Source organism: Lactococcus petauri (assembly GCF_023499275.1).
Classification (GTDB): Bacteria; Bacillota; Bacilli; order Lactobacillales; family Streptococcaceae; genus Lactococcus; species Lactococcus petauri.
Window position 1 is genome coordinate 1,383,103 of the sequence record NZ_CP094882.1, and the last position, 723,157, is coordinate 2,106,259.

At 38.3% G+C, this 723,157-nt stretch carries 648 protein-coding genes, 41 tRNA genes, 15 rRNA genes, 1 other RNA gene, 6 pseudogenes, 4 riboswitches and 2 other annotated features (1 of these 717 cut by a window edge); of the genes and pseudogenes, 148 read left to right on the forward strand and 563 right to left on the reverse strand.

Annotated elements, in window-relative coordinates; genetic code table 11:
- The 7 genes from lgb_RS06720 to rimP form a co-directional block, all read right to left on the reverse strand.
- Positions 1 to 49 carry the beginning of a cation diffusion facilitator family transporter gene (locus tag lgb_RS06720; RefSeq protein ID WP_019293690.1) on the reverse strand. 884 nt of this gene lie to the left of the window's left edge, so only the first 49 of its 933 coding nucleotides appear in the window; its start codon is at positions 47 to 49; its stop codon lies beyond the left edge, outside the window.
- Positions 50 to 215: 166 nt separating this feature from the next.
- Positions 216 to 572: a 30S ribosome-binding factor RbfA gene (rbfA, locus tag lgb_RS06725; protein WP_003135548.1), complete on the reverse strand. Its 357-nt coding sequence runs from the start codon at positions 570 to 572 to the stop codon at positions 216 to 218.
- Positions 573 to 614: 42 nt separating this feature from the next.
- Positions 615 to 3,332, reverse strand: coding sequence for a translation initiation factor IF-2 (gene infB / locus lgb_RS06730; RefSeq protein ID WP_019293691.1), 2,718 nt, complete (start codon positions 3,330 to 3,332; stop codon positions 615 to 617).
- An 18-nt stretch (positions 3,333 to 3,350) separates the two neighbouring features.
- Positions 3,351 to 3,656, reverse strand: coding sequence for a YlxQ-related RNA-binding protein (locus tag lgb_RS06735; protein ID WP_004256177.1), 306 nt, complete (start codon positions 3,654 to 3,656; stop codon positions 3,351 to 3,353).
- Between the two features lie 7 nt (positions 3,657 to 3,663).
- The gene (gene rnpM, locus lgb_RS06740; protein ID WP_004256176.1) at positions 3,664 to 3,984 is read right to left on the reverse strand and encodes an RNase P modulator RnpM; all 321 of its coding nucleotides are present in this window, start codon (positions 3,982 to 3,984) and stop codon (positions 3,664 to 3,666) included.
- 4 nt (positions 3,985 to 3,988) lie between these two features.
- Complete coding sequence (nusA, locus tag lgb_RS06745) at positions 3,989 to 5,116, reverse strand: transcription termination factor NusA (protein WP_004256172.1); 1,128 nt, start codon at positions 5,114 to 5,116, stop codon at positions 3,989 to 3,991.
- 91 nt (positions 5,117 to 5,207) lie between these two features.
- Positions 5,208 to 5,684, reverse strand: a complete 477-nt coding sequence (rimP, locus tag lgb_RS06750; protein ID WP_019293047.1) for a ribosome maturation factor RimP — start codon at positions 5,682 to 5,684, stop codon at positions 5,208 to 5,210.
- A gap of 231 nt (positions 5,685 to 5,915) precedes the next feature.
- Here rimP and lgb_RS06755 point away from each other — a divergent pair, with 231 nt between their 5' ends.
- Complete coding sequence (locus tag lgb_RS06755; protein ID WP_019291799.1) at positions 5,916 to 6,311, forward strand: CidA/LrgA family protein; 396 nt, start codon at positions 5,916 to 5,918, stop codon at positions 6,309 to 6,311.
- The gene (locus lgb_RS06760; protein WP_004256157.1) at positions 6,311 to 7,009 is read left to right on the forward strand and encodes an LrgB family protein; all 699 of its coding nucleotides are present in this window, start codon (positions 6,311 to 6,313) and stop codon (positions 7,007 to 7,009) included. Before lgb_RS06755 ends, lgb_RS06760 begins: the two co-directional genes overlap by 1 nt.
- Before the next feature lie 65 nt (positions 7,010 to 7,074).
- Here lgb_RS06760 and der read toward each other — a convergent pair whose 3' ends face one another.
- From der to lgb_RS06845, 17 genes are all read right to left on the reverse strand, one after another.
- Complete coding sequence (gene der / locus lgb_RS06765; protein WP_004256153.1) at positions 7,075 to 8,385, reverse strand: ribosome biogenesis GTPase Der; 1,311 nt, start codon at positions 8,383 to 8,385, stop codon at positions 7,075 to 7,077.
- A gap of 182 nt (positions 8,386 to 8,567) precedes the next feature.
- Positions 8,568 to 9,593 (reverse strand): AI-2E family transporter, encoded by a 1,026-nt coding sequence (locus lgb_RS06770; protein ID WP_019293354.1) that lies wholly within the window; start codon positions 9,591 to 9,593, stop codon positions 8,568 to 8,570.
- Positions 9,594 to 9,711: 118 nt separating this feature from the next.
- A complete protein-coding gene (ffh, locus tag lgb_RS06775) occupies positions 9,712 to 11,268 on the reverse strand; it encodes a signal recognition particle protein (RefSeq protein ID WP_046400953.1) in 1,557 nt (518 codons plus the stop codon).
- Positions 11,269 to 11,357: 89 nt separating this feature from the next.
- Positions 11,358 to 12,011, reverse strand: a complete 654-nt coding sequence (locus tag lgb_RS06780) for a potassium channel family protein (RefSeq protein WP_017369238.1) — start codon at positions 12,009 to 12,011, stop codon at positions 11,358 to 11,360.
- Between the two features lies 1 nt (position 12,012).
- Entirely contained in the window at positions 12,013 to 13,335 is a 1,323-nt protein-coding gene (locus lgb_RS06785; protein ID WP_003134230.1) for a TrkH family potassium uptake protein, read from the reverse strand.
- A 131-nt stretch (positions 13,336 to 13,466) separates the two neighbouring features.
- A complete protein-coding gene (locus tag lgb_RS06790) occupies positions 13,467 to 15,203 on the reverse strand; it encodes a ribonuclease J (protein WP_019293356.1) in 1,737 nt (578 codons plus the stop codon).
- Positions 15,204 to 15,322: 119 nt separating this feature from the next.
- On the reverse strand, positions 15,323 to 15,724 hold the full coding sequence (locus tag lgb_RS06795) for a DUF1801 domain-containing protein (protein ID WP_019293357.1): 402 nt from the start codon (positions 15,722 to 15,724) through the stop codon (positions 15,323 to 15,325).
- 24 nt (positions 15,725 to 15,748) lie between these two features.
- Complete coding sequence (locus lgb_RS06800; protein WP_227671641.1) at positions 15,749 to 16,651, reverse strand: alpha/beta hydrolase; 903 nt, start codon at positions 16,649 to 16,651, stop codon at positions 15,749 to 15,751.
- 85 nt (positions 16,652 to 16,736) lie between these two features.
- Positions 16,737 to 17,828 carry a WxL domain-containing protein gene (locus lgb_RS06805; protein WP_019293359.1) on the reverse strand — a complete coding sequence of 364 codons (1,092 nt, stop codon included), beginning with the start codon at positions 17,826 to 17,828 and terminating at the stop codon, positions 16,737 to 16,739.
- A gap of 33 nt (positions 17,829 to 17,861) precedes the next feature.
- Positions 17,862 to 19,889, reverse strand: coding sequence for an autotransporter outer membrane beta-barrel domain-containing protein (locus lgb_RS06810; protein WP_019293360.1), 2,028 nt, complete (start codon positions 19,887 to 19,889; stop codon positions 17,862 to 17,864).
- 12 nt (positions 19,890 to 19,901) lie between these two features.
- Positions 19,902 to 20,471 carry a hypothetical protein gene (locus lgb_RS06815; protein ID WP_019293361.1) on the reverse strand — a complete coding sequence of 190 codons (570 nt, stop codon included), beginning with the start codon at positions 20,469 to 20,471 and terminating at the stop codon, positions 19,902 to 19,904.
- Positions 20,468 to 21,496: a WxL protein peptidoglycan domain-containing protein gene (locus lgb_RS06820; RefSeq protein WP_019293362.1), complete on the reverse strand. Its 1,029-nt coding sequence runs from the start codon at positions 21,494 to 21,496 to the stop codon at positions 20,468 to 20,470. The genes lgb_RS06815 and lgb_RS06820 overlap by 4 nt, the downstream gene beginning before the upstream one ends.
- A gap of 63 nt (positions 21,497 to 21,559) precedes the next feature.
- Positions 21,560 to 22,690 (reverse strand): WxLIP family cell surface protein, encoded by a 1,131-nt coding sequence (locus lgb_RS06825; protein ID WP_064305322.1) that lies wholly within the window; start codon positions 22,688 to 22,690, stop codon positions 21,560 to 21,562.
- A 189-nt stretch (positions 22,691 to 22,879) separates the two neighbouring features.
- Complete coding sequence (locus lgb_RS06830; RefSeq protein ID WP_019293365.1) at positions 22,880 to 23,593, reverse strand: WxL domain-containing protein; 714 nt, start codon at positions 23,591 to 23,593, stop codon at positions 22,880 to 22,882.
- A gap of 36 nt (positions 23,594 to 23,629) precedes the next feature.
- Entirely contained in the window at positions 23,630 to 24,415 is a 786-nt protein-coding gene (locus lgb_RS06835) for a WxL domain-containing protein (protein WP_019293366.1), read from the reverse strand.
- 26 nt (positions 24,416 to 24,441) lie between these two features.
- Complete coding sequence (locus lgb_RS06840; RefSeq protein WP_019293367.1) at positions 24,442 to 25,263, reverse strand: WxL domain-containing protein; 822 nt, start codon at positions 25,261 to 25,263, stop codon at positions 24,442 to 24,444.
- A gap of 25 nt (positions 25,264 to 25,288) precedes the next feature.
- A complete protein-coding gene (locus tag lgb_RS06845; protein WP_019293368.1) occupies positions 25,289 to 25,624 on the reverse strand; it encodes a hypothetical protein in 336 nt (111 codons plus the stop codon).
- Between the two features lie 302 nt (positions 25,625 to 25,926).
- On the opposite strand from lgb_RS06845, the gene lgb_RS06850 reads away from it, so the two are divergent.
- A complete protein-coding gene (locus lgb_RS06850) occupies positions 25,927 to 26,691 on the forward strand; it encodes a class A sortase (protein WP_019293369.1) in 765 nt (254 codons plus the stop codon).
- A 46-nt stretch (positions 26,692 to 26,737) separates the two neighbouring features.
- Here the strand turns inward: lgb_RS06850 and lgb_RS06855 are convergent, their stop codons facing one another.
- From lgb_RS06855 to lgb_RS06960, 22 genes are all read right to left on the reverse strand, one after another.
- Positions 26,738 to 27,163 carry a hypothetical protein gene (locus tag lgb_RS06855; RefSeq protein WP_019293190.1) on the reverse strand — a complete coding sequence of 142 codons (426 nt, stop codon included), beginning with the start codon at positions 27,161 to 27,163 and terminating at the stop codon, positions 26,738 to 26,740.
- Positions 27,164 to 27,184: 21 nt separating this feature from the next.
- A complete protein-coding gene (locus lgb_RS06860) occupies positions 27,185 to 27,859 on the reverse strand; it encodes a WxL domain-containing protein (RefSeq protein ID WP_019293191.1) in 675 nt (224 codons plus the stop codon).
- Positions 27,860 to 28,080: 221 nt separating this feature from the next.
- The gene (locus lgb_RS06865; RefSeq protein WP_019293192.1) at positions 28,081 to 29,532 is read right to left on the reverse strand and encodes a helix-turn-helix domain-containing protein; all 1,452 of its coding nucleotides are present in this window, start codon (positions 29,530 to 29,532) and stop codon (positions 28,081 to 28,083) included.
- 155 nt (positions 29,533 to 29,687) lie between these two features.
- Positions 29,688 to 31,025, reverse strand: coding sequence for a H2O-forming NADH oxidase (nox, locus tag lgb_RS06870; protein WP_019293193.1), 1,338 nt, complete (start codon positions 31,023 to 31,025; stop codon positions 29,688 to 29,690).
- Between the two features lie 230 nt (positions 31,026 to 31,255).
- Positions 31,256 to 31,471, reverse strand: a complete 216-nt coding sequence (locus tag lgb_RS06875; RefSeq protein ID WP_019293194.1) for a hypothetical protein — start codon at positions 31,469 to 31,471, stop codon at positions 31,256 to 31,258.
- Between the two features lie 335 nt (positions 31,472 to 31,806).
- Positions 31,807 to 33,807, reverse strand: coding sequence for a transketolase (gene tkt, locus lgb_RS06880; RefSeq protein WP_249663184.1), 2,001 nt, complete (start codon positions 33,805 to 33,807; stop codon positions 31,807 to 31,809).
- A gap of 129 nt (positions 33,808 to 33,936) precedes the next feature.
- Positions 33,937 to 35,304 carry a PTS ascorbate transporter subunit IIC gene (locus lgb_RS06885; RefSeq protein ID WP_019293196.1) on the reverse strand — a complete coding sequence of 456 codons (1,368 nt, stop codon included), beginning with the start codon at positions 35,302 to 35,304 and terminating at the stop codon, positions 33,937 to 33,939.
- A 51-nt stretch (positions 35,305 to 35,355) separates the two neighbouring features.
- On the reverse strand, positions 35,356 to 35,655 hold the full coding sequence (locus lgb_RS06890) for a PTS sugar transporter subunit IIB (protein ID WP_019293197.1): 300 nt from the start codon (positions 35,653 to 35,655) through the stop codon (positions 35,356 to 35,358).
- 1 nt (position 35,656) lies between these two features.
- Entirely contained in the window at positions 35,657 to 37,594 is a 1,938-nt protein-coding gene (locus lgb_RS06895) for a BglG family transcription antiterminator (protein WP_019293198.1), read from the reverse strand.
- 209 nt (positions 37,595 to 37,803) lie between these two features.
- Entirely contained in the window at positions 37,804 to 38,424 is a 621-nt protein-coding gene (locus tag lgb_RS06900; RefSeq protein WP_019293199.1) for a pentapeptide repeat-containing protein, read from the reverse strand.
- Positions 38,421 to 39,137: an NADPH-dependent oxidoreductase gene (locus tag lgb_RS06905; protein WP_019293200.1), complete on the reverse strand. Its 717-nt coding sequence runs from the start codon at positions 39,135 to 39,137 to the stop codon at positions 38,421 to 38,423. The genes lgb_RS06900 and lgb_RS06905 overlap by 4 nt, the downstream gene beginning before the upstream one ends.
- The gene (gene dnaI, locus lgb_RS06910; RefSeq protein ID WP_019293201.1) at positions 39,130 to 40,014 is read right to left on the reverse strand and encodes a primosomal protein DnaI; all 885 of its coding nucleotides are present in this window, start codon (positions 40,012 to 40,014) and stop codon (positions 39,130 to 39,132) included. Before dnaI ends, lgb_RS06905 begins: the two co-directional genes overlap by 8 nt.
- Positions 40,015 to 40,016: 2 nt before the next feature.
- Positions 40,017 to 41,180, reverse strand: coding sequence for a DnaD domain protein (locus tag lgb_RS06915; protein WP_019293202.1), 1,164 nt, complete (start codon positions 41,178 to 41,180; stop codon positions 40,017 to 40,019).
- 33 nt (positions 41,181 to 41,213) lie between these two features.
- On the reverse strand, positions 41,214 to 41,663 hold the full coding sequence (gene nrdR / locus lgb_RS06920; protein ID WP_003134132.1) for a transcriptional regulator NrdR: 450 nt from the start codon (positions 41,661 to 41,663) through the stop codon (positions 41,214 to 41,216).
- 3 nt (positions 41,664 to 41,666) lie between these two features.
- Positions 41,667 to 42,320 carry a tRNA (guanosine(46)-N7)-methyltransferase TrmB gene (trmB, locus tag lgb_RS06925; protein WP_019293203.1) on the reverse strand — a complete coding sequence of 218 codons (654 nt, stop codon included), beginning with the start codon at positions 42,318 to 42,320 and terminating at the stop codon, positions 41,667 to 41,669.
- A 60-nt stretch (positions 42,321 to 42,380) separates the two neighbouring features.
- The gene (locus lgb_RS06930) at positions 42,381 to 43,154 is read right to left on the reverse strand and encodes a phosphotransferase family protein (RefSeq protein ID WP_019293204.1); all 774 of its coding nucleotides are present in this window, start codon (positions 43,152 to 43,154) and stop codon (positions 42,381 to 42,383) included.
- A 164-nt stretch (positions 43,155 to 43,318) separates the two neighbouring features.
- Positions 43,319 to 43,582 carry a Veg family protein gene (locus lgb_RS06935; protein ID WP_003134126.1) on the reverse strand — a complete coding sequence of 88 codons (264 nt, stop codon included), beginning with the start codon at positions 43,580 to 43,582 and terminating at the stop codon, positions 43,319 to 43,321.
- 108 nt (positions 43,583 to 43,690) lie between these two features.
- Positions 43,691 to 45,067, reverse strand: coding sequence for a replicative DNA helicase (gene dnaB / locus lgb_RS06940; RefSeq protein ID WP_019293205.1), 1,377 nt, complete (start codon positions 45,065 to 45,067; stop codon positions 43,691 to 43,693).
- A 1-nt stretch (position 45,068) separates the two neighbouring features.
- Positions 45,069 to 45,521 carry a 50S ribosomal protein L9 gene (gene rplI / locus lgb_RS06945; protein WP_014024508.1) on the reverse strand — a complete coding sequence of 151 codons (453 nt, stop codon included), beginning with the start codon at positions 45,519 to 45,521 and terminating at the stop codon, positions 45,069 to 45,071.
- A complete protein-coding gene (locus lgb_RS06950; RefSeq protein WP_019293206.1) occupies positions 45,518 to 47,485 on the reverse strand; it encodes a GGDEF domain-containing protein in 1,968 nt (655 codons plus the stop codon). Before lgb_RS06950 ends, rplI begins: the two co-directional genes overlap by 4 nt.
- Before the next feature lie 60 nt (positions 47,486 to 47,545).
- Positions 47,546 to 48,205, reverse strand: coding sequence for an HAD family hydrolase (locus lgb_RS06955; protein ID WP_019293207.1), 660 nt, complete (start codon positions 48,203 to 48,205; stop codon positions 47,546 to 47,548).
- A gap of 117 nt (positions 48,206 to 48,322) precedes the next feature.
- Positions 48,323 to 49,729 carry a Cof-type HAD-IIB family hydrolase gene (locus tag lgb_RS06960; RefSeq protein ID WP_029343385.1) on the reverse strand — a complete coding sequence of 469 codons (1,407 nt, stop codon included), beginning with the start codon at positions 49,727 to 49,729 and terminating at the stop codon, positions 48,323 to 48,325.
- Positions 49,730 to 49,990: 261 nt separating this feature from the next.
- Between lgb_RS06960 and lgb_RS06965 the strand changes: the two genes are divergently transcribed.
- Positions 49,991 to 50,956, forward strand: coding sequence for an asparaginase (locus tag lgb_RS06965; protein WP_019293209.1), 966 nt, complete (start codon positions 49,991 to 49,993; stop codon positions 50,954 to 50,956).
- Between the two features lie 61 nt (positions 50,957 to 51,017).
- Here the strand turns inward: lgb_RS06965 and lgb_RS06970 are convergent, their stop codons facing one another.
- The 4 genes from lgb_RS06970 to lgb_RS06985 all read right to left on the reverse strand — a co-directional run bounded on the left by lgb_RS06970 (position 51,018) and on the right by lgb_RS06985 (position 55,546).
- Positions 51,018 to 52,589, reverse strand: coding sequence for a zinc ABC transporter substrate-binding protein AdcA (locus lgb_RS06970; protein WP_019293210.1), 1,572 nt, complete (start codon positions 52,587 to 52,589; stop codon positions 51,018 to 51,020).
- Positions 52,590 to 52,762: 173 nt separating this feature from the next.
- The gene (locus lgb_RS06975; RefSeq protein WP_019293211.1) at positions 52,763 to 53,692 is read right to left on the reverse strand and encodes a DHH family phosphoesterase; all 930 of its coding nucleotides are present in this window, start codon (positions 53,690 to 53,692) and stop codon (positions 52,763 to 52,765) included.
- Between the two features lie 11 nt (positions 53,693 to 53,703).
- Entirely contained in the window at positions 53,704 to 54,984 is a 1,281-nt protein-coding gene (locus tag lgb_RS06980; RefSeq protein WP_249663185.1) for a DRTGG domain-containing protein, read from the reverse strand.
- Positions 54,977 to 55,546: a GNAT family N-acetyltransferase gene (locus lgb_RS06985; RefSeq protein ID WP_019293213.1), complete on the reverse strand. Its 570-nt coding sequence runs from the start codon at positions 55,544 to 55,546 to the stop codon at positions 54,977 to 54,979. The genes lgb_RS06980 and lgb_RS06985 overlap by 8 nt, the downstream gene beginning before the upstream one ends.
- 80 nt (positions 55,547 to 55,626) lie before the next feature.
- Here lgb_RS06985 and lgb_RS06990 point away from each other — a divergent pair, with 80 nt between their 5' ends.
- The 9 genes from lgb_RS06990 to lgb_RS07030 all read left to right on the forward strand — a co-directional run bounded on the left by lgb_RS06990 (position 55,627) and on the right by lgb_RS07030 (position 63,976).
- The gene (locus lgb_RS06990; protein WP_019293214.1) at positions 55,627 to 56,763 is read left to right on the forward strand and encodes an isochorismate synthase; all 1,137 of its coding nucleotides are present in this window, start codon (positions 55,627 to 55,629) and stop codon (positions 56,761 to 56,763) included.
- 2 nt (positions 56,764 to 56,765) lie between these two features.
- Entirely contained in the window at positions 56,766 to 58,412 is a 1,647-nt protein-coding gene (menD, locus tag lgb_RS06995; RefSeq protein WP_019293215.1) for a 2-succinyl-5-enolpyruvyl-6-hydroxy-3-cyclohexene-1-carboxylic-acid synthase, read from the forward strand.
- Positions 58,402 to 59,229: a 2-succinyl-6-hydroxy-2,4-cyclohexadiene-1-carboxylate synthase gene (gene menH, locus lgb_RS07000; RefSeq protein ID WP_019293216.1), complete on the forward strand. Its 828-nt coding sequence runs from the start codon at positions 58,402 to 58,404 to the stop codon at positions 59,227 to 59,229. The genes menD and menH overlap by 11 nt, the downstream gene beginning before the upstream one ends.
- A 30-nt stretch (positions 59,230 to 59,259) precedes the next feature.
- Positions 59,260 to 60,102, forward strand: coding sequence for a 1,4-dihydroxy-2-naphthoyl-CoA synthase (gene menB / locus lgb_RS07005; RefSeq protein WP_003134096.1), 843 nt, complete (start codon positions 59,260 to 59,262; stop codon positions 60,100 to 60,102).
- A gap of 3 nt (positions 60,103 to 60,105) precedes the next feature.
- On the forward strand, positions 60,106 to 61,458 hold the full coding sequence (gene menE / locus lgb_RS07010; RefSeq protein WP_019293217.1) for an o-succinylbenzoate--CoA ligase: 1,353 nt from the start codon (positions 60,106 to 60,108) through the stop codon (positions 61,456 to 61,458).
- Positions 61,448 to 62,551, forward strand: coding sequence for an o-succinylbenzoate synthase (menC, locus tag lgb_RS07015; protein ID WP_019293218.1), 1,104 nt, complete (start codon positions 61,448 to 61,450; stop codon positions 62,549 to 62,551). The genes menE and menC overlap by 11 nt, the downstream gene beginning before the upstream one ends.
- The gene (locus tag lgb_RS07020; RefSeq protein WP_019293219.1) at positions 62,548 to 62,925 is read left to right on the forward strand and encodes a PaaI family thioesterase; all 378 of its coding nucleotides are present in this window, start codon (positions 62,548 to 62,550) and stop codon (positions 62,923 to 62,925) included. The genes menC and lgb_RS07020 overlap by 4 nt, the downstream gene beginning before the upstream one ends.
- Complete coding sequence (locus lgb_RS07025) at positions 62,918 to 63,568, forward strand: GNAT family N-acetyltransferase (protein WP_064305323.1); 651 nt, start codon at positions 62,918 to 62,920, stop codon at positions 63,566 to 63,568. Before lgb_RS07020 ends, lgb_RS07025 begins: the two co-directional genes overlap by 8 nt.
- A 270-nt stretch (positions 63,569 to 63,838) precedes the next feature.
- Positions 63,839 to 63,976, forward strand: a complete 138-nt coding sequence (locus tag lgb_RS07030) for a hypothetical protein (protein WP_019294124.1) — start codon at positions 63,839 to 63,841, stop codon at positions 63,974 to 63,976.
- A 39-nt stretch (positions 63,977 to 64,015) separates the two neighbouring features.
- On the opposite strand, the gene lgb_RS07035 is transcribed toward lgb_RS07030, so the two are convergent.
- The 11 genes from lgb_RS07035 to lgb_RS07085 form a co-directional block, all read right to left on the reverse strand.
- Positions 64,016 to 64,657, reverse strand: coding sequence for a bifunctional 4-hydroxy-2-oxoglutarate aldolase/2-dehydro-3-deoxy-phosphogluconate aldolase (locus tag lgb_RS07035; RefSeq protein WP_019294123.1), 642 nt, complete (start codon positions 64,655 to 64,657; stop codon positions 64,016 to 64,018).
- Complete coding sequence (locus lgb_RS07040; protein WP_019294122.1) at positions 64,657 to 65,625, reverse strand: sugar kinase; 969 nt, start codon at positions 65,623 to 65,625, stop codon at positions 64,657 to 64,659. The genes lgb_RS07035 and lgb_RS07040 overlap by 1 nt, the downstream gene beginning before the upstream one ends.
- A 30-nt stretch (positions 65,626 to 65,655) precedes the next feature.
- Entirely contained in the window at positions 65,656 to 66,462 is an 807-nt protein-coding gene (locus lgb_RS07045) for a gluconate 5-dehydrogenase (RefSeq protein WP_019294121.1), read from the reverse strand.
- Between the two features lie 31 nt (positions 66,463 to 66,493).
- Positions 66,494 to 67,339: a 5-dehydro-4-deoxy-D-glucuronate isomerase gene (gene kduI / locus lgb_RS07050; RefSeq protein ID WP_019294120.1), complete on the reverse strand. Its 846-nt coding sequence runs from the start codon at positions 67,337 to 67,339 to the stop codon at positions 66,494 to 66,496.
- 147 nt (positions 67,340 to 67,486) lie between these two features.
- Positions 67,487 to 68,494, reverse strand: coding sequence for a LacI family DNA-binding transcriptional regulator (locus lgb_RS07055; RefSeq protein WP_019294119.1), 1,008 nt, complete (start codon positions 68,492 to 68,494; stop codon positions 67,487 to 67,489).
- A 45-nt stretch (positions 68,495 to 68,539) separates the two neighbouring features.
- Entirely contained in the window at positions 68,540 to 70,300 is a 1,761-nt protein-coding gene (locus tag lgb_RS07060) for a DUF2264 domain-containing protein (protein WP_019294118.1), read from the reverse strand.
- A 55-nt stretch (positions 70,301 to 70,355) separates the two neighbouring features.
- On the reverse strand, positions 70,356 to 71,192 hold the full coding sequence (locus tag lgb_RS07065) for a hypothetical protein (protein ID WP_019294117.1): 837 nt from the start codon (positions 71,190 to 71,192) through the stop codon (positions 70,356 to 70,358).
- Between the two features lie 20 nt (positions 71,193 to 71,212).
- Positions 71,213 to 72,022, reverse strand: a complete 810-nt coding sequence (locus lgb_RS07070; RefSeq protein WP_019294116.1) for a gluconate 5-dehydrogenase — start codon at positions 72,020 to 72,022, stop codon at positions 71,213 to 71,215.
- 173 nt (positions 72,023 to 72,195) lie between these two features.
- Complete coding sequence (locus lgb_RS07075) at positions 72,196 to 73,020, reverse strand: PTS system mannose/fructose/sorbose family transporter subunit IID (protein ID WP_019294115.1); 825 nt, start codon at positions 73,018 to 73,020, stop codon at positions 72,196 to 72,198.
- Positions 73,013 to 73,810: a PTS mannose/fructose/sorbose/N-acetylgalactosamine transporter subunit IIC gene (locus lgb_RS07080; protein WP_019294114.1), complete on the reverse strand. Its 798-nt coding sequence runs from the start codon at positions 73,808 to 73,810 to the stop codon at positions 73,013 to 73,015. Before lgb_RS07080 ends, lgb_RS07075 begins: the two co-directional genes overlap by 8 nt.
- A gap of 1 nt (position 73,811) precedes the next feature.
- A complete protein-coding gene (locus tag lgb_RS07085; RefSeq protein ID WP_080567269.1) occupies positions 73,812 to 74,741 on the reverse strand; it encodes a PTS sugar transporter subunit IIAB in 930 nt (309 codons plus the stop codon).
- Positions 74,742 to 74,969: 228 nt separating this feature from the next.
- On the opposite strand from lgb_RS07085, the gene lgb_RS07090 reads away from it, so the two are divergent.
- A complete protein-coding gene (locus lgb_RS07090; RefSeq protein WP_019294112.1) occupies positions 74,970 to 75,677 on the forward strand; it encodes a GntR family transcriptional regulator in 708 nt (235 codons plus the stop codon).
- Positions 75,678 to 75,702: 25 nt separating this feature from the next.
- On the opposite strand, the gene lgb_RS07095 is transcribed toward lgb_RS07090, so the two are convergent.
- Positions 75,703 to 77,490 carry a glycoside hydrolase family 35 protein gene (locus lgb_RS07095; protein ID WP_019294111.1) on the reverse strand — a complete coding sequence of 596 codons (1,788 nt, stop codon included), beginning with the start codon at positions 77,488 to 77,490 and terminating at the stop codon, positions 75,703 to 75,705.
- A gap of 9 nt (positions 77,491 to 77,499) precedes the next feature.
- Positions 77,500 to 78,654 carry a glycoside hydrolase family 88 protein gene (locus lgb_RS07100; RefSeq protein ID WP_019294110.1) on the reverse strand — a complete coding sequence of 385 codons (1,155 nt, stop codon included), beginning with the start codon at positions 78,652 to 78,654 and terminating at the stop codon, positions 77,500 to 77,502.
- A gap of 353 nt (positions 78,655 to 79,007) precedes the next feature.
- On the opposite strand from lgb_RS07100, the gene lgb_RS07105 reads away from it, so the two are divergent.
- Complete coding sequence (locus tag lgb_RS07105; RefSeq protein ID WP_249663186.1) at positions 79,008 to 81,986, forward strand: hyaluronate lyase HylB; 2,979 nt, start codon at positions 79,008 to 79,010, stop codon at positions 81,984 to 81,986.
- 99 nt (positions 81,987 to 82,085) lie between these two features.
- Here the strand turns inward: lgb_RS07105 and lgb_RS07110 are convergent, their stop codons facing one another.
- The 8 genes from lgb_RS07110 to lgb_RS07145 all read right to left on the reverse strand — a co-directional run bounded on the left by lgb_RS07110 (position 82,086) and on the right by lgb_RS07145 (position 89,334).
- Positions 82,086 to 84,005, reverse strand: a complete 1,920-nt coding sequence (locus lgb_RS07110; RefSeq protein WP_249663187.1) for a VWA domain-containing protein — start codon at positions 84,003 to 84,005, stop codon at positions 82,086 to 82,088.
- 681 nt (positions 84,006 to 84,686) lie between these two features.
- An RNA gene (ffs, locus tag lgb_RS07115) (signal recognition particle sRNA small type) lies at positions 84,687 to 84,782 on the reverse strand.
- 53 nt (positions 84,783 to 84,835) lie between these two features.
- A complete protein-coding gene (locus lgb_RS07120) occupies positions 84,836 to 85,297 on the reverse strand; it encodes a hypothetical protein (RefSeq protein ID WP_019294270.1) in 462 nt (153 codons plus the stop codon).
- Positions 85,298 to 85,375: 78 nt separating this feature from the next.
- Entirely contained in the window at positions 85,376 to 85,867 is a 492-nt protein-coding gene (gene tadA / locus lgb_RS07125; protein WP_019291856.1) for a tRNA adenosine(34) deaminase TadA, read from the reverse strand.
- The gene (locus lgb_RS07130) at positions 85,867 to 86,601 is read right to left on the reverse strand and encodes an MBL fold metallo-hydrolase (protein WP_019294272.1); all 735 of its coding nucleotides are present in this window, start codon (positions 86,599 to 86,601) and stop codon (positions 85,867 to 85,869) included. The genes tadA and lgb_RS07130 overlap by 1 nt, the downstream gene beginning before the upstream one ends.
- On the reverse strand, positions 86,598 to 87,269 hold the full coding sequence (locus lgb_RS07135) for a YoaK family protein (protein WP_019294273.1): 672 nt from the start codon (positions 87,267 to 87,269) through the stop codon (positions 86,598 to 86,600). The genes lgb_RS07130 and lgb_RS07135 overlap by 4 nt, the downstream gene beginning before the upstream one ends.
- Before the next feature lie 597 nt (positions 87,270 to 87,866).
- Complete coding sequence (locus lgb_RS07140; RefSeq protein WP_242810682.1) at positions 87,867 to 88,316, reverse strand: hypothetical protein; 450 nt, start codon at positions 88,314 to 88,316, stop codon at positions 87,867 to 87,869.
- Positions 88,273 to 89,334, reverse strand: coding sequence for a helix-turn-helix domain-containing protein (locus tag lgb_RS07145; RefSeq protein ID WP_242810683.1), 1,062 nt, complete (start codon positions 89,332 to 89,334; stop codon positions 88,273 to 88,275). Before lgb_RS07145 ends, lgb_RS07140 begins: the two co-directional genes overlap by 44 nt.
- Before the next feature lie 543 nt (positions 89,335 to 89,877).
- On the opposite strand from lgb_RS07145, the gene lgb_RS07150 reads away from it, so the two are divergent.
- Positions 89,878 to 90,228, forward strand: coding sequence for an ArsC/Spx/MgsR family protein (locus lgb_RS07150; RefSeq protein WP_019294275.1), 351 nt, complete (start codon positions 89,878 to 89,880; stop codon positions 90,226 to 90,228).
- Positions 90,229 to 90,423: 195 nt separating this feature from the next.
- Here the strand turns inward: lgb_RS07150 and lgb_RS07155 are convergent, their stop codons facing one another.
- The 28 genes from lgb_RS07155 to pfkB form a co-directional block, all read right to left on the reverse strand.
- Positions 90,424 to 91,926, reverse strand: a complete 1,503-nt coding sequence (locus lgb_RS07155) for a helix-turn-helix domain-containing protein (protein WP_249663188.1) — start codon at positions 91,924 to 91,926, stop codon at positions 90,424 to 90,426.
- Between the two features lie 115 nt (positions 91,927 to 92,041).
- Positions 92,042 to 94,306 (reverse strand): WxL domain-containing protein, encoded by a 2,265-nt coding sequence (locus tag lgb_RS07160; RefSeq protein ID WP_019294277.1) that lies wholly within the window; start codon positions 94,304 to 94,306, stop codon positions 92,042 to 92,044.
- A 132-nt stretch (positions 94,307 to 94,438) separates the two neighbouring features.
- The gene (locus tag lgb_RS07165; protein ID WP_242810685.1) at positions 94,439 to 95,155 is read right to left on the reverse strand and encodes a WxL domain-containing protein; all 717 of its coding nucleotides are present in this window, start codon (positions 95,153 to 95,155) and stop codon (positions 94,439 to 94,441) included.
- A 36-nt stretch (positions 95,156 to 95,191) separates the two neighbouring features.
- On the reverse strand, positions 95,192 to 95,479 hold the full coding sequence (locus lgb_RS07170; protein ID WP_019294279.1) for an LPXTG cell wall anchor domain-containing protein: 288 nt from the start codon (positions 95,477 to 95,479) through the stop codon (positions 95,192 to 95,194).
- Positions 95,480 to 95,965: 486 nt separating this feature from the next.
- Positions 95,966 to 96,451, reverse strand: a complete 486-nt coding sequence (locus lgb_RS07175) for a hypothetical protein (RefSeq protein WP_019294280.1) — start codon at positions 96,449 to 96,451, stop codon at positions 95,966 to 95,968.
- 105 nt (positions 96,452 to 96,556) lie between these two features.
- Complete coding sequence (locus lgb_RS07180) at positions 96,557 to 98,212, reverse strand: hypothetical protein (RefSeq protein WP_249663189.1); 1,656 nt, start codon at positions 98,210 to 98,212, stop codon at positions 96,557 to 96,559.
- Positions 98,213 to 98,586: 374 nt separating this feature from the next.
- Entirely contained in the window at positions 98,587 to 100,572 is a 1,986-nt protein-coding gene (locus lgb_RS07185; protein ID WP_019294283.1) for an ABC transporter ATP-binding protein/permease, read from the reverse strand.
- 88 nt (positions 100,573 to 100,660) lie between these two features.
- Positions 100,661 to 101,302, reverse strand: coding sequence for a MarR family winged helix-turn-helix transcriptional regulator (locus tag lgb_RS07190; protein ID WP_019294284.1), 642 nt, complete (start codon positions 101,300 to 101,302; stop codon positions 100,661 to 100,663).
- A 98-nt stretch (positions 101,303 to 101,400) separates the two neighbouring features.
- Positions 101,401 to 103,119 (reverse strand): thiol reductant ABC exporter subunit CydC, encoded by a 1,719-nt coding sequence (gene cydC / locus lgb_RS07195; protein WP_019294285.1) that lies wholly within the window; start codon positions 103,117 to 103,119, stop codon positions 101,401 to 101,403.
- 31 nt (positions 103,120 to 103,150) lie between these two features.
- Entirely contained in the window at positions 103,151 to 104,857 is a 1,707-nt protein-coding gene (gene cydD / locus lgb_RS07200; protein ID WP_019294286.1) for a thiol reductant ABC exporter subunit CydD, read from the reverse strand.
- 145 nt (positions 104,858 to 105,002) lie between these two features.
- Positions 105,003 to 105,998, reverse strand: a complete 996-nt coding sequence (cydB, locus tag lgb_RS07205) for a cytochrome d ubiquinol oxidase subunit II (RefSeq protein ID WP_019294287.1) — start codon at positions 105,996 to 105,998, stop codon at positions 105,003 to 105,005.
- The gene (locus tag lgb_RS07210; protein WP_019291587.1) at positions 105,995 to 107,443 is read right to left on the reverse strand and encodes a cytochrome ubiquinol oxidase subunit I; all 1,449 of its coding nucleotides are present in this window, start codon (positions 107,441 to 107,443) and stop codon (positions 105,995 to 105,997) included. Before lgb_RS07210 ends, cydB begins: the two co-directional genes overlap by 4 nt.
- Positions 107,444 to 107,650: 207 nt before the next feature.
- Positions 107,651 to 109,468 (reverse strand): glycoside hydrolase family 13 protein, encoded by a 1,818-nt coding sequence (locus tag lgb_RS07215; RefSeq protein ID WP_019294289.1) that lies wholly within the window; start codon positions 109,466 to 109,468, stop codon positions 107,651 to 107,653.
- A 100-nt stretch (positions 109,469 to 109,568) separates the two neighbouring features.
- On the reverse strand, positions 109,569 to 111,971 hold the full coding sequence (locus lgb_RS07220) for a glycogen/starch/alpha-glucan phosphorylase (protein WP_019294290.1): 2,403 nt from the start codon (positions 111,969 to 111,971) through the stop codon (positions 109,569 to 109,571).
- 72 nt (positions 111,972 to 112,043) lie between these two features.
- Positions 112,044 to 113,480, reverse strand: a complete 1,437-nt coding sequence (gene glgA / locus lgb_RS07225) for a glycogen synthase GlgA (RefSeq protein WP_249663190.1) — start codon at positions 113,478 to 113,480, stop codon at positions 112,044 to 112,046.
- A 50-nt stretch (positions 113,481 to 113,530) separates the two neighbouring features.
- A complete protein-coding gene (gene glgD, locus lgb_RS07230; RefSeq protein ID WP_019294292.1) occupies positions 113,531 to 114,676 on the reverse strand; it encodes a glucose-1-phosphate adenylyltransferase subunit GlgD in 1,146 nt (381 codons plus the stop codon).
- Complete coding sequence (locus lgb_RS07235; RefSeq protein ID WP_019294293.1) at positions 114,666 to 115,808, reverse strand: glucose-1-phosphate adenylyltransferase; 1,143 nt, start codon at positions 115,806 to 115,808, stop codon at positions 114,666 to 114,668. The genes glgD and lgb_RS07235 overlap by 11 nt, the downstream gene beginning before the upstream one ends.
- A 483-nt stretch (positions 115,809 to 116,291) precedes the next feature.
- Positions 116,292 to 117,266, reverse strand: coding sequence for a transcription antitermination factor NusB (gene nusB / locus lgb_RS07240; protein ID WP_019294294.1), 975 nt, complete (start codon positions 117,264 to 117,266; stop codon positions 116,292 to 116,294).
- Complete coding sequence (locus tag lgb_RS07245) at positions 117,259 to 117,660, reverse strand: Asp23/Gls24 family envelope stress response protein (protein ID WP_019294295.1); 402 nt, start codon at positions 117,658 to 117,660, stop codon at positions 117,259 to 117,261. Before lgb_RS07245 ends, nusB begins: the two co-directional genes overlap by 8 nt.
- Before the next feature lie 87 nt (positions 117,661 to 117,747).
- Entirely contained in the window at positions 117,748 to 118,305 is a 558-nt protein-coding gene (gene efp, locus lgb_RS07250; RefSeq protein ID WP_003132984.1) for an elongation factor P, read from the reverse strand.
- Positions 118,306 to 118,461: 156 nt separating this feature from the next.
- Entirely contained in the window at positions 118,462 to 119,511 is a 1,050-nt protein-coding gene (locus tag lgb_RS07255) for a M24 family metallopeptidase (RefSeq protein ID WP_249663191.1), read from the reverse strand.
- 112 nt (positions 119,512 to 119,623) lie between these two features.
- Positions 119,624 to 120,277: an HAD family hydrolase gene (locus lgb_RS07260; RefSeq protein WP_019294297.1), complete on the reverse strand. Its 654-nt coding sequence runs from the start codon at positions 120,275 to 120,277 to the stop codon at positions 119,624 to 119,626.
- Between the two features lie 692 nt (positions 120,278 to 120,969).
- Positions 120,970 to 121,827, reverse strand: a complete 858-nt coding sequence (gene fba / locus lgb_RS07265) for a class II fructose-1,6-bisphosphate aldolase (RefSeq protein ID WP_019294298.1) — start codon at positions 121,825 to 121,827, stop codon at positions 120,970 to 120,972.
- Between the two features lie 24 nt (positions 121,828 to 121,851).
- Positions 121,852 to 122,781 carry a tagatose-6-phosphate kinase gene (gene lacC, locus lgb_RS07270; protein ID WP_242810688.1) on the reverse strand — a complete coding sequence of 310 codons (930 nt, stop codon included), beginning with the start codon at positions 122,779 to 122,781 and terminating at the stop codon, positions 121,852 to 121,854.
- 14 nt (positions 122,782 to 122,795) lie between these two features.
- Positions 122,796 to 123,947 (reverse strand): SIS domain-containing protein, encoded by a 1,152-nt coding sequence (locus lgb_RS07275; RefSeq protein WP_019294300.1) that lies wholly within the window; start codon positions 123,945 to 123,947, stop codon positions 122,796 to 122,798.
- Positions 123,948 to 124,101: 154 nt separating this feature from the next.
- Positions 124,102 to 124,749 carry an HAD family hydrolase gene (locus lgb_RS07280; RefSeq protein ID WP_019294301.1) on the reverse strand — a complete coding sequence of 216 codons (648 nt, stop codon included), beginning with the start codon at positions 124,747 to 124,749 and terminating at the stop codon, positions 124,102 to 124,104.
- A gap of 1 nt (position 124,750) precedes the next feature.
- Positions 124,751 to 126,679: a fructose-specific PTS transporter subunit EIIC gene (locus tag lgb_RS07285; protein WP_019294302.1), complete on the reverse strand. Its 1,929-nt coding sequence runs from the start codon at positions 126,677 to 126,679 to the stop codon at positions 124,751 to 124,753.
- A gap of 9 nt (positions 126,680 to 126,688) precedes the next feature.
- Positions 126,689 to 127,621 carry a 1-phosphofructokinase gene (gene pfkB / locus lgb_RS07290; RefSeq protein ID WP_019294303.1) on the reverse strand — a complete coding sequence of 311 codons (933 nt, stop codon included), beginning with the start codon at positions 127,619 to 127,621 and terminating at the stop codon, positions 126,689 to 126,691.
- Positions 127,622 to 127,774: 153 nt separating this feature from the next.
- Between pfkB and lgb_RS07295 the strand changes: the two genes are divergently transcribed.
- On the forward strand, positions 127,775 to 128,524 hold the full coding sequence (locus lgb_RS07295; RefSeq protein WP_019294304.1) for a MurR/RpiR family transcriptional regulator: 750 nt from the start codon (positions 127,775 to 127,777) through the stop codon (positions 128,522 to 128,524).
- 39 nt (positions 128,525 to 128,563) lie between these two features.
- Here lgb_RS07295 and lgb_RS07300 read toward each other — a convergent pair whose 3' ends face one another.
- The 9 genes from lgb_RS07300 to uvrA all read right to left on the reverse strand — a co-directional run bounded on the left by lgb_RS07300 (position 128,564) and on the right by uvrA (position 138,737).
- Positions 128,564 to 129,403: a PTS system mannose/fructose/sorbose family transporter subunit IID gene (locus lgb_RS07300; protein ID WP_014025198.1), complete on the reverse strand. Its 840-nt coding sequence runs from the start codon at positions 129,401 to 129,403 to the stop codon at positions 128,564 to 128,566.
- On the reverse strand, positions 129,393 to 130,202 hold the full coding sequence (locus lgb_RS07305) for a PTS mannose/fructose/sorbose/N-acetylgalactosamine transporter subunit IIC (protein WP_019294305.1): 810 nt from the start codon (positions 130,200 to 130,202) through the stop codon (positions 129,393 to 129,395). The genes lgb_RS07300 and lgb_RS07305 overlap by 11 nt, the downstream gene beginning before the upstream one ends.
- 152 nt (positions 130,203 to 130,354) lie before the next feature.
- Positions 130,355 to 130,831: a PTS N-acetylgalactosamine transporter subunit IIB gene (gene agaV / locus lgb_RS07310; RefSeq protein WP_019294306.1), complete on the reverse strand. Its 477-nt coding sequence runs from the start codon at positions 130,829 to 130,831 to the stop codon at positions 130,355 to 130,357.
- 89 nt (positions 130,832 to 130,920) lie between these two features.
- Positions 130,921 to 131,196 (reverse strand): preprotein translocase subunit YajC, encoded by a 276-nt coding sequence (gene yajC, locus lgb_RS07315; protein WP_019294307.1) that lies wholly within the window; start codon positions 131,194 to 131,196, stop codon positions 130,921 to 130,923.
- Positions 131,197 to 131,619 carry a PTS sugar transporter subunit IIA gene (locus tag lgb_RS07320; protein ID WP_019294308.1) on the reverse strand — a complete coding sequence of 141 codons (423 nt, stop codon included), beginning with the start codon at positions 131,617 to 131,619 and terminating at the stop codon, positions 131,197 to 131,199. It lies immediately after the preceding gene.
- 141 nt (positions 131,620 to 131,760) lie between these two features.
- Complete coding sequence (nagA, locus tag lgb_RS07325) at positions 131,761 to 132,909, reverse strand: N-acetylglucosamine-6-phosphate deacetylase (protein ID WP_019294309.1); 1,149 nt, start codon at positions 132,907 to 132,909, stop codon at positions 131,761 to 131,763.
- A gap of 130 nt (positions 132,910 to 133,039) precedes the next feature.
- Positions 133,040 to 133,792 (reverse strand): MurR/RpiR family transcriptional regulator, encoded by a 753-nt coding sequence (locus tag lgb_RS07330; protein ID WP_019291601.1) that lies wholly within the window; start codon positions 133,790 to 133,792, stop codon positions 133,040 to 133,042.
- A gap of 46 nt (positions 133,793 to 133,838) precedes the next feature.
- Positions 133,839 to 135,761, reverse strand: coding sequence for a fructose-bisphosphatase class III (locus lgb_RS07335; protein WP_019294310.1), 1,923 nt, complete (start codon positions 135,759 to 135,761; stop codon positions 133,839 to 133,841).
- A gap of 156 nt (positions 135,762 to 135,917) precedes the next feature.
- Complete coding sequence (gene uvrA / locus lgb_RS07340; RefSeq protein ID WP_019294311.1) at positions 135,918 to 138,737, reverse strand: excinuclease ABC subunit UvrA; 2,820 nt, start codon at positions 138,735 to 138,737, stop codon at positions 135,918 to 135,920.
- 104 nt (positions 138,738 to 138,841) lie between these two features.
- On the opposite strand from uvrA, the gene lgb_RS07345 reads away from it, so the two are divergent.
- On the forward strand, positions 138,842 to 139,141 hold the full coding sequence (locus lgb_RS07345; protein WP_019294312.1) for a GIY-YIG nuclease family protein: 300 nt from the start codon (positions 138,842 to 138,844) through the stop codon (positions 139,139 to 139,141).
- 50 nt (positions 139,142 to 139,191) lie between these two features.
- On the opposite strand, the gene lgb_RS07350 is transcribed toward lgb_RS07345, so the two are convergent.
- From lgb_RS07350 to lgb_RS07390, 9 genes are all read right to left on the reverse strand, one after another.
- Positions 139,192 to 139,518: a heavy metal-binding domain-containing protein gene (locus lgb_RS07350; protein WP_019294313.1), complete on the reverse strand. Its 327-nt coding sequence runs from the start codon at positions 139,516 to 139,518 to the stop codon at positions 139,192 to 139,194.
- A 19-nt stretch (positions 139,519 to 139,537) separates the two neighbouring features.
- Positions 139,538 to 140,458 carry a Gfo/Idh/MocA family protein gene (locus tag lgb_RS07355; protein ID WP_019294314.1) on the reverse strand — a complete coding sequence of 307 codons (921 nt, stop codon included), beginning with the start codon at positions 140,456 to 140,458 and terminating at the stop codon, positions 139,538 to 139,540.
- A 9-nt stretch (positions 140,459 to 140,467) separates the two neighbouring features.
- Positions 140,468 to 141,085 carry a thiamine diphosphokinase gene (locus lgb_RS07360; RefSeq protein WP_019294315.1) on the reverse strand — a complete coding sequence of 206 codons (618 nt, stop codon included), beginning with the start codon at positions 141,083 to 141,085 and terminating at the stop codon, positions 140,468 to 140,470.
- On the reverse strand, positions 141,082 to 141,429 hold the full coding sequence (locus tag lgb_RS07365) for a nucleoside triphosphate pyrophosphohydrolase family protein (protein ID WP_003133010.1): 348 nt from the start codon (positions 141,427 to 141,429) through the stop codon (positions 141,082 to 141,084). The genes lgb_RS07360 and lgb_RS07365 overlap by 4 nt, the downstream gene beginning before the upstream one ends.
- A gap of 123 nt (positions 141,430 to 141,552) precedes the next feature.
- Positions 141,553 to 142,890, reverse strand: coding sequence for an asparagine--tRNA ligase (gene asnS / locus lgb_RS07370; protein ID WP_019294316.1), 1,338 nt, complete (start codon positions 142,888 to 142,890; stop codon positions 141,553 to 141,555).
- A 20-nt stretch (positions 142,891 to 142,910) separates the two neighbouring features.
- Positions 142,911 to 143,240 carry a GIY-YIG nuclease family protein gene (locus lgb_RS07375; RefSeq protein ID WP_003133012.1) on the reverse strand — a complete coding sequence of 110 codons (330 nt, stop codon included), beginning with the start codon at positions 143,238 to 143,240 and terminating at the stop codon, positions 142,911 to 142,913.
- A complete protein-coding gene (locus lgb_RS07380; RefSeq protein WP_019294317.1) occupies positions 143,230 to 144,423 on the reverse strand; it encodes a pyridoxal phosphate-dependent aminotransferase in 1,194 nt (397 codons plus the stop codon). Before lgb_RS07380 ends, lgb_RS07375 begins: the two co-directional genes overlap by 11 nt.
- Positions 144,424 to 144,426: 3 nt before the next feature.
- Positions 144,427 to 144,870, reverse strand: coding sequence for a cell wall elongation regulator TseB-like domain-containing protein (locus lgb_RS07385; protein WP_019294318.1), 444 nt, complete (start codon positions 144,868 to 144,870; stop codon positions 144,427 to 144,429).
- A 182-nt stretch (positions 144,871 to 145,052) separates the two neighbouring features.
- Positions 145,053 to 147,407: a helicase C-terminal domain-containing protein gene (locus lgb_RS07390; protein ID WP_019294319.1), complete on the reverse strand. Its 2,355-nt coding sequence runs from the start codon at positions 147,405 to 147,407 to the stop codon at positions 145,053 to 145,055.
- Positions 147,408 to 147,760: 353 nt separating this feature from the next.
- Here lgb_RS07390 and lgb_RS07395 point away from each other — a divergent pair, with 353 nt between their 5' ends.
- On the forward strand, positions 147,761 to 148,198 hold the full coding sequence (locus lgb_RS07395; RefSeq protein WP_003133021.1) for a universal stress protein: 438 nt from the start codon (positions 147,761 to 147,763) through the stop codon (positions 148,196 to 148,198).
- 69 nt (positions 148,199 to 148,267) lie between these two features.
- Here lgb_RS07395 and lgb_RS07400 read toward each other — a convergent pair whose 3' ends face one another.
- Together lgb_RS07400 and lgb_RS07405 are read right to left on the reverse strand one after the other, a co-directional pair.
- Positions 148,268 to 149,959, reverse strand: a complete 1,692-nt coding sequence (locus lgb_RS07400; protein WP_242810690.1) for a bifunctional lysylphosphatidylglycerol flippase/synthetase MprF — start codon at positions 149,957 to 149,959, stop codon at positions 148,268 to 148,270.
- A 41-nt stretch (positions 149,960 to 150,000) separates the two neighbouring features.
- Entirely contained in the window at positions 150,001 to 150,918 is a 918-nt protein-coding gene (locus tag lgb_RS07405; protein WP_003133025.1) for a magnesium transporter CorA family protein, read from the reverse strand.
- Positions 150,919 to 151,103: 185 nt separating this feature from the next.
- Here lgb_RS07405 and lgb_RS07410 point away from each other — a divergent pair, with 185 nt between their 5' ends.
- Entirely contained in the window at positions 151,104 to 151,502 is a 399-nt protein-coding gene (locus lgb_RS07410; protein WP_019294321.1) for a VOC family protein, read from the forward strand.
- Positions 151,503 to 151,722: 220 nt separating this feature from the next.
- Here the strand turns inward: lgb_RS07410 and lgb_RS07415 are convergent, their stop codons facing one another.
- The 5 genes from lgb_RS07415 to lgb_RS07435 all read right to left on the reverse strand — a co-directional run bounded on the left by lgb_RS07415 (position 151,723) and on the right by lgb_RS07435 (position 161,153).
- Positions 151,723 to 153,405, reverse strand: coding sequence for an LTA synthase family protein (locus lgb_RS07415; RefSeq protein ID WP_081252683.1), 1,683 nt, complete (start codon positions 153,403 to 153,405; stop codon positions 151,723 to 151,725).
- Between the two features lie 148 nt (positions 153,406 to 153,553).
- Positions 153,554 to 154,672 (reverse strand): non-hydrolyzing UDP-N-acetylglucosamine 2-epimerase, encoded by a 1,119-nt coding sequence (gene wecB, locus lgb_RS07420; protein ID WP_019293234.1) that lies wholly within the window; start codon positions 154,670 to 154,672, stop codon positions 153,554 to 153,556.
- Positions 154,673 to 154,880: 208 nt separating this feature from the next.
- The gene (locus lgb_RS07425; RefSeq protein WP_249663192.1) at positions 154,881 to 156,146 is read right to left on the reverse strand and encodes a glycosyltransferase family 2 protein; all 1,266 of its coding nucleotides are present in this window, start codon (positions 156,144 to 156,146) and stop codon (positions 154,881 to 154,883) included.
- Between the two features lie 101 nt (positions 156,147 to 156,247).
- Positions 156,248 to 159,991: a hypothetical protein gene (locus lgb_RS07430; protein WP_019293232.1), complete on the reverse strand. Its 3,744-nt coding sequence runs from the start codon at positions 159,989 to 159,991 to the stop codon at positions 156,248 to 156,250.
- A gap of 631 nt (positions 159,992 to 160,622) precedes the next feature.
- On the reverse strand, positions 160,623 to 161,153 hold the full coding sequence (locus lgb_RS07435; protein WP_019294235.1) for a hypothetical protein: 531 nt from the start codon (positions 161,151 to 161,153) through the stop codon (positions 160,623 to 160,625).
- A gap of 224 nt (positions 161,154 to 161,377) precedes the next feature.
- On the opposite strand from lgb_RS07435, the gene lgb_RS07440 reads away from it, so the two are divergent.
- Positions 161,378 to 162,358, forward strand: a complete 981-nt coding sequence (locus lgb_RS07440) for an aromatic acid exporter family protein (RefSeq protein WP_019294236.1) — start codon at positions 161,378 to 161,380, stop codon at positions 162,356 to 162,358.
- Between the two features lie 48 nt (positions 162,359 to 162,406).
- On the opposite strand, the gene lgb_RS07445 is transcribed toward lgb_RS07440, so the two are convergent.
- The 8 genes and pseudogenes from lgb_RS07445 to lgb_RS07475 all read right to left on the reverse strand — a co-directional run bounded on the left by lgb_RS07445 (position 162,407) and on the right by lgb_RS07475 (position 171,124).
- On the reverse strand, positions 162,407 to 163,243 hold the full coding sequence (locus lgb_RS07445) for a VOC family protein (RefSeq protein ID WP_019294237.1): 837 nt from the start codon (positions 163,241 to 163,243) through the stop codon (positions 162,407 to 162,409).
- Positions 163,244 to 163,365: 122 nt separating this feature from the next.
- A complete protein-coding gene (locus lgb_RS07450; RefSeq protein WP_019294238.1) occupies positions 163,366 to 164,097 on the reverse strand; it encodes a demethylmenaquinone methyltransferase in 732 nt (243 codons plus the stop codon).
- Positions 164,098 to 164,234: 137 nt separating this feature from the next.
- Positions 164,235 to 164,366, reverse strand: a pseudogene (locus lgb_RS10330) (hypothetical protein); the annotation flags it as partial.
- A gap of 192 nt (positions 164,367 to 164,558) precedes the next feature.
- Positions 164,559 to 165,527: a putative phage abortive infection protein gene (locus lgb_RS07455; RefSeq protein WP_051994473.1), complete on the reverse strand. Its 969-nt coding sequence runs from the start codon at positions 165,525 to 165,527 to the stop codon at positions 164,559 to 164,561.
- Positions 165,528 to 165,914: 387 nt separating this feature from the next.
- Positions 165,915 to 167,681, reverse strand: coding sequence for a UvrD-helicase domain-containing protein (locus tag lgb_RS07460; protein ID WP_249663193.1), 1,767 nt, complete (start codon positions 167,679 to 167,681; stop codon positions 165,915 to 165,917).
- Between the two features lies 1 nt (position 167,682).
- A complete protein-coding gene (locus tag lgb_RS07465; RefSeq protein WP_003133039.1) occupies positions 167,683 to 169,824 on the reverse strand; it encodes an AAA family ATPase in 2,142 nt (713 codons plus the stop codon).
- Between the two features lie 306 nt (positions 169,825 to 170,130).
- Positions 170,131 to 170,745 carry a hypothetical protein gene (locus lgb_RS07470; protein WP_249663194.1) on the reverse strand — a complete coding sequence of 205 codons (615 nt, stop codon included), beginning with the start codon at positions 170,743 to 170,745 and terminating at the stop codon, positions 170,131 to 170,133.
- A 34-nt stretch (positions 170,746 to 170,779) separates the two neighbouring features.
- Positions 170,780 to 171,124 (reverse strand): hypothetical protein, encoded by a 345-nt coding sequence (locus tag lgb_RS07475; protein ID WP_249663195.1) that lies wholly within the window; start codon positions 171,122 to 171,124, stop codon positions 170,780 to 170,782.
- Positions 171,125 to 171,260: 136 nt separating this feature from the next.
- Here lgb_RS07475 and lgb_RS07480 point away from each other — a divergent pair, with 136 nt between their 5' ends.
- Positions 171,261 to 171,584: a helix-turn-helix domain-containing protein gene (locus tag lgb_RS07480; protein ID WP_249663196.1), complete on the forward strand. Its 324-nt coding sequence runs from the start codon at positions 171,261 to 171,263 to the stop codon at positions 171,582 to 171,584.
- A 165-nt stretch (positions 171,585 to 171,749) separates the two neighbouring features.
- Here the strand turns inward: lgb_RS07480 and lgb_RS07485 are convergent, their stop codons facing one another.
- Entirely contained in the window at positions 171,750 to 172,775 is a 1,026-nt protein-coding gene (locus lgb_RS07485) for a hypothetical protein (protein ID WP_035001824.1), read from the reverse strand.
- 517 nt (positions 172,776 to 173,292) lie between these two features.
- Between lgb_RS07485 and lgb_RS10335 the strand changes: the two genes are divergently transcribed.
- Positions 173,293 to 173,427: a putative holin-like toxin gene (locus lgb_RS10335; RefSeq protein ID WP_368819573.1), complete on the forward strand. Its 135-nt coding sequence runs from the start codon at positions 173,293 to 173,295 to the stop codon at positions 173,425 to 173,427.
- Positions 173,428 to 173,618: 191 nt separating this feature from the next.
- Here the strand turns inward: lgb_RS10335 and lgb_RS07490 are convergent, their stop codons facing one another.
- Together lgb_RS07490 and lgb_RS07495 are read right to left on the reverse strand one after the other, a co-directional pair.
- Positions 173,619 to 174,476: a DUF5677 domain-containing protein gene (locus tag lgb_RS07490; protein ID WP_213439498.1), complete on the reverse strand. Its 858-nt coding sequence runs from the start codon at positions 174,474 to 174,476 to the stop codon at positions 173,619 to 173,621.
- A 32-nt stretch (positions 174,477 to 174,508) separates the two neighbouring features.
- Complete coding sequence (locus lgb_RS07495; protein WP_003133045.1) at positions 174,509 to 175,126, reverse strand: recombinase family protein; 618 nt, start codon at positions 175,124 to 175,126, stop codon at positions 174,509 to 174,511.
- 321 nt (positions 175,127 to 175,447) lie between these two features.
- Here lgb_RS07495 and garQ point away from each other — a divergent pair, with 321 nt between their 5' ends.
- The 4 genes from garQ to lgb_RS07515 all read left to right on the forward strand — a co-directional run bounded on the left by garQ (position 175,448) and on the right by lgb_RS07515 (position 179,709).
- Complete coding sequence (gene garQ / locus lgb_RS07500; RefSeq protein WP_003133047.1) at positions 175,448 to 175,660, forward strand: class II bacteriocin garvicin Q; 213 nt, start codon at positions 175,448 to 175,450, stop codon at positions 175,658 to 175,660.
- 23 nt (positions 175,661 to 175,683) lie between these two features.
- Positions 175,684 to 175,998, forward strand: a complete 315-nt coding sequence (locus lgb_RS07505) for a bacteriocin immunity family protein (RefSeq protein ID WP_003133049.1) — start codon at positions 175,684 to 175,686, stop codon at positions 175,996 to 175,998.
- A 126-nt stretch (positions 175,999 to 176,124) separates the two neighbouring features.
- On the forward strand, positions 176,125 to 178,272 hold the full coding sequence (locus lgb_RS07510) for a peptide cleavage/export ABC transporter (protein WP_249663197.1): 2,148 nt from the start codon (positions 176,125 to 176,127) through the stop codon (positions 178,270 to 178,272).
- Positions 178,273 to 178,281: 9 nt separating this feature from the next.
- Positions 178,282 to 179,709: a bacteriocin secretion accessory protein gene (locus lgb_RS07515; protein ID WP_249663198.1), complete on the forward strand. Its 1,428-nt coding sequence runs from the start codon at positions 178,282 to 178,284 to the stop codon at positions 179,707 to 179,709.
- Positions 179,710 to 180,164: 455 nt separating this feature from the next.
- Here the strand turns inward: lgb_RS07515 and lgb_RS07525 are convergent, their stop codons facing one another.
- The 12 genes from lgb_RS07525 to lgb_RS07580 all read right to left on the reverse strand — a co-directional run bounded on the left by lgb_RS07525 (position 180,165) and on the right by lgb_RS07580 (position 190,602).
- Entirely contained in the window at positions 180,165 to 180,614 is a 450-nt protein-coding gene (locus lgb_RS07525; RefSeq protein ID WP_233239240.1) for a hypothetical protein, read from the reverse strand.
- Positions 180,615 to 180,688: 74 nt separating this feature from the next.
- Positions 180,689 to 181,624: a tyrosine-type recombinase/integrase gene (locus lgb_RS07530; RefSeq protein ID WP_003133055.1), complete on the reverse strand. Its 936-nt coding sequence runs from the start codon at positions 181,622 to 181,624 to the stop codon at positions 180,689 to 180,691.
- A gap of 86 nt (positions 181,625 to 181,710) precedes the next feature.
- On the reverse strand, positions 181,711 to 183,012 hold the full coding sequence (eno, locus tag lgb_RS07535) for a surface-displayed alpha-enolase (protein WP_003133057.1): 1,302 nt from the start codon (positions 183,010 to 183,012) through the stop codon (positions 181,711 to 181,713).
- Positions 183,013 to 183,140: 128 nt separating this feature from the next.
- Entirely contained in the window at positions 183,141 to 183,626 is a 486-nt protein-coding gene (locus tag lgb_RS07540) for a GNAT family N-acetyltransferase (RefSeq protein WP_029345890.1), read from the reverse strand.
- A 61-nt stretch (positions 183,627 to 183,687) separates the two neighbouring features.
- Positions 183,688 to 184,047 (reverse strand): 50S ribosomal protein L20, encoded by a 360-nt coding sequence (gene rplT / locus lgb_RS07545; RefSeq protein ID WP_003133061.1) that lies wholly within the window; start codon positions 184,045 to 184,047, stop codon positions 183,688 to 183,690.
- A 254-nt stretch (positions 184,048 to 184,301) separates the two neighbouring features.
- Positions 184,302 to 184,502 carry a 50S ribosomal protein L35 gene (rpmI, locus tag lgb_RS07550; protein WP_003133063.1) on the reverse strand — a complete coding sequence of 67 codons (201 nt, stop codon included), beginning with the start codon at positions 184,500 to 184,502 and terminating at the stop codon, positions 184,302 to 184,304.
- A gap of 29 nt (positions 184,503 to 184,531) precedes the next feature.
- On the reverse strand, positions 184,532 to 185,029 hold the full coding sequence (infC, locus tag lgb_RS07555; RefSeq protein ID WP_003133065.1) for a translation initiation factor IF-3: 498 nt from the start codon (positions 185,027 to 185,029) through the stop codon (positions 184,532 to 184,534).
- A 52-nt stretch (positions 185,030 to 185,081) separates the two neighbouring features.
- Positions 185,082 to 185,208, reverse strand: a sequence feature (ribosomal protein L20 leader region).
- Positions 185,209 to 185,298: 90 nt separating this feature from the next.
- The gene (locus lgb_RS07560; protein WP_019294240.1) at positions 185,299 to 186,459 is read right to left on the reverse strand and encodes a family 20 glycosylhydrolase; all 1,161 of its coding nucleotides are present in this window, start codon (positions 186,457 to 186,459) and stop codon (positions 185,299 to 185,301) included.
- 94 nt (positions 186,460 to 186,553) lie between these two features.
- Positions 186,554 to 187,447 carry an SPFH domain-containing protein gene (locus lgb_RS07565; RefSeq protein WP_017368540.1) on the reverse strand — a complete coding sequence of 298 codons (894 nt, stop codon included), beginning with the start codon at positions 187,445 to 187,447 and terminating at the stop codon, positions 186,554 to 186,556.
- Positions 187,448 to 187,495: 48 nt separating this feature from the next.
- The gene (locus lgb_RS07570; protein ID WP_019294241.1) at positions 187,496 to 188,164 is read right to left on the reverse strand and encodes a hypothetical protein; all 669 of its coding nucleotides are present in this window, start codon (positions 188,162 to 188,164) and stop codon (positions 187,496 to 187,498) included.
- The gene (gene miaA / locus lgb_RS07575) at positions 188,154 to 189,047 is read right to left on the reverse strand and encodes a tRNA (adenosine(37)-N6)-dimethylallyltransferase MiaA (RefSeq protein WP_019294242.1); all 894 of its coding nucleotides are present in this window, start codon (positions 189,045 to 189,047) and stop codon (positions 188,154 to 188,156) included. The genes lgb_RS07570 and miaA overlap by 11 nt, the downstream gene beginning before the upstream one ends.
- A gap of 133 nt (positions 189,048 to 189,180) precedes the next feature.
- Complete coding sequence (locus lgb_RS07580; RefSeq protein WP_019294243.1) at positions 189,181 to 190,602, reverse strand: polysaccharide deacetylase family protein; 1,422 nt, start codon at positions 190,600 to 190,602, stop codon at positions 189,181 to 189,183.
- 187 nt (positions 190,603 to 190,789) lie between these two features.
- Here lgb_RS07580 and lgb_RS07585 point away from each other — a divergent pair, with 187 nt between their 5' ends.
- Together lgb_RS07585 and lgb_RS07590 are read left to right on the forward strand one after the other, a co-directional pair.
- Positions 190,790 to 190,969, forward strand: coding sequence for a DUF3042 family protein (locus lgb_RS07585; RefSeq protein ID WP_029345891.1), 180 nt, complete (start codon positions 190,790 to 190,792; stop codon positions 190,967 to 190,969).
- 32 nt (positions 190,970 to 191,001) lie between these two features.
- Positions 191,002 to 191,172, forward strand: a complete 171-nt coding sequence (locus tag lgb_RS07590; protein ID WP_014025228.1) for a DUF3042 family protein — start codon at positions 191,002 to 191,004, stop codon at positions 191,170 to 191,172.
- A gap of 40 nt (positions 191,173 to 191,212) precedes the next feature.
- On the opposite strand, the gene lgb_RS07595 is transcribed toward lgb_RS07590, so the two are convergent.
- The 3 genes from lgb_RS07595 to lgb_RS07605 are packed head-to-tail and all read right to left on the reverse strand — an operon-like array spanning position 191,213 to position 192,172.
- A complete protein-coding gene (locus lgb_RS07595) occupies positions 191,213 to 191,485 on the reverse strand; it encodes a DUF1048 domain-containing protein (RefSeq protein WP_019294245.1) in 273 nt (90 codons plus the stop codon).
- 1 nt (position 191,486) lies between these two features.
- Positions 191,487 to 191,846: a DUF1048 domain-containing protein gene (locus lgb_RS07600; protein ID WP_019294246.1), complete on the reverse strand. Its 360-nt coding sequence runs from the start codon at positions 191,844 to 191,846 to the stop codon at positions 191,487 to 191,489.
- The gene (locus lgb_RS07605; protein ID WP_019294247.1) at positions 191,846 to 192,172 is read right to left on the reverse strand and encodes a PadR family transcriptional regulator; all 327 of its coding nucleotides are present in this window, start codon (positions 192,170 to 192,172) and stop codon (positions 191,846 to 191,848) included. The genes lgb_RS07600 and lgb_RS07605 overlap by 1 nt, the downstream gene beginning before the upstream one ends.
- Positions 192,173 to 192,331: 159 nt before the next feature.
- Between lgb_RS07605 and lgb_RS07610 the strand changes: the two genes are divergently transcribed.
- The 4 genes from lgb_RS07610 to lgb_RS07625 all read left to right on the forward strand — a co-directional run bounded on the left by lgb_RS07610 (position 192,332) and on the right by lgb_RS07625 (position 196,142).
- A complete protein-coding gene (locus lgb_RS07610; protein WP_019294248.1) occupies positions 192,332 to 193,264 on the forward strand; it encodes a dihydroorotate oxidase in 933 nt (310 codons plus the stop codon).
- A gap of 356 nt (positions 193,265 to 193,620) precedes the next feature.
- On the forward strand, positions 193,621 to 194,355 hold the full coding sequence (locus tag lgb_RS07615; RefSeq protein WP_019294249.1) for a metal ABC transporter ATP-binding protein: 735 nt from the start codon (positions 193,621 to 193,623) through the stop codon (positions 194,353 to 194,355).
- Positions 194,356 to 194,361: 6 nt separating this feature from the next.
- Complete coding sequence (locus tag lgb_RS07620; RefSeq protein ID WP_019294250.1) at positions 194,362 to 195,216, forward strand: metal ABC transporter permease; 855 nt, start codon at positions 194,362 to 194,364, stop codon at positions 195,214 to 195,216.
- Entirely contained in the window at positions 195,213 to 196,142 is a 930-nt protein-coding gene (locus lgb_RS07625) for a metal ABC transporter substrate-binding protein (RefSeq protein ID WP_019294251.1), read from the forward strand. The genes lgb_RS07620 and lgb_RS07625 overlap by 4 nt, the downstream gene beginning before the upstream one ends.
- 439 nt (positions 196,143 to 196,581) lie before the next feature.
- Here lgb_RS07625 and gndA read toward each other — a convergent pair whose 3' ends face one another.
- From gndA to lgb_RS07660, 7 genes are all read right to left on the reverse strand, one after another.
- On the reverse strand, positions 196,582 to 198,003 hold the full coding sequence (gene gndA / locus lgb_RS07630; RefSeq protein ID WP_019335285.1) for an NADP-dependent phosphogluconate dehydrogenase: 1,422 nt from the start codon (positions 198,001 to 198,003) through the stop codon (positions 196,582 to 196,584).
- 121 nt (positions 198,004 to 198,124) lie between these two features.
- On the reverse strand, positions 198,125 to 198,724 hold the full coding sequence (locus tag lgb_RS07635) for a YtxH domain-containing protein (RefSeq protein WP_019293389.1): 600 nt from the start codon (positions 198,722 to 198,724) through the stop codon (positions 198,125 to 198,127).
- Between the two features lies 1 nt (position 198,725).
- Positions 198,726 to 199,151: a DUF948 domain-containing protein gene (locus lgb_RS07640; protein ID WP_003134326.1), complete on the reverse strand. Its 426-nt coding sequence runs from the start codon at positions 199,149 to 199,151 to the stop codon at positions 198,726 to 198,728.
- A 183-nt stretch (positions 199,152 to 199,334) separates the two neighbouring features.
- Positions 199,335 to 199,688, reverse strand: coding sequence for a hypothetical protein (locus tag lgb_RS07645; RefSeq protein ID WP_019293390.1), 354 nt, complete (start codon positions 199,686 to 199,688; stop codon positions 199,335 to 199,337).
- A 133-nt stretch (positions 199,689 to 199,821) separates the two neighbouring features.
- On the reverse strand, positions 199,822 to 200,583 hold the full coding sequence (gene lgt / locus lgb_RS07650) for a prolipoprotein diacylglyceryl transferase (RefSeq protein ID WP_207781790.1): 762 nt from the start codon (positions 200,581 to 200,583) through the stop codon (positions 199,822 to 199,824).
- A gap of 33 nt (positions 200,584 to 200,616) precedes the next feature.
- Positions 200,617 to 201,540, reverse strand: a complete 924-nt coding sequence (hprK, locus tag lgb_RS07655) for an HPr(Ser) kinase/phosphatase (RefSeq protein WP_019293392.1) — start codon at positions 201,538 to 201,540, stop codon at positions 200,617 to 200,619.
- Positions 201,541 to 201,715: 175 nt separating this feature from the next.
- Positions 201,716 to 201,895, reverse strand: coding sequence for a hypothetical protein (locus lgb_RS07660; RefSeq protein WP_014025241.1), 180 nt, complete (start codon positions 201,893 to 201,895; stop codon positions 201,716 to 201,718).
- A 190-nt stretch (positions 201,896 to 202,085) separates the two neighbouring features.
- Between lgb_RS07660 and arr the strand changes: the two genes are divergently transcribed.
- Both arr and lgb_RS07670 read left to right on the forward strand, forming a co-directional pair.
- Positions 202,086 to 202,499: an NAD(+)--rifampin ADP-ribosyltransferase gene (gene arr, locus lgb_RS07665; RefSeq protein ID WP_019293393.1), complete on the forward strand. Its 414-nt coding sequence runs from the start codon at positions 202,086 to 202,088 to the stop codon at positions 202,497 to 202,499.
- A gap of 293 nt (positions 202,500 to 202,792) precedes the next feature.
- Positions 202,793 to 203,248: a GtrA family protein gene (locus lgb_RS07670; protein ID WP_003134318.1), complete on the forward strand. Its 456-nt coding sequence runs from the start codon at positions 202,793 to 202,795 to the stop codon at positions 203,246 to 203,248.
- A 40-nt stretch (positions 203,249 to 203,288) separates the two neighbouring features.
- Here lgb_RS07670 and lgb_RS07675 read toward each other — a convergent pair whose 3' ends face one another.
- Together lgb_RS07675 and lgb_RS07680 are read right to left on the reverse strand one after the other, a co-directional pair.
- Positions 203,289 to 204,191 (reverse strand): YihY/virulence factor BrkB family protein, encoded by a 903-nt coding sequence (locus lgb_RS07675; RefSeq protein WP_003134316.1) that lies wholly within the window; start codon positions 204,189 to 204,191, stop codon positions 203,289 to 203,291.
- A 51-nt stretch (positions 204,192 to 204,242) separates the two neighbouring features.
- Positions 204,243 to 205,100, reverse strand: coding sequence for a methionyl aminopeptidase (locus tag lgb_RS07680; protein WP_019293395.1), 858 nt, complete (start codon positions 205,098 to 205,100; stop codon positions 204,243 to 204,245).
- A gap of 159 nt (positions 205,101 to 205,259) precedes the next feature.
- On the opposite strand from lgb_RS07680, the gene lgb_RS07685 reads away from it, so the two are divergent.
- On the forward strand, positions 205,260 to 205,703 hold the full coding sequence (locus lgb_RS07685; protein WP_019293396.1) for a flavodoxin: 444 nt from the start codon (positions 205,260 to 205,262) through the stop codon (positions 205,701 to 205,703).
- 28 nt (positions 205,704 to 205,731) lie between these two features.
- On the opposite strand, the gene lgb_RS07690 is transcribed toward lgb_RS07685, so the two are convergent.
- Positions 205,732 to 206,460, reverse strand: coding sequence for a TrmH family RNA methyltransferase (locus tag lgb_RS07690; protein WP_019293397.1), 729 nt, complete (start codon positions 206,458 to 206,460; stop codon positions 205,732 to 205,734).
- Positions 206,461 to 206,521: 61 nt separating this feature from the next.
- On the opposite strand from lgb_RS07690, the gene lgb_RS07695 reads away from it, so the two are divergent.
- Positions 206,522 to 206,797: an acylphosphatase gene (locus lgb_RS07695; protein ID WP_019293398.1), complete on the forward strand. Its 276-nt coding sequence runs from the start codon at positions 206,522 to 206,524 to the stop codon at positions 206,795 to 206,797.
- Positions 206,798 to 206,840: 43 nt separating this feature from the next.
- On the opposite strand, the gene lgb_RS07700 is transcribed toward lgb_RS07695, so the two are convergent.
- From lgb_RS07700 to lgb_RS07880, 37 genes are all read right to left on the reverse strand, one after another.
- The gene (locus lgb_RS07700; RefSeq protein ID WP_019293399.1) at positions 206,841 to 207,452 is read right to left on the reverse strand and encodes a lysozyme family protein; all 612 of its coding nucleotides are present in this window, start codon (positions 207,450 to 207,452) and stop codon (positions 206,841 to 206,843) included.
- Between the two features lie 165 nt (positions 207,453 to 207,617).
- Positions 207,618 to 208,859, reverse strand: coding sequence for a serine hydroxymethyltransferase (gene glyA, locus lgb_RS07705; RefSeq protein ID WP_019293400.1), 1,242 nt, complete (start codon positions 208,857 to 208,859; stop codon positions 207,618 to 207,620).
- Positions 208,860 to 208,973: 114 nt separating this feature from the next.
- Entirely contained in the window at positions 208,974 to 209,576 is a 603-nt protein-coding gene (locus tag lgb_RS07710) for an L-threonylcarbamoyladenylate synthase (protein WP_019293401.1), read from the reverse strand.
- 1 nt (position 209,577) lies between these two features.
- Positions 209,578 to 210,006 carry a GNAT family N-acetyltransferase gene (locus lgb_RS07715; protein ID WP_019293402.1) on the reverse strand — a complete coding sequence of 143 codons (429 nt, stop codon included), beginning with the start codon at positions 210,004 to 210,006 and terminating at the stop codon, positions 209,578 to 209,580.
- Positions 210,007 to 210,819, reverse strand: a complete 813-nt coding sequence (gene prmC / locus lgb_RS07720; RefSeq protein ID WP_019293403.1) for a peptide chain release factor N(5)-glutamine methyltransferase — start codon at positions 210,817 to 210,819, stop codon at positions 210,007 to 210,009.
- A 27-nt stretch (positions 210,820 to 210,846) separates the two neighbouring features.
- Positions 210,847 to 211,383, reverse strand: a complete 537-nt coding sequence (locus tag lgb_RS07725) for a hypothetical protein (protein ID WP_019293404.1) — start codon at positions 211,381 to 211,383, stop codon at positions 210,847 to 210,849.
- Entirely contained in the window at positions 211,383 to 212,456 is a 1,074-nt protein-coding gene (prfA, locus tag lgb_RS07730) for a peptide chain release factor 1 (RefSeq protein WP_019293405.1), read from the reverse strand. Before prfA ends, lgb_RS07725 begins: the two co-directional genes overlap by 1 nt.
- A gap of 24 nt (positions 212,457 to 212,480) precedes the next feature.
- Positions 212,481 to 213,083, reverse strand: coding sequence for a thymidine kinase (locus lgb_RS07735; protein WP_019293406.1), 603 nt, complete (start codon positions 213,081 to 213,083; stop codon positions 212,481 to 212,483).
- Positions 213,084 to 213,229: 146 nt separating this feature from the next.
- Positions 213,230 to 214,429, reverse strand: a complete 1,200-nt coding sequence (locus lgb_RS07740) for a tyrosine-type recombinase/integrase (RefSeq protein ID WP_019293407.1) — start codon at positions 214,427 to 214,429, stop codon at positions 213,230 to 213,232.
- A 60-nt stretch (positions 214,430 to 214,489) separates the two neighbouring features.
- Complete coding sequence (locus tag lgb_RS07745) at positions 214,490 to 214,708, reverse strand: hypothetical protein (protein WP_019293408.1); 219 nt, start codon at positions 214,706 to 214,708, stop codon at positions 214,490 to 214,492.
- A gap of 78 nt (positions 214,709 to 214,786) precedes the next feature.
- Positions 214,787 to 215,005, reverse strand: coding sequence for a hypothetical protein (locus tag lgb_RS07750; protein WP_172796627.1), 219 nt, complete (start codon positions 215,003 to 215,005; stop codon positions 214,787 to 214,789).
- Positions 215,006 to 215,019: 14 nt separating this feature from the next.
- On the reverse strand, positions 215,020 to 215,268 hold the full coding sequence (locus lgb_RS07755) for a hypothetical protein (protein WP_019293410.1): 249 nt from the start codon (positions 215,266 to 215,268) through the stop codon (positions 215,020 to 215,022).
- An 11-nt stretch (positions 215,269 to 215,279) separates the two neighbouring features.
- Positions 215,280 to 215,789, reverse strand: a complete 510-nt coding sequence (locus lgb_RS07760) for a hypothetical protein (RefSeq protein ID WP_019293411.1) — start codon at positions 215,787 to 215,789, stop codon at positions 215,280 to 215,282.
- 16 nt (positions 215,790 to 215,805) lie between these two features.
- Complete coding sequence (locus lgb_RS07765; protein WP_019293412.1) at positions 215,806 to 216,054, reverse strand: hypothetical protein; 249 nt, start codon at positions 216,052 to 216,054, stop codon at positions 215,806 to 215,808.
- 92 nt (positions 216,055 to 216,146) lie between these two features.
- On the reverse strand, positions 216,147 to 218,366 hold the full coding sequence (locus tag lgb_RS07770; protein ID WP_249663199.1) for a BspA family leucine-rich repeat surface protein: 2,220 nt from the start codon (positions 218,364 to 218,366) through the stop codon (positions 216,147 to 216,149).
- 202 nt (positions 218,367 to 218,568) lie between these two features.
- Positions 218,569 to 219,069, reverse strand: coding sequence for an EF0163 family protein (locus lgb_RS07775; protein ID WP_019293414.1), 501 nt, complete (start codon positions 219,067 to 219,069; stop codon positions 218,569 to 218,571).
- Positions 219,066 to 220,118, reverse strand: coding sequence for a phage tail tip lysozyme (locus lgb_RS07780; RefSeq protein ID WP_064305328.1), 1,053 nt, complete (start codon positions 220,116 to 220,118; stop codon positions 219,066 to 219,068). The genes lgb_RS07775 and lgb_RS07780 overlap by 4 nt, the downstream gene beginning before the upstream one ends.
- A complete protein-coding gene (locus lgb_RS07785) occupies positions 220,093 to 221,886 on the reverse strand; it encodes a hypothetical protein (protein WP_064305329.1) in 1,794 nt (597 codons plus the stop codon). The genes lgb_RS07780 and lgb_RS07785 overlap by 26 nt, the downstream gene beginning before the upstream one ends.
- An 11-nt stretch (positions 221,887 to 221,897) precedes the next feature.
- Positions 221,898 to 224,393 carry an ATP-binding protein gene (locus lgb_RS07790; protein ID WP_019293385.1) on the reverse strand — a complete coding sequence of 832 codons (2,496 nt, stop codon included), beginning with the start codon at positions 224,391 to 224,393 and terminating at the stop codon, positions 221,898 to 221,900.
- Positions 224,377 to 224,769, reverse strand: a complete 393-nt coding sequence (locus tag lgb_RS07795) for a TcpE family conjugal transfer membrane protein (RefSeq protein ID WP_019291536.1) — start codon at positions 224,767 to 224,769, stop codon at positions 224,377 to 224,379. The genes lgb_RS07790 and lgb_RS07795 overlap by 17 nt, the downstream gene beginning before the upstream one ends.
- Before the next feature lie 3 nt (positions 224,770 to 224,772).
- The gene (locus tag lgb_RS07800) at positions 224,773 to 224,994 is read right to left on the reverse strand and encodes a TcpD family membrane protein (RefSeq protein WP_019291537.1); all 222 of its coding nucleotides are present in this window, start codon (positions 224,992 to 224,994) and stop codon (positions 224,773 to 224,775) included.
- A 38-nt stretch (positions 224,995 to 225,032) separates the two neighbouring features.
- Positions 225,033 to 226,268, reverse strand: coding sequence for a conjugal transfer protein (locus tag lgb_RS07805; RefSeq protein WP_019293386.1), 1,236 nt, complete (start codon positions 226,266 to 226,268; stop codon positions 225,033 to 225,035).
- Between the two features lie 199 nt (positions 226,269 to 226,467).
- Positions 226,468 to 228,603: a MucBP domain-containing protein gene (locus lgb_RS07810; RefSeq protein ID WP_249663200.1), complete on the reverse strand. Its 2,136-nt coding sequence runs from the start codon at positions 228,601 to 228,603 to the stop codon at positions 226,468 to 226,470.
- A 463-nt stretch (positions 228,604 to 229,066) separates the two neighbouring features.
- The gene (locus tag lgb_RS07815) at positions 229,067 to 231,862 is read right to left on the reverse strand and encodes a VaFE repeat-containing surface-anchored protein (protein ID WP_019293437.1); all 2,796 of its coding nucleotides are present in this window, start codon (positions 231,860 to 231,862) and stop codon (positions 229,067 to 229,069) included.
- A 180-nt stretch (positions 231,863 to 232,042) separates the two neighbouring features.
- On the reverse strand, positions 232,043 to 233,056 hold the full coding sequence (locus lgb_RS07820; protein ID WP_019293438.1) for a hypothetical protein: 1,014 nt from the start codon (positions 233,054 to 233,056) through the stop codon (positions 232,043 to 232,045).
- 213 nt (positions 233,057 to 233,269) lie between these two features.
- Complete coding sequence (locus lgb_RS07825; protein WP_019293439.1) at positions 233,270 to 233,581, reverse strand: hypothetical protein; 312 nt, start codon at positions 233,579 to 233,581, stop codon at positions 233,270 to 233,272.
- Between the two features lie 78 nt (positions 233,582 to 233,659).
- Positions 233,660 to 233,812: a hypothetical protein gene (locus lgb_RS07830; protein WP_019293440.1), complete on the reverse strand. Its 153-nt coding sequence runs from the start codon at positions 233,810 to 233,812 to the stop codon at positions 233,660 to 233,662.
- A 197-nt stretch (positions 233,813 to 234,009) separates the two neighbouring features.
- Entirely contained in the window at positions 234,010 to 235,290 is a 1,281-nt protein-coding gene (locus lgb_RS07835; RefSeq protein ID WP_019293441.1) for a MucBP domain-containing protein, read from the reverse strand.
- 77 nt (positions 235,291 to 235,367) lie between these two features.
- Positions 235,368 to 235,670, reverse strand: coding sequence for a hypothetical protein (locus tag lgb_RS07840; protein WP_035005056.1), 303 nt, complete (start codon positions 235,668 to 235,670; stop codon positions 235,368 to 235,370).
- Positions 235,671 to 235,702: 32 nt separating this feature from the next.
- Entirely contained in the window at positions 235,703 to 236,929 is a 1,227-nt protein-coding gene (locus tag lgb_RS07845) for a replication initiation factor domain-containing protein (protein ID WP_308339612.1), read from the reverse strand.
- A gap of 7 nt (positions 236,930 to 236,936) precedes the next feature.
- Positions 236,937 to 237,434, reverse strand: coding sequence for a helix-turn-helix domain-containing protein (locus lgb_RS07850; protein WP_064305331.1), 498 nt, complete (start codon positions 237,432 to 237,434; stop codon positions 236,937 to 236,939).
- A gap of 381 nt (positions 237,435 to 237,815) precedes the next feature.
- Positions 237,816 to 239,498: an FtsK/SpoIIIE domain-containing protein gene (locus tag lgb_RS07855; protein ID WP_064305332.1), complete on the reverse strand. Its 1,683-nt coding sequence runs from the start codon at positions 239,496 to 239,498 to the stop codon at positions 237,816 to 237,818.
- Positions 239,499 to 239,504: 6 nt separating this feature from the next.
- The gene (locus lgb_RS07860) at positions 239,505 to 239,984 is read right to left on the reverse strand and encodes a DUF961 family protein (protein ID WP_019293435.1); all 480 of its coding nucleotides are present in this window, start codon (positions 239,982 to 239,984) and stop codon (positions 239,505 to 239,507) included.
- 15 nt (positions 239,985 to 239,999) lie between these two features.
- Positions 240,000 to 240,299, reverse strand: a complete 300-nt coding sequence (locus tag lgb_RS07865; protein WP_019293434.1) for a hypothetical protein — start codon at positions 240,297 to 240,299, stop codon at positions 240,000 to 240,002.
- A 206-nt stretch (positions 240,300 to 240,505) separates the two neighbouring features.
- Positions 240,506 to 240,673 (reverse strand): hypothetical protein, encoded by a 168-nt coding sequence (locus lgb_RS07870; protein WP_227671660.1) that lies wholly within the window; start codon positions 240,671 to 240,673, stop codon positions 240,506 to 240,508.
- 61 nt (positions 240,674 to 240,734) lie between these two features.
- Positions 240,735 to 241,025 (reverse strand): type II toxin-antitoxin system RelE/ParE family toxin, encoded by a 291-nt coding sequence (locus lgb_RS07875; protein WP_019293432.1) that lies wholly within the window; start codon positions 241,023 to 241,025, stop codon positions 240,735 to 240,737.
- Positions 240,997 to 241,221 (reverse strand): hypothetical protein, encoded by a 225-nt coding sequence (locus lgb_RS07880; RefSeq protein WP_019293431.1) that lies wholly within the window; start codon positions 241,219 to 241,221, stop codon positions 240,997 to 240,999. Before lgb_RS07880 ends, lgb_RS07875 begins: the two co-directional genes overlap by 29 nt.
- 1,274 nt (positions 241,222 to 242,495) lie before the next feature.
- Between lgb_RS07880 and lgb_RS07885 the strand changes: the two genes are divergently transcribed.
- On the forward strand, positions 242,496 to 242,861 hold the full coding sequence (locus lgb_RS07885) for a helix-turn-helix domain-containing protein (protein WP_019293429.1): 366 nt from the start codon (positions 242,496 to 242,498) through the stop codon (positions 242,859 to 242,861).
- Between the two features lie 14 nt (positions 242,862 to 242,875).
- Positions 242,876 to 243,826 carry an ImmA/IrrE family metallo-endopeptidase gene (locus lgb_RS07890; protein WP_029345860.1) on the forward strand — a complete coding sequence of 317 codons (951 nt, stop codon included), beginning with the start codon at positions 242,876 to 242,878 and terminating at the stop codon, positions 243,824 to 243,826.
- 189 nt (positions 243,827 to 244,015) lie between these two features.
- On the opposite strand, the gene lgb_RS07895 is transcribed toward lgb_RS07890, so the two are convergent.
- The 6 genes from lgb_RS07895 to lgb_RS07920 all read right to left on the reverse strand — a co-directional run bounded on the left by lgb_RS07895 (position 244,016) and on the right by lgb_RS07920 (position 251,578).
- On the reverse strand, positions 244,016 to 244,369 hold the full coding sequence (locus lgb_RS07895; protein ID WP_019294096.1) for a YxeA family protein: 354 nt from the start codon (positions 244,367 to 244,369) through the stop codon (positions 244,016 to 244,018).
- A gap of 176 nt (positions 244,370 to 244,545) precedes the next feature.
- Complete coding sequence (locus tag lgb_RS07900) at positions 244,546 to 246,543, reverse strand: ABC transporter ATP-binding protein/permease (protein WP_019294097.1); 1,998 nt, start codon at positions 246,541 to 246,543, stop codon at positions 244,546 to 244,548.
- 669 nt (positions 246,544 to 247,212) lie between these two features.
- Positions 247,213 to 248,079 (reverse strand): aldo/keto reductase, encoded by an 867-nt coding sequence (locus tag lgb_RS07905; protein WP_019294098.1) that lies wholly within the window; start codon positions 248,077 to 248,079, stop codon positions 247,213 to 247,215.
- Between the two features lie 78 nt (positions 248,080 to 248,157).
- Entirely contained in the window at positions 248,158 to 248,577 is a 420-nt protein-coding gene (locus lgb_RS07910) for a MerR family transcriptional regulator (protein WP_019294099.1), read from the reverse strand.
- A gap of 566 nt (positions 248,578 to 249,143) precedes the next feature.
- A complete protein-coding gene (locus lgb_RS07915; protein WP_019294100.1) occupies positions 249,144 to 250,190 on the reverse strand; it encodes a DUF389 domain-containing protein in 1,047 nt (348 codons plus the stop codon).
- Between the two features lie 50 nt (positions 250,191 to 250,240).
- Positions 250,241 to 251,578 carry a TrkH family potassium uptake protein gene (locus tag lgb_RS07920; RefSeq protein WP_019294101.1) on the reverse strand — a complete coding sequence of 446 codons (1,338 nt, stop codon included), beginning with the start codon at positions 251,576 to 251,578 and terminating at the stop codon, positions 250,241 to 250,243.
- A gap of 226 nt (positions 251,579 to 251,804) precedes the next feature.
- Between lgb_RS07920 and lgb_RS07925 the strand changes: the two genes are divergently transcribed.
- Positions 251,805 to 252,182, forward strand: a complete 378-nt coding sequence (locus lgb_RS07925) for an ArsC/Spx/MgsR family protein (protein ID WP_019294102.1) — start codon at positions 251,805 to 251,807, stop codon at positions 252,180 to 252,182.
- Positions 252,183 to 252,335: 153 nt separating this feature from the next.
- Here the strand turns inward: lgb_RS07925 and lgb_RS07930 are convergent, their stop codons facing one another.
- The 5 genes from lgb_RS07930 to lgb_RS07950 all read right to left on the reverse strand — a co-directional run bounded on the left by lgb_RS07930 (position 252,336) and on the right by lgb_RS07950 (position 254,775).
- Positions 252,336 to 252,530 carry a hypothetical protein gene (locus tag lgb_RS07930; protein ID WP_003134280.1) on the reverse strand — a complete coding sequence of 65 codons (195 nt, stop codon included), beginning with the start codon at positions 252,528 to 252,530 and terminating at the stop codon, positions 252,336 to 252,338.
- Positions 252,531 to 252,982: 452 nt separating this feature from the next.
- A tRNA-Met gene (locus tag lgb_RS07935) sits at positions 252,983 to 253,056 on the reverse strand.
- Positions 253,057 to 253,377: 321 nt separating this feature from the next.
- Positions 253,378 to 253,770: an ArsC/Spx/MgsR family protein gene (locus tag lgb_RS07940; protein WP_308203557.1), complete on the reverse strand. Its 393-nt coding sequence runs from the start codon at positions 253,768 to 253,770 to the stop codon at positions 253,378 to 253,380.
- A gap of 54 nt (positions 253,771 to 253,824) precedes the next feature.
- Positions 253,825 to 254,025, reverse strand: a complete 201-nt coding sequence (locus lgb_RS07945) for a cold-shock protein (protein ID WP_014025159.1) — start codon at positions 254,023 to 254,025, stop codon at positions 253,825 to 253,827.
- 447 nt (positions 254,026 to 254,472) lie between these two features.
- Complete coding sequence (locus tag lgb_RS07950) at positions 254,473 to 254,775, reverse strand: hypothetical protein (protein ID WP_019294103.1); 303 nt, start codon at positions 254,773 to 254,775, stop codon at positions 254,473 to 254,475.
- 800 nt (positions 254,776 to 255,575) lie between these two features.
- Between lgb_RS07950 and lgb_RS07955 the strand changes: the two genes are divergently transcribed.
- The gene (locus tag lgb_RS07955) at positions 255,576 to 255,914 is read left to right on the forward strand and encodes an MmcQ/YjbR family DNA-binding protein (RefSeq protein ID WP_019294104.1); all 339 of its coding nucleotides are present in this window, start codon (positions 255,576 to 255,578) and stop codon (positions 255,912 to 255,914) included.
- A 32-nt stretch (positions 255,915 to 255,946) separates the two neighbouring features.
- Here lgb_RS07955 and lgb_RS07960 read toward each other — a convergent pair.
- The 3 genes from lgb_RS07960 to lgb_RS07970 form a co-directional block, all read right to left on the reverse strand.
- Positions 255,947 to 256,020, reverse strand: a tRNA-Met gene (locus tag lgb_RS07960).
- 172 nt (positions 256,021 to 256,192) lie between these two features.
- A complete protein-coding gene (locus lgb_RS07965) occupies positions 256,193 to 256,393 on the reverse strand; it encodes a cold-shock protein (protein ID WP_019294105.1) in 201 nt (66 codons plus the stop codon).
- A gap of 707 nt (positions 256,394 to 257,100) precedes the next feature.
- Complete coding sequence (locus lgb_RS07970; protein WP_019294106.1) at positions 257,101 to 257,937, reverse strand: Rgg/GadR/MutR family transcriptional regulator; 837 nt, start codon at positions 257,935 to 257,937, stop codon at positions 257,101 to 257,103.
- 440 nt (positions 257,938 to 258,377) lie between these two features.
- On the opposite strand from lgb_RS07970, the gene lgb_RS07975 reads away from it, so the two are divergent.
- From lgb_RS07975 to lgb_RS07985, 3 genes are all read left to right on the forward strand, one after another.
- Complete coding sequence (locus lgb_RS07975; protein ID WP_019294356.1) at positions 258,378 to 260,321, forward strand: MucBP domain-containing protein; 1,944 nt, start codon at positions 258,378 to 258,380, stop codon at positions 260,319 to 260,321.
- Between the two features lie 72 nt (positions 260,322 to 260,393).
- On the forward strand, positions 260,394 to 260,777 hold the full coding sequence (locus lgb_RS07980; protein ID WP_029345911.1) for an ArsC/Spx/MgsR family protein: 384 nt from the start codon (positions 260,394 to 260,396) through the stop codon (positions 260,775 to 260,777).
- A 130-nt stretch (positions 260,778 to 260,907) separates the two neighbouring features.
- Complete coding sequence (locus tag lgb_RS07985; protein WP_019299612.1) at positions 260,908 to 261,078, forward strand: DUF3042 family protein; 171 nt, start codon at positions 260,908 to 260,910, stop codon at positions 261,076 to 261,078.
- Between the two features lie 714 nt (positions 261,079 to 261,792).
- On the opposite strand, the pseudogene lgb_RS07990 reads toward lgb_RS07985, so the two are convergent.
- The 8 genes and pseudogenes from lgb_RS07990 to lgb_RS08025 form a co-directional block, all read right to left on the reverse strand.
- Positions 261,793 to 261,975, reverse strand: a pseudogene (locus lgb_RS07990) (tyrosine-type recombinase/integrase); the annotation flags it as partial.
- Positions 261,976 to 262,432: 457 nt separating this feature from the next.
- Positions 262,433 to 263,566, reverse strand: a complete 1,134-nt coding sequence (locus lgb_RS07995; protein WP_019294323.1) for an N-acetyldiaminopimelate deacetylase — start codon at positions 263,564 to 263,566, stop codon at positions 262,433 to 262,435.
- A gap of 23 nt (positions 263,567 to 263,589) precedes the next feature.
- The gene (locus tag lgb_RS08000) at positions 263,590 to 264,903 is read right to left on the reverse strand and encodes an aspartate kinase (RefSeq protein ID WP_019294324.1); all 1,314 of its coding nucleotides are present in this window, start codon (positions 264,901 to 264,903) and stop codon (positions 263,590 to 263,592) included.
- Positions 264,900 to 265,892: an aspartate-semialdehyde dehydrogenase gene (locus tag lgb_RS08005; protein WP_019294325.1), complete on the reverse strand. Its 993-nt coding sequence runs from the start codon at positions 265,890 to 265,892 to the stop codon at positions 264,900 to 264,902. Before lgb_RS08005 ends, lgb_RS08000 begins: the two co-directional genes overlap by 4 nt.
- A gap of 165 nt (positions 265,893 to 266,057) precedes the next feature.
- Entirely contained in the window at positions 266,058 to 266,756 is a 699-nt protein-coding gene (dapD, locus tag lgb_RS08010) for a 2,3,4,5-tetrahydropyridine-2,6-dicarboxylate N-acetyltransferase (RefSeq protein ID WP_019294326.1), read from the reverse strand.
- A 93-nt stretch (positions 266,757 to 266,849) separates the two neighbouring features.
- On the reverse strand, positions 266,850 to 267,560 hold the full coding sequence (dapB, locus tag lgb_RS08015; protein ID WP_019294327.1) for a 4-hydroxy-tetrahydrodipicolinate reductase: 711 nt from the start codon (positions 267,558 to 267,560) through the stop codon (positions 266,850 to 266,852).
- Positions 267,560 to 268,423 (reverse strand): 4-hydroxy-tetrahydrodipicolinate synthase, encoded by an 864-nt coding sequence (gene dapA / locus lgb_RS08020; protein ID WP_003134262.1) that lies wholly within the window; start codon positions 268,421 to 268,423, stop codon positions 267,560 to 267,562. The genes dapB and dapA overlap by 1 nt, the downstream gene beginning before the upstream one ends.
- A 215-nt stretch (positions 268,424 to 268,638) precedes the next feature.
- On the reverse strand, positions 268,639 to 269,898 hold the full coding sequence (locus lgb_RS08025; protein ID WP_019294328.1) for a diaminopimelate decarboxylase: 1,260 nt from the start codon (positions 269,896 to 269,898) through the stop codon (positions 268,639 to 268,641).
- A 366-nt stretch (positions 269,899 to 270,264) separates the two neighbouring features.
- Positions 270,265 to 270,437, reverse strand: a riboswitch (Lysine riboswitch).
- A 265-nt stretch (positions 270,438 to 270,702) separates the two neighbouring features.
- Between lgb_RS08025 and lgb_RS08030 the strand changes: the two genes are divergently transcribed.
- On the forward strand, positions 270,703 to 271,866 hold the full coding sequence (locus tag lgb_RS08030; RefSeq protein WP_019294329.1) for a pyridoxal phosphate-dependent aminotransferase: 1,164 nt from the start codon (positions 270,703 to 270,705) through the stop codon (positions 271,864 to 271,866).
- 153 nt (positions 271,867 to 272,019) lie between these two features.
- On the opposite strand, the gene gad is transcribed toward lgb_RS08030, so the two are convergent.
- The 3 genes from gad to lgb_RS08045 form a co-directional block, all read right to left on the reverse strand.
- Positions 272,020 to 273,420: a glutamate decarboxylase gene (gene gad, locus lgb_RS08035; protein ID WP_019294330.1), complete on the reverse strand. Its 1,401-nt coding sequence runs from the start codon at positions 273,418 to 273,420 to the stop codon at positions 272,020 to 272,022.
- Positions 273,421 to 273,440: 20 nt separating this feature from the next.
- Positions 273,441 to 274,952 (reverse strand): glutamate/gamma-aminobutyrate antiporter, encoded by a 1,512-nt coding sequence (gadC, locus tag lgb_RS08040; protein ID WP_249663201.1) that lies wholly within the window; start codon positions 274,950 to 274,952, stop codon positions 273,441 to 273,443.
- Between the two features lie 144 nt (positions 274,953 to 275,096).
- Positions 275,097 to 275,921 (reverse strand): Rgg/GadR/MutR family transcriptional regulator, encoded by an 825-nt coding sequence (locus lgb_RS08045; RefSeq protein WP_019294331.1) that lies wholly within the window; start codon positions 275,919 to 275,921, stop codon positions 275,097 to 275,099.
- A 493-nt stretch (positions 275,922 to 276,414) separates the two neighbouring features.
- On the opposite strand from lgb_RS08045, the gene lgb_RS08050 reads away from it, so the two are divergent.
- The 5 genes and pseudogenes from lgb_RS08050 (at position 276,415) to lgb_RS08070 (ending at position 279,522) form a co-directional block, all read left to right on the forward strand.
- Positions 276,415 to 276,981, forward strand: a complete 567-nt coding sequence (locus lgb_RS08050) for a tryptophan transporter (RefSeq protein WP_019294332.1) — start codon at positions 276,415 to 276,417, stop codon at positions 276,979 to 276,981.
- A gap of 117 nt (positions 276,982 to 277,098) precedes the next feature.
- Positions 277,099 to 277,755 (forward strand): CPBP family intramembrane glutamic endopeptidase, encoded by a 657-nt coding sequence (locus lgb_RS08055; protein ID WP_017370982.1) that lies wholly within the window; start codon positions 277,099 to 277,101, stop codon positions 277,753 to 277,755.
- Between the two features lie 88 nt (positions 277,756 to 277,843).
- Positions 277,844 to 278,299, forward strand: a complete 456-nt coding sequence (locus lgb_RS08060; RefSeq protein ID WP_034999696.1) for a MarR family winged helix-turn-helix transcriptional regulator — start codon at positions 277,844 to 277,846, stop codon at positions 278,297 to 278,299.
- Positions 278,300 to 278,337: 38 nt separating this feature from the next.
- Positions 278,338 to 278,763 (forward strand): annotated as a pseudogene (locus tag lgb_RS08065) (GNAT family N-acetyltransferase); the annotation flags it as partial.
- A gap of 72 nt (positions 278,764 to 278,835) precedes the next feature.
- The gene (locus tag lgb_RS08070; protein WP_029345903.1) at positions 278,836 to 279,522 is read left to right on the forward strand and encodes a B3/B4 domain-containing protein; all 687 of its coding nucleotides are present in this window, start codon (positions 278,836 to 278,838) and stop codon (positions 279,520 to 279,522) included.
- A 53-nt stretch (positions 279,523 to 279,575) separates the two neighbouring features.
- Here the strand turns inward: lgb_RS08070 and lgb_RS08075 are convergent, their stop codons facing one another.
- Positions 279,576 to 280,214 carry a nitroreductase family protein gene (locus tag lgb_RS08075; RefSeq protein ID WP_019294334.1) on the reverse strand — a complete coding sequence of 213 codons (639 nt, stop codon included), beginning with the start codon at positions 280,212 to 280,214 and terminating at the stop codon, positions 279,576 to 279,578.
- Position 280,215: 1 nt separating this feature from the next.
- The gene (locus tag lgb_RS08080) at positions 280,216 to 280,638 is read right to left on the reverse strand and encodes a MarR family winged helix-turn-helix transcriptional regulator (protein ID WP_019294335.1); all 423 of its coding nucleotides are present in this window, start codon (positions 280,636 to 280,638) and stop codon (positions 280,216 to 280,218) included.
- Between the two features lie 147 nt (positions 280,639 to 280,785).
- Here lgb_RS08080 and lgb_RS08085 point away from each other — a divergent pair, with 147 nt between their 5' ends.
- Entirely contained in the window at positions 280,786 to 281,301 is a 516-nt protein-coding gene (locus lgb_RS08085; RefSeq protein WP_019294336.1) for a MepB family protein, read from the forward strand.
- A gap of 25 nt (positions 281,302 to 281,326) precedes the next feature.
- Here lgb_RS08085 and lgb_RS08090 read toward each other — a convergent pair whose 3' ends face one another.
- The 10 genes from lgb_RS08090 to lgb_RS08135 all read right to left on the reverse strand — a co-directional run bounded on the left by lgb_RS08090 (position 281,327) and on the right by lgb_RS08135 (position 291,797).
- On the reverse strand, positions 281,327 to 281,947 hold the full coding sequence (locus lgb_RS08090; protein ID WP_019294337.1) for a GNAT family N-acetyltransferase: 621 nt from the start codon (positions 281,945 to 281,947) through the stop codon (positions 281,327 to 281,329).
- Complete coding sequence (locus tag lgb_RS08095) at positions 281,937 to 282,392, reverse strand: MarR family winged helix-turn-helix transcriptional regulator (protein ID WP_019294338.1); 456 nt, start codon at positions 282,390 to 282,392, stop codon at positions 281,937 to 281,939. Before lgb_RS08095 ends, lgb_RS08090 begins: the two co-directional genes overlap by 11 nt.
- A gap of 126 nt (positions 282,393 to 282,518) precedes the next feature.
- Positions 282,519 to 282,986, reverse strand: coding sequence for a zinc-binding dehydrogenase (locus lgb_RS08100; protein WP_267134668.1), 468 nt, complete (start codon positions 282,984 to 282,986; stop codon positions 282,519 to 282,521).
- Positions 282,987 to 282,998: 12 nt separating this feature from the next.
- The gene (locus lgb_RS08105) at positions 282,999 to 283,499 is read right to left on the reverse strand and encodes an alcohol dehydrogenase catalytic domain-containing protein (RefSeq protein WP_249663203.1); all 501 of its coding nucleotides are present in this window, start codon (positions 283,497 to 283,499) and stop codon (positions 282,999 to 283,001) included.
- 173 nt (positions 283,500 to 283,672) lie between these two features.
- Complete coding sequence (locus tag lgb_RS08110) at positions 283,673 to 285,691, reverse strand: KUP/HAK/KT family potassium transporter (RefSeq protein WP_019294340.1); 2,019 nt, start codon at positions 285,689 to 285,691, stop codon at positions 283,673 to 283,675.
- Positions 285,692 to 285,934: 243 nt separating this feature from the next.
- Positions 285,935 to 287,017: a non-hydrolyzing UDP-N-acetylglucosamine 2-epimerase gene (gene wecB, locus lgb_RS08115; RefSeq protein ID WP_019294341.1), complete on the reverse strand. Its 1,083-nt coding sequence runs from the start codon at positions 287,015 to 287,017 to the stop codon at positions 285,935 to 285,937.
- 23 nt (positions 287,018 to 287,040) lie between these two features.
- A complete protein-coding gene (locus lgb_RS08120; protein ID WP_086583051.1) occupies positions 287,041 to 288,180 on the reverse strand; it encodes a GGDEF domain-containing protein in 1,140 nt (379 codons plus the stop codon).
- A 15-nt stretch (positions 288,181 to 288,195) separates the two neighbouring features.
- Entirely contained in the window at positions 288,196 to 288,876 is a 681-nt protein-coding gene (locus lgb_RS08125; protein WP_017370988.1) for an EAL domain-containing protein, read from the reverse strand.
- A gap of 64 nt (positions 288,877 to 288,940) precedes the next feature.
- Positions 288,941 to 289,627, reverse strand: a complete 687-nt coding sequence (locus tag lgb_RS08130; RefSeq protein WP_029345872.1) for an EAL domain-containing protein — start codon at positions 289,625 to 289,627, stop codon at positions 288,941 to 288,943.
- Between the two features lie 37 nt (positions 289,628 to 289,664).
- Positions 289,665 to 291,797 (reverse strand): glycosyltransferase family 2 protein, encoded by a 2,133-nt coding sequence (locus lgb_RS08135; RefSeq protein ID WP_019294141.1) that lies wholly within the window; start codon positions 291,795 to 291,797, stop codon positions 289,665 to 289,667.
- 315 nt (positions 291,798 to 292,112) lie between these two features.
- On the opposite strand from lgb_RS08135, the gene lgb_RS08140 reads away from it, so the two are divergent.
- Positions 292,113 to 293,459: a hypothetical protein gene (locus lgb_RS08140; RefSeq protein WP_019294142.1), complete on the forward strand. Its 1,347-nt coding sequence runs from the start codon at positions 292,113 to 292,115 to the stop codon at positions 293,457 to 293,459.
- A gap of 47 nt (positions 293,460 to 293,506) precedes the next feature.
- Here the strand turns inward: lgb_RS08140 and lgb_RS08145 are convergent, their stop codons facing one another.
- The 3 genes from lgb_RS08145 to lgb_RS08155 are packed head-to-tail and all read right to left on the reverse strand — an operon-like array spanning position 293,507 to position 295,862.
- Entirely contained in the window at positions 293,507 to 294,187 is a 681-nt protein-coding gene (locus lgb_RS08145) for an ABC transporter ATP-binding protein (RefSeq protein WP_003134240.1), read from the reverse strand.
- Between the two features lie 2 nt (positions 294,188 to 294,189).
- Complete coding sequence (locus tag lgb_RS08150) at positions 294,190 to 295,263, reverse strand: ABC transporter permease (protein WP_019294143.1); 1,074 nt, start codon at positions 295,261 to 295,263, stop codon at positions 294,190 to 294,192.
- 35 nt (positions 295,264 to 295,298) lie between these two features.
- Positions 295,299 to 295,862 carry a TetR/AcrR family transcriptional regulator gene (locus lgb_RS08155; protein WP_206887878.1) on the reverse strand — a complete coding sequence of 188 codons (564 nt, stop codon included), beginning with the start codon at positions 295,860 to 295,862 and terminating at the stop codon, positions 295,299 to 295,301.
- A 224-nt stretch (positions 295,863 to 296,086) separates the two neighbouring features.
- Between lgb_RS08155 and lgb_RS08160 the strand changes: the two genes are divergently transcribed.
- Positions 296,087 to 296,290: a CsbD family protein gene (locus lgb_RS08160; protein WP_003134237.1), complete on the forward strand. Its 204-nt coding sequence runs from the start codon at positions 296,087 to 296,089 to the stop codon at positions 296,288 to 296,290.
- 38 nt (positions 296,291 to 296,328) lie between these two features.
- Here the strand turns inward: lgb_RS08160 and lgb_RS08165 are convergent, their stop codons facing one another.
- The 3 genes from lgb_RS08165 to lgb_RS08175 all read right to left on the reverse strand — a co-directional run bounded on the left by lgb_RS08165 (position 296,329) and on the right by lgb_RS08175 (position 300,020).
- Positions 296,329 to 298,416, reverse strand: coding sequence for a sensor histidine kinase (locus tag lgb_RS08165; protein ID WP_242810710.1), 2,088 nt, complete (start codon positions 298,414 to 298,416; stop codon positions 296,329 to 296,331).
- The gene (locus lgb_RS08170; protein ID WP_019293417.1) at positions 298,394 to 299,083 is read right to left on the reverse strand and encodes a response regulator transcription factor; all 690 of its coding nucleotides are present in this window, start codon (positions 299,081 to 299,083) and stop codon (positions 298,394 to 298,396) included. The genes lgb_RS08165 and lgb_RS08170 overlap by 23 nt, the downstream gene beginning before the upstream one ends.
- Positions 299,084 to 299,231: 148 nt before the next feature.
- Positions 299,232 to 300,020, reverse strand: coding sequence for a Cof-type HAD-IIB family hydrolase (locus lgb_RS08175; RefSeq protein WP_019293418.1), 789 nt, complete (start codon positions 300,018 to 300,020; stop codon positions 299,232 to 299,234).
- A 180-nt stretch (positions 300,021 to 300,200) separates the two neighbouring features.
- Here lgb_RS08175 and lgb_RS08180 point away from each other — a divergent pair, with 180 nt between their 5' ends.
- The gene (locus lgb_RS08180; protein WP_242810711.1) at positions 300,201 to 302,054 is read left to right on the forward strand and encodes a collagen binding domain-containing protein; all 1,854 of its coding nucleotides are present in this window, start codon (positions 300,201 to 300,203) and stop codon (positions 302,052 to 302,054) included.
- A 114-nt stretch (positions 302,055 to 302,168) separates the two neighbouring features.
- Here the strand turns inward: lgb_RS08180 and lgb_RS08185 are convergent, their stop codons facing one another.
- Positions 302,169 to 302,834: an MIP/aquaporin family protein gene (locus lgb_RS08185; RefSeq protein WP_019293817.1), complete on the reverse strand. Its 666-nt coding sequence runs from the start codon at positions 302,832 to 302,834 to the stop codon at positions 302,169 to 302,171.
- 251 nt (positions 302,835 to 303,085) lie between these two features.
- The gene (locus lgb_RS08190; protein ID WP_249663204.1) at positions 303,086 to 308,170 is read right to left on the reverse strand and encodes an Ig-like domain-containing protein; all 5,085 of its coding nucleotides are present in this window, start codon (positions 308,168 to 308,170) and stop codon (positions 303,086 to 303,088) included.
- 315 nt (positions 308,171 to 308,485) lie between these two features.
- On the opposite strand from lgb_RS08190, the gene lgb_RS08195 reads away from it, so the two are divergent.
- Entirely contained in the window at positions 308,486 to 308,665 is a 180-nt protein-coding gene (locus lgb_RS08195; RefSeq protein WP_014025285.1) for a 2-hydroxymuconate tautomerase, read from the forward strand.
- Positions 308,666 to 308,714: 49 nt separating this feature from the next.
- On the opposite strand, the gene lgb_RS08200 is transcribed toward lgb_RS08195, so the two are convergent.
- Positions 308,715 to 310,004, reverse strand: a complete 1,290-nt coding sequence (locus tag lgb_RS08200; protein ID WP_019292963.1) for an L-cysteine desulfidase family protein — start codon at positions 310,002 to 310,004, stop codon at positions 308,715 to 308,717.
- 139 nt (positions 310,005 to 310,143) lie between these two features.
- Here lgb_RS08200 and lgb_RS08205 point away from each other — a divergent pair, with 139 nt between their 5' ends.
- From lgb_RS08205 to yidC, 5 genes are all read left to right on the forward strand, one after another.
- Positions 310,144 to 310,842, forward strand: coding sequence for a phosphopantothenate--cysteine ligase (locus tag lgb_RS08205; protein WP_019292962.1), 699 nt, complete (start codon positions 310,144 to 310,146; stop codon positions 310,840 to 310,842).
- Positions 310,835 to 311,386 (forward strand): phosphopantothenoylcysteine decarboxylase, encoded by a 552-nt coding sequence (gene coaC, locus lgb_RS08210; RefSeq protein ID WP_019292961.1) that lies wholly within the window; start codon positions 310,835 to 310,837, stop codon positions 311,384 to 311,386. The genes lgb_RS08205 and coaC overlap by 8 nt, the downstream gene beginning before the upstream one ends.
- 4 nt (positions 311,387 to 311,390) lie before the next feature.
- Positions 311,391 to 311,972, forward strand: a complete 582-nt coding sequence (locus tag lgb_RS08215; protein WP_003134176.1) for an ECF transporter S component — start codon at positions 311,391 to 311,393, stop codon at positions 311,970 to 311,972.
- A gap of 158 nt (positions 311,973 to 312,130) precedes the next feature.
- Positions 312,131 to 313,843 carry a phospho-sugar mutase gene (locus lgb_RS08220; protein ID WP_242810714.1) on the forward strand — a complete coding sequence of 571 codons (1,713 nt, stop codon included), beginning with the start codon at positions 312,131 to 312,133 and terminating at the stop codon, positions 313,841 to 313,843.
- A 207-nt stretch (positions 313,844 to 314,050) separates the two neighbouring features.
- Positions 314,051 to 315,004, forward strand: a complete 954-nt coding sequence (yidC, locus tag lgb_RS08225; RefSeq protein ID WP_003134180.1) for a membrane protein insertase YidC — start codon at positions 314,051 to 314,053, stop codon at positions 315,002 to 315,004.
- A 99-nt stretch (positions 315,005 to 315,103) separates the two neighbouring features.
- On the opposite strand, the gene lgb_RS08230 is transcribed toward yidC, so the two are convergent.
- From lgb_RS08230 to fabI, 4 genes are all read right to left on the reverse strand, one after another.
- Complete coding sequence (locus lgb_RS08230) at positions 315,104 to 315,760, reverse strand: Crp/Fnr family transcriptional regulator (protein ID WP_003134181.1); 657 nt, start codon at positions 315,758 to 315,760, stop codon at positions 315,104 to 315,106.
- Positions 315,761 to 315,768: 8 nt separating this feature from the next.
- The gene (locus lgb_RS08235) at positions 315,769 to 316,992 is read right to left on the reverse strand and encodes an MFS transporter (protein ID WP_019292959.1); all 1,224 of its coding nucleotides are present in this window, start codon (positions 316,990 to 316,992) and stop codon (positions 315,769 to 315,771) included.
- Between the two features lie 54 nt (positions 316,993 to 317,046).
- Complete coding sequence (locus lgb_RS08240) at positions 317,047 to 317,250, reverse strand: hypothetical protein (protein WP_003134184.1); 204 nt, start codon at positions 317,248 to 317,250, stop codon at positions 317,047 to 317,049.
- Between the two features lie 217 nt (positions 317,251 to 317,467).
- Entirely contained in the window at positions 317,468 to 318,220 is a 753-nt protein-coding gene (gene fabI / locus lgb_RS08245) for an enoyl-ACP reductase FabI (protein ID WP_003134186.1), read from the reverse strand.
- Positions 318,221 to 318,434: 214 nt separating this feature from the next.
- Here fabI and lgb_RS08250 point away from each other — a divergent pair, with 214 nt between their 5' ends.
- Entirely contained in the window at positions 318,435 to 319,133 is a 699-nt protein-coding gene (locus tag lgb_RS08250) for an N-acetylmannosamine-6-phosphate 2-epimerase (protein WP_019292958.1), read from the forward strand.
- A gap of 277 nt (positions 319,134 to 319,410) precedes the next feature.
- The gene (fabZ, locus tag lgb_RS08255; protein WP_003134189.1) at positions 319,411 to 319,869 is read left to right on the forward strand and encodes a 3-hydroxyacyl-ACP dehydratase FabZ; all 459 of its coding nucleotides are present in this window, start codon (positions 319,411 to 319,413) and stop codon (positions 319,867 to 319,869) included.
- 26 nt (positions 319,870 to 319,895) lie between these two features.
- Here fabZ and uvrB read toward each other — a convergent pair whose 3' ends face one another.
- Together uvrB and lgb_RS08265 are read right to left on the reverse strand one after the other, a co-directional pair.
- Positions 319,896 to 321,884, reverse strand: coding sequence for an excinuclease ABC subunit UvrB (gene uvrB / locus lgb_RS08260; protein ID WP_249663205.1), 1,989 nt, complete (start codon positions 321,882 to 321,884; stop codon positions 319,896 to 319,898).
- Positions 321,881 to 322,336 carry an RNA pyrophosphohydrolase gene (locus lgb_RS08265; RefSeq protein WP_019292956.1) on the reverse strand — a complete coding sequence of 152 codons (456 nt, stop codon included), beginning with the start codon at positions 322,334 to 322,336 and terminating at the stop codon, positions 321,881 to 321,883. The genes uvrB and lgb_RS08265 overlap by 4 nt, the downstream gene beginning before the upstream one ends.
- 104 nt (positions 322,337 to 322,440) lie before the next feature.
- Between lgb_RS08265 and def the strand changes: the two genes are divergently transcribed.
- On the forward strand, positions 322,441 to 323,067 hold the full coding sequence (gene def / locus lgb_RS08270; RefSeq protein WP_017370260.1) for a peptide deformylase: 627 nt from the start codon (positions 322,441 to 322,443) through the stop codon (positions 323,065 to 323,067).
- Between the two features lie 44 nt (positions 323,068 to 323,111).
- Here the strand turns inward: def and lgb_RS08275 are convergent, their stop codons facing one another.
- From lgb_RS08275 to lgb_RS08440, 34 genes and pseudogenes are all read right to left on the reverse strand, one after another.
- Positions 323,112 to 323,357, reverse strand: coding sequence for a hypothetical protein (locus tag lgb_RS08275; protein ID WP_019292955.1), 246 nt, complete (start codon positions 323,355 to 323,357; stop codon positions 323,112 to 323,114).
- Between the two features lie 82 nt (positions 323,358 to 323,439).
- Positions 323,440 to 324,027, reverse strand: a pseudogene (gene yqeK, locus lgb_RS08280) (bis(5'-nucleosyl)-tetraphosphatase (symmetrical) YqeK).
- Positions 324,028 to 324,082: 55 nt separating this feature from the next.
- Positions 324,083 to 326,329, reverse strand: coding sequence for an ATP-dependent Clp protease ATP-binding subunit (locus lgb_RS08285; protein WP_019292953.1), 2,247 nt, complete (start codon positions 326,327 to 326,329; stop codon positions 324,083 to 324,085).
- Positions 326,330 to 326,547: 218 nt separating this feature from the next.
- The gene (rpoD, locus tag lgb_RS08290) at positions 326,548 to 327,930 is read right to left on the reverse strand and encodes an RNA polymerase sigma factor RpoD (protein ID WP_017370526.1); all 1,383 of its coding nucleotides are present in this window, start codon (positions 327,928 to 327,930) and stop codon (positions 326,548 to 326,550) included.
- Between the two features lie 35 nt (positions 327,931 to 327,965).
- Entirely contained in the window at positions 327,966 to 329,852 is a 1,887-nt protein-coding gene (gene dnaG, locus lgb_RS08295; RefSeq protein ID WP_019292952.1) for a DNA primase, read from the reverse strand.
- Positions 329,853 to 329,925: 73 nt separating this feature from the next.
- Positions 329,926 to 330,013, reverse strand: a tRNA-Ser gene (locus lgb_RS08300).
- A gap of 38 nt (positions 330,014 to 330,051) precedes the next feature.
- Positions 330,052 to 330,125 (reverse strand) — tRNA-Ile (locus lgb_RS08305).
- Positions 330,126 to 330,164: 39 nt separating this feature from the next.
- Positions 330,165 to 330,235, reverse strand: a tRNA-Gly gene (locus tag lgb_RS08310).
- Positions 330,236 to 330,238: 3 nt separating this feature from the next.
- A tRNA-Phe gene (locus tag lgb_RS08315) sits at positions 330,239 to 330,311 on the reverse strand.
- Between the two features lie 7 nt (positions 330,312 to 330,318).
- A tRNA-Ser gene (locus lgb_RS08320) sits at positions 330,319 to 330,408 on the reverse strand.
- A gap of 6 nt (positions 330,409 to 330,414) precedes the next feature.
- A tRNA-Ile gene (locus lgb_RS08325) sits at positions 330,415 to 330,488 on the reverse strand.
- Positions 330,489 to 330,503: 15 nt separating this feature from the next.
- Positions 330,504 to 330,577, reverse strand: a tRNA-Met gene (locus tag lgb_RS08330).
- A 28-nt stretch (positions 330,578 to 330,605) separates the two neighbouring features.
- Positions 330,606 to 330,679, reverse strand: a tRNA-Pro gene (locus lgb_RS08335).
- A 41-nt stretch (positions 330,680 to 330,720) separates the two neighbouring features.
- Positions 330,721 to 330,794 (reverse strand) — tRNA-Arg (locus lgb_RS08340).
- 17 nt (positions 330,795 to 330,811) lie between these two features.
- Positions 330,812 to 330,883 (reverse strand) — tRNA-Gly (locus tag lgb_RS08345).
- A gap of 70 nt (positions 330,884 to 330,953) precedes the next feature.
- Positions 330,954 to 331,026, reverse strand: a tRNA-Thr gene (locus tag lgb_RS08350).
- 11 nt (positions 331,027 to 331,037) lie between these two features.
- A tRNA-Leu gene (locus lgb_RS08355) sits at positions 331,038 to 331,119 on the reverse strand.
- 46 nt (positions 331,120 to 331,165) lie between these two features.
- Positions 331,166 to 331,238, reverse strand: a tRNA-Lys gene (locus lgb_RS08360).
- Between the two features lie 38 nt (positions 331,239 to 331,276).
- Positions 331,277 to 331,349: transfer RNA gene (locus tag lgb_RS08365), tRNA-Asp, on the reverse strand.
- A 2-nt stretch (positions 331,350 to 331,351) separates the two neighbouring features.
- Positions 331,352 to 331,424 (reverse strand) — tRNA-Val (locus tag lgb_RS08370).
- Positions 331,425 to 331,428: 4 nt separating this feature from the next.
- Positions 331,429 to 331,544: ribosomal RNA gene (rrf, locus tag lgb_RS08375) — 5S ribosomal RNA — on the reverse strand.
- Between the two features lie 198 nt (positions 331,545 to 331,742).
- Positions 331,743 to 334,642: ribosomal RNA gene (locus tag lgb_RS08380) — 23S ribosomal RNA — on the reverse strand.
- A 166-nt stretch (positions 334,643 to 334,808) separates the two neighbouring features.
- Positions 334,809 to 334,881 (reverse strand) — tRNA-Ala (locus tag lgb_RS08385).
- A 110-nt stretch (positions 334,882 to 334,991) separates the two neighbouring features.
- Positions 334,992 to 336,540 (reverse strand): 16S ribosomal RNA (locus lgb_RS08390).
- The 16S, 23S and 5S rRNA genes sit together here with 16 tRNA genes alongside, the layout of an rRNA operon.
- Positions 336,541 to 336,844: 304 nt before the next feature.
- Positions 336,845 to 338,719 (reverse strand): tRNA uridine-5-carboxymethylaminomethyl(34) synthesis enzyme MnmG, encoded by a 1,875-nt coding sequence (mnmG, locus tag lgb_RS08395; RefSeq protein ID WP_019294347.1) that lies wholly within the window; start codon positions 338,717 to 338,719, stop codon positions 336,845 to 336,847.
- 154 nt (positions 338,720 to 338,873) lie between these two features.
- Positions 338,874 to 339,422: a hypothetical protein gene (locus lgb_RS08400; RefSeq protein WP_019294348.1), complete on the reverse strand. Its 549-nt coding sequence runs from the start codon at positions 339,420 to 339,422 to the stop codon at positions 338,874 to 338,876.
- A 142-nt stretch (positions 339,423 to 339,564) separates the two neighbouring features.
- Positions 339,565 to 339,936, reverse strand: a complete 372-nt coding sequence (locus lgb_RS08405; RefSeq protein WP_017370585.1) for a DUF1033 family protein — start codon at positions 339,934 to 339,936, stop codon at positions 339,565 to 339,567.
- 85 nt (positions 339,937 to 340,021) lie between these two features.
- Positions 340,022 to 340,423: a Mini-ribonuclease 3 gene (locus lgb_RS08410; RefSeq protein WP_017370584.1), complete on the reverse strand. Its 402-nt coding sequence runs from the start codon at positions 340,421 to 340,423 to the stop codon at positions 340,022 to 340,024.
- Positions 340,416 to 341,768 carry a cysteine--tRNA ligase gene (gene cysS / locus lgb_RS08415; protein WP_017370583.1) on the reverse strand — a complete coding sequence of 451 codons (1,353 nt, stop codon included), beginning with the start codon at positions 341,766 to 341,768 and terminating at the stop codon, positions 340,416 to 340,418. Before cysS ends, lgb_RS08410 begins: the two co-directional genes overlap by 8 nt.
- On the reverse strand, positions 341,752 to 342,351 hold the full coding sequence (cysE, locus tag lgb_RS08420) for a serine O-acetyltransferase (RefSeq protein ID WP_017370582.1): 600 nt from the start codon (positions 342,349 to 342,351) through the stop codon (positions 341,752 to 341,754). The genes cysS and cysE overlap by 17 nt, the downstream gene beginning before the upstream one ends.
- A 63-nt stretch (positions 342,352 to 342,414) precedes the next feature.
- On the reverse strand, positions 342,415 to 344,694 hold the full coding sequence (gene pnp, locus lgb_RS08425) for a polyribonucleotide nucleotidyltransferase (protein WP_195917277.1): 2,280 nt from the start codon (positions 344,692 to 344,694) through the stop codon (positions 342,415 to 342,417).
- A 353-nt stretch (positions 344,695 to 345,047) separates the two neighbouring features.
- A complete protein-coding gene (locus tag lgb_RS08430; RefSeq protein ID WP_019294350.1) occupies positions 345,048 to 345,824 on the reverse strand; it encodes an ABC transporter ATP-binding protein in 777 nt (258 codons plus the stop codon).
- Between the two features lies 1 nt (position 345,825).
- On the reverse strand, positions 345,826 to 346,845 hold the full coding sequence (locus tag lgb_RS08435) for a FecCD family ABC transporter permease (RefSeq protein ID WP_029345909.1): 1,020 nt from the start codon (positions 346,843 to 346,845) through the stop codon (positions 345,826 to 345,828).
- Positions 346,823 to 347,764, reverse strand: a complete 942-nt coding sequence (locus lgb_RS08440) for an ABC transporter substrate-binding protein (protein ID WP_017370578.1) — start codon at positions 347,762 to 347,764, stop codon at positions 346,823 to 346,825. Before lgb_RS08440 ends, lgb_RS08435 begins: the two co-directional genes overlap by 23 nt.
- A gap of 430 nt (positions 347,765 to 348,194) precedes the next feature.
- Here lgb_RS08440 and lgb_RS08445 point away from each other — a divergent pair, with 430 nt between their 5' ends.
- The gene (locus lgb_RS08445) at positions 348,195 to 349,160 is read left to right on the forward strand and encodes a ribose-phosphate diphosphokinase (RefSeq protein WP_017370577.1); all 966 of its coding nucleotides are present in this window, start codon (positions 348,195 to 348,197) and stop codon (positions 349,158 to 349,160) included.
- Between the two features lie 205 nt (positions 349,161 to 349,365).
- On the opposite strand, the gene lgb_RS08450 is transcribed toward lgb_RS08445, so the two are convergent.
- On the reverse strand, positions 349,366 to 349,716 hold the full coding sequence (locus tag lgb_RS08450; protein WP_019294352.1) for a hypothetical protein: 351 nt from the start codon (positions 349,714 to 349,716) through the stop codon (positions 349,366 to 349,368).
- Between the two features lie 453 nt (positions 349,717 to 350,169).
- On the opposite strand from lgb_RS08450, the gene lgb_RS08455 reads away from it, so the two are divergent.
- Positions 350,170 to 351,288 (forward strand): cysteine desulfurase family protein, encoded by a 1,119-nt coding sequence (locus tag lgb_RS08455; protein WP_029345910.1) that lies wholly within the window; start codon positions 350,170 to 350,172, stop codon positions 351,286 to 351,288.
- Between the two features lie 3 nt (positions 351,289 to 351,291).
- Positions 351,292 to 351,636 carry a DUF1831 domain-containing protein gene (locus lgb_RS08460; protein ID WP_019294354.1) on the forward strand — a complete coding sequence of 115 codons (345 nt, stop codon included), beginning with the start codon at positions 351,292 to 351,294 and terminating at the stop codon, positions 351,634 to 351,636.
- A gap of 117 nt (positions 351,637 to 351,753) precedes the next feature.
- Here the strand turns inward: lgb_RS08460 and tuf are convergent, their stop codons facing one another.
- Entirely contained in the window at positions 351,754 to 352,941 is a 1,188-nt protein-coding gene (gene tuf / locus lgb_RS08465; RefSeq protein WP_003133474.1) for an elongation factor Tu, read from the reverse strand.
- Between the two features lie 181 nt (positions 352,942 to 353,122).
- Between tuf and lgb_RS08470 the strand changes: the two genes are divergently transcribed.
- The gene (locus tag lgb_RS08470; protein ID WP_017370573.1) at positions 353,123 to 353,305 is read left to right on the forward strand and encodes an SPJ_0845 family protein; all 183 of its coding nucleotides are present in this window, start codon (positions 353,123 to 353,125) and stop codon (positions 353,303 to 353,305) included.
- A 61-nt stretch (positions 353,306 to 353,366) separates the two neighbouring features.
- Positions 353,367 to 353,483, forward strand: coding sequence for a DUF4044 domain-containing protein (locus tag lgb_RS08475; protein WP_004259413.1), 117 nt, complete (start codon positions 353,367 to 353,369; stop codon positions 353,481 to 353,483).
- 58 nt (positions 353,484 to 353,541) lie between these two features.
- Here the strand turns inward: lgb_RS08475 and ileS are convergent, their stop codons facing one another.
- The 15 genes from ileS to glmU form a co-directional block, all read right to left on the reverse strand.
- Positions 353,542 to 356,328, reverse strand: coding sequence for an isoleucine--tRNA ligase (gene ileS, locus lgb_RS08480; protein ID WP_019294355.1), 2,787 nt, complete (start codon positions 356,326 to 356,328; stop codon positions 353,542 to 353,544).
- Between the two features lie 460 nt (positions 356,329 to 356,788).
- Complete coding sequence (locus lgb_RS08485; RefSeq protein WP_019294094.1) at positions 356,789 to 357,640, reverse strand: DivIVA domain-containing protein; 852 nt, start codon at positions 357,638 to 357,640, stop codon at positions 356,789 to 356,791.
- A gap of 26 nt (positions 357,641 to 357,666) precedes the next feature.
- Positions 357,667 to 358,464, reverse strand: a complete 798-nt coding sequence (locus tag lgb_RS08490; RefSeq protein WP_019294093.1) for a YlmH family RNA-binding protein — start codon at positions 358,462 to 358,464, stop codon at positions 357,667 to 357,669.
- On the reverse strand, positions 358,461 to 358,706 hold the full coding sequence (locus lgb_RS08495; RefSeq protein WP_003133468.1) for a YggT family protein: 246 nt from the start codon (positions 358,704 to 358,706) through the stop codon (positions 358,461 to 358,463). The genes lgb_RS08490 and lgb_RS08495 overlap by 4 nt, the downstream gene beginning before the upstream one ends.
- Before the next feature lie 6 nt (positions 358,707 to 358,712).
- Positions 358,713 to 359,285 carry a cell division protein SepF gene (locus tag lgb_RS08500; RefSeq protein WP_019294092.1) on the reverse strand — a complete coding sequence of 191 codons (573 nt, stop codon included), beginning with the start codon at positions 359,283 to 359,285 and terminating at the stop codon, positions 358,713 to 358,715.
- Between the two features lie 40 nt (positions 359,286 to 359,325).
- Positions 359,326 to 359,997, reverse strand: a complete 672-nt coding sequence (locus lgb_RS08505; protein WP_017370568.1) for a YggS family pyridoxal phosphate-dependent enzyme — start codon at positions 359,995 to 359,997, stop codon at positions 359,326 to 359,328.
- Positions 359,997 to 361,271 (reverse strand): cell division protein FtsZ, encoded by a 1,275-nt coding sequence (gene ftsZ, locus lgb_RS08510; protein ID WP_019294090.1) that lies wholly within the window; start codon positions 361,269 to 361,271, stop codon positions 359,997 to 359,999. Before ftsZ ends, lgb_RS08505 begins: the two co-directional genes overlap by 1 nt.
- Before the next feature lie 27 nt (positions 361,272 to 361,298).
- Positions 361,299 to 362,660, reverse strand: a complete 1,362-nt coding sequence (ftsA, locus tag lgb_RS08515; protein WP_017370566.1) for a cell division protein FtsA — start codon at positions 362,658 to 362,660, stop codon at positions 361,299 to 361,301.
- Positions 362,661 to 362,779: 119 nt separating this feature from the next.
- The gene (locus lgb_RS08520; protein WP_019294089.1) at positions 362,780 to 363,652 is read right to left on the reverse strand and encodes a DegV family protein; all 873 of its coding nucleotides are present in this window, start codon (positions 363,650 to 363,652) and stop codon (positions 362,780 to 362,782) included.
- 10 nt (positions 363,653 to 363,662) lie between these two features.
- Positions 363,663 to 364,391, reverse strand: coding sequence for a 23S rRNA (guanosine(2251)-2'-O)-methyltransferase RlmB (gene rlmB, locus lgb_RS08525; RefSeq protein WP_017370564.1), 729 nt, complete (start codon positions 364,389 to 364,391; stop codon positions 363,663 to 363,665).
- Positions 364,392 to 364,440: 49 nt separating this feature from the next.
- The gene (gene pepC / locus lgb_RS08530; protein ID WP_019294088.1) at positions 364,441 to 365,751 is read right to left on the reverse strand and encodes an aminopeptidase C; all 1,311 of its coding nucleotides are present in this window, start codon (positions 365,749 to 365,751) and stop codon (positions 364,441 to 364,443) included.
- A 75-nt stretch (positions 365,752 to 365,826) separates the two neighbouring features.
- Positions 365,827 to 366,507 carry a 5'-methylthioadenosine/adenosylhomocysteine nucleosidase gene (locus tag lgb_RS08535; RefSeq protein ID WP_061414501.1) on the reverse strand — a complete coding sequence of 227 codons (681 nt, stop codon included), beginning with the start codon at positions 366,505 to 366,507 and terminating at the stop codon, positions 365,827 to 365,829.
- Positions 366,508 to 366,601: 94 nt separating this feature from the next.
- A complete protein-coding gene (gene macP, locus lgb_RS08540) occupies positions 366,602 to 366,880 on the reverse strand; it encodes a cell wall synthase accessory phosphoprotein MacP (RefSeq protein WP_003133453.1) in 279 nt (92 codons plus the stop codon).
- The gene (locus lgb_RS08545) at positions 366,873 to 367,457 is read right to left on the reverse strand and encodes an NUDIX hydrolase (protein WP_019294057.1); all 585 of its coding nucleotides are present in this window, start codon (positions 367,455 to 367,457) and stop codon (positions 366,873 to 366,875) included. Before lgb_RS08545 ends, macP begins: the two co-directional genes overlap by 8 nt.
- Positions 367,458 to 367,489: 32 nt before the next feature.
- A complete protein-coding gene (gene glmU / locus lgb_RS08550; RefSeq protein WP_017370560.1) occupies positions 367,490 to 368,866 on the reverse strand; it encodes a bifunctional UDP-N-acetylglucosamine diphosphorylase/glucosamine-1-phosphate N-acetyltransferase GlmU in 1,377 nt (458 codons plus the stop codon).
- Between the two features lie 157 nt (positions 368,867 to 369,023).
- Between glmU and proC the strand changes: the two genes are divergently transcribed.
- Both proC and rpsO read left to right on the forward strand, forming a co-directional pair.
- Complete coding sequence (proC, locus tag lgb_RS08555) at positions 369,024 to 369,815, forward strand: pyrroline-5-carboxylate reductase (protein WP_017370559.1); 792 nt, start codon at positions 369,024 to 369,026, stop codon at positions 369,813 to 369,815.
- Positions 369,816 to 369,958: 143 nt separating this feature from the next.
- Positions 369,959 to 370,228, forward strand: a complete 270-nt coding sequence (gene rpsO / locus lgb_RS08560; protein ID WP_017369110.1) for a 30S ribosomal protein S15 — start codon at positions 369,959 to 369,961, stop codon at positions 370,226 to 370,228.
- 81 nt (positions 370,229 to 370,309) lie between these two features.
- Here rpsO and pknB read toward each other — a convergent pair whose 3' ends face one another.
- The 12 genes from pknB to metK form a co-directional block, all read right to left on the reverse strand.
- Positions 370,310 to 372,268, reverse strand: coding sequence for a Stk1 family PASTA domain-containing Ser/Thr kinase (gene pknB, locus lgb_RS08565; protein ID WP_019294058.1), 1,959 nt, complete (start codon positions 372,266 to 372,268; stop codon positions 370,310 to 370,312).
- Positions 372,268 to 373,041: a Stp1/IreP family PP2C-type Ser/Thr phosphatase gene (locus lgb_RS08570; protein ID WP_017370557.1), complete on the reverse strand. Its 774-nt coding sequence runs from the start codon at positions 373,039 to 373,041 to the stop codon at positions 372,268 to 372,270. Before lgb_RS08570 ends, pknB begins: the two co-directional genes overlap by 1 nt.
- 20 nt (positions 373,042 to 373,061) lie before the next feature.
- A complete protein-coding gene (gene rsmB / locus lgb_RS08575; RefSeq protein WP_017370556.1) occupies positions 373,062 to 374,333 on the reverse strand; it encodes a 16S rRNA (cytosine(967)-C(5))-methyltransferase RsmB in 1,272 nt (423 codons plus the stop codon).
- Positions 374,323 to 375,276, reverse strand: coding sequence for a methionyl-tRNA formyltransferase (gene fmt, locus lgb_RS08580; RefSeq protein WP_019294059.1), 954 nt, complete (start codon positions 375,274 to 375,276; stop codon positions 374,323 to 374,325). The genes rsmB and fmt overlap by 11 nt, the downstream gene beginning before the upstream one ends.
- 308 nt (positions 375,277 to 375,584) lie before the next feature.
- Positions 375,585 to 376,064, reverse strand: coding sequence for a nucleoside 2-deoxyribosyltransferase (locus tag lgb_RS08585; RefSeq protein WP_019294060.1), 480 nt, complete (start codon positions 376,062 to 376,064; stop codon positions 375,585 to 375,587).
- Positions 376,048 to 376,602: an LOG family protein gene (locus tag lgb_RS08590; protein ID WP_019294061.1), complete on the reverse strand. Its 555-nt coding sequence runs from the start codon at positions 376,600 to 376,602 to the stop codon at positions 376,048 to 376,050. The genes lgb_RS08585 and lgb_RS08590 overlap by 17 nt, the downstream gene beginning before the upstream one ends.
- Positions 376,599 to 377,255, reverse strand: coding sequence for a deoxynucleoside kinase (locus lgb_RS08595; RefSeq protein ID WP_019292455.1), 657 nt, complete (start codon positions 377,253 to 377,255; stop codon positions 376,599 to 376,601). Before lgb_RS08595 ends, lgb_RS08590 begins: the two co-directional genes overlap by 4 nt.
- A gap of 246 nt (positions 377,256 to 377,501) precedes the next feature.
- Complete coding sequence (locus tag lgb_RS08600; protein ID WP_019294062.1) at positions 377,502 to 379,829, reverse strand: primosomal protein N'; 2,328 nt, start codon at positions 379,827 to 379,829, stop codon at positions 377,502 to 377,504.
- Positions 379,830 to 379,980: 151 nt separating this feature from the next.
- Positions 379,981 to 380,340 (reverse strand): DNA-directed RNA polymerase subunit omega, encoded by a 360-nt coding sequence (gene rpoZ, locus lgb_RS08605; protein WP_003133436.1) that lies wholly within the window; start codon positions 380,338 to 380,340, stop codon positions 379,981 to 379,983.
- A gap of 116 nt (positions 380,341 to 380,456) precedes the next feature.
- A complete protein-coding gene (gene gmk / locus lgb_RS08610; RefSeq protein WP_017369120.1) occupies positions 380,457 to 381,086 on the reverse strand; it encodes a guanylate kinase in 630 nt (209 codons plus the stop codon).
- A 152-nt stretch (positions 381,087 to 381,238) separates the two neighbouring features.
- Complete coding sequence (rny, locus tag lgb_RS08615) at positions 381,239 to 382,855, reverse strand: ribonuclease Y (protein ID WP_019294063.1); 1,617 nt, start codon at positions 382,853 to 382,855, stop codon at positions 381,239 to 381,241.
- A 299-nt stretch (positions 382,856 to 383,154) separates the two neighbouring features.
- The gene (metK, locus tag lgb_RS08620) at positions 383,155 to 384,348 is read right to left on the reverse strand and encodes a methionine adenosyltransferase (protein ID WP_017370549.1); all 1,194 of its coding nucleotides are present in this window, start codon (positions 384,346 to 384,348) and stop codon (positions 383,155 to 383,157) included.
- Between the two features lie 145 nt (positions 384,349 to 384,493).
- Here metK and lgb_RS08625 point away from each other — a divergent pair, with 145 nt between their 5' ends.
- Entirely contained in the window at positions 384,494 to 385,243 is a 750-nt protein-coding gene (locus lgb_RS08625; protein WP_019294064.1) for a biotin--[acetyl-CoA-carboxylase] ligase, read from the forward strand.
- 67 nt (positions 385,244 to 385,310) lie between these two features.
- On the opposite strand, the gene lgb_RS08630 is transcribed toward lgb_RS08625, so the two are convergent.
- From lgb_RS08630 to lgb_RS08645, 4 genes are all read right to left on the reverse strand, one after another.
- On the reverse strand, positions 385,311 to 385,670 hold the full coding sequence (locus lgb_RS08630; RefSeq protein ID WP_017370547.1) for a PspC domain-containing protein: 360 nt from the start codon (positions 385,668 to 385,670) through the stop codon (positions 385,311 to 385,313).
- 34 nt (positions 385,671 to 385,704) lie between these two features.
- A complete protein-coding gene (locus lgb_RS08635) occupies positions 385,705 to 385,905 on the reverse strand; it encodes a PspC domain-containing protein (protein ID WP_017369124.1) in 201 nt (66 codons plus the stop codon).
- Between the two features lie 37 nt (positions 385,906 to 385,942).
- Positions 385,943 to 387,031 (reverse strand): DUF4097 family beta strand repeat-containing protein, encoded by a 1,089-nt coding sequence (locus lgb_RS08640; protein ID WP_017370546.1) that lies wholly within the window; start codon positions 387,029 to 387,031, stop codon positions 385,943 to 385,945.
- Between the two features lie 150 nt (positions 387,032 to 387,181).
- Positions 387,182 to 388,777 (reverse strand): glucosaminidase domain-containing protein, encoded by a 1,596-nt coding sequence (locus lgb_RS08645; RefSeq protein WP_019294065.1) that lies wholly within the window; start codon positions 388,775 to 388,777, stop codon positions 387,182 to 387,184.
- 199 nt (positions 388,778 to 388,976) lie between these two features.
- On the opposite strand from lgb_RS08645, the gene lgb_RS08650 reads away from it, so the two are divergent.
- Positions 388,977 to 389,708 (forward strand): alpha/beta fold hydrolase, encoded by a 732-nt coding sequence (locus lgb_RS08650; protein WP_019294066.1) that lies wholly within the window; start codon positions 388,977 to 388,979, stop codon positions 389,706 to 389,708.
- 14 nt (positions 389,709 to 389,722) lie between these two features.
- Here the strand turns inward: lgb_RS08650 and lgb_RS08655 are convergent, their stop codons facing one another.
- The 20 genes from lgb_RS08655 to rsgA form a co-directional block, all read right to left on the reverse strand.
- The gene (locus lgb_RS08655) at positions 389,723 to 391,159 is read right to left on the reverse strand and encodes a glycoside hydrolase family 1 protein (protein ID WP_019294067.1); all 1,437 of its coding nucleotides are present in this window, start codon (positions 391,157 to 391,159) and stop codon (positions 389,723 to 389,725) included.
- Position 391,160: 1 nt separating this feature from the next.
- The gene (locus tag lgb_RS08660; RefSeq protein ID WP_019294068.1) at positions 391,161 to 392,606 is read right to left on the reverse strand and encodes a glycoside hydrolase family 1 protein; all 1,446 of its coding nucleotides are present in this window, start codon (positions 392,604 to 392,606) and stop codon (positions 391,161 to 391,163) included.
- Between the two features lie 14 nt (positions 392,607 to 392,620).
- The gene (locus lgb_RS08665; protein WP_019294069.1) at positions 392,621 to 394,546 is read right to left on the reverse strand and encodes a beta-glucoside-specific PTS transporter subunit IIABC; all 1,926 of its coding nucleotides are present in this window, start codon (positions 394,544 to 394,546) and stop codon (positions 392,621 to 392,623) included.
- Positions 394,547 to 394,626: 80 nt separating this feature from the next.
- Positions 394,627 to 395,466 carry a BglG family transcription antiterminator LicT gene (gene licT / locus lgb_RS08670; protein ID WP_019294070.1) on the reverse strand — a complete coding sequence of 280 codons (840 nt, stop codon included), beginning with the start codon at positions 395,464 to 395,466 and terminating at the stop codon, positions 394,627 to 394,629.
- 190 nt (positions 395,467 to 395,656) lie between these two features.
- Positions 395,657 to 396,148: a YcjF family protein gene (locus tag lgb_RS08675; protein ID WP_019292181.1), complete on the reverse strand. Its 492-nt coding sequence runs from the start codon at positions 396,146 to 396,148 to the stop codon at positions 395,657 to 395,659.
- Positions 396,149 to 396,415: 267 nt separating this feature from the next.
- A complete protein-coding gene (locus tag lgb_RS08680) occupies positions 396,416 to 397,312 on the reverse strand; it encodes a class II fructose-bisphosphate aldolase (RefSeq protein ID WP_017370538.1) in 897 nt (298 codons plus the stop codon).
- Positions 397,313 to 397,468: 156 nt separating this feature from the next.
- Complete coding sequence (thrS, locus tag lgb_RS08685) at positions 397,469 to 399,409, reverse strand: threonine--tRNA ligase (RefSeq protein ID WP_017369132.1); 1,941 nt, start codon at positions 399,407 to 399,409, stop codon at positions 397,469 to 397,471.
- Positions 399,410 to 399,859: 450 nt separating this feature from the next.
- Complete coding sequence (locus lgb_RS08690) at positions 399,860 to 410,368, reverse strand: YDG domain-containing protein (protein ID WP_249663206.1); 10,509 nt, start codon at positions 410,366 to 410,368, stop codon at positions 399,860 to 399,862.
- A gap of 181 nt (positions 410,369 to 410,549) precedes the next feature.
- Positions 410,550 to 411,497 carry a ferrochelatase gene (gene hemH, locus lgb_RS08695; RefSeq protein WP_019293875.1) on the reverse strand — a complete coding sequence of 316 codons (948 nt, stop codon included), beginning with the start codon at positions 411,495 to 411,497 and terminating at the stop codon, positions 410,550 to 410,552.
- Positions 411,498 to 411,689: 192 nt separating this feature from the next.
- Positions 411,690 to 419,465, reverse strand: a complete 7,776-nt coding sequence (locus lgb_RS08700; protein ID WP_064305339.1) for an LPXTG cell wall anchor domain-containing protein — start codon at positions 419,463 to 419,465, stop codon at positions 411,690 to 411,692.
- Positions 419,466 to 419,657: 192 nt separating this feature from the next.
- Complete coding sequence (locus lgb_RS08705) at positions 419,658 to 419,975, reverse strand: ATP cone domain-containing protein (RefSeq protein WP_003133409.1); 318 nt, start codon at positions 419,973 to 419,975, stop codon at positions 419,658 to 419,660.
- A gap of 205 nt (positions 419,976 to 420,180) precedes the next feature.
- Positions 420,181 to 420,789, reverse strand: a complete 609-nt coding sequence (locus lgb_RS08710) for a nitroreductase family protein (protein ID WP_019292184.1) — start codon at positions 420,787 to 420,789, stop codon at positions 420,181 to 420,183.
- A gap of 149 nt (positions 420,790 to 420,938) precedes the next feature.
- Positions 420,939 to 421,568 (reverse strand): uracil phosphoribosyltransferase, encoded by a 630-nt coding sequence (gene upp, locus lgb_RS08715; RefSeq protein WP_003133406.1) that lies wholly within the window; start codon positions 421,566 to 421,568, stop codon positions 420,939 to 420,941.
- 74 nt (positions 421,569 to 421,642) lie between these two features.
- Positions 421,643 to 422,770, reverse strand: coding sequence for a cation:proton antiporter (locus lgb_RS08720; protein WP_019293877.1), 1,128 nt, complete (start codon positions 422,768 to 422,770; stop codon positions 421,643 to 421,645).
- Between the two features lie 90 nt (positions 422,771 to 422,860).
- On the reverse strand, positions 422,861 to 423,730 hold the full coding sequence (locus lgb_RS08725; protein ID WP_019293878.1) for an aldose 1-epimerase family protein: 870 nt from the start codon (positions 423,728 to 423,730) through the stop codon (positions 422,861 to 422,863).
- Between the two features lie 15 nt (positions 423,731 to 423,745).
- Positions 423,746 to 424,690, reverse strand: coding sequence for a 3'-5' exoribonuclease YhaM family protein (locus tag lgb_RS08730; RefSeq protein ID WP_003133400.1), 945 nt, complete (start codon positions 424,688 to 424,690; stop codon positions 423,746 to 423,748).
- 1 nt (position 424,691) lies between these two features.
- The gene (locus lgb_RS08735) at positions 424,692 to 425,978 is read right to left on the reverse strand and encodes a DNA recombination protein RmuC (protein WP_019293879.1); all 1,287 of its coding nucleotides are present in this window, start codon (positions 425,976 to 425,978) and stop codon (positions 424,692 to 424,694) included.
- A complete protein-coding gene (gene rpe / locus lgb_RS08740; protein ID WP_019293880.1) occupies positions 425,975 to 426,634 on the reverse strand; it encodes a ribulose-phosphate 3-epimerase in 660 nt (219 codons plus the stop codon). Before rpe ends, lgb_RS08735 begins: the two co-directional genes overlap by 4 nt.
- Positions 426,635 to 426,642: 8 nt before the next feature.
- The gene (locus lgb_RS08745; RefSeq protein ID WP_019292188.1) at positions 426,643 to 426,849 is read right to left on the reverse strand and encodes a hypothetical protein; all 207 of its coding nucleotides are present in this window, start codon (positions 426,847 to 426,849) and stop codon (positions 426,643 to 426,645) included.
- Complete coding sequence (gene rsgA, locus lgb_RS08750; protein WP_019292189.1) at positions 426,821 to 427,702, reverse strand: ribosome small subunit-dependent GTPase A; 882 nt, start codon at positions 427,700 to 427,702, stop codon at positions 426,821 to 426,823. Before rsgA ends, lgb_RS08745 begins: the two co-directional genes overlap by 29 nt.
- A 92-nt stretch (positions 427,703 to 427,794) precedes the next feature.
- On the opposite strand from rsgA, the gene lgb_RS08755 reads away from it, so the two are divergent.
- From lgb_RS08755 to lgb_RS08770, 4 genes are all read left to right on the forward strand, one after another.
- Positions 427,795 to 428,376 carry a DUF2975 domain-containing protein gene (locus lgb_RS08755; protein WP_231863414.1) on the forward strand — a complete coding sequence of 194 codons (582 nt, stop codon included), beginning with the start codon at positions 427,795 to 427,797 and terminating at the stop codon, positions 428,374 to 428,376.
- A gap of 14 nt (positions 428,377 to 428,390) precedes the next feature.
- Complete coding sequence (locus tag lgb_RS08760; protein WP_019292191.1) at positions 428,391 to 428,597, forward strand: helix-turn-helix domain-containing protein; 207 nt, start codon at positions 428,391 to 428,393, stop codon at positions 428,595 to 428,597.
- A gap of 114 nt (positions 428,598 to 428,711) precedes the next feature.
- Complete coding sequence (locus tag lgb_RS08765; protein ID WP_019293883.1) at positions 428,712 to 429,485, forward strand: S24 family peptidase; 774 nt, start codon at positions 428,712 to 428,714, stop codon at positions 429,483 to 429,485.
- A 23-nt stretch (positions 429,486 to 429,508) separates the two neighbouring features.
- Entirely contained in the window at positions 429,509 to 429,703 is a 195-nt protein-coding gene (locus lgb_RS08770; RefSeq protein WP_019293884.1) for a hypothetical protein, read from the forward strand.
- 151 nt (positions 429,704 to 429,854) lie between these two features.
- On the opposite strand, the gene lgb_RS08775 is transcribed toward lgb_RS08770, so the two are convergent.
- The 5 genes from lgb_RS08775 to lgb_RS08795 all read right to left on the reverse strand — a co-directional run bounded on the left by lgb_RS08775 (position 429,855) and on the right by lgb_RS08795 (position 436,521).
- Complete coding sequence (locus lgb_RS08775) at positions 429,855 to 430,886, reverse strand: 3D domain-containing protein (RefSeq protein ID WP_019293885.1); 1,032 nt, start codon at positions 430,884 to 430,886, stop codon at positions 429,855 to 429,857.
- Positions 430,887 to 431,045: 159 nt separating this feature from the next.
- Positions 431,046 to 433,454 carry a phenylalanine--tRNA ligase subunit beta gene (gene pheT / locus lgb_RS08780; protein ID WP_019293886.1) on the reverse strand — a complete coding sequence of 803 codons (2,409 nt, stop codon included), beginning with the start codon at positions 433,452 to 433,454 and terminating at the stop codon, positions 431,046 to 431,048.
- Between the two features lie 48 nt (positions 433,455 to 433,502).
- Entirely contained in the window at positions 433,503 to 434,543 is a 1,041-nt protein-coding gene (gene pheS / locus lgb_RS08785) for a phenylalanine--tRNA ligase subunit alpha (protein ID WP_019292196.1), read from the reverse strand.
- 364 nt (positions 434,544 to 434,907) lie between these two features.
- Positions 434,908 to 435,048 carry a hypothetical protein gene (locus lgb_RS08790; protein ID WP_227671637.1) on the reverse strand — a complete coding sequence of 47 codons (141 nt, stop codon included), beginning with the start codon at positions 435,046 to 435,048 and terminating at the stop codon, positions 434,908 to 434,910.
- 183 nt (positions 435,049 to 435,231) lie between these two features.
- Positions 435,232 to 436,521, reverse strand: a complete 1,290-nt coding sequence (locus tag lgb_RS08795) for an adenylosuccinate synthase (protein ID WP_249663207.1) — start codon at positions 436,519 to 436,521, stop codon at positions 435,232 to 435,234.
- 307 nt (positions 436,522 to 436,828) lie between these two features.
- On the opposite strand from lgb_RS08795, the gene hslO reads away from it, so the two are divergent.
- From hslO to lgb_RS08815, 4 genes are all read left to right on the forward strand, one after another.
- The gene (hslO, locus tag lgb_RS08800) at positions 436,829 to 437,713 is read left to right on the forward strand and encodes an Hsp33 family molecular chaperone HslO (protein WP_019293888.1); all 885 of its coding nucleotides are present in this window, start codon (positions 436,829 to 436,831) and stop codon (positions 437,711 to 437,713) included.
- Positions 437,710 to 439,254 carry a ClC family H(+)/Cl(-) exchange transporter gene (locus tag lgb_RS08805; RefSeq protein WP_019293889.1) on the forward strand — a complete coding sequence of 515 codons (1,545 nt, stop codon included), beginning with the start codon at positions 437,710 to 437,712 and terminating at the stop codon, positions 439,252 to 439,254. Before hslO ends, lgb_RS08805 begins: the two co-directional genes overlap by 4 nt.
- 87 nt (positions 439,255 to 439,341) lie before the next feature.
- Positions 439,342 to 440,337, forward strand: coding sequence for a tRNA dihydrouridine synthase DusB (gene dusB / locus lgb_RS08810; RefSeq protein WP_003133380.1), 996 nt, complete (start codon positions 439,342 to 439,344; stop codon positions 440,335 to 440,337).
- A gap of 66 nt (positions 440,338 to 440,403) precedes the next feature.
- Complete coding sequence (locus lgb_RS08815) at positions 440,404 to 440,646, forward strand: hypothetical protein (RefSeq protein ID WP_019292200.1); 243 nt, start codon at positions 440,404 to 440,406, stop codon at positions 440,644 to 440,646.
- A gap of 39 nt (positions 440,647 to 440,685) precedes the next feature.
- Here lgb_RS08815 and lgb_RS08820 read toward each other — a convergent pair whose 3' ends face one another.
- From lgb_RS08820 to yfmF, 8 genes are all read right to left on the reverse strand, one after another.
- The gene (locus lgb_RS08820; protein ID WP_017368602.1) at positions 440,686 to 441,567 is read right to left on the reverse strand and encodes a YitT family protein; all 882 of its coding nucleotides are present in this window, start codon (positions 441,565 to 441,567) and stop codon (positions 440,686 to 440,688) included.
- A 122-nt stretch (positions 441,568 to 441,689) separates the two neighbouring features.
- Entirely contained in the window at positions 441,690 to 442,553 is an 864-nt protein-coding gene (locus tag lgb_RS08825; RefSeq protein ID WP_029343371.1) for a YitT family protein, read from the reverse strand.
- Between the two features lie 10 nt (positions 442,554 to 442,563).
- Positions 442,564 to 444,312, reverse strand: a complete 1,749-nt coding sequence (aspS, locus tag lgb_RS08830) for an aspartate--tRNA ligase (protein WP_019293890.1) — start codon at positions 444,310 to 444,312, stop codon at positions 442,564 to 442,566.
- A gap of 55 nt (positions 444,313 to 444,367) precedes the next feature.
- Positions 444,368 to 445,651, reverse strand: a complete 1,284-nt coding sequence (gene hisS / locus lgb_RS08835) for a histidine--tRNA ligase (RefSeq protein WP_019292203.1) — start codon at positions 445,649 to 445,651, stop codon at positions 444,368 to 444,370.
- A gap of 321 nt (positions 445,652 to 445,972) precedes the next feature.
- Positions 445,973 to 446,524, reverse strand: a complete 552-nt coding sequence (gene pgsA, locus lgb_RS08840) for a CDP-diacylglycerol--glycerol-3-phosphate 3-phosphatidyltransferase (RefSeq protein WP_019292204.1) — start codon at positions 446,522 to 446,524, stop codon at positions 445,973 to 445,975.
- Between the two features lie 48 nt (positions 446,525 to 446,572).
- Entirely contained in the window at positions 446,573 to 447,481 is a 909-nt protein-coding gene (locus tag lgb_RS08845) for a helix-turn-helix domain-containing protein (RefSeq protein ID WP_019293891.1), read from the reverse strand.
- A 51-nt stretch (positions 447,482 to 447,532) separates the two neighbouring features.
- The gene (gene yfmH, locus lgb_RS08850) at positions 447,533 to 448,816 is read right to left on the reverse strand and encodes an EF-P 5-aminopentanol modification-associated protein YfmH (protein WP_249663208.1); all 1,284 of its coding nucleotides are present in this window, start codon (positions 448,814 to 448,816) and stop codon (positions 447,533 to 447,535) included.
- Entirely contained in the window at positions 448,797 to 450,041 is a 1,245-nt protein-coding gene (gene yfmF / locus lgb_RS08855; protein ID WP_019293893.1) for an EF-P 5-aminopentanol modification-associated protein YfmF, read from the reverse strand. Before yfmF ends, yfmH begins: the two co-directional genes overlap by 20 nt.
- A 133-nt stretch (positions 450,042 to 450,174) precedes the next feature.
- Between yfmF and lgb_RS08860 the strand changes: the two genes are divergently transcribed.
- The 3 genes from lgb_RS08860 to lgb_RS08870 are packed head-to-tail and all read left to right on the forward strand — an operon-like array spanning position 450,175 to position 451,827.
- Positions 450,175 to 450,537 carry an RNA-binding S4 domain-containing protein gene (locus tag lgb_RS08860; RefSeq protein WP_019292208.1) on the forward strand — a complete coding sequence of 121 codons (363 nt, stop codon included), beginning with the start codon at positions 450,175 to 450,177 and terminating at the stop codon, positions 450,535 to 450,537.
- 2 nt (positions 450,538 to 450,539) lie between these two features.
- Complete coding sequence (gene recF / locus lgb_RS08865; protein WP_019293894.1) at positions 450,540 to 451,634, forward strand: DNA replication/repair protein RecF; 1,095 nt, start codon at positions 450,540 to 450,542, stop codon at positions 451,632 to 451,634.
- A complete protein-coding gene (locus lgb_RS08870) occupies positions 451,606 to 451,827 on the forward strand; it encodes a hypothetical protein (protein ID WP_064305340.1) in 222 nt (73 codons plus the stop codon). The genes recF and lgb_RS08870 overlap by 29 nt, the downstream gene beginning before the upstream one ends.
- Before the next feature lie 21 nt (positions 451,828 to 451,848).
- On the opposite strand, the gene lgb_RS08875 is transcribed toward lgb_RS08870, so the two are convergent.
- The 11 genes from lgb_RS08875 to lgb_RS08925 all read right to left on the reverse strand — a co-directional run bounded on the left by lgb_RS08875 (position 451,849) and on the right by lgb_RS08925 (position 464,840).
- Complete coding sequence (locus lgb_RS08875; RefSeq protein ID WP_019294177.1) at positions 451,849 to 453,309, reverse strand: basic amino acid/polyamine antiporter; 1,461 nt, start codon at positions 453,307 to 453,309, stop codon at positions 451,849 to 451,851.
- A 186-nt stretch (positions 453,310 to 453,495) separates the two neighbouring features.
- Positions 453,496 to 454,479, reverse strand: a complete 984-nt coding sequence (galE, locus tag lgb_RS08880) for a UDP-glucose 4-epimerase GalE (RefSeq protein ID WP_019294178.1) — start codon at positions 454,477 to 454,479, stop codon at positions 453,496 to 453,498.
- Positions 454,480 to 454,550: 71 nt separating this feature from the next.
- Positions 454,551 to 456,029 (reverse strand): UDP-glucose--hexose-1-phosphate uridylyltransferase, encoded by a 1,479-nt coding sequence (gene galT / locus lgb_RS08885; protein WP_064305341.1) that lies wholly within the window; start codon positions 456,027 to 456,029, stop codon positions 454,551 to 454,553.
- A gap of 11 nt (positions 456,030 to 456,040) precedes the next feature.
- Positions 456,041 to 457,240: a galactokinase gene (locus tag lgb_RS08890; RefSeq protein ID WP_019294180.1), complete on the reverse strand. Its 1,200-nt coding sequence runs from the start codon at positions 457,238 to 457,240 to the stop codon at positions 456,041 to 456,043.
- A 10-nt stretch (positions 457,241 to 457,250) separates the two neighbouring features.
- Positions 457,251 to 458,279 (reverse strand): aldose epimerase family protein, encoded by a 1,029-nt coding sequence (locus lgb_RS08895; RefSeq protein WP_019294181.1) that lies wholly within the window; start codon positions 458,277 to 458,279, stop codon positions 457,251 to 457,253.
- A 52-nt stretch (positions 458,280 to 458,331) separates the two neighbouring features.
- A complete protein-coding gene (locus tag lgb_RS08900; protein ID WP_019292216.1) occupies positions 458,332 to 459,729 on the reverse strand; it encodes a glycoside-pentoside-hexuronide (GPH):cation symporter in 1,398 nt (465 codons plus the stop codon).
- 253 nt (positions 459,730 to 459,982) lie between these two features.
- A complete protein-coding gene (locus lgb_RS08905) occupies positions 459,983 to 460,720 on the reverse strand; it encodes a MurR/RpiR family transcriptional regulator (protein WP_019292217.1) in 738 nt (245 codons plus the stop codon).
- Positions 460,721 to 460,730: 10 nt separating this feature from the next.
- The gene (locus lgb_RS08910) at positions 460,731 to 461,603 is read right to left on the reverse strand and encodes an adenylyltransferase/cytidyltransferase family protein (RefSeq protein ID WP_019294183.1); all 873 of its coding nucleotides are present in this window, start codon (positions 461,601 to 461,603) and stop codon (positions 460,731 to 460,733) included.
- A 22-nt stretch (positions 461,604 to 461,625) separates the two neighbouring features.
- Complete coding sequence (locus lgb_RS08915) at positions 461,626 to 462,915, reverse strand: peptidase U32 family protein (RefSeq protein ID WP_003133356.1); 1,290 nt, start codon at positions 462,913 to 462,915, stop codon at positions 461,626 to 461,628.
- 66 nt (positions 462,916 to 462,981) lie between these two features.
- A complete protein-coding gene (locus tag lgb_RS08920; RefSeq protein ID WP_019294184.1) occupies positions 462,982 to 463,920 on the reverse strand; it encodes a zinc-binding dehydrogenase in 939 nt (312 codons plus the stop codon).
- Positions 463,917 to 464,840 carry a peptidase U32 family protein gene (locus lgb_RS08925; protein ID WP_019294185.1) on the reverse strand — a complete coding sequence of 308 codons (924 nt, stop codon included), beginning with the start codon at positions 464,838 to 464,840 and terminating at the stop codon, positions 463,917 to 463,919. Before lgb_RS08925 ends, lgb_RS08920 begins: the two co-directional genes overlap by 4 nt.
- 172 nt (positions 464,841 to 465,012) lie before the next feature.
- On the opposite strand from lgb_RS08925, the gene lgb_RS08930 reads away from it, so the two are divergent.
- A complete protein-coding gene (locus lgb_RS08930) occupies positions 465,013 to 465,291 on the forward strand; it encodes a DUF3270 domain-containing protein (protein ID WP_019294186.1) in 279 nt (92 codons plus the stop codon).
- Between the two features lie 43 nt (positions 465,292 to 465,334).
- On the opposite strand, the gene lgb_RS08935 is transcribed toward lgb_RS08930, so the two are convergent.
- Positions 465,335 to 466,156, reverse strand: a complete 822-nt coding sequence (locus lgb_RS08935) for a putative RNA methyltransferase (RefSeq protein WP_019294187.1) — start codon at positions 466,154 to 466,156, stop codon at positions 465,335 to 465,337.
- Positions 466,157 to 466,385: 229 nt separating this feature from the next.
- Between lgb_RS08935 and lgb_RS08940 the strand changes: the two genes are divergently transcribed.
- A complete protein-coding gene (locus tag lgb_RS08940) occupies positions 466,386 to 467,012 on the forward strand; it encodes a copper homeostasis protein CutC (protein WP_019294188.1) in 627 nt (208 codons plus the stop codon).
- Positions 467,013 to 467,035: 23 nt separating this feature from the next.
- Here the strand turns inward: lgb_RS08940 and lgb_RS08945 are convergent, their stop codons facing one another.
- The 4 genes from lgb_RS08945 to lgb_RS08960 all read right to left on the reverse strand — a co-directional run bounded on the left by lgb_RS08945 (position 467,036) and on the right by lgb_RS08960 (position 471,555).
- Positions 467,036 to 468,055 carry an ABC transporter permease gene (locus lgb_RS08945; RefSeq protein ID WP_019292224.1) on the reverse strand — a complete coding sequence of 340 codons (1,020 nt, stop codon included), beginning with the start codon at positions 468,053 to 468,055 and terminating at the stop codon, positions 467,036 to 467,038.
- Positions 468,048 to 468,788 carry an ABC transporter ATP-binding protein gene (locus lgb_RS08950; protein WP_029345882.1) on the reverse strand — a complete coding sequence of 247 codons (741 nt, stop codon included), beginning with the start codon at positions 468,786 to 468,788 and terminating at the stop codon, positions 468,048 to 468,050. Before lgb_RS08950 ends, lgb_RS08945 begins: the two co-directional genes overlap by 8 nt.
- 143 nt (positions 468,789 to 468,931) lie before the next feature.
- Positions 468,932 to 469,696 carry an Rgg family transcriptional regulator gene (locus lgb_RS08955; RefSeq protein WP_249663209.1) on the reverse strand — a complete coding sequence of 255 codons (765 nt, stop codon included), beginning with the start codon at positions 469,694 to 469,696 and terminating at the stop codon, positions 468,932 to 468,934.
- 110 nt (positions 469,697 to 469,806) lie between these two features.
- A complete protein-coding gene (locus lgb_RS08960) occupies positions 469,807 to 471,555 on the reverse strand; it encodes a MucBP domain-containing protein (protein ID WP_064305343.1) in 1,749 nt (582 codons plus the stop codon).
- A gap of 199 nt (positions 471,556 to 471,754) precedes the next feature.
- On the opposite strand from lgb_RS08960, the gene lgb_RS08965 reads away from it, so the two are divergent.
- Together lgb_RS08965 and lgb_RS08970 are read left to right on the forward strand one after the other, a co-directional pair.
- Positions 471,755 to 472,150, forward strand: coding sequence for an HIT family protein (locus lgb_RS08965; protein ID WP_019294226.1), 396 nt, complete (start codon positions 471,755 to 471,757; stop codon positions 472,148 to 472,150).
- Entirely contained in the window at positions 472,147 to 472,374 is a 228-nt protein-coding gene (locus tag lgb_RS08970; protein ID WP_019292230.1) for a hypothetical protein, read from the forward strand. Before lgb_RS08965 ends, lgb_RS08970 begins: the two co-directional genes overlap by 4 nt.
- 4 nt (positions 472,375 to 472,378) lie before the next feature.
- On the opposite strand, the gene lgb_RS08975 is transcribed toward lgb_RS08970, so the two are convergent.
- The 17 genes from lgb_RS08975 to typA all read right to left on the reverse strand — a co-directional run bounded on the left by lgb_RS08975 (position 472,379) and on the right by typA (position 486,864).
- Positions 472,379 to 472,735 carry a hypothetical protein gene (locus lgb_RS08975; RefSeq protein WP_029345887.1) on the reverse strand — a complete coding sequence of 119 codons (357 nt, stop codon included), beginning with the start codon at positions 472,733 to 472,735 and terminating at the stop codon, positions 472,379 to 472,381.
- A 113-nt stretch (positions 472,736 to 472,848) separates the two neighbouring features.
- The gene (gene rplA / locus lgb_RS08980) at positions 472,849 to 473,538 is read right to left on the reverse strand and encodes a 50S ribosomal protein L1 (RefSeq protein ID WP_003133341.1); all 690 of its coding nucleotides are present in this window, start codon (positions 473,536 to 473,538) and stop codon (positions 472,849 to 472,851) included.
- A gap of 89 nt (positions 473,539 to 473,627) precedes the next feature.
- Positions 473,628 to 474,053, reverse strand: a complete 426-nt coding sequence (gene rplK / locus lgb_RS08985; RefSeq protein ID WP_003133340.1) for a 50S ribosomal protein L11 — start codon at positions 474,051 to 474,053, stop codon at positions 473,628 to 473,630.
- 126 nt (positions 474,054 to 474,179) lie between these two features.
- Positions 474,180 to 474,809, reverse strand: coding sequence for an ABC transporter ATP-binding protein (locus lgb_RS08990; RefSeq protein WP_019292232.1), 630 nt, complete (start codon positions 474,807 to 474,809; stop codon positions 474,180 to 474,182).
- 6 nt (positions 474,810 to 474,815) lie between these two features.
- Positions 474,816 to 476,888 carry a DUF1430 domain-containing protein gene (locus lgb_RS08995; RefSeq protein WP_249663210.1) on the reverse strand — a complete coding sequence of 691 codons (2,073 nt, stop codon included), beginning with the start codon at positions 476,886 to 476,888 and terminating at the stop codon, positions 474,816 to 474,818.
- A 6-nt stretch (positions 476,889 to 476,894) separates the two neighbouring features.
- Positions 476,895 to 477,293, reverse strand: coding sequence for a hypothetical protein (locus lgb_RS09000; protein ID WP_019292234.1), 399 nt, complete (start codon positions 477,291 to 477,293; stop codon positions 476,895 to 476,897).
- A gap of 233 nt (positions 477,294 to 477,526) precedes the next feature.
- Complete coding sequence (gene gloA / locus lgb_RS09005; RefSeq protein ID WP_019294229.1) at positions 477,527 to 477,898, reverse strand: lactoylglutathione lyase; 372 nt, start codon at positions 477,896 to 477,898, stop codon at positions 477,527 to 477,529.
- Between the two features lie 17 nt (positions 477,899 to 477,915).
- A complete protein-coding gene (locus lgb_RS09010) occupies positions 477,916 to 478,131 on the reverse strand; it encodes a YozE family protein (protein WP_003133330.1) in 216 nt (71 codons plus the stop codon).
- Positions 478,128 to 478,643: a peptide-methionine (S)-S-oxide reductase MsrA gene (gene msrA / locus lgb_RS09015; protein ID WP_019292236.1), complete on the reverse strand. Its 516-nt coding sequence runs from the start codon at positions 478,641 to 478,643 to the stop codon at positions 478,128 to 478,130. The genes lgb_RS09010 and msrA overlap by 4 nt, the downstream gene beginning before the upstream one ends.
- Positions 478,644 to 478,782: 139 nt before the next feature.
- A complete protein-coding gene (locus tag lgb_RS09020) occupies positions 478,783 to 479,643 on the reverse strand; it encodes a CvfB family protein (RefSeq protein ID WP_019294230.1) in 861 nt (286 codons plus the stop codon).
- A gap of 110 nt (positions 479,644 to 479,753) precedes the next feature.
- Positions 479,754 to 480,311 carry a ribosome recycling factor gene (gene frr / locus lgb_RS09025; RefSeq protein WP_017368646.1) on the reverse strand — a complete coding sequence of 186 codons (558 nt, stop codon included), beginning with the start codon at positions 480,309 to 480,311 and terminating at the stop codon, positions 479,754 to 479,756.
- Positions 480,312 to 480,339: 28 nt separating this feature from the next.
- On the reverse strand, positions 480,340 to 481,056 hold the full coding sequence (pyrH, locus tag lgb_RS09030) for a UMP kinase (RefSeq protein WP_019292238.1): 717 nt from the start codon (positions 481,054 to 481,056) through the stop codon (positions 480,340 to 480,342).
- Between the two features lie 90 nt (positions 481,057 to 481,146).
- Positions 481,147 to 482,340, reverse strand: coding sequence for an acetate kinase (locus lgb_RS09035; RefSeq protein WP_019294231.1), 1,194 nt, complete (start codon positions 482,338 to 482,340; stop codon positions 481,147 to 481,149).
- A 118-nt stretch (positions 482,341 to 482,458) separates the two neighbouring features.
- Positions 482,459 to 483,652: an acetate kinase gene (locus lgb_RS09040; RefSeq protein WP_019294232.1), complete on the reverse strand. Its 1,194-nt coding sequence runs from the start codon at positions 483,650 to 483,652 to the stop codon at positions 482,459 to 482,461.
- Between the two features lie 84 nt (positions 483,653 to 483,736).
- Positions 483,737 to 484,672 carry a class I SAM-dependent methyltransferase gene (locus tag lgb_RS09045; protein ID WP_019292241.1) on the reverse strand — a complete coding sequence of 312 codons (936 nt, stop codon included), beginning with the start codon at positions 484,670 to 484,672 and terminating at the stop codon, positions 483,737 to 483,739.
- Positions 484,673 to 484,717: 45 nt separating this feature from the next.
- Positions 484,718 to 484,948, reverse strand: a complete 231-nt coding sequence (locus tag lgb_RS09050; RefSeq protein WP_019292242.1) for a DUF3165 family protein — start codon at positions 484,946 to 484,948, stop codon at positions 484,718 to 484,720.
- Positions 484,949 to 485,022: 74 nt separating this feature from the next.
- Positions 485,023 to 486,864 (reverse strand): translational GTPase TypA, encoded by a 1,842-nt coding sequence (typA, locus tag lgb_RS09055; protein WP_019294233.1) that lies wholly within the window; start codon positions 486,862 to 486,864, stop codon positions 485,023 to 485,025.
- A 319-nt stretch (positions 486,865 to 487,183) separates the two neighbouring features.
- Here typA and lgb_RS09060 point away from each other — a divergent pair, with 319 nt between their 5' ends.
- From lgb_RS09060 to lgb_RS09070, 3 genes are read left to right on the forward strand one after another with little or no spacing between them, the layout of a single operon-like run.
- Complete coding sequence (locus lgb_RS09060; protein WP_003133311.1) at positions 487,184 to 487,396, forward strand: YqgQ family protein; 213 nt, start codon at positions 487,184 to 487,186, stop codon at positions 487,394 to 487,396.
- Entirely contained in the window at positions 487,389 to 488,354 is a 966-nt protein-coding gene (locus lgb_RS09065) for an ROK family glucokinase (protein WP_019292244.1), read from the forward strand. Before lgb_RS09060 ends, lgb_RS09065 begins: the two co-directional genes overlap by 8 nt.
- A 19-nt stretch (positions 488,355 to 488,373) precedes the next feature.
- Positions 488,374 to 488,754: a rhodanese-like domain-containing protein gene (locus lgb_RS09070; RefSeq protein ID WP_019292245.1), complete on the forward strand. Its 381-nt coding sequence runs from the start codon at positions 488,374 to 488,376 to the stop codon at positions 488,752 to 488,754.
- A 38-nt stretch (positions 488,755 to 488,792) separates the two neighbouring features.
- On the opposite strand, the gene lgb_RS09075 is transcribed toward lgb_RS09070, so the two are convergent.
- Entirely contained in the window at positions 488,793 to 489,239 is a 447-nt protein-coding gene (locus lgb_RS09075; protein WP_003133306.1) for a Dps family protein, read from the reverse strand.
- A gap of 110 nt (positions 489,240 to 489,349) precedes the next feature.
- Here lgb_RS09075 and lgb_RS09080 point away from each other — a divergent pair, with 110 nt between their 5' ends.
- Positions 489,350 to 490,000: a prepilin peptidase gene (locus tag lgb_RS09080; RefSeq protein ID WP_064305345.1), complete on the forward strand. Its 651-nt coding sequence runs from the start codon at positions 489,350 to 489,352 to the stop codon at positions 489,998 to 490,000.
- On the opposite strand, the gene dinB is transcribed toward lgb_RS09080, so the two are convergent.
- The 4 genes from dinB to lgb_RS09100 form a co-directional block, all read right to left on the reverse strand.
- The gene (gene dinB / locus lgb_RS09085) at positions 489,954 to 491,051 is read right to left on the reverse strand and encodes a DNA polymerase IV (protein WP_019293632.1); all 1,098 of its coding nucleotides are present in this window, start codon (positions 491,049 to 491,051) and stop codon (positions 489,954 to 489,956) included. The genes lgb_RS09080 and dinB overlap by 47 nt on opposite strands.
- Before the next feature lie 162 nt (positions 491,052 to 491,213).
- The gene (gene murC / locus lgb_RS09090) at positions 491,214 to 492,545 is read right to left on the reverse strand and encodes a UDP-N-acetylmuramate--L-alanine ligase (protein ID WP_019293633.1); all 1,332 of its coding nucleotides are present in this window, start codon (positions 492,543 to 492,545) and stop codon (positions 491,214 to 491,216) included.
- 50 nt (positions 492,546 to 492,595) lie between these two features.
- Positions 492,596 to 493,225, reverse strand: coding sequence for a hypothetical protein (locus lgb_RS09095; RefSeq protein ID WP_019292249.1), 630 nt, complete (start codon positions 493,223 to 493,225; stop codon positions 492,596 to 492,598).
- 134 nt (positions 493,226 to 493,359) lie between these two features.
- On the reverse strand, positions 493,360 to 496,470 hold the full coding sequence (locus lgb_RS09100) for a DEAD/DEAH box helicase (protein WP_019293634.1): 3,111 nt from the start codon (positions 496,468 to 496,470) through the stop codon (positions 493,360 to 493,362).
- A 561-nt stretch (positions 496,471 to 497,031) separates the two neighbouring features.
- Between lgb_RS09100 and lgb_RS09105 the strand changes: the two genes are divergently transcribed.
- A complete protein-coding gene (locus lgb_RS09105; RefSeq protein WP_019293635.1) occupies positions 497,032 to 498,372 on the forward strand; it encodes an amino acid permease in 1,341 nt (446 codons plus the stop codon).
- Positions 498,373 to 498,445: 73 nt separating this feature from the next.
- Here the strand turns inward: lgb_RS09105 and lgb_RS09110 are convergent, their stop codons facing one another.
- Positions 498,446 to 499,390, reverse strand: coding sequence for a serine hydrolase domain-containing protein (locus lgb_RS09110; RefSeq protein WP_019293636.1), 945 nt, complete (start codon positions 499,388 to 499,390; stop codon positions 498,446 to 498,448).
- Complete coding sequence (locus tag lgb_RS09115) at positions 499,387 to 500,163, reverse strand: CppA family protein (protein ID WP_019293637.1); 777 nt, start codon at positions 500,161 to 500,163, stop codon at positions 499,387 to 499,389. The genes lgb_RS09110 and lgb_RS09115 overlap by 4 nt, the downstream gene beginning before the upstream one ends.
- 77 nt (positions 500,164 to 500,240) lie before the next feature.
- On the opposite strand from lgb_RS09115, the gene lgb_RS09120 reads away from it, so the two are divergent.
- The 4 genes from lgb_RS09120 (at position 500,241) to lgb_RS09135 (ending at position 502,711) form a co-directional block, all read left to right on the forward strand.
- On the forward strand, positions 500,241 to 501,029 hold the full coding sequence (locus lgb_RS09120; protein ID WP_019292254.1) for a CPBP family intramembrane glutamic endopeptidase: 789 nt from the start codon (positions 500,241 to 500,243) through the stop codon (positions 501,027 to 501,029).
- A 34-nt stretch (positions 501,030 to 501,063) separates the two neighbouring features.
- A riboswitch (TPP riboswitch) is annotated at positions 501,064 to 501,162 on the forward strand.
- 55 nt (positions 501,163 to 501,217) lie between these two features.
- A complete protein-coding gene (gene thiT / locus lgb_RS09125; protein WP_019293638.1) occupies positions 501,218 to 501,754 on the forward strand; it encodes an energy-coupled thiamine transporter ThiT in 537 nt (178 codons plus the stop codon).
- A 12-nt stretch (positions 501,755 to 501,766) separates the two neighbouring features.
- Positions 501,767 to 502,246, forward strand: coding sequence for an aminoacyl-tRNA deacylase (locus lgb_RS09130; RefSeq protein ID WP_019292256.1), 480 nt, complete (start codon positions 501,767 to 501,769; stop codon positions 502,244 to 502,246).
- Between the two features lie 108 nt (positions 502,247 to 502,354).
- Positions 502,355 to 502,711, forward strand: coding sequence for a DUF3397 domain-containing protein (locus lgb_RS09135; protein ID WP_019292257.1), 357 nt, complete (start codon positions 502,355 to 502,357; stop codon positions 502,709 to 502,711).
- 70 nt (positions 502,712 to 502,781) lie between these two features.
- Here lgb_RS09135 and lgb_RS09140 read toward each other — a convergent pair whose 3' ends face one another.
- Positions 502,782 to 502,997, reverse strand: coding sequence for a YdbC family protein (locus tag lgb_RS09140; protein ID WP_003133281.1), 216 nt, complete (start codon positions 502,995 to 502,997; stop codon positions 502,782 to 502,784).
- Positions 502,998 to 503,045: 48 nt separating this feature from the next.
- The gene (locus tag lgb_RS09145; protein ID WP_019292258.1) at positions 503,046 to 504,311 is read right to left on the reverse strand and encodes a UDP-N-acetylglucosamine 1-carboxyvinyltransferase; all 1,266 of its coding nucleotides are present in this window, start codon (positions 504,309 to 504,311) and stop codon (positions 503,046 to 503,048) included.
- Between the two features lie 232 nt (positions 504,312 to 504,543).
- Between lgb_RS09145 and lgb_RS09150 the strand changes: the two genes are divergently transcribed.
- Entirely contained in the window at positions 504,544 to 505,263 is a 720-nt protein-coding gene (locus tag lgb_RS09150; RefSeq protein WP_019293639.1) for a hypothetical protein, read from the forward strand.
- A 103-nt stretch (positions 505,264 to 505,366) separates the two neighbouring features.
- Here lgb_RS09150 and lgb_RS09155 read toward each other — a convergent pair whose 3' ends face one another.
- Together lgb_RS09155 and lgb_RS09160 are read right to left on the reverse strand one after the other, a co-directional pair.
- Entirely contained in the window at positions 505,367 to 507,460 is a 2,094-nt protein-coding gene (locus lgb_RS09155; RefSeq protein ID WP_019293640.1) for an ABC transporter ATP-binding protein, read from the reverse strand.
- 52 nt (positions 507,461 to 507,512) lie between these two features.
- Positions 507,513 to 509,246 (reverse strand): ABC transporter ATP-binding protein, encoded by a 1,734-nt coding sequence (locus tag lgb_RS09160; protein ID WP_019292261.1) that lies wholly within the window; start codon positions 509,244 to 509,246, stop codon positions 507,513 to 507,515.
- A 317-nt stretch (positions 509,247 to 509,563) separates the two neighbouring features.
- Here lgb_RS09160 and lgb_RS09165 point away from each other — a divergent pair, with 317 nt between their 5' ends.
- From lgb_RS09165 to lgb_RS09175, 3 genes are all read left to right on the forward strand, one after another.
- Positions 509,564 to 510,778, forward strand: a complete 1,215-nt coding sequence (locus tag lgb_RS09165) for a cation diffusion facilitator family transporter (RefSeq protein WP_249663211.1) — start codon at positions 509,564 to 509,566, stop codon at positions 510,776 to 510,778.
- Between the two features lies 1 nt (position 510,779).
- Positions 510,780 to 511,238 (forward strand): helix-turn-helix domain-containing protein, encoded by a 459-nt coding sequence (locus tag lgb_RS09170; protein WP_019292263.1) that lies wholly within the window; start codon positions 510,780 to 510,782, stop codon positions 511,236 to 511,238.
- Positions 511,239 to 511,334: 96 nt separating this feature from the next.
- Complete coding sequence (locus tag lgb_RS09175; protein WP_019293642.1) at positions 511,335 to 512,528, forward strand: MFS transporter; 1,194 nt, start codon at positions 511,335 to 511,337, stop codon at positions 512,526 to 512,528.
- A gap of 10 nt (positions 512,529 to 512,538) precedes the next feature.
- On the opposite strand, the gene lgb_RS09180 is transcribed toward lgb_RS09175, so the two are convergent.
- Together lgb_RS09180 and lgb_RS09185 are read right to left on the reverse strand one after the other, a co-directional pair.
- Positions 512,539 to 513,078, reverse strand: coding sequence for a folate family ECF transporter S component (locus lgb_RS09180; protein ID WP_019293643.1), 540 nt, complete (start codon positions 513,076 to 513,078; stop codon positions 512,539 to 512,541).
- Between the two features lie 43 nt (positions 513,079 to 513,121).
- Positions 513,122 to 513,220: riboswitch (THF riboswitch) on the reverse strand.
- A 156-nt stretch (positions 513,221 to 513,376) separates the two neighbouring features.
- Positions 513,377 to 515,917, reverse strand: coding sequence for a M1 family metallopeptidase (locus lgb_RS09185; RefSeq protein WP_019293644.1), 2,541 nt, complete (start codon positions 515,915 to 515,917; stop codon positions 513,377 to 513,379).
- Positions 515,918 to 516,151: 234 nt separating this feature from the next.
- Between lgb_RS09185 and lgb_RS09190 the strand changes: the two genes are divergently transcribed.
- Together lgb_RS09190 and lgb_RS09195 are read left to right on the forward strand one after the other, a co-directional pair.
- A complete protein-coding gene (locus tag lgb_RS09190; RefSeq protein WP_061414290.1) occupies positions 516,152 to 516,952 on the forward strand; it encodes a hypothetical protein in 801 nt (266 codons plus the stop codon).
- A gap of 9 nt (positions 516,953 to 516,961) precedes the next feature.
- On the forward strand, positions 516,962 to 517,438 hold the full coding sequence (locus lgb_RS09195; RefSeq protein ID WP_019293646.1) for an effector binding domain-containing protein: 477 nt from the start codon (positions 516,962 to 516,964) through the stop codon (positions 517,436 to 517,438).
- A gap of 33 nt (positions 517,439 to 517,471) precedes the next feature.
- Here the strand turns inward: lgb_RS09195 and tsaD are convergent, their stop codons facing one another.
- Genes tsaD through tsaB form a run of 4 tightly spaced genes read right to left on the reverse strand, consistent with a single transcriptional unit; the run spans position 517,472 to position 520,147 of the window.
- Positions 517,472 to 518,491, reverse strand: a complete 1,020-nt coding sequence (gene tsaD, locus lgb_RS09200; RefSeq protein ID WP_019291803.1) for a tRNA (adenosine(37)-N6)-threonylcarbamoyltransferase complex transferase subunit TsaD — start codon at positions 518,489 to 518,491, stop codon at positions 517,472 to 517,474.
- Position 518,492: 1 nt separating this feature from the next.
- Positions 518,493 to 518,927: a ribosomal protein S18-alanine N-acetyltransferase gene (gene rimI, locus lgb_RS09205; RefSeq protein ID WP_019291804.1), complete on the reverse strand. Its 435-nt coding sequence runs from the start codon at positions 518,925 to 518,927 to the stop codon at positions 518,493 to 518,495.
- Positions 518,917 to 519,453 (reverse strand): ribosomal protein S18-alanine N-acetyltransferase, encoded by a 537-nt coding sequence (gene rimI / locus lgb_RS09210; RefSeq protein WP_019293648.1) that lies wholly within the window; start codon positions 519,451 to 519,453, stop codon positions 518,917 to 518,919. Before rimI (lgb_RS09210) ends, rimI (lgb_RS09205) begins: the two co-directional genes overlap by 11 nt.
- Complete coding sequence (tsaB, locus tag lgb_RS09215) at positions 519,437 to 520,147, reverse strand: tRNA (adenosine(37)-N6)-threonylcarbamoyltransferase complex dimerization subunit type 1 TsaB (RefSeq protein WP_019293649.1); 711 nt, start codon at positions 520,145 to 520,147, stop codon at positions 519,437 to 519,439. Before tsaB ends, rimI (lgb_RS09210) begins: the two co-directional genes overlap by 17 nt.
- A gap of 408 nt (positions 520,148 to 520,555) precedes the next feature.
- Here tsaB and lgb_RS09220 point away from each other — a divergent pair, with 408 nt between their 5' ends.
- The 3 genes from lgb_RS09220 to lgb_RS09230 all read left to right on the forward strand — a co-directional run bounded on the left by lgb_RS09220 (position 520,556) and on the right by lgb_RS09230 (position 523,175).
- Positions 520,556 to 520,786 carry a DNA-directed RNA polymerase subunit epsilon gene (locus lgb_RS09220; protein WP_017369648.1) on the forward strand — a complete coding sequence of 77 codons (231 nt, stop codon included), beginning with the start codon at positions 520,556 to 520,558 and terminating at the stop codon, positions 520,784 to 520,786.
- A gap of 120 nt (positions 520,787 to 520,906) precedes the next feature.
- A complete protein-coding gene (gene rnjA / locus lgb_RS09225) occupies positions 520,907 to 522,595 on the forward strand; it encodes a ribonuclease J1 (RefSeq protein WP_019291807.1) in 1,689 nt (562 codons plus the stop codon).
- Positions 522,596 to 522,713: 118 nt separating this feature from the next.
- A complete protein-coding gene (locus tag lgb_RS09230; protein ID WP_019293650.1) occupies positions 522,714 to 523,175 on the forward strand; it encodes a VanZ family protein in 462 nt (153 codons plus the stop codon).
- Here the strand turns inward: lgb_RS09230 and add are convergent.
- The 7 genes from add to lgb_RS09265 all read right to left on the reverse strand — a co-directional run bounded on the left by add (position 523,172) and on the right by lgb_RS09265 (position 532,259).
- The gene (gene add, locus lgb_RS09235) at positions 523,172 to 524,221 is read right to left on the reverse strand and encodes an adenosine deaminase (protein WP_019293651.1); all 1,050 of its coding nucleotides are present in this window, start codon (positions 524,219 to 524,221) and stop codon (positions 523,172 to 523,174) included. The two genes, lgb_RS09230 and add, sit on opposite strands and share 4 nt — an antisense overlap.
- A gap of 181 nt (positions 524,222 to 524,402) precedes the next feature.
- Positions 524,403 to 525,200: a DUF6273 domain-containing protein gene (locus lgb_RS09240; protein WP_064305354.1), complete on the reverse strand. Its 798-nt coding sequence runs from the start codon at positions 525,198 to 525,200 to the stop codon at positions 524,403 to 524,405.
- Complete coding sequence (locus lgb_RS09245; protein WP_242810703.1) at positions 525,190 to 527,985, reverse strand: vWA domain-containing protein; 2,796 nt, start codon at positions 527,983 to 527,985, stop codon at positions 525,190 to 525,192. Before lgb_RS09245 ends, lgb_RS09240 begins: the two co-directional genes overlap by 11 nt.
- A gap of 11 nt (positions 527,986 to 527,996) precedes the next feature.
- Positions 527,997 to 528,794 (reverse strand): DUF6273 domain-containing protein, encoded by a 798-nt coding sequence (locus lgb_RS09250; RefSeq protein ID WP_019293654.1) that lies wholly within the window; start codon positions 528,792 to 528,794, stop codon positions 527,997 to 527,999.
- A gap of 14 nt (positions 528,795 to 528,808) precedes the next feature.
- Positions 528,809 to 529,612: a DUF6273 domain-containing protein gene (locus lgb_RS09255; protein WP_019293655.1), complete on the reverse strand. Its 804-nt coding sequence runs from the start codon at positions 529,610 to 529,612 to the stop codon at positions 528,809 to 528,811.
- 99 nt (positions 529,613 to 529,711) lie between these two features.
- Positions 529,712 to 530,146, reverse strand: coding sequence for a SprT family protein (locus tag lgb_RS09260; RefSeq protein WP_019293656.1), 435 nt, complete (start codon positions 530,144 to 530,146; stop codon positions 529,712 to 529,714).
- The gene (locus tag lgb_RS09265; RefSeq protein WP_019293657.1) at positions 530,127 to 532,259 is read right to left on the reverse strand and encodes a Tex family protein; all 2,133 of its coding nucleotides are present in this window, start codon (positions 532,257 to 532,259) and stop codon (positions 530,127 to 530,129) included. Before lgb_RS09265 ends, lgb_RS09260 begins: the two co-directional genes overlap by 20 nt.
- Positions 532,260 to 532,355: 96 nt before the next feature.
- On the opposite strand from lgb_RS09265, the gene lgb_RS09270 reads away from it, so the two are divergent.
- Positions 532,356 to 532,967 (forward strand): nitroreductase family protein, encoded by a 612-nt coding sequence (locus tag lgb_RS09270; protein ID WP_019293658.1) that lies wholly within the window; start codon positions 532,356 to 532,358, stop codon positions 532,965 to 532,967.
- A 119-nt stretch (positions 532,968 to 533,086) separates the two neighbouring features.
- Here lgb_RS09270 and rpsD read toward each other — a convergent pair whose 3' ends face one another.
- From rpsD to lgb_RS09375, 21 genes are all read right to left on the reverse strand, one after another.
- Positions 533,087 to 533,698, reverse strand: coding sequence for a 30S ribosomal protein S4 (gene rpsD, locus lgb_RS09275; RefSeq protein WP_003133217.1), 612 nt, complete (start codon positions 533,696 to 533,698; stop codon positions 533,087 to 533,089).
- Between the two features lie 202 nt (positions 533,699 to 533,900).
- Positions 533,901 to 535,256, reverse strand: a complete 1,356-nt coding sequence (locus lgb_RS09280; protein ID WP_019293659.1) for an APC family permease — start codon at positions 535,254 to 535,256, stop codon at positions 533,901 to 533,903.
- Positions 535,257 to 535,526: 270 nt separating this feature from the next.
- The gene (locus lgb_RS09285; protein WP_019293660.1) at positions 535,527 to 535,976 is read right to left on the reverse strand and encodes a hypothetical protein; all 450 of its coding nucleotides are present in this window, start codon (positions 535,974 to 535,976) and stop codon (positions 535,527 to 535,529) included.
- Positions 535,977 to 536,089: 113 nt separating this feature from the next.
- Entirely contained in the window at positions 536,090 to 536,689 is a 600-nt protein-coding gene (locus lgb_RS09290; protein WP_029345764.1) for an ATP-binding cassette domain-containing protein, read from the reverse strand.
- 63 nt (positions 536,690 to 536,752) lie between these two features.
- Complete coding sequence (locus lgb_RS09295) at positions 536,753 to 538,789, reverse strand: DUF1430 domain-containing protein (RefSeq protein WP_019293661.1); 2,037 nt, start codon at positions 538,787 to 538,789, stop codon at positions 536,753 to 536,755.
- A 405-nt stretch (positions 538,790 to 539,194) separates the two neighbouring features.
- Positions 539,195 to 539,268 (reverse strand) — tRNA-Pro (locus tag lgb_RS09300).
- 54 nt (positions 539,269 to 539,322) lie between these two features.
- Positions 539,323 to 539,396, reverse strand: a tRNA-Arg gene (locus lgb_RS09305).
- A 119-nt stretch (positions 539,397 to 539,515) separates the two neighbouring features.
- A complete protein-coding gene (locus lgb_RS09310; protein WP_019292582.1) occupies positions 539,516 to 540,319 on the reverse strand; it encodes an energy-coupling factor transporter transmembrane component T family protein in 804 nt (267 codons plus the stop codon).
- Position 540,320: 1 nt separating this feature from the next.
- On the reverse strand, positions 540,321 to 541,166 hold the full coding sequence (locus lgb_RS09315) for an energy-coupling factor ABC transporter ATP-binding protein (protein WP_019292583.1): 846 nt from the start codon (positions 541,164 to 541,166) through the stop codon (positions 540,321 to 540,323).
- Positions 541,163 to 541,996, reverse strand: coding sequence for an energy-coupling factor ABC transporter ATP-binding protein (locus lgb_RS09320; RefSeq protein WP_249663212.1), 834 nt, complete (start codon positions 541,994 to 541,996; stop codon positions 541,163 to 541,165). The genes lgb_RS09315 and lgb_RS09320 overlap by 4 nt, the downstream gene beginning before the upstream one ends.
- Before the next feature lie 65 nt (positions 541,997 to 542,061).
- The gene (locus lgb_RS09325; RefSeq protein ID WP_019293662.1) at positions 542,062 to 542,556 is read right to left on the reverse strand and encodes a DUF2325 domain-containing protein; all 495 of its coding nucleotides are present in this window, start codon (positions 542,554 to 542,556) and stop codon (positions 542,062 to 542,064) included.
- Positions 542,553 to 543,152, reverse strand: coding sequence for an anaerobic ribonucleoside-triphosphate reductase activating protein (gene nrdG / locus lgb_RS09330; RefSeq protein WP_019293663.1), 600 nt, complete (start codon positions 543,150 to 543,152; stop codon positions 542,553 to 542,555). Before nrdG ends, lgb_RS09325 begins: the two co-directional genes overlap by 4 nt.
- A 191-nt stretch (positions 543,153 to 543,343) precedes the next feature.
- Positions 543,344 to 544,789, reverse strand: a complete 1,446-nt coding sequence (locus tag lgb_RS09335; protein ID WP_019293665.1) for an APC family permease — start codon at positions 544,787 to 544,789, stop codon at positions 543,344 to 543,346.
- Positions 544,790 to 545,000: 211 nt separating this feature from the next.
- Complete coding sequence (gene nrdD / locus lgb_RS09340; protein ID WP_019293666.1) at positions 545,001 to 547,241, reverse strand: anaerobic ribonucleoside-triphosphate reductase; 2,241 nt, start codon at positions 547,239 to 547,241, stop codon at positions 545,001 to 545,003.
- Between the two features lie 160 nt (positions 547,242 to 547,401).
- Complete coding sequence (locus lgb_RS09345) at positions 547,402 to 547,914, reverse strand: cysteine hydrolase family protein (protein ID WP_019292590.1); 513 nt, start codon at positions 547,912 to 547,914, stop codon at positions 547,402 to 547,404.
- A gap of 104 nt (positions 547,915 to 548,018) precedes the next feature.
- Positions 548,019 to 549,380, reverse strand: coding sequence for an APC family permease (locus tag lgb_RS09350; RefSeq protein ID WP_019291515.1), 1,362 nt, complete (start codon positions 549,378 to 549,380; stop codon positions 548,019 to 548,021).
- A gap of 147 nt (positions 549,381 to 549,527) precedes the next feature.
- Positions 549,528 to 550,481, reverse strand: coding sequence for an L-threonine 3-dehydrogenase (locus lgb_RS09355; protein ID WP_019291514.1), 954 nt, complete (start codon positions 550,479 to 550,481; stop codon positions 549,528 to 549,530).
- Positions 550,482 to 550,547: 66 nt separating this feature from the next.
- Complete coding sequence (locus lgb_RS09360; protein WP_064305356.1) at positions 550,548 to 551,738, reverse strand: glycine C-acetyltransferase; 1,191 nt, start codon at positions 551,736 to 551,738, stop codon at positions 550,548 to 550,550.
- 227 nt (positions 551,739 to 551,965) lie between these two features.
- Complete coding sequence (gene tdcB / locus lgb_RS09365; RefSeq protein ID WP_003133199.1) at positions 551,966 to 552,973, reverse strand: bifunctional threonine ammonia-lyase/L-serine ammonia-lyase TdcB; 1,008 nt, start codon at positions 552,971 to 552,973, stop codon at positions 551,966 to 551,968.
- Positions 552,974 to 552,997: 24 nt separating this feature from the next.
- On the reverse strand, positions 552,998 to 554,092 hold the full coding sequence (locus lgb_RS09370; protein WP_019292975.1) for an alanine dehydrogenase: 1,095 nt from the start codon (positions 554,090 to 554,092) through the stop codon (positions 552,998 to 553,000).
- A 178-nt stretch (positions 554,093 to 554,270) separates the two neighbouring features.
- Positions 554,271 to 555,116: an aldo/keto reductase gene (locus lgb_RS09375; protein WP_019292974.1), complete on the reverse strand. Its 846-nt coding sequence runs from the start codon at positions 555,114 to 555,116 to the stop codon at positions 554,271 to 554,273.
- A gap of 119 nt (positions 555,117 to 555,235) precedes the next feature.
- On the opposite strand from lgb_RS09375, the gene lgb_RS09380 reads away from it, so the two are divergent.
- From lgb_RS09380 to lgb_RS09410, 7 genes are all read left to right on the forward strand, one after another.
- A complete protein-coding gene (locus lgb_RS09380) occupies positions 555,236 to 555,715 on the forward strand; it encodes an S-ribosylhomocysteine lyase (protein WP_019292973.1) in 480 nt (159 codons plus the stop codon).
- A gap of 14 nt (positions 555,716 to 555,729) precedes the next feature.
- Positions 555,730 to 555,879, forward strand: coding sequence for a hypothetical protein (locus lgb_RS09385; RefSeq protein ID WP_014025452.1), 150 nt, complete (start codon positions 555,730 to 555,732; stop codon positions 555,877 to 555,879).
- Positions 555,876 to 556,889 (forward strand): Gfo/Idh/MocA family oxidoreductase, encoded by a 1,014-nt coding sequence (locus tag lgb_RS09390; RefSeq protein ID WP_019292972.1) that lies wholly within the window; start codon positions 555,876 to 555,878, stop codon positions 556,887 to 556,889. The genes lgb_RS09385 and lgb_RS09390 overlap by 4 nt, the downstream gene beginning before the upstream one ends.
- 98 nt (positions 556,890 to 556,987) lie before the next feature.
- Positions 556,988 to 557,830, forward strand: coding sequence for an ABC transporter ATP-binding protein (locus lgb_RS09395; protein WP_019292970.1), 843 nt, complete (start codon positions 556,988 to 556,990; stop codon positions 557,828 to 557,830).
- On the forward strand, positions 557,823 to 559,325 hold the full coding sequence (locus tag lgb_RS09400; protein ID WP_019291508.1) for an ABC transporter permease/substrate-binding protein: 1,503 nt from the start codon (positions 557,823 to 557,825) through the stop codon (positions 559,323 to 559,325). Before lgb_RS09395 ends, lgb_RS09400 begins: the two co-directional genes overlap by 8 nt.
- A 96-nt stretch (positions 559,326 to 559,421) precedes the next feature.
- Positions 559,422 to 560,690, forward strand: a complete 1,269-nt coding sequence (locus lgb_RS09405; RefSeq protein WP_019292969.1) for a BaiN/RdsA family NAD(P)/FAD-dependent oxidoreductase — start codon at positions 559,422 to 559,424, stop codon at positions 560,688 to 560,690.
- Positions 560,691 to 560,773: 83 nt separating this feature from the next.
- Positions 560,774 to 560,859, forward strand: a tRNA-Leu gene (locus tag lgb_RS09410).
- Between the two features lie 271 nt (positions 560,860 to 561,130).
- On the opposite strand, the gene lgb_RS09415 is transcribed toward lgb_RS09410, so the two are convergent.
- Positions 561,131 to 561,334 carry a hypothetical protein gene (locus lgb_RS09415; RefSeq protein ID WP_019291506.1) on the reverse strand — a complete coding sequence of 68 codons (204 nt, stop codon included), beginning with the start codon at positions 561,332 to 561,334 and terminating at the stop codon, positions 561,131 to 561,133.
- 213 nt (positions 561,335 to 561,547) lie between these two features.
- Positions 561,548 to 562,645 carry a glycosyltransferase family 2 protein gene (locus lgb_RS09420; protein ID WP_227671636.1) on the reverse strand — a complete coding sequence of 366 codons (1,098 nt, stop codon included), beginning with the start codon at positions 562,643 to 562,645 and terminating at the stop codon, positions 561,548 to 561,550.
- Positions 562,646 to 562,902: 257 nt separating this feature from the next.
- Here lgb_RS09420 and lgb_RS09425 point away from each other — a divergent pair, with 257 nt between their 5' ends.
- On the forward strand, positions 562,903 to 563,937 hold the full coding sequence (locus lgb_RS09425; protein ID WP_029345650.1) for a YdcF family protein: 1,035 nt from the start codon (positions 562,903 to 562,905) through the stop codon (positions 563,935 to 563,937).
- A 34-nt stretch (positions 563,938 to 563,971) separates the two neighbouring features.
- Here the strand turns inward: lgb_RS09425 and lgb_RS09430 are convergent, their stop codons facing one another.
- The 25 genes and pseudogenes from lgb_RS09430 to rlmH form a co-directional block, all read right to left on the reverse strand.
- Entirely contained in the window at positions 563,972 to 564,766 is a 795-nt protein-coding gene (locus tag lgb_RS09430; protein WP_019292967.1) for a TraX family protein, read from the reverse strand.
- A gap of 215 nt (positions 564,767 to 564,981) precedes the next feature.
- A complete protein-coding gene (locus tag lgb_RS09435; protein ID WP_019292966.1) occupies positions 564,982 to 566,151 on the reverse strand; it encodes a class I SAM-dependent rRNA methyltransferase in 1,170 nt (389 codons plus the stop codon).
- A 47-nt stretch (positions 566,152 to 566,198) separates the two neighbouring features.
- The gene (locus lgb_RS09440; protein WP_014025460.1) at positions 566,199 to 567,395 is read right to left on the reverse strand and encodes a phosphoglycerate kinase; all 1,197 of its coding nucleotides are present in this window, start codon (positions 567,393 to 567,395) and stop codon (positions 566,199 to 566,201) included.
- A 92-nt stretch (positions 567,396 to 567,487) separates the two neighbouring features.
- Positions 567,488 to 567,973: a hypothetical protein gene (locus lgb_RS09445; RefSeq protein WP_019292965.1), complete on the reverse strand. Its 486-nt coding sequence runs from the start codon at positions 567,971 to 567,973 to the stop codon at positions 567,488 to 567,490.
- Between the two features lie 387 nt (positions 567,974 to 568,360).
- Positions 568,361 to 568,446 (reverse strand) — tRNA-Leu (locus lgb_RS09450).
- Positions 568,447 to 568,484: 38 nt separating this feature from the next.
- Positions 568,485 to 568,556, reverse strand: a tRNA-Gly gene (locus lgb_RS09455).
- Positions 568,557 to 568,626: 70 nt separating this feature from the next.
- A tRNA-Thr gene (locus lgb_RS09460) sits at positions 568,627 to 568,699 on the reverse strand.
- Positions 568,700 to 568,710: 11 nt separating this feature from the next.
- Positions 568,711 to 568,792, reverse strand: a tRNA-Leu gene (locus lgb_RS09465).
- A gap of 46 nt (positions 568,793 to 568,838) precedes the next feature.
- Positions 568,839 to 568,911, reverse strand: a tRNA-Lys gene (locus tag lgb_RS09470).
- Positions 568,912 to 568,949: 38 nt separating this feature from the next.
- Positions 568,950 to 569,022 (reverse strand) — tRNA-Asp (locus tag lgb_RS09475).
- A 2-nt stretch (positions 569,023 to 569,024) separates the two neighbouring features.
- A tRNA-Val gene (locus lgb_RS09480) sits at positions 569,025 to 569,097 on the reverse strand.
- A 4-nt stretch (positions 569,098 to 569,101) separates the two neighbouring features.
- Positions 569,102 to 569,217 (reverse strand): 5S ribosomal RNA (rrf, locus tag lgb_RS09485).
- Positions 569,218 to 569,415: 198 nt separating this feature from the next.
- Positions 569,416 to 572,315 (reverse strand): 23S ribosomal RNA (locus lgb_RS09490).
- Between the two features lie 166 nt (positions 572,316 to 572,481).
- Positions 572,482 to 572,554: transfer RNA gene (locus tag lgb_RS09495), tRNA-Ala, on the reverse strand.
- 110 nt (positions 572,555 to 572,664) lie between these two features.
- A 16S ribosomal RNA gene (locus tag lgb_RS09500) occupies positions 572,665 to 574,213 on the reverse strand.
- A gap of 306 nt (positions 574,214 to 574,519) precedes the next feature.
- Positions 574,520 to 578,356: pseudogene (locus lgb_RS09505) on the reverse strand (PolC-type DNA polymerase III); the annotation flags it as partial.
- A 441-nt stretch (positions 578,357 to 578,797) separates the two neighbouring features.
- Positions 578,798 to 579,442 (reverse strand): annotated as a pseudogene (locus tag lgb_RS10300) (PolC-type DNA polymerase III N-terminal domain-containing protein); the annotation flags it as partial.
- Positions 579,443 to 579,547: 105 nt separating this feature from the next.
- The gene (locus lgb_RS09510) at positions 579,548 to 579,922 is read right to left on the reverse strand and encodes a hypothetical protein (RefSeq protein ID WP_019292978.1); all 375 of its coding nucleotides are present in this window, start codon (positions 579,920 to 579,922) and stop codon (positions 579,548 to 579,550) included.
- 467 nt (positions 579,923 to 580,389) lie between these two features.
- Entirely contained in the window at positions 580,390 to 582,240 is a 1,851-nt protein-coding gene (locus lgb_RS09515; protein WP_019292979.1) for a proline--tRNA ligase, read from the reverse strand.
- A 26-nt stretch (positions 582,241 to 582,266) separates the two neighbouring features.
- Positions 582,267 to 583,514, reverse strand: coding sequence for an RIP metalloprotease RseP (gene rseP, locus lgb_RS09520; protein WP_019292980.1), 1,248 nt, complete (start codon positions 583,512 to 583,514; stop codon positions 582,267 to 582,269).
- 176 nt (positions 583,515 to 583,690) lie between these two features.
- The gene (locus lgb_RS09525) at positions 583,691 to 584,485 is read right to left on the reverse strand and encodes a phosphatidate cytidylyltransferase (protein WP_019291563.1); all 795 of its coding nucleotides are present in this window, start codon (positions 584,483 to 584,485) and stop codon (positions 583,691 to 583,693) included.
- Entirely contained in the window at positions 584,482 to 585,219 is a 738-nt protein-coding gene (locus lgb_RS09530) for an isoprenyl transferase (RefSeq protein ID WP_019292981.1), read from the reverse strand. Before lgb_RS09530 ends, lgb_RS09525 begins: the two co-directional genes overlap by 4 nt.
- A gap of 199 nt (positions 585,220 to 585,418) precedes the next feature.
- A complete protein-coding gene (gene yajC / locus lgb_RS09535; RefSeq protein WP_019292982.1) occupies positions 585,419 to 585,754 on the reverse strand; it encodes a preprotein translocase subunit YajC in 336 nt (111 codons plus the stop codon).
- A gap of 74 nt (positions 585,755 to 585,828) precedes the next feature.
- Positions 585,829 to 586,476 (reverse strand): DNA alkylation repair protein, encoded by a 648-nt coding sequence (locus lgb_RS09540; protein ID WP_019292983.1) that lies wholly within the window; start codon positions 586,474 to 586,476, stop codon positions 585,829 to 585,831.
- The gene (rlmH, locus tag lgb_RS09545) at positions 586,473 to 586,952 is read right to left on the reverse strand and encodes a 23S rRNA (pseudouridine(1915)-N(3))-methyltransferase RlmH (RefSeq protein ID WP_019291566.1); all 480 of its coding nucleotides are present in this window, start codon (positions 586,950 to 586,952) and stop codon (positions 586,473 to 586,475) included. The genes lgb_RS09540 and rlmH overlap by 4 nt, the downstream gene beginning before the upstream one ends.
- Before the next feature lie 303 nt (positions 586,953 to 587,255).
- Here rlmH and lgb_RS09550 point away from each other — a divergent pair, with 303 nt between their 5' ends.
- From lgb_RS09550 to lgb_RS09565, 4 genes are all read left to right on the forward strand, one after another.
- On the forward strand, positions 587,256 to 588,473 hold the full coding sequence (locus lgb_RS09550) for a S1C family serine protease (protein ID WP_019291567.1): 1,218 nt from the start codon (positions 587,256 to 587,258) through the stop codon (positions 588,471 to 588,473).
- 96 nt (positions 588,474 to 588,569) lie between these two features.
- On the forward strand, positions 588,570 to 589,568 hold the full coding sequence (locus lgb_RS09555) for an LTA glycolipid anchor biosynthesis glycosyltransferase, IagA/BgsA family (protein WP_019292984.1): 999 nt from the start codon (positions 588,570 to 588,572) through the stop codon (positions 589,566 to 589,568).
- A 12-nt stretch (positions 589,569 to 589,580) separates the two neighbouring features.
- Positions 589,581 to 590,915, forward strand: a complete 1,335-nt coding sequence (locus tag lgb_RS09560) for a glycosyltransferase family 4 protein (protein WP_019292985.1) — start codon at positions 589,581 to 589,583, stop codon at positions 590,913 to 590,915.
- 50 nt (positions 590,916 to 590,965) lie between these two features.
- Entirely contained in the window at positions 590,966 to 591,190 is a 225-nt protein-coding gene (locus lgb_RS09565; protein WP_003133519.1) for a DUF1797 family protein, read from the forward strand.
- Positions 591,191 to 591,218: 28 nt separating this feature from the next.
- On the opposite strand, the gene lgb_RS09570 is transcribed toward lgb_RS09565, so the two are convergent.
- The 4 genes from lgb_RS09570 to tgt form a co-directional block, all read right to left on the reverse strand.
- Positions 591,219 to 592,268: a BMP family lipoprotein gene (locus tag lgb_RS09570; RefSeq protein WP_019292986.1), complete on the reverse strand. Its 1,050-nt coding sequence runs from the start codon at positions 592,266 to 592,268 to the stop codon at positions 591,219 to 591,221.
- Between the two features lie 158 nt (positions 592,269 to 592,426).
- Entirely contained in the window at positions 592,427 to 593,176 is a 750-nt protein-coding gene (locus tag lgb_RS09575; protein WP_019291572.1) for a tRNA1(Val) (adenine(37)-N6)-methyltransferase, read from the reverse strand.
- Between the two features lie 84 nt (positions 593,177 to 593,260).
- Positions 593,261 to 595,228: an alpha-amylase family glycosyl hydrolase gene (locus lgb_RS09580; RefSeq protein ID WP_019292987.1), complete on the reverse strand. Its 1,968-nt coding sequence runs from the start codon at positions 595,226 to 595,228 to the stop codon at positions 593,261 to 593,263.
- A gap of 106 nt (positions 595,229 to 595,334) precedes the next feature.
- The gene (gene tgt, locus lgb_RS09585) at positions 595,335 to 596,483 is read right to left on the reverse strand and encodes a tRNA guanosine(34) transglycosylase Tgt (protein ID WP_003133524.1); all 1,149 of its coding nucleotides are present in this window, start codon (positions 596,481 to 596,483) and stop codon (positions 595,335 to 595,337) included.
- Positions 596,484 to 596,617: 134 nt separating this feature from the next.
- Here tgt and lgb_RS09590 point away from each other — a divergent pair, with 134 nt between their 5' ends.
- Positions 596,618 to 597,352, forward strand: a complete 735-nt coding sequence (locus lgb_RS09590) for a DUF975 family protein (RefSeq protein ID WP_019292988.1) — start codon at positions 596,618 to 596,620, stop codon at positions 597,350 to 597,352.
- Positions 597,353 to 597,362: 10 nt separating this feature from the next.
- Here the strand turns inward: lgb_RS09590 and lgb_RS09595 are convergent, their stop codons facing one another.
- The 18 genes from lgb_RS09595 to rpsB form a co-directional block, all read right to left on the reverse strand.
- Positions 597,363 to 598,541 (reverse strand): MFS transporter, encoded by a 1,179-nt coding sequence (locus lgb_RS09595; protein ID WP_019292989.1) that lies wholly within the window; start codon positions 598,539 to 598,541, stop codon positions 597,363 to 597,365.
- A 550-nt stretch (positions 598,542 to 599,091) separates the two neighbouring features.
- Positions 599,092 to 601,707, reverse strand: a complete 2,616-nt coding sequence (polA, locus tag lgb_RS09600; protein WP_019292990.1) for a DNA polymerase I — start codon at positions 601,705 to 601,707, stop codon at positions 599,092 to 599,094.
- A gap of 56 nt (positions 601,708 to 601,763) precedes the next feature.
- Positions 601,764 to 601,879, reverse strand: a 5S ribosomal RNA gene (rrf, locus tag lgb_RS09605).
- 198 nt (positions 601,880 to 602,077) lie between these two features.
- Positions 602,078 to 604,977 (reverse strand): 23S ribosomal RNA (locus tag lgb_RS09610).
- Between the two features lie 166 nt (positions 604,978 to 605,143).
- A tRNA-Ala gene (locus tag lgb_RS09615) sits at positions 605,144 to 605,216 on the reverse strand.
- A 110-nt stretch (positions 605,217 to 605,326) separates the two neighbouring features.
- Positions 605,327 to 606,875, reverse strand: a 16S ribosomal RNA gene (locus tag lgb_RS09620).
- Positions 606,876 to 607,221: 346 nt separating this feature from the next.
- The gene (locus tag lgb_RS09625) at positions 607,222 to 607,935 is read right to left on the reverse strand and encodes a YebC/PmpR family DNA-binding transcriptional regulator (RefSeq protein ID WP_019293672.1); all 714 of its coding nucleotides are present in this window, start codon (positions 607,933 to 607,935) and stop codon (positions 607,222 to 607,224) included.
- Positions 607,936 to 607,974: 39 nt separating this feature from the next.
- Complete coding sequence (locus lgb_RS09630; RefSeq protein ID WP_019293673.1) at positions 607,975 to 609,060, reverse strand: nucleotidyltransferase; 1,086 nt, start codon at positions 609,058 to 609,060, stop codon at positions 607,975 to 607,977.
- Positions 609,048 to 609,779, reverse strand: coding sequence for a class I SAM-dependent DNA methyltransferase (locus tag lgb_RS09635; protein ID WP_019291521.1), 732 nt, complete (start codon positions 609,777 to 609,779; stop codon positions 609,048 to 609,050). Before lgb_RS09635 ends, lgb_RS09630 begins: the two co-directional genes overlap by 13 nt.
- A complete protein-coding gene (rsfS, locus tag lgb_RS09640) occupies positions 609,780 to 610,139 on the reverse strand; it encodes a ribosome silencing factor (RefSeq protein WP_003133173.1) in 360 nt (119 codons plus the stop codon).
- Between the two features lie 26 nt (positions 610,140 to 610,165).
- Positions 610,166 to 610,759, reverse strand: coding sequence for a bis(5'-nucleosyl)-tetraphosphatase (symmetrical) YqeK (gene yqeK, locus lgb_RS09645; protein ID WP_019293674.1), 594 nt, complete (start codon positions 610,757 to 610,759; stop codon positions 610,166 to 610,168).
- Positions 610,752 to 611,345, reverse strand: coding sequence for a nicotinate-nicotinamide nucleotide adenylyltransferase (locus lgb_RS09650; RefSeq protein WP_003133170.1), 594 nt, complete (start codon positions 611,343 to 611,345; stop codon positions 610,752 to 610,754). Before lgb_RS09650 ends, yqeK (lgb_RS09645) begins: the two co-directional genes overlap by 8 nt.
- Positions 611,346 to 611,348: 3 nt before the next feature.
- The gene (yhbY, locus tag lgb_RS09655) at positions 611,349 to 611,657 is read right to left on the reverse strand and encodes a ribosome assembly RNA-binding protein YhbY (protein ID WP_017369498.1); all 309 of its coding nucleotides are present in this window, start codon (positions 611,655 to 611,657) and stop codon (positions 611,349 to 611,351) included.
- Between the two features lie 14 nt (positions 611,658 to 611,671).
- Positions 611,672 to 612,907, reverse strand: coding sequence for a GTPase HflX (gene hflX, locus lgb_RS09660; protein WP_019293675.1), 1,236 nt, complete (start codon positions 612,905 to 612,907; stop codon positions 611,672 to 611,674).
- Positions 612,908 to 612,909: 2 nt separating this feature from the next.
- A complete protein-coding gene (gene yqeH / locus lgb_RS09665; RefSeq protein ID WP_029343497.1) occupies positions 612,910 to 614,016 on the reverse strand; it encodes a ribosome biogenesis GTPase YqeH in 1,107 nt (368 codons plus the stop codon).
- A gap of 146 nt (positions 614,017 to 614,162) precedes the next feature.
- Entirely contained in the window at positions 614,163 to 615,893 is a 1,731-nt protein-coding gene (gene ezrA, locus lgb_RS09670) for a septation ring formation regulator EzrA (protein WP_017369501.1), read from the reverse strand.
- A 214-nt stretch (positions 615,894 to 616,107) separates the two neighbouring features.
- Entirely contained in the window at positions 616,108 to 617,136 is a 1,029-nt protein-coding gene (tsf, locus tag lgb_RS09675; protein WP_003133160.1) for a translation elongation factor Ts, read from the reverse strand.
- Positions 617,137 to 617,212: 76 nt separating this feature from the next.
- On the reverse strand, positions 617,213 to 617,986 hold the full coding sequence (gene rpsB, locus lgb_RS09680; RefSeq protein WP_003133158.1) for a 30S ribosomal protein S2: 774 nt from the start codon (positions 617,984 to 617,986) through the stop codon (positions 617,213 to 617,215).
- 272 nt (positions 617,987 to 618,258) lie between these two features.
- Between rpsB and lgb_RS09685 the strand changes: the two genes are divergently transcribed.
- Both lgb_RS09685 and adhE read left to right on the forward strand, forming a co-directional pair.
- Complete coding sequence (locus lgb_RS09685; protein ID WP_064305359.1) at positions 618,259 to 619,299, forward strand: lactonase family protein; 1,041 nt, start codon at positions 618,259 to 618,261, stop codon at positions 619,297 to 619,299.
- A gap of 154 nt (positions 619,300 to 619,453) precedes the next feature.
- Positions 619,454 to 622,147 (forward strand): bifunctional acetaldehyde-CoA/alcohol dehydrogenase, encoded by a 2,694-nt coding sequence (gene adhE / locus lgb_RS09690; protein ID WP_019291939.1) that lies wholly within the window; start codon positions 619,454 to 619,456, stop codon positions 622,145 to 622,147.
- A 31-nt stretch (positions 622,148 to 622,178) separates the two neighbouring features.
- Here the strand turns inward: adhE and lgb_RS09695 are convergent, their stop codons facing one another.
- The 12 genes from lgb_RS09695 to lgb_RS09750 all read right to left on the reverse strand — a co-directional run bounded on the left by lgb_RS09695 (position 622,179) and on the right by lgb_RS09750 (position 633,105).
- Positions 622,179 to 623,222: a SepM family pheromone-processing serine protease gene (locus tag lgb_RS09695; protein WP_019293303.1), complete on the reverse strand. Its 1,044-nt coding sequence runs from the start codon at positions 623,220 to 623,222 to the stop codon at positions 622,179 to 622,181.
- On the reverse strand, positions 623,212 to 623,709 hold the full coding sequence (coaD, locus tag lgb_RS09700; protein ID WP_019291941.1) for a pantetheine-phosphate adenylyltransferase: 498 nt from the start codon (positions 623,707 to 623,709) through the stop codon (positions 623,212 to 623,214). Before coaD ends, lgb_RS09695 begins: the two co-directional genes overlap by 11 nt.
- Positions 623,699 to 624,238, reverse strand: a complete 540-nt coding sequence (gene rsmD, locus lgb_RS09705; protein WP_019293304.1) for a 16S rRNA (guanine(966)-N(2))-methyltransferase RsmD — start codon at positions 624,236 to 624,238, stop codon at positions 623,699 to 623,701. The genes coaD and rsmD overlap by 11 nt, the downstream gene beginning before the upstream one ends.
- A gap of 97 nt (positions 624,239 to 624,335) precedes the next feature.
- On the reverse strand, positions 624,336 to 625,682 hold the full coding sequence (locus lgb_RS09710) for a glucose-6-phosphate isomerase (RefSeq protein ID WP_003133148.1): 1,347 nt from the start codon (positions 625,680 to 625,682) through the stop codon (positions 624,336 to 624,338).
- A 148-nt stretch (positions 625,683 to 625,830) separates the two neighbouring features.
- Positions 625,831 to 628,473 (reverse strand): valine--tRNA ligase, encoded by a 2,643-nt coding sequence (locus lgb_RS09715; protein ID WP_019293305.1) that lies wholly within the window; start codon positions 628,471 to 628,473, stop codon positions 625,831 to 625,833.
- Between the two features lie 91 nt (positions 628,474 to 628,564).
- Positions 628,565 to 628,735, reverse strand: a binding site (T-box leader).
- A gap of 33 nt (positions 628,736 to 628,768) precedes the next feature.
- Complete coding sequence (locus lgb_RS09720; RefSeq protein ID WP_019293306.1) at positions 628,769 to 629,383, reverse strand: FusB/FusC family EF-G-binding protein; 615 nt, start codon at positions 629,381 to 629,383, stop codon at positions 628,769 to 628,771.
- 124 nt (positions 629,384 to 629,507) lie between these two features.
- Complete coding sequence (locus lgb_RS09725) at positions 629,508 to 629,756, reverse strand: DUF1912 family protein (protein WP_003133144.1); 249 nt, start codon at positions 629,754 to 629,756, stop codon at positions 629,508 to 629,510.
- Between the two features lie 152 nt (positions 629,757 to 629,908).
- A complete protein-coding gene (locus lgb_RS09730) occupies positions 629,909 to 630,163 on the reverse strand; it encodes an MmcQ/YjbR family DNA-binding protein (RefSeq protein ID WP_227671659.1) in 255 nt (84 codons plus the stop codon).
- A gap of 1 nt (position 630,164) precedes the next feature.
- A complete protein-coding gene (locus tag lgb_RS09735; protein WP_019293307.1) occupies positions 630,165 to 630,674 on the reverse strand; it encodes a GNAT family N-acetyltransferase in 510 nt (169 codons plus the stop codon).
- Positions 630,675 to 630,713: 39 nt separating this feature from the next.
- Positions 630,714 to 632,219, reverse strand: coding sequence for a 23S rRNA (uracil(1939)-C(5))-methyltransferase RlmD (rlmD, locus tag lgb_RS09740; RefSeq protein ID WP_019293308.1), 1,506 nt, complete (start codon positions 632,217 to 632,219; stop codon positions 630,714 to 630,716).
- A 100-nt stretch (positions 632,220 to 632,319) separates the two neighbouring features.
- Positions 632,320 to 632,712 (reverse strand): SMU1112c/YaeR family gloxylase I-like metalloprotein, encoded by a 393-nt coding sequence (gene gloA2, locus lgb_RS09745; protein WP_019293309.1) that lies wholly within the window; start codon positions 632,710 to 632,712, stop codon positions 632,320 to 632,322.
- Positions 632,713 to 632,739: 27 nt separating this feature from the next.
- Positions 632,740 to 633,105 (reverse strand): winged helix-turn-helix transcriptional regulator, encoded by a 366-nt coding sequence (locus tag lgb_RS09750; RefSeq protein WP_019293310.1) that lies wholly within the window; start codon positions 633,103 to 633,105, stop codon positions 632,740 to 632,742.
- Positions 633,106 to 633,245: 140 nt separating this feature from the next.
- On the opposite strand from lgb_RS09750, the gene lgb_RS09755 reads away from it, so the two are divergent.
- The 5 genes from lgb_RS09755 (at position 633,246) to lgb_RS09775 (ending at position 637,489) form a co-directional block, all read left to right on the forward strand.
- Entirely contained in the window at positions 633,246 to 634,064 is an 819-nt protein-coding gene (locus lgb_RS09755; protein WP_019293311.1) for an aldo/keto reductase, read from the forward strand.
- Positions 634,065 to 634,080: 16 nt separating this feature from the next.
- Complete coding sequence (locus lgb_RS09760) at positions 634,081 to 635,262, forward strand: MFS transporter (protein WP_019293312.1); 1,182 nt, start codon at positions 634,081 to 634,083, stop codon at positions 635,260 to 635,262.
- A 122-nt stretch (positions 635,263 to 635,384) separates the two neighbouring features.
- Positions 635,385 to 636,218, forward strand: coding sequence for a recombination regulator RecX (gene recX, locus lgb_RS09765; protein WP_019293313.1), 834 nt, complete (start codon positions 635,385 to 635,387; stop codon positions 636,216 to 636,218).
- A gap of 82 nt (positions 636,219 to 636,300) precedes the next feature.
- Positions 636,301 to 637,149: a MurR/RpiR family transcriptional regulator gene (locus tag lgb_RS09770; protein WP_019291952.1), complete on the forward strand. Its 849-nt coding sequence runs from the start codon at positions 636,301 to 636,303 to the stop codon at positions 637,147 to 637,149.
- 31 nt (positions 637,150 to 637,180) lie between these two features.
- Positions 637,181 to 637,489 (forward strand): DUF960 domain-containing protein, encoded by a 309-nt coding sequence (locus tag lgb_RS09775; protein ID WP_019291953.1) that lies wholly within the window; start codon positions 637,181 to 637,183, stop codon positions 637,487 to 637,489.
- A 33-nt stretch (positions 637,490 to 637,522) separates the two neighbouring features.
- On the opposite strand, the gene lgb_RS09780 is transcribed toward lgb_RS09775, so the two are convergent.
- The 5 genes from lgb_RS09780 to lgb_RS09800 all read right to left on the reverse strand — a co-directional run bounded on the left by lgb_RS09780 (position 637,523) and on the right by lgb_RS09800 (position 639,987).
- Entirely contained in the window at positions 637,523 to 638,290 is a 768-nt protein-coding gene (locus tag lgb_RS09780; RefSeq protein WP_019293314.1) for a metallophosphoesterase, read from the reverse strand.
- A gap of 108 nt (positions 638,291 to 638,398) precedes the next feature.
- Positions 638,399 to 638,644: a 30S ribosomal protein S18 gene (gene rpsR / locus lgb_RS09785; protein ID WP_003133134.1), complete on the reverse strand. Its 246-nt coding sequence runs from the start codon at positions 638,642 to 638,644 to the stop codon at positions 638,399 to 638,401.
- A gap of 119 nt (positions 638,645 to 638,763) precedes the next feature.
- Complete coding sequence (gene ssb, locus lgb_RS09790; protein WP_019293315.1) at positions 638,764 to 639,258, reverse strand: single-stranded DNA-binding protein; 495 nt, start codon at positions 639,256 to 639,258, stop codon at positions 638,764 to 638,766.
- A 37-nt stretch (positions 639,259 to 639,295) separates the two neighbouring features.
- Positions 639,296 to 639,589, reverse strand: coding sequence for a 30S ribosomal protein S6 (gene rpsF / locus lgb_RS09795; protein WP_003133129.1), 294 nt, complete (start codon positions 639,587 to 639,589; stop codon positions 639,296 to 639,298).
- A 185-nt stretch (positions 639,590 to 639,774) separates the two neighbouring features.
- Positions 639,775 to 639,987 carry a hypothetical protein gene (locus lgb_RS09800; protein ID WP_019291955.1) on the reverse strand — a complete coding sequence of 71 codons (213 nt, stop codon included), beginning with the start codon at positions 639,985 to 639,987 and terminating at the stop codon, positions 639,775 to 639,777.
- Between the two features lie 214 nt (positions 639,988 to 640,201).
- Positions 640,202 to 640,378: riboswitch (Lysine riboswitch) on the forward strand.
- 75 nt (positions 640,379 to 640,453) lie between these two features.
- Between lgb_RS09800 and lgb_RS09805 the strand changes: the two genes are divergently transcribed.
- Complete coding sequence (locus lgb_RS09805) at positions 640,454 to 641,917, forward strand: amino acid permease (protein ID WP_019291956.1); 1,464 nt, start codon at positions 640,454 to 640,456, stop codon at positions 641,915 to 641,917.
- A 33-nt stretch (positions 641,918 to 641,950) separates the two neighbouring features.
- Here lgb_RS09805 and dnaX read toward each other — a convergent pair whose 3' ends face one another.
- From dnaX to lgb_RS09830, 5 genes are read right to left on the reverse strand one after another with little or no spacing between them, the layout of a single operon-like run.
- Positions 641,951 to 643,609, reverse strand: a complete 1,659-nt coding sequence (gene dnaX, locus lgb_RS09810; RefSeq protein WP_019293316.1) for a DNA polymerase III subunit gamma/tau — start codon at positions 643,607 to 643,609, stop codon at positions 641,951 to 641,953.
- 12 nt (positions 643,610 to 643,621) lie between these two features.
- Positions 643,622 to 644,242, reverse strand: a complete 621-nt coding sequence (locus lgb_RS09815) for a protein kinase family protein (RefSeq protein WP_003133126.1) — start codon at positions 644,240 to 644,242, stop codon at positions 643,622 to 643,624.
- Positions 644,243 to 644,254: 12 nt separating this feature from the next.
- Positions 644,255 to 644,734: a GAF domain-containing protein gene (locus lgb_RS09820; RefSeq protein ID WP_003133125.1), complete on the reverse strand. Its 480-nt coding sequence runs from the start codon at positions 644,732 to 644,734 to the stop codon at positions 644,255 to 644,257.
- A gap of 56 nt (positions 644,735 to 644,790) precedes the next feature.
- Positions 644,791 to 645,084 carry a hypothetical protein gene (locus lgb_RS09825; protein ID WP_019293317.1) on the reverse strand — a complete coding sequence of 98 codons (294 nt, stop codon included), beginning with the start codon at positions 645,082 to 645,084 and terminating at the stop codon, positions 644,791 to 644,793.
- Position 645,085: 1 nt separating this feature from the next.
- Positions 645,086 to 645,352: a DUF2089 family protein gene (locus lgb_RS09830; RefSeq protein WP_019293318.1), complete on the reverse strand. Its 267-nt coding sequence runs from the start codon at positions 645,350 to 645,352 to the stop codon at positions 645,086 to 645,088.
- 139 nt (positions 645,353 to 645,491) lie between these two features.
- Between lgb_RS09830 and lgb_RS09835 the strand changes: the two genes are divergently transcribed.
- Entirely contained in the window at positions 645,492 to 645,761 is a 270-nt protein-coding gene (locus lgb_RS09835; RefSeq protein WP_019293319.1) for a chorismate mutase, read from the forward strand.
- Here lgb_RS09835 and lgb_RS09840 read toward each other — a convergent pair.
- From lgb_RS09840 to argR, 12 genes are all read right to left on the reverse strand, one after another.
- Complete coding sequence (locus lgb_RS09840; protein ID WP_019293320.1) at positions 645,754 to 646,185, reverse strand: hypothetical protein; 432 nt, start codon at positions 646,183 to 646,185, stop codon at positions 645,754 to 645,756. The two genes, lgb_RS09835 and lgb_RS09840, sit on opposite strands and share 8 nt — an antisense overlap.
- Before the next feature lie 64 nt (positions 646,186 to 646,249).
- On the reverse strand, positions 646,250 to 647,590 hold the full coding sequence (gene glnA / locus lgb_RS09845; RefSeq protein WP_019291962.1) for a type I glutamate--ammonia ligase: 1,341 nt from the start codon (positions 647,588 to 647,590) through the stop codon (positions 646,250 to 646,252).
- 56 nt (positions 647,591 to 647,646) lie between these two features.
- Positions 647,647 to 648,012 (reverse strand): MerR family transcriptional regulator, encoded by a 366-nt coding sequence (locus lgb_RS09850; RefSeq protein ID WP_003133119.1) that lies wholly within the window; start codon positions 648,010 to 648,012, stop codon positions 647,647 to 647,649.
- Between the two features lie 86 nt (positions 648,013 to 648,098).
- The gene (locus tag lgb_RS09855) at positions 648,099 to 648,533 is read right to left on the reverse strand and encodes a low molecular weight protein-tyrosine-phosphatase (RefSeq protein WP_019293321.1); all 435 of its coding nucleotides are present in this window, start codon (positions 648,531 to 648,533) and stop codon (positions 648,099 to 648,101) included.
- Between the two features lie 96 nt (positions 648,534 to 648,629).
- Positions 648,630 to 649,628, reverse strand: coding sequence for a Holliday junction branch migration DNA helicase RuvB (gene ruvB, locus lgb_RS09860; protein WP_019291964.1), 999 nt, complete (start codon positions 649,626 to 649,628; stop codon positions 648,630 to 648,632).
- Between the two features lie 37 nt (positions 649,629 to 649,665).
- Entirely contained in the window at positions 649,666 to 650,256 is a 591-nt protein-coding gene (gene ruvA / locus lgb_RS09865; RefSeq protein WP_019291965.1) for a Holliday junction branch migration protein RuvA, read from the reverse strand.
- On the reverse strand, positions 650,256 to 651,218 hold the full coding sequence (locus lgb_RS09870; RefSeq protein WP_019291966.1) for a glycosyltransferase: 963 nt from the start codon (positions 651,216 to 651,218) through the stop codon (positions 650,256 to 650,258). Before lgb_RS09870 ends, ruvA begins: the two co-directional genes overlap by 1 nt.
- A gap of 19 nt (positions 651,219 to 651,237) precedes the next feature.
- Complete coding sequence (gene mutL / locus lgb_RS09875; protein WP_019291967.1) at positions 651,238 to 653,124, reverse strand: DNA mismatch repair endonuclease MutL; 1,887 nt, start codon at positions 653,122 to 653,124, stop codon at positions 651,238 to 651,240.
- 170 nt (positions 653,125 to 653,294) lie between these two features.
- Entirely contained in the window at positions 653,295 to 653,960 is a 666-nt protein-coding gene (locus tag lgb_RS09880) for a hypothetical protein (protein ID WP_019293300.1), read from the reverse strand.
- A 69-nt stretch (positions 653,961 to 654,029) separates the two neighbouring features.
- Positions 654,030 to 656,537: a DNA mismatch repair protein MutS gene (mutS, locus tag lgb_RS09885; RefSeq protein WP_064305360.1), complete on the reverse strand. Its 2,508-nt coding sequence runs from the start codon at positions 656,535 to 656,537 to the stop codon at positions 654,030 to 654,032.
- Between the two features lie 109 nt (positions 656,538 to 656,646).
- On the reverse strand, positions 656,647 to 656,988 hold the full coding sequence (locus lgb_RS09890) for a YlbF family regulator (RefSeq protein WP_019293298.1): 342 nt from the start codon (positions 656,986 to 656,988) through the stop codon (positions 656,647 to 656,649).
- On the reverse strand, positions 656,978 to 657,424 hold the full coding sequence (argR, locus tag lgb_RS09895; RefSeq protein WP_019291971.1) for an arginine repressor: 447 nt from the start codon (positions 657,422 to 657,424) through the stop codon (positions 656,978 to 656,980). The genes lgb_RS09890 and argR overlap by 11 nt, the downstream gene beginning before the upstream one ends.
- Before the next feature lie 374 nt (positions 657,425 to 657,798).
- Here argR and argS point away from each other — a divergent pair, with 374 nt between their 5' ends.
- A complete protein-coding gene (argS, locus tag lgb_RS09900; protein WP_019291972.1) occupies positions 657,799 to 659,487 on the forward strand; it encodes an arginine--tRNA ligase in 1,689 nt (562 codons plus the stop codon).
- Between the two features lie 40 nt (positions 659,488 to 659,527).
- On the opposite strand, the gene lgb_RS09905 is transcribed toward argS, so the two are convergent.
- The 5 genes from lgb_RS09905 to lgb_RS09925 form a co-directional block, all read right to left on the reverse strand.
- Positions 659,528 to 660,412: an NAD(P)-dependent oxidoreductase gene (locus tag lgb_RS09905; protein WP_019294269.1), complete on the reverse strand. Its 885-nt coding sequence runs from the start codon at positions 660,410 to 660,412 to the stop codon at positions 659,528 to 659,530.
- A gap of 10 nt (positions 660,413 to 660,422) precedes the next feature.
- Positions 660,423 to 660,629: a hypothetical protein gene (locus lgb_RS09910; protein WP_019291485.1), complete on the reverse strand. Its 207-nt coding sequence runs from the start codon at positions 660,627 to 660,629 to the stop codon at positions 660,423 to 660,425.
- A 52-nt stretch (positions 660,630 to 660,681) separates the two neighbouring features.
- Positions 660,682 to 660,764 (reverse strand) — tRNA-Leu (locus lgb_RS09915).
- A gap of 47 nt (positions 660,765 to 660,811) precedes the next feature.
- Positions 660,812 to 661,180: a DUF1634 domain-containing protein gene (locus tag lgb_RS09920; protein ID WP_019294268.1), complete on the reverse strand. Its 369-nt coding sequence runs from the start codon at positions 661,178 to 661,180 to the stop codon at positions 660,812 to 660,814.
- A complete protein-coding gene (locus lgb_RS09925) occupies positions 661,177 to 662,022 on the reverse strand; it encodes a sulfite exporter TauE/SafE family protein (RefSeq protein WP_019291483.1) in 846 nt (281 codons plus the stop codon). The genes lgb_RS09920 and lgb_RS09925 overlap by 4 nt, the downstream gene beginning before the upstream one ends.
- 109 nt (positions 662,023 to 662,131) lie before the next feature.
- Here lgb_RS09925 and lgb_RS09930 point away from each other — a divergent pair, with 109 nt between their 5' ends.
- Complete coding sequence (locus tag lgb_RS09930; protein WP_019291482.1) at positions 662,132 to 662,311, forward strand: hypothetical protein; 180 nt, start codon at positions 662,132 to 662,134, stop codon at positions 662,309 to 662,311.
- Between the two features lie 23 nt (positions 662,312 to 662,334).
- Entirely contained in the window at positions 662,335 to 663,822 is a 1,488-nt protein-coding gene (gene zwf / locus lgb_RS09935; RefSeq protein WP_019294267.1) for a glucose-6-phosphate dehydrogenase, read from the forward strand.
- Positions 663,823 to 663,998: 176 nt separating this feature from the next.
- On the opposite strand, the gene lgb_RS09940 is transcribed toward zwf, so the two are convergent.
- From lgb_RS09940 to mreC, 6 genes are all read right to left on the reverse strand, one after another.
- Positions 663,999 to 664,526 carry a YqeG family HAD IIIA-type phosphatase gene (locus lgb_RS09940; protein WP_019291480.1) on the reverse strand — a complete coding sequence of 176 codons (528 nt, stop codon included), beginning with the start codon at positions 664,524 to 664,526 and terminating at the stop codon, positions 663,999 to 664,001.
- A gap of 71 nt (positions 664,527 to 664,597) precedes the next feature.
- The gene (gene dnaJ / locus lgb_RS09945; protein WP_019294266.1) at positions 664,598 to 665,728 is read right to left on the reverse strand and encodes a molecular chaperone DnaJ; all 1,131 of its coding nucleotides are present in this window, start codon (positions 665,726 to 665,728) and stop codon (positions 664,598 to 664,600) included.
- A gap of 209 nt (positions 665,729 to 665,937) precedes the next feature.
- Positions 665,938 to 667,179: a coiled-coil domain-containing protein gene (locus tag lgb_RS09950; RefSeq protein WP_249663213.1), complete on the reverse strand. Its 1,242-nt coding sequence runs from the start codon at positions 667,177 to 667,179 to the stop codon at positions 665,938 to 665,940.
- A gap of 180 nt (positions 667,180 to 667,359) precedes the next feature.
- Positions 667,360 to 668,730, reverse strand: coding sequence for a CHAP domain-containing protein (locus tag lgb_RS09955; protein ID WP_019294264.1), 1,371 nt, complete (start codon positions 668,728 to 668,730; stop codon positions 667,360 to 667,362).
- Between the two features lie 144 nt (positions 668,731 to 668,874).
- Complete coding sequence (gene mreD, locus lgb_RS09960) at positions 668,875 to 669,381, reverse strand: rod shape-determining protein MreD (RefSeq protein ID WP_019291476.1); 507 nt, start codon at positions 669,379 to 669,381, stop codon at positions 668,875 to 668,877.
- Positions 669,382 to 669,383: 2 nt separating this feature from the next.
- The gene (mreC, locus tag lgb_RS09965) at positions 669,384 to 670,241 is read right to left on the reverse strand and encodes a rod shape-determining protein MreC (RefSeq protein WP_019291475.1); all 858 of its coding nucleotides are present in this window, start codon (positions 670,239 to 670,241) and stop codon (positions 669,384 to 669,386) included.
- Between the two features lie 119 nt (positions 670,242 to 670,360).
- On the opposite strand from mreC, the gene lgb_RS09970 reads away from it, so the two are divergent.
- Entirely contained in the window at positions 670,361 to 670,813 is a 453-nt protein-coding gene (locus lgb_RS09970; RefSeq protein ID WP_019291474.1) for an NUDIX domain-containing protein, read from the forward strand.
- A gap of 24 nt (positions 670,814 to 670,837) precedes the next feature.
- Here the strand turns inward: lgb_RS09970 and rpiA are convergent, their stop codons facing one another.
- From rpiA to lgb_RS09990, 4 genes are all read right to left on the reverse strand, one after another.
- A complete protein-coding gene (gene rpiA / locus lgb_RS09975; RefSeq protein ID WP_019294263.1) occupies positions 670,838 to 671,509 on the reverse strand; it encodes a ribose-5-phosphate isomerase RpiA in 672 nt (223 codons plus the stop codon).
- Between the two features lie 76 nt (positions 671,510 to 671,585).
- On the reverse strand, positions 671,586 to 672,677 hold the full coding sequence (locus lgb_RS09980; RefSeq protein WP_019294262.1) for an ABC transporter permease: 1,092 nt from the start codon (positions 672,675 to 672,677) through the stop codon (positions 671,586 to 671,588).
- Positions 672,667 to 673,383, reverse strand: a complete 717-nt coding sequence (locus lgb_RS09985; RefSeq protein ID WP_019291471.1) for an ABC transporter ATP-binding protein — start codon at positions 673,381 to 673,383, stop codon at positions 672,667 to 672,669. The genes lgb_RS09980 and lgb_RS09985 overlap by 11 nt, the downstream gene beginning before the upstream one ends.
- A gap of 2 nt (positions 673,384 to 673,385) precedes the next feature.
- Positions 673,386 to 674,096, reverse strand: a complete 711-nt coding sequence (locus tag lgb_RS09990; protein ID WP_019294261.1) for a pseudouridine synthase — start codon at positions 674,094 to 674,096, stop codon at positions 673,386 to 673,388.
- 130 nt (positions 674,097 to 674,226) lie between these two features.
- Between lgb_RS09990 and mnmE the strand changes: the two genes are divergently transcribed.
- Positions 674,227 to 675,591, forward strand: coding sequence for a tRNA uridine-5-carboxymethylaminomethyl(34) synthesis GTPase MnmE (gene mnmE / locus lgb_RS09995; RefSeq protein WP_019294260.1), 1,365 nt, complete (start codon positions 674,227 to 674,229; stop codon positions 675,589 to 675,591).
- A gap of 41 nt (positions 675,592 to 675,632) precedes the next feature.
- Here the strand turns inward: mnmE and lgb_RS10000 are convergent, their stop codons facing one another.
- The 6 genes from lgb_RS10000 to lgb_RS10025 form a co-directional block, all read right to left on the reverse strand.
- Positions 675,633 to 675,887 carry a hypothetical protein gene (locus lgb_RS10000; RefSeq protein ID WP_019294259.1) on the reverse strand — a complete coding sequence of 85 codons (255 nt, stop codon included), beginning with the start codon at positions 675,885 to 675,887 and terminating at the stop codon, positions 675,633 to 675,635.
- 35 nt (positions 675,888 to 675,922) lie between these two features.
- On the reverse strand, positions 675,923 to 677,929 hold the full coding sequence (recG, locus tag lgb_RS10005; RefSeq protein ID WP_019294258.1) for an ATP-dependent DNA helicase RecG: 2,007 nt from the start codon (positions 677,927 to 677,929) through the stop codon (positions 675,923 to 675,925).
- Between the two features lie 86 nt (positions 677,930 to 678,015).
- Entirely contained in the window at positions 678,016 to 678,357 is a 342-nt protein-coding gene (locus tag lgb_RS10010; protein WP_019294257.1) for a zinc ribbon domain-containing protein YjdM, read from the reverse strand.
- A 42-nt stretch (positions 678,358 to 678,399) separates the two neighbouring features.
- Entirely contained in the window at positions 678,400 to 679,353 is a 954-nt protein-coding gene (locus tag lgb_RS10015) for a DUF6287 domain-containing protein (RefSeq protein WP_019294256.1), read from the reverse strand.
- A gap of 140 nt (positions 679,354 to 679,493) precedes the next feature.
- The gene (gap, locus tag lgb_RS10020) at positions 679,494 to 680,504 is read right to left on the reverse strand and encodes a type I glyceraldehyde-3-phosphate dehydrogenase (RefSeq protein WP_003133076.1); all 1,011 of its coding nucleotides are present in this window, start codon (positions 680,502 to 680,504) and stop codon (positions 679,494 to 679,496) included.
- 217 nt (positions 680,505 to 680,721) lie between these two features.
- Positions 680,722 to 681,198, reverse strand: a complete 477-nt coding sequence (locus lgb_RS10025; protein ID WP_019291465.1) for a DUF536 domain-containing protein — start codon at positions 681,196 to 681,198, stop codon at positions 680,722 to 680,724.
- Positions 681,199 to 681,326: 128 nt separating this feature from the next.
- On the opposite strand from lgb_RS10025, the gene lgb_RS10030 reads away from it, so the two are divergent.
- The gene (locus lgb_RS10030; protein WP_019294255.1) at positions 681,327 to 683,933 is read left to right on the forward strand and encodes a cation-translocating P-type ATPase; all 2,607 of its coding nucleotides are present in this window, start codon (positions 681,327 to 681,329) and stop codon (positions 683,931 to 683,933) included.
- Between the two features lie 92 nt (positions 683,934 to 684,025).
- On the opposite strand, the gene lgb_RS10035 is transcribed toward lgb_RS10030, so the two are convergent.
- From lgb_RS10035 to cls, 11 genes are all read right to left on the reverse strand, one after another.
- A tRNA-Leu gene (locus lgb_RS10035) sits at positions 684,026 to 684,109 on the reverse strand.
- Between the two features lie 30 nt (positions 684,110 to 684,139).
- A tRNA-Gln gene (locus lgb_RS10040) sits at positions 684,140 to 684,211 on the reverse strand.
- Between the two features lie 7 nt (positions 684,212 to 684,218).
- Positions 684,219 to 684,291, reverse strand: a tRNA-His gene (locus tag lgb_RS10045).
- An 11-nt stretch (positions 684,292 to 684,302) separates the two neighbouring features.
- A tRNA-Trp gene (locus lgb_RS10050) sits at positions 684,303 to 684,373 on the reverse strand.
- A 7-nt stretch (positions 684,374 to 684,380) separates the two neighbouring features.
- Positions 684,381 to 684,461, reverse strand: a tRNA-Tyr gene (locus lgb_RS10055).
- A 39-nt stretch (positions 684,462 to 684,500) separates the two neighbouring features.
- Positions 684,501 to 684,573 (reverse strand) — tRNA-Val (locus lgb_RS10060).
- A gap of 4 nt (positions 684,574 to 684,577) precedes the next feature.
- A 5S ribosomal RNA gene (rrf, locus tag lgb_RS10065) occupies positions 684,578 to 684,693 on the reverse strand.
- A gap of 198 nt (positions 684,694 to 684,891) precedes the next feature.
- Positions 684,892 to 687,791: ribosomal RNA gene (locus lgb_RS10070) — 23S ribosomal RNA — on the reverse strand.
- 166 nt (positions 687,792 to 687,957) lie between these two features.
- Positions 687,958 to 688,030 (reverse strand) — tRNA-Ala (locus tag lgb_RS10075).
- Between the two features lie 110 nt (positions 688,031 to 688,140).
- A 16S ribosomal RNA gene (locus tag lgb_RS10080) occupies positions 688,141 to 689,689 on the reverse strand.
- Positions 689,690 to 689,991: 302 nt separating this feature from the next.
- A complete protein-coding gene (gene cls, locus lgb_RS10085) occupies positions 689,992 to 691,440 on the reverse strand; it encodes a cardiolipin synthase (protein WP_019294129.1) in 1,449 nt (482 codons plus the stop codon).
- A 263-nt stretch (positions 691,441 to 691,703) separates the two neighbouring features.
- Here cls and lgb_RS10090 point away from each other — a divergent pair, with 263 nt between their 5' ends.
- Entirely contained in the window at positions 691,704 to 692,375 is a 672-nt protein-coding gene (locus lgb_RS10090) for an MgtC/SapB family protein (RefSeq protein ID WP_019294130.1), read from the forward strand.
- 462 nt (positions 692,376 to 692,837) lie between these two features.
- Here lgb_RS10090 and lgb_RS10095 read toward each other — a convergent pair whose 3' ends face one another.
- On the reverse strand, positions 692,838 to 693,326 hold the full coding sequence (locus lgb_RS10095) for a hypothetical protein (protein ID WP_249663214.1): 489 nt from the start codon (positions 693,324 to 693,326) through the stop codon (positions 692,838 to 692,840).
- Between the two features lie 197 nt (positions 693,327 to 693,523).
- Between lgb_RS10095 and lgb_RS10100 the strand changes: the two genes are divergently transcribed.
- The 9 genes from lgb_RS10100 to lgb_RS10140 all read left to right on the forward strand — a co-directional run bounded on the left by lgb_RS10100 (position 693,524) and on the right by lgb_RS10140 (position 699,869).
- Entirely contained in the window at positions 693,524 to 693,787 is a 264-nt protein-coding gene (locus tag lgb_RS10100) for a hypothetical protein (protein ID WP_249663215.1), read from the forward strand.
- The gene (locus lgb_RS10105) at positions 693,784 to 694,239 is read left to right on the forward strand and encodes a hypothetical protein (protein ID WP_249663216.1); all 456 of its coding nucleotides are present in this window, start codon (positions 693,784 to 693,786) and stop codon (positions 694,237 to 694,239) included. Before lgb_RS10100 ends, lgb_RS10105 begins: the two co-directional genes overlap by 4 nt.
- Positions 694,240 to 694,247: 8 nt before the next feature.
- Positions 694,248 to 694,673: a hypothetical protein gene (locus lgb_RS10110; protein WP_249663217.1), complete on the forward strand. Its 426-nt coding sequence runs from the start codon at positions 694,248 to 694,250 to the stop codon at positions 694,671 to 694,673.
- Positions 694,674 to 695,031: 358 nt separating this feature from the next.
- On the forward strand, positions 695,032 to 696,378 hold the full coding sequence (locus lgb_RS10115; RefSeq protein ID WP_249663218.1) for a Rep family protein: 1,347 nt from the start codon (positions 695,032 to 695,034) through the stop codon (positions 696,376 to 696,378).
- Between the two features lie 17 nt (positions 696,379 to 696,395).
- Entirely contained in the window at positions 696,396 to 696,602 is a 207-nt protein-coding gene (locus tag lgb_RS10120) for a hypothetical protein (protein ID WP_249663219.1), read from the forward strand.
- 14 nt (positions 696,603 to 696,616) lie between these two features.
- The gene (locus lgb_RS10125; protein WP_249663220.1) at positions 696,617 to 696,820 is read left to right on the forward strand and encodes a DNA-binding protein; all 204 of its coding nucleotides are present in this window, start codon (positions 696,617 to 696,619) and stop codon (positions 696,818 to 696,820) included.
- Between the two features lie 10 nt (positions 696,821 to 696,830).
- Positions 696,831 to 697,874 (forward strand): tyrosine-type recombinase/integrase, encoded by a 1,044-nt coding sequence (locus tag lgb_RS10130; RefSeq protein ID WP_249663221.1) that lies wholly within the window; start codon positions 696,831 to 696,833, stop codon positions 697,872 to 697,874.
- A 101-nt stretch (positions 697,875 to 697,975) separates the two neighbouring features.
- Positions 697,976 to 698,560, forward strand: a complete 585-nt coding sequence (locus lgb_RS10135) for an SLATT domain-containing protein (RefSeq protein ID WP_249663222.1) — start codon at positions 697,976 to 697,978, stop codon at positions 698,558 to 698,560.
- Entirely contained in the window at positions 698,547 to 699,869 is a 1,323-nt protein-coding gene (locus lgb_RS10140; protein ID WP_249663223.1) for an SMODS domain-containing nucleotidyltransferase, read from the forward strand. The genes lgb_RS10135 and lgb_RS10140 overlap by 14 nt, the downstream gene beginning before the upstream one ends.
- Before the next feature lie 156 nt (positions 699,870 to 700,025).
- Here the strand turns inward: lgb_RS10140 and rpsI are convergent, their stop codons facing one another.
- Together rpsI and rplM are read right to left on the reverse strand one after the other, a co-directional pair.
- Complete coding sequence (rpsI, locus tag lgb_RS10145) at positions 700,026 to 700,418, reverse strand: 30S ribosomal protein S9 (protein ID WP_003133537.1); 393 nt, start codon at positions 700,416 to 700,418, stop codon at positions 700,026 to 700,028.
- 16 nt (positions 700,419 to 700,434) lie between these two features.
- Positions 700,435 to 700,881, reverse strand: coding sequence for a 50S ribosomal protein L13 (rplM, locus tag lgb_RS10150; protein WP_003133539.1), 447 nt, complete (start codon positions 700,879 to 700,881; stop codon positions 700,435 to 700,437).
- Positions 700,882 to 701,061: 180 nt separating this feature from the next.
- Here rplM and rnhC point away from each other — a divergent pair, with 180 nt between their 5' ends.
- Positions 701,062 to 701,940, forward strand: a complete 879-nt coding sequence (gene rnhC, locus lgb_RS10155) for a ribonuclease HIII (RefSeq protein WP_019294131.1) — start codon at positions 701,062 to 701,064, stop codon at positions 701,938 to 701,940.
- A 10-nt stretch (positions 701,941 to 701,950) separates the two neighbouring features.
- Positions 701,951 to 702,625 (forward strand): signal peptidase I, encoded by a 675-nt coding sequence (gene lepB / locus lgb_RS10160; protein ID WP_019294132.1) that lies wholly within the window; start codon positions 701,951 to 701,953, stop codon positions 702,623 to 702,625.
- A gap of 18 nt (positions 702,626 to 702,643) precedes the next feature.
- On the opposite strand, the gene lgb_RS10165 is transcribed toward lepB, so the two are convergent.
- From lgb_RS10165 to lgb_RS10200, 8 genes are all read right to left on the reverse strand, one after another.
- The gene (locus lgb_RS10165) at positions 702,644 to 703,132 is read right to left on the reverse strand and encodes a DUF2127 domain-containing protein (protein WP_064305368.1); all 489 of its coding nucleotides are present in this window, start codon (positions 703,130 to 703,132) and stop codon (positions 702,644 to 702,646) included.
- Positions 703,119 to 703,934 carry a pur operon repressor gene (gene purR / locus lgb_RS10170; RefSeq protein WP_019292793.1) on the reverse strand — a complete coding sequence of 272 codons (816 nt, stop codon included), beginning with the start codon at positions 703,932 to 703,934 and terminating at the stop codon, positions 703,119 to 703,121. Before purR ends, lgb_RS10165 begins: the two co-directional genes overlap by 14 nt.
- A gap of 180 nt (positions 703,935 to 704,114) precedes the next feature.
- Positions 704,115 to 706,205 carry an elongation factor G gene (fusA, locus tag lgb_RS10175; RefSeq protein ID WP_019294137.1) on the reverse strand — a complete coding sequence of 697 codons (2,091 nt, stop codon included), beginning with the start codon at positions 706,203 to 706,205 and terminating at the stop codon, positions 704,115 to 704,117.
- A gap of 169 nt (positions 706,206 to 706,374) precedes the next feature.
- On the reverse strand, positions 706,375 to 706,746 hold the full coding sequence (locus lgb_RS10180) for a PqqD family protein (RefSeq protein WP_003133546.1): 372 nt from the start codon (positions 706,744 to 706,746) through the stop codon (positions 706,375 to 706,377).
- A complete protein-coding gene (locus lgb_RS10185) occupies positions 706,739 to 708,679 on the reverse strand; it encodes an OPT/YSL family transporter (RefSeq protein WP_019294136.1) in 1,941 nt (646 codons plus the stop codon). Before lgb_RS10185 ends, lgb_RS10180 begins: the two co-directional genes overlap by 8 nt.
- Positions 708,680 to 708,893: 214 nt before the next feature.
- Complete coding sequence (gene rpsG, locus lgb_RS10190) at positions 708,894 to 709,361, reverse strand: 30S ribosomal protein S7 (protein ID WP_003133550.1); 468 nt, start codon at positions 709,359 to 709,361, stop codon at positions 708,894 to 708,896.
- A gap of 19 nt (positions 709,362 to 709,380) precedes the next feature.
- The gene (gene rpsL, locus lgb_RS10195; RefSeq protein WP_003133552.1) at positions 709,381 to 709,794 is read right to left on the reverse strand and encodes a 30S ribosomal protein S12; all 414 of its coding nucleotides are present in this window, start codon (positions 709,792 to 709,794) and stop codon (positions 709,381 to 709,383) included.
- Positions 709,795 to 710,106: 312 nt separating this feature from the next.
- A complete protein-coding gene (locus lgb_RS10200; protein WP_003133553.1) occupies positions 710,107 to 710,727 on the reverse strand; it encodes a helix-turn-helix domain-containing protein in 621 nt (206 codons plus the stop codon).
- A gap of 297 nt (positions 710,728 to 711,024) precedes the next feature.
- On the opposite strand from lgb_RS10200, the gene lgb_RS10205 reads away from it, so the two are divergent.
- Positions 711,025 to 712,311 (forward strand): serine hydrolase, encoded by a 1,287-nt coding sequence (locus lgb_RS10205; protein ID WP_019294135.1) that lies wholly within the window; start codon positions 711,025 to 711,027, stop codon positions 712,309 to 712,311.
- A gap of 29 nt (positions 712,312 to 712,340) precedes the next feature.
- Here lgb_RS10205 and lgb_RS10210 read toward each other — a convergent pair whose 3' ends face one another.
- From lgb_RS10210 to lgb_RS10255, 10 genes are all read right to left on the reverse strand, one after another.
- Positions 712,341 to 713,729 (reverse strand): APC family permease, encoded by a 1,389-nt coding sequence (locus lgb_RS10210; RefSeq protein WP_019292789.1) that lies wholly within the window; start codon positions 713,727 to 713,729, stop codon positions 712,341 to 712,343.
- A gap of 41 nt (positions 713,730 to 713,770) precedes the next feature.
- On the reverse strand, positions 713,771 to 714,667 hold the full coding sequence (locus lgb_RS10215; protein ID WP_019294134.1) for a GRP family sugar transporter: 897 nt from the start codon (positions 714,665 to 714,667) through the stop codon (positions 713,771 to 713,773).
- A gap of 281 nt (positions 714,668 to 714,948) precedes the next feature.
- Positions 714,949 to 715,488 (reverse strand): tRNA 5-(aminomethyl)-2-thiouridylate-methyltransferase MnmM, encoded by a 540-nt coding sequence (gene mnmM, locus lgb_RS10220; RefSeq protein WP_019292787.1) that lies wholly within the window; start codon positions 715,486 to 715,488, stop codon positions 714,949 to 714,951.
- Positions 715,481 to 716,425 (reverse strand): tRNA modification radical SAM protein MnmL/YtqA, encoded by a 945-nt coding sequence (mnmL, locus tag lgb_RS10225; RefSeq protein ID WP_064305369.1) that lies wholly within the window; start codon positions 716,423 to 716,425, stop codon positions 715,481 to 715,483. Before mnmL ends, mnmM begins: the two co-directional genes overlap by 8 nt.
- Positions 716,426 to 716,496: 71 nt before the next feature.
- Positions 716,497 to 716,569, reverse strand: a tRNA-Asn gene (locus lgb_RS10230).
- 38 nt (positions 716,570 to 716,607) lie between these two features.
- A tRNA-Glu gene (locus tag lgb_RS10235) sits at positions 716,608 to 716,679 on the reverse strand.
- 6 nt (positions 716,680 to 716,685) lie between these two features.
- A 5S ribosomal RNA gene (gene rrf, locus lgb_RS10240) occupies positions 716,686 to 716,801 on the reverse strand.
- A gap of 198 nt (positions 716,802 to 716,999) precedes the next feature.
- Positions 717,000 to 719,899: ribosomal RNA gene (locus lgb_RS10245) — 23S ribosomal RNA — on the reverse strand.
- Positions 719,900 to 720,065: 166 nt separating this feature from the next.
- Positions 720,066 to 720,138, reverse strand: a tRNA-Ala gene (locus lgb_RS10250).
- Positions 720,139 to 720,248: 110 nt separating this feature from the next.
- Positions 720,249 to 721,797: ribosomal RNA gene (locus tag lgb_RS10255) — 16S ribosomal RNA — on the reverse strand.
- A gap of 317 nt (positions 721,798 to 722,114) precedes the next feature.
- Here lgb_RS10255 and lgb_RS10260 point away from each other — a divergent pair.
- On the forward strand, positions 722,115 to 722,903 hold the full coding sequence (locus lgb_RS10260) for a ParB/RepB/Spo0J family partition protein (protein ID WP_019293616.1): 789 nt from the start codon (positions 722,115 to 722,117) through the stop codon (positions 722,901 to 722,903).
- The last annotated feature ends 254 nt before the right edge of the window (positions 722,904 to 723,157 follow it).

Sequence of the window (723,157 nt, forward strand, 5' to 3'; positions counted from 1 at the left end):
CAAGGGCTGCAATCACGGATCCCATGCCAGTATGTTCTTTTTCTGCCATAATATTTTTCCTCATTATACTTTTTAATTTGATTTTAACACAATAACCTGCTTTGCACATACAAGTGTGACTTTTAGCATTTTGCCATGAGTATTATAGCACAGTCCCCTCATTTTTGCAGACTATATAAAAAAATAAGCCTCAATGATGAGTGCTTATTTTTTTATTAATATTCTGGTTTATCCAAATTACGGAGAAGTTCATCGATTTTTGATCCATATTCGACAGATTCATCTTTGGCAAACTTCAAATCCGGGATACGATACATGGTCATACGTTGTGCTAACTCACGTTTAACAAGACCTGTAGCTTTTTCCAGACCTTTTTTAGCTTTTTCATTGTCACTGGCAAGGTTAGACAGCAAGCTGTAATAAACTGTTGCTTGACTCAAATCACCTGTCACTTGAACATCTGTAATATTCACATCTTGAACGCGGGGATCTCGAATCTTATGACGCAAAATATCATTGATTTCACGTTGGATTTCGACAGCCACACGGTCACTGCGGAAGGAAGTGCCCATAATCATTCTCCTTTTTTATTTTTTCCTCAAACATTTTAAATTTTAACGCTTGATTTCAACCATTTTATAAACTTCAAATGTATCGTCAACAAGAATGTCGTTGTAGTTTTCTACCATCAAACCACCTTCTTGGGCATTACCGACTTCTTTAACATCATCTTTGTAATGTTTCAAGCTAGCGATAGCTCCATCATGGATAACTACACCGTCACGAATAACTCGAACGCTGGCATCACGTTGAACTTTACCACGGATAACCATAAATCCGGCAATTGTACCAACTTTAGAAACGTTGAATGTTTCACGGACAATCGCTTCACCGATAATTTCTTCTTTGTATTCTGGATCCAGCATACCACGCATGGCTGTTTCGATTTCTTCGATAACTTTATAGATGATGCTGTGAAGACGAATATCTACATCTTCATGCTCCGCTTGCTCACGTGCAAGTCCCGTTGGACGAACATTGAAACCGATGATAATCGCATTTGAAGCTGCTGCTAATGAAACGTCTGATTCACTAATCGCACCAACTGCCGCGTGAACGATATCAACTTTTACACCTTCAACATCAATTTTTTGTAAGGAAGCAGCCATCGCTTCAGCTGTACCTTGTACATCAGCCTTGATGATGATGTTAACTGTTTTAACTTGACCTTCTTTAAGTGTATCAAAGAGGTTATCAAGACTTACACGACGTGTGCTTTGACGTTTAATCAATTGGGCACGTTTGGCACGTTCTTCACCAGCTGCACGTGCAGATTTTTCATCTTCAAAGACGGCGAAATGATCACCAGCTTGAGGCACATCAGAGAGACCTGTCAATTCGACTGGTGTTGATGGCAAAGCTTCTTTAATACGACGACCCAAGTCATTTGTCATCGTACGTACACGACCATATGTGTTACCAACAACGATTGGATCTTGAACGTGAAGTGTACCTTGTTGTACCAAGAGTGTTGCAATAGCACCACGTCCTTGGTCAAGACGTGCTTCAACAACTGTACCAATAGCACGGACAGTTGGGTCTGCTTTAAGTTCTTGCATTTCAGCAACCAGCAAAACAGTTTCCAAAAGAGCATCAAGATTTTGATTGAATTTAGCTGAGATTTCAACAAATTCAGATTCACCGCCCCAAGCTTGTGACATAACACCGTGTTCAGCTAATTCTTGAATTACACGTTGTGGGTTTGCACCTGGTTTATCAATTTTGTTAATGGCAACGATGATTGGTACACCAGCAGCTTTTGAGTGATTGATAGCTTCAATCGTTTGTGGCATAACACCATCATCAGCAGCAACAACCAAGATTGTAATATCGGTTACTGAGGCACCACGTGCACGCATGCTTGTGAATGCTTCGTGTCCTGGTGTGTCCAAGAAAGTGATTTTCTTATCTCCAGTTTTGATTTGATAAGCACCGATATGTTGTGTGATACCACCAGCTTCACCTTCAGTGACACGAGATTCACGGAAACGGTCAAGCAAGGTTGTTTTACCATGGTCAACGTGACCCATGATTGTAACAACAGCTGGACGTTCTACCATGTTTTCTTCGTTAAGGTAACCTTCTTCAACGAAAAGACGTTCAATATCAGATTGGTCTTCTTCCACTTTTTTAACTGGAGTAATACCATAATCCATAAGGATTAATTCCAAAGTATCTTCATCAAGAGATTGGTTTTGATTAACCATTGTTCCCATCATGAAAAGTTTTTTGATGATCTCAGCTGGTTCACGTTTGATTGCTTTTGCAATATCTTGAACGTTCATTCCTTCAGCATATTCCACTGATTCTGGTAATTCATGATATTTACGAGTAGATACTGGTGCGGCAGATTGTTGGTTTTTACCTCCACGGCGACCTTTTTGATTCCAGTTTGAGTTACGTGCATTACGTACTTGATTACGGTTATCATTTACACGCAATGGTCCGCCTGGGCGACGACCATCTGAAGATTTGTCGTGTTCGTTTTTCTTGCGGTCACGATCACGGCGGTTATTGTTTTTACCGGAAGTAGCAGGTGCTGTAAATACTTCTGTTGAGGGTTTACTCTCAAATTTATTGCCGCCACGATTTTGGTTATCATTATTGCGACGATTGTCATTTTGATTGCGACCTTGTCCACCGCGACGATTGTCATTGTTACGGCGATCATTTTGACGACGTTCTTGACGAGCAGCATCTTTTTTCGCTGCTTCTTTTTTGATATCTTCTGCGCGTTTTACGACTTTGATTTGAATCCTTGGTTTTTTATCCAATGCTTTTTTAGGTTCTTCTTTCACTGGCTCAGTAGTTTTTTCTTCTTGCTTTTTCGCTGCTGGAGCTGGAGCTTCTGATTTCTTCTCTACTTTTGGCGCTGTTTTTTCTTGTTTTACTGTTTTAACTTCTTCCACTTTTGGTTCAGCCTTTACTTCAGCTTCAACCTTTGCGGCTTTTTCTGCTTCTTCTTTAGCTTTAATACGTGCCAAGATGGCAGGATCTTCAACCACTGCTTTTCCTGCAAAGGTACGTGGCGCGTCATCTTTTTTCTTTGATGTTTTCGCTTTTGACTGGGTATCTTTTGCTGGAGTAGCTGTTTTTTCTGTTGCAGTAGTTCCTGATTTCACACGTGCAATGATTTTTTCTGCTTCAGCATCTGTGACTGAACTTGAGTGAGCTTTAACAGCCAAGCCCAATTCTTGTGCAGCTGACACAAGATCAGCATTTTTCAATCCTGTTTCTTTTGCGATTTGATTAATTCGTTTTTTATCAGACAATGTTGTCCTCCTTATTTTTTAGTTAGTCATAAGGCTCTCCATTTTCTTTGCAAATCCATCATCAGCAATGGCTAACACTTTTCGATTAGCACCAATTGCTACTGAAAGTTCATTTACTGAGAACGTTTGTAAGACGCTTACCTCATAGTAACTCGATTTATCGGTGATTTTTTTGATCAAATTCTCTGACGCATCATGGGCAACAAAAACTAAACTGGCTTTGCCATTTTGAATGGCTTTAACCACAAGTTCTTCACCTGTGATGACTTTTCCTGCACGTTTAGCAAGACCGAGTAAATTCAATACTTTTTTTGTATTATTCATATTAGTCTTAGTCCGGTGCCAAGTCTGCCGAATAAGTAGCTTCTGCTAATTCACGGCGTGCAACTTGGTGTTCAACATAACTGATCAGTTCGTCATAAAATTCGTCTGAGATTTTTGTACTGAAAGTACGATCAAAGACATGTCTCTTCTTAGCGAGCTGTGCTTCTTCATTTGATAAGGCAATATAAGCACCACGGCCATGTGCCTTACCTGTTGGGTCAATGGAGATTTGCCCCTCTTTGTTAAAAGCAATACGTAAAAGATCACGTTTAGCGATTTGCTCACCAGAAACTACAGACTTTCTCATGGGAGTCTTTTTTTGTTTCATAGGCCTATTCTTCAGTTGTTGCTTCTTCTGAAACAGTTTCAGCAACTTCTTCTACAATTTCATCTACTTCTTCAACAAGTGCATCAAGCTCCGCCATTTCCTTTTGGAAATCTTCTTCGGACTTGATATCAATCTTACAGTTTGTAACGTGTGCAGCAAGACGTACATTTTGTCCACGTTTACCGATTGCTAAGGATAATTGATCTTGAGCAACAACTGCAATTGCTGAACCGTCTTCACGGATAGCTACTTGCTCGATACGAGCTGGTTTAAGTGCGTTGGCAATCAAGGTTGCTTTGTCGGCATTATATTCGATGATATCCATCTTTTCACCAGCAAGCTCACGGATAATACCTTGAATACGTGCACCTTTTGCACCAACCATTGTACCGATAGCATCGACGTTTTCATCATGACTTTCGACAATGACTTTCGCACGATCACCTGCATCACGCGCAACAGATTTGATTTCTACTGTTCCATCGTAAACTTCAGGGATTTCTTTTTCAAACATACGTTTAAGCATATCTGGCGCTGTACGGCTGATGAAGACACGTGTCCCTTTTGGTGTCAAAAGTACGTCAGTCACATAAACTTTCACTTTGTCACCAACGTGATAATTTTCTTGACTGATACGATCTTTGGCTGTCAAAAGTGCATCCACACGGCCCAAGTTAACGTAAACTGCACGCGCATCAACTTTTTCAACGGTACCCATGATGATTTCATCTTTATAACGGCTGTATTCATTGTAAATGATTGTACGTTCTTCTTCACGCATTTTTTGCATGATAACTTGTTTAGCTGCTCCCGCTGCTGTACGTGCAAAATCTTTTGGTTTTTCTTCAAACATGATTTTGTCGCCAATTTCATAATGCGGGTTTAATTCTTGGGCATCTTCAAGTGAGATTTCAAGACGGCTATCAAAGACTTCATCCACAATTTCACGTGTTGAGTAAACATTGAAGTTTCCTTTTTTCTCATCGAAAATAACTTTCACATTTTGTGCTTGACCATATTGGCGCTTGTAAGCAGCTGTGATTGCTTGCTCAATTGCTTCGATAACAATCTCTTGTTTAATGCCTTTTTCTTCTTCTAGCATTGTAAAGGCGTTAAGCATTTCCTTGCTCATTTTGTTTTTTCCTCTTTCTTGAGTTTTTTGGAAAATATTTTCTTTTTATTATTTCGGTTGAGAGACTTACTCTCAGAGCATTTAGAATTTCTTACAACTTCACTAAAGTTGTTGCTTTTGAAATCTTATCTGCTGGAATTTCAACTGTTTTCTTACGGGCTTTATCCATATATTCTACAGTTAAGGTGTTGTCCTCAAACTTCACCAAATCTCCAACAAATTCTTTTTCGCCTTCAATTTTTTGATAAAGTTTTACAAGAATGTACTCACCAATGGCACTTTGAAAATGTTCAGCTTTTTTAAGCGGACGTTCTGCACCAGGGCTTGCAACTTCAAGCATATAACCTTCCGTTGGAAATGGATCTGGCGAAATTGTGTCTAGCAAAGGTGAAAGAATTTCACTTAAATCGGCTGTGTCTTGAATCGTAATGCCATCTGCCTTATCCACCAAAAGTCGCAAAACCATATCTCCGCCAAGTTTTTCCCACTCAACATCAATCAATTCAAACTCTTCTGGTAGGTGAGGCAAGATGAAATCTTCTACTGTTTTTACAAGTGTTTCTGACATCTCTTCTCCTTTCAGAAAACAACACAGAAGGAGCGTCCTCACGAACGCTCCTTTCTAGTAGTTTTTTATTTAAGACTATTATAGCACATTTTTGCGGTTTGTCAAGTGGCATGATTACGCAGGGTGTACCGTTTAAACTTCCTAACTCGCACATAAAATTTCTTTGAAAATTCTTGAAAATCTAGCATTAAAGGGCTATGATAAAAAGAGTGTAATTTATAGGAGATGTTTATGAAAATTTATTTTCAGTTACTTATTATTTTTGGTTTTTCTTTCGTGGGAGATACGCTGTCAAACAGTTTGCATCTTCCTGTTCCCGGGAGTATTTTAGGAATGATTTTTTTATTCCTTGCGTTGCAATTTAAAGTTTTAAAATTCACTGATGTAGATGAGGTTGGGAGTTTCTTAATCAATAACATGACGATTTTATTTTTACCTGCTGGTGTGGGAATCATGGCCAAATGGTCCTTGATTTCCGATTTTTGGTGGCAAATAGCTTTGATTGTTCTTCTTGCTCTTATTGTGAATGTCTTTGTTTTAGGTCATTTGGTTCAATTTATCAAAGTCAAATATGAAGGAGATTACCTCGAACCAGAATTGTTAAAAAATAAAAGAGAGGTAAACTGATGGATGCCATTACTTCTAGCCCGTTATTTGGTTTAACACTTACTATTTTAATATTTATTATTGGTGTACGTATCAATGAAAATATACGTAAGCCTTGGACGAATCCCTTACTTTTTGCAACCCTCGTTATTATTTTGATTTTGGTTGTAGCTAAAATACCTTATGAGAATTATTACAAAGGAGGCGCGATACTAAACGACTTGATTGGTCCTTCAACTGTTGCCTTAGGTATTCCTTTGTATAAAACCTTCCAGCTCATGAAGCATCATGCAAGATCAATTTTAATCAGTATCGCTGCTGCTGCTCTTATTAATACAGTTATTACGGCCTTATTGTTAAAATTTTTCGGTTTATCAAAATTAGCTTCATTGTCCCTTTTCCCAAAATCTGTAACTACTGCGATGGCTATTGGTATCACAGAAAAAATGCAAGGTGTGACAACGATTACGGTTGTCGTGGTCGTGGCTACCGGAATCTTGACCAGTGTCCTTGGCGTGCCATTGATGAAACTTTTTAAAATTAAAGACCCTGTGGCCCAAGGTGTGGTGCTCGGCGGCACTGGACATGCCGTTGGTACAGGAACTGCTATTGAACTAGGAAAAGTTCAAGGCGCCATGGGAGCTTTAGCGATTGGTGTAACCGGGATTATGTACGTGATTTTTGCACCTTTAGTGGCACATATTATTCTGGGTTATTGAGCCTAACTGTCTGAAATTCTAACCAGTTATAATAAAAAGCTTGAAGATTAACTTCAAGCTTTTTATTATTTACGTTTACGTGCAATCAAATGAATTGGTGTACCTTCAAAGACAAAGGCTTTACGGATTTGATTTTCTAAGAAGCGCATATAAGAGAAATGCATCAGTTCCTCTTCATTAACGAAGACCACAAATGTTGGTGGTTTAACAGCAACTTGGGTTGCATAGAAAATCTTCAAACGTTTCCCTTTATCTGTCGGTGTTGGATTAATTGCTACTGCATCCATAATAACATCATTCAAGACAGAACTTGAAATACGAAGGTTTTGTGAATGATGAATTTCCTTAATCATATCTGGAAGCTTATGAAGACGTTGACCTGTTTTAGCCGAAACATAAACAATCGGTGCATAATCAAGGAATTTAAATTTCCAACGAATATCGTCTTCGAATTTTTTCATAGTGTAATTGTCTTTTTCAAGTGTATCCCACTTGTTTACTACGAGAAGAATTCCCTTACCTGCATCATGAGCGAAGCCAGCAATCCGCATATCGTATTCACGAATTCCCTCTTCTGCATTGATGACCATAAGCACAATATCGCTCCGATCAATAGCACGCATAGCGCGCATTACAGAATATTTTTCTGTATTTTCGTAGATTTTCCCAGATTTACGCATCCCTGCTGTATCAATCATGAGGAACTCTTGGCCTTCTGCATCAGTAAAGCTTGTATCAATCGCATCACGTGTCGTACCTGCGACAGGGCTGGCAATGACACGATCTTCTCCGAGAATAGCGTTAATCAAACTTGATTTACCAACGTTTGGACGACCAATCAAACTAAATTTGATGACATCTGGATTTTCTTCTTCTGTTTCTGTTGGCAGGTTTTCAATGATTGCATCAAGAACGTCCCCTGTCCCTAAGCCGTGTACAGCAGATACAGGATAAGGTTCTCCCAGACCAAGTGAATAGAAGTCGAAGATTTCCATTCGGCGCTCAGGGTTATCTACTTTATTGACAACGAGGATAACTGGTTTATCTGTACGGTAGAGAATTTGTGCTACATGTTCATCAGCATCAGTAATTCCTGTTTCTCCATCCACAACAGCTACGATAACATCCGCTTCTTCCATCGCTATCTCTGCTTGGGCACGGATTTGTGTCATGAAGGGCTCATCCGAAAGTTCAATCCCTCCGGTATCAATAAGCGAGAATTTTTTGTTCAACCATTCGCCTGTGGCATAAATACGGTCACGTGTTACTCCAGGAATATCTTCAACAATCGAGATACGTTCTCCAGCAATACGGTTAAAAATCGTCGATTTTCCGACATTTGGTCGGCCGACAATGGCTACTGTAGGTAGTGTCATTTATTTTTTATCCTTTTCTTATCAGTAATATCAGTAATAAGTTTACTTCTCTTATTCCTCATCTTCTTCTTTTCATCTAAAAGAGAAAAAGTATGCATTGTAATTATAACATTTTACTGGCTATTTTTATAGCTCTGCCTTTTCAGATTAAAAGTGAGCCCGGAATTCTTGCTCACTTTTGATTATTTTTTAAGTTTTTTAAAGGGAATCTCCTTCACACCGAGAATATCTAGGGCAAAGTTAAAGATTGGAATTCCCACAATAAGGCCCCAAACACCGAAGAAATGTTCTCCTAAGAAAAGAATCACGAAAGTGTAAAACATAGGCAGTTTTGTCTTATGGGCCATCAGATGCGGGTTGAGGACATAAGACTCAAGAGCATGGATTAAAGCAACCATCAGTAACACAAAGATGACATCCCTAATCCCGCCGATAGAATAACCGATGATGGATAAAGGAATACAAGAGACAAGTACACCAGCAACGGGAACAAGGCTCAGTAAGAAAATCATTACGCCCAAACTCAATAACTCTGGAAAGCCCATGAAGCTTAACGCAATAAGTGTCAAAGCGGTATTAACGAGAGCAATAATAAATTGCGTTTCCAAGACAACACCAAAGCCTGTAAAGAATTTGCTTGCCAGATAATAGACGTCTTCAAAGAACCAAGCAAAGTCACTTTCCAAGAAAAGAGCTGAGAATTTATTGGTTTCTTTACGATCAATAGTGAAGAAGAAACTCATTAAGAAGGCGAAAACGACAATGAGTAACCCTTTCCCAAAGCTGGTTACATAATCAACCAAAGTCCCCAAACTGCTTTGCAGTTTATCTGCCAAGTTGTATTCTTTAAAAAGATTATATATCGAATCCATCAGCGCACTCTCGCCATTGCTGTTGTTCTGGTAAAACTTACTTACTGCATTGATGAGGTGCGTGAGCTGATTGACCAATACGGGAATATATTCCGTAATGCCTAAGTAGATTAAAAAAAGAATGACACCATATAGGATAAAACCACTTATTTTACCAGGAAGTTTAATTTTTCGCTCGATAAAGCTGACAAAACGATAGGCGAGGTAGCTGAAGACGAAAGTCAAGAGCATCAGTGGGAGAATGCTTCGTACAAAATAGAGTACAGCAATGAGAAACGCCAAAACGACCCATCTTCTAAGTTTTTCATTTTTTATAAAATTTTGGTAGTATTCCATTAATTCCCATCCTTCAATTTTTATAGATTAAAAAATTGTATTTTCACATTTTCAAGCTTCTAAATTATATCATGTTTAGCATGCAAAAAGATACATCTTAAGATGTATCTTTTATATTTTATTTCTTTTTGCCTTTTTTCATTTTTTTCTGCGCCCGTTTCATGGCTTGTTTCATGGCAAATTGTGTAGCTTTACCTTTGAGCCCACCACCGAACATAGAGCTCATATCAGGTGTTCCGGAAGATGCTCCTCCTCCCATAAGACCTTGCAAGTCTCCTAGAGAGGACATATCTGGCATGCCTCCAGGCATATTTTTCATGTTTGGCATTTTACCGCCAGCGCCGCCCATCATTTGCTGCATCATTGAATTCATGTCGCCATTCATAATGCCTTGCATCATGTCTTTAGACTGATTGAATTGCTTGATGAACTTGTTAACCTCGATAAAACTATTTCCTGAACCAGCAGCAATACGTCGACGACGAGCGGGTGAAAGTTCGACTTCCAATTGACGCTCAGCTGGTGTCATAGATAGCACAATAGCACGTTTACGTGCAATGTCTTTCGGATCAACCTTAACATTTTCAATTCCTGGCATTTGTGACATGCCTGGAATCATCTTCATAATGTCTTCCATTGGTCCCATGTTTGTCACTTGGTCAAGCTGTTCCACAAAGTCGCTGTAATCAAAACGGTTTTCCGCCATCTTTTCAGCCATCTTCATCGATTGTTCTTCATCAAACTGTGCTTGAGCCTTTTCAATCAAGGTCAACATGTCCCCCATACCGAGGATACGAGAGCTCATACGATCAGGATAGAAAGTTTCCAAGTCGGTCAGTTTCTCACCTGTACCAGTAAATTTGATGGGTTTTCCTGTAATTTCTCGAATAGATAAAGCCGCACCACCACGGGTATCACCATCAAGTTTGGTAATAATAACACCACTGATATCTAATTTTTCATCAAAAGTTTTCGCTACTTGAGCAGCAACTTGACCTGTCATGGCATCAACAACCAACAGAATTTCGGTTGGTTGTGCGAGGTCTTTAATCTCTTGCAACTCGTTCATGAGCTTATCGTCAATTTCGAGACGACCTGCCGTATCAATCAAGACATAGTCTTTACGCTCCTCACGTGCTTGAGCAAGACCATTTTTAACAATATTTACCGGACTTTCGGCTGTTCCCTCATCATAGACAGGAATATCAAGCTGTTCACCTAATGTTTTTAATTGATCAATGGCTGCTGGACGATAAACGTCAGCCGCAATCATCATTGGGCGTGCATTTTGTTCTTCTTTAAGTTTTTTAGCAAGTTTACCAGCAAAGGTTGTTTTACCTGCCCCTTGCAAACCAACCATCATGATGATTGTTGGAATTTTAGGTGATTTGAGCAGCTCAGCTTCGCCGCCACCCAAAATCGCAGTTAATTCTTCGTTAACAATCGAAATAATTTGTTGCGCAGGATTCAGTGCTTCTGAGACTTCCGTCCCAATCGCACGTTCGCGAATTGCTTTGATAAACTTTTTCACTACAGGAAGAGCAACGTCGGCTTCAAGAAGGGCCACACGTATTTCTTTCGTAATTTCTGTTACATCTTGTTCTGTAATTTTCTTTTTGCCACGCAAATTTTTAAAGACATTTTGCAAACGTTCAGTTAAATTTTCAAAAGCCATATTTATATTCCAGTTCTATTATTTTATTCAGATAGTTTTATTATACCATATTCTGTCGAGGCTTAAATCCACCAGAAGTTGGAAAAATTCTAATTTTGTTCAGAAAGTTTTTGGATATCTTCAGGACGACCAATGACAAAGAGTGAATCCCCAATCATGAGTCGAGTGTCTCCTGAGGCTATTTCAACTTTTCCATTAATATGCTTAACATAGCTGATGTTTAAGTCGTAATGATTAAAATCATCAATTTCAGAAATAACCCGATTATTCATTTTACGTGAACATACTTTTACTTCTGCGAACTCAATATTCTCAGCAATGTCCACGACATTACTGATATTCTCAAAGATTAAACTTTCGGCAATCTTACGTCCCATTTCTACCTCAGGAAGAACCACACGATCAGCGCCAATTTTTTCCAAAAGACGATAATGATTTTTATCTACAGCCTTGGTTATTACTTGAGGCACTCCAGCATCTTTTGCCAGCATAGTAACTAGCACAGAAGACTGGATGTCTTCACCTATTGCTACAATAGCAACGTCAAAATCTTGAATGCCTATCTCGTCCAAGACACGTTCATCTTTTGCATCGGCAATGATGGCATTAGGAACCATATCCTTAAAAAGATTGACACGATCTTCGTTCTGGTCAATCACGAGCAAATCTGCTTCCGTTTCGGCGATCGTTTTCGCAACCGCTGAGCCAAAACGTCCCAGACCTATAACAACAAATGATTTCATATTAACCTACCATTACCTTTTCTTCAGGGTATTTATAAAGCGACTCATGACTGTCTTTGGCATTCAGAGAATAAATAATCGTAAAGACACCAACGCGTCCGATAAACATAAGAATTCCTACGATAATTTTACCTGGGATATTGAGTCCTGGAGTTACTCCCATACTTAAACCCACGGTCGATAGTGCAGAAATAACTTCGAACAAGAGCTGATCCACACGGAATTTTGGATTGGTTAAGAGCAAGGCAAAAGTTGCAATAACCATCATAAAGAAATAAAGAAAAACAGACTCATAAGCTTGTTTGACAACACTTTGAGGAATAGTTCTATTTTTAAAACTTGTATGTTTGTCACGTTTAATGATTGAACGAACATTGAGTGCTAGAACACCGATTGTTGTCGTCTTCAAACCGCCTGCTGTAGACCCAGATGTACCACCGATAATCATCAACATAATTGTCAAAAAGATACTGGCCTGACTAAACAGAGTGTATTCTTGAATAGAAAAGCCCGCGGTTCTCTGAGAAATCGATAAGAATAAACTCTGCATGGTAAAAATTGCTGGGTTATTACTTACACTTTCAAAATCAGAGATTAAAAAGAGTATCATGCCACCAAAGATGAGAAAAGTTGTTGTTGTCAATGCCAAACGTGTATGTAAAGACAATTTTCTTTGCTTTTTGTAGTTAAGCAGGTCCATCATAACGATAAAACCTAAACTGCCGCATACAATCATCGAGGCGATGACCATTAAGACATAAGGAGAATGTTCATAAAGCATGAGCGAATTACCAAACAAATCAAAGCCGGCATTACAATAAGCCGAAATAGCATGGAACACACTGTACCATAAACCTTTAACCAATCCAAACTTTGGCACAAAAGCAAAGGACAAGAGAACACTTCCGCAAAATTGAATAAGAAAAGAAATGATTAAAACATTGATAACAACACGAACACCCGAGCTAATATCAGATAGGCTGTATGATTCTTGAATAATCAAGCGGGACTTAAGCGACATCTTCTGGTTGAGCAATAAAAAGATACTGACAACCAAAGTCATAAATCCTAATCCACCAATTTCAATCAATAAAAGTAAGATAACTTGACCAAAAAGCGACCAGTGAGCGCTTGTATCAATAACGGTTAAACCTGTAACACAGGTTGCTGATACAGCTGTAAAGAGCGCATCGACAGGATGAGTAAATTGTCCTGTTTTGGAGGAAATCGGTAAACTCAACAGTGTCCCGCCCACAATGACAAGAGTCAAAAAGGCGATAAAAATAATCTGCAAAGCTGTTAATTTTTTTAAATTTTTCTGCATAAGTCGCTTGCTTACTCTCCTCTAGTTCTGTGCCCTGGGAACTTGCCATTATCAAAAAAATATAGCAAAAGACAGGCCTTTACTATATGATAATTTTTCAACGTTCTTGAACAAACCCTGTCCTAGAAGTCTTATTCAGACTTTTCAGTGGGTTTATTTGCTTTCTTTTTGTTGCTCTTGTAACGACGTGTTAATTCTTGTGGGGCACGCGCTTCCATCACGACAGGAAGAACAACTGGTTTACGACGTGTTTGGTTGTAGAGGAATTTACCAAGAGCATCACGAATAGCGCCCTTAAGTTCTGACCAATCGAAAGTTGTTCCTGCAAGATATTTTTCAACGGTTTCATTAACCAAATTTCCTGCATCTTTCATCAAATCACGTGATGTTTTGACATAGACAAAGCCACGCGTATGTACACGTGTTTGACTGATAATTTTACGGTCGCTCTTACTGATAGTGATAACAGCAATGAAAATACCGTCTTCTGACAAAACTTTACGGTCTCGTAAAACGACAGAACCAATGTCCCCAATACCTGAACCATCAATCATTACGTTTTCTGCTGGTACAACACCTGCAGGAATCATTTCGTCTTTTTTGTTGAATGAAACAGATTCCCCTTTTTTCGCGATAAAGATGTGCTCTGGAAGCATGCCCATTTCCATGGCTAATTCAGCATGTGCACGTAACTCACGGTATTCACCTTGAATAGGGATAAGATTTTTAGGTCGTAAGATATCAATCATAAATTGCAAATCACGCGCATTGGCATGACCTGAAACTTTTAAATCTCCACCCAACATCTTCATCACACCACCTGCACGATAAACGTCATTTTCAATGCGTGCCACTAATGTTTCATAAGCTACTGAAGGAGTTGTTACAGCAAACGCCACATCGCCTTCTTTGATTTTCACCCATTTGTGACGTTTGTGCGCCATGTCACCGAGAACTTTTAAGGGTTCACCCATACGTCCTGTTTCAATGATAACAAGCTCATCATCAGCATATTTACTGATTTCATTTGGTTTAATGATTGCTTTTTTATCTTCAATTTGCAACTTCTTCAAACGTGTTGCTGTTTCGACGATTTGGTCCATATCTTGACCAGTAAAGACGATATGGCGTCCGAGCTTGATTGCTGCATCAACGACTTGTTGGATGCGCCCGAGATTCCCTGCGTTACAAGCAATGATCACACGACCTTGTGCTTCATCAATTGTGTCAAATATTTTTTCGTAGATTTCATGTTCACTTGCAGATTGAGCCGTTGACAAAGCATTTGGTGAGCTTGAAAGTAAAGCAAGGACTTTACTGCTTCCAATTTCAGCAAGGCGTCGCATGTTTGTACGATAGCCAGGCGCAACTGCTGGATCAAAACGGAAATCTCCTGTATAAACAATATTTCCGGAGTCAGTTCCAATGACAATCCCCATTGATTCTGGAATTGTATGTGTTGTTGAAAAGAAGGAAATTACAGCTTGACCAAAATCAATTTCTGTTTCTTCGTTGACCACGTGGAAATCCTTAAACTTCTTGCTGCCATCATAATTGCGCACATTAATCTTCGCAAGTTCAATCGTCAACTCACTCCCAAATACAGGAACACGTAATTCAGAAACGATATAAGGTAATGCGCCAATCGAATCGGCATGACCATGCGTCAAGAAAATCCCTGCAACACGATCAGCATTTTCAACTAAATAGTCAATGTCTGGAATAACAAAGTCAATTCCTAACATGTCACTGTCCGCATATTTTAGACCAGCATCGAGAACGAATATTTGTTCGTTCACCTCTGCTAAGTACATATTTTTACCAAATTCGCGTACACCGCCTAAGGGTGTAATTTTTATATCTGCCATTTATTTATTAATTAAAACCTTTCTTATTTCGTAATAAAAGGGATTGGCATTCCAATCCCTACCGAGAATACTTACTATAAGTATAACTCAAAGCAAGCAAAAAATCAATCAAATATTCGTCAATCCCTCATATCATGCGGTTTATCGTTACTTAACATTTTTAAGCTTTCCCGTATATCCTCTTCGTATTTTACGAAAAACTTTTGATTTTTAATCCGCAAACAACCTCGTCCAATAACTGACTTTGGGAATCGCTCCTGTAAAGCCACATTACTTCCATAAAAATAGAGCGCAACATAATTTTTTTGAGCAGAAATATTAAGTATACCAGCTTCTTCGTATCCTGGACTTGGATGAGGATTTGCTCCCAAAGCGAGAGCGGAAAAAGTTCTTCCATTATCAAAATAACGCAAGTTTTCATCTGGAAACACTGTCTTAACCAACTGCGTAACTTGTCTTAAAAGTTGTGGATTAGGCGACTGTGATACGTAGTCCTCTATTTCCTCTGCGCTTATGTACATCGCACCTCCTTGATTTTCTTTCACTTAAAAATAAGTCTTTAAAAAGTTTGCTACTACTTCGCGATATTTTTCTTTATCTATTTCGTAAGACCGCACATGTCGACCTCCTTTTGCAATATAGATTTCCTTTGGCCCTTTTGTTGCTTCATAGTTTCGATGCACCATTTCCATGGGAACAAAAGTATCCTGATCTCCATGGATAAAGAGGAACGGCTTCGTATTTTTATTTAATTGCGTAATTGACGAGGCTTCCTTCCAACCGTACCCCGCAAAAAGTTTAGACCAAAAAGAAAGGAGGTGAATCAGCGGAAATTGTGGCAAATGATAATCATGCTTTGCTTTATGAGCCAACTCGTTCCAAACCGTATCATAACCACAGTCTTCAATAAAACACTTAACATGTTCAGGTAAGTTTTCCCCCGAAAGCATCATTGTTGCAGAGGCACCCATCGAAATACCAAACATTGCGATTTCACTTTTAGGATTTTTCTCAATAATCTGTTTAATCCAGCCTAGGTTATCTTTACGGTCTAACCAACCAAAACCAATGAATTTTCCTGGACTTTTTGCACCTGCACGATAATCCGGCATGAGGACATTGTAGCCCAGTTCATGAAAGAGCCAACCAAAAGCACCATATCTGTCTCGAACAGATTTATACCCGTTAGCCAACAAGATAGTCTTATCTGTCGGCTTTGTCGCTGGTAAATACCAGGCCTTAAGCGTTAAATTATCGTGTGTCTGTAAACACCATTCTTCTTTTTTGGCTTGCATAAAAGCGTACCATTCGGGATAAAGAGGATCATTGCTTTGGGGTTGTTGAATCCAAATGCTACGATTTTTATTTTCAATAAATATAAACAGACCAAAGCTAACAATAAGAACTAAAAAAATGAGAGCCAACACTAGTATTAAAAAAGTTAACATGAGCCTATTATAACACGACTTGTGTAACAACTTTACTTGTTTTCTTCTCCATAAAAAAAAGAGAGTTAAAATCTCCTTTTTCCTTCTATTTATTACCTGGAACATCAGACAATGTCCATGTCAGTTCTCCTTGATATTTTGCTGCATATTGTTGGGTCACAGGTACATCAAGATAGAGCCCTTTTTTCGTTGTACTTCCCCAATTTTGGCTGAGATTAAAGGTTCCACCATTCGTGCCACTTGGCTGACTTTGTACTTGAGCATTACTTGATGAAAGTACGGTATGGTTGCTGCCATCAGCACTAAAGAATAAAGTCCCAGCTAGTGAATGACCACCAGTAATTGGTGTACCCGTAGCATCAACTTCGACTAAGGGCTGACTTTCTTTTACAAACATTGTCCATCCTGTATTCTTGCTGCTTTGTCTTGTATCGGTAACTACAAGATCCTGATCATAGGCAGGAAAATCAACCACATTATTATTTTTAACTTTTAGCTGTCCAAAATCCATTGTAGATGGTGCACTAGTAAAATTTAGACTCCCTGTAAAGATAGATATGGCAATAGTTTTGGAAATGCTTTTATCTGAGCTCGAAAAATTGTAAGTCACATCAATATTGTCATTAGATTGAGCATTCTTCAAGGCCGTAAAATATGCAGCAGAATCCTCTAAAGCTGCTGAACTAACTGTTCCGTCAGAATGATAAGCTTTTGCTTGCGTATAATAATCAAGTGTTGTCTGATCACTGTTAGCTCCAATCGTATTAGCGATATCCTGCCCTAAAGTTACCGGGTATGCATTGATCGCTTTCTGACGATCAGAGGAGATGATTGCATCATCAGAAACAACGACAAGATGCGCTTGTGCTGTTTCATTTGTCGTTGACCACGTAACTGGAATGTCAATATAATCTTTACCATTTAGCCCGCCATTGGCAGTCGCTAAAGTATTTCCGTCAAGCTTTAGGCCTGTTAAGTCTTGCCCCTTTACTTCCATCAAAGATTGAAGTTGACTTTCAGTGAGCGTTTTTGCCATATTTTCTGAGAGAATAATATTTCCTGCTGTAAGCTTTTGAGTAATCGTTATTGTTGCCTTAGGTGCAATAACTGGCACTGCTGCTGATACCCTATTAACTGCAAGCATACTTGGAAGAGCAACAGACAGAACTGCGCCCATTATAAAAAATCGTTTCATTTTTCTCCTCTCCTCCTATGCTGGTCCATCTGCGATGGTATATTTAAAGATACCAGATGGTGTTCCTGTTTGTGTCAGTAGTGTATTTTTAGCTTTAATTTTTATTCCCGAAGTTTGTGGAGCAGTCAATGTGTAATTTTGCCCTGCATTCGCCATTGAAATAAAAGAAGGTAAACTTGTATCTGAAGTTACTGAGGCGATAGACACAGCCAAGCCCGTACCTAAAGTTTTGTTATCAGCTGGATTGGCAGGATTACTCCAATAATAATCGATATTATCTGCAAAATTATTTTGCATCATTGTTACCGAAAGATTAAAGTTTGGCGCTTGTCCTCGATCGTCCCCTACTACCAATGTTTGTGTCTCATTTCCATTGATTAGATTTGACCAAGAGCTATCAGCTGGTGTACCATTGCTATCATTTGGATTTAAAGAGATATTAAAACTTCTTGCCATGGATGATTTAGCTGCAACCATCCAATAACCGGTGGGTTGGTACCATGATATATATTTGGCATTTTTTAAAGCATTCAAATCTGCCGCAGTATAGTTATTTGGGGTTAAGGCTGAGCTTGCCGTCGCTCCCAGTCCAGTTATTGTTCCTGTGTTTTGTCTGTACCAGATATCATTACTTGCTAGGTTATTCTGATTGGACGTTATTAAGTCCAATTGATTTGGGTCTAATGGTGCCGTTACTGTTGAAGCGTGTGTTCTTAATCCATTCCCTGATATTGTAAGCGGAAAATTGTTATTCCTATTAACAGTCGAATCAAATACCACACCTCCTTGCGTATTCAAAACAAAAGCTTTAGGATCATTAAGCGTGATGCCACTTCCGGCACCTGGTTCCCCTGTAACAAGGCTGCCAGATGTTCTTAGATTATTCAAAAGTACCGTTGCATCTTGTCCAATATTCCACCGAATAACTTTCGTACCTTGAAACTCGTTAAGATTGATACTCCCTCCTCCTGTTGAGACAGCAAGCCTTGCATTATTTCCCACATTTACAGTCCACGAATTATTTGCAATCCACATAAACCAACCACCACTGTATCGTGAAGCTGTAGCCGCCGTTCCTCGAATATCAAAGGAAGCATCATTGCCAATATCCCAAACCATTGGCCCACTATTTCCATCATCATAATACATGGTATAGGTGTCATTCAGATTCCAAACCATATGCGCCCCATCTGCTACCTTCATTGTATGAGAATTATTATTATATGTATAGAAAGGCTGATCATAGCCCCAGGTTTGATTAAGTGTTGTTGTTCCTGTAACAACTTCAACCCATTTTCCACCTTGTATCCATTCGCCTTGGTTATCAGCACCTAAAAGTCCAACACTGTTCATACTATGATCTTGCTGTATATTAAACTCATTTGTACCATAAAATAATATTCTTCCATTATCATTACGAATCGGTTGAGCAGCATAACGTGCTGTTCCATTACTTACTTTTACATCCTCATAGATAAAAGTTGGTGCTGAACCGCCTGTGCCAACGGATTGAAAGATGCCACCAGTTATATTATTTGTAATCGATGCATTTTTGATTTGTAGAACTGTTGCTTCACTTACCCCTGCATTGGGGACACGAAATGGGCCGCGGATAGTTCCTCCACCAGCACCACTTCCTGAACCAGGAGTTGTATAGTTCGTATCAGAATCCAAATAAAGTGTGTGACCATTACCATTTATGGATAAGCTTTTCCCATTTACAATGGAAACTCCGTTATTGGTATTGCCAGTATTTGAATAGCCGTATCCACCAATAGAGGATTCACCTTGAACATCGCCAACAATGTTAAAGAAGACCGTATTATTGGAAGCAGCTGTTGGAGTGACAGACTGATAGGTATCCAGCATGTCCTTCCAGCTATTCGTACTGTAATATGTTGCACCGGCCGTCCCTGTAACTGCACCAGAAGTATCCACATTGCCCGTCAATACTGCCGCATCTGCCTTTTCTCCTACTACTGTTAAGGTCAAAATCGTACCCGCTATCAAGAGTGGAGTGATATATTTTTTATTTATTTTCATAAAATTATTTCCTTATAAACCTTGTACGAGTGTATTAGTAAGCGTAGCTTGGTAAGCGCCGGGTTTTATGGTTTGAGTTGTATCCAACTGAATTTCAGCAGTTGCAGCTCCACTGCTTTGATTTCCTTGAGCATTTGTTTGCCCTGTCAAAATACGCCCTGCTTGCCCCAAAATGTTGACCGCATTACTCCCTTTTATCGTACCCGAAGAATTGTCAGCAACAGTAATTTTGAAGAATTTTAGTGGTAACGTTGTTGCTTGACCATCAATAGTTCCTGTGAAATCACTAATTTTCTGTTGCAAATTATATCCGTTTGCATTCCCCGTGATATTAACTATACTATAAGGAACTGTACCTCCTGTCGTTATAGAACCTTTTGTAGAAGCTTCCGTATTTGCAAAGTTAAAGTCTGGAGCTTGTGTAAGGTAGAGATTATCAGTTGTGGGTGCAGTAACAGTAATATAGGTATTTGCAGTGCCACTATCCTTGTCTATCTCTGTATCTGCCTGAGTACTGTGTTGTTGCCAAATAGCACTAGTCATCAAGAACATTAGGATGAGGATTCTCATTTTCCCTTTCATTTTTTTACCTTTCTTTTCTTTGTTACATAAATTATTATTCCTGCTCCACCTATTACTAAAGCAGCTAGACTAAGCATTATTAATGGAAAGCTTTTATTTTTTTGCGGTGTAAGCTCTGATGTAACCTGGACCTTTCCTTTATCGTCAACTTTGAGAAGATAGGTCTCCTTTAAAGTTTTATCTTCTTTGGTCGCCCTAATACTCAGTTCATACTCATTCCCTTTTTTTAATTCTTTTTTTACATTTAGCGGTAAGTCAATTTTGGCATAGGGAACAATTGTTCCTGAGCTATAATCTAAACTTGAGTATAATATGCCTTTTTGATCTTTTATCGTTGCCTGAAGTTTTGTTTTTTCTTGCAGAGTATCTTTGTAATTTTGAAGCCGAATAGACTGTTCATCCGTTTTCAAATCAGCTGCAGATAAGGAAACTGAAAAGGAATCGTCTTGCCTGCCCGATTGAAGAATCAACGCAAAAGCTGAGCTATAAATATTCACTAAACTTTGCCCTTTCTCTTCCTCTGTGGCCCGGCGGGTAACATTGATTCCTCCTATCGAAATATTGTTCTTCCAAGAATCAGGGATCTTAATTTTGATTGGTATTTTCTTAGATTCTCCCGCTTGTAAAACAATGGTTTTACTGCCAGGTTTCTTACTATCACCAATGAATACATTATTATAAAAATCGAACAGTTTCGTACTAGAGAGATACTTATGAGCTTCCTCTTTTTTTAAACTATAGTCTATCACGAAGTTCGGATTGGTAACAGCTTGATTTGAAGTAATGTCAAAAGTATTTTTCTGCTTGCCATTATTTATCTGAATTTCTAAATTAATTTCTTCGCCAGGTTGGACATCAAGCCACCAGTAGCCTGTCTTATCATTTGTCTGGTGTTTTTCAAGTATCGGGCGGGCAGAAAAATCTGCACCACCAATATCTTGAGCAAGGACATTTTTTCCACTTGTTATCATGCACAGAAATGTTACAAAAAACAAAAGTGAATGTGTGATGATTTTTTTTTGCATTTATTTCACCTCTCTTCTTACATCCCAGCTAGACTATCAAGCATCAAAAACTGCCAATATTTTTTAGTTATTATTTTCTTTTTCATTTAATTTTTGCTCAAGCTCAGCAATACGAGCCGCTTTTTCGTCTTCTTCTTTCTTACGACGTTTCCAAAGGATAAAGAAAAGAATAAAGATCAAAAGTAAGAGAATCAAGGCAAGGATTAACCATTTCATCCAAGAATTATCTTCTTTTATGGTCACATCTTTTTTATTAAGCTCACGCGCTTTGTCCGCTGCGATTTCGAAATCTTTTGTGAAAGTCCATTCATATCTATATCTTGTTTCATTTCCTTTATCGTCTTTAACAAGATATTTGCCGTTCTCGTCTTTTTGACCATGTACCAGCATTTTGATTTGATATTTTCCTGCTTGTAATTTCTCACCATTTAGAGAAATAGGATAGTCAAAGTTAGAATTTGGCGCCATCTGCATCATTTCTTTGCTTGATTTATACTCAATCTTCGGATTATCCAGTCCCTTAACAGTTGCGGATAACTGCATTTGATTGAGATAGCCCATTGTTGGGTTTTGCAAGTTAGCATTGATGACATTACGATAGTTGACTTGATCAGGAGAAACTTTTGTCAGTTTCAAATCTGGTTTTACTTTATCTTGAGATTGACTCATTAAAAGTGCAACTACATAAGCATATTCATTTTGAATACTAATTCCCTTAGTGTCTGTTGTTTTGTCCTCACTCGACTTTTCCTTATAAGTCAATCCGCCAGCCATATAGCCTTTAAAAACTGAATTGGGCATCTTCGCATTGATTTTTACAGTTTTTGTCGTTTTGGGAGCTAGGACAATTTCTTGATCAAGTTTGACATAGTCCTTCATATTATATTTTAATGAAGCATCGGGCTTGATTTTATTTGGCGAATATTCTACGACCCCGTTTAGATTGGTAGTTGCACTTGCTAAACCTTGCTCAACAGTAACTGTTTTGTCCGTTGAATTGCTCAATTCTACAGAAAGTGTCTGTTCTTGCCCTGGTGCCATAAGAATATCGAAATATGATGCCTTACTTGCCTGATTTTCCGGAAGAATTGCTTTCACGCTAAAGTTAAACTGATTGGCAAAAGCTGGTTTCCCAAAGGCAACCATTCCTGTTAGTGCAACTGTAAGAGCGACCCATTTTTTTAAGTTTTTCATTTTTGTATAACCTCGATTATGATATTTTGAAGATAAATAATAATTTTATAAATAATGCCTTATTTCCCTCTCTTGCGAGAGGGAAATATAATTCTTTGAAAAATTTACAATGCTGTGAGTTTCGCCTTTACTTGATATGTATCTTCCTTTTGTGCTTTCACATAAAAGCTGCTCATAAAGTTAAAGAACTTAATTTGCTGGAGTATCTGTCAATGTCCACGTTAGGGTTGATTTATAAGTATCAGCTAATTTTGTTGTTTTACCTGGGACTGCTAATGAAACAGAAGAAGCCTTAGTTGTATCATCTCCCCACACAAGTAAGTTTGTACCTGCCCCTTTACCGGCAGTAGCGCCAAGGATTGTCCCTGATGAAGTTCCAGGTGTTAAGGTTACAGAAGCTACCGATTGGTCTGCTGCTGCATCGGAAGCTGAAACAATATGACCATTTTCAAGTTTCAAAGTAGCACCACTCAATACAGAACCTGTACCTGTTTTTCCGTTTGTGAATTCTGAGGCTTGAAGAGAAAGGGACCAACCAGCAAGTGTTCCACGATTATCTGTAACTTGGACCCAGTTTGGACGTGTTGTTTTATCCGTGAGTGTTGTTGCTGCTGCAAAATATGTTTTATCAGCAGAAGTGATTTCTTGCGTACCAAAATTAAAATTCGACGCATAATCAATTGAGAGAGGACCATCGGTACCAGGGTTTTTTGGGCCTTCAGGATCAACTGTAATTCCTGGGTTACCTGGATCAACTGGATCAGTTGGGCCACTTGCCGGAGTATAAGTAATTGTACTGTCAGAGCTATATACTCCGCCGTCAGCCGCAAAGACTGTTGATGCTCCAGTAGATGAAGCAATTAGAGCAAGTGCTGCGAGAGAAATAATCTTTTTAGTTTTCATTTTTATTTTTCCTTATTCTTTATTTTTGTATGATTTTCATCCATTCTGAGGAAGTTCAGAAAGAATCCAATTCAGTTGTGTGGTGTAAGAAGCCGCATCCTTAACCGTTTTTCCCGGAACAAAAAGCTGAACATCCTTACTAAAGTTCTCTTTTACACGTTGTTCCGCTTGGTTCAGTGTATCTTGCGCTACAAGTTCACTGCCCCATCGTATAATCCATGTACCGGCACCAGCACCTTTTACGGCTGTTGCCACTACTGTTTCTTTTTCAGGAACAAGATCAAGCACTTCTTGTGCAGTTGGCGGTGTATCCTCGTTCAAGGAAACTGTTTTGGGATTCACTAAAGAAAGCATTGCGCCTTCTAAAACTGGATGTTTTGCAGCTGTATTTTCTTGGTGAAATTGGGCTACTTCTCGAACTTTTAAAGTCCATCCCGCTGTCGTTCCGCGATTATCGGTAATTTGGATATAATTTGGTGTTTCCAATATCGAATCTGCATACTTTTGCGACTTTGCATAGTAGATTTTATCTTGAGTGGAAATATTATTAATTCCAAAATCAAACGATGAAGCATAATCTATGGATAGAGGCCCCGGTGTTCCGGGTGGAGGCGTAACTCCTCCAGGCCATACAGGAGAAACGGGCTTTCCTGGTTCTTCTGGTCCTGGACTGACAGGAGGCGTTATCTCGTTTCCAGCAACAAAACCAACTTGACCAAACGATGAGTAATTTACAGATTCAGCTGTAATACTTTCTGAAGAAATAGCGCAAACTATTGCAGCCAGAATCAAGCTTGTACTATATACGAGTTCTTTTTTCATTCTACCTGCCTTTCATCAACCAGTTTTTAGTTTCCTGGTGTATCCGAAAGTTTCCAGATAAGGTTTGTTGTATAGCCTGAAGCTTTTTTAGCTGTACTTCCCGGAACAGTTAGTGTGATTGGTGATTGAGTAGCAACGGCATCTTTTGCTGTTGCAGATGCATCGTAATCCGCTGTAGCTCCTAATGCATAGGTCCAAGTTCCCATACCTTCATTAGCCTTAGCTGACATGATTACTTGATCTGAAGTACTTAAAGCGAATGTTGAAGCATTAACATTTGAAGGCTTTGCCCCAGTAACTGTTCCGTTTGATACACCTTTACTGAACTTAAGTTGTGCACCAGTCAAGTATGTTCCAAGAGGAGCGCCCGCTTCAGGTGTTGCAGTCATATCTGTACCTTTTTCTCTGAATTGTCCATCTGTCGCTACAGAGAGTGTCCATCCTGCAAAAGTTCCCCGTACATCAGTTACTTGAGCGTAGTTCGGAACAATACCACTGACCGTACCGCTTCCATCAAGAACTTTCTGTCCATGTGCATAGTAAATTTCATCTGTTGAACTAATTTTTTGTTGTCCAAATGAAAGACTTGATGCAAAGTCCAAGCTCAAACCTTTTGTTACTTCTACAGGTGGCAATACTGGAATATTTGGATCTGGGTTTTCTGGATCTACTGTTGCTCCTGGATTTTCGGGGTCCACAGGTTTTGTGCCTGTATCGCCTGTGACAAATTCTACATCTCCTGGAGTAGAATAGTTTGCATCTGCCGCAAATACTGATGTGGCAGCGATTGGAGCAATAGCCATCAAAGTAGCTAATGTGGCTGTTGATTTCAATATAATTTTGTTCATAATGTGTACGCCTACTAAAATCTTTCTAGATCTTTTTTTCTAAGTTATGTTGGTAATTATTTTTGATTATACTTCTTGTACTAAGTATGATGAGCAGTCCTCCTAGAGCAGAGAACACGAGATAGGGCAAAGAGTTTGAATCCCCAGCATTGGGAATTGTATTTCCAATTTGTCTATTTTCAGATGAAGTTAAACCGTTATTTTTATCTTGGTTATCTTTCTGTTGATCCTTAAAATCATATTCCCCGACAAAGCCGATACTGTCACGATTGCTGTATGTCACATCTTCTGCTTGAGCTTGAGCCCCCAGAGAACCTGTAACCGTCAGGAGAATAATAACACATAAAATTTTCTTTAACATTTCACCTCCAACTCTTTTAGCTTTGTTTAATTTGAGGTCATGAAGTTAGACGTCACTCACTTCAAACCACACTCTTATTTAATCACATGGCTTGTTCTTAAGTCAATCTTATTTTACTGTCTTTTTTCTTTTATATTTTTTCAACAAAAAAAAATAAAAAATAATGCTCTAATCCCTTATAAATCAAAGGATTACAACTTCTATATCTTTGAAAAAATACTGCATTCAAATTCAAAATAAAAGAGGATATTTACAAAAGATTTTCATTTTGCTATGATTAAAAAAATATGAAAGGAACAAAAATGAAGAAAAAACGTTTAAAAATATTGATTACTCTGCTCTTAATTCTAATGCTGGGCATACTTTCTATTCCTTTCTCAAAATATTTTAGTATAGCTACCCATTCTCAACTTATGAAAACAGAAACCATAAGAACAGATTTGCCAAAAGATGTAGCTGATCCTGAGCCAATTCAGGCTCCTCGCTTAAAAGATGTACTTAAAGCTTCAGTGAATCAAAACAAAAGTGCTCTCGGACAAATTGTTGCACCAAGCGTAGCCGTTAGTCAACCCATCTTTGTAGGACTGACACAAGAAAATATGGCTCAGGGAACTGTAAGCCTCTTTCCAGATCGTAACCCTGAATCCCATAGCTTGACGATTATTGGCCATCATGTACAGTACGACTCCAGTCTTCTTTTCGGAGGCATTCAAGAGCTAGAAAACGGTGCCGATGTATATGTTCGCTACTTCGATAATTATTATGCTTATAAAGTTGAGTCCAACCGTATCATTAGAGAAACTGATCTTTCAGAACTGCAAGATAAAGGCCCGAATTACCTCTACTTAATCACTTGTAACAGCGCCACCGAAACACCTTATCGTGTACTTGTTACTGCTAAAAAAGTAACTGAGTCTCCCGTAAAAAAAGCCCAATCTGCCTTCCACGAGAAGCAAAACGCTATTCAAAAAAAACAAACAAAAACTTACTGGTTGAAATTTATCCTACCACTTTTGGTTGTTCTAATACTCGCTCTAGTCTTTCTTATTTATATCTGGAGACTATGACAAATAATAAAAAAATCACCTGATGTGATTTTTTTATTTATTATTATTACTTACTTCCAAAGAGCAAACGACCTGACATAATGGACAGAACCTTTCCCGTAGTCGTTGATGTAGATGTATCTCCATCTAAGATTCTAATCTTTTGTGATTGTTCAAGTGCAACTGTTGTGTCTGGTGCAAAAAAGATTTTCTTCTTTTTTTCTTGCTTTTTCTGTCTTTCTTCTTTTCTGTCACCTTGTGCTTCAGACTTTTTAGGTGGTGTTTGAGCTTTTTCCTCTTCTGAAGCCGGCGGTACTGTAATGGGTTCTGGTTCTTGAGGTATAACCTTATCGTCAGGTGAGAGCGGATTCATAATTTCAGCTGCTTCAGAAACACTCTGAGCCTTTGGCCCTGCTAAACTAAAAGATAACAATACAAACCCGCAAACAAACAAATAAGTAATCTTAGATGCTCGTTTATTTTCTTTTTTCATCAGGGTTACTCCTTTTTAATTTTATTGGTTATCTGGTAGTTCACTTAATATCCATGTTAAGTTTGTACGATAAGTTGTAGCCTCTTTTGGTGTATCGCCTGGAACATAAAGACTAACGGATGAAGTAAAATATTTTTGGATATCTTTAGTACCCGTAGAAAACTTTCTTGAAAAGAGATCTTCCTTATTTCCCCAACGAATTATCCAAGTGCCCGCACCTTCCCCAACTTTGGCTTGAGCCACTAGCGTTTCAACTCCCGGCACCAAGTTTCTTACCTCATAAGCTTGAGGTTGTTGGGCATTGTTATTCGTCACTAAAATAGGTTTGTGAAAAGAGAGAGAAGCGCCTTTTAACTCTTGATATTGAGAATACTCTTCTGCTTTAAATTGTTCCTTTTCGTAAACTTTAAGTGTCCAGCCTTTTAATGTGCCTCGATTATCTGTTATTTGAATAAAGTTAGGCGTAACAAGTGTCGATTTATAATAACGTTGAGCTTGTGCAAAATAAACTTGATTTTGGTTAGAAATTTTATTTGTCCCAAAATCCAGACTGCTGACAAAGTCAATTGAAAATTCACCCGTCGAATACTGGATGGCTGCATCATTTCCATAGTTAACTTTAGCTTCTTCTGCCTCTCCTAGCTCTGTCAACTGCACAGAAGACAAGAGCAACAGCATAACAATAAAGGTTTTCATTACTTCTCCCTCCTTTCCTTGAAGTTGATCTATTGGTTAATGTTGAAGTGCTTCAATGTGAAGCCGTTTAAAATATAGGAACACGAATAATAATCCTACCATACTTCTTATCCTTTGCTTCATCTTTTTATTCTTCTCATTTGCTTAGTTATGGTAATTTTAACATTTAAGCGTAAAGAAGTCATTTTTTATTTTATTTTGAAAAAAAATAAAAAAAACAACTAGGCATTAAAGTTGTCTTTTTTTACTTTAACTACTGTATTGCCAAAAAATTCCCAGTCATAAGATGTGGGTGGTGATGCCCAAATAATTTGTTCTGCTTCAACTTCTCGTGAAGGAAGATTAGAAAGATAGATGTCAATATCTTCTTTATTTTTTCCTTCACTGGCTTCAATATTCAAAAATCCTAATGACTTGATATTCTCAAGAATATATCTGTTATAAGAGATACCATATGAAAAGTCCACACAAATCTTTACTGGACGTCTCGTACGATAAGCAGTGGTATGACACAAAATTAAAAACATATATTCACGAACAAGGGCTTGGTGTTTTTCTTGAAATAAAGCCGCATATCGCGTATCCAATAACATTTTGTCTGCAAAGTTATTACAAAAGAGCTCAATATCTTCATAATTTTCACCCATGAAGTTAAAATCATTCAAACTGGATACATCAAAGTTTGCTCTTAGAGAAACCAATAAGCGAAGATGGATGTTGTTTAACTCTACTTGTACTTCTGCTTGGTTTAGTTCGTTTTGGTGTTCTTTAAATTTAGCGTTGAAACTCTCTGTAAAAGCTAGTGTTAACTCTCTTACATTCGTTGGAATTTGAAAATCACAATGTGCCGTAATACTCTCACTTGAAAGAAAATAAAGAAGCTCATAGGTCTCTTCGAAGACGTCTTCATTAGAACCATCGAGATAATGCCGTAAAATCTGGGCTATGGGCTCAATAAACCGACTGTCAATCTTCATGAAATCTTGCGCTGAAGCCTTATTTCCTAAATAATTTCTCGTATAGATAACAAAGAGACGATACAACAATTTTGTTCTATCTGTTAAACTTAGGCCCCGGATAAAAAGCCCCTCTATCTCCTCTAAAGCTGTTAGCATTTGTTCAAGGTCCGTCGCTACATCTTCCGAAAAACTCTTATAAAGATCGCCATACAAGGTATGATAGAAATTATAGAGAAACTCTCTAATCTTCCATTCTTCACCAGCAAAGCGCATGTTTTTATCAATAGTTACATCATATTCCTTGGTTAAATCCGTAAATTTTTTGACCAGTTTATAGGTGGCTGACTTTGATAAAAAGACGACATCTTCGAGTTCAGCAATTTTGTTCACTTCTTCAGTAAAGATTGCCCGAATCAAGGCTTGCATCTGTGATCTCTTAACGTAATGGTTTAAGAGCAGCATAATGTTTCCTTGGGTTCTTCTTTCGTAACGTACGAAACTTTTCTGCGTCTGGAGATCAATGAGGTAATAATTCTCTAATTTCCAAGATTTAATTTCTGCTTGTATCTCAGATAAGAGCTTCTTAACTTGATAATTATTAAGGTGCAATTCTTCAATTAAGTCATCAAAAAGTACCGTAGAGAGATGATGATTTTCTAAATAATATAAAATTTGAAGTTTTTTAAAATCATCTTCGTCTAAATATTTTAACACAATACCGTCTCCTCCATTTACCTCGTCAATTTTTTCTATTATATAACATTAGACAATATTGCACAAATGTAACTTAATTTAACAAAAAATCACTAAAGTATATTTTAGTGATTTTTATGTCTCATATCCTTTAATGTCAACGTTACATTTTGATGTTATTCAGCCTTCAAAGCAGCAACAGTCATATAGTTATAAGGACTGTTAAAGTGAGGCAAGAAGAACAAATCGAGAAGCGCAAGTTCATCAATTGTTTTTTGATCTTGGATAGCCAAGCTGAACATATTGATATTTCCCGCGATAATCTCCCCATAGCTCGCCATTTGCGCACCTACGATGCGTCTGCTTGATTTTTCATAAACAATACGAATTTTCACGCTATCATTATTTTCATGCAGGAACCAAGCTTTTTGCTTATCTTCAAAATCAGTATAAGCAACATCTAAACCAAATTTTTGAGCGGCCTTAACAGAGAAACCTGTAGAAGTCATATTATAGCCGAAGATTGAGATACCATTTGACCCTTGAACACCAGCTGATTCTAGGGCTGTTCCGCCAATGTTGTGTCCAGCGACAATCCCTGAGCGTACCGCATTAGAAGCAAGAGCAATATATGTAAAATCTTGTAGAGCATTTGAATAAATCGTTGCTACATCTCCAACTGCATAGACATCGGGATTACTTGTCTGTTGATGTTTATCTACCTTCACTGCTCCATTTCGAAGTGTGTCGAGTTTGTCTCCCACAAGAGCGCTGTTTGCTGTAAAACCGATACAGTTGATTACCATATCCACATCGTAAGTCTCTTTATTAGTCACAATTTGAGAAACCCGACCATTTGTACCTTTAAAAGCTTCAGCAGTTTCACCAAAATGAAGCTCTATTCCATGATTTGAAAGGTTTTCGTCCATTCCTTTCGCAAAGTCCTCGTCATAATATGAAGCTAAAGATGTGCTTTCCGCATCAAACAATAAAACTTCTTTTCCACGGCGTTTTGCTGCTTCAGCTATTTCTGTACCGATGTAGCCCGCCCCAATAACTGCAATACGTTTCACTTCTTCCTTAGCAAATTCCTCATCTACTGCTTGTCCTTCTTGAAAGAGTTTGAGAAAATGAATACCTTCTAATTCATTACCTGTAATTTTGGGAATGATTGGTCTTGAACCCATCGCAAGAATAAGTTTGTCATAATCTTCCACACGCTCTTCTCCAGATTTTGTTGTAGAATACACTTTTTTATGCTCGAAATCAATAGACGAAACTTCAGTTTCAGTCAACACCTTCGCACCTTTTGCTTCAAAATCATCTGGTCGTGCATAGAAAAGTTCATTCGGTTGATCAATTTGACGACCCACCCATAAAGCTGTACCACAGCCCAAGTAACTCATATTACTATTACGGTCTATCATGGTAATTTCATGACCAGGATAGTTGTCTAATAATGTATTTGCCGCAGCAATACCTGCGTGATTTGTGCCTATAATAACGATTTTCATGTTGGAAAATCTCCTTTTTTTATTGTAAAAGCTTGTAAATATTTTTACAATATAAGTTTAGCACACTTCTTTCGCATTTCTTTTGTAAGCGCTTGTGAAGTTTGTGAATTCACAAACTTCACAAATTCAGTGGCTTAGAAACCTTATTTTTCCTACATTTTAGATTCTTTCAGGACATTATTATTTTTCTATCAAAAAAGCGAGTATTTTTGAAATACTCTACTTTTTACTCACTCTATATGTTTCACTTCTTGGCGGGTGTGCATCCCATTCAACTCATCCAACATACTCACAGATACACTGACAAGTCCGGGATAATCACTGTTTTCAACTTCAGATTTATACAATTCTATTTCTTCTGAAGTTTTTCCTTCTTTTTTCATCGCATTTTCTGTATAAGATATTATCGCTTCTGCATTACCCTCTACATCAAAAAGGCTGTACATCATTACGCTCAATAGTCTCTCCTAAAATATAATAGATAGATTTACACCCCTCTATTATATCATTAATTCCAAAGGAAACAACTGGTCTTTCCACGCTTTATTTCACAAAAAAAAGACCTCTCAAAAGAGAGATCTTTCAGGCAACTTTCATTGTGTCAGAGCGGTTCACACGCGCTAACAAGTTCTCATGCTTCCTGCACGAACAACCAAATGTTCCAGAACTCCTGTGCTTCAATAATCTACTAAAGTAGAAGATCGACTCATCGCATGAACTTATTATAGCATAATCTGCAAGTCTCAGTGCAACAAAAGCTTTTTTACCGCATGATTTTCGATTAGCAGCAATCTTTAGGGCAGTTGTCTTTCATTTCTTTATATGTTTTAACAACATTTTCTACTGTAAAGCCATATTCTGGTAAAACGATATTGGCAGGTGCTGAAGCGCCCCATTTATCCACTGTGACTGTAGCTCCTGCTAAACCAATATATTTCGCCCAGCCGAAGCTTGTTCCTGCTTCGACAGCCAAACGGCAGCAGACATTTTTCGGAAGAATTTCTTCTTTATACTCTGCAGATTGTTCGTCAAAGATATTCATTGAAGGCATAGAAACGACACGTACACCTTTTCCTAACTCTTTTTTAGCTTCAAGCGCAAGTGCTACTTCTGAACCTGTCGCGATGATAATTCCTTCAAGTTCACCTTCTTCTTTAGAGAGAATGTAGGCACCACGATTGAGGCCTTCTTCAGCCAATTGTGCTGTTCCTTCAAGAACTGGCAAGTTTTGACGTGTCAAAACAAGCGCTGTTGGACGTTTTTTGCTTGAAGCTGCACGACGCCATGCAGCAACTACTTCATTACCATCTGCAGGGCGGATAGTATCTAAGTTTGGCATAGAACGTACTGAAGCCAATTGTTCAACAGGCTCGTGTGTTGGACCATCTTCACCAACCGCGATTGAATCATGGGTCCAAACATAGGTAATAGGCAATTCTTGAAGTGCAGCCATACGTACTGCTGGAAGCATGTAATTACTGAAGACGAAGAATGTACCACCATAAACGCGTGTACCGCCGTGAAGGGCAATACCGTTCATAATTGCACCCATCGCAAATTCACGGACACCAAACCAAATGTTACGACCAGCATAGTTATCCGGCATAAAGTCTGTATCATTTTTAGCCATTGTATTGTTTGATGCTGATAAGTCAGCTGAGCCACCCCAAAGGTTTGGCATTTGTGCTGAGAGTTCTTGGATAGCTTCTTGTGAAGTTACACGTGAAGCTTTGCTTGAACCAAGTTCATGCTTGCTTAAATCAAGTTCAGGAGTTTCATTTTCAAATGCTTTTACATATTGTTCAGCAAGTTCTGGATATTTTTCAGCATAAGCCTTGAAAGTATCATTCCATACTTGTTCCATAGCTTCGCCACGTGTATTCAATGTTTGACGGAAACGCTCAGTCACTTCTTCAGGAACAGTGAATTCTGGATAGTCCCAGCCGTAAGCTTTCTTCGCAAATTCTATGCCTTCTGCACCAAGAGGAGCACCGTGTACTGCTGAAGTGCCTTGTTTTTCAGCACCGAATCCAATAACAGTCTTAACTTCAATAATTGTTGGTTTTTCAGTTTCAGCTTTTGCTTGCTCTACAGCTGCTGCAATTTCAGTCAAATCGTTGCCGTCTTTAACCAAGATATGTTGCCAACCGTAGCTTTCAAAACGCATTTTAATATCATCAATAAATGATTTATCCAAATCACCATCAAGAGAGATATTATTTGAATCATAGAAAAGCACAAGTTTTCCGAGTTTTAATTTACCAGCGAGTGAAGCTGCTTCTTGAGAAACACCTTCCATAAGGTCACCGTCACCATTTAAGGCATAAGTATAGTGATCTACAATATCAAAATCTGGTTTATTGTAAGTAGCAGCTAAATGAGCTTCGGCCATTGCCATACCGACAGCATTGGCGATACCTTGTCCTAAAGGACCTGTAGTCGCTTCTACACCATCTGTCCAGTCTACTTCAGGATGCCCTGGAGTTTTTGAGCCCCATTGGCGGAAGTTTTTCAAGTCATCCATTGATACTTTATAGCCTGCCAAGTGTAAAAGACTGTAAAGCATTGCCGAACCATGTCCTGCAGAGAGGACAAAGCGGTCGCGGTTAGACCATTTACGCCCTGTTTGTGGGTTCACATTCAAAAACTTGCTCCAAAGAACATAAGCCATTGGTGCCGCACCCATTGGCAATCCTGGATGTCCAGAATTTGCTTTTTGGATAGCATCCATTGACAAAGTACGGATTGAATTTACAGCTAACTGATCGGTGTTGTCAAACATATTTTTCTCCATTTAATCTTTTGATAATACATTTTATTATAACATAATTGAAAACGTTTTTTATTTTCATCTTACTAAAAAATCAGATTTCCTGAGCGAAAACTGATTTTTGTAAACATTGACATTGACTTAAGCTTTGGCTTTATCTCTGGCATTTAAGACTGCACTAAGAATCAGGACAACAGCGAGAAATCCTAGGATCAGAGTGGCAATTGCACCAGATCCCATTTCACCAACTCGGCCAACAATGATACCTGGAATCAGGTAATCTGTATCCGCAAATGTGGCTGAAGCATCTGCTCCGAAAGCACCTAAAGATGGAATAATGAAAAGAGGTAACCAAGATAAGAGGAGCCCATTAGCAATTGCTCCAATCACTGCTCCACGTCGTCCGCCATTGGCATTACCGAATATTGCTGCTGCTGCACCGCAGAAGAAATGCCCGACAACACCCGGAATGATAACCGTTGTCCCCATAACAAGCATCGCAACCATCGATAAACATCCTGTGATAAATGAAACGAAGAAACCAATCAATACCGCATTTGGTGCATAAGGAAAGACGATTGGTACATCCAAAGCCGGTTTTGAGTTGGGAACCAATTTTTGGGCAATCCCTTGAAAAGCCGGTACGATTTCGGCTAAAATCATACGCACCCCTTGTAGAACAACGACAAATCCTGCTGCAAAAGTTCCTGCTTGAACAAGAGAGAAAATCACAAAGTTTGTACCGCTAGAAAGCTCTGTTTCGACATAAGATGGACCTGCGGCTATGGCTAAAAGGATATAGACTGCAGCCATCAGTAAGGAAATGGATACTGTTGAATCTCGTAAAAAGCCCAATGATTTAGGAATGTTCAACTTTTCTGTTGATTTTTCAGGATCAGGATCACCAAAAGTTTTACCGAGCCATCCTGCAAGAGCATATCCAATATTACCTGTGTGTCCCATCGCTACATTATCAGTTCCTGTGATTTTACGCATAAATGGCTGACAAATAGCAGGTGTGACTGTTAAAAGCGTTCCTTCAAAGATACCGCCAAGAAGAATGGTTATCCAAGTTTCGCCCATTCCGGCAGAAACAAGAATCACCGCCGCCATACAAGAAACATAGAGCATGGCTTGACCTGTCAAGAAGATGTATTTAAATCGTGTAAAGCGAGCAAGTAGAATATTCACAATCATCCCGACAAGCATAATCAAGGCCGTCGGTGTCCCGTACTCAACGAGTGCTAAGGCAACCACACCTTCATTGGTTGGGACAATACCTTTCACATGAAAGGCATGTTGGAACATATCGGCAAAAGGTGCAAGCGCACCCACCAAGATACCAGCTCCTCCAACCAAGACCAAGAATCCAGCAAAGGTCTTCACTGACCCTTGAATAACTGCTGTTGCTGGTTTCTTTTGTAAGATTAGTCCAAGCATGGCAATTAAACCAACAAGTAGGGCAGGCGTCGTCGCAACAGAGACAATAAAGTTTAAAACTCCATTCATTTTTTTGTTCTCCTAAGTTTATTTTCGATTCTTTTTAATTACTTTTTTTGCTTAGTTGTGGGCAATCCCTCTTTCATCTAAGACTTTAACCAGTGCTTCACGAGCAGCATCTCGATCAATAATTGAAGACAATGGTACAATCTTTTCTGTTGGAATATTAGGCAAAGCTGTTGTTAATGTGGACTCCACAAAGAAATAATCCGCAGAATCTGGTGTAGCTGATCCCACATCCATATGATCAAGTTCAAAGTCATTAACATCTAAGCCCATTTCTTGTAAAAGGGCTTGAAGATTCATTTGTACCATAAAACTTGTTCCTAATCCTGATTGACATACACATGCGATTTTCATATTATTCTCCTTCTTTTTCTGCAAAAATTTGTTCGAGTTCTGCTACTGTTTCTACAGTTAGCATTTTGTTGAGTTCATCTTTATTTGATAATATTTGGGTTAAAGTAGATAAGGCGCGAAGATGCGTTTCATTATCAATAGCTGCAAGGACAATGAAAATCTTTATTTCATGTTTGGGATCATCTTGAAGATATACTGGTTGTTCACATCTAAGAAATGACATACCGAGCTTTTTAACCCCATCTTCAGGACGCGCATGCGGCAACGCAATGCCCATACCTAAATCAATATAAGGGCCAAATTCCTCTACACGATTAATAATAGCTGAAATATAAGAGGGTTCGATTTCTCCTTGATTCAATAAAGGCTGAGCTGCAAGCTCAATTGCGCTCCTCCAGTCAAGTTTCTCATCTGTAAAATGAATCTTTTCTTTAGTTAATAAATCTGAAAGCATTACACCTAATGCCTCACTTTCTGTCTTTTTGTTGTTTAGCTTGCGGTCAATAATCCGTGTCAGTTGCTTCTTGGTCGCATTATTTTTAATGTCGACATAAGGTTCAATAGCACGTAAGATAGCTCTAGCATTTGGTTTATAAAAGCCAGGTAAATTAAAATCTTGTGCTAAGCGATTGTGAAGTCTTGTCTCTTCTTCACTGTTTGGAAAAGCTGACATAACATAGAGTTTTTTATCAGTCATCACAGGTACTGTCGAAAAGATAATATCATAAGAAAAAGCAGGAATTTTGTCCAAATCAGAGACGGCTGTACTCAGGATAAAAGTCATGCTGGGAAACATATTTTCCAATCGTTTACGCATAATTAAACTTGAGCTTATACCGTTTACACATAAGACAATAGCACGAAAACTTTGTGTATACTTTTTTTTATAAATTTCTCCACCAAAGAGAATGACAAAGTAGGCGCGTTCCGCTTCGGAAATTTCTCCACAAGCTTCGTGTAATGGTGATAAAGCAAGGTCCATTAATTCAAACAGAGAGGAATAATCTGTTTTTATTTTGTCCAAAAGAACATTCTCTATTTCGAAGTGGTATTTCAGTCGAAAATAGGCAGGAACCAGATGGGCACGTAAGGCAGCGAAGGTTTTTGTAAAATCTTCAAACTGAACCGCTGCAAGCTTCATTACATTTTCCATAATCTCAAAGCCAATACGATAAAGAAAATCAAAACCAGACTTTTCAAAGTTGCCATCACTCATGCCAATCAGTAATGCTTCAACTTCCAGTACATCTTCCTGAAATAGATCTGTTTCTCCAAGATGTGATTGAAGTAAAGCAAGGTATATCAGCATCGGAAGATACCGACTATGGATAACCTGTACACTTAATTCAGCAATTAAGCGACTGATCTGCTGTCCTACTTGGTGTATAAAGAGGGGATTTTTAAGATTGAGATGCTTCGACAAAACATAGTAATCACTCTCTTCATGGAGTTCTTGTAAGAAACGCCAGGTCGTTTTACGTAATTCTTTCGATGTCCCTCGGAGGTAAAAGCCTAACTTGCGTGAGTATTCTAAACGTATGTTTTCGTTATCTAGCTGCTGACGCAACTTTTTAATATCAGATAAGACAGTATTTCGACTTACATTTAAAAGGGACTGAAAATCACTGATGGCTAATACTGAACGTTTAGAAAAGCAAAGTAAATAAATCAGGAGTTGACGCTTCTCTTCGCTCAATGTTAGTTCATATTCTTCGATATTAAAGCGGATTTCTTCGAAACTTTCTAGTTTTTCAGGTATCGCTAATACATTATTGGTAAATTCTAGCGGTCTTTGATTTTTATCTTGCAATATTTGATTTAATTCGACGAGTTGTCTCTGAAATTCATGGCTTTTGAGTCCAGTAACTTCGAGTATTTTATCGAGTTTCCAGAAACGTCTTTCTGAAAATAGTAGGATATCTAAGTTATAACTAAGCATCTTTTTTCCTCACAATTAAATTATAGCCTAATTTTTGCTTCGAAATTAAGCTGTTGGGTCCAAAATAAGAAAACGTTTTCTTTAGTAATTGGACTCTTCTTTAAAAATTTTTTTAATTTAAAAACCGCTTTGAGCTAAAGCGGTTTTTAAATTAAATGGTCAATTCTGATAGGCTATTTTAAAATAAAAAGTCTTGAATCTTCCAAGACTTAGACAATCTCAATTCCATGTAAAGCAGCAAAAAAAGCTGCTTGACTTAGATTAACTTTAATGTTTTTAGCCAGTTCAGGACTCACGTCAAGGCGCTCAAAGGTGTTACTTGAAAAATCAATCCCAGATAAAGTAGTTTCCCAGAAATTCGTAAGCTCCAAGTCGTTCCCTTCAAAGCGTACCTGCTTAAATTGACTAGCAATAAAAAGACTTTCTTTCATCATACTGTCTGCAAAGAGCACATTCTTCAAGCGCGCACTTGAAAAATTAACGTAATTAAGCAAACAATCCTGAAATTGGACATCCTGCAAAAAAGCATTAGTAAATTCAGTACCTAGCAATTTACAATCTTTAAAAATACAACGATAAAAGCCAAATTTAGAAAAGATAAGGTTAGAAAAATCACACTTTTCAAAAACACAATCCGTAAATTCTAAATCGGCAGTCACATCTAACTCAAAATTGATATTTTGTAGACGACAGCCACTGAAAAGTTGTCGTTCCTCTAAATAGATTTCTTGATTTTTCAACTCTACTTGGTAGGCTTCATTATCTTCAAGGGCAGTAAAATCGACAACTTCTAACTCAGTAGGAAGCTTTGGTGAAAGAATTTTCTTCATAAAAGTCCTTTTTCTTTAAGATTCTCTGTTGAAGCTTTTAGCTCTGGTTTTCCCCATTGATCAACCATTCGACTTGACCATGTGGAATTGAGACGACGTGAACCAGCATAATCATCTTGAACTTTATCATAGGCGCGCAGTACTTCTTCATCTTGTGGAATATACTTCTCAGGAAATACAACAGCTTCATAAGGTAATCTAGGTTTTACTGGATTTACACGTGCAGGTTTTCCAAGAGCCACAGCAAAAATCGGATAAGTGTAATCAGGCAAGTTTAATATCTCAGAAATTTCTCGTGCTTGATCACGAATTAAACCGACCATTACACCGCCATAACCAAGAGACTGAGCAGCAAGTAATGTATTTTGACCAGCTACTGCAGCATCGACTGAAGTAATAAGAAGCGATTCTACACCTTCTGGTTGAAACTCACCACCGTTCATTTCGACTGCTATTTTAGCTCGATTAAGATCTCCAACAAAAACCAAAAAAGCAGCACAATTTTTAATTGCTTTTTGGGGCTGTTGGGCAAAAATAGCATCTTTTTGTTCCTGAGATTGCACAAGAATCACCGAATAAGATTGAAAGTTTTTCCAGTTTGGTGCTGCACGTCCCGCATCAACAATCGTTTTTAATACATGTTCTGGAATTTTTTCATCCGTAAAATTACGTACTGAACTATGTTGCATCATCAGATCAATTGTCTCATTCATGTCGGCGATTTACTCCTTCTAAACGAACTTCAGACGCTAAATACTTCACACGCTCCATGACACGTTTTGCTGGCCAGATTTCATCTGCTTTTTTAGTCTCAGCCAAATGTAACTCAAGCTCTGTCATATTTAAATTTGATGTGAAAAATGTCGGAAGATTTTCTTGCATACGATGCTGTAAAATAACTTGCAGAATACTATCGCGTACCCAGGCATTATTGAGTTCGGCACCAATATCATCTAAAACCAAGACTTCAACTTTTTTAATTTCATTGACCCAATATTTCGCATTGTCAAAATCAAGGTCAGAAATAAAGGTTGGATAGTGTAATAAAGTAGTGGAAATGCCTTTTTTCGAGAGCTCATTTGCCATTGCGGCCATAATAAAGGACTTCCCTACGCCAAAGTCACCATAAATATAAATCCCTTTTTCCTGGGGAAAGTTGTCGATAAAGTTTTCCACTTTCCGAAACAAGTCAAATTGATTTTGATTGTCTGTGAAGACATCTGCATAAAAATCTATTTGCTTCATCTCTTTAGGTAAACCAATGATTTGAACACGACGCAATTGATTGCTGATTTCTTGACGATGAGCTAATTCTGCTGTGGTTTGATAGGAAACATCTGCGTAACCATGATTCATAATCAAGACAGGTTCATAGCCATCAGCTGCCCTTTTTTCATGTTCTTCAAATTTTTTTCGCTCTTTAACAAATTCATAAAACTTTGAATAACTACGCTGTACTTCATCTTCAGTCATTTGATTTTCAGAAATAAAAGCTTGAACTTGTTCATTTTTCATCACTTCAGCAACGAGCTTGTCAAAATTTCCACGTACATCTGGGCGCTTACTCAAAAGTTCTCCAATTGATTCCATGCTCAATTCTCCTTCTTATCCTTACGGCGGGAAGCCTTATATTGCTCGAACTTGGCAATATCTTCTGCACTGGTCGTGTTTACATAGCTGGCATTGGACCATTGAGGCGCTTTTTTGACCAGCTTACCTGAGTTTTTATAATTATTATTACTTTTTTGCTTTTGTTCTGCTTGCTGCTGACGCTCCAGTATTCTTTTCACTGCGGTTTCCGCATTGTATACTTTATGGCGCAGCCAATCATTTGCCAGAGTATTGACAAATCGAGCATTGAGACTCGCATTCCCTTGTTGAATCAAGACATAGTGTATCAAAATATTTTGTACTTGATCAGTAATATTTTGCTTGTCTAAATTATTCAAAATCTTCAGTTCTTCTTGCGAAGCAAAACCACCAGCTTGTTGTTTAAGCTTGTTTAAAAAATCACGCGGGGAAACTTCTTTACTAATAACAATCAAATCTTGAAAACCTTTAGGAAATTCCGATAAGGCAGGCAAAGGTTCCGATTTCCCAGCAAGCATTCTTGTTAAGTTAGCTGTATTTAAAGTCTTATCAGCATTGGCAGTTTGCTCAGCTGCTTTAAATAATTCATACCAGTTAAGATCAAATTTTTCCGCCAAACCATAGAGGGTCAAGATATCCTGATTTTCATTTGCAAAAGTCAAATGTTGGTTTTCCATAATACTCTTAAAAGAGTTCAAGTCAAATTTTTCTGCTTGAACGACTGTCTGAGTCGGTTCAAATTTCACAGCATAAACTTCATGAAATTTTTTTGTAATTTCCAAAGCATCCGGTTCATGTTTTTTTGCCAAAGCTTTAACTTTATTTTCCCCAATACGTGAAATCAATAATTGCTTATAAAATTCGTCTGCTAAAAATTCTTCAAAAGTTAAAGGACTTTTTACCTCCATAAGATAGCCCGGTTGTTGGTCAAATACCCGCACGAGCCCAATCCCTGAAAGTTTATCTAAAGCTTCAATAAAAGGATTGAGACCAAAATCAAGATACTCTAAAAAATGAGAAATCTTGCCCGTCGAAAAAACGCGCAAGAGTTGATAAAGCCCAAAAGCATCTCGCCCAATAATGGGCAAGTAAAGTAGCGAAAAAGTATCAGCATCAAAGCTGATTTTTCCTCGATTTAGAATAGAAAATGAATCGCCTGGTCTCATAGTTCATCCTTTTATTTCTCTTTTATAGAACCGTTAGTCTTTTTTCGTAATCTTTTTAAGTAAATCTTCGATTTCACTCACATCTTTGAAGGAACGGTACACACTTGCAAAACGAACATAGGTAATATCATCCAAATCCATTAATTCTTCCATAACAAATTCGCCGATAACTTCGGTACGTACTTCATTTTTCTCTAAGCGGCGTACTCTCTGTTCGACACGATCAACCAATTTTTCAATAGATTCACTTGTCACTGGTCGCTTACGGGCACTGCGCACTATTCCAGTAATAATTTTATCACGATTAAAAACTTCACGGGTTTCGTCACGTTTTATGACCAAAAGTGGCATTTCTTCAATCCGCTCAAAAGTTGTGAAACGGTTTCCACAATTTTCACATTCACGTCGACGACGAATCATATTATCAGCTTGACGTGAATCTACTACTCGTGACGATTCAGATTGGCATTTTGGACATCTCATAGCTTAACCTCTCTTTGGGAATTTTGCTTCTAAACGGTAAATCACTTGCCCCTTGCTTGAGAATTTTGCTTCATACTCTGTCATTACATTGACTTTGGCAAATTCTTCATCTGCGTGCAAGTCTAACCAGACTTTTTCTAAAATCATACCATATTGACTCATACTTGCCAATGAATATTCAAATAGACCACGGTTATCTGTTTTAAAGTGGACTTCACCTTCTGGTGGCAGGATTTGTTCATAAGTTTCTAAAAATGACTTATAAGTCAAACGGCGTTTTTCATGACGTGTTTTTGGCCACGGATCACTGAAGTTCAGATAAACACGCGAAACTTCAGCATCCTCGAAGTATTCGGTTAATGCTGCGCCATCAACCAACATCATTTGTACATTAGGTAGGTTGGCTTCCAAAGCCTTGTCTAAAGCGTGAGATAAGACGGATAGTTGCATATCAATCGCAATATAATTAATCTCTGGGTTTTGAGCAGCCATGCCTGTGATAAAACCGCCCTTACCACATCCAACTTCAATATGAATGGGATGATCATTTCCAAAACGCTCTGCCCAACGTCCTTTAAAGTCTGCTGGATTTTCTACAACAACATGTGCGTTACTTTCTAAGTGTTCCGCAGCGCCTTTACGATTTCTTACGCGCATTTTTTCTCCTATTTTTTGAAAAAATAAGAAGGCAAGCCTCCTATTTTTATTTTCTAAGTTTTAAAATAAACGGCAAAAATTTTGAAAACGCGCAATTTCTTGCTCTGTTTCCTTAATTTGCTCTCTTGCCATATATTCTGAAATCTGACGTAGGAAAGAAAGTTTTCCATACCAGATTAATTCATGTTCTATATTTTTAGCTGTTTTATAGCCTGCTTGATGGAGCCACTCTTCCCAGTTTTCTGGTTTGATATAGTGTGTTAGAACATGTGCTATATCCACTAAAGGGCTACTTAAAAGAACAGTATCCCAATCTACGAGATAAACTTTATCACTTTCGTCGTCAACCAACCAGTTTTTATGGTTCACATCACCATGAACAACTGTGATATCATCTTCCTTTAATTCTGGAAGATTTTCTGAGAGTTCCACAACGACATTTGAGAGAAAACCATTGGTTTCAAAGATTGAACTTTTACTCAGTACTTGTTCCAAAAGATCAGCCGGAAGCATGACCTCGTTATCTAACTTTTTACAGGCTTCAATAAGCTTTTCGCTTTGATGCAAATGCCGCAAAATTTCACCAATACGTGAATCATTCATTTCATATGGTTTCAACGTATGGCCATTAATCCAAGGTTGAGCAGCTAACATGTCACCTTCTGCTGTACGCTTCGTCCATAAGACTTGTGGCGTAATACCTTCAAGATACACACTTGTCAAAAAAGGGCTACAATTTTTTTTAATAAAAACACGCTTATTGTCGCTTTCGCCAACAAAAGCATTTCCTGAACCACCTTTGACAGGCATCATTGATAGGCTTGAAGATGTCATATTTACTCCTTTCTTTGGATTTTTATATTCTTATGTTTGAGAAGCTTTTTATGTAACCCTATTTGGTGAATGCAACGGCTCCGTAGAAGACCAAGCAAACACTAGATATTGTTGCAGTTAGTTACATGAGCACTCACTACTAGAAAATTTCACAAATAAACAATTTATTTATTTGGATAGTGAATCAAAATTGTTTGAGTCAAGATGTCAGCATATTGATAAGACTCTGTTGTTTTTGGACCACGTGCTGGAATATTTTCAATAACAAAGTGTGTGGCATAAGTCTCAATCAAGTTGACTTTATGACGATTTTCACGTTTACGTCCAAATTGTGATGTAATTTCAATGGTTTGACCAACATGTTCTTCAACTTGTTTTCTGATATCTACGATTTTTCCTACTTCTTGGCTTTGATTTTGGTTATCCATTTTACTCTCCAATTTTTCTCTAGAAATGCAAAGACAGGCGTTTTCCGCCTAGCTTACCATTTTAAATTTTAAATCTTATACATTATAACATGAATACCCCTAGAAATGCTAGTCTTCATATCTGTTATCGATACTAGCAAATTTGTTGTATTCTTTCAGGAAAAGTAACTCGACAGTTCCCCGACTTCCTGAACGGTTTTTTTCAATAATAACTTCGACTTTATTGTCTACTTCTGGGACATCGTTAAAGCCATCATCCTCGTCATCTGCTCCGGCACGGTCATAATAATCGTCCCGATAAAGAAAGGCGACAATATCAGCATCTTGCTCAATTGACCCAGATTCACGAATGTCTGATAAGACAGGACGCTTATCCTGACGTTGCTCTACTCCACGTGAAAGCTGACTCAAAGCAATGACAGGAACTTTTAACTCTTTAGCCAGAATCTTCAACTGACGTGAAATTTCTGAAACTTCTTGTTGGCGATTTTCTCGTCCTGTCCCCGAAATCAACTGCAAATAATCAATAACGATTAGGCCAAGATTGCCTGTTTCCTGTGCGAGTTTACGAGAGCGTGCCCGTATTTCTGTAATCTTGATCCCTGGAGTATCATCAATGTAAATACTTGCTTTCGAAAGTGTCCCCATAGCAATAAAATACTGGTTCCACTCTTCGTCATTAAGCTGACCGGTACGTAAGTTATGCGATTCAATCGTTCCTTCAGCTGCAAGCATCCGGTTAACAAGGCTTTCTGCACCCATTTCCAATGAAAAGATAGCCACCGTTTTATCTTGTTTTGTCCCAATATTTTGTGCAATATTTAAAGCAAAAGCAGTCTTACCCACGGCTGGACGTGCAGCAAGAATAATAAGTTCCTCCTCATGGAGACCAGTCGTCATGGCATCCAAGGCCGGATAACCTGTCGCGATACCTGTAATCGTTGATTTTTGTTTAGCCCGTTCTTCCAGATCGTCTAGGTTCATCGACAAGACGTCTGAAATCCGACGAAAGCTTGATGTATTACGCCCTTGCTGCACATCAATCAATGACTTTTCAGCTTCCGCAAGAACATCCTCGGCTGGATCTTCCTGACTATAAGCTTTCTCTACACTTTGTGTTAATTTATTAATCAACTGACGCAGTAAAGATTTTTCAGCAACAATTTTTGCGTAATAGGAGGCATTAGCAGCCGTTGGTGTTGCAGTAGCAAGCTCAGCAATGTAAGCAATGCCCCCGATAGTCTCTAAGTCGTTTTGATTTTCTAAAAGCGAGCGGACAGTTAACACATCAATCGCTTCACGATTGTCCGACAAGTGTTCCATGGCTCGGAAAATAATCTTGTGTGCGTTTTTGTAAAAGTCATCCGTAGAAAGAAATTCTTTCACTTCAATCAAGCGGTCACTATCAAGGAAAATAGCCCCCAAAACGGCTTGTTCGGCGGCTAAATCTTGTGGTGGTGCTTTGATAATATCAATATCAGGCATGTTATCTCTCGCTTACTTTGACCTTGACTGTAGCTGTTACATCACGGTGCAATTTGATTGGAACATCTTTAATTCCAAGCGCTTGAATCTTATTAATCAATTGAATTTTACGTTTGTCTACTTTAACATCCAATTGACTTTGAAGTGCTTTCGCGATATCTGCTTTATCCACAGCACCGAAGGTGTGACCTGTCGTTCCAACCTTCATCTTGATTTCAACCATTACATCATCTTGTTCAAGACGTTCTTTCAATGCTTTAGCTGCTGCGAGCTCTTCAGCTTCTTCTTTTTCTTTAGCTTTTGTTTTACCTTGAAGTTCTGCCACAGCAGCACTTGTTGCAACTTTTGCTAAATTTTTCTTAAGGAGGAAGTTATTTGCATAACCTGTTGGTACTTCTTTGATTTCGCCTTTTTTTCCTTGTCCTTTTACATCTGCTAAAAATACTACTTTCATTGTTCGTTCTCTCTTTCCTTAATTAATGCGATGAGGTCCTTTTTGACTTCATCGATATTTCGTTCGTATATTTGTGTTGCGGCGGCATTAAAGTGTCCGCCACCTCCCATGGCTTCCATGATCGTTTGAACGTTATAATCTTTAAATGAACGCGCCGAGATGGAAATATAACCATTTTGATGATTTGTAATAGAGAATGCTGCTTGAACATCTGCCATATCTAGCAGAGTGTCTGCAGCTTTAGCTGTCGCAACATTGTCATATTTTTGGTTGGGTTTACCTAAGGCAACCACAACTCCTGGGGCAACATATTCTGAGTTGAGAATAATTTCATTAATTTTTTTATATTTTTCAAACTCAGTAGCCAAAATTCCTTTAATCAGGTTATTGTCAGCACCTTGCGAGCGTAGATAAGCAGCCACTTCAAAAGTACGGGAAGTTGTTGCTTTGGTGAAATGTTTCGTGTCCAACTCAATCCCAGCCAGTGCAATACTAGCATCAGTTACCGTCATTTTCGAGTTATATTCATGAAATTGTAAAAGCTCGACTGCTAACTCACTGGCTGAACTTGCACTTGATTCAATATAAGAAAGCAAGGCATGCTCAGGGAAATCATCATCCCGACGATGGTGGTCAATAACAACCAGTTTACTAAAGGACTTATAGAAATCAAGACTGAGTGTTTGTGTCGTCTTCGAGTGATCAACCATGATAAGCAAGGAGTTTTCAGTCTTCATATCAAAAGCTGTTTCAAGTTTAATAATATGTGCGAAGCCTTCTTCAGTTTCGTTTGCTAGATCAATAGCTCGGCTCACCTCTGGCATCAATTGCTCCGGATCATAAACCACATAAGCTTCTTTTCCTGACATGTTGACAAAGTTTTTCATCGTAATTGCCGCCCCTAAGGCATCCATATCTGGGAAGCGATGCCCAACGATAAAGACATCTTCACTTTCACTAATGATAGTTTGCAAAGCTGTTGAGATGGCCCGCGCACGCGTTCTTGATTTTTGAGTACGGCTTTCAGAATTACCACCGAAATAAATTGTTTTGGCTTGCGGTGTGTTCTCCCGAAGGACTGCTTGGTCCCCACCGCGAACTAAAGCTAACTCAAGATTGTTGAGGGAGGTTTTACCAATACTTGGGAAATCATTCCAGCCATAGGATACCCCCACAGATAAGGTAAGGGGAATCTTGCTTTCAGCTGAATTTTTCCGAAAATCTTTCAGTAAAGAAAACTTATCCTCAATCATTCGGTTCAAAATGCCATAATCACAAAAGAAATAGTAACGGCTGCTTGATACACGACGTAAATAAACACCGTACTTGCTTGCGAAACTTTCCAAATTGCTGGCAATCAAACTATTAACCTTGGTCCGTTCACTGTCCGCAATCAAATCGGTGACATCATCATAGTTATCAACCGAAATACTTCCAATAACAGCACGACTTTCCTGCAAGCTCTCACGACTGTTAGCCTCAGAAGTTGCATCTGCTAAATAAATAAGATTTTTTTCATCATCTAAGGTGATAAAATATTTTTTCTTCTCAATCGTGAAAAATTGGTTTCTTTCTTCATGATACTTTTGAATAATTGCCTTAACTTCTTCTTTATCAAGGACACGATCATCCCCATGGTAAATCAAATCGATAAAGGGATTGAACCATTCCGGTTCATAGGTCTCTTTATTGTAGCGAATGACACCGATAGGCATATTGTCCAAGGTTGCATTGAGTGAGTTTTCTGCTTCATCATTTATTTTTCTGATGAATTCCACTCTTCTTAAACGATAATTTCGAGCTTGAAGTAAGATGCCGACTGTGATAAGGATGTTCATCAAAAACAGATAGAACACAGCCATCATTCGTGAGCCCGAAAAGATAAGCAAGAAACTTTCCAGAGCTTGCACGATAACCATGACTAACACAATTGTTATTGGTGAAAATCTCTGTACACTTTTCATTTCCTTCTCCTTTTATGCGTCTATTTACACATTGGCTATATTTTTGAATGCGCAAGGCTGTTAATTTGTTGAAAGACTTTCTAGCTTTTCTTTAACAGCCGTGAGATTGGGGAACCATGCATCTGCTGCAGCCTGATTCATTCCAAAACGCGTATCTTCAATAGCCCAGACTGTAGCTCCAGCTGCCTTACCTGCGGCAATACCTTTTTCGGAATCCTCAATGATTAAGGTTTCCTCAGGCTTTACATTGAGCGCCTTCATGCTCAGCTGATAAATCTCTGGATGCGGTTTGGTTGCTTTCAAGTCATTACCAGAAAGAATCGACTTAAAGTAGGGACGTAAACCATGTACATTAAGCATTTCGTCAATATCTTGCATGGCCGAACTTGAAGCTAAACCAATTTTATAGTTATCTTTTTCTAAGGCTTCTAAAACGGCCTTAACATCTGGGAAAAGCAATTCTTTGTAAGGAAGTGGATTATTGTCTTTTAGTTTTAAATATGCTGCGTGTAGCTTGGCTGCTTCGTCTTGGTCAAAATCTACACCTAAGATTTGCGGCCAGATTTCTCGCATGTTTCCTCCAATAAAATCAGAGTATTTCATATGTTGAATTGAAATATTATGATTGCTAAAGAATTCTTCACGTCTTTGAGCATAGAATTGTTCCGTGTCAACGAGGACACCGTCCATGTCAAAAATTACCGCTTTAAACTTATTCATTTTCACCTAAAACTCCCTAATTGTCTGCTTATATCTGCTTTATTATAACATATTTTGGGGCGGAGTTTGTGACTCGGATGTGAAAAGCATAAAAACCGCCTTACAGCGATTTCTTTTTTATTTTTTCTTGTTGTCTTCTTCACGCACACGCGCTTTTCGCAAGGCAATTCTCTTTTGTCTTTCAAGCTCACGCTCTATTTTTCCTTCCGGGGCATATTTTTCTTCCCAATCATCAGGTTTCAAAATTTTATGTGTTTCTGGATCAAAATGCGGTTGCCCATCTGGGAAAATTTTACCCATATTTGCTGCATGGACAAAGTTGAAAATATCATAAGGATCAACACCAGCAAGCACTAAACTTCCATAAGTAAAGTAAAGTAAATCAATCAATGCATCGACTTCACCAATCAGCGGCGCTTCTTCTTTTGCTTTGTGTTTAACCTTGCGGACTGCCTTATCCACATCTGCATGGAGATTTGCTGTCAGTTCGTCAAACTTATCACTATCCCCGTTTGCTGAAGCATAGAGAAATTCCACAATTTCTTCGACCTTAAATCCGGCACGATAACCCGCTTCCAGCGGTGGAAAAGCACGCGGAATCTCTTGGCTTCGCCCGTCCATCATTTTATGGAATTCTTTTACTTTATTAAAGTTTTGATCACGTGAAATAAAATTATTACTGGTTGAGAAATCAATCAGACCATAATGCGCAAGTGCCTTAGCAATCCCATCATGATTGTTACTTGTCGTGACATGTGTCGCTTTTTGCTTCACAAGGTCAGAAGCATTACCCATCGCGATACCATATTCGACATGTGTTAACATTTCTAAATCATTTTCCGAATCACCAAAGGCCATGACTTGATGTTCATTGAAACCATAACGCTCACCAATCATCTTGATACCACGAAGCTTGCCAGAATCACATGGAATCATATCCACAGAGTAGGGATTGCTGCGTGTAATCATCAAATTAGGAAATTCTTTTTCAAGCATTTCCGTTTCTGATTGAGTTGCGACCATCATGACTTGATAAATGGGCTCACGCAAGATATTCAGAAAATTGGACTGTGGAACCACACGACGTACGACATGCTTGAAACTGTTTCGCGCAATGTCCGAAGTGCCTGATGGTAAAATACCTGAAATAATCCCTGCCATCCGTGTTTCACCAAATTTCAAAAGTTTAGAGCCGTTAACACCATGAGCTGCTCCTAAAGAGATATCTCGATGATTATCTTTGGCAAAACGAACGATTTTGCGTAAGGTCCTCTTATCAATCTCTTCTGCATGCAAAACAGCTTTCGGTGTAAAGATGTATTGTCCATTATAAGTTACCGCAAAATCTAAATGAAGTTCCTCCATCAAAGGTAAAGCAAAAGCAGGGCCTCGTCCTGTAGCGATCCCGACTAATATATCTTTACGTTTTAATTCATCGATAGCAACGCGCGTACTCGGAGCCACTGATCTTGTCCCCGTAAAAAGAGTGCCGTCTAAATCGAAAAATACTGCTTTTATATCCATTTCCATGCCTTATACTCATAAATTCTTCATGTGTTTATTGCTTATCGGCTAAATTCACCCCGTCGTTAAGCTTTCTTATCCTATTAATTATACAGGTTTTTTTCCAAAATTCCACGAATAATGGCTGTTCCCAAAATTTAAAATGCTACTCTTTTTAATTATTTTCTAAATGGTTGAGGACTTAGCTTTGTCGCTGTTTATTCCCTCCTATAATATGCTATAATAAATTTACTTTATTGACGTTTGAAAGGAAATTGACTAATGAAAAAGATTTTAGTGTTGCATACTGGAGGGACCATTTCTATGGCGGAAGATGCCAGTGGTCGCGTGGCGCCAAACGCGGTTAACCCTATGAATTCGGTAGATATGCACCTTGATTCGATTCACATGGTCGCTGAAGATATTTTTAACCTTCCTAGTCCGCACATCACCCCAAAAGAAATGCTCTTGATCAAAAAACGTATCAACAGAGCTTTCGACCAAGAAGAATTTGACGGTGTTGTCATCACTCACGGCACGGATACACTTGAAGAAACAGCCTTCTTTTTGGATTCAACAATTCCACGTGGTATGCCAATTGTATTGACAGGCGCAATGCGCTCAAGCAACGAATTAGGAACAGATGGTATCTATAATTTCCTCAGTGCACTCCGTGTTGCTGCTGATGATGCTTCTCATGATCGCGGTGTTCTTGTAGTAATGAATGATGAAATTCATTCAGCACGATATGTAACAAAAACACATACGACCAATGTTTCGACTTTCCAGACACCAACGCACGGACCAGTTGGCTTAGCCACAAAGCACAAACTCTTCTATTTCCATACTGATGGCGAAAATCAACATCTTGATATTTCTTCTGTTAAAGGAAAAGTCCCGATTGTTAAAGCTTATGCCGGAATGACCGGTGAAGTCTTTGACTTATTTGATTTGAGTAGTTTAGATGGCCTGGTTATTGAAGCGTTGGGGGCAGGTAATCTCCCCCCTACAGCCGCACAAAAATTAATGAATATTATCAAGCTTGGTATTCCTGTGGTACTCGTTTCCCGTTGTTTCAATGGTATAGCGGAACCAGTCTACGCCTATGAAGGTGGTGGTTCTAAACTGGCAGAAGCTGGTGTGATGTTTGCACCTGAAGTAAATTCTCAAAAAGCACGCATCAAACTCTTGATTGGCTTGAATGGTGGCTTGGAAGGGCACGCACTTAAGAAGTTTGTCGAAAATTAAAAAACAGACGAGACAAGTTCTCGGCTGTTTTTTTCTCAATCTAAGTTCCAAAATATTTAGTTTAATGAGCAATCATTTCTTGTGCTATTTCTTGTGGCGATAAATCACTTGGATAAAATGTTGGCCAATTTTCAAGCTCCTCAAGTACTTTTTCCTGACTGTCTGAACCATAAAAAATATGGAAATGTGCTGCCTTCATCGGTGAAATCGCATGATCACTAAACTGTACATATTTGAACTCGCCAGCATTATTATCATCGGTTTCAAAAAGATACCTCACTCCACGATTACCTTTTTCGTAATTTAAAATTTTAAATCCTTTGTACTCATAGTGATATTTATGTTTTACATTATTTTTCGTAAAGGTCATTGTATGGCTATCAATCAAAATATTACTCACATCACTCTCATATCCCTTTGCATAGTACTTCTTATATGCAGAAGGCGACTTATCTCCCTTAATTTTTGATTTATAATCAAACACCTGATCTAAAGTGCCATTTTGGAGCAAAGGGTACACTGACTGCCAATTTCCTGCGTAGTCAGTCAATGAACGATCTTTGACATCAGTATCCGAAAAATATCCATTTTCTACATTTTTTTCACTTTCAGGAGAGTGTTCTGCTTTTATTTCTTTACCTTTAACAGAGGTCGTTTTCTTAAGGGATTCCAAATTCTCCTCCATTACAGAGATATAGTTTTCCCCCTCCTTAATTTGTTTTGCTGTAAGACTTTCTAATGGATTTAGAACAGCCATTTTTACTTTGGCTTCACTCGCTAAAGTTTTTGCGAATTTATTGTTTGAATTATTTTCAAAATAAATATATTCTATGCCATTATTCTCTACATATTTTTTTAATTCCGCTAAGCGTGCGGCAGAAGGTTCTTGTTCAGGATTAAGTCCTGATATGGGAATTTGTTTTAAACCATAGTCTAGAGCTAAGTAACGAAAAGCTGCGTGCTGGGTTACAAAGCTTTTCTGATTTGCATTTTTTAATTCTGAACTAAATTTTTCATCCAATTTTTTTAACTTACTCAGATATTTTGCAGAATTAGTTCCAAATGTCTTAGCTTTTTGTGGGTATAGTTTTTTCAGCTGCTTCTCAATCACTTCAACTTCTTTTATTGCCATTTTAGGAGATAACCATGTATGTGGGTCATAATCATGATGATGCCCTTCTTCCTCATGGTTATGCTCCTGCTCTTCTTCCATTCCAGGAAGTAAAAGAAGTCCTTGAGTTCCTTCAATAATTTTGGGGTTATCCTTCTTCCATGAAGCTTTAGATTTATTGACCCATGTTTCCATATTTTCATTATGGTACACAAAGACATCTGAGTTGCTAATTGTTGTCATATCTTTTGCTGAGGGTTCATAATCATGTGGCTCAGCCCCTGCCGGAACTAGCAGCTTAACTTCACCTTCATCTCCCACAATATTCTTTGTAAATTCATAGACGGGATAAAAGCTCGTAACAATAGACAGTTTTTCGCCATTTGTGTTTGTTGTGGCTTTATTTTGAGTTGTGTGACAAGCAGTGAGCAAGCTTAGTGATACGACTCCTAATAAAGCAACTCCTATTTTTTTCTTATGATTAAACGCTCTTTTTTTCTTTTCCTTATAAAATATTACCACCTAAAATCTCCTTTTTAGTTCGTTTTTTAGTTTACCGGTTAAGTATATCTTATTCTTTTCATTATGTCAACCAGTTAACTAATTTTTAAATTTTGTGCTAAAAAAAAAACAGCTGAAGAATCCTTTTCCTTCAGCTGTTTTTTTTATAAAAATTTTTTAACAAAGTACTTCTACTATTTCTTCTCCAAATTATCTTGCAACTCCTGCCAAATTTGCTCATTTTCTTCCAAAGAATATGAGTTAGCGCCAGAAGCTAAAGCATGTCCACCTCCATCGTGCTTTTTAGCAATTTCGTTGATAGGTACAGTTTTTGAACGCATCCGAACACGATAGTGTCCGTCTGCTTGTTCCACAAAAATCGCCCATGATTGTACATCGCGGATACTTCCTGGGGTGCCAACGATACTTGATGTTTCGGCATCCCGTAAATTGAATTTTTCCAAAACCTCTTTACTTAAAAGCACACGTCCTGCACCATTTTCGGAAATTTCAAGATTTTCGTAAACATATCCTTGCAAACGCGCGACTTTCATATCAAATGAGGTCATTTCTCGCCCTAATGCTGGACGGTCAAAGTCAAACTCTGCAAGCTTACTTGCTAAATAAAGGGTTTGAGCTGAGGTTGCCGGATATAGGAAACGTCCAGTATCACCAACAATCCCTCCATAAAGAAGACGCGCTGCTTCTTCATTCAAAGCTAGCCCATGGTTCAATGCAAAATCCGTGATAATCTCGGAAGCCGAACTGCGATCTGGCTCAACCAGACGTAAATCTCCGTAAGCATCATCATTTGGATGGTGGTCTATTTTAATGACATAGTCTGCTTGCATCCATCTGTCATCATCAATCCGTGGTGTATTTGCTGTATCACAGATGATACTAAGGTATTTTGTCCCCGACTCCAGCTCCACCTGATCCATCTCGGCCAAATAAGTAAGTGTTGGTTCATCATAACCCACAGCATAAATTTTCTTTTCTGGGAAATTTGCTCTTAAAATGGCACGTAAACCGCACTGAGAGCCTAGCGCATCTGGATCTGGATTTTTATGACGATGAATGAGAATCGTGTCGTATTCTTTGATTTTTGTAAGTATTTCTTTCATTATTTTTTTCCTTATGTAATTTGTAGATTCACAACTGCTTTGGCGATGATATTGTTGACATAATAAATTTCAATATCTACAACCGCGCCTAAACGGGTCTCGTTGATGACTTTAGGATAAATTTCCAAGAGATTATCAATCGCGACCGTGCCCATCACGTTGAGATTCATTGACTCTAGGATAACATTTCTGCGTCGTCTTTTGTCAAGCGTTCTTTGAACAACGATTGCGACAATCTCACTCAGAGCAGCACTTGAAATATTTCCGACATTATTGACCATGAGCGGTTCAACCATCACAGTATATGCAGAGCCTTTTTCACTGATTTTACTGGACATGTCTTCACTAAAGGTATGTGTCACTTGGCTTTCTTCTTGGCTTCTTTGAAGACTTTCTAACACTTCAGACTTGGTCACCACACCAGCATAAGTGTAATCCTTATTCACGATCGGCATGATGTCATAACCTTCATGAATCATCTTTTGTGAAATGCTCGCCACCGTCATTTTTTGCTTGGCAACAGCGGGATAGTTCATCAGCTTGTTAATCTGCGTATCTAGACTTTTATGAGCAATATCGCGCATACTGACAACTCCAACAACCACACGATGTGGATTAACTACCACAAAACTGCTTAAATTGGTCCGTTTCATCAACTCCATAAAGTCTTTTACCGTATCTTCTTCACGTAATGCAGGGCGATGATCGTGGGAAATTTCAGCTACTGTGATGATATCTTTTTTTATCAATTCATTTGCTAAAGCATGACTGATACGATTTGCAACTGTAAAGGTGTCGTAAGTCGCGCGCATAAGCGGAATCCCCATCTCATTTGCATAATCAATAACATCTTGATCAACATCGAACCCCCCTGTAACAAGCACAGCGCTTTGACCATGCAAAGCCATACTCTGAATGTCTTTACGGTCACCGACAATCATCAAACTGTTTTTCATCAAAAACTTTTTCACACTTTCCGGCTGCATGGCACCGATGGAAAAACGACTAAATTCAACCTCAAGTCCAGCATGTCCACCCAAGATTTCAGCACTGGCAATTTCAGCAATTTTTCCGAAAGTCAACTTATGGTTACGTTTTTGTCCTTTCACCGATACTCGAACAGTACCTGAGCGGTCATTTACAGCAACTAAACCACGATTTTCTGCTTCTTTAATGGCACGATAAGCTGTGCCATCTGCCACTTTTAAACGATTAGCGATACTACGGACACTGACTTGCTTACCAATGTCAAGTTTTTCTATATAATTAAGAATTTCTTCGTGTTTAGACATGAGATACTCCTAAGACTTGATTTCCTTTTTTAATAGCAAACTCCTCAAATTCAGAGATGCGTCCTTTATTGTATTGTGTGCTACCTTTAAAACGGCCAATTCGCTTATAGCCTACTTTTTGAGCCACCCGTATCGAGCTGAGATTTTCCCGATCACAATTAAGCACAAGTTGCTTCAGTCCAATCTCTTTAAGACAAACTTGGGTTACAGAAGCGAGCACTTCAGTCATCAGACCTTGATTCCAATATTTTTTGTGAAGCACATAGGATAATTCTGCTGTACCCTTTTGCTCAACCAGCTTTGAAAACTGAATCAAACCAATCATTTTTTGCTCTGATTTTAGTTCGATTGCCCATTTACCTAAGGGCTCTTTCATGAAATGATTGGCTATGACAAAGCTGGTATGTGCAAGATTTGGATGGGGATTAAAGACAAATTGAAGATTACTTGCATCAGAGCTATATTCAAACATATCGGCTGCATCAGACATGACAAAAGGGCGAAGCCACAGCCTGCTGGTTTCAATCTTTTGGTGTTCCGCAAGTTTTACATTGATATTCATTCTCACTGTTCCAGATTCTTATTTTTAATAAGCCTATTATATCACGTTACTTCTGCTATCTGTGATATAATTTCATTACTATGAACTATAGACGGATAAATCTCAAATTAGAGCACCCGCTTGCCTTTTGGTCTGCTTTCCCTGACCCTAGTGAGCGTTTTTTTTGGTACGATAGCCAAAAGCAAACGTTGATTATTGCCAGTCAACGCTTGCAAGCTGTGCAAGAACAAGATATCGCAAACTATCCTTACGTTTTTTACAGCCAGAGTTTTTTTGATGAAGTAAATGATGAGCTTTGGCAAGATTTCGGAAACGAGATTGTCGCTTTTAAGCATTACTTTGTACAAACACCTACAGAGTCTTATGTTTTGTCCTTTGATTCTCTCCCAGAAATTACGGACGAAAAGGGAAGTAAACTGTCCAACAGCTATACAGAAGAAGCTTCGGATTATCAAGAATGGCAAAGTCTTTACCAAAAGTTACAGGAAAATATTGCGCAGGGCAAAACAATCAAAATCGTAGCTTCTCGTCAAATTAAATTTACGAGTGAGCAGACTTTTAAGATTGAGCCAATTCTTGAGCGGTTGATAGAAAATAACCCTTCAGCTTTTATTTTTGCTTATCATAAAGCTGGTAAAACATTTCTTGGTGCTTCACCTGAAATTTTGGTCCAGAAAGAAGGCAATCATATTCTGAGCTATGCTTTAGCTGGAACCTTTCCCCGTTCCCTCGCTCATGGCGACACTCGCTTACTTCAAGACCCGAAAAATCTTCATGAACACCAAATTGTTGTCCAAAAGATTAAGGACAAGATGTTAGAGAAGTCACCCCATGTTCAGATAGGGGAAACGGGGATAATGGCTTTGAAGAATGTCTTTCATCTTCGAACACTCTTATCGACGGTTGATACGTCCCATTCCTTAATTGATTGGGCCAAGCACCTTCATCCTACACCAGCACTGGGCGGACAACCTAGTAAAGCGGCGCTTGACTTCCTCCGTGCCAATGAAAAACATGAACGCGGACTTTACGCGGCACCTTTAGGTCTAATCGATGCTCAAGGAGATGGAACACTCATCGTCGCCATTCGTTCAGCACTATTTGATGGGAAAACATGTTACGCCTATGCCGGTTGCGGCATTGTTGCCGCTTCAGACTGTCAAGCTGAATTTGATGAAACAAAGATAAAATTAAAAACAATACTCGAGGCACTTTAAAAATGAACAATGAATATTTAGCACCACTTGTTGATGAATTTTTCAATCTAGGCGTACGTGAAGCTGTATTTAGCCCGGGTTCACGTTCAACAGCTCTTGCCATGCTTTTTGAAGAGTATGGAAAATATGACACTTATGTCAATATTGATGAGCGCTCGGCTGCTTTTTTTGCCCTTGGTATAGCCAAAGCTCAACAACGTCCGGTAGTTCTTATTTGTACTTCTGGTTCTGCTGCTGCTCACTATCTACCCGCCATTACTGAAGCGAAACACAGTCGTGTACCTCTGATTATTTTGAGCGCGGATCGGCCCAATGACTTGCAATTTGTGGGCGCTGCGCAAACCGTAAATCAGGCGGATTACTTTGGCAAATTCGTTAACCATTATGAAGAGTTAAGTCATCCCAATGCTAATAATTTATGGACTTATCCACGTAAGGTCGCACAACGTGCCTATATGGCATCTACCAATGTTCCCGCTGCTGCCGTACAAATCAATGTGCCTATCGGTGAGCCTTTGATTCCAGAACTCAACCCGGAACATTACCAAAAAGGTCGCAAGCCTTTCTCTCTCAGTCAAGGGAAAATTCAGCCGCAGCTTGTTCCTGAATTAAGCGGCAATGTGATTATTCTCGCAGGACCTGATAGTAACTCGGATTATCAAAAAGCACTTTTAGACCTGTCAGAAAAGATTCATGCACCTATCTTGGCAGATCCTTTGTCTAATTTACGTAATTTTAGTCATCCCAATATTATTGATGCTTATGATGCTTTTCTCACACAGCCAGAGATCCTCAGCACACTTAAAGTTGACTGTTTCCTTCAGTTTGGTCAAATTCCTGTATCAAAACGCGTTTTACAATTAATTGCTCGCAATCCTGAGGCAGAATATATCCAAGTTGATTCGGCACTTGATTATCGCAATCCAAGTCAAACCACGACACAGGTTATTCAGGCTGATGCAGCCCTTTTTTGTGAAGCAGTTCAACCTTCAACTTCTGGTAAAAGGGCACTCAAGCAGTGGCAAGACTATCAGCACTCCATGCGCCATAAACTCAATACAGTTAAAGATGAAACCGCACCTTTTGAAGGACGTTATGTTCAAAGTCTGCAAGACCTTCTTCCGGAACAAGCACAGCTTCTGATTTCTAACTCGATGGCCATACGCGATGTTGATTACTTTTGGCGCAGTCGTCAAGCCACTGTTCGTCTTTTAGGAAACCGCGGTACCAATGGTATTGACGGACAAGAGTCAACCGCGTTAGGTATATCTACGAGCGGACAACCTACGGTCCTCTTAACCGGTGATCTCTCTATGCTTCACGATATCAATGGCTTAATCGTAGGCAAAACCCATCAGCTCAACTTGACTATCGTCCTTTTCAACAATGACGGTGGCGGAATCTTCCACCATTTGGCGCAAAAGGGGCAACCACATTTTGACTATCTGTTCTCAACGCCACACGGTTTAGATTTTGGAGGCTTAGCACAATTGGTGGGCTTGAATTATCATCTCGTGGAAGATTATCAGGACTTTGAAAGACAATTCAGTCAAAGCTTTACTCAAACAGGTATTCATCTTCTGGAAATAAAAACAGACAAGGATGTGAGCTTAGACTTGCACAAAAAATATACGACTTATGCTATTTGAAGATAAATATATCCAGATTGATTCACTTAACTTTCATGTCCGAATCCATGGTCAAGGTAAGCCCCTTTTAGCCTTACATGGTTTTAGCCAGTCTGCTTCGACTTGGGATGCTTTAGATATACCAGGCTACCAAATCTTTGCTTTAGACCTTGTGGGACATGGTAAGTCCAGCAAGCCGGAACAACTTGATGCTTACCGTTTGGTAAACATTTGTGCGCAACTCCGACAAATCATTCAAAACCTTTTTCAAGAAAAAAGCTACAGCTTACTGGGCTATTCCATGGGTGGACGGATTGCACTGCAATTTGCACTGAACTTTCCTGAACAGCCCATTGAACAACTTATCATTGAATCAGCTGCCCCTGGCATAGCTGATAGTAATCAACGTGAAAAACGTCTCCAAGCTGATCTTCACTTGGCTGAACAAATCGAGGAAAATGGTGCTGTCTGGTTTGCAAATTATTGGGGCGCACTTCCCATCTTCAAAAGTCAACAAAATCTTTCTCAGGAAGAGCAATATAAAATTTGGTCCAGTCGCGCCCTAAATGCACCTCATGCCCTGGCCCAAACTTTACGCGCTACCAGCCAAGGAAAGCTTCCAGACATTTCAGATAAGCTCCCAGATTTAAACTTGCCCCTAATCTATATCACTGGAGCTCTGGATCAAAAATATAAACGAATCGCTGAACAAATCGGTACTTATCCAAAAGCGCAAAGTCTGATTGTGGAGGGCGCAGGGCATAATGTACATCTGGAACTACCTCAACATTTTAATTTAATCTTAAAGACACATTTGCATGACTCAGCCATGCTATAATGAATAAATAAACAAAAAAGGAGACAAATTATGTCAAAATATAACTGGCTTGCTTTAGACCGCAAGTACGAAGATGTCATCTATGAAACTTATAACGGTATTGCGAAAATTACGATCAATCGTCCTGAAGTACGTAATGCGTTTCGCCCTAAAACAGTGGTGGAACTCATTGATGCCTTTACTGTAGCGCGTGATGACACTTCGATTGGTGTCATTGTTTTGACAGGTGCTAATCACGGCCAAGGCGAAGACAAAGAAGCTTTCTGTTCTGGCGGCGACCAAAAAGTCCGTGGCGACGGTGGCTATGTTGGTGAAGATCAAATCCCTCGTCTTAACGTCTTAGACTTGCAACACTTGATCCGTATCACTCCAAAACCTGTTATTGCTATGGTCAACGGTTTTGCTATCGGTGGCGGGCACGTTCTCCACATCGTTTGTGACTTAACGATTGCTTCTGAAAATGCTAAGTTTGGTCAAACAGGCCCACGTGTTGGTTCTTTTGATGCTGGTTATGGTGCTGGACTCTTGGCTGCTATGGTTGGTCAAAAGAAAGCACGTGAAATATGGTTCCTCTGCCGTCAATACACTGCACAAGAAGCAATGGATATGGGCATGGTAAACACTGTTGTACCTTTTGATCAACTTGAAGACGAAACAGTTAAATGGGCCGAAGAAATGCTTGCCTTGTCACCAATGGCACTTCGTATGCTTAAAGGCTCAATGAATGCTGCAACTGATGGACTTGCTGGCTTGCAACAATTTGCTGGTGATGCAACGCTCATGTACTACCTCAGCGATGAAGCCAAAGAAGGGCGCGATGCTTTCAAAGAAAAACGCAAACCTGACTTTGATCAATTCCCTAAATTCCCATAAGCTATGAAATGGTTAAAAGAACAGGCTGAAAAATCGCCAAATAAACTTTTCTTAAATCAACTGACTTTTAAAGAAGTCTACGATAAAACTGTTCAGACAGCCCAACATTTAAACAAAGAAACAGCTAGGCACAACCGCCTAGCTCTTCTTTCAGAAAATTCGCCAGAGATGGCAATTGTGCTCTTTGCGCTGTTGGCTTTGGATAAGGAAGTCCTCTTGCTCAACACTCATCTTACAGCTAATGAAATTCGAGAGCAACTGACTGAACTTGATGTGGAACTGCTGATTGCTTCGGACCAGCAAACCTATCCAGCAGACTTGTCTTTCTCTGATATCCATTCTTTAGAAACCAGCAGAGCTGTGCTCAATTGGCAGCCAGCGCCAGAGAAAATTGCTGTAATCATGAACACCAGTGCGACAACTGGAAAGTTCAAATCAGTACCTATCACTTGGAAAATGCTTGCGGCACATGTGGCTGCTTCTGCAATAACCATGGGCGTTCTTCCAGAAGACAACTGGCTTGTCGTTCTCCCCATGTTTCATGTCAGTGGTCTATCCATCATCATGCGCAGCCTCTATAATGCCACTCAGGCCACCATACGTGCTTCTTTCGATGAGGAAGAGTTGATTAAACTGATTAATAACAGCTCGGTCAATATGGTTTCCATGGTACCGACCATGCTTAAACGTGTTCATGAAAAAATTGCTGCCAAAAGTCTTCGCGTCCTCTTGTTAGGGGGAGAATTTATTCCCCAACCTTTGATACAGGCATGTTTCGCACAAGGTCTACCTGTCTACAAGACTTACGGGATGACCGAAACTTTTTCCCAATCTGTTACCTTCAACATTTTGGAACATCCGGACAAGCTAACTTCTGTCGGTCAAGCACTTCCTGGCGTGGAGATTAAAATTTTAAATCCTGATGCTGATCAGGCTGGCGAAATACATCTAAAATCGCCAATGCTCATGAAAGGTTATCTTAATCAAGAGGACGTTCATCTATTCAACACAGGAGATATTGGCTATCTTGATGAGGACAATTTCCTTTATATTCTCAATCGTCGTAAAGATATCATTATTTCCGGTGGAGAAAATATTTATCCCAAAGAGATTGAGGATTTACTCTATAGCTTAGAGGGAATTGTCGAATGTGCGCTTGTCCCGCAGGAAGATCAGACTTGGGGACAAGTGCCACTTCTTTTCTACGCTGGAGCGCCCGATATACAAGAAATTACAAGCTTTTTGCGTCAACGTCTGGCCAAGTATAAACTTCCCCGTCAGATTATCAAAATGAATGCTCTACCCAAAAATGCCTCAGGCAAAATCCTTAGGAAAAATTTAAAACATGAAGCTTAGATCGATTAGTTTGAATCACGTCCAACTTCCGATGAAGTTTAACTTCAAGACAGCCAAAGGTGAGCTGAAGCAGCGTGACACCATTATTATCATTGCCGAAGACGAAATCGGCCATCGAGGATATGGTGAATGCGTAAGCTTCACCATACCTTTCTACACGCAAGAAACGTTTGACAGCTCATGGGAATGCTTGTCGCAGACTTACATTCCAAAAGTAATAACAGCAAACTTCACACATCCCTTTGAGATTCATGAGTTTTTTGAGCAGCCCTTACCGATGGCAATGGCAGGTTTGGAGAATGCCTTGTTGGATCTTTATTACAAAGCCCAAGGAAAAAATACAATCGCTGCCCTTTTTCCTGAGCCATTGACAGAAGCTTTATCCCGTGGGGCCGTCTTGGGCGATGTGCCTTTTGAGCAGCTTCCTGAAAAAATCGAAGCCTTAATCGCCCTAGGTGTGGAAAGAATAAAGCTTAAAATTAAGCCCACAGATGGTTTTGAACGCATCCAATATGCTGTGGAGCATTATCCTCAGCTCCAATGGGCTGTTGATGCCAACCGCTCTTATGCCCTTGAAAATATCGAAGCGCTGGTAAAGCTCGATCAATTTGGACTTGTCTGCATTGAAGAGCCTTTTGCTACTGATAATCTCGAAGATTATAAAGACATTCTTCCGCAGCTTTCAACACCTATCTGTTTTGATGAAAATGTCCAAAGTTGGAGTGATTTACAGACCCTTTCTCAACTTAAGGGGAAAACCATGCTCAATATCAAAATTGGCCGCTTAGGTGGACTTTATCAAACAAAAGAAGCTATCGCCTTTTGCCGGAAAAATAACATTTCCTTCTGGATTGGCAGTATGGTCGAAAGTGGTATTTCCAAGATATTGCATACACAACTGGCCACTTTAGGCGACAATGCCATGCCTGGGGATTTGTCAGATTCGTCCTATTATTTTACAGAAGATTTAATCGTACCAGAGATTAAATTTATTGAAGGCAAGATGAACAGACCGCGTGGCAATGGCTTGGGTGTATCTATCAATCAAGAAGCACTTGCATATTACACCGTGAAAAAGGAGATTTTTACATGAATTTAATTGAACAGCTGGGTATTCAAAAGCTGGTTTTAACCCCAACAGGTTTTACCGCTCAAATGCCTTTAGGAAACTTTCACGCGCAACCTCAAGGTTTCTTAAATGGTGGTGCAACGCTGGCCTTTGCTGAGGTTGCTGCTGGTATGGCAAGTAATCTCTTGCTTGACGATAAACATTTTGCTGTCGGCCAAGCGGTCAATGGCAATCATTTGAACCCAACTAAAGCAGCAGGAATACTCTTTGCTCAAGGTCTTCTTCTGCACAAAGGTGGGCGTACACATGTGTGGGAGCTGAAGTTTACAGATGCGCGTGAGGTTTTAGTGGCACAAGTCACTGTAACCAACGCTATTGTGGCAAAAAGATATGAATAAAGACAACATAATATTTACAGAATTGGTGGATATAGATGAAGCCGAACTTGCGGATATCAATCAATTAATTATCGACACTTGGGCTTATCAAGAGTGGAATAAACAAGAAAATGTCTTGCCTATGGCTGATTTTTTTCTTGAAACAATCCTCTTGACCTCCACAAAAGTCTTTGTCGCTAAAGATAAGGGGAAAATTATCGGCGTCGTCGCTGCTGCTCTCACTCCTGATTTACTTCCCAAAAGTCGGATAAGGTACCGCCAACTTGAAGCTCTGAGTTTAATTATCAACCAAGGAAAACCAGAAACCGTTTTTGACTTTTACTTGGAAACCATGAAGCTCAATGAGGAACTCATACAGCAAAGCAAGGAAACCTTTGATGCTGCCTTAAACCTCTTAATCTTAAATGAGAACTACAAAGGCTTAGGTCTTGGCAGCACACTCTATCAGCTTTTCCTTGATTACTTAAAAGAAAATAAAGCAAAAACCTTCTTCCTACTTACAGACAGCTATTCCAACTATCCTTTTTACGAGAAGAAAGGCTTAAAAAGAATCGCCGCACAGCGTTTCTCTTGGAGTAATGATACGGAAGTTTCAGAAGAAGATGTTGAGGAATATTATGTTTATGCGGGGCGCGTAGGTTGACTCATTTACTAATATTACTCCGGAAATCATCGCATCGACACATTAGAATTTTCTTAACTTCACAAAGTAATCCCGCTGTTATATTGTTAGCTCCCTCCATATTTGTAGAATAATTTTCTTCATCTTTCAATGAATTTTTAAAAATTAAAACACTTAAAATGTGATAATATTTTAGGTAAATATATTTTATCTTGAGAAAAAAGCTTGATAGAGAGGAAAAACAACAATGACAAGAGGTAAATTAAATACAGATAGGCTAAAGGATAATCAATGACTGAATTATTTACAATCCTATCCGAAATCGCAAATTTTTTCTTAGCTCTTGGTGTTTTGTCATTAGCACTTGACCAAAGCCGTACTAAAAGAGAGCTTCGGGAGATTAAACGGATTCTTTTAGAAAAGGAATGAAAGTAAAAAGCTTATATCAAAACGATATAAGCTTTTCATTTATTTTCCTATGGCTTCATAGGCCCGCATAAACTTCTCAGCATTCACTTTAACGCCTGCAAAATCACCTGTTAATGCTGGTGCTGTCACACCACCTCCTGCACTTACAGCAGTCGCTCCGACTTTAAACCATTCTGCCACATTTGATTCATTAACACCACCAGATGGCATCACATTGATGTAAGGGAAAGGGCCTTTGAGGTCCTTAATCATCGCAGCTCCTGCAATATCTCCTGGGAAAAGCTTGATGAGTTCAGAGCCATATTCCATCGCGGTTTGTGCTTCTAATGGGGTCATCACTCCTGGAATATAAGGGATTTGATACAGGTTACAGATTTTAGCAACTTCTTTGTTAAAAGTTGGACTCACAATAAATTGAGCACCGGCAATAATTGCTAAACGTGCTGAGGTCGCTTCTAAAACAGTCCCTGCACCAATCATCACATCAGTTCCTGCATATGTGGCTACAAGATCAGCAATTACATCGTTTGCACGAGGTACCGAATAAGTCAGCTCAATACTTTTAATCCCACCGTCTACAACTGCTTCTACTATTTTGACGGCATCTTCGGCATTATCTGCTCGTACCACTGAAACAACACCCGACTTAATCACCTTTTCCAATAATTCTGCTCTTTGCATTATAAATCTCCTTGATAATTCTGACTCTTATAGAAGTCCATAAGTTCCTGACGTGTCGGATATCCTTCACTGTCCCCCGCACTTTGAACTGCCAAAGCGCCAATAGCACACGCACGATGTACAGCAACTTCCAGCGTTTTACCTTCAAGTAAAGCAGATTCTAAGCCGACAGCAAAGCCATCGCCTGCGCCTACTGTATCAACGACCTTGTCCACTTTAAAGCCAGAAACGGTATAAGTAGCACCAGCTTTCGTTTTGACAAATGCGCCTTCAGCGCCCAGTTTCACTACAACACTTTCGGTTAGATTGCTTTGGCTCAAATAAAAATCAGCAATTTCTTCTGGTTGGCTTGAACCCATCAGTATCTGGCCTTCATTAATACCCGGTAAAACGATCTGGCTGTTCTTCGCTAAGTTGTTGAGAGTATCTACCATTTCTTTTTGATTTTTCCAAAGCGCTGGACGAAGGTTTGGGTCAAATACCGTGAAGACTTTATTTTCCTGCAGCTTATCATTAAACGCTCTAAAAGTTTGAAGTGTTCTGGGCGATAATGCTGGAAAGATCCCTGAAAGATGAGCAATCTGAACATCTGCTAAAGTAGATAAATCAATCTCATCTATCTTCAAGTTTGAAGCAGCTGAATTTTTACGAAAATATGAAGTAACCGGATCCCCCGTACTCACACATTGTTTCAAATAAACGCCTGTCAAAAAGTTTTCATCGTAAATCAAGTTTTGCGTATCCAGCTCTGCCTCTTGTGCAGCCTCAGTAATAAACCGTCCAAAAGTATCTGCCCCAACTTTGGATACATAGCCCGCACTGTGACCTAAACGTTTGATACCAAGTGCAACATTAAATTCTGCTCCTGCGAGGTATTTCTTGAAATGTACTGCTTCATCTAAGTTGACATCCACATCTTGTGAGGCCATCACGACTAGAGGCTCGCCTATTGTTATAAATTTTGGCATAATTCTTTCTCCAAGGTTCAGCTCTTTATTTTATGGTTGCTTACCAATGTAGGCTAAGATTCCGCCATCTACGTAGAGAATATGACCGTTGACAAAGTCAGAAGCCTTCGAAGCCAAGAAGACTGCTGGGCCTTCAAGATCTTCTGGTTCTCCCCAACGCTCTGCTGGCGTTTTGGAAATGATAAAGGAATCAAAAGGATGACGTGAACCATCTTCTTGTAATTCACGTAAGGGCGCTGTTTGGGGTGTCGCAATGTAGCCAGGGCCAATACCATTGCATTGGATATTGTATTTTCCGTATTCTGAGGCAATGTTCTTCGTCAACATCTTCAAACCACCTTTAGCAGCAGCATAGGCTGAAACTGTTTCACGACCAAGCTCTGACATCATTGAACAGATGTTGATGATTTTACCGCCACCTTTCTTCATCATACCTGGAATAACTGCTTTCGAAACGATAAATGGACCATTCAAATCAATATCAATCACTTGACGGAAATCAGCGGCTGACATGTCAATCATCGGTGTACGTTTGATAATACCGGCATTGTTGACCAAGATGTCAATAATGCCGACTTCTTTTTCAATTTGCTCAACCATTGCATCAATTCCTGCTTCATCAGTCACATCACAAACATAACCGTGTGCTGTAATGCCTGCTTCTTGGTAAGCTGCCATACCGCGATCAACTGCTTCTTGGTTGATGTCATTAAATACAATCGTTGCTCCCGCTTTGGCATAACTTGATGCAAGGGCAAAGCCGATACCGTAAGTCGCTCCTGTTACAAGGGCGATTTTTCCTTCCAGTGAAAAGGCGTTTAAAATATTCTCAGTCATAATCTTCTCTTTCTGCTTTCGTTTATTTTTATTATTTAAGTTCGTTCATTGGAACAATATCCATATCGTCATAAGTGATATTTTCACCACACATTGCCCAAATAAAAGAGTAATTACTTGTGGCTACACCTGTGTGGATGGACCAACTTGGACTGATTGCCGCTTGTTCGTTTTGCAGCACTAAGTGTTTTGTTTCCTCGGGTTTACCCATGAAGTGGAAAATGGCATTGTCTTCTGGCAATTCAAAGTACAGATAAGCTTCCATACGACGTTCATGTGTGTGACAAGGCATAGTGTTCCATGCAGAACCAGGAGCAAGTGATGTTAAACCCATTTGGAGTTGGCAAGATTCGACTTGGTTTGGGTGAACATATTGGTTGATTTTGCGTTTATTCATATGTTCATCATCACCCGGTGTTAAAGGATTAATATTGGCCAGAGCGATTTTTTTATTCGGGTATTTTTGGTGAGCTGGAGCTGAAGCCACGTAGAATTTTGCTGGGTTTTGCAGATCTTTAGATTTGAAAATAACTTCCTTTGTCCCTTTTCCAATATAGTAGCCATCACGGTGTAAAACTTCATCTTCTTGGCCGTCGATGATAATACTGCCATCACCACCAATATTAATGACACCAAGTTCACGACGTTCTAAGAAATATTCAACTCCAAGAACTTTATCCAGAACAATTTCCAAAGGTTTTTCTGTCGGTTCAACTCCGCCAAAAATCAAGCGGTCATTGTGCGAATAAACCAAATGAATAAAGTTAGGTTCGAAGATGGTCTCTACTGCAAATTCTTCGCGCAGCTCTTGTGTCGTAAATTTCGCAATATCCTTTGGTGAGTGCGTATAACGTGTATCCATTGTTTGATTGTTCATTTGATGCTCCTTTTTTATTTGTAATTTATAAAAATGATGAACCGATTTACTAAACCGATTTACTAACATCTATTGTATTCGCTTTCAGTTGTTTTGTCAAGTATAAAAAATAAAAAAATACCAAAGGATATTTTTCCTTTGATATTTTTATAGTGAATGTCTGCTTTTTAGATCTGAGTCAACCACTGTAAGTTCTGCTTTTTGCGATTTGGCTTCGATATTTTTGACCAAAAGATCCGCTGCTGTGTAGCCTATCTTTACGGGATCCTGAACGATAGCAGTCAATCCTGGGCTAATCAGCTCTCCCAAAGCTCCATCATCATAACCTACCACTCCCACTTGTTCTGGCACAGCAATTTGCTTATCTTTCAGAATTTTAATAGCACCATAAAGCAGACCGCCGTTGAAGGCATAGATGGCTGTCTTTTTATCATCTTTACAGAAAGGCTCGATCTTTTCCCAAATCATTGGATCACTTGTAAAGAGATCCTTGACTTCTTCAGTGAATACTTCTTCCAGTTCAATATCCGTATCTTTTATTGCTTCGGTAATTCCTTCATAGCGTTTGAGACGAGTTGAAGAATTCTGCATTGGCGGTGTTAAGATGACAATCCTTTGATAACCTTCTTTGACAATCTTTTCCGCTAATTTTTTTGATTGCTCACCATTATCAGAAATAACAGCTGGCCAAATAAGGGGTTGAAGATAGCGGTCAACTTGGACTAAAGGCAAGTCTGAATCAATCGTCTTGTAATCCGTCGCTGCAGCTTTAAGAGGTTGAAGGATGATACCGTCAACTTTCTCGTCTAGTAATTTTTCGATATTGTATTGTTCATACTCTTCATCAAGGTCCGAGTTCATGATAAGCGTATGGTACTTGGTATTTTGCAATCTTTCCATCATCCCTTTTAATAAACGTGATGTATAAAGATTGGAAATGTCGGTTACTGAAATCCCGATAAGTGAAGAGTAACTTGACTTTAAAGCACGCGCTTGACGGTTCGGACGATAGTCGAGCTCTTCAATTTTATCTTGAATCCGTTGCCGTGTCTCTTCTGACATCCCTGCAAATTTACCATTTAAAAAATTGGATATGGTTGATTTTGATACCCCAGTTAACTTTGCGATATCGTTGATCGTTACTTTTTTAGTCATATGCCCTTATTATACGATACTTTGAAAAAAATAATAAGAAAAAAGTTATTTTTCACTTACTGTGCTCCATTTTGAATCGTGCTCCTGTACCACTGTTCCAGTTATGAGACTTATCAAGCGATGTTGACCGGGCTGAATCTTTCCCTGAAGACAAGGAAAAATACTGCGTGGATACAACACATTGGTATTCACTTCTGGTCGAACAATGTCTGCCTCGTCATAGCCTTTGATCGCTCTGATACTACTGCTCCCTAATGGCGTGTCTATTTGGGCAAATTTATTATCAGAAAAAGTTGAGCTTTCCTCAATCGTTGTGGAAAAACCGCCTTCTGCTACACACAATACTTTGTCTGTTTGGATATCGTGGATACGCAGATGCGCTTGACCTAAAGGGATAATCGTACTTTTGATGTGAACGGCTGGCATGGGTGACCAGTAATGCACCACACGATCTTCGAAGATTTCAAAAGAATCATCTTGGGCATGTGCTCGAAAGTACAGCCCGTCTTCACTCAGCGCTAAGGTATTATCAAAAGCGCCTTCAGCGTAAAAATAAGCGCCTTTGGGTACACTAAAACCAAACTGTGTCGAATAGACAAACTTACCATATTTGGCTGGTGCATGACTCTGATTTTCGATGAACTGCCCAGCTGGATAAAACATAATCTGCTCCGAATGGGCGCTGTGTTCAATCAAGGCTCGCATTTCTTTAGAGGCGATTCGTTTGCGTGATAAGCGTGGTAACTGTTTGTCGGCTTGCCAAAAAGGATGTTGACGGTCAACTGCTAAGAGTAAAAATGCTTTAAAAGCCCAGTAAGGTGAACCTGCTGCGTTATAATTTTCGGCCATATTGAGATTGGGATAAGCGTAACCAACATTTAAAATGCCATTTTCAGTAAAAATAGCCTCACGAAACCAGGATTGCATATGATTTGAAAAGAGTGCTTTAATATTTGACCAAGGCAAAGCTTCCAAATCCGCAAAAACTAAGGCTGACCAAAAAGCGCCCTGTGCAAAACGATAAGTCAAGCTTCGGCCAAAAGGCACTGCTCGTCCTTTTCGGTCAAACCAATACTGATAATCTTGCGCAAATAAAGTTGCCCTTTCCCTAATCTTTTTAAGCCGTTCAGCATCATCATGAGGATTTAAAAATTTTGAGATGAGCAAGCTATAGTAATGAAATGCCCACGGAATATAATAATCCACCTGACTTGCCTTACCGTCACAATACCATCCCTTCCCTTGATAACAGCTGTCAATGAAGGCAAACTCTTGCTCGATTATTTCTTGAGAATAAGGCATCTCCAAGTTTTTCATGGTGACATTGACCAAGATACGGAAAAAACGCCAGTTATTTTTGGGGATTTTTTGTTGGTTGATTTGAAGGAACCAGTTGACTATATTTTCTTTTTCTTGCAGACTAAAGTCCTGCCAGATGGTCTCCTTATTGAGTAGCAAACAGGTCGCTAAAGCTGCCATTTCGACAAATTTTTGGTCATAGTTGGCGAGCACGCCAAAATAATGCTTGCTTGTAGGATCTGTTCCCGCTACAAAGGAAGCATGAATTTCTTCTGTGAGAAAAACATCTTCATTTTGACTGAGATAAGGACCAATCGCCCAGACCAAACGGCTAAAGGTTTCCATCTGACTTGTCTCCTCATCATAGATAGCACCGTGATTGTGTCCCAAGTCGATATGACCAGAACCATTCATTTTTACTTTGAGCGGTTCAAGCATAAGTTTGAACCCCTGCGTGATCTCTTCATAAGAATCCCATTTTAAAGCTTTTAATTTCTTTTCTCGCATTTTATCTCTTTTCTGATGAAAATATCCCATGACTTTGCAAGGGATAGGTATAGTCTTATTGAACAGGCTTGTTTTTTCCAAAAACTTCAATCTGGGTTAGCGCAGGGAAGGGCGAATCATCTTGTGCCTTGTTTAAATGACCCAGTTTGATAAAAGTGGTCTGCTGTGTCGGAAATTTAAAGTTTTGAAACTCTTCCTGCTTTTCTGTGTCAAAGCTCATACAATTGCCATTTGAAAATGTAACTTCGACACTTTGCCAATAACTATCATGTGGAAAATCACAGCGGAAAAGTAAGTTCAGCTGATCCACTTCAACATGACGGCCAAAATCAATGGTTAATTCTGCATCAGCCTGCTGATTAATTCCCCATGAGGCAAAAGGATATGAACCATGTGATAGGTTAGCGCATTTACCATCTATGGCATTTTTCGCGAAAAAGACCGACTCATCACGTGTTTCGACATTGGCCGAAGCATGCGGATATACGCCTGAGTTTTCTTTTTGATCATGCGCATTAAAAGAAAGATTTTGATAGTTTGAAATTTCAAAAGGATGGGCTTTGCGCACGGTCAAGCTATGGCGTGCGGATTTGAAGGCCGTCTCCACAGAGGACTTTCGCAGATTTTCTGTTAAAGGGATTTCATATAACCATTCTTCTTGAGTAAAATAAAGGAGTGATGGCGCAAGAGTTTCATCCATCTGAACCATATAATAACCTGGAACCTCATCTACTGTAACACGAATCTTATCTCCCATCTGATACACATATTCCTTGATTCCTAGTGTACAAAGTTGGTTGCCTTGAGCCATAAATGGTGCGTACTCTTTCTCATGATCAAATTTACCAGAGATATTTTCTTTGTCCTTATTAAGCAGTTCAATTTTTATCATTCTTTGTTTCTCCATTTTCTTTATTCAGGTTGTTTGCCGATATAGGCAAGGATACCGCCATCGACATATAGGATATGCCCATTTACAAAGTTGGAAGCATCTGAAGCAAGGAAGACAGCTGCACCTTGTAAATCCTCCGGTTTCCCCCAACGTTCAGCCGGGGTTTTCGCAATAATAAAGGCATCAAAAGGATGACGAGAACCATCTGTTTGTCGTTCTCGCAGTGGTTTCGTTTGTTCGGTAGCAATATATCCAGGGCCGATACCATTACACTGAATATTGTATTTACCATACTCAGAGGCGATATTTTTAGTCAGCATTTTCAAACCGCCCTTGGCTGCGGCATATGCCGAAACAGTTTCACGGCCCAGCTCGGACATCATGGAGCAAATATTGATAATCTTGCCGCCTCCTTTTTTAATCATCGCAGGAAGCACGGCTTTCGACATAATGAAAGGACCTGTGAGATCAACATCTACAACCTTTCGGAAATCGCTCGCTGTCATGTCAAGCATCGATTGTCGTGCGATAATGCCCGCATTATTCACCAGAACATCTACACTTCCAACTTCTTCTTCAATCTGCTGCATCATAGCCGCAACTGCTGTTTCATCTGTGACATCACAGACGTAGCCATAAGCCTTAATGGCTTCTTTTTCATAAGCTGCTAAACCCGTTTCTACTCCCGCTTGATGTCTGGCATTAAAAACAATCTTTGCGCCTGCTTGGGCATAAGCAATACCAAGAGAATATCCAATCCCATGTGCCCCTCCAGTGATAAGGACTATTTTTCCCTCCATGCTGAATAATTTTAAAATATTATCTGTCATTTTTTATTCCTTTTCTTATTAAAAAGCAGGTTCATATGCAATATGAACCTTTTGTTCTTATACGGTCTATGAAAAATTTTCCAATGACTCGGAATTGTGTAAGTGAGGTAAGTCATCCGAAAATTCTTCACACACCGTGCAAGACGAATGCCTTATACAATGTGTGTTGTGTTTTATTTTGCTGGTGGCACAGGTAACCCTAGAATGCCAAGTGCACTGAGAACAATCGTGAAAATTAAAACCAACCAAATAACACGTGTAGAGTTCAATTTCTTTTGGCCCAACATCCAGTAAGTTAACAATGTGAGCAAAACTGGGATTAAGGCTGGCAAGATTCCATCTAATGTTGCTTGCATTTCTAACTTAACACCGTTATTTGTGTAAACCAGTGGCGTAGCTACCTTGATAACCGTTGGTATTAAAGCGCCAATAACAGTTACACCTAGAACAGTTGCCGCATTAGTAAAGGCAGAGAGTTTATCTTTTAATGTGGTTACTAATTTTACCCCTTGTTTATACCCTAGTGGAAGTAAAGCAGCGCGACCAAAGAGCAAGGCAATATTTGCAGCAATCCAAAGGAGACAGCCGACAGTCGAACCTTGCTGAGCTAAAGTTCCTGCAACAGAACCAAAGATTGTCCCCCAAATAACATGGAAAAGTGAATCTCCGACACCTGCAAGTGATCCCATGAGGGCCGTTTTCAAAGCCGCCACAGTTTCCTTCGCTTTATAACCTTCTTTTTCTTCAATGGCTACATCAATCCCCATAATCAAATTACCAAAAATAGCATTGGTATTGAAGAATTGGTTATGCGTTTTAGCCATATCTTTGAGTTCTTTATCGTCTTTGTAAAGCTTTTTCAGAACAGGCATGATGCCATAAAGATAACCTGAACTCATCATACGTTCATAGTTCCAGTTGAGCTGACTTCCCAAGATATAACGCCAGCTAATTTTATTTAAATCTTTTTTTGTAATTACTTCTTTATTGTTATTCATCACCGTCAAAGCCTCCTTCAAAGTTTTGGCCATTTGTTGTGCCTGCCTCAGCTGGTGCAGGCTTTGCGCTGTCACGTTTGAACACCAAGAGTGCTGCGACTACTCCGACAATCGCAATCCCCATCATCGGAACTTGTAAATATGCTGCAAGGAAGAAACCGACCATAAGATAGGGAATATATTGTTTCGTTGGCAAATAACGCAAGAGTATCGCCACACCGACAACAGGCAATGTGCCCCCAGCAACTTGAAGACCAGTCATCAACCATTCAGGCATTGCATTGGTCAAGGTTGTTACAGCAGCATCACCAACGATCAGCATGAGTAAGATGGGAATAGCACGAGATAGTCCCCAAAGAAATGAACCAGAGAGAACCAAACGTGGAATACGGCCGTATTGTTCTTTATCAATAGCTTTGTCAACTCTGTGAAGCAGGAAGACATTACAGAAACGTGCCACAACGTCAAGTTGGAGCATCAGAAGTGAGACAGGAACAGCTAAACCAATACCATAAGCTGCGCCTTTGCCTGAAATAATAGCGAATGCTGTACCAAGGACGGCACCTGTGAAATAGTCAGGTACAGAAGCTCCACCAAATGCTGCAATACCTAAGCGCATAAGCTGAAGGGTACCACCAACCATTAAACCAGTTTTCAAATCTCCCATAATTAAACCAGAAATCATACCGGCAATAGCTGGCTGAGTCAACGAATTCGAAATCAATGAATCATTGATAGCAATAAAGGCAAAAATTGTAATTAAAATGATTTGTAGGACTGTTAAATGCATTTTATCGTTCTCCTATTTTGTTAAGTTTTTCCATAAAGTCAATGGCGGGCTCACTTGGAACCAATTGGGCTGTGATTTTAACGCCACCAGCAGCAATTTTTTGGAAGATACCTTCTTCTTCTGGCATGACTTTGATGCTCTTTGTGACTTCTTTTGAACCTTCTTTATAGCTCATATTCCCTACATTAAGACTTTCAAGTTTCCCCCCTGCTTGAATAAATTTTAAAACATCGGCAGGTTTTTTAAAGAGAAGAAAAATCCGTTGTAAGCCATATTTCCCCGCATTGATATTTTCTGCTGCTTGGGCTACGGGAATAACTGAGAGTCGCATTGCTGATGGGCAAGCCATGCGTAAAGATGATTTTTGCAAGTCATCGCCAGCTGCCTCATCATTTGCAACAATGATGCGTTGTGTCCCCAAACTTGAAGACCAAATTCCAGCCACTTGTCCATGAATCAAGCGTTCATCAATGCGCGTGTTAACAATCTTTGCTTTACCTTGGTATTCAGAATAATCTGCCATATTAAGCGTTACTGCTTCTTGTGCCTTTGCTTCATTCAGCAAGTTTTTCGCATTAACCAGCGTTGTTCTGCTCGAAGTAACCAAATCATCAGCGGACGCAGTATCACTCACTGCTGCTTCTAAAACAAGAGAGAGGTTCATCCCAGCGATGATAGAAACATCATCATTATCGGTAAAATGCTTTAACGCCACGTTACAAGGTGTTCCTCCAAGTAAATCAGCAATAATTAAAGTTTCACCCTCTAAGGTCTGCATTTTTTCTAGTAACTCTTGTTGAAACTGGATATTATCACTATCCTCGGGCATACATACCACATGCATCTGTTCTTGCCGTCCGATGATCATCTCGAGACTTTCTTTCACCCCGGCAGCCATCGAACCATGGCTAATCAATACTATGTTTCTCATTTGACTCCTTATCAATCACGCAAGCGCTCTTTTATTTAACATGTTATCTTCTTGCATTATCAGTATATAACATATTAAGTAGCTTGTCAAGAGAAAATGTACACGGTTACATATTTTTTTGTAAAAAGCTCCCTAAAGCGCACTCTAAAGCCTTGTATATACAGCTTGCATATTATAACTTAACATGTTATCATTCTAATATAAGTTATATAGATAGGAGTATTTCTATTGATTCCAAAGTATGAACAAATCAAACAAGACTTATTATCTGAAATCAAAAATCATAAATTTATCCCCGGGGATAAATTTTATTCAGAAGCCGATATTAAACGAAAATATGAAGTAAGTTCTATCACTGCGGTGAAAGCCTTAAACCAATTAACAAGTGCAGGTTACCTCTACCGCGTTCAAGGAAAAGGTACCTACGTTTCTAAATCGAAAATTTCCCAAAATGTTAAATTCTCAGATATCGAATTGCATTCTCAAGATCACGAAACTGTCAAAGTTCTGTCAATAAAAGAGGAAAATGAACCTTCAATCTTAAAAGAGCTTGGACTTAGTCCAGACCAAAGTTATTATAAGATTGTTCGGGTACGTTATTTTGATGGAACCCCCTTTCTCTTACACTTTACACACCTTCCAAAAACTTTAGTCAAGGAGCCTGTGTCAGATCATTTAGAAGACTATTCGAGTGTCTATGAGCGAGTGAACAAAGACTTTGGTGTCGATCTTTATTCCATGTCCTCTGTTGAAACAAATGAAATTATTTTTCCAGATGAAAGTGAGTTGCTCAATGCGCTCAACTTAAGCTTCCGCGAACCTGTGGTCAAGCAGGTTAAACACACCTATCTTGTAGATAAGAGTGTTGCTGAATATATCGTCAGCTACAAACATTGGAAATACTTCAAAACAAAAATAGAAGTGGATGCCGAATAGCATCCACTTTTACTTTGTTTTATTTTTACTTTAGAGTATCAAATACTGGTTGACTTGAAAAGTTTAAGCTGGTAATTTCTACAGCTTCTGTTTCAAAGACAAGAATTTCATTCTCTCCTTCATGGAGAAAGTCCTTCGGACAATACAAACTGTACACAGGCCCTTGGTTCCAATAACGACCAAGATTCTTACCATTCACAATGATAACACCTTTGCCATAGTTCGAGCAATCGATGAAAGTATCTGCCACCTTATCCAAGCTCATATTAAAGCGATAAAAAGAAGGCTGTGCTGGATTTTTACCTGCACTAAAGTCAATTCCACTTAACTGTTCCGCAGAGAAATCTAAAGGATATTGTGTATAACCTTGGTGAAAATGTATGTCATGCATCATACCGCCACGTATACCTTTTTGCTGACTTGGATGATTAAACTTAAAGCCATAATTGACACGACCTAAGTTCTCTACCAAACAGTCCACTTGAATCTCTTCTTGATTTTCCGCTACATCCAGCAATATTTCTTGCCCAATTTCTTCTTGGTATTGTGTGTGTTTATGTTGACCATCAAGATAAATTTGGAGACGGTCGCTCGCTTCAACAATCTTAAGTTTAGTCTCTTTACCATAATTTTTTAAGACAGTAGAATAAAGCATATAACCATAGCCTGTACCTGCTGCTTCTAAAGTGAGAGGATAAGCGGTTGTTAAAGCCTGCATCATGTTATCTTTAGTCTTAAATAAAGACACACTCTCTGAAACTTTAAAAGAACCAAGATTTGCAATTTTTTTGACACGAGGCTGCGCTTGCCAAACATCTGGGCACACTTCTTTGATCGCTTTTTGAACAGCATAATATTTGGCGGTAGGCTCTCCTGCCTCTGTGAGCAAGGCATCGTAATCATAGCTCGTGATTTGCGGTAAATTTCCCGTGTCACGCGCAGAGCAACCATTATAAAAGCCAAAATTGGTCCCACCGTGGAACATATAAAGATTAAGCGAACCAAGCTTCAGCATGGCTTTAACTTCATCTGCTAAATCTTGCGGATCACGATTAATAATCGGTTCTCCCCAACGATTGAACCAACCATCCCAATATTCCATACACATAAGCGGCCATTTTTTACCATGTTCTTTCATAAATCCTGCGAGCACTGCTGCGTTTTCTTTCGAACGGCTGCCGAAGTTTCCTGTAACCAAAACATTATCTTCAATCAAAGAACCCGCATCAAGCGCTGCCTGCCAAGCACCATCTGAAGTAAACAAGGATACATTAATCCCATATTTTTTCATAAGTGCCATCGTTTGGCGAAGATATTCCTTCTCCATCCCATAAGAACCATATTCGTTTTCAACTTGCATCATGATAACAGGACCACCTGCAGTGATTTGTAATGGTGAAAGATATGGAAGTAATACCTTAAAATAGTTTTCCACCTTGGTCATAAAGCGTGAGTCTGTGGAACGAAGACGCATTTCTGATTCCTTCAGCAACCAGGCTGGAAGTCCGCCAAATTCCCATTCGGCACAGATATAGACAGAAGGCCGTAAAATAACCATGAGCCCTAAACTTTCAGCCAGCTTAACGAAAGCACGAATATCTTTCATGCCTTCAAAATCAAATACTCCTTCTTCAGGTTCATGAATATTCCAAGGAATATAAGTTTCTACAGTATTTGCACCAAGTGCTTTCAGGTTATAAAGACTGTCTTCCCACTGACTTTGGGGAATTCTAAAGTAATGAATAGCACCACTTATTATTTTAACTGGCTTATTATCCAGCATAAATTCTTCTTTTATTTGAAATGTTTTCACTACTTCTCCTTACCAATATCGGTTCCATTTGTCATTCGCTAGGCGCATGAGCGCTTCAAAATAGAAATAATCGCCCCAGAGGTTAGGTTCATCAATACCTTTGCCTTCTGCAAAAGCATATACCCCATGTTGCAACAAGCCTTCATTTCCATCTGCTGCCTCAGTATAAAATTCTCCCAACTGATAAATGAGTCCCTTAGCCATAACCTCTGCTTCTGGATAAGCTTTTTGCTGTGCAGCTTCTAAGAAGCCACACGCTGCAATAGCTGCTGCTGAACTGTCTTTAGCAGATGGTTCTGCATCTGTATAATCAAAATCCCAATATGGAATAAGATCCTGAGGTAAATGCTTCAAGAAAACTTCTACCACAGAAGGGTATACCTCAGGAAAAATAGCGGAATGAATATAACTTTCATTAAGCGGAATTCCTAAAATAGCCCATGCCTGCCCACGTGCCCAAGTTGACGTATCGCTATGTCCTTGATGTGTAGCTCCATATGCTGGTTGTCCTGTTTCGAGATCAAAATAATAAGTATGATAAGTACTTGCATTGTCACGGAAAACTGTTTTGAGCAAAGTCGCATAATGCTTCAGCGCTACTTCTTTGTAAATTGCTTTGCCAGAATATTCTGTTGCTGCAAAGAGTAAGGGAAGATTGATGAATGAATCAATAATGACACGATATTCTTTAGGATCGCCATACTTGCCCCAAGCTTGAATAAAATTACCTTTTTCTTGAAAACGGTGAAGCAAGACATCCGCAGCTTGAAGTAAAGTCGCTTTATAAGTTTCATTTCCAGTTAACTTATAAGCCGCCCCCGCTGACAGACTATATAGAAACCCGATATCATGATGATCTAACACAAAATGATCGTCTAATCTCTTTTGGAAACTTTCCATGTTGGCTTCGACACGATGTAAGAATTTTGCATTACCTGTATATTCATAAGCCAAAGCTATCATTCCTGTCCAAAATCCATTGGTCCAGTCGTCATTTCCCTTGATACGATATTTCCCATCTGTAGCACAAGCCGAAGGAAAATCATCGCCAAACCGCTCCATGTTTCTTTCAATTTTTACAATTATTTTCTTTATTTGATTGTCCAGCCAAGCTTGGTCGATATTCTGACCGAGCTGAATTAATTTTTTCTTATTCGTATTCATAACTTAACCCCTCTTAATATATTAACATGTTATATTATAACTTTTACTTGACAAAATAGCAAGAAATTTTTGATGGTCCAAGAAAAAACTACAGCCGAGATATTTATTACCTAAAAATTTACTATCCCTCAATAGTGCGCAAGTAAGCGTTATCTAAATAGGTTGACAATCTTCTTAACATACTATATACTTACTCATAGATAATATAACATGTTAAATTATACTACTTATCATAAAGAAAAGGAGCGACTAAAAGTAAATATTGAAAAGATTTAGATTAACTGTTCTAAGTCTCTTTTATTGTACTTTAAAACAAGCATTGGGAATATAAATAAATACACGGAGAATATGAAATGACAAAAAAACTATTTTATTTTATTGCTTTCTTACTTGTGAGCATTTCAATAAGTTTCACATTCAGTCAACGAGCTACAGCGGAGAGCTATACTTCTGATTTCAGCAATCAGCTTGGAACTTGGGAGGATTTGGTTGGCCAAGCCGATAGAAAAATCTCTCAAGGACAGCTGAATATAGCTAATCAAAAGCTAAGTACAGGTTATGAGAGTATTTCGCTTAATACAGATGCAGGAAACCGTAGTTCTGGTGATGTGCAAATAACTTTTGTGTACAAGGGACAAACAAATTTTGGATTTGTCTTTCGTGCCGGCGCAGGAAACACCAAAAATTATCAGTCCTTTGCTTATATGAGTAACGGAAACTGGCAGCTTGGTCAGCCAGGAGGCAAATGGATAACAGATATCCATAGTCAAAGTCTTGAGATCGGACAGACCTATAAGCTACTTCTACGTTATCAGGGCATGAGTGTTAAAGCTTACCTTAACGGCAAGATAATCTATGATAATCCCCATGTTACTTACAGCGATGGGTCAACCATCGATGGTGACTGGACCGGAGCCACAGGTTTACGTCTTTTTGGTAATCTGAGTCAGCTGTCGCTCTTATCACTGAAAGCTGGCGAAGTGAACAGTATCCCTGAAGTTTTAGATACGCAGCAATCTATAAGCTTACGTGACAAGTGGAAGCAACAACTAATCACTGAAAATTATGATTCTAACAATGCTCCACTCGTCAAATATGTGAATACTTTGTCCAAGAATGCTCAAAAACTTTACCAAAGTATGAATCGTAGCCCTGATCGAAAAGAGTTGTGGCCTTTGAAAGCTGGGGACACACCTTCTGCAAATCTGACGACCCAATTCTCTAATCTCTACCTTCTCTCACAGGCTTATGGCACTAAGGGAACAGATTACTATCTTAATCCCGAACTGCTCGCTGATATTCAGTCTGGTCTTGATTTTATGGTTAGCCAAAAGGGCTACAATGGCCAGAAATACTATGGCAATTGGTGGGATTGGCAGGTTGGTATTCCTCAAAAATTTATTGGTAGCTTAATGATCCTTGGTGATAAGCTACCATCAGATAAAATACAAGAGTATAGCAAAGCAATCCAGTCCTATGTTCCCAATCCTTATCAGCAACTCTATACGAAAGCACAGGATGTATTTGTTGATCTGGCTTTCATTCCTAATTTTTCAACCACTGGAGCAAATAGAACAGACTTGGCCTTATCTGTGCTTGGTTTAGGAATTTTACAAGAAAATGAAAGTAAGATCGAGCTGGCATCAAACAGTATTAAAGAAGTTTTTCAAACAGTAACCAAGGGAGACGGCTTTTATCCTGATGGCTCTTTTATTCAGCACAATAACATCCCTTATACCGGTTCTTACGGCAATGTTCTTGTGAAAGGTGTCGGACAAATCCTCGCTACCACCAAAGGTTCAAGCTTTGAAATGGACAGTCAAACTGTTTCAAACTTTGTCTCTACTGTTGAACAATCATTTATCCCTCTCATCTATCAAGGAACGATGCTTCCAGGTGTCAATGGACGCTCAATCTCACGCGCTCCGAAAGATACACAGGTCGGCTACGGTTCAACCACGATGTATAATTTGCTTATCGTTGCTAACTTAGTATCCGAAGAAAGTCAAAAGAAGCTGCAAGAAGCAGTGAAATACTGGATGCAAACCAATCCTGATTATTATCTCAATAACACGAGGGACTATAATGACTTACAGCTGACACTTTCTTTAATGGCAAATACTGCAATCACTGGAGATATGCTCCCCTTTACGGGAACAAAAGTCTTCGCCTCAATGGATCGTTTTGTTCAAAGTAATCCAAATTACATGACAAGCCTGAGTCTATACTCCAACCGCACCTCTTCTTTTGAAGCAGGAAATGGTGAAAATAAACGTGGCTGGCATACAGCTGATGGCATGTTTTATCTCTATAATAACGACGGTGTCCAATTTGGTAATAGTTACTGGCCAACGGTTGATCCTTATCGTTTACCTGGGACAACCGTAGATACTGTAGCGCTTCAAGATGAAAACTCATCCTTTACTACTGTAACTTCTCCCGAAACATGGGTCGGTGGAGCAGCTGCAGAAAATCAAGCCGTTATGGGTATGGCGCTTAATAAGCAAGGCACTAAAAACAACGGTACCGTCCTTCCCATGAATCTTCGTGCTAAAAAATCATGGTTTGTTCTTGAAGACCAGACCATTGCCTTAGGTGCGGGAATTAGTGGTGACACAACTGCTTCCATCGAAACGGTCGTGGACAACCGTCTTCTTAATGACGCATATCACTACCAAGTGATTTCAAATAAGGGGAATATCACTGATGCTTCTGAAGAAAGTAAAAAAGATTGGCTCCTCTTGCAGTCTGACCATCAAAATGCTTCGATTGGTTATTACTTTCCAACTTCTTTAGACGTCACTGTGCAAAGTGAAAAAAGAACAGGAACTTACGCCGCTATCAATAGTGCCTTTCCAAGTGACAAAACTTATAGTGGCGAATATCGTAAATTCCTGATAAACCACGGGCAGCATCCTCAAAATGCAAACTATGCTTATGTTATTCTTCCTGAAGCAACGCAAGAAAAGCTTAAACATTATACCCAAGATAATACTCTTAAAATTCTTGCAAACACCGAAAGTATCCAAGCTGTGCAAATGGAAACCGCTGACTATTTAGGAATTAATTTCTGGGCTACCACAGGAGGAAGCATAGCAGACATCACTACAGACAAGCCGATTTCTTTGTTAAAACAAACCAAGCAAACCCAAACCACATACACAATCGCAAATCCCACTCAAACCAATGAAACTGCTCATATCCAATTGCCAAAAGATTTCAAGCATATCCTTTCGATGAGTGACGGCGTAAGTTTTGATGAAGCTACAAACACTCTAAGCATTGACTTTTCGGGCAGTGCGGGGAGTGCTAAACAAATTGTTGTGGAGTGATTTTCGTTAATTGGTACCCTCTTCCTTAATTTATATAACTCCCTAACCTACCTTCAAATAAAAAAGCATCAGAAATTTCTGATGTCTTTTTATTTTATATTACTTTTTTTCCTTATTTTTTAACATAAATTTTCTTACAAATACGAAAATCAATGCGAGGATAATGAAAAACAAACCAACTAGAGCTGTCTTTGTAACTTTTTCTCCAGCATTTGGCAAATGCTTCGAATCTCTCTTCGTATCTTCATTTGAAGTTGAGTTTGTTATCTCTGATGAAGATCCTGTTGTAGTTGAGGACTCTGTCGTTGGGGGTTCCGTGGTTGTTGGAGGTTCTGTGGTTGTTGGGGGTTCTGTGGTTGTTCCAATAAATGTATTCTTTATTGTGAAATTATTTCCATTTTGAGTAACTGTACTTTGAAACTCATCTGGTACTTTTATTTCTTCAACTTGGTAAGTAAAGTCATCACCATTATTATTATACAGCGTTAAGTCAACATTTTGAGCATTAACCTCTAAAGTTTTATATTCTTGCTTAAAGCCTTCTTCCTTTGTGAGTTTAATGATATCACTTGATGTCCATGTCTCAGAAGTTACCTGTTGACGTGTAACAATAAATTCTATAGAATCAGGTGTTTGATTTTTATCTATATTTTCCCAAACTTTTTCAACATCTAAAGAAATCTTTGGTGCTTTTATTGATGGTATCGGAAAATCTAATTCCTCGCCTGATTTGTTAGGATCTAAAGTCGTTCTCCCGTTACACAGATACCAGCTATCTCCCTTAAAATCAGAATTTTCGGTATCAATACGTACCTGATAGCTCAAAGTAATACGTTCATCGCTTCCAAGTGCAATTGAAGAAACTGAAATTGTTTGATTTGCTTCTGTAACTTTTATATCCTGAACCAAATCTGGTGCTTCTTGCCACACGCCGTTACTATCTTTACGCCAGCCTTGTAGTTTGTAATTTTGTTCTGTGAAATTTCCTGAACCCTGTAGGAGGATACCTTCCCCCATCGGATCTGTAATCGTTCCATTAGGGATAGTTTTTAAAATATTATTTTGCAGGTTCTTAAAGACTTCTGCTAATCCTTCTAGATTTTCATCAATTGTATAATATCCTGAAGGATTAGAGGAAATATTTTTCGCTATATACTCTCCTCTTCCAGAAGGTGCTACGCCGACTGAATAACAAATTACCCCACTCTTTTTAAGCTTCATCACACTTCCCAAAGTGTCATCATTAATAACATTTTTACTCGCTACAATCCCATTTGTATCTGAACCAGCACTTGTGGTGTGGTACAAAGGTGAGTCCGTCTGAAAATCTTCATGATATGTTGAGGTATGGTAGCCATTATAGTCGATAAGTTCTCCATTATTAGGATACTCAACAGCATCTGGAGCAGGAATATAACTGCGGTTAGCACTTCCATCCCCGATATGAACCAACATATGCTCCGCATCTCCACGCCCATCTTCCGTAAACATACGTTCTGCTTCAATAAGTCCTTTTTGAGTAAAGGTTCCAGATTGACTCTTTGCTCCATTAACCAAGAAATCATCTAAATAGTTGACATCTGTGGAGAATGTTTGTGTGGAGTAAAGATTTCTATTATAACAAACCAATCCTACACGAACATGTCCTTCTTGCAAAACTTCAGCAATACTGGTTAAAAATTGATGCACTGCATTTTGTGTATTTTGGAGTTTTTCGCCAGACATTGTAGATGAAAAGTCGATAACTAAAACCAAATCTATATCACGTGGCGGATTAATATCATTTCCCTTCACATCAAGGGTGACATCAAATAAACCTTGTTTTTCAGCATTTTCCTTTACGCTTTTTTTAACATAAGCTTTATTATCGTAATTAACATAACCTTCACTATCAAAAGAAACGCCTGCTACATTACCATAATCATAATTATGTGTATTACCATTTGTAACACCATCTTTAATATATTTTCCTTGTTGGTCGTTCATATAGGGGAAATCTATTGTCTCAGCCTTAGCCAAAACTGCCCCTCCTCCAACAAAAATTAAAATCAAAAATAGTAAAAATAATTTAAATATCTTTTTCACTTTTTGTTTTCCAATCCGTTTATTTAGTAAATATAATAGTTGACTAACAAATTTAAATTTTTCACTTTATAGCAATAATATTTACACTGATGCGTTAATATCATATTAAGTTTTAAGCAAAATTGAATCATACTTTATTCCATAGTATTATCTTTTCTTTCTAATAAATTACAATTATATTGATATATATTTATATTCGATAGTCAACGATTACTGATATATCACGCTTCTATTATAAATAAATAAAAAAGTACTGTTTTTCATGGAAAATAATATTTAATTTATAATAAAACCTAGATATAATAATCGTTGACTATCGAATATAAATATATATCAATATAATTGTAATTTTTCTGACAATCACGTGAGGTACTGTTATTCAAGGCTCTATGAGTCATTTACTTAACAGAAGAAAATTATTTCCAACTATTTTTTTATATTTTGTATAAAAAAAAAGCTATGACAACTTCTCTTTTATGTTTTTTTAGTTGAATCATACTATTATAATTACCCAACTTCTACACAACTTACATTATTATATTCGCGGAAAAACACTTGCTTTATCAATCTTTATTTATATTTCTATACTATATTTCTGGAGTAACTAATATAAAAAATGGCAAAAAAAAGAGCACATAAGCTCCATACTTAGTGCTGCTACCGTCAGGTCCTGACACGCTTCGTAAGAAACTTATTGCTCCGAAATTTATTATAACATACTTCTTCTTGTTTTGACAAGCTTTGACTTTATCAAAAAAATTTTATCATTTACTGGAAGATTTCCGCCCCTTATAAACTTCCACAGCACGTTCATAATCTTCTTTCATGGTTGGAAATTGTTTCTTGATAGCATTTGCTCCAATAAAATAAAAGACAATCACCAAAATCAATACAAGGAAATTAATCAAAGAAAGAATAGCTACAAGCATACTTCCTTGCGGTTGCGCGATGAGAGTCATCACATAAAACATTGACAGTACATTGTAAAAATAATAAAGAATAGGTGCTACATGGCAGATTTTAGGTGCGTGTATCCTTGCATAACCAACATGGGTGACAATGGCGAAGATAACAAGAATTACTCCTGCTGCATTGATTGTAAATCCAAGGAAAACAGCGATAAATAGTACAATCAATCCAATAGGAATACTGATACTATTGAGCCAGACGCGGTAAGGTGCTGTTTCTTCTTTGTAGCGCTGCTTGGGAGTTTTTTCGGCGTCCATGGGTTGACCTCGTTTTTCTATTTTATCCTTTGTCTATGGTAACAAAAACTTACAGAAATTTCCTCTAAAAAAGAACAGTTACAGCTGCTCTTTTTTTTCTTTATTTCTCTTTCTCCGATGTTGGAAAAAATCTTTCATGATGTCGGCGCACTCAGCTTCTAAAATGCCACTTTCTAGAGTGACACGATGGTTGAGCCGTTTATCTTCTAAGATTTGATACAAACTTACGGCTGCTCCAAACTTGGGATTTGTTGCACCAAAGTATACTTGTGGAATACGAGCTAAACCAATGGCTCCAGCACACATAACACAAGGTTCAATAGTAACAAATAAAGCACAGTCTAATAAACGCCAGTTCCCCACAGCTTCATTAGCAGCTTCAATGGCGCAAATTTCTGCATGGTGCGTAGCACGGCCATCAAGTTCTCGGCGGTTAAAGCCGCGGCCAATTACTTCCCCATCGTGTACAATGACCACGCCGATGGGGACTTCTTCATTTTCTGCTGCCTTTTGGGCTTCAAGCAGTGCTTGCTGCATGAAATACTCTTTTTCTTGCTGACTAAACTCCATTATACCGTCCATTTCATATGGGGTTGAGCCAAGTCAACCGGTATATTTCCTGCTGCTTCTTGCGCTTCCTCACGTAATACTTGTAAGTCACCAACTTGTGGCAGATGTGTGAGGACTAGTTTTTTCACATTGGCTTGTGCTGCAATTTTTCCTGCTTCTACACTGGACAAGTGGTTAGGCATTTTGGCCTTATCCTTGAAGAAATAAACGTCAGCTAGCAAGATATCCGCATCTTTGGAAAAATCAACAAGTTCTGCAAAATAGCCCGTATCTCCTGTATAAATTAAGACCTGTCCTGTCGCTCTCTCAACAATACGCATCGCGTAGCAAATAACAGGATGCACTGTTTTTAAGAACTGAATATCAAAGGGTCCAACAGATGTGCCGTTTTCGACATCATAAGCAATTCCCTCACTGACATTTTCCAAAGATAATTTTGAAAATTCGTATTCATTTTCCTGATGACCATAAATTGGCAACATTTCTGGTTTCACTGTTTGCAGCTGACGATATTGACGCAAAGCGCCTAAGTCTGCTATGTGGTCTTCGTGGTAGTGGCTCAAGATGATTGCATCCAAATCATTGGGTGAAAGCTCATGCTCAAGTTCCGTCACGGCACGTGATCCAGCATCCAATAAAAGGTTAAATCCTTCTTCACTTTGTAATAAATAAGAAGTTGTGCCTGCATCACGTGTGGGATATCCGCCCCATACACCAAGTGCTGTTAATTTCATATTGTCTCCTCTCTTTCAAACCTTAACATAAAGTAAACGATAATTAAAAATGTGCTAGATACCAGTAAGGTCCAGTTGCCAAAGATATCGGCACTATAAGTACCCAAGATAGTCCCTAAGAAGAAGGCGCTGACCAGACTAGCAAAGACACGGAAGTTTTGTAAGTAGCGTTGTTCGTGTGTTAACGCGTAATTCGTTAAGTTGACCATGGTTGATTTCAAATTTCCGGTCATCATGATACTTCCGTAAGGAAGGCCTCTTGTTTTACTAAAAGTATCGTGCTGAATGGCCATGAAGAATGATAAAAAGCCAACAAAAATGGAAACAGGTAATTTTAAAACCGTAGCATAAAGTAAGGTAAATACGGTCACACCTGTCCACTGCAATAAGAGCAAATAAATCGTATCCGGCTTATTCTTCTTCCTTAAGTAATAAGAATATATATTTTTAAAAATTACTCCACAAGAAAAGAAAAGAACAGGAATAATAAAATCTGCTACACGTACAAAATTTCCTTTGGCTAAATAAACCGCTGCCTGTATCATGTTCCCCGTTTGCATCCCAATGAAGCGCCCATCAAAGTGGAAAAAGGAAAAAGCATCCATAAATCCAGCGTTCATCGCTAAGAGCGAGGCTACTCTTAGTTTTTCTCTCATTTCAGTGTTCATATTCTTATTATAGCATTCTTAAAACCTTTTGGCAGTTTCATACTACATAAGAAATTACCTCTTCATTTATTTTCACAACGCTTACTATTTTTAATATTAATTAATTTTTCCATTTTCAAGTTTTTCCGGGACTCAATTAACTGATTTACTGTAACAAAGATGTAGCTTTTTTAGATTAGTAATGGCTTTTTGTGCTCTATCTACAGACATTTTATAAATAATATGAAATGAATAAGTATAATAGAATCCATCATAAACTTCATTCAATACTATCTATGTTCTTAATTTTCCAATCCAGAGAATCAATGCGCTTTTGAACGCTAAGTTTGTATACAATTTAATGGATTGGCATCTTTTTATTCCTAGTCATTGAAGCAAGTATAAAACTCATTAGATAATTGTAATTACCCTAATGAGTTGTTGTTTTTCTGTTTTATTTCAATATCTTTTAAAGTTTTACTCTTTTATAAATATAATCTTGTATTCTAAACTTTTTCATTAAGGGTGAATCTATTTATATTAACTTCTCTTGGAAGGTAAACAACTTCTGATTCATATATTTATTCCTTCAAAAAAATATATAAATCTATTTTAATATTAATATTTTTCTTTCAAAATATCCTTACAAGCTGTAAGAATATTTTCTCTATCTTTCGGAGCAACCTCTAAGTTAATAAACAGTCTTTTAGAATCAGAATACTTCGTGTCAATTACATCAGTTTCTAAAATTAAATCAGGAGTAGAGCTAGGACGATCAATCTCTAGAATAAAGTTAAACCGGTACTTTAAAAGATTTTCAACTCTTTGACTAATAATTTTTTCTATATACATTGCACTATCTGTAAGAAGTAGTATCTTGATCTTAGGCTCAAAATCATGAGGGGAAAACTCCATAATATACGCCTGCCCATATCTCAATGTCAATGACTTTAAAGTATTTGTCGCTAGTTTTGGTTCATGAGAAAGGATGCTTTTTCTAATTGTTGGTAAGAATCTAGGATAATCAGTTCCAGCATGCTTGAATATACGTACTCCAAAAGTATGCATCTTTAAAGATATCGACGAATAAGCGCCCCGAAATAAGCATCGGCCAAAAAAAAGGAGTGCTCGGACTATCTTTATCCCACTTTGGATGTCTTTTTTTAATAAAAGCAACAAAATTCATGATACTACTATAGCTTCGACGAGAATATTTCTTTAAAATTGCAAGGGTATCATCAACACTATGAAATTCTTCGTAACATTCTGGGAAAATATAAAAAATAAGTAAGATAAATTCTAGTTCTACTTGTGGCAGCTTGAAACTTTGCTCAATTAATTGTGATAATTCTCCCATATAATGATTATTAGCAATAAGCGCTGAAGAGTATTCCGGCAAAAGTGCCTTGGAAATAACATTTCCTGACTGTGATCGAGAAATAAAAGTAGCAAGATAAAAAGCAAGATGTTTACGTTTACCGTAACTTATGTACCGACCTGATGAAATAATAGAAGAAACTATATTTTCTACTCTTCCCTCGTCAACATTTTCAAAAGGCCACTCAGTACCACGATATACTCTCCAAAATAAACTAATAAGCGAATAACGAATAATTCGTTCCTCACCAATAATGTAAATCTCATCTTTTCTAATAGTCAGTTTCATCCCTATACTTTGCAACAAAATATTGGCCTTTTTTAATTTTCTTCTTGCCGTACTTTCGCTCATGAAATTTTCTTTACAAAAATCTATAAAATTTACTGATTGGCTATTTAAAAATAGTTCAAAAAGGTTTAAAAGAGGTTCTGGTTTTAAAATATTACACTTTAAGGCATAGTATTCAGACTTGCTTCCGGTAAATACATATTTCTTTTTTTGAAAAATTATCGGTTTTGACATAACCACATATTCATTAGCCACATCATTAATATAAGATAAATGCCGCCGTAGTGTTCTTCGTTCTAAGTCAATTTTATCACCCAATTCGTCAATATCTAAGCCCAGTGGATTATTATATAGTTGTTCCAAAAGCAATATTTGTTGGCATGTTTCTTTACTGAAAATATATTCAAAATAATTATCCATTTTTTCAATTATCCTTTCTTTCCGAGATCACTCGGCCAAGCGTGTATTTAGTTTAACAATGACTTTATAATTTAAAACTGCAACTAGAATTTTGATTTTAGTAAAATATCTATATTTTTCACTTCTATACTTCTTATATTGTATTAAAAACTTATTTACGAATTTTTTATCCAAAATAAAAATATCAAAAAAAGAGTGAATTGAATACGTAATTTGACATAAGTTATATTAGTGTTACCTGCAAAGACAGAAAGTCAAAGTATAAGTATATTTAAAAATAGTTAAAAGTACTCTACCAAAACTTGAGCAATTTTTTTAAAATACTTCTCCTTACTACTTTTATGTTCAATAAAATGTAATATTTCTTTAAATTCAATAAAATCTTTTCTTGAACAAAACTGTAGAAATATCTAACTTAGAGTGTTAGATTATATAGTGTTCATTTAAATTATTCTTACTATAAAAGAGTATCATAAATTGTTTAAGGGCTATACTAACTTAAACTTTTTTCCAAAAAATAACATTAGAGAGGCATTCTAAGAAATGATTAAACTTTATTATAGAAAACATTCCAAAGCTTCTAAAGATGCTATTGAGTGGTTTAAGCAACAAAATTTAGACATTAATATCCAGAATATAAATAGTATCTCCGAAGGTGATATTTTTCAATCACTTTATTTATCGGATATAGACGTCCCCTATATTCTACGTAGAGGACTTGCTTTCTTCTTCCTTTACGCTGAAGAAAAGAAAGCAAAGGAATTACGATTTAGTGAAAGTCTAGCATATTTAGAGAAAAAACCTTATCTATTACGAGATCCAATAATAATATCTTCCGATAGTTCCTTAATTGGTTACAATGAAGCAAAGTTAAAAAAGTTATTGAAAGTATAGAAATTAAAAAATAGAATGGAATTACAATAGTAAAATTTTACATTCTATTTTTTACTTCTTTAAATTAATAATAATTCTTATTGACCTAAATCTTTTACTCTAAACATCTTCTTTTCCAGAAGAAACTCATTATTAATTCTATTACATTATCTCGCAATGTAGTGAAAATAAAATCAATGCTAGTTAATAAATTTTCTATAACGAACTTTGCATTAAATCATTTCTTTTTTTTTTTTTTTTTATATTATCACAAGCGCGAAAAATATTTTCTGTATCTTTTAATGAAATCTCAGGATTTATATATAATTTTTTTATATGAGGATATCTTAAATCAACCATATCCGTAGCTAAAATTAAATCAGGTACAACATTAGTTTCACCAACTAATAGTTTAATATTAAAACGATTCTTTAAGAGATTTTGAATCCTATTAATAGTAATTTCATCAATATAAGCTGCCCCATCTGTTAGAAGCAATATAGTTATTTCTATCTCGAAATCTTGAGGAGAAAATTCCATAACATAGGCCTGACCATAGCGTAAAGTCAATGATTTCACAGTGTTTTTAGGTAACCGAGGTTCATGAGAAAGGATATTTTTTTTGATAGTTGGTAGTAAGTTAGGATAATCAACTGTTACATGACTATATATTCGTACAGCCGAAGTGTTAAAATAGGTTAGCTTAAATATATCTACAAAAATTCGTGCTGAAATCATCGCAGGCCAAAAAAGAGCATTTTTAGGTTGCTTATCATTCCACTTAGGGTGTCTTTTTTTCATAAAACTAACAAAGTGTATAATACTGATGTAGCTGCGACGAGAATATTTTTTTAATATATCGAGGGTGTTATCAATTCCTTGAAACTCTTCGTAACATTCAGGAAAAATATAAAATATCAATAACATAAATTCTAACTCTACCTGTGGTAGAGTTAGTTCTTTATTAATAATCCTAGTTATTTTTTCCTTATAATAACTATTTGAAATAAGTGCTTTAGCGTATTTTGGAAGTAACTTTTCTGAAATGATATTTTCTGATTGCGCTCGAGAAACAAAAACAGCAAAGTAAAAAGCAAAATGTTTTCTTTTTCCAGCATTTAAATATTTTTTGGAGGGAATAATTAAAGAGATTATCTTATCAACCTGCTTTTCATCAACCCCTTTAAAAGGCCATTCTATTCCACGATACACTCTCCAAAGAAAACTTATAAGAGCATAGCGAATGATTCTTTCTTCTCCCAACAAATATATTCTATTTTTGCGTACAACGAACTTGCTGTCAGCAAGTTTTAATAAGATATTGGCACTTTGAAGTTTTCTTCTAAATGTACTTTCGCTTATAAAATTTTCTTTACAAAATGATGTTAAGTTTACGGATTTATTATCTAAAAATAGTTCAATAAATGTTAGCATAGGTTCTTTTTTCATTAATGAAATTCTTAAACGATAATATTCTAACTTATTTCCTAAAAACAACCGTTCCCTTGACTTCGGGTGAACTTTTAATTTATCAATTTCAAGTTCACTTGCTATATTGTCTATATACTTGAGATGTCTTAAAACGATCCTTCTGTCTGCTCCTATAGATTTTATTAACATTTCAATATTTGCGCCTCTTTGGGAATTAAAAAGAATTTCTAAAATTGATAACTGCTGACATGTATCTCTGCTAAAAATATATTCAAAATAATTTTTCATATTTCTTCTTCACTTTTTTAATTTAAACCATTTCAAAAAAATTTAATCCATACTTCTTATTAAAAGTGCGGATTAGACTTTCAACAAATATTACTACTAAATCATCTTCCAAGGATTATTGAGGAACATTACTAATTTCCCACTCAACAGTTGCATGATATTCTTGATTTATCTTCAATGACGATCCATTAGTATTTAAGGATACCCTTGGAAACTGTAACTGCCACTGTCCTTGACCTGCCCCTATCTTGGCAGAAGAAACTAGTGTAGGCATGTCTTCAGATAAAGTAAAATCATAACTTGTAGGAGCTGTTGAAGTATTTCCTACTCCTGGTATTACTTTGGCTTTAGAAAACTTCATTGTTGCATCTTTAATTATTTCTCCTGATTCAGTTGTAAATTGTTGGGTCAGATTTGCTGTTACTCTCCATCCTCTATCCGAAGCGGTATCATCCGTTACAATTAAAGGACTTTGGGGAACCATGTCATAGATGGGTTTACCCTTGAGTTCCTGCGTTCCAAAATCTGAATCTGGTGCATTATCTATTGTTACGGACACGGGAGGAGCTATGACATTAATCATAAAATTACTTGAAGTACTTGTGAAGTATTTATTATTCTCAGATGCTACAGCTTCTGAAAGTGTGGCATAGCTTTTTCCATCAGGTGCTGTTACATTTTGTATTGTTGCCCCAGTAGGAAGAGCGCTTAAATCTTTCGTAGGGTCTTTAATAATGGCACCCGTCACTCCTTTTTGTGTCAAAGGTCCCGCAAGTCCTGGTGCATTGGGGCGAGTTCCTTCTACATATTTATAAGTAAAGTTCGTACTTGCTTTCTTAGCTTTCAGATAAATACTGAAATAATTGGCCCAAGCATTATTTGAAACATCGTCAAAATTTGGATTAGCTGCTAAAGCGGAAGCTAAATCAGGATAAGTTTTTCCTCCTTGTCCATCTGGTCCAACAACATGATCAACTTCATAACCTTCCGGAATGGTTAAGTTTGGAACACTTCCAATAGCTCCGTCATAGTTCCCTGAAAGAGTGAGTACTGCTGGAAGAGAGGAAGCTTTCCCTGAAACAAGAGAAACTGTTGAGTCTGGAGCTCCTCCTACAAGTCCTGTGACTGAATCTGTGATATCACCAGTACCCGGTGTTCCCTTAGTATAATATGTCTTAAAGGATGCCGTTTCATTCTTTGGTGTGTAGTAAGCATTAAGGACATTAGATTTGCTATTACTTATTTTAAGATAATCACCTTTTAAAAAGCTATAATTTTTTATATCAGGTGCATTGTAATCGAAATATATTAACATACCACTGCCTATGCCAACATATTCTCCTGTATTACCTTTAATTGTTGATGAGGCTACATTTTTGATTGGTTTATTGGTGGTTGAATCAATATAATTTACTTTGACATCTGCTGTTCCACGCATAGCGCTGAATGTGGAATCTTTTGATACATTACCTTCTTTAATAATGCCTGTGTTAGAGCCGGTAACACCGATACTACCAAAAGACATGTTCCTTTGCAGAGTTACTACACGGGAAATAGATACTTTCCCATACTTACCGCTGTTATTGAATTCAGAATCTGGTGTAGATGAAATAGTGAGTGTTCCTGTATATGTGCCACTTATATTTGTTGTAATATTCGACCAACTTATTTCTAATTTTTCCGACCCTCTGTAATTTGATGGTAAAATAAGGCCATCATGTTTTAATACCATTGGAGCTTTTACTTGTGTCCAAGGATAGGTTGATGTATTTGAGATTTCAAGTGTTCCTGCAACATTAGTTTTACGAATCTCAAGAGTATCGCTTCCTTTATCATTTGATGAGTTTGAAGGACCATCAACATTAGGATTATAATAAAGATCACGTCCCATAAAAATAGTATTATATAATCCATTAATGCCTAACCCTTGGCCTGCTGCACCGGGAGCATTTGATTTAATCTGCTCATCACTTGAGGGAGTGAGTATAAAACCAGCAGCATCTCCCCAGCCCCACTCTGACGAAGCATTGCTATAGTAATAAGGAGTCGAAATTGAAACAGGTTGTGAAAAATCAATAGTTGCATCCATCATATGATAAACCCAACTCCCCTGTTTAGAATTTGCTAACCAAAAATAGTTATTTCCCGTTAAATCCCACTTCCACCAATCACTGGTGCCAGATAATACATTCCAATTATTTTTATCATGGATAAAGCTATCATCTAGTGTATGATCCCCCGTATCACTTACTTGACCAGGTAAAAGTGTTTCTCCCACAAGGGTATCCGCTTCTACTTTGGTATTTGATAAATTTGAAACTTGAAAAGATAAAAGTGTAAGTAAACTTAATGTTATTCCTAATTTAAACTTATTTTTCATTCTTACTTCCTCACATCATTACTATAAGGTCTTCTTGATTCCTTTTTTGAAAAGAAGCATGGATCTTCTTTTCAAAAAAGGAAATATCTGATTGACAAGAAAAACAATCAAATATCCTTAAAATTTGTCAACTTAAGCACTAGGTACAGCACTCAAATCATATTCAAGTGTTGCTGTATAGCTTCCAGCTTTGGCTGAGCCAGCAGGAACACTGAGGGAAATTGGTCCACCCTCTTCATTTCCTATATAGTCCGCTGCTGCACCATATTTCACGGCATATGTTCCGTAGCTTCCCTCCGCATTGGATGTCATAACTGGTGCTGGAGTACCTACTGCTAAGTTGGTAATATTTGAAGCTGTTGGCATATAAGCACTTGTACCTGATTCAGTTCCAGTGTATACAGCTGTAGCTTTATTAAAGCTCAACTGTGCACCTGTCAAATCATTTTCACCGTTTTTAAACTGTGACAATTGAGTTACTGTAATTGACCATGTTCCTTCACCACGAAGGTCATGCATTGCAACAAAGTCCGCTCCAGAAGTTTTTTCATCTGTCGAAGCATAGTAAGTTGCTGTTTTTTCTGAAATTTCGTGTGTACCAAAATCAAGATTTGAAGCATAGTCCAAAGCAATAACACCAGGTACGCCAGGGATACCAGTGTCAACTCCTCCACCAGGGTTTTCCGGATCAACGACACCTGGATTAGAAGTATCTGGTGCTGCGGTGAAGTTCACTGTGCCTTCAGAATTAAATTGATTTTGGTCAACGCTATCCGCAGAAACTGTTCCTGCGCCTAATAAAGCTAGTGTTGAAAGTGCGACTGTTGAAAGTGTGATAATTTTTTTCACGAAAATGTTCCTTTCTAAAGAACGATAAGTTTAATATTAAGTATTTTTTCTTCTATGAATGAGAAGAATACCTAAAGCAATAGTAATTCCTCCAATAAGTGATATTGAAGATGTAGTTTCCCCTGTGCGAGGCAGCATCTGATACGATGAATCATTAATTGGAAGTTCATTCAAATTCTGCGTCTCAGAAGGTGGAGAAGAAACTGTGCTCGGGGCTTCATAGAAGCCTACATGAACATTGGTCGATAATGAGTTCGCATGACCGTTAAGCGTCACCCTTCCCCCAAAAAGAAGTAATCCTAGAATAATAAATTTATATTTCACATAAAATTTTTCCTTTCTGTTTTACATTTAGTTAACCTTTGAAAAATAGTAACAAAGGAAAATTATAAATTAACAGCTCAAATTAAATTCCCATAAAACTATCAAAATTCTAAAGAAAACCTGTTAACAATATTAATTTAACATAGAAAATTTTTTTCTCATTTTGATATGCTCATCAAAATTTTTATGGAAAAATAAAGAATTTTTTCAATTATATTTCTTTGTGAAATTTAGAAAATCATATTAGATAACGTGAAATTCAGAGTTATACTACAACTTATATAAATTATAAAAAAATTAATTTTTTACATAATATCAGTAAATGTACAATCTTAATCCATTATTTGAAGTTAAAAATAAATTCTAAATCGTCATAGAAGTTTTATCCATAAAGAATATTTTTTCAAAAAAGTATAAAAAAAACTACTGACTTCTCGTAAGCCGCAGTTTTTAATAAATATTTATAATATAATATTCCCTTTACTTCTAAACCCACTCTTGCTTCAACACAAAGAATGACCCACGTATCTCGCCAGCAAGCTTTGAACGTTGGCGGGCAAATTTGAATTTTCCTTCTAGTTCTTGTGGAATTTCCATCCCTGCAGAAAGTTTGAAGCCGACAGCACGTTTGGGTTTCTTCCCTTCCTCAGCTGTTTTCTCATAGAGAACGTTAAGGACCAAGCCATCTTCAAAGTAAAACTCTGGCCAGTAGATATCTTCGTCTTCATAAATCGCGACTTCCAAAATGGGAGATGAAAACTCTAAATCGCGCTCCTCTTTCAGCAGTTTTTTCAACCAAGCGACTTCTTTTTCCTTTTCCACAGCAGGAAAAGTGACGTATTCGAATTTATATTTGTTCCAGAAATAACGGGCTTCATTGGCACGCAAGCCTGCAAGACTTTCTGCTACAGGTGAACTTTCAAGTCCTGTCGTTTCCACCTGTCCTTCTTTAAAATTAACTTTATATGCCATAAAGACCTCCTGCGTTTTTTCTTTATTATAGCAGAAATTAATGACAATACACTGCGCTTAGGATTTGTTAATTTTTGCTCTATACATGCTAGTTTTCTTTAGAGCTTACTGATGGATGATGAGGGCTGGGCGGACTCCGCCGTTAAAACTATTAAAGGGATTGCCGTGACCGCCGTGACCCCACATGCCATCTTGCCACACAGACCAAGCACTGGTTGCAGTAGCGGGAGTACGTGTCCACCACGACATATTATTAGGACCCCAACGATCTGCCATGCCAAAGAAACTACCTATAGATGTCAAATGGCTCACATCTGCGACGGAAAGATTAAAGGCACGACGGACACCGCCTGGAACAGCTCTTGTTCTATCTGCATAAGGGACGGAGAAAGTATGCAAATTAGCAACAATCCCACTCGCTGGTCGTTGAGCAGCATCCCAATTCAAAGTTCCAGTAGTGAAGGTGGTGGCTACTGGCGCCACATACTCTTCCAACTGCGCCCGAAGCACTGAATCAGCTGGGAGAAAATCTTGAGTGTACCATCTGTTAACTTCAGTTGTTATGTTATTCCAATTAATTCCCCCAGCGATTACTTGATTCCGAATAATCATATGGTTCCCACCGCCCATATCTTCTAAATAACGGAACTGCTGACCCGCCATAGTAAAGATACGTCCCGGTCTCATGATTTCAAAGTTAAAGTCGCTTATATCTGAATCTCTATTCCAGCGTGGGTTGCCATCGCCTGCGACAGTTTCAATGAGAGCCTGCAAGCGTGTGTCGACAGGTGCGCCTTCTTCCTCGGGCTCTAAAAATCTTTCCATGTCTAGAGGAGAGATGACTTGGCTGTCCACATGGATGGCGTAGTAATAAGAGCCGTTGACAAAGCTTCTTCGGACTACTTCATCTCTCACTACAGCCGCATCAAGCAGGTAAGATGTGGCTTGCCCTGCTTCCAGTAATTCGGCCCAATAAGCCCAACCTGTATTATGGTCCAGCACCCAGAAGTTGCCGAATCTTTGGTTAGGATTTAATTGTTCCCATTGCTGAAGCGTCATTGGTGCACGCTCTTGGACAAGGTGTTGTTTTGTCTCTTGCATAATGGCTGCGCCCGGCCAAGTGCCTGCGCTATTGTCATAAGAGCTGTTGGGACCACTTTCAGACCAAAAAGAATCTGTTCCATCTCCCGGATGTGTGGTGCCATCTGTTTCGCCATCTTTGGCACCATCCCCTTGGATATAGTCACGGGCATGTCCTGCGGCTGCTGTTTTCAAACTCTCAAGTTCATGGTTAAAGGTGGGCATATACCAAGGTGCTTCTTGCCCTGCACGCTGCCAGCCAAAAGTGAGGTTGATATAGTCATTGAAGGCTAGCGAGTCTCCTGTACGTACATTGATATCGTTTTGGGCTGATCTATAAGGCGTCCATGTGCGCGTATCATCACGTTCTGAATGTTCAACTACAGGGATGAAATCATCTTCGCCCAGTATTTGAATAGCCATGTATTCCGACAGACGAATACGTACCATAATAGGCTCCTCTCCCTCGGCATCATGTCCGTAGTTTTCGGCAAAAATATCCTTGTTGCCTGTATCTCTATTGTAATAATCATGAATACGGCCAGGAGCGTGGCTTCTGAAGGCATTAGCACGGTCATTGATCGCCTGTTGGTTAAAAGCAGTATAAGCAAATGTACCACCAATAAGTAGAGCTAGAGCCAATATAGCTATGGTTATCAACTTTCTTTTTCTTTGTCTCATTTCTCCTCACCTCGCTTTACTTTCTTTTTATTAAAGAGCGAGCGGATACGGAAAAAACGCCCATTTTTACAGGACGTTTTGATGTATGCGAAAAAGAACAGGAAATTACCGCCTGTGCTGTGCTGTGCTGTGCTGTGCTGTGCTGTGCTGTGCTGTGCTGTGCTGTGCTGAAAAATTATAAGCCATTGCATTTACCTCGTCAAGTATTTCGTTATCATCGAGTAACTCCAATAACACTTAGATAATATAATTGTAATATTTTTATTATAATTATCAAAATAATATTAGAGCACTCAGCACTGAGATAAGAGGAATAGAAAGATAATGGAGAAATAAAAAAAGTCCTGCTTTTCAGCAGAACTTATCCATATATATTAATCAGCAGCCAAAGCTTCGATAGTGTTCAAACGTGCTGCACGTGCTGCTGGTGCAAGACTTGAAAGTAAAGCGATAATCAGTGCGATAATTACGGCAAAGATAATATGGCCAGAAGTAATCTGAACAATATTTCCGCCGACTAAGCTATGCAAAGCTTTGTTGATGATGCTTTGTCCCGCAAAGGCAAGAGCAATCGCAATAACTGCCGATGACAAGCCAAGGATAACACTTTCGGCTGTGAACATGCGAGAAACATCTTTACGACGTCCACCTAAGGCACGAAGGACACCAATTTCTTTAGTACGTTCAGCAACGGACATATAAGTTGTTACCACAATCATAAAGATTGAAACAATCAAGCTAATACCAGCAATGGCAGCCAAGACGGTTGAGACAATCCCTGTAATATCTGTGATTGTATCCAACATACTACCGATATTTGTTGAGGCAAACACAAGTTTGTCATTATCTTTGATATCATTGATAGCTTTGGTTACATCTTTAACTTTATCAGTATCTGTCACAGTGACGTAGGCTGTGTTTGGCATCGCATCGATATTATTTGCAGTAAGCATTTCTTTCAATGCCTCTGTTGAAGTCAAAGTGCCAACCATTGGCATATCTTGCAAGACGCCTGAGATTTCCATATCTTCTGTGATAGTCACAGGAGTATTGTTTTTATCCACAGTTTGGAAGCTTACTTTGACTGTTTTACCAATCACAGCTTTCCAGTCTTTTGCTTCATATGCTTTTTGATCAAACTTCTTCATGTCTGCTTCAGAGATAACGATTTGTTTACCTTTAGGTTCTGAACCAGCATGTAACGTTGAAGACTGAATCATCGGTGTCCAAGACATAATCGCTTGGCTACTTGTTGTTTGCCCCTTATAGTCAAGAGTCACAGCACCTGCTTTTGTAATCCCTGCATCTACTGTTTTAACATTATCCAAGTCCTTCAACTTGTTGATGTTTGCATCAGAGATACCAAGCATTGTTTGCTGTGCAATAGAGAAGGCTTCGTCATTGTCTTTTCCTTGGTTATTTGCGGGATCACGTTGAACCACGGAAATAATATTAGGGTTTGCCAAACTTGTCACCTGATCATTCATATATTTTGTTGCCCCAGTCCCTAGACCAAGGAAGAAAATAACAGAGAACAAGCCAATAGCTGTACCAATAGCAATGAGAAGATTGATTTTCCAAGTGTTTGTAAAGTGCTTAAAGGCTGTTTTAACCACATCACCATAAGAAAGTGCCTTTGTCTTGAAGGATTTTGCTTCATCTGGCACAGGATAAGCTGGCTTGTCACGCTCGTCTCCAATAATTTGCCCGTCTGCCAGACGAATCGTACGTGTCCCATAGTCAGCGACTTCTTGAGAGTGAGTGACGACAATGACTGTCTTACCAGACTGTGCGATTTGGCGAAGAAGTGCCAATACTTCTTTCGTATTTTGCGAATCGAGCGCTCCTGTAGGCTCATCAGCAAGGATAATCTCAGGATCGCTGGCCAAAGCCCGCGCAATGGCTACACGTTGTTTTTGCCCGCCAGATAACTGTGCGGGTTTTTTCTTACGGTGTTCGTAAAGGCCAACTTGTTTGGTTAGCTCAACTGCACGTTCGACACGTTCTTTTTCTGATAGGCTTGTCATTTTCAAGCTAATCAAGATATTGTCAAGCACACTTAAGTAGTTGATTAAGTTGAAAGACTGGAAGATAAAGCCGATAGTATCACGGCGATAGGCATCCATATCTTTTTCTTTCTTCGCCTTTTGCGCGACACCATCGATGATAACATCACCATCATATTCACGGTCCAAGCCACCGATGATATTCATCAGGGTTGATTTACCACCACCGGACTCACCGAGTAAGCTGACAAAGTCTCCACGCTCAAACTCAAGGTCAATCCCCTTGAGCACCGGAAATTCATCTTTACCTAAAAAGTATGATTTCCTAATGTTTTTTAATTCTAATACGGGCATAATTTCTTCTTTCTAATAATAAAGATATTTCTATTATACCTTAAATTGTAACAAAGAACTTAGGACCTTAGACTGATTTAAGCTTATTTTAAAAATCGTCCCAGTTGTCGTCTCTTCTGCTGCGTGGATTATGGCCAAAATTCCAGGGGTTATGAGCATCTCGCATCTGACGGCGCATTTCTTTTCTCATTTTTGCTTCCATTTCTCTACCCATATGATGCATCATTCGTGGGTCAAAGCCGCCAGGACGCATGCCACCACCAAAGCGGAAATCACATTCCTCATCAGCTGGATTAGCTTCTTCAAGTTTTTCCAAAATATTAATCAGTTGAACTTGTTCTTCTTCTGTAAGATTACCAAAGATGCCTTCTGATAAGTCATCTTGACTTTCTTTACGTTCAACTTGAGCTTGCTTGCCTTCTTCCGTCAAGAAAACACGGCTCACTCGCTTATCATTTTCGTCTGTAACACGTTTAACTAAGCCACGTTGCTCTAAGCTCTTCACTTGAGCAGTTACGCTTGAAGGTCGGATATCTAAGATTTCAGCGATTTCAGCATTAGTCAGCCCATCAGCCTTCCAGAGTTCAACCAAAAGCCCTTGTGCGCCTGTACGCGATTTTTTTTCTCCGAGTCGACTTGTCATTCTTTCCATATGCAAAGCCATGAGAAGTTGAGGATTATGAAGTAGTTTTGAAAAGAGGTGTAATAATTTATTTGTTTCTGCTGACACAGTTATTCTCCTTAATATTTAGTTTAACTCATATATAAGCTAACAAAATACATTTTAATACTTTTATTTCGTTTTGTCAATATAAAAACTAACGACTCTTAATCGTCGTTAGTTCCTAAGTCCATTTGATAAAGCTTACGGAAGTCTTCATTGTGTTCAAAAAGGTATTCCGGTTGATCATCAAGCTTGATTTTACCTTTTTCTAAAAAGATAACACGATCCATGTGTTGTACACCCAACAGATGGTGAGTGATAAAGATAATCGTTTTGTTTTTTAAGCGCTCAAAGAAGAGACGCAACAGTTGATTTTCGGTAATCGGGTCTAGCGAAACCGTCGGTTCATCCAAGATAACCATATCGACATCGGACAGCAAAATACGTGCTAAGGCTAAACGCTGGCGTTCCCCCCCTGAGAAACGTAGTCCTGCTTCATCCACGACCTCGTTGAGTTGATCAGGCAGGGAAGCCACCATTTTTTTCAAGCCTACAAGCTCTAAAGCATTCCAAATTTCTTCGTCACTGGCATCAAGCCGAGCCAAGCTAAGATTGGAACGGATGCTGGCATTGAAAATATATGGGCTTTGGTTAATGACACCAATCTTTTCTTCAACATTATTGGCATAAGCTGGTGCAATTCCGGACAAATCCAAAGTCCCTTGCTGTGCAATAAAATCCCCACGAATAAGGCTTGCTAAGGTTGATTTACCTACTCCTGAGCGACCTAAAATCGCGACATGCTCTCCTTTTTTGATATGGAGATTTAAATCATCAAAGATAAGCTTATCATCAAAAGCAAAACTTAAGTTAGAAATTTGTAAGTCTGTCTCCGTAATCGTTTCTTGTCGCACATCTTCCTTAACATCAGGTAAATCATTGAGACGCTGAACAGAATCACCATAACGTTGTGTCTCAACAACAGCGTCAGACAAAGGTGCAAAGGCATCAAACAAAGGAAAGGCAGCTAGAGAAACAGCAGCAATGTAGTTCGGTGCATCTCCCGTATTTAAGGTTGAACCTGACCAAACAATCAGATAGACTACAAGTAAAGCAAAGATGAGCTGCAACACAAGGTTACGTTTCCGTACATAACTCAGTAATTTTTCTTGAATCTGACGTGCTGCTTTTTCTGAGGTTTGATAATCAAGCAAGAAATCTTCTTTTCTGCCTGATAAAACCCAGTCTTGCAAACCTAAAACATCATCTGTCAAGTCTGAAAAGAGTTGATTCCGGTAATTTTTCAAATCTCGGTCATATTTGGCTGACACTTTGAGTGATACGTAAGGAAGCACAATAACCATCAAGCCTAAGAAAAAGGCAACCACAAGAGCCAGGGTTAACGAGAAAACGCCTGAAGCGATGATGAGAGCTACAGATAAAGAACCCACAATCATCAAAGGGAAAAGAGTCCGTAAGAACAAGTCTTGAATATTCGCTATATCTTCATTAAGCAAACCAAGAAGGTCACCTAATTTGTAGCGTTCAGACAAACCAATCGCCGATTTTTCCAATCGAAGATAAAGCTTACGACGAAGATTACTGGTGATGCGTAAAATCCAGTTGTGGGATGTTAAGCGTTCAATATAGCGCACCACAGGCCGTGAAATACCAAAGACACGTACCATCAGAACAGGCACATAGATAATCAAAATGTTTTCGGGTTTAGTTGCTGATTTTGAAATCACGTAGCCCGCTGAAAACATAAGCAGGCCAGCGCAAAACATCGTTATTGTTCCTAAAATAATCGCAAGAATCATTCCGAAACGATATTTACGCAGAAAAGGTGTGATCCAATCATTATTGAAAAGAATCTTCTTCATTTTTTCTCCATTGTTTTTACAATCATGCTGTTTAACCTCTCATCTCACGCAAGAGCTCTTGATAGTATGTATTAGTCGTTAAGAGTTCTTTATGTGAACCTGCGGCTTCGAGCTTACCTTCATTGAGGACGAGAATTAAGTCCATCTGAGGCAGCCAATGCAAGCGGTGAGTCGCCAAAAAGACGAGCTTGTCCTCAAAGAGTGGCAGAATGTTTTCCTTTATCTCCAGTTCCGTTTCTACATCAAGGTGCGCCGTTGGCTCGTCAAGGAAAAGAATATTTCTTTCTTGAGAGAGAAATGCTCGTGTGAGTGCCACACGTTGCATTTGCCCCCCAGATAAGGTACGACCTCCTGCACCAATATTTGCATCCAACCCGATTTCTTCTAGCAAGTTTTTCAAACCGGCAAGTTCAGCTGCATGAATGATGGCTTCATCTGTAGCTTCTGGCTGATAAAAGGCTAAATTAGCACGTAAAGTTCCTGCAAAAATATAAGTGTTTTGAGGGATAAATTGTAAAGACTGGCGGAATTTTTCATCGTTAAGTGAGGTCAGCTGAAATTCATTGAGCTGGATTTCGCCCGCACTGGGCTTAAGAAACCCTGAAAGCATACTTAACAATGTCGATTTACCTGACCCCGATTCGCCGACAATGGCTACCTTGGTAAAGCCTTGCAGTTCCAAATTGATATCTGAGACACCACGTCCTGTTTCAAAAACTTTACTCAAATTATGGAGCTTCAGTTGTGACTGCTCTGTCCACCGGATAGGCTCTGGTAAAAGTTCAGTTAGATAATCTTCTGTTTGCAACACTTCATTAACACTGGCGTAAGCATTTTTACCATTTAGCGTTGCATGGTAGTCCGAGGAAAAGTCACGCAAAGGCAAGAAATATTCCGGAGCTAAAATCAAAGCAGCCAGGGCTGGGAACAAGAGAATGGCGCCGTTCATAAGACGTAGTCCTAAGAACAAAGCCACCGTAGCCACAGACAAGGTTGCAAAGAAGTCAAGTGCAAAGGTCGATAGAATTGCGACACGTAACGTAGCCATTGTTGCTTTACGGAAACGTTCTGACGTTTGATAAATGGAATTGGCATATGTTTTTGATAAGCCAAAATATTTTAAGGTCGAAATCCCGCGGAGCGAATCTAAGAAGTGATTGGATAAAAGTTGGAAACTCTTATACTGTCTGTCTGCCTGCCCTTGTGCAGCATATCCCAACAAAATCATGAAGATTATGGCAAAGGGAAAGGCAATCGCCAATACAATCGCCGTCTGCAAATCCAAAAAGGCAATCGCAATCAGCAAGAGAATTGGTATAATCATCATGTTCAAAACTTTAGAAAGCACCAATTTGATATAAGTTTCGACCTCATCAATACCAGAAATAACTGTCGATGTCAGATTTCCTGTTCCCATTTCACGTGAGACGGAAGGTCCAAGTTTAAAAGCTTTTTCAAGAATCTGTCCACGCATATCTGCTGCTAAACGGTAAGAAACCTTATCAAGCATATATTGACGTAAAAAGTTTACTACTTCTCGCCCAAAAAAGCTCAGGAAAAAGCCAATAATATAGATCAGAACCTGCATGAGTTCTTGACCTTGCCACAATCCTGTTATCGCTTGAGACAGAAATAAAGCCTGTCCTAAAATACAAAGCGCTTGAAGTAGGGCGAGCCCTCCAAGAGCGGGAAGAATCTTACGTACTCCTGGAAGAGTAAATAGAGTTCTGTCAATCATTTTTTAATTACCTATTCTTATTCATATGATAACTTTTATTATAACAAAATATGAGTATCAAGCCTTTGAAACTGCTTATAAATTCATGCTCTTCTTCACTTTTGTCTAATAAAAAATTCCTTTAAAAAAGGAATTTTAGAATCAATTATTCACTGATACGTTTTCTGAAAATGTAGTAAGTCCACGCCATATAAGCAAGCACAAATGGCAAGATTGCTATTGTGATGTAGGACATGGTTGTCAAAGTATAGTGTGTTGAGCTTGCATCCTTAATCAAGATACTGTAAGCCGGATTTTCAGCAATCATTACACGTGGGAACAACCCTTGGAAAAGTAAAGCAACCAATGCAAGGAAAGTCAAACCAGAAGATAAGAATGCTGACATTTCACGTTTTTTAGCAACCGAAACATGTGCAAAAACAGTCAAGAGAACGATAACGGCTAACAAGCCAATTGTTAAAGCTGCATGTTTTTCAATGAAATCTGTCTTCATAGCAATCAAGAGAGCAAAGACAACTTCACCTGCATAAAGCACAAAGTAAAGTTTGTTTGCAAGGTCATTCGCACGTTTGCGCATGTTTCCTTCTGTCTTCAAAGCAATGTAGTTCAAACCATGCAAGAAACTCATCAAAGCTACAGCAACACCACCAACAAGCGAAAGTGGGTTTACATATGTTGTGAAGCTGGCATAAATATCACCGCGTGCATCCATCGGAACACCTTGAATCATGCTGGTAAACATAAGCCCAAACAAGAAAGGAATAAAGAAGCTTGTCACTCCTAAAATTATTTCCCAGCCACGCTCTACTTTTTCTGATTCGCTACGGTGACGGAACTCAAAGGTTACCCCACGTAAAATCAAGCAGGCGAGTATTAATAATAAGATATTATAATAGCCAGAGAAAAGGGAAGCATACCAATAAGGGAAGCTGGCAAACATGGCACCGCCGGCTGTCAAGAGCCATACTTCGTTCATATCCCAGAAAGGACCGATTGTAGCAATTGCTTGGTTGACTTCACGTTTATTGCGTGCCAAAGCCAAAACGCTCATTCCTACACCAAAGTCGAAGCCTTCGAGGAAGAAGAATCCCCCAAAGAGCACTGCAATTAAGATAAACCAAAATAATTGTAATCCGCTCATTTCAAAGCCTCCTCTTCTTTTTCTTCTGATTTAGAATGCTTGTCTTTCCCAAGATTATGGCTACTGAATGGATCTAAATCAACATAAGCTGTTTCTGCCTTATGCGCACTGTCACGCATAATACGGCGTGTCAAGATAATCATGATTGTACCTAAGACACAGAAAAGAAGGAAGTAAACGATATTTGAGAAGAGCAAACTTCCTACTGAAACGTTAGGTGAAACAGAGTCTTTGATGGTAAAGAGTCCATATACAGTCCATGGATAACGTCCCAGCTCAGTTACCAACCAACCAGAAGTGATGGCAAGGAATGGTAAGAACATTGACCAACCATAAAGACGCATCATTCCAGGTTTTTCATACATCCAAGGTTTCTTACGGCGTGTCCAGAAGAGCCCAAGAGCTGAAATTAACATGAAGTACATGCTCAAACCAGCCATAATACGGAATGTATAGAAGAGAACTGTAACTGGTGGATAGTAATTCAGATGATCACCATATTTAGCTTCCAGTTCCTTGTTGATTTGATTCATCCCCTCAACTGAACCTGAAGGACGGTGGTAGGTCAAGATTGACAGCACGTACGGTATGCGCACACCGAAAACAGACTTATGATCAGCTTCGTTAAAGAAAGCAATCATGTCCCAAGCTGCTGGGTCCTCTGTTGTTTCATAAACACCCTCTGTCGCTGAGAATTTCATCGGTTGAGTGTTTTTAACTTCCAACATTTGTTGGTCACCAGCCACGAAGTTCCCCATCGCACCGATCAAAGCAACTAAGAGTCCTAAACGCAAAGCTGGTTTAAAGAAATCAGCTTCACGTTTTTTAAGGATTTGGAATGCAGAGATACCGGCAACCGCAAATCCACCAGTTAAGAATGACCCTGTGATAACGTGGGTAAATTCTAAGGTTGTTTGTGGGTTTGTCAATAAAGCTGAGAAACTGGTCAATGTTGCACGACCATCAATAACTTCATAGCCCACTGGATTTTGCATGAAGCTGTTCGCTGCCAAAATCCAAAGTGAAGAAAGCCAAGTTCCAACCATAACTAAGCCAAGTGCCGCCAAGTGCAACTTTTTGCCTATACGGTCCCAACCAAACATCCAAACACCCAAGAATGTTGATTCCATAAAGAATGCAAGCAGTGCTTCTACAGCAAGTGGTGCTCCAAAGATATCACCGACAAATCGTGAATAGTCTGACCAGTTCATCCCAAATTGGAATTCCTGAATAATACCAGTCACGACTCCGACGGCAAAAGATAATAGCATGATTGCACCAAAGAATTTGGTACGTGTTTTCCATTTCTCATCGCCCGTTTTAACATACAATGCTTCCATAATAAAGGTCATCAATGTTAACCCTATCGAAAGGGGAACAAAGAAAAAGTGGAAGATTGTGGTCATGCCAAACTGGAAACGCGCGAGAGTTTCAATTGTCAACATAAAGCCTCCTATTGCTCGAATAAAGGTAAAAGTACACAATTTTCGAGACTAACAAAAAATTAATTACAATTCATTGTAACACTATGAAAGCGTATCGAAAAGGAATTTGTTTATAAATTTAAGATTCTGATACATTTCTTATACAGCATCATCTTTAGTGTTCAAATTGACACGAAAAAACACTGCTTTTGACAGCAGTATTTCTTTTTAAATCTTATTTTCTACTTTGATTATCTTAAAATCCTGCCCTGATTTTGCTGGAAGGATAAGTTCATCAAGACAGTCCGCCAGTCGCTCAGTGAAAGAAACTTTTTGCAGAAAATGAATTTCTTTAAATGTTAGCTTGACTTCTGCATCTGTTGGATTAATAACGTAGACAAAAGCTTCGCAATCTGTGTAGCGTAAAATTCCTAACACATCTCCTTGGAAAAACGTAGTAAATTTTCCTTGAATGAGTGTCTTTTCTGAATGACGCTTGGCAATCCACTGATGATACAAATCATAAGTCAGCTCATGGATATTATCCCACGGGAAATATTTTCTGTTTTTTGGATCCTTACGGCCGGTTAGCCCAGCTTCATCACCATAATAGACACAAGGTACACCAGGAAGACTAAAGAGCATTCCTACAGCCAAATCATTTGCTTCATCACCGACCATCGTCAAGATACGTTCCGTGTCGTGTGTACCAAGGTTATTAAAATTATTATAAAAAATATCGTGCGGATAGTTTTCACTCAAAACCAGCATTTGATAGGCAAGCTCTTGAGCAGTTTTAGTCATTGTAAGATAAGCAATAATTAAGTCACGAAAGGGATAATTCATCACGGCTTGCAAACTGTCACCCAAAATATAGTTACGTCGTTGCCCATAGGAAATCTTATTAGAGGCATCTTCCCAAACTTCACCGATAAGAATCGTCTCTGGATAGCGAGACAAATTTTTGCGGATGCCCCGAATAAAACTGTCTGGAAGTTCATCCGCCACATCCAAACGCCAGCCATCTATGCCAAACTGATTCCACTTGGCTAAGACCGAATGTGTATCCCCATAGATAAAATCCCGAAATGAAGGGTTGTCTTTATCCACTTCTGGAAGATCTTTAATCCCCCACCATGATTTATAATTCATCGGATATTCTGTAAATTTAAACCAATCCATGTAACGACTGTCCGGATTTTTAGCTGCACCTACATCGCTTCCATATTGACCCGAGAGATTAAAATAGCGTGAGTCCTTACCCACATGGGAAAAAACACCATCCAGAACGATACGCATATTTTCTGTGTGAAGAACTTCCACTAATTCTTGAAAATCTTCTTCTGTTCCTAGCATGCTATCTATTTGCAGATAGTCATTGGTATCATAACGATGATTGCTGGTTGCTGAAAAAATAGGATTAAGATAAAGTGCAGTTATCCCCAGTTCTTTCAGGTAAGGTATCTTTTCGATAATGCCGCGAATATTGCCACCAAAGAAATCCCACCGTACAACGTCACCTGTTTCATCCTTGACATAAAGCGGCGTGTCTTCTTTAGTCGCATAAATGAAGGAATTAGGTTTGGGATGATTAATTTTACCTTCTGGATTGCCATTATGAAAACGATCCGGAAATATTTGATAAAAGACGGCTTCCCGATACCATGCTGGTGCGACATCCTTTGAGGAGAAAATAGTGGCTTGATAGGGGCGTACATCATTTTCATTCATATAAAGTACGCCTTCACCACCAAGACCGCTACAGCCATAGTAAAACTTTTTGATGCCCCAATCCGTTGATTCACTGATTTCGAAATAATAGTAGTAAAGCCCTTGCCCAACATCGAACTTGACGGAAGCACTAAAAATTCCTCCCTCTAACTTTTGCATATCAAACTCCGAGCGGGCACCGAAGTCACGTCGAATGATAAACTTGGCAGTAACATTTTCCTTGTCGATTTGCAGATTTACCTTCATAATCTGCCCCACTTGAATTGCCCCGAAAGGTTGTTTGAAGTCTGCATCCCAAGAATTATAATAATACATTTTTACCCTCCCTTCATTTGTTTGCGTGATATGCTCGCTTCTATGCGTAAAAAAGGAAAGAGTATTTTTCTTTCCTTTTTACTGGCACAGTTTTACAGCTTTACTCACTTTTTTCTTTAATAAACCAAATATCTTCGGCATACTGGCGTATAGTACGGTCAGAGGAGAAAATACCGGAAGTCCCAATGTTCATCAAACTTGCCTGTGCCCAAGCTTTAGGCTCACGATAAAGTGCTTCAAGTTCCTTCTGAGCGCGGACATAATCATTAAAATCGCGCAATAAGAAATATTCATCATTAAAGGCTGTGAGTGAATCAAATATTTCAGGCCCTTCATTCGTAATATTAGGAATGGTTCCGTCAATGAAAGCGTTGAGTATACGATGTACTACTGGATTTTGTTCGTAAATATCACGCGCATTGTAGTTGCCATTTTTGTAGTACTCATAAACTTTATCTTTGGTTAACCCAAAGATGAAGATATTTTCATCTCCACAAGCTTCTTTAATCTCAATATTTGCCCCGTCTAAGGTCGCCATTGTGAGAGCACCATTGAGCATAAACTTCATATTTGAAGTGCCTGAGGCTTCTTTTGATGCTAATGAGATTTGTTCCCCCACATCTGCTGCTGGAATGATACTTTCGGCAAGACTCACATTGTAGTTTTCCATAAAGATTACTTTGATTCGATCCTCAACTATTGGATCTGAATTAATCATATCAGCTATTTCATTGATCGCTTTGATAATGCTTTTGGCATAATGATAACCGGGCGCAGCTTTTGCACCAAAAATAAAGACACGTGGAACCATTTCTAAGTCCGGCTGATCTTTGATATCAAAATAGAGTTTTAGGATGTGAAGCAAATTTAAAAGTTGGCGTTTATAAGCATGCAGCCGCTTGACCTGTACATCGAAAATCGCTTCAGGATTTACTTCAACACCATTTTTTTCTTTAATTAACACAGCTAAGTCTTTTTTATTTTGAAGCTTGACTGCTAAAAGTTCTTTTAGCGTTGCTTCATCCTCATAAAAAGCCTTTAACGCCTCCAGTTTTGTCAAATCGTGACGCCATGCTTTGCCAATCTTTTCATCAATCAAGTTTGCCAAGCCTTCGTTGGCAATTTGGAGCCAACGTCGATCTGCTATACCGTTGGTTTTATTATTAAAACGCTCTGGGTATAATTTATAAAAGTCATGTAGCTCTACATCTTTAAGAATATCCGAGTGTAATTTAGCCACACCATTTGTCGAGTGCGAACCAATAATCGCCAAGCTCGCCATATGAATTTGCCCATCTTTCACGATACTCGTTTTTTGTACTAATTCTGCACCTACACGTGGTGTCAATTCTTCTGTCCGTCGACGGTCAATTTCTTTGATGATCTGATAAAGCCTTGGTAAAAGCATCTGTACCATATCTTCTGGCCATTTTTCTAAGGCTTCCGACAGGATTGTGTGATTGGTATAACTCATTACCTTGACGGTAATTTCCCAGGCTTGTTTCCATGACAGACCATTCTCATCGAGGAGGAGACGCATGAACTCCGGGACGCAAAGCGCAGGATGCGTATCGTTGATATGCACCGCTACATAGTCTGCAATCTGCGTCAATGGTGCTTCATTATTGACCTTATAATGTCGCAGGATTCTTTGAAGCCCTGCGGATACAAAGAAATATTCCTGTTTAAGGCGAAGCAAGCGGCCATCGTAATTCGAATCATCAGGATATAGCTCAGCAGAGAGCATTGAGGTTTGGTGCATATATTCCATGTTTTGAAACTTCACATCCAAATCTTGTGGCACTTCAGAATGCCACAGACACATATTGTTTACGCGCGTATTCTCAAAGCCAACGATGGGCGTATCGTAAGGTATGGCTAACACACGCTCTTGATTACGATAACGCGGGATGAGATGGCCTGATTCATCTTCTTCTAGCCAAGCTTCACCACCAAAAGTAACTTCGATGGCCTTATCTGCACGCCTCACCTCCCAAGGATTCACATTATTAAGCCACGAATCTGGCAACTCTACTTGATAACCATCAATTACTTTTTGTTTGAAGAGGCCATAACGGTAGCGTATCCCATTACCATTCACCGGCAAACCTGTAGAAGCTGCCGAATCCATAAAACAACTTGCCAAACGGCCCAAGCCACCATTACCGATGGCCATATCTGGCTCTATTTGGGCGACCTTTTCCAAATCAATGCCCAAATCTGCTAAACCTTCGCGAACCGTTGCTAGAATACCCAGATTAAGAAGGTTGCTTTTCAGCAGTTTCCCAGGTAAAAATTCTATAGAAAAATAATAGGTCTGCTTCTGTTGCACTTCATCTTTATACTGATTATCAGCTTGCCAAATCTGTGTATAATATTGCTTTACAACAGATGATAAAGTTGCAAAGGTTTCTGTGACTCCTGCTTTACTTACATCAGTAGCAAACTTGGACGTCAACCTTTTTTCAAAGTCTTTTTTAAATTGCGTTTTTGAAAGCTTCAATATATCTTACTCCGCTTTTTGATTTCTATTCCTACTTTAGGAAAGGTTTTCTGAGAGACAAACACGCTTTCTTTAGATTATTTCTTGATAAAGATGAATGTATTGCTCAGCCTTTGTCTTCCACGAAAAATCTTGCTTCATCGCACGAACTCTCAACTTCTGAATAATATCTGGTTCACTCGCATATAGATTTAATGCTTGATTAATGGTATTCACTAAAACTTGTCCCGTAAAATCCACAAAGCCAAATCCTGTTCCTTCGGCTGTATAAGGATTATAAGGTTGAACTGTATCTTTGAGCCCACCAATTTCATGGACTATGGGAAGAGTACCGTAACGCATGGCAATCATTTGCGAAAGGCCACAAGGCTCAAATGCCGAGGGCATCAGGAAGAAATCGCTGGCTGCATAGATTTCCTGAGCGAGCTTCAAGTCAAAGCTAATGATTGCCGCACATTTATCAGGATATTTTTCTGAAAAGTGGCGGAAACCTTGCTCAATATCCGTATAGCCTGTTCCTAATATAACGACTTGTACATCTTGACTTAAAATGTCATCCATGCGCTCCAAAACAAGATCAAAACCTTTTTGAGTGGTCAAGCGACTGACAATACCTATCAAGGGCTTATCTACGGCTTTAGGAAGACCTACACGTTCTTGTAAAGCCTGTTTCATTTTGGCTTTACCCTTCAAGTCAGAGCTTGAAAAATGATGTTCAATCCGTTTATCTGTGGCTGGATTATAAACATCATAGTCAATACCATTGACAATACCGACAAGCTTATCAGAGACATACCTTAAGATCGGATCTAAACCACAGCCAAACTCAGGTGTTTGAATTTCCTGAGCATATGTCGGCGAAACAGTATTGACACGATCCGCATAGAGGATCCCTGTTTTGAGACTGTTAAGCATATCATTGTGACGTACGACACCTTCATGATAACGCTCCATACCCATACCAAAAAGTTCTGACAAAGCTGAACCTTGCATAATTCCTTGAAACTCAGTATTGTGGATAGTCAGTACTGTTTTTATATTACGATAAGCATTAATCCATTGATATTTTTCTTTCAAGAGAAAAGGCAACATAGCTGTATGGCAATCATTGACATGAAGAATATCAGGAATAAAGGCTAAGCGTTCCATCAGTTGCGCAATAGCCAAGCAGAAAAAGGCCCAACGTTCTCCATCATCACCATAACCATAAATTTCATCACGACCAAAATAATTCTCGTTGTCTAGGAAATAATAAGTGATTTTATCCTGAGTTAAACGCTTCACACCGACATATTCGTGACGCCAGCCGACATTAACATAATCCCAAAATTCATCTTTTATTTGGGTTTTATAGTGCTCAGCGATACCATATTTATAGTAAGGTAAGATGACAGCCACCTGCATATCGGGATTTTTGGCAAGTTCTTTAGGAAGGGCACCTGTGACATCTCCTAAACCACCTGTCTTAAAAAATGGCGCACACTCACTTGATGCAAATAATACTTTCATGTTTTCTCCTTATTTTCCTGGGATTATTGACTCCTCTTGCCATTAAAGGACTACTTTTGGATAATGTCTTCCGTCACAACCGTATGTTTCGGAATGACCACAGGATGTTCTGGTGTTCCTTCAACTTTCACACCATTTTCAATAATTACATGCTTATCCACAATCGCATAGGCCACTTTAGCATCGCTTCTAATTTCACTATCGGTAAAGACCATCGCTTTTTCGACTGAGGCATTTTTTTCAATTTTCGAACGACGTGAAATTAAAGAATCTGATACATGACCCTCGATAACACAGCCTGAGCTCAGTTGACTATTTGTGACATTGCTGTCTCGTGAAAAGTAAGTCGGCACTTCATTGTTGATTTTCGTCCGCACTGGATGATTACCATAGAGCAAAGCCGTAAAATTACTTGGCTCAAGCATCAACATATTAGCATCATAGTAAGACTTGATACTCTTTATATTGCTCATATAACCTGTGTATTCATAAGTATTAATGTCAAATTCTGCTAAATATTTACGTAAAAGGCGTGAACTGGAGGCATATTCCCCTTCTTCTTGCATTCTTTGTAGAAAGTCAATCAGCCATTCTGTGTCGACAATAAACATATTTAAACTGAGCGCTTCTTTGTCCTGCACATCCGTAAGTTGGGAGAGAAAACTACTTGAGGCTTTATTATGTTCGTCAAAGCGAATAATGGTATCTGAAGCTTCTGCTACATCTGGTGCAACTTTCTTATAGACTGCGGTGATTGGCTTTTCAGAAGTTTTGTGAATTTTTAAAACAGCTGTTAGGTCAACATTACAGATAAATTTACTGTCTAGCAAAACGGTATAAGCTGCTTTTGCTTTCCGTAAAAAATTAATCTGTTGATTGAAATAAGGCAAACCTTGCTCTTTAAGACGTTGAAAATCTTGCTGAATATAGACAAAATAGCGATTCTTAAAACTATCAAGTCCCCATTCGCTTCCTGCACCCATATGATCAAAGATGGACTGTGTTTCTCCTTGATTAGCTGTCATAAAGATGGAACTCACATGGGCATTTGCTAAAGATGATAAAGGAAAATCAATCAAGCGGTATTTACATTCAAAGGGCAATGTCGCAATCGGACGTTGATCAATCAGAGGAGAGAGTTCTTCATTGCGTGTGACATTCGACAAGATTGCACAAATTTTATTTTCAGTCTTCATTTTCTTCCCCTCTTACTTCTCCGTATCCAATAACAGCGATGTCACCTGGTTTTCCAATAATTTCAACATTGTCGCCAATTTTGGCCTTCTCACCAAGAATAGCATATTTGATGGTTACATTTTTTCCGATATGTGCACCAGACATAACAAAGCTTTTTTCGATTGTACTTCCTTCTTGAACATGAACATTCTGAGATAAGATCGAATCAGTAACTTCTCCATCCACGTAACAACCGTCGCCAATCAAAGCAGCTTTCACATTGGCATTTCTTGTTAAATACTGCGGTGCAGAACTATCATTACGAGAATAGATACGCCATTCCTTATCTTTAATATCCAATTCATTTCCTAAGTCTAGGAATTCCATGCTGGATTCATGAAGACTATCAATCGTACCCACATCTTTCCAATAGCCCTTGAAACGATAAGCAAAGACATTTTCACCAGAATCAATATATGCCGGAATAACATTACCGCCAAAATCCTCCATGTCCACGCCTTTAGCATAACCTGTCACCAAGACATCTCGAAGTCGTTTCCAGTTAAAAATATAAATCCCCATCGATGCAAGATTAGACTTAGGCTCAGCCGGTTTTTCTTCAAACTCAATAATACGGTCATTATCGTCTGTATTCATAATACCAAAGCGACTCGCTTCCTCAATAGGGACTTCCATGACTGAAACCGTCAAACTCGCATCATTTTCCTTGTGGCTCGCTAACATCGCTTCGTAATCCATCTTATAGATGTGATCCCCGGACAAGACTAGGATATACTCCGGATCTTTTTTGTCAATATAAGCCATATTTTGATAGATAGCGTGTGCTGTGCCTTCAAAATACTTACTTCCTTCAGTTGAAGAGTAAGGTTGCAGAATTGTTACATCACTGTTTACCCCGTTTAAGCCCCAAGGCGCACCATTTCCAATATGTTCATTGAGCACTAAAGGCTCATACTGTGTAATAACTCCGACATTTTTAACATTTGAATTCACACAGTTAGATAGGGCGAAATCGATAATTCTGTATCGTCCGCCAAACGGTACTGCCGGTTTTGCGACATCCTTTGTCAACTTACCGAGACGTGTACCTTGCCCACCGGCAAGTATTAGACCAAGCATTTCTATTCCCATAATAGACCTCCACTTTATATGTAGCATTAGAAATTTTTAATTAACTTAATGTAATTTTATATAATTAAAATATAAAAGTCAAATATTTTTAATGTAAAACTCATTTTACTGCTATTATTACATTGGAGAAACGTGCGCACCATTAATAGAGCTTGTTCTAGTGCCTTTATTTCCCCCAAAGAATTGAATCTCACTCTAACTTTTAACTTTTCTTTTGTATGTATAAGAATTAAAAAATAAACTTTTTCTCATTTTACCTCAACTAGGAGAAAAGTTATTTTACAAACATTTCATCTCGTTATGAATTATAAAATTCTGAAAATTCGCAATAAAAAATTTTGACACTTCTACTTCACTAGAAACGCTTTTATATCTTGGTATTTTCACATACTTTTATTATAGTATTTTACTATAAAATTTGCTAATATTAATATTAAATATCGAAAAAAGACACAGAAACGTAAATTTTCTGTGTCTTTTATTTTATTTTTTAATTAAATTAGTCAACATACCGTTGATAAACTTACTTGATTTTTCATCACTGAAATCTTTAGCCAGTTCGATCGACTCATCAATAGCAACCAAATCCGGAGTTTCAGTAAAGAGGATTTCATAAGCACCTAAACGAAGTAAAGCTTGCTCCACTGTGGTTAAGCGCGAGAAAGTCCAACCTTTTGCTAAATGCTCAGATAAGGCAGCATCAAGAATATTTTGTTTGTCTAAGATGCCATCGACCAATTCTGTAAAATAAGCTGGTGCTTCTACGGGTTCATCTGTATTGTTATCATAATTCAAAGCAAAAGTTTTAGCTTGGACTAAGATGTCTTTAGAAGCTGTGGCAAATTTTGGCTCAGTCATCGCCAAAATTTCAGCAACTTCATTTTGAACAGTTAAAGGCTTGAATAATTCAACTGTAATCTTTTCACGAACACTTGCATGAACATCAGAGAAAACTCGGTTGAAAACTTCTAATTTTTGCTCTGGTGTTTCTGATCTAAAACTTGCACGCAAGAAATCACGAACACGAACCGCAATATTTTCTTCTTCAAGCTCAATATTGAAAAGGCGTACCAAGTTCAGATTCATAAAAACATCTTTGTACAAATCAATAGCTTCTTGATCCGTCATACGTTTCGTATAACCACCAAAATCACGAATAAAACTCAAAGCTTTGTAAACAGCAGTTTTTTCACGATTTGGAATATCTAAAATTTCATAAATCTTATCAATTTCTTTTAATGGTTTTGTGAAAAAGCGTGGAAAATCACGCACTGTGATACGTTCATCTTTATAGGCAACATCAAAACGAATCGGTTTTGCCAATTCACGATTAATCTTTTCGACATTATTTTTAAACTCTGTCAAAACTGTTTCTGACATTGCTTTTCTGATTTCGTATTCAAAAAGAGTTTGCACAGTGCGCTGACGAATGCTATGTTGCGTTAGCTTGTTAGGCATCAAAGAAACCCTCATCAAACAAATCGTCAAAGCTTGGTTTTGGTAATTTTTCAGGAACGATACCTACTACGTGGATGTTCACATCATCAATTACGATTTCTGTTGCTTGTTCAACTGCTTCTTTCACTTCTTTTTGAATATTCATGGCTACTTGTGGTACGTTAATACCAAAAGCCAAGTAAACATAGATATTGACAACAACTTTGTCGTCTTTACTTTCGATATAAACACCACGGCCTTCTGATTTTTTGCCGAGGCTATCTGAAAAATGCTTATTACGTAATGCATAAACACCATCGATTTTTGCAGTTGTGATACCGATAATTACTTCAAGAACTTCCGGTGCAATAACGATTTCACCAAGTTCTTCAGTATGAACAGTTGTATCTGCCATATTTCTCTCCTCTATCTTTTCTTTTGTTTCTCCGTGGAGCAAGGCTTTTATAACTCCTCAACTTGTGTGAGGGCTAGCCAAAACGGCTTATGCACGTTTAAGGTATTCACCTGTTTGTGTATTGATTTCAAGTTTTGTTCCTGCTTCAACAAAGTCAGGGACATTGACAACCAAGCCTGTTTCCATTGTTGCTGGTTTACCTGACCCTGTTACTGTTGCACCTTTGATAGAAGGTTGAGTTTCAGCGACTTCAAGTACGACAGTCGTTGGCAATTGAAGCCCGATTACTTCTGTACCGTAAAATTGGATTTTTACATCTGTATTTTCAAGAACATAGAGTAATTCTTCTTTAACTTGTTCAACAGGAATTTCATATTGATCATATGTTTCGTTGTTCATGAAGAAAGCTGTATCGTCCATTTGGTAAAGATATTGTGCAGCTACTGTATCAATCACAGCTTGTTCAAATTTGTCTTCTGGACGGTATGTATCGTCAAATGTAGAGCCTGAACGCACATCACGCAATTTCATACGCATGATTGTGTTACCTTTACCTGGTTTGTGGTGACTTGCTTCCATAACACGGAGGAGTTTGTCTCCGTTCAAAAATGTCATTCCGGCTTTGAGGTCTTTTGCTGCTACCATAATTATATATATCTCCTAGTGAATATTCTATTTACCGCCCAAAGAGGCAGCTTTTAACAATTCATTTTAGCACAAATTCACCCTTTTTTCAAATGTCTGTTTGTTTCCTTCAGACAAAATTTAGAGCAAATGAAGCTCTTGAAGCAAGAATTCAAATTAAAGAACGAGAAGTTCTTTCGGCGATTGGGTCAGTACCTGACAGCCCTCCTCAGTAATAAGCAAATCGTCTTCTATCCTTACACCACCAAAGTCAGGAATATAGATTCCTGGTTCATCCGTAACGACCATATTGGACTTGAGTGCTCCTTTTGCTTTAGCACCAAAGTAAGGAATTTCATGTACATCTAAGCCTAAACCATGACCAATCCCATGTGTAAAGTATTCTCCATACGAGGCTGCTTCAATGACATCGCGTGGCACTTTGTCAAAGTCAGCAAGAGACATGCCTTCTTTTGCTTCGGTGATCAGAGCTTCATTTGCTTGACGTACTGTCTGATAGATTTCACGCATCTTCGGACTTGCTTCGCCAACAAAGACTGTTCTTGTCATGTCACTTGCATAATGATTGTAATAACAGCCGAAATCAATGGTTACATGATCCCCAAACTCAATCATTTTATGGGTTGCTACGCCATGTGGCAAACTGCTGCGTTTTCCTGAAGCAACGATTGTGTCAAAAGAGATGCCACTTGCGCCCATTTCTCGCATTTTAAAGTCAAGAAAATTAGCGACTTCTATTTCTGTTCTGCCTGGCTCGATATATCTCAATACAGCTTCAAAGGCCTTATCCGCAATTTGACAAGCTTTCTTAATTGTGGCGATTTCATCCGCATCTTTGATTTGGCGCAACTCAGCTACAAAGTTTGTCGTAGGAACAAGCTTTGCCTTCTTTAATTTTTCCGCTAATACACGATAAAATGCAAAATCAACTGTATCTTCAAAAGCAATAGTTTGAAGGTCTTCAGCAAGGGCAGCAATTTCAGATAAGGCATCACGTGTCTGGATAATTTCAAACCCCGTAATCAATTGGCGTGCAATTCCAATATAACGGTCATCCGTCATAAAGTAGGAATGCTCTGCTGTCATGAAAATCGTGCCAGCTGTACCCGAAAAACCTGTCAGATAGTAGATATTTTTCATATCAGTAAGGATTAAGCCATCTAAATTTTCTCGCGCTATTTTTTCTTTTAAGTTACTGATTCTCATTGATTTCTCCTTTTTAATTGGGATGTTTTCTTCTATTATAACAAAGTCTGAACTATAATATTGAATCTTTATCTAAAGAAAAAAGAACTCCTAAAAGCAGAAGTTCTTTCCTTTATTCTGATTCCGCCAACAACTTTTTGGCATCCGTAAGTGTCTCAATAAAACGGTCTGCTTGTTCTTGATTAATACCGAAATAGTTATCCTTAACCGCCCAAACAGTGGCTCCAGCCGCCTTACCAGCCATAATACCATAATGCGAATCTTCAATAATCAGGGTTTCTGAAGGTTCTACACCAAGCTTTTCCATAGCAGCCAGATAAATAGCTGGATTAGGTTTAGACTGCTCAAACTCGTCCTGCCCTGACAAGAAAAACTCAAAATACTGGCGTAAATCATGCGTATCCAAGACTTCAGCAATCTCATGACGACGAGAGCTTGAAGCTACGGCCATTTTATACCCCTTTTCTGAAAAGGTCTTCAAGGCGTCCGTAACACCAGGTAAAAGTAGCTCCTTATAAGGAATCGGAAATTGTGCATCGTAATCTAAGAAATCTTGGTGCACTTGCGCTGCACGCGCCTCTGTAAACTCATCACGTAATACTTTTGGCCACATGTCTTTCAAAACACTACCGACAAAATCTTTTGGTGTTAAATGGCTAGCATCAATACCACTTTCAACGAAAAAGTTATCTAAAACCTTAGAGTGAAAACGTTCTGAATCTACCAAAACACCGTCCATATCAAATACAATTGCTTTAAATTTCATAGCTTTATTATAGCATAAGTAAGCGGTTATTTTTTATATTAGATATAATGATTGGAAATACTTGGAGAAAGAAAATACACCAAAATATTAATTTTCAGTATTTTTTATTAAACAGTGGACGGAATCAGTAGAAAAGCAGTTCTAACCTGGATAAGAAGCTTTCTTTCGATAAGATATCTCCTTGATTTCTCTATTAACCAATATGTTATAATTGCTGTGTAGAAGTTTAGTAGACGGTGGTTCTTGAAAGGTGGTGAGGCTTATGAATGTAAGTGCAAAATCCAACAGAAAGGAGCATACTTATTGATTAATGTAGCACTATTAGTAACTGCAGTTTGTAGTTTACTTATTAGCTGGCTCACATTTATCGTTTTGTTGATTGAAACAATCACAAAAAAATAAGAACCGTCTAGCTTTGGAGAGTTAACGGTTCTTAGATTTTTAATTCTGCCACCGACTTTTAATCGGCTACATTGGACTTGTTGGAAGCAAGTCCTTTTTATTTACCTTTATTATAACATCAAAATAATGTGATATCAAGAAGAGTACATCTCATTGAAGCGAAAAGTATTTCCTATTTCCTTACTCTAATTTACATTATTGTTACATATTTATGTATATATGCATAAAAAAATAAAGCTTCACTTTTAAAGCTTTATTTTGGGGGATATTAATGTGTTATATACGTACCATCACTCCTCCGCCTTCCCATCAGAACCAAGCACTTGAATTTTTTGTTTCACAAGTTCTTTGACTGCTTGTTTAGCTGCGGAGTTGTATTTTTTCGGATCTACGACTTTTTCATCTTCGGAGATGTAGGATTTGATAGCATTTGTGAAAACAGCGCGGAGTTCAGTGGCATAGTTAACTTTAGCAATGCCCATAGCAACAGCTTTTGAAACATCTTCGTCAGGGATTCCTGACGTGCCGTGAAGGACCAATGGTACATCACCCGTTTTCGCTTTGACAGCCTCTAAGATATCATATTGTAACTTTGGCTCTGCTTTGTAAAAGCCGTGTGAGTTGCCGATGCCAATAGCTAAAAAGTCAACATTTGTAGCTTTGACAAATTTTTCAGCTTCTTCTGGATCGGTAAAAGCTACCGTCTCTGCATTATTGCCATCTTCTTTGCCACCAACAATACCTAGTTCAGCTTCTACTGGAATACCCATCGAATGTGCCATCTTGACCACTTCTTCGGTTATTGCGACATTTTCTTCAAATGGTTTTTTCGAAGCATCAATCATTACCGAGGTATAACCTGTACGCAAGCAACGTGCTACGCGTTCAAAATCATCCCCATGATCAAGATGCATCACTACAGGCACTGAAACCTTGTCTGCTGCTGCTTTAACCATATGGTAGAACATTTCTGGGGGTGTCGTATTGAGCGTACCCGAAGTTGTTTGGACAATGACGGGGGCATTCATCTCTTGCGCTGCTTCTACGATTGCTTCCGCCATTTCCATATTTTCTGCATTAAAGGCACCAATGGCATAGCCATTTTTAAATGCCTTTTCTATCATTTCTTTACTTTTTACAAGTACCATTTTTCTCCTCTTCGCGTCTTTGTTTTATATTTTTTCTACTTTGAGTTGGTCAAACAAAGCTTGATAATTTGTCCGATTAATATGACCTGTCTTCGCCTCCTGCGCATTGAGCATGCCACATACATTAGCACCTTTCAAGGTATTCTCAACCGTTTCATTCTGGCTTATCCCATAAACAAGTCCAGCAACAGTCGCATCACCGGATCCGACAGGATTTACTACATCTATTTTGGGGATTTTCACACGATAAAAGTCATTGGAAACTTTAGCAAACGCGCCTTCTTTTCCAAGAGAAACCACAATCCACTCAATACCGTCAAAAAGCCTATCCTGTAAACTTTCTTTGATATTTTCTAAGGTGACTTCCTTCCCTAACAAATCCGTCAACTCTTCCAAGTTGGGTTTGATTACACTTGGCTTATGTGGGTTTTTAAGCACTGCTTCAAGTGCGCGCCCCGAACAATCCAAAACAACTGTTTTCTCCTGCTTGTTGGCAATTGCGATAAGGTCAGAATAGAAAGTTTCCTGTAAGCCATCAGGCAGAGAACCTGAAATGGCAATTGCTTCAACTTCAGCTAACATTGCTTTAAAATTGTCAATAAACTCTTCTGCTTCTTCCCTTAAAATCCGTGGTCCTTTTTCTAAAATCTCGGTCTGTTGTCCTTCGTGTAAAATCGCAATACAGTTGCGTGTCTTTCCAGAAATCTTAGTAAATCGACTATCAATACCTTCACTTTTTAAGTTCTCGACAATCTCCGCACCTAAGATATCGTCAGCAAATCCTGTCGCCAAGACATCTGCACCTAGTTCTTTCAGCACATGTGATACATTAAGCCCTTTACCACCAGCCGTTTTACCAACCTGTGCTACTCGATTGACCGTATTTAAGTGAAAGGCTTCCAATGGATAAGAAATATCGATAGCAGGATTGAGTGTGACTGTTAAAATACTCATGGTTTACTGCTCTCCTATTTTTCCAGAGGATGGATAATCACACCTTTTACGACACGGTTCACTGTGCCGGATGCTGAAGGTGTATCAGGCGTGTTTTTCACCAAAATTGAAGCATTCAAGGCAATGACATGAGCAAATGCAAATGCTGGGAAGACAAGATAGGCTTCTTTAAGCTCTGGCGCTTCCTTATACGTAAAACCTTCAGTAAGATTTTGTCCGATGACGACTGTTCGCTGAGCAATTGCATCACCGGCAACCTCTTTGTAGAGATCCAAATCATATTGACGTGTATAAGCGTTATTGGCAGCAAAGACGAAAACGACAGTATTTTCATTAATGAAAGATTTAGGTCCATGACGGAAGCCCATCGAGCTGTCAAACATGGTTGCTATTTTTCCTGCTGTTAATTCCAAAACCTTGAGTTGAGCTTCACGTACAAAACCTGAAAGTGTACTTGAGCCCACGTAAACCATACGGTCTGTATCGTCATTTAGAAAACTTACAATTTCCGTTTCTCGCTGAAAAACATCTGCAGCTAAATCCGCGGCAATGCTGACCTGCTTTTCTTTATCCGAAAGTTCTTCTGTTGAAAAAATAAGCGTTGATAAAAGCGTCATTGAACTGCATGAGCCCGTCATTGCAAAACCTTTATCGTTAGACTCATCTGGTAAGATACAAGTCAACGCATTTTCCATGGTGAGGGCTTGCTGAGCGAGCTTGCCTTCTTTAGCGCAAGTAATTACCAACTGATAACTGTCTTGGACTAGCTCTTCTACAATATTGACTGCTGCAACAGATTCAGGGGAGTTTCCGCTACGTGCAAATGAAACCAACAAGGTCGGTGTATTCTGCTCCAACGTAGCTTGTGGGGCTGCTACGATATCCGTTGTTCCGATTGATTCAAAACGGAAATGTTCCGTATCTCCCAGCTCAATTAAACTTTTAAGTACGGTGTCACCCACATACTGCGAGCTACCTGCCCCAGTGAAAATAACTCGGATAAAGCCATGTTTTTCGATAAGTGTTGCTAAGAAAGCATCAATCTCTGTTTTTCTTTCTGCGTATTCTGCGAAAACCTTGCGCCATAAGTCTGGCTGCCCTAAAGTTTCTTTAACGGTGATAGCCGCACCTAGTTCTTTGAGTCGTTCTTCTGGTAATTGAAGCATATTATTCCCTCGATTTCTATTTTTCTTTAAGCTTATGATATCTATTATAAGGTGATAACCATAGGAAAATTTTCCAAATGGCACTTTACCAAAACGGAAATTTTTCCTGATTTCAAGGGAATGTTTCAATGTTCCATAGAATTATTTCGTCACATCATGAAAAGCCAAGAAGTTCCAGTACTTCAGTTAAATGCTCAACATGTCTGTCTGCCTGACTCTGGTCACTATCAAATCGTTGATCTCTAATCGCCCAAACGGTTGCTCCCACTGCTTTTCCCGCTGCAATACCATTGGGTGAATCTTCAATGACAAGCACATCAGATGCTCTGGCATTCAACTGCTTCATGGCAGACAAATAAACGGCAGGATGGGGCTTAGACTCTGGAAAATCTTCGCCAGATGAAATAACCTCAAAATATTTACGAAGATTATGTGTATCAAGAACTTCTGCAATTTCATCGTGTGACGAACTTGTCGCTAAACCAATCTTTAGTTTTGTTTCAGAAAAGCGTTGCAGGACAACTTTCACATCAGGAAACAGCATTTCCTCGATGGGAAAATGGCTACTCTTTTTATAGGTGAAGAACTCTTTTTGTAACCTTGCCGCACCTTTCTTATCAAAATCTTCTCCCAAAATGAACGGCCACAAGTCTCTCAGAGGGCGACCTAAAAGCTCACGCCGATTTAGATGTGCTATCGGAATGCCCTTTTTATCGAAAAAGGCATCAAATACTTGGGCATAATGATACTCCGTATCGATTAAAACACCGTCCATATCAAAGATAATCGTATTAAAGCTCATCTTATACTCCTGCATATACAAGGCTTTCTGAAGCTTCCTCACTATTTTCAACTAGTTTTTGGTTAATGATTGACACAATCTCCGCTTGGCTGTTCGCTGCTTTTAGCTGATCTATCACCGCAGGTATCATGAGCATTTTCGCAACAGAAGAGAGCAATTGTAGGTGTGCGGTTCCTTTTTGATGTTCGGGTATAAAAAGTCCAATGATAAAGGTAATTGGTTGACCATCTAAGCTATCCCAAGCAATGCCTTTCTCATTTTTTACAATAATCAAACTGGCTTTATTAATATTTGACGATTTAGCATGTGGTATGGCAAAGCCGTCCATCATTCCTGTAGTTCCTTCGAGTTCACGCGCCACTAACTTTTCCTTGATTTCTTCCTTGTCTGTAGCGATTCCTCGTTGGATTGTTTTTTCTGCTAAAAAGTCGAACATTTCATCTCGTGTATTGAATGTTTGATGGAGAAAGACGTCATTTTCAGAAAGGAATGCAGAGGGAGCTAGAATTTCTTCAGTGGCTAATTCTTTATTTTCACGTTTTTCCTTCTCCCAGCGTCGTTTTTGATAGAGGCCAAGTAAAATTCCACCTACTGCCGAACCAATCAAAATTGATAAAACCCATTGGAAAGCACCTGTGACAACAGGTAAAACCAGAAATCCTCCATGTGGCGCAGGGACCTTTACTCCGAAAAGATAAGTTAAAATTGAGGCAATGGAAGAACCCACCATAAAAATAGGCAAAATAATCAAGGGATTTTTGGCTGCAAAAGGAATTGCGCCCTCAGTGATATGTGTGGAACCTAAGATGAGGTTCACAATCCCTGCATTACGTTCTTCAGTATTGTAATACTTTCTAAATACAAGCGTTGCAATACTTGTAATCAATGGCGGCGCAATACAAGCAGCTGACACACCTGCCATAAAGGAGTAATTTCCTTGAGCTAAGAGCGCTGTACCTGTAACATAGGCAGCTTTATTGACCGGACCTCCCATATCAAAGGCACACATTGAACCAACAATAAGTCCTAAAACAATCGGGTTACTGTTTTCAAATCCAGCTAAGAAATTCATCATAGCTTGATTGATGGCTTCCATAGGAGCTGCCAGCAAATACATAGCTATTCCGACAATTGCCACTCCTAGAACCGGTAAAATAAAGACAGCTTTTAATCCATCAAGAGATTTGGGCATCTTACGCAAGAGTTTTTGAAGGAAAAGAATTAAGTAACCCGCTAAGAAACCGGATAGAATTCCTCCTAAGAAACCTGCGCCACCTGCATTTGCTACGATACCACCAATCAAACCTGCGACAAGCGCGGGACGCTTAGCAATGCTTTCAGCAATGAAAGCTGACAATATTGGCACCATCATTCCCATAGCTTGCCCGCCAATATCCTTGATCATCGCTGCTGTGGCATTATATGTAGCATGATCTGGTTCTGCAGAATGGATCCCCCAAACTGCAAAAGAAATTGCAATCAAAACACCACCAGCAACAACGAAAGGCAGCATATGCGAGACACCGTTCATAAGGTTTTTGTAGATGCTGTGCCCGATTTTAGATACATCTGGTGCTGTTGAGGTATTTTCCCTAGTCGTTGTACCGTCCTTGATTTTTCCTTTCCCAGCTAATGCTTCCTTAATCAAGTGGTCCGCCTCTTTAATCCCTGCTGAAACAGAAACTTCAATGACCCGTTTTCCAGCAAAACGCTCAGCATGGACATCTTTATCGGCTGCAATAATTACAGCTTCTGCATGACGAATGTCCTCGTTTGTCAATTCATTTTCTACACCAATCTGTCCATGTGTTTCTACCTTGATTGATACACCTGCTTTTTTTGCCGCTGCTTCTAAAGCTTCCTGTGCCATAAACGTGTGTGCTATCCCTGTTGGACAACCTGTTGCAGCGATTATTTTATAGTTTCCCATAAATCCTCCTTATAGTTTATTCATAATTTCAGTAACAGTAATTTGTTTCATCAGCTGTGGAACATCGGAAAAATCAGTCAAGCCTTTTTGAAAAGCTGTAGAAGAGCCAGCTGCAATTGCTAATTGCAAATTTTTTCCGATAGCTTCATTTTTGATTATTCCGGCTAAGAAAGTTCCAAGCAAGCTATCGCCTGCACAAGCTGTGTTGACAACTTCTCCTTGCGGAGCATTTACAGATAAGATTTGGTCCGAATTGATAAACAAGGCACCTTTTTCCCCCAAGGAAATCAAAACATTTTGCGCACCTTGCTCTACCAATTTTTTACCGTAATAGATTACATCTTCTGGCGTTTTTAGCTCCACATTAAACCAGTGCGCCAGTTCCTCATCATTGGGTTTAAGCAAGAAAGGTTTGTAAGACAAAGTATCCAGTACTTCTGCATAGCTGGTATCAATAATGAGTCTCACCTTGTTTTCTTGACAGATCGCTGCAATCTCTTTTAAGAGTATGGGTGGAACTCCTTCAGAAAAACTGCCAGATAAACAAAGGTAATCCCCCGCTCTGAGTTGGTGTACTTGCTTTAAAAACATTTCTACTTGTTCAGATGTAACTTTTGGCCCTTTATTGACTAGCTTATACTCCAGATTTTCTTTTTTTACATGTGTAAAGACATTGATTCTGGTTATACCGTCAACTTCGATAAAGTCTGTGTAAATGCCTTCATTTCGGAGCGTATCATCGATGAAATTTCCGGTAAACCCAGCCTTAAAACCAAGTGCTGTACTTGTCACTCCGAGTTGCTGCAAGATCAAAGAAACATTGACACCTTTTCCATTGGCTTGAACATCATACTCTTCTGTACGATTCACTATTTTAGGAGACATCTCCTGGGTGTCAATAAACAGATCAATTGCTAAATTTAGTGTAGCTGTGTAGATCATTGAACACCTCACTTTCTTTTTATCATAGTATTATCATAGCGTATTATTTATGTACCCGCTTACAAATTTTGGATATTTCTGAAAAACGTTACACTTCTATTTTTAATTTTGCTATACTTAGAATAATAAATCTTAGAAAACGGGAGGTTTACTTTGAGTACTAAACTAAGCGACTCTGAGCAATATTTATGGAATTATATTGAGCGTAATATTATAGAAATCCCTAACTATTCCATCGTCGAATTAAGTGTTGAAGCTGCTGTTTCAACAGCAACAATTGTGCGTACACTAAAGAAAAAAGGGTATTCTGGCTATGCCGACTTCAAGTATAAACTCAAAGAGCGAAGAAAGTTGCATGAAGATTTTTCGCAGTTTGATAAAGAAGATGAAGGTATTCGTCTCGTCATTACCAAAAATGAGCAAGAAGTCATGCGCACCATCTCAATGATTAACATCCAGAAACTTGAAGAAGCAATTCGAATTATCACTGCTTCAAGACGGCTCATTTTATTTGCCCGTGGTTTTTCAGAAATGGTTGCCCAAGAGATGATGATCAAGTTTCAGCTTACAGAAAAATACTGTGAACTCTTTACAGACCCTGAAATCATTAAAATCATGAGTAAAAAATTATCCCCCGAAGACGCTGTCCTTTTCATATCTTTAAATGGCGAAACTCCAGAATTGGTAAATGCTGCACAAAATTGTCAACAACACAATATTGCAACACTTCTCCTTACGACAGCGGGTGAATCCACGCTGACCTCCCTATCTGATGTTGCTCTAGTTGGTTTTAAATCAGATGGCTCCTTTTTCCCAGACTATGAAGTACGCTCACGACTTCCTCTGACTATTCTTTCACGAATTTTGCTTGACTCTTATGCTTTAAGAAAAAAAGAAATATAAAAAAGTAAGTGTCTTTATCCCACACTTACTTTTTTATATTTACGGCCAGATTGAAGGCCAGATACCTATTCCTGAGCCAAGGATGCCAAGGCAGAGGAGTAAAAGAATACAACGGATAGGTGTCCATTTGTGCTTCTGCATGAGATAGAACAAAAGTAAAGTTAATCCTAGCGGCAACATTGATGGCAAGATACCATCTAAGATGGATTGAATATTAATTTCAGCTTCACCATTTGGAATGACAATGTTTACTGAAGTAGCTCCCATAGCTGAAGTCAATGCCCCCACTACGAAAATACCAAGGATAGAAGCTGCGCGTGTAAATTCTTTTGCATTAGCAGTCATGATGCTGATAGCATCTGTTCCTTTTCGGTAAGACCAATGCATCAGGAAGTAACGCAAGCCGAACTGTACAGCATTGAAAATAAAGAGGAAGATGAACGGTGCTGCGATATTTCCAGCAATCGCCATATTAGCTGTTATCCCTGCCGTAATTGGTACAAGCGTGAACCAGAAGAGTGCATCACCAATCCCTCCAAGTGGTCCCATCGCTGCAACACGAACGGCACGTATCGTTTGAATATCTGTTTTATTTTGCTCAAGTGAAAGAACGATCCCCATTACAAAGTTAACCAAAAATGGGTGTGTGTTGAAAAACTCTAAATTGTGCGCCATTGAAGCTGAAAGGTCTTTTTTGTCCGTGTGGATTTTTTCCAAACCGGGCAAGATCGAGTAGAGCCATCCACCGGCTTGCATCCGTTCATAGTTAAAAGATGCTTGGAGGTAAACGGAGCGCCAAACCATTTTGTTGAGTGTTTTTTTATCAAGTTGTGGTGCTGGCGTTTGGTTAGAATAATTATCAGGAATATTAAATACCATCTTCATAATCTCCTTCACTAGCTGGTGCTGCTGCCGCAGCTGCTTTGAGTTTTGTATTCATTTGGAAATCCCAGTAGGCGAATGCAAAACCAATTACGGCGAGTAAAAGTAATGCTGGACCTTTGAGCGCTTCAATACCGGTAACAATAACAGCAAGCACGAAGCCTAGGAAGTAGAAGCCCCAAAGTTCTTTTGAAACCATAACTTTAATCAAGATTGCAAAACCGACATAACGCATCATATTTCCGGATGCACCGAGTCCACTCATAAGCCAGGCTGGAATAGCATTTACTACTGTATCTCCAAAGGCTTTCCCTCCAATAAAGAAGAGCGTTACGACAATACCAAAGATTGTTCCGAGTGCACACATCGCTAGCCAGTTAATTTTCGCGATTCCGGCTGGGTTTGCTTCTTCTGCATATTTATCCGCGACACCCATTACCGGAGCCATAACTGTGAAGATCAAGGTTACACCATATTGACCTAGCAATGAGAATGGGATAGCAGTGGCAACGGCTGCGGCGGGCTGGAGACCCAGAGTGATAGCCAAGACTGTTGCCATAATACCACCGATAACCGCATTTGGTGGTTGAGCCCCACCAACCGGCATATTACCAATAGTCATCAGTTGATAAGTACCACCAACAATCAAACCGGTTTGAACATCACCGAGAATAAGGCCGATAACCAAACCGGTGACAATAGGTTGGTACAAAGATTGAAGTAAACTAAATTGGTCAATGGCAACGACAAAAGTCACTGCAAAGATCAAAATAATCTGAAAAATGGAAGCATCCATAAGTTTTTCTCCTTATATTTTTTTGTTGGATTTTAACCAAAAAATTGAGAGCCTATAATATCAAAACGAGAAAAATAAATTCACTTGACAATAAATACTCTATTTTCTTGCAAAATCCTCTTGTTACCAAAATTAGAAATGTATCACGAGTATCATTTGAAGAGCTTATCCAATGGCTCTATTACTGTAGTTGGCACGCGCTGTATCTCAAGCTCAACACCAAGTTCTTTCAGTTTCTTAAATGCTGCCACATCATCGTCATCCACGGCAATAACAGTTGCAACTTGACGTTTTCCTTCTGACATGTGCATATTACCGATATTCACTTTTTTAATGGGTACACCACCTTCAACAAGACGTAACACATCTTGAGGATTTTCACAGATAATAAAAATCAATTGGCGATCAGCAGCTTTACTAATAATGTCAATCGTTTTTTGGAGACTAAAGTAGCGTGTCGCAACTCCAGTCGGTGCAGCCATATCCATCAGTGCTTGACGCTGTGGATTGCTTGCCACATCATCATTTGCAACAAGCAAAAGGTTGGAGCCGACAAAGCTGTTCCACTGTGTGGCAACTTGACCGTGAATCAAGCGATTATCAATACGAGTAAGTAAAATATTTGGCATAATAATGACCTTTCTTAATAGAGAATAGGAACCTGTTTGTTCGTATTCAAATTTTATTTAATACCCTAGAAACTAGGAAAATGAACGTTTTACAATATCTGCGTGATGGCATAACGTGAAACTCTAATCACCAACTTATCCGCAAGCTTTATGCGACAGAACTCTTCGTCTAAATCAGTAATAACTCCTGTCAAGCCGCCACTAAACATGACCTCACTTCCTACGGCAAGATTCTGATGCAACTCGGCGATAACTTTCTTACGCTTGCTAAACTGCAGACCACTAACAATGCTATAAAAAGTACCGCCTAGAAGAATAAAGCCAATAAAGACAAGTGAACTGTTGATAATAAATTGTGCCGTCATTTATATGCCATCGCTTTCTTCAACTTCTGGCATTTTTTTGCCAAGCGCTAGGTCAAGAGTGACACCATCTTTAGCTGTTGAAACAGATAAATCAAGCATTAAATCAACCTCTGTTCCCATCATTCCTTGAGAAACAAACTCAATCAGCATCGGAAGATTCGTACCCGTAAAAATATGCACGTTCTCACTATCTCCTTTAGCTATCATTGCTTTATTAAAAGGTGTCCCTCCAAGTAGATCCGTAAAAATGGCTACTTCTTCACCATTTTTACAAAAATTATTTAAAGCCTCTTGATACTCTTCAAGGTTTGTTGCTTCATCAAAAGTAAGTGTGAGTAAGTCTGCCTGTGGTCCGGTAATTAATTCAACCGCACTCTTCATACCTTCTGCAAAATGCGCATGCCCAGAAATTAAAGCTTTCATCATTTCTCCTTGTCTTCTCAATTTAGTTTTATTATAAGCTATGAATTATAGGAAATTTTTCCAAATAAGTCCTATATTTTTGGTAAATTTTCCTGAATTAACCGCTTACAACTATGTTTTGTCTTTATATACTTTCGCGTTTTAAGACGACATGACCTGTTCACCATTGACGTAGACTTCTGAAAGTTCCATATTGGACTTTAAAACGATAAAGTCAGCATTATAGCTTTCTTTAATTTGACCACAGCGGTCATCAATATTAACAGACTTGGCAGCAGTTAAGGTCGCCATCATAAGAGCTTCCTCCGGTGTTGCAATCCCCCAATCTACTACGTTTTTAACCGCATCCTTTAACATGAGGATAGAACCAGCCAAACTATTTCCTTCTTTAAGATGAGCAGCGCCTCCTTCAACACGTACAGGAAATTCTCCCAACATGTAATCTCCATCGGGCATTCCTGCAGCACGCATCGCATCGGTAATCAGGACCGTGTGCGCTGCACCCTTACTTTGAATTAATATTTTAGCCGCTGTCGGATGAACATGATGTCCGTCACAGATAAGCTCGGCATATGTATTCGGAAGGCTCAGTGCCACACCAACCATTCCGGGTTCCCGATGGTTAAAGGGACTCATGCCATTAAATGTATGGACAAAGACAGTAGCACCTGCTTCTACTGCTGCTGTTGCTTGAGCTAAAGTAGCGTTAGAGTGTCCCAAAGCAACCGTGATTCCTCGATTTGTCAAAGCTCGGATAAATTCGATACTTCCTTCTCTTTCAGGTGCAACGGCTATTTTTCGAATCATACCATGCGCTGCTTGGTTCCAATTTTCAAATTCTTCCACATCTGGATCTGTCATATAAGCGGGATTTTGCGCACCTTTATGTTGAGTAGTAAAGTATGGTCCTTCAAAGAAAAGACCTTGTATTTTGGCCCCTGTAACTGCTGGTTTATAATTTCCAACTACTTCGCAGACTTCTCTAAGGCGCTCATGTTCCCCTGTTAATGGTGTAGCTATCCAAGAAGTTACACCCCCTCTAAGTAAACCCTGACTTATCTTATCAAGCAACTCTGACTCTCCGTCCATCACATCTGCGCCATCGAAACCATGTATATGTGTATCCACCAATCCTGGCGCAATCCAGTATCCTGTATAATCTTTGACCTCAGCATCTTCAGGAACTTCTTGCATGTGTTTGCCAAATTTACCCGCTTTAATTTCTAAATAGCCACCACTGAGCGTTTGATAAGGATAAAAAAATTTATCTGCTTTAATATAGTAAGTCATGCCTTACCTCCATTTATCTTTTTTCTTAGTATAAATCAGAAATAAGGGGAAAATTTTCCAAAAAGTCCCTTATATAAGTGGAAAATTTTCCCAAAAAAAGCAGAGATTTTATCTTCTCTGCTTGTCTTATTTAATCTTCACGAATAGGTGCTAAATTTTTGTAAAGGGCAAAAGCATCCAACAAGATACGATTCACAACTTGTAAACATAGGCGACTCCCCACGTCTAAACCAAAATTAATCGTTTTTTGAGTTGATTTGTAAGCATGGATGTAAACATCAGCTTGACTTCCAATGGCACTCGGCATTGCTCCCACGAGTGCAATAATCTTTGCTCCCCGATTCTTCGCTTTATGAAGTGCTTGTACAATCTCAGGTGTTTCACCACTCAAAGAAAAGGCAACAATTAGATAATCACGATTGGCTTTACTTGCAAAATACTGCATATAGTCAAAATCATCGTGAATAACACAAAGTTTTCCAAAAAGTTGCAACTTATCCATCATTTCCCGTGCAACATTAGCACTCAGCCCTGCACAAAAAATCATAATTTTGCTATGATGATCAATCAACTTAATAGCAGCTTCAATATCATCCGCTGAAAGTTGATTAATCGTCCGTGTAATTTCTATTTCATTTTTACGGATCGCCTGATTAACCTCTTTTGAAAAGCCATTTTTGCGACGCTCGTTTTTGGTATTACGAATAGTTTGTTTAAAGTCAGAATAACCATCGTAGCCCATTTTTTTCAAGGTTCTATTAACTGTGGAAACACTGACATGTGATTCTGTTGCCAATATCGAGATAGATAGATTAGGAATCCGATTTAAATTATCTTGAATATGATTCCAACAATACGACTCTGCTTCACTTAAGGTTTTCAATTGTCACTCCTTTAACTTCAAAATTTGTATTTTCGAGCATTGCAAGTCAATATTTTTCATAATTTTCAAAAAGATACTCTAAATCTTCAATTGTCTTCAAAAGCTCCTGACCGATATTGGTATCTTTAACACAGGTTCTTTCCTCTACTCGATCAACCAATCGCTTGACACTTACAATATCGCTGCCGTCTTCGACAGCTGCTTTTATCGTTTTAAAAGGCTCGTGAGCTGCCAACTGCATACCATAGCTGTTATAAAGCAAAGTGTATCCCGCAATTCCAGTTTCTTTTTGGTAAGGCTTAGAAAAACCGCCATCAATTACAATCAGTTTACCACCAGCTTTGATTGGTTCTTCACCTTTCTTTTCTTTAACCGGTGTATGTCCATTGATGACATGCCCTTTTTCATCCATCCCAAAATTTTTCAAGATACGACTAATCGTTTCTGGCTCTTCTCTTAGACGATAGTAAGGATTTTTCTTTTCCACATGTGTTGCTTTATCCGCAATATAATAACGCTCAAAAGTAGTCATCGCTTCTTTACCAAAAAGTGAAGAAGATTCTCCCACCCACAGATACCAGAGTAAGTCTGTAGATAAATCTTCTTTCACATCAGGATGCGCCAAACTCTTTCTCACATGATCTTCAAAAAGATCGAGCAATTCGCGCCCAGAATAAGCTTCTCCTTCAAGTCTAAAACACTTGAAGTCGCCGTTTTCATGAAGAGGCAGGCAACCATGAATCAATAAATTGCCATTGTAGGAAAGATACATTGAACCTTTTTCTAAAAGAAAATCAATATGTTTTTTGAGCTTTTGGGAAGCCTGAAAATTTTTCAGCAGTTTTTTCAGTAAGATTTCTTCCTCGTCTGTTAACTGCTCTGGTTGAACTGGATCAACCGTGGGTGCCTGAAATTCCTGTAAATCGTACTGTTTGCCTTTGAGCGTGATACGTTCTTCATCATAATTAATAAAATGCAAGACATCCCGCTCTTCCAGATGAAAATCTGGGCGTCGTGCAATTAATTGACTTTCTAACTTGAACTGTAAGATTGCCGTAGCTTGTTGGAGTTTATTGAGCAAGTCACACTCCTCCTGTGACAGATATTCTCCTTCCGTCAAACGAGGGGCAAAGGCTGGACTGGGCTCATAATACCGCTCCGCGTATTCAATCAGCGGACGTAAGTTAATCCCATATGAATCTTCAAGAATATCCAAGTTCCCATAACGCGAGCTAATCCGAATAACATTCATCATCGCAAGCGGTGAACCTGCGATGGCTGCCATCCAGATAATATCATGGTTGCCCCATTGAACATCAACCGAAGGCATACTGATCAGGCGATCGATAATTTTATCCGGAAAAGGGCCACGATCATAAATATCGCCCACCACATGTAAATGGTCAACGGTCAAACGTCTTACACTATCCGCAAGTGCAATAATTAAGTTCGGAAGTTCACCCAGATGTTGAAGTTTTTCAATAATGGAGTCAAAATAAGCACGTTTTTCTGAACTCGACTCAACCTCATGTTTTAATTCCTCCAGAATATAGCGGAATTTTTCTGGAAAAGCTTTACGTACTTTCGACCGTGTATATTTTTTTCCTGCAAATCGAGCGAGTTTCAATAAGGAAATCAGGTTCTCACGGCAATAATATGCAAATGCTTCTTGCGAAAGCTGACTTTCTTTGGAAACCAGCTTTTCTTCTGGGTAATAAATTAAAGTTGCAAGCTCTGAAATCTCGGTAGGATCTAAGTCAGGAAAGCATTCGCGGAGCTTTTCTTTAATCGAACCTGAGCCATTACGCAAGACATGATTAAAAGCATCGTATTCCCCATGTATGTCACTCACAAAATGTTCTGTACCTTTAGGAAGTTCACAAATTGCGCTGAGGTTTATGATTTCGGTTAAGACTGCTTCTTTGGATACAAACTGTTCTTTTAGCAGCTTATAGTACTTTTCATCCATGATCTGTTTTCTCCTCTAATTCTTGCTTCTTGATAAAAGCAACATGCCTACATTATAGTATTTTTAACATTTATAGTAAAGCGCTTTCTTCTAAATGTATTTTCCCTACACAAAAAAGAGTAAAGATCAGACTTTACTCTTTTTTTAATCAGACAATTATAATTTTTGTTTTAAATATTGTCCGGTGTAAGATTCCTCAACCTCAGCAACTTCTTCTGGTGTGCCTGTAGCTAGGATTGTTCCGCCGCCAGCACCGCCTTCTGGTCCGAGATCAATAATATAGTCAGCGGTCTTGATCACATCAAGATTATGTTCAATAACCACGATGGTATTGCCTTGATCCACAAGGCGATCCAAAACTTTAATTAATGTGGCGATATCTTCGCTGTGCAAGCCTGTTGTGGGCTCATCCAAGATATAAAAGCTCTTGCCTGTACTGCGTTTTTGCAATTCGGAAGCAAGCTTCATCCTTTGGGCTTCACCACCAGATAAGGTTGTAGCTGGTTGTCCCAAAGTAACATAGCCTAAGCCGACATCAACGATGGTTTGCAATTTTCTCTCGATTTTGGGAATATGACGGAAGAATTCTAAAGCATCCGACACGCGCATATCAAGAATTTCCGAAATATTTTTTCCTTTGTAATGTACTTCCAAAGTCTCTGAGTTATAGCGTTTGCCATGACAGATTTCACATGGGACATACACATCTGGAAGAAAATGCATTTCAATCTTGATAATCCCGTCACCCGAACAAGCTTCACAACGTCCGCCTTTCACGTTAAATGAAAAACGTCCTTTTTTGTAGCCACGTATTTTGGCTTCATTGGTTTCGGCAAAGAGTCCACGGATATCATCAAATACAGAGGTATAGGTTGCTGGATTTGACCGTGGTGTACGTCCAATCGGCGATTGGTCAATATCAATCAAACGTTCAATTTCTTCATAACCGGTAACTTTTTTATGTTTACCTGGTTTTTCTGAATTATGATTGAGTTTTTGCGCCAAGGTTTTCTTCAGAATCGAATTAACCAAGGTTGATTTACCCGACCCTGAAACACCAGTTACAGCTGTCATAATCCCTAAAGGAAATTGGGCATCGATATTTTGTAAATTGTTTTCTGAAGCCCCAGTGACCTTCACCATACGTTTTTTATCGATTTTACGGCGTTTGGCAGGTACAGGGATGGAACGTTTTCCTGATAAATATTGTCCTGTCAAAGATTTTTTATTTTTCGCTACTTGTTTCGGCGTACCAGCAGCAATGATTTCACCACCTAAATCTCCAGCGCCTGGTCCGACATCAATCAGCCAATCTGCTGCTTTCATCGTATCTTCATCGTGCTCAACCACGATAAGTGTATTTCCTAAATCACGCATTTTTTGGAGGGATTCAATCAAGCGGTCATTGTCTCTTTGATGTAGACCAATTGATGGCTCATCAAGGATATAAAGGACACCTGAAAGGTTAGAACCAATCTGGGTTGCTAAACGAATACGTTGCGATTCTCCACCTGATAAAGTACCTGAAGCCCGTGAAAGTGTCAGATAATCTAGACCCACATTTTTTAAGAAAGATAAGCGATCTTTGATTTCCTTTACAATAGGTTGCGCAATCATTTCATCGTTTGTAGATAAAGTAAGAGTAGCTAAAAACTCTAATTCGTCACCTATAGCTAAGTTAGAAAGTTCTCCGATATGTTTCCCATCAACCTTAACCGAAAGGGCTTGATCGTTCAAACGATAGCCGTGACAAGTCGTACATGTTAACTCTGTCATGTAACCACGAAGGTATTCACGTGTATAATCACTTGAAGTTTCGCGGAAACGACGGTTGATATTATTGATTATACCAGGGAAAACCATGTCTTTATCAGACACATTTCCAAAATCACCGACATAGTAAAAATGAAATTTACGCTCACCAGAACCATTAAGAATAATATCTTTGTGTTCTTCCGGCAAGTCAGCCCACGGTGTATCCATATCAATTCCAAAATCACGGCTAGCACATTCCAACATGGTTGGATAGTAATTTGAAGAGATAGGATTCCAGGCAGCGACAGCACCTTCACGTAAGGTCTTACTATCATCAGGAATAACCAAGTCAGGATCGACTTCATTTTTCATCCCTAGACCATCACAGTCTGGACAAGAGCCAAAAGGCGCATTAAATGAAAAGAGACGTGGTTCTAACTCGGGAACTGTAAAACCACAGACAGGACAGGCATAAAACTCACTAAAAAGGAGTTCCTCCCCATCCATCTTGTCCACAATAACATAGCCTTCAGCAATACCAAGTGCTGCTTCAACAGAGTCAAACAAACGTGAACGAATACCTTCTTTTACAACGATACGGTCAATAACGACTTCGATATTGTGCTTTTTATTTTTATCAAGCTCTGGTGCTTCTGTCACATCGTAAACTTCACCATCAGCGCGGACACGCACATAGCCCTCTTTTTGCACACGCTCAAAAACTTTAACATGCTGTCCTTTTTTACCACGCACAATTGGTGCCAAAATCTGTAGGCGTGTTTTTTCAGGCAATTCGAGGATTTGGTCCACAATTTCTTCAACCGATTGTGCTGAAATTTCTCCGTGTCCATTGATACAGAAAGGTTTTCCGACACGCGCAAAAAGCAAACGGAGGTAATCATTAATCTCCGTTACTGTTCCAACAGTAGAGCGTGGATTTTTGCTAGTTGTTTTCTGGTCAATAGAGATAGCTGGCGACAAGCCGTCAATACTGTCCACATCTGGTTTATCCATATTACCTAAAAACTGACGGGCATAAGCAGATAATGATTCGACATAACGTCGTTGTCCTTCAGCATATAAAGTCTCAAAAGCCAGAGAAGATTTCCCTGAACCCGAAACACCTGTAACAACGACCAACTTATCACGTGGAATGGTAACATCTATATTTTTTAAATTGTGCTCTCGAGCACCATGTATAACAATTTTATCTTGGGGCATACTCTTCCCTTCTCACTTCTATCCCATATTTACTGAGACTGAATTTCTTATTTTCGATAAAGATACTTCAATTATACTACATTTTAAGGTACAATAGCCTTATCATGAAATCTTATTTTGTCTATGTTTTGCGTTGTGCTGACGATACGCTTTATTGTGGCTATACAGACGATGTTACGAAACGACTGGAAACCCATAACTCTGGTAAAGGTGCTAAATATACTAAAGCACGTCGTCCCCTTCAACTTCTGACTTCCGTTGAATTTTCAGATAAGAAACACGCCTTAAAATGCGAATGGTGGTTTAAGCATAAACTCAACCGTTCACAAAAATTAAAATTAATTAAAGAAAGAGCAATCAAAGAAACTTTTGAAAAAGAACTTCTAGCTAAAGAAAAGGGATAAAACATCCCTTTTTTCAGTTTAATTATAAAAAGCAAACTCAAGTTTGCTTTTTATAGTTTTTCCAGTTTAACAGCTGTACCGTAAGCAGCAACTGAGTCCACATTACCAAATGTCGAAGAGTCAAAACGCATAGCGAGAATTGCATTAGCACCTTTATCTCGTGCTTCTTCTGCAAGACGTTCAATAGCACTCTCACGCGTTTCATGCTGGAGTTTCGTATAGCCGGCAATTTCTCCTCCGACAATCGTTTTTAATTGTTGTCCAGTACTTGAGAAGACGTTACGTGAACGAGTTGTTAAACCAAAAACCTCACCGTAGACCTCAACAACACGATAGCCAGGTGCATCATTTGTAGTTAAAATTAGCATATCTTTCATTTACTTACTCCTTTATAAGTTACATTTTGTCCAAAATTTCATGGATGATCTCATGCGAATCTAGAACATTTGTTTGTTTCATCTGTTTCATAAGTTTATCTCTATTATGACCATCAAAATGAGTTACTGCTTCAACCATGTCAAAAACCAAACTTTCAAAACCACGATTATATGTGGCACTTTGCCAACCATTAATTCCGATTGTTTGCTTGTCTAATCCAGTAAGGATTTCTAACTCCGTAAGTTCTGATAGACGATAGGTTCCACTGCTTGCTTCGACCGTAAATTCCTCAGAAAAAGCGCCTGAAGTCAAGTTCATGCTGGCGATGCCCATACAAGATTGCGTTCTCAGTGTGACTATCACACGTGAAAGTTTTTTGTCCGGCGTCATCGCTAATTGATAACTGTAACGTTCAATCTCGTCATCAAGCAAGTAAATCAACGTATCCAAAGGATGGATAAAAATATCATACAAACTAAATTGTACTTCGTCGGCATTATTTGCTAAATTTTTACTTACCTTGATAAAGTTTTTTTGATTGACCTCTTTAAGTTTGTCTGTCATTGGGGCAAAACGGCGGTTAAAACCGATAACAAAGAGGACATTATTCTCCTCAGCCAAGCGATGAAGTTCTTGGACCTCATCAAAGTTTTCGGAAATTGGCTTATCCATCATGACATGTGTGCCTGCACTCAAATAGCGTTTTGCAAGCTCAAAATGTTGAGCCGTGGCTGCATGGATGACGACCATATCACAAGTTTCCAACGCTCCTAAATCCGTTGTCGCATATTCAAACTTGTATTTTTTTCGAATCTCTTCAGCTTTTTCCCAAGTTCGCGAATGCAAAATAAAACGATGCTCGGCTTGCATTTTTGCATAAACGGGCAGATAGGCCTTACCTGCGATATTTGATGTTGCACCAATTATTCCAATAATCATATAGTCTCTCTAACTGTCTTTTGAATAAATGACGATAAGCTTGCCTTGAGCAATTTTTAACTCCATCGTCTCACTGATAAAAGCATTACTTGCGTAGATGTCCGCAAAGTTATCCTCAGCTTTAAGTGGATATTTTGCGTTTTTAATCTCTAAACTTCTTTTTGTGCCGATCTGAACAATGCCCAAATATGGATAGCCTTCAATCTTGCGAATGGTGTGCTGCCCTTGAGTCAGATATTTTACAAAATTTTGCTTATCCTTCAAAGAAATCCTTTCAGGATAGTCAAAATTCAGAGGCAGGTACACATTGGTCAAATGATGGTCAAGCCTTCCACCAAGGGCACCAATAATCATGATTTCTGCATCTGGAAAACGCGAAAGCACCTGATCTAAACCAGCTTCTAAATCCGTCTGATCCTTCTCTGCCGGAAGTTTAACAAGTTCATGAGCTGCTTCTGATATTTTGCCGAATTCTTCCATACTTACAGAGTCAAAATCACCAACCGCTAAGTCTATATTTTGATGGTCTTCAAGTAAAAATACAGCTCCACGATCAATACCGACATAATAATCATAGCTTTCTTCAGGTAAGCTTGCTGGCCGTCCTGCGTGAATAAGTACTCTCATCGCTCGTCCCCGCTGCCCGCTATTTTGCCTCTCAGCTGACGACTTTCCAGTTTATTTAAGTTGGCTTGAGCGACTTGTTCCAAATCAAGCCCCAGATAGCGCGCACAGGTTGCTACATGCCATAAGACATCACCTAATTCTTTTCCCAAAGCATTTTTATCATCATCTTTAATAATGCCATCCTGATCACGGATGATTTTTTTTATCTTATCCGCAACTTCTCCTGATTCCCCCGCTAAACCGAGTACCTTATCTAAAAAAGCAAAATTTACCTGCTCAATATCCGCTAGAGGACCATTGACATCAAATTTTATTATTTCCTTTTGATAATCCTTAAGTTCCATAGATAAGGTTCCTCCTTTAATTCTCCCTCTTATTATATCAAAAACTCCACTGAAAAAGGATGTTTCACCCCTTGGTTTTATACAAAAAAGCCCTCAAGTAACTTGAGAACTTTTATTTAAGCTTTAAGGGCGAATACGTCCAAGCATACGTGGGAATGGAATAGCTTCACGGATATGTTGGTTACCTGTAATAAAGGTTACCGCACGTTCCAAGCCAAGTCCAAAACCAGAATGTGGCACAGAACCGAATTTACGTAAGTCAAGGTACCAGCTGTACTCTTCTTCTGAAAGCCCGAATTCTTTTACTTTTTCAACCAAGTAATCATAATCTGTCGCACGTTCTGAACCACCAATGATTTCACCATATCCTTCTGGCGCGATAAGATCGGCACAAATCACAACATCTTCACGTGTTGGATGTGGTTTCATGTAGAAAGCTTTAATCGCTTTAGGGTAGTTGATGATAAATGTTGGCACACCATAGTAGTTAGAAACAAATGTTTCATGTGGTGAACCAAAGTCATCACCCCACTCGATATGATCATAATCATTATTTGCTTCTTCTTTTTGAAGAAGTTCAATCGCATCATCGTAAGTGACACGTTTGAATGGTTCATTGACATATTTTTCCAATAAATCAATGTCACGTTCCAAACTTTCTAAAGCATAACGTTGGTTTTCCAAGACTGATTTGATCAAATGTTTGACATAAGCTTCTTGAATATCCAAAGATTCTTCATGAGTTGTGAAGGCCATTTCTGGCTCAATCATCCAGAATTCTGTCAAATGACGACGCGTTTTTGATTTTTCAGCACGGAAAGTTGGACCAAAGGTAAAGACTTTGCCAAATGCCATCGCACCCGCTTCTGCATAGAGCTGACCAGTTTGTGACAAGTAAGCAGGCTGTCCAAAGTAATCTGTCTCAAAGAGTTCTGTTGTTCCTTCAGGAGCTGAACCTGTCAAGATTGGACTATCAATTTTAACAAAGCCATTGGCATTGTAAAACTCATATGTTGCACGAATAATTTCGTTACGTACAAGCATGATAGCATGTTGCTTGCGGCTACGTAGCCACAAGTGACGGTTATCCATCAAGAAATCTGTACCATGCTCTTTTGGTGTGATAGGATAATCCACAGATCCACCAACGACTTCAAGGTCTGTGACATCAAGCTCGTAGCCAAATTTTGAACGTGAATCTTCTTTTACAATCCCTGTTACGATTACTGATGTTTCTTGAGCCAAGTGTTTGATTTCAGTGAATTTTTCTAGTCCTGCTTCTTCACCAAATTTTTCAATCATGTTTGGTTTGAAAACGACAGCTTGGAAATAAGCTGTACCATCACGGAGTTGGAGAAATTGCAATTTTCCTTTTCCTGATTTGTCTGCAACCCAAGCGCCAATTTTGATTTCTTCTCCGACGTGGTCTTTCACATCGATGATTGATACTAAGTCTTTCATAAATAATTCCTTCTCTTTTATTAATATAAATCTTTGTCTATAAATTTCTCTAACCAGATTTCTTTCAAAGTTTTCAAATCTTCTTTAAAAGCTTTTGGTGTCTGTAATTCATCTTTTTTAAGCTCTTCCAACACCAGGAGCTCAAAGTCATCAGACTTCCAATCTTTGTCAATGGCTAGGGGAACACCAATACCTGTTTTTCGTGAAAATTCAAAGCGATTTTTCAAACCAGGTAAATCTGGTGCTATATCAAGATAAAACTTGTTTTTTGAAATATTTTTATAAGCTACAACAGCACCAAGCTTTTCTTGGAGCTTATAAGCTGATTTTGCTTCTTTTTTATCTATCATGCGACTCTTCCATCCAAATCCGAAGACGTTTTACTGCTTCTGTCAAACTCTCAAGGTCAGTGGCATAACTCAACCTCACATGTACGGGTGACCCAAATCCTTCCCCCGTCACCAGAGCCACTCCAGTTTCTTCAAGAATTGCTGTCGCAAAATCCGTAACATTGTCATACCCTTTCAGTGCCATTGCTTTCTCAACTTTAGGAAAGAGATAGAATGCACCATTAGGCTTAATAGCCTCAAAGCCAGGAATTTGATTGATCATAGGATGTATCAAGTTTAGCCTTGATTCAAATGCTGTACGCATTTTTTCGACTGCCGCTTCATCAGAATTAAAGGCTTCGATGGCTGCATATTGAGCAACTGTACTTGGGTTTGAGGTCGTTTGACCTGCAATCTTCGTCATTGCTGCAATAATTTCGCTATCACCAACTGCAAGTCCAATACGCCAACCGGTCATCGCAAAGGTTTTCGATACACCATTAATGACAATCGTGCGTTGACGAATCTTCTCTGATAAGGATGAAATAGCTGTAAACTCGCTTTTATTATAAACCAGTCGGTGATAAATATCGTCTGCTAAAATTAACAAATCATTAGCCACAGCCCAATTTCCCAAGGCCAGTAATTCTTCTTTTGAATAAATCATTCCTGTTGGATTGGATGGACTATTTAATAAAAGCACCTTCGTCTTTTCGGTTTTTACTGCCTCAAGTTGTTCAACTGTGATTTTAAAGTCATTTTCTTGCAAAGTCGAAACGACAACAGGTTGACCTCCTGACATTTTGACTTGATCCACATAGCTCACCCAATACGGGGCTGGGATGATGACTTCATCTCCTTTATCTAAAACACTTTGGAAGAAGGCATAAAGCGCAAATTTAGCACCCGTGGTAACTAAAATTTCCTTATCTTCAATGGCGTAACCATAATATTTATCCCAATAATTACGCACAGCACTTTTCAACTCAGGTAAGCCAGAAGCTTGTGTATAGAAACTTGCCTTGCCTGAATGAATAGAATCAATAGCTGCTTCACCGATTAATTCTGGGGTGGAAAAATCTGGCTGCCCTAAAGTTAAATCAATAATATTTTTTCCTTGGCTTGCGAGATCTTTAGCACGCTTCGCAGCAGCTAGGGTCACAGACTCTTCAATATTTGAAACAAAATCAGATAGTTTTTTCATAAATTACAACAGCTCCTTACCCGTCTTGAAATCATAAAGTTTAAAACCTTCACGACTATTTACCTGCCATACTGGCTGATTTTTATAAAGGGCCAAGACAATCGATGTCGTATTATCCGTCTGAAGCGTTTCGGGCTTAACACCTGTTGCCATGTCAATAACTGTTAAATTTCCCCCTTTTTCAGGGATTAAAACACCTATCTCTTTGCCTTTTTCAGTTTTGCCAAGTAAAGAATAATCTGTGCTATCTGTAGTTGCAATGTCAAAAGCTGTTGGAGTTTTCAGCTCAGTTTTATCCTTTGCTATAGCAATTGCAGCGCTTCTTGCTGTATTATAAGGGCTGATTGCTCTCCAGATAAAGAGGCTTATCGCAATAAAACCTGCCAGAATTACCGTTAAAATACCGATAATAACCTGTGTATGCAGAGTCATTCGTCTTCTTCTCATAGCCTACCTTTCTGTCCTTTAGATAATCTATTTAATTATAGCAAAAAAGCAACGAAATTGCTTCTCTACAAAGGTCTTCTGCCGAAAAAAGTTAAATCCATAATTTTCCGTAGTCTTGTCACTGAAGAATTTCGGTGTCTTTTCTTAACTTCTTCTTGGACTTATCTGTATCGAGTATCACTTCACATCAGGAATTCAAGAATTTTTTCCACTAATTCACTATTTTCAAGTGTTTTAAGCGGCGCAGTTTGCGCAAGATTTTTACGCATTCTTTTCGCATAAGATTTTCCTGCTAATCGATTGTCAAGAATCACAACTTTGGAATACTGATTATGGCGCCGATTGACACGTCCAAGAGCTTGCTGCAACTTCAAAGTTGCCATAGGGACATTAAAATCGTAAAAAGGATTATTAAAACGTTTTGCATACTTTTTCGTTAAAATATCATCTGGCGTAGCAAAGGGCAGACGGGGAATCATCAAAACAAGATGATCTTGCTTCTCAAAATCCACACCCTCCCAGAAGGAAGATAAGCCCAGAAGAATCTGCCCTTCTCCTTTATCAAATTTTTTCTTGATTTGTGCAGCAGTCCCATTAATATCTTGAGCCAATACATCCCAACCTTCAGCGGACAGTTGTTCTGCTACAAAAGTTAAAGACACTTTTGCTGTAAAGAGAACGACAACTTGAGCACCCAGCTCAGCAACCTCGGAAATTCTATCCGCAACATAATGCGCGTAAGCCATAACACCTGTATTTTTGATATGCGGCCCATCAGACACGATAAATATTTCTTGGTTATCGGCGGGATGGCTGTCAAATTTGAAGAAACGATAGTCCTTAAAGCCCAAAAGTTCTGGGAAAATAGGTTTGTCTTCTGTCAGAGATAAGGTTGCTCCCAGCATATATACTTTAGTTCCTGAAGGTACCAGTTTTTCAAAATTATAAAAATCCGTACTTGAAGCGTGAACCATATCTCCCTCGCGCCAAATAAAGTTCTGCTCTGGATGTTCAAAAATTTCAGCCAGTTCTTTTAAACCAAGCTCTCTCGCATCAAGAGCGATTTTCTCACTGTCCAACTTTTTATTTTTGAGCTGAAATGTCAAACTTTCCACAAGGCGTTTATTTAAATGCGAATTTTCTATATCGACGGTTTCCAATTGCTCCGAGATTTTAACTGTTTTCTGATTGGCTCTTTCCAGTGTTGTGAAGAGTTGCTGTGCTTCATCCACAACCAAAATACGTTCCTGTAAGAAAGTCTCAGGATAATCTGCAAGACGTTCAATTAGGTAAGCATGATTGACGACTTTGACTTGCGAAATTTCAGCTCGGCGTTGTGCTTTCAGCCAGAAGTCCTGTTCATAATGCAGTTGTTTATTGTTAACATAGCCATCATGCGCAATCTGAGCAAAGTACTCCTCATTGGTCATCACTTTGGAGAGCTCGTCTAGCTCCCCTGTAAGCGTCTCCGTCAACCAAACCAAGATTTTCATCTTAAAAATTTCGAAGTTTTTTCCTTCAGTATTTGCCAGCAAAAGCCGTGAAAATTTTTCTAAAGAAATATAATTCTTCGTTCCTAAAAGCTTAGAGAAATTCACACCAAATTTTTCTTTAAGAATAGGTGCTACACCATGAATCATCTGATTTTGTAGAACTTTAGTCGGCGTTGATACAACAATTTCCCGTCCTTCTGCAAGCAAAGGTAAAAGATAAGCATATGTCTTCCCGATGCCAGTGGGGGCTTCAATGAAAGAAGGGCGACTTTGTGTAAGTTCTTCTTTTATTTTTTCGGCAATCTTTTCTTGATTTTTCCGGACTTTAAGACCCAAACGAGAGATATTTTTAGCAAAAGAATTGGCAAGGGGCTGTCTGTTTTCTTTAACTTTTTCTCTACGGATAGCAATATTATGAACCACATAAAGATGCTCAACGTTGAGTGATGTATAGGGCAGTTGCTCTTTTAAGAATTCTTTCGTCTCATAGAGTAAGCTGTCCGAATGGCGAATAATCTCCTCTAAAACAGCACGCGGAAGCTCTCGAATCTTATCTTGCATCTTAAGCAGTAACTCTGCTGTAGCTAAAGCATCTGATAAAGCAGCGTGAGGCTGATCGTGACGTAAGTCTAGTCGCTCACTAAGAGCTTCCATTCCATACTTTTCAAAGCTAGGAAAAAGAACTCGTGCCAGCTCAACGGTATCTACGCGCGGTAACTCCAAATCCAAGCCTAAAGGAAAAAGACTTTTCATTAATAAAGAGTAATCAAAACGTGCATTGTGAGCTACAAAGATGGTACCTTCCAATTTTTGGCGCACTTCTTCTGCAACTTCTGAAAAGTCTGGTGCTTTTGACAAGCGACGGTCAGACAAGCCTGTAAGGTTAGCAATTCTCGGCAAAAGCGACTCATGTGGGTTGACATCTGTCGTATAAGTGTCTACCACTTCTCCACCCTCGACTAGCACAATACCTATTTGGATAATTTTATTCTGCGAGCTGTGCGCATCGGTGGCTTCTAAGTCCACCACAGCATATCGAGTCATTTTTTTACCTTTCAACTTCTATTTATTTTTATAAGGCTTTGCTTTACTTGGCCGTTTAAAAATAGATCTTTATAATTATATCAAATTAGACGCAATGAGGACAGCACATAGTTGTGCTTCTCAACATACAGCAACTTTGCCCCACCACTTGTTTCGTCAAAAACATGATTTTGCAGTAAGAAGACTGTGAAAATATCGCAAAGTACACTGGTATATGCATTTGCCTTGACACCTCGTGTTTGATTAAGCGCCTCCTGCGCTAAAACTAGACTCCAAAAATAGTTTTTCTTTTACAAATGCTTCAAATTAGAGTAAAATTAGAGTATAGTAAAAAAAAGAAAAGGAGTCCCACTATGCTCGATAATTACAAAAAAATCCTCGTTGGTCTTGACGGTTCTGTAGAATCAACAAAAGCCTTTGATAAAGCTGTTGCCACTGCTCTTCGTAACGATGCCGAATTAGTCATCGCTAACGTCATTGACTTGCGTGCATTTCAGTCTATCTCTGCTTATGATTCTGTCGTAGCTGATGATACACATAAAGGTGCTGAAAACCTCATTAATGACTTTGCAACTGAAGCGAAAAACGCTGGTGTAAAAACAGTAACTACTCGTGTCGAATTCGGCTCACCAAAAGTTATGTTGGGACAAACACTTCCAAAAGAAGAAAACATTGATCTTATCGTTCTTGGTGCAACTGGTTTGAGCTACATTGAACGTATCTTTATCGGTTCTGTTGCTGACTATATCATTAAAAATGCGCCATGTGATACCCTTGTCGTCCGTAAATAATTGTTATATTTCGTCCTCTCGTTGAGAGGTTTTTTATTAAGAAAAAGCACCGCAAAAGCTGCGGTGCTTTTATTTTTCAATCTTTGTCCGGAGTTTCTCAAGGATTAGTTTGTTTATCCCTTTAGGATTTTGAGCCTTCAACATAGCGTATGCATAGCTGAAACTGAAAGGTTTGGGCGCATAAGCGATATAACGCGCTTGCCAATCACTTGGATTCCATTTTTTCTTGGCTTGATAAAGCCCTTTGAAGCCATAGACACCATTCATATTTTCATAAATAAACTGGAAGAGCTGCGTTGTAACTTTGCTACTGTCCTCGTCATCTTGAATATTTGCCAAAGGGCAGAGACCGAGATTTCCCCAAGTTACTCCCTCCTCGCGCATTGTTTCAAAGGCTTGGAGAAGACACACTTCCATAGAACCATTAGGTACTTGCGCTCGGCGGCGCGTAACATCAGCCATATAACCTCTTTCCTCGCCTTCAGCATAAGGAACAAAAATTACAAAAGCCAACATTTTTCCCGCTTCATCACGGCTGTAAAAATAACGGCGACCAAGAGGATTTTCTAAAGCCAATCCTCCTAACATAAAGCCAAGCTCGGGGCCTTTGGAGCCAAACCATTCGTCTGAGATTTCTTGAAGTTCATTTTCAATTTTTATATCTCGTTTTGCGTTTGGCTTGTATTCTTCAACAGTAATACCTAAGCGGCGCGCGTGATTGATATTGGCACGAACCTTTGCTGTTTTCTTTCCTTTAAGGTTAAAGTCTTCTAAACGTAAACAGGCATCTTCACCAATCTTAATCATCGAAAAACCATAAGATTCATAAGCAGAACGCATCGTTTCTGTAATGTCCATAAACAAGATTTTCCATCCATTCCGACGAGAATAGTGAACCAGTTCTCCCATAAAACGAGCAGCATCTTTAGGGTCACAAACGATATCCCCACAACCAACGAGTACATTGTTTACGACGGTATACGCCAACATCCCCTCAACAGTAACACTGAAGAAATAAGATTTTTGACCATCGATAGTCATATAAGCCATCGGATTTTGACCATATTTTTCAACAAGTGCGATTGCTTTTTCTTTTTCACGCCCGCTCAATATCGGGTAATATACCAACGGTTTTAAGATATAATAGAGTGCCAACATCACACAAATCCAAGTGATGATAATCAGGCCAACCATATAAAAACCATGTACATGAGAATTGAAATGCGCTTGCCGAATGTCCATTGTAAAAAGAAAATGCAAGGATTGCTTAAAGATAGAATAGACATCTGGATTTCCTAAATAATCGCGTTTCAAAAAACTTAAACTCAGTAAGGTGTTAAAGAAAGCCAAAACAAGTGGGATGAAACCGAGAAACACTGCCTTTTTTGCATAATTACGGTCCATTGTTCGACTAAAATCACGATAAGTAAGTCCGAGAACAACCAGAATGATAAGTGAAAGGAGTGAACCAATACTAAAAAACCTTTGAGTAGAAATAAAGTTCAAGCGCAGAATGACAAATTGAACGACGATCGTAATAATCCAAGCTGACCTTACCCGTCGGTAGAGATTGAGAGAGACCAAAAGGCCCAAAAGCCCTAAAGCAAAGCCTAAAATATAATGCGGCATGAAACTATAGGAAGGAAAATACTCTCTCAAAACAGGTGATCGATGCAAATAAAAAGCTAAAATTGCTCCAATATCAATCACTACGGACAGGAAGATTGCTAAATTTTGTGCAAAAATACGTAATCTATACATGAATAACTGTTCCTTTATGATAACTTGTAATTGTTAAACGATCACAGCATGTCCTTTTTGCGTAAAGCCCAAACGACAATGCCACAAAATATAAGCGTTAACCCTAAGATGGCCCACATGACCCAACTGATTTCCTGGCCAGGTATGGGGACATTCATTCCATAAAAACCGACAACAACACCTGGAATACCCAAAACAAAGGTTGCTGAAGTCATGATTTTCATGACAATATTCAAGTTGTTGGACACAATATTTGAGAATAAATCACGTAGATTTTGTAACAGTTTAAGCTGAATACGTGTTTCCGTGTAGGCCTGATCCGTTTCAATATAGATATCGTAAATTTTATCAGCAAAACCATCTTCATCTTCTTCACGCAGATAATCAATAAATTTCTTCAACACTTCGAGATTATTGTTCAAAGCATCTTCAAAATAAATAAGGCTGGCTTGAATACCAATCATATCAACAATTTGATCATTTTTTGTTGAGTTCTTGATTCCTACCTCAAGCCGACGACGACGGAGACGAAATTCCCGTAGATAATCATGGAAGTCATGTGTCATTTGATACATAACCTGATAAATAATTTCATGCTTATAGCGTGTAGAGCTATATTCTCTACCGAATATATGTTCTCCCTTAATGTCATGATTTAAAGCTAAAATGACCGCTTCATTTTTTGTCCAAATCAAAGAATAAGGAAATGTCCCTACCTCGCCATAGCTTGATGAGGCTGGATATTGTAAAAGTATCAGATTATTATCGATATCATCCGTTTCAAAACGGGCGTTTTCATAATCATCGAGAATGCCGCTAAGGTAGTCAAAGGGCAGTTGAAAGTACTCCGAGACACTACCAATTTCTTCGCGCGTCGGATTAAGTACGTATGTAAAATTCCTCATCTCTGCCGTAGAGACTAGCCGATGTTCAGCTGACAATTCATAGTTTTTAATCATAGTTATATTTTAACAGAAAATCTCTTAAATAAACGTCTCAAACGCTGTTTTCTCCCATGATTTTCACCTTACTTTTTTGAAAGCATTTTCTAAACCAATCAAGCCATGAAAAATATGATTTATGCTACAATTAGCTTAAAGTTAAGAATGTTCTGACATAAAATTTATTTTAAGGAGGATTTCATATGTCGACAATGGTTTTCGTCAACTTTCCGGTCTCAGATATTCAGGTTTCCACAGACTTTTATGAAAAGCTTGGGTTCAAAAAGAATCCTGATTTTTCAGACGACTTAGTAAGCTGTATGGTCTGGGATGAAAATTTCTATATCATGTTACTTTCGCATGAGCGCTACCAAACATTCATTGGTGATAAAACAATCGCTGATACACACAAAGTGAGTGGTGCCCTTGCTGCCTTTACTCTTCCAAGTGCGGATGCTGTCAAAGCATTCGGCAAACTTGCCAGTCAAAATGGCGGACAATCCCTTCATTTAGAAAATGGCATTCCTGAGGACGTCATGTATGGTCTTGAAGTTCAAGATCCAGACGGTAACTGCTTAGAGCCTGTATGGATGGCTATGTGAGTTAATACTTTTCCTACAAAAAAGACAGGATGTAAATCCTGTCTTTTTAATTCAATTGACTTAAGTAATCATCTGTAGCTTTAAAGAAAAACAACTTTATTATCCATTCGAACGGTGCCTAACTCGTTTGCTTGAGCATCATTTGCCCAAAAGGAAAGATAGCTTTCTTTCCGGAGATATCTACCAGATTCGGCAGTTTTGTAGAAATTTTGCTAAGAAACTATTTTTCAAATAAAACCTTGCTATACTGTTCCCCCTCAAGCATATCATATTGAATCAGCTCATAATCTTCTAACATTTCTTGATGAATACTTGTTTCCTTGTCCACTTTTTCAAGTTTATCCACAAACTGATAGAATACAGGAACTTTCGTATTTCCTTCTTTCATTGCTAATACAGCTAACCCTTCTGGTGTAACAGATTTGCTAACATTTTCACTCTTACGATTATGGTTTTTCCATACAAAATAAGGTGTTGAATGGTCATTAATGAGTTTATTTTCATCACTTTTGACAGGATACTTCATATAAACTGAATTATCAAGAGCAGGGTAGTGGTCGCCATACATGATAACAGTCACATTCCTATCCAAAGCTTCCAATGACTGAATAAATGTTCCGAGCGCTTCATCTGTTTTCTTCACTCCTCTCGCATATAACGCTAACTGTTTTTGTTCGGCATTCAAATTATTACCAGAAATTAAGACATCTTTATTTTCTAGTTTTCCTTTTAAATCTTCTGTATAAGGGTAATGGTTTTGCATACTCAATCCGTGAACAAGAAGGTTCTTTTCAGTAGAAGAACTCACTTCATTTAGTATCTGATCAAATAAAGTATAGTCGCTTAAATACCCTTCAGCATAATAGACAGCTGAACTCGTTTCCTCCATTTTCAAGAGGTCTTCTCTGCCAGTAAACTTAGAAAATCCTAGGTTGGGTAGAACGTCAGCACGGTGATAACCTGTTTTCATATGCGTATGTATGGCGATATTGTCACCTTTATATTGAGCAATACTCTGGTTTCTATCTGGATTTTGATTCATATAATCAAAGGCATTTATTTGTTGATTAAAAAATGAATAACTAAAACCAGTTAAGACACTGAACTCAACATTTGTTGTTCCACCACCAAACATAGTAGATTGTAAATAACCACCTGATGCATTTTGTAGTTTTCGAAAATTAGGCATGGGATCTTCTTTCCATGATATACCAGAAAAGCTTTTAGGATCTGCTAAAGATTCACTCAATACAGTAATAACGGTCTCATCGTCTTTACCAAAATTTTTCTTTGTAGAAAACTCTTCTTCATATTTTTTTACAATTTTCTCCATCTTCTCTTGAGAATACTGATTCAAAATTCCACTAGAAGACATTGCATCTACTTCTCTACTACTAATAAAATACACTAAACTTCCCTGTTCCTCAAAGCTTCTGGAATGAACTGTGGTCACAAAAACTTTTCCCACCAATACTAAAATAGTTACTAATCCTATCCCACCTATAAGTATCTGTCTCATCCGTGTTTGAAAGGTCAATATAGATATTTTCTTCGGGTGCATAAAGTAAAACAGTAACACCACAATAACAAAGGATAAAATAATATAGGGATAGTTTTGTTTCAAGTACATGTTCCATACAACATCCCAAAAAAGTCCACTGTTAAAGTCGGCCCACATGACAGGTACACCAGTCGTATTCATTTTAATTGAAGAGCCAATATAAATTAACGCATTTATTAGGGAGAATAGCAGTAAGCCGAACTGGTATTCGAATATTCCTACTAACACAATAGATAAACTCGTTAAAAGTAAAGTTGTGATCAGCATAAAAACTATGCTTTCCATTGTTATGCTATCTGCCAAACCAGAGTGCATGTAACAAATGGAAAAAAATAAAATCATAGTACCTTCATTTATTATGCGTATCCTGCTTGAATGAAATAATTTATAAAAGGAAAGTAAATAAATTGTCTCCAGTACTATTATAAGTATATTTAAAAGTATAAACAAAGGTTATTCCTCATTTGTATCAAGTAATTTTTAGTATAAACTACTTGATAAATTCTTTCTCTAAAATTTCCATAATCCTTTCTGATGAAAGTCCATCGCCATATGGATTTTGTGCTTTAGACATCTTCATATATTCACTTGTACTTTCTAAAAGAATTTTTATTTGTTTCTCAACCTGTTCTGTTTCTGTTCCGACCAGCTTCAGAGTTCCTGCTTTTACTCCTTCTGGACGCTCTGTTTCATTTCGTAAAACCAGAACTGGCACACCTAGTGAAGGGGCTTCCTCCTGAATTCCTCCTGAATCTGTTAGAATGAGAAAACTACGAGCGGCTATATTATGAAAATCATAAACTTCTAATGGTTCAATTAAATGTACATTTTCCACATCATCAAACGCTTCTTTCGCTGCATGACGTACGATGGGGTTAAGATGGACTGGAAAGACCACCTCCACTTCATCTTTGTAATCCTTTGCAATATTTTTGACAGCGTCAAAGACATCCAACATGGGTTGTCCTTGATTTTCCCGACGATGCATCGTTAACAAAATTATTTTTTTGTCCGTTTTCCCGATTTTCTCAAGAAGTGGATGATAATAGTTTGTTTTTAGAGTGTATTGCAATGCATCGATAACTGTATTACCTGTAATAAATATTTTTGATTCCTCATGGTTTTCCAAAAGGAGATTTGCTTTACTTTTTTCAGTAGGAACAAAGTATAAATCAGAAAGTACATCTGTTATCTGTCGATTCATTTCTTCTGGAAAAGGACTGTATTTATCCCAAGTTCTTAATCCTGCTTCGACATGCCCGATTGGGATTTGATGATAGAAGGCAGCTAAACTAACAGCAGCTGTCGTTGTGGTATCTCCATGAACTAAAACAATATCGGGTTTTTCTTTTGTTAATACCTCCTCCATTTCTTCTAATATCCGTGACGTTATTTGGGACAACGTCTGTTCTTTACGCATGATATTCAAATCATAATCAGGTCGAACTTCAAAATATCCTAGCACTTGATCCAGCATTTCTCTGTGTTGAGCTGTAACAACTGTAACCGGTGTGAAAGCTGAATTATACTTCATTTTTTTGACAATAGGTAACATCTTTATCGCTTCTGGTCTTGTCCCAAAAGCAATCATAACTTTTATTTTCTTCATAACTGTAAATCCTTATCTATAATGAATAAGAAACAGCCTAACCACTCTATTGATTGTAGAGTAACTCAGGCTGATTCAATAAATATTAATAATCTTTTTTAATTAAATACTCAAGAAAAAGAAGACGAGCATTGCGACTAAAAAACCAGTGAAAGCTACATTTAATTTTAGTTTTTGTTTATTTTGTTTTCTCATTTTTTATCCTTTTTTATTTCTCAAATGATGCACTATGTGCTGTTTTTTTCCAGTTGTTTTGCGGCTTAAACCATGTAAAGAATCCCACAATTTGCGCAAGCATATAAGTTAATGAATTCCATATGAATGCAACGATCAAGCGAAAGTAGAATAGAATACGTGCTACAATCCCATCTTTCTTTTCAAAATATGGCTCGGCCTCTTGAACAAAGTAAATCGTCGGCAAAATTAGGAAATTCAAGATTTCAATAACCACCCAGAATCGGAGCAGTGAGAAAAGATCAGGGAAATAAGCAAACAGCCTACTATCTAAAGCTGAAAAAATCAAAATCATCAAAAATGCTATTGGACGAACCATCGAATAAGAATAGAACAAAGTCTCTAATTTGCTAAGAAACTCACCAAAAGAACGAGATTTGAACATAGTTTTAATTTGCTTAAGAGTTGTAGAAAAAGCTACAAACCAATGTCCCTGAGCCCAGCGTGTGCGCTGATTATGACTCGCAATGAAGGAATTAGGCTTTTCATCATGTACTATCGCAAAATGATTCCAGCCACTTTTCTTCCCAGCCATCGAAAGTTCCACTTGGAGTTCAAAATCTTCAGTATAGCTCCGTGGATTCCACCCTCTCTCAGCTAAATATTCCGTATCAAGAACAAAGCCAGTTCCGCCAATCGCAGCATTCCAACCTAAACGATAGTTTGCATATTGTACTGCACGGTTAGTGATAAAATATACAGCCGCATAGCCAGAAGCAGTTATTGATGAGGCGACATTTTTCATTCCTAAATATCCCTGAACTGCAGTAAATTCTGGATGAGCAATCAACTGCGAATTCATTTCTTTTAAATAGTTAGAATCGACAATATTATCTGCATCAATAAAAGCAATATAATCATAATTTTTCCAATGATTCGATGCAACGTATTTTGCAATGGCATGTGGTTTCCCACGCGGTTCATCAGGTTTCGAAATATTTTCAAATAGTGTAACCTGATCAAAAAGATTTAAAATATCTACAGTTTTGTCTGTACAGTTATCCGCAATGACTACAATATCATAAAGAGCATTGTCATAGTTTTGAGCAATCAAACTTTCAACTGTTTTAGCAATAACTGCTTCTTCATTATGAGCTGGCACGACAAAAACAAACTTCTTTTTGTCAGCAATAATCCTATAATCTCTTTTAGGTTTTTTCAATCCAAAAATTGAAAGAGATGTGAAATAGACAAGATTAGCAAATACGATAATTACTAAGATTATACTTATCCATTTCAAGGGTAGAAATAAATAATTAGGTAGGGTAAACATTTTTCTCCTTACTTCCATAAAAAAGTGTATCATTTCTGAAAATGATACACTTGTGATTAACAAAGTTTTTATTTAAGAACTTCTGTCAATAGTGTTTTTCCGTCAGCATCAGTATAAACTAATTCATAGGTATATTTGGCTTGATCTGAGTATGCATTTGGCACAATCGCTTGGAAAGATTGTGATTCATCTACATCTACAGGAATTCCCCATGAGCTTGCGAAGTTTTGAATGTTACGTGTGTCGACTGTTTCTCCTGATGCATCTTTGATGATTAATTTCTTAGTCACATCTGTGAGTTGAGCTGATGTATTCACATAACCTTCAAAGACCAATTGATCAGAAGTGTTCCAGTATTTATTAAAGACTTGAACTGAAGCTTCTGTATCTTTAGTGATAGTGAAACCTGGTTTGTTATCAATAACTTTTGGTGTTACAGTATTACGTTCAATAACAACTTCCTCAAGATCTGCATAGTTGTCATGCATAGGACCCATGAAAGAAACTACCTGATCCAAAGCTAAATCAATTGTTTCTTTAGTTTCTCCGTCAATGGCAACCGTTAATTGAAGTGTATACTCACCCGCATCAAGTTTACTCAAAACATCATTGCTAATAATAATTTGGTAACCGTTATAGCGTGATGAATCATACCAGTTTGTATTTGCAGCTTGGATTCCCTCTGTTACAACTTCACCAGTGGTGTGATTTACGAGTTGTGCTGTTTTTGTTACACGTGATCCATCTGACATATCCCAACCTTGATTGTCAATTTGACCTTCATAGACTAAGCCATAATTTTGCCAATAACCGTTTTTGAAGTTAGAAGCAGTTGTAAAGACTTGTTCTTGAACTTTCACAGAAGTTTCTGAACTGAGTTTATCTTCTTTACCTTCTTGATGCCCTACAACTTGCACAGAAACAGTTTGTCCTTCTTTAAGATCTACTGTTTCAGGTAAGGCAATAGTATAGCCACCTTGGTTAGCCTCTACTTTATTGCGTGCTACTTCTTCTCCGTCAACCTTAGCGATGATTTCATAATTTCGGCCATAAGAACTGTCTTCCTTTGGAAGTTCTCCTGTAATGCCATCAGCATGAGCGAAGACTTCATCTAGGGAAGCCGGAGCTACAGTCCATTCATCATAGTGAGACGAATCGCTGACAATTACTTCATCTGATGTTGCAGTTTTATCTGCCTTACCGCTTTGGTGACCAGTTACTGTAGCTGTAACTTTATCACCTTCTTTTAGTGAAATTTCTTTTGTTGCAAAAGTGCCATCAGTAGCAACTGTTGCAGCTCCTTGTGTCTCACCATTTACAAACACTTCTACATCATAGGTGCGGCCAAATTCTTTATTTTGTTCACCGATAGTACCAGTAACAGCTACTTTACCATCTTCCAGTGCGTTAACAGTTGGTTTGTTCACTTTCCAACCTGCATAGTTTGAAGCATCACTAACGATTACTTCAGCTGATGTCGCTGTTTTATCTGCTTTACCATCTTGGTGACCAGTTACTGTAGCTGTAACTTTATCATCTTCATTGAGGACAATTTTATCAGCTTTAAAACTTCCATCGGATGCAACTTCTGCTTTACCTTTAGAAATGTTATTTACAAAGACTTCGACGTCATAAGTGCGACCAAATTCTTTGTTTTGTTCACCAATATTACCTGTGATTTCTGTGTCAGTATCTTTAAGTGCATTTACAGTTGGTTTGTTCACTTCCCAATCGTCGTAGTTTGTGGCATCTGTAACAGTTTCAACTGTCGCTCCACTTTCTTTATCTTCACGATTATCTTGTGATCCAATCACTGTGGCAGAAACTTGTGAACCTTCTTTTAAGACCACTTCTTTAAGTTCAAAAGAACCATCCGCTTTTGGTTTAACATAAATTGGTTCTCCACCGTCAATTGAAAGTGCGACCTTATATGTCCGTCCTGCTTCAATATTTTGCTCACCAATATTACCTGTAATTACAGTATCTGTATCTACCATTTTATTAAGCTGAGGTTTATTTACTTCCCAAGAAGCATAACCTGTATTGTCACTCACAATTAACTCAGATTCAACGCTCTTATCATCATAGACGACATTATTTTCACCATTAGGTTGATGTCCTGTAACAACTGCTTTAATCTTATCACCATAATTCAATGTTCCCTCTTTAAGATCTTTTAAATCTGTAAGAGAGTAGCTGTAGTTATATGATTTTAAAGCAACATCAATATCTTTGTCATCAATGACAAGCTCATCACCAATGTAAACTTTAAGATCATAAGTGCGTCCAGCTGCACGGTTTTGAATCGGAACATAACCACTAATAACAGTTGCACCCTCATACAGTGGGCCATTAATTACTGCTTTTTGTACCTCCCAATCATCGTAACCTTCATTATCTTGACTCGTTACGACTGTGGTAATTTCAGTACTTTCTTTATCTGGCTCACCTGGTTGAGATCCAACAATTTTTGCTTTCACCACATCGCCTTCTACTAAACCACTAAGATATGGAACATTTGTGTCTGTTTCATCCTTAACAGCTTTATTATAAACTTCTTGATCGTTTACTGTAACAATCAGTTTATAAGAGCGGTTAAGTTGTTGATTTTGTACTGGTGCATGGAAAGGAATGATCAAGTCATCTTCATAAAGTATTGGAACAGATGGCTCCGCTACTTTCCAATCTTCCCAAGAAACAATGTTTGTTGCATCACTTGCATGTGTGGTAGCTGAATATTTTGTAGGTCGTACACCATTAATATTTTCATATTTTTCTTTACCACGTACACGTGCAGTAACCACATCACCAGGATTTAAATAACTTCCAAAGTCAAAATCCCAATCCCCTTTTTTAATAGTTTCACCACGAGAATTAGTTCCACCGTCTTCTGATGCCATCTGGATGTATTTAAATGGTGTACCATTAACCATCAATTCAATGTCATAATCTGTAGGATGTTCATTAATTTCATCTTGAAGACCATTTCCATAGAAGTATGAATTCTTTTCAGTTAGATAATAAAGTGTCGTATCTTCTACCGGATTCTCAATCCATGAATCTAAAATGTCATCACTTGAGACACTACCAACAATTTTATTTGTGAAACCAATAGCCATCGAGTTAGCGTCTGTTTTAGCTGTGATGCTATAGTTAGGTTTACGTTCTACGAGACGTCCTGTATCTTTAGCCCATTGTCCCAAATCAATTTTCATATCTACTTCGATGTCAATACCAGAGGCAATTTGGACTGTATATTGTGCTGTTTTATAATAAATAACCTTATGTTTGCTATCATAATTCATTGTTTCCGAATTCAACCATGAACTTTTATCCCATAGGTCTTTTTGTATATCCATGGTTTTTGTTCCACCCAAGAGACTGTCTTTGGATCTTTCCACTGTACCACTGATATATTTTTGGAAATCTTTTGTATTGAAGAACTCATCTGCAATATCTGAATCAATAGAAATCTCCTGACGGTAAGCTTGTAATGCTGCTGTACCATTACCATGAGATTTTGTATGGATATGTAAAGTATCCGCGTCTGCTTCTAATTCTTTGTACGTATCTTTGAAAGTTGTAAGACCGATTGCTGGTGAAATACCAGAGTAATTATTTGTTGTTGAATCTGCATTTAAAGCTGTAATATTTGCTCCAGATACTTGAGTAACTGGTGTGCTAATAATTTGTTCTTGTTTCACACCTGCCTTTTTATCTTCTGTACCATAAGTTGAGCTATATGCCACAACTCCTAATATACCTGGGATAAGCAAAACTCCTGCAACGTAATATTTACCATTTTTTTTCAATCTTGAATCTCCTTTTTATTTCTTGTGATTATTTAAGAAGCGGTTTTATGTGTTTTTCAATATAATTCGGATTTTTCTGACAATTAAGTATTAGAAAGCTAGATTAAACCTGATTTTTTGATAAATAACGAATATAGACAATTTTTAAATATTGACTCCTAATTCCATTTGATATAAACTAAAGAAGTGATTTTTAAGGATTAACACACCCGTTACATTTTATGAGTATCAATTAAATCCGAATTATACTGACACACCTATCATCCCTGTTATACTGGGATTTTCTAAACATTGTTACTTAAATATCAAGATTTTTTTCTAATATTTCTTAAAAAAAAAGAAAAAAATTACCACGTATCAATTCATGGCAACCTCCGTTTTTTATCTTTTTTCACCCATAAAATTGAGTACCAAAGACCAATTTTTTAGAGTTATTGGTAAAATTTTTTTATTTCAAAGAAGTTTGATATGAAAAAATAGATGAATTCTTTAATAAAATAATCTCAGATATAATATTTTAAACAAGTATTTATATCAAGTGACCTACTACAAATAATAATAATTAAACATTGATTTACTTAACATTTTTTTGCTTCCTACAAAAAAAGATAGGATTTACATCCTGTCTTTTTTAATTCAAACGACTTAAGTATTCATCTGTAGCTTTAAAGAAAACAACTTTATTATCCATTCGAACAGCACCTAGCTCGTTTGCTTGCGCATCATTTGCCCAAAAGTAAAGATAACTTTCTTTCCCGGAGGTATCAACCGGATTCGGCAGTTTTGTAGATGCTTCGCTGATGAGTGACTTTTCATTCAAGTCCTTATTCGTTTTACTGATAAGATTGTAACCATTGGTTTGGATATAAGCTTCTGCTTCCGCTGTCTTAGCTACAATTAAATTCTTATAGGCGCTTTGAGGTGGGACAAGATGATAGAGAGAAGAGATAGACTGTTCACTACTACTTGTTGAAGTGGAAGATGGAGTTTTTTTAACTTCAGAGGAACTACTTGAAGAGCTCCTCTCTGTTTTGGACGTCGAGGAACTAGAACTTTCCTTTGCCATCGGTGTAGCAGGTGATTGAGTAATATTAGATATCCCTAAGGCTACTATTGCTCCGAGTAAGAACGAAAACATCCCTACAATAATATACTTTTTCATCTGTTTTTTCTCCTTTATTCTATTATACACAGTTTTTTCATTCCACTCGTCTCATTTGCTCTGAAACACAAGAGAAACTCTTCTTAGCTAAAATTTTAAAAGTGTTGCCTCTGTTTCTATCCTATTTTTTGGTATAATTACTCTAGTTAAGAAAGCTCTCAAAACACATTATGTCTTTGAGAAATGTCTTTCACTGCTTATATACTATCACAAGGAGACAAAATGTGAATTACAGCCATATCAAAATAGGGCAAAGAACAATCAAAACAGCAATTTGTGCAACATTAGCCATTATTATTGCACAATTTTTCCACTTAGAATCTGCGACCAGTGCAGGAATCATTGCCATTCTCTCCATTACGAACACGCAGAAAAGTACCTTACGTTTAGGCTTTATGCGTGTTTTAGGACTTATCATCGCTACTTTACTCGCCTTCATCGTTTTAAATTTATTTAATTTTACACCTTTATCTTTTGGTATTTTCTTACTTTTATTTATTCCCATCTCTGTCGCCACAAATACTAGTGAAGGTATTGTCGTAAACTCCGTTCTTTTTTCCCACTACCTTCTAGCTCAAGAAATAACTTTTCCTCTCGTAGGAAATGAGTTTTCATTAATGTTTATTGGGGTAGGTTTAGCACTTTTGGCAAACATATATATGCCAAGTAATGAAAGATTATTAGAAAACAATCTCAATATTTTAGAAAAGGAATTCAAAAATATTTCAGCACATCTCGTGATTTGTTTAAATCAAAAGCAAGATCTCCAAGATCTTGTTGCTCAGTGTGACAGCCTGCTGGAACTTATCGATGCCAGCAGTAAGATTGCTACTGAAAAATCAGAGAATAATCTTTTAAGAAATAATACATTTTATCAACGTTATTTCGACATGCGCCATATCCAAATTACACTGCTCAAAGATATTATTATGAAACTAGAAGAAATAGATGTGGACAGCACACATATCGCCGAAATTTCTAACATTTTTGAAACTTTGTCACTCACCTATGCTGCACATAATGACGGCAGTGAGCTCTTAAAGAAAATAGAAAATGCTTATTCTCATTATCGTCAGATGGACTTGCCTCAAACACGTGAAGAGTTTGAAAATCGCGCAGGCCTTTTCCAAGTGCTCCAGTTGCTTGAACTACTGATTCAAGAAAAAAATACTTTTGCATTGAATCAGACCAACAATGCTTCCTAAACTGAAAATATAAAAAACCTTGTTGCTCATATGATCCAGCAAGGTTTTTTATATCTGCGTTATTACAAGTTGCGCTCCGACATGATCCTCTAAGATAATGCTCTTACTTCTTCTTTCATAAGTCCTTTCCGCTGCCTCCAGTCTTTCCAAAACTGCTTCATAATATTCTTTTCCAACTTCAATCTCCCAAGCTAAAATACCATTTTTGTGTAGGTTTCGTTTTTTCAAGCTTGTCCCTTCCCAGAGATTTGTCGCAAAGTGATGATGGTAATGATTTTGCGAGTAAAAATGAGCTGTATTACCCACTCGCGCAACTAAATCCGTCTGAAGTATATTAATAAAGAGTGTATCAGCCTGTGCGAGAGAATTTCCTGTGAAATGGAGATGTCCAATACTCATTTTTGCCGGATAACCAAATGTTCCTTCTTTTTTTGTTGCTAAAACAGCCTCAACATCAACAGCAAAGGTTCCCATTTCCACCTGCCCCTCATCATCCCACTTCCAATTTTTCGAATCGCGGTCATGATAGAGCTCTATTCCATTTCCTTCAGGATCACTAAGATAGAAAGACTCACTTACGAGATGGTCCCCCGCTCCTAGCGGGTATTTTGCCTTAATGAGTCGTTCAATAAGTCCAGCTTTTGAGGCACGATCGGGAAAAAGAATAGCATAATGAAAAAGTCCGGTTGTTTTTTCTGTACTAGAAATTCCCCCAAACTCAAGTTTCAAAAAAGGAACTTCTTTTTCTCTGAATGAGTAAGAAAGTGTATCTTCTGTTTCCTCTGCAAGATAAAAGCCTAATAATTCCTCATAAAAATAACGCATGACTTGTCGATTGGAAGCTTTCAAAGTAATAGTTTTAATATTAAAGGGTTGGGTGTACATACTTATTCTCATTTCTTTTGAATTTTACTTCGTTCTTTATATGTTGTTAGTATATCACTTAAAATTCAGAAAGCAAAAGACTTTGTTTACAAACGTAAACAAAGTCTTTTGTCGCTCTAAATTTATTTTGAGACTTCTTTTGCTACAGGAAAGTCTTTGGTCCCAAAGTGCGTAGCAATGGCTCCACCACCATATTTTTGATAGCTTACAGTAGAAAATCCAGCCTTACTAAATAACAAAGCCAAAGCTTTTGCATCAGGAAAATTCTCTGCAGATTTTTGAAGCCATTGGTATTCTCTCAAAGACTTGGCAAAGACCTTACCCAGAAAAGGCATCACTTTTTTAAAGTAAAGTTCAAATGCTTGCTTGTAAATAGGCAAAGTCGGATGAGAAGTTTCAATACACACTACTTTTCCTCCGGGTTTTAAGACACGGAAAATTTCTCGTAGTACTGTGAGATAGTCAGGAGTATTTCTCAAGCCGTAACCAATCGTAACTACATCAAACATTTCCTTTTCAAAAGGAATAGCCATAGCATTTCCTTGAATAAATTCAATGTTGTTGTTGTCTTTTTTATCAAGTTTAGCTTGGGCAACTTTCAGCATATTTTCAGAAAAGTCTAAGCCCACGACCTTACCCTTCTGACCCACAGCTTTTGAAAGGTCGAATGTCCAATCCCCAGTACCACAACACAAATCCAAAATAGTCATGCCGGACAAATTCCCCATTTTTTTCATGGTTTTATCCCGCCATAAGTCATGCTGTTTGAAACTTATGATTGCATTCATTTTGTCATAATCAGTGGATATATTATTAAATATTTCGTGTACACGTTCTTCGTTAACCTTATTCATGTACTCATTATAGCATAAGCTAACCTTTACACCATTGCTTCTTGTCTCTCAATTTGCAAACAAAAAAACACTCTTCCTATGTTTAAAAGTTAAGCATAGAAGGAATGTTTCTTAAAGCATTAGTTGCTCTCTAAACCTTATTTTTTAAGGTTGTAGAATGCGTTAAGACCTTTGTAAACGGCAACTTCACCCAATTGGTCTTCGATACGAAGCAATTGGTTGTATTTAGCCATACGGTCTGTACGTGAAAGTGAACCAGTTTTGATTTGGCATGGCCTATATGGTAAACCCTTGTATAGTGCTGTTCTTATGTTTAAATGAAGTATAACACATGGCTTTGAAATAATCTAGTATGTAAAAACAAAACCACTAAAAAAAGTGGTTCTATTTAGCAATACTTTTTAATAGTAGAAAGTACAAAAAAAATAGACCAAATTATTACTCAGTCTATATATTTAGAATCAATTAGCCTTAGTAGGTATACCGTTTATAAGTTCTTCTAGATGTCCCATATCATACTCTGGGAATAAGAAATTTTTCTTACTAAAGAATGGTAAATCATAACCCTTATTTAAGTTTTCTAAATCCTTCTTATCACCAAAGAAATCGATTCTTTTATCATTTTGACTTTTTTCAAGCAATTCTTTAAATTTTTCTCCCCTTTCATAGTAAATACAATTGTAAAACACTGCTAACATTTCATCAGATGAGAGTATCCCCCTTAGTACCCCAGAGTAGAATTTCTTTTCATCCATAGTTAATTCTGCAACCATTATGTATTTCAAGCATCTGTATAGTGCTCTAAAGTAATTCCCAGAATTATTATCAGTCATAAGAGATACTTCTTCTAATATATTTGGGATATCAATTTCTGTTACCTCATACTTGAACCCCAATTTCTTATCTTCATATTCTCTGTAAAGGTCGTCCATCTCTCTGGTATATTTAAAGAAATACTCTTCGTGAGTTTTTTCTACTATACTTTGCAGTCTCTTGATGTGAGTGCGGTATCCTTTTACATCAAAATCCTTATTTAGCACATCTTTGATATATGAACAAGACATTTTATAATGATAGTTCGTTAATTTATCAAACTCATTTATGTCTTTGATAAACTGTTCTCTTCTCTTAGAAAGTTCATCAGTATAGTATGCGAGTCGCTTAGAATTTTTACATACGCTAATCTCACTTTCTATAGCTTTTATAAATCTATATGTATCAAATTCACTCTTAACATTTTGAAACAGTGTCAATAAATTAAAAAACGTAGTGTCTATTTTTTCTTTGCTGTTCTTTTCACGTTCCCTTTTTAATTGCAAAAACATAACTAGAAATGTCCCAAATACCCCTAGCATTGCTCCTATAATATTTCCCCAAAAATTTAACCAATCGGAGCGTGTCAAAGCTTTATCAAATAATATGATGTTCAAGATAAGATTTCCCTTTAAATAATATTTCCTTCATTATAACAAAAAAGAGATCATCTATGCTCTCTTCCAAAAGTAAATTTATTCTTTTATTATCTTATTGTATAAGTATCCTATTGTCAAAATAATGTAGATAGCAACCTTTATTTTTATAATTCACAAAAAATAAAGGTTTTTTATTAAAAGATTTACTTCTAAAAAAAGAATACATACTACCTAGCATATTTTTTACTATTAAATATTTGTATTTTTATTTTTGTTATAGTTAAGAGTCAAGTGATTTCTCAATATTTAAATAAATTAAACAGAATAAACATCTGTATATAATCAAAACATGCATAAACTACTTCGTCTATGAAAAAAAATTATACCTAAATATAATATATGTTATCATAGAATTTCAGCAGCCTGAAGAACTTTTGTTGGTTTTTTTTCAGGATAGTTTCCATTTTTTCTTCCTCTTTCTGAAAATATATAAATTCTTTGTTTTGCTCTAGAAATTGCAACATAAAGAATTTTCTTTGATTCTTCTGTTCGATTTTTAGACTTGAAATGTGGAACTATATCTTCTAAAAAGCCAAAAGCAATAACTACTTCATATTCTTCTCCCTTAACTTTATGTATCGTAGAGATATTAATACCTTTTTTAGTCTTATAAATATTTCTAAAATTTTCAATATCAGTATTTAAATTTAATCTAGTATTATTTATTCGTTCCTCTGTTTTAGTAAAAAATTCTGACATTTGTTTAAATAAATTTTTAAATTCCTCTTTTTTAATTTCAAGTTCAATAAATAACCTTGTAATTTTATCGTGCAAATATATCAATCCATTGACCTCTTCCGATTTTATTGAGTTTAATTTGTCTAATAAATCTATCCCCTTAAAATCTTCGTTCAACGGTACATAATAATCTCTTTTCAAAGAATCTATAATTTCACTAGCTATTTTTTTTCTTAAAGCTACCCGTTGACCTGAAGTAGTAAATACTAAAAAACTCATTTTATAAAATATGTTCAAATCATCTGGTTTAATAGGGTAAACATCTTGTGATCGAAAACTAACATTCGGTAATCGATCTTTTAGATCCGATGTTATAGGTGCCAGCAGAAATTGATTAGGAGCAATTATACAAATTTCTTCTTCAGGGATGTTTTCATTTAATAAATCTTGAATTATTATTGAAATTTTATTAGACAAGTCATCTTTATGTGTATGTGTGTCATACTTCACTACTCCTGGTTTATTTCTATATCTAGCTAAACTAGTTATTTTATAATTTTTCTGTTGAAATTGAGAATATAAATTGACTATACGTTGGGTTGATCTATAACATCCATTAAGCTCCATACTAATAAAGCTCAGCCCAGTTATCTTTTCCAGTTCATTCTTAGTTTTTGCAACACCTCCAATTGAAGTGAAAATGGCTTGATCTGAATCCCCCATAAATAAAAATTTTATAGTATTGTCGCTCTTTGCTAAATTAGAAATAATCTTATACTGTTGTTCATTAGTGTCTTGAAATTCATCAACATATACTGCTCGAATATTATTTGAGATTATCGTTGACGCTACAGGGTTCTCTTCCAGAATTTTTAATGATAATGTTAGTATCAAGTCAAAGTCAATCTCATTATTGTCCTTTAAGCGTTTATGATAATTATTTACTAATTTAATATTCTCAATATTCGTTTCCTCCGTATTTCCTTTTATATCAAGCTTTAAATTTGGAGGATTGTAAGGATTATACTTTATATTCAACTCCTTACATCCTTCTTTGAGATACTTATCTGTAATATATTCATCAATAATTTTTATTCCTCGAGATGTACGTTCTAAATTTTGACCAAATTTTCGTAGTATAAAGTCTAAACAAAATTGATGAATAGTGCCAACCCATATTTGATCTTCATTAACTCCTATTTTTTCTAATCTATCTATAATTTCATTGGCAGCACGCTTCGTATACGTTAATGCAATGATTTTCTTTAAAGATTTATAATATAAGTTACTAGTATAAGCTATCTTTCGTGTTAATGTTCTTGTTTTACCACTACCAGGACAGGCTGTTACATATAAATTATTAGTAGTATCTGTAATAATATTTTTTTGACTTTCTGATAATCCCTCTAAGATTCTTGGAAAATTATTATTCATTTTATTTTTCCCGTTCCTTTTTCCACTCATTTATGAATGAATATAAACATGGATATGATATTGCATTATCATTATTTAAAAGAAAATTATCTATACTTTCTTCTTTCCCCATACTATGTACAATCATTTTCTTAATTATTTTTTCATTAATTGACTCTGATGAGATAAACGATAGTGCCTTAATGATGTAATGAGGTATTACAAATCTTTCCTGGGAAGACAAAATATTTTCTGACATAATAGTTGCCAACCATCCCTTTCCAATATTTTCTGCTAAGCTCAATATACCATTACTTCTTATTTCTTCACTACTTGCAACCAACATTCCTTCATGATATAGATTTTCCTTACAATATATTTTATTCTCCCAATTAGTAATTGCTCCTTCACTTTTATATAAATCACTTATAGTTTTCAAATAAATTTGATTATCTGGATTTGATTTAGCAAATTCAATCTCAAAAGTAGTTTCAGCATAGAATGATTCAACCCAATCATTATCTTTAAAAAGATTTTCTATTTTTTCTCTACGATCATTACCTTTTTCTTCAGCATTTTTTTTATAAAGTTTATTACCAACTATTTCTCCCTTTTTGATTATTTTCTCTGAAACAGCTTGTTTATCCAAATCAGTAATAATAGCGCATTTTCTATTAATTCTCTCTTTAGAAAATATCGGTGCAATGTACTCAAATGCTGTACTACCTATATTAACAACTCCTACACCAATTTCATCTAATGATACACCTAGAGTTTTTTTTATTAGATTAGGAATTAATATTTCCTCAGCATCCCCTTCGACCAATAGAACTCCTTTAGAGAATAATATAGCACTACGTTTAGCATCTAAATACCTCTCTATAGCTTTCGATAGATCAATTTTAATATTAAGTTTTTCAGAACCAAAGGTGTTTAAACCGCTGGTTGGAGACATGGCAACAGATTTACCATCAATGGATTTCACTATGTTCATTCTAGAAATTTCAGAACTTTCTGCAATATTTGGAGAATGGGTTGTCATGACAACTTGAATAGTTTTTTCTTTGATACCAAGATTTTGAAATAATGTTCTCTGAATATGATGATGTATATGCGCTTCTGGCTCTTCTATAAGCATAATATTTAACACTTCTCTTGAGCTACAGATATTGTACTCCACAATTTTTAAAGCAATAAAAATCATATTTAAGTGACCCAAACCCAGAGAACCAATGCTATCTTCATCATTAGGTTTTATATTTAAAAATTTAGATAAAGACTTCAGTTCATCAGATATATTGGAAGTTAGGGAAAGTTCCGGAGAATATACTAATCCTAAAATATCTACAAGTTTATTATTTAAATCATGACGGACATTCCCAATTTCTTTTATACCTGTAATTGTTTGATTCAAATCTTTAATTTTATTTTTGACATCTATGAAATCGCTCTCTTGAATTTTGTTCTCAATCTCTCCAACAATTTTTTTTATTGGGTTGCTGCTCGAGTTCATTGTTCTTAATACATCTCTTAAAGCATCAATAAAAACTATAGAAATGTGAGCAGTTATATCTTTGATATCAATTTTTGTTCCTATTACTTGTGCATTCTCCTGCTTATCATTTGGATCTGGTGAGATAAAATTTTCAAAATCTCCCACAATCTCTTTATAAACTCGTTCATCTGTAAAATCTGTAATCATTTTACCTCTATATATAAATTCATAGTCTGATAGACGAATTGAAGATCTGACATTTTCAAATTCTAATTCATTTGTAGAAGCCTCAAACATTTCTTGCCTTTTTTTAAAGTTAGGTCGGATTATTAAACTGACATGTCCTTGTTCAAGATTTACATTGGTCATCTCATTTCTTAAACTTGCAATAACTTCTTTATTCATTTCATTCTCAGAAATATTATCAAATTCTGCTGAAATAATAATCCAATGTCCTTTGAATCCGTTAATCTCCCTATTAAAATCGCTCTCTTTTAAACTCTTCACAGAATAATAGTATTCTTCATCTAGCAACATACGAAGAGCCGTTACAGCATTTGATTTCCCCGAGTCATTTTCCCCAATGATAGTATTTGCTCCCTCAGAAAAATTAAAATTAGTTGAACGATAATTTCTAAAATTCACAAGTTGTAATTTTGACAAAATCATTTATATTGCTCCAATTCTAAAATAATTATATTTCCATTATACTTTATATTAATGATTTTTTTATCTATTAGTATAGACTTAATTAAATTACAATGATATCTAAACTACTGTAAAAATTTCTCGATATAAAAATTTCATCAAATTATTGTTGTTAATCCTACAGAATACACTTGTATTTCTAATGTTAGTAGGTGTTTTATTTTTCTTATACTTTATTAATAGAGATATGGATTCTATATAAAAAAGTAGTAAATTATTTTTCATATAATCACTACTTTTTATTATTTTAATTTATATTTAGATTTATCATACTTTTACATCACTTACCAATAGTTCTAACTGGCTAAATAATTTATAAACCTCTTGTTGTTTCTCTTTAGTAATCCCATTTTTATTAAAAGCAACTAAGATTTCTTGATATGGATTATTCATATCACTTAGTTTAAACCTTATTGAAATTTCTTTTAAACTACTGGAAGATTTAGACTTTGCGGTAGCACCGCCAACAATCGTTCCAATTCCACCAGCTAACACTCCACCAACAACTCCACGCGCCACAACACTCGCAGTCGAAACTTTTGTAACTATATCATTATCTTCTCTCAATTCAATATCAATAACTTTGTTTAAGTCTATTACATTAACTAGTCTATAGCTAGGTTCTTTAAAACCATTAACCAAAATATATGCATTAAATGTACTTGAAAAAAATCTTTTCTTCCGTATATCAACACCTACCTGTTCTCTAAAAGTAGTATCTACTGAAAATATATTACTATTGCTATTTACATAGATATTATCTAACTCTTTATGAGTCATAGTATTGTACTCACGTCTTAATGAATCCATATTGTTAGACAAATCAATCATAGGTATAAAAAATATTGCTCCTAAAGCAATCACAATTACAAATATTATCATCTCTTTTTCCTTCTACTCTTTGACATTCAATATTTTATTCCATTCCTAGAGCATCGCTCATCATTTCCTCAAGTTCTTTTTTCATCTCTTCCTGTGTCATATCTTCAACTGGTTTATACTCTCCTTTGGAATTATAATCTTCTCCCCAATCATGAACTTTTGTTGAACCTTCTTTATAACTTTCAGTTGCAGAAGAATAGTCTTGATCACCATTCCATGTCTCATTATTTTCTTCAATCTCATTGGAACTAGAATCACTAGTACTATAGTTGATCGTTTCCTCGACATCAGGTTTTTTTATAGTTTCTGATGAGCACGCGCATAACAATAAAAATAACAATAACAATGGAGTTGTACATAATAAAGTAATTTTTTTCATTTTTTCTCCTAATACTTAATATCTTTCTTCTATAATAGCAAAACCTAGCATTTTTATCCAACTAAAAGTTATATAACAACCACCAAAAGTTTTATGTTGTTTTGATAATATTACTTTTAGTTGGAGAAATAATACTATGACATTAGAACATTTTAGCGATCGCTTAAAAGCAATTAGAAAAAATAAAAATCTAACACAGGCGGAGTTAGCACAAAGATTAAGTATTGTTACCGGTACAGTATCTTCCTATGAACAGGGGCTAAAATATCCCTCAGTAGAAGTTTTAGTAAAAATCTGTAATGTATTAGAAATATCATCTGATTACCTTCTGGGAATTTCTGATAATTTATCTTTTAAAATGGGTGGGATAACTGAGGAGCAAGAGCAACCCTTCTTACAACTTCTTTCAATTGTAGAACAATATAACTTATTACTTGAAAATAAAGAAAAACAGGGATGATAAAATCCCTGTTTTATTATATAGTTGCAAGAATATAGTGGCCATAAGTTTTAAGACTATGAAATTCGCTAAGAATTGGTAGAAAAGCTCCCCCTTCTTATACATTACACTTAATAAACGAATCATCAAATATATTAAATTTTTTTATTAGAATCCGTAACCGTACTACTCTAATCCTAGATGTAGTTTTACAAATTTGCTCATTAATCTAGAGTATTCTTCATTTTTAAAAAGATCATTGAAAAAACTTTCTACATTATAGAATTGGTCTTCTTTTTTCAATTCTTTCTGCAATTCTTTTTTTTCTTTCTTAATTCCTTGTTTATACCACCTACTTAGTAGTTCGAGCTTAATTTCCTTTAAATCAAAGTCCTCATTCGCAAATTTTTCAGTATCAATAAATGAAAAAGTAGGATAGATATTTATATACCCAAATTTATGATTTATATTCTTAGAAACAACCTGAGGAATATCCATTTTTGAATTTCCTTTGATATGTTTACTTAGCTCTGTTATCTGAGCTTTATATTCTTCACTCTCTCTGTATTTTTTTGGACCAATCTTTACGGACTTGCCATCAGACTTAAGAGCCATATATTTCTCTTTAAAATCAATGTCCTCATTTTCTAAAATATATTTAACGCGATTCTTTATATTATTCAATTGATAACGTTCAAACCATTCCAATATTTCTTGCAATTTTTTTATGTTATATTCTGCATCTCCATTTTCTAAAGTTTTAAATCCTGTAAGATTTTCATATAAACTGCTTACTGCATCTGAAATATATTCTATTTTTAGACTATCATGTACAATATAAGATATTGAATGATAGGCTTTATCATTACTGTACTTTGCAATTTGATTCTTTATCATATTATCTACTTGTGTCCAATTAAAAGCGGTAGACCCACCTTTACCTGCATCTGGATTGTAAATATTAGTATTTCCATTATAACGCTCACATATAAAATGAGTTTTACCTTTTGCCTGACCACGAACTGGTTTATATTTTACTGAATCAAAAAAAGTATTCAAAGATTTTTCGACCGATATTCTAACTTTCGTTCCCATTTTTAAATTTTTAGATAACGATCGTAAAGATTTTTTACTAACTAAATAGGGATACTCTTCTACAATTTTCTCTACAGTCAAATATTCTATGTTTTGACCAACCTTTAATTCAAACATTTAAACTTCTCCTATTCCTCAACTATCTCTTAAAGTAAAAATCCATTAACGTACCTGTTCATTCCCATAAATGAATATATAATATATTTATAGATAATGAACAGGTACATTAACAAACAATATAGTAGCTTGTACCTTAATAATATATTTTATCTTAAATTAATAAAAAAAAACAGTTCTATCTATAACAACTATAATTTGGTTTAATTCCTCAATTAAAATAAACTTGTTAACAAAAATTTGAAATAATTGAGATTGTACCTATAGTATTAAGTTGTACTCCGTTGTGACAATAAAAACAAACAAACTTCAATGTGATGTTGCGGATATTACAGCTTGCTGGAATATCTAGCAACTCACTTAGAAATATCTAGACAGTAGCGTAGCGGATGTCGGATATTTCTAGAAGAAGATAGATCTTGAAGAAATTATTATTTTCCTGTTTATTAATAAATATCTTAATTATAGAAAAGACAGTTTAATTTAGTAGAAAGAGGGCTGTTGCCTATGAGTATAGGTGTTTCCCTATCAAACTAGAAAGACTAGATTTTTGAGTGTTTCAGATAGTTTAACTTTGCTAATTTCATTTGCAAGTTTCGTCGTTACGTTGCTCAATCTCATTATTGTAATTGTAAAGAGCATAAAAAAATAGAACCGCTAACTTTTGGCAGAGTGCGGTTCTACTTTTAGATAAGTAACTTGTCAACCGTCTTAAACGGTCTCTATGAAGTTTGTTAGTAGCAAGCTCTTTTTTCTTTACTTATATAATGTCACGTTACGTTACCTTATGTCAATATAGATGATTAATATTGTTCTGTATGCAAATCATATTTGATTATGGAATTATAGTGCATTACCATTTTCTAGTAGCTTCCTTAATTTTATCTTTTCTTCATTTGTTAATTCAATATCGGAAAATTGAGGCTTAATAAAACTGAGTAGTTGATTTTCAAATACGGAAAATTTATCATAATATTTTGATAAAAGTCCACTTCTTATAACTCCCTTATACTCTGCAAAATCACAGACAGAATTATACATCATATACACTGATCTTAATAAACCAATGTAAATATATAAATTATATTCTGAGGAAATTTTTCCATTAAAAGAAAATTCATCAATATTTTTATCTACACGTTGAGAATGAACCCAATTAGAAGGTTCATCATAACAAAAATAATAATCTTCATTAATAGAAAATTCATCTGATAGGTCTTTAAAAGATTTACCACTTGCTAATTCGAACCATAATTTGCTGTTGTTCATTTTCGATTGTTGTTTGATATTTTTTAAATTATTTTTCTGGTCGTCTCTCTCTCTTTCAACAATATCTTTTTCCCATGACTCTAGTAAATTACTGAAAGAATTATCAGCGGAAATTAACTTAGACCACTTAAATGATGTTTCGTAGCGTTCCTTGACAACATAAAACAAAATAAACTTTTCTTTTTCATCGGAATTTAGCATTGACTGATAAGCAATAAACATTTCAAAAAAAGTTCGTTGCAATGGATATACCCCATCATAAATATTATTATTCATTAAATAAAACATTGTGTTAAGACGTTCATTCATATTACCCAATAAAATCAGAAGAAGGGAGTCAGGAGCATCTTCTTTTTTTGTTGTTGAAAATCGCCTTATTCTTCTTTTAGTTAATTCAGATAGCTTGGTATAATCAAAAATATTTCTCTCCATGTTTATATATTCTCCCATTCCTTGTTTTGAATTTAATCTTTATCATCTAAATTCATTGTTTTTTTTATTTTGTAAACTGTAGGTCGTGAAAGGCCATTCTCTTTTGCAATTTCCGCAACTGGAACTTCTGCTTTTAGCATATCCACTACTGTTTTATAAACTAACTTTTTTTGAGGATCTGGGGAGTTAAGAGAGTATTCTGTTGGTCGTCCCTTATATCGTCCTGCTTGTTTCGCTAAGAGTACACCTTGACGTTGCCGTTCTCGTATTTTTTCACGTTCATTCTGTGCGATGTAACTTAGAAGAGATAAAAACATATCAAACATTGCGTTGTCGAGAAGTTCACTCCCTGTGTTAAAATCTAAAAACTGTGCATCTAATATTTTCAAGTCGACATTTTTCTGCTTCATAAAGGCAACTGTATTTTTTATATCATCATAATCACGACCTAGTCGATCAAGAGAGGTGACGATGACCTGGTCACCTTCACGGATATACTTCAATAATTTTTGAAATTCTGGGCGTTGAGTATCTTTTCCGCTGATTTTTTCTTGGAAAAGTTTATCGATGTTTTGTTCAGACATCATCTCTAATTGACGGTCTAAATTTTGGTCTTGTGAAGAGACTTGAATGTATCCAATATTTGCCATAAAAATTCCTTTTTTTAAAAGATATAATTTACATGTAAAATTTACTCGTGTTTTTACTGCTATTATACCATTTCTCAAAATAAATTATAAGTAGACTTAAAATTTACTTTTCTTATAAAAAGTAGTACCCGACAAATCATAATTTTATGTTTTTACAAAGCATATTTAAGGAATTAAAAAATATCTATGTTCTGAATATTATTAGTAATAATAATTCAACGTTAACTTAACCTTTTCTTAATTGTTATCAAAAACACAAAGTAGTATAATATATTTGTTTAAGTAAAAGTGTTTGAATATTTTAGAATAAGGAGAAAAAATATGGAAAACAACAATTACACAGTCCTTTCAGATGAAGAACTACAAAAAATTGATGGTGGAGAATACCATCTAATGAACGGGGCTAATGGTTATTTAACGAGAGTAAATGGGAAATATGTATATCGAGTTACAAAGGATCCCGTTAGTGCAGTCTTTGGAGTTATCTCAAACGGCTGGGGAAGCGCTGGGGCTGGTTTTGGTCCCCAACATTAATCTTAATAGAAACGAGATATTTCATGTTTACTTCTAAAAAAATTAAACGAGATGAGCAAGTTTTTTTAAACTTATTATATGATTTTGTTTTAAGCGAAAATATCACAGATAGAGAGAGAAAAATTGGATTACTAGCCAAAAAAGATGTGGAAAATGGAAAGTATTTACTGGCAGTGTTAAATAAGGTATCTTCAAGCATGCAAAAAGAAGCAATGAAAAATGGATTATCTATTGATGCTTCTTCTTTTTATAAAAAACTTGGCCCTATTATTACAAGTATTGCCCCAATTGGTTTAAATAGAGGTTCTATGTTGGTTAACAATAGTTACTTAGACTGATTATATTACAAATTATCTTCATCATTTCACTTTTTAAATTATAAAAGATGAGAAATATATTCTCATCTTTTATATTGTCAACGATTTATCTTAAAAGTTAGTGAATCAAAAAAACAGGAAGAAATTATGCGTTTTAAAAAGAAATATTATACGTCACAAGTGGACGAAAGAGATTGTGGGTGTGCTGCTCTTTCCATGGTTTTAAAAACTTATGGTACAGAACAATCCTTAGCTTCAATACGTTTACTTGCTGGTACAACGATAGAAGGCACTTCTGCTTTAGGTATAAAAAAAGCCGCGGAACATTTAAAGTTCAGCGTTCAAGCCTTTCGTGCAGATCCAACTCTATTTGATACAAAGAAACTTCCTTATCCATTTATTGTTCATGTGGTTAAAGAAAAGAAATACCCTCACTATTATGTGGTTAAATCCTCCAATAAAAAACATATCATTATTGCAGATCCAGATCCCACGGTTAAAATTCGGAAAATGACTTGGGACCAGTTTTATTCTGAATGGACAGGTGTAACTTTATTTATTGCTCCTCAACCTTCTTATAAACCAGTGAAAGAAAAATCCGAGTCTTTGTTTTCTTTTATACCCATACTCGCAAAGCAAAAGTTGCTTGTTTTTCAGATTATTATTGCTTCTCTTTTGGTCACTTTAATTAATATTATCGGCTCTTATTATCTTCAGAATATTATTGACGAATATGTGCCTAATGCTTTAATGAAGACTTTAAGCATTGTTTCTCTCGGATTAATGGCAACCTATCTCATCCAGCAATTCCTTAATTTTGCTCAAACTTTCTTACTTACAATACTTGGACAACGTTTAGCCATTGATGTTATCCTTTCCTATATCCGTCATATTTTTCAACTTCCTATGTCCTTTTTTTCTACACGAAGAACGGGAGAAATTACCAGTCGTTTCTCTGACGCTAATTCAATTATTGATGCCCTTGCTTCTGCCATCTTATCTCTTTTCTTAGATGTCACGATTGTCATTCTGACAGGGCTTGTTTTAGGACTTCAAAACATGAGCTTATTCTTCCTTGTCTTGTTTTCCATTCCACTTTATGTTCTTATCATTTTTATTTTTATTCCTTTATTTGAAAAACAAAATAATGAAGTCATGCAAGCAAATTCTATTTTAAATTCATCAATTATTGAAGATATCAATGGAATTGAAACCATAAAATCTCTTGGGAGTGAAGAGATTCGCTATCAAAAAATAGACCGTGAATTTGCGGACTACATGAAAAAATCATTCACGCGTCAAAAATCCGAAGCTTTTCAAACTGCCTTGAAATCAGGATTACAACTTGTTTTAAATGTTCTTATCTTGTGGTATGGAGCCACCCTCGTGATGAGCCAAAAAATCACCTTAGGTCAATTGATTACTTTCAATGCCTTACTTTCATATTTTATGACTCCTCTCTCTAATATCATCAACTTACAAACTAAACTTCAATCCGCTAAAGTAGCTAACCATCGTTTAAATGAAGTTTACTTGGTAGACAGTGAATTTGATACAAATACAGATGAAGTTATTCTTTCAAATTTTGAGATGCAGTTGATAGGTATATCTTACCACTATGGTTTTGGTAGAGACATTCTCTCTAATATGTCACTTAATATAAAAGAAAATGAAAAATTAACAATTGTCGGAATGAGTGGCTCAGGTAAAAGTACCCTAGTCAAATTGTTGGTTAATTTTTTCGAACCTACACAAGGGACTATCATTCTTGGGGGGATAGATATAAAACAAATGGATAAGCACCAATTGAGAAGTATTGTCAGCTATCTTCCCCAACAACCGTATATCTTTACAGGAACAGTACTAGAGAACTTAATCTTAGGAGCAAGTGAGGATCTTTCTCAGGAAGAAATTTTCCAAGCTGTTGAAGCTGCAGAAATTCGTTCCGACATTGAACAGCTTCAATTGGGCTATCAAACAGAACTATCTAGTGATGCTACAACTCTCTCTGGAGGGCAAAAACAAAGAATCGCATTGGCTCGTGCCTTACTTTCTCCCGCGAAGATTCTTATTTTTGATGAAGCAACAAGTAATCTGGATGTAATTACCGAGAAAAAAATTTTGAAAAATCTATTTAAGTTAGATAAAACCATTATTTTTATTGCCCATCGTCTGTCTATCGCGGAAAAGAGCGACAGGATTATTGTTATTGATCAGGGAAAAATTATGGAAGAAGGGAGTCATTTAGAACTGCTTTCTAAAAATGGTTTTTATGCACAAATTTATAATCAATAGGAGGTTCACGTGTTTGATAAACGTTTATTAGAGAGTTCAGAACTCTATGAAAAGAGATATAAAAATTTCTCGGTACTTCTTATATTTCCAGTAGCTCTTCTTTTTATTGGATTGTTTGTTTTTTCTTTCTTTGCAAAAAAAGAATTGATTGTCACTAATATTGCAAGTATTGCCCCCAAAAAAATTATTTCTAATATCCAGTCGACAAGTAATACACCTATTATTGAGAATCATCTCGTAGAAGGCAAATCAGTTCAATCTAATAGCTTACTTATAAAATATAATAATGACTCGGACAGCACGCAAATCACAACCTTAATGGATCAGAAGCAAGAGTTTTTAAATAAAAAAGAACAACTTCAACTTCTTTTGAATAGTCTTCACTCAGATACCAATCAATTCCCTAATACAGATTCTTACGGCTATGAAAAAACATTCGAAACATATAAAGCTCAAGCAGAGAGCTTAAGAGAAAGCATACAAAAGTCTAACCAAGTTGTAGACGATCAGAACAACAGCATTGAGAATCAGAAGTCGGCTATTACTACACAAATTTCTAATGTTAACACTCAAATTAATGCTTATATTGATATCCAAAATGCAGCATCTACAAATAGCTCTGTATCCTCAAATAACCCTTATATAGCCCAGTATAATAGCTACCTTGAACAACGAAAAGTTCTTGAAGAGAGCATGAAAAATCAAGAAAAAACAGAAGCTTCCTCTAAAGCAGATATCACTCAACAAAAAGAAGCTTTAAAAGCTCAATTTATATCCAACATCTCTTCAAATATTGATAATTTAAAAAATCAAATACAAACTTTAGAAGTACAAAAAAGTAGTTTAAGCTCAAGCAATAGCTATGATCAAAGTCAAAAGAGCCAACTCCTCGCTCTTAAAACACAAGCTCTAACTGCTGCAAATAAAGAACTATCTGATATAAATAGTACACTCACCGAAATAGGTGGTAAAATTAGCTTACAAAAACAAGCCAATCAATACAATGCAATTTTTGCGGAAAAGGAGGGCATTTTGCATGTTTTACCTAATGTTCTAGAAAATAAAACATTCCAAGTAGGCACTCCACTCGCTCAAATTTATCCCGCATTAAAAGCTAAATCTCAAGTTTATTTAACCTCTTATATTCCAAGTACTCAAATATCTGGTATCAAGTTAGGACAAAGAGCTCGCTTTACTGTTCAACAAAACCTTCCTAAGCTAGAAATATTAACGGGAACTATTAAACAAATTGATAGCGCGCCAACAGCTTTAAAGGAAGGCAATAGTTATAAGGTTTCTGCACTCGTTACCTTGAATGAAAGAGACCTCTCTTATATTCGATATGGTTTAGAAGGTAAATTTGTAGTAGTTACTGGTCAAAAGACTTATTTTAACTATTATTTAGATAAAATAAAAGGACAAGATTCGTTGAATTAAACTCGAAGACATAAAGTAAGAACAGCACTCTCTGTATTTTAGAGAGTGCTATTTTATAGTCATTGCAAAATAATTTATATTCCTTTTGAAAGAAGTTGAAAAATTTGAGCTATAAGTTCAATAAATTCTTTCTCGGACATTATTTTTATTTGTGGTCATAATTGGACAGCTTCTTCTGCTTCAAAGAGCTTCTGTGATGGATGATAGCCTTTTATTAAATCGATCGGAAAATAACCTGTGACGAGTCGTGTACTTGAAAAAATCTTTCCTTCTATACGTCAATACCCACTTGTTCTCTAAAACTAGTGTCTACTGAAAATATATTACTATTGGTATTTATATAGATACTATCTAACTCTTTATGAGTCATAGTATTGTACTCACGTCTTAATGAGTTAATATTGTTAGATAAACCAATCATATAAGTAAGAACTGTTTGTTTTTAAATACAATATTTATTGTTCATCTTTTACTCTTTTAATTCTCATATATGATTCATAGCTATGAGTAACTGTTACTTCTTTTTTAATTTCCTTATCTGCACCATCATTAACTGTGATATAGATAGTGCCGCCTATAACATCATCACTTAAACGGAATCCCTCTAAAATCTCCCCATAATCATCTGATGTTCCAACTTTATGAATCGTATCATAATCAGAGATGATATTACTTGCCTCAACTGTATATTCTGAGTTAGGTTCTGTTTGCCCCTCAACATTGAAAAATCCAAGATTGTTTGTCGTTACATTTTCATCTACAGTTAAAGTTCTTTCTGGTTCAGTATTTTGTTCCGTACTTTGTGTAGTACTTTCTTTTGTACCAGCTGTGTCTTTGTTCTTAGAACAAGCACTCAGCGATATTCCACATAAAACAATCATTCCAATAATTGCAACCTTTTTCATAAATCTCTTCTAAAAAAATTAAAATGAATATGCAACTTTGTTCATTCGCTTCAAGTATAGCAAATAATGAATTTCTATTCAAGGTTTGTCAGTGGGCTAAATTTCAATGCCTTAGTAATTAATTGTTCATTAGTTAGAGACTGTATATATGTTTGAGTAATTGATAAATTACTGTGCCCTAGTAACTTACTAATAGTAAATACATCTTGTCCTAGTTGAACATTCTTGACTGTATAATAGTGTCTAAAGGTATGCGGTGAGCACCTCACAGAGCCTCTCACATTGGCTTTTAAGCCTGTTTGAGTAATCATTAACTCAATGTTAGCCACTGTCTTTATACGCTGTCCTGTCTTGCTTAAAAACAGGTTATCATCTAATTTTCTAGCTCTACCATTTCTATTTCTCATTGTATAAAAATGGCTGTCTCTGATTCTCTTGTACTTGGTTAATATATAGTTTAATTCATATGAAACTGGAACTACTCGCCACTTACTACCTTTTCCTAAAACCTTTATATACTGTTCATTTAAGTCACAATTTTTGATAGTTAGTAGTTCGCTTACCCTTATTCCTGTATCAGCTAAAACAGCTATTATAGCTTTATTCCTAGCGCCTAAATAAGTGCCCATTTTCCAAACATTTAACATACTCTTTATTTCATTGTCATTGAATGTAGTTAATGTTTGTTTATCCTCTTTAAGTAGCTTTACAGAGTCCATAGGACTTGTTTTAAGCACTCTTTCAAGTACAAGGTAATTCCATAATGCTTTGTTTGATTTGAGTATAGCATTGATGTACGTAGCTCTCAGAGAGCTATCTAAAAGCTGTGAGATAAATAGTTTGTAGTGAATTTTAGATATATTATCAATATCTAAATCAGTATCTATTTCCTCTTTGTAAAAGCTTATAAACTTATTTATGTGTTGCCTATAAGTTTCTATAGTCCTTTTAGAATAATTCTCTAGCTTAAGTTCTAGTAAGTATTCTTTAACCAATTGTTCTAGTTGCACAAAAAAATGCCCCCCTTATGTTTGTATTTAAACATAAGAGAGACATCTATCAAGGTAATATTTTACTAAATAGAACCATCTAAACCTTATTTTTTAAGGTTGTAGAATGCGTTAAGACCTTTGTAAACGGCAACTTCACCCAATTGGTCTTCGATACGAAGCAATTGGTTGTATTTAGCCATACGGTCTGTACGTGAAAGTGAACCAGTTTTGATTTGGCCAGCATTTGTAGCAACGGCGATATCTGAGATTGTTGAATCTTCAGTTTCACCTGAACGGTGAGAAACGATAGCTGTGTAACCAGCTTCTTTAGCCATTTCGATTGCTTCAAATGTTTCAGTCAAAGTACCGATTTGGTTAACTTTGATCAAGATAGCGTTCGCAGCTTCTTCTTTGATACCACGTGCCAAGTAAGAAGTGTTTGTAACGAAGAAGTCGTCACCAACGAGTTGAACTTTGTTACCCAAACGTTCTGTGAGGGCTTTCCAACCATCCCAGTCGTTTTCGTCCATACCGTCTTCGATAGTGATGATTGGGTATTTGTTAACCAATTCTTCAAGGTAATCGATTTGTTCTGCAGCAGTACGTTTAGCACCACCTTCACCTTCGAATTTAGCGTAGTTGTAAACGCCGTCTTCGTAGAATTCTGAAGAAGCACAGTCGAAACCGATCATAACGCCGTTTTCGCCAGCTTCGTAGCCAGCAGCTTCGATAGCTTTAAGGATAGTTTCTACACCATCTTCAGTACCTTCGAAACGTGGAGCAAATCCACCTTCGTCACCAACTGAAGTTTCAAGACCACGAGCTTTAAGGATTTTCTTCAATGCGTGGAAGATTTCAGCACCCCAACGAAGCGCTTCTTTGAATGTAGGTGCACCAACTGGTACGATCATGAATTCTTGGAAAGCGATTGGAGCGTCTGAGTGAGAACCACCATTGATGATGTTCATCATTGGAGTTGGCAATACTTTAGCGTTGAATCCGCCAAGGTAGTTGTAAAGTGGAACACCAAGTTCATCAGCAGCTGCACGAGCAACAGCGATAGAAACACCAAGGATAGCGTTAGCGCCCAATTTACCTTTGTTTTCTGTACCGTCAAGAGCGATCATTGCACGGTCGATAGCTTGTTGTTCAGTAACTTCGTAGCCGATGATAGCTTCAGCGATTACGTTGTTTACGTTGTCAACAGCTTTTTGAGTACCAAGACCGAGGTAACGAGATTTGTCACCGTCACGGAGTTCAACAGCTTCGTGTTCACCAGTTGAAGCACCTGAAGGTACCATACCGCGTCCGAATGCACCGTCTTCAGTGTAAACTTCAACTTCGATTGTTGGGTTACCGCGTGAGTCAAGGACTTCGCGAGCATAAACATCAGTAATAATTGACATTTTTATCTCCTTATTGTTTTAAGTGCTTTCTGCACTTTTTAATACACTATGATTTTACTATTTTTCCGCCCTTATTTCAAGTGAAAAACAAGCTAAAAGGCTTTTTATACAAGGTATGCGGTTACATTTCACCTTTTTATTTCTGTGATATTTTTTTTATAAAATATCGTGTCCACCTCCATTCTTGGCATGTGTTCAGGCAGTATTTTTTCATTGATAGATAGAAAGCCATTTTTTTCATAAAAACGATGTGCCGCTTTGAATTGTTTAACAGTTCCAAGATAAATTTCTTTGATATTCTCTATGCGACAGTATTCAAACAAATTATCCAAAAGAAGCTGTGCAACAGACTTCCCTCTGTATTCAACATTGACAAACATCTTTTTCAGAACAGCTTGTCGTGCATTAAATTTGACGATACCAAGTGTCCCAACAACTCCCTTCTCTTCATCAACAGCAAGCCAAAATTGGCTGTAATATGCATGAATATCTTGCAAGTCGGGTTGATCTGCCAAATCAACAGCAACTCCAAATTCTTCCTTCTGAATAGAAAGTATCAAATCAATAACTGCTTGTTTGTAGGTATCATTGTAAGCGATTAACTTCATAGCCATAGTATAACAGATTACTTTCAATTTTATAAACAAAAAAACTTCCAAAAGGAAGTTTTTAAAATTATTTAGCCAATGCTTTTTTAGCTTCTTCAGCAAGAGCTGTGAAAGCAGCTGCGTCAGCAATAGCGATATCAGCAAGCATTTTACGGTTGATTTCGATTTCAGCCAATTTCAAACCGTGCATCATTTTGCTGTATGAAAGTCCATTCATACGAGCAGCTGCATTGATACGTGCAATCCACAATTTACGGAAGTCGCGTTTCTTTTGACGACGATCGCGGAATGCGTAGTAGTATGAGTTCATTACTTGTTCTTTAGCTGTCTTGAAAAGACGGTGTTTAGAACCGTAGTAACCTTTAGCGAGTTTTAAAATACGTTTACGGCGTTTGCGAGTTGCAACGCTATTTTTAACACGTGCCATGTGTGTTCTCCTTGTTTCTTAGAAAATTTTTATCCTGTCATCGACAGTTAATTTAAATGGTTGATTGATTTCGAGTGAAATCCTATAAGTCTTATGTAATGCTTATGAGTTAATCAGTCGTGAAATGTTACTGGGGAGAGTAATTGCTCTCATGCATAACAGTCCACAGGACTGTTATTAACGCATGTTCTTCCTTGTACGGCTTCCGCCTACGCGTCAATTGCTCTCATGCATAACAGTCCACAGGACTGTTATTAACGCATGTTCGCAACCATACGACGGATACGTTTGAAGTCACCTGCTGAAACCATACGGCCTTTACGGAGTTGACGACGTTGTTTTACAGTTTTACCGTGCATACGGTGTGAAGTGTAAGCGCGGAAGCGTTTAAGACCGCCATTACCAGTACGTTTGAAACGTTTAGCTGATGCGCGGTGAGTTTTTTGTTTTGGCATTTTAATTCTCCTTGGTTAATAATAAGAACTTAGTTCTTTTTGATTGGTGCCAATTGTAAGAACATTTGACGACCATCCATTTTGGCTTTTTGCTCTACTACAGCGATGTCTTTCACTGCTTCAGCAAATTCATCCATTACTTGACGACCCACATCTTGGTGAGTAATCATACGACCTTTAAAGCGAATCGAAACTTTAACTTTGTCTCCTTTTTCAAGGAACTTAGTTGCTTGACGAAGTTTTGTATTGAAGTCATTTTTATCAATAACTGGACTCAAACGAACTTCTTTCAAAGTAACAGTTGCCTGTTTCTTCTTAGCTTCTTTTTGCTTTTTCTTTTGCTCAAACATGAATTTAGTGTAATCCATGATTTTGGCAACTGGTGGTTCTTGATTTGAAATCAAAACCAAATCCATGTTAAGGTCCTCGGCCTGAGTAAGTGCAACAGCTGTAGGTGTAACACCAAGCTGTTCGCCTTCAGCACCGATAAGACGTACTTCGCGTGAACGGATTTGACCGTTCATCAAAGGTTTTCTGTTGTCTTGCTTTGCTATGTCTATTCTCCTTCTAAAAAATTTTTTAGAAAAACAAAAGCGGAACGCATAATGCGCCCCGCTAATGAAAACATTCGTTTTGTGAATAATTCCATTTTGTTGCCCAGGGCTATTACCACTCAGGCGAGAAGCGGGTGCTTCTGCTTTTCAACTTCTCTATTATACCACAAATATTTCTTATGTCAACAATAATTTTGTTTTTTCACTTAATCTTCAAAATTACTTATTTTTTGCATCTTTGTTCATTCTTTTTTTAAATAAGGCTGCACAAAACTTTGCATTTTTTGTTGGATTTGACTATTTGTATAATCTCCAGCTTCTTCACCCCAAAAAGTAAGTGCTGAACCTATAACGTTTTCTGTTGAATTTACTTGTTTTCCACTGTTCAGCTCAAATTTTGAAAGATCCCAATTTGCAACCAAATCGTTAATCGTATAGGCATAACTTTCTGGCTGCCACATCCGCTGTCCCGGCAAGAAATAGGTATAATAAGCATTGTAATTTAAAAGCTGGAAACCTGCATCTAAAAGTTCTTGAGCGCTTGCCGTATATTGTCGGCCGGTACTTGCGCGCTCATCAGTGCTATTAATATCCCAACCACCAATTTGTGACCAATAAGTAATCTGGATATCTTTATTATAGTCCGCAAGATCTGCCTTAGCCACTCGATCATTCCACATCCTTGTAGTATAACCTTGATGTTTTAAAAAATTATCCAAAGTATTCACATAGTTCACCAAGTTCCTATTTGATTCTACAGGCAACCAGTCAATTTCATCAACGCCGATATGAAAATAAGCTTTCGCTTGCCCAGCAAAAAGTGGCGTGTATTCTGCTAACATCTCTTGGACAAAATCAATAGCTTCTACTTTTGTGTAATCAATCATATTAAACTGTTCTGGCGCTCCATCAGGTAATTTAATAGCCTCATACCGCTTAGGATCATTGATCTTTAAAAGCTCGAGGATAGCTTGTATATGAGCCGGGGCTTCTATCTCTGGAATTAAAACAACGTTCTTTGATCGGGCATAGGAGACCAAATCCATCACATCATTTTTCGAAAGAAATGGCCGTTTGGTTTGTGTATTTAACCATTGTCCGTCTTGATAAACCGCATTTTTATCTGTTGTTTGACCGACCGCAGCCATCTCCACAGCTAAATTTTGATTATCAGACATGTGTAACTGGAGAAAACTATTAGGATAGTTGCTTAAATCATCTATGAATTGTTTGATAACTTCTGCTTTATAAAACTTACGGGAAATATCTAAAGCAATTCCTTTTTCTGGTAGTATTTGAGTTAAATTTTTTTCCGCTTTTACTTCTGTTTGATTTATCATCGTCATTAAAAATACAACTATCCCTACTACCGCACATACACTGAAGACTTTTCTATTATTCATAGACACCTTTTCCTTATCCAACTATATAAAAATTATAAAAAAATGAAAATAGAACAACAAAAACCCCAATAAAAAAGCGTCCGAAGACGACTTTTTATTTTGCTTTCAATGCGCTCAAAATTTGTGTACGCATGTCTTCTATACCATCTGCACTGGCTGGAAGGAAGATTGTAGAATTTCCGGCATCAGCAAATTGATTAAGCGTATCAAGGTATTGGTTGGTTAAAAGAATAGACATAATCTGGTCCTCTGTTAAACTTGCCCCAGTATTTTTAATTTCAATAATTTGTTGAGCGAGTCCGTCAACAATAGCTTTACGTTGTTCAGCAATACCCACACCACGTAAGCGATCTTTCTCCGCTTCGGCTTCGGCCGAAGTAACGATTTTTATTTTTTCTGCATTTGCAAGCATTTGCGATGCATCTTGTTTACGTTGCGCGGCATTAATTTCATTCATCGATTGCTTAACTTCGGCATCAGGTTCTACACGTGTAATCAATGTTTTAACAATAATATAACCGTATGTTGTCATTTCCTCTGCAACTTGATGCTGTACTTCCAGAGCGATTTCATCTTTTTTCTCGAAAACTTCATCCAAAGTCAACTTAGGCACAGCAGATCGAAGCGCATCCTCAATGTAGGCTTGAATTTGCTCAGAAGGGTTCATCAGTTTATAGTAAGCATCTTTAATATTTTCTTCATTGACACGGTATTGTGTTGCGATATTCATGGTCACAAAAACATTATCTTTTGTTTTTGTTTCAACGGTCATTTCGTTTTGCAAAAGACGAAGTTGAATCCGTGCCGCAACACGATCAATTCCCCAAGGTAATTTCACATGGAAGCCAGCCGAAGAGGTCGTTTGATACTTCCCAAACCGTTCGATGATTGCAACCGTTTGTTGTTTAATAACATAAAACAATGTTCCTGCACTCGCCAAAATGATAATAATAACGAGCACGGTAATAATAAGTGAAACTGTTAACATAAAACTCTCCTTTCTTTTAATTATACTTTAATTTTTAGAATATTCCAATCAAAGTCCTTTAGAAATGTACATGTAGCACTTATTTTGCTCTGCTTGATACAAGAGAGGGTGAATATAACGAATTTTTTCAGCTTGAAGCACCAAATCCTCAAAATTATAGCCCGTCAAACGAATATAGTCCTCATTTTCATCAGCCGTTGTCAAATCTGATAGTTCCTGTGCATCAGTGAATTGACCTTCAAAATTCGCTTTTCTCATAATGATATAATCGCCTTCTTGTTTCAAAACATAATGTGGAAAAATTTGTGCGACTTCATAAATGACTTGAGCCGTCATCTTCAGGGGAAACTCACTAAAGACAACTGCTTCTTCCTGGGCATTGCGGTAGCAAAAACCAAAAGATTTACCTGATAGATTTAAGCGCATAAAGCGGAAATTTTCTGTGCCTTCTTTTCCTTCAAGATGAAAATTTGGCTGGTCCTGAAACATCTCCAAATCACGTGATAACTCAAAGAAATAGTCTGTAGCATCTTGTGGAGAACGTTTTTGATAAAGCTCTGCAAAATAAGCATTGATTACACTTGATGGCGGAGTAACCAACAGCATTTTCTCCTTTTCATCGTCTAAATTTGCTAAACGATTTTCCAAAAAGGCACGATCTTGAGCCATGTAGCCTCCGTATTTCAAACCTAAATCAATATATTCCTTATTTTTCACTTTTTTCCTCCATATTTAAAAATTCTCTTGCACATATTATAGCATTTTCTGGATAATCTTCAGCAAAGACATCATAAAAATTGACATTCATCCGGTTGCGGAACCAAGTCAATTGACGTTTAGCATATCTTCGTGAATTTCTTTTTACAAGTTCTACTGACTCTTCAAGTGAGATTTCTCCTGAGAAATAAGGAAAAAACTCCTTATAGCCAATTCCTTTTGCAGCTTGAACCTCTGGGTATTTTTCAAATAAAGTTTGTGCTTCTTCAAGCAAGCCTTGCTCCAACATACCGTCTACCCGATGATTGATTCGATCATAGAGTGTTGCTCTTTCAGCATTCAGACCGAGGAGACAAAACTCATAGTCAGACACTCGATTTTCACCTGTACCAAAAGCTTCCAGCTCAAGAAAACGTATTGCTCTTCTCCGATTTAGCTCAGGAATATTTTGGGGAACACGCGCAAATAACTCTTCATCAGAAAGTTCCTCTAATCTTCGACGCAGCTCCATCATTGCCTCATGATTTTCTTGCCCTCCCAGGTGATAGCCCTCAACTAGACTCTGAATATAAAGTCCCGTTCCACCGACAATAATTGGAAGCTTACCGCGAGAAATAATTTGTTCTATACAAACGGTAGCTTCTTGAACAAAGTCAAAGGCAGAATAATTCTCATTTACATCTCGTACATCAATTAAATGATGCACTGCTGCGGCCTGTTCTTCCAAGCTTGCCTTGGCTGTACCAATATCGAGGCCACGATATACTTGTTGCGAGTCACCTGAAATAATCTCACCATCAAAAACTTGGGCCAGCTGAATTCCCAAAGCTGTTTTACCTACAGCTGTTGGTCCGACCACAACAATTACTTTATTTTTTTTCATATATTATTTTCTATTATTTTTTTCTTATTTCTTTTGTCCTGTGTATGAAGATACATTCTTTTATTATAACATTTTTCCGTTTAGTGACTCTTTTACCATATAAAAATCCTCATCTTACACATGAGGATTTCATTTATTGTGTTGCATTATAATAAACATGAGAATTTTCAAGTTTGCCCCGTGCTTGTATGAGTTGATTGACTGTGACGAATGTGTAGCCTTGATTTTTTAACTTTTGAATAACTCTTGCTGCTCCATCGACAGATGTATCATAAATATCATGCATGAGGATAATGGAGCCATCATAAACTTCATTCATGACAACTTGTTCAATCTGATCCACATTTTTACTTTCCCAATCTAAAGAATCCACACTCCACTGAATAATCGGAGTTTGTGCTATTTTATTAATTTGAGGTGTTGTGGCACCGTAAGGAGGACGTAAACCTTGAGGACGAATCCCCACTGTCTTCTGCATCAAATCTGAAGTTTTTTTGATTTCATCTTGGGCTTGTTTTGCTGAAAGCTGTGGCAGATTCTCGTGATTATAAGTATGCGATCCCACTTGATTTCCTAAAGCATGTTCCTTTTTAACTAATTCTGGACACAGTTCAAGACGATTTCCGAGTACGAAAAATGTCGCAGGGACATTTGCCTTCTTTAAAATGGAAAGCAAGCGTGGTGTCGTCTGTGGATCTGGTCCATCATCAAAAGTTAAAGCCACTAATTTCTTATGAGCCAGCGCTTTACTTTGCACCTGTTGGCCAGAAGGAATTTTTATTTTCGAGTGTTGCGCTTCTTCTTTTAAATTTCCCACTAGAATCTGCGGTTTGACTATCTCTCCTAACTCACTCAGGGGCACTGAAACTTTCGTATATAAGTTTGTGCTACTGTTGACTTGACCAGGTCTCAAAAAGAAATCCAGATATTTATTATCCAAGATAAAGGCATTAAAATTTTTCTCCATCGGCTGTAAGCCCTCGCTTAACACCTGCTTAGTTCTCTGGTTTGAATTCTCTTTGAGCTTCACCATTTTCTCATAAATATTTTGCGCGACACTGCTGAGATCTGCCTTGTCCTTAAATAAATCAGCAAGCTGTAATTCCTTATTTTCTTTCAAATTATAAGTTTTAGTGATGACTTGGTTTTCGGCTTGGACATGCGCATTGCTTCTGCGCATCACATTAAATTTGAAACTTACGATATCTGGGGAAAACTCATAAGCTTCAAAGGATTGAAACAACGAACCTTTCTCAGCCGTATCCTTTTCTGGTGTACAGTTTTTAAAAGAAGATAGTTCTTTATTGGAAAATTCTTCCAACTTTTGATTAATCACTTTATTTTTTGTCTTGGGATAATTCATCAAGATATGATAGCCTTGATCTTCCTCCTTCGTTTCAATACCTACTCCTTTAGACGCTGTACTTCGAATATAAGTATTTTCGGAAGTTTTCTTGTTTTCTTTTTCTGTTATTCTTACCAGTAGGCTGGCTACTCCAAAAACGATCGTAAGCGCGAGTAAGACACTTCCTGCTTTCAGCCATTTCTTCTTCATGATTGCCTCTTTTTCTCCTATATTATCTCTACTGTTAAGATAACAATAATTTTTGACACTTTCAAATATTTAGTATACTTTCTAGGAAAAGAAGCTTAAAATATTGGGGATAGAGCCTTACAAATGTTATAATAACTTTATAAGTTTATCAAAGTGTAAGATTATTGTAGACTATAAGGAGGAAAGCATGAATAAATATCTTAAAGGCTACCTAATAGGTAAAGCCATTGAAATAACGGTTGCCGGTACTGCGGTAATGGTTGCTAAACATAAAGGATTAATTGATGCGGAAATGCGTCCTACCTTTAAAGAAGACGCTTTTGCTGAAAATCAAAAACGCGCAAAACGCAAACGACTTGCGCGCTAAAACTTACTAAAATTACTTTTGGAGGTCTACCTATGAATAAAAATCTCATCACTGGTTTCGTTGCCGGTAACATTGTCACTCTTGCTGCTTTGTTCACTGCAGGCGCAATCTACAAAAAACGTGTTGTTGACCCGATTGAACACAAATGGGAGTTTGCACAAGAAAGTCGTAAAAAAGCAAACCGTAAACGTATTGCTCATTAATTAAAAAAATGCGTACTACTTAGAGGTAGAACGCATTTTTTTATTTGTCAAAATTCTCTTCTTGATCAAGCAAGCTATCACTAAAAGCGGCAACGTCTTTTCCTGTAACATCAAGTACAACTTGATTACGCTTCACACCGTCTTCAAAAATTGTAAGCAATTCTTCAAAAACCTGAAGATCAGATACACCAATCTTAAAATAGTATCTCTGAATCTCCTTATAAACAATACTATAATCTTTCGGCAGTTTTTTCACTGCATTTTGCAGAGTGTACCACTCTTTTTTTCCTTCGATGATTTCCTTGAGTTTCATTCTATTGTCTCCCTAATTTTTTTGCTACATTTTGATTAAGTTGCTCACGGCATTTGTCTCGGTAGGATTTATTGGGGATAGGTCGCCGTTGATCGAACAGTTCCGCAACAAAGGCTTCCTTATCTTCACCAATCACAGCCGATACATCTTCATTGTCAAATGCTGTTTCTTCAAAAAATTCAAGTAAGCTACTCATGATGGGGATCAGATTTCGCCCTGTTAAATCACTATATCTTTGGATTTCTCCATCAAGCTCTGCCCATATGCGTTGGTAACTCTCCGGCAGACGTTTCACTCTTTCTGAAAAATCTGCCCTTGCCACAGTCATATCTTTTCCTGTTATTCTCTCCCAAAAATTCATCATTTCTCCTTACTTCTTATCTCAGAAAGTTTTTCTGAGATGAAATCCCAACGTGACCAAAAAGCTGCTAGTTCCTCTTTTCCTGCAGTATTCAACTTAAAAAACTTACGTGATGGACCTTTCTCTGAGGCTTTTTTTTCCGTTTCCAGTAAGTTTTGTCGTTCAAGGCGAGAAGTTATCGTGTAAACTGTGCCTTCTGCTACATTTGTAAATCCTAATTCTTTTAATTGCTGTGTGATGGCGTAACCATATGTTTCACCTTGGCTGATGATTTGCAAGACACAACCTTCTAAAACACCTTTAAGCATTTCCGTATTATTTTCCATTACAACCTCTAATATGTATTACTTAGTACAACTATATAGTAACACATATTAGTGATATAACAAAGTAAAATACTTTTTTTATGCTATTTAAGCTTTATCATTTGATTTCTCATCTAATCATGGTAGAATAGTAAAAATTATGAAAGAGGTTTTAGAGACTTGAAACAAGAAACAACTTTTGCTCACACTAAATTTGCCAATCCTTTTATGAATGCATCTGGTGTACATTGTATGACTATCGAGGATCTGCAAGAATTAGAAAAATCTGATGCTGGAGCTTATATCACTAAAAGCTGTACCTTGGAAAAGAGAGAAGGAAATCCTTCTCCTCGTTATGTAGACTTAGCTTTAGGGAGCATTAACTCTATGGGTCTTCCTAATCTAGGTTTCGACTATTACTTAGATTATGTTTTGGAAGTACAACAAAATCAAGATAAGACAACCTTTTTCTCCATTGCTGGTATGAGCCCAGAAGAGAACCTTGAAATGCTGGATCGTATACAAAAGAGTGCATTTTCAGGTATAACTGAACTTAACCTCTCATGTCCAAATGTGCCCGGTAAACCTCAATTAGCCTATGATTTCCAAGCAACAGAGCAACTGTTAGAAAAAGTATTTGCTTTCTTCAAGAAACCTTTGGGTGTAAAGCTTCCTCCATATTTTGACTTGGCACATTTCGATCAAATGGCTGATATTCTTAACAAGTTTCCCCTCACTTACGTCAACTCTGTCAATAGTGTCGGAAATGCCCTCTATATCGATACGGAAGAGGAATCTGTTGTAATTAAACCTAAAGATGGCTTTGGTGGTCTTGGTGGCCAATACATCAAACCAACAGCTTTAGCCAACGTACGTGCCTTCTACACGCGTCTTAAACCAGAAATACAAATCATCGGAACAGGCGGTATCGAAACAGGACAAGATGCATTTGAACATCTTCTCTGTGGTGCAAGCATGCTCCAAATTGGGACCGCCCTCCACAAAGAAGGGCCAGAGATTTTCCCAAGAATCATTAGAGAACTTCAAGAAATCATGGACAAAAAAGGCTACCAATCTATTGATGAATTCCGTGGTAAACTCAAAAGTCTTTAATATAAAAAATTAAACTAAGGTAAAGCCTTAGTTTTTCTTTTTCAAGTTATTTATAGGGTACCCTATAAATAACTTGACTTTATTTAGTATGTGCTGTAAAATAGTATTTAACACTTCATACAAGAAATTCTTTTTACTTTTTAGAATTTATGCCCTTCCATTTTATGCTAAGACAGAGCAGGAAGAAAACAAAATTTATAGAAAGAAATGTTAAGCTACATACCTTTCACACTACCTCAGTATGAAGTTTATTTTTATATACCCAAATTTTCAAAACTCAAATCACGCTATCGACACCAAACTAAATCTTGGGCGCCAACAGTAGCTCACTGTGAACTTTAAAAACAAGGGAAATAATGTTAAAAATTTCAAATTTATCCGTCGAGTATAAAGGCAACCTTGCCTTAGAAAATATTTCACTACACATACCTGAAGGCTCCTGTACAGGAGTTATTGGACCTAACGGTGCGGGCAAGTCAACTTTGATGAAAAGTATCTTAGAGATGATCCCAACCAAATCCGGTTCTGTTACCATCAATGAAACTCCACTCAAGAATTTCAAGAGAAAGATTGCCTATGTTGCACAACGTAGTGAGATTGATCTCAGTTTTCCAATCACGGTCTTTGATACGGTTTTGACAGGTACATATCCAAACTTAAAGCTCTTTCAAAAGCCCCGTAAAAAAGAAAGACAAAAAGCCGAACATGCACTTTATAAACTTGGGTTGGATGATTTTAAAGATCGCCAGCTAAGCGCTTTGTCCGGTGGACAATTGCAACGTGTTTTCATCGCTCGTGCGTTGACGCAAGAAGCTGACTATTACTTTTTAGATGAACCTTTCGTTGGTATCGATATGATGAGCGAAAAAATCATTATTAACATACTTGAAGAGTTACGACAGAACGGTAAAACGATTATCATCGTTCACCACAATCTTCATAATGTTAAAGCGTATTTTGATTATCTGATTATTCTTAATAAAAAACTGATTGGCGCTGATTATACAGCCCAATGTTTCACTAATGAAAATCTTCAAAAAGCTTACGGTGAAGCCCTAGGCGATATCATCATCAAGGAAAGCGAGGGCTAAGTCACAGTGGATATTTTATTTTTTCTTTCAGATGTAACCGGCCTTACTGTAACCATGCTGAGTGCTTTTATCGCTTCCATTTTGTTAGGGATTATCTCCGGAATTTTAGGGAGCTTTATCGTTTTGAGACGTCTTTCTCTTATGGGCGATGCTTTATCTCATGCGGTCTTACCAGGTGTTGCAATCTCTTATATGCTAGGGATAAATGTTTTGATTGGGGCAACAGTATCTGGGATTTTAGGTGCAATTCTGATTCAATTTATCATCAAACATAGTAATTTGAAGACAGATGCTTCGATTGGTATTATTCTGAGTAGCTTCTTTGCTCTAGGAATCATATTAATTACAAAAGCTGAAAGTGGTGCGGATCTTAATCATATACTTTTTGGAAATATCCTTGCTGTTACACCACACGAACTTGTTCAGTCTTTCGCTTTATTGGTTGCTGTTGTTCTGGTAGTCAAACTCTTCTTCAAGGAGCTGCTGATTACTTCCTTTGATCCAACTATGTCTAAAGCCTATGGTTTAAACAATACTTTTTATCACTATTTACTGATGATTTTGCTGACGCTTTTTACAATTTCTGCTTTATCACAAGTCGGGATTGTACTTGTAGTTGCGATGCTTATCATACCTGCATCAATCTCTTATCTGTGGGTCAATAAATTGCCACATATGATTGCGATGTCTTCTATTTTAGGTGTACTCTTTGGTGTTTTGGGCGTTATTATCAGTTTCCAATATGATTTGCCAACAAGCGCAACTATTGTAATCGTTGGAGCACTCACCTTTGCCCTCTCCTTCTTCCTCAGCCCTCGCAACGGATTTATCCGCTATCCTAAGAAAGGACCTCAATCATGAACCGCAAACAACTCTCTTTGATTACCATTTTAGCCTCACTTCTTTTATTTCTTACAGCATGCTCGCCCAAAAAAGAAGAAAGTAAGGCATCAGACACACTTAAGGTTGTAACCACCTACTCCATCATTGCCGATATTGCTGAAAATATCGGAAAAGACCATGTTGATGTTTATAGCATGGTTCCACGTGGCACTGATCCCCATCAGTACGATCCGAAACCCAATGACACTCAAGCTGTTGAAAAAGCCGACCTTGTCTTTTACAATGGCCTCAATTTGGAAACTGGAAAAGGTTGGTTTGATAAACTGATTAAAAATAGTCGTAAAGAAGATTCAACCTTTATGGTTAGTCAAGGTGTTACTCCCATTCACTTAAGTGAAAAAGGCAAAGAAAGCGAAGAAGATCCGCATGCTTGGCTTAATATTCAAAATGGCATTATCTATGCCCAAAATATCGAAAAAGAGCTTTCAAAGAAAGATCCCCAGAATAAAGAAGATTATCAAAAAAATCTCAAAGTATACACGGATAAATTGCAACAACTGGACACAGAAGCAAAAGCTAAGATTGCAACCATTCCGCAGGAAGACCGAATCTTAGTGACCAGCGAAGGTGCTTTTAAATATTTCTCAAAACAATATGGCCTGACAGCTGAATATATCTGGGAAATCAATACGGATAACCAAGGTACACCAGCCCAACTCAACCGCATTAACACGATTGTCAAAGACAAAAATGTCAAAGCACTCTTTGTGGAAACCAGCGTTTCACCAAAAACAATGGAATCTGTCTCTAGACAAACTGGTGTAAAAATCTACTCAAAAATTTTTACTGACTCTCTTGCTGACGAAGGTCAGAAAGGGGATACCTACTACGATATGCTCCAATGGAATATTGAGCATATTACCGATGGGTTGAGTGGTAAGTAATCGTCATTTTCTTAAGAATATCAAAAAAACTACCAATGTCTTGGTAGTTTTTTGATTCGTTTTTTCAAAACATGAACTTTAGCTCAGCGAGGTTTTCCCTCTTAATCTTCCGTATACCAGTCATAGTGGAAAATTCCATCCATGTCAGTACGTTCATATGTGTGCGCACCGAAGTGCCACTTGTCTTAGTGCTTTAGCACTTAGAAAAAGTGGACAGCGTAGTGAGCTTGTGAACGAAGACTGAGCTTTAGCTCAGCAAGGTTTTCCCTCTTAGTCTTCTGTATACCAGTCATAGTGGAAAATTCCATCCATGTCTGTACGTTCATATGTGTGCGCACCGAAGTGCCACTTGTCTTAGTGCTTTAGCACTTAGAAAAAGTGGACAGCGTAGTGAGCTTGTGAACGAAGACTGAGCTTTAGCTCAGCAAGGTTTTCCCTCTTAGTCTTCTGTATACCAGTCATAGTGGAAAATTCCATCCATGTCTGTACGTTCGTATGTGTGCGCACCAAAGTAGTCACGTTGTGCTTGGATAAGGTTTGCTGGCAAGTTTGCTGAGCGATAGCTATCATAGTAGCTGATTGCACTTGTGAATGTTGGTACTGGGATACCTGCTTGAACAGCAAGGCTTACAACATCACGTACTGCTGCTTGGTAACGTTTTGTAATATCGATGAAGTATTCATCCAAGAGAAGATTTTCAAGGTCAGCATCTTTGTCAAAAGCATCTGTAATGTTTTGCAAGAATTCCGCACGAATGATACATCCTGCACGCCAGATTTGAGCGATTGTACCGTAAGGAAGATCCCAATCGTATTCTTTAGAAGCTTGACGAAGTTGAGCAAAACCTTGGGCATAGCTCATAATTTTTGAGAAATAGAGCGCTTGACGGATTTTTTCGACAATTTCAGCTTTGTCGCCTGTAAATTTCACTTCTGGACCTGATAAGATAGAGCTTGCTTTCACACGTTCGTCTTTATAAGTTGAGATGAAACGGGCAAACACTGATTCAGTAATCAATGGCAATGGAACTCCCAAGTCAAGTGAACTTTGTGACGTCCATTTACCTGTACCTTTATTACCGGCTTTATCAAGGATTTTATCCACGATATAACCGTCTGTACCTTGATCATCTTTACGTTTAAGTACTTCTTTTGTGATTTCGATAAGGTAGCTGTCTAACTCACCTTCATTCCATTCTTCAAAGATCGATTGGATTTCAGCATTATCAAGACCAAGTACACGTTTCAAAAGATCATAAGATTCAGCAATGAGTTGCATATCGCCATACTCGATACCATTGTGGACCATTTTTACATAGTGACCTGCACCATTAGGACCCATATAAGCCACACATGGTTTACCATCTTGAGGTGCTTTACCTGCGATTTGTTCAAAGATTGGTGCAATCAAATCGTATGCTTCTTTTTGTCCGCCCGGCATGATTGAAGGACCTTCAAGAGCACCCTTTTCACCACCTGAAACACCTGTACCGATAAAGTTAATGCCTGAGTCTGCAAGCTCTGCATTACGACGCATTGTATCTGGGAAATGTGTATTTCCACCATCAATTAAGATGTCACCTTTATCCAAATGTGGTAAAAGTGCTTGAATTGTCGCATCAGTTGCTGGACCAGCTTGTACCATAAGCATGATACGGCGTGGTTTTTCAATCGCAGCTACGAATTCTTCGATTGTTTTTGTCAAGACAAAATTTTTATCTGGATGTTCAGCTACAACTTCTTCTGTTTTTGCAGTCGTACGATTAAATAAGGCAACCGTATATCCACGTGATTCAACATTGAGGGCTAAGTTTTTACCCATTACGGCCATACCGACTACGCCAAAGTTAGCTTGAGTCATTGTAAATCCTCCGATTTTTTATTTTTGATAAAACCATTATAACGCAATTTCTTTACAAAAGCTCAAATAAACACTGTAACATTTTTACAAAAAGAAAAACTGCCCGTAGACAGTATCTCTTTTACCACTCTGTACCTGAGAGGTCTTTAGCTTTTTTTTCAAGCTCTTCAGCTTCTTCAGAAATTTTACCAAAGTCAACATTATCTTCCACTACTTCTGCAGCATCTTCTTTAACATCTTCAACCTTATCTGCTACAGCATCCGCACTGTCATCCAACTTTTCTTTAAACTCAGCAGTTTTTTCCACTACTTCGTCAGTAATTTCTGATTCGTTTTCATCGAAAAGTTCTTCGGTGCCTTCTTTGGCTTGATTGATTTTATCAACAATCGCATCACGTGTACTATTGAAAAATTCGATAACAGAGTCTTTTGAAAGTTCACCTGAGTCAACTTTTTCTTTAATCAGATCACGTTTGCTTGTCAAATAATCTTTTGCTGAGTCTGCAGAAATTTCTCCTGATTCAAAACGTTCTTTAATATCATTGAATTTTTCTGTCGAAAAATCGCGTAAGTTGTTCAATGCGGCTTCTGGATCATCTTTAAAGTCGTCGTACATCTTGCTCGCATCTTCACGCATTTCGCTTCCTTTTTTAGGGGCGAAAAACAAAGCTGCAGCGGCACCAATCAAAGCTCCTGCTAAAAATCCTGATTTTTTAGACATATTATTTATCCTCCACTTTCTTTTTCTTGTTCTTCTTCATAAATTTATTTGCTGTTTTAGCCAATACTAAGGTTGAAGCTGAACGACCCACGGTTCCCGATTTTCTTGAGAAACGTTCAACCATGTCGCGACTGCTCTTATTCACCGCAGTAACGCTCTCTGAAAGCTCTGCTACTGCAACGAAGAGAGGGTCAATTGTTGCAACTTTTCCATTAACATCGTCTAAAAGAACATTGGCTTTTGCCATCAAGCCATCCGCTTGGTGAAGCAAAACATCGACATCACTAGAAACGAGTTTCACCGTACGATTGGCTTCCTCAACAACTTTTGAAACTTTAACTAAAAGTACAATTAAGAAGATAACCAAAGCTGCAAAAGCAATTGCAATGATCAGCCAGGCTATATTTTGTACACTAATTTCTCCCATACTTCACCTCCGAAACCGCTTAAATTCAAACGGTAATTTTACTTTATTATAGCAAAATTAATATTTTTTATAAACTAATTTGGCACATAAATTTCACCTCGGTATTTAGGGCACTCGTACCAGCGTTTTGGAGGATTTTTAGCTTTATCCCTTTTTTATTCTTTCCTCAGAAAAAACTCGTCCTTACCGTAAAAGTTTATGTGAGAGATTGCCAGCTTCTTTGACAAGCTCAGTGATGAAAGTGTAGCTTTTGCTGTAAAATTTTTCGGAATTCTTGGCTTTTTGTATAGGTGCTTCTTTTTGTCCTCTTTCGTCAAACAATTTATCTTTATCTAGTGAAACGCTTCGTTTTGTTATATTTGGGGTATAAATGTTAAGCGCATCTTTATTTGTCTTTTTCAGTGAGACAGTTGTTTTGTGGATGTTGAGAGTATCTGAGGGAATGGTACGGACGGTCCTCGTTTGCTGATGGAGTATATTAAAAATACCAAATGTGATGAGTCCAACAGTTGTCACAAGTGCAAGTGTACGTTTCATTTTTCGCTCCTCTTCTCCTCTTAATACCTCTATTTTACGCGTACTGCCCTGAAGTTAAACTTACTTTTTTGTAATGTAATAAAAAAATGCATCTTTTGCCTTGCTACAAAAGATACACTTTTACATTCTTTTCTTAGTCAATTTTTTTTAAACGTCTGATAAGCACAAACGCTATCCCTGCAATAATCATTAAAGCTGAGAAGACCTGTGATACGCGGAATGCTCCCCACATCAGACTGTCTGTCCGCATGCCTTCTACAATAAAGCGTACTGCCCCATACCAGATAAGGTAGAAAGCAAAGATTTCCCCACGCTTGAGCCCTGGAATACGATGACGGAAAATCATAATGAGGAGGAAACCTGAAAAGGTTCCGATACTTTCATAGAGGAAAGTAGGTATTCGATAAGCTCCATCAATAAACATCTGCTCCCGAATAAAGGTCGGCAGATAATTTAAGTTGTTTACCGCATCGCCATAAGCTTCCTGATTGACAAAATTTCCCCAACGTCCAAAAGCTTGACCAATAAGTACACCCGGAATACTCACATCTAGTAAATCCAGAGGATTAATCATCCGATAATAAGAAAAGACAAACAGGACAATTGCTCCTGCAATCAGTCCGCCATAAATGGCACCACCGCCGTCCCAAAGAGCGATAATTTCACTTGGATGTTGGCTATAATAATCCCATTGAAAAGCAACATAGTAGGCCCGGACACCGATAAGTCCGACGGGGAAAGCCCACAAGATAAAGTCAATCACATCATCTGAGGTCAAACCTCGCCGTGGTGCTTCCTTACACGCTAGCCAGACACCGAGAGCAGCCCCTGTCACAATAAAAATCGCATACCAATGAATGGAAAAAGGGCCCAACTCTAAAGCAATCTTATTCATTGCTAAATATGGAAAATTGTTCACTTTAACTCCTTAGCTATTGTTTTCGATTAAATGTGTCAAACGATCTTCAAAAAGCGCTGTTGCATCATAGCCCATATCTTTGGCACGGTAGTTCATCACAGCAGCTTCAATGATAGTCGAAACATTACGCCCTGTTTTGACAGGAATCTTAATCTGTGGCACTTCAACATCGGCGAGGATAATATTTTTCACACCATTGCCCAAACGGTCAAATTCGCCCCCAACTTCGTAAGGCTCAAGATAGATTGTTAAATCAATATCCGTCTGATCTTTGACTGCACGCGCACCGTACAAGCTCATCACATCAATAATCCCGACACCGCGAAGTTCCAAGAAATTTTGTAAGACTGGCGCAGGTTCCCCTGCTAAAGTAAAGGCATCTCTTTGGAAAACATCAACACGATCATCAGCTACAAGTCGGTGGTTACGCGCCACCAAGTCCAAAGCCGTTTCTGATTTCCCGATTCCACTTGCTCCCTGAATCAAAACCCCAACACCATAAATATCCATCAGCACACCGTGTACACTGACACGCTCTGCCAACTCTTCATCTAAGTAAGAGGTCAGAATACTGTTCAGACGGCTAGTTGTCTCACGTGATTGCAATAAGACAATATCATGCTTACGTGCAGCATTCACCATCTCTTCCGGAATTTCAAGATTACGTGCCACGATAACGACAGGAGTTATCTCTGTCATTACTTTTTTAAGAATATCATAACGCGCATCGCCTACCTCGTTCATCATGTAGGACCATTCCTTCATCCCGAAAAGTTGTATCCGTTCAGGCGTAAAGTATTCAAAATAACCAGACATTTCCAAACCGGGGCGTAAAATATCTGAGGTGGTAATTTCTTTTTGAAGTGCTGTTTCTGTCGAGTAGATAACATTAAACTTGATTTTTTTGATGAGATCTTGCACTGTGACTGTCATATATGTCTCCTCTTGTCATTTTCTCCCCTTATTATATCAAAATATAGATAATAATCCTTTTTGCTTAGGCTAGAAAAGTGTAATATTTTATTCCAGTTTGATAGCTAAAGTATAACTTGGCATACTGGTTCATCTTAGAGCTAAAAATAGTAAAAAAAATAATGGATGTTATCCATTATTTGATTTTGCTGAGTTTTACAAACTTGTCTACTTTATAAGCCACGTAAATTCTGCGACCTAAAAGGAAGCTTGCAATAAAGAACCAAAACCATTGGGCCTGGAAAAAGGCGATGGAAAAAATCCATGCTTCAATGATTGTTCCAAGTATAAAAGAGTAAAATCGTGATTTTAACATAGATTAACTATATCATACCCAAGAACTGAGGTCAAATATGCTAAACGAAATTTCCATCACAACGTAACTTTCTTTACAATAGTTTTTTACTTCGCTTCCTGATAGAAAAAAGTTTGGGGATACTGTATAATACATTATGATCATAGCACATCAGCAGCTTTGAGATCAATTTTAGAAAGAAGATTACTTGATGGAAAAAGTACATGATGAAGGTCCTTTCTACCATGGGACGAAAGCCAAACTTAAAATAGGGGATTATTTAAGGGCGGGTTTTGCCTCTAATTATGATTCACGTGTGACTATGAATCATATCTATTTTACAGCTTTAAAAGATGGCGCTGGCTTTGCTGCACAAATCGCTGCTGGAAAAGCTGAGGTACCGCATGTCTATCTGGTGGAACCAACAGGCCCTTATGAAAATGATCCCAATGTGACCGATAAAAAATTTCCTGGTAACCCAACTCGTTCTTATCGCTCTACTGCACCCCTAAAAATAATTGCTGAGGTGACCGATTGGGTGCAGCAACCTCAAGATAAGATTGATAGTTTACGTGAAAAAATAGCTGCACGTACTACAAACAATAAATCAACTATCATTAATTAAATCCCACTTACATCCAACTAAATTTTAAAGCGGGTTAAAGCAAAAAGATAGCTCTCAGTTTGAAATAGATATTTCATTTGTAGCTATTGATTTTCTTATTGAACTCAATACACAGCATATCATTAAAGGGAACAATATGACACGTGATGCCTTCAAGAAACGCTGGACTTTTACCACAAACGGAGATAAACTAAAAGTTAATAAGATTAAAGCCTTAAAAATCTAAGACAACTGAATCTTATTCTCCTATATCATCTAGCAAAAAAACTACAAATTTGGTAAAATGAGGTGCTATGGAAAAAATTAAAAACTTTGCTAAGACTGAAGCTTTCACTTATCTCGTCTTCGGTGTCTTGACGACCCTTGTCTATTACGTCTTTATGCAGTCAAGCTTTTACCTGCTTAATCACCCTGGAATAAACGCTGGGGCGATTTCAGAGGCTATCGGACAAATTGTTAGTATTATCTTCGCTTTCTTTACCAATAAAATTTGGGTTTTCAAGCATAAATCTACGCACATTTTCCGTGATTTCCTTAACTTTGCTGCCGGACGTTTATTCTTCATGCTTTTGGCCATCGTTCTGAAGTGGTGGTTTATTGATAGTCATCCAGAAATTTTGATGGATCTCTTGCACTTGAAAAAACCAGTAGTTGTTCTTGCCCTTTCACTGGCAATCCAAGTATTGAATATTGTCTTGAACTACTTCTATTCTAAATTTATTGTTTTCCGTAAAAAAGCGAAAGTATAAATGTATAATAAAAAAACGTCTGCCAAAACAGATCGTTTTTTTATTTTCTAATTTCTTTAATAAATGCAACAATCTCACCACGTCGGGTTTCGATTTGACCAAAGGACTTTTTCTGATAAGTAGCATTGAATACTGCTCCGATGATAATAACTTTAGCAATAAAAATAAACCAAATCATTAAACCAAAAATAAGCAAGGAACCAACCAGTTTAAAGTCACGCATTTGCCCTAAAGCTCGACTTAAATAGGCCCCAAAAAAATGAGGCAGTGCCACAAGGACCAAGGTAGAGAAAATGGTCCCCGGCATAATATAGCGGAGTTTATGTATTTTGACATTGGGTAAGACAAAGTATAGTAAAATCAAAGAAATAAGCACAACAATGATGACAACTGGTAAGGTAGCTGTTTGCAAAGTCCGGTACAGTCGATCATCAAAGGCAAAGAGGTTCTCATGCACATAGGTCAAAATCACCTGACCAAATGTTGAAATTAAAATAGTTAAAGAGAGCATAACCATAAGCCCTAAGCCAACAACTAAACCAATAATTCGGCTGAGAATGAAGTCTCGATGTTCTGAAACCTCATAAGCTTTATTCATAGCCATCTGTAAGGTCGCAAGTGCACGGGAAAATGTCCAGAAACCAGCCAAAACGGAAATCGAAAGTAATCCTGTATTGGGATTTTCCAAGACATTTCGGATAAATCCAACACTCATATCATAAATCTGATCCGGAATCTGATCATGAAGCACATCCAAAATCATATCAATATCAAGATTTAAGAAGGGGAGAATGTTGGCAAAAATTAAAAGTAGCGGGAAAATGGATAAAAGCAAGTAATAAGCCACAGCAATACTTGATAAGGACATCTCTGAACTTTTATAAAAGTTCATAAAGTCCTTCAAAGTTTGCCAAGACGACACACGTTGAAAAAGAGCTTTCATCTGGTCTTCTCCTCCTTTCATTTTTACGTCTTAATAAATAGGAGAAACTTATTAGTAAGTGCCTTCTTCTCCTTGGCTTGTCAAAATTACTGGACCATCTTTGGTAATGACAAACTGATGTTCATATTGACATGATAAACCACCATCCAATGTCTTATGCATCCAGCCTGTTTCCATATCCGTATCAATTTCCCAAGTTCCTGTCGAAATCATTGGTTCAACGGTCAAAACCATACCCTCACGCAAACGTAAACCACGTCCAGCTTTTCCGTAATGAGGCACAAGTGGATCTTCGTGGAAGGTTGGGCCCATGCCATGTCCGACAAGGTCACGAACTACGCCATAACCACGACTTTCTGCATGTTCTTGAATAGCTGCTCCAATGTCCCCGATACGGTTACCAACGACAGCTTGTTCGATTCCAAGATAGAGACACTCACGTGTCACATCCATAAGATTTTTAACTTCTTCTGATGGTGTGCCTACAGCATAAGCCCAGCAGCTATCTGCAATAGCTCCGCTGAAACCCTCGGTATATTTCTTCATCTCAGGAACATTATCAAAATCAAGTTTTGAAACATCGACAGAACCATCTTCAACCATGCCCAAAACCATATCTACTTTGATAAGATCGCCATCTTTTAATTTCATGTGACGAGGGAAACTATGCGCAACCTCATCGTTCAATGAACAACATGTGGCATAAGGATAATCCATAATTGAACCATCTACACCGATTTGGAGAGGAAGAGTATTATTTTCTTTACATACTTTTCGTACATACTCTTCGATTTCCCACATGTCGATACCTGGTTTTATCAAATCACGCAAACCGATGTGGATACTTGCCAACAAAGAGCCGGCACGATCCATTTGATCTATTTCACGTTGAGATTTTAATGTAATCACTATTTTTTACCTTCTTCTAAATATTTCTTTAATCGCAATGATAATCCTATTTTATCATAAAAATACTGTGGTAGAAAGCCCCGAAAAATGCACAGGAGCTGATTTTTCTGGAATTTCTTGATATAATTTTGTTATATAAATTTCACAAGGGAGCAAAAAATGGCTTTAGCAAAAGTAGTTTATGCAAGTATGACCGGCAATACGCAAGAAATCGCGGAAATTGTCGCTGATAAATTGGAAGATTTAGGTCTTGATGTAGATTTGGACGAATGTACTTCAGTTGACGCTGACGAATTCGAAGATGCCGATCTCTGTATCGTTGCCACTTATACTTATGGTGATGGTGAATTGCCAGATGAAATCGTAGATTTCTATGAAGACTTGCAAGATGTTGATCTTTCTGGAAAAACTTTCGGTGTCTGTGGTTCAGGTGATACTTTCTATGATGATTTCTGTATTTGTGTCGACATGTTTGAGGAACAATTTGCACTTACTGGAGCTGAAAAAGGGGCAGAATCTGTCAAAGTTGACTTGAATGCTGAAGATGAAGATATTACAAATCTTGAGGCTTTTGCGGAAACATTAGCGTCCAAAGTTCAATAAAAGAAAAAACTGCTCATGAGCAGTTTTTTTATAGACTAAACATCAAAATTCCCGCCGCAACGGCGACATTCAAAGACTCTGCACGTCCAGGCATCTCTATATGGACAAGTTTATCGGCCGCCGCGACTGCCTGAGCAGAGACACCTGCGCCTTCATTCCCCATAACTAAGGCAAAATCCTTTTCTGCTACAAGTTCTTTATGACTGATGGACTGGTTAGATAAAGTGGTAACATAAAGAGGAATGTGCGCTTTTTGCAATTCCGTAAAATCTGCCACAGACAAAATAGGAATGTGAAAGTTACTCCCTTGCATACTTCGCATCACTTTTGGAGCATAAATATCTGCCGTATCTCCGAGACAAAGTACTGCTGAAAATCCTGCAGCATCAGCTGTCCGAATCATCGTCCCGACATTGCCAGGATCTTGGACATTTTCAAGTACTAAGTACTTACCGTTCTTCAACTCAACTTTCACTTCTTCGAAAGCTACCTCAGCGACAACACCTTGCGGTGTTCCAGCATCCGATAGGCTTTTAAGAACTTCTGAACTCACTGCGATAACTTCTTCCAGATGTGCAACTTGGTGATATTTGTTTTCTTCCACAAAGATTTGTAAAATTTTCGCTCCCGAATTGACAGCTTCTTCTAGCAAATGAAAGCCCTCAATAAGATAAGAATTTTTGCGATATTTTTTCTTTGTCAGCAGCTTACGTGCTTCTTTTATTTTTTTATTGTCTTTTGCTGTAATAATTTCCATTTGCTATAATTATAACATAGAATACATGAAGATTTTTATTTTCCTATAAGGAGGTGTAAGTATGTATAAGGTTAAAATGATTGCTCATGGACAGGTACAAGGTGTTGGTTTCCGTTATGGTACAGTCCAAATCGCACGGCAACTCAAACTCAAAGGACGCGTATGGAATAATTCTGATGGCACTGTGGGGCTTTATGTCCAGTCTGATAGTCAGAAAGCTTTGTCAGACTTCGAAGATAAACTTCGGAAAGGCCCCACTCCTTTTGCTTCAATCACAAAACTCGAAACCTATCCAGACGAATTCCCGGACTTTAAAAATTTCGATATTAAATATTAATGAACAACCAAAAAAAGACTGTCTTAAACAGGCCTTTTTTGGTTTACCAGTTAAAAAGATTAAGAAGCATCAAATGCCATTTGACTTCATTGGCATAGTACATATTTCCCCCGTTAACGTAGAGCTTCCCTCCGCTATTCATTAAAGAATCGACCGTTACATGATAATAGGTTGCACTCGTGGTGTTTCCCAAGCTAGGTGCTACAACTGTACGTGAATACTTTTCAGCCAGTTCTAAATTATTTTTTCCACCGTTTTTCGCAACATAATCTATATATGCTTGACCAAAGTTATATGCTTGAACTCCTGTCCAAATATCAACTTTTTTATCTTCAGCGTACTCTAAAACTTTACAAAGATTGGAAACACCTTGCGCAATACTTTTATCTTCATCTGAAATACTATTTTGATTGCCATTCAAACTCTCGCTTGACTGCATAACATCCGCAGCATTTCCTTTTGTCTCTGTATAAATAATAGCCAATGCAAGCTTTGTATCGCCCTCTAAGCCTTGAGCTTTCAAGGTTGCATCAACCGATTTTTCATATTGCATCACATTTTTTACGTTTCTATAAGTTCTGTGCACGTAAAAACATGCTCCGACCACTGCTGCCAGTAGCGCAAGCTTGATGAATAGCTTCAAAATTTTCAACATTTATCTATTCCTAATCATTTTTTCGACGGCTCATGTCTCAATTCCAGTTGTTATTATATGCCATCTCATGTTAAAAACTTCTCTAGCATTTCCACCTTTATTTACTTATCACTGTTCATTTTTATTCGGTGGTGGAAATTTTGTTAAAAAAGTCGTACTTATATTCTAGACTAAAGGAAACCCTTTTGTCAAATCTAATGCAAATTGGCGAACCTCTTGAAGGGCAAATTCATCATCTTTATTTGATAATGCTTTAATAATTGCTTGTGCAATCTTACGACTTTCTTCTTCTTTCATACCGCGGCTAGTGATTGCCGCTGCACCTATACGCACACCACTTGTTTTAAAAGGACTAAGCTCCTCACCAGGAACAGAGTTTTTATTGAGGGTGATGTTAACAGTATCAAGGAGATTTTGTGCTTCTTTACCGTTAATGCCAAGCTCTGTTACTTTGACGAGGAATAGATGGTTGTCTGTACCATCTGAGATAACGTGTAAACCGGCTCTGCTAAATTCATCAGCCATAGCTGCTGTATTTTTCACTACTTGATCAATATAGATTGAAAAATCTGGTGACAAGGCTTCTTTAAAAGCAACTGCTTTAGCAGCAATGACATGCTCTAAAGGACCGCCTTGTAAACCTGGGAAGATAGCGCTGTTGATTTTTTTAGCTAGCTCCGCATCATTTGTCAAAATGAGACCACCACGTGGACCACGTAATGTTTTATGTGTTGTAGAAGTTACTACATCTGCATAAGGGAAAGGACTTGGATGGTGACCTGTAGCCACAAGACCAGCAATATGAGCCATGTCTACCATCAATTTTGCACCAACACGGTCTGCAATCTCACGGAATTTTGAAAAATCAATAATACGCGAATAAGCTGATGCTCCAGCAACAATAAGTGCTGGGCGATGCTTTTCAGCTTGTTCTGCAATTTCGTCAAAATCAAGCAACTCTGTTTCTGGATTAAGACCGTAAGAAACAAAATTATACATCTTGCCTGAGAAGTTGACTTGAGAACCATGAGTCAAATGACCACCAGAATTCAAGTCCATACCTAGTACAGTATCTCCGGGCTCAATCAGTGCCATGTAAGCTGCTGCATTGGCTTGTGAGCCAGAATGTGGCTGCACATTAGCAAAGTCTGCATGGAAGAGTTCTTTGGCGCGCTCGATGGCCAAGTTTTCCACCACATCTACAGCTTCTGTCCCGCCGTAATAACGCTTTTCCGGATAACCTTCTGCGTATTTATTTGTTAAGACAGATCCCTGAGCTGCACGTACCGCTGGGGATACGATATTTTCTGAGGCAATTAACTCAATTGTTTCTTGTTGTCGAACTTCTTCGGCATGAATAGCAGCCCAAAGTTCTGGATCAAACGCTTCAAAATTATAAATTTCCATGTATGTCTCCTTTGCCTTATACGTTGCTTACCTCAAGCACTTTTCTTTTTGCGTGGGTAGCTTTTGTACATCTTCCATTATATCTAAAGCAAAGTGCCGAACCAAATTATTTGTTCAGACAATTTCAGATAATTCTGGAACCGCATCAAGAAGTTCTTGCGCTGTAATTGCCCCTTGACGTAAAATTTTGGGCTTTTCACCAGAGAGATCCAAAATCGTTGTATCTAAACCATAAATACTGTCATCTTGAAGTGCAACAGCTGCTTTATCAAGGATAGCAGATGTTAAATCCTCATAGAAACGTGGACTTGGTGAGCCCGTAAGATTAGCAGATGGACCAACTAAAACCCCTAAAGCTTTAATTACTTCTTGTGTGGCTGGAATTGAAGGCATTCGGAATCCAACAGTAGTTTTCCCCACATGTATCCACTCGGGAACTTCCGGACTTGCTTCTAAAATAATTGTCAAGGGTCCAGGTAGAAAAGTTTTCACGAGTTTTTCAAGGTAAGCAGGTTGATGTACTGAAAATTTTAAAATTGTGTCGTAATCTGCTACGTTCATATTCAACGCTTTTTCAACAGGACGTCCTTTTACAGCATAAAGTTTTTGCACCGCTGCTTCGTTGGTTGCATCCGCAAAAATGCCGTAAACTGTTTCTGTCGGTAGTACTGCCAATTCTCCTGCTTTTAAAGCTGCTATTGCTTTTTCAACTGTCATTTTATAGCTCCTTTCTTAAGTAGCATTTATCTTTAAGTCGTTTTCCATCTTCGTAAATCGGAAAACTATAATGGTCAATAAAATAATTTTTTATCTTATGGGTGTATGTAAAACCACAAGCTTCATAGAAAAGAACATTCCCCGATATATCGTCTGTCCCAACGGTCATGACACCTTGGCCCTTGTACGTTTCAAAAAGGGGTTTTAGAAGCGCTCTCCCATAGCCTTGACCTTGTGCTTCCGTAGCCACAGCTAGATTTTCAATTTCGAGAGTCGGGCTAACTACACATACTGCCCTGACTTCGGACTGATCCATCAGCACAAAAAGTTCACCTTTTGCAAGATAGCTCATAATATGCTCGTGATCATCAGCTAAAAGAAGTAAAGGGAGATAGCTCTCTTTCTTTACTTCTATACGTTTTATTTCCATCTATGTCACACTTATCATACGATCTTTTTCAAAAATATCACGGTGCACACATACTTTTTTAGCAGGAAAAGCCTTCTCAAACAAGTCTTTCACTGCTTGACCTTGTTTATACCCAATTTCTAAATATATTTTTCCTTGTGGCTTTAAAAATTGGTGAGCTGCTTCAGCAATTTTCTGATAAATTGCCAGTCCTTGCTTTTCAGCAAAGAGTGCACTATCCGGTTCAAAGCGAATGACGGATTGATCCATTTCATATGTTTCATCAAAGGCAATATAGGGAGGGTTGGAGACAATAATATCGTACTGACCTGGGATATTTTCAAAGACATCAGAGAGAATGAAATTAAGAGAAAGTTGATGTGTTTTTGCATTCAATTGAGCAAGTTCAAGTGCTTTTTCTGAAAGATCCGATGCGGTAATGTCCCACTGTTTTCTTTTCTGAGCGAGCGCTAGAGCAATAGCTCCCGATCCTGTACCAATATCTAAAACCGCGCGTTTATCTTGCTCATTTTCAGCGAGAATCATCTGTACCAGCTCTTCTGTTTCTGGACGTGGAATCAGAACACGCTCATCCACAGCAAGTTTTAAATCACAGAATTCAGCCCATCCCACAATATATTGTGGCGGTTCATTATTTTTTAAACGCTGCGCGACAGATGTAAGTGCAGCTAAATCCGTATCTGAAATCGTTTCTCTTTGTAAATTTAACCACTGTAATTTTGTAATCTCGTGTAAATTTCTCCAGACGAATTCCAGAGCGAAAGGCTCTTCCAAATCTTGAGATAATTGGCGCACAGCCTCAATCCATAACATTTTTTCTTTCCTCACTTTCCTCTCATTTTAAAGGAGAGGGAAAACACGCCCCAATAAATAAATGATGATGGGGATTTTCAGATTATCTTTTGCAAAAAGGACACCATTTTCATTCCGTGTCCTATTTTTCTCATTGACAATATTTTCCAATCTTCCTAGAGCCAATGCATCAAAGCTTTTCATTATTTCCGTCACTGATTGACTGTTGTATTTGCCAAATTCTGTAAGAGAAAGAACCTTTTTACGTTTGCTCCAATTGTCTCCTTCTTTGAGCTCTTGCCAAAGACGACAATAAGCATTGTCCTTATAAAAGTCAATGCTCATCCGTACACGCCTATCCAATCTCTGAAGATGCTTTGAAGGACTCTCAACATTTTCAATGGTGATCCAATAATCTTGGTTAATTGCTTGGCAATAGAGCAAATCAAAGTGCGTTTCTTGGTTACTAACTTCAAAGATAAGGACTTTTGTCTCAATGTCCTTCACTCTCTTTGCCGTTTCCATACATCTTTGCTCTTCTGCGCGCAGTCGAATATTAAATCCTTCAAATTGAAATTCGGTCATTACTTGTTAAGCTCCGCCAATTTTTCCGTTTGATCATAAACCACAAGTGCATCAATGACTTCATCCATTTTACCTGAAAGGATGGTATCCAATTTTTGTAAAGTTAGTCCGATACGGTGATCTGTCACACGGTTTTGGGGGAAATTGTAAGTACGGATACGTTCTGAGCGATCACCTGTTCCGACAGTGGACTTACGTTCGGCATTTTGCTTATCCATCTCGATTTGTTGATAGTAGTCAAATACTTTCGTATTAAGCAATTTGATGGCTTTGTCACGGTTTTTTTGTTGTGTACGTTCTTCTTGCATTTCAACTTTGATACCTGTAGGCAAGTGAACCATACGTACAGCTGTCGCAACTTTGTTGACATTTTGTCCACCGGCACCTGAGGCATGGTAGATATCAACACGGAGATCTTTTTGCTCAATTTTCATCTCGAATTCTTCAACTTCAGGCATGACAAGAACTGTTGCTGTTGAAGTATGTACACGACCTTGTGTTTCTGTTGATGGCACGCGCTGGACGCGGTGAGCGCCAGATTCATATTTTAGTTTGCTGTAAACAGAAGTTCCCGAAACAAGAGCTGAAACTTCTTTATAACCCCCAATGCTTGTCACACTGGCTTCCATGATTTCAAATTTCCAACCTTGTGACTCTGCATAATGTTGGTACATATTTAGCAAATCGCCAGCGAAAAGAGCTGCTTCATCACCACCTGCTGCGCCGCGAATTTCTAAGATGATATTTTTATCATCATTTGGGTCTTTAGGAAGCAAGAGAATTTTAATCTTTTCTTCCAGTTCTTCTTTAGCTGCTTTTGCTTCTGAAAGCTCCTCTTTGAGCATTTCTTTCATGTCCTCATCAAGGCCACCTTCACCAAGCATTTCTTCACTGTCAGAAATAGTTTTAAGCACTTTTTTATATTCATTATAAGTAGCTACAGTATCTCGCAGATTCGCTTCTTCACGTGAAAGTTCCATAAAGCGCTTTGTATCATTGACAACCTGTGGATCACTGAGTAATTCGCCCAGCTCCTCATATCGTCCTACCATCGTTTCAAGTTGATCAAACATTTTTTATTTTTCCTTACTTCTTTTTTATATCTCTTCTTTTATACGATTACTATCCATCTTTTTCAAAGGGTGAAAATAGTGCTTACGGCACACTGGAATATAACTCTCATTACCACCAATCTGAAGTTGCTCGCCTTCATAGACAGGTTCGCCTTCAACCATGCGTAAAACCATCGTTGCTTTTTTACTGCAATACCAGCAAATCGTTTTAATTTCTTCGATTTTATCAGCCAGAAGCAATAAGTATTTTGAGCCTTCAAAAAGTTCATTTCTGAAATCATTTTTTAAGCCAAAAGCCATCACAGGGACATTTAAATCATCAACCACACGTGCCAAATCATAAATATTTTGTTTATTAAGAAATTGAGCTTCATCAATCAACACACAAAAAGGCCTTATTGGCAAGCTTTCGATATATTCATAGACATTCATGGTATCGTCAATCGCTACAGCTTCGCTACTCATACCAATACGACTTGCAACTATACCAACACCGGCACGTGTATCTAAACTAGAAGTCATAATCAAAACAGGTTTTCCCTGTTCTTCATAATTATGGGCAACTTTCAAGATTTCGATACTTTTGCCTGAATTCATACTGCCATATTTGAAGTACAATTGTGCCAATTTTCTTTCCCCTTTATAAAAATGGCTTAAAAGCCTTATTTAATAGCATTTTCCAGTAATATTATTATTTTATTTTCGATAATAATATCATTAATTATCACTATTTTTCATTCATTTCTGCCCACTTTTTTGCCCACCAAATTTGCTTAAGAAATTTTGTTAATTCTATTCATTTTTTGGTTTAATTCTTTAGACATATTAGGTGTGACATGAGTATATATATTATTGGTAATAGTAGATGTTGCGTGACCAACTCTTTGCATCACCACTTTTTGGTTTATTCCCATTTCTGCTAATAATGAAATATGAGAGTGGCGCATACAATGGCAAGAGAATTGCTTATCTAGTCCCGTTGCTTTTCCATAATACTTAAAAGATCGATTTAGATGGCCAATATTATGTGGTTGACCTGAACGAGTACAAAAAATGTATCCATGATTTTTATAACCTACATAAGTATTGTCATGATTAGCTTTGAGATACTCTTCGATAATTTCGATCGCTCTATCATTGAGATCAACTTCCCTATAAGAAGATAATGTTTTAGTCGTGGTATGAGTATGTTTCGTCACACCCTTAGTATAATCTAAGTTAGTTTCCACTTTAATTATACGTCTTGTGCGGTCATAATTTTCTTCTTTTAACGCAGCTAATTCACAGTATCTTAAACCTGTTAAAAACAGAAATTCAATAGTTAGAGCTATAAAGTACGTGCGAGGATTTTCAGAACTTCTCATCCTATTTAATACCTTAGCTAAATCTTCCACTGTAAACAGTTTTCGATTCTGCTTTTTTATATCTTCCAAAGTTTTTTTGGAAAGACTTAATTTCACATTCAATGTAGGGTCTTTAGAAATAATCTCCATTCTCTTTGCAAAATCAAAAATAGATTTACAAGTTAAAAAATAACCTTTTACTGTACCTGATTTTAAATTCAAACTATTAAAAAATACCTGAATTTGGAAAGTTGTAAATTGTGACATTTCCTGGTCTCCAAATTCATCAGCAAAACGTTTTATTTGTTTTCGCCTATTATTTAAGGTTGATGGCTTTAGCCTTCTGCTACAATCATTTAACCATAAATTAGCCACAGAAGAAAAAGTTAAGGAATTAATATTTAAACTCGAATTTAATATATTTAATTCACTTTGTTCAATTTTTCGCTTAGCCTTTCTTAACAATATTTTTCTAGCTTTTGTTTTAGCTTGATTTGAATTAGATGTCAAAGTTACAGAAACTTTATCCTCAGATTTTGTAACTATATTGAAGTATCTCATACGCCAGAGGAACTTGTTTTTCCGAGATTCTGACCATAAACTTCCTACTTTTATATCTTCAACTTTCATATTTCCTACCTTTTCTTTTGGGAAAAGTGCAGAATAAAAATCATACTTATTATATCATTTTTATCTGTATTTTTCCTCGTCTTTTATTTTTAAAAATTCATCAAATGCCGGAAACCATACACGTCCGCTCATTCTGAAATAATCCCCTTGCATAAATCGTTTATCTTTTTTCATTTCATAAATTTTATTTCTAGCGGTAGAAACCTTTATAGAATAAAAGTTTGAAATACCTTCAGCATCAATCATCTTCTTATCCACGGTTATTCCTGTTCTACTCATCCTTCCCCCTTAATACATACAAAAAAACAAGGGCGAGATTTCTCCCACCCTTAATATTCACCGATTTTATTTTAACTATTATAACTCTTGTCTTACAACTTTCCCCTCCTTATCCCTTTTGATAATAAATTTCTCTATTATCTCACTTTTACAGTAGGCTATCGCCCCTCCTGTATAATTAAAGTTTTTATCTAATGAAAAAGACACATAATCATATTCAGGATAAATAGACCTCTCAGGTACATCTGAACAGTACAAGCTCACAAATCTATTTCCTCTCAATCTGTAAACAATCATTTTCCCCTCCAATTTCATCGGTCAATAATTCTCCAAATTGCAGAAGATGCATTATCTAAACTTTCTTCACAAAAACCACGACCAGTACAATCCCAAACAATCTCCTCGCCAAGAATTTCCTCTGCTTGACGAACCAATTTATTAAAAGCACTTTTACCTCGTGTCAAAAATTCATAAGACTTTTCAAATTGTCCACTCAAACGAGTGATAGAATAAGCAATATTATTGAGTACATTTTTATTTTCTTCTGTAAGTTGTTTCATAATCCCTATCTTTAAACCTCCAATTTCAGTTGATAAGACTTTCCATTAATCCAATGCATAGACCCTAGCTGCCTTGCTTTCTGTAATGTAGAATTTATTGAAAGACCATTTTTCTCTAAATCTTCCGTATAACCTCTCACGTAGCGAACACAGTTATCTAAGAAATTTAAAAAAACTTCCAAACGTTGACTATATTTTTTATCCAAGTTCACTAAGAAGCTCACAAACTCAGACATAATAGTAATTGCTCTATCGTCTTTACTTTGATAAGCAACTATATTTTGTTCCAATTTTGCCCATGCTTCATTCGATAATGTCATAGTCGACTGGCGCATAAGTTCAATTTTTCGTTCATAAGTAATCAATTTCTCGCACCATTGAATGACATCAGATAGTCTCGCATAAGGCGGTAGAGATAATTCATGTTCAATTTCTCTTAACCGTTTATCAAAGGCAATATACTTCATGTTCCATTGACTTTCTGCATTCTTTACTTGATTACGAAGCCGTGTTAAATCCATAAAACACTCCCTAATTCTATTGTGGGTATTGCTTTTGCAACTCCAATAAATCTTCTAGATACCATTCAAACCATTCTGAATAATCTTTACCGTCCATAGCTTGTGCTTCTTCTTCATTATCGGGATCGCCCCCATACTTAGGTGTTCCGACTGGTCGAGCATAAATACCCACCCACGTCCGTTCTCCTTCCCACATACTATCTGGCACAAACTTCTTATTTTTCAAATCAATAAGCGCCAATCGGCGCATTTCTTTTACATTCATATCTTCTCTATTCCTTAATTTAAATGTTCTCCACCAAATAAAAAAAAGACTTGTCTTTTAATTGAGACAAGTCTTTTTTTCTATAATAGTGGTTACTTTTTGTTTTTCTTAATATGTAATACACTAAAAATTGATCCTAATACTAGTAAGGCGATGCCTAACATAAAGATTAGAGCAGAAGTGTGCTCCCCTGTTTTTGGTAATTTTTTGGTACTTTGGGTATTGCTTTCTCTTGATGTATCCTTAGCACTTGATGAGTTATCCTTATCGGTAGCTGCTTCCTCTTCTTTAGGATTAGAGTCTCCGCCACCATCATTATTTTCCTCAGTCACAACTATTTTAGCTGTAGCTGTATGATGTCCTTCTAATAATCCCCTACCCCAATGTTCCTCTGGGATGGAGTAAGTCACTTCATAAGTCCCTGGTTTTGTAGTATCGACATTGCCTTCTACAATGATGTCAGAGAAATTTTCATCTTTGCCATCAAATGAGGTTGCTTCATCAAAATTATCTTCTGGCGACCACTCATCTCCTAATTTTAATTCAGAGTCATGTATAGTAATATGTGCTAGATCTTGTTCCGCTTCACCTTCTAATACTGTAACTGTAGCTATGAACTTCATACCATCATAGCTGTAGATTATGTCATACGTACCAGCTTTTGACGTATCTACTTCGCCTGTCACTGTGATATCTTTGAATTCTACAGGCTTGCCGTCTTTATCAAGTGCGTAATCAAAGTTATCTTCTGCAGACCATACATCGCCTATGGTTAACTCTGAATCATGGACAACAACAGATAAGTGATTCTTTTCTACTTCATAAATATAAACTACTTCTTGAGGTTGATCACTAAAAATACCTGTTGCGTTATCATCTTTAATCTTTTTAAAATTATACCCCTCAATATCTTTCTTGGAGCTGGTGTACTCTTCACCAATATTACCTGTTAAGATTACTTCATCAGCTATTGAATTATTATTTTCATCATTATATTTTACTATCACATTCTCAGCCGGAATAGTTTCTCTTTGCCAAACATATGTATCCGCATCTGTTGTTCCATTATAATTTAACATCAACTCATCAGAGTCCCATATATTTTTCCCTAAAGGCTTATTAACTGTACCCGATGAGACATTAATCCATTTTCCTGTATAGCCTTGAGAAGTAATTTTTTCTATTTCAGGTTCTATTCCTCCAACAAATTTGAATGAAGGTCCTAAAATTAGTTTATTTAGCGAATATTGCCCAGCAAACATACTTGACATATCCTCTACATTTGAGGTATTAAAATTTGATAAATCTAAAGTTCGTAGTGATTCCATTTGAGCAAACATGCTGTGCATATCATTTACATTTGAGGTATTAAAATTTGAAACCTCTATATCTGCTAATACATAAACTCCTTCAAACATATTTGACATATCCGTTACATTAGATGTATCAAAATTCGATACATCTAAATGAGCTAATTCATCGCCCCCCATAAACATAGCTTTCATTGAAGTAACTTTTGAAGTTTTGAAATTTGAAATAAATAATTCTTGTAATGATCCCATCCCCATGAACATTCCAGACATGTCTGTTACATTTGAAGTATCAAAATTCGATAGATCAAGTTTTTCAAGGGAATAACTTCCATCAAACATGTGTGACATGTCTGTTACATTTGATGTATTCAGACTTGAAGTATTTAAACTAGTCAAAGACTCCATGGCACTAAACATTTCAGACATATCTGTTACATTTGAGGTATCAAAATTCGATAACCCTTCAATACTTACAACTGTATAGAGACCTGAAAATAACTTCTTAAGCGATGCCCCACCAGTTACTTTTTCATCAAATATTATTTTTTCTATTTGATCAGCAAACTCTCCCCATTCTGGGAAATCACCCGCACTCTCTAGAACACCTCCACCAATATGAAGCGTTCCTTCGGAATCAATTCTCCATTCAGAAGTCCCCAATGCCCCTGATGCAATGTCATCCGATTCTCGTGTTATTTTCTCAATATCATTGGTATTATTGTCTTGCGTTTTTACACTCTCAGAAGTAATAAGAGTAGTGGTATCTCTTGCATCATTTTCTTCTGTTGATAAAGTTTCTCTATTTTTATATTCTTCTGTGCTATTCTCTAGTTCTTCTTGGCTCGTATCAATGCTTTGTGAAACATTAATTTCTTTGGTCGAAGCGGACACTGTAGCAGTGATACTTGGTAAAATTGTTGAAGTTGTAAGTAAACTAACAAGTAATAACTGCGTTCCTGTTATAATTCTATATCTGATTGTCTTTTCTTTTTTATCCATATATACATACTACATTATAATCCAATCACAAAACACACACAAAACAGGAGATACCACCACCCTTTTATTACCCTTTTTTTATGTTTTTATAGTCAAAAGAAAGAAGAAAACAAATCTAACTATCAAATATTGGGTTTATTATCCAGTTAAAATAATGGGGAATTGACCCATCTCTTATTCTATTTGTGTTCAAAATAACCTCCTAATTCATTAATGGGAACTGCACTTCACTAATTTTATAGCTGTCCCCTGCCGTTTCTACATATATTTTCAATACCTGTGGTACAACTTGATTATCATTAATTGTATAAGACACTAAAACCAAGTAATCATATTGCCCACCACTATAAATCTCTGATGAAGTAATCTGTGAACTCATTTTTATATCTTTTTCTGGCTCAACTAAATGTAATTTCTTTTGTGCTGCTTCATTACAGAATTCTTTAGTTGTTTGATTGCGCTCACTCTCTGAGGAATAATTATAGTAACTCTTAATAAAATTATTAATCACATCTTTTGGATCAGATGTATTTTCTAAAGCAATTTCAGAACTTGAAGAGGTTAGGTCAGTTGAAGAGCTTTGAGCAGTAATATCTTGTTTGCCTTCAGGCAAAGAATTCTCCTTACCTTCCTGTTTATTTTTAGGAACAAGAAAGACAACAGCCAACACAACAAGTATTAATATAAGTATTCTTTTTTTCACTTTTTATCTCCTTGAGGTGGAATTGCAATACTTGTGATACTGCTATCCCACATACGATTCATTTTCTGAACGATTTGAACACCGCCTACGTTTTGCTCATAAGTAGTAAAATTGTTACCTTTTACACTACCAATCACTCCTGTGTGTCCGTAAGGATTTTCACTTGCTGAACCTGCCACAGCACCAAAACCCCAATTGACAACTGCACCTGCTACAAGGTCACTCGATTTTGGCTTCATAATAACTTTCCAACCATGAGAAGTAAAAGCACTAAAATTATCTGAGCCAATATTAAAAGCACAAAGACCTTGAAGATGAAAACCACTGATACTGTTCACATAGTAATCAGATAAAGCATAACACTGTCCTGTTCCTACTTTTTTGCCCAAAATATCATTAAGTAATTTTATATCACCACCTGATGAACCTGAGCCATTAAAATAAGCATACCACTGATTAGCAAGTTGAGAAATCATTTCAAGGTTAGTCTGCCCATCACTAAGACTAACTCCCTCATAATATTGTGACCAATCTTTAGCACCTTGGACTGGGTCTTTAGTTTTACTCAATAGTGCTTTCACTTTTGAGTAAGAACCGTTAAGCTCTTTATCCATGAGTTTAAATTCATTCTCAAGTGTTAAAGTTGACAAGTCCATACCTTGTATTGATCCCTCAGAATGAATACGGTCACCATTAATAAAGCTTCCCCAACCCGACCATTGAAAAAGACCTGCGACACCTCCCGCTGGATTAATAGCTTGTGGGTCAAACATACTCTCACGCTGACCAACTGCTAAAGCCCCTGAAGCCCCTGCTGAAGTAAACTTATGCTCCTTCATCAAATGCTCATAAGTTTGTGTAGCAACCTGTAGAGCTTGTCCTGTAACTGGAGGTGTACCGTTACCTGATATATCAATATCTCCGCCGTCCTCAACTTTAGCACCTACAAGAAGAGCTAAAATCATGAAAAAGCTTATAAAGACACCCACAACAGCAATGAGAGGACTCAACCAAAGAAAAATTTTAAACTTTATTTTTTTCTTTATCATAATTATATTTAGTCATTCTCCTTTGCACTCGTTCACTAGTTGTCTGCTTCTTCTGCGCCTTTTTACGTTCCGTAGCTCTTCTCAACATTTCACGTTGCATTTCCAGTTTTTCTTTTGCTCTTCTACGAGCCTTCAAACGTTCTTCTTGAAGTTTTTCATCACTCTTACGTTTAATTTCATCCTCATTTTTCGATTGAGTATAGTTACCTAAACGTTTTTCAACCATTAACTTACGTTGCTCTAATTGATTATTCGTACGCTTCTTCTTGGCTAGAAGTTTTTTCTTATATTCAGGATTACTATTCGCATAAGCATTTTTAATAGCAGACATCCCTTTATTTTCGCCATTTAATTTTTTATCAATTTTAGATAAACGTTTTTCATCCGCATTACGATTTAACAATGAAGAAGCATTAGCTTTATTGAATTCTTCACTATCTCTTGGATTTTCTAACTTCTTGTTATCTCTGTTTTGAGCTTTATTACGAGTTGCATTCATCACTTTATAAGGTGCTGACTTCACATTTTTGGCTGTTGAAGCTAAAGCCATACCACCTGCTGACATTGCAAGTCCAACTGGCGCAGTTTTTTTAAGAGCTTGTCCTGAGTTAGAAATTATCCGTCTACCTTTATTCAATTTTGAATTTAGATTTGCACTAATACCTGAGCTTTCAAAGATTTTGCCAATTTTACGGCGATAACGGTACATTAAGTAATAAATCAGGAATTTTAAAATCACTGTAAAGAAGTAATCATTTATATTGACTTTGACTAGCACCCCAGTAAGCAATCCATCAAAGATAAACATAATAGATGAAGCAGAGGTTAAAAGTATCGAAAGAACTAAAACAGTAAAAATTTCTTTGATTAGATTTCCTAAAACTTTCTCAAACGTAGGAAACAATGAAAGAATGGCTGCAAATGCTCCTAAAAACAGCAAGAGAAGAACAACCAATTGTAAAGCAAATGAACCGATTGAAAAACCAAGAAGCAATGTACCATATAAAAGGGCATTGAGTAACGCTCCAATAACTGTACAAAACTTATCACCAAATGAACTAGATCCTAGGTGCTTGTCTTTCCATTCTTTTTCATACTTTTTCAAGTCTTCATCTTCATGTTTTTCTAGTAAAGTTTTATAGCGATCATCCTTCAAAGCTTGTTCTTGACTATCAAAGTTAAGAGCTATGAACGGCTTCATTAATAGAATATCTAAGGTGTCATCTGCCGAAGTTTTTTCTACTCCTGCAATATTTACCGAACTTACTATTTCTTTATTGACCTGTGCTAAATTAGTGTTGAGATTTTTTACGATTGTAGGACCAAACGCAAAAAAGGAAGCACTTGTTAAAAGTAAGATTAATACTTTCATCACAATTTGACCAAAAACACCTTTTACGAACCCCCACATTAAATAGCAAACAAGCCCTCCTGCAATTGCATAAATCAGTCCTGAATTAAACAATTGCGTATATAAAGTTTTACTACTATCAAAGATTACTGAAGACCAAGTATTAATTAAATCTTGACCCTCTAAACTTGTTTTCACAATAGATACAAAATCATATATTTTTTGAACTGGAAAGAATAAACCTTGAATGAAAGTATGTATCAGAGCTGCAATTGCTTCACTGATATTAAATTTACTATCTCCTGTAAAAGCATAGGAGGTGAAATTATTAAAATCAGTTGTGGTATCCGCAAATGCAGCTGTTGGTGAAAGCAAAAAGAAAAAGCTTATTAAAGCCAACTTAATTTTTATTTTCATATCTTCCTCCCTTAAGATACAGATTTCAACGTTGTATTCACTGTGTCATAGAGTTTCATTATGTCTTCATGTAGTCCATCTACAGTCATACGTGCAACTCGAGAAAATACATCAAGATAGATACATTGTCCCATTGTCATATTTGACATCCAAAGCAAAGTTGTTTCATTAATTGGTATTTTTAGATATTTTAAAACATCTTCTACTTCTGATTTTTCTAAAAAGGCAAACACTTTCCCAAAAGAAGTTGTGTCATCTTCCGTTACAATATCATTGATAGATTGCGTAATATAGAAGAGTGTATTATTTTCAGAACGACCAACACGCTTCATACGTTTTAATATCCCCCGCCCAATGTCACTAGAATTAAAGAACCATGCTTCATCAAAGAATTCAACTGTTTCTACATTACGGTCTTTCTTACCAAATTCTGTACAGAAATAACCTAATGCATACATGACAGCGAGTGATTTTTTCTGATAAGAAGTTGGTATATCACCCTTACTTGGCAAATCCAAACCTGAAATTTCTAAAATAGTAATACGTTCTTTCAAACTAACTGACCTATTTTGACCATAAGAGAAAACAAGCGATACTAAAGTACCATCAGACATAGATAATAAAAATTGAGCTGTAGACTTCACTTCTTTATCTCCATGCTCAACGAGATAATCAAAGACATGTTTTAAACCGACTCTTTCACCTGCAGAACGTTTCGCTAAGAAAATATCCATTGCATTTTTAAAGGATGTCAAGAAATCTTGAGAAACATCTGCCAGTTCATCTATGATATTTTCAGCCAAATCATAACACGCTGTATCGTCCATCAAGAAAACTAAAGGATCAAGCACCCCTTGATTATTTTTATCTTCTGCATTCAAAGTTACAAAATTAATCAAATCAATATATTTTATGAGTGCCTTCCTTAACTTACTAGGGTTTTCATCTTGCAAGAACTCCTTTTTGACCTGTTGGAACTGTCTTCTCATTTCCATTTTAGGGTCAATGTATAGAACTTCTGATTTAAGTAAAGAAGAATAAAGAAACTGTTCTTTTGTAAAGAATGATTTACCCGAACCTGTTTCACCAACTACAGCCACGTGACTATTATTCGTTGTTTTTCCCTTAATATCTAGCTTGTTTGCTAAAAATAAATTTGAAAAAATCAAATTAGAAGAATTTGCGAGTGCTTTTTTATAATCTCCTCTCCATGAAGCAATTTGATTATCTATACGACCAATATAAAAGCCGACAGACTCCCCCAAACGTGTATCAACGAAAAAGAGATGTTCACAAAATGTTTCTAGTGTAGCAGGTTGACGGTAGTTTTTATCCGTAATTGATAAAAAGTCCGTTGGTCTGTTTCTAAAGAACAAGGCAATCTGTTCACCTCCGCCAGTGGACACCTCAATTTCAAAGGCAGACAAACGTTCAATCAGTTGATTTTCTCTATTTTCTAACTCTTCCAGACTTCGAGCAGAAATAGTCATCAAACAGTTAAATTCAACAAAGAGTTCTCTTGCATCAACTTGGTCTTCCATAACATCTAACATATCCTTTGAGTCAGTAACAGAACTCTTCTGTGTTGAGTCCTGTTCATAGGCTTCCACCATTGTATTTTTCAAGTTTTTACTTGCCCTTCTTCCCTTAGAAGCTATCGAAGTCATCCCCTTCATGTTTGAAAAGGCAACATGGAAATTTGTTTCAATAGGAAAGATAAAGGTTTTTAGAAAATCTAATAAATAAAGCCCTTCAACATTATTTGGATAATAAGCAACAGGCAAAGTTTTTGAGTAGGATTTGTACTCACCTCGTTCTAAAATAGCAACCCCACCTTCAAATTTGACTTCCCTATCATCTATATTTTCAATAGAGTTAAGAACTTTTGCACCTTCAAATTCAAGTCTTAAATCAAGCCCCCTTGTATAAGGGTGTTTAAGTATAATAGCCGTTTGCAATTTTGTTAATGGTTCAGCAGATAAGTAGGCTAAATTTCGCTCCATATTGAGGTTTAAACGTTGATACTCTTCAAACCAGTCTAAATCAAAATCTGTCTTAAGATTTAATACACGTAGAGTTTGTTCTTTAAAATCATAAAAAGCCATTTTAAAGGCTTTCCGAATATCTTTTGCAATAATTTTATTTTTAAGAGGAACAACCACAAAAGACTTATACTCAAACTTGTCTTCAAACTCCATATCTAATTTATTCAACATAATGTTTGAAATTTCATAAGCTAAATCTTCTGCGTCCTCTGCAAAGTCTTGCGATAATATCTCGAATTTAGGAAGCAGATCTAGCGGAAAAGGAAGATTTAGAATATTGAATTGTTTTTGAGCATACAGTGTAGCTAGGCTATCTGATGTAACACCAATAGATTTTATTCTTTCATCTTGGTCTACCTGAGAAACAACGGAGGAAGGGACTTCATAGAATGCCACAACTTCTCCATTATCCTTAAGTGCTAAGTTATTGTAGATTGCTACAATATCATTTTTCAATTTCATCTAAATACTCCTTCTCTTGTTTCCTTTTATAAAATTTTCCCTTATAAAAATAGCCTTCATCATAAATACCGAATTGTATAAACTCTGAAAGTCGGTCATAAATGTAAACTATGAATGTCTTTCCATCTATTTTTAAATCTGAAAATATCTGCCCTCCTTTTAAGGAGAGGCTCCCATATATAAGTACATATCGTACCCCCCACGGCAAAAATAACAGCAACGGATTTAACATTTGGACAAACAAAAAATATAACACTCCACAGTAGATGAACAATGAAAGTTTATGAGGATTATTAAATGAAAAAGTGTCTGTTATTTTTTGAACCCAAATAGGTTGTTCCAATGCTCTCTTAAAGTTATATTTTCTGTTTTCCATAAATTAACCTCCGAAGACCATATTCACAACATTAGAAATTTGGTTAAGAACGTTGGTTGGCCCTGTACCTACTGCCCAAATGATACCGCCAATAATAAGAACACCAATCATTTTTCCCCATGCTTGCGATTTGATTTCTTTAATCATGAAACCTACAACCAAAGCAATAATTGCCCACTGAAAGAGGTTTGTCCATAACCACTCCCATAAACTTTGAAAACCCATGTTTTTCACCTAAGATACTTCCGTATCTCCCTTTCTTTTTAGTCAGCATAATTTGCTGGAATATTATATTTAAAATCAGTAGCAAAATATGTGTTGTCATTTTGCTTGATATTAAACGCAAACTCCTGTTTATATTCACCCATTTCTGATTTGAAAACAGCTTGAACATAAGCTTTATATGTGCCATTATCTTGTTTTTGATAATAGCTGTACGTTACCTTACTAAACTTTTCAGCAGAGTTATAAGTTAAACCTGATGATATGTTTTCTAAAGCACTCTGATTAGTGGTATAAGCTGTAAAAAGACCTTGTACAAAGCGGTCTAAATTTTTCTTGTCTTCTGTCGGCAACTGATCGCTAGCAAGAAACTCTCTTTTTACATTTTGTTTACCATATATAGACTGTTCATTTTGAATAAAAGGCTCTCCTACAATGACATAGCCCTTATCTTTTTTCTCAAAATAAACTGTAGTTTGTACTGTTTTCTTTTGAAGATTTTTAGATTTCTTTGAGCCTGTTTCATAGGTCACTAAATAGGTTGCCTTCTCCTTGTCTAAAGAAAGTAGTGTACTGTTCACAAATCGAGAAGCTTTTCGTTTGGCTAAATCGCCTTGATATTCACTACCGTAAAAATTTGATATTTTTGTTGCATAAACTTTTTGACTCTCTTTATTTTCAGGATATTCAAAATAGGTTTTCACAAAGTTATCAAGAAATAGTTTTGCCTTAAAGTCAACACTGCTTTCATACTTACTTTTTTCTGCCATATCTACTGTTTTAATCTCATGGACTGGTTTATATCCACTTAAAACAAGCACAGAAAATAGTGCCGTGAGCGAAAAAATAAATAGAAGAAAACCTCTCACTAGCCAAATAGTCATTTTAGGAGATATTTTTTTATTTTGATAAAGACTGAACTTCTTCCGAGTTTTAATTTTTGGAGAAGACTTCTCCTTTTTAGAATTCTCAAATAAAGAAGTTCCTTTACGCAAGGGCTTTTTGTCTTTGGAAACAGCCTTATCTGTTTCAATTTCCCTTTGACTTTTCTCTATTTCCCCTAATAATGATACCTTAGAAGAAATATTATCAACATTTTCCTTTTGAGCTACGGCTTTACTATGTTCTTGTTCTTCAAAAGCATTAATCAAAATTTCTGCTTCCTCAGAAGTTATACTTTTAGCTATTGATTGAGCCTCAATACCGTTACTCTGTGCAAGAAAAAGAAGAGCTTCTGGCTCTACCTTTAAATCTCTTGCTAGATGAATAATTTTCAAGTTTCACCTCCATTTTATTTATTCCCCCCTCCCACCACACTGAATAATTTTTCAAACTTGCATTTTGCAAGATTTTTTTTCGTAACTTCAACAAATTATTAAATAATTTATCCTAAAGTCACCTTATTCTTGACTTTAATATAGTTTTTCGTTTTTTGATAAAGAAAAAGAAGTTATAACTCATAACTTCTTTTTGGTATTATTTATTTAATTTCTTAAAGCGGAAAATCCAAACGACTGCTCCTAGAGCTAAAAGAATTAGTCCTAAGATGATACTCATCATCGTCATTCTTTCATTCTCCCCTGTTTCAGGTAAACCATGTTGTGTTGAAGATATTGTTCCTTGGTTGTTGTTTTTATCATTTGAACTTTGTTTATTCTCAGGTTTCGGTTCTGAGTTTACTCTATTTTTAGTATATACGTAAGTTACAGTTTGAACTTGTTCTGTGAATTGACCAGTTGTATTACCTTGAACCTCTTTGAAAGTATATCCCTCAATAGCTTTCTTTTCAGTGCTATAGCCTTCTCCAACAGTTCCTGATTTCACAATATCTTCTGAAATCTTGTTCCCATCTGTATCCACATACTTAACAAGGACTGTTCCAGTTATATTAGGAATTTCATTCTTAGTATACACATAAGTGACTGTTTGAGCTTGATCTGTAAATTGACCAGACATATTGCCTTGAACTTCTTTGAAAGTATACCCATCAATAGCTTTCTGTTCTGTTTTGTAAGTTTCACCGACACTACCTGTTTTTACAATATCGTCTGAAATCTTATTTCCATCTGTATCGATATATTTTGCAGTAACATCTCCACCTTTTACAGGTTGAGCATCTTTTACAGTAATTGTGGCTACAGCAGAATATTCTCCTTGGTTTTCAGCAGAAAAGAAAGACGGAAGTATTCTTGAGTAAGTTATTTTATAAGTTCCTACTTTAGAAGTATCGACACTTCCGTCAACAGTGATGTGTGAAAAAGGAACTGCATTCCCATCATAATCTGTGGCACTGTCAAAGTTATCTTCTGGTTCCCATGTATCGCCAACTATTAACTCTGAATCATGTACAGTAACTGTAGATTGATCTTTAGTTTGTTTATAAACATAAGTAACCGTTTGGGCTTTATCTGACAGACTCCCTTTTCCATTAGCTGGGAGCTTGCTTTCGTCTAAAGTGTAGCCATCAATTGATAACTTATAGACGTCCGTAGTAGCATCATAAGAATCTCCTACGTTACCACTAATAGTTTGAGCAGAAACATTGGGAATTGGTTTCCCATCTTCATCTACATATCTGACAGTCACATCCTCTGCTTTGATAGAAGTATTTTTTACATTTACTGTTACTTCTACAGGAGCAGCTTTAGCTCTGGAATCAATAGTATCAGGCAGAATGGTATTCAACATAACTTTATAAGATCCTGGTTTTGTTAAATCGACTGTTTCCGAAAAATTACTACTCAAAGATACACCTGGAACAGCACCTGAAGGAGAAAATTTAGCATTAATATCTGCTAAAAATTGAGACTCGGATACACTGCTATTCACATCATAATCTATTTCTGGTAAAGAAGTGATAACTAAATTACCATAAACATATGGTGAAAAACTTACTCTTAAAAATTTATAGGTGATTCCCTCACTAACAGAAGTTAATGGATCACCAAAAGGTGTATAAGCAAAACCAGCACTTACTATCTGTTCTCGACCATCTTCTACCTTCGTTTTAAAGGTATCAATGGCAGATTCATATTCAAAAATGTTAGGAGCAAAGTCTGTTTCTGGCATGGGTACTCTCTCTCCTTTTATACCAATAAAAGGATTGGGAATATTTTGATAATAGTAAGAATATCTCCCTTTCAAAGAGCTAATGCCTTCTAAAAACTCGATTTGATTTATGCTTGTCAATATACCAAATGGGCTCATATCAACAGCAGAGTCGCTTTCGCTATTGGGAATGGTCGAATATCCAGAATAACTAAGTGTCGTTAAAGAAGTTAAAGGAAGTAAAAATTGTACATCTTTGCTTGGGGTACCATTACCACTAACTAAATTTAATTTTGTTAAATTCGTTAAGTGTTGAAACCCATCCCATCCACTAGCATTAGCTTTTAGTTCCTTAATCGTATCTAGTTGTTCTTGAGTAACTGAATCTGTAGGGCTAATCCCTAGCTGCGTGCTAATATCAGTTACAGCTTCATTATTATTCGGTATTAATTGATTTAAAACCCCTAATGATTTCGAATCTTGAGAATGAGAATCTCCAATTTGTGACACTATAGGATTTTTTGATTCCTCTTCACCTTTATATTCTGGTTGAAGTTGTGTCACCTCAGAAGCTAAAACTGAAATTGAATTATTTAAAGATCCAACAAGTAGGAGCGAACACATAAAATATGATATAGCTTTATTTTTTTTCATCACATATTCCTTATTTTTAATCAATTATGTATAACTTATAAATAACTGAGTGTAGATAAAATATTAATTTTTTCTACACTCAACACATTTATAGTCTACTATTAAGGCATTTCCATTATTTTTCATCGTCTTAAAACACATTACTATAAAAAATAGGACCTCTATATTTTATCATGGAAGTATGATATACTAGGATTACATTATGAAAACAAATATAAACAAGAGTCAATAAAATTAATATTTTGTTGACTCTTGTTTTTTTTATTGAAACAACACACAAAAACTTGAAATCTTTGTATGTTGTGTTTTATATTTGACTTTTTAAATAGTTTGTCACTCACTCACTGCTTTCAATGGTCAATATTTATTATTTTTATTTTTTGTTAAAAAGACCTTTGATTTTTTCACCTTGCCAAACAGCTAAACCTAAAAGAAGCATTCCAAGTCCTGCAATACTCCAAAGGGCTTTTTCTTCACCTGTTGAAGGGAGAATACTCTTTGGAGTGTCTGGAGTTTTTGGTGTTTCTTTTTTAGGCGTTTCAGGCTTCTTCACCGTAAAGGTTTCCTTTTCATCATCTTTGTTATGGTGAGAAATCAGTGGTGGCTCTTCTTCATTTGGTTTCTCACCATGCCATGCGTCCTCATAGAAGGTAATCTTATGCCCTGCATATTTCTTCGCATCTACTTTGACAGGAACTTCTACCGTACCTGAAGTATCTTCGGCTTTGAATGTCAAACTACCGTCTACATCAATTACTTTTTTCAAGTTATGGTCATAAGCTTGTGTGATTTTAACCGTGTAAGTATCGCCTTTAACCAATCCTTCATAGAAGAATTTGTCGATTACAGTCGTTGTTTCAGGTGTAATTTCCTTATCCTGAACTTCCGTATGACTGTCTGCTTCATCTACCTTAACCGTTTGAGAAGGATTGTCTTTGTAGTTGTTTTCTTCAACGACCTTGTTTCCTTCTTCATCTGTGACAAGTTCAGTCACAGTATAGTCTTTGTTCTGGTCTTTCACCGTGTTAATGACTGGGAAATCCAACTGAACTGTGGCACTACCGTTTTCGTCCGTTGTAAATTTCTTTTCTGCAGTAATAGCTTTACCTTTATCATCTTTTACTTCTTTACCTGAATCTTTGTAAACGACTTTCCCTTTGAGGTTGAGTTCTTTAGAAGCAGGAAGGTTTGACATTTGCGCCATATCTGTCACTTGTGCTTGCCCTACACCAAGTGTCTTATCACCATCTACTTTATCCTTAGCAGTAGTCGTAATGGTTGGTGTTGGTTTTTCTTCTGGCTTGTCTGTAAACGTACCAAGGTTCAAGTTGAACATGATATTGTTATCTGTCATGTGTGACACATCAATATCATTTGTAGAGATAATTTGTCCTGTGACTGTATCTTTAAAGACAAACGTATAACTTGTAATGTTACCGTCCTTATCACGATTTGTTGTATGCGTAACCGTAAATGGATTGATAGGTTGTAAACCATCTGGTGTTTCAACTTCTGTAAACTCATAATCCCCAAAAGTAAGTAAATCTTTGAAATCTACGACACCATTGGTTGTAATCCCTGTGCTAGGGTCAGTGACTGCTTTAGAAGTCACTCTTACAGGCTCACCTTTTGTATCATTGATTGATTTGGCTTCAAAGACTGCACCATTCAATCCAGTAAGTGAACCATTGACATCTTGTGCTTTTGACCAAACCACACCAAACTTACCTACACGGTCTTTGGCTGTGGCTTCTTCAACATAGTTTTTTGTGTCTGAGTTGTATTTGTCTTTTTCATCAAATTCAACATCATATTTTTTCGTTGACAGTTCATAGCCTTCAGGAGCTTTTGTTTCTTGCCAGTAGACTTTATCTGAGAAGTTCAGATTTTTAAGTTTTACCCCTTTAGAAACATCTGTCATACGAAGGACAATATTATCCCCTGCGACTTTTTCGCCTGCGACTGCTGTAATAGGATAGCCTTCATTGCCATCTTTCCAAGTGACAGGTTTTCCACTTGATTTATAGAAAAGCCCCCATTCAGAATTTTCAAGATGACCTGCACCTTGTGTTTCAGTAGAGCCTGTATCGGCATCTTGTTTGAGAAGTGTTGCTTCACCAAGACCAATAGTTTTAACTTTTAAATTTCCTTCCAAAGTTGCTGGGTCAGATGTGGCAAAAAGTGTTTGTCCTACTTTTCCGTCAGGATTGATTGTACCGTAAATGTAACTCGGTTGGAAATCTCTATTGATATTATTCCACATTTCTACACTACCTTCTTTACCAATTGCTTTTGGAGTAGCTGAAACCTCAAGAGTATTTCCTTTGCGTTGAGCAATTAATCCCTCACTTGGATTGATATTGTCAAATGGAAGTCCATATCCACCTGCATTTCCTGCAATAACTCCTGCCTTATCCGTGGCAGTGGCACTTGACCCTGCAATAACGGTTAAAGGATTAGGGTTAAAATCTGGATTTTTAGAGCTTGCGACTGCTTGCTTAAGAATTACTGTCGCATGTCCAATGACTTTATTAATATCCGCACCTGTGGACTCTAAACCTGTAATTTTATGCCCACCAACAACGTTGTTCAATTTTGAAGTATCAACTTCTGAAACTTTTGGAAGTAGTCCCGAAACTTCATTTTGACCTGCTTCAACTAACCACATGGCAAACTGTGTCGCAAGGTTAATGTTTTTGTCTGCTTCCGCATTATTCACTTCACCAATGTAAGTAATGTTATTAATGAGATTGCGTTGGTACTCTGTCATCTCATTCCATAACTTATAGACTGCTTCACTTTGACCTGCTTTAGTCGCATAAGCGCCATTAAAGACATCCACAAAAGGCTCTAAACAGAATGTCGTTGCACCATTAACTTCCATAAAGTTTGCGGAAGCTTCATGACCGTTCGACCATTTGACCGTACCAGTACCTGAAAACTTATAGTTAACTGGCCCTTTATCGGGAAGTGAGATTGAACGTGCAGGGCTTGAAAATGGACTAATATTTAAAACATCTGCTTGTGCAAGACCTGCGAGAGAACCACCTACAGTGAGTACGAGCATAGACATTGTGATCATATGTTTCCCTCTTTTATGCATACGGAAACGCGTATTTTTTTCTTCTGTGAGAGCTTTTTGTAATTTTTTCTTTTTGAATTTCGACATCACTTTCTCCTATTTTTCTTTTTAATTCTGAGCAAAACAAAAAAGCGTGCTTTTCACGCTTTATATTAGTTATTAAATTATTATCTCCCCCATTCTAAAATCCTTTTTATGCCTTGATTGAGGGCTGAATATAAAAAAACGGCAGTTTCATAAGAAAGTACCGCTTTATTTTTTTATTAATTAATATGCACCAGCAGACCATCCACCACTTGTTGCATTAGCATTAAGCCAATCTGCAGCTGCACGACCTGCTTCTGCTAAAGAACTAAATCCTCCCTGTGACCAAACAATTTGTCCTTCTTTATTTCTTACCCAACCAGTAAATGTCTCTGCCGGAGGAGGAGTTACAGTTCCACCCCCATTATTTCCACCTGTATTGCCATTACCGCCTGAGTTCCCTCCTCCTGTTGGAGGAGTAACTGTATTACCGCCACCTGTGCTTGGTGGGTTAGGATTTGAAGTATTAACACTTCCACCCCCTGCAGGAGCTTGTGGAGTTTGAGGTGTAGGTTGATAAGCATTAACATTATCATTTGTAGCTGCACCATTATTTACTGGGGCAGGATCAGTCACAACTGAATTTTCAGCTTGTGATTGATTTACTTCTGAATTATTAGTTTTTGTTGCCTTGTTAGAATTATCGACTGATTTTACATCAGAAGCTGCAACCTTAGCTGCTTCTGCTTTTTTAGCTTTATCTGCCTGTACTTTTAAAGCTGCAATATCTTTTGTCAATTTTGCTTTTAAAGTCTTGCTATAATCAGAAGTTAATTTTGATACAGCAGTTTGTGCTTTTTTCAATTTATCTGCATTGGTAGCATTTTTTTGATAACCTGCGACTGCTTTTTTAGCTTCAGTTTCAAGTTTTACACGATTTTTAATGCCGTCTAATTCTTTCGTCAATTGTTGAGCTGCTTTATCATCTTTTACCTGAGAGATAGCTTTTTTCGCAAGTTCTAATTTATTTGCACTAGGATTTTTTTGTGCTTCTGAAAGAGCTGCTTTAGCTTTTATTAATAACTCTTTATCTGCTTGTTTTGCATTTTCAATCGCTTGTTTTTTCTCTTTCTCCTGTTGGACTTGTTTAGCCTTTTCAGCTTTAACATTATAAGAATATGTAGCACCTGCAACACCACTAAGCAAAAGAATTGCCAAGCTAACACCTACAATAGTTTGTTTTTTGTTTAATTTCATCAGAGTTTCTCCATTTTCATTTTTTATTGAAAATAAACGGTGTTTTTGCCCAAATCCACACCTTCGAGAAGCTATTATTGCTCGGCTTTATTTATATAACTATTATACCATTCCCCCCTTGTAAATACAGGGTTTAACGGTACTTTTTTAATATAATTTCAAATGTGTGAAAGCAAAATCCCACCCATTTTTTATACTATTTCCGCTGTTTTTTTATTTTGCGCTACGGCGAGCTTGCGCTTGTACATCTTCAAGTTTTGCTTTCAATTCATTGAAAGATTTTTTTGAAAAATTATAAGATGATGAAGCTTTAACCAAGTTTTTAATAACATCATTTGTACGATTTGCAATAATTTCAATTGTATCGTCCAAAATTGTTGTGTCATTTTCTACTGTTCGTAAAACTTTACCTTTTCCTTTAAGCTTTTGAGCTGCTTCTTGAAAATCGTTTCCTGCAGCAAAGAGCGCTTCAATGTCGTTTACTTCTGTTTGAAGTAATTTAATTTCTTGTGATAGTGTTGGCATATTGTTTTCCTACTCTTTCTATTTTTTCCCTCCTCTGATTTTGCCTTCACACATCTGAAACTATTCAATAAAAAATGTTTATCCAAAAATTTCAGCAGTCCAACGTTCCGCAAAAACTTCTATAATACGGCTTGAACCGTCTGCATTGTAACCTAGGCGTTTATCCAAACTAGAAAATATTAAACGATATTCTCGATCAGTCAATTCTTCTCCAGCTTGAATTTTTTCCATTAATTCCGTATATTCTTTCTCTGATAAAATAACACTTTGACCTCCGTTCTAAATAAAAAATAGAGAATATCTATTCTCCAACTTTGAATGTTATTTTTTGAAAAGCTATTTTTCTCTATTCAGCTTTACTCTTTTTACATATAAGAGATTTTATATATAAAAAAAGCAGATACCTACCTACTTTTTTTATTATTTAATTAAGGAGCCGCTATCATGACGCCATAGCCTTTAATAACATAAGTAACAACTACTTTCTTATCCATAACTGTACCACTCGAATTTACAGGAACGTCATAATTACGCCAGTGTTCAATTCCTGACATTGCTCCATCAGGTTGAGGGGCAAGTAACCCGTTTACCTTATTCCCATTTTCGTCTTTTATTACTAATTTAATCATATCTGGGAATGAGTATGTATCACCTATTTTTGCTTGAATAGTTACATCATTCATAACATCACCTTGGTGATAAATATGACCATCATAATCTAATTCCACCGTATATTTTGAAATTTCATCATCCGTAACAGGTACTAATCCTTCTGGTTTATATGCTTTTGTATAACCTTTATTTGTTAAATCAGGAATAGAAAATTCATTTCCAGACTCATCTACAAATCTAACTACAATTGTTGCACTCTGATCAATAGCTTTATAAATATATTTAACAGTTTGTGTTGTACTTTCAAACTTACCATTAGTATTAGATGGTGTAACTATTAAAGAATATCCCTCAATATTTTTTGGAGAAGTTTTATACTCTGTTCCAATATCTCCCGTCAAAGTTTCGGTATCTGCTAATTCTTTACCTTGTTCATCTAAAAATTGAACAGTAATATTACCTTTTTCTATCGGCTTAGGATTATCCTTAAATTCATGAATATATCCCATATACTCATATCCTGACACTTCAGGAATTTCCTCAGAATATACACTGCCGAATGAATAAATCATTACTTTCGTGTCAGGCAAACTGCCAACCGTTTCAGCCGAAGCCTTATTTATTCCTCCAATACTTCCAGCTGCAAGTAGCAATAAAATAAGATTCTTCACACGTTTTGACTTATATAGCAGAAAACTTGCGGCAAGGGCACTAAATATCCCAACGACTAACAATAATTTTCCAGAATTTTCTCCTGTTTTAGGGAGTGAAGCATTAGATGATTCAACATCCGAAGAAATTACTGAACTTGAGATAGGGGTTTTTGATGAAGAGGGTGGAATAACCACCTCACTTTTGGGCACGACTTTCTTATAAACAAGAGTAAATGTCTCATTGTCATGTTGTACAATATGATCAATTTTACCTTTCTTTACCTGATTTTGTTCTAGGCTATTTAATTTCTCATAATCTACAAACCTTGTAGTCACTGAAGATTCATTATTTTCAAGTGCATATGCCTTTTGATTCCAAGAAATAGTTATGATACTTACCAAAATGGCAATAAAACCAATTATGGATAATACTTTACGTTTCATTATACCGTTTCCAATCTATATAGTTTCCTTAATTGTAACATACATTTATTAGCAAATTTTGTAATTTGTTAATTTTTCTATAAAACTTCTTCCGCATAACCATTGTCAATTAAAAAATAAATAGCTAACCTATAACCATAGGGCAATGTTCCTATTTTTTGATTTTTATGTTTTTCATAATAACTTTTTCTTGAAAGTTGCGCTTCATGAGGAAACATTAAACCTACTTCATCTAATGTTTTTAGAGCCGATTCTTCATCTGTAAGTTGAAAGTACAAAGAATCATGAACTTTATTATCATACTTTTCTTTATCAAATGTATAACTGCTTAAAGTTATCTTCAGCAATCTTGCATGATTTGAAAGCCGCTTTTCCTGCATTTTGTGAAAATGTTTCAAATTAGTTTCTATGGCTAACCTCCTTTGATAAGTTCGAGTTGTTCCAGTATTTTTTCATTTCTTTCTGTTATTTCCGCAGATTCTATGATTTCTTGTAAACGACTATCTCCCATCATTTCATCATATTTACTCAATAATAAATATGTTGAAGCAGGTCCACCATTTTCAAACCAATGAAACATACTATTGACATCAGGTTCTTCAGGCTGCACAGTAAAGTGATAAGCATTCATTGTTCCCATCAACTTATACCAGTCCATATCCAAATTGCCTTCTTTATCATAAAAGGTCAAGTTATCATTAATCAACTTAACCCCTTCTTCCGCAAAATTAAAATTTTCATTGACGAAACGCTCCACAAAAGCATTAGAAATTTCTTTACGCATGACTATTTCATAACGATTTTTTAAACCGTAGAGATCTCGAACAGATTCAACTGAAACTTTTTCTTGTTCTGCACGTTCATAATCTTTTTCATAGAAACGAAAAAATAAGTGTGTGCGTTTTGAACCAAAATAAAGAGATAAGCCATCATTGACTAATCCCTCTGCAGTTCTTCTTCCTCCCAAAATAGCCACATAACTTTTTTTACGACCGTTCCACCGTCCATCACGTGCGGCACTCAATAAGCTAAACAAATCGAAGTTTCCTTCTTTTTCGTTATACTGTTCATCAAGTGCCAAGTCAAAACGTGTTACTTTTACAAAATTTTCATTTTCAGGCGCTTTTCTTAATCCATAATCAATAGCATTTGAAAAGAAGTCATACCATGTTTTCTTATTTTGGTGATTTTCGAACTCATATTCTAATTCACGGCACGCTTGACCACTCATTTCAATCAAGACACCTGCTTTAGGGTCTTTATCATGATAATAAACATTGATATGCCCATAATTAAGAAAGAAGGGATAATTGTAACGTTTCATATCATTCAAGTGAAAGTTTTCGATTTTTAAACCCAAAACTTCTTTTATCACTTCATTGACTTTTAAAGTTTGGAATCGAATATTCACATAGTCAATCGTTGCAATAATTTTGTAGTGACTATCAAATCTTTTAAAGAAAGCCTTTTTTATCTTTTCCTTTAATTCAGGAGTAAGAGGTTTAATCCCTTTCTCGATTTTTCTATAATAGCTCAAAGAAATACCAAGAACATCAGACATAAATTGTTGTGTAACATGAGCACCTTTCCTTACAGATTTTACATCAATTTTTGTCGACCTCCTTCTAATAAAATTTATTTAATCACTATCTAATTGCAATCAACCACCACTCACCATTCATACGGTTACGAGGATATGTATCTACAAGAACAACTTCACGATTATGCCATATCCAAGTTTCAGAGATAATATCATCTTTTAAGTTTTTAAACCCAAGCCAATAATCATCTTTTAAACAAAGGTCAAAGGTACTGAATAATAATTTACCCTCTTTAAAAGTTGAGGGTTTAATTTCAATATCAGGTTCAAAACAATAAATCTTTACATCAAGATTTTCATTTCTTGAAGTAAGTATGTTGAGAAAATCAATAAGTTTTAGAAAATCATAGCCTGTTCTACCTAATAAACTATCAGTTGTAACTCCAAAATAGGCTGCAAGTTTTAATAATGTTTCGCTAGTAGGTGAACGTTTGCCAGTTTCCCATTGCTGATAAGTAGGTTGTGTAACCCCCAAACCTTTGGCTACTTCAAACTGAGTTAAACCTCGGTTGTTTCTCAATTCTTTAAGAATTTCTTCAAACATTAAACCTCCTTATAATTTAACAGGTGACACCTGCTAAACTCGCTTGTTTACTGGGATTGTTAAGGTAGTGTCACTTCTTACCCCCCTCATTAGCACTCTGGGGGTTTATCGAGTGGCGGCTTACGCCACCACTCCGTGCATTCGCACGCTCACTCCTTACGCTTCGCACGGAGCTATGCTTACGCTACTGCACGCATTAAATCCAAATAGAGAAGAACAGCTCCTCAATAAGTGGAAACTGCTGTCACGCACTACCGTTTGTGAGGGCAGTACGACCGTGGAAAATTGCTTGCCTTTGGCAAGTCGTCCTTCGGACAGACGGACAAGTCCTATAATTTACGCACAGCCGACTGCAGGTTTTATCAATTTTTTTGAATAAATCTAAGCCGTAGGCTTATTGAAATTTTCAAAATCTTTTTTGTACTCCGCTTCATCCGCCAAGATTTCATCAATAGCCGCCTTCAAGGTCAACTCTCCTGCTTCTTTGGCAGAAAAGACAGCCTGAATGGCATAATAATCATCTTCAGTATAAGGAGCTTCCTCTCGAATAGAAAAGCCCCCTGCAGCTAAACGCTCAATCACTGTTTTTACAGTTTTATTTGGCTGTTCCAATTTGCGGCTTAAAGATGTGATGGTATAAGTTTTATCTTCTAATTGTCCTGCTTCAGCACGTTCCTGCTCAATATTTGAGATAGGAGGTGCTTCTAGCTGAACAGGTTGAACTTCTTCCAACACAGGAAGTTTTGCAAGTTCTGAGATAAAATCATAACCTTCCGCAATAGGCACAAGTGGACTATAAAATTCACGTGCCAACTCACCGTTATTTGAAACATAGCCACGACCGATTTTCCCTTTAATATATTTAAAGGTTTTCTTTTCGTTTTCATCCCCAAAAATCATACGATAACCTGAAGCCGTTAAACGACCAACCGCCAAACGTTTCATGAAGTTATCACGTAACGCTGTTTTAAGGTATTCCCCATCAGGGCGTTGCATAGCTAAGATAAGAAATACACCTGAAGCACGACCTTTTAAGACAATTTGAGTGACCCATTGAATCACTTCATCATATTCTTGATAAGATAAACTTGCAATGAAGGCTGCCCATTCATCAAAAAGAATAAAGTCAGGAGGCAATCCATAATCTGAATATCGTTTGCCTGGCTTATATTCTGGATGACTGGTCATGGTATCATAGCGCTGATCCATAAATTCAACTGCTTGCCTTAAGCAATTCATCATACTTTCTTTATCGATGAAAACACGGTCTTTAAAAACTGGAACATCCATTAAACCAACAAAATCTGAACGCTTAGGGTCACAGATACTCACTCTACCTACACGAGCCAAGGCTGAGAGTAAGGACATTAAGAGTACTGTCTTACCTCCCCCTGTACCGCCTGCAATCAGTAAATGTGGGTCTGATTCATAATTCCAGTACACCCCATTCATGAGTTTCAAACCTAATTTCTTATCGATAACAACATCATCAACACCAATTCTATTTCGTTCTCCATCAATCGCAAACACATATTCTACATAAGACCTTTTAGCCAAAATCCTATTTTCATCAATAAAATTTTGTTCTTGAAAGTCCGCAAAGAAGGTTGTTTCTAATTCTGCAGAAAGAGATAAGAATTTTTCTTGATGTGTACCTCCATCAATTGGAAAATAAGTGTGTAACTCATAAGAATTGGGCTGTTTTACATAGATTCGAGCAAGTTTATGCCGTTCCCTTGTTCCTTTATCTGTTTTAACCGTCACTTTCTCAATAAGACTGTGTTGCACCAAATAATTCAATAAGAGCCGTTTATAATTTTTCATAGAAAAACTTCTAAAATGACCATACGTGAATACAAGCAATCCAAATCCCAAAGAAAAAGCAACAAAAAAAACGCCTGTCAAAACAAGAGCGAGCATTTTAGAATCCATTGCTTGAAAATCTTTATAAAAAGCTGCACTAGGACTACTCAAAATAAGCCCTACAATGCCTACAAAACTTTGACGGTCATATTTATCAGACAGTCTTAAACGAGAACCCTTAGACACATTTTTTTGTCCCATAGGCTATTATTTTTGGTCTGCAGCTTTATTTTCTGATTTATTTTCAGTTTTTGGAGCAGCAGTTTGATTGGAGTGATTAACTTTGCTTGCTTTTTCAATACTATCGGCACGGAACTTCACACCATCATAGTAATTTGTACGTGTTTGACCATTGTAAGTCGTCACTTCTTTATCATTCCAGAAGAAAGCAGAACGATTGCCGAGTTTGACTTCATCTTCAAATTCAATACCATCAAATTTTGTGGATTCAGGCATTTTAACTTCAATTTGTTCACCAAGTGCTTCAGAATAAAGTTTCACTTCATAATAGTCAACGACATTGGTTGGGCGGCGTTTAATTTCACCTTCTTCAGCTTCATAATCTTCATAAACCATTTGTGGCACAGCAGTTTGGAAAGTAAGTTTTCCAAGCCCTTTGTCAAAATCTGCGATTTCTTCAGTCAATACATTTTGTTTTTCAAATACTGTACTTAATTTCAATGTCATATATATTTCCCCTTTTTAAACTAATTTCAATGATTCAGCGTAAACAACATATTCATAAACAAATTTCCCTTTTTGGGTACGGTTACGAACTTGTGCCAGCTTAACATCTGTCAAAACAACTTCTTGACGGCGTGTAGGTTTTGCAGCATTAGAACCTTCTACACGAATTTCAAAACCTTCTGGCTGTTCTTTACTTGAAGCATGGTAACGAGTATAACCTTGCTCAACACCACGTTTTGCTTCAACTGTAACATTTTTATCTACGATGATTTTCTCACCGAGTAATTTTTTGGCTTTAATTGGAAATTTAATCATTTTTTTCTCCTTAAGATTAATTTTTTTTGCTAGTTAATGTCATAGCAGACAAAGTTAGGACATCATTTTTTTAGGTTAAATATGAATTTGAAAATTAATAATGGTAATAACACAATTGAGATGACTATAGCCATTAACACAATCACTAAAGAAACATTTTCTTCCTCTTCGTTTGATACTTCATAATAATCACAAATCATATTTACTTAAAACATAAATTTTTTATATGTTGCTTTAACACGTGTTAAAGTCCGTTCTGCATTCAAAAAGCCCCAGTCATTACTGGAAGCTTTTATTTTTTGTAGCTGATCTATCGCTTTTTTATACGACAATTGCAAGGCTGTTCTTTGGTCATAACGTAAACAACAGTCCATATGAAAATTATCATATATCAAATTGCAACGCCGCTCTATTTCTATCAAATAGTTTCCTCTCTCATTCTAAATTATTCAGCCAATCCTCACTCTCATGAAAAATCCTTTGAATGACGACTTCATCTGAATAATCAATAAAAAAATACCAATATCTCCATTGGTATTTTTGTCTTATTATATTGTTATTTTCAACTAAGGGATAACCCGAAGGATTCTTTGAAATCGAATTTTTTGCACTTTCAAACTCTCTTTTAAATCGAGCTAATACTCGTTTTGACCGTGTTTGATATGCGATAAATTCTTCCAGTCGTGCCAAATCTTGTTCAGCTTTCCCAGATAATTTTACCTTCAAATTTTTCAGCCCCTAATCTTCCCAATGCTTCATCAGCATCTACTGTCCCTTCTCTGTACACAGAAGATAAGCCCTCCATAAGTTTACCATCTAGGATAACTTGATTACGGAGTTTTCGCAGTTCATCCTGCATATCGTCATATTCTCTTTTAGAAATGGTAACCATTTCCTCACGTGATATATTCAGCATAGCCATAACTTATCTCCTTTACTTTTTCTACTTTGATTATACCATAGCTTTATAACTCTATAAACTGTCCTACTTTCTTTTAGATTTTATCTTTGCGTTATACTTTTGATTTTCATTGCTTATCGACTACCGCCCTCCGTCTGCCGTACTAGCAAATAGTTCAAGGTTTGAAAAACAAAAAAAGCTCTTTCAACGACCAAGAAGAAAGAGAGCAGCGAAGCCTTTAAGCATTCACTATTGACCGTACAGGAATCGAACCTATATTTTCTTTGGTACTCTGATGAAAACCAAAGGTATTTTACATTAAACTAACAGTCATTATAAAATCAGCTATAAAAGCCGATTTTTTAAAATTTATAACATATACTATTAAAATATCTTCATCATACATTACTGCCAGTAAAACAAACATTACTCTAGGAGTAACTCATTGACTTAAGTTTCTCTTTATAAATAAAAAGAACAAACACAATCTATTTAGTTGTTCATTGACTTAAGTTTTTACTGTTTTTCAGAACAAGCCCTATCTATTATTTCAGAAGGTCAGATATTCTTTCTTTTCTTTAGATATTTTTGATTGAATTGAGAAAGCGTGGAAGATACCCTGAAACTCAATATCCAGATAATGTAATCAATCGTTCAACATTATCACTATTTCTTTAAATATTTTTGTTTTAGCTGAGAAAGCGTGGATATTATACCCTGAAACTCAGCAGTCTTATTAGTTTTTTGTTTGAGTGACTTGTTAACCTCTTGTCACCAAGAGCAAGAAAGGCACGGACTTTTAGGATAACAAACACAATGAAAGTTGGTTTGGTTTCCGATTCACACGAGTTCTTCTGCTATTGCATAATGCTAGCATGAATCCTATATCCCAAAGGACAGTTTCCTGCCACCTTTATACTCCTTCAGATTTTCTAGGCTCTCCTCTCTCTCTGAAGTTGCTCCGCTCAGTCGTATCTTTCATTCACCTGCAGATTGTACACATTATCTCACTTTACTGTTGCGTACCCACCATCAGTCAATTAATCACACTTGAAGCAATTACTTCTTCATGCTATAATAGTAGTGTTCATGTACTATTAGTAGCATAATTAGGTTTAACTTTTTTGTTTTACTTAATTGAGTTATTTATAATGTTGCAAATGCTCCATTTATTGGGGCTATTTGCTTATTCACTTTGTAGGCTTATACCTACATTTGTAATTATAGACTATTACCTACAGAATGTCAAGAATTTTGTTAAATTTTTTATAAATAATATTATGGAGGAAGTCCTTATGACGTTCTATGACCGTCTCAAAACACTCGCGGATGAAAAATCAAAGTCTTTTAATCAAATTGAAAAAGAATTAAATTATCCAAGAAATGCACTCAACGATTATAAAAAAGGAAAGAATCCTTCTGCAAAACGTACTGCAGAGATTGCAGAATATTTTGGTGTAAGTACCGACTATCTTCTTGGACGTGAAAAAAATAAAATAGATAATAAATTAACTGAAGAAGAAAATGAGCTTCTTGCTGCTTTTCGTATGGAAAGCGAAGATATGACTAAAGAAGAACAAGCTAAGTTTAATGAATCTGTCAAAAACATGATGAAAATTGCAAGAGAATTATTTGATGATGATTCTAACTGGAAAAAATAGAAAGCAATTTTTATATGGTAAGTATTGAGTACAGAAAAGTTAGTGCTTCATCATACAAAGAGTATATGGGGATGGCTTCAATGTTATTAGATGATATTGCAAGCTATTCAAACAAAAAGAAGAAATATATTATTTACTCTGATATTATTTCTTATTTTGAAAATACTTACGATATTCTTTTTACTTTCTTCGAAGTAAAGAGAAACAGTAAAATTATTCCCTCGACTGATTTAATTAAGCATAAAGACCTAGTTAGAAATGAAAAATTAAAATTTCTTGACGATGATCTAGCTAGTAAAATATCAGGTGTAACTATACCAAATAAGCATAACAATAAAATTATTATTATGCTTAATCAAGTCATGCCTAAGCAACGAATAATTTTTACAATCTTACATGAATTAGTTCACTTGCACTTTCATAATACCAATCAGAAGAAACACTTAATTTTTGCTTCAAAATTTTCTGGAGTATACCCATCAGAAATGATACCTTTGGAAGATGAAGCTAATGTTATTGCTTCACTACTCTTTTGTTCAACAGAACAATTGGAAACATTTATACTTCAAAAATCAACATTTCACTCCATGTGTTCTAAAACGAACATGAGTAAATCAGCTATGCACAATCGATTACTCAATTATTTCCAGCATATACTGAAAATGAATTATCACCAAGCACTGGACTATATATTAAGACTTAGAGAAGGTGAAAAAAGAGCTTCTTACGAGCTCAAAACAATTATTTCACAAAAAAAGCAAGATGAAGTTTCTAAAAACATTTTCATAAAAATGAGTAGTGGTATATCCCTCAATCAAAGTGAATGTCATAAGTATCTACAATGTAAAACCTCTCAAGAACTAGTTTTAGAACTAGAATATGCACACTCCACATATAATCATTTGCTTGAACAACTTGTCATGGAACAATATTATATAAAACAAAATAAAAAACGCCTAAATTAGCGTTTTTTATTTTGTTAATATCTTTTCGCATAATATTTTATTTTTAAAGTAAGAAGAGAATACTTTCATAAATTTAATTGTAATCTCTTGGACTCAAATGAAATTATTGTTTGTTACTTTGAAAATATTGATTTATTTTGAATATTTATCATGAAGTCTAAGAAAATAAACCGTAATCTAACTTGTCAATTAATCGATTTTTTCCAGTATATGTCTCGGTATCTCAGATCTATCACATGCTACCCAACTTGTTACTTTTCTATTTTTATTTAAAAAAACTTGTAAATATATACCTGATTTAACTTTAGAAATAGTACTAAATTTCAGCTGTTGACTTTTTCCTTTTTCATCAAAACCTCTTAAATAGTAAGTATATTGAACAACTCTATTTCCTTTATGTTGCACCCTCTCCTCTACTGGTTTAATCCCTTTATAAACCTCAGAATAGTAGATTATTCCTCTATAACTTGAATCATACCAAGAATATCCACTCAACCCTATCAATATTATTAAAGCTATAAATACTATAAATACATTTTTCATTTTTCTGTTCCTTCGGTTATGTTTTTAAATATTCAATTCCATACCGTAATAACTATCAGGGAAGTAACATACTCTAGAAGTATTCTACATATCTTAAGAATGGAAATTGTGCTACATTTTACTTTTATACCTAGAAATTGTTTACGGAGTTTTATCTTTTACTGATTACTATCATTTCAATCAATTGATAAAGCTTCTATTGTATTAAGACGTGCGGCACGATTACTTGGTGCAAGACTTGCAAGAAGTGCTATCAAGACAGCAATAATCATTGCAAAAATTACATTACCTATAGAAATTTGAACAATACGTTCCCCTTTTAGGAAGTCAGACAATGCTGCATTAGTTATAATCTCTCCCAAATAGGCGACACCAATCGCAAGCATGGCCGATGACAGTCCAAGAATAAAGCTTTCAGCTGTAAAAAGACGAGAAATATCTTTTTTTCTTCCACCCAATGCACGAATCACACCTATTTCTTTGGTACGTTCAGATACACTCATATAAGTTGTGACAATAATCATAAAGATAGACACAATTAAACTAATACCAGCAATTGCTGCAAGAAGACGACTAACAACATTTGTGAGGTTTGTAAATAATTCCACAAATTCTGTAGGAGAATATGTCACAAAGGCTTTCTGCCCGTTAATTGTTATTTCTTGTACATCTTCAGTAGATTTTTTAACATTTTTAACTTCATCAACAGTAATTACAGCGTAATTTGGCTGGCTATCTGCAGACGCTGAAGATAATAGGGTTTCTAGTGTCAAGTAATCTATAATAACACTTTCTGGTTCATCTGCAGTTGTATTCTTAGAATCTTTTAGAAGGCCCGAGACTTTAAAATCACTAGATATAGGGCGGACTGTTCCTTCTTGAGATTTAGCTTCAAAATTTATATGAATAGTTTGGCCAACTAAGGATTTATAATCGGGACTCAATGCTTTTGCTTCTCTTTCATGAATAGCAATCTCTCCAGATTTCGGTTTTCGTCCTTCACTATATTCATCATTTATATTAGATTCAGTCCAGCTTGAGATAGAGAATAAGCTTGACTTATTCTTATTGCCATATTGGATAGTTCCTGAACTTGTCAGCGCAAAAGTGGGCTCTACTTTTCTTACATTATCAATTGATTTTAACTTATTAATGTAAGTTGAATTCATGTTTCCTTTAGAAGTTCCAATATTTTGTTGAGCTTGTTTTAGTGCATCATCATTGCTTAATTTATCATCTTTAGTTGTACGTTTAAATACTGTCACAACATTCGGATTAATACTTGAATTCATTATATGGTTCATATAATTTGTGACACCATTCCCTAATCCCAAGAAAAAGATAACGGAGAATAAACCAATAGCTGTACCAATTGCTATAAGTAAGTTGAGCTTCCATGTGTGAATAAAATGTTTGAGAGCAGTTTTAAATATTTCACTTCTTGAAAGCACCTTAGATTGTATACGTCTCTTCTTTACAACTTGATAAGAATCTTTTAACCTCTCGTCCCCAATGATTTTCCCGTCGGATAATCGAATAATACGTGTCCCAAAATCAGCTACTTCTTGTGAGTGAGTCACAACAATTACTGTTTTACCTGATGCTGCAATCTCACTTAATAAAGCTAATACTTCTTTAGTATTTTGCGAGTCTAATGCACCAGTTGGCTCATCCGCAAGAATTATTTCAGGATCTGATGCTAATGCCCGAGCGATTGCTACACGTTGCTTTTGACCACCTGAAAGTTGGGAGGGTGTTTTCTTTCGATGATCATATAAGCCAACCTGTTTTGTTAGTTCAATGGCTCGCGTATATCTTTCTTTTTCGGAAAGGTTAGTCATCTTAAGACTAATAAGAACGTTGTCTAATACACTTAAATAGCTAATCAGATTAAAAGATTGGAAAATGAACCCTATAGTATCTCGACGATAGTTATCCATATCTTTTTCTTTTTTTCTCTTTTGAGCGATACCGTCAACAATAACGTCTCCATCATAATTTCTATCAAGTCCCCCAATGATATTCATTAAAGTTGACTTACCGCCACCTGACTCCCCAAGTAGGCTAATAAATTCACCTCTATCAAAATTCAAGTTAATTCCTTTTAAAACAGGGAATTCTTCTTTACCAAGAAAATAGGATTTCTTTATATTTTTTAGCTCTAATATATGCATAGTATTTTTCCTTTATATAAATTACTTATGTACATGTTTGTCTTTTGGTTTCCCAATAAAATGTGATTCCTGCTAATAATGCAAATTCAACAAAGCCCATTATAGATATCTTTAATCTATCTTCTGATCCTGTTTCAGGGAGAGTAGAGTCACTACAGAGAATTTTGTGACTACTGACTTGTGATTACTTCCACTCTTTATATTTATCATTTCATTAATTAAGCAATTACTTATAACGGTATCAACAGTATTTCCTTTATATTATTTTATAATCTTTTCTCCAATATTTTTTATATCCATGTTGGATCTATGTACTTCAGTACCTCAAAGATTACTTAATAGTTTTTATCTCCTTTATTTCTTTTTTTATTTTGTATTATATAATACCATGAATTGATTGTCAAGCTTTTTTATTGATTTACAATAATTGTTTTTCGTTTATCAAAAAATATATATTTACTTTATAAACAAAAAAACTACTGGTACTAAACCAATAGGCTTCAAGTATATTTCTCTCTAATCTAGTAAATTTCCTAGTTGTTACTCTAATACGTTACATAAACCTTCTACCATAGAAAAACGTACTACTTTCGCTTTGCCATCATAATTCCTACTTTCTCATATAGTTCGGTGTTTGTCCTCCTGCACCTATAACTAATATATTTTTTATCATTTTTCTGTTTCCATCATCCGATTCATAAACCATGCTACTTGTTGTGGCGCATCGTGGTCAAAGAAAGCTGATTCTTTCATATCTAGAGTTCCTATTTTTTCAATATCTTCTTGTGATAGTTTGAAATCAAAAATGTCAATATTCTCAGCCATCCTTTCTGGACGAACCGATTTTGCTAAAGCGACTATCCCTCTTTGCATTAACCAACGAAGAACAACTTGTCCCACTGTTTTGTTATATTGACTCCCGATTTCTGAAAGCAAAGGGTTAGTGAATAAATCATGATGTCCTTCAGCAAATGGAGCCCAAGCTTCAATTTGTACCCCATATTTTTCATGCCATTCTTGATCTTCAATACGTTGATTCCAAGGATTCACTTCAATTTGATTAATCTGTGGTTTTACCCTATTTAATCCAACAAATTCAATCATTTTAGATGATTTAAAATTTGATATCCCGATTGAACGTAATTTTCCTGATTTTTGTGCAGCTACCATTGCACGCCAAGCTCCATAAACATCGCCGTATGGTTGATGAATCAGGTATAAATCAATATAATCTAGATTCATAATTTTAAGAGAATGCTCAATAGTCGCAAATGCTTTTTCTTCTGGGGCTTGTAAAATAAATAATTTCGAAGTAACAAATAAATCTTCTCGTCTTACAAGTCCTTCATCAATTGCTCGTTTAATTCCCTCACCAGTTTCTTTTTCATTCCCATAAATAGCAGCTGTATCAATCAAACGATAACCTACCTTTATTGCTTGATAAACAGCTTCAGAAGTTTCCTCTAACGGAATTTGATAAACACCAAATCCTAATTGAGGCATTTCAACACCATTATTTAATTTAATTGTTTCCATGTTAGTTCTCCTTTAAAAACTTTATTTTAACATCTTCATTATAAACCTTGAAGTTAGGTCTATAGCAAGAGAAATGCATTATTTTTTTCTTTCCCATAGTTTTTCTGCTTTATCAGAGTCCAGTTTACCTGCTTTAAATTTTGCAATATGCTCATCATACGTTTCTATTTTATAAACAAGTAAATCTCGTACTTCATGCATTTCATAGAGTTTCTTATCTAACTCTTCCAGTTGATCAACCAAAATCTGTTTTTGAGCTTCCTCAACATTTTCTTTTTCTCGTATTTGAGCTAAATAAGCGAACTCAATTAATGACTCCACTGATAATCCTGCATTTCGTAAACTTTTAGCTAAGTAAATCCAATTTAAATCATTTGTTGTGTAGTCCCTATAACCACTTGAGTTACGATGTATTGGTGGGATTACTCCCACACGTTCATAATAGCGCAATGTATCTACACTCAAATCAAACATTTCAGCTACTTTTTTAATATTCATCACGAATACCTCCTCGTTTTATTATAAACCATGGAGTGTACTCTAAGGCAAATAATTTGAAGAAATATTTGAAACTTATTTTACCCATAATGTGTACAAAATAAAAAGCCATTGAGATAAAATTTATATACCTCATCTCTATATTTACAAAGTAAAAAGTCGTTAGAAATTTCTAACGACTCTTTATTTTATAAATTTTATTACACACATTTTAATTGCTTGGTTAGTTTTTTGGTTAATAATAATTTTATAGTCCTAAAATCGCTTATTTACTAAACCTCTTGGGACGTTAAATTCATTTTACCATAATGGTCTAACTTATTATATTCTAAAACTTTATAACCAATTATCAATAGTGATTAGTACCACAAAACATCTAATTTTCAATATCTTATGATCTGTATAGTATTGTTGCACGCGATAAACCAACTATTAAATGCTACTACCCTCTCTCATCTTAAAATAAAAAAACTTCTCGCGGCGTAATGCGAGAAGTTCAACACTTCTTAAATTATAAGCAACCTTACTTAAATAAAACAAAAAATACTGGAGACTTATTCGTTAATCTATTTTGAACTATCATTTTTTTCTTTTTTACTTTCAATATTCTTGTCAGTGTTTTCATTTAACTTATTTTGTATATATTGATCTAGATACTTAGAAAGTTCCTTGCCCTTTAAATTTCCTAATTCTGGTATTTGAATTACCTCTAATGTCACTTTTTTTAGCCCATAACTAGATAAACTTTCTTTTAAATTATTCATTTTAGAGGCATTTATTTCTTTACCAGACACTGTTAAAACAAGCTTATTCTGCGAGTTTTTATAATTCTGATCCAAAATAACATAATCTTTAAATTCATTTTTCAAAAAATTGTTAATGGTATATTTACGAACACTATCCTGAACTAAAGATGAAGCAGAAATAATACTTGGGATCATGATTAATATAGAAATTACTAACAAGAAAAGGTTAATTCTGTTTTTGTTTATACTCACTTTATAGTGTACTGGAAATTTCATCACTCTGATACCAATAACTGTCGCAATGATAATGAAAGCACTATTGATAACAAATAAATAAGACGCCCCTAAAAAATATTCCCATTTTAATACTGAAATTGAATACCCAATAGTACATAAAGGAGGCATTAAAGCTGTAGCTATTGCCACTCCTGGAACAATATTATTAGCTTGTTTTTTTCTTGCACCAATGATTCCTGCCACTCCACCTGCAAAAGCGATGATAACATCCCAGATGGTTGGACTTGTTCTTGAAATAATTTCGCTACTCGGATAACTGATAGGTGATATCATAAAATAAAGTGAGGCTACGATTATGCTGACCGCTACTTCTAAGAGTAATAATTTAGCAGACTTTTTTACTACAAAAGAGTCAAAAACAGACAGACCATATCCTAAGGCTAATATTGGTGTCATAACAGGAGAAATTAACATAGCTCCTATAACTACAGCATTAGAATTCATGTTTAATCCAATTGAAGCAATTAAAATAGCACACACTAATATTATTGAATCGCTAATTCTAATTTCTAAATCTTGTAATATTTTATCCCTAAACTCTATCGGGGTAAATTCATAATTATTTTTCATAATTCCTCCTTATACTTCTTTTAAATATTTTAACTATCTATCAATTCAGATTATCCTACCATTACGTTTTCTTCAGGATATTTATAGAGAGCTTCTTCTCTATTTTTAGTATTAAGAGAGTAAATGATTGTAAATATTCCAACACGACCAATAAACATAAGTAACCCAATTAATCCTTTGCTTGCAGAACTTAATTCAGGTGTTACATTCATACTCAGTCCTACTGTAGACAAAGCAGAAACTACTTCAAAGAGAACCTGATCGAGTTTTAAATTAGGCTCCAGTACCAATAAAAGAAAAGTAGAGATAATTACAAGAGAAAAGTATAAAAAAATAGATTCATAAGATTGTTTAACCAAATTTTGAGGAATAGTTCTATTCCCAAATCTTGTATGTTTCTCTCTTCGTATGACAGCTCTTATATTAAGAATAAAAACTCCAATTGTTGTTGTTTTTATTCCTCCTGCAGTTGAGCCTGAAGTTCCTCCAATTGTCATCAAAATAATTGTTAGAAATAGACTTGCTTGACTTAAAGAGGAATAATCTTGTATAGCAAATCCAGCAGTTCTTGGTGTAATCGCAAAAAATAGACTCTGAACAAAATAAACTAAAAAATCACTTTTATAAAAAGAAAAACGAGTGATAAAAAAGAGTAACATCCCAAATAATATTAAAATTCCTGTTACAATAAGTGCCAATTTAGAATGTAAAGAGAGTTTATGTCTTTTTTTATATCCTATCAAATCCATGATAACAATAAACCCCAAACTTCCACATACTATAAGTAATGAAATAACAAGCATAGTGTAAGGAGAATGATCGTAAGATATAAGAGAATTTCCAAAAAGATCAAACCCTGCATTACAATAGGCAGATACCGAATGAAATACACTAAACCATACCCCCTTTAGCCATCCATATTCTGGAATAAAAATAAATGAAAGCAAAACGCTTCCTATAAATTCAGCAATTAATGAAATAAATAGTATACCTAACACTAATGATTTTTTAAAACCTAAATGAGAAACAGAATATGTTTTTTGTAGGGCAGTTCTTGATTTCATAGATACTTTTTGATTCAATAATAGAAATATACTAGCAACTAAGGTCATAAAGCCGAGCCCTCCAACCTGTATCAAAATCAAAATAATAACTTGACCAAAAAAAGACCAGTATGTACTTGTATCTAGGACAGCTAATCCAGTGACACATGTGGCCGATATTGCGGTAAAAAGAGAATCTACAAAGCTGGTATATTCTCCAGCTTTTGAAGATATCGGAAGGCTTAGTATACTTCCTCCTAATATTACTACAAAAAGAAAACTCAAAAAAATAATTTGTAAATCTGTTAAATTTTTAATCATCCTTTTAATAAAAAAGTTTTTCATTTCTATCCAATCCTGTATTCATAAAGTATTTACCATAATTAGTATAACAAATTAAATACATTTGTCCTAAATGTCAAAACCCATATTTTTTCGAAAACAATCTAGCTTTATAACATCTCGTAGTTCATTTTACAAATCATGAATGAGCTGATATACTAAACTTCTAAAGAAATTAAATCAAAAATTTAAGTATTGATTTTTAGAATGTGTTTATATAGAAAATAAAATGATAACTTTATATTATGATATAGGAAATGCTTCATGTGTTCAGGCAATAAAATGGTTTAGAGAGCATAATATTAACATTAAGAAAAAGAGAATAGAATTAATAACAAAAAATGAACTAGTCTATATCCTTTCTTTAACTGATAATGGCTTTCCTGATATTTTAAAATATACAACTAGGCTAAGCCTCAAAAAAATAGATCAAATAAAACACATTGAAACTTCTACATTTAACACAAGTGTAAATTATATTCTTGAAAATACTAATATCTTAAGAAGCCCCCTTATAGTTGATCAGAACAAGCTACTCATCGGTTACAAAGCAGAAGATATAAGAGTTTTTTTACCTTCCAAATATAGAGAGGTTGAAATATACTAGGTCTCTATAAAAGCTATAAAATAAAAGTCATTCCAATATATCCGAATGACTTTTATTTACACACAATTTAGTTTGTTGGTTAGTTTCTAACTTTAATTTTTTAAAAGCCTATGTTTATCAAGTCCAATAAGAACTTTAAAATAAAGCTTTATATTACCATATTTTGCTATGAGAGCCAAAATTATCATGGTATTTAGCAGGCGCAAGAGTTAAAGTCTCGCGATCAACTACGCGTACATCATGATCTTCAAGTTCTACAATAATAATATTTTTAAATTTATCAGTATCTGCAGTAACTATTGTTGCTTTTTGTCCATTTGATAATGTAATTATATCTCCTCTTTGCATATTTTCTCTCCTCCTGAAGTACTTCACTTTGAATAGAAATATTATTCAACTAAAATAATACTCTTACTTTCTCTACCTTAGTCAATCGATATTTAATACTCAATTTATTCGTAATAATTCAAATATTTATAATATCCGTACATATTTACATAAGTTTGTTTTTTATAACTAGAATCAAATATGTATTCTTTAAAATTAATGTTTTTCCTCATTGTTGCTAATTCATAATTTACTAAACTCAATGGTTTTTCAAATATTACTGATATCTGTTGTTTAGTTCTTGCTATTCCCAAATACCTCCTCCTTTCATTCCTCGTCTATTTTACATTTATGTATTTTATCAGCCATTCTGTATTCTTCGTAAGTTATATATTCTAAATATATAACAAATTATTATTTCATATCCAAACTAATATAAAAATCCCCGACGAAGCAGGGAAATCATCTTCATATTGCGGGAGTAGGATTTGAACCTACGACCTTCGGGTTATGAGCCCGACGAGCTACCTAGCTGCTCCATCCCGCGTTAATAAATAAAAGCTAACAAACTCCACAAAGTAACATTGATCTATATAAGTCCATTACCTTAATGGATGTTATTCAAATACTATCCTCATTGTAGCACACTTAACTAAATTAACCTAATTTCCCAATAAACGTATTACTTTAAATTCATAAACTTACTTCGAATGATATTATTCTCTACTTCCAATCGTTTCACTTTTTTGAGTAATTTATTATTAATCCCTCTCAGCTGTTTATTTTCAACTTTAACTTTTTCTTCACATCTCTTCAGTATAAAATTTCTTAACATTTTTCTCCTTTTATAATTCTATTCTCTATTGCCTTAATCATTATTTCTTCTCATGTCTAGTTTTCTATTAATACTTGGGATAAACTGACGTATTTCGCTTCCATTGAAACCTGCAAAGAGTTGATTTTTATCAACAATAATTGGAGTTTGTAGTATTTCCACGTGATCCACGAGGTAATCTATGGCTTCTTCAAATGACATTGCGTCTAATGTTTTTATGGTTGCTTTTGTTCTCCCCTTCATTGTACGCCTATTTTTTAAAATATCATCAAACCCACCATCCGTTAATAATAATAGTTTTATCAATTCGTTATGAGTTATTTTTGTAATTTCGATACATTCTATTGCAATTCTATGAGTTTCAAACCATAAAAGTGCCTGCTTACTAGAAACACAATTTTTTCGCCAATATATTTTAAGACTAATAGTATTCTCCCTTGTGCTTTGGTTAAAAAAAGCACTCCAAAGAGTGCCTTACAATTAAGCTTTATTAATATTTGTAGCTTGTGGTCCACGTTGACCTTCGCCCATATCAAATGTAACTTTTTCGCCTTCTTCAAGTTTTTTGAAGCCGTTACTTTGGATTTCTGAGAAATGTGCGAACACATCTGCTCCATCTTCAGCTGTAATAAAGCCAAACCCTTTGGCATCATTAAACCATTTTACTGTTCCTTTTGTCATAGTATATATATTTCCTTTCAACTAGATTGTAAATCATTATGGTTAAAGAAAACATTTAAAATATATAACTTTGACTAAACTTACTTAATACATAGTATCATGCTTATTCGTTTTTGTCAAATTGACATAAAAAATCTTCGTTCATGAATGAAATACCAATAATCAGAAACTCAACTGACTTTTGAAGAAATTCACATACGAAGAATCGGTCTTATATGTCAAGGAGACACAGGTCAACTATAGCATAATTGATAGTAAATACCTAATATAAAATAAAAAAGCTCCAACGCAAGTAGAAAGCTTTTTATTTTAACAAGAAAACACTCACTTCCCACAAGGATTGTAAATAGTTTGTATGGTGAGTGTTTAATACCTGACGGTAAACCAAGTATAACAGAAGAATTGATTAATACCTAATCATATCGAATAAATTTCTATCAGATGTTTTTACTGCCATTTACGTTGTAGTGTGTGAGATATTTTATCAATAACTGTCCAAAATAGTTTTTTAGATAATTCTATGTAATGGTTAAAGAAGTTTTTAAGGCTTTTTAAATTAAAATCTCTTAAAGAAATTTTATATTCGTCAATATAATTTATAAATAAACCTAAAACTATCAACAATATAACTAATATAATATATACAATTGTTCTTTTTAATATTTTTTTATTTCTTAACTTTAGATAAAAAACTCTCCATTTTGGATCGTGTCTTCTTTTTCGATAAAACTCATAATCATATGGTGGCATCTTTACCTCTGTAATATTTGATAGTTAAAGTATATCATATTCCCCCCTGAAAAAAACAGAGACTAAAAAAATCTGACTATTCATTTTATATTTGCTTAAAGGGAAAAATCAATTATAGGTTAAGCAACAACAATAAAGAATAGAGACCTCTTCTTATTTATTCTATTCAATTTCACAGATATTATTAAAAATACTTTATTATTCTTCAAACATAAAAGGCTCTTGATATACATGTATACATGACAAGAGGATAAGACAGACACAAAACTGTAAGTAAAGCTTGTCTCAATTGTTGGTGATTGTATGGCTGTCCAACACATTAAATATAGCATAATAGTTTGACTATACGAACTTTGCAAAAAGACACCCAATATGCGAAGGTGTCTTTTCTGATGAATAGCCTAGTTATAATTACTCGTCATAACTAGAGTCCGTATTTGAGGTCAAAACTTCGTGGCAGTGAAGTAACGCCTACGAACACTCTTACTATAACACTAATAGTCTTATTAACCTAATGATACAAAAAAAGCACCGTCAAATGAGGTACTTATGAAAAAGATTCGACTCATTTATTCTATTTTCAATAACTTAAATTAAACTAAAAACTACACTGGCAAGGTGTAGTTTCATGATATATATTAACATTTTTTTATTTCTGCCAATAGTATTATATCAAAATATAAATATATTTTGAAAATCTTAGCCACTTATACAAATTCAAAAAAGTAGCCACAAACTCAATTAAAATCTCAAAATTTCTCTTAAATAATGGTATAATACCAAGCAATAAGGAGATAAAAATGGAAAAACAAGAACTTATCAGCTTGGTGTTAAAAATAACCAACTCCTATGAAGACTATCCATTTAACAATAATAATCGTGAAAAAATACTTTGGACAACTATTAGACAAAAATCTAATAAAAAAATTATAGCTTTAATCTTTGAAAAAGATAACGAACTCTTAATTGACTTAAAGCTAAGTCCAGAACACGGTGAGGAGGCTAGACAAATAGCAGGAGTATTTCCAGGCTACCATATGAATAAAACCCATTGGAATACCATAAATGTGAATAATACTAATCTTACCTATGCTGGTCTCATTCAAATGATTAATGAAAGTAATGATCTAACAAAATAAAAAAATCCTGACGACGCAGAATTTTATTCCAATTGCGGGAGCAGGATTTGAACCTACGACCTTCGGGTTATGAGCCCGACGAGCTACCTAGCTGCTCCATCCCGCGTTAATAAAAACAGAAGAAATTTAAATCACTTATTTAAATCACGCTATAACCTAACAAGCTAGATCTTCCGTAGATGTATCCAATTGACTCACTCATTATAACACACTTTTCTCTCATTCCCTAATTTACTTCTTGACTACAAAAAAATCACTCTTAGAGTGACTTTTTTTAATTATGCTTTATGGATATTTGTAGCTTGTGGTCCACGTTGACCTTCGCCCATATCAAATGTAACTTTTTCGCCTTCTTCAAGTTTTTTGAAGCCGTTACTTTGGATTTCTGAGAAATGTGCGAACACATCTGCTCCATCTTCAGCTGTAATAAAGCCAAACCCTTTGGCATCATTAAACCATTTTACTGTTCCTTTTGTCATAGTATATATATTTCCTTTCAACTAGATTGTAAATCATTATGGTTAAAGAAAACATTTAAAATATATAACTTTGACTAAACTTACTTAATACATAGTATCATGCTTATTCGTTTTTGTCAAATTGACATAAAAATCTTAGTTCATGAATGAAATGCCAATAGTTTAAAACTCACTGACTTTTAAAATATAATATATAAACAATAAAAATTTCTAATATACTAAAATTATTATGTGCCCATGTATATAAAATATTTGTATAATGCCTAATCATACGGAAAAGAGACATCCGATATGTGAGAGATGCCTCTTTTCTGATAAATAATCCAGTTATAGATTACACTCTATAGCTAGATATTTTATAAGTCGTAGGAAAGTACAAATTTTTGACATAAGCATCAACCTACAACAAACTTAGTATAACACTAATATCTCCGATAACATAATGATATAAAAAGTGAGACTTAACTTTATACACACATAATAAAAATCCGTTAAATAACGGTTTTTTATTTTATACATTTATCACTTTTTATTCTGCCTACCTTTTGCCCACTAAATTATTTTTTATCTATTATATGGAGTTATACTACATTACTCCATATCTGAGTAATAAAGCTCCACATCAACAACAAATAGTAACCTCATCTCACATTAAAAGACTTAAAAAGATTTAGGTAACATAAGATTGTATATTCATCATTAATTCTTTAATCATTTAATTCAATACCCATTAATGTCTCAAATTTTTCTTGATGAAATTTTGCTACTATAGGATCAGCACCTAGATGCAATATTTCAAGAACTTTTTTTATCTGTTTAATTCCTTCTTCTTTACTTTTAAAATGATAAATCCATAAACCTTTTGCAGCCTCAAATAGATTTCTTAAAAGCATCGTTTGAGCTAACTTAAGTTCTTCTACACGTTTTATGAAATAATCAGCTTCATCTTTGAGACCATAATTTGATAAGACAAGAATTACTTCAAGCATGACAAAAGATAAATGACGATGATAAGTTTCAGAATTAGACATCCCTTTTCCATATTCTTTTAGTCTCTTTATAATATTTAGAATATCCTGTGGTATTAATTGGTGCATTATTGTATAAAAAATAGACAATTCCTTTATACCATAAGCTTTAGTATCATAAAGGTAGTTAATAAGTTCATTTTTTTCTTCTAAACTCCCCTCTTTCATTAGAAATTTTATCATTAAACAAATATACTTTTGCTTTGTTTCTTTACACGTTTTATGAAGGGTGTGTAGTCTTTTATTATCTTTTGATAAAACAGCATGCTCTACCTCTTCTAATAGATGAATAGGATCAGTGGGAGAATAAAAATTCAAGTGACTATCAAAATCAGATAAACTATAACCCATTAACTGGAGAGCCAAATCAATCTTTTCTAGGCTTATCATGGTACGTCCTCGCTCAAAATCAGATAATGTAGAAGTAGGTATTCCTACTTCCCCAAACTCTGATAAGGTAAACCTATTTTGTTTTCGCATATTCTGAAATGTTATTCCATATTTTTTATAGACCATGTTATCTTCTCCTTGATAAAACTGTTATATTGCTCCTATTATAGTATAAAAAAGGAAAAAGTTTCGCTTTTCCGAATTCCCGGAAATGTTTATTTCTGTAATTTTTTTTCGCTATACTTGATAAGTGCTTTAGATACCGTAAAAGCATCTAATTAATACTTATAAAATTATGTCAATAAAATCAAAGTTATAATGATAGAAACAGTAAATATACATATAAATTTTCTTGATTTACAGACTATTTACAGTTTTTTTATGCAATTTATTTTGAAGTAAGAATAAATCTATAGATTTATTCTTTTTTTTGAGCAATTTTTCCCAAAAAGTCCCCAATATCTTGAATATTTTGCTATATTTTTTTCTTTTTCTGAATCATTTATTAATATAACTTTGATTTTTTAGACAAAAGAATTTCTTTATTCAAACTGAGGAGAATATTAATGAAAAATAAACAAAAAATAGGTGTTCTAGCTATGACAGGGCTTCTTCTTAGCTCAAGCTTATCGCCGAGTCTAGTCCTTGCTTCTACACAAGAGATTAACACTAAGCAAGCTGATACTTCAACAGTATCTGAAGATAGCAATGTATCCCTTGATAAATCTATCGTAGACGAAGCAAATAATAAATTACAGAATTTACCTGATACCGCTTCGGTTGAAAACGGAGAAAATTCAGATACTGCATCAACTTTAAGTGAAGGTAATGCTACTCCTATGACAAACCTTGCTAACTTCTATGTTGATCTTCCACGTACTGGTGCTTATAATGGACGAGGGACTTTAAATATTAGGCCTTTTGCTTTTGAAAAAACAACAGATAATGATTTTAAGTTATATGATCTATATATCGTTATGCCTTTAGGACTTTCTATTGATGGAGGCGTTGAGGCGTTGAGTACAGCATATAATCAATACTTAGCCACTCACCCCATGATTTCTTCGACCCCAAACGTAGAAGCTTTAGGAAACACACTTGATGGACGTGAAGTCTATAAAATTACAACAAATGGAACAGCAACTGCCCCTGCTCCAGATTTTATTGCTATCCCTATTAGAATCACAGATGATACTTCAATTACAGAGATACATAGTAATGCGGGTAAACAGCCAAATAATAAGGATTATGGAGTTGTCTATGCAGGGATTAATGATAATTCAGAATTAGAAGAAATAAGTTACTACCCACATAAAGATGTCAGTGAAACGGTTTTATCTCAAGTAGGTGTAAGTGGTACACAGGTTGCCACAATCGTAGGTGATGCCTACGTTAGAACCATGACACTTTTTAAAGCTAAAACAGTTGATACATATATTTTGAAAGAAAAATATACCGGAGAAGTTCTTGGAACTAAAGAAGTTCAAGGAGAATCAGGAGATAGCTATAATCGTGTAGGACTTATTGATAAGTTAAATCTTTGGGATGGGTTAGACACAAAACAATATGATGAAGAGACTTATAGTATTCAGGATGGAGAAGATATTACAGGCAGTCCAATCTTAAGTCCTGAAGATACGCTTGGAGGTAATCCTAATACAATTTACTCTGGACACACTTATGAACTCTATGTCAATAAGTTTGCGGAAGATGTAACCGTGGGTTATCAAGATGAAGAAGGTACTAAACTTGATAAAGATGTAATTTTATCAGGTCATGTTGGTGAAGAATACACAACTGAACAAAAAGAAATCCCCGGATATACATTCAAAGAAGTTCAAGGGAATGCTTCTGGAACTTTCTCAGATCAGCCTCAAGAAGTCATTTATGTCTATGAGCGTACCGATGCAGCTCCTGTTACTGTGAAATATCAAGATGAAGATGGCAACGACCTTTCTCCTGCAGACACATTGAATGGTAAAATAGGATTGCCTTATGAAAGCCAAGCTAAATCTATCAACGGATGGGCTCTCAAAACTACTCCATCGAATGCTTCTGGAACGTTCACAGACAAACCTCAAGAAGTCATTTATGTCTATGATCGCACTGATGCAGCTCCTGTTACTGTGAAATATCAAGATGAAGATGGCAACGACCTTTCTCCTGCAGATACATTGAATGGTAAAATAGGATTGCCTTATGAAAGCCAAGCTAAACCTATCAACGGATGGACTGTTAAAACTACTCCTTCTAACGCTTCTGGAACTTTCTCAGATCAGCCTCAAGAAGTCGTTTATGTCTATGTAAAAGATACTCTTATGGATACAGGCACTTCTGTAAATACAGGAACACCAAATAATACAGAAAATCCGTCAAATCATGAACAAAGTTCAAGTGATGCTTCATTACCTTCTACAGGAGAGTCTAAAGGTCTGTTATTTAGTATTTTCGGAGCACTTCTTCTTATCTTAGCAATTCTCTCGGTCTTCCTTAAGAAAAAAACCAAATAATAATCCTTTTTGAACTATATAAAAACTATTTACCTTTCTATCTTCTAATGAATAGAATTGACAAAAAACTGTATGATAAAAATTTACTATAGAGGAAGTTGTCATTCCTCCCAAAGAGCATTGGTTTGGTTTGAAAAATATCATCTTGAAATACTAAAAAGACAAATTAGTAGAATTTCTAAGAATGATCTTTTGAAATTGCTTCAACTGTCTGATGATGGGCTAAAAGACATTATGAAACACTCCTCTAGAAGTAGTTCTAAGGTCAGAAAGGCTTTGAATTATATCGAGCATCTTTCTTTAAACGAAGCTCTTGACTATATAATTACACATCCTTATGTCCTTCAAACTCCAATAATCTTAAAAGGTAATAACCACCTTATTGGTTACAACGAGGATGAGATAAGAAAGTTTTTACCAAAGGAATATCGACGTCATCGTCTCAAGAAGCAATAACATTATTATGTATCTATCTATAACTAAAGAATATATTTTATAAAAATTAATCCTTTAGTCTTAGTTCATCATCGTCAAATAATGATAAAATAATCGGATAACAATAACTTATAATGAATGGAGGTATACTATGAATAAGAAATTTATTTCGGGAGTCATCGCAGGTAACCTTGTTACTTTAGCTTCCCTAATTACAGCAGGTGCAATTTATAAAAAACTCGTTGTAGCTCCTATTGAACAAAAATTGGACTTCGTAGAAGATAATCGAAAAAAAGCTAATCGTAAACGCATCGCGCACTGATAAATTATTAAATATAATCAAAAAAGCTAAAAATTATGTATATATTTTTTAGCTTTTTTTGATAAAACATTTTAAAGAGTTTATTTTTTACTTTAAAATATATATCACCTATTAAAGATTTAGCACGTCAGTGCGTTAAGCTATTCTAATTTACATGATAGCTATATTGTCTAATTTTATCAATTACCAACATCTTGGTAAAGTAGAGGTCATAAATAAAGGTTACTGAGAATAGAAATAGTAACCTTTTTATAATATACACACTATTTTTATTAGCTTGGTTAGTTCTTATTTTTTTAAACTTATAATCGCTTATTTATTAAGGCTCTCCACCCTTTAAATTCATTTTACCAAATGATCTAACTTATTATATTTTGGATATTTTATTATATAAAATATCCAAAATAAAAAGGTTACTAAAAATAAAAATCAGCAACCTCTTATTTTATAAATCTATTAATTTTTATTCTGCCCACTTTTTGTCCACTAAAATAATTTTTTATTATTGCACCTTACTACTCAAGAGGTCATGGTACATCACTACATATCTGAAGTACAATTGTGCCAATTTTCTTTCCCCTTTATAAAAATGGCTTAAAAGCCTTATTTAATAGCATTTTCCAGTGATATCATTATTTTATTTTCGATAATAATATCATTAATTATCACTATTTTTCTTTCATTTCTGCCCACTTTTTTTGCCCACCAAATTGCTTAAGAAATTTTGTTAATTCTATTCATTTTTTGGTTTAATTCTTTAGACATATTAGGTGTGACATGAGTATATATATTATTGGTAATAGTGGATGTTGCGTGACCAACTCTTTGCATCACCACTTTTTGGTTTATTCCCATTTCTGCTAATAATGAAATATGAGAGTGGCGCATACAATGGCAAGAGAATTGCTTATCTCACCCAGTTTCTTTTCCATAATATTTAAAAGATAGAAAGTTATTTATCGAGTTTATGACTATAAAGTTCCTACTTTTATATCTTCAACTTTTATATCTCTGCCTTTTCTTTTGGAAAAAGTGCAGAATAAAAAACATACTTATTATATCATTTTTATCTGTATTTTTCCTCGTCTTTTATTTTTAAAAATTCATCAAATACTGGTACCGATACAGGCCCACCTATTCTAAAATAATTTCCTTATATGAAGCATTTGACTTTTTTATTTCATAAATTTTGTTTCCAACGGTAGAAACCTTTATCGAATAAAAGTTTGAAATACCTTCTGCTTCAATATTTCTGTTTTACTCATTCCTAATACTAAAAGTATTAAGAATCCATCGATACTATAAACTACTATCAAAAAAACTGCCGGTTTAATACCAACAGTTGTAAAGAAATTTATCGAGTAGCTAGCCAGGCACTGAGCGCTTCCACTGCAGGCATTATAGCTGCTTCTTTTGGAGACATCTTTTCGTGATGTAAGGGATAATCTGATTGAACACCGAGCCAGAGCATCACACCAGGTACTTTATCTAATAAGTATCCAAAGTCCTCCCCTGTCATCAAGGGGGAAATTTCTGAAAAATTAACTGTTGGCTTTTCTTTCAGAAAAGTCATCAGTTGGTCTGCAAGATTTTTATTATTAATAACAGGGAGATAACCTCCTTGTTTTAGTATAATTTCCGCTTGGCAGTCAAAGGATTGCGCAATACCTTCAGCGATTTGTGTGATACGTTTTTGTGTCAGTTCGTTCATTTCCTTCGTCAAGGTACGAACTGTTCCGTGAACTTCCGCTTCTTTGGCAATCACGTTATTAGTCATTCCAGCACGCATCTTTCCAAAAGTCACAACAGCATTTTCCATTGGCCCAACATTTCGCGAGATAATTGTCTGCACTTGCGTTACAAAATGACTCACAGCAACTACCATATCATTACTATTCTGGGGGAACGCTGCGTGGCCTCCTTTTCCAGTAAACTTAATACTAACCTCACAAGTTCCTGCAAATAAAGTGTGATTATTTGTTGCTAGTTGTCCGGCAGGTAGTTCTGGATGAACATGAAGTGCATAAAACTCATCCGGTAACCAATCCGCAAAAACGTTTGCCTCATATAAAAGTTTTGCGCCTGAGAGATTTTCTTCAGCGGGCTGAAAAAGAAAAAGACGGTCATTTTTACTTGGCGTTTCAATAGCAATTTTTAATAAACCAAGTGCTACAGCCATGTGTATATCATGTCCACAAGCGTGCATTCTTCCTTGGTGCTTTGAACTGCATTCTAAATTTGTTTCTTCATTAACTGGAAGCCCGTCCATATCTGCACGCCAGCCTATAATTTTGTCTGAGTCAAATCCTGTTATTTTGACTAGAACGGCTGTCTTCCAAGTTCGAATTTTGACATGCTTAACTGTTTGTATCATTTGCTGTATTTTATCTAATAGATAAGCCTGTGTTTCAAATTCTGCCATACCAAGCTCAGGAATTTCATGCAATTCCCGACGTATTTGAAGCAATTCTTCATTTGTAAAAGGCACTCTACCCCTCCTTATTAAGTCCTTTAGGTTGTCAATTCTTCATATAAGGCGACTAAAGCCCTTTGATAATGCTTATTGGCAACACCGATAATGATATTGATTCCACGCGGGCTTTGTGTAATAAGCTCAATATCGATATCTTCTTTAGCAAGTGCTGTAAAAATTTTGTTCGTAACTTTTGCTGAGCGTATAATTTCTTCACCTACAACTGTCAAAAGCGAAATATTTTCTTTGACTGTGACATCATCTGCTTTCAAATCTTTTTTTAGGCGGTCCAGTAAATCAAGCAAAATCTCTTCTACTTCAACCATTTCGACGATAACTCCGATTTGATTGATACCTGTAGGGAGATGTTCAATATTCAAATGATAATCATCAAAAATTTTCAAAGTACGTTGTAAAAAACCAACCTCTGTTGCCATTTGATTTTTGACAATATTAATCGAAACATAGTTTTTTCTGCCTGAAATTCCTGAAACTTGTGTCGTATGCGTACGGTGTTCTGCCAAAATCAAAGTGCCTTCGGCGTCTGGAGCATTCGTATTTTTAATATGCAAAGGAATATTGAGTTCACGAATCGGATAAATCGTCTCAGCATGCAGCACACTCGCCCCCATATAAGACAATTCACTCAACTCTTCATAAGTCAATTCACTGATTGTTGCTGGATTGTTAATAATGCGCGGATCTGCCATCATTACACCTGATACATCTGTCCAGTTTTCATATTTATCAGCACCTAAACAGCTTGCCAGAATTGCTCCTGAAATATCTGAACCACCACGACTCAAAAGTTTGATTTTTCCATTTTGGAAAGCACCGTAAAATCCTGGGAGAACAATTCTCTCAATTCCAGAGAATTGTTCCTGCAACAAACGTTTTGTCATTTCCAAATTGATACGACCGTTACCTGAAAAGGAAATTACTTCAGCAGCATCAATAAATTGATAGCCCAGATATTCCGCCATTAGATGTGCTGTAAAATACTCGCCACGACTCACCAGATAATCCTCTGTAAATTGACCCGAATCCAGCTCACATTTAAGTTCCTCTAAATGTGATAAGATGTCGTATTTAAGCTGCAATTCTTCTTTGACTGCAACAAATCGAGTGACTAAATTATCCCAAAGTGCTTGGTAAGAAACACCGTGTTTCACATGAGCCGCAATGAGATAGAGCAAGTCGGTAACCTTATCATCAGATGGATTTTTACGTCCAATCGCTGAAACAACGACAATTTTTTTCGTTTCATCTTGGCTGACAATATTTTTTACTTTTTGAAATTGGCTTTCTGTAGATAAGGATGAACCGCCAAATTTTGCAATAGTTAATGTCAAATTAAATTCTCCTGGATCATATGTTCCGCAATTTGAATTGCATTTAATGCTGCGCCTTTACGGATATTATCAGCTACGCAGTAAAAGAGTAAACTGTTTGCTTGCGCCAAATCTTCACGAATACGTCCAACATAAACATTATCATTACCATTTGCGATTGTTGAAACTGGATATTCATGATTTTTAGGGTTATCGATAAGAGTTATACCTTCTTGGTTTGAAAAAACCTCACGAACTTCGCTAAGCGTGAAAGGCTGATCCAATATTACCTGGATACTCACACCGTGACTGTTTATTACTGGAACACGTACACAAGTTGCTGAAACAGCCAACTCTGGCTTATGTAAGATTTTACGTGTTTCATTGACCATTTTCATCTCTTCTTTGGTATATCCATTTTCAAAGAAAACATCAATTTCAGGAAGGGCTGTTTCAGAGATATTATATGGATAAAATTCTGGTGCTTTGCCTTGACGTGTCCGAAGTAAATCGTCACGACCTTTCTGTCCGCTTCCACTTACTGCTTGGAAAGTTGTATAGTTCACTTGTAAAATACCAAAGGCTTTCTCCAAAGCATAAAGCGGTAAAACAGATTGAATCGTTGAACAGTTTGGGTTGGCAATGATTTTATTCATTTGCGTATCTTGGATATTAATTTCTGGGACAACCAGGCCAATTCCAGGATTTTCACGCCAAACTGATGAGTTATCAATGACAACCAACCCTTTTTCTCGTGCAATTGGGGCAAATTGTTCAGAAGTATCTCCGCCAGCACTAAAAAGGGCAATATCATAACCATTAAATGAATCAGCCGTTAATTCTTCAACTACGTATTCTTGACCCGCAAAAGACAAAACTGAACCTGCTGAACGACTTGAGGCTAATAATTTCAAATTTTTAATTGGGAAATTTCTTTGTTCTAAAATATCGAGAAAAGTACGACCAACAAGTCCAGTTGCACCCACAACACATATATTATATTTTTTCATTTTTATCCTTTCTTCTTTGGATATAAGATACTCGAAGATAAAGTTTGTACACTCTAAAGTTAAATAACTTTGGCGCTATTTGAAGTGCATGGACGATATACTCCATTTATTAATAGCGTACGAAGCATCCTGTATGTTGATAAATAGTCTATCCTTATGGCAATTTTACAAATTTCTCAACGCTTCTTCCTGTGCAGTTTTTTGCTGCGTTTGGGCATCAATTTTCTTGATAATACGGGCTGGCACACCAGCAACAACTACATTTTCAGGAACATCTTGTGTCACAATAGCACCGGCCGCAACAACTGAACCTGAACCGACTTGTACACCTTCAATAACCACTGCATTTGCACCCACAAGTACATTATCCCCAATACGCACAGGCACAGATGAAGCTGGTTCAATTACACCAGCAAGTACTGCGCCTGCACCAATATGGGAATTTTTACCTACTGTTGCACGTCCTCCTAGAACAGCACCCATATCAATCATTGTACCAGCCCCAATTTCAGCACCTATATTAATAATTGCTCCCATCATGATTACTGCATGATCACCAATTACGACATGTTCACGGATAATTGCACCTGGCTCGATACGTCCATTGACATCGCGAATATCAAGCAAGGGCACAGCTGAATTGCGGCTATCAAGCTCCACAATATAGTCTTTATTTTCAGTCATATCAGCCAAAAGCGGTTGAATCAAACTCCAATCCCCAAACAAAGTATTGCTGATTTTGATGATTTCTTTTGGTATTTGACCTGTCAATTGACCTTCAAAAGTTACTTTAACTGTTGTTTTTTTCTCAGCATTTCCAATATATTGAATAATTTCTTGAGCCGAAATTTTTTGTGCTTTCATAAATCTCCTTCTTGTGTGTAATCCTATAAAAACTAATTTTTTTAAGGAATATACAAAATTTATTTTATTGCTTCTCTTCTATAAAAATAGGACTTAATTCACTCCGTCTTTTCCAAAAAGAACTTCCTCCATTGAATACATCCCACTTTCTTGATGAATAAGCCAATTCATCCCTGTGATCGCCCCTTTTACAAAAATCATTTTCGAAAGAGCTTCATGCTTAATCGTAAGAAGTTCGTCCCTTCCTGCAAATATTACTTCATGTTCGCCAACGATTGTACCCCCTCGAACAGCATGCACTCCAATCTCTTTCTTCTCACGTGGCTTTATACCTGAACGTCCATGAACAACTTTATAGCCCAATGTTTCATTGATACTGTCAAGTAACATATTTGCCGTACCAGATGGAGCATCTATTTTTTTATTATGATGTTTTTCAATGATTTCAATATCAAAACTGTCCGATAAAATATAGGTCATTTCTTTGACTAAACGATTCATCAAGATAACTCCAATACTAAAATTGCCACTAAATAATACAGGCATTTTTTCAGAAAGGTGATCAATTGTTACCTTTTGTATGTCGTCAAAGCCTGTTGTGGCAATAACTGTGGCTGTTGGATGCTTTTCTAGATATTTAGCAAGATTATTGAGATTCTCAGGGTGTGAAAAATCAATGATCACATCGAATTTTTCTTCTGGAATATCCTTTGTTAAGGATACGACTGTTAATTCATGCTCTTTTTCTAGCTCTGCCGCAAGCAGCCCGCCCATTGTACCTGTTCCAATTTGTAAAACTTTCATTATAAAATCTCCAATTCTTTAAGAAGTTGAATTTTTGCCGTTTCGGATGGCTCGTCAAGTGGCAACCGAACAGAACCGACATTATAACCGAGTTGATTCATCACAAATTTGACCGGAATTGGATTTGCTTCTATAAATAAGCTGTCAATCAAGTTCAAATATTTTTGTTGCAGACTCAAAGAATGAGCTGGGTTGGTCGCAAAAGTTTCGATTAACTCCTTAACTACATCTGGCATGAAGTTAGCCCAAACACTGATTACACCCGAAGCGCCTAAACTCAGGCATGGAACTATCATATCGTCATTACCACTATATAATGCAAAATTATTAGAAAGATAGCGGCTAATTTTTTCCACATAGGCAATATCGCCTGATGCTTCTTTTAAGCCTGTAATATTCGGGTGTTTCGCCAATACTTCTACGGCTTCAACAGAAAGATTCACTCCTGTTCTACCTGGTGCATTGTACATGATAATCGGAATATCGACAGACTCCGCAATCTTAGTAAAATGCTTTAACATCCCTGTTTCATTGGTTTTATTATAATAAGGGGTAATCACAAGCAAACTATCCGCACCTAACTTTTCAAATGCTTGAGCAAATTCCACTGCTTGTGCTGTGTTATTACTTCCTGCTCCAACATTGATATGAATACGTCCAGCAACCTGTTTAACTACAAACTCAACGATTGCTTTTTTCTCCTCAAAGCTAATCGTCGGTGCTTCTCCTGTTGTGCCTAAAATAGAAATAGCCGCACTTCCATGGCTAATCTGAAATTCAATCAGCTCAGCTAATTTTTCAAAATTTATAGAATTATCATCATTAAAGGGCGTGATGAGCGCCACAATTGAACCTTTAAGCATTATTTTCTCCTGTAGATTTATTTCAGAAACCTTTGACGAGTGTTGCGATAGAAGAAAAGGAAACTACTCATCGTATAATTTTCTTTCTCTTGAAAAACATCTCCTCTTCGCCTTGTTCTTACTCCACTCCTTTAATTTGTATCCAAATGTTATTTATGATTTTATCAGTGGTTAGAAGTAAAAGCTGTTACAAGCATTCACCAGCTAATTTTCGGTTAGATTTCAAACTCAAAGCCATCCAATGTTGCAAAATAGTCTTCAGGTCGCTCTGCCCGTCGAATCATACGCGTGCTCCCATCTTGCTGAAGCAATAATTCGGCACTTCGTAATTTTGCATTATACTGATATCCCATCGAAAAACCATGCGCACCTGTGTCATGAATGACTAATAGGTCTCCCTCATCAATCACAGGAAGTTCGCGCTGCCTGGCAAATTTATCATTGTTTTCACATAATGAACCAGTCACGTCAACAATTTCTTTCACTTTACCTTCCTCCTTTCCTATAACAGTAATATGATGATAAGCATCATAAAATGCTGGTCTCATCAGATTAACTGCGCTCGCATCCACACCAATATACGTCCGATAGGTTTGCTTTCTATGCAAGACACGTGTGACCAGTAAGCCATGAGGCGCCAACATAAAGCGTCCCAGTTCCGTATAAATTTTGACTTCTCCTAGGCCATTGGCAGTTAGAACTTCATCATAAACACGATGTACTCCTTCGCCAATGACAGCAATATCGTTAGGAGCTTCATCCGGACGATAATTAACGCCGATACCACCAGAAAGATTTATAAAATCAAGAGAAACGCCTGTTTTTTCACGAATTTCAAGTGCTAATTCAAATAATTGCTGTGCTAATTTTGGATAATATTCATTTGTCACAGTATTTGAAGCCAAAAAGCTATGCATTCCAAATTTCTTCACACCCAACTTTTGCAAATCTCTAATTCCCTGAATTAGTTGGGCTTTTGTCATTCCAAATTTTGATTCTTCAGGATTATCCATAATTTTGGTACCCATTGTAAAAACTCCACCAGGGTTATAGCGTAAGCTCATTGTTTCGGGAAATTCAAATCCTGCCAATGTGGATAAAAATTCAATATGGTTGTATGCATCAATATTAATCGTAGCCCCTAGCTTTTTGGCTAATAAAAATTCTTCAGCTGGAGTGTCATTTGATGAAAACATTATTTCAGAATTATCAAAACCACATTTATTTGCCAGTATAAGCTCAACATAACTCGCGCAATCAGCTCCACAGCCTTCTTCTTGCAAAATTTTCAAAATTGCAGGCGTTGGTGTAGCTTTTACCGCAAAGAATTCTTTGAAACCTTTATTCCAAGAAAATGCTGTGTTTAGCGCTCTTGCTTTTTCACGAATTCCGTGCTCGTCATACAAATGAAATGGTGTCGGAAATTCTGCAGTAATTTTATCTAATTGATCTTTAGTAATAAATGGTACTTTCATTTCATGCTCCTGTGGACTTGCTATGCAAATCTTTATCTGAAGATTTCGGTAGTTTCAATGCTATGGAGGCTTGTCAAAAATTGTAACTGAAAGAAGGAAGATTTTACTTTTAGTCTACCAAATGATATTTTTTCCCATCTCAATCTTTAACTCTGTCTCCAGTGCCCTTTGACCACTGATATAATGAGTTTTGATGTAAGAAGCAGAGTTTTTCTTATTCGTTGACTCGCTAAAACATTATTCTATCGTTGTCGCGCTTCAACCTACAAACTCACATCGTATAAAAACAAAAGGCACTTGTAAGTACAAGCGCCTTTTATGTCGTCATGAAAATAGAGTAAAAAAAGAATTCTATATTATTCGGTTCGATCACTTAGCGCCAGACTTATTCAAGTCCGAGTGGTATAGGTGTTTCCTATACCCCCACGCTAGCCAGATGCCTCTGTTGCTAACGTTCGGCAATGATTACCTTTCGTACACGGTCGTCGGATGCCTCCTCTCGTGTAGTACTCATTTGCATTGCTACCTCTAATTTATTTTTCACAATTATAATATTTTCAGTATTGTTTGTCAATTGAAAACTTTTCAAATTTTTGGTATTGACTTATTTTTTTCTTTAAAACTGCTTTAAATCAAGGTTTACAAGGTGTATTTTTTATCTGAACTTCTGAACCTCCAAAATATTTTGCAACATTGTTTTGTGAATTTTTAAAATAAAATGCTATAATACAAATTTAAAACGACAAATATACGGAGTTTTTGCTTGAACCCAACTTTAACTATTGACCTGCGGAGGTGCTATGTATGGATTTATCAAATAAATTTAACACTAATCTTGGAAAAATTGAAATTTCTAAAATTCGTGAATTTGATCAGGAAATCTCCAAAATACCGAATGTTTTGAAATTAACACTTGGTGAACCAGATTTTCCGACACCTGAACATATCAAAAAAGCTGCAATTGATGCGATTGATGCCGATGAAAGTCATTATACTGGCATGCGTGGCCTGATTGAACTACGTCATGCAGCCAGTCAATTTGTAGCTGAAAAATACAATTTACATTACGATGCTGAAACAGAAATTTTGACCACAGTTGGTGTCACAGAGGCGATTGCTACTTGTCTCCTTTCAATTATTGAACCTGGCGATAAAGTTCTAATCCCAGCACCTGCTTACCCAGGTTATGCGCCTGTAGTAAGCTTAGCTGGCGGTCAATTGGTCGAGATTGATACCACAACTGATAAATTTGTCTTAACTCCTGAAAAACTTGAACAAGTATTGAACGAAACCGAGAATATCAAGGCTATCATCCTTAATTATCCTTCAAATCCAACGGGCATAACTTACACTCATGCCCAACTTAAAACACTTGCTGAAATCATCAAAAAACATGAAATTTTTGTCCTTTCTGACGAAGTTTATTCTGAAATTAACTATAGCCAACATGTACATACTTCTATTTCGACCTTTTTACGTGATCAAACTTTTGTACTTAATGGCCTTTCAAAATCACATGCGATGACGGGTTGGCGAATGGGGCTGATTTTTGCAGAAAAATACTTGATTGATCAGCTTGTAAAAACACACCAATATCTGGTTACTTCTGCCTCAACACAATCGCAATGGGCAGCAGTTGAAGCTCTGAGTAAAGGAAAAAATGATGCTGAGCTAATGAAAGCCGAATACCTCAAACGGCGGGATTACATTATTGAGAAAATGACTGAACTTGGCTTTGAAATTATCAAGCCAGACGGGGCTTTCTATATTTTTGCCAAAATTCCAGCAGAATATAACAGCAATTCTTTTGAATTTTTATATGATTTTGCAAAGAAAAAACATGTAGCATTCATTCCAGGCTCAGCCTTTGGCCAATATGGTGAAGGTTATGTCCGTTTGTCCTATGCAGCTTCAATGGAAGTGATTAAGATTGCTATGGAGAGATTGAAAGAATATCTTTCGGAATAACTTACTATTATGGTTGTGCTATACTCAGAGTTTATCTTTGCTTTAATGTAAACCTTCTCAAAAAAGACGAGATTTTTCTCGTCTTTTTTGTTATGTATTCATTCTTGTTATTAATTAACGAAAATAGGTTTGGCTTGTAAAAAAGAGATTGTTTTAATGTGTAAATCCATATACTTTATTTTTAGGATTATTATGGTATTTAAGATGTGCCTTATTCAAAAATTCAATAGCTTCTTGCATATCTTGCACGTAATTGTATGCCATATTCATTCCAAAATCCGCTCGAATTACTATCCGTTGTATAATATTATCCTCTAAGTTTTTTGGTAAAGGATAGGCTGGCACTTGCCATCCTTTCATTAATAAACGATCGGCTAAGTCGTATAAATCCCAGTCACAATTTCCGTCTTCTCTTAATTTATAGCATACAATTGGAAGTTGTGATCCATCATTTACAATTTCAAATAAACCTGTTTTTTCAATTGATTTTGCTAAATACATCGCTACTTTATGCGTTCTTTCATGTATAGCTTTGTATCCATCAAAACCATAGCGTACAAAATTATAATATTGTCCTATCAGCTGAGCTGCGCTATGAGAAAAGTTAATAGCCATGGTTGGTAATTCTCCTCCAAGATAGCTTACTTTAAAAATTAACTCCTCTGGTAGATATTTCTTATCACGCCATAATACCCAGCCTACTCCAGGATAAACGAGACCGTACTTATGACCTGATGTATTGATGGAAATGACATTTTTTAATCGAAAATCCCACTTAAGATGTGGTTCAACAAATGGTGCATAAAGTCCACCTGAAGCAGCATCTACGTGTATGTACACTTTATAATCTGTACGTTTGTTGTGTTCTTCAACTAACTTATCAAGAGCCTTGATATCGTCATATCTTCCTGTATACGTAATCCCCATAATCCCTACAATACCAATAGTATATTCATCAACATAATCCATAACCTTATCTAGATTAATTGACATGTGATTTTTGTCCATCGGTACTTCACGCATTTCAATATCCCAATATACACAGAATTTTTCCCAACAAACTTGATATCCAGAAGAAATAACGAGATTTGGTTTTTTAGCATTAATGTCCAAGCCTAACTTTTCTGCTCGTTTACGCCAAGAGAATTTCATTGCCATCCCTCCCAACATACAAGCTTCTGAAGAACCAATTGTTGATGTTCCCATAAACTGTTCGTTTTCACTTGCATTCCAAAGGTCAGCAATCATATTTACACAACGGTTTTCGATTTCGGTTGTTCTTGGATATTCTGATTTATCTATTGCATTTTTCTCAAGAGTTTGACTCATTAGTTTTACTGCTTCGGGTTCCATGTATGTTTGACAAAAAGTGGCTAAGTTCAACCGCGCATTCCCTTCATCTAGCATCTCATCTTGAACTAATTGATAAGCTACCCGAGGTTCGATCGATTTTCTCCCTAATTTATATTTGGGCAAATCAACTTGTTCACTTTCGGAGCCAAATATTGGTTCTAAAAATTCTGCCTCATCACGATTTTCTTTTCCATATAACATATTTACATCCTCCAATTTCTTTAATGTTTTAATATATGTTCTTCATTCTTTACAATATGATGCTCCCCTCGAGCTGCCGGATAAACGGCTGGATTCACTTCTCCTGCTTTGAAGTGAATTGGTTCTTCAAGAGATCCATGACTCTTTTTATCATGTAGTTCATAAATAACAAATGGTAAGATTACTGTAACAGCAAAGCTTATAAGTAATATCATTTGATAAGTTCGTGTCTCACTTTGAGCAATTGATTCCGGTGGGACAAAAGAAATTAATAAAGCAAACAGAGATAATAATAACCCTACTCCTGCAATAATTGATTTGCCTATCATTTTTCCTGGAACATTATATGTTCGTTTTAAATTCTTTTTCTTGTAGATTAAGACGAAATAACCTAAGAAAAATAGTAGATAACCAACCAAATAGATAACTACAGTCAAAGAAATTGCTACCAAGAAGGACAAGTTATTGCCGCCACCACCAAAGGTTAAAATCGCTCCCCAAAGAGTCACGATGACACCTTGAATCATAACTAAAGGCACGGGAACGTCATGGGTATTCGTTTTTCGTAAAAATTTTGGAAGTAATCCACGTTGCGCTGCTGCAAACATTCCTCGAGAAGGCCCAACTACCCATGAGCTTACTTCTCCCATTACTCCAAACGCAATCATTATTGCAATTATTTTGACCAACCAACTTAAGTGGTTATTAAAATGTAAGATCAGCGTTTGAAAAGTCTGAATCACACCAGCGCTTAAAGATAACTCTTTTTGAGGTATTACTGCAGCCACTGTAAAGCCCCCAAGCGCATCTAAAGAAATAGCTAATATTACTAATAAAACCATTGCTAAAGGATAATTTCTTTTTGGATTTTCTAACTCATTGATATGAGAAGCTGAAGCTTCAACTCCCATATAAGCTAAAATAAACGAAACAAAAACTACCAATGTTGAAAGCTGTGAAAAGTCTGGAATAAAAGCTGCCTTATTGATGGGGATTTCTATAGGATTTCCTCCTACAAAATAAGCTACTGCTAATACAAATAAGATAATGGATGGAATTACAATCCCGATTATAAATCCCGCTTTTACTAATTTTGCAGTGCGCTGAGTCCCACCTAATTGTGAAAAGGTCAGTCCCCAAAAAATGACCAGCAAGCCTATAAATTTAATGAGTGGATCTGAGTTTAAAGCTTCAAAATTTAATACGTATGAAAGTGCTCCTAAGATAAAGTATATCATTGTTACAAATCCAACTGTAATTTGAAACCATTGGAAAAAAATTGCCGCAAATCCAAAACGCTCTCCTAAAGTTTGGCTCACCCAGCTGAAAATGCCTCCATTTTTCCCCCCTTCAACTGTGGACATTTCTGCAGCACATAGGGCAACTGGTAAAAACCATAGTATTCCGCCTAGTAGTAAAAAGAAAACTAAGTGCAATTTAGAAGTGGCAAAGGTCGGATACTCATATACGGTCAAAACCATTGAAGCAGTTAAAGCAAAGAATCCGAATAATGTTAATTTTTTTTGATTCATCATACCTCCTTAAAATATGTGGCAACAATTTTCAAAATAATTGTTGCCCAAATCTAGTTTTCATCTCCTTTCTATATCAAGTATATTCTCTTAAAAATAAAAAAACTCTCTGTATCTGTTGCTTTAAAGCAACAGATACAGAGATTAATTTTTTAAAAACTTTTCCAACCTTCTTTGATAAAATTCTTTCAATCGTAAACCTCCAAATTCCTCCAAAGCTCCCAGAGCACAATTAATTTTTTTACGTCCTAAATCCTTATCTTCAAAGTTAAAAATAACAATTCCTGTTGCCAGATGCCTTAAAACTTCAGCATATAAATCCACTCCCATTTCCCGATATTTTTTGGTAATTTCTAATATATTTTCAGCTTCACTTCTTTCCCCATGCGCTGCAAAAATAGCCGCACTTTGATACGCAATCTGTAATAATCTTCGTCTGTACTTTAATAATCGACAATATTTTTCACACCTTTTGTCAAAATTGGCCAGAAGATTTTCCAGCTGATCAATAGCAATATGATCTGAGACAAAATAAAATAATGTGAGCTCAAAATAGCCCCATTCTTTAACATTACAAAGATAATTTTCAATCTCTCTCACTTCCAGGGGACTTATATTTTCAAGTCGAGTTTTTGCAGCAAGTGACAACATATGTTTTCCTGCTTCACGCGCCTCAAGATATAACTTTTGAATTTTATTTAGATCTTGACTAAAGTCCGCTTCTTCTAGTTCCAACAAGAAAAAATCTTGATAATTGGGCATAAAGTTATTTACAATTAATTCGTACTCTGCTAAGGGGACTTGCATCTCTTCTAACATCAAGTCAACGCGCTCAAAACTCATCATACTTTGCCCTCTTTCAAATCGAGATAAATTTGCTCTATTTATTCCAATCTTACTAAAATATGAGAGTCCCAAATTCTTTTGGTTCCTTAACTTTTTAAAACAATCTCCATATTTTTTATACACAGTTAATGACCTCCTAATTTTGTTTTTAACGTTATGATAAATAACAATAATTACATTTATGCCTAAAAAAATATGCACGTGAAATTATAACTCATTTACAAGTTGGTCGTCAAATATATACTCAATTAAGGCTATCAGGCATAGGTTTTTATGTTCAAAAAACTTCCTTTTAAATCTCTATATGGCGAAATTAATTTATCTCTGTGAGTTCAAAGCATTGACAGTTTTCTTAGAAAATGATATTATTACTCCTAATAAAAACGAAAGGAGCTGTACAACCAATGATCAACTGTTATTCTACTCAACTTTGGCAAAGATACAGGTGTATGTATGGCTTCTAACTGAAGAAAACCATAGATACAAATTTTAGTGTACTTTCTAAAACCTGTATCTATGCTCAAATTGGATGATTAAAGCATAGAAGTTTCTATGCTTTTTTTGTGTTATAGAAAGTACTCTGCCTTATCATTAAAAACTAGAAAGAGGAACTTTTATGAATCAAAAAAACAAATCATCAAATACTATTGCACTTACTCCAATCTTCATTATACTTGGACAAATTTTGAATATTATCACTCCCAGTATCGCTGGAATTATTCGCCCGGACTTTTCCTTGGCCTTTTTATTCCTCTGTATAATGATTAAACCTACACTCAAACAAGTTTTCTTGGCAAGCGGTCTTGTTATCCTTACTTCCATGATTCTTGGTGGTAATCCGATTTTCCAGCTGCCAGCTGCTTTTGACCGTACCCTATCAGCCTTGGCATGCTTACTCTTATATAGGTTAGTCCTAAGAATTTCTCCCAAATTATTTTTAGCTAAAATAGGGGTAATCTATTTCCTCGCCACATTGATAAGTGGTTGCGTGTATGTTTTTGCTGTATATCTTTTGGGAACTTTACTTCACATTTCGGAGCTTATGGTTGTCTTTAAAATGGGCCTTCCTGTTCTTTTAATTACGATTTTTTCTACGGCATTTGTCAATTATTTCCTGGGAATTTTGCTCTACAAACTTGTTTCAACACTTTCCAAAGGAAAATATCTTTTCGCTGTTTCTTAATGAGATATGAAAAAGACTTCTCTCTATAAAAACATAAACAATTTAATTGGTATAGACTTTATGCTATGTTAAAATATCTGAGGCGAATCGCCAATTCAAACAAGGAGGTCTATACTTTTGAATTTTTTACGTGATAATAAAAGAGAATTCATTGTATTAACTATATATATTTTATTTGTCCCCTTCCAACTTGGAATGATCCCCTTACTCTTTCTATCTGAGTTAGCTCAGACAAATTGGGTAGAATCTGATTTTTTAAACTTCGCAGTTGGTATAACAGTCTCTGCACTGACAGCACTTATTCTCTTCCGAAAAGAATTAAGAGAAAGTTTTGGCTATTTTAAGGAGCATTCCTTATGGAAAATTTTAAGCCTCCCCTTATGGATGGCAGCGATACTTTTGGTGGAATCTCTGGCTCAAGGTATTTATGGAAAGGGATTAAACCCTGAAAATCAAGCTGCTCTCTCTGAAATGAGTAAGCAAATCCCTTTATTCTTCACCATCCTTATTCTTGGTGTTTTAGGACCCATCATTGAAGAGATTATCTTTCGCCATATCTTCCTTAATAGACTCTCAAATTATACAGGAACACTAATTGCAGTCCTTGTTTCTACTGGTTTATTCACCGTTATGCATATGCAGCAACCTATGGATTTTGTCCTCTATGCACCTGGAGCAATGCTTTTAGCTTTAGCTTATTTAAGCTCTCATCGTTCCTTAATTTTTGTTATTTGTCTTCATATGTTGAATAATATTTTAGGCTTATTAAGTTAAGGTATTTATTATATATAACCAAATAGTTGCAAACGCAACTATTTTATTTTATAATCAATACATCCTCTTCCATGAAAGGAGAAATACTATTCAAAATAATATTTTAAGAGATATTGGTACTATAGCACGCGCCTTAGATTCTATCAGTAATATTGAATTCAAGGAGCTGAAACTTGCAAAAGGACAATACCTCTACCTCAGTCGTATTTTTGAAAATCCTGGAATTAATCAACAACAAATTTCTGAACTTTTATGTGTCGATAAGAGTACAGCAAGTCGTGCTATCAATCAATTGGTAGAAAAAAAACTTATAAAAAAAGTTGAAGATACTGGAAACAAAAAAAATAAACTACTATATGTTACTTCTCATGGCAAAGAAGTTTACCCTATCTTAAACAGAGAGCTTCACTATTCTACTCAAGTTGCCTTATCCGGTCTTAATGCACAGGAGATTACTCAAGTAGAGAATTTACTCGGAAAAATCAGTCAAAATATCGTGGATAACTGGATCGATGTTAAAAAAGGAAAGAAACGAATCTACTAAAAGGAGTTGGTGTGAATATTAGAATTTCCCGCGTTACTATGCAGGATCTACAGGTCTTACAAGACTTAAGTATAGAAACCTTCGCTGAAACTTTTGGAGAACAAAATCCACCAGAAGATTTAGAGCTTTATTTAGAAAAGGCTTTTAATCCTCAACAATTAACCAAAGAATTCAATGACTCTAACAATAGTTTCTATTTTATTTTCCAAGATGGTTGTCTCACAGGTTATATCAAGTTGAAAAATGCTACTCTTCCAGAACACTCTACTTTAGCTGAGGCTCTTGAAGTGGAAAGACTATATGTTAGAAAGTCTTACCAGCACTTAGGCTTAGGAAAACATTTATTAGATTTTGCTTCTGTAGAAGCACAGCGCACACACAAGGAATATATCTGGCTCAGTGTCTGGGAGCACAATCCTACTGCTTATGGTTTTTATAAAAATCAAGGCTATGTGGAATGTGGGTCACGTCATTTTCATTTAGGGACTTTAACGCAAACAGATTTAATCATGAAAAAAGAAATAAGGAGAACTACTATGCAAACTGTTACTGTGGATAAAAACTTTTGGGAACTTTTTCCAGAAGCTCAACTCTATACCTTAGTTGTAAACAATATTGACAATCATGTTCATGATTTAGGCCCCTACCAAGAACTTCTAAAGGAGGCATTTAAAGAGTCTGAAAAATTTTTAGTTGAAGATGATTTTAAAGAAAACTTTGTCATCTCCGAATGGCGTGATATTTTTACACAGTTTAAGAAGAAAAAAGGTGCACGTTCTTCTATTGAAGCTCTTTTAAAAAGAGTGGCTCAGGGCAAAGAGTTAGAACCAATCAACCCACTTGTGGATATCTATAATAGTATTTCTCTTCGTTACGGTGTACCTTGTGGCGGTGAGGACTTAGATAAAATCAACGGCGATTTACATTTAGGCTTAGCCAAGGGGGGTGAAGATTTTTATCCTCTGGGAGCGCAAAAGAGTGAGCCAGCTCTTGCGCAAGAAATTATATATTATGACCTTAATGGTGCGATCTGTCGCTCTTTGAATTGGCGTGAAGCCCAACGTACCATGTTGACAGAAGAAACTACAAACGCCATCTTGGTGATTGAAGCAGTAACCCCTTCTCAACAAGAACGTGCACTAGAGGCTATCCAAGAGTTACAGGCTAAAATCAAGGATATTCTTGGTGTTGAGGGAGAAATTCAAATTATCAACAATAAGTAAGTAAGAAAGATAAATAATAATAAAAAAGTGCTAGATAATCTAGCATCTTTTTATTATTTAAATTCTGTAATTTTTTCAGCCGCTAATCTTACAGATTCATAGCCTGCTTCTTTGGCTTTGCCGACAGATAAAATCATTACTGGCACGTAACGGTTTTCGTCCAAACCAAAAGCTTCTGCCAATTGGTCGGCCTCGAATCCGCCGATAGGATTTGTTTCGTAACCATGAGCGCGTGCGATGAGCATAAATTGCATTGCAGCTAAGCTTGAATCAATTTTGACAACATCATTCATTTCTTCTTTACTAAAGCTTTGGTAGTAAGGAATAATCGCTTCTAACTGTTGATCACGTACTTCTGCTGGCATCTTGCCTTCTTCTACAGCTTGGTTATAAATTTCTTCCCCTAATTCATAACAGAGAAGATCCCCAAAAATAAGAACCATAGCCGAAGAAGTTTCATTTTGACGGGTATTAAAACGAATTAAAGGTTTTAATTTTTCTTTTTCTTCATCACTTTCAACAACAACAAAACGCCAAGGTTGCATATTTACAGATGATGGTGCTGTTGTTGCTTCTTGGATCATTTCAAGCATTTCTTCATGTGAAATTTTATAAGTTTCATCATAAACACGCACGGATTTTCTTCCAAATGTGATTTCTGAAAAATCATTATTTACAATACGAGTTGACATTTTATTCTCCTTTATGTCCCAATAACTTTGTGAGCAGCTCAAGAAGTACGTCTTCTTCTTGAGCTGTGAGTGCTAGCTCTAAACTTTTCTCAGAAGAGTTATTATAGTTTCTTTCACAACGTTCCAAAGCCTCTTTTGAGCTTTCCGTGATTTTAACAAAAACTTCGCGATTGTTTTGTTTATTTCTCTCACGGGTAACATAACCTTTTGCTTCGAGCAATTTTAGATGCCTTGTAATAGCTGCACTGTCTATTTTTAACTCATTCTGTAATTGCCCTTGAGAACATTGACCGTTTTCCTTCAAAAACATCATAAGCTCATAACGGGTTATACTAAAGCCAGTTTCTTTTTCAAACTTCGTTGTCATCTCTTGATTCGCTAGTTTTAGCTTGTAAAAGAGCTGACTCATTTGTCTAAGGTTCATTTGTCCCCCTTTTTTAAATTGACCGGTCAATCATTGACTAGTCAATAATACTACATTCCTATTTTTTTGTAAACTATTTTGATTGCTGCTGTGTCAAAATAAGTAGCTTTGATTTTTTCTCTCTCTTACTTGTGGTAAACTTAAACCATGTATAATTCGCTGACCTATATAACGACCCTTTTGAATGATTTAGGCTTATCTCCAAGTATACCTACAAAAGATACTTATAATTCTGAATACGAAGGTTTTTGTTTTCAAGCAGATGGACTATCTTTTCGAAGTCGTCGCGCTAAAAAAACTCCTAAAAAACAAGGATATTTTGTAGCATTTTGGGAAAAGGACACCAACAACAAAAATATCCCCTTTAGTTTTGAAGCTTTTCCCGATAAACTTGTCATTTCAGTCATTGATGGACCCTTGAGTGGCCAGTTTATCATTCCCAAGAGCGTTCTTCGAGAAAAAAAGATTTTAAAACACAAGGGAATTACTGGAAAAATGGCTTTGCGTTTTTACCCATCCTGGGAAACTTCACTCAACAAAACTGCGCAGGCTGCCCAAAAATGGCAATGCGATTATTTCATTGATACTACTAATATTATCCAAAAAGAAAAATTAGCCCAATTGTATTTTTCTTCTTCATCCATAAACAATAAAAAACCGTAGTTTTAAGCTTACGGTTTTTTATTGTTTATTGCTGCGCTAACTTTTTACTAAAAAGCATTGCAGTTAAATCGATTCGATTTTGACCAAAATCAAGTTGAATATCTCGAGCTCCGGCCATATGAAAACCCTTGTATTCATAGAATTGATAAGTACAGCCCGTGTCTGTGAAGAGGAATATTTCTTTTCCAGCTTCCCGCGCCGTAAGTTCATTGATTAAAGCGGTACCTACACCTTTGATTTTTTTCTCGGGATCAGCAGCCAAATACAAAATTTCGCCCTCAGGTGATGCTTCACCTTTATACGACCGTAATAATTCTTTATTCGTAGCTTCATAAGTGTCTAAGCCTTTGTTTTTAGAAAAGGTCCGCAAAAAGTTAAAAGTCTTCATGTAAGCTTTTTGGCCAAAGGTTTGTTTCAGTTTAGGTTCTCCATATATCTCTGCGAGCAATAAGCCCACCATTTCACCATCAACATAGGCAGCAATAGCTTGCGTAGCTTTTGACAGCTCAAAATATAGAAAATTTTTGGCATACATATTGATGATGGTTTTATTATTACTGTACCTATCAAAACTCATCCCTTTAACAGCAAACTGGATTGCTTTTTGATAATCCTTTGGATCAAATGCTCTTATTTCAATTTTCATCTTTTTTATCCTCCATAACTCTCTGTGCTTTTTCGAGCAAGCTTTCGGTAAAAGTTTTCGTATGCTCCAAAAATACTTGTGTGTTCTTCAAGCCGAATTCTTCTATAACTTGTGTTTCAAAGATATCTGTTTGCTCCTGAATCTCCTCAAAAACTTTTCTTCCATTTGGAGTGAAAACGATAAATTTTTCCTTTTCATTTTTTCCTTTAGTGAGTTGAAGAATATCTTGTTTTTGCAATTTCAAAAGTAAGCTATGTACTGTTGATTTCGGCAAAAATAAGATTTCACTTATTTCTTTTTGGGTGACAGTATCACTTTCATCGATAATATAGAGCGTCATTAGTCCATTAAAAGTCAGATTATATTCATGCGCCACAAGCGCGTAAGCCATATCAAGTTTGCCAAGCGCTGTGCTAAATTGTGTCATTATTTCCCGATATTTCATTTAACCGCTCCTTTTTAGTGCGAAATCGTACCATTCTATTATAGTACGATTCCGCACTAAAGTCAAGGATTTTCTAAAATAAAAAGGCAGATTAAAACCTGCCTTTTTATTTTTCATCTATTCAGATTATTCAGCTGCCGTATCAAGAATGATTTTACCCAAACTTCCTTTGTTTTCCATGATATAATCTTGCGCTGTCGCAGCTTGCTCGAGTGGGAATACTTTATCAACGACAGGTTTAACACCCTCACTTAAACCTTGCAGTAACAAGCGTGTGTTTTCCTCCACTTCTTCTGGTGTGATATTTGCCAACATTAGACCTGTGATATGTGCCCCTTTCATCATCAAGACACGAGGATTAATGGTTACTTCACCTCGATTACCAATAATAACAATTCGCCCGTTGTTGCCAATAGCATCTAAGTCTTTCTGCAAATTAACATTTGCAAGCATTTCGATAATCACATCAAGACCATGGTCCTTTGTCAAGTCCTGTATTCTCTCGATATATCCTTCAGCATGATGGTTAAAGACATAGTCTGCACCAAGCTTTTTCAATATCTCAAGGCCCTTTTCAGACCCTGCTGTTGCAATAACCTTGGCACCTTACAGCTTGGCAAATTGAAGGACAAGTGTCCCCACTCCTCCAGTTGCACCATGTATAAGTATATATTCTCCAGACTTAAGGCCCGCTTTTTGATTAAGGGCATAAAGGGCGGTTAAGCCGCTCGATCCTAGTGCTGCTCCTTGACTATAAGTCATAATTTCTGGGAGTAAGGTCGCTTCTTTGGCCTTGCATGTTATTGCTTGCGCATATGTTCCAAACTGAGCATCACTCTCTACAGTCACAAAGACACGATCACCTACCTTAAAGTTTTTCACTTGTGCACCTACAGCTTTGACAATCCCAGCTCCATCTTTTCCTGGGATATAAGGGAGCGAAGGCAGTTGCGCGTATGTTCCTTGGCGTACATAGGTTTCAACAGGGTTGACCGCTGCAGCTTTGAGGCTGACATAAATCTCGTCATCTTTCATAACCGGGTCTTTAAGCTCTTTATACTTAAGAACGTTACTGTTACCAAATTCAGATACTTCTATTGCCTTCATATTTTCCTCCTTATGAATTACAGGTTTCTATAGCACTCATTATATAGCAAGATTTACTATTTGTATAGTAGGTACTCCGAGGTGCCTTAGATACTTTGTAGTAACTCTTCAACAAGTGACATGACAAAAAAACAACTGGAAAAATCCAGTTGTTCTGGTTAATTGTATCTATACTAATAGCTTATGTCTTCTTCACCTTCATCTTCTAGTTTTGGACGTTCTTTGATGCTCAAATTATATACATCTGATAATATTAATGGCACCCGCTCAAGTGACACTTCCGAAAATTGTAAGCCAAACCAGCGATCTGGTGTTGCTGTATAACGCTTGATTCGGGCTTTTGCTTTCAAGACGAATCGATCAAAAGCTGGAAGTTTTTGTGCATTTGTCACCCGTTCCTCGATAACTACAAATCTGAAGTCACCAACATCCCTACCAGGCATTGTGGTGTATTTTTGCTCTTGTTTAGGCAATCGTCCTGATTTTATTAAATCTTTAACAATCGTCCGAAGATAACGGGGCACTTCTTGTTTCATGCGAAACCCTAGATACAAATGAACTTTAACGATATAATCTGTTCCCATCATATCAACTTCATATTCGGAAGTCCATGGTTCATCAGTAACTTTCACATTAACAAACCAGTAAACTTCCGCCTTTTTAGGACGTTTATCAAGTATTGAATATAGGATAGAACGGTCAATAAAATCACCTTCCATTTTATTACTCAAATAAACGAGATTGGTTTGATAGAGATCCATCTCCTTGTCTTCTTTGAGTTCTTTCAATTGTCCTTTGAAATCATTGAGATCCAGTGACTTAATATGTTTGTTCACGCTTTTACTTGATTGGAACCAAACAAACATCACAAATATAATCATGGCCGCCATAATCACTACAACATAGCCCCCATGAACAAACTTGGCTGCTGAGGCAATAAAGAAAATCAATTCAATACTAGCAAAGAATGCAGCTATCAGGTAAGCCAAAGGTTTCTTTAAGCCTCGGTAAACGAGATAATATGCCAGAAGTACTGTTGTCATAAGCATAGTGACAGTAATGGCTAGACCATAAGCTGCCTCCATGTGTTCCGCACTTCTAAAATAAAGTACAATCGCACTTGTCGAAAGCCATAAAATCAAATTGACTGCTGGAATATAAAGCTGACCTAAAGTTTTCCCTGGATAGTAAATCCGCATCATCGGTAAAAGCTTCAAGCGGATGGCTTCTGAAACTAAGGTAAATGATCCCGAAATCAGAGATTGTGAAGCAATAATAGAAGCTAAAGTCGCTAAAACAACGGCATAGATCATCATGTCTGTAGGGATTACAGCGAAGAAGGGGTTCATACCTCCCAAATCGCCACCTTTATGTGCCAAAAGCCAAGCCCCTTGTCCACAGTAAGATAAAACAATTGCAAGTTTTACAAAAGGCCAGCTGACATAGATATTGCCTCTGCCCACATGTCCAAGGTCAGAATAAAGGGCTTCTGCTCCGGTAGTCGCCAAGAATACCGAACCTAAAATAAAGAGCCCTGCCTTATTTTCTGGACTTAACAAGAGATGGACAGCATAGTAAGGATTGATTGCTTTAAAAATTTCAAGATTCGCAAAGGAATTTAAAAGACCTGTGATAGCTAAAAAGCTAAACCAGATAAGCATTATCGGTCCAAAAAGTTTTCCGACTAGGCCGGTTCCAAAACGTTGAATAAGGAAGAGTATAGCCAGAATGATAAGCGTTGTAACAATAACCCATGACTGGTTGGCGTAGATTTCTCCTAAACCAGGAACTCCTTTTAGGCCCTCGACAGCAGAGGTAACTGTAACTGCTGGAGTCAAAGCCCCATCTGCAAGTAAGGTGGCCCCTCCTATCATTGCTGGGATAATCAGCCATTTAGCCATCCGTCGAACTAAGGTGAAGAGGGAGAATATCCCACCTTCTTGATGATTATCGGCCTTGAGGGCAATCAGCACATACTTAACGGTTGTAATCAAGGTCAGCGTCCAGATAACTAAGGAAACCGCACCAAGGATAAAGTCCGTTGAAATATTTTGCAAGCCTCCTTGTCCAGTAACAATAGACTGCATGGTATACAAAGGGCTTGTCCCAATGTCACCATAAACTACTCCAAGCGCGATTATAAAGCCCGCTGAAGTAGCTTTGTTAAACGATTTTTCATTCGCATAACTCATACAAAAACCTCTTTCATTTTTATAAAAGGTAGAAGTACATACTTCTCCAGAAACTTTACGAGAGGATAAAATAATATTGTCTCAGTTTCTTAGAATCATTATATCAGTTTCCCTCAAAAACGCGAGGAAAAAACTTTTATATATCTGATTTTTTTATAGTACAAATAGTGAGGATGATTTCTCGCAATAAAATACTCTGACCTTATAAGAAGTCAGAGTATTTTATTACGATTTTCATGGTGTTCAGTGTTTAAAATGCTGATCAATAGCATCAAGTATTTTTTCACTGGCATGTCCATCACCATAAGGGTTTTTAGAGTGGCTCATTTCATTATAGGCTTCTTCGTTATCAAGAAGTTCCCGTATGGCTTGATAAACATCGGCTTCATCTGTACCGACTAATTTTAAGGCGCCTGCTTCTACGCCTTCTGGTCTTTCTGTTGTATCACGTAACACAAGGACAGGCACACCAAAAGAAGGTGCTTCTTCTTGCACACCACCTGAGTCCGTCAGGATAAGATAGCTTTCGTTTTCCATACGATGAAAATCAACCACATTTAATGGTTCAATCAGTCGCACATTCGGCAAGTCGCCAAGAATGCGATAAGCAATTTCTCTCACTTTTGGATTTTTATGAAGTGGATAAACTACCTCAAAGTCGACATATTCTTCGGAAATCGTTTTGATGGCGCGGAAAACATTTTCCATTGGTTCACCCAGATTCTCACGGCGGTGCATCGTCACCAGAATCTGGCGACGATCCTTTTGAAGATGTGCTGGTACAGTATATCGTAAAGCATCGATAGCAGTATTACCTGTCACATAGATATTCTCATCCGGATGATTTTCTTTTAATAAATTTTGTCTGCTTTCTTCAGTTGGTGCAAAGTAAATATCGGAGAGCACATCTGTGACTTGACGGTTCATTTCTTCTGGGAAAGGTGAATATTTGTCCCAAGTTCTCAATCCTGCTTCTACGTGTCCCAAAGTTACTTTATGATAGAAAGCAGCAATAGAGGCTGCAAAAGTTGTCGAGGTGTCTCCATGAACAAGCATGATATCTGGTGCTTCTTCTACCAGCACTTGATCAATGGCGTCAATAACACGTGTGGTGATTTGACTAAGGCTTTGATTTTTTCCCATGATATCTAAATCGTAATCAGGTTGAATGTGAAAAATATCGAGAACTTGATCCAGCATTTCTCTGTGTTGCGCTGTGACCACCGTTACAGCTTCAAAACGTTCATCTTTCTCGATAGCTTTGACTAAGGGTGCCATTTTAATTGCTTCTGGTCGTGTACCAAAAACGAGCATTATTTTTTTCATGTCTACTCCATTTCTACTCTTCTTTACATATAGAAGACTTGATTTTTCCCGTTTGCTTTTGCGACATATAAGTTTTTATCAACTTTATCAATAATGTCCTTCAGACTTTTTTCATCTCTTATTTCTGAAACACCTACAGATATAGAAACATTTAATAAGGTATCATTATAGATAAAATCTTTTTCCGAGATATTTTTTTGGATATCATCCATTATTGCTTTGACCTTATCCCCAGACTGGTTTCTAAAGAGCACAAAGAACTCATCACCACCATATCGAAACAGTTGACCATTATTATGCTCTTGAAGTAAAGTATCTTTAATGCCATAACTTATCTCCCGCAGCACATAATCTCCTGCCAAATGTCCATAGGAATCATTGATACATTTAAATGAATCCACATCAAACAAAGCAATCGAAAAAAGTGGAACATTCTTACTGTCTAAAATTTCCTTCAAGACTTCTTCAAACTTTTTACGATTATAAGTATCGGTTAAAGCATCTATATAAGCATCTTTCTTTAAATCCGAGTACATCAAGGCAATAATACTGATTAAATGTATCGCGATCTTCGCGATAACTAGCACAGCTAATACCTTTCCTAAAATACCAAGCACATAGCTCATTGGTATGTCAAATTGCGAAAAAGCTACTAATATTGCTGCAAGGGTAATAAATATACTAAGGAAAAAGTAGGAAATGTAATATTTCGAAATCAATTCCTTATAATTACATAGCACATAAATCACAAGCCAAAATATAGTCAATCCGGAAAGCACTAAGAGAGAGGATTGGATATCAAAACCGTAAACATGCAAATAAAGTCCATAATATATAATAAACTGTGGCAACACCTCGTATTCAATATTTTTGGTAGGGGGTGCAACTAAATAAACGACCGAAATCGCAATAAAGACTAAAGAAATATCACTAATAATATAACCATAGGGCGAACCCTGGTCAATGTCGTTAAACAGAAATTTAAGTAAAATTATAAATAAAGCAAAATTGCTCGAATATAAGATATAAGCAGTGACTTTATTTCGATCCAACTGATAATACTGAATCATATACTTAGCAATAAACATCATACCTAGAACGGTAGGCATTAAAAAAATTTTATCAATAAAGTTACTGCCTAATATGTCATCAATATGAATCATCTTTTTTCTCCTTTATTAGAAGCTATGCGGTCTATCATAGTAATAAGTTTGTTGGAGCCATTCTTTTGGAAAACTTGCGAGAAGCTCTTCCACCTCAACTCCTTCAATTACAATCTCCTTCTTAAGAAATTTAATCGTATCAACAATTGAAAATATAAAATCCTTTAACTTAGTAGGTGATAAATAACTGTTAAAATCTAAGGCTGAAATCTTTACACGATCAATATAATCATCTAGGATGAATAGCGTTTTATAATGATTTATCCCCGATAAAAAATCGTCTAGAGCAATCGCATATCCCAAATTCTTAAGCGTTTGGATGGCTTCAATCGGCAAGAAGTCTTCTTCATTTTGACAGTTTACGGGCAAGCGCTCTGTGAGTTCTAATCTTAACCTGTTCCTATATTTAAATGTCCTCAAAAATTCTACCGTTTCTTCAAAATAAAGTTCTTGATAATCCAGATTCAGGGAATAAATATAATCATCCTTACTGAGCTGTTCTTCCAAGAGGACTTCCAGCCTTTGAAGGTATAAATTATGGAGCTGATGGTCAGAAACAATCTCATCAAACATCTCCGACGGGAAATAACAAACATCAGCATGTTTATATCTCAATAACAGTTCGTATTCTTCTTTGTCATTTTGAGTAAAATCACAAATTTTTTGTCTATAAAAAATTAATTCGTCAAATTTCAAGCCTACTTTTCTCCTCAAATATACTGAAAAGCTCTTTCCTTCTGTTCAGGGGTAAAAAGTTTTCTCAGTCAATCGCTGGTTGAGGTGGGCCATAGAGATAACCCTGCCTCAAATTGATGTCTAATAAATCAACAAGTTTTTCATCTTCATCCGTTTCAACACCGGACACAACTAACTCAAGTTGATATTTATTGGCCAGTTTCTTCCAAAACTTAATGGTTAAATCAATCCATTTTTCTTTATCATTAAAATGTCGCATATCTAACTTCAATACATCAATTAAAGGAAGCAAGCGATGAATGTTGCGGGCAAAATAGAATTCGGCTCCAAGATTATTGATAGAAAAGTTGATACCATAGGCTTTGCACTTTGTAATTCTACGACTGACACGTCTTAGACTCTTCTTCTTTTTCACAATCTCATTATGAGATATTTCAATAATAAGGTCAAATGGTTGGAGTGACTCAGCAATCGTTTTGATATTCTTTTTAAACTTGCGACTCAAAAATTGTTCAAGCGTAAGTTTAATGACAACTTTAAAATGTTCGGGATTCGCAACTTTGATGCTTTCTTTTAAATTGTCTTTCAGTATGAAAAAGGGTAAATGATCGATATTTTGTGGAAGGACCCATTCTTGCTTATCATTTTGTTCACGAAGCACGCACTCCACTCCTTTTATACTATGCGCATGATCATATATTTTATTATAAAAATAAACAAAATTATTCTCTTGTAAGATATATTTTTTCAAGTTGCATCCTTTCTTTTTACAATTTTTTTATGAAAAATTAAGCTTGACGTTTCGTTTTATCCCATGTATTTTGCGATCTGAAATATCTGAGTGTCGCTTGCGGATAGATTTGACTGAGAACAATCAAAAACTTGGTCAAATAGTAAGCATCGCTTAAAACATGGCCCCATCTGAATTTTTCCTGAGAGTTTTTATTATACAGGACTGCCCAGACAATATTGATAAGGAAAATGTAGAGTACCATCAAGGCAAAGATTATAACAAAGCTTTTCACTGCACCGTTTAAACCAAAAAGCAGCAATGTGCCAAATAAAACAACGCCTGTGTAAATAACGACTACATATTCTATAGCCATCAACCAAGGTTTTATCAGAGTAAAACACAGCTCTAATTTTTGTTTGAACTCTAAATTTTCTGATTTGATAATAGGGAATATGTACTTAAAGGTTTGGATATTGCCTTGTGCCCACCGCACGCGCTGTTTAACTAAGGACATCGTATCATCATAGATTCCTGTTTGTTTGATTTTAATATCATCATATTGGACATTACGTACATTATATATATCAGATAAAAAGAGACGTAAAGAAAGGTCAAAATCCTCTACTAGCGATGTTGTCCATGGTGCTTCATGCAAAGAATACAGAGTGCTGAGTTTACAAAACTGTCCGTTTCCACCAAAGGCTACGGTATTTGTTTTACTACGCAAAGATTGAGTCGCATTAATAATCTCACCAAATTCCAAATCTTGTGATGTGTCTCTGTTACGGTTGATTACTTGTACTTTTGATTGTAAACCAGTCAATTCAAAATCCGAGTTAAAGACCAAATTTACCTTGTCAAAGTAATCTGTTGCCACACTTGAGTCTGCATCAATAATAGTGATAAGTGTTTCCTCAAAAATATAACCTTTATCAATATAGGAATCCGTTATTTTTTTATAAGCCCAATTGAGTGCTTCACCTTTTCCTTGCTGCGCTTGAGGCTGGAATCTTTGGAGAAGATGGAATCTCTTATTACCTTGGAATTCTTGAACTTCTTGCACCGTATTATCAATGCTGGCATCATCAATCACATAAATATCAAGATTTTCATAATTGGTATTTAACAAGCTTTTCACAGTGTTTTTGATGACTAACTCTTCGTTCATACAAGGAATTAATACAATGATCCGATAATTCGTTTCAATCTCAATATGACTGAGATCACTCGTATAGCTTTTTGTACTGTAAGCATACCAGAGCAAGATTGTTTCTATCGTATAATAAATAAAAGTGAGAATTGAGAAAAATACTGCAAAAAATGTCAATTTACTAATCATGATTTCAAAAATCTCTTTCAAATAGCTCATGCCCCAGAATTTATTTTCGAAAAGAAAAACAAGTGGCAAGATAGAAACCAAGTAAAGCAGTATCTTATTGTATGGCTTAAAGTAATTGGAAAGACCAGTATAGATGCTTTCGATAATCAATGAGATTGCCATAACGATTTGGACAAGCAATAAAAAGCGGGCTACTAGCTGTGCATTGACGTCAGCCTGTAGTACATAGAAAAGAATACCTCCAAAAATGCCGAGAAGCACTACCGTAAAGCCCCAAGCAAAATTTCCAATACTTTTTCTTAATTTATTAAATAAAATTACGCCTGAAAGACCAAGCAATAAAAGTTGAACAGCCAAGGTCAGTATAACTAAAAAGATACGAACATTGCTGTATATTTCAGTTGGAATTTGATTTACCGTAAAAAAACCAAAGATGAATGCAAGGATAAGATAAACTCCTGAAAGTCCAAAGGTCCATCTTTTCAAAGTAGCCAACTCCATTGTCCACTTCTTTTCTAGGAAAATTCTTATGAGACCTGTATATGCAATCACCGCTAAAACATTGAAGAGCGGTGTTGGACTTAAGCCGTGCCCAATCACAACACCCGTTTCAAGGACAAAAATTAGAAAGAGCATTAAAAACAAAAGTGCTGTTTTCCACGTACTCTTTCTACCACTTTGTGTCGAAATGATATAAACCATGATCAGGATTGGAGCTACGAGCAATAGAACTGAACTTAAATTTTCATAAAGTGTGCGTTGACTTAATGACAAGAGCACATCAAAGGTTAAAGTTAAACCCAATAAGCCATAAATCACCCTCGATACATTTAATTCAATCTTTTTCACTACTAAACTCCCTACTATTTACTTCTGTATTTTGGCGGGATTTAGAGTATATATCTTTTTAGAAAAACATACTGTTCTCTTTCATATGTCTCATAAATCCCTCCTTATTGCATCTATTATAACTTAAACGAGTTGATTGTTCAATTTAACCATTTTTTAAGGTTTAAGAATATCTCACTCATTTTTTTAATATAGACTGCTTCCTTCTTTGATTTTTCTCTTGTTCACACAACTCCCTGTTATCTTTATAGGCAACGTGATATAATAATTCAGATAATTCATTTTGTTTCTTAGCAAAAATTTAGAGGTAGAAAAATGAGAATTAAAATACGTGAAATAGCTTATGATTGGGGAAAGTCAATGTTAGTGGTCCTTTCCAATACCGTTATCATGGTGCCCTTCTTGCTTTTTCTTAGTTTAAATGATGGAATAACTGAACGTTCTGTTTTACCCTTCGCATTATACTATACTTGTCGTATCCTTGGCGTCTTTCTGGTCCGTGCCATTAAAAATACTATTTCTAGTTTAGAACTTCTTATTCTATCCTTGTATACAGGCCTTGCAGGTTCTGTGTTTGCTTTTATTGGCCCCTTGAATTCTTGGTTATATCTTCCTGCAGGCGTTCTTATTGGTTTAAGCGCCTCATGGCTTCCTACTGCGACAGTCACACTTAATCACTTTCAGCCAAATACGGAAAAGAAAACTTCCTATCCTCTTCTTCTCTTAGCTTTGATTGCTTTATTTGCAGGATTGACCCTTTCAGGGACTTTGGGACTTTCCTTATCATTTGGCTTATACATTTTGTTTTATGCAATTGCACTTGGATATGCCTATGAAGCCGTAGGTAAACAGGTTCTCACTAACAAAATGAAACCCGAAGCCGCTCTATATCTCTCTAAAAAAGACCTATTTATTTTTACGGGGCTCTGCCTTCTATTAATCCTCTTACGTACGGGAAGACTTCTAAGTTCTGCCTTAGCTATTGGGGTTTCATTGCTAGGCTTTAGTTTTTTCTTTGTTTTTCTTATTTACAAAACGAGAAAAGAATACCGGAATTATCAAATACCACTTTCCCTAAATATCTTAACTTTTCTTAACGGTGCAATTGGTAATTTTCTTTTTCTGTTCGGTTCTCTCTATGTCATCAATATCTTTGGTAAAGGTTCAGAAAATCTTTTATTGTACCTGCCTTATGCTTTAGGAATGGTCATCGCATTAGCAACTTATAAGAAAATCACTCAATTGGTCCCACACATGGATAATTTCATTTTACTGGGATTAGTGCTTGGGTTATTGATGACGTTAGTACCTTCTGCTCTGAGTTTTAGTTTTTTCTTATTAAGCTATGGTCATTTTCTCCTAAACAAATGGCTCAATAACCAGTATTTCATGGCACTTCATATTCCCGAAGACCACCGTATTCTTCTAAAAAACACAACTCAAAAAAAAGGTTCCTTGATTCATCAATTCTTTCTCATTATTTTCCTCTTGTTTCTTACTGAGAAGCAAAATAATTCAAAAACATTTTTCCTACAATTAATTAATCCACAATCATCACATCTAAGTGCTGCGCATATTTTTTACGGTTTAGCTCTTCTTTCGATTGGCGGTTTTCTTATTCTCATCGTCTCTTACTTCTATTTAAAACGTCGTAAAATATAAACCGTAAAAAATGAGGGAGTTATCCCTCATTTTTTATTTATCCTCCCTCAAGGATTGTCTACCTTAAAGAGGTTGCCGTCTTCAATACGATATACGCTGTCACTATTTTTGATCATCCGCGAATCATGGGTGACCATAATAGTGGCTTTATTTTTTTCATGTGCTTCTTTTCTTAAAATATCCACAACCTGATAAGCCCTTTCTGTATCTAAGCTGGCTGTCGGTTCGTCAGCTAAAATCAAGCTTGGATCATTATAAAGTGCACGTGTGATTGCAACACGTTGACGTTCCCCACCAGAGAGTTCCCCAGGATATTTATCTTGTAGCTCTAAAATATCTAAAGAGTCGAGCATTTCATCTATTTTACCTCGATTAATGTTCTTTTTATTTATCTTATCCACAAGTTTCAACTGTTCTTTGACAGTCAAATAAGGTATGAGATTCGAAGCTTGTAAGATAAAACCCACTTCTTTAAATCTTACTTTTGAACGTTCTTTTTCTGAGAGTTTATTAAAATCAATCGTATTGATTTTTGTTGTCCCTGTTGTTGAAGACTGAAGCCCTCCAGCAATTGTTAGAAAAGTACTTTTACCAGAACCTGAAGGACCAATGATTGAGATAAACTCCCCAGCTTGTACCCGTAGATCAATGCCTTTCAAGGCTTGAACTTCTGTTCGCCCCTTACCAAAGCTCTTTGTGACTTTATCCATATGTAGAATATCTTTCATTATTAACCTCCAATCGCTTGAGTAGGATCAATTTTTCTAATCGTATACAGTGAAAATACAGAACCCAGTATTGATACGACAATCAATATGAGCCCATAAATTGTCCATATAGAAAAATCAATTGCAAACGGCATAGCTTGCGGTAGCACGAAGCTTGTGAGATAGCTCCCACCAAAAGCTGCAACTACACCGACCAATGCTAGCCAGAAACTTTGCCATAAGATCGACTTCATGATAAGGAAGTTTGAAATCCCTTGCGCCTTCATAATCCCAAAGATTGGAACTTTTTGAAGCGTAATAACATACATAAAGACAGCAATAATGAGCAGCACAATCAAGAACAAGAAATAAATCATTGCGCTCAGTGTTGTTTTCTGTGCAGAATAACCTGGGATATTGTTGATAAGTTCAGAAGTTGTGATGACTTTCAATTTATCTGAACTTGAACCTTTCAAGGTTACTTGACCCGATTTTACAATGACACCATTAACAGAATCATCTGCGGCTGCTGCGTTCATGTTTTTAATTGCGGAAAGCGTAGCAAATGAACTATAGACGACAGGTGTTGCTGAGTAGTAGGTCGGTTTGGCGATACCAACGATTTTTAACTCTGTATCGTTATTCCCTACCTTTATCTTGTCTCCCACTTTATAGCCCTTGTCAGCAAGATTTTCGGGGATGACGATTTCTTTCTTGTCTTCTGAAAAATCAACGCCATCCTTGACTTGTGGTAGAATATCGGAACCTATTGGGAGCGCCATAACCGTAATATTCTCTCTTTTATCCTCTCCCTGATTAATAGAAGTTGAAAAAACTGAAACGGGAGACAACTCTTTTCCATCAATATTATCTAACTCTGCTTTTGAAATCTGAGAAGCAGACAGAATGTTATTCGAACTGTCTGACAGAACAATCTTTTCTGCATTCCAATCCACTACAGCTTGTTTAAACTGGCTAGCAAGGCCAGTTGATAGGCCTGACAATATGAAAACAACATAAGAAACCAAAAATATGATTGTTGCAATCAAAGTGTACCTTGTCTTGTAATAAAATATTTCTTTAAGTGATAAAAACATAATACAACTCCTTGAAGAACTCTTCGTTCTCTTCTTTATTGATGATTTTGACTGCCTGAGAGGCCCTTCATAATCACTGCGACTTCACTGTCATAGTGCGCAACAAATTCTTGATCACTCCACTCTTCTGCAAATAGTCTGTAAACAAGATCGTGCACAACTGCTTTAAACACAGAAATCATTGGCGAAACAGGCTCTTTACTTACAAATGTTTGAGGATTATACTTTTTCCAAGCTAATGTCAATTCGTGATTCCAATCTAAAAAGCGATATTTGTAGATGGCGTAATTTTCATTATGTACGAGTTCCTTTAGTAGCAAATGCTTGTATTCATCTAAGGCTTTTTCAAGCGGATATTTTTTAATCGCATCTAAGAAAAGCTGGTGAAGCTCACTTGTCTCTTGAGACAGAACATAGATATAACAATCTGTTAAATCTTCAAAATATTGGTAAAAACTCCCCCGCGGAATTTCTAAACTTTGCACAATATTTCTCACCGTGGCTTGATGGAAGGGTTTATCCGCAAACTCGGTTTTACAAGCCGCATAGATGCGTTGTTTTTTTTCTTCTGGAAGTTTTAGATATGTAGCTTTAGGCATTTTTTCCTCCCTTGACTTTATAAATGACACAGTGTCACTTTAGGATAAATTTTAGCAGTTTAATCTCACAGAGTCAAATATAGTGCATTAGGTTTTCTATAAAAACTGTCATACATCAGAAAATCCTATAAATCAGGTGCTTAAAAAATTTACGAGTTGAATACCTTGCAAAAGGAAACAATAACCAGTAGAATAAAAGTATAAACAACAAGGAGGTATTTTTTATGGTCGACAGAGGTACAACAGACAAACTCAAAGGTAACGCTAAAGAAGTTGTTGGTGATGTTACAGGTGACAACAAGAAAAAAGCTGAAGGCGTCCTTGATAAAACAATCGGTAAGGTGAAGGAAGTTGCTGCAGACATTAAAGATGCATCAGAAGATGCAGTTGATAATGTCAAAGAAAAACTTGATCACCACAAAAAATAAAATAAAAAAAGCACTATCTACATAGTGCTTTTTTTATTTTATTCAAGCTCTAAACTCGGGAAGGACAAAGTTACTTTAAACAAATCTCCATCTGTTTCTAAAAGGAAATGTCCCTCATGTGCTTCCATAATCGACTGAGCTATAGCTAGCCCCAAGCCGGAACCTGTTGTGTTCCTCGATAAATCGCCTCTTTTGAAACGCTGCGACAATTCTTGACTATTTTCTCCGAGTTCTTCACGCGAAATATTTTTAAAGACCAATTCAATTGTGCCATTTTCACTTTTATGTCCTGAGATATAAACCCTAGTATTTTCCATAGAGTATTTCAAAATGTTATGGATTAAATTTTCGAAAACGCGCCACATCTTATCCCCATCCACTAAAGCCAAGAGTTCCTTATCCGTTTGCGTAACAAACTTGAGGGAGGAATCTTCGATCTTCTCAGAAAGTTCAGCTAGTGATTGATCGAGCAATTGCACAAGATCAATTCTACTTTTTTTCAAATCAATATTACCACTGGCCATTTTGGAAATCTCAAAAAGATCATCGATGAGAACTTTTAAACGCTTTGATTTTTGATCGATAACTGCAACATACTTATTCTTTTCTTCTTGGGACAGATCGGCATTCCGCAATAAATCAACAGAAGTAATGATTGAAGTCAAAGGTGTTCTTAAATCATGAGAAACATTTGTAATGAGCTCGGTCTTCAAGCGCTCACTTTTTACTTGTTGACTTTTGGAAGTTTTCACTTCCTCATTGATGGTTTTGAGATTTTCAGAAACTCTACGAAAAACTGTTTTCCCTTTGGGCTTGACGTTTAAGACTTCCGCATTTTTTCCTTGAGCAATCTCCTCAATAATTTTCACAGTCTGATTAAACATGACCAAACGCCGCAGCAGATAAATCAAAATCAACAAAAGATAAATCACAAGCACAAACAAGTAAAGAATAATTCCTTGTCCTCCCCACATCATTGTCAGCAGGAAACCAACTACTACTGCACCCATGCTCCAGAAAATGAACCAGGCTTTTGACCCTGTTGAAAAATTATCCGCAGCATCTTTTAAGAGTCTTATACTTCTGGCCAGATAGGTTTGTTGCCAATTTTCACGCTCCTGTGCTTTATGATAAATTCCCCAACTCACAATTGCAAACAGATAGAGAACTAAGAATGCCCAACAGAATTTTTGTAGCAATGGAAGGAAGCTCCATGTAAGGCTAGCCTCACGTGTAAGTAACAAATAAAGGAGGGAAAGAATCATAGCAAGGAAAATCTGCCCATCAAGCGCTATTTTATCCCAAGATTGAACTTTTTCCAGAAGTATATCTTCTCCTTTTTTCGTTTTCTTCCAATAAACAAGGAAGGCTGCAAAACTCAAAATACTCATACAAAGAAGCCCAATGGTTAGATTTTTCATTTCAGTAAAGCTTTTAACAGATGCTCTTTGGTTGAAGTTGCTATTTTTTAATATAATAATTTGACCATCAAAGCGATTTTGACCCTCAAAATTAATTTGACTGATATTGCCCTTGAATAAAGTTTTTGCTGTAGCAAAGGTTTTATTGTCAGACAGATTGTCTAGATATTTCCCCGAGTTAATTTCAGTCACTTGATAATGAATATCTGAGGAAAGCTCTTTATATTGTGGCATCCAATCTGTTTTTTGTTGCGCAATAAGTTCTTTCTTATGCTCCTTTACCTTCTCTGTGACGTATTTGTCATCTGTGAAAAACTTTTCTACTTCATTTAACTTTTTATTTTGTTGGTCCTCAAGTTTCTTGATTGCAGTTTTGTCACCAGCTACTTTCGCATCCTTGAGTCGTTCAAGAAAGACAGGATCTTCTTTAATCACACTTACTTGCGAATACTTGTCCGGTTGACTCATACGATATTCTTCAATATCTTCTGCTGTTACCTTTATCGGTAGATTTGGATTTACCTGAGTATTGATCAGTGCTTCTTCTAAAGTTGCAACCTCTTGTTTGAAGTATTTCGACTGAAAATAGTCGTTAAAAATGTATTGTTCAGCATTCAAGGCTGTAAAAACTAAACTGTTCACTCCCAAAAGTAGCAAAGCTAGTCCAATACTCACAGCGAATTTATTTTTCCATTTTGTAGCCAATGCCCCACACCACCTTTAAATATTTTGGATTTTTTGGATTTACTTCTATTTTTTCACGGATTTTTCTTATATGTACAGCTACAGTATTTTCAGCATTAAATCCCGGCTCTTGCCAAACACGTTCATAGATTTCCTTAATAGAGAAAACTTTTCCAGCGTTACAAGCCAATAATTCTGTAATTTTGAATTCTGTGGGTGTTAATTTTATCAGTTCCCCGTCTACTCGTACTTCCTTACCGTCTTGATCAATAGTCAAGCCATGAAGCTGGATGGTACTTTCTGCTTTTTCATAGCTCCCTAAGGAGGTATATCTGCGTAGCTGTGACTTGACACGAGCGATTAATTCTAAAGGATTAAAGGGCTTTGTCAGATAATCATCCGCCCCAATTTGTAGGCCCAAAATTTTATCTGTATCTTCACTTTTAGCACTCAGCATCAGAATAGGAATCTGTTGTGATTGGCGTATCTTAAAAGTGGCTGCGATACCATCGAGCTTGGGCATCATGATATCCATAATAATTAAATGAACTTCTTCGTTATCAAGAATTTCCAGTGCTTCAACACCATCTTTTGCCTGAATCCCATGTATCCCTTCATTTTTTAGATAAAGTGCAATCGCTTCACGTATCTCTTTTTCATCATCCACAATTAGAACGGTATGCTTCATCTTTTCCCTCATTTCTACTTGATGCCCTCAGTATAACAGAAAGTTATTAACAAATTTTAGCTTGATTTCTTAAAACTTTCTTAATTTTTTAGTTTAAAAAGCATAAAATAAAAAAGTACGCATTCGAAGTTGTACTTTTTTCCTACTTTCACTGCATAATTTTATCAATCTCTGCCAGCACGGCTTTTTCCCTATTACTGCCTATAATCTTCTTTGCCTTGGCCTTCGCTTGAGCATTAGCATTGGCTACGGCATAAGAATAACCAGCCATTTGCAACATTTCGAGATCATTATTGGCGTCTCCAAAAGCCGCTAAATGTTGCGGTGAAAGTGCAAGTTCTTGCAAAACTCTCTCAATAGCTGCTCCCTTATTACTGCCCTCAAGGACAATATCCAGATAGATATTCCCACTCGTTACCGCTTTTATTCCTTTTTTAAAACGACTGTTCAATCTTGCCGTGACAGCAGCTAATTCTGCTTCCGGGATAATTGTAGCAAATTTAACTACTGTATCATCGGGTAACTTATCAAAAGAGGAGATAAGTTCCAGTTTTTCGTAATATTTATGGGCGAAAGTTTCAAACTCTTCTGAAACACTCTCTAAGGTATAGGCACTCTTGGCACCACACACAACAACAGGAATCTCGAGTTCTTCAAGTAACTTTAGAACTTGACTTACCTCTTTTGCATCAAAACTTGCGACCATTTCCATCTCATCATTGATTGTGATAATCCCACCATTTTCAGAGATAAAAATAATATCTTTCGTATCTGAAAAATAAGACTTTAACTTGAAGTATTGATTGCCACTGGCCACAATGAAGCGGATTCCCTTGGCATTCATTTTCTGTTGGAGAGTAGAGAAGTACTTTTTATCATAAGTCGATTTTTCATCCAAAAAAGTGCCGTCCATATCTGTTGCAATAGCTGTTATCATTTTATTTACTCCTCTGTGTTCTGCATCTATTTTATCAAAATAAAAGTTTTTCTGTTAATTATATTTGCTCCTTCAAGTCAATACAGTTGTTTTCATAAAATAAATTTGTTAGAATTTTCAACAGACTGAAAAAGTCAATTTTTAAAATAGAAAGAAAACAAAAAGGAAAAATACTCTTATATGAAACGAACAATACAAATATTGCTCATTTTTTTTACCGCTTTTTTAGGTTTGATGCTCCATTCAGAACATGCATCTGCTGCAGAACTAAGCAACACCAACTTTGTCGATAGTCTCAAATTTTCAAATACTAAACTGACACAAGGTCAGACGACTTCTGTCAGAGTTGAGTTCAGCAGCAAGGATAACCTCAAGGTAAAAGCTGGTGACACGATTACTTTCACACTTCCTACCGAGTTACAAGGAATGACAGAAAACGACGGTTCTCCTCGTAAAATTTCTTTAGGTGAATTGGGTGAAGCACTCATATATAAAGACCGTGTCATTGCCACCTTTAATGAAAAAGTTAATCAGCTTGAACATGTCAAAGGCTATTTTAATTTTGGATTACAGGCAACAAGAACTAAAAATCCTAACGATACAAGTATCAAAACAAATTTAAGCACCACTGCAACAGCCCAAGAAATTACAATTCATGGTGACCCAGGAAATACAGGGCAAATAGGAACTCGTCCTTTCTTTTGGAAGAGCGGTGACATGCTAGGCGAAAAAGGAAAAGTACGCTGGTTTGTTAATGCTAATATGACAAAGGAAGAACTCTCAAGTGATATTGTATTAACTGACACGCATGGACTTGGGCAAAAACTTGATGCACAATCATTTCGCGTTAGTATTGAAAATTATTTAGGAAACTTCCAGATAACCGGCGATGAGTTTGTAGCTAAAGGATACGGTAGCATAGAGATTCTTCCCGATGATTCATTTAGCATTACAATTAAACGCGAATATGCGCGCCTAGCCTCTTTTAGCTTCATGTATAACACAATCATCACTGATAATACTATCAAATCCTTTACTAACACGTGTAATGTGAATTACCAACCCTATGGTCAAGAAACGATTCAAGATCAAGGAACTTCCGATGTTGTAAACCTTTTTGCAGATGGTGATGCCAATGGTGAACAAGGAATCAAGGAAACGACTGAAGAAACACTTGAAAACAACTTTGAAGAGCTTGAAGAAATACCTGCTGTTGAAGCAGAAAATGCAAACTCTTCTATAACAGAAAATGAGGCCAATCAAACAGCGGAAAAAAATCAAGTCGATGTACATGTTGCGCCTAGTCAAGAAGTTGTAGAAGACGAATCAGAGCAACTCCAAGAAATACCTGCTGTTGAAACAGAGAACGCAAGCTCTTCTGTAACAGAAAATGAGGTCAATCAAACAGCGGAAAAAAATCAAGTCGATGTACATGTTGCGCCTAATCAGGAAGTTGTGCAAGACGAATCAGAGCAACTCGAAGAAATACCTGCTGTTGAAACAGAAAATGCAAACTCTTCTATAACAGAAAATGAGGCCAATCAAACAGCGGAAAAAAATCAAGTCGATGTACATGTTGCGCCTAATCAGGAAGTTGTGCAAGACGAATCAGAGCAACTCGAAGAAATACCTGCTGTTGAAACAGAAAATGCAAACTCTTCTATAACAGAAAATGAGGCCAATCAAACAGCAGAAAAGCATCAAGTCGATGTACATGTTGCGCCTAGTCAAGAAGTCATTGTTGATGAATCCAAAAAAGTGGAAGACGTTCAACAGCCACAGTTTGAAAAAGCAAACCCCGTGATAACAGAGAAAAAGAAAAGCACGAAGACAGACGTACAGACAACGAGAACAAGTAAGTCAAATAGCCCTGCAATGCCCGCTGGAAATCATCTAGAAAAAGGGAAAAAACAATCTGGTAATACTTTACCAAAAACAGGTGATGACAATGGACTTACCTCTGTCCTTTCTGGATTCGTTCTACTCATTCTCTCATTTGTAGCTTTTTCGATACGTCGAAATAGACAAGCATAAAATAAAAATGCTCTCGTAAAGCGAGGCATTTTTCCTTTTTTACTCACAATTTCTAAATTCAAAAGATAAATTTTCATCAAAAAAGAGCAGACTTACTAATCTACTCTATTATAACTAATCTTCGCTACCCATAAATTTAGCAGCTACTGCAGCAATTGCCGCACCTACCAATGGTGCCAATAAGTACACCCAATAGTGTGACAATGCCGAACCGCCTGCAAAGACAGCAGGTCCAAAACTACGTGCGGGATTCAATGATCCACCGGTTAAATTCAAAGCTACAATAATCAAGAATGCTAAAGCTAAACCAATAGCAATTGGGGCTAAGCCGGCATTCCCATATTTTTCACTGGTAACCATCAAAATAACAAATACAAATAAGAAGGTAATAATAGCTTCGAATAAGAAAGCTTCTCCAGCTGTAATATTGGGAAAGTCTGTTTGTCCAAAACCATCTTTAGGAAGGTTCAAAGCTTTAATGAAAATTGACAATACTGCAGAAGCAGCAAGTGCACCTACAAATTGTGAAATTACATAAGCAACACCATCTTTGATTGCCAAACGTTTATTAATCACCATAGCAAGGGAAACAGCTGGATTAAAATGTCCACCTGAAACACCTCCTACCGCGCACGCCATAATCGTTACGGCTAAACCAAACGCTAAACCAATGCCTAAGTAACCAATAGCGGTTTCTCCAGTATTAGCAATAGCTACAGTACCTGTACCTAAAAATACAAGAACAAATGTTCCGATAAATTCTGCAAAATATTTTCTCATAAATAAGTTCCTTTCTCAACCACTATTATAACACTCTCTAATATCGTTCAGATAATTTAATGCTTACATAATAAGAAAATTTCTTTCTTTTTATTCATATTATTAGAATTTGTCTATCTACATTTAATTTTTTATCCACGGTAAAATAAGTTGTTTTTATCAAGAATATAAAAAAACAAACCCCAGATCTTCACCCAGGGTTTTGGAAAGAAAGAAGAAATAAATCGCTTCAGTTCCAACTATGATATATCTTAGTTAACATCTTTTCTTCTTCTTAAATTTGTAAGTAAAAGGCTTAGAAAAGCTAAAAGGCTAAAACCAATTACTGTTGGCAGGGTGTTGTCACTTTCCCCTGTTGCAGGAAGGGTTACACCCTTGGCATAATAAGCTGGCAAGCCATTTGAATATTGACCTCCACTTCCACCAAATGTCACTGGTACAACGGTATTAGATGGGATTTGAAAATGGCTTGGCGCACTCTCATTACCTGCTGCATCTGTTGCTGTAATATTAAGAACATCCCCTGGTTTCACACTACCAGCTGGTAATGTAATGTGGAAGTGCCCAGAATCATCTGTTTTACCACTGCCAACCACATTACCATTGCCATCCGTAATCGTAACCGTAGAACCTGGTTCTGCAGTTCCACCTACATCATAGCCTCCGTCAGGATTCTTAGTGACGTCCGTAACCTTAGGTGAATCTGGCGCTGTAGTATCCTTTGGATCTGCTGGTGTTTTACCGGCTGTTGGTGCACTTACATTGCCGGACGCATCGGTTGCGGTCGCTGTGATATCAGCGTTTGGACCAACAGAGCCCGGTAAAGTTACGCTGTAGTTGCCAGAGCTATCTGCTACGGCGCTGCCAATAACAGTACCTGCCGCATTTTTAATCTTCACAGTAGAGCCAGATTCGGCTTTACCTGTCACGACATAACCCTTTGTAGAATCTCCTGTGACTCCAGTAATTGTCGGTGCATCCGGTGCGGTACTATCTGTAGGTTCCTTAGGATCTGCTGGCGTTTTACCTGCGGTTGGGGCACTCACATTGCCGGCCACATCTGTCGCAGTCGCTGTGATATCAGCGTTTGGTCCAACTGAACCCGGTAGAGTTACGCTGTAGTTGCCAGAACTATCCGCCACAGCACTACCAATGACAGTATCTGACGCATTTTTAATCTTCACAGTGGAACCAGCTTCCGCTTTACCTGTCACGACATAACCTTTCGTGGAATTGCCGGACACATTAGTAATTGTCGGTGCATTTGGTGCTGTGGTATCCTTTGGATCTGCTGGCGTTTTACCGGCTGTTGGTGCACTTACATTACCTGCCGCATCTGTCGCAGTCGCTGTGATATCAGCGTTTGGGCCAACTGAACCCGGTAGAGTTACGCTGTAGTTGCCAGAACCATCCGCCACAACACTACCAATGACAGTATCTGACGCATTTTTAATCTTCACAGTGGAACCAGCTTCCGCTTTACCTGTCACGACATAACCTTTCGTGGAATTGCCGGACACATTAGTAATTGTCGGTGCATTTGGTGCTGTGGTATCCTTTGGATCTGCTGGCGTTTTACCGGCTGTTGGTGCACTTACATTACCTGCCGCATCTGTCGCAGTCGCTGTAATATCGGCATTTGGGCCAACTGAAGCTGGTAAGCTCACGCTGTAGTTGCCAGATCCATCTGCTATGGCAGTGCCAATAACTGCGCCAGTCGAATCTTTGATTTCTACTTTCGAACCCGCTTCAGCCGTACCTGTGACAGTATAACCATCTGTCGAATTGCCTGTGATGCCGGTAATTACTGGTGCATCAGGGGCTGTCGTATCCGCATCGGCTGGCGTTTTGCCGGCTGTTGGTGCACTTACATTACCTGCCGCATCGGTTGCGGTCGCTGTGATATCAGCGTTTGGGCCAATTGAGCCCGGGAGAGTTACGCTGTAATTGCCGGAACCATCCGCTGTGGCAGTGCCAATAACTGCGCCAGTCGAATCTTTGATTTCTACTTTCGAACCCGCTTCAGCCGTACCTGTGACAGTGTAACCGTCTGTAGAGTTACCTGTGATGTCGGTAATTACTGGCGCATCAGGGGCTGTCGTATCCGCATCGGCTGGGGTTTTGCCGGCTGTTGGTGCGCTCACATTACCTGCCGCATCGGTTGCGGTCGCTGTGATGTCAGCGTTTGGGCCAACTGAAGCTGGTAGGGCCACGCTGTAATTGCCGGAACCATCCGCTGTGGCAGTGCCAATGACTGCCCCAGTCGAATCTTTGATTTCTACTTTTGAACTGGCTTCGGCTGTACCAGTCACTGTATAGCCATCTGTAGAGTTACCTGTCACATTAGTGATTGTCGGTGCATCAGGGGCAGTCGTATCCGCATCGGCTGGCGTTTTACCGGCTGTTGGTGCACTTACATTACCTGCCGCATCTGTCGCAGTCGCTGTAATATCGGCATTTGGGCCAACTGAAGCTGGTAAGCTCACGCTGTAGTTGCCAGATCCATCTGCTATGGCAGTGCCAATAACTGCGCCAGTCGAATCTTTGATTTCTACTTTCGAACCCGCTTCAGCCGTACCTGTGACAGTATAACCATCTGTCGAATTGCCTGTGATGCCGGTAATTACTGGTGCATCAGGGGCTGTCGTATCCGCATCGGCTGGCGTTTTGCCGGCTGTTGGTACGCTCACATTGCCGGCCGCATCGGTTGCGGTCGCTGTGATATCAGCGTTTGGGCCAATTGAGCCCGGGAGAGTTACGCTGTAATTGCCGGAACCATCCGCTGTGGCAGTGCCAATAACTGCGCCAGTCGAATCTTTGATTTCTACTTTCGAACCCGCTTCAGCCGTACCTGTGACAGTATAACCATCTGTCGAATTGCCTGTGATGCCGGTAATTACTGGTGCATCAGGGGCTGTCGTATCCGCATCGGCTGGCGTTTTGCCGGCTGTTGGTACGCTCACATTGCCGGCCGCATCGGTTGCGGTCGCTGTGATATTAGCGTTTGGGCCAACTGATGCCGGTAAAGTTACGCTGTAATTGCCGGAACCATCCGCTGTGGCAGTGCCAATAACTGCGCCAGTCGAATCTTTGATTTCTACTTTCGAACCCGCTTCAGCCGTACCTGTGACAGTGTAACCGTCTGTAGAGTTACCTGTGACGCCGGTAATTACTGGCGCATCAGGCGCTGTCGTATCCGCATCGGCTGGCGTTTTGCCGGCTGTTGGTGCACTTACGTTACCGGCCGCATCGGTTGCGGTCGCTGTGATATTAGCGTTTGGGCCAACTGATGCCGGTAAAGTTACGCTGTAATTGCCGGAACCATCCGCTGTGGCTGTGCCAATAACTGTTCCGGTGGAATCTTTGATTTCTACTTTCGAACCCGCTTCAGCCGTACCTGTGACAGTATAACCATCTGTCGAATTGCCTGTGATGCCGGTAATTACTGGTGCATCAGGGGCTGTCGTATCCGCATCGGCTGGCGTTTTGCCGGCTGTTGGTGCACTTACGTTGCCTGCCGCATCGGTTGCGGTCGCTGTAATATCGGCATTTGGGCCAACTGAAGCTGGTAAGCTCACGCTGTAGTTGCCAGATCCATCTGCTGTGGCAGTGCCAATAACTGCGCCAGTCGAATCTTTGATTTCTACTTTCGAACCCGCTTCAGCCGTACCTGTCACAGTATAACCATCTGTCGAATTGCCTGTGATGCCGGTAATTACTGGTGCATCAGGGGCTGTCGTATCCGCATCGGCTGGCGTTTTGCCGGCTGTTGGTGCACTTACGTTGCCTGCCGCATCGGTTGCGGTCGCTGTAATATCGGCATTTGGGCCAACTGAAGCTGGTAAGCTCACGCTGTAGTTGCCAGATCCATCTGCTGTGGCAGTGCCAATAACTGCGCCAGTCGAATCTTTGATTTCTACTTTCGAACCCGCTTCAGCCGTACCTGTCACAGTGTAACCGTCTGTAGAGTTACCTGTGACGCCGGTAATTACTGGTGCATCAGGGGCTGTCGTATCCGCATCGGCTGGCGTTTTGCCGGCTGTTGGTGCACTTACATTGCCGGCCGTATCTGTCGCGGTGGCATTAATATCTGCATTGGCGCCAACTGATCCGGCTGGCAACGTAATACTATAGTTACCTGAACTATCTGCTAATCCGCTTCCAATTTCTTGACCTGTAGCCGGATTAATAATCTTTACTGTAATTCCTGGGTCAGCTGTTCCTTTTACAACATAACCGGCTTGAGAATTTCCGGTAACAGTTGAAATTACAGGTGGTGTTGGTAATACAGCTAATCCATTCCAGTAAATATTTGAAGAGCTATCTGATCCACTGAAAAGACTCACATCCAAAATATCTGATTGGACAATTGTACCAACAAATTTTGAAGTAACAGTTCCTTGTGTCATTGATGTCGTAGGTATATTTATCGTTGTTGGTACATTAACCGTCGTACTTCCTAGCAAAGAAACATCCAACAATTGTTGTGTCAAAACACCTGCATCATTTAAAACAGGAGTTAATACACCATCAATAGCCACGGTCAAAGCAGTTTTTATGGGCGCCAGCGTAGTATTAAGAGTCGCAGCTGTTAAGTGTAATGTACCCAAAGGATCGCTTGCTGTAACAGTAACATTGAGGTCATTAACCGCTAATTTTAAGTCTTGCAAGATATTAATCACATTATTAGCTAAAATTGGACCCAAACCTTTATCCAAATCAACTATAATCATTGAGCCATCAGGGCTTAGAGTTGCTGCTTGTGACCATGCGCCTTGATCAATGGTCATTACATTGGACAATAAATTCAAATCAGCATAGAGTCGCGAGGTATCAAACTTCAGTCCTGCTGTACTCGTCACTGTGTCAACAATACTTGTTAAACCACTCAACGTATTATTTAATGTTCCCACTAGTCCTGTTATTAGTGGAACTTTAGTCAAATCAACCGAGACATTGGTGCTTCCGGTTGCCTGTCCCGGTGTTATCGTTCCCCGTAGTTCTGGTGGAATAACAATGACTGCATATCGCGTACCAGATAAGACATTCGTAGTTACTGCAGAATTCCCTGAAATTGTAAAGTTTACATTTTGTTGTGACCCTTCTGGATAGGGGTTAGCTAGACTTGAAGTCGTGTTGTTTGAAGAGGTGGTATCCCCAAAGATTTCTACTCCTAATACCGCAGCATTGGCAACGATAGGGTTTGGGAATAGCGTATAAGCCCCAGCTACTACGACACCTGCTAGAAGTACATTTCCTGATATACCGGCTGATAATAAATGTTTTTTTATATATTGACTACTTTTTAAATAATTTTTCCATTTTTCATTTTTCACAATATATCCTCCTATTTTAACAATATTTATTCAACAACCATTTTTTTATTCAACTCCTCCTCTATATCTAGTTTTCCTGAAATAAGTGAAAACAAGCTATTTTATTAGTAAAACCACAAACATTAGAATGTTGTGACTTTTTCCAAAATTACATTATATGAATAATTATAAATTATAAAAATTGTTAAATCAAAAAAATGAGCTTGGAAAGTGTACTATTTTTTAATCCTTATGTTGCCCCTATTTAAAAAGGTGCTCATTTGTAGAAAAAATGATAAAATAAAAGCATATTAAACAATCCTAAGGAGGATTACTATGCCATTTGTACATGTTGAATTAGTTGAAGGACGTAGTGCTGAAGCCAAAAAAGCTTTAGCAAAAGAGATCACAGAGTCTGTGATGAAACATACTGGAGCACCTCGTGAAGCTATTTATGTCATCTATGATGAGATGGCAAAAGATAATTTTTACCCCCACGGTGAACCTAAACAATAAAGAAAAAAGCTTAGAGAGTTTTCTCTGAGCTTTTTTCTTTTTCTAGATTTTATTTCTTATGCATCATAATATCTAATATGACAGGATCAGAATTCTGCATTCCGCTAGAAACATAAAGTCCTAAATCATGGATACAGTCATCTACCTCTCCTGAAACAATCCCATTTGTTGCTGGAATAACCACGCCTGCCTGAGCCAGCTGTACTGCACGATACATTGAGGATACAGAGCTCACTACTTTTAGTGCACAAGAAAAACCTGCACCATCACAAATCATTCCTACTGCGTCACCAATCATGTTCTTAATTGCCATCCCAGCTTTTTCTTCATCCTCTGATTCGAGATAAATTAAACCGGCTGCTGCTCCCATTGCTGCCGAATCTGTAGCACAATAAGCAGAAAGTAAAGGTAAAAATGCATGAATATAAAGAGCTGTAAGATGTGAAAGAGTTAATGCCCTAATAAGTTTTTCTTCACTCACACTCCTATTTTGTGCAAAGACACAAACAGGAACTGTGGCTGTAATTCCTTGATTTCCTGAGCCAGAATTTGTCATTGCTGCATGCTGGCAGCCTCCCATACGTGCATCTGAAGCTGCAGCTGTACAAATAACAATTTGCTCTTCAAGACTGAGATCTGAAAGGCTTCTGTGGTTAAGTAATGCTTTTCCAATCCCCATCCCATAATCATTGCTTAAACCTTCTGAAGCCAAATTCATGTTTAATTCTTGTGCTTTTATTAAAGGTAAAATATCTTCCAGATTTTGACTAGTTGCAAAATCCCAGATTTCCGCAAAACTGCATTTTTTTAAAAATTCAACACTACTTGATTCTTCATTAGATTGAAGTTTTTCTTTTTTGAAAATCACTTCTTTATTTTTTTGTATCCAGTAAATGGAAGTGTGCCCCCCTGCAATTTTAACTGTAACTGTTTCACACCCTGAAGCTATGCTAACTTCAACGTACAATTTATCTGCTACAGAAGCAACCTCAGCTTTTACTTGGTTTGACCGAGCAAGGCTAATAATTTCTGGAACTATATCTGGCGAGAGTTCAGAAATTACCTTCAAGCCAGCTTCAGCATTTCCTGCTAGGGCACCTGCAGCTGCAGCTACTTCTACTCCAGCTTCTTTCGTTCCAGGAACAATTACAGCCAAGGCATTTTTCATTACATTAGCGGACACCCGTATATTTATTCGATCGATATGGGGATCTTCTAAATATGTGCGGCATACTGCAGCAGCATAGGCCACAGCCACAGGTTCTGTACAACCTGTAGCGGGCTTAACACCTTCTTCTAAAACTTGTAGAAAACTATTTCTAATTTCTTCTGTCAGCATATTGCTCTCTTTTCTTTTTGACTTTTTCATTTTAAATTATAGTTCATATCCCTAATTATTGCAACCGCTTTCTTGGCTTTGTTACCTAGCGGGGTATACTCTTCTTGCATTGCGAAAAGACTTAGGTTAAAATAAAGCCATGAAGATTTTAATTACAGCAGGTGGTACCACTGAGTCCATTGATACCGTCCGCGGTATCACTAATTTCGCGACAGGTAGTTTAGGAAAATTAACTGCTGAAGAATTTTTGACACACGGACATCAGGTTATTTTGTTAGCTGGACGTTTTGCACAGCTGCCCTCAGAACAAGAAAATTTAACTGTCATCCCAATTGGCGATACACAAGATTTACTAAATAATGTAGAAAGATTTCTTCCAGCAGTCGATGTTGTTGTCCACAGTATGGCAGTTTCTGATTATCGTCCTGTTTATATGACTGGGGTAGATGACTTGCCACAGCCACTTACAAAAGAACAGCTCATTCATTTCCGCCCTGAAGTACAGAAAAAAATATCCTCAAATTCTGATTACCAAATGATGCTCTTGGAAAAAACACCGAAAGTTATTTCATTTATTAAAAAATGGAAACCTGAAGTTCTTCTTTTTGGCTTTAAACTCCTTTCTGGCGTCAGTGAGGAGCACTTGCTGGAGGTTGCCCAAAGCAAACTCAAAGAAACTTCTGCTGATTTTATTATTGCAAATGATCTAGCTAATATCCAAGGAGAAAACCATCTGGCCTTCTTAGTTAGTGGTTCTGCGGATATTACTCAGCTTCAAACTAAACCACAAATTGCTCAAGTAATTGTAAAAAAATCCGAGGAGGCTCATCATGGCTAATATAACTCTTGCTGTTACTGGCAGCATTGCAGCCTACAAAGCTGCAGATATCGTCTCAATGCTCAACAAAAAGAACCATAATGTTACTGTTTTGATGACAAAAGCAGCTACACAATTCATTACACCTTTAACTTTGCAAGTTTTATCTAAAAATAAAGTACACCTTGATATTATGGATGAAGAACATCCCGATGTTGTTAATCATATCGATATCGCAAAACACACTGATATTTTTGTTGTTGCTCCTGCCACAGCGGATACCATAAGTCGCCTTTCTCATGGTGCCGCTTCTGATATTGTAACTTCTGTAGCCCTTGCGCTACATCCAAGCAAAACCAAATATATTGCTCCTGCTATGAATACTAATATGTATGCCAATCCTTTAACGATGAAAAATATTGATATTTTAAAATCAATAGGATACAATGTTATACAACCCAAACAATCTCTCTTAGCTTGTGGAGACTTTGGTGAAGGCGCACTCGCAAATATTGATACCATTGTTGATACGCTGGATCAAGCTACTAAAATTGAGGAAATTTAAAAACATGAAAAAATCAAAAGCATCCGATATTGCCATCCTTGCAATCTTTATTGCTATCATGGTTGTCGTGCAAGTTTTGAGCCAAATCGTCTATAGTGTGTGGCCATTGCCTATTGTGCCTACACTCTTGCATATTCCTGTAATCATCGGTTCCATTGTCTTAGGTGCACGGAAAGGTGCTTTCTTAGGGCTTGTAATGGGAATTATCAGCGTTATTAATTCCACAATCCTTACTACACCTTTGAGTTATGTGTTTAGCCCACTTCAACCCATTCCTGGTACAAATCATGGTTCCCTCTGGGCTTTAGTGGTTGCTATTGTCCCTCGAATCCTCATTGGTGTATTTCCTTATTTTATCTATAAAGCCATGAAAACACGTACAGGTGCAGGTATTGCTGCTTTTGTAGGTACAGCTACAAATACAGTACTTGTCTTAAGTTTCATTACTTTATTTTTTGGTCAGTACACAGGGATGACTTTCGCAGGGCTTATTCAGCTGATTATTACAAGTAATTCCATTGCTGAAGTTGTTATTGCCGTCATTTTAACAGCAGCGATTGTTCCTTCTTTAGAAAAATCAAGATAAATTACAAAGCAGGCTTCACATGGTCTGTTTTTTTATTTTTTGGAAAATAGAAATGAAAAATGATATAATACATCTGAAACCGAATTCATTTTTGATTAGGATTTAAAATAAACAATAACTAATTGAAGCCTTGAAAACAAAGGCTTTGGAGGATAACAATGTCATACAATGAAATTTACGAACAATGGTTAAATGCTGACTTAACGTCTGACTTGCATAAAGAATTGCTTGCAATGGACGAAAAAACAAAGGAAGATGCATTCTATACATATCTTGAGTTCGGTACAGCTGGTCAACGTGGTCTTTTAGGTGCTGGAACAAACCGTATGAATATTTACACAGTGCGCTTAACAACTGAAGGACTTGCACGTCTGATGGACAGCAAAGGTGATGCGAAAAAACGAGGTGTAGCTATTGCTTATGATAGTCGTCACTTTTCTAAAGAATTCGCTATGGAAACAGCAACGATCCTAGCAGACCATGGGATTCCAAGCTATGTCTATGACAGTCTTCGTCCCACTCCAGCCTTGAGCTTTACAATTCGTGAATTGAATACTCTCACAGGTGTTATGATTACAGCCAGCCACAATCCTGCTCCTTATAACGGCTACAAGGTTTACGGCGAAGACGGTGGTCAAATGCCACCTGAAGATGCTGCAGCCTTGACCGAATATATTCGACAAATTGACGACATTTTCTCTATCACTTTAGGTGATACGGAAAAATATATTGCGGATGGTATGATCAAAATTATCGGTGAAGATATTGATGCAAAATATCTTAAAAATATCGAAACTGTTACAATCAATCATGATTTAATTAACGAATACGGTCGTGATCTTAACATCGTTTACACACCTCTCCACGGGACTGGTGAAATGCTGGGACGTCGAGCTCTTGCCACAGCTGGTTTTGAAAAAATCGCTGTTGTAGAAGAGCAAGCTATCCCCGATCCCGACTTTTCAACTGTAAAGTCACCTAACCCAGAAAGTCAAGCAGCTTTTGCTATGTCTGAAGAACTTGGCCGTAAAGTTGAAGCTGACATGTTGGTTGCTACTGACCCAGATGCCGACCGTATCGGTGTCGAAGTCCGCTTACCAGATGGAAGCTACCAACCTTTGACAGGTAACCAAATCGGCGCCGTCTTAGCTAAATATATCCTCGAAGCACATAAAACAGCTGGCACATTACCGGCTAATGCGGCTATGGCTAAATCTATCGTCTCTACTGAGTTAGTCAGTCATATTGCTGAAAGCTATAACGTGGAAATGTTTAATGTACTCACAGGGTTCAAATTCATTGGCGAAAAAATTCATGCTTGGGAAACTACAGGTGAACACACTTACATGTTTGGTTTTGAAGAAAGCTTTGGCTATCTCATCAAGCCTTTTGTCCGTGATAAAGATGCTATCCAAGCAATGCTCCTTATCTGTGAAGTTGCGGCTTACTACCGTTCTTTAGGTAAAACACTCTATGATGGTATTCAAGATATCTATGCTGAATATGGTTTCTTTGTTGAAAAGACACTTTCAGTTACGCTTGAAGGTAGTACTGGGAAAGAACAAATCGCTGAAATCATGGGTAAATTCCGTGACAATGCACCAGAAAAATTTGACGGTCTTGAAATTCTTTTGACTGAAGACTTCAAAGAACTTACTGCAACATCACACAGTGGCAAAGTTGAAAAATTAACAACTCCTCCTTCTGATGTTTTAAAATATCATTTAGAAGATGGTAGCTGGATTGCTGTTCGCCCTTCTGGTACAGAGCCTAAGATAAAATTCTATATGGCTGCTGTAGCAGATACAGAAGCACAAGCACAAAGTAAAATTGATCATTTTGAAAAAGAAATCACAACATTTATCGGATAAATTGTCCTAAAAGCTGTCTGTCACAGACAGCTTTTTTATTTATCACCAACATAATAAAAAACTCAATCTTTTTTAATCTTCAAGCAAGAAAAATAAGCTGCTGCAAACCTTTAAAATAGGTTATTTCAGACTATAGACCTATTGAAAAATAAAGCAATTTCCTGTAAAATGGTAACAGACCGTTTATTTATAGAAAGCGAATTTATTTTGAAAAATTTGAACAAAAAATTGTCCCTCTTGGGTGTAGCAAGTGCTGGTTTGCTCTTGCTCTCTGGCTGTGTCCAAACCCATATTGTTGATGGTGTGCGTGTCCCTACCGAAGCTGCAACACATGGTATGACTTACCAAATTCTTGTTAAACCAATGTCAGCCTTTGTCGATGTGTTTGCGAATAACATGAACCTTGGTTATGGTTGGGGTATCGTCTTAGTCACTCTGATTATCCGTTTCCTTATCCTTCCATTGGGACTCAACCAAGCCTATAAGTCCACTTATATGCAAGAAAAAACAGCTTACTTGGCTCCAGTGTTTGAACCACTTAATGCAAGATTGAAAGCTGCAACGACACCTGAAGAACGTATGGCTGCCCAACAAGCTTTGATGAAAGCACAAAAAGATAATGGTATCAATATGTTATCTTCATTGGGTTGTCTCCCCCTACTTATCCAATGGCCTTTCTTCATTGCCCTCTATAATGCTGCAGCCTATACTCCTGGTATTTCAACAGCAACTTTCTTTGGAATTGACCTCGGACGTTCAAGTATTGTAATCACTCTGATTGCGGGTGTTTTCTACTTCCTGCAAACTTGGATTTCAACCAAGAGTATGACACCTGAACAAAAGAAAACAGGTATGACTATGCTCATTATGAGTCCTGTGATGATTATTGTTTTCAGTTTTATGTCCCCTGCAGGTGTAGCTCTTTATTGGGCTGTTGGTGGTATCGTGATGGTTATCCAACAAATTATCATTACTTACGTTATGAAACCACGCATGCGTAAAAAAATTGACGAAGAATTTAAAAATAATCCTCCAAAAATGGCTGATCTTCCAAAAGATGTCACTCCTAAATCTGCAACACAACAAGGATTGAAAGATTTGGATGCACCACGTAAGAAGAATAATAACGGACGTAATGCTGGTAAGCAAAAGCGTAAATAATACACTCTAAAGAAGCAAGTTTATGTTGCTTCTTTTATTCTAGCCAAAAAAACCTCCAGAACCTTAAGATTCTGGAGGTTTTGAACTCTGTTCTTCACTCTAGCTGATATAGTTTTGTAAGCTGTATTGATCACAAATCATAATCTTATGCTGAACAATATCAATAATTTTTTCTTCCCGGAGTTCACGAAGTATTCTGTTAACACTGGTTCGTGTTGAGATTCCACAAAATCCTGCTATGTCTTCATTGGTTACGGGAAAATCAATTAATATCCCTTCCGCTTTTTGTTTACCAAAGCAATCAATGAAATTATATAAACACGCGCATACAGCGCCTTTTTTACCGTTTACAGTCATTTTTTGCAATGCTTCTAAGATCATGACTAATCTTTTACGATAGAAATTATCCACAATACGAAACAGCTTGATATCTTTATCAATCCATTCCCAAAAAACTTTACGTGGTACCCGATAAAAAGTTGCCTCATCCGACTCTATTCTCACATTAAAAAGAGCTGAAACTCCATCCAGTTGTTCTTCTTCAAGCAATGAAACAAAATCTGGTTCACAAACATAAGTAATATTAAACTCACGACCATTTCGCAAAATACTGCTCAGTTTTACTACACCTTCTTTAAGAACATAAAGATACTCTGATTCAATGCCTTGATACATGATATAGCTGTGTTTCCTACGACTAACTACACTCACATTTTTTTCTTCTAAAAGCTCTACTACGTATTCTATGTCATTCATACCATTTTTTAAGCAACATTTGTCTGGTGTTGTTTTTTCCCATGCACAAGATAATAGATAATCCATACGATGACAACCGCTGGCGCACTGTAAAGATACAGGTTACGGAATCCAACCATGCCTTTTCCAAGCATTGGAATGATAGCTCCTAAAATAATCGGACCACCACCAACGCCCAAATCTAAAAAGCCAAAGAAAGTTGAAGTTGCAACACCTATACGATCTTTGCGTGCTTCACGAATCGCAATAGCTTGACCAAAAGGTGCAACTCCTCCATAACCGAGACCAAATGTCCCTCCAGCAATAAGCAAAATGATAAAGCCAGCACCTGGACTCATGAAACCTGCTAAACCAACGAAGAGCATTGAAATTGCAAAGAAGATAAAGACAGGATGGAAAACCCAATTGTCACCTTTAGTATCAAACATGCGTCCTGTTAATGGGCGTGATAAGAAAATCAAGACAGCATATAAGGTAAAGAATAATGAACCAGCAGTCGAAATATGTAAGAAGGATGTAAATGGCCCCATTCCTGTTAAAATAGCGGAGTCAATAAATCCTGCCAAAAAGGCTACAAAAGAAATAGGTAAGGCTGATTTTTCGATGTATTTATCTAAGCCTTTTGGACTGTGAAGTAATGCTTCTTGCACTTCTTCTTCGGAGAGTTCTTTTACATGGACAAAGAATATCAAAACAAAAGTTAAAATAAGTAAGATAAGTGCCAAAGCAAGAAGCCCATTAAAACCTAACGAAGAAGAATAAATGGAAATACTTAAAGCAGGTCCCACAGCTGCAGCCAGCGTAACGGACAAAGCATAATAGCCAATCCCTTCGCCTCGTCTTGAAGCTGGAACAATATGTCCAGCAATCGTTCCTGAAGCTGTTGCTCCAATCCCAAATCCCATACCTTGAATTACACGTATAATAAAGAGCAAAGGTATATTAGTCGTTGCATAATACCCCAAGGTTAAAACTAAAAAGATAATTCCACCTACATAAAGGAGCTTTTTCATCCCAATCCGTGTTACAACGATACCGGTCCATACACGCCCTATAAGCGCCCCGATAACAAAGATACTTGATAATGATAAGCTCACTACTGTAGATTGATGGAGTTCTTCCATCGCATACGTCCCTATAGATGACGTTAAAACGTAAAAAACAATATAAAATAAAAAGCTAATAAGTGTATTAATAATGAAAGTAGCTGTAAAAAGACTTTCTTTTTTCATGATTTTTTCTATTCCTCGACTGATGTGTATCTTATGAAGATACTTTTTTGTTTGTTATTTGATAAGGGAGATGTTTCTTACTTCAAAAGCAAATTTTCCATTATCTGTAATCAAATAACCGTGATGATCAGTCACATATTTTACAGCTTCGGCCATGGAGTCAAATTCTTCGATTAGACTGTGGTAGTTTACTCCGCCCATAAAGTTAGGGGTTGCATCTTCTTCATATGTAGATAAACTTTTAAATTCAAATTTCATTGTTAAATTTTCCTTTTCTTTATTCTCGTCAAAAATTTAGTGGCCACTTTCATTTCGACATTTTATGTACAAGAAATATAATATAAGAAAAAGCGTAACATCGCTACAACAATTTATACTGCAAAATATGAACAACATATGTTAACAACTCTTATTTGTAAAAATAAAAAAATACTTGATAAGGCCAAAACCCTATCAAGTATTTCTCTGTTTTTGCTTATGTCAAGTGAACACCTTTATCCACATAAACCACATCTCCAATGACGCCTGTAGCTAATGGACTAACGAGGAAGGCAGCAGTTTGTCCAACTTCTTCGATCGTTACTCCCTTACCGTCAGCTGTACGGCTGTTTGATTCTTTAATCAAATCTTTGTAGCCTGCCACACCAGATACCGCAAGTGTTTTGATTGCACCCGCTGAAATAGCATTAACATGAACACCAACGTGTGCCATTTCTGCTGCCAAGTAACGTACACTTGCTTCTAGAGCTGCTTTAGCAATACCCATTACATTGTAGTTAGGAATCGCACGAACAGAGCCCATATAGCTCAAAGTAACAATACCAGAGCCTTCATTGAATAAAGGTTTTGCAGCTTTTGCTACAGCAAGCAATGAGTAAGCTGAGATATCTTGTGCAAGGGCATAGCCGTCACGTGAGATATCAGATACATTACCATCAAGTTCTTCTTTTTTTGAATAAGCAATGGCATGTACCAAACCATCTATTTTACCCACGCGGCTTTCAATAGTTGAAAATGCGCGACGGATAGATTCGTCAGATACAACATCACATTCAATAAGTAGATCTTCTGGTCCAGCAAGCTTTGCAAGCTGTTTTTCCATACGTTCATTTTGATAAGTGTAAATCAAGGTCGCCCCTTGATCTTTCATAGCTTTAGCGCAACCCCAAGCGATAGACTTGTTGTTAGCCACACCCATAATGACGATTTTTTTTCCTTCTAAAAACATATAAATAAGTCCCCTTAAAATAAAAAAATATATTTCAGAAAATATAAGTTAAAAAATATAAGTAAATAGTTTAGTATATCAAAATACTTACTACATAAAACATTGTAATGTAAAAGCCTGTAATTGTCAAGTTTCCCTCTTCGATCTAAAAGAAAACGTTTTAAAAATCCTAAATTTGATGATACAATAAAATTAAGAATGAAAGAGAGGTTTTATGAATAAGCAAGAATTTATTGAAAAAGTCCGCGGTGGACTGATTGTTTCCTGTCAAGCGTTGCCAGGCGAACCACTTTATACTATTGATGGTGGAATTATGCCTCTTATCGCTTTAGGTGTCCAAAATGCGGGCGCTGTAGGTATTCGAGCAAATTCTGTACGAGACATTGAAGAAATTAAAGAGGTTGTTGATGTGCCCATTATCGGCCTCATCAAACGTGATTATCCTCCACAAGAACCCTATATTACTGCAACTATGCAGGAAGTTGATGAGTTAGCTAGCCTTAATATCGCCGTAATTGCCTTAGATTGTACACTGCGTGAACGTCATGATGGTTTAAGTATGGCAGATTTTGTTCATCAGGTGAAGGAAAAATATCCTCATCAATTGCTAATGGCAGATATTGATACTTTTGCTGCTGGAAAAGCGGCCTATGAAGCTGGTTGTGACTTTGTCGGAACCACACTTTCTGGTTATACTGAGGCAACAAAAGAACGACCTCAACCTGATATTGAGCTTATTCAGTCACTCTTGGACAGCAATATTCCGGTGATTGCTGAAGGTGGTATCCATATTCCCGAACAGGCTAAAAAAATTCAGGAACTTGGTGTGCTCGCTCAAGTTGTTGGTGGAGCAATTACACGTCCTCATGAGATTACTGCCCGCTTTATCAAAGCTATAAAGCAAGCTGAATAAAAAAATCTCTCAAACCAAGGGTGGCTGAGAGATAGAGCTTATGTTAAAGTAATCTTTACTCAAATAGTATAGCACTAGTGGCTTCATTTTTTCTAGTAATAAACATCTAAGTTTAATATTCTAAAAATTTGCCATGCTTGGCTCTAGTTATACCTCTATCGAATTTCTCCATGGTCTATAGTAGCAATCTAAGGAGCATTTTAATGTTTTTATACATAAAACAATAAAAATAGTGATATAATGAGATAGTACAAATAAAATATGAGGTACTATTAATATGACAAATTCAAAGTATGCTATGACAGCGACAGAAGTTATGGAAGTTATTCCTAACCGTTATCCTATTATGTTTATCGATTATGTTGACGAAATCTCAGAAAATAAGATTCTTGCAACAAAAAACGTTACAATTAACGAAGAAGTTTTTAATGGGCATTTCCCTGGCAACCCAACTTTCCCAGGCGTTTTGATTTTGGAAAGTTTAGCTCAAGCCGGTTCTATCTTGATTCTTAAAAAAGAAGAATTCCAAGGAAAAATGGCCTATATTGGTGGCATCGACAAAGCTAAATTCCGTCAAAAAGTTGTTCCTGGTGATGTAATGAAACTCGAATTTGAAATCACTAAATTCCGCGGCAAAGTAGGTAAGGCTGATGCTGCCGCATATGTTGATGGCAAGAAAGTAACAACTTGTGAGTTTACCTTCATCGTGGATGAAGCCGCTGAACAAGAAAAATAAAAAAAGAGCACCTGCTCTTTTTTTATTTAATCTAAAGCCTTAATTTCCAAAATCATGTCTCGTAACTGCGCAGCTGATTCAAAGTCAAGCGCTCCTGCAGCTTCCGCCATTTCTTTCTCCAGCTTTTTAAGTAATGCTTTACGTTCTTTTTTCGTCATTGCTTCAGCTGAAATTTCTTCAACTTCTCCACTTTCGGTACGTTTCGTAATTGAAATCAGATCACGAATTTCTTTCTTAATGGTTTGTGGCACAATCCCATGTTTTTCATTATATGCCATTTGAATTTCACGACGACGACTCGTTTCATCCATTGCACGTTGCATAGACTGTGTAATATTATCACCATACATGATGACACGTCCATTAGAATTACGTGCAGCACGTCCGATGGTTTGAATCAAGCCACGCTCATTACGTAAGAAACCTTCCTTATCCGCATCCAAAATAGCAACCAGAGAAACTTCTGGCACATCAATCCCCTCACGTAAAAGATTAATACCGACTAATACATCAAAAACACCCAATCTCAAGTCACGAATAATTTCTGTTCGCTCCAAAGTTTTGATATCACTGTGCATGTACTTAACTTTTACACCCATTTCTTTGAAATAGGAAGTTAAATCTTCAGCCATCTTTTTCGTCAAGGTTGTTACAAAAACACGTTCATCTTTTTCAACACGCGCATTGATTTCTCCTAAGAGATCGTCAATTTGCCCCATCATTGGCCGAACTTCCACGATAGGATCGAGAAGACCTGTAGGACGTATAATTTGCTCCACGATTGTCTCTGTTTGCTCCATTTCATAGTCACCAGGTGTGGCAGAAACATAGACAATTTGATGCACATGACTTTCAAACTCTTCCCGACGAAGCGGACGGTTATCCAAGGCTGAAGGCATACGGAAACCATAATTAACCAGCATATCTTTACGCGCCCGGTCACCATTATACATTCCCTTTACTTGTCCCATCGTCATGTGGCTTTCGTCAATCATAATCATGAAATCATCAGGGAAGAAATCAAGTAAAGTGAAAGGTGGTTCCCCTTCGGTACGGCCGTCCATATGACGCGAGTAGTTTTCGACACCATTACAATAGCCCATCTCACGTAGCATTTCAATATCGTAGTTGGTTCTTTGTTCCAAACGTTGCGCTTCAAGGAGCTTCCCTTCACTACGGAAGACCTTTAATTGCTGTTGAAGTTCTGCTTCAATCTTGGCAATGGACTCTTCCATACGGTCGTCATTAGTCATAAAGTGAGTAGCCGGGAATATAGCAAGATGGTCTACTTCGCCTAAAACTTGTCCTGTCAGGGCTTCTATTTCACGGATCCGGTCAATTTCATCACCAAAAAATTCAACACGAAAAGCATGCTCATCTCGTGATGCTGGGAATACTTCCACAACATCACCACGTACACGAAAACGACCACGTTGAAAATCGATATCATTACGTTCAAACTGGATGCCCACTAAATCGTTGAGTAATTTATCACGAGAAATTTCCAGTCCAGGACGTAAGCTGACGACGCTATCTTGATATTCCTTAGGAGAACCCAAACCATAAATACATGAAACAGAAGCAACGACAATGACATCATTACGCTCTAAAAGGGAACTTGTTGCACTATGACGTAGTTTATCAATCTCATCATTGACAGAACTGTCTTTTTCAATATAAGTATCTGAAGAAGGCACATAAGCTTCAGGTTGGTAATAATCATAGTAACTGACAAAATATTCGACAGCATTATTAGGGAAAAACTCTTTGAATTCACTGTAAAGCTGACCCGCAAGTGTCTTATTATGTGCCATAACTAAGGTAGGTTTATTTGTCCGCGCAATAACTTGGCTCATGGTATATGTTTTACCTGTACCAGTAGCCCCCCGTAAAATTTGCGCTTTTTCACCATTTTCAATATTTTCTACAAGCGTCTCAATAGCTTGTCCTTGATCTCCAGCTGGTTCATACTTGCTGACCAGATCAAATTTATTATCTGTTATACGTTCTATCATTTTATTTCCTTAAATTCTTTTTTAAAATAAGCGAGGGCCTTTCGGTATACATCGGCTTTGAAACTAAATGTATTAAAATCAATATCTGCAAAAGGCACAGCCTTATAGCTGATAAACTCAGGATGACCAGTTTTTACATTTATAGAAGCCTCGGGATAAAGTCGGATAAGAAAATACTGTTGTTCTTGCCCATCATATCTCCAATCAGGAAAAGTCATACCTTCTGGAAAGTCATAACGTAAAAGTTCTGGATATTTCCCTATAATTTCAAAATCTTGCGTACCAATCTCTTCTTCAAGTTCTCTTACCACGGCTTGTTCAGGGGTTTCACTTGTCTCAATTCCTCCTTGTGGGAAACCCCAAATTTGTGGCAAATCTGCACGTTGAAAGAGTAAAATTTCATTTTCTGCATTCAAAATGATTGCTGCTGTATTTTTTCTATAAGTTTTCATTTCTGCTCCCTTATAAACCTTCTCTTTAATCAATTTTAACATTTTTGACTGAAAATTTATGATATAATTAACTAATAGTAATAATATATCAAGGAAGTAAAAAAATGTCTGTACAAGAAAAATTAATCAAAGCAAGTCATATGATTAGCATGGACGATATTGTCCGTGAAGGAAACGAAACGCTACGTACTGTTGCTGATGAAGTAAGCTTACCCTTGTCTGATGAAGATATCATTCTAGGCGAAAAAATGATGGAATTTCTCCGTAATTCACAAAATCCAGCAATGGCGGAAAAAATGCAGCTCCGTCCAGGTGTTGGTTTAGCAGCCAATCAACTCGATATTGCCAAAAAAATTATCGCTGTCCTTATCCCTAACGATCCAGAAGTAGATGAAAATGGTAATGAAGTTGCACCTAAAGAAGCTTATAAGTTGGCAGAAATCATGTATAATGCTAAAATTGTAAGTCACTCTGTTCAAGATGCAGCTATTGAGTCTGGTGAAGGTTGTCTTTCTGTCGATCGTGAAGTCCCTGGTCTGGTTATCCGTCACGCGCGTGTAACTGTAGAATACTATGACAAAAATGGTGAGAAACACAAGATTCGTCTGAAAGATTTCCCTTCAATGTGTGTCCAACATGAGATCGACCATACAAATGGTATAATGTTCTACGATCACATCAATGAAAAAGAACCTTGGGCTGTCAAAGATGGACTTCTGATTGTCCAATAATTTCCCCCAATAAAAAAGAATAAGTCTAAAAAGCTTATTCTTTTTTATTTTAATAATTTTTCAAGTTTCCTTTTTCTTATCCTATAGTCTTGAACATTAAGGATAATTGTTATTATGAGGTAAACAGGGTAAAAAAGGAAAATATATGAGGGGAGAGCGATTATTATCACAAATCCACTAATTGCTCCAATAAAATAATTATTGACTTGATTAAAGGCTGTGTATTTTGAAGACGTTTCTTGATCATATTTCCGAGCCATATCTTCTTCGTTTAAAATTCTCCAGAGCATAAGTATTCCCCCTAAAAGTATTTTTAGTTATTTATTAGCACGAAAAATATAAGGAATATGCACCAAAGATAAAGTTTTTTCATTAACCAATTCTTCTCAGATTTAAAAATTCATAAGCTTCTAAAAGCCAAGGATGAATAACTTTTATATCGTGTTTCAAAATATAATCAATATAAGCAAAGGCTGCTGCTTCAAAAGAATAATTTAGCGCCTGAGTGATTTCCTTTAGATAAGGAGGTTGTCCTTCTTGATCCCATCTTATTTTGTCAGCCACAAATAAAACTAAATCAACCTTTGAAAATTTTTTCTTCAAGGTAGTATGGCAAGAAATTGCTGAAAGAATTTTTTCGTCTTGGATACCAAATTCTCTTTGAGCCATTATCCTTGATATTTTTTGATGAATAATCAGAGGAAATTGTCTTTCTTCCTTAAATAGCTTTATCTTCATATCTTCTGCTACAAAAATTCTTTCATTATTGGGATAAATAGCAGAAATATCATGTAAGTATCCTGCTATTTTTACTTGCTCTCTTTCTGCTTCTTTTAGAAATGCATGCCCTATTTCTTCAGCATTGTCACCAACAGTTATGCAATGGTTATATGTTGCATAACATTACTTTTCTAATAAAAAAGTTTTTATCTCTTGTTTAAGTTGATTTGTATTTTTCATATTTACCTTACTTTAACAAAACAAGATAAGACCATCAACCGGTCTTATCTTGTTTTTATTTCTCTTCATCTTCATTATCAGATGTATCCGCTGTGTCTTTTACTTCTTCAGGCTTATTCACAATAACAATCTTATCATCAACCAAGTCTGCAAGTAATTCTTTATACTCAGGATGCTCGATATAAAAATCAGCAATAGCATCCTCGATATTATCCTGGATGGTACGACGTAATGGGCGTGCTCCCATTTTCGGATCGTAGCCCAGATCAACGAGTTTTTCTTTAACCGCCTGTGTGACGTCAAGATGAATATCATTTTGAGCGATTTGAGCATTTACTTCATCCAACATTAAATCTACAATCTTAAGCAAGTTTTCTTTGCTCAATGCTGAGAATTCAATGATAGCATCAAAACGGTTCATGAATTCTGGACTGAAGAAATTACCCAACTCTCCAAGCACTGAATTCGTACGTCCTTCACGTGCAGCGCCAAAACCAACACTTGCTTCAACCTTACCTGTACCAGCATTCGATGTCATAATGATGATGGCATCTTTGAAGGAAACTGTACGACCTTGCGCATCTGTCAAACGCCCGTCATCAAGAATTTGCAAGAACATATGCATTACATCCGGGTGAGCTTTCTCAATCTCATCCAATAAAATTAAGCTGTATGGGTTACGGCGCACACGTTCTGTCAACTGACCTGCTTCTTCATACCCCACATATCCTGGAGGAGCACCAATCAACTTAGCCACACTATGTTTTTCCATGTATTCCGACATGTCAAAGCGAATCATGCTATCTCTTGAGCCAAAAAGCTCATAAGCCAATTGTTTTGCAAGTTCGGTCTTCCCTACACCAGTAGGTCCAACAAAGAGGAATGAACCGATAGGACGATTAGGCTTTCCAAGTCCGACACGCGAACGACGCACAGCTTTAGAAATTTTATCAATCGCTTCATCTTGCCCGATAACATGTTCTTTCAAGTCTTCAGCTAGATTAATGAGCTGTGTTTGTTCTTTTTCTTTCAAATCACCTACAGGTATATGTGTCTTTTCTTCAACAATTGCTTCAATATCTTTTTCTGTGATATTTGGCATGTCAGTATCTGAAATTTCATGACTTTGAAGCTCACGAAGCTTAGCGATTTGATCACGGAAATGAGCCGCTTTCTCAAAATCTTCACGTTGCATGGCTTCGTTTTTTTGTGCCTCTGCTTGCTCAATCCGTTTCTTTATGTCCTCAGGATCAACAAATTTGAGGGTCAGATTCTTTTTCGAACCCGCTTCGTCCAGCAAGTCAATTGCTTTATCGGGAAGGAAACGGTCCTGAATATAACGGTTAGACAGATTTGCAGCAGCTAAGATTGCTTCATCTGAGTATTTTACATGATGATAATCTTCATAACGTTTTTGAATACCACGTAAGATTGTGATAGTCTCATCTACAGAAGGTTCATCAACTTTAACAGGTTGCATCCGACGCTCAAGCGCTGCATCTTTTTCAATAATTCGATATTCATTGAGGGTTGTTGCTCCAACAAGTTGGAGTTCTCCACGTGCTAAAGCCGGTTTAAGGATATTTCCAGCATCCATATTTCCTTCCCCAGCAGAGCCTGCGCCCACAATCTCATGAATTTCATCAATGAAGAGGATAACGTCATCACGTTTACGAATCTCTTCCATCAGTTTTTGCATACGCTCTTCAAATTGCCCACGCACACCAGTACCTTGGACGAGACTGACAACATCAAGACGAATAACTTCTTTATTTTGTAGTTTTTGTGGTACATCACCATCAACTATTTTTTGGGCTAAACCTTCAACAACTGCTGTTTTCCCAACACCAGGTTCACCGATAAGAACAGGATTATTTTTTGTTCGACGATTCAAAATTTCGATAACACGTGTAATTTCAGAATCTCGTCCAATAACAGGATCTATTTCTCCACGACGTGCAGCATCAGTAATGTTGACTCCGAATTCTTCAAGAAGTCCTTTAGGTGCTTGACTTCCACGAGGATTTTGTGGACCTCCTGGGCCTCGACCACCCGCTTGTGTTGGAGGTGTCATTGTCCGACCTTGATCATTACCATGTAAGGCTTGGAAAATATCTGGAAATGGATTAAAAGGATCATCATTATTCGAAATATTTGTAGCTCCAGCAAACAAGCTTTCTTGACCACCTGATTTCATAATTTGATAACAGTTTTGGCATAGATCTACTTGCTTACGCTGGCCATTCACATTTGTATAAAGGTGAATTGTCGCTTCGTTTATTTTACAATTTTGGCAGAGCATCTCTTCCTCCTTTGTGGTTACGTCTTTTCTTTATTTTAACTTATTTTTTTAGAATTAAAGAATCATGTCTGGCTTCTTTTATTTAAAGTTTGACCTTTTTTGACCTTTAATAATTTTTATTATATCACTTCTCTCAAATTTATCAAATCTTTTGTACTATATTCTTTTTCAATTATAAGAAAAAAACTCTTCGACACCTGTCGAGAGAGTTTTTTATATTACATAAAGTCACGCAATGGTTTGCTGCGACGAGGATGACGCAATTTTTTAATCGCTTTAGCTTCAATTTGACGAATACGTTCACGTGTCACTTTAAATTGTTTACCAACATCTTCAAGTGTGTGCATACGTCCATCATCAAGTCCAAAACGCATACGCAATACGTTTTCTTCACGGTCTGTCAAGGTATCCATAACTTCATCAAGCTGTTCACGAAGCAAGATACGGTTTGTGTAGTCTACAGGGCTTTCAATTACATCATCTTCAATGAAATCACCAAGATGTGAATCGTCTTCCTCACCAATAGGTGTTTCCAATGATACAGGTTCCTGCGCAATTTTTAAGACTTCACGAACTTTATCAGGTGTCATGTGCAATTCTTTACCAATTTCTTCTGGTAAAGGATCACGACCTAATTCTTGTAAAAGATTACGTTGCACACGAATCAACTTGTTGATTGTTTCAACCATGTGGACAGGAATACGAATTGTACGTGCTTGGTCAGCAATCGCACGTGTGATTGCTTGACGAATCCACCATGTCGCATAAGTTGAGAATTTGAAACCTTTAGTGTGGTCAAATTTGTCCACAGCTTTCATAAGTCCCATATTTCCTTCTTGAATCAAATCCAAAAATTGCATGCCACGTCCTGAATAACGCTTTGCAATTGAAACAACCAAACGTAAATTGGCTTCCGCAAGCATTTGTTTGGCAAATTCTGCTTCATCACCACCTGCCACGATAGCTTCCGCAAGTTTTGTTTCTTCTTCAAGCGAAATCAATGGATAACGTCCGATTTCCTTAAGATACATACGGACAGGATCATCAATACGGACATTTGTCACGATTTCATCCATGGCATTATCATCAAGCTTTTCTTCTTCTTCAGCTTGCAAAGCTAATGGACTAGGATTTCCTTCTTTATCAACAATAGAAATACCTGCATCTTGGATTTGTTGAAGCAAATCTTCGATAGCTTCGGCTTCCAAACCAAACTTCACCACAAGCTCATCTGTAATTTCATCATCTAAAGCTTCTTCGAGAGGTTTACGTTTTGTAATATAAGCTGCTACTGCTTTATCAAAAGCCTTATTGTCAAAAGTATCCGAATCTTTAATATCGATTTTCTTGGCCGCTTTTTCTTTAACAGAAGTTACATGTTTAGAACCTTTTTCTTTTAACTCTTCCACATCAACTTTTTCAACAATAATTGGTTTAAAATCCATTGCCGCAAGGAGTTTTGCTTCTTCAGCTTCAAAAATAGAACTTGAATGCGATTTAACCGCCATACCAAGCTCTTGTGCTTTTGCGATTAAAGCTTTGTTAGTGATTCCAGTTTCTTTTGCAATTTGACTGATTCTTTTTTTATTATTACTTGCCAATTTAATCCTCCCCAATGAACAATATAAGCAATAGCTTATATTTTTTTCTTCTGATTAATGATTTGGATTGTGAGTTCCAGCTCACGTTCCTTGTTGCCTACTTTTTGGGCATTCTCTAGTTGTTTTTGCAATTCACTAAACTTTATTTGCTCCATTTCCTTTGCAAAAACGGCCACCAAATCTTCGAGCTCCTGACTACTTGTCTCATCTGGCAAATCAAGACTTAAGATTTGATAAAATAAATTTTTCTCATCGGTATCTAATGAGGTACCAAAGTGAGAAGGATCAATTTCTTCAAAACTCATAACCTCAAGTATGATTTTGTCAAAAAGGTTCTGGTAACGCTGATGGACAAAGCGAAAAGTTTCATCCTCCGCAAATTTTTGAAGAATACTTTGATGATAAATCATGCGATTCAACAGTTGTTCCTCTGCCCGTTCACTTCGTGATAAACTTGGAAGTTGCGGCTGTTGTACAGTTTTAGCAGCCTCTTGACCAGAAGGAAAATCACCATAATAATCTTGCTCCGTTGCAATAAAACCAGGATCAGGATAATTCGAAAAATCTTCTTCCGAAAAGCTCCCAAAACTCTCTTCAAAATTTCCCGCTTCTGCCCTTGATTTAAGGACGTTTTCACGCTTTAAATTGACAGATTGCTCTACTTGATTATACTCGAAATCAGGTAAAATCTCAACTAATTTTCTTATAAAAGCATCCTGTGCTGTAATTGACGAAACCCTTGCAATAACAGGCGCCATTTGCTCAATAAAATCCAATTGGTTTTGCAGATTTGAAAGGTTTTCAGGTTTCAAATAATCAATCAGAAATTCTGTCGGTTGTATCCTGCTGTTTTCCATCAGACCAGATAAAGATTCTAATGAATACTTTTTACTGTAATCATCTGGATCCAAACCATCTGGAACACGAACAATCTGTGTCTTCTCTTCACCAATCAAATCAATTGCTTTATATATTGCATTTTGACCTGCCTGATCACCATCATAGATAAGAACATAATTTTTAGCTATTTTTTTTAAACGCTTTACGTGTTTCTCTGTTAAAGCTGTTCCCATGGTCGCCACAACGTTATACACACCAGCCTTATAAGCTGCAATAACGTCCATGAAGCCTTCCATCAAGTAAACTTCACGTGTTTTGGAAATAACTGGTTTTGCTCTATCCAAATTATAAAGCTCGTAAGATTTATCAAAGATTTTTGTTGCACTTGTATTAATATACTTTGCCTTACTTGTATCATTTTCTTGCCATTTTCGGCCTGAAAATCCCACAACATGCCCGTACTCATTTTTGAGTGGAAACATAATTCTGTTTTGAAAAGCATCAAAAACCTTGTTACTTGAAAAGTTGAAAAGCCCGGAATTCGCTTGAACACTTTCATCAAATTTTCCAGAGAGATTTTTAAAAATAAAATCGTTTTCGTCTGGTGCTAAGCCGATATTAAACTGCTTGATAATCTCAGAAGTAATCCCACGTTTTTCTAAATAAAGCCGAGCTTTTTCACCAATTTCTGTCGAAGTCAAAACAATGTTATAAAGCCGTGCAGCTTGATTGTTTATATCATAAAGCATTGCATGAGGATTATCTTTTTCTGCAGTAGAATCATTATCAATATTTAAGGTAATTCCAGCAAAACTCGCAACATCTTTTACTGCATCCACAAAACCAACTTGTTTATAATCTTTTATAAAATCAATAACATCGCCAGATTTTCCGCAACCAAAACAGTGATAAAACCCTTTATCAGCATTGACATTAAAGCTTGGTGTTTTTTCCCCATGAAAAGGACATAGCCCTAAATAATTCTTTCCAGACTTAGTGAGAGGCACATATTGTGAAATTAAATCAGCAATATTTACCTGATTTTTTAACTCGGTTACTTCTTCGTTCGTAAGAAAAGCCATATAACCCCCTCTCATCTTAAACATTCTACATAAAGCATAAAAAACGACTATTCAACAATAGTCGTTGTACGGAAGGGGAGTAAGGGATTCGAACCCTCGCGCCGGTTTCCCGACCTAACGATTTAGCAAACCGTCCTCTTCAGCCTCTTGAGTAACTCCCCACCAGTTATTCACAATATATAGATATTATAAACATCTATGGGAACACGAGGATTTGAACCTCGGACCCCTGCGTTATCAACACAGTGCTCTAACCAACTGAGCTATGCTCCCAAATTATTAAAAAATCTTCTATATCCCAGAAAATTTTTAAGCGGGTGATGAGAATCGAACTCACAACATCAGCTTGGAAGGCTGAGGTTTTACCACTAAACTACACCCGCAAATGGCGCGAGACGGAATCGAACCGCCGACACATGGAGCTTCAATCCATTGCTCTACCAACTGAGCTACCGAGCCAAAGGAAAGGAGGATGTGGGATTCGAACCCACGCACGGTTTTACCCGCCTGACGGTTTTCAAGACCGTTCCCTTCAGCCGGACTTGGGTAATCCTCCAAAAAGTGGATCTTGTTGGATTCGAACCAACGACCGCTCGGTTATGAGCCGAGAGCTCTAACCAACTGAGCTAAAGATCCAGCTGTAAAATATAATAGCGGCGAAGGGGATCGAACCCCCGACCTCTCGGGTATGAACCGAACGCTCTAGCCAGCTGAGCTACACCGCCAAAAATTTCTGATAGAATAATCTATCAATCGGGAAGACAGGATTCGAACCTGCGACACCTTGGTCCCAAACCAAGTACTCTACCAAGCTGAGCTACTTCCCGAGATAAAGTTCATTATCATCATGATTTCATTCAGAAATCAATGCACCCGGCAGGATTCGAACCTGCAACCGCCTGATTCGTAGTCAGGTACTCTATCCAGTTGAGCCACGGGTGCATAATATTTAATTTTAAAGCGAACGACGAGATTCGAACTCGCGACCCCAACCATGGCAAGGTTGTGTTCTACCCCTGAACTACGTTCGCAACGCTTAAAGAAAGAAAAACTTTCTAAATACCTCTAGCTGCACTACACTAGGTCCAACAGTTAAAGGAATGCCGACTACATGATTCGAACACGCGACCCTCTGATTACAAATCAGATGCTCTACCAACTGAGCTAAGTCGGCTATAAAAGAAATGCGGATGAAGGGACTTGAACCCCCACGCCCTAAAGCACTAGAACCTAAATCTAGCGTGTCTGCCAATTTCACCACATCCGCTTGACAAGTTCTTTTACGCTTTATACCTCAACCTATTGTTAAAGTATGACCCGTGCTGGGCTCGAACCAGCGACCCTTTGATTAAAAGTCAAATGCTCTACCAACTGAGCTAACGAGTCTATTTCTTTTATTACCTTTCAAGTCTATCAACTTGAAACGGTTCCGACGGGAATCGAACCCGCGATCTTCGCCGTGACAGGGCGACGTGATAACCGCTACACTACGGAACCTATGGGAGTTAACGGGATCGAACCGCTGACCCTCTGCTTGTAAGGCAGATGCTCTCCCAGCTGAGCTAAACTCCCAATCACTTGGCATTTACCCTATCTCGCAGGGGGCAACCCCCAACTACTTCCGGCGTAATAGGACTTAACTTCTGTGTTCGACATGGGAACAGGTGTATCTCCTATGCAATGAATACCAAATCATGGTCTAGTGCTTTTAGAGACGTTTTGACCTGTAGAAAATTAGGAAGTTGTGGTTCTGCGTCACACGCAGGTTCTCAACTTATCTATTTTCATAAGGTCAGGCTCTAAAAGCCTAAAGTTGAATGTATTGAACACTCAAAACTAAATAACAATCTCTTGATAAATAAGTAAAGCTGAACTCATATGTTCTATTACTTGGTAAAGTCCTCGAGCTATTAGTACTGGTCCGCTCCATCCCTCGCAGGACTTCCACTTCCAGCCTATCAACCTGATCATCTCTCAGGGCTCTTAATTCATAAAGAATGGGAAATCTCATCTTGAGGTGGGCTTCGCACTTAGATGCTTTCAGCGCTTATCCCTTCCCTACATAGCTACCCAGCGGTGCTCCTGGCGGAACAACTGGTACACCAGCGGTAAGTCCACCCCGGTCCTCTCGTACTAAGGGCAGATCCTCTCAAATTTCCTACGCCCGCGACGGATAGGGACCGAACTGTCTCACGACGTTCTGAACCCAGCTCGCGTGCCGCTTTAATGGGCGAACAGCCCAACCCTTGGGACCGACTACAGCCCCAGGATGCGACGAGCCGACATCGAGGTGCCAAACCTCCCCGTCGATGTGAACTCTTGGGGGAGATAAGCCTGTTATCCCCAGGGTAGCTTTTATCCGTTGAGCGATGGCCCTTCCATGCGGTACCACCGGATCACTAAGCCCTAGTTTCCTACCTGCTCGAGTTGTAGCTCTCGCAGTCAAGCTCCCTTATACCTTTACACTCTACACATGATTTCCAACCATGTTGAGGGAACCTTTGGGCGCCTCCGTTACTCTTTAGGAGGCGACCGCCCCAGTCAAACTGCCCGACAGACACTGTCTCCCACGCCGATTATGCGTGTGGGTTAGAGCAACCATGAAGCAAGGGTAGTATCCCAACAGCGACTCACTTGAAACTAGCGTCCCAAGGTCAAAGTCTCCTACCTATCCTGTACATGCTTCACAGGTACTCAATATCAATCTGCAGTAAAGCTCCATGGGGTCTTTCCGTCCTGTCGCGGGTAACCTGCATCTTCACAGGTACTAAAATTTCACCGAGTCTCTCGTTGAGACAGTATCCAAATCATTACGCCTTTCGTGCGGGTCGGAACTTACCCGACAAGGAATTTCGCTACCTTAGGACCGTTATAGTTACGGCCGCCGTTTACTGGGGCTTCAATTCAGAGCTTCGCCTAAGCTAACCCCTCCTCTTAACCTTCCAGCACCGGGCAGGCGTCACCCCCTATACATCACCTTGCGGTTTAGCAGAGAGCTGTGTTTTTGATAAACAGTTGCTTGGATCTTTTCACTGCGGCTGTATTTCTACAGCACCCCTTCTCCCGAAGTTACGGGGTCATTTTGCCGAGTTCCTTAACGAGAGTTCTCTCGATCACCTGAGGCTACTCGCCTCGACTACCTGTGTCGGTTTGCGGTACGGGTAGTATTGAATTAAACGCTAGAAGATTTTCTTGGCAGTGTGACATCAAGGGCTTCGCAACCGTAGTTGCTTCCCCATCACAGCTCAATGTTAAAGGAAAATGCATTTGACACATTCCACACCTCACTGCTTAGACCAGAATCCATTAACTGGCTCCCTTTAGCCTACTGCGTCCCTCCATCACTAACAATACTAGTACAGGAATATCAACCTGTTGTCCATCGACTACGCCTTTCGGCCTCGCCTTAGGTCCCGACTAACCCAGGGCGGACGAGCCTTCCCCTGGAAACCTTAGTCTTACGGTGGATAAGATTCTCACTTATCTTGCGCTACTCATACCGGCATTCTCACTTGTAATCGCTCCAGCACCCCTCACGGTATACCTTCATCGCTGATTACAACGCTCTCCTACCATTTAATTAATATTAAATCCACAGCTTCGGTAATATGTTTAGCCCCGGTACATTTTCGGCGCAGGGTCACTCGACTAGTGAGCTATTACGCACTCTTTGAATGATAGCTGCTTCTGAGCTAACATCCTAGTTGTCTGTGCAACCCCACATCCTTTTCCACTTAACATATATTTTGGGACCTTAGCTGGTGGTCTGGGCTGTTTCCCTTTCGACTACGGATCTTAGCACTCGCAGTCTGACTGCCGCACATGTGTATTAGCATTCGGAGTTTATCTGAAATTGGTAACCCGAGATGGGCCCCTCATCCAAACAGTGCTCTACCTCCAATACACTTAAATTGCGACGCTAGCCCTAAAGCTATTTCGGAGAGAACCAGCTATCTCCCAGTTCGTTTGGAATTTCTCCGCTATCCACAAGTCATCCAAACACTTTTCAACGTGTCCTGGTTCGGTCCTCCAGTGCGTCTTACCGCACCTTCAACCTGCTCATGGATAGGTCACTAGGTTTCGGGTCTACATCATGATACTAAAGCGCCCTATTCAGACTCGCTTTCGCTACGGCTCCGCCTCTTCAGCTTAACCTCGCATCATAACGTAACTCGCCGGTTCATTCTACAAAAGGCACGCTCTCACCCATTGACGGGCTCGAACTTCTTGTAGGCACACGGTTTCAGGTGCTATTTCACTCCCCTCCCGGGGTTCTTTTCACCTTTCCCTCACGGTACTGGTTCACTATCGGTCATTAAGGAGTATTTAGGCTTGGGAGATGGTCCTCCCGGATTCAAACTGGATTTCGCGTGTCCAGCCCTACTCAGGATACTGCTAGGTATAAAGTCTATTTCAAATACGAGGCTATTACTCTCTTTGGCTTACCTTCCCAGGTAATTCTTCTATAGACTTTAAGTCCACGTTGCAGTCCTACAACCCCAAGAAGCAAGCTTCTTGGTTTGGCCTGTTTCCCGTTCGCTCGCCGCTACTTAGGAAATCGTTTTTACTTTCTCTTCCTGCAGGTACTTAGATGTTTCAGTTCTCTGCGTTACCTTCTCGTAAGCTATGTATTCACTTACGGATACTATGCATAACATAGTGGGTTTCCCCATTCGGAGACCTAGGGATCAATGCGTACTTACTGCTCCCCCTAGAATATCGTCGTTAGTCACGTCCTTCTTCGGCTCTTAATGCCAAGGCATCCACCGTGCGCCCTTATTAACTTTGCCATTAAAACAAGTATAAGTTTTTTCGAACTATTTAAAATAATTCGCAGCTTTACAGAAATGTTTTACCATTTCTCGGTTTATTTATCGTTATAAGATATTGTTATTTAGTTTTCAATGATCAATTCCTATTTTAACGTCTTCGTTGACAAGATACTTCCGTATCTTATGGAGCCTAGCGGGATCGAACCGCTGACCTCCTGCGTGCAAAGCAGGCGCTCTCCCAGCTGAGCTAAGGCCCCTTCTCTCAACGCAATCTTCTCTATCTTGCATCAAAAGACTGCTTGTTTGGTCTTTATAGACCCCTCAAAACTGAATAAAGTAGAACAACATCTTTTTTTATATTCCTTAGAAAGGAGGTGATCCAGCCGCACCTTCCGATACGGCTACCTTGTTACGACTTCACCCCAGTCATCGGTCTTACCTTAGGAAGCGCCCTCCTTGCGGTTAGGCAACCTACTTTGGGTACTCCCAACTTCCGTGGTGTGACGGGCGGTGTGTACAAGGCCCGGGAACGTATTCACCGCGGCGTGCTGATCCGCGATTACTAGCGATTCCGACTTCATGCAGGCGAGTTGCAGCCTGCAATCCGAACTGAGAATGGTTTTAAGAGATTAGCGCACCCTCGCGGGTTGGCGACTCGTTGTACCATCCATTGTAGCACGTGTGTAGCCCAGGTCATAAGGGGCATGATGATTTGACGTCATCCCCACCTTCCTCCGGTTTATCACCGGCAGTCTCACTAGAGTGCCCAACTTAATGATGGCAACTAGTAATAAGGGTTGCGCTCGTTGCGGGACTTAACCCAACATCTCACGACACGAGCTGACGACAACCATGCACCACCTGTATCCCGTGTCCCGAAGGAACTCCTTATCTCTAAGGATAGCACGAGTATGTCAAGACCTGGTAAGGTTCTTCGCGTTGCTTCGAATTAAACCACATGCTCCACCGCTTGTGCGGGCCCCCGTCAATTCCTTTGAGTTTCAACCTTGCGGTCGTACTCCCCAGGCGGAGTGCTTAATGCGTTAGCTGCGCTACAGAGAACTTATAGCTCCCTACAGCTAGCACTCATCGTTTACGGCGTGGACTACCAGGGTATCTAATCCTGTTTGCTCCCCACGCTTTCGAGCCTCAGTGTCAGTTACAGGCCAGAGAGCCGCTTTCGCCTCCGGTGTTCCTCCATATATCTACGCATTTCACCGCTACACATGGAATTCCACTCTCCTCTCCTGCACTCAAGTCTCCCAGTTTCCAATGCACACAATGGTTGAGCCACTGCCTTTTACATCAGACTTAAGAAACCACCTGCGCTCGCTTTACGCCCAATAAATCCGGACAACGCTTGGGACCTACGTATTACCGCGGCTGCTGGCACGTAGTTAGCCGTCCCTTTCTGGTTAGATACCGTCACTTAAGTAATTTTCCACTCTACTTAACGTTCTTCTCTAACAACAGAGTTTTACGATCCGAAAACCTTCTTCACTCACGCGGCGTTGCTCGGTCAGGGTTGCCCCCATTGCCGAAGATTCCCTACTGCTGCCTCCCGTAGGAGTCTGGGCCGTGTCTCAGTCCCAGTGTGGCCGATCACCCTCTCAGGTCGGCTATGTATCATCGCCTTGGTAGTCCTTTACACTACCAACTAGCTAATACAACGCGGGATCATCAAGTAGTGAAGCAATTGCTTCTTTCAAATAAGAATCATGCGATTCTCATTGTTATGCGGTATTAGCGTTCGTTTCCAAACGTTGTCCCCCGCTACTCGGCAGATTTCCCACGCGTTACTCACCCGTTCGCCGCTCTTCATAAAAATAGCAAGCTATCTTTAATCATCGCTCGACTTGCATGTATTAGGCACGCCGCCAGCGTTCGTCCTGAGCCAGGATCAAACTCTCATTTAAATTTAGTTCATCAAATGAACTGGCTGTTGTTTTGTCTTTCATTATTGAATTGACAGTTGGTATACAAGAAGTTAACTTCTCGCATATAGTCATTCTACTTTATTCAGTTTTCAAAGGTCTATCGCTCTCGTAAGAGATACGCTCTCTCGCGACAACTATTATATTCTATCAAACTCAATTTGTTCTGTCAAGAATAAACTGTGATTTTTCTCCCTTTTTTTTACACTCGTTCGGAAAACCCCGCCGTTGTCACGTTTAATCACTATAAAAAAACAGACACCATTGTGTCTGGTTTCCTGTTTTTTTATCTTTTGCCTTCAAGATAAACCATCAAAATGGAAATATCGGCAGGATTTACTCCTGAAATACGACTCGCTTGGCCTAAAGTTTCAGGATTTATTTTCTTGAATTTTTGGCGTGCTTCCGTTGCGATACTGTCTAATGCATCCCAATTCATATTTTTAGGAATGCGTTTAGCTTCTAAACGGTGCATCTTTTCAACTTGTTCTTTTGCTTTTTTGATGTATCCCTCATAGGTAACTTCTGTTTCAATAAGTTCAATAACAGTTCGATCAAGTTTCTCAGAAGATTCACCGACAAATCTAACTACATCAGAATACTTCACTTCAGGACGTTTTAAAAATTCAATACCCGTCAAAGCATCTTTGATTGGCCCAAATCCCATCATCCCAAGTTTTTCTTGCGTATCGGCAAGTGGTTTAAGTTTTTCTTTATTGAGACGAGCAATCTCTGTTTGGTAAGAAGTTAGTTTATCTTGGAAAGCATCCCAGCGTTCGTCACCAACTAAGCCAATTTCTCGTCCAATAGATGTCAAACGCATATCTGCATTGTCATGGCGTAAAATCAAACGATATTCAGCACGAGAAGTCAGTAAACGGTAGGGTTCTAAAGTTCCTTTAGTCACAAGATCATCAATCATTACACCGATATATGCATCACTTCGTTTAAGGATGAGCTCTTCTTTACCTTGAACTTTAAGACTTGCATTGATTCCTGCAACCAAACCTTGTCCAGCCGCTTCTTCATAGCCAGATGTACCATTTGTTTGTCCTGCAGTGAAAAGTCCTGAAACTAGTTTCGTTTCCAGTGTTGGACGGAGCTGGTGAGGTAATACCACATCATATTCGATAGCATAGCCAGTACGCATCATTTTTGCATCTTCTAAACCAGGAATAGAACGGACCAAATCAAACTGAACATCTTCCGGTAAACTTGTGGATAAACCTTGGATGTATACTTCTTCTGTATTCCGCCCTTCTGGTTCTAAGAAAAGTTGGTGACGGGGCTTATCTGCAAAGCGTACAACTTTATCTTCTATAGAAGGACAATAACGTGGGCCGACACCTTTGACAATTCCTGAAAACATTGGAGCACGGTGCAAATTTTCTTGTATAATCTCATGTGTTGTCTTACTTGTATACGTCAGCCAACAAGGAATTTGCTCTGTGAGGTAATCTTCATCTTTTGACAAAAAGCTAAAGTGATTAGGCTTTTCATCCCCTGGTTGAATCTCTGTCGCATCATAATTAATACTTGATGAGAGTACACGTGGCGGCGTTCCTGTTTTAAAGCGTCCAATTTCAAAGCCCAAATTGCGTAAGTTATCAGCCAAGCTGACAGAGGCTAGCGAATTATTTGGTCCTGAGGAATATTTAAGCTCACCGATGATAATTTCACCACGTAAAGCAGTTCCTGTAGTAACAATAACTGCTTGGGCAGCATACTTCGCCCCCGTTGTAACTTTTACGCCTGTTACTTTTCCATCATCAACCAAAATTTCTTCGACCATAGCTTGACGTAAGGTTAGATTCTCTTGATTTTCTACTGTATGCTTCATTTCTTGCGAATATAGTGCCTTGTCTGCTTGTGCACGTAAGGCACGGACAGCAGGCCCTTTACCGGTATTCAACATCTTCATCTGAATATAGGTCTTGTCAATATTTCGCCCCATTTCGCCACCTAAGGCATCAATTTCACGAACAACTATTCCTTTGGCAGAACCTCCGATTGAAGGATTACAGGGCATGAAAGCAACCATGTCGAGATTAATTGTTAATAGAAGGGTTTTGGTGCCCATACGAGCTGAAGCGAGTGCTGCTTCTACACCAGCATGTCCCGCGCCGATCACTATAACATCATATTTTTCTTGAAATTCCATAATTTCTCCATTTTTACAAAACAAAAAGCCAAAGCCAGTGAAAAATACATGCTAAAAAGCACATATCTTCCCGAGCCTTGACCATCGAGTTTTTATGATAGGACTATTTTAACTCTTTTCAAAAATTTTTTCAAGAGTATTTTCCTATTTATTTTTACGATACTGCTTCACCATCACGATACAAGACCAACGAAGCAAGTTCCTCTACTGTTCGTGCTGAGCCTTCTGGTAGTATTCTGTCTTTTTCTCGAGATGTAGGATCATATTTGCCAGAATAATCAATCGTGCCGTTCCTTAATTTGACCGGAATAGGTGTGCCTTTAGGATATATTTCAAATCGGGAACCATTTTCAGGAGCAATACCTTCCAAATACATCCACAAATAAATCTGTCCTGTTTGTTCATTTATACCTCCATATTGGAGATAAAAATCCCGTTTCTGCTTCGTCACTTTTGAATCCAAAACACGTGCTCTTCTGCCATCAATATCACTTTCATAATTAACCCAATCCCCATGAATAGTTTCAAAATTTCCCATCTTTATTTGCTCAATATTAACTGTTTTTGCTGGGCTGTATTGGTCTGCTTTCGCAAACTCTATTGTTGGCGCGACAACAGAATGTTCATCCTGTTTCACAGCAAAAATTAAAAGAACAGCAGTAAGAACTAATGTAACGTCTGTGATAACAAGCAGTTTTTTCAAGGAAAGCTCCTTTCCATTTCGATTAGAATTTGATTATAAAATAATTATAACAAAATAACTTAATCTTCAATAACGTTTTACTTGGAGACTTTTTGACATTAAAAGACTTCTAGCTTAATGGCTAAAAGTCTTTTATACTTGATTAATTTTTATCCCAAAATTTATTACAAAATTTAGGAGGTAATTCTCCAGAAGATTTACCATACGCCCAGCGTTTTTTCTCTACTGGAAGTACATGCCAATCTTCTAAAAGCATCAAACTTTGATAGCGTTGGAGATATCCTGCGCATTCTTCACACCAGATCTCATCTCCACTTCTCCAGAATGCAGCTAAAAGGTCATCTTGGCTTTTAAATTCTTTATAGCTTTTTGCCATTTTTAGCCATTCACTTTTGTACTTTTTCAAAGCTTGATAGAAGTCTTCATATTCATCTACTGATTGAATATCTTTTTGCCAGTCTTCAAAAAACCACCATGGTTCATCATAGCCTGACATTGTGATTACTCTATACATATTTCTTGTCCAGCTTCTTTTCTTTAATATACATCTCTTGTTATGTATTGTAACGAAAAAATATGCTTTTGAGAAATATTTTGCACTATTTTACAGATATGTCAATATTCTTAATGCAAAACGCAGCAAACTCCTCTAAACGTTCGGTCTTTTTAGTCAAGTGTAAGAAACCTACAACTGCTTCGAAGCCTGTAGATATACGATAAGTCACAACATCTGTGTTTTTCGCTGTTGTTTTAGAGTGCGCATTTCGCCCACGCTTGAAATAAAGAAGTTCCTCTTCTGTTAGAAAGTCAACGTCTTCCATTTTACGAATTAAGGCAGCCTGTGCTTTAGCGGAAACATATTGCGTGGCTTGTCGCTGAAGTTCTCCAGGTTTGGTTAATCCTTTATCGAGGAGATAATCTCTAACGAAAACTTCATAAACAGCATCTCCGATATAGGCGAGTGCTACACCATTTAATAACTCTGCATCTTTTTTATTCACGATGCCACCTCACACCTTGAGCAGTATCTTCAAGCACAATCCCTTGTGCCTTTAATTCATCACGAATCTTATCTGCCTGTGCAAAATCTCGTGCTGCTCTTGCCGCTTGTCTTGCTTCGATTAAGTCTTCAATTTCAGCATCTAATCTTGTATCTTGATTTTCAAAACGCAAACCGAGAATTAAGAGAACATCCTCAAAGAAGGCTTTAACTTCTAATCCACCATTTCCCTTATTTACCCAAGTGATAAAGTTATAAAAAACAGTTAAACCATTCGCAATATTAAAGTCCTCATCCATTGCTGTTTCAAACTCTGCTTTGAATTTAGCAAGAACTTCTAAGTCAGCCTGACCTTCTACTTCAAGATTGCGGTAAGCATTTTCAATCTTCTTGACATTATTTTCTGCATCTTGTACGGCTTCATCTGTAAAGTTAACAGGTCGGCGATAATGAGTCGTAGCCAAGAAAAAGCGGAGAACTGTTGGACTTACTACGTCGAGCATTTCATGCACGGTTTTAAAGTTTCCTAAAGACTTAGACATTTTTTCACCGCTAACATTTACAAATCCATTGTGCATCCAGTAGTTCACAAATTTTTTACCTGTTTTAGCTTCTGATTGCGCAATTTCATTGGTATGATGAGGGAACTCCAGATCAGCTCCTCCCGCATGTATATCTAAAGTATCCCCTAAAAGGTCACTGCTCATCACTGAACATTCGATATGCCACCCTGGACGTCCTTCACCCCAAGGGCTTGACCAAGAAATTTCGTCTTTTTTCGCGGATTTCCATAAGGCAAAATCCGCTGGGCTTTCTTTACGTACTGTTTCTTCATCTGTTCGACCAGAAGCGCCTTGCAGCAGTTCTTCTAAATTTTTATTTGCGAGCTTAGCATAACCTTTTGATTTTGCAACACGGAAATAGACGTCGCCTTCGGCTTCGTAAGCGAACCCTTTATCCATTAAATCTTGAATAAAGGTAATCATCTTGTCGATATAGTTAGTTGCTCTTGGATTTACCGTTGCACGTTTAACATTGAGAGCATCTGTATCTTGATAAAATGCGGCAATATATTTGTCGGATAATTCAAGTGGTGTAAGATGTTCCTGAGAGGCTCCTTTGATAATTTTATCATCAACATCTGTAAAGTTAGAGACGTAAATCACTTCAAAGCCTCGGTATTCCATATATCTACGGATTAAATCGAAAGCAACAACAGATCGTGCATTCCCGATATGGATATAGTTATAGACTGTTGGTCCACAAACATACATCTTTATCTTATTTTCTTCGAGAGGATGGAACTCCTCGATTTTTCTTGTCATTGTATTATAGATGTGAAGCATGGTAGCTCGCCTCCCTTTTTTCTTCTATGGACGAAATTTTCTCTGAGTCTTTTTGTCCCTTAACTCGAACAACTTTTGCTGGAATACCTACTACTGTAACTTCAGGTGGGACATCACTTACGACAACAGCACCAGCACCGACTTTGGCATTTTCGCCAATTTCGATAGGACCAAGCAGCTGTGAGTGTGCTGATATTAAGGCCCCCTTACGCACCGTAGGGTGACGTTTTCCTTTATCTTTCCCTGTCCCTCCAAGGGTTACTCCGTGATAAAGTTTAACATCTGTTTCTACTATCGCTGTCTCCCCGATAACCAATCCAGAACCGTGATCGATAAAAACTCCGTGGGCAATCGTTGCTCCTGGATGAATTTCGATTTGTGTCCAAAAACGCCAAAACTGTGAATTCATACGCGCCCAAAGTTTAAGGTTATGTGTCCACAGCCAATGACTAAAACGATGTGCTGCTAAAGCTTTTACTCCCGGATAAGTCAAGAGAACTTCTAGCCCAGTTCGTGCAGCAGGATCATTTTCTTTTGTGACACGGATGGCTTCCTGCCAAAAGCCTCTCTTTTTATTTTTCATATTCATTTATTATAGCAAAAATCTATAGGAAAAGCGCATTACACTGCGCATTCCTCCTTTTTATCACTCTGGTCGAGTTGTTGATAATTCTGGAAACTCTTCATCTATGACTGATGCTTTGCGTTCTCGGCGCTCAAATTTAGGACCAGATGTTTTTTCTTTATGATATCCACGGTGACCATTACCGTTCTTCCCATTACGACGTTCGCGTGGCTTATGCTCAGGTTCTTCATAGCCTTCTGGTTTTTCTAGCAAAGCACGTACTGAGGCATCAACACGACCTTTATCATCAACTTTTGTAATCTTAACTTTAACAACATCTCCAAGCTTCAAAGCATCTTCTACTTTGTTCGTGCGATTCCATGCAAGTTCTGAAATATGTACCATCGCATCAGTATGGCCAAAAAGATGAACAAATGCACCGAATTTTTCGATTCTTACAACCTTTGCTTCATACACATCGCCGACTTTGGCTTCGCGGACCAATTCTGTAATGATTTCTTTCGCACGGTTAATCGCTGTCTGATCAGGAGAAAAGATAGAACAAAGTCCATCTTCATCGATGTCAATTTTGACTCCTGTTTCTTCGATGATTTTGTCGATCGTTTCGCCGCCCTTACCAATAACAACCTTAATTTTATCCGCATCAATTTTAATCGTATCAATTTTAGGTGCAGATGGTGCAAGATTTGGACGGGGTTCCGAAATTGTGGCTTCAATCACATCTAATATTTCAAAGCGGGCGCGTTTTGCTTGTGCAAGTGCTTCTGCCAAAATTTCGGCAGTAATTCCTGAAATTTTGATGTCCATTTGTAAAGCAGTAATTCCCTCGCGTGTACCAGCAACTTTGAAATCCATATCGCCAAAGTGATCTTCCAAACCTTGAATATCTGTCAAAATAGTATAGTTGGAGCCGTCTGAGATTAAGCCCATAGCAATTCCAGCTACTGGCGCCTTGATTGGTACTCCTCCAGCCATCAAGGCTAATGTTCCTGCACAAATCGAAGCTTGTGATGAAGAACCATTTGACTCTAGTACTTCCGCAACTAAACGTACAGCATAAGGAAATTCTTCAAGTGACGGCATAACTTGCTCAAGCGCACGCTCACCAAGTGCACCATGCCCTATTTCGCGGCGACCAGGTGCACCATAACGTCCAGTTTCTCCCACTGAATACTGCGGGAAATTATAGTGGTGCATGAAACGTTTTTTATATTCCAGATCCAATCCATCAATGACTTGTGCTTCCCCCATCGGAGCCAGAGTCAAAGTTGACAAGGCTTGCGTTTGCCCACGTGTAAAGAGAGCTGAGCCGTGTGTAATTGTATTCGGTGTAAAGTCGATTTCTGCTTCTAAAGGACGAATCTCATCGACTTTACGACCATCAGGGCGAATTTTATCCTCTGTTATGAGGCGACGGACTTCTGTATGTTCCATTCCCTCCAGAATCTCAGAAACATCACGCATAATGCGCTCAAACTCTTCATGTTCGGCATAAGCTGTTTCATATTCTGCTTTGACACGATCTTTAACGGCTTGAGTGGCCGCTTCACGCGCAAGCTTTTCTTCTACTTGTACAGCAGCTTGTAAGTCTTTATTATAGTCTGCAATAATTTGGGCTTTCAATGTTTCATCAACACGCAAAAGTTCAACTTCTGCCTTGTTCTTACCAACTTTGGCTACAATCTCATTTTGGAAAGCAATAAGTTCTTTAATCGCTTCGTGTCCTGCAAGGAGGGCATCGAGCATGATTGTTTCTGATAGTTCCTTTGCACCTGACTCTACCATATTGATCGCATCAATATTCCCAGCGACAGCAAGATCCAAATCAGACTTTTGCATCTGTGCAACATCGGGATTAATGACAATTTCACCATTGATATAGCCCACTTCAACACCCGCAATCGGACCGTCAAAAGGAATATCTGAAATAGCTAATGCCAAGGAACTTCCAAACATCGCTGCCATACGCCCACTTGCATTTTCATCATAAGAGAGTACAGTATTGATTACTTGTACTTCATTTCGAAAACCGTCAGCAAACATTGGGCGTATAGGGCGATCAATCAACCGGGCAGTCAGAGTAGCATAAGTGGATGGTCGTGCTTCACGCTTATTAAAACCTCCAGGAAATTTTCCTGCGGCATACATTTTTTCTTCATAATTAACTTGCAAAGGGAAAAAGTCACCGTTTGCCATTTTTTTCGACATGGTCGCTGCAGTTAGCACGGTTGTGTCTCCATAGCGAACAATAACTGCGCCATTGGCTTGCTTGGCAACTTGACCTGTTTCAACAACAAGCTCGCGTCCTGCAAAATTCATTCTGAAAGTTTCTTTTGTCATGTTTTCTCCCACTTTTCGAGATTTCAGTGCTTCTCATTTCTATCCAAAAATCAATTTGCTTTCTCAAAAGTAAACTCATTTTTGTATAGAATAGCACTGTGCTCATTATACTATATTTTTGAGGATAAAAAAAGCTTTGTAAGAGCAATCTATAACGGTTTTAGGCATTCGGGCGCCACAAAAGAAAACGCTCACTTTCCAATGAAATTTTTAACTTCTCTTATAAAAAGGATTGTAAAAAATAATTATTCTCTTCATACAAAAAAAGCAACTGTACGTTGCTTTTTGGTAAAGGTATATTTTTACTTTAAGTATCTCAATACATTTTTCCATTGTATCAGCTAAGCAGATAACTATTCTCGCTTTTTATCCATTTCATGCCAAAATTTATGTTTTTCAAGCATATAAGCAAGAACATCGGTTTGGTAAACTTGCTCCAAAAAACTTCTAGAAAGTACTTCGTTTGCTTTTCCTTGTTTTACTATTTTTCCCTCATGTAAAACTAGAACATTTTCTGAAAAAGACAGAGCTAAATTAATATCATGAAAAACAGCAATGATGATTTGATTTTGAGCAAAATATTCATCAATATTACGCAACATTTCTAGTTGATAATAAATATCCAAATGATTATTGGGTTCATCCAATAAAACAATCTGAGGGTTCTGTAATAAAGTCCGGGCTAAAAAGACACGCTGCAGCTGGCCGCCAGAAAGTGTTGACAGTTGTTGATCTTTTATCGTATCCAAATCAAATGCGGCTATTACTTCGGCTACACGTGCTTTATCTTGGGCGCTTGCCACTGCCATAAATCGTTTTCTCAGCTGGGTGTAGAGTCCCATCATCAAAGTTTCATAGACGGAATAAGAAAAATATACAGCTGGATTTTGAGAAAGAAGAGCCACTTTTTCTGCTAATTCAATTCTTTTTAATGTGGTCAATGATTGTTCGTTTAGCTCAATTTTTCCTTGATATTTTAGCAAACCAGCTAGACTCTTTAAAAGCGTTGATTTCCCACTACCGTTTGGTCCTAAAATTGCTAACCTTTCCCCTGCCTTGACAGAAAAATTAATATCAGAAAGAATCTCTTTTCCCGAATACTCAACCTTCATATTTTCAACTTTTAACATCTCATACTTGTCCTTTTCTAAAGAAAATATAGCAGAAAAATGGCGCACCAATGAGGGCTGTTACTGCTCCAATTGGTAATTCTCTTGTTTGGAAAACACTTCTTGCTACAGTATCTGCAAGAACACAGAGCAGGCCGCCTATAAGTGCTGAGCTTGGAAGAACCCACTTATGTGTCGCACCAAACAAACGACGAGCGATATGAGGTGCAATCAAATCGACAAAACCAATCACTCCCGTCATTGCTACGCTGGCTCCTGTGAGCAAAGTCGATAAGCTAATTAAAATAACTTTCGTCCGTTTGACTTCTACTCCTTGACTCAAAGCAAAGGTATCACCAAAACTCAAAATATCCATTTCTCGGTGAAAGTAAAGTAAGCAGACGAAACTAAAGACAAAGAGTAAAGTGAGGAGCTGTACGTTTTCCCATGAAGCTCCTGAAAAACTCCCCAATTGCCAGAAAATGATACGTTGCATATAATCCGGCGAAAAGGTCATCATTAAAGTTAAAAAAGAATTAACAAACAAAGAAAATACCATTCCCACCAAAATGATAGTTTGATTATCTAATGATTGGGAAAATTGTTGAGCAAAGAGTAAAACGATAAAAACAGTTACAAGTCCAAAAGCAAAGCCCGCAAGGCTCATCGAAATCGAAGTACTCATAAAATTAATACCGAGTAACATCACAGTCGAAGCGCCTAATGAAGCACCTGATGATACGCCTAAGGTATAGGAAGAGGCTAAAGGATTTTGTAAAAGTGATTGCATCACTGTTCCACTAGCACCCAAGGCTAAGCCGACAAGAAAGCTGAGCAAAATCCGAGGCATGCGAACTTCAAGAAGAATACTTTGCAAAAGAGGAGCAGAATCTTTCCCTCTGCCCAATATCGTATTCATTAAATCACCGACTGATATCGGAGCACTTCCTATTCGAAGGCTTAAAAGCATTGCCAGTAAAGACAGGGCCAAAAGCATCAAAATAATGCTTATTCTATTCTTATTTGAAGTTTTTGAATACATCAGGATATACCGCTTTTGCCATTTCTGTCATTGCTTTTATTACATGTTGATTAGGAAGCGAGCTTCTTTCGTTATCAATAGAATAAACGGCTTTATTTTTTACTGCCTTCACTTCTTCCCAACCTTTCAATTTTAAAATGTCATTAATAGGATCCGGAACATATTCAACATTTGTTAATATTACATCTGGATTAGCCATAATTGCTGCCTCTTCTGAAACTTTGATGGCTCCTGTTTCTTTGGCCATCACATTCTCAGCTCCAATTGTTTCAATCATTTCATTGATATAAGTGTCCTTTCCCATACTATAAATTTCTGGGGAAGCCGCGATTTCAAACAGAATCCTTTTCTTATGATTTATTTTTGCAGCTTGTTCTTTAAAAGCAGAGATATCCTTCTCCATCTGACCAGTAAGTTGTTCTCCTTTTTCTTTTTGGTTTAAAGCTGTCGCCACGAGACGAATATTGTTTTCAATTTCTTTAAAGTTCTTTTCAGTAGGTAGGACGACAACACTCGTTCCTTTATCTTGTAGCTTCTTAATTTTATCTTCCGATTGGAACAGGGTCAAATCACTCACAAATAAAAGTTCTGGCTGGAGCGCCATTATTTTTTCAAGATCCAAGTTCATAAGGTCTGTCTGCTGCACATTTTCCAAACCCTTAACATACTTGGGGCTTTGCGTATCTACAGCAATGAGTTTATCTTTTTGCCCCAGATCGTTAATCACTTGTGTCACCGCAGGTGAGAGTGACACAACTCTCTGAATATTGTTGGGAATTTTTACTCTCTCACCTTGTGGTGTCGTAATTTCAACTTTAGATGAGTTTGCTTCCTGAGTCACGTGTTTATTTTTTGTACATGCTGATAGACTAACCACCATAAACAGCAAACCAATTATCGTTAGTGTTTTCTTTTTCATTTGTTCTCCCTCACTAAAAAAGCTCTCATCATGTAAAGCCCTTATTTTTGAAACCAAGGCCCTTGCTAACAGTGTCACCCACAAATATGACTTAGTCTGGTCCCTCACAGTCATTTAAGTGCTGCTAAGAAGTTACCCTCTTTCCATACTTGCCGCTGTTCTTGTATTATTTTTATTTATCTCATCTTGAGACATAATATTCCTCTTATTTTACCATGTCTACACTTAACTTCGGTAACTAAAACACTTGGCTTACTACAGAGGATATATAAGATAATGAGACAACTCTAAATATCAAACATCTTCCATTAAAAATTTTTTTATTTTAACCCTTACCTATATAACGTGAAACCTTTCACGTAAATAGCGCTATGAAATCCCCCTCAAATTTGATAGAATAGACATATCATAATATTATAGGAGAAAAACTGTGACTTATTCTGACGCACAACTTAAACTTTTTTCACTGAACTCGAATCCTGAATTAGCTGAAAAAATTAGCAAAATTATGGATGTTCCTTTGGGGAAAGTAACTTCAAAACAATTTTCTGACGGAGAAATCATGATTAACATGGAAGAAAGTGTTCGTAATCATGATGTGTATATTATCCAGTCAACAAGTTGGCCAGTCAATGACAACATTTGGGAATTGTTGATTATGATTGATGCTTGCGTCCGTGCATCTGCACATTCAGTCAATATCGTTATGCCATACTTTGGTTATGCGCGTCAAGACCGAACTGCTTCAAGCCGTGAACCAATCACAGCTAAGCTTGTAGCTGATATGCTCGTCAAAGCTGGAGCAGATCGTGTACTCACTTTAGACATCCATGCAGTTCAAGTTCAAGGTTTCTTTGATATTCCTGTCGATAACCTCTTCACTGTACCACTTTTTGCTGAGTACTACATGAATAAAGGATTGTCTGGCGATGACGTTGTTGTTGTTGCACCTAAAAACTCTGGTATCAAACGCGCGCGTAGTCTTGCGGAATATTTAGAAGCTCCTATTGCCATCGTTGACTATGAAGATGACGATGCAAAACGTGAAAATGGTTATATCATCGGTAATGTTGAAGGGAAAAAAGTTATTCTCATTGATGATATCCTCAACTCAGGTGTAACATTCTCAAATGCTGCTTCTGTCGTGCGCGAAGCAGGTGCTGGAGATGTTTATGCCGTAGCAAGTCACGGTCTCTTCACTAAAACGGCAGCTGACTTACTTGAAAAGTCTGGAATTTGTGAAGTTCTCGTCACAGACTCTGTAGCTACTAAAAATCGTAAACCTAACAATGTAAAATACCTTAGTGTCGATAAACACATGGCAGATGCAATTCTTCGTATTCATGAAGGACGTCCTGTATCTCCGCTCTTCAAATTTGATAAAAATCAAGACTAAAGTCTATTCTGAACAATATTTAAGTTCATTCACCACCAGCTTTTCGCTGGTTTTTTTATATGAAAAAAAGCCACGCTGGCAAAACGAGACTTCATGTTCAGGAAATTTTAATCGATATTTTGATTTGCCATATCCAATATATCATTTCTGCTTATCAATAACGTTACCTTTTTGTTAACAGAGCTAAAAACGGTTAGCTATCTCTTTATTTATCATTCTTTTCTTCCTTTATTTTTTTGTCCTCAAGAGTAAATCCTTTTGATTTGAGATAGAGAAAGAGTTCTTGAAATAATGGATTGATTTGACAAATGAGTTGAAGCATTCGTGCAAAGAAAAAAAGTAAAGAACTATTGATAACAAATTCTATTTCATGGTTGTACATTTTTACATTTGAAAACTTATAAAACTCGAAAACACCCCAAAAGATTGCTATCGTTACACCATCAATCACTATTCTTTTCTTCAAAGGCGGATCCATTTTTTCGCCATCCTTGAGCCATGTTAATCCTAAAATAATTACAATTAATGCCGAGATACCTAATAAGTTATATTCCATTTGTCTGCTCTTCCTTTCCTATAAGACTGCTTACCAGCTTAAATTTATTATATCCTTCATTTTTAGATTGTTCCACTTCGTTTAAAAAATTATACTTTAGCCTTTGTCAGTGTTATAATTGGTATAGGCAGATTACAATAATATAATTAATACATCTTTCAAAGGTCACCTCTCTGCCTAGGTGGCTTTTTTCATAACCTGTACTTACTTTAGTCACTTCTTTCTCCTCTCATAACTTCATTTATCTAAAAAATTAGCGGAAGCGTTCGAATTTCAGAAAAAAAATATAAAACATGGTAATATAGAGATAATGGAAACTTACGATTGTCATTAAGCTTTCGTATAGAGTACATAAATGAAATACACACATTTATTAAAAAGGTTAAGTTAATAGAACCTTACATGTCCTTGAAATAAGACTTTTAATAGAAACTCGAAAGAGAGGAAAGAACAATTATATATCTAGATAATGCCGCAACAACACCGATACTTCCTGAAGTTGTTGATGTCATGACGGAAGTTCTTGCTAACAATTTTGGCAATCCGTCCAGTACGCACACTTTTGGTCGCCAAGCGAGCCAACTCGTACGTCAGGCACGAGAAACAGTAGCTAAGGCACTTCAAGTTTCGCCTGGAACAATTACTTTTACTTCCGGCGGAAGTGAATCCAACTCCACCGCTTTGGTCGGTTACGCTTTAGCCAACCGTCAAAATGGTAATCATATTATCACCACTGCCTTAGAGCATCCATCAGTACTTAATGCCCTTGACTACTTGAAAACACGTCATGGCTTTGATGTTACTTTTGTTCAACCCCAAGCTGATGGCTCTTTCCCCACCCAATTGATTGAAAATGAATTGCGGGAAGAGACAATTCTTGTTTCAATGATGATGGCCAATAATGAAACTGGGCAACTACTTCCCATCAAAGAAGTGGGGCAACTTTTAGAAAATCATCAAGCTGTTTTTCATGTTGATTCAGTACAAACAATGGGTAAAATCCCCGTACATCCTGAGGAGCTAAAAATAGATTTTCTATCAGCTAGCGCTCACAAATTCCACGGTCCAAAAGGTGTCGGCTTTCTTTATCACCGTTCTGGACTAAAATTTGACAGTATTATCCACGGTGGCGAACAAGAAGAAAAACGCCGTTCAGGTACGGAAAATCTTCATTCTCTTTTGGGCATGGCAAAAGCACTACAAATTGCAACAGATAACATGAATGCTAATTATGCCCATGTTGAAAAACTCAAAGCTTCACTTCTAGATGATCTTGCAGATATTGAATATTATACACACGAATTTGGTCCGAGTATGCCACATGTTGTAAATATCGGGTTCCCAGGGAAAAATCATGATTTATTACTCGCAAAACTTGATCTTGCTGGTGTGGCAATTTCAACTGGTTCCGCCTGCACCGCTGGAACAGTTGATCCTTCCCATGTTCTCGAAGCTGTATATGGTAGTGAATCACCAAAACTTAAAGAAAATATTCGTGTTTCTTTTTCAGAACTCAATACTGAAGAAGAAATTCACAATTTTGTTCAAACACTAAAAGAAAGGGCACTATAAAAGATGGCTTTTATTACTGAAAAAAAACTTGAGGGCTGCAAATACAGCTACTCATTATCACCGAAAGTTAAGAAATTTACTCTCAAAGACACAACTTTTTCTCAAAATAATATTGGAAACTTTGAATTTAAACGTATACTTGAAGAGGTTCCAAATTCTGGTCAAGGTTTTCTCCTTAAAATTATTATTAATCCTGATTTAACAGGTTTTAAACTATCAGTTACTGATAAATCAGGATTACGTAATGTGAATATCTTTAAAAATGCTAGCGAAATTATCCAAGAAAAATTTTATTTCCAAATGGATACTTTTGTTGATCGTGAAATCTTTATTAAAAATGAAGTCTAAAAAAAACTCCCAAATGGGAGCTTTTTATTTCCTAATTTCAAAAACATTCATCAAAAAAACCTCACAAAATGTGAGGTTTTTTTAAGAAGTGAGTCCACTTCAATAATTCTTAACGAATTATGCTTTGATTTCAGCTACGATACCTGAACCAACAGTACGTCCACCTTCACGGATAGAGAAAGTAGTTCCTTGTTCGATGGCAACTGGGTGGATAAGTTCAACGTCGATGTGAACGTTATCACCAGGCATTACCATTTCAGTACCTTCTGGAAGTTTAACTGAACCAGTAACGTCAGTTGTGTGGAAGTAGAATTGAGGACGGTAGTTGTCGAAGAATGGAGTGTGACGTCCGCCTTCTTCTTTGCTCAATACGTAAACTTCACCTTCGAATTTAGTATGTGGAGTGATTGAACCTGGTTTAGCGATAACTTGACCACGTTCGATTTCGTCACGTTGAACACCACGGAGAAGTACACCAACGTTATCGCCGGCAAGACCTTCGTCAAGTGTTTTACGGAACATTTCGATACCAGTAACGACAGCTTTTTTAGTGTCTTCTTTGATACCAACGATTTCGATTTCGTCGTTGACTTTAACAGTACCACGTTCGATACGACCTGAAGCAACTGTACCACGACCAGTGATTGAGAATACGTCTTCGACTGGAAGCAACAATGGTTTGTCAGTGTCACGTTCTGGAGTTGGGATGTATTCATCAACGATGTCCATAAGTTCTTCAACTTTAGCAACCCATTGAGGTTCACCGTTCAAAGCACCAAGAGCTGAACCAGCGATTACTGGAGTATCGTCACCTGGGAAGTCGTATTCTGACAAGAGGTCACGTACTTCCATTTCAACAAGTTCCATAAGTTCTTCGTCATCAACGAGGTCAGCTTTGTTAAGGAATACGATAAGGTATTTAACACCAACTTGACGTGAAAGCAAGATGTGTTCACGTGTTTGTGGCATTGGTCCGTCAGTTGCAGCAACTACGAGGATCGCACCGTCCATTTGGGCAGCACCAGTGATCATGTTTTTAACGTAGTCCGCGTGACCTGGGGCGTCGATGTGGGCATAGTGACGTTTATCAGTTTCGTACTCGATGTGAGCAGTGTTGATAGTGATACCACGTTCGCGTTCTTCTGGCGCAGCATCGATAGATGCGAAATCAGTCGCTTTAGAGTAACCTTTGTCAGACAATACTTTAGAGATTGCAGCTGAGAGGGTAGTTTTACCATGGTCAACGTGTCCGATAGTACCAATATTTACGTGCGGTTTGCTACGGTCGTAAACTTCTTTAGCCATTTTAAAATGTCTCCTTTGAGAAAAAATATATTTTTTATAGGTAGCAGTGCTTTACACAAACTACCGTTCCATAACATTATACTGGATTTTCGCTTTAAATGCAAACTTTATTGCTATTTATCTGGCTTTTTTTGACTTTTCGTAGTAAAATATATAAAAAATGATAAGGAGTAATATCGATATGGGATTAACTTTTAGAAAACGTGATGATTTCGATAAAATGATGGATGATTTAGGCGTCTCAACCGGTAATTTAGACACTGATAAAGCAACAGCGAAAACTGAGAAGCAAGAAGATCCATTTGCAAAATTCTTAGAACCAAAAGAGTCTTCAAAATCTGAAACGGACAATTCTGGTAAATAGTGTGACATTTTACTAATTTATTGCTAGAATAGAACTGAGAATAATAAATATTGAGGAAACTATGGCTTACAAAAAGAAACAAAAATCTACTTTTCAAAAAGTGACGATGGTTGTTGTCGTTGCGATGCTGCTACTTATTGTCTTTAGCTCCCTAGCTATGGCTCTGTCTGCATTTTAAAAACTGCTTGAAGCAGTTTTTTATATTATAAAAAGCTTGGATATCCAAGCTTTTTATTTTATTCAAACCCATCAGTTAATACTTGAGGAAATTCATTTTTTACAATGGTAGCACAGCTTGAGCAAAGGGCATGTAAATGTTCATTTTCATCAGTCCCAACGGTCACATCTGTACGGCGACAACGGTCACATACTTGACCTGCTGCTTGTTCCACAAGAATAGCTACATCATCAAATTTAACAGCTTCTTCTGGTGCTCCTTCATTTGATACAGAGAATTCTGAAACAATGAGAAGTTGAGCAACATTTTCATCAAGACTTACAAGAAGACTTGAAACCACTTCATTAGGATATACAGTAACTTTTGCTTCAAGTGATTTACCGATTAATTTTGCTTCTCGTGCTTCTTCAAGCGCTTTAAGTACTTTATTTCGGAAATCAAGGAATGCTTCCCATTCACCGAGTAACTCTTCTGAGCCAGTGAAGTCTTTAACTTCAGGCATTTCAGCAAGATAAGCGAACTCTTCCGTTTCTGCTTCAAGGTATGACCAGATTTCTTCTGCTGTGTGCGGCAGAATCGGAACTAAAAGTTTTGTCAAATCTGCAAGCATTGTATACATCACGGTTTGCATTGAACGACGATCTGCAGCATTGGCTGCCTCGATGTATACCACATCCTTAGCAAAATCAAGATAGAAAGCAGACAAATCATTGGTCAAGAAGTTAATCACTTGCTTATAAACACTCATGAAATTGTATGAATCATAAGCTTCACGTACTGATTCTACTAGTGTATTGAATTTGACAAGCATATATTTATCAACACTACGTAAGTTTTCATAAGAAACCGCATTTGTGTTTTTATCAAAATCGGTAGTATTTGCGATTAGGAAACGCATTGTGTTACGGATTTTACGATAAACTTCTGAAACTTGATTAAGGATCTCCATAGAAACACGAACATCGGCTTCAGTATCGACAGAAGCTACCCACAGACGAAGAATATCTGCCCCTAATTTTCCTGTCACATCTGAAGGTAAAATTGTATTACCAATAGATTTAGACATTTTACGTCCTTTTCCATCAAGAACAAAGCCTTGTGACAGAACTGCTTTGTATGGAGAAACACCGTTAACAGCAACTGAAGTTGTGATTGATGAGTTAAACCAACCACGATATTGGTCTGAACCTTCAAGATAAAGATCTGCAGGATAAGACAGGTAATCGCGTTCGTTCAGAACACCATTCCATGATGAACCTGAATCAAACCAGACATCCATGATGTCTTTTTCTTTTGTGAATTTACCGTTTGGAGAACCAGGATGAGTGAAGCCTTCTGGTAACAACTCTTTAGCTTCACGTTCAACCCAAACTTTTGAACCGTGTTCCGCAAAAAGCTGGGCAACATGTTCTGTTGTTTCCGGCGTAATGATTGCCTCTCCATTTTCCGCATAGAAGATTGGCAGTGGAACACCCCAAGCGCGTTGACGAGAAATGACCCAATCTCCACGGTCACGAACCATATTATAGAGACGTGTTTTCCCCCAAGGGATAATCCAATCCACTTGTTCAATTTCACTTAGGATATTTTCACGGAAGTCATCAATCGATGCAAACCATTGTGGTGTTGCACGGAAAATAACGGGTTTCTTCGTACGCCAATCATGTGGATAACTGTGTGTAAAGAAGTCAAGCTTCAGCAAAGCTCCTTTTTCTTCTAACCATTTACTTACAATTTTGTTTCCTTCATCGTAGAAGATACCTTCTAAACCAGGTGCTTCATCCGTATAGTAACCACGGTTGTCCACAGGTGATAGAACTTCAAGTTTATATTTACGGCTAAAGAAGTAGTCATCTTCACCATGACCTGGTGCGCTATGAACGAGTCCAGTACCAGAATCAAGTGTGACATAATCCCCATTCATAATTAATGACTCACGATCATAAAATGGGTGATAAGCCGTCATCATATCCATTTCAGAACCTTTAAGTGTTTGAATTACCGTTGGGTTTTCCCACTCTAAAGTCTCTGCCACCTTGCTAAGCATTTCTGAAGCAACAACAAATTTACGATTTCCTACTTCTACAACTGAATATTCGTAGTCTGGATGTACAAAAATCCCCATATTTGCTGGCAATGTCCAAGGTGTCGTTGTCCAGATAACAAATTCTGCATCTTCTGGTAACAAGCCCTTAACATCTTTTGCTTTGAAAGCCACAAAGATTGATGCCGAACGGACATCTTGGTACTCAATTTCCGCTTCTGCCAATGAACTTTCTGATGAAGGAGACCAGTAAATTGGTTTTTGACCTTTGTAGATATAGCCTTTTTCCGCCATTTTACCGAAGACACGAATTTGTGCAGCCTCATATTCTGGGAGAAGTGTCATATATGGACGTTCCCAATCTGCTAAAACTCCTAAAGACTTAAAGTCTGAACGTTGCATATCTACTTGCTTGAGCGCATATTTCCGACACTCCTCAAGATAGTCTAACATGTCCATTTCTTTACGGTTCATACCCGCTTTTGAAAGTTGTTGTTCGATAGGTAAACCGTGAGTATCCCATCCTGGTACATATGGTGCACGGAAACCAGACATGGATTTATAGCGTACAATAATATCTTTCGAAATTTTATTTAGGGCATGTCCAACGTGGATATTTCCATTTGCATAGGGAGGTCCATCATGCAACATAAACGATGGTTTACCTTCATTCAGTTCTTGACGTGCTTCATAAAGTTTAGCTTCTTCCCAGCCTTTTTGCCAGCCAGCTTCTTTATTTGGCAAGCCTGCTCGCATCGGGAAAGCCGTTTTCCCTAAATTCAATGTATCTTTAATTTTCATAATTTTTACCTTTCTTTTAAACTTTATCTGTTTACCAGTATCTCTAAACTCTCTGTTTCTTACGTATTATCATTCTAATCCGCTAAAGCGGAAAGAATATTTCTTGGTTCACAACTCGCTTCGCTCCCTGCGTATTATCATTCTAATCCGCTAAAGCGGAAAGAATGTTTCTTGGTTCACAACTCGCTTCGCTCCCTGCGTATTATCATTCTAATCCGCTAAAGCGGAAAGAATGATAATAAAAAACGGTCTTTCGAAAAAGGACGAAAGACCGTGGTACCACCTTAATTTTTCTCACGAAAAGTGAGAACTCTTACGTACGTAACGTGTACAGCGTCTAAACTTACTTGACTTGGGCTTAGAATAATTTAGGTGATAATCCGAAAAACAGGGAATATGAGACTTCCATCAACTCTCACTTGCTGTAAATATATTTTTCTTTTCTTGTCCTAAAATTAAATTATTTATGTTCAGGTACTTCTACTTCTGGAACTTCTGTTTGCATTTCTGGAAAAACTGGATAAGAAGTTTCTTCATTTTTTTCAGTTTCTGCAACTTTCCCTTCTTCTGAGGGTATTTTTTGAGTTTCCTCTTCAAGAGCAGGAGCCAAAACTTCTTTCACAGTCTGTGGAATTTCAGTTTCTTCAACTTCAACTATTTTTTCAGTTTCTTCCTTAACTGTAGGTTCTACAACAGTGTTTTCTTCAGCCTTAGCGGGTTCATCTTTAGCGATATTTCCTTGTAAAGATGTATCACTCAACTGCATATCCACAATTTCTTGAAGCTTTTCTTCAGGATTTGTAATATGTGAAGATGTTGCTTCTAGAGTATCTTGCCAATCTTCTGAATGAATACTTGCCAACTGAGCCTCAATGATTGAAGTCATACGTTGGTGATAAAGACGCATTTTACGTTTCAAATCATCTGTATCACGAACCAAGCGACGTGCATCATCCGAAGCTTGATTAAGGATTGTTCCTGCTTCTTTTTTAGCGGCTTCAATAATGAGCTGACCTTTTTGACTAGCTTCAGCAATAATGCTGTTTGATTCACTCTGTGCTTGAACACGTAAATTGTCGGCCGCATCTTGTGCAACGACAATAGATTTATTCAAGGAATCTTTCATATCATCGAAATATTTTACGCGTTCACGTAAAGCCTTAAGCTCACGCTCTTGATCTTTAATTTTTTGTGCAAATTCATCGTAATCACGAACAATGATATCTAAAAATTCTTCAATTTCATGTTTGTTGTAACCACGCATTTGTGTATTAAATGTTTTATTTTGAACATCTAAACTATTTAATGCCATAAGTACCTCCAATCTCCCAAGAGACTCTATCTTTTCTTATGATTCTTAGTAATTTCACATTCGATTTTCTGTTTACCTTTTTTGGTTTCACCTAAAATTCTTAGAATCTTAATACGACCTAGGCCACGAACACTGATTAAATCTCCTTGTTCGACAGTAAAATCTTTCTTTTCAATTTCAAGGTAATTTAATTTTACCTTTCTTGATTGTAACATATTTACGGCAAGATTGCGAGAAATCTCGAAAGTGCTTGCAATAATTTTGTCAATACGCATACTCGAAACTAAGACTACTTTCATAACTGAGGCAGCTTCTGTTTCTATCAGCTCTTCAAATGGTTTTTCAACAAATTGTACGGAGGCAGAACCAATTTTTTTGATATTATTCTGAAAGATTTCAAGAAGATGTTTGGAAACAAAAACTTGTGCCCTTCCTTCGCTTAAAATAATATCGCCAAGCTCTGAACGCCTAATTCCCGTTTGACCTAAGAAACTCCCTAAAATTTGGGAATGCTTGAGTTGATAAAATTTCTTAGCGTATAAAATTTCTAACAACGCTATGTCAAAGTCTGCGACATCTAACTGATAAAATTCAGGCGCAATAATAATCTTAGTGAGTTCGGTCTGGGCAATATCCTGAGTAGAAAAAATCTGAAGTTCCCGCTTATTTGCTAAAGATTCGAGAATTTCAACTTCTCTAGGATTTAGAAAATAAGTAGTAACTACAGAATAATTGTTTTCCACACGATCCATCCAGTCTAAGACGCGATCAATAAATTGCTTTTCATCAGGATGAAAGTGTTGATATATATTTTCATGACTCATAAGAAGCGTAAAAGAAGTTGTTGAATAACTTGTAAAGCAATTACACCAAGCACGATTGTGAAATCTAATCCTGCAAAACGTAATGGAATACCTTCAAATAAGCTCAGATAAGGTCTTGAAATTTTGACAATAAAACGGCCTACAGCTGTATCATAAAGGCTTGGTATCCAACTCATCAGAGCATAAGCTACCAAAACCCAGGTATAAAGACCAATCAGTCGAATTAAAATATATATAATCATAGTTTATTAAATATCGAAGTTCTCAAAGTTTTGCCCTGCCAAGATACTTAATTCTTGGGAAGCATCAACTGTGATATTCGCCGGTGTAAGTAAGAAAATTTGTCCGCCAACATTTTGAACATCACCATCAAGTGTGAATACAACACCAGTCAAGAAGTCAATTGAACGTCGTGCTTGGTTATCTGGCATAAACTTGAAGTTAACCAAAACCGACTCTCCATTTTTAACGATGCGCGCAGATTCCATAATATCAGAATAGGCACGTGGCTCTTTGATGGCAATAACTTGTCCTGCATTTGTTGTGGCTTGATTCATCATAGGTTTTTGAACTTTTTTCTCTGTTGTTTTAGTGTTATTTGTTGTTGAAGAAAAGGGTGCTGGGCGTTTAGCAGTTGATTTTGCTTGCGCTTGTCTTTGAGGTTGAACCGGACGATTCATACCTGTGGCTTTCTTTTCTGTGTTTACTGTTGAAGACTTTTGCGGTTGTGGCTTTTGTGCCGCTACAACGGGTTCATCATACTCATCGTCGTCCTCTTCGAAAAATTTTTTTAATTTATCAAATTGATCTTTTAAGGCCATACTTCCCTCCGTTTTCAATGCTTAAGATTCTATACAAATTTTATTCAAAAAATGCTGTACCAATTCGAACAAAGGTCGCTCCTTGTTGAATTGCTCTTGTATAATCACGGCTCATTCCCATACTCAATTCAGTACAAGGAATATTAGTAATTTCTTTAGCCGCAATTTCGATTTGCAATTGCTTCATCGAAGCGAAAATGTTATCCAACTGCTCATTATCAGCATCAATCGGCGCCATCGTCATCAAGCCCACAATTTCCACATTATCTAACTGTGAAATTTCTGCTAAAGCTTGATCTATGTCTTCTGGCGCAAATCCATGTTTTGTCTCTTCACCTGAGATATTGACTTCGAGGAAACATTTTATCATATGTTCCGCACGTTTTTCAATTTCTTTGGCAAGCTTGACCGAATCTAAAGCATGAAAGTAATCAACTAAATTAATGACATCTTTTACTTTACGGCGTTGCAAATTTCCGATGAGATGCCAAGTAATATCTTTGTTTTCAAGAGCCTTATATTTTTCAAGAAATAAATCTGTACGATTTTCTGCTAAATGATGAATACCTGCTTCAACTACTTGTGCTGCTTTTGCAGTATCGACATACTTGGTTACGGCAATCACCTGAACGTCTTGATTTGAATAAGGAGATGTAGCTTTTGCCACATCTACCTTGTTCAAAATATTTTTAACATTTTCTGCTATACTCATTATTTACGGAAAAATGGTGGAGTATCGATATCTTCATCTGTAGATGGGATACCTGAGAAGCTTGTAACATTCGATGAGTTTTCACGGTTTTGATTTCCGTTTTGACGCGGTGAAGCATCACGACGAAGATCCCAATCGCCAAAAGCAGATCCTGATTTTTGTGTAGGAGCTTGTTGTGCTTGTGAAGGCTGTGAAGCTTGTGCTGGTCGTGAAGTTGGCGTTGAGGCTTGTTTCATCGAAGTATGTTGAAAGTTAGGTTGACGACGTGGTTCATCTACAACTGGAGCTGTAGATGTTCCTAAATATTCATCAGTTGCATCTTGTGAAACACCTGTTGCTACAACAGTAACACGAATTTCATCACTGAGTGAGTCATCAATAGATGTACCCAACAAGATGTTCACATCGTTACCTGCAGCTTGAATAACAATTTCTGAAGCATCTTGAGCTTCAATAAGGCTCATATCCATACCACCTGTAACATTAAGGAGTACATTTTCAGCACCTTCAATTGTTGTTTCAAGCAATGGTGAGTAAATCGCTTTACGTGTTGCTTCGATGACACGATCTTCACCAGTTGCAACACCGATACCCATGAGGGCATCTCCTTTGTTCGCCATAACTGTTTTCACATCGGCGAAGTCAAGGTTAATCATACCTGGATTTGTAATCAAGTCAGTAACACCTTGAACACCTTGGCGGAGAACATTATCTGCTTCACGCAATGCCTCTGTCAAAGGAGTTTTCTTATCAACGATTTCAAGCAAGTTGTTGTTTGAGATGATAAGTAATGTGTCTACATTTGCACGAAGATCTTCAATACCTTCTGTTGCAAAGTAGCTACGTTTTGAGCCTTCAAAACCAAATGGACGAGTTACAACTGCAACTGTCAAAGCACCAATTTCTTTTGCGATTTGAGCGATTACCGGAGCAGCACCTGTTCCTGTTCCACCACCCATACCAGCAGTGATGAAGACCATATCTGCGCCTTCAAAAGATTGGGCAATTGTTTCTGCAGATTCTTCTGCGGCACGGCGACCAACCTCAGGCTGTGCACCTGCACCAAGTCCTCGTGTCAATTTTGGGCCAAGTTGAATTACTGTATCTGCTTTTGAACTGCGCAAAGCTTGTACATCTGTATTAGCTACGATAAAGTCAACGCCAGAAACGCCTTCTTCAATCATGCGGTTAACTGCGTTACCACCGCCGCCACCAACACCGATAACTTTAATTACAGCGCCTTGAGCGATTTCTGTATCAAATGAAAATTCCATGTTTTATTTCTCCGTTATTAAGTCGTTTTAGTCAAAAAGGTTTGAGAACATGTTGCGCATACGATCCACAACACCTTCTTTTTCTTCTTCAGGTTCAGCTGCTGGTTGAGCAACTGGACGAGTTGGAGCTTCTGTTTGGTAGAAGTTATTTTCTTCATAATCCATTGTATCTGTTGCCGGAAGAACAGGTTCTTCATATTGCGCAACAGGAGCAACATATGTGCTGTCAGAAGCAATGGCTTGTGATACAAGTCGATCAATGTCTGTGCGTTCACCAACGTAGTTGACAACACTGATTACTTGTGCGAAAGCTGGGTTACGTAAGCCCATTTCGCTTGGTACGAAAAGACGTGCGTTCATCCCAATAACTTTTGTTGCAAGATTCACTGTGCCAGGCATTGCCGCAGCTCCACCAAGCACCACAATTCCACCAGGATAGTCTAATGAACGAGTGTTTTCCAAATCTGATTTCACACGGTTAAAAATTTGTGTTAAACGTGCTTCAATAATTTGTGAAAGGTAATATTCTGTAATTTCTTCTGGGTCTGTTTGTCCAACAACGTCAACCGGGAAGTATTCTTCTTGACTGGCGCGCTCAGTACTTGCTTCACCATAATTTAGTTTCAAATCTTCTGCTTCACTCAATGAAGTATTGAGTACAGTAGAAATATCACGTGTCACATAATCGCCACCTTCTGGGCTTGTATGTGCAAACTTCAGCTGTTGATCACGAACAGCGGAAACTGTTGTTTGGCCTGCACCAAGATCAATCATTACTGTACCAAACTCACGTTCTCCTTCTGAAAGTACATAGTGACTCATAGCCAGCGGAGCAATCACGAGATTATCCACAATCAAGCCAGCACGTTCCACAACTTTACGAATGTTGTGTACTAATGTTTTTGGACCAGTATAAATGATACCACGCATACCTAAACGCACACCAAACATCCCACGAGGGTCAGATATTCCTGTGAAATCATCAACTGTAAACTCAGTTGTCTCTACAGAAATTATTTCACGTTCAGGAACTACACCACGCATCAATGCATTTTGCACCGTTTGCATTACATCATCTTCTGTAATTTCTTTTGAAGTCCCGATAATTGGAACCATGCCTTGGCAGTTTTCCATTTCGAGTTGATTGGCAGGAATACTGACATTAATTTTGTCAATCGTAATCCCCGCACGTTCTTCAGCAGCGTTAACAGCCTTGCGCAAAGCTGTTGCCACCTTTTCAATATCTACAATAATTCCGTTTTTTAGACCGTCAGATTTTGCATTACCGACGCCAATTATATTCATTTCGTCTGAGACGTACTCCGCAACCAACACTTTAATAGTATTTGTACCGATGTCAACGCCCGTATAAAGTCCACTTTTTAGCATAAAAGCGACCCCTTTCCTCACATATCACAATTCATATTTTCAATTTATCGAGTTTACACTCACTCTATATTTTAACACAAAATCACAGTAAAACAAGAGTTCAACTGTGATTTTTTATATTATTTTCTATTTTTTTTAGTAATTGAAAAAATCGCCAAAGTACCAGAACCTGTATGAGTGACAATCGTTGGACTCAGAGGACGGATGTCAACCTTGTCAACATGTTGTTCCAAGAAGAGTTGTTTCACTTCTTGAGCAGTGGCTTCGCTCCCAGAATAGGCCACAATTACATGTGAATAAGCCGGGTCCATCTCTTCAAGTGTCATGTCAACTAAACTTTTTATTGCTTTCTTCTTGCCACGTACTTTAGTCAGTTGTGTCAACTTGCCTTCTGCATCTACGGTAAGGAGAGGTTTGATGTTGGCCATCGTTCCAACCATAGCAACAGCTTTGGGAATACGTCCTCCACGTGCCAGATGATTCAAGTCGTCAACCATGAAAAGACTCTTGAGGCGTAAAATAAGTGCTTCAAAAATAGGCAACGCTTCTGTCAAACTCTTCCCAGATTCTCGTAGATTCACCATTTCTTGGACCAAGAAACCCTCTCCAGAAGCTGCGGCCAATGTATCCACTACCGTAATTTTAGCTTTCGGATATTCTTCTAGAATCATCTCTCGAGCAATAACGGCAGATTGATAAGTCCCTGATAAGCCTGATGAAAAGGCCAGATACACAATTTCTTCTTCTGGATTTTGGCTTATAAATTTTTTGAATAACTCGGAAAACTGGCCAGAATTAATTTGTGATGTTTGAACAGTTTTGCCTGCTTTAATTTCTCGGAGAAGGTGTTCATTACTCAGGCTATTTTCGCCAATAGTTGGATAGGTTTGCTCACCAATAGTGACAGTCATTCCTAATACAGCTATGTCGTATTTTTGTAAATAATCTTCACTCAAATCCGCTGTTGAATCGGTAACAATGCGAAAAGTCATCTTTTCCCCCTTACATCTTATTTCTAAAAATTTCGTACATCAAAATACTGGCAGCAACACTTGCATTCAAACTTTGAACATGGCCAACCATCGGAATAGTAATCATCTCGTCCACTTGTTTTTTCAGATTTTGACCAATACCTTTTCCTTCATTTCCAATCACCAAGGCAACTTTACCTGAGGTATTCCATTTAGAATAAGTGGTACCGTCCATGTCGGTTCCAAAAGTCCAAAATCCAGCTTCTTTTAGTTTATCTAACGTTTGAGAAAGATTAGTAACACGTACCACGGGCACATGTTGCAAAGCACCTGTACTTGCTTTTACTGCTGTTGGCGTGATGCCTACCGCACGGTGTTTTGGAATAATAATCGCATCTACTCCTGTTGCATCTGCTGTTCGGGCAATTGATCCTAAATTGTGGGGGTCTGTCAGCTCATCTAAAATTAAAATTGTCGCAGTTTCTTTGTCCGAAACTTGCGCTAAAATTGTTGCCAATTCTGCATAAGCAAATTCTGCCACACGGGCAACAAAACCTTGATGAACTCCATTTTCTGATATTTTATTTAATTCAGTTTTGGGTGTCCAAGAGATGTTTACTTTTTTTTCACGCGCAAGTTCCTTGATTTTCTCAACGTTCTTACCCCGTAATTTTTCCTCGACATAGAGTTTATTGACTACTCCTGCATTGAGTGACTCTGTTACAGCATGTAAGCCGTATATGATATCCGTATTTTCCATAATATTATTATAGCAAAAAAGATGTCCATATGGGACATCTTCTCTTCTTTTAAGCCAAAGCTCCCATAGGATCCCAAGGTAAGAGGATCTGAGGTTCAGCATTGTAGGCTGCAAGTTCTTCAGGAGTGAGCAAATCTTTACGTACTACGATTTGGTAGGTATATTCATCCATCCACGCATCAGAGGCCACAAAATAGCCTTCCTTACCAACATCTTTCCCCCAAGAGTTTTCAACTTTCCATTTCGTAGGTGCTCCATTTTCATCCAAATCTACACCTGTTAAAACCATAGCATGTGTCATCAAAGATTCAGCATAATCTAAGCGTGAGGCTTTATCCTGTGTAAAGTGAATATCAAGCGCTGTCTCAAAATCATATGCATCAAGAGTCAACAAACCATCCTTACGATTTGAAACTTGTCCAACATCACAACCAAACCAAACTGTTTCACCTGCTTGCATTTGTGCAATGGCGAGTTTTTTGAAACGATCCATGTCAAGATTCAAGTGCTTAACATCACGAGCTCCAACCACATTTCCCAGAAATTCAACTGTGTATGATTTGTTGTAAGGTTTATCTTCTGTTGGTGCATTAATGACTGAAACATAGTCATCAAGTTTGATATCCACATATTGAGCATAAAATTCTTGGGCTGTGCCTGAGAATTTTTCTAATTTGCTTTCTTTGTCACGGAATGCATACTCAAAATGTTGCGGAGGAAGTCCAAGAGTTGCTGCTAAAAAGTTAAAAATTTCTTGTAACAAATCTTCTTTAAGAACTTGTACATCTTCGCCCTTTGCCAGTGCTTCTCTCAATAATTGAGCATCTTGGCGCAACAGTTTGTCTAAATACTGGTTGAGTTCACGCGAATTAGAAGATGCTGCTGATTCAGGATAAATATCCTTAGGAACAACACCGTATTTTTCAAAAAGCGCCACAACCATATCCCATTGTCCACCATCTTGTTGTGGTGTTTGGAGTAAAAATTTCAAGCGACGATCGTCCATATCTACATGGTTAATAATTTGTTCCATAAACCAATTTGACTTTTCGTATTTATCCCAAAAGAAAGTGTAAGCCTGTGACAGTTCAAAGTTTTCTAACTTAAATTGTCCAATCATTTTATGACGGAAAGTATTCAGAGCAGCAAACATCCAACAACGACCTGATTGTTTTTGATTCGTTACTTTATCTTTGGTAAGGTCAATTGAAAACTCTGGAATATTGTTGGCATGTGAGCTACGAACTTCCAAAGCATTCAGGAGCCCATTTTTCGTCGCTGCATTCTCTACAGCACGAAATTTAGGGTTTTCCGCAAAATTGTCATAAAGTTTTTGTGTGAAATCTTGAGTAATAGTCATTTCATTCTTCTCCACTTCCATGTATTGATTTTATTATTATAACTTTTTCTGGTAAAAAAGTCAGCTAATTATCGTTTATTCCATATTGTTCAGAAAATTCATTAATGTTTGAGCAGATTTGCGACCAGCTTCAATAATAAATTCATCAAATTTCACATTTGCGTCGTGGCTTGCTGTATCCGACATCGCACGAATAATGACAAACGGTTTTTTCAAGGCTGTTGCTGCTTGGGCAATCGAAGCCCCTTCCATTTCAACGGCCAAAACATCTGGAAAGTGTTTTTTGATTTCAGCAATGCGACCGTCGCTAGAAATAAAACTGTCAGAGCTTGTAATCAAACCAACAACAGGATTCTCAATCGCTTTTTTAAGCTCTGAAACGAAATATTTACTGCTCTCAAAATAAAGCGGCTGTTGCGCCATTTGCCCAAAAGCATAGCCAAAAGCTGTAACATCTACATCATGATAAGCAAGCTTGTCAGCAACAACAACATCGCCTATTTTTAATTCGTGATTAACCGCACCAGCAGAACCTGTATTAATAATCCCATCAACGGAAAAAACTTCAACCAACAATGTAACTGCCATTGCAGACATCACTTTACCTATTCCTGATTGGACCAGTACAACCTCATGACGACCTATTGAGCCGGTATGAAAGACATAACCGTGACGTGTAATCTTACTTGCATTGTCAAGATTTTCTACAAGAGTACGGAGCTCTTCTTCCATTGCACAAATAATTCCTAATTTCATTTTTATTCTCCTTTTTCTTTCATTGTGGTAAGTACATTATATAGTATAAAAGTTTAAAATAAAACCCCACATATATGTGAGGTATAGATATCGTTTAGAAATAGTACCAGAAAAACAAAATTCCTATCCCAATTACAACAAGCGAAGTAATAAGGAGCCATTTGTTTACACGACTACTTCGTTTTTTCTGCTTGGCATTTTCAATGCGGCGACTTTTATAAACCGCATTTTTTGATAAATCACGTTCAAGTTTATCGTATTTCTCTGATATTTCTCGATCTTGCTCTAATTCTTCTTTGAGACTTCTCTCTAAACGTCTTCTTTTTCGCTCTGCATCCTCAATGATATCATCTGTCAAAAGTGGTTTAGGCATCTAAATCTCCTTGTTTTTTCAGATTTCTCATCTCCCAGTACCAAACAGCCATGATTGTCTTAGCATCACAAATTTGCCCTTCTTCAATCATTGTCTTAGCTTCCGGAAGCGTCACTTCAATCATTTCAAGAAATTCTCCTTCGTCTTTAGGACGAGGGTTTTCAACCTTCGTGAGTCCAATAGGGAAATAAAGATATGTTTTTTCAGAAGAAAAACCAGGTGTACCATAAAAGCTCGTAATTTCGACAAGTTGTTCTGCTGTATAGCCCGTCTCTTCTTCTAATTCACGTAAAGCGGCGGCTTTCGGGTCATCCAACTCATCGGCTTCAAGTTTTCCCGCAGGCACTTCATAAATAAATTTTTCAAAAGCTTTACGATATTGTCCTACCAATACAAGCTTATCTCCACTTATTGGTGCAACAGCAACACCACCATTATGAAAAACTAGCTCTCTTGTTGCCATTGTTTCATCTGGTAAACTTACTAAGTCTTTTACCACTCGAAAAATTTGTCCGTGAAAAATTTGCTCACGAGACAAAGTGGGTTCTTCAAACTTTTTCTCGTCAAATTCTCGCATGTTTATCTCCGTTATCTTTATTTTCTTATATTTTACTCACCACGAAAATGCGGCAAGCGACGTGCAGCACCTGACTTTTCAACTTGACGTGAACGTCCAATTGCGATACTTTCTGGTGCAACATCCTTAGTAATGGTTGAGCCGGCAGCAGTCAAGGCGTTTTTACCCACACGAAGTGGTGCTACTAATGTTGAGTTAGAACCAATAAAGGCAAAATCATCAATTTCCGTATTGTATTTATTTTGACCATCATAATTTACAGTGATTGTTCCAGCACCGAAGTTCACTTTTTCACCAACTGTTGCATTACCAATGTAAGTAAGGTGACCGGCTTTTGTTCCTTTACCGAGTGTTGAGCCCTTGATTTCAACAAAGTTACCCACATGAACTTTTTCGCTGAGAACCGTTCCTGGGCGTAAGTGAGCATATGGTCCAACATTACTCATAATGTTCATTTTACTGCTTTCAATCCATGACGAACGGATTTCACAATGAGAATGAATTTCTGAATTCTCAATGCGGCTTCCACTTGTAATCAAGGTTTTCTTACCAATAACGGTATTACCCATAATTTGTACATTTGGTTCAATGACCGTTTCTTCACCGATTTCGATATCTGCATCAATATAAGTTGTTTCTGGATCAATAAGTGTCACACCATTGACCATATGTTGATGGTTGATGCGACGACGCATAATTTTTTCTGCTTGTGCTAAAGCAACACGATCGTTTACACCAAGACTTTCATCAAAGTCTTCTAAAATATGGGCCGTAACAGTTTTTCCTTGCTTTTTGAAAATTTCGATAACATCTGTCAAGTAGTATTCCCCTTGTGCGTTATCCGTTGTAAGATTTTCAAGCGCTGAGAACAAGGCCTTGTTATCAAAGATATAAGTACCTGTATTGATTTCTTGGATAGCTTGTTCTTCTGCAGAAGCATCTTTTTGCTCCACAATTTTTTCCACACAATCCTCAGCATCGCGGATGATACGTCCATAGCCTGTAGGATTTGGTGCAATAGCTGTTAAAATAGTTGCGGTAGCTTTTTGCGCCACATGATACTCAAATAATTGTTCTAAAGTTTCGCCTGTAATTAAAGGTGTATCTCCCGCAATAACCAAAGTTGCACCTTCTTCATTTTCAAGTAAATCTGAGGCAATACGAACCGCATGGCCAGTTCCTAATTGCTCATCTTGTTTCACAAAGTTTGTTCCTTTAGGAAGAGTTTCAATAACTTTATCTGCTTCATGCCCAACAATCACGATACGTTTTTCCATATCCACTTGATTCACACTTTGTAAAACGTGACCTAGCATTGTTTTTCCTGCCACATTGTGAAGAACTTTTGGTAAAGACGATTTCATGCGCGTGCCTTTTCCAGCCGCGAGTATAATTGCATATTTTTCCATTTTATATGGCCTCCAAAACTTGTTAAATTTCTAATAGAATATACATCGATTATATCACATTCTAAGAGTATTTCTAATTATTGTCTTTGTTTCTATAAATATGCTAAAATATATGCTAAAATGAAGGAAGTTCTACTATAAAGAAAATGGAGATAAAATGAAAACAATTGGTTTTATAGGTGTCGGTAAGATGGCATCTGCTATCATTACTGGACTTGATAAGTCAAATGTCCGCGTGCTTATTTCGGGACGTGATTTGAGAAAGACACAGGAGCAAGCTGATAAATTGGGTGTGTTTGCTAGTCATTCACATGGTGAGCTCGTTGAACAATCTGATCTTATCGTTATGGCTGTCAAACCTCAAATTTTGCCTGACATCATGGAAGAAATTTCCCCTCTGTTTACGAAAGATAAAACCCTTATTTCTATCGCAGCCGGTTTCGATTTGGAAGCCTTATCAGACATGTCTAAAACATATGACTTTCCTATCATTCGCGTAATGCCAAACATTAACGCACAAATTCAAAAATCGACTTCTGCGATTGTACGTAATGAGTATGTAAGTTCTGATATCTATCAGTTGACTCAAGAAATCTTCTCTTCCATCGGTACTGTTCATGAAGTTGCTGAAAAAGATTTTTCTACTTTCACAGCGATTGCTGGTTCTAGTCCTGCATATATCTATATGTTTGTTGATGCTTTGAGCCGAGCTGGTGTTCTTCATGGTATTCCTAAAGATCAAGCTACCAAAATCGTTGCAGAAACCGTTGCAGCTTCTGCTCAAATGATTTTGGAATCAGGTGAAGGTCCTTGGACTTTGGTCGATAAAGTTTCAAGTCCTGGCGGGACCACTGTTGCCGGTGTTGTTTCTTTAGAACAAAATCATTTTGTAGCCACAGTAATTGATGCAATCACTGCAACGATTGAAAAAGAAAATACCTTAAACTAAAACAGCTTTTGTTACCTAATAAGCTTGTAAAAAGTCTAAAAATAGTGTAAGATAAGTAGGTAGTTTTTTACAACTCATTCTTGGTTTTGCGCTTTGCCTGCGCTCTACTCGGTATGAGCACTAAATAAAAAGGAGAAAAACTCATGGCAATCTCAAAAGAAAAAAAACAAGAAATCATCAAGCAATATGCGCGCACTGAAGGCGATACTGGTTCACCTGAAGTTCAAATCGCTGTTTTGACTTGGGAAATCAACCACCTTAACGACCACATCAAATCACACAAAAAAGACCACGCAACTTACCGTGGATTGATGAAAAAAATCGGTCACCGTCGTAACCTTCTTGCTTACCTTCGTGAAAAAGATGTTCAACGTTACCGCGAACTTATCGCTTCACTCGGTCTTCGTCGTTAAGACTCAGAAAAAACTGTCTTTGGGCAGTTTTTTTCTTTTACTGTATCAAAAAAACTTCCAGATATCTGGAAGTTTTTTATATTAAGACGATTGTTCCGTTGTATTATTCGTGTTTCCATTGTTTGATGAAGAATCTTTTTCTTGGTTGGAAGAGTCTTTACCTTGTTCTGGTGAAGTCTCTGGTGTTGTTTCTGGAGTCGTCTCTGGTGTTGTTTCCGGAGTTGTTTCAGTTGTGGTTTCTGGCGTTTGATTGCCTCCAGTATTACTATTGTTAGCTTTAGCCACTGTCAATGTAATTTTTGTATTTGAAGGATTAAATTCTTTTCCTGATTCAGGGCTGGTCTGTGTTACATAATAACCATCGAGGTTAGAACTTGAAACCTTGCTAGCCGTGCTAGCATCAACAAAAGTTATATTGGATGTAGGAACACCAAGACTTTCAAGCTGATTGAGGTAACTGATTGCTGATGTTGAGCTTAATCCACCTGAAGTAAGAGCAAGCGCAGGCATAATTACTGTCTCGCCTTCGGATACATCAAATGTAATTTGATCGTTACCTGTCGGATCGAAAAACTCTCCTTTAGCTGGCGTTTGTTTCACAATAGTGCCAGAATCTTCGGAGCTTGTCACGTAGTTAACCTTAATTTGGCTCTTACTGATATTTTTATTCAAAACAAGCTCGTCAACAACGTCTTCATATTTTTGACCTACATAGTCGTCCATCTTGAAGCCGGTTGCACCTTGTGAGACATAGATATCTACTTTGCTATTTTTTCGTACATTTGATCCAGATTCAGGATTCGTACGTGTTACTTTATCTTTTTCAACCGTCGTACTTAGTTCGGGAATAATATTTCCTACAGCAAGATTTTTCTCTTTCAGTTTACTTTCTGCTTCTGCCTGTGTCATATTTGTCACATCAGGAACAGAAACATTTTGAGGTGTTGTAATCATCCAAGCTGTGATGCCGCCTGCAATAAGTACAAGGGCAAGGATAATCCAAGCAATTAAGCCTTTGCGTGATTTTTTCTTTTTTGGCTCAGAATCTGTTTTTGCCTTATCTTCAGACGCTTTATCTTTAGCTTCATCCTTTTGCTCAGCTTGCGGATGATCAATTAATGGCTTCGTATCATAAGGATTAATTAACTTACTAGGCAATGCTTTAGTTGCATCTAAATCCTTATCAAAGGTAAGCTTCGGTTCTCCTTTACGATCCAAACTGGTAGCCGTAGCGAGATCTGTCATCATCTCCTCAACATTCGCATAGCGATTGTCGATATCTTTAGCTGTTGCTTTGATTACGACATTTTCTAACGCTTGAGGTACATTTTTGTTGATGTTGATAATGCTGGGTACATTTTCCTGAAAATGTTTCAAGGCAATGGCTACTGCAGAATCGCCATCAAACGGGATCTGCCCTGTCAACAACTCAAACAAGATAATACCAATAGCATAAATATCTGACTGAAGCGTTGCATTGGCACCACGCGCTTGTTCTGGCGATAAGTAGTGAACACTACCAAACATCGTGTTCGTTTGTGTTAAACTCGTTTCTGTTAAGGCTTTGGCAATACCGAAGTCCGTCACTTTCACGTTACCACTTTGTGAGAGTAACACGTTTTGCGGTTTCAGATCCCGGTGAATAATGCCGTGGTTATGTGCACATTCCATAGCCGAAAGTATTTCTGAAGTAATATTCACTGCCTCATCATTTGATAAAGGGGCGTGTTCATTGATGTATTGCTTTAAAGTCATACCATCAACATATTCCATTACGATATATTGTTGATTTTCAGACTCTCCTACATCAGAAATACTAACGATATTGGGGTGAGAAAGTTCTGCCATTGCGAATGCTTCTCTTTGAAAACGAGCAATAGCAATATTGTCATTTTCAAAATTAGAACGCAAAACTTTAATAGCGACTTGCCGATTATCAAGATATGTATCTTCACCTTGATAAACATTGGCCATACCACCACGACCAACTTCTTTAATGATTTTATAGCGATCTGCAAAGATTTTTCCGATTTGAATCATCAGTCAACCTCCACATCTTCATTCACCACTGCAGACTCTTCGTCAATTTTCACCAAGATTACTGTGATATTGTCATGACCACCTGCTTCATTTGCAAGACCTACAAGTATTTCCGTTTTCTCTTCAATACTTGCTTCAGAATAAACAACTTCTAAAATTTCCTCTGCAGAAATCATATTGGTCAAACCATCAGAGTTCATTAACAGATAGTCCCCTGGCTGAACATCAACAGCTTGTAAATCAGCTTGTACTTCGGCTGACTGGCCAAGAGAACGTGTAATGATATTTTTGTTAGGGTGTATTTCAGCTTCCTCTTCAGTAATTTGACCTGCATCAACAAGTTCTTGAACTAAAGAATGATCTGTTGTAATTTTTTGCAATTGTCCATCACGAATGAGATAGGTACGACTGTCACCAACGTGAGCCGAAATGACTTGTCCTTCTTGCATCACTAAAGCTTCAAGAGTTGTTCCCATCCCTTGATATTCATCTAGTTTACCTAAATCTGCAATATTTTCACTTTCATTACGGATTTGATTGCGAAGCCATGTTTCCATTGTCGCAACAGGTGTGCCATCATCAAAAAATGATTCGGACCACAATTTCCCCAAATCCTCTACGGTTAATTTACTAGCGACATTGCCTGCTTTGTGACCACCCATACCATCTGCTAAAAGAAAAAGACGATAACCTGCGCGGTTAACATAAGTGCCTGCAAAGTCTTGGTTGGCAGTACGTTTCATACCAATGTCTGATAAAATACTATATTCCACTTTTGCTCCTTATAAAAGAATTAAAGTTTTCTGAATTTCGCAATAAAGAAACCATCTGTATGGTACATTTCCGGTGTAATGAAAATACAACCGTCTGTGACAATATCTTCTTTTTCGTGCGAAATTTCAACCTGTTCAAATTCTGGATGAGCCTCAAGGAACTTATTGACTACCTCAAAGTTTTCTTCATCAAAAATTGTGCAGGTACTGTAAACCATTATACCATTTTTCTTCAGCTTTTTCGAAGCACTGTCCAATATTCTCAGTTGGATTTCCTGTAAATTAAGAAAATCAGAGCTTTCTTTACGATAGCGAATATCAGGTTTGCGACGAATTAAACCAATACCCGAACACGGTGCATCAACCAAGATGCGGTCAAAGTCCTCATCATCTGCAAAACGTTCTTCTAATTGTGTTGCATCGGCTTTGACTGTCGTAATTTTTTCCCACACGCCTTGACGTTCCGCATTGTCTTCAATGAGCTTTAGCTTGTGATCGTATAAATCACAGGCTGTAACATGTCCTGTATCAAGATATTGAGCGATATGTGTTGTTTTACCTCCTGGGGCAGCACAGGCATCAAGAACCCGCTCGCTTCCCGTTAAATCAAGTTGTGGGGCTACCAACTGACTTGTCTCATCCTGAATGGTCATTTTTCCTTCAATAAATGCTTGGCTATGAGCAAAATTACCATGGTCTGCCACACGGCCAACCGGCGAGAGTTCTGAAGGAACTGTGTCAGGAATAGTAACTTGAGGATCAATTATTCTGAGACTGGCTTTACTTGGTTTTTCTAAGCTCTCTAAAATCATTCCTGTACGTTTCCCACCAAACTGACGTACCATTTTATCCAAAAGAAGTTTCGGCATAGAATATTTGATTTCCCAAGTTTTTGGTTCTTCATTTCGGCGTTCTGACCGCATAAAATTACGTAAAACAGCATTAATAAAGTTTCCTGCTTGCTGTCCATCCTTACGTTTAGCTATCTTAACAGCCTCATCAACCGCAGCTGAAGTTGGCACTTTATCCATAAAAAGGATTTGATATATAGTCATTATCAAAAGCATCTTGGCCCAAGGTTTCGGTTGTTTTTTAAAGAAAGGCTCTAGATACCACTCCAAAAGTTTTTCCTTGGACACTACACCATAGACCAAAGCCGTTACAAAATTACGATCTAAGTCCGAAAGTTGTACCTCACGTAACGTTCTATCTAAGGCGATATTCGCATACGCATCATTCCCAAAAATATCGTTAAGCACATCGAGTGCGACTTGTCTTGCATTACTTGCCAAATTGATCACCTATATTTACTTTCTGTCCTAAACCATTGAGGAAACTAACAATATCCATTTTGGGCTTTCCAGCCGGCTGTACTTCTAAAAGTTCTAAGGCACCAGAACCTGTTGCCACTACGAGCGATTTTTTTGTTTTGTCAATGATTTCGCCAGGCTGTCCGTGTTTGTCTGTGTCAATGGAACGACTATTGTAGATTTTGAAACGCCCTTCATTCCATGTGGTATGTGCCACAGGGAAAGGATTCATACCGCGAATCTGATTAAAGATTTGACGATTATTTTTTGTCCAGTCTATTTTTTCTTCTTCAGGACTAATGTTTGGAGAAAAAGTAGCTTGCGTTTCATCCTGTGCTTCTGGCTTGATTTCTCCTGCAACATAGAGAGGGAGTGTTTCAAGAAGAAGGTCACGACCGACAACAGCTAATTTTTCAAACATTGTACCTACATTATCTTCTTCTAAAATCGGAGTAGAAGCTTTTGCAACCATATCGCCTGCATCCATTTTTCTAACCATCTCCATAATGGTCACGCCTGCTTCTTTTTCGCCATTCATAATTGCATAATGAATAGGTGCTCCGCCACGGTATTTAGGCAATAAAGACGCGTGAACATTTACCGCAAAAGCCATTGCATCAAGCAATTTCTCCGGCAAAAATTGTCCGAAGGCTGCCGTTACAATACCTGCACCTTGAGCGCCAAAGGCTAACAATTCTTCCATTTCAGGTGAACCAGATAATTTCTCTGGTTGTAAAATTTTCAAGTTAGCTTTCAATGCTAACTCTTTTACAGGTGTTTGTCGAAGTTCTTGCTTACGTCCCACCTTACGATCTGGTTGTGTCACCACAGCTAAAATATCATAACGTTGGCTATCAATTAATCCTTGCAAAACCGTTTGAGAAAACTGAGGTGTCCCCATAAATATGATTTTCGTTTTTGTCATAGTATTATTTTAACACGTTGTCTAAACCTTTTTCTTAATATTTCAAGTGCATGATAATTTCCTTGAACAGGTTACTCGTGCTCTTCATCCTCCTCTTTTATTTTTCATAAAAAATTTTTTCTTATCCTATAAAAAATGTGTGCCCTTTATTATAACATTTTCTTACCCCCTATTCCTTTTCGTACCCTTAATTATAGGCTTTCAACTTAGGATAACTCTTCTTTACGATAAAAAAGAAAAAGAGAGAAAATCAATACCTCTCTTTTTGTTATTTATTCGCTCCGAAATGAATAAAAAATAAATAATAACTATATATATTTACCGGTATAAGGTATGGTTTGAGCTTCCATAAAATCATATGTTTCTACTTGCTCAACTTCGGTAAAGAAGGCGGTATTTCGCTCTGTGAGCATAATATTTCCCGGTACATCTTCTTCAAAACGTACTAAGAAAGTCGGTTTGCCTTTCGCAATCGCATAGCCTAATTCCCATGCAGTGCCCGAATCAGTATCCTGTCCATCATAATCTAAGATGGCAACAATCACATCAGCAGCTTCAACTTCTTTAACATCGTTTTCCATCGTAGCTTTTGCCCACACTGGTGTAAATGGCTCAATATCCTCTGCTAATCCTTCTGGACGTTGGCAACGCATCGGACTAAAATAAGACGCTACTGTTTCATTACTTGCAAGTGCTGCTTCTAATTTTTCCACTTTTTGAATTTGAATCTCGCTGAAAAAGGGTGCTGCAAGATATACTTTTACTGCCTGTTCAAATGGCTTGTTCATAATTTAAATCTCCTAATAACTCCATGGCTTGTTCGGTTGTTTCAACAAGATGAACGGCTTCTAAAACTTCTAAAGATAACATTTCTTCTTTGGTTTGTTGTTGAATCATATTAAATAAAGGAAGATAAAAGTCTTTATCAATGAAAATAACTGGGCGAATTGCTGTTTGCCCAATACTCATTTCTGTCAAGAGTTGAAAAACTTCTTCCATTGTCCCAAATCCTCCAGGCAAAATAATAAATGCTTCGCCCAGATCAATCAACTTGCGCTTGCGTTCATCCATATTTTTGGCCAGATAGAGCTCTGTTGCATTTTGGCGAGGTGGTTCTAAAGGCAAAACCCCATCCGGGTAAACAGCAATAACTTGTCCTTTGTTCTCTAGCACCGCATCTGATACAGCACCCATACATCCTTCTTGGGAACCTCCATAAACTAAGGTATGTCCACAACGCGTTATCGCTTCACCGAGTTTCTTGCTACGTAATAAATGTGTCGGATTTTTCCCATCACGAGCTGATAAGAAAACAGTCAGATTCATTTGTTGTTCTCCTTCTCAATTTCTGCGAGTTTATCTTTAATTTGTTCAAGGACAAACAATTTTGCTTCTTCATCCTCAACAAAATCATACTTATCGCCGTCAATCTGAATTTTAGGACAAATATCAAAATCCTCAAACCATTTTTCGTAACGCTTGTTTAACTCTTGATAATAGCCATACAATGAACTATCGTATTCCAATTGTTCAAATTCGCGTCCTCTTTTTTGGATACGTTCCAACATTTTTTCAAAAGATACACTTACATGAATCAATAAATCAGGGCGCTTTTTAAAAGTTAGCGTATTGATTTCCTCTAACATATTTTCCAGTAAAGCATCATAAACCTCTACTTCAATCTCTGTTGCTCGTCCCAAATCTGCATTCAGGTGAAAAAGCAAACTGTCCTCATAAATTGAACGATCAAGCACGTTATTGTTATGCGAAAGTGCTCTTTTAATCGAGTCAAATCTCTTATTTAAAAAATAGATTTGCAACAAGAAGGCATATTTTTGTGGATCTTGATAAAAGAGAGGCAAAACCTCATTATCATCTACACTCTCATAGAACGCCTCTGTTCCCAGCTCTTCTGCTAACATCTCTGTAAGTGAACTTTTGCCAGCTCCAATTGTTCCAGCTAATACTAACACTGCCATTTTTTCCTTCCTAACTTTTTGTATTCTTACTCCCAGAATACTATTTGAAAAGGTTCATTGAGCTCATGAACACACTTTTTTTGTTCAAAATCGCCCCAACTCACAAACACAACATGTAGTGGTTAAAGGCATTTTTAATTATAACACAACACAACATATAGTGCTAACTTTAAAAATGTAAGCAATGAAAACCTGATAAAATTCAGACAATGTTCCACAAAAAAAACGACAAGTAGCTTGTCATTTTTATACAAAACTTTGGGGTTCACTATCGATAAGAACTCTAACATCTTTATTTTCACGTTTTTGTGTTAAATCAAGGACCTGATTTAAGACTTCTTCCAGTTGCTCCTCAAAACGATACTTCACCAGTATCTGATAATGATAAAGATTATGTGTTCGTGCAATAGGTTTTGGAGTTGGTCCTAATATTTTAGCCTTCTCTGATAAACTTGACTTAATTATGCTTGCTATCTCATAAGCTTTTTTTGCAACTGTATCCTCATCCTTATGACTAACTAAGATCTGAACCGTAAAATAATAGGGCGGATAAGAAAGTTGTTGCCGGTAATACATCTCTTGACGGTAGAAGGCTTCATAATCTTGATCAGCAACAAGTTTAACCGCATAGTGACCTGGATTAAATGTTTGGATGATAACTTCACCTTTTTTATCCGCACGCCCAGCACGTCCTGCAACTTGCATGAGCAGCTGAAAACTGCGCTCACTTGCTCGAAAATCGGGGAGATTTAAACCAGTGTCCGCATTAATCACACCGACCAGTGTCACATTAGGAAAATCCAGTCCCTTCGCTATCATTTGTGTTCCTAAAAGTACATCTGCCTCATGATGACCAAACTTATTTAAAATTTTCTCATGGGCATTTTTTGTTTTTGTTGTATCTACATCCATACGTAAAATGCGGATTTCTGGTAGAAGTTTTTCTAATTCTTCTTGAACCTTCTGCGTACCTGAGCCATAATACCGTATTTTTCGACTTTGACAGCTCGGACACGCTTGTGGAATCCCCTCTTGATGACCACAATAATGGCAATTCAAAGTTTTCGTATCCATATGAAGGGTCAAAGAAATATCACAGTTCGGACATTCAACAACAAAACCACAATCTCTACACATCACAAAAGAACTATAACCCCGACGGTTAAGCATCAAGATTACTTGTTCATTTCGCTCAATTTTTTCGCGAATTTTTTGTAGTAAAATATCTGAGAAATTGGCCGACTTATCACTAAGGTTATTACGCATATCTACGATTTGAACTTCAGGTAGGAAAGCTTGGTCATTAGCTCGATGTGTGAGTGTCAATAAATGATAAACATTTCGCTGAGCACGTGCTCGGCTTTCGAGACTAGGGGTCGCTGAACCGAGAACTAACCGTGCATGATGATATTGTGCACGTAATAAGGCAATATCTCTGGCATGGTAACGTGGGCTTGAATCTTGCTTGTAGCTTGTTTCATGCTCCTCATCAATAATAATAACCCCAATATTTTCTAAAGGTGCGAAGATAGCGGAACGCGCCCCCACAACAACCTGAGCTCGTCCTTCCTTTATCTTACGCCATTCGTCATATTTTTCACCATCCGAAAGTCCCGAATGCATAATCGCAACTTTTCCCCCAAAGCGCGCAATAAAACGATTAGACATTTGTGGTGTTAGAGAAATCTCAGGCACCAGCATAATTGCAGTTTGTCCCTTTTCCAAAAAATGTTCAATAACCTGTAAATAAATTTCTGTCTTTCCTGATCCTGTAATTCCTTCCAGTAAAAAAGGCTTTTCTGCAGAAGAAACAATTGCCTCAAAGGCAAGTTGCTGCTCATGATTCAAAACTTTTGCTTTATCAGGAACGACAGCTTCAAAAACAGCCGCTGTTCTTGAAATCTCTTTTTCAGTCACTTCAACAAGTTCATTTTCTATAAAATACTTGATGATAGCCGAAGAAAATGGTAAGTCTTTTTGACGCACACTTGCTTCTTGGTTTAAAAGATAATCTTTCAATTCTGCTCTTTTTTTGGCCGCTTTGCCAATCTCAAAGGTAGCCAATTTAGCATTACCCTTTAAATACTTTTCTGTTTTCTTATTTTCTTTTGACTTTGCAGAGTAGTTAACGGATAACTTTCCTGACTTGACATCTTTTAATGCTCGGACTTTTTGACTTTCACTAAGCGCGCTCCATTTGGTTTGAATGCCTTCTTGATTAGTCAAAATCTTATCATAGCTTGAATTCAATAAATTAGGCAACATGGCTTTCAGGCAAGAAATTTTGTAAGAAAAGACAGTATGGCGCATTTCATCTGCCAAGCGGAGTTGTTCCTTTGTCAAGACAGGCTCTAAGTCGAGCAATTCCGCTATTTCTTTGAGTCCCTCTTCTTCCTCATCTACACTTTCAATAATAATTCCTTGAACTAGCCGATTGCCTTTACCAAAGGGAACATGAACGCGCATTCCTGGCTCAATCATCTCTTGCAATTCTGTAGGAATAGCATAGGAGAACGGTTTGTCTGTCTGCATCAGAGGAACATCTACAATAATTCGTGCTATTTTTTTGAACATTTTTCTCCTCTGCTTACTTTTTCTGTATCTAAATATAATAATTTAATTATAGCAAAAAGAGCTAACCGAATGTCAACTCTGAATTTGGGATAAAGAAAAACTTCCAAAGATTTTCTATATAAAATAAATCTTTGAAAGCTTGTACCATTTCTTATTCAGCTGCAGCTGCAGCTGCTTTAGCTGCACGATTACCTTTTTGTTTTGCTTCTTCTTCGGCTTCTTCTTTCGCGATTTGTTCGCGGATAAGTTTTTCAGCCATTTTTTGTTGAAGACGTTCTAATTCACGTTTTTCTTTCAATGTTTCACGTTTAGCATCTGGCGAAGGGTGAATCGTTACTGTTCCTGCCGCGATTTCTTCCAAGGCTTGTAATGTACGTTTAACAGATTTAAATTCCATTGTAGGACGTTCGCCATCACGTAATTCATGGGCACGTTTGGCTTCCAAAACCACGAGTGAATATTTTGAATCCACGTGTTGGAGTAATTTGTCAATTGAAGGTTCTAACATCATATCAGTTTCCTCTTTTCTTTTCTGTACGCTATTTCATTGGATCTCAGGCACCAATGGGTTCTTCTTATTTAAAACAACCTAAGCGTCTTTCAGCTAAAATCTCAAGCCTCTTGTTTTTAATTTTTACCGTCTTCATCTAACTTCTCAATCATATGTGCATAACGCTCCATTACACGATCGACACGATAATGTTCTGCCTCAATAATCTTGATGACACGTTCTGCAGCAAGTTCAACCTTATCATTGACAACAGCATAGTCGTATTCACTCATCAAGCGAATTTCTTCTTTTGCTTTCATCATCCGGTTATTGATTACTTCTGCACTATCAGTACCACGGCCAACAAGTCGACCACGTAACTCCTCCAAATCCGGGGGCGTCAAGAAGACAAATACACCATCTGGTACTTTCTCCTTAACTTGCAAGGCTCCTTGCACTTCGATTTCAAGAAATACATCCTTACCTTCATCTAAAGTTTGATTGACATAGGTTAAAGGTGTACCGTAGTAATTGCCGACATATTCAGCATACTCTAACATCTCACCTTTACGTATCATTTCTTCAAACTCTTCACGTGTGCGGAAATAATAATCTTTTCCATCTACTTCACCAGGGCGTTGTGCACGTGTTGTCATTGATACAGAGTAATCAAAGTTATTTTCATTTTCAAAAATTTTCGCACGGACAGTACCTTTTCCTACTCCCGAAGGACCAGAAAAGACAATTAATAAACCACGTTCGGGCATCTTTTTAACCTCACTTATTGTTTACAATCTATTCTAGCAAAGTTGGGCTTATATATCCACTTCGCGTAACACAAAGTAACTTTAATTAATCTAATTGTAATATGACTTATTTATTCTTCTTCAAAATAAAAAAGTACTGCTGGGAGTACTTTTTATTTTGCATAGTCAATAGCTCGTGTTTCACGAATAACTGTAACTTTAATATTTCCTGGATAATCCATCTCGTCTTCAATACGATTTTTCACATCTCGTGCAAGAATTACGATTTGATCATCTGTAAGCTTTTCTGGCTTAACCATGACACGAACTTCGCGTCCTGCTTGTAATGCAAAGGCACTTTCAACACCGTCAAAACTTGTTGAGATATTTTCCAAATCACGCAGTCGTTTAATATAATTTTCAATCGACTCACGACGTGCCCCAGGACGTGCTGCACTTAAAGCATCAGCTGCAGCAACCAAAGTAGCAATATTACTGTTTGGTTCTGTATCTCCATGGTGACTCGCAATAGTATTAATAACGATTGGATTTTCCTTGTACTTACGTGCAAGTTCTGTACCAATCTCGACGTGGCTACCTTCAACTTCATGATCCAGAGCTTTACCGATATCATGTAAGAAGCCGGCACGTTTTGCAAGACTCACATTTTCGCCCATCTCTCCAGCAAGGTTTCCAGCAACATTTGCCACCTCAACTGAATGGTCAAGAACATTTTGACCATAAGAAGTACGGAAATGCAAGCGACCCATGATTTTCATTAAATCTGGATGGAGGTTATGTGCTCCCACTTCAAAGGCAGCTTGTTCACCATACTCGCGCATCTTGTGATCTAGTGCTTTGCGATTTTTCTCAACAAGTTCCTCAATACGTGCAGGGTGGATACGACCATCTTGAACCAGTTGCTCCAAGGTCATTCGTGCAATCTCACGTCTAATCGGATCAAAGCCAGATAATACAACAGCTTCTGGAGTATCATCAATAATTACGTCGATACCCGTCAAGGCTTCAAAGGTGCGGATATTCCGACCTTCACGTCCGATAATCCGTCCCTTCATGCCATCATCTGGTAAAGTAACTACTGATACCGTTTGTTCAGCCACCGAATCACTAGAGACACGTTGGATTGCAAGTGAAACAATGTTTTTCGCACGTTTATCAGCTTCAGCATGTGCTTTTTCTTCACTTGAACGTATCAGCTGTGCCATTTCTTTGGTTAAACCATCACGGGTTTCACTAAGAATGATTTCTTTCGCTTCATCTTTTGTTAAAGCAGCGATACGTTCTAATTCTTCTTGTTTCTTTTCTTCAATTTCTAAAAGTTCTTGCTCACGTTTATTGAGTGTATCAGTTTTTTTAGAGAGCGCTTCCTCTTTAGAGTCTAAGCTACGTTCTTTATTTGTAAGTTTATCATCCTTACGGTCTAGAACTTCTTCACGTTGTTTTAGGCGTTGTTCAGTTTCTTTTAACTCCTTACGATCTTGCTTAAATTCATCTTCGATTTCACGGCGTTGCTTTTGTTCTTCTTCGCGAAGATTAAAGCGCGCTTCTTTCTTGAATGCTTCTGCTTCGTCCCTCAGGATTTCCGCTTCTTTTCTTACAAGAGCAGCATCACGCTGTGCATTTGCCGTTATCTCATTTGCCTTGTTTTCTGCCTGCATAAAAAGACTCTCAGCATCTTGCTTGTTTTTCTTAATATTTTGGGCATAAAAAATAAAGGCAATAACCAATACAATCAACAAGACAAGCAGAACGAGTGATATGACGTTCATTTGTCTCCTTTTATTCATACCTGCCTTATCGCGGTTCAATAAGGCAGATAGCTTGATTATAATTCATGTGTGTTTGCAGAGAAACACTCCCTATATTTTACCATTTTTTAGGATATGTTTCAATTAAGTATTTTACCGCTTTCAACTTTTTAACATTTTGATTTTAAAAGCATGATAGCCTGCAGAGTGAAAGATGAAAGATTATGATTAGTAAAACCAGTAAAGCAACTGCGTAATAACTTCCTTTATAGCATTTTTATAAAATAAAAAAACTGTGCATAATAACACAGTTTTGTTGTTTAAAGCAATTCTTTAAGTGTTTCAACCTTGTCTAAACGTTCCCATGGAAGATCAATGTCTGTACGACCAAAATGACCATAAGCGGCGGTTTGTCCATAAATTGGGCGGAGCAAATCTAGCATTTCGATGATACCAGCCGGACGCAAATCAAAGTTTTCACGGATAGCTGCCAATAAGATGTCGTCAGAAACTTTTCCAGTACCAAAGGTTTCAATATTTACAGAGGTTGGTGTAGCTACACCAATCGCATAAGACAATTGGACTTGAGCTTTATCTGCCAAACCGGCAGCAACAATATTTTTGGCAACATAACGTGCTGCGTATGAAGCTGAACGGTCAACTTTTGTGGCATCTTTACCTGAGAAAGCACCACCACCATGAGGTGCGTACCCACCATAAGTGTCTACGATTATCTTACGGCCAGTCAAACCAGAATCTCCTTGAGGTCCACCAATAACAAAGCGACCTGTTGGATTAATAAAGTATTTTGTTTCATCATCAAGAAGATTTTCCGGAATAACTTCCTTGATTACTTTTTCAATAACATCTCGGCGAATTTCTTCATTAGTAGCTTCAGCTGCGTGTTGTGTTGAAATAACCACTGTATCTACACGCTTAACTTGTCCTGCTTCATCATATTCTACTGTAACTTGTGATTTTGCATCTGGACGAAGGTAGCTGATATCACCTGACTTACGTAAGTCTGCTAATTTTTTCACTAGCTTATGGCTAAGTGAAATCGCAAGTGGCATATATTCTTCTGTTTCGTTGGTTGCATAACCAAACATCATCCCTTGGTCACCAGCACCGATAAGATCAAGTGGATCAATGATTTTTCCATCTTTACCACGAACTTCTTCTGCTTCGTTTACCCCTTGGGCAATATCTGGTGACTGCTCTACAAGTGAAACATGGACACCGACTGATTTATAGTCAAATCCATTTTCACTGTCTGTATAGCCAATATTTTTGATTGTCTCACGAACCACTCCAGCAATATCAACATAAGCTGATGTTGATATCTCCCCAAATACATTAACTGTACCTGTGTAAACTACTGTTTCACAGGCTACGTGTGCATCTGGGTCTTGTGCCACAATGGCATCAAGGATAGCATCCGAGATTTGGTCAGCAACCTTATCTGGATGTCCTTCTGAAACTGATTCTGATGTGAATAGACGTTTTTCTGACATTCTTTATTTCCCCTACTTCTTAAGTATTTTTCGGTTACAGGCTTAATGGTAGTGATTGCTCACTTGGAGAGTTCTCTCCCGCCATCGGAAATTGTAACTCCTTTATTTTAGCACAAAAAGAGAATTTTTGATATACTTTGCCTAAATGAAAAATCCTTTAGATAAAAAAATTATTTTAGATGCTAATCCTTGGTTAAACGACGTTAAAATCCTTGATGAATCCATCTCAACACAGTTGGATGCTAAAACTGATGGTCAAGCCAACACTTTATATATGTCTGAAAAACAAACAGGTATTTATGGCCGTTTTGGGCGGGAATACTATGCCAGCCCTGAAGGAGGTATCTATATGACACTCCTCTTAAAGCCTGTCGGATCTTTGGGAACTCTGCCTAATTACACACTGCTTGCCGCTGCAGCTGTCGTTTCAGCAATTGAAACACTGACCACAAAGAAAGTAGATATTAAATGGGTCAACGATATTTATCTCAATCATAAAAAAATTGTAGGGATTCTCGCAGAGGCCCAAGTCCAACCAGATACGAGTTTGCAGGTCGCCTTAGGCATCGGAATAAATTTTCATATTTCAACATTTCCTGAAGCAATCGCTCACAAAGCCGGCTCATTATTTACAGAAACTCCTACAATAACACGCTCTGAGCTTGTTGCCAAAATCTGGTCAGAATTTCATCAGCTCTCTAAAAGAGACTTCTTTGAAATTTATAAAACTCATTCCTTCATTCTTGGGAAAACAGTAGAATTTGAGGAAAATAAAGTCTTATATAGAGGTACCGCAGTAGACTTAACACCATCTGGTCAACTCATTGTTCACCTTGAAGATGGTCAGATAAAAACTCTCTCAAGCGGTGAAATCTCGCTAAAAAACTGGACGTGATGGACGTCCAGTTTTAATTTTTTCATTTATATTATTAGGAGTTTAGGAAATTCGGAATTATTATTTTTTAAAAATCTGACCAGTCATCTTTTTTCTCATCTTCAACTGGTTCAGCCTCTTTCATCTTACGGCCAGATGAGTGAGATGAAGATTTGCTTTGCCAACGGTCCGCATAGCTTGACCAGTTTTCTTCATTTGTTCTGCGGTAGTTTTGTCTCCCAGCATTACTTCCAGCACTTGGAATAATCCAACTGGCAATAAAGTATACAGGAATAAGACTTCCCCAACTTCCGAAAGCTAAGAGGACATACAAGATCCGTACAAAAGTAATGATATCAGGGCTCCAACCAAAGTATTCACAGATACCTGCAATCGTACCCGTCAACATTCGATTGTTTGGTGATTTTGTTAATTGTTTTTGAGACATTTTCTTTCCTTTCTAGAAGCTGTCCTTCGAATGATTAATGAGGGCTAGGTATTAGCCAACTCGCTACGATATATACAAGTGCAAGTGTTCCAAAACTTCCTAAAGCGAAGAACACATACAAAATACGCATTAGTGTAATTATATCACGACTTAAGCCAAAATACTCGCCTACGCCAGCTATGGTCCCCGTCAGCATACGGTTACTCGATGATTTTGTAAGTTGTCTTTTAGACATATGTTTTCCTTTCTAAAAAGTTTGGAAGAATTTCTGCTTAGTCAATGTCTTTAAGCCAGATTGTTCCTGATTTTGTTTCGAGTTCAAAGGTTAAAGTATCTGGACCAGTACGAACGACTGCCGCGCCGTTACGACTTGCTTCAAAAGGATTATCCAAATTCAAGCGTGTTTTATAGCCACCAAAGACTGTACGCACATGTCCAACAAGACCGAGATATTCTGGTACAGAAAGTTTCACATCACCATTGACATTTTTCACCATTAATTTTCTTGGTGTATCTTGGTTTTGTGTCAAGAGAATATTCCCATTAACCAAGTTGACATCTCCATCTTCAAAAGCTGATGTAACTCGAATGTTACCATTGACTGAATTCAACTTCAAAACATTTGTTGAACCATCTAAAACTTTAATTTCACCATTTTTAATAGTTACGTTAATGTCTTTGTTGGTTGTTTCCACAAGTTCAACTTCACCATTGACTTGATCAATCTCTAAGTTATCCACTGCTATTTTTTCTACTTTAATATCCCCATGTGCAAACTTGAAATCAAAAGTTTCATACACTTTTTCAGGTAAGTAAAGTTCCAAATTAACAGCTGTACGCAAGCTATCAGATGTCGTAATCTCTAAAACGCCGTCGTTAACTTCGAGTTTTGTTTTTTCAGCCAGATATTCATCAATTTTTTCTTGATCCACTGCACCGTAAATTCTGTATTCAGCTTTTACATGAGCATTTTCACCAGGATAAACGGAAATTTTACCTGCCTTAATGTCTAAATTAACGGAATGAAAGTCGCCGTCAATATCTTTTTCCACAGTTTTTACTGTTGATTTTACTTTTGGAAAGCCTTTAGAGAAGTCGATATTGTCATCGATTGCTTTCGAAGCATCTTTGAACACTACTTTTCCTTTTGACACGATTTGATCCATGATTCCTTTGAAGGAGTCCATAAAGTCAACCTCGTGGTTAACAAATCCTTCTGTATCTGTATAATTAAATTTTTCTTTATTTTCGCTTTGGCCTTCTTCAGCCATAGGATTTGATTTATCAAGCAATTCCAAAGCTTCATCTTCGGTGATAATTCCCCGACGCATCAAGTCCATAATTCTATCTTTTTTATTCATTTTTGTTCCTCCTGTTATAGAACTGAGATCTGTCAATCTCTATATTTAAATTATCCCATACTTTATTGTGGATAATCTCAGTCTTTGGACTGATTTTTTTCTTTAACTTTTTTTAAAAAGAACAAAAAAAGGCTCTTACGAACCGTTTTTTTATTTTTTAGGTTGAATATATGTGGATAAACTTGCATCGCTTGCAGATATCGTACGATAATCCACAACATTGAGGCCTTTAACATTCATTTCGGAAACAAGGATTGAACCATCCTTATTTACTTTTTCCACAAAAGCAACGTGACCATACTCAGCAGAAGCTCCAGCTACACCCGGTGGGAAACTTACCGCATAACCCACTTGTGGAATAGTCGTTGTGTAATAACCTTGTGCGGCACCGTTTGAACCCCAAACGCCACCATTACCCATGAATTGACCAATTTTTCCACCCAATTGGAAGATACGGTTATACACATATTGTGTACAATTTCCCCAAGCATAGCTTGAGGCACCTGGATATTGTTTGCCATCATATTCTGGGAATTTCAAGTCAGTCGGCATTTTTTCCAATAATGGACTTGCAGGAGCATCAAGATTTTTAAACTCATCTGACAAGTTTTCAATATCGTCATACTGAGTCAAGTTGTATTCTTTAATAATTTGAATAAGCTTAGCGGCATACTCCGGATCCGTAGCAAAAATTCCTTGCAATGAACGTGCTGCATCCTCAACACTGTCACTATTGACCTTCCAGCTTCCAGCATAAATCTTGCTGTTCCAAGTTGTCCCATGCAACATCAAGTTGATGTAATCTACAAGGGATTGGTCAAAATTATCATAGGCCCGATAAGTTCCCGAAGAAATTGTTACGGACTGTCCATTAAATGCACCAATGATATTAAACAAATTGTGGTAGATAGATGCGACATTACTATGTCCGTAGCCTGACTCCAAAATAGCTTGTGCAATAATTAAAGAAGCATAGAGATTATTTTGTCCTGCAAGTTGTGAAATTCGAGGAGCAATACTTTTGATAAAATCTTCAACAGTTGTGTTGTTAATTTTTGTCAATGGAGGTACTGCAATATTTGTTTTATTGAATTTCAAATCGCCATCTGTACTTGCCTGTTTATAAGTAGTTACCGCATCCTGTGCTGTATAATTTGCTCCAGAATAAACGGGTGCCACATAATTATAGTTAGGTGCAGATGGAGCTGGTGTAGGCGCCGGTGCCGGAGTGCTAGGTTTTGGCGTTGATGGCTTTGGTTTAGAAGGCTTTGGCTTAGATGGTTTCGGCTTTTCTGGTTTTGGTTTCTCAGGGTTCACAGGTTTACCAGGATCTGTTGGGTCAACTGGGTCTGTAGGATCTACTGGATCCGTTGGGTCAACCGGATCTGTAGGATCTACTGGGTCCGTTGGGTCAACCGGATCTGTAGGATCTACTGGATCTGTTGGGTCAACCGGGTCTGTAGGATCTACTGGATCCGTTGGATTTGTTGAATCCGTTGAGTTTTCTGAATTACTACTGCTCAACTGCCCATCATCCCCAGCTTCAATCTTGTTTACCTCTGAGTTCTGAGTCACAGTATCTACATTCGTTACCACTTTGAAATCTGATGAAGCAGTTGTTGTACTATCCGCATGAGCATTCGCACCAAAAGCAGCGACGCCTAATACTGCCGCTGCACTTAGAGTGACCTTTGGTAGAGCTTTACGCTCCTTTACCTTCATATGTTTATATTTTTTTTCAGCCATTGTTAATTTTATCTCCTCAAGTCAATCAAAAAATCTTGGTTTTATAATCTTTTTTTAATAAAACGATTGGTCACTTTATTCTAACAAAAATTATTATTTCACTCAACCAATATGAGCGATTATTTTACAGTTATTTCATTTATTTTACAAGCCCCCATTTCCCAAGCTAATCTGCTATACTAACATCAAGGACAAAATCATGGAAAAATATATTATTACAAGTGATAAGGTGAAAATTTACTATAAAGTTGAAGGTAAAGGACCTGCACTTTTACTGTTACACGGCAACTCACAAAATAGTAATATCTTTAAGCCACTTATCAAAAGGCTAAAAGGTGATTATACTTGTATTTCAATCGATACACGCGGTCATGGAAAAAGTCTTTTTAGCGGAAAAAAACTTAGTTTTAATCGTTTAATGGAGGATGTACTTGAAGTGATGCAAGCTGAAGATCTCCAGTCTATCAATCTGCTTGGTTTCAGCGATGGCGCAAATATTGCAATGCTTCTAGCCAGCAAGTACCCTACGCGCATACATCGCTTAATCCTTAACGCTGGCAATTCCACCTATGCTGGACTTTATAGCTTGGTACGCTTCACAGTAAAATCACTCAACATTTGTGCACATTTACTGCGTAGACCTTCACCTGCTTTGCAACTTCTTTTAGAAGATGTGCTTCAAAATATGGATGAACTAGAGAATATCACTGCTCCCACACTTGTCATCAATGGCCAGTTTGATGTGGTTAAAACTGCCCATGCTCATGATATTGCAAAGCATATTCTTAACAGTCAGTTTTTTATTATCCCTTGGGGAAGCCATCTGAGTTTCTATTTTCGTCCCACAAATTTCAGTCAGATTGTCCGTCATTTTCTAGAGGATGCTTGGAAACCTCCTGTTAATAAATCTCTCAATAAAAAAACCACTTAAAGTGGTTTTTTATTTCAAAGTCTTTGACCGTTTGATGCAATGACTTCTTTATACCAGTCAAATGATTTTTTCTTCGAACGTTTTCCTGTACCATGAATTTCATCATCCAAATCCACATAAATGAAACCATAACGTTTGCTCATTTCCCCGGTTGAGGCAGAAACAAGGTCAATACAGCCCCAAGGTGTATACCCCATCAAATCAACACCATCTTCGACTGCTTCTTCCATGGCGATAATGTGTCTGCGTAAATAATCGATACGGTAATCATCTTGAATGCTGCCGTCAGCTTCAACTTTATCAATAGCTCCTAAGCCATTTTCTACTATAAAGAGTGGAACCTGATATCGTCCATAAAGATCATTTAAGGCATAACGTAATCCATCAGGGTCAACGGCCCAACCCCATTCACTTTCTTTAAGAAACGGATTTTTTACACCCCCGAGTACCATATTCCCACTTGCTTCAACTCCTTCTTGAGTTTTCGATTCTACAGTTGACATATAGTAACTAAAACCGATGTAATCGACTGTTCCTTTTTTCAAAGTTTCCAAATCTTCTTTCGTTATCTCTAAGTCTTCTTTTTTAATTCCATATTTTTTATGAAGTCGATGTGTAAAGACAGGATACTCCCCTCGCACTTGAACATCATTACAGAAGTAATTGAATTCTTGAATACTTTGTTGAGCAGCTATCTGATTGATTGGATTGGCATCAAAAGCATAAGTTGTCGAATAAATGCTCATACAACCGATGTGTAAATCTTTGTTTAAGGCATGTCCAAATTCTACAGTTAATGCACTTGCAACAAATTGATTATGCCAAGCTTGGAAGACATTCTTTTTATCATCTCCACCATTTGAAGGTACTAAACCTTGACCCAGAGCCGCAAAGAAAGTTGCAGAGTTAATTTCATTGAAAGTCATCCAGTATTTCACTTTGTCTTGATAACGCTCCAACAAAACTTTGGCATAACGAACATAGAACTCAATCAATTCCCGATTTTTCCATCCACCATATTCTTTAGCAAGATGAAGTGGCATTTCATAGTGAGAAATTGTGACTACAGGTTCGATATTGTATTTCAAACATTCGTCAATCAATTGGTCGTAGAATTTAAGACCGGCTTCATTAGGTTCACTTTCGTTTCCCTTCGGAAAGATGCGGGACCAAGCTACAGAAAAGCGATAAGCTTTAAAACCCATCTCGGCGAACAAGGCGATATCTTCTTTAAAATGATGGTAATGATCAATCCCTTTGTGGTTAGGATAAACATATTTGTCTTCATCAATGGTCCAGTCAAAGTCTGGTGAATTGAGAATTCCTAAGCGTTCTTTTCCACCTGGCATCGCATCTGCGACCGAAAGTCCTTTTCCATCCACATCAAAGGCACCTTCCAATTGATTAGCAGCTGTGGCACCGCCCCATAAAAAGTCTTTTTTAAATGTCATTTTATTTTTCTCCTAAAATCGTTTCGCCATTTGAGGCAATTACTTCTTTGTACCAGTCAAAGGATTTTTTCTTTGAACGTTTTAATGTTCCTTTACCGTCATTGTCCATATCTACATAGATAAAACCATAACGTTTCCGCATTTCCCCAGTTCCTGCTGAAACCAAATCAATACAGCCCCAAGGTGTATAACCCAGGAGATCCACACCTTTATCAATTGCACGGCTCATCGCCTTGATATGTTTTTGGAAATAATCGATACGATAATCATCATTTATTGTACCATCTGCTTCGACTTTGTCTTCCATACCTAAACCGTTTTCCACAACAAAGAGCGGGACTTCATAGCGGTCATACAAATCCATTAAGGTATATTCTAACCCTGTCGCATCAATCTGCCAGCCATATTCACTGGCTTCCAAGTAAGGATTTGCTGCACCTCCCATCAAGTTCCCCATCGAAGGCTCTGCCCCTTCTTGAGTCGTTACGCAAAGTGTCATATAGTAACTGAAAGTGTACATATCTACTCTTCCTTCTTGGAGCAGCGCATCATCACCTTCTTCTTTTTGGATTTCAATTTTTTTATTTTGAAAGTATTTTTCGATAAGCGCTGGATATTTCCCTTTAACTTGGACATCACCGACAAACTTATTCACAAGCAGGTCGTATTCTTTGGTTTGCAAGATATCTTCTGGGTTTGGTGTAAGAGGGTACATAGTCAAATGAGCAATCATACAGCCAATCTTAAACTCTGGATTAATCTTATGGCCCTCAATGACCGCCTTTGCACTGGCAATAAAAGTATGGTGTAAGGCTTGAAATCTTTTATGCTCATCTTCTGGAATCGCATTGAGCGCAAAATCACCATGTGGATGAAGGCCTAAAACTGTAAGTTCACCGTGTGGCATTGTACCAAAATTTAGTTCGTTAAAAGTGATCCAGTATTTCACTTTATCTTTGTAGCGCTCAAAACATACTTTGGCATAATTCACATAGAAATCAATGGTTTCCCGGCTTAAAAAGCCATCATATTTTTCCATCAATCCCAAGGGAATTTCAAAGTGACTGAGTGTAACCAACGGTTCAATGCCATGTTTTAAACATTCATCAAATACGCGATCATAAAAGAGTAAACCTTCTTCATTAGGTTGCGTTTCGTCTCCCTGAGGGAAAATGCGCGACCAGTTTATACTCAGTCTAAATGTTTTAAAGCCCATTTCTGCAAATAAAGCAATGTCTTCTTTGTAATTATGATAGAAATCAATCGCGCGATGTGAAGGGTAATATGTCTCCTCGTCAAGCACTGGTGTAAAATGACGTTCCTTATTTTTTCCACCTACTGTTTTCATATCAGCTACAGACAGTCCTTTACCACCAACATTATAAGCACCTTCTGCTTGATTGGCCGCGATAGCTCCACCCCATAAAAAGTCTTTTTTAAAGCTCATTTCTCTCTCCTTTTTTATACCGGCTGAACGACCAAACCATCAGCTGTTTTTACAAGACCAGTTAATAACTCTTCTGCTTTATGAATAACTGTCTTGTCAGTGATTACAATATCTGAAAAATCACTGCTATTAGTTATAATAATCGGCACTTGTGTACTGAAACCTGCAGCTTCAATAGCTTCCATATCAAACTTCAACAATAAATCGCCTTTTTGAATCTTTTGTCCCTGTGAAACAAAGGATTCAAAATATTTTCCTTCTAACTGCACGGTATCAATGCCAACATGTATAAGGAGTTCTGTTCCTTGCTCTGAAATTAAACCAATAGCGTGTTTTGTAGGGAAAACAGTCATCACTTGTCCATCAAATGGGGCATAAACTTCACCAAGTGTTGGCTCAATTACTGCTCCTTTGCCCATCACACCCGCAGCAAAAGCAGCATCATTGGCTTCAGATAATGGAAGGACTTTGCCTTCTAAAGGAGTCGTAATATGTTCTTCACCTACTGCTTGTGATACACGAGTTTGATTATTTGTTGTTTCTTTTGGTTGTTCTTCCTCTGAGTTTTCATCTTCAAAACCAAGAATCCATGTCAAGGCAAAACCTGCGATTACAGCAATGATTGCTAAAATAATCATCTTAACTGCTCCCGAAATATCACCATCTAAACTGATATTTGTTGTGAAACTAAAGACACCTAAGCCGCCCATTGTGTATCCTTTAATACCCATTCCCATAGCAAATGCACCAATAATACCACTTACCATACATGAAGCCCAGAAAGGACGTTTCTTTGGAAGGGTTATCCCGTAGATTGCTGGCTCTGTTACGCCAAACCATCCTGAAATGAAAGCAGGGATTGCTAACTCACGTAATCGTTTATCTTTTGTTTTTACCATTACTGCTCCCACTGCACCCGTCTGAGCAAATGAAGCACCTGCTGCTGCAATAAGTAATGCTGTTGGTTCACCTTGTGCTAAAGAAATGATGGCAAAAGGCACAATTGCCCAGTGCAAGCCAAACATAACCAAAATTTGCCACGTAAAGCCTAACACAAGTCCAAAGATAATTGGACTGAAACCTTGCAAGGCGAGAAGTCCTTTCCCTAAAGCATCAGAAGCAATATTCATGACTGGCCCAATAATGAGAAAACCTAAAGGAATTGCAATCAAAGCTGTAAAGAAAGGTGCTAAGAAAAGTTTCACCACGTCAGGGATAATTTTCTTGAGCTGTTGTTCAAGAAAGGCCGCAAAAGCTGTAATAGCGATAATAGGCATAACTGATGAACCATAACCTGCTGCTGGCACTGAAAATGGAATACCAAAGAAGTTTAGCCCTCCACTCTCAGCGAAAGTTTTTGTGACTGAACCATCCACAAATCCAGGATAAACCAAGGCTGCGGCAATCAGCATCCCGACAAATGGCGAGCCGTTAAATTTTTTCATCGCTGTATAGCCGATAAAAATTGGTAAGAACAAGAAAAGTCCATCGCCCATAGAATTAAGGACAGCATAGGTTGAAGAAGCTTGGAAGCTTGCTCCCAATGCAAAGGATAGAATCGCGTTCAACCCTTTAATCATACCTGCTGCCGCCAAGGGTGCTAAAATAGGCTGGAAAATTCCTGAAATCATTTCGACAAACTTATCGAAAATATTTCCCTTGGCTTTCGTCTGAGAAGAATCCATCTCTAGCTTACCGATAACATTATCTACGTCAGCGCGGACATCAGGAACATGGTTCCCAATGACAACTTGGTACTGTCCACCAGCTTGCATGACAGTGACAACACCATTCATCTTCTTCAGTACTTCTGTCTTCGCGAGACTTTCGTCTTTTAACTTAAAACGTAGTCGCGTAATACAATTTGTCAATGAGAGGATGTTTTCTTTCCCTCCCACATTTGCTACAATGTCTTTTGCAAGAGCTTCATATTTGCCCATCACAAACCTCCATAATATAATATATTTTTAGAGGTCTCGCCAACTTAATGTCACGATCCATTTGTTACCAAAGTTTAGTTTTATTGGATTTTCTCCAAGATACGTGCCAAATGCACGGTCATGTAAATCTGTTCGCTTTCAGAGACTTCATAATTTCTTGTTTGATTTAAAAATTCGCTCACTTTACGTGTGCCAAGATAAGCATTGGGATATTTGCGCACAATAAGAGCAAAAAGTTCCTTGTCGGTTTCTTCTACTCTAGCACTACCTGCTAAAATCCGCTCAGTAAAGAATTTTAAATGTGTAATGAAGCGTTGGAAGTAAATATCTTGTTCATCAAAGGTGATTTTCAAAGTATACTTTAATGTCGTTAAAATTTCTTCCATAAGCTTGGTCAGCTGCATCGCATACTCATGACCAGTACCAAGTGTACCGTTAACGATATGCATCGTCAGAAAACCTGCTTCATCTTCTGGCAGCTCTACACCAAATTGTTCTTTGACCTTTTCCAATGCTTTCAAACAGATTTTGAACTCTTCTGGAAAGAAACGTTTAATATCCCAGAGCAGAAAATTCTTCACCGAGATGTTTTCTTCAGTACGCAAAAGCGCTGCATGAAGATGGTCCGCAAAAGCAACAAGCGTTGTATCTGAAACTTCCTTATCAAACTTAACTTTAACCTCGGATAAAGTCACCATCGAAAGCTCAATGATAGCACTCGGAATTTCGTTTAAAATCTCCGAAAAACTCTGTATATCTGAGCTGGCTTTTAAACCAAAAATCTTTTCGATTTTATCAACCTCAACTGCTTGACCTATTCTTTTCTTGAAACCAATACCAAGCCCCATAAGGATGATTTCTTCATTTCTGCTATTAATTGCTATGACCACATTATTGTTTAGGATTTTTCTGATTTCCACAATTCACCCCTCATTTCACAAAAATAGACCCTATCGCCCCTATGACAAAAATAGAGTACGATAAGGTCTAGCTTAACTTAATAATCACTATCCGTTTTTATGAAACCGCTTTTATATTAGTATACTGTATTATCAAAATCTTGTCAAGGATAAATTTTAAAATAAAAAAACTGCTAATGACTAGCAGTTTTTATTTTTTTTGTTGAATTAAAGTTTTAAGTGTATCTGTAAGTATTCCTTCGAATTTTTCAGTATCTTTCGTGATATCGATGCCTTTTTCTAATGAAGCAGCTGCACTCCAGCCAATCGCTTCAGTGATTACCGCAGCTATTGAAGCATTGACCACACTACCTACACCTGGAATCAAAGTAGCCAATGATCTTCCTATATACGGAATCAATGTCACCCTTATAAAGTTTACGACAAATTTATCACTAAACTTCACGTCATAAATATTATAAATATTTTTCAGCATCTTTAACTGAATAGGTACTAAAATTAAAGCATCCGCAATAGGTATCGGCAGAGCACCTACACCCGCAGCAGTGATTGAGGCTCCGTGAATTGTTCTATGAACCTTAGAAGCTTTATCACTACTTATAGATTTTTTTACCGTTTGAGGTATTTGTCCGTTCATTTCTTTTGAAACTTCTATATTCTTACGTTTTTTTATTCCTATCATCTCTCCCCCTCATTTCTTCACTATTTATTGTCTGAGCTTCATCGATCTAAGTATCAGATTTATCCTGCAAATCGTATGTTCTTTGCTCTTCTTTAAGTTTAACATTTTCTTTCAAATTTTTGACTCAATCTGACTTCACTTACTTCCTACTCCTAAGTTCACACAAAAAAAGCTTGCCAAAAGCGACAAGCGTTCTTTTAATCATATTTCAAAAAACTGATTAATCTTGGTTTGCTCACAATCAGAGATTGCTTCGCAGAACAAGGCTTACGCCTTGTTTGCTGAACCGAAAACGTCGATACGTTCTTCAACTGATGCAGTGATTGCGTCGAAACCAGGTTTCAAGAATTTACGTGGGTCGAAGAGTTTTTTCTTCATGTATTCAGCTTCGTTAGCGTTAAATTCAACGACGAATTCACGAGTTGCTTTTGCAAATGCAAGTTGGCATTCTGTGTTTACGTTGATTTTAGCTACACCGTTAGCGATTGCTTCGCGGATTTGATCGTCAGGGATACCTGAACCACCGTGCAATACGATAGGAACATTTTTGCCCATAGCTTCAACGAGTGCTTCGTTCAATTTAGTCAAGTGATCGATGTGGAGACCTTTCCAGTTTTCTGGGTAAGGACCGTGGATGTTACCGATACCAGCTGCAAGGAAGTCAACACCAAGTTTAGCCATTGCTACTGCATCTTCGATAGGAGCAAGTTCGCCTTCACCGACGATACCGTCTTCTTCACCACCGATAGAACCAACTTCACACTCAACTGAGATACCTTTAGCGTGAGCTTTTGTGATAACTTCTTCAGCAAGTTTAAGGTTTTCTTCGATTGGAAGGTGTGAACCGTCAAACATCAATGAAGAGTAACCAACTTCGATACATTCCAAAGCATCATCAAAGTGACCGTGGTCAAGGTGAATAGCTACTGGTACAGTGATTCCCATTGATTCTACAAGAGTTTCAATGAGGAGTTTACACATTTTGTAACCACCCATGTATTTAGCAGCACCCATTGAAGTTTGGATAAGTACTGGAGTCTTTTTAGCTTCTGCTGCGCGCAAGATAGCTTGAGTCCATTCAAGGTTGTTTGTGTTGAAACCACCGATAGCGTAACCATTGTCACGAGCGGCTTGTACGAATTTTTCTGCTGAAACGATTGCCATTTCAAATTCCTCCGAATATTTTCTATTACTGTCTTAGTATAGCATTTTGTGAACTATTTTTCTAGTTATAAGTCGTGAATGCGCTTGTATTCTGGTTTTTTTAGAAAATAAAACCTATGGTAATGACAAATAAAAAGAGAGTTCCCTCTCTTTTTATTATTTAGTACGGCTGTAGTTAGCTACGTCTTCTTGAATATTTTCGATAAATTGATCCAAGCTAATAACTTCAGTATCTGTTGAACCATAACGGCGAATGTTTACAGTGCCATCTGCCATTTCTTGGTCACCCACAACGATTTGATAAGGAACTTTACGTGTTTGGGCTTGACGGATTTTATAACCCATTTTTTCATTTGATTCATCAACAACGATACGCAATCCTTTTTCTTGGAGACGTTTTTTGATTTCCCATGCGTAATCGGCATGAATTTCGTTGTTTACAGGAATGATGATTGCTTGAGTAGGTGCCAACCAAGTTGGGAACGCACCTTTATAAAGTTCAATCAAGTAAGCTGTAAAGCGTTCCAAAGTTGAAATTACACCGCGGTGAATCATAACTGGACGGTGTTTTTCACCATCTGCACCAACATATGTGATGTCAAAGTTTTCAGGGTTAAGGAAGTCCAGCTGGATAGTTGAAAGTGTTTCTTCATTACCTAAAGCTGTCTTAACTTGGATGTCCAATTTTGGTCCATAGAAGGCTGCTTCGCCTTCAGCTTCAACGTAGTCAAGATTCATATCATCCATTGTTGCTTTAAGCATACGTTGTGATTTTTCCCACATTGCATCGTCTGGGAAATATTTTTCTGTGTCTTCCGGGTCACGATATGACAAACGGAAGCTGTAATCGTCGATACCAAAATCACGGTACATTTCCATAATCAATTCAAGAATTTTTCCAAATTCTTCTTGGATTTGATCAGGTGTCACAAATGTGTGACCATCATTCAGTTGCATCACACGTACACGTTGAAGACCTGAAAGTGCGCCTGATTTTTCATAACGGTGCATTGTACCGAACTCAGCGATACGGATAGGTAATTCGCGGTAGCTGTGTACGTGGTGTTTATAGATAGCAATGTGCGATGGGCAGTTCATTGGACGAAGCTCCATTTGCTCGCCATCACCCATATCCATTGGTGGGAACATGTCTTCATGATAATGTTGCCAGTGACCTGATTGTTTATAAATATCCAAGTTCATCAAGTTTGGTGTGTTAACGTGCAAGTAGCCTGCAGCGATTTCACGGTCTTCTACGAAACGTTGGATTGTACGGCGAATAGTTGCTCCATCTGGAAGCCAGTAAGCTGTACCTGCTCCCAAAGAAGCTTCATTGAAGAAGAGATCTAACTCACGACCGAGCTTACGGTGATCACGTTCTTTCGCTTCTTCACGCATTCTCAAGTTTTCTTCGAGGTCTTCTTTATTAAACCAAGCAGTACCGTAAACACGTTGCATCATCGCGTTATCACTATTTCCACGCCAGTAAGCTCCTGCCACATTAAGCAATTTGAAGAATTTAATAAAGCCAGTTGACGGCACATGTGGGCCACGGCAAAGATCTGTGTATTCGCCTTGACTATAGATTGTCAAGCCGCCTTCATCTTCATTGTGTTCTTCGATAAGCTCAAGCTTATAAGGATCACCAGCAAAGATTTCTTTCGCTTCTTCTTTGCTTACTTCTTTACGAATTGAAGGGAAATTTTCTTTGGAGATACGACGCATTTCTGCTTCGATTTTTTCCAAATCATCGTTTGAAATTTGTCCTTCTTCATTATCAGTATCGTAGTAGAAACCATTTTCAATAGCTGGACCTACACCAAGGTGAATATTTGGAAAATGACGACGTGCTGCTTGAGCAAATAAGTGAGCTGCAGAGTGACGAAGTAAACCAAAAGCATCTTCATGATCCGGTGTTACAATTTCAAAAGTTGCATCTTCTTTGATTGGACGGGTCACGTCAATAAGTTTGCCGTTGACTTTACCAGCCAAGGCTTTTTTAGCCAAACCAGGTGAGATTGATTTCGCAATTTCAAGTGTTGAGATGCCTGCCTCAAATTCTTTGACAGCACCATCTGGGAAAGTGATTTTAATCATATAAGCCTCCAATTTTTTTGTTAACATATTTTAGTTTTGGGGATGAGCACTGAGGAAATAAAAACACGCAGATCAACTCCCTCTAAAGGACGCGATCTGCGTGTTACCACCTTCTTAATTTTTTCGGCATAAAAAGCTTCAAAAATATCTCATCTTTGACGTAACGTGTCAGCCACGCTTTCTGTTCTCAGAAAGAATTATCAGAGTGGTATCTTTAGCAATCACAATACGAGTTCGCACCACACACTCGCTCTCTTGGAAAGAATTGGTTAAAGACTTGTCTCTAATGACCATTTTAGGATTTTCTTTATCTTTTGTCAAGTCCTTTTGAGTAAGTTTTTTGATTTTTTAGAAAATAATCTTTATTTTTTCTTTGGGTTTCCTTTTAATTAACTGAAAACCTTAAAATACACTTACCAAAAAGAACAATGATGCTTTTATATAGTAAATCTACTTTCTTCTTTTTCCACCGTCTGTGCTTCGCTTACGTCGTTTTTTAGCCAGATATATGGCACTAGCACTTAAAGTTAAACCTAAAGTTCCTATAGCTATTGCGGAATCACCAAGTGCAGGAATTCTTTCCCGAGATAGAGTAGGTACTGACGTTCTAACACTTAAAGCTTCTGTGATAGGGCCTTGGTAGTGATTCCGTGTCTCAATAGATTGAGCAAAGATGTAGTAAGTTGTATCTGCTTCCAAACCTTCAAAGTCACGTCCTTCTTGCCAGATTTCTGGATTTTCGCTATAACTTTCAATTCTACTCATATCGGGCGAATCGCTAATTGTATAAACAATCGTGAAGTCATTATCTGCTTCACGTAACACGCTCATTTCTGGTGGTGCTGGTGTATTATCTTGCAGAATATTTGCAGGTTGAACACGTATCGCAGTCTCTCCTCTACTTTCTACTGCTAAACTTAAATCCGGACCAGGCGCCTGACTAATCCTTGTCACTATATTTGGCAGCTCTCCAACGAGTTGATAGTTGCCACTTTCTGCACCTCTTAAGCCAAATTCAATATTATGTTCGAGGAGACCAGCGGTATATTGCGATTGAATATTGGCATTTGCATCGGGCAGTCCATTAACCGTTTGCTGACCAATGAAGTTGGACAGAGATTTTGCCACATCATCATGTAAAACTTCATTTGGTGTGCCATCTTCAGCTCCAATATGCATGATTGCCAAATTCGGATCATCAGGATCAACACCTTCAATCACGGCAGTAAAGTTATGTGGTCCATTGTCTAAAGAAACATAAATGTGGTGTTCTTCTAAATTACCGTTAAAATCTGCTGTACGGTCAAAGACCTTTCGCATCTCAATCTGTCCATTAAACTGAATCGGACGTGGACGTATTACGGCTGGCTCAAATTCTGGTTCTAATGCGCTAAATCTTGGTAATGCAAATGCTTGTGGTCCTGTGGCAGCAACAATCTCATAGTTCCCAGCCATATCTCCCTGAATAGACCAGTCGCCAATGGCTTGAACTGCTTGGGCAATAACCTGCCCTTGTGTATCACGGTGGACATTAAAGTCGACAAAGCTTGCGCCCCCTTTATTTACAATGACTTCTTCTTGGTCAATCGTCAAGATACCAGCTCGTCCATCATTTCGTCCTATGAGTTCGATTTCATCATTGACTATGACTGCTGTACGAGTTCGGTCATAATACTTATCCTCTACTTGAAGTTGATTCCAATGAATCTGTCGTGGCGTAATTTCTCCACTAAAAAGATGTTGTGTCAGATATTCCAGCGCCTTATCCGTCAGAATAAAGTCTTGGTTATTCGCTAACCTTAGATTTTCCACAAGAATAGTGTTAGTTTGAACCACTTCCGTATGACGATGAGCAAAATGAACATCATCGACTTCAAGCATAAGGGCTTGGCTTTCTGTTTCAGACCAAAGATAGAGCAAACTACTTGATAAGTGGTCAAGATAAAATGAACTAAGGATAATTTCAGTTCCATCATACTCACGGCTCAGATCAATTGTTTGCATACTTGTCCAAGTTTTAAGGTTCCTTATCGGTGTTTCCACCTCTACATCCTCCCCATGATTTTCCTCATCTGGTAAAGGGATAATTATGGGTTCATCTTCTCCAGTGCCAAGTACAATCGGCGTAATGGCTGCACGACTTAAAGTTGGCTGAATAATTGGTTCCACTGCCTGTAAATCCAGTTCTTCCCCATCTTCATCCACCAAACGGTAGTTCAAGTTCCAAGTGCCTTGAGGACTACTGTCCAAGATTGTCCACCATTGGTCGGGCATAATCGATACTATCTTGTTTGCCCCTATCTCTGCCGATTCAAATTCAATGAGGCCTTCATTCCAAGTCACATAAGGCTTGTCAACCTCCACTAGAGCAACTTGCTCCCCTGCTGATGAACCAGCATAGATAAGCTTGGGATGCTCTGAATCCTTAAACTGAGCTGACCTGTTACGGTCATAAACTTTATCTGCAACCTGTCCCTGACTCCAAGCCACTAGACGTGGCTCAATTACTGCTTCAAAGATGGAGCTAAGATTAAAGTTTTCTGCTAAGACCAAGTTGTCCTCCGTCAGAAGAGCTTCCAGACTTGCAAGAGCGACTTCTGTATTACCAATAAGCAACTCGGAATCTACATCTGCCTGAGCGAAGGATAATCCCCAAAGGCTAATATCCAGTTCTTGAAGTATACCATCATTATCTCGATAGCTGGGTGCAATCACGTGTTTGTTCAAATCAATTTCGACTTGACCGTCATATTCCTTACTTACGCCTCCTTTGCTTTCAAGAATCGCCCATTGTTCCAAATCCTCCCAATTTTGAAGTTGGGCTGGTGTAATTTCAAAGCTCAAGAGCGGTTCTGCAAGTAGTTTATAGTTTGCTGCTTGCTCACCTTCCAGAATAGTCCAACCTTGTCCTTCAACGTTGTCATAAAGTCCAACATTTATGGCATCATCTGGCCAAGTCGCCTGATTAACTCCAGCATCTGGAAGCAAGACCTCATCCCCTGCAATGATGCCTTCTAGCTCTGGACGTCCTTGATTATGTAAATATTCTAAGCCAAAATCTGAAAAACTAAGTGCATTGCCTGTAAAAGTATGGCTTCCCAAGCTCCCTGTACTAATCGTTAATTCTCTAGCTGTGATTCGACCTGTGAAGAGAGAATGAATATCAAATTCTGAAGTTAAGCGAATAAGTCCAGACCCAAAAACTTCATCAATGTAGTCTTGTAACTGCTGAATAATCTCTTCTGCTTCCACACTGATAAGATTAACGGCTATGTTGTCACCTACATTTGCTTGGGCAAATTGAAGAAGCCATTCCTCGATATCGACCTCTATGGTCTGGGAAGTTTCTGTCACAGTCAGCTGTGGCGCACTAATCTGAATATCATCTACACCGATAATGCTTACTGTACGGTCATAAACCTTTTCGACATGACCAGAGTTCGCCAATCCCATCTGAATCAGCTCGTCCCAGTTTTCGATATCTTTCTCACCAATAGTAATCAAGAAAGTAGGCTGATTCTCGACAGCGAAATTACGTTGGTCATAAATACTGCCTGCAATCCACCAATCTAGTCCTGTAATGACATACTGACCAGAATTTTTAGGGTCTGTCCAGCTTGCAGGATCAATATCGCGCTCAAGCAACTGCGGACGAGGTGCCTCATGCCATTCCGCTCTGCTTTGTGGTACCAAGACTGGCCGGTCTTCCGCATGGAAATTAGTCCGTCCAACCAGCGGAGGGAGAGTGACTAATTTCCAGTCATCATTTTCAAAGTTTGAAAAATAGTAGGAATTTCCAGTATAAGCGCGAGGCATAAATATACCTTGCCCAGCCTGTAAAACTCTCGGCTCAATGCTTCCTTCAAAAAGGCGACTTTCTATCCAATCAAGGGCTGCGTCAGTCAGTCTAACATTAAGATTATCTTCATGATTTGCCAAACCTTCTATGACAATGCTTCTCTCCTCGTTTTGGTCAGGTACATGACGCTCATCGAAGTTCACCGTTGCTGCTGTGAGCGATACTTTTACATCATCTGCCTCATCAAAAGTGACAATGATGATTTCAGAGAGAAGAGTAAGGAAGTCCTTAAAATCAGCATCTGACTTCGTCCCTTGATAAACTTCTGTAGTACCATCATACTGACGTGTCACATCTATGACATCTGTCCAAAGTTCAGAGATATCTCGCTCCTCTGGATTATCCGTTCCCTTTTCACCAATCCACAAAGGTGTAATGGCGCCTGCATGTATCTGAGGATTTAAGACTGCATCTTCAGCAACTTCTGTATTATCCGTATTGACCAAGATATAGTTTGACCAACGTTGACCTAAAACTGTCCAATCTTCTGTGATATGAACTGTTTTTTCAGCTCTACTTCCAACATTAGGATTATCAAACTCAACTTGACCTGCTTGCACAGAAATATCATCTCGTGTGTCGCCAACACTCACGATAGCATCACCTGTTAAACCTACTGGACGAGTGAGTTCTGGCATATCGCCTTCGATATTGGCTACTGTCGTGCCATCATAAACTTTATCTGCAACTTGTGCCTCTGTCCATGTCACTCTTCGCTGACGAATCGTCCCTACAGAATTTTCCTCAAAGGATGCTTTTACAGCTGCGTAGAAATTGCTCAGTGCTGGTTCACCGAAAACATGAGAATCATCAACAATCTCAATACCACCAGCTGCAATAGTTAGTGCTTTTTCCTCTCCAGCATCTGGATTATCAAAACTTACATCTCTAACGCGAACTTGAATGGTTTCTATATCTTCACTATTGCCATCAAAATATACAAGCACATCATAGATATCTTCTACCAATCCAGCATCTCTTGTACCATCGTATTCTCGCTCAACTACAAGTAAAGCAAGTTCTTGCGATTCGACAAAATAGATGTTGCTTCCCGTAATGGATGCTGGCGCAAATGTAGGTACTTCATCAGGCAGCAAGTAATTATCAGCTGCAGCTGCACCATCTACAATCCAGGAATATGGCGCTTCAAAGTCAAAAGCAATCATCCATTCTCCAATCTGATCTGTAGGAACATTCCCATCCATGAAGGTCAGGTTAGAGAAAATTTGGATTAATTCTTGGTCTGTGAATACTTCAAATTCTTTCTCATCTAAGGCTAAGATTCCCTGTAATCGTGGGACTAGAAGTTGGTCATCCGTATCTCGTGCAACAGTCGTTCCGGTATCTCCTACTGCAAAAGGTCGGCTAGCAGCTGTACCTTGTGACCAAGTCAAAGGACGCGGCATGATTTCCCCCTCATAAAAGTCTTGTTGCTCTAAAAGGAAATTGACAGCTTCTTCGACAAATTCCATAACTTCATAGTTATAACCATCTGTCCCCATATTACTGGCAGACCATAAAAGCAATCCATCAACAATAATATGACGTGGCGAATAACCACCGCCAAAGCCACCAGCATTTTTTTCACTGAATCTTGCTCCATCATAATCATAGAAGATTTCAAGCCAAAGCCCTTCACCATCATTCCAGTCTGGATTAACATTGATTTCAATGACTGCCCAGTCATCTTCTCTCAGTTCAGCTGGTGCATCTCCAGTTCCATCGTATTCTTTTTCCAGCCAACCCGGAATGATATGTACCTGCCCATTTTCGACTATTTCTTTGTCCATGACAAAAGGATCAATCTTACCGAGATAAAGTTCAAAAGGCCCTTCTTCTCCGCTTGCCTTAAAAGTAGGTGCTTCAAAGATTGTTGGTCGAATTATTGGTAAATTCAATGCCCCCAAAGGTAAAACTTGCTGGATATTAAAATTGGCCAAAAAGTCTTCACTGAAACTGATATTAGAATTATCTGGATGAACATCAGAAATCAAAATCTGCTTATTAAAGACATATTTGAATACATGTTCCATATAAGCTTCGTAATCATCCCACTGTTCTGGATCAAAGTTCCCTATCAGCTCTGGCTTGTCCGCATCAGTGTCCCACCAATGTGTCACATCAAGGTCGGGGGCAACACCTTCGTGGAAGTAAGTAAAACTTTCTTCATCAAAATGAATACCGACAACGATAGGCGTATCAATAACTTCATAGATGCCTACTTGCTGAGTTTCAACAATGACTGGTCGCGTCTTACTCAAGATAAATTCAGCCCTCTCTTCAATAAAGTCAAAAGCTGTAATTGTTCCATCAAAAGCCTTTCGCACGCGCCCTTGACGTAGCTCTTGGATATCTTCCGCCAGATTATCAATTTCTAACTCATAAATATCAGCGACTTCAAAGAGCGGCTGGATAAAGCTAAAGTCAATTCCATCAATATTTTCTACCTCTACATTAGCTAAGATACCCCGCTCCAGTGCTTGACGTGCCAGCCTTGGATTTTCCATAAACTGTGTGAGTGGCTCAGCCGTATTAACGAAGACATAGTTATGAACACCTTTTGTAGCGCCTATCTCATCAGCTTCCAATCGCTCAATTTTCCAGATGCTGTGTCTGTCTTCGTTAGGATTATAATGACGTGCTGCCCGGACATCTTTATTCAGACCGACGGACGGATCTGTAAATTCCGCCCAGCCTGACACAGGTTTTATCCCATCTCCCTCGATAAGCGCTGGACCTGTAAGATGCTGCAAGCCAGGCTCTTGCAAGAGAACTTCCTCCGTATCTGAAATACTGTAAACGAAAGCTGTTGTATCATACTCACGGGAGCCGACTTGTCCTGTAGACCAGAAAATTTGACGGGGGATAATCTGGGCTCGTTCTATATCACGTGCTTCTGGGCTATTGGACACCCAGCGATGAGCAAAGGCGGCATAGTTTCGGAAGTCAGCCATGAAATTCTGTGTGCCTTGCGCCTCGCCTGCATGGTCTGCCCAGCCTAATTGATAAGCTGTATATACGATAGCTTGCTCTAAGGTCCAATCTGGACTTAACTCAGGCGCTTGAACCAGTTCTCCATTCACATCTTTGACCATACGGTCAAAAGTCTGCGCTGCAAAGTCTGGATTTGTCATCGGTCCGAAAAGGTTCATCTTCGATAAATTAAGGATGCGGTTACGGACAAGTTGTGCAGCTGGAGTAGCTCCGTCACCGATGGTAAAGTTAATCAGAGCCTCAAAGTTCCATTTGAGAAACTCATCTTCTTCGCCTCCAGGATTAGGCTCATCATATTCATTTCCCCAATCTTCCATCTCAGCACCATGTGGCTCCCAAAGAATGGCATTAGCTCCCGCGTTAATATCTGGATTTGCACCATCGCTGCTAAAGTGCGTATTCCAAATATTCAGGTCAAATTGAATAAAGTTCTCCGTATTAAAATCTTCTTCGATATAGCCTGATTCAGCTGTATCCATGATGATTCTAAGTTGCGGCATACGATCAATCTCCGCGACAGATGTGCCATCATATTCACGGCTCTTAATAGTTCCCGGAATAATCCTGATATTCTCTGGCTGAATAACCTGTCCAACAATAGCTGTCGGTGCCCAAGTAGCATGATTAGCCCAACCTTCTGTCGCTAAGTCTGGCTCCCCTTCAAGAATATAGTTGGATAAAATCTGCTCTTTTTCTGGCTGACTATCGATGTCTAAAAACGGCTGATAAGCACTCACATCCCATACAAGCGAGCGTGTACCTGATTCAGGAGAATCATAAGCCAGTCCAGTTTCTAAAACGCTGATTGTGTTACCATGTCCATCCGCTACCCCTACAAACTGAGGTCCAGTACTAGCAAAACTACCAAAATCAAAATGGTCAGCTGAGAAGAGCTCTTCAAAAATTTGCCCCTCCTCTTTAACAAATCCCGTTAAAGATGGCCAAACGATGGCATTAAAATGCTCCTCCAAGATATAAGCTGTACCATCATAAGTTTTGATAGGTACTGTACCCTGTACCCAGCGAAGTGGCGCAGGAGTAATCACACCATCTTCAAAGAGCTGGTTTTGTTCCTCATAAACACGAATCTGCTGGACAAGAATCTCTAAGTTGACATCATCTACAGCAGGATGGCGAAAAGCACTGATATCGAAAGGCACATGATCGACAACTTGCTTATCCTCCCCAACATTGGCATCCGTATATTCTACCTTATCAGAGTCAATATAAACTGTAAAGATAGGCATATCATCACTCTCATCTAGATAGATATTCAGCTGTGGTCTGCGGTCAACCTCAGCAAAAGGTGTACCATCGTAAACTCTCGGAACAGTCGTCCCCAAAATCATGTCAAAATGAACAGCGCTCATATCGATAGACTGAATCTCTGCTGTAAAGTCCGGGGCTGCCAAGGTATAGTTTTCCGCACGGTTTCCTGTCAGACTGAATTGCTGGTCAAAGATAAGCGCCTGTTCTTCCACTTCATGCCCATAAAGGTATGTACCAACAGCCGAATCGCCAAACTCTGGATTACCGTAATATAGGACAAGGGCATTTTCATCTTGACTAAGAACTCCTGTCAGAGAGGGAGAGGTCTCCCAAGTCGCCACTGTCGTTCCGTCCCAGATACGACTGGCTACCTGTCCATCAATAGCAATTTCGCGAGGTGTGACAAACAATCCTCCTGATGACCACTGACGGGCTTGCTCTACTCTCAAAATTGCACGCACGGCATACTGTCCGACAATGATATCATGATCATCGTCAATCTCTAAGATAATGCGCACGTCACCACCTGCTACATTTTCATAAGTCAGATGAATCCCATCATCATAGATAAGATTTAGGTCTATCAGTTCAAAACTAAAATCCTGTAGACCAATATTAGCTCCGTCACCCATCTCCGAAATATCAAAAATTTCACTAGCATAAAAGACATAACGATACCCATTATAGACTTGATGAGTAATCGAGCCAATCAAATAATAAAGAAAGGGAACAGCTGGGGTTTCACTTCCCAAGCCGAGTAGTGGAAAAGAGACACTGCCAACATCATCCCCCCACACCCAAGGATTGGCATTAAACGTCCAGCTAGTCTTTCTTGAAGATTGGGGATTATATTGCCCGCCTCCTGCTGGTGGTACAGATTCTCCTACTGATGGGGCACCATAGGTCACACGCCACATGAGTTGACGGGCTGTTTGGACACCGCCATGAATGCCGGAAGGATCATTGAAGGTACCACCACCTGTAATATTATTGGAAAACTGGAAACCTTCCCAACGCCAGTTATTGCTGTAATTCATGTTGGATGTATTCCCAACAATAGCACCAGCACCTGCTGCGCCTACTCCGGAGCTCAAAGCCCCGATAACGAAACAGTCGGTTACGCGGAAGTTCCCACTTCCTTGAATATTTCCGCCTGTGATACCACCAATCGCTGTATTGCCACTAACCTTATTTGAACTGTAAGAGTTGCTCACGCTTGAACCTTTTGAGCCGCCCCCTACAAGACCACCGATAAAGGCATTGTTTGTTCCGCCAGCAGCACGGGTAATATTTTCACCTGTAGCATAAGAATTTATCACACTCATGTTTTCTGCCAAACGCCCAACAAGTCCACCAATAGCTTGTCCTGTAGCACTGGTACTGTAAACCGAAGGCATTGCACCATTATCCAGAGTCAAAGTCCAACTTGTGGAGACATTAGCTCCAGCAACTCCTACTAAACCGCCAATATTACTGGCTCCGCCTTGAACGGAAACAACAGCATAAGTCCATGTGATTGTTGCTCCAGCTTCAGCACGACCAACGAGACCACCAACATCAGAGCCTGTCGCAATGATAATGCTCTGTGTGTCCGTCGCAATCAAAGGGTTATTTTCCCCAACATGAGAAAGTGTAATCGGTGCAGTCGCATCACCAACTAAACCACCAACACGATTACGGCCTGTTACATCTCCTAAAGCACGACTCATGTATTCTGATGTGCGACCTGTTTCCGTTGTTGCTGTACCTGTGATCCGTCCATTCGACTCACCGACTAAACCACCGACCGAGTCTAAACCAGTAACCTTAGTATCCGTCCAGCAGTCTGTCAAAGTTGCAAACTCTGTAAAGCCAAAGAGTCCGCCTGTAAAACTACTTCCCGTCACAGAGCTGGTAAAAGGACGTCCTGCAACTATTCCTTCATTTGTCGAATTGTCATTTGAAAAAGAAACATTGGTGATTTGTGATGCGCGTGCTGTGCCAGCACGTACTTGTGCCCCTGCAATACCACCGACATTTTCTCCCGACGACCTCACTTCACTTACTGTCACATGGATATCGAATAAATCTCCTGCCACTTGCCCAGCTAGAACACCGACCGAGTGCGTACTAAGCCCTGTTCCCTGAACGCTTGCATTTTCAATGTTAAGATTACGAATCACACTGCCGACAGTTGTTGAGCGAAAGAGTCCTAAAAAGTTGGCTGAACTGGATATATTAAAGTTACGAATACTATGCCCATTTCCATTCAAAGAGCCCTCAAAATCTGGAAAAGGCAAGATTTGTTCCCCTAAAAAGTCAAGGTCTGCAATAAGCTCAAAATAATAACCATCTGTCGTATACTCGCGCAAGTTTTCTAGCTGTTCCAGACTTCCTATCTGGAAAGGATTATCAGTTGTTCCAATCCCTGTCCAAGGAACAGCCAGAGGTTGAAAACCAGAAGCTTGAATAACAGGAACACGAGGGAGGTCCAGATTTCTATTGGTTCTGACTTCTGGCTCTTGCTCGTCAATTTCTTCTTCCTCATCATGATCTGCTTCAGAATCATCTACCGTATCGGACCCAGATTCTCCCTCATCTTCTTTCTTAGCAGCCTCCTCAAGGGCGCGTTCTTCTTCCTCTTCTTCGAGACGACGCGCAGCAGCAGCTTCGATATTATAAATATGCGTTTGGTTGTAATTTTCGATGTGAGTTTGGACCAGCTCAATCCTTGGACTATTGCTCGTGCTGTGGGCTTGAACTGCTACGGGAGCCGCTTCTGCCAACAGGAGAGTACTAAGCATCAGCGCTTGAATGACTCTCATTTTATAATTTTTAGGTTTCTTATAGGTAGGCATAAATTCTCCTTTTATTTTCATTAACAAAAGCTCATATATTTATCATTTTATAACAATATATTACTTTTAAAAAACAATTTATGACTTTAGGGTTAAAAAATAAAGAAACACTGAACGTTTAAATGTTATAAAGAAAAAAACGCTCAAACTTAGTGCTTTATTGTACTAAGTTTGAACGTTTTTATTTTTTCTCTGCAATCTCTTTGACAAGCTCAGCAAAAGCCATATCTTCATTAAACGGTGAGACATAGACATACTTTTCACCACCATTTTCAAGGAAGTATTCTTTATTTTCCTCTTCAAGCTCTTCAATCGTTTCTAAACAGTCAACTACAAAGCCAGGTGCAACGATAAGAATTTTTTTGACACCTTGTTCTGGAAGTTTCTTCAAGGTATCATCGGTTGCGGGAGTCAGCCATTCGGCGGGGCCAAATTTCGACTGATAGGTTTGATAATGTGGAAAATCGCCAAGTTCTTCCATAATTAAACGTGTCGTTTCCGTGCATTCGTCTGGGTAAGCATCTCCATCCGTTACATAAGAAAGAGGGATACCATGGTAAGAAAAGACCACAGCTTCAATGTCCTCTTCATTTGCAAGGGTTTCTTTTATCTTCTCAGCAAAATATTTGATATAGAGAGGTTCTTTATAAAAGGAGCGTATAAACTTTAAATCCACAATATGATCTTTTTTCAAAAAAAAGTTCATGACACTATCAAAGACCGAACCTACTGTTGTCCCTGAATATTGTGGATACATAGGAAGAACCGTTAACTCCTCCACACCTTTACTCAAGAGACTTTCCAGACTACTTTCAATACTTGGTTCACTGTAGGACATCCCCATAGCTACTTCAACGTCAGGACAGATTTCCTGCAGGTTTTTTTCTTGAGCTGCTGTGTAGGTAAGCAGTGGAAACGCGCCGTCTTTGACAATCTTTTCGTAAAGCTTAGCTGATTTTTTCGGGCGAGTATTAAGAATAACACCGTTGAGAAGCGGCTGCCAGAGCAAAGGATGAGTCTTAATCACGCGCCGGTCAGATAAAAATTTCTTCAGATATTTTCTTAGAGCTTGGGGCGATGTATTCTCAGGTGTACCAAGATTAACTAAGAGGATGCCTCTTTTTTTCATGCGATATATGTCTCCTGTGTTTTCTAAAATTCAACGGACAATCCAATTATCCTGTTTTCTATTTTACCTGAATTTCATAAGTTATTCATTAATATTTTGAGAAAATCTATGACTTAGAGCAAAAATTGCAAGAAAAAAACGAGAAAATCCGTATATCTTCTCGTTTTGAAACATTCTTTTCAAGAGTAGAGCTTACTCTTTTTTATTCTTTTTTCGTAAAATAGCTGCGCTGGCTAGAGCGATCAATCCGGCAATACCAAGACTTGCACCTATACTATCGCCCACTCTTGGTAAATCTGCTTTTTCCTTGTAATCATCCGGTTCTGGAGTCGGGTGAGGCAGACGATTTTCTTCTCTTGTCACTACCGAAGCAAGCCCCGAAATAATCGCTCCCTCATAACGGTTATGATGCTCTGCTTGGCGGGCAAAGAGGAAGTATTCTGTAGCTGGCGCCAAATCTATAAAGAGCGTTGACGTCTGCCAATCCTCTGCGCCTAAATCTGCTGGGTTATTCGTTCTTGAAACCGCATATTCTATCACGTAAGGTCCGTAAGGTTCTGGGTCAAAAGCTCTAGCTGTGGCGACAAAGAGATTTTCCGCACCTGCTTCCCTGAAGGCAAATGGGTCAAAGCGGAAAGTCAGCACTTCAGATGGAGCAAGCTCAATCTCTGTTTCAGAGACACGAGCTGCTTGCGGTTGCGTTACCGGTAAACCTTGTGCTCTAGTAATTCGTCCAATCGTTTCCACTTCGTTATCCAAGATATACTCATAGTTTCGGTTGACATTGCCTTGTTCGTCACGTAGCTCTATCTGTACATCTGCGTTTTCGATAGTGTTGCCTTGCGCGTCAATAAAGACCAATTCGTCCTCAGCAACGTGTGGTTGACCATTTACCAAACGGGACATTTGATCCGCAAAGCTTAACGTCAAGTAATAATCTCCGATGAGGTCTAGCACTTGACCGGTGTCCGCATTGCGCCATTTACCGGCTTGCTTATCATAATCATAAGACATATCTTCTGGCATGAAGCGATAATCATAGTTGAAGACACGTTCGGCTATTTTTCGACCATCATTAAGACTGAGGCGGATAGGTGTGATTCGACCTGTGAACAGGAGGTCCTCGACCTTAGACAATTGCTCATCAGTAAGTACGAAACGCTCATGTGTAAAGTCCTCAATACTTGTAACTACTTCTTTATCGATAATATTGCCATTATCGTAGGCGACATTCTTGTCTAGGAAACGAAGGGTAAGTTCTTCCAAATTCGCTCGTGAAAATTCGATGTCTTCCCCTTGCGCATCTCGTAGGACAAGTTTGGGTTCAATCTGTATATCTTCTAGATTAATATCAGTACTGCCATCATATGGGCGTTCAATATGACCCGATTGAATATAGAGGACAAAGGCTTCCATATCTTCTGGGTCCGTTGGCATTGGGCGCACGTCCGTGACAGTTGTTTGTTCAAGTGTCACTACCGAAGCAAGCCCCGAAATAATCGCTCCAGCATAACGGTTATGATGATCCGCTTGACGGGCAAAGAGGAAGTATTCTGTAGCTGGTGTCAAATCTGTAAAGAGCGTTGACGTCTGCCAATCATCTGCATCTAAGTCCTCTGGATTATCTGACAATGAAACCGCATATTCAATCTCGTAAGGCCCTGGGTCAAAGGCTGTAGCTGACGCAAAGAGATTTGATCTACTTGAATCTGCTGTGCCTACATCACCAAAACTGAAAGGTTCAAAGAGGAAAGGCATTTCTTCAAGTAAGGGTTGATGTTTCGTGATAGTCGAGTGGAAAAGCTCAATCTCTGTTTCAGCGATGCGTGCTACTTGTGGTCGCGTGACTGGCAAGCCTTGAGCCTTAGTGATACGCCCTATCGTTTCAAGATTATCACCAAAAACATACTCATAGTTACGGTTGACATTGCCTTGCTCATCCTGCAATTCTACCTGAACACCTGCTCTTCCAATTTCATTGCCTTGTGCATCAACAAAGAGCAGCTCATCTTCGGCTACATGTGGCTGACCATTTGCCAAGCGTGACATCTGTTCTACAAAGTTTATTGTTAAATAGTAGTCGCCCAACACGTTCATCGGTTGGCCTGTTTCTACATTTGTCCATTTTTCTGGATTAGTGAAACCAGCTTCGATACCGTACTCGTAATACTTATCTTCTGCCATGAAGTAATAATCGTAGTTAAAAACACGTTCCGCGATTTTTCGTCCGTTAAATTGGAGGCGAATCGGGTCAATGATTTGGCTTTCAAACAATGGATTGACAGTCTGTTCTGGTCGTGGCACGATAGTTGAAAGAGTTTGGCTTGTCAGAATGAGAGAATTCAGCACGCTGTTGATTGGCGCTTGTAGCCAATAGTTACCAGAATTTTCTCCGGAAATACTCCACTCACCTGTCGCATGAACCGGCATTGCCGTAACATTGCCCGCTTCATCAAAACGTACATTCCTATCATCAAAGCACGCTTCACCCCTCTGGATAATAACGCCGCCGTTTTCACGGTCAATATCCAAAATCGGCAAATCTGGCCTAGACGAAATCACTGCCTCTTCAGTGCCATCATACGAACGTCTCTCGACCTGTCCTTGTGTCCAGTGAATTGTCATCGGACTAATGGTTCCCGTCAGTAAATTGTTTCTCATATAATCCCTGAGGTCAGTCCTCAAGCTCACATTTCGTGAATCTAAGTAGAAACCATCTACAGTGACTGACTTATTAGGACCTGCATGACGATCCGCAAAGGCAATTGCATAGTTGTTTTCGTCAAAACGGATAGGAATTCTTTCGTCCGTTTCCTTAATTTCAACCCAAAGCTCTGGGAAAGCTCTAATCGTCTGCCCTGGATTAGCTGAATCAGGCCATTCTGCAACTTCCCAGTCTGTTTCGCCATCGTAAATCTTATGAATCGTGCGATTTCCGCCAAGACGAACGTCTTCCGTTCTAAGTTCCTGCGGTGTGATTCGACCTGTGAAGAGCAGGCGCTCAATCTCACGCAAGCCATCATCAGACAGCGTGATGTTGTCATGCGCAAAGCCTGCAATCCTTATGATAAGTGGCTTGTCCATAACATTCCCATTATCGTATTCGACATCTTTATCAAAGAAGCGAACATCAAGATCTACCAAGTTGTCTAGTGAAAGTGCAATTTTTTTATCTTTTGCATTGCGCAGGGCAAATACAGGTTCGATCCGCACATCTTCGTTGAGGTCAATCTCAGCGCTGCCATTATATTGTCGTTGGATATAGCCTGTCTGGATGTAAAGGACGTTGGCTTCCATCTCGTCTTGATCTGCTGGCATTGGGCGTACTTCTGTGACAGCGACTGGTTCGATGTTGGCTGGGTTAAAACTCGGCTGGACCATCTCTCCTGGAGCGCCATGTATCCAGTCAAAAATGTAGTTTGTCAGTGGGTATTCATCCGCATCACTTGTCGATAGATTCCAGTTACCATCTGAATTTACTGGAATGTCGTTACCTACTTCTGTCTGGGTAAACCTTGCTCTACCCAAAACTTTAGTAATAATACCCTCATCACGCGCAACGATAGCTCTGTCATTCATGACCAGATTGTCTCTCGAAGGTCGTGTCAGCTCAGGTTCGATAAGAATGTTGTGTACTTCATCCGTATCGTCCCATTCCTTATTGGCAACTTTGCCCACAGTCCACTCAATACGACGTGGTTCGATTTCTGCATCGCGATATCTGAGGATTTCATCTATAATACGTTCACGAATTTCACCTTCATAGTCTTCAAAGAATTCTGCGAGCTTCTCATCAAAGACAATGTTGACAAAATCAAGCACGTTTGTCCCAGCGTGTACTTCATCAAAGCGCAGTCCTTCCACACGGTAAGGCAGTTGAATCTCATAATCTCCGTCAAGAAGAATATTAGCTACAAAGTTATTCTCAGAAATCTCAGTTGTACCATCATATTCTCGACTCTGAACGGTAAAGCCATAAGAGAGAATATCCTCCTTGCTCACGTGCGCCGGGAAGATTGTCGCGAAAGTTACAGGAATTTCCGGCACAACATAGTTGTGCTCATGTACAGGATCAGAAAAGACGTGACGCATGTCTATCTCGCTCCAGTCAAATCTATGTGTTCCTGGTGCAGCACTTGGGAAGACCAAGTTATCTAATAGAGCTGAGTCATATTCAGTAAACACCTGATGATCTATGATTTCATGACCCTCTTCTGATGCGACTAATTCTGGTCGGACAATAGTTCCTGTAATGTTATTGCCACCGTTGTACGAACGTGGTTCGATAACACCTTCATTCCATTTCAAGATACGTGGGAAGATTTCCGCATCGAAAAGAGTGTCAAACCAAAAATCATCATGTAGGACTTGGTTAGGACCAATCAAGACATTCAGCTGCTCACGAACCCCTGTCTCATTTCCAACAGTCAGCGTATGCGCGCCATAAAAGTTAGGATTCGCATGTTGGTTGTTAAAGGATAAATCCCAGTTGTCAATGTTCAAAGGCAATTCAGCCAAGCGTGGCAAGCTTGTGAGATGTTCTGTTGAGAAAGCCGTTGTATTATCAAAGCGTTTGACTGCACGTCCCGCTTGTGCACCCACTATATCTTTCCAATGCTGTACCGCTCGTGGAGCGATAGTCCACTCAATATCCGGAGAGCCTTTCAACTCATAGTTTTCTGGGTTTGTTCCGCTAATCCTCCAACCTGTTAAAGCTGACCTTGCAGGATTTTCCGTAGTACTTACATTAATATTATTTTGATGAACAAATTTACCATCCACTGAATCTACTCGAAGTTCTAGGAGGTCCTGGTCCAGTACATCTTGCTTATCAACTCGAATCGTGCGTAAAGTTGGCAGTTCAAACTCACTTATTTCTGGGTTTATCGGCATACCGGTATATTCCCTGCTGGCGCTTCGTAAATAACCACCTGTGAAATGAACATCTAGCGGACGAATCGTTGCATCAGCAAAGCTCGGTTTCAGAAGCACCTCATGCAAGAAGTTCGGCATTTCGAAAGCAGATTGACCGAAGAGATTGCTTGGCATGTCAAAGCCAATCGTCCTTGCATCTGGATGTGCCACTATGACATAGTTATGCCTATTGTCGCCGCCACCAATGCTCCAAGCGCCTATAGCAGTAACTTCTTGTGCGATGACACCTCCTTGTGCGTTACGGGCGACATTTTCAGATGCGAATGTGGCTAAACCAAGGTCTAGAATAAGAGCATCAGGACCATCTTCATCTATAGCAAAGATACCATCACTTCCATCACTTACTGCGATAAGTTGTGGCATTCCTCCATCTTCGATAATAGCGACATCAGTTCTGTCATAAGGCTTATCTTTTACCTTGCCCATGCCCCAGAAAACTTCACGTGGCGTAATTTCGCCGAGGAAAAGTTCCCCACGTAGAGCCTCTTGCAAGTCTGAGGAAAGCTGAACAGGTTGAACTGTACTTCCCTGAATTTGTAAACCAATCGTTGAGTCTTCCAAAACTACCGAAACTAAACCAGATGTGACATGTCGCTCAGGAAAACGCAGAATAGACTCTGTATCAAAGACAAACTGATAGGTATTTCCATCATCTACACCTGTAATAGAAACATTAATTCTCGGCAAGTTATTCATGAAAACATCTGTTGCGTCATACTCACGGTCAACCGTACCTTCAACAAATTTAAGTCTGTCAATATCGTCAATATCTAAAACTAAAGGACGAATGGTCGCGGGATTAAAAGTCGGAAGGTCGACAATCTTATAGTTAAAATTACCGGCTATATTCCTATCCAGACGCTTGAGCATACTTTCATCGAAATCAAGTCCTTCAATCTCCCACGTCCCCGGTAAACTTTGAGCAAACTGCAAACGTTCCGCCAAGTCATTACCAAAGTCAACAGTAATGATATTATCGTCACCATCAGCGAAGTCAGTTAATTTTAATTTAGGTGCCTCAAAGCTCAATACATCAGTAGTCCCATCATAATCCTTGTTAGCAACAGTTCCTGCTGTCCATGTGACTGGTCGAGGTGTAATCTGTGCATCGCTAAAGAGTCCGCCATTCTCTGCCAGAATCTGGATTTTTCCTTCAATATGCTTACGGTATTCCGCTTCGAAAACTGTCAATTCTTCTGCGTTGAAAGCATCATCATCTCTATCAGCGCTGAAGACCAAGGTCGTGTAAACATAAGGCGATACTATGATTTTGTGAGTACCTACATGAGAGTCGGCAAATTTCAAATATTCACGCTCGATAACCAAGGTTGCTGTGGCAAAACGTCGTTCTCCACCAGGACTATCTCCCTTGATTGCAAACTCAAAGACGTATTTGTCTTGAACATCCCCGATAAGATTAGTGTTATCAAAAACCTTATTGGGTACACTTTGAAGTTGACCGATAGTCGTTGGAGTAAAACTTGCATCAGCGAGGGTTATCTGACCGTCGTAGAGACCATTTGCGTTAGGCTGATTACGTACCATCGACTGAGCGATGATGCTCTCGGTCAGTTGCCCAAGCAAAGCCGCACTAAGTTCATCTGGAAGTTGAGTCTCAGCAACGGCTTGCGCTACAGCTTCCTGAACTGCTGCACGCTGATCGCCATGTCCTGCCAGATGAACGAAAGATGCCCAAAGTCCTGCTTGGTCGTAAAGCAAACTCTCTACGGGCAGTTCAATCGTTAACGGTGGGATGTCATCAATAATTTCACCGTTCGCCATTTCAATATCAAAGACAAGTGAGAGGTGCTCCTCGATATGTTTTACTGTCCGAGTTGCATCGAAAGGACGTGTCTCTACCCGACCACGATTGACCACGATATTTTGAAGCGCCACAGGTACATTTTCACGGACTTTTGCTTGCTCGAAAAGACCTGTGTTAGTGAAATTTTGTAAGGCAGAAAGGTCGACTCGATAGTACTGCTCTGCAGGGAGATTGGTTTGGCGTTCAAGTTCGTCTTCAATAGCTCCACGTATCTCTTCCCAATCAACAGCTCCATAATTGATTGGGGACGGTCCAACAATAGCTGTGCTTGCAAACTCAATATTCGATATTCTACTTATAAAATCAAAACTTCCTGTAAATCCTAACTGTGGCAAGTCCAAGAACGGCCAGTCCATAACATCAGAATATGAAACTAGGACATCCTCCCCCACAAACTTATCTGCCACTCTCCCAAGACGAATATGTTCTTCTGTAATAACGATGGGTACATGATGATTCGGTCGTACGGAACTACCTGCAAGACGGAAAGAATCATCTCCTCCCTGATGTGGAAAGGGATCGCCTGCATAAACGGTGACGTCTCCAAAAAGATCTTGTGTTATCCCCTCCAGAAACACAATGTATGTCGTACCCTGACTGTTTTCAGTCCCTGCATAGCTCACATAATCCACAAGCTCATCACCGACACTTACTCTAAATTGCATTCTGTCAATTTGACCAGTACCTAAAGTTTTACCATTGTCAGCTGTTGTTTCAAAATGAATCCTTATCCTAGTAGCTGATTCCCATTGTACACTAATAATTTGCGCAACAGGCCACGTCTCTTTAGCACCCCAATTCACCGCCAAAGGCGCAATCCCCACATAAGCATCACTGGCCTCAAACTGAGTCAATCCCCCTTCAGAAAAACGTGGTGCCTCAAAGTTTTGTGGCGCTTCAAAAGTAGCTGGAGTTTCGGAAATTTCCTGTATCTCCAGTTCTTCTAGCACCTCAGCTTCTTTTTCTTCTTCATACATTGCTTCAGCAGGTGTTTCTGGCAAGACAACGTCTGCGATTTCCTGCTCAGGCATTTCGACAACTTGTTCGATACCGGGCACTTCTTCATCATGTCGGCCCCGGATGAGTGTAGCTACAGGTGCACCTTTGGACATTACAAGTGGCAACATTGCAGCGACAGTGCCTGCTTTTTTAAGTCGCGCACGGCGTATGGCTTGCTTCTTTGCTTTGATTACTTTTCTTTCTGTCATATATTCTTCTCCTGAAATCTTTTGGGAATCTCATGATACCGCTCGGATATAACGTAATGTTTCTCATATTACAAATTATATCAAAGATTAAAATTATAAAGAAGTAATATTACACTCATTTGTTTTTAATTAAGGAACACAAAAAGCAGTTTCTCAGAGAATCTGCTTTTTATTTTCAATATAGTCCCGCTATTAGTGCTTACGATTAATTTCTTGTTTCACTTTATATTCAAGGAAATCTTTTGCCACTTCTTTGTCAAAGTCATTGAGCTGGTTGACCACTTGGTTTTGAATTGTGTCAATCTCAATCTTATCAAAAGGAATTTCAGCGATAACTTTCTCAACAACCTTAGCAACATTGTTGGCAATCATATTGGCATGCAAGGGTTTGTCTTTGTATTTTCCATTAATTGCAGCTTTAAAAACCGCTGTTTGTATACGAAATGAATCCCAATCGACAACGCGACCATTACGTTTTATCACTACTTTATTGAGCAATTTTGCTTCCATATCTTCTCCTTTATGTGCTTTATCTTGCGTCCTTAGTTCTAAGGAATTTTTCGAAATCATATTTTGGCTCATATCTTGATTATCTCAAAATATTTTATTGCCTCAAACAGTAGCAACGCTAGTCTTTTTCGAGTAGTATTACTTTCTTTTATTATAGCAAATTATCATTTTTCCTACAAAAAAAAGCCCTAAGGCCTTTATTAACTTATTTTACGATAATGAAACGGTCATCATCTGCCATGTAAGTTTTTTCTCCTGCTTCGTCTTCGATAGAACCGAATACGAGTTGACCACGTAGTTTCCAGTTTGCTGGAACATTCCATTCTTTAGCAACTGCTTCATCAATAACTGGATTATAGTGTTGCAAGTTTGCCCCAATACCAAGTTCTGCAAGAGCTGTCCATGCATTGACTGAAGTGATACCTGAAGCTTGCTCGCTCCATACTGGGAAGTTGTCTGCATAAAGGGCAAATTGTTCTTGCAAACCTTTTACAACGTCTTGATCTTCGAAGAAGAGAGCTGTACCATAAGCAGCTTTGAAGCCATCAAGTTTTGCTTTTGTACCTTCCCAAGCTGACTCAGGAACACCTTGTGCTTTCATTGTTGCTTTCAATTCGTCAGCCACGATTTGGCCCCAAAGTTTTTCTTGCGCCTCACCTGTAACGATAAGTACACGTGTTGTTTGGCTGTTGAAAGCTGATGGGCTGTGTTTTACTGCTTCTTTAATTGTTTCGATAGCTTGGTCTGCATCTTTAACATCTTTACCAAGTGCGTAGATTGAACGACGATTTTTGAGTGAGTTGATAAATGACATAGTAATGTCTCCTTTTATTTTCTTATTTATGTTTACAAGTGTAATCTTAACACATAAATTTACGCTTGTAAACTATTTAGCTCAGGATTTTTATTTTTTTTATAAAAAAACGCTAGAAAGCTTTTACTCTCTAACGTTTTAAAGTTTTATTATTTTGTTCCGAACAAACGGTCTCCAGCATCACCAAGTCCTGGAACAATGTAGCCATGTTCATTAAGGTGATCATCAAGTGCTGCAACATAGATATCAATATCTGGGTGCGCTTCTTGAACTGCTTTTACACCTTCTGGTGCTGCAACAAGACAAACGAACTTGATATTGTTGGCATTACGTTTTTTAAGGCTATCAATTGCAAGAATTGCTGAACCACCTGTAGCTAACATTGGATCAACCAAAAAGATTTGGCGCTCAGCGATATCTGTTGGGAGTTTAACCAAGTATTCAACTGGTTTGAACGTTTCTTCATCACGATACATACCAATGTGGCCCACGCGCGCTGCTGGGATAAGTTTCAAGATACCATCTACCATACCGATACCTGCACGAAGAATTGGCACAACTGCTAATTTCTTCCCTGCAAGTTCTTGCGCAGTCATGTGCGCAACAGGAGTATCAATTTCGACATCTTGTACAGGCAAGTCACGAGATACTTCATAAGCCATAAGCATACCAATCTCGTCAACGAGTTCGCGGAACTCTTTTGTTGAAACGTCTGCACGACGCAAGATTGAAAGTTTGTGTTGGATAAGTGGATGTTTTACTACTTGACAGTTTGACATAAGAAACCCCTTCATTTTATATACTTTGACTATTTTATCATTTTTCTTGTCATAAGTCTGTTATTATTGTTATTTTAGTCTTTTTTCAAAGAGAGCTTGATTAGGAACGGTGCAATCAGAGTGCTGAGGATAATCACGATAACCAGCTCTGAATAAATATCGCTATTAATCACTTGTGAAGCAAGACCAATCTGCGCGATGATTAAAGCCATTTCACCACGAGAAACCATTCCTGTGCCGACCAAGGCACTGTCTGAGCTTGTAAGTCCCGTTGATTTCCCGATGAAATAAGCCGGAATAAACTTCGTCAATACTGCTAATAAAGTAAAGAAGAGAATCAAGATTGGATGTTCAAAGATGCTCTCGAAAGTTACGGAAATCGCAATGGAAACGAAGAAAACTGGGATGAAGACGACATAAGCAATAGCGGAACTGTATTCCTCAATCTTATGAGAAACGTCTGTTTGACTTAAAGCTAATCCAGCAAAGAAAGAACCAATCACAGCTGACATACCCGCTGCATCAGCAAGGAGGCTTAAAACCAAACAAAGAATGAGCGCCGCTGTTGTATTTTTTGCGTAGACCGGAAGTTTCTCCACAAAACGCCAAACTTTAGGGATTGACTTGTGTACCAAGACAAGGAAAATAAGGAAGAGGAATTCCATGAAAAACTGCTTTGGCAAGTTGCCAGAAGAGCTTTGTGTAGATGTGAAGATAGATAGAGCTAAAACAGCCAGAATATCGTCTACAACAGCCGCACCCAAGATAATAGAGCCTGCCTTTGTGGAAAGCTTACCGTATTCTTGCAAAACTTCAACTGTAATCGAGACAGAGGTTGCTGCAAAGACGATACCATAAAAGATAGCCGTTGAGAAGGCATAGCCCATCATCGTTGTTACGCCCCAGAAAACCAGTAAAGGAACAAGGACACCCGCTAGGGCAACCAGTAAAGCAGGTTTAAAGTTTTTCTTTAAAACCCCTAGGTCACTCTCTAGCCCTGCCAGAAACATGAGCAGAATCACCCCAATTTCGGAGAGGACCTCAATGGTGTGTCCTCCTTGCAACCATCCCAAAGCAGCAGGTGCTAAGACAATACCAATCAGTATTTGACCGACTACTGCAGGAATTCTTATTCTTCTTGCGATTAAAGTTGCGACTAATGAAGCCACTAAAATTAGTGTAAGTTGGAAAATATCATTCATACTTTCTATTATAGCAATTTACAGCTGCTTTTTCTCGCGGTCTTTCTTAAAAATTTAGAAAAAGATAGACTTACTGTCTATCTTTTTGTCTTAGTTTATTTCAATAATATATTCACAGCTAAAAGTTTCATGTGGAGCAAGTTGATTCATCCCAAATTTTTCGGTAAGTTCACCTGTTGTGCTAACTTCATCTGCTATACCAGCCCAAGGTTCGATACAAACAAAAGGAGCTTCAGCTGGATAGGGACTCCAAAGACCAAAGAAAGGCATATTTTCCCAAGTGACTTTCACACTTCGGCTATCTAAACGGTTTGTTAAGGCCACTGACATTTCATCTGATGATGTATAAACGAGCGCGTCTTTTGAAAAGCGTTCATGATTCAGTGTTATATCCCTCACCTCAACCTCAGATTGCTCTTCTCTCTTAAGCGTACCCGTTGGTAAATCCAAAGGAATAAATGTACGTTTTTCGGCTGGGGCTATTGTCAAGGTGTAATCTTCAAAGCTGCCTTTTTCGAGAGGAACATTAAAAGCTGGATGAGCACCCACGCCAAAAATCATCGTCTTTTCATCTTTATTTTCCACTTGATAACGTACACGCACTTGATTTCCTGTCAATTTGTAACTTACCTTAAAGCTAAATTCAAAAGGATATTGTGCAAGTGTATCAGCATTTGAGGTAATTTCATAAACCAACTCATCCTCTTTTTCCTGTACGAGTTTGAATTCTGTATCACGTGCAAAGCCGTGTCCTGACATCTCATAGTTTTTACCTGCGTAGCTGTAATGTCCGTCTTTTAACTTCCCAACAATCGGGAAAAGAACAGGAGCATGACGTCCCCAAAACGCTGGGTCTGCTTGCCAAAGATATTCGATACCCTCTTTTTGAACAGAGTGTAATTCTGCACCAAAAGTGTCAACTGCAACCGTTAATGTATTATTTTTAAGTGTGTGTTTCATCTTTTCTTCTTCTCTTTAGTTATCTAATGGTTTATAAAAGTTACGATTTTCCAAGGCAAAAACGCGTTGACTTGATTGTCCCGGTTCAACATTATTTAGAGCGGTCATCATCATCATCATGCTAGCATCCATCATATCAATCTGATGAATGATTTCTGCTTCCATGATTTTAGGGCGGACAGGACTGCCATATTCTAACTGGCCGTGATGACTCAGTAAAACATGACGCAGTAAAAGCAAGTCCTCTTTTTCATCACTGATGTCAAGTTCGATCGCTGCTTTACTGACTTCTTCATCGATAAGAACGATGTGTCCTAAGAGATTTCCACGCAACGTATAACTTGTGTTTTCATAACCAGTAAACTCTAAACATTTGGCCATATCATGCAAAAGAATACCTGCAAACATCAAAGATTCATTGAGCTGTGGATAAACTTCACATACTTTTTCGGCCAGTTGGAGCATCGTGGTTGTATGATAAGCCAATCCACCTTCAAAGGCATGATGATTGGTTTTCGCAGCAGGAAACTGATAAAATTCACGGTCAAATTTTTTCAAGATATGACGAACGATACGATTCCATGTTGCATTTTCAATACGGAAAACGATACTTTCAACATATTTACGGAGATCCGTCTCATTTACCGGTGATTTTTCACGATAATCTGCAGGGTTAGCTGGTTCGTTACCTTCCGGCAAACGTAGGCTAATTCGATTGACCTGCGGCATGCCGTTGTAGAGTTCTTTTAAGGCTTTCATATGAACCACACGCCCCGCAACAAACTGCTTGACAGCTTTAGGATTGGCATCCCAAATATTGCCCGAGATTGTTCCTGTCCGATCTTGAAAAACAATCGCAAGGAAATCCTTACCTGCGCGTGTTCGACGAAGCTCGACTGATTTTATCAGGTAGAATCCTTCAAAAAATTCTCCCATAGCTATATTTTTTATCAGAACCATCTTAGTCCCCTTCTATTTCTAAAAGCGCAGCACTCGTGTCTTTGTCAACGGCATCAATCGTGCGCAATTTACGATTCATGACATTCGTTCTTGTCGTAATCAGCGTATTGATTTCTTTTTCGGACTGTTGCAAACGTTCGTGAACTTTCTTAAGCGAGGTTTCAAACTTACCAAATTCGGTTTTAACAGCCCCAAGCATTTCATAAACTTCACTTGATTTTTGTTCTATCTGTAAGGTCTTAAATCCCATTTGCAAGCTATTCAAGACTGCTGTCATGGTTGTTGGACCAGTAACATTTACCTTATAATCACGGCTGAGTTGCTCATAAAGTTCTGTGTTATTTACCACTTCCATGAAAAGCCCCTCAATAGGTAAAAACATGATTGCAAAGTCGGTTGTCTTTGGCGGTAAGATGTATTTCTCCGAAATTGATTTTGCCTGAGCTTTAACCGCGGCAAACAAGGCTTTTCGTGATGCTTCAATCGCCAGCATATCGTTTGTTTCAAGCGCAGTTTGCAGGCGTTGGTAGTCTTCCAAAGGAAACTTTGAGTCAATCGGCAATAAAACATCACTGCCTGCTACTTTACCAGGCATGATAACCGCAAAATCTACTGCATTTCGGTCTTGAATGTTGACTTGCTCCTGGTACTGACTTGAGGTGAAAATTTGCTCTAAGATACGGCCAAGTTGTACCTCGCCAATAATACCTCGTGTCTTCACACCCGTCATTACTTTTTGTAGGCTATCGACATCACTGGCTAGGTTACGCATTTCGCCTAATCCTTTATCAACTGAAGTCAGAAGATTTGTGACCTGTTCAAAGCTTTGGGAAATCCTTTTGTTTAATGTTTCCTGAAGCTTTTCATCCACCGTGTTCTGAATTTGACTGAGCTTTTTATCATTAGCCTCTTGCAGCTCCTGAAACTTACGGTCAAATTTATCCGTAATAGCTGCTGACATTTCTGCTAAGTTAAGCGCAATTTTATCTAGTTTTTGCTCGTTGGAACTTTGTAAATCCTTAAACTGGTAATCAAATTTAGCATTGATATTTTCTGTCAGATTTCCTAAGTTTACATTCATATTATGCGATAAGCTTGAAACTGTTCCGGAAATTTCTTGGCGATTTTGCCCCAACTGTTGCGACATTTCTATACGTAACTCTGTCAGGTTTGAAGACAGATTTTCGACCCGCGCATTCAGTTTGGTGTTAGACGTTGGCTTTTTGAAAAAATTAGCAATCCCAATCAGAATGGCTAAAATCAAAAGAATAATAATGATGACGTTCATAATCTATCTCTTAACTTTTGAATGTTATCAGCTACATCGCCTTTAAAGACAAAAGATCCAGCCACAAATACATTGGCACCTGCTTCACATGCTTGATCAACTGTTTTATCATCAATGCCACCGTCAACTTCAATATCAAATTCTAGATTGTTAGCCTCACGCAATTTCACAAGTTCACGAATTTTATCCATCGTTTCAGGGATAAAGGCTTGACCTCCAAAACCAGGATTGACAGTCATCACTAAGACCATATCCACCATGCCAAGAACAGGTTCAATCGTTGAAACAGGTGTTCCTGGGTTAATAACCACGCTTGCTTTCATTCCGGCTGCTTTAATCTTTTGCAATGCACCATGGATATGTGCTGTTGCTTCAACATGAATACTCATGATATCCGTACCAGCTTTCGCAAACTCCGTTACGTATTTTTCTGGATTTTCGACCATCATGTGCACATCCAAAACCATATCTGTATGTGGGCGAAGTGCAGCAACGACACCAGAGCCAAAAGTCAAGTTGTCAACAAAATGACCATCCATAACATCAATGTGTACATAATCAGCACCAGCAGCTTTAATCTTTGCGACTTCTGCTGTAAAAGCACCAAAGTCAGCAGCGAGAATAGATGGTGCGATTTTATTTGTATATTGTTTCATGTTTCCTCCTATTTTTTCAAGCCAAAGAAAGCTTTATTGATTTGGTATAAGCCCCAAATAGTTAAGACAACAAGCAAGCCAAAAAGTGGCCACTTCCAATCTCCTAAACTATTTTTAAACAGAATGATAAGGCCCCAAAGAATCACTAAACCTAAAAAGCCGGCTTGCTTCATCCAAATGTTCCCTTTAATTTTGTTTTTTTCTTTGTTTGGCATAAGTTTCCCTCGTGTTGTTTATTTCAGTTAATAATTGTAGGTAGTTCTCATAACGGCTCGCTAAAATCCTACCTTCTTCAAGTGCTTCTTTGACAGCACAAGAAGGTTCATGTGTATGGGTACATTCTCTAAACTTACACCCATGACTTTCTCGTAAAATTTCTGGAAAGGCCGCATTTAAATCGGGTTGGTTAGAGACATCATAGTCTAGATTTGAAAATCCTGGGGTATCTGCAATTAAGCCTGACGCCACTTCAAAGAACTCCACGTGGCGCGTAGTGTGACGTCCACGTCCTAGTTTGTCTGAAGTTTCTCCCGTAGCCAAGTTCATACCTGGCGCAATTAGATTCAACAAAGTTGTTTTTCCAGCGCCCGTTTGCCCCATAAAGACCGTAACTTTATCTGCTAATACTTCTGTCAGTTCTTTCCAGTCAAAGAAAACTTGATAGCCAATCGTTTCATAATTTTTTTTGAACTGTTCATACTCACTGACATCCTCAAGCAAATCTAGTTTCGAAATGTAGATGAGAGGCTGAATATCTTTATGTTCCAAAAACACAAGAAAGCGATCCAACAGGTTCAAGGAAAAATCAGGATTAACCGTTGACATGATGATGACAGCCTGATCGATATTCGCAATGGAAGGACGAATCAAGCTGTTTCTGCGTTTGTGTATATCTAAGATATAACCTTCTGAATTTTCTTCAGCTGAAAAGTCCACAAAATCACCAACGATTGGTTTCATCCCTTTCTTACGAAAGTTACCACGCGCTCGCGTTTGATAAACTTGTCCCTCAGATTCTACATTGTAAAACCCTGCTAAAGATTTAATAATACGTCCTTTTTTTACCATACTGATATTTTAACACATTTCATATAATTATTATTCTCTGCTCCTTGAAACCCTTACGACTATCTCTCTTATAAAAAACAATTGTTCTTTGAATGATACATCTATACGTACAAAACCATAGTCAACTCATATCGCAAAACGATATTTTCATCTTGACAATCAATCATCCATCACTTATAATGAACAACATGAAAGAAATATCGAAAATTAAGACCACCTTTCTCAAGGTTGCACTTGTACCTGTTATTGCATTTATCCTTTTTTTCTTTGTTGTTTTGACACAAGGGCTCATCAGTTCCTACTCTGATCATGATATTTATTTTGTAAAAATTCTCTTTTATTTGGCACTTTACATAGCTGCGGCCCTATCTCTTGTCGTAACGATTTTTGTCTATCGTATACTGTTACTTATTGAGCGTGGTACAGCCTTTACTGAGCCGGCCTTAAAGATAATTTCTACTATTAAAAAATTATCATTTGCAACTTTCTTTGTGCTTCTTGGAATTTTACCTATGACCTATCACATCATCGAGGTGATTCATGCACCGGTAATTATGGTTATTGGTGTAGCCATTAGTGTTACTCCTTTAATCGTTGCTATCTTTATTGCAACAATTGAAAAGCTCCTGCAAAGTGTCATTCAGATTAAATCAGAAAATGACCTCACGGTTTAAGAAAGGAGTATAAAATGGCAATAAAAGTACATATAGATCGAATGCTTGTAGAGCGTGAAATGTCTGTGACTGAACTTTCAGAACGAGTGGGTATCACAATGGCTAACATTTCTATTTTAAAAAATGGTAAGGCTAAAGCAATACGCTTCTCTACACTTGAAGCACTTTGCAAAGCACTCGACTGTCAACCTAAAGATCTCCTTGAATATCGAGAAGATTAATAAATGCAAGGAAGCAAGCTCGCTTCCTTTTATTGACTCATTCAATTTTTTAGCTTGACTTCTATTCTATTTTAGCTTATAATATTGATAAATTCAATAAAAGAGGATGGAAGCATGAATCTAGGACAAACCTTAAAAAATCTACGTAAAGAACATCAGTTTACTCAAAAAGACATTGCCAAGATGCTTGACATCACTCAAGGGACTTATGCGCTTTGGGAGAAGAAAACCAGTAATCCTGCTTTAGAAATGATTACTAAACTTGCAGATATTTACAAAACACCTATTGATCTTATCCTCAACGAAAATCAAGGGCACTCTCCTTTTATTGAGCTTCTCGATATTTACAAACAGTTAGATGCTGAACAGCAAAAGAATGTCTTGAATTTTTCACAGTTTCTTGCCAGTCAGAAACCACAACCTATTCCTGACTCAGATAATATCATTCCTTTACGTACTTACCGTCGTGAGGAACTATATACGATTGAGGTAGCTGATGAGCAATTATCTGCTGGTTTTGGTCAGGCTCTGAATGACACCCAAGAGACTTACACCATCTTTACAGATGTACGTCCAGGCCGTTATGACGGTGCTGCACGCATCAAAGGAGACTCTATGCAACCAGAGTATCCTAACTTCTCTATTGTCACCTTTGTTACGACTGGTTTTGATAGAGATGGCGATATTTATGTCATTTCAGAGGGCGGACCCGGAGAAGAACAGCTATATTGTAAGCAAGTTTTTAGAGATGGAGAAAGTTTCCGCTGTCACTCACTCAACACCGATCCGCAATACAAGGATTTTTACTTAGATGAAGAAACTTCAAGGATCGTCGGCCCTGTAGTTGATTGTATTGAAGAAATAACCCCCGAATTAATCGAGAACTAAGAATATTATAAAAGAAGGTCACAATGGAATTTATAGAAATTGTTTTAATGTTTGGTGGAATGGGCTTAGGTTTTGCAGCCCTCTATGAAATAGCCCTCTGGTTTAGTCCTGAGGAGCGAGATTTACGTAAGACTAAAAAAGTAAAACAAGTTGAAGCTCAAAAATTCATCACTCTGCCAACGGCGATAAAGTTAAAAACTGGTCAGAAAGTTTCATGAAAGAAAGATAAGTGCAGCCTTGGCTCACAAAAAAAAGCCCAAGAAGACTTTGAATAACCTCTTCTTGGGCTTTTTTTAGTACTCATAAATGCAAAAGAAAAAGCATACTTAAAGTAGTTTTGAAAGGCTACTGTAGATATGCTGTTGTTTGTTAAGCAAGTACATTAATCTGAATTGTTTTACGACCCCAAGCTTGCGCTTGAGCTGTTGTTGGAAGATGGACATCAATAATATTTCCCTTGATAGCTCCTCCTGTATCACCTGCAATAGCAATGCCATATCCTGGGACTTCAACCATCTTTCCTAAGGGAATGACAGAAGGATCTACGGCAATACACATTGGATTTTGGTGCAAGTTAATCCCTGTGGCTGTGATAAAACCTAAGCCATTGTCTGAGGAATAAGCTGTAGCCGAAACAGTCAAGGAAGTTCCACCATCACTACTCGGAGCTGTAATCGTCGTATCTTTAGGCTCCGAAACTTGAGGTGCTTCATTTTTCTTTGAAGCCAATGGCTCTATTTTAGGCTGATCTGCATTCTCGTCTACTGTTGTATCTTTAGCCATTTCTGCTTTGGCTTTCATCTCCTCCAGTATGTTCTGGTTATCAGTCATTTTATTTTTTAGAGTATGAATACTCTCTTCAAGGTTCTCCGCTTGCTCTTGGTAGTCTGCCTGAGCGGTTTTTAACTCATCTTTGGTTTGCATAAGTGAGCTTTGCATTGTTTCCAAATTTTTCTGTGTGTCAACTAAATCTTTAGCTTGCGCATCCTCAGCTCTTAATATCACACTCAGGTTTGTCCAAGCCTGTATTGCTTCATGAAAATCATTAGCATTCAATACTACATTAAGAACAGAAGCTGAAGCTCCACCGTGAGCTTGCATGGCACGCATTTGCTTCGCTACTGTTTCTTTTAAAGAATTGTATTTTCCCTCAGTTCTTTCAATTTCTTGATTCAGACTTGCAATCTTTTCTTGCGTTGTTTTTAGCTTATTTTGCGAATCAGTTGCTTTTGCGTAGATAGCATTTGTCTGAGAAAGTTCTGAGTTGAGCTGTTGTTGAAAGTTCTCGATATCTTTATTAATCGTACTTTCGTCAGCTTTAGCAACTTGTAGGCCCATTGTCAGCATTCCGACTGACAGTCCAAGTAAAGTTGCACCTTTTTTCCAATTGTTCTTTTTCATATTTTACTATTTTAACACAAAAAGAACGCAGGTTGATGTCAAATACATTACGAAGAGACATACAAACTTAATGTAAACCGCTTTTATTAATACTTTATCTCTTGACTTTTTTTAAAACTCATAATAAAAACCTTAGAATATACTTCTAAGGTTTTTCATTTAACGGATTTCAACCGCTAAAGTTTCTACAAGATTTTTCGTAATTTTTGCCATTGCTTTTGCAATTTCTTCTTCTGTCATTGTCTTTTCACGACTTTGGAAAGTTAAGCTATAAGCCATTGATTTCTTACCTTCTGGTAAGTTTTCACCTTGATAAATATCAAAGAGCTCAACTTTGCTTAATGTTTTAACTTTACTTGAAGTGATTGTTTCTACGATTTCAGCATGTGTTTTCTCTGCATCAACTAGCATCGCAATGTCACGATGCACAGCTTGAACTTTTGGAATTTCCACAAAGACTGTCTGCGCTGGTGCAAGCTCAAGCATTGCATCCAAGTCCAGTGAAGCCACATAAGTTTCTTTCACATCATAAGCTTTTGCTGTTGCAGGATGAACTTGCCCAACGAAACCAACTTGACGGTCACCCAAAAGAATACGTGCAGTACGCCCTGGGTGCATTTCTTTGACTTCAGAATAAGCTTCAAAAGCAAGGTTGTCATAACCTGCTAGGAGTTGTTCAACAATAGCTTTTGCATAATAAAAGTCCACAGCTACAGCATCAGAACTGTAGGTTTTGTCTTCTACATTTCCAGAAATAGCAAAGGCAAGATGTGGAATTTCAAGAGGACGTGTATCTTCAGAATCTGTCGCTACAAAAATATTGCCTACTTCATAAATTGCAACATCTGCATTTTTGCGGTTTTGATTGTAATTAACAATATCTAAGAGACCCGGAATTTGACTGCCACGTAAGGTTTGACGATCTTCTGTCATTGGCAACATCAACGATGTTGTTGCCCCTTGTGTTTCTACAAATTCTTGCGCTTTTTCTGCTGTAGTTAAAGAATAACCAATAACTTCTGAAAGCCCTGCCGCTTCGACGTGTGTGCGTACCTTGCGACGTAATTTTTGCATGGCAGTTAATTCACCTGCTGTCGCACCTGAAGGTAAGGTACTAGGTAAATTATCATAGCCATAAATACGAGCTACTTCTTCCACGATATCGGCTTCAATCTTGATATCCCAACGGCGTGAAGGAATTTGAATATTAAATTGTCCTTCTTTTTCTTGTGTTTCAAAACCAAGTTGCGCTAAAATCGCAAGTACTTCTGCATCTTCAAGTGATGTTCCTAAAGCCGCATTGATACGGTCCAAAGTAATGTTAACTTCTTGAAGTTTGGGCATGAAGTCATTTGACTCTACCACACCTGAGAGAATCTCTCCACCAGCCAGTTCTTGAATCATGGCTGCTGCAAAGTCTAGTGCTTCACGTACTGTACCTTGGTTGATTCCTTTTTCAAAACGGCTTGAAGATTCTGAACGTAAGGCAAACTTATGTGAAGTTTTACGGATTGAAGTGCCGTTGAAAAGTGCAGCTTCTAAAGCTACTGTGACTGTTTGATCAGTAATTTCACTGTCAAAGCCACCCATGACACCTCCAAGAGCTACCGGTTGGCCATTAGCTGTAATTACGATATCCTCAGGGCTAAGTTCCCGCTCTTGCTCGTCGAGAGTAATAATCTTCTCTCCTTGATCCGCCTGACGCACCACAATTTCATCTGCACCAAACTTATCAAAATCAAAAGCATGAAGCGGTTGGCCGTAGTACATCAAAACATAGTTGGTTACGTCAACGACATTATTAATGGGGCGAATACCAGCATTCATCAAGGTATTTTGTAGCCAAAGTGGTGATGGAGCAATTTTGACATTTTCAATCATACGAATTTTATAAGTCGGAACTTGTTCTGTACTTGTTTCCACTTTTACAGCTACCTTATCAGCCGCTTTTTTGGCTACTTCGGTTACCGTTTTTTCTTCAAAATTGACTGTTTTACCATAGATAGCTGCTACTTCATAAGCAACACCACGCATTGACATTGCATCAGCACGGTTGGCCAAGATATCGGGTTCGATAATTTCATCATCTAAGTCAAGATATGGCAAGACACTGTCACCAATCACTGCATCTTCAGGTAAAATATAGATGCCATCTTCATGCTTCATTGGATTAACAGATTCAGGAATACCAATTTCATCAAGTGCGCACAGCATTCCTAAGGAAACGATACCACGGATTTTTCCTTTTTTGATTTTATAGTTATCCGCGATACGTGCACCCACAAGTGCTGTAATGACTTTAATTCCAGCTTTGACATTTGGAGCACCACAGACGATTTGGAGCGGTTCTTCTTCTCCAACATCAACTTGGCAAATATGTAGATGTGTTTCAGGTACATCTTCACAAGTCAAGACTTGACCGACAACAATTTTTGACAAACCTTGTCCTGGTACAGTTACACCTTCAATTTCAATACCTGAAAGTGACATTTTTTCTGCCAAATCAGCAACAGGAACATCATCAAGACCGTTGACTAATTTTTTTAACCATTTATATGATACTAACATTTTATTTTTCCTTTTATTCCGTATTCTTTTATGTCTTTACTTCTGAAATTATTTTCCAAATTGTTCTAAGAAACGTAAGTCACCTTGATAGAAGCCACGAATATCATTGATACCATAGCGGAGCATTGCGATACGTTCTTGTCCCATACCAAAAGCAAAACCAGAATATTCCTTGCTGTCGATACCACTCATTTCTAAAACGTTAGGATGAACCATACCCGCACCGAGAATTTCAATCCAGCCAGTATATTTGCAGACATTACATCCCTTGCCGCCACATTTGAAGCAGCTTACATCGACCTCAACAGAAGGTTCCGTAAACGGGAAGTAAGAAGGACGTAGACGAATCTCACGGTCAGCACCGAACATTTTTTGAATGACAAGTTCAAGCGTACCTTTAAGATCGGCCATCGTAATGTTTTTATCCACAACTAAGCCTTCGACTTGATGGAATTGGTGACTGTGAGTAGCATCATCCGTATCACGGCGGTAAACGCGACCTGGAGCAATCATGCGTAAACCACCTTTACTAAAGTCATGTTGGTCCATCGTGCGCGCTTGCATTGGCGATGTATGTGTGCGTAATAATACCTCATTTGTTACATAGAAAGTATCTTGCATATCACGCGCAGGATGATCTTTAGGCAAATTCATACGCTCAAAGTTATAATGATCCGTTTCGACTTCATAGCCGTCAACAATCTCATAACCCATACCTAAGAAAATTTCCTCAATCTCTTCTGCTGTTTGAGTCAAAATATGACGCGCACCTTTTTTAGGTGCATGACCGGGTAAAGTCACGTCTAAAGTTTCAGAATTTAAGGCTGCATTCATGGCTGCTGCTTCAAGCTCTGCTTTTTTCTCCTCAAGTTTCGCTCCAAATTCGTCACGGAAGGCATTAGCTAGAGCACCGATAACTGGACGTTCTTCATTTGTTAGGTCTTTCATCCCTTTGAGGATTTCTGTCAGCTCACCTTTTTTACCCATGATTGCTGTTCGCAAATCATTCAGCATTCTTTCTTCAACAGCTGCTGTTAAATTATTCAAAGCTTGTTCGCGTAAAGCTTCAATTTTTTCTTGTAAATTCATTTCTTCTCCTAATACCTTCTAACCGTGATGACAAAAAATACCACGATTTCAACCCCTAAACAAAGGAGCGAAAACCGCGGTACCATCCTATTTTATCACTTAATTAAAGACTATTTTAAATTAGAACGAGGTGAACTTCAATAACTTTTCCGTGTGATGATTTGCAGTCGACGACATCACTCCCTTAAACGTTCCAGTAACCTACTCTTCTCATTCTTTATATGTTCTTATTTTAGCAGATTTATCTCATTTGTCAATGGTTATCGCTGCCTTAAGCATTTTCCACAATTATTAACAATTTCAAAGAATTATTACTTCTTGATTTTAAGGATATACCCCTTACGCCTATTGATTTCTTTTTCTTCTACTTCTGTTTCTGGTGGCAGATTGAAAGCTGGCGGACATAGGTGGGATAGACTACGACATTTCCTGAAAACATCCCATCTTCAATCGTTTTTACTACTGCAGCATCCGTTTCAAAAGCCGTACGGAGCCATTTTTTCACGACTATAAACATAGCAATAAGTATTTGGACAAAACTCAGGCTCACAAACAGCACTACTCTTATTCTCTTTTTCAATAATATTCTCCTCCAAAAACAATAATTAATTTTTAGCAACTAATACGAGAAAAAAGGCACCAAAAAAAGCAATCAAATCAATGATTGCTTGCTTTTAGATTTATTTCCTTAGGCTTCCCAAACGTTTTCCAAAACGTTTGTTTGGTCACGGTCTGGACCAACAGAGAATGTTGAGATACGGACACCAACGAGTTCTGCAACACGAAGAACATAGTTGCGTGCTGTTTCTGGAAGTTCTTCCAGAGTACGCATTCCTGTAATATCTTCAGACCAACCTGGCATTTCTTCGTAAATTGGTTTGCAACGTTCCAATTCTTTAAGACTTGCTGGGTAGTGAGTGATTTCTTTTCCGTCAAGTTCGTAAGCGACACAGATTTTCACTGTTGGTAATCCTGCCAGAACATCAATAGAGTTCAAGCTAAGATGAGTCAGACCTGAAACACGTCGTGAGTGACGCATAACGACCGCATCAAACCATCCTACACGGCGTGGACGACCTGTTGTTGTACCATATTCATGTCCAACTTCACGGATTTGGTGACCTGTTTCATCAAAAAGCTCTGTTGGGAATGGACCATCACCAACGCGTGAAGTGTAGGCTTTACATACACCAACTGCTTTATCAATTTTTGTTGGACCAACACCTGAACCGATAGCTACTCCTCCTGCCAATGGGTTTGAAGATGTAACAAAAGGATAAGTTCCTTGGTCGATATCTAGCATAACACCTTGTGCACCTTCAAAGAGGACGCGATGGCCTTCATCAAGCGCATCGTTCAAAATCACTGAAGTGTCCGCTACATATTTTTTAATTTGTTGACCGTATTCATAATATTCGTTAAAGATTTCATCGAAATCAAGTGCTTCACTGTCGTAAAGTTTAACTAATTCACGGTTTTTATTTTCAAGGTTTGTACGTAGACGTTCTTCAAAAATTTCTTTATCAAGAAGGTCTGCGATACGGATACCGACACGTGCCGCTTTATCCATGTAAGCTGGGCCGATACCTTTGATTGTCGTACCAATCTTTTGATCGCCTTTAGCTTCTTCTTGAAGGGCATCTAACTTGATGTGGTAAGGCAAGATAACGTGGGCGCGGTCTGAGATACGAAGATTGTCTGTTGTTACACCGTTTTCGTGGAGGTAAGCAATTTCTTTTACCAGGGCTTTGGGGTTGATGACTACACCATTACCGATAACAGATGTTTTTTCTGGGAAGAAAATACCAGATGGGATAAGATGGAGTTTGTACTTAAAGCCGTCAATAACAATAGTGTGACCGGCATTGTCCCCTCCTTGGTAACGCGCAATAACCTCTGCGTCTGAGCTGAGGAAGTCAGTAATTTTACCTTTTCCTTCATCTCCCCACTGCGTTCCTACAACAACAACTGATGGCATAATAGCTCTCTTTTCTTTTAATATTTGTACGCTCTATGTCTCCTTTTCAAGAGGCACAGCTGGCATTTTGATATTGAAAAGCTCCTATCGCACTATTCCTATTATAGCAAAAAATATAATTTGCTTTGAGTAAGAAATAATTTTTTTGCTATAAATTTCTTTTTTTGTTCGGAAATATCTAACTTTATCCTAGTTTTCTTTACAAACCTTACTTTTTTGCCCCATTTGTTTTTAATACAAAATATCATCGCCAAAATAAAAGCCCAGCAATCAATGCTGTTAAAAATATGTTAAAATAGAAGGAGTTATGACTGATAAAATATTAAAATCCATTTCAAAAAATGGTCACTTTCGTGCATTTACTCTTGATTCAACATTAACTGTCCGTGAAGCTCAGGAACGTCATCAAACGATGCCTACTTCTACTGTTGCCCTTGGTCGTACCTTGATTGCTGCCCAAATTTTAGGTGCCAATGAAAAAGGGGACAGTAAAATCACAGTCAAAATCTTGGGTGATGGTGCTATGGGTGCAATTGTTGCCGTAGCAGACGCTAAAGGAAATGTTAAAGGTTATGTTCAAAACAAAGATTTAGACTATAAAAAAGCTTCAACAGGAGAAGTACTTGTTGCTCCTTTCATTGGCAATGGCTTCTTTGTGGTTATTAAAGATATGGGACTTCGTCAACCTTATACAGGCCAAACTGATTTAATTACTGGAGAAATTGGGGAAGATCTGGCCTGGTATTTTCTCTCCAGTGAGCAAACACCTTCTTCTATTGGTTTAAATGTCTTGCTCAATGACGGGGAAGACAGTGTTAAAATCGCTGGTGGCTTTATGCTCCAAGCCTTGCCCGATGCAACTGATGATGAAATCACACTAATGGAAAAAAATATTAAAGTAATGCCAAGTATTTCGGAAATGCTTTTAAAAGAAAACCCGCTCGAAGCCATGCTTGCTGCACTTTATGGTGAGCTTGAATATACGATTCTAGCTGAATCACCCTTAGCCTTCGAATGTGACTGTTCAAAGGATCGATTTGCTGAAGGATTGCAAAGCCTCGGTAGTCAAGCACTCACCGAAATTATCGAAGAAGATCATGGGGCTGAAGTCCTCTGCCAATTTTGCGGACGCAAATATGAATTTACAGAAAAAGAACTCAATGATTTAATCTTGGGAGCTGCTCAAAAATGAGACTATTGATTAAAGATCTTTCACAATCGTCAAACAAAAATATAGGTTTAATTTTTTTGAGTCTATTGGTTGGACTGGCAGCTGGCTTCTTAGCCAGCTTTTATCGTTTGGCCCTTTCTCTAGCTGAAAAATTAGGTGCTGCTCTCTATCATCAAGTCAGCATTCATCTTATTTATGGGCTTTTCCTCCTTCCTACATTGCTTCTCCTTGTCTTTATTGTCAGTACCTTGATGAAAAAATACCCTATGTCGACTGGTAGCGGAATCCCTCAAGTCAAAGGGCAATTGCTGGGCTACTTTAAACCAGACTGGTTTTCAACGGCTTGGGCTAAGTTTGTCGGAGGAACACTAGCCATGTTTGCTGGGTTATCCTTAGGTCGTGAAGGACCATCGATCCAGCTCGGGGCTGCGATGGGACAAGCCTTTGGTCAAAGATTTTCCTCTACTGAGCGACACCAACGTTTGTTGATTGCTTCTGGAGCTTCCGCTGGTTTATCTGCTGCTTTTAATGCACCGCTTTCTGGAATCATGTTTACGCTTGAAGAAGTATTCAAATACTTCTCACCTTTGATATTATTAACTTGTATGAGCTCTGCTATCATGGCTGATGCCGTTTCGCGTATTATTTTTGGTCCAGCCAGTATCTTTGATTTCCAAATCGTGAGCAGCTTTCCCCTCTCAGATTATTGGCTACTCTTACTTTTAGGTATCCTTATGGGAATTTTTGGTGCAGTTTATAATGCCGCTCTTCTAAAGAGTCAAAGCCTCATGAAAGAGAAGATAAAAAGTCCTTTTCTTCGTGTCTTGTTCAGTTTTTCTGCTTCTGCTCTTGTCGCTCTCTTCTTTCCACTAATCAGCGGCAGTGGTCACCAGTTGATTGACCAATTGACGCTTACTTGGGGACTTGCCTTTCTCTGTCTGGTCTTTGCTGCAAAGTTTTTGATTTCCCTCATCAGCTATGCTTCAGGTGTTCCCGGAGGAATATTCTTCCCCCTCTTAGTACTCGGTGCTAGTCTTGGTAGCATTTTTGCTACAACAGTCATTCCTCTCTTGCATTTGTCGCCCAATCTTTTCCCAAATTTTATTATTTTAGCGATGGCTGCAACTTTTACTGCTATCGTTCGTGCACCAATGACTGGAATTCTCCTTTTAGTCGAGATGACAGGTTCCTTTGATCATTTATTACCTCTGGCTTTTGTTTCTCTAATTTCCTATCTTGTGGCCGAGCTTTTACACTCTGAGCCAATCTACCACTCATTACTCCACAATCTACTTACTGTTGATTCGGAAATAGCTACTGAAAAAGAAGGTCATATTATGATTGAAGCCTTGGTACAGTTTGATTCGGAAGCTGACCATCAACCGGTTCAAAATCTCCATCTTCCTAAAGATAGTCTTCTGATTGCTATTCAAAGAAATGGTGAAAAAATTATTCCACGAGGAGATACACTACTCCATGCTGGAGATGTTGCAACCTTTTTAACCACTCAAGCTCAGGAAGTTTCTGTACGCCAAAAAATAAAGCACTTATTTACCGATTAAGCTAAAAAACCTTCGTTTATTTATTTACGAAGGTTTTTTCAGTGCAAAGTTTTAGCAAATCCCCTAAAAAATGGTAAAATATTCTCTATGACTATGGATTCAAAATACACACGCCCATGGAAAATTGGGGATATAGAAATTGCTAATAAAATTGTACTCGCTCCAATGGCGGGAATTAATAATAAAGCCTTCCTGACAACAGCTAAAGAGTTTGGAGCCGGACTTGTTGTTACTGAAATGATTTCTGATAAAGGTATCGAGCATCGTAACAAAAAAACGCTTCAAATGATGGACTTTGAAGGTGTTCCGCATCCACTTTCCATGCAGATTTTTGGTGGTGAAGTTGATACACTGGTTGAAGCAGCGAAATTTGTTCAAGAAAATACAGTAGCAGACATCATTGATATCAATATGGGCTGTCCTGTTCCGAAGGTAACCAAAAATGAAGCGGGAAGTCGCTTACTACTTGACCCAGATAAGGTTTACGATGTAGTGAAAGCTGTCAGCTCTGCGATTGATCTACCACTCACTGTAAAAATTCGTATCGGTTGGGATTCTGATCATCTCTACGCTGTCGAAAATGCCAAAGCTATTGAAGCAGCTGGTGGTGCAGCTGTTGCAATGCACGCACGGACACGCGCTCAACTCTATGAAGGTAAAGCTGACTGGACATGGCTTGAAAAAGTAGCAAGCAATATTAACATTCCTTTCATCGGAAACGGTGATGTTAAAACACCTGAAGATGCTAAACGCATGATTGATGAGACAGGTGTTGATGCAGTCATGATTGGTCGAGCAGCTCTCGGAAATCCGTGGATGCTTCACCGTACGGAACACTACCTTCGCACAGGGGAATTACTCCCTGAACCAACTGTGGATGAAAAAATGCGTATCGCTAAGATTCACTTGCAACGTCTTGTTGACCTCAAAGGCGATAACTTAGCGTCACGCGAATTTCGTCAACATGCAGCTTACTACCTCAAAGGTGCAAAACGTGCTGCAAAAGTTAAAGTAGCTGTAAATCAAGCAGAAACACAAGCAGAAATTGTCAAGATTTTAGATGATTTCGTTGCCCAAAATTAAGAGATTGGCTTTTGCCAGTCTTTTTGTTTATAATAAGGTTAGTATCATAAAACAAGGAGGGACTCTATGCGTACATCAAAAGCTCTTGTCGAAATCGAAAAGGCAATTATTCACCTCAAGAAAGCTAAACGTGAGATTAGTAATTATAGCTTTGAAAATCAAACTCAAAGCCTCATTCAGATCAATCAAGCTATCGATCGCTTACAAATTCTTAAGGACGGCGTTAATGCTGATTCTTCTGATGTAGAAGGTGTTTCTTCTGTAGGCCGACTTGAAGGCGAACGTCTAACTTCAAAACTTTTTCAATAATAGCCATTAAAATAAAAAGAACCAAAATCTGGCTCTTTTTTATTTTTTCTTACGTTTATATTTACTTTGTGGATAAGTAAAATCTCCCATAACTTCATGAACATTTATTACTGTTGAGAAGGCTTGAGGATCTATTTCGGCAATCAGAGCTTTAACCGTCATGACTTCTCGAGGGTTAAGCACCACATAGACCACACGTTTTTCTGTACCTGAATATGCGCCTTCACCATGTAAGAATGTTGCACCACGTCCAAGTTCTGCCAGGATGGCATTTGAAATTTCTTGATACTTAGGACTGATAATAAGCATCCCACGAACGGTATAACCACCAGATTGGATAAGGTTAATCACTTGGGCACTTACGAAACTTGCAATTAATGTATAAACCATATGATTAACATCAATGTAAGTGAGAGAAAGTGTCATTACAAAAAGGTCTATTGTGAAAATCACACGCCCCACTGCTGTGCCTCGCTTAATTTGCAACAGCTGAGCAATGATATCTGAACCTCCAGTTGTTCCGCCAAAGCGGAAGATAATCCCAATCCCCGTTCCGGCAAATACCCCGGCCAGGAGAGCTGCGACTAAGTTATCATGCAAAAGATTAATACTAAAATCAAATGCTTGGAAAACTGAAAGGAAAAGCGAGATGTTAACAATCGCATAGACCGTATAGGTAAAGGTCCGTTGTCCTAAGAAACGGTAACCAATAAAAAGCAAGGGGATATTCAGAATGAACTGACTTAGGGCCGGATCCAACTTGAATAATGCGTGCAAGATCAAGGTAATACCGGAAAGGCCACCTGCAGCCAACTGATTGGCCATATTTAACTTTACAAAACCAAAAGCAAAGATAATTGCGCCTAAGCTGATGGCAATAAAGTTACGAAAATGGATTTTAATGAGGCTCATATCCTTCATACAACTCTCCAATCTAATACCATTTTTACCTTATAAAAATGGCTTTATAATTTCTTGTAAAACCTCTGTCACAGTTGACAGAGGCCTTCTCTAATTTATACTAAAACGGTCATTTTGTCAACTTAATCAGTAATCTCACTAAAGTTCCCTATTACACGAACGTTTTCTGAGATAGAGACAAAAGCTTTCGGATCATATTTTGTGATGATTTCTTTAAAATCTTGATACTCATACATGGTGATAACCGTAAACAAAATTGTCCGTTTCTCGTGTGAGTATGCACCTTCAGCATTGTTCAAAATAGTTGCACTGTGATGCATTTTTTCAAAGAGTTTGCGGATGATGATTTCAGGATTCTCGGTAACTATCATCACCTGCATACGTTTTTGACGCGTAAAGATTGCATCTGTGACACGTGAGCTCACAAAGATAGCAATCATAGAATATAGCATATATTCCCAGCCAAAGAGTACGCCTGCAGTAAAGATAATTACTCCGTTGACGATGAAACCTAGTGTACCAACATTATGGCCTGTTCTCTTCCGGATATAAAGGGCAATGATGTCCGTACCACCACTTGAGATACCATTACGCATGGCATATCCAACACCTGCACCCATGATGGTACCACCAAAGATGGCATTGATGATTGGATCAGGTGTCAGCGTTGTTTCAGGAACAAAGTGGATAAAAATGGAGCTCATGGTAACCGTTAACAAAGTAAACAGAGTAAACTGTTTCCCTAAACGGAACCAAGCTAAAATCATTAAGGGGACATTGATCAGGAAGAGCGTGGCTGATATGGGAAGATAGTTGTGCCCCAAAATTCGTGTTAAAATTTCCGTTGCCACCTGTGCTGCCCCTGTCGCGCCACTTGCATAAACTCTTCCGGGTTGATAAAAGAAGTTCAATGCAAAAGCAGATGTGATTCCATATAAGACAGATGCTGAGAAACGATGTGTCAACTTTTCCCAGCCACCAAACATGTTGATAAATTTAGTCAAGTTTTTCAAGTTTAATTCTCAATTCTTCCAGTTGGCTCTCACTGACTACTGATGGCGCTTGTGTCATCGGGTCTGTGGCTTTATTATTCTTAGGAAAGGCAATAACTTCACGAATATTGTCTTTTCCTGCAAGCAACATAACGAAACGGTCCAAACCAAGGGCCAATCCTCCGTGTGGTGGGAAGCCATAATCTAAAGCTTCCAACAAGAAACCAAATTGCTCTTTGGCATCTTCTAAACTAAAGCCTAGCGCTTTGAGCATTTCTTCTTGTAATTCACGCGTATTAATACGAAGTGAACCACCACCGAGTTCGTAACCATTCAAAACAATGTCGTAAGCATGCGCACGTACTTTACTAAGATCTCCTGAAAGTTCCCCTTGTGTTTCAGCAGTTGGTAAAGTGAACGGGTGATGCGCACTCATATAACGCCCTTCTTCTTCTGACCATTCAAACATTGGCCAATCAATAACCCAGAGGAAATTGAATTTCGAATAATCAATTAAGCCTTGCTCTTTGGCAATCGTTTGACGTAAAGCACCCAGTGCTGAATTTGCCACTTCTAAACTGTCCGCCACAAAGAGAACCAAGTCGTTGTTTTCTAAGCCCAAAGTTTCAACGAATTCTGATGTTTTATCTGTCAAGAATTTAGCAATTGGACCTGCCAATTTATCGTCTTCAAACTTGATCCAAGCTAAGCCCTTGGCACCATTTTGTTTGGCTTGCTCTGTTAATTTATCAATAGCTTTACGAGAGTACTTATCGGCATTATTTTTAACAACAATGGCTTTAACAACTGGCGCCTCACTAAACACTTTGAAATCTACAGTTTTCGCAAGTTCTGTCAAGTCTGTCAAGAGCATATCGTAGCGTGTATCTGGCTTATCTGAACCATAGAAATTCATAGCATCATCGTATTTCATACGCGGAAATGGCAAAGTTACATCAACGTTTTTAACGTCCTTCATAACTTTCGCAATCAAACCTTCAGTTAAATCTTGAATTTCTTCTTCCCCAAGAAAACTTGTTTCTAAGTCGACCTGTGTAAATTCTGGTTGACGGTCACCACGCAAGTCTTCATCACGGAAACATTTCACGATTTGATAGTAACGATCAAGGCCCGCAGTCATCAACAATTGTTTCATAAGTTGTGGACTTTGTGGTAAAGCATAGAATTCGCCTTTATTAACACGAGAAGGAACAAGGTAATCACGTGCACCTTCTGGAGTTGATTTATTCAAGAAAGGTGTTTCAACATCGATAAAGCCTTGATTATCTAAGTAGCTACGGATAGCACGTGTTGTCGCATGACGCATCGTAATATTATTAAGCATTTCCGGACGACGTAAGTCGAGATAACGGTATTTCAACCGTGTATCATCAAGCACCTCAACTCCATCTTTAATCTCAAAAGGCGTTGTTTTTGAAGTGCTGAGAATTTGCATTTGGTTGGCTTCAATTTCAATTCCACCTGTTTTAATATTTTCGTTTTTGCTGGCACGTTCAACAACTTTACCTGTAATTTCAAGGACGTATTCGTTCCGGACTTTATCTGCTACCTCAACAATTTCTTTTGCTGCTGTTTCTGGGTTAACGACAATCTGGACAATACCTTCGCGGTCGCGCAAATCAATAAAGATTAAGCCTCCAAGATTGCGACGCTTCGCAACCCAACCTTTTACGGTAACTTCTTGATTTAAATATTCTTCGGTAATATTTCCTGCATAGTTTGTTCTCTTCAAATTTAATCTCCTTATGTTTTTTAGTACTCGTGTTCTCTAGAACTACTGAACTTTGTTATTCTCCAAGCGCTTCCTCAAAGATAGGCGCAAATCCTTTCGCAACTTCTGCCAAAGTTGTTTTCACTTCTTTACGCGTTTGGTTATGTTTAACTGTAATTTCACCTGTTTCCACTTCATTATCCCCAAGCGTAATTATCACTTCTGCTTTTGCTTTTTCTGCTGATTTAAATTGTGCGCTAAGCTTGCGATTAGAGAAATCACGTTCGACTTTAAAGGCTTGAGCACGGAGGCTTTCTGCGAGTTGTGTCGCTGCTAAGCTGGCTTTATTCCCCATAACGGCAATATAAACATCAAGTGTATCTTCTTCATGGAAATCAACACCTTGCATTTCAGCAACCATCAACAAGCGCTCTACACCCAGTCCGAATCCAAAACCTGGTGTGGCTGGACCATCAAAGTATTCAACCAAACCATCATAACGGCCGCCTGCACAAACCGTCAATTCTTGTCCTTTGACATCTACGATAAATTCAAAAATTGTATCATTATAATAGTCCAAACCACGAACCATATTAGTATCAATGACATATTCAATGCCTAAACCATCGAGCAGATCACGTGTCATGTCAAAGTGATTTTGAGACTCTTCTGTAAGAAAATCCAAGATAGATGGTGCATCCTTGACGATTTCTTTGTCTTCTTTTTCCTTGCTGTCAAGTACTCGAAGAGGATTTTCGTGAAGACGACGTTGGCTATCTTTTGAAAGTTGTTTTTCAAAAGGTGTCAAATAATCAACCAAAGCTGTACGATAAGCCTTACGTGTTTCTAAATCCCCCAAAGAATTCAAGTGAAGCGTCACACCAGAAATACCGATTTGTTCAAATAATGATTGTGCCATGGCGATAATTTCGACATCAATTGCCGGATTTTTTGCTCCGAAACACTCTACACCAAATTGGTGGAATTCACGTAAACGTCCAGATTGAGGGCGTTCATAGCGGAACATTGAGCCCATATAATACATTTTTACAGGTTTTGGCACTTCTGGGGCAAAGAGTTTATTTTCAATATAAGCGCGAACAGTTGAAGCAGTTCCTTCAGGACGTAAGGCAATGTGACGTCCACCTTTATCGTCAAAGTCATACATTTCTTTCGTCACAATATCACTTGTTTCACCTGTTGCACGACTGAACAGCTCATAACTTTCAAAAAGGGGTGTACGGATTTCTTTGAAATTATAATCTTCAAATACTGCACGTGCCATCATTTCTACATATTGCCATTTTTGTGACTCTTGAGGCAGAATATCTGCCGTACCTTTTGGTTTTTGTAATTTCATATTATCTCCTTTGTATCGAATACATTTATGATTTAAACATTATTAAGAAAGCCTTTGTGAGCCTTGCCGTTCAGCATTAGCACCTTTAGGTGCAATGCTGGTAGCAAATTAAAACGCCCCAAGCATAAAAGCTCTAGGGCGTCAGTAATCTTATCGCGGTACCACCTAAATTTGTCCTGTCTTCCAGAACCTCAGTTTAGCTATAACGTTGCTACCGTTTTTTATCGTCACTTTAGGTTTTGTAAGCTTTCAGCCAAGTCTTACTCTCTGTATGTTTAAGTATAACGCAGACTTCTATTTTTTTCAAGCTTTAAATTCACATTAATTTTTAAAAACTTGCATATTTTTGGCAAAGTAATCATAGCCGGAATAAATCGTGAAGATAAGGCAAACATAAAGTAAGATTGTGCCAATATAAATGGGATCACCAATTAGTAAGAAAATAATAGACAACATTTGTGTAAATGTTTTAATTTTTCCTGGCATAGCTGCAGCCAAGACTGCACCACCTTGTTCAACCAGTAAAAGGCGAAGTCCAGTCACAGCAAGTTCACGACATACGATGATTGCAACAACCCAAGCTGGAGCTAAGCCTAGAGCAATTAGCATCACAAATGCAGCCATCGTTAACATTTTATCCGCTAAAGGATCTGCAAATTTACCAAAATTAGAAACAACTTTCCACTTGCGCGCCAAATAGCCATCAAGCCAGTCTGTAATTGAAGCTACAGCAAAGATAATTGCTGCAACAATCCATGAAACATAGCTTGTACCCACAGCTGCACCATGTGGCAGATAAAGGACAATGAGAAAGACAGGAATCATAAAGATTCTTAGTATCGTTAGTTGATTAGGGAGTTTTTCTTTTTTCATAATTACTTTCTTCGCTTCTTAGAGTTGGCCTGCTCGTGGCTCAACTTTTTATTGTGTTACAGGTGCTGTAGTGCTTGCATAAGTCACCGTTAATTGCACTTGAACTGGAACGCCTACTGTAAGAGCAGACAAATCGACAGTGCTACCGTTGATTGTCATTGTAAGTCCTTGGGTATTGGACAAGTTAATCACAGAGTTAGTTAATCCCGCTCCGAGTGTTGCTGTAGCTGTATTTTCGGCATCAGATAACGTGCGTACTGTTGCCCAATCCGCATTGGTCAATGAAACAGTTGTCACTGCGCCAGCTGCTGTTGTAAAGACAATTTGTGTTGGGCTCGTAGCATTTTCTACCTTGACATTAAGCTGCGCACCACTTCCAGTAACCGTAATTTGGTTTTGGGGCTCTGGTTTTGATTCAACAGGCTTTTCTGATGATTCTGTTGTTTTCTTTTGTTCTTCTGTTGCCTTTTTTGTTTCGCTCGTTTTATAAGTATAAGACGTATCACTCAAGTCTGGCTTTGGCGGGCGCGTAAGTAATACAACAGCTGTGACACTTCCGACAATGGCTAGTGCAACAGCAGAAAGCAAGATAATGGGAACATAATGACGCCATGCAGGCTTATTACTTTCTTCCTCTTCCTCATCCTCTTCTACGCGTTCACTTGGTTTCACAAATCGATAAGTTTCTTGGATGTCTTCGTGTTCTTCAACAGACATTGATCCATCCTTCTCATATGCAAACATGATTTGATCTGCATCAAGATCCAACTTTTCTGCATATTGTTTAAGATAAGCTTTAATATAAAAATCACCGGGTAAAGCCTTATAATCCCCTGTTTCTAAAGCAATAATATATAATTTCGGAATGTTTGTAAGTTTTTCGGCTTCACTTAGCCCGAGGCCAAGTTCCGTCCTCTTGTCTTTGAGGACTTCGCCTATTGTTTTAATTGCCACCATGTCCTCCTCTCAGCTTTATGAAATACATGGATTTATTCATAACTGTTCGTATTATTTAGGGTAGATGATAAAATCTACAGTTTGCATATTCTCAACAAATTTTTCAGCGTGTTTGCTGACTTTTTCAAGGGTTAATCCTGATAAAATTTCAGGTAAATCAAAGAAGTTAATCTCGCCATAAATATTTGATGAAAATTGATTGGCGATATATTCTAAAGAGTTTAGGGATTTATAATAGTCCCCTAGTGTTTCACGTTTCAGTATTTCTAGATTTTCTTTTTCAAAATCCTTATCTATTTTATAACTTTTTAGGGCTTCCTGCAAAACTTTACTTACTTGCTCTGGTTTTTCAGTATCTACGGTAATATTCGCAAAGTGAAAACTTCTATCCATATCAAAACCATAGCCAAAAGAATCATCAACTAAACCTGCATTATACATTTCCTCATAACGATGACTTGTTTTCCCAAAAAGCATATCGAGAAGCAACTGATTTGAAAGTTTATATTCTAATAATTCGCGGGCATCAGTTGGTAAAGCATCTTCTCCACGAAAACCAAGAGCCAACTTGGGCATCGCAACTTCAAACGCAAGAGTTTTTCCTGCAATCGGCTGACTCCCCTCAACAGTTTTTCTATGTATCGGTTCAGCTTTAACAAAAGCTTTCTTCTCTTGATTCTCATTTACAAATGCAGCCATGTAATCCACATCAAAAGGACCTGTTAAAAAGAGGTTCATGTTTGAGGGATGATAAAAAATTTCATAGTTAACATACAAGTCAGCTGCGGTAATTTCCTTAATCGAACGTGGAGTACCAGCAATATCATCTGCCAATGGTGACTCAGGATAAAGCGAAGCTAAAAGCCCTGCAAACAAACGCCAATCACTATCATCTTGATACATCTGGATTTCTTGTTGAATAATACCTTGCTCTTTTGCAACATTTTCTTCCGTAAAGTAAGGTTCTTGTACAAAATCAAGCAGTAAGTTCACACACTCATAGATATTTTCACGTGTCGAAAAAAGATAAGACGTTCTCGAAAAGCTTGTAAAAGCATTGGTTTGCGCCCCATAGGCACCAAACTTGTACATTACATCCCCTTCTTTTTTCTCGAAGAGTTTATGCTCCAAAAAGTGAGCGATACCTTCTGGAAAAGTCTTTATCTCTTGACTTCCCATAGGGACAAAAGAGGTATCCAATGACCCAAAGTTTGTCGTAAAAAGACCGTAGGTCCGATTGTAATCAGGTTTCGGTAAGTAATAAACCGTTAAACCGTTGGCTAGAACATCAGTATATAAGATTTCACCCGTTTTTTCATATCTCTTCTTCTGCATAAACTTCTCCTTTCATGAAATATTGAGCCTGTAGTTTTAAACTTTGCGCCAAGCGCATAATATCTTCTTTGCTCACAGCTTCTAATGCTTTCAAAAAAGTTGCTTCATCAACATAAAGTTCAGGCAAAACTTCGTGAATAAAAGCTTGTTCAATGAGATTCGAAGAAGAGTCAAGCGACATGAAGTAAGAATTTTTTAGCATTGTTTTAGTTTGCTCAATTTCTTGTGCGGTAAAGTCTCCAGATTGCATGGCTTGAAGTTGTTCTAGAATCAGCTCTCGTGCCTGTTGATAATTTCCTGCATCAATTCCTGCATTAACTCTTAGCAGGCCTGTAAAACTATCAAAAGCTGAACTTGCATAGTAAGCCAAGCTTGCCTTTTCACGGACATTCATAAATAATTTAGAATGTGCAAAGCCACCAAAAAGGCCATTCATCACTTGTAAAGTCATGTAATCCTTGCTGCCATAAGTTGTCGGTTGCGCAAAAGCCATTTGTAAAATAGACTGTTGCACCTCCTTAGCTTCGATTTTTTCTTGATAATCCTTGAGCTCTTGCTTATAAAAAATTTCAGAATGCCCCTGACGATCCTTAAAGTCAAAGTTTTGGAACAAACGTACAACTTCAGCTTCTTCCACATCACCTAGAACAAAAATATCAATCAGATTGTGATTAAGCATTTCAGTGTAATAATTAAAAACAGCTTCTGCTGTTTCTGCCTGCAAAAGTCCCACCGTTGCTACACCTGGGAGAGATTGATTTGGATCCGTAAAGAAAAGGGCAGCCAACTGACGGCTGGCATAATAAGAGCGATCTTCATTCATAGCTTTAAGGTAGTTGATGAGATTTGTCTTTTCCCGCTGGAAAACTTCAACATTATTATCTGGACTAAAGAGCGCTTTATGCATAAAGTCAACGGCACCTGCCAAAGTATCCACATCAACAAACTTAGGATTAACAAGATTCATATGAATGCTCAACAAATGTTGACTGCCTTTTTTATTTACTGCAGTTGAGAAAGATGTCCCATAAAGTTCTGACAAGCGGCTTGAAAATGCTTGAGCTGTTGGGTATGCTGCATTGGTCGTTTCCCATAAATTAGAGATAATCACACGCTTAGCAATATTTTCTCGCGAAAGTTCTTCACGAAAGCGCACCATGAGACGTATTGTTTTGAATTTTGTTTCTTTTATAACATGGAGATTTACTCCGCTGGCTAGTTTCATAGATATCCCTTGTCTACTCCTCTTTTCAAGTTTAAAGGAACTTCTTTTAATCCTAAAAAGAGCAGGAGCTGTAATATCTCTATTATAGCAAATTTTCCACTATTTTTGAGACTCTTTATGCTAAAATAGAGTTATGCAAAATTACATTTTATTTGAAGAATACATCACCTTAGGACAAGTCATTAAAGAATTGGCCATTGTCAATACAGGAGGCCAAGCTAAGCTTTTTCTCGCTGAAAATGAAGGCAATATTTTCTTAAACAAGGAAGCTGAAAATCGCCGTGGCAAAAAACTGCGTGCGGGAGATGTTTTGGAGATTCCTGAATTTGGACTGATTCTCACATTTGTCCAAGCTTCTGAAGAAGAAATTGCTGAACGTGAAGAAGATAAGGCCGAGGAAGAACGCGTCAAAGCACTTGTCAAGAAAATGAACGCTCAAGTCAAAACTCAAAAACCCAAAAAAGCGGCCAAGCCAAGATTCCCCGGCGCTAAATAAGCATGAAACTTAACAATATACAGCTCTATAATTTCCGAAATTATGATAAGCTTTCCCTTGAATTTCATCCCAATCTCAATATCTTTTTAGGACAGAATGCCCAAGGTAAAACTAATCTTTTAGAAAGTATCTACTTTCTTGCTTTAACACGTAGCCACCGCACCCATCATGATCGGGAACTGATTCGGTGGGATGCCAAAGAAATGAATGTTTCTGGTACTGTCACAAAAGGTCACAGTAATATCCCTCTAGAAGTTGCTTTGACTCCTAAAGGACGTACGGCTCATGTCAATCATTTGAAAGAAAACCGCTTAGCAGACTATATCGGTCAGCTGAACCTTATCATGTTTGCACCTGAGGATTTAGAACTTATCAAAGGTGCCCCAAGCATTCGCCGTCGCTTCCTTGATATGGAGATTGGTCAAATACGTCCCGTTTATCTTTATGATTCGGTGCGCTATAACCGCGCTTTAAAAGAGCGCAATGCTTACCTCAAGATGGAACGCAAACAGATTGACGCTACTTTTTTAGATGTTTTAGACAGCCAACTGGCAGAACACGGTCAGAAGATTAGTACTGAACGTCAAAATTTTATTGACAAACTGGAAAAGCTGGCACAAAAAATTCATGCTCAACTCACTCATGGGCTTGAGGAGCTGCAGATTAATTATAAAGTTAATTCTACAGCTCTCTTAGAAGATTTGAAAAGTGCACGTGATAAGGATATCTTTCGTCATCAGACCTCTGTCGGTCCTCACCGAGATGATTTGACTTTTTTTGTCAATGGTATTAATGTTGCGGACTTTGGCAGCCAAGGCCAACAAAGAACCGTTGCTTTATCTGTCAAGCTCGCTGAGATTGATTTAATTTTTGAAGAGACTGGAGAATATCCTATTCTTTTGCTCGACGATGTCATGAGTGAGCTCGATAATAGCCGTCAGTTGGATCTTTTAGAAACAACGCTCGGAAAAACACAAACCTTTATTACTACAACGACGCTTGACCACCTCAAAAACCTGCCAGAAAACTTAAGTATTTTCAATGTGAAGCAAGGAGAAATTGAAACAAATGGACAAGAAAGAACCACCACTGACTGAGGATAACCTGATCAAATTTAAGGCACTGGAGGCAGAAGGGGATTCTACGTTATTAAAACGTATTTCCCTTCTTGTTGAACAAGAACGTGAATTACGTCAACAAAAAGATAAACTCGAAGAAGATTTACGTGTATTGGTTCATATCAAAAATAGCCATTACTCACAATTAGAGCAAAAAAATTCGGAACATTAATTCCGAATTTTTTTACGTTATTTATAAGCCAAGTAACTCTCTTAAACCATAATGATTGCCAATCAAGCCAAAAGCTGCAAAGATAGACAAACCGATAATTACAAAAAGAACAATAATTTCTAAACGAGAAAGTGTCTTACCATTTTCTTTCTTCGCTAAGTAGTAGAAAATAAAACCAATTGCATAGAGAATCGAAGCCATCCAAACATACTGCCAGCCTGAAAGCCACAGCGCTAAAATTTGGAAAGCAAGGGCCACAAAGCCAATGACTATATTTTTTGTATTTTTTTCTTCAAGACCGTGTTTCATCATATATGCACCGACCAAAGCGTAACAGATCATGATACATGCTGTACAGAGGTACACCATTACATTATAAGCATTTGCGACATAAAAAGTAACGATGATGAAAAATTGAACAAAGATTTGTGTAAGCCAAAGAGAATTTGCAGGAGCGTTATGTTTATTTAAGCGCCCAAACCATTCTGGGAGTAATTTTTGATTGGCCAACTGTGTTGTGGATTCTACTGGAAGCATCGTCCATGATATCCAAGCCCCTAAAACGGAAACAACAAGACCACTGGCCATCAATGCGCCTCCAAAGCTACCAAGCATATCTTTTAGCATATAAACCATGCCTGGCGTTTTCATGGCAGCTAATTCTGCTTGATCATAATAGCCGAAAGGTAGGAGTGAAAGCAAGATGTAGATAAAAAGTAAAACGATAAGACCAATGATTGTCGCGCGGCCTGCATCAGATTTTTTCTTGGCACGATCGCCCATCATTGCCGCACCTTCAATCCCGACAAAGACCCAAATCATGACCATAAGAGAGCTTTTAACTTGATCGAGTAAGCCGCCAGCGGTCATTGACCCTTGAGCTTGAACCAAGCCTTGAGTATTTTCTGTAATATTGTTCCAAAAACCTGCAGTGAATACTCCTGCTTTGAACATAAAGATCCCTGTAATCATAAAAACAAAGATTGGGATTAATTTACAAACCAGAACAATGGTATTCACAATCGCTGCAGATTCGACCCCTTTACTCACCATCAAAGCTAAAAGCCAAGAAAGAATCGATACGGACACTACTGCAAAAACGCTTAGACTTCCATTTGCATCTGCAAATTTACCAGGGAAAAAGTAATCCATAGATATCATCATGAGCACGGCAAAGGCAATATTACCTAACCATGTGGACAACCAGTAACCCCACCCAGAAAGAAAACCTACCAAATCGCCAAAGCCTTCTCGCGCATAATCAGAAACCCCTGAAAGTTGTGGTTTGTTAATAATCAGATAGTTTAAGCTCAAGACAAGCGCTAAAAGCCCTAAACCAACGAAGAGCCATGCTATGATTACACCACCTGCAGTAGCTCCATTGGCTAAATCGTTGGAAAGGTTAAATACCCCACCACCAATAGCACTGGAGACAACGATGGAGACAAGGGCTATCAGCCCCATCCCTTTTTTATTTTCCATTTATTTTTCCTATAATTCCATTTTATTTATATTGAAATATTTTCTTAATATAACATTTTTTGCATTTTCATGCAAGTTTCATCTGCTTTCAATCCTGTTTTCTTTATATTTTTACATTTTGAAGCGTTTTCTTACAAAAATAACGAAAAAGCAACCCAAATTAAAAGATTGCTTTTTCCATTTGTATTAATATCCATTTGGATGAGAGCTATGCCATTTCCAAGCATTCTCGATAATATATTCTAAATTATTTTTCACGTGCCAATCCAAGACTTCTCCTGCTTTCGTCGAGTCTGCCACCAACATATCTGGATCGCCAGGACGACGTTCTCCCATTTGTGATGGAATTTCTTTACCGGTAACACGGCGTGCAGTTTCCAAGACCTCAAGGTTAGAGTAGCCTTTTGAAGAGCCAAGATTAAACTGATCCGAAGCACCGCCCGTTTTAAGATATTCTAAGGCTTTGATGTGTGCTTCAATCAAATCTTCCATGTCAATATAGTCACGTACGCATGTACCATCAGGCGTATTGTAATCATCGCCATAGATAGTGATAAACTCACGTTGGCCTAAAGCTGTTTGTAAAATAAGCGGAATCAAATGCGTTTCATTTTTATGTGCTTCACCGATGCTTCCGTCATGTTTAGCACCAGCAACATTGAAGTAGCGCAGTGCTACATAAGTCATATCCGTTGCCTCTGATTGCCACTTCATCATTTTTTCCATGATGAGTTTGCTTTCGCCATAAGGATTGATTGGTTTTTGTGGAGTTTTTTCAGAAATAGGGCTTTCTTCGGGTATTCCAAAAGTTGCAGCCGTACTCGAAAAGACAATATGCTTAATACCAAATTTTTCCATGGTTTCAAGAATAACCTGTGCCCCACCAACATTATTATTAAAATACATCAGGGGTTTTTGCATTGATTCACCCACCAATGAATAGGCACAAAAGTGCATTAAACCTTCGATATCTTTTTCTTTTGTAAAAACATCAGCCAAAAAAGCTTGATCGCGCACATCTCCTTCATAGAAGCGTACATCTGCTGGGACAGCTTCACGATGTCCTGTCACAAGATTGTCTACAACGGCCACATCATAACCACGTGATACTAGAATATCAACAGCATGGCTACCTACATAACCTGCGCCTCCAAGTACTAAGACTGTCATTTATTTATCCTCCATTACTTTGATGTACAAAGTTTTTAAATACTATTTATCAATCACTTACAAGTATAACCTTATTCATTTATAAAATCAATGAAGCGCTTAAACCCGGCATATCCTGCTTTGTCATCTTTAAATACTCCCGCGTCTTGCAATACTCTTGTAAAGACAGCTCCAACTGCTTCACGGACATACTCTGAGACATTTTCTTCAGTAACCCCCCCTTGATTTTTTAACTCTTGTGCCCAAGGTAAGTGCATATCTTTCATATGATGTGGCTTTCCTAAGAGATACTGTTCCACTTCTTGCAGTTCATTTTTCAATCGCGGAGGTAAAACAGCCAAACCCATGACCTCAATCAGGCCAATATTTTCTTTCTTGATATGATGCAGGTCTGCATGAGGATGAAAAATCCCATCAGGATATGTTTCATTAACATTATTGTCTCGCAAGACTAAATCCATCTCGTAAGCCCCCTCACGTTTACGAGCGATTGGCGTAATCGTATGGTGTGGCGTACCATCAGCAGAATGAGCAATGACATCAATGCTTGTATCCGAATACTGTTGCCATTTCTTCAAAATGTAGTCCGCAAGTGTCAAAAGCTGCCCTTTGTCCTCAGAAGACAAACGTAACACACTCATAGGCCAATTCACAATGCCAACTGCTACTTCTGGAAAAGCTTTAAAGGCTACTTGTTCTCTTAACTTAGCTTTAGCCATCGGAAATTCATGACGTCCTGCTTGATAGTGATCATGGGTCAAAATAGAACCCCCAACAATTGGTAAATCAGCATTGGATCCAATCATATAGTGAGGGAACAAATCCAAAAAGTCCAAGAGATTACTAAAAGATTGGCGATTAATTTTCATTGGCTTGTGCAAGTTGTTAAGCACAATTGAGTGTTCATTATAATAAGCATAAGGCGAATACTGAAAGCCCCATTCTTCATCCTGTAACTTTAAACGGATGAGGCGATGATTGCTTCGTGCAGCTTTATTCCCTCCACCATAAAGCCCTTCGTTTTCAATACAGAGCGCACAGGCTGGATAACTAGAATCTTTGACTAATTTAGCTGCAGCGATAGCTTTTGGATCTTTCTCCGGTTTTGAGAGATTGATTGTGATTTCTAAATCGCCATATTTTGAGTGATAATTAAAGGCGATATTTTTTGCGATATCTCTCGTCTTGACCTGATTAATTTCCTGAGTCAGTCCATAAAAATAATCTGTTGCTTTTTTAGGACTCTCTTGATAATTCTTCCAGAACTCACGATTAATTTGACTTGGTGTTGGACTAATAAAGTCCATCAGAGCCGCTTCATAAAATTCTTCTTCTTCTGGCGAAAAAGCTTGATTGTCGCGTGCAAGGATCATGAGCTGATCCATTAAAGTTAGTGCATCATGTTCTTCTTTAACTTGTGGTTCGTCCCAATCGTTCATCCCCAAGAAATGGAGTAATTGATTACGCCAATATATTTTATCAAGCGTTTCAATTCGATGATTTTTTTCTGCTAAATTAATAAATTCTTGAACAGCTTGATATTTTTCCATTTTTACTTTTCCTACTCCACATCCAGTTTTGTTGATCCTGAACCAATTTGGGCGACATAAAAGCTTGCTGGATAGCCAACTACTTTTTCATATTCCGCTCCCACTGCTTCTTCAAAATCTGCGACTTTATCATGAGCGACTAAAGCAATTGCACAACCGCCAAAGCCTGCACCTGTCATACGTGCGCCTAATACACCTGCTTGTTTTTGTGCGGTTTCAGCCAGCGTATCAAGTTCAATCCCAGTCACTTCATAGTCGTCTTTGAGGGAAGCGTGTGAAGCATTAAGTAATTCACCAAACTTCGTCAAATTACCAGCAACAAAAGCTTTTTGTGCTATTTTTGTACGGTTATTTTCATATACGGCATGGCGCGCACGTTTAATCAGGGTTTCATCACCAATCAAGTCTGTATTGGCATCAAAATCCTCATTAGAAAGTTCACCCAGGGATTCAATAGCTAATTTACTTTGCATACGTTTCAATGCTTCACGTGTTTCAGCAAAACGCTCATTATATTTTGATTCTGTTAAAGCACGTGGTTTGTTTGTGTTCATGATGACAATATCATAATCACGTAATTCTACCGGCACCATTTCATACTTAAGAGTATTACAGTCCAATAAAATCGCTTTTTTCACTTCACCAAAACCAATCGCAAATTGGTCTAAAATACCAGAGTTGACGCCAATGAATTCATTTTCCGTTTTTTGTCCGAGTTGTACCAACTCCAAGCGTGGGACTTGTAAATTAAACAGGTCGTCTAAAACTACACCGACTAAAAGTTCCAAAGAAGCTGAAGATGATAAACCAGAAGCTGTTGGAATTTCACCATTGATAAGTAGTTCAAAACCTTTATCGATGGTATAGCCTGCACCTTGAAGCATCACTATCATTCCTTTAACGTAATTTGACCAACTGTCATCATCTTTTTCCTTGACCTCTGTTAAATCAAATTCGATAAGACCTGCTTCTGGAAAGTTTTGTGAAAAAAGTCGGATTTTTGTATCTTCACGTAAACGGGCCAAACCTGTTGTCCCAATTGTAATTGAGGCTGGGAAGACGTAGCCGCCATTATAGTCGGTATGTTCACCAATCAAGTTAATACGACCTGGCGAAAAGAAGTATTCCACATTTTCTGTATCCCCAAATACTTTTTCAAAACTGTTTGTTAATGCTGTTAAAACTTTACTGTTTTCCACGATTGTTGTCATTTTCTTTTCCTCATTTTTTCTCTTCTTTATGGAGTTTATAAATTGTTTTTGAATAGTATTTCTCACCTGCTTTGAGTGTGATATCACCCAACTCCGGAATTTGTTGACTGCCTGGCGCCACTTGTGTTTCAAAAGTGATTCCGCCATGATTTACTTCTTTTTTCCCTTGATATACTGCACCAGATTCGCCAAAATTTGCTGAAAAAATAACAATACTTGGACGATCAGTATAAACAGAGATACTTAACTCTTCAAAGCTTAAACGTGCTTGCTCTTTCTCTATGCTTGGCTCATCTAAAAGGAAAGGATGATCAAGGCCATCAACCAAAATCACTTGCTCCATAGTACTTTGAAAGACTTCCGAGAGCCTTTTGCCTGAACGCAAATCTAAGTCTGTACCCGCTAACTCCGCAATATCTCCACGTACTACCTCGCTCTTGTCTAACAAAGGAACAAAACGAGAGGCGCCTAAACGCAAGAAATGGTTGTCTATACTTTGAGCTACATCTCCGGACAAATTAAAGTAAACATGACCTGTAGGGTTAAACACCGTGTCTTTATCAGAAACGGCATCATATTCAATGGACCAAGTGCCATTTTCATCAAAACTGTGAGTCACAGTGACTTGTATCTGTCCTGGATAGCCATTTTCACCATCGTTTGACGTCAAGTAAAATTGAACTTTTGCTTGTTCTGCTTCTTGAAAAACTTCAAACTGCCAGAGTTTACTTTCAAAGGAATCTTGCCCTCCATGTAAGGTTTGCGCAGCTTCATTTTGTTGCAATTGTACGTTCTTGCCTGCTATCTTCACTTGACCGTCTTTGATACGGCCAGCTGTTCGGCCAATTGTGGCACCAGGATAATTATCTTTTTCGACATACTCTTGTGTAGAATCAAAGCCCAAAACGATTTTCTTACCATTGACTGTCCAATCCACAATTCGGGCACCGTAATTGCTCAATGAGAGCGTATCTCCTGCCTTGTTTGTTAAACAAATCAAATGCGCGCCTAAGCCAAAGTCTTTTGTTGTTATTTCCATAATTCACCTGTCTTTAAATAAGGAGAGCTAGCGTCACCGCTAGTCCTTATCTTTATTTTAATTTATTTTCGAGTTCCGCAACAATTTCTTTATGACGTTTCTCTGTTAATTTTACCTTAAGAAGATAAATCGTGAGTGAGATAATCATCAGAACGGCTGGAAGAGCGAAGGCGTAAAGCTTAAATGTTGTTACCCCGTAAACTTTATGTGGATCAAAAGTTGAACCGGTCATACCAGCTGCAATCGCCACAAACCCAAAGATCCCATTTGAGAAAGCACCGGCAATTTTATCCAGTAACGGACGCATTGCCAAAGTGACTGCTTCATTACGCACACCATTTTTCCATTGACCATATTCTACAGAGTCTGTGATTGTCATCAAAACTGATAAGAACACAAGCTGATAAGGTGTAGTCAGAAAGATAAGACCGAGAATTGTCATTGGCACTGAACTTCCAAAGATAAAGAAAGCATAACCGACAAGCATCGAGAGAATTGCACCTGTCAAAACTTTACGACGGCCAAATTTCTTCGCTAAGACAGGGAACAGTGGTACTAAGACGATAGAACCGATGAAGCCGACAATCCCTGTAATTGAATACAGTGCAGCTTGTCCTAAAACGAAGGTAAACATCAAAATCAAAGTTGCTGTTGTTGCGACATAGGCTAAAGCAAACAAGATATAAGACAATGACAACCACATCAGCTGATCATTTTTCAATAAAGCTTTAAACACATCAATGGTTGTTGTTTTTTGTGATTGTTGACGGATAACAGAATCCTTTTCTTGGGTACCCCAAGCTGTAATTAAGGCTGTTCCACCTGAAACAATCGCAGCAATGACACCAAATGCAAACCAACCTGATGCACCTTGGGCATGGTGCCCCGTCATGAGTTGAGTGAATCCATAGGTAATCGGGATAACGAGAATAGTTGTTCCTTGAGCACCAATAGCTGAACCAAAACGGGCAAATGTTCCGAGTGACTCACGTTCTTCATTCTTTTCAGAGAGCGCAGGAATCATTGACCAAAAGGCAATGTCCTTGAAGGAATAAAAAGCATCCAGAATGACAAAAGAAATGATAAAGACAATAATAAATAAGGTTGTATTTGAACTTTTGGCTAATCCAAAGAAGTCTGAAAACATCAATACAATCATTACAGATGATATTAAACCGCCAGCAACCAACCAAGGTTTAAATTTTCCCCAACGCGTGCGTGTGTTGTCAATAATACTCCCAATAATGGGATCAAAAACAATTTCTACCAATCGAATAATGACGACAAGTGATGTCACAAGGGCAATCATTGCATCTTCATGTTCACTACCTGCAAACATTTGACTCGTAACAAAAGCAATAAAGAACACGCTAATTGCTGCATAATAGGTATCGTGACCCAAAGCACCTAAAGCATACGAAATTCTTTGTTTCATTTTTCCTCCCTCCATCGGGAACCTCCTTTTTCGATTTCCTTACACCGAAATCGCTTACATTAATATGATAGCATTTTCTTATTTGGAAAAGTTTCCCATTGGGTAAAGAAGGCAGGAAATACTTCCTAAAACACCGCTTACAAAACCTAAGAATGTAAGTTGTTGTTCACAACTCGCTTCGCTCCCTGCGTATTATCGTTCTAATTTGCTAAAGCAAAAAGAACGATAATAAAAGCAAAGCTCCTTGGCTTTGCTTATTATTTGTTTTTCATTGTTTTTTATAAATAGAGTAAGCATCAAAGAGGACACGTACTAAAATATACAAGGGCAGTCGACTATGGACATCAAGATCAAAATAATTAACTTCTAAAGAGCTTTTATAGCCAATTAGGGAGACATCTGCAAGACGTACTAATGGACTTTGCTCCGTTACAGTCAAGGTCAAAATTTTTGCACCATGGGTTTTTGCCACTTCGGTTGCTTCAATCAGTTCTAAAGTTTCGCCACTCAAGGACAAATTGATGATTAAGCTGTTCTCTTTGACAAAACTTGCATAATAAGTCATATATTTATAGTCATCATGAAGTGTCACTGGCTTATGGAAAAGTTGAAGCTTCTTCATCATCTCTACAGCAGCATGAGTGGAAAGACCACGCGCAAAGAGAATGATCTCACCAGCTTGGTCAATAGCACGCACGGCTTGTTCAATAGCAGGAGCCGAAATATTATGAATGGTCCGTAGGAGTTCTTCTTCGTTTTTACCAATTGCGGCCAAAACTTCATTTGAAAAACCATTAATATTGGGAAGTGGCTTTTCTTTTATCGAATAGCGAAATTCGGCATAGCCCGAAAAACCTTTTTTCCTCACTGTGCGATTAATCGTTGATAAAGAGCAATGAGCTAATTCTGCCAAATCTGTAATAGAAAGTTGGGGAATTTCATCATAATGCTCTTGAATTACTTGCCATGTATAGGCTTCGGCACTTGATAACTTTTGGTTAACCATGTTTCCTCTCCTAATATTTTAAACGGTCAATTTGAATCCCTGTATACTGACTAATTGCATCAATAGCATGATAATAGCGCCCGAGATAAGCGCGTGTGTCACGCGTCGTTTCTTCATCATCTAAACGTACAACTTTTTCAGCAAGTCCTTGCTCTGCTATCTCCCTTAAAAGTGCTTCGTCATTATCAGATGGAATTAAAAGCACCAGATCCATATCCGGAGATAGAGTATTATCAATAAAGATTATACCTTGATTTCCGGCTGAAGTGATAGCCTGTTCAATATCCTTTGCAAAGGGGGCATTGTTAAAAGTACGTGCTAAACGTCTAGCCAAGGTTGACTTACCACTTTGTCGGCCACCAATTATACCAACAATTTTAGTGAAATGTCTACGAAAAGCGGGATTTATCTCGTTCCAGTGCAACAATGGATTTTCACGTATGTCTGTTGCGGATATCTTAATATCTTGCCTATCAGCCATTTCTACCTTATAGGTACGCAAATCTTGCGGAAAACGTGCACTGAGCTCAGTTACATATTCCGGCTCTCCCACATAAAAAGTAATTTCCTGGCTCTGGTAATTTTTTAATAAGTCAAACAAACGTTTAAACCAAGCATCCCATCCTTGTGGCATCGGAGGTAAATCCGTTTCATCTAACATTGCAACCTCAATGTCCTCTTCATCAGCAAAAGCTTCCTGTAAATAGTGATAACGTAGGGCTAGAGGCAAGCCAATCTTATCACCTCGATCATGAGTATAGCCTGATACGACTAAGAGAACCTGATCATTAAGTGCAGCACACTTGTAAATCTGTTGCTGGTGCCCCTTATGAAAAGGAGCAAAAGTACCAAAATAAACGCCTAATCTTGTCTTTTCTGTCATTACGCTCCTCTATTTAATCTTTTTAAGCACGCACTGTTTTAGCCGCACCTGATTTTTCGTAAAGATTGATTAAGCCTGCACCTGATTTACGGATCATATCTCCAGGTTGTACAGGCGTTTCCACATCAATATGTAAAAGGGTCATTGGATTTGGTGCACGGTCGATAGATTCTCCTGTTTCTGCCAAACGTAAGTTTTTAATTGTTGTTTCAGAATGACGGAAGCCAGGCCCATAAAATTCAATCGTATCACCTTCTGTAATGACGTTCCGTTGACGAATCGTCGCAACCTTACTGTCTTCATCGTAAGCAACAACTTCGCCAATAAACTTGTATTCTGGAATTTTACGACGTGCACCAAAAAGTTGTTTATTTTCATCAGGAATACCATAATAAAAGCCTGTATCCAATTCACGTTGCGCCACTTTCCAAAGTTCATCAACCAAATCTGGCTTAATAGCCTCAAACTTTTCCGGACTTTCTAGATAAGCATCAATGGCCGCTTTGTAAACATTTGAAACTGTTGAAACGTAGTGAATAGATTTCATACGTCCTTCAATTTTCAAGGAATTTACACCATTTTTGATCATATCAGGAATATGTTCAATCATGCTCATATCAACTGCAGACATTGAAAATTCTTCGGGAATTTCACCTTTGATTGATTTGCGCTCACTACCAAAAGGCATATCATAAAGGTCATATTTCCAACGGCATGATTGTGAACAGCCACCTCGATTGGCATCACGCATGCTCATATAGTTTGAAAGTACACAGCGTCCACTATAAGAAATACACATAGCACCATGGACAAAGGCTTCAATTTCCACAGATGTATGTTTTCGGATTTCTGCTAATTCTTCCATAGAAACTTCACGGGCTAAGACGACACGTTCCAATCCTAAACCTTGCCAGAATTCTAAAGTTTCGTAATTCGTTGCTGAAGACTGCGTAGAGAGATGAATTGGTAAACCTGGTGCTTCGGCTGCACAAATTGCTATCAATGCAGGATCCGAAACGATTACTGCAGAAATTCCTAAATCACGCAGTGTACGGAACCATTCGCCTGCACCTTCCTCATTTCCTTCGTGTGTAACCATATTGGCCGCAACATATACCTTAGCATTGTGAGCTGAAGCATACTCTACACCTTCACGCATCTCATCAAAAGTAAAGTTACCTGCGCGTGATCGCAAACCGTAGGCTTGTCCACCGATATATACAGCATCTGCGCCATAATCAATCGCTACTTTAAGTTTTTCCAGTGTGCCTGCAGGTGAAAGTACCTCAGGTCTTGTATAATTTTCTTGCATTTTTTCTCCTATTTTCAAGATAAGATTTTTGATAAGGTCTGCCGACCAAAACTTCTTAATAATAAACTATGGTTTTAATAAAACCTTGCCAATATTTTTTCCAGACTCTAAATACTGATGAGCTGCCTTGCCTTCAGATAAAGGGAAGACAGTTGCTTCAGCTGTTTCAACTTTTCCTCTTTCAAAGTAATCAAAGAGACGCTGACTTCGGCGTTCCCTTTCAGAAAAGCTGGTCAAAAAATCCCATAAGTCACCCGTGAGGATATTTTTGGATTGAGACATCATCTTCACGAGATCAATTTGTGGTGGATTGCCTCCCGCCATACCAAAGAAAATCAGGCTTCCTCTGTTCCTCAAAAGCTCTAAATTTTTATTCACAGTACTGCCCACACCATCATAAACCGTATCAAATTTAATAGACAACGCTTGTCGCCACTCATCCGTTCGGCTTGGATAGACTTGACACACTCCACGAGAAAGGGCCAAAGCTTGTTTTTCTGCATTCGATGCCGTACCATATACTTCCATACCATCTGCCACAAGAATTTGAGACAAGATCTGCCCGACACCACCGCTAATTCCTGTAACAAATACTTTGTCCCCTATTTGATTTTTCCCTAAATCATGCGCTAAGAAATCTGCAGTCAAACCTTGAAGACCAATACTGGCGGCTAACTTTAAATCAATATTATCAGGCAAATAAATCAGCTTTTCTTTAGGCACAGCAACATATTCAGCATTAGCAAAGGGAACATCGACAAAAAGAACTTTTCTTCCTTTCTGCTTCCCTTCGACAATTTCACCAGAACCTTCGTATCCATTAATATAAGGATGGTGTTCCTCGATATGATAGCCTCCTCGGCGGCGATAAATATCTGCAAAATTGAGACCAATATATGCCGTTTTGACTAAAACTTCATCTTCTAGCACTTGTGGCAAGGGAACTTTGCCATATTTAAGGACATCACTATCCCCAAATTCTTCAAAATACAAAGCTTTCATCATTTAATTTTACCTGGGTCTAAGTCATAGAAACCATGTGATAAAGTACGCCCTGCTGGATGAAGTTTACGCACTTCTTCTTCAAGCTGAAAGGCCTTATCTGCAGTGAAATTTCCTGCTTCAATGGCCTTTTTCGCTTCTACAAACAACTTCGTAATGGCAACAAAATCCGCACCGCGTGTAAAGATACCGTCCAGTTTCCAATGGTCAAAGCCCATTTTTACCAGTTCCGAGAGCTCGCTCATCATATTAAGATCATCGTTAGCAAAAATGTGTGTACCATGATTGTCTTCAAAGATACTATAGTGGGTATCTTCCTTTTTGGGTTCCGAAACAAAAAGATTACGTTCACGATCTTTTCCTGTCTCTTCTGTCTTAATAAAATTGTAGTAATTTTGCACTAAAGGACGTTTACTTTGATGAATAACAGTTGCTCCATAAACCAATACCTCGCCGGGTACATCTAAGTTTCCCGTCATGGCTTCAAGTTCCGGTTTGGGAAGCTCCCGTGCTAACACAGCTTCGACAGCACCTTGGCCCGCCCAGAAGTTGATTTGGCGGCTTGAAGTCACCATGGTAGAAGCATCATAAGTAAAAGGCAAGTCATATTTGTCTCTTTGAAGCACGAAGATAACTCCCGCATCTCCTACGGCTATGCGATCTACTTGAATATCTTGCAAGAAGTCTAAGTAGGGTTTTATTTTAGCCATCATATCAACGTGCATCAATGCATTTACAGCAACAGTCACTGTTTTTCCTGCTTCATGTGCAAGAGCTGTAATCTCACGAATTTCATCGTAGCTAAGCGCTGTGGGTAAGCGTAACCCAAACTCGGCTTCACCAATATAAAGGTTGTCAGTTCCAGCAGCAAGTAGAGCCTTGGCTTGCTCCACACTTTCTGCGGTAGTAGTAATTTTAATCATAGACTAAATTATATCACTATTTATTGCTCTTGACACGTCAGATTTTCATTTTATTTTATTTTCCGATTAACAAAAAAGTAATATAAGACATGAAATTGTATTGCAAACATTTACATAATTTGTTATGATGTAGTATAGAGCTTAATTATCAGGAAAACTTAGGAAAAAAACTATGGAATTAAAAAATTTAAACGATTTCTATGAGAAGCAAGAATACTATTCATATGATGAGCTACATGAACAAGAAAGCCATCTTACCAAACGTGTGCACGAGCTGACTTTCTTTCTTAATGTCGCAAGCTTTTCAGTCATCATGGCAATGATGGTCTATATTTTTATTACAATGACAAGCAGTTTAGTTGCTGTTCCAGCTGCTCTTGTTGTTGGTTTTATCGTTTTCCTTGTTTGTAAAAAAGGAATCAAAAAGATTGTACACCTCCTCATGAAATAATAAATTTTATGTTCTAACAGAAAAAACCTCAAGAAGAGGTTTTTTATTTTTGCCCTATTAAAACTTGCACATGAATAGTTGCCTGGGTGGGGGGAATTTTTCTTGCTGCTTCTTTTATCTTAGAGGATACCGCCCATTCTAAAGGACTCATTTCCAGAAAATCTAAACGAAGGGCCTCAGGAATCTCAAAACTATAATGAAGTTCTTTTTCCACGGCATTAGGATATTCCTGCTCAAAGCGTTGAATAACCTCTGTATTGTCATAGTTAACTGGAAAGCCATATACTTTACGCAACTCTTGAAGATAATATCGATCTGGTACAATCTTGATGATATTCCCCTCTGACTGTAACACTCGATTAAACTCTTTATAGTTTGAAGGTGTAAAAATATTTAAGACACTCGAAATAGAAGCATCAGCAAAAGGTAGTCTTGTCAAATCTGCCAAACTTAGAAAAGCTGAAAAAGGCAAATCAGTCGCCATTTCAATACCATCTTTTGCAATATCAAAGCCAAATTTGTTCCCTTGGTAAGACAACAACTCCAAAAACTTGCCTTCACCTGTGCCCACATCCAACAAATTGCCAGGTAAAAGGGCTTTTTCAATTTCCTTAAGTACAGGTGTGTACATGCCAGCAGCTATTAAGCGACGTCTGGGTTCAAACATCTTCTTTGTATAATGTTCCGTATCTGCTTTTGTTTGTAAAAAGTTAACATACCCTTTTTTATTTAAATTGAAGGTGTGCTTATTCTCACAACGCAGTGCATAAGGCTCCAAAGAAAAGGAAGCGCGGCATAAAGGACAGCTGAGACTTTCAAGATTTTTTTCTAAATAAACATAGGCTTTTTCAATTTTTTTTAACATAAACCTATTATATCATTTCATCAGATGCTTTAACTTTTCTGGATCCAAGTAATCCCATAAAGCGTAGGAATCACAAATATCCAAGAAAATATTTTTTCTATTTATGCAATATTTTATATCAAATCGCATGCCTCGTTTGCTATACACTAGCTTTTTATTCATTAAAAACAGCAAAGCTACTTTTTTTGTTATAATAAAGAAAAAGTCAGAAAAGGAAATAAAGAAGCCAATGATTATTCGTGAACTTTGTGTTGAAAATTTTACTGAAATTCCTCAAGCAACTGCTGCAGGAGTCGAGCGTATTGAACTTTGTGATAACCTTGCTGTGGGTGGAACAACACCAAGCTATGGTGTCATTCAGCAAGCCGCTGAATTTATCGGAGACCAAAAGACAACTTTAGCTGTTATCATCCGCCCACGTGGAGGCAATTTTGTCTATAATTCTTATGAATTAAAAATCATGGAAAATGATATTCTCAAAGCTATCGAAGCTGGTGCACAAAATCTCGTTTTAGGCGCTCTAACAGAAGACAATCAAATTGACGTTGAAGCCCTTGAAACACTTATGGTGGCTTCTCAAGGTCTTCCTGTGACCTTCCACATGGCCTTTGATGAGATTGAGGACCAGCATGCAGCCATCGATACATTGGTCGAAGCTGGCGTCGAAAAAATTCTTATGCATGGAGACAGTCTCGACAAGCCACTCAATACCGAAAAAATTGCAGATCTTGTTAAATATGCGAAAGGAAGAATTGCTATTATTATTGGTGGTGGTGTAACTGTTGATAACTATGAAGAATACGCAAACTTAACAGGTACAAACTTTGTCCATGGAACAAAAATTATTGCAAAATAAAAAAAACAGCTTAAGCTGTTTTTTTATTTGCCCTTCAAACGCATTTTTATATAAAATTTCACTAACAAGAAATTCACCAGTAAAAGTACAATCAGATAAAGGCGTGGTTGCAGAAAGACTAAACCGAAAATGACTTCTACGACTGTCGCGAAAAGCATTATACGTGAGAGGACATTTTTAATTGCTGCAAATTTTGATGATTGACGGAGTGGATAAATTCGCGTCAACACTTGGTAATCAAAAGAATCTTGGAGGGCAAAAAGTTGAAAAAGCAACAAATAATTAAAGACCGATGCCAAAATAACCGCAAGAATCGGGTTACCAATAAAAATTAAAGAAAGTACACTAAGAGCAATCAAACGCAACGTCAGCGAGAGATAGTCTCCGGAGCGCAAAAAAGCACGACTAAAGAGATATTCATAGGTTCGCAGCGTTTTCGGTAAGAGAAAATCTAAATATTTGCGACGACGGCTTTGTGTTTTCAGTCCTTTAACATTGGTAAAAAGGGCAAAAAAGCGTAATGTATTCGTTTTGCGGTTTTCTTCGTAAGCGATAAGTCTCTCCCAAGAAATAATTCCATTGGGCATGAGTTGACGTAAGCGAAGGCCTAAACCAGCTGCTTTTAACAAAACTAAAAGAATAAACCATAGCAAAAGATAGAAGAAAGACCATTTTAAAAGAGGCGCCACAATTCCGACTAAAACAAGACTAATAAGCGCAGGGAAAAGAAGCGAACGCAAGCAAGACAGAAGTAAATGTTTGCGCACTGCTTTCTCTTGCGGTAAGAGAAACACCTTATCCGCAGGTTCCACGAAGCTGGCTAATCTTCCGAAAATCTGGCTTAGAATGGTGATTAAAAGAACTAAACCAACTTTTCCAGCAGTATTTAAACTGTGAGCTTGTAAAAATTGAGCATACTGTACGGCTAAAGCGCCCAATAAAATCATCAAAAAGAGAACAAAATGATCATTAAACACATAACGCAAATATTTGAGATTTTGCCGATAGTATACTTTGCGGCGTTCTTCAAATAAGCTATTCATGAGCATTTACACCTTTCGTCAATTCTAAATAAATTTCATCAAGGCTGGCATCTTCCTTGCCAAATTTGGCACGCAAATCTTCCATCGTTCCCGCAATCAATACCTTACCTTCATGAAGGATGACAAATTTGTCACAGAATTTCTCTGCTGTTGAGAGAATATGTGTACTCATCAAAATCGAAGCACCAGCATCACGCATAGAAAGCATAAGTGTGATTAAATCTTGAATCGCTAAAGGATCTAATCCTAGAAAGGGTTCATCAATAATGTAAAGACTTGGATCCGTCAAAAAGGCGCAAATAATCATCACTTTTTGCTTCATTCCTTTAGAAAAATTGACCGGGAACCAATCTAACTTATCCTCCAAACGGAAGGTTTTTAGGAGTTCTTCTGCCCGAGGCATTGCTTCTTCTACAGGAACTCCATAAGCTAAAGCTGTAAGCTCGATGTGCTCACGCAGAGTTAGTTCCTCATAAAGACTTGGTGTTTCCGGAATAAAGCCAATCTTTTTACGATAACCTTCAAGATCTTCTTGGAGCGTAATTCCATCCAATTCGATCTGACCTGAGTATGGCGTGAGCAATCCCATAATTTCCTGAATAGTTGTTGATTTACCCGCACCATTAAGACCAATAAGTCCAACCAGTTCTCCATCCGCTATCTCAAAGCTTACATCTTCAAGAACCGGATTACCAAAGTAGCCTCCAGTCACGTTATTTATTTTTAGAGCCACATTAATATCTCCATTTCTAATCAAATTTAGTATAAGTTAATTTTATCATATCCCAACTTCTTTTGCTTTCCTCTAATGTAATCTCTTTTTCTTAATTTTTCTACTAAAAAAATGAGGGACTATGTAGAAAAGTCCCTTATCATTCATACACTTGATCTGTTGCTGATTTTCTCAAAATCTTTTTGGAAAACTTCCCGTAGTTCTAAAGCACCGATTTCGGATAATATTTTTAAAGCACGTGCAGTCAGTTTTTTACCCGTAATTTGGTTTTCAAACGCGTATATCCAACATCCCTTTACAAAAAGGGAGGATATTCGAACATAGGTGTCAAAGACTATCGTTAATTCTTCAAACGCTTTGAGAAACCGTTCTGAATCGTCTCTGTAGCCATGACGTATCATTACAAGTGTCGCTCGGAGAACAACACGAATAAGCAGATTTCTAAATTCTGTTATTTCTTTCAAGTAATGTTCGTTTTGGGAAAGCATTTGCCCTACAAGATCTTGTAATAACCTAGGATCAATCTCCTCTAAGGTATTCACTAAAATATAGAGTTCATAACTATGCCAAATATGATAGCTTTTTAATCTCGTTTCAATATAAGAAACTTCCACTGGAGATAAATGACTATAACAAGCTTTAGCAGAAAGTGCAATAACTTTATTTTCTTCTAAATCATATTCAATATTGTCTAAATAGACTTGCTTTAATAAAGAGAAGTTCTTGTTAAAATAAGCCTGCTCTATTTTCTTAAAAGACTTTTCAATCGGAATACCTGTGTAGTAGTTAATTGTCTCGTTTGAGGGAATACTTAAGTTAAACTGCTGAAAAGCAGATTGTGTTGCCAATATACCCGTACTCCCCGAATTTGCTAATGTTCCATCGAAGTCAAAAATATACGCATCCATATTAAATTTCTCCTTATTTATAATTTATTAAAAATTATTATAACATAGATTTGATTTTTTTAATGTTTTTAATCTATTTATCTTTTTATGGTTGGAAATGGTAGGATGCCTTACTTATATTTGTTTATTTTTCGCACAAAGACTATTACTCCTCCTATTAAAAATAAGAGAATAACACCAATGATGGTCAAAAATTTTCCATTATCTTCTCCTGTCGCCGGAAGATTAGCTTGATACGTTTGATTTTTCGCGTACAAGTATTTTACTTCTTGTTTGGTAGAGGTAAATACACCTTTTGGATTTCCCTGCACGCCTTTTATACTATAACCTGGGAGCTCTTTTGGTGTCGAAACATATTCTTCACCAATGTTCCCTGTAAGAACTGTATCTTCTGCTATTTTTTTACCATCATCGCCTGTGTATTTTACAGTTACTGTTTCACCTTTTACTGGTAATTTAGTATAAACATAAGTGATGGTTTGCGCCTGATCTGTAAAGGTTCCTGTAGGATTCCCTTGTACTTCTTTAAAGGTATAACCTTCAATTTCTTTTTGCTCTGATATATAAGGATCTCCGACTTTTCCAGTCAGTTTCTCGTCAGTTGAAAGTTTCTTACCTGTTTCGTCAACATACTGAACTGTAACATCTCCATTTACTGCAGCAGGAATCTTAGTATAAACATAAGTGATGGTTTGCGCCTGATCTGTAAAGATTCCTGTGGGATTCCCTTGTACTTCTTTAAAGGTATAACCCTCGATTTCTTTTTGCTCGGAAGTGTAAGGTTGACCAATGTTTCCCTTGAGTGTAATATTATCTATGAGCTTATTTCCCAATTCGTCAACATATTTGATAAGTACATCACCAGCAAGATCACCTGTTCCTCCTCCACCTTGTCCATGATAAGTTGCAGTGGAAACTGCACTATCAATTAGAGTTGTCCCATCATAGGAAAAAGCTTGATTAGGGTATTTATTATTCAGAGGATTAGATTTTAATTTTGTCTGATAATGTATGACCACTGAATTGGGTTCGGTGAGAGATGCTTCTGTGTCACCATGGAGATGTCCAAGATTTAAGGAGGTGGATTGACTCCCATCTGCATTAGGATTAAAAACCAAATCCGTTGACTCTGTTTTAATAACAGTGTTTTTATAGTTTCTATAATGTATACTGGTCGAACCCGGTATATAGTCCTGCGTGTTGCTCATCGTATCAGCAAAATTCGCATCGGAAATTTCATAACCACCATTGTTTATGGTAATAGTCCAAGTCACTATATCATTTGCTTCATAGTGCAACGTTTTAGCAATTGCACTGTTCCCTGACCCTTCACCTGAGCTACTTTTTGAAAAATTAACGTGAATACTATTATTTAAATTATTTTTTGTCGGAAAGGCTAAATCATTCCCCGCATCATAATTTAAAGTATTTTTATTAAAGCCAGACCAAAAGTTAAAAAATAATGTACGATTAGATAAATTGTTGATAACAGGCGCAAAAACAATATTAAGCATATTATTTTGGATAGTCACTGAACCTAACAATGTACCATCTTCTTTAGTCAGCAAAATTGGAGCAGTTCCTGTATACTTTAATTCCTGTGGTAATGGCATTGAGTACGTTTGCGCCGTATCAATGACTGTACCGTTTGGAATACTAAGCGTGTAGGTAGCGTTGACCAAAGAAGCATCGCTTATTTTATTTGAGGTTATTGGACCATTGTTATTACTTAGAACAACTTGATCTACAAATTGTATTGCACTTGGAGACGTTGTTTCAGCACTCACCAATGGGGTAAGATTCAAAATGCTCCCCAACATGAGGATGAAAAGCAATAATTGGTTTGTAATTTTTTTCATGACTTTACCTCCTATTTTGTTTTTCTTACCATGATAATACCAATTTTAAACATTAAAAACTATTTATTTGTCTTAACGCTTTCTAAAAAATTTTCTAAACAAGTTACACTAAGCAAAAACAGAAGAATTTGTTATAATTTACTTATAACAAAGTAGTGCTCAACTTTTGAGACTCTACAAATGGACAGGGAGATTTCTTATGGATAATTGTATTTTTTGTAAAATAATTGCGGGTGAAATTCCAAGTACGAAAATCTACGAAGACGATAACTTGGTAGCCTTTCTTGATATCACACAGACCACAAAAGGGCATACTTTAGTTGTACCTAAAACACATACACGAAATTTATTAGCAATGGCACCCGAGCAAGCCTCTCAGCTTTTCTCTAAAATTCCAGAAATCGCCAATAAACTTGTGGATTCTCTAGGCGCCAAGGGGATGAATATCCTGCAAAACAACGAGGAAATAGCTGGACAAACCGTCTTCCACACTCACGTACACCTTATTCCACGTTATGCTGAAGATGATGGTTTCTCTGCTGCTTTCACAGCACATACTTATGATCTTAATGCAATTGCGGAGGAAATCTTATGAAAGAATTCATCAATGACGTCTCAGAAATCTTTTCACGGTTAAGTAAAGAAATAGATGAGGTCAAAGCGAACTTAGAAAATGTAAAAATTGAAGCAAAAAAGGCTGAGCTTACCGGACAAGAAATTCAAAGAAAAGTGAACGAATTTCAAACCCTTGCTCAACCTAAAGTTGATAAAATCAATGAAATTTTAGAAAAACTTTCAGAAAAAAGTAGTGAAGGATGATTCACTACTTTTTATTTGGATTAATATAAAATTGACTGCCCCAAAAGATTCCTAAAATTTGGGAGATAATAAATGATCCAGCGATAATTAAAATTTCAGTCACATCGCTATCATATTGGATATATGTGAAAAAATAACGAGAATTATAAAAAGTAAAAAGGAAAAATACCAAGAAAATATCGATAATGAGTACATAGGACCAAGCACGAGTTCCATCAAGTTTCACCAAGTAAAAAGTCGTAAAAAGTAACAACAATGAAATTATTTGTAAACTTATTAAGGGAAATTCAAATACTGTTCCGATATAAATAGTTATCCAAACGGCTGCTATAAAGCCTATTAATAGAGTCATTCGTTTCATATTACTATTGTAACATGAAAAAGCATGTTTTTCTAATTCAAATTACGAAAATTACATATGTGTTTCTAAGATATACAAAAAAAGCTCCCTGAGGAGCCTTTTTAATTTTCAACTTAGAAGCTTGTTGTATCAACTTTAACACCAGCACCCATAGTTGTAGTAACTGAAAGGTTTGTGATGTAAGTACCTTTAGCTGTAGCTGGTTTAGCAGCAACAACTACGGCATTGATAGCTTTGAAGTTTTCGATAAGTTTTTCGTTGTCGAATGAAACTTTACCGATTGGTACGTGGATGTTACCCGCTTTATCAGCACGGTAGTTAACTTTACCAGCTTTTGATTCTTCAATAGCTTTAGTTACGTCCATTGTTACAGTACCAGTTTTAGGGTTTGGCATGAGGTTACGTGGGCCAAGGACACGTCCAAGACGACCTACAACAGCCATCATGTCAGGTGTTGCGATTACAACGTCGAAGTCCAACCAACCACCGTTGATTTTAGTTACGAGTTCATCAGCACCAACGAAGTCTGCACCAGCTGCTTCTGCTTCTTTAGCTTTTTCGCCACGAGCGAAAACAAGAACACGAGCAGTTTTACCAGTACCGTTTGGCAATACCATTGCACCACGGATTTGTTGGTCAGATTTTTTAGTATCGATGTTAAGATTGTATGCAACTTCTACAGATGCATCAAATTTTGCGATTGAAGCTTCTTTAGCGAGTGCTACTGCTTCTTCAACGCTGTAAAGTTTAGTTGCGTCTACTTTTTCGATAGCAGCGCGCATTGATTTGCTTTTTTTAGCCATTTCTATATTTCTCCTTGTGGTAATATCGGTTGTCTGTTATTATAACAGCCTTCCACTTGTGTGGAAAATGAGCGATGATTAATTAAAAATTAACCTTCTACTACAAATCCCATAGATTTCGCAGTACCTTCGATCATTGACATTGCTGCTTCAAGTGAACCAGCGTTAAGGTCAGCCATCTTAGTGTTTGCAATTTCTTCAACTTGTGCTTTTGTTACAGTTGCAACTTTAACTTTGTTAGGTTCACCTGAACCTTTTTCAACTTTAGCTGCTTTTTTCAAAAGAACTGCTGCTGGAGGAGTTTTTGTAATGAATGTAAATGATTTATCTTCATATACTGAGATTACAACTGGGATGAGCATACCAGCTTGGTCAGCTGTACGCGCGTTGAATTCTTTAGTGAATCCCATGATGTTGATACCTGCTTGACCCAAAGCTGGACCAACTGGTGGAGCTGGTGTTGCTTTACCGGCAGGAATTTGCAATTTAACGAGTTTTTCTACTTGTTTAGCCACGATAAATTTCTCCTTATAATATTGTTTTCGTGATGTGGTATGATGATAGACCATTCTATCTTCCACGCCTATATGCTAAAAACATACTTAAACAGTCTACCAAATATAGTTGTTTTTGTCAAGTCTCTATATTTCAACGAATTCATCACATGCTGCAACAACAGCTGGGTCATGCGTGACAATGATGACTGTTTTTCCCTTTTCTACTTCTTGGCGTAACAATCCCAGTATCAAGGATCTATTTTGTTCATCTAAAGAGCCGGTCGGCTCATCAGCCAAGATAATCTTACTGCGTTTCAACAAAGCACGCGCCAGAGCTACACGCTGTTTTTCCCCACCAGACAAAGCGTATACTTTTTCGCTTAGCTTATGAGCAATACCTACTTGATTTAAAATCTCTCTCATCCTACGTCGCTTTTCTTTGCCTTTTATTTTCTCATACACTAGAGAGATATTGAGATTTCGCTCAATGCTCTCATCTTCAATCAAGGCAAAGTTTTGAAAAAGAAATGCTATCAGGTTGCGCCGCATAAGTAACGCTTCTTTGCTGTTTATCTTAGGTGCTTTTTTCCCTGATATATATAACCTCCCAGAATCTGCGCCTTCAATCAGTCCGATAAGATTAAGAAGCGTGGACTTTCCGGCGCCACTTCTTCCGAGTATCGCTGTCATTTTCTGAGCTGGAATACTGAGGGAAAAATTTTCAAAAATCTGATGTTTCCCAAACTTTTTACTCACTTCTTGCAGTTCTATCATGCTGTATTATGCTCCTTTCAAGGTGTTGACTAACTCTTTCTTTTCGAGGCAAGTGAGGAGGTGGAAGACTAAAAATATCTCAATCAAAGCATAAAGTATATAAGCCTCAATGACTGTGAAATCATAGCCTAAAATCATCGATTGAGTAAAAAACACTATGTTTTGAATGATAATGATTATAAATAGAAAGCGATAGCTTCTTAGACGGAAAAATCCTTGTATCCGAAAAAGGGCAAGCTTTTCTTTATTGACTCTGAAATAAATCATTGTTGTGGATAGTATCATGATGATAAAGAGAATGAATGCTAGAAGGTTCATAAATACCCATGACCAGCGCTCTCCAATATACATCTTCATATCATTCTCTGCAATTTTTGAGCTAGAAACAAATGAAGTAAAACTAGCTTCTACCTTATCCTTCCTTAAACTAGGGAGTAGATCTAAATAAGTTTTTTCCACACTTTTCTTAATAGGAAATAAAGCACCAAGAGTGTTCCCATTATAAAACATATTGATGTAGGTGTTTACTCCCGCATTATTTACCGTATGGACCTCTACTATATCTGCTCGTATTTCCTCTTTTCTTCCATTAGAAAAAATTCCGCCTCGTTCCCCTTGAAAAGCTGGTATTTTTTGCTTATCTTTGATGATAATGAAACGACTATTCTTTCCTTTAAACCAAAGACCAGACATATCTAGAAGTTCCAAATATCCTTTTTTTATCTCATGCAACTTATCTTTATAGCGTTCGTTAATTAAAATCACCGCTTCACTTGTTTCAGTCGGGATTTTAATATCATTTCCATTAACATCTTCTATCTTATATTTTTGAAGATAAGCTGAATTAATTTCCATGCCTTGATATTTCTCCAAAAATTTCTGCGGTAAAAATTTCTTTGCAGCGTGTAAACCACCATTATTCTCCATGTATTTAAAAAGGGATTCGTGCTGTGTATGACTCTTCAAACTTTCTAAATAACCCGAACCGCCGCCATGAAAAGTACCATAACCTTTTATAGGCGAGGATTGCAACACTCCTATACTACTGTTGAACAAGAGCATCAATCCCATGCTTGTTGCTACACTTGCTGCAAAAATATATACCTTGACAAGATAGACAGCAACATAAAATCTTTTAAAAAATGGTTTATTATTGACTTGCTGAGCCAGAGAAAACCTCACAATAACTCCAATAATAAGCAATACACCAAACACACTCAAAATTGAAATTAAAAAAATCAATCCTATGTATTCTGTATCAATTGCTCTTATTATCAGTATATTTGCCAAAAAAAGTACCAAAAGCTGTGTTCCAACAAAAGATTTAAGATAGATTCGTTTGAGGATTATGAAGTTGCTCAAGCCATTAAGAGAAAATATAGCTATTTCTTTATTTCTTAAAATTATCCATATAAACATAAAAACAAAGTAAAAGAAAAGAACAACTTTAATAAGGAATACATAGATATCACTGACTCTAATAATTGGACTGCTCGGAATATACCATGACGGCTGATTCTCTAAACTGGCAGAGCTTGTTTGAACTTTTGAGATTTGATTAAACTTTTGGGATAAAGCTTCTAAAACTCTTTTTTTATCGTCAGATTTGAAAAATATACTGGCTCCTTGATATTGCTCATCTGTCAAATCTTCTATAGGGCTATTATTTATCTTTACCTTATAATCGAGGTCTCTAAACTTCTTTTCTTTTCTAGGATGATAGTGTGTTTCAAAATAAGTAATATTTGATAGAGGGGATCCATAATCAACATTACCTTTTCCATCATTTTTATGCCCTAGAAAACGCACACGGATAATAAAAGGAACATCAAATTCTTGCGAAACCTCTTTTATTGCCTTAATAAAATCTTTACGATTTATAAACTCTACCTTCACATCAAGGTCGTTAAGGTCATTATTGGGATTATTTATTTTGGGCTGATAAATCTGGGTATAATTTGGAAGTTGAACAGCTTCCCTCAACCGTGTGGCTTCTTTATCGGTATAACGCATATAAGCAATCATGCAAGTAATCAAAGAAAAAAGGAGTAATAAGGTAAATTTCAACAGCTTATTCATCACGATTTACCATTTATTTCCAACTGCCTGATAGCCCCAGCTATATCCTCCATAACGATAACCTGTAGAAGATACCCAAACTTTATAACCTGCCGGATACCAGCCACTACTTTGATTTCCTCCGCCTTGGACATAAGCAGTGCTTTGATGCTTTACAGCCCAATTATAATACTCTGATGTCAAGGTTTTCTTCCCCAAAGCGGCATCTGGAAAAGTTTTATAATATGCCACCTGTTTGCCGTGTTTCGTAAAATTATTTTGCAAAATACGAACAGCACGTTCCATCTTTTCAACACTATCGCCAAAAACACCATCGGCAGATATTTTCTCAGCAGTCGCAATCTGACTTGCCCCAAAAAGAGCTAGCCCTAAAGTTGATACGGCAATAATTTTTTTGATTTTCATAATAAAGCTTCCTTTCAAATACAACTATTTTTTTCTAGGACAACAGTACTTTTTAGCCTCCTTCCTTTATTTTATATTTATTAGTCTAACACGAGAATCCTCTGATAATTTTCCCTCTACATTTAGTTTTCATGAAAAAGTAGAAATACTTTAAGCTTGAAAAATGCGGCTGCTACATTTAGGCGAAAATCAAAAAAAGACTGAAATAATTCAGTCTTTTTATTCTTTTTTATTTACTCTGCAATCACTTCAACCTTATAGCCATCTGGATCAATAATAAAGTAATAGCGTGTGTCGGAGTTAGGAAGCCCTTTAAGTTCGGTAACTTCAAACCCTGCTTGTTTTTGTTTTGTATGCAGTTCTTCCAAATTATCAACCGAAATAGCAATATGTCCATAGCCATTACCCAAATCATACGCTTCATGATTGTAATTATAAGTCAATTCTAATTCGTAGTTATCACCAGGTAAAGTCAAATAAACTAAAGTAAATTCATATTCTAAAAAGTCACAACGACGTTTTTCCTCAAAACCAAAAGCTTCTTGATAAAACTTGATTGAAGCGTCCAAGTCTTTGACGCGGTAACAGGTGTGTGCCATTTTCATTGTGTTTTCCTCCATTTTTAGGCTTCTAGGTACATTGCCCAGATATCGTCAAAAAGTCCCAAGTTAAAGTAAAAAGGGGCATAGGTTTCCAGGTATGTGGACACTTCGTCAAAGTCTTTCGATTGTTTGGGAAACTGTGTATCCGCAAAGGCAAGATTAGCCAAACGTGTAACGTCATCCACCTCAACTGGCGCCCGATGACGCATCAAATAAGTATAAAAAGGCTGTCTCATTTCCAGTTTTCCTCCAAAAACTTATGACGTAAACGGCTAGACAAAGCATAACGCTCAGGATTTGTTTTATAAAATCCTTGATGATAATCCTCTGCCGGCCAGAACTTTTGTGCGGGTTCTATTGTGGTAACAATAGGCTGATCAAAACGTCCAGAATTTTGAAGTGCTTCTTTTGACTTTTCAGCGACTTCTCTCTGTGAGTCAGCAGTATAGAAAATAACTGGACGATAGTTATCGCCACGATCCTCAAATTGCCCAAACATATCGGTTGGATCGGTCTGCTCCCAGTAAAGTTCCACTAAATCTTTGTAAGTGATTTTTTCATTATCAAAGATAATCTCCACTGCCTCAGTATGGCCTGTCTGATGATTGCAAACTTGCTCATAAGTTGGATTATCAACATGACCGCCTGTATAACCACTTGTCACAGCAAGAATCCCTGTTTGTTCCTCAAAGGGCTGTACCATACACCAAAAACATCCACCGGCAAATATTGCTCTTTCTTTACTCATACTCTTTCCCCGTTCTTCTTAGTTGAAGATATTATAACAAAACTCACTCTATCATGCACTTATTTTTTTCTTTAAATTCCAAACGGCTTTTATTTATGGGAAAAAAAAGCTGGATGAATCCAACTTTTTAGTGTTTTTATCAAATGAGCTCTGTACCTTCTGGACTTTGTTTAATTTTTTTATTCTTCATCAAACCGCCAAGCGCTTTTTTAAATTGTCCTTTAGATATACCAAATGTCGCTTTGATATCATCTGGCGCTGACTTATCATTAAAAGGCATTTTTCCACCCATACTCTCAAGATATGCGAGAATCATCTGTGCATCAGCATCCAACATTTCATAAGCACGTGGTCTCGCACTAAGGTTTAAACTACGGTCTTGATCACGGAAGCCAATGACACGTACCTGAAGCTCTTGCCCGATACGGAGTGTGCCAAAAGCTTCGTTAGGATGGATGAAACCAAGCATATTATTATCTGGAAGATAGACGAAAGAGCCCGTTTCTTTGTTACGGTAAACAATCCCGCGTAAGTCTTGGTTTTGCATATTGTCATAGGCCGGTCCTGACATTTCCCAGAAATCTTGGTGCCAAGCTAATTTACCCCAAAGACGATCTTTCGCATCAACGACGATTTTAACAAAGAGCTTATCCCCTTTTTTAGGCCATTGATCTTTATCTTCTGGTAGCGGAAGATCATCAAGCGAAACCACGATATCTTTCCCAGCTAAACCAATATCAACGAAAGCGCCCAAGTCACGACGAACATCGGTCACTGTGCCCCAGCCGAATTTTCCACGTGTTGCTGTTGGTTCTTGCGTTGTCATGCACATTTTGTCAGATTTATCCACATAGGCAAAACCTGTGACGATATCCCCTACCTGGTGTTCGCCTTCTGATTTTGCAAGACGTATGATATTATCATCTTTCTGCAAAAAGTAAAATTGATCATTCTCAGCTGTAATAATCGCTGAAAATGTTGTTGCTAATAAATTATTCATTCTGTTTCCTTAAAAACGGCTCCGCAGAGCCGTTTATTTCTGATTGTTTTTTTTTGCTCTCTCTCGATTATATAGAATAAAATCTTTTACAATCAAATGACGATACAAACTTAAACATCCAAAAGTTCTTTTTCTTTTTCAGCAGCCATTTTATCTGCTTCTTTAACAGCATTATCTGTTATAGTTTGAATGTCTTTTTCAAGTACTTTCAAATCATCTTCTGTGATTTCTTTTGCTTTTTCTTGTTTTTTCGCTGTATCGATAGCATCACGACGGATGTTACGGATTGCAACTTTAGCACCTTCGATGTATTTACCCATCTCTTTAACTAACTCTTTACGACGTTCTTCTGTCAACATTGGGATAACCAAGCGAATAACTGAACCATCATTTGCTGGTGTAATTCCAATATCACTAGCATTCAAGGCATGCTCAATATCTTTCAAAATTGTTTTATCAAATGGTGTAATCATCAAAACACGCGCTTCTGGAATTGTGATTGATGCCATTTGATTTAGTGGTGTTGGTGCGCCATAGTACTCCACAGAGATGCGGTCGAGCAAGCTCGCATTGGCACGACCTGCACGGATGTGACCAAGGTCACGTTGCAAGCTGTTCAATGAGCTATTCATACGTTCTTTTGCATTATCAATAATTTCGTTTGCCATGATTTTTCCTTTTTATTTTATTATAAATTTATTCTACAGTTGTTCCGATTTCTTCACCTTGAACAACACGTTTAATATTTCCAGATTCATTCATATTGAAGACAACAAGTGGAATGTGGTTGTCCATTGACATTGTTGAAGCCGTTGAGTCCATAACGTGAAGACCTTTTGTGATGACGTCCATGTGTGTAAGGTTGTCAAATTTAACTGCTGTTTCGTCAAGTTTTGGATCTGCATTATAGACACCATCGACACCATTTTTAGCCATTAAAATAACATCCGCATTAATTTCTGCTGCACGAAGTGCTGATGTTGTATCTGTGGAGAAGTATGGCGAACCTGTTCCACCTGCAAAAATAACGACACGACCTTTTTCAAGGTGTCGTTCAGCGCGACGGCGGATATAAGGCTCTGCGACAGCTTTCATTTCGATAGCTGTTTGAACACGAGTAGGTACACCAAGTGCTTCAAGTGTATCTTGAAGAGCTAAGCCGTTCATGATCGTAGCTAGCATGCCCATATAATCTGCTTGGGCACGTTCCATACCGATTTTTTCACCGGTCACGCCGCGCCAGATATTTCCACCGCCACAAACAATGGCGATTTCTGCACCAAGAGCATATACTTCTTTGAGCTCTTCAGCAACTTTTTTCACTGTTTCAGGATCAATTCCAAAACCCTTTTCTCCAGCTAAAGCTTCGCCAGAAAGTTTCAAAAGTACGCGTTTATATTTAATATCAGCCATAGTTACCTATCTCTTCTCTATTCTTTTTTATCCCTACTATTTTACCATAAAATTTAGCTGAAAAAAAGACCATATGGTCTTTTAACAAGATTATTTATTTTTTGCAGCTTCAACATCACGCGCAATAACCAATTCTTCGTCTGTTGGTATAACCAAAACTTTAACACGTGATTCTGGAGTAGAAATGATGCCATTTGCCCCGCGGACATTCTTTTCTGGGTCAATTTCCATACCAAACCAGGACAAGCCTGCTACAATATCACGACGAGCATCAGTATCGTTTTCCCCAATACCTGCTGTAAAGATAAGTGCATCTGCTCCATTGAGGACCCCGAAGTACTGTGCGATAAATTTCTTCAAACGGTCAATAAACATTTCATAAGCTAGGATAGCTTTTTCATTGCCAGCGTTACGTGCTTCCTCTAGGTCACGCATATCACTTGAAAACTCTGATACACCAAGTAAGCCAGATTTTTTATTGAGCACATCAATAACATCTTGCGCTGAGCGTAGGCTAGGATCACTTTCAAGCATATAAGAAATCACCGAAGGGTCCATTTCTCCTGAACGTGTGCCCATCATAACACCCGCTAGTGGTGTGAAGCCCATTGAAGTATCAACAGACTTTCCGCCTTCAATAGCAGTAATCGAAGCACCATTACCAATGTGAGCGGTGATAAGTTTTAAGTCTTCTAGTGGTTTCCCTAAAACTTTTGCTGCTTCACGTGACACATACATGTGTGAAGTTCCATGCGCTCCATATTTACGAATAGCATAGTCGGTATAGTATTTTGTTGGAATGGGATAACGGAAGGCTTTTTCTGGCAATGTCGTGTGAAAAGCTGTATCAAAGACAGCTACAGCAAGTGCATCTGGAAGTAATCGTTTAAAAGCCTCAATCCCTAGCACATTTGCTGGGTTGTGGAGAGGGGCTAAAGTTGAAAGGTTTTTTATCTCTTCTAAAACTTCAGGAGTAATTACAGTAGACGTATTGAAAAATTCTCCACCCGCAACAACACGGTGACCAATAGCTGTAATCTCACGGAAACTACTAATGAGTTTAAAATGTATCAACTCGTCCATCAAAAGCAAGACTGCTTGACGATGGTCAACAATATCCTGCTCTCTTTTATGCACTTGATCATCAAACTTCGTTGTTGAAATAGAATCTTTCAAACCAATACGTTCAAAAATACCTTTAGCAATAACTTTTTCTTCTGGCATATCATAAAGTTGCCATTTTAGTGATGATGATCCAGCGTTAACAGCGAGTGTTTTTTCCATATTTTAAAAATCCCTTCAATATGTAAGTGTTTTCTTTTTGTCTTACTAGTATAACATAACTTTAAAAAATATCTTAAAAGAAATATTAAAAAAACGGCATTTTACACGCCGTTTTATTTTATTTCGCTTTTGCCGCTTCAACATCGCGTGCAATTACAAGCTCCTCATCAGTTGGAATAACAAAGACTTTAACGCGTGATTCTGGTGTTGACATTTCTCCTTCAAATCCAAAAACATTCTTAGAGAAGTCAACATCAATACCAAACCATGACAAACCTTTTAAGACGCCTTCACGTACTGGAGCTGAGTTTTCCCCTACACCTGCTGTAAATACAATCGCATCGGCACCGTTCAAAACAGCCAAGTATTGACCAATGAATTTTTGAATACGATCAACATACATTTCGAATGCTAAGGCTGCATCTGTATCCCCAGCATCACGAGCAGTAATAATTTCACGCATATCAGAAGACAAACCAGAAACACCAAATAGTCCTGACTCTTTATTCATCATGTTGACAACGTCTTGAGCATCCTTGAGTGAATCGTCGTTAGCAATAAGATAAGGGAAAACAGAAGGATCCATATCGCCTGTACGTGTTCCCATCATAATGCCTGCTAAGGGTGTGAAGCCCATTGAAGTGTCGATGGACTTGCCACCTTTTACAGCAGTGATTGAGCCCCCATTACCGATATGAGCAGTAATGATTTTTGTATCCTTAATATCTTTGCCTAACATTTTTGCAGCTTCTTGTGCCACAAACATGTGTGAAGTTCCGTGTGCTCCATATTTACGCACTGCATTTTCAGTGTAATATTTTTTAGGCAATGGGTAACGGAAAGCTTTTTCAGGCATTGTTGTGTGGAAAGCCGTATCAAAAACAGCTACCGCTGTTGCTTCAGGCAACAACTCCAAGAAAGCCTTTATACCAGCAGCATTTGCTGGATTGTGAAGGGGAGCAAGCGGTGAAAGCTCTTCAATTTGTTTCAGTACTTCCTGATCGATCAAAGTAGATTTTTTAAATAACTCTCCACCAGCGACAACACGGTGACCTACTCCTGTAATCTCTGAAAATTCTTCAACAATATGGAAACGTTTCAAGTCTTCAAGTAAAATGTGAACGGCTTGTGTATGATCTACAATATCCAACACACGTTCTTCTTTTTGATCATTAAATTTAACGGTTGTGACTGAATCTTTCAAGCCAATACGTTCGATTAAACCTTTTGCAAGAACTTTTTCTTCTGGCATTTCATACATTTGCCATTTCATTGATGATGAACCAGCATTAACCGCAAGAGTTTTTGTCATTTTATCTATCCTTCTTCTTTCAAATTTCTCTTAAATTATATCACAAAACCAATTTGAAGGCAGTGACTGGCCAAGAGTTTTTGGTCAAATCTTAACATTTTTCACAAACTCAGACATAAATTCTTGCAAAATAGAACGGTCTGCTAAATCAGACAAGGGGTAAACAAAAGTCGGTGTATTTGTCTGGTTTTTACTTAATAAATAAATTGATTTCCCTGCACCTTTAAAGAGTGATGAAGGTAATGTAATAACTGCAGCAACATGCGCATGCTCTTTAATCCAAGCCTTCAAAAACTCAGACTGTGCACTTGTCAAAAGATTATCTGGAGCTAAGAAGAGCGCAAAACCACTCTCTTTCAGATATTTGAAAGATTGCTCAACCATTAAATGGTGCACATAGGTATGTTCTGATTTGTCATGCACTTGAAAATGGCTGGCTGTTTCATCGTCTGGATAATAACCAACTGGGAGATCACTCATCACAACATCCACAGGTTCCAAGGGCTGTGGTTTAACGGCATCGATTTGGAGAAAACTTGCTTCTGTTCCCATGACTTCTGACATTGAAGCGGACAAATCCAACAAGAGGTCATCTACTTCAAAACCAACATAGTCTACTTCTTTTTGCATGTGAACCAAAAGCGTTTCCGCCAAATTCCCCGTTCCTGAGCCAAATTCTAGTAAACGAATCTTTCTTTCTTTGTGTAACTCCTCAATGATAAAATTAAAGATGAAACCAATAGAATCCGGAGTTAAATTATGATTTGCCTGCATTGGTGCGACACGTGACCCCTGAAGCAAAACAAACTGAAACAGCTTTTGCCATTCACTTTTCGTGAGGTTCATTGAACGAACCTTATCATTATTTTCCTTCGTCAGTGACGCAAATTCTAAAGCGCCTAAGTAAGCTGCATTTTGTTCCACAAAAGCATCATAAAAATCCGTCAAGAGCTCTGCTTGAATTGCCATGATATTCTCAAGAACTAATCCAAAGGCTTTTTCGATTTTCTCTATATCCATGTAACCTCCAAAAAATAGTCTGCCCGAGACAAACTATTTCTTATTTTATAATTTTTCAATTTCCACAAGAGCCTTAACAGCGAGGGCTAAGAGTGCAATCACCATTGCAATTTCATATAAAGCAGCACGGTGACTGACCGCTTGACCGATGGCTACAGCCACGATGAGGACAGACACAGATGCAAAAACAAAGATATCTGCACTTCTTCTCACATCCTTCGGCATTAAAAAGATATAGCCCAAGGCAAATAAAACTAAAAGTATCAGATAAAACATGCTTTTCTCCTTATTTTTGGCTTCTTAGTCTTTCCTCAAATTCCTCTGCTGTTTCAAGCGCCATATGCAAACTATTATTCAGCAGTTTTTTTCTTTTTCGTTGCTTTTTCACGCATTGCTTTGTCAAGAATTTGTTTACGCAAGCGGATTGATTCTGGTGTTACTTCCATGTATTCGTCATCACCCAAGAATTCTAATGATTCTTCAAGAGACAAGATTTTAGAAGCGTTAAGGACTGAAGTTGAGTCTTTATTAGATGAACGAACGTTTGTTTGTTGTTTAGCTTTTGTCACGTTAACTGTCAAGTCATTATCACGTGAGTGCTCACCGATAATCATACCACCGTAAACTTCTGTACCCGCGTCAACAAAAAGTGTACCACGCTCTTGTACGTATCCCATAGCATAAGATGTTACAGAACCTTGGTCCATAGAGATCAAAGCACCACGGCTACGTCCACCGATTGTTCCTTTAACCATTGGCATATATTGGTCAAATGTGTGGTTCATGATACCATATCCACGTGTCATTGACATAAATTCTGTTGTGAAACCAATCAAACCACGTGCTGGAACCAAGAAGACTAGACGTGCTTGACCATTACCTGTGATTTCCATGTCCAACATGTCACCCTTACGTTCTGAAAGGGCTTGGATAATTGATCCTTGGTATTCTTCAGGTGTATCAATACGTACACGTTCAAATGGTTCACATTCTACACCGTCAATTTCTTTAACGATAACTTCTGGACGTGAAACTTGAAGTTCATAGCCTTCACGACGCATTGTTTCGATAAGGATAGACAAGTGCAATTCTCCACGACCTGAAACGATCCATTTGTCTGGTGAATCAGTATTTTCAACACGAAGTGATACGTCTGTTTGAAGTTCTGCTTGCAAACGTTCTTCAACTTTACGTGCAGTTACCCATTTACCTTCGCGGCCTGCGAATGGTGAGTTATTTACAAGGAAAGTCATTTGAAGTGTTGGTTCGTCAATGTGGAGAACTGGCAATGGTTCAATGGCATCTGTAGGTGTAACAGTTTCACCTACGAAGATATCATCCATACCAGAAACAGCAATCAAGTCACCTGCTTTTGCTTCAGTGATTTCTTGACGGTCAAGGCCAAAGAAACCAAAAAGTTTTGTTACACGGAAGTTTTTAGTTGAACCATCAAGTTTAGACAGTGTTACATTGTCCCCAACTTTAATTGTGCCACGGAAAACACGTCCGATACCAATACGACCCACGAAATCATTGTAGTCCAAGAGAGAAACTTGGAATTGCAAAGGTTCATCAGAGTTATCGATAGGAGCCGGGATGTGTTCGATGATTGTATTAAAGATTGGATCCATTGTTGCTTCTTGATCTGCGGGATCATCGCTCAATGAAGATGATCCATTAATAGCTGAAGCATAAACAACTGGGAAGTCCAATTGATCATCGTCGGCACCAAGTTCGATGAAAAGTTCCAACACTTCATCTACAACTTCTTGTGGACGTGCAGATGGTTTATCAATCTTGTTCACGACAACGATTGGTGTCAAGTTTTGATCCAAAGCTTTTTTCAACACGAAACGTGTTTGAGGCATTGTACCTTCATAAGCATCTACGACAAGAACAACACCATCGACCATTTTCATGATACGTTCTACTTCACCACCGAAGTCCGCGTGTCCTGGTGTGTCCAAGATGTTGATGCGTGTGTCGCCATATTCTACAGCTGTATTTTTAGCAAGGATTGTGATCCCGCGTTCTTGTTCAAGGGCGTTAGAGTCCATTGCGCGTTCAGCAAGGTTTGTACGGGCATCAAGCGTTTGTGATTGTTTAAGTAACTCATCAACCAAAGTTGTTTTACCGTGGTCGACGTGGGCAATAATCGCAACGTTTCTGATGTTTTCGCGTAATTTAGTCAATTTATTTCTACCTATTCTTTCGAAAAATTCATACGGAAATCGCGTCTCCGTAGCTTGAACGCTAGCTTTTATGGTGCGCCCAAACAATATATCAGATTTATTATAGCACACTTTTTGTCAAAGGCGAAAATGCACGCGTTTACAAGTTTTCTAAGGTATAAAATTAACAAATTTGACTCACTTCCTACTATGAAAATTAGTTTATATTTTTGAAATAGTCCAAACAAGTTACAGTTGGTTAAGAAAAATAACGACTAAAAAGTCACTTAAAAACTTATCAACACTTGAAAACCGCTTACAGTTAGGGTAAAATAGAACAATGAAAACACTTTATGATGTACAGGAATTGTTAAAAAAATACGGTTTTATTAATTTCATGACCAATCGCTTAGATGCGATTTATTTTATGCAACAGGAACTTACAAATATGGTTGAACAGGGGATTTTTGAGAAAAGTGATAAAGAATACCTCACTGCCCAACTTATTTTACGTCGTGAAGAAAGAATTGAGAAGGAAAAACTAAATGGCTAACAAAATTATTGGTATTGACCTCGGCGGAACTTCTATCAAGTTCGGTATTTTGACACTTGAAGGTGAAGTTCAAGATAAATGGGCTATCCCGACAAATATTCTCAGTGACGGAAAACATATTGTCCCTGATATCATTGAGTCTATCAATCACCGTTTAAATCTTTACAACTTGGATAAGTCTGACTTTATTGGTATTGGAATGGGCACGCCTGGTACAGTAGATATTGAAGCTGCTACTGTCCGAGGTGCATTTAACCTTAACTGGGCCGATACTCAAGAAGTTGGTGCGCCTATTAGCGAAGGCGTCGGCCTACCATTCATTCTTGACAATGATGCAAATGTTGCAGCTTTAGGCGAGCGTTGGGTCGGAGCTGGTGAAAATCAGCCAGATGTTGTCTTTATCACTTTAGGAACTGGAGTTGGTGGCGGTATTGTTGCTGCTGGAAATCTTATCCACGGTGTTGTTGGCGCTGCCGGTGAAATCGGACATATCGTAGTAGAACCACATGATGGTTTTGCTTGTACTTGTGGAAACCATGGTTGCTTAGAAACAGTCACTTCTGCTACTGGGGTCGTACGTCTTGCAAGAAAATTCGCTGAAGAATACGAAGGAAGCAGCCAAATTAAAGCAAGTATCGACAATGGTGACGAAGTAACTTCAAAAGACATCTTTATTGCAGCAGAAGCAGGTGATGCCTTTGCACTTAGCGTTGTGGATAAATTTGCTTATTACCTTGGTTTTGCTTGTGCTAACCTTGGAAGTACCCTAAATCCTGCTGCTATTGTCATCGGTGGTGGCGTTTCTGCTGCTGGAGAGTTTCTTCGTTCTAAAGTTGAAACTTATTTCCAAAAATATTCGTTTTCAACAGTACGTGATTCTACAAAAATTAAACTTGCTGAGCTTGGAAATGATGCTGGTATCATCGGTGCCGCAAGCCTTGCTTTAAAATTCAAATAATAATCTTAGGAGAACTTAAATGATCTGGATCATTGACTTTATACTTTTAGCCCTCATTGTTGTCTTTTTTCTCTATCCACGTTGGACACTCAAACGTAACGCCAAAGTCGTTGAAGCACCTGAATTTGAACGTTTGATGGCTACTTCGCAACTTATCGATGTACGCGAAGCAGCAGATTTCCGAGTAAAACACATCCTTGGTGCTCGTAATTTACCTGCTTCTCAAATAGAACAAAGTTTGAACGCAATCAACAAAAAGAAACCTGTATTACTTTATGAAAATGGTAAACCAACAGCTTCAGTCAAAGTTGCTAAACAACTCAAAAAAGCTGGCGTACCAGAAGTTTATATTCTTAAAACTGGCTTGAACAACTGGCCTGGAAAAATTAAAAACGGATAAAAAAAAAAGACCTTACCGCGTGTGTAAGGTCTTTTTTATTATCCAAGTTCTGCTTCGAGCATCCAGATTGTTTTTTCAACATCTCCGAGTGCAACTGTATAAAGGTCAACAGTAACTGCATCATTTTCAGATTCAGCAATATCCATGCCTTCTTGGAAAAGTTTAGCCAAGTATTTGTAAGTATCCAAGACACCGTGCAAACGTTCAGACATTGATTTATCCCAAGTTGCTGGTTGAAGCTCAATTTTTGACTTCTCATCAAACTCTTTAAGCGTTGAAACTGGTGAACCACCAATCGTAATTAAACGTTCAGCAAATTCATCTAAATGCTCGTTAAGTCCATCCATGAACTCATCCATTTTAGGATGCAAAGTCAAGAAACCAGAACCACGCATATACCAGTGTGTTTGATGAACAAGTGCTGCTGCTTGAGATAAATCTGCAACTGTTTGATTCAAAACTTCTTGTGTTTTTTCCTTAGACATAGAAACCTCCAATTTTTTATTTCTATTACAATTATATAAAAAAAGAGGTCAATTATAAAATATTCTGCTTAAGATTGTGAGTTTTTTATCTTTTTATCGTATTAATAAACATGCTTATATTTTACTTCATTATCGGGACCATCTTTGGCTCTTTCCTCGGTCTAGTAAGTGAGCGCTGGGGTACAGAGGCCTCAATTATTTTTGGGCGTTCACAATGTAGTTCTTGCCAAAAAGTCCTCAAATGGTGGCAACTCCTTCCTTTAATCTCTCAATTCATCTTTAAAAGTAGGTGCGCCTTTTGTGGAGAAAAATTTTCTTACAGTTATTTTATCTTAGAATTTCTTACCGGAATTCTCTTTGGCGCACTTTGGTTTGATTTAGACTTAATCCACTTTTTAACCCTCTCCATAAGCTTACTTTTGAGTAAATTTGATATTGATACTTACTCTTATCCTTTAAATATTGGTTTAGGCTTTACTGCTTGTTTTTTTATTTTCTTTCCTATCAGTCCCATAAGCTATTTCTGGCTCGGTCTTGCTTGTGTTTCTTTTTTTATCAATATTGGGATTGGTGCTGGCGACTTCCTCTGGCTTTTCTTGGTATCTTTTTCTGTATCTTTAGAAGAAATCCTCCTACTTATCCAACTGGCTTGTATGTTTGGCCTATGTTTTTTACTCATTAAAAAAAGGAAAAAACTCCCCTTTATTCCTTTTCTCAGTTTTGCATATCTAATCGTAATTCTTCTGCCCCAAATCCCGTAAGGGTCACTCCAAGAAGGCGGACTCCTATTGTTTCATCATAATCAATCTCTTCCAGTAAATCCTGAGCCACATGTGCAAGTGTAATTGCTTCATTTATCTTCTCGGAAAGTTTTTTGCGTTTCGTAATTGTCTTAAAATCAGAGTAACGTAACTTGAGTACAACTGTATCACCCAGAAGTTGATGGCGTTTCACATTAGTAGAGACGCGTTCGGAGAGGTTAGCGAGTTCCTGCTTGATATCTTGACTATTATAGAGGAGTTTGCTATAAGTTCTTTCTTTACCTACTGACTTTCTTTGACGACTTGTCACAACCGGAGCATGATGAATACCATTGGCTTTCAAAAAAAGATTCCAGCCATAAACCCCAAAGCGTTCAGCCAAGAGTAATGGGTCAGCTGCTTGAATTTCCGCGCCGGTAAATATTCCCAGCTCATGCAGCTTTGCTCCAGTAGCCTTACCCACACCGTGAAATTTTTCCACTGGCAGTTCTGCTAGAAAATCTTTTGCTGCCTCGGGCAGGATGACAGTCAAACCATGGGGCTTTTCATAATCCGAAGCAATTTTTGCTAAAAATTTATTATAGGAAACCCCTGCTGAGCAAGTCAAACCAAGCTCAATAAAAATATCATGCTGTATAAGTTTCGCCACTTTGATTGCACTTGTTGATCCAATCTTATTTCGCGTAACATCCAGATAAGCTTCATCAATGGATGCCGCTTCTACTTCATCGGTATAACGATTAAAAATTTCCCGAACTTGTTCTGAAATGGCACGATACTTTTCATAATTTCCACTGATAAAAACAGCTTGTGGACAGAGTTCATAAGCTTCTTTTGCACTCATAGCCGAGTGGATTCCAAAGGCTCTAGCTTCATAGGAACACGTTGAAACAACGCCACGTCCTCCTGTTTCCAGTGGATTCCGTGCGATAACTACAGGCTTACCTTTTAATTCTGGATTGTCCCGTATTTCTACTGAAGCGAAAAAGGCATCCATATCAATATGGATGATTTTTCGTGACGTATCATTGACCAGTGGAAATGTTAGCATACTTTTATTATATCATAGAGCTGATAAGCGGTATAGGTTTACAGATTGGGGTATATAATTTAATGGTGCTAGTTTTTTGGGGATAATGATTGTTACTTTTAAATCATTTATCTTCTACTTTAACAAATAAAAAAACTTCCTGTTGAGGAAGTCTTTTTGTTTTTACAATGTATTTTTTGTCAACTGACTGAGCAAATCCTCAAAGGCTGCTTCATATTGTTGGATATTGCCTGCGCCCATGAAAACATAAACGCCGCGGTTGTGATCCAAAAGTGGCGAAACATTTTCCACTGAAATAACACGAGCAGGCTTACGTACTTTATCCGCTAGGTCTTGTGCTGTAATTTCATGGTGGTCAACTTCACGCGCAGAGCCATAAATTTCAGCAAGATACACAGTATCTGCAGAATCAAGGACTTGAGCAAACTCATCTGCAAAGGCGATTGTTCGTGTAAATGTATGAGGTTGGAAAACGGCTACAATTTCACGATCTGGATATTTTTGACGCGCTGCATCAATCGTTGCTTCGATTTCGGTAGGATGATGTGCGAAATCATCAATAATGATTGTTTCGCCAACTTTTTTCTCTGTAAATCGGCGTTTTACACCAGAGAAAGTCAACAAATGATCAGCAATATCATTCATATCCAAGCCAAGCTGATGTGTTACACCAACTACTGCCAAGGCATTTGCAATATTGTGTTTCCCATAAGCAGGCACGACAAAGTGTCCGATTTTTTCACCGCGGAAATAAGCATCAAAAGATGAGCCGCGTGTTGAGCGGATGATATCTTTTGCTTGATAATCATCTCCATCTTCAAAACCATAATAGTAAATCGGTGCTTCTGCTGTAATTTTACGTAAATAAGGATCTTCTCCAAAAACGAAAATACCTTTTTTAATATTTTGAGCATAGTCTTGGAATGCAGAAGCTACATCATCGATATTTTGGAAATAATCAGGATGGTCAAAGTCAACATTTGTAATAATTGTATATTCTGGATGATAAGGCATGAAGTGACGTTCATATTCATCAGATTCAAAAACAAAATACTCACTGTCCGCATTTCCACGTCCTGTACCATCACCAATCAAGTATGACGTATCTACAGCGTTTTTCATGACATGAGCTAAAATTCCTGTCGTTGAAGTTTTACCATGCGCCCCCGCAACCCCAACACTGATAAAATCTTCCATGAAATGACCTAAAAACTCGTGGTAACGTTTAAGAGTGAAGCCATTTTTTTCAGCAAAAGCAATTTCTACATTATTGTCCGTACGGAAAGCATTCCCTGCAATCAACTCAACTTCTGGTGTAATATTTTTCTCGTCAAAAGGAAGAATAGGAATACCCGCTTCCTCAAGTCCACGTTGTGTAAAATAGTAGTCAGTTGTATCTGAACCTTGTACTTTTTTACCCATTTGGTGGAGCATAAGAGCGAGTGCACTCATACCTGAGCCTTTAATTCCTATAAAATGATATACTTTTTCCATGATAAATAAGAAATTTCAGTCGGAACTGAAATCTTTTCTCCTTCTTTTATTTAAAGTCCGCGGTCAAATAAGTTCTTCCGTTTATTATCGAAATACTCATTTTTTGCAGTTTTAGCCTTATCTTCTCCTTTTTGAGGAGAGCCAGAAATAATAGCTTCATCGAGGTTTAATCCTCGTTTTTTCATATCCCGAATCGGATTATTAGTGGCTGGACGTCTTGGAGACATCGGCTTTTGTTCGATTGTCTTCTTTTCACTCGATGCCGGTTTCGCTGCATTAAGTACTGCTGATGAACGGCGTAAAGAAAAATCATCTTTATCACGCTCTAGCGGATGAACATAGCCTTTTGGACGTTTAGGAGGTACCGCTGCTTCTCTTTTGGCCTTTTCTTTTGATTCATCAACACTCGTTTTTTTAGGCATTTTATCAAAAGAACTATACCCACTATGATTGCTATTTAATGGACGATGTTGAGTGCTATAGCTGACCTTTGTTTTTATTGGCTTATAGACATCTGAACGTTTTTTATCAGACATTTGAACACCACCAAAAGAAGCCTCGTCTTGTTGACTAGGATTCTTAGTAATCAGTTGTGAATTTGTCATGATGACGCGTGTGTCTTTTTCAAGCATTTCATCATCATCTATGATTGGAAATACGACTCTTCTTCCTTCGTTCATTGCTTGCCCTACTTAATTTTTTGTTTGTCTTGAAACTTTTCCTCTACGTTCCTTAAAAAGTTTGTTTAATCTTATTTTTTTCTTAGGTAAGTGTTTCAATTATTATTATATCGCATTTTCAGTGATTTTTAAAGTTATAGTCCCAAAATTTCTCTGATTTCTGCTTCGCTGAGCGTCTTATCAATCACATCACCGTCTAAAACATTTGCAATCAAATCTTTTTTACGTTCCTGAATCTCCATGATTTTTTCTTCAATCGTTCCTTGTGTAATCAAGCGAATGACTTCAACAGTACTCTTTTGCCCCATACGATGAGCTCTTGCAATGGCTTGTTCCTCAACCGCTGGATTCCACCAGAGATCGACCAGGATAACAACATCAGCACTTGTAAGGTTCAGACCTACACCACCTGCTTTCAGTGAGATGAGAAAAGCATCACGACTTCCAGCATTAAAGGCTTGCACCATTTCTAACCGTTCTTTGACTGGAGTAGAACCCGTTAGCTTATAAGCTGTGAGGTCCAATTTTTCCATGGCTTCTTCAATGTAAGGGAAGGTTTTGGTAAACTGTGAGAAAATCAAAGGGCGATGACCAGATGCCTTGACTTGCTCTAAAAGCTCCATCAAACTGTCTAACTTCCCAGAACCACCTTCATAGTTATCCATGAAAAGTGCCGGTGTATTACATATTTGACGGAGTCGTGTGATTCCTGCCAAAATTTCAATACGTGATTTCTTAAGACTCGCACTGTCCATTTGACGGACAGATTGTTGCATCAATTCCAATTGTGCTAAGTATAAGAGCTTTTGCTCTTCAACCATGTTATTGCGTAAGGTCATTTCCATCTTATCAGGCAACTCTGTCAGAACTTCTTCTTTTTTACGACGCATAATAAATGGATGGATAATACGGGCAATAACTTCTGGCGACATCTTATTAAATGTTTCCCGTTTTGGTAAAAAGCCAGGCATGACCACTTGGAAAATAGCCCAAATTTCTTCTAAGCGATTTTCCAACGGCGTTCCTGATAAAGCAAAAGTATGCTCAACATTCAGTTGACTAAGTGCTCTATTTGTTTTACTGCTGTAGTTTTTCACAGCTTGTGCTTCATCCAAGAGAAGATAGTTAAGCTTCTTGTCTTGATAATCATCGAAATCCTTAAGGAAACTTCCGTAACTTGTAATATAAACTTGATGTTTCCCGTGAATCAAAGCATCACGATCGGCCTTCATCCCATCAACAACCACATAATCTACCGTGTCCGTAAATTGCTCAAACTCACTGGCCCAGTTGTAAATAAGGCTGGCAGGAGCAGTGACTAAGGCTGTTTCATCTTTTTTTAGATTTGATAGTAAATAGGTGATTGCTTGTACTGTTTTACCCAGCCCCATGTCGTCTGCCAACACACCTCCTAAGTGATAGTGCGTTAACATAGACATCCAACGAACTCCTGTTTCCTGGTAACTTCGCAGCTCTGCTTTGACATGCTCAGGTTTTTCGTAAGGGAAGGTTTCTGGGTGCGTTAAGTGTTCATAGAAGGCTTTAAATTCATTCGAAAAATTGCTACTTGAAATATTTTCAAATATTTTAGAAACTTGGAAGCTACGTGTCACATTGACTTCTAAGCTCGTTCCACTAATAGTAAAATTATCATCCAGTTCTCGTAAAGCCGATTTCAACTCACTGAACTTCTGGTCAAAGATAAATAATTTTCCGTTTTCACTGACATAATATTCCGCATTATTTTGCAGTTGTGCAATAACATTTGCAAATTCATTTTCGCCGATGCTTGGCATTTCAAAGGCGATATCCAACAAGCCTCCTCGACGATCAATCATGATTTCCGGCACTTCATCGACTTTCATATCCATTAGTCCAGGAGACAGTTTTACTTGACCTAATTTCTGGAATTGGGGCAAAATTTTAATAAAGAAAGTTTCTGCAAATTGTGCCGAAAGCGTAACAGAACTTGTAAAAGAACGTGTGAAACCAAAACGAGCCATGAGCGTAAATATCTTATTTTCTAGGCGTAAGTCTCTTGAAAACTCGAGTGTTTCTAATTCATGGAAGTGTTCCACTTTAAAATTTCCATAATCAAATTGAACCGAAAGTTCTATATTTTGTCCATCAGGATTAGCAAAGTTAAAAATCGGTGTAAAGGGGCGAATAACAAAATTTTCAGGAGCTGAGATTTGACCTAAACTAGAAAGTTGTTGCAGTGCTTGTGCTACTTTGTCCTTATCCATATATGAAAATTGATTATGTTTTACACCCTCAAGTTCTTTTTGAACCAGCTGTAACAACCGTTTTTGTTCATGGTCAACCTTATAAAAGACATGATTATAATATAAAAGAGAACCACTGTAAAAGGAACTGAAAGCATTATCTTCGATTTTTAGCTCAATAAAGTCTCTTTGGCTTGTCACACTAAATTTAAAAATTTCTGAATCCTCGTCAAGAGTAACGAAGGTGAAATAGTTAACCAATGCACCTGATAATCTCAAGCTAAAACGTGACAAGTTAGAAGCCAAATCCATTGCCTCTTCAATAAAAAGATAAGGGAAGTTGAGGTAACGTCCATTTTTAATATATAGTTGATTGGCCATTTGGGCATCAAGTTTGCCATGTATTTTAAGCAAGAAATTCAAAAAGTCTTGACTGGCTTCATCGAAATTATCAAAAAAGAGATCAACATAGTGAAGAGCACCAAGCGAATATTGTCCAAAGTTTTGCAATGTTCTCAAAAAATATGGAATATCCTTAATCACATAAGCCCTACCTAAACGTTCGCTATATAAGCGTAAGTCAAAATACATGAAGTAATCCATAGAAAAAACATCATAGAGTTGTGAATTATCTTCAACATGTACTTCAATCGAAAATTGCTCTGCTCCGAAATTAACTTGTGTTTCCCCATTCAAGGCATCTAAAAAGGCAGCGTTGGCAGCCAATTCATCATTTGCCACTAGCTCAATCTTTTCTATATTTTTTTTATCGTCTTCGATTTCTTTATTTTCATTCTTGAGGTATTCTTCTACTGCAGCAATGTGCTTACAATAGCGATGATTACGCTGAAAATCAGCACAAGAACAATAGTCCTGCGCTCCATCCATATCGTAAATTACTTGTTCTCCTGCAACCTCTGCAGAAAGTTTAAAATCTTCTATTGACGGATCAATTAAAAGCCCCTGACTATACAGGGCTATTCCTTCACTGCGTACACGTGCTGGCATCATTCTGCTCATTTTATCTTTATCCTATTTTTGATGCCTTTTTGCACCAACTCTCCGTCTATTTTTTCTTCTAAATCCCTTTAAAATGTGCATACATTATACCATATTTGGCTAATTTTTTCACGAATGTCCTAATAAAAAACGTATGTCCATCTTCAATAAAAATTTTCTCTAAAACTTAGTTCCTTCAGTGTAAGTCAATGTAAAAACCTTTTGACATAAAAATTTTTTAAGTCCACTTTTAATTTTTTAATTTGTGCAAAAATTTGAATTTTTGTATTATTTGTATTATACTTTACACTATTAAAATAAAGAGGCTCAAAAAATGATTAACGCTTATCACACAGTTTTGTTGTTGATTATGGGCTCACACTAAGTACTGTAAAGTAAAGGTGTGAGTCCTCTTTGGCGTTGGTCAAAAAGGGGCAAAGAGATGTCCCTTTGGGCATCTTTTTTTAATTTATTTTTAACGATTATTGCTACTCAAACGTGACAATAAAATGAGAGGAGACTTAATTTGACTTAGAATTTTAAATTAAAAATATTTATTTTTATAACGAGAGGAATTTATAATTGGAAAATAATCAAAATTTACAAAAGAGAATGGCAACACGCCATATCACTATGATTGCTCTAGGTGGAGCAATTGGGGCTGGACTCTTTAAAGGGAGCGCTTCCGCTATAGAATCTGCTGGTCCTGCTGTCCTTCTTTCTTACTTTATCGGAGGCGTGGTTTTATTCTTCGTGATGAAGAGCTTAGAAAAATTAGTTCTCAGCTCGGATGAACCACATGGCCTTTCAGGTTTGGTTCAACCTTATCTGGGTAACCATGCGGCCGACTTTACCGACTGGGTGTATTGGTCACTTTGGATGATTAATATTATTGCCGAAGCTGTCGCTGCTGCTAGCTTTATACAGCTTTGGTTTCCTAATATCCCTTCATGGGCTTTTGTCTTACTCATCGCTATCCTAACGTCACTTATTAACCTACTGTCAGTAACATTCTTTGCCGAAACAGAATACTGGCTTGCTTTTATCAAAATCAGCGTTATCATTCTTCTTATTATTTTTGGTGTCATTTTAGTTGCACAAAACATTTTTAATACCAACTTGATATCTGCATTTTCAGGGATGACAAAATATGGTGGCTTTGCGCCACACGGACTTAAAGGCGTTATCAATTCTTTATTGATTGTTATCTATTCCTACGGTGGTTCTGAACTCATTGCCATTACTGTTAGTGAGACAGAAGATCCTAAAACTGCTATCCCACGCGCTATCCGAGGCGTTATTGGACGTATCATTTCTTTTTATATCGTCCCAATGTTCCTCTTGCTCCTTATCTACAACTGGAACGACTTGGCAACATCAACAATGAGCCCGTTTGTCATGGTCTTTAACAAAATGCATATTCCATTTGCTGCAGACATCATTAATTTCATTATTATTCTGGCGCTCTTTTCTTCAATCAACTCTGGCATTTATGCCTCTTCAAGAATTTTATTCTTCCGCTTAAAAAATCATAAAGGGAAGTTTTCGCAAAAAATCGCTACTTTAAATAAAAGCAAGGTTCCTCAAAGAGCTGTGCTCTTCTGCTCTGGGACATTGTATATTGGTGTTGTTCTTTCTTACTTCTTAGGAGACAGCTTATTCAACTATCTCGCTGGTTCTTTATCTTACACTGTCCTTTTAGTTTGGTTCTTAATTAGTCTTGCAGGCTTCTTATTAGCGCGTAAGACCAAAGCTTTAGGTACCATGAGCATGAGTCTTATTGCTCTTATTGCTTTGTTATTGATTTTCTTTGGTATCCTTACTACTAATCCTGTTGGAGTAACCCTCTTTACCGCACTACTTTACTTTATTATATTGATCAGTTATCGGAAAAAGAACGATCCTGTAGACAATATCAGTTAAGAAATATTAAACATTTTCCTTTTTAAAAGGAAAATGTTTTTTTATGTGGTAGTAAAAAAAGCTGACAGGACTGTCAGCTTAAATTTTTTATGAGTATTTCAATCAATACATCGCGATCTGCAATCCATTGTGCCCGCTTATCTTTCAGATGCACACGATTGGATAAGAAAATCACCGCTTTTTTTGCTTCCAGATTCATCAGGATGAAAGTTCCTGTGTAACCTGTGTGTAGCAACCATTGGTCATGTATGAAGTCCCAAGCTAAACTTCTTGGACGTTGACCCGCTGCAAAATTTTTCTGTAGGTCCAAATATTTTGTGTCTGAAAAATAACCTTGAACAAATTTCACCAAATCATTCATCGGTGCAAAAAGCCCTGCTGATCCACAATGTTTTCCTAACACTTTTGCTTTTGGATCATGAACTGTTCCCACTCTCGTATCTAGACTTGTGGGTACAGCATTGGTAACAGGACCAAAAGATGTGGCAGACATGTCCCATTTTTCAAAAACCTCTGCTTTAAAAACTACGTCTAAAGATTTCCCATAAAGCTTTTCAAGCATAAAGCCCAACAAAATAAAGTTAATATCTGTGTAGTGACAACTTTTGTCTTCCGTTACCTCGATATGGTCAATCGCCTCTTTTAAACCTTTAAAATCGAACTTATCACGGTTTTCAATAAACGGATTGATACCTGTTGTATGAGTAAGAAGCTGTCTCAAAGTGATGCTCTCATCATGAAAATCAGGATAATAATCCGTAAACGGAGCATCCAGACTTAACTTTCCTGATAAAACGAGGTTAATGACTACTGTTCCTGTACCTACAACTTTTGAAACGGAAGCTAAATCCCATTTTTTCCCTGCAACCAATGGTTCGACTTGTGGAAGTATTGCTTGATTGCCTCGAACAAACTCTTGAACCTTTGTTCCTTCTACAATAGCAATCTGGCAGCCTGGGAAAATTGCTTCTGCCACATAGTCATCAATTGTCGCTAAAAATTCTTCTTCACTTTTCATAGGCCTTGTTTTGTAAACCAAAGTTCCATGTGGTGTGGGATGTCAATAGCCAATGTCTTTGCTTTTTTATCCAGATACAATTTTTCATCAGGTAAATCATCTGCAAACTGAGCCAAATCAAAAGATGGCGACACTTGAAAACGTAAAAGCATCAGATCTAGCTTTTCATCCATATTAGCTGTCAAGTCAGGTCCATCATTTTGACAAAAGACCAGATGCAAGCCAGCAAGATCTAAAAGATTCCCTTGCGCTTTTACACCAAGAATTTTTTCGTACTCTGAAATAATAGACTTTTCAGCAATATTAATTTGCACCTCTTTAATAGCGAAATCGGATAATCCTGTAAATTCTCCCTCATCAAAGTCAACTTCAGATTTAGCAACTTCCGTTAAGTCTGACCAATCATTTACAGATACCATCAGAAAAACATCACTTTCTGGAGAAACAGCTTCAAAAGCCCAACTGTCTTTTACCTGATAAAGATGTGTGACTTGGTCCAGATTACGCGCTAAAAGCTGTTCGATTTCATCCTCATCAGCTTGGATGACTGTACGTCCATGTTTTTTCACACCTTGAACTGGAACTACACCTGGTGATTCCTCTAAGATTAACCTTGGTTGCTTTGCTGCATAACCAGATAAAAAAACTTCTGCATTTTCTTCGTGCAAGACTTTCATGCCAAGCACATCACGATAAAAATTTAAATTTTCTTCGCGATTGAGTACACGGTAGCCTGGTAAGCAAACTTCTAAATTATTTATGAATTCTTTCATTCTGATTCTCCATTTATCTTCTTATATTTTATTAAAACTTATACAAATTATCAATGATTATATGTTAGAATTGTTCTATGATTAAATTTCGAGACCTTATTAAAAAACCTTGGACCTGGACAATTCTTCCTGCTCTTCTCTTTGCCCTTCCTTTTTCTTTACGGGCTGGTTGGGGGCAATGGTTAGGACTCAGCCTCCTTCTTTATCTAATTAGTTTAATTTTTACTTATAAAAAATCAATCTGGCTTGCTTTCTTTGTACTTTCTTTATTGCCAAGTTTTGCTACGTCACTCATGAGCCAATTGCATTCTGGAAGAGCTTTTTCTTCTCTTGACCAAGTGATCTTTTTTATGATTTTCTTTATTGCTCTTGGCTTATCTTACTTTCTTGCTCGCCGCCGTAATATTATTCCACCGATTGCTATCAAAGAATTTCCCTTGGGCAAAATCGCCCTCGGATTTGGTGCGCTTTTCTTAGTTTCACTCTGTGTCAACATTTTAGCACAGGCGCTTGGTTTACACGCAAGTACAGAAAATCAAGAGGCATTGAATAGTCTCGCCCAGGTTATTCCTTTAGGCATCTTTGCTGTCCAAACGATTTTTGCCGGTTTCTTTGAGGAACTCACTTACCGTGTTGGCCCTTTCGAAGTTCTCTTCACAAAAAATAAATTTTTAGCTTTCATGACAGCAGCTCTGCTTTTTGCAGGTATGCACAGTCCAACAGATCTTTACAGTTGGCTTGTTTATGGCTCAATGAGTCTGGTGTTAACCACATTCTATTTTAAATACCGAAATTTTTACCTCAATATGGCCATTCATATGGCTTGGAATTTTCTGGGAATAAGTATGACATTTTTGCTAAAGTAAACATCTTATGGTATATTAAGATTGTAAAATTAAAAATTTGCACAATGGGTGCTCTAAGGGAAACCAAGAGCTGAGAAACACCATTTGACCTGATCTGGTTAGTACCAGCGTAGGAATGTGTTTGTATAGGGGACTGCTGTCTTCAATTCTCTCTAACCCTCCTTTGTGCCAACAAAAGGAGATTTTTTATGTCTAATTCTAAAGTTTTAGAACTTACCGAAACAGCTATTGCTGCTGCATTAGCTCTTGTCTTGAGTTTCATCTCGATAAACTATGCTCAAGTTTTTTATCTTGAGCTGGCAGTTATTCCCTTACTGGTCTTAGCCTTGCGCCGCGGCGTCTTTTGGGGCATGACAGGCGGGCTAGTATTTGGCCTACTTCTGATTGTATTAGGTCAAGCTACTATCTTGACTCCAGTACAGGCCTTGCTTGAATATATTGTTGCACCGATTTCTCTTGGTTTAGCTGGTGTTTTGCGCAAAAAGGACTCTAGCCAAACACGTACAATCTTTGCTGTAGCTTTTCTCGGCGTTCTTATCAAATATTTTTGGCACTTTGTCGCTGGTGTTATCTTTTGGGGACAATATGCTTGGAAAGGCTGGGGAGCTATTCCCTATTCATTTGTTGTCAATGGAATAAGTGGAATTGCGACTGCGGCTCTTGCTTCTCTAGTCCTTGTTCTGCTCTCCAAGAGTGCACCTCAGATTTTTCAAGCGAAAAAGTGATATAATGAACGCATGAGCAAGAAAAAGAAACTGAAAAAAACATTAGTTGAACAAATTCTGGACAAAGGTCAAGTCAATCATGAAGGGCTTGCTCTCAATGCTTTAGAAGCAGAGCTCATGCCTGAAGACATCCAACGTCGTGACATTTATAAAACGCTCGCACTTATAGGAGATAAAACAGGTCCAATCGTAGGGATTCTTCCTCTGACAGAGCATCTTTCTGAAAAGAAATTAGCAAAGGTCTCTGGAAATAAGAAGGTCCACATGATTCCTCAAAAAGATTTGCAAAAAACCACTGGATACATCCATGGTGCTAATAATCCTGTCGGTATCTGGCAAACCAAAAGGTTCCCTATCTATATCGATACCATCGCACTGGATGCAGATAAAATCATTGTTTCTGCCGGTGAAGTCGGCCGTTCTATACGCCTCAATCCAAAAGAACTCGCAACTTTTGTACAAGCTGAATTTGCTGAAATTCGTGAAATTTAAATAAAAAGGAAAGCTTAACTATGGCTTTTCTTTTTATTTTTACATCTCGATTTATTGTTCCGACAAATAACACTTTACAAAAGTACCCAAAACCGCTAAAATTAAGCTATGTTACCTAAGATTATTGCCACTTTATATCCGCTTCTCAGCTGGATCGTATTGGTTTTCGCTTTTAAATTTTTACGTATTCGCCACTTGACTAATCGAAAACTTCGCATTCCTGATATTTTTGTCCTCTTTTTAATTTTTGGACTCCAACTTTTTTCAGAGCAATTTACTGCTATCAATATTTTGCCTTACTACTTTTTGATTCTTTCCTTCTTAGCTCTCGTCTTGTTGCTATTGGATTTGTTCTATTTTAAAGACTTCAAATATAAACGTTTCTTTAAGCTTTTTTGGCGCATTACTTTTGTGATTACTTTTGCTCTTTACATCGCTATGATTGTCATGATTTACATGCATTGATAAAAGAACCATACTAATGGTTTTTCTTTTTATATATGATTCATAAAAAAAACCAGAAAAACTGGTTTTTTTATTTGTTTCCGAGTTCTTTCAAAAGAACAGCAAATTCTTCATCTGTCAGCGTAATTCCCTTGCCCATCTTTTCATGGTCGGGCGACCACTGGCGCAAATCATACTTAGCTTCCATGCCATTCCATGACACGCGGTTAAGCTCTTTTGTCCAGCCTTTAGCATTTTCAGATAGAGTAATAAGATGCTCCTCAATTTCAAATTTTAAATCAGCCATATACACCTCCTATATTAATGATACGTAAAAAGTGTTAACTTTTCCCAATTAATCTTCAATAAGTTGAATATCAACACCTAAAGCCGTCATTTTTTCTATGATACTATCGTAACCTCGAAGAATAAATTCAATATTTTCAATCGTTGTTGTACCTTCGGCGATAATACCAGCCAAAACTAAACTTGCTCCTGCACGCAAGTCGGTAGCACGAACATGAGCACCTTGAAGCTTATTAGGTGCTTCATAAATAATATGATCATCTACAGTTGAGATTGTAGCACCCATACGTGCCATTTCTGGCACATGATTGACACGTTTTTCATAAATCGTATCCTTAATCCAACCACGGCCTTGTGCTTTCAGTAATAACGGTGTGATTGGTTGTTGTAAATCAGTCGCAAAACCAGGGTAAGGTACTGTCTTAATATTGATAGCTTTTAAGTTTTCTGAGCGATGAACCTCGATAGAGTCCTCACGAATGGTCATGCGTACACCCATTTCTTCAAGTTTAGCAATAAAAGATTCTAAGTGTTCGTAGATAACATTGTCAACGATGACACCGTCTCCCATAGCTGCAGCCAAAGCAAGATAAGTTCCTGCTTCAATACGGTCAGGAATGACCGTATGACGTGCACCGTGCATTTCTGATTTTCCTGTAATACGAATCACATCTGTGCCAGCCCCACGTACCTTTGCGCCCATGTTATTCAAGAGTGTAGCCACATCAATAATTTCTGGTTCACGTGCTGCATTTTCAATAATGGTTACACCTTCTGCTGTACTCGCTGCAAGCATTGTATTAATTGTTGCACCTACAGAAACCATATCCATATAGATGGTTGTGCCATGTAATTTTTCTTCTTTAGCTTCAAGGTGCATGGCATCTTCAAGGTAAGATAACTCTGCTCCTAAAGCTTCAAAAGCTTTAACATGAAGATCCATAGGACGTGGACCTAAATCACATCCCCCGGGCAAACCAACTGTTGACTTCCCAAAACGACCAAGAAGTGCTCCATTAAAATAATACGATGCACGCAAAGAGTTTATCTTACCATAGGGCAATGGCTTTGAAACAACGTCACGTGTATCAATCGTCAAAATACCCGCATCAGTATCACGTTGAATTTTTGCGCCCATGATTTCCATGATATCAACCAAACTTGCAACATCTGAAATATCGGGAACGCCTTCAAGTGTAACAATATCGTTAGCTAAAATCGTTGCCGGAATAAGGGCAACTACACTATTCTTAGCTCCAGAAATCGTTACCTTCCCTGAGATACTTTTACCACCATTGATTACTATTTTTTTCATAAATTTATTACTCTATCACTTATTGTTTTATTTGAGACATGAAATACATGTACCCTCTATTCTACCATTTTTCCCGTCTTTTGAATAGATGAAAAGCATCCTTTTTTCTCCGCAGATCTTCATCTATGACATGTATTCATTTATCTGTCTAAAATCTCATTGTATATTATTATTTAACATTAGAAAAAAATGATAATATAACATTAGACACAAAAAATAAAGAAAGGGATAAATGATGAATTTTTCACTCAAAACTTCTTTCATCCCAAACAAAAAGAAAGCAACCTTTTTTAAAGCAAATTATTTTTTCAATATTAATAATGACATGCTCAACCATTTGGAACGTGCTCAAATAAATCCAGTGCCTTTTCTTAATGAAGCAGATTATCAAGCTTATAATAAAATAATAAGTGCTGAAGGGAAATGGATTGGCATGAGCTCGGAACTCCTTCCTAAAAGTCAAAGCTATTCTCTCAAGAACAAAACCTTAAAGCTCCCCGGCTATACCTTTGAAGGATGGGCTAAAGTCCGTAACCGTCACAATGTACTTGCTCACCCCCAATCTCAGGAACAAGCCCAACTGTATGCTGGACCAACTTCAGTTATTCATCGCACCAGAGTCTATAATCCCAGCTTCCTCTGGAAACCTCAAGAAAAACATCACTTCGAGCCTATTGGGCAAATCTATGACTTTCATGCACAATGGACACCAATCAAATATCCTGTACGCTACAGCGCTAAAACGATTTGGAATGAACCACTTGAGTGGGACCATCCTGAAGGTATGCGAAGCATTGAACAAGGCTACATCTCACCAGCCAAAGTCAAATTACCTCACTATCACTTTGTCGGCTGGCAAGTAGAGGATGCTCCCTTAAGCAAAGAGCAGCTAATTATTCCTGCTGGTATTGGTCCTGTCGATATTATCGCTATTTTCGAGCAAATATCCTGATTCAGTATGATCAGCACTTTCCCTTATTTTAGGAAATCTTGACCACATTAAAAAAACGCTCGTTAAAGCACGAGCGTTTTTTATATTAAGATACTTCTTAATTTTATTCAAAGACAAATTGGTTGTGATAAAGCTCAGAGTAGAAGCCACCAAGATTTACAAGCTCATTGTGGTTTCCTTCTTCAATAACTTCACCGTCCTTAAGAACAACAATTTTATCTGCATTAAGTATTGTTTTCAAACGGTGGGCAATAACAAATGAAGTACGACCAGCAATTGCTGCTTCCATAGCCATTTGAATTTGTTCTTCTGTCACCGTATCAACGTTTGATGTTGCTTCGTCAAGAATAAGCAAATCAGGGTTAGTCAAGATAGTACGGGCAATCGAAATTTGTTGTTTTTGACCTACAGAGAAAACATTATCGTCGTCATCCACAAGCGTTTCATAACCATCTGGTAAGCTCTCAATGAATTCGTGGATATGTGTCGTCTTGGCTACTGTGATAACTTCATCCATAGTCGCATCTTTTTTACCAAACTTGATATTGTCCGCAATGGTTCCAGAGAAAAGGACAGATTCTTGCAAGACGATCCCAACTTTTGAACGTAGTGAATCTAAGTCAAATTCACGAATATCGGTACCATCAAACTTTATTCCCCCTTTGTCCACATCATAGAAGCGATTCATGAGGTTCATAACAGTTGTTTTACCCGATCCTGTTGGACCAACCAAGGCAACCATTTGACCTTTGTTTACATTAATGTTGACATCTTTGAGGACCGGCTTGCCAGGAAGATAACTAAAGTCAATATCTTCAATGTGTACACCTTCAGAAATACCTTCAAAAGTTTTACCATTTTCAGGACGTACTTCTTCTTTTTCATCAAACATCACATTCAGACGTGTTGCACCAGTTACCGCAAGTTGCAATTGACCGAAAGATGAAGAAATCTGCATGATTGGGTTGTAATATTGTTGCGCATATTGGATAAATGTAGCAAGCAAACCAAAGGCTGCAGCAGTTGATAATGAAGCATCATTAAGGAGGATATTAGCACCTGCAAAAATAACCAAAGCCAAAGTCAAGAGGGAGAAGCCATTCATCAATGGGAAAATCATACCTGACCAAGCTTGAGCTGCGAAGGTTGTTTTACGTACTTTATCATTACGTACTTCAAAACCTTCGATTGCATCTGCTTGAAGTCCTTCAACGATAATCGCTTTTTGCCCAGAGATTTTTTCATCCATATAAGCATTAAGTTCGCCGACTTCTTTTTGTTGTCTATCCGTGTATTTCTTAGCTTGAATAATGATAATCACAGCGCAGAGAACGGCCACAGGAGTTGTAGAAATTGTCACTAATGCCATCTTGACATTTTGGTCGAAAATCATATACAAAATCCCGATAAACAGGGCAAAGTTAGTGGTAACGTTCACTGCTGCTTGATTCAATGTGTTTTGAATATTATCCAAGTCTGAGGTAAAGCGGGCGAGAATATCTCCATCCGCATGACGGTCAAAATACGAAATTGTTAGGCGTTCCAACTTACCAAAGAGACCTTTACGCATACGGTTTGTTGAGTGTGCAACGATACGTGTAAAGAGCAAGCTATAGATAAGTTGCGCAATACCTGTCATCACGTAAAAAGCAAGTAGCATCCACATTGAACGCATAAAGTCAGCCTTGCTTGGTGCATGTGATGTAGCTACCTTCATCAAGTCAGAAATTGACTGACCGTTAAGGTTAGCACGAATAGCTTCTGGAACATTGGCATCTGTAAGCTGGTGCCAATCAGTCGGAATCTTAGCCATGGCTTGAAGACTATCAATTGTTGTTCCTGAAGGAAGGTTAAAAGTTACCGCAGTTGGTACATTAGCAGATGTCAGACTATGCCAATCAACCACTTGTCCAGTAGCTTTCCCCATTTGCGCAGCAATCTGCTGCAAGGCGTCCTGAGCTTGGTTTGCTCCTGCCGCTATTTGTTGTAAACCTTTCATCGCTTCATCAGCGTGTTGATGACTAAAATAATCACCAACGTAAGTCGAAAGATGTGTGATAGAATCCCCGAGAAGTACGGGCGCTTTAACTTGCAGATAAGTAGCCGCAATGATAAATATCGCAATCACGAGGAATTGTAATTTATATTTTTTGAAGTAGAGATAGAAGAACTTCAATGCACGAGATGTATCATTCATAATCTTTTTTCATTTTCTTGTTTTTCATAAACAATTGAAGAACAATGAAAATTTAGTCCTCCTTTGCTTTCTGTGTATCATAGATTTCACGGTAAACTGCAGAATTCTCAACGAGCTCTGCGTGTGTGCCTTGCGCCACAAGTTTACCTTCATCAAGGACCAGAATATTGTCCGCATGAACGACAGATGAAATCTTTTGAGCGATAATAATTGTTGTCGTATCTTTTAAGTCATTGCTCAAAGCTTCTTGTACTAGTTTTTCTGACTTGGCATCAAGCGCTGATGTTGAGTCATCTAAGATAAGGACTTTAGGATCTTTGATAATACCACGCGTGATCGACATACGTTGCTTTTGTCCGCCTGAGAAGTTATTCCCACGTTCTTCAACCTGTGATTCATAATGATCGGGCAGTTTTTCAATAAACTCTGCTGCCTGCGCAATGCTGGCTGCACGGCTCATTTGCTCCAAGGTCGCATCTGCTTTCCCTTGTTTCAGGTTGCCAGAAATTGTCCCAGAGAAAAGAATTGCTTTTTGTAAGACAATTGAAATTGTGTTTTTCAGAGTAGCTTTAGAAACATGGCGTAAATCTTTTCCACCTACACTTACTGTACCTTCAGTTGGGTCAAAAAGACGCGGAATCAATTGAGCCAGGGTTGACTTACCAGAACCCGTTGCTCCGACAATACCAACCATTTGTCCAGGTTGAATTTCAAAGCTGATGTCTTGTAAGGTTGGATGTTCATCGTTAGGATAAGCAAAAGAGACATGATCAAACTTAACAGAACCGCTAAGTTCTTCGTCCGCAACATCTTCAAACACCATCGCAGGTTCAGTTTTTAAAATTTCGTTAATACGTCCAATAGAAACGAAACCACGAGAGGCAAACATTGACATCATACCGCCCATGATAATCGCCATCATGATTTGCATCATGTATTGGATAAAGGACATAATCCCACCAAGCGTATTAGCCGCGGTATTCAAATCACGTGTTACATAAGTAGAAACCAGTAAAATTGCGCCAAAAACAGCCAATTGTGAAATGATTGTAAATGCGGGAATCATCGCAGCAAAAGTGTAACCTACAGCCATATTATGACCCAATAACTCATCAGATGTGGCATCAAATTTTTGGATTTGATCTTTTTCTTGAACAAATGATTTAACGACACGAGCACCACGTAGGTTTTCTTTGGCAATTCCATTGATACGGTCCATCAATTTTTGGAAAACCATAAAGTGAGGACCCATAGATTTCATGGATAACATCGTCACTAACACAATAAGAACAACCATCACAATAATAATCCACCAAAGTTCTGGCATCGTGATAATAGATAAGATAAAAGCACCAATAAAGAGTAACGGTACTCGAATCAAGACTTGGAAAGTCATCATTAGAAGTGTTTGCACTTGGTTGATATCGTTAGTCATCCGAACAACCAGATTACCTGCATTAAACTTCTCAATATTTTCATAAGAAAAAGTTTGGATTTTTCGGAAGGTTTCTTCACGGATATCCGCCGATACAGACTGAGCAATCTTTGCAGCAGTTACTGTATTAAGGATAGAACCAATTAATCCCACAGCGGCTATAAGTAGAAGATATACCCCATAATGATTAATTTTATCGACCTTGTCCGATATCGAAATAGATTCTGCCATAACACTCAAAATGTTCTTCATATATTGGGGCTGCCAAAGAGCAGCGCCAACTTGAAGAAGCATGGTAGCAAGGGCAGCGAAGACAAGCAATTTGTACTTGCCGATGGCTTTCATTACCATAAATAAAAAAGTTTCCTTTCATTTTCTTGTCAAAAATAACAAGAATAAATACGTTAGCTGAAAAATTATAACATTTAAGCATCTATTTTGCAATGCTAATAACTAACACTATTAGTCTTTTCTTTAGTTTATAACAAAAATAAACTAACAATTTAATTTTACCGTTTTTTAATAAGAGTGTCAATCATTTGCGACAACTTATTTATAATAGAAATTAAGCTCAAAAGCTTCCACGTTCAAAGCCAAAATGCGACCTTATGGGACATTATTTCGTCCTTTAAAAGCAGCTCCTCTGCTTTTTTGTTATAATTAAGCTTATGAATAATAGCAAAATATCACGCTCTCATAACCTTAAACTCGCCGAACGAGGCGTGTGGGTCAGTATAGCAGCTTATATATTTCTGTCTCTTTTACAACTTGGTGTAGCTCAAATCACCAATTCAGCCTCCCTTCTCGCGAATGGTTTTAATAATGTCACCGATATTTTAGGAAATATTGCTATCGTGATTGGTTTACGTATTGCGCGTATCCCTTCTGATAACGACCATACGTATGGGCACTGGAAGGTTGAATCAATTGCTAGTCTGATTTCTAGTTTCATCATGTTCTTCATTGGCTTTGAAGTTTTGCGCCAAACAATCGTTGGTTTTATAGAAGGAAGTTCCACTGAAATCAACCCCGTTGGTGCAGCAGTGGCTTTATTTTCTGCCTTTGTGATGATTGGCGTTTACCTCTACTCTAGCCGTTTAGCGAAAAAAACTCAATCGAAAGCACTTGAAGCTTCCAGTAAAGATAACCTTAGTGATGCACTAACATCCTTGGGTACAACTGTCGCCATTGTGGCAGCTGCCTTGCATTGGATATGGCTTGACCGTATTATGGCTCTTGTTATCTACGGTTTCATCCTGAAAACGGCTTATGATATTTTCCGTGATAGTGTTTTTTCACTTTCCGATGGTTTTGATGACAATCTTTTAGCAGATTATAAAGAAGCGATTGAGCTCGTAAACAAAGTCAAGTCTGTAAAGATGATTCGGGGGCGTACCTACGGCAGTAATATCTTTCTGGATGTTGTCGTTGAGATGTCCCGTGATCTTTCTGTCTATGAAAGTCATGCCGCTACCGAAAAAATAGAACGCATGCTCATGGCTGGTTTTGATGTTTATGATGTTGATGTCCATGTCGAACCCGCTGCGTTACCTGAAGAAGAACACTTTGCTTCACGTGCATTAGAACTTTTGCCCAAAGAAGAGGCCCTTCTCAACGGTAAACATCTTGATCAACTTTTAGCGCCTCAATTTCAAGCTATTACGACAAAGGGTAAAATTATTCAACAGGAAGAATATATAGCAAGTGCTGTTGAAACAGAAGATTTAGCCATCAAAAATTACCAAGCAGAGCAAGTCAGCAAAAAGACATTTATCCTCACCTATCATTACTTGGACAATCAAAAAAGTTACACTGTATCAAGTATCTGGCGCAGAAATGAATATTGGCGTTGCATTTATCGTCAAGTGACAGGAGAAAGCTAGTATGAAACAACAAGAAGAAATTATGCTGAGCCTTACAGATCTCTTTAATAAAATGGATCAACTTCGAAAACCTCAAATGGTCGAAAAATTCAAAGGTTATTCTTTTTTGGAAATCGCCTGCATTGAGTTCATTGCCAAGCTTAATAACCCAAATGTCACACGGTTGTCAGAAGAGCTATATGTCACTCGAGGAGCAATTAGTAAAGCAACAAAAAAACTCCTCCAAAAGCAAGATATTATAACATTTAGAAATCCCAACAACAACAAAGAAATTTATTTTAAACTGACTTCAAAAGGAAGAAAAATAAATCAGCAGCACGAAGATCTTCACAAAGCTTTTCTACTCAATGATCAAGCAGTCTTTGATTCCTTCAGTTCTGAAAAATTAGAAACGATACTAGAGTTTACTCAACTTTACAATCAACACCTTGATAAAGAACTCCGTAACAACTCCATATAGAATGGGGTTGTTTTTCTTAATTTAGTTTTTGTTGACAAAGAAACAATAATAAGTTATACTTTTATAGTTTCCAAGGAAACATTAATAAGGAGTTATATGCATACACTAAATAAACACGCATTGAGTTTTGGCTTATTTTCCGTTTTTCTTACAGGCCTTGGCTTTACCATTATCAATCCTGTGGTTCCTTTTTTACTGGAGCCCTATACCTCATCACAAAATCAACCCTTAGTCATCAGCTTCTTGACCTCTATCTATGCCTTATGCACTTTTCTTGCAGCGCCAGCTCTAGGAACATTGAGTGATCGCTATGGCCGTAAACCGATTTTACTTTTCTGCTTACTTGGCTCTGCCTTGGGTTATCTCATCTTTGGCATGGCTGGAGCACTATGGCTCTTTTTCCTTGGCCGTATCATCGATGGTATTTCCGGAGGAAATATTGCCACTTTATTTGCCTACTTTTCCGATATTACGCCAGCTGCTTCCCGCACTAAAATCTTCGGATGGATTTCTGCCCTTGTTGGAGTCGGAACATTGTTAGGTCCAACTTTTGGAGGACTGTTAGCTCATTATGGTAACCGCGTTCCCTTTTATTTTGCTGCTGTTCTCAGCTTATTCAATCTCCTCTACGGCCTTTTCTTTATGCCTGAAAGTCTTTCACCAAAAGAAAGACTTGTTAAGCTAGATCCACATCAGCTTTATCCCTTTGCACCTCTCAAAAACTTATTTGAGATAAAACAACTGAACCGTTTATTTCTAGCTGCACTGTTGTTGTGGCTTCCAAATGGTGCATTACAAGCTATTGTTGCTCAGTTTTCTTTAGATAACTTCTCTTGGCAACCCGTACAAATCGGTCTTCTATTTTCTATTATGGGACTTCAAGATATTTTTAGCCAGGCGCTCATTATGCCTTTTCTATTAAAAAAATTGACGGACCAATCCATCATTAAATGTGCGATAGTTGCGGAACTCTTTGGCTATATTTTTATGGCTATTTCTGCCTTTACCCTGCACCCTTTCTATTTTGTAATTGGTATTTTTATCTACGGTTTTGGTGATTCGATTTTTGCCCCACCATTCAATGGAACTCTCTCTAAATCAGTCACTGAACACCAACAAGGACAGATTCAAGGGAGTAGCCAAGCTTTACTAGCACTAACGCGTATTTTAGGTCCTATTATTGGGGGACAACTTTATGTTCTCTTCGGCTCTTCGGCTCCTGCCTGCATGGGAGTTATCCTGTTAATCGTTGCTCTGACAATTTTCAAAACAAAAAACCGTCAAAAATGACGGTTTTCTTTTATGTTTTTAGACGTCTCATAATCTGCGGTAAACGTTGAATATTATCAAATACCAACATGAAAATAACCGTTCTTATAGGAATCTGTACAAGCAAAGGAAGTCGCGTAGCTAATAGAACCTTAAAAGGTGTCTGATACATGAGCGAAAGCCAAAAAGTATTAAGTAACACGGTTTGGAGAACCATTGTTACACTTACAACAGCTAAAATGTAGAGCCAATCTTTACCTCGTGTTAGACTGAACTTCTTGTTATAAAAAGCCCAACCATAGATAAATCCGACTAGAGCTGCTGTTATAGTCATACCTGGCGAGGAAATACTTCCTCGGAACAAAACGCCAAATATATCACCCAGCCCTAAAGCTAAACCTGCCCATAAAGGGCCAACAAAGAAGCCAATCAAACCATCAGCAATAAATCCTGGCGATAACTTCCAAAAACTGCTCCCAAAAGTGAAAGAACGTAAAATGATGGACAATGCCAGCAAAATCGCCAAAAAAACAAGCTGTATGAGTGACAGCTTCACAGTAAATCTTTTCATATAGTACCTCCCAAGGATCTGGTGAGTAACTGATTATATGAGAATCAGCGGATGCAAGCCTCTACCGCACTTGAAAAATTCAAGTTTCGTCTGTGAACGACATCCCATTTCACAGCACTTAACGCATCGGCCCTACTCTGTTAATTTTTTTACTTTTATAGTTTACCACATACCTTGTTCAGATAATTCTCAATTTCAAGGCTTTTCTTTTACATTGGGTTTTAGATGTTTACAGAAGTTTGCTACACAGAAAAAACCTCTTAGAATTCAGCTCTTTCTGATTTCTAAGAAGTCTTTTTTACAATTCTTTTTCTACATCTACGATGGCAGCTTCGACTGCACTCTTTTGATTATTAATCAATGATACACGTGCATCAATTTGTTTAATCGCCATCTCGATTGAACGTTTAAGTCCTGGGTTACTCAATTTTGGTTCAAAGAAAGCTTTATATTCTTCAAACTTTTCGGCTGTCTTAAAGACATTACCTGGATAGATGACAAACTTATCATAGCTCATATCACCGCCAAGTTTTTCGGCAATCCAATCCCAGTTTTCTTGCTCCCAAGTCCATGCAGCATCTTGAGCGAAGTCTTTCGCTAAGAGGTAGAACCAAGAGAATGCAATATCTTGAGGTTTAACGATATCCGCATTTTTGAAATCTTCCAAGAGTCCTTTAATTGCTGCTTCATCACGGACATTGGCTACAGCTGCAGCTAATTCACGTTTTAGTTCTTGGAGACTTGTTTTCACATAAGTATCCATATAAGAAGCTACAAGTTCCGCAGAATTACTTGTTTTAATTTCGTTATTCAAGACAATTGGTCGAATATCCGCAGGAATAGTTGCTACATTGTCTTTATGCGCTGCGTAAATCTCACTCGCTTTTTCTACTGCTTCAGGGTTTTCAGAGTAGAGAGTCCGTGAGAGTACTGTCCCACGTAAAGTTTCGTCTCCAGCTGATTCACCAGCTTTTTTCTCCCATCCCAAACGTGCATAGTTTTTAGCAAAAACTTTACCCACAAGTGATTTGTAAGATTTTTCTGTAGCTGACTCATCATCAATAAAGATATCTAGCTCACTAAAGATTTGGTTAAGTGCTTGGTTGACGATATAACTTTCTTCATTGGCAAAGGCTGGTAAGATATTCACAACATCAGCGTAGCTGATAACCTCACCTTTAGCAAGATACTTACGGTCTTGAAGAATTTGGAATTTCGTAATATCTTCCAGTTTCTCAAGATCGGCCAAAAGGTTATCTAAAAGCTGACCTTTATAATCAATAATATAATGTGCTGCGTGTGCTTCGTTGAAGAAGAGCGGTTGGCCTTCATTTTCAGCCTTAAGTGCTGCATAGCCCGGAATTTCAACTTTTTCCGTAGTCAACGTATCTGGCAAACCTTTCCAGTTTGTGTTCAATGGAATTTGCCACAAGCGTCCTTTGTCTTCCCCTTTACCAATGAAGAATTGTTGTTGGCTTAAAACAAGTGTGTCATCAACAACTTCCGCAGTCAAGACAGGATAACCAGGTTGGTTTACCCATGAATGCATAAATTCGCCCACATTTTTACCTGATGTACTTGAGAGTGCATCCCAAAGATCATCACCTACGGTATTGCCATATTGGTGCGTTTCAAAGTATTTGCGAAGTCCTGCAGAAAAGTCCTCATCCCCCAACCATTTACGGAGCATGACCATCAAGCGTGAACCTTTAGCATAGACAATAGCAGCATCAAAGAGTGTACCAATTTCGTCAGGATGATTCACATCCACATGAACAGATTGAACACCATCTGTAGCATCACGATCTAAAGCAAGGCTGGCTTCCTTAACAGAGAAGCTTTCCCAAACTTTCCAATCAGGTTCAATAGCATCAATTGCCACGTATTCCATGTTGTTGGCAAATGATTCATTGAGCCACAAATCATCCCACCAACGCATTGTTACCAAATCACCAAACCATTGGTGGGCTAACTCATGCGCAATGACTGTTGCTACATATTGTTTGCTGGCAACTGTTGCATTTTCTGGGTCAACCAGCATGCAGACTTCACGGTAAGTGATACAACCCCAGTTTTCCATAGCACCTGCTGAGAAGTCAGGCAGTGCAACATGCCAGCTGTGTGGCAATGGGTAAGGGGTTTTATAGTAATCCTCGTAAAATTCAATCGAACGAATCGCGATATCCAAAGGAAAATCTAAAACATCTTCAGAATGTGCTTTCGTTGAGAAAGTTCCTACTTCAACACCAGATTTTGTACGTCCTTTTTTATACTGCATATCCCCAAAGACAAAAGCAAGAAGATAAGAACTCATACGAACTGTACGTTCAAATACGTGAATTCCTTCAATATTGAGAAGTTCTGGCATATTGGAAATGATAATATCACCTGGTTCTTCATCAAATTTAACTGACAGGTCAAAAGTAGCCTTAGCTTCTGGTTCATCAATTGATGGGAAAGCTTGACGGGCAAAATGCGATTCAAATTGCGTACCGATAAGCATTTTCTTCTCACCGTTTACTTCGTAATATGAAGGATAAATTCCCATCATATTATCTGTGATTTTACCTTCATATTCAAAGGAAACAGTCACTTGACCTTTTTGGCCCACTTTAACTGTAAGTTCTTCGTTGGCATTATCCACAGTAAAATCTGCTTCAACACTAAAAGCAGAAACTTTAGTAATGTTCAAATCTTTTTGGTGGAAATAAATGGTCTCAGCTTTAGCTTCACCTTTGATCGCTACCTGACCTTTAAAAGTCTTTGATTTGCGGTCAATATCAAGGAAAATTTTATAATTTTCTGGTACAAATGTTTCAATTAAACGTTTTACTGCCATAATGTTGTTCGCTTCCTTTTTCGTTAGTTTACTTAATTATAGCAAATTGTTTAGAAAATTTCGAGAAAAGCTTTGCTTTCCCACATTTAATTTTTAAAGGTGCTTACATAAATTATTAAATGGTCTATTTTTCATTCATAGGAAAAAGTTTATTAAATAAGTAGAAACTCTTTAATTAGATAAAGGGTATTCAAAAAAAGATGAAAAAATAGACTTTTCTGTTAAAATAAAGTTATGAAAAAAACAAAGTTTTCAGTAACGATTGATGAGAAGGGAAAACTCCTTCTTGAACTTTCCTCTGGTGCCACGATCCGTATCTTTGATAGTAATAATAGTCGTTTTGCCCTCAAAAAAGGTGAAATATTTTTCCTAACGAAAAAAAGCCAGATTATTATGATTGCTGCCGATAAAAAAATAATCCCTAAGTTGGAATTTGATAAAGTTATTGTCCTTGATCCTAAGGCATATGAAATAGACACTGCCTATCTTGAAGCTTTTCTCCTCGACAAAGCTCAAGAAGCTTCTATGAAGTTAGCCGTCTTTCCTGAAAGGATTAAACTCCCCTCAAATGTCTACACCATCTGTAGTAAAGCTGCTGATGAATTTTTGCCTAGCCTTGAAGCGTTCGGTTTTAAACTCGCAAAGAAGAAAGCTTTTTCAGCTAAAGCGCAACACCGCTGGAAAAAGGCTATCTCAGATATTCCATTTCATATTAAACATGAAGGAACATCCGGCACAGTTATCTGGCAAAAATCTACCGAAATGCGGCTGCTTGCAGGTGCAAAAATGCTACCTAATGAGGCAGCTCCTAAAAGGGCCGATGGTACCCTTGGCTTCACTGCAAAATTTACGTTAAACCTTAGGGAAGAAAATCAAGAAAAATTCGATCCTGAAACTTGGACCACTACTGAAGACATCATTCTGCGTTCCGTCAATGAAATCGGCCATTTTCTCTACTTTGCAGGAACAAACAGCTGGTTGGAAATGTTTGATGACCAAGGACGTTCAATCCATGAACTAACCGTTGTTAACTAAGGAGCGACTATGATTGATTATACTCTAGAGCATAAAAACCCGTTCATCTTAGCGGCTTATGGTTTTCCCATTCAAGCCGCGCTGCAAGACTACCGCTCTTTGGCCCTCGAAAGAGAAATATTTGAGTTGAGTTTGCAAAATGATGGCCGCTTAGCAAAGCTCAAGAAAAGAGCTAAAAATGAGCGGGAGTGGTCTGTCCATACGGATTACCTCGGAAAACCTTGGAATTATTTTGCAGTGGAGAGTCGCAAAGAGCTGAAGGATGACTGTCGTTTACTCAAATTTCCTGAAAGTAACTATATTGTAATTTCTGATACAGCAGCTAAGGGAAAAATTTTTGAACATTTGTCACATCAAGCTTTTCGAAAAATTCTCCCCAAAGTTATGGACTATACCTATCTTGGTGGTCCACATCTTGCTTATCGTCAAGAGCGACTTGATGGCAGTTATTACGGTGAGATTTGGTTACCGGTCATTAAAAAATAAAAAAAGCTCAGAAATACTCTGAGTTTTTTTGCTTCAAATATCACCAAAAACAAGGCTCGGGCGCGCATTAAGTGATAAATCAGTAAAGTTTTCCCTTTCCATCTCTATAGTTGCTGCTGCTGCTATCATTCCAGCATTATCACCACAGAGGCGAAGGGGAGGCAATATGACTTTAATATCCTTCATATCGGTGGCAAGCCGCTCACGTAAACCTTGATTAGCGGATACTCCTCCACCAACGATTAAGGTTTTAGCTGGGTATTGTTCAAGGGCACGTTTGGTTTTAGCAATTAAGACATCAACCACCGCTGCTTGAAAACTGGCAGCTAAATTTTCTAAGTCTGTAGCCACTAAATCTTGTCCTTGCTGTTTTGCATTATGAACAAGATTGATAAATGCCGATTTCAGACCACTAAAAGACATTTCCAAACCATCTGCTGCAGTCATCATTGCACGTGGAAAAGCATAAGTATCTTCTCCTTTATGTGCCAACTCATCAATCTCCTTCCCTGAAGGATAAGTTAGCCCCATGACACGGCCGACTTTATCATAGGCTTCCCCTGCTGCATCATCCCGTGTTTCACCAATTTTTTTATAGTTTCCCTCAGATTCCACATAAACCAACTCCGTATGCCCACCACTAACTAAAAGAGCCATGGCTGGGTATTCAATAGTATCTACTAAAGCTGCAGCCATAAGATGACCAGCCATGTGATTGACAGGAATTAATGGAAGCTTGTTGGCCCAGGCAAAGGTTTTCGCTGCCATAATACCCACAAGTAAAGCCCCAACAAGCCCTGGACCTTCTGTCACAGCTACAGCTGAGAGTTCTTTTGCAGTAATACCAGCTTGCTCTAAGGCCTCATCAATACAGGCGGTAATTTGTTCCACGTGATGCCGGCTAGCCACCTCAGGGACTACTCCACCAAAACGTTTATGGCTATTCACCTGACTTGCAATAACATTAGAGAGAAGTTCTGTGCCATTTTTCAAAACAGCGACAGATGTCTCATCACAAGAGGTTTCGAAAGCTAATATATATTTGTCATTCATTTTATTGTATCTTCCTCATTAGAATCGCATCTTCTGTCGGGTGCGAATAGTAGTTTTTCCGAGTATAGAAGGCCTCGAAATTATATTTTTTATAGAGATTTTGCGCTGGTTTATTAGATTCCCGTACTTCTAAAAACAGGGTACCAGCAAAATCAGCAACTTGATCCATCAACGTGCTGGCTATTTTGTTACTTTGAAATTCTGGCTTCACTGCAAGGTTGGTAATTTCCATCTCTTCCATGATCACTTGAATTGCTAAAAAACCAACAAGCTCATCGTCTACTTCAGCTAGAAAATAGATATCCCTTTTCAGGTTGCTAAGGAGATAGGATTCAGACCAAGGTGATTCTCCATAGCAAAGTTCTAAAATTTCTTTTAGCTTACAGGCTATGTCCTGCGTATCAAACTTTGCAGAATCAAAACGTTCAATTTTCATGTTCAGCTCTCAACTGTCTTGACATCCACACAGCATCACCGCCGTCCTCATAATAGTGAGAAATCAGCTTCCCTGTTGAAAAACCTAAGCGACGGTAAAGACCTTGAGCTTTTGTATTGTCACGCCGCACTTCAAGCGTCATCTGCTGCTTACCAAGAAGTGTCATTAGACGAATCATTTGGTTGACGAGATTACTCCCAACACCCTTACCTTGATAGGCTACAGCAACTGCAAGATTTGTGATATGCACGACTTTACCCCGTTCCGTAAGGCGAACCCCAATGAAGCCAATAAGACTATCGTCAACGACTGCTGAAACAAAGAAGGCATTCTCATCCTGAACTATCTCGTGTTCAAAGTGCGAAAAAGTCCACGGAACTTCTCCATCATAAACATCACGCTCAATCGCAAGCATGTCTACAATATCTTTACGCTCTGCCAAGCGATAATCTACACCGTCAATATTTGACTTTAAGTCCACCTCATCCATATTAAGATAACGACGTGGTTCAAATCCTTTGAACATATTCGCCAGTAGCGTTTTCAGATTCTTCATGTGTCTCCAACCATTTCTCTTCTGCTTCAACTTTTTTCAAATAATTTGGAGCAAAGCCGTGAACCGCTACAGGTTTTAGGTTTTTGCCAAATAGGGCGATTTGATAAGCTGAAGGTAGTTTGTCTAAGCTGTCTTCAATAATTTCAAAGTTTGTAAACCCTGCAGCTTCAATGTCAGCCACAAAGTTTTCTGTTTCACCTGTAAATACAAGCGGAAGATTCTTATCTAAGTTTGCTAAGAAGTCACGAAAGACACAATGCTGTCCTATGACAACTTCTTTATCTTCTTGGTAAAGCGCAGCATAAGCGTTACCACGACGTGCATCCATCACAGGAACAACGGCTCTGTCCGTTTTCAATCTTCTTGCAATAGCGAAAAGACTTGAGACACCAACGATGTCCTTATTTAAACTGTAGGCAAGCGTCTTCCCGACAGTCGCTGCTAAACGCAATCCTGTATAAGATCCTGGACCTTGGGCTACAACAATGCGGTCAAGTTCACTCGCTTCTACTGCTGATTGGTGCATCAAAAAGTCAACAGATGTCATCAGAGTAGTGCTATGATTTTTCTTTAAATTTAGAGTAATCTCTCCCAACAAAACATCATTATCGACAAGTGCCACAGACAAGGCCTTACTTGAACTGTCAAAAGCTAAAATTTTCACGAGATTCTATTCTCCATTCTTCTTATTTTATTATACCCTAATATCTGCATCTCAGTAATTACTTTTCACACTATCGAATATGCAAGTCAGAACAAAGTGTGTAGCTCTTTTAAACATCTAGAAGTATACGATAGCATCTATTATAACATTTTTTATATTTCTTGAAATTTTTCGCTTTCCTATTTTGTATTTTTCTTTATCACTGACAAAAGTATTACTGTTATTTTCACTCAACTTTTTGTCTGTCTTTTACTTCTTTGAAAAAGCTCTTCTTGTTCCAAATGCTTTGGCTCTATAAACCTTTACTTTTCATTATCTCCATTTTATGCTAAAATGAAAGTAACTGTAAAACTGAAACACTCGGAAACAAAAGAAAGGAAAGCGAATTTTTATTCGCTCAAATATAATATGATTTTCAAAGCATTTTACCAAGAAGACAAAACACGTTCACCACGTCGTGAAACAACTAAGGTTCTCTACCTTGACCTTGATGTTACAGATACACGTGAAGGTGTCATCTTAGCGCGCGAACTTTTAGCTGCAAACACAGACTATCACGTTGAATTCATCGATTCACTTTCAGACGAAGCCGTTGAATATGAAAAAGAAAACGGTGGCCTTGAAATTACAAGCTTTTAATTAAAAAAAGATGCTTGCAACTTGCATCATCAAAAGATTTACTGCAAAACACTTTAGAAAGGGACAAAAGTCACCACTCTAAAGTGATTTTGTCATACAAATATGTATAGAAAGAAAACAATGATTAAACCATTAAAAATTAACTCCGACGAAGTCGCAGTTTACGCGATTGGCGGACTGGGCGAAATCGGAAAAAACACATATGGTGTCGAATATCAAGATGAAATTATCATCATCGATGCCGGTATAAAATTTCCAGAAGATGACCTATTAGGTGTCGATTATGTTATCCCAGATTATAGTTATATTGTCGAAAATATCGACCGTATCAAAGGGCTCTTCATTACACATGGACACGAGGATCACATCGGTGGTATTCCCTTCTTGCTTAAGCAAGCGAATATCCCTATTTATGCAGGTCCGTTATCACTTGCTTTAATTCGTGGAAAATTGGAAGAACACGGGCTTTTGCGTGATGCAAAACTCTTTGAAATTCATGCGGACAGCGAAATTAAATTTAACAACTTAAGTGTTAACTTTTTCCGTACAACTCACTCCATTCCAGAACCTTTGGGTATTGTTGTGGAAACACCTCAAGGTAAAGTTGTAGCCACAGGTGACTTCAAGTTTGACTTTACGCCTGTTGGTGAGCCCGCTGATTTACATCGTATGGCGGCTCTTGGTGAAGAAGGTGTTTTGCTTCTTCTCTCTGACTCAACCAATGCCGAAATTCCAATCTTCTCTCACTCTGAAAAAGTTGTTGGCCAAAATATCATGAAGATTTTCGAACGCATTGAAGGACGCATTATTTTCGCTTCTTTCGCTTCAAACATCTTCCGTTTACAGCAAGCCGTTGATGGTGCTGTGAAAACCGGACGCAAGATTGTTGTCTTTGGCCGTTCTATGGAGAAAGCCATAGTTAACGGACTTGAACTTGGATATATTAAAGCCCCTAAAGGAACTTTTATTGAACCAAATGAGGTGAACCAATACAATTCAAGCGAACTGCTCATTATGTGTACGGGTTCTCAAGGTGAACCAATGGCTGCTCTAAGCCGTATCGCTAATGGTATGCACCGTCATATCACACTACAAATGGGAGACACCGTTGTGTTCTCATCTAACGCGATACCAGGTAACACACATGGTGTAAACCAGTTGGCTAACACAATCACTGAAGCTGGTGCAACCGTGGTTTATGGTAAGATGAATAATATTCACACTTCTGGTCACGGTGGACAACAGGAGCAAAAATTGATGCTCCGTTTGATTAAACCAAAATACTTCATGCCTGTCCATGGTGAGTACCGTATGTTAAAAATTCATGCTGGGCTCGCTCAAGATACTGGTGTTCCTAAAGAAAATTGTTTCATTTTCGAAAATGGAGATGTTCTGGCTTTAACTGCTGATTCAGCACGTTATGCTGATCATTTCCCTGCTGCTGATACTTATGTTGATGGCTCAGGTATTGGTGATGTCGGTAATGCAGTGCTTCATGACCGTCATGAGCTTGCTGAAGATGGTATTGTTCTTGCTGTTGCTACTGTGGATTTCAAAAATAAAACAGTGCTTGCAGGTCCTGATATGTTAAGTCGCGGCTTTATTTACATGCGTGAGTCTGGGGATTTGATCCGTAATGGTCAACGTGTACTTTTCAATGCTATCCGTGAAGCCATGCTCAATACCGAAAATGCTAATGAAGCTGTTGTGGCACGGGCAATGCGTGAAGCGTTGGCTCCATTCCTCTATAAACAAACTGAACGTCGTCCACTTATCGTTCCGATGATTATGACACCTGACGAAAAATAATACAAAAACCACATCTTTCGATGTGGTTTTTTATTTCCTGTTCTAGGCGCATTAAGCTTATTTTCAGTTATTTTACTATAATTAAGGATAAAAAACGTTTGAATATCTGAGGACTTTCATGTATAAATTCTCCAAAATTATCTTTGCTTATTATCTTCTATTTCTATTTTGGGGGATTCTTTTTAAATTTGATATCACACATACGATAAATACAGCACATTTGTTCCCTTCACGTAGCTTAAATGTTTCACCTTTTGATGCTTCTGGTGGACGTTTAGAAATCCTTTTTAATATCCTTATTTTTATTCCTTTTGGTTTTTTTATGGGTCGCTTTTCAGAACGGAGCTTTCTTGGAAAATGGGGAACAATTTTCCTTGTCAGTCTCTTTGTCGAAATCCTTCAATATATTTTCGGCATCGGAGCCACCGATATAACCGACATCATCACAAATACTTCCGGTGGTTTGATGGGACTCTTGCTTTATCATGCCTTTCAGAAAAACGAAAGAAGACAAGATGTAGTAAGCTTGTTTTTTGGTGGCTTTCTTCTCTTCTTTACTTTCATTCTTTTACTTCATTAAAAAGAGCTGATGTTAATCAGTTTTTTTATTTGGGCATACTCAATGGAAAACCGCTGATGGAGAGCTTCTTTTTCTTCCTCACTAATAAAGGCGCCATCAATAGCATAATGATTGATTTTTTCAAAATCATTCACCTGAAAATCATACCATTCTGCAATTTTCTCATATTCCTTTTGCAAATTGGTATTACTTACTGTGCGATTGTCAGTATTTATGGTTACATGAAGACCTTTCTTATACAATTCTAAAAAAGGATATTCTTCAAGATGGCGGATAGCTTTTGTTTGAAAATTACTGGTTGGTGCCATTTCCAAAACAATACCCAACTCTATCAAAACATGTTGATAGTCTGGAAGCTCTTTCGTCATGATGCCATGTCCCAAACGTGTTGCTCCCATCTCGACAGAATCAATAATGTTTTGTTCGCACCCTGGACACTCACCTGCATGCAGTGTGACTTGTACCCCACGACACGTCACCTTATCCAGCAAGGTTTTAAATTTTACTTGAGGGTAGTTTACTTCATCGCCTGCCATATCAAAGCCAACCAAATGCTCATCATCAATTTCATCAAAAAGCGGAACCAACTTTTCCAAACGCTCGATTGGCACCTGACGAAGACCACAGAGGAGAACATTTGCGACAATATCAAAGTCTTCTTCAGCACGAGAAACACCAGCAATAACAGCTTCTACAGCTTCTTCAAGTTCTAGATTTTTTTCCAGATGCTGACCAGGTGCAAAGCGAATTTCAATATATTTGACATTATCCTCAGCAGCTTGACGAACCACATCATAAGCTGCCAGCTCAAGATTAGTATAGCTTTGTAGTAACGGAAGAACGAAGTCAAAACGCTCCAGATATTCCAAAAGACTTTGAGTCGTTTCTGGCGCTTGTGCACAATTCAGTATTTCATCATCACTCATATTTAAATCGTACCCTATGTTATTAGCCAGCTGCTTAATACAAGACAAACTGAGTGAACCATCAAGATGACAATGAAGTTCAACTTTCGGCATTAAAGCAATGGTTTCTGAATTAAGCATTAGATTAGAGCCCCCATAAAAATATATTTTTTCTATTTTACGCTTTTTTCTTACGACATGCAAATTTTTTTGCCAAGAAAAAAGATATTGGAACACGATATTCTTACATGCATTGGTGAGCGATTTTATTTTTAAAACTTTAAACTAAAGGCGTCCAATGTTAATTTTTGCCCCAACCTCTTTACTTATCTATTTTAAGCACATATTCCTTATGCCCATTGATTTCTTTCTCTTCCACCTCTGTTTCAGGTGGAAGTGTAAAGGCTGGGCGGACATAGGCAGGGTAAACTACGCCATTTCCTCCAAACCTCCCCTCATAACCAATCACTTTAACCACTGCAGAGGCAGTTTCAAAAACTGTACGCAACCACCAAGGATAGCTAACATGGTCTCCTTCTAAATAGGCAAGTCTATCCTCTCTAATCCCTCCTTTTCGTCTGAAATATAGTAAGTTACAGTCACCTTCCAAACGGAGTCCGTCCTTAAAATTTCCTACATCAATATCCGAAAGCAAGAAAAGCTTCCGCTCTATTTTTTCCAAATATCTTTTTGATGATGTCGGTTCTAAGGGTTCAATCGCAATTTCTGTGAGAGGGATCCGATCCTTCACTCCTTTGGAAAAACGCTTGATAAAGTCCTTGTGCATAAAGGCATCCGGTATGCTATGTCCATAATAGGCTTCCTCCCAACCATCCCGAAAAGACATGGGTGGATCTACGAGGTGTTTTCTTAAAAGCAAAACATTACCTTGACCGATATAATTTTTCGTGAGCACCAGATAAGGCACTAGCTTACCATCTTCTTTGATGTGAACAGTATATCCTAAGCGTTTATCCTTGTCATAAGCTAAATCTCTTAGAGTTTGTGGATCTTTTACGGGAAGTAAATACACGAGTTCCTCTCTCTTTATAAGGGCAATTGAAAGGACAAGACTTAAGAACAGTGAAGTAATAAGAAAAAAATTTTTTTTACTGGTCATCTGACTTTACCTCTCTGAACTTCGCAACAAGTTCTTCCTCAGCTTTTACTTGATGCTGATAAGTATTTTCCGAAGATAGAAGTTCATCTCCTTTGTACCAACCTACAAACTCCGCATTTTCTCGTGGAATAGAATATAAGGGCGAATAGTTTGCAAAGCGAGTCATTCCACCTCCTAAAACAAAGCCTAGGTTTTCGTTTTCCACTCTAACATTTGTCGCATAATATTTTGATGACTCTTCTTTACCTCTCGTTTCTGAGCTTAGCTGCTCTCCCTCCTTGATGAGTTCAGTAGCTTTATTTTCTGATTCTTTATAGAGGTTTATCTCAACTTTTTCTCCCGCATTTAGTTCAACATCTTCAAACTCTTCGGTCAGAAATACGCTTCCGTCCATATTATCAATGGTCTGTACCGTATAATCCACCTTGGTCGCCTCGCTGGCTTGGACAAGTACTGTCGTGTCTTCTGCTGCTGAAGTGGAAAGCTCCATGACTTCATCCGTCGAATACTCCTCCATCTCCCCTGTTTCACGTTTTACCTTGATGTCTACATCTCCTGCTATTAGGATGCGTTTTGAGGTTTTACTTGGCTCAGGAGTCTCAATCTTTTCCTTCTGATAATTTTCATCCTGCGCCCTCAACCATGCGAGACAAAGGTCAGGATGATGCGCTTGGGCGACTGGGTCTAAGTTTGATACAAGGGTCACTGAGAGATTGGGGTGTTTAATCATAAATTTGAACACAAGCTCTCGAAAAGTCTCTGCTAAAGACTCAATTCGTACCTCTGAATGATTGACCAACCCCATGGTTCTCAACCAGTCAACAACAATTTTTTTCACCTTCGTTGCATCACTTCCTAACATCATAGAGGTGACAAGATTTTTAAATAAACTTTTTGTAAGTTTTTCCCTGTCTTCAACCCGTGTTGTGAAATAGAGTTCAGCTAGTATTCGTATGTCTTCTTGATGTGCATTTACATATTTGTTTCTGTTCTTTATCCTTTCTACTGCAAAAAATCTAATGATATCATCCAGAGATTCATTCATTCTCTTACCCTTTGGGTCATCCACAATTAACCCATTAAAAATATCCAGTATACTTATTTTTTTAGCTTGAAATTCTTCTAGTTTATAGATTAAGTTAGAGTCTAGCTTTTTTAATTCCGCTTCCATTCGACTTTTAGCAGTTTCATAAACCTCTTGGGGAAGTAAAGTTTTATCAGGCAAAGACGAATCCTGCCCATAACGCGTAAACTCAAACGGATAGACCTCCGGTCCCACTTTGGTTACCACATCATTGACATTAATAACATTAACAATATTGTCATGCCGTCCCTCTCTATTCCCTGTTCCCTTCAAAGTCCCCGCAGGTGCTTCAAAGCAGAAAGCATACATATCTTCTGCTTTGAGTTCGCCACTGGCTAGCTTACGTCCCTTATTTAAAGCACCAGCGGTCAGATTGGTCACTGCTGCAGCTCGGCTATAGCCGTTAATCCAAAGTTTTACCTTGCCTGTCACCTTGTGTTCTTTCAGGTATTGGTCTAAGAAGGTCAGCGCTTTTTCACTGGCTTCTCTAAAACCCTGATGTTCGCCTGACCGTCCCAGAGTCAAGTTACTGGCCCACTCTGCTTCGTAACCGCCACCACGAATAGCTAGAGCTATCAAGGTATAGTCTTCTTCTTTGACCGTCAGTTTTTTCTGGGCAATAACCGCCCCGATCGAGTCTGTCGAGGGTCTTTCTTGAAAATGTTGGTTGGCCTTGAATTTTTCAAAACCGATTTCTTCCAGCAGGTTCTTCGCGTTTCTAATTTTTAAAAGATAGTTTTTTTCTTGGATACTGGACCAAGCAGCCAATTCTAGGTTGAGCGACATGGTCGCTAGCCGTGGGTCATAAGGGCGATTTTTCTCCTGGCGATAAGCATAAGCACTCTGCTCAAAATAAGAGTCACTGTAGTGGTAAACTGCTTGAGAATCCCTACCTTCTTTTCCTGCAGGTGCGGAACCATAATTAAAAGTCCCTGACTGAAACTCCTTGCCTGCCTCCTTACTTTTAAAAACAAAATCCATATCTTGTACATCTCTAAAATCAAAGGCCCCATCTGTTTGGATATTTTGGAAAAAGGTCCGGGCAAATGCTTTGGTCGAGTCCGCAATCTTATCGATAAATACGAAAGTCCGAAAACTTACCTGTTGTTCCGTTTTCATCTTTTGCGCCAGATTATCCGCCGCATTGGCAAACTGATAACTGTATATATCTTTATTTCCATACTTTCCTGTATTTAATTTTTCACCTGTGGTTGGTGTCCGGTCACTGATGATGAAGATATTTTTTTGCCCCTCATCCTTGACTGCTTGCAAGAGCTGCTCTGCCTGCTTCAAACCACTGTGTAAGTTGGTCTTCCCTCGTGTTTCTATCTTTTCCAAAGCGGACAGCAGCTGTTTCTCATCGGGAGTAAAAGCTTGTAGCACGGTTGCCTCATCTCCAAAACTCACCAACGCAACCTGGTGCGCCTGCTTGGACGCACCCGACTCTTTTACAAACTTGCCAACTATATCTTTAGTCTGCTTAACGCTTCTTCCCCCCATACTTCTAGAGCTGTCCATCAGAAAAATGCTGTACTGCTTTTTTTTACTGTCATCGGGAGCTTCAAAGCTTATCTTTTGTCTTTGAGCTTCTGACAAACTGATACTTAAATCCAAATCTTTCACTTCTGTAGCAGATATGCGTGTATCAAAAAATATGGGGTGACACAGCACAAACAGCAACAAACATAATTTTTTTAACATCATTCACTCCTTTATTTATCCGTCTTAAGCACATACACCATCTGCCCGTTATTCTCTTTTTCCTCTACCTCTGTTTCAGGTGGAAGCGTAAAGGCTGGGCGGACATGGGCAGGGTAGACAACACCCCCGCCTGATAACATTCCCTCGTCATCAACTCCTTTAACTACTGTGGAGGCCGTCGCAAAAGCCGTACGGAGCCACCAGCTGTTAGGAGTAGAAGCCCCAGCTAAATAAGCTAATCTGTCCTCTTTCACACCCCCTTTTCGCTTAAAATACAGTAAGTTACAGTCATCTTCAAAACGAACTCTACCCTTGTAATTTCCTACATCAATATCCGAAAGTAAGAAAAGTTGCCGCTTTATTTTTTCTATATGCCCCCTTCCTGCATTTTCTTCTGAGGGTTTTATCCCCAGCTCTGTAGAAGGAATATTTTCTTGGACATCTTTAGACAAACGCTTGATAAAGTCTTTGTGCATAAAGGCATCTGGTATGCTATGCCCGTAATAAGCTTCCTCCCAGCCCTCTCGAAAAGACATGGGCGGATCTACAAGATGCTTTCGAAGCAATAAAACATTACCTTGTCCGATGTAATTTTTCGCAAGAACCAGATAAGGTACTAGCTTTCCATCTTCTTTGATGTGAACGGTGTAGCCTAAACGCTTGTCCTTGTCATAGGCTAAATCTCTTAATACTTGTGGCTCTTTTGCAGGAAGTAAATACACAAGTTTTTCTCTATTTACTAAAAGAGCTGTTACTGCGATACTAAAGAACAGAGAAAATACAATCAGAAATATTTTTTTATTGGTCATTTGGGTTCACTCCTTTATTTATCCGCCTTAAGCACATATATTGTCTGCTCGTCGTTCCCTTTTTCCTCCACCTCTGTTTCTGGTGGCAGTGTGAAGGCTGGACGGACATAAGAGATGTAAGCAACACCATTTCCTCCAAGCCTCCCTTTATAATTAACTACACTAGCTACTACAGAATCCGTCGCAAAAGCAGTACGGAGCCACCAACTGTAAGGAGTTGAATTCCCATCTGAATAAGCTAACCTGTCCTCTTTTACTCTACCTTTTCGCTTAAAATAAAGTAAATTACGGTCATCCCCCATACGATGCTTGCCTCTATCATCTCCAGCATCAACGTCCGAAAGCAAGAAAAGTTTCCGCTTTATTTTTTCTATATGCCCCATTCCTGCATTTTTTGCCGAGGGTTTTATCCCCAGCTCTGTAAGGGGGATATTTTTCTGCACATCTTTAGACAAACGCTTGATAAAGTCCTTGTGCATAAAGGCATCCGGTATGCTGTGGCCATAATAAGCTTCCTCCCAGCCATCTCGAAAAGACATGGACGGATCTAGCAGGTATTTGCGAAGCAACAAGACATTGCCTTGATTAATGTAATTTTTCGTGAGCACCAGATAGGGCACCAACTTTCCTTCTTCTTTGATGTGAATGGTGTAGCCCAAGCGTTTGTCCTTGTCATAGGCTAAATCTCTTAATACTTGTGGCTCTTTTGCGGGTAATAGATAAATAAAATCCTCTCTTTTCACAACTATAAACACAGCAATAAGTATTTGTAGCAAACTTAAGACTAAAAACATCATCATCTTTTTTTTACTTTTCAATCGTCTTTCTCCTTAAAAATCGTGATAAATCCTTCACTAACTAATACGAGAAAAAAACGAAATTAACACTAAAAAAAGCAAAGAAAAAAGAACAAGAAGTTATCCTTGTTCTTTTAGTTTGCCGCGGCATTTGCCACAGGCATATTTTTTTATATCAATTTTACGTTGACGTTGATAAATCTGCTGACAGCTTTGACACACATAAGTATGTTTAGCCTCTCTTATTGATGGAGCATAACGTAAACCTCCTACTTGAGCAAGTAAATCCTTGAACTCCCTGTCTTTATGCTTATAACCTCGTTGCTGGTCATAGAGATGATAATGAACCAGCTCATGGAGAATAATACCATCAAACTCTGCTCGATTTGCCATTTTAGGGTTAAAATCCAAATGCATATCCTTAGGAAAAAAACGACCGCCCGTACTGCGTAACCTATTATTCCACTGAGCAGTATGCAGAAATGGGCGCGCAAATTTCTCTATAGAGAGATGGCGCACATGGTCTGTTAATTCCTCATTGTTCACGTGGTTCAACCAAAGTTAAATTAATCTTACCACGCTCTTGGTCAATTGATTTTACCCAAACGGTTACGATTTGTCCGACAGCAACAACTTCATGAGGATTTTTCACAAAGTTTTTGCTCAGGTCAGAAACATGAATCAATCCGTCATTTTTAATACCAATATCCACAAAGGCACCAAAATCGACAACGTTACGCACTGCTCCTTCAAGTTTTTGGCCCACACGTAAATCGCTCGCGGAAAGAACATCTTGGCGTAAGATTGGTGCATCAAAATTATCACGTAAATCACGTCCTGGCTTTGTCAAATCAGCAATAATATCTGTCAATGTTTCGCGACCAACCCCAAGTTTTTCTGACATTTCGGAAATATTTACTTTTTTCAAAATTGCTGCGGAATTCGCATCGAGGTCAGCTATATCAAGTGTTTCAAGTAATTTTTCGACCACTTGATACGACTCTGGATGGACTCCAGTGTTATCAAGGAAATTCTTTGCTTCAGGAATACGAAGGAAGCCTGCTGCCTGCTCAAAAGCTTTCGCCCCTAAACGCGGAACTTTTTTCAACTGCGCGCGGCTTTTGAGAGCTCCATTTTCCTCACGAAACTTCACGACATTGTTGGCTAAGGTTTTGTTAAAACCAGCAACATGTGAAAGTAGCGCTGGACTTGCTGTATTTACATTGACACCAACTTGGTTGACGACCGTTTCAACAACAAAGTCCAAGTTTTCGGTAAGTTTCTTCTCTGCAACATCATGTTGATATTGTCCTACACCAATAGCTTTCGGTTCTATTTTCACCAACTCAGCCAAAGGATCTTGCAACCTTCTTGCAATGGAAATAGCCGAACGCTTTTCTACCGTCAGGTCCGGAAACTCTTCACGCGCCAACTCTGAAGCCGAGTAAACAGAAGCCCCAGATTCACTCACGATAACATAAAAGACATCAGAAAGACTGTTTTCTTTTAAGACTTCGGCCACAAAGGCTTCGGATTCACGACTGGCTGTTCCATTACCAATAGCTATCATATCGACCTTATATTTAGAGATTAGTGCTGCTAACTCCTTTTTCGCTTGGGCAATTTGACTCGCATTAGCAGGTTTTACGGGATAGATAACTGTCGTCGTCAAAAGTTTACCTGTTGCATCAACAATGGCGAGCTTTGCTCCTGTACGATACGCGGGGTCAAATCCCATCACTGTACGCCCTTTAAGCGGTGCCACCAAGAGCAGGTTTTTCAAGTTTTCACCAAATACTTCGATGGCTGCATCTTCAGCTTTTTCTGTTAATTCCCCCCGTACTGCGCGTTCCATCGCTGGAAGCAGCTTTTTCTTCACTGCTTCTTTTATGGCTAAACTCATATATTTGTTGTTTCGCGCAGCAAAACGATTTTCAAAAAAGCGTAAAATCTTATCTTCGTTATGTTCAAATTTTACAGAAAGAACGCCCATCTTTTCGCCACGATTCAAAGCGAGTACACGATGATTAGGAAGCTCAGATACTTTCTCCGCAAATTCATAATAAATTTGGAAGACTTTTTTCTCATCAAGGCTTTGCTCTTTCAGACGACTTTCTAAGAGGCTATTTTGTTTCACTTCGCTCAATAGCCAGCTCCGCAATTTAGCATCCTCAGAGATCGCCTCTGCCAGGATATCCATGGCCCCTTGAAGCGCTTTTGCTACTGTGGCGAAAGTTTCATTCGTATATTTCTCTGCTTCTGCTTCAAGACTTGGTGTATTTTTAACAATGAGTTGTGCAAGCGGGAAAAGACCATTTTCTTTCGCCACTGTGGCTTTTGTGCGACGTTTTTCTTTATAAGGAAGATAAAGGTCTTCAACTTCAGACAGCTTCTCAGCTGCTTCTATTTGAGCCTTAAGCGCATCCGTTAATTTGCCTTGCTCCTCAATCTTGGACAGCACTGCTGTTTTTCGATCCTTAAGTTTTGTTAGGCTATCATTTTCGTCAATAATTTTTTTGATTTCAACTTCATCTAAGCTGCCCGTAACTTCTTTTCGATAACGGGCAATAAAAGGTACTGTGTTACCTTCTGCTGTTAGTTCAAGTACTTTTTGAACTTGTGAACTTTTAATATTTAGTAATTCAGCTATTTTTTGCGTATTTTCCATTCTTCCATTTTACCATATTATCACCATTTTCAATTCATGTGATTTCGATGTTTATTTGCTAAAATAGCTCTAGTAAAAAATTAGAAAGTGGAAGAAATGGAATATTTAGAATTAGCCCAAACACGCCATGCCGTCAAAAAGTTTGATAGGAAGAAAGTTCCTCTTGAAGAGATAAAAGACATTATTAAAACTGCTCGTTTAGCTCCTTCAGGCATTAATATACAAAGTTGGCATTTTGTCGTTATTGATTCAGCTGAAGCCAAAGCCGCACTTTTAAAAGAAGTCAATCCTTCAAATCACGAGCAGATTGAAACAGCAGGTGGCTTGATCATGATTTTTGCGGACAGTCAATATGCCGATCGCCTTAAACTTATTAGCGAGCGTGGCAGTGAAGAACTTTCAAGCCTTGACATTGAACGCTTTACTCAACGCTATCAAGCTTATGTCAATAGTTTTGATGCTGAATATCTCAATACCTATATGTCTATGACAACTGGCCTTGTCACAATGAACTTGCTCTATGCCATCTATGATAAAGGTTATAAGGCCAATGTTGCCCTTGGCTATAAACGCACAGAAAAAATCAATGAGATTCTCAACGTCGATAAAAAATACCGTCCAGAACTCATCATCCCTTTTGGAACTTCTGAGGAAACTGGCCAACCAAGCTTTCGTTTGGGGCTTGAGGATATTATGGAAATTCGGTGATAAAAAATCTGCATTTAAGCAGATTTTTTATTTTGAGTTCAATATTTTTGAGAGTTTTATTGAAAACAAAAAAACTCTAAGTCAATCTGACTTAGAGTTATAACTCGTGTGAAACGAGATTACATCATTTTGTTGTAGAATTCGACGATAAGTGCTTCGTTGATTTCTGTGTTGATTTCATCGCGCTCTGGAAGACGAACGAGTGAACCTTCAAGTTTATCAGCATCGAATGATACGAAGTTTGGACGTCCTTTAGTTGCTTCAACAGCTTCAAGGATTGCAGGAACTTTCATAGATTTTTCACGAACTGAAATCACTTGACCAGGTGCTACACGGTATGATGGGATATCAACGCGTTTACCATCAACGAGGATGTGACCGTGGTTTACGAATTGACGTGCTTGACGACGTGTAGTTGCAAGACCAAGACGGAATACAACGTTATCCAAACGTTGTTCAAGCAAAGTCATGAAGTTGAAACCAAGAGTTCCTTCTTTAACACGTGTAGCTGCTACAAACAAGTTACGGAATTGACGTTCAGAAACACCGTAAGTGAAACGGAGTTTTTGTTTTTCAGCCAATTGCAAACCGTATTCAGAAAGTTTTGAACGGTTGTTAGGCCCGTGTTGACCAGGTACGTAGTTACGACGTGCAAGTTCTTTACCAGAACCTGTAAGTGAGATGCCGAGACGGCGTGATTGTTTCCAAGATGGACCAGTATAACGTGACATGTAAATGTCTCCTTCAAATTTTTTTGAAGAATATTGACAGCCTCGAATTCGTGCATTTCACTTTCGCCTTACAGCTTCGGTTACTTCGTAACAAGGGAAATGTTGACGAGTTTTCTAGCTGACTGCTATATTCAACTTTACTATTTTAGCAAAATTATTAAAAACTGTCAACATGACAAGTGAATCATTTATAGTGTTCTTCTTATTTAGATTTTACTTTAACAACTGCTGCAACACTATCGCTGCTTCGCTTCATTTTCGTCTGGTAATAAAACACAGGAATACCGGCAAGCGTAATAGCAATCCCAATCATCGCAAGAACGGGCTGCTGTGTAATAGTCGTCCACATGATAAACAAGGCACCCAACATTCCAATGACAGGAAGGACAGGGTAAAGTACAACCTTATATGGACGGTGCAAATTTGGCTCCTTTTTGCGGAGGATAAATACTGCAAGAATTAACAAGAAGGAGAAAAACCACATTACAAAGATGACCAGATTTGTCAGGATATCAAAGGAACCTGCTGCCATAAAGATGCAAGCTAAACTCCCAACCAAGGCCGTTGAAACAAAGGGAATGGCATTTTTATTGAGTTTACTCAAGTGTTTTGAGAAAGGAAGTGAGTTTTCTAAAGCTAGAGCATAAGGCACACGAATTGCTGTCATTGTGTAGCCATTGAGCGTGCCATAAACAGAAACTAAAATCCCAATCGTTACGAGCTTACCACCATTTACACCAAATAATTTTTGTGCAGCATCTGAAGCTGTATTTGCATTTCCTGCAATCTGATCCAGAGGCAGAACTTTCAAAAACCCTAAGCTAATGGCAATATAAATAAATGAAATAACCAATAGACCGATGGTGATAACTTTCGACAAATGTTTTTGCGGATTTTTCATCTCACCGGCGATATTCCCTACATTCATCCAGCCGTCAAAGGCAAACAAACTCGCGACCAAAGCGCCACCAAGACCGGCAAAGAATCCGATATTTTGTCCCGCCTGAAGCGGAAACAACTGCACATCCACTTGCGAATTGGTTGTCAAACCAAAAATAATAATTAAAAAGATTGGGATTAATTTTAAAATCGAAGTCACTTGCTGAAAACGTGAAGTAAAACGTGAACCCAGTAGATTAATAGACATGATAGTTAAAATAGAGGCAATAGCGATAGGTAATAATAAGCCTTGAGGTAGGCCAAGTAAGTTCAGAACTTGTGTGGCAAAGATTATTCCTAGGGCTGCCATATTTCCAGGATTATAAATTAATACTTGTACCCAGCCAAAAAGAAAGCCCACTAGTTTTCCATAACTGCGCTCTAAATATTTTACAGCACCACCTGTTTCCGGAATGGCAGCAGCAAGTTCAGCAACACTGAGTCCAGCGCAAATCGTTAAAATACCACCCACTGCCCAAGCAAGCAAAGTTAGCGAAGCAGATTGAGTTACTGCAACCATCGCAGCAATTTTGAAGAATACTCCTGCTCCAATAACCGTTCCGACAACGATAGATAAGGCTCCGAAAAAACCGACATCATTTTTCAAGTCTTTTTCCATATAATATCTTCCTTAAGTAATATATTCACTAATTTTTTTAGTGTTATGCACTATTATACTTCAAGTACTTCTACACACCTAACAATTTGCGGGACTTTAGGAGCTTGTTAAGCAAATGTAATTCTTTAGATGAATTAAAGAACAAAAAACTCAGCTACGAAAACTTCTCAGCAAACACAACTCAATGGCTGTCCGAAGACAACATCTTTTTATCCACTGCTATTTTTTCAAACCAATCTTACAGAAGACCATGAACAATCTCCTTAAAAATTAATACCAGTTTGTTGGGTTATACCAACAAGAAAATGTAGCAGAAGATCTTCCATAAGTAGTTGCAAGTGCCCATTGTTTAAATCCAGCATTTGCTACTTGACTTCTCGTACCTACTTTAGCTTTAGCACCATGTCTTTGATATCTAGAGCTGTAATGGTTAGAATGTCCTCTTTTCATTCTTCCCCAATCATAAAGGTCAGAAAAATATACCCATCTCCCTGAAGCATGATTAATAGCTGGTCTTGCTTTCTTATTGGTGTTAGACCCTAAATTACTTTCTACAATATTACCTTCAGGGTCAAAATGGATATATCCCTCAGAATCTGATGTGTGTGTGATATCCCCATATGGCTCTTGTTTGTCCGCAAAAGCCACTGAACCACCTAGGAAACCGCCGAACAGTCCAAAAGAAAGTACTAAAGTTGCTAAATATATCATTTTTTTCATATTTACCTCCAAAAATTTTTTATATACAATGTCGCTGTGTCTCCGATAATTTTAAAGCCGAGGATTGTTCATGATCTTGTGTAGGGTTGATTTAAAAAAAGAGTAGCGCAAAATTAAAGTTCTATGCTTTTATTCCCTTTCTTTGCCAGTTCCTCATCATGGGTGACAATGATTACTGCTTTCCCCTCTATTGATTGTTGAAATAAAATATCCGTAACGATATCTCTGTTGAGCGAATCTAAAGAACCTGTCGGTTCATCCGCTAAGATAAGTATGGATGGCTTTAAAATAATTCGCGCGAGTGCAACGCGCTGTTTTTCTCCTCCAGATAAACTGCTAATCATTGTGGATAGTTTTTTATTTAAATTGACCGCATTCAGTGCCTCCTTTTTTTGTTTTACTTTCTCTTTCCTACTTAATTTGCTATATTTTAAGCCTATTTCTAAATTAAAATTAATTGTTTCTTCTTCAACTAGACCGAAATCTTGAAATAAAAATGATATTTTATTTCTCTTGATTTTTAGTTTTTCTTTTCCTTTCAGCTCTGCCGCTTCAATACCTTCAAATAAATATTCTCCTGAACTTACCGTGTCGTTCATCCCTAGTATGTTTAACAGCGTCGTCTTTCCAGAACCACTGACACCTTTGATGGTAACAAAATCACCCTTATTTACAGTAAACGCATTGATTGAAAAAATGGGTTTATCCTGTATTTTTTTTGGACATTAGATAGAGAGACTATTTCGTTTTTATTCATCACTTTCCCCTTTAAAGATTTAATTAGACTGTCTTTTTTCAACTCTAAACAAAGTCATACTGACTATAATGACATTGAGTACCATGGCCAGAAAGATATTAATAACAAATTCTTTGCTGATTTCAGACAAGAAGGCAGCTATAGTTAAACCCATCATTAGTTCGAATAGCAACAATAAAAAGACGGATGCATAAGTTTCAAAAAAGGAATAACCGTTTAGCCTTAGCAAATAAAATTTTTTATTATGATACTGGAAAAAATAGGCAGTGGTGAGTAAGCAAACAATGGAAAAGACAAATACAGTCAATAGGGAGCTGATTAATAAAGAGCTGAGCGATCCAGACAGGCTTTTTATTAGCGTAATCTCTGACTTTTCATAGGGGACAAAAGAAGGTAAATTATCTGTTAACTTGTTTTTCTCTAAAAGCCCGCTAAGCTTTTCACTTGACTGCCCAGCTGTTTTTATTTTGATTGGCGGATACATAGCACCACTAAAAATATTCCTTTCCCAACTGTCGCTGTTTTTGAGTGTTAAAATATCTAAAATAGGATAGTCATCAATCCATGGCTTATTGGGAACAAAACTGTAGACAGGTTGTTTATCTTTGATATAGATAATCTCCGTTAATTTATCCTCAAATTGGAGTAAGTCTTTAAAATAGTATTCTTCTATCTTCTTTAAGTCATCACTTCCCTTGAATCTTTCGGGAATGAGTAATATCCTTTTTTCTTCACTTTCTTCTATAAGGACTCTCTGATTATTTTCATCTAAAATCTCGAATTTTTTTAAATAATTAGGGTTGAGTTGTATCTCTCTCCCAAATACTTCGTTCTCTTTTGTATTATAATGTTGTATACTTACCAGCAAGCTTCCCTTTTGGTTTAAATAGCGATAAATTTCCTCCTCTTCTTCTGCTCTAGAATCCTTGTCATAGGTAAATTCAAGTTGATTTTTTCCCACAACAACGGGGTAAAAAACATGATAGTTATCTTCACTTATTTTTTTAGGCACTTCACTATTAAAGGTGATATTGGAGGCTTGATACATAATCCTTGCTAAATCTAGGTGTATTACGACTAACATCATCAGAAAAATAAGTTTTATCGCTGTTGGCAATATGTTGATAAATAACTTTTCTCCTTTATTTTTACTCTCTTTTTTTCTCCGACCTAACTTTTCCACGACATAAACCAGCATCATCAACCAAATATAACTAAAGGATAGGAGTAGTCCAACATTTATCATAAAATTAACACAATAGATGCGTGAAATGCTTCCTAATAAATAGGTAAGTAAAGCAATGGATACAAAAATACAAGTTGCATACCCCTTGCCGATAAAGTTATTTATACTCGCTACGATAGAATAGCCATTTTGTCGTAAAATATGAATTTTTTTATGAACTGAAAAAATCCAAAAACTCAACATCACCGTAAAAAAGGTTATGCCAATCTTTAAATAGCTTGAAATATTGTAAATGTCCCTACCCGATGATAATTCATAACTTTCACTTTTTTCAAAATCTGCAAAATCTTTGTAAGTATAGTTCTCATCAAAAGCTTTGTTATAAGTATTTTTAATCTGCTCTACCGTATCTTTATATTTGTTTTTATCCTCTGTTTTTATAAAAACTTGCCACTCAAATTCATTTTTATTTTTTAAATTATCTATACCGTCTATAGTTAAGACTGATTTACTCAATGGAGGGCTGTACACGCTTTTTTGATGCGTCTGAGGTACATACAAGGTTATCTCTGCTTTTTCTAGGAACTTAAAATTGATCCCTTCTTTGATAAAGTACCCTTGGTCTACAACTTTATAGAGTGTAAATAATCCCTCCTGTTTTGAAATTTTTTCTATAATATCAATCGCGCTGTCGTTCTCTTTTTTATTCGTTATTTTTTTAGGTTTTTTTACAGGAGAATAACTATCCGTATATCTAAAAAAGTCTGTCACTTTATCTCTTGAATATTGCTCTACCTGAAAAATAAACATTCCAAATAAAATGCTGAGTAGAAGAATAGCAAGATTAAATTTTAAAATTCTTTTTTTCAAAAAAGCCTCATTTCAGTTAGTACTTTTATTCTCAAGGTCTGTTTTCTACTATTTTTTGATCTGTTCTGCAATGTTGACTTCACATCCTCCTATTCACAATAAATTTTATTCATGGCACACTATTATCCGTAAAAAAATATGAAATATAACAAAAAAAATCAAAAAAACTTTTTAACTGCTACTTCTAGAATTGCAATACTTCTTGATATCTCCTATTTGCTTTAACGTATATAGTACGTCCTGATACTAGAGTGACAATATTAATGCTAACTTCAAAGCAAAATAAAAAAATAGACTCCAAGGAATCTATTCTTTAACTCGATGACATCAACCGCAATACAGGCTCAGTTTTCATTTCCAACAAAAAAACTCATCTACGAAAGATGAGTTAGGGTTAGTCGGTAATCGGGAAGACAGGATTCGAACCTGCGACACCTTGGTCCCAAACCAAGTACTCTACCAAGCTGAGCTACTTCCCGAAGGTATGAAAATTTTTTACAATAATAAAACGGGCAAGCCCGAATTAATTATTATGCACCCGGCAGGATTCGAACCTGCAACCGCCTGATTCGTAGTCAGGTACTCTATCCAGTTGAGCCACGGGTGCGTTTTTTAACTACTTGATTATTATAGCAAATCAAATTTGCGAATGCAAGAATAAACTCATAATTAAACAAAAAAAACCGAAATTATTCAGTTTTTTTATTCTAAAAGTAGCTGTGCGAATTAACGACTAAAGGTATTCCATGACAGTAAGAGAGCAGCCAATATAAAAATACTCAGTAATAAAATAAAATCATTTTTCGACCATTTGAGCTGACGATATTTACTGCGCCCATCGCCTCCTTGATAGCCTCGTGACTCCATGGCAACTGCTAAATCTTCTGCACGGCGGAAGCTCGAAACAAAGAGCGGAATCAATATCGGGATAATCGAGCGGACTTTTTGCAAGAGATTCCCTTCACCAAAATCCATACCTCTTGCCTTTTGGGCATTCATAATCATGGTTGTATCGTCCATCAATGTTGGAATAAAGCGAAGTGAAATCGAAAGCATAAGTCCTAATTCATGTACCGGTACCTTGATTTTCTTCAAAGGTGCTAAACCAGTTTCAATACCATCTGCCAAGGTTAGCGGCGGCGTGGTCAATGTGAGTACTGTTGACATAAAGATAATTAACACAAAGCGGAAGAAAATATAGAGTGCGTTAATTAAGCTCTCTGTTGATATTTTCAATATCCAAAATTGAAAAATAATATGTTCTCCAGGTGTAAACAGCATCTGAAAAATAACTGTAAATAAAATCAAGCCAATCATCGGTCTTAGACCTTTAAGGAAATAAGAAATAGAAATTCCTGATAAAAGGACACCAGCAAAAGTGTAAAGAATTAAGAGTAAATAGCCTAACCAGTCATGTGCAAAGAAAATCACGATAACAAAAATAAACATGACTAAAAGTTTGCTACGAGGATCCAGACGATGAATCAGCGAATTTCCAGGGATGTAACGTCCCATAAGCATATTTTGCATTCTACTTTTTCGCCTCCTTCAGCATTTGAATCAACTCTTGACGTTTGATAGGCAAGCGGTCAAAGACCACACCTCGCTGCTCTAACTTGACAGCAAATTCTGTTGTTTTAGGTACACCAAGCTCATGCTGCATCAAAAATTCAACATTTTGAAAAACGTCTTGAGGACTACCTGATGAAATAACACGTCCTTTTTCTAAGAGATATACCTTGTCTGCATATTCGGCCACGTCATCCATATTATGTGTGACCAAAACAACTGTCTGTCCTTCTTGATGCAGGTGACTAAAGAGCTCCATCATCTCGATACGGGCTTTGGGATCCAATCCAGCAGTGGGTTCATCAAGAACTAAAACTTTAGGTTCCATTGCTAAAATTCCCGCAATGGCAACACGGCGCATTTGTCCACCTGATAATTCAAAAGGCGATTTTTCAAAGTTTTTTTCTGCTAGACCGACAAGCTCGAGCTTTTCACGCGCAATTTTAAGCGCCTCTTCTTGCGAAACACCAAAGTTTTGTGGACCAAAAGCAACATCTTTCAAAACCGTTTCTTCAAAAAGCTGACTTTCTGGAAACTGGAAAACAACCCCCACCTTTTTACGTGCTGGCTTGATTTCTTTTTGTTTACTGCTGGCCTGAATGACAATATCATCAATATTGACCTTACCTTCTGTAGGTTGCAACAGGCCATTAAGATGTTGTAATAGTGTTGATTTCCCTGAACCTGTATGGCCAATAAGGGCAGTATAACTTCCTTCTGCCACCTCTAAATTGATGTCAAAGAGCGCTCGACTCGCAAAGGGAGTATTCGGTTGGTAAGTGAAATTTACCTTATCAAATTTAATCATTTTCTCAGTCTTTCTGCTAAGAGTTCTGCCAGTTCTTCTTCATTTAAATATTTTTCTGGCAAGTTAAAGTCCGCTCGTAAATCCTCGGCTAAGTTCGATGTGAAAGGCATATCTAAACCAATATTAATCATATCCTCACCAGAACCAAAAAGTTCCTCTGGCTTGGCGGATTTGATAATTTTACCCGCACGCATGACCAATACACGATCAGACAGGGTAGCTTCATCAAGGTCATGAGTAATCGAGAGCACTGTAAGATTATATTCTGCCTTAATTTCACGGATAACGCGCATGATTTCAGCACGTCCTGTCGGATCAAGCATGGAAGTTGCCTCATCAAGAATAATAATTTCTGGACGCAATGCGATAATCCCTGCAATAGCAACACGCTGTTTTTGTCCACCAGATAATCGTGCAGGTTCCTTGCCTTTAAACTCTAGCATATTGACTTGTTTTAAAGCCTGGTCCACACGCAAAATCATCTCTTCACGAGGAATACCCTGATTTTCCATTCCAAATGCGACGTCGTCCTCAACAGTTGCTCCAACAAATTGATTGTCAGGGTTTTGGAAAACCATTCCTATTTTTTGACGAAGTGCCCAAACGTTCTCTGAACTTAAAATTTGTCCGTCAATTTTTATATTTCCAGATACATTTTCAAGTAAACCGTCAATAGCACGAGCTGTGGTTGACTTTCCTGAACCATTTTGACCAATGATAGAAACCCACTCTCCTGCTTGGACAGTAAAAGATACCCCATCTAAAGTGGGCGCTTCTTGATCTTCTTCATATTTGAAAGTTAGATTTTCTACTTCGAGGATTTTATTCATAAAACTAATTATACCAAATGACTTGCATTTTCGCTATCTCTCATTTTTGCAAAAAAGCCCTGATGTCAGGGCTTAAACATTTTTGCAAAATCAACTTCCTCTTCAGTAACTTTAAAGTCCTTCAGAGCCGATTTTAAGGCAAGATTTTTTGCTTTCTTGGGTAGCTGGTACTTTTCTTCAGAATTGTTCGTAGAAGGATTAGCCAACTTTTGTTGCGGACTTTTTTTTCTTGGCATTTTTGGCTTCATAGTTTTTTCGGACAACTTTATTTCTGGAAAGGCAAGCTTAAGCTTTTCAATAATCTTTTCTACACCGAAATTACTGCCTATCCAGAAAGGTGTATCACTCGCTTTTGCTGCTTCTTTTGCAAATCGAACTGAAGCATGAGCGACATTGAGGTTCCGAATCATCACAAAGTCAGCTTGCGCCACTAATTGGTCAATTTCGGAACGCCTAGGTTTTTTCTTGTCAAAACCGAGAAAGCCAATTTCTACAGCTGCTAGTCCTGCACGTAAGTCATGCCAATAGCCTGATTCACAAATTACTAACACAGTTTTCATATTAGCTTTTCCTTATGAATTTGTTCTACAGCTGCTTTACCGTCATTGAGTTTTTCCCAGATGACTACTCGATGCTCAGCGAGGGACTTTTTCACATCAATAATTCGTTGATTTGAAGAGCCTCTAAATTGGAGCAATAAGTTTTTCTTACTGAGTTTAAAGCGACCGTCAACAAGTATATCAATATTTCGCAAAAGCTCAAGTTTGGTTTCATCCTCTTGTAGAAGCTCTTCCCAAGTATAACCCGTCCAAGACCAAATATCCTTTTCAGGAAGTTCTGCGCGTATACGTTTGACAAGCGGTAAAGCAACGCCAGTATTGAGGAAAGGCTCACCACCAAGTAATGTCAATCCCTGAACATAAGACTGGCTCAAGTCAGTCATGATTCTTTCTTCTAATTCTTTTGTATATGGACTACCGTAACGGAAATTCCAAGTTGCTTGATTATAGCATCCTTCGCAGTGGAATTTACAGCCGGATAAGTAAAGCGAGCAACGTACACCTTCACCATCAACAAAATTGAAAGGCTTATAATCTGAAACATAGCCCTGTTCCAAATCCGCAGCAAGCCACTCTTGTGGTTTTGGATTATTCATCTGCCATTACTCCTATATCTATTTTATCTAAAATTTCACAATTCATCCTCTTAATCACAATGAAGAGGATATCATGCAGACAAGCCGGATAAAGCTTGACGTTCCTCATTAGACCCTTTAGGGGCAATGAGAGTAGCGTATCAAAAAATGAGCAATTTCTTCCGAAACTACTCATTCTATTATACTACTTTTTAGACTAAATCATTTGATTTTTTTTGCTCACGACGCGCAATAAATGGAAGGAGCATCCCTAAAAGAATCAAGACAACTGGTGTCAAAATGTTCGAAGTCAATTGGAACCACCAAGCCGAAGGGTCGGCAGCAAAATCAACTTTTGGTACCATACCAAGGACACATGCTACTAAAGTGAACAAGAAACACCAGATACCAGCAAACATCGCCAAGCGTTTTTGCTTGATAAATTTGTATTCAGAAGTAAAGTGTTTGATCGCACGATTAAGCATGATAAAGGCGAAGAATACCCACATGTAGCGCATTGGCATCACCACTGAGTTTAAGTTTGTCAGCCATTTGACCAATTCGTTCATGTTTCCTATTCCAAGCAAAGGCATCAAAATAACGATACTTACCAAAATTCCTGTCAATACAAAACCATTGATCAATGTTCCTTTGGCAGTCGTTTTACGTAGCCAAGCTGGAACAAATTGTGGATCTGCATCCGCAAGCAATATACGCAATGGCGCATCTATTGAAAAGGCAAGCGCAGCAATTTGACCGATACCTTGTGTAAAGGCATAAACATACATCAGGCTATTGCCAATACCATAGTGTTCGCCAAGCATTTGAAAGGCGGCATAGGCACCATTGGCCATGAGGTCATCAGGCAAGTTACCACTTGTAAAGAGCATACCCATCGCAACTGAGCCAAGAACGGCACAGACACCGACCATTGCAGCAAGCATAAACATTGCTTTTGGAAACTCACGTGCAGGACTCTTCATTTGGTTGACATAAGGTGAAATTTTTTCTGCCCCACCAACCGCAAAGACTAGCATAGAGATTGTTGTGAAGTAACTGAAGTCGAATTTAGGGATATACGTGTTGATATTTCCCATATCTGGTGTTGCGATTGCAAAGTCTTTTGCAATAAAAGGAACGCTGACAGCCATCACGATAAAGAGCAAGCTCATGACAAACATTGCTGTTCCTGCAAGTCCCCCAATAACTTTAAGCGTGTTTAAACCTTTTGTTGCGAGCCAGAGGAAGAGAAGGAAAATAATCAATGAAATGATGGCAACCATCGGAACAGACATCAAACTTACAAGCTGTCCATCTCCACGACCAATCCAACCAAAGGCAATCAAAATAGCTTGAGGTTTTTGGGCCAGATAAGGGATATGCACAACCCAATATGTCCAGGCTGCATAGTAGGCAAGACGTTTTGTTGAAGTTTGTTCAACCCACGAACTTACGCCTCCTTTACTGTCTTTAAAAGTTGAGCCTAACTGCCCAACAATAAGTGCATAAGGTACAAAGTAAAGCGCCAAAATCAAAATCCATGAGGTAACAACTGTGATCCCTTGCTGGGCGAAGTTATTGACCACATTTCCCATGCCCCAAACCATGTTGAAGGCGATAAATGCGACGGTAAACCATCTAATTTTTTTAGTGTCCATATTACTCCTTAAAATTTTTTATCACTCTGCGGACAAGACAAAGTAATTTTTTACGCGCCTTTTACAAATGTAAAAAAGCGGTTGCATTAAAATTATAAAATAAAACTTAAACACTGTCAATATTATTCTTGAATTTTCACTAAAATTTTAAATTTGTCCCTGCTTTTTTATCTTTTCATAAAAAAATGAATCCTAAGATTCACTTTTTACTTTATTTTACAAACTTGCTCTTTGCATGATCTACAGCTTCACTGTCAATGCTCTCGCCATCTTCAAGAACACCTACAGAGCCATTCATATGTTTGACACGCGCTGATATTTCTTTATGACGACCATGAACCATAGGGCGAGCTTGAGGGTTACCTAGGTACCCACATGTTCGTTTTACCACATCACATGTTTGTGGGTTAGCATTGTCACATTGGGGACATTTAAAGCCACGCTCAGTCGCAGTAAAGTCTCCTTCGAAACCACACTCATAACAATGGTCAATCGGTGCATTTGTTCCCAAATAGCCGATACGATCATAAGCAAAGTCCCAAACGGCTTCAAGTGCACGAGGATTTTGTTGAATCATTGGATATTCCGCATAATGGATAAAACCTCCGTTGGCATAAACGGGATAATCTTTTTCAAATTCCAATTTTTCAAATGGAGTTGGATTTTTACGCACATCATAATGGAAGCTGTTCGTATAGTAATCTTTATCGGTGATATCCGCAACAGAACCAAATTTCTCCTTATCCATACGACAGAAACGGTCTGTCAGACTTTCACTTGGTGTAGAGTAAACAGAGAAATGATACCCGGTTTCTTTGCTCCAGTCTTTACAATCTTGGTTCATACGTTTTACGATTTCCAAAGTAAAGTCTTTTGCTTCCTTGTTATTTTCCCACGTTGGTCCATAGAAACTTGTTGCAACTTCATAAAGGCCGATATAGCCAAGGGAAACTGTTGCACGTTCATTTTTATAAAGCTCATCGACTGAATCTTCAGCTTTCAAGCGACCCAAGGCCCCATTCATAAAGAGTATAGGCGCATTTTTGGGTTGGGCTTCTTTTGTACGGTTAACACGGAAAACCAAAGCATCCTTAGCAATGGCAATGCGTTCATTAAAAATTTCCCAGAACTTTTCTTTATCGCCTGCCGCTTCAAGTGCAATACGTGGAAGGTTTACCGTTACTACTCCGAGGTTATTACGGCCCGCAGTTACTTCATTGCCCTTTTCATCTTTCCAACCATGAAGGAAGCTACGGCATCCCATACTTGCTTTAAATGAACCTGTTAACTCGACAATCTTGTCATAAGACAAGATATCTGGATACATACGCTTTGTGGCACACTCTAGTGCCAAGTTTTTAATGTCATAGTTTGGCGTACCGACTTCAAGATTCAAACCACGCTTCAAGGTGAAAATTAATTTAGGGAAAATAGCTGTACGATGCTCTTTTCCTAAACCTCCGATACGGACTTTCAGGATAGCTTTTTGGATTTCACGTGCATACCAGTCTTCTCCTAAACCAAAACCAACTGTAACAAAAGGTGTTTGCCCATTTGAAGTAAAAAGCGTATTGATTTCATATTCCAAAGATTGCATCGCATCATAGATATCTTTTTTAGTTTTTGCTTGAGCATAGGCTTCACGTTTTTCCGGTTGCTCAATCCACTCTTCCGCATCTTTTAAATGCTTCGCATAGTTTAATTTTGCATAAGGTGCTAAAATTTCATCAGCACGGTCAAATGAACAGCCGCCGTATTGTGAGCTAGCTACATTTGCAATAATTTGTGAAGCTTGAGCAGTTGCTGTTTGAATGGACTTAGGTGAGTCTACTTGAGCATTCCCTAATTTAAAGCCATTTTCAAACATATTTTTAAAGTCAATCAAACAACAGTTTGACATCGTTGTGAAGGGAGAATAATCTAAGTCATGATAATGAATTTCCCCTTTTTGGTGGGCATTCGCTACATGAGGAGGAAGCATCTTTAAACCAATGGCTTTAGAAACAGCACCTGCAGTTAAGTCACGCTGTGTATTGAAAACATCGCTATCCTTGTTGGCATTCTCATTGACAACCGTTTGGTCCTTGTTGATCAATTTTTCGATGGTAAAGTTAATGTCTGTTGCCTTACTTCTTTCAAGATCACGTTGTGTGCGATAAGTTGTGTAAACTTCCGCCCACTTTGTTTCACCAAGTTCCATCAACAGATGTTCCACAATACTTTGAATTTCATAAATCTTAACATTATCCGTAAAACGTGTGAATATTTCGTGTACTACACGATCGCAGATTTCTGCTATACGCTCCTCTGAAGCCGGAGGTAGTATTTCGTCCCCGGCTTTTTGTAACGCGTCAAAAATTTTGCTGCTGTCAAACTTTACGGAGCGACCATCACGCTTAATCACACTGATTTCTCGATCTGTTACAACAGTGCTTTCCTCAACCATTTTCATTGTTTCGTTCCCCCATTTTTTAATTCCTTGTGCTTCTATTCTATCAAATAAATTTTTCTTTTTCCACTATATCTAGTATCATTTTTTATGAAAACAAAAGAAAGCACACTATATATAGTGTCGAGGCCCAAAATAAAAAAAGAGCTATTTTTGCTCTTTTTTAGTCATTAATCACATTAATTTGACAAGATTTCATTGTTTCTAAAGCTGCACGATGACTTTCTGGAGTTACACCCGCACAACATGAGGCATCAACAGTAATTTTTACTTCTGGAGCAAATGACTTAATCAATAAAGCATTTGAAACCACACATATATCTGTACAGATACCAATGAGTTCCACTTGCTCCACATTCTCATTGCGGATATATTCTGCAAGCTCTACTGAACCAAAAATATTTTTTTCGAACACACGTTGAAAGCCAACTTGTGCTTCCTTACGTATTTCCCAACCCTGAGTACCTTTTTGACAGTGAATTACTGGCAAGTTTTGTCCTTCTTGAGTTGTTAGGTAATCTTCAAAGTGTGTATCTTGTGTAGCAAGTCGTTCATTTTCAGCGTAAGACACCAACTTCTCGATAACCTTTGGAACAATAGCTTGCGCTTCTTTTGTGCCCAAAGAACCATCTATAAAATCATTTTGAAAGTCAATCAATACCAGTAATTTTTTCATAAGCAAATTATAGCAAATTTACTTTAAAAAGCAAATACTGATAAAAAATAAGCTCTCCTTCCAGATCCAAAAGAAAAACTCCACACTCGGAGTTTTTTTCTATATTAACGATGGTACTTCTTGTCTAGATGGTTGTAAACAGGAAGACCAATTAAGGTAAAGACAACACCAACCAAGGCTGGAACTTGGTTACTCATATAGTCTGAACTAATCAAGGTCATGACTAAGATGAAGACACCACCAATGATTGCAATAATTGGAATAACTGGATAAAGTGGTACTTTATATGGACGGACTAATTCTGGTTCGCGCTTACGTAAGATAAAGACCGTTATGAAAACCATAGTGTAGAAAATCCAAATTACAAAGACCAACATATTTGTTAAGAAATCAAAAGCATCGCTTGAAAGCATTGTTACAACTAACATGATTGCTGCAATTGCAACTTGCAGAATACCTGAGTTTACGGGCACGCCGCTCGCTGAAAGCTTTTTAAACGTTCTCCAGAAAGGGAAAGATTTCTCTGTTGCCAAAGCGTATGATGCACGCATTCCTGTCATTGAATAACCATTAATTGTACCGTAAACAGAAATTAAGATACCAATTGTGACAAGTTTACCTCCCATACCACCAAAAATTGTATTGGCAACAATAGCAGGGAGATTCGGATCATTTTCCATCAAGGTTGGAATACCTAAAGTACGAATATAAGCTGCATTGATAAAGACATATACAAACATGATAGCAACAATACCAAGAATAATCGCACGAGGCAAATGTTTAGCAGGGTTTTTCATTTCACCGGCAATATTACCAGCATAAATCCAACCGTCATAGGCAAACATAGTTGCTAAAAGACCTGAACCAATTGCAGACGCCAAGGATAAGTTTTCTCCTGCTGTAATAGGAAGCAATTGGAAATCAACACCACCAGGACGAAGTAACCCAACAACAACAATCAAGGCAATCGGAATTAACTTAATCACTGTTGTAACGGACTGAAGGCCTCCCGCAGCTTTAGAACTAATGAAGTTAATTAAGGTAACTGTAATTGCTGCAATTACACCGACTATTGCAGTGTTAGCTGCGCTCACATTCATCCCAAACAAATTTAAAAATTGTGTACCAAATACAACAGAGAGTGCTGCAATATTTGCAGGGAAATAGATAATAGACTGTGCCCAACCTAAGAGAAATGACCAACGTTTACCAAAACCACGTTGAATATAGCGAATCATCCCACCTGTTTCAGGGATAGCAGCAGCAAGTTCTGCAGCAGTTAATCCCCCACAAATTGAAATGATACCACCAAGTATCCAAACCAATATGTGCAATCCTGGTTGGCCTGTGAGTTCCGCAACTCGTCCAGCCTTGAAGAATACACCTGCACCAATAACCGTACCCATTACTGTTGTAAGGGCAGGGAAGAAACCAAGCGTTCGCTTCATTTCATTTTTTTGTTCCATAAGAGCTCCTCTTTCAAAGATAAATTTTTGATAAGATTAATAATAACAATGCTGACTCCTAACATCAGCATTAGAGAGTAATCTTGTAACCGATTACTCTCTTATTTTAACATAATTTTAGATTTTGTGATGGGATGAACTTAGTTTTTAGCCTTTTAATTTTTCTGTAAGTTTTTCAAGCATTTCTTTCGTCATTGCATCTAAATCATATTTAGGATTGAAGCCCCATTCTTCTTTGGCACAAGTTGCATCGATAGAGTTTGGCCAGCTGTCTGCAATACCTTGACGGACTGGATCTACATCATAATCCATTGTAAAGTCTGGCATGAATTTTTTGATTGACGCAGCAATTTCTTCAGGCTCAAAACTCATCGCAGTAATATTAAAAGCGTTACGGTTTACTAATTTGTCTGCAGGGGCATTCATCAAGTCAACAATAGCATCGATAGCATCAGGCATGTACATCATATCCATCTTTGTTCCTTCAGCGATAAAGCTTGAGTAATGACCATTTTTAATTGCCTCGTAATAAATATCTACAGCATAGTCTGTCGTTCCTCCACCAGGCAATGTTTTATAAGAAATCAAACCTGGGAAACGTACACCACGTGTATCAACACCAAATTTAGTGTAGTAGTAATCACAAAGCAATTCCATAGAAACTTTAGTCACACCGTACATTGTATTCGGACGTTGAATAGTTACTTGAGGTGTGTTGTCCATTGGAGTGCTTGGTCCAAAGGCAGCAATAGATGATGGTGAGAAGTATTGGAGGTTAAGTTCACGCGCTGTTTCTAAGGCATTAACCAAACCACCCATATTCAAATTCCAAGCAAATTGTGGCTTTGCTTCTGCAACAGCTGAAAGAAGTGAAGCCAAGTGGATAATTGTATCCACACCATTATCTTTAGCAATTGCCATCATTTTGTCACGGTCCATGACGTCCAAAATTTCAAAATGTCCGTCAGTCACAACTGGATTACCTTCAACTTCACGTACATCTGTTGCGATAACATTATCAACCCCAAGATCTTTACGAAGACGTTCTGTTAATTCTGATCCGATTTGTCCGAGTGCGCCTGTGATGAGTACTTTTTTCATTATATTTTCTCCAATATATTTGTTGTATGCTTACTTGTAATAGAAAGTTTTTATTGCCCCAAGAAATTAAATCAAGCCGATCTCTTTACCTACTTTGGCAAAAACAGCAACAGCTTCATCTAACATTTCTTTCGTATGCGCTGCTGTAGGCATCGCACGTACACGTCCTGTTCCAAGTGGTACAGTTGGGAATACGATAGGTTTAACATAGACGCCATTTTCAATCAATTTCTTAGAAAACTCTTGTGTTTTTGCTTCATCTCCAAGAATAACTGGTGTGATTGGTGTTTCAGATACACCTGTATCAAAGCCGACTTTTTGTAATTCTTCTTTGAAGTATTTTGCGTTGTCCCAAAGTGTTTCAACATACTCTGGATGATCATGCATTAAGACAAAGGCTTCTTTTGCTGCTGCAGCTGCACCCGGTGTCAATGAAGTTGAGAAAAGGAAAGGACGTCCTTGTGATTTAAGCCAGTCAACCAAAAGTTTTGAGCCCGCTACATAGCCACCTACTACACCAATCGCTTTTGAAAGAGTACCGATTTGGAAGTCAATCTTATCTTGCAAGCCAAAATGTTTTACTGTACCGGCTCCGCCGCCCATAACACCAGAACCATGCGCATCATCAACATAAGTAATCAAATCATATTTTTCAGCGATTTCAACAATTTCTGGCAATTTAGCAACGTCCCCATCCATTGAGAACACACCGTCTGTGATGTACATTACTTTATTGTATTCACCAGACTCAGTCGCTTCTTTTGCTTTTGCTTCAAGGTCAGCCATATCTTGATGCTTAACACGGATAATTTTAGCACCTGAAAGACGACATCCGTCAATAATTGAGGCATGATTTAGTTCATCTGAAAGAATCGCATCACCTTTTTTCATTACGGCGCTAATCGCTCCCATATTACAATTGAAACCTGATTGAAACGCAATCGCGGCTTCTGTGCCTTTAAATTCAGCGATTGTTTTTTCCAATTCAATGTGTATATCTAAAGTGCCGTTGATAGTACGTACTGCACCAGCACCAGCTCCATATTTATCTGTTGCATCTTTTGTTGCTTGAATTAATTCAGGACGTGTCGCAAATCCCAAATAGTTATTTGAAGCAAGGTTAATCATCTTGTTGCCCGCAACTGTAATCTCAGGACCATTAGCGCTATCTAAAACGTCAATTGTGTTGAGCAAACCCTTTTGTTTAAGGTCTCCAAGCCCATTTTCGAGGAACTGTGTTAAAACTTTTGAAGTCATTCTATAACCTTCTTTCAATTTTTAGTTACACGTTTTGTAACCGTCTACAGTAAGTTTAACACTTTTTTTTTACTCATGCAAGAATTTTTTGCACTTTGATTAAATTTTAATTTAAATTACATGTCTTTGTGAATTTCGTGATATCAGAGTAAATTATCTCACGATTAAAAAAAGACTGAACTATACAAAAAAAGACTTTGAAATTCAAAGTCCTTTTGTTTTAAGAATTATTGATCATTGTCATTGGCAATGAGAAAATGATCCACAACATCTTCAATACGGGCCAAGTCAACATTCCCTCCTGAAACGATAGAAACAACTTTTTTGCCTTTCACATAATCATCAACTTTACCTGAAAGAATAGCTGCTGTTGCAAGAGCGCCAGCACCTTCCACCACAATTTTCGTACGTTGAATCAAATCTTTAATGGCTAATTCGATTTCTGCTTCCGTTACAAGAACCATATTATCAACGATTTGATTGACTACTTCAAAAGTCAATTCACCTGGATAAGCCACATGACAGCCATCTGCAATCGTTGGTGCTTCATCATGGTGCACTTTCTTACGTTCTCTAAAAGATGCAGTCATACCATGGCAATTTTCAGCTTGCACACCAATAACTTGGATATTAGGGTTAAAAGATTTCAAGGCAACCGCAACACCTGAAATCAAACCACCACCGCCTACTGGCACCAATACTGTGTCAACATCCCACAGATGATCTAAGATTTCTAGACCGATTGTTCCTTGTCCAGCCATTACTTCTGCATCATCATATGGAGGAATATACGTAATATTATTTTCCTTAGCGTAAGCTTCACAAAAGGCCTTTGAGTCATCAAACTGTTCACCTTCAAGCATTACTTCTGCACCATAGCCACGTGTGGCATCAACCTTAGCTTGAGGTGCACCTTTTGGCATAACAATGATACTCTTGATACCGAGAAGTTTGGAAGTTAAAGCCACACCTTGAGCATGGTTCCCTGCTGAACACGCAATCACTCCACGATCTTTCTCTTCTTGAGATAATTGTGCAATCTTATTGAAAGCGCCACGGAACTTGAATGAGCCTGTTAATTGCATATTTTCAAGTTTCAAGTAAACTTCGCCACCTGTTTTAGCAGTCAAGAACATTGACTGAATCAAGGGTGTTTCACGTGCATATTGTTTAACAGTGTTTTGAGCTTTTTTAATATCTTTAATTGTAATTGGCAGATTTGCTAAATTTGGCATAATTCTTTTTCCTTAGATTTCTTTTTAGAGTTCCGTATAAGTGACATCAATTGAATCAGCAAGTGCTTTAGAAACAACTTTTCCTTTATAAACACTCAAACCAGATAAGAGTTCTTTTGATTTCAGCGCCTCATCTAAGCCTTTGACTGAAATATCCTTAAGGAAAGAGATATTGCCCTGAGCCAAAGCAATTGTCGCTGTACGAGGTGTTGCTCCTGGCATATTTGGCACAGCGTAATGAATTATGCCGTGTTTGATGAAGACTGGATCCGCATGGTTTGTTGCATGATCGATTGTTTCAACAGTTCCTCCTTGGTCAATAGCGATGTCCACGATAACAGAACCTGGTTTCATAGATTTAACCATATATTCTTTGACTAATTTTGGTGGTTTAGCGCCAGGGATTAAGATTGTTGAGATAAAGACATCTGCAAGTTTAATATTTTTTTCCAATGCTTCAGTTGTTGATTTAACGATTTCAACTGTTTTGCCTGCATAGCGTTCTTTAAGTTGGGCGATACGCGCATCACCAAGTTCAATGATAATAACCTTACATCCCAAAGCAACAGCCATATCGGCAGCATTTTCTGCAGCATTACCACCACCGAAGATAACAACTGTACCAGCCTCGATACCTTCAATACCAGGAAGAAGAATTCCTTCCCCTTCATGTTGTTTTTCAAGATAATATTGCCCAATATTAACTGCACGACGTCCCGCAATAGCTGACATTGGTTTAAGCAACTCAAGCACACCATTGATTGAGATATTTTCACCGGAAATAGCTGTTACTCCGACTTCCATCATTTTTTCCACACAAGCTTTATTGGCTGCCAAGTGTAAGAATCCCCAAATAATTTGGCCTGGTTTGAAGTATTTATATTCAGATTCCATTGGTTCTTTGACTTTAACAATCAACTCTGCTTCCCAAGCAGTTTCTGTATCAACGATTTGTCCCCCAGCCGCTTCATAAAGGTCATTTGTAAAACCACAACCTGCACCAGCATTACTATCGACAAGTACTTCATTACCTGCTTCAACGAGAATTTTTACGTTTTCTGGAGTCATCCCTACACGCGCTTCACCTTGTTTTGGGTCTTTAATTACACCAATTTTCATTTTGTTTCTCCTTTGTGAATTCTTTATCAATTAAATGATAGCACTTTCATATCCATTTAGCAATTATAATTGTGAAATAAAACACTTTTTTAACGTTTTATTATTCTTCCTGTCTATATTCTGTCAATTATAAAAAAAGACACTCAAATCTTACAATTTGAATGTCCTTAAATTTATTTTAGTGGTCCACTTCGTCTGGATTGCGTGCCAGACCTGCTTTCCCATGAAGACTGTCAATAAAGGCGATATCTTCTTCGGTCAAATCAAAATCAAAAATATCCGAATTTTCTTTAATACGGCTTGCCGTCACAGACTTAGGTAAAGGAAGATAGCCTTTGTGTAAACTCCAACGTAAAACGACTTGGGCAACTGTTTTACCATATTTATCTGCAATATCCGTCAATTCAGTAACCGCAAAGATTTTACCTGTGCCAAGTGGGCTATAAGCTTCTGTCAAAATATCGTGTGCTTTATTGAAAGCTACAACCTCTTCTTGCTGATCCGAAGGATTAACCATAATTTGGTTGACAACAGGTTTAATTTCAGCAACTTCCAGTAAAGGTTCTAAGTGACGTGGATGGAAGTTAGACACCCCGATAGCTCGAACTTTTTTGTCCCGTACGCCTTCTTCCATTGCTTTCCAAACCGCAGCATTGCGCTCGGCAAAGTTTGGTCGAAACGCTTTTGGATTTGGCCAGTGAATAAGATAAAGGTCCACGTAGTCTAAACCTAGTTTTTCCAAGCTTTCATCTAGTGCTGCTCGGGCATCTTCTGTTGTACCAACAGCCCAAAGCTTTGTTGTAATAAACAAGTCTTCACGAGCAATTCCACTGTCTTTAATCGCGCGTCCCACTGACTCTTCATTGCCATAGACAGCTGCTGTATCAATATGACGATAGCCAACTTCTAAGGCCGTTTTTACAGCTTGATATGCTTCTTCACCATCTTTAGATTGCCATGTTCCAAAACCAACTTTTGGAATTGTCATACCATTTGCGAGAGTGTAAGTTTCTGTAAGTGACATAATTTCTCCTTTTCTTTACTTTCTAGCTTCATTCTATCACTTTACGAGGTCAGACAAAAAAATTTTGGTTCAAAAAATGGTAAAATAGAAGAATACTAAGAATACTGGAGGTAGAAAATATGGCTGAAGTAGAATCATTCCAGCTCGATCACACAAAAGTTTTAGCACCTTACGTGCGCCTAATTGGGACAGAGACTGGTCCTAAAGGTGACATCATCACCAACTTTGATGTCCGTTTTGTGCAACCTAATCACGGTGAAATCCCGACAAGTGGGCTTCATACTATCGAACACTCAATGGCAAGTTTGATTCGTGACCGTATTGATGGCATGATTGACTTTTCTCCTTTTGGATGTCGTACTGGCTTCCATATGATTATGTGGGGCGAACCAACTGCTGAGGAGATTGCTAAAGTGATCACTTCATCTTTGGAAGAGCTCGCAGGAGACAGTTTCACTTGGGATAATGTCCCAGGGGTTGCCGAAAAAGAATGTGGAAATTATCGCGATCACTCATTATTTTCAGCAAAAGAATGGGCGAAGAAAATTTTAAGTGAAGGTATCTCCTCGGATGCTTTCGAACGTCGCCTTATAAAATAGAGAGAAAGAGAACCATGGGAAAGTATCAATTAGATTATAAAGGGCAAGCCTCTGTCCAAAAATTCCACGAAAAAAATTCAAATAAAAAGACAGATAAATTGTCAAAAATCGAAGAATTAAAAAAACAACACCAAGCGAAAAAGAAAAAAGAGAAGAAAGCATGAAAAAGTTAAACATTGCTTATGTTGGTTTTGGGAAGTCCACCAATCGCTATCATATTCCTTATGTTAAAATCCGTGAGCACTTCAACATTGCGCGTATTGTCAACCGTAGCCTAGGCAAACGTCCTGAGCAAGCTATTCTTGAGGCTGAAGGAACTATTTTTTCAACAGACATCAATGATATTATTCAAGATGATTCAATTGATTTAGTCATTGTCGTCACTCCAGGTGCTGCACACTATGAAACCAGTAAAAAACTTTTACTGGGTGGAAAAAACGTTATCTGTGACAAACCGCTAGTAGAAACGTTAGAACAAGCCGAAGAATTAGTTAGTATCGCTCAAGAAAAGAACCTCTTCTTTATGCCTTTCCAAAACCGTCGTTTTGACAGTGATTTTTTGACAATCAAAAAAGTTTTGGATGCGGGTTACTTGGGAGATTTGGTTGACATCACTGTAACCATGGATCATTATCGCCCTAAAGATGCGACTTCTGGTAAGAACTTTGACGGCGCCTGGTATGGTCATGGTGTACACATGGTTGACCAAATGGTTTCACTCTTTGGACAGCCAAAAGATGTACAATACGATATTCGTTCAACACGCGATTCAAATGCTGTAGATGATTACTTCTCTGTAAACTTGCTTTACACCGATTTCCGAGCAACAGTTCAAGCCACTGAACTGGCTGCACTCAAACGTCCCAAATGGGTGCTCTATGGTTCTAGAGGAACTTTAATTAAAGAAAACGTTGACCAACAGGAAAATGATTTGAAGGTGGGAATCTTCCCGGGAAGTGACGGGTTTGGGGCCGATGCACCGCAAGATTTTGCTCAATTGACATACTACAATCAAAATGGCGATCGTATTGAAAAGTCAATTCCTACGGTTTCAGGCGATTATGGTCGTGTCTATGATGCAGCTTATGAGTCACTCGTGAATGGAGCTGAAAAACTCGTTTCGGATGAGCAAATTTTGACAGTTATTGAAACTTTAGAAAATGGCTTTAAATAAAAAAGTCCTCTTTGAGGGCTTTTTCTATACCCTTCCATCCACAAAAATAGCAATCCATTTCCTGAAAGAACTGAAAGATAAAATGTTAAAATGACACTATGACTATTACATTTAAAAATGTCACTAAAAAATACGGAGACAAAGCCGTACTTTCAGATATCAACTTATCCATTGAAAGTCACGAGTTTTTTGTCCTCGCAGGCTCTTCTGGTGGCGGAAAAACAACATTACTCAAGATGGTTAACCGGCTCATCGAACCCAATGAAGGGCAGGTCCTCATTGATGATCAAGATATTCAAACAATTAACTTAAGAGACTTGCGTCTTCAAATAGGATATGTGCTTCAACAAATTGCGCTCTTTCCTAACATGACCGTTTTAGAAAATATTGGTATCATCCCGACAATGAAAGGTTGGAGCAAAAGAGAAACGCGTGAGCGCGTACTCGAACTCCTTCCTTTAGTGGGTCTAGATGCTGAAAAGTACCTTAACCGATACCCTCATGAACTTTCTGGTGGTGAAGCACAACGGATTGGTATTTTGCGTGCTATCGCCTGTAAACCAAAGATTATTTTAATGGACGAACCTTTCTCCGCTCTGGATCCTATCTCTCGTAAACAGCTACAGGAACTGGTCAAAGATTTGCAGAAAACCTTAAAAATCACAACAGTTTTTGTTACCCACGATATGTCTGAAGGAATGGCGATGGCTGACCGTATCGCAATTCTCAAAGACGGCGAACTTCAACAGGTGGGACGTCCCCAAGAAATTTTAAATGCCCCAGCAAATACTTTTGTGGCGGACTTCTTCACTGATTATCAGCAAGACTTGTCTCAATATAAATTAAAAAATCTTGAACAAGTCCTTGCAACTCATGATTTTTCGGAAGAAACGCCTTTGGGGGAAATCTTAAATAGTCTGGAGGACGATGCTCATGAATAATTTGATTTCTACCTTTCAACAGCAAGAGCACCAGTTTTGGCTTGCTCTTCTAGAGCATATCCAAATTTCCTTGGTTTCTCTTTTTATCGCTATTTTAATCGCTCTTCCCCTTGCTTTACTTTTAAGACGTTACCCCAAAATTGCTGAGCCAGTACTGCAACTTACCGGAATTTTCCAAACGATTCCAAGTTTGGCCTTACTTGGATTATTGATTCCTTTTATTGGGATTGGTTCTTTGCCAGCTATTGTCGCATTAGTTGTCTACGCTCTTTTTCCTATTATTCAAAACACCTATACCGGTCTTCAGCAAATTGATCAGTCTTTAATTGAAGCAGCAACTGCTTTTGGGATGAACCGACGAGAGCGCTTGATGAAGTTTGAGCTGATACTTGCTCTTCCCTTTATTATGGCTGGTATTCGTACAAGTGCTGTCATGATTATTGGGACAGCAACTTTAGCTGCACTTATTGGAGCAGGCGGACTCGGAAACTTCATCCTCTTGGGCATTAACTCCAATGATGTTAACCTTATCCTGATTGGAGCGATTTCTTCTGCTTTATTGGCCGTTATTTTCTCAACCTTACTCCGCTTCTTGGAAAAAGCAAAAATTCGGACCATTCTGATTAGTTTCTTTGCTGGTCTTTTACTCTTGCTAGGGTCGTATTATCAACCTCAATCCAATACTCATCCACAGATTACCATTGCTGGAAAGCTCGGAGCTGAGCCGACACTTTTGATAAATATGTACAAGGAAGTCATTGAAAAGAACAGTGATATCGAAGTCACACTCAAGTCCAACTTTGGAGATACAACTTTCCTTTACAATGCTTTAAAATCCAATAAAATTGATATTTATCCTGAATTTTCTGGAACAGTCTTAACGACATTCTTGAAAAAAAACACAACCTCCACCGATCCCAAAAAAGTTTACGAAGAAGCACGCACAGGTATTGCTAAACTTGATAACTTTGCCTATCTTACACCTATGGAATTTCAGGATACTTATGCTTTAGCTGTGAAAAATAGCTACGCCCAGAAACATCACCTTAAAAATATTTCTGATCTCCAAGGGCTTCCTTCAGTTAAAGCTGGCTTTGACTTAGAATTCGCACACCGCCAAGATGGCTATATTGGCATTCAAAGTTTATATGGACTAAATTTTGATGTGAAGACAATGCAAACAAGTTTGATCTACAATGCCTTGAATAGTGATAGCATTGATTTAGCCCAAGTTTATTCCACAGACAGTCAAATCAAACAATATGAACTGACCGTCCTGAATGATGATAAAAATCTTTTCCCACCATATCAAGCAGCTCCTTTGATGAATAAAAATCTCCTTAAGAAATACCCCCAATTGGAGCAAATTTTAAACCGACTTTCAGGAAAAATTACCAATCAGGAAATGATTGATATGAATTACGCCGTCAATGTTGAGCAAAAAGATCCTGCTGCCGTGGCACATGACTTTTTAGTGAAACACAGTTTGATTTAAAGGTTGAGCTTAAGAACTCTTACATAAGGGTTCTTTTTATATATTTCATAAGCGAGCGCAAGAAATCAGCACCTGAAACTATGCTATAATGAAGTTATGAAAAAATATGATGTAATCGTTGTTGGAGCCGGACCTTCGGGTATGATGGCAGCAATAGCTGCTGCAGAAAATGGTGCACATACAGCTTTAATTGATAAGAACAAAAAAGTAGGAAAAAAACTGTTGATGACGGGAGGCGGACGATGTAACGTTACCAACAGCCATTCGGTGGACGAAATTATCACCCATGTCCCTGGAAATGGCCGCTTCTTGCACAGTGCTTTTGCTCAATTTTCAAACTTAGATATTATTGACTTCTTTGAAAAAAATGGTATTCCACTCAAGGAGGAAGACCATGGTCGAATGTTTCCTGTAACCGATAAATCTCGAACAATTGTTGAGGGCCTTTTCAGTAAAATAGAGGAGCTTCATGTGGACTATTTTCCAAACGCTGCTGTAACTGAACTCAATATAGAACATGGTGCTATTACAGGACTTGAAACAGAAACAGATAGCTTCACAGCCTCCTGTGTTGTCTTATCTACTGGCGGACGCGCCTATCCCTCGACAGGTTCCACTGGTGACGGTTATAAATTAACACGAAGTGCTGGTCATACAATCACAACACTTTATCCGACAGAATCCCCATTAATTTCTTCTGAAACATTTATTAGTGAGAAAACTTTACAAGGTATCTCTCTTCGAGATATCCGATTAAGTGTACTTAATGCTAAAGGGAAAATCATCATTGAACATCAAATGGACCTGCTCTTCACGCACTTTGGTCTCAGTGGCCCTGCAGCACTTCGCTGTTCTAGCTTTATCAACCAAGAACTAGCTAAAGGCGCAGAAAGTGTGACTGTCCAGCTGGACAGCTTCCCTGACATATCTGTAGCACAACTCTTAAACGACTTGAAAAATACTGCGCGTGACAATGGCAAGGCTGTTAAAAATGCTTTTGCAGCGCTCACGCAGGAACGCTATTTACTTTTCTTACTGGATAAAGTTCAAATCGACGCAGATATACCTGCAAAGCAATTGACCGAAAAACAGTTGGAGAAATTTTCTCATATCCTTAAAGCATTTCCAATCCAAATCGATAAAACTTTTCCGATTGAAAAATCTTTTGTCACTGGTGGAGGCGTTCAACTTAAAGAAATTAATCCAAAGACAATGGAAAGTAAATTAACAGCCGGTCTATATATGACTGGGGAATTGCTCGATATTAACGGTTATACGGGTGGCTATAATATCACTTGTGCTTTTGTGACTGGTCATGTAGCAGGTACCCATGCTGCAGAAATGGCCTCTTATATGAAATACTGAACATATTTTATAGAAACATCTAAAAGTTAAGTTCATTCTTGCATTCTTTCTCGTGAAATGGTATTATATTAAAGTACCAATTCGCGGAAGTGGCGGAATTGGCAGACGCGCAGGATTAAGGATCCTGTGGCCTATCTTGGCTGTGCGGGTTCAAGTCCCGCCTTCCGCATCTATATAAGAATTTAAGCACCAGTCTTACAAGACAGGTGCTTTTCTTTTTTTATTGCTAAGCATGCTACAGTGGACAATGGATAAAAATATAGATACAAAAATAAACCACAACCTTGATTAGGCTGTGGTTTTAAATTAGAAATTAAAAAACTTTTCATATTTTTTCTTCGAAAAAGAAGCCTCTTAATCTTGAACAATTGCTGTATACACCTAAATTTTGTCATTCAAATTTGATTACCTATGAGTATTGCCAAGATAATGCAATCTAATTAATATGAAGGTTTTTCTGTAATCGTTGCTGCCAATTCTACCAATGCTAACACTGGTTTACCTCTAAGCGTAAGGTAGAGCTTTCTTGTGCCTTTTTCATCATTAATGAGGAAATGTAAACCAACGCCTGATACAAATTTCAGAATATGGAAGACGATACCAATATTAATGAAATAAGAAACGATAATCAAGAAGTTTTGCATATTATTTCCTCACTTTTATTGTTTTTGTTTATCTGCGTAATTTATTATATATAAAAGTAATATAGATTACAAAAGATATGCAAATCATTTTAAACATTTCTTTTGCATTACTTGGAAATAACTAAAAAACGCTAAACTATGACTAGTTTATGCGTTAATATTTAGATAATTTGTAACAAATCAGCTGTGGCCTGTCGTTTTCCCCCCTCTTTTTTAAGTGTGCTTCCATTTCATATCTTTACCTGTCAGGAAAGACCATAGAGCCGCGGCATAGAAAATCAAGAGAAAGATGGCATAGACAATTTCGGGGAAATAACTGAGTGCCACAAGGCGACATTTCCAGCCTTGATCCCAAACGGTAGTCACTTGAACGAAGAGATAAAGTATGAGAAGTACGATAGAAGTTATTCTAGACCATCCCAAAACCGCTCCCTCACTAAGCACTACCTGAATCAAATAAATCGTAAAGGCAAAAAGAACAATCGGAGTGATAGCAAGCGCCATATACAGCCCGATTTGTTGCACCCAATAAATCATCCGCATCCAAGGTGGCATTTTTCTGCCATATTCTTTAATATTTTGTAAAGCACCAATATACCAGCGTTTACGCTGATGGTAAAGCGAGTTATAATCTTCCATAACATCAGTTATGGACTTCACACCTACATGAGGTACTGAAAAGCCTAAAACGAGGATAGCCAAAGTCAGCTCATTATCCTCTGTCATGCTATCGACATCATAGTAGCTTTCCCCCTCTGGTAATAGCTTACCTTCTAAACGTGCTCCCTTAATTTCTTTGAGAACATCCCAACTAATCAAGCTAGCTGTTCCTGACAAAACATAAACTTCAGCTCTTTTGTGAACTAAGCGGGCAAAGCGAGCAAATTCCATTTGTTGTAAAATCCCAAGTAAGTTGGTTGAATTACGTCCAACAAAGATAGAACTGACCCCACCCACACGCGCTTCTTCTATCATTTTTTTCTCAGCTTTTTCGATGAAATCAGGCTCTATCATCGTATCCGCATCCATAACTAAAACAGCAGAGCGTTGAGCATCTAATGTCGGAGAAAGTTTTTCTAGTGCCCAGTTAAGTGCACCTGCTTTTTTCTTCTCATTTTTCCCTGGCATAACCAAAACTTCTGCCCCAGCGGCCATAGCTTCTACAGAGGTCAAATCCGTTGTGTTATTGGGTACGACAAAGATGCGATCAGGTAATCTCGTTTGTTCATAAATGCTGCTTACCGCTTCTCCTATACTCCCCGCTTCATTCCATGCGGGAATCATTACAACGATATATAGCGTTTCCTCCATAAGAAAAAGTCCCTTCATTCTGTACGATCTGTTTGAACAATTATAAACATTACTTTTAAGTAACTAAGATAACAAACATATATCCATTGTAATATTTTTCTTAGTAAATTCAAAACATCTTCCCAGCATATGGACTTTTCTTAGGCAATTTTAAGTTTTTGTTTCTCACAGTAGTCCTTAGCGTCAGCGAGTAATACAAAATACTAGTTTACCAAGGCGCGAACATGGTATACTAATTTTATCTATTGGAGGACTTTATGCTATATCTACTCTTTTTTCTCGCTATTTCTGGGATAGGCTATTTGCTAATAAAATTTAAAGATCGCAGTATCTTGGGCGGGCTGCTTTTTGCTGCTGGGTTGATTCTCTCATTTTTCACCCTTTTAATTCTTGGACTCGTTTTCCTTGATAAAACCTCCTCTCATGGTTCAATGCTTGCTTTAGCAATTTTTTATTTACTTCTCCCTCTCATCTTTTTAGCTGTATGCATCTATCTCATTTTCAATTCACAAACGATGCGTACTAAAGAAGGAAAAAGTTTAACTGCAAAGCTCTCCGCTGCCATGGGCTTAAATTTAATCATCAGTTTCCCTCTTTTTCTATTTTTAATCACGGGTATGTTCAAACTACCACTTTTTCTGGATATAATTTTGTTATTTATCCTCTTACTTGATTTAATACTGTCCTTCATCTTTATTGCTTACCTCTTTTATTCTTGGATGTACCAGATGCTGCCGCTTAAAAAGCATATTGACTATATTATTGTACTTGGGTCTGGTATTTCTAGTGAAGACGTTCCACCGCTTCTAAAAAGCCGTTTGGACAAAGGGATTGAATATTTCTACAAAAATCCGAATGCGAAATTTGTTGTGAGTGGTGGGCAAGGTGCTGATGAGCCTGTTTCTGAAGCTTATGCTATGCGTAAATACCTCCTCTCTCAGCATATTCCTGAAAATATGATTATTTTAGAAGATCAATCAACTACAACTTATGAAAATATGCTTTTTTCAAAACAGCTTATTGAAGAAGATTGGCTCACAAGATTTGAGGGTGGCCACCCAGCGCCAAGTATTATCTTTTCAACCAATAATTATCATGTACTCCGTGCACGTTTATATGCCCGTAGAGTGCATCTTAAGGCTGAAGGGGTTGGTGCACCAACAGCACTTTATTTCTTACCCACAGCCCTCATACGTGAATACGTGGCCCTCTTATCACACAATAAAATATGGGTTATGAGCCTCATTGGTTTTGTTTTCTTCGCTTTATTATATAGCTTTTTACCAATATAAAAACACACGGTTAATGAATGACCGTGTGTTTTTGTTATACTACACCTACCAAGGCATAACGTAAGATGTACAGAATAAGCAAATGTGCGGGATAAAAATAATAGAAAAGATCTCTTTGCCACTGTGCGCCATTGCCGCCACGTTGACCATTGTAGAGATAAATGAAAGGTAAAACAGTAATAATCATAAATTCATTTGAAAAACTGAGTACCTGGTAAAGCGTACCTGCTGCACTGCCTGTAAAATAGCCCACCAAACTCCATATAAGCAAAAGAAGACTAAAAGTAATAATCCCTGCTGAAATTTTTGCCCATCTTCTTCGGAAAAAATAGAAAATGAGGACCAATACAAGCTCATATGGGCCACCCTCACTCAACAGGATAAGGGGCAAAAGTAATATAATGACTAAACTATATGAAAAGCACTTAAGCTTCGTCCCTTGATTTTTACGAATAATATCAATTGCCCAGATTAAAGCAAATAAGAGCGCCAGCGTCATGAAAATATTTTGACCTGCAAGAAGTAAAAATATATCAAATTGCCCATATGGGTCCTCAAAACTGCTCCGTGTCATCAAGTTGAAGCTAATATTGATGGCATACATTAGTAGACCACCACCTAGAAGCCTTAAAAAATATTTTTTTCGACTTCTTGTATAATGAAAGCCTTCGACCATCATAAAGACAAATAGAGGTGCGACAAATCTCCCTAAAAAGCCTATCCAGGTAGGTAAGCCCAAATAACTTCCAAGATAAATGTTAATATGGTCGATAACCATAAATACTATACCTATAATTTTTAAATCATAGCTAGAAAAAATTTTTTTCATACTCTGTTCTCCCTTATTTGTGAAACAGATTTTCTAGAAGAAACCAGCCTAGATGAAGATAGTTAAGAATCAAGAGAACTACTTTTACTGAGACGGCTTTTTTTAAAAAAACTGATACCTTTTTATTATAAAGGAGAATTGTACATCCTCTCTTACATTTCAGTAATTTATGGCTTATTAAAAAACTGCTGGAGCAACTTTCCAACAGTTTTTTCTTATTTTTTGATTTGAATAAACAAGACTTTCAAATAATCACCTTCCGGGAAAGAAGAAGCCACCTTGAAGTCGGCAGGCAAGTGCTCTTCCTGAAAAATATCAAATTTAACTTTTTTATTTTTCAGAGCCTGTTCTACCATTGTACGGAATTTCTCACGGCTAACATTAGCAGCATTTGTAGACGCAATCAAAAGTCCTTCTTTATTTAAAATATCGATTGATTCTTGAACGAGTTCCCCATAATTCTTTGCCACCGAAAAAGTTTTCTTCTTGTTGCGAGCAAAGCTTGGTGGATCTAAAACTACAACATCATAACTTAATTCTTTTTTCTTGGCATAATTAAAATAGCCAAAAACATCCATAACATAGATACGTTGACTCTCTGAATCAATGCCATTCATTGTAAATTGTTCTCGCGTTTTATCCAAAGAACGTTTGGCCAAATCTACTGAGGTTGTCTGACTTGCTCCTCCAAACGCTGCTGCAACCGAAAAAGCGCCTGTATAACTAAACATATTAAGAAGAGTCTTACCGGCCACTAAACCATTTGCTAAAGTACCACGCACTTCTTTCTGATCTAAGAAAATCCCTGTCATCAGCCCTTCATTCATATATGTTGCATAGGTCACACCATTTTCCTTAACGGCCAATGGTTCTGGGGCAATTTCTCCGCCTATATGTCGCGTTTCAAAACTTAGTCCATCAAAACGAATTTTTTCATAAATTCCTTTGATTTCAGGATAAACAGAGCGAAAGGCAGCTATAATGTCTGTACTTTGCGTATAAATAAAAGGATTGTACCAGCTAAAAACAGCATAATCAGCATAATAATCAACAGTTATACCGCCTAAGCCATCGCCTTCACCATTAAAAATCCGGAAAGCTGTTGTTAGGTCATCTTGGAAAAAAGAAAGACGTGCGCGCTTAGCTTCCTCAAACTTCTTTTCATAGAAACGCTGATTTATATCCTCTGGGATTTGACTTAAAAGCCAACCAGCGCCTTTATTTTGCTTCGATAAATAGCCTCTTCCTAAAAAGTTTTCTTTTTCATCAACAAAGTCAATAAACCCATCTTCCTGTGGAGTAGACTTTAAATCTTCGGCAACAATTAAGGGAAAAGCGCGACGAAGCTTAAGTGCAGCCTGCTTTTTTACTGTGATTTTCTTCATAGTATTATTGTATCAAAAAAACAGACCATGGTCTGTTTTTTATTGCATTATTTTTCTGTAAGAGCATCAAGTCCTGGAAGAACTTTACCTTCGAGAAGTTCCATAGAAGCACCACCACCTGTAGAGATCCATGAGAATTTATCTGCACGGCCAAGGTTGATTGCTGCAGCTGCTGAGTCACCACCACCGATGATTGATTTTACACCTGGTTGAGCAATGATAGCATCCATAACACCAATAGTACCTGCTTGGAAATCAGGGTTTTCGAAGACACCCATAGGACCGTTCCAAACAACTGTTTTAGCACCTTCAAGCTCTTTAGCAAAACGTTCAACTGATTTAGGACCAGCATCAAGGCCAAGGAAACCTGCATCGACTGCTTCACCTTCAGTATCTTTCACTTCAGTGTAACCAGCAAAAGCATTTGCTTCTTTTGAGTCTACTGGCAAGATAAGTTTACCGTCTGCTTTTTCAAGCAATTCTTTTGCCAAGTCAAGTTTGTCTTCTTCAACCAAAGAATCACCGATTTCGATACCTTGTGCTTTGAAGAATGTGTACGCCATACCACCACCGATGATAACTTTGTCTGCTTTACCAAGCAAGTTTTCAATAACACCGATTTTATCTGAAACTTTTGAACCACCAAGGATCGCTACGAATGGGCGAACTGGGTTTTCAACAGCTTCTTGGATGTAAGCAATTTCGTTTTCAAGCAAGAAACCAGCTACTGCTTTATCCACGTTAGCAGAAATACCTACGTTTGAAGCGTGCGCACGGTGAGCAGTACCAAATGCATCATTTACGAAGATACCGTCTCCAAGTGAAGCCCAGTATTTACCAAGTTCAGGGTCATTTTTAGATTCTTTTTTACCATCAACATCTTCAAAACGAGTGTTTTCAACAAGCAAGATATCGCCATCTTTTAATTCAGCAATAGCAGCTTCCAATTCAGCACCACGTGTAGTTCCTGGGAAGACCACTTCTTTGCCCAATTTTTCGCCCAAAGCTGCTGCTACTGGAGCAAGAGATTTACCAGCTTTATCTGCTTCTTCTTTAACACGACCAAGGTGAGAGAAGAGAATTGCACGTCCGCCTTGTTCAAGTACATACTTGATTGTTGGAAGAGCTGCAGTAATACGGTTATCATTAGTAATTACACCATCTTTAAGTGGGACATTGAAGTCCACACGAATAAGAACTTTTTTTCCTTTAAGATCTACATCTTTAACAGTCAATTTTGCCATTTTCTGGAAATCTCCTATAAATTTTTATTTAGTAATAAAGTAATTATATCACAATTTAGGCAAAACTTTCTCTCCAAGCATTATCAATAAACTCACTGCTGTTCATACAATATTTTCGTTATTTTTTCTTTCAAACGATACTTTTCCATACGATGCAATTCATCGCCCGCGAGATAACTTTTCAGGAGCCGTCGGTAACGTAAACTTAAGTTTTCAAAAACTTCTTCAAGTAAACTTCCAGAAATCAGCGTATGTTCTGGACTGGCCGCTTTACCTTTTAAAGCATCCGAATATTCGTATATGTCTAAGCCAGTCCCACAATCAAAACCCCTTTTAAAAGCCCGCTCCCTTCTTTTAATATCAATAAGTCTCTGCTTATAGCGCACCTTAAAATGGCAAAATAAATTCCTTTGTGTCACACCGTCGCTAAGCAAGTCATATAATACCAAGCGCCCTTCCTGCTGATAGTCATCAATCGTCCAAAAATTTATCGGAATTAAACGACTGCTTTTCCACACAATATGTTGGACAGAATGAAATATTTCTTCCAGCTGCTCCATATCTAAATTATGCTCCATCCTTATATTTTTTTCTCCCCTCTAGAATAACTTCCAACTTATCGTAATTTTATTATGTTCCCCCTTCCTTTTGTGATATGCCCTACTCCTATATAGTAGAATACCATAGCTTCAATTAAATACAATTATCAAATTATTTTTATTTTTTAAATTTCTAAAACATAATCGAAATTATGGACATTTTTTAAGTTACAGAATATAAATTGACATTTTATCAAAAAAACTAGAATATTAGCACGTATCTTTTCATCTTAGAGTAATAAATAACAATTCTCTGATATTTAACAAACAAACTTATTTGTCAATAAAATAACTAGGTCACTAACCTAGTTATTAATAAAAAATATATAAAAAAACCAAGAGTCATAAAACTCTTGGTTTGACTGATGCCGAGGACCGGTTTCGAACCGGTACGAAGGTTACCCTTCGCAGGATTTTAAGTCCTGTGCGTCTGCCAGTTCCGCCACCCCGGCAAAATATGGAAAATCCCCCACTAAGGGAGAACTAACAAAGCGAACGACGAGATTCGAACTCGCGACCCCAACCATGGCAAGGTTGTGTTCTACCCCTGAACTACGTTCGCAACGCTTAAAGAAAGAAAAACTTTCTAAATACCTCTAGCTGCACTACACTAGGTCCAACAGTTAAAGGAATGCCGACTACATGATTCGAACACGCGACCCTCTGATTACAAATCAGATGCTCTACCAACTGAGCTAAGTCGGCTATAAAAGAAATGCGGATGAAGGGACTTGAACCCCCACGCCCTAAAGCACTAGAACCTAAATCTAGCGTGTCTGCCAATTTCACCACATCCGCTTGACAAGTTCTTTTACGCTTTATACCTCAACCTATTGTTAAAGTATGACCCGTGCTGGGCTCGAACCAGCGACCCTTTGATTAAAAGTCAAATGCTCTACCAACTGAGCTAACGAGTCTATTTCTTTTATTACCTTTCAAGTCTATCAACTTGAAACGGTTCCGACGGGAATCGAACCCGCGATCTTCGCCGTGACAGGGCGACGTGATAACCGCTACACTACGGAACCTATGGGAGTTAACGGGATCGAACCGCTGACCCTCTGCTTGTAAGGCAGATGCTCTCCCAGCTGAGCTAAACTCCCAATCACTTGGCATTTACCCTATCTCGCAGGGGGCAACCCCCAACTACTTCCGGCGTAATAGGACTTAACTTCTGTGTTCGACATGGGAACAGGTGTATCTCCTATGCAATGAATACCAAATCATGGTCTAGTGCTTTTAGAGACGTTTTGACCTGTAGAAAATTAGGAAGTTGTGGTTCTGCGTCACACGCAGGTTCTCAACTTATCTATTTTCATAAGGTCAGGCTCTAAAAGCCTAAAGTTGAATGTATTGAACACTCAAAACTAAATAACAATCTCTTGATAAATAAGTAAAGCTGAACTCATATGTTCTATTACTTGGTAAAGTCCTCGAGCTATTAGTACTGGTCCGCTCCATCCCTCGCAGGACTTCCACTTCCAGCCTATCAACCTGATCATCTCTCAGGGCTCTTAATTCATAAAGAATGGGAAATCTCATCTTGAGGTGGGCTTCGCACTTAGATGCTTTCAGCGCTTATCCCTTCCCTACATAGCTACCCAGCGGTGCTCCTGGCGGAACAACTGGTACACCAGCGGTAAGTCCACCCCGGTCCTCTCGTACTAAGGGCAGATCCTCTCAAATTTCCTACGCCCGCGACGGATAGGGACCGAACTGTCTCACGACGTTCTGAACCCAGCTCGCGTGCCGCTTTAATGGGCGAACAGCCCAACCCTTGGGACCGACTACAGCCCCAGGATGCGACGAGCCGACATCGAGGTGCCAAACCTCCCCGTCGATGTGAACTCTTGGGGGAGATAAGCCTGTTATCCCCAGGGTAGCTTTTATCCGTTGAGCGATGGCCCTTCCATGCGGTACCACCGGATCACTAAGCCCTAGTTTCCTACCTGCTCGAGTTGTAGCTCTCGCAGTCAAGCTCCCTTATACCTTTACACTCTACACATGATTTCCAACCATGTTGAGGGAACCTTTGGGCGCCTCCGTTACTCTTTAGGAGGCGACCGCCCCAGTCAAACTGCCCGACAGACACTGTCTCCCACGCCGATTATGCGTGTGGGTTAGAGCAACCATGAAGCAAGGGTAGTATCCCAACAGCGACTCACTTGAAACTAGCGTCCCAAGGTCAAAGTCTCCTACCTATCCTGTACATGCTTCACAGGTACTCAATATCAATCTGCAGTAAAGCTCCATGGGGTCTTTCCGTCCTGTCGCGGGTAACCTGCATCTTCACAGGTACTAAAATTTCACCGAGTCTCTCGTTGAGACAGTATCCAAATCATTACGCCTTTCGTGCGGGTCGGAACTTACCCGACAAGGAATTTCGCTACCTTAGGACCGTTATAGTTACGGCCGCCGTTTACTGGGGCTTCAATTCAGAGCTTCGCCTAAGCTAACCCCTCCTCTTAACCTTCCAGCACCGGGCAGGCGTCACCCCCTATACATCACCTTGCGGTTTAGCAGAGAGCTGTGTTTTTGATAAACAGTTGCTTGGATCTTTTCACTGCGGCTGTATTTCTACAGCACCCCTTCTCCCGAAGTTACGGGGTCATTTTGCCGAGTTCCTTAACGAGAGTTCTCTCGATCACCTGAGGCTACTCGCCTCGACTACCTGTGTCGGTTTGCGGTACGGGTAGTATTGAATTAAACGCTAGAAGATTTTCTTGGCAGTGTGACATCAAGGGCTTCGCAACCGTAGTTGCTTCCCCATCACAGCTCAATGTTAAAGGAAAATGCATTTGACACATTCCACACCTCACTGCTTAGACCAGAATCCATTAACTGGCTCCCTTTAGCCTACTGCGTCCCTCCATCACTAACAATACTAGTACAGGAATATCAACCTGTTGTCCATCGACTACGCCTTTCGGCCTCGCCTTAGGTCCCGACTAACCCAGGGCGGACGAGCCTTCCCCTGGAAACCTTAGTCTTACGGTGGATAAGATTCTCACTTATCTTGCGCTACTCATACCGGCATTCTCACTTGTAATCGCTCCAGCACCCCTCACGGTATACCTTCATCGCTGATTACAACGCTCTCCTACCATTTAATTAATATTAAATCCACAGCTTCGGTAATATGTTTAGCCCCGGTACATTTTCGGCGCAGGGTCACTCGACTAGTGAGCTATTACGCACTCTTTGAATGATAGCTGCTTCTGAGCTAACATCCTAGTTGTCTGTGCAACCCCACATCCTTTTCCACTTAACATATATTTTGGGACCTTAGCTGGTGGTCTGGGCTGTTTCCCTTTCGACTACGGATCTTAGCACTCGCAGTCTGACTGCCGCACATGTGTATTAGCATTCGGAGTTTATCTGAAATTGGTAACCCGAGATGGGCCCCTCATCCAAACAGTGCTCTACCTCCAATACACTTAAATTGCGACGCTAGCCCTAAAGCTATTTCGGAGAGAACCAGCTATCTCCCAGTTCGTTTGGAATTTCTCCGCTATCCACAAGTCATCCAAACACTTTTCAACGTGTCCTGGTTCGGTCCTCCAGTGCGTCTTACCGCACCTTCAACCTGCTCATGGATAGGTCACTAGGTTTCGGGTCTACATCATGATACTAAAGCGCCCTATTCAGACTCGCTTTCGCTACGGCTCCGCCTCTTCAGCTTAACCTCGCATCATAACGTAACTCGCCGGTTCATTCTACAAAAGGCACGCTCTCACCCATTGACGGGCTCGAACTTCTTGTAGGCACACGGTTTCAGGTGCTATTTCACTCCCCTCCCGGGGTTCTTTTCACCTTTCCCTCACGGTACTGGTTCACTATCGGTCATTAAGGAGTATTTAGGCTTGGGAGATGGTCCTCCCGGATTCAAACTGGATTTCGCGTGTCCAGCCCTACTCAGGATACTGCTAGGTATAAAGTCTATTTCAAATACGAGGCTATTACTCTCTTTGGCTTACCTTCCCAGGTAATTCTTCTATAGACTTTAAGTCCACGTTGCAGTCCTACAACCCCAAGAAGCAAGCTTCTTGGTTTGGCCTGTTTCCCGTTCGCTCGCCGCTACTTAGGAAATCGTTTTTACTTTCTCTTCCTGCAGGTACTTAGATGTTTCAGTTCTCTGCGTTACCTTCTCGTAAGCTATGTATTCACTTACGGATACTATGCATAACATAGTGGGTTTCCCCATTCGGAGACCTAGGGATCAATGCGTACTTACTGCTCCCCCTAGAATATCGTCGTTAGTCACGTCCTTCTTCGGCTCTTAATGCCAAGGCATCCACCGTGCGCCCTTATTAACTTTGCCATTAAAACAAGTATAAGTTTTTTCGAACTATTTAAAATAATTCGCAGCTTTACAGAAATGTTTTACCATTTCTCGGTTTATTTATCGTTATAAGATATTGTTATTTAGTTTTCAATGATCAATTCCTATTTTAACGTCTTCGTTGACAAGATACTTCCGTATCTTATGGAGCCTAGCGGGATCGAACCGCTGACCTCCTGCGTGCAAAGCAGGCGCTCTCCCAGCTGAGCTAAGGCCCCTTCTCTCAACGCAATCTTCTCTATCTTGCATCAAAAGACTGCTTGTTTGGTCTTTATAGACCCCTCAAAACTGAATAAAGTAGAACAACATCTTTTTTTATATTCCTTAGAAAGGAGGTGATCCAGCCGCACCTTCCGATACGGCTACCTTGTTACGACTTCACCCCAGTCATCGGTCTTACCTTAGGAAGCGCCCTCCTTGCGGTTAGGCAACCTACTTTGGGTACTCCCAACTTCCGTGGTGTGACGGGCGGTGTGTACAAGGCCCGGGAACGTATTCACCGCGGCGTGCTGATCCGCGATTACTAGCGATTCCGACTTCATGCAGGCGAGTTGCAGCCTGCAATCCGAACTGAGAATGGTTTTAAGAGATTAGCGCACCCTCGCGGGTTGGCGACTCGTTGTACCATCCATTGTAGCACGTGTGTAGCCCAGGTCATAAGGGGCATGATGATTTGACGTCATCCCCACCTTCCTCCGGTTTATCACCGGCAGTCTCACTAGAGTGCCCAACTTAATGATGGCAACTAGTAATAAGGGTTGCGCTCGTTGCGGGACTTAACCCAACATCTCACGACACGAGCTGACGACAACCATGCACCACCTGTATCCCGTGTCCCGAAGGAACTCCTTATCTCTAAGGATAGCACGAGTATGTCAAGACCTGGTAAGGTTCTTCGCGTTGCTTCGAATTAAACCACATGCTCCACCGCTTGTGCGGGCCCCCGTCAATTCCTTTGAGTTTCAACCTTGCGGTCGTACTCCCCAGGCGGAGTGCTTAATGCGTTAGCTGCGCTACAGAGAACTTATAGCTCCCTACAGCTAGCACTCATCGTTTACGGCGTGGACTACCAGGGTATCTAATCCTGTTTGCTCCCCACGCTTTCGAGCCTCAGTGTCAGTTACAGGCCAGAGAGCCGCTTTCGCCTCCGGTGTTCCTCCATATATCTACGCATTTCACCGCTACACATGGAATTCCACTCTCCTCTCCTGCACTCAAGTCTCCCAGTTTCCAATGCACACAATGGTTGAGCCACTGCCTTTTACATCAGACTTAAGAAACCACCTGCGCTCGCTTTACGCCCAATAAATCCGGACAACGCTTGGGACCTACGTATTACCGCGGCTGCTGGCACGTAGTTAGCCGTCCCTTTCTGGTTAGATACCGTCACTTAAGTAATTTTCCACTCTACTTAACGTTCTTCTCTAACAACAGAGTTTTACGATCCGAAAACCTTCTTCACTCACGCGGCGTTGCTCGGTCAGGGTTGCCCCCATTGCCGAAGATTCCCTACTGCTGCCTCCCGTAGGAGTCTGGGCCGTGTCTCAGTCCCAGTGTGGCCGATCACCCTCTCAGGTCGGCTATGTATCATCGCCTTGGTAGTCCTTTACACTACCAACTAGCTAATACAACGCGGGATCATCAAGTAGTGAAGCAATTGCTTCTTTCAAATAAGAATCATGCGATTCTCATTGTTATGCGGTATTAGCGTTCGTTTCCAAACGTTGTCCCCCGCTACTCGGCAGATTTCCCACGCGTTACTCACCCGTTCGCCGCTCTTCATAAAAATAGCAAGCTATCTTTAATCATCGCTCGACTTGCATGTATTAGGCACGCCGCCAGCGTTCGTCCTGAGCCAGGATCAAACTCTCATTTAAATTTAGTTCATCAAATGAACTGGCTGTTGTTTTGTCTTTCATTATTGAATTGACAGTTGGTATACAAGAAGTTAACTTCTCGCATATAGTCATTCTACTTTATTCAGTTTTCAAAGGTCTATCGCTCTCGTAAGAGATACGCTCTCTCGCGACAACTATTATATTCTATCAAACTCAATTTGTTCTGTCAAGAATAAACTGTGATTTTTCTCCCTTTTTTTTACACTCGTTCGGAAAACCCCGCCGTTGTCACGTTTAATCACTATAAAAAAACAGACACCATTGTGTCTGGTTTCCTGTTTTTTATTAAAAGAGGTCTTCAAAGAGACTTAATTGATTATCTTCTGGCATTCCTTGGAGGATTCCCATAGATTTCATATTGTCAACAACTGTTTGTGACACGCCTCCTCGTTTACGAAGTTCCATAATACTCAAGAACTCTCCTTCTTTACGGGCTTCAACAAGTTGTTTTGCAACGTTTTCGCCCAAGCTATCCATTGTGATAAATGGTGGAATCAATGTATCGCCATCGATAACAAATTCTGTAGCTTCACTGCGGTAAAGGTCAATTTTACCAAATTTATAGCCGCGTTCAAGCATTTCGTTACAAAGCTCAAGCGTTGTCATTAAAGAGACCTCAGTGTTGGTTGCATCGAAACCTTTATCACGAATCTCCTTCATCTTCGCCTTGACTGCATCTAAACCTGCTCCCATCGTTGCAACATCAAATGTTGTTGCACGAATAGAAAACCATGCACAATAGTAAAGAATTGGCTTATGTACCTTGAAATAAGCAACACGAAGAGCCATCATAATATAGGCAGCAGCATGGGCTTTCGGGAACATATATTTGATTTTCGAACAAGATTCAATATACCAATCTGGGACACCATGCTCACGCATCGCATTAACATAGGTTTCTCTTTCTTCTGCCCCAATCTTGCTCCACATCCCTTTACGCACTCGTTCCATAATATTAAAGGCCATGGATTCGTCTAAACCAGCATGTATCAAGTAAACCATAATATCATCCCGACAACCGATAACGCTGGACAAGTCAGCAATTCCTGAGCGTATTAATTCTTGGGCATTACCTGCCCATACGTCCGTACCATGTGAAAGTCCTGAAATTTGCAATAAATCTGCAAAAGTTTTAGGTTTAGCTTCAGCAATCATGTTCATTGAAGTGAAGGTCCCCATCTCAGGAATACCTAGCGTACCAAGTTTTGCGCCTAGTTGTTCCTCCGTAATTCCCAACGATTCTGTACCTGTAAAGAGTTTCATTACTTCCTCATCGTCCATGGGAATATCTTGTGGGACAATCCCCGATAAACTTTGGAGTTTTCGAATCATCGTCGGATCATCATGTCCAAGAATATCAAGTTTTAAGATGTTATCATGAATCGCATGGAAATCAAAGTGGGTAGTTTGCCATTCCGCACGCACATCATCAGCTGGATATTGTACAGGTGTAAAATCATAGACATCCATATAGTTTGGAATAACGATAATCCCGCCCGGGTGTTGTCCAGTTGTACGTTTAACACCTGTTGAAGTCATGGCTAAACGATCAATTTCAGCATTGCTATAAAACTGATTGTAATCTCGTTCATAACCTTTGACAAAACCAAAGGCTGTTTTTTCGGCTACCGTACCAATTGTTCCCGCACGAAAAGCATAGTCTTCTCCAAAAATATCACGGACATCCAAATGGGCCAAAGGCTGATCATCCCCCGAGAAGTTCAAGTCAATATCGGGTACTTTGTCACCTTTGAAACCAAGGAAAGTTTCAAAGGGAATATCATGACCATCTTTTACCAACTTATGTCCGCATTTTGGACATTTTTTATCAGGCATATCATAACCTGAGCCGTAGCTCCCATCATCATAACATTCAAAATATTGACATTCCGGGCAGCGATAATGCGGTGCAAGAGGATTAACCTCGGTAATACCAATCATTGTAGCTACAAGTGATGAACCCACTGATCCACGAGAACCTACTATATAACCACGTTCATTTGAACGCCGTACAAGTTCTTGCGAAATAATATAAACCACGGAGAAACCATTCCCTATAATAGAACGTAACTCTTTTTCCAAACGCGCATCTACAATATCTGGCAAAGGATTGCCATACCACTCGTGCGCTTTCTCATAAGTCAAACGCGTGATGCGCTCCTCAGAACTTTCTCCACCTTCAAAGGTCATTTTCGGTGTATAAAGATCATCTCTTACAGGTGTTAATTCTTCAAACCGCTCTGCCATTTCTTGCGTATTGGTGATGACAATTTCACGCGCTGTGGCTTCGTCTAAGAAGCTAAATTCGTCCAACATTTCATCTGTCGTACGGAAATGCGCTTCGGGTAAAGGTAGAGGTTTTGCATGCTCCCCTCTTCCTTGATTCCAGTTGATTTCTGCCCCTTGACCCAGCGAACGTATAATAATCTCACGATTTATCGCATCTTCTGGGTTAAGGTAATGAGCATCACCAGTAGCTAAGACCGGTTTGCCTAACTTCTTGCCGAGCTTAATCAAGTCTTTCAGCGTTTGTTGCAGCTCTTTCTCACTCTTAAAATTACCCCCGACAACAAGAGATTGATACAGCGCTGGCGGCATAACTTCAATAAAGTCATAAAACTTGGCAATTTCTAAAGCTTCTTCAAAGGTTTTATTGGTTATTGCATCGAAAACTTCGCCTGATTTGCAGGCTGAGCCAACAATGATGCCTTCTCTATGTTCTTGCAAAACGGAACGCGGAATACGTGGTACACCAGCAAGATACTTAACATTAGAATAACTTACAAGTTTAAATAAATTCTTCAAACCTGCTTGTGTTTGAGCATAAAGTGTAACGTGTTTTGGACGGACTTTCTTATAAGAATCTTCCGCTACGAGTTTGTCGTTCAAGTCAAGCAGTGATGTCCAGCCAAAACGATCGCGAACTTCATTAAGGAAGACAAACAATAAACGTCCCGTCGCTTCCGCATCATAGTTGGCCATGTGGTGATGCTCTAAACCAATCTGAAACTTTTTCGTCAATTGTCCCAAACCAAAACGCTTCATCTCTGGGTACAGATTACGAGCGAATTCTAAAGTATCCACTACAGGTTGCTTAATGATAGGCAAGCCATTTCGCTGATAATTCATATTCATAAAGCCTACGTCAAAAGTAGCATTATGGGCTACCAAGATACTGCCTTGACAAAATTCTTGAAAGGCTTTTAAAACATCATATAGAGGCTTCGCATTTTTTAAATGATCCTGTGTAATACCTGTTAATTCTGTTGTAAAATCACTAATGGCATAACCAGGGTTAATAAACTCATCAAACTCGCCGATGGGATTTCCCTTATGCATCTTCGTTCCGGCAATTTGAATCAAGTCATTATGGACAGCAGATAGTCCTGTCGTTTCCACGTCAAAGACAACATAAGTTGACTCATACATGTTGACATCTTCTTCATTGAACACAATAGGGATCTTGTCTTCTACCAGATTTGCCTCTACGCCATAGATAATTTTTACACCATGTTTTTTCCCGGCTTGATGGGCTTCAGGATAAGCTTGAAGACCCGCATGGTCTGTAATGGCAATTGCTTTATGACCAAATTTCGCAGCTTGAGCAACAAGCTTACTTGCAGGAGGCATCGCATCCATGGTTGACATATTCGTATGGCTATGGAATTCCACACGTTTATCTCCTTCAGCCGCCGTATCTTCCCGCACTCTTTGTGTCGGTATTTCTTGTAAGTCACTCATCTGGAGAACAAGATCTTTTTTATAGTCATCATGCTGCACTGTGCCGCGTACCCGCGCCCAAATGCCTGTAAGCTGCTTAGCCACAGCAATTTCTTCATCTCCACGAACCCATTTTGAGATATAAAAGCTGGATGTATAATCCGTCATTTCAATCTCTAACAGATGGCTAATATTTCCTGTCTTGCGTGATTTAATCTCGCGCAGCTCACTCTTGAAGATATAACCTTCAAACACCAAAGAGCCATGAGTAGAAAATTCACTGACCGAACGCATCGGTGTGATTGGCTCAGAATTCTTAATTTCGCGCCCTATCTGAATTTTATCTGATTTTACAGCACTAATTTGTGCCGCAACTCGGCTACAATCTTCTTTTTTAGCAATCTCAACGACATCATTTGCGGTCATGACTAGATCGTCTTTATAAACATCATGTGCAATATTTCCACGCACACGCAGCCAAATGCCTTGTTCAAATTGAATCGAGCCATCTTCACTTGTATTGGCCGCTTTGACTTTCTCAACGATGGTGTTAAATTGAGCTATTTCATTGTCTTTGCGCCCCCATTTAACAACTTGGAAGATGGAAGTTTCATCCGCAATCTTCATCTCCAAAACATGATTGACTTTTCCTGTACCATTGCTGGCAAACTCACGATGATGCGCATCAAAGACGTAACCTTCAAAAACAACGCCACTTCCCTCGCCAGCGATAAAGCTCATCGAAGTCACGGGGCTTGTGCCGTTAATTTTACGTCCAAATGAAATTCCTTCTGACAAGGCTGTATCAATTTTTTCAGGAGCTTTTTCGGTTTTGGCACTAGCTTCATCTGTGCGTTGCTTTTTGAGTTCACTTATCTGCTGTTGCGAGGCTGACTCTGCAGCCAGCATGTTATGCACTTTACGCTCATGTGCTTCTCGTTTTTCCAAGGTTAACTTTTCGTCAACAACAGGGCGAATAGTAAGTGCTCCAAAGCCAAAATCCTTTAACTTTTCTTCTAAGATAGGGAAGTCTTTTTTTACAAAATGATCCAACTGAGGATTATCTTCGACCAAAAGATTGATCTGAACGCCTCGTTGCTCTATCTGATATTTTTTAAAGATATTCGCAAAAGCTGTATCTGCTAAGTCTGGTAAAGTCAATGCAAGCTGATAATAATCGTTAAGCATCGCCTCATCAAATTCAGGTTGGTCCACTGTTATCGAAAGTTCCGTCTCAGCGATAGTTGAAAAAGCAGACTCAATCAATCCAGACAAAACCTTCCACTGTTCAACTGGCAAGATTTTCTCAAATTTTAATTGGAATTTCCAAAGCTTCCGTTCCGTATGTACTTCGACATTTTCAATTTCTCCACTGGAAAAAAGAGCCGATTCGCGAATTTGGTTTGGCATTTTTATTTGATCCATCAGTTTTTCAAAAAGATTTTCCATTTTTTCTCCGCATATCTCTATTTTTTCTGTATCCTCCATTATAACAAAAAAGCAACATCTGTGCTTTTTATCGGAAATTATTATGAAGTTAAAAAGGCTGAAAGTGATGTCAGCCTTTTTAATTTTAGAAAAAACACGTAAATTTCACTTAAAAACATCAGCCTTTCGCCCTAGGATAGCAAAAAGTATTCCAAAGATAAGAGCGGGGAGAGCAAAACTTAACAAGTCTATAGCTAGAGTGTCAGGAAAATCAAAACCAGACACAATCATGTGATTGAAAAGCTGACTGAAAAAATGGGTGAGCAATAAAAATGATAAAAAAATTAACTTTAGGATGTCAATTTTCCGAGGTCCAAGCATAAAAATTGCTAATAAGAAAAGGCCTGAAATGGCTAGACTTAATAATTCTGTCGTCAGATTGAGGGGAAATTCGAGGAAAGCCACAAGCCCCCATTGCACAAATCTCCTCAAAAAATTGGTGCCTAGCATAAATGCTAAACCCCAAAAAAATAATTTCATAATATTACACCTCACCTTTGGGATATTATAAGTTCTTTTAAAGAGTTTATAAAGGATAATTAACAGCAAAATAATAAAGCCGATCGTTACTATTAAGCCATAAAGTTGTTATTTTATTTAATTTCATCAACTTAATACACCTAATAGTAAATTCATTTTTTAGTACAAATATACCAGATATAGGCCAGAATTATTTTAGGTATTTTACATCGCTTTGCAAGCCTTTCAGTATTAACTTTATTTTTTCCCATGATAATCTTTGCTTAATTTCTTAATAGAATAAGAGGAACTTCCTCTAAATATATTTTTGCTCTTAATATTTTATTAAATTATTTAAAGAAATTGTAACATAATCTTTTCCTTTCAAGAAAAGATATAAAAAAGATTGAGACAATTCCAATCTCAATCTTTTCATTTATACTTTAAAAACTTACCAGATAAGTTTTAGAGGCTTAATCTGTGATATCTTATTTCGTCAAAATCTCAATCGTATTGACAAGTTCTTCTTTATTGATTTCAACAACTTCACCTGTTGCACGAATTTTAACTTCAACGATACCTTCACTTGCTTTTTTACCGATTGTTACACGAACAGGTAAGCCAATCAAATCACTGTCTGCGAATTTAACTCCTGCACGTTCATTGCGGTCATCCACAAGAACTTGATAGCCTTTACCACGAAGGGCCGTTTCTAGTTCAGCTGTTACAGCCATCGCTTCTTCATCTTTTGTATTGACAGGTACCAAGTGAATATCAAATGGTGCAAGCTCTTTAGGGAAGTTGATTGACCAGCTGAATTTGTACTCTTCACGTGGTGTTTTCTCTACGTAAATGCGGGCAAATTGTTCAAGAATTGCTGAAAGCAAACGGCTCACGCCGATACCATAACACCCCATAACGATCGGCACTGCCTTACCATTTTTGTCAAGAACGTTAGCGCCCATTGAATCTGAGTAGCGTGTGCCTAATTTAAAGATGTGTCCAATCTCAATACCACGCGCAAACTTAAGTGTGCCACGACCGTCAGGAGACATTTCGCCTTCATTAACCGTACGTAAATCAACAAATTCGTCTACTTCAAAGTCACGACCAAAATTAGCATTACGATAGTGGAAACCATCTTCATTTGCTCCGATGATAGCATTCTTAACCGCTTGAACTTCACGGTCAGCAATAATCTTAACGTCTTTCAAACCGATAGGACCAAGTGAACCAAAGTGAGCTCCAGCTAAGTTTTCAACATCTGCTTCTGTAGCAGGTTCAACAAAACTTGCACCTAAGTAGTTTTGGAGTTTAACTTCATTCAACTCATCATTACCGTGCATCAGTACTACAACCAACTCTTCATCAGCACGGAAAACAAGTGTTTTAATTGTTTCAGCAACGTCAGCTTCTAAAAAAGCAGCAACTTCATCGATTGTCTTCGCGTCAGGTGTTGCAACTTTTTCAAGCTCCAAAGTTTCCGTATAGCTAGCGATATTTTCAAACTTGTTTGTTGCCATTTCCAAGTTAGCAGAATAGTCACCACCGTCAGCATAAACGACTGTGTCTTCACCTGCAACAAGCCATTTGGCAAGTTCTTCTTGGATTTGCTCAATGACTGTGTTTGGAATTTCGTCAATTGATTCAATAGAATTTCCAAGAACCAACCATTTTTCCAGATCCGTGCGATCAGCTGTGATAGCCATAAACTCTTGGCTATCTTTACCGCCCATTGCACCACCGTCACCAATAATTGCTTTGAAATCAAGTCCTGCACGACTAAAGATTTTTTCATAAGCCCGCTTGTAGTCGTTGTAAGTTTCATCAAGACTTTCATAGTCCGCATGGAAACTATAACCGTCTTTCATGATGAATTCACGACCGCGGAGCAACCCATAACGTGGACGTTTTTCATCACGATATTTCGATTGGATTTGGTAAACGTTTAAAGGAAGTTTTTTATATGAAGTAACTTCATCACGCACCAGGGCCGTCATTGTTTCTTCATGTGTAGGACCTAGGATAAAGTCGGAATGATCGCGGTTTTTCAACTTGTAGAGATCTTCCCCATAAGTATCGTAACGTCCTGATTCACGCCAGAGATCTGCTGTCAAAAGTGCAGGAGCCAAGAGTTCCACCGCACCGATTTCTTCAAATTCTTCGCGCATGATTGTTTTAAGTTTTTCAAGCACACGATTTGCCAATGGCAAGTAAGCGTAAATACCTGCAGAGATTTGACGGACATATCCCGCGCGAACTAAAAGAGCATGTGAGATAACTTGTGCATCGCTTGGCATTTCGCGAAGCGTTGGTATAAGCATTTTTGATTGTTTCATATTTTATTCCTTAAATTTTTCGTTTCTTATCTAATAAAGGCTCGGAGGATATCATTCCAAGTCACAGCAATCATCAAGACCACCATAAAGACAAGACCAACAAGTGTTAAAATTCCTTCTTTTTCTTGTGAAAGTGGTTTGCCTCGTAGGGCCTCAACAATATTGAGGACAATTTTCCCTCCGTCAAGGACGGGGATTGGGATTAAATTTACGATTCCCAGATTAATTGAGAGCATGGCAAGTAAAGCGATAACAGATAATAGGCCTTCTCGGGCTGCTTGCCCACTTAAATCATAAATGGCAACGGGTCCACCAAGTTTATCAAGACTTGGCTGTGCAATGAGGTTACCTAAAGCTTTAAAAATAAGCGTTGTTGCATTAGCAGCCTGAGTAAAGCCACCCGTTAGCTTATCTAAAAAGCCTGTTTTGATTGTTTGAGTGATACCAATGCGGTATCTTCCGTCAATTTTTTCTGGCTTGAGCTCCAGTGTCTTCGTCGCACCTGCACGTTCGATATCCAGCTTGATTTCACTGCCATCATTTGCACCAATCCTTTGGACAACTTCTTCCCAGTTATTGGTTTTTTCACCATTGACTGCTTGGATTTTATCCTTTGACTGTAAACCTGCCGAATAAGCAGGGGTGCCAGATTGGACTTGTCCGATTTGATTTGTATTAGAAGGTACACCACCTTGCATAAAAGTGATGATAATAAAAGCTATAATCCCTAAAATAAAGTTATTTAAAGGACCAGCAAAATTTGTTAAAATCTTGCCGAGAACGCTGGCACTTTGATATTGTACGTCTCGTGGAGCGATACGAAGTTCCGTGCCATCCGCTTCGATAATTGTTGCATCATGGTCAACTGAATAACGTTTTGTTTCACCAAAAACTTCTCCTTCGATGAAAAGTGCTTTTTCAAAATCGTATTCAGTGACCAGCATGGGGACACTATTTTCCAAAGTCACCCGCTCAGAAAGATTAATTTTAACCACCTGATTTTCAACAATCATCAAAGATGCCGGGGTTCCTTTTTTTATTTCCGTTGTATCATCGCCCCAGCCCGCCATGCGGACATAACCTCCAAGAGGAAGTATACGAATGCTATAAAACGTACCATCTTTGGCTTGATGTGCAAAAATTTTGGGGCCCATTCCAATGGAAAACTCGCGGACTAAAATCCCCGCGCGCTTAGCAAAGAACAGATGACCATACTCATGTACAACAACAATAATACCAAAGACAATGATAAATGTTACCAATGTTTGAATCAATAAAGATCCTCCCTTAATCTTCTAGCTTTTCATCAGCTTGTGAGCGAATAACTTTAAAGGTGTATTTATTTCTTATTTTCTTTGAAACAAAACCCTCCTTAACACTCTATTTTACCTAAAGCGTAATAAAATGTGAAGTGAGAGTATTTTTATTTCGTATTATTTTACCTCAAGGCTTAGAACAAGCCTAATAAATGCATAATTGGGAAGACAAAGATTAAATTATCAAAGCGATCAAGCACGCCTCCATGTCCCGGTAAAAGTTTCCCTGAATCTTTTACCCCATAATGACGTTTGATGCTTGACTCTACCAAGTCACCAATTTGTCCTACGATAGAAAAGACAATGGTAAAGAGAACAAGTTTTACGAAGCCGATTTGAGGCAAGTCATTTTTATAAAAAATAAACATCAAAATTGCAACGACTACTGCAGATAAGATACCTCCAATAGAACCTTCTACCGTCTTATTTGGTGAAACATCGGGGATTAATTTTCGTTTCCCAATTGATTTCCCGACAAAGTATGCCCCAATATCTGTAGACCAAACAATAAATAAAGCCAAGAAGACGACAGCTAATCCACTTTCACGTGCCAAGAGTAAGCTTTGAAAGCCAATACCTACATAAAAGGCTGAGAGAAAAGGAAAGCCAATATCTTCGAAACTATATGAACCTTTGGAAAAAACCATAGCGGTCAACATGCCAAATAAACAAAGCATGAAGAGAAGAGTACTTCCTTCAACATCCATGCCAAAGAAATATTTTCCAATCGGCAAAGCCAAGCATAAGGCCGCCATAGTTGATAATATTCCTTCAAAAGACATCAATTGTAGTTTGTGCATCTTGAACAGTTCATTCATCGCTATAATAACCAACAATGCTATTAAAATTTGAAAATAGGCACCGCCTGCCAACATTAGGCCAATAAAAACGGCTCCTCCGATAATAGCAGTGATTATACGCTTTATCATTTTACTCCTCCATATCTGCGATCACGTTTTTGAAACTCTAAAATAGCAGCATCTAAAGCTGCTTCATCAAAATCTGGCCAAGCTACGTCTGTAAAATAAAGCTCACTGTAGGCAGCCTGCCAAGGTAAAAAGTTAGACAAACGTAATTCCCCTGATGTTCGGACAATCAAATCAGGATCCCGTAAATCTTCAGGTAAAATTGCTGTCTGTAAATGAGCAGAAAGTTCTTCTTCTGTAATTTCCGCCAAATCTTTGCCACTTTTTGCCAACTCTTGAACAGCCAAAAGGATATCCCGACGTCCGCCATAATTCATGGCAAAGTTAAGAATCATTCCTGTATTATTGGCTGTTTCAGCAGCTGCACGGTCAATTGAATTTAAAGTTGCTTTCGGTAAACCTTCGCGCTCACCAATCATCCGAATTTGGATATTTTCTTCATTAAGAATTGGAAGATATTTACTATAAAAATCAATGGGCAAACTCATGATAAACTTGACCTCATCCATAGGACGAGACCAGTTTTCTGTCGAAAAAGCATAAACAGTCATTACCTTTACACCACGTCTTTGTCCGTGGATAGCTGCCGTCTTTAGGGCATCCATTCCGGCCTTATGACCAAAAATTCTTGGTTTCCCTTGACTTTTAGCCCAACGGCCATTTCCATCCATAATTATTCCAATATGCCGTGGCACTGGAATTTGCTCTTGCGAGTTATTTTTTAAGTTATTAAACATAGCACCTCACAGTTAGTACTCCCATTTTATCATATTTTGGATAAAAACACAGGTAAATTCGATACATTTTGCTCTGAAGTCACTGCAGTAATGGCTCTCTAAAGAGAAAAAGACCGGTTTTTTACAATACAATCATGGTGTTTTCGAAAAACAAAAAACCTATCACGAGTGATAGGCTTTTAAACTTATCTTTTACTGCTTATTCTTCGATTGGGTTATCTTCTTTTTTAGTTTCTTCAACAACTGTTGTTTCAGAAACTGTTGGTGCTGCAACAGTATTGTTTTTTACTGTTTTAACAGCTGCACGATCAAAAGTTAAAATAACGCCTTCACAATCTAATTCGATCGTTGCATCAGCTTCATTCATACCACTCAAGACACCGTGTAAACCACCAATAGTTACGATTTCTGCGCCAATAACCATTGAGTTCAATTGTTCTTGACGTTGTTGTTGAGCTTTCTTTTGGCTACGGTTCATGAAGAACATCATCCCACCTACAACAACAACCATAAAGATCAAAGACATAACATTCATTTATTAAATTCTCCTTTAAAACATTGATTATCCACAGACAATAGGACTATTATAGCACATTTTGTAAGGGCTGTCTATAAATACTTGGACGCTTCACGCAAAGACAAATTTGCAAGTTTTTCTTCATTTTCTGAAAGAAAGTGGGCGACCCATTTTGGATGCGTCTTCGAATAATCTCTTAAAGCCCAGCCGATAGCCTTATTAATAAAAAATTCCTTTGACGCCAGATTATTTCGAATTACGGAGGACAGGAGTTCTGTATCTGTCGCTTCTTTAAAACCGAGCTGACAATCAATTGCGATACGACGAATCCAAAAATTTTCATCTATTGACCAATTCAAAATATCTTGTGATTTTATCTTTCCACTAAGCAAGAGAGTGCCCACCAACTCATCCAAACTATCCACTGTTTCCCACCAAGATTTGGTCGTTGCTAGCTGATAAATTTGGGGTAAATCTGTAGTCTTTAGATACTTCTTCATTTTTCGAAGATAGTCACATGCCAAATATTGAAATTCTCTTTCTTCTTCTGACCACAAACGATCAACAAGTTGCCAATCGATTATCTTTTCTTCAGCTTTTTCCTTTAAGAAACTTTTTGATAAGTCGCGACGAACCGGTGTTGAAAGCCCTAAAAATTTAAACTGGTTGCGCAAATAAGCTTCTTGCTTCTTTGCCTTTTCTGTATCAGCATGGGCCTGAAAGTCTTCTATGATTTTCATTTATGATAGGCACTCCCTCTATTTATCATTTGTGCGCGATAAATTTGCTCAATAAGCACAAGCCGCATTAATTGATGGGGTAAAGTAAAACGCCCAAAAGATAATTGTAAATCACTTCGTTTATAAACAGCATCAGATAGCCCCAGAGATCCTCCAATAACTAAAACTAAGTGACGCGTACCATAAATTTCACAGTTCTTCACAAATTCGGCCAGATTCTCACTGGTCATTAGCTTGCCTTGAATGGCAAGAACTGCCAACTTATCCCCATCATCAATTCGAGCCAATATTTTTTCACCTTCTCGATTTTTTACTGCTTCTTTTTCCTTGTCTGAAGCATTGTCGGGAATTTTTTCATCCGGCAACTCAATAATTTCCACAGGATTCATCGTGCGCATACGCTTTTGGTATTCGGCTATGCCATCCTTGAGATACTTTTCTTTAAGCTTTCCTACAACAATTAATTTTATCTTCATTCTTCTATTTTATCTTTTTCCCCAGTTGAAAGCAAAATGAAAGCTAGATTTATCAACATTTTTCACAACTTATCCACATTCTTGTGGAAAAGCTGTGAATTTTATTCACTTGTTCACAATTATTATTGAGTTTTACACAGAAGTGTGGAAAACTTCTTTTTCTATTTCCATTTTAGTGGCTTTTAAGGTATTATATAAATGTGAGTATCCCGCAATTATAAGTATTATATTAAAGATTATTTAAGGAATGTACATTATACTTGTGTATAAATATTTCTTACTGGAAAAGGAGATTCTTGTACTATGGCAAAAAAAAATATCGCCTCATTACTTATTACAGGCGTAGCCGGAGGTGCTATCGCTCTCGGAGGTAGTGCTATCTACCAAAATATGACCAACACGCCGTCATCTAACAACACTTCGGACAATTCTGTAAGTACAGTTAACGTCCAAGTAAATACAGATACTACAAAAGCAATCAAGAAAATTTCGAACACTGTTGTTTCCGTTCTTAATTACCAAAAATCGTCCTCAAGCAACGATTTTGAGAAGATTTTCGGCGGAGGCGATACAAGTAGCAATGAGAGTAATACGCCACAGCTGGCTGGAGAGGGTTCTGGTGTTATTTACAAAAAGGATGGCAATACAGCATATATCGTCACCAACTATCACGTTATTGAAGGTGCTTCTTCCCTAGAAGTTCTCATGGCTGGTGGTCAAAAGGTTACTGCTGAAGTTGTTGGTTCTGATGCTTATTCTGATTTAGCTGTCCTCAAAATTGATGCTAAGTATGTCAAAGAAACAGCAACATTCGGCAACTCTGACAAACTTACTGTTGGTGAGCCCGCTATCGCGGTGGGTTCTCCCCTTGGAAGTGAGTATGCAAACTCAGCAACAGAAGGAATTGTTTCAAGTCTAAATCGCAATGTTACACTGCAAAACAGCCAAGGCCAAACAATTAATGTTAACGCTATTCAAACCGATGCAGCTATTAACCCCGGTAATTCTGGTGGTGCACTCATAAATATTCAAGGACAAGTCATCGGGATTACCTCAAGTAAAATTACCTCAACACCAAGCGGAACAAGCAGCAGTGGTGTCTCTGTAGAAGGCATGGGATTTGCGATTCCAGCCAATGATGTCGTTAACATTATCAATAAGTTGGAAAAAGATGGCAAAGTTATTCGACCTGCTCTCGGTGTACAAATGGTCAACTTGTCAAGTCTTTCCCAAAATATGTTAGCTTCACTTAACCTTCCTGAAAACGTGACTAACGGTGTTGCTATCGCTGAAGTTCAATCAGGAATGCCTGCTGCCAAAGCTGGACTCAAGCAAGGCGACGTTATTGTCAAAATCAATGATGACGAAATCACTTCAAGCGTGAACCTTCAAAGTACACTTTATAAGTCTTCAATTGGTGATACGATTAAGGTAACTTATTATCGTGACGGAAAACAGGCTACTGCGAATATCAAATTGGATAAAACAAGTAGTGATATCAACTTTGACAAACAAAATTAAAAAATTACATCCCCTTGAAACAGGGGATTTTTTGATAAGGAATTATAATAAATATTTATTTTTTGTTAATAGAATTATGGTAAAATAGTGATAAGCATGAAAATATTACTTTATTTAGAAGCCGAACAAATTTTGAGCCGCTCAGGAATTGGTCGTGCAATGAAACATCAACAAAGAGCATTAGATTTAATGCAAGTAGAGTGGACGCAAAATCCCAATGAGGACTATGATATTCTCCATCTCAATACTTATGGACCTCAAAGTTGGCGGATGCTCAAAAAAGCCAAAAAAGCTGGAAAAAAAGTTATCTTCCACGGACACTCTACAGAGGAAGACTTCCGAGATTCATTTATCGGTTCTAACTTAATTGCACCTCTGTTTAAACGCTACTTGATGCGTTTTTATCGTAAAGCTGATTTGGTGATTACGCCTACAGACTATTCAGCTGGACTTTTACGTGGGTATGGCTTGACTTGTCCTATCTTGCCCATCTCCAATGGGATTGATTTGAACAAATATCAAGCTAAACCTGAGAAAGAGGAAGCTTTCCGTCAATATTTTACGATTAAAGACGAACAAAAAGTGGTCATTTGTGCCGGACTTTATTTTAAACGGAAGGGCATTGACGATTTCGTTAAAGTTGCCGAAAAAATGCCAAATGTTCAGTTCATCTGGTTCGGCTATCAAAACCTTTGGACCATCCCTGGATGGGTACGTCGAATCGTTAAAAAGAACCATCCTGATAATGTACGCTTCCCCGGCTATATCAAAGGAGACATCTATGAAGGAGCAATGACTGCTGCTGATGCCTTCTTCTTTCCTTCACGTGAGGAAACCGAAGGTATTGTAGTTTTAGAAGCACTGGCCAGTCATCAAGATGTTGTGGTACGTGATATACCAGTTTATAAAGGATGGCTCGATACCACATCAGCTAGTTTAGCAACAGATGTTGATGGTTTTGTAGCTGAGCTCGAAAAAGTACTGAACGGCACAATTGATAAAACAGAAAAAGGCTATCAAGTTGCACAAACACGCGCCATTGAACATGTCGCCGCTGAACTCGCTGCTGCTTATCGCCAAACTTTGGAGTTATAAAAGAGAAAGACTATGAGAATCGGAATTTTTACAGACAGCTACTTCCCACAAATTAGTGGTGTGGCTACAAGTATTCAAAGCTTAACTATTGAGTTAGAAAAACTCGGACATCAGGTTTTTATCTTTACTACAACAGATCCACACGCTGATGTCGATCATGAACCTGAAAATATCATACGTTTCCAAAGTGTGCCATTTGTATCACTTGCTGAACGTAAGATTGTAATCAAGGGAGTTTTTGCTGCTTATCAGATTGCACAAACTTACCAGCTTGATATTATCCACACACAAACAGAGTTTGGTATGGGGCTCTTAGGAAAAATGGTCGCACAACAGCTTCAAATTCCTGTCATCCATACTTTACATACAAAATATGAGGATTACGTCCATTATATTGCTAAGGGCCATTTGATACGCCCTAGTATGGTGAAGTATATCATCAAAAACTTCCTTCGAGGTAGTGAGGCTATAATTTGCCCCAGCCAAATGGTCTTAGATACTGTCAATGGCTACGGTATCGACTTACCTAAACGAATTATTCCTACAGGGATTGATTTGTCTCGTTTCAAACGAGATGAAATTACTCACGAGGAGATTCAAGATCTACGTCATAGCTTAGGACTTAAAGATGATGAAACAATGCTTCTTAGCCTCTCACGAATTGCGGCGGAGAAAAACATTCAAGCAGTTGTGGCAGCCATGCCACAGTTGGTTGAACAAATTGCTGTAAAATTGGTCATTGTCGGAGATGGTCCATATATGAAGAATCTCCAAGAGCAAGTGGCTGAGCTAGGGATGGAAGAATACGTTGTCTTTACAGGGGCTGTAGAAAATACAAAAACGGCTTACTACTATAAAGCCGCAGACTTCTTCATTTCAGCTTCAACTTCTGAAACGCAAGGTTTAACTTATCTTGAAGCACTAGCTGCCGGCACACGTGTTTTAGCAACCGTAAACCCATATCTCACAGAGCTTATTGATGATAAGGAGTTTGGCCGACTCTTTGCTTCTGATGAAGAAATCGTTGATACGGTCGTCGCAGCGGTACAAGAAAGTCAAACACTTGATCAAGAAAAATTTGCTAAAAAATTGTACGAAATTTCTGCAGAAAACTTCGCACAACAAGTCTATAACTTCTATCAAGACACCATTGTTGAATATCAAGCACGTAAAAATTCTGAGCATTTTTTAGAAGAATTTGATGTGGTTACTCAAAAATGGTCAAGACAAATGAAACGTTCTATTCGTAGAGAAAAAATTAGGGCGCAATATTTAACAAAAAAAGCAACTAAACTCGCTAAAAATCTACAGAATTATGTTAAAATAGATAAAGAAAATATGAAATAAGGCTTGTGGGACAATTAAAAGGTCCCTTAAAATAAGCATTGGAGGAAATAATGAAATCACATTTGATGGCAATCATGGATCGTTTGAATCGTTTGATTGAAACGGCTGATCCAAAAGAAACTTACAACTTTGAGCGCGAAGGTGAAGTTATTGCAACTGTAAGCTTCGTGCCAGAAGAAACTGCCTTTTCTATCAAATATCCAAAACAAAAAGATGTTGCTATCTTTGATGATATCGACCTTGTAGCAATTGAACTTTACGATATGATTTATTAAACAAAAAAACCATCTTTGATGGTTTTTTTTATTTTTCCGGCACTGTAACTTTACCATCAATAATATTTTGTTTTGCTACTTCAACTTCTTTCCAAGTTTTATCTGACAAGTTGTCTTTGGCAAGGCTAACCCCTCCATTTTTTAGGTTGTAGTTAAGAACTTGTCCACCAGGAAATTTATTATCCTTGGTTTTGTTCGCAATATCTTTTACAGCAACACCAACTTCTTTAACAGATGAAGCCAAGACAAAGTTCGAATCTTTTCCGTCTTTAGATTTATAATTTCCAAGATACTCTTGGTCTTGGTCTACTCCAATAACCCATACTTTATCTGCTTCATTTTTTGTAGCATTAAGAGCTTTAGCTTCAGAAAAGACACCGGCACCAGAACCACCTGCTGCTTGATAAATAACATCATTACCTGAACCATACATTGCTGCAGCTATTGTTTTGCCTTTGGCTGCATCAGTAAAAGTACCCGCGTACTGTACTTCAATTTTTATATCAGGGTTAATTGATTTTACCCCAGCGGTGAAACCTTTTTCAAATGCAGTGATAATATCCGATTGCATCCCGCCCACAAAACCGACTTTATCTGTTTTGGTGGTTTTTGCTGCAGCTACACCTGCAAGATAAGCTGCTTCTTGATCTGCGAAAGTTGCTGAGGCAACATTGTCTTGACCTTTTATCACTGAATCAATAATTGTAAATTTTGTATCAGGATTATTTTTTGCTGCCTGTGATGTCGCTTCTTGGAGATCGAATCCAACACCGAATACTAAACCATAACCTGCCGAAACAGCAGAGTTAAAGTTGGTTGTATATTCAGAAACAGCACTTGCGTTAAAGTAGTTAATACCTTTTGATTGTGACAAACCGTTTTCCTTGCCCCACTCTTGTAGGCCTTCCCAAGCGGATTGATTAAATGAACGGTCATCTACCCCACCTGTACTTGGAACAAGTGCTACCTTTAAGTCTGTTGTAGCACCCGCTGATTCACTATTACGTCCACGACAGCCAGCTAGAATAGTTACGGAGGCAAGTGCAAGTGCACCAAGTGTTAAAATTCGTTTATTCATTAAATAAAATTCTCCCAAAATTTAATAGATACCTACTATAACATAAGAATAGATTTTTTGAAAATATTTTCTCGTAAAAATCGTCTTTTTGTAAAATTTTACATTTTTTCTTATAAAAAAATACCAGATAATCTCTGGCATAATCAATCTTAAAACGTTTATGCTTTACCATAATAGATTTTGCGAATTTCTTCTGTATAAGCGCCATCCTCTCCGTGTACAATCAAAGGCGGAAGAAAAACTTCTCCCCCTGCTTTCCCATCTTTAATCGCATCAATCAGTAGTATATTTGCTGCTTGATTGGCTTTTGGGTAAACAAACTGAATGCGTTTGGGAATCAGATTATGAGCCCTCATTTTATCTATAATCTCAAAAAAACGATCGGGACGATGGACCAGAGCCAAATGACCATTTGTTTTTAAAAGACGCTTGCTGGTTTCAAAAATTTCATCAAGATTTGTCGCTAACTCATGGCGTGCAAGTGTGTAATGGTGATTATTATTAATATGGCTCGCTTCATCCAGCTTAAAATATGGTGGGTTACAAAAAATTAAATCAACTGTTGAGGTATTGATATAGTCTAAAGACTTGTTCAAGTTATCATTGATAACAGTCATTTGTTCTTGTAAGCCATTTAGTTTAATGGAGCGCTGTGCCATTTCTGCTAGACGTTCTTGCAATTCAATTTCTGTAATATGTGCATTAGTCATTGAGCTGGCAAAAAGGCCCACTGCTCCATTTCCCGCACACATATCCACAATTTTTCCTTTTTTTGGAAGGCGTGGAAATCTTGCAAGGAGAATAGCATCAATCGAAAAGGAAAAAACCTCTCGACTTTGAATAATCTGGACATTCGATGCCGCGATTTGATCTATACGTTCACCAGCTTTTAATTCGATTTTAGTCATTCTTCTATTATACAATTTTCATTTCTAAAATTCTTGATGAAAAGCAGGTAGACAAAAAAAGCGAGACAATGCTCGCTCTAACTTTTACAATTGAAAGACCATCGCTGTGCGTGCAGCTAATGAAAGTTTAAGTTTTCCCGTTTCTTTTTGATAAGAAAAGCTTGATCGAGGACCAAATCCTCCATATTTTCGATCATCTGTATCGAGAAGAAATGTCGGAGGATTAGGCACATCGAGCTGGAGTCGTTGTTCCATGGTCGGATGGAAATTAAGAACGAACAGCAAATTTCCCTTACGATAAGCTAAAAGCTTATTCTCATTTTTTATCCAGTATTGTTGCAAGCTATCACTTTGTTTCAAAAAGTGATAGTTTTTTTCTAAAGCAATCATGTCATGATCGAACTTGAGCAGGTATTGGTAACGCAAATGCTCCTTTGCTGCGAGAGACCATTGACGACGAGCATGTTGAAAACTATCATGATTGCCTTCTCTTGGAAAATCCAACCACTCTGGATGACCAAATTCATTTCCCATAAAGTTGAGGTAGCCTTCTCCGGCTAAACTAAAGGTAATCAAGCGTACTATTTTATGCAAGGCAACGGCGCGATCAACCACCATTGATTCACTGTGGATATCCATCGCATCATAGATTGCTTCATTGGCCAGCCACATCATGAGCGTCTTATCTCCAACCAAAGCCTGATCATGACTTTCCACATAGCCAATGTTCTTTTCTCCGGGACGTCGTGTGGTTAATTCCCACCAAAGTTGCATTAAATCAAGGTCCTCATCAGATTTTTCTTTAAATTGCTTAATCCAATAATCCGGCACCCCCATCGAAAGGCGATAGTCAAAACCAATCCCTCCCTCAGAGATAGGAAGTGCCATTCCTGGCATGGCTGACATATCTTCTGCAATCAGTGTTGCCTGTGGATTCACTTGATGGACAAGTTCAGTAGCCAGCATAAGATAAACAACTGCTTCAATGTCTGTCTCTGTTGAAAAATACTTCTTATAACTATCAAAGCTTGTCCCTAGTCCATGATGATGATACAACATACTCGTGACCCCATCAAAGCGGAAACCATCAAAATGATAAGTCTCTAACCAAAACTTGAGGTTAGATAAAAGAAAGTGAATAACTTCATCTTTACCATAGTTAAACAACTTTGTGTTCCAAGCTGCATGTTCGCCACGCGCGCCTTGATGAAAGTACTGATCACTACTTCCATCAAAAAGATTCAGACCGTCTCCAACATTTTTTACAGCATGTGAATGGACCACATCCAATAAAACACGAAGTCCCATCCCATGTGCTGTATCAATCAAAGCCATCAAATCTTCAGGTTTTCCGAAACGGCTTGATATTGCAAAAAAGTTAGAAACTTGATAACCAAAGCTTGCATATAAAGGATGCTCCATAATAGCCATAAGCTGAATCGTATTATAGCCCGCTGCCTTAATACGAGGTAAAACATCCCGTGTAAACTCTTGATAAGTATTTATTTTATGCTCTTCACTAGAAATTCCAATATGAGCTTCATAAATAAGTGGTGCTTCCTCTTCTAAGAGAGGCGAAGAATGCTGAAATTGATATTGTGGGGCAACAATCACACCGTCCAGTTCGAAATGTTCATTTTGAACAGCATAGAGCGCATAAGAAGGCACTCTATAAACTTCAGCTCCGTTGATAACAAGTTTAACCTTTACCTTGGAACCAAGTGGTAAATCTCCTGGTACAGCTATTTCCCATACACCACCATAAGCTGCCTTTAGTTCATGTTTGTCTGTCCAATCGTTAAAGTCCCCTACTAAAAAAGCTTTTTCAGCATGAGGCGCCCATTCACGGAAAGTCCAATACTCTTTTTCTTGTTGAAAGCCAAAATATTTATGACCATTGGCAAAATCTGTAAGTTTCCCCTCCATTCCTAGCAATCTCTTCTTCGTTCTTGAAAATTCAAATAAGCGGTAGGATAAGTCCTCCTTATATGGTTCTAGGTATGGATCATACTGCAAAATATTTAACATTCTGAGAAACCTCCTCTTAATCATGGTGACAATCTTTCCCTTATTTTACCATTTTTAGATGTTGGATTATATTTTTATGAGGGATTTAAACAAAAACAGAGAAAACGTAAATTTTCTCTGTTTTTTATTTTTAAAAGTTCTTAGCATTTGGCTTATTATAGCCGTATTTTTCACAAAAATCTTCTCTGAATTCTAGAAGATTATCATCCATGATAGCTTGACGAACATTTGTCATCAAGTTAATCAAGAAATGTAAATTATGGTAGCTTAAAAGGCGCAGACCAAAAGTTTCGTCAGCCTTGAATAAATGACGCAAGTAAGCACGGGTGTAGTTTGAGCAGCAATAGCAATCACATTCTGGATCAAGAGGTGTGAAGTCAAGCTCATATTTGGCATTTTTAATATTCACACGGCCGAAACTTGTCATTGCGGTACCATTACGAGCAATACGTGTGGGTAGCACGCAGTCAAACATGTCTACACCACGAATGACACCGTCAATCAAACTATCAGGTGCACCAACACCCATCAAATAACGTGGTTTATCTTCTGGTAAAAGCGGTGTTGTAAAGTCAAGTACGGCATTCATCTCAGCGTGAGACTCACCTACAGCAAGTCCACCAATAGAATAACCAGGGAAATCCATGCTGACGAGATCACGCGCAGATTGGCGGCGTAAATCTTCAAAGCCAGCACCTTGCACGATACCAAAAAGTCCTTGATCATGTGGGCGTTGATGCGCTTTTAGGCCACGCTCTGCCCAGCGGGATGTACGTTCCACAGAAGCTTTGACGTAATCATAAGGTTGATAGAAAGGTGGACATTCATCAAAGCTCATCATGATATCAGAACCTAAATTATTTTGGATAGAAATCGCTTTTTCTGGATTGAGGAAAAGTTCGCGACCGTCGAGATGGCTTTTAAACTTAACTCCCTCTTCACTGATATTTTTCTTGTTTTGTACTAAAGAATAGACTTGGAAGCCACCACTATCTGTTAAAATAGGCTGATCCCAGTTCATAAATTTGTGCAAGCCGCCTGCTTGAGCAACAAGCTCATCGCCTGGTCGAAGCCACAAATGATAGGTGTTGGCAAGAATAATCCCAGAACCCATCTCTTTAAGTTCTTCTGGGGATTGTGTCTTAACCGTGGCTTGTGTTCCTACAGGCATGAACATAGGTGTTGGAAAAGTCCCATGTGGCGTTATAATTTCACCGAGACGCGCGCCTGTATGTTTTTCTTTTTTAATCAGTCTGTATTTTATTGCATGTTCAGTCATGTAAACTCCTTTAAACTTCTACAAGTATACCAAATTTCTTTGATTTTTCCCAGCCAGTCTATAACCTCCTTTCTCTAAAAGTTTTTGGTTGTGAAGCCCCGTCTTTTATGGTATTCTAAGAAATGGAGGATACTATGAAGTTTAAAGATTTAAAAGAAAGAGCTAAGGATGCTCTGAGAGAAAACTTTGGTGCCAAATTACGTTTGTTCTTAATTCCAATTTTCTGGGGAATTATCTCAACAAACATGACTTACCAATCAAATTATAATTCCAATATGGATACAGTCAATAATTTTGATGCCAATACTATTACAACAGGACTATTACTTTCTATACTCATAGGAATACTTATCGGCGGGCTGATTGGCCTCATGATTTCGGTCATTATAGATGTTATCACTGTGGGTGCGCGTTTCAACTACATTAAAATATACCGTGGCGAAAGAGAAAATCCACGCTTTAAAAATGTCTTTACTCCTTTTAAAGACGGCAGTTGGACAAAAATATTTGTTCTTCACTTAGTGACTGCACTCCTCATTGGTCTTTTAACAGTGACGATTATTGGTATCCCTTTTGCTATCTATCTTGGCCTAGGTTGGTCACAAAAAGATTACATTCTTTTTGACCAATTAGAATCTGGGACTTATACTGGTATTTGGGGCGTGCTCAATGCCTCTGCTCAAGTAATGCGTGGCTCACGTGGGGATTATTTCCTCTTCTTGTTGAGCTTCATCTTATGGTATATCCTCTCAGGTATTACTTTAGGTCTTGCTAAATTCTGGACAACCCCATATATCGAAATGTCTACTATCGCTTATTATCAAAACTTAATCGATACGAAGAGAAACATGAATCAAACTGCATATTAAAAAGAAGCTCTTACTGAGCTTCTTTTTTTACTTTTTTCCCATGGGTGAAATAATAGATAACAATGATTAAAACGATAAATATTGCTGATGCATAATACAAATTACGATAACCTAAAAATGGAACGAGAAGCCCCATGATCAAAGGACCAAAACCTACACCCATATCTAAAAAGCCAAAAAATGTCGATGTGGCTACACCTAAACGATCAACGCCTGAGCTACGTATTGCAATAGCTTGACCAAAAGGTGAAAATGAACCATAACCCAGTCCAATAAAAATAGCTGCCACCAGTAGAATAATTGAAGACTGTGCCCAACCGATCAGTACCAAGCCAATTGCAAAAAAGATAAAGACAGGGTACATCACATAATTATCACCCTTGATATCAAAGATACGACCAGTTACAGGGCGTGAAACCAATATTGCTAAGGCATAAATAAGGAAGAACAGGGATCCAGCTGTTGCAAGCCCAATTTCTGAGGAATAAGTATTCATAAATGCCAAAATACTTGAATAAGCAATACCTATCAGCATCCCTATTACAGAAATAGAAACAGCTTTCTTTTCAAAATAATTTGACCAAGAGAATTTCTTCTTAATACTTTCTGAACTAGCTACAGTTGTATGAGGCGCTTTAATAAAGAAGATACCAATAAGTGCAAGTAGCAAGAGCACATTTGAAAGATGAATTAAGAGTGTAAAACCATATTTACCATAAAGAAACATGGAGAGGAAAGGACCGATAGCTGAAGACATCGTTACCGATAAAGCATAATAACCGATACCTTCCCCTCGCCGAGAAGAAGGAACCGTTGCTCCTGCTAAAGTCCCTGAAGCTGTTGTTGCTATACCAAAACCAATACCATGTAGGAAACGAAGAACGAGCAAGCTCTCAACACTTGGTACAAGATAGTATACCAAACCAAAGAGCAAATAAATGCTTGTTCCCATAAAGAGCATTTTCTTAACACCCCATTTTGCAATGTTGTTCCCCGCCCAAAGACGTGCAAATAAGCTACCTACAATGAAAAGCCCTGTCAAAATTCCGGCTGTACCCGCAGAAGCATTATACTTTGCCATCGCATGTGTACCAATAACAATCGTTGGAATATAAAATACTAAATAATATATAAAATTGAGTAGCATATTAATAATAAAACTTGGCGTCCATAACTTTTCTTTTTTCATTTTTCTCCTTCACTTGTATCCGCTATCAATCAAATAAAAAGCAGGAAAACTCCCGTTTCCGAGAGCTTATCCTAGCATTTTTTGATTATAGCTTAATTTTAGTTACATATTATTATATCATTTTTCTGCCTATTTTAATTTCCTGAAGCTTCACATTTGCCTCACCTGTTCGTCTACATAAGTTTTACGAACAACAAAGGAGAGTTTTAAAATTCATTCGAAAGACTGATTGTCCCTAGATTTTAGAATGTTATAATAAAGATATAAATAAATCGAGAGGGTTAACGACTATGCTATTCTTATTATTCTTTATTCTATGCACTTATCTATTTCTCAAGGGCTTTGTTAAATTCATCTTGCCATTGCTTCTTTTTATCTTCCTTGCAAAACTTTTTCTGGGCGGACTCTTTCTCTTCTTCAATACTCATTTCCTTTTCACACTAGCGATTATTGCCTTCTTCATCTGGTTAATTCGTACGGTAAGCAGTCAAAACTACTGAAAAAAAACACTCTCTATTGTTAGAGAGTGTTTTTTTCTATTTTTAAAAATTTATTTTGCTTCATACCAGCTGTCGCCCGTATTTTCATCTGCAAGTAAGGGAACATTTAACTCTACTGCAGATTCCATAGTTTGTTTCACCAAGTTTTGAACCGCCGTAAGTTCTTCCTTAGGTACTTCAAGAATAATCTCATCGTGAACTTGTAGCAATAATTTGGCTTTAAACTTGCCTTCAGACAATGCTGCATCGAGATTAATCATGGCAATTTTCAAGATATCTCCGGCTGACCCTTGAATCGGGGCATTAATTGCTTGGCGTTCTGCACCTTGTCGCACCATAAAGTTGCGATTATTGATTTCTGGCAGTTTACGCCGGCGATTAAACATCGTGCTTACATAGCCTTTATCCTTGGCTTCACGTTTTGTTTCCGCTATATAATTGGCAACTCCAGGATAACGTTCAAAGTAAGCTTGGATCATCTCTGCTGCTTCCTTATTGGAAATACTCAAGCGTTTAGCGAGTCCGTATTCTGTTTCTCCATAGGAGATACCAAAATTGACAGCTTTCGCATTGCGACGATCGTTAGGCGTAACATTTTCAGGCTTGTCTATATTGAAAACACGCATTGCTGTACTGCTATGAATGTCAGCACCATGATTAAAAGCATCAATAAGATGTTCATCTTTAGACATATGTGCCAAAACCCGAAGTTCAATTTGCGAATAGTCGGAACTCAAAAGAATATTATCTTCACCTGCGACAAAAGCTTTACGAATCAAGCGTCCAGCTTCTAGGCGTACTGGAATATTCTGCAGATTTGGATCAATCGAGGAGAGACGACCTGTTTGCGTTAAATCTTGAACATATCGTGTATGGATACGGCCATCTTCAGCTATTTGCGGAATCAACCCTTGCACGTAAGTGGATTGAATTTTTGATATTTGACGATATTCGAGTATTTTGGCTACTAGTTCATAGTCTTGAGCCAAGTTTTCTAAAATATCTGCTGCTGTTGAATAGCCTGTCTTTGTTTTTTTCCCATGCGGCAACTGTAATTTTTCAAAAAGAATGACTCCAAGTTGCTTAGGCGAGTTAATATTAAATTCCTCACCTGCAAGTTCATAAATTTTTTCAGTTAAATCAGCAATCATCTTCTGATTTGCCGCACCAATTTCTTCTAAGGTGCTCACTTCTGCAGCTATTCCTGCTATTTCCATTTTAGCTAAAACGTTGGCCAAGGGAAGTTCCATTTCTGTCAAAAGATGATATTGTTCATTTTCCTCGAGATTTTGGATCATTACCGCTTTCGTTGTAGCTAAGACATGAATTTTACCTGCCAAATGTTTGAAAAGAATTTCATCTTCAGGAATACGACGTTTTGCTCCCTTGCCGTAAACTTCTTCATCAGTAGATATATACTTGTTAGCAAATAATCGACCAATAGTTTCAACTTTATTATCTTCTGTTGTAGAAATAAGATATTTAGCTAACATACTGTCGTACTTGGCTGTCGGTAGTTCAATACCTAAGCGATGAAGCAAAACTTTATTTTTCTTAAAATCATATGTATTTTCAGGAAAAGGGAAATTCTTTAGGAGTTCTGTATTCTTTGATACAAAAACTTTTTCTTCATTTCCCCAAGCAAACCCAATGATATCTTCTTTGTGGTAATTCTCATTTAAAATTTCAATATAAAAGAAATCATCTTTGTCCACTAAAATATCTGTTGCATCTTTCACAACTTCAAAACTAAGCGTAACTTCATCTGCTTCTGCCGTTTCAAGTTTGGCTTTGAATTGCGCAAATCCCATCTCATCATAAAACTTGATCAATTCTGCTGCATCCACAGGCTTAATCAAAGTATCAGCAAGATCAATTTCAATCGGAGATTTCGTATCAATCGTTGCAAGAGTACGAGATAAAAAGGCCATTTCACGGTCAGCAATAAGATTTTCCTTCATCTTACTTTTCTTAAGTGAATCAATATTCTCATAGAGATTATCAATAGATCCCCACTCTTGAAGCAACTTCATAGCCGTTTTTTCACCGACTTTTGTTACACCTGGATAATTATCCGAGCTATCACCCATCAACCCTTTAAGATCAATAAACTGTTGTGGCGTTAAGCCCGTTTTTTCCAATAGATAAGCCGGTGTAAAGCTTTCAAACTCAGCCACACCTTTTTTCGAAATTTCGACTGTCGTATTTGAGTCCACTAACTGAATCAAATCCTTGTCCCCAGTTACAATTGTGACATCATAATCGCCAGCTTCAGGGAGTTCAGCCATTTTATCTAAAGTACCAATAATGTCATCTGCTTCATAGTTTTTAAGCTCATAATGATTATAGCCTAACTTTTCAATCAGCTCCTTAATAAAAGGCAGCTGTTCGCGGAATTCATCTGGTGTACGTGCTCGCCCATCTTTGTAAGCAGAAAACATTTCCGTTCTAAAGGTTGTTTTTCCTGCATCAAATGCAATCAGAACATGATTAGGTTCTAATCTTTCGACCAAATTATTAAGCATAAGATGAAAGCCATATATCGCATTGGTATGTAAGCCACTCGGAGCCACAAAACGATCTACTTGATTATAGAGGGCGAAAAAAGCCCTGAATGCTAATGAAGAACCATCAATAAGCAGTAATTTATTTTTCTTGTTTTCCATAACTCCTATTATACCTTAAATTTATAAAAAAAAAGAAGCCTTAGCTTCTTTACTTCACTTGGCATTTACCCTATCTCGCAGGGGGCAACCCCCAACTACTTCCGGCGTAATAGGACTTAACTTCTGTGTTCGACATGGGAACAGGTGTATCTCCTATGCAATGAATACCAAATCATGGTCTAGTGCTTTTAGAGACGTTTTGACCTGTAGAAAATTAGGAAGTTGTGGTTCTGCGTCACACGCAGGTTCTCAACTTATCTATTTTCATAAGGTCAGGCTCTAAAAGCCTAAAGTTGAATGTATTGAACACTCAAAACTAAATAACAATCTCTTGATAAATAAGTAAAGCTGAACTCATATGTTCTATTACTTGGTAAAGTCCTCGAGCTATTAGTACTGGTCCGCTCCATCCCTCGCAGGACTTCCACTTCCAGCCTATCAACCTGATCATCTCTCAGGGCTCTTAATTCATAAAGAATGGGAAATCTCATCTTGAGGTGGGCTTCGCACTTAGATGCTTTCAGCGCTTATCCCTTCCCTACATAGCTACCCAGCGGTGCTCCTGGCGGAACAACTGGTACACCAGCGGTAAGTCCACCCCGGTCCTCTCGTACTAAGGGCAGATCCTCTCAAATTTCCTACGCCCGCGACGGATAGGGACCGAACTGTCTCACGACGTTCTGAACCCAGCTCGCGTGCCGCTTTAATGGGCGAACAGCCCAACCCTTGGGACCGACTACAGCCCCAGGATGCGACGAGCCGACATCGAGGTGCCAAACCTCCCCGTCGATGTGAACTCTTGGGGGAGATAAGCCTGTTATCCCCAGGGTAGCTTTTATCCGTTGAGCGATGGCCCTTCCATGCGGTACCACCGGATCACTAAGCCCTAGTTTCCTACCTGCTCGAGTTGTAGCTCTCGCAGTCAAGCTCCCTTATACCTTTACACTCTACACATGATTTCCAACCATGTTGAGGGAACCTTTGGGCGCCTCCGTTACTCTTTAGGAGGCGACCGCCCCAGTCAAACTGCCCGACAGACACTGTCTCCCACGCCGATTATGCGTGTGGGTTAGAGCAACCATGAAGCAAGGGTAGTATCCCAACAGCGACTCACTTGAAACTAGCGTCCCAAGGTCAAAGTCTCCTACCTATCCTGTACATGCTTCACAGGTACTCAATATCAATCTGCAGTAAAGCTCCATGGGGTCTTTCCGTCCTGTCGCGGGTAACCTGCATCTTCACAGGTACTAAAATTTCACCGAGTCTCTCGTTGAGACAGTATCCAAATCATTACGCCTTTCGTGCGGGTCGGAACTTACCCGACAAGGAATTTCGCTACCTTAGGACCGTTATAGTTACGGCCGCCGTTTACTGGGGCTTCAATTCAGAGCTTCGCCTAAGCTAACCCCTCCTCTTAACCTTCCAGCACCGGGCAGGCGTCACCCCCTATACATCACCTTGCGGTTTAGCAGAGAGCTGTGTTTTTGATAAACAGTTGCTTGGATCTTTTCACTGCGGCTGTATTTCTACAGCACCCCTTCTCCCGAAGTTACGGGGTCATTTTGCCGAGTTCCTTAACGAGAGTTCTCTCGATCACCTGAGGCTACTCGCCTCGACTACCTGTGTCGGTTTGCGGTACGGGTAGTATTGAATTAAACGCTAGAAGATTTTCTTGGCAGTGTGACATCAAGGGCTTCGCAACCGTAGTTGCTTCCCCATCACAGCTCAATGTTAAAGGAAAATGCATTTGACACATTCCACACCTCACTGCTTAGACCAGAATCCATTAACTGGCTCCCTTTAGCCTACTGCGTCCCTCCATCACTAACAATACTAGTACAGGAATATCAACCTGTTGTCCATCGACTACGCCTTTCGGCCTCGCCTTAGGTCCCGACTAACCCAGGGCGGACGAGCCTTCCCCTGGAAACCTTAGTCTTACGGTGGATAAGATTCTCACTTATCTTGCGCTACTCATACCGGCATTCTCACTTGTAATCGCTCCAGCACCCCTCACGGTATACCTTCATCGCTGATTACAACGCTCTCCTACCATTTAATTAATATTAAATCCACAGCTTCGGTAATATGTTTAGCCCCGGTACATTTTCGGCGCAGGGTCACTCGACTAGTGAGCTATTACGCACTCTTTGAATGATAGCTGCTTCTGAGCTAACATCCTAGTTGTCTGTGCAACCCCACATCCTTTTCCACTTAACATATATTTTGGGACCTTAGCTGGTGGTCTGGGCTGTTTCCCTTTCGACTACGGATCTTAGCACTCGCAGTCTGACTGCCGCACATGTGTATTAGCATTCGGAGTTTATCTGAAATTGGTAACCCGAGATGGGCCCCTCATCCAAACAGTGCTCTACCTCCAATACACTTAAATTGCGACGCTAGCCCTAAAGCTATTTCGGAGAGAACCAGCTATCTCCCAGTTCGTTTGGAATTTCTCCGCTATCCACAAGTCATCCAAACACTTTTCAACGTGTCCTGGTTCGGTCCTCCAGTGCGTCTTACCGCACCTTCAACCTGCTCATGGATAGGTCACTAGGTTTCGGGTCTACATCATGATACTAAAGCGCCCTATTCAGACTCGCTTTCGCTACGGCTCCGCCTCTTCAGCTTAACCTCGCATCATAACGTAACTCGCCGGTTCATTCTACAAAAGGCACGCTCTCACCCATTGACGGGCTCGAACTTCTTGTAGGCACACGGTTTCAGGTGCTATTTCACTCCCCTCCCGGGGTTCTTTTCACCTTTCCCTCACGGTACTGGTTCACTATCGGTCATTAAGGAGTATTTAGGCTTGGGAGATGGTCCTCCCGGATTCAAACTGGATTTCGCGTGTCCAGCCCTACTCAGGATACTGCTAGGTATAAAGTCTATTTCAAATACGAGGCTATTACTCTCTTTGGCTTACCTTCCCAGGTAATTCTTCTATAGACTTTAAGTCCACGTTGCAGTCCTACAACCCCAAGAAGCAAGCTTCTTGGTTTGGCCTGTTTCCCGTTCGCTCGCCGCTACTTAGGAAATCGTTTTTACTTTCTCTTCCTGCAGGTACTTAGATGTTTCAGTTCTCTGCGTTACCTTCTCGTAAGCTATGTATTCACTTACGGATACTATGCATAACATAGTGGGTTTCCCCATTCGGAGACCTAGGGATCAATGCGTACTTACTGCTCCCCCTAGAATATCGTCGTTAGTCACGTCCTTCTTCGGCTCTTAATGCCAAGGCATCCACCGTGCGCCCTTATTAACTTTGCCATTAAAACAAGTATAAGTTTTTTCGAACTATTTAAAATAATTCGCAGCTTTACAGAAATGTTTTACCATTTCTCGGTTTATTTATCGTTATAAGATATTGTTATTTAGTTTTCAATGATCAATTCCTATTTTAACGTCTTCGTTGACAAGATACTTCCGTATCTTATGGAGCCTAGCGGGATCGAACCGCTGACCTCCTGCGTGCAAAGCAGGCGCTCTCCCAGCTGAGCTAAGGCCCCTTCTCTCAACGCAATCTTCTCTATCTTGCATCAAAAGACTGCTTGTTTGGTCTTTATAGACCCCTCAAAACTGAATAAAGTAGAACAACATCTTTTTTTATATTCCTTAGAAAGGAGGTGATCCAGCCGCACCTTCCGATACGGCTACCTTGTTACGACTTCACCCCAGTCATCGGTCTTACCTTAGGAAGCGCCCTCCTTGCGGTTAGGCAACCTACTTTGGGTACTCCCAACTTCCGTGGTGTGACGGGCGGTGTGTACAAGGCCCGGGAACGTATTCACCGCGGCGTGCTGATCCGCGATTACTAGCGATTCCGACTTCATGCAGGCGAGTTGCAGCCTGCAATCCGAACTGAGAATGGTTTTAAGAGATTAGCGCACCCTCGCGGGTTGGCGACTCGTTGTACCATCCATTGTAGCACGTGTGTAGCCCAGGTCATAAGGGGCATGATGATTTGACGTCATCCCCACCTTCCTCCGGTTTATCACCGGCAGTCTCACTAGAGTGCCCAACTTAATGATGGCAACTAGTAATAAGGGTTGCGCTCGTTGCGGGACTTAACCCAACATCTCACGACACGAGCTGACGACAACCATGCACCACCTGTATCCCGTGTCCCGAAGGAACTCCTTATCTCTAAGGATAGCACGAGTATGTCAAGACCTGGTAAGGTTCTTCGCGTTGCTTCGAATTAAACCACATGCTCCACCGCTTGTGCGGGCCCCCGTCAATTCCTTTGAGTTTCAACCTTGCGGTCGTACTCCCCAGGCGGAGTGCTTAATGCGTTAGCTGCGCTACAGAGAACTTATAGCTCCCTACAGCTAGCACTCATCGTTTACGGCGTGGACTACCAGGGTATCTAATCCTGTTTGCTCCCCACGCTTTCGAGCCTCAGTGTCAGTTACAGGCCAGAGAGCCGCTTTCGCCTCCGGTGTTCCTCCATATATCTACGCATTTCACCGCTACACATGGAATTCCACTCTCCTCTCCTGCACTCAAGTCTCCCAGTTTCCAATGCACACAATGGTTGAGCCACTGCCTTTTACATCAGACTTAAGAAACCACCTGCGCTCGCTTTACGCCCAATAAATCCGGACAACGCTTGGGACCTACGTATTACCGCGGCTGCTGGCACGTAGTTAGCCGTCCCTTTCTGGTTAGATACCGTCACTTAAGTAATTTTCCACTCTACTTAACGTTCTTCTCTAACAACAGAGTTTTACGATCCGAAAACCTTCTTCACTCACGCGGCGTTGCTCGGTCAGGGTTGCCCCCATTGCCGAAGATTCCCTACTGCTGCCTCCCGTAGGAGTCTGGGCCGTGTCTCAGTCCCAGTGTGGCCGATCACCCTCTCAGGTCGGCTATGTATCATCGCCTTGGTAGTCCTTTACACTACCAACTAGCTAATACAACGCGGGATCATCAAGTAGTGAAGCAATTGCTTCTTTCAAATAAGAATCATGCGATTCTCATTGTTATGCGGTATTAGCGTTCGTTTCCAAACGTTGTCCCCCGCTACTCGGCAGATTTCCCACGCGTTACTCACCCGTTCGCCGCTCTTCATAAAAATAGCAAGCTATCTTTAATCATCGCTCGACTTGCATGTATTAGGCACGCCGCCAGCGTTCGTCCTGAGCCAGGATCAAACTCTCATTTAAATTTAGTTCATCAAATGAACTGGCTGTTGTTTTGTCTTTCATTATTGAATTGACAGTTGGTATACAAGAAGTTAACTTCTCGCATATAGTCATTCTACTTTATTCAGTTTTCAAAGGTCTATCGCTCTCGTAAGAGATACGCTCTCTCGCGACAACTATTATATTCTATCAAACTCAATTTGTTCTGTCAAGAATAAACTGTGATTTTTTTAAAAAATTTTACCTTTGTTCGGTTTATCCCCCATTTACTGGGCTTTACGCCATTTATTTTTTTTGTGATTTCCAGTTAATTAAGATAAGAACATCGTTATGTAAATAAAAAATGGCCACTTGGCCATCTTTTTATTTACATATCCACATTATGATAAACTTTTTGAACATCGTCGTCGTCTTCTAAAGCATCTACCAAACCTTCGAAGGTTTCTAAATCTTCACCAGAAAGTTCAACTTCGCTCTGTGCAATCAACTCAAGTTCAGTTGTTGTAAATTCAGTAATACCTTTTTCTTTGAGAGCAGCAATTGCTTTGTGTAAATCTGTAGGTTCTGTATAAACAATAATTTGTCCTTCTTCCGCAGAAACATCACGGACGTCAATTTCTTGTTCAATCAAATATTCAAAAATCTCGTCAGCATCATCACCAGCAAAGACGATCACACCTGTATTATCGAACATGTAGCCTACAGAACCTTCCGCACCAATATTCCCACCATTTTTATGGAAAATTGTGCGGATATTAGAAATTGTACGGTTTACATTTGAAGTTAACGTTTCACAGATAATCATTGATCCATTCGGTCCGAATCCTTCATATCGTCCAGAAACGAAAGCTTCTTCTGCTCCACCTTTAGCTTTGTCAATCGCTTTATCAATAACATGCTTTGGAACTTGTGCTTGTTTCGCACGTTCAATAACAAACTTGAGCGCGGTATTTGACTCTGGATCTGGCTCCCCTTGCTTTGCGGCTACATATATTTCAACACCAAATTTTGCATAAACTTTTGATGTTGCTCCGTCTTTAGCTGATTTTTTTGCGGCAATATTGGCCCATTTGCGTCCCATGGGACACCTCCTATTTTCAATTTATTCTTAAATATTATATCACAAAATCAATGGTTTGCGCCCATGGTTCTGTTCTTTAAAATTACGATTTCCTAATTGATAAATATCATCTGATTTTTGCGTAAGTAAGTCCCATGATTCTTTTCCAATGCGAGTCACAAGCTTATCCTTCACTTTAGCCAGATGTTGTTGTCCTTGCTTTGTAAAACCTAAAACATGAATGTTTTGAGGCAACTGAAAATCACGTGGAATATCCAATAAAACATAGGTCAAAAGCCGTCTTACACGTGCTCTAGTATATCGTTTTGTATGCACTGCCTCTATCAATTCATCGACAGTATTCACTTGCTTGATGGCTGTTTTTATCCGACTTTCCAACTCTGTATTCATTTGAAAAATAAGGCTCAAATCATGGGAGATTATCTTATACTTAAGCAAAGTGAAATAATTATCCCAAGAAACTCTGGGGTGCTGATAGAGTTGTTTTAAATTTTCCGGCACAAAATTCAAAATATCTTGTTGGTCGATATTTGCTCTAATAGCTGTTGCTGAAGCAATTTCACCAGATAAACTACGAGAATGAAAATCGTTACTACGCTGAATGGCTTGTAGTCTTATATCTTTGCCCGCACTGGCTTTGGCATAAGCAAGAGCCAGGACATGGTTGGGTGTATTTCCATCAAAATGTAAGCCTGAGAATTTCTGCCACATCATCTGAGTTTTTTCGGGATAACTCAATGTATCAGGTAAATCTTTAATGAAGTTCTCCATTTCGGTTGACTTCTCTTCATAAAGATTCACGATTTTTTGATAATCAAGGGTAGACTCCGAACCAAAAACAAGTTCACCAATCCCCATTTTATCAAGAATATCCACTGCTGCCTGTGCAAAAAAATCAGCAGCTTGGACAGCTCCCATGACAGGAAGCTCAACCACGATATCTGCACCATTTTTTAGAGCCATTTCAGCTCTTGTCCATTTATCAAAAAGAGCCGGTTCACCCCTTTGCATAAAATTACCAGACATGGCAACGATTTTTATACCATCGCCTGCCTGATCTAATAAATATTTATGTCCATTGTGAAAAGGGTTGAACTCAGCAACAATTCCTATTATTTTTTGCATACAAAGAACCAACGTAAGCTTTCTTCTTCAGGTTTTTCATCTTCAAAATCAGCATATACTTCTACTTTAGAAAATTTTTGAAGTCTTGTCAAATATTCCTTTATTGGGTACGTTCTCTCTTGATGTACTTCATCTTTACGCACAAATTTTCCATCGGAATCTTTAACAAAGAAAGTCAATTCATGGACGACTGAATGAGGGTAATCCCCTACAAAAGAATCCCAGAGAAAAGCAAAATCTTCATCGTTTTCGTGATAAGAGTAACCTGGAAAGACCGAATCCACTTGATATGTCGAATGGACATCAAAGATAAACACACCTTCCGCATTTAAAGAATTATAAACACCATCAAAAACGCGTTGAACTTCAGAAGCATTCGACATGTAACAAAGCGAATCCGAATAGCAAGTCACAACATCAAATGTGGTTTCTCCTGATAATTCACGCATATCTCCGGCAGCAAAAGTAATTTTTGCCCCCATCTGACGTGCACGTTTATCTGCAATAGTCAGCATCTCCTCTGACAAATCAACACCGGTTACTTCATAGCCTGCTTGACTAAATCTTATCGAGAGAATCCCTGTACCACATGCCAATTCCATGATATTTTGCGTTTTTGCTGGAAAATGTCTTTGACTAAACTCAAACCACAAGTCATAGAGCTCCTCATCCATTACGGAATCATAGACCCGGGCAAATTCCTCATAAGAAGCCGTCATTTATTCAGAAATCCATTCATTAATATCAACAAGTGGTGCATCTGACCATAGTTTCTCTAAGTTAAAACGCAAGCGTGAATCATGGTCAAAAACATTGACAATCACGTCACCTAAGTCAACTAAAACCCATCCTGTACGCGCATCTCCTTCAATATGACCTGCTGCTTGAACACCAAGCTTATCTGCTTCTTCAGCGACATTATCAACAATCGCATCAATCTGACGTGTATTCATTGCTTCAAGGACAACGAAATAATCTGCAACGCCTGACACAGCAGCGACATCAAGTGCTACAATATCTAAAGCTTTTTTATCATCGGCTGCTTTTACAACTGTTTCGAGTAATTGTTTTGAATTCATTTTATTCCTATTTTCTATTTTTATTATTATTTTTTAAGATATTTGATAAATGCGTTATATGTTTCGATACTTTGGGGGTAAATTTTTACACGAAGTTCAGCCAGATAATCAATAAGTCGCATTGTCTCAAAGGCAACTGCCATATTCAGAGAGTAATCCGCGATAGCTCGCGCTTCAATAACACCCGGGAAATCACGTCCCTCTTCAATATAGTCCGCCACATAAAGTACTTTTGCTAAGTCAGACATCGCTGCATCCCCTACAGTGTGCACCTCGATTGCATGTAGAATTTCGGGATCTTTCAAACCTAAATCTTCTTGCATTTTATAGATGCCCACTGTACCATGCCATATGTTATTGCCCCAATTTTTCAAATCAGGATTCAAGTTATACTTTTCAATCAGTTCTAAAAAGATGTCATCTGCTGTTTCTTTTGCGTAGTCATGCAACAGAGCAGCAAGACTTGCTTTATGCACATTTACATCATATTTTTCAGCAAGTGCAACTGCTGCTTTCTCTACTCCTAGGATGTGTTGGAAACGTTTTTCAGACATTTGAGCTTTTATCTTCGCAAGTAGCTCTTCTCTTGACAAGGTTACTTCTGGATAAAAATCAAACATAAAGTCCTTCTTTCTTAATATAAGCAAGTACTTTGGGTGCTAACAAGAAATTTGGAACAAGCCCTCGGCTAAATTGTTCACGTATCATATTACCAGAGATATCCATTCCCGGTACATCCACCCACAAAATTGGATAACTTGTCCCCGCGCGGAAGCGTGGTCGACGTACACCAACCAGCTGTACTAATTCTAAAAGTTGCTCAATATTTTTCCAACTTGGTAAACTATTGATTAAATCTCCCCCAATGATAAAGTAAAAATCTGTATCGGGATGTTCTTCCTTGAGGGCCTTTACTGTTTCATATATGCCTTCATCTGCTTGGCAGCGGCATTTGTTCAATACAAGACCTTCTTTTCCTTCCAGTGCTAGCTCTAACATGCGGGTAACATGCCCATCGGTATTATGTTCCGGAAGAAACACAACTTGTTCTAAATTCAGCTGCTGACGCACTTGATCAGCGATTGTTAAATGTGCGATGTGTACAGGATTGAAACTTCCCCAAAAAAGACCGATGGCACGGCGAACACGAGCATTTTCCTCTTGTAGATCCACCTTAGTAAAAGGTGTTAGAAGTTCAAGCGACATAACTTATACCTTTTTTACATCTTCTGAAATTTTACGATTTTCTTTACGATCACTAACCTTAAAGACTACTACATTACGTCCGATAATTTGGACAACGTTAAGCCCCATTTCATCAATCATCGCTGCAACATCTTTGGCAGTTTCATCAGAGTTTTGCAAGATGTTAACTTTAATTAATTCACGCGCATCTGCAGCGTGGCGAATACTTGTTAGGATTTCGTTAGACAGTCCAGATTTTCCGATTTGAACTATGGGGCGAATATTTACTGCGAGGCTTCGCAGGTAACGCTTTTGTTTTCCAGTTAATTCCATTTTAATTCTCTTTTCTAATAATTATCCAGCTTCCAGGTCATGCTGGGAGCAATGATCCCTTTAACTTTATAAGCTGTTTCACCTTCAACAACTTCGTTGACCATGGCTATTTTTTTCAGTTCAGGTAGTTTATAAGCCATTGCATAAGGCAAATCTAACTCAAAAGCAACAAAGAGCTCATGCAATTTTTCTAAAATTGCCGTACGCAACCACTGGACACCTTCGTCTGACTTAATCGAAAGCTGTACTGCTGGTGTCAAAGTAGGTACAAAATCCTTAGTAATATCCATCTTATTATAGACATTCAACACAGGAATACCTTGAATATCCATTTCTTCCATCAATTTTTGGACTGTTTTTTCATGAACTTCATGATGGGGATTACTCGCGTCAATGACATGGATGAGTAAGTCCACATGAGTCGACTCTTCTAAAGTCGACTTGAATGCCTTAATCAGCTCCGTTGGCAAATCTTGAATAAAACCAACTGTATCTGTAAGACTGACTGTAAAATCCTCTTTTATTTTTACCAACTTGGTTGTTGCATCTAGTGTAGCAAAAAGTTCATCTTTTTCATATTGCGTTTTTTCAGTCAAAGCATTCATTATGCTTGACTTCCCGGCATTCGTATAGCCAATCAATCCGATCTTAAAGATAGAGCTTTCTTTACGCTTTTTCCGAATCGTTTCACGGGTTTTTTCAACTTTTTGGAGCTGTTTATCTATATTTTCAATACGTGTTCGAATATAACGACGGTCTGTTTCAAGTTTGCTTTCACCAGGACCTTTGGAGCCGATACCTCCTCCTTGACGACTGAGCATGATACCTTGGCCGACCAAGCGTGGTAACAAATAGCTAAGCTGAGCTTGTTCGACTTGAAGCATCCCTTCATGAGACCGCGCCCGCAATGCAAAAATATCCAATATCAATTGCATCCGATCAATAACTTTGATTCCAAAAGCTTCTTCCAGATTAATGTTTTGGCGAGGTGTCAGACGGTCATTGAAAATGACCGTGTCTATTTCTCCGACTTCAATTGCCCACCTCATTTGTTCAAGCTTGCCGGTTCCAATCAGAAATTTAGTATCGTATTTGTCCCGCTTTTGTGTAAAGGCATCAATCACAATCCCCCCTGCTGTTTTTGTGAGTTCAGCTAGTTCAAGCATCGAGCTTTCAAAATTTTCGCTATTTTCAAAGGTCTCTACGCCAACGAGTAAGACACGTTCTTGTTTTTCTTCTAGATTTATCATACTTATACCAATGCCTTACGCAGAACTACGTCTACACCTTCTGGTACCCATGCTGCCACAACGCCACGTTCCGCAACCCGAATCCATCCTAGACCAGAGAAGACAATATCTGATTTTTCTTTGACAGAAAATTCTTTACGGATGAGTTTTGGAAAGTCCGAAAGATTTTTCGCACGTGGCGGTTGAAGTAAACCACCCACATGTTTTTCATAAAATTCAGTAGCTCCTTCTAATTTTGTACGATGAATATCTAACTCATTATCACAAAAAACAGTAAGCCCTTGTTTTTCACCTTGTATATAATCAAAACGTGCAAGCCCCCCTAAAAATAGAGTTTGCCCTGCATTAAGTTGATAAGTTTTAGGCTTGATTTCTTTTTTAGGTGAAACGAGTTTCAGATCTTTTGCTTCAAGATAGTGCGCCATTTGTCCACGATGAATAATCCCCGGTGTATCAATAAGCAAGCTATCATCATCAAGAGGAATCTCAATCTTATCTAAAGTCGTCCCTGGAAAACGGCTAGTGGTAATCACATTGTCATCCCCTGTGACAAGTTTGATAATGGCATTAATTAATGTAGATTTACCCACATTCGTTACACCAACTACGTAAACATCACGACCTTTACGCATTTTCTCAATTTTTTCCATGAGTTCTCGAACATCATCTTGATTTTTAGCTGAAGTTACAAGAACATCAAGAGGACGGAGACCAGCTTTCTTTGCTTGCTCCTTGAGCCAAGCGCTCATTTTACCAACTTTTAATGAGTGCGGCAGAATGTCTTTCTTATTGGCTACTAAGAGAAGGTCATTATTGCCCGTAAAACGATGCAAGCTTGGGATTAAGGAGCCATTAAAATCAAAGATGTCAACAACATTCACGATTAACGCATCATGCTCACCGATTTCGCTCAAAAGGCGCAAAAAATCATCGTCTGTCAAGCTGACATCAGCGATTTCATTATAGTGACGAAGGCGGAAGCAACGTTGACAGTACAGTGCGTCATCTTCTCCTCTTTTCGCTAGCGCTCCTGCAGGCAGGAAACCCAAGGCATTTTTATCTTTTGTTTGAATCAATGCACCGCAGCCAATGCAATGCAATTCTTCCATAATATTTTCAGTTTCATTCATAGGCCTATTATAACATATTTCATACAATAACCATTTGTCCTTTTATTCGAGACTTGAGCTTGTTAGGAAAGGACATTTTAAAATGATATAAAATAAAAAGACGTAAGTTTCCTTACGTCTTTTTATTAACGATAATCTGGTTTTTCTTTGTGATTATTGTATACATTTGCAATACGTTCTGCTGCTCCTGGTTCAACCATTTCTAGAGCGTTTGAAATTTCGTTAAAAGCTCCATCATAGTTGCGCGCACGATCAAAGAGTTGTAAGCTTCGAGCAATGGCTCCAGCAATACGTTCATCACTTGCTTTATAACGATTAGCATATTGCATCAACTGTTCTGCAAGAACGGCATGATCTACTAAATCATCTGTTGCATCTTTCAAGGCTTCCATATCTTGAGTAGATGTGTCAAGTTGATGGTTCACTACATCAATATTAATACGTACTTTACCTAATTCTTTAAAGAGGGCTTCTAAGCGCTCACTTGTCGCAAAGAAGAGATCTAAATAATCTTTCGGTAAACCTGGAAGGTTACGTTTTTCCACATAACGCTTGATGATGCGTAATTCTGAGTCAAAGCGATCAGCAGCTTCTTGTGCAACTTTTTCTTGCTCACGTAAGTTAGCAAGTCCTTCACTAATACTAATTTGGTTCTTTTCGATATCTTCCAAAGCTTCAATGATTGAATTTACATTTCCACCTAAAGCAGAGTAAGGTTTTTGTTTTTCTTTAACTGCTTCAAGCACACTGTCAACTTCCCCTTCGAGGATATCAAGATGTTCAGAGTAGCTACGTACAGCTGCTTTTTCATTGTCAGACAGCAAATATGACTGCATCGTGTGGTCGATTTCTAACAAGAGGTTTTTGTTGTTTGCACGTGTGTGTTCGATATAGCTTCGGAGAATATTGACGCGTTTTTCTACGCTACGACGTGCTTTATATTCACGCTCAAAAATGTCATAAATACCGTTAATACGGTCATTAATTGAAGAAATACGGGCTTCCGTTGCTTCAAGTTCAAAACTGTCAAGAAGGGCTTTAGCTTCCTCCAAATCATCTTGGATAGCTTTCATTTCATTCTCAAGGTTAACACTTGCAGGAAGTACGTAATCTTCCTCTTCGAACTTATGAACTGTTTCTTCTAACTCTTCAATTTGTTTTGGCAGCTCTTTATCGACAACAACAAGCAAGTCTGGGATTTGCTCTGTAATTGCACGCAAAGCAATTGTATGTTCTTCCGCAGTTTCTAACACTTCGGCTGCCTCAATCGGATCCCCTGTTGAGTTAAGCGTAACAAACTGTGAAAATTCTGTTTCTATGTTTGCTAAGTGACGGTTAATTTCGTCAATAACTGTACCATATTTTTCTTGGTTATCAGTGATTTCATCGCGGAGTGTTTCATAAAGGTCAAGAGATTCTTGAATTTTTGTCGAATTACGTTTTTCTTGTTCGACCAGCTCTGCAACACCTGCACGAATCGCTTCGACTTCAGATTCCATAACTTCGATTTGTGCTTCGCTATCATCAGCAGACTCACGTGCACGGAAAAAATGGAAGGAGTCATTCAATTGCTCAGCTTCAAAAATATGGTTTTCTAAATCAGCAAATGAATCTGATGACAAATCAATCCATTTTTGGTTCCACTCACGGAAAATGGTCTGTGACTGTCCAACGAGATGCATCTTCTTGACGGCATCTAATTCTTCTTGCACAGGTAAATCAAAAAGCAGCTCTTTGCGCTCTTCCAACTCAAGAATACGATTTTCTGTTTTCTTACGCATTACCATTGAAAATACATAGAATCCAACGACAATCACTATGAGAACGCCCAAAAGAATAATTATTGTACTTGACATCTTCTCTCCAAAACTTTAGGTAATTTTATCTTTTTATTTAAACTTATTTTTAAATACAAAGTTTCACTCTTTATTATAGCACATTATATTTGATTTTACATCACTTTTCTACATTTTTTAGATTACACACACTATAAGTTTAAAACCATGAAAAAGAAGCGCTTCACACAAATAGTCATAAAAAAAACAGCTCTAATGAACTGTTTTTTTATAATTAAGCAAGACCTGCTGCTTCAGCAACTTCAGCCGCGAAGTTATTTTCTGCTTTCTCGATACCTTCACCCACTTCGTAACGTGTGAATGCTACAACTTTAGCACCTTTAGACTCAAGGAAAGCTTCTACTGTTTTGCTGTCATCCATAACATAAAGTTGTCCAAGAAGTGTGTAGGCTTGGTCGACTTTAGTGTTATCAATGATGAATTTTGCAACTTTACCAGGGATGATTTTACCCAAGATCGCTTCTGGTTTACCTTCAGCCAAAAGTTCTTCTTTCATTTCTGCTTCAGCATTTGCAAGAACTTCTTCAGTCAATTGGCTACGTGATCCGTAGGCAAGATGTGGAAGCATTGGTTTGTTTACCAATTTGCGGCTTTCGTTATCTTCATCGATTGTGTGGTTTAATTTAGCTAACTCATCATGAACAAACTCAGCATCCAACTCTTTGTAAGAGAGAACAGTTGGGTTCATCGCAGCGATATGCATTGCAACTGCTTTAGCCAGCTCAGCATCTCCACCTTCAACAACTGTAACTACACCGATACGACCTTGGTTGTGTTGGTAAACACCAAAGGTTTGCGCATCTGTTTTTTCGATAAGTTGGAAACGACGGAATGAAATTTTTTCACCAATTGTCGCTGTAGCTTGTGTGTAAGAATCTTCAAGGCTGATACCTTCTGCAGTTGTCAAAGCCAAAGCTTCTTCATTAGTTGCAGGTTTTTTCTCTGCAATAAGTTCAGCTGTTTCTTTAACGATAGCAACGAATTGTTCATTTTTAGCAACGAAGTCTGTTTCTGAGTTCAATTCGATAAGTGCTGCAGTATTACCATTTACAGCGATACCTGTCAAACCTTCAGCGGCGATACGGTCAGCTTTTTTCTCAGCTTTCGCAATACCTTTTTCACGAAGGAGCTCAGCGGCTGCTTCCATATTTCCATCAGTTTCAACAAGTGCACGTTTAGCATCCATGATACCTGCACCAGTTTTTTCACGCAATTCTTTTACTTGAGCTGCTGTTACTGCCATTGTATAATTCTCCTATTATTATATTTTATAAAAAAACAGGGAGGCGTAGGGCCTCGCCTGTATTATTCATTACAAATTATTTGCCTTCAACGATTTCAGCAAGTTCTTCAAGTGATTCTTCTGAAGCAGCAGTATCTTTAACCGCAAGTTCAGCTTCTACTGAATCTTCGCCTTGACGACCTTCGATGATAGCGTCAGCCATTTTAGCAGTGATCAATTTAACTGCACGGATAGCATCATCGTTTGCTGGGATAATAACGTCGATTGGATCTGGGTCAGCATTTGTATCAACCATTGCTACAACTGGGATTCCCAATTTTTGAGCTTCTTGGATAGCGATTTGTTCATTGTGTGGGTCAACAACGTACATCACATCTGGGATGCGAGGCATATCAGCGATACCACCAATGAATTTTTCAAGACGTTCGCGTTCTTTGTTCAAAAGGACAACTTCTTTCTTAGGTAATACTTCGAAAGTTCCGTCTTCTTCCATTTTGTTGATTGATTTAAGGCGTGCTACACGTTTTTGGATAGTGTTCCAGTTAGTGAGCATACCACCAAGCCAACGGTGGTTTACATAGTATTGACCAGCACGAAGTGCTTCTTCTTTAACAGCTTCTGAAGCTTGTTTTTTAGTACCAACAAAAAGTACTACAGCACCTTCAGATGAAGCGTTACGTACATAGTTGTAAGCATCGTCAACAAGTTTAACTGTTTTTTGAAGGTCGATAACGTGGATACCATTACGTTCTGTGAAGATGTATGGTTTCATTTTTGGGTTCCAACGACGAGTTTGGTGACCGAAGTGAACACCAGCTTCAAGAAGTTGTTTCATTGAAATAACTGACATATTAATGTCTCCTTTTAAAATAGTTTTTCCTCTTTTAACTGTCAGCCAATGCCGCTACACAAGTGCACTACGACACTGTCAAGTCAAAATGTGAAATTATTGCCCATAGACAACAGTACTATTATACACTAAACACTCCCTTATTGCAAGAGCTTGTTGTGTCATTTTGTTGGCTGTCCTGTCTTCGCAAATTCCAAGAGATTTAGTTTCCTGAAAACGCTCATTTATGATAAAATAATTATACGAATATTAAATGTTAAAGGAGCCAAGATATGCGTGAAAAAATTCTAGTTGGCGGTTACACTAAGCGTGAATCAAAGGGGATTTATAGTTTTGACCTAGATATTGCAAAGGAAGAACTTTCTAATCTAACTGAAGTTGCTCATGTTCAAAATGCTACTTATTTTGCTTTGGACAAAACAAAACAACATCTTTACACTTGTGCTGCAGATGAAAATGGTGGCGGTATTGCTGCTCTCAGCTATAAAAGAGGTAAAACAGAGCTTCTCAACTATGTTACTAGTGTTGGCGCACCTCTGTGCTATGTAGCCGTTGATAATAAACGTGGTTTTGTTTACGGTGCCAATTATCACTTAGGGGAAATCCGTGTCTACAAAATTCAAAAAGATGGGTCGCTTACCTTAACAGACACTGTAAAACATGAAGGCGAGGGATCAAAAGTACACCCTGGCCAAGAACGCCCTCACGTGCATTACACAGATCTTACACCTGACGGACGCTTAGTTACTTGTGATTTGGGTACAGATGAGATTACAGTTTACGATGTTGTTGGTGAAGAAGGCAAGCTCTCTCTTGTAAGCCTCTATCGTATGCCTGCAGGTACTGGAGTACGTCATCTTATTTTCCATCCCAATGGTAAGATTGCTTATGCTATTGGTGAGTTTTCTTCTACTGTAACTGTTCTCAGCTATAATGAAGAAAAAGGACGCTTTGCTGCACTGGAAACAATCAGTACTCTTCCAGTAGATTTTGAAGGCACAAAGAGCGCATCTGCTCTCCGTCTTTCTTCCGATGGTGCATTTCTTTATGCTTCAAATCGTGGGCATAATTCTATCGCCATCTACAGTGTTAGCCCCTTAGGGACAAAGATAACTTTAGAAGATATTGTAAAAACTGAAGGGGAAACACCCCGCGATTTCAATTTCAACAGTACAGAAGATTTTATTATCGTAGCACATCAAGATAGCGATAATATTAGTCTTTTCCGCCGTAATAGGAAAACAGGAATGCTCACACTTAAGCAAAAAGATTTTTATAGCCCAGAGGGCACATGTATTTTACCAACACTCTAATGAAAACCGCCATTCAGGCGGTTTTTTTATCATTAAAATGCAAATAGTATTTTACCAAAAAAGTTTGTGTGATTTTACACAATATTATTTGACAGCACTTTCAAAGTTTGTTAAAATAATAACGTGATAAATTTCACAAAGGAGAAATTTAAATATGTCAAGCAAGAATACCAAAAAAGAACTAACAACCGCTGATAAAGCTGTACTTGCAGAAAAAGCAGAGCAATATACAGACGGTCTTGTCAAAAAAGCACATCAAGCCGCTTTACAATTTGAAGGCTACACACAAGTGCAAGTAGATAAAATTGTCGCAGCAATGGCCTTAGCGGCAAGCGAACATTCCCTTGAACTTGCGCACGAAGCTCATAATGAAACAGGGCGAGGAATCGTTGAGGATAAGGATACTAAAAACCGCTTTGCTTCAGAATCTGTTTATAATTCAATTAAAAATGATAAAACAGTAGGAGTAATCAGCGAGAACAAAGTTGCTGGCTCAGTAGAAATTGCAGCCCCTTTGGGTGTGCTTGCAGGAATTGTACCAACAACCAACCCTACTTCTACAACAATTTTCAAATCACTTTTAACAGCAAAAACACGAAATGCTATCGTATTCGCCTTTCATCCTCAAGCCCAAAATTGTTCCTCTCATGCCGCACGTATTGTCTACGAAGCTGCCCTAAAAGCTGGGGCACCTGAGAACTTTATCCAATGGGTCGAAGATCCAAGTCTTTACAACACTACTGCACTTATCCAAAACCACGGTATTGCTTCTATTCTAGCTACAGGTGGACCCGGAATGGTTAATGCAGCACTCAAGTCAGGCAACCCTTCACTAGGAGTGGGAGCAGGTAATGGTGCCGTCTTCGTTGATGCTACTGCAAATGTGGATCGTGCAGTTGAAGACCTGCTACTTTCTAAACGTTTTGATAACGGCATGATTTGCGCTACCGAAAACTCTGCTGTAGTTGCTGCAGAAATTTACGATGAATTCCTCGAAAAACTTCAAGCTCACGGTGCTTACAATGTTCCAAAGGAAGATTATTCAGCCATCGAAAAATTTGTTTTTGTTGAGCGTGCGGGTGAGGGCTTCGGAGTAACTGGTCCAGTTGCCGGCCGTCCTGGCCCATGGATTGCTGAACAAGCAGGCGTAAAAGTACCTGAAGGAAAAGATGTTCTTCTCTTTGAATTGGAAGAAAAAAACATTGGTGAAGCTCTCTCTTCTGAAAAGCTTAGCCCGCTTTTGTCAATTTACAAATCTACCTCACGCGAAAATGGTACCGCCATCGTTCAGAAACTTTTGGCTTATCAAGGCGCTGGGCATAATGCGGCTATCCAGATAGGTGCACAAGACGATCCTTTTGTGAAAGAATATGCTGATGCTATTGGTGCTGCACGTATCTTAGTTAACCAACCAGATTCTATTGGAGGCGTTGGTGATATCTATACTGATGCAATGCGTCCATCGCTGACTTTAGGAACTGGTTCATGGGGGAAAAATTCAATCTCACACAATTTGAGTACATATGATCTATTGAATATCAAAACAGTGGCACGTCGTCGTAATCGCCCACAATGGGTTCGTCTGCCAAAAGAAATTTACTACGAAAACAACTCTATTTCTTACCTACAAGAAATGCCTAATATCGAGCGTGCTTTTGTCGTCACAGACCACGGCATGTTGCAATTTGGCTTTGTCGACCACATGCTTGAGCAATTGGCCGTTCGTGAAACACAAGTTCAAACTTCAATATATGGTTCTGTAAAACCTGACCCAACACTTTCACAAGCGATTGAAATTGCTCGACAAATGGCTGATTTTAAACCTGACACAGTTATCGCACTCGGCGGTGGTTCTCCACTTGATGCAGCAAAAATTGGCCGCTTGATTTATGAATACTCTGTTCGTGGAGAGGTTGACCTCAATGATGACGTTGCACTAAAAGCTCTATTTGAGCAGTTGGCGCAAAAATTCATCGATATTCGTAAACGTATCGTCAAATTCCCGCATCAAGATCAAACGCAATTGGTATGTATTCCGACCACTTCTGGTACAGGTTCTGAAGTAACGCCCTTTGCTGTTATCACCGATGATGAAACCCATGTTAAATATCCTTTAGCTGATTATCAACTTACACCTCAAGTAGCTATTGTTGACCCTGAATTTGTTATGACCGTGCCAAAACGTACTGTGGCTTGGTCAGGTATTGATGCCCTCAGTCACGCGCTTGAATCCTATGTTTCAGTCATGGCTTCGGATTATACTAAACCATTATCACTTCGTGCCATTAAGTTAATCTTTGATAATTTGACAACCTCATATCACTACGACCCATCAAAGCCTTCTAAAGAAGGACAAGTCGCACGCGCCAATATGCACAATGCAGCAACCTTAGCTGGTATGGCTTTTGCCAATGCATTTCTCGGTATTAATCACTCCCTAGCCCACAAAGTGGGTGGTGAGTTTGAATTACCACATGGTTTAGCTATCGCTATCGCTATGCCTCACGTCATTAAATTTAACGCTGTAACAGGAAACGTTAAACGTACACCATACCCACGTTATGAGATTTACCGTGCCCAAGAAGATTACGCTGAAATTGCGCGTTATATTGGTCTTACAGGTAAAGATGATGCGGAACTCGTAGACAAACTTATTAAGGAAATTAAAAAATTGACGGACAGCATCGATATCGATGTCACTCTATCAGGAAATGGTGTTGATAAAAACCACTTGGAGTGTGAACTCGATAAGCTTGCAAACCTTGTTTATGATGATCAATGCACACCTGGAAATCCACGCCAGCCAAGTATTTCAGAGCTTAAAACACTCTTACAAGATCAATATTAAGCATAAAAAAAGCTGTAAATTACAGCTTTTTTTATTTTTCGAGATAATCTAGCGCATCTTGAATCGTCTTTACAGGTACAATTTTCATATCTGTATTCAACTTTTTAGCTGCCGCAAGCGCATCTGTGTAGTTATTTGTTGTACCAGAAGCCTTTGTCTGTTCTTCCGTTTCATCTGGGCAAAGGAAAATTTTTGCGCCCGCATTACTTGCTGTAGCAACTTTTTTATCAACGCCACCTATTTGCCCGATGCTGCCATCCTCATTGATCGTTCCAGTACCTGCAATTTCGCGTCCTTGACGTAAATCTTTGCCTGTGATTTGGCTATATATTTCCAAGGTAAACATCATACCAGCACTTGGCCCGCCAATACTTCCAGCATCGATTTTAACTTTAGGGTCTGTCACAACCTGGGTATGATCTACTAAACCAATACCAATCCCTGTTTTACCATTACTCAACTTAATGTACTTACCTGTGGCTTCATGATTACTGCCATCCACACGTGTATATTTGATGGTAACGCTATCCCCAACTTTTTGTTGCGATACATAATCAATCATCTCAGTTGAAGATTTGAAAGTATGTCCATTAACTGCCGTTATCGTATCTGAAAGTTGTAAGTCATTTTTAAAGGTTGAATCCTCAGTGATGCTCAAAACATAAACACCTTGATACTTCATCTCATAAGGTTTCCCTGCCAACTTAAAGGCCTGATAAATAGCCGTGTTTTGCGCTGTCTGCATATAAAACTGGTTGACCAAGTCAAATTGCTGATTGGTCATTCCACCCGTCATCTCTTCACTACTCACAACAGTGGCAAAAGAGTTCGACTTGGAATAAAGCATACTTGCTGCATTGGCGCGAACCATTTCAACTGTCGTTAAATAAAAGTTGCCTTTATGTTCGTCTTTTTTCCCTGCAACATCAACCATTTGGTTAACTGGAATGGTTCCTCCTGGCTGCTCGATATAGTAAGGTAAGGGGAAGAATAAACCCACTACAATAAGAAGCGGTAGCGCGATGGCAAAGAATAGCTTTAGTTTTTTATGCTTTTTTATTTTTTCATTTTTCATGTGCTTTTTTCTCATTCAATGTTTCAATAACATTTGCAGGTAACCATCGACTTAGGTCTTGACCAAAATGATAAAGTTCACGCATTCGGGTAGAACTAATATTTTCGAGTTCTGGTTTTGCAGTCAGTAAGATGGTTTCGATCCCTGTCATTTCACGGTTAAAGTAAATCATATTTTTCTCATAGTCTAAATCAGCCGCATTGCGAACGGACCGAACAAGCGCTGTTACCTCAAGTTTCTCCGCAATATTTACTGTCAGATCACTCGCATGTGCAATGACTGACACATTGGTTAATTGTAAATCTGCTAAGGCTGTTTCGATTAGAGCTACACGTTCTTCTAGACTGAACAAAGGATTTTTAGCTTCATTTTTAAAAATACCGATATAAAGCTTATCAAAAAGCTTACTGGCACGTTCAATGATATCAAGATGGCCTTTTGTGACCGGGTCAAAAGTGCCCGTAAATAAACCGATTTTATCTTTCATAGATGGTTACCTTTGAAATTCCATATACTTTTTCTTTACTTAACGACAAGTGACCGATATTTTCCGGAAGTGTGACCTCCTTATCCGTCTCACAAACCACGACAGCATCATCTGCCAACAAGTTTTTTTTCTGCATTTCTTCTAGGTTAGCAACAATACTTTCTTTCGCATAAGGTGGGTCTAATAAAACTAAGTTGAACTGTCCAGAAAGATTAGCCAAAGCACGTTCTGCTGGCATTTTAAGAAGTTGAAACTTTTTCTCTTCCTTGGTCATCTTAATATTTTCTGCAATCACCAGCTGTGCTGAACGGTCTTTTTCAACCATTACAGCATTGTCCATCCCACGTGATACAGCTTCTATAGCAAGCGAACCCGAACCTGAGAATAAATCCAGAACTCGTCCACCTTCAAAATATGGACCAATCATATTAAAAATTGCTCCTTTAACTTTGTCTGTCGTTGGACGTGTTGTTTTTCCTGCCAATGTTTTCAGTGGTCTACCACCATAATTTCCTGCTACAACTCTCATTGTTCTATTATAGCACACTGTGTCTTCTTCGCCCACAAGCATCAAAAAACCACAGTTCAATGATGTACTGTGGTTTTTGTTTTTATCTCATTTTTGATTAAAGACGTGCGTTCAATTCAGCACTCAATTCTTCAAATCCTGGTTTGCCAAGAAGTGCAAACATGTTACGTTTGTAAGCTTCAACACCTGGTTGGTCAAATGGATTGATACCATTCAAGTAGCCTGAGATTGCAATTGCAAGCTCAAAGAAGTAGATAGTGTAACCTAAAGTGAATTCATCTTGCTCAGGCAAAGTAACGATCATATTTGGAACGTCACCATCTGTGTGTGCAAGGAGAACACCGTCAGCTGCTTTTTTGTTGACAAAGTCAACATCTTTACCTTGCAAGTAGCCAAGACCATCAAGATCTGCTTCAAGTTCAGGAATGTTAATGTTCTTACGTGGTTTTTCAACACGAATAGCTGTTTCAAATACAGAACGTGTACCTTCTTGGATAAATTGACCCAATGAGTGTAAGTCTGTTGAGAAGTTTGCTGATGTTGGATAAATACCTTTTTGATCTTTGCCTTCAGATTCACCTGCCAACTGTTTCCACCATTCTGAGAAGTATTGCAATGATGGCTCATAGTTAATCAAGATTTCTGAAAGTTTACCTTTGCGGTAAAGGATATTACGAAGCGCTGCATAAGCATAAGCATCATTTTCACGTACGTCTGTGGCTGTATATTCTTTGCGCGCTGCGTTAGCACCTTCCATAAGAGCTGTAATATCAGCACCTGATGCTGCGATAGGCAAGAGACCAACAGCTGTCAAAACTGAAAAACGTCCGCCAACTGAATCCGGCACAACAAAAGTATCCCAGTTGTTTGCATCAGCATTAACTTTAACGGCACCTTTTTCTTTATCTGTTGTTGCATAGATACGTTTATTTGCTTCTTCACGGCCATATTTTTTAACCAAAAGTTCTTCAAAGACACGGAAAGCAATTGCTGGTTCAGTTGTTGTTCCTGATTTAGAGATAACATTAACAGAGAAATCTTTATCTGCAACATATTCTACTAAGTCTGAAAGATAGCTTGAAGAAATTGAATTTCCTGCATAAAGAATTTGTGGTGCTTTACGTTCTTCTTTTGATTGAAGATTAACAAAGCTGTTGTTCAAGAAGTCAATTGCAGCGCGAGCACCAAGGTATGAACCACCGATACCGATAACAATAAGAACTTCTGAGTCAGATTGAATTTTGCTTGCTGCTTTTTGAATGCGTGCAAATTCTTCTTTATCATAGTCTTCTGGAAGATCTAACCAACCGATGAAGTCAGAACCAGCACCGGTTCCTTCACGAAGAAGTTTATCTGCGCCATCAACTTGCCATTGAATTTCGTCAAGTTCTTTATCAGCTACAAATGGTTTCAATTTAGAATAGTCAAATTTAATATGTGCCATCTTATATCTCTCCTTAGAGTTTTTTTCTTTGTTTATTTTATCACTTTTCCATAGGTTTAACAAGAAATGAAAATTTAAGATATTGTAAACCTATCTATACCAAAAAGAAAAAGTTCCCACAATTAGGAACTTTTCCACGTCTCATAAACTATTTTTGTAACTCTTCAATACGGGCTTGTGTGCTTTCAAACTTCTCTTGATAGTCTGCTAATTTAGCACGTTCTTTATCTACAACTTCTGCTTTAGCATTTGCCACAAATTTTTCATTAGAAAGCTTACGGTTAACCATATCGAGTTCTTTTTGCCATTTGTCTAGTTCTTTATTGAGACGAGCAATTTCTTCCTCGATATTAATCAAGCCTGCTAATGGAAGGTAGATTTCCGCACCAGTAACAACTGCTGACATGGCTTGTTCTGGTGCTGTCACATCCGCTGCAATAGTTAACTCACTTGGGTTAGTGAAGCGTCTGATATAAGGCGCTACCTTGTTCAGGAAGGCTTCTTTGTCTGATTTGATCATCATTGGCACGGCTTTTGATAAAGGCGTATTCACTTCCGCACGAATATTACGTACAGCGGTAATAATTTCAATAAGCATGGCAACACCATCTCCAGCTTCTGCATCATCAAATTCTGGACGTACTTCTGGATATTCAGACACCACAATAGATTTGCCTTCAGCTGTCGGAAGTTTTTCGAAGATTTCTTCTGTGAAGAAAGGCATGATTGGGTGCAGCAGACGAAGCACTTGATCAAGGACATGCACAAGTACTGAACGTGTGACATCTTTTTCTGCTTCATCATCGCCAAACATTACTTCTTTGGTCAATTCGAGATACCAGTTGGCAAACTCATCCCAAATGAAGTTATACAGAATATGACCTGCAACACCAAACTCAAATTTATCCATTTGTTCAGTAACGCGTGCAACTGTATCATTCAAACGTGTGAGAATCCAGCGATCGGTAACATTACCTGCTGTTTTCGCTGCCACTTGGTCAAGATGAGCAGAAATTTCTTCTGATGTGATATCTCCTGCATTCATCAAGATATAGCGTGAAACATTCCATATCTTATTGATGAAATTCCAAGCTGCATCCATTTTGTCGTAGCTGAAACGCACATCTTGTCCAGGAGCTGAACCATTGGACAAGAACCAACGCAAAGCATCGGCACCATATTTTTCAATCACATCCATTGGGTCAATACCATTCCCCAAAGATTTGGACATCTTGCGTCCCTCTTCATCACGAATCAAACCGTGGATAAGTACATTATTAAATGGTGCTTTTCCTGTAAACTCAAGTGATTGGAAAATCATACGCGAAACCCAGAAGAAGATGATGTCATAGCCCGTAACCAAGGTCGATGTAGGGAAGTAACGTTGGAAGTCTTCTGCCTTTTCATCCGGCCAGCCCATAGTTGAGAAAGGCCATAAGGCTGAAGAGAACCATGTGTCAAGTACGTCTTCATCTTGGACCCAACCTTCACCTTCTGGGGCTTCCTCACCGACATACATTTCGCCAGCTTCGTTGTACCACGCAGGGATTTGATGTCCCCACCAAAGTTGGCGTGAAATAACCCAGTCGTGTACGTTTTCCATCCATTGGAGGAAAGTGTCGTTAAAACGTGGAGGATAAAACTCAACAGCATCTTCTGTTTTTTGATTTGCGATTGCATTTTTAGCCAACTCTTCCATCTTAACGAACCATTGTGTCGATAAGCGAGGCTCAACCATTACGCCTGTACGTTCTGAGTGCCCAACGGAGTGCATCATTTTCTCAACTTTAACTAAGTTGCCGAGCTCATCTAATTTTTTAATGATAGCTTCGCGGGCCTCAAAACGATCCATACCATTAAATTCGCCTGTGAGCTCGTTCATTGTACCGTCAGCATTCATTACATTAACTTGTGGCAAGTTATGACGTTGACCAACCAAGAAGTCGTTAGGATCATGGGCAGGGGTAATTTTAACCACACCTGTCCCTTTTTCCATATCTGCGTGTTCGTCACCAACAATAGGAATTTCTTTGTTAATGATAGGGAGAATAACACTTTGACCAATGTATTTGGCATAACGTTCATCTGCTGGGTTAACAGCAACAGCAGTATCTCCAAAGAAAGTTTCTGGACGCGTTGTCGCTACTTCAAGTGCACCTGAACCATCCGCCAAAGGATAAGTTATGTGATAGAAGGCACCTTCGACATCCTTATGGATAACTTCAATATCAGAGAGCGCAGTCATGGCCTTTGGATCCCAGTTAATGATAAACTCACCACGGTAAATCCAGCCCTTTTTGTAAAGTTGAACAAAAACTTTGCGGACTGCAGCAGACAAACCTTCGTCTAGAGTAAAACGTTCACGGTTATAATCAACAGAGATACCCATTTTACCCCATTGTTCTTTGATGGTTGAGGCATATTCGTCTTTCCATTCCCAAACCTTGTCTAAGAATTTCTCACGGCCTAAATCATAACGGGAAATACCATCTTCAGCTAAACGCGCTTCCACTTTGGCTTGCGTTGCAATTCCTGCATGGTCCATACCTGGCAACCAGAGGGTATCGAAACCTTGCATACGTTTTTGACGGATGATAATATCTTGCAAGGTTGTATCCCAAGCATGTCCTAAATGGAGCTTCCCTGTTACGTTTGGTGGTGGGATAACGATACTATAGGGTTTTGCTTTTTTGTCACCTGAAGGGGCAAAAACACCTTGTTCGAGCCATTTTTCATAGCGCCCTGCTTCGACTTCAGCAGGATTAAATTTTGTTGATAATTCTTCTGTCATTTATTTTTCCTTTCGGTATGAAAACAGTTAATAATGTCGAGGGAGAAGTTCAAGAGTATGTCAATAAAAAAATACCGCACCTAAACATCCAAAATAGGACGCTCACGCGCGGTACCACCTAAATTCCTGCCTTTTTTAAAGCAGACACTTAATTTTATTTAACTGACCACAATGCAACCTTCACAAGCTTCATCTGAAATCTCACAGCGACCGATTTCTCTCTCAAAGACTAGACTTGTTACTCCTCATTTAGTGTTTTTATTCTATCAGATTTGTCAGTTTTTTGCAAGGTCGCTCAGCGTTCTTTGATTATTTCTAAGAAATGCTCTAAACCTTCTATTTTTTGCATTTGTCGATTACAGTTCACACTATCAACACAGATATATGTTCCGTTCTTAGTATAGGTACCATCAGAACCTCTTTTAGTGGTTGCTAAAAATTGTGTCACTTGGCTTGTTTTTTGACAAATCGCACAAATATTTTTTATACTTCCAGAAGTCGTCCCATAAAAACCTCGTCCGTCACTCGTCACGATATATTTTCGCTGACTGGAAATTTCATTCCAAGCAAAATAGGTGAGTTCTTTCATGTCCCAAGATGCTTGCGCTGGAACTTTAAGCTTTTTGACCTTCTTAAAAATCTTTTTAATCTGACTTTCAGATGGTAAGGCAAAAGGTTCAACTAAATTCTTTAAATGGAGCAAATCTCGTTCTGCTTGCTCTTTAGTTGTTTTACTGTCAGCAATTCTCTCTAAAAAGTCCCCGACTTCTTTTGCTTTCGAGAGCTCTTCTATTTCATCTACAGTTTGAGCATAAACTGCTTCTACCGTGGCTTTATCATTAACCGAATGGTAGACATTGATGAGGTCAAAGGTAAGGTATTTTATTCTGTTGTATTCATATGCTTTCATTTTTTCTCCTTAACTATCCGCTAAGTGAGAATATTGTTAACTTAGCGGTAAACTTATGCGAGAGCAGTTACTCGCACTTGTTTACCAACCATAGGATTTAATTTCATAAAACCCTCCTTATTACTTAAAAAGTTTTTGTACCTAAGTCTGGTACGTCGTGGAAATCTTTACCTGCTTTATAGTTTTCAAATTTCCCTTGAATAAACTGGTAGGCATCGAGACGACTTTCATAACGAATAGCTGCTTCTTTTGCTTCAATTTTTTTATCTTCATGCGCAATTTTTTCTGCGGCTTTCATTGCAATTTCTGAAAGTTGAACCTGTTGGTCCACCCACTCACTAAAATCTTTTAAAAATTTTTCTTTATATTCCATTTTTATTCTCTTTTTGGTTTGATTAAATGATAACTGTTCTCAATCATCTGTTTCGCTTGCTTCTCTGAAACGTCACCACCAAAATGTATATCATTCCAGTGCGTTTTATTCAATTGAACCTAAACAGAGTTTTTTATTCCCTGTTTTAAAATTCAGTGTATTTTATTCATGTGCCAAGCTGGTCGTATTGAGACAAAAGATTCACGCAGTTCCTCATTGACTGAAGGTAAACCTTTGACAGCCAAAACAAGCTCGCCTTCACGCTCCGAGATGTAGACAAAAGATTTTTTATTTTTTAGATGCTTCACTACAATCGTCGCTGGCCCTTTTTCCATCTTTGCAAAAGGTGTATCTGCAAAAGTTGGACCAAGCGCTAAGCAAAACTCTAGCCAGTTTTCTTTATCCATCTCATTCTCCTAAAAGGAGTTGATAAGCGAAGCGATCTCCTTCGTAGAAAACCATGCCGCGCTTTTCAAAGCCCTCACGTTCAAAGACGGCCTGCATCACTGCATTAGCTGGATGCGTATCCACGCGGAAATCATTATAACCGCGTGCCTGCATCAAAGTAAAGATATTTGAAAAAAGATATTTTGTCAGACCCAAACCACGATATTGGTCGGATAGTGCTAAACAATGGACAGTGACATAGTCCAAGCTATCATTCAACCACTTGCCATTATAAATTTTCGTATATTGTGTATCTTCTCCAGTAATAACCGCACAAAAACCTGCAACTTTCTCATCTACAATCAGAACGTAACCTACAGCTTTGTGAAGAAAATTTTCAATATCACTTTGTGCGGGGTACTCTGCTTGCCATTGATCGCTGCCTGATTTGCCCAGAAATTCACGCGCCTGAGCAATAATCGGCATAATAGCTACGATATCTGCTGTGGTTGCCTTTCTTAAATAAATCATGTTTTTTCTCCCCGCTCAAACTAAAAGCCCTATTTTATTTTATTTTCTTTTTCTACGTGGCTTGTCATATTGTTGCTTTGGTTTTTCCGCACGGAAAGGTGCTGCCAAAGGTTGGGCAAGTTTACGCATTTTCACTACCGCTTCAGTACGCGCTGTATGTGGGAACATGTCGACAGATTGGATATATTCGATGCTGTAAAATTGCGAAAGAATCACTAAGTCTTTTGCCAATGTTGAAACATTACAAGACACGTAAACCAGTTTTTCTGGTGTATAAGTGGTGATTGTTTCCAACAAAGCATCATCCAATCCTGTACGCGGTGGATCAACGATAAGGGCTGTGGCTCTATGGCCTGACTTATACCAGTTAGGAATGATACGCTCCGCCTTACCTACTTCATAGTGACAGTTTTTAAAGCCAAGACGTTTTGCATTGATTTTAGCATCTGCGATAGATTCTGGCGTAATATCCATTCCGTGGACAGATTTTACTTTCTTGGCCACACCAAAACCGATTGTCCCAACGCCACAGTAGGCATCAATCACACGGTCATCTTTTTTCGGATTTAGCGCACGTACAGCTTCACCATAGAGCACATTAGCTTGTTCTGAATTGAGTTGATAAAAAGCACGTGGTGACAACTCAAAGTCATAATCCAAAACGCCTTCGGTAATCGTTTCTTTTTCCGCAAAAAGCATCTGTGTACGGTCACCATAAATTTCGCTGGTTTTCTTCGGATGGAAGTTGGCTGATACAGAAACAATCTCTTGGAACTCTTCCGTCAAGTCAGATAAAATATTATCCATCTTCACCAAGTCTTTGCGTTGACGTTTTGAGAGCTCTTCACGTGGGGCAGGCCAAACCTGTCCATCTAGACTAATGCGTGCAGATGTCACGAAAATAATTTGGACTTCACCTGTTTTTTGGCTGCGTCGCGCAACGATGGTGCGAATCCCCATGACTTTACGCTCATCATAAACAGGTAAATTGTATTTTTCAATCAAACGGCAGATACGATTAGCGATATTTTGAATGACTTCGTCTTGAACCAAGCAATTCTCTAAATTCACCAAATGGTGTGTGCCTTCTTTGTACAATCCAGCAATGACATCGCCATTGTTTAGACGACGCACTTGAAATTGCAACTTATTACGGTAACGCAAAGGATTTTCCATACCAAGTGTTGGCAGAAGTTCGTACTTCTTCCAACCTGTTGGACGGTATTTTTCAAGTGCTTGACGGAGCAAATCACGCTTAAACTCTAATTGTTGCGGATAAGCAAGATGCATGATGTGTGAGCCGCTCAGCTCATGGTAAACACGATCTTCAGGCTTAACACGGTATTTTGACTTTTTATTTATCTTGACAACTTTTGCGCGTGAAAAATTGCGGGCATTTTCTGTAATTTCTGCCAAAATTTCTTCTGTAGGCAGTGCATAAGGCACAAATACCAAGCGCCCATGATAAGAGGCGATTCCTTCGCCATTGATACCCATACGCTCGATATTGAGTGGGATTTTTTGTCCAATTTTCAGATTAATCATATCCCAATTTTAACATAATTTCCCTATAATTGGACCACTAAAATCCAAGGATTCTCCTAATTGTAAAGAAAAATCCCAGTACCTTCACTGGAATTTTTTTCTATTCATGTAATTCTATTGGCAATTCATCAGGATCATAGAAGAAAACCATCTTTTTATTGGTAATCTCATCCACGCGCAGTTCTTCAACTTTAATTCCTTGATCCGATAAATAAGCCATGTCTGCTTCAATATCATCGGTCTGTATTGCCAAATGGCGTAAACCTTTCGCCTCTGGATAGGAGACACGCTCAGGCGCATCAATTTTAATGAAGAGCTCTATTTCCGTACTGTCATTCATTTGAAGATCGATTTTCACATCCCCTTTATCCGGACGATGGCTTTCTCTGATTACTGGAAATCCCAGAATATCTACATAAAAGTGTCGTGATTTTTCGTAATCACTCCCTATAATAGCGATATGATGTATGCTCTTAAAATTTGGTGTATACATGTTTCCCTCTATCTTATCTTCTAACTCTTAAGCCTTAAGCTCATCTTCTTCCAAGATGCAGACTTCTTCTCCTTGAGCTTTGAGATTACGGACGTGATCTTCCCCCCAAGAACAAAGATTATCTAAAATGTTATTCAAGCTTTCACCATATGGGCTAAGCGAATATTCAACTTTTGGCGGCACTTGATTGTAAACGGTGCGGACAATGATATTATCCAGCTCTAATTCACGTAATTGTTGTGTAAGCATTTTTTGACTGATCCCTGGAATACTTCGTTTAAGTTCCCCTGGACGGCGGGGTTGGTGTCTGAGGTTACACAAAATGATAGATTTCCATTTTCCACCAATGACGTCCATTGTGGCTTCTACACCTATGTTATAAGTTTTTTCCAAAAAAATTTCCTTTCTAAATCCTTTATTTCAAACAAAACTTACTTTTTTGTATGTATATGACAAAAAAGTAGGTACTATTCAACAAGTTATTTTTATTATATACTATTTTTTGTCAAAAGAAAACCTAAGGAGAAAAGACAATGAAACTTAACAATACAACACATATCCCCGAATTAGGATTAGGCGTTTTCCAAATCTCAAATGAGGAAACTGCTGAAGTCGTAAAAAACGGAATCATCAATGGCTATCGTTTGATCGATACCGCCCAAATTTATGGTAACGAAGAAGGCACAGGACAAGGGATCAAGGCTGGCCTTGAAGACACAAATCTTACACGCGAAGATCTCTTCATCACATCAAAACTATGGGGCAGCAACCTTTCTTATGAGGAAACCATTCAAAGCTTTGAAACAAGTTTAGAAAAATTAGGTCTGGATTACCTTGATCTTTATCTCATTCACTGGCCAGGTACTGATTATGGGTTTGAAGCTTCTTGGAAAGCTATGGAAGACCTCTACAAAGACGGTCGTATCAAAGCTATCGGTGTAAGTAACTTCCAAAAACATCACTTAGAGCGTCTCTTTACCTATGCACAAGTTATCCCTGCAGTAAATCAAATCGAGCTTCACCCTAAACTTGCTCAAAAAGAACTGCGTCACTTTTTAGAAGCACACGATATTAAAGTACAAGCTTGGTCACCATTGATGCAAGGACAACTGTTAGCCAATGAAACAATTAAAACAATTGCTCAGAAACACAATAAATCAACAGCACAAGTTATCCTTCGTTGGCATTTAGAGCAAGGTATTTTGGTTAACGTGAAATCTGTCAAAATAGAACGTATGCGTGCCAACCGTGATATCTTTGATTTCTCTCTGGATCAAGATGATATGGAACTCCTCAATAATCTTGATGAAAATCTTCGCGTGGGACCAGATCCAGAAACATTTAATTTTTAAAAAATAGGAAACCTTCATGAAAAAAATTTCACCAAACCTAACCTTATTGGCTTTAGCCATTAATGCCTTTGCCATAGGTTCAACAGAATTCATCAGTGTTGGTCTTATGCCGATGATTGTGAACACTTTTAATATCAATTTATCTCAAGCAGGACTTACCGTCTCTTTATATGCCTTAGGTGTGACTATTGGAGCACCTCTTCTTACGATTGTTACAGGCACATGGAATCGACGCTCATTAATGTTAGCTATTATGCTACTCTTTATCAGCGGTAATCTCTTATCTGCTTTTGCTCCAACTTTCCTCCTGCTCTTAGTTGGACGTATTTTATCATCATTAGCACATGGTATCTTTATGTCGGTGTCAACACTTATTGCTGCAAATGTAGTTCGTCCTGAAAAACGTGCTTCTGCTATTGCTTTGATGTTTACAGGACTTACTGTAGCAACTGTTATCGGTGTGCCTTTGGGAACTTTTATCGGACAACATTCTACATGGCATATGTCCTTTATCTTCATTGCTGCAATTGGATTGATTGGATTATTAGCGAGCATCTTTTTAATTCCGACAAACCTCCCTATACCAGGCAAAGTAAACTTAAGTGGTTTTGCGAGAATTTTCCGCAATAAATACATTATGACTTCTTTCTTTATGACTGCTTTTGGTTACGGTGGTACCTTTGCTGCTTATACTTATTTAGCTCCTTTATTAGAAGATACCTTTAATTTCAGCTCAAGTACTGTTGTTGTCGTTCTGGTCGCTTACGGTATAATGGTAGCAATCGGTAATACTATCGGTGGACATTACTCAAATAAAAATATTTTACCTGTATTACTCAAAATGTTTGGTGCTTTAACTGCAAGTTTGCTTATTCTTTTTATAGCAGCACTAATGGCTTCTCAGTGGCTTGGATTACTTGCAACGCTCTTGCTGGGTTTATTTGCCTTCATGAACGTGCCTGGTTTACAACTCTATGTTGTCCAACTGGCTGAAAAATTTACTCCCCAAGACATCACTCTTGTTTCAGCTTTTAATATTTCAGCTTTCAACATTGGTATTACACTGGGTTCATTTACGGGGGGCGAGGTGGCAAAAGTAAGTAGTGTTATCTATACACCACTTGCAGGGATTGTTATTGTCCTCCTTGCTATGCTTCTCATTATTGGGGCTCAAAAACAAAAAGTTGCTATCAAATAAATCGCTCCAAGATAAAAAACAAAGACAACTTTAGAAAAAGCTACTAGTTCATTCGCTAGTGCTTTTTCTTAGATCCAAAAAATCTATTTCCCCTTCATCCGGTACTCTGTTATAATAAAGTTATGATAAAAATCAAGGAAATCACAAAACTCAAAAAGCTTTATAAAGTTATACTGACAGAGCCTTTTTCATATAAGGACTGGGAGGAAGCAAAAGATAAAATTTACGTCTGTGAGGATACAGTTGTAAAATATATGCTGACGAGGGATAAGGCCTTTTCTACAGCTGAGCTGGAGCAACTGTTAGCTTTTGATAATTTTGCACAAGGTAAATCTTTAGCACTTTACTTTATTTCCTTCAAAGCTCGGACATCATCAGAAGTCAAAAAATATCTCTCTGACCATAATATCCAACCAATTCAAATCGAAGCGATCATTGACAGCCTTACTAAAAATGGTCTCCTCAACGACCGAGCTTATATCGAAAGTTATATCCAGGGAAAAGTACGCACAGCAAGTGCTGGTCCTTATCAGATCAAACAGAAACTCCACCTAAAGGGGCTAGATTTACAACTTATTGATGAGGGTATAGCGCAAGTTTTTAATGAAGAAAAACAAATTGACGTGGCTGTCGCTCTTGCGGAAAAGATAGTCCACCAAAAAGCAAGTCGTCACACTCTACAGCAGCTTAAACAAAAAATCATACAAGGACTCACTGCTAAGGGTTTTTCCTATGCCATTAGCGCTATAGCTCTTGAAAGTCTAGAACTTGAAGTGGATGAAGAAAATGAGTTAGAGCTCCTTTACACTGAACTCGACAAAAGTGCCCGTAAATACAGTAGAAAATACGAAGGCTATGAGCTTAAGCAACGCATCACCCAAGCCTTAGCCCGTAAAGGATTCGACTTTAGTGATATTTCTAGCGCAATACGAGACTATGATTTTGAAGAGGAATAAATCAACTTTCTCTTTAAAAGCATTTCCCATTTTCCACCTCAAAATTGTGTTATGATATAATAAAAGCAAGACTGGAAAGCATATGACACAATCTCTCATCACACGTATCAACTCTTATTACGATAATCTCAGTAAATCTGATCAAGCCATTTCAAATTACTTGATTGAAAATATGGACACAGCTGCCCGCTTGTCCATTCAAGAATTCGCAAAAAATACTAAAGTATCTACTGCAACCATTTCGCGTTTTGCCAAAAAAATCGGTTTTGATTCATTTCAAGATTTAAAGTTAGCTATCCACAGCACCGAAAAATTTAAATCCGACAACTTTTTCAGCGAACTATCGCCAGAAGATAGCTATAAAGATATTCTTGCCAAGAATTTTACAAGTAATATTTCTTCTCTCAATGCAACATTGCAGCTGATAGAGAGCGAAACTTTGGATAAGGTTATGAATATCCTCCTATCCGCCAAAACATGTGGTTTTTTTGGTCTGGGTGGCTCTAATGCCGTTGCTTTAATTGCTTACCATAAATTTTTGCGTATGCCACTGCAAACGGTATATCATCAGGATTTTCATTATCAACAAATGTTGGCTTCTAAACTGACCGAAAAAGACTGTGCTTTTGTTATTTCACATACTGGTAAAAACAAAGATACACTGAAAATCGTTGATATTTTGAAGAGCAATCACGTTCCTGTGATTGCCATTACGTCATTTGCCAACTCAGCCTTGGTGAAAAAAAGCGACTTGGCACTTATTTCAATCGCTGAAGAAATATCTTTTCGACCTGAAGCTGTCGCTTCAACCGTCTCTCAAATTAGTCTTCTAGATGCCATCTTTTTGATGTACGGGATGAAAGCTCAGGATTCAATCGAAGATACTTTGGAAAACATTCGAGAAGTGATCAGCCAAACCCGTTTAAATTAAACTAGAAAGTTAATGATAAAGGAGGACCAAAATGGCATTTACTGAAACAAAAGGACGCTATGCAAGCTATGGAACTGTCTCTAGTATTCCTGGTGAAATCATTGACAGTTTTTGGTTCATCATTGACAATCAGCTAAAAGGCGTTATCCCGCTTGAGCCTCTTATCAATTTTGAATTACTCAACCAAAAAGGACTGCTTTCTGTGAAATTTTCACAGCCGCACAATCCTTTAACCATTACAGTTGATTTCCAATACCCTTTTAATAATTCTTGGCCTCGGCATTTCCATGCTGTTGATAATAATGGTAAAGAAACCATTATCTCTTCACAAGAACGTTAAACAAAAGTCTCCAGATAAAATTCTGGAGACTTTTTAAATTTCATAATAGACGATTTCTGGAGGAACACCAAATCTGATTGGTAAAAAGGTTAAGCCAATACCGGCATTGACAAAAAGTTTTGTATATTTCCCTAATAAGTATAGACCAGAATCATACACCTTTGAGCCATCATTACGTAAGCGCAAATTACCAAGACGAATTTGCCCACCATGACTATGTCCTGCAACGACTAAATCATATTTTTCAGGAAATTCTACTTGCAAAATCGTATCCGGCTCATGAATCATTAAAATCGAAAACTTTCCTTGCTCAGGGACCATACTAAAATTTGGTTGCCCTTCACGTAAATCATCAAGTCCGGTTAATGCTACTGTTCCGGACATGAGTGATTGGTTGGTAAGTACAGTAAAACCCGCTTCCTTTAGAAAAGTTCTTATATAGTTCGCATCCCCTTCATGTGAAAAATCATGATTACCCAAAATCGCAAATTTTCCTAAAGGTGCTTCAAGTTCTGCTAAAATTTCTTTTACCTTATCAACATCATGCGCTTGCGCCCAATCGACTTTATCAAATAAGTCGCCTGTGAACAAGATCAAGTCAGGTTGTGTTTTATTTATGTGTTTTGAAAATTTAAAAAAGCGGCGTGGATGTGTGTGCCAATTAAAATGTGTATCGGTAAAGTGTGCAACTTTCAGCCCGGCTGTGTTTGAAATTTTCACTTGTCGCACACGCATCAAATGCGGTTCAACGAAAATACCATAAGCCAAAAGGCAGAAAAGTAAAATTATAATCCATGTCATTGCTTTATTTTACCATATTCAGATTTTTTATTCTTCATAATGAGATTCACGCTCCTTATTGTATCAAAGCACGTAACAAAAAAACACCCGAAGGTGCCTAGTTATTTCTTAGTTTTCGTCTGAAGCTACGAATGGCAAGAGAGCCATAACACGTGCGCGTTTGATAGCTGTAACCACTTTACGTTGGTTTTTAGCTGAAGTACCAGTTACGCGACGTGGCAAGATTTTACCACGTTCTGAGATAAAACGTTTTAAGAGTTCAGTGTCTTTATAATCAACAACTTCGATTTTGTTAGCTGCGATAAAGTCAACTTTTTTACGGCGTTTGAAGCCACCACGTTTTTGAAAAGCCATAGTGTGTTTCTCCTTATATTATTGTATGATGTTGTTGAGTAGAAAAGTCAATACGGATACCGCTTTTATACTCAACGAATAGGGCTCAGATAGACTGCCTTGTACAGCTGCCTTACTTATTAGAATGGAAGATCATCATCTGAGATTTCCATTGGTGAGCCACCAAATGGATCTGCATCACGACCAAAATCAGGTGTTGAATTTCCTGCTGAGCTGTTAGAGCCAGCAAAAGGACGATTTTGTGATTGTTGTTCCTGTGGTGCAGAATATGAACCAGAGCCACCTTCACGTGCGGCACGACTTTCAAGCATTTGGAAGTTATCAGCCAATACTTCAGTCACGTAAACACGTTGACCTTCTTTGTTTTCATAATTTCGCACTTGAATACTACCTGTTACACCAATCAAGGCACCTTTTTTAGCCCAATTTGCCAAGTTTTCAGCAGATTGGCGCCAGATGACACAGTTAATGAAATCAGCTTCACGTTCGCCTTGCGCGTTTTTAAAACGACGGTTAACAGCAATCGTAAATGTAGCAACCGCAGTATTTTGCGGTGTGTATCGCAGTTCAGGGTCACGCACAACGCGTCCGACCAAAACAACATTATTAATCATGATGCTTCTCCTTTAAATTTGTCCAGCTAAACTAGAATTAAGCTTCTACTTTAGTGATCATGTGACGAAGAATGTCGCCGTTAATCTTAGCAAGACGGTCAAATTCGCTCAAAGCTTCTGAATCAGTAGCAGCTTCAAGAGTTACGATGTGGTAGATACCTTCGCGGAAGTCTTGAATTTCGTAAGCGAGTTTGCGTGTTTCCCAGTCTTTAGACTCAAGATTAGCAGCACCGTTGTCAGTCAAGATACTATCGAAACGTTCAACGAGGGCTTTCTTTGCTTCTTCTTCAATGTTTGGACGAATAATATAAAGAATTTCGTATTTTGTCATTGATTTTTCCTCCTTTTGGACTAATGACACAGGTTGGAGCCTGTGTAAGTTATGAGTTTTTACTCACAAGTATATATTCTATCAAATTTAGCTACTTTTTGCAAGTTGATTTATCTTATTTATACTATTATAAAATAAAAAATAACCCTCTGCCTCTGCAGAAGATTTCTCATCATTTTTTATTATTAAGCGACTACATCAAGCACATTCGCTGGAATGTAGCGGTACTCACCTTCTTTCGATTGATAATAGCCAAGCTTTTTCACGATAAAATGCAACTTGCAACGGCTGTCAAAGCGCTGGTATAAGTGGGAAATTTCCCCTTCCTGGCTACGGGTTACGCATACTATTTTTTCTCCCGCGTAAGTTGGAGATACATATTTTGGGGTAAACGTCATTGAAAACCACCTCCAGATATAATTGAGATGAAAACGCAATCATCTCTTCTTATATTATAACTCTTTTTAATCTCTAAAACAAATGTCTAGATTTTTAATGGCTAGACATTAAAAAATCTGTAATTTTAAACAACAACATGTATAATTATTCAAAACTAACAGGCTCGTCCTTGACATCCCTCTCAAATTAATCTAAAATATTCATAAATACTTAATAAACGATAGAGGTCGCAACCAATAATAAGCTAAGCAGAGCTAGAGCATGCTGAGAAGTTTAGCCCAGGAGCGGTTGCCGAAAGAGAAGTTATGCTCACCGACTTTTCTTGGTTTAGCGGGAAATACCTGTTAAACTGTCGTGGTCTAACTATGACCATGATGCGCTATTCGGATGAAAGATCTTTCTGACGTTTAGCAATCTCTAGGGATTGCTTTTTGTATTAATATTTATAAATTTAGGAGAGAAGTAATGGATAATACTTCAAATAATGAGGCCACGCCATCCACGCAAGTTAAACGTGGCCTTAAACATCGTCACTTAACAATGATTGCCTTAGGAGGAACTATTGGTACCGGGCTATTTGTTGCATCAGGCGCAACGATTTCTCAAGCTGGACCTTTAGGCGCGTTAGTTGCCTATGTCGCCATTGGGCTCATGGTTTTCTTCCTTATGACGTCTTTAGGTGAAATGGCTTCCTATCTTCCAGTATCAGGCTCTTTTGCTTCTTTCGCTGACCGTTATGTAGATAAAGCTTTCGGCTTCGCTATGGGATGGAACTATTGGTTTAACTCAGCAATTACTGTAGCGGTTGAGGCAGCTACAGTTGGTGTTATTATGCAGTTCTGGTTGCCCCATGTGCCCACATGGATATGGTCGACTATTGTGATTGCGCTCATCCTCTTGGTTAACCTCATTTCAGCTAAAGCTTATGGTGAAGCAGAATTTTGGATGGCGACAATTAAAGTCATCGCTGTTATCGCCTTTATCGTGATTGGTCTCGCAACAATTTTTGGAGTTATGAGTTATAAGCCAGATGTGGCACGCAATCTTTCTGCTGGAGGAAATCATGGTTTTGTCGGTGGTATTGGAGGTATGATTGCTGTCTTCATGATTGCAGGCTTCTCTTTCCAAGGTACAGAAATCGTTGGTATCGCAGCCGGCGAGTCAGAAAACCCTGAGAAAAATGTACCCTCAGCGATTAAACAAGTCTTTTGGCGGATTATTATTTTCTATTTCCTCTCAATATTCGTAATCGGTGCCTTGGTTTACTATAAAGACCCAAGTCTTCTCCGTGCAGCAACCCAAAGTGACATTACCGTTTCTCCATTTACCTTGGTATTTGAACGTGCTGGCTTAGCTGCTGCTGCATCCGTTATGAATGCTGTCATCTTAACCTCGGTTATTTCATCTGCCAATTCTTGGTTATATGCTGCTTCTCGCATGCTTTTTGGTATGGCAAAAGAGGGGCATGCACCAAAAATCTTCGCTAAAACAAATACAAGTAACGGCGTACCAATTTATGCAATTTTAGCGACTGTTGCCATCGGTCTTTTGGCCTTCTTAACAAGTATCTTCGGAACTGAGATTTATTTCTATTTGGTCGCTGCTTCCGGTTTGTCTGGTTTCTTGGCTTGGATTGGAATTGCTATCTGTCATTTCCGCTTCCGCCGTGCTTTTATTAAACAAGGTCATAAACTTTCTGAGTTAGGCTACCATGCTAAATGGTTCCCTATTGGGCCAATCATCGCTCTTATTCTTTCAATCATTATCGTTATCGGGCAAATTACTACCGTAACGATGAATGCGCAAAGCATCATTACAACCTACCTTGCTTTACCTCTCTTCTTGATTTTATATTTCTCTTACAAAATCGTGAAGAAAACAAAACTTATTCCGCTTGAAGAAGTTGATTTAAGCCGTGATATTGATTAAAACGACTAAAAAAAAACGCCATAAGGCGTTTTTTTAGTCGTTGATTATCTTCACTTTTTCGCCAAAAAATTCTTTGGCCTTACTTACAAGAACTTCTTCTGCTTCTGGCTCAGATTCCGTATCTTTTGTAACATGCTGCTCCCCTTTTTTAAGGCTTAAGACATACTCTTGACGTACAGACTGCCAATCTTGCTCTGCTAAAGCAATAATCTCAGGAGAAAATCCCAATATTGATGACATTAAATTGCCAAAAGTTAATTGTAGGTTTTCATTTTCCGTAACACGCTTTGCTAAATTACCATGAGGAAAAGTAACTACCACAAAATTGCTTGAGGCTGCCACAGGGGCAGTATTATTGATTAAGGCACGGTCTGAAGGTTTGGTAAAGCTGGAAACAATTTCAGGCCATGCACCAAAAACTGCTTGACGAGCTTCGTTGGTCGCTTCCTTTAAAGCTTTAAAAACCAAATCTTGATTTACAGTGTACTTTTCGGTGACTGTTTTCGTTTTCACTTGCTGCTTAATTTGAACTTCTTGACTGACAGTGGATACCACCGTTTGGTTGCCCGTTTCTGCCAATTTAGCTTTTAGCTCTGCAACTTCTGCTTTTAAAGCCTGAAGCTCATGGCTCAAACTTTCCGGAACTTCCTTATCTTCCGCAGAAGAATAAGCACCTGCATCTACAAGACGCATCGTCATCACATCAGCAGCAATTTTGCTCTGTGTTGTTTCTTTAATAATTTTCAGAGACTCAATCGCAATGTTGATCCATTGGTAAAGACGAGGTCGTGGGATTTCATTATTTTCCCGCAAAAGCAAATCACGGAAATAAGTTAAGAGATCTTCCGTAAAACGCAACATATTTTTACCTTCAAGAAAGATTTTCTCCAAAGCATCAAGTGCAGTTGGTCCATCTGAAGCGATCAATGCTGCAACATAAGAGACAAGCGCTTCATTGGCAATGGAGCCTGTCACTAAAAGAGCATCCTTCTCTGCAAGCTTGCCATCAGAAAAACTTAAGGCCTGATCCAATAAACTCAAGGCATCACGCATTCCTCCCTCGGCAGATTTTGCAATGACATCAAGTGCCGCATCTTCAAACTCAATCTTCTCATCAGCTAAAACTTCTGCTAAGTGCTGACGAATATCATTTGTTGTGATAGCTTTAAAAGCAAATCTTTGCACACGACTAATAATTGTTGCCGGAATTTTTTGAAGCTCAGTTGTTGCTAAAACAAAGACAACATTATCTGTAGGCTCTTCCAAGGTTTTCAGTAAAGCGTTGAATGCTCCCGTTGAAAGCATATGAACCTCATCGATAATATAAACCTTATAAGTTGCGCGACTGGCTGCATAGGTTGATTTATCTCGAATCTCACGGATTTCGTCAACCCCATTATTCGAAGCAGCATCAAGTTCAATCACATCTTCAAGGCTGCCTTGGGTAATAGCTTGACAAATATCACAAGTGTTACAAGGCTCTCCCTCTTTCTGATTAGGGCAGTTAATTGCTTTGGCAAAAATTTTTGCCGCGGAAGTTTTTCCTGTCCCACGTGGACCACTAAAAAGATAAGCGTGGGAAATCTGCCCATTAACGATAGCATTCTTTAAGGTTGTGGCCACCACTTCTTGGCCAACCATCTCATCAAATCTTTGACTACGGTATTTTCTATATAAAGCTTGGTAAGCCATTTTTCATTCCTTCTAATAAAGGTCTGGCTCTGCGCCAAGACCGAGCTCTTCATTGATTCGGAAAAGAACATCACGCGCCAGTATGGACTGATCAATATCGGCAGCGTTATAATTTTTCATTGCCTTGTAAATAGCCCAAACGCGAGCGCGGATGACTGTTGCCTTATCGGCTTCAGCGGCGGAGAAAAATATCTTTCTTTGTTTCTCATCAAATATTTCCCATGCAATAGTCAAATCACAGGCTGGATCGCCAACTATGGAAGCTGTTGTTTCAGCCACTCCCGAAAATTTGTCGGCCATCTTCCACACGGTATCTAAGTTCAAATCCCCATGTAACACGACCGCGGGCTTAGTCCATGGATTTTTAGAAGCTTTATCCCAATACAAGCGCAGACCTTCTACAGGTGCAATTCTTTTCATTTGATCCAACAGTGTCAAAAATTCAGCTTCGATGACCGGCAACATTAAGGCTGGGCTTTCGGCTCCCGTTGCTTCTAATTGGTGCAACTGATACACAAAGTTACCCAAATCTTGAGCAAATGCTTTAGGTTGAGCCAAAGCATTAAAACCTACAGGCTTCACCTCACTGGTACCAAATTTATCTGCTATAAAGTTATTTACTGTTTCCTTCATTGTTTACCTCGCTCAAAAAAATTTCCAATCAGTCATATCTGACAAAATGTGGCAAAATTCTTCAAGATATTTTTGATCGACATCATCATAAAAGGAAGTTTCTGAAGCATCCAAATCTAAAACTCCTTTTAATTCGCCGTCTTTAATAATCGGTACTACAATTTCTGACAGTGCTCGGCTGTCACAAGAAATATAGTTTTTATGTTCTTTAACATTGTCAACAATCAATGTTTGGCGTTTTTCTGCGGCTTCACCACATACTCCAGCGCCTAACTTTATTTCGACACAAGAAACCCCACCTTGAAAAGGGCCTAAAATAAGTTGTTCGCCGTTGTACAAATAAAACCCTGCAAAGACTTGATTAGGCAAGAAGTCATTAAGAAGAGCTGATGCGTTGGAGAGATTTGACAATGTATAGTTTTGTGTTGAAAGTAAACCTTTCAATTGTAGGTTAAGGAGTTCATATCCTTCAATTTTTTCGCTTTTATTCATCTTATAATTATAAACTTAACCCACAATAGAGTCAATACTTGCGATTAAATTATCCCTTATTTTCTTTTTGAAATATCTTTGGCTTTCATTTTCTCTAACTCTTTATTTATCTTGCTTTTTCTTGACTCTTTTCCTCCTTGATACAGCATGATTAAGACAAAGAGTCCAATGAAGGGCATCACAATATCTTTAAAATTAAAACCAAGAGCACCTCTGTATAAGAAAACACCTACAGCGGCCAAGAAAGCAAGGGGAAGTATGGCACCCAGGTACTTATTTTCCCTATAGCCTGCAAATGTCTGAAATGCGATAATAATTCCAATTATTGCTATATCCATTAAATGATTCATCTCATATCTCCCTATGTTTTCTTATAATCTCTTTTGCACTGCTCAGACTCACTTTTTCATCAATAACCATTTGCATAATACTCACTTCAAAGGAATCCTTTTTAGTATCACTCAGAGCAATTTTCTCAATTAAACGGTCTACACGCAACCGCACTGTAGGATAACTCACCCCATAATACCTGGCCAACTCTTTTAAAGAACCCGATGCAAAAATAAATTGTTTGATAAATTCTTGTTCTTCATCTTCCAGATTAAAAAACCAATCCATAATTTCTCCAACCTTAATATTATTTATTAAAGTTTAACATTATTAAAGTCGAAAGACAAACTTTTTCATTTTAATAAATGTAGATTGCTTTTTTTATTTAAAAATTGTCCTCCAGAAGCTTTTGTGTCATAATAAAAATATGACTTTAGAAAAAACCCGTAAAGAAATTGATGCACTAGACGATCAAATTATTGCGCTTTTAGAAAGACGCATGTCCTTGGTTGACGAGGTAATCACAGCTAAGGCAGAAGAAAATAAAAATGTCTACGATGCGGATCGAGAATACTTTATTCTCGAAAAGATAAAAAAAAGGACAGAGAAACTCCAATACGAGCCAGCTATCCACTCTATCTATAAAGAAATTATGAAACGTTCCCGAGAATATCAAGAAAAAAATCGCTTTAAATAGCGATTTTTCCTTTCATACTTGAACGTAATGCCATATATTCTAATTGTGGCAAGTCCAAGAGAACTACCTTGCTACTTTCGATTAAACCAGCCGAGAGTAAGGCATTCAAAAAGCCCTTAATTTCAGTCGTACCTAATTCAAGACATTCTACGAAAATGATATGTTGAGGAGCTTTTAGTTGACCAAGCAATACCTCAAAATCTTCTGGTTGAAGTGCAACTTCTGGGTCTTTGCGATTAACAACCGTCAAATCTTCATTCTCCGACAAGTATTTGGATGCAAAGTCCTCAAACAGGTCACCATCAGCAGCTGCTTCCTGCGGTCCAGATACTGCATAAGCTCCTCTCTCCAACATTGCAAGTTTTGCAACCTGTCCATAGTCTAATTTATCTATAATATTTTTTAAATTTTCTTTTATATCCATATGTATAGTTTAGTCTTTTTAGTATAAAAATTCAAAAAAAGCATCTTAAAGATGCTTATCTCTTTTAGTAAAGTTCCAAATAGTTATCGATTTCCCATTGACTTACAAATTGTGCATAGCTCGCCCATTCGATTTTTTTAGCTTCCACAAAGTTAACCAAAACATGCTCACCTAAGGCAGCTGTTACTACTTCATCTTCACGTAGTGCCTTCACAGCATTGTGTAAAGTCGACGGCAAGTCTGTAATACCATGTGCTTTACGTTCACTTTCGGTCATTACATAAATATTCGCTTCAACAGCTTCTGGTGCGGCGATTTTATTTTCAATCCCATCAAGACCAGAGGCAAGGAGAACAGCCATTGTCAAGTAAGGATTGGCTGATGGATCTACTGAACGAAGCTCGACACGTGTAGACATACCACGGGATGCTGGTACGCGAATTAGCGGTGAGCGGTTACGACCAGCCCAGGCAATGTAAACTGGTGCTTCATATCCGGGCACTAAACGTTTGTAGCTATTAACTGTTGGGTTAGTGATGGCTGTATAGTTATAAGCGTGCTTGAGCAAACCGCCAATAAAGTAGTTTGCAGCTTCCGAAAGTCCCATATCACCTGCTTCATCATAGAAAGCATTTTGCCCATCTTCTGTGAAGAGCGACATGTTGCAGTGCATACCAGATCCATTAATACCAAACTTAGGTTTGGCCATAAAGGTTGCGTGTAAACCATGTTTACGTGCGATTGTTTTTACCACAAGTTTAAAGATTTGAATATTGTCACAAGCTTTCAATGCATCGGCATACTTGAAGTCAATCTCGTGTTGCCCAACAGCTACTTCATGGTGGCTTGCTTCTACTTCAAAACCAAGGTCAGTAAGGACATTTACGATTTCGCGACGTGTATTTCCTGCCAAGTCGGTCGGTGCGAGATCAAAATATCCACCTTTATCGTTTACTTCCAGTGTTGGTTCTTGATTTTCATCAAGCTTGAAGAGGAAAAATTCAGGTTCTGGACCAAGATTGAATTTTTTAAAGCCTAATTTTTCCATATTTTTAAGATTACGTTTCAATACGCCACGTGGATCTCCTGGGAAAGGTTGTCCTTCTGCTGTATAAACATCACAGATAACGCCAGCTACTTTTCCGTACTCATCTCCCCAAGGGAAGATAATCCATGTGTCCCAATCTGGATAGAGGTACATATCTGATTCATTGATGCGGACAAAGCCTTCAATTGAACTGCCATCAAACATCATCTTGTTGTCAAAAAGTTTGTCTAACTGTTCATCAGTTGCTGGAACTTCTACGTTTTTAAGTGTTCCTAAAATATCGGTAAACATTAGACGTAGAAACTTAATATTTTTTTCTTTGACATCACGACGGATGTTTGCTGCTGTGATTCCCATAATACGGCTCCTTTTAAGAATAAACGATGCTTCAATTTCTTTGATGTAAGTTTTTCTTACATACGCGGCTGGTTAAAATGAGTTGATGTTGGATGTCCGAAGCGTCCTTGCTGTGCAAATTCACGTTCTAAAGCAAGATGTACTTCGCTGATAGAGAGATTTTTCATAGCTTTTTTCTGTCTTTGAGCATAGATACGCTTAATATCAGCGATATTATTGCCTTCCGACAGTAAATCAGCAATATCAAAAACAATCTCAATATCATTAAGAGAGTACATCCGACGGTTACCTTCGTTACGCTCTGGAAAAAGTAAACCTTGTTCCTCATAATAGCGAATTTGTCTTGCACTCAATCCTGTTAGTTTCATAACAGTACCAATAGGTAGCACTGCTAGGGAGTGTCTCAATTCACGTTCTTTCACCCGTCATCTCCTCAACTTCAACTCTATGGCCATATTATAAACCTAGTTTTATCTCTTGTCAAAGGTTTATGTCATATCATATAACATCAATTGCCATTATTTTCTAAAATATTTAAACAACCCTCTTTTACCAAGCGGTAAGTTTCCTCAAAATCTCCCGTATACCAAGGATCTGGGACTGATTTATTCAAAAGCATTTTTATTTTATATTTTTGATCTGCAGGAGCCATTTTCTCTAAATTTTCTTTATTAGATTTATCCATTGCAATAATTTGATCAAAATATTGGAAATCTTCCCGTGAGATCTGTTGGCTCCCTTTGGTAGCATCAAATGGGATGCCATACGTAGTTAAAAGAGAACGTGTTCCTGGATGGATGGGATTCCCGTGTTCCCAGCTAGATGTGGCTCTACTTTCCACCTCGAAATTTTTCCCCTCTTTTTCAACTAAGTCCTTCATAACAAACTCAGCCATGGGACTTCGACAAATATTACCTAAGCAGACAAATACTATTTTTTCCATATCTTCATTATAGCACAGCTATGGGCATAAAAAATATCATATAAAGGAAATTTATTTAAGTAAAACATATAAAAAATACTCCATATGGAGTATTTTTTATTTCTCTTGATAAGGATAACCCAAATGTTCATAGGCTTTGGGTGTCGCTTTACGCCCTTGCTTAGTTCTCATGATAAACCCTTTTTGAATCAGATAAGGCTCATACATATCTTCAACAGTCTCTTGGTCTTCTGCTATATTAACCGCTAGCGTTCCTAAACCTACAGGACCTCCATTATACATTTCGATCATTGTGCGTAAGATTTTTTGGTCAATATAATCAAGTCCCGCATTATCCACATCTAAAATCTGAAGTGCTTTATCTGTGATTTCTTTATCTACGCGACCGTCACCCATAATTTGTGCAAAATCTCGAACGCGCTTCAGCAGGCGATTTGCGATACGTGGTGTACCTCGGCTTCGCAATGCAATCTCAAGCGCACCTTGGTCCACAATCTCCACTTCAAATATATCCGCTGTCCGTTTGACAATTTCCTCCAAGTCACGTTCAGTGTAATATTCCATATGAGCTGAAATTCCAAAACGCGCACGCAGAGGATTGGAAAGCATCCCAGCTCGCGTTGTTGCCCCCACTAATGTAAAAGGCGGCAAATCCAAATGAACTGAGCGACTGCCATCGCCAGATCCGAGCATGATATCAATATAGAAGTCTTCCATGGCAGAGTAAAGAACTTCTTCTACTTGCATAGGCATACGGTGGATTTCATCAATAAAAAGGACATCTCCTGGCTCAAGTTCGTTTAAGATAGCGACCAAGTCACCTGGTTTTTCAATTGCTGGTCCCGATGTTTGTTTGATATTCACCCCCAGCTCATTCGAAATAACAAAGGCCATGGTTGTTTTACCTAATCCGGGAGGGCCAAAAAGAAGCACGTGATCCAGTACTTCTTCACGTAGTCTTGCTGCTTTGATAAATATTTCAAGTTGTTCTTTAACCTTGTCTTGACCGATGTATTGATTGAAAAATTGAGGCCTTAAAGACTTCTCAACCATCATTTCATCTTCAAGTGGTGTTGGTGATAAGTTTTCGTTCATTGTTTTTATTATAACAAAAATCCGTATTGTACGGATTTTATTTCATCATTAATTTAAGGGCGGCTTTGATATACTCTTCACTGGTCAATCCAGATTCAACTTCAAGTTTCTTCTGAATTTTCTTAAGCTCGGTTGCTTTATAGCCTAGGGCTTGCAAAGCTTCAATCGCTTCAATAAGAGCTAGATTTTCATTTTTAGCCGTAGTTTTGACTATTTCAGCTGAAGTCGTAGCATCAAACTTACCAGCTAAATCCAGAACCATCTGCATCGCTGTCTTTTTACCGACACCTGGAAATTTCGTCAAATACTTGATATCGCTGTTGTCGATCGCATGAACAAGACCCACATTATCATCTGCAGCGATGATTGCTAAGGCAGATTTTGGTCCAATGCCTGATACACTAATCAAACGTAAAAACAAAGCTTTCTCTGCATCATCCATAAAGCCATATAAACTATGTGCATCTTCCCGAATCACTTGGTGCACATATATTTTAATCTCTTGGTTCATCATATGCGACCAAGCATAAGGATTTGCTACATTGATGAGATAGCCAATACTTGCGACATCAACAACGATATATGTTGGTGTAATTTTAACTAACTTGCCTTGGAAGTATTCGTACATTAGTCCTCATCACCTTCTGTGTTAATAAAGTCTTGGATAATAAAACGTGGGCGTGCTTTAACTTCGAGGAAGATCTTACCAATATACTCACCAATAATCCCAAGAGCCAAGAGTTGAATTCCACCCAGACCAATAATAGCAACCATGATTGAGGCCCAACCAGTCGTTGGAAAGCCTCCGATGAAATGACGCGCTACAACATAAATTCCAGCTACAAAAGCAAGAAGGAACATTGTCAATCCAGTCCAGAAAATAAAGCGCATCGGTGTTGCTGAAGTTGAAGTAATACCATCAATCGCAAAACTCACCATCTTTTTGAGAGGGTACTTACTTTCCCCTGCAAAACGTTCCCCACGTTTATAGTAAACATTTGTTGATTTATATCCCACAAGAGGGACCATGCCACGTAAAAAGAGGTTTACTTCCTCATACTCAGCTAAACCATTTAAGGCGCGACTGCTCATCAGGCGAAAGTCTGCCGAATTGGGCACAGATTCACTGCCTAGTTTCTTCATCAAGCCATAAAAAGCCATAGCTGTACGACGTTTAAATGCCGTATCTGTGTCACGATTATCACGTACGCCATAAACTACTTCGTAACCTTTTTCGTACTCTTCAAGCATCGCATCAATCGCATTGATATCGTCCTGTAAGTCCGCATCCATTGAAATAACGGCATCTGCTAAGTCTTTAACTTGCATCAAACCTGCCAAGAGCGCATTTTGATGCCCTCTGTTGCGTGAGAGATTGATACCACTAAACATCGGATTGGCCGCATGTTTTTCTTGAATTTTTTCCCAGGTACTGTCTCGCGAACCATCATTAACATAAACAACACGGCTTTTTTCATCAATCTTGCCAGCTTGCTTCAAAGCTGCATATTTCTCTTCAAGGCGGCGTGATGTTTCATCAAGTACCAATTCTTCGTTGTAACAAGGGACTACCATGTATAAAGTTGTCATTTTTCTTCTTTTCCTATTTTTAATTTATATTCTTCCAACTTGCGGCTTTGGAAAGATGTGTTTCTTGACGGCGTCGGAACATTTTTTCTAAGTCTCCGCCATTAAAATGGACAATTGTTGGACGTCCATGCGCACAAGAGTAAGGGTTCTCACAAGTAGCAAGTTCTTTGACTAATGCCCGCGCTGATTCAACATCAAGCGGATGGTTTGCCTTAATCGAACTCTTACATGCCACCATTGTTGCTAAATCATGTCGATATTTTTTGACTGAGAATTCTTTTGTCAAAAGGATTTCATCAATCATCTCATAAACTGTTTCTTCTAAGTCATTTTCTTGAAGCCAAGTGGGATGCTCACGTAGAATTAATTGATTTTCTCCATATTCTTCAAGGAACAATCCTGCTTCTTCCAAAATAGATTTTCGATCTAAAAACATCAAAAAATCATTCTTAGGTAGACTAAAAATGTAAGGGGCCAGTAAAATTTGTTGGTCCATGCTTACTTCACCAATTTTATCGCGCCAATATTCATATTTTATCCGCTCTTGGGCGGCATGTTGATCAATAATATAAAGTCCATCTTGCGCTTGGCAAAGCAGGTAAGTAGCATGCAGTTGTGCCAGATATTCCAAATCAGGAAAGGCCGTTTTTTCTTCTATTTTCTCTGGGCTTTCAGCCTGTTGTTTTTCTTCGATCACAGTTTCTTCGAAAATAGAAGGTGTGCGGGCTTCATCTGGAGGAACAACCTTCTCCTGAGGCATGCTGTACTCCTCATGTACCTGAGTCTTATTCACAAAGAAATCCTGACTTACCTTATCGTAATAAAGGTTTGTTGTTTTGCTCTCACTTGTAACTTCTGGTTGTTCCTCTACTTTCGCCCGCCGTGAATTAAGGTTTTCCAATGCATCAGGAATTAAAGTTTGCTCTACAAAAACACTTTGAATAGCTTCTGTAATCAAACGCATTAGTTCACGCTCTTTTGATAAGCGTACTTCTTGTTTCGTCGGGTGCACATTAACATCGGCTAATTGCGGATCAATCTCAATAGAAAGCACAACAATAGGAAAACGCCCCACCATCAAACGGTTACCGTATCCTTCAAGGATTGCACGGTTTAGCAAGAAATTTTTGATGAAGCGGCCATTTATCATCAAGGTAATGTAATTACGGTTAGCGCGTGTTAGCTCAGGCAAACTCACGTATCCCGAAATCGTAAAATCTAAATCTTCCGCTTCTACTTTTAACATTTTTTTGGCAGTTGAAAGGCCGTAAACGCTGGCAATAACCTGACGTAGATCACCATTTCCCGCCGTTTTCATCAATTCTCTGCCTTCATTGATCAGTGTGAAAGAAATCTCGGGATGAGCCATACTTTGACGATTAATGACATCCGTAATGTGGCTAAGTTCTGCTTGCAAGGAACGAATATATTTTAAGCGTGCCGGCGTATTGTAGAAAAGATTTTGTACAGTAACCTTGGTCCCTTCTCTTTGGGCAATTGCTTCTAATGTGTCCACTTTTCCACCATGACTAATCAAGCGTGTGCCTGACTCTTCATCTGTCACACTTGTCTCAATAGAAAATTCACTGACTGAAGCAATTGAAGGCATCGCTTCTCCCCGAAATCCAAGAGTACGGATTTTAAACAAATCCGCTTTATTTTTGATTTTACTGGTTGCGTGCCGCTTCAAAGACTTAGCAACATCTTCTTTTTCAATCCCCGTTCCATTGTCAATCACTTCAATGAGTCGTAAACCACTCTCTTGAATTTTCACAATGATACGCGTTGCACCGGCATCAATTGAGTTTTCTACTAATTCTTTTACAACGCTAGCAGGCCGTTCTACCACTTCACCAGCTGCTATCTGATTAGCAAGTGATTCATCAAGTTCGATTATTTTTCCCACTTATTCAGACCTCCGCATCAAGCGACTGTTTCTCTTTTTCATAGTCAGTACTTATTATAGCATATTTTAAAGAGAGAAATTTGAAAGCTGAAGAGTTTCTTGACAACAAAGAGAACCTCTCCTGAAATACACCGGAGAGGTCTCTCATATTATCACTTCATTAATCTATTTTAATACTGAAGCTGATCCATGTTACTGAATATAGCTGCGCCAAGAATCATAAAGAAAAGCAAGAGAAGTACGATAACTACTGCACCAATGATAAAGGCAACTAATCCGGCACGATTCCAACCGTCCATAACCTTACGAAACTCTTCTTCATCACGGTAACGATTGTCTGGATTTTGTAGAGCCCAACGTTCTCCATTAATACCGAAAACAATAGCCCAAACAATACCAAAAATCCAGCCAAGCCAAGGAATACATACAAGTAAACTGAGCAAACCGAGATAAGAGCGATTAGCTACACCAAAGAAGACGGGCATAGCCATTGCACCCCAGTTCCATTTTGGAGTTATTCCTGATTTGACACGGTTGTCTGCCAAAAATGGCTCATCTGCATAATCAAATGGAGAAACTTGAGGTGCTTCAGTTTCTTCTTTTTCAGGAAGAATCTCGTCTTTGGATGCTACATCGGGAGCTGCAACCTCTTCTTCAGTTGTAGTTTCCACAATTTCCACAGTCTCCGAAACAGGCGAGACAGAGCGCTCTGTTTCTGATACTATAAGTGTTTCTTCCTGTTTACCTGCAGGAGTTACGTCAACACCATCTTCTTCCATAGTTTCGACTTCGGGGACTTCAGGTGTTTCTACGATTTTATCTTTATCTTCCGCCATACACTCTCCTTTTAACACTTCTATATTTATTCACTTTATTCTAACAATTTTACTATTAAAAACCAAATCTTACAGCCTGTCTTTGAGATCCCATAAAAAGTTCAAAGCTTCGCGTGCTGTCATATTATCGACATTCGTTTCTTTTAGCATCTCAATCAACTCTTGATGGTTATCTTCAAAAGTGAAAAGGCTCAATTGCTCTTTTTCAACTTCGGGTGCCTTGCTCATCACAGGCTTATTCTCCAACTTTTGTAAAATAATATCGGCACGTTCAAGTAATTTTGTTGGCAATCCTGCAATTTTAGCCACATGAATACCATAGGATTTGTCTGCTGGACCTTCCGTAATCTTATGCAGGAAAGTCACATCACCGCCTTTTTCTAAGGTGGCAACGTGAACATTTTCTAACTCCTTAAGATTATCTGCCAACTCCGTCAACTCATGATAATGCGTCGCAAAGAGTGTTTTAGCATGAATATTATCATGAATATACTCAATAATCGACTGCGCCAAAGCCATTCCGTCATAGGTTGCAGTGCCTCGTCCAAGTTCATCAAAAATAATTAAAGAATGCGGCGTAGCATGTTGGATAGCATGATTGGCTTCCATCATTTCTACCATAAAGGTCGACTCTCCTGAGATTAGATTATCACTTGCACCAATACGTGTAAAAATCGCATCAAATATGGGAAGTTCAGCAACCTCTGCTGGTACGAAAGAACCTAGCTGTGCCATAATAACAATCATCGCAAATTGACGCATGTAAGTTGATTTACCAGACATATTTGGCCCAGTGATGAGTTGAATTGCGGTTTGGTCCGGTAACTTAATGTCATTGGGGACATATTCTTGTGCCCCAAGAACGCTCTCAACCACAGGATGACGCCCTTTTATAATGTTAACCTTACGTTCTGGAGTAAAAATTGGACGGATATACTGATATTTTTCGGCAACAGTCGCTAAGCTTTGCAAACAGTCGATACTGGCAATTGCTTTTGCTAATTTCTGCAGGCGCGAGATATATTGTTCAGTTTCTGTACGTACTTGCGCAAAAAGATCATATTCTAAAATACTTGATTTTTCACGTGCCTCAAGCATAATTTCTTCGATTTCAGCCAACTCTTTTGAGCCAAAACGCTCTGAATTTTTCAGCGTGGCTTTACGATAAAAGTGGTCAGGAACACTACCAAGCTGACTCTGCGTAATATGGAAATAATAACCATCTTTGCGGTTAAAATCAATTCTTAATGTCGAGATTCCGGTGTTGGCTTTTTCTTTCGCTTCCAACTCTGCTATCCACGAGGTACCATTTGTTAAAGCTTCGCGATACTTGTCCAGCTGCTCATTATAACCTGACTTAATGACACCCCCTTCAGTGATGACACGTTGCGCAGATTCATCTATTGCCTGACGTATCAAGGAGATAAGCTCTGGAATTTCATCCAGTTGAGAGATCAAGGGTTCCAGGGCTGGATTGTTCATGGTCAGTAAAACATTTTTAATGCCTGGGACATTAGATAAGGAATTTTCTAACTGTAAATAATCCACGGGAAGAACTTTACCGAAGGACACACGGGAAGCCAAGCGCTCAAGGTCGTAAACTCCCTTTAGAGCCTCAATCAAATCTGCCCGTTCAAAGAAATTGTCCACGAAAAGTTGTACAATATCCGCACGTTTATTGATTGCGCTGGCAGAAATCAACGGACGATCTACCCAGTTACGGAGTAAACGTGTGCCCATAGCTGTTTTGGTTTCATCAAGCAACCAATAGAGTGTCCCATGTTTTTTTCCTTCTCGTTTATTTGCGGTTAACTCTAGAGAAGATTTTGTTGCAAAGTCCATTTGCAGAAAGTCTTTTATTTCATAGTGTTCCACTTCCTGTAAGTGACTTAAATCCCGTAACTGAGTGCGATTAACATAGGCCAAGAGCTTTGAAGCCACTTGATTTTCCAAAGGAGTAAGTGTGGAAGCAACGTCTTCATACTCGTATTGCTCTGAAACCATCACGTTCAACTGTTTTTCAAAGACTTTCCTGTCATCATCTGATAGCTCATAACCGACGACAATCTCACGTGCCTTTAGAGATGATATCTCACTGAGGGCTGCTGAAAAATCAGAGAACTGTGTTGCTTTAAATTCGCCTGTTGATAGATCCATATAAGCCAAGGAAAATGTTTCAGAAGCTTTATCCAAGGCCACCAAAAAGTTATTTTCCGTTGTTAAACCCACATCAACAGCTGTTCCTGGTGTGATAACTTGAGTGACGGCACGTTTGACAATACCGACAGCTGTTTTAGGGTCTTCCATTTGCTCTGCCACGGCAACTTTATGGCCCAGATTCACAAGCTGCTCAATATATTGATCTGCTGAATGGTGAGGAACGCCTGCCATTGGAATCGGATTTTCTGCATTCTTATTGCGCGAAGTCAGAGACAATTCTAAAATTTGGGCTGCATTCACCGCATCTTCATAAAAAAGCTCGTAAAAATCTCCCATACGAAAGAGCAAGAAAGCATCCGGATAATCAGCTTTGATATCAAGATATTGCTGCATTCCTGGTGAAATTTTTTCAGACATATAATTCTTCTTTCTTTTGAAAATTGTTTGCTTCTATTATAACATACAAAAAGCCAGCTTAAGCTTGTAGGTAAAAACAAAAAGGACACAAGATCCTTCTCCTAGCGACCTAATGTCCTAAAGCTTCATTAACTTTACTTTCAATTTCACCTGTTACATGATTCAAAAGAGCATCAACAGGCTGCATTTTTAAAAGATAATCCTCAACTAAGGGATCGTTTTTTAAAGACTTGTGTATCTTTTGTGCTGCATTAGATGTTTCTTTAAAGGCCTGTATTTTACCTATTTTTTGATAGAGAACAGCTTCCTTCTGCAGCTCCTTCATTTTACTTTGTTGCTCAAACAGCTCTTTTTCTTCCTGTAAGGTATTTTCTGCTTTTTGAAAAGCCTTAACATAATCCAAATCAAGAATATGTGCAATCAATTTTTCTTTACTTGCATTATAAGGCATCTTCAATCTCCAAGGCTAAGCTTTCTGCAGCCGCTTCATCCTTACAAATGAGCAGTAAAGTATCTGCACCAGCCAAAGTCCCTAAAATTTCCGGGCGTTGCTCATCATCAAAAGCATTCGCCAAAAGATCTGCCTCACCCAGATGCGTGTGTACAACTACATTAACACTGGCAACATCAACTTTCAGTACAAAGTTAGTCAGATATTGTTGCAGCAAAGATTGTGAAGGCGAGTTAAGCTCTGTCAAAAAAACATAAAAGCTCTTGCCGTCTTCACGCTTTTTAATAATATGCAGCTCACGAATATCACGTGACAGACTCGCCTGCGTAATCTTTACCCCTCTAGATTCTAGGACACTTTGAAGCTCTTCCTGTGTCGCAATCTTATTTTCAGAGATAATTTGTTTAATTAAATTTAATCGTTCTTCTCTTTTCATAGTCTCATTATAGCATAAAAATACTCAACAAAATACAAGAATGAAGGTACATTTGTCATTATTTTAAGTTATTATTTATACACATTTTACCTCTTAGGATAAAAATATATGCACCTATCCTCATAATACCAATGAATAAAGAGACCTCTTCCTTGCTTCAACCATTCCACCTTCTAATCAAAAATGTATAAAAATACAAAATATATCTTTTATAATTTTTTCAGTCCGTAAATTCAACACATCACACAAAAAAACATCTCTGAAAAAGAATGCTCCTTATCCTATAAGTTATTTGGCTCACTTCACTCATAAAGCTTAAAATTTAACACAATAAGCACTATACTTTTTTATTTCTATTATGGTATAATTATTCCATGAATGAAAAACTATTAGCAGCAAAATCTTTGTTCGCCGTACTCGATGGTGCGCTTGAACTCGAACAAATCGAAAATTTGCTTGAAAAACCAAAATCATCAGAAATGGGCGATATCGCATTTCCAGCTTTCAGTTTAGCCAAGACTTTGCGCAAAGCCCCACAAATCATCGCTGGTGAAATCGCTGAGAACATTGATGCTACTGGCTTTGATAAAGTAGTTGCTACTGGTCCTTACGTGAATTTCTTCCTTGACAAAAAAGCTGTTGCCACAGCAGTTATCAACGAAGTTATCACTGAAAAAGAAGACTATGGCGACCAAAATATCGGTCATGGTGCTAATGTTCCTATTGACATGTCGGCTCCAAATATTGCCAAGCCTTTTTCTATTGGTCATTTGCGCTCAACTGTTATCGGAGACTCGCTTTCAAAAATTTATGAAAAGATTGGTTACAATACAATCAAAATCAATCACTTGGGAGATTGGGGCAAACAGTTTGGTCTCTTGATCACTGCTTATAAAAAATACGGTGATGAAGCGACAATTACTGCCAATCCAATCGATGAGTTATTGAAGCTTTATGTACAAATCAATGCCGAAGCTAAAGAAGATCCCGCGGTAGACGAAGAAGGTCGCGCTTGGTTCCTTAAAATGGAACAAGGTGACGAGGAAGCCCTTCGCATCTGGAAATGGTTCTCTGATGTCAGCTTGATTGAATTTAACCGTATTTACGGTAAATTAGGCATTGAGTTTGATCACTTTACAGGTGAATCTTTCTACTCTGATAAGATGGATGCCGTTGTTGAAGACCTAGAATCTAAAGGCTTAATGCACGAATCTAAAGGTGCGATGGTTGTAGACCTCGAAAAATACAACCTCAACCCAGCCTTGATTAAAAAAACTGACGGTGCAACATTATACATTACACGTGACTTAGCAACAGCAATGTACCGTAAAGCAACTTTTGATTTTGTAAAATCACTTTATGTTGTTGGTGGCGAGCAACAAAACCACTTCAAACAATTAAAGGCAGTACTCAAGGAAGCCGGTTATGACTGGTCAGACAACATGACACACGTGTCCTTCGGTATGGTAACGCAAGGCGGGAAAAAATTCTCAACACGTAAAGGTCACGTTGTTAAGTTAGAAACAACACTTGACGAAGCGGTAGAACGTGCTCTGAAGCAAATCAACGATAAAAATCCTGACTTGCCAAACAAAGAGCGTGTTGCACAACAAGTTGGGGTTGGTGCCGTGAAGTTCTACGACTTAAAAACCGACCGTAACAATGGTTATGACTTCAACCTTGAAGAGATGGTTTCATTTGAAGGTGAGACTGGCCCTTACGTACAATATGCGTATGCACGTATCCGTTCAATCTTACGTAAAGCAAACTATGTACCGCAACCTGTCAATGTTGAAGAAACACCAGCTGAAGCTTGGGAAATTGTGAAGCTACTCCAAGACTTTGGTAACATTGTTAAACGTGCTGCCGATAAGTATGAACCTTCTATCATTGCGAAATACTCAATTTCCTTAGCACAAGCTTTTAACAAATATTATGCACATGTACGTATCCTTGAGGACAACGAAGGGCTTCAAGCACGTTTAGCACTTGCTAATGCAACTTCTCTTGTCTTAAAAGAAGCATTGCGTCTGCTTGGTGTGGAAGCACCAGAGGAAATGTAAGTTTTCAAATAAAAAAAATAGACCACATGGTCTATTTTTTTTATTTATTCGGTCTCACGCCTTCTGGCCACCAAAGTTTAATCAGCGCCTGAGTGCCATCATTTTCATATCCTTTTTCTGCTAAACGATCATAAAGTTTTTTCGCTCCTGCTGTGGCAGGAAGTTCAATCCCCATTTTTTCAGCCTCAGCTAAAGCAATTCCTAAATCTTTAATAAAATGTTTAACGAAGAAACCCGCGCTAAAGTCCTCACGTAAAATACGCGGTGCATAATTAGTCATTGACCAAGTGGCTGCCGAGCCTCCTCCTACTGTTTGAAGAACTTTTTCCACATCTAAACCAGCTTTATCTGCATAAACCATCAGCTCTGTCATTGCAGTCATCGTTCCTGCAATAGCAATTTGGTTGGCCATTTTGGTATGTTGACCCGCTCCTGCTGCTCCTTGACGTGTAATCGTTTTGCCGATAGCTTCAAAGTAAGGCAAGAGATGTTCATAGGCTTCTTCCTCACCACCTACCATAATTGTTAAGCTGGCATTCTTTGCCCCAATATCACCTCCCGATACCGGAGCATCTAAAGCCGAAGCTCCCGCTTCTTTTGCAGCATGATAAATCTCTTGAGCCAAAGCCGGCTCTGATGTCGTCATATCCACCAAAAACGTGCCGTGTACATCTGCCTTAAATACACCTTTTTCGCCGAAATAAATTTCGCGAACATCTTTGGGATAGCCTACAATAGAAAAAACAATATCCGTTACTTCTGCAATTTCTTGCGGTGTCGCGCAGTAAGTTGCTCCACGCGCTACTAAAGAATCAGTTTTTGCTTTTGTTCTATTATAAACATACAGTTCATTGCCTGCATCAAGTAGATGACCTGCCATTGCTGCGCCCATTACTCCTGTACCGATAAATCCGATTTTTGCCATGATTTCTCCTTTATTTGTTCAATCTTCTTTGCCTTGCTACTGTTCGACGTAAGGCTTTAATCTTTTGATTACGATAATCTTCTAATTTATAGCTTTTCAGCAATTTTTCAATCCCAACACGTGTTAAACCCACTTCCTCTCCTATACTTGCTAGAGCACGGAGGGGATTTTCATCTATACGCTCCTGTAGCTCTTCTTTTGTCAATCTTCTTGCCATATCTTCACCTCTTAAATAAAAAATCCCGCCTAAGCGAGATTGTAACTGGTTATGGGGGAGAGGGGATTTGAACCCCCACACCCTTACGAGCACATGCACCTGAAGCATGCGTGTCTGCCATTCCACCACTCCCCCAGCACTACCTATAATACCAGTTTCAATAGTGTTTTGCAAGAAATAGCTTACGCACCTGTATGCCCTAAAAGGATAGCTATAATCAATACAGCGAGTACCATCATCGTAATAATGACATACATTTTATCACCTTCTTTTGTAAAGGCAAAAATAGAAGCAACTACCCGAAGGACAGGTGTTAAAATCAAAAGAAACAGACCAGTCATAAGCCAAGCGAAGGCTTTAAAAGCGACAAGCCCCTCTGCAATTTCCGACAAGCCTCGAGGATAAGTCGTCCCAGGGTAACCAGAATGCCCCGTGAAAACAAACATAATTAAACCAATAATGATAATTGCCGAGCTAATAAACACACCCGCTCTTAAAATTTTTCCTATTCTGAGTTCAATTTCAAGTAATTTTTCTTTTTCTTCCGTCATAAACCAAGTCCTTTAAGTATCATTTGTAAAGCCATAAGACCAATTACAGGAATAAATATCAAGCGAATCGTCCGAGCAGGCAAATGTGGCATAATACGCGAACCAATAGCTGCGCCAGCTACAATTCCTATCGCTAAAGGTCCTGCTAAGGACGGATCAACATAGCCGTTAAAGAAGTAGACCGTCGCTGAAGCTGCTGCAGTTACCCCAATCATGAGATTTGAGGTTGCAGTTGACGGTTTTAATGGCATTTTCATCGTTGTATCCATAGCTAAAACCTTAAATGCCCCCGAACCTATTCCTAAAAGTCCTGAAGCTATTCCTGCACCAAACATAATCGATGCACCAGCTGGGACTTTTTCCACTTGATAAGCGACCTCTTTTCCTGTTTGCTTATCAAAGTAAGAAGAATTAAGCTTCATCTTTTCTGCCCATTTGTCTGAGGTAACATTTTGCAAGACTTTTTCACCTTGATGTAGCTTACGCCACATATTATAGGCTTGAAAAATCAATAAACAAGCAAAAAGTATATTTAATACCGCAGCATTAAACAGTCCGGCCAAAATCGCTCCTAGTAATCCACCAATTGTGGTAAAAATTTCTAAAAACATGGCGACCCGAACATTGACCAGATCATCTTTCAAATAAGAAATGGCAGCACCTGAACTCGTTGCAATAACAGCGACAATACTTGCACCGATTGCATATTTTATATCAACCCCAAAAAAAGAGGTAATAATCGGTGTGATGATAATTCCACCACCGAGACCTAAAATGCTTCCTACAATACCGGCAACAACGCCAAGTATGAGCATGCAAAGTGTAAAAGTTAATAAAGACATATTCCTATTCTATCACTTTCATTCGAAAGAATCTCAGTTGGAGGGCGCAAAGATATTTTTGTGATATAATTTTCTTAGTAGTAAATTTTTCTCATATAAGGAAATCATTATGAATCGTAAAGAGCTTGAAGAGAGACTTCAAAAAGAATTAAACTTACCTTTTTATCGTGCTAAAATTGCTGAGCGTGATTATACTGAAGCTGAGTATCAAGATATAAAGACCCAGTTAAATAAAGACTATCTGGATTATGTTGATACTTATATCGACTATGCTGAAAATGATGTTTGATAATCAATAGAAAGAAGAGACTTATGAGTAAACAAGTACTTTTTACCATGTTCGGGGCTACTGGTGACCTCGCAAAACGGAAACTTTATCCCGCCCTTTTCCAACTTTATAAAAAAGGCGAAATTGCAGAAAATTTTGCAGTGATTGGTACTGCTCGTCGCCCATGGACCGATGAGTATTATCGCCAAATCGTTATGGAATCTTTAGCTGGTTTAAGCAGTGACCAAGAAGAACTCAATGACTTCTCGAGCCACTTCTACTATCAAAGCCATGATGTAAATGACAGCAGTCACTATCATGCCCTCAAGGAGCTCGGAGATGAACTCCGAGAAAAGTATAATACTGCTTGCAACCAAGTTTTCTATCTGGCTATGGCGCCACAATTTTTCTCAATCATTGCTAACCACCTCAAATCAGAAAAGATTCTGACAGGTAAAGGTTTTGAACGTGTGATTATCGAAAAGCCTTTCGGAAGTGATTTGGAAACAGCTCAAGAACTGAATACTGCACTTAAAGATGTCTTTTCAGAAGATCAAACCTTCCGTATTGACCACTATCTCGGAAAAGAAATGATTCAATCCGTTTCGGCTATCCGCTTTGCCAACCAAATGTTTGAATCCATCTGGGACAAGGACCACATCGATAATATACAGATTACTTTTGCTGAAAGTATTGGCGTTGAAGATCGCGGTGGTTATTACGAAACGAGCGGCGCGCTCAAGGATATGATTCAAAATCATGTGCTTCAAGTTTTGGCTTTACTGGCTATGGAAAAGCCTCAAACTTTTACACAAAAAAACATTTTGAACGAAAAGGTTAAGGCCCTTCATAGCATTCGTAAATATTCCAAACAAGAAGCGCTTGAAGCTTTCATCCCTGGACAATATATTGAGGGTAAGATTGACGGTAAGAACTTTGTAGATTATCGTTCTGAACCCTCTGTAGCGCCAGATTCTAACACAGAAACTTTTGTCGCTGGAAAATTCCTTATTGATAATGACCGTTGGGCTGGTGTTCCTTTCTACGTACGTAGTGGAAAACGTCTGACAGAAAAAGGAACACGAATTAACATTGTTTTCAAACAAGACCCTAATAATATTTTTGATACAGATCTTGGGGAAAACATCCTTACCATTTATATCCAACCTACTGAAGGTTTCTCCCTTACAATTAATGGGAAAGAAGTTGGCCAAGGATTCAATATCGCGCCTATCAAATTGGGCTACCGTCATGATGCAGCAATTTTAGGAAATTCTCCTGAAGCATATGAAAAACTCTTGCTTGACGTTTTACATGGTGATGGCACTAACTTCTCCCACTGGGAAGAAGTTTCCCGTTCTTGGGAACTTATTGATGTTATCCGCCAAGCATGGGATGAAGCGCATCAAGAGCTTCCGAAATATCCTGCAGCAAGCATGGGACCACAAGAAGCCTTTGAACTTCTCAAAAAAGATGGAAGACAGTGGATCTGGCAACCTGATCAATGGTATAAAGAACGCGGTTTAATGTAAATAAAAAAAAAAAGAAACTTCATTGAGGTTTCTTTTTTCCACACATTTATTCACAGTTTTCCACATTTTTGTGAATAAGGTGTGTAAAACTGTGGAAAACTTGGGATAAGTAGAAAAATACAGTGGAAAACCTCGGGAAAAGCCCAATAATAGAAAATAACTCTGCCTCTGCAGAGTTATAATCTTGTATTCCATTTAGGATAGCCGTATTTCCGAATCAACTTTTTCCACACTCGGCGTTCACGCCAGCGGTTAAACTTGGTACTCCAACCATCAGACTCTACCAATTGTTTCACAAGAATACTGCGAACTCCAGCACGGTGTGCAGCTCGAATATCTGTCATTAATTGGTCACCAACCATAATGACATGGTCCGGTCGTTCGTTAAGTTTAACTAAGGCTTTATTTATTCCCCAAGCAAAAGGTTTCATCGCACGCGAAACAAAATCAACATCAAACTTAGCTACCGCACGTTTGACACGGTCATGTTTATTATTTGAGACAACAATAACCTTTATACCATTTGTACGCATTGTTTGTAGCCATTGATGCAATTCGGGTGTTCCATCGGGATTATTCCAAGCAATAAGTGTATTATCTAAGTCCACCATAATTCCTCGAATGTCTCGCTTTTTTAAGTTTTCCACATCCAAGTTATACACAGCTTCTAGAAGATAGTCTGGTTTATAATTCACAAGTTTCATAAAAACATTATACCAAATACAGCAGCATTTACCTAATTGATAAACAAAAAAACTGTCTAACGACAGCTTTTTTATTTAAATTTATCGAAAAATCCTTTTTTCTGTTCTGATACATTTTGTCCGCTAGCTTTTGCAAACTCACGCAAAGCATCACGTTGAGCATCATTCAATTTTTCTGGTGTTACAATATTAATCACAACGTGTTGATCACCTTGACCACTACCACGTAATTTAGGTGCACCTTTACCTTTAAGTCGGAAATTAGTACCTGTTTGCGTACCAGCAGGAATCTTCAACTTCACATTACCGTGAACAGTTGGAACTTCAATCTCATCCCCTAAGGCTGCCTGAACAAAGTTCAATGGCATCTTGTAATAAATTTCGCTACCATCACGTTCAAACTTATCACTTGCAGCAACTTGGAAACGGACATAGAGATCACCGTAAGGGCCACCGTTTGTCCCAGCATCACCTTGACCTTGGAGGCGCATTTGTTGACCTGATTCCACACCAGCCGGTACTTTTACCTTAACTGTGTGTGCCAATTTTTCGTGACCTGTACCGTGACATGTTGGACAAGGAGATTTGATTTCCTTACCTGTACCATGACAAACATCACAGACGACATTTGTTGACATACGCCCTAATGGAGTGTCTCGAATAACTTGTGTTTGTCCTCGTCCATGACATTTATGACATGTTTCAGCATGAGTACCTGGTTTGGCACCTGAACCCGCACAAGTGTGACAAAGCTCTTCGCGATGGTATTTGATTTCTTTCTCAACACCAAAAATAGCTTCTTCAAACGTCAAATTGATACGATATTGTAGGTCATCTCCTTGACGTGGTGCATTTGGATCAGCTTGGCCACCGCCTCCACCAAAGAAGCTTGAGAAAATATCCTCAAAACCACCAAAACCACCTGCACTTTGGAAACCGTCAAAGCCAGAGAAACCACCTTGACTTCCGCCAAAACCACCATTAGCACCTGCGGCACCATATTGATCGTAGCTAGCACGTTTTTGTTCATCACTTAAAGTTTCATAAGCTTCTTGAACTTCTTTGTACTTGTCTTCTGCACCCGGGTCTTTATTAATATCTGGGTGATACTTTTTAGACATCTTTCGATAAGCTTTTTTAATTTCGTCTTGGCTGGCATTTTTATCCACACCTAGGCGTTCGTAAAATTCTGTGTTATTCATATGATTTAAACCTTCTTGACATGGAATTTTTAGAGATTCACTTGGTTTTTCAACCACTTACTCTAAAAGTAGACTATATACACTTCTACCATAATCTATTTTAGCATTTTTTATGACTTTTGGCAAAAAAATTAGCACTCTTATATAAAGAGTGCTAAATTCTAGAGATAAAAAATACAAACCGTAGTTTGTATTTAAATTTTATTTAATTATGGTCGAATGAAACTTACACCAGCTGTTGAACATTCACGTGTTGTTCCCCAACCGCCGTTGAAGTTTCCTTCAATAACTGTCATTTTTGAACCAGATACAGAAAGAACAACTGCAACGTGTCCTACGCCGCCTGCGCCTTGATTACCTGGAGGGAATACAGCAATTGTACCTGCTGCAGGTCCACTGTTTGCATAAGCCACCCAGTCACCAGCATTTCCCATGTATGTTGGCATGTTACCACCAAAGTAATCCCAAACAAATGCAGTACATTGACCAGCTGGATAAGGGTTAGTACCACTGTGTCCTGGGTCTGGTGTTGGTGTTGGTGTTGGTGTTGGTGTTGGTTCTGGCGTTGGTTCTGGCGTTGGTTTAGAAGAATTACCATTGCCACCTGTATTATTTCCAGTCGATGGTGTAGACGAATTGCTATTGTCAGCGGTATTATTAGCGGCTGGAGCTGGATTAGAAGCTGCAGGTGCTGCAGCTACTGCTTTTTCTTGTTGAGCTACTACAGACTTCGCTGCTGCTGCTTTTTCTGCTGCTGCTGCTTTTTGAGCTGCCTTTTCTGCTGCTGCTTTTTGACTCAATAAATCTTGTTTTTTACCTTCTGCAGTAGTTACTGTAGCTTGGTAGTCTAACTGAGCAACTTTGAGAGCAGCTTCTTGTGTCGCCAACTCATTAGCTTGTGCATCTAACTCTTGTTGAAGTTTTGTTGCTTCAGCATATTTCTTTTGGTTATCAGCTAACTTCGTTTGAATAGCTTTTTGGTCAGCTTGTTGTTGCTCAATCATTGACTTGTTAGCGCCAGCAACAGTTGCCATTGCTGTCATTTTTTGAATCGCATCTGTTAAAGATTTTGAGTCTAATACAGCAGACATATAGTTTGTTGCTGAACCATCAGTTTGTGCACTACGTGCTTGAGCTTCAAGGGCAGTATTGCGCTCCTTGATACTCTCACTCAACTTTTGAATCTGTTGTGATTGTTCCTTTTGTTGAGCCATCAACTCATTAACTTTTTTAGTCATTGATGTTTGCTTTGATTTTAAAGTGCTTACTTGTGATTGAATTGAATCAACTTGTGATTGCGCTTTAGCAGCTTCATTCTTTGCATTAGCGATTTTTGAATCTTGTTGTGCAATTTTTGAATCTGTTGAATCAGCCTTTACGGCAGCAAAAGGTGCGCCAGCCGTAAGCACGACTGTCGAGAGCATCAATGCTGTAATAAGTTTTTTCTTCATAAAATTTTAAATTTGCCTCCCTAGGTTAGTTCGGTGAATATAGTATATTGTATCATGTGCCTCCGCCTGTTTTGTAACAAATCAATTACAGTTACGTTTAAGTTTGTTTCTGTCGGTTTCTGTTTTTTATCAATGCACAAAAAAACAAGCAATATTTCATTACTTGTTTTGAGTTATTTCTTATGGGCGGATGAAACTTACACCTGCAGCTGAAACTTCACGAGTTGTGCGGATACCGAGACCTCCACCATTAGGACCTGAGAAGTTTGTTTCTGAGACAGTAAGTTTATCACCATTTACAGCTGTGACCACAGCAACGTGACCTACGCCACCTGCGCCTTGGTTACCTGGAGGGAATACCGCAATTGTACCAACTGCTGGTCCACTATTTGCGTAAACTACCCAGTCCCCGGCGTTACCAGCGTAAGTAGGAATACTTCCACCGAAGTATTCCCAAACACCCCAAGTACATTGTCCCCAAGGGTAAGGATTGCTCAAGCTTGATCCTGGAGTACTTGATGAACCTGAACCACCAGTTACATTATTATTGTTAGTATTATTTGAACCAGTATCAGTAGTTGTAGTTGAGTTTGAACCAGTATTCGTAGTTGTTGTGTTGTTGTTTGATGCTGGTTTGCTTTCTTCTACAGCTGGTGTTGATGCTGCTGGTGCAGAAGCCGCTGGAGTAGTCTCAACAGGTGCTGTAACAACAGGTACTGTTTCTGTATTTACTGTACTTGCATCTGATTTATTTTCGCTCTTAGATGCTGCAGCTTGTTCTGTTTGTGCTTTTTGAGCAGCTTGAGCAGCTTGTTCAGCTTTAGCTTGTTGAGCTTCCACTTCTGCAGCTTTTTTAGCTGCAGCTTCTTGGGCAGCTACTGCAGCTGCTTTTTGATCAATCAAACTTTGTTTTTTACTCTCAGAGTTAGCAATTGTTGTTTGATAATTTAACTGAGCAACTTTGAGGGCGGCTTCTTGGCTTGCCAACTCGTTACTTTGTGTTTCTAACTCTTGTTGAAGTTTTGTAGCTTTAGCGTATTTTGCTTCATTATCTTTCAACTTAGCTTGAATAGCTTTTTCATCTTCTTGTTGCTTTTCAAGCATGGCTTTGTTGGCACCAGAAACGGTTGCCATCGCTGTCATTTTTTGAATTGCATCAGTCAAAGATTTTGAATCCAAGATAGTAGACATATAGTCTGTCGCTGAACCGCTTGTTTGAGCGCTACGTGCTTGTGCTTCAAGAGCTGTGTTACGTTCTTTGATGTCTTTGTGCAAACGAGCAATCTCTGCTGATTGTTCTTTTTGCTCCTTCATCAATTTATTTACTTCATTTGCTGTTGAAGTTTTTTTAGATTGTAAGCTATTTACTTGTGATTGAATCGCATCTACTTTTGCTTGCGCTTCAGCAGAAGAACTTTTAGCAGCGCTGATTGCTGCATCTTGCTTTGCGATTTGATCGTCTGTGCTGTCCGCTTTTACCGCTCCAAGGCTTGCACCCGAAGATAAAATGACTGTCGACAACATCAATGCTGTGATAAGTTTCTTTTTCATAGTTTTCTTTTCTTCCCGTTTTCTATAATTTATAAATATTATAACGCCAAGATAGTCCCAAGTATAACACTCTTTTATAACTTAATCAAGTCAATTTAATTTCTTTAAGAATACTTTTTTTACTCTTTAATTACAAAAAGATGTTCACCGAAGGCGATACATCTTTTCTAAAGGCCATTGCAGCAGTATTGCAAAGGCAATATTTAGGGCTAACGTTGGTGCAAGTTGCCTAACGATAAATGAGACAAAGTTGACATTGACAACACCGACTAAGTTAACAATAAGCGTACTTAAAACTTGAAAAGCAAAAACAATGATAATCACTGTAAATAAACGTGTCCAACGATTGGTAAAGACAACCGTTTGGATTTGATAAACGAAAAGAGCAATAAGAGGTAAAATCAAACTTGCAATACCAAAAATTCCCAAAAAGTAGCTGTCATAGATAATTCCCAAAAGAACACCTACGATAAGAACATAGCTATGACGGTGCTGTGTCACAGTATATACCATAAAAATGAGCAGCAAGTGGCTTACAGGCATGATACTTCCACCAGACAAAGCCGTAAAGAAATGCGTCAGCTGCCCATCAAGTAAGAGTAGGAAAAAAAGAAATAAGGGACTAAAAAATTGGAAGCTAAAACGACTCATATTTAGTTGCCTCCAATCATGCCTTGAATCACAAAGACAAACCGGATATCATACAAATTGCTGGCAGGTTTCACATATACTTTACGGTTCAAGCCTTGATCTGTTTCTTTAACATCAATTACAGTTCCAAGCAAGAGACCACGCGGCGAATCTCCTCCAAGACCGCTAGTAACAACTTGGCTTCCCTTTTCGATATTACCTTCCCCTACTAAAGAAGTGACAACATAAGCATTCTGATCATCATCATAGCTCGCAAGAAGTCCATTTACTGGATCACTCGGGCTACCAAGGCGAACGGGGATTTTAGCGTCAATACCTTTATCGGAGCTCAACAAGGAAACTTTAGAGGAATTTTCGTTTACCTGACTTACACGCCCAATAACACCCCCATTAGCCATGACGAGTTGACGGTTTTTGATGCCTTGTTTACTTCCGCTATCAATTACGAGCGTATCTGCCCAACTGGCCGGATTACGGGTAATCACATTTGCAGAAATACTCTTATAGTCTGTCAATGTTTCTTGAAGCTTCAATGCTTCTTTTAATTCTTTATTTTCAACTTCTAGACTTTCTTGGTTATTTTTTGAACTACTTAAGTCTGCCACCTGTGTTTTTAGGGACTGATTTTGTTTGTATGTATCAAAAAGATTGCCCACTTGATTGGCTTTGTCTTGAACAAAGCGGATCGGTGCACCAATGATTCTGTCTATGGTTCCTGTACCATCATTAATAATTTGTGTCATCGTTGATGGATTTTTATTATTTTTAAAATTATCAGCCGAGATGAAGATTGCTGTAAATGCTGAAATAACAATAATTAAGGCGATAATAATCATTTTACTAAGATTGAATTTTTTCACTGTTCATATTTCCCTTCGCAAGAGCTTTGTTTAGCCTCTTTATTTTATCAAAATTGTCAACTTTTTGATAGAATATAATTAAATTTTCTTCTATAAAATTATATCGGAGGTCCGTAAATATGACACAACAAGAAATTCCAGTCTTCGGTGAAAAAATTGCCGGAGTTGATTACCAATACCGCTATGGAGTGTATGGTATTGTTTCACGTGAAAACAAGAGCCAAATCTGTCTTGTGCAAGCACCAAACGGAGCCTTTTTTCTCCCTGGTGGAGAAATTGAAGCAGATGAAAACCATGCTCGCGCTTTAGAAAGAGAACTTCTGGAAGAGTTAGGTGCGACTGCGACTTTAGGACGTTATTTCGGACAGGCCGACGAATATTTTTATAGCTCACATCGGGATAAATATTTTTGCAATCCTGCTTATATCTACGAGACTTTGGAAGTTCATTTTGATCAGGCTCCTCTTGAGGATTTCAATAAAATTTTCTGGTTTGACGTTCCGACTGCTTTGGTTAAACTCAAGCGCGGTTCTCATAAGTGGGGCGTAGAACAATGGCTTAAGAACAAATAAAAAGAAGGAGCACACTCCTTCTTTTTATTTTTCTATAAGTTTAACTCCGCCTTGTCCTGCAACAATAACTTTTTTGACCATGTTATTAAACAAACCATGTTCGACAACTCCCACTGTTAAATCAAGCTCTTCAGCCAGCTTTTCTGGCTCAGTAATCTTCTCAATATGCAAATCAATAATATAATGTTGCATATCAGTTATGAGCTTGTCTTGGCCATTCATCCGCCATGTTGGTGCATAACCAGCCGCTGCAAATTTTCGGAACAACTGCTCTGAGCCGTAAGGGATAACTTCGACAGGAACTTTAAAACTGCCAAGATTTTCTGAAAGTTTACTTTCATCAACAATCCAAATATAATCTTTAGAATATGTTGCAACGATTTTTTCCATCAGCAAAGCCGCACCACCACCTTTAATACCATTAAGGGCTGTATCAATTTCATCTGCACCGTCTACTGTCAAATCAACATAATCCACTTCATCAATTGATTTTAAAGGGATATTAAGACTTTCAGCTTGCTGACTGGTTACATTTGACGTCGTTACTCCAACAATATCTAAACCTTCTTCTTTAACACGGCGCCCCAATTCTTCCACAAAGAAAGCTGCCGTTGAACCTGTTCCCAATCCAACAATCATACCAGACTTCACGTACTCAGCTGCTTTTATACCCACTTGTTTTTTTAAATTTTCCATTTGTAAAATCCCTTCAAATACTCTTCTCAATCATTATAACAAAAAAGCGAAAATAACTCGCTTTTTATTTGAATATCTAAGTTTTTCTTAAACCTTTTAAAGCCACTACATTAGCTACATACAATACAAGAGCAAGCAGCCCTAAAATAAACAGATTGTTTCCGATTTGAGAGAAACCTTCGCCTTGTTTCACTACTTTTTGAAGTGCATCAACGCCATAATACAGAGGCATAAGATGTGCAATCCAGCGTAAGGGCGCTGCCATTGTGTCGACATTAATAATACCTGAAAAAAGGAATTGTGGTACGACAGCTATCGGAACAAACTGAATAAATTGAAATTCAGTTTTCGCAAGGGCAGACAACAAAAGTCCAATCAACAGCGCAATCAGAGCAATCAATAAATTAATCAACAAGACTAATATAAAGTTCCCCAAAATCTGCATTTGTAAAACATAACGTGTCCAAAGTACAATTAAGCTTGTTTGAAGTAGTGCGAGGAAACCGTAGGCTAAAGTATAACCTGCCACAATTTCAGTACGTCTTACAGGTGTAACCAGCATTCGCATAAGTGTACCACTGCTTCGTTCATTAACAAGTGAAATGCCTGATATTAAAAAGACAAAGAAGAAAACGAAGAAACTTACCAGCAGTGGCGCTAGATTATCAAACATACTCAGGGAACTGTCACCATAAAGATAATGACTTTTTATATTCAGAGCTAGTGTTTCTAACGAGTCTTGCGGCACTTTTTCTGCAGAACTTTTTGCTTGGTTTTCTCGCATACTCGCTGGGATCTTTTGAGCAATTTGTCCAATCATCTGAGTAAGTGCCTGTGTTTTTGACGTATCTCTATTTGCATAAGTTACTTCTATTTCATTTCCTACCAGCTGTATCAGAGCATCTAAATTGTGAGTATTTACTATTTCTCGAGTATTTAACGTTTCTTCTATTTCAATCACTTTTAGTTTTTCGTTCTGCTTGAGAACTTGTGCTAAAACAGGTTGGTTTTCTTGTAGACCTACACGATATTTTATATCCGAAGGAACTTGAAGAAGAAAATATAAAAGACTGATAATGCCAAGGGGAGCAAAGAAAAGTAAAGCCAAGCTTCGTTTATCTCTCAACCTTTGTAGCAGTATACGTTTAAAAATCGCTTTAATTCTCATCATAATCACCTGCTTGAATAAAGGCCTCTTCCACAGTAGTAACATGAAACTGGGATTTAAGGGCTTCAGGACTACCTTGGGCCACAAAGTGCCCGTCTCTTAATAAAACAACTCGATCACACCGCTCTGCCTCTTCCATTACGTGTGTCGTCAATAGAATAGCTTTGCCCATCTCTGCTTGTCGCTTAAGCTCTGTCCATATTTCCTGTCGAAGTTCTGGATCAATACCAACTGTGGGCTCATCTAGGCATAAGAGAGGAGCACCCGTCTGGAGAGCAATTGCTAAAGATAAGCGACGCTTCATTCCGCCAGAATATTTCGAAACAGCCTTGGACAAAGCTGATGTTAACCCAACGGTTTGAGCAGCTTTGAGCAGCTCCTCTTCACTTATTTTTCCTTGCAAGGCTCCAAAAAATTCCATATTTTGTTTCCCTGTAAGTTCTGTAAACAAGGCATCCGACTGTGCCATATAGCCAATTTTGCACAACACTTTGCGGTTAGGAATCGAGATATCAAGTAGTTTGATTTCTCCACTATTAGGAGCAACAATCCCGAGTAATGCATTCATAAAAGTTGACTTTCCCGAACCTGAAGGACCGATGAGTCCAACAATTTCTCCTGCAAAGAGACTTAAAGATAGTTTTTTTAAAATCTCTTCTTTTTCAAATTGGACACTTAGATTTTTTACAGAAACTATTTCTTCCATAGCTACTCCTTGAGTTTTAAAATTTCCTCTTCTGTGAGCGGACGGTATGCTCCCTTAGTTAATTCCGGATCCAATCTTAAACTTCCCATACGTAACCGTTTGAGATAAGTTACCTTCATCCCTACAGCTTCAAACATTCGTTTGACCTGATGAAATTTACCTTCATGAATAATCAGGCGGATTTCACTTTTATTCTCCTCTGATTTCTCAATAAAAAGTTGACCTGGTTTGACGTTTTCTCCAGATTTCAAGGTCAAACCTGCTGCAAATTCTCGAACAGTCTCTTGTGTAACCTGGCCTTGGATTTGAGCAAAGTATTCTTTTTCTACATGTTTTTTAGGGCTCAGAAGATTATGGCTCAGTGGCCCATCATTTGTTAGCAACAGAAGGCCTTCTGTATCTTTATCTAAGCGCCCTACAGGGAAAAGATCTTCGCGAAAATCTTTTCCCTGTAATAATTCGACAACTGTTTTGTCCTTATTATCCTTCGTTGCCGAAACAACACCAGCGGGTTTATTAAGGAGGTAATAATAAAATTCTTGATAGCCTATGGGTTGCCCATCATAATTTATACAATCTTTATCTGACTCAACATGTAGTTTGCCGTCTTTCACCTTCTGATCATTCACTGTCACTTTTCCTGTCTTGAGAATCACCTTAACTTCTTTACGTGATCCCAGCCCGGCTTCCGCCAAATATTTATCCAATCTCATACTCTTATTTTACTAGAATTTTGCTTAATATGGATAAGATAAACCTTTAAGAAAGAGTTGACGAATCTTTATTTTTATGACGACTTGTTATATAATAGGGCATACTGAAATTAGTAATTAGGATAAAAATATGATAACAAAAGAATTTGATACTATAGCAGCCATCTCCACGCCTTTAGGTGAAGGAGCAATTGCTATCGTCCGATTGTCTGGTAGCGATGCTGTCTCAATCGCTAAAAAGGTCTTTCAAGGGAAAGATCTCGATAAAGTTGCTTCACACACCATCAACTATGGTCATATCTTTGACGAGGACCGTCTCGTTGATGAAGTTATGCTCTCTGTAATGAAAGCTCCAAAAACCTTTACGCGTGAAGATCTTGTGGAAATTAACACACACGGCGGAATTGCTGTCACCCAAGAAATTTTGCAACTCCTGCTGCGCTCTGGCGCTCGTCTCGCTGAACCAGGTGAATTTACTAAACGTGCATTTTTAAATGGACGTATTGACTTGGCGCAAGCCGAATCCGTAATGGATTTGATTCGTGCTAAAACAGATCAGGCAGCCAATATTGCTGTAAAACAGCTCGATGGAAGCCTCTCTAACTTGATTAACAACATTCGTCAAGAAATTTTAGAATCGCTCGCGCAAGTGGAAGTCAATATTGATTATCCCGAATATGATGACGTTGAAACGATGACAAGTCAAATGCTTCTGGAAAAAACAGCCCATTTTGAACAACTTCTGGAAACACTTCTTGCCACAGCTAAACGCGGTAAGATTCTGCGTGAAGGTTTGAGAACAGCAATTATTGGCCGGCCAAATGTTGGTAAATCAAGTTTGCTCAATCAACTTTTACGTGAGGAAAAAGCCATTGTTACCGACATAGCCGGAACAACACGTGATGTTATCACAGAGTTTGCCAATATTGGTGGTGTGCCCCTTGAGTTAATTGATACTGCTGGTATACGAGAAACTGAGGATATCGTCGAAAAGATCGGTGTTGAGCGTAGTCAAAAAGCCTTAGAAGAAGCCGACTTGGTCTTACTTGTGCTTGATGCTTCGTCACCTTTAACTCCCAAAGATCTGGAGTTGTTGGAACTTTCTTCTTCGACAAACCGTATCGTCTTGTTGAATAAGACCGATCTACCAGAAAAAATTGAGCTCGAAAAACTCCCTAAAGACTTTATCAGAATTTCTGCCTTAAAAAATGAAAATCTTGATGCCGTCGAAAAACAAATACGCGCGCTATTTTTCTCTGGGGAAATTGAAGCAAAAGATGCAACGACTCTCTCCAATGCGCGTCATATCGGTCTAGTTGAGCAAGCTTTAGATGCTTTGAAAGAAGCAAACAGAGGTTTGGCGATGGGACTTCCTGTGGACCTCATCCAAGTGGATGTCACGCGCTGTTGGCAATTGCTTGGTGAAATAACCGGAGAAGCTGCACCGGATGAACTGATTACTCAGCTTTTCAGCCAGTTCTGCTTAGGAAAATAAAAAAACATAAGTAGGAGGAAATTCCACTTATGTTTTTTTATTCACTGCCAGCCCATGAATAAGGCCAGAAGAATCGATGCTGATCCGATAAATGAAAGAAAACACAAGACAAAACCAAAGGTGAAGATACTTGTGCCATCTCCTTCATAGGATCTTCTTGTGCGCTTTCCTTTATAGGCAAACATACTGCTTAAGGAAAGGAGAGTGAAAATAAGCTGCAAGGAAAGAAACCGCCATTCGGCAGAAAAGTTCAGCAAAGAAAGTCCACCACCTAGAAATGCTAAGAGAAGTCCCATTTTTATCATCCTTTCTTGAATTCATAATTGAAACGTTAATCAAAACCACCGTCAACATCCAAGTCTGCAAGCATCATCTGATATTCTGGACGGTCAGGTGTTTTAAAAATTTCCTGCGCTTCTTGACGTGCCACTTCTAAAATATTGTAGTCATTCACTATATCAGCTGCTAGAAATTCTGGTAAACCTGATTGACGTACGCCAAATATTTCTCCGGAGCCGCGCATCTTCAGGTCTTCTTCAGCTAAACGGAAACCATTCTGCGTTTGACACATTATCTTCATCCGGTTTTTACCTGATTCTGTCTTGGGATTGGCAACGAGAATCGTATAGGACTTCTTACTCCCCCGTCCTACACGGCCCCTTAACTGATGCAACTGAGAGAGACCAAAACGATCCGCATCCATAATCACCATAATCGTTGCATTTGGCACATCCACACCAACTTCAATAACCGTTGTGGAAACCAGAACCGACAAATCCCCTGCTTTAAAGGTCTGCATGATCTGGTCTTTTTCTTCATTTTTCATTTTCCCGTGCAGTAAACCTATGCCTGTTTCTTCGCCAAAGTATTGGTTTAGTTCTTCATAAAGAGCTACAGCATTCTTTAAATCTAAAGCTTCTGATTCTTCAATAAGTGGTGAAATAAAATAGACTTGTGCCTGCTGCTCCAGTTCTTCTTTTATCCATTTCAAGACCTCTGGAAGTTGCTCGTGTTTTACCCATCTGGTCGTAATCGGTTGCCGCCCTTTAGGTAATTCGTCGATAATGGAGACATCCATATCACCAAAAGTTGTGATCGCCAAGGTCCGAGGAATTGGTGTCGCAGTCATCATAAGTACATCAGGATTTTGACCCTTTTCGCGTAAGACTTTCCGTTGGTTAACCCCAAAGCGATGTTGTTCATCGGTAATGACCAGCCCCAAATCATAAAAATCAACCCCTTCCTGAATTAAAGCGTGCGTTCCCACAACCATTTGCGTCTGACCATTTGCTAAACTTTCTAGTATCGCTCTTCGCTCCGCAACTTTTAATCCCGAAACAAGAAGACTAATTTTTAGTTCAGGAAAAAGATTTTGTAAGTTAGCAAAATGTTGTCGCGCTAAAATTTCAGTCGGAACCATTATAGCAGCTTGAAGTCCAGATAAAACTGCTGCATACATTGCTAAACTAGCAACAACTGTTTTACCTGAACCGACATCACCTTGTAAAAGACGGTTCATATGGTAAGCTGAAGACATATCTGCTAAAATTTCGTCTAAGGATTTTTGTTGGGCTCCTGTCAGTTCAAAAGGAAGATTTTTAATTTTTTCTTCCATCAACCGCTGGTCAAAAATAACCCTTCGTCCAAAGCGTTGTGCTTTCTCTTTATGTTTCAAAGCCTGCAACTTCAGTTGAAAGTAAAAGAGTTCTTCAAACTTCACGCGCCTTAAAGCTTGCTTGTGCATCTCCATATCATCTGGAAAATGCATGGCACGTACCGCTTCCTGCCGGGGCATCAATCGGTACTTTTTCAATAAATAGTCTGGCAGATTCTCGTTTAATTCCGATAAAAGCCCACTCTCAAAAGCCATTTGAATTGTTTTCACCAAGCTGGATTGCTTCATCCCTGCGGTAAGATGATACACGGGGGAAAAGCCATCTTCTGCTTGTGTTAATATTTTCATGCCCAGCAGTTGCTGCTTTTTTTGTTCCCATTTGCCATAAACCGCAACCTCTTTTCCAACCTCAATCTTATCCGCTAAATAGGGCTGATTAAAAAAGCTCACAGCAACTACAGCTTCCCCTTGTTTGAGTTTAAAAGTAAGTCTGTTGCGTTTAAATCCATAATACTGGACATTAGCGGGTGTTACCACTTCACCAATCACCGTTGCTTTTTCTCCATCTACTAATTCAAAAATGGAGCGTCCAGCAAAATCTTCATAACGGAAAGGAAAATAAAGCAATAAATCCTGTATTGTGGAAATGCCAAGCTTTTGATAATTTTCAAAAGATTTAGGTCCAACACCTTTCAGGTATTGTATACTGTCTGTTAGTTTCATAAGTTCATTATAGCAGAAAAGCTGTTTTACTACCTTCTCCTTTATACTCAAATAAAAAAACGACCAGAAGGTCATTTTTCTATTGCTTATGCTTTCTTGACAACGGATCCCTTCAATCCAATGGCCCCAAAACCATCAATTTTTGAATCAATATAGTGCTCATTTTTCCCAAATTCATTGATACGTATGTTTTTAACTTTTGTACCTTTTTTAATGGGCTTTGGCATTCCTTTTACTGGAAGATCTTGTATGATAATTACAGCATCCCCATCAGTTAAAGGTTGTCCGACACTGTCAAGCACCACAAATTTGTCTGCTTCTAGATCTGTTTGGGTAAACTCATTACCACATTCTGAGCATCCAAATGTCGTATCTGAGAGTTCATAGGTATATTCACTTGAACAAGTTGGGCATTTAGGTGTTTCCATTTTTTCTCCATTTTCTGTTTTTTTTTATTGTTTATTATGTGTTTAATCTACTTTATAGTAAATTGCTTTTTGTACTGCTAATTTTTGTCTCTCTGGTAGGCTTTGTGCACTAGGACCAAAAGTGTTGGACAACCAAATACGAGGTTTCGCTTTGTCTGTATCTGCCCAATCATAACCTGTTGGAATAAAGGAGAGTCCCGCTCCAGCAGGAGAGCCTTCAGGATTGCTATTTACCATAAGGAAGCCTTGATTTTGCGGATTATCTGATGATAGAGTAGTCAGAATAAGTCTGGTTTTCTGTTCACCCTCCACTATGTAACACTGATTATTTTCAAAAGTTAGTGTGCTGCCTGCCAAAGTTTTCCAATTGCCTTGCACACTTGAATAATCTCCTTGAGCAATTTGTTCTAAATTCATCTCAGTATTTAAGCTTGTCAATCTGGCAGAATCGATTAGCCTGGAAGCTATTTCTTCAGTAGCTTGTTTAGCTGTGGGGGTTTCAAAATAATCTGAAAGAACTGTATCTATCTTTGTTACTTGTTCTTCTGTTTCCCATGTTTCAGCATTGATATAGTTATATTTAATCACCGTTTGGTTAATTTTCACATTAACCTTATGGATAATTTTGTTTGAATCATACCACTCTATTGTACCATCATCAATATCCCCTGTCATTGCCATATGGTCCGATGACAAAATCGTGGTTTGGGGGTTCAATTTAGCATAGGATTGGGCCAATAAAGCAATTTGTTGGTTAAGAGCTAAACCCTTCCATTCCGTTAGAGCTGTGGGTATCGAATCTGATTTACTCCCTTGAGTTGAACTCATCCTCATCATTGAACTTTCTGAAGTTTTATGATGATTTGAAGCCCGCGAGGTATCTTTTTTAGGTGTTGAATAGACAACAACAATCAGGAATATAACTATTCCAACAAGTAAGAGACCCGTAAGAATACTTCCTAAAATAACTCTTCGCTTTTTCGAATTTTTATCCATAATCCAATTCCTGCTTTCTCAACCACTACTCCCTATAGTGTACTATATTATGAAAAAAATCTCAAAGACGCTCTAAAAAATAAAGACAACAAAAAAACAGAGGAGCTAAGCTTCTCTGTTTCTAACGTTAAATAACAGAATTATTTAGCGATTTTAGCGAAGTATTCAAGTGTACGAACGAGGTTAGATGTGTAAGACATTTCGTTATCGTACCAAGCAACTGTTTTAACCAATTGAACGCCGTCAGCTGTAGTAACTTCAGTTTGAGTAGCGTCAAAGAGTGAAGAGTTAGAGATACCTACGATATCAGATGAAACGATTTCATCTTCGTTGTAACCGTAAGATTCGTTAGATGCTGCTTTCATAGCTGCATTTACTTCTTCAACAGTAACTTCTTTATCAAGAACTGATACAAGTTCTGTCAATGAACCAGTTGGAACTGGTACACGTTGTGCGTGACCTTGAAGTTTACCATTCAATTCTGGCAATACAAGACCGATAGCTTTAGCAGCACCTGTTGAGTTAGGTACGATGTTTTCAGCTGCAGCACGTGCACGACGGAAGTCACCACCACGGTGTGGGCCATCAAGAGTCATTTGGTCACCAGTGTAACCGTGGATAGTTGTCATTGTACCAACTTTAAGACCGAAGTTTTTGTTCAAAGCATCAGCCATTGGTGCGAGACAGTTAGTAGTACATGATGCACCAGAGATAACTGTTTCTTCACCAGTCAAGATTTCGTGGTTAGTGTTGAAAACGATAGTTTTAACATCGTTTCCACCAGGTGCTGTGATAACAACTTTTTTAGCACCGTTAGCGTGCAAGTGTTGTTCAGCTTTTTCTTTAGTTGCGAAGAAACCAGTTGCTTCAAGAACGATTTCTGCACCATCTTCAGCCCAGTTGATGTTAGCTGGGTTAGCTTCTGCAGTAACTTTTACAAATTTACCGTTAACTTCGAAACCACCATCTTTAACTTCAACTTCACCGTCGAAACGACCTTGAGTTGTGTCATATTTCAACAAGTGAGCAAGCATTGCTGGATCTGTAAGGTCGTTGATTGCTACTACTTCAACACCTTCAACGTTTTGAATACGACGGAAAGCAAGACGACCGATACGTCCGAAACCGTTAATACCAACTTTAACTACCATGAGTAAGTCTCCTTATAGGTTTAAAATTTTGTTTATAGAGAAATTCTCTATCACTAAGTTAATCATTTAACTTACTCTTACATTTTAACACTTTTTTGAGATTTTGCAAACATAAAAGCCGGAAAATAGGCACAACCGTGGGAACGAAGAGGAAAACGTTTACATTTGTCTACTTCCTTATATTTCTAATAAAAAAATAACAGTTTTGCCACTGTTATTATTTTCCGAAAAGTTTGGCAAAGAAGCCTTTTTCTGATTCAGCCTTCATTTCAAGTAAAAACTGATTATTATCACTCAAAGATTTTTCCATCAGTTCTTGTTGACGGTTGATTTGCTTATCTTTTTCTGCAATTTGTGCATCTTTGGCCATCAATTGCTGATTTAGACGGTCAATTTCTGCATTCTTGTCTTTCATCAGGTTTGAAACCAACTCAAAAACAGCTGTGTCCGTTGGCGCTGTTGAAAGTTCTTGTGTTTCATCTTTACCATCAACAACTTCCGCCTGCGCTGTCACAACTTTGCCATAAAGGCGTTCAAGTTCATGAATACCGCCTTCGTTAATTACAGTAACATTTTTTTCATTTTTCTCTACATATTGCTCGTCTAGCTGCTTGATGCGTTTATTCATCGCTTGGCGAGTCACACCAAAAAGTTCTGCAAGTTCACTTACTGTTTTCGTTTCCATATCTACCATAATACCACATTTTTAGCTATTTATACAGCTTTTTCTGAATGCTAAATCGTTTTGTAATAAATGATAAAAATATTATAATTCTATTATAAAACATTTTATAAATATGACAAAAGTAGAATAGAGGATTTATGAATTATAAGAAAAGTAATATAAAAAAGATTAAAGAGTACTATAAAACAAGCGCTTCAGAGGGTTTAAATAAAAAACAAGTTACTGCTCACCGAGCCAAATACGGCAGCAATGTTTTTCAAGAAGCCAAAGAAAAAAGTATTTTTCAAAAGCTTTTGAAACACCTACTTGAGGTAATGAATCTTGTTTTAATCATTGTCTCAGTTCCTGCTTTTTACCTATCGATGGATACTGGAAACTTCACCAAACCAATCGTTATTCTGTTAATCGTGGTCATCAATGTCATCGTTGCCCACATGCAAGAGGAACGTGCCGAAACCGCCTTATCCGCCCTCAAGAAATTATCGGCTCCAAATTCTACGGTTATACGTGAAGGGAAGCTCAGCACAATTCCTTCTGAGCAATTGGTTGTCGGTGATTTGCTTCAACTGAGCGCTGGAGAACAGGTTGGTGCTGATGTTCGTCTCCTTTCAGCAAATAGCTTACAAGTCGATGAATCCTCCCTAACAGGGGAGTCTGAACCAATAGAAAAAGATGCTTCACGTGAGATCCTCGAAGATGTGCCTTTGGGAGACCAAGTGAACATGGTTTTCTCGGGAACAAATGTGCTTAACGGTACAGCTCAGGGAATTGTTGTAGCTACAGGAATGAAAAGTCAGATGGGACAAATTGCCCAACTTTTAGAAGACCAGGTTAAAGGGAAAACACCTTTACAAAAACGTATTGATTCTCTGGCAAAACGCCTTGCTGCAATTGCTTTTGGTGCAGGGGCAATCATCTTTATTGTCAACTTATTGCACGGTGGCATTCCCTTCAGTGAGAACATGATGACGGCTGTTATTCTTGGTATTGCTGCCGTGCCGGAAACTCTTCCTGTCATCGTGACCTTATCACTCGTTTATGGTGTAGAAAATATGGCATATAAAAAAGCCATTATTCGTAACATTCCTGCTGTTGAAACCCTGGGAAATGCTTCGGTCATTGCTTCCGATAAAACAGGAACACTTACTCAAAACCAGATGACTATTCAAAGACTCTGGGTACAGGGAGAAGATATTTGGCATAAGGACCAACTCTCTGATAAAGAAAAAGATTTAATTTACAAGTTTGGTTTAGTATCTAATGCAACAGCCGTAAAAGACGAGGGGAAATGGGTAACACACGGCGATCCAACAGAAACAGCCATCATCAACTTCCTTATCGCACATAACTCTTATCATCCTGATAAAAATCCCCCGCGTCTCTTAGAACTTCCTTTTGATTCGACCAGAAAAAAAATGACGGTTGTTGTGCCTAACGAAAGCGGGGGCTACCTCGTTATTACAAAAGGAGCCTTTGATCGGCTTGTCCCGGATCACTTTAGCAAAGCACATAATATTCACGACACCTTTGCAGAAAATGCCTTGCGTGTCCTCGCTCTTTCCTACAAAGTAATTGAAGAGATTCCAGAAAACCATCAAAGTTTGGAAGAAGACCAAACATTCTTAGGAATAATTGGAATGATTGATCCTCCAAGACCCGAAAGTAAACATGCTGTAGCCGAAGCCCGTACTGCTGGAATTATTCCTGTAATGATTACAGGGGATCATGCCTTAACTGCTAAAGCAATCGCACAGGAACTTGATATTTATCGTGAAGGAGACTTGGTCGTAGACGGCATTACCTTGGCAAACATGACGGATGAGGAGCTCAAGGAAAAGATTGAAAAAATTTCAGTCTATGCACGTGTCTCGCCTGAAGACAAGCTCCGGATTGTGAAAGCATGGCAAGATAAAAAACATATAGTTGCCATGACCGGTGACGGTGTCAATGATGCTCCCTCTCTACGAGCAGCAGATGTCGGAACCGCAATGGGAATCGCCGGAACAGAAGTGGCAAAAAATGCCTCTGACATCATCTTAGCCGACGATAACTTTGCAACTATTGTGAGTGCAATTGCTGAAGGCCGCCGTGTTTACATTAATATTAAAAGAACAATTTATTATCTTCTTTCTGCCAATGTTGCCGAAATCCTTATTATGCTATTTGGGGCTATTATTGGTTGGGGTCTGCCACTTACAGGTATGCAGCTTCTCTATATTAATGTTCTCGCAGATGGTATTCCTGGATTTGGCTTAAGTCGAGAAACGTCTGATAAGTATATTATGAAAAAACCACCAATCGATGTAAACGAAAGTCTCTTCTCTAGAGGTGTTTCACAACGTATTCTCACATCCTCCACAACCTTTATCATTATTTCGCTTATCGGATTCTATCTTGGTAGATTTGTAGAGATAGCGGGAACTACTCCAAGTATGCAAGTCGGACAATCGATGACATTTCTCGTTCTTGCCCTCGCTTCAACCTACCATATCTTTAATGCTCGGAGTAACGATTCTATATTTAAAGATGGTTTATATTCAAATAAAACAATTTTCTGGACAACCATTATATCCTTAATCATAACCTTTGTCTTCACACTTACACCCTTACGAACATTCATTGATGTAGTGCCTCTCACAACAACACACTGGCTTATCGCTATACTCCTCTCTCTCATGATTTTCATCGTGATAGAAATTGAAAAGTTCATTATCAAAAAACTCAACAAAACTTTTCTTGCCTAAACATATTACACCACTTTTACTTGTTATGAAAGTGGTTTTTACATTTAGATAAAAACAAAAAAGACCTAAGAATACTTAGATCTTTTATTTTATGCCGAAGGCCGGGGTCGAACCGGCACTCCCGTGAAGGAACCAGATTTTGAGTCTGGCGCGTCTGCCTATTCCGCCACTTCGGCAACAGACTTTTCTCAAATAAAATATTTGAACTGGGGTAGCTGGATTCGAACCAACGCATGAGGGAGTCAAAGTCCCTTGCCTTACCGCTTGGCTATACCCCATTAAAAGGGCGGATGACGGGAATCGAACCCGCGAGTGCCAGCGCCACAAGCTGGTGTGTTAACCACTTCACCACATCCGCCATAATACAAACACGGGCAGCAGGAATTGAACCCACACCAAAGGTTTTGGAGACCTTTGTACTACCTTTATACTATGCCCGTAAAACTATGGAAGGGGAGGGATTCGAACCCCCGAACCCGAAGGAGCGGATTTACAGTCCGCCGCGTTTAGCCTCTTCGCTACCCTTCCGATATTTAATTGTCATTGAATATATTATAACATATTCAATGGGAGTTAACGGGATCGAACCGCTGACCCTCTGCTTGTAAGGCAGATGCTCTCCCAGCTGAGCTAAACTCCCAATCACTTGGCATTTACCCTATCTCGCAGGGGGCAACCCCCAACTACTTCCGGCGTAATAGGACTTAACTTCTGTGTTCGACATGGGAACAGGTGTATCTCCTATGCAATGAATACCAAATCATGGTCTAGTGCTTTTAGAGACGTTTTGACCTGTAGAAAATTAGGAAGTTGTGGTTCTGCGTCACACGCAGGTTCTCAACTTATCTATTTTCATAAGGTCAGGCTCTAAAAGCCTAAAGTTGAATGTATTGAACACTCAAAACTAAATAACAATCTCTTGATAAATAAGTAAAGCTGAACTCATATGTTCTATTACTTGGTAAAGTCCTCGAGCTATTAGTACTGGTCCGCTCCATCCCTCGCAGGACTTCCACTTCCAGCCTATCAACCTGATCATCTCTCAGGGCTCTTAATTCATAAAGAATGGGAAATCTCATCTTGAGGTGGGCTTCGCACTTAGATGCTTTCAGCGCTTATCCCTTCCCTACATAGCTACCCAGCGGTGCTCCTGGCGGAACAACTGGTACACCAGCGGTAAGTCCACCCCGGTCCTCTCGTACTAAGGGCAGATCCTCTCAAATTTCCTACGCCCGCGACGGATAGGGACCGAACTGTCTCACGACGTTCTGAACCCAGCTCGCGTGCCGCTTTAATGGGCGAACAGCCCAACCCTTGGGACCGACTACAGCCCCAGGATGCGACGAGCCGACATCGAGGTGCCAAACCTCCCCGTCGATGTGAACTCTTGGGGGAGATAAGCCTGTTATCCCCAGGGTAGCTTTTATCCGTTGAGCGATGGCCCTTCCATGCGGTACCACCGGATCACTAAGCCCTAGTTTCCTACCTGCTCGAGTTGTAGCTCTCGCAGTCAAGCTCCCTTATACCTTTACACTCTACACATGATTTCCAACCATGTTGAGGGAACCTTTGGGCGCCTCCGTTACTCTTTAGGAGGCGACCGCCCCAGTCAAACTGCCCGACAGACACTGTCTCCCACGCCGATTATGCGTGTGGGTTAGAGCAACCATGAAGCAAGGGTAGTATCCCAACAGCGACTCACTTGAAACTAGCGTCCCAAGGTCAAAGTCTCCTACCTATCCTGTACATGCTTCACAGGTACTCAATATCAATCTGCAGTAAAGCTCCATGGGGTCTTTCCGTCCTGTCGCGGGTAACCTGCATCTTCACAGGTACTAAAATTTCACCGAGTCTCTCGTTGAGACAGTATCCAAATCATTACGCCTTTCGTGCGGGTCGGAACTTACCCGACAAGGAATTTCGCTACCTTAGGACCGTTATAGTTACGGCCGCCGTTTACTGGGGCTTCAATTCAGAGCTTCGCCTAAGCTAACCCCTCCTCTTAACCTTCCAGCACCGGGCAGGCGTCACCCCCTATACATCACCTTGCGGTTTAGCAGAGAGCTGTGTTTTTGATAAACAGTTGCTTGGATCTTTTCACTGCGGCTGTATTTCTACAGCACCCCTTCTCCCGAAGTTACGGGGTCATTTTGCCGAGTTCCTTAACGAGAGTTCTCTCGATCACCTGAGGCTACTCGCCTCGACTACCTGTGTCGGTTTGCGGTACGGGTAGTATTGAATTAAACGCTAGAAGATTTTCTTGGCAGTGTGACATCAAGGGCTTCGCAACCGTAGTTGCTTCCCCATCACAGCTCAATGTTAAAGGAAAATGCATTTGACACATTCCACACCTCACTGCTTAGACCAGAATCCATTAACTGGCTCCCTTTAGCCTACTGCGTCCCTCCATCACTAACAATACTAGTACAGGAATATCAACCTGTTGTCCATCGACTACGCCTTTCGGCCTCGCCTTAGGTCCCGACTAACCCAGGGCGGACGAGCCTTCCCCTGGAAACCTTAGTCTTACGGTGGATAAGATTCTCACTTATCTTGCGCTACTCATACCGGCATTCTCACTTGTAATCGCTCCAGCACCCCTCACGGTATACCTTCATCGCTGATTACAACGCTCTCCTACCATTTAATTAATATTAAATCCACAGCTTCGGTAATATGTTTAGCCCCGGTACATTTTCGGCGCAGGGTCACTCGACTAGTGAGCTATTACGCACTCTTTGAATGATAGCTGCTTCTGAGCTAACATCCTAGTTGTCTGTGCAACCCCACATCCTTTTCCACTTAACATATATTTTGGGACCTTAGCTGGTGGTCTGGGCTGTTTCCCTTTCGACTACGGATCTTAGCACTCGCAGTCTGACTGCCGCACATGTGTATTAGCATTCGGAGTTTATCTGAAATTGGTAACCCGAGATGGGCCCCTCATCCAAACAGTGCTCTACCTCCAATACACTTAAATTGCGACGCTAGCCCTAAAGCTATTTCGGAGAGAACCAGCTATCTCCCAGTTCGTTTGGAATTTCTCCGCTATCCACAAGTCATCCAAACACTTTTCAACGTGTCCTGGTTCGGTCCTCCAGTGCGTCTTACCGCACCTTCAACCTGCTCATGGATAGGTCACTAGGTTTCGGGTCTACATCATGATACTAAAGCGCCCTATTCAGACTCGCTTTCGCTACGGCTCCGCCTCTTCAGCTTAACCTCGCATCATAACGTAACTCGCCGGTTCATTCTACAAAAGGCACGCTCTCACCCATTGACGGGCTCGAACTTCTTGTAGGCACACGGTTTCAGGTGCTATTTCACTCCCCTCCCGGGGTTCTTTTCACCTTTCCCTCACGGTACTGGTTCACTATCGGTCATTAAGGAGTATTTAGGCTTGGGAGATGGTCCTCCCGGATTCAAACTGGATTTCGCGTGTCCAGCCCTACTCAGGATACTGCTAGGTATAAAGTCTATTTCAAATACGAGGCTATTACTCTCTTTGGCTTACCTTCCCAGGTAATTCTTCTATAGACTTTAAGTCCACGTTGCAGTCCTACAACCCCAAGAAGCAAGCTTCTTGGTTTGGCCTGTTTCCCGTTCGCTCGCCGCTACTTAGGAAATCGTTTTTACTTTCTCTTCCTGCAGGTACTTAGATGTTTCAGTTCTCTGCGTTACCTTCTCGTAAGCTATGTATTCACTTACGGATACTATGCATAACATAGTGGGTTTCCCCATTCGGAGACCTAGGGATCAATGCGTACTTACTGCTCCCCCTAGAATATCGTCGTTAGTCACGTCCTTCTTCGGCTCTTAATGCCAAGGCATCCACCGTGCGCCCTTATTAACTTTGCCATTAAAACAAGTATAAGTTTTTTCGAACTATTTAAAATAATTCGCAGCTTTACAGAAATGTTTTACCATTTCTCGGTTTATTTATCGTTATAAGATATTGTTATTTAGTTTTCAATGATCAATTCCTATTTTAACGTCTTCGTTGACAAGATACTTCCGTATCTTATGGAGCCTAGCGGGATCGAACCGCTGACCTCCTGCGTGCAAAGCAGGCGCTCTCCCAGCTGAGCTAAGGCCCCTTCTCTCAACGCAATCTTCTCTATCTTGCATCAAAAGACTGCTTGTTTGGTCTTTATAGACCCCTCAAAACTGAATAAAGTAGAACAACATCTTTTTTTATATTCCTTAGAAAGGAGGTGATCCAGCCGCACCTTCCGATACGGCTACCTTGTTACGACTTCACCCCAGTCATCGGTCTTACCTTAGGAAGCGCCCTCCTTGCGGTTAGGCAACCTACTTTGGGTACTCCCAACTTCCGTGGTGTGACGGGCGGTGTGTACAAGGCCCGGGAACGTATTCACCGCGGCGTGCTGATCCGCGATTACTAGCGATTCCGACTTCATGCAGGCGAGTTGCAGCCTGCAATCCGAACTGAGAATGGTTTTAAGAGATTAGCGCACCCTCGCGGGTTGGCGACTCGTTGTACCATCCATTGTAGCACGTGTGTAGCCCAGGTCATAAGGGGCATGATGATTTGACGTCATCCCCACCTTCCTCCGGTTTATCACCGGCAGTCTCACTAGAGTGCCCAACTTAATGATGGCAACTAGTAATAAGGGTTGCGCTCGTTGCGGGACTTAACCCAACATCTCACGACACGAGCTGACGACAACCATGCACCACCTGTATCCCGTGTCCCGAAGGAACTCCTTATCTCTAAGGATAGCACGAGTATGTCAAGACCTGGTAAGGTTCTTCGCGTTGCTTCGAATTAAACCACATGCTCCACCGCTTGTGCGGGCCCCCGTCAATTCCTTTGAGTTTCAACCTTGCGGTCGTACTCCCCAGGCGGAGTGCTTAATGCGTTAGCTGCGCTACAGAGAACTTATAGCTCCCTACAGCTAGCACTCATCGTTTACGGCGTGGACTACCAGGGTATCTAATCCTGTTTGCTCCCCACGCTTTCGAGCCTCAGTGTCAGTTACAGGCCAGAGAGCCGCTTTCGCCTCCGGTGTTCCTCCATATATCTACGCATTTCACCGCTACACATGGAATTCCACTCTCCTCTCCTGCACTCAAGTCTCCCAGTTTCCAATGCACACAATGGTTGAGCCACTGCCTTTTACATCAGACTTAAGAAACCACCTGCGCTCGCTTTACGCCCAATAAATCCGGACAACGCTTGGGACCTACGTATTACCGCGGCTGCTGGCACGTAGTTAGCCGTCCCTTTCTGGTTAGATACCGTCACTTAAGTAATTTTCCACTCTACTTAACGTTCTTCTCTAACAACAGAGTTTTACGATCCGAAAACCTTCTTCACTCACGCGGCGTTGCTCGGTCAGGGTTGCCCCCATTGCCGAAGATTCCCTACTGCTGCCTCCCGTAGGAGTCTGGGCCGTGTCTCAGTCCCAGTGTGGCCGATCACCCTCTCAGGTCGGCTATGTATCATCGCCTTGGTAGTCCTTTACACTACCAACTAGCTAATACAACGCGGGATCATCAAGTAGTGAAGCAATTGCTTCTTTCAAATAAGAATCATGCGATTCTCATTGTTATGCGGTATTAGCGTTCGTTTCCAAACGTTGTCCCCCGCTACTCGGCAGATTTCCCACGCGTTACTCACCCGTTCGCCGCTCTTCATAAAAATAGCAAGCTATCTTTAATCATCGCTCGACTTGCATGTATTAGGCACGCCGCCAGCGTTCGTCCTGAGCCAGGATCAAACTCTCATTTAAATTTAGTTCATCAAATGAACTGGCTGTTGTTTTGTCTTTCATTATTGAATTGACAGTTGGTATACAAGAAGTTAACTTCTCGCATATAGTCATTCTACTTTATTCAGTTTTCAAAGGTCTATCGCTCTCGTAAGAGATACGCTCTCTCGCGACAACTATTATATTCTATCAAACTCAATTTGTTCTGTCAAGAATAAACTGTGATTTTTCTCCCTTTTTTTTACACTCGTTCGGAAAACCCCGCCGTTGTCACGTTTCATCACTATAAAAAAACAGACACCATTGTGTCTGGTTTTTTTATTCTATAATATTGGACTCAATAATCGTGAAAAGTTTTGCTTGATTTTAAGCCAGAGGGATTGTTGCGCAATTTCTTCATCTGTAAGTAGACTTGAATCTCTCAAATCTGCCTCAAAAGTCTTTCTCATCTCCTCTGCTACTCCTTCATCATAGCAAAAAGCACTTATCTCAAAATTTAATTCATAACTGCGTATATCTTGATTAGTTGTACCAAAAACACCTAATTTTCCATCCATTACAAGAGTTTTAGAATGTATAAAGCCATTTGTATAATTGTATATTTTTACGCCTTGTTTATGCAGATAATTTGCGTAATACTGCGTTGCTCGAAAAATAAACGGATGATCAGGCATATCGGGAATCATTATCCTTACATCAACACCAGAATTCGCCGCTGCAATAAGTGCCGTTATCATAGAGTCGTCAGGTATCAAATAAGGTGATTGAAGCCAAATATAGTCTTCTGCATCCATAATCATTTTAATAAAACCTGTTCTTAAGGTTTTATTATCATTTTCTGGACCGTTAGCCACAATCTGGATATCAATGTTCCCCTCTTCTTCTGGTACCACAAAATATGTATCTTTTCGTTCAAGTTTCTCTCGAGGGTCTTTAACGGAAACATTCCAATCTCGAATAAACGTTTCTTGAAGACCGAAAGCTGCTGTACCAACAATTCTGCCATGTGTATCACGCCAGAAACCAAACTTTTTACTATTGTAAATATATTGATCACCAACATTAAAACCACCGGTCCAGCCAATTTGACCATCTATCACTACGATTTTACGGTGTAAATGATAGTTAAGCCGCGTTTTCATTAGTGCATTACGCGAAGTGATAAAGGCTGTAACTTTCCCACCGACTTCCTCTAATGGTTTAAAGAAATCTTTTTTCGTTTTTCCTCCCCATGGGTCGTAAACCACCCTTACTTCAACACCTTCTTTAGCTTTCGTAATCAAATGATCACGAAAAGCAGTTCCAATTTTGTCATTAAAAAATGCATAGTATTCTACATGAATATTGTCTTTGGCATTTTTTATATCTTCAAACAAAGCTGAAAATTTATCTTCACCATTTAGATAAAATTGTACATTATTCCCACGACAAAGCGGTGTTCGTTCCATATTATTAAAATACCTTTTAAGTAATTTTTCGTGGGGTGTCATATCTTTGGGACCAAATTTTTCATTGTTTTCATGAACTCTTTGGCCAAGAATGGACAGGTTATATTTGTTTTCTTCTTCAAAACGACGTGTTGTTGTTCGATCAAGCCCTCGTCCTAGGAAAAGATAGCCAAGAAATCCAATACCTGGTAAAAAAACTAAGAACATAAACCAGGCCAAAATACTGGCAATAGACCTCGGTTTACGAAAAATCGTCACAAGGGCAAGCACCGTGTTAATCGTTATCAGTGTTCCAATAAAGCTATAAATTGTCGCAAGTGACATAAAATATTTCTCCCTAAAATAATCCTCTATAAAATAATATTGTTCATCCAATTATACCAAAATTGATTGAATATTGAACGTGTGCTAGACATTAATGTACTATTGTGTAAAAAACGATTGAACTTTCCGCCTCTACAGAGAATATACTATTATATATTATTTAGTCCAATATAATTTATTCTTTTTTTATAAAAGTTACTGTTTTTCTTATTAAAATAGCGATATAATGTAAGGTAGGTTTTAAATGACAAGGAGGAATTTTTATGCAAATTACTTTCTTAACACAAATTGATTGGTTGATTCGTTTAATATTAGCAGGAATTTGTGGCTATGCTATTGGTTATGAAAGAAATAGCCGTTATAAAAATGCTGGAACACGTACTCATTTAATTGTTTCTTTGAGCGCTGCCTTGATGATTATCGTCTCAAAATACGGCTTTATGGACATCATTAGCACTCATGGGATCAACCTTGATCCTTCCAGAATTGCTGCTCAAATTGTAAGCGGAATTGGTTTTTTAGGAGCAGGACTGATCTTTGTTCACAATCAATCCGTTCGAGGTTTAACCACCGCTGCTGGCATTTGGGCAACTTCTGGTATTGGGATGGCTATTGGTTCTGGACTATATTTTATAGGTATTGTAGCTACTTTACTCATTTTACTTTTTCAAATTATTTTACATCAAAATTATCGGTGGATAAAAACAGCAACAAGCAATCATCTTATTGTTCAATTAGAAGATATTGAAGGTCTTCGCCTGTTGCAAAAACAAATGAAAAATGAACATATTAAAATTCTGAGTATAAAAGTTGAAAAAAAATCAAATAATTGTTTGAAAACTGATCTATATCTGAGCTTACCCAAAACTTATGAACTAGCATCACTGGTAACTCTTTTAGAGTCAAACGAAAAGATTAAATCAATTGAATACTAATCTTAAAGATAGAGCCCCTTCCTAGGGGTATTTTTACTTTTCACAATCTTACTCCGCTCTTAGTATTCGTATTTAAGACGGTCTTTATGATAAATATTACTTAAATGGAGCTGCTACAATAAATATCAAAAAGACACCAGAATTCTTCTGGTGTCTTTTTGATATTTATATGAGGCAGATTGAATGTTACACCAATCTCCACCAAATAATTGTTCGAAACGTTGATATATCTGAAACAGATTAACGTTTTGAGAAATATACTACCCTTTACATTGAAGCTTAAGAGTTTTAAAATCCATATATATCCTTATTCCCTTATTCCGTAAATTCATTAAAATTGATTAATTTGCTTATATAAGTGCTTCATTTTCCCCACCTTTCTCCACTCTTTTTCCGCGTAGAGGAAGAGCTTGCTATGACTCGGAGGCGGAAACCAAAACCACTGGAGTTCTCCAGTGGTTTTTATTTTATTTCATCATTAATTTGAGAAAATGCTTCTTCAGTAGATATTTTTATTTTTTGAATTTGTTTTTCGAAAATATTTTTTTCATCATTTAACTTAAATATTTTTTTTATATTCTCGTATTGTCTTTCGAGCTCTAGTGAGAACTCTTTTTCATCAATAATACCATCCATTCGTAATCTACTTAAAACATCAAGTGAATCACGAAAGCCATCTCTAAAGTTTTCAACTTTTCTTTTTTGTTCTTTTCTAAATACAGATAAAGATTTTTCTTTATCTGTCATAAAGTTTTCATATTTATTTTCAGACAATAATTTATCTGTACTGATCTCAAAAAAATTAGCTAATTCCTTAATTTTCTGAGCTGTTGGTTCTGTTTTTTTATAGTTATATAGAGAGTTCTTCCCTAATCCCAATTCTGTTTCTATTTTATTGAAAGAAACTCCTCTATCCTTAGCTAGTTTTTGTAAATTTTCATAAAAAGACATAAAAAAGTATACTTCTCCCTTGACATATTTTAGTACATATACTAAAATATACCTAATTAGTATATGTACTAAAAGTTATTTATAGAAACGAGGTGCTCCTATGAAAATGTTTATATAAAAGCCAACTTTTGCAGAAGCTGGCTTCCTAAAATAATCAACTGTAATTATAACATAATTCACATAAGTGAGGTAACGAAGTGAAAAAAGACAAAATAGAAATCGATGACATTATGAAGGGGTTAGGTGTTATAGCTAATGTCATGCTTATTGGACAGTCCATAGGCAATGATTGCAGTGATAAATCACAAATGATTCAAAATTATAGTAGTCTTTGTGAAATGACTGAAAAATACACTCAGCTTTTACTTGATAATGCCAATGAAGTAGAAATTAATTGGCGAGCAGATAATGTTGATGCACAACAGTTTAGAAAAATTCAATCTGTAAGTAAAGTAGGATGAATTACCATGAACTAGCTGATGCTCTTCATCGACCTTATAACACCGTACGAAAATGGCGTGGAGAAATTGCTGCTATATCTGGTATTGATTTTGAACGCATTAAGGTGAGAAATGGGCGTGGGAGAAAGAACCGAACAACTTATGACTTTTCATCCGATGATCTAGAGAACTTCAAGAAACTGAATGCCCTCTTACAGTCGGGTACTTCCAAAATAGAGGCTATTACACAAATATTTGGCAATGAAAAGCGAGAAGCCGAAAATGCGAAAGCAGACGAACTTCTAAAAGTAAAAGTAAATATCAACCTTACTATTCGTAAGATAAAACATTTAGAAGAAGAAAATAAAGAATTAAAAAGTGAATTGAGCACTTTACATAGAACACTCAATGCTCTAACTAACAGAGTTCAAGCACTCGAAAACAAAAGCTTAAAAAATATATTTAAGAAATGAGAATAATAATGAAAAAAACAAATCTTGATGAAACAATTAAAATTGGTAAATTCTTCCTTGACGCTGAACAGTTTAATGTTCCTAAAAAAGTAATGGTTGATTTTAGTGCTGCACGTGGAAGTCGTTATGATGATAGTGGAAAAGAACAAGATGAAGTTCAGAAATATACATTAAATGCTGTAGATGTCAAAACAGGACAAGCTCTTGTCAATGCAAATATCAACTTGGGTAAATATGAAGGTGTTGTTCTAGAAGTGTTGGGTGCTTTAGATATTGTTGAAGGACTTATCGAGAAGGATACTGTAGACGTTGTAAAACTTATTAATCCTCGTGTAAAACCTCTTTGGGTTGCTCGTGGGAATAGCGGGTCATTTAGCAAAGTTAAACTTGTCGTAGATGCTATTGAGCTAGATGTACAAAGCACTGGAGCATAATTACTTTTAGAGAGTGATATGTGGTCTGACTGCTGAGCCTGTCGCCTCAAAGGCGGTAAGGGCGGGCAGTCAGAAGCTTGCTAACAGAGCACTCGCGTTGGAAAGTAATTATGCTCAAGAGTTTATCTGTCTTTAAAGCTATAAAGACACTTTAGTGTAATTTAACGCCCGGGTTTTGGGAGCTTGTTGACCTCCAAAACCCTTGGTATACCTGACCCTACGGGTATTATACCTTTTAGGGATTACCTTTAAAAATTAGGGATTTTAGGTGTCTTTATAGGGTGTCCTTATAGAAATAACTGTTCTATAAAGACACTTTTGAGCTTTATAAAGACATTCAAAATTATTAAGGAAATAGATGAAAAATAATCGCTATCAAATTTTAAGTTTTGAACAACAACTGAGTTCTAAATACTGGGATTGGACAGTAGACAAACTAAAATTATTTGAAAACTATCAAAGCAATAGAAAGGAGATATTCCAAGAGATTTATAACAGAATAAGTGATAAATTTGACCTTGAAATAATTGGATTAAATATTCATGATAGGGATATTTCAGATACAAACCCTAATGAGTTTGTGTCTCCTCATGTTCATGGTGTGGTAAAATTTAAAATTAAACGTTCTATTCCACAATTAGCTGAAGCAATAGGTATTCAACCTGAATTCATCAAAAAAACTGAACGACATCGATACAATTTTGAAAATCTTATGGCTTATCTGATCCATGCTAAAAATCCAGAGAAACATATGTATCCACCCGAAAACGTAGAAACCTTTGGCACTTTTGACTATTTAAATTATTTTCACTCAAAAGAAAAGCAATGGAAAGAATACAAAGCTACTCGTAAACGCGAAGATTCTAAACTCTCCCTTGCCTACACTTTAGACCAAATTTATGACGGGAATTTAAATTATCGCGACCTCATGTTAGATGATGATTTAGCCTATATTTTTGCCAACCACCAACAGGAAATTAGAGACCGCTTTACTTTCCGTGGTGAACGTACAGCCTTCCTTCGCTTAGAGGATTTACGTTTAAATAAATATAAACTGACTGTCATATATGTTGAAGGAAAGCCAGGAGTAGGTAAAACATATTTTGCTCGAGAACTTGCACAGACAATAAAAAACTATGGACTCTCACAAGGTTATGAGAGTGATATCTTTTCCGCCAGTTCTTCTAATCCCTTTGATGACTATTTCGGAGAAGATATTATGATATTAGATGACTTACGTCCACAAAGTATCTCTGCTTCAGATTGGTTGAAACTTTTTGACCCGTTAAATGAAGCTAAAATGTCTGCGCGCTACAAGAACAGGTTAATTGTCCCACGAGTCATTATTATGACCAACTATAAGAAAACAGAAGATTTCTTTAGTGAACTTATTGGGGAAGATATCAACCAATTCATTCGTCGCGTAAATTTTTCTACTGAAATTTTGAAAGAAGAAAAAGGATTGGAACTTTTAGGAAAATACTATCAGCTTTCACACTCCAAAGAATTGGCTGTACCTAAACAAAAGCGTATTTCTGAAGATGAAGTCCTTACGCTAGAATACGACTTTGAAAAGCTCTATTCTAATAATGACAAAGATAAATTCGTGAATCAACTGCTTACACATTTTGTTTATCCAAGAATTTATCCCAAGACAGAGAAAGATTTTGAATTTCTCAATGAAAAAATAACAAAAGTAAATTAAGAAAAAGGAGGTTAAAGATGTATCTTCAAAAAATTAAGAGTAACAAGAAGCTAGAAGAATTAAATCAACTGATGCCCTTCTCCTTTGGTACGTGGTATCGAAAAATGAATGACAACGGTATCCAAGCTCAAAACTCAAAAGGCTTCAATCTGTATACTTGCATGAGTGATACCGAAGTAAAACTTGCAATGGAAGCCAAAGAATTCACAAGAATCGAGAAATAGAAAGGAAATAATACATGAAAGAGAGAAAAACTTTAGAGTATAGCAAATTACCCTACTTACTCAATAGGGAGCTTGCTTCTACGTACTTAGGAATTGATCCAAAATCGTTTGATAAGTTTATACGTGATAATGACGACCTGAAAAGGTTTATGATAGGACGCCAAGAAAGATATACAATAAAAGATTTAAACAATTTTATTAGTAGACACTCAATTTGAGGAGCAAAAGATGGCAAGTATTAAAAAACGCGGAAAGTCCTATCGTGTAACAGTATCAAATTATAAACATGGTAATCAGCATAAACTTACTAAAAGTTTTAAATCAAAAGATGAAGCAAAGCGTTGGGCATTGCAGGCTGAGATTTCTAAAGGTACCAGCTCCAATTTGTCCCATAGACAAGATACATTCACTAACTTTTTCGAAAATTGGGTTTATATTGTCAAAAAAAATGATGTTCGTCCAGCTACATTCAATAATTATGTTCGTACTATATCAATAATAAAATCACTTTTCGAGGACATAAAAATCTCTGAGTTAAACGATTTAATAGTACAGTCAAAAATTGATAAATATGGTAAAACTCATTCAAGAAAAACAACTACAGAGGTTTTATTAAAAATTAGAACTTCTATACGATATGCTTATGCTCGAGGATTATTAGATAATGACTTTAGTCAACTCATTAAGACACGTGGCAAAAATATAGAAAAAAGAAATCGTGCGCTTTCTATTACGCATTTAAAACTCCTACGTAATTATCTATTAAATAACTCAGATGACGAATTTAATACATTAGTATTATTAGCCTTAGAAACAGGTGCTAGGAGAGGAGAATTACTCGGATTAAAACCTGAAGATATTTTTAAGTATGGTATCTCAGTAAAGCGTTCAATAAGTCCAACATCTGAAGACACATCACTAAAAAACAAAAAATCTAGACGAGATATAAGTATTAATGAACAAGTATATCAAGCAATAATAGATATTGTTCCTAAAAGTAACGGATATCTTTTCAGTACAGGTGGTTTTCACCAATCTTATAAATTGAAAAAATTATTAAAGAGCCTAAATCTTCCCCTTACTACTTTTCACGGCTTAAGGGATACTCACGCATCCTTTTTATTCTCACATGACAATATCAGACTAGATTATATTTCACAACGGTTAGGACATTCTAGTATGCTAACCACCCAAAATTATTATTTAGAACTCATGCCAGAAAAAAAGCATATACAAGATAGTGAAGCTTTAGCTCTATTAAATTCTCTCTAAACTATAAATTAAATATAATAACATTATTTAATGCTATAGTTGAAACTTCTTTTATTTGATATAATAATATCCATATAGAACTTAATTGATTGGAGACCTCAATGTCTAGGAAGCAAGAGAAATTACACGAAGAATTAAAAAATTTTATAGTTAATGTAGGATGGACGCATAAGATTCACATTGTTCACTCAGATGACTATTCTAACTACTCAAATTATTTTAAAATAGCACGAATAGGTACTGCTGCTTTTACTTCTTCTGGACTTATAGGTATCTTCTTTGTACAAGATTCGTTTATATTAAAATTAATAACAGCAATCTTTTCCTTTATTACTGTTGCTCTAAATGCTATTGACAAAACAATTGATTATGACCAGTTAGCGCTTAAAGAAAAATCTGATGCAAATAATTTTTGGAATTTACGAATTGAAGCTGAGTCTTTACTTTATGACATTGTGTATAATACTAAGAATGTAGAGGAAATAGAAAAAGACTTTACAAAATTAAAAACACTTCGAAAGCAATTTAATGATGGATTATTGAATGTTCCAAAAAGAACTGTTAATAAAGCGTGTAATATGGTTAATGAACGTAGAGATAACGACTACTCAAAGGATTATCCAAAGTTTATTGCGCCCGAATTACTTAATTTGAAAATAGAGGAAAAATCAGATGACAATATGTGAACACTTCAAAAAATTTAGCGAAGACATCAAAACTGAAGAAAATGAACTACAAAAATGGAATAATAGAATAAAAGAAATAACTAAAAAGCTAAATAAAAAGTATTATGCTAATAATAGTGATGAAGATCATATAATAATAGTTGGGAGCGTTGGAAGAAAAACGGCTATACATAACGTTAGTGATTATGATTGTATTTTTGAGTTACCTTCAGAAAAATATAGTCAATACGACAGACACTCAAATAATGGACAATCAGCTCTACTTCAAGAAGTTAAAGCAGAAATACAGTCAAGGTATGTTAATACTAAAGTTAGAGGAGATGGACAAGTAGTAGTAATCTCTTTTCACGATGGCGACATAGAGTTAGTACCTGGATTTAGAACAAGTGATGATAGCTTTAAATATCCAGATTCTAACGATGGTGGTTCTTGGAAAATAACCAAACCTATCCCAGAAATGTGCGAATCAAAAAAAATGGCTAATTTGACAAATAATCATTATTTGAATTTCTGTAGATTTATGAGAAAGTGGAAAAATCAAGTTGGCTTTAAGTTCAAAGGTCTTTTGATAGACACATTGACAAAAAATTTTTTTGACAGTAACCCTAACTTATATGATATAGAATTTGAAGACTACTATAAGCAACTCATAGAATTTTTTAAATTTTTATCTAATCAAAATAAAGATAGCTCATATTGGTATGCTCTAGGAAGTAATCAAAAAATTTATAATGATGATAACGGAGTGTTTATAAATAAAGCAAAGAAGGCATTTAATCTGCTAAAGGACCTTGACGAAGACTCTACTGAGTCATTGGAAAAATTGAAAGAACTATTTGGGAAAAACTTTGCTAAAGAAGTTAAAATTACGAAAACTGCTTCGCTTGTTAGATCCGCTCCTACAGAAGAATTTCCAGAACTTAAATTTATTGTCGATATCAGATATAATCTACAGCTTGACTGCATTGTTGAGCAAAAAGGCTTTCGTCCAAAGAAAATGAGAGATTTTATTATTCATAACTGGAAGCTCAAAACTCAGAAATCTTTAAATTTTTTCATCGAAAATACAGATATACCTGATGATTTATCACCTTATGTTGAATGGTACTGGAAAGTTCGTAATGTTGGTCCAAAAGCGATTGCACAGAATAATGAACGAGGGCAAATCATTAAGGGGAGTCCTACTCATCATGAGTCCACAAACTTTACGGGTGATCATTACGTAGAATGTTATGCTGTTATCGGTGATAAACTAATAGCTAGAGACCGTTTGAGAGTGCCTATAGATGAGATTACAGGAATTGACTAGTATTATAAATACTTTGAAATTTGATTTTAATATAGAAATTTAAAGTAAAAAAAGACATCTAGTATAGATGTCTTTTTCAATATTAATTTAGAGATAATGAACTTTCCCCATTTTTCTCCAAATAATTGTATGTAACGTTGGTATATCTGAAACAGATTAACGTTTTGAGAATTGTGAAGCTTTACGGGCTTTCTTAAGACCAGCTTTTTTACGTTCAACCATACGAGCATCACGTGTAAGCAAGCCAGCGCGTTTCAAAGCACCACGGAAGTCTGGATCCACTTCAAGCAATGCACGAGCGATACCGTGACGGATAGCTCCTGATTGACCTGATACACCACCACCGTTTACGTTTACGAGTGTGTCGTAGCTACCTTCAGTTTGTGTAGCTGCAAATGGTTGGTTGATAACAAGGCGAAGTGCTGCTTGTGGGATGTAGTCTTCTACATCACGTTTGTTAATTACGATTTTACCTGTGCCGGGTACGAGACGTACACGAGCAACTGAATTTTTACGGCGTCCTGTGCCAGCATATTGTACTTGTGCCATTTAGTGCGTTCCCTCCTTAGATAAGACCTGAAATATCAAGAACTTCAGGTTTTTGTGCTGCGTGTGTGTGTTCACCACCAACAAACACTTTAAGTTTCATGCCTTGAGCACGTCCAAGAGTGTTGTGTGGAAGCATACCTTTAACTGATTTTTCAATCAAACGTACAGCGTTTTTCTCACGGAGTTCACCAGCAGTGATTGATTTCAATCCACCTGGGTGAAGGCTGTGACGGTAGTAAACTTTATCAGTTGCTTTTTTACCAGTAAGTTTTACTTTATCAGCATTGATAACGATAACGAAATCACCTGTATCTGTGTGAGGAGTGAAAGTTGGTTTGTTTTTACCGCGAAGCACGCTAGCAACTACAGCTGACAAACGACCAAGAGGTACATCAGTTGCGTCAACCACGTACCATTTACGGTCAACGTTTGAAGCGTTAGCCATGAATGTTGTTTTCATCATTTGGGTTAAGTTTCCTTTACTTAGAATTTGTTTACGGCAGGTGTAAGAGTCCTGCAAATATTTTTGGGTTTCCGGGGCCACAAAAATGGGGTAAACAATACCGTTTATCATAATACCACATATGTCAAGTCTTGTCAAGATTCATTTTTAATTTTTTTGCTTTTATGTTAAACTATTACCATGAATGTAGTTCTTACTTTAGACTCCAAAATGTTAGATAGACTTATTCTTAAGTTCGACAAATATAAGACGGCATCAAAAAACCAATATATTGTTTTTTATGCAAAGCTACCTAAAGCTACTATTTCTGTATATACGTCAGGAAAAGTTGTCTTTCAAGGAGAGGATGCTGAACGTATTGCTCAACAATTTGGGCATACTGCTTCATCACGTCCACAGCAACAAGAGAACATAATCGGTACCGATGAAGTCGGCAATGGTTCATATTTTGGTCCCTTAGTCGTTGTGGCAAGTTTTGTCAATACTGAAGATGTACTTTTATTAAAGAAGCTCGGTGTCGCCGATTCTAAAAAAGTTACCGATGAAAAAATCTATCAAATTGCTCCTCAATTAATGGAGAATATCACACATGTGCCTTTGATTGTTGAACCCACAAAATATAACCAAGTCATTGATTCAGGTTACAATGCTGTAAGTATCAAAGTAGCCTTGCATAACCAGGCTATTTATCTCCTCGAAAAACGTGTTTCAGAAAGTATTGAATATATAATTGTTGATGCCTTTACGACTGAAAAAAATTACCAAAAATATTTATTAACCGAGCAAAATAAAGTGAACGGTAAAGTTACCCTTTTACCTAAGGCTGAGGACCAATTCTTAGCCGTTGCTTGCAGCTCTATTATTGCCCGCTACCTCTTTCTAGAAAATCTCAAAGCTCTTTCTCTAGAAGCAGGGTATAAGTTACCAAGCGGCGCCGGAGCAGCTTCTGACCAAGTAGCTGCAAAGCTAATACGTCAAAACGATCCTGAATCCTTGAAAAGATATGCAAAATTACATTTTGCTAACACTAAGAAAGCAATAAACATAGCTCAAATATAGAAAGTTAAATATGGAAAATACCACACAAAACAAACAACCCAATGCCTTCACACGATTCATCAAAGAATGGGGCATCTTTCTCGCAATTATCACTATCGCAATCCTCTCACGTATCTTTATCTGGTCACTTGTCGTTGTTGATGGTCATTCAATGGATCCAAACTTAGCTGATAAACAACGCCTGGTTCTTATTAAAACTGCAAGCATTAACCGCTTTGATATCGTAGTTGCTAAAGAAACAGAAACAGTAAATGGGCAAACCGAAACAAAAGACGTTGTAAAGCGTGTGGTTGGTATGCCGGGTGATGAGATTAAATTTGATAAAGATCAACTTTACATCAATGGAAAGAAAACTGATGAGCCCTATTTGGCAGACTTTAAAAAACAGCTTTCTAATAATGAACTCGAAAAGACTTATCAAAATTACGCTTTGACTTCTGAACTCTCTGAAGCCAACCGCGCTTACTTTGTTCAACTTGCGCAACAAGCTCAAGCCTTTACCACAGATGCAACAGGCAATCCAACCTTTACGATTAAAGTACCTGAGGGAGAGTATCTTCTCTTAGGGGATAACCGTATTGTGTCCAGAGACAGTCGAGCAGTAGGAACCTTTAAACGTTCTGATATTGTTGGGCGAACCATGTTCCGTGTGTGGCCAATTAATAAAATTTCTACCCTTAACTAATAAAAAAACTTTGTCTATCTAGACAAAGTTTTTTTTCATATTTTTATATTCTAGGTAGGTAAGGAGAATCAGCAAAACATCAAAAACTGAGACAAAAAGCATAAAATTAGAATGATGTTGCAAATACTCCGCCAGTTGGTAAACAATAAAGCCTAAAAAAACCAAAATCGATAATGGATACGCCCAAAGAATCTTTTTCCATAAAAGCACCAAAGTTACAAGCTTGATTAAACCATGTACTAGAAGATAAACAGCAGCAAGGTATTGTGTACTAACAGTAAAATGCTGCCCCAAATTTAATAAGAGATGAGCTATAAAGTCGCTTGGATCTTCTTTTAATTCTCCTCGAGTAAACCAGCCCACAATACCAGACATGCGCTCAGGTGTAATAAAGAAAAGAAAAATACCACCAAGAACTTCGCCTAAGGCAAATAGTGACTTTAGTAACAATACGATATCAAAGCTTAAATCAATAACACCTTGCTTGTTTGCTTTATTTCTCTTCAAATATATTACCTAGCTCTACTTCAATCGTCCGCTGGGCAACATCTATCTGATCTACCTTGAGGATTGATTTATAATCATCTACCAACCGCTCTCCCTTGAAAGGTCCTTCCAGAAAGACAGCCACACCAGATAAGAAACAATCAAATTCGTGAACAAGACTCTTCATGCCATTAATTGTTCCAGCTCCTTTCATAAAGTCGTCTACAATCAATACACTTTGGCCAATCGATAAACTCCGCTTAGAAAGTGTCATATTTTCAACACGGCTGCTTGAACCTGACATATAATTCACGTTCAAAGTTGCCCCTTCTGTAACTTTAGGATCACGTCGAACAATAACAAAAGGAACATCTAAAATTTCCGCTACAGACTGTGCAATCGGAATTCCTTTTGTCGCAATTGTCATCACGACATCAATTTGTTTATCACAATACTCATGAGCAATAATTTGACCAATTTTTTTTAGATTAGCAGGGTGACCTAAAATATCAGAAAGATATATATAACCTCCAGGTAAAATACGGTTTTCTTCACGCAAAAGGTCCGCAAGTTCCAACGCACGATCCCGAGAAACTTCATCAGATATATAGGGTGTGAAACGTACGCCTCCTAAACTTCCAGGAAAAGTTTCGACAATTCCAATATTTTGATCTTCAAAGACACGCTTAATAAAAACAAGATCTTCAGAAATCGAGGATTTGGCTACTTCATAGCGTTTACTAATTTCGTTCAGATTCAACATTCTATTGGGTCTGTTCAATAAAAAATTAGTAAAGTCCACTAAACGTTCGTTTCTTTTCATATTAATCACCCTTTTCTTTTTGTTGGTTTAATTATAACGTAGAAAAACCGAACAATCAAGCAAAGCATTCAAATTTAATAATAAAAATTACAGCATCTGGGATATATTCTCGAATAATTAAAAATAAAAAAAACAATACCTTAAAGATATTGCTTTTTTATTAGTTGAAATAATCAAAGATTATTCAGCATCGCCACCGCGACCGTTTTTCTTGATAATTTCTTCTTGTACTGATTTAGGTACATCTTCGTAGTGGTCAAATGTCATCATGAATGTACCACGACCTTGTGAAGATGAACGAAGAGTAGTTGCATAACCAAACATTTCAGCAAGTGGTACAAATGCATTAACGATTTGTGATTTACCATGTGCTTCCATGCTGTTTACACGTCCACGACGAGCTGTTACGTGACCCATAACATCTCCGAGGTTTTCTTCAGGAACTGTGATGACAACTTTCATCATTGGTTCAAGGATTGCAGGTTGTGCAGTCTTAGCAGCTTCTTTCATAGCGAGTGAAGCCGCAACCTTGAAGGCAGTTTCTGATGAATCGACATCGTGATATGAACCATCATAAAGCTTAGCTTTAATATCAACCATTGGGTAACCAGCAAGGACACCGTTAGCCATAGTTTCTACCAAACCTTTTTCAACGGCTGGTACGAATTCACGTGGAACCACACCACCGACGATAGCATTTTCAAACTCGAAACCAGCACCTTCTTCGTTCGGTGTGAATTCGATCCATACGTCACCGTATTGACCTTTACCACCTGATTGACGTTTGAAGAATCCACGTGCTTGAGTAGGTGCACGGAATGTTTCACGGTATGATACTTGAGGCGCACCAACGTTAGCTTCAACTTTGAATTCACGTTTCATACGGTCAACAAGGACATCAAGGTGAAGCTCACCCATACCAGAGATAACTGTTTCACCAGTTTCAACGTTTGTTTCAACGCGGAATGTTGGATCTTCTTCAGCCAATTTAGTAAGGGCAACACCCATTTTATCTTGGTCAGCTTTTGATTTAGGTTCAACAGAAAGTTGAATAACTGGTTCTGGAACTTCGATAGACTCAAGGATGATACGTGCTTTTTCGTCAGTCAATGAGTCACCAGTTGTAGTGTTTTTCAAACCAACAGCAGCGGCGATATCACCAGCATAAACTGTTTGGATTTCTTGACGAGTATTCGCGTGCATTTGGAGGATACGTCCGATACGTTCACGTTTACCTTTAGAAGTATTCAAGACGTATGAACCAGCATCCAATGTACCTGAGTAAACACGGAAGAATGAAAGACGTCCAACGAATGGGTCAGTCATGATCTTGAAGGCAAGAGCCGCAAATGGAGCATCATCAGATGCTGGGCGTTCGTCTTCTTCGTCTGTATCTGGGTTAACACCTTTGATTGCAGGAATGTCCAATGGGCTTGGGAGGTAATCAATAACCGCATCAAGCATCATTTGAACACCTTTGTTCTTGAAGGCAGAACCTGCAAGCATTGGGTAGAATTCAACGTTGATTGTTGCTTTACGAATAGCAGCTTTCAACTCTGCTTCAGTGATTTCTTCACCTGCAAAGTATTTTTCCATCAAGTCTTCGTCTGTTTCAGCGATAGCTTCGATGAGTTTTGTACGCCATTCTTCAGCTTGTTCCATGTATTCTGCTGGGATTTCTTCGTCACGGATATCTGTACCAAGGTCGTTAGTATAGATTTCAGCACGCATAGTTACCAAGTCAATGATACCCACGAAGTCTTCTTCAGCTCCGATTGGGATTTGAATTGGATGAGCGTTAGCGCCCAAACGATCGTGCAATGTAGAAAGTGAATAGAAGAAGTCAGCACCGATTTTATCCATTTTATTAGCAAAAACGATACGTGGAACTCCATAGTCAGTTGCTTGACGCCAAACTGTTTCAGTTTGTGGTTCAACACCTGATTGAGCATCAAGTACAGTTACTGCACCGTCAAGAACACGGAGTGAACGTTGTACTTCGATTGTGAAGTCCACGTGACCTGGTGTATCAATAATGTTTACACGGTTGCCTTTCCATTGGGCAGTTGTCGCAGCAGAAGTGATAGTGATACCACGTTCTTGTTCTTGCTCCATCCAGTCCATTTGTGATGCACCTTCGTGAGTTTCACCGATTTTGTGAATTTTACCAGTATAGTAAAGGACACGTTCAGTGGTAGTTGTTTTACCGGCATCGACGTGAGCCATGATACCGATATTACGAGTATTTTCAAGTGAAAATTCGCGAGCCATAGTTTTCTCCTAATTAATTTTTAGTTTTACACCCCATTATATCATAATAATAAAGGTTTTTATAGTTCTATTTTTATCTTTCAACTATTTTTAAATAAAATTTAAGCTTTTTTCAAAAAGACTTACTTCTTCTTCATGAAAAATTTTTATCAAAAAAAGAAAAAGGAGACTATTCCCCTTTTTCAACAATCTCAATCCATCTTTCGACAGATTCTAAATGATTAAGGTACAGGAAAAGACGCTCATAGAGTTGTTGAGAGGCTTCCTCGTGCTGTGCACTTAGTGCTTCTCCTATTTCCTTTACAGTTGTTTTACCATCGATCATGCTAAAAACAAGTGTACCATATTCATCCAAAGACATGTACGTACGTTGAGGTATTTTCGCCCCCATCTTACGCATAAGATTTTGTGTCCAATGTTTTTGATCTTTATAAATCCGAATCCGACCTTCGTGCCATTCAAATAACACTTTATCTTTTTTCCGGAAAATCATATTCAGATTTTCATCTGAAATATCATCTTTTTTCTTTTTATTACTCATCTGACTTCTCGGCAGCCGGAGCTTTCTTGATTGACATCAATGGTGCTACAATCGCAATGATTAAGATAACCATGAGTACCCAAGCCATGGCGTTAGAACCTACAAATCCCGTAGGTGTTCCTGGAGTTACGACTCCTGAAACTTGAAGGATAATACCCAACAAACCAATAATTGATGCACCGGCAACTAAACCTGACGATAAAGAGACACCTGATGACATACGTTCTTCTTGAACAGCTTCTGTATCTTTTTTACCAAGAACTTCCACCAAAATACGAACTAAAGCACCAATAAGAATAATTGACGTTGTTGAAATTGGAAGGTAGAAACCAATCGCAAATGTCATAACTGGAACTTTAATCATGTAAAGGATAATACCAAACACGATACCAGCAATAATCATATGCCATGGAAGTTCTCCACCGATGATACCATCAGTCAAAGTTGCCATCAAGTTTGCTTGTGGTAAGGCGAACTGAGCTGCATCACCCGTTAAAGCTAATTGATCACGAAGTAATACGATAACACCTGTTACCACTACAACACCAAGAACAGCAGCAACAAGGAAGAAACGACGTACTTCATATTTATTACCACCAGTGATGAAAGTAACTTTTTGAGCTTGTGTATAACCACCAGCTACTGAAATCGCTACAACGATGAAGGTACCGAAGAGCAAGAGTGATTTAAGGTCTGCACTTGATGTCCAACCCATTGTCAAGAAAACAAGAGTCAGGATAACAAGTGAGGCAATTGTCATACCAGATACTGGCAAGTTAGATGTACCGATTGTACCTGTCAAGCGTCCTGCAACGATGATGAATAACATTGAAAGAACGATTGAAAGAATACCAGCAAGGAAAGTCATGGCTATGTTCCCACCAGAGATAATGAAGCCAACAACAAATGTTGCAACAATACCAATAAGGATAGCAAAGATACCAAGTGAATCACGTTCTCCAGCTTCGGCATTTTTACGTCCATCGAGTGTTGCTTTAACAGAGTTGATGATTGTTGGGATAAGACGGATTGCCCCAATCATACCACCTGAAATCATCATCCCCGCACCAATGTATTTAACATATGATCCAGAGATTGCGGCAAAATTCATAGCTTGGATTGGAGTAGATGAGTCATTCCAAACATGATGACCGTTTCCAGCCATTTCTGAGAAGTAACCAATCAATGGAGCGATACCAAAGTTAGCAAGGATTGAACCTGCAAACATCATTACCGCAACCTCAAGCCCAACAATAAAGCCGATAGCAGCAAGCATTGGATTTACTTCAATTTCAAGTTTCCATTTGTAGAAAGTTTCGTTTGTATAGCTTACAACGTTGTTCACAACACCAAAAACTGCTGAAGTGAATGCAGTAATAAGACCACCAACACCAAAACCGATACCCATGTATTTAAGTGAGTTACCACCTGTTGAAGAAGCAACAAGCGTTTCCGAAATTGCCATTGCTTCGGGATAAACAAGTGTGCCATGTTCTTCAACTAAGAGATAGTCTTGAACAAATGACAAAATACCAAGAGATACAAGAACCGCAGAAACACCAACAATTACACCTTCAAAGAAAGAGACTTGTTGTCCGATAAGGATAACTGCTGGTAAGACAAAGATAAGACCTGAGGCAATTGACTCACCACCAGTTGCCATTGACTGGAGGATATTCTTCATCAGGAAGTTATTTTTACGGATAAAAATTGACAAGAGTCCTGAGCCAAGAATAGCCCCTGGGATACCTGCAGCTACTGTTAAACCAGCACGCATTCCTGAATAGGCAGTAGATGCTGCGAAAAGAATGGCCAAAATAATACCAATAACAATTACAACTGGGTTGCCAGCACTCTTTTTGCGTCCATCTTCATAAGGGAGGTAATCTTTCCCTGCGACACCGCCATAGGCGGTTTTAGACAATTTTTTCATATTGTGTAATATACTCCTTAAGTTTGAAAGTGTTTTCGCCTTATTTTACTACAAATTCATCAAATCTGCAAGGTGTTTAAGTGTTTTTTGTAGCTTTTTTCTCATATTTTTGTTATGTAAATGTGTATATTTTTTTATTTTCTTATCTTTGAAAATAAAAAAACTTGACCATAAAGTCAAGCTTTTTCTAGAATAATGACCAAGGGTCATCTTCTTACCAACGGAAGTGAGCGAACGCACGGTTTGCTTCTGCCATTTTGTGTGTGTCTTCACGTTTCTTAACTGCAGCACCTGTGTTGTTTGCAGCATCAAGAATTTCTTTTGCAAGACGGTCTTGCATAGTGTGTTCACCACGGTTACGAGCGATTGTTACCAACCAACGGAGTCCGAGAGTTGTACGACGTTCTGGACGAACTTCAACTGGGACTTGATAGTTAGAACCACCAACACGACGAGCGCGAACTTCAAGAACAGGCATGATATTTTCCATAGCTGTTTCGAAAACTTCAAGTGGGTTGTTTCCAGTAGCTTCTTCAATTTGTTTGAAAGCTCCGTAAACGATATTTGTAGAAACGCCACGTTTACCATCAAGCATAACGCGGTTGATAAGACGTGTTACTACTACTGAGTTGTACATTGGATCTGCCAAAACTTCACGTTTTGGGGCACGATTTTTACGCATTCTTCTTATCTCCTTTCAATTACGCTTTTGGTTTTTTAGTACCGTATTTAGAACGGCTTTGTTTACGATCTGTTACACCAGCTGTATCGAGTGCACCACGAACGATGTGGTAACGTACCCCTGGCAAGTCTTTTACACGACCACCACGAAGAAGTACAACGCTGTGTTCTTGCAAGTTGTGACCGATACCTGGGATGTATGCTGTAACCTCGATAAGGTTAGACAAACGTACACGAGCGAATTTACGGAGCGCTGAGTTAGGTTTTTTCGGAGTCATTGTTCCAACACGAGTTGCAACACCACGTTTTTGTGGGCTTGCTACTTTAGTTTGGAGTTTTTTACGACTGTTATAGCCGATGTTCAATGCAGGTGAGTTAGATTTTTCCACTTTAGAGTGACGACCTTTACGCACCAATTGGTTAATAGTAGGCATTTTTCTGTCTGCTTATCCCTTTTATTTACGGAGAACCGCAAAGCGAAATAAAACGAATAAACAATCCTTTCTGTTTTTTTATAAAGTTGGAATGTCAGTATATGGTCGCTTAATCCAAGTTCTGACAAGAAGTTTGGCAACTTATACAAGTTCTCCTTATTAGGACCAAATATAAAAAGTACCGTTTAATATCTTATCAAAATTTCAACACTCTGTCAACTTTATTTTGCATATTTTAGAGAAAAGTATTTCTTTACAAATTTTTTTGCATTTTCTATACTGACACGCGCGCTTAATTGCCTCATATCTGGGTTAATGAATAAATGATGTAGCAGGATAACCGAAAAATAAAATAGCGATAATTAGGGCAACAAATAAAAAATCTAAAAAAATTACGAGAACAATAGTCAGTATGCGCCCTATCTTATTATAGGGATTAATACTGAGGCCATAACCGAATGCTTTTGGCACCCAAAGGGGAGAATCCATTATTCCTTTATAATGCTGATAAGCAAGTTTATTAAAGCTTACAGTCACATGTAAAAGGAGAATGCAGAGGAGGAAGATAATTATTGTAATACCATTTAGTAAAGTTACGTTGTTCTGAGATAAAGGAATGAGTAATAATGATAAGAGGAGGATAAGGCTGGTCAATATAATCAATAGTATTGAGTACTTCTTGTTCGCTTTCTTCGTATTGATTAACTCATAATCCTTCTTAACTTTCTTCATAAACTGCGGGTCTCCTTTAATAATATCAAGTGAAAAATCATAATAATTACTTAGTTCTATCAGCATCGGAACATCTGGAAAGTTTTTCCCGTTCTCCCAGTTGGAAAGGGATTGTCTTGAGATATAGAGTGTATCAGCAACTTTTTGTTGCGTTTCTCCTTTTTTCTTCCGTTCCTCTACTAAAATAGTGGCTAAATTCATCTTTACTCCTTTCATGCCCCATCATGATATATTAAAAAGAATAGAATGTCTAGCAAATATTTCTTGCATGCCTATCTAAGAGGGTAAAAAGAGCTATTGTAAATGAAGTTTACCGATACTGTAAACTTCATTTACTTCTGTAAAATAATAAATATTTGCATAGATTTTCCTAAAAGAGAAGAAATGTTTTACGTGAAACCATTGATTTGCTGTTAAAGCATCTATTAGTGTGAGTTTAACACATATTATTTTTGAAATACATTAGACCTTATTTCGCTGGTATGATAAAATAGAAACATGAAAAAAATCGTAATCACTTTCCTCTCCTTACTGCTTTTATTCTCTCCTTTGGCTACTATAAATGCTCAAGCTGAGGATTTTTCTGTGGCAGCAAAATCTTCTATCGCCGTAGATGCAAGCAGTGGTAAAATCCTTTATAGCCAAAATGCAACGGATTCAAGCACGCGCATCGCCTCAATCACTAAACTTTTAACGGCCTACTTGGTTTATAAGAGTGTCGATGAGAAAAAAATTGCTTGGGATACAAAAGTACCTATTTCTGACTATGCTTATAATTTAACAATGAACAGCAACGCAAGTAATATCCCACTTGCTGAGGGAACTGAAGTCACGGTTAAAGATTTACTTAATGCCTTGCTTTTACCCTCAGCTAACTCCGCTGCTATAGCCTTGGCAGAAAAAATTGCTGGTTCGGAACCGAAATTTGTTGATATGATGATGGCTCAATTGAAAGAATGGGGCATTACAGATGCTAAGCTTTATACTTCTTCTGGCCTCCCAAACAGCGAGCTCGGTGAAAATATTTATCCAGGATCTACTGAAAATGATGCCAATACAATGAGTGCTCAAGATGTTGCCATCATGTGTACACATCTCCTCAAAGATTATCCCGAAATATTGAAAATCACCGAAAAAACAGAACTTCCATTTGATAAGGGAGGTCAATCTGAAACTACTTTAGCAAATACTAATCAAATGTTGCCTGGGTTTACAACAACACGTGCCGGTGTAGATGGCCTTAAAACTGGTTCAACTTCATTTTATGTCGACTGCTTTGCTGCTACAACAGTTCAAAATGGGTTCCGTATTATTACGGTTATTTTAGAAGCTAAAGACCCTTCTGTAGATAATTCAACACCTTTTACACTCACTAATGATCTTATGAACCAAGTTTATGCTTCTTGGACAAATGCAGATATTATTAGTAAGGATGAGCAACTCAGCGATTTCGCTAGACTTCCTGTACGAGACGGAAAGAAAAACAGTATTGATCTTATAGCTAAAGATAACTTCTCCGCTGTAGTCCCCTTAAAAAATGGTACAGCCGACATAAATGCAATTGAAATTACCTTTGATCGCGATCCTAAAACAAATATCGAGGCTCCCATCAAAAAAGGAGAAGAGTTAGTTCAGGCTACAGCTACACAAAAAGATAAGCTCGGCTATCTCCCAGGTTTTTCAGGTTATCATTTTCCTCTTACAGCTAAGACAGATGTGGAACGTGCAAATGTCTTTGTCGTGATGTGGAATAAATTCGTCCGTTTTGTAAACGAAAAACTCTAATAAAAAACTTTCTTGTACAAGAAAGTTTTTTATTTTATAGAATTTTCTAGTTTAGAATGACGATAACTGTAAACAAAGTAGAAACCAGCTGCAAACATAAGTAAAATTAGAAGAAAAAGCCATATTTGGGTATGATAGTGGACGATTAAAAAGCCATTGACAATAATTGATAAGATAGGAATCAAAGGTACTAGTGGAGTTTTAAACTCATGAGGTTGTGGCAACCCTTGTTCCTTACGAAGCTTTAACAAACCAAGAGCTAATACAATCAGATATAACAATGTAGATAAGCTCAAAAACTGACTGAGATAAGACATAGGAACAAAGCCAGCTATCAACATTGAAGTACCTCCAATAACGAGTGTAGCATTAATTGGTGTTTGGTGCTTAGCTGAAATTTTACTGAGCTTTGGAGGTAAAAGCCCATCACGACTCATAGAGTAAAGTAAGCGTGATAAGGCATAGGACATGGTGAGAGCAACACTGAGCAAAGTAATCACCGCTATAATAGAAATATAAGTCGCTGCCCACTCAACTCCAAGATAAGCAAGAGCAAATGCAATAGAGTTTGTGACATTTAGCTTATAATAAGGCACTGTTCCTGTAAGCACCAATGTCACAATAATATAAAAGACTACAGCAACAAAAAGTGAACTAATTACGCCATAAGGAATATTTCGACGGGGATTTTCAGCCTCATCTACCGCTGTCGACACTGTTTCGTAACCAATAAAGGCAATAAAGAGCATCGAAGCACCTGGTAAGATACCCGATTGACCACCGATTAAGGAACCCAAGCCAAAAGGTGCAAAGTTAGACCAATTTGCAGGTTCCAGATAAAAAAGACCAACAATAGCAAAAACAATTAATGCTGAAAATTTTAAAACAACGAGAGTATTATTCAAATGTGACACTGTTCGGGTGTTTAAGAAAATCATCACCGTTATGGCAGCCACTACCAACATTGGAATTAAATCAATAGAAAAACCTGAAGTATGGCCAAATGAGCCTTCAAATCTGGAAGGAAGTTGCAAATGCAGCAAGCCTTTGAAATAACCACTCCATGACTTTGCAACGATTGCAATTGTTGTAAAAAATTCAATTGCCAAAAGCCAGCCTACGATCCAAGCAGGAAATTCTCCAAAAACAGCATAAATGTAGCCATAAGGCCCACCTCGGCTTGGTACACGTGAAGCAAACTCAGCAAAGATTAGAGCTGACAACCCTACAGCAATCCCTGCAATAATAATGGATATAATAAGCGAAGGCCCAGCAATCAGGGCTACACCAACACCAGTAAAAGTAAAAATACCTGCTCCCACCATTGATCCTAGACCTAATAAAGTTAAGTCCATCGAATTAAGAGTACGTTTCATTTCACTTTTTTCTTGAACTACTCTTTTACGAAAAATGTTCATATCACTCCTCTATCATCATATTTTTACATTTCTTCAGCACATCAATTATTGATACCTTTTGCTTTGACAATAGCAAGTAAGATTGCTCCAATAATAAACAATACTGTACCTATAGTAATGTAGGCTAACTCCTTTTTTGTTTTTTTCTCGCCTAAAAAGAGAATACCTCCAATTGTTGAAATGATTACTCCTAATTGGGAGAAGGAAAAAGCAATAGCATTCCCTGACAGTGAAGCTGCGAGTAACATAAAAACATTACCCACGCCCCACATTAGTCCAACAGAAATATTTTTAAAAACAACTGCTTCCATTTTTATATCACCACCAGAAAGAACAAAAGCACCTACAACCATTCCGATTGACATTGGAAAAATAATTGTTAATGTATCAAAATGAATATTGAACCACAGAGCGGATAAATTATTAAACAAAATCACATAAGATACATAAGCTAAAGTCGAGTAAGCTAAACAAATCAAACCTCTAACATAGTGATGTTTTTCTACAGCAATGGTATTTTCAGGATCTCTTTTTGCAGAAAAATAGAAACCAACGATTAAAGCTAAAATGGCAATAAACCCTAATGTATATTGAATATTTTGGGTCCACTCATGGAAAATGAAGACACCGATTAGTGCTGCCAAAACGAGTTGGGACCCCGCAGATAAAGGACCAGCTACGGATACACCGAGATATTTCATAGAGTGAAACTGTCCACTTTGACCAATTGCCCAAATAAAGCCACCAATAAAACCAATAAGAAAAATAGGAAAACTTAATTGAGGTTGACGGATAAGAAATACTATCAGAGCAAAGACAAAGGCTCCAAAAGTCATCCCCAAAGTTTGTTGTTTTGCTGTTCCACCGATTTTATTTGATACAAAACCAATGGATCCCCATGCGAACATTGGGACGAGAGCGAGTAAAATTCCTTCCATTTCAGCCTCCAAAATAAATATTAACTAAAAATCTTCTTATTTTAACATTATTATACATAAATATCAATGCATTCTTCTTATCTATTTTTTAATTTGATGCACTTTTTAACCTACTATTTTAAATGAGTATTAATAGCTAGTCTTTTAAGCCTTAAAGTATTGATGGAAAGTTCTAACTACTCTTCCATTCTTTTAAAAGTTTATTTTTGACTCATTTTTATCACACTTTCATTCTAACAAAATAAAGAATCGAAAAAAAATAAAACACGCAAATACGTGTTTTATCGCTTTTCAATACAAATCAAAAAAGGTGGTGTATGGATCTGGTTCAGAGGCTCATATTTCATCACATGCCATTGTGCTTGGGGAAGCTCACTTGCCCAAGCAAGAACAGCATTTTTTTCACTTTGACCACCTTCGTGTCCGTAATAAACAACAAGCATAATCTGCCCATGAGGTAGAAGTTTTTCTTTTAGGATGTCTAAAGCTCTTAAAGTCGTACTGGGCTGTGTAATAACCGATTTATCTGCCCGAGGCAAATAACCTAAGTTAAAAATAGCAGCTTTTACAGAATCCTTGACATATTTATCAATACTCTCATGGCCATCTAAGATTAACTTGGCTTCTAGTTTTTTTTCTTGCAATAAAGCTTGGGTTGAAACTAAGGCTTCCTTTTGCACATCAAAGGCATATACCTTATCCGTCAAACCTGCAAGAAAAGCTGTATCCCAACCATTCCCCATGGTCGCATCAACGACCACATCACCAGACTTAATTGTTTTAGATAACATCTGATGTGCCATCTCAATTGGTCTAAGCATAGGTAATTGACTCCACTTTTCTAATATTTTTACAGCCTTGAACAGAGCCACGTCGCTCCATTTCACGATCAATCGCATTCAAGACTTCCCACTTATTTAAAGACCACATCGGACCAATCAAAGCCTCACGGGGTGCATCCCCAGTGAGCCGATGAATAACAATTTCTTTAGGTATCATCTCTAACTGATCACAGATAATCTTTACATATTCATCCTGAGACAAAAGTTGCAGACGTCCATCATGATAATCACGTTGCATTCGCGTATTTTTCATTAAATGCAGTAAATGAAGCTTGACACCCTGAATATCCGAACCTAAAATCATGCGGCGTACATTCTCTAACATCATTTCATGGCTTTCACCAGGTAATCCATTGATCAAATGGACACAAACATTAATATTATGCTCACGTAAACGAGCTACGGCATCCGTATAAGTTTGGTAATCATGTGCTCTGTTAATTAAATCACTTGTCTTTTCAAATGTTGTTTGAAGACCTAAGTCAATCCAAACTTCCATACGCGTATTAAGTTCCGCCAGATAATCAACCACATCTGGCGGAAGACAATCAGGTCGTGTTCCGATAGATATACCCACAACATCGGGCTGGTTCACAGCCTCTTCGAAACGTTCACGTAAAACCTCAACTGGAGCGTGAGTATTGGTAAAGTTTTGAAAGTAGGCGATATATTTTTTTACACCAGGCCATTTTTTATGAAAAGCTTCAACTTCCACACGAAATTGCTCAGCAATTGGTGCATCAGGCTCTAATATCAAATCACCAGAACCAGATACGGTACAAAATGTACAGCCGCCATGTGCAACAGTCCCATCCCGATTGGGACAATCAAATCCAGCATCAATGGGAACCTTAAAAATTTTTTCTCCAAAAGTCCCTCTTAAATATTCGTTCCATGTGGTATAGCGTTTTTGCATAATATATTACTTCCTTCAGTATCTACTATTATAACACAACAAAAAAAACAGCCACAGGCTGATCTACTTGACTGCGGATGTCGGGCTCGAACCGACGACAACACGATTAACAGTCGTGCGCTCTACCAACTGAGCTAATCCGCATAAAACAAAACCCGATCATAAATCGGGATTTGAGAATATAGTCCGTACGGGATTCGAACCCGTGTTACCGCCGTGAAAAGGCGGTGTCTTAACCCCTTGACCAACGGACCATATAAACTTGGCATTTACCCTATCTCGCAGGGGGCAACCCCCAACTACTTCCGGCGTAATAGGACTTAACTTCTGTGTTCGACATGGGAACAGGTGTATCTCCTATGCAATGAATACCAAATCATGGTCTAGTGCTTTTAGAGACGTTTTGACCTGTAGAAAATTAGGAAGTTGTGGTTCTGCGTCACACGCAGGTTCTCAACTTATCTATTTTCATAAGGTCAGGCTCTAAAAGCCTAAAGTTGAATGTATTGAACACTCAAAACTAAATAACAATCTCTTGATAAATAAGTAAAGCTGAACTCATATGTTCTATTACTTGGTAAAGTCCTCGAGCTATTAGTACTGGTCCGCTCCATCCCTCGCAGGACTTCCACTTCCAGCCTATCAACCTGATCATCTCTCAGGGCTCTTAATTCATAAAGAATGGGAAATCTCATCTTGAGGTGGGCTTCGCACTTAGATGCTTTCAGCGCTTATCCCTTCCCTACATAGCTACCCAGCGGTGCTCCTGGCGGAACAACTGGTACACCAGCGGTAAGTCCACCCCGGTCCTCTCGTACTAAGGGCAGATCCTCTCAAATTTCCTACGCCCGCGACGGATAGGGACCGAACTGTCTCACGACGTTCTGAACCCAGCTCGCGTGCCGCTTTAATGGGCGAACAGCCCAACCCTTGGGACCGACTACAGCCCCAGGATGCGACGAGCCGACATCGAGGTGCCAAACCTCCCCGTCGATGTGAACTCTTGGGGGAGATAAGCCTGTTATCCCCAGGGTAGCTTTTATCCGTTGAGCGATGGCCCTTCCATGCGGTACCACCGGATCACTAAGCCCTAGTTTCCTACCTGCTCGAGTTGTAGCTCTCGCAGTCAAGCTCCCTTATACCTTTACACTCTACACATGATTTCCAACCATGTTGAGGGAACCTTTGGGCGCCTCCGTTACTCTTTAGGAGGCGACCGCCCCAGTCAAACTGCCCGACAGACACTGTCTCCCACGCCGATTATGCGTGTGGGTTAGAGCAACCATGAAGCAAGGGTAGTATCCCAACAGCGACTCACTTGAAACTAGCGTCCCAAGGTCAAAGTCTCCTACCTATCCTGTACATGCTTCACAGGTACTCAATATCAATCTGCAGTAAAGCTCCATGGGGTCTTTCCGTCCTGTCGCGGGTAACCTGCATCTTCACAGGTACTAAAATTTCACCGAGTCTCTCGTTGAGACAGTATCCAAATCATTACGCCTTTCGTGCGGGTCGGAACTTACCCGACAAGGAATTTCGCTACCTTAGGACCGTTATAGTTACGGCCGCCGTTTACTGGGGCTTCAATTCAGAGCTTCGCCTAAGCTAACCCCTCCTCTTAACCTTCCAGCACCGGGCAGGCGTCACCCCCTATACATCACCTTGCGGTTTAGCAGAGAGCTGTGTTTTTGATAAACAGTTGCTTGGATCTTTTCACTGCGGCTGTATTTCTACAGCACCCCTTCTCCCGAAGTTACGGGGTCATTTTGCCGAGTTCCTTAACGAGAGTTCTCTCGATCACCTGAGGCTACTCGCCTCGACTACCTGTGTCGGTTTGCGGTACGGGTAGTATTGAATTAAACGCTAGAAGATTTTCTTGGCAGTGTGACATCAAGGGCTTCGCAACCGTAGTTGCTTCCCCATCACAGCTCAATGTTAAAGGAAAATGCATTTGACACATTCCACACCTCACTGCTTAGACCAGAATCCATTAACTGGCTCCCTTTAGCCTACTGCGTCCCTCCATCACTAACAATACTAGTACAGGAATATCAACCTGTTGTCCATCGACTACGCCTTTCGGCCTCGCCTTAGGTCCCGACTAACCCAGGGCGGACGAGCCTTCCCCTGGAAACCTTAGTCTTACGGTGGATAAGATTCTCACTTATCTTGCGCTACTCATACCGGCATTCTCACTTGTAATCGCTCCAGCACCCCTCACGGTATACCTTCATCGCTGATTACAACGCTCTCCTACCATTTAATTAATATTAAATCCACAGCTTCGGTAATATGTTTAGCCCCGGTACATTTTCGGCGCAGGGTCACTCGACTAGTGAGCTATTACGCACTCTTTGAATGATAGCTGCTTCTGAGCTAACATCCTAGTTGTCTGTGCAACCCCACATCCTTTTCCACTTAACATATATTTTGGGACCTTAGCTGGTGGTCTGGGCTGTTTCCCTTTCGACTACGGATCTTAGCACTCGCAGTCTGACTGCCGCACATGTGTATTAGCATTCGGAGTTTATCTGAAATTGGTAACCCGAGATGGGCCCCTCATCCAAACAGTGCTCTACCTCCAATACACTTAAATTGCGACGCTAGCCCTAAAGCTATTTCGGAGAGAACCAGCTATCTCCCAGTTCGTTTGGAATTTCTCCGCTATCCACAAGTCATCCAAACACTTTTCAACGTGTCCTGGTTCGGTCCTCCAGTGCGTCTTACCGCACCTTCAACCTGCTCATGGATAGGTCACTAGGTTTCGGGTCTACATCATGATACTAAAGCGCCCTATTCAGACTCGCTTTCGCTACGGCTCCGCCTCTTCAGCTTAACCTCGCATCATAACGTAACTCGCCGGTTCATTCTACAAAAGGCACGCTCTCACCCATTGACGGGCTCGAACTTCTTGTAGGCACACGGTTTCAGGTGCTATTTCACTCCCCTCCCGGGGTTCTTTTCACCTTTCCCTCACGGTACTGGTTCACTATCGGTCATTAAGGAGTATTTAGGCTTGGGAGATGGTCCTCCCGGATTCAAACTGGATTTCGCGTGTCCAGCCCTACTCAGGATACTGCTAGGTATAAAGTCTATTTCAAATACGAGGCTATTACTCTCTTTGGCTTACCTTCCCAGGTAATTCTTCTATAGACTTTAAGTCCACGTTGCAGTCCTACAACCCCAAGAAGCAAGCTTCTTGGTTTGGCCTGTTTCCCGTTCGCTCGCCGCTACTTAGGAAATCGTTTTTACTTTCTCTTCCTGCAGGTACTTAGATGTTTCAGTTCTCTGCGTTACCTTCTCGTAAGCTATGTATTCACTTACGGATACTATGCATAACATAGTGGGTTTCCCCATTCGGAGACCTAGGGATCAATGCGTACTTACTGCTCCCCCTAGAATATCGTCGTTAGTCACGTCCTTCTTCGGCTCTTAATGCCAAGGCATCCACCGTGCGCCCTTATTAACTTTGCCATTAAAACAAGTATAAGTTTTTTCGAACTATTTAAAATAATTCGCAGCTTTACAGAAATGTTTTACCATTTCTCGGTTTATTTATCGTTATAAGATATTGTTATTTAGTTTTCAATGATCAATTCCTATTTTAACGTCTTCGTTGACAAGATACTTCCGTATCTTATGGAGCCTAGCGGGATCGAACCGCTGACCTCCTGCGTGCAAAGCAGGCGCTCTCCCAGCTGAGCTAAGGCCCCTTCTCTCAACGCAATCTTCTCTATCTTGCATCAAAAGACTGCTTGTTTGGTCTTTATAGACCCCTCAAAACTGAATAAAGTAGAACAACATCTTTTTTTATATTCCTTAGAAAGGAGGTGATCCAGCCGCACCTTCCGATACGGCTACCTTGTTACGACTTCACCCCAGTCATCGGTCTTACCTTAGGAAGCGCCCTCCTTGCGGTTAGGCAACCTACTTTGGGTACTCCCAACTTCCGTGGTGTGACGGGCGGTGTGTACAAGGCCCGGGAACGTATTCACCGCGGCGTGCTGATCCGCGATTACTAGCGATTCCGACTTCATGCAGGCGAGTTGCAGCCTGCAATCCGAACTGAGAATGGTTTTAAGAGATTAGCGCACCCTCGCGGGTTGGCGACTCGTTGTACCATCCATTGTAGCACGTGTGTAGCCCAGGTCATAAGGGGCATGATGATTTGACGTCATCCCCACCTTCCTCCGGTTTATCACCGGCAGTCTCACTAGAGTGCCCAACTTAATGATGGCAACTAGTAATAAGGGTTGCGCTCGTTGCGGGACTTAACCCAACATCTCACGACACGAGCTGACGACAACCATGCACCACCTGTATCCCGTGTCCCGAAGGAACTCCTTATCTCTAAGGATAGCACGAGTATGTCAAGACCTGGTAAGGTTCTTCGCGTTGCTTCGAATTAAACCACATGCTCCACCGCTTGTGCGGGCCCCCGTCAATTCCTTTGAGTTTCAACCTTGCGGTCGTACTCCCCAGGCGGAGTGCTTAATGCGTTAGCTGCGCTACAGAGAACTTATAGCTCCCTACAGCTAGCACTCATCGTTTACGGCGTGGACTACCAGGGTATCTAATCCTGTTTGCTCCCCACGCTTTCGAGCCTCAGTGTCAGTTACAGGCCAGAGAGCCGCTTTCGCCTCCGGTGTTCCTCCATATATCTACGCATTTCACCGCTACACATGGAATTCCACTCTCCTCTCCTGCACTCAAGTCTCCCAGTTTCCAATGCACACAATGGTTGAGCCACTGCCTTTTACATCAGACTTAAGAAACCACCTGCGCTCGCTTTACGCCCAATAAATCCGGACAACGCTTGGGACCTACGTATTACCGCGGCTGCTGGCACGTAGTTAGCCGTCCCTTTCTGGTTAGATACCGTCACTTAAGTAATTTTCCACTCTACTTAACGTTCTTCTCTAACAACAGAGTTTTACGATCCGAAAACCTTCTTCACTCACGCGGCGTTGCTCGGTCAGGGTTGCCCCCATTGCCGAAGATTCCCTACTGCTGCCTCCCGTAGGAGTCTGGGCCGTGTCTCAGTCCCAGTGTGGCCGATCACCCTCTCAGGTCGGCTATGTATCATCGCCTTGGTAGTCCTTTACACTACCAACTAGCTAATACAACGCGGGATCATCAAGTAGTGAAGCAATTGCTTCTTTCAAATAAGAATCATGCGATTCTCATTGTTATGCGGTATTAGCGTTCGTTTCCAAACGTTGTCCCCCGCTACTCGGCAGATTTCCCACGCGTTACTCACCCGTTCGCCGCTCTTCATAAAAATAGCAAGCTATCTTTAATCATCGCTCGACTTGCATGTATTAGGCACGCCGCCAGCGTTCGTCCTGAGCCAGGATCAAACTCTCATTTAAATTTAGTTCATCAAATGAACTGGCTGTTGTTTTGTCTTTCATTATTGAATTGACAGTTGGTATACAAGAAGTTAACTTCTCGCATATAGTCATTCTACTTTATTCAGTTTTCAAAGGTCTATCGCTCTCGTAAGAGATACGCTCTCTCGCGACAACTATTATATTCTATCAAACTCAATTTGTTCTGTCAAGAATAAACTGTGATTTTTCTCCCTTTTTTTTACACTCGTTCGGAAAACCCCGCCGTTGTCACGTTTCATCACTTATTTTTTTTGTGTTTTATTCTCGTTTTTGTCATTTTGTGGTATTATTAGCTCATGGAAGAAAAAATTTATCTACTAAATATAGAAGATATTAGTAAAAATCCTTATCAACCCCGCAAACATTTTGATCACGATAAGTTAAAAGAGTTATCACATTCTATAGAAGTTAATGGTGTTCTTCAACCCATTATTGTTCGTAAGAGTAATCTTTTTGGCTATGAACTTCTAGCAGGAGAACGGCGTTTGCGTGCATCAAAACTGGCGAAGCTGGATAAGATACCAGCGATTATTCGTTCTTATTCTGATAAGGATATGATGGTGCTCTCTATTTTAGAAAATTTGCAGCGTGATGACATGAGTCCATTAGACGAAGCTGAAAGCATCAAAAAAATTTTAGAAAAAAGCTCATTGACTCATGATGAAGTTGCTCAACATCTCGGAAAATCTCGTTCCTATATTTCAAATCTCTTGAGAATTTTAAAGCTTCCTCAAGAAATACTTCATCTATTAGAAGAGAAAAAAATTAGTTTAGCTCACGCCCGGACACTTCTTGCTGAAGAAAATAAAGAAAAACAAGTTTCCTTAGCTCATAAAGTCATTCAGGAAAAACTTAATGTGCGACAACTTGAAGATATCATTTACCAAAAAGTTGCCACTAAAAAAACGAATAATAAAAAAAGCATTTATATAGAAGAAAAGGAAAAAGAAATTGCAAGATGTTTAGGTGTAAGTAATAAAATTTCATATAATGAAAAGCACCAAAATGGAAAACTAGAGTTGCATTTTGACAGTTTAGAAAAACTCGAAGAACTCTTGAATAAACTCACAAAAAATCCACAGTGAATTCACTGTGGATTTTTTATCCCAAGATTTATTCACAAAAATTTTGTTTTCCTTTTTTGTGGAAAAGTTTAGAAACGCTTGTTATAGCCTTTGCCTCCTGTGGAAAACTTTTTATCCTTCCACATTATCCACATTTTTGGGGATAGTTATCCACTTCTGTGGAAAAATCGTATTTTTTTTCAACAGCGGTGGATAAATAGTTATCAACATGATATAATAGGTTCTACTTAATTTTAATATATTAGAGGAAAAAT

Excerpts from the sequence above, each read along its gene's own strand:
- lgb_RS07725 (WP_019293404.1), bottom strand. The coding sequence starts at position 211,383 with ATGACCGAATTTCAATTTGAAGGATTTAATATTCGACTGCGCGCAGAA.
- lgb_RS08870 (WP_064305340.1), top strand. The coding sequence starts at position 451,606 with ATGGACAAGAAAGAACCACCACTGACTGAGGATAACCTGATCAAATTT.
- lgb_RS09345 (WP_019292590.1), bottom strand. The coding sequence starts at position 547,914 with ATGAAAAAATTACTGGTATTGATTGACTTTCAAAATGATTTTATAGAT.
- lgb_RS07780 (WP_064305328.1), bottom strand. The coding sequence starts at position 220,118 with ATGATAAAGAAAAAAATAAAGTTTAAAATTTTTCTTTGGTTGAGTCCT.
- lgb_RS08185 (WP_019293817.1), bottom strand. The coding sequence starts at position 302,834 with ATGAGAAAATATTTTGCAGAATTTATCGGAACATTTGTTCTTGTATTT.
- lgb_RS07635 (WP_019293389.1), bottom strand. The coding sequence starts at position 198,724 with ATGTCTAAAAAATCAGGATTTTTAGCAGGAGCTTTGATTGGTGCCGCT.
- yfmH (WP_249663208.1), bottom strand. The coding sequence starts at position 448,816 with ATGCAGAAGAAGAGATATGAAAAAACGGGTGAAATCTTATATACTGAT.
- pnp (WP_195917277.1), bottom strand. The coding sequence starts at position 344,694 with ATGACAAAAGAAACTTTCAGAATGAATTTTGCAGGACGCGAGCTTGTT.
- lgb_RS08655 (WP_019294067.1), bottom strand. The coding sequence starts at position 391,159 with ATGACATTTAAAAAAGACTTTTTATGGGGCGGTGCCACAGCTGCTAAT.
- uvrA (WP_019294311.1), bottom strand. The coding sequence starts at position 138,737 with ATGCCCCAAGATAAAATTGTTATACATGGTGCTCGAGAGCACAATTTA.
- lgb_RS07435 (WP_019294235.1), bottom strand. The coding sequence starts at position 161,153 with ATGAAAAAGTATATTATTGTAGGGATGTTTTCGTTCTTACTCGGAGCA.
- lgb_RS10185 (WP_019294136.1), bottom strand. The coding sequence starts at position 708,679 with ATGAAAAAATTGTCTAAAACCGCCTATGGCGGTGTCGCAGGGAAAGAT.
- miaA (WP_019294242.1), bottom strand. The coding sequence starts at position 189,047 with ATGAAAAAAAATAAAGTAATTGTTGTGGTCGGACCAACAGCTGTAGGT.
- menB (WP_003134096.1), top strand. The coding sequence starts at position 59,260 with ATGTCAAAATATAACTGGCTTGCTTTAGACCGCAAGTACGAAGATGTC.
- lgb_RS09825 (WP_019293317.1), bottom strand. The coding sequence starts at position 645,084 with ATGAATCATTTAATGGATATAGCAATAATTGGAATTATTATCGCATTT.
- lgb_RS08660 (WP_019294068.1), bottom strand. The coding sequence starts at position 392,606 with ATGAGCTTTAAAAAAGACTTTTTATGGGGTGGAGCTATCGCGGCCAAT.
- lgb_RS09530 (WP_019292981.1), bottom strand. The coding sequence starts at position 585,219 with ATGTTTAATAACTTAAAAAATAACTCGCAAGAGCAAATTCCAGTGCCA.
- yajC (WP_019294307.1), bottom strand. The coding sequence starts at position 131,196 with ATGACGGCACAATTTATTATCAACAGTTCACTTGTCTTTATTGGCTTT.
- lgb_RS07915 (WP_019294100.1), bottom strand. The coding sequence starts at position 250,190 with ATGAAAAATAATTATGAATTTACCCCGATAGAGTTTAGGGATAAAATA.
- lgb_RS08920 (WP_019294184.1), bottom strand. The coding sequence starts at position 463,920 with ATGATGAAAGCTTTGTATTTTGAAGAATTTGGGGATAGTGATGTCCTT.
- lgb_RS07120 (WP_019294270.1), bottom strand. The coding sequence starts at position 85,297 with ATGGACGCCGAAAAAACTCCCAAGCAGCGCTACAAAGAAGAAACAGCA.
- lgb_RS07410 (WP_019294321.1), top strand. The coding sequence starts at position 151,104 with ATGTCGACAATGGTTTTCGTCAACTTTCCGGTCTCAGATATTCAGGTT.
- lgb_RS06955 (WP_019293207.1), bottom strand. The coding sequence starts at position 48,205 with ATGAATAAGTTTAAAGCGGTAATTTTTGACATGGACGGTGTCCTCGTT.
- lgb_RS10025 (WP_019291465.1), bottom strand. The coding sequence starts at position 681,198 with ATGGTAGATATGGAAACGAAAACAGTAAGTGAACTTGCAGAACTTTTT.
- lgb_RS08680 (WP_017370538.1), bottom strand. The coding sequence starts at position 397,312 with ATGGCAATCGTTTCAGCAGAAAAATTCGTACAAGCCGCTCGTGACAAT.
- lgb_RS07350 (WP_019294313.1), bottom strand. The coding sequence starts at position 139,518 with ATGAAAGATATGCTAATTTTAACTACAAATGATGCACCTGGCTATCGT.
- lgb_RS09815 (WP_003133126.1), bottom strand. The coding sequence starts at position 644,242 with ATGAAGGAAACAGTAAATAACTTTATAGCAGATAAATTTGGTACCAGT.
- lgb_RS07485 (WP_035001824.1), bottom strand. The coding sequence starts at position 172,775 with ATGTTTGAATTAAAGGTTGGTCAAAACATAGAATATTTGACTGTAGAG.
- rlmB (WP_017370564.1), bottom strand. The coding sequence starts at position 364,391 with ATGGAAAATACGGATATCATATACGGCTTACATGCTGTAACAGAGTCA.
- lgb_RS07740 (WP_019293407.1), bottom strand. The coding sequence starts at position 214,429 with ATGAAAGTTGAAGATATAAAAGTAGGAAGTTTATGGTCAGAATCTCGG.
- rnhC (WP_019294131.1), top strand. The coding sequence starts at position 701,062 with ATGAATGTAGTTCTTACTTTAGACTCCAAAATGTTAGATAGACTTATT.
- lgb_RS09190 (WP_061414290.1), top strand. The coding sequence starts at position 516,152 with ATGAAAAAAACAAAGTTTTCAGTAACGATTGATGAGAAGGGAAAACTC.
- lgb_RS09145 (WP_019292258.1), bottom strand. The coding sequence starts at position 504,311 with ATGAAAAAAATAGTAATCAATGGTGGTAAAAGTATCTCAGGGAAGGTA.
- rpsR (WP_003133134.1), bottom strand. The coding sequence starts at position 638,644 with ATGGCTTTTCAAAAACGTGGTGGCTTCAAACGCCGTAAAAAAGTTGAC.
- lgb_RS07070 (WP_019294116.1), bottom strand. The coding sequence starts at position 72,022 with ATGACAGATAATATTTTAAAATTATTCAGCATGGAGGGAAAAATAGTC.
- lgb_RS07135 (WP_019294273.1), bottom strand. The coding sequence starts at position 87,269 with ATGAACACTGAAATGAGAGAAAAACTAAGAGTAGCCTCGCTCTTAGCG.
- lgb_RS08095 (WP_019294338.1), bottom strand. The coding sequence starts at position 282,392 with ATGAAATATCGGGAAATAATGACACAATTTAGCACAGCGCTTGGCAAA.
- lgb_RS08700 (WP_064305339.1), bottom strand. The coding sequence starts at position 419,465 with ATGACAGAAAGAAAAGTAATCAAAGCAAAGAAGCAAGCCATACGCCGT.
- lgb_RS08460 (WP_019294354.1), top strand. The coding sequence starts at position 351,292 with ATGGCTTTTATTACTGAAAAAAAACTTGAGGGCTGCAAATACAGCTAC.
- mnmE (WP_019294260.1), top strand. The coding sequence starts at position 674,227 with ATGATAACAAAAGAATTTGATACTATAGCAGCCATCTCCACGCCTTTA.
- lgb_RS09325 (WP_019293662.1), bottom strand. The coding sequence starts at position 542,556 with ATGAAAACTGTGTTAGTAATTTGTGAATCAGGCTATTGGCATGACTTA.
- rpsI (WP_003133537.1), bottom strand. The coding sequence starts at position 700,418 with ATGGCACAAGTACAATATGCTGGCACAGGACGCCGTAAAAATTCAGTT.
- lgb_RS09265 (WP_019293657.1), bottom strand. The coding sequence starts at position 532,259 with ATGGAAAATACGCAAAAAATAGCTGAATTACTAAATATTAAAAGTTCA.
- lgb_RS08535 (WP_061414501.1), bottom strand. The coding sequence starts at position 366,507 with ATGAAATTAGGAATTATTTGTGCAATGGAAGAAGAGCTCCGTACTCTT.
- lgb_RS07540 (WP_029345890.1), bottom strand. The coding sequence starts at position 183,626 with ATGGCTATGAAGTTAATCGCTTACAATGATACCTACAAACAAGCAGTT.
- glnA (WP_019291962.1), bottom strand. The coding sequence starts at position 647,590 with ATGGGAATCACAGCAGCAAACATCCGTCGTGATGTCAAAGAAAAAAAT.
- lgb_RS08160 (WP_003134237.1), top strand. The coding sequence starts at position 296,087 with ATGGTCGACAGAGGTACAACAGACAAACTCAAAGGTAACGCTAAAGAA.
- lgb_RS08820 (WP_017368602.1), bottom strand. The coding sequence starts at position 441,567 with ATGAAGGATATGAGCCTCATTAAAATCCATTTTCGTAACTTTATTGCC.
- lgb_RS08955 (WP_249663209.1), bottom strand. The coding sequence starts at position 469,696 with ATGGATGCGTATATTTTTGACTTCGATGGAACATTAGCAAATTCGGGG.
- lgb_RS08080 (WP_019294335.1), bottom strand. The coding sequence starts at position 280,638 with ATGAACCTTAGACAAATGAGTCAGCTCTTTTACAAGCTAAAACTAGCG.
- lgb_RS09285 (WP_019293660.1), bottom strand. The coding sequence starts at position 535,976 with ATGAAAAAAATGATATATTTAGCAACTTTAGTACTTTCTTTTGGACTG.
- lgb_RS09050 (WP_019292242.1), bottom strand. The coding sequence starts at position 484,948 with ATGTTTTATCTGATACTTTTAGTTTTATTTGCCTTGGGCTATATCTTT.
- lgb_RS09320 (WP_249663212.1), bottom strand. The coding sequence starts at position 541,996 with ATGAATAAAATCCTCGAAGTAGAAAATCTAACTTTCAAATATGAAGAA.
- lgb_RS09315 (WP_019292583.1), bottom strand. The coding sequence starts at position 541,166 with ATGATTAAATTTGATAAGGTAAATTTCACTTACCAACCGAATACTCCC.
- lgb_RS07415 (WP_081252683.1), bottom strand. The coding sequence starts at position 153,405 with ATGATTTTATTTTTTTCCATTTGTTACATGCACTCTGGTTTGGCAGAT.
- lgb_RS09155 (WP_019293640.1), bottom strand. The coding sequence starts at position 507,460 with ATGAATGATACATCTCGTGCATTGAAGTTCTTCTATCTCTACTTCAAA.
- lgb_RS09395 (WP_019292970.1), top strand. The coding sequence starts at position 556,988 with ATGACTATTACATTTAAAAATGTCACTAAAAAATACGGAGACAAAGCC.
- lgb_RS09715 (WP_019293305.1), bottom strand. The coding sequence starts at position 628,473 with ATGACAGAAGAATTATCAACAAAATTTAATCCTGCTGAAGTCGAAGCA.
- lgb_RS08150 (WP_019294143.1), bottom strand. The coding sequence starts at position 295,263 with ATGTTTTTATCACTTAAAGAAATATTTTATTACAAGACAAGGTACACT.
- lgb_RS10000 (WP_019294259.1), bottom strand. The coding sequence starts at position 675,887 with ATGGGACTTCTCTTAGCATTTCTAGGTGGTGGACTTTCTTTGCTGAAC.
- dapD (WP_019294326.1), bottom strand. The coding sequence starts at position 266,756 with ATGAAAGCACAAAAAATTTCGGCTCAAGAAATTATTCAATATATTGGA.
- lgb_RS07645 (WP_019293390.1), bottom strand. The coding sequence starts at position 199,688 with ATGAAACGTACACTTGCACTTGTGACAACTGTTGGACTCATCACATTT.
- lgb_RS09930 (WP_019291482.1), top strand. The coding sequence starts at position 662,132 with ATGAATCGTAAAGAGCTTGAAGAGAGACTTCAAAAAGAATTAAACTTA.
- lgb_RS07390 (WP_019294319.1), bottom strand. The coding sequence starts at position 147,407 with ATGACTCGATATGCTGTGGTGGACTTAGAAGCCACCGATGCGCACAGC.
- lgb_RS08180 (WP_242810711.1), top strand. The coding sequence starts at position 300,201 with ATGAAACGAACAATACAAATATTGCTCATTTTTTTTACCGCTTTTTTA.
- lgb_RS08665 (WP_019294069.1), bottom strand. The coding sequence starts at position 394,546 with ATGGGCAAATATGAAGCTCTTGCAAAAGACATTGTAGCAAATGTGGGA.
- lgb_RS08630 (WP_017370547.1), bottom strand. The coding sequence starts at position 385,670 with ATGTCTCAAAAACAATTAACAAAATCACCAAACAATCGAATGTTGACG.
- lgb_RS09280 (WP_019293659.1), bottom strand. The coding sequence starts at position 535,256 with ATGGAAAAAGACTTGAAAAATGATGTCGGTTTTTTCGGAGCCTTATCT.
- lgb_RS09835 (WP_019293319.1), top strand. The coding sequence starts at position 645,492 with ATGACTTTAGAAAAAACCCGTAAAGAAATTGATGCACTAGACGATCAA.
- dapB (WP_019294327.1), bottom strand. The coding sequence starts at position 267,560 with ATGAAAGTTTTACAAATTGGAACAGGTACAATGGGCGGGCTGCTTGCG.
- lgb_RS09430 (WP_019292967.1), bottom strand. The coding sequence starts at position 564,766 with ATGAAAAAAATTTTTTCTAGCTATGATTTAAAAATTATAGGTATAGTA.
- lgb_RS09550 (WP_019291567.1), top strand. The coding sequence starts at position 587,256 with ATGGCAAAAAAAAATATCGCCTCATTACTTATTACAGGCGTAGCCGGA.
- lgb_RS07470 (WP_249663194.1), bottom strand. The coding sequence starts at position 170,745 with ATGATAATATTTGTAATTGTGATTGCTTTAGGAGCAATATTTTTTATA.
- cysS (WP_017370583.1), bottom strand. The coding sequence starts at position 341,768 with ATGCTTCACATCTATAATACAATGACAAGAAAAATCGAGGAGTTCCAT.
- lgb_RS09580 (WP_019292987.1), bottom strand. The coding sequence starts at position 595,228 with ATGATTAAGAGGAGGTTTCTCAGAATGTTAAATATTTTGCAGTATGAT.
- lgb_RS07080 (WP_019294114.1), bottom strand. The coding sequence starts at position 73,810 with ATGCATTTAACAGTCCTACAAATCATTTTAATTACAATTTTTGCCTTT.
- lgb_RS07465 (WP_003133039.1), bottom strand. The coding sequence starts at position 169,824 with ATGATTTTGTCAAAATTACAACTTGTGAATTTTAGAAATTATCGTTCA.
- lgb_RS07765 (WP_019293412.1), bottom strand. The coding sequence starts at position 216,054 with ATGAATGTAAAAGAAATGCGCCGATTGGCGCTTATTGATTTGAAAAAT.
- lgb_RS10180 (WP_003133546.1), bottom strand. The coding sequence starts at position 706,746 with ATGAGTAATAAAAAGAAAAAAGATGATATTTCAGATGAAAATCTGAAT.
- lgb_RS08090 (WP_019294337.1), bottom strand. The coding sequence starts at position 281,947 with ATGAAAATTGAAATAAGAGCATTTGATCCAAAGGATTATCAAAAAGCA.
- rny (WP_019294063.1), bottom strand. The coding sequence starts at position 382,855 with ATGAACGTCATATCACTCGTTCTGCTTGTCTTGTTGATTGTATTGGTT.
- tuf (WP_003133474.1), bottom strand. The coding sequence starts at position 352,941 with ATGGCTAAAGAAGTTTACGACCGTAGCAAACCGCACGTAAATATTGGT.
- lgb_RS08635 (WP_017369124.1), bottom strand. The coding sequence starts at position 385,905 with ATGTCTAAAAGACAACTTACAAAATCATCGAGTAACCGTATGCTGACG.
- upp (WP_003133406.1), bottom strand. The coding sequence starts at position 421,568 with ATGTCAAACTGTCAAGTAGTAAAACATCCACTTATCCAACACAAACTT.
- lgb_RS07850 (WP_064305331.1), bottom strand. The coding sequence starts at position 237,434 with ATGTTTGAAGAAATTCTTAAAGAATTGAGAAACAACCGAGGTTTAACT.
- lgb_RS08585 (WP_019294060.1), bottom strand. The coding sequence starts at position 376,064 with ATGAACAAGCCATTTGAACAGGCAGTAAAAGTATATCTTGCAGCACCC.
- lgb_RS07670 (WP_003134318.1), top strand. The coding sequence starts at position 202,793 with ATGGAAAAAATTAAAAACTTTGCTAAGACTGAAGCTTTCACTTATCTC.
- lgb_RS10115 (WP_249663218.1), top strand. The coding sequence starts at position 695,032 with ATGAAAAATAATCGCTATCAAATTTTAAGTTTTGAACAACAACTGAGT.
- lgb_RS07035 (WP_019294123.1), bottom strand. The coding sequence starts at position 64,657 with ATGCAAAGAGCAGAATTATTGGAAAAGGTGATTAAGTCGGGTGTTGTT.
- lgb_RS09970 (WP_019291474.1), top strand. The coding sequence starts at position 670,361 with ATGACACAACAAGAAATTCCAGTCTTCGGTGAAAAAATTGCCGGAGTT.
- lgb_RS10215 (WP_019294134.1), bottom strand. The coding sequence starts at position 714,667 with ATGGAAGGAATTTTACTCGCTCTCGTCCCAATGTTCGCATGGGGATCC.
- lgb_RS06895 (WP_019293198.1), bottom strand. The coding sequence starts at position 37,594 with ATGCTTAGTTATAACTTAGATATCCTACTATTTTCAGAAAGACGTTTC.
- lgb_RS09650 (WP_003133170.1), bottom strand. The coding sequence starts at position 611,345 with ATGTCGCTTGAACTTCTAACACCTTTTACTAAGGTGGATCTACAAGAG.
- lgb_RS08640 (WP_017370546.1), bottom strand. The coding sequence starts at position 387,031 with ATGAATAAAAAAGATAGAATTATGGACTTGATGCGTCGGGGAATTATC.
- lgb_RS06980 (WP_249663185.1), bottom strand. The coding sequence starts at position 54,984 with ATGTCTAAACACGAAGAAATTCTTAATTATATAGAAAAACTTGACATT.
- lgb_RS08650 (WP_019294066.1), top strand. The coding sequence starts at position 388,977 with ATGGAAAAATATATTATTACAAGTGATAAGGTGAAAATTTACTATAAA.
- macP (WP_003133453.1), bottom strand. The coding sequence starts at position 366,880 with ATGCCTAAACCACTTTTGACAGATGATATCATTGAGGATGCAGAGCGA.
- rbfA (WP_003135548.1), bottom strand. The coding sequence starts at position 572 with ATGGGCACTTCCTTCCGCAGTGACCGTGTGGCTGTCGAAATCCAACGT.
- lgb_RS06890 (WP_019293197.1), bottom strand. The coding sequence starts at position 35,655 with ATGAAAATCGCATGTGTATGTCAATCAGGATTAGGAACAAGTTTTATG.
- lgb_RS07600 (WP_019294246.1), bottom strand. The coding sequence starts at position 191,846 with ATGAATTTTTGGGAGAGAATAACAGGAAAAGATATGACTGTGGCAAGG.
- eno (WP_003133057.1), bottom strand. The coding sequence starts at position 183,012 with ATGTCAATTATTACTGATGTTTATGCTCGCGAAGTCCTTGACTCACGC.
- lgb_RS08475 (WP_004259413.1), top strand. The coding sequence starts at position 353,367 with ATGGCTTACAAAAAGAAACAAAAATCTACTTTTCAAAAAGTGACGATG.
- lgb_RS09805 (WP_019291956.1), top strand. The coding sequence starts at position 640,454 with ATGGATAATACTTCAAATAATGAGGCCACGCCATCCACGCAAGTTAAA.
- lgb_RS08485 (WP_019294094.1), bottom strand. The coding sequence starts at position 357,640 with ATGGCATTAAATAGTTTAGATGTTCAAAATAAAACATTTAATACACAA.
- lgb_RS09435 (WP_019292966.1), bottom strand. The coding sequence starts at position 566,151 with ATGAAGAAAATCACAGTAAAAAAGCAGGCTGCACTTAAGCTTCGTCGC.
- lgb_RS08250 (WP_019292958.1), top strand. The coding sequence starts at position 318,435 with ATGAATAAGCAAGAATTTATTGAAAAAGTCCGCGGTGGACTGATTGTT.
- lgb_RS07625 (WP_019294251.1), top strand. The coding sequence starts at position 195,213 with ATGAACCGCAAACAACTCTCTTTGATTACCATTTTAGCCTCACTTCTT.
- lgb_RS08105 (WP_249663203.1), bottom strand. The coding sequence starts at position 283,499 with ATGAAGGCAATAGAAGTATCTGAATTTGGTAACAGTAACGTTCTTAAG.
- tkt (WP_249663184.1), bottom strand. The coding sequence starts at position 33,807 with ATGTTTGACAACACCGATCAGTTAGCTGTAAATTCAATCCGTACTTTG.
- lgb_RS06860 (WP_019293191.1), bottom strand. The coding sequence starts at position 27,859 with ATGAAAACCTTTATTGTTATGCTGTTGCTCTTGTCTTCTGTGCAGTTG.
- lgb_RS08690 (WP_249663206.1), bottom strand. The coding sequence starts at position 410,368 with ATGCCTACCTATAAGAAACCTAAAAATTATAAAATGAGAGTCATTCAA.
- hemH (WP_019293875.1), bottom strand. The coding sequence starts at position 411,497 with ATGAAAAAAAGAGGCATCCTCTTAGTTAATCTTGGTACACCTGAGAAT.
- lgb_RS07130 (WP_019294272.1), bottom strand. The coding sequence starts at position 86,601 with ATGAAATTAACAGCACTTGGTGTATGGGGCGGATATCCCACACGTGAT.
- lgb_RS07335 (WP_019294310.1), bottom strand. The coding sequence starts at position 135,761 with ATGGATGAAAAGTACTATAAGCTGCTAAAAGAACAGTTTGTATCCAAA.
- lgb_RS09780 (WP_019293314.1), bottom strand. The coding sequence starts at position 638,290 with ATGACATGGATTATAATTTTACTTTTCTGCCTTTTGGCTTATGGTATT.
- lgb_RS09100 (WP_019293634.1), bottom strand. The coding sequence starts at position 496,470 with ATGAGCAGAATGATGCCAGCACGTGTACGCAGTGAAGGAATAGCCCTG.
- lgb_RS06855 (WP_019293190.1), bottom strand. The coding sequence starts at position 27,163 with ATGAAAAAAGAAAATAAACGAGCATCTAAGATTACTTATTTGTTTGTT.
- lgb_RS07245 (WP_019294295.1), bottom strand. The coding sequence starts at position 117,660 with ATGGCAGATACAACTGTTCATACTGAAGAACTTGGTGAAATCGTTATT.
- lgb_RS07640 (WP_003134326.1), bottom strand. The coding sequence starts at position 199,151 with ATGGGAGAAATTAGTGTACAAAATATAGCCTGGCTGATCATTGCAATT.
- lgb_RS06800 (WP_227671641.1), bottom strand. The coding sequence starts at position 16,651 with ATGTTAACTTTTTTAATACTAGTGTTGGCTCTCATTTTTTTAGTTCTT.
- lgb_RS07495 (WP_003133045.1), bottom strand. The coding sequence starts at position 175,126 with ATGGCAAATATTGGATACATTCAAGTCTCTTCACAAGACCAAAATTTA.
- lgb_RS08220 (WP_242810714.1), top strand. The coding sequence starts at position 312,131 with ATGTCATACAATGAAATTTACGAACAATGGTTAAATGCTGACTTAACG.
- lgb_RS08500 (WP_019294092.1), bottom strand. The coding sequence starts at position 359,285 with ATGGCCTTAAAAGATCAATTTGATAAATTAAAAAAATTTTTCGAAGAG.
- rpsF (WP_003133129.1), bottom strand. The coding sequence starts at position 639,589 with ATGACAAAATACGAAATTCTTTATATTATTCGTCCAAACATTGAAGAA.
- lgb_RS09240 (WP_064305354.1), bottom strand. The coding sequence starts at position 525,200 with ATGACCAGTAAAAAAAATTTTTTTCTTATTACTTCACTGTTCTTAAGT.
- lgb_RS07945 (WP_014025159.1), bottom strand. The coding sequence starts at position 254,025 with ATGACAAAAGGAACAGTAAAATGGTTTAATGATGCCAAAGGGTTTGGC.
- lgb_RS08765 (WP_019293883.1), top strand. The coding sequence starts at position 428,712 with ATGAATCTAGGACAAACCTTAAAAAATCTACGTAAAGAACATCAGTTT.
- fabZ (WP_003134189.1), top strand. The coding sequence starts at position 319,411 with ATGACAAATTCAAAGTATGCTATGACAGCGACAGAAGTTATGGAAGTT.
- lgb_RS07145 (WP_242810683.1), bottom strand. The coding sequence starts at position 89,334 with ATGGATAATTATTTTGAATATATTTTCAGTAAAGAAACATGCCAACAA.
- dnaX (WP_019293316.1), bottom strand. The coding sequence starts at position 643,609 with ATGGCTTACCAAGCTTTATATAGAAAATACCGTAGTCAAAGATTTGAT.
- lgb_RS10130 (WP_249663221.1), top strand. The coding sequence starts at position 696,831 with ATGGCAAGTATTAAAAAACGCGGAAAGTCCTATCGTGTAACAGTATCA.
- lgb_RS09625 (WP_019293672.1), bottom strand. The coding sequence starts at position 607,935 with ATGGGACGCAAATGGGCCAATATTGCCGCAAAAAAATCAGCTAAAGAC.
- dapA (WP_003134262.1), bottom strand. The coding sequence starts at position 268,423 with ATGCTTAAAGGTTCAATTGTGGCGCTCATCACGCCCTTTAATGATGAT.
- lgb_RS07750 (WP_172796627.1), bottom strand. The coding sequence starts at position 215,005 with ATGATTGTTTACAGATTGAGAGGAAATAGATTTGTGAGCTTGTACTGT.
- lgb_RS08175 (WP_019293418.1), bottom strand. The coding sequence starts at position 300,020 with ATGATAACAGCTATTGCAACAGATATGGACGGCACTTTTTTGGATGAA.
- lgb_RS07160 (WP_019294277.1), bottom strand. The coding sequence starts at position 94,306 with ATGAAAAATAAGTTTAAATTAGGAATAACATTAAGTTTACTTACACTT.
- lgb_RS09595 (WP_019292989.1), bottom strand. The coding sequence starts at position 598,541 with ATGAAAAAAGAAAAGTTATGGACGCCAAGTTTTATTATTAATATGCTA.
- murC (WP_019293633.1), bottom strand. The coding sequence starts at position 492,545 with ATGGAAAAAGTATATCATTTTATAGGAATTAAAGGCTCAGGTATGAGT.
- lgb_RS09635 (WP_019291521.1), bottom strand. The coding sequence starts at position 609,779 with ATGACGGCTTCTTATGAGGAATTTGCCCGGGTCTATGATTCCGTAATG.
- lgb_RS07800 (WP_019291537.1), bottom strand. The coding sequence starts at position 224,994 with ATGGGTTTTCAAAGTTTATGGGAGTGGTTATGGACAAACCTCTTTCAG.
- lgb_RS07505 (WP_003133049.1), top strand. The coding sequence starts at position 175,684 with ATGTTTACTTCTAAAAAAATTAAACGAGATGAGCAAGTTTTTTTAAAC.
- recG (WP_019294258.1), bottom strand. The coding sequence starts at position 677,929 with ATGAAACTAACAGACAGTATACAATACCTGAAAGGTGTTGGACCTAAA.
- lacC (WP_242810688.1), bottom strand. The coding sequence starts at position 122,781 with ATGAGTATTTTAACAGTCACACTCAATCCTGCTATCGATATTTCTTAT.
- lgb_RS07285 (WP_019294302.1), bottom strand. The coding sequence starts at position 126,679 with ATGGGAAACTATAAAATAATCGCTGCAACAGGTTGTCCAACAGGGATA.
- lgb_RS09955 (WP_019294264.1), bottom strand. The coding sequence starts at position 668,730 with ATGAAAAAGAAACTTATCACAGCATTGATGTTGTCGACAGTCATTTTA.
- lgb_RS08970 (WP_019292230.1), top strand. The coding sequence starts at position 472,147 with ATGAAAGAATTCATCAATGACGTCTCAGAAATCTTTTCACGGTTAAGT.
- yqeK (WP_019293674.1), bottom strand. The coding sequence starts at position 610,759 with ATGTTTGATTTTTATCCAGAAGTAACCTTGTCAAGAGAAGAGCTACTT.
- lgb_RS10120 (WP_249663219.1), top strand. The coding sequence starts at position 696,396 with ATGTATCTTCAAAAAATTAAGAGTAACAAGAAGCTAGAAGAATTAAAT.
- lgb_RS09515 (WP_019292979.1), bottom strand. The coding sequence starts at position 582,240 with ATGAAACAATCAAAAATGCTTATACCAACGCTTCGCGAAATGCCAAGC.
- lgb_RS07925 (WP_019294102.1), top strand. The coding sequence starts at position 251,805 with ATGATAACTTTATATTATGATATAGGAAATGCTTCATGTGTTCAGGCA.
- yfmF (WP_019293893.1), bottom strand. The coding sequence starts at position 450,041 with ATGAAACTAGCCAGCGGAGTAAATCTCCATGTTATAAAAGAAACAAAA.
- lgb_RS08200 (WP_019292963.1), bottom strand. The coding sequence starts at position 310,004 with ATGCTGACAGAAGAAATTAGAAATAGTTTTCTACAAGTTTTAGAAGAA.
- cydC (WP_019294285.1), bottom strand. The coding sequence starts at position 103,119 with ATGAAGAAGATTCTTTTCAATAATGATTGGATCACACCTTTTCTGCGT.
- lgb_RS07815 (WP_019293437.1), bottom strand. The coding sequence starts at position 231,862 with ATGTCGAAATTCAAAAAGAAAAAATTACAAAAAGCTCTCACAGAAGAA.
- lgb_RS06900 (WP_019293199.1), bottom strand. The coding sequence starts at position 38,424 with ATGAAGAAAATTCTTTCACCAAAGCTTCCTACTGAGTTAGAAGTTGTC.
- lgb_RS07590 (WP_014025228.1), top strand. The coding sequence starts at position 191,002 with ATGAATAAAAATCTCATCACTGGTTTCGTTGCCGGTAACATTGTCACT.
- lgb_RS07215 (WP_019294289.1), bottom strand. The coding sequence starts at position 109,468 with ATGTATTATTATAATTCTTGGGATGCAGACTTCAAACAACCTTTCGGG.
- lgb_RS08600 (WP_019294062.1), bottom strand. The coding sequence starts at position 379,829 with ATGTTCAAAAAAATAGCACGAATTATTGTAGATGTTCCTCTGATGCAG.
- rnjA (WP_019291807.1), top strand. The coding sequence starts at position 520,907 with ATGATTAAACCATTAAAAATTAACTCCGACGAAGTCGCAGTTTACGCG.
- lgb_RS07355 (WP_019294314.1), bottom strand. The coding sequence starts at position 140,458 with ATGATTATTGGAATAATTGGTGCAACATCAAATATCGCAGGTAAGGCC.
- lgb_RS09890 (WP_019293298.1), bottom strand. The coding sequence starts at position 656,988 with ATGCCTTATAATGCAAGTAAAGAAAAATTGATTGCACATATTCTTGAT.
- lgb_RS07235 (WP_019294293.1), bottom strand. The coding sequence starts at position 115,808 with ATGGGAATAGAAATGCTTGGTCTAATACTTGCCGGTGGGCAAGGTACA.
- pheS (WP_019292196.1), bottom strand. The coding sequence starts at position 434,543 with ATGAATTTACAAGAAAAAATTGAAGCTTTACGCGAACAAGCTTTGAAT.
- lgb_RS08935 (WP_019294187.1), bottom strand. The coding sequence starts at position 466,156 with ATGTTAAAAAAAATTGAAAAAGCCTATGTTTATTTAGAAAAAAATCTT.
- msrA (WP_019292236.1), bottom strand. The coding sequence starts at position 478,643 with ATGAGTAAAGAAAGAGCAATATTTGCCGGTGGATGTTTTTGGTGTATG.
- lgb_RS07395 (WP_003133021.1), top strand. The coding sequence starts at position 147,761 with ATGCTCGATAATTACAAAAAAATCCTCGTTGGTCTTGACGGTTCTGTA.
- lgb_RS08050 (WP_019294332.1), top strand. The coding sequence starts at position 276,415 with ATGAATCAAAAAAACAAATCATCAAATACTATTGCACTTACTCCAATC.
- lgb_RS06840 (WP_019293367.1), bottom strand. The coding sequence starts at position 25,263 with ATGAACAAAATTATATTGAAATCAACAGCCACATTAGCTACTTTGATG.
- gmk (WP_017369120.1), bottom strand. The coding sequence starts at position 381,086 with ATGCCCGAACGTGGTTTATTAATTGTCTTTTCTGGTCCTTCGGGAGTA.
- lgb_RS06820 (WP_019293362.1), bottom strand. The coding sequence starts at position 21,496 with ATGCAAAAAAAAATCATCACACATTCACTTTTGTTTTTTGTAACATTT.
- lgb_RS07760 (WP_019293411.1), bottom strand. The coding sequence starts at position 215,789 with ATGGATTTAACACGGCTTCGTAATCAAGTAAAGAATGCAGAAAGTCAA.
- lgb_RS08110 (WP_019294340.1), bottom strand. The coding sequence starts at position 285,691 with ATGAGTTATGCGAATGAAAAATCGTTTAACAAAGCTACTTCAGCGGGC.
- lgb_RS07870 (WP_227671660.1), bottom strand. The coding sequence starts at position 240,673 with ATGGACTGTTGTTTACGTTATGACCAAAGAACAGCCTTGCAATTGTCG.
- lgb_RS09755 (WP_019293311.1), top strand. The coding sequence starts at position 633,246 with ATGAAACTTAACAATACAACACATATCCCCGAATTAGGATTAGGCGTT.
- gap (WP_003133076.1), bottom strand. The coding sequence starts at position 680,504 with ATGGTAGTTAAAGTTGGTATTAACGGTTTCGGACGTATCGGTCGTCTT.
- lgb_RS07345 (WP_019294312.1), top strand. The coding sequence starts at position 138,842 with ATGAAATCTTATTTTGTCTATGTTTTGCGTTGTGCTGACGATACGCTT.
- lgb_RS09060 (WP_003133311.1), top strand. The coding sequence starts at position 487,184 with ATGAAAACACTTTATGATGTACAGGAATTGTTAAAAAAATACGGTTTT.
- lgb_RS08995 (WP_249663210.1), bottom strand. The coding sequence starts at position 476,888 with ATGAATAAGCTGTTGAAATTTACCTTATTACTCCTTTTTTCTTTGATT.
- lgb_RS07890 (WP_029345860.1), top strand. The coding sequence starts at position 242,876 with ATGGTAAGTATTGAGTACAGAAAAGTTAGTGCTTCATCATACAAAGAG.
- lgb_RS09980 (WP_019294262.1), bottom strand. The coding sequence starts at position 672,677 with ATGAGAATTAAAGCGATTTTTAAACGTATACTGCTACAAAGGTTGAGA.
- lgb_RS09725 (WP_003133144.1), bottom strand. The coding sequence starts at position 629,756 with ATGGAATATAAAGAAAAATTTTTAAAAGATTTTAGTGAGTGGGTGGAC.
- lgb_RS07380 (WP_019294317.1), bottom strand. The coding sequence starts at position 144,423 with ATGAAAAAACTATCTGATTTTGTTTCAAATATTGAAGAGTCTGTGACC.
- lgb_RS08070 (WP_029345903.1), top strand. The coding sequence starts at position 278,836 with ATGCAAACTGTTACTGTGGATAAAAACTTTTGGGAACTTTTTCCAGAA.
- lgb_RS07770 (WP_249663199.1), bottom strand. The coding sequence starts at position 218,366 with ATGGATAAAAAAGAAAAGACAATCAGATATAGAATTATAACAGGAACG.
- lgb_RS07690 (WP_019293397.1), bottom strand. The coding sequence starts at position 206,460 with ATGGAAATTATTACAGCAAAAGACAATAAAAAAATAAAAGAAGCACGT.
- lgb_RS07360 (WP_019294315.1), bottom strand. The coding sequence starts at position 141,085 with ATGAGAGTACTTATTCACGCAGGACGGCCAGCAAGCTTACCTGAAGAA.
- agaV (WP_019294306.1), bottom strand. The coding sequence starts at position 130,831 with ATGCCAAATATTTTACTTACTCGTATTGATAATCGCTTGATTCACGGT.
- lgb_RS08430 (WP_019294350.1), bottom strand. The coding sequence starts at position 345,824 with ATGTTAAAAGTTGAAAATATGAAGGTTGAGTATTCGGGAAAAGAGATT.
- lgb_RS06755 (WP_019291799.1), top strand. The coding sequence starts at position 5,916 with ATGAAAATTTATTTTCAGTTACTTATTATTTTTGGTTTTTCTTTCGTG.
- lgb_RS08625 (WP_019294064.1), top strand. The coding sequence starts at position 384,494 with ATGAAAAATCCTTTAGATAAAAAAATTATTTTAGATGCTAATCCTTGG.
- rplT (WP_003133061.1), bottom strand. The coding sequence starts at position 184,047 with ATGGCACGTGTTAAAAATAGCGTTGCAACTCGCAAACGCCGTAAACGT.
- lgb_RS08005 (WP_019294325.1), bottom strand. The coding sequence starts at position 265,892 with ATGAAAAAATATAATATATGTGTTGTGGGTGCAACTGGACTTGTTGGT.
- zwf (WP_019294267.1), top strand. The coding sequence starts at position 662,335 with ATGAGTAAACAAGTACTTTTTACCATGTTCGGGGCTACTGGTGACCTC.
- lgb_RS07280 (WP_019294301.1), bottom strand. The coding sequence starts at position 124,749 with ATGAGCTTTAATACGATTATCTTTGATATGGACGGTGTTTTAATCGAT.
- lgb_RS08675 (WP_019292181.1), bottom strand. The coding sequence starts at position 396,148 with ATGATAGGAATAAAAAAACGTAAGAATATAGAAGTTTCAAAAGAAATG.
- wecB (WP_019293234.1), bottom strand. The coding sequence starts at position 154,672 with ATGAAGAAAATAAAAGTTATGATTGCTTTTGGGACAAGACCAGAAGCG.
- kduI (WP_019294120.1), bottom strand. The coding sequence starts at position 67,339 with ATGAACAATCAAACAATGGATACACGTTATACGCACTCACCAAAGGAT.
- lgb_RS08025 (WP_019294328.1), bottom strand. The coding sequence starts at position 269,898 with ATGAAAGTACCATTTATTACTAAAGATCAATTAGATAAAATTACTGCA.
- lgb_RS09405 (WP_019292969.1), top strand. The coding sequence starts at position 559,422 with ATGAAAAAATATGATGTAATCGTTGTTGGAGCCGGACCTTCGGGTATG.
- gloA (WP_019294229.1), bottom strand. The coding sequence starts at position 477,898 with ATGAAAATGGCACACACCTGTTACCGCGTCAAAGACTTGGACGCTTCA.
- lgb_RS08285 (WP_019292953.1), bottom strand. The coding sequence starts at position 326,329 with ATGCTCTGCCAAAATTGTAAAATAAACGAAGCGACAATTCACCTTTAT.
- lgb_RS09445 (WP_019292965.1), bottom strand. The coding sequence starts at position 567,973 with ATGGAGCATAATTTAGATATGGAGCAGCTGGAAGAAATATTTCATTCT.
- lgb_RS08710 (WP_019292184.1), bottom strand. The coding sequence starts at position 420,789 with ATGTCATTTATCAACTCACTCAAAAATCGTCGTTCAATCTACGCACTT.
- dnaJ (WP_019294266.1), bottom strand. The coding sequence starts at position 665,728 with ATGAATAACACAGAATTTTACGAACGCCTAGGTGTGGATAAAAATGCC.
- lgb_RS07020 (WP_019293219.1), top strand. The coding sequence starts at position 62,548 with ATGAATTTAATTGAACAGCTGGGTATTCAAAAGCTGGTTTTAACCCCA.
- lgb_RS08825 (WP_029343371.1), bottom strand. The coding sequence starts at position 442,553 with ATGTTTGGTGGCTGGGAAAAGTTGACACATCGTTTCTCAGCATCTGTC.
- lgt (WP_207781790.1), bottom strand. The coding sequence starts at position 200,583 with ATGAATAAGATTGCTTTAGAGTTGGGCCCTTTTTCCATTCATTGGTAT.
- lgb_RS09170 (WP_019292263.1), top strand. The coding sequence starts at position 510,780 with ATGAAACAACAAGAAGAAATTATGCTGAGCCTTACAGATCTCTTTAAT.
- lgb_RS06810 (WP_019293360.1), bottom strand. The coding sequence starts at position 19,889 with ATGAAAATAAATAAAAAATATATCACTCCACTCTTGATAGCGGGTACG.
- lgb_RS09135 (WP_019292257.1), top strand. The coding sequence starts at position 502,355 with ATGTTACCTAAGATTATTGCCACTTTATATCCGCTTCTCAGCTGGATC.
- lgb_RS07855 (WP_064305332.1), bottom strand. The coding sequence starts at position 239,498 with ATGGGACAAAAAAATGTGTCTAAGGGTTCTCGTTTAAGACTGTCTGAT.
- lgb_RS08705 (WP_003133409.1), bottom strand. The coding sequence starts at position 419,975 with ATGGAAGCAAAATTGCTCAATAAAGTAGTGATAAAACGTAATGGTCGC.
- gndA (WP_019335285.1), bottom strand. The coding sequence starts at position 198,003 with ATGACTCAAGCTAACTTTGGCGTAGTCGGTATGGCCGTAATGGGTAAA.
- lgb_RS09695 (WP_019293303.1), bottom strand. The coding sequence starts at position 623,222 with ATGAAAAATGAAAAAATAAAAAAGCATAAAAAACTAAAGCTATTCTTT.
- mutS (WP_064305360.1), bottom strand. The coding sequence starts at position 656,537 with ATGTCTGAAAAAATTTCACCAGGAATGCAGCAATATCTTGATATCAAA.
- lgb_RS09400 (WP_019291508.1), top strand. The coding sequence starts at position 557,823 with ATGAATAATTTGATTTCTACCTTTCAACAGCAAGAGCACCAGTTTTGG.
- rlmD (WP_019293308.1), bottom strand. The coding sequence starts at position 632,219 with ATGATTAATCTGAAAATTGGACAAAAAATCCCACTCAATATCGAGCGT.
- lgb_RS08030 (WP_019294329.1), top strand. The coding sequence starts at position 270,703 with ATGGATTTATCAAATAAATTTAACACTAATCTTGGAAAAATTGAAATT.
- lgb_RS08230 (WP_003134181.1), bottom strand. The coding sequence starts at position 315,760 with ATGAATGACATAGAATACGTAGTAGAGCTTTTAGAAGAAAAAAATGTG.
- lgb_RS10210 (WP_019292789.1), bottom strand. The coding sequence starts at position 713,729 with ATGAACATTTTTCGTAAAAGAGTAGTTCAAGAAAAAAGTGAAATGAAA.
- glmU (WP_017370560.1), bottom strand. The coding sequence starts at position 368,866 with ATGGAAAAATATGCAATTATACTCGCGGCTGGAAAAGGCACGCGCATG.
- lgb_RS06825 (WP_064305322.1), bottom strand. The coding sequence starts at position 22,690 with ATGAAAAACTTAAAAAAATGGGTCGCTCTTACAGTTGCACTAACAGGA.
- lgb_RS08960 (WP_064305343.1), bottom strand. The coding sequence starts at position 471,555 with ATGAAAAAAATTACAAACCAATTATTGCTTTTCATCCTCATGTTGGGG.
- lgb_RS07585 (WP_029345891.1), top strand. The coding sequence starts at position 190,790 with ATGAATAAATATCTTAAAGGCTACCTAATAGGTAAAGCCATTGAAATA.
- lgb_RS09920 (WP_019294268.1), bottom strand. The coding sequence starts at position 661,180 with ATGACGGAAGAAAAAGAAAAATTACTTGAAATTGAACTCAGAATAGGA.
- ileS (WP_019294355.1), bottom strand. The coding sequence starts at position 356,328 with ATGAAAATTAAAGATACATTGAATTTAGGGAAAACGGCTTTCCCGATG.
- lgb_RS07100 (WP_019294110.1), bottom strand. The coding sequence starts at position 78,654 with ATGAATACGAATAAGAAAAAATTAATTCAGCTCGGTCAGAATATCGAC.
- lgb_RS07510 (WP_249663197.1), top strand. The coding sequence starts at position 176,125 with ATGCGTTTTAAAAAGAAATATTATACGTCACAAGTGGACGAAAGAGAT.
- lgb_RS07835 (WP_019293441.1), bottom strand. The coding sequence starts at position 235,290 with ATGAAACGTAAAGTATTATCCATAATTGGTTTTATTGCCATTTTGGTA.
- lgb_RS09035 (WP_019294231.1), bottom strand. The coding sequence starts at position 482,340 with ATGGAAAAAACACTCGCTGTTAACGCTGGATCATCATCACTAAAATGG.
- tgt (WP_003133524.1), bottom strand. The coding sequence starts at position 596,483 with ATGACTGAACATGCAATAAAATACAGACTGATTAAAAAAGAAAAACAT.
- rimP (WP_019293047.1), bottom strand. The coding sequence starts at position 5,684 with ATGTCAGAAACACTTGTAAAAACAGTAGAAGATTTCATCTTGCCTCAC.
- lgb_RS09415 (WP_019291506.1), bottom strand. The coding sequence starts at position 561,334 with ATGCAAAACTTCTTGATTATCGTTTCTTATTTCATTAATATTGGTATC.
- lgb_RS08495 (WP_003133468.1), bottom strand. The coding sequence starts at position 358,706 with ATGATTATATATATTTTAATTCGACTGATTGGTCTTTATACCTGGGTT.
- lgb_RS09830 (WP_019293318.1), bottom strand. The coding sequence starts at position 645,352 with ATGGATTGGTTTTTTAATCTGGAAGATGAAGAACAAGAATTTATCAAA.
- rsmD (WP_019293304.1), bottom strand. The coding sequence starts at position 624,238 with ATGAGAGTTGTAGCAGGAAATTATGGTGGTAGACCACTGAAAACATTG.
- cydD (WP_019294286.1), bottom strand. The coding sequence starts at position 104,857 with ATGATTGACAGAACTCTATTTACTCTTCCAGGAGTACGTAAGATTCTT.
- recF (WP_019293894.1), top strand. The coding sequence starts at position 450,540 with ATGAAACTTAACAATATACAGCTCTATAATTTCCGAAATTATGATAAG.
- lgb_RS07045 (WP_019294121.1), bottom strand. The coding sequence starts at position 66,462 with ATGACTGAGAATATTTTAAACGCCTTTTCACTGGAAGGAAAAATCGCC.
- lgb_RS06960 (WP_029343385.1), bottom strand. The coding sequence starts at position 49,729 with ATGGATATAAAAGCAGTATTTTTCGATTTAGACGGCACTCTTTTTACG.
- proC (WP_017370559.1), top strand. The coding sequence starts at position 369,024 with ATGAAAACAATTGGTTTTATAGGTGTCGGTAAGATGGCATCTGCTATC.
- lgb_RS06845 (WP_019293368.1), bottom strand. The coding sequence starts at position 25,624 with ATGTTAAAGAAAATTTTATGTGTTATTATTCTCCTGACGGTTACAGGT.
- lgb_RS07400 (WP_242810690.1), bottom strand. The coding sequence starts at position 149,959 with ATGTATAGATTACGTATTTTTGCACAAAATTTAGCAATCTTCCTGTCC.
- lgb_RS06875 (WP_019293194.1), bottom strand. The coding sequence starts at position 31,471 with ATGTACAGCCTTTTTGATGTAGAGGGTAATGCAGAAGCGATAATATCT.
- fabI (WP_003134186.1), bottom strand. The coding sequence starts at position 318,220 with ATGTTTTTAGAAGGAAAAAAAATCGTCATTATGGGTGTGGCTAACAAC.
- rsgA (WP_019292189.1), bottom strand. The coding sequence starts at position 427,702 with ATGGTAAAAAAAGGACGTATTATTAAATCTTTAGCAGGGTTTTACAAT.
- lgb_RS08140 (WP_019294142.1), top strand. The coding sequence starts at position 292,113 with ATGAGAATTAAAATACGTGAAATAGCTTATGATTGGGGAAAGTCAATG.
- lgb_RS09150 (WP_019293639.1), top strand. The coding sequence starts at position 504,544 with ATGATGAATTTTTCACTCAAAACTTCTTTCATCCCAAACAAAAAGAAA.
- lgb_RS08265 (WP_019292956.1), bottom strand. The coding sequence starts at position 322,336 with ATGAAAACTTATAGAAAAAATACAGCAGCAATCATTTTGAATGCAGAA.
- prmC (WP_019293403.1), bottom strand. The coding sequence starts at position 210,819 with ATGTTATGGATTGAGGCTGTGCGCCAATTATCTCAAGATTTGGAAGAG.
- lgb_RS09390 (WP_019292972.1), top strand. The coding sequence starts at position 555,876 with ATGAAAAAGTTAAACATTGCTTATGTTGGTTTTGGGAAGTCCACCAAT.
- lgb_RS09720 (WP_019293306.1), bottom strand. The coding sequence starts at position 629,383 with ATGAAAGCATATGAATACAACAGAATAAAATACCTTACCTTTGACCTC.
- lgb_RS07055 (WP_019294119.1), bottom strand. The coding sequence starts at position 68,494 with ATGACTAAAAAAGTAACGATCAACGATATCGCAAAGTTAACTGGGGTA.
- lgb_RS07365 (WP_003133010.1), bottom strand. The coding sequence starts at position 141,429 with ATGGAACTTAAGGATTATCAAAAGGAAATAATAAAATTTGATGTCAAT.
- rpsL (WP_003133552.1), bottom strand. The coding sequence starts at position 709,794 with ATGCCTACTATTAACCAATTGGTGCGTAAAGGTCGTCACTCTAAAGTG.
- add (WP_019293651.1), bottom strand. The coding sequence starts at position 524,221 with ATGCTTAATTCAGAAACCATTGCTTTAATGCCGAAAGTTGAACTTCAT.
- lgb_RS08235 (WP_019292959.1), bottom strand. The coding sequence starts at position 316,992 with ATGAAAAAAGAAAGTCTTTTTACAGCTACTTTCATTATTAATACACTT.
- ftsA (WP_017370566.1), bottom strand. The coding sequence starts at position 362,660 with ATGCTAAAAAGTGGACTTTATACGGGCGTTGACATCGGTACAAATACT.
- lgb_RS07405 (WP_003133025.1), bottom strand. The coding sequence starts at position 150,918 with ATGATTAAAAACTATGAATTGTCAGCTGAACATCGGCTAGTCTCTACG.
- lgb_RS06915 (WP_019293202.1), bottom strand. The coding sequence starts at position 41,180 with ATGAGACCAGGCGATTCATTTTCTATTCTAAATCGAGGAAAAATCAGC.
- lgb_RS08215 (WP_003134176.1), top strand. The coding sequence starts at position 311,391 with ATGAAAAAATCAAAAGCATCCGATATTGCCATCCTTGCAATCTTTATT.
- rpoZ (WP_003133436.1), bottom strand. The coding sequence starts at position 380,340 with ATGATGTTAGAACCTTCAATTGACAAATTACTCCAACACGTGGATTCA.
- hprK (WP_019293392.1), bottom strand. The coding sequence starts at position 201,540 with ATGACAGTCACAGTGCAAGATCTCATCAAAAAAATCAAGTTTAATGTT.
- lgb_RS07140 (WP_242810682.1), bottom strand. The coding sequence starts at position 88,316 with ATGCATACTTTTGGAGTACGTATATTCAAGCATGCTGGAACTGATTAT.
- dusB (WP_003133380.1), top strand. The coding sequence starts at position 439,342 with ATGACTATGGATTCAAAATACACACGCCCATGGAAAATTGGGGATATA.
- lgb_RS08875 (WP_019294177.1), bottom strand. The coding sequence starts at position 453,309 with ATGGAAAATAAAAAAGGGATGGGGCTGATAGCCCTTGTCTCCATCGTT.
- lgb_RS09420 (WP_227671636.1), bottom strand. The coding sequence starts at position 562,645 with ATGGAGGAAACGCTATATATCGTTGTAATGATTCCCGCATGGAATGAA.
- lgb_RS08170 (WP_019293417.1), bottom strand. The coding sequence starts at position 299,083 with ATGAAGCATACCGTTCTAATTGTGGATGATGAAAAAGAGATACGTGAA.
- lgb_RS06930 (WP_019293204.1), bottom strand. The coding sequence starts at position 43,154 with ATGACATCTTCAAGCCTATCAATGATGCCTGTCAAAGGTGGTTCAGGA.
- gadC (WP_249663201.1), bottom strand. The coding sequence starts at position 274,952 with ATGAATCAAAAAAAATTAACATTATTCGGATTCTTTGCTTTAACTGCT.
- lgb_RS08770 (WP_019293884.1), top strand. The coding sequence starts at position 429,509 with ATGGAATTTATAGAAATTGTTTTAATGTTTGGTGGAATGGGCTTAGGT.
- lgb_RS07865 (WP_019293434.1), bottom strand. The coding sequence starts at position 240,299 with ATGATTAAATTTCCAATTAAAGCCAAAAAATTACTCGGTGAGAAAATC.
- pknB (WP_019294058.1), bottom strand. The coding sequence starts at position 372,268 with ATGATTCAAATCGGAAAAATCTTTGCAGATCGCTATAAAATCATTAAA.
- fba (WP_019294298.1), bottom strand. The coding sequence starts at position 121,827 with ATGGTACTTGTAAAAAGTAAAGAAATGATAGAAAAGGCATTTAAAAAT.
- lgb_RS09425 (WP_029345650.1), top strand. The coding sequence starts at position 562,903 with ATGCTATATCTACTCTTTTTTCTCGCTATTTCTGGGATAGGCTATTTG.
- lgb_RS06835 (WP_019293366.1), bottom strand. The coding sequence starts at position 24,415 with ATGAAAAAAGAACTCGTATATAGTACAAGCTTGATTCTGGCTGCAATA.
- lgb_RS07615 (WP_019294249.1), top strand. The coding sequence starts at position 193,621 with ATGTTAAAAATTTCAAATTTATCCGTCGAGTATAAAGGCAACCTTGCC.
- lgb_RS09040 (WP_019294232.1), bottom strand. The coding sequence starts at position 483,652 with ATGACAAAAACTCTTGCGGTTAATGCTGGTTCATCATCAATGAAATGG.
- menE (WP_019293217.1), top strand. The coding sequence starts at position 60,106 with ATGAAATGGTTAAAAGAACAGGCTGAAAAATCGCCAAATAAACTTTTC.
- rimI (WP_019293648.1), bottom strand. The coding sequence starts at position 519,453 with ATGTTCAAAGGATTTGAACCACGTCGTTATCTTAATATGGATGAGGTG.
- rpmI (WP_003133063.1), bottom strand. The coding sequence starts at position 184,502 with ATGCCAAAACAAAAAACTCACCGCGCATCAGCTAAACGTTTCAAACGT.
- lgb_RS09565 (WP_003133519.1), top strand. The coding sequence starts at position 590,966 with ATGAAATCACATTTGATGGCAATCATGGATCGTTTGAATCGTTTGATT.
- lgb_RS09160 (WP_019292261.1), bottom strand. The coding sequence starts at position 509,246 with ATGGTAATGAAAGCCATCGGCAAGTACAAATTGCTTGTCTTCGCTGCC.
- thrS (WP_017369132.1), bottom strand. The coding sequence starts at position 399,409 with ATGATTAAAATCACTTTCCCAGATGGTGCTGTCAAAGAATTTGAGGCA.
- rpe (WP_019293880.1), bottom strand. The coding sequence starts at position 426,634 with ATGAAACAATATACAAATAAAATCGCACCATCTATTCTCGCTGCTGAC.
- gloA2 (WP_019293309.1), bottom strand. The coding sequence starts at position 632,712 with ATGTATACACCAAATTTTAAGAGCATACATCATATCGCTATTATAGGG.
- lgb_RS07560 (WP_019294240.1), bottom strand. The coding sequence starts at position 186,459 with ATGAATAATAGAAAAGTCTTCAGTGTATGTGCGGTAGTAGGGATAGTT.
- lgb_RS07755 (WP_019293410.1), bottom strand. The coding sequence starts at position 215,268 with ATGAAACAACTTACAGAAGAAAATAAAAATGTACTCAATAATATTGCT.
- lgb_RS08405 (WP_017370585.1), bottom strand. The coding sequence starts at position 339,936 with ATGTATAGAGTAATCACAATGTCAGGCTATGATGAACCATGGTGGTTT.
- lgb_RS07065 (WP_019294117.1), bottom strand. The coding sequence starts at position 71,192 with ATGATAAAAATTGAACTGCTTAATAAGGACAAAGAAAATATCTCTGGT.
- mreD (WP_019291476.1), bottom strand. The coding sequence starts at position 669,381 with ATGAGTCGTTTTAGCTTCCAATTTTTTAGTCCCTTATTTCTTTTTTTC.
- lgb_RS09570 (WP_019292986.1), bottom strand. The coding sequence starts at position 592,268 with ATGAATAAACGAATTTTAACACTTGGTGCACTTGCACTTGCCTCCGTA.
- lgb_RS10095 (WP_249663214.1), bottom strand. The coding sequence starts at position 693,326 with ATGTCTTTTTATGAAAATTTACAAAAACTAGCTAAGGATAGAGGAGTT.
- lgb_RS07685 (WP_019293396.1), top strand. The coding sequence starts at position 205,260 with ATGGCTTTAGCAAAAGTAGTTTATGCAAGTATGACCGGCAATACGCAA.
- yhbY (WP_017369498.1), bottom strand. The coding sequence starts at position 611,657 with ATGGAATTAACTGGAAAACAAAAGCGTTACCTGCGAAGCCTCGCAGTA.
- lgb_RS07375 (WP_003133012.1), bottom strand. The coding sequence starts at position 143,240 with ATGATAGATAAAAAAGAAGCAAAATCAGCTTATAAGCTCCAAGAAAAG.
- rpsG (WP_003133550.1), bottom strand. The coding sequence starts at position 709,361 with ATGCGTAAAAATCGTGCCCCAAAACGTGAAGTTTTGGCAGATCCAATG.
- lgb_RS10090 (WP_019294130.1), top strand. The coding sequence starts at position 691,704 with ATGCAAATTACTTTCTTAACACAAATTGATTGGTTGATTCGTTTAATA.
- lgb_RS09990 (WP_019294261.1), bottom strand. The coding sequence starts at position 674,096 with ATGAGATTGGATAAATATTTGGCGGAAGCCGGGCTGGGATCACGTAAA.
- yajC (WP_019292982.1), bottom strand. The coding sequence starts at position 585,754 with ATGAATGTTATGTCTTTGATCTTTATGGTTGTTGTTGTAGGTGGGATG.
- lgb_RS09560 (WP_019292985.1), top strand. The coding sequence starts at position 589,581 with ATGAGAATCGGAATTTTTACAGACAGCTACTTCCCACAAATTAGTGGT.
- glyA (WP_019293400.1), bottom strand. The coding sequence starts at position 208,859 with ATGGAAATTTATAATTTTGAAGCGTTTGATCCAGAACTTTGGGCTGCT.
- lgb_RS07710 (WP_019293401.1), bottom strand. The coding sequence starts at position 209,576 with ATGACAGTTGAAAAAGCAATAGCAGCTTTAAAAGCAGGAGAATTGGCA.
- lgb_RS07490 (WP_213439498.1), bottom strand. The coding sequence starts at position 174,476 with ATGGAGAGAAATATTTTTGATTATACCAAGCTATCTGAATTAACTAAA.
- lgb_RS09590 (WP_019292988.1), top strand. The coding sequence starts at position 596,618 with ATGAAGTTTAAAGATTTAAAAGAAAGAGCTAAGGATGCTCTGAGAGAA.
- tsaD (WP_019291803.1), bottom strand. The coding sequence starts at position 518,491 with ATGAATGACAAATATATATTAGCTTTCGAAACCTCTTGTGATGAGACA.
- lgb_RS07715 (WP_019293402.1), bottom strand. The coding sequence starts at position 210,006 with ATGGAAATAAAACGTATAGAAGTAAAGAAAGAGAGCTATCTCCCTTTA.
- lgb_RS06965 (WP_019293209.1), top strand. The coding sequence starts at position 49,991 with ATGAAAAAGATTTTAGTGTTGCATACTGGAGGGACCATTTCTATGGCG.
- trmB (WP_019293203.1), bottom strand. The coding sequence starts at position 42,320 with ATGCGCGTAAGAAATCGTAAAGGCGCTGCGGAACACTTAGAAAGTAAC.
- lgb_RS09350 (WP_019291515.1), bottom strand. The coding sequence starts at position 549,380 with ATGGAACAAAAAAATGAAATGAAGCGAACGCTTGGTTTCTTCCCTGCC.
- lgb_RS06975 (WP_019293211.1), bottom strand. The coding sequence starts at position 53,692 with ATGAAAGAAATACTTACAAAAATCAAAGAATACGACACGATTCTCATT.
- ruvB (WP_019291964.1), bottom strand. The coding sequence starts at position 649,628 with ATGAACGAAAACTTATCACCAACACCACTTGAAGATGAAATGATGGTT.
- adhE (WP_019291939.1), top strand. The coding sequence starts at position 619,454 with ATGTCAAGCAAGAATACCAAAAAAGAACTAACAACCGCTGATAAAGCT.
- metK (WP_017370549.1), bottom strand. The coding sequence starts at position 384,348 with ATGTCAGAAAAACGTCTATTCACATCAGAATCAGTTTCAGAAGGACAT.
- lgb_RS07260 (WP_019294297.1), bottom strand. The coding sequence starts at position 120,277 with ATGAAATTTAAAGCAATTGTATTTGATATGGACGGTGTTTTGGTAGAT.
- hflX (WP_019293675.1), bottom strand. The coding sequence starts at position 612,907 with ATGATAAATCTAGAAGAAAAACAAGAACGTGTCTTACTCGTTGGCGTA.
- nrdG (WP_019293663.1), bottom strand. The coding sequence starts at position 543,152 with ATGAATAATCCAAAACCACAAGAGTGGCTTGCTGCGGATTTGGAACAG.
- lgb_RS08940 (WP_019294188.1), top strand. The coding sequence starts at position 466,386 with ATGATTATTCGTGAACTTTGTGTTGAAAATTTTACTGAAATTCCTCAA.
- lgb_RS10105 (WP_249663216.1), top strand. The coding sequence starts at position 693,784 with ATGAATTACCATGAACTAGCTGATGCTCTTCATCGACCTTATAACACC.
- lgb_RS09985 (WP_019291471.1), bottom strand. The coding sequence starts at position 673,383 with ATGGAAGAAATAGTTTCTGTAAAAAATCTAAGTGTCCAATTTGAAAAA.
- lgb_RS07930 (WP_003134280.1), bottom strand. The coding sequence starts at position 252,530 with ATGCAAAGAGGAGATATAATTACATTATCAAATGGACAAAAAGCAACA.
- lgb_RS08925 (WP_019294185.1), bottom strand. The coding sequence starts at position 464,840 with ATGATTAAAATTACTACTACCGCAGAAAGTGTGGAGCAAGCCAAGGCT.
- lgb_RS08795 (WP_249663207.1), bottom strand. The coding sequence starts at position 436,521 with ATGCCATCAGTTGTTGTTGTAGGAACGCAGTGGGGAGATGAAGGAAAA.
- wecB (WP_019294341.1), bottom strand. The coding sequence starts at position 287,017 with ATGAAAAAAATAATGCTCGTTTTTGGTACACGACCAGAAGCAATTAAA.
- lgb_RS07060 (WP_019294118.1), bottom strand. The coding sequence starts at position 70,300 with ATGCGAGAAAAGAAATTAAAAGCTTTAAAATGGGATTCTTATGAAGAG.
- lgb_RS09220 (WP_017369648.1), top strand. The coding sequence starts at position 520,556 with ATGATTTTCAAAGCATTTTACCAAGAAGACAAAACACGTTCACCACGT.
- lgb_RS06735 (WP_004256177.1), bottom strand. The coding sequence starts at position 3,656 with ATGAATAATACAAAAAAAGTATTGAATTTACTCGGTCTTGCTAAACGT.
- pgsA (WP_019292204.1), bottom strand. The coding sequence starts at position 446,524 with ATGAAAAAAGAAAAACTCCCTAATCAACTAACGATACTAAGAATCTTT.
- ssb (WP_019293315.1), bottom strand. The coding sequence starts at position 639,258 with ATGATTAATAATGTTGTTTTGGTCGGACGCGTTGTGCGTGACCCTGAA.
- hisS (WP_019292203.1), bottom strand. The coding sequence starts at position 445,651 with ATGAAATTACAAAAACCAAAAGGTACGGCAGATATTCTGCCTCAAGAG.
- lgb_RS07900 (WP_019294097.1), bottom strand. The coding sequence starts at position 246,543 with ATGCATATATTAGAGCTAAAAAATATAAAGAAATCCTATTTTCTTGGT.
- lgb_RS07745 (WP_019293408.1), bottom strand. The coding sequence starts at position 214,708 with ATGAGTAGAACAGGAATAACCGTGGATAAGAAGATGATTGATGCTGAA.
- lgb_RS07695 (WP_019293398.1), top strand. The coding sequence starts at position 206,522 with ATGTATAAGGTTAAAATGATTGCTCATGGACAGGTACAAGGTGTTGGT.
- lgb_RS06850 (WP_019293369.1), top strand. The coding sequence starts at position 25,927 with ATGAAGAAAAAACGTTTAAAAATATTGATTACTCTGCTCTTAATTCTA.
- lgb_RS09195 (WP_019293646.1), top strand. The coding sequence starts at position 516,962 with ATGATTGATTATACTCTAGAGCATAAAAACCCGTTCATCTTAGCGGCT.
- lgb_RS09375 (WP_019292974.1), bottom strand. The coding sequence starts at position 555,116 with ATGTCACTTACAGAAACTTACACTCTCGCAAATGGTATGACAATTCCA.
- lgb_RS07475 (WP_249663195.1), bottom strand. The coding sequence starts at position 171,124 with ATGAAAAAAATTACTTTATTATGTACAACTCCATTGTTATTGTTATTT.
- lgb_RS08520 (WP_019294089.1), bottom strand. The coding sequence starts at position 363,652 with ATGACTTTTCGCATTGTTACCGATTCAACAGCGGATTTGAGTGAAGAT.
- dinB (WP_019293632.1), bottom strand. The coding sequence starts at position 491,051 with ATGCTAACATTTCCACTGGTCAATGATACGTCACGAAAAATCATCCAT.
- frr (WP_017368646.1), bottom strand. The coding sequence starts at position 480,311 with ATGGCAAACGAAATTATTGATAATGCAAAAGAACGTATGAATAGCTCA.
- lgb_RS07660 (WP_014025241.1), bottom strand. The coding sequence starts at position 201,895 with ATGTTAAAATCACGATTTTACTCTTTTATACTTGGAACAATCATTGAA.
- lgb_RS08975 (WP_029345887.1), bottom strand. The coding sequence starts at position 472,735 with ATGAAACGAATGACTCTATTAATAGGCTTTATAGCAGCCGTTTGGATA.
- lepB (WP_019294132.1), top strand. The coding sequence starts at position 701,951 with ATGGAAAATACCACACAAAACAAACAACCCAATGCCTTCACACGATTC.
- lgb_RS08815 (WP_019292200.1), top strand. The coding sequence starts at position 440,404 with ATGCGTACATCAAAAGCTCTTGTCGAAATCGAAAAGGCAATTATTCAC.
- lgb_RS06950 (WP_019293206.1), bottom strand. The coding sequence starts at position 47,485 with ATGAAAAGTGTACAGAGATTTTCACCAATAACAATTGTGTTAGTCATG.
- uvrB (WP_249663205.1), bottom strand. The coding sequence starts at position 321,884 with ATGATAGAACGTATAACAGATAATAAATTTGATCTGGTCAGCAAGTAT.
- lgb_RS06830 (WP_019293365.1), bottom strand. The coding sequence starts at position 23,593 with ATGAAAACTAAAAAGATTATTTCTCTCGCAGCACTTGCTCTAATTGCT.
- lgb_RS07525 (WP_233239240.1), bottom strand. The coding sequence starts at position 180,614 with ATGAAAAAGGTTGCAATTATTGGAATGATTGTTTTATGTGGAATATCG.
- lgb_RS08930 (WP_019294186.1), top strand. The coding sequence starts at position 465,013 with ATGGAATTAAAAAATTTAAACGATTTCTATGAGAAGCAAGAATACTAT.
- lgb_RS09710 (WP_003133148.1), bottom strand. The coding sequence starts at position 625,682 with ATGGCACATATTAAATTTGACTATTCTAAATTGAAACCATTTGTAGCT.
- lgb_RS07820 (WP_019293438.1), bottom strand. The coding sequence starts at position 233,056 with ATGAAATTAAACAAAAAACAAACTATTGTAGGTGTTAGCTTGGCAATT.
- lgb_RS09905 (WP_019294269.1), bottom strand. The coding sequence starts at position 660,412 with ATGGCAAAAATCGGATTTATCGGTACAGGAGTAATGGGCGCAGCAATG.
- lgb_RS07155 (WP_249663188.1), bottom strand. The coding sequence starts at position 91,926 with ATGAAAAATTATTTTGAATATATTTTTAGCAGAGATACATGTCAGCAG.
- lgb_RS06790 (WP_019293356.1), bottom strand. The coding sequence starts at position 15,203 with ATGGCAGATATAAAAATTACACCCTTAGGCGGTGTACGCGAATTTGGT.
- rplI (WP_014024508.1), bottom strand. The coding sequence starts at position 45,521 with ATGAAAGTAGTATTTTTAGCAGATGTAAAAGGACAAGGAAAAAAAGGC.
- lgb_RS09800 (WP_019291955.1), bottom strand. The coding sequence starts at position 639,987 with ATGACGTTTACCCCAAAATATGTATCTCCAACTTACGCGGGAGAAAAA.
- lgb_RS07830 (WP_019293440.1), bottom strand. The coding sequence starts at position 233,812 with ATGGAAAAAATTCAAGCTGGAGAAGAATTGACTGATCGAGAATATCGT.
- lgb_RS07980 (WP_029345911.1), top strand. The coding sequence starts at position 260,394 with ATGATAAAAATTTACTATAGAGGAAGTTGTCATTCCTCCCAAAGAGCA.
- lgb_RS08860 (WP_019292208.1), top strand. The coding sequence starts at position 450,175 with ATGCAAAATTACATTTTATTTGAAGAATACATCACCTTAGGACAAGTC.
- lgb_RS09355 (WP_019291514.1), bottom strand. The coding sequence starts at position 550,481 with ATGAAAAAAGTACTCATCACAGGCGCACTCGGACAAATCGGATCAGAA.
- rpiA (WP_019294263.1), bottom strand. The coding sequence starts at position 671,509 with ATGGAAAATTTAAAAAAACAAGTGGGTATAAAAGCAGCTGAGTACGTG.
- lgb_RS07085 (WP_080567269.1), bottom strand. The coding sequence starts at position 74,741 with ATGAGAAACATAGTATTGATTAGCCATGGTTCGATGGCTGCCGGGGTG.
- rnpM (WP_004256176.1), bottom strand. The coding sequence starts at position 3,984 with ATGAAACAAAAAAAGACTCCCATGAGAAAGTCTGTAGTTTCTGGTGAG.
- rpsO (WP_017369110.1), top strand. The coding sequence starts at position 369,959 with ATGGCAATCTCAAAAGAAAAAAAACAAGAAATCATCAAGCAATATGCG.
- pyrH (WP_019292238.1), bottom strand. The coding sequence starts at position 481,056 with ATGGCTGATATTAAATATAAACGCGTACTTTTGAAACTTTCTGGCGAA.
- lgb_RS10140 (WP_249663223.1), top strand. The coding sequence starts at position 698,547 with ATGACAATATGTGAACACTTCAAAAAATTTAGCGAAGACATCAAAACT.
- lgb_RS09010 (WP_003133330.1), bottom strand. The coding sequence starts at position 478,131 with ATGAGACAGCCTTTTTATACTTATTTGATGCGTCATCGGGCGCCAGTT.
- lgb_RS09360 (WP_064305356.1), bottom strand. The coding sequence starts at position 551,738 with ATGACTTCAAAAGTTTTAACACAGTTCCTCGAAAATGGGCTTGGAGAC.
- lgb_RS07565 (WP_017368540.1), bottom strand. The coding sequence starts at position 187,447 with ATGTTAACAGTTTCACTTATTATTACCGTGCTCGTTATTATTATCATT.
- nox (WP_019293193.1), bottom strand. The coding sequence starts at position 31,025 with ATGAAAATCGTTATTATAGGCACAAATCACGCAGGTATTGCTGCGGCA.
- lgb_RS08965 (WP_019294226.1), top strand. The coding sequence starts at position 471,755 with ATGGATAATTGTATTTTTTGTAAAATAATTGCGGGTGAAATTCCAAGT.
- cysE (WP_017370582.1), bottom strand. The coding sequence starts at position 342,351 with ATGAAAAATAAAAAGAGAGGCTTTTGGCAGGAAGCCATCCGTGTCACA.
- lgb_RS09775 (WP_019291953.1), top strand. The coding sequence starts at position 637,181 with ATGGCATTTACTGAAACAAAAGGACGCTATGCAAGCTATGGAACTGTC.
- thiT (WP_019293638.1), top strand. The coding sequence starts at position 501,218 with ATGTCTAATTCTAAAGTTTTAGAACTTACCGAAACAGCTATTGCTGCT.
- purR (WP_019292793.1), bottom strand. The coding sequence starts at position 703,934 with ATGAAAAGAAACGAACGTTTAGTGGACTTTACTAATTTTTTATTGAAC.
- galE (WP_019294178.1), bottom strand. The coding sequence starts at position 454,479 with ATGACAGTCTTAGTACTTGGAGGCGCAGGTTATGTAGGTAGCCATGCT.
- nusA (WP_004256172.1), bottom strand. The coding sequence starts at position 5,116 with ATGAGCAAGGAAATGCTTAACGCCTTTACAATGCTAGAAGAAGAAAAA.
- lgb_RS09385 (WP_014025452.1), top strand. The coding sequence starts at position 555,730 with ATGGGAAAGTATCAATTAGATTATAAAGGGCAAGCCTCTGTCCAAAAA.
- galT (WP_064305341.1), bottom strand. The coding sequence starts at position 456,029 with ATGGAAAAATATCAAGCTGTTCAAGAATTTATTAATTTAGCAGAAAAA.
- lgb_RS09095 (WP_019292249.1), bottom strand. The coding sequence starts at position 493,225 with ATGAACGAAGGAAGAAGAGTCGTATTTCCAATCATAGATGATGATGAA.
- lgb_RS08775 (WP_019293885.1), bottom strand. The coding sequence starts at position 430,886 with ATGAAAAAGAACAATTGGAAAAAAGGTGCAACTTTACTTGGACTGTCA.
- lgb_RS09950 (WP_249663213.1), bottom strand. The coding sequence starts at position 667,179 with ATGAAGAAAAAACTTATTACAGCATTGATGCTCTCGACAGTCGTGCTT.
- lgb_RS06815 (WP_019293361.1), bottom strand. The coding sequence starts at position 20,471 with ATGAAAGGGAAAATGAGAATCCTCATCCTAATGTTCTTGATGACTAGT.
- lgb_RS09115 (WP_019293637.1), bottom strand. The coding sequence starts at position 500,163 with ATGAAAGAATTCATAAATAATTTAGAAGTTTGCTTACCAGGCTACCGT.
- lgb_RS09250 (WP_019293654.1), bottom strand. The coding sequence starts at position 528,794 with ATGACCAATAAAAAAATATTTCTGATTGTATTTTCTCTGTTCTTTAGT.
- lgb_RS10030 (WP_019294255.1), top strand. The coding sequence starts at position 681,327 with ATGAATTATAAGAAAAGTAATATAAAAAAGATTAAAGAGTACTATAAA.
- lgb_RS09120 (WP_019292254.1), top strand. The coding sequence starts at position 500,241 with ATGATTAAATTTCGAGACCTTATTAAAAAACCTTGGACCTGGACAATT.
- lgb_RS08760 (WP_019292191.1), top strand. The coding sequence starts at position 428,391 with ATGGCAATAAAAGTACATATAGATCGAATGCTTGTAGAGCGTGAAATG.
- gad (WP_019294330.1), bottom strand. The coding sequence starts at position 273,420 with ATGTTATATGGAAAAGAAAATCGTGATGAGGCAGAATTTTTAGAACCA.
- der (WP_004256153.1), bottom strand. The coding sequence starts at position 8,385 with ATGACACTACCTACAGTAGCCATTGTCGGCCGACCAAATGTCGGAAAA.
- lgb_RS08725 (WP_019293878.1), bottom strand. The coding sequence starts at position 423,730 with ATGAAACACACACTTAAAAATAATACATTAACGGTTGCAGTTGACACT.
- lgb_RS07950 (WP_019294103.1), bottom strand. The coding sequence starts at position 254,775 with ATGCCACCATATGATTATGAGTTTTATCGAAAAAGAAGACACGATCCA.
- lgb_RS08545 (WP_019294057.1), bottom strand. The coding sequence starts at position 367,457 with ATGCGAGAATTTGACGAGAAAAAGTTTGAAGAACCCACTTTGTCTCGT.
- lgb_RS07965 (WP_019294105.1), bottom strand. The coding sequence starts at position 256,393 with ATGACAAAAGGAACAGTAAAATGGTTTAATGATGCCAAAGGGTTTGGC.
- lgb_RS08505 (WP_017370568.1), bottom strand. The coding sequence starts at position 359,997 with ATGAGTATAGCAGAAAATGTTAAAAATATTTTGAACAAGGTAGATGTG.
- lgb_RS07675 (WP_003134316.1), bottom strand. The coding sequence starts at position 204,191 with ATGAAAGCTCTTTTTCAACGTGTGTCGTCTTGGCAAACTTTGAAGGAC.
- glgA (WP_249663190.1), bottom strand. The coding sequence starts at position 113,480 with ATGAAAGTATTATTTGCATCAAGTGAGTGTGCGCCATTTTTTAAGACA.
- lgb_RS08845 (WP_019293891.1), bottom strand. The coding sequence starts at position 447,481 with ATGGTGGCAATTAAAACAATAGGCGAAGTCCTCAAAGACAAGAGGACG.
- glgD (WP_019294292.1), bottom strand. The coding sequence starts at position 114,676 with ATGAAGACTGAAAATAAAATTTGTGCAATCTTGTCGAATGTCACACGC.
- lgb_RS07305 (WP_019294305.1), bottom strand. The coding sequence starts at position 130,202 with ATGGATGCTTCCATTTTTCAGATTATTTTGATCTTTGCAGTGACTTTT.
- lgb_RS08905 (WP_019292217.1), bottom strand. The coding sequence starts at position 460,720 with ATGGTTAACCAAAAGTTATCAAGTGCCGAAGCCTATACATGGCAAGTA.
- lgb_RS09575 (WP_019291572.1), bottom strand. The coding sequence starts at position 593,176 with ATGACTAAAATCGAATTAAAAGCTGGTGAACGTATAGATCAAATCGCG.
- lgb_RS06990 (WP_019293214.1), top strand. The coding sequence starts at position 55,627 with ATGAACTATAGACGGATAAATCTCAAATTAGAGCACCCGCTTGCCTTT.
- lgb_RS09540 (WP_019292983.1), bottom strand. The coding sequence starts at position 586,476 with ATGAAAATCATAGAAGACTTTCAGGCCCATGCTGATACAGAAAAGGCA.
- lgb_RS08240 (WP_003134184.1), bottom strand. The coding sequence starts at position 317,250 with ATGAAATTTGAATTTAAAAGTTTATCTACATATGAAGAAGATGCAACC.
- lgb_RS08945 (WP_019292224.1), bottom strand. The coding sequence starts at position 468,055 with ATGAATAGCTTATTTGAAGAACGCCGCAAAGTATACTATCGGCAAAAT.
- lgb_RS06985 (WP_019293213.1), bottom strand. The coding sequence starts at position 55,546 with ATGAATATCAATGTAAAACTTGCGGAACACCAAAAGATTGAAACCAGC.
- lgb_RS09380 (WP_019292973.1), top strand. The coding sequence starts at position 555,236 with ATGGCTGAAGTAGAATCATTCCAGCTCGATCACACAAAAGTTTTAGCA.
- lgb_RS09185 (WP_019293644.1), bottom strand. The coding sequence starts at position 515,917 with ATGGCAGTAAAACGTTTAATTGAAACATTTGTACCAGAAAATTATAAA.
- lgb_RS08075 (WP_019294334.1), bottom strand. The coding sequence starts at position 280,214 with ATGTCAACTCGTATTGTAAATAATGATTTTTCAGAAATCACATTTGGA.
- lgb_RS08900 (WP_019292216.1), bottom strand. The coding sequence starts at position 459,729 with ATGGAGGGAGGAAAAATGAAACAAAGAATTTCGTATGCTTTAGGTGCT.
- tdcB (WP_003133199.1), bottom strand. The coding sequence starts at position 552,973 with ATGCCAAATTTAGCAAATCTGCCAATTACAATTAAAGATATTAAAAAA.
- lgb_RS08645 (WP_019294065.1), bottom strand. The coding sequence starts at position 388,777 with ATGGCTGAAAAAAAATATAAACATATGAAGGTAAAGGAGCGTAAAGCT.
- lgb_RS07180 (WP_249663189.1), bottom strand. The coding sequence starts at position 98,212 with ATGAGACAAAGAAAAAGAAAGTTGATAACCATAGCTATATTGGCTCTA.
- lgb_RS07970 (WP_019294106.1), bottom strand. The coding sequence starts at position 257,937 with ATGGTCTATAAAAAATATGGAATAACATTTCAGAATATGCGAAAACAA.
- pfkB (WP_019294303.1), bottom strand. The coding sequence starts at position 127,621 with ATGATCTACACAGCTACACTAAATTTAGCAATTGATCTGTTTATTGAC.
- lgb_RS06770 (WP_019293354.1), bottom strand. The coding sequence starts at position 9,593 with ATGGAATACTACCAAAATTTTATAAAAAATGAAAAACTTAGAAGATGG.
- lgb_RS07300 (WP_014025198.1), bottom strand. The coding sequence starts at position 129,403 with ATGGTATTTAATATTCCTGATAATTATTCTAACCAAACGCCAGCACCA.
- mnmM (WP_019292787.1), bottom strand. The coding sequence starts at position 715,488 with ATGCTTAGACCAATTGAGATGGCACATCAGATGTTATCTAAAACAATT.
- lgb_RS08890 (WP_019294180.1), bottom strand. The coding sequence starts at position 457,240 with ATGACAACAATCGTGGAAAACAGTAAAGTTTTAACAGCATTAACAAAC.
- lgb_RS08990 (WP_019292232.1), bottom strand. The coding sequence starts at position 474,809 with ATGATAGAACTGCAAGAAGTGAGTAAAAAGTTTGGGAAACATCAGATT.
- argR (WP_019291971.1), bottom strand. The coding sequence starts at position 657,424 with ATGAAAAGAGAAGAACGATTAAATTTAATTAAACAAATTATCTCTGAA.
- tsf (WP_003133160.1), bottom strand. The coding sequence starts at position 617,136 with ATGGCAGTAACAGCAGCTCAAGTAAAAGAATTGCGTGAAAAAACTGGT.
- lgb_RS07030 (WP_019294124.1), top strand. The coding sequence starts at position 63,839 with ATGACTGAATTATTTACAATCCTATCCGAAATCGCAAATTTTTTCTTA.
- lgb_RS07175 (WP_019294280.1), bottom strand. The coding sequence starts at position 96,451 with ATGGCATATAAAGTTAATTTTAAAGAAGGACAGGTGGAAACGACAGGA.
- lgb_RS08205 (WP_019292962.1), top strand. The coding sequence starts at position 310,144 with ATGAAGATTTTAATTACAGCAGGTGGTACCACTGAGTCCATTGATACC.
- lgb_RS10110 (WP_249663217.1), top strand. The coding sequence starts at position 694,248 with ATGAAAAAAACAAATCTTGATGAAACAATTAAAATTGGTAAATTCTTC.
- lgb_RS06785 (WP_003134230.1), bottom strand. The coding sequence starts at position 13,335 with ATGCAGAAAAATTTAAAAAAATTAACAGCTTTGCAGATTATTTTTATC.
- lgb_RS09270 (WP_019293658.1), top strand. The coding sequence starts at position 532,356 with ATGGAATATTTAGAATTAGCCCAAACACGCCATGCCGTCAAAAAGTTT.
- lgb_RS07920 (WP_019294101.1), bottom strand. The coding sequence starts at position 251,578 with ATGAAAAACTTTTTTATTAAAAGGATGATTAAAAATTTAACAGATTTA.
- lgb_RS07840 (WP_035005056.1), bottom strand. The coding sequence starts at position 235,670 with ATGCAGGAAAAGCGGCTTTCAAATCATGCAAGATTGCTGAAGATAACT.
- lgb_RS10200 (WP_003133553.1), bottom strand. The coding sequence starts at position 710,727 with ATGAATTTAGCCACTATTTTAGTAGAGGAACGGAAGAAAAAAGGAGAA.
- lgb_RS09555 (WP_019292984.1), top strand. The coding sequence starts at position 588,570 with ATGAAAATATTACTTTATTTAGAAGCCGAACAAATTTTGAGCCGCTCA.
- ftsZ (WP_019294090.1), bottom strand. The coding sequence starts at position 361,271 with ATGGAATTTTCATTTGATACAGAAATCGCTCAAGGCGCTGTAATTAAA.
- lgb_RS07460 (WP_249663193.1), bottom strand. The coding sequence starts at position 167,681 with ATGAATAATAATTTTCCAAGAATCTTAGAGGGATTATCAGAAAGTCAA.
- arr (WP_019293393.1), top strand. The coding sequence starts at position 202,086 with ATGGAAAAAGTACATGATGAAGGTCCTTTCTACCATGGGACGAAAGCC.
- yqeH (WP_029343497.1), bottom strand. The coding sequence starts at position 614,016 with ATGGAAGAATTGCATTGCATTGGCTGCGGTGCATTGATTCAAACAAAA.
- prfA (WP_019293405.1), bottom strand. The coding sequence starts at position 212,456 with ATGTTTGATCAACTTGAAACGATGGTAGGACGATATGAGGAGCTGGGC.
- nusB (WP_019294294.1), bottom strand. The coding sequence starts at position 117,266 with ATGCCTAACAAGCTAACGCAACATAGCATTCGTCAGCGCACTGTGCAA.
- lgb_RS07275 (WP_019294300.1), bottom strand. The coding sequence starts at position 123,947 with ATGCTTCAATTACCAGAAGAACGACTCAAAGAACTAGGTGCGGCTATC.
- lgb_RS09310 (WP_019292582.1), bottom strand. The coding sequence starts at position 540,319 with ATGCAAAATATGCTTATGGGACGTTACATCCCTGGAAATTCGCTGATT.
- mnmG (WP_019294347.1), bottom strand. The coding sequence starts at position 338,719 with ATGGAATTTCAAGAAAAATATGATGTTATAGTGATCGGCGCGGGACAT.
- lgb_RS09045 (WP_019292241.1), bottom strand. The coding sequence starts at position 484,672 with ATGGATATAGAGAAAATCGAAAAAGCCTTTGGATTAGTTCTTGAGAAT.
- recX (WP_019293313.1), top strand. The coding sequence starts at position 635,385 with ATGATAAAAATCAAGGAAATCACAAAACTCAAAAAGCTTTATAAAGTT.
- lgb_RS08745 (WP_019292188.1), bottom strand. The coding sequence starts at position 426,849 with ATGCCAAACAAAGAAAAAAACAAAATTAAAGGGAACATTTGGATGAAG.
- garQ (WP_003133047.1), top strand. The coding sequence starts at position 175,448 with ATGGAAAACAACAATTACACAGTCCTTTCAGATGAAGAACTACAAAAA.
- lgb_RS07985 (WP_019299612.1), top strand. The coding sequence starts at position 260,908 with ATGAATAAGAAATTTATTTCGGGAGTCATCGCAGGTAACCTTGTTACT.
- lgb_RS07150 (WP_019294275.1), top strand. The coding sequence starts at position 89,878 with ATGATTAAACTTTATTATAGAAAACATTCCAAAGCTTCTAAAGATGCT.
- lgb_RS09000 (WP_019292234.1), bottom strand. The coding sequence starts at position 477,293 with ATGAAAATCAAAAAAATTATTGCCGTATCAACTTTAGGGCTAGCTCTT.
- rlmH (WP_019291566.1), bottom strand. The coding sequence starts at position 586,952 with ATGAAGATAAAATTAATTGTTGTAGGAAAGCTTAAAGAAAAGTATCTC.
- lgb_RS07955 (WP_019294104.1), top strand. The coding sequence starts at position 255,576 with ATGGAAAAACAAGAACTTATCAGCTTGGTGTTAAAAATAACCAACTCC.
- lgb_RS08735 (WP_019293879.1), bottom strand. The coding sequence starts at position 425,978 with ATGAACGTCATCATTATTATTCTTTTGATTTTAGCCATTCTGATTGGG.
- ezrA (WP_017369501.1), bottom strand. The coding sequence starts at position 615,893 with ATGTCAAGTACAATAATTATTCTTTTGGGCGTTCTCATAGTGATTGTC.
- pepC (WP_019294088.1), bottom strand. The coding sequence starts at position 365,751 with ATGACTATTACTCAAGATTTCACACAAAAACTTTATGACAATTTTGCG.
- lgb_RS08490 (WP_019294093.1), bottom strand. The coding sequence starts at position 358,464 with ATGAGTCATGAAAATATATATCAACACTTTCATCCTGATGAAAAGCAA.
- rimI (WP_019291804.1), bottom strand. The coding sequence starts at position 518,927 with ATGAAAATTGAACGTTTTGATTCTGCAAAGTTTGATACGCAGGACATA.
- lgb_RS09525 (WP_019291563.1), bottom strand. The coding sequence starts at position 584,485 with ATGATAAAGCGTATAATCACTGCTATTATCGGAGGAGCCGTTTTTATT.
- lgb_RS09110 (WP_019293636.1), bottom strand. The coding sequence starts at position 499,390 with ATGAAAAGTGAAGAAGAATTTTTAGCGACAATTGATGACTATGTGGCA.
- lgb_RS09080 (WP_064305345.1), top strand. The coding sequence starts at position 489,350 with ATGCTTATATTTTACTTCATTATCGGGACCATCTTTGGCTCTTTCCTC.
- lgb_RS07785 (WP_064305329.1), bottom strand. The coding sequence starts at position 221,886 with ATGAAAATAAAAATTAAGTTGGCTTTAATAAGCTTTTTCTTTTTGCTT.
- lgb_RS07025 (WP_064305323.1), top strand. The coding sequence starts at position 62,918 with ATGAATAAAGACAACATAATATTTACAGAATTGGTGGATATAGATGAA.
- lgb_RS08915 (WP_003133356.1), bottom strand. The coding sequence starts at position 462,915 with ATGCAAGAAAATTATACAAGACCTGAGGTACTTTCACCTGCAGGCACA.
- lgb_RS09070 (WP_019292245.1), top strand. The coding sequence starts at position 488,374 with ATGATCTGGATCATTGACTTTATACTTTTAGCCCTCATTGTTGTCTTT.
- lgb_RS08720 (WP_019293877.1), bottom strand. The coding sequence starts at position 422,770 with ATGAATGATATTTTCCAACTTACACTAATTTTAGTGGCTTCATTAGTC.
- tadA (WP_019291856.1), bottom strand. The coding sequence starts at position 85,867 with ATGGAGTTTAGTCAGCAAGAAAAAGAGTATTTCATGCAGCAAGCACTG.
- pheT (WP_019293886.1), bottom strand. The coding sequence starts at position 433,454 with ATGTTAGTATCATATAAATGGTTAAAAAAATTAGTCAACGGTCTTGAT.
- lgb_RS09730 (WP_227671659.1), bottom strand. The coding sequence starts at position 630,163 with ATGGATAAAGAAAACTGGCTAGAGTTTTGCTTAGCGCTTGGTCCAACT.
- menH (WP_019293216.1), top strand. The coding sequence starts at position 58,402 with ATGCTATTTGAAGATAAATATATCCAGATTGATTCACTTAACTTTCAT.
- lgb_RS09165 (WP_249663211.1), top strand. The coding sequence starts at position 509,564 with ATGAATAATAGCAAAATATCACGCTCTCATAACCTTAAACTCGCCGAA.
- polA (WP_019292990.1), bottom strand. The coding sequence starts at position 601,707 with ATGGAAAACAAGAAAAATAAATTACTGCTTATTGATGGTTCTTCATTA.
- lgb_RS09840 (WP_019293320.1), bottom strand. The coding sequence starts at position 646,185 with ATGGATATAAAAGAAAATTTAAAAAATATTATAGATAAATTAGACTAT.
- lgb_RS10205 (WP_019294135.1), top strand. The coding sequence starts at position 711,025 with ATGAAAAAAATCGTAATCACTTTCCTCTCCTTACTGCTTTTATTCTCT.
- lgb_RS07860 (WP_019293435.1), bottom strand. The coding sequence starts at position 239,984 with ATGACATTGAAATTAAGTACAGTATTTGAAAAACAAAATGTATTGACT.
- lgb_RS09075 (WP_003133306.1), bottom strand. The coding sequence starts at position 489,239 with ATGTCTAAGGAAAAAACACAAGAAGTTTTGAATCAAACAGTTGCAGAT.
- lgb_RS09370 (WP_019292975.1), bottom strand. The coding sequence starts at position 554,092 with ATGAAAATTGGTGTAATTAAAGACCCAAAACAAGGTGAAGCGCGTGTA.
- lgb_RS07385 (WP_019294318.1), bottom strand. The coding sequence starts at position 144,870 with ATGAGAAGAAGACGAATGACTCTGCATACACAGGTTATTATCGGTATT.
- lgb_RS07040 (WP_019294122.1), bottom strand. The coding sequence starts at position 65,625 with ATGCCAAAATTTATAACAATAGGCGAGCCTCTAGTCGTGATGGCCTCA.
- lgb_RS10015 (WP_019294256.1), bottom strand. The coding sequence starts at position 679,353 with ATGGATAAAAATTCGAAAAAGCGAAGAGTTATTTTAGGAAGTATTCTT.
- lgb_RS09245 (WP_242810703.1), bottom strand. The coding sequence starts at position 527,985 with ATGTTAAAAAAATTATGTTTGTTGCTGTTTGTGCTGTGTCACCCCATA.
- dnaI (WP_019293201.1), bottom strand. The coding sequence starts at position 40,014 with ATGGAATCAATTGGAGAACTTTTGAGTAAGCGCCCAGATGTACGTGGA.
- lgb_RS06780 (WP_017369238.1), bottom strand. The coding sequence starts at position 12,011 with ATGAAATCATTTGTTGTTATAGGTCTGGGACGTTTTGGCTCAGCGGTT.
- lgb_RS07605 (WP_019294247.1), bottom strand. The coding sequence starts at position 192,172 with ATGGAAAATAATACGGAAATGCTTAAAGGTGTTTTAGAAGGTTGTGTC.
- lgb_RS08155 (WP_206887878.1), bottom strand. The coding sequence starts at position 295,862 with ATGCCTAAAGCTACATATCTAAAACTTCCAGAAGAAAAAAAACAACGC.
- rplA (WP_003133341.1), bottom strand. The coding sequence starts at position 473,538 with ATGGCTAAAAAAAGCAAATCAATGCGCGCTGCTATCGAAAAAGTAGAC.
- fusA (WP_019294137.1), bottom strand. The coding sequence starts at position 706,205 with ATGGCTCGCGAATTTTCACTTGAAAATACTCGTAATATCGGTATCATG.
- lgb_RS06905 (WP_019293200.1), bottom strand. The coding sequence starts at position 39,137 with ATGAATGAGACAATTGATCTGATGATGCAACATAGTTCAGTACGTAAT.
- lgb_RS09760 (WP_019293312.1), top strand. The coding sequence starts at position 634,081 with ATGAAAAAAATTTCACCAAACCTAACCTTATTGGCTTTAGCCATTAAT.
- lgb_RS09180 (WP_019293643.1), bottom strand. The coding sequence starts at position 513,078 with ATGAAAAGATTTACTGTGAAGCTGTCACTCATACAGCTTGTTTTTTTG.
- coaD (WP_019291941.1), bottom strand. The coding sequence starts at position 623,709 with ATGAAAGATAAAATCGGTTTATTTACGGGCACTTTTGACCCGGTCACA.
- hslO (WP_019293888.1), top strand. The coding sequence starts at position 436,829 with ATGACTGATAAAATATTAAAATCCATTTCAAAAAATGGTCACTTTCGT.
- lgb_RS10125 (WP_249663220.1), top strand. The coding sequence starts at position 696,617 with ATGAAAGAGAGAAAAACTTTAGAGTATAGCAAATTACCCTACTTACTC.
- lgb_RS09910 (WP_019291485.1), bottom strand. The coding sequence starts at position 660,629 with ATGGCAAGAAGATTGACAAAAGAAGAGCTACAGGAGCGTATAGATGAA.
- lgb_RS08085 (WP_019294336.1), top strand. The coding sequence starts at position 280,786 with ATGTATAATTCGCTGACCTATATAACGACCCTTTTGAATGATTTAGGC.
- lgb_RS09335 (WP_019293665.1), bottom strand. The coding sequence starts at position 544,789 with ATGGACACTAAAAAAATTAGATGGTTTACCGTCGCATTTATCGCCTTC.
- lgb_RS07910 (WP_019294099.1), bottom strand. The coding sequence starts at position 248,577 with ATGAATATTAAAAAAGTAGCTGAAATGTTTGATTTGAGTGTAGATACA.
- lgb_RS09940 (WP_019291480.1), bottom strand. The coding sequence starts at position 664,526 with ATGAAACTTGTGAATTATAAACCAGACTATCTTCTAGAAGCTGTGTAT.
- lgb_RS07975 (WP_019294356.1), top strand. The coding sequence starts at position 258,378 with ATGAAAAATAAACAAAAAATAGGTGTTCTAGCTATGACAGGGCTTCTT.
- lgb_RS08195 (WP_014025285.1), top strand. The coding sequence starts at position 308,486 with ATGCCATTTGTACATGTTGAATTAGTTGAAGGACGTAGTGCTGAAGCC.
- menC (WP_019293218.1), top strand. The coding sequence starts at position 61,448 with ATGAAGCTTAGATCGATTAGTTTGAATCACGTCCAACTTCCGATGAAG.
- coaC (WP_019292961.1), top strand. The coding sequence starts at position 310,835 with ATGGCTAATATAACTCTTGCTGTTACTGGCAGCATTGCAGCCTACAAA.
- lgb_RS08805 (WP_019293889.1), top strand. The coding sequence starts at position 437,710 with ATGAGACTATTGATTAAAGATCTTTCACAATCGTCAAACAAAAATATA.
- rpsD (WP_003133217.1), bottom strand. The coding sequence starts at position 533,698 with ATGTCACGTTATACTGGTCCATCTTGGAAACAATCACGCCGTCTCGGC.
- rplM (WP_003133539.1), bottom strand. The coding sequence starts at position 700,881 with ATGATGAAAACAACATTCATGGCTAACGCTTCAAACGTTGACCGTAAA.
- cls (WP_019294129.1), bottom strand. The coding sequence starts at position 691,440 with ATGTCACTTGCGACAATTTATAGCTTTATTGGAACACTGATAACGATT.
- lgb_RS08595 (WP_019292455.1), bottom strand. The coding sequence starts at position 377,255 with ATGGCAGTGTTAGTATTAGCTGGAACAATTGGAGCTGGCAAAAGTTCA.
- lgb_RS07595 (WP_019294245.1), bottom strand. The coding sequence starts at position 191,485 with ATGAAACTCAAGGAAATCATCGAAGGAAAAAAAGAGTGGTACACTCTG.
- lgb_RS07255 (WP_249663191.1), bottom strand. The coding sequence starts at position 119,511 with ATGAGAATCAGTAACTTAAAAGAAAAAATAGCGCGAGAAAATTTAGAT.
- lgb_RS08590 (WP_019294061.1), bottom strand. The coding sequence starts at position 376,602 with ATGAATCTGACTGTTTTCTTATCAGCTCGTGATGGGAAAAATCCGACA.
- lgb_RS09820 (WP_003133125.1), bottom strand. The coding sequence starts at position 644,734 with ATGAATAAAAGCGAAAAAATTGAAGGATATGAACTCCTTAACCTACAA.
- lgb_RS07790 (WP_019293385.1), bottom strand. The coding sequence starts at position 224,393 with ATGAAATTGAAAAATGATATTGTAGCAATCTACAATAACTTAGCACTT.
- lgb_RS07895 (WP_019294096.1), bottom strand. The coding sequence starts at position 244,369 with ATGAAAAATGTATTTATAGTATTTATAGCTTTAATAATATTGATAGGG.
- lgb_RS07700 (WP_019293399.1), bottom strand. The coding sequence starts at position 207,452 with ATGTTGAAAATTTTGAAGCTATTCATCAAGCTTGCGCTACTGGCAGCA.
- lgb_RS09230 (WP_019293650.1), top strand. The coding sequence starts at position 522,714 with ATGTATAAATTCTCCAAAATTATCTTTGCTTATTATCTTCTATTTCTA.
- def (WP_017370260.1), top strand. The coding sequence starts at position 322,441 with ATGTCTGTACAAGAAAAATTAATCAAAGCAAGTCATATGATTAGCATG.
- lgb_RS07185 (WP_019294283.1), bottom strand. The coding sequence starts at position 100,572 with ATGCCCGTATTAGAATTAAAAAACATTAGGAAATCATACTTTTTAGGT.
- lgb_RS09140 (WP_003133281.1), bottom strand. The coding sequence starts at position 502,997 with ATGGCTGATTTAAAATTTGAAATTGAGGAGCATCTTATTACTCTATCT.
- ffh (WP_046400953.1), bottom strand. The coding sequence starts at position 11,268 with ATGGCTTTTGAAAATTTAACTGAACGTTTGCAAAATGTCTTTAAAAAT.
- lgb_RS07320 (WP_019294308.1), bottom strand. The coding sequence starts at position 131,619 with ATGAAAGCTTTAATTTCTGGGCATGCGCATTTTGCAGAAGGTATGAAG.
- lgb_RS10135 (WP_249663222.1), top strand. The coding sequence starts at position 697,976 with ATGTCTAGGAAGCAAGAGAAATTACACGAAGAATTAAAAAATTTTATA.
- lgb_RS09510 (WP_019292978.1), bottom strand. The coding sequence starts at position 579,922 with ATGAAATTATTTTTTTGGGGTTTAGCATTTATGCTAGGCACCAATTTT.
- lgb_RS06805 (WP_019293359.1), bottom strand. The coding sequence starts at position 17,828 with ATGGGCGCAGTTCTGTCTGTTGCTCTTCCAAGTATGCTTGCAGTTAAT.
- rpsB (WP_003133158.1), bottom strand. The coding sequence starts at position 617,986 with ATGTCAGTTATTTCAATGAAACAACTTCTTGAAGCTGGTGTTCACTTC.
- argS (WP_019291972.1), top strand. The coding sequence starts at position 657,799 with ATGAATGAAAAACTATTAGCAGCAAAATCTTTGTTCGCCGTACTCGAT.
- lgb_RS08910 (WP_019294183.1), bottom strand. The coding sequence starts at position 461,603 with ATGACAGAAAAGACAAGATTAGGCGTTTATTTTGGTACTTTTGCTCCT.
- dnaG (WP_019292952.1), bottom strand. The coding sequence starts at position 329,852 with ATGGCTTTTCTTACGAACGAAGAAGTAACCGAGTTAAAAAATCAGGTA.
- lgb_RS08755 (WP_231863414.1), top strand. The coding sequence starts at position 427,795 with ATGATACATCTATACGTACAAAACCATAGTCAACTCATATCGCAAAAC.
- rsfS (WP_003133173.1), bottom strand. The coding sequence starts at position 610,139 with ATGAATTCAAAACAATTACTCGAAACAGTTGTAAAAGCAGCCGATGAT.
- lgb_RS08450 (WP_019294352.1), bottom strand. The coding sequence starts at position 349,716 with ATGGAATATAACTTATTAGGTATCTCGGCATTAATTGTAATTATTTTA.
- menD (WP_019293215.1), top strand. The coding sequence starts at position 56,766 with ATGAACAATGAATATTTAGCACCACTTGTTGATGAATTTTTCAATCTA.
- lgb_RS07580 (WP_019294243.1), bottom strand. The coding sequence starts at position 190,602 with ATGAAGAAGAAATGGCTGAAAGCAGGAAGTGTCTTACTCGCGCTTACG.
- lgb_RS09065 (WP_019292244.1), top strand. The coding sequence starts at position 487,389 with ATGGCTAACAAAATTATTGGTATTGACCTCGGCGGAACTTCTATCAAG.
- lgb_RS07795 (WP_019291536.1), bottom strand. The coding sequence starts at position 224,769 with ATGGAAAACAGAAAATATAACTTTAAGAGAGCATTGGAACAACCTATT.
- lgb_RS09630 (WP_019293673.1), bottom strand. The coding sequence starts at position 609,060 with ATGCAAAAAATAATAGGAATTGTTGCTGAGTTCAACCCTTTTCACAAT.
- lgb_RS06885 (WP_019293196.1), bottom strand. The coding sequence starts at position 35,304 with ATGAATGGAGTTTTAAACTTTATTGTCTCTGTTGCGACGACGCCTGCC.
- lgb_RS07885 (WP_019293429.1), top strand. The coding sequence starts at position 242,496 with ATGACGTTCTATGACCGTCTCAAAACACTCGCGGATGAAAAATCAAAG.
- lgb_RS07480 (WP_249663196.1), top strand. The coding sequence starts at position 171,261 with ATGACATTAGAACATTTTAGCGATCGCTTAAAAGCAATTAGAAAAAAT.
- efp (WP_003132984.1), bottom strand. The coding sequence starts at position 118,305 with ATGGTAGCAGCAAAAGACCTCAAAGCCGGAATGACATTTTTGAACGGA.
- lgb_RS07905 (WP_019294098.1), bottom strand. The coding sequence starts at position 248,079 with ATGGAAACAATTAAATTAAATAATGGTGTTGAAATGCCTCAATTAGGA.
- dnaB (WP_019293205.1), bottom strand. The coding sequence starts at position 45,067 with ATGCCTGATATTGATATTATCAAAGCACCACCACAAGATTTAGCCGCC.
- lgb_RS07445 (WP_019294237.1), bottom strand. The coding sequence starts at position 163,243 with ATGTACACCCAACCCTTTAATATTAAAACTATTACTTTGAAAGCTTCC.
- lgb_RS08470 (WP_017370573.1), top strand. The coding sequence starts at position 353,123 with ATGGGATTAACTTTTAGAAAACGTGATGATTTCGATAAAATGATGGAT.
- lgb_RS08435 (WP_029345909.1), bottom strand. The coding sequence starts at position 346,845 with ATGTATTCAAAAACTTCAAATAAGAATAGAATAAGCATTATTTTGATG.
- nagA (WP_019294309.1), bottom strand. The coding sequence starts at position 132,909 with ATGACTTACTATATTAAAGCAGATAAATTTTTTTATCCTTATCAAACG.
- lgb_RS08275 (WP_019292955.1), bottom strand. The coding sequence starts at position 323,357 with ATGCTCTGGAGAATTTTAAACGAAGAAGATATGGCTCGGAAATATGAT.
- lgb_RS09770 (WP_019291952.1), top strand. The coding sequence starts at position 636,301 with ATGACACAATCTCTCATCACACGTATCAACTCTTATTACGATAATCTC.
- lgb_RS06935 (WP_003134126.1), bottom strand. The coding sequence starts at position 43,582 with ATGGATAACCAAAATCAAAGCCAAGAAGTAGGAAAAATCGTAGATATC.
- cydB (WP_019294287.1), bottom strand. The coding sequence starts at position 105,998 with ATGAGCGGATTACAATTATTTTGGTTTATCTTAATTGCAGTGCTCTTT.
- mnmL (WP_064305369.1), bottom strand. The coding sequence starts at position 716,425 with ATGCAAAAACGCTATACCACATGGAACGAATATTTAAGAGGGACTTTT.
- lgb_RS07825 (WP_019293439.1), bottom strand. The coding sequence starts at position 233,581 with ATGCCAACACTATCACAAGAAATTAAATTACTTCAAACAGAAGTAAAC.
- lgb_RS09685 (WP_064305359.1), top strand. The coding sequence starts at position 618,259 with ATGCGTGAAAAAATTCTAGTTGGCGGTTACACTAAGCGTGAATCAAAG.
- nrdR (WP_003134132.1), bottom strand. The coding sequence starts at position 41,663 with ATGAGATGTCCAAAATGCCAATCTGAATCGTCACGAGTAGTAGATTCA.
- asnS (WP_019294316.1), bottom strand. The coding sequence starts at position 142,890 with ATGAAAGACTTAGTATCAATCATCGATGTGAAAGACCACGTCGGAGAA.
- ruvA (WP_019291965.1), bottom strand. The coding sequence starts at position 650,256 with ATGTACGAATACTTCCAAGGCAAGTTAGTTAAAATTACACCAACATAT.
- fmt (WP_019294059.1), bottom strand. The coding sequence starts at position 375,276 with ATGACAAAAACGAAAATCATATTTATGGGGACACCTCAGTTTTCTCAA.
- nrdD (WP_019293666.1), bottom strand. The coding sequence starts at position 547,241 with ATGAAAATGGTTGAGGAAAGCACTGTTGTAACAGATCGAGAAATCAGT.
- lgb_RS07210 (WP_019291587.1), bottom strand. The coding sequence starts at position 107,443 with ATGTTGACAATTGAAACTCTCGCGCGTTTCCAGTTTGGCATGACCACA.
- lgb_RS07075 (WP_019294115.1), bottom strand. The coding sequence starts at position 73,020 with ATGAATAACAATAAAGAAGTAATTACAAAAAAAGATTTAAATAAAATT.
- lgb_RS09440 (WP_014025460.1), bottom strand. The coding sequence starts at position 567,395 with ATGGCAAAATTGACTGTTAAAGATGTAGATCTTAAAGGAAAAAAAGTT.
- lgb_RS07880 (WP_019293431.1), bottom strand. The coding sequence starts at position 241,221 with ATGGCTATGCTGAATATATCACGTGAGGAAATGGTTACCATTTCTAAA.
- lgb_RS06760 (WP_004256157.1), top strand. The coding sequence starts at position 6,311 with ATGGATGCCATTACTTCTAGCCCGTTATTTGGTTTAACACTTACTATT.
- lgb_RS09880 (WP_019293300.1), bottom strand. The coding sequence starts at position 653,960 with ATGGCGGAAGATAAAGATAAAATCGTAGAAACACCTGAAGTCCCCGAA.
- lgb_RS09735 (WP_019293307.1), bottom strand. The coding sequence starts at position 630,674 with ATGATTTATTTAAGAAAGGCAACCACAGCAGATATCGTAGCTATTATG.
- lgb_RS09855 (WP_019293321.1), bottom strand. The coding sequence starts at position 648,533 with ATGGAAAAAATAGTATTTGTCTGCTTAGGTAATATTTGTCGAAGTCCC.
- lgb_RS09130 (WP_019292256.1), top strand. The coding sequence starts at position 501,767 with ATGAGCAAGAAAAAGAAACTGAAAAAAACATTAGTTGAACAAATTCTG.
- lgb_RS07105 (WP_249663186.1), top strand. The coding sequence starts at position 79,008 with ATGACAAAAAAACTATTTTATTTTATTGCTTTCTTACTTGTGAGCATT.
- lgb_RS08730 (WP_003133400.1), bottom strand. The coding sequence starts at position 424,690 with ATGGTTCTGATAAAAAATATAGCTATGGGAGAATTTTTTGAAGGATTC.
- lgb_RS10010 (WP_019294257.1), bottom strand. The coding sequence starts at position 678,357 with ATGGAAACACCTAAATGCCCAACTTGTTCAAGTGAATATACCTATGAA.
- lgb_RS09925 (WP_019291483.1), bottom strand. The coding sequence starts at position 662,022 with ATGTCTTTATTAACTTTTACACTTTGCATGCTCATACTTGGCGTTGTT.
- lgb_RS09020 (WP_019294230.1), bottom strand. The coding sequence starts at position 479,643 with ATGAATAATTTATTAGCAACAACATTTTCAGCGATTATTACAGCTGAG.
- lgb_RS08440 (WP_017370578.1), bottom strand. The coding sequence starts at position 347,764 with ATGAAAAAGAAAACACTAACGATAATTGGTTTGCTGTTTATGGTGGTT.
- lgb_RS06795 (WP_019293357.1), bottom strand. The coding sequence starts at position 15,724 with ATGTACATAAGCGCAGAGGAAATAGAGGACTACGTATCACAGTCGCCT.
- lgb_RS10260 (WP_019293616.1), top strand. The coding sequence starts at position 722,115 with ATGGAAGAAAAAATTTATCTACTAAATATAGAAGATATTAGTAAAAAT.
- lgb_RS08895 (WP_019294181.1), bottom strand. The coding sequence starts at position 458,279 with ATGGAAATAACAACAAAAGACTTTGGCTTAGGCGCGCATTTGATTTGT.
- lgb_RS08145 (WP_003134240.1), bottom strand. The coding sequence starts at position 294,187 with ATGAAAGATATTCTACATATGGATAAAGTCACAAAGAGCTTTGGTAAG.
- lgb_RS07450 (WP_019294238.1), bottom strand. The coding sequence starts at position 164,097 with ATGAATAAGGTTAACGAAGAACGTGTACACGAAATATTTAATAATATA.
- lgb_RS08120 (WP_086583051.1), bottom strand. The coding sequence starts at position 288,180 with ATGATTCATATTGATGACATATTAGGCAGTAACTTTATTGATAAAATT.
- lgb_RS09175 (WP_019293642.1), top strand. The coding sequence starts at position 511,335 with ATGCATACACTAAATAAACACGCATTGAGTTTTGGCTTATTTTCCGTT.
- lgb_RS09870 (WP_019291966.1), bottom strand. The coding sequence starts at position 651,218 with ATGACAACTTTATACATGGTAGTCCCTTGTTACAACGAAGAATTGGTA.